The organism is Shewanella sp. HL-SH5, from assembly GCF_051163755.1.
In the GTDB taxonomy this organism is placed as follows: Bacteria; Pseudomonadota; Gammaproteobacteria; order Enterobacterales; family Shewanellaceae; genus Shewanella; species Shewanella glacialimarina.
The window spans coordinates 338,187-1,260,932 of record NZ_CP195038.1 but is presented as its reverse complement, the minus strand read 5'-3'; the positions used below and the strand labels follow the sequence as shown (position 1 = coordinate 1,260,932).

At 41.1% G+C, this 922,746-nt stretch carries 763 protein-coding genes, 24 tRNA genes, 2 other RNA genes, 21 pseudogenes, 2 riboswitches and 1 other annotated feature (2 of these 813 running past the window's edge); of the genes and pseudogenes, 328 read left to right on the top strand and 482 right to left on the bottom strand.

The window, feature by feature from the left end:
* Positions 1-614: the 3' end of an MtrB/PioB family decaheme-associated outer membrane protein gene (locus ACRWQM_RS05470; protein WP_434931507.1), read on the top strand. The gene continues 1,474 nt to the left of window position 1, outside the view; 614 of the gene's 2,088 nt are visible here — the last part of the coding sequence; the start codon falls outside the window, past its left edge; the stop codon is at positions 612-614.
* 201 nt (positions 615-815) lie between these two features.
* Here ACRWQM_RS05470 and ACRWQM_RS05465 read toward each other — a convergent pair whose 3' ends face one another.
* Genes ACRWQM_RS05465 through ACRWQM_RS05455 form a run of 3 tightly spaced genes read right to left on the bottom strand, consistent with a single transcriptional unit; the run spans position 816 to position 4,970 of the window.
* Complete coding sequence (locus ACRWQM_RS05465) at positions 816-1,433, bottom strand: tRNA-uridine aminocarboxypropyltransferase (RefSeq protein ID WP_434931506.1); 618 nt, start codon at positions 1,431-1,433, stop codon at positions 816-818.
* Entirely contained in the window at positions 1,414-1,734 is a 321-nt protein-coding gene (locus ACRWQM_RS05460) for a hypothetical protein (protein WP_434931505.1), read from the bottom strand. The genes ACRWQM_RS05465 and ACRWQM_RS05460 overlap by 20 nt, the downstream gene beginning before the upstream one ends.
* 17 nt (positions 1,735-1,751) lie before the next feature.
* On the bottom strand, positions 1,752-4,970 hold the full coding sequence (locus tag ACRWQM_RS05455; protein ID WP_434931504.1) for an SNF2-related protein: 3,219 nt from the start codon (positions 4,968-4,970) through the stop codon (positions 1,752-1,754).
* 177 nt (positions 4,971-5,147) lie between these two features.
* Between ACRWQM_RS05455 and ACRWQM_RS05450 the strand changes: the two genes are divergently transcribed.
* Positions 5,148-5,891: a tRNA (adenine(22)-N(1))-methyltransferase gene (locus ACRWQM_RS05450; RefSeq protein ID WP_434931503.1), complete on the top strand. Its 744-nt coding sequence runs from the start codon at positions 5,148-5,150 to the stop codon at positions 5,889-5,891.
* Positions 5,892-5,915: 24 nt separating this feature from the next.
* On the opposite strand, the gene ACRWQM_RS05445 is transcribed toward ACRWQM_RS05450, so the two are convergent.
* From ACRWQM_RS05445 to ACRWQM_RS05415, 7 genes are all read right to left on the bottom strand, one after another.
* On the bottom strand, positions 5,916-7,100 hold the full coding sequence (locus ACRWQM_RS05445; RefSeq protein WP_434931502.1) for a trans-sulfuration enzyme family protein: 1,185 nt from the start codon (positions 7,098-7,100) through the stop codon (positions 5,916-5,918).
* 293 nt (positions 7,101-7,393) lie between these two features.
* Positions 7,394-7,909: a hypothetical protein gene (locus tag ACRWQM_RS05440; protein ID WP_434931501.1), complete on the bottom strand. Its 516-nt coding sequence runs from the start codon at positions 7,907-7,909 to the stop codon at positions 7,394-7,396.
* Positions 7,910-8,057: 148 nt separating this feature from the next.
* Positions 8,058-9,128, bottom strand: coding sequence for a 2-alkyl-3-oxoalkanoate reductase (gene oleD, locus ACRWQM_RS05435; RefSeq protein WP_434931500.1), 1,071 nt, complete (start codon positions 9,126-9,128; stop codon positions 8,058-8,060).
* Positions 9,128-10,870, bottom strand: a complete 1,743-nt coding sequence (oleC, locus tag ACRWQM_RS05430) for an olefin beta-lactone synthetase (RefSeq protein WP_434931499.1) — start codon at positions 10,868-10,870, stop codon at positions 9,128-9,130. The genes oleD and oleC overlap by 1 nt, the downstream gene beginning before the upstream one ends.
* Before the next feature lie 114 nt (positions 10,871-10,984).
* Positions 10,985-11,878, bottom strand: coding sequence for an alpha/beta fold hydrolase (locus tag ACRWQM_RS05425; protein ID WP_434931498.1), 894 nt, complete (start codon positions 11,876-11,878; stop codon positions 10,985-10,987).
* 65 nt (positions 11,879-11,943) lie between these two features.
* Positions 11,944-12,993: a 3-oxoacyl-ACP synthase III gene (locus ACRWQM_RS05420; protein WP_226414388.1), complete on the bottom strand. Its 1,050-nt coding sequence runs from the start codon at positions 12,991-12,993 to the stop codon at positions 11,944-11,946.
* Positions 12,994-13,297: 304 nt separating this feature from the next.
* On the bottom strand, positions 13,298-14,638 hold the full coding sequence (locus ACRWQM_RS05415; RefSeq protein WP_434931497.1) for a methyltransferase: 1,341 nt from the start codon (positions 14,636-14,638) through the stop codon (positions 13,298-13,300).
* Positions 14,639-14,746: 108 nt separating this feature from the next.
* Here ACRWQM_RS05415 and ACRWQM_RS05410 point away from each other — a divergent pair, with 108 nt between their 5' ends.
* A complete protein-coding gene (locus tag ACRWQM_RS05410) occupies positions 14,747-14,971 on the top strand; it encodes a DUF1289 domain-containing protein (protein WP_434926687.1) in 225 nt (74 codons plus the stop codon).
* 125 nt (positions 14,972-15,096) lie between these two features.
* Here the strand turns inward: ACRWQM_RS05410 and ACRWQM_RS05405 are convergent, their stop codons facing one another.
* Both ACRWQM_RS05405 and ACRWQM_RS05400 read right to left on the bottom strand, forming a co-directional pair.
* Complete coding sequence (locus tag ACRWQM_RS05405; RefSeq protein WP_226414380.1) at positions 15,097-15,450, bottom strand: YajD family HNH nuclease; 354 nt, start codon at positions 15,448-15,450, stop codon at positions 15,097-15,099.
* A 109-nt stretch (positions 15,451-15,559) separates the two neighbouring features.
* Positions 15,560-17,527: a BCCT family transporter gene (locus ACRWQM_RS05400; protein WP_434926689.1), complete on the bottom strand. Its 1,968-nt coding sequence runs from the start codon at positions 17,525-17,527 to the stop codon at positions 15,560-15,562.
* A 516-nt stretch (positions 17,528-18,043) separates the two neighbouring features.
* Between ACRWQM_RS05400 and panP the strand changes: the two genes are divergently transcribed.
* Entirely contained in the window at positions 18,044-19,684 is a 1,641-nt protein-coding gene (gene panP / locus ACRWQM_RS05395) for a pyridoxal-dependent aspartate 1-decarboxylase PanP (RefSeq protein ID WP_434931496.1), read from the top strand.
* 1,028 nt (positions 19,685-20,712) lie between these two features.
* Here the strand turns inward: panP and ACRWQM_RS05390 are convergent.
* From ACRWQM_RS05390 to ACRWQM_RS05355, 8 genes are all read right to left on the bottom strand, one after another.
* Positions 20,713-20,798 (bottom strand) — tRNA-Leu (locus ACRWQM_RS05390).
* 50 nt (positions 20,799-20,848) lie between these two features.
* A tRNA-Cys gene (locus tag ACRWQM_RS05385) sits at positions 20,849-20,922 on the bottom strand.
* Between the two features lie 18 nt (positions 20,923-20,940).
* Positions 20,941-21,016, bottom strand: a tRNA-Gly gene (locus tag ACRWQM_RS05380).
* Between the two features lie 157 nt (positions 21,017-21,173).
* Positions 21,174-21,722: a CDP-diacylglycerol--glycerol-3-phosphate 3-phosphatidyltransferase gene (gene pgsA / locus ACRWQM_RS05375; RefSeq protein ID WP_226414372.1), complete on the bottom strand. Its 549-nt coding sequence runs from the start codon at positions 21,720-21,722 to the stop codon at positions 21,174-21,176.
* 44 nt (positions 21,723-21,766) lie between these two features.
* On the bottom strand, positions 21,767-23,599 hold the full coding sequence (gene uvrC / locus ACRWQM_RS05370; protein ID WP_434931495.1) for an excinuclease ABC subunit UvrC: 1,833 nt from the start codon (positions 23,597-23,599) through the stop codon (positions 21,767-21,769).
* Between the two features lie 74 nt (positions 23,600-23,673).
* Entirely contained in the window at positions 23,674-24,318 is a 645-nt protein-coding gene (gene uvrY / locus ACRWQM_RS05365) for a UvrY/SirA/GacA family response regulator transcription factor (RefSeq protein ID WP_226414368.1), read from the bottom strand.
* A gap of 203 nt (positions 24,319-24,521) precedes the next feature.
* Positions 24,522-24,944, bottom strand: coding sequence for a secondary thiamine-phosphate synthase enzyme YjbQ (locus tag ACRWQM_RS05360; RefSeq protein ID WP_434931494.1), 423 nt, complete (start codon positions 24,942-24,944; stop codon positions 24,522-24,524).
* 41 nt (positions 24,945-24,985) lie between these two features.
* Positions 24,986-25,534, bottom strand: coding sequence for a DUF1569 domain-containing protein (locus ACRWQM_RS05355; RefSeq protein ID WP_434931493.1), 549 nt, complete (start codon positions 25,532-25,534; stop codon positions 24,986-24,988).
* 121 nt (positions 25,535-25,655) lie between these two features.
* Between ACRWQM_RS05355 and ACRWQM_RS05350 the strand changes: the two genes are divergently transcribed.
* Positions 25,656-26,411, top strand: a complete 756-nt coding sequence (locus ACRWQM_RS05350; protein WP_434931492.1) for a substrate-binding periplasmic protein — start codon at positions 25,656-25,658, stop codon at positions 26,409-26,411.
* A gap of 147 nt (positions 26,412-26,558) precedes the next feature.
* Here the strand turns inward: ACRWQM_RS05350 and ACRWQM_RS05345 are convergent, their stop codons facing one another.
* Complete coding sequence (locus ACRWQM_RS05345; protein WP_434926695.1) at positions 26,559-26,963, bottom strand: hypothetical protein; 405 nt, start codon at positions 26,961-26,963, stop codon at positions 26,559-26,561.
* A gap of 60 nt (positions 26,964-27,023) precedes the next feature.
* Positions 27,024-27,647, bottom strand: a complete 624-nt coding sequence (locus ACRWQM_RS05340; RefSeq protein WP_434931491.1) for a 2OG-Fe(II) oxygenase — start codon at positions 27,645-27,647, stop codon at positions 27,024-27,026.
* Positions 27,648-28,086: 439 nt separating this feature from the next.
* On the opposite strand from ACRWQM_RS05340, the gene ACRWQM_RS05335 reads away from it, so the two are divergent.
* From ACRWQM_RS05335 to ACRWQM_RS05325, 3 genes are read left to right on the top strand one after another with little or no spacing between them, the layout of a single operon-like run.
* Complete coding sequence (locus ACRWQM_RS05335) at positions 28,087-29,481, top strand: diguanylate cyclase domain-containing protein (RefSeq protein ID WP_434931490.1); 1,395 nt, start codon at positions 28,087-28,089, stop codon at positions 29,479-29,481.
* Entirely contained in the window at positions 29,478-30,806 is a 1,329-nt protein-coding gene (locus tag ACRWQM_RS05330) for a glycosyltransferase family 2 protein (protein ID WP_434931489.1), read from the top strand. The genes ACRWQM_RS05335 and ACRWQM_RS05330 overlap by 4 nt, the downstream gene beginning before the upstream one ends.
* Positions 30,806-31,864: an HlyD family secretion protein gene (locus ACRWQM_RS05325; RefSeq protein ID WP_434931488.1), complete on the top strand. Its 1,059-nt coding sequence runs from the start codon at positions 30,806-30,808 to the stop codon at positions 31,862-31,864. Before ACRWQM_RS05330 ends, ACRWQM_RS05325 begins: the two co-directional genes overlap by 1 nt.
* Before the next feature lie 97 nt (positions 31,865-31,961).
* Here ACRWQM_RS05325 and ACRWQM_RS05320 read toward each other — a convergent pair whose 3' ends face one another.
* A complete protein-coding gene (locus ACRWQM_RS05320; RefSeq protein ID WP_434926700.1) occupies positions 31,962-33,731 on the bottom strand; it encodes a SulP family inorganic anion transporter in 1,770 nt (589 codons plus the stop codon).
* A gap of 637 nt (positions 33,732-34,368) precedes the next feature.
* Positions 34,369-35,412, bottom strand: a complete 1,044-nt coding sequence (locus ACRWQM_RS05315; protein WP_434930380.1) for an IS110-like element ISShfr7 family transposase — start codon at positions 35,410-35,412, stop codon at positions 34,369-34,371.
* A 278-nt stretch (positions 35,413-35,690) separates the two neighbouring features.
* Between ACRWQM_RS05315 and ACRWQM_RS05310 the strand changes: the two genes are divergently transcribed.
* The 3 genes from ACRWQM_RS05310 (at position 35,691) to ilvN (ending at position 39,433) form a co-directional block, all read left to right on the top strand.
* Complete coding sequence (locus tag ACRWQM_RS05310; protein ID WP_434929088.1) at positions 35,691-36,866, top strand: multidrug effflux MFS transporter; 1,176 nt, start codon at positions 35,691-35,693, stop codon at positions 36,864-36,866.
* Between the two features lie 354 nt (positions 36,867-37,220).
* Positions 37,221-38,939: an acetolactate synthase 3 large subunit gene (locus tag ACRWQM_RS05305; protein WP_434931487.1), complete on the top strand. Its 1,719-nt coding sequence runs from the start codon at positions 37,221-37,223 to the stop codon at positions 38,937-38,939.
* Positions 38,939-39,433, top strand: coding sequence for an acetolactate synthase small subunit (gene ilvN, locus ACRWQM_RS05300; RefSeq protein ID WP_226414341.1), 495 nt, complete (start codon positions 38,939-38,941; stop codon positions 39,431-39,433). The genes ACRWQM_RS05305 and ilvN overlap by 1 nt, the downstream gene beginning before the upstream one ends.
* A 237-nt stretch (positions 39,434-39,670) precedes the next feature.
* Here ilvN and ACRWQM_RS05295 read toward each other — a convergent pair whose 3' ends face one another.
* Positions 39,671-41,296, bottom strand: a complete 1,626-nt coding sequence (locus tag ACRWQM_RS05295) for a methyl-accepting chemotaxis protein (protein ID WP_434931486.1) — start codon at positions 41,294-41,296, stop codon at positions 39,671-39,673.
* Between the two features lie 706 nt (positions 41,297-42,002).
* Here ACRWQM_RS05295 and ACRWQM_RS05290 point away from each other — a divergent pair.
* Positions 42,003-43,052 carry a hypothetical protein gene (locus tag ACRWQM_RS05290; RefSeq protein ID WP_434931485.1) on the top strand — a complete coding sequence of 350 codons (1,050 nt, stop codon included), beginning with the start codon at positions 42,003-42,005 and terminating at the stop codon, positions 43,050-43,052.
* 5 nt (positions 43,053-43,057) lie between these two features.
* Positions 43,058-44,131 (top strand): hypothetical protein, encoded by a 1,074-nt coding sequence (locus tag ACRWQM_RS05285; RefSeq protein WP_434926704.1) that lies wholly within the window; start codon positions 43,058-43,060, stop codon positions 44,129-44,131.
* Positions 44,132-44,365: 234 nt separating this feature from the next.
* Here ACRWQM_RS05285 and nhaC read toward each other — a convergent pair whose 3' ends face one another.
* A complete protein-coding gene (gene nhaC / locus ACRWQM_RS05280; RefSeq protein ID WP_434931484.1) occupies positions 44,366-45,778 on the bottom strand; it encodes a Na+/H+ antiporter NhaC in 1,413 nt (470 codons plus the stop codon).
* Between the two features lie 371 nt (positions 45,779-46,149).
* Between nhaC and ACRWQM_RS05275 the strand changes: the two genes are divergently transcribed.
* On the top strand, positions 46,150-47,283 hold the full coding sequence (locus ACRWQM_RS05275; protein WP_434931483.1) for an ADP-ribosylglycohydrolase family protein: 1,134 nt from the start codon (positions 46,150-46,152) through the stop codon (positions 47,281-47,283).
* Here ACRWQM_RS05275 and ovoA read toward each other — a convergent pair.
* Together ovoA and ACRWQM_RS05265 are read right to left on the bottom strand one after the other, a co-directional pair.
* Positions 47,252-49,387, bottom strand: a pseudogene (gene ovoA / locus ACRWQM_RS05270) (5-histidylcysteine sulfoxide synthase). The gene ACRWQM_RS05275 and the pseudogene ovoA sit on opposite strands and share 32 nt — an antisense overlap.
* Before the next feature lie 142 nt (positions 49,388-49,529).
* The gene (locus ACRWQM_RS05265; RefSeq protein WP_434931482.1) at positions 49,530-50,663 is read right to left on the bottom strand and encodes a MalY/PatB family protein; all 1,134 of its coding nucleotides are present in this window, start codon (positions 50,661-50,663) and stop codon (positions 49,530-49,532) included.
* A 904-nt stretch (positions 50,664-51,567) separates the two neighbouring features.
* Between ACRWQM_RS05265 and ACRWQM_RS05260 the strand changes: the two genes are divergently transcribed.
* Complete coding sequence (locus ACRWQM_RS05260) at positions 51,568-52,392, top strand: diguanylate cyclase domain-containing protein (protein ID WP_434931481.1); 825 nt, start codon at positions 51,568-51,570, stop codon at positions 52,390-52,392.
* Positions 52,393-53,569: 1,177 nt separating this feature from the next.
* On the opposite strand, the gene ACRWQM_RS05255 is transcribed toward ACRWQM_RS05260, so the two are convergent.
* The 3 genes from ACRWQM_RS05255 to ACRWQM_RS05245 form a co-directional block, all read right to left on the bottom strand.
* On the bottom strand, positions 53,570-53,968 hold the full coding sequence (locus tag ACRWQM_RS05255) for a hypothetical protein (RefSeq protein WP_434931480.1): 399 nt from the start codon (positions 53,966-53,968) through the stop codon (positions 53,570-53,572).
* An 829-nt stretch (positions 53,969-54,797) separates the two neighbouring features.
* Positions 54,798-56,183: a site-specific integrase gene (locus ACRWQM_RS05250; RefSeq protein WP_434931479.1), complete on the bottom strand. Its 1,386-nt coding sequence runs from the start codon at positions 56,181-56,183 to the stop codon at positions 54,798-54,800.
* A gap of 98 nt (positions 56,184-56,281) precedes the next feature.
* Positions 56,282-56,371 (bottom strand) — tRNA-Ser (locus tag ACRWQM_RS05245).
* 243 nt (positions 56,372-56,614) lie between these two features.
* On the opposite strand from ACRWQM_RS05245, the gene ACRWQM_RS05240 reads away from it, so the two are divergent.
* Positions 56,615-58,372 (top strand): S16 family serine protease, encoded by a 1,758-nt coding sequence (locus tag ACRWQM_RS05240; RefSeq protein WP_434931478.1) that lies wholly within the window; start codon positions 56,615-56,617, stop codon positions 58,370-58,372.
* 76 nt (positions 58,373-58,448) lie between these two features.
* Positions 58,449-58,964, top strand: coding sequence for a bifunctional 3-hydroxydecanoyl-ACP dehydratase/trans-2-decenoyl-ACP isomerase (gene fabA / locus ACRWQM_RS05235; protein WP_434931477.1), 516 nt, complete (start codon positions 58,449-58,451; stop codon positions 58,962-58,964).
* A 110-nt stretch (positions 58,965-59,074) separates the two neighbouring features.
* Here the strand turns inward: fabA and rmf are convergent, their stop codons facing one another.
* The 5 genes from rmf to rlmKL form a co-directional block, all read right to left on the bottom strand.
* Positions 59,075-59,251, bottom strand: coding sequence for a ribosome modulation factor (rmf, locus tag ACRWQM_RS05230; RefSeq protein WP_226414298.1), 177 nt, complete (start codon positions 59,249-59,251; stop codon positions 59,075-59,077).
* Positions 59,252-59,530: 279 nt separating this feature from the next.
* Positions 59,531-61,435 carry a DUF3466 family protein gene (locus ACRWQM_RS05225; protein ID WP_434931476.1) on the bottom strand — a complete coding sequence of 635 codons (1,905 nt, stop codon included), beginning with the start codon at positions 61,433-61,435 and terminating at the stop codon, positions 59,531-59,533.
* 26 nt (positions 61,436-61,461) lie between these two features.
* Entirely contained in the window at positions 61,462-63,378 is a 1,917-nt protein-coding gene (locus tag ACRWQM_RS05220) for an ABC transporter ATP-binding protein (RefSeq protein WP_434931475.1), read from the bottom strand.
* 1 nt (position 63,379) lies between these two features.
* Entirely contained in the window at positions 63,380-63,610 is a 231-nt protein-coding gene (locus ACRWQM_RS05215; protein WP_434926724.1) for a glutaredoxin family protein, read from the bottom strand.
* Positions 63,600-65,735 carry a bifunctional 23S rRNA (guanine(2069)-N(7))-methyltransferase RlmK/23S rRNA (guanine(2445)-N(2))-methyltransferase RlmL gene (gene rlmKL, locus ACRWQM_RS05210; RefSeq protein ID WP_434929091.1) on the bottom strand — a complete coding sequence of 712 codons (2,136 nt, stop codon included), beginning with the start codon at positions 65,733-65,735 and terminating at the stop codon, positions 63,600-63,602. The genes ACRWQM_RS05215 and rlmKL overlap by 11 nt, the downstream gene beginning before the upstream one ends.
* A gap of 309 nt (positions 65,736-66,044) precedes the next feature.
* On the opposite strand from rlmKL, the gene ACRWQM_RS05205 reads away from it, so the two are divergent.
* The 4 genes from ACRWQM_RS05205 to ACRWQM_RS05190 all read left to right on the top strand — a co-directional run bounded on the left by ACRWQM_RS05205 (position 66,045) and on the right by ACRWQM_RS05190 (position 66,497).
* Positions 66,045-66,121 (top strand) — tRNA-Met (locus ACRWQM_RS05205).
* Between the two features lie 57 nt (positions 66,122-66,178).
* Positions 66,179-66,255: transfer RNA gene (locus tag ACRWQM_RS05200), tRNA-Met, on the top strand.
* A 36-nt stretch (positions 66,256-66,291) separates the two neighbouring features.
* Positions 66,292-66,368: transfer RNA gene (locus ACRWQM_RS05195), tRNA-Met, on the top strand.
* Between the two features lie 52 nt (positions 66,369-66,420).
* Positions 66,421-66,497 (top strand) — tRNA-Met (locus ACRWQM_RS05190).
* Positions 66,498-67,359: 862 nt separating this feature from the next.
* Here the strand turns inward: ACRWQM_RS05190 and ACRWQM_RS05185 are convergent.
* The 6 genes from ACRWQM_RS05185 to prmB form a co-directional block, all read right to left on the bottom strand.
* On the bottom strand, positions 67,360-67,941 hold the full coding sequence (locus ACRWQM_RS05185) for an RNA methyltransferase (RefSeq protein WP_434926725.1): 582 nt from the start codon (positions 67,939-67,941) through the stop codon (positions 67,360-67,362).
* 3 nt (positions 67,942-67,944) lie between these two features.
* The gene (locus ACRWQM_RS05180; protein WP_226414285.1) at positions 67,945-68,223 is read right to left on the bottom strand and encodes a YfcL family protein; all 279 of its coding nucleotides are present in this window, start codon (positions 68,221-68,223) and stop codon (positions 67,945-67,947) included.
* 4 nt (positions 68,224-68,227) lie between these two features.
* Positions 68,228-69,412: an ATP-NAD kinase family protein gene (locus tag ACRWQM_RS05175; RefSeq protein ID WP_434931474.1), complete on the bottom strand. Its 1,185-nt coding sequence runs from the start codon at positions 69,410-69,412 to the stop codon at positions 68,228-68,230.
* A 64-nt stretch (positions 69,413-69,476) separates the two neighbouring features.
* Positions 69,477-70,646, bottom strand: coding sequence for an MFS transporter (locus ACRWQM_RS05170; protein ID WP_434931473.1), 1,170 nt, complete (start codon positions 70,644-70,646; stop codon positions 69,477-69,479).
* A complete protein-coding gene (gene aroC / locus ACRWQM_RS05165; RefSeq protein WP_434931472.1) occupies positions 70,647-71,741 on the bottom strand; it encodes a chorismate synthase in 1,095 nt (364 codons plus the stop codon).
* A 63-nt stretch (positions 71,742-71,804) separates the two neighbouring features.
* Positions 71,805-72,749 carry a 50S ribosomal protein L3 N(5)-glutamine methyltransferase gene (prmB, locus tag ACRWQM_RS05160; RefSeq protein ID WP_226414274.1) on the bottom strand — a complete coding sequence of 315 codons (945 nt, stop codon included), beginning with the start codon at positions 72,747-72,749 and terminating at the stop codon, positions 71,805-71,807.
* A 79-nt stretch (positions 72,750-72,828) separates the two neighbouring features.
* On the opposite strand from prmB, the gene smrB reads away from it, so the two are divergent.
* Entirely contained in the window at positions 72,829-73,356 is a 528-nt protein-coding gene (smrB, locus tag ACRWQM_RS05155; RefSeq protein ID WP_226414271.1) for an endonuclease SmrB, read from the top strand.
* Positions 73,357-73,439: 83 nt separating this feature from the next.
* On the opposite strand, the gene sixA is transcribed toward smrB, so the two are convergent.
* A complete protein-coding gene (gene sixA, locus ACRWQM_RS05150) occupies positions 73,440-73,907 on the bottom strand; it encodes a phosphohistidine phosphatase SixA (RefSeq protein ID WP_434926729.1) in 468 nt (155 codons plus the stop codon).
* A 189-nt stretch (positions 73,908-74,096) separates the two neighbouring features.
* On the opposite strand from sixA, the gene ACRWQM_RS05145 reads away from it, so the two are divergent.
* The 3 genes from ACRWQM_RS05145 (at position 74,097) to ACRWQM_RS05135 (ending at position 82,101) form a co-directional block, all read left to right on the top strand.
* On the top strand, positions 74,097-76,883 hold the full coding sequence (locus ACRWQM_RS05145) for an insulinase family protein (RefSeq protein WP_434926730.1): 2,787 nt from the start codon (positions 74,097-74,099) through the stop codon (positions 76,881-76,883).
* Between the two features lie 285 nt (positions 76,884-77,168).
* A complete protein-coding gene (locus tag ACRWQM_RS05140; RefSeq protein WP_434931471.1) occupies positions 77,169-81,470 on the top strand; it encodes an EAL domain-containing protein in 4,302 nt (1,433 codons plus the stop codon).
* Positions 81,471-81,579: 109 nt separating this feature from the next.
* Entirely contained in the window at positions 81,580-82,101 is a 522-nt protein-coding gene (locus ACRWQM_RS05135; protein WP_434931470.1) for a hypothetical protein, read from the top strand.
* A 318-nt stretch (positions 82,102-82,419) separates the two neighbouring features.
* Here ACRWQM_RS05135 and ACRWQM_RS05130 read toward each other — a convergent pair whose 3' ends face one another.
* The 3 genes from ACRWQM_RS05130 to fadI all read right to left on the bottom strand — a co-directional run bounded on the left by ACRWQM_RS05130 (position 82,420) and on the right by fadI (position 86,372).
* On the bottom strand, positions 82,420-82,599 hold the full coding sequence (locus tag ACRWQM_RS05130) for a hypothetical protein (protein ID WP_404830044.1): 180 nt from the start codon (positions 82,597-82,599) through the stop codon (positions 82,420-82,422).
* Positions 82,600-82,929: 330 nt separating this feature from the next.
* Entirely contained in the window at positions 82,930-85,056 is a 2,127-nt protein-coding gene (fadJ, locus tag ACRWQM_RS05125) for a fatty acid oxidation complex subunit alpha FadJ (protein WP_434931469.1), read from the bottom strand.
* A gap of 5 nt (positions 85,057-85,061) precedes the next feature.
* Positions 85,062-86,372: an acetyl-CoA C-acyltransferase FadI gene (fadI, locus tag ACRWQM_RS05120; RefSeq protein WP_434931468.1), complete on the bottom strand. Its 1,311-nt coding sequence runs from the start codon at positions 86,370-86,372 to the stop codon at positions 85,062-85,064.
* A 346-nt stretch (positions 86,373-86,718) separates the two neighbouring features.
* Here fadI and ACRWQM_RS05115 point away from each other — a divergent pair, with 346 nt between their 5' ends.
* From ACRWQM_RS05115 to ACRWQM_RS05050, 14 genes are all read left to right on the top strand, one after another.
* Positions 86,719-87,675 carry an AAA family ATPase gene (locus ACRWQM_RS05115; RefSeq protein ID WP_226414250.1) on the top strand — a complete coding sequence of 319 codons (957 nt, stop codon included), beginning with the start codon at positions 86,719-86,721 and terminating at the stop codon, positions 87,673-87,675.
* 3 nt (positions 87,676-87,678) lie between these two features.
* Entirely contained in the window at positions 87,679-88,614 is a 936-nt protein-coding gene (locus tag ACRWQM_RS05110) for a DUF58 domain-containing protein (protein WP_434931467.1), read from the top strand.
* Positions 88,615-89,190, top strand: a complete 576-nt coding sequence (locus ACRWQM_RS05105) for a DUF4381 domain-containing protein (protein ID WP_434931466.1) — start codon at positions 88,615-88,617, stop codon at positions 89,188-89,190.
* Positions 89,184-90,188: a vWA domain-containing protein gene (locus tag ACRWQM_RS05100; RefSeq protein WP_434931465.1), complete on the top strand. Its 1,005-nt coding sequence runs from the start codon at positions 89,184-89,186 to the stop codon at positions 90,186-90,188. The genes ACRWQM_RS05105 and ACRWQM_RS05100 overlap by 7 nt, the downstream gene beginning before the upstream one ends.
* Positions 90,185-92,305 carry a VWA domain-containing protein gene (locus tag ACRWQM_RS05095; protein WP_434931464.1) on the top strand — a complete coding sequence of 707 codons (2,121 nt, stop codon included), beginning with the start codon at positions 90,185-90,187 and terminating at the stop codon, positions 92,303-92,305. The genes ACRWQM_RS05100 and ACRWQM_RS05095 overlap by 4 nt, the downstream gene beginning before the upstream one ends.
* Entirely contained in the window at positions 92,299-93,924 is a 1,626-nt protein-coding gene (locus ACRWQM_RS05090; protein ID WP_434931463.1) for a BatD family protein, read from the top strand. The genes ACRWQM_RS05095 and ACRWQM_RS05090 overlap by 7 nt, the downstream gene beginning before the upstream one ends.
* Before the next feature lie 208 nt (positions 93,925-94,132).
* Positions 94,133-94,696: a sigma-70 family RNA polymerase sigma factor gene (locus ACRWQM_RS05085; RefSeq protein WP_226414235.1), complete on the top strand. Its 564-nt coding sequence runs from the start codon at positions 94,133-94,135 to the stop codon at positions 94,694-94,696.
* Complete coding sequence (locus tag ACRWQM_RS05080) at positions 94,689-95,396, top strand: DUF3379 domain-containing protein (protein ID WP_434926740.1); 708 nt, start codon at positions 94,689-94,691, stop codon at positions 95,394-95,396. Before ACRWQM_RS05085 ends, ACRWQM_RS05080 begins: the two co-directional genes overlap by 8 nt.
* A 145-nt stretch (positions 95,397-95,541) precedes the next feature.
* A complete protein-coding gene (gene putP, locus ACRWQM_RS05075) occupies positions 95,542-97,005 on the top strand; it encodes a sodium/proline symporter PutP (protein ID WP_434926741.1) in 1,464 nt (487 codons plus the stop codon).
* Positions 97,006-97,405: 400 nt separating this feature from the next.
* Positions 97,406-98,656, top strand: coding sequence for an OmpP1/FadL family transporter (locus ACRWQM_RS05070; protein WP_434931462.1), 1,251 nt, complete (start codon positions 97,406-97,408; stop codon positions 98,654-98,656).
* Positions 98,657-98,851: 195 nt separating this feature from the next.
* Positions 98,852-99,922 (top strand): efflux RND transporter periplasmic adaptor subunit, encoded by a 1,071-nt coding sequence (locus tag ACRWQM_RS05065; protein ID WP_434931461.1) that lies wholly within the window; start codon positions 98,852-98,854, stop codon positions 99,920-99,922.
* Between the two features lie 14 nt (positions 99,923-99,936).
* Positions 99,937-103,170, top strand: a complete 3,234-nt coding sequence (locus ACRWQM_RS05060; protein WP_434931460.1) for an efflux RND transporter permease subunit — start codon at positions 99,937-99,939, stop codon at positions 103,168-103,170.
* A 45-nt stretch (positions 103,171-103,215) separates the two neighbouring features.
* Complete coding sequence (locus ACRWQM_RS05055) at positions 103,216-103,428, top strand: YgaP family membrane protein (protein WP_434931983.1); 213 nt, start codon at positions 103,216-103,218, stop codon at positions 103,426-103,428.
* Between the two features lie 67 nt (positions 103,429-103,495).
* Positions 103,496-103,879 carry a rhodanese-like domain-containing protein gene (locus tag ACRWQM_RS05050; protein WP_434931459.1) on the top strand — a complete coding sequence of 128 codons (384 nt, stop codon included), beginning with the start codon at positions 103,496-103,498 and terminating at the stop codon, positions 103,877-103,879.
* 155 nt (positions 103,880-104,034) lie between these two features.
* On the opposite strand, the gene ACRWQM_RS05045 is transcribed toward ACRWQM_RS05050, so the two are convergent.
* Positions 104,035-104,529 carry a GNAT family N-acetyltransferase gene (locus tag ACRWQM_RS05045; RefSeq protein WP_434931458.1) on the bottom strand — a complete coding sequence of 165 codons (495 nt, stop codon included), beginning with the start codon at positions 104,527-104,529 and terminating at the stop codon, positions 104,035-104,037.
* A 366-nt stretch (positions 104,530-104,895) separates the two neighbouring features.
* Here ACRWQM_RS05045 and ACRWQM_RS05040 point away from each other — a divergent pair, with 366 nt between their 5' ends.
* A complete protein-coding gene (locus ACRWQM_RS05040) occupies positions 104,896-107,343 on the top strand; it encodes a S8 family serine peptidase (RefSeq protein ID WP_434931457.1) in 2,448 nt (815 codons plus the stop codon).
* Positions 107,344-107,446: 103 nt separating this feature from the next.
* On the opposite strand, the gene ACRWQM_RS05035 is transcribed toward ACRWQM_RS05040, so the two are convergent.
* From ACRWQM_RS05035 to ACRWQM_RS05015, 5 genes are all read right to left on the bottom strand, one after another.
* Complete coding sequence (locus ACRWQM_RS05035; RefSeq protein WP_434931456.1) at positions 107,447-108,028, bottom strand: CBS domain-containing protein; 582 nt, start codon at positions 108,026-108,028, stop codon at positions 107,447-107,449.
* Positions 108,029-108,282: 254 nt separating this feature from the next.
* Complete coding sequence (locus tag ACRWQM_RS05030) at positions 108,283-108,819, bottom strand: YaeQ family protein (protein ID WP_434931455.1); 537 nt, start codon at positions 108,817-108,819, stop codon at positions 108,283-108,285.
* A 75-nt stretch (positions 108,820-108,894) separates the two neighbouring features.
* The gene (locus tag ACRWQM_RS05025) at positions 108,895-109,806 is read right to left on the bottom strand and encodes a precorrin-2 dehydrogenase/sirohydrochlorin ferrochelatase family protein (protein ID WP_434931454.1); all 912 of its coding nucleotides are present in this window, start codon (positions 109,804-109,806) and stop codon (positions 108,895-108,897) included.
* The gene (locus ACRWQM_RS05020) at positions 109,807-110,166 is read right to left on the bottom strand and encodes a rhodanese-like domain-containing protein (protein WP_434926751.1); all 360 of its coding nucleotides are present in this window, start codon (positions 110,164-110,166) and stop codon (positions 109,807-109,809) included.
* 73 nt (positions 110,167-110,239) lie between these two features.
* Positions 110,240-110,557 (bottom strand): DUF2007 domain-containing protein, encoded by a 318-nt coding sequence (locus ACRWQM_RS05015; RefSeq protein WP_434931453.1) that lies wholly within the window; start codon positions 110,555-110,557, stop codon positions 110,240-110,242.
* A gap of 330 nt (positions 110,558-110,887) precedes the next feature.
* On the opposite strand from ACRWQM_RS05015, the gene ACRWQM_RS05010 reads away from it, so the two are divergent.
* Positions 110,888-111,172 carry a DUF3224 domain-containing protein gene (locus ACRWQM_RS05010; RefSeq protein WP_434931982.1) on the top strand — a complete coding sequence of 95 codons (285 nt, stop codon included), beginning with the start codon at positions 110,888-110,890 and terminating at the stop codon, positions 111,170-111,172.
* 175 nt (positions 111,173-111,347) lie between these two features.
* Complete coding sequence (locus ACRWQM_RS05005; protein ID WP_434931452.1) at positions 111,348-111,803, top strand: hypothetical protein; 456 nt, start codon at positions 111,348-111,350, stop codon at positions 111,801-111,803.
* Between the two features lie 87 nt (positions 111,804-111,890).
* Here ACRWQM_RS05005 and secF read toward each other — a convergent pair whose 3' ends face one another.
* The 6 genes from secF to ACRWQM_RS04975 all read right to left on the bottom strand — a co-directional run bounded on the left by secF (position 111,891) and on the right by ACRWQM_RS04975 (position 117,844).
* Complete coding sequence (secF, locus tag ACRWQM_RS05000; RefSeq protein WP_434926755.1) at positions 111,891-112,838, bottom strand: protein translocase subunit SecF; 948 nt, start codon at positions 112,836-112,838, stop codon at positions 111,891-111,893.
* Between the two features lie 14 nt (positions 112,839-112,852).
* Positions 112,853-114,703: a protein translocase subunit SecD gene (secD, locus tag ACRWQM_RS04995; protein WP_434931451.1), complete on the bottom strand. Its 1,851-nt coding sequence runs from the start codon at positions 114,701-114,703 to the stop codon at positions 112,853-112,855.
* Between the two features lie 17 nt (positions 114,704-114,720).
* On the bottom strand, positions 114,721-115,053 hold the full coding sequence (gene yajC / locus ACRWQM_RS04990) for a preprotein translocase subunit YajC (RefSeq protein ID WP_226414194.1): 333 nt from the start codon (positions 115,051-115,053) through the stop codon (positions 114,721-114,723).
* A gap of 62 nt (positions 115,054-115,115) precedes the next feature.
* Entirely contained in the window at positions 115,116-116,240 is a 1,125-nt protein-coding gene (gene tgt, locus ACRWQM_RS04985) for a tRNA guanosine(34) transglycosylase Tgt (protein WP_226414192.1), read from the bottom strand.
* A 155-nt stretch (positions 116,241-116,395) separates the two neighbouring features.
* Positions 116,396-117,436, bottom strand: a complete 1,041-nt coding sequence (queA, locus tag ACRWQM_RS04980; protein WP_434931450.1) for a tRNA preQ1(34) S-adenosylmethionine ribosyltransferase-isomerase QueA — start codon at positions 117,434-117,436, stop codon at positions 116,396-116,398.
* 192 nt (positions 117,437-117,628) lie between these two features.
* Positions 117,629-117,844 carry a hypothetical protein gene (locus tag ACRWQM_RS04975; protein ID WP_434931449.1) on the bottom strand — a complete coding sequence of 72 codons (216 nt, stop codon included), beginning with the start codon at positions 117,842-117,844 and terminating at the stop codon, positions 117,629-117,631.
* A 220-nt stretch (positions 117,845-118,064) separates the two neighbouring features.
* Here ACRWQM_RS04975 and ACRWQM_RS04970 point away from each other — a divergent pair, with 220 nt between their 5' ends.
* The 3 genes from ACRWQM_RS04970 (at position 118,065) to ACRWQM_RS04960 (ending at position 120,092) form a co-directional block, all read left to right on the top strand.
* Complete coding sequence (locus tag ACRWQM_RS04970) at positions 118,065-118,661, top strand: ACP phosphodiesterase (RefSeq protein WP_434926760.1); 597 nt, start codon at positions 118,065-118,067, stop codon at positions 118,659-118,661.
* A 107-nt stretch (positions 118,662-118,768) separates the two neighbouring features.
* Positions 118,769-119,335, top strand: coding sequence for a protein disulfide oxidoreductase (locus tag ACRWQM_RS04965; RefSeq protein WP_434931448.1), 567 nt, complete (start codon positions 118,769-118,771; stop codon positions 119,333-119,335).
* 103 nt (positions 119,336-119,438) lie between these two features.
* Positions 119,439-120,092, top strand: a complete 654-nt coding sequence (locus ACRWQM_RS04960) for a pseudouridine synthase (RefSeq protein WP_434931447.1) — start codon at positions 119,439-119,441, stop codon at positions 120,090-120,092.
* A gap of 172 nt (positions 120,093-120,264) precedes the next feature.
* Here ACRWQM_RS04960 and sstT read toward each other — a convergent pair whose 3' ends face one another.
* The 6 genes from sstT to ACRWQM_RS04930 form a co-directional block, all read right to left on the bottom strand.
* The gene (gene sstT, locus ACRWQM_RS04955) at positions 120,265-121,491 is read right to left on the bottom strand and encodes a serine/threonine transporter SstT (protein WP_434931446.1); all 1,227 of its coding nucleotides are present in this window, start codon (positions 121,489-121,491) and stop codon (positions 120,265-120,267) included.
* Between the two features lie 144 nt (positions 121,492-121,635).
* Complete coding sequence (locus tag ACRWQM_RS04950) at positions 121,636-122,562, bottom strand: chemotaxis protein (protein WP_434931445.1); 927 nt, start codon at positions 122,560-122,562, stop codon at positions 121,636-121,638.
* A gap of 285 nt (positions 122,563-122,847) precedes the next feature.
* Positions 122,848-123,327 (bottom strand): dual specificity protein phosphatase family protein, encoded by a 480-nt coding sequence (locus tag ACRWQM_RS04945; protein ID WP_434931444.1) that lies wholly within the window; start codon positions 123,325-123,327, stop codon positions 122,848-122,850.
* A 7-nt stretch (positions 123,328-123,334) separates the two neighbouring features.
* On the bottom strand, positions 123,335-124,612 hold the full coding sequence (locus ACRWQM_RS04940) for a DEAD/DEAH box helicase (RefSeq protein ID WP_434931443.1): 1,278 nt from the start codon (positions 124,610-124,612) through the stop codon (positions 123,335-123,337).
* 492 nt (positions 124,613-125,104) lie between these two features.
* On the bottom strand, positions 125,105-125,662 hold the full coding sequence (locus tag ACRWQM_RS04935; protein ID WP_434931442.1) for a methylated-DNA--[protein]-cysteine S-methyltransferase: 558 nt from the start codon (positions 125,660-125,662) through the stop codon (positions 125,105-125,107).
* Positions 125,663-125,735: 73 nt separating this feature from the next.
* The gene (locus ACRWQM_RS04930; RefSeq protein WP_434931441.1) at positions 125,736-127,304 is read right to left on the bottom strand and encodes a DNA-3-methyladenine glycosylase 2 family protein; all 1,569 of its coding nucleotides are present in this window, start codon (positions 127,302-127,304) and stop codon (positions 125,736-125,738) included.
* Positions 127,305-127,518: 214 nt separating this feature from the next.
* On the opposite strand from ACRWQM_RS04930, the gene ACRWQM_RS04925 reads away from it, so the two are divergent.
* Both ACRWQM_RS04925 and ACRWQM_RS04920 read left to right on the top strand, forming a co-directional pair.
* A complete protein-coding gene (locus tag ACRWQM_RS04925; RefSeq protein ID WP_434926769.1) occupies positions 127,519-129,348 on the top strand; it encodes an ABC transporter ATP-binding protein in 1,830 nt (609 codons plus the stop codon).
* Positions 129,349-129,531: 183 nt separating this feature from the next.
* Positions 129,532-129,822, top strand: a complete 291-nt coding sequence (locus ACRWQM_RS04920) for a GIY-YIG nuclease family protein (RefSeq protein ID WP_434931440.1) — start codon at positions 129,532-129,534, stop codon at positions 129,820-129,822.
* Positions 129,823-130,298: 476 nt separating this feature from the next.
* On the opposite strand, the pseudogene ACRWQM_RS04915 reads toward ACRWQM_RS04920, so the two are convergent.
* The 33 genes and pseudogenes from ACRWQM_RS04915 to ACRWQM_RS04755 all read right to left on the bottom strand — a co-directional run.
* Positions 130,299-131,174, bottom strand: a pseudogene (locus tag ACRWQM_RS04915) (MBL fold metallo-hydrolase RNA specificity domain-containing protein); the annotation flags it as partial.
* 30 nt (positions 131,175-131,204) lie between these two features.
* Positions 131,205-132,382, bottom strand: a protein-coding gene (locus ACRWQM_RS04910; protein WP_434929781.1) for an IS3 family transposase whose coding sequence is annotated in 2 segments (ribosomal slippage) — positions 131,205-132,124 and positions 132,124-132,382 — 1,179 coding nt in all. Because the reading frame shifts where the segments join, the coding sequence is not laid out codon by codon here.
* 76 nt (positions 132,383-132,458) lie between these two features.
* Positions 132,459-132,971, bottom strand: a pseudogene (locus ACRWQM_RS04905) (MBL fold metallo-hydrolase); the annotation flags it as partial.
* A gap of 379 nt (positions 132,972-133,350) precedes the next feature.
* The gene (locus tag ACRWQM_RS04900; protein ID WP_434931439.1) at positions 133,351-135,285 is read right to left on the bottom strand and encodes a polysaccharide biosynthesis protein; all 1,935 of its coding nucleotides are present in this window, start codon (positions 135,283-135,285) and stop codon (positions 133,351-133,353) included.
* Positions 135,286-135,508: 223 nt separating this feature from the next.
* Positions 135,509-136,057, bottom strand: a complete 549-nt coding sequence (locus ACRWQM_RS04895) for a sugar transferase (protein WP_434931438.1) — start codon at positions 136,055-136,057, stop codon at positions 135,509-135,511.
* Entirely contained in the window at positions 136,054-137,001 is a 948-nt protein-coding gene (locus ACRWQM_RS04890) for an NAD-dependent epimerase/dehydratase family protein (protein ID WP_434931437.1), read from the bottom strand. Before ACRWQM_RS04890 ends, ACRWQM_RS04895 begins: the two co-directional genes overlap by 4 nt.
* A 13-nt stretch (positions 137,002-137,014) precedes the next feature.
* Entirely contained in the window at positions 137,015-138,016 is a 1,002-nt protein-coding gene (locus tag ACRWQM_RS04885; protein WP_434931436.1) for a hypothetical protein, read from the bottom strand.
* A 27-nt stretch (positions 138,017-138,043) separates the two neighbouring features.
* Positions 138,044-139,180, bottom strand: coding sequence for an NAD-dependent epimerase/dehydratase family protein (locus ACRWQM_RS04880; RefSeq protein WP_434931435.1), 1,137 nt, complete (start codon positions 139,178-139,180; stop codon positions 138,044-138,046).
* An 8-nt stretch (positions 139,181-139,188) separates the two neighbouring features.
* Complete coding sequence (locus ACRWQM_RS04875) at positions 139,189-139,749, bottom strand: acyltransferase (RefSeq protein ID WP_434931434.1); 561 nt, start codon at positions 139,747-139,749, stop codon at positions 139,189-139,191.
* Complete coding sequence (locus ACRWQM_RS04870) at positions 139,746-140,438, bottom strand: glycosyltransferase family 2 protein (RefSeq protein ID WP_434931433.1); 693 nt, start codon at positions 140,436-140,438, stop codon at positions 139,746-139,748. Before ACRWQM_RS04870 ends, ACRWQM_RS04875 begins: the two co-directional genes overlap by 4 nt.
* Positions 140,439-140,489: 51 nt before the next feature.
* On the bottom strand, positions 140,490-141,326 hold the full coding sequence (locus tag ACRWQM_RS04865; RefSeq protein ID WP_434931432.1) for a glycosyltransferase: 837 nt from the start codon (positions 141,324-141,326) through the stop codon (positions 140,490-140,492).
* A gap of 58 nt (positions 141,327-141,384) precedes the next feature.
* The gene (locus ACRWQM_RS04860; protein ID WP_434931431.1) at positions 141,385-142,482 is read right to left on the bottom strand and encodes an EpsG family protein; all 1,098 of its coding nucleotides are present in this window, start codon (positions 142,480-142,482) and stop codon (positions 141,385-141,387) included.
* 40 nt (positions 142,483-142,522) lie between these two features.
* Positions 142,523-143,560, bottom strand: a complete 1,038-nt coding sequence (locus tag ACRWQM_RS04855) for a hypothetical protein (RefSeq protein WP_434931430.1) — start codon at positions 143,558-143,560, stop codon at positions 142,523-142,525.
* Positions 143,561-143,605: 45 nt separating this feature from the next.
* A complete protein-coding gene (locus tag ACRWQM_RS04850; protein ID WP_434931429.1) occupies positions 143,606-144,856 on the bottom strand; it encodes an O-antigen translocase in 1,251 nt (416 codons plus the stop codon).
* Complete coding sequence (locus tag ACRWQM_RS04845) at positions 144,853-145,956, bottom strand: DegT/DnrJ/EryC1/StrS family aminotransferase (RefSeq protein WP_434931428.1); 1,104 nt, start codon at positions 145,954-145,956, stop codon at positions 144,853-144,855. The genes ACRWQM_RS04850 and ACRWQM_RS04845 overlap by 4 nt, the downstream gene beginning before the upstream one ends.
* The gene (locus ACRWQM_RS04840) at positions 145,956-146,870 is read right to left on the bottom strand and encodes a WxcM-like domain-containing protein (protein WP_434931427.1); all 915 of its coding nucleotides are present in this window, start codon (positions 146,868-146,870) and stop codon (positions 145,956-145,958) included. Before ACRWQM_RS04840 ends, ACRWQM_RS04845 begins: the two co-directional genes overlap by 1 nt.
* Before the next feature lie 14 nt (positions 146,871-146,884).
* The gene (gene rfbC, locus ACRWQM_RS04835) at positions 146,885-147,424 is read right to left on the bottom strand and encodes a dTDP-4-dehydrorhamnose 3,5-epimerase (RefSeq protein WP_434931426.1); all 540 of its coding nucleotides are present in this window, start codon (positions 147,422-147,424) and stop codon (positions 146,885-146,887) included.
* Positions 147,425-148,300 (bottom strand): dTDP-4-dehydrorhamnose reductase, encoded by an 876-nt coding sequence (rfbD, locus tag ACRWQM_RS04830; RefSeq protein ID WP_434931425.1) that lies wholly within the window; start codon positions 148,298-148,300, stop codon positions 147,425-147,427.
* Between the two features lie 2 nt (positions 148,301-148,302).
* Entirely contained in the window at positions 148,303-149,172 is an 870-nt protein-coding gene (gene rfbA / locus ACRWQM_RS04825; protein ID WP_434931424.1) for a glucose-1-phosphate thymidylyltransferase RfbA, read from the bottom strand.
* Between the two features lie 50 nt (positions 149,173-149,222).
* A complete protein-coding gene (gene rfbB, locus ACRWQM_RS04820; protein WP_434931423.1) occupies positions 149,223-150,299 on the bottom strand; it encodes a dTDP-glucose 4,6-dehydratase in 1,077 nt (358 codons plus the stop codon).
* A 264-nt stretch (positions 150,300-150,563) separates the two neighbouring features.
* A complete protein-coding gene (locus ACRWQM_RS04815; protein ID WP_434931422.1) occupies positions 150,564-151,535 on the bottom strand; it encodes a Wzz/FepE/Etk N-terminal domain-containing protein in 972 nt (323 codons plus the stop codon).
* A gap of 118 nt (positions 151,536-151,653) precedes the next feature.
* Complete coding sequence (locus ACRWQM_RS04810; RefSeq protein WP_434931421.1) at positions 151,654-154,395, bottom strand: SLBB domain-containing protein; 2,742 nt, start codon at positions 154,393-154,395, stop codon at positions 151,654-151,656.
* A gap of 733 nt (positions 154,396-155,128) precedes the next feature.
* The gene (gene rfaH / locus ACRWQM_RS04805; RefSeq protein ID WP_434931981.1) at positions 155,129-155,638 is read right to left on the bottom strand and encodes a transcription/translation regulatory transformer protein RfaH; all 510 of its coding nucleotides are present in this window, start codon (positions 155,636-155,638) and stop codon (positions 155,129-155,131) included.
* A 235-nt stretch (positions 155,639-155,873) separates the two neighbouring features.
* Positions 155,874-156,428 carry a DUF4136 domain-containing protein gene (locus ACRWQM_RS04800; protein ID WP_434931420.1) on the bottom strand — a complete coding sequence of 185 codons (555 nt, stop codon included), beginning with the start codon at positions 156,426-156,428 and terminating at the stop codon, positions 155,874-155,876.
* Positions 156,429-156,561: 133 nt separating this feature from the next.
* Complete coding sequence (gene ruvX, locus ACRWQM_RS04795; protein WP_434926814.1) at positions 156,562-156,987, bottom strand: Holliday junction resolvase RuvX; 426 nt, start codon at positions 156,985-156,987, stop codon at positions 156,562-156,564.
* Positions 156,988-157,046: 59 nt separating this feature from the next.
* A pseudogene (locus ACRWQM_RS04790) lies at positions 157,047-157,653 on the bottom strand (YqgE/AlgH family protein).
* A 139-nt stretch (positions 157,654-157,792) separates the two neighbouring features.
* Positions 157,793-158,122 (bottom strand): stress response translation initiation inhibitor YciH, encoded by a 330-nt coding sequence (gene yciH, locus ACRWQM_RS04785; RefSeq protein WP_226414092.1) that lies wholly within the window; start codon positions 158,120-158,122, stop codon positions 157,793-157,795.
* A 571-nt stretch (positions 158,123-158,693) separates the two neighbouring features.
* Positions 158,694-159,707, bottom strand: coding sequence for a ferrochelatase (gene hemH, locus ACRWQM_RS04780; protein ID WP_434931419.1), 1,014 nt, complete (start codon positions 159,705-159,707; stop codon positions 158,694-158,696).
* A gap of 121 nt (positions 159,708-159,828) precedes the next feature.
* Positions 159,829-160,341, bottom strand: coding sequence for a glutathione peroxidase (locus ACRWQM_RS04775; protein ID WP_434931980.1), 513 nt, complete (start codon positions 160,339-160,341; stop codon positions 159,829-159,831).
* 386 nt (positions 160,342-160,727) lie between these two features.
* A complete protein-coding gene (locus tag ACRWQM_RS04770; protein ID WP_434931418.1) occupies positions 160,728-161,429 on the bottom strand; it encodes a hypothetical protein in 702 nt (233 codons plus the stop codon).
* A gap of 12 nt (positions 161,430-161,441) precedes the next feature.
* Positions 161,442-161,852 (bottom strand): hypothetical protein, encoded by a 411-nt coding sequence (locus ACRWQM_RS04765; RefSeq protein ID WP_434931417.1) that lies wholly within the window; start codon positions 161,850-161,852, stop codon positions 161,442-161,444.
* A gap of 179 nt (positions 161,853-162,031) precedes the next feature.
* Positions 162,032-163,143: pseudogene (locus ACRWQM_RS04760) on the bottom strand (PilT/PilU family type 4a pilus ATPase).
* An 11-nt stretch (positions 163,144-163,154) separates the two neighbouring features.
* Positions 163,155-164,192: a type IV pilus twitching motility protein PilT gene (locus ACRWQM_RS04755; protein ID WP_434926820.1), complete on the bottom strand. Its 1,038-nt coding sequence runs from the start codon at positions 164,190-164,192 to the stop codon at positions 163,155-163,157.
* 24 nt (positions 164,193-164,216) lie between these two features.
* Here ACRWQM_RS04755 and ACRWQM_RS04750 point away from each other — a divergent pair, with 24 nt between their 5' ends.
* From ACRWQM_RS04750 to ACRWQM_RS04720, 7 genes are all read left to right on the top strand, one after another.
* Positions 164,217-164,909, top strand: coding sequence for a YggS family pyridoxal phosphate-dependent enzyme (locus ACRWQM_RS04750; protein WP_434931416.1), 693 nt, complete (start codon positions 164,217-164,219; stop codon positions 164,907-164,909).
* A gap of 220 nt (positions 164,910-165,129) precedes the next feature.
* On the top strand, positions 165,130-165,948 hold the full coding sequence (gene proC, locus ACRWQM_RS04745) for a pyrroline-5-carboxylate reductase (protein WP_434931415.1): 819 nt from the start codon (positions 165,130-165,132) through the stop codon (positions 165,946-165,948).
* Positions 165,949-166,080: 132 nt separating this feature from the next.
* A complete protein-coding gene (locus ACRWQM_RS04740; RefSeq protein WP_434931414.1) occupies positions 166,081-166,629 on the top strand; it encodes a YggT family protein in 549 nt (182 codons plus the stop codon).
* A gap of 198 nt (positions 166,630-166,827) precedes the next feature.
* Positions 166,828-167,268 (top strand): DUF4426 domain-containing protein, encoded by a 441-nt coding sequence (locus ACRWQM_RS04735; RefSeq protein WP_434926824.1) that lies wholly within the window; start codon positions 166,828-166,830, stop codon positions 167,266-167,268.
* A 139-nt stretch (positions 167,269-167,407) separates the two neighbouring features.
* Entirely contained in the window at positions 167,408-168,025 is a 618-nt protein-coding gene (gene rdgB, locus ACRWQM_RS04730; RefSeq protein WP_434926825.1) for an RdgB/HAM1 family non-canonical purine NTP pyrophosphatase, read from the top strand.
* A gap of 80 nt (positions 168,026-168,105) precedes the next feature.
* A complete protein-coding gene (gene hemW / locus ACRWQM_RS04725) occupies positions 168,106-169,242 on the top strand; it encodes a radical SAM family heme chaperone HemW (protein WP_434931413.1) in 1,137 nt (378 codons plus the stop codon).
* A gap of 212 nt (positions 169,243-169,454) precedes the next feature.
* Positions 169,455-171,308, top strand: a complete 1,854-nt coding sequence (locus ACRWQM_RS04720) for a DUF885 domain-containing protein (protein ID WP_434931412.1) — start codon at positions 169,455-169,457, stop codon at positions 171,306-171,308.
* Between the two features lie 444 nt (positions 171,309-171,752).
* Here the strand turns inward: ACRWQM_RS04720 and ACRWQM_RS04715 are convergent, their stop codons facing one another.
* From ACRWQM_RS04715 to trmB, 5 genes are all read right to left on the bottom strand, one after another.
* Positions 171,753-172,694, bottom strand: coding sequence for a LysR family transcriptional regulator (locus ACRWQM_RS04715; RefSeq protein WP_226414080.1), 942 nt, complete (start codon positions 172,692-172,694; stop codon positions 171,753-171,755).
* A gap of 468 nt (positions 172,695-173,162) precedes the next feature.
* On the bottom strand, positions 173,163-174,014 hold the full coding sequence (locus ACRWQM_RS04710; RefSeq protein ID WP_434931411.1) for a YggN family protein: 852 nt from the start codon (positions 174,012-174,014) through the stop codon (positions 173,163-173,165).
* A 235-nt stretch (positions 174,015-174,249) separates the two neighbouring features.
* Positions 174,250-175,164, bottom strand: coding sequence for a glutaminase B (gene glsB, locus ACRWQM_RS04705; RefSeq protein WP_434926828.1), 915 nt, complete (start codon positions 175,162-175,164; stop codon positions 174,250-174,252).
* On the bottom strand, positions 175,165-175,491 hold the full coding sequence (locus ACRWQM_RS04700) for a 50S ribosome-binding protein YggL (protein WP_226414077.1): 327 nt from the start codon (positions 175,489-175,491) through the stop codon (positions 175,165-175,167).
* A 26-nt stretch (positions 175,492-175,517) separates the two neighbouring features.
* Positions 175,518-176,234, bottom strand: a complete 717-nt coding sequence (gene trmB / locus ACRWQM_RS04695) for a tRNA (guanosine(46)-N7)-methyltransferase TrmB (RefSeq protein ID WP_434931410.1) — start codon at positions 176,232-176,234, stop codon at positions 175,518-175,520.
* A gap of 159 nt (positions 176,235-176,393) precedes the next feature.
* Here trmB and mutY point away from each other — a divergent pair, with 159 nt between their 5' ends.
* Entirely contained in the window at positions 176,394-177,512 is a 1,119-nt protein-coding gene (gene mutY / locus ACRWQM_RS04690; RefSeq protein WP_434931409.1) for an A/G-specific adenine glycosylase, read from the top strand.
* 2 nt (positions 177,513-177,514) lie between these two features.
* Positions 177,515-177,790, top strand: coding sequence for an oxidative damage protection protein (locus ACRWQM_RS04685; RefSeq protein WP_226414073.1), 276 nt, complete (start codon positions 177,515-177,517; stop codon positions 177,788-177,790).
* Positions 177,791-178,087: 297 nt separating this feature from the next.
* Here ACRWQM_RS04685 and ACRWQM_RS04680 read toward each other — a convergent pair whose 3' ends face one another.
* Complete coding sequence (locus ACRWQM_RS04680) at positions 178,088-178,675, bottom strand: YceI family protein (protein WP_434926831.1); 588 nt, start codon at positions 178,673-178,675, stop codon at positions 178,088-178,090.
* A 33-nt stretch (positions 178,676-178,708) separates the two neighbouring features.
* Positions 178,709-179,260: a cytochrome b gene (locus ACRWQM_RS04675; protein WP_434931408.1), complete on the bottom strand. Its 552-nt coding sequence runs from the start codon at positions 179,258-179,260 to the stop codon at positions 178,709-178,711.
* 384 nt (positions 179,261-179,644) lie between these two features.
* On the opposite strand from ACRWQM_RS04675, the gene ACRWQM_RS04670 reads away from it, so the two are divergent.
* Together ACRWQM_RS04670 and ACRWQM_RS04665 are read left to right on the top strand one after the other, a co-directional pair.
* Positions 179,645-179,720: transfer RNA gene (locus ACRWQM_RS04670), tRNA-Phe, on the top strand.
* 7 nt (positions 179,721-179,727) lie between these two features.
* A tRNA-Thr gene (locus tag ACRWQM_RS04665) sits at positions 179,728-179,803 on the top strand.
* A gap of 294 nt (positions 179,804-180,097) precedes the next feature.
* On the opposite strand, the gene nagP is transcribed toward ACRWQM_RS04665, so the two are convergent.
* The 6 genes from nagP to ACRWQM_RS04635 all read right to left on the bottom strand — a co-directional run bounded on the left by nagP (position 180,098) and on the right by ACRWQM_RS04635 (position 188,964).
* A complete protein-coding gene (gene nagP, locus ACRWQM_RS04660; RefSeq protein ID WP_434931407.1) occupies positions 180,098-181,402 on the bottom strand; it encodes an N-acetylglucosamine MFS transporter NagP in 1,305 nt (434 codons plus the stop codon).
* A gap of 158 nt (positions 181,403-181,560) precedes the next feature.
* Complete coding sequence (gene nagX / locus ACRWQM_RS04655) at positions 181,561-182,721, bottom strand: transmembrane glucosamine N-acetyltransferase NagX (protein ID WP_434931406.1); 1,161 nt, start codon at positions 182,719-182,721, stop codon at positions 181,561-181,563.
* Positions 182,722-182,775: 54 nt separating this feature from the next.
* The gene (gene nagA / locus ACRWQM_RS04650) at positions 182,776-183,966 is read right to left on the bottom strand and encodes an N-acetylglucosamine-6-phosphate deacetylase (RefSeq protein WP_434931405.1); all 1,191 of its coding nucleotides are present in this window, start codon (positions 183,964-183,966) and stop codon (positions 182,776-182,778) included.
* Positions 183,967-184,001: 35 nt separating this feature from the next.
* Positions 184,002-185,003 (bottom strand): glucosamine-6-phosphate deaminase NagB-II, encoded by a 1,002-nt coding sequence (gene nagB-II / locus ACRWQM_RS04645; protein WP_226414053.1) that lies wholly within the window; start codon positions 185,001-185,003, stop codon positions 184,002-184,004.
* A gap of 100 nt (positions 185,004-185,103) precedes the next feature.
* Positions 185,104-186,009, bottom strand: coding sequence for an N-acetylglucosamine kinase (nagK, locus tag ACRWQM_RS04640; protein ID WP_434931404.1), 906 nt, complete (start codon positions 186,007-186,009; stop codon positions 185,104-185,106).
* Positions 186,010-186,276: 267 nt separating this feature from the next.
* A complete protein-coding gene (locus ACRWQM_RS04635) occupies positions 186,277-188,964 on the bottom strand; it encodes a family 20 glycosylhydrolase (protein WP_434931403.1) in 2,688 nt (895 codons plus the stop codon).
* A gap of 594 nt (positions 188,965-189,558) precedes the next feature.
* On the opposite strand from ACRWQM_RS04635, the gene ACRWQM_RS04630 reads away from it, so the two are divergent.
* Positions 189,559-190,461: a sulfite exporter TauE/SafE family protein gene (locus ACRWQM_RS04630; protein ID WP_434926839.1), complete on the top strand. Its 903-nt coding sequence runs from the start codon at positions 189,559-189,561 to the stop codon at positions 190,459-190,461.
* 114 nt (positions 190,462-190,575) lie between these two features.
* On the opposite strand, the gene ACRWQM_RS04625 is transcribed toward ACRWQM_RS04630, so the two are convergent.
* From ACRWQM_RS04625 to ACRWQM_RS04615, 3 genes and pseudogenes are all read right to left on the bottom strand, one after another.
* A complete protein-coding gene (locus ACRWQM_RS04625) occupies positions 190,576-191,277 on the bottom strand; it encodes a SapC family protein (protein WP_434931402.1) in 702 nt (233 codons plus the stop codon).
* Positions 191,278-191,464: 187 nt separating this feature from the next.
* On the bottom strand, positions 191,465-192,988 hold the full coding sequence (locus ACRWQM_RS04620) for a tryptophan halogenase family protein (protein WP_434931401.1): 1,524 nt from the start codon (positions 192,986-192,988) through the stop codon (positions 191,465-191,467).
* Between the two features lie 75 nt (positions 192,989-193,063).
* Positions 193,064-195,675, bottom strand: a pseudogene (locus ACRWQM_RS04615) (TonB-dependent receptor).
* Between the two features lie 396 nt (positions 195,676-196,071).
* Between ACRWQM_RS04615 and ACRWQM_RS04610 the strand changes: the two are divergent.
* Positions 196,072-197,085, top strand: a complete 1,014-nt coding sequence (locus ACRWQM_RS04610) for a LacI family DNA-binding transcriptional regulator (protein ID WP_434931400.1) — start codon at positions 196,072-196,074, stop codon at positions 197,083-197,085.
* A gap of 75 nt (positions 197,086-197,160) precedes the next feature.
* Here ACRWQM_RS04610 and ACRWQM_RS04605 read toward each other — a convergent pair whose 3' ends face one another.
* Positions 197,161-198,447: an NAD(P)/FAD-dependent oxidoreductase gene (locus ACRWQM_RS04605; RefSeq protein WP_434931399.1), complete on the bottom strand. Its 1,287-nt coding sequence runs from the start codon at positions 198,445-198,447 to the stop codon at positions 197,161-197,163.
* A gap of 94 nt (positions 198,448-198,541) precedes the next feature.
* Positions 198,542-198,880 (bottom strand): nitrogen regulatory protein P-II, encoded by a 339-nt coding sequence (glnB, locus tag ACRWQM_RS04600; RefSeq protein ID WP_226414035.1) that lies wholly within the window; start codon positions 198,878-198,880, stop codon positions 198,542-198,544.
* A gap of 239 nt (positions 198,881-199,119) precedes the next feature.
* Here glnB and ACRWQM_RS04595 point away from each other — a divergent pair, with 239 nt between their 5' ends.
* Together ACRWQM_RS04595 and ACRWQM_RS04590 are read left to right on the top strand one after the other, a co-directional pair.
* Entirely contained in the window at positions 199,120-199,641 is a 522-nt protein-coding gene (locus ACRWQM_RS04595) for a GspH/FimT family pseudopilin (protein WP_434931398.1), read from the top strand.
* A gap of 90 nt (positions 199,642-199,731) precedes the next feature.
* Positions 199,732-200,256, top strand: coding sequence for a GspH/FimT family pseudopilin (locus tag ACRWQM_RS04590; RefSeq protein WP_434926845.1), 525 nt, complete (start codon positions 199,732-199,734; stop codon positions 200,254-200,256).
* 59 nt (positions 200,257-200,315) lie between these two features.
* Here the strand turns inward: ACRWQM_RS04590 and ACRWQM_RS04585 are convergent, their stop codons facing one another.
* The 12 genes from ACRWQM_RS04585 to murJ all read right to left on the bottom strand — a co-directional run bounded on the left by ACRWQM_RS04585 (position 200,316) and on the right by murJ (position 214,217).
* A complete protein-coding gene (locus tag ACRWQM_RS04585; protein WP_434931397.1) occupies positions 200,316-200,609 on the bottom strand; it encodes a TapY2 family type IVa secretion system protein in 294 nt (97 codons plus the stop codon).
* Entirely contained in the window at positions 200,606-201,001 is a 396-nt protein-coding gene (locus ACRWQM_RS04580) for a type IV pilin protein (RefSeq protein ID WP_226414027.1), read from the bottom strand. The genes ACRWQM_RS04585 and ACRWQM_RS04580 overlap by 4 nt, the downstream gene beginning before the upstream one ends.
* Positions 201,002-201,006: 5 nt before the next feature.
* Positions 201,007-204,540, bottom strand: coding sequence for a pilus assembly protein (locus ACRWQM_RS04575; protein WP_434931979.1), 3,534 nt, complete (start codon positions 204,538-204,540; stop codon positions 201,007-201,009).
* A 6-nt stretch (positions 204,541-204,546) separates the two neighbouring features.
* Positions 204,547-204,972, bottom strand: coding sequence for a pilus assembly PilX family protein (locus ACRWQM_RS04570; RefSeq protein WP_434929100.1), 426 nt, complete (start codon positions 204,970-204,972; stop codon positions 204,547-204,549).
* 50 nt (positions 204,973-205,022) lie between these two features.
* On the bottom strand, positions 205,023-205,994 hold the full coding sequence (locus ACRWQM_RS04565; protein ID WP_434926848.1) for a PilW family protein: 972 nt from the start codon (positions 205,992-205,994) through the stop codon (positions 205,023-205,025).
* A gap of 8 nt (positions 205,995-206,002) precedes the next feature.
* Positions 206,003-206,551 (bottom strand): type IV pilus modification protein PilV, encoded by a 549-nt coding sequence (pilV, locus tag ACRWQM_RS04560; protein WP_226414023.1) that lies wholly within the window; start codon positions 206,549-206,551, stop codon positions 206,003-206,005.
* Between the two features lie 257 nt (positions 206,552-206,808).
* Positions 206,809-207,768, bottom strand: a complete 960-nt coding sequence (ispH, locus tag ACRWQM_RS04555; RefSeq protein WP_434926850.1) for a 4-hydroxy-3-methylbut-2-enyl diphosphate reductase — start codon at positions 207,766-207,768, stop codon at positions 206,809-206,811.
* 9 nt (positions 207,769-207,777) lie between these two features.
* Complete coding sequence (fkpB, locus tag ACRWQM_RS04550; protein ID WP_434931396.1) at positions 207,778-208,221, bottom strand: FKBP-type peptidyl-prolyl cis-trans isomerase; 444 nt, start codon at positions 208,219-208,221, stop codon at positions 207,778-207,780.
* A complete protein-coding gene (gene lspA, locus ACRWQM_RS04545) occupies positions 208,218-208,736 on the bottom strand; it encodes a signal peptidase II (protein ID WP_434931395.1) in 519 nt (172 codons plus the stop codon). Before lspA ends, fkpB begins: the two co-directional genes overlap by 4 nt.
* Before the next feature lie 12 nt (positions 208,737-208,748).
* The gene (gene ileS, locus ACRWQM_RS04540; RefSeq protein ID WP_434931394.1) at positions 208,749-211,571 is read right to left on the bottom strand and encodes an isoleucine--tRNA ligase; all 2,823 of its coding nucleotides are present in this window, start codon (positions 211,569-211,571) and stop codon (positions 208,749-208,751) included.
* Positions 211,572-211,601: 30 nt separating this feature from the next.
* Positions 211,602-212,537, bottom strand: a complete 936-nt coding sequence (ribF, locus tag ACRWQM_RS04535; RefSeq protein ID WP_434931393.1) for a bifunctional riboflavin kinase/FAD synthetase — start codon at positions 212,535-212,537, stop codon at positions 211,602-211,604.
* A gap of 111 nt (positions 212,538-212,648) precedes the next feature.
* The gene (gene murJ / locus ACRWQM_RS04530; RefSeq protein ID WP_434931392.1) at positions 212,649-214,217 is read right to left on the bottom strand and encodes a murein biosynthesis integral membrane protein MurJ; all 1,569 of its coding nucleotides are present in this window, start codon (positions 214,215-214,217) and stop codon (positions 212,649-212,651) included.
* A gap of 257 nt (positions 214,218-214,474) precedes the next feature.
* Between murJ and rpsT the strand changes: the two genes are divergently transcribed.
* Positions 214,475-214,741 (top strand): 30S ribosomal protein S20, encoded by a 267-nt coding sequence (gene rpsT / locus ACRWQM_RS04525; RefSeq protein WP_226414009.1) that lies wholly within the window; start codon positions 214,475-214,477, stop codon positions 214,739-214,741.
* Positions 214,742-214,907: 166 nt separating this feature from the next.
* On the opposite strand, the gene ACRWQM_RS04520 is transcribed toward rpsT, so the two are convergent.
* Positions 214,908-215,204: an ArsR/SmtB family transcription factor gene (locus tag ACRWQM_RS04520; RefSeq protein ID WP_226415862.1), complete on the bottom strand. Its 297-nt coding sequence runs from the start codon at positions 215,202-215,204 to the stop codon at positions 214,908-214,910.
* A 134-nt stretch (positions 215,205-215,338) separates the two neighbouring features.
* Here ACRWQM_RS04520 and ACRWQM_RS04515 point away from each other — a divergent pair, with 134 nt between their 5' ends.
* Entirely contained in the window at positions 215,339-216,778 is a 1,440-nt protein-coding gene (locus ACRWQM_RS04515; protein WP_434931391.1) for a M20/M25/M40 family metallo-hydrolase, read from the top strand.
* Between the two features lie 155 nt (positions 216,779-216,933).
* Here ACRWQM_RS04515 and yaaA read toward each other — a convergent pair whose 3' ends face one another.
* Both yaaA and ACRWQM_RS04505 read right to left on the bottom strand, forming a co-directional pair.
* Positions 216,934-217,710 (bottom strand): peroxide stress protein YaaA, encoded by a 777-nt coding sequence (gene yaaA, locus ACRWQM_RS04510; RefSeq protein ID WP_434931390.1) that lies wholly within the window; start codon positions 217,708-217,710, stop codon positions 216,934-216,936.
* Between the two features lie 124 nt (positions 217,711-217,834).
* Positions 217,835-219,271, bottom strand: coding sequence for an alanine/glycine:cation symporter family protein (locus tag ACRWQM_RS04505; RefSeq protein ID WP_434931978.1), 1,437 nt, complete (start codon positions 219,269-219,271; stop codon positions 217,835-217,837).
* A 511-nt stretch (positions 219,272-219,782) separates the two neighbouring features.
* On the opposite strand from ACRWQM_RS04505, the gene ACRWQM_RS04500 reads away from it, so the two are divergent.
* The 5 genes from ACRWQM_RS04500 (at position 219,783) to ACRWQM_RS04480 (ending at position 226,925) form a co-directional block, all read left to right on the top strand.
* A complete protein-coding gene (locus ACRWQM_RS04500) occupies positions 219,783-222,149 on the top strand; it encodes a phosphoketolase family protein (RefSeq protein ID WP_434931389.1) in 2,367 nt (788 codons plus the stop codon).
* A 377-nt stretch (positions 222,150-222,526) separates the two neighbouring features.
* Positions 222,527-223,645, top strand: coding sequence for an OmpA family protein (locus tag ACRWQM_RS04495; protein WP_434926859.1), 1,119 nt, complete (start codon positions 222,527-222,529; stop codon positions 223,643-223,645).
* A 291-nt stretch (positions 223,646-223,936) separates the two neighbouring features.
* Positions 223,937-224,890 (top strand): transaldolase, encoded by a 954-nt coding sequence (gene tal, locus ACRWQM_RS04490; RefSeq protein ID WP_434931388.1) that lies wholly within the window; start codon positions 223,937-223,939, stop codon positions 224,888-224,890.
* Between the two features lie 17 nt (positions 224,891-224,907).
* Positions 224,908-226,542 carry a glucose-6-phosphate isomerase gene (gene pgi, locus ACRWQM_RS04485; RefSeq protein ID WP_434931387.1) on the top strand — a complete coding sequence of 545 codons (1,635 nt, stop codon included), beginning with the start codon at positions 224,908-224,910 and terminating at the stop codon, positions 226,540-226,542.
* Positions 226,543-226,739: 197 nt separating this feature from the next.
* The gene (locus tag ACRWQM_RS04480) at positions 226,740-226,925 is read left to right on the top strand and encodes a DUF3545 family protein (protein WP_226413992.1); all 186 of its coding nucleotides are present in this window, start codon (positions 226,740-226,742) and stop codon (positions 226,923-226,925) included.
* A gap of 95 nt (positions 226,926-227,020) precedes the next feature.
* On the opposite strand, the gene ACRWQM_RS04475 is transcribed toward ACRWQM_RS04480, so the two are convergent.
* The 4 genes from ACRWQM_RS04475 to thrA all read right to left on the bottom strand — a co-directional run bounded on the left by ACRWQM_RS04475 (position 227,021) and on the right by thrA (position 232,497).
* Positions 227,021-227,572 carry a hemerythrin domain-containing protein gene (locus tag ACRWQM_RS04475; RefSeq protein WP_434926862.1) on the bottom strand — a complete coding sequence of 184 codons (552 nt, stop codon included), beginning with the start codon at positions 227,570-227,572 and terminating at the stop codon, positions 227,021-227,023.
* Between the two features lie 185 nt (positions 227,573-227,757).
* A complete protein-coding gene (gene thrC / locus ACRWQM_RS04470) occupies positions 227,758-229,041 on the bottom strand; it encodes a threonine synthase (protein ID WP_434926863.1) in 1,284 nt (427 codons plus the stop codon).
* A gap of 37 nt (positions 229,042-229,078) precedes the next feature.
* Positions 229,079-230,029, bottom strand: a complete 951-nt coding sequence (thrB, locus tag ACRWQM_RS04465; RefSeq protein ID WP_434931386.1) for a homoserine kinase — start codon at positions 230,027-230,029, stop codon at positions 229,079-229,081.
* Positions 230,029-232,497, bottom strand: a complete 2,469-nt coding sequence (thrA, locus tag ACRWQM_RS04460) for a bifunctional aspartate kinase/homoserine dehydrogenase I (RefSeq protein WP_434931385.1) — start codon at positions 232,495-232,497, stop codon at positions 230,029-230,031. Before thrA ends, thrB begins: the two co-directional genes overlap by 1 nt.
* A 710-nt stretch (positions 232,498-233,207) precedes the next feature.
* Between thrA and slyD the strand changes: the two genes are divergently transcribed.
* Together slyD and ACRWQM_RS04450 are read left to right on the top strand one after the other, a co-directional pair.
* Positions 233,208-233,780: a peptidylprolyl isomerase gene (gene slyD, locus ACRWQM_RS04455; protein WP_434931384.1), complete on the top strand. Its 573-nt coding sequence runs from the start codon at positions 233,208-233,210 to the stop codon at positions 233,778-233,780.
* Between the two features lie 283 nt (positions 233,781-234,063).
* A complete protein-coding gene (locus ACRWQM_RS04450; protein WP_226413982.1) occupies positions 234,064-234,447 on the top strand; it encodes a hypothetical protein in 384 nt (127 codons plus the stop codon).
* 94 nt (positions 234,448-234,541) lie between these two features.
* Here the strand turns inward: ACRWQM_RS04450 and trpR are convergent, their stop codons facing one another.
* Complete coding sequence (gene trpR / locus ACRWQM_RS04445; protein ID WP_226413980.1) at positions 234,542-234,817, bottom strand: trp operon repressor; 276 nt, start codon at positions 234,815-234,817, stop codon at positions 234,542-234,544.
* A gap of 195 nt (positions 234,818-235,012) precedes the next feature.
* Between trpR and ACRWQM_RS04440 the strand changes: the two genes are divergently transcribed.
* A complete protein-coding gene (locus ACRWQM_RS04440; protein ID WP_226413978.1) occupies positions 235,013-235,462 on the top strand; it encodes a c-type cytochrome in 450 nt (149 codons plus the stop codon).
* A gap of 94 nt (positions 235,463-235,556) precedes the next feature.
* On the opposite strand, the gene ACRWQM_RS04435 is transcribed toward ACRWQM_RS04440, so the two are convergent.
* Entirely contained in the window at positions 235,557-236,222 is a 666-nt protein-coding gene (locus ACRWQM_RS04435) for a cytochrome b/b6 domain-containing protein (RefSeq protein WP_434931383.1), read from the bottom strand.
* 387 nt (positions 236,223-236,609) lie between these two features.
* Here ACRWQM_RS04435 and hpf point away from each other — a divergent pair, with 387 nt between their 5' ends.
* Positions 236,610-236,960: a ribosome hibernation-promoting factor, HPF/YfiA family gene (gene hpf, locus ACRWQM_RS04430; RefSeq protein WP_434931382.1), complete on the top strand. Its 351-nt coding sequence runs from the start codon at positions 236,610-236,612 to the stop codon at positions 236,958-236,960.
* A gap of 112 nt (positions 236,961-237,072) precedes the next feature.
* Positions 237,073-237,197 (top strand) — a sequence feature (Phe leader region).
* Positions 237,198-237,245: 48 nt separating this feature from the next.
* A complete protein-coding gene (locus tag ACRWQM_RS04425; protein ID WP_434931381.1) occupies positions 237,246-239,186 on the top strand; it encodes a chorismate mutase in 1,941 nt (646 codons plus the stop codon).
* Between the two features lie 66 nt (positions 239,187-239,252).
* Here the strand turns inward: ACRWQM_RS04425 and ACRWQM_RS04420 are convergent, their stop codons facing one another.
* From ACRWQM_RS04420 to ffh, 8 genes are all read right to left on the bottom strand, one after another.
* Positions 239,253-239,609 carry a hypothetical protein gene (locus tag ACRWQM_RS04420; RefSeq protein ID WP_226413970.1) on the bottom strand — a complete coding sequence of 119 codons (357 nt, stop codon included), beginning with the start codon at positions 239,607-239,609 and terminating at the stop codon, positions 239,253-239,255.
* 131 nt (positions 239,610-239,740) lie between these two features.
* The gene (gene tyrA / locus ACRWQM_RS04415) at positions 239,741-240,880 is read right to left on the bottom strand and encodes a bifunctional chorismate mutase/prephenate dehydrogenase (RefSeq protein ID WP_434931977.1); all 1,140 of its coding nucleotides are present in this window, start codon (positions 240,878-240,880) and stop codon (positions 239,741-239,743) included.
* A gap of 11 nt (positions 240,881-240,891) precedes the next feature.
* A complete protein-coding gene (locus ACRWQM_RS04410) occupies positions 240,892-241,983 on the bottom strand; it encodes a 3-deoxy-7-phosphoheptulonate synthase (RefSeq protein ID WP_434926871.1) in 1,092 nt (363 codons plus the stop codon).
* A gap of 381 nt (positions 241,984-242,364) precedes the next feature.
* Positions 242,365-242,718, bottom strand: coding sequence for a 50S ribosomal protein L19 (rplS, locus tag ACRWQM_RS04405; RefSeq protein ID WP_188955527.1), 354 nt, complete (start codon positions 242,716-242,718; stop codon positions 242,365-242,367).
* A 34-nt stretch (positions 242,719-242,752) separates the two neighbouring features.
* On the bottom strand, positions 242,753-243,499 hold the full coding sequence (gene trmD, locus ACRWQM_RS04400; protein WP_434926872.1) for a tRNA (guanosine(37)-N1)-methyltransferase TrmD: 747 nt from the start codon (positions 243,497-243,499) through the stop codon (positions 242,753-242,755).
* A 15-nt stretch (positions 243,500-243,514) separates the two neighbouring features.
* Positions 243,515-244,045, bottom strand: coding sequence for a ribosome maturation factor RimM (gene rimM / locus ACRWQM_RS04395; protein ID WP_226413964.1), 531 nt, complete (start codon positions 244,043-244,045; stop codon positions 243,515-243,517).
* A gap of 20 nt (positions 244,046-244,065) precedes the next feature.
* On the bottom strand, positions 244,066-244,317 hold the full coding sequence (gene rpsP, locus ACRWQM_RS04390; protein WP_160053063.1) for a 30S ribosomal protein S16: 252 nt from the start codon (positions 244,315-244,317) through the stop codon (positions 244,066-244,068).
* 191 nt (positions 244,318-244,508) lie between these two features.
* Entirely contained in the window at positions 244,509-245,882 is a 1,374-nt protein-coding gene (gene ffh, locus ACRWQM_RS04385) for a signal recognition particle protein (RefSeq protein WP_434931380.1), read from the bottom strand.
* Between the two features lie 358 nt (positions 245,883-246,240).
* Between ffh and ACRWQM_RS04380 the strand changes: the two genes are divergently transcribed.
* From ACRWQM_RS04380 to ACRWQM_RS04360, 5 genes are all read left to right on the top strand, one after another.
* Positions 246,241-247,029 carry a cytochrome C assembly family protein gene (locus tag ACRWQM_RS04380; protein WP_434931379.1) on the top strand — a complete coding sequence of 263 codons (789 nt, stop codon included), beginning with the start codon at positions 246,241-246,243 and terminating at the stop codon, positions 247,027-247,029.
* 217 nt (positions 247,030-247,246) lie between these two features.
* Positions 247,247-248,554: an HlyC/CorC family transporter gene (locus ACRWQM_RS04375; protein WP_434931378.1), complete on the top strand. Its 1,308-nt coding sequence runs from the start codon at positions 247,247-247,249 to the stop codon at positions 248,552-248,554.
* A 191-nt stretch (positions 248,555-248,745) separates the two neighbouring features.
* The gene (locus tag ACRWQM_RS04370; protein ID WP_434931377.1) at positions 248,746-249,360 is read left to right on the top strand and encodes a ligand-binding sensor domain-containing protein; all 615 of its coding nucleotides are present in this window, start codon (positions 248,746-248,748) and stop codon (positions 249,358-249,360) included.
* A gap of 98 nt (positions 249,361-249,458) precedes the next feature.
* A complete protein-coding gene (locus ACRWQM_RS04365) occupies positions 249,459-252,443 on the top strand; it encodes a sensor histidine kinase (protein ID WP_434931376.1) in 2,985 nt (994 codons plus the stop codon).
* An 86-nt stretch (positions 252,444-252,529) separates the two neighbouring features.
* Complete coding sequence (locus tag ACRWQM_RS04360; RefSeq protein ID WP_434931375.1) at positions 252,530-252,895, top strand: PilZ domain-containing protein; 366 nt, start codon at positions 252,530-252,532, stop codon at positions 252,893-252,895.
* Between the two features lie 33 nt (positions 252,896-252,928).
* On the opposite strand, the gene radA is transcribed toward ACRWQM_RS04360, so the two are convergent.
* Positions 252,929-254,293, bottom strand: a complete 1,365-nt coding sequence (radA, locus tag ACRWQM_RS04355; protein ID WP_434931374.1) for a DNA repair protein RadA — start codon at positions 254,291-254,293, stop codon at positions 252,929-252,931.
* Between the two features lie 214 nt (positions 254,294-254,507).
* Here radA and ACRWQM_RS04350 point away from each other — a divergent pair, with 214 nt between their 5' ends.
* Positions 254,508-256,913 (top strand): PilZ domain-containing protein, encoded by a 2,406-nt coding sequence (locus ACRWQM_RS04350; RefSeq protein ID WP_434931373.1) that lies wholly within the window; start codon positions 254,508-254,510, stop codon positions 256,911-256,913.
* 30 nt (positions 256,914-256,943) lie between these two features.
* Here ACRWQM_RS04350 and ACRWQM_RS04345 read toward each other — a convergent pair.
* A pseudogene (locus tag ACRWQM_RS04345) lies at positions 256,944-257,898 on the bottom strand (alpha/beta fold hydrolase).
* Positions 257,899-257,983: 85 nt separating this feature from the next.
* A complete protein-coding gene (serB, locus tag ACRWQM_RS04340; protein WP_434931372.1) occupies positions 257,984-259,033 on the bottom strand; it encodes a phosphoserine phosphatase SerB in 1,050 nt (349 codons plus the stop codon).
* A 140-nt stretch (positions 259,034-259,173) separates the two neighbouring features.
* Here serB and ACRWQM_RS04335 point away from each other — a divergent pair, with 140 nt between their 5' ends.
* Positions 259,174-259,824, top strand: a complete 651-nt coding sequence (locus tag ACRWQM_RS04335) for a YtjB family periplasmic protein (protein WP_434931371.1) — start codon at positions 259,174-259,176, stop codon at positions 259,822-259,824.
* 70 nt (positions 259,825-259,894) lie between these two features.
* Here ACRWQM_RS04335 and deoD read toward each other — a convergent pair whose 3' ends face one another.
* The 10 genes from deoD to pnp all read right to left on the bottom strand — a co-directional run bounded on the left by deoD (position 259,895) and on the right by pnp (position 272,882).
* Positions 259,895-260,605, bottom strand: a complete 711-nt coding sequence (deoD, locus tag ACRWQM_RS04330; protein WP_188840584.1) for a purine-nucleoside phosphorylase — start codon at positions 260,603-260,605, stop codon at positions 259,895-259,897.
* 102 nt (positions 260,606-260,707) lie between these two features.
* A complete protein-coding gene (locus ACRWQM_RS04325) occupies positions 260,708-261,925 on the bottom strand; it encodes a phosphopentomutase (protein WP_434926879.1) in 1,218 nt (405 codons plus the stop codon).
* Between the two features lie 11 nt (positions 261,926-261,936).
* Complete coding sequence (gene deoA, locus ACRWQM_RS04320; protein WP_434931370.1) at positions 261,937-263,268, bottom strand: thymidine phosphorylase; 1,332 nt, start codon at positions 263,266-263,268, stop codon at positions 261,937-261,939.
* A gap of 118 nt (positions 263,269-263,386) precedes the next feature.
* Positions 263,387-264,160: a deoxyribose-phosphate aldolase gene (gene deoC / locus ACRWQM_RS04315; protein WP_434926881.1), complete on the bottom strand. Its 774-nt coding sequence runs from the start codon at positions 264,158-264,160 to the stop codon at positions 263,387-263,389.
* A gap of 395 nt (positions 264,161-264,555) precedes the next feature.
* The gene (locus tag ACRWQM_RS04310; protein ID WP_434926882.1) at positions 264,556-265,392 is read right to left on the bottom strand and encodes an outer membrane protein OmpK; all 837 of its coding nucleotides are present in this window, start codon (positions 265,390-265,392) and stop codon (positions 264,556-264,558) included.
* 357 nt (positions 265,393-265,749) lie between these two features.
* The gene (locus ACRWQM_RS04305) at positions 265,750-267,024 is read right to left on the bottom strand and encodes a NupC/NupG family nucleoside CNT transporter (RefSeq protein ID WP_226413934.1); all 1,275 of its coding nucleotides are present in this window, start codon (positions 267,022-267,024) and stop codon (positions 265,750-265,752) included.
* Between the two features lie 182 nt (positions 267,025-267,206).
* Entirely contained in the window at positions 267,207-267,968 is a 762-nt protein-coding gene (locus tag ACRWQM_RS04300; protein WP_434931976.1) for a TatD family hydrolase, read from the bottom strand.
* A gap of 94 nt (positions 267,969-268,062) precedes the next feature.
* A complete protein-coding gene (prfC, locus tag ACRWQM_RS04295; protein ID WP_434931369.1) occupies positions 268,063-269,646 on the bottom strand; it encodes a peptide chain release factor 3 in 1,584 nt (527 codons plus the stop codon).
* A gap of 77 nt (positions 269,647-269,723) precedes the next feature.
* Positions 269,724-270,626, bottom strand: a complete 903-nt coding sequence (nlpI, locus tag ACRWQM_RS04290; RefSeq protein ID WP_434931368.1) for a lipoprotein NlpI — start codon at positions 270,624-270,626, stop codon at positions 269,724-269,726.
* Between the two features lie 159 nt (positions 270,627-270,785).
* Positions 270,786-272,882, bottom strand: a complete 2,097-nt coding sequence (gene pnp, locus ACRWQM_RS04285) for a polyribonucleotide nucleotidyltransferase (RefSeq protein WP_434926886.1) — start codon at positions 272,880-272,882, stop codon at positions 270,786-270,788.
* A 412-nt stretch (positions 272,883-273,294) separates the two neighbouring features.
* Here pnp and ACRWQM_RS04280 point away from each other — a divergent pair, with 412 nt between their 5' ends.
* The gene (locus ACRWQM_RS04280; protein ID WP_434926887.1) at positions 273,295-275,331 is read left to right on the top strand and encodes a putative bifunctional diguanylate cyclase/phosphodiesterase; all 2,037 of its coding nucleotides are present in this window, start codon (positions 273,295-273,297) and stop codon (positions 275,329-275,331) included.
* Positions 275,332-275,414: 83 nt separating this feature from the next.
* Here ACRWQM_RS04280 and rpsO read toward each other — a convergent pair whose 3' ends face one another.
* The 14 genes from rpsO to rlmE form a co-directional block, all read right to left on the bottom strand.
* Complete coding sequence (gene rpsO, locus ACRWQM_RS04275) at positions 275,415-275,684, bottom strand: 30S ribosomal protein S15 (protein WP_235088586.1); 270 nt, start codon at positions 275,682-275,684, stop codon at positions 275,415-275,417.
* Between the two features lie 138 nt (positions 275,685-275,822).
* The gene (truB, locus tag ACRWQM_RS04270; RefSeq protein WP_434931367.1) at positions 275,823-276,785 is read right to left on the bottom strand and encodes a tRNA pseudouridine(55) synthase TruB; all 963 of its coding nucleotides are present in this window, start codon (positions 276,783-276,785) and stop codon (positions 275,823-275,825) included.
* Positions 276,785-277,207 carry a 30S ribosome-binding factor RbfA gene (rbfA, locus tag ACRWQM_RS04265; RefSeq protein WP_226413920.1) on the bottom strand — a complete coding sequence of 141 codons (423 nt, stop codon included), beginning with the start codon at positions 277,205-277,207 and terminating at the stop codon, positions 276,785-276,787. The genes truB and rbfA overlap by 1 nt, the downstream gene beginning before the upstream one ends.
* Before the next feature lie 61 nt (positions 277,208-277,268).
* Positions 277,269-279,914 (bottom strand): translation initiation factor IF-2, encoded by a 2,646-nt coding sequence (gene infB / locus ACRWQM_RS04260; protein ID WP_434931366.1) that lies wholly within the window; start codon positions 279,912-279,914, stop codon positions 277,269-277,271.
* A gap of 25 nt (positions 279,915-279,939) precedes the next feature.
* Positions 279,940-281,439 (bottom strand): transcription termination factor NusA, encoded by a 1,500-nt coding sequence (gene nusA, locus ACRWQM_RS04255; RefSeq protein WP_434926890.1) that lies wholly within the window; start codon positions 281,437-281,439, stop codon positions 279,940-279,942.
* 31 nt (positions 281,440-281,470) lie between these two features.
* A complete protein-coding gene (rimP, locus tag ACRWQM_RS04250; RefSeq protein ID WP_226413914.1) occupies positions 281,471-281,926 on the bottom strand; it encodes a ribosome maturation factor RimP in 456 nt (151 codons plus the stop codon).
* A gap of 159 nt (positions 281,927-282,085) precedes the next feature.
* Positions 282,086-282,162, bottom strand: a tRNA-Met gene (locus ACRWQM_RS04245).
* Between the two features lie 83 nt (positions 282,163-282,245).
* Positions 282,246-282,332: transfer RNA gene (locus ACRWQM_RS04240), tRNA-Leu, on the bottom strand.
* Positions 282,333-282,344: 12 nt separating this feature from the next.
* Complete coding sequence (gene secG, locus ACRWQM_RS04235) at positions 282,345-282,680, bottom strand: preprotein translocase subunit SecG (protein ID WP_226413912.1); 336 nt, start codon at positions 282,678-282,680, stop codon at positions 282,345-282,347.
* Positions 282,681-282,684: 4 nt separating this feature from the next.
* Positions 282,685-283,467 (bottom strand): triose-phosphate isomerase, encoded by a 783-nt coding sequence (gene tpiA, locus ACRWQM_RS04230; protein WP_434926893.1) that lies wholly within the window; start codon positions 283,465-283,467, stop codon positions 282,685-282,687.
* Positions 283,468-283,614: 147 nt separating this feature from the next.
* Positions 283,615-284,952: a phosphoglucosamine mutase gene (gene glmM / locus ACRWQM_RS04225; protein ID WP_434931365.1), complete on the bottom strand. Its 1,338-nt coding sequence runs from the start codon at positions 284,950-284,952 to the stop codon at positions 283,615-283,617.
* A 61-nt stretch (positions 284,953-285,013) separates the two neighbouring features.
* The gene (folP, locus tag ACRWQM_RS04220; protein ID WP_434926895.1) at positions 285,014-285,847 is read right to left on the bottom strand and encodes a dihydropteroate synthase; all 834 of its coding nucleotides are present in this window, start codon (positions 285,845-285,847) and stop codon (positions 285,014-285,016) included.
* Between the two features lie 76 nt (positions 285,848-285,923).
* The gene (ftsH, locus tag ACRWQM_RS04215; protein ID WP_434931364.1) at positions 285,924-287,891 is read right to left on the bottom strand and encodes an ATP-dependent zinc metalloprotease FtsH; all 1,968 of its coding nucleotides are present in this window, start codon (positions 287,889-287,891) and stop codon (positions 285,924-285,926) included.
* A gap of 46 nt (positions 287,892-287,937) precedes the next feature.
* A complete protein-coding gene (gene rlmE, locus ACRWQM_RS04210; protein WP_434931363.1) occupies positions 287,938-288,567 on the bottom strand; it encodes a 23S rRNA (uridine(2552)-2'-O)-methyltransferase RlmE in 630 nt (209 codons plus the stop codon).
* A 90-nt stretch (positions 288,568-288,657) separates the two neighbouring features.
* Between rlmE and yhbY the strand changes: the two genes are divergently transcribed.
* Positions 288,658-288,957, top strand: a complete 300-nt coding sequence (yhbY, locus tag ACRWQM_RS04205; protein WP_434926897.1) for a ribosome assembly RNA-binding protein YhbY — start codon at positions 288,658-288,660, stop codon at positions 288,955-288,957.
* Between the two features lie 99 nt (positions 288,958-289,056).
* On the opposite strand, the gene greA is transcribed toward yhbY, so the two are convergent.
* The 13 genes from greA to ACRWQM_RS04140 form a co-directional block, all read right to left on the bottom strand.
* Complete coding sequence (gene greA / locus ACRWQM_RS04200) at positions 289,057-289,533, bottom strand: transcription elongation factor GreA (protein WP_434926898.1); 477 nt, start codon at positions 289,531-289,533, stop codon at positions 289,057-289,059.
* Between the two features lie 274 nt (positions 289,534-289,807).
* Entirely contained in the window at positions 289,808-290,029 is a 222-nt protein-coding gene (nqrM, locus tag ACRWQM_RS04195) for a (Na+)-NQR maturation NqrM (RefSeq protein WP_226413896.1), read from the bottom strand.
* 25 nt (positions 290,030-290,054) lie between these two features.
* On the bottom strand, positions 290,055-291,065 hold the full coding sequence (locus ACRWQM_RS04190) for an FAD:protein FMN transferase (protein WP_434931362.1): 1,011 nt from the start codon (positions 291,063-291,065) through the stop codon (positions 290,055-290,057).
* 99 nt (positions 291,066-291,164) lie between these two features.
* The gene (gene nqrF, locus ACRWQM_RS04185) at positions 291,165-292,412 is read right to left on the bottom strand and encodes an NADH:ubiquinone reductase (Na(+)-transporting) subunit F (protein ID WP_235088546.1); all 1,248 of its coding nucleotides are present in this window, start codon (positions 292,410-292,412) and stop codon (positions 291,165-291,167) included.
* A 47-nt stretch (positions 292,413-292,459) separates the two neighbouring features.
* A complete protein-coding gene (nqrE, locus tag ACRWQM_RS04180) occupies positions 292,460-293,068 on the bottom strand; it encodes an NADH:ubiquinone reductase (Na(+)-transporting) subunit E (protein ID WP_226413892.1) in 609 nt (202 codons plus the stop codon).
* Between the two features lie 5 nt (positions 293,069-293,073).
* Positions 293,074-293,706 (bottom strand): NADH:ubiquinone reductase (Na(+)-transporting) subunit D, encoded by a 633-nt coding sequence (locus ACRWQM_RS04175; protein ID WP_226413890.1) that lies wholly within the window; start codon positions 293,704-293,706, stop codon positions 293,074-293,076.
* Entirely contained in the window at positions 293,706-294,491 is a 786-nt protein-coding gene (locus tag ACRWQM_RS04170; RefSeq protein ID WP_434926899.1) for a Na(+)-translocating NADH-quinone reductase subunit C, read from the bottom strand. The genes ACRWQM_RS04175 and ACRWQM_RS04170 overlap by 1 nt, the downstream gene beginning before the upstream one ends.
* On the bottom strand, positions 294,484-295,683 hold the full coding sequence (locus ACRWQM_RS04165; RefSeq protein ID WP_434931361.1) for an NADH:ubiquinone reductase (Na(+)-transporting) subunit B: 1,200 nt from the start codon (positions 295,681-295,683) through the stop codon (positions 294,484-294,486). The genes ACRWQM_RS04170 and ACRWQM_RS04165 overlap by 8 nt, the downstream gene beginning before the upstream one ends.
* Positions 295,683-297,017 (bottom strand): Na(+)-translocating NADH-quinone reductase subunit A, encoded by a 1,335-nt coding sequence (locus tag ACRWQM_RS04160; RefSeq protein ID WP_434931975.1) that lies wholly within the window; start codon positions 297,015-297,017, stop codon positions 295,683-295,685. The genes ACRWQM_RS04165 and ACRWQM_RS04160 overlap by 1 nt, the downstream gene beginning before the upstream one ends.
* A 492-nt stretch (positions 297,018-297,509) precedes the next feature.
* Positions 297,510-299,582, bottom strand: a complete 2,073-nt coding sequence (locus tag ACRWQM_RS04155; RefSeq protein WP_434931360.1) for a hypothetical protein — start codon at positions 299,580-299,582, stop codon at positions 297,510-297,512.
* 164 nt (positions 299,583-299,746) lie between these two features.
* The gene (gene luxS / locus ACRWQM_RS04150) at positions 299,747-300,256 is read right to left on the bottom strand and encodes an S-ribosylhomocysteine lyase (protein WP_226413880.1); all 510 of its coding nucleotides are present in this window, start codon (positions 300,254-300,256) and stop codon (positions 299,747-299,749) included.
* 407 nt (positions 300,257-300,663) lie between these two features.
* Positions 300,664-300,963: a BolA family protein gene (locus ACRWQM_RS04145; protein ID WP_226413878.1), complete on the bottom strand. Its 300-nt coding sequence runs from the start codon at positions 300,961-300,963 to the stop codon at positions 300,664-300,666.
* 213 nt (positions 300,964-301,176) lie between these two features.
* Positions 301,177-301,788, bottom strand: coding sequence for an alpha-ketoglutarate-dependent dioxygenase AlkB family protein (locus tag ACRWQM_RS04140; protein ID WP_434931359.1), 612 nt, complete (start codon positions 301,786-301,788; stop codon positions 301,177-301,179).
* Between the two features lie 193 nt (positions 301,789-301,981).
* Here ACRWQM_RS04140 and ACRWQM_RS04135 point away from each other — a divergent pair, with 193 nt between their 5' ends.
* Positions 301,982-302,590, top strand: coding sequence for a PH domain-containing protein (locus ACRWQM_RS04135; protein WP_434931358.1), 609 nt, complete (start codon positions 301,982-301,984; stop codon positions 302,588-302,590).
* On the top strand, positions 302,583-304,160 hold the full coding sequence (locus ACRWQM_RS04130) for a PH domain-containing protein (RefSeq protein ID WP_434931357.1): 1,578 nt from the start codon (positions 302,583-302,585) through the stop codon (positions 304,158-304,160). Before ACRWQM_RS04135 ends, ACRWQM_RS04130 begins: the two co-directional genes overlap by 8 nt.
* Positions 304,161-304,414: 254 nt before the next feature.
* Here ACRWQM_RS04130 and ACRWQM_RS04125 read toward each other — a convergent pair whose 3' ends face one another.
* Positions 304,415-304,846, bottom strand: a complete 432-nt coding sequence (locus ACRWQM_RS04125; protein ID WP_434931356.1) for a universal stress protein — start codon at positions 304,844-304,846, stop codon at positions 304,415-304,417.
* Positions 304,847-305,028: 182 nt separating this feature from the next.
* Between ACRWQM_RS04125 and ACRWQM_RS04120 the strand changes: the two genes are divergently transcribed.
* The 7 genes from ACRWQM_RS04120 (at position 305,029) to ACRWQM_RS04090 (ending at position 310,546) form a co-directional block, all read left to right on the top strand.
* Entirely contained in the window at positions 305,029-306,453 is a 1,425-nt protein-coding gene (locus tag ACRWQM_RS04120) for a coniferyl aldehyde dehydrogenase (protein ID WP_434931355.1), read from the top strand.
* A gap of 14 nt (positions 306,454-306,467) precedes the next feature.
* Positions 306,468-307,058, top strand: a complete 591-nt coding sequence (locus ACRWQM_RS04115; RefSeq protein WP_434931354.1) for a TetR/AcrR family transcriptional regulator — start codon at positions 306,468-306,470, stop codon at positions 307,056-307,058.
* Positions 307,059-307,244: 186 nt separating this feature from the next.
* Entirely contained in the window at positions 307,245-307,622 is a 378-nt protein-coding gene (locus ACRWQM_RS04110; protein WP_434931353.1) for a MipA/OmpV family protein, read from the top strand.
* 11 nt (positions 307,623-307,633) lie between these two features.
* On the top strand, positions 307,634-308,125 hold the full coding sequence (locus tag ACRWQM_RS04105; RefSeq protein ID WP_434931351.1) for a MipA/OmpV family protein: 492 nt from the start codon (positions 307,634-307,636) through the stop codon (positions 308,123-308,125).
* A gap of 2 nt (positions 308,126-308,127) precedes the next feature.
* A complete protein-coding gene (locus ACRWQM_RS04100; protein ID WP_434926912.1) occupies positions 308,128-308,547 on the top strand; it encodes a DUF3019 domain-containing protein in 420 nt (139 codons plus the stop codon).
* Entirely contained in the window at positions 308,547-309,260 is a 714-nt protein-coding gene (locus ACRWQM_RS04095; protein WP_434931350.1) for a response regulator, read from the top strand. The genes ACRWQM_RS04100 and ACRWQM_RS04095 overlap by 1 nt, the downstream gene beginning before the upstream one ends.
* Positions 309,261-309,274: 14 nt before the next feature.
* Positions 309,275-310,546 (top strand): ATP-binding protein, encoded by a 1,272-nt coding sequence (locus ACRWQM_RS04090; protein WP_434931348.1) that lies wholly within the window; start codon positions 309,275-309,277, stop codon positions 310,544-310,546.
* Here the strand turns inward: ACRWQM_RS04090 and ACRWQM_RS04085 are convergent.
* The gene (locus tag ACRWQM_RS04085; protein ID WP_434931347.1) at positions 310,543-310,854 is read right to left on the bottom strand and encodes a DUF1289 domain-containing protein; all 312 of its coding nucleotides are present in this window, start codon (positions 310,852-310,854) and stop codon (positions 310,543-310,545) included. The genes ACRWQM_RS04090 and ACRWQM_RS04085 overlap by 4 nt on opposite strands.
* Positions 310,855-310,939: 85 nt before the next feature.
* Between ACRWQM_RS04085 and ACRWQM_RS04080 the strand changes: the two genes are divergently transcribed.
* Positions 310,940-311,515, top strand: coding sequence for a DUF4136 domain-containing protein (locus ACRWQM_RS04080; protein WP_434926916.1), 576 nt, complete (start codon positions 310,940-310,942; stop codon positions 311,513-311,515).
* A gap of 80 nt (positions 311,516-311,595) precedes the next feature.
* On the opposite strand, the gene ACRWQM_RS04075 is transcribed toward ACRWQM_RS04080, so the two are convergent.
* Both ACRWQM_RS04075 and ACRWQM_RS04070 read right to left on the bottom strand, forming a co-directional pair.
* Entirely contained in the window at positions 311,596-312,738 is a 1,143-nt protein-coding gene (locus tag ACRWQM_RS04075) for an HlyD family secretion protein (protein ID WP_434926917.1), read from the bottom strand.
* Positions 312,738-313,166 carry a DUF3302 domain-containing protein gene (locus tag ACRWQM_RS04070; protein WP_434926918.1) on the bottom strand — a complete coding sequence of 143 codons (429 nt, stop codon included), beginning with the start codon at positions 313,164-313,166 and terminating at the stop codon, positions 312,738-312,740. Before ACRWQM_RS04070 ends, ACRWQM_RS04075 begins: the two co-directional genes overlap by 1 nt.
* A gap of 220 nt (positions 313,167-313,386) precedes the next feature.
* Between ACRWQM_RS04070 and purT the strand changes: the two genes are divergently transcribed.
* Positions 313,387-314,562: a formate-dependent phosphoribosylglycinamide formyltransferase gene (gene purT / locus ACRWQM_RS04065; RefSeq protein WP_434929111.1), complete on the top strand. Its 1,176-nt coding sequence runs from the start codon at positions 313,387-313,389 to the stop codon at positions 314,560-314,562.
* Between the two features lie 171 nt (positions 314,563-314,733).
* Here purT and ACRWQM_RS04060 read toward each other — a convergent pair whose 3' ends face one another.
* From ACRWQM_RS04060 to ACRWQM_RS04040, 5 genes are read right to left on the bottom strand one after another with little or no spacing between them, the layout of a single operon-like run.
* Complete coding sequence (locus ACRWQM_RS04060) at positions 314,734-315,681, bottom strand: D-2-hydroxyacid dehydrogenase (protein WP_434931346.1); 948 nt, start codon at positions 315,679-315,681, stop codon at positions 314,734-314,736.
* A 25-nt stretch (positions 315,682-315,706) separates the two neighbouring features.
* Positions 315,707-316,324, bottom strand: coding sequence for an outer membrane beta-barrel protein (locus tag ACRWQM_RS04055; RefSeq protein ID WP_434931345.1), 618 nt, complete (start codon positions 316,322-316,324; stop codon positions 315,707-315,709).
* 57 nt (positions 316,325-316,381) lie between these two features.
* On the bottom strand, positions 316,382-317,155 hold the full coding sequence (djlA, locus tag ACRWQM_RS04050) for a co-chaperone DjlA (RefSeq protein ID WP_434931344.1): 774 nt from the start codon (positions 317,153-317,155) through the stop codon (positions 316,382-316,384).
* Between the two features lie 41 nt (positions 317,156-317,196).
* Positions 317,197-317,913 (bottom strand): N-acetylmuramate alpha-1-phosphate uridylyltransferase MurU, encoded by a 717-nt coding sequence (gene murU, locus ACRWQM_RS04045; RefSeq protein WP_434931343.1) that lies wholly within the window; start codon positions 317,911-317,913, stop codon positions 317,197-317,199.
* Positions 317,914-318,969, bottom strand: coding sequence for an aminoglycoside phosphotransferase family protein (locus ACRWQM_RS04040; protein WP_434931342.1), 1,056 nt, complete (start codon positions 318,967-318,969; stop codon positions 317,914-317,916).
* Between the two features lie 144 nt (positions 318,970-319,113).
* On the opposite strand from ACRWQM_RS04040, the gene lptD reads away from it, so the two are divergent.
* From lptD to ACRWQM_RS04005, 7 genes are all read left to right on the top strand, one after another.
* Positions 319,114-321,414, top strand: coding sequence for an LPS assembly protein LptD (gene lptD / locus ACRWQM_RS04035; RefSeq protein ID WP_434926924.1), 2,301 nt, complete (start codon positions 319,114-319,116; stop codon positions 321,412-321,414).
* A 151-nt stretch (positions 321,415-321,565) separates the two neighbouring features.
* Positions 321,566-322,870, top strand: coding sequence for a peptidylprolyl isomerase SurA (gene surA / locus ACRWQM_RS04030; RefSeq protein WP_434926925.1), 1,305 nt, complete (start codon positions 321,566-321,568; stop codon positions 322,868-322,870).
* 9 nt (positions 322,871-322,879) lie between these two features.
* The gene (gene pdxA / locus ACRWQM_RS04025) at positions 322,880-323,863 is read left to right on the top strand and encodes a 4-hydroxythreonine-4-phosphate dehydrogenase PdxA (RefSeq protein ID WP_434931341.1); all 984 of its coding nucleotides are present in this window, start codon (positions 322,880-322,882) and stop codon (positions 323,861-323,863) included.
* Between the two features lie 8 nt (positions 323,864-323,871).
* Positions 323,872-324,684 (top strand): 16S rRNA (adenine(1518)-N(6)/adenine(1519)-N(6))-dimethyltransferase RsmA, encoded by an 813-nt coding sequence (gene rsmA, locus ACRWQM_RS04020; protein ID WP_434926927.1) that lies wholly within the window; start codon positions 323,872-323,874, stop codon positions 324,682-324,684.
* A gap of 66 nt (positions 324,685-324,750) precedes the next feature.
* On the top strand, positions 324,751-325,131 hold the full coding sequence (apaG, locus tag ACRWQM_RS04015; protein ID WP_434926928.1) for a Co2+/Mg2+ efflux protein ApaG: 381 nt from the start codon (positions 324,751-324,753) through the stop codon (positions 325,129-325,131).
* Between the two features lie 4 nt (positions 325,132-325,135).
* The gene (locus ACRWQM_RS04010; protein ID WP_434931340.1) at positions 325,136-325,954 is read left to right on the top strand and encodes a symmetrical bis(5'-nucleosyl)-tetraphosphatase; all 819 of its coding nucleotides are present in this window, start codon (positions 325,136-325,138) and stop codon (positions 325,952-325,954) included.
* Positions 325,955-326,064: 110 nt separating this feature from the next.
* The gene (locus tag ACRWQM_RS04005; protein ID WP_434931339.1) at positions 326,065-328,086 is read left to right on the top strand and encodes a HAMP domain-containing methyl-accepting chemotaxis protein; all 2,022 of its coding nucleotides are present in this window, start codon (positions 326,065-326,067) and stop codon (positions 328,084-328,086) included.
* A gap of 187 nt (positions 328,087-328,273) precedes the next feature.
* Here ACRWQM_RS04005 and ACRWQM_RS04000 read toward each other — a convergent pair whose 3' ends face one another.
* The 7 genes from ACRWQM_RS04000 to rplU all read right to left on the bottom strand — a co-directional run bounded on the left by ACRWQM_RS04000 (position 328,274) and on the right by rplU (position 332,568).
* Complete coding sequence (locus ACRWQM_RS04000; RefSeq protein ID WP_434931338.1) at positions 328,274-328,675, bottom strand: DUF3718 domain-containing protein; 402 nt, start codon at positions 328,673-328,675, stop codon at positions 328,274-328,276.
* A gap of 64 nt (positions 328,676-328,739) precedes the next feature.
* Positions 328,740-329,243 (bottom strand): type 3 dihydrofolate reductase, encoded by a 504-nt coding sequence (folA, locus tag ACRWQM_RS03995; protein WP_434931337.1) that lies wholly within the window; start codon positions 329,241-329,243, stop codon positions 328,740-328,742.
* A 14-nt stretch (positions 329,244-329,257) separates the two neighbouring features.
* Complete coding sequence (locus ACRWQM_RS03990) at positions 329,258-329,728, bottom strand: threonine/serine exporter family protein (RefSeq protein WP_434931336.1); 471 nt, start codon at positions 329,726-329,728, stop codon at positions 329,258-329,260.
* Entirely contained in the window at positions 329,728-330,486 is a 759-nt protein-coding gene (locus ACRWQM_RS03985; RefSeq protein WP_226413822.1) for a threonine/serine exporter family protein, read from the bottom strand. Before ACRWQM_RS03985 ends, ACRWQM_RS03990 begins: the two co-directional genes overlap by 1 nt.
* Positions 330,487-330,502: 16 nt before the next feature.
* Entirely contained in the window at positions 330,503-331,678 is a 1,176-nt protein-coding gene (gene cgtA, locus ACRWQM_RS03980) for an Obg family GTPase CgtA (RefSeq protein WP_434926934.1), read from the bottom strand.
* Between the two features lie 307 nt (positions 331,679-331,985).
* Positions 331,986-332,240: a 50S ribosomal protein L27 gene (rpmA, locus tag ACRWQM_RS03975; RefSeq protein ID WP_006080527.1), complete on the bottom strand. Its 255-nt coding sequence runs from the start codon at positions 332,238-332,240 to the stop codon at positions 331,986-331,988.
* Positions 332,241-332,256: 16 nt separating this feature from the next.
* Complete coding sequence (gene rplU / locus ACRWQM_RS03970; protein WP_226413818.1) at positions 332,257-332,568, bottom strand: 50S ribosomal protein L21; 312 nt, start codon at positions 332,566-332,568, stop codon at positions 332,257-332,259.
* A gap of 554 nt (positions 332,569-333,122) precedes the next feature.
* On the opposite strand from rplU, the gene ispB reads away from it, so the two are divergent.
* The gene (gene ispB, locus ACRWQM_RS03965) at positions 333,123-334,094 is read left to right on the top strand and encodes an octaprenyl diphosphate synthase (RefSeq protein ID WP_434926935.1); all 972 of its coding nucleotides are present in this window, start codon (positions 333,123-333,125) and stop codon (positions 334,092-334,094) included.
* A gap of 65 nt (positions 334,095-334,159) precedes the next feature.
* On the opposite strand, the gene ung is transcribed toward ispB, so the two are convergent.
* Positions 334,160-334,825, bottom strand: coding sequence for a uracil-DNA glycosylase (ung, locus tag ACRWQM_RS03960; protein WP_434931335.1), 666 nt, complete (start codon positions 334,823-334,825; stop codon positions 334,160-334,162).
* 83 nt (positions 334,826-334,908) lie between these two features.
* Between ung and ACRWQM_RS03955 the strand changes: the two genes are divergently transcribed.
* Together ACRWQM_RS03955 and ACRWQM_RS03950 are read left to right on the top strand one after the other, a co-directional pair.
* Entirely contained in the window at positions 334,909-335,451 is a 543-nt protein-coding gene (locus ACRWQM_RS03955) for a prepilin-type N-terminal cleavage/methylation domain-containing protein (protein WP_434931334.1), read from the top strand.
* A 67-nt stretch (positions 335,452-335,518) separates the two neighbouring features.
* Positions 335,519-335,887, top strand: a complete 369-nt coding sequence (locus ACRWQM_RS03950) for a DUF3144 domain-containing protein (RefSeq protein ID WP_434926938.1) — start codon at positions 335,519-335,521, stop codon at positions 335,885-335,887.
* Positions 335,888-336,031: 144 nt separating this feature from the next.
* Here the strand turns inward: ACRWQM_RS03950 and ACRWQM_RS03945 are convergent, their stop codons facing one another.
* On the bottom strand, positions 336,032-336,649 hold the full coding sequence (locus tag ACRWQM_RS03945) for a LysE family translocator (protein WP_226413808.1): 618 nt from the start codon (positions 336,647-336,649) through the stop codon (positions 336,032-336,034).
* A gap of 112 nt (positions 336,650-336,761) precedes the next feature.
* Between ACRWQM_RS03945 and ACRWQM_RS03940 the strand changes: the two genes are divergently transcribed.
* A complete protein-coding gene (locus ACRWQM_RS03940; RefSeq protein WP_434931333.1) occupies positions 336,762-337,292 on the top strand; it encodes a thioredoxin family protein in 531 nt (176 codons plus the stop codon).
* 95 nt (positions 337,293-337,387) lie between these two features.
* Here ACRWQM_RS03940 and ACRWQM_RS03935 read toward each other — a convergent pair whose 3' ends face one another.
* Positions 337,388-339,952, bottom strand: coding sequence for a TonB-dependent receptor plug domain-containing protein (locus tag ACRWQM_RS03935; RefSeq protein ID WP_434931332.1), 2,565 nt, complete (start codon positions 339,950-339,952; stop codon positions 337,388-337,390).
* 578 nt (positions 339,953-340,530) lie between these two features.
* Between ACRWQM_RS03935 and ACRWQM_RS03930 the strand changes: the two genes are divergently transcribed.
* Positions 340,531-342,129: an AMP-binding protein gene (locus ACRWQM_RS03930; RefSeq protein ID WP_434931331.1), complete on the top strand. Its 1,599-nt coding sequence runs from the start codon at positions 340,531-340,533 to the stop codon at positions 342,127-342,129.
* Positions 342,130-342,202: 73 nt separating this feature from the next.
* Here ACRWQM_RS03930 and ACRWQM_RS03925 read toward each other — a convergent pair whose 3' ends face one another.
* The gene (locus tag ACRWQM_RS03925; protein ID WP_434931974.1) at positions 342,203-343,984 is read right to left on the bottom strand and encodes an ABC transporter transmembrane domain-containing protein; all 1,782 of its coding nucleotides are present in this window, start codon (positions 343,982-343,984) and stop codon (positions 342,203-342,205) included.
* 224 nt (positions 343,985-344,208) lie between these two features.
* Between ACRWQM_RS03925 and ACRWQM_RS03920 the strand changes: the two are divergent.
* Both ACRWQM_RS03920 and ACRWQM_RS03915 read left to right on the top strand, forming a co-directional pair.
* Positions 344,209-344,304: pseudogene (locus ACRWQM_RS03920) on the top strand (prepilin-type N-terminal cleavage/methylation domain-containing protein); the annotation flags it as partial.
* A 72-nt stretch (positions 344,305-344,376) separates the two neighbouring features.
* Positions 344,377-344,700 carry a hypothetical protein gene (locus ACRWQM_RS03915; protein WP_434932060.1) on the top strand — a complete coding sequence of 108 codons (324 nt, stop codon included), beginning with the start codon at positions 344,377-344,379 and terminating at the stop codon, positions 344,698-344,700.
* A gap of 92 nt (positions 344,701-344,792) precedes the next feature.
* Here the strand turns inward: ACRWQM_RS03915 and ACRWQM_RS03910 are convergent, their stop codons facing one another.
* Positions 344,793-345,203, bottom strand: a complete 411-nt coding sequence (locus tag ACRWQM_RS03910; protein ID WP_434931330.1) for a hypothetical protein — start codon at positions 345,201-345,203, stop codon at positions 344,793-344,795.
* 296 nt (positions 345,204-345,499) lie between these two features.
* Here ACRWQM_RS03910 and ACRWQM_RS03905 point away from each other — a divergent pair, with 296 nt between their 5' ends.
* A complete protein-coding gene (locus ACRWQM_RS03905) occupies positions 345,500-346,633 on the top strand; it encodes a methyltransferase (RefSeq protein ID WP_434931329.1) in 1,134 nt (377 codons plus the stop codon).
* Here the strand turns inward: ACRWQM_RS03905 and ACRWQM_RS03900 are convergent.
* Positions 346,623-347,525, bottom strand: a complete 903-nt coding sequence (locus tag ACRWQM_RS03900; protein ID WP_434931328.1) for a sterol desaturase family protein — start codon at positions 347,523-347,525, stop codon at positions 346,623-346,625. The genes ACRWQM_RS03905 and ACRWQM_RS03900 overlap by 11 nt on opposite strands.
* Before the next feature lie 38 nt (positions 347,526-347,563).
* Positions 347,564-348,589, bottom strand: a complete 1,026-nt coding sequence (locus tag ACRWQM_RS03895; protein WP_434931327.1) for a DUF2804 domain-containing protein — start codon at positions 348,587-348,589, stop codon at positions 347,564-347,566.
* A gap of 170 nt (positions 348,590-348,759) precedes the next feature.
* Between ACRWQM_RS03895 and ACRWQM_RS03890 the strand changes: the two genes are divergently transcribed.
* From ACRWQM_RS03890 to ACRWQM_RS03875, 4 genes are all read left to right on the top strand, one after another.
* Positions 348,760-349,326: a YajG family lipoprotein gene (locus ACRWQM_RS03890; protein ID WP_434931326.1), complete on the top strand. Its 567-nt coding sequence runs from the start codon at positions 348,760-348,762 to the stop codon at positions 349,324-349,326.
* A gap of 49 nt (positions 349,327-349,375) precedes the next feature.
* Complete coding sequence (locus tag ACRWQM_RS03885; protein WP_434931325.1) at positions 349,376-349,975, top strand: peptidylprolyl isomerase; 600 nt, start codon at positions 349,376-349,378, stop codon at positions 349,973-349,975.
* A 314-nt stretch (positions 349,976-350,289) separates the two neighbouring features.
* The gene (locus ACRWQM_RS03880) at positions 350,290-350,622 is read left to right on the top strand and encodes a hypothetical protein (protein WP_434931324.1); all 333 of its coding nucleotides are present in this window, start codon (positions 350,290-350,292) and stop codon (positions 350,620-350,622) included.
* Between the two features lie 131 nt (positions 350,623-350,753).
* The gene (locus ACRWQM_RS03875; RefSeq protein ID WP_434931323.1) at positions 350,754-352,175 is read left to right on the top strand and encodes an AmpG family muropeptide MFS transporter; all 1,422 of its coding nucleotides are present in this window, start codon (positions 350,754-350,756) and stop codon (positions 352,173-352,175) included.
* Positions 352,176-352,446: 271 nt separating this feature from the next.
* Here the strand turns inward: ACRWQM_RS03875 and ACRWQM_RS03870 are convergent, their stop codons facing one another.
* Positions 352,447-352,761 (bottom strand): hypothetical protein, encoded by a 315-nt coding sequence (locus tag ACRWQM_RS03870; RefSeq protein ID WP_434931321.1) that lies wholly within the window; start codon positions 352,759-352,761, stop codon positions 352,447-352,449.
* Positions 352,762-353,084: 323 nt separating this feature from the next.
* Positions 353,085-353,570: a YajQ family cyclic di-GMP-binding protein gene (locus ACRWQM_RS03865; RefSeq protein ID WP_226413779.1), complete on the bottom strand. Its 486-nt coding sequence runs from the start codon at positions 353,568-353,570 to the stop codon at positions 353,085-353,087.
* A 152-nt stretch (positions 353,571-353,722) separates the two neighbouring features.
* Between ACRWQM_RS03865 and ACRWQM_RS03860 the strand changes: the two genes are divergently transcribed.
* Both ACRWQM_RS03860 and ACRWQM_RS03855 read left to right on the top strand, forming a co-directional pair.
* On the top strand, positions 353,723-354,088 hold the full coding sequence (locus tag ACRWQM_RS03860) for a VanZ family protein (RefSeq protein WP_434931320.1): 366 nt from the start codon (positions 353,723-353,725) through the stop codon (positions 354,086-354,088).
* 16 nt (positions 354,089-354,104) lie between these two features.
* A complete protein-coding gene (locus tag ACRWQM_RS03855; RefSeq protein ID WP_434931319.1) occupies positions 354,105-355,052 on the top strand; it encodes a ketopantoate reductase family protein in 948 nt (315 codons plus the stop codon).
* 24 nt (positions 355,053-355,076) lie between these two features.
* Here ACRWQM_RS03855 and ACRWQM_RS03850 read toward each other — a convergent pair.
* The 8 genes and pseudogenes from ACRWQM_RS03850 to hemA all read right to left on the bottom strand — a co-directional run bounded on the left by ACRWQM_RS03850 (position 355,077) and on the right by hemA (position 362,798).
* A pseudogene (locus ACRWQM_RS03850) lies at positions 355,077-355,948 on the bottom strand (multidrug transporter).
* Positions 355,949-356,031: 83 nt separating this feature from the next.
* Positions 356,032-356,883 carry a 3-deoxy-8-phosphooctulonate synthase gene (gene kdsA / locus ACRWQM_RS03845; protein ID WP_226413771.1) on the bottom strand — a complete coding sequence of 284 codons (852 nt, stop codon included), beginning with the start codon at positions 356,881-356,883 and terminating at the stop codon, positions 356,032-356,034.
* A gap of 16 nt (positions 356,884-356,899) precedes the next feature.
* Positions 356,900-358,147, bottom strand: coding sequence for a DUF819 domain-containing protein (locus ACRWQM_RS03840; protein WP_434926953.1), 1,248 nt, complete (start codon positions 358,145-358,147; stop codon positions 356,900-356,902).
* Between the two features lie 155 nt (positions 358,148-358,302).
* Positions 358,303-359,091 carry a transglutaminase family protein gene (locus ACRWQM_RS03835; protein WP_434926954.1) on the bottom strand — a complete coding sequence of 263 codons (789 nt, stop codon included), beginning with the start codon at positions 359,089-359,091 and terminating at the stop codon, positions 358,303-358,305.
* A 10-nt stretch (positions 359,092-359,101) separates the two neighbouring features.
* The gene (locus ACRWQM_RS03830) at positions 359,102-359,497 is read right to left on the bottom strand and encodes a SirB2 family protein (protein ID WP_434926955.1); all 396 of its coding nucleotides are present in this window, start codon (positions 359,495-359,497) and stop codon (positions 359,102-359,104) included.
* Positions 359,498-359,583: 86 nt separating this feature from the next.
* Entirely contained in the window at positions 359,584-360,438 is an 855-nt protein-coding gene (gene prmC, locus ACRWQM_RS03825) for a peptide chain release factor N(5)-glutamine methyltransferase (RefSeq protein ID WP_434926956.1), read from the bottom strand.
* 9 nt (positions 360,439-360,447) lie between these two features.
* Positions 360,448-361,533, bottom strand: coding sequence for a peptide chain release factor 1 (prfA, locus tag ACRWQM_RS03820; protein WP_434926957.1), 1,086 nt, complete (start codon positions 361,531-361,533; stop codon positions 360,448-360,450).
* 14 nt (positions 361,534-361,547) lie between these two features.
* Positions 361,548-362,798 carry a glutamyl-tRNA reductase gene (gene hemA, locus ACRWQM_RS03815; protein WP_226413759.1) on the bottom strand — a complete coding sequence of 417 codons (1,251 nt, stop codon included), beginning with the start codon at positions 362,796-362,798 and terminating at the stop codon, positions 361,548-361,550.
* A 211-nt stretch (positions 362,799-363,009) separates the two neighbouring features.
* Between hemA and lolB the strand changes: the two genes are divergently transcribed.
* The 4 genes from lolB to ACRWQM_RS03795 all read left to right on the top strand — a co-directional run bounded on the left by lolB (position 363,010) and on the right by ACRWQM_RS03795 (position 367,868).
* Complete coding sequence (gene lolB / locus ACRWQM_RS03810) at positions 363,010-363,615, top strand: lipoprotein insertase outer membrane protein LolB (protein WP_434926958.1); 606 nt, start codon at positions 363,010-363,012, stop codon at positions 363,613-363,615.
* Between the two features lie 26 nt (positions 363,616-363,641).
* Positions 363,642-364,541, top strand: coding sequence for a 4-(cytidine 5'-diphospho)-2-C-methyl-D-erythritol kinase (ispE, locus tag ACRWQM_RS03805; protein WP_434926959.1), 900 nt, complete (start codon positions 363,642-363,644; stop codon positions 364,539-364,541).
* 47 nt (positions 364,542-364,588) lie between these two features.
* Positions 364,589-365,536, top strand: a complete 948-nt coding sequence (locus ACRWQM_RS03800) for a ribose-phosphate pyrophosphokinase (RefSeq protein ID WP_226415846.1) — start codon at positions 364,589-364,591, stop codon at positions 365,534-365,536.
* A 187-nt stretch (positions 365,537-365,723) separates the two neighbouring features.
* The gene (locus ACRWQM_RS03795; protein WP_434931318.1) at positions 365,724-367,868 is read left to right on the top strand and encodes a M3 family metallopeptidase; all 2,145 of its coding nucleotides are present in this window, start codon (positions 365,724-365,726) and stop codon (positions 367,866-367,868) included.
* 78 nt (positions 367,869-367,946) lie between these two features.
* Here the strand turns inward: ACRWQM_RS03795 and ACRWQM_RS03790 are convergent, their stop codons facing one another.
* From ACRWQM_RS03790 to ACRWQM_RS03740, 11 genes are all read right to left on the bottom strand, one after another.
* Positions 367,947-368,237 (bottom strand): YkgJ family cysteine cluster protein, encoded by a 291-nt coding sequence (locus tag ACRWQM_RS03790; RefSeq protein ID WP_226413751.1) that lies wholly within the window; start codon positions 368,235-368,237, stop codon positions 367,947-367,949.
* 226 nt (positions 368,238-368,463) lie between these two features.
* Positions 368,464-368,538, bottom strand: a tRNA-Gln gene (locus tag ACRWQM_RS03785).
* Positions 368,539-368,576: 38 nt separating this feature from the next.
* Positions 368,577-368,661: transfer RNA gene (locus ACRWQM_RS03780), tRNA-Leu, on the bottom strand.
* A 91-nt stretch (positions 368,662-368,752) separates the two neighbouring features.
* Positions 368,753-368,829: transfer RNA gene (locus ACRWQM_RS03775), tRNA-Met, on the bottom strand.
* A gap of 19 nt (positions 368,830-368,848) precedes the next feature.
* A tRNA-Gln gene (locus ACRWQM_RS03770) sits at positions 368,849-368,923 on the bottom strand.
* 52 nt (positions 368,924-368,975) lie between these two features.
* Positions 368,976-369,050: transfer RNA gene (locus tag ACRWQM_RS03765), tRNA-Gln, on the bottom strand.
* 47 nt (positions 369,051-369,097) lie between these two features.
* Positions 369,098-369,182 (bottom strand) — tRNA-Leu (locus ACRWQM_RS03760).
* Between the two features lie 44 nt (positions 369,183-369,226).
* A tRNA-Met gene (locus ACRWQM_RS03755) sits at positions 369,227-369,303 on the bottom strand.
* 328 nt (positions 369,304-369,631) lie between these two features.
* Complete coding sequence (gene ychF / locus ACRWQM_RS03750) at positions 369,632-370,723, bottom strand: redox-regulated ATPase YchF (RefSeq protein WP_434926961.1); 1,092 nt, start codon at positions 370,721-370,723, stop codon at positions 369,632-369,634.
* A 62-nt stretch (positions 370,724-370,785) separates the two neighbouring features.
* Positions 370,786-371,373 (bottom strand): aminoacyl-tRNA hydrolase, encoded by a 588-nt coding sequence (pth, locus tag ACRWQM_RS03745; RefSeq protein WP_434926962.1) that lies wholly within the window; start codon positions 371,371-371,373, stop codon positions 370,786-370,788.
* 132 nt (positions 371,374-371,505) lie between these two features.
* Complete coding sequence (locus ACRWQM_RS03740) at positions 371,506-372,780, bottom strand: FAD-dependent monooxygenase (RefSeq protein ID WP_434931317.1); 1,275 nt, start codon at positions 372,778-372,780, stop codon at positions 371,506-371,508.
* A 397-nt stretch (positions 372,781-373,177) separates the two neighbouring features.
* Between ACRWQM_RS03740 and miaB the strand changes: the two genes are divergently transcribed.
* The 7 genes from miaB (at position 373,178) to ACRWQM_RS03705 (ending at position 380,042) form a co-directional block, all read left to right on the top strand.
* Positions 373,178-374,602: a tRNA (N6-isopentenyl adenosine(37)-C2)-methylthiotransferase MiaB gene (gene miaB, locus ACRWQM_RS03735; protein WP_434926964.1), complete on the top strand. Its 1,425-nt coding sequence runs from the start codon at positions 373,178-373,180 to the stop codon at positions 374,600-374,602.
* A 147-nt stretch (positions 374,603-374,749) separates the two neighbouring features.
* Entirely contained in the window at positions 374,750-375,820 is a 1,071-nt protein-coding gene (locus tag ACRWQM_RS03730) for a PhoH family protein (RefSeq protein ID WP_434931316.1), read from the top strand.
* Positions 375,817-376,281: an rRNA maturation RNase YbeY gene (gene ybeY / locus ACRWQM_RS03725; protein WP_434926966.1), complete on the top strand. Its 465-nt coding sequence runs from the start codon at positions 375,817-375,819 to the stop codon at positions 376,279-376,281. The genes ACRWQM_RS03730 and ybeY overlap by 4 nt, the downstream gene beginning before the upstream one ends.
* A 61-nt stretch (positions 376,282-376,342) precedes the next feature.
* The gene (gene corC, locus ACRWQM_RS03720) at positions 376,343-377,218 is read left to right on the top strand and encodes a CNNM family magnesium/cobalt transport protein CorC (protein WP_434931315.1); all 876 of its coding nucleotides are present in this window, start codon (positions 376,343-376,345) and stop codon (positions 377,216-377,218) included.
* Positions 377,219-377,419: 201 nt separating this feature from the next.
* Entirely contained in the window at positions 377,420-379,024 is a 1,605-nt protein-coding gene (lnt, locus tag ACRWQM_RS03715) for an apolipoprotein N-acyltransferase (RefSeq protein ID WP_434931314.1), read from the top strand.
* The gene (locus ACRWQM_RS03710) at positions 379,011-379,529 is read left to right on the top strand and encodes a type II secretion system protein (protein WP_434931313.1); all 519 of its coding nucleotides are present in this window, start codon (positions 379,011-379,013) and stop codon (positions 379,527-379,529) included. Before lnt ends, ACRWQM_RS03710 begins: the two co-directional genes overlap by 14 nt.
* A 222-nt stretch (positions 379,530-379,751) precedes the next feature.
* Complete coding sequence (locus ACRWQM_RS03705) at positions 379,752-380,042, top strand: DUF6482 family protein (protein ID WP_434926970.1); 291 nt, start codon at positions 379,752-379,754, stop codon at positions 380,040-380,042.
* A gap of 40 nt (positions 380,043-380,082) precedes the next feature.
* On the opposite strand, the pseudogene ACRWQM_RS03700 reads toward ACRWQM_RS03705, so the two are convergent.
* Positions 380,083-380,584: pseudogene (locus tag ACRWQM_RS03700) on the bottom strand (zinc ribbon-containing protein).
* 138 nt (positions 380,585-380,722) lie between these two features.
* On the opposite strand from ACRWQM_RS03700, the gene leuS reads away from it, so the two are divergent.
* From leuS to lipA, 14 genes and pseudogenes are all read left to right on the top strand, one after another.
* Positions 380,723-383,314, top strand: a complete 2,592-nt coding sequence (leuS, locus tag ACRWQM_RS03695; RefSeq protein ID WP_434931973.1) for a leucine--tRNA ligase — start codon at positions 380,723-380,725, stop codon at positions 383,312-383,314.
* A 156-nt stretch (positions 383,315-383,470) separates the two neighbouring features.
* A complete protein-coding gene (gene lptE, locus ACRWQM_RS03690; protein ID WP_434929116.1) occupies positions 383,471-383,965 on the top strand; it encodes an LPS assembly lipoprotein LptE in 495 nt (164 codons plus the stop codon).
* Entirely contained in the window at positions 383,966-384,997 is a 1,032-nt protein-coding gene (gene holA / locus ACRWQM_RS03685; protein ID WP_434926972.1) for a DNA polymerase III subunit delta, read from the top strand.
* A 14-nt stretch (positions 384,998-385,011) separates the two neighbouring features.
* Positions 385,012-385,665 carry a nicotinate-nucleotide adenylyltransferase gene (gene nadD / locus ACRWQM_RS03680; protein WP_434931312.1) on the top strand — a complete coding sequence of 218 codons (654 nt, stop codon included), beginning with the start codon at positions 385,012-385,014 and terminating at the stop codon, positions 385,663-385,665.
* Positions 385,666-385,819: 154 nt separating this feature from the next.
* Complete coding sequence (gene rsfS / locus ACRWQM_RS03675; protein ID WP_226413721.1) at positions 385,820-386,149, top strand: ribosome silencing factor; 330 nt, start codon at positions 385,820-385,822, stop codon at positions 386,147-386,149.
* Positions 386,149-386,619, top strand: a complete 471-nt coding sequence (gene rlmH / locus ACRWQM_RS03670; RefSeq protein ID WP_226413719.1) for a 23S rRNA (pseudouridine(1915)-N(3))-methyltransferase RlmH — start codon at positions 386,149-386,151, stop codon at positions 386,617-386,619. Before rsfS ends, rlmH begins: the two co-directional genes overlap by 1 nt.
* 98 nt (positions 386,620-386,717) lie before the next feature.
* Positions 386,718-388,624, top strand: a pseudogene (gene mrdA / locus ACRWQM_RS03665) (penicillin-binding protein 2).
* The gene (gene rodA, locus ACRWQM_RS03660) at positions 388,617-389,738 is read left to right on the top strand and encodes a rod shape-determining protein RodA (protein ID WP_434926974.1); all 1,122 of its coding nucleotides are present in this window, start codon (positions 388,617-388,619) and stop codon (positions 389,736-389,738) included. Before mrdA ends, rodA begins: the two are co-directional and overlap by 8 nt.
* A 9-nt stretch (positions 389,739-389,747) precedes the next feature.
* On the top strand, positions 389,748-390,743 hold the full coding sequence (gene mltB, locus ACRWQM_RS03655) for a lytic murein transglycosylase B (RefSeq protein ID WP_434931311.1): 996 nt from the start codon (positions 389,748-389,750) through the stop codon (positions 390,741-390,743).
* Positions 390,733-391,557 (top strand): septal ring lytic transglycosylase RlpA family protein, encoded by an 825-nt coding sequence (locus ACRWQM_RS03650; protein WP_434931310.1) that lies wholly within the window; start codon positions 390,733-390,735, stop codon positions 391,555-391,557. Before mltB ends, ACRWQM_RS03650 begins: the two co-directional genes overlap by 11 nt.
* Before the next feature lie 123 nt (positions 391,558-391,680).
* Positions 391,681-392,895: a serine hydrolase gene (locus ACRWQM_RS03645; protein ID WP_434926976.1), complete on the top strand. Its 1,215-nt coding sequence runs from the start codon at positions 391,681-391,683 to the stop codon at positions 392,893-392,895.
* A gap of 134 nt (positions 392,896-393,029) precedes the next feature.
* Entirely contained in the window at positions 393,030-393,296 is a 267-nt protein-coding gene (gene ybeD / locus ACRWQM_RS03640; RefSeq protein ID WP_226413709.1) for a DUF493 family protein YbeD, read from the top strand.
* Between the two features lie 109 nt (positions 393,297-393,405).
* Entirely contained in the window at positions 393,406-394,056 is a 651-nt protein-coding gene (gene lipB / locus ACRWQM_RS03635; protein WP_434926977.1) for a lipoyl(octanoyl) transferase LipB, read from the top strand.
* Positions 394,056-395,021, top strand: coding sequence for a lipoyl synthase (gene lipA / locus ACRWQM_RS03630; protein WP_434926978.1), 966 nt, complete (start codon positions 394,056-394,058; stop codon positions 395,019-395,021). Before lipB ends, lipA begins: the two co-directional genes overlap by 1 nt.
* A gap of 174 nt (positions 395,022-395,195) precedes the next feature.
* On the opposite strand, the gene ACRWQM_RS03625 is transcribed toward lipA, so the two are convergent.
* The 5 genes from ACRWQM_RS03625 to ACRWQM_RS03605 all read right to left on the bottom strand — a co-directional run bounded on the left by ACRWQM_RS03625 (position 395,196) and on the right by ACRWQM_RS03605 (position 401,479).
* Positions 395,196-395,669: a hypothetical protein gene (locus ACRWQM_RS03625; RefSeq protein ID WP_434926979.1), complete on the bottom strand. Its 474-nt coding sequence runs from the start codon at positions 395,667-395,669 to the stop codon at positions 395,196-395,198.
* 204 nt (positions 395,670-395,873) lie between these two features.
* Positions 395,874-396,179, bottom strand: coding sequence for a DUF3240 family protein (locus tag ACRWQM_RS03620; RefSeq protein ID WP_434926980.1), 306 nt, complete (start codon positions 396,177-396,179; stop codon positions 395,874-395,876).
* Positions 396,176-399,229 carry an efflux RND transporter permease subunit gene (locus ACRWQM_RS03615; RefSeq protein ID WP_434931309.1) on the bottom strand — a complete coding sequence of 1,018 codons (3,054 nt, stop codon included), beginning with the start codon at positions 399,227-399,229 and terminating at the stop codon, positions 396,176-396,178. Before ACRWQM_RS03615 ends, ACRWQM_RS03620 begins: the two co-directional genes overlap by 4 nt.
* A 1-nt stretch (position 399,230) precedes the next feature.
* A complete protein-coding gene (locus tag ACRWQM_RS03610) occupies positions 399,231-400,262 on the bottom strand; it encodes a membrane fusion-like protein (protein ID WP_434931308.1) in 1,032 nt (343 codons plus the stop codon).
* Entirely contained in the window at positions 400,259-401,479 is a 1,221-nt protein-coding gene (locus ACRWQM_RS03605) for a metal transporter (protein WP_434931307.1), read from the bottom strand. The genes ACRWQM_RS03610 and ACRWQM_RS03605 overlap by 4 nt, the downstream gene beginning before the upstream one ends.
* A 184-nt stretch (positions 401,480-401,663) precedes the next feature.
* On the opposite strand from ACRWQM_RS03605, the gene ACRWQM_RS03600 reads away from it, so the two are divergent.
* Complete coding sequence (locus ACRWQM_RS03600; protein ID WP_434926984.1) at positions 401,664-402,161, top strand: helix-turn-helix transcriptional regulator; 498 nt, start codon at positions 401,664-401,666, stop codon at positions 402,159-402,161.
* Positions 402,162-402,296: 135 nt separating this feature from the next.
* Here the strand turns inward: ACRWQM_RS03600 and rimI are convergent, their stop codons facing one another.
* Complete coding sequence (rimI, locus tag ACRWQM_RS03595) at positions 402,297-402,743, bottom strand: ribosomal protein S18-alanine N-acetyltransferase (RefSeq protein WP_434931306.1); 447 nt, start codon at positions 402,741-402,743, stop codon at positions 402,297-402,299.
* Between the two features lie 238 nt (positions 402,744-402,981).
* Between rimI and ACRWQM_RS03590 the strand changes: the two genes are divergently transcribed.
* The 4 genes from ACRWQM_RS03590 (at position 402,982) to torD (ending at position 407,615) form a co-directional block, all read left to right on the top strand.
* Positions 402,982-403,152 carry a periplasmic nitrate reductase, NapE protein gene (locus ACRWQM_RS03590; protein ID WP_226413701.1) on the top strand — a complete coding sequence of 57 codons (171 nt, stop codon included), beginning with the start codon at positions 402,982-402,984 and terminating at the stop codon, positions 403,150-403,152.
* Between the two features lie 39 nt (positions 403,153-403,191).
* Complete coding sequence (torC, locus tag ACRWQM_RS03585; protein ID WP_434931305.1) at positions 403,192-404,370, top strand: pentaheme c-type cytochrome TorC; 1,179 nt, start codon at positions 403,192-403,194, stop codon at positions 404,368-404,370.
* 12 nt (positions 404,371-404,382) lie between these two features.
* Positions 404,383-406,875 carry a trimethylamine-N-oxide reductase TorA gene (torA, locus tag ACRWQM_RS03580; protein ID WP_434931304.1) on the top strand — a complete coding sequence of 831 codons (2,493 nt, stop codon included), beginning with the start codon at positions 404,383-404,385 and terminating at the stop codon, positions 406,873-406,875.
* 101 nt (positions 406,876-406,976) lie between these two features.
* A complete protein-coding gene (torD, locus tag ACRWQM_RS03575) occupies positions 406,977-407,615 on the top strand; it encodes a molecular chaperone TorD (RefSeq protein WP_434931303.1) in 639 nt (212 codons plus the stop codon).
* 72 nt (positions 407,616-407,687) lie between these two features.
* Here the strand turns inward: torD and torS are convergent, their stop codons facing one another.
* Positions 407,688-410,837 carry a TMAO reductase system sensor histidine kinase/response regulator TorS gene (gene torS / locus ACRWQM_RS03570; protein WP_434931302.1) on the bottom strand — a complete coding sequence of 1,050 codons (3,150 nt, stop codon included), beginning with the start codon at positions 410,835-410,837 and terminating at the stop codon, positions 407,688-407,690.
* An 86-nt stretch (positions 410,838-410,923) separates the two neighbouring features.
* Here torS and torT point away from each other — a divergent pair, with 86 nt between their 5' ends.
* Entirely contained in the window at positions 410,924-412,000 is a 1,077-nt protein-coding gene (gene torT / locus ACRWQM_RS03565) for a TMAO reductase system periplasmic protein TorT (RefSeq protein WP_434931301.1), read from the top strand.
* On the opposite strand, the gene torR is transcribed toward torT, so the two are convergent.
* From torR to ACRWQM_RS03550, 3 genes are all read right to left on the bottom strand, one after another.
* Entirely contained in the window at positions 411,984-412,709 is a 726-nt protein-coding gene (torR, locus tag ACRWQM_RS03560; protein WP_434931300.1) for a two-component system response regulator TorR, read from the bottom strand. The two genes, torT and torR, sit on opposite strands and share 17 nt — an antisense overlap.
* A gap of 186 nt (positions 412,710-412,895) precedes the next feature.
* A complete protein-coding gene (locus ACRWQM_RS03555) occupies positions 412,896-413,645 on the bottom strand; it encodes a TorF family putative porin (RefSeq protein ID WP_434931299.1) in 750 nt (249 codons plus the stop codon).
* Between the two features lie 155 nt (positions 413,646-413,800).
* Positions 413,801-414,145, bottom strand: coding sequence for a DNA polymerase III subunit psi (locus ACRWQM_RS03550; RefSeq protein WP_434926993.1), 345 nt, complete (start codon positions 414,143-414,145; stop codon positions 413,801-413,803).
* Between the two features lie 378 nt (positions 414,146-414,523).
* Between ACRWQM_RS03550 and ACRWQM_RS03545 the strand changes: the two genes are divergently transcribed.
* From ACRWQM_RS03545 to ACRWQM_RS03535, 3 genes are all read left to right on the top strand, one after another.
* A complete protein-coding gene (locus tag ACRWQM_RS03545) occupies positions 414,524-414,946 on the top strand; it encodes a hypothetical protein (RefSeq protein WP_434931298.1) in 423 nt (140 codons plus the stop codon).
* Between the two features lie 29 nt (positions 414,947-414,975).
* A complete protein-coding gene (locus ACRWQM_RS03540) occupies positions 414,976-416,010 on the top strand; it encodes a hypothetical protein (RefSeq protein ID WP_434931297.1) in 1,035 nt (344 codons plus the stop codon).
* A gap of 123 nt (positions 416,011-416,133) precedes the next feature.
* Positions 416,134-416,544, top strand: a complete 411-nt coding sequence (locus ACRWQM_RS03535; protein WP_434931296.1) for a hypothetical protein — start codon at positions 416,134-416,136, stop codon at positions 416,542-416,544.
* A gap of 98 nt (positions 416,545-416,642) precedes the next feature.
* Here ACRWQM_RS03535 and ACRWQM_RS03530 read toward each other — a convergent pair whose 3' ends face one another.
* Complete coding sequence (locus tag ACRWQM_RS03530; RefSeq protein ID WP_434931972.1) at positions 416,643-417,461, bottom strand: cobalamin-binding protein; 819 nt, start codon at positions 417,459-417,461, stop codon at positions 416,643-416,645.
* A gap of 191 nt (positions 417,462-417,652) precedes the next feature.
* Positions 417,653-418,669, bottom strand: a complete 1,017-nt coding sequence (locus tag ACRWQM_RS03525) for a DUF2235 domain-containing protein (RefSeq protein ID WP_434931295.1) — start codon at positions 418,667-418,669, stop codon at positions 417,653-417,655.
* A gap of 156 nt (positions 418,670-418,825) precedes the next feature.
* On the opposite strand from ACRWQM_RS03525, the gene ACRWQM_RS03520 reads away from it, so the two are divergent.
* The 7 genes from ACRWQM_RS03520 to ACRWQM_RS03490 all read left to right on the top strand — a co-directional run bounded on the left by ACRWQM_RS03520 (position 418,826) and on the right by ACRWQM_RS03490 (position 426,150).
* Positions 418,826-419,368: a hydrolase gene (locus ACRWQM_RS03520; RefSeq protein ID WP_434931294.1), complete on the top strand. Its 543-nt coding sequence runs from the start codon at positions 418,826-418,828 to the stop codon at positions 419,366-419,368.
* A 65-nt stretch (positions 419,369-419,433) separates the two neighbouring features.
* A complete protein-coding gene (locus ACRWQM_RS03515; protein WP_434931292.1) occupies positions 419,434-420,780 on the top strand; it encodes an ABC1 kinase family protein in 1,347 nt (448 codons plus the stop codon).
* Positions 420,781-420,852: 72 nt separating this feature from the next.
* Positions 420,853-421,644 (top strand): subclass B1 metallo-beta-lactamase, encoded by a 792-nt coding sequence (gene bla / locus ACRWQM_RS03510; RefSeq protein ID WP_434931291.1) that lies wholly within the window; start codon positions 420,853-420,855, stop codon positions 421,642-421,644.
* A 67-nt stretch (positions 421,645-421,711) separates the two neighbouring features.
* Complete coding sequence (locus ACRWQM_RS03505; protein WP_434931290.1) at positions 421,712-422,098, top strand: VOC family protein; 387 nt, start codon at positions 421,712-421,714, stop codon at positions 422,096-422,098.
* A 212-nt stretch (positions 422,099-422,310) separates the two neighbouring features.
* Positions 422,311-424,017: a pseudouridine synthase gene (locus ACRWQM_RS03500; RefSeq protein ID WP_434931289.1), complete on the top strand. Its 1,707-nt coding sequence runs from the start codon at positions 422,311-422,313 to the stop codon at positions 424,015-424,017.
* Between the two features lie 341 nt (positions 424,018-424,358).
* Complete coding sequence (locus tag ACRWQM_RS03495) at positions 424,359-424,784, top strand: GYF domain-containing protein (RefSeq protein WP_434927002.1); 426 nt, start codon at positions 424,359-424,361, stop codon at positions 424,782-424,784.
* 67 nt (positions 424,785-424,851) lie between these two features.
* Positions 424,852-426,150: a GYF domain-containing protein gene (locus tag ACRWQM_RS03490; RefSeq protein ID WP_434927003.1), complete on the top strand. Its 1,299-nt coding sequence runs from the start codon at positions 424,852-424,854 to the stop codon at positions 426,148-426,150.
* Positions 426,151-426,239: 89 nt separating this feature from the next.
* Here ACRWQM_RS03490 and cobO read toward each other — a convergent pair whose 3' ends face one another.
* The 8 genes from cobO to ACRWQM_RS03450 all read right to left on the bottom strand — a co-directional run bounded on the left by cobO (position 426,240) and on the right by ACRWQM_RS03450 (position 433,960).
* Positions 426,240-426,932, bottom strand: coding sequence for a cob(I)yrinic acid a,c-diamide adenosyltransferase (gene cobO, locus ACRWQM_RS03485; RefSeq protein WP_434931288.1), 693 nt, complete (start codon positions 426,930-426,932; stop codon positions 426,240-426,242).
* Positions 426,929-428,494: a cobyric acid synthase gene (locus ACRWQM_RS03480; protein ID WP_434931287.1), complete on the bottom strand. Its 1,566-nt coding sequence runs from the start codon at positions 428,492-428,494 to the stop codon at positions 426,929-426,931. Before ACRWQM_RS03480 ends, cobO begins: the two co-directional genes overlap by 4 nt.
* Positions 428,494-429,066 carry a bifunctional adenosylcobinamide kinase/adenosylcobinamide-phosphate guanylyltransferase gene (gene cobU, locus ACRWQM_RS03475; RefSeq protein ID WP_434927005.1) on the bottom strand — a complete coding sequence of 191 codons (573 nt, stop codon included), beginning with the start codon at positions 429,064-429,066 and terminating at the stop codon, positions 428,494-428,496. The genes ACRWQM_RS03480 and cobU overlap by 1 nt, the downstream gene beginning before the upstream one ends.
* The gene (locus ACRWQM_RS03470) at positions 429,066-429,848 is read right to left on the bottom strand and encodes an adenosylcobinamide-GDP ribazoletransferase (protein ID WP_434931286.1); all 783 of its coding nucleotides are present in this window, start codon (positions 429,846-429,848) and stop codon (positions 429,066-429,068) included. The genes cobU and ACRWQM_RS03470 overlap by 1 nt, the downstream gene beginning before the upstream one ends.
* A gap of 7 nt (positions 429,849-429,855) precedes the next feature.
* The gene (gene cobT / locus ACRWQM_RS03465) at positions 429,856-430,902 is read right to left on the bottom strand and encodes a nicotinate-nucleotide--dimethylbenzimidazole phosphoribosyltransferase (protein WP_434931285.1); all 1,047 of its coding nucleotides are present in this window, start codon (positions 430,900-430,902) and stop codon (positions 429,856-429,858) included.
* Positions 430,903-430,977: 75 nt separating this feature from the next.
* Complete coding sequence (locus ACRWQM_RS03460) at positions 430,978-432,060, bottom strand: FecCD family ABC transporter permease (protein WP_434931284.1); 1,083 nt, start codon at positions 432,058-432,060, stop codon at positions 430,978-430,980.
* Positions 432,057-432,920 (bottom strand): ABC transporter ATP-binding protein, encoded by an 864-nt coding sequence (locus tag ACRWQM_RS03455; RefSeq protein WP_434931971.1) that lies wholly within the window; start codon positions 432,918-432,920, stop codon positions 432,057-432,059. The genes ACRWQM_RS03460 and ACRWQM_RS03455 overlap by 4 nt, the downstream gene beginning before the upstream one ends.
* Positions 432,921-433,085: 165 nt before the next feature.
* Positions 433,086-433,234: riboswitch (cobalamin riboswitch) on the bottom strand.
* Positions 433,205-433,960 carry a histidine phosphatase family protein gene (locus ACRWQM_RS03450; protein ID WP_434931283.1) on the bottom strand — a complete coding sequence of 252 codons (756 nt, stop codon included), beginning with the start codon at positions 433,958-433,960 and terminating at the stop codon, positions 433,205-433,207. It overlaps the preceding riboswitch by 30 nt.
* 192 nt (positions 433,961-434,152) lie before the next feature.
* On the opposite strand from ACRWQM_RS03450, the gene metH reads away from it, so the two are divergent.
* Positions 434,153-437,869: a methionine synthase gene (gene metH, locus ACRWQM_RS03445; RefSeq protein ID WP_434931282.1), complete on the top strand. Its 3,717-nt coding sequence runs from the start codon at positions 434,153-434,155 to the stop codon at positions 437,867-437,869.
* Between the two features lie 186 nt (positions 437,870-438,055).
* On the opposite strand, the gene ACRWQM_RS03440 is transcribed toward metH, so the two are convergent.
* The 3 genes from ACRWQM_RS03440 to pbpG all read right to left on the bottom strand — a co-directional run bounded on the left by ACRWQM_RS03440 (position 438,056) and on the right by pbpG (position 441,293).
* Entirely contained in the window at positions 438,056-439,258 is a 1,203-nt protein-coding gene (locus tag ACRWQM_RS03440) for a diguanylate cyclase domain-containing protein (RefSeq protein ID WP_434931281.1), read from the bottom strand.
* Between the two features lie 104 nt (positions 439,259-439,362).
* On the bottom strand, positions 439,363-439,998 hold the full coding sequence (locus tag ACRWQM_RS03435; RefSeq protein WP_434931970.1) for a cupin domain-containing protein: 636 nt from the start codon (positions 439,996-439,998) through the stop codon (positions 439,363-439,365).
* Between the two features lie 395 nt (positions 439,999-440,393).
* Positions 440,394-441,293, bottom strand: a complete 900-nt coding sequence (gene pbpG, locus ACRWQM_RS03430) for a D-alanyl-D-alanine endopeptidase (RefSeq protein ID WP_434931969.1) — start codon at positions 441,291-441,293, stop codon at positions 440,394-440,396.
* Between the two features lie 398 nt (positions 441,294-441,691).
* Here pbpG and ACRWQM_RS03425 point away from each other — a divergent pair, with 398 nt between their 5' ends.
* Genes ACRWQM_RS03425 through rpiA form a run of 3 tightly spaced genes read left to right on the top strand, consistent with a single transcriptional unit; the run spans position 441,692 to position 444,479 of the window.
* Positions 441,692-442,933: a hypothetical protein gene (locus tag ACRWQM_RS03425; RefSeq protein ID WP_434931280.1), complete on the top strand. Its 1,242-nt coding sequence runs from the start codon at positions 441,692-441,694 to the stop codon at positions 442,931-442,933.
* 21 nt (positions 442,934-442,954) lie between these two features.
* Positions 442,955-443,779, top strand: coding sequence for a mechanosensitive ion channel family protein (locus ACRWQM_RS03420; protein WP_434931279.1), 825 nt, complete (start codon positions 442,955-442,957; stop codon positions 443,777-443,779).
* Between the two features lie 37 nt (positions 443,780-443,816).
* Positions 443,817-444,479: a ribose-5-phosphate isomerase RpiA gene (rpiA, locus tag ACRWQM_RS03415; protein WP_434927015.1), complete on the top strand. Its 663-nt coding sequence runs from the start codon at positions 443,817-443,819 to the stop codon at positions 444,477-444,479.
* Positions 444,480-444,708: 229 nt separating this feature from the next.
* Here the strand turns inward: rpiA and ACRWQM_RS03410 are convergent, their stop codons facing one another.
* From ACRWQM_RS03410 to rsuA, 3 genes are all read right to left on the bottom strand, one after another.
* Complete coding sequence (locus tag ACRWQM_RS03410; RefSeq protein WP_434931278.1) at positions 444,709-446,571, bottom strand: methyl-accepting chemotaxis protein; 1,863 nt, start codon at positions 446,569-446,571, stop codon at positions 444,709-444,711.
* Between the two features lie 288 nt (positions 446,572-446,859).
* A complete protein-coding gene (locus ACRWQM_RS03405; protein ID WP_226413640.1) occupies positions 446,860-447,093 on the bottom strand; it encodes a cytochrome c3 family protein in 234 nt (77 codons plus the stop codon).
* Positions 447,094-447,353: 260 nt separating this feature from the next.
* Entirely contained in the window at positions 447,354-448,046 is a 693-nt protein-coding gene (gene rsuA, locus ACRWQM_RS03400) for a 16S rRNA pseudouridine(516) synthase RsuA (protein WP_434929124.1), read from the bottom strand.
* A 283-nt stretch (positions 448,047-448,329) separates the two neighbouring features.
* Between rsuA and ACRWQM_RS03395 the strand changes: the two genes are divergently transcribed.
* From ACRWQM_RS03395 to ACRWQM_RS03380, 4 genes are all read left to right on the top strand, one after another.
* A complete protein-coding gene (locus ACRWQM_RS03395) occupies positions 448,330-450,426 on the top strand; it encodes a M13 family metallopeptidase (RefSeq protein ID WP_434931277.1) in 2,097 nt (698 codons plus the stop codon).
* Positions 450,427-450,564: 138 nt separating this feature from the next.
* Complete coding sequence (locus ACRWQM_RS03390; protein ID WP_434931276.1) at positions 450,565-451,347, top strand: RelA/SpoT domain-containing protein; 783 nt, start codon at positions 450,565-450,567, stop codon at positions 451,345-451,347.
* A gap of 129 nt (positions 451,348-451,476) precedes the next feature.
* The gene (locus ACRWQM_RS03385; RefSeq protein WP_226413636.1) at positions 451,477-451,878 is read left to right on the top strand and encodes an SMI1/KNR4 family protein; all 402 of its coding nucleotides are present in this window, start codon (positions 451,477-451,479) and stop codon (positions 451,876-451,878) included.
* A gap of 43 nt (positions 451,879-451,921) precedes the next feature.
* Positions 451,922-452,422, top strand: coding sequence for a DUF4447 family protein (locus ACRWQM_RS03380; RefSeq protein ID WP_434931275.1), 501 nt, complete (start codon positions 451,922-451,924; stop codon positions 452,420-452,422).
* Between the two features lie 156 nt (positions 452,423-452,578).
* Here ACRWQM_RS03380 and ACRWQM_RS03375 read toward each other — a convergent pair whose 3' ends face one another.
* A complete protein-coding gene (locus tag ACRWQM_RS03375) occupies positions 452,579-455,173 on the bottom strand; it encodes a TonB-dependent receptor (RefSeq protein ID WP_434931274.1) in 2,595 nt (864 codons plus the stop codon).
* A 341-nt stretch (positions 455,174-455,514) separates the two neighbouring features.
* On the opposite strand from ACRWQM_RS03375, the gene ACRWQM_RS03370 reads away from it, so the two are divergent.
* From ACRWQM_RS03370 to ACRWQM_RS03360, 3 genes are all read left to right on the top strand, one after another.
* Entirely contained in the window at positions 455,515-456,777 is a 1,263-nt protein-coding gene (locus ACRWQM_RS03370; RefSeq protein ID WP_434927020.1) for an Nramp family divalent metal transporter, read from the top strand.
* 194 nt (positions 456,778-456,971) lie between these two features.
* Positions 456,972-457,436 (top strand): DUF1456 family protein, encoded by a 465-nt coding sequence (locus ACRWQM_RS03365; protein ID WP_226413628.1) that lies wholly within the window; start codon positions 456,972-456,974, stop codon positions 457,434-457,436.
* A 197-nt stretch (positions 457,437-457,633) separates the two neighbouring features.
* The gene (locus tag ACRWQM_RS03360; RefSeq protein ID WP_434931273.1) at positions 457,634-459,322 is read left to right on the top strand and encodes an NAD-dependent malic enzyme; all 1,689 of its coding nucleotides are present in this window, start codon (positions 457,634-457,636) and stop codon (positions 459,320-459,322) included.
* A gap of 83 nt (positions 459,323-459,405) precedes the next feature.
* On the opposite strand, the gene ACRWQM_RS03355 is transcribed toward ACRWQM_RS03360, so the two are convergent.
* On the bottom strand, positions 459,406-459,834 hold the full coding sequence (locus tag ACRWQM_RS03355) for a DUF3069 domain-containing protein (RefSeq protein ID WP_226413624.1): 429 nt from the start codon (positions 459,832-459,834) through the stop codon (positions 459,406-459,408).
* 72 nt (positions 459,835-459,906) lie between these two features.
* Positions 459,907-460,449: a phosphatase PAP2 family protein gene (locus ACRWQM_RS03350; RefSeq protein ID WP_434931272.1), complete on the bottom strand. Its 543-nt coding sequence runs from the start codon at positions 460,447-460,449 to the stop codon at positions 459,907-459,909.
* Between the two features lie 253 nt (positions 460,450-460,702).
* On the opposite strand from ACRWQM_RS03350, the gene ACRWQM_RS03345 reads away from it, so the two are divergent.
* On the top strand, positions 460,703-462,547 hold the full coding sequence (locus ACRWQM_RS03345) for a diguanylate cyclase (protein ID WP_434931271.1): 1,845 nt from the start codon (positions 460,703-460,705) through the stop codon (positions 462,545-462,547).
* Between the two features lie 146 nt (positions 462,548-462,693).
* Here ACRWQM_RS03345 and ACRWQM_RS03340 read toward each other — a convergent pair whose 3' ends face one another.
* Positions 462,694-463,473 (bottom strand): substrate-binding periplasmic protein, encoded by a 780-nt coding sequence (locus tag ACRWQM_RS03340; protein WP_434931270.1) that lies wholly within the window; start codon positions 463,471-463,473, stop codon positions 462,694-462,696.
* 165 nt (positions 463,474-463,638) lie between these two features.
* Between ACRWQM_RS03340 and queG the strand changes: the two genes are divergently transcribed.
* Together queG and ACRWQM_RS03330 are read left to right on the top strand one after the other, a co-directional pair.
* Positions 463,639-464,823, top strand: coding sequence for a tRNA epoxyqueuosine(34) reductase QueG (queG, locus tag ACRWQM_RS03335; protein WP_434931968.1), 1,185 nt, complete (start codon positions 463,639-463,641; stop codon positions 464,821-464,823).
* 336 nt (positions 464,824-465,159) lie between these two features.
* Entirely contained in the window at positions 465,160-466,074 is a 915-nt protein-coding gene (locus ACRWQM_RS03330) for a LysR family transcriptional regulator (protein WP_434927024.1), read from the top strand.
* A 34-nt stretch (positions 466,075-466,108) separates the two neighbouring features.
* On the opposite strand, the gene ACRWQM_RS03325 is transcribed toward ACRWQM_RS03330, so the two are convergent.
* From ACRWQM_RS03325 to ACRWQM_RS03300, 6 genes are all read right to left on the bottom strand, one after another.
* Positions 466,109-466,849, bottom strand: a complete 741-nt coding sequence (locus ACRWQM_RS03325) for an HDOD domain-containing protein (protein ID WP_434927025.1) — start codon at positions 466,847-466,849, stop codon at positions 466,109-466,111.
* A 162-nt stretch (positions 466,850-467,011) separates the two neighbouring features.
* Positions 467,012-469,006: a TonB-dependent receptor family protein gene (locus ACRWQM_RS03320; protein WP_434931269.1), complete on the bottom strand. Its 1,995-nt coding sequence runs from the start codon at positions 469,004-469,006 to the stop codon at positions 467,012-467,014.
* A gap of 121 nt (positions 469,007-469,127) precedes the next feature.
* A riboswitch (cobalamin riboswitch) is annotated at positions 469,128-469,322 on the bottom strand.
* 133 nt (positions 469,323-469,455) lie between these two features.
* Positions 469,456-470,121 carry a hypothetical protein gene (locus ACRWQM_RS03315; RefSeq protein ID WP_434927027.1) on the bottom strand — a complete coding sequence of 222 codons (666 nt, stop codon included), beginning with the start codon at positions 470,119-470,121 and terminating at the stop codon, positions 469,456-469,458.
* A 161-nt stretch (positions 470,122-470,282) separates the two neighbouring features.
* Positions 470,283-470,582, bottom strand: coding sequence for a DUF3622 domain-containing protein (locus ACRWQM_RS03310; protein ID WP_226413615.1), 300 nt, complete (start codon positions 470,580-470,582; stop codon positions 470,283-470,285).
* A 97-nt stretch (positions 470,583-470,679) separates the two neighbouring features.
* Entirely contained in the window at positions 470,680-472,593 is a 1,914-nt protein-coding gene (locus tag ACRWQM_RS03305) for a peptidase U32 family protein (protein ID WP_434927028.1), read from the bottom strand.
* Positions 472,594-472,713: 120 nt separating this feature from the next.
* On the bottom strand, positions 472,714-473,280 hold the full coding sequence (locus ACRWQM_RS03300) for a phosphoribosyltransferase (RefSeq protein WP_434927029.1): 567 nt from the start codon (positions 473,278-473,280) through the stop codon (positions 472,714-472,716).
* 180 nt (positions 473,281-473,460) lie between these two features.
* Here ACRWQM_RS03300 and ACRWQM_RS03295 point away from each other — a divergent pair, with 180 nt between their 5' ends.
* Together ACRWQM_RS03295 and ACRWQM_RS03290 are read left to right on the top strand one after the other, a co-directional pair.
* On the top strand, positions 473,461-474,120 hold the full coding sequence (locus ACRWQM_RS03295; protein ID WP_434931268.1) for a DNA-J related domain-containing protein: 660 nt from the start codon (positions 473,461-473,463) through the stop codon (positions 474,118-474,120).
* Between the two features lie 146 nt (positions 474,121-474,266).
* Complete coding sequence (locus tag ACRWQM_RS03290; RefSeq protein WP_434931267.1) at positions 474,267-474,947, top strand: thiol:disulfide interchange protein DsbA/DsbL; 681 nt, start codon at positions 474,267-474,269, stop codon at positions 474,945-474,947.
* Positions 474,948-475,078: 131 nt separating this feature from the next.
* Here ACRWQM_RS03290 and ACRWQM_RS03285 read toward each other — a convergent pair whose 3' ends face one another.
* From ACRWQM_RS03285 to ACRWQM_RS03260, 6 genes are all read right to left on the bottom strand, one after another.
* The gene (locus ACRWQM_RS03285) at positions 475,079-475,690 is read right to left on the bottom strand and encodes a hypothetical protein (protein WP_434927032.1); all 612 of its coding nucleotides are present in this window, start codon (positions 475,688-475,690) and stop codon (positions 475,079-475,081) included.
* Between the two features lie 164 nt (positions 475,691-475,854).
* On the bottom strand, positions 475,855-476,370 hold the full coding sequence (locus tag ACRWQM_RS03280; RefSeq protein ID WP_434931266.1) for a cytochrome b/b6 domain-containing protein: 516 nt from the start codon (positions 476,368-476,370) through the stop codon (positions 475,855-475,857).
* Positions 476,371-476,374: 4 nt separating this feature from the next.
* Positions 476,375-476,896 (bottom strand): menaquinone-dependent protoporphyrinogen IX dehydrogenase, encoded by a 522-nt coding sequence (gene hemG, locus ACRWQM_RS03275; protein ID WP_434927034.1) that lies wholly within the window; start codon positions 476,894-476,896, stop codon positions 476,375-476,377.
* A 145-nt stretch (positions 476,897-477,041) separates the two neighbouring features.
* Positions 477,042-478,679: a di-heme oxidoredictase family protein gene (locus ACRWQM_RS03270; protein ID WP_434931265.1), complete on the bottom strand. Its 1,638-nt coding sequence runs from the start codon at positions 478,677-478,679 to the stop codon at positions 477,042-477,044.
* 72 nt (positions 478,680-478,751) lie between these two features.
* Entirely contained in the window at positions 478,752-479,906 is a 1,155-nt protein-coding gene (locus ACRWQM_RS03265; RefSeq protein WP_434927036.1) for an imelysin family protein, read from the bottom strand.
* 67 nt (positions 479,907-479,973) lie between these two features.
* Complete coding sequence (locus ACRWQM_RS03260) at positions 479,974-481,389, bottom strand: hypothetical protein (protein ID WP_434931264.1); 1,416 nt, start codon at positions 481,387-481,389, stop codon at positions 479,974-479,976.
* 298 nt (positions 481,390-481,687) lie between these two features.
* On the opposite strand from ACRWQM_RS03260, the gene ACRWQM_RS03255 reads away from it, so the two are divergent.
* Positions 481,688-482,821, top strand: coding sequence for an MFS transporter (locus tag ACRWQM_RS03255; RefSeq protein WP_434931967.1), 1,134 nt, complete (start codon positions 481,688-481,690; stop codon positions 482,819-482,821).
* A gap of 11 nt (positions 482,822-482,832) precedes the next feature.
* Positions 482,833-483,678 (top strand): TIGR03899 family protein, encoded by an 846-nt coding sequence (locus ACRWQM_RS03250; protein ID WP_434927038.1) that lies wholly within the window; start codon positions 482,833-482,835, stop codon positions 483,676-483,678.
* A 7-nt stretch (positions 483,679-483,685) separates the two neighbouring features.
* On the opposite strand, the gene ACRWQM_RS03245 is transcribed toward ACRWQM_RS03250, so the two are convergent.
* The 3 genes from ACRWQM_RS03245 to ACRWQM_RS03235 all read right to left on the bottom strand — a co-directional run bounded on the left by ACRWQM_RS03245 (position 483,686) and on the right by ACRWQM_RS03235 (position 486,244).
* Positions 483,686-484,300 (bottom strand): hypothetical protein, encoded by a 615-nt coding sequence (locus ACRWQM_RS03245; protein WP_226413604.1) that lies wholly within the window; start codon positions 484,298-484,300, stop codon positions 483,686-483,688.
* Between the two features lie 200 nt (positions 484,301-484,500).
* Positions 484,501-485,178: a type 1 glutamine amidotransferase domain-containing protein gene (locus ACRWQM_RS03240; protein ID WP_434931263.1), complete on the bottom strand. Its 678-nt coding sequence runs from the start codon at positions 485,176-485,178 to the stop codon at positions 484,501-484,503.
* 31 nt (positions 485,179-485,209) lie between these two features.
* On the bottom strand, positions 485,210-486,244 hold the full coding sequence (locus ACRWQM_RS03235; RefSeq protein WP_434931262.1) for an NADP-dependent oxidoreductase: 1,035 nt from the start codon (positions 486,242-486,244) through the stop codon (positions 485,210-485,212).
* A gap of 152 nt (positions 486,245-486,396) precedes the next feature.
* Here ACRWQM_RS03235 and ACRWQM_RS03230 point away from each other — a divergent pair, with 152 nt between their 5' ends.
* Positions 486,397-486,846, top strand: coding sequence for a MarR family winged helix-turn-helix transcriptional regulator (locus ACRWQM_RS03230; protein WP_226413598.1), 450 nt, complete (start codon positions 486,397-486,399; stop codon positions 486,844-486,846).
* A 207-nt stretch (positions 486,847-487,053) separates the two neighbouring features.
* Here ACRWQM_RS03230 and ACRWQM_RS03225 read toward each other — a convergent pair whose 3' ends face one another.
* Positions 487,054-488,370 (bottom strand): amidohydrolase family protein, encoded by a 1,317-nt coding sequence (locus ACRWQM_RS03225; protein ID WP_434931261.1) that lies wholly within the window; start codon positions 488,368-488,370, stop codon positions 487,054-487,056.
* Positions 488,371-488,600: 230 nt separating this feature from the next.
* Here ACRWQM_RS03225 and ACRWQM_RS03220 point away from each other — a divergent pair, with 230 nt between their 5' ends.
* From ACRWQM_RS03220 to ACRWQM_RS03205, 4 genes are all read left to right on the top strand, one after another.
* Positions 488,601-489,653, top strand: coding sequence for a 2-dehydropantoate 2-reductase (locus tag ACRWQM_RS03220; protein WP_434931260.1), 1,053 nt, complete (start codon positions 488,601-488,603; stop codon positions 489,651-489,653).
* A 4-nt stretch (positions 489,654-489,657) separates the two neighbouring features.
* The gene (locus ACRWQM_RS03215) at positions 489,658-492,969 is read left to right on the top strand and encodes an nSTAND1 domain-containing NTPase (protein ID WP_434931259.1); all 3,312 of its coding nucleotides are present in this window, start codon (positions 489,658-489,660) and stop codon (positions 492,967-492,969) included.
* Positions 492,953-493,342: a DP-EP family protein gene (locus tag ACRWQM_RS03210; RefSeq protein WP_434931258.1), complete on the top strand. Its 390-nt coding sequence runs from the start codon at positions 492,953-492,955 to the stop codon at positions 493,340-493,342. The genes ACRWQM_RS03215 and ACRWQM_RS03210 overlap by 17 nt, the downstream gene beginning before the upstream one ends.
* Positions 493,343-493,501: 159 nt before the next feature.
* Positions 493,502-494,596 (top strand): diguanylate cyclase, encoded by a 1,095-nt coding sequence (locus ACRWQM_RS03205; RefSeq protein WP_434931257.1) that lies wholly within the window; start codon positions 493,502-493,504, stop codon positions 494,594-494,596.
* 128 nt (positions 494,597-494,724) lie between these two features.
* Here ACRWQM_RS03205 and ACRWQM_RS03200 read toward each other — a convergent pair whose 3' ends face one another.
* Positions 494,725-495,906, bottom strand: coding sequence for an alkane 1-monooxygenase (locus ACRWQM_RS03200; protein ID WP_434931256.1), 1,182 nt, complete (start codon positions 495,904-495,906; stop codon positions 494,725-494,727).
* A gap of 154 nt (positions 495,907-496,060) precedes the next feature.
* Between ACRWQM_RS03200 and ACRWQM_RS03195 the strand changes: the two genes are divergently transcribed.
* Together ACRWQM_RS03195 and ACRWQM_RS03190 are read left to right on the top strand one after the other, a co-directional pair.
* On the top strand, positions 496,061-497,125 hold the full coding sequence (locus ACRWQM_RS03195; protein ID WP_434931255.1) for an AraC family transcriptional regulator ligand-binding domain-containing protein: 1,065 nt from the start codon (positions 496,061-496,063) through the stop codon (positions 497,123-497,125).
* 126 nt (positions 497,126-497,251) lie between these two features.
* Positions 497,252-498,001 carry an oxidative stress defense protein gene (locus ACRWQM_RS03190; RefSeq protein WP_226413582.1) on the top strand — a complete coding sequence of 250 codons (750 nt, stop codon included), beginning with the start codon at positions 497,252-497,254 and terminating at the stop codon, positions 497,999-498,001.
* A gap of 171 nt (positions 498,002-498,172) precedes the next feature.
* Here ACRWQM_RS03190 and lgt read toward each other — a convergent pair whose 3' ends face one another.
* Positions 498,173-498,967 (bottom strand): prolipoprotein diacylglyceryl transferase, encoded by a 795-nt coding sequence (lgt, locus tag ACRWQM_RS03185; protein WP_434931254.1) that lies wholly within the window; start codon positions 498,965-498,967, stop codon positions 498,173-498,175.
* A gap of 179 nt (positions 498,968-499,146) precedes the next feature.
* On the opposite strand from lgt, the gene ACRWQM_RS03180 reads away from it, so the two are divergent.
* Complete coding sequence (locus ACRWQM_RS03180; protein ID WP_434931253.1) at positions 499,147-500,001, top strand: pseudouridine synthase family protein; 855 nt, start codon at positions 499,147-499,149, stop codon at positions 499,999-500,001.
* 52 nt (positions 500,002-500,053) lie between these two features.
* On the opposite strand, the gene ybaK is transcribed toward ACRWQM_RS03180, so the two are convergent.
* The 6 genes from ybaK to ACRWQM_RS03150 all read right to left on the bottom strand — a co-directional run bounded on the left by ybaK (position 500,054) and on the right by ACRWQM_RS03150 (position 505,684).
* A complete protein-coding gene (gene ybaK, locus ACRWQM_RS03175; protein ID WP_434931252.1) occupies positions 500,054-500,524 on the bottom strand; it encodes a Cys-tRNA(Pro) deacylase in 471 nt (156 codons plus the stop codon).
* Positions 500,525-500,785: 261 nt separating this feature from the next.
* Positions 500,786-502,189, bottom strand: a complete 1,404-nt coding sequence (gene dbpA / locus ACRWQM_RS03170; protein WP_434927054.1) for an ATP-dependent RNA helicase DbpA — start codon at positions 502,187-502,189, stop codon at positions 500,786-500,788.
* Positions 502,190-502,349: 160 nt separating this feature from the next.
* On the bottom strand, positions 502,350-503,219 hold the full coding sequence (locus tag ACRWQM_RS03165; protein ID WP_226413572.1) for a pirin family protein: 870 nt from the start codon (positions 503,217-503,219) through the stop codon (positions 502,350-502,352).
* A gap of 348 nt (positions 503,220-503,567) precedes the next feature.
* Positions 503,568-504,317 carry a hypothetical protein gene (locus tag ACRWQM_RS03160; RefSeq protein WP_434931251.1) on the bottom strand — a complete coding sequence of 250 codons (750 nt, stop codon included), beginning with the start codon at positions 504,315-504,317 and terminating at the stop codon, positions 503,568-503,570.
* 49 nt (positions 504,318-504,366) lie between these two features.
* Complete coding sequence (locus ACRWQM_RS03155) at positions 504,367-504,657, bottom strand: hypothetical protein (RefSeq protein WP_434931250.1); 291 nt, start codon at positions 504,655-504,657, stop codon at positions 504,367-504,369.
* Positions 504,658-505,447: 790 nt separating this feature from the next.
* Positions 505,448-505,684, bottom strand: coding sequence for a DUF3303 domain-containing protein (locus tag ACRWQM_RS03150; protein ID WP_434931249.1), 237 nt, complete (start codon positions 505,682-505,684; stop codon positions 505,448-505,450).
* 423 nt (positions 505,685-506,107) lie between these two features.
* Between ACRWQM_RS03150 and ACRWQM_RS03145 the strand changes: the two genes are divergently transcribed.
* Genes ACRWQM_RS03145 through ACRWQM_RS03135 form a run of 3 tightly spaced genes read left to right on the top strand, consistent with a single transcriptional unit; the run spans position 506,108 to position 510,583 of the window.
* Positions 506,108-508,714 (top strand): EAL domain-containing protein, encoded by a 2,607-nt coding sequence (locus ACRWQM_RS03145; protein WP_434931248.1) that lies wholly within the window; start codon positions 506,108-506,110, stop codon positions 508,712-508,714.
* 28 nt (positions 508,715-508,742) lie between these two features.
* Positions 508,743-509,282 (top strand): methanogen output domain 1-containing protein, encoded by a 540-nt coding sequence (locus tag ACRWQM_RS03140; protein ID WP_434931247.1) that lies wholly within the window; start codon positions 508,743-508,745, stop codon positions 509,280-509,282.
* A 5-nt stretch (positions 509,283-509,287) separates the two neighbouring features.
* Positions 509,288-510,583 carry a sensor histidine kinase gene (locus ACRWQM_RS03135; RefSeq protein WP_434931246.1) on the top strand — a complete coding sequence of 432 codons (1,296 nt, stop codon included), beginning with the start codon at positions 509,288-509,290 and terminating at the stop codon, positions 510,581-510,583.
* Positions 510,584-510,895: 312 nt separating this feature from the next.
* Here the strand turns inward: ACRWQM_RS03135 and ACRWQM_RS03130 are convergent, their stop codons facing one another.
* The 5 genes and pseudogenes from ACRWQM_RS03130 to ACRWQM_RS03110 form a co-directional block, all read right to left on the bottom strand.
* The gene (locus tag ACRWQM_RS03130) at positions 510,896-511,738 is read right to left on the bottom strand and encodes a hypothetical protein (RefSeq protein WP_434931245.1); all 843 of its coding nucleotides are present in this window, start codon (positions 511,736-511,738) and stop codon (positions 510,896-510,898) included.
* Positions 511,739-512,473: 735 nt separating this feature from the next.
* Positions 512,474-514,879, bottom strand: a complete 2,406-nt coding sequence (locus tag ACRWQM_RS03125) for an EAL domain-containing protein (protein ID WP_434931244.1) — start codon at positions 514,877-514,879, stop codon at positions 512,474-512,476.
* A 3-nt stretch (positions 514,880-514,882) separates the two neighbouring features.
* On the bottom strand, positions 514,883-515,926 hold the full coding sequence (locus tag ACRWQM_RS03120) for a polyamine ABC transporter substrate-binding protein (protein WP_434931242.1): 1,044 nt from the start codon (positions 515,924-515,926) through the stop codon (positions 514,883-514,885).
* Positions 515,927-516,379: 453 nt separating this feature from the next.
* Positions 516,380-516,796, bottom strand: coding sequence for a hypothetical protein (locus ACRWQM_RS03115; protein ID WP_434931241.1), 417 nt, complete (start codon positions 516,794-516,796; stop codon positions 516,380-516,382).
* A gap of 246 nt (positions 516,797-517,042) precedes the next feature.
* Positions 517,043-518,049 (bottom strand): annotated as a pseudogene (locus ACRWQM_RS03110) (transposase).
* A gap of 325 nt (positions 518,050-518,374) precedes the next feature.
* Between ACRWQM_RS03110 and ACRWQM_RS03105 the strand changes: the two are divergent.
* Positions 518,375-518,719 (top strand): annotated as a pseudogene (locus ACRWQM_RS03105) (IS110 family transposase); the annotation flags it as partial.
* Between the two features lie 75 nt (positions 518,720-518,794).
* Positions 518,795-519,972, top strand: a protein-coding gene (locus ACRWQM_RS03100) for an IS3 family transposase (protein ID WP_434929781.1) whose coding sequence is annotated in 2 segments (ribosomal slippage) — positions 518,795-519,053 and positions 519,053-519,972 — 1,179 coding nt in all. Because the reading frame shifts where the segments join, the coding sequence is not laid out codon by codon here.
* 208 nt (positions 519,973-520,180) lie between these two features.
* Here ACRWQM_RS03100 and ACRWQM_RS03095 read toward each other — a convergent pair.
* The 10 genes from ACRWQM_RS03095 to ACRWQM_RS03050 all read right to left on the bottom strand — a co-directional run bounded on the left by ACRWQM_RS03095 (position 520,181) and on the right by ACRWQM_RS03050 (position 531,159).
* Positions 520,181-520,951: an ABC transporter permease gene (locus ACRWQM_RS03095; RefSeq protein WP_226413527.1), complete on the bottom strand. Its 771-nt coding sequence runs from the start codon at positions 520,949-520,951 to the stop codon at positions 520,181-520,183.
* Positions 520,951-521,886 (bottom strand): ABC transporter ATP-binding protein, encoded by a 936-nt coding sequence (locus ACRWQM_RS03090; RefSeq protein ID WP_434931240.1) that lies wholly within the window; start codon positions 521,884-521,886, stop codon positions 520,951-520,953. Before ACRWQM_RS03090 ends, ACRWQM_RS03095 begins: the two co-directional genes overlap by 1 nt.
* Before the next feature lie 67 nt (positions 521,887-521,953).
* The gene (gene hpt, locus ACRWQM_RS03085) at positions 521,954-522,481 is read right to left on the bottom strand and encodes a hypoxanthine phosphoribosyltransferase (protein ID WP_434927069.1); all 528 of its coding nucleotides are present in this window, start codon (positions 522,479-522,481) and stop codon (positions 521,954-521,956) included.
* Between the two features lie 7 nt (positions 522,482-522,488).
* Positions 522,489-523,148 carry a flavin prenyltransferase UbiX gene (locus ACRWQM_RS03080; RefSeq protein ID WP_226413521.1) on the bottom strand — a complete coding sequence of 220 codons (660 nt, stop codon included), beginning with the start codon at positions 523,146-523,148 and terminating at the stop codon, positions 522,489-522,491.
* Between the two features lie 46 nt (positions 523,149-523,194).
* Entirely contained in the window at positions 523,195-524,583 is a 1,389-nt protein-coding gene (gene mpl, locus ACRWQM_RS03075) for a UDP-N-acetylmuramate:L-alanyl-gamma-D-glutamyl-meso-diaminopimelate ligase (protein ID WP_434931239.1), read from the bottom strand.
* A gap of 116 nt (positions 524,584-524,699) precedes the next feature.
* Positions 524,700-525,359: a GTP cyclohydrolase I FolE gene (folE, locus tag ACRWQM_RS03070; protein ID WP_434931966.1), complete on the bottom strand. Its 660-nt coding sequence runs from the start codon at positions 525,357-525,359 to the stop codon at positions 524,700-524,702.
* A 40-nt stretch (positions 525,360-525,399) separates the two neighbouring features.
* On the bottom strand, positions 525,400-525,777 hold the full coding sequence (gene folX / locus ACRWQM_RS03065) for a dihydroneopterin triphosphate 2'-epimerase (RefSeq protein WP_226413517.1): 378 nt from the start codon (positions 525,775-525,777) through the stop codon (positions 525,400-525,402).
* A 121-nt stretch (positions 525,778-525,898) separates the two neighbouring features.
* Positions 525,899-528,970 (bottom strand): efflux RND transporter permease subunit, encoded by a 3,072-nt coding sequence (locus ACRWQM_RS03060; RefSeq protein ID WP_434931238.1) that lies wholly within the window; start codon positions 528,968-528,970, stop codon positions 525,899-525,901.
* A gap of 7 nt (positions 528,971-528,977) precedes the next feature.
* Positions 528,978-530,060 carry an efflux RND transporter periplasmic adaptor subunit gene (locus ACRWQM_RS03055; RefSeq protein ID WP_434931237.1) on the bottom strand — a complete coding sequence of 361 codons (1,083 nt, stop codon included), beginning with the start codon at positions 530,058-530,060 and terminating at the stop codon, positions 528,978-528,980.
* 1 nt (position 530,061) lies between these two features.
* The gene (locus ACRWQM_RS03050) at positions 530,062-531,159 is read right to left on the bottom strand and encodes an efflux RND transporter periplasmic adaptor subunit (RefSeq protein WP_434931236.1); all 1,098 of its coding nucleotides are present in this window, start codon (positions 531,157-531,159) and stop codon (positions 530,062-530,064) included.
* 233 nt (positions 531,160-531,392) lie between these two features.
* Here ACRWQM_RS03050 and ACRWQM_RS03045 point away from each other — a divergent pair, with 233 nt between their 5' ends.
* Positions 531,393-531,812: a thiol-disulfide oxidoreductase DCC family protein gene (locus ACRWQM_RS03045; protein WP_434931235.1), complete on the top strand. Its 420-nt coding sequence runs from the start codon at positions 531,393-531,395 to the stop codon at positions 531,810-531,812.
* 65 nt (positions 531,813-531,877) lie between these two features.
* Complete coding sequence (locus ACRWQM_RS03040) at positions 531,878-532,750, top strand: SDR family NAD(P)-dependent oxidoreductase (protein ID WP_434931234.1); 873 nt, start codon at positions 531,878-531,880, stop codon at positions 532,748-532,750.
* Positions 532,751-532,845: 95 nt separating this feature from the next.
* Here the strand turns inward: ACRWQM_RS03040 and mdh are convergent, their stop codons facing one another.
* A complete protein-coding gene (gene mdh, locus ACRWQM_RS03035; protein WP_434931233.1) occupies positions 532,846-533,781 on the bottom strand; it encodes a malate dehydrogenase in 936 nt (311 codons plus the stop codon).
* A gap of 506 nt (positions 533,782-534,287) precedes the next feature.
* Between mdh and ACRWQM_RS03030 the strand changes: the two genes are divergently transcribed.
* Both ACRWQM_RS03030 and ACRWQM_RS03025 read left to right on the top strand, forming a co-directional pair.
* Positions 534,288-534,737 carry a GNAT family N-acetyltransferase gene (locus tag ACRWQM_RS03030; RefSeq protein ID WP_226413503.1) on the top strand — a complete coding sequence of 150 codons (450 nt, stop codon included), beginning with the start codon at positions 534,288-534,290 and terminating at the stop codon, positions 534,735-534,737.
* 147 nt (positions 534,738-534,884) lie between these two features.
* On the top strand, positions 534,885-535,784 hold the full coding sequence (locus ACRWQM_RS03025; RefSeq protein ID WP_434931232.1) for a hypothetical protein: 900 nt from the start codon (positions 534,885-534,887) through the stop codon (positions 535,782-535,784).
* 64 nt (positions 535,785-535,848) lie between these two features.
* Here the strand turns inward: ACRWQM_RS03025 and ACRWQM_RS03020 are convergent, their stop codons facing one another.
* Together ACRWQM_RS03020 and ACRWQM_RS03015 are read right to left on the bottom strand one after the other, a co-directional pair.
* Positions 535,849-536,628 (bottom strand): ribonuclease H1 domain-containing protein, encoded by a 780-nt coding sequence (locus ACRWQM_RS03020; protein ID WP_434931231.1) that lies wholly within the window; start codon positions 536,626-536,628, stop codon positions 535,849-535,851.
* A gap of 170 nt (positions 536,629-536,798) precedes the next feature.
* Entirely contained in the window at positions 536,799-537,623 is an 825-nt protein-coding gene (locus tag ACRWQM_RS03015; protein ID WP_434931229.1) for a hypothetical protein, read from the bottom strand.
* Positions 537,624-537,920: 297 nt separating this feature from the next.
* Between ACRWQM_RS03015 and yjjX the strand changes: the two genes are divergently transcribed.
* The 7 genes from yjjX to fliB all read left to right on the top strand — a co-directional run bounded on the left by yjjX (position 537,921) and on the right by fliB (position 544,501).
* Positions 537,921-538,478 carry an inosine/xanthosine triphosphatase gene (gene yjjX / locus ACRWQM_RS03010; RefSeq protein ID WP_434931228.1) on the top strand — a complete coding sequence of 186 codons (558 nt, stop codon included), beginning with the start codon at positions 537,921-537,923 and terminating at the stop codon, positions 538,476-538,478.
* A gap of 6 nt (positions 538,479-538,484) precedes the next feature.
* Positions 538,485-538,973, top strand: coding sequence for a GNAT family N-acetyltransferase (locus tag ACRWQM_RS03005; RefSeq protein WP_434931227.1), 489 nt, complete (start codon positions 538,485-538,487; stop codon positions 538,971-538,973).
* A 249-nt stretch (positions 538,974-539,222) separates the two neighbouring features.
* Entirely contained in the window at positions 539,223-540,263 is a 1,041-nt protein-coding gene (locus tag ACRWQM_RS03000; RefSeq protein ID WP_434927081.1) for an NADP(H)-dependent aldo-keto reductase, read from the top strand.
* Positions 540,264-540,389: 126 nt separating this feature from the next.
* On the top strand, positions 540,390-541,622 hold the full coding sequence (locus ACRWQM_RS02995) for a SufS family cysteine desulfurase (RefSeq protein WP_434931226.1): 1,233 nt from the start codon (positions 540,390-540,392) through the stop codon (positions 541,620-541,622).
* A gap of 8 nt (positions 541,623-541,630) precedes the next feature.
* Positions 541,631-542,086, top strand: a complete 456-nt coding sequence (locus ACRWQM_RS02990) for a SufE family protein (protein WP_226413489.1) — start codon at positions 541,631-541,633, stop codon at positions 542,084-542,086.
* 15 nt (positions 542,087-542,101) lie between these two features.
* Positions 542,102-543,262 (top strand): membrane dipeptidase, encoded by a 1,161-nt coding sequence (locus ACRWQM_RS02985; RefSeq protein ID WP_434931225.1) that lies wholly within the window; start codon positions 542,102-542,104, stop codon positions 543,260-543,262.
* Between the two features lie 60 nt (positions 543,263-543,322).
* A complete protein-coding gene (fliB, locus tag ACRWQM_RS02980) occupies positions 543,323-544,501 on the top strand; it encodes a flagellin lysine-N-methylase (RefSeq protein WP_434931224.1) in 1,179 nt (392 codons plus the stop codon).
* 61 nt (positions 544,502-544,562) lie between these two features.
* Here the strand turns inward: fliB and cysC are convergent, their stop codons facing one another.
* The 5 genes from cysC to cobA form a co-directional block, all read right to left on the bottom strand.
* Positions 544,563-545,186, bottom strand: a complete 624-nt coding sequence (gene cysC, locus ACRWQM_RS02975; protein ID WP_226413483.1) for an adenylyl-sulfate kinase — start codon at positions 545,184-545,186, stop codon at positions 544,563-544,565.
* A 73-nt stretch (positions 545,187-545,259) separates the two neighbouring features.
* Positions 545,260-546,984, bottom strand: coding sequence for an SLC13 family permease (locus tag ACRWQM_RS02970; RefSeq protein WP_434927086.1), 1,725 nt, complete (start codon positions 546,982-546,984; stop codon positions 545,260-545,262).
* 3 nt (positions 546,985-546,987) lie between these two features.
* Entirely contained in the window at positions 546,988-548,430 is a 1,443-nt protein-coding gene (gene cysN / locus ACRWQM_RS02965; protein ID WP_226413479.1) for a sulfate adenylyltransferase subunit CysN, read from the bottom strand.
* 62 nt (positions 548,431-548,492) lie between these two features.
* Positions 548,493-549,401, bottom strand: coding sequence for a sulfate adenylyltransferase subunit CysD (gene cysD, locus ACRWQM_RS02960; RefSeq protein WP_434927087.1), 909 nt, complete (start codon positions 549,399-549,401; stop codon positions 548,493-548,495).
* 58 nt (positions 549,402-549,459) lie between these two features.
* Complete coding sequence (cobA, locus tag ACRWQM_RS02955; protein ID WP_226413474.1) at positions 549,460-550,281, bottom strand: uroporphyrinogen-III C-methyltransferase; 822 nt, start codon at positions 550,279-550,281, stop codon at positions 549,460-549,462.
* A gap of 235 nt (positions 550,282-550,516) precedes the next feature.
* Here cobA and ACRWQM_RS02950 point away from each other — a divergent pair, with 235 nt between their 5' ends.
* Positions 550,517-551,386 (top strand): phospholipase A, encoded by an 870-nt coding sequence (locus ACRWQM_RS02950; protein ID WP_434931965.1) that lies wholly within the window; start codon positions 550,517-550,519, stop codon positions 551,384-551,386.
* Positions 551,387-551,918: 532 nt separating this feature from the next.
* Here the strand turns inward: ACRWQM_RS02950 and ACRWQM_RS02945 are convergent.
* Entirely contained in the window at positions 551,919-552,167 is a 249-nt protein-coding gene (locus ACRWQM_RS02945) for a DUF3297 family protein (protein ID WP_226413472.1), read from the bottom strand.
* A gap of 337 nt (positions 552,168-552,504) precedes the next feature.
* Positions 552,505-554,013 (bottom strand): cytochrome-c peroxidase, encoded by a 1,509-nt coding sequence (locus ACRWQM_RS02940; RefSeq protein ID WP_434931223.1) that lies wholly within the window; start codon positions 554,011-554,013, stop codon positions 552,505-552,507.
* A gap of 398 nt (positions 554,014-554,411) precedes the next feature.
* Between ACRWQM_RS02940 and ACRWQM_RS02935 the strand changes: the two genes are divergently transcribed.
* The 6 genes from ACRWQM_RS02935 to ACRWQM_RS02910 all read left to right on the top strand — a co-directional run bounded on the left by ACRWQM_RS02935 (position 554,412) and on the right by ACRWQM_RS02910 (position 561,614).
* Entirely contained in the window at positions 554,412-556,238 is a 1,827-nt protein-coding gene (locus ACRWQM_RS02935) for a S8 family serine peptidase (RefSeq protein ID WP_434931222.1), read from the top strand.
* Between the two features lie 310 nt (positions 556,239-556,548).
* Positions 556,549-557,622 carry a DUF2157 domain-containing protein gene (locus ACRWQM_RS02930; protein WP_434931221.1) on the top strand — a complete coding sequence of 358 codons (1,074 nt, stop codon included), beginning with the start codon at positions 556,549-556,551 and terminating at the stop codon, positions 557,620-557,622.
* Positions 557,615-558,757 (top strand): DUF4401 domain-containing protein, encoded by a 1,143-nt coding sequence (locus tag ACRWQM_RS02925; RefSeq protein ID WP_434931220.1) that lies wholly within the window; start codon positions 557,615-557,617, stop codon positions 558,755-558,757. The genes ACRWQM_RS02930 and ACRWQM_RS02925 overlap by 8 nt, the downstream gene beginning before the upstream one ends.
* Complete coding sequence (locus tag ACRWQM_RS02920; protein WP_434931219.1) at positions 558,744-559,232, top strand: GDYXXLXY domain-containing protein; 489 nt, start codon at positions 558,744-558,746, stop codon at positions 559,230-559,232. Before ACRWQM_RS02925 ends, ACRWQM_RS02920 begins: the two co-directional genes overlap by 14 nt.
* Positions 559,233-559,466: 234 nt before the next feature.
* Positions 559,467-560,291 carry a hypothetical protein gene (locus ACRWQM_RS02915; protein WP_434931218.1) on the top strand — a complete coding sequence of 275 codons (825 nt, stop codon included), beginning with the start codon at positions 559,467-559,469 and terminating at the stop codon, positions 560,289-560,291.
* Positions 560,292-560,420: 129 nt separating this feature from the next.
* Positions 560,421-561,614 carry a serine hydrolase domain-containing protein gene (locus ACRWQM_RS02910; RefSeq protein ID WP_434931217.1) on the top strand — a complete coding sequence of 398 codons (1,194 nt, stop codon included), beginning with the start codon at positions 560,421-560,423 and terminating at the stop codon, positions 561,612-561,614.
* Positions 561,615-561,821: 207 nt separating this feature from the next.
* On the opposite strand, the gene ACRWQM_RS02905 is transcribed toward ACRWQM_RS02910, so the two are convergent.
* The gene (locus ACRWQM_RS02905; protein ID WP_434931216.1) at positions 561,822-563,423 is read right to left on the bottom strand and encodes a mannan-binding protein; all 1,602 of its coding nucleotides are present in this window, start codon (positions 563,421-563,423) and stop codon (positions 561,822-561,824) included.
* A 411-nt stretch (positions 563,424-563,834) separates the two neighbouring features.
* Here ACRWQM_RS02905 and ACRWQM_RS02900 point away from each other — a divergent pair, with 411 nt between their 5' ends.
* Entirely contained in the window at positions 563,835-564,293 is a 459-nt protein-coding gene (locus ACRWQM_RS02900) for a nuclear transport factor 2 family protein (RefSeq protein WP_434931215.1), read from the top strand.
* An 88-nt stretch (positions 564,294-564,381) separates the two neighbouring features.
* Here the strand turns inward: ACRWQM_RS02900 and trxC are convergent, their stop codons facing one another.
* Positions 564,382-564,804 (bottom strand): thioredoxin TrxC, encoded by a 423-nt coding sequence (gene trxC / locus ACRWQM_RS02895; protein WP_434931214.1) that lies wholly within the window; start codon positions 564,802-564,804, stop codon positions 564,382-564,384.
* 202 nt (positions 564,805-565,006) lie between these two features.
* Positions 565,007-567,190 carry a winged helix-turn-helix domain-containing protein gene (locus ACRWQM_RS02890; protein WP_434931213.1) on the bottom strand — a complete coding sequence of 728 codons (2,184 nt, stop codon included), beginning with the start codon at positions 567,188-567,190 and terminating at the stop codon, positions 565,007-565,009.
* A gap of 404 nt (positions 567,191-567,594) precedes the next feature.
* On the opposite strand from ACRWQM_RS02890, the gene ACRWQM_RS02885 reads away from it, so the two are divergent.
* Both ACRWQM_RS02885 and ACRWQM_RS02880 read left to right on the top strand, forming a co-directional pair.
* Positions 567,595-570,519, top strand: coding sequence for a TonB-dependent receptor domain-containing protein (locus tag ACRWQM_RS02885; RefSeq protein WP_434931212.1), 2,925 nt, complete (start codon positions 567,595-567,597; stop codon positions 570,517-570,519).
* Positions 570,520-571,134: 615 nt separating this feature from the next.
* Positions 571,135-572,346 carry a porin gene (locus ACRWQM_RS02880; RefSeq protein WP_434931211.1) on the top strand — a complete coding sequence of 404 codons (1,212 nt, stop codon included), beginning with the start codon at positions 571,135-571,137 and terminating at the stop codon, positions 572,344-572,346.
* Between the two features lie 111 nt (positions 572,347-572,457).
* Here ACRWQM_RS02880 and ACRWQM_RS02875 read toward each other — a convergent pair whose 3' ends face one another.
* Positions 572,458-572,883, bottom strand: coding sequence for a CBS domain-containing protein (locus ACRWQM_RS02875; RefSeq protein WP_434927102.1), 426 nt, complete (start codon positions 572,881-572,883; stop codon positions 572,458-572,460).
* Positions 572,884-573,270: 387 nt separating this feature from the next.
* On the opposite strand from ACRWQM_RS02875, the gene ACRWQM_RS02870 reads away from it, so the two are divergent.
* The 3 genes and pseudogenes from ACRWQM_RS02870 (at position 573,271) to ACRWQM_RS02860 (ending at position 577,413) form a co-directional block, all read left to right on the top strand.
* Entirely contained in the window at positions 573,271-574,569 is a 1,299-nt protein-coding gene (locus ACRWQM_RS02870; protein ID WP_434931210.1) for a diguanylate cyclase, read from the top strand.
* A 51-nt stretch (positions 574,570-574,620) separates the two neighbouring features.
* Positions 574,621-575,166 (top strand): annotated as a pseudogene (locus ACRWQM_RS02865) (catalase-peroxidase); the annotation flags it as partial.
* A 339-nt stretch (positions 575,167-575,505) separates the two neighbouring features.
* A complete protein-coding gene (locus ACRWQM_RS02860) occupies positions 575,506-577,413 on the top strand; it encodes a methyl-accepting chemotaxis protein (RefSeq protein ID WP_434931209.1) in 1,908 nt (635 codons plus the stop codon).
* Positions 577,414-577,591: 178 nt separating this feature from the next.
* Here ACRWQM_RS02860 and ACRWQM_RS02855 read toward each other — a convergent pair whose 3' ends face one another.
* Together ACRWQM_RS02855 and ACRWQM_RS02850 are read right to left on the bottom strand one after the other, a co-directional pair.
* On the bottom strand, positions 577,592-579,793 hold the full coding sequence (locus ACRWQM_RS02855; RefSeq protein WP_434931208.1) for a malate synthase G: 2,202 nt from the start codon (positions 579,791-579,793) through the stop codon (positions 577,592-577,594).
* Between the two features lie 269 nt (positions 579,794-580,062).
* Positions 580,063-581,013 (bottom strand): LysR family transcriptional regulator, encoded by a 951-nt coding sequence (locus tag ACRWQM_RS02850; protein WP_434927106.1) that lies wholly within the window; start codon positions 581,011-581,013, stop codon positions 580,063-580,065.
* A gap of 109 nt (positions 581,014-581,122) precedes the next feature.
* Between ACRWQM_RS02850 and ACRWQM_RS02845 the strand changes: the two genes are divergently transcribed.
* A complete protein-coding gene (locus ACRWQM_RS02845; protein WP_434931207.1) occupies positions 581,123-582,703 on the top strand; it encodes an isocitrate lyase in 1,581 nt (526 codons plus the stop codon).
* Positions 582,704-583,006: 303 nt separating this feature from the next.
* Here the strand turns inward: ACRWQM_RS02845 and ACRWQM_RS02840 are convergent, their stop codons facing one another.
* Positions 583,007-583,942: an AraC family transcriptional regulator gene (locus ACRWQM_RS02840; RefSeq protein WP_434931206.1), complete on the bottom strand. Its 936-nt coding sequence runs from the start codon at positions 583,940-583,942 to the stop codon at positions 583,007-583,009.
* Positions 583,943-584,247: 305 nt separating this feature from the next.
* Between ACRWQM_RS02840 and ACRWQM_RS02835 the strand changes: the two genes are divergently transcribed.
* The 3 genes from ACRWQM_RS02835 to ACRWQM_RS02825 all read left to right on the top strand — a co-directional run bounded on the left by ACRWQM_RS02835 (position 584,248) and on the right by ACRWQM_RS02825 (position 587,295).
* Positions 584,248-584,454 carry a hypothetical protein gene (locus ACRWQM_RS02835; protein WP_434931205.1) on the top strand — a complete coding sequence of 69 codons (207 nt, stop codon included), beginning with the start codon at positions 584,248-584,250 and terminating at the stop codon, positions 584,452-584,454.
* Positions 584,426-585,343: a nuclease-related domain-containing protein gene (locus ACRWQM_RS02830; protein WP_434931204.1), complete on the top strand. Its 918-nt coding sequence runs from the start codon at positions 584,426-584,428 to the stop codon at positions 585,341-585,343. The genes ACRWQM_RS02835 and ACRWQM_RS02830 overlap by 29 nt, the downstream gene beginning before the upstream one ends.
* A 161-nt stretch (positions 585,344-585,504) precedes the next feature.
* Positions 585,505-587,295, top strand: a complete 1,791-nt coding sequence (locus ACRWQM_RS02825; RefSeq protein ID WP_434931203.1) for an anti-phage dCTP deaminase — start codon at positions 585,505-585,507, stop codon at positions 587,293-587,295.
* A 137-nt stretch (positions 587,296-587,432) separates the two neighbouring features.
* Here ACRWQM_RS02825 and ACRWQM_RS02820 read toward each other — a convergent pair.
* Positions 587,433-587,642: pseudogene (locus ACRWQM_RS02820) on the bottom strand (IS4 family transposase); the annotation flags it as partial.
* A 201-nt stretch (positions 587,643-587,843) separates the two neighbouring features.
* On the opposite strand from ACRWQM_RS02820, the gene ACRWQM_RS02815 reads away from it, so the two are divergent.
* The 4 genes from ACRWQM_RS02815 to ACRWQM_RS02800 all read left to right on the top strand — a co-directional run bounded on the left by ACRWQM_RS02815 (position 587,844) and on the right by ACRWQM_RS02800 (position 590,932).
* On the top strand, positions 587,844-588,647 hold the full coding sequence (locus tag ACRWQM_RS02815; protein ID WP_434931202.1) for a DUF5694 domain-containing protein: 804 nt from the start codon (positions 587,844-587,846) through the stop codon (positions 588,645-588,647).
* 161 nt (positions 588,648-588,808) lie between these two features.
* Positions 588,809-589,096 carry a transposase gene (locus ACRWQM_RS02810; protein WP_434931201.1) on the top strand — a complete coding sequence of 96 codons (288 nt, stop codon included), beginning with the start codon at positions 588,809-588,811 and terminating at the stop codon, positions 589,094-589,096.
* A 120-nt stretch (positions 589,097-589,216) separates the two neighbouring features.
* Positions 589,217-590,308 (top strand): M35 family metallo-endopeptidase, encoded by a 1,092-nt coding sequence (locus ACRWQM_RS02805; RefSeq protein WP_434931200.1) that lies wholly within the window; start codon positions 589,217-589,219, stop codon positions 590,306-590,308.
* A gap of 93 nt (positions 590,309-590,401) precedes the next feature.
* Entirely contained in the window at positions 590,402-590,932 is a 531-nt protein-coding gene (locus ACRWQM_RS02800; protein WP_434931199.1) for a hypothetical protein, read from the top strand.
* Positions 590,933-591,127: 195 nt separating this feature from the next.
* Here the strand turns inward: ACRWQM_RS02800 and ACRWQM_RS02795 are convergent, their stop codons facing one another.
* The 12 genes from ACRWQM_RS02795 to ACRWQM_RS02740 form a co-directional block, all read right to left on the bottom strand.
* On the bottom strand, positions 591,128-591,703 hold the full coding sequence (locus ACRWQM_RS02795; RefSeq protein ID WP_434931198.1) for a dTMP kinase: 576 nt from the start codon (positions 591,701-591,703) through the stop codon (positions 591,128-591,130).
* Positions 591,703-592,950, bottom strand: a complete 1,248-nt coding sequence (locus tag ACRWQM_RS02790; RefSeq protein WP_434931197.1) for a B12-binding domain-containing radical SAM protein — start codon at positions 592,948-592,950, stop codon at positions 591,703-591,705. The genes ACRWQM_RS02795 and ACRWQM_RS02790 overlap by 1 nt, the downstream gene beginning before the upstream one ends.
* Positions 592,951-593,027: 77 nt before the next feature.
* Entirely contained in the window at positions 593,028-593,162 is a 135-nt protein-coding gene (locus ACRWQM_RS02785) for a hypothetical protein (RefSeq protein ID WP_434927115.1), read from the bottom strand.
* 558 nt (positions 593,163-593,720) lie between these two features.
* Entirely contained in the window at positions 593,721-594,395 is a 675-nt protein-coding gene (locus ACRWQM_RS02780) for a hypothetical protein (protein ID WP_434931196.1), read from the bottom strand.
* A gap of 195 nt (positions 594,396-594,590) precedes the next feature.
* On the bottom strand, positions 594,591-594,869 hold the full coding sequence (locus tag ACRWQM_RS02775) for a hypothetical protein (RefSeq protein ID WP_434931195.1): 279 nt from the start codon (positions 594,867-594,869) through the stop codon (positions 594,591-594,593).
* Positions 594,869-595,792: a hypothetical protein gene (locus ACRWQM_RS02770; protein WP_434931194.1), complete on the bottom strand. Its 924-nt coding sequence runs from the start codon at positions 595,790-595,792 to the stop codon at positions 594,869-594,871. The genes ACRWQM_RS02775 and ACRWQM_RS02770 overlap by 1 nt, the downstream gene beginning before the upstream one ends.
* A gap of 587 nt (positions 595,793-596,379) precedes the next feature.
* Entirely contained in the window at positions 596,380-599,268 is a 2,889-nt protein-coding gene (gcvP, locus tag ACRWQM_RS02765) for an aminomethyl-transferring glycine dehydrogenase (RefSeq protein WP_434931193.1), read from the bottom strand.
* A 200-nt stretch (positions 599,269-599,468) separates the two neighbouring features.
* Entirely contained in the window at positions 599,469-599,858 is a 390-nt protein-coding gene (gene gcvH, locus ACRWQM_RS02760; RefSeq protein WP_434931192.1) for a glycine cleavage system protein GcvH, read from the bottom strand.
* A gap of 65 nt (positions 599,859-599,923) precedes the next feature.
* Positions 599,924-601,018, bottom strand: coding sequence for a glycine cleavage system aminomethyltransferase GcvT (gene gcvT / locus ACRWQM_RS02755; RefSeq protein WP_434931191.1), 1,095 nt, complete (start codon positions 601,016-601,018; stop codon positions 599,924-599,926).
* Positions 601,019-601,249: 231 nt separating this feature from the next.
* Positions 601,250-602,473 carry an FAD-dependent oxidoreductase gene (locus ACRWQM_RS02750; protein WP_434927121.1) on the bottom strand — a complete coding sequence of 408 codons (1,224 nt, stop codon included), beginning with the start codon at positions 602,471-602,473 and terminating at the stop codon, positions 601,250-601,252.
* A 68-nt stretch (positions 602,474-602,541) separates the two neighbouring features.
* A complete protein-coding gene (gene ubiH, locus ACRWQM_RS02745) occupies positions 602,542-603,825 on the bottom strand; it encodes a 2-octaprenyl-6-methoxyphenyl hydroxylase (protein WP_434931190.1) in 1,284 nt (427 codons plus the stop codon).
* 95 nt (positions 603,826-603,920) lie between these two features.
* A complete protein-coding gene (locus tag ACRWQM_RS02740) occupies positions 603,921-604,496 on the bottom strand; it encodes a UPF0149 family protein (RefSeq protein ID WP_434931189.1) in 576 nt (191 codons plus the stop codon).
* Positions 604,497-604,712: 216 nt separating this feature from the next.
* On the opposite strand from ACRWQM_RS02740, the gene ACRWQM_RS02735 reads away from it, so the two are divergent.
* From ACRWQM_RS02735 to ACRWQM_RS02725, 3 genes are all read left to right on the top strand, one after another.
* Entirely contained in the window at positions 604,713-605,021 is a 309-nt protein-coding gene (locus ACRWQM_RS02735) for a cell division protein ZapA (protein WP_226413388.1), read from the top strand.
* Between the two features lie 42 nt (positions 605,022-605,063).
* Positions 605,064-605,246: non-coding RNA, 6S RNA (gene ssrS, locus ACRWQM_RS02730), on the top strand.
* Between the two features lie 8 nt (positions 605,247-605,254).
* Positions 605,255-606,061, top strand: coding sequence for a 5-formyltetrahydrofolate cyclo-ligase (locus ACRWQM_RS02725; RefSeq protein WP_434931188.1), 807 nt, complete (start codon positions 605,255-605,257; stop codon positions 606,059-606,061).
* Positions 606,062-606,242: 181 nt separating this feature from the next.
* On the opposite strand, the gene ACRWQM_RS02720 is transcribed toward ACRWQM_RS02725, so the two are convergent.
* The 6 genes from ACRWQM_RS02720 to gloA2 all read right to left on the bottom strand — a co-directional run bounded on the left by ACRWQM_RS02720 (position 606,243) and on the right by gloA2 (position 611,261).
* On the bottom strand, positions 606,243-607,565 hold the full coding sequence (locus tag ACRWQM_RS02720) for an O-acetylhomoserine aminocarboxypropyltransferase/cysteine synthase family protein (RefSeq protein WP_434931187.1): 1,323 nt from the start codon (positions 607,563-607,565) through the stop codon (positions 606,243-606,245).
* Between the two features lie 110 nt (positions 607,566-607,675).
* On the bottom strand, positions 607,676-608,401 hold the full coding sequence (gene folM, locus ACRWQM_RS02715) for a dihydromonapterin reductase (RefSeq protein WP_434931186.1): 726 nt from the start codon (positions 608,399-608,401) through the stop codon (positions 607,676-607,678).
* Between the two features lie 204 nt (positions 608,402-608,605).
* Positions 608,606-608,908: an AzlD domain-containing protein gene (locus ACRWQM_RS02710; protein WP_434931185.1), complete on the bottom strand. Its 303-nt coding sequence runs from the start codon at positions 608,906-608,908 to the stop codon at positions 608,606-608,608.
* Positions 608,908-609,639 (bottom strand): AzlC family ABC transporter permease, encoded by a 732-nt coding sequence (locus ACRWQM_RS02705; RefSeq protein ID WP_434931964.1) that lies wholly within the window; start codon positions 609,637-609,639, stop codon positions 608,908-608,910. Before ACRWQM_RS02705 ends, ACRWQM_RS02710 begins: the two co-directional genes overlap by 1 nt.
* A 224-nt stretch (positions 609,640-609,863) precedes the next feature.
* Positions 609,864-610,793: an ion transporter gene (locus tag ACRWQM_RS02700; protein WP_434931184.1), complete on the bottom strand. Its 930-nt coding sequence runs from the start codon at positions 610,791-610,793 to the stop codon at positions 609,864-609,866.
* 78 nt (positions 610,794-610,871) lie between these two features.
* Entirely contained in the window at positions 610,872-611,261 is a 390-nt protein-coding gene (gloA2, locus tag ACRWQM_RS02695; protein WP_434931963.1) for an SMU1112c/YaeR family gloxylase I-like metalloprotein, read from the bottom strand.
* Positions 611,262-611,442: 181 nt separating this feature from the next.
* Between gloA2 and ACRWQM_RS02690 the strand changes: the two genes are divergently transcribed.
* On the top strand, positions 611,443-612,363 hold the full coding sequence (locus ACRWQM_RS02690; RefSeq protein WP_434931183.1) for a manganese-dependent inorganic pyrophosphatase: 921 nt from the start codon (positions 611,443-611,445) through the stop codon (positions 612,361-612,363).
* Positions 612,364-612,546: 183 nt separating this feature from the next.
* On the opposite strand, the gene ACRWQM_RS02685 is transcribed toward ACRWQM_RS02690, so the two are convergent.
* On the bottom strand, positions 612,547-615,615 hold the full coding sequence (locus tag ACRWQM_RS02685; protein ID WP_434931182.1) for a transglycosylase domain-containing protein: 3,069 nt from the start codon (positions 615,613-615,615) through the stop codon (positions 612,547-612,549).
* A gap of 396 nt (positions 615,616-616,011) precedes the next feature.
* On the opposite strand from ACRWQM_RS02685, the gene ACRWQM_RS02680 reads away from it, so the two are divergent.
* Both ACRWQM_RS02680 and ACRWQM_RS02675 read left to right on the top strand, forming a co-directional pair.
* Positions 616,012-616,893, top strand: coding sequence for a DUF72 domain-containing protein (locus ACRWQM_RS02680; RefSeq protein WP_434931181.1), 882 nt, complete (start codon positions 616,012-616,014; stop codon positions 616,891-616,893).
* A 381-nt stretch (positions 616,894-617,274) separates the two neighbouring features.
* On the top strand, positions 617,275-618,297 hold the full coding sequence (locus ACRWQM_RS02675; protein ID WP_434931180.1) for an ABC transporter substrate-binding protein: 1,023 nt from the start codon (positions 617,275-617,277) through the stop codon (positions 618,295-618,297).
* A gap of 255 nt (positions 618,298-618,552) precedes the next feature.
* Here ACRWQM_RS02675 and ACRWQM_RS02670 read toward each other — a convergent pair whose 3' ends face one another.
* Together ACRWQM_RS02670 and ACRWQM_RS02665 are read right to left on the bottom strand one after the other, a co-directional pair.
* On the bottom strand, positions 618,553-619,392 hold the full coding sequence (locus ACRWQM_RS02670) for a DUF4339 domain-containing protein (RefSeq protein ID WP_434931179.1): 840 nt from the start codon (positions 619,390-619,392) through the stop codon (positions 618,553-618,555).
* Positions 619,393-619,415: 23 nt separating this feature from the next.
* Entirely contained in the window at positions 619,416-619,847 is a 432-nt protein-coding gene (locus ACRWQM_RS02665; RefSeq protein WP_434931178.1) for a DUF4339 domain-containing protein, read from the bottom strand.
* 373 nt (positions 619,848-620,220) lie between these two features.
* Between ACRWQM_RS02665 and ACRWQM_RS02660 the strand changes: the two genes are divergently transcribed.
* The gene (locus ACRWQM_RS02660; RefSeq protein ID WP_434931177.1) at positions 620,221-620,457 is read left to right on the top strand and encodes a hypothetical protein; all 237 of its coding nucleotides are present in this window, start codon (positions 620,221-620,223) and stop codon (positions 620,455-620,457) included.
* A gap of 269 nt (positions 620,458-620,726) precedes the next feature.
* Here ACRWQM_RS02660 and pyrC read toward each other — a convergent pair whose 3' ends face one another.
* The 4 genes from pyrC to ACRWQM_RS02640 all read right to left on the bottom strand — a co-directional run bounded on the left by pyrC (position 620,727) and on the right by ACRWQM_RS02640 (position 624,296).
* Positions 620,727-621,758: a dihydroorotase gene (gene pyrC, locus ACRWQM_RS02655; RefSeq protein ID WP_434931176.1), complete on the bottom strand. Its 1,032-nt coding sequence runs from the start codon at positions 621,756-621,758 to the stop codon at positions 620,727-620,729.
* Positions 621,759-622,047: 289 nt separating this feature from the next.
* Positions 622,048-622,821, bottom strand: coding sequence for a TIGR04219 family outer membrane beta-barrel protein (locus tag ACRWQM_RS02650; RefSeq protein WP_434931175.1), 774 nt, complete (start codon positions 622,819-622,821; stop codon positions 622,048-622,050).
* A gap of 2 nt (positions 622,822-622,823) precedes the next feature.
* A complete protein-coding gene (locus ACRWQM_RS02645) occupies positions 622,824-623,795 on the bottom strand; it encodes a DUF2333 family protein (RefSeq protein ID WP_434929137.1) in 972 nt (323 codons plus the stop codon).
* Positions 623,796-623,807: 12 nt separating this feature from the next.
* Positions 623,808-624,296, bottom strand: a complete 489-nt coding sequence (locus tag ACRWQM_RS02640) for a copper chaperone PCu(A)C (protein ID WP_434931174.1) — start codon at positions 624,294-624,296, stop codon at positions 623,808-623,810.
* Positions 624,297-624,331: 35 nt separating this feature from the next.
* Here ACRWQM_RS02640 and ACRWQM_RS02635 point away from each other — a divergent pair, with 35 nt between their 5' ends.
* Positions 624,332-625,066: an enoyl-CoA hydratase-related protein gene (locus tag ACRWQM_RS02635; RefSeq protein WP_434927147.1), complete on the top strand. Its 735-nt coding sequence runs from the start codon at positions 624,332-624,334 to the stop codon at positions 625,064-625,066.
* 157 nt (positions 625,067-625,223) lie between these two features.
* Here ACRWQM_RS02635 and ACRWQM_RS02630 read toward each other — a convergent pair whose 3' ends face one another.
* From ACRWQM_RS02630 to dusA, 3 genes are all read right to left on the bottom strand, one after another.
* Positions 625,224-625,424: a PspC domain-containing protein gene (locus ACRWQM_RS02630; RefSeq protein WP_226413332.1), complete on the bottom strand. Its 201-nt coding sequence runs from the start codon at positions 625,422-625,424 to the stop codon at positions 625,224-625,226.
* A gap of 184 nt (positions 625,425-625,608) precedes the next feature.
* Positions 625,609-625,920 carry a hypothetical protein gene (locus tag ACRWQM_RS02625; RefSeq protein WP_434927149.1) on the bottom strand — a complete coding sequence of 104 codons (312 nt, stop codon included), beginning with the start codon at positions 625,918-625,920 and terminating at the stop codon, positions 625,609-625,611.
* Positions 625,921-626,276: 356 nt separating this feature from the next.
* Positions 626,277-627,275 carry a tRNA dihydrouridine(20/20a) synthase DusA gene (gene dusA / locus ACRWQM_RS02620; protein WP_434931173.1) on the bottom strand — a complete coding sequence of 333 codons (999 nt, stop codon included), beginning with the start codon at positions 627,273-627,275 and terminating at the stop codon, positions 626,277-626,279.
* 257 nt (positions 627,276-627,532) lie between these two features.
* Here dusA and ACRWQM_RS02615 point away from each other — a divergent pair, with 257 nt between their 5' ends.
* Positions 627,533-628,000, top strand: a complete 468-nt coding sequence (locus ACRWQM_RS02615) for a chemotaxis protein CheX (RefSeq protein WP_226413222.1) — start codon at positions 627,533-627,535, stop codon at positions 627,998-628,000.
* Positions 628,001-628,120: 120 nt separating this feature from the next.
* Here the strand turns inward: ACRWQM_RS02615 and alr are convergent, their stop codons facing one another.
* Together alr and dnaB are read right to left on the bottom strand one after the other, a co-directional pair.
* Positions 628,121-629,212, bottom strand: coding sequence for an alanine racemase (alr, locus tag ACRWQM_RS02610; RefSeq protein ID WP_434927200.1), 1,092 nt, complete (start codon positions 629,210-629,212; stop codon positions 628,121-628,123).
* 84 nt (positions 629,213-629,296) lie between these two features.
* Positions 629,297-630,706 carry a replicative DNA helicase gene (gene dnaB / locus ACRWQM_RS02605; RefSeq protein ID WP_434931172.1) on the bottom strand — a complete coding sequence of 470 codons (1,410 nt, stop codon included), beginning with the start codon at positions 630,704-630,706 and terminating at the stop codon, positions 629,297-629,299.
* 126 nt (positions 630,707-630,832) lie between these two features.
* Between dnaB and ACRWQM_RS02600 the strand changes: the two are divergent.
* Positions 630,833-633,028: pseudogene (locus ACRWQM_RS02600) on the top strand (S46 family peptidase); the annotation flags it as partial.
* 1,039 nt (positions 633,029-634,067) lie between these two features.
* On the opposite strand, the gene ACRWQM_RS02595 reads toward ACRWQM_RS02600, so the two are convergent.
* The 5 genes from ACRWQM_RS02595 to ACRWQM_RS02575 form a co-directional block, all read right to left on the bottom strand.
* On the bottom strand, positions 634,068-635,687 hold the full coding sequence (locus ACRWQM_RS02595) for a methyl-accepting chemotaxis protein (RefSeq protein ID WP_434931171.1): 1,620 nt from the start codon (positions 635,685-635,687) through the stop codon (positions 634,068-634,070).
* Between the two features lie 293 nt (positions 635,688-635,980).
* On the bottom strand, positions 635,981-637,066 hold the full coding sequence (locus tag ACRWQM_RS02590) for a GGDEF domain-containing protein (protein ID WP_434931170.1): 1,086 nt from the start codon (positions 637,064-637,066) through the stop codon (positions 635,981-635,983).
* Between the two features lie 174 nt (positions 637,067-637,240).
* The gene (ahpF, locus tag ACRWQM_RS02585) at positions 637,241-638,806 is read right to left on the bottom strand and encodes an alkyl hydroperoxide reductase subunit F (protein WP_434927204.1); all 1,566 of its coding nucleotides are present in this window, start codon (positions 638,804-638,806) and stop codon (positions 637,241-637,243) included.
* Positions 638,807-638,956: 150 nt separating this feature from the next.
* Positions 638,957-639,526: an alkyl hydroperoxide reductase subunit C gene (ahpC, locus tag ACRWQM_RS02580; protein ID WP_434927205.1), complete on the bottom strand. Its 570-nt coding sequence runs from the start codon at positions 639,524-639,526 to the stop codon at positions 638,957-638,959.
* 224 nt (positions 639,527-639,750) lie between these two features.
* Complete coding sequence (locus tag ACRWQM_RS02575) at positions 639,751-640,494, bottom strand: spermidine synthase (protein ID WP_434931169.1); 744 nt, start codon at positions 640,492-640,494, stop codon at positions 639,751-639,753.
* A gap of 128 nt (positions 640,495-640,622) precedes the next feature.
* On the opposite strand from ACRWQM_RS02575, the gene ACRWQM_RS02570 reads away from it, so the two are divergent.
* The gene (locus ACRWQM_RS02570; protein WP_434927207.1) at positions 640,623-641,162 is read left to right on the top strand and encodes a mechanosensitive ion channel domain-containing protein; all 540 of its coding nucleotides are present in this window, start codon (positions 640,623-640,625) and stop codon (positions 641,160-641,162) included.
* Between the two features lie 120 nt (positions 641,163-641,282).
* Here ACRWQM_RS02570 and ACRWQM_RS02565 read toward each other — a convergent pair whose 3' ends face one another.
* The 3 genes from ACRWQM_RS02565 to ACRWQM_RS02555 all read right to left on the bottom strand — a co-directional run bounded on the left by ACRWQM_RS02565 (position 641,283) and on the right by ACRWQM_RS02555 (position 645,130).
* Positions 641,283-642,020 carry a dienelactone hydrolase family protein gene (locus ACRWQM_RS02565; RefSeq protein ID WP_434931167.1) on the bottom strand — a complete coding sequence of 246 codons (738 nt, stop codon included), beginning with the start codon at positions 642,018-642,020 and terminating at the stop codon, positions 641,283-641,285.
* 59 nt (positions 642,021-642,079) lie between these two features.
* Complete coding sequence (locus ACRWQM_RS02560) at positions 642,080-643,069, bottom strand: 2-hydroxyacid dehydrogenase (RefSeq protein WP_434931166.1); 990 nt, start codon at positions 643,067-643,069, stop codon at positions 642,080-642,082.
* Between the two features lie 279 nt (positions 643,070-643,348).
* On the bottom strand, positions 643,349-645,130 hold the full coding sequence (locus ACRWQM_RS02555) for a flavocytochrome c (protein ID WP_434931165.1): 1,782 nt from the start codon (positions 645,128-645,130) through the stop codon (positions 643,349-643,351).
* A 243-nt stretch (positions 645,131-645,373) separates the two neighbouring features.
* On the opposite strand from ACRWQM_RS02555, the gene ACRWQM_RS02550 reads away from it, so the two are divergent.
* The 5 genes from ACRWQM_RS02550 to ACRWQM_RS02530 all read left to right on the top strand — a co-directional run bounded on the left by ACRWQM_RS02550 (position 645,374) and on the right by ACRWQM_RS02530 (position 651,495).
* Entirely contained in the window at positions 645,374-645,790 is a 417-nt protein-coding gene (locus ACRWQM_RS02550) for a hypothetical protein (protein ID WP_434931962.1), read from the top strand.
* 21 nt (positions 645,791-645,811) lie between these two features.
* On the top strand, positions 645,812-646,102 hold the full coding sequence (locus ACRWQM_RS02545; protein ID WP_434931164.1) for a hypothetical protein: 291 nt from the start codon (positions 645,812-645,814) through the stop codon (positions 646,100-646,102).
* A gap of 87 nt (positions 646,103-646,189) precedes the next feature.
* Positions 646,190-646,867, top strand: coding sequence for a bifunctional tRNA pseudouridine(32) synthase/23S rRNA pseudouridine(746) synthase RluA (gene rluA, locus ACRWQM_RS02540; RefSeq protein WP_434931163.1), 678 nt, complete (start codon positions 646,190-646,192; stop codon positions 646,865-646,867).
* A gap of 69 nt (positions 646,868-646,936) precedes the next feature.
* Positions 646,937-647,398: a transcriptional regulator AsnC gene (gene asnC / locus ACRWQM_RS02535; protein WP_434931961.1), complete on the top strand. Its 462-nt coding sequence runs from the start codon at positions 646,937-646,939 to the stop codon at positions 647,396-647,398.
* 236 nt (positions 647,399-647,634) lie between these two features.
* Entirely contained in the window at positions 647,635-651,495 is a 3,861-nt protein-coding gene (locus ACRWQM_RS02530; RefSeq protein ID WP_434931162.1) for a S8 family serine peptidase, read from the top strand.
* Positions 651,496-652,019: 524 nt separating this feature from the next.
* Here the strand turns inward: ACRWQM_RS02530 and ACRWQM_RS02525 are convergent.
* A tRNA-Leu gene (locus ACRWQM_RS02525) sits at positions 652,020-652,104 on the bottom strand.
* 404 nt (positions 652,105-652,508) lie between these two features.
* Here ACRWQM_RS02525 and ACRWQM_RS02520 point away from each other — a divergent pair.
* Complete coding sequence (locus ACRWQM_RS02520) at positions 652,509-652,646, top strand: DUF3149 domain-containing protein (protein WP_226413189.1); 138 nt, start codon at positions 652,509-652,511, stop codon at positions 652,644-652,646.
* 159 nt (positions 652,647-652,805) lie between these two features.
* Here ACRWQM_RS02520 and ACRWQM_RS02515 read toward each other — a convergent pair whose 3' ends face one another.
* The gene (locus tag ACRWQM_RS02515) at positions 652,806-653,417 is read right to left on the bottom strand and encodes a superinfection exclusion B family protein (protein WP_434931960.1); all 612 of its coding nucleotides are present in this window, start codon (positions 653,415-653,417) and stop codon (positions 652,806-652,808) included.
* Between the two features lie 210 nt (positions 653,418-653,627).
* Between ACRWQM_RS02515 and ACRWQM_RS02510 the strand changes: the two genes are divergently transcribed.
* A complete protein-coding gene (locus tag ACRWQM_RS02510; RefSeq protein ID WP_434931161.1) occupies positions 653,628-655,250 on the top strand; it encodes an ATP-binding protein in 1,623 nt (540 codons plus the stop codon).
* A gap of 83 nt (positions 655,251-655,333) precedes the next feature.
* Here ACRWQM_RS02510 and tcdA read toward each other — a convergent pair whose 3' ends face one another.
* Entirely contained in the window at positions 655,334-656,149 is an 816-nt protein-coding gene (gene tcdA / locus ACRWQM_RS02505; RefSeq protein WP_434931959.1) for a tRNA cyclic N6-threonylcarbamoyladenosine(37) synthase TcdA, read from the bottom strand.
* 657 nt (positions 656,150-656,806) lie between these two features.
* Here tcdA and ACRWQM_RS02500 point away from each other — a divergent pair.
* Positions 656,807-657,838 carry a porin gene (locus ACRWQM_RS02500; protein ID WP_434931160.1) on the top strand — a complete coding sequence of 344 codons (1,032 nt, stop codon included), beginning with the start codon at positions 656,807-656,809 and terminating at the stop codon, positions 657,836-657,838.
* A 65-nt stretch (positions 657,839-657,903) separates the two neighbouring features.
* Here the strand turns inward: ACRWQM_RS02500 and ACRWQM_RS02495 are convergent, their stop codons facing one another.
* Both ACRWQM_RS02495 and ACRWQM_RS02490 read right to left on the bottom strand, forming a co-directional pair.
* Positions 657,904-658,569 (bottom strand): thiopurine S-methyltransferase, encoded by a 666-nt coding sequence (locus tag ACRWQM_RS02495; protein ID WP_434931159.1) that lies wholly within the window; start codon positions 658,567-658,569, stop codon positions 657,904-657,906.
* Positions 658,570-658,645: 76 nt separating this feature from the next.
* Positions 658,646-659,002, bottom strand: a complete 357-nt coding sequence (locus ACRWQM_RS02490) for a hypothetical protein (RefSeq protein WP_226413181.1) — start codon at positions 659,000-659,002, stop codon at positions 658,646-658,648.
* 173 nt (positions 659,003-659,175) lie between these two features.
* Here ACRWQM_RS02490 and ACRWQM_RS02485 point away from each other — a divergent pair, with 173 nt between their 5' ends.
* A complete protein-coding gene (locus ACRWQM_RS02485; protein WP_434927219.1) occupies positions 659,176-660,984 on the top strand; it encodes a protein kinase domain-containing protein in 1,809 nt (602 codons plus the stop codon).
* Positions 660,985-661,042: 58 nt separating this feature from the next.
* On the opposite strand, the gene ACRWQM_RS02480 is transcribed toward ACRWQM_RS02485, so the two are convergent.
* Together ACRWQM_RS02480 and ACRWQM_RS02475 are read right to left on the bottom strand one after the other, a co-directional pair.
* On the bottom strand, positions 661,043-663,442 hold the full coding sequence (locus ACRWQM_RS02480; RefSeq protein ID WP_434931158.1) for a zinc-dependent metalloprotease: 2,400 nt from the start codon (positions 663,440-663,442) through the stop codon (positions 661,043-661,045).
* A 66-nt stretch (positions 663,443-663,508) separates the two neighbouring features.
* Positions 663,509-667,219, bottom strand: a complete 3,711-nt coding sequence (locus ACRWQM_RS02475; protein WP_434927221.1) for a response regulator — start codon at positions 667,217-667,219, stop codon at positions 663,509-663,511.
* Positions 667,220-668,104: 885 nt separating this feature from the next.
* On the opposite strand from ACRWQM_RS02475, the gene ACRWQM_RS02470 reads away from it, so the two are divergent.
* Positions 668,105-669,856, top strand: coding sequence for a lysophospholipid acyltransferase family protein (locus ACRWQM_RS02470; protein WP_434931157.1), 1,752 nt, complete (start codon positions 668,105-668,107; stop codon positions 669,854-669,856).
* A gap of 106 nt (positions 669,857-669,962) precedes the next feature.
* Here the strand turns inward: ACRWQM_RS02470 and ACRWQM_RS02465 are convergent, their stop codons facing one another.
* On the bottom strand, positions 669,963-670,469 hold the full coding sequence (locus ACRWQM_RS02465) for a hypothetical protein (protein WP_434931156.1): 507 nt from the start codon (positions 670,467-670,469) through the stop codon (positions 669,963-669,965).
* A 239-nt stretch (positions 670,470-670,708) separates the two neighbouring features.
* Here ACRWQM_RS02465 and rapA point away from each other — a divergent pair, with 239 nt between their 5' ends.
* Together rapA and ACRWQM_RS02455 are read left to right on the top strand one after the other, a co-directional pair.
* Positions 670,709-673,612, top strand: a complete 2,904-nt coding sequence (rapA, locus tag ACRWQM_RS02460; RefSeq protein ID WP_434931155.1) for an RNA polymerase-associated protein RapA — start codon at positions 670,709-670,711, stop codon at positions 673,610-673,612.
* A 211-nt stretch (positions 673,613-673,823) separates the two neighbouring features.
* On the top strand, positions 673,824-674,642 hold the full coding sequence (locus ACRWQM_RS02455; protein WP_434931154.1) for a DUF3530 family protein: 819 nt from the start codon (positions 673,824-673,826) through the stop codon (positions 674,640-674,642).
* 34 nt (positions 674,643-674,676) lie between these two features.
* Here the strand turns inward: ACRWQM_RS02455 and ACRWQM_RS02450 are convergent, their stop codons facing one another.
* Positions 674,677-675,483 carry a crotonase/enoyl-CoA hydratase family protein gene (locus ACRWQM_RS02450; RefSeq protein WP_434931152.1) on the bottom strand — a complete coding sequence of 269 codons (807 nt, stop codon included), beginning with the start codon at positions 675,481-675,483 and terminating at the stop codon, positions 674,677-674,679.
* Positions 675,484-675,852: 369 nt separating this feature from the next.
* Here ACRWQM_RS02450 and ACRWQM_RS02445 point away from each other — a divergent pair, with 369 nt between their 5' ends.
* Both ACRWQM_RS02445 and ACRWQM_RS02440 read left to right on the top strand, forming a co-directional pair.
* Positions 675,853-676,848 carry a response regulator gene (locus ACRWQM_RS02445; RefSeq protein ID WP_434927227.1) on the top strand — a complete coding sequence of 332 codons (996 nt, stop codon included), beginning with the start codon at positions 675,853-675,855 and terminating at the stop codon, positions 676,846-676,848.
* A gap of 18 nt (positions 676,849-676,866) precedes the next feature.
* On the top strand, positions 676,867-677,832 hold the full coding sequence (locus ACRWQM_RS02440) for a diguanylate cyclase (protein ID WP_434931151.1): 966 nt from the start codon (positions 676,867-676,869) through the stop codon (positions 677,830-677,832).
* 161 nt (positions 677,833-677,993) lie between these two features.
* Here ACRWQM_RS02440 and rraB read toward each other — a convergent pair whose 3' ends face one another.
* The 6 genes from rraB to ACRWQM_RS02410 form a co-directional block, all read right to left on the bottom strand.
* Positions 677,994-678,440, bottom strand: a complete 447-nt coding sequence (rraB, locus tag ACRWQM_RS02435) for a ribonuclease E inhibitor RraB (RefSeq protein ID WP_434931150.1) — start codon at positions 678,438-678,440, stop codon at positions 677,994-677,996.
* A gap of 59 nt (positions 678,441-678,499) precedes the next feature.
* The gene (locus tag ACRWQM_RS02430) at positions 678,500-679,234 is read right to left on the bottom strand and encodes a 1-acylglycerol-3-phosphate O-acyltransferase (RefSeq protein ID WP_434931149.1); all 735 of its coding nucleotides are present in this window, start codon (positions 679,232-679,234) and stop codon (positions 678,500-678,502) included.
* A 175-nt stretch (positions 679,235-679,409) separates the two neighbouring features.
* Positions 679,410-680,192 (bottom strand): metal ABC transporter permease, encoded by a 783-nt coding sequence (locus tag ACRWQM_RS02425; protein WP_434931148.1) that lies wholly within the window; start codon positions 680,190-680,192, stop codon positions 679,410-679,412.
* Positions 680,193-680,195: 3 nt separating this feature from the next.
* Entirely contained in the window at positions 680,196-681,101 is a 906-nt protein-coding gene (locus ACRWQM_RS02420) for a metal ABC transporter solute-binding protein, Zn/Mn family (protein WP_434931147.1), read from the bottom strand.
* On the bottom strand, positions 681,085-682,305 hold the full coding sequence (locus tag ACRWQM_RS02415; RefSeq protein WP_434931146.1) for a hypothetical protein: 1,221 nt from the start codon (positions 682,303-682,305) through the stop codon (positions 681,085-681,087). Before ACRWQM_RS02415 ends, ACRWQM_RS02420 begins: the two co-directional genes overlap by 17 nt.
* Positions 682,306-682,426: 121 nt before the next feature.
* Positions 682,427-682,720 (bottom strand): ABC-type zinc uptake system zinc chaperone, encoded by a 294-nt coding sequence (locus ACRWQM_RS02410; RefSeq protein ID WP_434931145.1) that lies wholly within the window; start codon positions 682,718-682,720, stop codon positions 682,427-682,429.
* A gap of 210 nt (positions 682,721-682,930) precedes the next feature.
* Here ACRWQM_RS02410 and ACRWQM_RS02405 point away from each other — a divergent pair, with 210 nt between their 5' ends.
* Entirely contained in the window at positions 682,931-683,056 is a 126-nt protein-coding gene (locus ACRWQM_RS02405; protein ID WP_434931144.1) for a hypothetical protein, read from the top strand.
* Here the strand turns inward: ACRWQM_RS02405 and ACRWQM_RS02400 are convergent.
* Positions 683,053-683,379, bottom strand: a complete 327-nt coding sequence (locus ACRWQM_RS02400) for a hypothetical protein (RefSeq protein ID WP_434931143.1) — start codon at positions 683,377-683,379, stop codon at positions 683,053-683,055. The two genes, ACRWQM_RS02405 and ACRWQM_RS02400, sit on opposite strands and share 4 nt — an antisense overlap.
* 206 nt (positions 683,380-683,585) lie before the next feature.
* On the opposite strand from ACRWQM_RS02400, the gene ACRWQM_RS02395 reads away from it, so the two are divergent.
* Complete coding sequence (locus ACRWQM_RS02395) at positions 683,586-685,256, top strand: mechanosensitive ion channel family protein (RefSeq protein WP_434931142.1); 1,671 nt, start codon at positions 683,586-683,588, stop codon at positions 685,254-685,256.
* Positions 685,257-685,343: 87 nt separating this feature from the next.
* Entirely contained in the window at positions 685,344-686,234 is an 891-nt protein-coding gene (locus ACRWQM_RS02390; protein WP_434931141.1) for an aldo/keto reductase, read from the top strand.
* Between the two features lie 65 nt (positions 686,235-686,299).
* Here ACRWQM_RS02390 and ACRWQM_RS02385 read toward each other — a convergent pair whose 3' ends face one another.
* Complete coding sequence (locus ACRWQM_RS02385) at positions 686,300-687,136, bottom strand: MaoC family dehydratase (protein ID WP_434929142.1); 837 nt, start codon at positions 687,134-687,136, stop codon at positions 686,300-686,302.
* A 232-nt stretch (positions 687,137-687,368) separates the two neighbouring features.
* Here ACRWQM_RS02385 and ACRWQM_RS02380 point away from each other — a divergent pair, with 232 nt between their 5' ends.
* Positions 687,369-688,145 (top strand): methyltransferase domain-containing protein, encoded by a 777-nt coding sequence (locus tag ACRWQM_RS02380; protein WP_434927237.1) that lies wholly within the window; start codon positions 687,369-687,371, stop codon positions 688,143-688,145.
* 88 nt (positions 688,146-688,233) lie between these two features.
* On the opposite strand, the gene ACRWQM_RS02375 is transcribed toward ACRWQM_RS02380, so the two are convergent.
* Entirely contained in the window at positions 688,234-689,097 is an 864-nt protein-coding gene (locus tag ACRWQM_RS02375; protein WP_434931140.1) for a TraB/GumN family protein, read from the bottom strand.
* A gap of 134 nt (positions 689,098-689,231) precedes the next feature.
* Here ACRWQM_RS02375 and ACRWQM_RS02370 point away from each other — a divergent pair, with 134 nt between their 5' ends.
* Together ACRWQM_RS02370 and ACRWQM_RS02365 are read left to right on the top strand one after the other, a co-directional pair.
* A complete protein-coding gene (locus ACRWQM_RS02370; protein ID WP_434927239.1) occupies positions 689,232-689,543 on the top strand; it encodes a prephenate dehydrogenase in 312 nt (103 codons plus the stop codon).
* Between the two features lie 190 nt (positions 689,544-689,733).
* Positions 689,734-691,482 (top strand): GGDEF domain-containing protein, encoded by a 1,749-nt coding sequence (locus tag ACRWQM_RS02365; RefSeq protein WP_434931139.1) that lies wholly within the window; start codon positions 689,734-689,736, stop codon positions 691,480-691,482.
* Here ACRWQM_RS02365 and ACRWQM_RS02360 read toward each other — a convergent pair.
* Positions 691,479-692,021, bottom strand: a complete 543-nt coding sequence (locus ACRWQM_RS02360; RefSeq protein WP_434931137.1) for a DUF3016 domain-containing protein — start codon at positions 692,019-692,021, stop codon at positions 691,479-691,481. The genes ACRWQM_RS02365 and ACRWQM_RS02360 overlap by 4 nt on opposite strands.
* Before the next feature lie 307 nt (positions 692,022-692,328).
* Here ACRWQM_RS02360 and ACRWQM_RS02355 point away from each other — a divergent pair, with 307 nt between their 5' ends.
* Positions 692,329-692,631, top strand: coding sequence for a hypothetical protein (locus ACRWQM_RS02355; protein ID WP_434927242.1), 303 nt, complete (start codon positions 692,329-692,331; stop codon positions 692,629-692,631).
* 124 nt (positions 692,632-692,755) lie between these two features.
* Here the strand turns inward: ACRWQM_RS02355 and ACRWQM_RS02350 are convergent, their stop codons facing one another.
* The gene (locus ACRWQM_RS02350; RefSeq protein WP_434931136.1) at positions 692,756-693,265 is read right to left on the bottom strand and encodes a DUF4240 domain-containing protein; all 510 of its coding nucleotides are present in this window, start codon (positions 693,263-693,265) and stop codon (positions 692,756-692,758) included.
* Between the two features lie 66 nt (positions 693,266-693,331).
* Between ACRWQM_RS02350 and ACRWQM_RS02345 the strand changes: the two genes are divergently transcribed.
* The 5 genes from ACRWQM_RS02345 (at position 693,332) to ACRWQM_RS02325 (ending at position 696,562) form a co-directional block, all read left to right on the top strand.
* Positions 693,332-693,727 (top strand): hypothetical protein, encoded by a 396-nt coding sequence (locus tag ACRWQM_RS02345; protein ID WP_434931135.1) that lies wholly within the window; start codon positions 693,332-693,334, stop codon positions 693,725-693,727.
* A 102-nt stretch (positions 693,728-693,829) separates the two neighbouring features.
* The gene (locus ACRWQM_RS02340) at positions 693,830-694,627 is read left to right on the top strand and encodes a response regulator (RefSeq protein ID WP_226413123.1); all 798 of its coding nucleotides are present in this window, start codon (positions 693,830-693,832) and stop codon (positions 694,625-694,627) included.
* Positions 694,628-694,750: 123 nt separating this feature from the next.
* Complete coding sequence (locus ACRWQM_RS02335; protein ID WP_188840938.1) at positions 694,751-695,023, top strand: HU family DNA-binding protein; 273 nt, start codon at positions 694,751-694,753, stop codon at positions 695,021-695,023.
* 331 nt (positions 695,024-695,354) lie between these two features.
* The gene (locus ACRWQM_RS02330; RefSeq protein WP_434931134.1) at positions 695,355-696,041 is read left to right on the top strand and encodes a TorF family putative porin; all 687 of its coding nucleotides are present in this window, start codon (positions 695,355-695,357) and stop codon (positions 696,039-696,041) included.
* A gap of 344 nt (positions 696,042-696,385) precedes the next feature.
* Complete coding sequence (locus ACRWQM_RS02325; protein ID WP_226413119.1) at positions 696,386-696,562, top strand: PA3496 family putative envelope integrity protein; 177 nt, start codon at positions 696,386-696,388, stop codon at positions 696,560-696,562.
* Between the two features lie 103 nt (positions 696,563-696,665).
* Here the strand turns inward: ACRWQM_RS02325 and ACRWQM_RS02320 are convergent, their stop codons facing one another.
* Positions 696,666-697,628: a PDC sensor domain-containing protein gene (locus ACRWQM_RS02320; RefSeq protein WP_434931133.1), complete on the bottom strand. Its 963-nt coding sequence runs from the start codon at positions 697,626-697,628 to the stop codon at positions 696,666-696,668.
* A gap of 225 nt (positions 697,629-697,853) precedes the next feature.
* Here ACRWQM_RS02320 and ACRWQM_RS02315 point away from each other — a divergent pair, with 225 nt between their 5' ends.
* Complete coding sequence (locus tag ACRWQM_RS02315) at positions 697,854-699,209, top strand: flavohemoglobin expression-modulating QEGLA motif protein (protein WP_434931958.1); 1,356 nt, start codon at positions 697,854-697,856, stop codon at positions 699,207-699,209.
* A gap of 78 nt (positions 699,210-699,287) precedes the next feature.
* Here the strand turns inward: ACRWQM_RS02315 and ACRWQM_RS02310 are convergent, their stop codons facing one another.
* From ACRWQM_RS02310 to metB, 8 genes are all read right to left on the bottom strand, one after another.
* A complete protein-coding gene (locus tag ACRWQM_RS02310) occupies positions 699,288-699,671 on the bottom strand; it encodes a hypothetical protein (protein ID WP_434931132.1) in 384 nt (127 codons plus the stop codon).
* A 56-nt stretch (positions 699,672-699,727) separates the two neighbouring features.
* A complete protein-coding gene (locus ACRWQM_RS02305) occupies positions 699,728-701,092 on the bottom strand; it encodes an alanine/glycine:cation symporter family protein (protein WP_434927248.1) in 1,365 nt (454 codons plus the stop codon).
* A gap of 161 nt (positions 701,093-701,253) precedes the next feature.
* The gene (locus tag ACRWQM_RS02300) at positions 701,254-701,514 is read right to left on the bottom strand and encodes a cysteine-rich CWC family protein (RefSeq protein ID WP_434931131.1); all 261 of its coding nucleotides are present in this window, start codon (positions 701,512-701,514) and stop codon (positions 701,254-701,256) included.
* Positions 701,515-701,617: 103 nt separating this feature from the next.
* Entirely contained in the window at positions 701,618-702,676 is a 1,059-nt protein-coding gene (locus ACRWQM_RS02295; protein WP_434931130.1) for a c-type cytochrome, read from the bottom strand.
* 9 nt (positions 702,677-702,685) lie between these two features.
* Positions 702,686-703,321 (bottom strand): c-type cytochrome, encoded by a 636-nt coding sequence (locus ACRWQM_RS02290; RefSeq protein ID WP_434931129.1) that lies wholly within the window; start codon positions 703,319-703,321, stop codon positions 702,686-702,688.
* A gap of 267 nt (positions 703,322-703,588) precedes the next feature.
* Complete coding sequence (metF, locus tag ACRWQM_RS02285; RefSeq protein ID WP_434931128.1) at positions 703,589-704,473, bottom strand: methylenetetrahydrofolate reductase; 885 nt, start codon at positions 704,471-704,473, stop codon at positions 703,589-703,591.
* Between the two features lie 265 nt (positions 704,474-704,738).
* Entirely contained in the window at positions 704,739-707,132 is a 2,394-nt protein-coding gene (locus ACRWQM_RS02280; protein WP_434931127.1) for a bifunctional aspartate kinase/homoserine dehydrogenase II, read from the bottom strand.
* 21 nt (positions 707,133-707,153) lie between these two features.
* Entirely contained in the window at positions 707,154-708,326 is a 1,173-nt protein-coding gene (metB, locus tag ACRWQM_RS02275) for a cystathionine gamma-synthase (RefSeq protein ID WP_434931126.1), read from the bottom strand.
* Between the two features lie 207 nt (positions 708,327-708,533).
* Here metB and metJ point away from each other — a divergent pair, with 207 nt between their 5' ends.
* Both metJ and ACRWQM_RS02265 read left to right on the top strand, forming a co-directional pair.
* On the top strand, positions 708,534-708,848 hold the full coding sequence (gene metJ / locus ACRWQM_RS02270) for a met regulon transcriptional regulator MetJ (RefSeq protein ID WP_188840950.1): 315 nt from the start codon (positions 708,534-708,536) through the stop codon (positions 708,846-708,848).
* Positions 708,849-709,021: 173 nt separating this feature from the next.
* The gene (locus ACRWQM_RS02265) at positions 709,022-709,753 is read left to right on the top strand and encodes a sulfite exporter TauE/SafE family protein (protein WP_434931125.1); all 732 of its coding nucleotides are present in this window, start codon (positions 709,022-709,024) and stop codon (positions 709,751-709,753) included.
* 24 nt (positions 709,754-709,777) lie between these two features.
* Here ACRWQM_RS02265 and ACRWQM_RS02260 read toward each other — a convergent pair whose 3' ends face one another.
* The 3 genes from ACRWQM_RS02260 to ACRWQM_RS02250 all read right to left on the bottom strand — a co-directional run bounded on the left by ACRWQM_RS02260 (position 709,778) and on the right by ACRWQM_RS02250 (position 712,565).
* The gene (locus ACRWQM_RS02260; protein ID WP_434931124.1) at positions 709,778-710,719 is read right to left on the bottom strand and encodes a pseudouridine synthase; all 942 of its coding nucleotides are present in this window, start codon (positions 710,717-710,719) and stop codon (positions 709,778-709,780) included.
* Positions 710,720-710,762: 43 nt separating this feature from the next.
* On the bottom strand, positions 710,763-711,341 hold the full coding sequence (locus ACRWQM_RS02255; RefSeq protein ID WP_434931123.1) for an LON peptidase substrate-binding domain-containing protein: 579 nt from the start codon (positions 711,339-711,341) through the stop codon (positions 710,763-710,765).
* A gap of 168 nt (positions 711,342-711,509) precedes the next feature.
* Positions 711,510-712,565, bottom strand: a complete 1,056-nt coding sequence (locus tag ACRWQM_RS02250) for an alpha/beta hydrolase (RefSeq protein ID WP_434931122.1) — start codon at positions 712,563-712,565, stop codon at positions 711,510-711,512.
* 91 nt (positions 712,566-712,656) lie between these two features.
* On the opposite strand from ACRWQM_RS02250, the gene ACRWQM_RS02245 reads away from it, so the two are divergent.
* Positions 712,657-713,118: a YhcH/YjgK/YiaL family protein gene (locus ACRWQM_RS02245; protein WP_434931121.1), complete on the top strand. Its 462-nt coding sequence runs from the start codon at positions 712,657-712,659 to the stop codon at positions 713,116-713,118.
* Between the two features lie 111 nt (positions 713,119-713,229).
* Here the strand turns inward: ACRWQM_RS02245 and ACRWQM_RS02240 are convergent, their stop codons facing one another.
* Positions 713,230-713,763, bottom strand: coding sequence for an NUDIX hydrolase (locus ACRWQM_RS02240; RefSeq protein ID WP_434929144.1), 534 nt, complete (start codon positions 713,761-713,763; stop codon positions 713,230-713,232).
* Positions 713,764-714,019: 256 nt separating this feature from the next.
* On the opposite strand from ACRWQM_RS02240, the gene ACRWQM_RS02235 reads away from it, so the two are divergent.
* Entirely contained in the window at positions 714,020-716,314 is a 2,295-nt protein-coding gene (locus tag ACRWQM_RS02235; RefSeq protein WP_434931120.1) for an aminotransferase class V-fold PLP-dependent enzyme, read from the top strand.
* A gap of 183 nt (positions 716,315-716,497) precedes the next feature.
* Here the strand turns inward: ACRWQM_RS02235 and ACRWQM_RS02230 are convergent, their stop codons facing one another.
* The 9 genes from ACRWQM_RS02230 to ACRWQM_RS02190 form a co-directional block, all read right to left on the bottom strand.
* Entirely contained in the window at positions 716,498-718,567 is a 2,070-nt protein-coding gene (locus ACRWQM_RS02230; RefSeq protein ID WP_434931119.1) for a PhoX family protein, read from the bottom strand.
* Between the two features lie 318 nt (positions 718,568-718,885).
* Entirely contained in the window at positions 718,886-719,776 is an 891-nt protein-coding gene (gene atcC, locus ACRWQM_RS02225) for a cold adaptation protein AtcC (protein WP_434927262.1), read from the bottom strand.
* 11 nt (positions 719,777-719,787) lie between these two features.
* Positions 719,788-720,549 carry a cold adaptation protein AtcB gene (atcB, locus tag ACRWQM_RS02220; protein WP_226413079.1) on the bottom strand — a complete coding sequence of 254 codons (762 nt, stop codon included), beginning with the start codon at positions 720,547-720,549 and terminating at the stop codon, positions 719,788-719,790.
* Positions 720,549-721,079 (bottom strand): cold adaptation protein AtcA, encoded by a 531-nt coding sequence (gene atcA / locus ACRWQM_RS02215; RefSeq protein WP_226413077.1) that lies wholly within the window; start codon positions 721,077-721,079, stop codon positions 720,549-720,551. The genes atcB and atcA overlap by 1 nt, the downstream gene beginning before the upstream one ends.
* Before the next feature lie 7 nt (positions 721,080-721,086).
* Positions 721,087-721,371, bottom strand: coding sequence for a cold adaptation protein ActJcold adaptation protein ActJ (atcJ, locus tag ACRWQM_RS02210; RefSeq protein WP_434927265.1), 285 nt, complete (start codon positions 721,369-721,371; stop codon positions 721,087-721,089).
* Between the two features lie 465 nt (positions 721,372-721,836).
* A complete protein-coding gene (locus tag ACRWQM_RS02205) occupies positions 721,837-723,030 on the bottom strand; it encodes an HD-GYP domain-containing protein (RefSeq protein ID WP_434927266.1) in 1,194 nt (397 codons plus the stop codon).
* A 315-nt stretch (positions 723,031-723,345) separates the two neighbouring features.
* A complete protein-coding gene (locus ACRWQM_RS02200; RefSeq protein WP_434931118.1) occupies positions 723,346-724,593 on the bottom strand; it encodes a DEAD/DEAH box helicase in 1,248 nt (415 codons plus the stop codon).
* A 127-nt stretch (positions 724,594-724,720) separates the two neighbouring features.
* Positions 724,721-725,209 carry a GNAT family N-acetyltransferase gene (locus ACRWQM_RS02195; protein ID WP_434931117.1) on the bottom strand — a complete coding sequence of 163 codons (489 nt, stop codon included), beginning with the start codon at positions 725,207-725,209 and terminating at the stop codon, positions 724,721-724,723.
* Positions 725,202-725,594: a hypothetical protein gene (locus ACRWQM_RS02190; RefSeq protein WP_434931116.1), complete on the bottom strand. Its 393-nt coding sequence runs from the start codon at positions 725,592-725,594 to the stop codon at positions 725,202-725,204. The genes ACRWQM_RS02195 and ACRWQM_RS02190 overlap by 8 nt, the downstream gene beginning before the upstream one ends.
* 192 nt (positions 725,595-725,786) lie before the next feature.
* Here ACRWQM_RS02190 and ACRWQM_RS02185 point away from each other — a divergent pair, with 192 nt between their 5' ends.
* Entirely contained in the window at positions 725,787-726,413 is a 627-nt protein-coding gene (locus ACRWQM_RS02185) for a DsbA family protein (RefSeq protein ID WP_434931115.1), read from the top strand.
* Between the two features lie 24 nt (positions 726,414-726,437).
* Positions 726,438-726,992 (top strand): protein tyrosine phosphatase family protein, encoded by a 555-nt coding sequence (locus ACRWQM_RS02180; protein ID WP_434931114.1) that lies wholly within the window; start codon positions 726,438-726,440, stop codon positions 726,990-726,992.
* 242 nt (positions 726,993-727,234) lie between these two features.
* On the opposite strand, the gene ACRWQM_RS02175 is transcribed toward ACRWQM_RS02180, so the two are convergent.
* On the bottom strand, positions 727,235-728,467 hold the full coding sequence (locus tag ACRWQM_RS02175) for a glycerophosphodiester phosphodiesterase family protein (RefSeq protein WP_434931957.1): 1,233 nt from the start codon (positions 728,465-728,467) through the stop codon (positions 727,235-727,237).
* A gap of 427 nt (positions 728,468-728,894) precedes the next feature.
* On the opposite strand from ACRWQM_RS02175, the gene mtgA reads away from it, so the two are divergent.
* The 4 genes and pseudogenes from mtgA to ACRWQM_RS02155 form a co-directional block, all read left to right on the top strand.
* A complete protein-coding gene (gene mtgA, locus ACRWQM_RS02170) occupies positions 728,895-729,569 on the top strand; it encodes a monofunctional biosynthetic peptidoglycan transglycosylase (RefSeq protein WP_434931113.1) in 675 nt (224 codons plus the stop codon).
* Positions 729,570-729,689: 120 nt separating this feature from the next.
* The gene (locus ACRWQM_RS02165) at positions 729,690-731,624 is read left to right on the top strand and encodes a B12-binding domain-containing radical SAM protein (protein WP_434931112.1); all 1,935 of its coding nucleotides are present in this window, start codon (positions 729,690-729,692) and stop codon (positions 731,622-731,624) included.
* A 123-nt stretch (positions 731,625-731,747) separates the two neighbouring features.
* The gene (locus ACRWQM_RS02160; RefSeq protein WP_434931111.1) at positions 731,748-732,269 is read left to right on the top strand and encodes a hypothetical protein; all 522 of its coding nucleotides are present in this window, start codon (positions 731,748-731,750) and stop codon (positions 732,267-732,269) included.
* 23 nt (positions 732,270-732,292) lie between these two features.
* Positions 732,293-732,451: pseudogene (locus ACRWQM_RS02155) on the top strand (IS982 family transposase); the annotation flags it as partial.
* Between the two features lie 32 nt (positions 732,452-732,483).
* Here the strand turns inward: ACRWQM_RS02155 and ACRWQM_RS02150 are convergent.
* The 12 genes from ACRWQM_RS02150 to ACRWQM_RS02095 form a co-directional block, all read right to left on the bottom strand.
* The gene (locus ACRWQM_RS02150) at positions 732,484-732,927 is read right to left on the bottom strand and encodes an energy transducer TonB (protein ID WP_434931110.1); all 444 of its coding nucleotides are present in this window, start codon (positions 732,925-732,927) and stop codon (positions 732,484-732,486) included.
* Between the two features lie 720 nt (positions 732,928-733,647).
* Positions 733,648-734,403 (bottom strand): substrate-binding periplasmic protein, encoded by a 756-nt coding sequence (locus tag ACRWQM_RS02145; RefSeq protein ID WP_434931109.1) that lies wholly within the window; start codon positions 734,401-734,403, stop codon positions 733,648-733,650.
* A gap of 309 nt (positions 734,404-734,712) precedes the next feature.
* On the bottom strand, positions 734,713-735,684 hold the full coding sequence (locus tag ACRWQM_RS02140) for a hypothetical protein (protein ID WP_434931108.1): 972 nt from the start codon (positions 735,682-735,684) through the stop codon (positions 734,713-734,715).
* A 255-nt stretch (positions 735,685-735,939) separates the two neighbouring features.
* Positions 735,940-738,648, bottom strand: a complete 2,709-nt coding sequence (locus ACRWQM_RS02135) for a TonB-dependent receptor domain-containing protein (protein ID WP_434931107.1) — start codon at positions 738,646-738,648, stop codon at positions 735,940-735,942.
* Positions 738,649-738,741: 93 nt separating this feature from the next.
* Complete coding sequence (locus tag ACRWQM_RS02130) at positions 738,742-741,582, bottom strand: hypothetical protein (RefSeq protein ID WP_434931106.1); 2,841 nt, start codon at positions 741,580-741,582, stop codon at positions 738,742-738,744.
* 534 nt (positions 741,583-742,116) lie between these two features.
* Positions 742,117-743,328, bottom strand: coding sequence for a TonB family protein (locus ACRWQM_RS02125; RefSeq protein WP_434931105.1), 1,212 nt, complete (start codon positions 743,326-743,328; stop codon positions 742,117-742,119).
* Positions 743,328-743,702, bottom strand: a complete 375-nt coding sequence (locus tag ACRWQM_RS02120; protein WP_226413031.1) for a BlaI/MecI/CopY family transcriptional regulator — start codon at positions 743,700-743,702, stop codon at positions 743,328-743,330. The genes ACRWQM_RS02125 and ACRWQM_RS02120 overlap by 1 nt, the downstream gene beginning before the upstream one ends.
* Positions 743,703-743,881: 179 nt before the next feature.
* On the bottom strand, positions 743,882-747,061 hold the full coding sequence (locus tag ACRWQM_RS02115; protein ID WP_434931104.1) for an efflux RND transporter permease subunit: 3,180 nt from the start codon (positions 747,059-747,061) through the stop codon (positions 743,882-743,884).
* Positions 747,062-747,070: 9 nt separating this feature from the next.
* On the bottom strand, positions 747,071-748,315 hold the full coding sequence (locus ACRWQM_RS02110) for an efflux RND transporter periplasmic adaptor subunit (RefSeq protein WP_434931103.1): 1,245 nt from the start codon (positions 748,313-748,315) through the stop codon (positions 747,071-747,073).
* 127 nt (positions 748,316-748,442) lie between these two features.
* A complete protein-coding gene (locus ACRWQM_RS02105; RefSeq protein ID WP_434931102.1) occupies positions 748,443-748,886 on the bottom strand; it encodes a hypothetical protein in 444 nt (147 codons plus the stop codon).
* Between the two features lie 21 nt (positions 748,887-748,907).
* The gene (locus ACRWQM_RS02100; RefSeq protein ID WP_226413023.1) at positions 748,908-749,084 is read right to left on the bottom strand and encodes a DUF3012 domain-containing protein; all 177 of its coding nucleotides are present in this window, start codon (positions 749,082-749,084) and stop codon (positions 748,908-748,910) included.
* A gap of 85 nt (positions 749,085-749,169) precedes the next feature.
* A complete protein-coding gene (locus ACRWQM_RS02095) occupies positions 749,170-749,541 on the bottom strand; it encodes an STAS/SEC14 domain-containing protein (RefSeq protein ID WP_434927286.1) in 372 nt (123 codons plus the stop codon).
* A gap of 138 nt (positions 749,542-749,679) precedes the next feature.
* Between ACRWQM_RS02095 and arfB the strand changes: the two genes are divergently transcribed.
* The 4 genes from arfB (at position 749,680) to ACRWQM_RS02075 (ending at position 752,257) form a co-directional block, all read left to right on the top strand.
* The gene (gene arfB / locus ACRWQM_RS02090; protein WP_434931101.1) at positions 749,680-750,099 is read left to right on the top strand and encodes an alternative ribosome rescue aminoacyl-tRNA hydrolase ArfB; all 420 of its coding nucleotides are present in this window, start codon (positions 749,680-749,682) and stop codon (positions 750,097-750,099) included.
* A gap of 111 nt (positions 750,100-750,210) precedes the next feature.
* Positions 750,211-750,666, top strand: a complete 456-nt coding sequence (gene aroQ / locus ACRWQM_RS02085) for a type II 3-dehydroquinate dehydratase (RefSeq protein ID WP_226413017.1) — start codon at positions 750,211-750,213, stop codon at positions 750,664-750,666.
* Between the two features lie 46 nt (positions 750,667-750,712).
* Positions 750,713-751,111, top strand: coding sequence for a DUF3859 domain-containing protein (locus tag ACRWQM_RS02080; protein WP_434931100.1), 399 nt, complete (start codon positions 750,713-750,715; stop codon positions 751,109-751,111).
* A 138-nt stretch (positions 751,112-751,249) separates the two neighbouring features.
* Positions 751,250-752,257 carry a class I SAM-dependent rRNA methyltransferase gene (locus ACRWQM_RS02075; RefSeq protein WP_434931956.1) on the top strand — a complete coding sequence of 336 codons (1,008 nt, stop codon included), beginning with the start codon at positions 751,250-751,252 and terminating at the stop codon, positions 752,255-752,257.
* Between the two features lie 105 nt (positions 752,258-752,362).
* Here the strand turns inward: ACRWQM_RS02075 and ACRWQM_RS02070 are convergent, their stop codons facing one another.
* Positions 752,363-754,123: an alkaline phosphatase D family protein gene (locus ACRWQM_RS02070; RefSeq protein WP_434931099.1), complete on the bottom strand. Its 1,761-nt coding sequence runs from the start codon at positions 754,121-754,123 to the stop codon at positions 752,363-752,365.
* Between the two features lie 387 nt (positions 754,124-754,510).
* Here ACRWQM_RS02070 and ACRWQM_RS02065 point away from each other — a divergent pair, with 387 nt between their 5' ends.
* Positions 754,511-754,933, top strand: a complete 423-nt coding sequence (locus ACRWQM_RS02065) for an organic hydroperoxide resistance protein (protein WP_434927288.1) — start codon at positions 754,511-754,513, stop codon at positions 754,931-754,933.
* Between the two features lie 120 nt (positions 754,934-755,053).
* Here ACRWQM_RS02065 and ACRWQM_RS02060 read toward each other — a convergent pair whose 3' ends face one another.
* Entirely contained in the window at positions 755,054-755,578 is a 525-nt protein-coding gene (locus tag ACRWQM_RS02060; RefSeq protein WP_434931098.1) for a DUF3087 family protein, read from the bottom strand.
* A 245-nt stretch (positions 755,579-755,823) separates the two neighbouring features.
* On the opposite strand from ACRWQM_RS02060, the gene ACRWQM_RS02055 reads away from it, so the two are divergent.
* The 3 genes and pseudogenes from ACRWQM_RS02055 (at position 755,824) to ACRWQM_RS02045 (ending at position 757,495) form a co-directional block, all read left to right on the top strand.
* A complete protein-coding gene (locus ACRWQM_RS02055) occupies positions 755,824-756,033 on the top strand; it encodes a YeeE/YedE family protein (protein ID WP_434931955.1) in 210 nt (69 codons plus the stop codon).
* A gap of 313 nt (positions 756,034-756,346) precedes the next feature.
* Positions 756,347-756,835 (top strand): annotated as a pseudogene (locus ACRWQM_RS02050) (hemerythrin domain-containing protein); the annotation flags it as partial.
* 150 nt (positions 756,836-756,985) lie between these two features.
* A complete protein-coding gene (locus ACRWQM_RS02045) occupies positions 756,986-757,495 on the top strand; it encodes an AlbA family DNA-binding domain-containing protein (RefSeq protein ID WP_434927290.1) in 510 nt (169 codons plus the stop codon).
* On the opposite strand, the gene ACRWQM_RS02040 is transcribed toward ACRWQM_RS02045, so the two are convergent.
* The 6 genes from ACRWQM_RS02040 to lptM form a co-directional block, all read right to left on the bottom strand.
* Positions 757,482-758,231 carry an HAD-IA family hydrolase gene (locus ACRWQM_RS02040; protein ID WP_434931097.1) on the bottom strand — a complete coding sequence of 250 codons (750 nt, stop codon included), beginning with the start codon at positions 758,229-758,231 and terminating at the stop codon, positions 757,482-757,484. The genes ACRWQM_RS02045 and ACRWQM_RS02040 overlap by 14 nt on opposite strands.
* On the bottom strand, positions 758,231-759,133 hold the full coding sequence (gene xerC, locus ACRWQM_RS02035; protein WP_434931096.1) for a tyrosine recombinase XerC: 903 nt from the start codon (positions 759,131-759,133) through the stop codon (positions 758,231-758,233). The genes ACRWQM_RS02040 and xerC overlap by 1 nt, the downstream gene beginning before the upstream one ends.
* 138 nt (positions 759,134-759,271) lie before the next feature.
* Complete coding sequence (locus tag ACRWQM_RS02030) at positions 759,272-759,901, bottom strand: DUF484 family protein (RefSeq protein ID WP_434931954.1); 630 nt, start codon at positions 759,899-759,901, stop codon at positions 759,272-759,274.
* Positions 759,902-760,025: 124 nt separating this feature from the next.
* Positions 760,026-760,853 (bottom strand): diaminopimelate epimerase, encoded by an 828-nt coding sequence (dapF, locus tag ACRWQM_RS02025; RefSeq protein ID WP_434931095.1) that lies wholly within the window; start codon positions 760,851-760,853, stop codon positions 760,026-760,028.
* Positions 760,854-760,878: 25 nt separating this feature from the next.
* Positions 760,879-762,123 carry a diaminopimelate decarboxylase gene (lysA, locus tag ACRWQM_RS02020; protein WP_434931094.1) on the bottom strand — a complete coding sequence of 415 codons (1,245 nt, stop codon included), beginning with the start codon at positions 762,121-762,123 and terminating at the stop codon, positions 760,879-760,881.
* A gap of 15 nt (positions 762,124-762,138) precedes the next feature.
* Positions 762,139-762,315: an LPS translocon maturation chaperone LptM gene (gene lptM / locus ACRWQM_RS02015; protein ID WP_404829999.1), complete on the bottom strand. Its 177-nt coding sequence runs from the start codon at positions 762,313-762,315 to the stop codon at positions 762,139-762,141.
* Positions 762,316-762,394: 79 nt separating this feature from the next.
* Between lptM and cyaY the strand changes: the two genes are divergently transcribed.
* Positions 762,395-762,724: an iron donor protein CyaY gene (gene cyaY, locus ACRWQM_RS02010; RefSeq protein WP_434931093.1), complete on the top strand. Its 330-nt coding sequence runs from the start codon at positions 762,395-762,397 to the stop codon at positions 762,722-762,724.
* A gap of 27 nt (positions 762,725-762,751) precedes the next feature.
* Here cyaY and ACRWQM_RS02005 read toward each other — a convergent pair whose 3' ends face one another.
* Positions 762,752-765,184, bottom strand: coding sequence for a class I adenylate cyclase (locus ACRWQM_RS02005; RefSeq protein WP_434931092.1), 2,433 nt, complete (start codon positions 765,182-765,184; stop codon positions 762,752-762,754).
* Positions 765,185-765,644: 460 nt separating this feature from the next.
* Here ACRWQM_RS02005 and hemC point away from each other — a divergent pair, with 460 nt between their 5' ends.
* From hemC to ACRWQM_RS01950, 11 genes are all read left to right on the top strand, one after another.
* Positions 765,645-766,574 carry a hydroxymethylbilane synthase gene (gene hemC, locus ACRWQM_RS02000; protein WP_434927295.1) on the top strand — a complete coding sequence of 310 codons (930 nt, stop codon included), beginning with the start codon at positions 765,645-765,647 and terminating at the stop codon, positions 766,572-766,574.
* Positions 766,575-766,584: 10 nt separating this feature from the next.
* The gene (locus ACRWQM_RS01995) at positions 766,585-767,307 is read left to right on the top strand and encodes a uroporphyrinogen-III synthase (protein WP_434931091.1); all 723 of its coding nucleotides are present in this window, start codon (positions 766,585-766,587) and stop codon (positions 767,305-767,307) included.
* A gap of 77 nt (positions 767,308-767,384) precedes the next feature.
* The gene (locus ACRWQM_RS01990) at positions 767,385-768,593 is read left to right on the top strand and encodes a uroporphyrinogen-III C-methyltransferase (RefSeq protein ID WP_434931090.1); all 1,209 of its coding nucleotides are present in this window, start codon (positions 767,385-767,387) and stop codon (positions 768,591-768,593) included.
* Complete coding sequence (locus ACRWQM_RS01985; RefSeq protein ID WP_434931089.1) at positions 768,590-769,762, top strand: heme biosynthesis HemY N-terminal domain-containing protein; 1,173 nt, start codon at positions 768,590-768,592, stop codon at positions 769,760-769,762. The genes ACRWQM_RS01990 and ACRWQM_RS01985 overlap by 4 nt, the downstream gene beginning before the upstream one ends.
* 457 nt (positions 769,763-770,219) lie before the next feature.
* Positions 770,220-790,418 (top strand): Ig-like domain-containing protein, encoded by a 20,199-nt coding sequence (locus ACRWQM_RS01980; RefSeq protein ID WP_434931088.1) that lies wholly within the window; start codon positions 770,220-770,222, stop codon positions 790,416-790,418.
* Positions 790,419-790,523: 105 nt separating this feature from the next.
* Entirely contained in the window at positions 790,524-792,701 is a 2,178-nt protein-coding gene (locus ACRWQM_RS01975) for a type I secretion system permease/ATPase (RefSeq protein WP_434931087.1), read from the top strand.
* Positions 792,698-794,080, top strand: a complete 1,383-nt coding sequence (locus ACRWQM_RS01970) for an HlyD family type I secretion periplasmic adaptor subunit (RefSeq protein WP_434931086.1) — start codon at positions 792,698-792,700, stop codon at positions 794,078-794,080. The genes ACRWQM_RS01975 and ACRWQM_RS01970 overlap by 4 nt, the downstream gene beginning before the upstream one ends.
* A 74-nt stretch (positions 794,081-794,154) precedes the next feature.
* The gene (locus ACRWQM_RS01965) at positions 794,155-795,516 is read left to right on the top strand and encodes a TolC family outer membrane protein (protein WP_434931953.1); all 1,362 of its coding nucleotides are present in this window, start codon (positions 794,155-794,157) and stop codon (positions 795,514-795,516) included.
* Complete coding sequence (locus tag ACRWQM_RS01960; RefSeq protein WP_434927305.1) at positions 795,516-796,121, top strand: OmpA family protein; 606 nt, start codon at positions 795,516-795,518, stop codon at positions 796,119-796,121. Before ACRWQM_RS01965 ends, ACRWQM_RS01960 begins: the two co-directional genes overlap by 1 nt.
* A 67-nt stretch (positions 796,122-796,188) precedes the next feature.
* Positions 796,189-796,869: a transglutaminase-like cysteine peptidase gene (locus ACRWQM_RS01955; protein WP_434929151.1), complete on the top strand. Its 681-nt coding sequence runs from the start codon at positions 796,189-796,191 to the stop codon at positions 796,867-796,869.
* A 7-nt stretch (positions 796,870-796,876) separates the two neighbouring features.
* Positions 796,877-798,802, top strand: a complete 1,926-nt coding sequence (locus ACRWQM_RS01950; protein ID WP_434927306.1) for a bifunctional diguanylate cyclase/phosphodiesterase — start codon at positions 796,877-796,879, stop codon at positions 798,800-798,802.
* Between the two features lie 103 nt (positions 798,803-798,905).
* Here ACRWQM_RS01950 and ACRWQM_RS01945 read toward each other — a convergent pair whose 3' ends face one another.
* Both ACRWQM_RS01945 and ACRWQM_RS01940 read right to left on the bottom strand, forming a co-directional pair.
* Positions 798,906-799,337 (bottom strand): hypothetical protein, encoded by a 432-nt coding sequence (locus ACRWQM_RS01945; protein ID WP_226412971.1) that lies wholly within the window; start codon positions 799,335-799,337, stop codon positions 798,906-798,908.
* A 370-nt stretch (positions 799,338-799,707) separates the two neighbouring features.
* A complete protein-coding gene (locus tag ACRWQM_RS01940) occupies positions 799,708-800,709 on the bottom strand; it encodes an NAD(P)H-quinone oxidoreductase (protein ID WP_434931085.1) in 1,002 nt (333 codons plus the stop codon).
* A 210-nt stretch (positions 800,710-800,919) separates the two neighbouring features.
* Between ACRWQM_RS01940 and ACRWQM_RS01935 the strand changes: the two genes are divergently transcribed.
* A complete protein-coding gene (locus tag ACRWQM_RS01935) occupies positions 800,920-801,663 on the top strand; it encodes a substrate-binding periplasmic protein (protein WP_434931084.1) in 744 nt (247 codons plus the stop codon).
* A 76-nt stretch (positions 801,664-801,739) separates the two neighbouring features.
* Here ACRWQM_RS01935 and ACRWQM_RS01930 read toward each other — a convergent pair whose 3' ends face one another.
* The 7 genes from ACRWQM_RS01930 to ACRWQM_RS01900 form a co-directional block, all read right to left on the bottom strand.
* The gene (locus ACRWQM_RS01930; RefSeq protein ID WP_434931083.1) at positions 801,740-802,846 is read right to left on the bottom strand and encodes a glycosyltransferase family 9 protein; all 1,107 of its coding nucleotides are present in this window, start codon (positions 802,844-802,846) and stop codon (positions 801,740-801,742) included.
* A gap of 8 nt (positions 802,847-802,854) precedes the next feature.
* On the bottom strand, positions 802,855-803,631 hold the full coding sequence (locus tag ACRWQM_RS01925; RefSeq protein ID WP_434931082.1) for a glycosyltransferase family 25 protein: 777 nt from the start codon (positions 803,629-803,631) through the stop codon (positions 802,855-802,857).
* A 67-nt stretch (positions 803,632-803,698) separates the two neighbouring features.
* Positions 803,699-804,544 (bottom strand): glycosyltransferase, encoded by an 846-nt coding sequence (locus ACRWQM_RS01920; RefSeq protein ID WP_434931081.1) that lies wholly within the window; start codon positions 804,542-804,544, stop codon positions 803,699-803,701.
* A 37-nt stretch (positions 804,545-804,581) separates the two neighbouring features.
* A complete protein-coding gene (rfaD, locus tag ACRWQM_RS01915; protein WP_434931080.1) occupies positions 804,582-805,535 on the bottom strand; it encodes an ADP-glyceromanno-heptose 6-epimerase in 954 nt (317 codons plus the stop codon).
* Between the two features lie 57 nt (positions 805,536-805,592).
* Entirely contained in the window at positions 805,593-806,600 is a 1,008-nt protein-coding gene (locus tag ACRWQM_RS01910) for a glycosyltransferase family 9 protein (protein WP_434931079.1), read from the bottom strand.
* A gap of 129 nt (positions 806,601-806,729) precedes the next feature.
* Positions 806,730-807,434 (bottom strand): single-stranded DNA-binding protein, encoded by a 705-nt coding sequence (ssb, locus tag ACRWQM_RS01905; RefSeq protein WP_434931078.1) that lies wholly within the window; start codon positions 807,432-807,434, stop codon positions 806,730-806,732.
* Positions 807,435-807,488: 54 nt separating this feature from the next.
* Positions 807,489-808,856: an MFS transporter gene (locus ACRWQM_RS01900; protein WP_434931077.1), complete on the bottom strand. Its 1,368-nt coding sequence runs from the start codon at positions 808,854-808,856 to the stop codon at positions 807,489-807,491.
* A 287-nt stretch (positions 808,857-809,143) separates the two neighbouring features.
* On the opposite strand from ACRWQM_RS01900, the gene uvrA reads away from it, so the two are divergent.
* From uvrA to ACRWQM_RS01875, 5 genes are all read left to right on the top strand, one after another.
* Positions 809,144-812,029, top strand: coding sequence for an excinuclease ABC subunit UvrA (gene uvrA / locus ACRWQM_RS01895; RefSeq protein WP_434931076.1), 2,886 nt, complete (start codon positions 809,144-809,146; stop codon positions 812,027-812,029).
* 36 nt (positions 812,030-812,065) lie between these two features.
* Positions 812,066-813,106, top strand: a complete 1,041-nt coding sequence (locus ACRWQM_RS01890) for a M20/M25/M40 family metallo-hydrolase (RefSeq protein ID WP_434931075.1) — start codon at positions 812,066-812,068, stop codon at positions 813,104-813,106.
* A gap of 195 nt (positions 813,107-813,301) precedes the next feature.
* The gene (locus tag ACRWQM_RS01885) at positions 813,302-815,173 is read left to right on the top strand and encodes a DEAD/DEAH box helicase (protein WP_434927320.1); all 1,872 of its coding nucleotides are present in this window, start codon (positions 813,302-813,304) and stop codon (positions 815,171-815,173) included.
* 188 nt (positions 815,174-815,361) lie between these two features.
* Positions 815,362-816,432: a hypothetical protein gene (locus tag ACRWQM_RS01880; protein WP_434931074.1), complete on the top strand. Its 1,071-nt coding sequence runs from the start codon at positions 815,362-815,364 to the stop codon at positions 816,430-816,432.
* Positions 816,433-816,441: 9 nt separating this feature from the next.
* On the top strand, positions 816,442-817,011 hold the full coding sequence (locus tag ACRWQM_RS01875; protein ID WP_434931073.1) for a LemA family protein: 570 nt from the start codon (positions 816,442-816,444) through the stop codon (positions 817,009-817,011).
* A gap of 100 nt (positions 817,012-817,111) precedes the next feature.
* Here ACRWQM_RS01875 and ACRWQM_RS01870 read toward each other — a convergent pair whose 3' ends face one another.
* A complete protein-coding gene (locus ACRWQM_RS01870; RefSeq protein ID WP_434931072.1) occupies positions 817,112-818,074 on the bottom strand; it encodes a DMT family transporter in 963 nt (320 codons plus the stop codon).
* Between the two features lie 237 nt (positions 818,075-818,311).
* Here ACRWQM_RS01870 and ACRWQM_RS01865 point away from each other — a divergent pair, with 237 nt between their 5' ends.
* The 8 genes from ACRWQM_RS01865 (at position 818,312) to rimO (ending at position 834,439) form a co-directional block, all read left to right on the top strand.
* Entirely contained in the window at positions 818,312-819,415 is a 1,104-nt protein-coding gene (locus ACRWQM_RS01865; RefSeq protein WP_434931071.1) for a phosphoribosylaminoimidazolesuccinocarboxamide synthase, read from the top strand.
* A 508-nt stretch (positions 819,416-819,923) separates the two neighbouring features.
* Positions 819,924-820,976, top strand: coding sequence for a porin (locus ACRWQM_RS01860; RefSeq protein WP_434931070.1), 1,053 nt, complete (start codon positions 819,924-819,926; stop codon positions 820,974-820,976).
* Between the two features lie 33 nt (positions 820,977-821,009).
* Complete coding sequence (locus ACRWQM_RS01855) at positions 821,010-824,258, top strand: ExeM/NucH family extracellular endonuclease (protein ID WP_434931069.1); 3,249 nt, start codon at positions 821,010-821,012, stop codon at positions 824,256-824,258.
* Positions 824,259-824,332: 74 nt separating this feature from the next.
* Positions 824,333-826,981 (top strand): endonuclease, encoded by a 2,649-nt coding sequence (locus ACRWQM_RS01850; RefSeq protein WP_434931068.1) that lies wholly within the window; start codon positions 824,333-824,335, stop codon positions 826,979-826,981.
* A 154-nt stretch (positions 826,982-827,135) separates the two neighbouring features.
* On the top strand, positions 827,136-828,878 hold the full coding sequence (gene ushA / locus ACRWQM_RS01845; protein ID WP_434931067.1) for a bifunctional UDP-sugar hydrolase/5'-nucleotidase UshA: 1,743 nt from the start codon (positions 827,136-827,138) through the stop codon (positions 828,876-828,878).
* 562 nt (positions 828,879-829,440) lie between these two features.
* Positions 829,441-831,597 (top strand): TonB-dependent siderophore receptor, encoded by a 2,157-nt coding sequence (locus ACRWQM_RS01840; RefSeq protein WP_434931066.1) that lies wholly within the window; start codon positions 829,441-829,443, stop codon positions 831,595-831,597.
* A 111-nt stretch (positions 831,598-831,708) separates the two neighbouring features.
* Entirely contained in the window at positions 831,709-832,824 is a 1,116-nt protein-coding gene (locus ACRWQM_RS01835; RefSeq protein ID WP_434931065.1) for a PepSY-associated TM helix domain-containing protein, read from the top strand.
* A gap of 187 nt (positions 832,825-833,011) precedes the next feature.
* Positions 833,012-834,439 carry a 30S ribosomal protein S12 methylthiotransferase RimO gene (rimO, locus tag ACRWQM_RS01830; protein ID WP_434927333.1) on the top strand — a complete coding sequence of 476 codons (1,428 nt, stop codon included), beginning with the start codon at positions 833,012-833,014 and terminating at the stop codon, positions 834,437-834,439.
* A 208-nt stretch (positions 834,440-834,647) separates the two neighbouring features.
* On the opposite strand, the gene ACRWQM_RS01825 is transcribed toward rimO, so the two are convergent.
* From ACRWQM_RS01825 to ACRWQM_RS01810, 4 genes are all read right to left on the bottom strand, one after another.
* Positions 834,648-834,724, bottom strand: a tRNA-Pro gene (locus ACRWQM_RS01825).
* 73 nt (positions 834,725-834,797) lie between these two features.
* Positions 834,798-834,874, bottom strand: a tRNA-Pro gene (locus ACRWQM_RS01820).
* Positions 834,875-834,900: 26 nt separating this feature from the next.
* A tRNA-His gene (locus ACRWQM_RS01815) sits at positions 834,901-834,976 on the bottom strand.
* A 49-nt stretch (positions 834,977-835,025) separates the two neighbouring features.
* Positions 835,026-835,102, bottom strand: a tRNA-Arg gene (locus ACRWQM_RS01810).
* Between the two features lie 219 nt (positions 835,103-835,321).
* Between ACRWQM_RS01810 and ACRWQM_RS01805 the strand changes: the two genes are divergently transcribed.
* Positions 835,322-837,916 (top strand): diguanylate cyclase domain-containing protein, encoded by a 2,595-nt coding sequence (locus tag ACRWQM_RS01805; RefSeq protein ID WP_434931064.1) that lies wholly within the window; start codon positions 835,322-835,324, stop codon positions 837,914-837,916.
* A 99-nt stretch (positions 837,917-838,015) separates the two neighbouring features.
* On the opposite strand, the gene rep is transcribed toward ACRWQM_RS01805, so the two are convergent.
* Positions 838,016-840,028 (bottom strand): DNA helicase Rep, encoded by a 2,013-nt coding sequence (gene rep, locus ACRWQM_RS01800; protein WP_434931063.1) that lies wholly within the window; start codon positions 840,026-840,028, stop codon positions 838,016-838,018.
* Positions 840,029-840,170: 142 nt separating this feature from the next.
* Between rep and ubiK the strand changes: the two genes are divergently transcribed.
* On the top strand, positions 840,171-840,419 hold the full coding sequence (ubiK, locus tag ACRWQM_RS01795) for a ubiquinone biosynthesis accessory factor UbiK (RefSeq protein ID WP_226412923.1): 249 nt from the start codon (positions 840,171-840,173) through the stop codon (positions 840,417-840,419).
* Positions 840,420-840,509: 90 nt separating this feature from the next.
* Here the strand turns inward: ubiK and ACRWQM_RS01790 are convergent, their stop codons facing one another.
* The 8 genes from ACRWQM_RS01790 to ACRWQM_RS01755 all read right to left on the bottom strand — a co-directional run bounded on the left by ACRWQM_RS01790 (position 840,510) and on the right by ACRWQM_RS01755 (position 852,553).
* A complete protein-coding gene (locus tag ACRWQM_RS01790) occupies positions 840,510-842,168 on the bottom strand; it encodes an amidohydrolase (protein ID WP_434931062.1) in 1,659 nt (552 codons plus the stop codon).
* Between the two features lie 184 nt (positions 842,169-842,352).
* Entirely contained in the window at positions 842,353-843,972 is a 1,620-nt protein-coding gene (locus ACRWQM_RS01785; protein WP_434931061.1) for a methyl-accepting chemotaxis protein, read from the bottom strand.
* Positions 843,973-844,302: 330 nt separating this feature from the next.
* Positions 844,303-846,081 carry a hypothetical protein gene (locus tag ACRWQM_RS01780; RefSeq protein ID WP_434931060.1) on the bottom strand — a complete coding sequence of 593 codons (1,779 nt, stop codon included), beginning with the start codon at positions 846,079-846,081 and terminating at the stop codon, positions 844,303-844,305.
* 173 nt (positions 846,082-846,254) lie between these two features.
* Positions 846,255-847,832 carry an FG-GAP repeat domain-containing protein gene (locus ACRWQM_RS01775; RefSeq protein WP_434931059.1) on the bottom strand — a complete coding sequence of 526 codons (1,578 nt, stop codon included), beginning with the start codon at positions 847,830-847,832 and terminating at the stop codon, positions 846,255-846,257.
* Positions 847,833-847,945: 113 nt separating this feature from the next.
* Positions 847,946-848,737: an EcsC family protein gene (locus ACRWQM_RS01770; RefSeq protein ID WP_434931058.1), complete on the bottom strand. Its 792-nt coding sequence runs from the start codon at positions 848,735-848,737 to the stop codon at positions 847,946-847,948.
* Between the two features lie 296 nt (positions 848,738-849,033).
* On the bottom strand, positions 849,034-849,531 hold the full coding sequence (locus ACRWQM_RS01765) for a peptidylprolyl isomerase (protein ID WP_434931057.1): 498 nt from the start codon (positions 849,529-849,531) through the stop codon (positions 849,034-849,036).
* Between the two features lie 99 nt (positions 849,532-849,630).
* Positions 849,631-850,986, bottom strand: a complete 1,356-nt coding sequence (locus ACRWQM_RS01760) for a M20 metallopeptidase family protein (RefSeq protein ID WP_434931056.1) — start codon at positions 850,984-850,986, stop codon at positions 849,631-849,633.
* A 124-nt stretch (positions 850,987-851,110) separates the two neighbouring features.
* Positions 851,111-852,553, bottom strand: coding sequence for an MBL fold metallo-hydrolase RNA specificity domain-containing protein (locus tag ACRWQM_RS01755; RefSeq protein WP_434931055.1), 1,443 nt, complete (start codon positions 852,551-852,553; stop codon positions 851,111-851,113).
* Positions 852,554-852,681: 128 nt separating this feature from the next.
* Between ACRWQM_RS01755 and ACRWQM_RS01750 the strand changes: the two genes are divergently transcribed.
* From ACRWQM_RS01750 to ACRWQM_RS01740, 3 genes are all read left to right on the top strand, one after another.
* Positions 852,682-853,317, top strand: a complete 636-nt coding sequence (locus tag ACRWQM_RS01750; RefSeq protein ID WP_434931054.1) for a flavin reductase family protein — start codon at positions 852,682-852,684, stop codon at positions 853,315-853,317.
* A gap of 1 nt (position 853,318) precedes the next feature.
* Positions 853,319-854,308, top strand: coding sequence for a phosphotransferase (locus tag ACRWQM_RS01745; RefSeq protein ID WP_434931053.1), 990 nt, complete (start codon positions 853,319-853,321; stop codon positions 854,306-854,308).
* 231 nt (positions 854,309-854,539) lie between these two features.
* A complete protein-coding gene (locus tag ACRWQM_RS01740) occupies positions 854,540-855,715 on the top strand; it encodes a GGDEF domain-containing protein (RefSeq protein WP_434931052.1) in 1,176 nt (391 codons plus the stop codon).
* A 19-nt stretch (positions 855,716-855,734) separates the two neighbouring features.
* Here the strand turns inward: ACRWQM_RS01740 and ACRWQM_RS01735 are convergent, their stop codons facing one another.
* Positions 855,735-856,643, bottom strand: coding sequence for an AraC family transcriptional regulator (locus ACRWQM_RS01735; RefSeq protein WP_434931051.1), 909 nt, complete (start codon positions 856,641-856,643; stop codon positions 855,735-855,737).
* A gap of 228 nt (positions 856,644-856,871) precedes the next feature.
* Between ACRWQM_RS01735 and exaC the strand changes: the two genes are divergently transcribed.
* The 3 genes from exaC to ACRWQM_RS01720 all read left to right on the top strand — a co-directional run bounded on the left by exaC (position 856,872) and on the right by ACRWQM_RS01720 (position 859,614).
* Positions 856,872-858,392 (top strand): acetaldehyde dehydrogenase ExaC, encoded by a 1,521-nt coding sequence (gene exaC / locus ACRWQM_RS01730; RefSeq protein WP_434931050.1) that lies wholly within the window; start codon positions 856,872-856,874, stop codon positions 858,390-858,392.
* A 249-nt stretch (positions 858,393-858,641) separates the two neighbouring features.
* Positions 858,642-859,205, top strand: coding sequence for a DJ-1/PfpI family protein (locus ACRWQM_RS01725; RefSeq protein WP_434931048.1), 564 nt, complete (start codon positions 858,642-858,644; stop codon positions 859,203-859,205).
* 91 nt (positions 859,206-859,296) lie between these two features.
* Complete coding sequence (locus ACRWQM_RS01720; RefSeq protein ID WP_434931047.1) at positions 859,297-859,614, top strand: ribbon-helix-helix domain-containing protein; 318 nt, start codon at positions 859,297-859,299, stop codon at positions 859,612-859,614.
* A 30-nt stretch (positions 859,615-859,644) separates the two neighbouring features.
* Here the strand turns inward: ACRWQM_RS01720 and ACRWQM_RS01715 are convergent, their stop codons facing one another.
* From ACRWQM_RS01715 to ACRWQM_RS01705, 3 genes are all read right to left on the bottom strand, one after another.
* Positions 859,645-860,322: an SDR family NAD(P)-dependent oxidoreductase gene (locus tag ACRWQM_RS01715; RefSeq protein WP_434931046.1), complete on the bottom strand. Its 678-nt coding sequence runs from the start codon at positions 860,320-860,322 to the stop codon at positions 859,645-859,647.
* Between the two features lie 298 nt (positions 860,323-860,620).
* The gene (locus ACRWQM_RS01710) at positions 860,621-861,712 is read right to left on the bottom strand and encodes a branched-chain amino acid aminotransferase (protein ID WP_434931045.1); all 1,092 of its coding nucleotides are present in this window, start codon (positions 861,710-861,712) and stop codon (positions 860,621-860,623) included.
* A gap of 159 nt (positions 861,713-861,871) precedes the next feature.
* Positions 861,872-862,222: a RidA family protein gene (locus ACRWQM_RS01705; protein WP_434931044.1), complete on the bottom strand. Its 351-nt coding sequence runs from the start codon at positions 862,220-862,222 to the stop codon at positions 861,872-861,874.
* A 253-nt stretch (positions 862,223-862,475) separates the two neighbouring features.
* Here ACRWQM_RS01705 and ACRWQM_RS01700 point away from each other — a divergent pair, with 253 nt between their 5' ends.
* Positions 862,476-862,676 carry a cell division protein ZapB gene (locus tag ACRWQM_RS01700; RefSeq protein ID WP_434927351.1) on the top strand — a complete coding sequence of 67 codons (201 nt, stop codon included), beginning with the start codon at positions 862,476-862,478 and terminating at the stop codon, positions 862,674-862,676.
* A 14-nt stretch (positions 862,677-862,690) separates the two neighbouring features.
* On the opposite strand, the gene ACRWQM_RS01695 is transcribed toward ACRWQM_RS01700, so the two are convergent.
* The 7 genes from ACRWQM_RS01695 to ACRWQM_RS01665 all read right to left on the bottom strand — a co-directional run bounded on the left by ACRWQM_RS01695 (position 862,691) and on the right by ACRWQM_RS01665 (position 868,523).
* Positions 862,691-862,897: a DUF1107 domain-containing protein gene (locus ACRWQM_RS01695; protein WP_434927352.1), complete on the bottom strand. Its 207-nt coding sequence runs from the start codon at positions 862,895-862,897 to the stop codon at positions 862,691-862,693.
* Between the two features lie 601 nt (positions 862,898-863,498).
* Positions 863,499-864,116: a thiol:disulfide interchange protein DsbA/DsbL gene (locus tag ACRWQM_RS01690; RefSeq protein ID WP_226412889.1), complete on the bottom strand. Its 618-nt coding sequence runs from the start codon at positions 864,114-864,116 to the stop codon at positions 863,499-863,501.
* A 176-nt stretch (positions 864,117-864,292) separates the two neighbouring features.
* Complete coding sequence (locus ACRWQM_RS01685) at positions 864,293-865,282, bottom strand: serine/threonine protein kinase (RefSeq protein ID WP_434931043.1); 990 nt, start codon at positions 865,280-865,282, stop codon at positions 864,293-864,295.
* A 43-nt stretch (positions 865,283-865,325) separates the two neighbouring features.
* Complete coding sequence (locus ACRWQM_RS01680; protein ID WP_434927355.1) at positions 865,326-865,625, bottom strand: DUF3630 family protein; 300 nt, start codon at positions 865,623-865,625, stop codon at positions 865,326-865,328.
* Between the two features lie 12 nt (positions 865,626-865,637).
* Positions 865,638-867,119: a protein adenylyltransferase SelO gene (locus ACRWQM_RS01675; RefSeq protein ID WP_434931041.1), complete on the bottom strand. Its 1,482-nt coding sequence runs from the start codon at positions 867,117-867,119 to the stop codon at positions 865,638-865,640.
* Between the two features lie 61 nt (positions 867,120-867,180).
* Entirely contained in the window at positions 867,181-867,516 is a 336-nt protein-coding gene (locus ACRWQM_RS01670; RefSeq protein WP_434927357.1) for a hypothetical protein, read from the bottom strand.
* A gap of 221 nt (positions 867,517-867,737) precedes the next feature.
* Positions 867,738-868,523, bottom strand: a complete 786-nt coding sequence (locus ACRWQM_RS01665; RefSeq protein WP_434931040.1) for a hypothetical protein — start codon at positions 868,521-868,523, stop codon at positions 867,738-867,740.
* Positions 868,524-868,845: 322 nt separating this feature from the next.
* On the opposite strand from ACRWQM_RS01665, the gene ACRWQM_RS01660 reads away from it, so the two are divergent.
* The 5 genes from ACRWQM_RS01660 to ACRWQM_RS01640 all read left to right on the top strand — a co-directional run bounded on the left by ACRWQM_RS01660 (position 868,846) and on the right by ACRWQM_RS01640 (position 876,500).
* The gene (locus ACRWQM_RS01660; protein ID WP_434927359.1) at positions 868,846-869,232 is read left to right on the top strand and encodes a nitrous oxide-stimulated promoter family protein; all 387 of its coding nucleotides are present in this window, start codon (positions 868,846-868,848) and stop codon (positions 869,230-869,232) included.
* A gap of 68 nt (positions 869,233-869,300) precedes the next feature.
* Positions 869,301-870,224: a hypothetical protein gene (locus tag ACRWQM_RS01655; protein WP_434931039.1), complete on the top strand. Its 924-nt coding sequence runs from the start codon at positions 869,301-869,303 to the stop codon at positions 870,222-870,224.
* Positions 870,225-870,233: 9 nt separating this feature from the next.
* Positions 870,234-872,297 carry a S9 family peptidase gene (locus ACRWQM_RS01650; RefSeq protein ID WP_434931038.1) on the top strand — a complete coding sequence of 688 codons (2,064 nt, stop codon included), beginning with the start codon at positions 870,234-870,236 and terminating at the stop codon, positions 872,295-872,297.
* Between the two features lie 139 nt (positions 872,298-872,436).
* The gene (locus tag ACRWQM_RS01645) at positions 872,437-873,015 is read left to right on the top strand and encodes a YSC84-related protein (RefSeq protein ID WP_434931037.1); all 579 of its coding nucleotides are present in this window, start codon (positions 872,437-872,439) and stop codon (positions 873,013-873,015) included.
* 641 nt (positions 873,016-873,656) lie between these two features.
* On the top strand, positions 873,657-876,500 hold the full coding sequence (locus ACRWQM_RS01640) for an aryl-sulfate sulfotransferase (protein ID WP_434931036.1): 2,844 nt from the start codon (positions 873,657-873,659) through the stop codon (positions 876,498-876,500).
* A gap of 536 nt (positions 876,501-877,036) precedes the next feature.
* Here the strand turns inward: ACRWQM_RS01640 and ACRWQM_RS01635 are convergent.
* Positions 877,037-877,480, bottom strand: a pseudogene (locus tag ACRWQM_RS01635) (hypothetical protein); the annotation flags it as partial.
* Here ACRWQM_RS01635 and ACRWQM_RS01630 point away from each other — a divergent pair.
* Positions 877,464-877,883, top strand: a pseudogene (locus tag ACRWQM_RS01630) (YSC84-related protein); the annotation flags it as partial. The pseudogenes ACRWQM_RS01635 and ACRWQM_RS01630 sit on opposite strands and share 17 nt — an antisense overlap.
* Positions 877,884-878,851: 968 nt before the next feature.
* Here ACRWQM_RS01630 and ACRWQM_RS01625 read toward each other — a convergent pair.
* The 5 genes from ACRWQM_RS01625 to ACRWQM_RS01605 form a co-directional block, all read right to left on the bottom strand.
* Entirely contained in the window at positions 878,852-879,217 is a 366-nt protein-coding gene (locus tag ACRWQM_RS01625) for a hypothetical protein (protein WP_434931035.1), read from the bottom strand.
* A 74-nt stretch (positions 879,218-879,291) separates the two neighbouring features.
* Positions 879,292-879,810: a hypothetical protein gene (locus tag ACRWQM_RS01620; RefSeq protein WP_434931034.1), complete on the bottom strand. Its 519-nt coding sequence runs from the start codon at positions 879,808-879,810 to the stop codon at positions 879,292-879,294.
* Positions 879,811-880,377: 567 nt separating this feature from the next.
* Positions 880,378-880,971 (bottom strand): hypothetical protein, encoded by a 594-nt coding sequence (locus ACRWQM_RS01615; protein ID WP_434931033.1) that lies wholly within the window; start codon positions 880,969-880,971, stop codon positions 880,378-880,380.
* Positions 880,972-881,155: 184 nt separating this feature from the next.
* Positions 881,156-883,483 (bottom strand): YgiQ family radical SAM protein, encoded by a 2,328-nt coding sequence (locus ACRWQM_RS01610; protein WP_434931032.1) that lies wholly within the window; start codon positions 883,481-883,483, stop codon positions 881,156-881,158.
* Between the two features lie 209 nt (positions 883,484-883,692).
* On the bottom strand, positions 883,693-884,088 hold the full coding sequence (locus tag ACRWQM_RS01605; RefSeq protein WP_434927395.1) for an MAPEG family protein: 396 nt from the start codon (positions 884,086-884,088) through the stop codon (positions 883,693-883,695).
* A 187-nt stretch (positions 884,089-884,275) separates the two neighbouring features.
* Between ACRWQM_RS01605 and ACRWQM_RS01600 the strand changes: the two genes are divergently transcribed.
* The 3 genes from ACRWQM_RS01600 (at position 884,276) to ACRWQM_RS01590 (ending at position 889,760) form a co-directional block, all read left to right on the top strand.
* A complete protein-coding gene (locus ACRWQM_RS01600; protein ID WP_434931031.1) occupies positions 884,276-885,496 on the top strand; it encodes a threonine/serine ThrE exporter family protein in 1,221 nt (406 codons plus the stop codon).
* Between the two features lie 312 nt (positions 885,497-885,808).
* Positions 885,809-887,482, top strand: coding sequence for a hypothetical protein (locus tag ACRWQM_RS01595; RefSeq protein ID WP_434931030.1), 1,674 nt, complete (start codon positions 885,809-885,811; stop codon positions 887,480-887,482).
* Positions 887,483-887,615: 133 nt separating this feature from the next.
* Positions 887,616-889,760 carry a TonB-dependent receptor gene (locus ACRWQM_RS01590; RefSeq protein WP_434931029.1) on the top strand — a complete coding sequence of 715 codons (2,145 nt, stop codon included), beginning with the start codon at positions 887,616-887,618 and terminating at the stop codon, positions 889,758-889,760.
* A gap of 54 nt (positions 889,761-889,814) precedes the next feature.
* Here ACRWQM_RS01590 and ACRWQM_RS01585 read toward each other — a convergent pair whose 3' ends face one another.
* The 9 genes from ACRWQM_RS01585 to ACRWQM_RS01545 form a co-directional block, all read right to left on the bottom strand.
* Complete coding sequence (locus tag ACRWQM_RS01585) at positions 889,815-891,281, bottom strand: carbon starvation CstA family protein (protein WP_226412855.1); 1,467 nt, start codon at positions 891,279-891,281, stop codon at positions 889,815-889,817.
* A 420-nt stretch (positions 891,282-891,701) separates the two neighbouring features.
* Positions 891,702-892,637, bottom strand: coding sequence for a diguanylate cyclase domain-containing protein (locus ACRWQM_RS01580; protein ID WP_434931028.1), 936 nt, complete (start codon positions 892,635-892,637; stop codon positions 891,702-891,704).
* Positions 892,637-897,553 carry a PAS domain S-box protein gene (locus tag ACRWQM_RS01575; protein WP_434931027.1) on the bottom strand — a complete coding sequence of 1,639 codons (4,917 nt, stop codon included), beginning with the start codon at positions 897,551-897,553 and terminating at the stop codon, positions 892,637-892,639. The genes ACRWQM_RS01580 and ACRWQM_RS01575 overlap by 1 nt, the downstream gene beginning before the upstream one ends.
* Positions 897,554-898,235: 682 nt before the next feature.
* A complete protein-coding gene (locus ACRWQM_RS01570) occupies positions 898,236-899,183 on the bottom strand; it encodes a hypothetical protein (RefSeq protein ID WP_434931026.1) in 948 nt (315 codons plus the stop codon).
* A gap of 67 nt (positions 899,184-899,250) precedes the next feature.
* Positions 899,251-899,787, bottom strand: coding sequence for a helix-turn-helix domain-containing protein (locus tag ACRWQM_RS01565; protein WP_434931025.1), 537 nt, complete (start codon positions 899,785-899,787; stop codon positions 899,251-899,253).
* Positions 899,759-899,932, bottom strand: coding sequence for a hypothetical protein (locus ACRWQM_RS01560; RefSeq protein WP_434931024.1), 174 nt, complete (start codon positions 899,930-899,932; stop codon positions 899,759-899,761). The genes ACRWQM_RS01565 and ACRWQM_RS01560 overlap by 29 nt, the downstream gene beginning before the upstream one ends.
* Position 899,933: 1 nt before the next feature.
* Positions 899,934-900,269, bottom strand: coding sequence for a hypothetical protein (locus ACRWQM_RS01555; RefSeq protein ID WP_434931023.1), 336 nt, complete (start codon positions 900,267-900,269; stop codon positions 899,934-899,936).
* Positions 900,263-900,583: a hypothetical protein gene (locus tag ACRWQM_RS01550; protein ID WP_434931022.1), complete on the bottom strand. Its 321-nt coding sequence runs from the start codon at positions 900,581-900,583 to the stop codon at positions 900,263-900,265. The genes ACRWQM_RS01555 and ACRWQM_RS01550 overlap by 7 nt, the downstream gene beginning before the upstream one ends.
* 170 nt (positions 900,584-900,753) lie before the next feature.
* The gene (locus ACRWQM_RS01545) at positions 900,754-901,377 is read right to left on the bottom strand and encodes a recombinase family protein (protein WP_434931021.1); all 624 of its coding nucleotides are present in this window, start codon (positions 901,375-901,377) and stop codon (positions 900,754-900,756) included.
* 319 nt (positions 901,378-901,696) lie between these two features.
* Between ACRWQM_RS01545 and ACRWQM_RS01540 the strand changes: the two genes are divergently transcribed.
* From ACRWQM_RS01540 to ACRWQM_RS01530, 3 genes are all read left to right on the top strand, one after another.
* Positions 901,697-902,092, top strand: coding sequence for a hypothetical protein (locus ACRWQM_RS01540; RefSeq protein WP_434931020.1), 396 nt, complete (start codon positions 901,697-901,699; stop codon positions 902,090-902,092).
* 195 nt (positions 902,093-902,287) lie between these two features.
* Positions 902,288-902,908, top strand: a complete 621-nt coding sequence (locus ACRWQM_RS01535; RefSeq protein ID WP_434931019.1) for a hypothetical protein — start codon at positions 902,288-902,290, stop codon at positions 902,906-902,908.
* An 88-nt stretch (positions 902,909-902,996) separates the two neighbouring features.
* A complete protein-coding gene (locus ACRWQM_RS01530; protein ID WP_434931018.1) occupies positions 902,997-903,887 on the top strand; it encodes a hypothetical protein in 891 nt (296 codons plus the stop codon).
* 175 nt (positions 903,888-904,062) lie between these two features.
* Here ACRWQM_RS01530 and ACRWQM_RS01525 read toward each other — a convergent pair whose 3' ends face one another.
* From ACRWQM_RS01525 to rsmI, 3 genes are all read right to left on the bottom strand, one after another.
* The gene (locus ACRWQM_RS01525; protein ID WP_434931952.1) at positions 904,063-905,490 is read right to left on the bottom strand and encodes a DUF6538 domain-containing protein; all 1,428 of its coding nucleotides are present in this window, start codon (positions 905,488-905,490) and stop codon (positions 904,063-904,065) included.
* A 50-nt stretch (positions 905,491-905,540) separates the two neighbouring features.
* Positions 905,541-905,892, bottom strand: an RNA gene (rnpB, locus tag ACRWQM_RS01520) — RNase P RNA component class A.
* 66 nt (positions 905,893-905,958) lie between these two features.
* Positions 905,959-906,801: a 16S rRNA (cytidine(1402)-2'-O)-methyltransferase gene (gene rsmI / locus ACRWQM_RS01515; protein WP_434931017.1), complete on the bottom strand. Its 843-nt coding sequence runs from the start codon at positions 906,799-906,801 to the stop codon at positions 905,959-905,961.
* An 89-nt stretch (positions 906,802-906,890) separates the two neighbouring features.
* Between rsmI and ACRWQM_RS01510 the strand changes: the two genes are divergently transcribed.
* The 4 genes from ACRWQM_RS01510 to ACRWQM_RS01495 all read left to right on the top strand — a co-directional run bounded on the left by ACRWQM_RS01510 (position 906,891) and on the right by ACRWQM_RS01495 (position 910,325).
* Positions 906,891-908,717, top strand: a complete 1,827-nt coding sequence (locus tag ACRWQM_RS01510) for a penicillin-binding protein activator (RefSeq protein WP_434931016.1) — start codon at positions 906,891-906,893, stop codon at positions 908,715-908,717.
* Positions 908,714-909,040 carry a YraN family protein gene (locus ACRWQM_RS01505; protein ID WP_434927404.1) on the top strand — a complete coding sequence of 109 codons (327 nt, stop codon included), beginning with the start codon at positions 908,714-908,716 and terminating at the stop codon, positions 909,038-909,040. The genes ACRWQM_RS01510 and ACRWQM_RS01505 overlap by 4 nt, the downstream gene beginning before the upstream one ends.
* Before the next feature lie 113 nt (positions 909,041-909,153).
* Positions 909,154-909,747, top strand: coding sequence for a phosphoheptose isomerase (locus ACRWQM_RS01500; protein WP_226412843.1), 594 nt, complete (start codon positions 909,154-909,156; stop codon positions 909,745-909,747).
* Positions 909,744-910,325 (top strand): BON domain-containing protein, encoded by a 582-nt coding sequence (locus ACRWQM_RS01495; RefSeq protein ID WP_226412841.1) that lies wholly within the window; start codon positions 909,744-909,746, stop codon positions 910,323-910,325. The genes ACRWQM_RS01500 and ACRWQM_RS01495 overlap by 4 nt, the downstream gene beginning before the upstream one ends.
* Positions 910,326-910,396: 71 nt before the next feature.
* On the opposite strand, the gene trpS is transcribed toward ACRWQM_RS01495, so the two are convergent.
* The 3 genes and pseudogenes from trpS to rpe all read right to left on the bottom strand — a co-directional run bounded on the left by trpS (position 910,397) and on the right by rpe (position 912,819).
* Positions 910,397-911,395: a tryptophan--tRNA ligase gene (gene trpS / locus ACRWQM_RS01490; RefSeq protein WP_434927405.1), complete on the bottom strand. Its 999-nt coding sequence runs from the start codon at positions 911,393-911,395 to the stop codon at positions 910,397-910,399.
* A gap of 33 nt (positions 911,396-911,428) precedes the next feature.
* A pseudogene (locus ACRWQM_RS01485) lies at positions 911,429-912,108 on the bottom strand (phosphoglycolate phosphatase).
* Between the two features lie 42 nt (positions 912,109-912,150).
* The gene (gene rpe / locus ACRWQM_RS01480) at positions 912,151-912,819 is read right to left on the bottom strand and encodes a ribulose-phosphate 3-epimerase (protein ID WP_226412835.1); all 669 of its coding nucleotides are present in this window, start codon (positions 912,817-912,819) and stop codon (positions 912,151-912,153) included.
* Between the two features lie 386 nt (positions 912,820-913,205).
* Here rpe and ACRWQM_RS01475 point away from each other — a divergent pair, with 386 nt between their 5' ends.
* Entirely contained in the window at positions 913,206-913,571 is a 366-nt protein-coding gene (locus tag ACRWQM_RS01475; RefSeq protein WP_434931015.1) for a hypothetical protein, read from the top strand.
* A gap of 2 nt (positions 913,572-913,573) precedes the next feature.
* Positions 913,574-913,753: a DUF2970 domain-containing protein gene (locus ACRWQM_RS01470; RefSeq protein ID WP_434927408.1), complete on the top strand. Its 180-nt coding sequence runs from the start codon at positions 913,574-913,576 to the stop codon at positions 913,751-913,753.
* 10 nt (positions 913,754-913,763) lie between these two features.
* Here the strand turns inward: ACRWQM_RS01470 and ACRWQM_RS01465 are convergent, their stop codons facing one another.
* The 9 genes from ACRWQM_RS01465 to ACRWQM_RS01425 all read right to left on the bottom strand — a co-directional run.
* Positions 913,764-914,606 (bottom strand): Dam family site-specific DNA-(adenine-N6)-methyltransferase, encoded by an 843-nt coding sequence (locus tag ACRWQM_RS01465; RefSeq protein WP_434927409.1) that lies wholly within the window; start codon positions 914,604-914,606, stop codon positions 913,764-913,766.
* A 61-nt stretch (positions 914,607-914,667) separates the two neighbouring features.
* Entirely contained in the window at positions 914,668-916,071 is a 1,404-nt protein-coding gene (locus tag ACRWQM_RS01460; RefSeq protein ID WP_434931014.1) for an AAA family ATPase, read from the bottom strand.
* Positions 916,072-916,090: 19 nt separating this feature from the next.
* Positions 916,091-917,167: a 3-dehydroquinate synthase gene (gene aroB, locus ACRWQM_RS01455; protein ID WP_434927411.1), complete on the bottom strand. Its 1,077-nt coding sequence runs from the start codon at positions 917,165-917,167 to the stop codon at positions 916,091-916,093.
* A gap of 8 nt (positions 917,168-917,175) precedes the next feature.
* Positions 917,176-917,691, bottom strand: a complete 516-nt coding sequence (gene aroK, locus ACRWQM_RS01450) for a shikimate kinase AroK (protein ID WP_188842299.1) — start codon at positions 917,689-917,691, stop codon at positions 917,176-917,178.
* Positions 917,692-917,915: 224 nt separating this feature from the next.
* Positions 917,916-919,964, bottom strand: a complete 2,049-nt coding sequence (locus ACRWQM_RS01445; RefSeq protein WP_434927412.1) for a type IV pilus secretin PilQ — start codon at positions 919,962-919,964, stop codon at positions 917,916-917,918.
* A 22-nt stretch (positions 919,965-919,986) separates the two neighbouring features.
* Positions 919,987-920,505, bottom strand: a complete 519-nt coding sequence (locus ACRWQM_RS01440) for a pilus assembly protein PilP (protein ID WP_434927413.1) — start codon at positions 920,503-920,505, stop codon at positions 919,987-919,989.
* Positions 920,506-921,123, bottom strand: a complete 618-nt coding sequence (locus ACRWQM_RS01435) for a type 4a pilus biogenesis protein PilO (protein WP_226412818.1) — start codon at positions 921,121-921,123, stop codon at positions 920,506-920,508.
* On the bottom strand, positions 921,120-921,704 hold the full coding sequence (locus ACRWQM_RS01430; protein ID WP_226412816.1) for a PilN domain-containing protein: 585 nt from the start codon (positions 921,702-921,704) through the stop codon (positions 921,120-921,122). The genes ACRWQM_RS01435 and ACRWQM_RS01430 overlap by 4 nt, the downstream gene beginning before the upstream one ends.
* Positions 921,692-922,746 carry the 3' portion of a pilus assembly protein PilM gene (locus tag ACRWQM_RS01425; RefSeq protein ID WP_434931013.1) on the bottom strand. It continues 25 nt past the right edge of the window, so the window shows 1,055 of its 1,080 coding nt (coding positions 26-1,080); the start codon falls outside the window, past its right edge — the gene reads right to left on this strand; the stop codon is at positions 921,692-921,694. Before ACRWQM_RS01425 ends, ACRWQM_RS01430 begins: the two co-directional genes overlap by 13 nt.

Here is a 922,746-nt window from a genome sequence, read left to right as displayed (position 1 = left end):
GTCAGGTTGAAGCGCGTGTAAGTCATACGCCAATTGATGAGCTAATTATCGATTTTGGTGCGCGTTATGCACTTGATGATTACACCAATACCGAAATCGGTTTAACTGAATCTAAAGACACCAGTTACGACGCAAACTTAAGCTATATGTTCAGTGCTGATGTGATGCTAAATGCATTTTATAATCATCAAGTTATCGAGTCAGCTCAATCGGGTAGCAGTAACTTCGCTACCGCTACTTGGCAGGCTAATATTGAAGATGTGATTGATGTAATGGGTGCAGGGCTAAGTTACAACAACTTAATGGATAGCCGTTTGCGCCTAGGCCTAGACTACACCTACTCAGATTCGGATAGCACCACACAGGTTAGGCAAGGTATAACCGGCGACTATGGTGATTACTTTGCCAAAGTGCATAATGTTAACCTTTATGCGCAGTATCAAGCTACTGACAAAATGGGTTTACGTTTAGACTATAAAATTGAAAAGTACCTAGATAATGATGCCGCCAACGACATCGCCCCAGATGCTATTTGGAATATCGTTGGCTTTGGTAGTAATAGCCATGACTATACAGCACATATGATCATGCTAAGTATGAGCTATAAGCTATAACGACTGTGGGAATAGAAACTAACTAAGTTAGAACCTAAAATTAGAACAATAAATAAGCGAAAAAACGCTAATCTACCATCAAGATTAGCGTTTTTTTGTAAAGCTCTTGCATTACACCATCAATTAACATTATATTAACAAATGAATTATCTTGTGATTGAAATTTGGGCAAATGGAACTTGCCTAGATTTATTTATGCCTTTAAACCGAGCCAAGTTTTGGATTGAAATTAATCAGTTTTTCTCGCAACACATCCGCTTCTGTTGATAATCCACAATGAGATAACAGCAAACAAGCACACTCTGCGGTACACAAGCCTCCTTCAATTTGATTTCTTCTTAAACTAAAAATCGATGGGAGTTCATTCACTAGGGTAATCTTAGTCAATTGATGCAAATAATCACTTCGATTATATATTTTACGTGCTTCTTGCCATGTTGAATCAATAATAATCACATGGCTAAATTCGGCTAACCTGTGTGCATTGTCATTATCGATATCAATAAAACGTTGCAGCGGAGCTTGAATATCATTTAATGTCGAGTGTTCTTGTTTGGGAAATAATAAGCCTACCTGCTTAGTCGCTAACTTATCGAGTAAATAAGGATTGGGGTTAACTCTATCCCACACAATAACCTTAACTTGACCCAACATCACCTCGAGAACCAACTTACCCGTATTGGTTTTACGGTCTAACTCTCGTTGATGGCTGAGTAATATAATGTTCATTTGACCCTTTACGTATTTCTGGTGCGTAGGAAGTAAAGCGCTGTTACTGTTATCGCAAGTACAATGGTTGTTAATGTTGAAGTTGTTCATCAATAAAGCTACACCATTCATCGCTATTACGTTGGGGGACTGACTTGTCCCCTCTTATCCTTAGCTTAAATTCAATCACACTTTGCCATTCTTCACTGCCAATATCAGGCCCATGGCCTTGACCATCACCCGAGGTTAACTGTGCTTCAACCTGTTGATACCAGACATCTGAGCATTGTATTTGAGTGGTATGAGTATTTTCATCCGCTGTGTGAAATGATAGCGCTTTAGAAGTGTTTGAATCAGTACACCCCAATAATAAAAATGTCATTAAAAAGCATGCTTTCTTAAAATAGCGCATAAATCACCCCTATATTACTAACGTAATAATGCCAATAAATCATCAGCACTGCCTTTCCAAGGGCCTTTTTGGCCATCGGAAAGAATAGAGTCTGCTAGCCCTTGCTTATGCTGCTGCATGGCTTGGATTTTCTCTTCCACTGTGCCCTCAGCAATTAACTTATACACAAAAACGGGGTTTTGCTGACCAATGCGATACGCCCTATCGGTTGCCTGGCGCTCTGCTGCTGGGTTCCACCAAGGATCATAATGGATCACAGTATCAGCCGCCGTTAAGTTAAGCCCTGTACCACCCGCTTTTAAGCTAATTAAAAAGACTGAGTTATCACCTTCTTGGAAGGCATCAATCTGATTTTGGCGCTGTTTGGTTTGGCCGGTTAACTTACTGTAACTAATACCCAATACGTTAAGTTCTTGCTCTATTAGCGTTAACATTGAGGTAAACTGACTAAAAATAAGTACTTTACGCCCTTCTTCTAACATTTCTGGCAAGTTTTGCACTAACCAGTTCAGCTTGGCGTTGTCTGTGACTTTTTGAGCTTGTTCTAATTTCACTAACCTAGGATCACAACAGGCCTGACGCAGCTTTAATAACGCATCTAAAAACTCAATGTGGCTACTCGACACGCCTTTTTTAGCAAATAATTCACGCAGCTTCTTTTCCATCACAAGACGAATTGACTCGTACAAATTACGTTGATCTTTTTCAAGTTCCAATGACTGGATAATTTCAGTTTTTTCTGGCAGCTCAGCAACCACCTGCTTTTTAGTCCGTCTTAACATAAACGGGGAAATACGCTTACTCAATAAGGTCGACTTATCGGCATCACCTTGCTTCTCAATCGGCCCTCTAAACTCTTTATTAAAGTAAGTATGTTGACCAAGCAACCCAGGTAAGCAAAAGTCCATTAATGATTTTAGTTCGCCTAAGTGGTTTTCCAGTGGCGTACCTGACAAACACAATCTAAAACGTCCTTTCAAGGTTTTAATCACTTGAGTCACTTTAGCTTGGGCATTTTTAATCTGTTGAGCCTCATCTAATATAATGTGCTCAAAAACATGTTCATGGTAAATATCTTCATCACGCATAATTAATGGGTAAGTGGTCACTATCACATCGTACTGTTCTAGCTTGTTTAACCATTGATGGCGTTGACTGCCATGGATCACTATAACTTTCAAACTAGGAGTAAACTTTTCAGCTTCTTTTTGCCAGTTACCCACCAGGCTGGTAGGACAAATAATCAAGCTGGGTTTACGATCATTAACGGCAGTGTGCTGTTTCACATACAATAAAAATGCTAGCGCCTGAACCGTTTTACCCAGTCCCATGTCATCGGCCAAAATACCCCCTAGTTGGTATTCCTTCAAGAAACACAGCCAGTCTACGCCCTGCTTTTGGTAATCACGTAAAGTGGCATTTAAGCCTTGGGGTAATTCAATCGGCGTAATGCCGTTAAAAGAAGCTAACTTGCTGGCAAGTAAACGTATCCGCTCGCCATTGAGTAAGCGTACTTCACTGGCGGTAAGATCATTTAACAAATGAGCACGATTGCGTGGAATTTGAATTGCATCGGTAGAGTTGCGATTAAATAACTCTTGGATCACTGAGATCAATGGCTTAATTGATTTGGCTTTAATTTTAATAAAGCGACCATTATCACTGGGTAATATCAGCTCTTGTTCGTCATCGGGTTCACCATGTTGCTGTAACCATTTTGCTACCAGCGCTAATAATGAAATACGCTGGCCATCAATATCGGCATTTAGCGACAACGAAAACCAACCTGACTCATCTTCATCGACAAGATCGACCGCCAGCTCGGCATCAATAATATGTAAGTCAAAGTCATTATCAAACCGAACATCAAATCCTTTTTCGATAAGGTCCTCAGCTCCATCAGTTGATAATTCAGCCCAGGCCAAAATGGCTTCGGGCAATAAACCTTGGCTTAAAAAATAGCGTTTGTTCTGACTTAAATCTAAAAGCTCATTTAACACAGGAAATAAATTCAGTTGATGCAATTCACTCAAATGCTGCTTTTCAAACTCAACCTGGCGATGGACTTGATATTGCACATTACTTTTTTTGAACAAACTGATGTGTTCAAACTGCTCACTGGCATCGAAACGAATATCGCCATAACAAAATTCAACCCTTATTGCAGGCTGCTTTAACAGGCTATCAGTGCGATTAATCAAACAAAATGTCAGCCGAGTTTTCAGGGCTTGGCTAATTTCTTTAAATTCAATTTCACTCGGAATGGGCACTATCTTAGACGGGAAATGTTTTAATAAAGCATGGCTTATTACATCCAACTTACCTTTGGGTACCGGTGGCATTTTTTGCAATAAAGTGAGTCGACTAACCGACAAGTCTGTATCAATTTGCCCTAGCTTTAAATAGTCGAGTTCGATAAACAATGGCGGCTCAGTCGCAATAAACTCCCAGTTATTTAATCCTGGCATGGTCATCTGCATTTGAGTATGGTTTTTTTCCATATCGGCCCATATAAACTCAGGGGTAATGCCGTCACAGGAAACTAGCGGGAATCGGTTATCTTCCCAAAAAGCCACATCAGCTTGCATCATTTTCATTAAGGCTAAATAGCCAATTTCGCCTTCAAGGTAAACCTTGTTACCTTGCAAATTATTGGCAAATAATAACCCTATAATTTGCTTGTCTTCAGGGCCTACCCACCAAGGCAAATGTAAACGTAAGTCACTAATAGTGAGTTTACTGCCGCGGTTATACATGCCCTTTTTATTCAGCTTGCTACTTTTTAACTCAACATACACGCCTTGGGGATCACTTGATAAACAGTAAATAATACGTTCTAGAACCTCTTCCTCATCAGAATTAGCATGAAGTTTATCTAATCCATCTAGTTGGGTTAACCACTGGGAAACCCTTTGTTCTTCAACCGGTTTATTATCTATTAGTGCTAACAAGGCTGCGGCAACATGTTTACAGTCTCGTCTCACGGGGCAGGTGCAATAAGAGCGCATAATTACTTTGTGATTCACATTGACTAGGCTAATGTCTTGTCGATACGGCTCATCCGCAGCACCTTGGGTATAGGCTTCTATATTGTGGTTGTCGTGGCTAGCAGTCACTTCCAGCACACGCCCCTGGATCAAGTAGTTTTGCGCCTTTTGAATTTGAATAGCGGTAAACAATTTAGCCAATAATTCATGAGATAACTTGATAGGAAGATTAAACAGTTTAGCCGACATTCATTACACCCAGGTGCGCCGCTGAAAATGGTCAAGATAGCGGCAAAAAAGTTAACTTGCCATTTTATGGAAGAATCACGCTAATATCTATATAAATCGAGATTATCTGCGCTAGCGAACAAGTATTTTTGTCGTTACAATCCTGTTTTTAAAACCATATTAGCTGAAATAGATCATATGAAACTCAGTCATCGCTTATCCAATATCGTCAAAATGATCACCCCACAATATGTGCATGTCTGGGATTGTTGCTGCGACCACGGGTTATTAGGTGCTGAGATACTCAATCAAAAACTGGCAACGACAACCCACTTTGTGGATATCGTCCCCGAGCTTATGCAGCAAGTTGAACACAAGCTGCAATTATTTTACCCACTCACTACATACGCAACTGACAAAGCTGACACAGCACAGCATTGGCAAGTGCATTGTTTAGATGTAGCGCAAATGCCATTAAATAATTATCAAGGTCGACAACTGGTGATTATTGCGGGTGTGGGTGGGGATTTAATGCTACAAATGGTTCAACAATTGATATACACGCATCCGTCATTAAGCTTAGATTTTTTACTTTGCCCAGTACATCATGTCGCAAAACTCAGAGCCATGCTCAATGCCAACCATTGCCAATTGATTGATGAGCAACTTATCAGCGAAAACCGCCGTTATTATGAGTTACTTTACGTCACTCGGCCGGCAACTAACCTGGTAAAACAAACATTAGCGCCATTGATAAGCTTGTTTGGCAATAAGATTTGGCAAAGTGATTGCGCTGAGCAATCGATTGTTATCGAGCGTTACCTAAAGAATGTGCTTATTCATTATAGAAAAACAGCCAACAGTAAATCGGCAATGGATATCAGCTTATATGAAGGCTATCAGCACATCGCCGACAGCCTTCAGCTAGCGTCTGAAGTCTAAAGACTAATCGTTAACATCTCGCTATTAACTCAGTGCTTGCTCTATGTCATCAATCAGATCTTGCACATTTTCAAGACCCACTGAAATTCTTAACAGATTGTCTGTGATCCCAGCTGCCATTCTTGCTTCGGGAGAATAAGGAGAATGAGTCATCGACGCTGGGTGCTGAATAAGTGATTCGGCATCGCCCAAGCTAACGGCAATGGTAAACAGGCCTAAACGATTAACAAATTTCATCGCATCTTGCTTGTCACCCTTGAGTTCAAAGGCAATAACGCCGCCAGCACGCTTCATTTGAGTGCCAATGAACTTATGCCCAGCATGTTTGGCTAAACCAGGATAAAACACCTTGCCAAAGGCGGGATGTTTATCTAAATATTCAGCCAGAACTTCTGCATTGTCACAATGACGCGTTAAACGCACATCTAAGGTTTTTAAACCGCGTAAAATTAACCATGCATCATGCGGTGATATCACTCCACCAAAGTCTTTCAGTATTTCATATTTAAGTTTATGTAAATGCTCACTACTGCCACACACTATGCCGGCTATGACATCACCATGACCATTAAGGTATTTAGTCGCGCTGTGGATCACCATATCGATCCCCATTGCCAGCGGTTGCTGCAATAAAGGCGTCATAAAGGTGTTATCAACAATCGATACTAGGTTATGTTTTTTAGCGATTTGAGCCATTGCCGCTAAATCAAACACATCTAAATGCGGATTTACCGGTGTTTCACAAAAAAGTACTTTAGTTTGCGGGGTAATCGCCGCTTCTATCGCCGCTAAATCAGCAAAATCAACTAGGGTGGCTTTTATGCCTAAACGGTTCAGCTGGATTGTCATTAATGCAAAGGTACAGCCGTAAACCGCCTTAGAAGCCACTAAATGATCACCGGCTTGCAAGTGGGTAAGTAAAGCACTTGATACCGCCGCCATACCTGAGGCACACGCAGCGGCGTCTTCAGCGCCTTCTAGCAGTGCCATCTTACGTTCAAGCTCTGAAGTGGTGGGATTACCTAAACGAGTATAAATATAGCCAGCTTCGTCTCCCGCAAAGCGTGCTCCACCTTGTTCTACGTTATCAAATACAAATGTGGCACTTTGGTAAAGCGGGGTAACTAACGCGCCAAAGGCTTCACGCTGATGACCACCATGAATCGCTAATGTCGCCAAATTCCATTTGGCTTGCTTGTTATCTTGCATCTTGTTCTCCTAGCTCACTTTAGTTGTAGTAGTTTTAAGGTAGTGAGCCAATTTAAGATACAGTGGAATAAGATATAACCAATATGGATAAGCAAAATAGTTTCGGGCAAGATGTAAATACAATGTTACATAACCTAGATTATAGCGATATGAGTAGAGCATGTTACTGATTAAAGCCTAAGTTAACTCAAGCCTTCACCACATATCTGATGCTTTGAACTAAAAGCAACAAATTAATAGCTTTAGACTAAACAATTTAGGGTAAAGCCTGAGCCACAAGATATAAAATAAGTTTAGATCCGTCGCCAAATCTCGGTCTCTTTTAACACACCATTTTCAACGCGCTTTGTATGCAGTCGGTTTTGCTTAAATTGATATTCAAACTTAAAGCTTTCACCCTCAGACACTCCAAAAGAATTAAGTACCGGTTTTTCGATATAAAATTGATCAGTTAGTTGATAGGTTCCGGTTCCCGCAGCCCAAAATTGTTTAGAACCCTGGACAGACTTCATCGTGGTAAAACTGAAATGACTTTTAGATATTATTTTGATCGAAGTAAAATGCAGACTTTTATAATCGACCCATTGCTGCTTGTCATCAAGATATTGACCTGACACTAGCTGCCATGTACCGATTAATGGATTAGATTCAACGTGATCCTGTTCAGCATAAAACACTTCAAGCTGAGTATTTAACGGAATAGCTTGCCCCGTTTGAGCCATAGTCAGGCTGACAAGGATAAGTAATAAACTGTAGCGACTAGCAGATAATAGAACATTTGAAGATGAGAGAACAGATTTGATATGCATAACACTACTTCCTTATAGCATTGATCATAAATAGGGTGTGAAGATTAACTAGCTCGCAGCATACTTTAAAATGATGAACAGTAAATTACACTAAAGTCTGCAAATCAATCTGTGTGTTAAAAGTAAATTGAGCTGATAAGTAAATCAATTACCGCGTACTGACTAGTGAGTCAGCTAATCGAAGCATCCCCTCGTCAATCGATACCAGAGGTTGATAACCTAAGTCTTTTTTAGCGGCGCTAATATCAAAATAATGACTGGTTGATAACTGCTTAGCGACAAACTTGGTCATGATTGGTTCTTCGGCTTTATTTAATGCCAAATAAACAGATTCAAGCAAGGCGCCTACAGCATAAGCTAATCCCGCTGGTACTCGCTTACTCACCGGAGGTAAATCAACACAGGCTAATATTTTATTGAGCATTTGCGCCATGGTAATAGGTTGATCATTACTGAGAAAATACGCTTTACCCGCAGATTTTGCCGCTGAGGTTAAATCAACCGCCGCTAGAAGATGCGCATAGGCCGCATTGTCGACATAAATAGTATCAACTAACTTATCCTGCTTGCCGACCAGCTTTAAACGCCCTGCTTTGGCTCGCTCAATCACCCGTGGGACAAGATGGGGATCATTCGGCCCCCAGATAAGATGCGGTCTTAATGCGGTCGTTTTTAAGCTTGGACTATTGGCCGCTAGCATCATTTTTTCAGCAATCGCCTTAGACTCACCGTAATAATTTAAATAGCTTTTGGCATAGGGTGCCTGTTCATTGATACCATTCTCATCCTCACCGGCAAAGGTCACACTTGGGGTGCTGGTATAAATTAAGTATTGAATATTTAATCGTTGGCAGGCGTTAATAATGTTATCTGCGCCATCAACATTAGGTGAAAAATAACTCTGTTTACTGCCCCAAACTCCAGCCTTAGACGCCACATGGAATACCAGATCACAGCCTTGCATCGCCTCAGTCACTTGCTCAGGGTTAGCAATATCGCCTTGAATTAAGTGCACGCCCATCTGAGTTAATTTAGGGTAATCACTTCTTGCAAAACCCACCACGGCAATACCTGCGGCAATGAGTCGTTTACAGATAGCAAAACCTAAAAAACCACCCGCACCGGTGACAAAAACCTTCGCCACCTTTTGCTTGAGTTGATTTAGTGTAATCTGCTCTTCAATTGGATAATCTGTCAGCATAGTGTGTTGTTCAAACATTATTCTTTCCATTCTTTTTGAGCCCAAACTGCTAATTTTTCACGAAATATTTTAGCATTATGACGCACATCAACCGGGAATTCTGGATGAATTAAAAAGCGGCTTATCCCCTGGGTATGTGGATGAGCATTAGCAAGTTCGAGTAGGGCTTGATACAGCACTTTGGAGGTTGAGCACACCACCCCTTTATTCAGTTCTATACATAAGAGTGGCACAATACTGCCATCAATAGTCACTGGCACTAACGCTGAACGTTTCACTTGCTCATGGGTATTAAATACGCGCTCGCAAGGGATAGAAAAATACCGTTTTTCAAATTGGCCCTTCACGCTTGCATCGACTCTGTGGGCTTTTCGGCCGCACATCCACAGTTGGTTATTCTCATCAAGGTAGCCAACATCACCCATTCGGTGATGCATCTGCGTGCCGTCTTGTATTTTTGCCCCTGCGGTGGCGCTATCACGTTGATAGTAGGCCTGGCTAACCATGGCGCCTTTCACCACAATTTCGCCTATTTGATTAGCGGGTAATATTAAATCATCTGTCCAGTGCGCGATGGGTTGCTCAATAATATCGATAATCGCTATTTCAACACCTTCAATAGCCTGTCCAACACAAATGCCTGCACCTTGATCGGTTTTATCAGTTGTAGTGAATAATGCGCTGCTAGCAATTTTACTGATGGGCAACGACTCGGTCGCGCCATAGGAATTAAGCACTTCAACGTCAGGCTCAAGCATATTGCTGAAACGTTTGATAGATGAAATGGTTGCTGGCGCGCCGGCTGAAATAACCCGCTTTATCGAGGTGAGCTTATGTTGAGTTTGCTCGCCAGCCTGGCCTAATCGCTCAAGAAGTGCGGGGTTAACAAACATATTGCTACATTGATATTGCGTGATTGCCGCAAATAAGTGTTTCGGCTCAGCCGTAATGGGCTTACTGGCATCCATGTCTGGCACAATTGAAGCCATGCCTAAGGCGGGGCCAAATAATGAAAACAGCGGAAAAGTGGCTAAGTCGCGTTCGCCAACGCTAATGCCATAGTCATTTCTTAAGGCACTTATTTGGGCCTCAAACATTTTATGGCTGTAAACCACGCCTTTGGGCGTGCCGGTACTGCCACTGGTAAACAGAATTGCGGCCATGTCATCTTCGGCTAATTTAACCATAGGATAACGATTGTACTGGGTACCATTAACCTGTTTTAACGACTCAATACTGAGGCAACCCGCTAGCCAGCGCTCAACGCGATTACCGCCAACATTAATGCAATACTTGACTGATTTTTTACCCCAACCGAGTACACGTCTTGCTATATGGGCTTTAGGTATACCAATAAAGGCATCAGGTTTAGCTTCAATAAAGCATTGCTTTAGATTGTTAATCCCCATACCTGGGTCGACTAAAATGGGAATAATACCGGCTTTAAAAAGTGCAAAAGTAAGATTGAAAAAAGCAATACTTGGCGTCACCATTAATACCGCTTTCATGCCCTGTTGAATGCCAGCGGCGTTCAGCTTATAGGCCATCTCATCGGATTGTTTATTCAGTTCGGCAAAGGTTAACTCTTGATATTGATACTGGCCGTTGCTTTTAGCCTGTTGCACTGCAACCGCTAATAAATCAGGACTGTGCATAGCGGCATTCACTAAATGCTGACACAAATTAGCATATTCAGTTACTGAGTTAGGCTGCGTGTGCTGATCCGCTGTTGGATCTGGCAAAGATGTTGAGTTAGTCATAAATAGCTGAGTTACTTAATCAAAGTGGAATAAAAATAATGCCAATTAAATCAATTTGCCGTTATTACCGATAAAAATTCTTAGGTCTTTAATAAAAAAGGCTCCGAAGAGCCTTTAGTTTTGTTTGATAAAACCTTGAATTAGCTCAATAACATCATCACTGGCGTCTTCCAAAATATAATGTCCACAGTCTGTAAACTCATGAACTTCAGCGTGGGGCATACGTACTCGCCACTCGGCTAAAAAATGTTTATCAAACACAAAATCTTGTAAACCAAAACAAATCAAGGTGGGCACATCCGTAAACTTAACTAGACTATCACCAATGTCAGTGACTAAATCAAAGTTACGATCACCTGGCTTTAATGGGATATCCTGCACAAAACGAATGGTCGAAATACGGTTTTTCCACGAATTAAATGGCGCGACATAGGCTTCACGCACGGCTTTATCCATAGGTTTGCGCTTAACACCGACATACGATGCCGCAGATGAAAAAGCATTTAAACCGCGCACTAACAAGGTGCCTAATAAGGTTTCACGGCAAATCCACAATGCCCACGGAAACGGCTTAGACTGAGGTAAATGGAACGCTGCGGTATTTAAATAAACTAAACGCTTAATACGTTCAGGATGACGTGCAGCAAAGCCTGTGCCTATCATCCCGCCCCAGTCATGACACACTAAGGTAATGTTCTCTGTAATACCTAAACTGTCTAGTAGGGCTTCTAAATCATCAATACGATTGTTTAGGGTATAATCATAATCAGGATCATTTGGTTTGTCGGATATTCCACAACCTATATGATCAGGCACAATGCACTGATGATTAGCACTAAGCGCACTGACTAAGTTGCGAAAGTAATAACACCAGCTTGGGTTACCATGAACCATAACAACAGGTTCGCCGTTGCCTTCATTAATATAATGTAACTGATGGCCATTTCTATCTAAAAAATGGCTTTCAAATGGCAGTAATGACTGTAATTGTTCTGTGTGCGACGTCATGATGTGTCCTATTGAATGCTTATTGTTTTCTGTTCAATGAGTTGTGTTCAATTAATAAGGGATTTTTACCACTTAATCCCTAACATCATGCAGTTCAAACCACTGCCAATACCTAAAAAGCTGACTTGATCGCCTTGACGTAAAAAACCTTCATCATGGGCCATAGCCGCAGTAACGGGCAAAGACACCGTGCCCATGTTGCCTAAGGTTTGATAGGTTGGATATTCTTTTTCTTGCGGAATGTTTAACGCATTCAACACTTGCCTACGATTAGATGCCCCTACCTGATGGCAAATGACCTTATCAACCTGTTCCACAACCCAATCACGCTGTTCTAGAAAATGATCCCAGGTATGCTTGGCTAAGTCGACGCCTTCTTTTAACAAGGTTACCGCATCGGTACGCATAAATTCGCGGTACAACATATGCCCCGCTTCCTGTAAGCCCCACTCGCATAAATTGTGATGCTCGGGCGCTGAAAGATGACTTGCGCCTAATAATTGGTGCTGACGAGTATTTTTAAGCGATAAACTGCCATCAGTCAAAATAACTGCCACCGCGCCAGAACCACCTGTTAAAGTCGCTAATGACTGGGCAAAATTTTGCATAGTCGGTTCAGCCAACATATGGTCTATGGTTGCTTCAACGATATCGCGAGCAGATTCACAAGACACCACCATACCGGCTTTAATTTGTCCAAGTTCAATTCGGTTAGCAATATCTAAAATACCGGATAAAACGCCTAAGCAAGCATTACTGATATCATAAATAGCAGTATCTTTAGATACACCTAACTTAGCGGCAATACGACAAGCCGTTGCCGGTTCGTGTTGGTCACGGCACACTCCGGTATAAACCACAGCCCCTAAGTCGCTCACATTGATGCCGGTTTCATTCACTGCTTTATTTGCCGCAGCAATTGCACCGTCAGATAGACGATAACCTTTAGGCCACCAGCGGCGCTCAGTGATGCCCGTTAAAGCAGCAAGTTGCCCCATAGGTATACGAAACTTTTGATATAAAGGCGCAAGACGAGATTCGAGATCTAGACTTGTGACAATTTGAGGCGCTAGCTCATAAGCCAGACTATTGATAAACACGCGAGAGTATTTCATTAAACCATTTGTTCACTTTTACTCAATACCACTCAGATTTGGCTTAAATATCCAAAGCACAGGGTCATTTATACCAAGATGTCGTTACACAAACATCACTGTTGGGTGGCTTGATTTGTTGTAATTCACTAATAACCCGACATTTGAACAAGAATGGCTTAAAACTGCAATAAAAAACCGTTAAAACTCACATGGTTTTGCTATTTAATTATTCGCTTGCTGTAAATTAAGTTTGCGCTAGATAACTGAATCAATCAGACTTTTATAAAATAAAACAGTCTAAACAAAAGCTTAATAACATAAATTAAACCAAATGTGTTTTATAGGCATGGATTAAAGCATTTCTTGGGGTTATTTCAGTTGGACAAAATTCCGTCAGTGTTACCTGGTAACCTTGCTCGTTTAAAAAGCACACTCTATCTATTAACAACCATTGCTCGATAGCTTGCCTGAATAAATGTCGAACCAGATCGATCCGCTGGGTTAACCTCTGACGGTTAAGCCCTTGCTGAAGATAATCATCAAAAATAGTATCACTGGGTATAGATATACTTTTCTGGGCTGCTGCCCAAAAACAAAAATCACTAAACGAACCGGCTAACTGGCTTTGCTTGATGGTGGGTATGGGCAAATATTGATCCGATTGGCGTACTGTTCTTTGCAAACTATCAAACCCTAAACGCCATGCTATTTCTTGTTGTCTTAGGACATTGTGTTTTTGATTGGCAATCACGCTTTGCTGCAATGGCAATTGTAAATCATGTCGGGACAAGGTTAATTTAGCTTGTTTTGCGATACTTGATAATGGCTGATAATAGCTATTTTGGATCAAATGATAACAACATGGCGAAATTGAAATAATCTGGGTACCTGCTTCACTGGCCAAGTGAAGTAAACGAACATGTAAATCGCCACAGGCATGCAAAGCCACTGCATGTTGTGTTTGTTTAATCGGCGAAGTATTTGCGCCAACATCGGCAAACGCATCTGCACAAATAAATTTCTGGTCTAACTGCCATTTATCAGCAAAAGACTGCCCTTGCTCACAGAGATCCTGTTGCCACTCTAAGCTGGTCACAGAACCTTGTTGTGTTTTTGCAATCAATCGGCCTAAATGACCCTTACCTGCGCACCACTCAAGTATTGGAAGGTGGTCATGGTTATTAGCAAAAGCCTGCTCAGTAAAAGCAATAATTTGTTGCCATTTACGGCCTTTAATATGACCACTAAAATGTTTAAGAGCAGACTCATCAATGGGCTGATTTATTTCCGCTGCCAACTCATAAGCTTGGCGATTAAGTAACGGCAGCAAACTGAGAGTCTGGTGCTGTTTTGCAGCTTGCAAATCCTGTTCTAATGCCGGCAGTAAACTGCTTAACAGTAACGAGGGGTTACTGTCTATTAGATCAATCTCAGTATCAGGAATGCGCCATAGTTTGGCAGCTAATGTTGGAAATGCTTGTTGCCAAGGCAGGTACTTGCAATCAAATGCCACCACCTGCCATAAAGGCTGGGTCAACGCTAATAACGTGGATAATTGGCTTAGCCGAGTAGCGTAATCTGGCTTGATAACATCTTTTAGGGGGAGATCGGCAGATTGCGGTAACTCGCTATCTTGCTGAGATATTTGAACCTGTTCGGCCATAATGACAGTTAACACATTAGCAAATCGATGACTGCAATTGTAACAGCTCAATTTTAAACATGATAATATCAAGGCATATCATTACCGAAAAATAGGCAGGTAAACTTAATGCATTCACCTTGCGTCGCTCGATGTGGCTTAAATGAAGATGATTTCTGTATGGGGTGTTATCGACATGTCGATGAAATTGTTATCTGGTCACAGGCCAACGATCAACAACAGCAACACATTTTGGATCAACTAGAATCTCGTAAATTACAGTTCGCTGACAGTAAAAATAGCCAGACTCTATCAAGAGCTAAATGGTTAGATGCTGAAAAAAGATTACTTTAGGCAAACATCACAACATTATTAATGTATTAGCTGGCACTCTCAAGCAAACGTAAACAATAGCACTCAGCTTGACCCATTAACGGCATTCAAGCTGATATGGCTATTGGCACTATGAATAAACAAGCTTACTTTTTCATCATCGACTTTAAATTGGCAAACGGATTATGGGTCGCGACATCTTGCTTGTTTTCTGTAGTACTGCCATAACGAATTAACTCTTCAAAACGCGAATGCTCATTATCATGACAATATAAACACAACAATTCCCAATTAGTGCCATCCGATGGATTGTTATCGTGGTTATGATCACGATGATGTACGGTTAACTCACTCAAGTTTTTATGGGTAAACTCTCGAGTACAGCGTCCGCAAACCCAAGGGTAGAGCTTTAACGCCTGTTCACGATAACCGGTCTCACGCTTGGCTTTATAGTCTCTTGCTTCAGCCAATACCTTGTCTAATTTGCTCTCACCAACCATGTCGAATCTAACCTCAGCATAAATAAATTGCCCCAAGGATAATAAGGCTTATCGCTTGGGGCAATGATTTTGTTTTGTTAATGCACAAATGTGCAGTAATTAGCGTTGATTAATCGACAAGTTCCGCATGCGACAAGTGCACGTAATGCAAATAACGCTCATATTGAGTGACAATATCAGCTGTAATTTGCTCTTGAGTATATCCCATCACATCATATTGCTGACCACCGTGCTCAAGGAAAACCTCCACACGATAATAGGCTTGATCAGAGCTAATATTCTCTTCTGTTGTGCCCGTAACTGTGTAAGCTCGTATACGAAGGCCATATACAAACGACAATAAGTCATCTGGCCCAATAACCAACCTAACCCGCTCATCCTTAAAAATAATATCCGCTAATTGGCCCTTGCTTATTAGGGTATCTCTCATTTCAGTTAACGCCGGTTGAGCTATAGTATCAAGATAATTTTGTGCATCCTCTCTACTGGGCATAGACACTAAAATATCTAATCTGTCTTGCCAGGTCATATTGGCCTTAACATATTGCACGCTGGTATTGTGTGACTGCACGCTGTTGATTTTAAGCCAATCATCTTTTAATGCTTTATACAGACCCACACACATCAATAGCATCACGATTAAAAATGGCATTGCACTGGCAATAGCGGCCGTTTGCAGCGCTTGTAAACCACCCGCCACCAACAACACAGATGCTACAACACCCTGTAATGCCGCCCAAAATATACGTTGCCAAACTGGAGCATTATTGTCACCGCCCGAGGTTAAATTATCAATAACCAGTGAGCCAGAATCAGATGATGTCACAAAGAATGTCACCACTAAACAGACAGCAATTGTTGATAAAATCGTCGAGAATGGCATGTGTTCAAAAAACTTGAACAGTGCAACTGATACATCACTGGATACCGCTTCAGATAAATAACTCGCACCATGATTGGCAATGGCATCGATTGCCGTATTACCAAACACTGTCATCCATAAAAAAGTAATCGCTGATGGCACAAATAACACGCCGATTAAGAATTCACGAATAGTACGCCCGCGACTGACGCGCGCAATGAAGGTACCCACAAAAGGAGACCATGAGATCCACCAGCCCCAATACAATAATGTCCAACCACCTATCCAGTCATCTTTTTGCTCATAGGCATATAAGTTAAATGTTTTACCAACAATCTCACTTAAATATCCACCGGTGTTTTGCACAAAAGATTGCATCAACAACACAGTTGGCCCCAGCACTAATACCGATACCATTAATAATAATGCTAAACCTAAGTTCAACTCACTTAAGCGTTTTACGCCTTTATCGAGTCCTGAAAACACCGATAAAGTGGCAATGCCTGTGATGATCACAATCAACACCACCTGCACAGTGGTATTGTTAGGCAGGCCGTCAATAAGATAGCTCAAACCTGAGTTTATCTGCAGCACACCAAAACCTAATGAAGTAGCCACACCAAACATAGTGCCAAGTACCGCAAAGGTATCAACGGCATGACCAATTGGACCATAAATCCGCTCGCCAATTAACGGGTATAAGGCGGAGCGAGGTAATAAAGGTAATTTGTGTCGATACGAGAAGTAGGCTAATGACAGCGCCACTACAGCATAAATAGCCCAGGCATGAATGCCCCAGTGGAAAAAAGTAATCTTTAATGCATCTTTCGCCGCTTTAATCGATTCAGGTGATGCATCGGGTGGCGCCAGGTAGTGCATCACAGGCTCTGCTACACCAAAGAACATCAGCCCTATGCCCATACCTGCCGAAAACAGCATGGCGATCCAACTTTTATAACTATAATCAGGCACAGAATGCTCTGGCCCCAACTTAATATCTCCAAAGCGGCTCATCATCACAAAAATGATAAACACTAAGAAGATGGCAACGCCTAATATGTACATCCAACCCGTTTTTACTTCTAACCAGTGCTGTACTGATTTAAAAAACAAGTTAGCTTCAGTTGGTGCGATGGCACAGAGTAAAACCATCATGGTAATAAGAATAACTGAAGAGAGAAATACAGGCGGGTTGATACTTGTCTTAATAGACATAATGTCTCCCGTAAAAAGTAACGCTTTGTACCAAAAAGTTAATTAAATAATAGGTGTTATTCTTTAATTAAAACGGCACAAAAATTAGTGGCTAATACTAGCATAACTGACTGCTATTTAGTGCAGACATGTGGATAAACATGACTCTAGTGCGGTAATCGAACATTTTTATTGTGTATGTGTAAAATAAAAACACTTAATCAGTTAACAAGCCGTAACTGTCGACCAACGCAAAATAATTGCCAATTTAGCCGAGCATGCGTTGTGCTGCAAACCATGCAGAAATTCAATGTGCCTACCATGGATATTGCGCGTTAGTTACTGCGGTTAGTTTAGGTGATAAAGCTGTAGTAAAAATATGACGATTGCCCCACAGGCAATGAAGATAAAAACTTGAAGCAAACTAAGCCATAAAGTAAAGTTAGCCCCCTTATTTCGTCAATGGGTATTGTTGTACTTCTATCAACATTAACCAATACTCATTGAGGCGCTTTTTTATTATTACGGCAAGCCTAAATGACCTCGAATATAACCCGTCAAGCTGATGCATCAGAACAAAGTTTATTGCGCATTTTTACTGTGCCAGAAGATGCTAAGTCGACCTTAAGTATTATCGAACAAAAGCTTTCCCAAGACTTAGCAGGCTTTTTGGGAAACAGCATTGCCGCGTTAGAAAAACCATTGGCAGAAATAGAAACCGACTTTCAAGCGTTTGAAATACCAGCTGCGCCTCGCTTTGTATCTGATTACACAGATGAAATTATGCAAAACTTAGTGGCGCACTCGGTGCACACTTCTGCGCCTAGTTTTATTGGTCACATGACCTCTGCCTTACCCTATTTTGTATTGCCCTTGTCTAAAATGATGGTTGGGCTCAATCAAAACTTAGTTAAAATTGAAACATCTAAAGCCTTTACCCCACTTGAGCGTCAGGTTTTAGGCATGATGCATCATTTAATTTATGATCAAAATGAAGCTTTTTACCAACAATGGATGCACAGCGCCAATCATTCTTTAGGCGCATTTTGCTCTGGTGGTACAGTGGCCAACATTACTGCACTGTGGATAGCCCGCAATCAAGTGTTAAAAGCTGAGGGAAGTTTCAAAGGTGTAGGCCGAGAAGGCATGCTTAAAGCACTACGCCATTATGGTTATGATGATTTAGCGATTTTAGTGTCTGAACGAGGCCACTATTCATTAGGTAAAGCCGCTGATTTACTCAGCATTGGTCGGGATAATATTGTGAGTATCCCTACGGATGCCAATAATAAAGTCGATGTATCCGCCATGCGCCAAGCCGCGTTAAAGCTTAAGCAAAAGAATATAAAAGTAATGGCCATAGTCGGCGTTGCTGGCACCACAGAGACAGGGAACGTAGATCCATTAACCGAGTTAGCCGAACTCGCCACGGAGCTTGGCTGCCATTTTCACGTTGACGCAGCCTGGGGCGGCGCCAGTTTACTGTCCAATAAGTATCGTTATTTACTTAAGGGAATTGAACTGGCTGACTCAGTGACTATTGATGCCCATAAACAAATGTATGTGCCAATGGGTGCCGGTATGGTGTTATTTAAAGACCCTGAACTGGCACATACTATTGCCCATCATGCGGAATATATTCTCCGTGTGGGGTCAAAGGATTTAGGCAGCCAAACCCTTGAGGGCTCTCGCCCTGGCATGGCTATGCTAGTGCACGCTTGCCTACAAATTATTGGTCGTGAAGGCTATGAAATATTAATCAATAACAGCTTAGAAAAAGCCCGTTATTTTGCACAGCTAATTGAGCAGCATTCAGAGTTTGAGCTAGTCACCGAACCAGAGCTTTGTTTGTTAACCTATCGGTATGTGCCACTGTCGGTACAGTTAAAGCTGACTGAAGCAATTGCGATTAATGACTTTGAAATGGTTGCCAGAACTAATGAGCTTTTGGATGGCTTAACTCAATTTATTCAAAAGCACCAGCGTGAACAAGGTAAGTCATTTGTATCTCGCACCCGTATTCGCCCTGCAAGGTATCAAAGACAGCACACAACCGTATTCAGAGTGGTTTTAGCGAATCCGTTAACCAGCCATGAAATCTTAGCTGACGTGCTCAACGAGCAAACCCAAATAGCCCAATTAGATAACGAATTTTATCCGCAATTACTAGCGCTATAGTCTTCAAGACTCAAGTTTTAAGCCTCAACTGTGATTGTTGAGGCTTTTTTTTGATAAAAAACTAATGCCGATAAACTTATTAACCCAATAAATTTCAGACATAAAAAAGCCCCGACGTAATGTCGAGGCTGGTTTATCCATCACTCAATCCAAATATAAAATATCAAGGTGAGTCTAATAATGGTACCCGAGGCCAGACTGTTCTGACAACGGAAAGTGGCACGCTTGCTTTAGCGTGCCTGCTAATTCAAACATTAAAAACCTACAGGCATAAAAAAGCCCCGACGCAATGTCGAGGCTGGTTTATCCATCACTCAATCCAATATAAAATATCAAGGTGAGTCTAATAATGGTACCCGAGGCCAGACTGTTCTGACAACGGAAAGTGGCACGCTTGCTTTAGCGTGCCTGCTAATTCAAACATTAAAAACCTACAGGCATAAAAAAGCCCCGACGTAATGTCGAGACTGGTTTATCCATCACTCAATCCAAATATAAAATATCAAGGTGAGTCTAATAATGGTACCCGAGGCCAGACTGTTCTGACAACGGAAAGTGGCACGCTTGCTTTAGCGTGCCTGCTAATTCAAACATTAAAAACCTACAGGCATAAAAAAGCCCCGACGCAATGTCGAGGCTGGTTTATCCATCACTCAATCCAATATAAAATATCAAGGTGAGTCTAATAATGGTACCCGAGGCCAGACTGTTCTGACAACGGAAAGTGGCACGCTTGCTTTAGCGTGCCTGCTAATTCAAACATTAAAAACCTACAGGCATAAAAAAGCCCCGACGCAATGTCGAGGCTGGTTTATCCATCACTCAATCCAAATATAAAATATCAAGGTGAGTCTAATAATGGTACCCGAGGCCAGACTGCACTGACAACGACAGTGGTACGCTTGCTTTAGCGTGCCTGCTAATTCAAACATTACTGACTTTCAGACATAAAAAAGCCCCGACGTAATGTCGAGGCTGGTTTATCCATCACTCAATCCAGATATAAAATATCAAGGTGAGTCTAATAATGGTACCCGAGGCCAGACTTGAACTGGCACGCTTATTCAGCGAGGGATTTTAAATCCCTTGTGTCTACCGATTCCACCACTCGGGCAAAGTGTTGTTTTAACCGCTTTAACATCAAAGCCATTAAACGCAATTTAGTGGAGGCGCGACCCGGAGTCGAACCGAGGTCGACGGATTTGCAATCCGCAGCATAGCCATTCTGCCATCGCGCCACAACGTAAAAAAGGATTTGGAGCGACATATCAGGTTCGAACTGATGACCTATACCTTGGCAAGGTATCGCTCTACCAACTGAGCTAATGTCGCGTAAATCTGATTAACTCGCTTTAAGCACTAAGCTGTCTAGCTGTTAGTCTCTTGTCTACGGGGGTGCATTTTACCGATTTCATCCCCGGTGTCAATTGCTGTTTTTATTAAAACTTATCGTTTGCGCACTAAATAATCTTATTGAAGTATTTATGTGCTATTCCGCGGTTAAATCATTCCAAGCCGCTGAAATGTAACTTATCATCGACCAGAAAGTCAGCAATGCTGCCACATAGAACAACACATAGGCCATATCCGTTAGAAATGGCGTAGGTTGCCAAATCAAACCGACTATAGCGGCCATTTGGGCTGCTGTTTTATATTTGCCAATCCAGGACACGGCAACAACACCACGTTTGCCTATTTCAGCCATCCACTCTCGTAATGCTGAAATAACAATCTCACGTCCAATCATAAACAATGCGGCTAGAGTTAAATAAATATTATCATTTTGCTGAACCAACAAGACTAATGCAGTCGATACCATCACCTTGTCTGCAACTGGGTCTAAAAAAGCACCAAAACGGGTTAGTTGACCTAATTTACGGGCAGCATAACCATCTAATGCATCCGTCACCGCAGCAAGCCAGAAAATAAATGCTGCAGCAAAAGGTGCCCAAGTATAGGGTAAATAAAAGAAAAATATAAATACAGGCAGTAGCACTAAACGAAACAGTGTTAATGCAATAGGTAAGTTAAACGGCATAAATAGACCAATTATTCGTAAGCTGCGCCAATCTTGCCTTAATTTTAGCCCCCTCGCAATGTGTCATGAATCGTTTGTGCCATTTCTAGGCTAATTCCGGGAACTTTTGTTAATTCTGCCACACTGGCACCCTTTACTTCCTGTAATCCGCCCAAATGTTGCAATAAAGCTTTACGTCTTTTAGGTCCAACACCCGCTATCGATTCTAAAGTTGAAGTATTACGCGTTTTCTGACGTTTATTACGGTGTCCTGTAATAGCAAAACGATGAGACTCATCTCGAATATGCAAAACAAGGTGAAATGCGGGTGAATCACTGGCAATTTGAATAATCTCTTCAGAACCACCTAATACAAAGGTTTCTAACCCCGCTTTACGCCCTTCTCCTTTCGTTACCCCCACAATCAAAGGTGGTTTAGCTAAATGGGCACATTTTTCATCAACGATGTTTTGCGCAATACGAAGTTGGCCTAACCCACCATCAATAAATAAAATATCAGGCACCTTGCCGGTTTCATCAATTCGGTCAAAGCGGCGGCTAATTGCTTGCTCCATTGCTGCATAGTCATCTCCGCCCGTTATACCATTGATGTTATAGCGTCGATAATCCGCTTTATGCGGCCCTTCACGATTAAACACCACACACGAAGCCACTGTACTCTCACCCATGGTATGGCTGATATCGAAGCATTCCATACGGTTTATTGGCGTAGACAGCTCTAAGGCCTCTTCTAGTAAGCTAAAACGTTGTTCAATTGTATTCTTGTGTGACAATCTGGTAGCCACGGCATTACTGGCATTTGTTATCGCTAAACGTAAAAAGTTAGCTCGCTCACCACGAACGTGTGTTTTTATCGAAAACTTTTTCTGTAACGCCTGTTCTATTGAGGCGGCGACCACTTCCATCCCGTCAAATTCGTGGCTGAGGATCACTTCTTTGGGCACTGTGCGCTGCACGTCTTCATTTAAATAAAACTGCCCCAAAAATGATGATAATACCTCATCTAACTCTGTGGCCACTGGCACACTTGGGTAATAACTGCGGCTACCAAAAATCTTACCTTCTCGAATAAACAGTAAGTGAAAACAGACAATTCCAGACGCATAATGCACGCCAACAACGTCCATATCACCTTTATTATTAGAGACTTCTTGTTGCTCACTTACTTTACGTAATGCGCTAATTTGATCTCGATATTGAGCAGCTTGCTCATAGGCCATGTTAATAGCAGCATGTTCCATTTTATCCACTAAAGTGCTGATCACCTGCTGATCTTTGCCGCGTAAAAATAACGTGGCTAATTTAACCTGCTCTTGATAATCATCATCAGACACAATACCAACGCACGGAGCGCTACAACGGGACAATTGATACTGTAAACACGGGCGAGAACGAGATTTGTAGTACAGGTCATCACATTGACGAATAGGGAATAACTTCTGCATTAAATTAAGGCTTTCGCGAACAGCACCGCCGTTAGGATATGGCCCAAAATAATGACCTTTCTCGCGCTTTGCTCCGCGATGATAAGCCAAACGCGGATGTTTATGGCCACTCAGTAAAATATAAGGATAAGACTTATCATCACGTAACAATACATTATATTTAGGCATGTACTGCTTGATATAGTCATTTTCTAAAATAAGTGCATCGGTTTCGCTGTGGGTAACCGTGACATCGATGTGATCAATGTTAGCGACTAATGCCTGGGTTTTTACATTGGGTAAATTAGACCGAAAATAAGAGGTTAAACGCTTTTTAAGGTCTTTGGCTTTGCCAACATAAATCACTTTGTCGAGTTTATCGTACATACGATAAACGCCTGGTGATGATGTTACAGTGCTAAGGAATGGTTTAGATTGGAACCCTTCAGACATAATTGATTACAACACATTTAATGGTGACACAAATAAAAATCACGACAACCTAATTGGGCTCTCGCGAACTTTGATTAGAATGAACCCGTGTCGAGCATTTTGTATCGAATGGCTAAGCGGGTCAATTCAACATCACCATTAATGCCTAACTTAGCGAATAATCGGTAACGATAACTATTAACCGTTTTAGGACTTAGATTGAGCTTTTCAGAAATTTCATTTACTTTCTCACCGTTGGTTATCATCAGCATGATTTGTAACTCACGCTCTGAAAGGCTAGTAAAAGGATTTTCATCGCTGCTATCGAACTGGCTTAACGCCATTTGCTGGGCAATTTCAGGGGATAAATAACGCTGGCCACGAGACACTTGGCTAATTGCGCGGATAACCTCTGGGGAAGTTGAACCTTTGGTTAAGTAACCCGACGCCCCCGCTTGCATAACTTTTTTAGGGAAAGGGTCTTCAGTTTGTACCGTTAGTACTATTATTTTAGCATCAGGCTGATAACGTAGTATTTTACGTGTCGCTTCTAAACCGCCCATTCCAGGCATGTTCATGTCCATTAAAATAACATCAGCTTCATTCTGACGAGACCATTGTACGGCGGTTTCACCATCATGTGCTTCACCAACTACTTTAATGCCACGCTCATCTTCTAAAAGGCGACGGATCCCAGTACGAACTAACTCATGATCATCAACTAAATATACAGATATCAACTTCAACCACCTATTTATTATTTGCCATTCATCCTGAATGTTGGCATTTTTGTTTTGCGAAACATCGACATAATAAAACATATGATGCTTTGAAGTTTCTAGCAGACAAATTTATCACTAATCCTTGAACTCACACAAGCAAGACAAGCACGATAAGCCAACTTTCAACTAAATAAAAATGGTCTGTGCCTCAAGCTGATTACTTACTGGCCACTTAAGGTCACAATAATATTGCGCGCCGAACCTTGGTCTCTGTGTTCACACAGGTAAATCCCCTGCCACGTCCCCAAATTAAGGCGCCCCTTACTAATGGGGATGGTCAGTTCAGCACCTATGAGTGTCGACTTAATATGCGCGGGCATATCATCAGCACCTTCATAGGTATGTCGATAATAAGGGGCATTTTCAGGCACCATAACATTGAAATGTCGTTCAAAATCGCCCCTTACCGTTGGGTCGGCATTTTCATTTAATGTCAGTGACGCTGAGGTGTGTTGAATGAAAAAATGCGCCAAGCCTATTTCAAAGGTTTTAAGCTCAGGTAATTGTTGCAATAACTCATCTTCAACGAGGTGAAAGCCTCGTCTTTTAGCCGCTAGTTGGATGCTTTTTTGAAACCACATCATTTTCTCGCTTAGGGTCTATTTTAATAACATGATTATCAGAACTATCGGAGTTCAACTTCAAATAAATGATCCATAAAATGCATGCTATGGGCTAACTCATATTGCTTTTTAGTTAGCGCACCATAGGCAAAGTGCGGCGCTAGGACTCCATCATAGGCTCGAAAATCAATTAATGATTGTTTAAAACGCGCATAAGCATTTGTGAGGTTATGACTCGTATTCAACAGTAACTGCTTATCCAAACTTGCTGCACCCGGAATAGGTTCACTTAAACTATGTGACATTTTTCTTTTTGACTCAAACACAGCAAATGCCAATGACCCAAGAGTTACTTTAAATAAATCAGATTTGTGTTGCGGATAACCCAACATTGAATATTCCACACTCTGTGCACAGTGCTGCAAAATTTGAGCGACATCCCACTCTCCATTAGCGACTGGATGACTTATCATAACCTTATCAAGCAATGAAATCATGGAGTCTATATCAAGTGGTACCACTTCAGGTTCTACACTCACCCAAGCTGTGCCACCTATGGCCAGCATGGTCGTCGTGGCTAAACTGAACCGCATAAACTGTCTTCTATTCATCATCACGCCCATTTCATATTATTTATCTAACCAATGCACCTTATTGTCACTTTGATTACAGTATTTATCTTGCAACCTTTGTGGTACATTTTTGTACATATATAATACTCATAAAAATACTATGCATCGCCAATTATTCATATTACTTATTTTTGCCGTCTTATCGGTACAATCTGCCCACAGCAAACCTATTGTTAAGGTTGCTGGTTATCAATTTGCGCCCTACTTAAATCAATCAAGTGATGGACTTTATACTGGATTATCAGTTGATGTGGTAAAGGCATTGAATGGCATTCAATCAGAAGTACAATTTGAATTTGTTGCGACGAGTATTGGTAACCGCTATAAAGCGTATAAGATGGACCGTTATGACATGATATTATTTGAAAGCCCTATTTGGGGTTGGCAAGATATTGAACATGAATTTGTGCCATTACATATTAATGATGGAGAACTCTTTATTGCGTTGAAAGACAAGGCTATCGAACAACAATATTTTGATAACTTTAACGGTAAAGTACTCAGCCTGGTAAAAGGATATCATTATGCATTTGCTCAGTGGCAAGTTGACCCAAAGGCACTTAATAATGATTACAATATTCAATTCGTCAGATCAAACGAGGCCTCAATTGTGAGCATACTCAGAGGCCGAGCAAATATCGCCCCTGTAACCTGGTCTTATTTGCAATTCTATTTAGCCCAGTATCCTGAGGTCAAATCTCAGCTATTAATTTCTAAGAAATGGGACCAAAAATATGACCATGGTGTTTTATTAAATCCCAAAGCACCTATTAGCAAGCAACAACTTACAAAATGGATATCACTGCTGCAAGAACAAAATATATTACCCCGATTAGCGGCAAACTATGGATTATAAAAACATAACAAACAATAACTTAAAGAATAGCTTTATAGGCTGTGCATATTAATTCTTTCAGGTGATAAATTATAAGCTAACAAAAAACCGTATTCATTGAATACGGTTTTTCTGTATTAGCAAGGTAGCGTTATTAATGTTGGGATGCTACATGGTCACCATCGACCAATAGTCCAGTCGTTTTTGAGGCTCATAGACAACGGTTTTGCACAACTCTTTGTATTGCCCCATTAACCCGCCTAAATTAGACGAGCCACCTAATTTAGCAATTTGTTGTTGTTTCTCGGCTATAATATCTTTTGCTACTTGTTCTGCACTGCGATATTTTGCAGCTAATGTAGCAGCATCAGTCGCCGATATTTTTAAACGCTCACCCACTGCCTGCATTTGCGGTGCGTTCATTGCACCAATCGCTTCCGAAGCGATTTGGTAATAAGCTGCACACTGAACCACTTCATCGGCAAAGGCTTTCTCGGCCTGATCTTGTGCGCAGACAGCTTGGCTTAAACATACTAACGAGGCCGTTAATAACCATTTCGCTTTAATACTCATATCCCGTCCTATTTAGTGTGCTAAATTTAAAAAAACACGTCATTAAAATCAAAGATACCATTAAAAACCATGCGTTGCATGACTTACCCTAAACCACCCCGCAATACTGTTACGGGTTTTTAATGTTGGTAACACTTCATGGGGAAAGCGCTCACTTAAAAATATGGCTAACGTTCCCATCTGAGGCTTTACCGTTTCTAGCAGTATATCGAACTCATCATAAATAAGCAGCTCGCCGCCATCGTCCAATTGCCAATGTGGATTTAAGAAAAATACCGTTGTAAGAATTCGATTTTGGCTGCCTTTTAAAGCATCGACATGCTTTTTATAATGTGCCCCAGGCTCATACACTGCATAGTGGCTCTCATAATCAAACAACCCCATAAATAAGCGTCGATTAAGGCCCTCTCTAAGTTGCTCCATAATAGACAGGTACGCTTTGTCTGTGTGGTCTTGTTTATCAAGCCAACTGATTTTATCTGAGCGGATCTCAGCATTAACTTGCTGTTCAATACCACGACCAATAGCCGCATATTTAAAATCAATGTCATGCTTAGCCTGCATTTTTTCAAGTAGGGCTAAACTAACATAATCAGGAATGATATCTGATAAAAGACTATAGCCTTTATCGACTAACGCATCTGCGATCACATCCAGCACTGCTTCACTTATCGGCGAAACCATACATGCTACATCCAAAGAGACGACGCTTTTTACTTTACTTTAGGACTTAAAAAACAAGATTAAGTCAGAATTTCGAGGGGGCGTGGTTTGCTAAATTTAAAGGGAATAATTAAATACGCCCGAATTTTTCAATAGAGTGTGAATACCCATTTAGGCTGCGAATACTAGTTTAACAATGGCATTATGACAACAAAATAAATATCTTCCTGCCAATATCGATTAGCAAATTAAACTTCAATTAAGTCAAACCGTTTAGCCAAACCTTTAAACCACTATACCACTGGTATAGATAGCTTTTTATAATCAATATACTTAAATATTATAAAGTTAAAAATTCATACGTTAGATGTATATTCAAACAATTTCAGTACTATTTATATTCTATAACTCTCTGCATTACTGTACTATGCCGTCCCAAATATTTAACGTTGAGATTGTTATGTTGAGCGATGTGCACGCTAGTGCGGATAAAAGGTACTGTGAATCCATTCTTTGCTGGGTGGGCCATTTATCAAATGAAGATTGGCCGTTAGACTTTCAACATTTCACCTCGTTTGAACACTTAAAATCGAGCGGCCTAAAACCTGCTCTGATTGTATTGTCGCTTCCAGAGGATCAACAAGACAAGCAACTCGACGCAATTAGAAAAGATGATGAGTTATCGCTTTGCCTTTTGCTCGTTATTAAGGAAAGCAAGCTGTCTGGGTATTTATCCAATGGCATGTTAACTCAAAATGTAACCACTCAGCTTGACACCTTTTTAGAAAAATCTTCCCTAGTCAAACTGGATTATCAAGATAATTTAGCGTTTAAACTACTTTGTTATATGTGGCTACATAGCGACAGTATTCTTGAACCAATGCGCCAACCTCAAAGCTCGCGACTCTATGTTTATCCACTATTGCAAGCTTGGGGAATAGCGCCTGAAGATTGTTTTTCATGGCTAAATGGTATTAGACAAAATAACTGGATTGAAACCGACCATTTAGTCAATCGGATCAGACTATGCCCAGACTGTCATTGCGGCCATTTAAACTACATTGATATATGCCCAAGTTGTAAAAATATTGATATTGGTAATCGAAGTAGTTTGCATTGCTTCAATTGTGGCCATGTGGGTGCTAAAGACGATTTCAAAAAATTAACCAGCTTACAGTGCCCTAATTGTTTACAACATTTACGCCATATTGGGGTGGATTATGACCGCCCAATAGAAAATCAGCACTGTAATAATTGTGAACATATTTTTGTAGAAGCACAGGTTGAAGCTGAATGCTTACAGTGCGGACAAGCCCATGCGATTGATGCTCTGCATGTAAGAAATGTTTATGGATTCAAGCTAACTAGCCAAGGTCGAATATTGGCAATTCAAGGTAAAAAGCACACTTTGTTTTCACTCTCTGCAGGAGAGCAAATGAGTCTGCAGCAGTTATTATGGTTAATTGATTGGCAAAACAAATTAGCTAAAAGGCATAAACATACCCATACCTTACTGTGTATACAGCTGATTAATTTTAATCAATTTTTACAATCTGAAGGTGAAGCGAAGGCTCTAATGCAATTGGATGCTTTTCAAGACAGATTAAGAAGTATTGTTCGGGTAACCGATGCGTGTACAAACTATACCGATAATGGCCTGTTAATATTGCTCCCGATGACAAATACAAAACAATTGCAATCAATTTACTCAAAACTACTGAATGTAAAAGAGTATCAAGATAAATCAAATATTGAATTTACCGTAAAAGCCATCAGCTTACCGGCGGATATAGGTGATAATGTTGAAGATTGGCTCACAGACCAAATTTTAACTACCAAGTCTATAACGATATGAGCGAACTACATACAATACTTTATATCTTTACAGATATTTGGTATCAACTCGCTAATCATTTGTTGTTTTTTATATGGCTTTTACCGCTAATATTTATTTATGAATTACCTCTGATGATGATAGTTATCAGTGGTATTTTACGCTTTCATTATGTGACCTTCATTCAAACACCGAAAGCTTCCATTTATCAACCCAAAGTATCTTGTATTATTACCTGTTACGCTGAAGGCAAGGCGGTAATGAGTACAATCTCATCACTCATTGAGCAAACCTACCCTGGAAATATTGAAATTATTGCGGTGGTAGATGGCGCGGTACAAAATGCACTAACTTATGAGTCGGCGATTCAATCTGCACAGGCGTGCAATCTACCCAATAGAAAAGTGATTGTTTTACCTAAATGGCAAAGAGGTGGACGAGTATCAACTTTAAATGCAGGATTACACTTTGCTAGCGGTGAAATAGTGATCAATGCAGATGCTGATACTTCATTTGATAATGATATGGTCAGCCAGGTGGTGCCGTATTTTGAAGATCCAAATGTACCCGCCTTAGGCGGCGCACTAAGAGTACGAAATGTTTCCCAATCGATAGTGACTCGTATGCAAGCAATCGAATATTTAATCTCTATGCAGGGTGGGAAAACCGGGTTAAGCCAATGGAACCTTATCAATAATATTTCAGGTGCGTTTGGCGCATTTCGTCGTACTTTTTTGATTCAAATAGGTGGATGGGACACTCATACTGCTGAGGATTTAGATCTAACGATTAGGATTAAGCAGTATTTTAAAAGGCACCCCCAATGGCGAATTCCGTTTGCAACCCTAGCCATAGGACATACTGACGCCCCTGTTACTTTGAAAGAGCTTGTTTGGCAGAGGTTACGCTGGGATGGCGATTTACTTTTTCTTTATTTCAGAAAGCATTGGCCTGCGTTTACGCCAAAACTATTAGGGTTTAGTACCTTCATATTCACATTAATTTATGGCTTTTTACAAAATGTATTAATGCCATTTGTTATTTTTATTTACAGTGTCGGAATAGTGGCATTATATCCTTGGCAATTTGTTGTTTCTATTTCCTTGGTTATTTACACCATTTACTTCTCTATTCTGTTATTTTTTTACCTCTTTGTGCTGTGTGCTATTTCAGAGCGACTAAAACAGGATTTATCTTTAATTAAATGGTTACCACTTTACCCTTTTTACGCACTGTTTATGAGAATGGTGTGCTTGTTTGCCCTCTTAAATGAAATGATTCGTCGGTCGCATGAAGAAAGCTCTATGGCACCTTGGTGGGTGTTAAAACGCGGGAGAAAATTTTAGTGAAAGTAAGTTATAACGCATCACCTAAGTCCAGTAAGCCTCAAACTGATAATGGATTAAAAGTACCCTATGCTGGCGCTAAACGTAGCGGTTTTAAAAATCGTTGGTATTTATTACTATTACTGGTAATTATTCCTTTAATATTAATCTCTTGGATCTTAATTCGGCCTGAAATATTTATTCTAGCCAACGGAATCATAACCACTGAACCTTTAGAAGTAAGATCACCTTATAATGGAGTACTAGTTAATTTAGAGGTCAGTGGTGGAGATAAAGTCAAAAAAGGCAACGTGATTCTTACCATATCAAACCCGCAGCTTGACGCTAAAATAACAAAGCTAAAAGACCATCTCGACAAATTTGAGCGCGAAAGTGTTGGCTTGGACAATGCTATTTTGTTGCAGCTTAGGCAGAGAATATCTATCGCCGAGGAAGGCGTGACAGCCCAAGAACGATTAGTAAAACAATATCAAGACTTACAGCAAAAAAATAAAGGCCTTATTGCATCGGCAGAAATGGCAATGGTCCATCAAACCTATATATCTTCTAAAATGGAACTCGCTAAGTCGAAAGCGGATTTAGCCCAAGAAAAACAACGCCAAAAAATACTGTCGTCTGCCGGCAGTGTAACATTATCTAAAAATGAAATTGAATTAGAACTTGTGAGCTTAATAGCCATCAAGAATCAGCTAACAACCACAGCACCATTTGACAGTCAAATAGTCGATATAATGGTTCAGTCGGGGGAATATATTGTTGAGAACCAACCCATGTTACTAATCTCTGGTCGCAAAAAACCTGTTATTACTGCCTATCTAGCCCCTAAATACTTTAGCCACGCACAAATAGGACAACAGGCAACAATTAAGCTGCCTGATGGTAGTAAGCTCAGAGCAAAAATTTCTGAGCCAACTGAATTAGTGAGTCGATTACCACAGCAGTTATCAGGGCCTTTTGAAGGTGATAAGGCGGTGTTAAAAATAATTCTAACGCCCGATGATTCACTTCCAGTATCCATTGAAGGTTTACCTGTAGAAGTTATCTTCGACTATCAGTAGTTAATGATGTTTCAAGGTCAAACTTGATAACGTACATAGCCTGTACCTAAACTTAAACCTGCGCCTAAACGTCCTCAGTTTAACCTGAGGACGAAGTCTATATTTGGCTGTGGGTCAGCACAACCTTATGTTGCTCAAACTTATCTTGCTCAGTATCGGGCCCATGTTCCTGCAATGCCTCATCTGCCGCTTGTTTACTTTGATTGACTTTTAACGCTAGGTACAAGTCTGAACGGATATAAATACCTTCATTGCCAGACTTCATCCCGGTCTGTTCAAACCATGAGAGTAATTGACGCTTTCTACCAGCAAGCTCAAGCCGCACGCCGCGCTTTTTAAACAGCGCATCTAAATCGGCAAGCATTGCCATTACACTTAAATCTAAATGAGTAAAACACGGTACAGCATCAATAATAACGCATTTTATATCGCCTTTTTGTCTTGCGTATTGCTCTAACAATCGACGTTTAAAATAACCTGAATTAAAGTAAGTTAACGGTGAATTAAAACGATAGATGAAGATACCAGCCACAGGTTTAGCTTTGTCACTGCTATCTAAACTTCTGATCACCCCTTTTATATCAACCCCTAAAACCTGATCTGTTGGGCGCATAACCGTTCGAATAAATTGGAACAAACCCAATAACACGGCCAATGTAATCCCAGGGATAACACCGATAAACAATACCGCAAATAAGGTTATTGACGCTAAGTAAAAGGCTTGTTTGTCGCGTAGTCTTAATTGCCACACAGCTTTTAAATCTAAAAGATGCACTGACGCTATCACCAACACCACACCGAGCGCAGCACTTGGAATAAACTCCAGCGGCGCAGTCAGAAAAATAGCAATAATGGCAATAATCGCCGCAGCAATAATTGACACTAATTGTGTTTTACCACCATTAGCATCATTCACCGCGGTACGGGAGTCAGCGCCACTTACTGCAAATCCCTGTGATAATGCTGAGGCTATATTCGCCAGCCCCAGTGCTCTAAACTCTTTATCTGCATCAATGTCATAACCATTTTTGGCCGCAAAACTGCGGGCAGTCAGCATCATACTGACAAAGCTGACTACCGCTAAGTTAAGTGCAGGCATAACAAGTTCGCGAATAATACCAACGTTAAATTCTGGCGCTTGAAACAAAGGTAATCCTCCTGCTACTTCCCCTATGGTTTTGACATCAAATTGCTCAAGGTTAAACACCCAAACTAATATCGCCCCAAACGCGATGGCAAACATTGATGAGGGCCAGCTTGGTCTTAACCGTTTCATACCAAAATAAATCGCCACTGTGAGTATGGCCATTAATAAGGTCGGAACGTGGGTTTTTGACAAATAAGTAGGTGCGCCACCTAAACGTTCAAGTAAGTATCTTTCATCGAAAGTGAAACCGAATATTTTTGAAAACTGACCAACAATAATGGTAATTGCCACACCATTTAATAGCCCCATTAAAATTGGCTTGGACAGAAAATCAGCCAATACCCCTAATTTAAATCGGCTAGCAATTAAACACCAAAACCCGGTCATTGCGGTCATGGTCATAACCAGTTGCCAATGCTTAACACTGTCGCCGGCCGCCAGTGGCGTAACCACTGCTGCAATAACAGCACAAGTCGCTGCGTCAGGCCCAACAATAAGTTGCCTTGAGGTGCCAAACAAAGCATATATCATCATAGGTAAGACGCAGGAATATAAACCAACAGCTGCGTTAACGCCGGTAAGTTGGGCATAAGCTATTGCAACCGGAAGCGCTACAGCAGCAACTGATAATGCCGCTTTAACATCATCCGCAAACCACTTTCGCTCATAGTTAATAAGTGTATTTAAACCTGGCATAAACTCGTACAAACGTGACAACACAGCAGTTTCCTTGTCATTAAAGCTAATGCAGCAATGATAGGTTTTTATTAAAAAAATTACAGCAACTTGTGTGATTTTTTTCTAGCACAGAAATGTGACATAAAAATGAACCTCTGCTGCATAACCCGATAATTGCCCTTAGTGGATATTAACACATATGAGCCTTCCGCCAGTCAATAGGCGAGCCTAACTTATTTGACTGCTTTTGCAGTCAAATTAAAATCAATCAACAAATTCATCTACTTCGTCTGTCAGTTAGCTGTCAAATCATCGTTTACAGCAAACACATATAGAGGCTCTCTTAGTGCGATCTTATCGCTGCCTGACGCTTTTCAATCCTTTGAAATATCAGGGGCACTAGACATTTATCGGTTAACCCTAAGATGGCACTATTCAAGTCAGAGGTGCTTTGTGCACAGTTAGTTTCAGGCTCATTTAAGGTGTAAACGACTTTGGTGATTGTACTCATTAATGCGCGCCAATAAGGTGTCTAATCAAGGCAATGTAGCTTAAATAGCATTTGGCATAGTGATGATGGTGAGAAGTCATTGCTTCATTAGCCACATCATTCACGTTCATGCTCGCTTCTCTTTTCAAGAGTATCTAGTTAGATGTTCAGCTCACCTTATTGCGCGACTTATCCTTTTAAGAATCGTTGTTCATCAAACACCGTTTTGTTCTTCAACATGAAATAGACGCAACGGCCAAGCTTATGTGCCAGTGCAGATAACGCTTTAGCCTTACTCATTCTTTTTTGTAATCTATTAAGATAGTTACGGGCTTTATCATTGCCTCGCAGGTAAAGCACAGCAGCTTCAGAGAATGCCCACTTTAAATGAGCATTACCGATTTTATTACCATTAGTACCATAGGTTTTACCCGCAGACTCAGCTTTGCATTTGACTAATCGAGAGTATGAAGCAAACTTTTGCACTGACTCAAATCGACTGATATCACCAATTTCATAGAGGATAGTCAGCGATAAAATCTTACCGATGCCAGGTACTGTTTTAAGTAGTTCTAGATACACGGGATTATGATTTTTGGCTTGTTTTTCAATGAACCATTCAACTTGAGCGAGTTCTTTGGCATAGCAATCAAGTAGCGCCATGTCTAAATCAATATTACGTTGCACAATAGGATCTTGATATTGCTCCCGCATTTTTTGTCTTGCAGAGATGTTTTTAAGGTTTAGGTCAGTGGCAGGTAAGTTGTATTGGCTGTTGGTGTTAACCACATGACCTTTAAGCATAGCGCCGTGACGAACAATCTTCATACGTCGACGTAACAGGTCACGCGCAGCGCGCATTTCACTTGGGTAATCGTAGGCTATTGGAAAATTGCCACCACGCAGCAGTGTGGCAATTTTAAATGAATCGACTTTATCGTTCTTAGTTTTACCGCCGTGAATCGCTTTCATATAAAGGGCATGACCTAGAATAAAGTCGATACCCAGTTCAGCACACCAATCAGACACCCAATACCAACAATGCATGCACTCAACCCCGACAATGACATTGCCGATATAGGGTTCAAGTATGAGTAGTAAGTCATCTTTGTCAGCGCCAATCTTTTTATGGACGACAACTTCCCCTTTAGAATCAATGATGCAGACATAAAGTAAGCGTGCATGTAAATCGATACCACAGTAGTATGGATGTGAGTTATTATAAAATCTCATTGAGCTTTCTCCTGTTGGTTTGGTCACCTTAAGCATACCGCTGATGCGGCTTGCTAGGGAGGGGGCTCAATGAGTATCAAGGTGCTTTAAGAGGATGAGAAAAATTGATACTTTTGATTACAAAATCTCAAATCCAAAGTACCAATTACATGTTAAACTACTCTACTGAAATATAATTTCTCATTTATTTGCTCCAAATGGCTTCTCTATAATTTCCTGAGGTTTTTGTGTCTCAATCTTCAAACAAAGCTGCTCTAAACACTTTTCCACATTTGGCAATGTTACTCCCTATGTTAGCGGCAATCGTTGCGATAACGCCCTTAGCAATTGATATGTACTTACCTGCTATGTCAACTTTAGCGAAAGGTTTTGGCACCGATGTGACCATGGTGCAGCAATCGCTAAGTATTTACCTGGCAGGCTATGCGTTAGGCATGCTGACTTTTGGCCCGATTGCTGACAGAGTTGGCCGTAAGCCATTAGTAATTACTGGGTTAATCGGTTTTAGTGTCATCAGCTTACTGCTTGGATTCAGTCAAACCATAGAGCAGTTTCTTGTACTGCGCTTTTTACAAGCCTTTATCGGCGCAGCAGCCACCGTTGTGGTGCCAGGTTATATTAAAGAAATCTACGGTGACAATACTGCCAAAGGCATGTCTTACGTCAGTTTAATCATGATGTTAGCGCCGTTAATAGCCCCAACAATAGGCAGTTTTATATTAGAGCTGGGTGACTGGCACTTAATCTTTTTTGTATTAAGTTTTTACGCGGCATTATTACTTATCATTGTGTTAACAAAGTTAAAAATGCCCAGTGATACTGATTTAGAACAACGTAGCCAAAAATCTTTTTTTCGATCTTATTACACGGTGTTTTCTCGCCAAGGTGTAAAATTACATATCACCAGTGGTGTACTGACCTCTTTTGCATTTTTCTGTTATTTAACTGCATCTCCATTTGTGTACATGGAAGTGTTTGAATTAGACAAGTCGCTATTTGCCATTCTATTCAGCTCTAATGTGGGTGCATTAATGTTAGCCAACATTGTTAACTCACGTATTGTCAGTCGTTATGGCTCAAAGCGTATGTTACATGTCGGTACTTTTTTTGCGACTATTGCCGCCATTGGTTTAGTGCTGGTGAATGTGTTTGATTTAAGTTATCACTTTACAGTGATAATGCTGATCCCACTAATGGGTGCATTAGGGATTATGTCAGTGAATGCTGATGCGATTGTGCTAATGAAATTTAAGCAAGAAACCGGCACGGCTACTGCGGTTATTGGTACATTACGATTTGGTTTTGGGGCAACAGCAGGTCCATTACTCGCCTATTTCTATACTGGTACAGCAGTGCCATTCGCCAGCTTAATGTTAGTGGCCATTTTAATGGTTGCCGCGTGTCAAATATTACAAAATTATCAAAGCAAATATCACACTCTTACTGATAACTGATAACTGATAACTATCGTTGGTAAGTTAACGCGTAAATTCCACAAAGCCATCAACCAAGCGTTTGATGGCTTTTTTGTTTGTCTAATCCAACATACTCTGGTGACAACAATCCTTTCACTTAGATTAAATATGAAATATTTTCAAATTAATTAAAAAAATAAACAAAACACTTGCAGTAAATATAAATTTACATATGATAAAGCTCATACGTTCTGCAGAGCGGATAATGGGTTTAAGGTACGTCTTAACCTTTAACAGACTTAAATAACCGTTTAAGTTTATTTTTTAGAACGATTACCGTCGTTGTATGCAAGATACTGTTTACCATAACGGTAACTTAAGAGGATTGATTTCATGGAAAAGCTTTCTGGCGCCAGTATGATTGTGCGCTCACTAATAGATGAAGGTGTTAGCCATATTTTTGGTTACCCGGGTGGTTCTGTTTTAGATATCTATGATGCCCTCCACAAAATAGCTGGTGTAGAACATATATTAGTTCGTCACGAGCAAGCCGCGGTTCACATGGCAGATGGTTATGCTCGCGCCACGGGTAAAGTTGGCGTGGTACTGGTAACCTCAGGTCCTGGTGCAACCAATGCCATCACCGGTATTGCAACAGCCTACATGGACTCTATCCCCTTAGTGGTGTTATCTGGTCAGGTACCAAGCTCACTCATTGGTAATGACGCCTTCCAAGAATGTGACATGATTGGTATTTCTAGGCCTATCGTTAAACACAGCTTTTTAGTTAAAAACCCGGCTGATATTCCTGAAATCGTTAAAAAAGCCTTTTTTATCGCCTCTACAGGTCGTCCCGGCCCTGTGGTTATAGACTTACCAAAAGACTGCCTAAGTCCTGATAATCTTTATGATTATATCTATCCAGACAGCGTAAAAATGCGTTCATACAATCCAACAACAACTGGTCACAAAGGTCAAATTCGCCGTGGACTCCAAGCCTTATTAGCGGCCAAAAAACCGGTTCTTTATGTGGGTGGTGGCGCGATTATTTCAGAGTGTGACAAACAGATATTATCACTTGCTGAACAACTTAATATTCCGGTAATTTGCACATTAATGGGCTTAGGCGCTTTCCCTGGGACTCATCAACAAAGCTTAGGCATGTTAGGCATGCATGGCACATTTGAAGCCAACAATGCTATGCATAATTGTGATTTGATATTTGGTATTGGGGTACGTTTTGATGATCGTACGACCAATAATGTTGATAAATATTGCCCTAACGCCACTATTTTACACATAGATATAGACCCTGCATCTATTTCAAAAACCGTACGAGTAGACATTCCGATTGTAGGTTCAGCGGATAATATTCTTGATACCATGCTTGAACTGTTAGCCAGCACCAAAGGTAAGAATGATACCGAGGCATTAGATGCTTGGTGGCAACAAATTACTCAATGGCGCGCTCAACAGTGTTTAGAGTTTGATAGAACCACTGACCGTATTAAGCCGCAACAAGTTATCGAAACCTTATATAAACTAACCAATGGTGACGCTTATGTCGCCTCGGATGTCGGTCAACATCAGATGTTTGCTGCCCTTTATTACCCGTTTGATAAACCACGCCGTTGGATTAACTCCGGTGGTTTAGGCACCATGGGCTTTGGTTTACCTGCCGCCATGGGCGTCAAAATGGCCTTCCCAGACGAAACCGTCGTGTGCGTTACTGGCGATGGTTCTATTCAAATGAATATTCAAGAGCTATCAACGGCACTGCAATATGATACCCCTGTTAAAATTATCAACTTGAATAACCGCTTTTTGGGCATGGTAAAACAATGGCAAGATATGATTTACTCTGGTCGCCATTCGCACTCCTACATGGATTCTGTGCCTAATTTTGCCAAAATTGCCGAAGCTTATGGCCATGTAGGAATAACAATTAGCGATCCAAAAGAGCTAGAGTCAAAATTGGCCGAAGCATTAGCCATAAAAGATCGATTAGTATTTGTAGATATTAGTGTTGATGAGACAGAACACGTTTATCCAATGCTAATTCGTGGTGGAGCAATGAACGAAATGTGGTTAAGCAAAACGGAGAAAAGCTAATGCGTCGTATTATTTCTGTATTACTTGAGAACCAACCCGGTGCACTTTCTCGCGTTGTAGGCTTGTTTTCACAACGTGGTTACAACATTGAAAGCTTAACCGTCGCACCAACGGAAGATAACACACTGTCACGTTTAAACATTACCGTGATAGCGGATGCAAAAGTGTTAGAGCAAATTGAAAAACAACTGCATAAGCTTATTGATATTCTAAAAGTGGCTAACATTACTGAAGCGGCACATATTGAACGCGAGCTAGCTCTGGTCAAGGTAAAAGCTATTGGTGATGTGCGTGAAGAAGTTAAACGTACAGCGGATATTTTTCGTGGCCAAATAGTTGATGTAACAGCAAGCCTTTACACCATCCAAATGGCTGGAACCAGTGATAAAGTTGATGCCTTTATTGGTGCCTTAACAGAAGTTACTAAGGTGATTGAAGTGTCTCGTTCAGGCGTGGTGGGGCTGTCTCGTGGTGAGAAATCAATGCGGGCATAAGCTAAATTGAATTAAACCAGTACCATAGTTTGTAAACATAAAAGAGCCACAGGTTAATCTGTGGCTCTTTTGTTTGCTGATCTATTTGTTTATTACAGGCGCATAACGTCAATCATTCAGTTAGCAGCGTAGACCATTAATAAATTAAATCTATCCGTGAGAATATTGTTTAAAATCCATCCAAAGTTATAGCATAAAGTTAATCACTTAAGTGTGGTAAAGTTTACGTAATAACAATTAATGCAATATAAATGTTCCAACCTGAGCGCGCATGGTGCTCGCAAGCTCTGATAAATTATTAACTGAATGACTTAATTGCTCTGCTGCCATAGTCGAGTGCTGGGCAATATCACTGATAGCGATAATACTGCGATTGATACTTTCAGCTACACTCGATTGTTCTTCTGCTGCCGTAGCAATATGGGTGTTTAACTCGGTAATGTTATCAACCGAAGAGACAATTTCTTTTAGCGCATCACCGGCTGAATTGGTGTTTTTGTTAGCTTCATTCACCTGTTCTACGCCTGACTCCATAGAAATAACTGCTTTTTTTACCCCTTGTTGCAAGTTATCAATCATGGTTTCAATCTGCAGTGTCGACTCTTGAGTACGCTTAGCTAAGGTACGAACCTCATCGGCAACAACCGCAAAGCCACGACCTTGTTCGCCAGCTCTCGCAGCCTCAATAGCAGCATTTAACGCAAGTAAATTAGTTTGTTCAGCAATACTCTTAATTACATCAAGCACTTGCCCTATATTCTGGCTTTCACTGGCAAGGTGTGTAATAACCTCTGATGTTTGTTGAATTTTAGTCGACAAAAGTGACATACTTTTAATAGATTGTTGAACGATTAGATCACCATTTTGGGCATGACTATCGGCATTTTGAGCAGAATCTGCTGCAGCTGTCGTACTTTGAGCAACCTCAGCAACCGTTGCTGTCATTTGGTTCATCGCAGCTGCTGTTTGCACAGTTTCAGATTGCTGTTTTAGCATCCGGTTGTTAGTTTCTTGGGTAAAATCATTCAAGCTATCAGCAGAATTATTAATCGTATTCGCCGCATCAGATATTGACTCAAGAATCCCCCTCAAATGTGCAATAACCCCTGTTAAATTAGTAGAGATTTGGCCCAACTCATCATCATTAAACTGCTTAAAAACCTGAGTTAAGTCAGAGTCTTTTTTAATCACTTTTAACTTAGAAAGGATATCGGTAATAGGTGACATAACACTTGTTCTGACCCATCGGCTCAATATGATACTGGCAATTATCGCGATTGCGGTTAGAAATAGAAATAAGTTCACAGAAGCATTGTAAACCTCATTCACCGCTTGCGTTTCATTTTCGGCCACTTGTATTTGCAGCGATACTAACTCTGCTATTTTACCGCTAATAGGATCTATTACTTGATATAAAGGAATAATATCTGAACTTAACTGCCCTGCTATATTGCCTGATAATGTATTGAGTTTACTGATTAACATATCTATTTGCTTGTCAGCAGGCACAAACATCACTTTAGCTTCTTTAACTAAACGCGCCTCTTCTGTTGTCAGTTCAGTCGCAATATATTTAGTCCAAAGAGACTCAATATTTTTTCTGGCATTTCTCAATGCATCTGCTGCATTTTGAGCACTAAAATCTCCGGCGTTTGCTTTATTGATAGCATCAATAACATACACAGCATAATCGTCTCCGATGACTTTCAAGTCCTCAAGAGGCACTACTCTATCATGGTATATTCGTACCACCCCTTGTTCAATCTTTCCCATCATATTAATGGCAATGCCACAGATACAAATAAGTAGAGCAAGCGGAATCAAAGAGCTTAATAGCATCTTATGTTTAATTTGTAGATTCATAAAATGTCACCATTGTAATCGATTGAATTAATCCATCCTAATGGCTCAGTCATTCCATAAAGAGAACCTAGTTACGTTTAAATATTTTTAAAAGCGAAAGATAATGACTCAACAACAAATTGTTACCAAATTGTAATCGTCACTAAAATAAAGTATTGCACAAAGTAGGCTTTATGCTAGACACAGCGGCAAAAAATTTTATTTTGTATCGGGAATGGTACATAAAGTTATTACGTTAAAAACCATCCCTCTGATATCAAATCGATTTCATTATATAAAAACCTGCACAAACTTACTTTTGATGTTAACGAGGCGGGATATTTAGGTAATAATTAGTTAAATGTTATATTTTTAAAATAATTGGAGTAAAAACTTAAAACACTAGTGTTAATAAAACGTTAAAATAATATTGATTTAAACTGACAATAACCATGCCTTAAAATCACTTATGGTAAACACCTTCAAAATAACTTTATCAAACTGACTATAAAACATTCAAACACGAGCCCCTTTCTTGTCATAAAATGACTAATTTTTAACTGTTGCAATCTTTTTTTCTCCTCTATGTTGATTGCTGAAAGTAAAAAAAAATTAAATTAACCCCCTAATTATAATAAAAATGCTAGCGCTTCTATTACCTTCATTGAACACAATAATGTTAGTCGTAATGGTGGCCGCCGTAGCAGACAATAGACAAGGATATCAGATGAATAAATCACTATTTTTACTCATGGCGGGCTTACTCAATGGTGCAGCTCAAGCCGCTGTAGGTGGCCATCCAGTCGTATTAGTACATGGCTTTCAACCCGACAACTTACAAAGTAAGCCAACAGGCACTCAGGTTAGCGATAATGGCGATCAATATTGGGCTCAGTATTGGCGGGATCGCGCCGATGAACGTATCGATTGGCCATCACATGAGCGTATAGCCAATAAAATCACTAGCAATTACGTATGGCCTAAATTACAGCAAATGTCCCGTGATGGAACCTGTGCCAGTGGCTGTGTGTTTGTCACTCACTCGACAGGTGATTTAGTCACCCGTTATATTATTGATAATCAAGCACTATGGTTACAAAATGCCGGTCTACAGCCATTAAACATTGTGGCCACTTTCGATTTTGCAGGTGCGGGTGGTGGTGTTGAATTAGCCGATCTTGCCGTCAATGTTGCCAATGGCTCAGGCCTTATCGATGCAACCTTAAGGTTTGCAGTGTCCTTATGGCTAGGCACCACTCCAACACCATCAACAATTGGTGTACTTAATGATTTACGTGTTAATAGTGCCCGCCAGCTTGCGCCCTTTCCAGAAAGTAGAGTACCCCGCTTACGTTTTGCGGGTGCTGGGTCTGACTTTCTTGGGGCTACGGGTGCATTTTTACCCGGTGAAGATGATGGTGTAGTTGCCAGCCACTCAAGCTGTGGTGCAGCATCGGTAGGCAGTTATAACAGCTGCTCACGCAGTGTCGCATTTGATGGTAAACTTCAATCTGTCAGTGGCCCGAGCCAGTTTATGCCGTATCATTACCCTATGTTAATGAGCGAAGGCTACAGTCATGGTGACACTATTTTAAACAGTGCCAAAGATGAAGTCACCACAGCTAACAGCAGTGCTAATTACCTAAATGGTGACAATTTACAATTTAATACCTATGAAGAAAAGCGCGGTTGGTGGGTGTTTAGTTCACGTTATCGACTAGTCCGCAACTCGGCGAATACCAGTATGTCATCCCTTGTGTATCAGGCGGCTAATTAATCATTGTGAAGAAGTATAATAAAAAACTTGTCAGTGCTATTACCCTGCTAGTCGGTCTAGCAGGGTATTGGTATTTCACCTCTGAGCCAGCGACATTGCCAGCTCAGGCGTTGATTACACCCCAAAAGGAGCCTTCTATTACTCAGCCGCCAGCTCAAACTTCGCAGGTAAAACCCAAGATAAAATATCAAGTAGAAACAATCCCTGAGTCTATTAGTGAGAGTTTCTCTTTGTTGGCAGATGCCTATGCTAATGAGCTAACGTTACCTTCTTATTCAATGCCATTAACTGCTGAAGATAGCCACTTACTCAACCCCAACAATTACCTGCCACAGCCCGTTATGTTACAAGGCGGCGGCAGCGCTAGCATAGTGCTACCTCAATATCGTTTCAGCTACCCTGAGCCTGTAATAGTAAAACTTGTCGTAAACGGCATGGCAGTAACGGCTGTTAAGGTCTCACTTAAAAACGAACAAAGTACTGATATTAACTATGGTAATGACATACTTGCTAAAAAAGATATGCTCGGCGATGAAGGGGAATGGGCTGCACAGCTCGACGCGAAAGAAGAGTGGGATGGCCCAATAGAAGTGAGTGTAACGTTTAGCGCGAAAGGCAAAAAGCAAACAATATCAACAGGCATTGAATACAGTTATCCAGCAGCCACTATCACCGGAGTAGGCAACATTCGGGCAGAAGGCAGTGATATGGTTATCCCCATCAAATTAGACGTTGAACAAGCGGGCTATTATCGTTTACGGGCTAATTTACACAATGAAAACGGCCAACCAATAGCCTTACTCACCAGCTCAGAAAAACTCTCAGAAGGTGGTGCTGAAATGATGCTTAAAGCTTATAAAGGCGTGCTTGCAACACACTCAGGTCCCTTCAAAATAGCGACTTTTGTGTTAGAGCTTCGCCCTGGTGTGCCCGGGGAGTTAACACGTTATGGTCATAGCGAGCAGCCTAGTTTTGATCTTGGCGATTTTGCTGTCGAACAACTGTCAGATGAGCCATGGCAACCCGATGAACAAGAACAGCAACGCTTAGAGTTTTTGCAGAAGATGGCCGGGGAATAAGGGGGTGCTTGATGTCACTATGAATTCCTCGACCTTGGAGCTAGTACTAAAGCTGAATTTATCGATTAGGTCAGAAAATCAGACACTCATATATTCCCCCTATTCAAAAGGAATAATATTCCACATCGTCTACGAATATTAAACACCTCCGAGGTCGATTCAACTCAAGCATTGGCTTGAATTTTACCGTATTAACACTAAAAAACCGGAGGGTTTATATGATATCAATATCCTTTATGCCACATCAGGTTTCGTTTTCAGTTTGAGAAGACCAATGCCAAAGGCTGCCATTGCCACTGCTACAATGGCATTAAGGTAGTTGAAAAAAGCATAGGGCGCGTAGTCAAGTACATCTACCCCTAGTGTGGCAGTATAAAAGGCACCGGCCGTAGTCCACGGAATAAGACCTGTGGTCATAGTGGCACCTTCTTCAACTGAGCGCGAAAGAATGGCTGGCTCTAAATTTTGTTGCTCATATTTAGGCTTAAACAGTTGGCAACTTAGAATAATCGAAATATAGGCCTCGCCCATAGCAATGTTACCTAAAAAGCCCGACATAATCGTTGTCGCAATAAGGGTAGCGGTGCGCTGCACTCTTTTTATGATGCCTGCTAATAGTGCGCTAAGAAATCCCGCGCCGTGCAAAATTCCGCCTAGCGCGATAGCCATTAACGCCAGCAGTAAGGTCCAGCTCATGCTGCTAATGCCGCCGCGACCAAGCAAAGCATCTAAACTGGAGATACCCGTTGATTCCGGTGTATTTTCCCACTGCGCATTAAGCACAGAGATAGCACTTTCTTGCTGATAAAAAATCGCAATTAGCACGGCAAGTATAATGCTGCATGACATAGTCACTTCAGCGGGCACTTTTCTAATGCTCAGTACCGCGAGTAAAATCAGGGGTAATAAGGTAATCAGCGGCGTAAGGCTGTAATTGTTGGCGAGTGCTGTTTGAATTGAGGTGACCTCTGCCAAGTCTATATTTTGCTCACCATAGTTAAATCCGATCACTAAAAATATTAAAAAAGTGAGGATAAAAGTCGGCGTTGTAGTGAACAGCATGGCGTAAATGTGTCGATAAAGATCGGTGCCAGCACTCATAGCAGCAAGGTTTGTGGTATCTGAAATCGGCGACATTTTATCACCGAAGGTGGCACCGCAAACAATCATACCTGCGACTAAAGGCAGTGGAATATTCATGGCAGAGCCGATACCAATAAAAACCACACCTAAGGTGCCAACGGTACCCCAAGATGTTCCAGTTGCTAGCGACATCAAGGCGCACAGTAATAAACCAACAGCCAAAAACAAACTCGGACTCAACCAGCTAAGGCCATAATAAATAAGTGTGGCGATGGTGCCACTGTGCATAAAACTAGCAATCACCATGCCGATCAATATAAATATATAGATGGCAGGCATGGCTCTGGTGAGGGCGTTAGTCATCAACTCACGTATCTGTATATAGCCGTAACCAAGACTAAAAGCGTTGAGTCCTACCCACAACAGGCACAGAAACATTAGTGTATGCAGGCTGATCCCTAGACCAAAAAGTCCACCCGCTATGGTGATGATAATCACGCTAAAACAGATAAGAGACTGCAAAAAACTAGGGCTACGGGGTAAGTTAGGCGTAATTACAGACATTGGCACACATTATGGTAACAATTGGGATGAAGCTGAGTATATCAGTACAAGTAATTGGGTAAACTATAAACAAGCAGGATATCAAAAATAAACCTTTCATCTTTTGTAAGTGGTCGTTTAGCGCCAAAGAAAAAGCTGGCTAAAAAACTGTTGCGCTTGTCTGAGTGAAGATTATGGTTGCGAAGTAAATTTAGCCTATTGCCTTAAAAAAACATCTAGTCTGGTATAAATGACGTATCAAGGATGACCACATACGTTTTTAATCAATATTAACATGGTAAAAATTACCCATTCGTTATCGATTCGTAAGCTATTGTTGCGGTATATAATGTATTTGCGCGTGTTTTATTCCATGTAAAAGAGGCATTACCATGGATCACAACCCTTCTCAGCTACTTCGCGTTACCTGGGCACTTAAAACAAGCTTTATTGCTGATGCCTTGGCCATGCCGGTGCATTGGTATTATCAACCAATAGAAATAGAGCGTGCTTTTACGGGTGGTATTCAGCGCTTTGAAGCCGCACCTGAGTTTCATCCTTCATCTATTATGTCGTTGCACTCTAAACACAAAGGAGGGCGACAATCCAATGATAGTTCGTCTAAGGGACATGCATCTAAAGATCAGCCGCCGCAAGTGGTAGGCGATATTATTTTAAAAGATAAGGCGCAGTTTTGGGACAGACCGAATGTGCATTACCATCAAGGCATGCAGGCGGGTGAAAATACCCTTAACGCCCATTGCGCTCGTGTGCTGATGCGCACCTTGGCGCGTTCGCCACAACGCTACGACCGACAAGCATTTGTTAATGCCTACATTGACTTTATGACAATGACTCCCGCCGCTCATCCAGATACTTATGCAGAGTCCTACCACAGAGGATTTTTTGCTAACTTGGCGCAGGGACGCAAGCCTGAAAATTGTGGGATGATAACTCACGACACCGCATCCATAGGTGCATTGGTAACCGTAGCGCCCTTGGTTTTTTCAGAACGACTTAAAGGCATAAGCGAAGACGAAATAAAGATTACCTGCCGAGCGCATCTGGCATTGACCCATCCTGATGAATCTTTAATGCAGGTATGTGATAGCTACGTGCAACTCTTGTGTGGTCTGTTGGATGGCCCGGATGAGGGCGGCGCTAAAGCACTTTTACTTGAAGCAAGTATAGGCCTAACCAGTACTAATTTAGCCAGTCTGTTAAAACGTAACGTGCCCGACAATCAAGTCGTCGGCCAAGTGTTTTCAAGGGCATGTTATATTTCAGATTCTTGGCCTGTCGTTTTGTATCTGGCCTGTAAATACCAAAATGATCCTTGGCAAGCACTGCAAGTCAATACTAACTTAGGCGGTGACAACGTACATCGCGGCATAGTGCTGGGAACCTTGCTTGGACTGCAAAGCGATATTGTGGCCACCAGTTGGTTTGAACAACTGGTAGACCACAAAGAGATAGCTCAAGAAATTGACGCGCTTATACGCGAGGCAAGCGCTCCCAAACCGTAAGTTCAGACAAGGTATGCTGAAACTTGTGCTGAGTTTCACGGATCACAAACGGGACTTTTCGCGGCTCACCCACTAGCTTAAAGTGGCTTGATAATTGATCTTTCAAGCCATCTAATGTGCTGTAGTTTTCGCCATCTTTTTTGACCCCCCTATCCACTCTTCTTTAGGTGTATGCTCTTCCAGCCAAGTGTAAGGCGATGCAATAATGAGCAAGCCGCCGTCATTGATACGCGCCGCGATATCGGCCAAAAAACGGCTCGGCTGATAGAGCCTATCAATTAAATTTGCCGCCAGTACTAAATCATAAGAAGTGAATTGGGGTTTGAGATTACAGGCGTCGCCTTGATGAAATGCTACGCGGTTTGAATAAGCTTGCAACCCTAGTTCTTGCAGGGTACGAGTATGATAGCTAACTAATTCGCCTTCTTCGGCACGGGCGTAACGCACTGCACCTTGCTGCGCCATTTGAGCCGCTAGACGGGTAAAGTTTGCTGAGAAATCAATACCGTCTACTTCATCAAATTGACGGGCCAACTCAAAACTTGCTCGACCACACGCACAGCCTAAGTCAAGGGCTTTAACTGTGGGTTTACCCTTCATTGCCTCAAGTGCAATATCAGCTAAGGCTTTAGGGAAATTATCTACGCCATACCAAGTGTCACCAAAGTGAAACTCTGCGTATTCTGACAATAATTGATTACTTTCGTAATAAGCCTTAGGAGAAGTCGCTTCAATACTAGAGGCAATATAACGAAACCCAGCGTGCTGAAAGAAGTGACGTCTAAACGCATAACGTGCACTAAGGCGTGCTTCGTTACCACTTGAAATCCATGAGCCGCCTTTGATTAGATTGTGTTTACCATCAAAAGTTGGCGTGGTGAAATCATCATACAGTGGGTGTACTTTAAAGTTATCGAACGGGTAAATAGGCGTTTCAGTCCATTGCCACACATTGCCCACCACATCAAACCAATGACCATGTTGATAGCGCGTTACCGGGCAACATGATGCAAAATGGTCAAGATGCAAGTTAGCATTGGCCTTACTATTACCCAGCTCTTCGACGCCCGCTTCTGCACACAAGCGATACCATTCATCTTCCGTTGGCATGCGGATCAGTTGCCCAGTTTCTACTGTTTTCCATTCACAAAACGCTTTCGCTTCATGGTAGTTAACTTCAGCAGGCCAGTCCCAAGCCATATCAATTTCTTCGGTCATCAGACGTAAACGCCAGCCATTGTGCCAATGCCAAAATGCTGGGTGTTTCGCCTCAGTAAATTGTCGCCAAGCCAGGCCTTCATCACTCCAGAAACTACTTTGCTCATAACCACCGGCCTCAACAAACTCAAGAAACTCCTGATTGCTGACTAAATATTGGCTGGCTTTAAATTCAGCGACCTCTGCCTGATGTTGGCCATATTCGTTGTCCCAGCCATAGACATCACTATCAAAGGATTTGCCAAGATTAACAGAGCCGGCAGCGACGCTTATCAATTTATTTTTTGGCGCCTGGCCAGTCTCTTTGCAAGCAGGCCATTGAGGTAATGACTGGATTTTAGCCAGTTCATGCTGGCGAATGAGTACCGACGACGTCTCAAGGTGAATACGCTCGTGCTCAATCCCCATGACGATAGGCCACCAGGTATTTTTCCCAATCAATGGGTAGCACAAGGTCCAAGGTATCAATTAATGTTAATACTGTGGCACGTACTTTAGCGCGGTAGTCTTTTACCGCAGCAACACTGGGCCAGTCATAACTGTCCTCGGACAAATCATCCCAGCTCATTTCATCAACACCCACAGCAAAAATTGACTCCATATGAGGATTTATCCTATTGGGGATCAGATTTGCTAATAGTAGCTTGTTGATGAAAAAAGTGGCCGTATGCCCAAGATAGAAAATAAGCGGGTGGCGCAAGGGGATAGGTTTTTGATAAAAACCAGCATCGTCGCGCAAACAATCAAACAGTTGCGAATAGGTATCAAAGGTATTAGTGAAGTAAAGCGCGATTTCTTTGCGCTTGTCATCCACACTGCCACTGCTGAGTTTAGGGGTTCTGCGCAATGCACCAGGTTCAACGAACGTTGCGGATCGTTTAGCCATTTCTTGAGCGTTTTGTATAGGTAAAGTCATCCTGAAACACGTTCCTTAAATTTTTATTCTATAGTCATACGATTAACTACTGGATAAAGGCTCAACTTTTTTACTTTATATTGATATTATCCGCAAAAAATTTTGCTTGTGGTTAAACGACTCCGCCCTGCAGTTTTTTAATTGCTTCGACTAAATAATCTCGTGAGCAACCGAAGTTCAAGCGAAAATAGTCTTTATCACCAAAGTCTCTGCCCGCTGATGGACCGACACCTTTGGCTTCACACCAGGCTTGCGTATCGGTAACTTGCAAACCGCTTGCATCAACCCAGAGTAAAAAAGTCGCCGCGGGTGAGATAGCTTTTAAACCGTCAATTTTGTTGATCTCAGTGACTAAATAATCGCGATTTTCTATCAAATAAGCCAGCTGTTGTTGATGCCAGTCATCGCAATGCCTGAAGGCTGCATTAGTAGCGGTAAGCCCTGTGACGGTTACCGATGGTAACCTGCCGCGGGCTGCATGGTTGAAGGCTGCTCTTAATGTTTCGTTGGGGATAATAGCAAAAGACGTACCTAATCCCGCGATATTAAAGGTTTTACTCGCGGCCATCAATGTCACTGAATGCTCAGCTAACTCTGGGTGCGCACTGGCAGGCAAATGTGGCACGTCATCTAAAATTAAATCGCAGTGTATTTCATCCGAGCACAGCATGACGCCATGCTTTGTGCATATTGCTGCAATGGTGTCTAGTTCGGCTTGATTTAAGACTGTACCAAGCGGATTCATTGGATTACACATAATAAATAAGCTGGCTTTAGGATCCGCGGCAGCCGCTTCTAAGGCATTAAAGTCAAGTGTCCAGCGACCTTCCACTTCTATCGAGCCTATACAGGTTCGGTTGAGATGATTCAGTGCTGGTGCTGCCAATATAGGAGGATAATTGGGTGTTTGTACGATAATCGTATCCCCTGCTTGGCAATATGCTTGTATAGCCACATTAAAAGCCGGCACCACACCCGGAGTCCAGACTAGCCAACTAGGATCAATCTTCCAGTTATACTGACGTTGGCACCACGCCACAACGGCCTCACAGGCATCGGTATCGTGAGCCGGTGAGGTATATCCGAACAGGCCATCATCAATTCGCTGATGTAAGGCAGACAAAATAGGCTCAGCACAGCGAAACTCAGTATCAGCGATCCACATAGGCAGTATATCGGTACCTTTATATTTTTCCCATTTATGGGCTTTTGACGATGTACGGTCAGGTTTATCACTGAAGTTCATTGCGGGTCCTTTGAACGTTAATTTAGCAGTCTGCAGAAAACAGCCGATTTAGCTATGACTATTAACCTTTGGTTTAGGTTAAAACACAAGTCAAAATAACCCAAGAACTTGTTAATATTACATGCTTTTTTTGTCTGAGGGAGTACATAAAATAGTATTATAGTTAGCCGTACCTCTATTTAAATGACAGAGTCAAAACAAGTCAGACATTAATACCCCAAAAAATTGCTGATTAGCATCAAATAGAACCCTTATGTGCAGCTGTCTGACCCATTAGCCAAAAGTGATTTCTGATATGAAAATTAGCTTAAACCATCACTCGCAGTGATTACACTCTTACATAAATCACTGCCAAGTTAATAAAGTCAAAAATGAAACAACCTTGGAATGTAGCGAATGGATAGCTTGCTTGTCACAAAGAGGAAATCATAGCTTCAACGTCCTATATTGGCCCAAACAAAAAGGCCTCATCATTGCTGATGAGGCCTTTTGCTTGTCCAGCTCACCTAACGTTGTAGCCAAATAAAGTTATCCCCTGGTTGATGTCATGCAGTTTGTTTTTATGACCAAAGCATTTATAGGTTACTTTAATATCATTGCCATTGGCTTCTGTTATCACTAAAGGTCGGCCTGCGCTGTCATAAGCAAAACAATTAGTGCCATTTTGGCCGTCAACCGTTCAAATAACCAGCCTTGTACGCCATAGGTGCGCGACACAGAATCATGGGTGGTACAATTTAAGCAGCACGATTGAAGCAAATACGAGCCGATATAAAACACTTTATTCTTCCAGATAAGAAAACACCGAACGTATCCTCACTTGCAGCCTTTCGATGCACCTTCTATAGTTTTGGAACGTTTCAGTAACTTATTGAGGTTGACCAACCTCAATAAGGGAGAATAAATGAATAGCCTAGCCCAAGCCCCTATTCTTATAGGTCTAATACTCTTACTGCTATCTCTAAGACCTACATTGTCGATTAGCCGTTTACCCACAGAACAGCAGCTAGGGTGGCGTATTTTACTCGGGCTAGTTTTTGCTTTTATCGTCGGTTACCTCGGTTATCTCTACATGTTAAGCGATCACCGAGCGACCAAATTGGAAATAGTGGTGGCATTAGTCTTTTGTGGCGGAGGGGGCTTTGTTTTTATTATTACTCGCATGAGTGAAAAAACCATTCATTTACTTGTCGATCAAGCTAATAGACATTTACACCAGGCACATCACGATCCCTTGACTCGCTTACCCAATCGGATCGTATTTTATAAAAAACTTTCACAAATAATCCAAGACAATCATATATTTTGCTGCTTAATACTCGACTTAAATGATTTTAAAAAGATCAATGATACTCATGGGCACGAGTGCGGTGACAAAGTATTAATATCTGTCGCTGAACGCATTCGTAGCTGCTTACCAGAAAATGCTGTCGTAGCAAGGCTTGGGGGAGATGAATTGGGAGTGTTATTACTTGGCAGCTTTACTAGTCATGGTCAGGTCTTTGTTGAGCAGCTGCACCAGCTCATTGGCCAACCAATAAATTATGAACAGCACATTATTCATGTTGGGGTAAGCATAGGTATTGCTGAATACCCACGCCATGGTTCCAATCGTAAACATTTACTCAACCATGCTGATATTGCCATGTATCAAGCTAAGCGTAACAGAAAAGTATATTGCCTCTATGAAACGCATTTTTCAACGACATCTCAAAATGTCTCAGATTGAGGCATTAGTGATAAAAATCAATTAAATCTTGCGACTATTCAGTGGCTCGTCATCATTCTCGCAGTTTAAGTTAGCAAGTTTACAAATGCTTTGGGTCATGCCCTTAACATCCCTTCAGATACCGTAAATTCAATGATTAACAGCTTAGGTGTCTAAGTCAGTCCTTATCGAGAGCATCAAATGCCAGAAACAAAATACCCATTATTCCTATTTTTTATATTTGTCTTGAATCTTACGGCGGGATAGCTTGCTTGTCACAAAGAGGAACCCGAGGTTCAAAGTTTTATCTTTCGCCAAAACAAAAAAGCCTCATCATTTCTGATGAGGCTTTGTCGTTGAATGTGGCGGAGGGATAGCTTGCTTGTCACAAATAGGAACCCAGAGGTTTAAATTCCTATTTTTAGCCCAAATAAAAAGGCCTTATCTTTCGATAAGGCCTCTTCATTAGAATGTGGCGGAGGGATAGGGATTTGAACCCAAGAAACCAGACGCAAAATAAAATTAAAATTCATTATAATCAATTGCTAATCGAAAAATCACATCTCAGAAAGTGAACATTCGTAGTCGATATATGACATTTAAGTCTTTATCGGTTAGGTTGTCAATGATTAACGCCCCAAGCAGGGGATTTTATGAGTGTTTTACAGCGAGTAAAATTCCCGCTGACTTGGTTTGTTATACATCCGTCTTATAACCCCTTTTGCCAACGAGTTGGGTAAACCCCTTTGAATACAATATTCATGAATTCATCTTTACTAATAAGCTCTTTCTTGAGTTTGAAGCCATAATAAATAGCTCCTGATACTAAACAAAATATATACAGAGAGACTGCCAAAACCAATATACACAAAGCGAATGCGGCCGAGATTAAACCACCACTATAGCTACGAATAGGCACATCAGCCTCAATACCTAAGTTGGAAGCTATTACAAAGAACAAGTTGTACGCAACGATAATTCCCAAGAAGCAACCAACAGAACCTACTTTCACAGTCTGCGAATAAAAATAAGGCTTTAAGTTCCTCTGACTATTTATCGCTCGAATTAAAATGTGACGTACCTCAAGTATGTATAACGCCTCAATATGGGGCGCACAAATGCATGGCTAAACTTAGCGACGAAGGAGCGCAAGCCATGCGTTTTGCGTCCATGCCATAATTGACTTGTTATATACCTTTTACTTCTCTGCCTTTATTTTAGGTAGTTGCACTTGCAATATAACAAATGCAGGAATCAATGGTAAAAAAGCTAACCAAGATAATGGAGTAACAACCCAAAACCAGATAAACCAAGCTTCTGCGATAATTAGTAGGAATAATTTACTAACACGCTTAAAAAGCATTAAGTCCCCCATAGCCGATAAAGGTAAACCAAAACCTAGTAAACCAAATAAGGCTATAGATGGATGAAGAGTCTCAATTTTAATGCTTTTTATCACTGAAAAATAAAATTCGTAGCCATAGCTAAATAGCAAAGGGCTCAGTAAACAAAACACCCAAACAGTACTCCAGCTAGCATTACGCTGATGCTTAGAATGGATTTTATTTTTTTCTTGAAGCTTGCTCAATGCATCCATTTAACTCAGGCTATCCCTAGGTATATAACAGCTTATTGAAGGGCTTGCGCAGTAAAGTCAGTCCCTTAACTTATTGATTAATAATATCCTACATTTGCTATCTTATTGAAGTAAAGCAATTAATTGTATCAAGCAGACAAAAACAAACCGAGCTTGCGTGTAAAGTAGAGTTTGTGGTCACCGCCAGAAAAATTAAAAGCATTAATATCAGACAATTACGATTTTTCTATTTTAAATACGATACAACTAAAGAACGATTTTCAATCAATTTTTATCATAAATTGATGAAACACCATTATAACTGTACATAAAAACAGTGCAGACCATATAAAAGTGGTGATGCTTCTTTTGTCTTTAACGCTTTTGATTTTTAACATGCGCAGCATGTGGCTGTTGGGTTCAAAGGGGTATCCCCTTGCCCGTAGCACCTATCCGACCTTTTGGAACAAAAGTGGGATAGGTGCGTACCGGGTTTCGCTGTAGTCCCACTTTTTAAGTGGGCTGCTTTGGCTTCGCACTCACTGAGTGCGAAGCGGTTTAAATTGCATTCTTTAAGTGAACAGTTACGTGAAATGAGCGTGAAATTAACGCGAAAAAGGTGAATATTCGATTTCTCAGCAAGATTTATTATCGATTTACGCCCGTAGGATTTGATAAGTGCTACTGAGAAATGATGCCGCGGGTAGGTTTCATCATTTCTCAGGCTGGTTATTGGTTCTGTGAGAGCAAATTTTGGCATATAAAGTCACTCAGGATTTACTGACTGTTGTCATGATTAACCCTCTACGGTTAATCTTTCAGCAAAAATCCTCTCATATAATCCCACTTCTTATACTGGTAGAAATAGATTCAATGTGTAACTGACTTTATCCACCACAGGTTTGAGTGTTTTCACATCATATTGCTTGCCGTATCGTCCATAGGTGATGTTGTGATAAACGTGTCCAACGATTTGTGCCACCATCGACTCTTCGATTTGCAGTTGTTTAAGCTCATCAATAAAGGTGTGACGAAATGAATAGGCTGTAGGTCGCTTACCTGCGATAAAGTTAAGTTGGTCGAGTAATTTGCCAAACTCTCGGCAGAATCTGTGCGCCCAAACACCATCGCTACTGGGTTGATAATCAAATAACTGACTGTTTTTTGATGCTCGGTCAGTTATGGTTTGAACGAAATCGGTAAAACCGAGCTCAATTAGCTTTTGATGTAGCGGAACGGTTCGCTTTGACTGCGCAGTCTTAAGTTGTTGGCTCATGCCTTCATTAGTCACGTGAATGACGCTGATACCATCGATTACGGTTATATCATTGCTGTGTAGCTGACAAGCCTCTGAAGGTCGTAAACCGTGATACAGCATCAATAGTGTTATCCATTTAAAGTCAGGGTGTTTATCAATAAAGTCTTGTGATTGCAGTACGTGTTTTAGTTGCGCTGGTTGCCAGCGCTGACGCGCTAAATCATGCCCAGCTTGGTTGCTCGGTTTTGATAGCTTCACTTCATCAAACGGGTTGGCGCTGGTGTAGCGCATCAATTTGCACCATTTAAAGAACTGCGACACCGCTGCTAGGTAGTCTTTGTTACTTTTGTGGCTTCTGCCCTCTTCAAGTAAACAATCCTTGTATTCCATCGCCTCAGCGCTAGTGATGTCAAATACATCATCTAGGTGGGTTAGCTCAATAAAGTGGCCTATACGTTGATTTAGCTGCTTTACCGTTAACACTGAGACAGACTGCTTTTGTTTAGACGCTATAAACTTAATTAGTGCATCCGTTAATGTGACGTTAGCGACTGAATTTGTTTGATTTTTACTACTCGATTTATTTGAGAATGCCAAGTTTGTTGGTGAAGGGTAATTGTCATATGCCGTACTATTATGTGCTAATTGTGTTGGCCGAGTGGGAATAAACTGAATGATTTCCCGCACGGGCTTAGCCTTATCATCAAGCGTATCTGTTACCCCCACAAAGCCTGCACGGGTATCATTAATCAATTGATTAACCTGTGCTTTAAACGCATCTGGCATTGATTGTTGCGTTAAGTTGCTGATTAATGGGCGCAAGATACCCGCAACGACAAGATTACGGCCTATCGCGATTGAGCGCTGTTTAGTGAGCAAGGATACTTTAATGTCGGCAGCAAAGCCTTTATCACGAAGATAAGCAGGCAATACCATGCGGGTGTAATAGGTGCAATTTGTGGCTCTGAATAGGTACATATGTCTCAGTCATCCGTTTTGGGTCTGAGAATATGATTTTTCAAATGCTAAAAAGCAAAAAAGCCATTGATTATCAATGGCTTTTTCACTTTAGAATGTGGCGGAGGGATAGGGATTTGAACCCTAGAACGGGATAAACCGTTGCCGGTTTTCAAGACCGGTGCATTCGACCACTCTGCCATCCCTCCGAACGAGCTGAATAATATAAGTATCTCTGGTGCTTGTAAACTATAAACTTTAAAAAAAAATCTAAATGTTTACCATTTGACCACTATGATGTGTTTTTATGCAAAAATGGATAAAACCGCCCTACTTGGGCTTACATCCCTTTATAACAGTTAACTTGCTAGACGATTCATTTAAAGACTTTACAGCGCTTTATGCTACTATTTGAGTCATTATTTTCCAGTATATCGTCCACTTATTAATTTATGAATCTAACATTGCTTCCTAGTGCCAAACTGGCACCACAATTTCATGTACCTAAAGAGGTACCAAGTACTTTTTATCCAAGTCACTTATTGCTGGGTCAGGATAGAGTTGTTGATAGCTTTAAATTAATGAATAAAGTGAGCGGGCAAAATCTGTTTCTAGCTGATTTCCCAGGTGTGGACCGTGTCGATTTTATTGAAGCATTATGTACACAGGCTGATACTCCTGCGGATCAATACCTGGTTGCAACAAAATCAACAGAAGATCTCCAGCCGGTTAAATTTAAATGGCAGCCGCAGCGTCCCCCTGAAAATGTTGGCACAATCGCTAAACAACAATCATTGTTTTGTTATTTACAAGGTCCTATAAGACGTAATGACCTTATTGGGAAAATGCAAAAGACCGATAAAAATAGCCAATATAAAGCAGGGGCATTAGCATCTAATCATTTTGTGTTTATTTGTTTGCAGTCAATTTGGAAACGCGAAGGTCTATGGGAGTTGTTGTTACAAATTCTCTCTGATGGAGAGTATCGTATTAATCAAGATTTAGCCCCTATTCCATTAAACTGCAAGATTATACTAGTGGGCTCGGGTATCTCTTTTAGTCACTTACAAAGTGAGGACAGATTATTTAGTCAGCATTTTCCAATATTAGCTGAAATCAGTTATGAGTTAGATTTAACCAAACATTCAGAAACGCAATATGTGCAGTGGTTAGCGACATTAGCCAATAAACAAGGCGTAGTGCTTGAAACATCAAGCATATTACCGTTACTTTGGTACAGTTCTAGACTCATTGAGCATCAACAAAGATTAAGTCTGAACATGATAGGCATGCGATCTTTAATGCTTCAAGCTAAGGCTTTTATTCCTAGCCTGCCAAGTAACAAACAGGGTAATGGTATTAACAGTAATGCTGTGGCTAAAGCTTTACAGCAACTCAAGTTTCGTCACAATAGTTCAGAAATTTATTCAGCCCAAAGTTTTGATGATAACTTTATTAACCTCCCTACCGAAGGGGCTATGGTTGGGCAAATCAATGCATTAACGGTTATCGATACGAGCGACTACTCATATGGAGAACCTGCCCGTATTACGGCATCAGTTCACTATGGTGATGGAGAAATTGCGGATATTGAAAGAAAATCTGAGCTTGGAGGCAATATTCATACAAAAGGCATGATGATCCTTTCGTCCTGTTTGTATCGCATATTTGGCCGTGATGCGCCGCTTCATTTAAATGCCAATATTGTATTTGAACAATCTTATCAAGAAATTGATGGTGACAGTGCTTCATTAGCTGAGTACTGCTGCTTAATGTCTGCCATTGCAGAACACCCGATTTTACAATCTTTAGCTGTCACAGGTGCATTAGACCAATTTGGTAATGTACAAGCTATCGGCGGCGTGAATGAGAAAATTGAAGGTTTCTTTAATTTATGTTCTCGCCGAGGTTTAACAGGTGAGCAAGGTGTGATTATTCCTAAAGCGAATATTTTGCAGTTAAACCTTGAACCAGAGGTAATAGCTGCAATTGCTGAGGAAAAGTTTCATATTTACGCCATTGAGCACATGGATCAAGCTGTTGAATTATTGATGACTATCCCTGCTGGTGTAGCAAATGAGGATAATGATTTTCCACCAGAAACCTTATACGGCATGGTACAACAACGACTCGATCGTCTTGCAGGGCACGGAGACGAGGTCGAACTTAACTTTTTTGCAAAAATATTAGCAAAATTAGGCATTATTTAGTGATCGGAGTTGTTTAGCTTACACGTGTTCGCTATCTTGTCTGCATCAAAAAGTCATTCTAGTGGTATTGAGAAAAATGGAAAGAGCAAACAGTTTTACCAAGGAACAACTAATCGCATGTGGTCACGGCAATTTACTCGGTCCTAATCGTCCACGTTTACCTGTAGACAACATGTTAATGATGGATCGCATTGTCACTATTAATGATAATGGCGGTGAATTTGGTAAAGGCGAGATCGTTGCAGAACTCGATATCAATCCAGACTTATGGTTTTTTGATTGCCATTTTATCACTGACCCTGTTATGCCGGGTTGCTTAGGCTTAGATGCTATGTGGCAATTGGTTGGATTTTACTTAGGCTGGGAAGGCGCTGATGGTAAAGGCCGTGCATTAGGCGTCGGTGAAGTTAAATTTACAGGACAAGTTTTACCCGATTCAAAAAAAGTGACCTACAGACTTAATATTAAACGCACTATTCATCGCAAACTGGTTATGGGTATTGCAGATGCCACATTAGAAGTGGATGGTCGTCAAATCTATTCAGCGAAAGATTTAAAAGTGGGTGTATTTAGCGACACTTCTACTTTCTAACTCAATTAGAATTGAATATTAATGATCTCAACAAGTCTAATTACCTGACTATGTTAATGCCCTCAAAGTGAGGGCATTTTTTGGTCTATATAATCCACAAATGATTCAGATCATTTATTAAACAGCCCATTCAACCTGCCATCAATGCCCTCACGCCAACCGCCAAGCCATTGCGACCGAGGGTCTAAACCAGCATAGGGACACAATTCCTTAGAGCGTCCTCCTATCCCTGCTTGAAACCCTTTTGAAAAAGCCCTATCTAAACGATCTCTTTTTTGTCTTTTCATGTAAGCGTCCTCGTTTGTGATTAAACTGACTCGCTATACTTAAAACCCGTTGTATTAAACAAGCCAGACAAATAGAAATAGCTCGTTTTTCAAACAAGATCAACACAAAAAATCATCAATTAGAGTGAAGGTTAATTAACATATTGAGAATAAAAATAAAAAAAAATCGAGAATATTTTCTCGATTTTTTATGTTTCATAGTCTACTCAATAACAGTATCAGCACATAGCGTAAATCAGCGTTTAACTGAGTTCAACAAGCTGCTAGAGTGATTAACGCTTACTTAGCTAATTTGACTTTGCGTCGTCTTAACCATAATAGTGGCAGCGCAAATAACCATGACAAACTTGCTGCACCTTGACGCACATAAGGTTTCTCTTCTGGTACATCAGTGTAACTACACGCTTCACCGCTAGTCGGTTTTAACACCACCATACGAGGAAGATAAGATGTAACCGGATTACCATTCCCGTCTAGCGCAAAATAAGGTAGGCCGTTTTCTTCATTGATGATTAAGTTACCCAGAAGATCAAATTGATACTGTGGTTTTCGAATAAATGCGGTACCCACAATAGTACCATCTTCATTGATACTATTAGCTTCAACGACATAAAATTCTGAATCGTACGTTAACTCTTCTCCTGTGCCATCTTGAATAGTGATTTTCTTACGAGCCCACGAATCACCAGAAGCTTCATAACCTTTTGATTCACAAACCAAAAGGTTGTTAATGTTTAAAAACTCTTTATCTGCGTGATTATATAAAAAACCCGCTTTTGGCCTAGGTTTTTCTTTATCGTAAGTCACTTCAATTTGACCCACTACTTGACCTTTATTATTAATGTCTTTCGCTTTGCTACTAAGATCTGAAAGTCCGATATTAAAATCATCAGGAGTGACGGGTAACTCTGTTGTATTATTGGTGTCAAAAATGAAAAACTTACTACGTACATAGCCGCCAATGTACTTTTGGTAACTACCAACCATTAAACCATCATCATTTATATCATATGACATTGAGGCTAAAATATCGTTATCTTTAAAATCAACCCAATTATATTGATACACACCATTTGCATCTTTTTTCCAAAAAGCGGCATCCTGACGTAAATTATTAGTATCCCCATTGCGATAAACATGGGAGCGTCCAACAACATCTGCTTGACTATTAATACCTAGCCCTTGGGCAGTAAATACCAAAGTTGAATCGCCTGGAGTTAACCCCAAAGGTAATTCAGTAACTGAAGGCTTACCTTCATCATCAATAGTATTTAAATCCCACACAAGAGCACGGGTTTGATATTGAATGTTACGGCGATTATTGACAGGGTATTGATCTGCTTGAACACAGACATCGATCGGTGCAGGGTTATCCACATCAGGATTATAATTATCAATACAAAGGTTGACTCGGTCTTTACTGAATGAAGCCAGCTCAGTGCTGCCGTAACCCGTTGCAATATTACTTTCATTTACAGCTGACGCCGATGACCAACCGCCTAACTCAACCGTCGCGGCAGGTTTATCACCGCTAGCTTCACGCGTAAAGGTGGTATATGGCGGAATTAAAGGCAGTTCAATTGCAGGACTTTCATTCGATTGAACCGCTACACCACGCAGTTCAAAATCACGAATATACCAATACTCTTGGTCTTCTATGGTACCTTCATAAGGTATTTTTTGTTCTGGCGCACTATAAGCACCGACTTTAATACCGCTGCTATTCATACCATAAAAATAGCTATCCACTGAATTGACGACTTGCTCGCCTTCCGCATCTAACGTGTCGGGAGCAGTCGTACCTGCGATACTAAAAAAAGCAGGTTTCCATGCTTCAGCAGCATTTGCAGCAGCAGTAAAGGTAAAGTTATTTGCTTCAATTGGTGTATAAATTGAATAAGTAATTTTTTCGGCTGGTGCTATACCATCTTCAACATCTATAATGCCGCCTTCAATATCTTCAGTGCTGAGCTTCTTTTTCCCCTTAGAAATACCGACTAATTCATCGTTATTATCAACACCTAACGCATAACCTGAACGAGTGCCTGTGAGCGTACCGCGTAAATCGTAAGTCACTTCATCTAGGTTATCAATCTCATATACAGGTGCTGCTTGCGCACTGCCAATAACACTTAATACACTGATAGCAACCAATGATAAGGCTCTGTCTAACTTTAACTTCATGTAAACTATTCCTGTTTTATTATTCTTTATTTTAATGATTCAAGCTCTTCCCAACGCTCAAAACATTTTTCTAAATTCTGTTCGGTTGTCGCTAATAGCTGTAATGCATTATTAACCGTATCTTGAGGCTGATTATAAAAGTCAGCATTGTTCGTCGTTGCTTGTAAAGATGCAATTTTTTGCTCTAACTGTTCCATCTTAGCTGGCAACTCATCCAGTTCACGTTGCATCTTATAAGACAGCTTTTTTGCAGGCTTTTCAGCAGCCTTAACTGGAGCCACTTCTTTAACCGCTGGAGCTTGGACAACGATTTCTGCCGCAGGTTCCTCAGAATAAAATTTTGCACCTTGGGATACCGCATCTTGGTAACCGCCAACATACTCACTCCAATGGCCATTTCCAGTAAACCACCAGCTACTTGTCACTGTATTATCGATAAATGCTCTATCGTGGCTGACGATTAATAAGGTACCTTCGAAATCAGTTAGTAGTGACTCTAACAACTCTAAGGTCTCAATATCAAGATCGTTTGTTGGTTCATCGAGGATAATTAAGTTTGCTGGACGTAGGAGTAAGCGAGCAAGCAATAACCGGTTTTTCTCTCCGCCAGATAAGGCTTTAACCGGCGTTCTTGCACGCATAGGCGAGAACAAGAAATCCTGTAAGTAGCTTAAAATATGACGATCTTGTCCATTTACTGTTACTGTACTTTTACCTTCACCGACGTTTTCTTCAACGGTTTTTTCAGGATCAAGCGCTTCACGGTACTGATCAAAGTAAGCCACTTCTAACTTGGTGCCGACTTTAATTTCACCAGATTGCGGTTGCAGTTGATCAATTAACAATTTAATTAGAGTTGATTTGCCGCACCCATTAGGGCCGATTAAGGCAATACGGTCACCACGCATGACAGTTGAGCTGAAGTTTTTAACTAAATTTTTCTCAGGAATGTTGTAATCAACATTAAGAATATCAAACACCAACTTACCTGAACGTTGACCATCTGACACGGCCATTTTGGCATTGCCTTGACGATTTAAGCGCTCTCCCCGCTCTCGGCGTAATGCTTCAAGAGATCTCACTCGTCCTTCATTACGGGTACGACGTGCTTTAACACCTTGTCTTATCCAGACTTCTTCTTCTGCCAGTTTTTTATCAAATTGAGCATTCTTTTCAGCTTCAACTCTTAACCATTCAATCTTGCCATCAAGATAAGTTTGATAGTTACCAGGCCAAGATGTCACCACACCTCGATCTAAATCGACAATACGAGTCGCCATACGTTGAATAAAACCACGGTCATGGCTGACAAACACAATAGCGCCTTTAAAACTCATTAAGAACTGCTCAAGCCATTCGATAGTATCGATATCTAAATGGTTGGTTGGTTCATCAAGTAACAATAAATCTGGCTCGCTTACTAACGCACGCGCTAACGCGACTTTACGTTGCCAACCACCTGACAATTCAGATAATGGCTTATCCGCATCTAGGCGAAGTAGTTCACAGGTTTGCATGATGCGAGAATCTAACTGCCAACCGTTATTATGATCAAGAATGTCCTGAAGAGGCTGCATTTCCTTTAGCATACGATCCATTTCGTCAGGCGATGCATCGGCGATGTCGTGAGACAATTGATGGTACTTCTCTAATGCTTCACCAACTTCCTGTAAACCTGCGGCAATATAAGCATAAACAGTGCCTGTTTCTGCTTTAGGAGGGTCTTGCTGTAAGCGACTGACATTAACATTATTAGTGATGTTAAATTCGCCATCGTCGAGTAATACATCACCCGACAAAATTTTCATTAAACTCGATTTTCCAGCACCATTACGGCCAACAATACACACCCGTTCTCCGGGTTCAATGGTAAAATCGGCATTTTGCAATAATGGCGTGTAACCATAGGCTAATGAGCCATTACTAATTCGAACAAGACTCACACTACTCTCCTAAAAATCGCGCTAATTCAGACGCATTGAAAGGCCAACATATTTCACGCTGGCCATCAGCAAACACGGGGATGGAAGTGCCATAACGCTCGGCTAACTCTGCAACTTCACAAATATCGACCTGCTTAAAATTGATTTTAGATTGCTCAACCAAAGCTAATGCTAACTCGCACAAGTGACAGCCTTCGGTATGATACAACACATATTCACTCTCATTTGGCATGGGTAATTAGCCAAACATTGTGAATATGAGGATTACGTTTAAAATCAAGCGGCAAACACTGGTCATCAATATTGACAACATTCATGCCCATCTTGGTTAATAAATCGATATCCATTTTAAATTTACGTTTATTGTTAGAGAAGATAATTTCACCTTCTGGAGACAACAATTTGATTGCATCACCTAACATATTGACGTAGTCACGCTGAACGTCCCAGCTGTCTTCCATACGTTTTGAGTTAGAAAACGTTGGCGGATCTATGAATATAAGCTCATATTTATTATGGCTATTTTCTTTAATCCACTGTAAACAATCGGCTTGTACAAATTGGTAATGTCTACCCGCTAGGCGGTTTAAGCTGAAGTTTTCTTTCGCCCAGCTGATATAAGTGTTCGACATATCAACGGTAGTAACCGATTTAGCACCGCCTAATGCTGCATGAACTGACGCGGTACCCGTGTAGGCAAAAAGGTTTAATACATTACGATCTCGTGACTTTTCACCTACCAGTTTGCGAGTAACTCTATGGTCTAAGAACAGACCTGTATCTAAATAACCGGTTAAGTTTAATTTGAAACGTGCGCCATATTCTTGGGTGATAACTTCTAACTTTTTCTCATCCAACTTTTCATATTGATTAGTGCCTTTTTGGCGCTCTCGCGTTTTCAAGGTAATTTTGTCAGCACTAATGCCTAGTGCACCTGGTAAAGACAGTAAAACATCACTAACACGACGTTTAGTAATCGCTTCTGGAATAGTCGCAGGGGCTGAATATTCTTGAATCACAACGTAATCAACGTATTTGTCGATAGCAACGTTATATTCTGGCAAATCGGCATCGTAGATACGGTAGCTATTGATATTTTCTTTCTTTGCCCACTTTTCTAACTGCTTCATATTCTTTTTAATACGATTAGAAAACGCGGGGGCAATATCAACAATATCGACACCTTCAGGTAACTCAGGCGCGATGCGACGGGTGTCTGTTGCATGCAGGGTATAAAGGTTAAACACACACTCAAGTGCACCGTTAAACATTTTCATTTGTTTATCGGCTTTAAGCTTTAGTGATGAGATAAGCTCTACATCACTGCACAGCATGGCCACTTTCCAACCACCAAATTCTTTTTTGAACTTGTCGCCGAGTTGATAGTAAAGCTGTAGTAGCTCAGTCACACTGCCAAGACGTTCACCATAGGGTGGGTTAGAAATTAAGAAACCTTCCGCTTCAGGTGGGGTTAATTGCAGCACGTCGGTAACATTAAACTCAATAAGATCATCGACACCTGCGTTTTCAGCATTGCGCTGTGCCAGTGACACGATACGAGAATCGATATCAGAGCCATAAAACTTAATGTTACAACGGCTTTTACCTAAGGTTGCACGTGCGTGAGCTTCTTCTAGAACAGATGCCCACATGGTTTTGTTATGGCTGCGCCAACACTCAAAACCAAAACGTTCACGCTTAAGACCTGGGGCAATATCGCAAGCCATTAACGCCGCTTCAATTAGTATGGTGCCACTACCACAAAATGGGTCTAATAAGGTAACAGGTTGTTGTTGCCAACCTGAACGGACCAACATATTGGCAGCTAAATTCTCTTTTAATGGCGCTTCACCGGTAGTCGAGCGGTAACCACGCTGATGCAAAGACGAACCTGAAAAGTTCATCGCTATAGTGACTTGTCCATTTCGGAAATGTGCATCAATTTTAAAATCAGGGTTAACCCTTTCAACATCGGGGCGATTGTCACCATCATCACGGAAACGGTCAACGACAGCATCTTTGATTTTTAACGCACCAAACTGGGTGTTGTTAATAAAACCGCCGGTACCGTGAAAATCGATACTAAAGGTATTCTTATTAGAAAAATGCGACGGCCAGTCAATACAGTAAGCAGCGTTATATAACTGCTCCGGTGATTCACAAGGACCTTTATAGATAACCAACACAATTCGGCTTGCTAACCTTGTCCATAAAGTGATCCGATAGGCGAGTTCAAGGGGGGCAGAAAAATAAACACCTGCAACACTTTCTTTTACCTCTTGCGCACCGAATTCTTTCAGTTCACAAGCAAGGCTATATTCAAACCCTTTCGGGGAGGCAGCAAAAAAATTAAACATGGGTTGGCTAGTCATCTTTACTCAATAAATTCTGAGGCGCATTATACCTGCTCAAACGGATATCCCCAACGACTTATCTAATTTGGTAGTGCTTCTATTGCCTAACGTTAATGAGACAACCTCATCTTTCAGCCCTTAAGCCTAAAAATCGCTATTTAAACAACCAAACCGAGCACTTTACCTGCAAACAGGTGCATATTTTAAAAATACGCTTGCAAAGCCAAAGGTCAGTCGTTATAGTTCGCTCCGCTTTGAAGGGCACAGCAAACTTTCTTAAGGATGCGAGTCAACAAAGCAGCGTTTATCGGACGCGGGATGGAGCAGTATGGTAGCTCGTCGGGCTCATAACCCGAAGGTCGTCGGTTCAAATCCGGCTCCCGCAACCAATAATTATTTAATAGAACTTTAAATAATTACGATAAACGAAGCGATTCAAATACAGTCGCGGGATGGAGCAGTATGGTAGCTCGTCGGGCTCATAACCCGAAGGTCGTCGGTTCAAATCCGGCTCCCGCAACCAATTTGATGAGCAAGTAATAAAAGCGATAAATACAGTCGCGGGATGGAGCAGTATGGTAGCTCGTCGGGCTCATAACCCGAAGGTCGTCGGTTCAAATCCGGCTCCCGCAACCAATTTATAACTAATGAAGAAATAGATTTACCCAGCAAAAGCAACAAATACAGTCGCGGGATGGAGCAGTATGGTAGCTCGTCGGGCTCATAACCCGAAGGTCGTCGGTTCAAATCCGGCTCCCGCAACCAATTTAATAGTGTTGTTTAGTTTGTAGATATGTCGGGCTCAGCTCTTATTACCTACAAAGGTCGTCGGTTCAAATCCGGCTCCCGCAACCAATTTAATAGTGTTGTTTAGTTTGTAGATATGTCGGGCTCAGCTCTTATTACCTACAAAGGTCGTCGGTTCAAATCCGGCTCCCGCAACCAATTTAATAGTGTTGTTTAGTTTGTAGATATGTCGGGCTCAGCTCTTATTACCTACAAAAGTCGTCTGTTCAAATCCGGCTCCCGCAACCAATTTATTAATCTTAGTTATCATCACAACCCTTTCCAGTTTTAAAAATCTCACTATCACAATAGTAAAAAAACCTTAGAGCAACTCGTCCGGCTCAACTTTTTATACAAGCCTACGAAGGTCGTCGCTTCTGTTGTTAACAGTAATCCGGCTACCGCAACCAATTTATTAATCTCAGTTATAATCACAACCCTTTCTAGTTTTAAAAATCTCACTATCACAAAGTAAAAAATCTTAAAGCAACTCGTCCGGCTCGACTCTTTATACAAGCCAACGAATGTCGTCGCTTAAGTTATTAACAGTAATCCAGCTCCCGCAATCTATTTATTATCACCACCCTCTTTATTTTTAACACTCCCACTGATAAAACAAAAACCTAAAAGCAACTCATCGGGGATAATCACTTTATGCCCGCCAAAAGAAAACCGCTGATTAAGCTTCGCTAGGAAAATGAGTTAGTGATGATTGTTGCGGATTTTTAGGAAGATAAAAAATAGATATTTATGGATCAAGTAAAAAAACTAAAACGTGGAATTAAAACAACATAGAAACAAAGTGCCTTGATGATTAACAGCAAAACACCCTACTTATTGGTTACTTCTTTAACCAGTGCTTCACGCGGGTACGGTTATTAGTATCGCGATTTTTGATAATCAGCTTATCATCCGTTTGATGCTCAGTTGATTTGGCTAATCGGTCATAGAGCAACACATTTACTGAAGCAGCAAGATTCATACACCCTTTGGTCGGCACATAAACTACGTCATCAGCGGCATCGATAAGCTGCTGGGGAATGGTGCCATCTTCAGGGCCAAAAATGTAGAAGGCATTCTCTGGATGGATAAATTGCGGTAATGGAATCGCACCCACAACAAGATCAACGCAAATGACCTTACTGCCTTTGGGCACTTGGGCTAATAATGATTCAACGCCTTTCAGTGGAATGGTTTTGGCAGCTTGCTTTTTATCAACTTCATATTGAGTATCCGCTTTAACCGCAAAATCATAACGTCTACCAGTATAAAATACTTGATTGACACCATAGCAACCCGATGCGCGCATAATCCCGCCCACATTCACTGGGGTTTTGGGATTAACCAGCCCAATTGCAACGTGAGCAGATACTTGCTCAAATGCTGTTTCGAGCTGTTTATCATCTAATATAGTAAGTGACATTAACTATGCTACTGCAGATACAATACGACTGCGTAATTGCTGCCAAGCTTGGGCAACTAATACATAATCAGCATCATTAAGTTCTTCATTTGCCAGCGCAAGACACTGAATCACTTGATTGTCGAGTGCATCAATACCTTGATCAGCTTGCACTTCAAGTTTTGCTAAAACCACTGCAATATGGCCTTGTAAGTAACCACTGGCAAATAATGCATCATCATCACCATTGCTAACGGTTTCTTGTATCCAAGATTCCATCGCGACATCATACTTTTCTAACATGGGTTTATTCCACCAAATCTGGGTTAGCCACTTGATACATGACGTAATCATGGTAACCAGTTATTACTTTATAATAGCCTGTAAGGGCTACATCTAATTCTGGGTCGCCACTATCCACAATTAATGGCCGTCCTTCAAGTGCTTTTAGCTTAGTTTTTGTGGCAACGATCAAAATATTGTCTTTACCCAGCTGTTTTATCAATGCGGGTGACAATTGTTGGTTACCTCTTCCAAGCACATGACCTTGGCCACCAATTAAGGTGATCACAAGCTTGGCTGATTTGCCGTTTGTTATCTGCAGCAACTCTTGGGCTGTTACATCTGTGGCAATTAATTGTTTATCTTGAATAACATCAACACCAAGTAAGGTGTTATCTAAATAAAGATCATCCATAATTGCCGCGACAGTACTGCCAGAGCCCATGATAAAAATCTCATCATCCATAGATTCAATCACATCGGCTGCGATATCGGCCAATACTAATTCATCTGTCTCTTTACCGCCCATTTTTACCGCTTGTACATAACGCGGCTCTGCTGGCACTAACATTTCACCAAAGCGTTTGGCTTTAACTGTACCTTGCCTAAATGCCGTTTCATCAATATCCATGACATCAGCGGTCATTAAACTGACTAACTCACCATCCAGCAGCATTTTAAGCACTAAGCCCGAAGCCTTAGGCGTTATGCCATAAACGCCTGAATGAATTTTAACCCCAGCAGGTACGCCTAATACAGGAATAGCATCATCAACAATAGAGTACACATCTCTTGCAGTACCATCACCACCAGCAAAGAGTAATAAATCCAGTGACTGATCTAATAATGCCTTTACAGCGTCACGGGTATCTTGCTGTGTGGTAATTAATACTCTTTGAGTACTTTTATTAACTTCACTTAGATCCGCACCAGATTGATTTTGATTATCACCGCAGTGATGCACAACCTGAGTATTAAAGCCCATTTTAACCGCCAAATCCTCGCCCATATTGCCCGACGAGGTAACGATTTCAATTCTGTCTTTATAAGCGGACACAACATCTAGAGCCTGTTGCATACGCAGATGCGCTTTGGGCTCAGCACCTTTGGCCAATGCTTCTTCGGCAACACCGTCAGACCCTTTTAAACCGACACTGCCACCTAAACCTGCTAGTGGGTTAATGAGTAAACCTAAACGAAACGGCTTCACATTGGCTCCTTCTCTATAAATTGCAGTTGAATGAAACAATTAATCTATATTTGAATCCACAACATCAGCTGTGCTGGCTTTTACCATTCATATCGGGAATAAACATAACGGCCACGGCAGAGGCTATCGCACAAGTTGCTGCGAATAACCAAACTTGCGCAGCGCCACTACCATCGCCCCAAATATAGCCGCTAACCCAAGTTCCTAACGCACCACCCACACCAAAACTTAAGCTAGCATATAAGGCCTGGCCAGTACTGCGATGATGGATACCAAAATGACGGTGAATAAATTGAATAGACACGGCATGGGTCAAACCAAAAGTAAATGCATGCAATGTTTGGCTAAAAATCAGCATAATGACCACATCGGGATAATACCCTAAAATTAACCAACGCACAGAGGTCAGCACAATACTAACAATAAGCAACAGGCGTAAACCATATTTGCCAATCAATTTTGAAGCGTATAAAAAGATGCCTATCTCGGCCAATACCCCAAAGGCCACCATGATCCCAGCAAAGGTTTCTGAATAACCAACTTGCTTAAGATAGAGCACAAAAAAACCGTAGAAAGGTCCAACACTCATTTGTAATAACAAGGCTGACAATAGAAACAGAATGATTGATTTATCTAGTCGTAATTTAGGTCGTTCTGACCCGCTTAACACAGCGGCTTTAGTTGAAGGTAGCGGCATTGAACATATTAATAGGCCAATAAATAATACCATGCCAATATACGGCAACACCTCAGCCCCTAAACGTTCGATACTCACGCCAGTAAGCACAACTAAAACAATGTAACCAACGCTGCCCCAACTTCGAATTGCGCCATATTGATTGGCATTGTCACCTAAGGTCTCAAGAGTGATGACTTCAAGTTGCGCTAAAATGGCATTCCAAAAAAAGGTATAGATGGTCAAGCTAATCGCTAAATACCAAAAACCACCTTCAAAGAAAAAGCTGATAAAAGTCAGTGCTGCACAAAAAGCCCCTAGCTTGATCAACCCTGCCCGCATCCCTGTTCTATCAGCAACCATAGCCCAAAGGTTAGGCGCAACAATCCGCGTAGCCATGAGTATGGCAAGTAATGAACCAATCTCTTGGGCATCAAACCCACGGGCGTCAAAAAACACCCCAAGATAAGGGACTAGAACACCAAGAATAGCAAAGAAGAAAAAATAACAAGCCCTGAGCCAGCGAAGCTGAAACTCAGGGCTAGAATTGGTTGGCATTTAACGCATTCCGATTACGGGTGTTAGGCTGTGAACATCTTGATTTTGAGCACGATGACGTAATAGATGATCCATCAATACAATCGCTAACATAGCTTCAGCAATAGGTACTGCGCGGATCCCGACACAAGGATCATGACGACCTTTAGTGACAACATCGGCAACCTCACCTTGCGCAGTCATACTTTTACCTGGCACACTAATACTCGATGTTGGCTTTAAGGCAATATTGGCCACAATCGGTTGCCCTGAAGATATGCCACCTAATACGCCGCCGGCATGATTTGACTCAAAACCAAGCGGTGACATCAAATCACGCCCTTCAGATCCTTTTTGTGTCACCACACCAAATCCATCACCAATCTCAACACCCTTTACCGCATTAATACCCATTAGTGCGTGGGCAATATCTGCATCTAGGCGATCAAATACTGGTTCACCAAGACCCACTGGCACACCTGTAGCTAATACGGTAATTTTTGCACCGACAGAGTCGCCTGACTTTTTCAGCTCACGCATATATTCATCTAGTGCATCAAGCTTTGACGCATCAGGAAAGAAAAAGGCATTTTGCTCAACCTGTGCTAAATCAACTGAATCAGCAGCAATCGGACCCAGCTGTGATAAATAACCATGAATGTCAATACCATGCACCGCTTTCAAATACTTTTTAGCCACAGCACCAGCCGCAACACGCATCGCGGTTTCACGGGCTGACGAACGTCCACCGCCACGATAATCACGCAGACCATACTTTTGCTGGTAAGTGTAATCAGCATGTCCAGGGCGGAATAAGTCCTTTATGTTGGAGTAGTCTTGGCTACGTTGGTCGGTATTTTCAATCAATAAACCAATCGAAGTCCCTGTGGTTTTACCCTCAAATACCCCAGATAAAATACGCACTTCATCAGCTTCACGACGAGCTGTTGTATAGCGTGATGTGCCGGGACGACGACGGTCAAGATCATGTTGCATATCTTCAACGGTTAATTCTAGCCCCGGCGGGCAACCATCAATAATACACCCAAGTGCCACACCGTGACTTTCACCAAAGGTGGTGACGACAAAGTTTTGCCCAATACTATTTCCTGACATGCGCCATTTATCCCTTTACCAATAAAAAACTGAATAGCGTAATGCTACACTATTACAGCATGATTATTCACTATCTTTATAGATGGCAAAAAGTGATTGATTTTCAACTAGCTGATCACGGGTTAATACAAACACCCCGTCACCACCAAATTCAAACTCGACCCACATGAAGGGTACATCAGGGAACTGTTCCATTAAATGCACCATAGAATTCCCTACTTCAACCACCAATAAACCGTTCTCGGTTAAGTAATCGGCTGCGTTAGCTAAAATACGCTTGGTTAAATCTAACCCATCACGGCCCGATGCTAAACCAATGGCTGGCTCGTGATGATATTCACTTGGCATATCATCAATATCTTCAGCATCTACATAAGGAGGATTAGATACGATCAAATCGTAATGTGGCCCTTTTTCAATTGCTGCAAACATATCTGACTGAATTGGGAATACACGATCTAACACGCCTAACGTCTCGATATTAATTTGCGCCACTTCTAGGGCATCTTCACTAATATCAAGCGCATCAACTTCAGCATCTTCAAAAGCATAAGCACAGGCTATGGCAATACAGCCGCTGCCAGTACACAAGTCCATAATACGATGTACTGGTTTGTTGTATAACCAAGGGCTGAAATTATTATTAATCATTTCAGCAATAGGTGAACGTGGCACTAACACACGCTCATCAACAAAAAACTCTAATCCTGCGAAATGGGCTTTATTAGTCAAATAAGGAACCGGTAATCGTTCACGAACACGGCGAATAATCAGCTCAACTATTTTATGTTTTTCGCTACTGGTTAGGTTGCTTTGAATAACTTGCTGGCCAATTTCTTCCGGTAGGTGTAATGCATGAAAAACTAATGCAATGGCTTCATCCCAAGCATTATCTGTACCATGGCCATAAAAAATTCCGGCGTCATTAAAACGGCTAACAGCCCAACGGAGCATATCGCCAATAGTACGTAACTCGGTTACCGCTTCATCTACAAAAATTTTATCCAAAACACACTCCTAAAAAATAGTTCTGCTGCATTGTAACTGATGTCTATTAAGATGGGCTAGAATTCAATACAATATCGCCATGAATGACAAAAATATCACTGATTTCGAGTCGTTTAGTGATTTAGTTGCCGGGATAAAACCCCTTAAGCAACAAGCCCATCACTTTAAACAACCCGTAAAAAACAAACAGCAAGTGGAAATAAAAGAGCTACAGCTTCATTCAAGTAGCTACTTTTCTGACACCTATCAACCGTTATTGCCCGTCACAGGGCCAATGCGCTGGACGAACGACGGCGTTGATAAAATAGAGTTAAAACGTTTACGCCGTGGCGATTACGTACCAGACCTATTGCTTGATTTGCATGGATTAAGACAATCAGAAGCCAAACTAGAGCTTGCCGCTCTTATTCAAGCATGCGTAAAGCAAAACAGCATTTGCTGCAGTGTAATGCATGGATATGGTATGGGGATTTTAAAGCAGCAGCTGCCCATGTGGTTAGCACAACACCCCAAAGTAAAGGCTTTTCATCAAGCACCTAAAGAATGGGGCGGTGATGCAGCACTACTGATTTTGATTGATATTGGCGATCAGCCACATCGAAGATAGATTGAGAGATTGAGAGATAATCGGCTATTAATCTTACAAGATGAATAGCCCTATCATTTACTGAAACTTTGTAGAAATAAACGTTACACCCCACTAGGGTAATTCATGCCCACAAAGCTTGCTTGTTCTGAATGCTTGTCAATTTGTGCAAAAGCAGAGGTGGCAAAAATAGGCGGTTCTAATCCCGCAACTAGTTCACTCACCAAAAAACCTACTATCGGCATGTGAGTAATCACTAACACAGTGTCTGCTTTGTATTGCTGAGCATAAGCTAAAATAGCATCAGCGGCCATTTTAGGGTCACCTGAAGGGGTAATATTGTCTAACACAACGCATTTTCTTGCTTTAGGTAAGTGTTTACTGACGACTTGCCACGTTTGTTGGGCGCGCAAATAAGGGCTGACTAAAACTAAATCAAGCTGAGAAATACGACTATTGAGTAAGTTAGCCATTTGGCCAGTTTGGTAACGTCCGTGATGCGTTAACATCCTTTCACGATCTGATGGCGCATCAAAACTGGCTTCACCATGGCGCATCAAAAATAGCTGCATACTTAACTCATTATCAATCTTATTTTACTAATACGTCAATTGTAGCGTCATTAAAGCACTTGCGAAACCGTCACCAAATAAAAATTAACTCAACTTTAGTCGATAGTGGTCATAAAGTTTGACGAGTTATTTGCTAAAAGCCGATAACAATATCAATATGTAACTAGAACCGTTACTTGGAGCCTTCACTTGTCCGATTTTCCAGCAATACATGCAAGTCAAAATGATCATCGTTTATACCGTTATATCCGCTTATCGAATCAACTTCGGGTATTACTAGTTGAAGACGTGCAAACCAACCAAGCTGCTGCTTCTATGGCTGTTCAAGTTGGTCACTTTGATGATCCTGTCGATCGCCCAGGTATGGCACACTTTTTAGAACATATGCTATTTTTAGGAACAGAAAAGTTCCCTGACTCAGGTGAGTACCATGCTTTTATTAATCAGCATGGCGGTAATAACAATGCTTGGACTGGCACCGAACAAACAAACTTTTTTTACACTATTAATGCAGATGTTTTTGAAGAGTCATTAGATCGCTTCAGTCAGTTTTTTATTGCACCTAAATTTGATATCGAATTGGTCGATAGAGAGCGTCATGCTATTGAGTCTGAGTATAGTTTAAAGCTAAAAGACGATATTCGCCGTGTATATCAGGTGCAAAAAGAGACCACTAACCAAGCCCACCCTTTTTCTAAATTCTCAGTGGGTAATCTCGCCACATTAGCTGGGCCGCAGTCTGAATTACGCGAAGAGTTATTGTCATTTTATCAACAGCAATATTGCGCAAACATTATGACTCTGTGTTTGGTTTCGCCTGCTTCACTGGACCAATCAGAATTATGGGCTAAAACCTATTTTGAAGGCATCGTCAATCGAGGAGTAAGTAAACACTACCCTTCTGAATCACTGATTACAGATGCTGAACGCCTCAAACAGATTTCAATTATCCCTTTAAAACAACAAAAACGAATCAGTGTAAATTTTGCACTACCCGGAATTGACCAATTCTATAAACGCAAACCATTAACCTTTATAAGTCACCTGTTAGGCAATGAAAGTCCAGGAAGTTTGTTGTCTTACTTAAAAGAGCAAGGCTTAGCTAATAACTTATCAGCTGGCGGTGGCATCAATGGGTTTAACTTTAAGGATTACTCAGTCAGTATTCAATTAACTGATCAAGGTTTTAATGCTATCGATGAAGTCGTTAAGTGTATTTTTGAATATATCCAACTCATCAAAATACATGGACTTGAAGATTGGCGTTACCAAGAACGCGCTAATTTATTAAACACCGCTTTTCGGTTTCAAGAACAAATTAAAGCATTAGATCTCGCCAGCCACCTCAGCATTAACATGCATCACTATGATATTGAGGATGTGGTCTATGGTGATTATAGAATGGATAACTTGGATGTGGCTGAAGCACTGTCGCTACTTGAATTAATGCATCCGCTCAATATGCGCTTGCAGGTTGTTGCCCAAGATCTTGATACCGACAAGCAAGCGGCCTGGTATCACACACCTTACAAGGTATCGAATATTGAGTTATCACGATTAGCATATTGGCAACAAACTGAGATTAGACAAGCTTTAAAACTGCCCCAAGCTAATCCATTTATTGTGCCCGATCCGCAGTCAAGAAATGAGGCAAGTCAACATCCAGTACCTGTGGTAGTGGCTGAAGGCGAAGGCTATAGAATTTGGCATAGAAAAGATGACGAGTTTAATGTGCCCAAAGGGCACCTTTACTTATCACTTGATTCACAAAAAGCCAGTATGTCACCCCGTCATGCAACCTTAACCCGTTTATATGTTGAGCTGTTGCTAGACTACTTAACTGAATCAACCTATCAGGCTGAAGTTGCTGGATTAAATTATAATATTTATCCGCATCAAGGTGGCATTACCCTCCACCTTACTGGGTTTACGGGCAATCAGGAAACCTTGCTTGCGTTGATTATTCATAAAGGGCGTGAGCGACAATTTACCCAAGAACGCTTTAACATGATCCGTAAGCAGATTTTAAGAAGCTGGAACAATGTTGCTCAAGCAAAACCTATCTCGCAATTATTTACCAGCTTAACAGTCACATTACAAAAGCGTAGTTTTGAACCGGTAAGAATGGCAGAAGAGCTCGAAACAATTACCTTAGATGAACTTCACAATCATGTAAGTGAATTTTATGAAAAAATCTATCTGGAAGGTCTAGTCTACGGTGATTGGTTGGTGTCAGAAGCTCAAGCATTGGGTAAGAAATTACAACACTTATTATCCCTGGTGACAAAACCTAGCCATGAATCATCACGAGAGTTAGTTAACTTACAAGGTGTTGGTACCTTGCTACGTGAGAAAGCAATCCAGCATCAAGACAGTGCTATTATTGTTTATTATCAATCTAGTGAAGCAACTACAGATAAGATGGCACTGTTCAGTTTATTAAACCATACAATGTCATCAACCTTTTTTCATGAACTGCGTACAAAACAGCAATTAGGTTACATGGTAGGCACAGGTTACCTACCACTCAACAGACATCCTGGGCTGATTTTTTATATCCAATCCCCTTCTACTGGTCCCCGAGTTTTGCTTGAAGCCATTGATGAGTTTATAGCCGACTTTAGCTATGCGGTAATGCAAATAACCAATCAACAATGGGAAAGTACTAAACAGGGTTTAATTAGCCAAATTATGGAACACGATTCTAATCTCAAAACCCGTGGACAGCGCTATTGGGTTAGTCTAGGTAATAGGGATTATCAATTTGATCAACGTGAAAATGTTGCCGCAAAGGTCGAAACACTCACCAGAGCAGACTTAATCAAATTCATGATGCAACAGATGCGGAGCAAGCATTGTGACCGCTTAGTCTTATTCAGTTGTGGTGAGCAACATTCTCAACAGCAACTCGGATCTAAAAATATGATTCTAGATCTAAGAACATTTAAGCAAGCTGCTGAAAAATTTAACTTTTAGAGATTATGTCTGTTAACATTAAATTACTTTGTAAATGTTTAACATCAACTTAAACCATACAAAAAACTAACTTTATTACTATGTGGAGTATAAATCACTAATTACTTAGTACTAGTTAAACAAAACAACTAACTCGTATAAAATTACATCAGCTCAAGAAGGGTAAAAAAACAACACTTAGTCTCATTTGTGTTAACAGACTTTTGACAAACCCCATGGATTCTGAAAAAGTAGGCAAATCAACGCTTCTACTTGGCATCTACGAGAACAAGAAAAATAAAAATTATGCCTAAAATCTTACCTTTACTCTTATTATTTCTTTTTGCTTTTTTTCAAGCATCATTCGCTATGTCGATGTCTTTTTCGGACTTTAACGAAGAACAGCTAGATATTATTCTCAATTATGATTCATACACAGTCGCAGATGGTCTTTCTCAAAATACAGTAACCAGCATAGTTGAAGACAGTGAAGGCTACATTTGGATTGGTACTGTTAATGGCTTAAACCGTTTTGATGGCACAGAATTCACCCATTTTTATGCTGAAGATAATGGAAGCGGCCTACCCAGCTCTTTTATCCGCAATCTAATGATTGATGACCAAGATAGGCTTCTTATTGGCACCGACAAAGGACTAGCAATATTTGATAAATATACGGAAACCTTCTCTCTTGCGAAACCCAACCACCCTATTTCAAACTCGGTAATATGGGCAATACATAATGAGAATGGAATTAATTACATCGGATTAAAAAATGAAGTATATGTTTTCAATGATAATTTCGACTTAGAAATAAGACATATAAAAAATAAAAAAATAAAAGAAATAAAAAAAATAAGAACTTCAGGCGATGACATATACTTAAGGAACTTCAATGGGGAAATATATTTATTAAACGAAAACACAAACCTTAAATCCAATAACTCAACTGACTTTGAAGTTATTAACAACAAGTTATTAATATCAAAAAATTCCGGTCTATTTTTTGACAATAAAGAATTACTAAGCAACCAAACATCTTCGATAGCATACAACAAAAATCAAAAATCAATTTTAATACTTGGCTTAAAAAAAGTCTTCTCAATAAATTTCGATAAATCTAAACCCGAAATAACAACAATCGGAAGGATTAACATAGAGTTAACAAAGAATAGTTCTACTATAAGTTATTTAAGTAAAAATAGTTTGTTTTTATCGGACTACACGAATGGCATAAAGCATATTTCAACCAATGGTAACCTTGCAAAAAAAATAGACTCAGACATTGAAAAAGTTTGGTCTATAAGTGAAGGGGATGACATTGTTGTCATTACCAATAATGACAAAGAAATCATTACTTTGAAAGGCGACTTATCCAAAAAAATACTTCTTAAAAATATACCCAAAACGTACGAAGGTTATAAAACAGTTCTAGTAATGGGTGAGAATATATTTATAGGCTCTTCAGCAGGTTTAATTCAATCTAATTATAAAAAAAATATGACTGAAGAAATAACATCTAAATATATCGTAAAATTAAAGAAGATCAGTCAAGATAAATTTTTAGCAGCTACATTTGATGGCGAAATCCTTCTATATAACATTGAAGACAAATCAACAATTTTAATTAACACAAAAACCAATCACCCAATTTTTGATTTAGAATACATTGATGGTGACATATACATAGCATCACAGAAAGGCTTACTAATTTATAGCAATGAAGAGATATCAACACTATATGACAAGGAGCTTGTTGCCAGCCTAGTAAATTATAATGATAAAATTTTTTTTGGTTCTAGAACAGCCATTCTCGTTTATGAAAAAACAACTGGAAGCATTAAAGAAATACTTAAAAACAATAAAATAACATACTCTTTAAATATTATAGATGATGTTATAATTGCACCTTCAAACATGGAGGTAAACCTTTTAGACTTAAAAAATGAAACTCAAATAAAACTAACTCCTGAAAATGGAATTCTTTCTGATTATAGTACTCAATCCACAATAGAAACAAAAACAGGTATCATAATAGGTGGACCATACGGACTGACGTATATATCACCTAAAGAAGTACTAAACTCATTTAAAAGCACCCTCCCTCATTCATTGTCAATAAAAAATATTTCAATTTTTAATGAGGATGTATTAATCGGCTCTAACATCCTAGATAAATCAATAAAGTATAAAAAATCAATTACGTTAAAACATTCTGAGTACCCTTTCACTTTTGAATTTAGTATTATTGGTTCAAATATAAATAACTTTGAATTTTATTATAAACTTGAAGGTATCGATATTGATTGGCTTCCAAATAGAAATTTCAACTCGGCAACCTACACAAACGTCCCCCATGGTTCATACATATTTAGTGTTTATGCTATAGAAAAATCAACAGGTTTAAAGTCTGTTATCAAAAATATAGAAGTTTTCGTTTCTCCACCATGGTGGCTTTCGATCAAAGCTAAAATAATTTATAGCTTTATCACTCTAATATTATTGTTACTGTTAACAAAAGCTATCTTACGTCGTAGAGAAATCCAAAAACAAATCGTACTTAGTGAAGAGCGTCTTAAACTTTCACTTTGGGGCAGCGGCGATGAAATGTGGGACTGGGATATAGAAAGCGGAAAAATATTTCGCTCCAATATTTGGGGCACACTAGACTTCCCTCAAGATGGACATCGCTCAGGAACAATAGGTGAAGAAAGTAATATTCATCCTATAGATCAACCTAGAGTGCAAAAAGCCCTTAATGATCATTTTAGCAGTATCACAGATCACTTCGAAATCGCTTATCGAGTAAAGGGTCGCAATGACCAGTGGATGTGGATTTTAGACAGGGCCAAAATCGTTGAACGCGATCAGAAAGATCATCCAGTTCGTATGACAGGAACAATTAAAGACATTAATAATATTAAGCAAGTTGAAGAACAGCTTAAACTTTTTGCCCGTGCAATTGAAAATATTTCAGAGGGAATGTTCATTCTCAACCAGGATTATGTGTTTGTTGAAGTTAACGAAGCATGCTGTGATGTCGCACAGTGTAGCCGCGATAATTTTTTACAGCAGCAACTTGAGTTTACTCGTTATCCTAATTCATATTCGGAACAAATTAGAAGCACATTACGCCAGCAAGGACGTTGGAATGGTGAAATAGAAGCCAATAAAGGAGATGGAAGCTTCTTTTTGATGGAATTGACCATAGACGCTATGTATGACGAACAAGGCGAGACAAGTCATTATGTGGGTGTTTTTTCAGATATCACCCGCCGTAAGCAACAAGAAGAAGAATTACGTAAATTAACCAATAACGACTTACTCACTGGTTTGCCAAATCGCTCAAGTTTACAAGTAACTTTAAACAACCTAGTGAAGAAAGATATTCACCATACTTTGATGGTATTAGACTTAGATAATTTTAAACGCATAAACGACTCTCTAGGGCATCAAGTCGGTGATGAGTTGCTTATATCCGTTGCAGAACGCATTAGAACTTCAATCCCAAGTCATGCCAGTTTATATCGACTGGGTGGTGATGAATTCGCATTACTTATTGACCAGAACCCCGATATTGGCTCTAGTGCCATGATTGCCTCTAACATTATTCAGTCACTGAAACCCGCATTCGAAATAAATGGGGATTCTCTAGTGCTAAGCATTAGTGTTGGCATAGTACTTTATCCAGAGGACGAGCAAAACGAGCAAGCATTGTTGCGCAAAGCTGATATTGCTATGTACCATGCGAAATCTGCCGGTGGTAGCCGCTATCAATTCTATTCTGAGTCCCTAAACCAGAATGCATTACGACAACTAGAAGTTGAAAATTTAATTCGTGAAGCATTAAAGGAAGATTTTTTTGAAGTCTACTACCAGCCTAAAGTCGATTTAAAAAATGATTGCTTAGCAGGTATGGAAGCACTCGTCAGATTAAACCACCCTAAACATGGCATTATTCCGCCTAATGATTTTATCCCACTTGCTGAAGAAAACGGCTTAATAGTTGAGATTGGTGATGTTGTGTTGCGAAAAGCGTGTTTTGCTGCGCAGAAGTGGTTGGAGCAAGGCTTATTTAGTGGCCGGGTTGCCGTCAATTTATCGTCACGTCAATTTGCTCTCCCAGATTTACAGCAAAGAATAGAGTCAATTTTACGGCTTACCAAGCTACCGGCCCACCATTTAGAGTTAGAGATCACCGAAGGAACGGTAATTAAAAACCCTGAAAATGCCATAAAAGTGATGCAACAACTCGCTAAAATGGGCGTTAGTCTTGCTTTAGATGACTTTGGTACGGGTTATTCATCATTATCCTATCTTAAGCGCTTTCCAATCAATTGCTTAAAAATTGACAAATCATTTGTCGATGATATAGACAAATCTGATCGCGACTTAAAAATGGTCGATTCTATTATTACTATTGCCCACAATATGGGGTTAACTGTGGTAGGAGAAGGTGTAGAGCAGGCCGCTCAGCTTAATATTTTAAAAGCTCTTAATTGTGAGGAAATACAAGGGTATATATTTAGCAAACCTGTTCCTGAAAAAGACTTTGAAGCTCTGTTAACTGCAGATATGAATAAAGTAACACAGCGTAAAAAACCATGAAAAGAACAAATATACTACTTTTAGTCAACATTGGCACAGGAACTGCTATTGAATTGTTAGTTGTCAAAAATAACAATTTCATAATAACCTTACCCTAAGAGAGACTAAAATGATTAATGGAATAATTGCACTATCAGTAGTAACACTATTATCCGCAACTACAGCTGCGCCATCTGAAACTCTAAATACGCAATCAGTGGGCTTACCAGTTATTAAGGTTTTAGAAACTCAAACGGCAGGCTTGCCAGTTATTAAGGTTTTAGACACTCAAACGGCAGGCTTACCAGTGATTAAGGTTTTAGAAACTCAAACGGCAGGCTTACCAGTGATTAAGGTTTTAGAAGCTCAAACGGCAGGCTTACCAGTGATTAAGGTTTTAGACACGCAAACGGCAGGCTTACCAGTGATTAAGGTTTTAGAAACTCAAACGGCAGGCTTACCAGTGATTAAGGTTTTAGAAACTCAAACGGCAGGCTTACCAGTGATTAAGGTTTTAGAAACTCAAACGGCAGGCTTACCAGTGATTAAGGTTTTAGAAACTCAAACGGCAGGCTTACCAGTGATTAAGGTTTTAGAAACTCAAACGGCAGGCTTACCAGTTATTAAGGTTTTAGACACTCAAACTGCATAAGGAATATAACTATGTTTAATTCATTGAAAATTGCATTGGGTTTAGCTAAACCAGCTCGTAAGAAAGTTAAATTGCCTGCAGGCTTAGAGCGTTTAGAAGTGACTCAAGCTAAAGCCTGGTGGAAATAACTAAGCGGGTATTAATAAAAAAGGAGCTGCGAGCTCCTTTTTTGTTGTTTAGACATTTGCTGTTATTAAACAAACAGATAATGATTTACAGGCTCGTTTATCAATCTAAATAATCATCTGTTGCGAAATCATCTAGCCAATTCTTCTACCTAATTCATCAGGCCAACATATTTTATGAACGCACTAAGCCTCAAAAACTCGCTCTATGGGCGCCTAAACCTTCAACTTTACGATAAGCTAAATGCTTATGAGTAGTGAATAATGGGTATGCCACAGGCCCTAAAACCACGCCAACCAATGCCCAACGTTTAACAGCTAAACCTGCATAATAAGCAGAGAAGCCAAGAAAAATGCTACTCAATACAAACAATAAAGCGAGTAATAACCAATCTAATTGAAAAATCACTGAAACCTCTTTATATCTTCAGTTAACTGCATTCCATCATAATAATGGCTAAAAACACTGCACAGCAGCATTCCATTTTCAGCCTAGGCTATCTGTATTATTAAAACTGCCTTTAGTTTCGTCCAAATTGATACATCTTAATAATACTAAAAGATTACAAACTAACCGCATTATAGCCTAAAGCACCACTCACTTCGATTAAAATTCAGGCAAAAGTATTCCGGCAAGGTAATAAAAAGCGGCAAATAATTGCCGCTTTTTTAATCTCCACTAAATCTAGTGACTCAGCATTCATCAGTTCGTATGAAAATGAGTTCCTTCAGTTGCCATATTTTTTAGCATTTCACAGGGAGCAAAACGATCACCATAAAGTTTCTGATAACGATTTAAGGTATCAACCAGGTTTTTAGGCCCTAATGAATCAATATAACGGAAAGGGCCGCCTAAAAATGGTGGGAAACCAATACCAAAAATAGCACCAATATCACCATCTCTTGCGTTAGCAATGATGCCCTCTTCTAGGCAACGAACCGCTTCGTTAAGCATTTGAATAGTACAGCGCTCGGCAACTTCTTTTGCTTCTTTATCAGATGAAGCTTTAATACCTAATACGCCATAAACCGATTCATCAACCAACTTGGCTTTTTTCGCTTTAGGGCCATATTGATAAAAACCTTTGCCGTTTTTACGCCCTTTACGATCATCGGCAAGTAACTTATCAAATGCCGCTGGTGCTGAAAAACGCGCCCCCAACTCTTTTTCTAAAATAGGCGATATTTTAGCCCCAACATCAATGCCCACTTCATCTAATAAAGTCATTGGGCCGACCGGAAAACCAAACTTAATTAATGAACGGTCAAGATGTTCAATTCGCTGACCTTCAAGTAATAATTGCGCGGCCTCATTCATGTAAAGCGCAAGAATACGATTGACGTAAAATCCCGCCCCATCTTGAACCACAATAGGTGTTTTACCTTGCTTACGGGCAAAGGCTACAGTAGTGGCGATAGTTTCAGGTGAGGTGGTCTTGTGGGCAATCACTTCCACTAACGGCATTTTTTCAACCGGTGAAAAATAATGCAAGCCAATCACATTTTCAGGACGCGCGGCAGCGGCAGCGATTTGACCAATAGGTAATGATGAAGTGTTAGAAGCAAAAATAGTATTTTCACCACATTCACGCTCAACATCCTTAACCATTTGATGCTTTAATGCTAAGTCTTCAAATACAGCTTCAACTACGATATCAGCATCTTTAATACCTTTATAATCAGTGGTAGTTGTCATAAGAGACATCACATTGTCACGGGCAGCAGGCGTCATATGACGGCGCTTAACACCTTTATCCAGCAGCTTATAGGCATAAGCTAAAGCATTGCTTAACCCTTGCTCTGAAATATCTTTGACCCGTACCGGTATTTTAGCTTTAGTTGTGGTGACAGAAGCAATACCGCCGCCCATTAAACCGCCACCTAACACCATGGCTTTTTTAACGATGCGAGGCTCAGCACCTTCAGCACCGGTTTCTTTTTTCATTTCGGTGGTCGCAAAGAAAATACTGCGCAGTGCAGCTGACTCTTTGGACATTACTAAATTAGCAAAATGAGTCGCTTCAATTTCTAAGCCTTTTGCCATACCTTTATTTAAGCCTTGGCGAACACAGTCAATAATTTTTCCAGGAGCAGGATAATTGCCGGCTGTTTTCTTTTCGACTTGTTTACGCGCTTGATCAAACATGATGTCACGGGTAAATGAGGTTGACTCTAAAAATTGATTTAACTTTGACTGCTTAATCGGTTTGGCAGCGCTTTTACCTTTTTTAGCAAGCTCAATTGCGGTAGCAAGCAAAATTGAGTTAGGTACCACATCATTCACTAAACCCATTTTTAATGCTTGTTTGGGACGAACTTGCTTACCCGTTAGCATTAAATCTAAGGCTGTTGCTACGCCCACTAAACGAGGTAAACGTTGTGTTCCACCGCCACCAGGTAACAAGCCTAGTTGTACTTCAGGTACACCAAGTACGGTTTTGCTATCATCGCTACATACACGTAAATGACACGCCAAAGCCAGCTCTAAACCACCGCCTAAACACGCGCCGTTTATCGCAGCAACTACCGGAATAGTCAAACCTTCTAGCTCATTAAATACCACATGCCCTTGCTGTGATAAGTCTTTTGCGTCTTGTTCACTTTTACAAGCGGCCAACATACTGATATCAGCACCGGCAACAAATGAATCTTTTTTGCCAGAGACAACAACTAGCCCTTTAATGCTAGCATCGGTTTTTATTTCGATGAGTATTTCTGAAATCTCAGCACCAAATTCAGCTTTTAAGGTGTTCATGGTTTCACCAGGAACATCCATAGTCAAAATAGCGATACCGTCGTCACGACGTTGTAAATTAAATGTCTTTTCCATTGTAATTACTCCACTTCCACGATCATTGCAGCACCTAAACCACCCGCGGCACACGCCGTTGCCAAACCAGTTCCACCACCACGGCGCTTAAGTTCTTGACACACTTGGGTGATTAAACGAGTTCCGGTTGCCGCAAAAGGATGACCATAAGCTAATGAGCCACCTAACACGTTAAATTTACTCATGTCGATTTCACCAATTGCGCGATTACGACCTAACTTTTCTTGAGCAAACTTCTTCGAACCAAACATCTGCATATTGGCAAGAGTTTGGGCAGCAAATGCTTCATGCATTTCAACCAAGGTTAAATCTTCTAATTCCATACCAGCGCGTTTCAGCGCTAACGGTGTAGCATATGACGGGCCCATTAACATATCTTGCCAAACGTCAATCGCAGTAAAGGCGTAACTTTTAATGTAACCAATAGGCTGATACCCAAGCGCTTTAGCTCGGCCTTCACTCATTAAGATGATTGCTGATGCACCATCGGTTAATGGCGTACTGTTAGCCGCGGTGACTGTACCGTGTTTACGGTCAAAAGCTGGACGAAGCTTGGCGTAAGACTCTAGTACTGAATCTTCACGGATATTGTTATCACGGTCGATAAACTGCTTATAAGGTGGAATATGCGCCGCCATCACTTCTTGCTGCAACACGCCTGAGTTCCACGTTTGAGTTGCAAGCGTGTGTGAACGGTGGGCTAATGCATCTTGATCAGCACGGCTAATACCGTAAGTCTTAGCCATCTGTTCCGCGGTTTGCCCCATAGATAAACCGGTTGAATACTCTGCTACGGCAGGCGGTACAGGCATTAAATCTTTCAAACCTAAACGGCGCATAATGGCAAATTTTTGCTGGAAGGTACGCGCCTTGTTTAAGTCAACTAATGCATGAGCTAACTTTTTAGACACGCCAATGGGCAATACAGATGAAGAATCAGCACCACCAGCAATACCGATTTCAACATTACCGGTCATGATGGATTCAGCAACGTTAACCGCTGATTGGAAGGATGTCGCACACGCGCGAGTAACACTGTAAGCATCGGTAGAAACATCCATACCTGTGCCTAGCACGATTTCACGGGCAATGTTTGGCGCCGCTGGCATTTGAACAACTTGGCCATAGACTAATTGTTCAATAGTTTTGGGATCTAATTCTGAGCGAGACAACAACTCATTAACTACCATTTTGCCCATATCTAATGCTGATACGCCATGGAATGCGGTAGCCTGCTTTGCAAAAGGCGTTCTTAAGCCGGCGACGATTGCAATACGCTCTCCGCGGGCATTTGTTACCTGTTGTCTATCACTCATTTTTCACCCTCTTTTTATAGTTAACCTGGCGACACAAGCTCAAGTTGTTAATATCCGTTTCGCCCGACCATAGTGGTCAGACCATCAAAGTGTGATTTGATTCTAACTTTTTATTTACTGGTTTTAAACACCTGTTTAGATATATCTTGCAATAGCACTATATCTGCCGTGACTGACTTTAGCTATTAACCGACAACTAACCGATAAAATCCCCTTAGTGTAGCTTATTGCGCTTATTGGTTTCATTAAGGGTTAAAATCTGTTAATCCTACTAGCTAAATCCATATAGAATTCATAACATAAGCCGCATTGTGTTTATGTTATTAGCAAATGATTGAGTAACCGTATGCCTTTAAGCCGATTTCATTCTTTAAGAACTTATCTCGACACTGTTATTTTAGGTCAACCTGTGTTGACTGAAAATCTTTTAATTGCCTTAGTAGCTAATGGTCACTTACTGGTTGAAGGCCCTCCAGGCCTAGCTAAAACCCGCGCAGTTAAAGCTCTGTGTGATGGGGTTGAAGGTGAGTTTCATCGTATTCAATTTACACCCGATTTATTGCCAGCAGATTTAACCGGTACTGACATTTATCGCCAGCAAACTGGCACATTTGAATTTGAAGCAGGTCCTATTTTTCATAACTTGATTCTAGCTGATGAAATAAATCGTGCCCCGGCTAAGGTACAATCAGCCTTATTAGAAGCCATGGCAGAAGGTCAAGTCACGGTAGGTAAAACCAGTTACCCTTTACCTAAACTGTTTTTAGTGATGGCAACCCAAAACCCGTTAGAAAATGAAGGGACTTATCCATTACCCGAAGCTCAGTTAGATCGTTTCTTAATGCACATTAATCTGGATTACCCAAATGCAGAAACTGAGTGCCTTATTTTACGTCAGTCACGTAAAGAAGCGATTAGCCATCAATTGCCCACTACTGAGCCTGTTGCGCAGGCAGATGTATTTGCCGCGCGGGATCAAGCACTTGAAATTTATCTTGCAGACCCTCTTGAGCAATACATTGTTGAAATCGTTATGGCAACCCGTCAGCCTGAACGATACAGCCCTGAATTGGCTAAATGGTTAGAGTATGGCGTTAGTCCACGTGCCACTATTTCATTAGAACGTTGTGCCCGTGCAAGAGCTTGGCTTTATGGTCGTGATTATGTATCACCAGAAGATATTCAAGCCGTCGCGCCTAATGTGCTACGTCATCGTCTACTACTAAGCTATCAAGCGCAAGCTGAAGGCATAACCGCAGATCGCGTTATTGACACCATTTTGTCTCAAGTAGCAGTACCTTAAGCAATGAGCACAGCAGAATTATCACTGCCGTTATTTAGTGATGGCATAAACTTGAACGAGCAGGAATTAATTGCCTGCCAAAGCTTGTCGCATGTTGTAGCTGACCGTAAAACACGCACAAAAGCGGCTATGGCTGGTCATAGGGCAAGTTTAGTCAAGGGTCGCGGTATGGAGTTTGCTGAGGTACGTCATTATCAAAATGGTGATGATGTGCGCTCTATTGACTGGCGAGTTACCGCGCGTACCGGCGTGGCTCACACTAAATTGTTTATTGAAGAACGCGAACGCCCTATCCTATTATTAGTCGATTTAAGCCACAGTTTATATTTTGGCTCACAATTACTATTACAAGCAGTTCAGGCTGCCCACGTGGCCACAACCATAGCCTGGAGTGCGGTAAAGCATGGTGATAAACTCGGTGCATTAATTGCCAGTGAAACAACCCATTTAGAGCTCAAGCCCCGTAGCCGTAGACAAGGCATGTTACAACTGTCTTCAGGTTTAATTGATGTGCATCAAAAACAGCTCAATCAATTTGATAATTTGCCGCAAGACCCCGAACATATGTTCAAAGCTTGCCAGCGATTACAGCGGATAGCAAAACCGGGCTCTTTAGTATGGATCATTACCGATGGCCACCATTTCAGTCCGCAATGCCTTGCGCCGCTAACACAACTAAAACGTCACTGTGATATAGGTGCATTTGTAATAACAGATCCGCTTCGCCAGGGGACACTGAATTTGCCTAAGCAGTTTGCTTTTCCGGTACGTGATGGCAAGCAGCAATTAACATTAACCCGCGACAGTTATCAAAAATGGTTAGTAGAGCAGCAAGTTGCCCAACAAGGCTTTGTACAATTAATGAAGCAGCTTAATGTGCAGCCTAAATTCATCGATGCAGGTAAACCACTGAGTGACCAATTGGAATTATTACGCTAAATGTTACCTATTTTAACTAACTCAATCATAGCGTCGGCAGCCGCACCTGCCGCGGTGGCTAACCAAGGTGTTTCGCCTTTAGCTCAAATGCATGACATTTTATTGCCTAACATGGTTTCAGCTATGCCAATCGCACCAGGCTATTGGCTATTACTTGTGCTATCTATCCTAATACTGAGCTGGATTATGGGTAAAGTTCTCAAGCAGCGTCGTTATCATGCGCCCCGAAAAACCGCGCTGAAAATATTACAATCAATGGACAGTAATGCAGATAACTTTGCCTCAGAGGTCAATAGCTTACTAAAACGTACCGCAATGACCTATTTACCAAGACAATCACTGGCACATTTAAATGGTCAACCATGGTTTAATTGGCTAGATCAACGTTTACCAAAAACCAAACAACAGCTTATAGGTACGTTATTAGTCAAACGCCACCAGGCTAAAGGGCTCACACTTGAAGATAATCAGCAATTATTAATGCTGGCGAGTCTGTGGCTAGCCAATAAACATCCGTTTGAGCCTGTCAGCATTCAAGATACTGATAAACAGCATAAACAGGAGGCTGCATGTTAAGTGTCACTTGGCCTTTGGTGTTTATTTTATTGCCATTACCGTTATTTTTTAGACAAACAAAAATCGTCGACCAAGGTGGACACCTGCAACTTCCCGGTGTCGGTCACGCCATCAAAAACCAAAGCCAACAAACGGTAAAACGCTCACGCAAATTATATTGGCTAATGTGGGTATGTTTATTGTGTGCAGTAGCAAGGCCCCAATGGCTGGGCGACCCGATTGAGTTACCGTCAAAAGGTCGTGATTTAATGATGGCTGTTGATTTATCAGGCAGTATGCAAATTGAAGATATGGTGATTGATGGCAAAATCGTCGACCGTTTCACCTTAATTCAGCATGTGTTAGCCGACTTTATTGAACGTCGCAAAGGCGATCGCCTCGGATTAATATTATTTGCTGATCACGCTTATTTACAAGCGCCACTGACCCAAGATAGACGCTCGGTGGCAAAGTTTTTAACCGATGCACAAATTGGTTTAGTCGGCAAACAAACGGCTATTGGCGAAGCCATCGCATTAGCGGTAAAACGATTTGAAATGGTTGATGAAAGTAATCGGGTGCTGGTGTTGTTAACTGACGGTTCAAACAATGCTGGTAATATTGAACCCGAAATGGCAGCAGAAATAGCTGCAAAAAGAAACATTACTATTTATACCGTAGGTGTTGGCGCCGAGTTACTTGAGCGCCGTACTATTTTTGGTAAAGAGCGCATTAACCCATCAATGGATTTAGACGAAACTCAGTTACAAAAGCTAGCCGATATGACCAATGGGCAGTATTTTCGCGCTAGAAACAGTGAAGATCTGGCAAAAATTTATCAGACCATAGATACATTAGAGCCGGTTAGCCGCGATCAATTAAGTTATCGCCCGAAGAAAGAATTATTCTATTGGCCTTTATTAATGTCTTTATTGCTCAGTATCTTAATTAGTGCCCAGCAACACTTTCAAGCTGGTCTGGTACTACCTTCATTTAAGCGTGGGGGCAAAATAGAATGATCCACTTTATCCGCCCAGAGTGGCTATTAGGTTTAGTGCCGCTGATTTTATTAAGCTTGCTATTTTGGCGCCGTCATCAGCAACAATCTGCTTGGAAAGCGTATATTGCGCCGCATCTAACCCGCATGCTGATCAGCGACAGTGCCGAGCAAAGCAATAAACCTAAGGGGTTACTGGCATTTTGTTGGATTGTTGCAGTATTAGCATTAGCAGGTCCTGCTATCAGTAAACAAAACTTACCTGTTTTTGCGACGGATCAAGGCCGAGTGTTGATTATGGACATGTCTTACTCCATGTACGCGACCGATCTGACTCCAAATAGATTATCCCACGCTCGCTTTCGCGCGACGGATTTACTGTCTGAAATAAAAGAAGGCGAAACGGGCTTAATTGCCTACGCGGGTGATGCTTTTACCATTAGTCCTTTGACCCGTGACAATGGCACTTTGTTGAACCTCTTGCCCACATTATCACCGGATATTATGCCTGTAAGAGGCTCAAATTTATCCTCAGCCATCACATTAGCACAGCAGCTTTTAGCCCAGGGCGGCCATATTACTGGTGATATTATTCTAATGACAGATGGGGTTTCAGATCAGCAATTTAACCAGGTATATGATGAATTAAAAAATAGCCGCTACCGTTTATCCATATTAGCCTTTGGCAGTAAAACCGGTGCCCCTATAAAGCTATCTGATGGCCAATTAATGCGCGATAGCAGCAATGAAGTGGTGGTCGCTAAAACCGATATTAAGTTGCTGCAAAAACTGGCTAAACAAGGTTCAGGAGTGTTAATTGCAGCGCAGTCAGATGGCAGCGATATCAAACAACTCATTCAATGGCTTGCTGAAGATGGCCAAGCAAAAGCCACTGAACTTGAAGGTGAATCATGGCAAGATTTAGGTCCTTATTTAGCACTATTATTATTACTACCTGTGTTATTAAGCTTTAAACACGGTGTGCTAGCTAACCTTATGTTACCTACAGCCTGGCTACCTTTAGCTGGACTAATGGGTTTGTTAGCCTTCAGTACTGGCTATAGCAAGCCTGTACAGGCCAATATTTGGGATGACTTATGGCTGACAGCGGATCAACAAGCTCAGCAGGCTTTTGATAAAGAAGAGTATGCCAAAGCGGCGGCAAATTTCAGTCAACCTAATTGGCAGGCTAGCGCCCATTATAAGGCAGGAAATTACCAACAAGCGCTTGAAGGTTTTGAATTAGACAATAGCGCCGAAGGTTTATATAACCAAGCCAATAGTTTGATGCAGTTAGGAGATTTACCTGAAGCCATTAAGCGCTACCAACAAGCTTTAGGATTACGAGCTGATTTTATTGAGGCAGAAGAAAATCTAGCCCTAGCACAAGAATTACTTGAACAAGAGTCACAGCAAAATAAACAAGATAGCGATCAAAATGGTGAGCAGAAAAATGACTCGCAGGATAAAGATCAACAACAAAATGATCAAAATAACCAGCAGAACAGTCAGCAAAATCAGGACAAGCAAAACAGCAGTCAACCAAATGATCAGCAACAAGACTCTCAAGATTCAAGCTCAGACTCTGATCAGCCTAACCAGGACCAACAAGGCAAGCAGCCTGAGAATGCTGAGCAGGATAAACAATCTAAAAGCAATGAAACACCAGACAAACAACAGTCTGAAGATAGCCAAGACGAAAATCAGCAACAATCATCTGGCAGTCAACCCAATGATAAGCCTAATGATCAAGCAGAAGAAAATGCCGATAATGCTCAGTCTAAATCAGGCTCTTCAGAAAACTCAACCGCGGAAGATGAACCTGCACCAAGTAATGAAGCCAGTATGCAAGCCGATACTGAGCAAAGTACGGATGCTAATAGTACGGATGCTAAAAATGCTCAGCAATCAAATCAGCCAACGACTTCAGCAACACCTTTAGAAGAAACATTAGATGAGGATGGCAAGCCTATAAATCAGGTTATTAGCCCAACAACGATAGGCCAACAACCTTTGCCAGAAGATATGGAAAGAGCATTAAGAGCAATAAATGAGGATCCACAAGTATTGATCCGCAATAAAATGCAATTGGAATATCAAAAACGTCGTCAACAGGTCAAGGAAAAAGAACAGTGGTAATTCGAATTTTATTAAGCCTAATCCTTATTATTTTGGCCCCTTCGGTTATGGCGCTCACCCAAGTAGAGGCCAGTATCGACAAAAATCCGGTGAGTGAAGGTGAATACTTTGTGTTGAACATCAGCGCCGATGACGATCTCAATGCCGGCGCATTAGACACATCTTCATTACTGAATAACTTTATTGTTGGTCGCACAAGTGTGGGCAGAAGTACTCAAATGATAAACTTCAGCACCACCAAAGAAACTCGATGGCAAGTGCTGTTATCACCTAAATATACCGGTAAGGTGACTATTCCAGCGTTCACTATCAGCGGAGTAAGTTCATCGCCAATTACCCTGCAGGTTAATCCAGCAGGAAGTCAGCCTCAAGAAGCTGAAAATTTGTATATTGAAGTCAGCACTAATGTTGATGAAGCCTACGTTGGTCAGTTAATTAACTACAAGGTAAAACTCTATTTAGCCGTAGAATTGCAACGCGGTGTACTGGGTGCCCCTGTCGTCCAAGGTGCACAAATAAAACAAATTGGTGAAGATACCGACAGCACTGAAATCGTCAATGGTCGCCGCTTTAGAGTGATTGAGCGTAACTACGGTATTGTTGCAGGCTTACCTGGTGAAATTATTATTAACGGTGCAACTTTTTCTGGTGATGTATTAATTGAAACACAAAACCGTGGCGGCATGTTTGGTTTTAATGAAAGCATTCCGATGCAAACTGAAGCCGAGCGGAAAGTGATTCAAATAAACAGCTACCCACCGAGTTATCAAGGTGAGTGGTTAGTGAGTGATTTAGTGTCCTTACGCGAAGTATGGCCCGATGATAAAACTACCTTTGAAGCAGGCAGCCCCATTACTCGAACCATCAGCTTAATTGCGATTAATGTTGATGAACATAGCCTCCCCGAGCTGACAATGCCTGCGACAGAAGGAATGAAGATTTATCCTGAGAAGCCGTTACGCCAAACGGGTATTCGTGATGGACAAGTGATTTCGCAATACAGCTTAACTGCCGCTATGGTGCCCACTAAACCGGGCACTTATACCCTGCCAGAAATAAAAGTACCCTGGTGGAATATCCAATTAAAGCAGCAGGAATATGCCATTTTACCGGCTAAAACCATTACGGTTGTCGCCGGGCAAATGGCCGATAATGCACTACTGATTACGCCTCAAGCTCAATCTAACAATAGCGAGGATTACTGGCCATGGTTGACCGGATTATTTGCAGCACTATGGTTAATCACTTTAGTGTTATGGCGAAAAGCCGCAGGCCAAAGTCATCAAAATCAGGCTGGTGACACAACAATCACCGCACGTCCGACAACGAATATGGCTAACTTAGCAGCCATAGTGGATGCCTGCGATCGTAATAATGTCAGCGATGTGATATGCACGCTGCAACAGTATTTTTCAGCGATATTGAAGCGTAAAGTCACTTTGGCGGAAATTAGTCAGCTTTCTGAATTACTTTCACAGGCAATTAGCGTTTTGCAATCAGGCCGCTACAGCCAACATACAACCCCTGTGAATAAAAAACAGCTTATTGATGCAATCCAATCATATCAACCTAATAGCAATAAACAGACGGATTCAATCATAGCTAAACTGAATCCTTAAGAACTATCAAATGGGTTGTGCTCCCTTTTATGAAATAGCATAAAAGGGAGGTGTTATTTGGCACTTTGTAGCGACTTATAATAATTGCCACTAGTGATCTGTCACTGATAATAATGAAGACCAGTAATAAAATAACCTCAACAATAGTCGTTGCACTCTTGCGCTGACCCAGTAAGCTAAGTGTAATTATTATGAGAAAAATATAAAAATGTTTGAAATTCTGCGAAAGAAAAAGTCCGACCCTACGGTCTTATCTGACATGGTAAATAAACAAAGACGTTACGATAGCCTTGTCAGGGCACTTCATACCGACATTTTCCGTTATGCCTATTGGTTATGCGGTAATAAACATGTGGCTGAAGATATCACTCAAGAAACCTTTTTACGGGCATGGCGTGCGTTAGATTCTTTAAAAGATGATAAAGCCGCAAAAGCCTGGCTTATCACTATTTTACGTAGGGAAAATGCCCGACGTTTTGAGCGTAAGCAGTTTGATTACAGTGATGTAGAACAAGAGCTACTTGAAGATGTTATCTCTAGTAGCACTGAAGATGAAACCGAGCAATATTGGCTACGCAGGCAAATCGGCAAACTTGATTTAGAATATCGTGAACCTTTGTTATTACAGCTCATTGGTGGATTTAGCGGAGATGAAATCGCCGAGATGCTTGAATTAAATCGCAACACGGTAATGACACGATTATTTCGTGCCAGAAACCAATTAAAAGATGCATTAGACAGCCCAGAAGTAAGAGGTCAATCAAATGGATGATCTACAATTTCGTCGCCAAGCTTATGGCGATCCCAATACTCAGTCAGATGACTTTTTGCAGCATATCGCAAATAACTCAGCTGATGCGAAATTGGTTAAAGATTTACAAGCACTTGATGACAGGCTAACACAGGCGCTTAATATTCCGGTACCTGATGACCTAGCGGACAAGTTATTATTGCGTCAACAGCTAAGCCAACATCATCAAACGCAAAAGCGTACTCGCTATTTAATGGCGATGGCGGCGTCTATTGCGTTTGTTGTTGGGGTTAGCTTCAGTATGCTACGTTTTACCCCAATTGATTTATCTGAAAATGCTTTAGCCCATGTTTACCATGAAACCAAAGCGCTACAGATGGAACAAAACATCGGTTTTAATGACGTAAACTTCAAGTTAGCCAGTCTATCAGGCCTACAACAGTCTAAATTTATTCAGCAGCCAGGAAGAGTCTTCTATACTGCCTACTGCGATTTTCAAGGGGTTAAATCTTTGCATTTGGTTATGCAAGATGAAAATGGTCACAAAGTAACCTTGTTTATTGTGCCAGCAGAGAACAGATTAACCTTAGATGACGCCTTTGCCGATGCAAAATACAAAGGACAAGGATTCAAATTTGCCGGAACCTATATGCTACTTGTCGGTGAACAGCAATCTGATCTAAATTACATTAAACGCGAAATTGAGCAAACGTTTATCTAAGGTAATTACGACAAACTAAACATAGCACTTAGCCGTACTTTACAGTGCGGCTGAGTATTTTTTCCCTATACTCCCCCCGCGAAAGTGTGAACTACATCAATCTTCTGCTAGCATTGCTCCATAAAAATAACCATATGGAACAATCATGGAAATTCAAGCACCTATTTTAATCACTTTCATAGGCTATCTAGCCGTTATGATGGGGATTGGTTTTTGGGCATATAAGAAAACGGAATCTGTCGATGATTACATTCTCGGCGGTCGCAAGATGGGCCCAGCAGTTACCGCATTAAGTGTCGGCGCTTCTGACATGTCTGGTTGGCTGTTACTTGGCCTGCCAGGCGCGGTTTATTTAGGTGGACTAGGTGAAGCCTGGATTGGCTTTGGTTTAGTGTTTGGCGCATGGCTTAACTGGCTATTTGTCGCAAAACGCTTACGAATTTATACTGAACTTGCAGATAACTCCCTCACCCTACCCGACTTTTTCGAACATAGATTTAACGATAATCATGGTGTCCTTAAGTTAGTATCAGCGGTGACCATTTTAATATTCTTCACCTTCTATGCATCATCTGGCATGGTGGGCGGCGCCATTCTATTTGAAAAAGTCTTTGGCCTTGATTACACCCTAGCCTTGGTCATTGGCTCGGTCATTATTGTGTCATACACCTTTGTTGGCGGTTTTTTTGCTGTCAGCTGGACAGACTTTTTCCAGGGCTGTTTAATGCTAATTGCGTTAATTATTGTGCCTGTCGCCATATTTAATCACGCCGACACCCAGGCAAACATGGACAGTTTAGATCCTGCCATGCTGACATTTGTGGGCGATAAAACCACAGTTATTGGCCTAGTATCATTGCTGGCCTGGGGACTTGGCTATTTTGGTCAACCACATATCCTATCTCGCTTTATGGCGATTGGCAGTGCGAAAGATTTACGTTTATCAAGACGTATTGCCATGAGTTGGATGATTGTTGCATTAATTGGTGCACTGGCCACCGGCATTGCAGGTACATTATATTTCGCCCAATCACCTTTAGAAAATCCTGAAACCGTGTTTATTCACTTAGCCCGTGCAGCGTTTAATCCGTGGGTGGGTGGTTTACTTATTGCGGCTATTTTATCGGCAATAATGAGCACGATTGATTCGCAACTATTGGTTTGTTCAAGTGTGATAACGGAAGATTTTTACCGCAAATGGCTTCGCCCTCAAGCCAGCAGTAAAGAATTAATGTTAGTGGGTCGAATCGGCGTTATTAGTATCGCACTTATTGCAGGTATTATTGCCCTTGACCCACAAAGCAGCGTATTAGGCCTAGTCAGTTACGCATGGGCAGGTTTTGGTGCTGCATTTGGTCCTGTGGTGATTCTATCGCTTTTCTGGAAAGGGTTTAGCCGTAACGGTGCAATTGCAACAATATTAGTCGGTGCGGTAACCGTTGTAGCTTGGGAGCAATTAAAAGGTGGGATTTTCGATTTATATGAAATTATTCCTGGCTTCTTTTTCGCTACTATCTTTGGGGTTGTATTTAGTAAATTATTCCCACCATCGACTGAAGTGCAAGGCCAGTTCAATGCATTTGAACAAAACCTACAAAGCCAGAAATAGTTATCGATTAAAATAACAGCTTAGGTACTGAAATAGATCAAACAGAACAAATAAACAACCTTTGTGTAAAAAAGCGTACAAGTGTACGCTTTCTTACATTTTAACTTCATCTAACACCCGTGTTTGAAAGTAACATAGCATTAACAACATAACCAGCCAAAATACAAGCCAACCTACTGTTAAACAACAAATTAAAATAAAAAACCACCGACTACAATCTTCATACACAAAAAACCAGCCTTTTGAATTAACTCAATATTAACAATAACTAACATGTGGTCGGACTTGTTAGCCTCTCCCCTGTTACCTAAGATGCCTGCACATTCAAAGCTGCACAATGAAATTGGCTTATCCAGTCATAATTTCAATCATAATAACAGCTCAAAATAGGTAATAAGCAATGACTAAATTCAACAAGACATTACTAGCAGCTGCGGTAGCACTTGCAAGCACTCAGGCAACTGCTGCTGGCTTTCAGCTTAATAGCCAATCTGCTGCAGGTATTGGCCGTGCGATGGCGGGTGATGCCATAATAGCTGACAACGCATCGGTTTTAGCACGTAACCCTGCCGCAATGGCTTTGTTTGATCAAAAAGCACTCTCTGTTGGTGTGTCATATGCCGATGTCAACGTAGAGGTTAGTGATGCACAAATGGACTTCATGGGGCGAACATTTGAATTAGGCCATATTGATAACGCCGCTGAAGCAAAAGTTATCCCTAATGCCTATTTTATCAACCCAGTTAATGACACCTTTGCTTATGGATTTGCTGCATTCAGTAACTATGGTACGGGTACCGATTTAACCCCATTAGCTAATAACCATGGCTCACTGGGCCCAAATACCATTCCAGCGCCAGCGGATTTACTCGGTAATACTGAAGTAACAACAGTAAACTTAAATGCCAGTGCGTCATATCGCATTAATGAATCGCTTAGTCTAGGCCTAGGTTTAGACGTGATCCAAGCTTCTGGTACGTTAACCAGAAACAGTAATATCCTTGGCTCATTAGTTGATGTTGAAGCCGATGGTTGGGCTTTAGGCGGCATTGTTGGTCTAGCATATGAAATTAATCCAAATAACAGATTTGGTTTAAGCTATCGTTTCAGTCCAGAAATGAATGCCACTGGCGATGTACGTTACCTAGCTGAAAATTTTGATGAAATTAATATCCCTATTGCTGATATAGCCCAATTTGCTGGTTTTCATCAGTTAACTGAAAAGTTTGCTGTGCACTATACGGCTCAGTGGACTCAGTGGAGCAGCTTTGACCAGATCTCACTAAACGAAGGTGACAAAGGTACAGCGTCACATAGCTTAAAAGAATACCATTGGAAAGACTCTTGGTTTCTTAGCTTAGGGGCAACATATGACATTAATAACAACTGGACAGTAAGAACCGGTATTGCCAGTGATGATGGCGTAGTAGGTGAAGTCTCTTCATTATCTATTCCTGACTCAGATCGCATGTGGTATTCAGCAGGTTTCACATATAATCTGTCGCCAAAATCTTCACTCGATTTCGGTATCACTAAGGTTGTTGGCGAAAAGGTGCATGTTATTGAACAAAGCGGGCTGGGCTCGACTGTTAATGCCTTTACTGAATCAGGTGCCACCTACTATTCGGCTCAATACAACTATAAGTTCTAATACATGTAAGTTCTAATACTAGGTATTGAATATTTAAACCGCTCTTTTTAGGGCGGTTTTTTTATATCTGGCTTTCGATGTAACGAGTGTGTAACTTAAGTGAAGTCTAATGCATTAACTTTTACTAATAAACACCTTGCAAGCATCACCAAAGTCCATTAGAATTTTCTTATGGACTTTTATAAGGCTACTATTATGCATACATCAATACTTCGATTATCTACATCATTCAGTCAGAGCATATTGCTCATCGCAGGCCTCATGGCCCCCTGCATAGTCGTTGCACAAAGTCCTGATTTTGGCACCATTGAGATCCAATTAAATCAGCAAACAAGTTACTTACAACTTGACGCTAAAGTTGAACCGGTGAAAGCTGCAACTGTGGCGGCACAAACGTCCGGCCGAGTATTAGCGATTCATTATGATGTCAATGATTTAGTCCCTGAGGGCGCTGCATTACTGGAAATAACTAGCAAAGAGCAAGGCGCTGAACTCGCAGCGGCTGAAGCCGATCTGGCTAAAGCACAAGCCATGAATGTGGAAGCACAGGCTCAATTTCAACGTTACAGAACATTATTCCCTCAAGGAGCGGTATCCCAAGGTGCAATGGATGAAGCCACTGCCAATGCTAAAAGCTCTAAACAGGCTGTCAGCGCAACCCAAGCACGTTTAGTTCGCGCCAAAGAAAGCGTTAATTACACCATTGTCAGTGCCCCATTCTCCGGGCGGTTAACCGCTAAAATGATAGAAGAAGGTGAAACCATCAGCTATGGCCAAGCGCTACTTTCTGGCTATGCTACCGATAAGCTTAGAGCCGTTTTTTATGTTCCACAACAGTATCGCCAGCAACTTAATTTACTGACTCAAGTCCGTTTTTCAGATGATAATTATCAATATATGGGTGAACAGCTCAATCCATTTCAATTTAGTACTCAACAAGACCACAGCCTTAAGGTAAGGGCTATTATCAATAACCCCGACAACACTTTGCAGGCAGGGCAATGGTTAAAGGTCGCCTTACCTGTTGCGACTAAAGATGTGATTAGTATCCCTCAATCTGCATTTTACCAAGTCGGAGAAATGACCACTGTTTACCGCAAGCAACAAAAGCACTATTTACAAACTCAAATTCGCTTAGGCAACGCCTATGAAGATGATCAAGGTGTGGCTATGGTAGAGGTGCTTGCCGGTGTTATGCCTGGGGACAATATAGTATTAAACGCGGCCAATTATGTGCTCCACCTTGGTCAAGCTACAGCCAACTAAACAGGAATAAACAGATGAAACCATCGAATACACCTGCTCTTGGCCTTTCGGGTAGCATTGCTAAAACCTTCCAAGCCAGTGCAATAACGCCTTTATTAGCAATATTAGGTTTATTGTTAGGGCTTTTTGCTGTCATCGTGACCCCAAAGGAAGAAGACCCGCAAATTGATGTCACCTTTGCAGACGTTTTTATTCCCTACCCCGGCGCTAGCCCAAGTGAAGTTGAACACCAAGTCACTTTACCCGCTGAACAAATTATTTCCGAAATTAAAGGCGTTGATACGCTTTACTCTTTTTCTCAACCCGATGGCGCATTAATTATTACCATTTTTGAAGTGGGTATTCCCCGTGACGAAGCTGTGGTCAATATATACAACCAGCTATACTCAAACCGGGACAAATTTAATCATGCTGCGGGTATAGGCGAGCCACTGATTAAACCGCGTGGCATTGATGATGTCCCTATTGTCAGCCTGACCTTATATGCTAAGTCTGCCGACATGACCGCAGAGCAACTCACACAAGTCGCTAACGGATTAGAGACAGAACTTAAACGTATCCCCGGAACCAAAGAGATTTATACCCAGGGCCGTCATGACATGGTGCTTAACGTCCGTCTTGATAGTGCCAAAATGAATAGCTTTGGGGTCACTATTGACCAAATATCTCAGCGTTTACAAGATAATAATCAGATATCTATGCTGCAGTCTTTGGTGCAACAAAACCAAGAAATTAAAGTCCGTGCAGGGCAATTTATCAATACAATTGATGATGTCAAAAACTTACTTGTGAAAGTCAATACCGCTCCCAATAATCAAGGTATCTCCTCTGCGGTATATCTATCCGACGTTGCTGAGATCACCTTAAAAAGTGATACGCCAAAACACAATGTTCGTCACGTTGATAGCACAGGTGATTACCCTGCTGTCACTATCGCCATTGGTAAACAAGCTGGCCAAAATGCGGTTGATATTGCTGATGCCGTGCTCAGCCGCATTGCAAAAGTAGATAACCTGCTGATCCCCGATAATGTTGGGGTTGCCATATCACGTGATTATGGCCAAACCGCTGGAGATAAATCTAACACGCTTATTTTTAAGCTAATGTTTGCTACCTCTGCAGTAGTATTATTGGTACTTTTTGCCATGGGGGCGCGTGAATCTGCCGTAGTTGGCATTGCGATTATTGTCACTTTAGCCCTAACCTTATTTGCCTCGTGGGCATGGGGGTTTACCCTAAACCGGATCTCACTGTTTGCGCTTATTTTCTCTATCGGAATTCTGGTCGATGATGCCATTGTAGTGGTAGAAAATATTCATCGGCACATGGCGTTAAGCAATAAACCGTTACTTGAAATTATTCCCGAAGCGGTCGATGAGGTTGGCGGACCAACCATATTAGCCACATTCACCGTTATTGCGGCATTACTTCCAATGGCATTCGTGTCTGGTCTAATGGGGCCCTACATGAGCCCAATTCCCATAAACGCCAGTATGGGCATGCTATTATCACTGGCTATCGCCTTTATTCTAACGCCTTGGTTAGCTTACAAGTTACTGGCCCACCACCCAAAAGCTGAACACGCTAGTTTGGCGGAAGTAGATCAGGCAAATGACAAACTGGCTAAATTGTTCAGCCGTCTAATGTCACCATTTTTAGTTGGTGAACATGCCGCCAAAGCTCGAAAAGGCCTAGCCGTTGGTATTGTCGCACTGATTGCTATCGCACTTGCATTACCCGTCATGCAGGCTGTTGTGCTTAAAATGCTGCCATTTGATAATAAATCCGAGTTTCAGGTCATTGTCGACTTACCTGAAGGCACGCCTGTGGAACAAACCCAGCGCGTATTACAAGAGATGAGCCTGTACCTCAGCACAGTAGAAGAAATTAACCACCAGCAGTGGTACGCAGGAACCCACGCACCAATGAACTTTAATGGGCTTGTGCGTCACTACTTTTTACGCAGCAGCCAGGAGCTAGGCGACATTCAGGTTAACTTGGTTGATAAGTCACACCGTAGCCGCGACAGTCACAGTATTGCATTAGCTGTGCGGGAACCACTAAAGGAGATTGCCAATCGTTATAACGCCAACATAAAAGTGGTCGAAGTGCCTCCAGGACCGCCTGTATGGTCGCCAATTTTGGCAGAAGTTTATGCGCCAACAACAGCACTTCGCGAGCAAACGGCTAACGCCTTAGAGCAACGCTTTAAAAATACTGAACATGTGGTTGATGTGGATATTTATTTACCAGCCCAACAACAGCAATGGCAAGTTAACATCGATCGCGCGAAAGCAAGCCTGCTTGGGCTATCGTACGCGCAAATCGTTAATACCATTGCCACCAGCATTGGTGGCAAAGATGTCAGCTATTTACATTCCCAAACCAATAAATATCCCACACCTATCAGGTTGCAATTAGATGACGCTGAAAAAGTGGATTTGCAGCAAGTGCTTAATCTAAAACTAATCAATCCAGCTGGCGAGTCAATTAATTTATCCTCTGTCGCCAGCATTAATAAAGGCAGTATTAATGCCCCAATAGTGCACAAAAATATGGTGCCGATGATCATGGTTGTGGCGGATATGGCGGGACCAACAGATAGTCCACTTTATGGCATGTTCGATATTTCAGCTCAAATTGATGATGCCAATATTGATAAGCCCTACCCCATAGCACAGCATTTTGTTAATCAACCAGATGGATTATCGCAAGTGGCGATATTGTGGGACGGGGAGTGGAAGATCACTTATGAGACTTTCCGCGATATGGGCATTGCTTATGCGGTTGGCATGATAGCTATTTACTTGTTAGTGGTTGGCCAATTTAAATCTTATTTAGTGCCATTGGTTATTATGGCACCTATACCATTGACCATTATTGGTGTTATGCCAGGGCATGCTTTATTAGGAGCACAGTTTACCGCAACATCAATGATAGGAATGATCGCCTTAGCGGGTATTATAGTGCGTAACTCGATACTACTGGTCGACTTTATCAACCAGCAACTCACTCAGGGAATTGCACTCGATAAAGCGGTTATTAACGCTGGGGCAGTTCGAGCTAAACCAATTATGTTAACCGCTTTAGCAGCAATGATTGGCGCCTTATTTATCTTAGATGACCCAATATTTAACGGTCTTGCTATTAGCCTTATATTTGGCATCTTTATCTCAACTATTTTAACCTTGGTGGTGATCCCTGTGTTGTACTTTGCAGTGATGCGCAACCGATTAACCGTAAAATAAAGGAGCAATACCATGACCAATAAAACCACTAACAAAGTGAACAGAATGTCTGTCGAACGCTCTATCATGGCCTTTGCTGGCTTTATGGTACTGCTGTCATTAGTACTGACCGCTATAGTTAGCCATCATTTTATCTGGCTGACCGTATTTGTAGGTGCTAACCTATTTCAAAGCGCATTTACCGGTTTTTGCCCAGCGGCAATGGTAATGAAAAAGCTAGGCTTGAAAACTGAAGCAATGATTGCCACCGAAAAATAAGAGATTGCCACCAAAAATACTATTTTCTGGCAATCAGTTACACTAAATATAAGGAATATGAAGTTTAATGAGAGCCATTAAAAAGCCAAACAGCAAATTAACATTGTTGACAATATTAGCAACTAGCTTAGTTGCATTTGCACCTATGAGTTTTGCTAAAGATGTCACACCAACACAAGCGTGGCAGATGATTGATCAGCAAGCGTTAGTGATTGATGTTCGTACTGCTGAAGAATTTAATGAAGGACATATTGAAGGAGCTGTTAATATTCCTTTTGAACAAATTGTTGCAGGCGTGGCAAAACTAGGGCTTAAAAATGATGACAGCATTGTTTTATATTGCCGAAGTGGGCGCCGAAGTGGCATTGCAGATGATGCATTAACCCAAGCAGGATTTAGCAATACTGCTAACGCGGGCGGTGTTGATGCATTGATACAGTCAAAACCCTGAATCTATTTGGTATTGCGTAAGTAATATTAACGGTTAGCGACAGAATCCGAGTTCAGGTTACACATCTTACAAGATGCCTTTATGTGAATAATAAAGGCATTTTTTATTCAATAGTCCCCTGTTACTTAACCTCAAAAACACTATCCACAGGTCAACTAAACCAGTTGTTTTTTCATCACAACACAGTCTAAATCAAAGCCTCTAGGGGAGTGATAAACACTGATTTCATTACCTACAAAACCACATTTTCGATAAAATGCAGCAGCATTTAACGTCGACTCTAATGCAATAAAAGTCAATCCTGATTTTTTTGCTATGCGCTCAAGATGAGCCAACATTAACTTGCCGATACCTAAATTCATGTATTCAGGATGGACGAACAGCGCATCAATAAATCCGCTACTAACATCAAGCATCCCAGAGGCAATAATTAACTGTTGTTCAGATAGATTTGACTGCCCGTCAACCACATAGACATAACCATCATATGATAGCTTATCAGCATATGCCTCAGGCATCTGACCTTCAGTCCATTTAGTCATTGCATCAATACCATAACAATCAACACATTGGGATAATATAGCAAGATTTCGGACTATAAAAGCTTGTGATGCATCAGCTTTATGGGCTCGCCTTAATATTCCATTCATATATAAGTTATTCCTTTTATTTATATACAACTAAAGACGCCATACCGACTTTCCATTAAGCATAATTGAACACTATACCGCCGCTAACTTTATGTTTCGGTTATTAGTAATTGCTTGTGTAACAGGAATATTAACCTTGTATAGCTACATTCAAAAAAGAATAAAAAGTCAACTTTAGCGGGTAAATACTCACAAACATAAGCTACTTAACGATTATACAAAACAGCGCACGGTAACATTTTGTTTACATATGTACTCATCCTGTTACATTTTAGTTGTTGAACGAAGTTTACCCTTAAGTAATAAGCCGAAAGTTCAACTATAAAAATAATATAAATAATAAAAACATCACATGGAAGATAAAAAATGCAAAAGAAACGACCTTTAGTTTTACTCAGCCTCTCAGGTATAGCGCTTGCTGTATCTACTAGCTTATATGCCGCACCTCAATCCCTAAACTTAACATCACAAAATGGGATTTCAGCAACTAGCTTAGATAATACCTCACCATTACCTAAACGTTATATTGTTAAGTTTAGAAATGGCAGTGACATACAATCAAATCTACAACAATTTAATGCTCAATCAACAAACCAATCGGATGATGCTGCTAGCTATCAGCCACGTTCACACGAAATATTCTCTCATTTTAGAGCACTAAACGGTGTTCAAGCCAAAGAGATGAAGCGCATATCCCGTGGTAATAGCTATACCGTTAAATTAGATCCAAAGTCAGTACAATCTCTTCGCCTTCGCGCTGATGTTGAATATGTCGAAGAAGATATGCCACGCCGTTTGCTTGCTGAAACCACTCCTTGGGGGCAAACCTTTGTAGGTGCTACTGCACTTAGCGATAGCCAAACGGGTAACCGTACCATCTGTATTATCGATTCAGGGTATGACCGTAGCCACAATGATTTAAGTGGCAACAATGTTACAGGTACAAACAATTCAGGTACAGGTAACTGGTATCAACCGGGTAATAACAACGCCCATGGTACGCATGTCGCTGGTACCATTGCGGCTATAGCCAACAATGAAGGTGTTGTTGGGGTTATGCCTAACCAAAATGCTAATATTCATGTCATTAAAGTCTTTAATGAGGCAGGCTGGGGATATTCTTCATCACTTGTGGCTGCTGTTGATACCTGTGTTAGCAATGGTGCCAATGTGGTGACTATGAGCTTGGGTGGAAGCGGCTCAACCACTACTGAGCGTAATGCATTAAATGCACATTACAACAATGGCGTATTACTGATTGCAGCTGCGGGTAACGCTGGCGACAGCACATACAGCTACCCAGCTTCATATGACGGTGTTATGTCTGTTGCTGCTGTTGATAGCAATCGAGATCGCGCTGCTTTCTCTCAATATACTAACCAAGTAGAAATATCTGGTCCTGGTGAAGCAATTTTATCTACTGTAACCGTAGGTGAAGGGCGTTTGGCTGACATTACTATCGGCGGACAATCATACTTCAATAATGGCGTCGTTCCACACAATCGTTTAACACCTTCAGGCACTAGCTATGCCCCTAGCCCTGTTAATGGCCAAGTAACCGCCACCTTAGCTGAATGTACCGTAAGTGGAACTAGCTTTAACTGTGGCAATATGAGCAACAAAATTTGTTTAGTTGAGCGTGTTGGCAATCAAGGTACAAGCTATCCTGAAATAAATGCAGCCAAAGCCTGTAAAACGGCCGGTGCAGTTGGCGCAATTGTTTACAGTAATAGTGCATTGCCCGGCTTACAAAACCCATTCCTAGTTGACGCTAACAGCGACATCACAATTCCTACGGTATCAGTAGACAGAGCAACTGGTTTAGCACTTCGCGCTAAGCTTGGCGCCAGCACAACTGTTGCCAACCAGGGCAACAAGGACTACGCGTTTTACAATGGTACATCTATGGCAACACCGCATGTTTCGGGTGTAGCAACATTAGTGTGGAGCTATCATCCACAATGTACAGCAACACAAGTTCGTGCAGCATTAAATGCAACTGCTGATGATTTAAGTGTTGCCGGCCGTGATAATCAAACTGGTTACGGCATGATTAACGCTACAGCGGCTAAAGCCTATTTAGATGCATCATGTGATGGCCCAACTGATCCAGGCACAGGTGGTGGAGATTTAGTGCTTGTTAATGGCGTGACAAAATCAAACCTCACCGGTGCAAAAGATGATGAGCTTTATTTCTCGCTAGATGTCCCTGCAGGAGCTAAAAACCTCAGCTTCACCATGAGCGGTGGTACAGGTGATGCAGATTTATATGTCCAATACGGTGCTTCTCCATCTACCACTAGCTATGACTGTCGTCCTTGGAAAGGTGGTAATAGCGAGTCTTGCCCAATAACCACAGTTCAATCGGGTACCTATTATGTGATGGTTAAAGGCTACAGCGCATTTAGTGGCGTAAACCTAGTCGCTAATTATACTGCAGGCACTACAGGTGGCGGAACGACAGGTGGTCCAGCAAGTTATACCAATACCACTAACGCTAACATTCCTGATAACAATACTACCGGTATTACAAGCTCAATTAATGTAACACGCACTGGTGATTCAGGGACAGTTTCTGTTAACGTGGGGATCATCCACACATATATTGGTGATTTAAAAGTTGAACTGATTAGCCCTACAGGCCAAAAAGTTGCTTTACATAGCAACAGCGGTGGTGGAACCGACAACATCAACACAACCTACAGTGCAAACTTTACCGGTGTTGAGTCAAGCGGAACTTGGAAGCTCAAGGCTGTAGATAACGCAAGTCGTGATACTGGCTATATCGATACATGGACACTGACTTTTAAGTAATCAGTTAGAGATAAAACAATCATTTTATCGAAATGATTTACACAATAAAGCCCCGTTTAGCGATTTGACAATTAGCTTAACGGGGCTTTTTTATGCTTCAAATTTACACTACAAGCGGTTGAGGAATAGGTGAAATAGCCTCAAAAATGCTCGCAAAACTGGTTGGTGTACTCACATCTATCGCCAAGTGTAATTTTTTAGCAATATCATTTGCCGATAAAACACCGCGGATAGTATGATCTTTGCGGTCTATGACTAAACAATGTTGTTGACCAGCAACTTTCAGGGTTTCAATGACATCGCCAATTTTAGCGTTAACTATGTCAGCATAAGCAATCGCTTTTAACTTCGATTTAGGGATCATAAAGTCAGTAATGAGTAAATTTTCGCGTAAATCTCCTTTGACCAGCTTTTTAACGATTTCTTGGCTATTTAATGAGTCATAACTCACTAAACCAATAAAATGTTCTTTTTTATCAATAACTAATTTTAATCTAACATGTGCTTTTTTCATCAAGCTTTCAACTTCTACAGCAGAAGCGTGTGCATCGATAACCAAAGGTTTTACGTTTTTAAAATCGGTAAAGACATCTAAAGCGGGTGAATGAAGACTATATTCTTGATGGTTTGCAGGCCAAGCAAGTTCATCGACTGCTTCGACTTCATGTAGGGTTAATTTTTTCACAACGACATCCTTAGCAATATAAATCTAAACCATTGATTTAAATGCAATATAAAGAGTTACAACTGTTATTAACTGAATTTTATTATCTGCCCAAGATAAACATTTCACAATATACCAAAGGATTAAATTTAGTTCATATTATGATAATTAAGGTTCAGTTCAGTTTTATTGCGTATGGATTGTGCTAGGCGGGTAAGCTTTGAGATGATGAGAAGAAAGATCACTGACCCTAGATAAGCCAGTGATAATTAATATTATTGAAGTATTTCAGGCTCAACAAGTACGCTTATGTCGGCATTAGATAACCATACTTGGCTTTCATTAATATTCACTTGAACCGCCATATTACGACCCACAAATGCAGCTAATTGCTCTACCGCTGCTTCTGGGAAATTAACTATTTTTAGGTTTTTATAACGGCTTAAAGTACTTTGGTTTTGTTGCCACCAAATCGGTACACTACGACCACCATAAGTATACAAAATGACATTTTTTGCTCGCCCGCATGCTTTGCGTAACCACTTTTCATCGGCCTGACCAAACTCAACCCATAAATCAACCACACCTGATAAATCGACATCCCATAATTCAGCCTCATCATCAACACAAAGTCCTTTACTAAATTGTAAAGATTCACTGGCATTGAGAGCAAAAGCTAATAAACGCACCATCATACGGGTATCGGTTTCTGACGGATGCTGTGCAATCGTTAATGGATGCTCACCATAGTAATGCCTATCCATATCAGCTATTTGTAAGTTGACTTTGTAGACGGTAGATTTAGGTGCCATGTTGACCTCAAAAATAAAAAACCGAGCTAATTTACTCGGTTATAAAAGATGAACGCAATCATAAATGAAATGCGCTTAAATAGCCCCTGGTCTTAAATGTTTTGCCATAGGAAAGTGTGCTTTAAGTTGATTAACTTTTTCAGCTGAAGCCACAAGCAACATTCTATCACCAAGTTCAAACTGCTTTGAGATCGTACTTAATGCGGGTAGCGACTCCCTTGATGCATCGCGCCTTAATAGCTCATTTGTATGCTCATCTAAATCATTTTCAATAAATACTACATCCAGTTTTTGCAATAGTGGCATCACAGCGATGGGCAATAAACCCGCTGGAGTGGTTTCATCCAATAATAAAATTTCACCACGGCTTTCATAACTACTAAATGCTTGCTGGTAGTGAGTATCGGTCGCAGTATCAAAACGATCTTGATTAAGATTAAAAAATCGCTCCCAAAATAAACGTCTATCTTTGCCATTGGTAAGCTTTTGCTGCACGTCCTCCCGCTTACTGGCAACATAATCAAATAAGGGCGCTAATGAGTTAGGTAACAAGGTTTCTAAACGTGAGCGAATTGTACGGGCAAATACTGGCGCAGCACCTGCAGTGCTTATCGCTACAACAAGTCGGCCTCTATCCACGATTGAAGGCGTGATGAAGCGGCAGAATTTAGGATTATCAACCACATTAACCCAAATACCTTTTTCACTCGCAATAACCGCTAATTCAGTATTGAGTTTTTCATTTGCGGTTGCAAAATAAATGAGGTCATAACAGGACATGTCTTCAATAGAAACCTCTCGGCGTGATAGTTTTATCCTACCTTTGTTAGCATAAGCTTCAACATCAGCAGCCACTTGAGGTGCAACAACATGAATAGTGGCATCAGTACGGGCGAGCAAATCAAGTTTTCGACTCGCTACCTCACCGGCTCCAACGATTAACACAAAGAGTTCTTTTGTATCTACAAATAACGGGAAATATTGCACTTAATCTTGCACCACTGGAAATTGATGTTGAACCCAGGTTTTAAAACCACCAACTAATGATCCTATCTGGGTATACCCCATTTGCTGAATATTATAAGCCGCTAATGACGAGCGATGTCCACCACCGCAATAAAGCAATAACGGAGTTGATTTATCAGGAAAACGCGTTTCAATGTCACGCTCAATTATCCCCTTACCTAAGTGTTTCGCGTTAGGTAAGTGACCTTGTAGCCATTCATGATCTTCCCTAACATCGATTAATACCCATTTATCATCAGCTTGAAATTGTTCAATACTAATATGAGTCACTTTGTCTTTAATTGAATCGACTAGCTGTGCAAATGCAGAAGTGGGTTGCATAATTCCCCCTGTATTAAATCCTGAGTATAGAAGAATTTATCTGGATAATTGTTTACTAAAATTATCGATAAACTTAGTTATGTGTCTCACTTTTGGGAGAACTACATTGCCAGCAAAGCTCAAAACTACCTTCATTGGTTTCATGGCATTGTACACATTGCCATTGCGGCTGCTCAACATCTAAGTTAGCCAAAATGCTTTGCGCTTCGCTTAAATGATCTGTATCTATCCATAATTCAACACTCTGAAGATCAACAGGTAGCTCCCCAACCCCTCCCATTAACGCCTCACCACGTAAATCAACTTCAATCCCACTGGTTTCCAACAAACCTTTCCAAGTATGGGCTTGAAGTAAATTACCCCCTGTTAACAAGACTTTGCGTTGTTCCATTATTATTATCCTAGGGTATTATTTTAAGTGAAATACAGCTTAAGCCTCTATCACTTTAGCAAAATTTTTATTCATCCTACTGCTAAACTTATTTACTGTCGAGTTGAGAACCGTGCCATGGTTGAAAATTAGACAAAAGCAGCTATTACCGTTATAAATCATCTGTATCACAGTTAAGTCTTCTCAAAGCTACCAGGGTGAACAATGAGTAAAAATGACATTTACAGGGGCCACTTTCAGATCACCGCTTGGGATGAAAGCACCTACATCACCTTTGCTGAAGGTGGTAAGCAAACCCATGCAAAGATAACCCAGTAATATGATGGCGAGATAACAGGCGATGCTAACGTAAATTACCTAATGACATATCTGAACGATGATCATGCCTTTTTTGTTGGCTATGAGGTGATTAATATTTTTATTAGCCAATTAAAAGGTACCATTACGTTACAACACACAGGCGAATATCAAAATCATATTGCCTCAAGTAACTTTACCATTGTAGTTGATGCTGGAACGGGTGATTTTAAAAACGTGACGGGTCAAGGTTTTTTTAAAACGACAGACAATGGTCAAGCAAATTATGAGTTATCATTATCAATACCTGCGAAATAGCAGTTAACAAACTGAAGCTAACATACTGAAGATAATGTCTAATACAGCTGAGTAAATTTCGCCATTGAATGCAAAAGCTAGCAAACAGCATTTGCACATAAAGTCTCGCCCAAATAGGTTTTAATTAGCTATTGTTAATCAGTCCCCCTATCACGCCACACATTGAGGTTATTGAATGTCGAACTTGCCAACTGATGAAAACAAAAACATAGCATCATCACCTGTTGCGCTCGATATTCGTCAAGATGAACTCATTGTAAAGTTACTTGGGCGCCTCCCCTCGTCATTAGCCCAAACTTACACTGATGAGCAACTACAGGGCATTAAAAGTGCACTCGGCCCCAATACATGGGGCGGCCACTTTATTGATAACAGAGGCACATTTAAGTTCCCGTTTATAAAATGGCGATTTTATTATGTGTTTCTGTTAGGTAAAAACAAACGTGCTTATACTCGCACAGAAAAGAAAATGTCAGTGGCCATGCTGATGTTAAGTATCATAGCGGTAATATTGGCGGGTATTTTGTTGGGGTTATTGTCACTGTATATCTTAAAGTCAGCATTAGGTATCGACCTATTCCCTGACCTTTCACTTGGGATATGGGATCAAGTAAAAGATTGGTTTGAGTAACTCAGCTAATGTTAAGTGACATTATTAGCTTTATAAAAAAAGCCACTTTAGCAAACTAAAGTGGCTTTTTATTCAAAAGTTGGCTGATTAAGGCATCATTGGAGGCTGATCAGCACCTTCTTTTTCGATTTCAACTGGCATCATATGCTCACGGTTAATACCCAATTTAATGGCTAAATAACTTGCAACATAAATCGATGAGTATGTACCCACAAAAATACCACACAATAACGCTGTGGCGAATCCGTGGATCATAGTGCCACCTTTTAAGAATAGTGCGATAACCACAATTAATGTCGTACCTGTTGTAATCACGGTACGGCTCATTGTTTGCGTAATTGATTGGTTAACGATCTCTTCAGGCGTGCCTTTACGCATTTTGAGGAAGTTCTCGCGAATACGGTCATATACAACAATCGTATCGTTAAGCGAGTAACCGACAACGGTTAATAGCCCCGCCAAAACAGTTAAGTCAAACTCAAGCTGTAATATAGAAAATACACCTAGGGTAACAATAACGTCATGGGCAAGCGCGGCTACAGAGCCGGCAGCCAGGCGCCATTCAAAACGGAACGACACATAAATCAAAATACAGATTAATGCGACAATAACCGCTAAACCACCTTGCTCGGCTAACTGTTTACCTACTTGAGGTCCAACAAATTCAACGCGCTTTTGAATTGCGTTATCATCCATTGAGTTAACCACTTTCATAATGCCAGTGGCTTGAACGTCGCTTTTAATGTTTTCACGCACAGGCAAACGGAACAACACATCAGTACTTGAACCAAAGTTCTGTACTAATGCACCTTCTGTTTCAACAGACGTTAGCTTGCTACGTAATACATTTAAATCAACTGGGCTAGAAAACTCAACTTCAACAACCGTACCACCGGTAAAATCTAGGCCCCAGTTAATGCCTTTTGTTCCTAAAGACACAAATGAGGCAATCACTAGAAGCATCGACATAACACTTATCGGCGCCGCATGGCGAAGAAAGTTGACGGTATTATTCACTGAAAATAACTGAAACATGTTCAACTCCTTCCTTAAATTGACAGCGTTTTAAGACGTTTACCGCCCCAAAGCGCATTAACGATTGAACGCGTACCGACAATTGCGGTAAACATTGAAGTCGCAATACCTATCATTAAGGTCACCGCAAAGCCTTTTACTGCACCAGTACCTACAGCAAACAAAATTAACGCTGTCATAAAGGTAGTAATGTTGGCATCAGCAATGGTTGAAAATGCATTAGCATAACCTTCATGAATCGCCTGCTGAACACTGCGTCCAGCCAGTAACTCTTCACGAATACGCTCATAAATAAGTACGTTACCATCAACCGCCATACCAACCGTCAATACCATACCGGCAATACCAGGAAGTGTTAATACAGCACCAGGTATCATCGACATCACGCCTACAACCATCACTAGGTTGGCAAGCAATGCTAAGTTAGCAATAAAGCCAAATGCGCGGTAATAAACCAGCATAAATACCAATACGATGGCCAAACCAAAAATCATAGCTTGCATACCGTTTTGAATATTTTCAGCACCTAAGCTAGGACCAATAGTACGTTCTTCAACAATTGTCACTGGTGCAATCAATGCACCCGCACGTAACAGTAATGCCAGGCTTTGTGCTTCTTTATGCTCAAGGCCAGTAATGACAAAATTACGTCCCAAACGTGCTTGAATAGTGGCGACAGAAATGACTTCTTCAATCTTAGTCATTTTCACTGTGCCATCAGGATTACGTAAACCACTATCCTTATATTCAATAAACAAGGTTGCCATTGGTTTGCCAATGTTATCCTTGGTCACGTTTGAGAAAATATTGCCACCTTTAGCGTCTAAGTTAATTGCCACTTGAGGACGGCTATATTCATCAAAAGTAGGTTGTGCACCCGTGATATGATCGCCGGTTAACATGACTTCTTTACGCAGTACAGCAATACCACCGTCACGACGAGGATAAACCTCTGAAGCAGCAGACACTCGACCACTTGCAGCAGCTGCAGCATCGGCTTTGTCATCAACCATACGGAATTCAATTGAAGCGGTTGCGCCTAAAATATCTTTAGCACGAGCTGTATCTTGAACACCTGGTAATTCAACGATAATACGCTCAGCACCTTGACGTTGAACGACTGGCTCAGCTACCCCTAACTCGTTAACACGGTTACGAATAGTGGTAATGTTCTGTTGTAACGCTTCTTCTTTAACTTGCTTGATATAAGCATCGCTCATATCGGCAACTAAAAAGAAATTACCATCACGACTGCCATCAGAATAAACCATGTCGTTACTTTTGGTTTTAAGAAAACGTTCGGCAACACCCACAGTTTCTGCATCACGAAATTTAATTTCGATGCCTTTAGGGGTTTTACGGATCCCCGCGTAACGAATTTTCTCTTCGCGCAGTTGGCTACGGAAATCAGCTATTTTAGCTTCTTCCATTTTGCGTAGCGCCTCGCCCATATCCACTTCCATTAAGAAGTGAACACCACCACGAAGGTCAAGACCTAACTTCATTGGCGAACCACCAAGGGCTTCAAGCCATTCTGGTGTTGCCGGCGCTAGGTTTAATGCCACGGTATAATTATTGCCTAATGCCTCTGCTATCGCTTCTTTAGCAAGTAATTGCTGCTCAGGATCACTAACACGCACTAACAATTGGCCATTTTCGAGCTCAGAGCGTTTAATCGCTATGCCTTTACTCTCAAGTACGGCTGTGATGTTTGATTGCGTGGTGACAGTGACTTCAGCACTACGAGTCGCGACAACTTGAACAGCATGGTCTTCACCAAAAAGGTTCGGCATTGCATAAAAACACCCGACGGCGATAACAATCATCACCATCAAGTTTTTCCACATAGGGTATTTATTTAACACTCTGACGCCCTCTTGGCTTATAGCGAGGCAATAGAACCTTTAGGTAATACTGCTGCAATATAGTCCTTTTTAATGGTGATTTGATTGTTATCATTAATCGCTAATAACACATAATCGTTTTCATCACTGATTTTAGTCACTTTGCCTAAAATACCGCCGCTAGTGAGGACTTCATCACCTTTTGAAATCGATGACATTAGGTTTTTATGCTCTTTAACACGCTTTGACTGTGGACGGAAAATCATGAAGTAAAAGATTAAGCCGAACATGACTAGCATGAACACTAATTCCATGGTGCCGCCACTTTGAGGTCCGCCTGCTGCGCTTGCATATGCATTTGAAATAAACATAGTTCTCTCTCTTCTTATAAATAAACAATTAAATGAACAAAAAAGTCTAAATAAACAGTAAATTAGCCTTTAAACTCAGGCACTTCACGCCCCAAACCGGTATAGAAGTCTTTTACAAAGGCGTCTAATGTACCTGTCTGAATCGCGCCGCGCAAACCTTCCATTAAAATTTGATAATAACGTAGATTATGAATAGTGTTTAAACGCGCACCTAGGATCTCATTACAACGATCTAGGTGGTATAAATAGGCGCGTGAATAGTTTTTACAGGTATAACAATCACACTTAGCATCAAGTGTTGCAGTGTCATCGCGATGACGTGCATTACGAATTTTAATCACACCTTCACTGGTAAATAAATGACCGTTGCGGGCATTTCGCGTAGGCATAACACAGTCAAACATGTCAACACCGCGACGCACACCTTCAACTAAATCTTCTGGCTTACCTACGCCCATTAAATAGCGAGGCTTGTCAGCGGGTAACTGTGGGCAAACATGTTCAAGAATCCGATGCATGTCAGCTTTAGGTTCACCTACCGCTAATCCACCAACCGCATAACCGTCAAAACCGATATTCGTTAAACCTTCAATCGATTCATCACGTAAATCCTCAAATACACCACCTTGGATAATGCCAAATAATGAATTTGGATTTTCTAAGCGGTCAAACTCATCGCGTGAGCGCTTTGCCCAACGTAATGACATTTGCATCGATTTACGTGCCTCATCATGTGTTGCTGGATAAGGTGTACATTCATCAAAAATCATTACCACATCACTGCCTAACGAATCTTGAATTTGCATCGACTTTTCAGGGTCTAAGAAAATCTTTTCACCATTAATAGGTGAACGGAAATGTACGCCTTCTTCAGTGATCTTACGTATATCACCTAAGCTAAATACTTGAAACCCACCCGAATCGGTTAAAATTGGGCGCTGCCAATTCATAAAGTCATGTAAGTCACCGTGCTTACGCATGATTTCTTCACCAGGACGTAACCATAAGTGGAAGGTATTTCCTAACAGAATATCTGCACCCGTCTCGCGGACTTCTTCTGGGGTCATACCTTTTACAGTACCGTATGTGCCTACAGGCATAAATGCTGGCGTCTCTACCGTTCCGCGTTCAAAAACTAGGCGGCCACGACGCGCACGTCCATCAGTGGTATCTAACTCAAATTTCATAAATCACCTTGTCAGATAAACAGTCTGACTTGTTGTTGTTTCAATAGTAATGAGGGCAAATGTTCATACTTCAAGTAATGAACAGTCAAACCAGTAAAAATTCAATAAAAAAGCCCACATATGAGTGGGCGCTTATTTTAAATCAATTTTGCCGCTTACGGGGCTTTTTTCGTCACAAACATCGCATCGCCATAGCTAAAAAAGCGATATTTCTGCTCAATCGCATGATGATAGGCCTTCATTACCTCTTCATAACCGGCAAAAGCACTCATCAACATGATTAATGTCGACTCAGGCAGGTGAAAGTTAGTCACCATGGCATCAACTACTTTGAATTGAAAACCAGGATAGATAAAAATATCCGTATCACCGCAAAACGCCGTTAATGGATCATCACCACAGGCTTTTGCTGCGCTTTCTAATGAACGTACGGAAGTTGTACCGACTGCGACAACACGTTTTCCTGCGGCTTTAGTTTGCGCAATTAACTCGATAACCTCTTGTGGTACATCAGCCCACTCAGAATGCATTTTGTGCTCAAGCACGTTATCCACTCTCACTGGCTGAAAAGTACCAGCACCCACATGAAGGGTAACAAAGGCAATATTAACGCCCTTGTCTTTTAATGCTGCAAGCATTGCATCATCAAAGTGTAACCCCGCCGTTGGTGCAGCAACCGCACCAGGCTTTTGGTTATACACTGTTTGATAGCGCTCTTTATCAGCATCTTCGTCGGGACGGTCGATATAAGGAGGCAGCGGCATATGGCCGATTTGCTCAAGGACGTCTAAAACAGTCTTATCAGATAACAGCTCAAGTTCGAATAGAGCATCATGACGAGCAATCATTTTCATTTGATAGCCAGCATCTAAGTCAATTAAGCTGTCAACTTTAGGTGATTTTGAACTACGAACATGCGCCAGAATACGTTTATCATCTAGCATACGCTCAACAAGAATTTCTAGCTTTCCGCCAGTTGTTTTTTGACCGAATAAACGTGCAGGTATTACGCGGGTATTGTTAAATACCATCAAATCACCAGGATTTATCATTTGCAGTAAATCGGTGAATTTTTTATCCGCTAAGGCGCCATTATGGCCATCAAGCGTCAGTAATCGCGATGCATTGCGCTGCGCCGTTGGATAACGGGCAATCAATTCATCAGGCAGCTCAAACGAAAAGTCAGTGACGCGCATAATTGGATCTCAACTAGTCAAAAATCGGCCGCCAGTCTATGGCGACCATAGATAAAGATCAAGTTAAGACGATCAATTTATGACAATATTATTATTGTAACCTTAGTATTAACGGTGACTATTATAAGTTATTCACTGATGTCATTACTTAACGGGTCTCCTGGCATATCTGCCAGCTGAAGGCCGGGTTAATTACTTAATTGAAGATTCTGTAGAAGAAGCGATTTCACAGGCCTGATCTTCAGCCGAAGCTAATTCTGATTCATCTGTGTTGTCGGAACTGTCTGTATTTGGATGTTTAAAATCATCCATGCTGAAACGATAGGAATGATAGCGCAAATCAACCTGCACTTTATGGCGTACCAACATAGGTTCGCGCCCCAATATTTTATTAAGCCAGCTTTTCATCTTCCATGATCCTAAAACAAACAAAACGAATAATATAAATCGTATTTCTAAATAATCTTTATAGCATGGTTACTTCAGCATTATTTATTCAGCCGAGACAGAGTCTGTGGTACATTAACTCACTGTATTATTAATGCAGAAATAGCATAACTAACAAATAGCTTGATTATTTTTCATACGTTATCATACTGTAAAATCTACAAAAAAGAAGTATAAAATTATGAACTTTTTAGCACATCTACATCTCGCAGATATTAGCGACACGCACCTTTCGGCTAATCTTGCGGGTGATTTTGCTAAAGGCAGCATAATCGACCACCCTAAACACTTGCAGCAAGGGATCTGGTTGCACAGACAAATTGATATTGTGACCGATAGTCATGAAATTATTAAGGACTTACTCAGTCAATTTCCTAGTAGCTCTCGCAGAGTTGCGCCCATTTTAATCGATTTAGCTTTTGATCATTATCTAGCTTATTACTGGGAAGAATACCATCAACAATCATTACTAGATTTCACTCAAAAAGCTTACCAATGCATGCAGACAACTCAAGAATTGCCCCCGAAACTGCAAACGATTATTCCAAGTATTATTCAACAAGACTGGTTAAGCAGTTATCAATCGAGACAAGGTTTGGATCAGGCCATCACAGGCGTCAGCAAACGTCTGTCTAAACCAGAGCTATTCAATAGTGCCATCAAAGATGTAGATAAACTTTATATCGAAATTGAAATTGCATTTCGCACCTTTTACCCTCAACTAATGGCATACAGCCGTATTTACAGCCGTAAAACACCTGCAGAATATTTAGTTTAATCATTAAATATTTAGCTATTGGATCTGCAAACAATAATAGGCTGCTGACCGAAATAGCTTTATAAGATGCTGTAAGTGGAAGTTATTGAAGTTTGGGATAATAGCTAATGGACAATAAAATTTTGCTTCGCCAACGTATTCGCACCGGCTCATTCTGGGTAAAACAATTGCGCGATATAAGTATCATCCTAGTGATACTTTTCGTTATAACCAGTTATTTACAGCGCGACATGATCAACGGCCAAGCACCTAATTTGTCTGCGGTAACGGTTAGCCAACAGTCTTTTGACTTAACGACCTTAGCATCAACATCAACCAAACCGACACTCGTTTACTTTTGGGGGACCTGGTGCTCGGCCTGTAAAATAACCTCGCCAATGGTCAACTCTGTTGCTTCTTCCAATGATTACCAAGTCATATCGATTGCCGTTGCCTCTGGTTCTGATGATGATATCACCCAATATATGCAACTTAATCAGCTCAGTTTTGAAGTTATTAACGAGGCACAATTACCACAGGTGATAAACCAGCCAAGTTTATCGCAACAATGGGGCGCAAATGCTTTTCCTTCTATCTATATTATTGATGAAAATCAGCATATCCGCTTCGTTACCTCTGGTGTAACCACCACTTGGGGCTTAAAATTACGTTTATGGCTGACGACTTTTTTATAAGCCCAAACAGGCGGTATCATTGGCATTACTTATTGTAGAAACCTGAACTTGCTGTAGAGCCCCCAAAACTCACGCTGTACAAAAGTGACCAAAGAGAAAATCAATGCACATATTTACTTATCAGCCACCCAGTATTCCCTGGCTAGATATTCGATACGTAGACAGAGACATTATTGTTATCAATAAGCCGTCAGGAATATTATCGAATCCAGGACGAGCGCCTGAGACCCATGACTGTGCCATTAATCGGCTAACAGAGCGATACTCAGATGCCATTTTGGTTCACCGCCTTGACTGTGACACTTCAGGCATTTTAATTTTTGCCCGTAATAAAAAAGCGGAATCACACCTAAAAACGCAGTTTCAAAATCGCCAGGCTAAAAAAGTCTATATTGCTGAAGTAAGCGGACATATCGACAACCAAACAGGCCAAATTGATTTAGCCCTGGGCCCAATAATTGATAACCCGCCTTTTCAACACGTTACCGACCAAGGCAAAGCCGCTATAACCGACTATAAAATCATTGAACTACGTCCCTATTCCACTTTAGTTGAGCTTAGTCCGCATACTGGTAGAACCCACCAGCTTAGGGTGCATATGTTGGCATTAGGTCACCCTATTCTTGGCGACACATTCTATGCTGATAAAGCGAGTATTGATGCTAGCCCAAGATTAAAATTGCATGCACAGTCGCTAACGATTACTCATCCTTACAAGCAAACCCTATTAGAGTTTGTTAGTTCAGCACATTTCTAGCATCCCTTAATATGTGATTTAACCCGTTATTCAAACAAAAATGCCGTCCTTAAAAAAGGGCGGCATTTTTGTTTCAAATACACTAACGCTATTGGATTAACGTGATGATATTGCCATTATTGCATTTGGATAGCAGTCACTTATTGAATTTAAAAACGCAATAGCATGGTGATTAAACCAGATTCGCTTTATTTTCTGCGGCCTCACAAGCTGCAGCAGTAAAGACGACATCGGTTGAACTATTCAAGGCTGTTTCAGCAGAGTCTTGGATAACGCCAATAATAAAGCCAACCGCAACAACTTGCATTGCCACATCATTTGAAATACCAAATAGGCTACATGCCAAGGGTATGAGTAATAACGAGCCACCAGCGACACCTGATGCACCACAAGCAGACACTGCAGCAACAACACTTAATAAAATCGCTGTCATAAAGTCTATTTGAATACCTAACGTATTCACTGCCGCTAAAGTCAGTACTGTAATGGTAATCGCAGCACCACCCATGTTAACTGTCGCACCTAGCGGAATAGACACAGAATAAGTATCTTTATGCAGTTTTAGCTCTTCACACAACGCCATGTTAACCGGAATATTAGCGGCACTTGAACGGGTGAAAAATGCGGTCACACCACTTGAACGTAGGCATTTCAATACCAGAGGATACGGGTTACGTTTAATCTTAATGTATACAATCAACGGGTTTACCACTAATGCAATAAATAACATAGCGCCAACTAATACTAGCAATAACTGTCCATATCCGGCTAATGCGGCAAAGCCAGTCGTAGCAAAAGTTGCCGCAACTAAACCGAAAATACCAATAGGTGCTAGGCGAATAACAAAACGTACAATAGTCGATACGCCATCACTTAAGTCAGCTAACATGCGTTTACTTGAATCACTTGCATGGTGCATTGCGACACCTAAGCCGATACCCCAAGCTAATATGCCAATATAATTGCCCGTCATTAATGCATTAACTGGATTATCAACCACTTTAAACATCAAGGTATTTAATACTTCACCAATACCCTGTGGTGGATTAGAACCTTCAATACCTGTGGCTAATAGTAGTGTGGTTGGAAACATAAAACTGAACATAACCGCTGTAATCGCTGCGGCTAAAGTACCAATCAAATACAGCACAATAATAGGACGCATATTAGTTTGGCTATCTTTCTTTTGATTAGCGATAGATGACGCCACTAAAACAAACACTAAAATAGGCGCAATGGCCTTTAATGCTCCGACAAATAGATCGCCTAAAAAAGCAACCTGACCAGCGGCTTCGCTTGACACAGACGCGAGGATAACTCCACAAATAATCCCGCCAATAATTTGTAGTACTAAGCTACCATTAGCGATACGTGCAAACAGTGATGTGTTTTGATTCATTACTTTACCTTAACATTATTTATTATTATTGATTTACTTACTAAGGTCTGTATATCAGGATGAGACGGGCAAAGTCTAGCAAAGACATTAAATTGATGCGGAAATTACCCTAAACTTCCATGTTAGCCACATTAATTAAACATGTTAACTGGGAGATTTAACGAAGTTGACTGCGTCGCTAATGTGTTTTGCACCGCGTAACATGGCTTCGATCAATTCTTTGGCATCAAACTTAGTTAACGCTTCATTGGCACCAACTTGCTTCGCTTGACTTAAACTAATTTCGCTTGAAAGTGAGGTATGTAAAATAATATAAGCTTTGGCAATGTCGGGGTTATTTTTGACCTCGAACGATAATTCATATCCATCAAGACCAGGCATTTCGATATCGCTCACCAACAGTTGTACTGGATTGCGCTCTTTTGCCGCCTCAACCATCATAGTCAATGCTTCTTGGCCATTAGATGTAACCTGGTAGCCAATGTTAATCGAATCTAACGCATCAGATAGTTGCTTACGGGCTACTTTTGAGTCATCAACAATCAAAATACGTAATGGTTTAAGTTTTTCTCGCTGCACATCGGTTAAAATGGCACGATTAACAGATGGGTCATGCGGGAAGATTTTTGATAGCAATAGCTCAACATCTAGCAATTGCACTAACTGGCCTTCAAAACGTGTCACACCGGTTAAAAAGGCATTCTTGCCTAAGTTAGTCGCCGGCGGCTCAATATCACGCCAATTACATTCAATAATTTTGTCTATTGCGCGTACCACAAAACCAATCACCATCCGCTGACAATCAGTAATAATGATAAAACAATTTTTTAATTCACTTTCATCTATCGGTCTAAATCCAATACCTGCTGCCATATCAATAATCGGAATGGTGCCACCGCGCACAGCTGCGGCCCCCATGATACTAGGATGAGAATTAGGGATCTTTGTCAAGGCAGTAAAAGGCACCAGTTCACGAATTTTTAATGTACCCAATGCAAACAGTTGACTCTGATTTAAATGAAACAGGAGCAACCCTTGGGATTGACTGGCTTTGCTAACCTTTGATGCCATTGAGTGTCCTCACTAAAAATATAAAATGACTACTTTGATAATATAGCAGTAAATGGCTGTCATTATTGTGCTATCGATTCAATTTTCTATTTAAAGTAATATAGATAAAGTGAATGGCGGATTATTTCAATACCATTTGGATATAATTGTTAAATTTGATGAGTAATGGCTAAGAACCTAACATCCAATAAAAAAGGAATACCCGACAGATAATCACTGAATCATTAATAAATCGATTCAGTATTGCACTGCTAAGTATTCCCTTATTCTAACAAATACCAATAATTAGTTAGATGACTCTTGTAATTTGTACAGCACATCGTAAACGAACTGATCCCAGCCTTCAGCGTCAAACGCTAAACCACTGGCGTTACGCACCTGGCTAACGGCATGCAAAGGGGCTGCGCCATTTTCCATTAAATAATACGCCATCATAAGTTCGGTACGGTTAATACCTGAGCGACAATGCAGTAATACGGCTTTATTTTCCGACTCAGCCTGACGAATAAAAGCTAACACCTTAGGCATAATTTCTGCACAAATCTCAACATCACCTTCAATAGGCGGGATGTTATCAGGTAAGCTAAATACCTGATGCGCTATCCCTAAATCGGCCATAGCTTGTGTGTCACACATAGCACCATCATTGAGTGACGCTATCGCACCGAATCCGGCGGCTTTAAGTTCTGCTAAATCCCATGCATCTTTATTGGGACCACTGCGTCCTGCAAGTTGCCCATCTATTAACCAAAAAACTTGTTTCATATACCTACTACTTAATTTCGTTTTTAGACCAAACATTTACATTTTCAGGAGGAAGTTTTTTACGCTTCTTTTTTCCCGTTCCTGCAGGCTTAGCCATTGGTTTAACGATTTGCGCGCTTAATGGCATTTCTTCATCTGCCTCAAAGCCTACTATTTGCTCACGTTCAAGGCGAATTTGATTCTTTTTCTCTATTACTGAGAAATGATGATAGTCATCATGACAAAGCAAACTTATGGCTAAACCCACTTCACCAGCTCGGCCGCTTCGACCAATACGGTGCATATAATCAGCAGGACTTCGGGGTAAATCAAAATTAATTACCACGGGTAGTTTTTCAATATCAATACCGCGAGCCGCAATGTCGGTGGCAATTAATACATCAATTTCAGACAATTTGAAAGCTTCTAATACACGATTTCTTGCACCTTGTGCTTTATCGCCGTGAAACACTTCTGCATTAATGCCTCTTTTAGCCAGTTTTTGGGCTAAATGATTACAGGTGTTTTTTGCATTAACAAATATAAGTGCCTGACGCCATTGATTTTCATTAATCAAATACGCTAATAATGCCGTTTTAGATTCACGATTAACAGTAAAAACCCGTTGCACTAAAGTACTCGCTTCAGCACTTTGTAAATGTATCTCAAGTGGCTTAGTTAATAATGATGAAGCTAGGGCTTGGACCTCTTCAGGAAAAGTCGCAGAAAACAGCAAGGTTTGCTTTTTCTTTGGCATTAACTCAAGTACTTGAGTTAACTCTTCGGTAAAACCAAGACTTAACATGCGATCAGCTTCATCAAGCACCAAATGAGAAACGGTATTTAACTTAAGTGCATTTGAAGAGAGTAAATCTAATAATCGCCCCGGCGTAGCAACCACTACATCGGCGCCGCCACGTAGAGCTAACATTTGGGTATTGACTGACACACCACCATAAATGGCAACGGTTTTAATCAAGCCATTTAAATGACTCGCATAAGACTGAAAGCTATCGGCCACCTGTTTAGCGAGTTCACGCGTTGGCACCAATACTAAGCAACTGACATTATTATTTTTTGAGGTATTTTTCTTGGTGCTAAGGCTTAAATGTTGAATGATAGGTAATGCAAACGCAGCTGTTTTACCTGAACCGGTATTGGCTCCCGCAAGAATATCCTGACCTTGCAATAACGCCGGAATTGTCGCCGCTTGCACAGGAGTTGGGGAGGTATAATTTAGCTCAGCAAGTCGAGCTAGCAAAGGCGCCGACAAGCCAAAATCAGTAAAAGTAACAGTTTGGGTCATGTATCAATTCAATTAATTTGGATAAACCACAATTTTACATTAGTTTGTGGGTGAAGTCTGAAATAATTCAATCAGCAGAGTGCCGTTCTGTGAGCTAACAATCCAATTCTACAGTCTGAACCAGCCACGACATTATCGAAAATGCTTTAAAATGGAAATAACAAGCGAGATCCCCGATAACAGATCTCGGGGATGACGTAATGCATCGACATTATCGGAAAGACTTTAAAATGGAAATAATAAGCGAGATCCCCGATAACAGATTTCGGGGATGACTGAACAAAATAGTCTCAAAGATGACGAAGGTAAAGTCATCCCAAAATGTAGAACCTATCGTCATCCTGGCAATAAGCACACTAGATCGTCATCCCGGAAATAAGCACACTAGATCCTCATCCCACAACCTCTAACCTAGCGTCATCCCGGCGATGCTTCTGGGCCGGGATCTGGCTTTTCTATTTATTCAATCCGAGCAACATCTTACTTGGCATTTTAATATTTAGCTTCTAACCCTAACAAGAATTGCTTCATATCTAAGCCATAGGCATAACCGGTTAACTTACCACTTTTACCAATAACTCTGTGGCATGGCACTATTATCGCAATCGGGTTGGCCCCATTTGCAGCACCAACTGCCCTTACCGCTTTAGGGCGATTTATACCGTTAGCAATGTCGCTGTAACTGCATATCTCGCCAAATTGCATGGCTGATAACGCTTGCCAAACTTGATGCTGAAACACAGTACCTTTGGGCGCGAGAGATAACTCAAACACCTTACGCTTACCGGCAAAATATTCAGTTAACTGCTTATGGACCTTGTTTATGTGTTGCTGAGCAAGATGCTTTTGTTGTCGACTTAGGTCATCTGATTGCTCGCGATTACATTCAAGTTCAATAACCTCACCAAATGTTTCAACAGCAGCCGATTGACGGCTAATATCAACAACCGTCAAATGAGTCAGTCCTTCGCTTGACGCTTTTACTGACAACACCCCCACAGGGCTGGTTAAATTGACTGTTAATACTGGCGGCTGATATTGATTAACCATTTTGTGTATCCTTGTATAAATTAAATCCAGGCGGGCTTTAATTAAATCATACCGAGATTAAGTAATACCAACATCACTCGGCTGACCATAACTGAAACGTTAAGTAACTGCCCCATGGCGCGGCTTGCTCGGCAACCTGATCTGCCAGTTGTTGATATTGTTTTGCGGTTTCCATGCTAGTAGCACTTTTGTCACATAATGCTTTTAAGCGATTTTTGATCACTAAATCACCAATCAAAAATACATTAGACTGACTCTCACCGCGCATTTGCGCATAGGCGACAGTCCAGGGGCCAATACCTTTAACATCAAGCCAATCAAGTGGTGAAGACTGCGGGCTATTATGCACAAAATTACCTAAGCCATTTAATGCCAACTTTCTTGCCCCTGGCATTTTCAGTTCATCTAAACTAGCACTGCCAATGGCTTCAGGCGTTGGAAACAACCTAAACGTTTGCTGACCAAGCGTTATACTCTCACCATAATGTTCCACCAGAGTATTGAGCAACTTAGAGGCTTGTACCACACTAACTTGTTGACCAAGCACGGCGCGGCAGGCCGCTTCAAACACCGAAAATGTAGCCGGTATTCTTAAACCCGGCTTTAATGCAACTGCACTGATATCGATAGCCTTAATACTTTTGAGCTGGCCTTCAATGGTTAACATGTCAGCATCTAAATCGAGCATTTTTCTGACGGCATTAACCACAGCAGCTAAATAACGTGATTCTGTTGGTTCGACAAAGCTTACCGCAAGTTCAAACAGTGACTTAGTCTCTATGTGTTTGAGCTGCAATATGCCTTTAACGCCATTAAGATTAAAACTTCGACCATAAATATCGTCAGCCAACCATTCCATATTGGCAACTTGCCTTAAATGATAAAAGTCATGCATTGCCTGCCAGTTTAAGGGGGGACGATAGCTAAGTTTTAAGGTGATGCTCGCGCGGGTGTTTATAACATCGCGTTGATAGGTGTTTTGATGGTTGCTTTGCATATCCGTCGACACTGTTTGAACTGTTTTGTCGCTTCTATCAATAGAGGCTTTACTAAGATTCTTTCTTAGTGATGTTGGCGTTAATTGTAGCGCTTGCTTAAATGTGTCATTAAAACTGCGGATACTATTAAACCCAGATGCAAGTGCTACATCGGTTATCGGCAACGCCGTTTGATGTAATAATGTTTTAGCAAACATCACTTGCTGATATAGAGCATATTTCTTTGGTGATGTGCCCAGAAATTGAGTAAATAATTTCACTAAATATCGGCTGCTAATGCCGAGTTTGTCAGACAATTGTTCAACACTTAGAGCCGACTCACCTGCCATTGCGCCATTGTCGATTAGCTTTATCGCCCGCTGTAATGTGGTTTGAGTGCCTATCCACGCATAGGAGTGAGGCGCACTGTCTGGACGACAACGTAAACAAGGCCTTAAGCCATGATTAGCCGCTTTAATTGGGCTGTCAAAGTAGCGAACGTTTTTCTCATGCGGCGGTGACGCGGGACAAATAGAGCGACAATAAATCCCTGTACTAAAAACACCCGTATAAAATTGGCCATCAAACCGCGCGTCACGGCTAAGCCTAGCTTGACGACACACCTCGGCCAAAATCGTACAGTCATGTTCAGGAAGAATAGCCACAATGGCACCAGTAGAATGAATAATAAGCTTACTTTACGTCAGCAGACCATTTTGCACTAGCGGAAATCGGTACTGAAGCCTCCCCTAATTGAACAACCACCACAAACACAGCCATTTACATTTCTCTCAATATTAGCGGTAAATAATACTGAGGTTATAAAGTACTTGAGGTATCCTAACAGCAAAGATTATTGAAGAATAACCAGAGCCTTGCATGTTTAAATTTTTTGAATCACTCGTACAACCTTTGCCACCCGAAGAACCGACTCAGCCACCCAAAAGCTTATATGCTTTTTGCCGTCATTATACCAAAGGGTTCGGCGCGCCATTAATTGCGATGTCGGTGCTAACGGCTCTTTTGGCGATGCTAGAAGTGTCCCTTTTTGGCTTTATGGGGCAACTGGTTGACTGGTTGGTGACGAAAAACCCTCAGACATTATGGCAAGATGAAGGTGACACATTAATCACCATGTCGGTTATCGTGTTAGTCGTTATTCCCTTTCTAGTTTGGCTACATGCATCAATTGTTTATCAAACCTTGTTAGGTAATTACCCTATGGCTATCCGGTGGATGGCACACCGTTATTTACTAAAACAAAGTATCTCGTTCTATCAAGATGATTTTGCAGGCCGAGTGGCCACCAAAGTCATGCAAACAGCCCTTGCTGTACGTGAAACTGTGATGAAACTACTCGATGTATTGGTATACATTTTAGTCTACTTCACCTCAATGTTAGTCATGATTGCCAGCGCAGACTTACGCCTAATGCTGCCGATGCTAATTTGGTTAGCGGCTTATGTGGCTATCCAATGGAAATTAGTACCAAAACTTAAAGCTATAGCAACAGAACAAGCCGATGCACGTTCAACCATGACAGGGCGAATTGTTGACAGCTATACCAATATAGCCACCGTAAAACTGTTTTCTCATACCCAACAAGAAACCGATTACGCCAAAGACAGCATGATGATTTTTTTAAAAACCGTTTACGGCCAAATGCGTCTGGTCACCGTGATTAACGTATCAGTACAAATCATCAACTACATCTTAGCCTTCACTATTACTGCGGTATCTATTTGGTTATGGGCGGACGATGCCATCACAGTCGGCGCTATCGCTATTGCGGTTAGCTTAGCACTGCGACTCAATGGCATGTCACAATGGATAATGTGGGAAATCAGTTCATTATTTGAAAATATCGGCACAGTGACAGATGGAATGAATACTTTATCTAAGTCTATTTTGATTGAAGATAAAGTCGATGCCAAACCACTCAATGTTAGCCGAGGGCAAATTGACTTCAACCAGGTAAGCTTTCATTACGGTGAAAAAACGGGCGTGATTGAAGGGCTAGACTTGCACATTAAAGCCGGTGAAAAAGTCGGCTTAGTGGGGCGTTCAGGCGCGGGTAAATCTACCCTAGTGAATTTATTAATGCGTTTTCATGACATCGAAAAAGGTGAGATTTTAATTGATCAACAGGGATTAAAAGATGTCACCCAGGACTCATTACGCGCTCATATCGGCATGGTGACACAGGACACATCACTATTACACCGCTCCATTCGTGAAAACATTCTTTATGGTGACCCTAATGCCAGCGAAGCACAATTAGTTGCTGCTATTCAACAGGCACAAGCTACTGAGTTTATTGCCGCATTAACAGACCCACATGGCAATGTCGGCCTGGATGCTCAAGTTGGTGAACGTGGTGTCAAACTGTCAGGCGGACAACGCCAACGTATCGCCATTGCCCGGGTATTACTTAAAAATGCCCCTATTTTGCTGTTAGATGAAGCCACATCAGCACTCGACTCTGAAGTTGAAGCGGCGATTCAAGAATCATTATATGAATTAATGGAAGGTAAAACCGTTATCGCCATCGCCCATCGACTATCAACCATAGCCGCGATGGACAGGTTAATCGTATTAGACAAAGGCAAAATAGTTGAGCAAGGTAGCCACCAAGAACTTATCGCCAGTGGCGGTATTTATAGCCAGCTATGGGCACATCAAACTGGAGGGTTTTTAGGGCTAGATTAACCCAGTTTAAATGGCGTCATCCGCACGAACAAAAATAGCGGATGACGTTCTCTGGACTTATTTGAGCGCTCAATAACATTATTACCAGTACCTGCGCCTTGTTACCGCTATATGCCAAAAGCAATTTTATCAACTACCATAATAACCAGAAAACACGCTAACTATGGATAGGTTTTCACTGCTATGGATCAGCAATCATACGTTTATATACTCACCAACAAACCTAACGGCACTCTTTATATAGGGGTAACGTCTTCACTCATAAAACGTATATATGAACACAAAAATAACGTATGTGATGGGTTTAGTAAAAAATATAACACCAAGAAATTAGTTTATTTTGAAATTCATGATGATATTTATCAAGCCATCACTCGTGAGAAACAACTTAAAAAATGGCATCGAGATTGGAAAATCAAACTGATAGAGAAAAATAACCCTTACTGGTTTGATCTTTATGATGATCTACTTTAAATCCTACAATATGCCTTCAAATCAAATGCTCTACGTACAATATCGGCCACTACCGGCCAACTACCAAGATCGAGATCCCCGATAAAATATCTCGGGGATGAGGAAGAAAAACATCAAACCGGCAATCATATTGGTAATGCCGCGTCGGCAGTCATACAGGCAATGCATCACCCACCGTCATCCCGGTAATGCTTCTGGGCCGGGATCTAATCTTCATACAAAATATCTAAAATCGAGATCCCCGATAAAAGATCTCGGGGATGACGAAGAAAAAAATCAAACCGGTACTCATAGAGGTAATGTATCCACCTAGCGCCATCTCGGTAAGCTTCCACGTAGCGTCATCCCGGTAAGTTTCCACCTACCATTACCCCGGTAATACATCCCCTACCGTCATCCCGGTAATGCTTCTGGGCCGGGATCTGATTTATAAAATCTAAATGCCTTAAATAACAACTCGCGAAATGACGTAGACCCTAAGCTTTACCAATCACCACATTACAGTCGGGTAGTAGTTGGCGATACTTGTCTGCAAGGGCTTGTTTGGCCTCATCATCACCATGCACTATGCGAATATGTTTGGGTTTATGATGCATGCGTTTGACGAAGTTAATTAAATTAGCTTGATCAGCATGGGCTGAGTAACCGCTTATAGTATACACACCGGCTTTAATATCGATACGTTCGTCATCCAACATCACATAACCCCCTTCGGGGCCAAAGTTTTGAATGTCTCTACCAGGAGTACCTTGAGCTTGATAGCCAACAAACAACACATCAGCGGTAGGCTCAGATAAAAAGCGTTTTAGGTAATTCATAATCCGACCACCACTGCACATGCCAGAGGCTGCAATAACGATTGCAGGCTTATTACGAGAGTTAAGGTAATTGATCACCTCTAGATGGTCTTGATGACTATCGATAGTATAAAGTTGCTCAAAATCTAACGGATGACGGCCTTTATTAACCACCCGTTTAGCTTCACTATCCCATAAAGCTTAGAATTGCAGGTACTTCTGGGTGAACTTAGCTGCCATAGGAGAGTCGACAATAATATCAATATTTTGCCAAATAGGATTATGCTGGTTTTTAGCTATAATGTTTTCAAACTCATATAATAACTCTTGAGTTCTGCCAATGCTGAATGCAGGAATAAGTACCACACCATTATCGGCAACACACTTTTCAATAATCTGCTTAAGTAACTTACTGCGGTCTTTTCGCCCCAGATGATTCTTATCACCATAGGTAGATTCAATGACTAACGTATCGGCACGATAAGGACTGCGGGGACTGGCCAGTAAAGGAGCATAAGTGGCACCTAAATCCCCCGAAAACACCACTCGATGCTTTGCTTTACCTATTAGGTCAAACTGTAGTGGTCAAGTAAAATTGGCCACGGTTTTAGAGTCATTCCAATATAAACGTTCTGACTCATTTGGCGTTAACCCACCATTATATTGATGGGGCCTAGTTTCACTGTAATATCCAGTGATGTAATTTGTGATCGCTTTGTCTGCTTCTGTAAAATTCCCATAACCATTTACAGGTACCCATTCAGATTTCAAACTTCTAAAGAAACGCTCCATTGGTGCGTTATCCCAACAATTCCCGCGACGACTCATACTTTGCTCAATCTGAAGACGCCATAATAACTGCCTAAATTTCAAGCTAGTATAATGCGAACCCTGATCACTGTGATAAATCACATTCTCAGGTTTACCCCTTAACTCAAACGCCATATTCAAGGCTTTGCACGTCAGTTCACTATCTGGCGATAATGACAAAGCCCATCCCACAGGTTTGCGGGAAAATAAATCTAGAACAACCGCTAAATATGCCCAACGATTACCGACCCAAACATACGTCACGTCGCCACACCACACTTGATCTGGTTGGGTAACAGCAAACTGTCGATTAAGCGTATTAGGGATAGCTACATGCTCTTGTGTTGCTTTCCTATAAGCATGCTTAGGCTGCTGACAACTGACTAACCCAAGCTTTATCATGAGATTACGGGCTCGATAACGACTAAGTTTAATCCCTTTGTTAGTCACTAATTGCGCTATCGTTCGAGCACCGGCAGAGCCATTACTAATACGATGCGCGGTCTTCACTTCACTGCATAAAATTGTAAAATCAGCATCAATATGCTCTTTTCTTTTTAGCCAATATTTATAGCTACTTCGATGCACTTTGAATGCATTACAAATTGTGAGAATAGAGTGGCTCTGCTTGAGTTGGCTGATTAGCGCAAATTGTTCATCGAGTCTGACATCAAGAGAGCGGTAGCCTTTTTTAGGATAAGATTATGCTCCTCAATACGTGCTATGTGTTTCTTCAACTCACGAATTTCAATTTGTTCAGGGGTAATGGGAGAGGCTTTTGGCGTGCCACCCTGGCGTTCTAGTTTTAACTGTCTCACCCATTTATCCATGGTTGATTTACCCACGTTCATCGCCTTTGCAGCTTCGATGATGCTATGGTTTTTATCTAGGACTAATTGGGCTGCTTCAAGTTTGAATTCAGGACTAAATGTTTTTCGGGTTGTCGATCTCATGTGTTCACCTAAAGTAATTTACGAGGTAATAATATCACCTCTATTTAGGTGGCCAAAATAACTATGCCACTACAAACTCAACATAGGCTGAACCTAAGATATGTCCTGCGGGTTTAAACTTAAGTTTGACCTCAGTCACTTCATCCTGCTTAGTAGTGAAGTCAACAAGCGGCAATGATACCCATTGATGATAATCTATCGGCCGTATTAATGACCGAAGCTTTAATAAGAAAGCATCAATTAACTTTTTATCACGCGTCACGCCAATTTTTAATGCATCCTCAATCACTAACGGCAACAATGCCGCAGTCGCTTTAGTGGCATAAATCGGCTTATCAAAACCTGCTGCAATTAAATAAGGGATGCGACCGACATGGTCAATATGACAATGAGTAACAATTAACGCTTGAATAGCACTAATATCAAACTCAATTTGAAGCTGCTCAGCAGAAGACTTACCCGCCGTTTCTGCGCCTTGAAACAAGCCACAATCGATAAGGTAACTCGATAAAGCCTCACCTTGATTGATATCCAATTGGTGACAAGAACCTGTCACCCCATTTACCGCCCCATGATGAAGTATCCGCATAAAAATCCCTTTTATATTTTAGATAGACTTAACTTAGCACAAAAAACAGCCTAAACGGAAAGCGAGATCCCCGATAACAGATCTCGGGGATGACTAAATGGGGCCTGCCACTTGGATAACAAATAGGAGCAGCCAAAGGGATATGGAGGATGACAAATAGAAACTGCCACAGTGAACTCTGTTTGACTGATGACTGAGGTTGAAGGAGGTGACATAGCTTGGCTGAGCTTGATCAAGTTAACAACCTTAAAAACACCGGGGTCATCCCGGCAACGCTTCTTGGCCGGGATCTGCTCCCCAAAAACGTAAAAAGCCTTGAGTTTTCACTCAAGGCTTTAAACATATTAAATCACAATCTGTATTGAATAAACTTTGCTATCTAAGATGCAAAATTAACCACTTTGTTTTGAGAAAATGAATTTTTTGCTTTCTGTTGGTACAACAAATCACAAATTCCATCGGTAGGTGCAAAACCTGTTGGCGTGGTTAACAAAATGTCTCTGATAGCTTCATGATTAAATTCATGACAAGCAATGTCTAAGCGCTCCAGAATTTTAGAATACTCTGCCCAACTAAGGAAATTTTCATTAGCTGTCATGATACGTTCGTGCTCAGTACCAGTAACATCATCACCAATAAGCAGTTCTTCGTATAGTTTTTCACCTGGTCGCAAACCACTAAACTCGATTGCTATATCACCGTCTGGGTTTGTATCGCTTCTGACCTCAAAACCACTCAAACGGATCATTTTACTGGCTAAATCAACAATTTTGACAGATTTCCCCATATCAAGAACAAACACATCACCACCTTTGCCCATAGCGCCCGCTTGAATAACTAATTGAGATGCCTCAGGAATAGTCATAAAAAAACGAGTAATTTCAGGGTGAGTAACAGTAACAGGACCACCATTAGCAATCTGAGTTCTAAATAGTGGCACAACAGACCCTGATGAACCAAGCACGTTACCAAAGCGAACCATACAAAAACGAGTGCTATGTTTCTCTTTAGCAAAAGCTTGCAGTACTAACTCAGCCATACGCTTGGTTGTACCCATTACATTTGTTGGGCGCACCGCTTTGTCAGTAGACACCAAAACAAATGTTTCAACCTTAGCTTCAATCGCAGCTCTGGCAGTGTACAGGGTACCAAATACGTTATTTCTTACCCCTTCAACAACATTATGCTCAACAAGCGGAACATGTTTGTAAGCAGCGGCATGGTAAACCGTTTGTACACCAAAAGACTCCATTATGGCTTTAACTCGATTTTCACGCTGCACTGAGCCCATCATAGGGAAAATTTTAACATCTAAACCTAAATCTAATGCGGTAGCATTCAGCTCTCGTTCTATTGCATAAAGGCCGAATTCTGACAATTCAAATAAGACTAACTTCTTAGGAGCTTGCTTCAAGATTTGTCTGCATAACTCTGAGCCTATAGAACCACCTGCCCCTGTTACCATGACCACTTTGCCTTTAATATTACCAGCAAGTAAATCCTGACGGGGAGAGACTGAATCTCGCCCTAAAAGATCATCAATCTCGACCTCTTTTATATCCGTATATAATTTTGTACCGCTGACTAAATCTGACATTGCCGGAATAGTTAATACCTGAACTGCTAAAGGCTCAAGAGAACTTAAAATCTGCTGGCGTCTAGAGCGGGTAGCACTAGGTATAGCAAGCAATACTTTTGTAGCAGACTTTTGCTTAATTAACTTGCGAATTATCGAAGGAGGATGAACATGCACTCCCTGAAGTACAGTACCATGAAGAGTCTTATCGTCATCAACAAATGCGAAAGGATAATATTCGTGACTTTGCACTAAGGCGGTAAGTAACTGACGGCCGCTAACTCCTGCACCATAAATAATAACAGGCTCACCAACACGTTTGATGCCGGTACCGACTAGAGAACGTAATAAAGAGCGCGAACCGCCAATTAGCACTAAGCAGAAAGCCATGTAAATTAGTGGTACTGTACGAGGTATATTGGTATCGGTATAAAAAGACACTGTGACAAGTGCGATTGTTGATATTACAACCCCAACAAATATTGCCATTAGAGCTTGTAATCCCATATACCTCAACACAGCACGATATAAACCCAACCGAGTAAATGCAAACAAGCTAATAGGTAAAATTGTGGCAACAACCATCCAATAGGATGGATCCCAGAATAGTGACACATTATCTAAGCGAACAAACAAGGCACACCAGAAGCTAAACAAAATAAACAGAGTATCGACCAACAGGCTTACTACTCGTTTGTAAGCCCGAGGCAGAGAAAAAATGCTTTGCAAAAAATCCATTTTGCGCTCCTGAATAAAATTATTTTTAATCAAAACTACTACAACCTAAAATAGGTACATCCATTGTACTTTGTATAGTTAGAACAAACAGCCATTAAAAGACTAAAACCCGATCTAAACTACGTTAAGTTTTATAAATTTACAGATACGGTAAATTATCTAATGTTATCTAACAAAAACGGCAACTTGAACAAAAGGTTAATAAACCTTCTTCAGATAGGCACTACTTCACTGCATCACCAGAACCACTACCTGTAATGGTCATCAGAATATATTTAAAATAATTCGAAATAGTTAATCCATCAATCATTTGTCTATCTGTTTCGGCCAGAAGTTGTGGGGTCGACATATCGATATTTTGAACTTGAGCGAGACCTGTTACGCCTGGCAAGACATTATACACTCCTAATGCATCACGCTCGACAATCAACTCTTCTTGATTAAATAAATTAGGACGAGGACCCACTAAGCTCATTTCACCTTTAAGTACGTTAATCAATTGCGGTAGCTCATCAATTTTAGTTTTTCGTAAAAAGTTGCCTAACTTGGTAATCGATGCATTATTAGCTAGATGACTTGCTACAGACTTAGTCTCAACTGACATAGTGCGAAACTTAATCAGTTTAAACGGTTTTTTATATTTCCCAACACGTGTTTGGATGAAAATAGGCGAGCCAGTATCAAATAAACCAACAATAGTAACAATTAATAGAATAGGCCAAAGTAATAACAGACCAAAGAATGCAGCTAAAAAATCTATAAAACGAATCATTTGTTATTCCCTGAAAGTGAATCCATTGCTTGCTCCATCGTATAAGGTGGTGTCCAGCTCAAGACATCCTGAAGATTTGAACTGTCAACCTCTAAATTGCCAACTAACTGTTCTATCATCGCAGATCTACCCACGCACTTGGCCACTATACGCATTACACTGACAGGAACAGGTATTTGAATAGCAGATTTTCCCAGTCCTTTAGCAATAGCGTTAGTAAATTCCTTTGTTGATATGGAATGCCCATCAGATGCTAAAAAGGTATGCCCCGCCGCATTTGGATGTTTTGAACAAGTCATTAGCAAGTCAGCTAAATTTTGAACCGCGATAAAATCACGTTTATTATTAACAAACCCGAAGGGTAAAAAAGGCAATTTTTGAACTAACTTAGACAATAAACCAAAATTTCCTGGAGCATTTGGACCATAAACTAAAGTAGGCCTGATAATGACCACTTCTAATCCTGTTTCTTGTGCAATCTTCTTTAAGCCAACTTCGGCATCCCATTTAGACTTAGCATATGGACTGTTAGGTGAAGCCTTAGATTCAGAGGAAAAAGGACTATCTGAACAGTTAATACCGTTAACTAAGATTGAACTGACGTAAATAAAACGCTTAACTTTGAGATTGGCAGCTTTTCTGGCCAAATTTAAGGTTAAATCTACATTAACAGATTGTAACTCTAAGCTAGTATAACAAGTTGCATGAGCTAAGTTTGCTAGGTGGATGATTACTTGAGTTTCATTGAGTAATGACGAAGTCTGAGATTCAATAATGTCTGATATAGATACCTGACGTTCATTACTCAATTTAGGATCAAATACTCGGCGAGCAATAGCACACCGATAATCAAGTAATCGGTTCACATATGAACCGATAAACCCACTAGATCCCGTTAATAAAACTGATTCAGGACAAAACTCGGTAGAGCTACTATTGAACATAGAAGAACCTCCTTTAATTTTCATTAAACAGAGATCTAAGCCAACTCTGGATTGAATATTGATTCACCACACTATCATTTGGTTGTAGGTAGTTAGCATCAATAAACTCTTCAGGAATGCTGGGGGAGTATCTGTCAATTATTGCAATATTATGACTATTGAAAAAATCATAATTTTTTATATCTGCATTTGTGGTGATTAATTTCTTATTTAAACCAAGCATTTCTACAGAGCGCATGGTTAATCCAGTTTGATCGGGGTGTTGAATATCGATTACAGCGCTAGAATTGAGAAAAACATCCTTTATCTCTAACTTTGACATTGAAGTAAAAGAGACTTCGTTAAAAGAGATGAAATCAAATTCACGAGTAAACACTTTTTTTAATATAAAAAGTAACTTACTAGGACAATAGAAGAAGCTAAAAGTGTCATAACCTCTATCTTCAAATTGCTTCATAATCAATTTAGCAAGTTTGACTCTATCACTATGAACAGTGCCTATAAAAGACACTGCATATTGAGTAGAACTTAATGCATCTCTTTCAATGTATTTAAAATCATTATTATAAAAAAGCGCCAAGAAATTTATATCGACACAACTGATCCGATCAGTCGGATCGAAAGAAAATACTCTATCAAAACAAGATACAATTTTTTTTGCGTTGGGCTTATTTCTAAAAGAATCCCACATATATAAAATTGAAATCATACTTTTATTAGTAGACTGTATCTTGTCAATAAAACTTTTTTCTAAAGTCTCTGGAGATATCACTAACAAATAGTCGTATTTTGTTTCATCAGCTTTATTGCAAATTTTTGTAAAATGCTTTTCAATACCACTCTTAATAAAGGCTTTAAAGTTTAATCTATTAAGGATTTTAGCTACAGAGGATGTAAATGGGCGTTCATCAAAGTAATCAACATCTGCACCCAATGCAATAAACTGCTCAACTATATCGAGTTCATATCCAAAAAAAGATGGAGCAATAAAAAGTACTTTCTTATTTTTTAGCATAATTAATTAACACTTAATCAAGATTAGTTACTTATACAAACCTTTTGCTTTCATCTCAGCAATTGAACTTTCATATAAATCAGTTTGAACTTCTTGCTCATTAACCCAATCAGTAAATTTTTTCATCCCAGTGACAAAATCGACTTTAGGTTCAAAACCAATTTTAGATTTAATCAACGTTAAATCAGCAAAATTATGGCGAATGTCTCCAACCCGATAATTGCCACTAATTAGTATTTCGGAACTCGATTGATATACATTTTTCAACGTTTCCGCAACCGTCAGAACATCGGTACAAACGCCCGATCCGACATTGAAAATTTGATAATTAGCTTCCTCACTGAAAATAGAAAGCACTATAGATTCAACAACATCGTCAATATAAATAAAATCACGACTTTCGAGTCCATCCTCAAAGATATTTATATCATTGCCATTTTTAATACGAGTTGAGAATATGGATAGAATGCCTGTATAGGGGTTTGATAAAGACTGCCCTGCACCGTAAACGTTTTGAAAACGCAAAGACACTGTAGGAATCCCAGCACTTTGCCCAGTGATCATAAACATTTGTTCTTGAACTTGTTTAGTAACACCATAGATAGAAGAAGGATGAATTTTACTTTCTTCGTCAGTAGCAAGTAATTCAACGTTGACAGAACAAACTGGACATTTAACATTGAAATCACCTGAACCCATATCCCCTTCAATACGCGCATTCGGGTAGACAATGCCATGCTCAGAGCATTCATATTTACCTTCACCATAAATTGAACGTGATGATGCAATTACCATTTTGGTGATATTGTGTTTTTTATTTGCGATCAAATCTAAAAATATGGTGGAGGCCTTAATATTAACATCAGAGTATCGCTGTATTTGATACATTGACTGACCAGTGCCAGTTTCTGCCGCAAGGTGTACCACTGTATCAATATCTGTTAACGCATTTATCCAATCTTCACGTGACTCTACGGTTCCATGGATAAATCTAACCTTACCTTTTATTGACCGATACAGTGGTGATAACTCTGGGTCATCACCATGTATTTGAGGTGATAAATTATCGAGCACTGTTACATTGCAACCATTTTCTATTAACTTAAGAGCTAAATTAGAACCAATAAAACCCGCACCACCAGTAATTAATACATTTTTTTTCATTTTAAATCCTAAAAAAAGTTTCCAAAAACATCAGTTTTCTTCCAAATTCCATCGTTGACATCATAACGTTTAATAATTTTTGCAGGGCTACCTGCAACAACACAATGCTCAGGGAAAACGCCTTTTACAACAGAGTTTGCTCCAACAATGCATTGTTTACCGAGAATGGTACCAGGTAAGATGACGCATCCATACCCGATGAAACAATTTTCACCAATAACTGTTTCTTTAGAATGTAGTGCTTGTTCCATAATATGAACATTAATAGTTTTATATTCATGATCGACATCTGAAATAAATACGTTTGCTGATATTGTGGTTTTATCACCAATATCAACATTTAGTTTACTAATCAAATGCAAATTTTGTCCTACGGATACATTATCACCAATTTTAATTTTACCGCCTAAAGATTCAATCCGTGAATGCGGATATATTCTAACCTTTTTGCCGAAGAAAATATTCTTTACCCCAGAAATGTAAATAGGTTTACCTATGTATGACATTAAACCAAAAGAACCAAAAAATATCTTGTAGCGAATAGCTCTTAACATCCAAATAAATTTCATTTAAATAAAACCTTAGCAATATTTAGAAGCGAGTAAACTCTTATTTTAAATTTTGTAACTAGATTATTAGAAGAAAGTTCACCTCCATCTGATACATTACTTGAATGTCTTCGATAATAAACAAGGGGAAATTTTAGATATGAAACTGAAAAATAACTCTCACCAACTAAAGCTAACCATAGATCATGAGGTAACAGTTTATGCTTCTTGGGAAAAGGTAATGCTTTAGATAAAACATTCCGTTTAAATGCATAACAACAACCTAAATATCTACAGCGAATTAAACTGTTAAGAAATCCGAATGATGTTGAACGTGAATCAAAATAAGATTCATCTAAAACATTCAAATCTGGATCAACGACTCTAGCATCACTGATAACAAAGTCAGAGTGGTCTAATGCTTTTAAGAATAACTTTACTTTAGTAGGAAACCAAATGTCATCTTGATCTGACAAAAAAATTACTGCACCAGAAGCAAGGCTTAAAGCATTTTCGAAATTACCTGAATAACCTCTGACACCTGAGTTAATATATATTTTAATCCGACTATCATTAATCTCTCTAATAACGTCTAATGTATTATCAGTTGAACCATCATCTGAAATAACTAACTCATCATAAGCACTAAGCTGCTCTAGGATTGATTCAATTTGTTCTTTAATAAAAGGACTACCATTGTAGGTAGCCATACATACACTAATCAAGACAAACCTCTTTATTGCATGATACTTGGATAATCATCATAAACGACCGCCAGAATTTATTAATCCGTGGAATGTGCCTTTAAGATAAAATTTAAGTCTTGCGAGTTTATTTGATTCGAAAAAAATAATTTTAATGAATACTTTAATGACATTTATTAAAAGATATGCACAATATAATGGATCTATTAATAAATACTTGTAAATATAAAGGTACACATTTCTAATTTGATAATATAACCTAAATGGATTGTGATTATAAACAATAACATCCATTCCCAACAGATTAATAACTACAGAGGATCCAATTGTGTGAGTCATTTTAGCTAGTGGAACTTCAAATAGAGCATATCCTGCTCTCCTAAGCCGAGTGCAAAATTCAAAATCAACTAAATCAATAAAAAAATCTTCATTAAAAAAACCAATATCACTAATAACAGATACAGGATAAATGCAACCAGAAGTAATAAGGTTTCGTTTTTGTGTATTAGTAGAATTCGTTTCTGATGTTAAACATTCTTCATTTTGGATTACACCACAAGCAACAACTTTTTCATTAGAGTTGTCTAATAAAAATGACATAAGAGTACTAACATAAGTAGTAGAGAGTCCACTATCATCGTCTAATGTCAGAACAAAATCAGCCTTCAACTCCAACGCTTTTTCAAACCCTACATTTAATGAAGCTGCAATACCTAGATTAGAACTGTTTTTTATAACGATAACACCTAGTTTTGACAGTTCTGACATGTACAGGTCGACTCTACCAATACCAGAATCATCAATTAGAATAATTGAATTTATATTTTTTTCATCTAATAACTTCAATCTTTCAATCAACATAAAGTCAGGATCAAAAGTTGTTATAACTGCCACTAATTTACTTTTTATATTATTAAGCAAAACAATAACTCTTCAATTTATAATGATAAGGTTAATACAGAAATATTGACCAGGATTCGTAATCCCATACTCGTATGTTATAACTATTATTTACATCAATAAATGACCACAGTATGAATACAAGTGCGAAAGATAATAGAATGTAAAACAAACTAACAATATTACCTTTTAATTTACATTCAGCTATTCTTACTAAAGTTGCGATACAAAAAACATCAGTTATAACAGTTGCACGTTGAAATAATGCCGGAAACTCAAAGAAAAGGATGGAGAAAAATATAAATATCATCGAACTATTAATTAAGAATCTTGATGATTTATCAATATAATCACGACTTTTAAAGCCAAGATAAAATAGAATAATAACTGCATATATAAAAACTTTCGCTCTAGATATTAGTCCAATCTCTGTATCTTTTTCTAAAACATAAAATGCAATCGTCGTGCTAATGTTAGTATCAAAGCTACTGATAAAACTTAAATCTAATAGCGACAATAGACTAGATACAAATGTAACGGATAAAATAGATACTAAATAAAGTCGAAATGAAAAGAAACGATTTATGAATAATGATAAAACAATAAACATCAAGGAAAAGTAATGAAAAACAGATGAACACAATAAAAAAAACATACCATATATATATTTCTTGGAAAATATAAAACAGTATCCCACCAAAATAAATGCTACTGCAACCGACCAACGAATAACAATAAATTCGACTAATATAAAATACAAACATAAATACATTGATATACTGTAGAATGCATTTTTATTAAATTCAGCGTAAAAGTAAGATTTTAAAGCTATCGATATAAATGATAATACCAATGTAAAGGCAACAAAAGGAATTGAAAAATATTTTAGCAAAGAAACCAAATAGACGAAGCCAATTTCACCATAGTAGTATTTTAAATCAGAAAATTTAAAAACTGATATATCTGGAATACTATTATATAATTCAATGTAGTTATCATAATCTGATACTGCATAATAGTTACTTCCGGTTATAAATGTTACAAATAAAACCAATATTGTTGATAGTAATAAATTTACGCCTCTTGCTCTAACGAATAAAAAAACAAGAGACACTAATACAAATATTATTGGAGCGTAGTAGACAATCATTTATCAATCACATTTAGCAATGTTAGTTTATTTTTCATGACTATTTACCCGAAGATATTATAGTCTTAAATTTTGAACCGATATTTTTCCACGAATAATTCTGCATGATTTGAGAATTCCTTTCAATCTCAGAATCAATTTGTTTAGGACTCATAATTTCCAGACAGTATGTCAATTTATCTGTGACATCCAATGCTGAGAAACTATCTATCCGCAAATGGGAGTCTTTTAGTGGGGCATAATTCGATATTACTAGACAACCGGATGCCATGGCTTCGGCGCAAGGGTAGTGAAATGCACCATCTTCAATCAGCCCAACGGCTATTAAAATGTCACATTCGTTATAAAAATTTGCCAAATCAGCGTCAGAATTGACTTCATGGAAATTATAGGCAAATAATTTATCCTTATTGTCATCTGATAAATACAATGCAACATGAACTTCAATTTTTTCTTTTAGATGCTCTTCTAATGAAAAAAGTATGTCTACAATTTCATTTGATGCTTTATATTTCTCTTTTCTTCCAATAAACCCTACTTTCCATTTTGAAATATCTCGTTTAACTTTTTTGTTTTTATATAAATTTAAATCCACTCCTGCTGGAATTTCAGCGATATAGTTATTTAACCATTTTGGTAACAACTGTGTTGAATTTACAATTTTTTTCAACGGTAAAAGATAACTAAAAAATGCTAAAACCTTAAAAATAATGTTTTTATTTATTTTGGATTCATTGGCTTGTATATAGTAATACTTTGACGTTTTACGTGATAAAAAAATAGCTAAATATGCAGTTATAAAATAATTGGCGATAACTACGTCTGGTTTAAGCTTTCTACACAGAATAACAATTTCTAAAAGGTTTCTTAAATAATCGAATGGTTTAAAACCATCAGAATGAAATGTAGACTCAATAATATTAGCGCTTGTAGGATAGTAAGGTTTTGTACCATTTCGTGGTTTAACAAAAGATACATCGTTCTCTTTATTATCACCAATTAATTCAGTCGCTAATTTTGAAAGTACACGTTCACCACCGGCTCGACCAAACCCTATAACAGGGATAACTATTTTCACAAAACCATCCTAACGCTAAAAATATAAATACATGATTAAAAAGAACTAAACGGAAAACTTTCTGACGTTTAAGAATACAAATATAAAATATATGGAGTAATTTATTAAATAAGCAATATTTGCACCGGAAACACCATATAACTTGACTAAAAAGTATGCTAGCAATACAAACTTAAGAGAAAAAATTATTTCTGTTGAAATAAACCATTTCGTAGCCCCCCTTGACAACATTGGATATGCATATAACCAAGCTAAAATTTTAACCACATCACCAGTTAATTGTATTGCAAACAAATCTCGTGCTGCTTCAAACTCTTCAGTAAATAATAGCCATATAGCGACATCTCTTAATAAATATACGCCAAGGGCCATAATACAAACAATAGGGAAAATTATTTTGACTGTATGATGTATCTCTTTAACTATTGAATCCACACCAACTAAGGATGATAACTTGGGTAAATAGTAGGTACCTAAAGCTAGGGTGATGACACTGAGATAAACTTCTGATATTTTCCAAACAGCTTGCCAGTGGCCAGTTGACTCCCATCCCACTTCTGCAACTAAGATATTCCTAACCAGAATTAATGATACAGGAAAGGTCAACGCAGTCGTTATCGCCATTAGCGTATAGTTACCTATGGATTTGCGCGCTGTAACACTTGTGGTCCCCCACCAATACCGTAATTTAAACCAAGGTTGGCGTAAATTGGCACATAACATCACTAAACCAATCAATGCTGATTGCAATGCCGCTGCGAGCAGTGCACCTTTTATATTTGCGTAAAATATCATTCCTAACATCAATGCAGCCGATATAACTGCCGAGAGCATGCCTAAACCAACATAGCGACGATAGTTTTGCTGACCATTGATGACTGAATTACAAAGTGTCCCAATAGCGGATAAGGGTAGAACACAAACCGTAACAGTAATAATCCAAGAAAGTGTTACATCTTGAAATAATAAAATAGCTAAATAATCAGATAGCAATAACGCTACTGGAATAGTAATCCCAGCTAGTATCAAAATCCATTGCAATGAAGCTTTCCACCAAGGAGAACATGCTTCATAACCTTCAGCTTGTTTCTCTGCGGTAAAGCGAACTACCCCATTGGCAGCAGGAGCATTGATTAATCCATTGAGAACCGCCACAACCCCTTGTACCTGCCCTAACATAGCTAAACCTGTAGGGCCGGTGTAAACGGCCACTACTTTAGCTATTACAAAGCCCATTACCATTTTTAGAAGAGTTAGTAACCCTGTCATGGCAGTGACTTTTAGAAGACGTCTCATGCATTAAAGCCATTTACAGCTTCAATAACAGCATCGACTGACTCATCGCACATTGTTGGATCTAACGGTAGTGATACGACTTGATTATGAATTAGTTCAGTTATTGGTAAACATTGCAATGCCATATCAGCATAGGCTTTTTGTTGATGTGGAGGAATTGGGTAATGAATTAATGTTTGGACACCTGAATTAATTAAGTGCTGCTGTAATTGGTCTCGTTTATTACAACGGACCACAAAGAGATGCCAAACATGTGAAAGCGACTCTTTAAACTCAGGTAAAATAATTAGTTCATTTTTTATTCCTGACAAATAACGTTGAGCAATTTGCTGACGGCGTAACGTTTCTGAAGGTAAAAAATTCAATTTCACTCTCAACATAGCAGCTTGAATTTCATCTAAACGGCTATTCAAACCTTGATACAAATTCTCATATTTTTTATGTGAACCATAATTACGCAATGCCTTTAACGTTTGTGCTAATTCGTCATCATTGGTTGTTATAGCACCAGCATCACCAAGTGCACCCAAATTTTTTCCAGGATAAAAACTAAATCCAGCTGCATGCCCCCAATTACCACATTTTTGACCGTTTATTTCAGCGCCATGAGATTGTGCACAATCTTCGAGAACCAATAAATCATGCTCTCCTGCAATAGACATCAGCTCTGCCATAGGTGAAATTAATCCGTATAAATGCACGGGTAAAATAGCTTTAGTATTAGGTGTGATAGCTGCACGAACTAAGTCAGGATCAAGATTGAATGTAGCAGGATTAGGTTCAACTAATACAGGAACTAAATTATTTTCTGTTATCGCTAAAATCGAAGCGATATAGGTATTAGCTTGTACGATCACTTCATCGCCTGATTTCAACTTGCCTAACTCTTTCCATGCACGCAATGTTAAGATTAAAGCATCTAGCCCGTTTGCTACTCCGATGGCATGTTTGACACCACAGAAACCAGCAAACTCACTCTCAAACTGAGTTAATTCATTTCCCATAATATACCAGCCCGAATCGATAACTCGAGCACAAGCTTGTTTCAGCTCATCAGCGTATTGACCATTAATTGATTTTAAATCTAGAAAAGGGATCATTATTTTTGGCTCATTTGTGTAAACGTTGAATAGTCGCGAATGTAATCATCTGCATCATAGTAATGAGAAGCAAAAACAAGGAGTACGGCATCTTTTGAATACTTATATTGAACACCCCATGTCATCGCTGGTAAATATATTCCTTTATCAATACTATCTAATATATATTCTTCTCTATTTTTGCCATCATCAACTAAAACACTGCAGCTGCCGCTAACACAGATTAAAAACTGCTGACATTCTTTATGAGCATGTTCGCCCCTGACTTCTTTATTAGGCACACCGAACACTGTGAAATATCGTTTAGGAGTAAATGGAATTTCCTTCTCAAATTCTCCAACGGATAAATTACCTCTTAAGTCATTCACCAAATGAAATTTATGTAGTGATACACCGTTAACTTTTGATTCTTGATATTTCAATCCAAAGTTATTACTCGGAATAATTGTCTCTGCACTTGTTGCTACATAACCAGTAATTTTAGCCGGATTTCCCATTACAATGGCGTTATCTGGAATATTTCTAGTTACCACAGAACCTGCACCAACCATAGAATTTTCACCTATGGTGATACCAGGTAAAATGGTTGCATTAGCTCCAATTGATGAACCTTTCTTAACGACTGTTTTCAAGTATGCATCAGGATAGACTTTAGATCTTGGACGCTTATCATTGGTAAAGGTTACATTGGGTCCAATGAACACATTATCTTCAACATGTATCCCATCCCAAATCTGTACACCAGACTTTATGGTTACATTATCACCAATAATTACATCATTTTCGATTAATGAATTTGCACAAACGTTACAATTACTGCCTATAACTGCACCTGGTAACACAACACAAAACTGCCAAACATTAGTATTATTACCAATATTTTTAGACTGGACATCCGCTAATTTATGGATCATTTTTCCACCTGACTCTATAATTGATTTAAACGTATAGCTAAGTTTTCATCTTTATTTGAAAGCACAGGTTTATCGACTAAAGGCCAATTAATATTTAACTCTTTGTCATCCCAGCTAATACTGACTTCTGCTTTTGGATTATAATAATCTGTACATTTATATACGAATTCTGCTTCATCACTTGTCACATAGAAACCATGAGCAAATCCCTCTGGCACCCATAATTGACGTTTATTTTCTGCGGACAGATATACACCTACCCATTGACCAAATGTTGGAGACTCTTTGCGTATATCTACCGCAACGTCAAATACTTCACCAGAGACGACACGAACTAATTTACCTTGGGTATTTTCAGTTTGGTAATGCAAACCTCTTAAAATACCTTGCTTGGACTTAGAGTGATTATCCTGTACGAACTTTGTCGGTTTACCAGTTACGAGTTCCTCAAATTTTTGTTGATTCCAGGTCTCCATAAAGAAGCCACGCTCATCTCCAAAAACGGCAGATTCAATTATTTTTACGTCAAGGATTGTCGTATCGATTACTTTCATTTATGAATACTCTTCAATTCGCACTAACGCTACTTGCCAATCACTTTGCTTAATACCAAATGCATTTTGAATTTTGTCACAATTTAAACGTGAGTTTGCAGGGCGTTTAGCTGGAGTTGGATAGTCTAGTGTTGTGATTGGTTTAACTTTAATAGGCTGGAGAATAACATCTTTATCCATTGCTATTTCAAATATTTTTTCAGCAAAAGTATGCCAACTTACATGGGGGAAACCAGAAAAATGATACACGCCATAAGCATTACTCTCGCGCGAAATCTGCTTTGAAATTGCGAGTATCGCGTTGGCTATATCACCCGCATAAGTAGGGCCACCAAATTGATCAGCAACCACACTTAAAGACTCTCTCGTTTTAGCGAGGCGTAGCATGGTTTTAACGAAGTTATTACCGTGTTCACCGAAGACCCATGCTGTTCTTAAAATAATATGTTTGGGACAAGCGTGAGCTACTGCGTGTTCTCCTGCTAACTTACTACGACCGTATTCACCTTGAGGTGCAGTCACATCAGACTCAGTATAGCTTTCAGCGCTATCGCCATCGAAGACATAATCTGTTGAAATATGAATGATAGTAGCATTGATTCTATTTGCCGCATGCGCAAGATTTTTGGGACCATCATTATTGATAGCGTTGGCTAATTCACATTCTTGTTCAGCTTTATCTACAGCGGTATAAGCTGCTGCATTAATGATTATATCAGGTTGAAACTCTGTAACTATTTTATTGACCTGAACTGGGTCGGTGATATCAAGCTCTTCACGCTCTAATGCTAAAAATGTAAGCTCAGTCTGTGCTTCGAGTAGATCAACTAAACAACTACCTACTTGGCCATTTTTACCCGCTATTAATATTTTCATACTTAAACTCCGTTAGCTAAACGATCCAAGTATTGACCATAGCTGTTCTTCATCATTGGCTTGGCCAATTCAGCGAGCTGTTCAGAGCTTAACCAACCATTACGCCACGCGATTTCTTCTAGGCAAGCTACTTTTAGGCCTTGCACATGTTCTATGGTTTGTACAAAAGAAGACGCTTCATGCAAACTTTCATGGGTACCAGTATCTAGCCACGCAAAACCGCGACCGAGTATCTCTACATTTAAGTTACCTTGGTTCAAATACATTTCATTTAATGTGGTAATTTCTAACTCGCCGCGGTGTGACGGCTTTACTAGTTTTGCCATTTCAACAACACTGTTGTCGTAGAAATATAAACCAGTAACAGCATAATTTGATTTTGGCTTGGTTGGCTTTTCTTCTATTGAAATTGCTTTCATATCTTTATCAAACTCAACCACACCAAACCTTTCTGGATCTTTGACTTGATAGCCAAATACTGTGGCACCGTTTTCACGATTAACCGCATTCTTCAATGTTTTACTAAAAGACTGGCCATAAAAAATATTATCACCTAAGACCAAACACACACTGTCTTTACCGATAAATTCTTCACCGATCAAAAATGCTTGTGCTAGGCCATCTGGTGAAGGTTGTATTGCGTACGTTAAATTGATCCCAAAATCAGAACCATCGCCTAATAAACGTTTAAAACCTTCATTGTCTTCTGGCGTAGTAATAATCAATATATCGCGAATGCCTGCAAGCATTAATGTTGACATTGGATAGTAGATCATTGGTTTGTCATATACTGGCAATAACTGTTTAGATACACCTCTTGTCAGTGGGTATAAACGAGTTCCTGAACCGCCTGCTAAAATAATTCCTTTCATAAATCCTCAATCGTTTTACGTTATACATGCCAAATATTAAACATTTACTATCATGAATTAATGCCTAAACGCTCACGTTGATAGCTACCATCTTGTACATGTTGACACCATGTCTCGTTAGTCAAATACCATTCGATGGTTTTGCGCAAACCCGTTTCAAATGTTTCTTCTGGTTGCCAGTTAAGTTCATTGCTCATTTTGCTCGAGTCAATCGCATAACGACGATCATGACCTGGTCGGTCGGTGACATAAGTTATTTGCTCAGCGTATAAAGTGTCTTTAGGCACTAGAGTGTCCAAAATACTGCAAATGGTTTTGACCACTTCAATATTTTGTTTCTCGTTGTGACCACCGATATTATATGTTTCCCCGATTTTTCCTTCTGTAACCACTTTGTATAAGGCACGGGCATGGTCTTCAACATAGAGCCAATCACGAATTTGATCACCTTTACCATAAATAGGTAAGCTCTTACCTTCTAGTGCATTAAGAATAACCAATGGAATAAGCTTTTCTGGGAAGTGGTAAGGGCCGTAATTATTTGAGCAGTTAGTCACAATGGTGGGTAAACCGTATGTTCGTAACCACGATCTGACCAGATGATCACTTGATGCTTTAGACGCTGAATAAGGGCTACTTGGCGCATATGGGGTTGTTTCTGTAAATAGAGTTAACTCTTCTTTGCTTTGAACCTCATCAGGGTGAGGTAAATCACCATAGACTTCATCTGTAGAGATGTGATGAAAGCGAAATGCTTTCTTGGCATCTACAGTCAGAGTATTCCAATACTCTCTCGTGGCTTCTAACAAGGTATAAGTTCCTACAATGTTAGTTTGAATAAAATCAGATGGTCCGGTAATTGAACGATCAACGTGGGATTCAGCCGCGAGGTGCATCACTGCATTTGGTTGGTGTAGCTTAAAGACGCGGTCTAATTCAGCACGTTCACAAATATCAACTTGTTCGAAAACATATCGTTCATTTAATTCGATACTCACCAATGATTCAAGATTACCGGCATAGGTCAATTTATCAACGTTGATGACGCTATCTTGGGTATTATTGATAATATGACGAACTACTGCTGAGCCGATAAAGCCGGCACCACCTGTGACTAAAATTTTCATTTTTATGTTTCCGAATATTTTTAACAGCCTGAATATTGATTTAACTCAGGCAAGATGGATTGAAAATCTACAACATTTAATCTCAGCATTTTAAACCACGCTGAGACACTTATAATCTATTTTGAGACAGGTCAATATTAGCTATCCTTTGTAGAAACTAGGCTTTACTGTTTTTCAGCTTCGCTGTTATCTTTAAGCAGTGTTAATAGGCTCTTATAAACAGTTAGATTCCGGCTCAAAAGCTTTGCCGAATTGACGACGAAGTTAACCTTCTTTTCTAACAAAATATCTAATTAATACCAACATTATAGCCAGCATCCCACCGAGCATTGTGCCTAACACAACGATCAATGCACGCTTGGGTTTTGCTTTTTCTTCAGGCACTAATGCTGGGTCGATGGTTTTAAATACATATTCATCTCGAACCTCGGCAAACATAATCGTTTTAGCCTGTTCTTCGACCAATTTATATAAAATGGTGCGGATATCAGCTACATTAGTTTTTTCAATTTGGGATTCTAAAAAAGCAATGCTCCGTTTGGCTTCTGTTACATCCCGGTTTTTCATGACTTTATTAATGTCAGCAACTAACCAGTTTACCCATTGCTGAGCAATATCAGGGGACAAATGCTCAATTGATACAGTAACCATACCTGTATCTTTTGAAGTATTAACCGTCATGATTTTATTGAATTTTTTATACGCTTCCTGCATAGAAGGTTCTGGCTGAAAAGGCGCTTGTACTTGGCGAACCCACTTTTTTTCTGAATAATTATATAATTCGTCATCGTAACTAACCGTGTTATCGGCCATATTCCATTTTTTAGCCGCGATTAAGTCAGGTAAAAGATTGTGTTTTTGAATAAAATTACTGGCGAATTGGCGTGATTGCATCACCTCAATGGCCATTTGGGTTTTATCAACACCTCCCTTACCACTTAGGTTGATGCCGGCCATTGAGGCTAAACCTCCGAATTGCCCCGCTAGTGCAGCTAAACCACCACCACCTTGTTCTGTATCAGCTGGGGCTAATAAAGCCTCTGATTTATAGATGTTGGGTTGGTTTATAGCAAGTATTGCAGCGCCAACAGCAAAAACAAAAGTAATGGCAATAATTATCCACTTGCCTTGCCAAATGACTGAGAATAATTCTCGAAGGTCTATTTCATCAGAATTATTCTGCTGTGAATTTGCTGAAAAATTTGCGTCGGTATAGTTATGTATTTCTGTCGACATTAATGAATTATCTCTTTAAATGATTAAAAATTAACAGTGATAACTGTTGTAACAGAGTTACTGAAAGTAATGATTAGCACACTCAGCTAATCATTACTCTGTTGATTATGATGTAAAATTACAGCCCAGAAATAGCGGATACAGCTACAGCAGTGTTATAGAGAATACCGGTAATTTGCGTCCAAAGAGTTAAGTTATCTTTATATTCGGTGTCTAACGGCATTATTACCGTGTCACCTGGTGATATCTCTGTTTCACTTGCAAACCAAGCACTGTTGCTTGGTAAAGTAACCGAACCATCGGCTTTGATAATATAAATGCGGTCTTCATCTGCGCGTTCGCGTGGGCCACCTGACAATGAAAGATATTGTTCAAGGGTGTAACCCGATTTAAACCTGTGTGTTGATGGATGCTGAACTTCACCCATTACTGCAATGGTTTGTTTTATAGCTGGGATATAAAGCACGTCGGCATCTTCTAACTGTAAGTCGGCTTCATCTATACCTAAGCTAATAGCATTTAAATCGACCACTAAACGCCCTACTGCTTTTATATTTTCTAAATCAGTAAGCATCAATTGAGCGTCAGCATAATTAACTTGAATGCCGTCTTTAGAAATGCCCCGACTGGCTATGTCACGGCGTAATTGATTGGCCAGTTTTTTGATTTCTAACTCTTCTTGTTGCCTTACTGATTCACGCACAAATACAGACGCATTTCGCGCTGCATATTCAGTAAAACCACCGGCACGTTCAAGCAGTTTGGCTAATGTTTCGCCTCGGCCGATATTATAAACACCTGGGAACTTAACTTCGCCACGAAGCTCAACGCTTTTACTTTCTTGCCAGTCTGGGATAGTTTGAATAGTCAATGCATCACGACTTTGCAAGGCAAAATTAGCGGTCTGGTCCCCCATAAGAGCTGATGCGACATCAACACTTAGATGCATAATACCTGAACCATTATCATTAATTTGTGTTCTGGTTAATTCAGCATTCTCAAGGTATGCACCTTCGGTTAAGCCACCCGCGGCTTTAATTAAGTCACTCACGGTTAGGTTGTCACTTAGGGGATACAAACCTGGGTGTCGAACCTTACCTGCTGCGGCAACAACTTTAACATTAGAGTGACCATTACCTTGTTGGTAAAGTTTACTAATAATCGGGTAAAGTAACTCAGCTCTGCTCATTGCATAGCTGACTTTAATGAGTTCAATATCGTCAAATAAGTTAGCTAACATTTGTGATACTTCATTCTTTACCGCATTCTGCTCTTGCGACGAATCAGTGTCTCTAATGATGACGCCACCAATGTTTGTTTTAGCTGTTTTTTTATTACCCGAAAAATCCAATGACGCAAAGCCTGATTGGAAAAGATCATTGCCCAGTAGTGAATCACCTTTTAACGCGGCAACTGCTTCAACTCTTTGCTTAACTAGCTTATTTAATTCAAAACGGTTTTGTGTAGAATCATCATAATTGAATACGAGAATTTTATCGCGAGGTGATAAAACCAGATTGTCAGTTAAGGTTTCGCCAGTAATTGCGGAACCGAGGGAGAATTGCAATACATTGATATCACCGTACTTGTTTACTTCACGAATCACTAGGGCGTAGTTTAAATCGGCACTAGGCGCTAAATCACCCCATACACTCGGTAATACATCGGCAATGGTTATCCCTTCTCGCCATTGATATTTACCAGGACGAACCACTGCACCGGCTAGTGTAATGGTGTTTTCAAATTGACTAGATGAATTTTTAACTCGAATAAAATCGCCATTTTTAGCTAATAAGGTTTGGTCTTTAGCTGAGGTTAAATCAAGGTTAATAATACTTTTTAAGCCGTTACTATTAAAACGTTCTAAACTGGTGGCTTTAGGGTACGCAGCTGCTTTTACGCCTGCTGCCATAGTAACGATATCTGAAATGGTTTCATTAGGCGCTATTTCATAAATTGCAGGTCTTCTCACTTCACCGGTTACACTGACTAATCCACCAACCGCAGGAATAAAAACAACATCACCTGAACGTAGGTTTATATCACCAGATGCATCACCTCGTAATAGTAGATCATACAAATCGAATTTACCGACTAATCGACCATTTCGTTTGACTTGAATATTTCTTAAACTGCCTATTTCGTTAATACCACCAGCAACAAATAATGCTTGGGTAATGGTTGATAAACTAGAAACAGTATAAGAGCCAGGTTTATAAGCATCGCCAGCAACAAAAATACGAATAGAACGAAGCTCGCCCATGCTGATATTAGATTCAATACCAATCATTTGTTGCTTAATTCGCTCGCTAATTGAATCTCTAGCGGCTGAAAAGCTCATGCCATTAAGTTGTATAGGGCCAAGTGAAGGAAACTGAAGATTACCATCACGACCAACGGTTAAACTATATTCTTGATTTTCTTTACCATACAATTGAACATTAATGACATCTCCTGGGCCTATCATATATTCACTTGGCACAGGAACATCTGACACTGGTGCAAATGTTGTCGGTTCTCCCGCAAACATTTCATAACCAAATCTTGTTAGCTCATTACGCTGGCTGTCTCGTTTAAAGTCATATTCAGAGTCTGATTTTTTTGCAGCTGAAGAGTCTGGGTTACTGGTTCTCTCATTTACCACCTGAGGGTTTTCAATTTTTGGTGCAGCGCTACTGCCTCCTCCAAAAGAAGATGGATCAATACCGTATTGTTTCGCAATTCTTGCCTGCTCTGATTTAGGCAGCTGTTTAAATTGCTCAATCATTTGTGGTGATGGAGTAACCGCTTGTACTGGCATGGTTAATATAATAAAGGCAGATAAGCCTGCAATGAACAATGTTTTGGTTTTATGAAACACCAGGTATCTCCAATATTATTAATAAAATTAGGGTTAATTTGATAACAGCCTATAGCGAACTAGGCGACCGACGATAAGGCTTATGTACTTGGCAAATTGCCAAATTTTCAAAATATATATACTGCTGTTTGTAGCGATTAACACAGTATGCTTTGCTAACCTTGCTAACGTTCTTTGTAGCGACCGAGAAGCTATGCTTTGCTACCGTTCTTTGTAGCGACCGAGAAGCCATGCTTTGCTACCGTTCCGCGTGGCGACCGAGAAGCCATGCTTTGCTACCGTTCCGCGTGGCGACCGAGACGGTCTTCGGCGTTAGCTAAAAGACAGAAACTTTTCTGTCTGTTGTCTTTCAGACACGCTACCGCCCTTAGATTGCGGCTTCTATTGTGCCCTTCGCATTGCGAAACATCTAATTTTTTGATTAAATATTTATTAGTTCAAACTGAACCAATGTAAAATTTGGTGCGTATTATAACTTAAGTGTGTTGTTAAATATGTAGAAAAATCAATCAGTCGGAATTAAAAAAACATTTTATAAAACTTATAAAGTCATACAAGTAACTTTAACATCAAAAAAAACCAATAAATATTTGATATAAAACATTAAAAACCATCAAATCCTTAATGTTTATCTGCGGTTAAAATTTATAAACATAAGCTGCTATAGTCAATGTCTTACAAGGTTGTCAGTATATCTCTATTGTGTCGACTAACTTATAATCAACTCGATTAATTAACAATCATTACCTGCTGCACTTTTTTTGATTGCTTGTTCATCAATTAAAATACGCTTTTGTTGACCCATTATATTGAACAATACGTAACAGCGCTTCTCTGCATTTCGCTCTTCAAAAATGGCTTCTAGGTCAATAAAAGGTCCTTCAGTAAAGGTAACTTTATCGCCTTTTATTAAGCCTTTTTCCAGCTCAGGCACAAAAGCATTAACGCGCCGTTTAATGCCACTAATTAATCTATCATCTATAGGTGTCATCACTTCTTTGCAGCCGATAATACGACTGACACCGCGAGTTGAGTGAATTTTACTCACGCTGAATTCAGTAGGGTCAAAATGGATAAACAGGTAATTAGGAAATAACGGTACGTCGACCATTTTGGTGATTGATTTTGATTTTTTTGATTCTTTAATCATTGGTAAATAGCTTTCAATTTGTTGAAGCGCTAAATTCTGTTGTGCACGTAATTCCTCACGCGGTTTACAATACAAAAGATACCAAGATTTCATCATGACTCACTTACAAATGAAGGGTGAATTTCCTTATCACGGTTAGGAATTTTATCAAATGGGTGAGAGTGGGTAAAGATAAACAGCACAGAATGATAGATGACACTGACTTATGTTTATGGTCGTTCATGTTTAGTGTTAGTTATTTTATTCTGATATTTACGAAATGCTGACTTTTAAACAATAAAGCGCTGCCCAAAAGGGAAGCGCTTTAAGAATCTATATCAGTTTTATACTACTTTTCTGCTTTTGGCGGGTAAGCTGACATTACATGTCCAATGGCATTGTTGATAATCTCTACACGCTCTTGTGGCGTATTTTGATCGCGTATGGTGTCTTCAACACTACCACGCCATACAAGTTTCCCCGTTTTATTATCAATTAAATCAATTATTAACGTTCCGACTTCATATTCACGCACCGTGGTTTGAGTGTGCATTGAACCACTCCATCCCCAACCTGGTCCATAATATGGGTTATAGCCAAAGTTGTTGTTAAACGTATCGACATTAATCTTTTTGTCTACTTTGGTCAGGTAGTTAACTAATAAATCCGCATCAGCTGCGACTTTAGTTAACCCTTTAGCTGCCATTTGACTATCGACGGCATCTCTCACTCGCTGATCAAGTAATCCATCTAAGTGATAACCTTTGTCTTCTTCTTTGGCTGCAACCCAAGTGAATGTTTTATATTGGTCAAATGACACTGCTGGGTCAAAATCAGTATTGGTTTTTAATGTGCTACATGCACTTAAGGCTAATACTGCTATCGCTAAAACTAACTTTTTCATACAAACTCCAAAAACATTTAAATAATCACCAGCTTATAGACAGTTAAATGATTGTCAAGTTCATCATTTAATCAATAAATTAAATACTATTGAGGGTAACGAAAGGTCTGATTTAAAAATACGATGAAGCCGATTAGTCTCCGAATTGATTTTCAAAGTAACTTTCGACAATCAGTACCGCAGAAACTGCATCAATTTGCCCTTTTGATAGTGCTTTAAATCCACCAAGTTCAAACAATCTGGCTTTGGCATCTGCCGTTGTTAAGCGCTCATCTTGAGTCGCTACTTTTATACCAAAGCGCCCATTAATGCGGTTAGCAAACTTACGTGCCCGCTGGGTCATTTCTTGCTCTGTACCATCCATATTTAACGGTAATCCTACCACCACTAGATCTGGTTGCCATTCGGTTATCAACTTACCAATATCGTCCCAATTGGGAATGCCATCAACCGCTTTAATCGACATTAATGGACTGGCACTGGCGGTTATAGCTTGGCCGATTGCGATACCAATACTTTTGGTGCCATAGTCAAAACCTAATATGGTTTGAGGTTGCATGATGTTCCTTCAGGTAGATAATGTAGACTTGGCATAGTGTCTAGTGTCGTATTTTTGTCTCAAGCATGGCCTACCTGAGATGAAATTTGCCACATATCAAAGCCCAATTGTTTAGAGGCGATATCCCACAGATGCTCAGGGTCTTTGGTATACAACAATTCTGGAGTTGCTTTAATGGTTAACCAGGTATTGTTTGCTAATTCTTGCTCTAATTGATCTTTTCCCCAACCAGCATAACCTAATGCGACGACGTAATCTGCGGGCGATTTTTTGAGTACCAATGGCTGATAATACATCGCGTGATGTCGTCAGCATGCAATAATCAGTTACCTGATGGCTATTAATCCAATCAGGCTGTGGACTATGAAGCACAAAGCCACGATCTGGTGACACTGGGCCGCCGGATAATACTTGAGAATTAATATAGAAAGCCGACTCAGGTGAAGGATTAAGTCCCATTTGCTCTAGTAAGTCTTCAAGCTCAAGACCAATTGGGCGATTCACGACCAACCCCATTGCGCCTTTTTCATCATGTTCACAAATGTAGATAACACTTCGCTCAAAAAATGTCTCTTCAAGCGATGGCATAGCAATTAATAGATAACCTTGTAAACAGTCACCTTGAAGACGGCTTTTTTTGGCAATACTGACTTCTGAACCATCCATAATAACTTCCTTTGCTTGAATACCTAGCCCTAATACTTACTTATTGAAACAGAGTGTACAAGTATATAAACCAATACTTTATTTAATAATCGTTTGATATTAATTATCTTTGGATATTAGGGGCTTAATGTTTAAGGGGTTATCCACCGGCTAGCTTCACCGTGTAACCCATTTTTTCTAATAGGGTTTTCAATTGTTCACGGTTATCTGTTTGAACCTCGATATCAAAGTCTTTTACAGTACCGCCACAACCACACTGTTTTTTTAGTTTCTGCGCTAAGGCTTTAAGTTCAGTTTGATCTAAACCTAGGCCCTTTAGCACACTCACCCCTTTGCCTTTACGGCCTTTAGTATCTTTATGGATCCGAACTATGCCGTCACCATCGGGTACTGCTTCTACTTCTTTTTCAGGTTCAATACGGCCTTTATCGGTACTGAATACTAATCTTATATTAGGATCTATTTTCATAATTTATGTGTGCTTTTTTACAATAGATTTAGTCTATCAAATTGAGATAGATGAGGCGAGAAAGTAAATTTTTATGCTGTGTTAATGGTGTTTAGTTGAAACAAAAGCAGATCCCCGACAGAAGCACTCGGGGATGACACATGGGAAGCATTCATGATGATGCTTCTAACGTCATCCCGGCAATGCTTGTGGGCCGGGATCTGTTTCTAACAATAAGGTTTTACAATGTTAGCCATCATTTGAAGACGCACGGGAAACATTCATGATGATGCATTGGAAACATTGAAAATGACGCATTGAAAGCATTGAAGATGATGGATTGGAAGTATGCAGGCTTACGAAATGATGATTGGAAACAATGGTTTTAGTCTATGAAATTGAGATAGACGAGGCGAGAAAGTACATTTTTAATGCTGTATTAATGGCATTAACTGTATTAAAAGCAGATCCCCGACAAAAGCACTCGGGGATGACGCATGGGAAGCATGTAGGCTGACGAAAGACTTTATACGTCATGCTGACAATGCTTATATACGTCATCCCGGCAATGCTTGTGGGCCGGGATCTGTTTCTAACAATAAGGTTTTACAATGTTAGCCATCATTTGAATATGGTCGTCATTATCATTTAAACATTCAATATATCTGAAGTCTGTGCCACCAGCGCCTTCAAATACGTGACGATTTTCCCCTTGAATTTCTTCTAAGGTTTCTAAACAGTCAGCGCTAAATGCAGGGCAAATAACAGCAATATTATTAATGCCTTTAGCAGGTAAAGCTTCAATGGTGACGTCAGTATATGGCTGTAACCACTTTGCTTTACCGAAACGAGATTGGAAAGTAACGACGTAATCGTCTTCCGTTAAGCCTAATTTCTCAACCACTAAACGGCTGGTTTTCATACAAAAACAATAGTAAGGGTCGCCTAGATGTAAATTACGTTCCGGCATACCGTGATAGGACAGCACTAATTTTTGCGGTTTGCCATGCTTAGCAAAATCTTGCTCAATTGAATTAGCCAGTGCTGAGATTAAATCAGGATGATCATGATAGGTATTAATAAAGTGTAATGCGGGTAAGTAGCGCCATTTGCATAACTCTTTGGCGATTGCATCAAATGCCGAAGCCGTTGTTGGCGCGGCATATTGAGGATAAAGCGGTAATACCACTAAATTATCAATTCCTTGCTTGTGCATTTTTTGCAAAGTTGAAGCGACGGAGGGTGAACCGTATCGCATGGCTAGGTGTACGCTAGCATCAATTCCGCTGGAAGCTAATAACTTATCGAGCTTAGCCTGCTGTTGTTGACTTATAGCCAGCAGCGGAGAGCCATTCTCAGTCCAAATTTGCTTATATAAAGCGGCAGATTTTGCTGGACGAACGCGTAATATAATACCGTGAAGGATCATCATCCATACTAGTTTAGGGATTTCGACTACACGAGGATCGGCCAAGAACTCTGCCAAATAACGTCTAACGGCTGAGGTGGTAGGCGCGTCAGGCGTACCTAGGTTAAGCAACAATACGCCTGTTTTACCGCGAGCACTGTGCCCTGTCTCTTTATCTAACCCTGAAAATCGCGCCAAAGCTCGCTCCTAGTATAATGAACTGATGAATATATTTATTTATGACAAGAGGATATTTGGAAAATATCCTCTTGTCTCAATTTTTTATTAAAAATGCGACTGAAATTAAATAATTAAATAATTAAATACTTAGTTGCTTGTCGATAGCTTTTTTAAGCTCTTCACTATCTGGTTTTACGCGCGAGTTAAACTGGGTCACAGTTTCACCGTCAGCCGAAACTAAATATTTGTAAAAGTTCCACTTTGGCGCCGTGCTTTTCTGGTTTAAGTGCTGAAAGACTGAGTTGGCATCGTTACCACGCACTGGCGAGGTGGCAACCATAGTGAATGTCACACCATAATTGATAAAACAGACATCGGCAGTTTTGGCTTCATCTTTTTCTTCTTGGAAAAAATCATCAGATGGAAAACCAATAACAACTAACCCTTTGTCTTTATATTGTTTGTGTAAGGCTTCAAGCCCTTCAAATTGTGAGGTAAAGCCACAGTTTGAAGCCGTGTTGACTATTAACACTGTTTTACCTTGGGTGAGCTCACACAAGTTGACGTTATCGTCTGAATGCAGTTTACGCGCTTCTACATTTAGGTAATCAGGGCAACTTGCTGCACTGGCATTAGCACTGAAAAATGTCATACCGATAGTAAGAGCCACTAGTGATGTGGCAACCAATGAAAGCTTCGCTATAGAAGGAAGCGTTTTTGAAGACATTTGCGATAAACCTGACATAAGACATCCTTATTGAATTAATGAATACGTTAAGCTGCTAATATTTAACTAAATCTACTGATATCTAGCTTTACTAAAAACTGACTTTTAAAACCTGAATTTTAGAAAATGGCTAGTTAGCTAGTAAGCACTAACTGAGTAAGTGCTTGTGACGATTAAATCAATATTATCAGCACAATTTTACAGCCCAGAATATGTCTCATGTATACGGTTATACTGCTGACTTAGATCACTAGTTTGAAATCATTGATATAGCGAAATTAACTCTTGTACATCGGTAAGTCTGAGCCTAATTAAAAATAAAACCCGACATTAATGTTTAGTCGAGAATGCCACGAGGTATCACCATTATCAATGCCAACACCGTCGCCGCCAACAAAGTACATATTTTTACCCGCTATCCAGTCAAGATACGAATAAAATTTACCGGCGCTAATGGCACAACCGGTGACATTTTGAGCCGAATCAGCAAGCCCGCTACCCGATGCAAGTACCGTACTATAATCGTTATAACAGTTAATATTTGAAATAGTCCCCCAATCGACATCGATAGATTTTGATAGGTTAGCGGTTACTACATCAGCTTGTGCCGCTATTTCAAATGGGTATGAAAATGCCGATAATGCGATACGATTACCATACTTAACATCATAATTGTAATGTAAATACTGCAATTGAAGTTGCCAGGTTTGCCAATCTACTTGCCAATGCACTGCTCCGGCAAATGTGCTGATGTCATCTGTATTAGGTGTATTGCCATCAATGCCCTCTACCCCGTTAACGCTAGTAACATAATCGAGTTGACCATATTGAATAGAACTACCAATCTTTTGGCTAAAACTATTTTGGCTTATCTCATATTCAACTCGGGCATTTAATTGGCCAGATTCTTGATAAGGTGATTGTTCTGTGGTTGCTACATCGAATGAATAGCGATCAAAGCGACTACCTTTGCCGTACTCATCATTGGCGAAATAAGCTAAATCAACACGCAAATTATCACGCTGTTATTGATAATGTAACCCGGCATCGTAATCATCTTCAAAACCTATGTAGTATGTCGCACCAAACCAAAAAGAATGCGCGGCGTAAGGCAATAGTCCAAATGGCACTTGCGTAACTCCCACCTGTACTGATTGCGCCTCATCAAATTGATAACCCATATACGCATGGTGGATGACATCCATATCTTGGTACCAACGATATTGAGCTGACGCAAACAAGCCATCATCTGAATTGTAATTCACATCGGCGCGAAATAACTCAAACTCTAATTTTGCGTTATTGTCATAATCTTTCCAGCCGTAATTAACGCGAACTGCGCCACCAATATCTAACTCATCAGTGACCTCAACGGCTTGAGGCTGAAAGGATAAAATAGCGAGCAATAATGGTGATAATTTCTTGAGAGAAGACATGAAATGATCCTTACGGTGGTGTTAACGTGATGAAAGTAAATCCCCATTTGAACAGTTGTAAAGTGACAGCTTAATTATTGATGGCAAAGGTACAGAAAAAGGGCAACTATTATAACAAAAAAGCCGCAACGATTGTTGCGGCTTAATCATAAATAGCACAAAGCGTTAATTAACTTGGCTTAATCCATGTCTAATGTCACACCTTCTAAAAAGCCTGAATTAGAAGAGTCATTGGTTTTAAGCTTAATCATTAAGCGCAAATCATTAGGAGAATCTGCGTGATGTAATGCATCGGCGTAACTAATTTCACCTTCAGAGTACAAACCAAGTAAGGCCTGATCAAATGTTTGCATACCCTGCTCATTCGATTTAGCCATGGTTTCTTTAAGTAAGTGCAGTTCATTTTTTGCAATCAAACTACCGATACGCGGTGTATTGATAAGGATTTCAATTGCCGCACGGCGACCAGAACCATCAGATTTAGCAATAAGCTGTTGAGCAACAATGCCGCGTAAGTTAAGCGATAAATCGAATAATAACTGAGCATGCTTACTTTCTGGCACTAAATGCATAATTCGATCAAGTGCTTGGTTGGCGTTGTTGGCATGCAAGGTTGCCATACATAAGTGACCCGTTTCAGCGAACGATAATGCAAACTCCATGGTTTCTTGGGTACGAATTTCACCAATCAAAATAACATCGGGTGCCTGGCGTAAAGAGCTTTTAAGTGCCGCATCAAAAGACACGGTATCAATACCCACCTCTCTTTGAGTCACGATACTTTTACGGTGGTTATGCACAAATTCGACCGGGTCTTCAATGGTTAAAATATGTCCCCGAGCATGGGCGTTACGATAACCCACTAACGCGGCTAGCGATGTTGACTTACCCGTACCCGTGCCACCGACCATAATTATTAAGCCGCGCTTGCTCATCACTAAATCTTTAAGAATTGGCGGTAACTTTAAGTCGTCGACTTCAGGAATCGTGGTTTCAATGCGGCGCATAACACAGCCTGCTGAGTCACGCTGCCAAAATGCACTCACACGAAAACGCCCTAAGCCCGATACAGCATAGGCAAAGTTACATTCGCGAGACTCTTTAAACTCTTTTTTCTGCACATCAGTCATTAAAGATTCAACAAACTCTAATGACTGGGCAGGAGTGAGTTTTTGTTCTGACAGTGGATGTAACTCACCATCAATTTTGGCACTTGGTGGAAACATCGCTGTGATAAATAAATCAGAAGCTTTTTTTCAACCATAGTGGCTAAAAAAGGGCGAACATCCATTGTACTATTCCTTAAAAGTTGGCTTGTTTATTACCGCTTTTATGCATGGCATCTTCACGCGTAATCAAACCACGATTAACTAACGTTTGTAAGCATTGATCTAACGTTTGCATACCATGGGCCATACCGGTTTGAATGGCTGAATACATTTGTGCCACTTTATCTTCACGAATTAAGTTACGAATAGCCGGTGTACCCATCATAATTTCATGTGCGGCTACACGTCCCCCACCGACCTTTTTAATGAGTGTTTGTGAAATAACTGCCTGAAGTGATTCTGACAACATGGTCCGTACCATGCCTTTCTCACCTGCGGGGAATACGTCAACAATACGGTCAATGGTTTTTGCCGCTGAGGTAGTATGCAAAGTACCAAATACTAAGTGACCCGTTTCTGCCGCTGTCATGGCTAAGCGAATGGTTTCTAAGTCACGCATCTCACCCACAAGAATAACATCGGGATCTTCACGCAGTGCACTTCTAAGCGCCGCATTAAAACTGTGGGTGTGCTTATGCACTTCACGTTGGTTGACTAAACATTGCTTATTTTGGTGAACGAATTCGATTGGGTCTTCAATCGTCAAAATGTGTTCATGACGATTTTCATTAATGTAATCGACCATTGCCGCTAATGTGGTTGATTTACCAGAGCCTGTTGGTCCTGTCACTAATACTAACCCACGAGGAAAGCTGGAGATTTTTTTAAAAATATCCGGTGCACCTAGCTGCTCGAGTGACAAAATATCAGAAGGAATTGTACGAAATACAGCACCAGCACCACGGGATTGGTTAAATGCGTTAACACGAAAACGTGCTAAGTTAGGCACTTCAAACGAGAAATCTATTTCAAGATGTTCTTCGTAATCTTTACGCTGTTTATCATTCATAATGTCGTACACTAAACTGTGTACACCTTGATGATCTAACGGCGGCAAGTTAATTTTTCTGACTTCACCGTCAACACGGATCATAGGTGAAACACCTGCAGAAAGATGTAGATCTGATGCTTTATGTTTTACACTAAAGGCCAGTAATTCAGTGATTTCCATTATAGAGACGTCCATTTTAACAATATGAATACAACAATAGCAGACAGATTATCAATCGCCCAGAGTAGAATGAATCAAGCGGCGCAAAAATGTTCACGCTCGCCCAGCGAGATAAAGCTGCTTGCGGTGAGTAAAACTAAACCTATTAGCGACATTATAGAAGCTTATCAGGCTGGACAGCGACTTTTTGGCGAAAATTATGTCCAGGAAGGTGAGCAAAAAATTATCGCAATGCAACAGGCATATCCAGATATTGAATGGCACTTTATTGGACCATTACAATCGAACAAAACTAAAATTGTTGCAGAACACTTTGATTGGATGCATACCTTAAGCCGTGAGAAAACGGCCAAACGGCTGAACGATCAACGCCCTGCGCAAAAAGCACCGCTTCAGGTGTGCATTCAAGTCAATATTAGCCAAGAAGACACCAAATCAGGTATTGATGCGCAAGCTGTTATTGAATTAGCCAAGCAAATCAGTCAAATGCCAAATTTATCGCTAAGGGGAGTCATGGCCATTCCGACCGCGACAGATGATGTCAACGTCCAGCAAGCTGAGTTCAGTCAACTTAAGCAAATATATCAGCACTTACAGCAACAATTTGAAGGTATTGATACCCTTTCAATGGGAATGAGTGGCGATTTAGATATGGCCATTGCTAATGGTTCTACCATGGTAAGAATAGGCAGTGCGATATTTGGAGACAGAGCGTAAGCTAGCGCTCGCAACACGCTGTATTAACGCCTTCTAAATGTTAGTGCATGCAACATTAACAAGCTCAATAACGATAGAAATATGGGTAGTTTCACCTTCAAGTTGTTCTAAAAGTGATAGCTTATGGATACCGCTGCACAGTGGCTAACATTGAAAATGGCTTTTTTGCCCTCATATAAACAAACATGATACGTAATCGAATTAAAAGTTGGACAATATAATGACACAAGCAAAAGTATGTTTTATTGGTGCAGGAAATATGACCCGTAGCATTATTAGCGGACTGGTAAAAAATGGTTATCCAAGTGAGTTAGTTCACGCGACTAATCCCAGTCAACCTAAGCTTGATGCACTTAATAGTGACTTTGGTATTCTGGTATCTAACGATAATATTCAGGCTGCAAAAGATGCTGATGTGATTGTACTCAGCGTCAAGCCCCAATTGATGCAACAAGTTTGTGAGTCTATGCAAACTCTCGATTTATCCAATAAGTTAGTCATCACTATTGCTGCAGGCATTCCAGCATCGAGATACCCAGAATACTTTAACCAACCCATTAAACTTATTCGCACTATGCCAAATACGCCAACACAATTAGGTTATGGCATGACAGGCATTTTTGCTGATGAAAGTATTACTGAAGCACATAAAGCCATATGCCAAACCTTGATGGAAAGCGGTGGCAAAGTCATTTGGGTCGAAAAAGAAAGCGAACTTAATCAAGTTATCGCGCTTGCTGGCAGCTCACCAGCTTATTTTTTCTTGTTTATTGAGTCAATGATAGAAACAGGCAAAAGAATGGGTATGGATGAAGCCAAAGCACGGGCATTAGCAGAGCAAGCGGCACTGGGTGCGGCGCAAATGGTGATTCAGAATCAAGATTTATCTTTAGCAACATTGCGTAATAATGTCACCTCAAAGGGTGGCACAACAGCCCAAGCCGTTGAAACCTTTGAAAAAGGTGGTTTACGAGAATTAGTCGATAGCGCAATGAGTAATTGTGTTGCTAAAGCAGAAGAAATGGCAAAAACATTTTAAGTATATAAATTGACTTAAATTACGTGTTTTCGCGGTTTTGAGTGCTAAAATCACTCAAGTTATTTTGACATCATTGGTTAATAAATCAGGCCAATGACTATACCCTGAACACTAAAATGGTAAGGCAACATCATGAATGCGATTAGTTTTTTAGTTAGCACCTTGTTTGATTTATATTTAATGGTTGTTATTTTACGTTTTTGGCTACAGCTAGTTAAAGCCGATTTTTACAACCCATTTAGCCAATTTGTAGTAAAAGCGACCCAACCGATTGTCGCGCCAATGCGCAGAGTTATCCCCTCTATAGGTAGCATTGACACAGCATCGTTACTATTAGCTTTAATCGTAGTAATACTCAAAATGTTAGTGCTGACATTCATTGCAGGCGCTGGAATTGATATTGCTACCTTATTACTTTTTTCAGTAGTTTCGGTGCTGAAAAACGCTGGGGTACTGCTATTTTGGATGCTGCTTATTCGTGCGGTATTAAGCTGGTTTAATCAGGGCTACAACCCTATTGTCATGATAATGTCTCAACTTACCGACCCAATTTTAGCGCCAATTCGTAAAGTGATCCCGGCAATCGGCGGTTTAGATTTATCAGTATTAGTATTATTTATTGCGATGAATTTTATCAATATTTTATTTTCCCAATACATTCCATTTTGGGCGATGATTTAGCTTAAAACGTATCATATTGAAAGGCAGTCTTTTTAGACTGCCTTTTTCATACTGAAAACTGGCACTAGATTGATGTAAAAATGGCGTTACGCTTATTGCGACACCTAATGCCAGAATTAACCGCGACACATGATATAGCGCTATACTTACAGTTCTGACATACAGCAGTTTTGCGCTGCTTTTAAAAAGGATATTAAAATGTTTAACAAAATACTCCCGTTTGCACTCATCATGAGCCTAATGCTATTAATTGCGCCAGCACAAGCAGAGCAGAAACAACAAGTCGGTAATTTTGACATTCATTATATGGCACTTAACAGCACCTTTATTACCCCCACTATAGCTAAAACCTATGGTATTGAGCGCAGCCGCTATAACGGCATTATCAATATTGCGGTATTAGATACAAGCCAAGAGGGTAATCCAGCGGTTGCGGTTGAAATATCGGGCATTGCTAATAATTTACTTGATGCAAAAATGGAGCTTAATTTTAAAGAAATTCGTGAAGGCGATGCTATTTATTATATTGCCCAGGTCCCCTATCGTGACGACCAGGAAATTAACTTTTCGATTGCCATTAAACACGCTAAAAAATTAAATACCTCGCTAAAATTTAAGCAAAAGTTTTATGTTGATTGATTAGAATACAGACTAATAAGCCCGTATTGGGTTAGCTAAACTTGCACTGGTTAACTTAGCGAGCTGATTTACCGCCTTCTTTTACTGCTAGCTTGGGGTATAATGCCGATCTTTTCAGATGACAAAATAAGGCAGTTTCATGCAAGCACCCATTTCACAACAAATTGTGTTAGCCAGCGGCAATAAAGGCAAACTTAACGAGTTTGATCAAATGTTGGCCCAATTCAATATTCAAGTGCTTGCCCAAAGCCAATTTAATGTCTCAGAAGTCGCCGAAACTGGTACTACATTTGTTGAAAATGCCATTATTAAGGCTCGTCATGCTGCTGAAATTACGGGTAAACCCGCTATAGCAGATGATTCAGGTATCGAAGTTGACGCATTAGACGGCCAACCAGGTATCTATTCGGCACGTTATTCAGGCCAAGGCGCGACAGAAGTCAGCAACTATCAAAAGTTACTTACAGAAATGAAGTCACATCAAAATCGTGCAGCTCGCTTTCAATGCGTATTAGTGTATATGCGTCATGCCAAAGACCCGACGCCAATTATTTGCCAAGCTGCGTGGGAAGGCACTATTAATTTAGTCCCCCAAGGTGAGCAAGGCCACGGCTACGACCCTATTTTTATTCCACACGGATTTGATAAAACCGCCGCTGAACTAACCAGTGATGAAAAGAATGCCCATAGTCATCGTGGTAAGGCATTAGCCATGTTAGTCGCAGCCATGAAGGCCAAAGGAATTATTCAGGGCTAATAGTAAGTTGAATATTCATTTTTAAAAGCTACCGTTAAGCGAAAAGTGTCATTATACCCATTTAAATAGGCTAACCATCGATGTTGTCATTACCACCACTTAGTTTGTACATCCATATTCCGTGGTGTGTGCAAAAATGCCCTTATTGCGACTTTAACTCCCATGGACAAAATGGCGAGTTACCACAGCAACAATATGTCGACGCGTTATTGGCAGATCTTAAAAATGACCTGAGTTATGTTCAACAAAGACCTATTCACACTATCTTTATTGGTGGCGGCACGCCTTCATTATTTGACGCTAGCCAAATACAACGTTTACTCGAAGGGGTTGAAGCCATGATCCCATTCGAAACAAACATTGAAATTACCATGGAAGCCAACCCAGGCACGCTTGAACATGACGATTTTGCCGCATACCGCGCCGCAGGCGTGACGCGTTTATCTATTGGAGTGCAAAGCTTCTCTAAAGAAAAGCTTAATCTATTGGGGCGTATACACGATCAAGATGAAGCAAAAACAGCAGCAGAGAAAGCCAAGCAAGCCAATTACTTAAGTTTCAACTTGGACTTAATGCACGGTCTGCCCAATCAAAGCTTTGATGAAGCCATGCATGATATTGATACCGCTGGCGCTTTAATGCCACCGCACTTATCTTGGTATCAACTTACCATTGAGCCCAATACTTTGTTTCACTCTAAACCACCACAATTACCCGATGATGAAAAATTGTGGCATATCTATGAGCAAGGACAAAAAATATTAGCTGCACTAGGTTATGAGCAATACGAAATATCAGCCTACGCCAAACCAGGCTTTCAATGCAGACATAATCTTAACTATTGGAAATTTGGTGACTACTTAGGTATTGGTTGTGGCGCCCACGGAAAAATTACTCTGCCAGATACGGACAGCATTATTCGCACAGTCAAAGTTAAACACCCTAAGGGCTACTTGGCGGCGAGTGATTACACCTCAGAAACCACAGAGGTCATAACCGAAGATAGAGCTTTAGAGTATTTAATGAATCGCTTACGTTTGATGACGCCCATTCCTAAAGCAGAATTTGAAGCGCGAACAGGTCAAAGCGCGACAGTTGTAAAAGAAGGTATGGCTAAATCAATTCATCGAGGCTTGTTAACTGAAACCGACACCCATTGGCAGCTGACTTCAAAAGGTCATATGTTTGTCAACGATCTTCTATCACAGTTTATTTAACTGTAATAAAAGGGTTAATCAAAGCAAGGCAACAAATAAGCTTTACATAACATATCAGTCTGGTGCTAACTAGTCGCACCAGACTGTAACTAATTTGAGTGTCTTTCAGGTTATTTTCACAATATCGAAACACTTACTAACACTTCAATTTACACTTTTACCTCCAGCTTTATTAGGATAGCGTTTTTAAAAATAAGATTGGAATGCCCGCAATGCTGATAAAAACTAAAACAACGTTACTTGCGTTGACTCTTTCTAGCCTTTTAAGCGGTAATATTTACGCTCACTCACATTCAATGCCTGCTGATAGTGCTCAAGAAAGTGTTACAAAAGTCAGTTCACCACAGACTGAATCTCAAAGAGCTAATGCATTGTTTGATGAGTTATTCATGCAAAGCATTATGGCTAATCCTATCAATCAAACCTATTTAGGCATAAAGCAAGATTATGATAAATGGGGTGATATTTCAGATGCCGGTGCAGATAAAAATCTTGCACTCGCTAAAGCACAATTAGCTCAATTACTGACATTAGATGTCAGCAAGCTTGATCAACAAACAACCTTAAGTTTTGAGCTATTTAAAGCAAGCTTAGAGCAAGCTATTGCTGATGATAAATGGCGTTACCATACCTACCCGGTTAACCAGATGTATGGTATGCATTCAATGATTGCCTCATTTTTAATTAACCAACATCAAATTACTGATCTAAGCGATGCTAAGGCTTATATCAGCCGTTTAGAAGGCGTAAAGCCTCTGCTGGCTCAACTTGAAGTTGAATTAACCATACGTGCTGATAAAAACATTATTGCCCCTAAATTCGTGTTTCCTTACGTAATATCAGACAGCCAGAATATTATTACCGGTGCACCTTTTGATTCAACGGGAGAAGACAGCGCGTTATGGGCAGATTTTAATCGTAAAGTCGCAAAATTATCTATTACTGAATCAGAAAAAGAATCATTACTTGCTGATGCAAAGTCAGCTTTAATAGACAGTGTAAAACCAGGTTATGAAAGCCTGCTAAGTTACCTGGTTAAATTAGAGAAAAAGGCAGATAACCGAGATGGTGCCTGGAAGTTCCCTGATGGTGAGACCTACTTTAATAATGCCTTAGCTCGTACAACGACTACCGATATGACTTCGGATCAAATCCATGATTTAGGGTTAAGTGAAGTCGCGCGCATTCAAGATGAAATGCGTATTATTATGAAAAAAGTCGGCTTTGAAGGTAATCTGCAAGCATTTTTCGCCTTTATGCGGGATGACAAGCAATTCTACTACCCAGACACTCAAGCGGGTCGTGATGCCTACATTACTGATGCTAAAGCGATGATTGATAATATGGAGTCTCGAATAGATGAAGTATTCAAAATCAAACCTAAAGCAAGTTTGAGTGTACGCCCGGTTGAAGCATTCCGTGAAAAGTCGGCCGGAAAAGCCTTTTATGATCAACCAGCACCAGATGGTTCACGACCTGGTATTTACTACGCTAATCTTTATGACATGAGCGCTATGCCTAAATACCAAATGGAGGCACTGGCTTACCATGAAGGTATTCCTGGTCATCATATGCAAATTGCCATCGCACAAGAGTTAGAAGGTATTCCACAATTCCGTAAGTATGGTCGTTACACTGCTTATAGCGAAGGTTGGGGTTTATATACTGAATACTTCCCAAAAGAAATGGGCTTATATGCTGATCCTTATTCAGACTTTGGCCGCTTAGCCATGGAATTATGGCGTGCCTGTCGCTTAGTGGTAGATACAGGTATCCACACTAAAAAGTGGACCCGTGAACAAGGTATTGCTTATTACGTTGAAAACACGCCCAATGCAGAGTCTGATGCCATAAAAATGGTTGAACGTCATGTAGTTATGCCTTCACAGGCCACAGCTTATAAAGTGGGGATGATTAAAATCCTTGAGCTACGTGAACACGCCAAGAAACAATTAGGCGACAAGTTCGACATTCGCGACTTCCACACACTCGTTTTACAATATGGACCGTTACCATTAGATGTACTGGAAACTAAAGTGAACCGCTGGGTTAAATCGATTAAGTAACGACGTTACGATAAGATGAGTTTTTGAAAATAAAGCAGCGACCATGGGTTGTTGCTTTTTTTTACACAAAAAATAACCCCAGACAAAGTCTGGGGTAAACCAATAAAACTAGGATGATGGTTTCAAAGCTAACATTGTTTTAATTATAAACTGCTGCTAGCCGTGACTCAAAATCTGCGAAGTGGCTGATTTGTACACGCTAATGAAAAGGGGTCATTTCTCAAAATCGTATTTATTCAAATCATTTCGAATCAACTGACATCTATTGTATTCAAATAAGAACAGACTGCAACACCCCCATGGTAAGCAACGGTTAAACCATTGATTTACTAATTTAGCTTTTACTGCATAATAATCAGCTTAAGCTTTTGATAAAAAACACAAATAAAAAAGCCATGCTGGGCTTCATGGCTTTATTCTATTTTAAGAACAATGTTTCCAAAATTACTTACGTAATTTATACAAATGTTCGAATTTAACGTCCCAATATGGCGATGTACCAATATGGCCTTTAATGAAGTCAATAAAGGCACTAACTTTAGGAGCTAAGTGCTTACGTCTTGGGTACACGGCTTGCAAAGGTAAATTGTTGGTCAATTGCCAATCTGTCAGTAAAGGAACTAATGTGCCTTTCTCGATTTCATCTTCCATCAGATAACTGGCAAGATAGGCTATACCTAACCCGCTAACGGCTGCTGATTTTAAAGCCGGTGCATTATCAACGCGGAAATTACCTGATACACCAATCTCACAATAATCGTCACCTCGCTTGAACTGCCACATGCTGTGTTCATGCCATTCACCTTGGTAAACTAAGCAATTGTGTTCAACAAGCTGTTCAGGGCGCGATATGTTACCGTGCTTAGCCACATACTCAGGCGATGCTGCTAATAAGAACTGGCACTTCATTAATGGACGAGCCACCATGCCTAAAGGAAGTTGCTCAGACATCGTTAGCAACAAATCTAAGCCTTCACTAACAACATCAACCTTATGGTCCAACAAACTTACCTGCAACTCTAGATCAGGATGTTTAGCCATAAACGCTGGTAGTGCAGGGATAAGATGCATGGTACCAAATGATTGTGAAATTCCCACTTTAAGTACGCCACGTGTTGCATCATTCAAATTATGCACACTGGAAACCGCTTGTTCAGCATCGCGCAGCAGCTCTTCACCTTGTAAATAAAGTAAATTACCCGCTTCAGTTAAACTTAAACTACGAGTTGTTCGCTGAATAAGCTGCACGCCTAATTTATGTTCTAAATCAGCTACCTGCGTACTTACTTTAGATTTGGATATTCCAAGGCGTCTTGCAGCAGCACTAAAACTACCTGCACGAGCAACATGGGTAAAAATGGCAATTGGTTCTAACAGTTCTAACATGAAAGTCGCCTTAAGCTGTTACGACATTGAAAACGATTTTCGGCAATTTCTTTACTCACTTTATCTTCCATGAATGTCATATCAATGGAAGCCGTTGGCTTAAATAGCATTATTAAACATTAAATAAATCCAATAGGTTGTAAAGTTACGCCAATTATCCGAAAAACTAGCAAAAATTTAAATAGAGTGCATTTTTCTTATAATTTTTATGAGTATAACAAAAAACTATATCATTGCTCTATATTTATAATTGAGAATTTTTTTATCAGAACAAACTTGCTAGTTTACTTGAAGAGGTGCTGCAGGAAGGTACATAACGGATATAAAAAGCCCCCTGCCAAATAAGCACTAGCAGGGGGAAAGTCAGGTGACATACATAAGACATTGAAACCAATGATTTACAAAGTCTTCCTCAAGTTAACGCGCTTGAGTCGCGTAAAATTTATCGGGTAAGGGAAGTAGAAAAGATTATTCAGATAAAGGCTGCGCCTCTAAACTGGCTAGTTTGTAAGGTGCCAATTGTGGAATATCTTTTCTAAGTTGATTTTCTAGTACCATCAACTTTTCAAAATCGCCGCAGACTTTGTCAGCTCGGCCTTCTAAAGCCTCAGATTGTGATTCCATTTGTAATTCAATATCTTTACCTACATTTTCCATTTTAGTCGCAAAAGCATTCATTTTCTGTTCGAATGATCCACCTTCTGAAGACATGATCTGGCTTCCCATGCTCATCATCAAACTTCCAATTGAGTTTGAAACAATGTTTTCCATTTCTTGCTCAAACTCATCATTAAAGGTTTCTTCTAAAGACGATTCTGTTGAACCAATGAAAAACATATCACCCTGCTGATAAGCCATAGTATCTACACGTTGCTCAATACCATCCATCAATTTATCGATTTGGCTACCGGCTGCGTCACCAAGCAACGGAGTCAGCGCCATTGTAACTGCCTGGGTTGCCAAGGTAACAACTTCACCAACTAGATCTATCACCTCAGGCACCTGACGAGAGACTTCATCAGAGTATTGAGTTAATGTTTTTTGCTGAGCAGCCGTTAATTTTACCGGTTTTCCTTCCACGAATAACTGACCAACTTCAACACGGTATTTTTCTAATCCCTTTTCACTGACCTTAACGGATTTAGGCTCAACAGTTACGTCGTAGTGCAAGGTGACATTACAGCTTTGATCGTTCAAAGACATTTTAGCCATTGCAGGGGTGAACGCGCCGGCAGTAAAAATCAGTCCAGAAAATACAAGGCCCGTTAGTAATTTCTGACTATTAAGCGTGCTTTTAGTGACTTGATTATGTTGAGTCATTTAATAAATCCTTTTGCTATACGGGAATCACAATTGACTAAGAAGAAGCAGTCAATCAACAATTATTGATAAGTTACTAATGACATAGCATGTTGTGTGCCAAAAGTAATAAGCCGCTTTATTTCAGTTACTTAAAATAAAATTAAAGATAACACTAACCGAATAACTTAATTGCATTAGCCAAAAAAACTAAAACTTAGTTAAATTAATCATTTTTATCTAGATTAAAATATGTTTAAAAGATCGAGCGACCTAATTTTTGACAAAGATGTTCTAACATTGCGGTTCCGGCCAATGAATTGCCATTACCGTCTAATTCTGGAGACCAAACACAAACAGACATATCACCAGGGATCACGGCAATAATACCGCCACCGACTCCACTTTTACCCGGCATACCTACTCGATAGGCAAATTCTCCCGCACCATCATATAAACCCGAGGTTGCTAACAGGGCATTGAGTTGCCTTGTTTGTATAGGCGTTATCCATTGTTCACCTGACAAGGTTTTACCGCGATTAGCCAGGTAAAGCATCGACTTAGATAAGTCAGCACAATTCATTTTTAAGGCACAGTAATGAAAGTAGTTTTTAAGTACATTTTCAACTACGCCGTTAAAATTACCAAACGATTTCATTAAGTAAGCAATCGCTGCATTACGCGCACTAAAAGCAAATTCAGAATCAGCCACTACTTTGTCGTAACTTATAGTTGGATTCATACTCAGCTTACGCACCACTTCTAACATTTGATGTTTTGGTGCACTGCTTCTGGTTTGTAACAAATCAGCAATGACTAACGCGCCAGCATTAATAAATGGATTACGCGGTTTACCCCGCTCTAATTCAACTTGAACTAGTGAGTTAAAAGAATGCCCTGACGGTTCTTTGCCTACTCGGCTCCATATTTCATCTTCACGATAAAGATTGAGCGCGAGGGTGAGACTAAATACTTTTGAAATAGATTGGATAGAGAAGGGTTCAAGATAGTCTCCAGCTCCAATTGTTTGACCATCAACTGTGGTTACTGCAATTGCAAGTTTAGTACTATCAATATTGGCTAATGCCGGTATGTAATTGGCTACTTTGCCTTTACCTAAAAGCGGCCGAACACTGTCGACCGCCTCTTGTAATAATGCTTGGTTTAGCAATTAACCCCACCAAATATCATATAAAGTTGTAGCTTCTACATCTTTTACTGGTTTGCTTTTCCAAAAATCAGTAATCACTGCAATGTCTTCATCGGTACATTTACCAATGTGTTGAGTCGCAATAATACCTTGCCATTCTTTATGTCCGCCGCCATGGAAGCCTAATTGGCGAGGCTCGATCACTTCATGAATAAATTGATCGATTAAGCTATCAATATCTTGCTCTGACACAGACTCTTCAAACGTCCATTGGATGTCAAAACCAAACTCTTGGAACTCATCAACTCGTAATTTCTTACGTAAACGACGGCTACGATTTGTTGCCATGATACTGTCTCCTAATTTAGACGTTATTAACTAATACGTTCGAACATAATATCCCAAACACCATGGCCTAAGCGATGACCCCGTGCTTCAAATTTTGTTAATGGACGATAATCTGGTCTTTCAACCACTGTGCCAGTGGCAGATTGGTTTTTAAAACCTTCAGCAACTTGCATTACTTCAAGCATATACTCGCTGTAATTTTCCCAGTCGGTCGCCATATGAAATACGCCACCAATTTTAAGTTTACGGCGAATTAGCTGCGCAAATTCAGGCTGCACTATACGACGTTTATTATGACGTTTTTTGTGCCAAGGATCCGGGAAGAATAACTGCACACGTGATAATGAACCATCTGCAATACTGTGCTCTAGCACTTCCATAGCATCGTGATGATAAACGCGTAAGTTAGTCACTTGCGCTTCACCTGCATCGCCTAAACATGCGCCAACACCTGGTTTATGTACTTCAATGCCTATGTAGTTAAGCTCAGGTGCAGCTTTAGCCATTTGCACTAAAGAGCCACCCATACCGAAACCGATTTCTAATACGGTATCAGCTTCACGGCCAAATACTTGGCTGAGATTTAATGCTTCAGGACTGTAATCAAGCCCCATTGCTGGCCAATGTGATTCAATAGCTTGTGACTGACCTTTAGTTAAACGGCCTTCACGTAATACAAAGCTTCTGATTTTACGAAGGTACTTACCTTCTTCATTAAATTCAGCTGTAGTAACGTCGCTCATTTTTGCCTCTTTATTACAATGGTGCAATTTCCACCGAAACGGCCCGGATCATAATAGTTAATCTTAAATTTTTTATTTCAGCGGCACAGTATACCTAATCTACTAACAATTGTTTATATAAACCTTGTTTGATTATAGGCGTATCGCTACACTGCCCGCATGAAAATAGCAGCCACTTTCGCTGAGCGTATTATCGCTTGGTATGATGTTCACGGTCGTAAAAAATTACCGTGGCAGATCAATAAAACCCCATATAGAGTATGGGTTTCAGAGATAATGTTACAACAAACCCAAGTTGCAACAGTGATCCCCTATTACGAAAAATTTATGGCAAGGTTTCCTACCGTTGTCGATTTAGCAAATGCGCCACAGGATGAAGTGCTTCATCTTTGGACTGGCCTTGGCTATTACGCCAGAGCCCGTAACCTGCATAAAGCCGCTATCCATGTTCGCGATGTGTTTAAGGGTGAATTTCCCATTGAATTTGAACAAGTGCTAGCATTATCGGGCATTGGCCGTTCAACCGCTGGAGCCATTTTGTCATTGTCACTTGGCCAGCACCACCCTATTTTAGACGGTAATGTTAAACGCGTATTGGCTCGACATGGTGCTGTTGAAGGATGGCCCGGACAAAAGGCCGTTGAACAAGCCCTGTGGCATTTAACGGAACAGTTAACTCCAAGTGATGATGTGCAAAAGTACAATCAAGCTATGATGGATTTAGGCGCTAGCATTTGTAGCAGAAGCAAACCTCAATGCGCATCTTGTCCAGTAGCCATTGATTGTATTGCTCAACTTAGTGGCAAACAAAGCCTATATCCGGGTAAAAAGCCTAAAAAGACAATTCCGACTAAACAAGCCTGGATGTTAGTCATGCTTCATCAAGGCCAAGTACAATTAGTACAACGTCCACCTACTGGCATTTGGGGCGGATTGTGGTGTTTTCCACAATTTGATGACCAAGCATCAATAGAGCAGTATTTAGCGTTACAGTCGCTGCAAAAATCTGCCATTGACTTAGTCGGTTTTCGGCATACATTTAGTCATTTTCATTTAGATATTCAGCCTATTATGGTTGAAGTGTCTACTCAAAATGACGTTAGAGTCCCACAGGAATTTACTGGGGTGATGGAACAAAGTCCACCACTCTGGTATAACATCAAGCATCCAGCCAAAGTCGGATTAGCCGCCGCAACAGAAAAGATTCTTGGCAATCTTGGTGCGGTGTTAAATCAACAGTCTGATTCTGTCGCTTCCCCCGTTCACGTTAAGGAGTAAACATGGCTCGCACGGTAAATTGCGTTCATTTAAACAAGTCAGCTGATGGCTTAGATTTTCAACTTTATCCAGGCGATCTGGGTAAACGTATCTTTGATAATATTGGCAAAGAAGCGTGGGGTTTGTGGCAGAAAAAACAAACCATGTTGATCAATGAGAAAAAACTTAGCATGATGAATGTTGAGGACCGTAAGTTTCTTGAAGAGCAAATGGTTAACTTCTTATTTGAAGGCAAAGACGTTGAAATCGAAGGCTATGTGCCACCAGCCGAAGATTAATTCAATTCCTTCTGCTTTTGATTAAAGGATAAGTTATTTACTTATCCTTTTTTATTGATGCTATTCCGGCTAGAAACCTCCTTCATCTATGTAACCTTAAACGTGCCTGTATCAACAAAGAGCTCACTACCCATTCCCTAGCGTTAAATATAATGACTGATATTTATCATCACTTGATATCTGCAGTAGTTTAATTGCTCAAATAAAAACGGCCTGTAATCTAGATTACAGGCCGTTTCTGATACTAAAGCAGCCAAACTATTACAGATTAGCCGTTATATCTTAATTATGACTTTATTACTTCTTGATCCCTTCAACAACTAATTCAAGCTCGACATTGGCAGATGCAGGGCCAAGATCCATTTTTATACCGTAATCTTTCATTTTAAAGCTGGTTGTTCCGGTAAAACCTGCACGGTATCCGCCCCATGGGTCGTCACCTTCGCCAATCATCACCGCATCAATCGCTATAGGCTTAGTCACGCCGTTAAAGGTAAAATCGCCATTAACAACAAACTTACCCTCGCCTTTATCTTCTACCGACGTTGATTTAAAACTAGCCTGCGGGAATTTATCGGTATTTAAAAAATCAGCGCTACGTAAATGCTTATCACGCTCAGCATGATTTGAGTCAACGCTAGTGGTATTGATGTTTACTTTAATATTACCTTTGCTGACATCTTTACTGTCGAAGCTAAAATCACCAGAAAAATCATTAAAGCGCCCCATCACAAAGCTATAACCTAAGTGGCTTACTTTAAATTGAATAAAAGCATGGGCACCTTGGGTATCAATAACGTAATCAGCTGCGTTGGCAGTACTTGTGGCAAACATAGGCGTTAGCATTGCCGTGCTCATTAATGCTGCTATTAGATGTTTTTTCATGTTAATCCTTCCTTTGTATAAATGATTTGGTGATTATTTATGCTTAACCCATAACATACGGGTTAATGTTGAATCTTTATCAATAAAGTGATGTTTTAACGCACCGACTGCATGGACTATCACCAGAGTAATTAAGCTATATGCAGCATATTGATGGAACAGTCCGGCTAAGTCAGCCTGGTCGGTAAATAGCTCACCGACACCGGGTAACTCAAACCAGTTAAATACCCATATTCCACGTCCATCAGCGGTCGAAATTAATATTCCTGATACCATAATGGCTATCATCAGGACATAAAGTAATTTATGTGCCAAATGAGCGCTGCTTTTCTCCCAGGTTTTATGGGTTGAAATGGGATTAGGTTTTACGGTTGTTGCTCGCCAAAAAACTCTAATAAGGGTTAAAAATAATAATATAATCCCGACACTTTTATGAATATCTGGTGCGGTTTTATACCAACTACTGTAATAGGTTAACTCTACCATCCAAAAACCTAGGCCAAATAATCCTATGACAGCAATGGCGGATAGCCAATGAACTAAGATATTAAGCAACCCATATCGAGTTGGAGTATTGTTTAACATAAACAGATCCTTGTTTTTTACTCAGTAACTGCGACTAAAACTAATCTAAACAGTCTACTTACTATTTATTGAAATAAAACCTCTAAAAATTGTTAAAATCATTCTAATAAATAGAACTATTGTAAAAAATGGATATTTACTCGCTAAATACCAGCTAATAACTCTATCTAAATAATCATTTCAGCTCATGTTTGCTTTAAAAATCTGCAATAGTATTTAAAAAAACACCATCTTGCGCACAAACTAACCGAACGAGTAAAAACTTTTAAAAACCACTTGCACGATAAAAACCATCACTATATTATGTGCGCACTCCAGACGAGACATGCCTTACTTAGTAAGATTGTTAAGTGTGAAGTAGATAACTAGACACTTAGTTTAGTTGCCCGAATAGCTCAGTCGGTAGAGCAGAGGATTGAAAATCCTCGTGTCCCTGGTTCGATTCCGGGTTCGGGCACCACAATTTAGCCGGCATAGCTCAGTTGGTAGAGCAACTGACTTGTAATCAGTAGGTCCCGAGTTCGACTCTTGGTGCCGGCACCATAAAAAACAAAAAAGCCACTCAATGAGTGGCTTTTTTGCATCTGAATATTAGCGATTTAATTAATCCTTTTATCTCAAGCATAGTCTCAGCCCGCCTATCACTGTATCCCCCTTCATCTAAAGCATTAAGAATAGAAAGTATCAATAATATAGCAAAACACATCGAACCATCAGCTGATACTCAAACTGCAGCCCTGAATCTTATTAATCGGTTCGTTACTCATTATTTGATGAAATAAAAAAAGAACGCTCATGCGCTCTTCTTTATTGTTAGCAGGACTTGATAATAAAAAGCTATCTCCAACTTTTCATTTTATAGCCTTTAACTGCATAGAATAGGATGAATAAGTAACATGGGAACATCACCATATAACCGCCCTGCATACCTAATGAGGTTGCAGAACTGGTTAATCCCCAAAATAGTGGTCCAAAAGCGCCACCGGCAATACCCATAATTAATAAGGCAGAACCCGTACTCGTTAACTTACCCATACCTGACAATGCTAATGGCCATACCGCAGGCCAAACAATAGCATTAGCCAAACCTAAAAAGGCAATCATCAGTAAAGTATCGGGAAGCTGAGCACCACCAAATGGGACTAATAATACATTGGCAATAGCATAGGACTGACTGTCACCAAATACGATGCCAGCGGTTAACACTAATCCCAAAATAGCACTGACCATTAATGCGTTAGGCTGTGAAATAAACCGTGGGATACAAATGATACCTAAAGTGTAACCGAACACCATACACAGCATAGTATATGAAGTCATTACACCATAGTTTTCAACACCCAGAGTTAATGCAAAGGTACCAATAGTGTCACCAGCAATCACTTCAACGGCAACATAGACGAATAAAGCGACCACACCTAAAGCTAAGTTAGGATGGGCCAAAGCTTGTTTGATTTGACCTTTTTCAGAACCTTGTTCTTGCTCATCTTTTTCAAGCTCAGGCAGTGGTGATTTTTTAACGGCTATAGCCAAAATACCAATAAATATTGCCATACCTAAGTAAGGATAAATCAAGCTATTAGCCATTTCATCAATTTGAATTTGACTTAGTTCAGTACCAACACGATCCTTAAAACTGTCTAAGATTAACGCTGTGAATACCATAGGCGCAATCACGCCCGCGCCTTTATTCAAAATACCCATCACACTGACGCGAGCAGCCGCTGATTCTTCGGGGCCTAGGCGAACTACATAAGGATTTACCGCGGTTTGCAGTAACGTTTGCCCCGTTCCCATAACTAGCTGCGCAAGTAAAAATAATACAAAAATTTGCGTTTGTGCGGCAGGAATAAACAATAATCCGGCTAGCATCATGATCCCCATACCTAATGCCATGCCATTTTTGTAACCCACTTTACGGATCACCCAGGCAGAAGGTAATGCGGTGAAGGTTACCGCAATGTAAAATGAGAATAATATCAGCGAGGCTTGAAAGGGAGTGAGTTGCAAAATTTGCTTAAGGTATGGCATCAAAGAGCCATTCAACCATGTGGCAAAGCCAAGAATAAAAAACAGCACCGCGACAATTGCCATAGGGACAAAACTGCTTTTAGATTGTTGTTCTGTTGTTGTCATTTCCATAAACCTGCTCATTATTTTTATTTATAGGGCCTTTGTAGTTTGAATAATCTAGATATGGATTGAGTCACATATAGACTATCTTGTTCGATAATAGAACACTTTAACCACCAAGACAACGCTGTCATTTATAACTAGTAGCAGCTCGACCTGCCTTTAATTTAAATTCGAATAAATATATTACGACGATACATCCACCATAAAATTAACCACTGCACTGTGATAAAACCCACCACACCAACAAGCGGCTGGCTTGCTGAAGGAAATGCTTGAATAACGCCGCCAAACACACTGCGAGTAATGTAATGCCAATCAATTAAACTTGAACCAAGGTAAATAATAATTGCATTGGTCCCTATCACGACAAATACAAACGACCACCTCTGCCATTTCAGCACATCGATAATGGCGTAAAATAACGCTAAAAAGAGTAAACTCCAGCCAGAGGTAACCAATACAAAGCTAGGGGTCCATAAGTCTTTATTGACCGGAATTAGCGGGTTTAGCAACCAGCCTAAAGCTAACAATACCAACCCAGAGAGCGCCATAATCCCAACTTTTGCCCAATCGCCTTTATCATGCGGTCTAACAATAAATTGCCCAACAAACACACCGACTAAGGCATTGACGACAGCGGGCAAGGTTGATAACACACCTTCAGGATCGAGTGCCCTATGCTGATAAGCAATACCTGGGCGAAGCAAGCCATCGATATAAGCATTGATGCTGCCATCCATAGTGAAAACACCTGCTTGACCACCGGGAAAAGGCATAAAACATAATAATAATGAGTAGAAAATGAGTATACCTACAGCGGTAAAAATTTGAGTTCGTAATGAGGTATGCCAAACTAAAAATGCCGCTAAAAACCAGGCGAATCCAATACGCGCCAATACACTAGAAAACCGAATTTGTTCAGGTTCTGAAGGGATACCCGCTCCCCAACCATGGTTGTAAAGTACCCCAAGAGAAATCAACAACGCTAAACGCTTGACCGCATGTCGATATAAAGGCATTCGTAAATGATAAGGAAGCTTATCTAATCGCTTGGGCGATAAGCCTAGTGCCACACCTGATAAGAAAATAAATAGCGGGAAGATTAAATCATATAGGGTGAAGCCATGCCATTGACTATGTTGCATTTGACCCGCAGCTAGCTGCCAACCCGCCCAACCGGTTAATGCAAACATGGCGGCAAATAAGCCTTCGCCACCAATAATCCAAAACATATCAAAGCCACGTAAAGCATCAAGGGACTTTAGTCTTGGTTTATCTGGCTTAGTTTGTTCACTATTTATTCTAGTAGCGGGCTTAACAGACATACAGGCCTCTATTATTATTATTATCGAGAAGCTGAAACTGAACGAATAAATCGATTACTGGGCAAAAACAATTTTGCCACCAATGTAAGTTCGACTGACCTGATTTTTTTGATTAAGTAATACCAAATCAGCTCGATACCCAGGTTTAATAAAGCCTAAGCTATTTGATGAACCTAAGTTACTTGTTGAGCCTGGGCCGCATTCGAAACCAAGGAACTGGGCCGGATATAATGATGCCATGCGCAATGCTTCACCATGGGATAAGCCCAGCATGCTGACACTGTTATTGACGGCACCAACCATATCTAACACACAACCCGCCAGCTCGCCTGTAGTGGCATTAAGTCGATCGCCTTGACGTACTACTTTTATGCCAAATAATTCAAAACTTGCATCTTCGCTCATGCCAACTGGTGGCATAGCATCAGTGACTAACATCATTTTGCCGCGTGGTTTAGCATTAATTGCGATTCTGGCTGCAGCACTGTGTACATGATGCCCATCTACAATAAGACCACACCAGGCATCCTGGCTTTCAAGTGCTGCGCCAACCATACCCGGTTCACGTGAACCTAAAGCTGACATGGCATTGAATAAATGAGTAAAGCCAGTAGCGCCAGCATTTAGTGCTGCAACAACCGTGTCATAATCTGCATTTGAATGACCAAGACATACTCTGACGCCTGCTTTAACTAGACTTTTAATCACTTGAGTTGAAACGTTTTCAGGCGCTAAGGTAACCACTTTAATACCCAGATCTTGGCGGCTAAATATAGCCAGTTCTGCATCACTGATATTGCGGATATACTGCTGGGGATGAACGCCTTTTTTAGGGATGCTCAAATGCGGCCCTTCAAAGTGAACACCTAATACACCCGCTTTATTTTGCTTAATAGCAAGCGCAACGGCATCAGCCGCTTTTGCCATCACTTCAACATCATCAGTGATTAAAGTCGGTAGAAAACCTGTGGTCCCAAACCTGGCATGGGCGCGGCCAATTGTTTCAATGCATTCAACATTGGGCTGGGCATTAAATAATGCCCCGCCACCGCCATTAACTTGAACATCAACAAACCCTGGCGTTAGCGTACCCGCTAGCTTAGAGATGGTATTAGGATCAATATCAATGTCTATAGCTTCAGCAGATTGAACTGCGATAATACAGCCTGCTTCGATAGTGACCGCCATATTTTGATGAAAATCTTCTCCATCGAATAATCGCTCAACAATCAGGATTTGTTTCATAATGCTCTCGTTTTATTTTAGTTTTATTAAAGATATTACAGTGTTTGTGTCACTTTCTTTAAGCCAGCAGGTTGGTCTGGATTAATACCGCGAGCAATAGCAACCGCGGCTACATCAATGTAAAAACGCTGTAATAACGCTAAAGGTGCAACACGTGGGTGAATATCCGCTGCCGTTTGATTCAAATGCACTAAATCAGCACCACGTTGCTTAACGTTATCAATTTGCTCTACATGGCTTGCGTAAGATTCATCATTAATACACACATCTACAATTGCCAGTTTCTTTTCAACTAAGGTTACTGGGCCATGTAAAAATTCAGCACTACTGAAAGCTTCGGCATGTATTGAACACACTTCTTTCATTTTTAATGCTATTTCTTTTGACACTGCATAACCTAAACCACGGCCGAGTACGACAAGGTTTTTAACGCCATCTAATGACTCTGCGGTTAATTGTGGTTCAGCATCAACAGCGGTCTGTAACGCCTGTGGTAAAGAGTCTACCGCTTGTGCTAAGGACTCACTTTGAGTCCATTTAGCGGCAACTTGTAAAATGGCAGAAAGGGTCGCTAAATAACTTTTAGTGGCCGCAACGGCTTTCTCTTCACCTGCGCGCAATGGCACAACCACATCAACGATATCTTTAATTGGCGCAGTTTCATCATTCACTAACGCGACACAGTATGCGCCAGCATTTTTAGCCATTCTTGCTTGGGCAAGAATATCAGGGCTACGGCCAGATTGTGAAATAACAATCACTAAACCGCCTTCAAGTTGTAACGTTTTACCATAAACGCTTGCCACAGATGGCGCTGCTGCAAATGTTGGAATGCCAGCTTCAATTTCAAATAAATATTTAGCAAACACACCTGCATGATCAGATGAGCCTCGGCCAACTATCATGACAAACTTTGGTTTAAATTCTCGTAACTTTTCACCCAGTAATGTCGTAATGCTTTCATTCGCTTTTAATTGCTCAGCTATTTTTTGAGGGGCTGTGCGAGCTTCTTGTTCCATGATGGTATTAGTTGTCATAATAAACCTTTATACAAAATTGTTATGTCATAACCAGTAACTTATTTAAAAAACTTGATTTAATTACGTGTCTTCAAACAGTTAAATCAAGCTATTGTTATTAAGCTACCGACTGGGTTTTAAATTGTTTTTGAGCAAATAAACACGCGCCAAATTCAGGCGGAGAAAGCGCAGGGGAAACCTTGTCCGCTACATCGTCATCTAACCAAGGCAGTAAAGGTTCAGCTAATCCGCCAATCATTGAGAATCTGCTAGGATTAATCGTGAAAAGTCTTCGGGCAAGCTCACTGATATAACTGGCTCCCTCTTTAACGATAGCCGTAGCAACGTCATCACCGTCATGGGCACTTTCTATCACTAACCGGGCTAATTGGGCGTAGACACTTGATGACTTACCCGCAAGATTTTCAACCAGACCGATAGCCTCTGAAACATTGAAGTGAGTCAGTAACTTTTGTGTAAGCTGAGTGTTGGTTGCAAATCCATCAAGGGCGAGTAATACATGTTCGGCTGCTTTTAAGCCCAGCCATGCGCCACTGCCTTTATCACCAAGGGCAAAACCATGTCCACCTAAGCTGATGCTCTGATGGCCGACATGGGCATATCCGCATGAGCCTGTACCGGTAATAATCACGGCGCCATCGGCACCATTGTGTGCGCCAATACAAGCAGTATGCAGATCGGTTGTTAAATACATGCATTTAAATGGATGTTGCCAATTTGAAATTTGATCGTAGAAATGACCCACATTGACGCCAGCAAGACCTAGACCCGCAACTAGTTGGCTACAGGCTTCAGCGGATAAACCTGCATTGGCTAAAGCAAGCTGGGTTGATTCTGTTATTGATTGAAAAGTTTGCTCTAAGCCATGTAATGGATTAGCCCGGCCTGAGACACCAGTGCCTAATAGCTTATAATCTTCAGTATAAATGGTTGCGCGACATTTACTGCCACCGCCATCGATGCCAATGTAAAGCTGCGAATTGCTAAGCTGATTTTCACCCATGACTTCCCTCTCGGTATTCAGTTTATGGCTACTATTTTTTTGATTGTATTCGAGCCAATGAATAAGTTAAGGCTATGTTACACTTAAAATGACAGCGTTGTCATTTGTTTTTTGCGTAAAAATATCACACCAAATAGAATTTAAAACTTAACCATTTAAAAACAATATGATAGATGGATAATAGAGAGGTATAAACTTGGCTTTCTAAAATAAAAAAGTCGCCAACAATGTCATTGCTAGCGACTTTTTAAGTAAACAAGACAACAACTAATTCACAACTAGAGTGCGCCCTTTTCGCTTACCGTCAGGTGTAATCGCACGAACTTCAACCGGGCCTTTAACCGCTACAGGGCTAAGATAAGACTGCCACGCTTTACCTTGCTCTTTATATTCAATTTGTAGACCAGGGAAAGCAATATTTGCCGTTAATACGCCTTTGTCATCAATAATTGCACCTACTGTAGGCACTCGATATTCAATACCTGCTTTATCAAGTTTAGCTAATTCTTTGTGGCCCAAATGATTAGCCATTTTTTGCCATTCAGTCGCCTGCTGCTGTCTCATTTGTTCACTAAAGTGCTGAGTAGATTGGTTATATAACGCGCCATCATGTTGATACGGAACTTCCCATCCAGGTTTGTACCACGCTCTTTCTGCCAGCATTAACAATCTTGGGTAAATCATGTATTCAACAGTTTGATCGCTACGTAATGTTTCGCTCCATATTTGCCCCTGAATACCATCAAAGGCTTTTCCGGCAACAATAGGGCCACTGGTTTGCTTTCCATTTTCATCTACTTGAGGACGATCATCAGCCTCAAATGGGTTACCTTCAATATCTAACCACTGTTCAGCATTTGCAGGTAAATTACCTGGCATGAAACTGAATATGTGTTTGCTATTCAAGCCTCTAGATGCCCAGTAATAACCATGCTCTTTTGGATCCGCTTCATAAGGGAAATCAAAATAAAGCACTTCTGGATTTGAAAGAATCGTTGTCCAACCATTGTTAACTTGCTGATGAGCACGCTGATAGCCCTTATGAGATATCACATCCCAGACATTACTTTGCGAGTTAGACGGCATATTCGCTGGATTAGTATGGCTCATACCATCGCTCCAACCTGCTGGCTGAATACCTTTTTCAGCTAACATATTCGCTACGCGCTCAATAAAGTAAGGACCCACTAGCTTGATATCTGTCACGCCGTATTGGTTATTGGCAATAAAATCATGACAAATAGGTGATTCTAACCAGGCGCCCGCGGTCTCATCTGCGCCAATATGGTAAGTTGTTAAAGGCTGTCCCGCTTGGGTGTGCAGGGCCGCTATTTCGGTAATCACTTTATCGACAAAATGATAAGTCGATTCCATACACACGTTCAGCGTGTTGTCGTCATAATACTGTACCGACGAATACTGGGTGGTATCATTAGGGTCTGTGAGTACGAACTCTTTTGCCGCTTGCTCATCGCCCTTGGCCATAAGGTTACGGTATCGAGCATCCATTGATTTAATCGCGGCGCGTGAATGGCCAGGCATATCCATTGACGGAATCACCTGAATTTGGCGCGCATTCGCATACTGAAGAATGTCAATATAATCAGCTTTTGTATAGTAACCATTCACTTTGGTGTCAACAAAAGGTCCACTGCCTAATTGAGGTAAAATACAGCTTGATTCGGTTACATCATGGCATCGTTTGCTGCCAATATCCGTCAATTCAGGTAAGCCATCAATCTCTAAACGCCAACCTTCGTCATCACCCATATGCAAATGAAGTTTGTTAAGTTTATAGGCGGCCATTTGATCAAGCAGATCTAACAGGAATTGTTTACTATGGAAATTACGCGACACATCCACATGCATACCACGATATTGATAACGTGGGCTATCATCAATTTTCATCGCATTTATGGTTAGATCGTTTAAATTAACCAGCGAGGTTATTGACGCAATACCATAGCTAAATCCACTCGATTCGCTGGCCTTAATCACAATGCCCGAATCAGCAACCGTTAGCTGATATGAGCCCGCGTTTAGGTTATCAACTGGCGATAACGTTGCAAATGAGACTTTTACGCCATTTTCTGATTGTGGTACGCCAATGCGTTCTAGGCGGGCTAAAGCCGCTTGAATGTCATCAACATTCAACTTTGCATCAGTGGCACTTTGAGTGTCTAAGGTGATCCCTTGAGATAAAGATACCGCTTTGACATTATCTAGCAGGACTTGTGTTTGAGGTGTGGGTAATAAAGAATTCGCGATTAATGCCGGTGCAACAGATACGGCTTTATTCTGTTCAAATAACACAGCGGGTTTTGCCCAAACCAATTTATCTTTATCGCTACGCTGATATTGTCTTTTAGCATCAACAAATGCTTCGACGTATGGCCTAACTTCCATGCCCGTGTCAGCATCAATTTCAACACGCGTACTACTAATGATCTGTGGTGCTAGCTCAATACCTTTAGCGTCTTTAGCAACGATATAGTAATTAGGCATAGCGTCAGTTTCTGATAATTGCCATAACTCGCCACGAAAACGTACTGTTTTTACGTGTCCTGCTTTAAAACCAGTAAATTGGTCGGTTGGCGTTAAACGGTGAAGATCGCCTTTAACACGCTCAATAGTAAACTCGTCGTTAAGTACCGTTTGAACTGGACGCATTTGGCTAAAATAGATTTCCCAATCGCCGTTTAGCATATCTTTTGAGCTAGTGAAATCAATCTCAGCAATAAAACAACGCTCATCAGCTTTAGCATCTGCAGGGCATGCTTCTTCTGGTAAATTGGAGACTAAACGATATTTAACCATCAGTTCATCTGCAAATTCAGCAAGATGACCTTGCTGCCAGGTGGCTGTTGCTGAAGTAGATACAGTCGATTGTGATGGAGAGCATGCAGTCAAACTTAATGACATCATTATGGCACTGAGCGCCCAAGTCGTTTTCATAGCGTCCTCGTTATAAATTTTGTTTTTATTAGGGCTTATTTAGTGTGGCCGATTGATATCATAACCAATAAATACTGAGGTTAGGCTACTGCCTATAAAATAGTATCCTGCTGGTTTGATTCAGCACACCACATTGTAAAATGAGTGCTTGATAAATGTTCAATGTTAAATTTAAGGAAAAAAAAGCTGGGACATAAATCAGTTAAGACATGTTCCCAGCCTATACTCGTTTCTGGGGAGAGACTAAAAGTATATTAAAATGGAAAATGATATCTCGCCCGACCGAGAAACCATTATCACTCATGAATTGGAGACCTCTTCCTATTCATGTTGACCTTAAATAACAACGTTACCTACAAGCAATGACAACGCTGTCATTGCTTAAGTTACCTAATAAATGGCGAGAGATCTACATCTTTTTGACACAATTTTATTAACTCAATATTAAAAAAACACTAACCAATTAAGAATCAGCTAGTTACATTAACCGTGCTACACCTCTAATACCACAACAGATTGTTAACATAGTACGATGACATGTTATCTACACACTGATAGGATTAATCCACTTTCCTTTACGCTGCACTTTTTTATATGCCTATGAATCGTCTAATTGCCAAAATTCCACTTACGAGTTTAATTATTACAATTACCTTATTTAGCTCGTGGGTGTTATGGGCTTGGCACACACCCAATATTTCACAGCTATTGAATAGTCATAGTGTTTTTACACTGCTAGGAATATGTGGAGCTATATTTGCTAATGCGACAGGAGCGGGAGGTGGTGTAATATTTATTCCTGCATTTTCTGCATTAGGATTTAGCCCCGAAGAAGCGATATCAACCTCATTTCTGATCCAATGCTTTGGCATGACAGCAGGTGCATTAACCTGGTGCCATCATTATATAAAACAACATCATCATAACAAAACCTGGCATGGCTTCAGTACCATGATCATCTGTTGTTCGATATCCTCTATTGCAGGTTTATGGTGTAGTAAACTAATGCACATTAACGCTCCTGCATCTTTACATATCAGCTTTAGCCTATTTTCAATCATTTTAGGCAGCATTATCATTATAAACAGCCTAAAAAAAACCAACAATGGCATCGCGACTCAGTTTGAGGCCAAACCTTTATTCGACTGTGTCTTATTATGTTGCATAGGCTTTATCGGTGGCATTATTACTGCTTGGTTATCTGTTGGCGTTGGAGAGATAGCGGTGATTTACTTAATGCTGCGGGGATATTGCACCAAACTGTCAATAGCGGTAGGGGTTGTAGTCAGTGCACTCACTGTTTGGTCGGCAACACCTATCACCTTAGGGCAAGACTCATTAGCCAATTTTGAGGTGTTACTTTTTGCAGGGCCTGGGGCATTAATCGGTGGATTGCTAGCCAAACGGGTCGCACTGTTTTTTTCTGTTGTGAAACTTAAGTTATTTTTTGCGGTATGGATAATTTTAACTGGAACGATAATGTTGTTTATTGCTTAGCTGTAAACAGACTCCTCCGTATTCACTGAGTTCTTCCCGAGGATTTAGCGGATTTTAGCGGATATTAATTAAAATGGCGCCTTATTAGCGCCATTTTATTAGCAATATTAAAACTTAACGCCCTAATACTTCCATACGCGCTAAACGGTTAACTTGGTTTAACGATCCTAAATGACCAAAAATTGGACCTAATAATCCACGCTTTTTAAGCTCTAAAAAGTCTTCGTCCGAAAGTTGATTTAGCTTCTGCTCATCAATCAAATACAGACCGTTAATGTTACGTTTCTCACCTGCAACATCAACTGTAAGTGTTTGGCTAACAAGCAGTTCTTTTTCAGCTAAGAATCCTAAAATACCACGGGTAGCCTGATCTTCTTCAAAGTGCGTAATTAGCGCTTTTTTGCGAGACTCTAAAAATGGAGTTTCTTGCTCACCTTCAAATAATGCTTGTCCTTCGGTTTTACTTAAATCTTTTGCTGCTTCACGGATACCTATCCAGACTTTATCTTTAACGTCAGGGTTTAATATTAAACCTAATGGATAGTCACGAACCACTGCGGGGATATATAAGCCTAACCACTTACCATCTTTTACACTTAAGTTTTCACCAGGCTTTAAACCTAACATAGCAACAGATTGAAACTCACCAGTATCACTGTTCTTAACAAATACGATTGGATACTCAGTTGCCGCTCTGGCAATCTCGTGTAATGTAACAGGTACAATATGCTGGTCTGCAACGTGAGAAAAATCACTAGGAATGATTTTTAGATCACCGTGCTTAGTATGATCGATCAGGGTAATTTGGTTAGACATCTTGGCTCCTTGAGGCGCTTCTCATTAAATATGGCTGTGGTAATAACAACTTTTGAGGCTTGTTATAATGTGTTTAAAATAAATTAGTACTTGAAACTACCAAGATACTCAGATTTTTCAAGCGGGAACTGAGCTTATCGAGATAACAATGTGTTAACCGCTTAAATATCCATCAAAAAATATATTTTTAGATTTTTTGTAAACCATACTGGTGAATTTTTTGCAGTAACTCTCTATGTGCAGGTAAATGTCCACTCAGTTGTTTACCTCTTAATGCTATCTGCGCCGCATGTTGTTGAGCTACTTGCGCTGATTTAGGTGTTAATTGAGGCGCTTTGGTTTTGTACTTCATCCCGTACAATACATAGAGGTAATTCTCGACATTAAAGACTTCAAACTTTGAAAATAAATCTTCACTCAATGGACTATATTGTTGCCATAAAGCGAGCTTTTGTTGCAGCCCTTCAGGGATAGTTTTAGCGTCTTTATTATCCATCCAAAAGTCTGAATCCGTTCTATCGGATAAACAATAATGCATTTTAGCAAACTCAACTACCCTCTCCCAAGCATATGTCATGGTGTGATTAAAGCGCACTGATAAGCTTTCGCACTGACTGCTATCGGTAGGGAAACGGCTAGCTAAATACCCAGCAGCAAAATCGGTTAGCATAATCGAAGTTGCTTCAATTGGTTCTAAAAAGCCTTGAGCTAACCCTAGTCCGACACAGTTTTTAGCCCAAAATTGTTTTCGATAACCCACTTGCATTGGAATAGTGCGATAAGAATATTGATCTAAGTGGCCGTTAAGATAACGATTTAACTTTTGCTTTGCTTGCTCATCATCAAGATGCGAATTGGAATACACTAAACCAATGCCCCGGCGATTTGTTAAAGCAATATCCCAAATCCAACCGGCTTGATGCGCTGTCGCTTTGGTATAGGGTGGAATAATGGCTTCAGACTCAGTAGGCACTTGCACAACAACCGCTTTGTTAATGAACAACTGTTGTGACTTATCGACAAATGGCACTTTTAACGCTTTAGCTAACAACACAGACTCAAAACCGCTGCAATCTATATAAAAATCGAATTTTTGTTCACCACACGTATCTAATATTAAGCCATCAATACTGCCATCTTGACTTAAACGAGTGTCCTGTACATTAGCTACAAGATGCTTAACAGCAAATTTTTGCTTTGCGTTGTCAGCGAGTAACAGCGCAAACTTAGCCGCATTAAGATGATATGCATATCCTTGTACCGCCTGATACTCAGGGGTAGTGATCAATTTAGGTGCTAAATTAGCTTCACAAACAGCATGCTGACTTGACACAAAATCAGCATAAGCCTTAGTTGAGCCTTGAAGCCAAAAATCAGATAAGTCATCACCCATTGGGCTTGGTGGATCAAAAAGATGATGGTAGAAATTATTATTTCCATGACTTTTTTTGTCTAGCCAATTTTGAAATTTGATCGACTGCTTAAATGTTACATCACAGCGCTTAATAAATTCAGTTTCACTAATGCCAAAGCTTTGTAATGTTTTACGTATGGTAGGAACGGTTCCCTCACCTACGCCAATGGTTGGAATATCTGGCGACTCAATTAAGGTAATTGATACATTCATATGAAGTAACGCCTTACCAAGATGATTTGCCGCTAACCAGCCAGCTGTGCCACCACCAATAATCGCAATTGATTGAATATTCATAAGACCTCTGGAAATATAACAAAAAGCCCAGCAGAAGCTGGGCTTTAAAGTTTTATAATCAACTATATCATTTGATTAAAAACGGAACGCTACACCCACTTTATAACGTGCTTCACCTTCAAAGCTCCAAACTGGATAGTCAGCTTTGAACTCAGGGATCACTTCAGCATCTAATGGCGCAACACCCGTTTGGATACTGTCTTCTTCAGTTAAGTTAACTGCTTCAAAAGTCACATCCATCCACTCTGTCACACTGTAAGTTGTACTTAAATCAAGTGTGCCATAGTCTTGATGTTGACGGTTACCATAGAAACCTGGTAGTTCGCGCATCATGTACTCGCTGCGCCAGTTATAAGCTAGACGGGCAGAGAATGCATCCATTTCATAATAACCAACTAAGTTAACAGTGTGCTTAGAAGAGTCAGAGAACACACCCACTTGATCAGGATAGTTTTCAGCAGGAGAACCTGCATCTGCATAAGTATAGTTAACAGAATAACCTAAACCGTTGTCATAAGAGTCTTGTAGTTGTAATTCAAGACCTTCAATACGGCCACCTGTAGCATTGTATTTCTCGCTTACCGTCCAGCAGTCATAAACGCCAACACCACATGAGCTTTCGCCTTGGGCAATTAAATCATTGTCATTAATACCAATTTGTTGATTCAACTTCTGACGAGTAGAAATAAACGAATTAACATCTTTGATAAAGTAAGTTGCAGCAGCTAAGCCAGAATCACTGAAATACCACTCTAAGCTTAAATCAGCTTGAGAAGCTTTAAACGGGTCTAATGATACTGCACCACGGTTAAGCTTTTCATTACCAGGAGTACCATCATTTAAGCCAGGTAAAGTCGAGGTAGCAAATAATTCAGCATAGTTAGGACGAGAAATAACTTGTGATGCTGAGGTACGTAGGATTAAGTCTGGTGCTAAGTCAAATGCCACGTTAATGCTTGGTAGCACGTCGCTGTAGCTTGATGAATCGGTCGACAATGCATCAGCAAACTGACCCGTGCTGCTCAAATCATAATAATCTGACTCAACATCGGTAGAAATATAGCGTAAACCAAAGTTACCACGGATACCTTCTGACTCGAAGTTAGCCATTGCATACAAAGAAAGGTTCTTCTCGTTCAGAGTACCATAACCAGATTTATCACGTGTAAAGCCATCAATTGCCGCTTTAGCATCATTAATCATGTTATCAAAGTTTGGTCTAGGCAAAGTAAAGCCTGCACCTGAACTCATAGTACCATCGTAGTAGTATGATGCATCACGCATTGCAATATCACCAACAATTGCAGCATCAGTTTCTTGGGTTACATCATGATCAGCATAGCGTAAACCGGTTTTAATCGATGAAATCGCACCTAAATCAGTTGGTACAGTGATATCAAACTGTGCATAGGTCTCTTCATCTGTGTTAGGTTGTTTCTTTAACGCCCAACCCGCACTAGATAACTGGCCATTATAATCACTTGCAGCAAAATCTTTCTTAGCAATATCGATATTAATAATATCGCCAGTTGCATCATAGTGACCTGCGAAATCGCCTGGTTGACCAATAGAGCCACCATAGTTAGACGTTAAGCTAGTACCACCATCAGCCGAAGTATTACCTACGCGACCTTCAAGTTTGAAGTTATCGTTGTTGTAAGTGAAATCGAAATCAATAGTATCTGAATTCATTTCAGCTTCACGAGCCCAAGCTTGGTTCCAAGCAAAACCACCAACACCTGAATGAGTGATGTCTGTACATACACCAGCAGCATTTGTTTGGTTACAGGTGCTTTCACCCTGTTGAGTTGGGAATAAGAAAATTGAGGTGTTAGCATTGTTTGCTTGTAAGCTTAAACCTGTGTAAGTTAAACCAAACTCTAATGCATCGCTTGCTCTATATTGAGCTGCAACGTTCAATGCTGTACGTTCACGGTCTTGTTGGAATGTTGAAGGAACAATTTCCCCCAACCTAAAAGTGTTTCAATACCGTTACGTTGATACTGTGTATTAGCACCGGCACCAGAGATTAAGAAACCAAAGTTTTCATCTTCATTTTTCCAGCTATATAAGCCAGATAATTCAGGGTCAGTCTCTTCTGAAATAGTACCGTAATCGCCTTTAGCACTGATAAATGCAGTATTTGCATCTAAGTCTAACGGCTTACGTGTTTTAACGATAACTGTACCGCCGATACCACCTTCTGGTAAATCAGCTTGTGAAGACTTATACACTTCAATACCACTCACCATTTGTGGTGGTAATAAAGAATAGTTAAAGCTACGGTCAATCGCTTGTTGATCAAACCAGCCTGTTGAAGCAACTGAGTGACCATTTAGTAGTGTGCTAGTCAATTGACTTGATGCACCACGGATTGAAACCTGTTGGCCTTGACCAAACTGGCGGTTTACCGCAACGCCAGGGATCCGGCCTAATGATTCACCAACGTCACCATCAGGGAATTTACCGATATCTTCTGCAGTCACAGCGTCAACCACAGAGTTTGAAAATCGCTTCTCATTAACAGAAGCTTTCATCGATGCACGCATACCACGTACTTCAATTTTCTCAATGTTGTCATCAGCAACAGCTTCGTCTGCAGCATAAGCGCCAACAGATACAACACTGCCAAGTAGGATTGCGATGTTAGTCGCTAGTACATTTTTTTTAAAGGTAGATGGTCGCATCTTTTTTTCCCCTTCCATAACTTTATTATCGTTTTAGAGTTCATAACCATTCCGACGGAATGACAACGCTGTCATGTCTAGGGCAAACATTACACAAAAATTAACAGTCACGCCACAACAAAATAACTATTCAAGCTATTTTTTTACTGTGTTTTTGTCTGATAAATAGATCGAGAGTTAAATAATCTTATATAAAACATGAGAGTAAAGAATGTAAATATAATGTAAAATCACATTCTGTTACCTTTTAAAATAGAACAGATCCTACCTGTTATAAATTGGTGATTGCCTATTTATTTAAAAACTCGCACTATTGGCAGATAAATAACCCTTTTAACTGATCAATTACGGGGGATCAGTTAATTGGATTTCGCCTGAAGAAGAGTTAATTTTCACATGAAAGTAACCATTAATGACGTGGCTAAATATGCAGGCGTCTCAATAAAAACAGTATCAAGGGTCACTAACAAGGAACCTTCGGTAAAGCAAACGACTATAGATAAAGTCAACCAAGCTATTAATGCGTTAAATTATCAACCTAATGTTGCGGCTAGAAATTTAGCCAGCACAAGTTCATATGTGATTTGCTTCATTTATGACAACCCAAATGCTTATTATGTTATTGATATGCAAAACGGCATTTTATCTGCTTGCAAAGATAGGGGCTTCGAACTGCTCATCCATCCTTGTAATGCAAAATCGCCAACAATTTGTGAAGAACTCACCACTATGGTCAAACATTCTCGACTAGCTGGGTTAGTGTTAACTCCGCCTATGTCAGAAGACCCTAATATCTTGGCTGCACTAGATAAAATTAATGCCAATTACGTCAGAATTATCGCAGGTGAGCAGATAAATGATGATAAAGGCTTAACCGTTTTAGTTAACGACAAACACGGCGCCGTTGAAATAACGCAACATTTGATAAACCTTGGGCATCAGCATATTGGTTTTTTAAGTGGTGATCATCAACATGCATCAACCAAAGAGCGATTACATGGCTTCAAACAAGCCATAGAAAGTAATGATTTAACCGTCAACGAAGACTGGGTATTAGACGGAAGATACTCTTTTGAATCGGGTGTTGAAGGGGCAAATAAATTAATTGCGATGAAAAATAGACCCTCTGCAATTGTTGCCTGTAATGATGAAATAGCGGCTGGTGCACTTTTTGCTGCACGACTAGCGGGGTTGGATATACCAAAAGATTTATCCATTGTAGGCTTCGAAGATAGCCCTTTCTCGCGTCAAACCTGGCCAAAACTGACGACTGTTCATCAACCCAATATTGAGATAGCACAAATTGCGACTCAATTATTAATTGATAAACGAAAAGATCAAGGCAAAGAAAGCTTTAAGGTGTTCACCCCTACACCAGTAATACGAGATTCGGCATCATCTCCCTTATAAGCGCCTGTTAAGTCTTTTTATGCGATAAAAAATGCCTTATTAATAAGGCATTTTTTTATATTCACTAGTTAAAGACTAATGTAATTTAAGCTTAGGTCTTTTCCAACGCAATAATCTTTGCGCTAAGCGGTATACAAATGCCGAGAACCAGCCATATAAACTAATAAGGTGGCGCTGATAAAGTGATATATACATAAGACGCGCTAAATGTCCTTCGACAAAAAACGTCCCCGTGCGTAAGTTACCCATTAAATTACCCACAGCAGAAAAACGACTCAGTGATACTAAAGAACCATAATCTTTATAAACAAACACTTTTGGTGGCTGTTGTTTCATTTGTGCACTGATATTTTTAAAAAGTGTTTCAGCCATTTGTGCAGCGGCTTGAGCTCTTGGTGGCACAAGCTTACCAGTATCCAGTATTAGCTGAGCGCAATCACCTAAGGCATAGATATTGTCTACGCCCTTCACTTTCATATAATGATCAACTTCAATTTGGTTTCGAGCGGTAATCGGTAATGCGCTGAAGTTTTCTAACACTTTAGGCCCTTTTACACCCGCTGCCCAAACTTTTATATTGGCATTTATTGTTTCACCTGCTGCAGTGATAAAGCCTGCCTTAGTGACTTCTTTTACTTGAACCGCTAAGTGCAGCTTAATGCCAAGTTTGGCTAACACAGCTTGAGCACGAAAACTGACTTGTTCCGGCAACTGTGGCAACACTTTATCGGCGGCCTCAATTAGATGGATCTCTAAATGCTGCTTTGAAATATTGGTATAACCATATTGGGTAACCGACTCTATAACATGATGCAGTTCAGCGGCTAATTCAACACCTGTAGCACCCGCTCCGACAATACCTATGCTTAGGTGAGTTTGTGTCTCGTTAAGTTGTAATAGCGCATCTAAGAGCTTGTCATGAAAACGATTAGCACTTTCTAAACTGTCTAAGAAAATACAATTTTTCTCTGCACCTAAAGTATTAAAACTGTTAGAGACACCTCCTAGTGCGAGTACTAAATAATCATATTCAATTTTGCGCTGTGGAATAATGACTTCATTGTCATCATTGAGTACCGGCGCTAAATAAATACATTTTTGATCGGGAGCGCAATTTTCAATACTGCCTCTAATATATTGATAACCATTCTTTAAACCATGATCACGATACTGAAGACCTTCGATTGATTGGTCTATCACCCCTACTGCGACTTCATGCAGTTTTGGCTTCCAAATATGAATAGTATTTTTATCAATTAAACAGACTTCAAGTTGCTTACTACGACCAAATTTACGACCTAATCGAGAGGCTAATGCTAAGCCAGCAGCTCCACCACCCACGATTACAATTTTTTGAGTCATTACATAACCCTATTAAATAAAAACCATAAAATGCATAACTATATAGTGACTAACAGAAAGCTCAGATAATAAAAAAGGCCATAATGGCCTTAGCTTATACAGCTTCTTCGTTTTCTTCACCGGTACGAATTCGGATAACTCGCTCTACATCGGTGACAAATATTTTACCATCACCAATTTTTCCTGTCCTGGCCGTATCAACGATCACATCGATAGCTTGCTCAAGTAATTCATCTTGTATTACCAATTCAATTTTTACTTTGGGTAAAAAATCTACCATATACTCGGCGCCACGATACAATTCAGTATGCCCTTTTTGACGGCCAAAACCTTTGACTTCAGACACTGTCATACCGGTAATGCCAATTTCAGCGAGTGATTCGCGCACATCATCTAATTTAAATGGCTTAATAATGGCTTCTACTTTTTTCATTTAATCACTCCTAAAAGGGCTGTATAGGTTAACTTAATTACCTAAGATGATGTAACTTTTAAAGTTTATATCAATTTTCTATCACTACTGAATATCTTACTCGAAAGTTAGGTAAGTTTCTGCTGCATTTTAAACTTATTTTTAAATTGATTTATTCTAAGCAAAAAATCAATTACTGACTATAATTTAACCAAGTGTCGCAGGGAGCGGCATATTGATAAATCAAGGATGAGTCTATTATGATGTTATATCAGCGCAATTTGGGTTTTAATCTTATTGAATTAATGACCACAATAATGATCACCAGCTTACTGTCTGTTATCGCCTTTCCCTCGTTTAAATCATTACAACAACAAATCAGAGTCGACAGTAATATCAGGACAATTCAGCAATCGATGCAATTTGCTCGAAACATGGCGATCAGTTATGGCGTAAGAATAACGGTATGCCCGCTCGAGCAAGGAAAATGTGGTAATGATTGGCACACAGGCTTCTCAATATTTGCTGACTCAGGTAAACCGAATGAGTTGGATGGCCAAGATAAAATCATTCAAGAAGTCAGCCAGTTTCATCAAGAAGATATAATACAATATAATCGCAAGGCAATACGGTATCAGCCCGACGGCTTGGCATCAGGTACAAATGGCACACTTACATATTGCCCAGAAACGTTTGACAGCCCTTACTCTAAAGCAATTATTATCAATCAAGCAGGCAGAGTGAGATTTTCCACTAAGAAAAATATTGCCTGCAAACCCTAACACTCAAATAATATTGACCTGAATAAAATAAATCGCTGAATTTCATTGGTCTCTTGGTTATACTGAATACATATGACCAAGGATAATAAAATGAAACATAAATCTAATGGCTTCACACTGGTTGAGTTAATGGTGACTGTGGTCGTCGCAGGTATCTTGATGACTGTAGCTGTGCCCTCATTAGTATCATTATATGAAGGACAGCGTGCTAGAGGCGTTATCAGTAATATTGAATCAACCATATTATTTGCCCGCAGCCAAGCCGTAAGTTACGGTAGCAGGGTATCAATATGCCCATTTAATGGAACAAGTTGCGGCGCTGACTGGACTGAAGGATTTAGTGTTTTTATCGATAATGGGGCATTGGGGTCACTGGAAAACAATAATGGTATACAGGATACTGTATTACGTACCGTCGATGCCGTAGACAGCAATGACTTTATTAAATCAACTTTATCACGCTATACATTCAATGCTGATGGGTTAATGAACCAGGCTCAAACAGGCAGTATCATTTATTGTCCGGGTGATAAGAGTAATCCTGATTCTAAAGGAATAACAATTGGCGTGTCCGGGCGAGTTTCAGCAATCACAGCTAGTGTAAACTGCAATTAAAAAAAGGTAGCCGATGGCTACCTTTTTTACACAATAAAATAAATTTCTCAGTTGATGAGTTATTGAGTAATTTCTTCATCCATTTTATTGGCTATTTTGGACTTAAATTTTTGTTCAAGTTTTACACATTCGTCAATATGCCTCACAACACCGCGTTTACCTGTCATAGTGCTAACATCCTGAGTCAATAGCGCAGCCTGTTCTTTTATCAAATCACTTTCAAGCCAACTAAAATTAGCTATATCTACACCGTTTTGAGTTTCAATAAAACATTTATAGGTGAGCGGTAATTCATCACTATGAGCCGTGATACTGAATCCTAAACCAACGATAAGTAAAGGTAATAACTTCATTTCCAACACTCCTTAGGCAATTTGTTCCCTGCTGCATTTAAGGTAATTGAAGCGCAAGCCGAATCGCGAGTCGCTTGAGTTCCCTTTGCTGTTGCGGTTAATGTAAAATCACTATTATTTACCACTACAGCATCGATGGAATAAAATTTATTCTCGACTATCCAGGGATCCGCACCTAAACCTAGCTTATTCATATCATCGGTATACTTTTTATTATCTAAATAGTACTGCTCTTGTCTATTTGCAGCATTCATTAACCCAGCGACACCATCAGCTCGCGCGCCCTTAGCGACAAATTGAGTGTAACTTGGGTAAGCAATAGATGCCAAAATGCCAATCACAACAACGGTAATCATAAGCTCTATCAGGGTAAAACCATTTTTTAGTTTCATTTAGTTTACTCGTCAATATGATAATAAATTTTGTTTACACCAGGCCCTGCACCAATACATTTTTCATCACCTGCTTTACAGCCATCAGGATCGGGATTTAGAGGATCTTTTACTTTCTCCATTTTATCTCCCGCGTTACCAATACCGATAAGGTACATGTAACTGTCATCTGCGCCATTGGGTGGAATAACCAGTTGCGGTGTATCAGGAACACGAGCGCCCATCTCCATAAACTCTTGCGTATATGAGCGAGTACCTTTATGTAAATCAAAGCCATATAAGCGACCTTTACCTGATACTAAACATTGATTCGCAGATGTCGCATCCCCGGGTACATATGAAGTAAAGAACACACGCCCTTGAATAATCGTCGAGGCAGACAAACTCTTTTCACCAATAGCGCCGAAGTTATAATACCAGCCACGCATCTTACCAAAGGCAACATTTTCATCTTCTGTTACGGGAGGGGCTGATGACACATTGTAAAGGTTCGATAGCTCTAAAGCCGCCGGAACCACATTACCTGCTGTCCCAGTGAAAGACTTACTGACGACATTTCTGTCCTGTAGGACAAAAAACTTATCCGAACGTGACTTATCTAGCGGGTGTGGCCGATGGCCAGTACCTATTGTGACTGCATCATAGGGGACATTTTGATAGGTTCGCGTGGTCGTAGTGCCAGTAGGTGTTGTTACACTGACTTCTGAGATGTTAGTAAATACTGTTTGGGCGACTGCAGGTTCTGCAAAAAAACGACGATCATTACCTTGAGACGTTCCACCTAAACTGGCAAACTTAAATGCAGTCCAAGGTACTGTGGTACTATCCGGCGAAGCGCTAGGAAGATCCATTCGCCACACATTAGCACCGGTGTCGGTTGCATATATTCGGTCTGTCAATCGGTCATTGTTACTGTCCAATACTGCAACGCTGTTCGGAATACTATCAACAATACCATCAAGCTTGGTTTTATTACTACCACCCGCTATGCCAAAATGATGTACAAGCGCGCCAGTTTCGGCATTGAGTACATACACTCCACGACCATTGGTATCATCTTGGCCAACGCCAGCACCATCCTTTGTTGAAGGATTATAGCCTCCACCAATAATCAGCACTGGTAAAGCATTAGCTGGAGAAGTATTGCCTGCAGGCAAGCCAGGAATAAAAGTAACAACAGGCTCAGCCCAAGACTGGCCCATATCACTCATACCGGCTGAGTCAGGGCTGACCTTCCACATGAATGATGGTTTATCTGGGTCGGTGATATTAAGAGCATAATATGACTTACCACCACGGCGCATACCGGTAAATAGCCAAGCCTTTTCAATTGCACCGGAAGCATTGCGTTTAACATAGGCCACTGAAGGACTATCCATCCCGTATACAGAATGCACGCCTGTGGGAATATTGGCGCGAAGCTCTCTTAGATTAGGTAATAGCTCTTGTGGCATAAATGCCCAGGACTCTTCTACCGTATTACCCTTATCTTTAAACATATGAATAAAACCCTGGTTTGTGCCTAATATCACGCGAACATCAGGAGAACCAGCGGTACCATAGTTTATTGCTAAAGGTTTTGAATGAAGCGGGTCACCCATAATATCAACACGGGTATCTGAGGTAGATTTGTCTTTATCCTCATCATCAACGTCAATGCCCTGGGTCCATTTAAACAATTTATCTAACTCAGATTTATCTACTCCCATAAAGCGCGCGAGTTCATCTTCATTGCCAATGCCAGCGCCATTTATTGCATTAGCTTTAGTGAATGCTTTTAATGAGCCTCCGGAACCAAAGTTGCTGTACAAGGTTCTCGTTGCAGTATTTTGCAGCATAAGTGAAGCACCACCGATAGCAACATTATTACCATCGCCACCACCACTTGTCGCATCGCAGACGGCTTTTGAAGTCCAATATGAACACGCTGAGGATTTTAGATTACCATCATCACCAATGGCATTATTTCCTGATTGGTCTACAACATCACCACTACCAGTGACTTTGAACTTTTTCAAGTTGCCTAGCCAGCGTGGTCCCTTGTTAGGTAAAAACATTGCATAATAAACGGAATCGAGGGTTTGGGTTCTATCAAAATTATTGCTAGCAATAGAAGGTGAGGTAAAACTCGAGTTAACCTCTAAGATATTTGAGAAAATTTGCTGTAATGCTTCCTGCAATTTTTGTGCATCTTTAGCTGAATAATATGCGCCACCACCGCGTAATGCGGTTTCTTTTAAAATAGGTGCAGCGCTATCAGCACCAGAACTAAAACCAATAGTATATGTGCTGACAGTTTGCATACCATCAACAGCTGTATTTACATCATTTTTGTTTAACCAGCCAGCTAAAGCAGGAAGGTAGTTATCGGAAAACTTATCCGCAACTTTTACACCAGATAACCCTAGTACGAATGTGTCCGCATTATTATCGCGAGTCGGCTCTCCATCAGTAACATATATAACATAAGCGTTATCTTGGCACTGCTTTCCGACAAAAGGAGATTTGTATTTACCATTTGACTCTATGCTGATATCTCTATAGGGAATTCGACTTGGATCATCGTCACCATACATGACGCTTAATCCGCCGAAATAACGATACGCTTCATAAAGATTTTCACACAATGGCGTGTAACCATCAGCATTTAGACTTCCAATTGTAGTTAACAACTTTCCTTTAGTCAGCTCGTTAGTTGGGGAAATACCGTAAACAATACGCCCACCACTTCTACTGCCATCGGCATCATTACGGTTAAACACTGATAAACCAAAATCTACACCGGGTGTCGTAACGATGGTATCTTCAATTACGCGTTGAGCGACTTCCATTCTCGAATAGTTACTTTTGGATTTTGTGTTGTGGTACCAATTAACATACTTTTCAGTATAAAGTGTTATTGGTTGACCAATACCAAAATTAGTTAGTTTCGCTTTAGCAATAGCCGCATCAATCTCTGCGGTGGTAGAGGAGTTATTAGCTGCAGTATAACTTAAGGGGGCTGAACTGGTGCCTAAACCATCAACTGGAAAACCCCAAAAATTAGTATTGTTATTATAATAATTTCGTTCTGCGATATCCTCATAACAGTCAACTTGGGTTATGCCTGAGCCATCTGTTAATGGTATTTCTGACCAGGTCCCGTTTTCTCCTACGTACTTATGTTCACGTATATACCCAGTAAACATACCATAGTCTTCAAGGTACTGCTCCCCAACATCACAACCGTTGACACCATGCAAAAAGAATTGCTTACTCGAAGCGGTCGGGATATTACTGCTGTTACGCGTAAAGAAGAGTTTAGTGTCTTTTTTTAGATTGCCATTTTCAACGTTTTCTTGTTTGCGGACATACGGTTTATCGGTATAAAAATTAGTCCCCATACTACCCGATGTGTCAAATATAATGAGCACCTGAGGTCTTGAACCTGACCTTGCTGTAGATTCAAAAACATAAAGTTCAGTGTCATCTGCGAAACTATTAGCAGATAAGCAAAGTACCGCAAATAACGATGTAAACGATATAAGCTTTATCATAATTAGCTCCTAAGGTAACATTTCTTGTTCAAAACCTAAAATAACAGTAACTTGCCCTAAATTACTGCGACCAAAACTTGCTCTACTTGATACTTCAAAGCGTCGGCATATTAGTGATTTTCCCGAATTAGCCTTCATACTGCGTTGGCAGTCAACATCTCCTACTGACATAGGAGTAATCGTATTCGTCACGCCTAATACGGCATCATTCATTACAGTCACGACACTCATAGCACCCATTACAGCGCCTTCATTATCAGCTATGACCTTTACCTGCGCACCTTGAGCAGACATCATGGCCTCTATTCGCTCAGATCCCGCACCAGCCATACGCAATGACTGGGTAGAATTTACTGCAAGCGCGACACCTATAACTGTCATTATGACTAAAATGATCAAAGAGAAGAATAAAACGACTCCCTGCTGCTTTTTTATTGAATTTTGCATTGCTGTTACCTAAATGTATTTGCAAACTTGTTTAATGATTAATTCCTAATTAAAACAGGATTTTCTAATACAATAGTCGTGGAGACAACTTTTCGACGAAAGTTATCATTAAGTGGGCCAACGGTTTTATCACCCAAAGTATATGTCACGTTGTTAGTATAACTTCTGTCTTCTTGGGTACTACGCACTAACAGGTAAACCCGAAGAGACACTAAACGTTGGAAAAATGCATTATCCCACATAAGTGATGTTACATTTTGTACAGGCATATAACTGTCTGCAGTATCATCACCATTATTGTCAAAACCATACAAAATACGCATATTTTCGATGCCTTCAACTAATTGCTCATCGTTATTCATCCCATTACCAATTGAAAGTGTACGACGTTTTAATATTGGAATATCGCCGTCATTCTCAATATAGTAAACATGATGTTGATATTCCCAAATACGGCTGTTCATTAGGGTAGGTGGAACAGCATTACCATTAAAAATTTCAATCTGAGTAGATGTAGATGCTGCATAATAACGAGTAGGATTAATATTGGCAGGCAAAACGGACGGACCAACAAGACGCTTCATCTGTAGAACATCAGTCTTCGCATTTGGGGTAATGCAGGCCAACACTTCACCACTTACCCCGGCTTCATAACCCCACAACCGCCTAAAGTGAGAAAGCTGGTTATTAGGGAAGCTTGCATTATTTACACCGGCGCCAACACAATCATTAGGCACTGCTGAAGCTGATACAATAGTATTGGTGCCAACAATAAAGTCGGTGCCGGTAATATCACCTGTAAAACCTAGTTGACTAATATCTCTTTCCATAATAGCTAATGCGATACGGCCATTTTCTTGTAATTGGTTAAACTGGCTCGTGGTGGTCACATTACTTGATGACATGCTAAACATGCTAAAAAGACCTGCGGTTAAAAACAAGCTGATCAGCATGGCGACCATTAATTCAACAAGCGACAGTCCCGCTTGTAATGTTATTTTTTTTAGCATTTTTTACCCTACAAAATCGCGGTATTAATAACTAGCGCACGACGCCTATCATTTGACGAGCCACAACTTTTTGCAAAAGCACTGCCCTCGCTTAATCCATCTGTTGAAGCGCGAATGCCACGCCAGGTCATAACAACTATGACATCCCTACCAGTAATATCTATACAAGCGGTTGTAGAATCTAATCCGCCGACACTCGTACCAGAATACTTTTCATTTTCACCTTTAAACGACTGTTCCCACTGGTATATATCCCATAGGCGGGTCTCAACATTAGTGCAAATACTGTTCACACCAATAGCAACATCACAGGCTTTAGTTGGCGCAGACGTGCCGCCATTATAAGTTCCTTCATAATTGCTAAGTTCAGATGGATTCATTCGCATTCTGTTAACAATATCATTGGCATAATAAGATGCTTGAGTTTGTTGAAAAGACTCAAAACTGCCTTGTTTGGCCACTATGTGCAAATTAAAAATGCCAATAAGGCCTATCACCAGTATTACCAGTGAGACCATAACTTCAATTAAGGAAAATCCATTCCCTTTAGATGACATGCGTCAACCCTCCGACAACCGTCATATTTTTGACCTCGAATTTTACATTTTAAGCTTAAAAAACGATAGCTTATATCAAATTTCTGTTCAACAATTCTAACTTACAAGTTGTTAACAATCTAGCTTAATATGTTTACCTTCATATAAAGCGATTATTGGTAACAAGTATACTCCGATTAAATTTTAAGCACAAAAAAACCCGTAACTTAACGCTACGGGTTTATTTAATACAGTTTGAACTAGAAAAAGCGCTAACGCTACCTTAGCTCTGCAGGCACAGCAAAAACAATGTCTTCTTTTCGCCCTTCAACTTCAGTAATCACACTTGGAGCATGCTCAGCAATAGCCTTAACAACTTGCTGAACCAGTACCTCAGGTGCTGAAGCTCCGGCTGTAACAGCAACTTTTGATACATCTTTAAACCAGCTAGGGTCGACATCTGCTGCGGTATCAACTAAGTAAGCTTGGGTACCGGTTTTTTCTGCCAACTCTCGCAACCTGTTTGAATTAGAGCTATTTTTAGAACCTACAACAATCAATAAATCAACTTGTGCAGAAAGACTTCTCACCGCATCTTGACGATTTTGAGTGGCATAGCAAATATCATCTTTACGTGGCCCTTCAATTGAAGGAAAGCGTTTCTGTAAGGCGGCAATAATATCCAGTGTATCGTCGACAGATAATGTTGTTTGGGTAACAAAACATAAGTTATCCGCATTTTTGACCGACAATGCGGCGACATCTTCTGGTGACTCAATTAAATAAACGCCACCCTTATCATTGTCGTACTGCCCCATGGTCCCTTCTACTTCAGGATGGCCTTCATGGCCAATTAAAATACATTCAATACCTTTGCGACTTGCTCGAGTCACTTGTAAATGTACTTTAGTCACTAAGGGACAAGTTGCATCAAACACTTTTAAACCACGCTGCTTGGCTTCTTTTCTAACCGCTTGAGAAACGCCATGTGCACTGAAGATAACAATTGAATTATCGGGTACTTGTTCTAGCTCTTCAACAAATATCGCCCCACGGTCTTTTAAGTTTTGAACTACATATCGGTTATGCACTACCTCATGACGCACATAAATAGGCGGTTCAAATAACTCTAAAGCACGTTCAACAATACTGATAGCACGATCAACACCCGCGCAAAAACCACGTGGGTTTGCTAATAAAATATTGAGTTTAGCTGAAGTAGGATCAACTTTTAACATAGGTAATGTTTACTCCGTGATAACCTGTACAACATCTAGCTCAAAAGTGATTTTATGCCCAGCCAATGGATGATTTAGATCCACAGTAATAGAGTCACCTATTGTCTCACGTACAATGCCTGGAATTTCGCTGCCGCCTGGGCCAGAAAAACTGACAATAACCCCAGCTTCTAACTTCATGTTAGCTGGAAAGCGACTGCGGTCCATATGATGAATAGCATCAGGGTTTGACTCACCAAAAGCATCTTTAGCATCCAGGGTGAAAATATGTTTATCCCCCTCAGATAAATGTTTAATTTGTGCTTCTAACGCTGGGCTCAGGCTTTGATCGCCTAAATTAAACCGCGCAGGCTTACCTGATGCTTTGGTGCTATCTGCGGTTGAACCATCTTCTAAAATAAGGTTCATATGGCATAAAATAGCATGGTTATCGGGTTTATTTAAATCGGTCACTTTGATTGCTCCTGCTCAGTTTGAGCAACATCAGGCTTAAAGGCTTCCCACAGAATTAATATCGCGCCAACAAAAATGGCAGAGTCAGCAATATTAAATGCTGGGTAATGGCTAGTTTTCCAATAGAAATCTACAAAGTCCACTACGAAGCCATGCATTAAACGATCAACTAAATTACCTAATGCTCCACCAATAACGAGTGTGTAAGCAAGGTTTGTACGTAACAATTGATGTGACTGCTTTCTTAACCAGATGGTTAGCAAGGTGCTGAAACCTATCGCAATAACCGCAAAAAACCAACGTTGCCAACCTCCGGCATCACTTAAAAAACTAAATGCAGCGCCGTAATTTCGTACATAAGTAAAATTAAAAAATGGCAATAACTGAATTGATTCATATAAATCAAAGTTTTCCAGTACCCATTGTTTAGATAGCTGATCTGCAATAAACACAAATACAGCTACCCAATACCAACGCAAGCCACTGTCCTTCCATGTTGCTGGAACAGTACTCATAACATTCTATCCTTATGCAAATTCGCGTTGTTCGCCTTCACCTTCAATATTGGTCACACAGCGTTGACACAATGTTGGGTGGGCTTCAATGGTGCTAACTTCTTCACGGTGGTGCCAGCAACGCTCGCATTTCTGCGCTTCACTTTTAGTCACCACTAATTTTAGATTTTCAAGTTCAGTTACTACAGCATCTGATGGTGCATCAGCTAAAGGCGCAACTACCGCTTTTGAGGTTAATAATACAAAACGTAATTCGTCATCTAACTTAGCTAGCTCTGCGGCAAGTTCTGCATCGGCAAATAAAGTCACTTCAGCTTCTAATGAACCACCAACACGTTTATCACGGCGGGCTTGTTCAATCACTTTATTCACTTCATTACGAACAGCAAGCAGCTTCTGCCAGTAATCATCACTTAAATCGCTTTCAAGAGTGACAGACTGTAGCCCTTGATACCATTCTTCAGTAAACACATACTTATCGCGTTTGCCTGGTAGTAATTGCCAGACTTCATCTGCGGTAAAGCTTAAAATTGGGGTGATCCAACGCACCATAGCTTCAGAAATATGGAATAATGCCGATTGACAGCTACGACGAGCATTACCATCTTGCTTAGCGGTATATTGACGATCCTTAATGATATCTAAGTAGAATGCACCTAATTCAATTGAACAGAACTGCATTAACTTTTGAGTCACTAAGTGGAAATTATATTGATCATACGCGGCAATAATTTCACTTTGTAGCGCATCAGCACGACGCATTACCCAGCGATCTAATGCCACCATATCTTCTGGCGCTACCATATCGGTTTCTGGGTTAAAGCCGCTTAAGTTAGCCAACAAGAAACGAGCGGTATTTCGAATACGGCGATACGCATCGGCGCTACGATTTAAAATCTCATCAGAAACAGTCATTTCACCGCTATAATCGGTTGCCGCGACCCATAAACGTAAAATGTCGGCACCCAACTTATTGGTGACTTGCAATGGCGCAATCACGTTACCAACTGATTTAGACATTTTACGGCCTTTACCATCAACGGTAAAACCGTGTGTAAGTACTTGCTTATAAGGCGCCTTGCCGTTCATCGCGGTAGAAATCATCAGTGATGACATAAACCAGCCGCGGTGTTGATCGCTACCTTCAAGGTATAAATCAATATCATGGCCTTGAAACTCTGGACGCGCCGCAACAACAGATGAGAATGAAGAGCCTGAGTCATACCAAACATCTAAGGTGTCAGTGACTTTACGATACTGAGAGGCTTCTTCACCTAATAGTTCTGATTCATCTAAGTCCCACCAAGCTTGAATGCCTTGTTGCTCAATTCTATGGGCAATACGTTCCATCAATGACACGCTATCTGGATGAATCTCATCGGTTTCACGGTGTACAAATAATGTGATTGGTACACCCCAGGTACGTTGGCGTGAAATACACCAATCTGGGCGGTTTTCAACCATTTTTTCAATACGACTTTGACCCCAATCTGGTAGCCAATGCGTTTTCTTGATTTCAGCTAAAGCTTGTGCACGTAAACCTTTGTTGTCCATTGAGATGAACCACTGCGGTGTTGCACGGAATATAATCGGTGTTTTGTGGCGCCAGCAATGCGGATAGCTGTGACGATAAGCAACGTGATTAAGCAGTGCGCCCTTTTCCGTTAATAGTGCGACTACATTGTCATTAGCTTTAAACACGTGTTGACCGGCAAAGAACTCAGTATCAGGTTTGAATACACCGTTATCGCCAACAGGGTTGGCCACTTCTAAACCGTATAACTGGCCAACAACAAAGTCGTCTTGACCGTGCCCTGGTGCAGTGTGAACAATCCCAGTACCCGCTTCAGTAGTAACATGGTCGCCAAGAATCGCAGGTACATCAAAGCTTAAAAATGGGTGTTTAAAACGAGTCAGTTCAAGCTCTGCGCCTTTGACTTCACCAATAATTTTATGTGAATCAAATCCATAACGTTCAACACATGACTCAACCAACACTTGGCCTAAAATCACAGCAGCTGTCACACCGTCTTTAGTAAACTCCACTAAGCTATAGGTAAACTCAGGGCTTAAAGATAACGCGCGGTTAGCCGGTAATGTCCACGGTGTTGTGGTCCAAATAGCCATTGATACTGGATGAGGATAATTTTCTACCGCAAATTTTGCTGCAACAGCAGCACTATCTGTCGCTTCAAAAGCAACATCAATCGCTGGTGATGTTTTATCTTCATATTCAACTTCAGCTTCAGCAAGTGCTGAGCCACAGTCAGTACACCAATGCACTGGCTTTACACCTTTGTGTAAATGGCCGCTGTCAATAACTTTGGCTAATGAACGCACAATGTTAGCTTCAGTAGTGAAATCCATGGTGAGGTAAGGGTTTTGCCAGTCACCTAGCACACCTAAACGAATGAAGTCATCGCGCTGACCATCTACCTGAATAGCAGCATATTTACGACACTCTTCACGAAATTCAGCCGCTGAAATTTTCTGCCCTGGCTTGCCCACTTTTTGCTCGACTTTTAACTCGATCGGCAAACCGTGACAATCCCAACCAGGGATATAAGGCGCATCAAAACCAGACATGGTTTTTGATTTAATAATAATGTCTTTTAGGATTTTGTTTACAGAGTGACCAATATGAATACTGCCATTCGCATAAGGAGGGCCATCGTGCAAAATAAACGGTTTACGGCCAGCTCTATGTTCACGAATGTGTTGATATAACCCATCCTGCGTCCAGCGATTTAACATTTCTGGCTCGCGATTAGCTAAATTACCGCGCATCGGAAACTCAGTTTCCGGCAAATTCAAAGTCAGTTTATAGTCGCTCATTGATCCCATACCGTTAATTAAGCTGAATAATCAGCTTGCATCAAAGCAGAATAAAGCCTTAGCTTCATTCGCATCATTCAAAATTTGTTTTTTTAGTGCATCCAATGACTCAAAAGGTTGTTCGTCACGGATTTTAGCCACTAATTCAACTTCTACTCGCTTGCCATATAAGTCACCATCAAAATCAAATAAGTGCACTTCTAACTGACAAACTTGGCCTTGCACTGTCGGGCGAAAACCCACATTTGCAACACCTTCATATACATCACTACCATGCCAAAAAAATCGTACTGCAAATACACCGCGTATTGGCACGACTTTTCTTTTTAACGCAATATTTGCCGTTGGAAAACCGATAGTTCTACCAATTTTTTGCCCATGAGCCACTTTACCACTCAACATAAATGGATGACCCAATAACCGTCTTGCTTGTTCTAAATGACCTAACATGAGCTGTTCACGTACTAAAGTTGAACTCACTCTGTGAGTTCCAACGACAAAGCTTTGAGTGCTGACTACGCTGAAACCAAACTGCTTACCTGCGGCTACCAGCATCTCAAAATTGCCTTCACGCCCTTTCCCAAAGCAAAAGTCGTCACCGACAACCAGGTATTTAACACCTAGTTTGTTAACCAATAATTCTTCAATAAACGCCTGAGCGGGTTGACTGGCAAAAGATCGTGTGAAATTAACACATAATAGGCGGTCAATTTCTAATTCGTCCAATAAACGGACTTTATCTCTTAAAAGGCTTAACCTTGCTGGAGCATGCTCTCCACGAAACAACTCTTGGGGTTGTGGCTCAAATGTCATTATGGTCGCAGGCAGTTGAAAATGGTGCGCTTTACTTACCAAATTACGGATCACCTCAGCATGGCCACGGTGAACACCATCAAAGTTGCCTATGCTTAGCACGCAACCATGATGAGAAGGTAATAAATTGTGTATACCGCGGATTAATTCCATTACGCCAATGCTTGCCTAAAATTGTTTATTAATAGTAAATCGGCAGATTATATACCCAAACCGCTATCCACTTAAACCCAATAACTCTATTAAGCGACTATAAATCTGCGTTTAAAGAACCACTGGGGCTGTTTTTATTTTCCATGGTCTGACACCGAGCAAAAGTAAGGTAACCAGATAAGTTAATGCGCCGCTACAAATAAGCGCGACTAACGCCATCATTCTTTCACTAATGCTCCAACTAAGCCATTGCGATTGAGCTGGTAAAAAATACCATAACATTGCAGACATGACCGCTGTCGCGATAACAATTTTAAGCGCAAATATCAATGTTGCGCGGCTAAGATTGTAAACCCTAGCCTTATGTAAACCGCTATATAACAAACCAGCATTAAGCAATGCCGATAAGGATGTCGCTATTGCTAAACCTACATAGCCGAATGGAATAGCAAATATAAGGTTAAACACCATGTTGGTTACCATGGCAATAATACCGAATTTAACCGGTGTTTTTGTATCATGCCTAGAATAATAACCTGGCGCTAATACTTTAATCATCATAAAACTCAGCAAGCCTGCACCATAAGCAACTAAACTGTATGAAGCCATTTCAACATCGGTGATACTAAATGCCCCGCGCATGAATAACACCATTAACATAGGTTGCGCGAGCAAAATCAAGCCAAACATAGCAGGCATACCTAATAGTAAAATAGCTTTAACGCCCCAATCCATTGTTTGACGAAACCCTTCCCCTTCAGCATTAATATGCTTTCTCGAGAGTGCTGGTAAAATTACCGTTGCGATAGCAATACCAAATAATCCGAGTGGAAATTCAAGTAACCTATCTGCGTAATACAGCCAACTAATCGATCCCGTCATTAAAAAGCTGGCAATAAACGTATCAAACAGCAAATTGATTTGAGAAACCGATACCCCAAACAGTGCGGGAAGCATTAAGGTGCGAATCTTAACGACACCAGGATGATGCCATCCCCAAGAAGGTTTAACTAAAGCGCGCTCTTGAATTAAAAAAGGGATTTGAAATACAAACTGCACCAGACCACCAACAAAAACCCCCCATGCCAATCCAATTTCTGGATTTTCCATAGTGGGAGAGATGTATAAAGCAAACCCGATGATTGCAATGTTAAGAAAAACTGGGGTAAATGCCGATACAGCAAACCGGCCTCTGGTATTTAAGATTGATCCTGCTAGCGCAGTAAAAGTGATAAACCACAGATAAGGGAAGGTGATTTTAAGCATTAAAGACGCAAGCTCGAATTTCTCGGCATTGGGGCCATCGTTCAACCAGTCTAAAAACCAACCGCCGCCGAATAATGCTGCAAGTATAGGAGAGCCAATAACACCAACTAAGGTTACTATCGTCACCAGCAAACCAAGCGTACCGGTAACTTTTCCGAGTAACTCCCGGGTTTCTTCAGGGGAATGCTTTTCTTGATATTCAGTTAACACAGGCACAAAAGCTTGTGCAAAAGCACCTTCAGCAAATAGGCGGCGTAAAAAGTTAGGTATTTTGTTAGCAAAGAAAAAAACATCCGCGCTACTTCCTGCACCCATTAAATTAGCAATAACAACATCACGCACTAACCCCATCACACGAGAAATCAATGTCATAGCACTGACAACGACACCTGATTTAATTAACTTTTTACTCAATTGACCCCCAAAAGCTCATCTTGCCCATAAAATTTAATGGTATTTGTTGCAAATATTCTAAGCAAACTCTGTCACATAGGCTAAAGAGCTGTTAGAATTACGCCACATATTACACGAGTGGGTTGAAGATAAGCACGCCGATTGTATATTTTATCATTTATGATGAAATTTCAATTTTAGTCGTTGACAAAGCGACTTAAAGCAGGCATATTCCTCGGCCTTTAAAAGTATCAAATCCAGTTTTTAGGAGTTGCACCTTGGCTAATAGCAAGTCTGCAAAGAAGCGCGCGCTTCAGTCTGAAAAGCGTCGTCAGCATAATGCAAGCCGTCGCTCAATGTTACGTACATACGTTAAGAAAGTCATCGCTGCTATCAAAAGCGGTGACCACAAAGCGGCTACAGAAGCGTTCGCAGTTGCACAACCAATAGTTGACCGTATGGCGACAAAAGGCCTTATTCACAAGAATAGAGCTGGCCGTCAAAAGTCACGTTTGAATGCTAGAATCAAAGCACTAGTTGCTTAATTCAGTAATCAATCTCAAAAAACCGGCCTAGGCCGGTTTTTTTATGTTTAAAATTCAGCATATGTATTCGATGTAAGCATGTAAGCCGACCAATAGTATTGATTATGTGACAGATAATAAAAAGCCTTAATCGCTTAATAGCGATTAAGGCTTAAAAGAAGACAGATTAGTGGCAGTACATATTATTCAGCACTTGAATAAGCGCTTTTACTTCATCGCTTTTTAATGAGTAATAAACGGTTTGTGCCTCTTTACGTGTGCCAACTAGATTATCTTTTCTTAACCATGCAAGGTGTTGCGATAAAGCAGACTGGCTTAGCCCTAGCTTTTTATTCATATCACCTACACACATTTCACCATCATTAAGCAGGTGGCATAAAATAAACAGTCTGCGTTCATTCGCTAGCGCTTTTAATAAGACAACGGCATGGTCGGCTTGTTGCTGCATTTTTTCTATATCCATCACCTAAAATACTCTCCTCATCTAACATTTGCCTAATATAGCGTCACCTTAAAAATAGAGTCGGGACATGAAGCACACTTTTTGGTAGATTGTTTAAAAAAGTGAGACATAGTTAGAATATTTGAAGGAAACTCATGAGAAATTATAAGCACGTCAGCTTAACAGCTTTATTTACAGTGGCATTATTTGGCTGCCAGCAAACAACACCATCACAATCTAAATCGCCTGAAAAAGTGATTAATGACTCTGAAGATGCGCAAATCAGTCAACTGTTAGCGCAACAAGCCCTTAATTCAAACAGAGCCTACGATATTGTTGAGTCACTCACCGTAGAGGTAGGACCACGATTAGCTGGTACAGATAAAGATATTATGGCTGTCGAATGGGCAATGGAAAAACTGTGGCTGATGGGCTTTGATAAAGTCTATAAAGAATCAGTCCAAGTTCCAGCATGGTCTAGAGGGATAATGACTTCGGCCAGTATTGTGTCACCATTTGAGCAGCCTTTGGTGATTACAGCCCTTGGTGGCAGTATTGGTACGCCAGAGACAGGCATTCAAGCACCTATAGTACGTTTTGAGTCATTAGAGGAACTCACTTTAGCCTCACCTGGGCGTATTGAGGGCAAGATTGTTTTTATCGACCATAAGACTGAACGGCATAAAGATGGCAACGGATATGGTATTACTGTTGGCGGACGCTCTAAAGGGGCTGTAGAAGCCGCCAAAAAAGGCGCTGTTGCGGTTGTGATACGCTCAATTGGGACTGATCATGACCGTATGGCTCATACGGGTATGATGCGTTACCAAGAAGATGTGCCTAAAATTCCCGCGGCGGCAATGTCAGCACCTGATGCCGACTTAATCAACGCCATGTTAATACGCGACCCCAATATTGTTATGTCGTTGAATATGACATCTGAAAACTTAGGTATTGCCACATCTTATAATGTAATAGCAGAGGTGACAGGCAGTAGCAAACCAGATGAAATTGTCTTAATAGGCGCGCATCTAGATTCGTGGGACGAGGGTACGGGCGCTATTGATGACGGAGCCGGTGTCGCAATTGTCACTGCAGCCGCAAAGTTAATTCAAGATTTACCACAAAAGCCTGCTCGTACTATCCGCGTTGTACTCTACGCTGCTGAAGAAGTCGGTTTAGTCGGTGGAAAAGCCTACGCAGAGATGCATGCCAATGAATTAGAAAAGCATTACATAGCAGCAGAATCTGATTTTGGTGCTGGTCCTGTTTATCAAATTGATTTTAATGTTGCACCGACAAGCTTTAGCCAAATTCAGCATCAGGTGTCGACGATGACATTAAATGGGATTGCTTTAGGAACAAATGACGCGTCTGGTGGGCCGGATGTTTCTATGATGCCAAGTTTAGGTGTGCCTGTTGCATCGTTAAAACAAGATGGTACAGATTATTTTGATTATCATCACACCCCTAATGATACTTTGGATAAAATAGACCCAAAGGCACTAGCCCAAAATGTAGCAGCATATGTACAATTTGCTTATATGATGGCGCAATCTGAAATTGAGCTAAGGCCACTCGCTAAATCGGAGTAATCACCGTCAAGTGAGCCTACTCAACTTACTATTCTGCTAGGTTATATTTATAGAATGTTTTATCCATAAAAATGCCCTTAACGAAAAGGGCATTTTTTTATGACTAAACTGAACCGACTTTTGACTCTATATTCATCTGAAAATATTAATAAACACTAGTGTTGCTCATCACGTAAAAAAACCGGACTATCTAACTTGGACTGTTCAGGGCTGTAATAGTAACCCTCTAAGTCAAATTCAGTTAACTGCTCTAATGTCTTAGGTTGATTATTGACAATATACCTTGCCATCAAACCGCGCGCTTTTTTGGCATAAAAGCTAATTATCTTATATTGACCATTCTTACAATCTTTAAAAATTGGGGTAATAAGTTGCCCCTCAAGCTGTTTGACTTTAACTGATTTAAAGTACTCATTAGAGGCTAGATTGACGATGATGTCATCACCCTGCTCTGCTAATGCTTTATTCACTTCATTGGTAATAATCTCCCCCCAAAATGCATATAAATTATTTCCAGCCGAGTTAGCTAATTTGGTGCCCATTTCTAAGCGATAAGGTTGGATTAAATCGAGGGGTTTTAGCAAGCCATATAAACCTGACAAAATACGCATATGTTGCTGTGCTGAGTGAATTTGCGACTCTGATAAGCTATCTGCATCAAATCCGGTATAGACATCCCCTCTGAAAGCGAACATCGCTTGCTTGGCATTGATTGGAGTGAAATCAGGTTGCCACTGCTCAAAACGGGCAGCATTCAAACCCGCTATTTTATCGCTAACTTTCATTAAACTAGCAATATCAACAGGCGTAAGTTGCCGACATATCTTTATCAGTGTTTCGCTATGGGATAATAATGTCGGTTGAGTAAACGTTGCCGTTATCGGCGGATGTTCAAAATCTAATGTTTTGGCAGGTGATACTAAAACCAGCATGGTTAACTCCTTTATCTGAATACACCACATAATACGTGACTGATATAAAAAAACCATGCTGATTCAGCATGGCTTTTTCGATTACCCTAACGCATTTAATCAATGCACAAAAAACAATAGCGGCTTATTTTTTGTTACTAGCAGATAAGTCAGGCCAGATTTGTTCTTCCAATTGATCGGCTAGCTCAGGAAATTTACTGGTATCAAATACCGGATCTTTTCCTTCTTTAACTTGCTGACGATAGTCATTAATGACCCTAATCGCCAATCCTGAAAGTAACATTATCGCGACAATGTTAACCAATGCCATCAGTCCCATGGACACATCAGCTAAATCCCATACCAAACCAATTTTAGCCATAGCACCAAACATCACCATACCTAATACGACAAGTCTAAATAAAGGTAACGCTTTTTTACTGTTGCCAGACAAAAACATGATGTTAGTTTCGGCGTAAGAGTAATTTGCAATAATTGAGGTAAAACAGAATAACAAGATAGCAAAAGCAATAAAGGCACCGCCCCACGAACCTACATGGAAAGTTAATGCATTGATTGTCATGCCAATGCCTTCACCAGATCCAGCAGCATCACCCGAAAGCAATATTATTGCCGCCGTTGCGGTACAAATAACGATAGTATCAAAAAATACCCCCATCATTTGTATATAACCTTGAGATGCTGGATGATTTGGGTTGGGTGAAGCACTTGCTGCAATGTTAGCAGCACTACCCATACCCGCTTCATTTGAAAATAACCCACGAGCTATACCAGCCTGCATAGCTTGCGAGACACTATATGCAATAGCGCCACCAGCAGCTTCTTGCCATCCAAATGCACTATTGATAACGAGCATAAATACTCTTGGTAGTTCCTCAATATTTATCAGTACGACAATAAACGCCATAATGATATAAACTAATGCCATAAAAGGGACAACAAATTCCGATACTTTAGCAACCTTTCTTAATCCCCCCATAATAACCACGCCACTGAATAACGTAATCAAAATACCAACATAGAGTGCATCAACATCAAATACAGCGGTCATCGCACCGGCTATTGTATTAGCTTGAACTGCATTGAAGACCAAACCAAAACAGATAATTAAGAGAACAGAAAATAACACTCCCATCCAACGCTGTCCTAAGCCTTGCTCCATATAGTAAGAAGGACCGCCGCGATATTGCCCATCAACATCTTTTACTTTATAAACTTGAGCAAGAGTGGATTCGATCATCGCTGTGGCCATGCCTAAAACAGCAATAGCCCACATCCAAAAAACGGCACCAGGACCTGCTACACCTATAGCAAAAGCAACACCAGCCATATTACCTGCACCGACTCTAGCAGCCATACTGGTACAAAAAACTTGAAACGAAGATAATCCATTTTTACCCGGTCTACGGCTAATGGCGAGTAATTTAAGGCCGTGACCAAACTGAGTAAACTGAATAAACCCAAGGCGTATCGTAAAATATAAGCCAGCTCCAACCAGCCCATAAACTAATAACTCGCCCCAAAGTAGGCCGTTTAAATAATTAATTATTTTTTCTAACATTGCCATAATGCTTATCTATTCCTTTGGAATAACTCAATATATCGTGTAACAATCTTATTTATAGCTGGGTATAGATGCTGTAATCACGACATATAAAGTTATTTTAATTGCTTGATTATTATTGGTTTATATTTTTATTAATTAAAAACCAGTCTTGTGGCTTGGCTTATTATACCTTTTCAACCAATGATCTCTAATTTAGTTTGAAACTGCATTCAGACTAATTAAGATATTCGATGATGTTCTTTGCAAACAAATTAGCACAGGCAGTCAATTAGAACTTAATAAATTCACCGTAAAAATCACTTTATCGCCCTCAGATCAACAACAGCATAACAATCCTCCACTTTATAAAACCAACATAACAACAAATACAACATAACTCTCAGTGAAATATCACCACCTAATTAACAAAAGTTAGATCCACAACACATTATTGACTCTCAAAATGAAATACAGTGTTCTCAAATTAAGACTAACATTCAATTTTTCTCGTTTTAATGAGGTCAATATGACAAATGCTAATGAAATTATCGCACTCAAAAAGTTTGTTCGAGCTACTAACTTCCTTGCAACTTCGCAAATTTATTTGAAGCAAAACGTACTTTATAAACGTAAGCTTGAACACACTGATATTAAACCTAGATTACTAGGCCATTGGGGAACTTGCCCAGGTATTAACTTTGTCTACGCTAACGTAAACCGTCTTATTGTTAAACATAATCGTGAGTTCATCTACCTTGTTGGCCCTGGTCATGGTTTTCCTGCAGTACAGGCCAACCTATTCATGGAAGGTTCATTAAGCCATTTCTATCCAGAGACAATTCCTTATACAGAAACCGGTATCGAAGATATCTGTAAAAAATTCTCTGCAGCCTATGGCTATCCTTCGCATGCTAACCCAGAAGCACCAGGACAAATCTTAGAAGGTGGCGAACTTGGCTACTCATTGTCTGTTGCATGGGGTTCTGTGCTAGATAATCCAAATCTGATTGCTGCCTGTTTAATCGGTGACGGTGAAGCTGAAACAGGCCCACTAGCAGCATCTTGGTATGCTAACCGTTTGGTATCACCTAAAAATAACGGCGCAGTTCTTCCAATCGTGCATATCAATGGTTATAAAATCTCTGGCCCAACCCGTATGGGCCGCATGAGTCATGAAGAGCTTGATTTAGAATTCCGTGGTCTTGGTTATCATCCAATTATTGTTGATGATGAACTTGATATTGATATCTTCGAACAAATGACAGCCGCTATGGACTTGTCATATGACATGATAAACGACATTCAACGCCGTGCACGCTCTGGCGAAGATGTTGTTAAACCACGCTGGCCAGTGATTTTATTGAGAACAGCAAAAGGCTGGACTGGTACTACTGAATATGATGGAAAAAAACTTGCAGGCAACTGTGAATCTCATCAAGTCATCGTTAATAACTGTGCAACTGACAAAGGCCATTTAGATGCGCTTGATCAATGGCTAGCCAGCTACAAATTTGATGAACTAGTACAAACAACAGACACCGGCGCGCTAGTATTTGATAAAGACATTATGTCTTTGATGCCACCAACAGATCTTTGCTGTGGCCGTCAACGTCTAAGCTACGGCGGCGAAGTGGTACGTGCGTTAGCTAACCCTGATCTTACTAAACTTGGTTACGGCGCTGAGACTCCACGGGGTCAACGTGGTTACTCAATGTTGAAAATGGGTGAATGGATGCGTGATGCATTCAAATTAAACCGCGATCAACGTAACCTGCGTATTTTCAGCCCAGATGAAACTTATTCAAACCAACTTCAAGCTGTGTTTGAAGAAACAGATCGCGCCTGGCAATGGCCGATTGAGAGCTGGGATGAGGATATGTCTCGCGACGGTCGTGTGATTGAACTATTATCTGAAAACTTACTTTTCGGTATGTTACACGGTTACACAGTAACGGGCCGTCACGGTATGTTCCCAACTTATGAGGCTTTCTCTCAAGTTGTGTCATCTATGGCTGATCAATACTGTAAATACGTCCATGCAAGTCAAGACATCCATTTCCGCAAGCCAATTCCAGCGTGTAACGTGGTACTGTCTTCGTTACTAGAGCGTCAAGATCACAACGGTTATTCTCATCAGAATCCGTCTTTCCTAGGTGCTATGCTTGAGAAGCACCCAAACATTATTTCTGCTTATTTACCAGCAGATGCTAACAGTACTTTGGTGTATACCGAAAAAGCTTATGCTGATCGTGACAAACTAAACATCATTGTTGCTGGTAAGAAATCACTACCACAATGGTTGTCATTAGACGAAGCTCGTAAGCAAGCTAAAGACGGCATGATGGTGTGGGATTTCGCCTCTGATACTAATCCTGATGTTGTTTTAGCCGGTTGTGGCGATTATGCAACTCAAGAATGTATGGCTTCACTAGTACTAATTCGTGAAATTCTACCACGGGTACGCATTCGCTTTGTGAGTGTGTCAGAACTTCACAGCAGTGGCTTAGGTAGTCTTGAGTTCCAAAGCAAGCCTTGGATGATGGATGAAGTCTTTACAGAAGATAAAGGCGTGGTATTTAACTACCACGGTTACCCAAACACCATTAAGAAGCTAGTATTTGATTATAAAGGTAACCGTCGTTTCCGTATTAAGGGTTATGAAGAAGAAGGTTCAACGACTACACCGTTTGATATGGGCGTACGTAACGGCACCTCTCGCTACCACTTAGTTATCGACATGGCGTATAAATTGTTCCAACAAGGCGTAATTGACGAAACCCAACACGTTCGTATTACCACTGATATGTTGCAACGATTGGTTGACCATAAAAACTATATCAAGGCAAATGGGGTAGATCCTGTTGAAATCGAAAACTGGGTATGGACTCGCTAACATTAAATTATTGTAAATTGATTTAACAATAGCTTTATTTACCTAGGTATAGAATAACAAAAATGCGTCCACAGGACGCATTTTTTATTATTCTATTATGAATATAAATCGACAGCCAATGCAACAAAAAAGAAACATTAAGCCACAACCCGCAACAAAAATGTGAGTATAAAACTCTTTAAACGTCCCAGCCATGCCATAATTTAAGCATTAAAGTTAAATTAATCATATTTACTATAGCAAATCACATAATTAACGATGATAATTAAAGCGCTGACTAAAACATAACGGATTCACCTCTCAAGTGTCAGTTGCACATGTTTACAATAATCGTAAAGCATGCGTGTTGGTGAAGTATAATAACAATGGACTTATAAATGATGAAGAACACATTAAAAGTAGTACTACTCACCTCTATGTTACCTTTCGCTGCATCAGCTGCAGAACAACTATCGCCTTGGTATGTTGGTGGTGGATTAGGTGTCAACAATTACGAACAAAACTGTGACCAACCTGGTACTAAAATGTGCGGTGAAGACTCCCCGTACGCTTGGGATGTTGTAGGTGGTTACTTATTCAATGAATATATCGGTCTTGAAATGGGTTACCGTGACTTAGGTCGCGCTGATTGGACGGCTACTGATAACACTATGTATGACGTAGGTGCCACAGGTCTTAGCTTAGGTTTAGTCGGTTTTTACCCACTAGCCGACAAGTGGAGCCTATCATCTGAATTAGGTACTTATAGTTATCTATTAGAAAATAAACAGTCTTTTAATGGCGTAAACTTAAGTGAGTCAGGTATAGCCTTATTTGCTGGCGTTGGTGTTGGTTATAACTTTAACGAAAACTTAAAGTTAGCAGCAAAATATCGTCGTTACGAAAACCTTGATGCGGATGTATTAAACAACCTACAAATGGAAAGTAACTATTGGGGTCTAGAATTAAGCTATCGCTTTGGTTCTGGCCACGCTGCTCCAGTAGCCGCAGCAGTTGTTACTCCAGTAGTTGTTGCTGCCGATGCTGACTCTGACTCTGATGGCGTTGTTGATCGTTTAGACAAATGTCCTAATACACCAAGTAACCACAAAGTGGATGCGACTGGCTGTACAGTATACGAGTTAGCAACAACTAAGCATGACTTAGGTGGCATATTATTCGCTAATGATTCTGCAGTTATTAATCAAGCTTCATTCTCTGATCTAGAGAAATTAGCTAACTATATGAAGAAAAACCCAGAGCATACCGTTATTGTTGAAGGCCATGCGTCAAACGTAGGTAAACCAGCATATAACATGGCGCTATCTGACCGTCGTGCGAGTTCAGTTGCCAATGCACTAAAATCAAAATATGGCATTAGTGCAAACCGTATTAAATCTATCGGTTATGGTGTAACTAAGCCTGTAGTTGAAGGTAACACTGCTGAAGCTCATAGACAGAACCGTCGTATTGAAGCTATCGTTACTGGTACTGAAAAACGTGCTGTATTAAAATAATTTAATACTAATCGATTTAACGAAAAGCCGCTGATATCAGCGGCTTTTTTATTTACTGAACAATAGTAAACTTCTCTAAACATCTACTATTAGTCATATTTATGTTTTTATCACCCAATTTAATAAACATAAATTTGCACTAAATTCGAAATTTAACAACAATAAAAAACAAAAATTAAGCAAAACAGTGCAACATTTGGTAATTTTTTTACCAAAACGTTGGAATAAAGAGTAAAATCGCGTTTAATAAAGGAAGTAAAATAACCATTTTTTATCGAGAGGAAACGTTACATGGCCAACGCACTCGCTCAACTCAAAGCATTCACTACTATTGTCGCAGATACCGGTGACATTGAAGCAATCAAACGCTATCAACCAGAAGATGCAACCACAAATCCATCGTTGATTTTGAAAGCTGCACAAATTCCTGAATATGCCTCTTTAATCGAAAATGCTGTTATCTGGGCAAAAAACCAAAGCAACGTTCAAGCACAACAAATTGAAGATGCCGGTGATAAGCTTGCGGTAAACATTGGCGTTGAGATTCTAAAACTTGTCCCAGGCCGTATTTCTACTGAAGTAGATGCGCGTCTTTCTTTCGACAAGCAAGGCTCTATTGATAAGGCACATAAGCTTATCAAGCTTTATAAAGAAGCTGGAATAGATAAATCACGCATTCTAATCAAATTAGCATCTACCTGGGAAGGCATATGCGCAGCTAAAGAGTTAGAGCAAGAAGGCATTAACTGTAACTTAACCCTATTATTTAGCTTTGCTCAAGCAAGAGCTTGTGCAGAGGCTGGTGTTTATCTTATTTCTCCCTTTGTAGGCCGTATTCTTGACTGGTACAAGAAAGATACTGGTAAAGATTACACTGCGGAAACGGATCCTGGGGTTATTTCGGTTACTGAAATCTATGATTACTACAAACAACACGGCTATAGCACGGTTGTAATGGGGGCGAGCTTCCGTAATATTGGTGAGATCATCGAATTAGCAGGTTGCGATCGCTTAACCATTGGACCGGCTCTATTAGAAGAGTTAGCCAATACTGATATCCTTGTTACTGAAAAACTTAAAGCAGTTCCGGCATCATCAACCGCACCTACTGCGCTAACTGAAGCAGAGTTCCGTTGGGCATTTAATGAAGATCCAATGGCGGTTGATAAACTTGCTGAAGGTATTCGTAATTTTGCGATTGACCAAGGTAAACTTGAGGTCATGCTAAAAGAGAAGTTAAGCTAAACAAGGAATGTGAATTAATGACTCAATTAACACAATCAGCTACATGGCAACAGTTAATTAGTAATGCAGCTGCGCTGCCTCACATGCGTGAGCTATTTAGTCAAGACAAGCAACGTTTTGACTCAATGCATCTCAAAAGCTGTGGTTTACTGCTAGATTACTCAAAAAACCGTGCTGATAAAGAAACCTTGGCGTTGTTATTTAAACTTGCTAATGAAGCTCAGCTACAAGATAAAATCACCGCAATGTTTTCCGGTGACATTATCAACAATACTGAGCAACGTGCAGTACTTCATACCGCACTTCGAAGTATGGCTGACCAAGATATTAAAGCTGACGGAAAAAACATTGTTCCTGAAGTACAGCAAACTCTTACCAAAATGGCTAAGTTTGTTGAGCAAGTACAAAGTGGTCAATGGAAAGGCTACACAGGAAAAGCGATTACAGATATCGTTAGTATTGGTATTGGCGGATCTTTTCTAGGCCCTAAAATAGTAACTCAGGCGTTAAGACCTTATTGGCAAGGACTAAATTGTCATTTTGTTGCCAATGTGGATGCTACATCGATTTGTGAGAAATTGAAGGGTTTGAACGCTGAGACCACGTTATTTGTCATGTCATCAAAGTCGTTTAGCACGCAAGAAACGCTTACTAATACGCTAAGCGCAAAAGAGTGGTTTTTAGCACAAGGGGCATCACAGAGCGACGTTGCCCAGCACTTTGTGGCTGTTACCTCAAATGTTGCTAAAGCGACTGAGTTTGGTATGGATGCCGACAATATTTTTCCTATGTGGGATTGGGTCGGTGGCCGCTATTCTTTATGGTCAGCAATTGGTTTACCGATAGCACTGGTTGTGGGTATGGATAATTTTAAACAATTATTATCCGGTGCCTTTGACATGGACCAACATTTTCAGCAAGCACCGCTAGAACAAAACATGCCAGTCATTATGGGAATGCTATCTGTGTTATATAGTAATTTTCATAGTGCACAGTCCCATGTCATTTTAACTTATGATCACTATTTACGTGGTTTACCTGCTTATTTCCAGCAACTTGATATGGAAAGCAACGGCAAGTCGGTCACTTTAGAAGGGCAAACTGTTGATTACAGCACAGGTCCTGTTATTTGGGGCGGCGAAGGCACCAATGGGCAACATGCATACCATCAGCTATTGCATCAAGGTACTGCACTTATTCCTGCTGACTTTATCATGCCATTACAAAGTCATAATCCGCTTGGTGAGCATCACAATCAACTGGCATCAAATTGCTTTGGCCAAACTCAGGCGTTAATGCAAGGTCGTACATACGAAGAAGCGTTAGCCGAAATGAGCACAAGCAAGCTTGATGATGCTCAAAAACAGCTGATAGCTAAACACAAAGTAATGTCTGGTAACAAACCTAGCAACACTTTATTAATGGATAAACTGACTCCACAAACCTTAGGCGCTTTAATTGCTTTATATGAGCACAGAACATTTGTTCAAGGTGTCATTTGGCAGATTAACTCCTTTGACCAATGGGGAGTTGAATTAGGTAAATTACTCGGCAACGATGTACTCGACCGGATTGGAGCTGACCAGAATGCAAATGAATTAGATTGTTCCAGTAATTCCTTAATCAATTTGTATCGTCAAGGGCAGATTTAACCACTAAAAAAGCCAGCGTAAGCTGGCTTTTTATTAGTCTACTACCACTCTATTCAGCACATCATGCCAATTATGGTTCAATAGCTTCATCAAAACTTCACTTTCGCTTAACACAATTGAAACATAAAAGTTGCACCCTACAATAGAAATATGATACTTATTCGCATAGAGACATCATAATAACAAGGGAGGTTACCATGGATCGTTTAGACTATGGTGGTGCGTTAGACGAAGTTGTTGAAAGACCAAGCCGTTCCAAAGGATCTAACAAAAAGCGTAAATGGCGAGAGATTGAGGCAATTAAGGATAAGCAACGCTTACTAAAAGAATTACAAGATATTGATGATTCTTTTGAATTTGATGCCAATACTTTAGTGTTATAGATATGAGTAGCCGTGAATATTTATTCACTAAATAGCAATATAATAAAAGAGCACCTAGGGTGCTCTTTTTGATCAAACTGATAACATTTATAATGTTAGATATTAATTTTTTTATCTGCTTTCACAATATACTGTCGAAGCTCTTCAAAAATTACATTATCGTTTTGGCTAAATAGTGGATCCACAACCAGTTTTTTATGGCATAAATGCTCAATTTTTTGCCAATCACTAGCATCTAATGCTTTAGCAAAGTGAGGAAAAACCTCCGTTTCTTCAAACTGCATGTGCTCAACGTGTAACTTGATGTAGTTGGCCAAATCATTGATCAACTTTTCTCTTGAAATCACAATATCTGAGAGGATCATATTTAAACTGTACATCAAAGAACCGGAAACTTGCGCCAACCGCTCATGCTCATCACGAAGCTGATCGCTATTAGGTATAGACATTTTTTGGGCATAATAATGATAAGTGATGTCTTCTACTGGATGATGACTATGTTCTGCATATCCCTGCATGTACTCAACAATATCTCTAACAAGATTAAAGTTAACAGCTTCACCTTCGGCTAAACGGGCATTTTTGTTGGTGAGTATATTCAATAAAATGGCTATGTGCTGGTGATCACGTATTAATCGCTTAAGCATCGTCTTCTCCGTCATGTCTATCTCACTTACTCAAATTGTAGTCAATATCCTATCAACTTCCAATCTACTACAACTATATAAATTAGTTATGACAGAGATCATATTCCAGATAATTAACAAGCTAGGGGTTTCAGAAACACTAAAGCACCTAAAAAGGTGCTTTAGTGTTTCTGCTAACAGTGTATTTATCTAAGGGTACTAAATAAATGTGACTTTAACTGAGTAAAATCAGCGTCTAACTCAACAGATAAAATAGTTTTATTGACGACAGCTTCAAGTTCAGGTGGTAAAGGTAAGTCAACTTGTAACTCTCTATCAACCACATCCTTAAATTTTGCAGGATGCGCTGTACCTAAAAATATCCCATACTCATCTTTAGCCAATAATTGACGTAAACCTTGAGCTGCAATAGCAGCATGCGGCTCTGATTGATAACCCAATCGATATAGATTTTTAAGCGCTTCAGAGGTTTGCAATTCATTTAATGCTAAGCCAGTAATATCAGAAAGTGGCCAGCCCATTTGCTCACAAATAGCTTCAACGCGGGGCCAATTACTCGGCTCTGACACATCCATCGCATTTGACATAGTTGCAACAGTATCATGTGGTGCCCAGTCACCATTTTGTAAGTAACGTGGCACAGTATCATTGCTATTGGTTGCTGCAATAAATCGCTTTATTGGCAAGCCCATCGCTTTAGCAAATAAACCTGCAGTTAAATTACCAAAGTTGCCGCTAGGAACTGATACCACAAAGTTTTCATGACCAGCTTTTTTAGCTTGGGCGATGGCTTCAAAGTAATAACAAATTTGCGCCAATAAACGGCTTATATTGATTGAATTTGCAGAGTTTAGCGCTAAACCTTCTCTGACCTCTTCATCATCAAAGGCCTGCTTCACTAAATGCTGGCAAGCATCAAAATCAGAATTAACCGCCACTGTGTGGATATTCTTGCCTAAAGTAGTGAACATTTTCTCTTGCAGCTCACTGATTTTCCCCTTCGGATACATCACAACAACTTGTACTTTATCTAAACCATAAAATGCATCCGCCACAGCAGCGCCTGTGTCACCAGAGGTTGCTGTCAGAATAGTTAACCCTTTATCGCCTGATAATAAATTGATACATTGCGCCATAAAACGTGCACCAAAATCTTTAAACGCCAGTGTAGGACCATGAAAAAGCTCTAAACAGCTGCGATGAAAATCAACTTCTTTTAGGGGAGCCTCAAAAGTAAATGCTTTATCAACAAACGCGTCAACATTATCTTGTCCTAATTCATCCGCTAACCAAGCGCCTAAAACAAGTTTACTACGCTGCGCAAATGGCATATCAAGTAAACTGTCAATATCATCTAACACAGGGATCGTTTTAGGGAAAAACAACCCTCTATCTTTACCTAGCCCTAATTGAACAGCCTGACTAAAATTAACTTCCTGCGAAGGATGTTTTAAATTATATAATTCCATTACCACTACCTATTAAATTGAAAATTTTGTTTCGATACTAAACGCGTCGAGTACCTTGTTCATCTAATTGACATACATGGGCAAAACCACCTTGCTCTGTCACATAATGTTGCTCTAGCCAGGTTTTAGCCTGCTGAGCTTTTTCTAATGAGTCGGTGACGCTAAATAATGTTGGTCCGCTGCCTGAAATCCCCGTAGTCAGCATTCCTTGTTGCGCTAGAGCTTCTCTGGCATCAAGGTAGCCAGGAATAGCTGCCGCGCGATAAGGCTCAGCCATTACATCCTTGAGCACTTCAATTGCCATAGCAGCATCTTGTTGATAACTAGCATGTACAAAAGCACTTAAATAACGACCAAAATCAATCGCCACCGCTTTATCATATTGATCGGGTAACAATGCGCGCATTTTAGCGGTCGATAATGAAATACCAGGATAAGCCACCACCCAATACCATTGCTTAAAACTCGGTATCGCCGCACAAACCTTATCGGCAGTATTAAGCATTAGTTGCATGCCACCTAAGTAACAGGGGGCAACGTTGTCATAATGCACACTACCTGAGATTTGTCCTTCAAACTCGCCCATTAACAATAGCAAAGCTTGTTGATCAAATGGTTGTTCAAAGTATTCATTTAGTGCATAAAGAGCAGCAACTACAGAGCTAGCACTCGAACCTAACCCACTACCAACGGGTAAATTCTTCTCTAAAATGAGTTTAACGCCATCTTGACGTTGTAGTTTATCAAGAAAAAAAACGGCACACTGATAAACGATATTGTCTTTCAAATCCGTTGGTAATTTATGCGCCCAAGCTCCTACCTGAGTAAATTCAACGCCGCTTTCAATACCGCTAATAGTGACTTTATCGCCCAGAAGGCTACCATCAATAGGCGCTAACGCAGCACCTAATAAATCGAAACCTACACCTACATTCCCCATAGATGCTGGTGCATAAACACTCAGTTGAGCTTGATTAATGCTATTCATTACAAACCCACCTCACGTGTCCAGTTAAGGGTTCTAAGTACGTCGGCGAACACACCTGCTGCAGTCACATCAGTACCCGCGCCATAGCCACGTAAAACAAATGGAATGGGTTGGTAGTAGCGACTGTAAAAAGCCAGCGCATTCTCACCACCTTTGACACTATATAAAGGATCGGTCGCATCAACTTCAATAATGCGAACATAACACTTACCTTGATCAATTTGACCAACATAACGCAGCACCTTTCCCTGCGTTTTAGCTTTAGACACTCTTGTAGAGACTTGTGCATCAAGACGGGTTAAGTTGGCCATAAATGTCTCAACATCACCACTATCATCAAAATCAGTAGGTAATACAGATTCAATGTTAATATCGCTAAGCTCTAACGGCAAGCCAACTTCACGGGCTAAAATAAGCACCTTACGAGCAACATCCATTCCACTTAAATCATCGCGAGGATCAGGTTCTGTGAAACATTTATCACGGGCAATTGATGTGGCTTGCGATAAACTCATTCCTTCATCCAGCATCCCGAAAATATACGATAACGAACCTGATAAAATACCATTAAATTTATGCAGTTTATCACCCGCGCATAACAACTTTTTCAGGTTATCAATAACGGGTAAACCTGCACCAACCGTGGTTTCATATAAAAATTGACGACGTTGCTCTAAACTCACTTTGCGTAATGCTTGATAAAATGCATAATCACGGGTATTGGCTTTTTTGTTTGGCGTGACCACGTGAAATCCAGCATTCATTACATCTAAATAACGGTCTGAAACAGCTTCACTTGAGGTACAATCGACTAAGACTGGGTTGAGTAATTGTTGCGCTTGCCCCCATAGTAATAAATTATTTAAATCATAGGGTTGAGCATTATCAGTCATTAAGCATTGCCAGTTAGATAATTCAATTCCATTACTGTCCAGTAGCATTTGACGTGAGTTAGCAATACCGCATACTCGAATGCTGATGTGCTGCTCTTTTAGCATGTCATTTTGTTGTTTTATTTGTTCAAGCAATCCTGCGCCCACATTACCAGCACCGACTAAGAACACATCAACGTATTGCTGCACATCAAAGAAAGCCTGATGGCAAGCACTGATAGCATGTTTGGTTTTACTTTGCTGGATAACGGTTGAAATAGAGCGCTCTGACGACCCCTGAGCGATTGCTATAATATTAACGCTCGCCTTAGCTAACGCGCTGAAGAACTTAGCCGCCACTCCTTTATGCGTTTTCATGCCATCACCAATTAAGGACACGATAGCTAAACCTTGGCGCAACTCAATAGGCTCAAGTAATTCGGATTTTATTTCTAATTCAAATTCTTGTTCTAGAGCCCATTTCGCTTTCGCTGCGTCACGAGTACCAACACAAAAACTGATACTGTATTCAGATGAGCTTTGGGTGATCAATGATACCGAAATACCACTGCGCGAAATGGCTGCTAACGTACGACTGGCCATCCCAACCATCCCCTTCATACCTGGCCCAGATACGTTAAACATAGTCTGATCATCAAGATTAGAAATGGCTTTAACTTGTAAACCAGTTTGATCTTCATCGTTCGATACCAATGTACCTGGGGCTGATGGATTAAAGCTGTTTTTGATATAGCAAGGAATATGATACTGCGCAATTGGGGCGATAGTTTTAGGGTGCAATACTTTCGCACCAAAATACGATAGCTCCATCGCCTCTTGATAACTCAACTGAGACAATAACTTAGCATCTGTCACCGCACGAGGATCTGTGTTATAAACACCATCCACATCGGTCCAAATTTCACAGCTAGATGCATCTAAACAAGCGGCTAACACGGCAGCAGAATAATCAGAACCATTACGGCCTAAGGTCACAGTTTTTCCATGAGCATCTGCGGCGGTAAAACCTGGCATAACCCATACTCTGTATTCACTTAACGGTAATACTGCAAACCGAGGTTTACTGACATTAATATCAACTACAGACTCTAAAGGCTGTCCATGGGCAAGAAACAATTCAACTGGGTCCAACTGAGCGGCAGTAATGTTTTTAGCCAACATCACTTGCTCCATTAACGCTGCGGATAAACGCTCCCCAGAAACAACAATAGCAGCCCTTACTGAATCCGGGCACTCACCTAACAAGGATATTCCCTCTAACTTAGACTTCCATTGCTGCATTTGCATATTAAGTTTCTGTTTAAGCAATTCCTGTTGAGCTACAGACAACAAGGTTTCACCCGCTTGGGTATATAAATTATTAAAAACATGATCGATATGATCAACAACCGCTTGGTAAGATTTTCCCTCCACCGCTATATCAACCATTTCCAACAATGCATTCGTAATTGTTGCAGGGGCAGAAAGGACCGTTGCTACTGGTTCAGCCTCAGAGGACTCAGCAATAATATCAGCCGCCATTAAAAAACGAGGCCAATTTGCTAACGACGTACCACCAAACTTCATCACTTTCATACCGTTTTCTCCTGCCAATATCATGACATCAATGCAAAATTTTATAATAAAAAAGCCCGCTTCTTTTGTGGGAAGCGGGCTTGTTACTGAATTCTATTTAGGATGAATCAGCCCGCCCCCACTATATTAATAGTGGTGGTTGTAATGATTGTAATGGTTGCTATTACAACGGACTTGTAGGCTGACATATCGCTCACTTATTCGGGTTTCATCAGTGTTACCAAACGCATACGCTTTCCATTGCTGGTAACTCTTATTCACTAATGCTTACAGAATTGCTTTTTTAGCACTATATTGTCAACCCCAGTTGCCAATAAATTTGCATATTAATTAGCATTTAAGTTGATTTATTTAAGATTTCATATTTCATAAACTGAAACATCAATTGCATTCGCAATAAAACAATTAAAATACTGCATTTACGCTAACGTCAACGTTATTAGTATCACAATTAAATTGTTATATTTTTCAATAATTAAAGATAAATCGCACCCATTATGCTCTCCCCTATAGTAGTACAGCAAGAATGAGCAAGCTGATAATGTTCCTGATGCTTAATAAATGAGTAAATTTCTATAGCATTCGATTAATCGGATAAAAACAATAACGAGTTAACTAAATCAATAGGAATTGAGCAAAATACGACACAAATCATCGCAGCCCCAAAAAAATAAAGGTATTATGCGCCCATATCAGCAATTGGAGTCATTATGAAAATTTCAAAACATGCCGCGGTTACCATTCATTACCGTCTAAGCGATGCACAAGGTCAATTATTGGAAAGCTCTTTTGATGCAGAGCCAATGATTTATATTCAGGGTACCGAAAATCTTATACCTGGCCTAGAAGCTGAATTAGAAGGTAAAGTTGTTGGTGATAAATTTGAAGCAAACATACCAGCCGAACAAGCTTATGGTGTATATCACGAAGGTTTGAAGCAAGAAGTGCCTTTAGCTGCATTTGGTGATATTGAAGATATCGTACCTGGTATGCGCTTTATTGCAGAAACAGAAATGGGTCAGCGCCCTGTTCAAGTAACAGAAGTAAAAGACGATAGTGTCATTGTTGACGGTAACCATCCCCTAGCAGGCCAAGCATTAACATTTAATGTTGAAGTTATTGCTGTGAGAGAAACAACTGCGGAAGAAATCGCCCACGGACACATTCATGCCCATGGTGGCAGTTGTGGCGGTGGACATGAACATAATCATGAGCACGATCATGAACCTTGTGACACCCAAAAACCGGGTTGTGATGGCAATGGCGGATGTGGTTGTAATTAATAATAAATGTAGACTATTTTACTAAGCTATTAGGTTATTTCACCTAATTAAAACCAGTAGAAAGTTTGAATAAATGCAAGTCGCTGATTAAAATATAGTCAGCGACTTTTTTTATACGCTATACTTTATCCTGTGTGGTATCAATTGATACGCCATTTAATAGTGTCACGCTTGCCCTTTCCACCTTGTTTATGATTGAGGACAATTTAATAAACATGCGTTAGCAGCGTGGTATATCTCAGTATAAAAATAATAATAATTAATGATTAGCGACGGAGTGCTCATGTTAATTAAGCCACTTTATGAGTTATTACCTTACACATATATTGCTATTGGCGGGGTAAGTATTTTGATTCTACAACAAGAATATGCAATTGCAGCCGCTGTTGTAGTGTTTTTGTTTGGCGCCAGAATTTATAACTTACGCTCACAAAACCGTCGAACCGACACTAAACGCAGACGTAAAGAAGGTTTATGGCCAGACTGGTTGTATGGGTATATGCCATTCCTTTATATTTTATCGGCAGCTTTGCTTTATCGTTTTATCCCTAAAGATTCTAGCGCTCTGTTTGCTATTTGCTTGGTAACCTTTGGGACTTACCTACTTTTAAGGCGCTCTAGTTATAGACGCCATAAAATTCCAGTGTTTAGAACCCATGGCCGTTAATCAATCTTAACTAGAGATAATAAAGGCTTAACAAAAAATAAAAAACCGCTTAATCACATCAAGCGGTTTTTATTGTAATGGGTGTCCTATCAATCTACAAAATCAACTTTTGAACTTGCTCACGCTGCTCATTAGACATGTTTTTAAGGTAATTAGAACAGCGTGTAATCGTTGCAATGCTGACTTGATACTCAGCTGCGATTTGCCTTTGACTTAACTTACCTTCCAGTAAGGTTTGAAACACCTTTAATCGGCCAGCAACTGCGCTGCGCTCTTCCTCTGTCAGCAATAACCGAAATAACACCGCTAATTCATCATGATTCGAATGAGTCAAAATTTTATCGACCACTAAACTCCAATTCGCTCTCATAGGTACTCTCTTTAATAAAGTCCCCCTGATAATAACAAGGAAACAGCCGAAAGCAAAAGCTGCACAAACTATATAGCGATATCCAAAAGTGAAGTTATGTAAACTCGCCTCACATTCAGAAACAATCTAAAGGTGATTTCATACAATAAATGTGTAAAATAAAGCCGATACTCCCTGATAATAATAGAGAATACAATGAAAAAAATTTTACTCGCAATGACGGCAACTGCACTACTTATCCCAAGCGTTTATGCTAATAACTTTAAAGATACTGATCATGCCATTAAATATCGCCAATCAGCATTCGGTTTAATTGCCTATAACTTTGGCGATATGGGTGCGATGTTAAAAGGTAAAAAAGAATTTGATGCCACGGTATTTGCAGCTCGTGCAACCAATGTTGCTGCACTATCAAAAATCCCTCATGAAGGCTTTATCGCAGGTTCAGACAAAGGTAATACCGACGCGTTAGCTAAAATTTGGACTGACAAAGCCGATTTTGATAGCAAAATGACTGAATTCCAAGAAAATGCCACTAAATTAGCTGTCATTGCGCAAGGTACGGATTTAGGGCAGATCAAAAAAGCATTTGGTGATACAGGTCAAAGCTGTAAAGGCTGTCACGACGTTTATAAAAAAGATTAATATCGCAAACATTCTGCTCTAGTATGATAAAAAGCCCATATCGCTAATATCGAATGGGCTTTAATTTTTAGCAGGCATACCGATTAGCAATCGACTACATATACTTGACGACATCTGCTAACAAGCTAAACCACACCCCTGTAAATAAAACAGCAAACACAATTAACGCAAGCCAGATGGGTACCATTTTAGGTTGTTGTAATTCACCGTGAACACGCTTATAGCCTGTTATCATTGCCGTAATTAGGTTTTCACCTTTAATGAGATAAACCATTACAGCCAAAACATGCATTGCAGCAAAACCGAGAATAAGATTGAAGTTTTGTTTATGCACCCATGTCAATGTGCTCGCTGTGGCAGATGATACATAACTATAAAAGGGCCCTTCAGTAAAAATATCATCAGTAGCGAATAATCCTGTTACGAGTTGTATTATTAATAGGCTCAGTAGTAATACCACCATATAGCCGCCTAGCGGATTATGCCCTAAAGATTGGGTTTTCTGTTTATCTTTGGCGTATTGAACAACCGTTTTAGGGGAGCGAATAAAATGGGTAAATTTGGCAGTATCACTACCAATAATTCCCCAAACAAGTCTAAAAGCTAACAGCGTCATTAGTGAATATGCAAATATTTGATGGAGGCTCATCTCGCCAGCATCAGCACTCCACCATAATGCACCGAGTAATATCACCATAATCCAATGAAACGCTCTGACTGGAAAATCCCACACTTTGATTTGCTTGAATTGAGGTTGCATTTAATTGCTCGACTTTAATCAGTGTTGTAATACTTCGCTATAAGCGAAAACATCACTCATTATAAAATTATTTATTCACTTTAGGGGAATTGAAAACGTAAAGAAGTATAAGCAATGCATAGGTGACTTAAGTTAAAAAACTATTCCCCTTAAAAATACAGGTTAACACACTCTTAAACCGCCTAACATGCTGTTGTTATCCATTCAAATATGCGCCTAGTTAATTAGCTTTTCAAGTTAAATTACCGCTATTTTTAACGACAATGTCTATACGCTCAAATTAATACCACCTAACAAAACTCCCGTTCAATTATGCGATATAGATCACATTTTAATAGCCTTAAGTTGGTAATCTGAAGTTAAGCAATACAACAGAAGGTTCAAAATATGCTGAAAATCACTAGCAAGCAACTTGAAGTCACTGCCCCTATTCTTGAACGTATTGAAGGACAATTTGAAAAGCTCACAAGACACGATGTTCATCTTATTAACCCGCATGTCATTATTACTCAGGAAAAGCAGCTCTTTAAAATTGAAGCATCTATAGGCTTGCCAAGTGGAGAACTATTTGCCCAGGCGAAAAACGACAACCTTTACGCAGCAATTACTGCAATGGGTAAAAAGCTGGAAAAACAGCTAAATCGCCTGACCCATAAACCCCAAGCTCAACGTCATACTATACTTGAACGTGCAGAAGATGATTTTGAGTATATCTACAAGGAGGATACCGCCGCTTGATACTCATACCAAAAACACATAGCGCATCCTCGGGTGCGCTTTTTTATGCAGGTTTAAGCCAAAGTGAACAATTTTACATTGACACTCACCTAGCGAAGTTTTAGTTTTAACCTATGAACAAAATATTGTGTCGCGTTTTTATTTTCTTTTTTATGCAACCCACATAGGGAGGCGGTTTTTCTGTATTAAAAAGAAAATGAAAATACCAAAGCCTCCCAAATGGGGGGCTTTTTAGTTTTCACTATCGAAATAAGCAATCGAATTGAACAATATTAAGAGGTTAGTATGAATAAGCCACAAGGGTTAGATCTAACGCGAGAACAGATTACATCGTTAGATAATGAGCTACTGACCTTGCTCTCTAAACGTCGTGAACTCAGTCTTGAAGTCGCCCGCAGTAAAGAAATTGATATTAGACCTATTCGCGATACCCAAAGGGAAAAAGCATTATTAGAACGACTTGTTCAACTTGGACGAGACAAAGGGCTTGATGCACATTTTGTGATATCTCTTTACCAAAGCATCATTGAGGACTCTGTGCTTAACCAGCAAGCTTTTTTACACGGCAGAGCCAATCCTGACACACAGAAACAACACTATACAGTGGCCTTTTTAGGAGCCAGAGGTTCATATTCATATCTTGCCGCCACTCGTTACTGTGATAGAAGGCAGGTGACAATGATCGACTTTGGCTGTCAAAGTTTTGATGACATTGTCAACGCAGTTGAATCAGGCCATGCTGATTACGGATTCTTACCGATTGAAAATACCTCTTCAGGATCAATTAATGAGGTGTACGACGTTTTGCAACATACCAGCCTATCGATTGTGGGCGAAACCACAATAGAAGTCGGACATTGCTTATTAGCAAAACGAGGTACTGATACTGCCAATATTAAAACCGTCTATGCGCACCCACAACCCATTAGTCAATGCAGCCGCTACCTGAGCTTACATCCAGAATTTAAACTTGAGTATTGTGCTAGCAGTGCTGAGGCAATGTCTAAAGTGATTGAAGCTGATAATCAAAGTGTTGCCGCTATTGGTAGCGCTGAAGGGGGTGCTCTATATCAGCTAAGCGCTATTGAAGATGGGTTAGCGAACCAAAAAATAAATCAAAGCCGTTTTATTGTTGTTGCGCGTAAATCAGTTGATGTACCAGCACAATTACCGGCTAAAACAACGTTAATCATGGCTACAGGACAAAAACCTGGCGCGCTGGTTGAAGCACTACTGGTGTTAAAAGCTCATAGTTTGAATATGTCTAAACTTGAGTCGCGTCCCATTCCTGGTACACCTTGGGAAGAAATGTTCTATATCGACATTGATGGCAATCTTGCCAACCATAATGTGCAGCAAGCCATTAAGGAATTAGAGCGATTAACCCGTTTTATTAAAGTATTAGGTTGCTACCCTTGTGAGTCTGTCAAGCCAACACAATTGTCGCAAGCACAATTACTGATTGAACCGAACAGCTCAAGGGCTGTCGAGTCACCAAATCAGCATACTGCATCACCCACAACTAAATATAGTCGCGAATATAAGTCACAGGACAGTGAAGTCCAATGCAAACAATTGCAAGTAGGTAATAATCAATTTGGCGCATTTCAATTAGTTGATGCACCTAAAACTGATACAGAGCTAGCGAGTCTTGCAAAACAAACTAAAGAAGCGGGCTTTCAAGCTATTATTCTTAACCCATCTTTGGGCGTAACTAGCGAAAGCCAACTAAAGAAACATCTTCAGGTCATTGAGCAAGCGGGATTAGTAAGCGTATTATTTATCGAACAAGAAAACGATATCAGCAGTGCCCACTTAGCCGATATGGTTATGTTAAGTGGTCAAAATATGTTTAATCAAGGCTTGCTCGGTCAATTAGGCAGCTTAAATAGGCCTGTCATTATTGAACGTAATAACATGGCCAGTACTGAAGATTGGCTTGCTGCTGCACAAATAGTATTAGCGCAAGGAAATCAACAGGTCATCCTGTGTGATTCTGGGGTCAGAAGCTTTGCAAAGCCAGATCAAATCAGTCTCGACTTATCATCATTAGTCAGCATAAAACAAATGTGCCATCTACCTATCATTTGCAATGTAGCTAATGAGAAGAGCAATAACCGATATCCACAGGCCAAAGCCGCCAAGCAACTTAACGCTGATGGTATTGTATTAGCAGCGCCTTGTACCGATGCCGATAGCAACCTGCTTCGTGAGCTTTATTTGTAGTCTTTATCCACAAAAATGCCGGTATTAACCGGCATTTTTTATTCCTTCTGAATAATACTATAAAACCTAAACCATTAAGCCTTCATTCAAACTCACCCAGCCTTTAAATATACGGTAACTAAACCACGTTATCCCCATAAGATAGAGCGACACACTTAGCCAAACAGGACTTAATAAATAGCCCGCTATAAAAAAGGGACATAGTCCAATAATACTGAGTCGTTGCCAACGCAAATGCGATGCAAGTAATGAATTAGGCTTAATGTTTTTCTGAATAAGATTAAGCCAAAAGCTCATTAACACAGGAATAAAAAAAAGCGGAAAAGCACTCATCATTGCATAGAGAAAATGGCCTACGGTATTATCTTGCGATGTTGATGTTGATGTTGATGTTGATGTTGACAGCGTATCGAATGAAGTCATGGGCACATCTCCAAAATAGAATAGGTAAAGGGCAATTTAATTGCTCTGTCATCGATAATATACGCTGACTACTAGAATATAAATGTAAGCCCTATACTGTATTTACGCAAACAACAAAAAATGAAAAATGATTAACCTGTCTTCATATCATTCACTGACTGCAGCATTGCACGGCTTTCATGTTGAAACTGTGGAGCAAAGTCACCAAACCACTTAGCGACGCGTTTAAATTCTTCTACAAACGCATTACGGTCACCTGACTTTAATAATGCTAACGCGTCTCGATAGTTATCCAAATAATCACTTATCACGTCTTGGCTGCCTTGCTGTGCAAATATAATATCGGCATAAAGCTCGGGATCTTGAGCAAACAATCGACCTACCATCGCCAGCTCTAATCGATAAATTGGCGAACTAAATTGCAGTAATGTATCTATATCAGCCTGCTCCTCACATAGATTCACACCATACACAAAACTAGAAAAGTGACGCATAGCTTGTACAAGTTGCATCGCTTTGTCGTGTTTAACCGGTTCAGCTTCAACAACTCTTGCGCCCCAAATAGCAATTTGTTCAAGTAACCATTGATAAGATTCAGGCTGACGCCCATGGCACACCACCACAACTTGTTTAGCTAAACTGCCGACATCTGGGCCAAACATAGGGTGTAAACCTACCACAGGCCCTTTGTGCGCCTCTAGCATCGCCAAAACAGGCTGTTCTTTAATCGAAGTTAAATCAGCTAAAATGCATGTGTCGGGTAAATGAGTCAGGTGTTCTCGAATAACATCACAGGTGACTTTAATTGGCACAGTAACCAGCACCATTCCGGCACCATCAAATAGTGCTTCGGCGCGGTGCCAATCATTCTTGTCCAAGCTTTTCACTTGATAACCAGATAGTGTGAGCATTTGAGTAAATAACTGACCTAACTGGCCATCACCACCAACGACAACCACATGGCCTAAGTCTGTTTTTACCTGTTTAAAGCCAACATCTTTTTCATTCAAATAAGACTCACGCATTAAGCGACGTAAAATATCTTCGATCAATTGTGGCGATACATTCATCTTTTGCGCTTCGTCACGACGTTTAGCTAACATGGAAGCTTCACGTTGTGGGGCATAAATGGGCACACCAGCGGCGTGCTTGACTGCACCAACTTGTGCCACTAAATCAAGTCGCTTACGCAACAGGTGTAGAAGTTGTTGATCAACGCCATCGATTAAATCGCGTAGTTTTTCTAAATCAGCTGTGGTTTTTTCGTTCATCATACTTTTCATTAACCATTAACAACTTGCAGCACATTAAAGCGAGTTGGCAGTACGGCAGATAATTGGTTAGCGCCTTGTCGTAAAATTGTTTCAGTTGTTGCCCAATCAATACAGGCATCGGTGACAGATACACCATAGTCAAGTTCATTTAATGGCTTATTGGTACTTTGATTACCTGCATTTAAATGGCTTTCAAGCATAACACCAATGATAGATTTATTGCCCGAGACAATTTGATTAAATACATCTTCGCACACTTGTTTTTGACGATTGTGATCTTTAGATGAATTACCATGGCTGCAGTCAACCACTAAACGTGCATTCAACTTAGCATTATGAATTTGTATTTCACACTCAGCCACACTTTTAGCATCATAATTAGGTGCGATACCGCCACGAAGAATGATATGACCGTCAGGATTACCGGCAGTTTGCAATAAGCTGACCTGGCCTTCTTGGTTAATACCCATAAAACGGTGGCTGCTGGCTGCAGATTTCAGGGCATTAATAGCAACATCTAGCTTGCCTTCTGTACCATTTTTAAAACCTACAGGCATAGATAACCCCGATGCCATTTCTCGGTGGGTTTGAGATTCAGTGGTGCGGGCGCCAATAGCAGACCAGGTGACTAATTCAGAAATATACTGAGGACTAATAGGATCCAGCGCTTCAGTTGCCACGGGCAATTCTAATTCAGCTAACCAAATCATCAATTCACGAGCCATACGGAGTCCTTTTTCTACATCAAAAGACTCATCCATATTCGGATCGTTAATAAGCCCTTTCCAGCCTACTGTGGTACGAGGTTTTTCAAAGTACACGCGCATTAAAATATAAAAGTCATCACTGAGTTCATCGTGTAATTTTTTCAACTTAAGCGCATATTCTTTAGCTGCATCAATATCATGTATTGAACAAGGCCCTGTCACAACCAATACCCGACTATCACGTTTATGCACAATGTCTGCTACCGTTTTACGCGCATCCAAAATATAACGATATGCATGTGCTGATAAGGGTAACTCTTGTTTCAGTTGTGACGGCGTTGACAGTATTTGCTCAGAACTAATATGAATATTGTTGATGGTATCTTGCTGCATGATATCGGCTCACTGTAATAAGGTAAAAAGCAATCTAGTCACACTTTTTAGTGATAACTAAAACCACTGTATTTTTGTAATGATACACCATTACAACATAGAGCTAACTATGCCTGTGCATTTTTATGAGATCAAGGCTTATTTAACTCAAATGTGTAATTACTGCCATATCAGTATTCATGAGGATCATATGGCTATCTATTGTTAAATGACTAATGTGAAACTCAGATAATGAGTCAGGCTCTATAAGTAAAGCTAAGGGCTAAATAAAAGTCTGCTTACATGACTCAAAAATGATGGGGACGAATGCTAAAAACAAAAAACCGCCTTTCGGCGGTTAGTTGTGCGAACACTGCATCTTTTAAACTAAATTGATAACTATTACTTAGTTGCCAATTTTTCACGGATACGTGCAGATTTACCTGAACGCTCACGTAAGTAGTAAAGTTTAGCACGACGAACACGGCCGCGACGCTTAACTTCGATGCTAGCAATTAATGGGCTGTGCGTTTGGAAAGCACGCTCAACACCTTCACCATTAGAGATTTTACGTACTGTGAATGCAGAGTGCAAACCACGGTTACGCTTAGCGATAACGATACCTTCAAAAGCCTGAAGACGCTCTTTATCACCTTCTTTTACGCGTACTTGAACTACTACTGTATCACCAGCACCAAAATCAGGTACGTCTGTTTTCATTTGCTCATCGTTGAGCATTTTAATGATGTTGTTCATAACTTACTCCATTCTAGAATAACTGAAACAATGACTATACGGACGTGTCCGTTTCATTTACAAACTGCGCTAATAAGGCTGTTTGTTCGTCAGTCAGAGCTAGATTTTCAAATATTTCTGGTCGTCGTAGAAAAGTTCTTCCGATACTTTGCTGCAACCGCCAGAGTCTGATTTTTTCGTGGTCACCGCTTAACAACACTGCCGGTACGTCCATGCCATCTAAGTTTTCAGGGCGAGTATAATGAGGACAATCCAGTAATCCGTCAGAGAAAGAATCTTGCTCTGCTGAAGCTTGCTTACCCAGTACACCAGGTACTAGGCGAGCCACTGAATCGATTAAAGTCATTGCAGGTATTTCGCCGCCCGAAAGCACGTAATCCCCGATTGACCATTCTTCATCTACTTCAGTTTGAATAATGCGCTCATCGATACCTTCGTAGCGACCACACACTAAAATCAAACTGTCTGATTTAGCTAACTCAGTAACGCCTTGCTGATCCAGCTTGCGTCCCTGAGGAGATAGATAAATCACTTTCGCTCTGTCACCCGCTGCAGCTTTTGCAGCATGAATGGCATCTCGTAAAGGTTGCACCATCATTAACATTCCAGGTCCACCACCGTATGGGCGATCATCAACCGTGTTATGTCTGTCATGGGTGAAATCGCGAGGATTCCACGTGTGCACCTTAAGCAGGCCGTTTTTTACGGCTCGACCCGTCACCCCAAAGTCTGTAACAGCACGAAACATCTCTGGAAACAGGGTTATTACCCCTAACCACATATGTTGTACCTCGACTTAGAAGTCAGGATCCCAATCCACTATTATCTGTTTACCTTGCAAATCCACTTTTAAAATGAATTGTTCAGGGACAAAGGGGATCATACGTTCCACTTTGCCAAAAGCATCTTTGGCATTAGCTTTAACAAGTAACACGTCGTTAGATCCTGTTTCCACGATCTGGTCAACAATGCCCATGTTGTAGCCGTTATTATTAGTCACTTCACATCCGATAAGATCACGGTGATAAAATTCATCATCACTGAGTTCTTTCATTTGCTCAGGCATAATCGCAATTTCACAATTTGTGAGCATTTGCGCCTGTTCCCGTGATACAACCCCTTCAAGTTCAGCGATAACCGCCTTACCTTGTGAGCGCCACTGGCTGACTTTAACTTCACGCCATTTCCCCTGGTCATATATAAGCCAAGGAGAATAATCAAAAATGCCTTCAACAGAATTGGTATAGGCAGTGATTTTTAGCCAACCTTTAATGCCATGACAAGCGCCTATTTTACCCAGCACAATCGGCTGTTGGTTACTACTCATCTATCTATACCTAAACGCAATTAAGCAGCTGCTTTACGTGCGTCTTTAATTAACTTAGCAACACGCTCAGATGTTGCCGCGCCAGTAGCAACCCAATGCTCAACACGATCTAAATCTAAACGTAAAGTTTCTTCTTGACCACGAGCTAGTGGGTTGAAAAAGCCTACACGTTCGATGAAACGACCGTCACGAGCATTGCGGCTATCAGCAACAACGATATTGTAAAATGGACGCTTTTTTGCGCCGCCACGAGCTAAACGAATGGTAACCATGCGTTTTATTCCTCTAATGATTTGCTAGAAGCAAAAATAAAAACTGGAACCCGTGTTCGCGAAGGTCCCAGTAAGAAAGCCGGAAGATTTTACCCTACTTTGAAACTAATGCAACCCAAAGCGCCGTTTTTTACAGCAAAAAGGGTTATAGCGCCAAGCAAAGTATCACTTCCGAAGATTAAATTGATTAACTAACGACCGGGCATCTTCATACCAGGCGGTAACATACCGCTCATACCACGCATCATTTTTTTCATGCCGCCTTTAGCTGACATTTTTTTCATCATTTTTTGCATTTGAGTAAATTGCTTTAACAGGCGATTTACGTCTTGAATTTGTGTCCCTGAACCTAGCGCGATACGACGTTTGCGTGAACCTTTGATTACATCAGGGTTTTTGCGTTCTTTGGCTGTCATGGAGTTAATAATCGCTTCCATTTGGCCAGTCATTTTACCGTCTTGAACTTGCGCTAATGCTTCTGGAGGTAACTTACCGACACCGGGCAGCTTTTCTATCATGTTCATCATGCCGCCCATGTTTTTCATTTGCTGCAGCTGTTCACGAAAATCTTCTAAATCAAAACTACCACCAGCTTTCACTTTAGAAGCCAGTTTCATTGCCTTGTCTTTATCGACGCCGCGTTCAACTTCTTCAATCAGTGAAAGAACATCACCCATACCTAAAATACGCGATGCGATACGGTCGGGATGGAAAGGTTCAAGCGCGTCAGTTTTTTCACCAACACCTAAAAACTTAATCGGTTTGCCAGTTATGCTGCGAATTGATAACGCCGCACCACCGCGAGCATCACCATCCACCTTGGTTAAAATCACCCCTGTTAATGGCATTGCTTCATTAAAGGCTTTAGCTGTATTTGCTGCATCTTGACCTGTCATGGCATCAACAACAAATAAGGTCTCTACAGGCTTAATAACCGCATGAAGCTGTTTAATTTCGTCCATCATGGCTTCGTCAACATGCAAACGACCTGCTGTATCGACAATAACAACATCAATGAACTTTAGTTTGGCATAAGCTATTGCCGCTTTTGCTATATCTAACGGCTTTTGACTGACATCAGATGGGAAAAACTCAACCTCAACTTCAGCAGCTAAGGTTTCAAGCTGTTTTATTGCCGCTGGGCGATAAACATCAGCACTGACAACTAAGACGGATTTTTTATGACGAGTGCGTAAAAACTTACCTAACTTGGCTACAGAGGTAGTTTTACCCGCTCCTTGAAGACCCGCCATCATAATGACAGCCGGAGGCTGAGCAGCTAGGTCAAGCTCTTCATTAGCTTCCCCCATAGCGCGTTCAAGTTCACTTTGCACAATCTTAATAAAAGCTTGGCCTGGACTTAAACTTTTAGAGACTTCTTGTCCGACAGCGCGATCTTTTACACTGCTAACAAAGTCTCTTACTACTGGCAATGCAACATCAGCCTCGAGCAAAGCCATGCGGACTTCACGTAAGGTGTCTTTAATGTTGTCTTCCGTTAATCGACCGCGACCACTTATATTTTTTAGTGTTCGTGATAGTCTGTCAGATAGATTCTCAAACATTTAACCGCTCTTAATACGCTTATCGATAATGCGCACTATTATACTCAAAAATTTTTAAGATGCGCGCTTGTGTGACAAATTATTCATTTTTAACTCAAACGATTAGCCTTACGCCTTATTTATAACAGGATCAAACTCATGTTTAATCATGGTGTTCAAGTGTCTTATTACCCATAACAGATGTAATAAGGTAAATTATTTGCAGCTAACGGTCAGAAACTGTTAAATTTTGCGTAATAGGTCACTGCCCTTATTAGGTGACTTCATGTTAATCTTACCCAATAGTGTTCATGTGCGTTTTGAGACTAGATATTATATCTAGTCAGCATGTCCATATAACTTGATAGGTTTAAATCAGATGGTTATTTTTTCTGCTTCGGCTATGTTTTTTTATTGTATTGCATTGATTCTTGCCACTAGCCGGCTATTTCATGCTGATGGTCCCAATCGCAAACTTCTTATGATGATATCTGCTCTGGGTGTGGTAATGCATGGTTTTGCTTTATCTCATTCAATTTTTACACTTGATGGGCAAAACTTCAGCTTAACCAATGTCATATCAATGGTGAACTGGATCATCGCATTTACCTTTACCGTTACCTTACCGCGGCTAAAAGTGATTGTCGTGTTGCCGGTAATTTATGCCTGTTCAATCATCTCGGTAGCTTTGCTATGGCTACTACCTCCTCAATATATCACTCATTTTGAACTGCACCCGGAAATTCTTGCACATGTTGTATTATCGCTTATGGCATACAGTGCATTAATGATTGCAGCACTTTATGCACTGCAATTGTGGATTATTCAAAATAAGCTTAAAAATAAGAAAATGATCATGAGCACTGCTATGCCACCGCTTATGACCGTAGAGCGTCAGCTATATCACCTTATTGTGATTGGCTTTATTTTATTAAGCTTGTCACTAGTGACTGGGTTTGTGTTTTTAGAAGATATGTTTGTTGATGGTAAAGGCCACAAAGCTATCCTGTCGATGGCTGCCTGGGCTGTATATGGCACTATGTTGTGGCAACACTACACAATAGGCTGTCGTATCCGCACTGCTGTGGTTTACAGTTTATCTGGTGCAGGACTACTTTCATTAGGCTATTTTGGTGCCCGTATTGTTAAAGAATTGATTATTAATTAATTCCCACTTCGGTTATGACTATGAAAGTAGTCATAACCGTTAAAAAGCGGGTACTTTCAACGAAATGAAGTTGTTCACTCTGCATGATGTCTTTTACTTTACTAATATTATAAGCCTCTATAACTTGACTCTTTTCGTCAGTGGTTAATAATGCTGGTTAAATATATCTATTCTGGTCGTCAATAACGGCCTACATACCATAACGGAGCCCCCTTCCTTGGACGCTATATCTACCAGCGCACTGTTAATTTTCCTTGTAGTATTGATTTTGATTTCTGCATACTTTTCTGGTTCAGAAACCGCCATGATGACGCTTAACCGTTATCGTTTACGGCATTTGGCTGGCAGTGGTAACAAACCAGCACAGCGAGCGCTAAAGCTACTTGATAGGCCAGACCGATTAATTGGGCTTATTCTTATCGGCAATAACTTAGTAAATATCCTCGCATCTTCAATTGCAACCATTATCGGTATGCGCGTACTTAGCCAATATAATATTGATGAAGCTGCCAGCATTGCTATCACTACCGGCGTACTGACTGTCGTTATTTTGATTTTTGCAGAAGTCACCCCCAAGACCTATGCTGCATTACACCCAGAAAGAATCGCCTTTCCATCAAGCATTATTCTGAAATGGCTATTGATTATTATGCTGCCGTTAGTAAAAGGGCTTAACATTATTACTAGCGGTTTCCTGCGTTTATTAGGTATTAAAACAGTCAAAACCAATGATGCATTAAGCCAAGAAGAGTTACGTACCGTTGTTCACGAAGCTGGTGCGCTCATCCCCCAGCGTCACCAAGAAATGTTATTGTCGATATTAGATTTAGAAAAAGTCACCGTAGAAGACATTATGATTGCGCGTTCCGATATTTACGCTATCAATATGAATGATGATTTTAAGCTCATTAATAAGCTTGTTATCCAAAGCCCACATACTCGTGTATTAGTATATCGAGACACAATTGATGATTCGGTTGGGTTTATCCATTTACGTGATGCTCTTCGTCTACAATCAAAAGAGCAATTTAGTAAGTCATCATTATTACGTGCGGTAAAAGAGCTGTACTTTATTCCTGAAGGCACACCGCTAAACGTGCAGTTAGCAAATTTTCAACAAAATAAAGAACGCATAGGGCTGGTTGTTGATGAGTATGGCGACATTCAAGGACTTGTGACACTTGAAGATATTTTAGAAGAGATAGTCGGCGACTTCACCACATCAATGATGACGACACCAAGCGAAGATATTAACATCCAACAGGATGGAAGCTTTTTAATCGATGCAACTATTAACATTCGTGATTTAAATAAAGAGATGAAATGGGATTTCCCCATCGATGGCCCCAAAACGCTCAACGGATTAATTGTTGAATATCTTGAGGATATCCCTGCAGCTAACACAAGTTTACGTTTAGCTGATTATCATATAGAAGTCATCGAAGTATCGGATAACATGATTAAATCCGTGCGGATTATGCCAAACTCACCCATCGTAGACCCTGATGAGAGTATTATTGGTTAACAGTAATTGGTTAGCTTCAATTAGTTAGCAGCAATGAATTAACTTCAAATTAGTTAACAAATAAAAAGGAACCTTCGGGTTCCTTTTTTTGTCAACGCCAGTACTTAACTCGCATTTTATTAATTTAGTTCTACACTTAAATTTAACACTTAAGATAATTATTAAAGTAAAAAAGTGTAAGGATCAACTGCGTGAGAAAAAAACGCCTACTAAGCTACTATACTTTTTTGTGTATATTCTTTTTTGCTCCTCATCTTACTCAGGCTGTGGTGCTATTTGACACGATTGGAGCCGAGCATGGCTTATCCATGAACACTGTTAATGATGTCATTACGGATCAAGATGGTTATTTATGGATAGCAACACAGGCTGGTTTGAATCGTTACAATGGTAAAGAAATTAAGATTTACTTAAAAGAAGATCAATATGGCCCATCAGGCAATCATATTAGTCATTTGTATTACAGTAAAAAAGGTGAGCTTTGGCTGTCCACCGTCAATGATGGTTTAAATAGATTCAAACCAAAAACCAAACGTTTTGAGCATTACAACGCGCCTAAATTTGGATTACCCTCTAGCGGAATTAACGACCTAAGTGAAGATAGTGAAGGTAATATTTGGATTGCTACTAATAACGGAATTTATATTTTTTCTGCTACACAAAATGTGGTTATTGAACACTTAAATATCGGCGACAAAGGTTTATTAGATGACAATATTCACGGCCTATTTTTAGATAAATCATCGCGTTTATGGGTTTATCATAATCAAGGCCTACAACTTTACTTACCTGAACAAAAAAATTAACCACGATATCTCAACAATCTAAGCAAACAAAATATATTACTCGTATTGCAAATGGAGACGATAATAACATTTGGCTAGCAACCAGTAATAGTGAATTATTGCATCTAGATTTATCCCAAGGGTTAACATCGCCTACCACCACTTTGCACCAGTTATTTTTTCCCGATACCATTCAGCAAAACAATATCAATGACTTAGCTTTAGATATCGATGGTAAACTTTGGATTGGCTTTCAACAAGCTGGTGTAGCTTGGTATCAGCCAGACACACATCAATTTGAACATTTTTCTCATTCAGCAAGCAATACTCGTAGTGTCAGTAGTGATTTAATTACCAGGCTGTGGATAGACGACGAACACCAACTATGGATTGGCACAAGAGGGGCTGGTTTAAGTAAAACAGATCTAAATAGCCAAGCTTTCAATACTATCAATCAATATGCATTCTTTGAAAACAATATCTCTGATAACGATATTAGAACTATTTATCGAGATAAACAAAACGTCCTTTGGATTGGAACTGCCCAAGGGTTATTCATTGCAGCAGAAGATACTCAAAGAAACATTACTGGCTTCTCACTTTTTACCCACCCACAATTTGATAGTAAAAGCTTTATTAGTTTTATAACACAAGATGATAAACAACAGCTTTGGATTGGTACGCGCGGCAATGGTTTATATATCATGGATATTAAAACCAAGGAAATTAAGCAATATGTAGCTCAGCCAGATAACCCTCTGGCAATAGCAAGTAACCATCTTTATAGCATTTTATTCGATGACACTAAGCAAGCTTGGGTTACGACAAAAGATGCAGGGCTAAGTTTATTTATACCCACTATATATGGTTTTAAATCCTGGTCTCATGATCCCAATTTACCGGACAGCCTTGCGAGTAATGAGATAAGTAAGATTTTACCTGCTCAGCAAGGCGGGTACTGGATATTGACTTATGGTGCAGGGTTAATTCATATGTCTGTAGAGGGAAAATTTACGCAATATGCGCCAAACACTGTTGAGCAATTTCCTAGCAAACATTTATTTAATGCGTATTGGATAAAAGATAGGTTGTGGATCTCTTCCAGTGATGGGGTTTTCTCTTTTATACCTGAAACAAAGGCGGTGCAACTATTTAATAAGCAAAATGGTTTAATCGACAATATCGCTTACCTTATGGTTAAAGATAAGTCGGATCAACTCTGGGTCGGTACATCTGAAGGGCTTAGCGTTCTTAATAGCAAAGATCATACAATACGTAATTATACTGATGTGGACGGGCTTCAGAATAATGAGTTTAATTTCGGTGCAGGCTTTGTTGATGATAATAATCGTGTTTATTTAGGTGGCATAAATGGGTTTAACATCATTACTCCCTCTGATTTACCCGTCACACCAGAACCTAAAATGCCCATTATCGACGAGTTTTACTTATTAAATAAATTGCAGCGTCTACAAGATGACACACGGTTTAATCAATCGCTGGATGTCAGTTATGCCGATAATATTCAGTTGAGTTATCTAGACACATTATTTTCATTTCGTTTTCACAGTAATAATTTACATCAAGCCCAACAGATTAAATATGAATATAGGATGCTAGGACTACATCAGCAATGGTTTGATGATTTAAACAGTCATGTTGCCCATTTTTCTGGCTTATCACCGGGTAAGTACCAATTTCAAGTCAGAGCTAAAAATCACAATAATCAGTTTAGCCAGATAAGAACCTTGGAGATTCATATTATGCCCCCACCCTGGCAAACATGGTGGGCATATTTACTTTATTGCTTGTTTTTTATTGCCATCATCGGATTTTTTAGCTGGTTACAAACTCGCAAATATCGCATTAAAGTCTTTATGATGGAGCAAGTTGCTAAAAGCGAGCAGCGATTACAGCTCGCATTATGGGGCAGTGGTGATGAGTTTTGGGACTGGGACATTCGCAATAAAACCGCTACTCGCACTAATACTTTTTTACAATATCCTGAACACGAAATCAGTTTAATGGACACCCTACAACAGTGCGTTCACCCTGATGACTTACCCCATGTAATTAATATTATGACCTCTTGCTTAAACTTAGAGGAAAATAAATTTGAACTGGCTTATAGAGCAAAAACACCTGATGACAAATGGCTTTGGGTACTTAATAGAGGTCAAGTGATAGAGAGAAATAATCAAGGCAAACCAAACAGAATAACGGGTACAATAAAGAATATTCAGTCGTTAAAAGAAACTGAAGAAGCACTAAAGCTGCTCAACATTGAGCTTGAAGATAGAGTAAAGTCTCGCACTGAAGAGCTTAAACTCACTCAAAATGAGCTCATTGATAAGGAAAAAATGGCCACGTTAGGTGGACTCGTCGCAAGTATTACTCACGAAATGAATACTCCAATCGGTATTAGTGTGACAGCGACATCGCACCTTTCAGACAGGGTCGAGGAGTTCAATAAAAAATATCAATCTGGCGATGTTTCACACGAAGATTTTGAACTATATCAATCTGAAGTTGCTGATTGTGCAAGACTGATGCTATCTAATTTAAATAGAGCAACTAAATTAATACAAAGTTTCAAAAAAGTTGCGGTGGATCAATCGCATGAAGAAGTAAGAGACTTTAATCTGAAACAATATTTAGATGAAATATTTGTGTCACTGCACCCATTATTATCCCGTACTAAACACCAATATGATTACCAGTGCCCTGAAGATATTTCATTACACAGTCAGCCGGGCGTACTGTATCAAATTATCAGCAACTTATTAAATAATTCGATAATTCATGCTTACCCTGATAATAAAATCGGCCAACTGACTTTAACCGTAACGCGAGAACCTAACGGGCTTAAAATTATTTATAAAGATGATGGATGCGGTATGTCAGATGAAATTAAGCAGAAGATTTTTACCCCCTTTTTCACCACTAAACGTGGACAGGGTGGAAGCGGCCTGGGAATGAACATTCTATATAACTTAGTTAATCAGGTTTTAAAAGGCAAAGTCACCTTGAGCACGGCTCCAGAACAAGGCGCTATATTTACAATTGAATTACCCGAAGAAATAATGACGAAACAAATAAATTGAATCTGGGTGTTTTATGTGTGCTTATATCGTATGCTAATCTATAGCAATCAATACAACACTAATCCTATAAATTAAAGGACAGACTAATGGACGAGAGACGCAAATTTTCGAGAATTCTATTTGATGCTAATGCTTATCTTGCTCAGGCTGAGTCTACCTGGCGTACAACGATTCTAGATTTAAGCCTTAATGGTGCTTTGGTCGAAATCCCTGACACATTCAGCGGTACAAAAAATAGTGATATAACATTAGAGTTTGTATTACCTGATTCAGATATTCAGTTAGTCATGAACACAAAAATTGTACATAAAACTAGCAAGCATTTAGGCTTACGCTGTTTACATATCGATGTTGAAAGTATTAGTCACTTGCGCCGTATTATTGAACTTAATTTAGGTGATGCTGAGCTGCTTAATCGAGAGTTGGAAATGCTAATCCAACCCGAAGAATAAATAACCGTTCAATTTAACGCTGAAAACGCACAACTAGAGTGCGTTTAAAGCTTCAGTTAATTTGTTCACCCCAATAATCTCCATTCCCGCTGGTGTTTTTTTGGGCATATTAGCTTTAGGTACTATAGCACGTTTAAAACCATGTTTAGCTGCTTCAATTAAACGTTCTTGGCCATTAGGCACAGGTCTAATTTCCCCTGATAAGCCAACTTCACCAAAAACAACTAAATCAGTTGGTAAAACCTGACCGCGAAAACTCGATACCATCGCCAATAATAACGTTAAATCGGCACTGGTTTCAGTTACTTTCACACCACCTACAACGTTCACAAACACATCTTGATCAGACATCTGCAACCCACCATGGCGGTGCATCACCGCCAGTAGCATGGCTAAACGATTGGCATCCATCCCCACCGCGACTCGACGAGGGTTAGACATGGCTGAACTGTCGACCAGAACCTGCAACTCCACCAGCAATGGACGCGTACCTTCCCATACCACCATAACTAATGATCCCGATGATGCTTCATCGCCACGGGATAAAAATATTGCGGAGGGATTGGCCACTTCTTTTAAGCCACGTTCCGTCATCGCAAAAACACCCAACTCATTAATTGCGCCGAATCGATTTTTATGTGAACGTAAAGTACGGTAACGACTATCACTATCACCTTCAAACATCACCGAGCAGTCAATACAATGTTCTAATACCTTCGGGCCAGCTAAACTGCCATCTTTGGTGACATGGCCAACCATAATGACCGCTATACCATGCTGTTTTGCAAATCGGGTCAAATATGAAGCTGACTCTCGAACCTGAGACACACTTCCTGGCGAAGATTGAATATCGCTCATATGCATCACTTGAATAGAATCAATCACAATCACTTTAGGCTTTATTTGTATCGCAACATCACAAATAGCTTCAACACTGGTTTCAGACAGCATACGCAGATTTTGAGTCGGTAACCCTAGACGATGGGCGCGCATAGCCACTTGTTGTAAAGACTCTTCTCCCGTGACGTACAAGGCGGGCATAATTTGCGCTAATTGACACAAGGTTTGCAGTAAAAGCGTACTTTTACCAGCGCCAGGATGGCCACCAATAAGTATCGCGCTACCAGGAACAATACCGCCACCAAGAACCCGATCTAACTCACCAAACGTACTGGCAATACGAGGTAACTCATTTAAATCTATTTGATCGAGCGTCTGTACTTCTTTACTGGTGGAACCGGCATAACCACTAAACTGATGGGTACGCGTAGCACTGCTTGCGCCCAAACGAACCTCTGTGATCGTGTTCCATTCCTGACAGGCATTACACTGCCCTTGCCAACGCGGAAAATCTTGACCACATTCATTGCACACATATGCTGTTTTATTCTTTGCCATAATGCTCAGTTAGTAAATTAAAAAGTTGAGGAAGAACTCTTTTCAGTCCAAGATATATCAAATCATAGACACTAATTGTTCTGTAAACTTTATCATTTATCTCAAATAGGGTTAAGATTAACTTCAGACCCATACTATTGATAAAGCAATGTCTTTTCATGCCGATAAGATTAACAGCCAGACTCACAATAAGCATTAAAAACGATAATAGAAGATGAGCCTAGACAACCACAGCGCACTTATAGAACAATTAAAGCCCTTATTAATGGAACCTGATTTTCAGGAACTGTTCGAAAGCCTTACGGCTGATGAATCAAATTCTACCCGCTTTTTACTTAAAATGGAGCTAAACCGCATATCAGCCCTGTGTACTCGCGTAATAGACTTACGTGATAAAACCGAACTGGCCTGTGAAGAAGTTTTCATTGGTAACCAACGACACTTTTTAGATGCGCCCTCAAAAGAAGCCCTTGAAGAAGCGTTACCTATTTATCGAAACAAATACACCTTAGGTGTGTATGAAAAAGTCATTAAAGCTCACCAAAAACGTAAACAGCTTAAACAAGAAGGCAGCACTAATGAACCGAGCCTAAATGCCTCACCGTTTATGGTACCAGGTATTGTTTTAGGCAGTTATTTTAATCGTAGTGAAGAGCGAATGAACTACAGCATTAAAATTGCTGTGTCACAATCTGGATCCGCTGAAGTATTAGGGGCTACCCTAGACTTATCCGTTGGCGGCGCCAGAATAAAACTCCCATTAAAACATAACTTTCAACCTGAGAGACCACTTAGGGTAAAGTTGCTTGAACTTAATGAAGAGTTTTACTTTGAAGACTTACAGCAGGGTGTTGATTACGCTATTGTTGATATCCAAAATAAAGATGACAACGCCATATTTCGCCTAAAACGAATTGGTAGCAGTGAAGAACTAGATAAGGTTATTGCTCAATTAATTAATAGTTATAAATTTCGCTACAAAGTCGATGTCAACGATGTCATTGTTAATGCTACAGGTTTAGGGTTCGAGCGTCATTACTTACCCTTACAACCTCATTTACCTGTCTACATTTCGATTAAAGAAGGTAAGCCTCATATCACCCATGCCCTGCTTGGCCGCGGTAATCAGCCATTACTGCATTTTTTTCAAAATGAGGATGATATTAACCAGCTGCCAGGGATGTTAACTAATAACCGCATAGTGCATTTATTAAAGTCACCGGATATTACTGAACATCAACTGATGTTTTGTTTTACACATATAGCCAACGAAAAAGTGCACTTTTATTCAGCGACATTATTTGAACTGCAACAAAGCGAACACTTGGGATTATTCTTAGGTTTTGGTTCAAAAAAGTCTAGTTGGCGGGTCTATAAATTAGTTAGCCAAAAAGTGGATCATAAACTGAATTATAAAACCTCTACACTTCCGGGCGATGATGCACAATATTCAGCATTAACAGAACAACAGTTAGCCAGTTTTAGTCATATTATTCAAGTTTGTGATATCACAAACTCGAGTGTAAATAGCCAATATCAAGCTTGGTTCAATAACCAAGATGTAAACCAACTAAAAACCTTTGCGCAACGTAAAATAAATGTGAATAGTATTAAAAGAATATCAATGCCATTTACAGAGCGGCGCCATGAATCAAGATTCGCTTTTAAAACATTAGTTAACATCAAACAAGGTAATAAAATTGCTTCTGGAATAACCCATGATATTTCTAGCCGAGGCTTGCAAGTAACCTTAGCGGAAGCATTCGATTTTAACTCACCAGCATCTGTTAGTCTTAGCTTGCCTAGCTTACAGGCCAAAGCAATTCAGATTGACTTGAGCGCATTACCATACCAACTTATTAGAACGCGCTCAAAAGGCAGCATACTTCATTTAAGTGCATTAATTGGTCACTCACCACATATCGGCGTTGAATTTTTAAATAAACTGATCAATCACAACAAAGCAAAGTTAACTCAACTGTCCGATAAAGATGGTGAACAAAAAGAGCTGGCTGATGGAATGAAAAATTTGATGATGCGTGAGCTAGTTAGCGTGCCATATTTTATTGAAAAACAGAGTAAATCATTCTCCCTTTCAGCCATCGGCATTGGCACCAAAGTAGATGAGATAAGCCATTTATTCTCTCAAGATACAGATCAAATAATGCAATACAACCTGACACCGCTCATGGCAGATGGGGTACTAAAAAGTCAAATTATAGATCCAATTAAAACAATGAAAGCCGCTGATGATATGCGCTTTTTTGAAGTATTCATTCAAATAACTAGACACGCTCGTGGCACAATCAATCTAAATTGCAAAGTTGCGACAGAAATCAGTGTCGTAGATCAACAATCTTTTATAGAACAAAGCCAACGTTTAGGTAGATTTATGGCGTTAAGGGTATATTTGGGGGCAGCAGATAAACCAGATATGACCTATATTCGTCGTGAATTAGAATATATTACTATCCATGCAAATCATAAAGCCAAGCAGCTTGAAGAACAGCTCTGGAAAGTTATTGGTATTGGCGAATTTCTAGACATCACGACAGAAGTAAAATTACGTTTCCCTAAACTGAGTACAGTGCAAAACAACAAGAACTTAGCCGCATCTTAATGGATCATAATAAAATAAGCTTTAGCATCGTCAGTCACTCAGCTCAAGATACCACTTTTTAATCTGCATAAAGTGGTCATCGTTGGCTTGTTTGTGAGTCAACATATCCGCATGGCCATAATCATTTAGGTAGCCATTTTTTTTAGCAAGCAAGGTATATTTTGCTTGCTGCAAACCGCACTCTGCCATCATATCTTGCACATCCGACGGGTTACCCAATACAGTGTCATTTTCTCCGGCAATAAACCACGTACTAGGCCAGTTTGCACTTTTTGCAGCAAGTGCGTAATTAAACTGGTCATCATGGTCTATCCACTCCCCCTAACCCAATCAATACTCTGGAGTAGTGATTGATGGCTTTCATTATCCATACCAAATCGATAACGGTTAGCATCGAAAAAGCCTTGCCTAGATACACAAAAAGGGGCGAACCGGTTCCAGAAAAGATCTACCATTAGCCATTTTCGTAATGACTTAATTTTGATGGTACGTTTACTACCAAAAGTTAACAGTGAGGCGACACTCGTCTGTAAATCCGCAAACCGAGCTAAACTACTTGCCATTAACACTCCCCCCAGGAATGTGCGCTCCAATGTACTTTTGATGTCATAGGATGACGTTTTAAAATAAATGATTGCACCAAAGGTAACTGCTCTCTAATAACCTCCCCTTGGCCTAATTCATATTGCTTATCAATCAAGGGAGTACTTTTCCCCCTTCCTGCGGTATCTAGCACATAAACATCAAACCCTTGCTGCGCCATAAAACAGCCTAAACCACGCCCTGAGTCACTATAAAAGACTCGACCGTTAGACATAGCACCATGCAGCATTAAAATAGGTGTGAGACGCTTATGCGAAGTTTGAGCTGGAATATAACGTAGATGTAATTGCCCCTGTCGATAGGGAATAAACAAAGACTGTTGAGTGGGTGATATCAAAATGGCAGCTATTGGTATTGAGTGAGTAAGCCCATACTTAACCATAACTGCCATCAATATCAACTAAAATAGAGCAAACATCCTAAATAATACAACTGCGCTGTTTTGAGTAACAACAGCAGCGTAATGCTTATGAGGCTTGTAAACAAAAAACCAAAGCACGTAAATCTAATTTATTTACCGCTAAATTGGCCGCATTGATTAACTTAGGCTTACCATGGAACGCAATTCCTAAGTCAGCGGCTTGGATCATCGGGATATCATTAGCACCGTCACCGATAGCCACTACTTGTCCTGTTTCAATTTGCCACTTTTGAGCACACTTACCAATAACAGTCGCCTTATATTGCGCATCGACTACATCACCCGATACATGACCAGTCAGTTTGCCATCCTCAATAACCAGTTCATTAGCAAAGGCTGCATCTAACTTTAACAGATACATTAAATGATTCACAAATGGCATAAATCCACCAGAGGCGACAACCACTTTCCATTGGTTAGCTTGTAACTCTGCTAAAGATGCGGTTAAGCCGGGCATCAATGGTAAATTTTTGCATAGTGTATCAATGATAGTTGCATCTGCATTAGCGAGTTTGCTTACTCGTAATCGTAAGCTTTGTTCAAAATCTAATTCACCTCGCATCGCACTAGCGGTGACTTCGGCCACTTCATCACCCACTCCAGCTAACACAGCTAGTTCATCAATACACTCTATCTGAATCGCCGTTGAATCCATATCCATCACTAGCAATCCTCGCTGGTTCAGCAAAGGTAATGGCGCAGTAATCAATAATAATTCAGCCGCTAAACTATGCTGAGTCACACTAATATCAAAAGCCGACTTCATTTCAGTAAAAGACTTACTGGCTGAAATTTCTATACCGATAAGATCATTTTCGCGTTCAAGTACGCTAAAATACGCAGGAAACGGCAGTTCAGCAAGCCATGCATCAATGTGTGATTGAGCCGATAATTCAAATATCACTCTAACACGTTCATGACTTAAAGAAGCGATATCACTATGATACTGCGCCTCTTCATAGCGTTGGCATAATAGGTCATTGTGCCAATACTCAGTGGTAGTTGATGTTAATAACCAAGATAGAATACTGACACCTCTGTTACTTGGGGTACTCTTATTAAGTGCATTGGCGGATGCTAGACTTCTGCGGTGCATGGATCAGACCTCTTTGATTACAACTATCTACTGATGAGTTTTTAGATTAATATAATTTCCACACCACCAAGCCATCAAAAATATGGCAATCAGGCGCCTACTAAGCGTTTCATTAAATAGAAAAATGACTGAGGATTAAAGTGATTTTTGTTAACGGTCTCAAGAAAAGACAAAAAATTAGCAGGATCATTCAGGTTATTGTTGCCATAGGCTTAGTATTAGGCCTAATCAATCTTTGGCAAAGCAGCTTGAAAAACGGTCAAAAACTGTTGAGTTCACAGACTCAACTTATGGCGAGAACCCTTGCGCAACAGGCGGCAAACGGTGCAGCTCCGGCTATGTTTTTACAAAATGATGAACAACTACGATGGCTGACATCGACTTTAGCATCAGACCCTAAAGTAATGTCGGTTAATATTTATAACTCTCAAGGAGTCAGACTCGCTTTTGCCCAATCAGTGACTACCGATGATTTAGCACCTGATTCAGAAGCATTACGTCAACTATTAGCCAATTATCCACCATTAATTGAAAATGTGATGCAACAAGACAATAACCTTGGCTATGTGGAAGTAAGATTAGACCTGAGCAAATTTTTTGATGAAATTAAATATTTGCATCAAGAGAATATGGAACTATTGAAGTGGATGCTACTTGTGGCCAGTTTTATTGGTTTCTTGTTATCACGCGCATTATCGTTTAAGCGCGCTGACTTTGATCGTCGAAAAACACGTATTAAACAATTTAGAAAACATCTCGCCTCTAAAGATGAGCCGGAAGATAAAAGTTAATAAAATTATGTAAATATAAAATAAAAAATGGGCGCTTAATGCGCCCATTTTTATTGGTATGCAATTAAAACTAAAGTGTTAATGCAGCATCCAAAGTCATCACTATCATGTCATTGAAAGTCGTTTGACGTTCATCAGAAGTGGTTTTCTCACCAGTACGGATGTGGTCTGATACAGTGACAACACATAGTGCCTTAGCACCTAATTCATGGGCAACACCATATAAACCAGCGGCTTCCATTTCGACACCTAATACACCCATTCTTTCCATAACATCGAACATTTCAGGATCGGGTGTATAGAACAAGTCAGCAGAGAAAACGTTGCCCACTTGAATTTTAGTGCCGTGTGCTTTGGCAGAATCAACTACAGCGCTTAGTAAGCTGTAGTCCGCAATTGCTGCAAAATCTTGGTTTTTGAAACGTAAACGGTTAGCTTGTGAATCAGTACATGCACCCATACCAATAATCACATCACGTACTTTTACATCCGTGCTAATAGCACCACATGTCCCAACACGGATTAAGTTTTTAACACCGTATTCTTTAATCAGCTCATGTGCATAGATAGAACAAGATGGAATACCCATTCCTGAACCCATTACAGAAATACGCTTACCTTTATAAGTACCCGTAAAACCAAGCATGTTACGTACATCGGTTACTTGCTCAACATTTTCTAAAAATGTCTCTGCAATGTATTTTGCACGTAATGGATCGCCTGGGAAAAGCACTGTCTCAGCAAATGCACCTTCAACAGCATTAATATGTGGTGTAGCCATGTTATAACCCCTATGTTTCTATTTTATTTTGTATTGCTTAATCTTGTTGATAGTTTAGCAAAGCTATTAAGTTTTATATAGAACCGTCGTTCGAAAATGTGACTAATCTATAAAAGATTGGCCATAATCCATAGGTTCTAGCTTAAAATAGCTTGCAATCGACTGACCAATATCAGCAAAAGACTGACGACGACCTAATGAACCAGCGGCTAAACCTGCACCATAAGCTAATACAGGTACACGTTCACGAGTATGCTCAGTACCAACCCAAGTAGGATCGCAACCATGATCTGCGGTAAATACCACTAAATCATCTGGCTGTAAAATCGCAAATAATTCAGGTAAACGGGTATCGAAATATTCTAATGCTTTAGCATAACCTGCTGTATCACGACGGTGGCCATAATGAGAGTCAAAATCGACAAAGTTGGTAAACACTATGGTGTTATCGCCAGCACGTTTAATTTGCGTTAGCGTTTCATCAAATAACTCTTCAAGACCTGTCGCTTTAAACTGCTGAGTAATACCACTATGGGCATAAATATCAGCAATTTTACCAATACTGACCACTTCACCACCGGCGTCTTTAAGCTTATCTAATACGGTTGGCGCTGGTGGTAATACGGCATAATCATGGCGGTTACCGGTACGAGCAAAATCAGCTGCACCAGTCCCAACAAATGGGCGTGCAATAACACGTCCAATATTATACGGCTCTAACTCTTCACGGGTAATTTTACACAGCTTGTAGAGGTTTTCTAAACCGAAGCTTTCTTCATGACACGCAATTTGAAAAACAGAGTCTGCTGACGTGTAGAAAATAGGCATGCCCGTTTTCATGTGCTCTTCGCCTAACTCTTCAAGAATGGTAGTGCCCGAAGCATGGCAATTACCTAAGAACCCTTCTAGACCAGCACGTTTTAGAATTTTGTCGGTTAACTCTTTTGGGAATGAATTAGTTAAATCGCTAAAGTATCCCCACTCATACAATACAGGTACACCCGCCATTTCCCAGTGACCACTGGGCGTGTCCTTACCTGAACTTAACTCATCGGCATGGCCATAGGCACCAATCACTTCAACATCAGCGTTAAAGCCATCAGCAAACTTACCCGTGCTTTCAAAGCCTGCATGGCCTAGGCCTAATTTAGCCAAGTTAGGTAAAACTAGTGGTCCTTTGCGGCCTATATCTGCTTTACCTTCTGCACAGGCTTGAGCAATATGACCAAAAGTATCAGACCCAACATCACCAAACTTATCAGCATCGGTTGCAGCACCAAGACCAAATGAATCTAACATTAAGATAAAAGTACGTTTCATTGTGTTTTCCTTTATAAATCTGAAGCGCGAATATAGCGATAAATTTCAGGCGTCTTTTCTGGCGCACTATCGCCAATCACGATGGCCTGTTGAATTGCTGCCGCAGCTTCTGAAAATGCCTCTTCAGATTGCGCATGGATCATCGCTAACGGAACATCTTTGTTAACGGCTTGACCTAATGCACAAACTTGAGTTAATCCGACACTGTAATCAAGCGCATCGCCAGGCTTACGACGACCGCCGCCTAAAGTAACAACCGCTAAGCCAAGCTCTCTAGTATCCATTTTGTAAGCAAAACCACTAGTATTGGCATACACAGGACGAATAATTTTGGCATGGGGTAAATACTTATCATACGCCTCAACAAAGTCAGTTGGCCCACCTAAACCAGCAATCATTTTAGCAAAGGCTTCAGCTGCTTTACCATTATCTAATACAGTATTTAGTTTAATACGCGCTTCAACTTCATTTTGTGCAATACCGCCCAAAATCAGCATTTCAGCACATAAGCCCATAGTCACCGCATACAAACGTGGGTTGCGGTATTGACCAGTTAAGAACTGTATTGCTTCACGTACTTCAACAGCATTACCTGCACACGAAGCTAAGACTTGATTCATATCAGTTAATAATGCAGTGGTCTTAGTGCCCGCACCATTTGCAACAGCGGTAATACTGCGAGCTAGCTCTTCAGATGCTTCGTAAGTTGGCATAAATGCGCCACTACCCACTTTGACATCCATAGCCAGTGCATCGAGTCCTGCGGCCAATTTTTTAGATAAAATTGATGCAGTGATCAGCGAAATAGACTCAACAGTAGCTGTGTTATCACGGATGGAATAAAAACGTTTATCGGCGGGTACTAAATCACCCGTTTGGCCAATAATCGCTACGCCAGCATCTTTAACAACTTTGCGGAACAATTCGCTAGATGGCTCAGTTTGGTAACCAGGAATCGCATCAAACTTGTCTAATGTCCCCCCGGTATGGCCTAAACCACGCCCGGAAATCATGGGCACATAACCGCCGCAAGCTGCCGCCATAGGGCCAAGCATTAAACTAATAACATCGCCAACGCCGCCAGTACTGTGCTTGTCAATAATAGGACCGTTTAGTCCTAATGAGTCCCAATTTAACACTGTGCCTGAATCACGCATTGCAATCGTTAATGCAATACGCTCGTCCATGTTCATATCTTTAAAGTAAACTGCCATGCCAAAGGCGGCAATCTGGCCTTCTGATACCGTATTAGTTGTTATACCGTTAACAAAGAATTGAATTTCTGCGGTGGAAAGAACTTCACCATTACGTTTTTTGCGGATAATTTCTTGTGCGAGGAACATAATATAGCCTCCATCTAGGCAATCCACAGGCTGCTAGATTTGGATCGCCAAAAATATCTATAGCTATAGGTTTATTAACACTAAAGGCAATAAACCTTAGCTATAACATTGATTTAAATTAGTAACCTTGAGTCGGTGCTGGTGCGTCAGCAAGCTCTAAAGTATGTAATAAGCTCGTCAACAGGCTTGATGCACCAAAACGGAAAGTACTTGGGCTGATCCAGTCTTCACCTAAAATACGGGCCGCAACAGCTAAAAACTCTGCTGTTTTAGCTGCATCTTTTACGCCACCGGCGGGCTTAAACCCAATTTTACGGTTCTTTTCGCTGATCACGGTTAGCATAATTTCAGCCGCTTCTAGCGTGGCATTAACCGGCACTTTACCGGTAGAGGTTTTAATAAAGTCAGCACCTGCATCAATTGATAGCTCTGATGCTTTGCGAATTAATGCGGGATCTTTAAGCTCACCCGATTCAATAATGACTTTAAGAATAGCATCATCACCACAGGCTTCTTTACAGGCTTTAACTAGCTCAAAACCGACGGTTTCATCCCCTGCCATTAATGCGCGATATGGAAATACCACATCGACTTCATCAGCACCGTAAGCAACTGCTGCGCGAGTTTCTAATACTGCAATTGCAATATCATCGTTACCATGTGGGAAGTTAGTCACTGTCGCGATTTTAATGTCTTCACAATCAAGATCATTCAAGGTTTTACGTGCAATAGGAATAAAGCGAGGATAAATACAAATTGCAGCGGTATTACCTGCAGCAGTTTTGGCCTTATGACATAAGTCGATAACTTTTTGATCAGTATCATCATCATTTAACGTGGTTAAATCCATTAATGAGATACCAAGTTGCGCAGCTTTTTTTAAATCAGTCATGTTTGTTCTCCATAAAGAAAAATCAGTAGATAATTTTTGTCAGGGCAACAAAGTAAAGTGGCATATGATCATAGCTAACTAGAATATAGCTAAACAGATTACAGCTTATATGATTACAGCTATGGCCGAGTCTTCACGTGTTGCCAGTAAACTAATATGATTTACTAACCTAAGTATTCAATCTGATAACGAGTACCACGACTTGAATCCTTGAAGACCGGAAAAGGCAAAATAAATTAATGACTTATTTTATCATTTTCCGCGAAAAATCCATTTTAGCGCGTTGTGCTTAATGCTTAATTAACGGCATTTTTAATAATGCATTTAATTAAGTATTAACTTTTAAAAACTATAGAGGAGCCACAAATTTTGTGGCTCCAATGTCTTACAAAGTATTAGAACTTGTAAGTAGCTGTTAGGTAGTGACCCCAACCAGTTGTATCTAAGCCAACAATACCTGCGCCGTCTTCAAGAAGGTATACATCTTTGTAACCTTTAAGACCATAGCCTAAAGCATAGTTGTCTGAATGCCAGTGAATACCGAAATATGCAGCACCACCGCTAGAGCTCATAGGAACAAACTCATTACCATACTCGTCATCAGCACCAAATTGATAATCAACATAACCTTGGAAAGCTATGAAGCTTTTGTTATCAAAGAATTTGAAAGGCTTAAACCAGTTAGCAGAGAACTGGTAACCATTCCAATCTTTACCGTTCATGTCATAGTGTGCGTATAAGTTCATGCCAGTTTTACCTAACCATGGAACCATAACATCAGCACCGATACCCCAGAAAGATGCGTTTACATCTTCACCGACAACTCCACCACCCCAGTTAAATAGAGTAGAGAAGTAGACCTCTTGAACTGGACCAAAAGAAAGGTCTTTACCAGTAATAGCATCTAGTGAGAAACGTGGATTGAACTTCATGAACATTTTGCTAGCGCCTGAACCAGTCGCTTTATCACCTGAGTCACCAGTCGCTAAGTTGAAAACATCAACATAACCGTATAGGTCAACAACGCCAGCACGGCCGCCGAATTCCATTTCTAGATAATCGTGACCACTTTCGCCAGTGCTTGGTAGCTCATCAAAAGAGTACATAGCATTGAACTGCATCCAGCTGTAATCGCCAGAACGAATATCTTCACCACGGTCAGCAGCTAGTGCAGGTGCAGCCATTGCTGCCATAGTTGTTGCTGCTAAAGCTAAAGTTTTAAAGTTTTTCATCATCAACCCCATTTATCATAATTTGCCGCCTTCTAGGACAGCTTTTGTTTTAAGCTTTCGTATTTTACCGCTATTGTTGTAAATCACAATATTTAACCGGTAAAAAACGAATACTAAATTTTTTTGTGAACAATGTCGCGACTTACTCACAACATCACACTAACAGTTACTTTTGTGTCGCATTCGAAAATGAATGATTTTGCGGTGTTAATATGAAAATATACACCTTTCACTCATTACCACTTCGCTATCTGGAAACCGGTGGATTAACGCCAATCATTATGATTATGTAATCTTAAATACAGGGCTTTACTCACTAAAGTAGGTAAAGCCCTTGTAGTAAAAGAATATCTTTTACTACAGTGCTAGGAATAAACCAGCAAGTGTTGCACTCATTAAGTTAGCTAATGATGCAGCGATAACTGCACGTACGCCTAACTTAGCTAAGTCATGGCGACGAGTAGGAGCCATAGCACCTAAACCACCTAGCAAAATCGCAATTGACGATAGGTTAGCAAAACCACACAGTGCGAAAGAAATAATCGCTTTAGTACGGTCTGTCATTGCTTGACCTGTAGCTTCAACCAAGATGCCACCATCAGCAATATCTTTAAGATAAGGAGCAAAATTCAAGTAAGCCACAAATTCGTTAACAACGATTTTTTGACCAATGAACGAACCAGCAACCATAGCCTCAGACCAAGGCACACCGATAAGGAATGCTAACGGCATAAAGATGTAACCAAGGATCAGTTCTAGTGATAAACCTTCGAAACCGAACCAGCCACCGATACCACCAAGCATGCCGTTAACCATTGCAATTAGACCAACGAAGGCTAAAAGCATTGCACCAACGTTAAGTGCTAAGTGCATACCTGAAGCGGCACCTGATGCAGCTGCATCAATAACGTTTGCTGGCTTATCAGTATCTTCTGGTAAGTCAGTCATGTCATTATTGGTTGCTTCCGTTTCTGGGTGCATTAGTTTAGCCATCATTAAGCCACCAGGAGCCGCCATAAATGATGCTGCTACTAAGTACTCAATTTTCACGCCCATACCAGCATAACCAGCAAGTACCGCACCAGCGATAGAGGCTAAGCCGCCTACCATGATTGCGAATAACTCAGAGTTAGTCATTGTTGGAATGAAAGGACGTACAACTAAAGGCGCTTCAGTTTGACCAACAAAGATGTTTGCTGTAGCAGACATAGACTCTGTGCGGCTTGTACCAAGTGCTTTTTGTAATCCACCACCGATGAACTTAATTACTATCTGCATAATGCCTAGATAGTAAAGAACAGCGATTAAAGAAGAGAAAAAGATAATAACAGGTAATACGCGAACGGCGAATACGAAGCCTACGCCATTACCAAACATAGCGTCAGTACCTAAACCGCCAAATAGAAAGTTGATACCTGCTTGAGAATAACCAATTACATCAGCAACGGCAGTTGAAACACCACCTAATACTTGTTGACCAATTGGCACATATAATACGAAACCTGCAAAAAACGCTTGAATTGCTAAAGCGCCAAGCACGGTACGTACGTTAATAGCTTTTTTATTTGTAGATAGTAAGAAACCTATCACAAGTAGGGTGACCACCCCTACTAGACTCATAACTATATCCATTAAACATCACCCTTTTTAATTGTTAACACTTCTTATTAATGTTGTTAACTCACCTTATTTCCAAGACAGATTATAACCGAGCAATTGAGGAAAAGCGTCGTTTTGATCAAACTTTTAAAGTTTAGTTTCAGATATTTACGCAAGACAATTGTGGCAAACAGGCCTCGTTTCAAAAAAAGTAGCTAAAGCTCAAATAGTTGCAAAGAATTTCTATTAAGCTGTTCTAATATAGGAACAGTTGAAATTTGACGCAAAAAAGCTATTTTTTCAATAATCAACGGTAAAATGAGCGGTGTATTGCGTTTATCAAGCTGATTTTCGGGTGACATACTCGGTGAATCAGTCTCAATGACAAATAATTCTAAAGATAATTCTGCTACTACTTTATGCAGTTTTTTTGCCCTAGGGTTTAATATCAAGCCACCAATGCCTAATTTAAAACCTAATTTTTGGTACTGTTTTGCGACCTCAACGCTGCCATAAAAACCGTGTATAACGCCACCTTTTGTCAACGCAGCTTTTGTTAACAACTCAATTAACAAAGCATGGCATTTTACCGCATGCAGAATTACGGGAAGTTGGTACTTTTTTGCTAGCTGTAATTGCTGTTCACACAACGCTTGTTGTTGCTCAAATTCTGGACGTAATTTATCTAAGCCACACTCACCAATAGCAACAAATAATGGGTTAGTTTGATTTAGATAAATTTGATGCTCTAGCTCTTCAAGTGCAGTATCAATATTCTCAGGAAGATACCAGGGATGGATCCCTAGTGAGAAATAACATTGATATTGCTGAGCAACAGCCAGTTGCTTAAACCACAGTTCAGGACTCACGCCCGGTATAAGTATTTTAGTTATATTTTTGTTTCGCATGTGGTTGAATAATTCATCACGGTCATGATCAAATACTTCAAAATCAAGATGTGCGTGGGTATCAAATATAGGTAAGGACATAGAATCGACTCTAAAAACAGGCAATAAAAAAGGCAGTCACTACTGCCTTTTTAACATCAACTATAGCCTAGCCTAAAATAGATTAGTTTTCGCGTGTCTTCGCAAACTCTACTTCAGGATAGCGTTCCATTGATAAATTAAGGTTAACCCTTGTCGGCGCAATATAAGTTAAATTATCACCACCATCTAACGCAAGGTTTGGACTACATTTACGGCGGAACTCTTCAAGCTTTCGCTCATCTTTACAGTAAACCCAACGTGCTGTAGAAACACTAATACCTTCATAAATAGCTTCAACGTTATATTCACTCTTCAAACGTCCCACAACCACTTCAAACTGTAGCACACCAACCGCACCAACAATTAAGTCATTCGAGTCTATTGGTCTAAAGACTTGCACTGCACCTTCTTCAGAAAGCTGCACCAAACCTTTTAAAAGCTGCTTTTGTTTTAATGGGTCTTTTAAACGAATACGACGGAACATTTCCGGTGCAAAGTTAGGAATACCGGTAAATTTAAATTTTTCACCTTGGGTAAAAGTATCACCTATTTGAATCGTGCCATGATTATGCAAACCAATAATATCACCTGGGTAGGCTTCTTCAACTTGCTCGCGATCACCAGCAACAAAGGTTAATGCATCTGAAATCCGCACATCTTTGCCAATACGAACATGGTGCATTTTCATGCCCTTTTCATATTTACCTGACACCACGCGCATAAAAGCAACTCTGTCCCGATGCTTTGGATCCATATTAGCCTGAATTTTAAAGATAAAACCGCTAAAATTTTCATCTTTCGCGGTAATTTCACGCACTTCAGTATTGCGTGACTGAGGCTTTGGTGCCCACTCAAGCAAACCATCAAGCATATGATCGACGCCAAAATTACCTAGCGCAGTACCAAAGTATACTGGCGATAACTTGCCTTTTAAAAATGCATCTAAATCAAACTCATGTGATGCTCCGACAACTAACTCAAGCTCATCACGTAATTGATCTGCTAACTCACTGCCAATAGCTTCATCAAGCTCTGGATTATCAATCCCTTTTACAATACGCACTTCTTGGATCATGTGACCAAGGCCTGATTTATATAAAATAGCCTCTTCACGATGAATATGGTAAACACCTTTAAATGACTTACCACAACCAATTGGCCAAGTAATAGGCGCACAGGCAATTTTTAACTCTTCTTCCACTTCATCCATCACTTCCATAGGATCGCGAATATCACGGTCGCATTTATTCATGAAAGTGATAATGGGAGTATCGCGCAAGCGAGTCACTTCCATTAGCTTACGAGTACGATCCTCTACACCTTTAGCGGCATCGATAACCATAAGACAAGAGTCAACAGCGGTTAAGGTACGATAAGTATCTTCAGAGAAGTCTTCATGCCCTGGTGTATCAAGTAAATTGACTAAGCATTCTCTATAGGGGAACTGCATTACAGAGGTAGTGATAGAAATACCACGTTCTTGCTCCATCTCCATCCAGTCCGACTTAGCATGCTGCTTAGAGCCTCGGCCTTTAACCGTGCCTGCGACTTGAATTGCTTGACCGAATAACAATACTTTTTCAGTAATTGTTGTCTTACCCGCATCCGGGTGGGAAATGATGGCGAAGGTTCGACGTTTGTCGACCTCAACATTTATGCCTGACATGGTAACCTTTGCACTTGATACTAAAAAAGGCGCAAATTATAGCGCCTATCAGTAAGCTTGGCTAGGCAAAGCGCCTTTTAGGACTGAGGAGGCTGTTCGAGGATGTGTTTTATTTTAGCTAACTCGATACGCGCGTATCTATGTTCAACAAAATCATAAATATTAGTTGCTAGGGTGAGACGGTAATAATTTGCCGCTTCTTGGTACAGTCCTAACTCTTCTGCCCGTTTACCTAAATAAAAGTACGCTTCGCATAAACGCTCTGCATATTCTTTAGGTTGATTTAAACCCACTTTAGCGGCAGCAAATAATTGTTTCTTGGTTAATTTGCCTAAGTAGTAGTCGACTAATACACTTGACCAAGCTTTATCTTCAAGTTGCCCGCGCTGAGTACCTAACGTAACTAGTGCAGCCTTCGCATCAATTTGTGATGACATGAGGTATAGCCATAAAGAGCGATAACCATCATTTGGATCACGTTGATAGAAAGTCATCATATCTTTTACTGCAAGCTCGTAGCGTTCACCATAGAATAATGCGATGCCGCGATTAAGGTATGCATAGTCGTATTCTGGGGCGAGTTCTAATACGCCATCAAAAGCCTCATATGCACTTTCAAATTCACCTTCTTGGGTATAGTAAATACCTAAGAAGTTATAGGCATCAGCTAAATTTGGTTGTAGCTTAAGTGCCTGGTGGAAATCAATACGTCCGAGTAGGCGTAATCCAACACTGTCGTAAATAACACCGCGATCATAATGAAAACGTGCACGCTGATCGTTGGTCAGTTCCATACTAGCCAAAATTTCATTCAACTTGGCCAAAGTCACTTCTAATTTATAATCTGGCATAACTGGGGCGACAATAATTTGCCCTATCGCAACATCCCCATTTGAACCCGAAGTAGCAGCACAACCAGTAAGCAACAAGCTAACACCTGCCACCATGGCGACAAACGAGGTGCGTAATTTAAATTCCATCTACTTTACCTTTAATCAGGTTCATTAATAATCAGCATGATAACAACCTAGCGGGGTTAGTGCTATTTGCTATTTGATTTAATTGTCAAAAAACTAAAAAAAAGGAGACCAATTGGCCTCCCTTTCATCACACTCAATTTTTACACTTAAAATAGTCGCTTATTCAGCAGCTTCTTTAGTTTGTGCTTCTTTAATTGATAAACGTACGCGACCTTGACGATCCACTTCCATCACCTTAACAGCAACTTCTTGGTTCATTTCTAAGTGATCTGATACATTTGCTACGCGCTCATCACTGATTTGCGAAATATGCACTAAGCCATCTTTACCAGGAAGGATGTTAATAAATGCACCGAAATCAACGATACGAATCACTTTACCATTATAAATACGACCAACTTCAACTTCAGCGGTAATTTCTTCTATACGACGAATAGCTTCTTTAGTTGCCTCGCCATTATTAGAAGCAATCTTGACTGTACCGTTGTCATCTAACTCGATAGTTGTACCCGTTTCTTCAGTCAGTGCACGAATAGTTGCACCACCTTTACCGATAACATCACGGATTTTTTCAGGATTGATCTTGATAGTCGTGATACGTGGAGCATGATCAGAGATATCATCACGATGAGAACCAATTGCTTGATCCATTACGTTAAGAATATGAACACGTGCACCGTATGCTTGTTGCAGTGCAATATCCATGATCTCTTTAGTGATACCTTCAATCTTGATATCCATCTGCAATGCAGTAATACCATCACGGGTACCAGCCACTTTAAAGTCCATGTCACCTAAGTGATCTTCATCACCTAAAATGTCAGAAAGTACAACAAAATCGTCGCCTTCTTTAACTAGACCCATCGCAATACCGGCAACAGATGCTTTGATTGGTACACCAGCATCCATTAATGCTAATGAAGTACCACATACTGAAGCCATAGAGCTTGAACCATTAGATTCAGTAATTTCAGATACTACGCGAACGCTGTACGGAAATTCTTCAGCTGAAGGCATAACAGCCTTCATACCGCGCCATGCTAATTTACCATGACCGATTTCGCGACGCTTAGGTGAACCAACCATACCAGTTTCACCAACACAGTACGGAGGGAAGTTATAGTGCAGCATAAAACGATTAGTACGTTCGCCCATGATGCTATCAATTTTCTGTGCGTCACGCTCTGTACCTAAAGTACATGTCACTAACGCCTGAGTTTCACCACGGGTAAACAGTGAGCTACCATGAGTACGTGGAAGAACACCTGCTAATACACTTAATGCGCGGATCATGTCAGGTTCACGACCATCGATACGTGGCTTGCCACTGATAATACGGCCGCGAACAACTTTCTTTTCAAGGCTGGCAAGTAGATTATCTACTTCCCGTAAATCAACATCGCTATTTTGAGCTGTTAATGCAGCTTTAGCCGCTGATTTAACTACGCCAACTTGTGCATAGCGATCTTGCTTAACTTCAATTTGATAAGCTTCTGTCAAACCCGCTTCAGCAAGTTCTTTGATTTTTGCAACTAAATCTTGATCTTGAACTGGTGCAGTCCAATCCCATGTTGGCTTGCCTGCTTCAGCTTTAAATTCGCTAATCGCATTGACAACTACTTGTTGTTGATCGTGACCATAAGTCACGGCACCTAGCATAATTTCCTCAGCAAGCGATTTCGCTTCTGACTCAACCATTAACACAGCGCTTTGCGTACCCGCTACAACCAAATTAAGGTCGCTAGTCGCTAGCTGATCAACACTTGGATTAAGCACATATTCACCGTTGATATAACCAACGCGAGCAGCACCTAAAGGACCACTAAATGGAATACCAGAAATAGCTAATGCTGCGGAAGTACCAATCATTGATACAATGTCTGGCTCAATCTGTGGGTCAACAGAAACCACAGTAATGATAACTTGAACTTCGTTTTTAAAACCGTTAGGGAATAAAGGACGAATTGGACGGTCGATAAGACGGGCAATCAGAGTTTCATCTTCTGACGGACGACCTTCACGCTTGAAGAAACCACCAGGGATTTTACCCGCAGCATAGGTTTTTTCTTGATAGTTAACAGTTAGTGGGAAAAAATCGCGGCTTAAATCAGCAACTTTTTTACCGACGACAGTAACTAACACTGTGGTATCGCCCATGCTTGCTAAAACAGCAGCATCAGCTTGACGTGCAATAACACCCGTTTCTAAGGTGACTGTATGTTGACCATACTCAAAACTCTTTACAATTGGATTCACGTGACCCATTCCTTAATTAATGACCTTTAAATTACCTGCGCAAGTATACTTCAAATAGAATCAATAGTTAAATAGACACTTCTTATCTAGGTATAAAAATTTACTCTTCATTCTAAAATACTTCCCTATTTACTGATAAATAAAGTACTTCAAACTTGGTAAATCATTTCATTATTTTTGCTAGCGTAAACTTAAATCACCGGTGTTAGACGCTAATCGCATAAATATGAGTGACAAGTAGCACTAATTTTACTACAGTTACTTTAGGGTAATGGATAGATTCTATTTAATGAATCAATTTGTTATCAATCACATAAAACGAATTTTTTGTCACAGAACTATTAAAATAATAGACAAAAACTAATAATAAAGACGAATAACATTACTGGTCTTATAAGACACGGAATTAATGATGACCTCAAGATTTAAATCACTGACTTGGAAACAAACTAATCTTGTCGTATTTACGGCGTTGTTTTTTGCAATCGCTGTATTTGTAGTTGAAATAGCCCTAGTTGTTGTTACGACTAAACAACAACTATCCAGCTCGCAGCAAGAACTGCTTAACTCTGTAGAGCAAACAACCACGAATGCCATCTGGGCATTAGATGATAAATTAGCTCAGCAAACCTTAGAGGGTATTATTAAAGTTGATAATGTGGGCTCTGCGGTGCTTGAGCTTGATGATGGGTCACTTTTTGTCAGTGTGGTGAATGAAGGTGAAGACTTTTCAGAAAATTACATTTTATTGAGTAACCGTTTATTTGGCGACCTAAAGGAAATATCACGCCCCTTATACCGCCCCTTCTATTTTGAAGGCAGTAAAAAGCAACAGCTAATTGGTAGTTTAACGATATTTTATGACACTCAAAAGTTAACGACGCATCTGTTTGACCAACTTCAGCTCAGCTTTATTGCAACATTGGCCCGTGCATTATTACTCACCTTGGTACTTACCGTTGTTTTCCATCGATTCTTAACTCAACCTATCGCGAGAATAAGTGAAGCCATAGATAAAATAGACCCTGATTCACCCGGTGAAAACTTATTACCAATTTCTAAAGCCCATAAGGATGATGAGTTAGGGTTAGTGGCCAGTAAATTTAATCAAATTTTACTGCAATTTAGCCAAACTCAAAATAAGCTTCGTAAAATGGCCACCCGAGATCCACTCACAGGATTACCCAATCGAACTTTATTACTAGAAACACTCAATGTAACTATTCAACGATCGCGTGTGCACAAACGCAACTTTGCACTGCTGTTTATCGATTTAGACCGCTTTAAAAATGTTAATGATTCGCTAGGCCATGCATTAGGTGATCAATTTCTAGCACGTATCGCCCGTATTCTGGAACGCGTTGTTGGTGATAAGGGTAGCGTTGCTCGTCTAGGTGGGGATGAATTTGTCGTATTAGCCGATGATATCCAAAGCCCAGATCAGGCGGCAGACTTTGTTGATAAACTGCTGATACAGCTTAACGCTCCGCTGCAGTTAAATGAACACACCATCCACCCAGCGGCCTCTATCGGCATTTCCATTTACCCTGATGATGGTGAGAGTGCAGAGGATTTAATACGCCATGCTGATATCGCCATGTACAGTGCTAAAGCGGCAGGTTCGAATCAATGGGCGTTTTTTAAAGAACAAATGACCGAGCGGGCAGCGGTAAGACTTCGTACCGAAGCCTCTTTGCACGATGCACTTAAAAACAATGAGTTCCTACTTCATTTTCAACCTAAATTCGACATTAACACAAATAAAGTTATTGGTTGTGAAGCATTAATTCGTTGGCAAAAAGATGGCAGACTCATCAGCCCAATGTCTTTCATCCCTGTAGCTGAAGAGACTGGTATTATTATTCCAATAGGTAGATGGGTCATTGAACAAAGCTGTAAAATACTGAGAGATTGGCAGAAAAAATACAATTATGCCGTTCCTATTGCCGTTAACGTCGCATCCCAGCAATTTGCCGACTCAAGTTTGGTGCCTGATATCAAACAACTTGCTTTACGCTATCAAATCCGTCCAGACTTACTTGAAATAGAAATCACCGAAACATCTTTGATGAATGATATAGAACAGGCAATAGCAAAACTGGAACAACTCAAATCCGCTGGTTTTGGTATTGCAGTTGACGATTTTGGTACTGGATACTCTTCGTTATCTTATTTACGCCATTTGCCTATAACCACGATGAAGATAGATCGCGCTTTTGTAAGCGATCTTCCGGTTGATAGTGCAATAGCATCAACTATTTTGATGCTAGGGCGCCAACTAAATTTATCAATTGTTGCTGAAGGAATTGAAAATGAGGAGCAACTTGACTGGCTTAGAGAAAATAACTGTCCTATTGGGCAAGGTTTTTTCTTCAGCAAGCCATTACCATTAGAAGAGTTCGAACAAAAGTATATTGCCTCTGAAAGCGCTAAAATATTACAACTTTAGAAATCATCAAATTTAAGACAATAAAAAAGGAGGCTAAGCCTCCTTTTTACGGTTTTGACTTACTAAAGTAAGCCAAAGTCGTATTAACGACGTAAACCTAACTTCTGGATCATAGCAGTATAACGAGCTACGTCAGTGCGCTTTAAATAAGCAGAAAGCTTACGGCGAGCACTTACCATACGTAACAAGCCACGACGTGAGTGGTGGTCGTGAATATGCGTTTTAAAGTGACCTTGAAGGTGGTTAATTTGAGCAGTTAATAAAGCAACCTGTACTTCAGTAGAACCAGAATCGTTTTCGCAACGACCGAAGTCTGCTAGAATTTTTGCTTTAGTTTCAGCACTTAGTGACATGTGTATCTCCAAAATATAATAAATAATCTTTAGCCGATCACTAACTCAGCTAAAGGAAGCGCGACATTCTACCGAGAATTAATGACTAGAGCAATATAAATAATTAGTTTGCCCAATTTAAGCAATAATAAACTTGCATCAACTTAAAGTATTATCTGATTCAGCTTCGCGAATAACAATGAGACGCTTAGGTGCGAGTAAACCATCATCATTCATAGACCCCACACCAACAAATTTATGCTCTTCACCAATGGTGATGCGCACTAATTCGTCGGGTTTTAATCCCGATGCCTGTATTGCTTGGCCTTGCATAACATAATACAACATATCTTCCGGTAAATTTATTTCTGCGAAATTAGCTACCGCAGTATCCATAGGCAGTAATAGTGAATCTAACGCTTCAAAAGGAGAAATCTCTTGCTCAGTCGCAGAATCAATCATCGCCGCTAACTGTTCTAAGGTTACCATCTTATCGTAAGGATAATTGGCAACTTGTGTACGACGCAACATAATAACATGCGCACCACAGCCTAATATTTCACCAAGATCATCAATAATAGTGCGAATGTAAGTTCCTTTGGAACAGTGAATATCAAGTGTTAGCTGGTCACCTTCTAGTCCCAAAAAGTTCAATTCAAAAACCGTAATCGGTCTTGCTTCGCGTGGGACTTCAATACCCTCTCGAGCATATTTATAAAGTGGCTTACCTTGATGCTTTAATGCAGAATACATTGAAGGCACTTGCATAGTATCACCACGAAAATGGGCTAATGCTTGTTGCAGTTGATCTTCAGTAAAATTAATGTCCCGCTCTTGAACCACTTCGCCATCTGAGTCGCTGGTATCTGTTCGCTGCCCTAGCTTAGCAATCACTGTATAGCGTTTATCAGCATCTAGAAGATGTTGAGAAAACTTGGTAGCTTCACCTAAACACACAGGTAGCATACCCGTTGCTAGAGGATCTAGCGCACCGGTATGTCCAGCTTTGTTGGCATTAAAAAAACGTTTTACTCGCTGAAGTGCATGATTAGAGCTAATGCCCGTGCCTTTATCGAGTAAAACGATGCCATCAATAAAACGACCTTTTTGACGACGCGCCATTAATCTTTCTCCTGGGTATCGTCTTGGTCAATCTCATCAACACGACCACTGTCTTGCTGCTTTTGCTTGTCTTTAGTGATGACCTGGCTAACTAGGTTAGACATGCGCATACCTTCGACTAATGAACTATCGTACATAAAACGCAGCTCAGGCATAACCCTAAGTTTCATGCGCCCTGCAATTAATGTACGGATATAAGGTGCAGCAGCGGTTAACGCCGCAATTTTTTCTTCAACTAACTTAATGTCTTCTTCGAAGAAAGTCACAAATACCCGCGCGTAACTTAAATCACGTGAAACTTCAACGTCATTAACTGTAACAAAACCGATACGAGGATCTTTCATATCACGTTGCAGCACCATAGCCAGCTCTTGTTGAAGCTGCTGAGCGATACGACGAGTACGACTAAATTCTTTTGCCATGACTATTAACCCACTTAAGCCATTAAATCAAAAAGGGCGGCTAATGCCGCCCTTTCACATGTTATAGCGTTCTAGCTACTTCGACGATTTCGAATACTTCGATTTGGTCGCCTACGCGAACATCGTTGTAATTCTTAACCCCGATACCACATTCCATGCCATTACGAACTTCAGTGGCATCATCTTTAAAGCGACGTAGAGACTCTAGCTCACCTTCGTAGATCACCACGTTGTCACGTAGTACACGAATTGGTGCACTGCGCTTAACAATACCTTCAGTAACCATACAGCCAGCAATTGCGCCTAACTTAGGAGACTTAAATACATCACGAACTTCAGCAAGACCAATGATCACTTGCTTGAACTCAGGCGCTAACATACCAGTCATTGCCGCTCTTACTTCATCAATTAAGTTGTAGATGATGCTGTAATAACGTAAATCAACACTTTCAGCTTCAATTGTCTTACGCGCCTGTGCATCAGCACGAACGTTGAAGCCAACCATAATAGCATTAGACGCTGCAGCTAACGTTGCGTCAGTTTCAGTAAGGGCACCAACGCCACGAGCAATAATGTTAACTTTAACTTCAGCTGTTGATAGACCTGTTAATGAATCACAAATCGCTTCCAGAGAACCCTGTACGTCCGCTTTAAGAACGATATTCAATTCCTGAACTTCACCTTCTTCCATGTTAGCAAACATGTTTTCAAGTTTAGACTTCTGCTGACGAGCAAGCTTAACATCGCGGAACTTGCCTTGACGATAAAGTGCAACTTCACGTGCTTTGCGTTCATCACGTACAACGGTAGCTTCATCACCCGCTGATGGCACACCAGAAAGACCTAAAATCTCAACTGGAATTGAAGGGCCGGCTTCAGTGATTGAATTACCATTCTCATCTTTCATTGCACGGATTTTTCCGTACTCTAAACCACATAGAACGATATCGCCTTGACGTAAAGTACCTTCTTGAACCAATACAGTTGCGACAGGTCCACGGCCTTTATCAAGCTTAGACTCAATGACTACACCTGCTGCCATTGTGTCACGAACGGCTTTAAGTTCTAATACTTCAGACTGAAGTAAAATACCTTCTAATAGATCATCAACGCCTTCACCAGTCTTAGCTGAAAGATTGACGAACATATTATCTCCACCCCAATCATCTGACATTACGCCATGTTGAGATAGCTCGCTTTTAACGCGTTCAGGATCCGCATCTGGCTTATCCATTTTGTTAATCGCAACGATTAATGGCACGTTACCGGCTTTAGCATGTTGGATAGCTTCGATTGTTTGTGGCATTACACCATCATCAGCAGCAACAACTAGAATAACGATATCAGTCGCTTTAGCACCACGGGCACGCATAGAGGTAAACGCAGCGTGACCAGGAGTATCTAAGAAAGTAATCATACCGTTCTCAGTTTCTACATGGTAAGCACCAATATGCTGGGTAATACCACCGGCTTCACCAGCTGCTACTTTAGCGCGACGGATATAATCAAGCAATGACGTTTTACCATGGTCAACGTGACCCATGATGGTCACAACTGGTGCACGTGTTTCTAACTTAACGTTATCATCACGGTCTTGCATTACTTGATGTTCTAGTTCGTTTTCACGAAGTAGAACCACTTTATGGCCCATTTCTTCTGCCACTAACTGCGCAGTTTCTTGGTCAAGTACTTGGTTAATGGTAACCATAGTACCCATTTTCATCATTTGCTTAATGATTTCAGTTGCTTTGACTGCCATCAAATGAGCTAATTCAGAAACTGTAACCGTTTCGCCAATACGCACATCACGAGTCACTGCGGCAACAGGCTTGTTAAAGCCATGAGCCATGGACTGTGGTGCTGTATTGCGACGCATATGTCTTTCACGACCGTCACGTGCATCTTTACCACCGCGTTTCTTACTGGTGTTTTTGTTGCGAGCACGACGACCACGTTTTTCATCATCCATATCAGAACTATCTTCAGCAGCTCGCGCTACTTTAGATGTCGTTACATGGTGATCACCATTTTTTTCAGCTTCTAGGCGTAGACGCTCTTCGTCAGCCCAGCGCTTAGAGTTTTCTTCAGCCAATTTACGCGCCTTTTCAGCAGCTTTGTCGGCTTCTTCAATTTGCTTTTGCGTCAGAACTTTCTCCTGAGTCGCTTTAATACGTTCAGCTTCTTCCTTTGCTGCTTGAGCTGCTGGGTCTAAAGGCTTATCAGCTTTAGGCTCAACTTTTGGTGCCTTGGCAGCTTTAGCTTTAGCTTCAGCGTCTTTAGCCATTTTAGCTTTTGCATCTGCATCTGCTTTAGCCTTTGCTTCAACTTTAGCTTTTTCATCTGCAGCCGCTTTAAGCTTAGCTTCTTCAGCTTTAGCTTGTTCTTCAGCAGCTAGTTTAGCTACATCGGCGTCATCACGTTTAACAAAAGTACGTTTTTTACGCACTTCAACTTTAACGTCTTTTGACTGACCACCAGAACCAGACACACTTAACGTAGATACGGTTTTACGTTGCAATGTCATTTTTGTTGGTGCAGATTCGCCACCATGTTGCTTCTTCAAAAAATCTAATAACTGCTGTTTCTCATTTTCAGAAACGGTGTCAGCTTTTGTCTTTGTAATGCCGGCTTCGTTAAATTGTTCAACTAAACGATCAACCGTTTTGCCCACTTCTTGAGCTAATTTTTCTAAACTTGTATCTGCCATCAAATAAATCCCCCTGTTGATCGACTTATGCTTCTTCGCCAAACCAACAGATATTGCGGGCTGCCATGATGAGCTCACCTGCTTTTTCTTCTGTCAATTCTTCTATTTCGATTAAATCATCGATACCTTGCTCAGCAAGGTCTTCTAATGTAACAACACCTTTACTTGCTAATACGAAGGCAAGATGTCTTTCTAAACCGTCAAGCGCTAATAAGTCTTCACTTGGATGTGCACCATCTAATGCTTCTTCTGAAGCTAATGCACGCGTAGAAATCGCTGCTTTGGCGCGTTCACGCAAAGAAGCCACGATATCTTCGTCAAATCCGTTAATATTAAGTAATTCTGCTTCTGGTACGTAAGCGATCTCTTCTAATGAAGTGAAACCTTCTTCCGCTAGAACTGTTGCAAAATCTTCGTCTACTTCTAAAGTAGCCATAAATAATTCAACCACTTTCGCGCTTTCCGCTTGGTGTTTCTTATTCATGTCTTCTACTGTCATTACGTTTAATTCCCAACCAGTAAGTTGAGTCGCTAAACGTACGTTTTGGCCGTTACGACCAATTGCTTGTGCCAGACTGTCAGCTTCAACGGCGATATCCATTGAATGGTTATCCTCGTCAACAATAATTGAAGCAACATCAGCTGGTGCCATCGCATTGATGACATATTGTGCTGGATTATCATCCCACAACACGATATCAACACGCTCACCACATAATTCATTCGATACAGCTTGAACACGTGCACCGCGCATACCAACACAAGCACCTATTGGATCTATGCGTTTATCGTTTGACTTTACGGCTATCTTAGCGCGGGCACCTGGCTCACGGGCAGCACCCATAACTTCAATCAACTCGTCATAAATTTCAGGCACTTCAACACGGAAAAGCTCAATGAGCATTTCAGGCTTACTGCGAGTTAAAAATAACTGCGCGCCACGTGCTTCTGGACGAACTGCATAAAGTAATGCACGAACGCGATCACCTGGGCGGAATGATTCACGGCTAATTAAGTCTTCTTTAAATATCACGCCATCAGCGTTATTACCTAAATCAACAACCACGTTTTCACGGGTGCTTTTCTTAACAACACCAGTAACAATCTCGCCTTCACGCTCAATAAACTGTTCAACAACTTGAGCACGCTCAGCTTCACGTACTTTTTGTACGATAACCTGTTTTGCGGTTTGAGTTGTTATACGGTCAAATACTACTGAATCGATCTCATCTTCGACATAATCGCCAGGTTGAAGATCAGGGTTCTCATAGCGTGCAGCTTCAAGGGTAATTTCGCTATATGGGTTTTCTAACGGCTCACCTTGATCATCGATAACCATCCAACGACGGAAAGTGTCGTAGTGTCCGGTTTTACGATCGATAGCAACACGAACTTCAATATCACCTTCGTATTTTTTCTTGGTTGCTGTTGCAAGGGCAGTTTCTAACGCTTCAAAAATTTTCTCACGCGGAACCGCTTTCTCATTTGAAACCGCTTCTGCTACTAGCAGGATCTCTTTATTCATTTGGTCTAGCCTCGTTCTTCACCTGAAACTATTAAAATTTTGCGATGATGTTGCCTTTGCGGATATTATCCAAAGCAACAACCAAGTCTTTTCCATCTACTGTTATTGTGAGCATTTGCCCGTCAACTTTAGCAATGGCGCCTTTTAAATTTCGACTACCCGCTACCGGCATAGTCAATTGTACTTTTGCATCTTCGCCTACATAGGCTGCATATTGTTGAGCAGTAAATAAAGGTCTATCTACACCCGGAGAAGATACTTCAAGGGTAAATTCTGTAGAAATAGGGTCTTCAACATCAAGTACCGCACCCACTTGTCGGCTCACTTCGGCACAGTTTTCAATATGGATGCCATTTTCATGATCAATAAATATGCGTACTATCGAGTGTTTACCAGCTTGGACATACTCAATGCCCCAAAGCTTAAAACCAAGTGCTTCAACTGGTACCGTTAACATGTCTACCAGTCTTGATTCTAATGTTGCCAAAAATGACCCCCAAAAAACAAAAAAAGGGCAAAAGCCCCTGTATAATCCGCCTTAAAATCACGGAAAATCAAAAGTCCATATAACAAAAAACCCCGTAAATACGAGGCTATTTTGCTATAGAACCTGTATCTGTTATCGAAATATCCAATAACAGGGAGCTGGTTGCGGGAGCCGGATTTGAACCGACGACCTTCGGGTTATGAGCCCGACGAGCTACCAAACTGCTCCATCCCGCGTCAACTGCATGCAAGTATATTGACTTACGTCTAATCTTGCAATAACTATTCAGTAATACAAGGCTAACTGAACAATTTTTAACTGGTGCCGAGAGCGGGACTTGAACCCGCACGTCCGTTAAGACACAGCCACCTCAAGGCTGCGCGTCTACCAATTCCACCACCTCGGCTAATTTGGTACTTTAATCAGGGATTTTATCTTCTGATTGTTGTTCTACTACTGGCGCTTCATCAATGATTTGCTCAGTGGCTGGACCTATATCGCTCCAATTATCTTCAGCTTTACTGTGATTGGCACTAAGATTGCCAATTACTAAGCTTAAAGCGAAAAATGCGATAGCTAAAACTGCTGTGCTGCGAGTCAGAAAGTTACCTGAACCGCTAGAACCAAATAACGTACCAGACGCTCCGGCTCCAAATGATGCGCCCATATCGGCGCCTTTACCTTGCTGAATAAGAATCAAACCTACTAGGCCAATTGCTACCACCATGTAAACAACTATAAGTACTTCGTACATATTATTATGCGCTCATTGCTATGGAACATAAACTTAGGAATTCGGACGAATTTAAGCTAGCTCCGCCAATCAATCCACCATCAACATCAGGTTGGGCAAAAATATCTGCCGCATTACTTGGCGTGACACTTCCACCGTATAAAATTCTGATATTTTCTCCAATAAATGGAGATACTTCAGAGAGGCGACTGCGAATAAACGCATGAACTTCTTGTGCCTGCTCTGGAGTTGCGCTCTTACCTGTCCCTACAGCCCATAAAGGTTCGTAGGCGATAATCGCATTGTCAAAAGCCATAGTGCCATTTTTCTCAATGACGATATCCAACTCTTCAGCAATAACTTCAAAAGTACGTCTTGCTTCTCGTGCTGGACCTGACTCTCCTACACATAATATAGGCGTCAAACCATGTTTTTGAGCTGCGGCAAACTTTTCTGCCACTATATTACTCGTTTCACCGTACATACGGCGACGTTCGGAGTGACCGATAATTACGTATCGACATCCTGAATCTTTTAGCATCTGCCCGGATATTTCGCCGGTATACGCGCCGAAGTCATGTTGACTAAGATTTTGCGCGCCCATTCTAACAAGTGCCCCATCTAGGGTTTGCTTGTTTGACTCAAGCAGTTGCCTAACACTTTCAAGATAAATTGAAGGCGGGCATAAAACCACTTCAGCTGAATCATTTTGGAGCTTTGCTGCAAACTTTTTAAATAACTCTTGGGCTAATGCCGAATTGCCATTCATTTTCCAGTTGCCAGCTACCATAGGACGTCTGAGTGCCATCACTGTCTCCTTTGAAAGCGGCGTGAATAATAGCGAACCACTTATCAAGTTACAATAGGTAATAGATGAATATTTACAATAAGCTGTCGAAGTGGTTACTTTTTACCCCAGCAACAGCTTAATTGAAAATTTATGATTTATTTCTGACTAACAGGACATTTTTACCGCTTCGGCAATTCTATTTGCAAAGGCTAGCACTTGATCATGCTCTTCGCCTTCTACCATCACGCGAATAAGCGGTTCTGTACCAGACTTTCTTAATAATACTCTGCCTCGAGCACCAAGTTGTTGCTCAACATAGGCTTGTGCCGATTTAACTGCATCAGAATCAAGTGGGTTATTACTGCCTTCAAATCTTACATTAACTAGCACTTGCGGTAGCATCTTCATCGCTTCGGTAAGCGACTCAAGGGAAGCATTCTGCCTACGCATCGCTGCCAATACTAAAATACCTGCAATAATACCGTCGCCTGTAGTGCCATGATCTAAGTTAAGAATATGACCTGAATTTTCACCGCCGATACGCCACTCATGCTTTTTCAGCAGTTCCATCACATAACGGTCGCCAACATTAGAGCGAACAAAAGGAATATTCAACTCTTGTAAGGCTAAATCAAGCCCTAGGTTGGACATTAAAGTGCCAACAACCCCACCTTTTAATACACCACGCTTTTGTGCATCGACAGCTAATATGTATAAAATTTGATCGCCATCAATCACTTCACCATGTCGATTAACCATCATAATACGATCGCCATCACCATCTAACGCGATACCTAAATCTGCGTTCTCAGCGAGTACGGTTTCGCAAATTTTAGCCATTGCGGTTGCGCCAACTTTATCATTGATATTTAACCCATCAGGTTTATCACCAATAGCAACCACTTCAGCACCTAACTCTCTAAATACACTCGGTGCGATGTGATAAGTAGCACCATGGGCACAATCCACTACAATTTTTAGCCCTGTAAGCGTATGCTCTGCAGGGAAATTCCCTTTACAATACTCAATGTAACGCCCTGCTGCATCATCGATACGGCGTGCCTTACCAAGCAAATGTGATTCAACACATACCAGTGGCTTTTCAAGTTCGGCTTCAATTTCAAGTTCAATAGCATCATCTAGCTTACTGCCATCGGTTGAAAAGAACTTAATACCATTGTCATAATAAGGATTATGCGATGCACTGATCACAACCCCGGCTTCTGCTCTAAATGTTCTGGTTAAATATGCCACCGCAGGTGTCGGCATAGGCCCAAGCAGTAACACATTCAAACCTGCTGCAGATAAGCCCGCTTCGAGTGCTGATTCAAATAAGTAACCTGAAATACGAGTGTCTTTACCGATAATCACTTTTTTAGTACCACTGCGTGAAAGCACTCGTCCAGCTGCCCAGCCTAGTTTTAATGCTAACTCAGGTGTCATCTTGCCTGAACCGACCTTTCCACGAATGCCATCAGTTCCAAAAAATTGTCTTTGTTTCACATATCCCCACTTAAGTGAATTCACTCAGTTTGTTGTAATTAATTTATTATCAGCGGCTAACTTAAATATTCGCCATGGTAGCCGACATGACTTTCAGTACATCGACGGTTTCGGGAACGTCATGTACACGTATAATTTGAGCTCCTTGCTGCGCAGCAATTAACGCGCCGGCAAGACTGCCGGCCAAGCGCTCAGACGTTGGCCTTGCTAATAAATCACCAATCATGCTTTTTCGAGACAAACCAATTAATATTGGTAAGTGAAATTGATGTAGCAGCGGCAATGTCGCTAATAAGCGGTAATTATGCGCTAAAGTTTTACCAAAGCCAAAGCCTGGATCTAATATTATCTTGCTTCTTGTGATCCCTGCAGCCTCACAAGCTAGAATGCGTTGCTCAAAAAAAGCACTTACCTCAGAGATAACATCTCCATATTCTGGTGAGTCTTGCATTGTTTTAGGTTCACCTTGCATGTGCATCAAACAAACTGGCACTTTTAAAGTTGCTGCCATCTCAATTGCACCAGGGAGCTGTAAAGCTCTAACATCATTAATTAAATTGGCACCCGCTGCTACAGCTTGCTGCATAACCTCTGGTTTACTGGTATCAATGGAGATCCAAACATCATGTTTATCAGCAATATATTTGATTAGAGGTAATACTCTTGCAAGTTCTTGTTCAACAGTGACCTCAGAGGCACCTGGACGGGTCGATTCACCACCGACATCAATAATGCTAGCACCTTGCTCGATAATATAATCAACATGTTTGCAGGCATGTTCAAATAAATTGAATTCTCCACCATCGGAAAAGGAATCAGGTGTTACGTTAACAATCCCCATTACAACAGGTTGAGCTAAATCTAACTGTTTATTACCATGTGATAATTTAAACATTACTGGTTACCTATAATTACCCATCAGCTAAAACAAAAAAGCCCCTTGCGGGGCTTTTTTAACTTACACCACGTAATTACTTAACGGGCGACTCATCAGGCTTTAAATCATCTTTCTTAGCATTATCTTCCGATTCAGTTGTCACACTTTCAACTTTATCATCATCTTTTGCTTCAGGTTTACCATCACCTTTATCATCAGAAGAGTCATCAACTTGCCAATCAGCTGGTTGACGAACTTCACGACGGTTCATCAAATCATCAATTTGCAATGAATCAATGGTTTCATACTTCATCAATGCATCTTTCATGGAGTGTAAAATATCCATGTTTTCAGTCAGCATTGTTTGCGCTCGTTGATAATTTTTATCAATAAATGCTTTAATTTCAGAATCAATAAGCGAAGCGGTATCAGCAGACATAGCTTTTGATTTGCCCATGCTACGACCTAAAAACACTTCATTATCTTCTTCAGCGTAAAGTAAAGGACCTAATTTGTCTGAAAATCCCCACTGAGTCACCATATTACGCGCTATAGAAGTAGCGTATTTGATATCTTGTGATGCACCAGTTGACACTTTATCACTACCATAGATCAACTCTTCAGCTAATCGACCACCATAAGCCACAGAAATTTGTGACTCTAGTTTTAGACGACTTTGACTAACGGCATCAGCTAATGGCAGGAAGAAGGTCACACCTAATGCACGTCCACGTGGGATAATAGTCACTTTGTGCACAGGATCATGCTCAGGTACTAAGCAACCTACGATGGCGTGCCCAGCTTCATGATAAGCTGTCATTTCTTTTTCAGATTCTGACATCACCATAGAACGGCGTTCTGCGCCCATCATAATTTTATCTTTGGCCCGTTCAAACTCTTCCATGCTAACCATGCGGCGATTACCACGCGCAGCAAATAATGCAGCTTCATTAACTAAGTTAGCGAGATCAGCACCAGAAAATCCAGGTGTACCACGGGCAATAACACTTGCTTTAACATCTTCAGACAAGGGCACTTTGCGCATGTGTACTTTTAAAATTTGTTCACGGCCACGAACATCAGGCAATCCAACCACGACTTGTCTGTCAAAACGACCTGGACGAAGTAACGCAGAGTCTAAAACGTCAGGGCGGTTAGTTGCAGCAATAACGATGACGCCTTCATTACCTTCAAAACCATCCATCTCAACCAGCATTTGGTTTAAGGTTTGTTCGCGTTCATCATGACCACCACCTACACCGGCGCCGCGTTGGCGACCTACTGCATCGATTTCATCGATAAAAATGATACAAGGTGAAGATTTTTTTGCTTGTTCGAACATATCACGCACACGAGATGCACCAACACCAACAAACATCTCAACAAAATCAGATCCTGATATAGTAAAGAATGGCACCTTAGACTCACCGGCAATAGCCTTGGCTAATAGGGTCTTACCTGTACCAGGTTGACCAACCATTAACACGCCAGTTGGAATACGGCCGCCTAGCTTTTGGAACTTGGTTGGATCACGTAAATAATCAACCAGCTCTTTAACTTCTTCTTTTGCTTCATCACAACCTGCAACATCAGCAAAAGTGGTCTTAATTTGGTCTTCACTCATCAGTTTGGCTTTACTCTTACCAAACGACATTGCACCTTTACCGCCACCACCTTGCATTTGACGCATGAAGAAAATCCAAACACCGATAAGCAGTAGCATTGGGAACCATGAAATGAATATTTGGGTTAAGAAGCCTGATTCTTCAGCTTCTTGACCTTTCATCGAGATACCTCTGCGATCAAGATCATTTATTAAATCTTGGTCATACATAGGCATAATCGTGGTGAACTTATCTCCTGAAGATCTTGTTCCCTCAATAGTACGCTGATCGCTTTTAATCTCAACAGTCTTAATCTGTCCATCTCGGACATTATCAAGAAAAGCGGAATAGTCCATCTTCTGCGAATTCGAAGAAGTGGGGGAATAACCCTGAAATACTGACATCAACACAACAGCGATGACGACCCAGAGTATTAAATTTTTTGCCATGTCACTCAAATTATTAGACCTCTATTACAGTCTTGCGATAATGGATATTAGACTACTACAACTTGTAACCAGTCGCCACTAAATAGACTTCTCTAGAGCGGGCCCTAGATGAGTCTGGTTTACGGGTTTTTACTACTTTGAAAACTTGTTTAACCGACTTCATATAATCGTCAAAACCCTCCCCCTGAAAGACTTTGACGGCAAAGCAGCCGTTTGGAGCCAATACTTGCCTACACATGTCTAATGCCAATTCAACTAAATACATTGCTCTAGGTTGATCAACAACATCTGCACCGCTCATATTTGGTGCCATATCTGATAATACCACATCCACTTTAGCTTCACCTACACGGTCAAGCAAAGCTTCGAGTACTTTTTCTTCTCTAAAATCCCCTTGCAAGAAATCGACTCCGACAATGGGATCCATAGGTAAAATATCACAGGCGATGACTTTACCCCTTTCTCCAGCTAACTTAACCGCAACTTGAGACCAACCTCCAGGAGCTGCACCTAAGTCTACTACAGTCATACCTGACTTAATCAAGTGATCTTTTTCCTGAATTTCTTCTAGTTTAAAAGCAGCGCGCGAGCGCATTCCACGTTTTTGAGCCAATTTAACATAATGATCATCAAAGTGTTCTAGCATCCAGCGATTAGAGCTGGCTGTACGTTTTTTAGCTGACATTGAAATTCCGCAACGATTGAGAGTTACATAAAGACTATATAAGGGTAGAATAGCCGCTTTTCAACAGTAACTCAGTAAAAGTTGGTATAAATGAATTTAACAACCAAACAAAAGCAGCATCTAAAAGGCTTGGCGCACAATTTAAAGCCCGTTGTGATGCTTGGTGCCAATGGTTTGACTGAAGGTGTTCTGGCTGAAATTGATAGCGCACTTAGTTATCATGAATTGATCAAAGTAAAAGTTGCCTCTTCTGATAGAGAACTTAAAAATGCCATCGTTGACGCCATTGTTCGTGAAACACAGTCTACGAAAGTGCAAACTATCGGTCATATTTTAGTTATCTTCCGTCAATCTGCAGAAATGAAAATTGCCATTCCAAAAGTAAAATAATTACTGTCAATGAATCAACGAGTTCATTAACTTAAGTTATAACAATTTGACATAAAAAAACCACTGCCTTGGCAGTGGTTTTTTTATTATCTGTAAAAATTAGATATATTTAACTGATAAAATTTCGTAATCAGTTATTCCACCAGGAGTGGCAATACCGACTTCATCACCTTCGTTTTTACCAATAAGTCCACGAGCAATTGGGGAGTTAACAGATATCAAATTCAATTTGATATCTGCTTCATCATCACCAACTATTCGATAAGTCATTTCAGCATCGGTATTGATATTGAGAATGCTGACAGTAGTACCAAAGATAACTCTGCCAGTATTCTCTATTTTAGTGACATCAATAATCTGTACATTAGACAGTTTGCCTTCAATATCACGAATACGGGCTTCACATATACCCTGATCTTCACGTGCTGCATGATATTCTGCATTTTCTTTTAAATCACCAAGCTCACGCGCCGAAGCAATTGCTTCTGTAATTTTAGGGCGTCGATCAAACTTTAAGATGTCTAATTCTTTGCGTAATTGATCAGCACCAACAACGGTCATTGGAACTTTATTCATGTTAAGTGATCTCCATAAAACAAAAGCATCCCGTGCCGATAAAATATCGACACAATAATAATCGTTTGGAATGACTTACTTTAAAACCTACAAGTAATACGACAGGGATGTTACATAGATAATGGGCAACAGCTTACCTAAGCTTTTACTGACTTGCTAGTCAGATAGCTAAAAATGCTGCTAAAGACGATAAATTTCAGCGTCATCATATAAAAACAGCCCACTTTTTTGTGCGCTGTTATATGTACAACTTTATTAACTCTAATCAAATAAGTTAGATGATTCTGTTTTGCGCTAACTTCTCGAGGCGTTCTTCTTCTGCCATTCGACGTTTACGTTTGTCACAGGGGTCATCGCAGTCACAGGCTTTTTCGATGCCTAACACTCCTAAGCCACCACAACTTCCTTCCACTGCTTTTTTCTTAATGATATAGCCAATAGACATCAATAAGAAAAAAACTAATAACACCACAAACGCAGCAATAAATGTGCTCATTTCGGACTCCAGTTTAATGGATGGATCAATCAAGATAAGGCTTAAAGGCCTCACTATAAAAGACCTGATAACCTTGTTCCTGCTTTTCAATCAGCATTATTGCTAAATTTTGCTCTTTGGCAAGTGCTAATGATGCCTCTGTGCCTAATACCATCATTGCTGTAGCATAACCATCTGCTGTCATTGAACTTTTGTGCAGCACAGTGGCTGAGGCTAATTTATGCTTAATTGGATAACCAGTACGGGGATCGATTAAATGCGTAAAACGTTCACCGTTTTCTTCATAATAAATACGATAGTCACCTGATGTTGCTAGGGCCATTGTATCAAGTTCTATCACTTGCTGCACTTCTTGCCCGTCTTCTGCAGGCTTTTCAATTGCGACACGCCAAGGAGTGCCGTCAAATTTAGTCCCTTTGGTACTAATTTCGCCACCAATTTCAACTAAATAACCTTCTATTTGATACTTGTCTAATAAAGATGCCACTTTATCAACACCAAAGCCTTTAGCTATTGAGGATAGATCAACATATAAATCGGCATTATGTTTAACTAGCTTGGTGCCTTCAATAGTTAACTCATTGATCCCTGTCTTTGCTTTAGCATCGCTTATGGCTTGAGCTGTCGGAATAGATGTAGGACGTTTGTCTGGGCCAAATCCCCATAAGTTAACCAGCGGCCCAAGAGTAATATCTAAAGCACCGTCAGTTATCTCGTTCAAACGGATCCCCTCTTTTACAACCCAAAGAGTATCGGGTGAGACATCGACACCTTGTCTAATTTGTACCTGATTAAAACGAGATAACTCTGAGTTCGGACGATAGGTAGACATTTGATTATTAACGGTCTCAAGGGCCATATCTATTTCTGTTTGTAACAATTGTGCTTGAGGCAAATGCTCGTTAGTGACCAAAGTAATATGATATGTGGTACCCATTGTTCTCCCTTCCAACTTAATGGTTGTCTCAGGCTGTGTACAGGCTGTAATTGTGCAAGCAATCAGGATGAGCAGGAATGATTTAATTGATTTCGCCATAATGAACTATCCCATAAAACAAAAAATTGCAGTAGCTAATGCATACTGCAATCTATAAAAAATTAAGGTGCTAAATTTAGCACCTTAACTTAATTGATATTAACCGCCGAAGTCATCTAATAAGATGTTTTCATCTTCAACACCTAAATCTTTTAACATGCCTATAACTGCTGCGTTCATCATTGGAGGTCCACACATGTAGAACTCACAATCTTCTGGCGCATCATGATCACGCAGATAGTTTTCATACAATACGTTATGAATAAAACCTGTGTAACCAGTCCAGTTATCTTCTGCCTGAGGATCAGACAAAGCAACATGCCATTTGAAGTTATCATTTTCAGCAGCAAGACCGTCGAAATCTTCTACATAGAACATTTCACGTTTAGAACGCGCACCGTACCAGAAACTGATCTTACGTTTCGAGTTTAAACGTTTAAGTTGGTCGAAGATATGAGAACGCATTGGCGCCATACCTGCGCCACCACCAATAAATACCATTTCCGCATCAGTGTCTTTAGCGAAGAACTCACCAAAAGGACCAGAAATAGTGACTTTATCACCCGCTTTCAAGCTCCAAATGTAAGAAGACATTTTGCCACAAGGTAAGGTCAGATTACGTGGAGGTGGCGTAGCAATACGCACGTTCAACATAATAATACCAAACTCTTCTGGATAGTTAGCCATTGAGTATGCACGAATTGTTTCTTCGTCTACTTTTGACTCTAACTTGAAGAAGCCAAAATGTTCCCAGTCGCCACGATATTGTTCAGGCACTTCAAACTCAGCATATTTAACATGATGAGCAGGTGCTTCAATTTGAATATAACCGCCGGCACGGAATGGAACTGTTTCACCATCAGGAATTTGAAGCTTCAGTTCTTTAATGAAAGTGGCTTTATTATCGTTAGAGATAACTGCACATTCCCATTTTTTAATACCAAAGATTTCTTCGTCTAATTCAATGTCCATGTCACTTTTTACGTTGACCTGACATGACAAACGACAACCTTGGCGAGCTTCGCCTTTACTGATGTGATCAAGTTCTGTTGGCAAAATATCACCGCCACCAGATTTAATCATCACGCGACATTGACCACATGAGCCACCGCCACCACATGCACTTGATACGAAAATACCATTATTGGCTAAGGCACCCAGTAGCTTACCACCGGCACCTGTTTTAATTGCCTTGTCTGCATCACCATTGATACTAATGGTGATATCACCGCTAGCAACCAGCTTCGACTTAGCGAATAAAATCACTAATACCAAAACTAGTACGATAACAGTAAACATACTCACACCTAGATAAACATCTATTGGAGTAGATTCAAGAATACCCATTCACTTATTCCTTAAAGGTTCAAATTAATACTTCGTCTCAGTATTTCTTACAAAGAAACACCAGAGAACGACATGAAACCCAAAGCCATAAGACCTGCGGTAACAAAGGTAATACCTAAGCCACGTAAGCCATTTGGCACATCAGAATACTTCATTTTCTCACGGATACCCGCTAACAATACAATTGCTAACGCCCAACCGATACCAGAGCCGATACCAAACACTACGCTTTCGCCTAGGTTATAATCACGCTCTACCATAAATGATACTGCACCGAAAATTGCACAGTTAACAGTAATCAATGGTAAGAAAATACCCAATGCATTGTATAAAGGTGGAAAGTATTTATCTAATGCCATTTCCAAAATTTGTACAAGCGCTGCAATCACACCGATGAAGGTAATGAACTTCAAGAAGCTTAAATCAGCTTCCGGTATACCAGCCCAAGCTAAAGCACCAGGAGCAAGTAAACCTTGATAAATAATTTGGTTAGCAGGTACAGAAATAGCCAGTACCACGATAACTGCAACACCTAGGCCCATCGCAGTAGTCACTTTCTTAGACACAGCTAAAAAAGTACACATACCTAAAAAGAACGCCAGCGCCATATTTTCAATGAAAACGGAGCGAATTAATAAACTAATATAATGTTCCATTGCGTTTACCCTTTTGCTTCTACTTGCTCTGGCTTATAAGTACGGATCAACCAGATAAAACCGCCGATCAAGAAGAACGCACTTGGTGGAAGCAGTAATAAACCGTTAGGTTGATACCAACCACCGTCAGAGATTTTACTGAGGATTTCTACGCCGAATAATGAACCATTACCAAATAATTCACGGAAAAAACCAACAGACAATAAAATAACACCGTAGCCTAATCCGTTACCGATACCATCCATAAAACTCATCATCGGAGGCGTTTTCATTGCATAAGCTTCAGCACGACCCATTACAATACAGTTAGTAATAATCAAACCTACGAATACTGATAACTGTTTAGAAATAGCATAAGCATAAGCTTGTAGTACCTGGTCAACCACAATTACCAATGAGGCAATAATGGTCATCTGTACAATAATACGCACACTGCTTGGAATGTGATTACGAATAAGCGAAATAAACAGGTTAGAAAACGCTGTTACCGCTGTTAATGCAATCGTCATTACCAGTGCAGTTTCAAGCTTTGTGGTAACAGCAAGGGCACTACATACACCCAATATTTGCAAGGCAATTGGGTTATTATTGATAATCGGTCCAGTCAGAACCTGTTTAAGTTCTTTAACGTCAGCCATTAGCTTAACCCTCCGTTGCGTGCTTTAGCGATAAAGCTTGCAAAGCCTTCTTTACCTAACCAAAACTGCAATGAATGTTGTACACCGTTACTGGTTAATGTTGCACCAGAAAGTGCATCAACACCGTAAACAGTGCTCGCCACTGCAGGGTTTTTAGTTACACTGATAGCAAAGTTACCTTGCTCATCAAATAACTGTTTGCCGTTCCACAAGGCTTTCCATTTTGGATTTTCAACTTCACCGCCTAAACCCGGAGTTTCAGCTTGGTCGTAATAAACTAAGCCTTGAATCGTGTTTAAGTCAGCTTCTAATGCTAAGAACGCATACATGGTTGACCATAAGCCGTAACCGTGAACAGGTAAAATAACACTGGTTAATTTACCATCATCATCACGAACCAAATACACTACCGCTTTATCGGCAACGCGCTTGATCGAGGCAATGTCATTTTCAGGAATTGATGAAGTACTTAGATCACGTGATGCTTTACGTTGATCATAAGCATTAGCGTCACCTTCGACAAACTCACCGGTTTTCAGGTCGACTAAACGCGCTTCAACATATTGATTATATTTGCTAAGAATATCTGCTTTAGTGACCTTACCTTCTTTAGTATTAATAAGGCTTGCCGCTTCAAGTATATACTTTTGCTTATCAAGTAACTTGTTCTCTTGCTGAATAGGTTTTAATACCACAGCAGCGGTAGAAACAAGCACTGAGCAGATAAGACATAAGCCGACAACAACAAATAGCGTTCTACCGAACGAATCTTTATTACTAGCCACGTGCGATCCTCCGTTTGATATTTGCTTGCACGACGAAGTGGTCAAATAATGGGGCAAATAAGTTGGCAAACAAAATAGCCAACATCATACCTTCTGGGAATGCAGGGTTAATCACACGGATAAACACTACCATCGCACCGATTAACAGACCGTAGGCCCACTTTGCAGAATTGGTAAATGAAGCTGATACAGGATCAGTCGCCATAAACATCATACCGAAAGCAAATCCACCTAACACTAAGTGCCAATACCAAGGCATTGCGAACATAGGGTTAGTATCGCTACCAATTACGTTTAATAATGTTGCAATAGCAGCCATACCTATGAAAACACCACCAACGATTCTCCATGAAGCGATGCGAGCATAAATAATGACTAAACCACCCAGCAAAATAGCAAAGGTAGAAACTTCACCCACAGAGCCCGGAATGAAGCCCATGAAAGCATCAATCCAATTTGCATTGTTGGCATAGTCAAATGTACCTTGTGCAGCTTGACTTAGTGCAGTTGCGCCTGAATAACCATCGGCAACAACCCAAGTCGTGTCACCAGACATACTTAAGGGGTAAGCAAAGAACAAGAATGCACGACCCGCTAACGCAGGGTTAAGGAAGTTACGGCCTGTACCACCAAAGATTTCTTTAGCAACCACTACACCGAATGTAATCCCCAACGCCACCATCCATAAAGGGATCGTTGCTGGTAAGGTTAATGCAAATAATACTGAGGTAACGAAGAAGCCTTCATTGACTTCATGACCGCGGACTGAAGCGAATAATACTTCCCAAAAACCACCTACAGCGAAAGTCACCGCATAGATAGGTAAGAAGAAGCACGCACCATACCACATCAATGATGTGATACCAGAGTCAGCGGTTAACTGAGCACCAAATAACTCAAACAAGCCAACTTGCCAAACATCTGGAGTACCAAAGCCAGCAACTAATGCCACTTGCGCTTGAAGACCCACGTTATACATACCAAAAAACATTGCTGGAAATGTACACGCCCAAACCGTAATCATCATACGTTTTAGATCGATGTTATCACGAACATGGGTTCTACCCTTGTTCACTTTACCTGGAGTATAAAATACCGTAGCTGCTGCTTCATAAAGTGCATACCACTTCTCGTATTTGCCGCCTTTTTCAAATTGCGGCTCAATACGTTCGATAAAATCTTTCAAGCTCATTAGCCTTCCCTCTCGATCGTATCTAAGCAGTCACGTAGATATGACGCATAGTCATATTTACCTGGACATACGAAAGTACATAACGCCAAATCTTCTTCATCTAGCTCAAGAGCACCCAATCTCACGGCGCCATCATAATCACCTGACACTAAGTCACGTAATAACATGGTAGGAAGAATATCAAGTGGCATTACCCGCTCATAGTTTCCAATTGGCACCATAGCGCGGTCTGAACCACCAGTGCTAGTTGTCATAGGAAATAAGCGAGAAGGGCTTAAGTGACCTAAAAATGCACGAGTTATTGAGAATTTATCTGCGCCAGGCATAGCCCAGCCGAATAACTCTTTCTCGTAACCTTCTTCAAGTAAGCTAACTTGTGCGTGGTAACGGCCTAAGTATGCATGAGGCCCGATTGCTGAGCGACCGTTTAATACTGAGCCTGAAACGATACGCACTTTGCCTTCATCAACTTCATTTGTCGTTAACTCAGTAATGCTTGCGCCTACTTGAGTACGAACTAAACGAGGTTGTTTTGCTTTAGGGCCGGCAATGGCAATAACACGCTCAGTATTTAAAGTGCCCTGAGTGAATAATTGGCCAATGGCGATTACATCTTGATAGCCCACATGCCACACACTACGCGTAGCTGAAGCTGGAAGAATGTTATGTATGTGTGTACCAACAAGCCCCGCTGGGTGCTTCCCGCCAAACTCTGCCACTTGGGCATTTGCTGAAGGAATATCTGCACCAGGTGCTTTACATAAATACACTTTACCTTCAGTTAAACGTGCAAGCACCTTTAAACCATTGGCAAAATCATCTTTATATTCGGCAATGACTACCACAGGATCTGCAGCAAGAGGTTGTGTATCGATAGCAGTCACAAAAATGCCTTGTGTAGCAGCATCAACTGCAGGCACTTTGCTAAATGGGCGCACACGCAATGCCGTCCACAAACCTGATTCAATCAGATTATCACGAACAACTTGCGAGTCTAACGTGTCTAATGAGCCAGCATCATATTTATTGAACGCAACACAATCGTTACCTTCAACTTCAATGACAACAGACTGAAGTACACGTTTAGCACCTCGGTTAATTTCGGAAATAGTACCACTGGCTAAAGCCGTATATTTAACGCCTAAATTCTTCTTATCTTCAAAAAGAACCTGGCCTTTTTGTACTTTATCGCCCACTTTAATCTTCATCGTTGGACGTAAGCCAATATACTCTTCACCCAAAGTAGCTACGTATCTAATGGCTGGGCCATTATGGATAACTTGCTCTGGTCTACCTGTTATAGGTAGTTCCAATCCTTTCTTAATTGTAATCATATCCACAAGCACTACGTTTGAAGGAAAGACAATGCGCCACGTTCTGCTACAAAAACAATGTGTTAAAAAACACCTCATTCTGGAGCTAGCGCAGGTTTAACACGGAAATGCGATCATAATCACGCTGGTCGCGCGCATTTTACCCCATATATAAGACTATCGCCACGAAAATAATAGGTGTTTTCAAACCAATGCACCAATTTAGTCTTCTAATATAGTACAAAGCGACTGGCGATTATTTATTAGGTCCAAAGTGCATATTTTGTTCCATGCAAACTAAAATATAGCATTAATTTTAAAAGTAATATTTTTGATTAATATTTTTAAAATAGGAAGGATTAGAAATAAAGCCCATGCTATTTCAGCATGAGCTTTACACTATCTTTAAAGATGAAATGATTATTTATCAACCAGAACACTGCCCAGCGGATAATTAGCCAACTAACCTATAATAAGCAGGCTAGTTGACAGGTGTAAAATTTACAATCTGAATTAGAATTTACCTTGATAACCAATGTAGGTTGTCATTTCACTTTGAGATAACATTCCCATCTGATAATTTTTAGCGATTAACTCTTCATCTAACACATTCTCTATGCGGACATAGACATTGTGCGCTTGAGTCATTTGATAATGCGCTGCTAAATCAATTTTAAGTTGCGAGTCAATACCATAATTCCCTAAGGTAAACACGCTGCCAGTTTCTGATTGATACAAGCCATTAGCAAAAATACTAAACTTGCCCATAACCAGCCCAATACTGGCGCTAACTTGTTGCTCTGGCACCCAAGGCAGTTGTTGGCCATCAGCATAACAACCAACAACGGCATCACAGCTAGACTGACCAAATTCAGCTTGGGTATAGCTATAATCTAACGCCATTGGAATAAAGAAACTATTAAAGTCCATTTTGTAGTCAATCGTTAAATCTACACCTGCAACAGAGACATCTTGTAAATTAACCTGTAATGCCTCTTGCAAAGGAACACAATTAACACCCAATTTACAGGTCATATGCTGATTGTCAAAGTCATGCATATAAGTCGATAAACCGACATTGAAATTTTCTTGTTGATATTGTAATGCCAGTTGGTATTGTAATGCCTCTTGTGCTAGTTGCTCGGCATTACCAGCACCAGCAGCGGTCCAGGCTTGTTTAGCACTTAATGCTAATAGCCAGGCATCCTTTTTATAAGCAAGTTCAACAGAAGGTAACCAGCCATCATTAGAAAAGTCAGCCGCGGTTAATAAATCTGCATTATCACCTAACTCACGCGTCACGCTCACACTTTCATAACCTAAGCCGAAATTTACTGACCAGGCATCATAGTTCAGCTTGGTATTAACCGACGTAGTAAATGCATCTGCATCATCCGTATAATCACCAATACCATATTGCACATCCAGTGCATTGAGGCCTAAATTTTCACTTAATAAGTAATCTATTTTAGCCACTTTCATTTCAGCCTTATCACTATGATAACGCGCTTGATAGGTTACTTCATGAGCGCCATAAAGGCTGACACCCTTCGTCTGCACACCAAAACCATCAAAATCGTTATTGGCAACCACTGCACTTGTGGGTAAGCCTTGGGAAGTAGGATTGGTTTCAAAATCCGATAATACCTGTAACAACTGACGGTTAATTATTTCGTCATTGATTGTTAACGTATTATGGCCACGTTGAGCAAAGCTTTGATAATAAAAGTCTGTCGACATAATCGACTGACCTGATAAATTAACTTGATGCGCTAGGGCATATCGTTGACGCTTACCTTGATCAAAATCCAACGCTGTCGCTGCATAGCGATTATCAGCCGATGTAGTAAAATCTGCGAGGGTTAATCCAATATCACTATTATCAAGTGTAGTATCAGTAAAATGATAACTGAACTCTGTTTTTTGTGGATTTCTAGCACCGACTAGGCTATCAGCATTAATTTTAAACAGGATGTCTGTTGTTTGATGTTTATTATCTATACTGCTGTTAAGCCCTACATCCGTTTCATCTTTTTGGTAATCAACGCCCAATAACATGCCATATTGCTTAGTTTTGCCACTAACAATTAAGCCCCCTGCAGGCGATCCATCTTGATCGGCTTCAATATTAATAATCGCATCTGTTTCACGCTCACTGATTTTGGCCGTCAGATAATTAAGTTGCCCAAAAGCGCCCTGCCCACCTGAGTTTACATTGGTGTGCTTGTTAGTTGAGATTGCCGATTGGAGAAATAAGTTCGGTTGAGAAATAAGGTTTTGGCCAGAATAAGGAGCCGCAGAATAAAAAATATTATCTTGTAATATTGCAACGCCATTGGTTGCACCACGAATTGAAATCGCATTCTGCGCATGTTCAACATTGGGAAGGACCGTTACACCAGCTTTGGCTAATACATTGGCCGATTGGCGATAATGAAATATGGACACTTCATCTTGTTGTAAATCAATACGGGAGTTTTTATCTTCAATAGACTCCGTTACTGTGCTTGCTACACTTGGAAAACTGCCAAGCATTAATAATACTGCTGAGGCCACCATTGAAACGCTAAAAGAGCGATCAGACATATCAATCTCCGTATTCTATCTTGTCTTATAAAATGCACTGTTAATGCTATATACAATAACGGTTTAATCCACATAAAAACAGCATCAACCACAAGCTGTTAAAAATTAGTTAATTTTAGACACAAAAAAACGGCCTAAGCCGCTTTTTTGTGTAATAACTGACGTTAAAGCGTGCCTAAAATCTCACCACTTAATGCTAAATCATCATTCTTATTTACGCTAACACCAGCAGCAATAATATTTTTGGCGATATCTTGTGCTTGTTCAAGTGAATGCATCTCATAAGTACCGCACTGATATTCGTTTAATTCTGGAATATCTTTTTGCTCAGTCACTTTTAATACGTCTTCCATTGCGCCTAGCCACGCATCTGCAACTTGTTGCTCGTTTGGCTCACCAATAAGGCTCATATAAAACCCGGTACGACAACCCATCGGTGAAATATCGATTATTTCAACATTGTCACCATTAAGATGATCACGCATAAATCCTGCAAACAAATGCTCTAAAGTATGAATACCACGTTCACTTAAAATGTCTTTGTTAGGAGCACAAAAACGTAAATCAAATACGGTGATTGCATCCCCTTTTGGAGTGCTCATATGTTTGGCAACTCGAACAGCGGGAGCATTCATACGAGTGTGATCTACAGTAAAACTATCTAATAACGGCATTGTGTTCTCCAAAGATAAGGGCGCGCTAACTTGAAACAACTCAAAATGGTCAACACGTTTAACGATAACAGAATCATCATACCATCAACAATGCACAACTCTCTACCAGCATGAATTAAACTCAACTAAGACTTATAGTGATTAATTGTGATAGTTTTTCAGCCGTTTGCTGTTTCGGCATCCGATTAAAACATAACCTCAATGGTTTCTCGATACAGAAATAGGCACTTGATTATCAGTGTCCCTTTTATCTTATTGACAAATGGCGCAATCAGCTCAAGCAAGTCGTATAAATATAGCGTTAATGTAAAGGTAATCAAGCTTAGATCGCAAAAGAATAGTTATGCTAACTTGAAGTTTAATTCAATAAAAAACCCCACTAATCAGTGAGGTTTTAAATGGCTCTATTACCCTTTGCAGTTTGGGGTTCGAGGAACTTCAGCAAGATTTTGCCAGTCTGCTTCAGTATAGGTATTAATTGATAATGCATGTACGCCATTCGCTAATTCATCAGCTAGAATCGCATTCACGCTGCGATGCCGCGCTAATGGACGCTGCCCATCAAATAGATCACTGACGATGACCACTTTAAAATGGGTTTCTGAATTAGGTGGAACATGATGGCGATTACTTTCATTAATCACTTCAAGATGTGATGGTGTAAACGACTGATTCAGTTTATCAGTAATAGTCTGTGCAACTGACATAGCGACCTACTCTTGGGCTCTTAAAAATCGAAGAGTACTGGGTTAAAACGTAAACGTCAAACACTGTGGCGATAAAATGTTAACTCAACAAGAAACAAAGATAAAATTATGAATTCGCGAGAATAGCGGCTGATGTTTTTGACACCAAACAGGCCGCGTCTTGATAACCCTTTAAACCTTATGTGCTGTTTTATAAAACACATTGTGGGTAATTCATAGCTGGTAAAAATAAGGTGTTATCTGCCTAAAAGTAAAATTAATCCGTGGAGTATTGACCGTTAAACGCTTAGGCAAACAGTGTTGCCAAGTTTGTTGCATCCCAGGTTGCATAATCAATAAATCGCCCGATTGCAAAGGGTATGACATTTTTTGTTGAGATGCCTTATGACGCACAACAAAGTCGCGACACGTTCCAAGTGTAATGGATGCAATAGCACTATTAGCAACAATTTCAGGCTCATCATCACTGTGCCAGCCCATACATTCTGTGCCGTTAGCATACCGATTAACCAACACGGCATTAAAGTCTAAGTGGCACTTTTGTAATAATGTTTGCCGTAATTTTGACAATACTGGAGGCCAAGGTAAGGGATTAATCAAAGTTTTAGAGTATCGACAATCACACCCTTCATCACCAAACCAAACCTGTGTGCGCGGAATAAAGTGCTTCTTTCCATACACCTCAATTTCTATTTTAGTTAAAGGGTAATCGCTCGCCTCTTGTAATAGAAGCCTTTGCTGACGCTCGGACAGAAAATCTGGCTGGTGCACCACTGGAGGTAACTTAATGTTGGGATCGTGATCAGTAAATAAATCTAACGTCATGTGTGCCACCCTGCTCCATCATTTATAAAACCTAATTATCACCTAAAATAGAACATCATTATCATCTAAAAATGCTAATAATCATCGGAAGAAGCTGATTATAAATAAACAAACTACAACCAATCACCCCACTATCATGTGACATAAAATGTCGATATAGTATCTTTCAAGTTTTAATGACTGATGAGACATAATGACTAATCCAGATATACACAGCCAGATGCCACCTACATTAACAGGCTATGATCACGGTGACTTATTGCCCCCCACTCAGCTGACGCCTTTACAGGATTTAGTCCTAAATAAGGTCGACGACAATTATCCTAAGCTGCAACTCTACACCAGCGGTGTATTATTTGGCGCAATAGCCACAGTAACTTGTCTTTTTATAATACTGGCCTCACCCTTGGATTTGATCAGTAAAATTATTATTTTGCCTATTATTGTAGCCATTGGGGCTTTTGCTACTCGATTGACTTATTTAAAAGCATTAACGGTTTGCTATGGCGTATTTAAAGATGAATTTATTATGCGACAAGGCTTATTTTGGGTATCAACAACCGCACTACCCTACACACGGTTACAACACGTTAATCTATCTCAGGGGCCACTTGAACGAAAATACCAACTTATTACCCTAAAATGTTTCAGTGCGGGATCAGGTGAAGCCGAAATAAACTTGCCCGGATTGCCGGCGGAAGTAGCTGAACACCTTCGCCAGCATTTATTGCATCAAGCGGCGCAGAACCAACAAATAGAACAACAAGTGTTAAATACTGATTTGGATCCTCAACATGACTGATGATCAACCATCAAGCGCACATGAACAAGCCAACATCAAGCCAACCCCGAGTTTAACTGATTGGAAAGCATTATCACCTTGGTCGATATTAAGCTTTGTGTTCGGTTCGCTGAAAAACATTCTAAGTAACGGTTATGCTTTAATCCCAATTTTTTATGCTGGTTGGAGCAACGATGTATCGATTGTGTGGGTTATTGATGGATTCATAGTCTTACTTATTTTATTGACCTCATTTGCCTTCATTCAATGGCGAAAATTTCGCTACAGAATAAGTACAGAGCAACTCGATGTAAAACGAGGGCTGTTTTTCACTAAAAAAGATGAAATCCCTCTTAATCGAATTCAAAATATTCGTTTTGAACAACCTTTTTATTTCAAGCCACTCAAACTTGCCGTTTTAGTCATAGAAACCGCTGGTTCAAGTAAAGATGAAGCCAAGCTAACTGCCCTTGACGCTCAACATGCGCAGATTTTAAAGCAGCACTTATTGCAGCTAAATAATGTCAGTGAAACAGTAACAAGCAAGGATGATGAAACTAGCAAAATAGCGATGAAAGCGACGACCTCGGACCAACCGATTATAAAACGAAGCTTGAAGGAGCTGATCATATTTGGTTTTTATCAAAATAACTTTATTTGGTTCGCCATTATTGCAGGTCCTGTAGCTGGACAAATTGAGTGGGAGAAAGTCGCTCAATCTCCCTTAATTAAAGCATCAATAGAATGGGTAAACCAAGCCACACATGATAGTTTCATGCTGCAATTAATCATGATTAGCAGTTTATTTATCATGGGTTACCTACTTTTTTCGGCTATTTCAGTTCTAGCCTCAGTACTCAAATATTATCCATATTCACTCGATAAACATCAACAGACATTGCAACGTAGTGGCGGGGTTATTGCTCATCAACAAGATGCATTAGCGATTAAGCGCATTCAGGTTATCCATTTTCAACAACCGCTATTAGCGCGCTTTGTTAACCGCTGGACGCTGTTTTTGAAGCAAGTAAAAGGTAATGAAGTGGAGGAAAGAACCAAGCAACATATGCTTATCCCTTCTATTAAAAATACTGAAATAGAATCGATATTCAGTATGTTACCTTCATTAAGCCCTTCAGTTATTACATTACCGACCGACTACACTGGGATAAATATTGCTTGGTTATATAAAAGAATATGGCTGCCATTTATTCCCTTTAGTATTTTACTTGGCCTATTTTTCACCTTGGATATAGACATCAAACTGGTTGAGTTCGCGTTTGTTGCAGCCATATTAGCGAGCCTACTGCTTTATATTCGCTATAAGCGATGGGGATATGTGCTAGAACAAGATGCAGTTTGGCAACACAGCGGGTTACTAGGACGAGACTGGAAACGAATTCCATTTGAAAAAATACAACACGTGAAAGTCACGCAGACAGCAAGGCAGAAAACGCAACAACTTGCCTATTTAGAATTAGGTTTAGCAAGTGGCGCTATTATACTGCCTTATATACCAATTGAAGTGGCAAACACATTAATAGCCCGATCACTCAATACCGTTTCAACTCAATATAAGCAATGGATTTAGCAATTACCAAGCATCACTTAACACTCAACAAGATAACGAGTGCCACTCACTCTTGTGGCACAGTTATTTTTTTATCCGGGTCATCTTTTTATCTAAGTCATCTTTTTATCTAAGTCATTTTTTTATCGATAAGCACTAATTTTGCCAATAAATAGCAGGTCTTGGTGCGAATGACGGTTAAGTATTAATAATAAAGAATAAATTAGATAGGTAAGTAACTGAGACCATCTAAATCAATCAATTCTACAATTGGACTATTTGACCACCAGCACCGGACAACTTGCTTGATTGGCGACTGATTCAGCAACATTTTCATGTAAAAAATGAGCAAAACCTGTGCGTCCATGACTGGCTATCACAACCATACCTATATCGCCTGAATTAGCTTCAGCGACTATTTCGGTGACAGCATCACCTCTACGAACAATGGTTTCAACGGGAGTAGTAATAGTTAACTTAGCGAGCAAAGAGTGCATTTTCTGTGCCGCAGCCTCCTCCATACTTTTAGCTAACTCTTCTGGAGTTACCGCTAAGATCATATAATTTTCATCACCAAAAGGTTGATCAACCACATGCAAAATTCTTATGCTGACGTTATACAGATTGGCCATTTCAATTGCATATTGCAGTGCATGGGACGCCGTCTCAGAAAAATCTGTCGGCCATAAAATCGTTTTACTTCGCATAATAACCTCCTTAAAAAATGTAGCCTTATTTAAAGTGTAGTCTTTTATCGCAACGTCTAAGTGATCTTGGTCAAATACTCAACAGTTATTGCATATCGAGTAAAACCCCCTTAGAATTAGACCGACTAATCAGTCGGTTTATATTTAACCGTATTTTCGATTCTTTTTGCAGGAGTTACCTTATGAATATGGCCGTTGAACACTCACCGTTATCACCACTACAGCAATTGCTTCATTCCCAACGCAGCCAATATTTATCAATGCCTGCTCCAAGCTATGAGTCGCGAGTGACTAAACTGAAACAACTAAAGCAATCACTATTGCAAAATCAGCAAGAAATAGTCACCGCACTCAATAATGACTATGGCCACCGCTCAGAAAACGATACCGTCATTTCCGATATTATGCCTTGTATTAATAACATTAATTACACCCTAAAAAATCTTAAAGCCTGGATGAAACCTAGTAAGCGCCATGCAGGTTTATTACTTTCGCCTTCTAAAGTCACTGTGCAATATCAACCTTTAGGTGTTGTAGGCATTATTGTGCCGTGGAACTTTCCAGTGATGTTATCAATTGGTCCGCTGATCACCGCTATCGCTGCGGGTAATCGAGCCATGTTAAAAATGTCTGAGTTCACCCCACACATTAATCAAGTATTGCGGGACTTATTAGCACAGGTTTTTGATCAAAATGAAGTCGCATTAGTGGAAGGTGAAGCTGATGTCGCAGCTCAATTCTCAGCGCTGCCTTTCGACCACATTCTGTTTACTGGCTCAACGGTTGTTGGCCGTCATGTTATGCGAGCTGCAGCAGAAAATCTCACCCCAGTGACATTAGAGCTTGGCGGTAAATCACCGGCTATTATTGCCCCTGACATGCCTATTGAAACCGCTGTAGAGCGATTAATTTTTGGTAAATGCTTAAATGCAGGCCAAATTTGTGTTGCACCTGATTATGTACTTTGCCCTGAAGATAAAATTGCCGAATTTATACAAGCCTACCAAGCAAGATTTAACAAAATGTACCCTGACTTTGATAGCAACCCAGATTACGGCAATATTATTAATGATCGCCAATTTGAACGCTTAACGAAAGTGATTGATGATGCCAAGGCAAAGGGAGCGACTGTCATATCAGCTTCTACTGGCAGAGTCACATCTGGCAAGCGAAAACTAGCAACCCAATTAATGACCAATGTGAATGCCGATATGCTAGTGATGCAAGATGAAATTTTTGGTCCTATTTTACCAATTATTAGCTATCAATCGGTAGATGAAGCGATAGGTTATGTCAATCAACGCGATCGCCCGCTTGCATTATATATATTGAGTTTTGACGGTAAGACTCAAAATAATATTTTACATCATACCCACTCAGGTGGCGTTTGCATTAACGATACCGTATTTCATGTGGCTGCTGATGACGCACCCTTTGGTGGCATTGGACCTTCAGGTATGGGCCATTACCACGGTAAAGAGGGCTTCCTTACCTTTAGTCATGCAAAAACAGTATTAAATAGCGGTAAAATTAACTCGGGCATTTTAGTTCACCCGCCTTACGGTACTGTGATTCAAAAGATGTTAATGAAGTTCTTTTTACGTTAGGAATAATCCTTGTGATGACTAAAAGCGCAACTAACAAACAAACTGATAAGAAACAAGCCATCTTAGCGTCTGCGTTAGCGCTTTTCGTCAATCAAGGTTTTCATGCCACCTCAACAGCTTCTATAGCCAAAGCTGCGGGCGTGGCAACCGGCACCTTATTTCATCACTTCCCTTCTAAAAACAGTATTATCAATCAACTCTTTCTAGATATTAAACAAGAATTTGCTGATGCAATAACCCTTAATACGCGATACATAAATGATGTAGAGCAAGATGCAAATAGTCTGTGGCAAAATGCCATTGATTGGGCGATTACTCACCCACTAAAACAAAGGTTTTTTTTGCAATTTTCACTGTCAGCGGAAATAGATCCTATTACGCGGCAACAAGCAATGAATAGCATATTAGGGTTTGTTGTCGAGTTAATTGAACAAGGTCAACAACAAAATCTAATTGGCCACTACCCGCTCCCTTTGCTACTTGAAAACTGTCATGGACAATACTTAGCCGCAATCCGCTTCTTTACTGATCATCCTGAACTTGGGTGTGATGACTTACACAGGCAAGCTAGTTTCCAATTGTTCTGGAAAGCAATCAAAAGCTAAACCCAGCCCTTTTTAAATGCCTCTCACTCGTAACACTTTGTATCAGTCATGGGTTAGTTATTAATGCAATAGAGAGATAGTGATAACATACTGTTTATTACGAGCTTCATATTTAACGACTTAGTTTCAATAACGTTAAATATCAACATCTTAATATTAAACATATATAAGGTTATGCCGTCACCTATGCTTAAATATATCCATACAGTTATTTTTATGCTGATTCTCGGCGCGCACTTTACTGCAGCAGCAGAAACAGCTCCCCCTTGTTTAGTCTCAGGAGACTGTATCACTGAAGGTGAGTGGGACATATCTATCGCCATTGGTTTTGGCCAGAAAACCAACCCATTGCAAGATTATGATGACATTCCACTGTATGTCTTACCATCGATAGCCTATTACGGCGAGCAGTGGTTTTTTGATAACGGCAACTTTGGATATAGTTTGCAAGAAGCCGAAAAGTATTCGCTCAACCTCGTCACCAGCTATAGTGATGACAGAGCTTTCTTTTATGATTGGGATCCGAGTAACCTTTTTTTAGCCGAAGCTCTGCAGACAATTTAAACATTATGCCGATGGGATTATCGTCATTATCCAGAACCAGTGAACCTAAAGTGTTTAATAGTTTAGAAAGGCGAAAATTCACCTTTTATGGTGGTCTTGAAGCCTTCTACTATGCTCGTTTTGGCTTCTTTAAAGTAGCTTATGCCCATGACATGTTCAATGTTCATAATGGTGACACTGCACATATTAGTTGGAATTACGGCTTAGCGGTTAAGCAATGGGTATTTGACCTAGCCCTAAGAACTGACTGGAAAAGTGCTAAAGTTATTCAATATTATTATGGGGTTAGACAAAACGAGAATAACTATTGGAGCCAGCAATACCAAGCTCATTCAGGCTGGAATAAAGGGATGGAGCTCACCACCCGCTACATTCTTAATGGGCAATGGAATATTTTAATGGCATATCGTTACACAGCCTTGTCTGATGAAATAACTGATAGTCCATTAGTCAATCAAGATAACAGTCAAAGTTATTTTGTTGGCGTAGCTTATAGGTTTTAATTTTGAAATATCATCCTATCAGCATTTTATATCAGCTTATTGGTATATCAGTTTTGTTTATGAGTGTTTTTTCAACAACGGCAGAGCCTCTTAAACATCAAGTGCAGCTAAATGCTATGCCAAATTTTTGCCTCACTGATGATCAGTTTGATTACTGTGAGATAGACCTTTTACTCACATGGAATTTGGTTAATGAAGAACTTGTATGCATTATTTCAGACTACCCAAGCATACCGAGATGGTGTTCGGACAACCCAAACGAAAAATCGGTCAATTTAACTATAAAAACCGATAAAGACATCCAATTTATACTTGTCAGCAAACACGACAACATCACGCTTGCGGGCGTAAAATTAAAGGTCAATAAAGCATCATCTCGACAAATCAGAAGACGCTATCGAAATCCTTGGAGCTTATTTTAATGACCCAACCACAATCTACCCACAGAGTTTTATTAGTTGAAGATGATATTCGACTAGCCAACCTGATTGTTGATTACTTAAAAACCCATGACATGCATGTTGAAGTAGAACGTCGCGGCGACACAGTATTGACACGTTTAATCAGCTACAAGCCTGACATTATTTTGCTTGATATTATGCTACCAGGACTTGATGGATTCAGCCTTTGCGAAAAGTTAGCCGATTATTTTTCCGGCCCTATTTTATTAATGAGTGCCTTGGGCACCAATGAAGATCAAATTAAAGGCTTAGAATTAGGCGCTGATGATTACGTCGTGAAACCGGTTGAACCAGCATTATTAGTGGCTAGAATTAATAATTTACTTCGTCGCCAAGCTTTGCCTAATAAGCCAGAGTCTCATTGTCTTAATTTTGGCAAGCTCAATATCGATCCGCATACGCAAACGATTAGACTAGGCGATACACAAGTTGACCTTACCAACCATGAATTTGAGCTGTTATGGCTGTTAGCCTCACAGGCAGGTCAGGTATTAAGTCGTCAATATATTTATCAATATCTACTCAACATCGATTTTGATGGCAAAGATCGCAAAATTGATGTTCGCACATCTCGTCTACGCAAAAAACTGGGGGATAGTATTGAAACGCCGTTTCGTATTAAAACAGTATGGGGACAAGGTTATTTATTCGCGCCAGAAGCATGGAATGGCTAGGTGATAACACCAAAATGAAACGTTTATTTATCAGCCTATATTTACTACTCAGCTTAAGCTTTTTAGGCATAGGCTGGACATTAGATAGCCTTTGGCAAAACCATGTTGACGAAAATGATGATGTCGATACGCCGCTTGTTGTTTTAGCATTGCTCTTATCTCAGCAGCCAGAGATCGATAGGCAATCTCTTCTGGATGCGATAAGTGATCAACACTCATTTTCATTACAACTGCTTCAACGTAATCAAGTTGCCTTAAATGGTGATATACAACTTGCAGATAATCAGATATTAACCACTGAATCAAATGAGCAACAATTGCAATTTATTGCCGTCGGTGAACAAGTGCTTGTGGCTGGACCGTTTGACATTGAACCCCGCAGTCAATTACGCGGAATATTTACTATCGTTTTTTATGCCTCACTGGCACTGGTAGCTTTAATATGGGTATGGCCCCTTTCGCGAGATTTAAAAATACTGCGTATGGCTACTAAAAAATTTGGTGAAGCCAACTGGGATACTCGCATTGAGCTCAGTACTAGTTCTCAAGTATCACCTCTTGCTCTCACCTTCAATGATATGGCACAGCACATCTGCAGTTTAATAGATAACCAAAAACATCTTACTAATGCTGTCTCACATGAAATTAGAACACCTTTAGCAAGGCTTAAGTTCGCGCTTGCTCTACTGCCGCAATATTGTCTACCTCAAAGCGATATTAACCAACGTATTGATTTTTTGGAGGGCATGCAAACTGATATAAAAGAGATGGAGGACTTGTTGCAGGAGTTATTGACTTACGCCAGCCTAGAAACGATGCAAATTGAGCCCATTTTAGAAAACTGCGAACTGGTCAGCATCTGTAAACAATTGATCCTCAGGCTTGAAGATTTAAGTGATCATGATATTGAATTAAGTCTTACTAACAGCACGCAAATCTATATTAAAGGCGAAGGGTCCTTGGTCGAACGGGCAATACAAAATCTTGTTACCAACGCACAGCGCTATGCTAAATCAAGTATTCAAATCAATTTACGAACGGATCAACATAAAGTCTACTTATCAGTTAACAATGACGGCCCTAGTATTCCGGCAGAAGATCATCCTTATATTTTTGATGCTTTTTATCGTAGCCAATCCCAACATAGTGGCAATAAAGGCCACGGTTTGGGCCTCGCCATTGTTAAACGGATTATGATGCGCCATAAGGGAAATATAGCCATATCAAGTAACCAGGCAAAAACTGAATTCACTCTAAGCTGGCCTATAATAATGGCAAAAAGCTAATCTAGCTCAAACTGACTTAAATCACTCAATAAATCCGTATCATCAGCTTGGTTAAAATCAAACTGATTATTACTGCTCGCTTGTTGCTGTTGTTGCAGTAGTTTTTGCGCTTTGAATACAGCATATTGACGTCTTTTTCGCCGCGCAGCACATAAGCGCACGATATCTTGCTTTTGAAGTTCAGAGAAATGCAGCCAATTAAAGCGCTCGTCACGACTGCGAAAACAGCCTGAACAATACCCTTTAGTATCTGACTGACAGATACCAACACAGGGGCTAGGAATAGCGAAAAAACTTAATTGTTCCATAGTGAGAGCGAAGTTAACCAATTAACGATATAGTTAAGGTTATACCAATTGCAGTAAAAATGTACATTTTTTGGAGACGCCTCTTATGTTAACGCCAATCATGCATTATAAAACCTTGTTGCACTTTTTCTCTAAAGCCATATTGTTGATAGTAGGTTTGGCAGCTTTAGGTTGCCAAAGTACGCCAAAAAATGACTATGATATTAATTATGATTTTAGTCAGTTACAAAGCTTTAACCTTGTAGATGTTGCCAATACCGACGATCCACTCACTGTACAAAGAGTTAACCGGGACATTGTGCAAGCATTGGTCAGCCAAGGTTTTATCCAAACTGATAATAATGCTGATTTCTTGGTTAGTTTTGCCTTTCAAACTGAGACCAAGCCTAAAAGTTCAGGTCTTTCAATTGGTTTGGGGACAGGTAGCTGGGGAAGTAGCGGTGGAGCAAGTATTGGTACCAGTATTGGGGTTCCGATCGGCAGTGATAGTGCGAAAATGCAAACTATTCAGATTGATGTCATTGACCCAAAAGAAAACCGATTGATTTGGCGCGGTACTGATAAATATGATTTTGAACAAGGTGGCGAGCTTAAAGCCCAGAAAACGGCTGAAACTGTTTATCATATTCTTCAACAGTTTCCGCCCAAACCGGCAAAATAATCACTTCACCTTTAATTAAAAAAACGTCCGCTAATGCGGACGTTTTTAGTTAAACCAAGTTGATTGAGATCAGCTAAAAGTTAATGATCGCCAAATAGATAATTCAACCAGCCCTGCATTCTCAGTAGTACTTTACGCATAACAGCAACATGACTGAAGTGTTCAGTGTAAATAGCTGCCTGTCCAGCAACGCCTGCAGGCAAGCTATCAAGGGTGGTATTCTTATCAAGATCAATTAATACTACTACGCGACCACGTTGAAACAGTCTACTTGATGATTGTAAGCTACCACTAAACTGGACTTCACCTTCGGCCATCGCGGGTAAAATTTTAGCCACTTTGCCTTTAAACACCACACCAGGCACAGCATCGATAATAACTTCAGCTTCATCGCCTTCCTTTAAACGCATTAACGAGTTTTGCCAAAAAGCACCGGCAAAATATCGTTCTTCATCTGGAATAAAAGTTAATGCAGGACGAAGTGGAATGGGAACGGCCATTACCCCTTTGCGCAATGCTAATTGGGTTACCACACCATCAGCAGGTGCGCGCACAATGGTTTGCTCTAATTCAAATTGCGCTTTAGCTAACTCAGCTTGTAATCCCGCAACCTTAGTATTAACCCCGTCAATATTTGACTCAAATGCTAGGCGGCTGCGAAGTTCATCCGCTTTTGCAGCATCGCGCTGCGCTAATGATGCTAAGTAAAGTTGACGACGATTATCTAATTCAAGTTCAGTAAAAGGTGAGTTTTGACCGCCTTTTTTACGTCCTTCTTCATAACGTCTATATGCTGATTCCGTCCGGGTTGAATCTGCCTGAGCTTGTTCTAATTTAGCATGTGCAGACTCAAAGGCAGCTTGTAGTTGAGGCACCTGTTGTTCAGCTTCTTTAAGTGCTGCTTGCTTTTGCTTTACCATTGCAGCATAAGGTGTGGGATCTATTTTGAATAAAACATCGCCCTCTTTGACAGGCATATTGGGCTGAACATTCACCTCAGTCACAATCCCCTTCACCGCAGGGGTAATAGGAATAGAAACGAAGTACTCTCTAGTAAACTTGGTATAGGGATGGTTATAGTTCATTAATAACAACAATGAACCTATTAACACTATGCCGCCAAGTAAGGCTGTCGGCACAGTCCACTTATTTAATGGAATTTTGAAGACTTTAAAAATTGCGATACAAATGGCGCCATAGGTCAGAATAAGCAGTAAATCCATTATTTTATCTCCTTATCAACTGACTCGGTTTGAAGCTCTTCAGTTACTTTTACCGCAGCTAAATCACCTTTAGAGGCAATGGCTTTAGCCACTTTACTACTCTCAACCTGGTCTAACCTAAGCGTTAATTGAGTCACTTGCTGAATAAGTTCTTTTACCTCACCTTCAAGAATTAACTCTCTTTGGCGGCTATCTGAAAATCCCCAGCCTCTATCCTCACGATATAACGTGGCCCAAATCCACAGAAAAGGCCAAATAGCATGCAAAGTAAACAAGCTAACCCAACCTGCAATATGTAAGGCATCCTGTTGCGGATGATTACGTTTTTTAGCAATCTCATAGGGAATATCATGGATAGCAATAATGCCGTAAAAAATAAAAATAACGACAAAAAATAATATCCCTAATGCAAAGTAATCTAAAAACATTTAGCCTCCAGGCCATGTAAAATCTAATAACAATAAATCTTACATACCCACTTACAATTTACAATGTTTGTTTAATGTTAAGATAAAGCTAAATAAGTAAATCTAACGTATTAGCTTAATATTTACAGTAAAACAATAGCAAAGCGACCTCCAAAGTAGGTAAACTGTTCTAATAACAAAACACTGAACAAGGGTGAATATGAGTACTTCGTCATTAGAGATATTAGGCACGCCAGGTTGTACTGATGCCGTAAAGGCCATGTTGCTTGGTTGCGGTGAGTTGGGTAAAGAAGTCGCTATTGAATTGCAGCGATTTGGTATTGAAGTGATAGGTGTCGATAGATACCCTAACGCTCCAGCGATGCAAATAGCCCATCGTAGCCATGTGATTAACATGCTAGATGGGGCTGCTTTATCTGCTGTCATTGAATTAGAAAAACCAGATATTGTTATCCCTGAAATTGAAGCGATTGCAACAGATATGTTATTGGCTTTAGAAGCCAAGGGATTAAACGTAGTGCCTTGCGCGCAAGCGGCAAAGTTAACAATGGACAGAGAGGGCATTCGTCGATTAGCAGCCGAAACATTAGGCTTACCGACTTCAGCATATTTCTTTTGCGACACGTTAATTGAACTGAACCAGGCAATAGCACAAATTGGCTTCCCGTGTGTGATCAAACCTGTGATGAGCTCATCAGGTAAAGGCCAGAGTGTCATTAAGTCTACTGACGATATTCAGGCGGCTTGGGATTATGCTCAGCAAGGTGGGCGTGCGGGTCAAGGACGAGTGATCATCGAAGGCTTTATACCCTTTGATTACGAAATTACCTTACTCACCATTAGCGCAATTGATGGCATTCATTTTTGCGCACCTATTGGACATAGACAAGAAGACGGCGATTATCGTGAATCATGGCAGCCTCAAGCTATGCCGGACAATGTGTTAGAACAAGCGCAAATTGTCGCAATGAAAACGGTTAAAGCGCTGGGCGGATATGGACTCTTTGGGGTTGAATTATTCATTAAAGGCGACGAAGTTTACTTCTCTGAGGTTTCCCCTCGCCCACATGATACTGGCCTGGTCACATTAATCAGCCAAGACTTATCGGAATTCGCATTACATGTGAGGGCTATTTTAGGCTTACCTATCGGTAAAATTGAGCAGTTTGGCCCCGCTGCTTCTGCGGTCATTCTAGGGGAAGGGAAATCGGACAACATTCGATATCAAGGTATGGGAAAGGCTTTAGCCTTACCCGATACTCAACTTAGGTTATTTGGCAAACCCGATATTGATGGACGTCGTCGTCTAGGTGTCGCCTTGGCCAAAGATACCAGTATTGAAAATGCCATCGAAAAGGCAAAAAAGGCCGCTGCAGAAATTAAAGTGATATTTTAGTGATTAGCTAAATTAAGCGATGCAACTGACATCTACCTTCGCCATATTAAATATTAATATGGCGTTTTTTAATGCCGCTCATGCAATCTCATACCTCTTACTCATCTTATAACCCCTCTTATCAAGTCAGAGTAACTCTGGCCTTTTAATTAAAGGGACATAAATATGCGACTAAACCACATTAGTTGATTTGCCTAGTATGAATTGTCGGCAATTATTCACCGCTATATCCATCAAGTTTTGCCTAGCTTCTTTCGTTGCCCAAGCAATGTGAGGAGTTATTGTAATATTTTTAGCACTGATTAATGGATTATCAATTTTGGGAGGCTCGCTCGACAATACATCCACCGCCGCAAAGCCTTTATCTTGGTTAAGCCAGTCTGCTAAATCTTGTTCATTGACTAAATCACCTCTGGCAGTATTTATTATTAATGCCTTGCTAGGTAATTTCGCTAAAGACAATGTATTGATCATTTGGTGTGTTGCATTAGTCAGGGGGCAATGAAGTGATAAAAATTGAACTTTAGGTAATAGATCGTTTAACTCGCACCACTCTATACCTTGGGCAAGTCCTACTTTAATTTTAGGAGTATGAATCAAAACCTGCATCCCAAAAGCTAACGCAATTTGTGCCACATGCTGAGCAATGTCACCAAAACCAATTAACCCGAGCACTTTGCCTTTTAGCGACATTAATGGAGATAAAGTGAAACAGAAATCACGCTGTCCAGCCCACAGGCCTTGCTTTACCGCGTTATCATGCAAGGCGACTTGTTGTGTATGATGCAAAATATGGGCAAACACCATTTGCGCTACCGCGTCAGGGCCATACGCTGGTACATTGGTGACTATTATGCCCCTTTGCTTGGCGTAGATAAGGTCAACCACATTGGTACCAGTGGCTAGTACACCAATATATTTAATATCAGGAAGCTGTTTTAAAATATCCGCTGTTATTGGGGTTTTGTTAGTTAAAATGATTTCTGCACCCTGACAACGAATAACCACATCATCAATTAAGCTATGCTCATACACTTTGCAGGGTGCTAGTTGCGCCAATTCATGCCAACTTAAATCACCTGGGGTTAATGTAAATCCATCTAGCACAACTATTTTCATTATCTATTAGCCTTTAGTCCTTACATTAAAAAGCAATCTCAAGACCAAGGTTAACTTGGCTTTGCCACATTAAATCACCCTGTATTTGCCATACACAGCCAGCTTGATTACAAAATAATCCACCATCTGAATTCAAAAAAGTGGCATATCCACGCACATCAGCAAACAGACTAACATTTTGAGTAACCTCATAGGCAACACCGCCACCAATGCCCATAGAGAAATGAGTTTCACTTGAATACTCTTTGCTTGGACGCAGTTGGGTTAAACCGGCACTGGCTGTAATATAAGGTTTCAAATTCTCATTTGGAAAATATAATGTTCCGCCAAGATGGAAATAATTAACCTCTAGTTCGGTTAACTTATCTGATGACAGCGAGCCTTGACGTAAATCTGTATCTTGTCGGCTATATAGAAAGTACATATTGCCAGGATCATTGGTCGTTACACCTAACATAATACCTATGTTGCCACTTTCAGTGATGTTTAACTCTGATAGATTAGTCTGGGCATCATTAACTGAGACTTCTAGCCCATTACTACCAAAACTATAACCACCAAAAGGGGCTACAAATATCTCAGCATAACTATTTGGGTTAATCAATGCACAAACAGCCATAAGTGCTAATCTTACTAGCTTCATATTTTGCCCAACTCCTGTTTACATTTTATCCATTAATATAACCGTTTAATTAATCAATTAACGCATACCTCTAGAAGTTTTTATCGTTTCATAAGCGGCTTGAATATCTTGAGCTTTAGCTTTAGCTATCATCATCATCTCTTCCGGCAGCCCTTTGGCAACCAACTTATCAGGATGATGCTCATTCATTAGTTTCCGATAAGCCCGTTTAATTTGCTGATCCGTTTCAGACTCGGCAATACCCAGTACCAGATAAGCATCGTTAAGTGGCATTTTACTGCCTTGGCCTGATTGATGATGTTGAAATTCTGCTTGCCAGCGAGTAAGTAAATCTTTTAGCACTGCAGATAATCCTAACTGCTCCGCTATTACAGCAAGCACTTGCTGTTCTTTAGCTTGTAGTTCGCCATCTGACAGAGCCGTTTGAATTTGAATTTCTAAAAACATTTGTAGCAGTTCATGCCGGCTTTGTGTGACTCGTTTAAAATCGGCTAAGGTTTGAAATAAATCAAAATTGGCTTGGCGACCCGAACGAAATGCAGCCTGAGCATCAGCACGCGGCTGGCCCGTAAGCTGCATTTTATCCATTAATAATGTTGCTACGCGAATATCAGCTTCGGTTACATGGCCAGATGCTTTGGCAACATGCCCCATAACAGCAAAGGTCGCATTAAAAAAAGTCGCTTGTCGCTCACCCGCTTGCTGGATGAGGCCAGATAAACGTTTACGCTTGTCGTAAAGGTGTCCTAAAAAAAGGCCCATTATGCCGCCAGCAATTCTGCCAAACATAAACCCAATGATAAACCCAAAAACCTTGCCCCAAATTCGCATTGACTGTTCCGTTATATTTTATAAAAATTTGTTATCCAAACTTAAGATAATGACATTACTCGTGCATTTAACGCATCTAATCTAGCAATAGTGCCAACATCACACCAATATTGTGTCAAACAGTGACCATAAATTTGTGCTTGTGCAATAGATTGCCTAAGTAACGGACCGAGTGGTTGTGATCCGTTTGCTAGCTCAGTAAACATTTTAGGATGATACACGCCCATTCCGCTATAAGTGAATCGCGTAGAACCATCAAGAACCACTAGCGCATGCTCCAGATCGCTCTTACCCACAGAACTTAACGAAGAAATAAGGCAAAAATCCCCTTGAGAGTGATGTGATGGATTATCAACCAACCAAATATAAGCATCTGCCTTTCGTTGATTAACCACAGATAATGCGGCTTCTATATCTGGTAATGCATCTATAAAAATATCGCCATTCAGTAATAAAAAAGGTTCTGAACCTAACAAAGGTAAAGCATTTTTTATCCCGCCTGCGGTTTCTAACGCCTCGGCTTCAGCGCTATAATGAATCGATAACCCCCAACGTTCACCATTACCTAATGATTCAACAAGCATGTGTCCAAGCCATGCATGATTAATTATGACGTCAGTTATCCCCAACTCAGCAAGCTTCTCTAAGTGATATTCTATTAAAGGTTTACCATTAACTTTAACCAAAGGTTTAGGCATTAAATCTGTTAGTGGTCTTAATCTTTCACCACGCCCTGCCGCTAATATCATCGCCTTCATTTAGAGACCTCCTCCTAAAGTGGCATTCTTTGCGAGCACCTTTGGTAACACCACCTCTTCAACCCATTGGCTTAAGGACTTCAGCGAAGGATAACGCCCCGCAATATCGACAATATATTGTAAGGTTAAAGGAATATCTGCCATATAACCTGCTTTTCCATCTCTTAATTTTAATCGCGCAAAAATACCCGCAGCTTTAATATGACGCTGTAGCCCCATCAAATCGAACCATTGTTGATAAACAGAAAAATCGGCATTGTGATCAATTAATTCATGTTTCATTAGCAATTGATAATGATAACGCATCAATGAATTCACTATATTCTCTGGCCATCTGACATAACAATCACGAAGCAGTGATACGGCATCATAGGTTATCGGCCCTATTACAGCATCTTGAAAATCAATCACAGCAAGGCGCTCTAGACCGGGTATGTCATGATTCATAAGCAAATTACGGCTGTGAAAATCACGATGCATACCCATTTTAGGCTGAGCCTCTACATTAACTATCAACTGCTGAAAACAGTCATTCAACATGGTAGATTCTACTTGTGACAAATCATACTGAAGATGAGCACCAATCAACCATTCAGTGAAAATAGTTAATTCTTTTTCAACAAAGGCACTATCGTAAAAAGGAAATGATTGGCTTTTACCTTCTGCATTATGGTATTGAGTAACACCTGTAATAGGCACGAGTAAGTCCAGCGCCTGTTGATAGTAACCAGCAACATTATCGTTTTTCAAAATGGATAGTAACTGCTCATCACCGACATTTGTTTGCAAAACAAAACCTTGTTCTAGACAGTAATGTACAACTTCAGGTACTAATACACCGGCTTGATGATATGCCTTTGCTATCGCAATAAATGGCACAATAGGCACTAAAGTCACAGGCGAATCGGAGACAATATAATGGTTATTTTTGACCGTCAGTTTAAAGTAACGTCTAAAGCTAGCATCACCACAAATTAGCGAAACGTTTACTTCTTGACCAAAATACTGATTTAACCAAGAGGATAATAAGGAAAATCTTAAATCTGTTTGACTCATCTCAATGGCTCTTCAACAAAAATTGCTTTATTATAGCCAGCATAACATTTGGAAACAGCTAAAGAATGGATTGTTTTTGTTAGCTGCTAACTTCTTTATTAATCCAAACTTTCCAGAACAAGAATTCATAATTATTTGACTATAATGCAGATCCGATATCTTCTGGCCTTATGCCTATTACCTCAATACGTGTTTGCTCAGGCACCCAATGTAGAAGAGGAACTCCCTCAACTTTGTATAGTCGAGCCCCCTGTCTCTCGCTCGTTTAGCGATCGTGAAAAGCTATCTGGCATAAAAGATACCGACATTGTGATTATTTCAGACGATTCGTCGGCCTCTTTTGAAAACAAAGCCCACTTTCGCGGAGATGTTAGTTTTAGTCAGGGCACAAGGCATATCGCAGCTGACGAAGCTATTTTAGATCAGCGCAAACAACAACTAAATGCTAATGGCAATCTCATTTTTAAAGATGAGCAATTCACCATTACTGCTGATTCACTGCAAGCACAAATGAGCAGCAGCAGCGCCAATTTAGAAGGTGCTGAATACTGGCTTAATGGTCAACAAATTCATGGGGACGCTAAACGGTTACAGATAACCTCTGACAATAACTTAATTTTATCTGGCACTAACTTTACCACTTGCCCACCAGGTGATGAATCTTGGTTACTTGAAGCTGACATGATTAAAATTGACAGTGAAGAAGAATGGGGTGAAATATGGAATGCCAAACTGCGTATTGCTGACGTGCCTGTTTTATATATCCCTTACATGACGATTCCGGTATCAGATAAACGAAAATCAGGATTTTTATTTCCAGCATTCAGTACAAGTACTACTAATGGCCTGCAATTTAGCGTGCCATATTATTGGAATATTGCACCAGAGTATGACTTATCCTTTACGCCAGATATCATGTCTTCACGCGGTATATTTACTAAAACAGAGTTCCGTTATCTTGCTGGCGAACAACAAAATGGACAGATGAATGTTGAATATTTAGGCAGTGATCGCAAACTATTTAACAACCCTGATCGCTATTTATATCATTGGAGTCATCAAGGCGCTCTTAATGACAATTGGCGTGTCAGAGCAAACTATACCGATGTATCTGATAACAACTATTTCAATGACTTAAATTCCGATGTTAACCGCTCAACAGATAATCAATTGTCGCGTATTGGTGAAGCCAGCTATTTTGAGCAAAATTGGGACTTCAACATGCGAGTACAAGACATCAAAGTACTGGGCGAGGACGAGTTACCCTACCAAGTTATGCCACAATTAAATTTCAATTATCGTCAAACCGATTTTTTCAATAGTATTGACTTTAAATTCAACTCAGAACTGACTAACTTTCGTCATCAACAAGATGAATACTCAACGGCGACACGCTTACATATGGTGCCCAGTTTAACCTTACCCATTCAGGGGCCTGCGGGAAGTTTAACCAGTGAAGTTAAGCTTATGCAGACCCAATATTGGCAGCAACTTATCGATCTCGATACTGACTATGACGAATCAGTAAGCCGTACAATTCCTCAAGTTCGAGTGTTGGGCCAAATAAATTTTGAGCGTCCAACAACGATGTTTGATAGTCTATCAAAACAAACATTAGAGCCACAGTTTCAATACCTGTATGTGGGTTATGAAGACCAAACAAACATTGGCATTTACGACACGGCTCAACTTCAGGAAGATTATTTTGGTTTATTCCGGGATAGACGTTATTCAGGCTTAGACCGCATTGCTGATGCAAATCAACTGACTTTAGGTTTCACTACTCGATTGTTTGATGAGCTAAATTTCGAAAAGTTTAAATTTAGTTTGGGGCAAACGCTCTATTTTGACGAATCGAAAGTATTAAGTGAGAACCAGCGTTTACAGGAAACTGAGTCAACGTCAATTTTGGCCGCAGAGCTCGATGCACAGTTATATAAAGATTGGTTTATTAGCGGTTCTGTTCAACATGATACCGAAAATGGCAAAAATAAAAAAAATGAAGTCACTTTAGATTTTCGCCCTAGTAACGACAAATTACTGCAATTTAGCTACCGTTACGTACCAGATCTTCTCAATACCAACACCAATGACCGAGTCAGTATTTCTCAAGCTGGCCTCAGAACATCTTGGCCGATTAGCGATGACCTATACTTTGTTGGTAATTGGTATTATGACTTAAATGAATCTCGCAGTGTTGAAACCTACTCTGGAGTCCAATATGAGTCATGTTGCTGGGCTATACGATTAAGTTACCATTACCGCATCAAAACAAACTATGATGACGATTTATCACAAAGTATCGACGGGCGTGAAGAATTTGATAAAGGTATTTACCTCAATTTTGTCATTAAAGGCTTAGGCGGATCAGGCCCACTTGGAGTTGAAGATATGCTAAATGAAGGTTTATTTAACTACCGTAAGCCACTTTACTTAAGGAATTAAGCCGCTTTTATGATAGCTTATGATAAATTGCTGAACCAAGATTAAAAACCGTAGTCCTATGTTAAGTTAATTAAGATTAACTGACAAAAATGATAACAATAGATTTGGGTCCCCCCAAAATACCAGAATAAAAGTGCCAAGGATTTATTGGATGAAACACAGTAAGAAACTTTTTTTTGCGTTATTTGCACTGACAATAAGCCAACCAGCTTTATCAGCTCCGCAAACGTTAGACAGCGTAGCCGTTCAATTAAATGACGGTATTATTTTAGAAAGCGAAATTAGCAACATGATTACGACTGTTTCTGCAAACGCAAAAGCATCTAATCAAACGCTGCCTTCTGATGAAGCTTTACGCACTCAAATTATTGATCGCTTAATTTCAACGCGTTTACAACTGCAAACAGCTGAACGGATTGGTTTATCTATTGGCGATCTTCAATTGGATCAAACTATTGAAAATATCGCTAAAGAACAAAAAATTACCGTAAACCAGATGCAGCAGCAACTTGAATCAGAAGGTATGAGCTTCAGCCAATACCGTGAACAACTTCGCGAAGAGATCACTTTAGGTGAAATTCAACGTATTCAAGTACAGCGTCGTATCCAAGTATCCCCTCAAGAAATAAACAGTCTAGTTAAACTGATTGAAGAACAGGGTTTGAAAGATGTTGAATTTCAAGTGGGTCATATCTTAATTGAGATCCCAAACGACCCAACCAGTGAGCAACTGGAACTATCAAGTCGCAGAGCAGATATTGTATTAAAGCGCCTTAATGAAGGTGATGATTTCCGCAGTACAGCGATAGCCTCTTCATCTGGCCCCAAAGCACTTGAAGGCGGTATATGGGAGTTCATGAACATCAATGAGATGCCAACTTTGTTTGCAGAAGTTGTTGTTGACGCTAAAAAAGGCGATATTTTAGGGCCGATAAAATCAGGTTCAGGTTTTCATATCATTAAGGTCATGGATACTCGTGGTTTACAAACTCAAGAAATCGATGAAGTTAAGTCACGTCATATTTTATTGAAACCGTCACCTATTTTATCTGAAGACCGTGCTCAAGCTATGTTAGCAAACTTCTTAAAAGACATACGCAGTGGCGATGCAGATTTTGATAAGTTAGCTCGCCAATATTCTGAAGATCCTGGTTCAGGTGCAAAAGGTGGTGAATTAGGCTGGGCTGAACCAAGTTTATATGTTCCTGAATTCTCACAAACGCTCCAAAACTTAAAGCCGGGTGAAATTAGTGAACCTTTTCGCACCACTCACGGCTGGCACATTGTCCAGCTAGAGGATCGTCGAAAAACAGATGCAACAGATAAATTTAATAGTAATCGAGCACACCAATTAATTTTCCGTCGTAAATTTAACGAAGAATTACAAAACTGGTTAGATGAAATGCGCAGTGACGCATACATCGAAGTATTCGAGCCTGAAAATATACGAGGCTAATAACTCACAATGATCAAACGTATCGCGATAACGCCGGGTGAGCCGGCGAGTATCGGCCCTGACATCGTCATTAAACTAGCTCAGCAGGATTGGCCTGCTGAGCTAGTTGTTTGTGCTGATCCACAATTATTATTAGATAGAGCCAAATTACTTAATTTACCGTTACAGCTAAAAACGTATGACTCAACATTACCGGCTAAAGCGCAGCAAGCGGGCACATTAACTATTCTGCCATTTAAGTTGGCAGAACCTGTTGAATGTGGCGTGTTGAATGAAGCTAACAGTGGCTACGTTGTTGACACGCTTAAATGTGCCGGTGAAAAGAACATGTCAAAAGAGTTTGACGCTGTTGTCACAGGGCCAGTCCATAAAGGTATCATTAATCAAGCGGGTATTTCATTCAGTGGTCACACAGAATACTTCGCCCTACAGGCAAATTGCCCAGATGTAGTCATGATGTTAGCAACACCCGGATTGCAGGTTGCATTAATGACAACCCATATTCCACTCGCTTATGTGGCAAAAGCCATTACGCGTGACAGGTTGCACCACATTATCGGTATTTTACATCGTGAGCTTGTCAGTAAATTTGGCTTAGGTTCACCTAAAATATTTGTGTGTGGCTTAAACCCGCACGCTGGTGAAGATGGTCATTTAGGTCGTGAAGAAATTGATATCATCATACCAGCCTTAAATGAGCTACGTCAGCAAGGTATGGACATCGTCGGTCCACTTCCAGCAGACACACTATTCCAGCCTAAATATCTAGAACAAGCCGATGTTGTATTGGCTATGTACCATGATCAAGGTTTACCCGTGCTCAAGTCTATAGGTTTTGGTAAATCAGTTAATATCACCTTAGGTCTACCGTATATTAGAACGTCTGTAGATCACGGCACAGCGTTAGATCTTGCCGGCACAGGGCAAGCAGATAGTGGCAGTTTATTTTGCGCATTAAATAAAGCCATTGAAATGATTGATAAGAGTAAGTAATTAATCTAATGAGTAATAAAGTACATTTAGGCCATACAGCCAGAAAAAGATTCGGACAAAATTTCTTAACTGATGAAGGTGTGATAAGTAGCATTGTTGGTGCTATTTCCCCTGATAATGACCACGTTATGGTTGAAATAGGACCAGGCTTAGGTGCACTAACAGAGCCAGTTGCAGACACCATAGATAACCTCACAGTCGTTGAACTCGATCGCGATTTAGTTGAGCGATTAAAAACACATCCTATATTAAAAGATAAACTGACTATTCACCAGGGTGATGCATTACAGTTTGATTTTAACCTGCTTAGACAAGAAGGCAAAAAAATGAAAGTGTTTGGTAATCTACCTTACAACATTTCAACGCCTTTAATGTTTCATTTATTTGAGTTTGCAGAATATATTGAAACCATGCACTTTATGCTCCAAAAAGAAGTGGTATTGCGTTTATCGGCCAGCCCAGGTTGCAAAGCTTATGGACGTCTCACCGTTATGGCGCAATATTTTTGTCAAGTCGTACCTGTATTAGAAGTGCCTCCGCACTGCTTTACTCCTGCGCCAAAAGTAGACTCTGCCGTGGTACGTTTATTGCCTTATGAGCAAAAACCTTGGCCATGCAAAGACGTAACTGTAATGCGTCATTTATGCACAACAGCATTTCATATGCGCCGTAAAACCTTGCGCAACAACTTGAAAGGCATGCTCAATGATGAAGACTTTGCCCTACTCAATATAGATTCAACCCTGCGACCTGAGCAAATCAGTGTGCAACAATATGTTGCGATGGCTAATTTATATATAGATAAAAAAACAACAAATTAATTACTTCATCTTAAGGGGCATGTTCAATGAATATGCCCTTTTGCTTAAGGACGAAATATATCACCTATGAGTCAAGCTGAATCTCCGATAAAAATTAAAGTCGACACTGAATATCTTGAGCATCAATCAGATATAGCAGATGAGAAATATTTATTCTCCTACACTATCACTATAATCAATGTGGGCGATCAAGCTGTAACGTTAAAAGATCGTCACTGGATCATCACTAATGCTAATGGTGATAAAAGTGAAGTAAAAGGCCCTGGCGTCGTAGGAGAAACCCCTACTATTGCACCTAATACCGCTTACCAGTATTCGAGTGGAACAGTATTAGAAACCCCTATCGGTTTTATGGAAGGCTCATATGGTATGGTCTACAATGATGGCAGACTATTTTCAGCTGTCATTCCCACCTTCAGGTTAGCCGTGCCAGGGTTGCTGCAATAAAATTATGGCCAATTATTTTGTCGGCGATATTCAAGGATGCTTTCAAGAGCTGCAAAGACTATTACAAAAAGTCAGTTTTAATCCTTCCAAAGACATACTCTGGGCTGTTGGTGATTTAGTTGCCCGCGGTCCGGGCTCGCTAGAAACCTTAAGACTATTTGAATCACTTCAAGACAGCGGCAAGGTAGTGCTAGGTAATCATGATCTTCATTTAATGGCTATTCATGGCAAAATAAAGCGCGCAACCCCAAATGACCGCTTAGAAGCATTGCTAGAAGCGCCAGACTGTCCTAAGCTAATAAATTGGCTAAGACAACAACCATTAGTACGCTACTTACCTGAACATAATCTTATAATGACTCATGCTGGTGTGCCTCCACAGTGGGATTTAGCAACACTTATATCTGAAAGTTTAATGGTTAGTGAACAGCTTAAACAAGCTGATTATTTGACGAGTATTATTGGCCAAATGTATCAGAATACGCCGAATGTTTGGAGTAACAACCTTAATGGAATTGAGCGCACGATATATTGTATCAATGCCCTAACACGGATGCGGTTTTTACATTCCGATGCCAGTTTAGACTTTGAATGTAAACTGCCTCCAAACCAAGTGAAAGATAAAATATTAAGGCCATGGTTTGATTTTGAGTCTAAGCTAAAAGCGCCTTACCAGATCGTTTTCGGTCACTGGGCGGCATTAATGGGGCAAACATCTGCAACACATTTACATGCTTTAGATACAGGATGCTGTTGGGGTGAACATTTAACACTGTGGCACCTTGAAACAAATGAAAAAATTACCCAAAAAAAGCTCATTTAGCGTTAAACTAAAAGACGAATAAGCCGATAATCTACTATCGGATTTCAAAAAGTACCTGAATACAAAAGTCCTTGCTGTTGGGATAAAATAATAATAGGTTGGAGTAACATATGAAGATTAAAGTGGCCACTAGGGTTATAGGCGGATTTTCTGTCTTAACTTTATTACTAATCATACTTGGCGTTGTCACATTATTAGGCAATAGCAGCATCAAAAAAGGTACCCAAACCTTAAAACAAGTTAGTCTACCCGCTTTGGCACATACTAATTTGTTAAGCGAAAATATTAGTGGCCAACAGATTCAATTTATTTTAGGTTACTACAGTGACCATTCTTCAAAAATCCCTTCTATAGAACAATACCTTGCTAGTGAAAATAAAAAATTCGTATCTGAATTCAGTAAATTAACAAACTTAATTTCTGAGCAAGAGCAACTTTCGCAACCACTAAACCAACTAAAAACAGCTTATTTAGCCTATGAAAATGTAGCCGATAAAATGCTCAGCGAAAGATTGCAATCCTTATCTAAACAAGAGGACGCATTAAAAATGCGCAGCGAGATAGAAAATGCTGCTGATGACGCATCTTCTATTCTACTGGATGTAACAGATTTAGAGACCAGTGAAGACTCTGTAGAAAGAAGCTTGGCTTCTTCTGCCAATATTGTTGATAACACATTTATCAATTTAATCACTACGGTATATGACCTCGTTGCTGTCACTGACAGCAGTAAGTACGAACTGATTATAAAAGAATTGGAATTCATGGTCAGTGAAGCAAAAGGCAAGTTGAGCCATATAAGTTTACAAGGTCAAGATATAATTGACAGTGATACATTGGCAGACCTTAATACAGAAACAGATAAAGTGTTTAAACTATTATCCGGCAATAACTCTATAATTGGTCTAAAAAAGCAGCAATTACAACATGAAGCGGCTGCAGCGGCCGCCTTAAGTGATATCCAAGTTAAAACCAAAACCGTCAATGTAAAAATGACCGAATTTGCCACGGCGATTGATGGATTTACTAACGAAATAAGTAACGAAGCAATTGATGTGATTGACTCCGCAGAAGTTAAAACCATGGCAGTAGTGCTTTTTGCTATATTTGTTGCGATTTTTGTCAGCTATATGGTTGTCCAGCCATTAAAACAATCTTTAGCACAGGTAAACCAAGCCCTTAATGTATTAGCTTCAGGTGATTTAACCCATAAGTTAGATGACTCTGGCCACGATGAATTTGCTGAACTGTCGAAAAACTGTAACCGTTTAGTCGACAGCCTTCGCAGCTTAATTATGGGGATTTTAGATCGTTCAAATCAACTTGCCGCGGCCGCAGAAGAAACTTCAGCTATTACAGCACAGACCACTATTAGCATTCAAGAGCAGAAAAGTCAGGTCGATCAGGTCGCAACGGCAACCACTGAGTTAAGTTCAAGCTCTCAACAGGTTTCAATGAGCGCAGATCAGGCATTAGAACAAATAAAACAAGCCGACGAAGAAACCAAACACATGCGCTCCCTTGCTGATGAAAGCAAGCTTACTATCTTAGCCCTGGCAGATGAAGTGGCTAAAGCTGGCACAGTGATTAATAAACTTCACACCGATAGTGCATCTATTGGCTCAATCTTAGATGTTATCCGAGGCATTGCCGAGCAAACTAATCTACTGGCATTAAATGCCGCAATTGAAGCAGCCAGAGCGGGTGAGCAAGGTCGAGGTTTTGCGGTGGTTGCTGATGAGGTCCGCAGTCTTGCCTCACGCACCCAAGATTCAACCCGAGAAATTCAGTTAATGATCGAAGTGTTACAGCAAGGTGCTCAGCAAGCCGTTGCTGTTATGGAGCTAGGCAAATCGCAAGCTAGCAGCTGTGTTGATAAGAATGAACAGGCCAATATAGCGCTTGAAACAATTATCAAGTCAGTTCATAAAGCTTATGACTCTGGTACTCACATTGCTCACGCAGCCCAAGAGCAGAATCTGGTCAGTCAGCAGGTATCTGAGAAGCTTGAACATATTGCGCTTATATCAGAAGAAACCTCTTCTGGTGCAGAACAAACTGCACAATCAAGCCATCAAGTCGCAATGTTGGCAGAAGAACTACAATCGTCTGTTAAAGAGTTTAAAGTCTAATCTAGATTTAAATTATCCTCCTAATGAGAAAAGGCCGTAAAGGCCTTTTTTGTTACGGCTAACTTATGGAATAAATTATCGATTAGAGGTCGTCGCTTTACTTAAACGCTTATTTCCAAATAAAAAATACCGACATATTAGTCGGTATTTTTTATTTGGCATTGTAGGTACAGAATAATCTTAACGATTAATCCTCACCAGCACCGCCACCTAGACGTTCAGTAATCGCTGCTGTGATAGGGCTACCACTATGACCGTTGGCACTGGCCCAATCCACAATAGAAGTACCATCTGATTCAGCAGCAGAAAGGTCTGATGCAGGAAGACGTTTAGCAATAAACTCACCAACATCATTCGCGTTAGAATTGTAGGCAGTACGCAATAAACTGCTGCCATCACAGCTCACAGCTGAATAAATATTACGTAATTTTACACGGGCTTCTTTAAGCTTTTTACGTAAACGATTTTTATCGTCTGACTTTACATAATCACATATGTTAGCAACTAACTGATCAGTGTTCGCTACAGCAGGGACCGACACAGAAGATGCTGCTATCAGTACGGCTATCGCTACAGGCATTAAACGCATCTGACACTCCTTTATAATTTATTATTGTATCTTAATACGCTCATCTTTGTGATTGTATTTAGTTTCAGGGTAACTCTTGAACAAGTTTACAGTTTTTAACAAAAGTGTTAAAGCTATATTGCAATCCATACTCATTTGTTGCTGTAATGGTGTGTTTCAAAAGCCAACTTCCATCATCCCATTCAGGAAAGTAAGTATCACCTTTTACATCTAGGTCAATTTGAGTTAAATATAATACATCTGCCTTACAGAGTAGTTCAGCATACAGCTGACCGCCACCCATTATGATTAATTCTTCACACTCACCCGCAGCAGCAACAGCTTGATCAAAATTACCGACACAAGTGACCCCATCCGGTGCATAATTCGACTGTCGAGTAATGACAATATTGTGTCTTCCAGGTAATGGACGCCCTATTGATTCATAAGTCTTACGCCCCATTACCACAGGCTTTGATAACGTCATAGCTTTAAAATGCTTTAAGTCTTCAGGTAAATGCCATGGCATTTGATTGTCTTTACCAATAACACGATTGTTAGCCATAGCGGCAATCATTGCGATACGCATGATGAATCCTCTAATTAAATGATAGGGCGATTGCGATAATATAATAAACTAGGTAGTGCTAGCCCTACAGCTAAGGCTCCCAAAATAAAGACCGTTTTAAGCCCATTGACAATGACTTGCGCACTTAACTCTGGACTGACTTGGTTTTGAGCCGTTAATTGAATAAGCGCTATAACAGTATTAAAGGCGTAGGTTCCGGGTATCATCGGAATAATAGCTGCAACGGCATACATTGACGGTGGCGCTAAATGACGTTTAGCAAATTGAATTGTGATAACCCCCACGAGAGCGGCTCCAGCAAATGTAGCCCACTCAATCGGCATATTAACGTGCATTAACACGGTTCGAGTACTGTGACCTAATGCACCTGCTAACGCACAGAATCCAAGATAACGTTGCGGTACATTGAATAAAATGGCAAAACCAAAAGCTGGTATAGCGGAAAAAAAAGCATTATGTAATAAGTCTAATAACAGAGGCGGCATTAAAATATCCCGCCTAATTGCATTGCTATAGTGATACCAATTACTGAAGCTAAGGTGAGTAGACTTGCATTTCCCCAGCGGGATATTCCTACATTAATATGACCTTTTACCATATCAGAAATCGCGTTAATTAGCGGAAAACCTGGCACTAGCATTAATACGCTTGCGGCTAATGCAATTTGAGGAGTTTCACTAATGGGATAAATATAACCTAATTGAGCAACAACATTAGTAATAAAGGCTGTAATAGAAAAGTTAACGAGTAAATTAAAATGTCTTTTAGCAAGAAAAAGTCTCACACTCATCCCTATGGAGGATGCAATAAAAGTCACTAAACACGCCATCACATCGCCACCTAATAAATGACAAAAGCTAGCACAGGAAAGTCCAATGACTGGAATAACTACTTTAGCAGGATATGTTTTAGGCTGAATACGAGCGAGACGGCGGCGGACCTCATTAGGGCCATAAATGCCTTTTTCAGCTAGCAAACATAGCCGTTGTAATTCACATACCACCATCATATTGATCCCATGAGCTCGGATCCGTCTGGTCGTAGTAATACAACGCCCATGTACAAGGCTAGTTAGCACAAGTGCATTGGAAGATATAGAGAGTTCAACACTTGCAAGGCCCAATGCTTTACCTAATCGCTGACTTAGTTCTTCAACCAAGTCAGACTCTGCACCATAGGCAAGCAGCAATTGAGCGCAGCGGACAACTAAACGGGTTATATCATTTTGGTTGTCTGCGTACACGGTAATCCTTTAAAACTTAGCGTTGATAAATAACTTCAACGTCATAATCATCATCATCAAAGTCATCATCATCTAAGTCATCAGTATCATCAAAATTCTCGTTGATGCTGTCATCTTTACCCTGATGATAATTATCCCACTTAAATTCAACTTCTTGCTCGTCATCTTGATCATCTTGACCAACAGGCAATGTTTGAATGAAATCAAGTAACTTAATACTTAACTCTTCAGTACCTTGGCGGTTATAGGCGGACATAGTAAAGACTTCGCCTTCCCAAGCTAGTTCTTTAATAATATGAGCGACTTTTTCTTTTACTTCATCTTCAAGCAATAGATCGATTTTATTAAATACCATCCAACGAGGCTTAGCGGCAAGCTTTGGTGAATACTTTTCTAACTCACCTACAATAGCTCTGGCTGAATCAATCGGATCACTACCGTCAATAGGGTTAATATCAATAATGTGTAGTAATGCGCGACAACGTTCAAGATGCTTTAAAAAACGAATACCTAAGCCAGCACCTTCCGCAGCACCTTCAATTAGCCCAGGAATATCAGCAATAACAAAACTTTGCCCATGACGTGGGTTAACAACGCCTAGGTTTGGAATTAAAGTTGTGAATGGGTAATCAGCCACTTTTGGTGTAGCACGTGATACCGAGCGTATAAACGTAGACTTACCAGCATTAGGTAAGCCTAACAATCCCACATCGGCCAGTAAAAGCAGCTCTAGCTTTATTTCACGCACTTCACCGGGAGTACCCAGAGTCTTCTGACGTGGCGCACGGTTAGTACTACTTTTAAAACGTGTATTACCTAAACCATGAAAACCGCCTTTAGCAACCAGTAACTTTTGGCCATGGCTAGTTAAGTCGCCTAAAGCTTCTTCGGTTTCTTGATCGATTGCACGTGTACCTACAGGTACTTGTAACACTAAATCTGCACCGGCATGACCAGTACAATCACGACCACGACCATTGGTGCCACGTTCAGCCATATGAAAACGAGTGAAACGATAATCAATAAGGGTGTTCAGGTTTTCATTTGCCTGTAAAAAGACACTACCACCATCGCCACCGTCACCGCCATCGGGACCGCCATCCGGTACATATTTTTCACGGCGAAAACTAACGCAGCCGCTACCACCGTCACCGGCTTCTACACGGATATTGGATTCATCAACAAACTTCATACGGACTCCTAACACTTCAATCATCTAATAGCACAAGGTGAAGACACCTTTGAGCTATAGAACCTTGGCGCTAATTATAACCCTAAATACAATAAATATCAGGGGGCAGAAAAGCGTGGTGTATGGATAATACATCTTCCGCTTGCTGCAAAAAATAGATCTTTCTAATCACTCAGTTCACTATTGTTTTAAAACCAAGAGGATAACGTGAGCTTAGAAATAATTTTGTATTGGTAAACAAGATCAATAACAAAAACACAAAAGCCCTACCAGAGGCAGGGCTTTAGATTTTAGCTTAGTTAAAAAATTAAGCTTCGATACTAATAAACTTACGGTTATTAGCACCTTTAACTTCAAATTTAACTTTGCCGTCAGTTAGAGCAAATAAAGTATGGTCGCGACCGATACCTACATTTACACCAGCGTGGAATTTAGTACCACGTTGACGAACAATAATGTTACCTGCTAAAACTGATTCACCGCCAAAGCGCTTAACACCAAGACGTTTACTTTCTGAATCGCGGCCGTTACGAGTAGAACCGCCAGCTTTTTTATGTGCCATGAGTTAGACTCCTAAATTATGCGCTAATCGCAGTGATTTTAACTTCAGTGAACCACTGACGGTGGCCGGTTTTCTTTTCGTGATGCTTACGGCGATTAAACTTTTGAATAGTAATCTTTTCACCGCGTCCGTGGCTAACCACTTGAGCAACAACTTTACCACCAGCAACTAATGGAGCACCAACGTGAACGTTCTCACCATCAGCAACCAATAGAACTTGATCAAACTCAATCGTTTCACCGGTAGCAACTTCAATTTTTTCTAGACGAACTGTATGACCTTCAGCAACACGATGTTGCTTTCCGCCACTTTGAAAAACAGCGTACATAGCTATTTCACTCCAAATGACTAACACACTAACTCGATCTTACGAGAATAGGTGCTAAAAAACTTTTAATGACAATGGGCGCGGATTCTACGCGAAGAATTTCATACTGGCAAGCGTTAATTCAGGTTCAAATTAAAAAGCCGTTACTACTGCACAATATTCACTGTTACAAACTGTAATATTGTATAAACATTAAGTACAATTGCCTTAACTACCACGCAAAAATACTCATTCTATTAGTTTAAAAGTAGCGCTAAAATCTTCCTGTGTTATCTTCACCGGATTTTGAAATGATTTTACCTAAATTTATCTTGAAAAGCACTGACTCATTTGCTCTTACAGCATATTAGATCAGGGATTTTCCTTTGTATTAATGAAGTAACTAAAAAATTTGCACCGACATAGATTTTAGAAATTGAGAATAAGTCATAACAAGTTTAAAAATTAGTAACAACAACTTTGAAAATCAGCGCGTTTCTCCTGTAAGATATGACCCCAGATGCGCACCAAATAGAAAGACAGTTAACGTCTTCCACAATAAATTAGAGAGTATTATGGATTTAACCGCCATTCGTCTGTTGGCAGACTCAGATATGCAATCTGTCGACCAACTTATTTATAAGCAACTTGAATCTGATGTAGCCCTAATTAACCAACTAGGCTTCTACATTATAAATGGTGGCGGAAAACGTCTGCGTCCTTTACTGTCAATTCTTGCAGCAAGATCTGTAGATTACCAAGGTAAGTTACATGTTAAATTAGCCGCTATTATTGAATTTATTCATACTGCATCACTACTGCATGATGATGTCGTCGATGAATCAACATTACGTCGCGGCCGCGAAACAGCTAATGCACTATTTGGAAACAGTGCGAGTGTATTGGTTGGAGACTTTCTCTATACCCGCTCTTTTCAGATGATGACTGAACTCGACAGTATGCATGTACTAAAGGTTCTGGCTGATACAACCAATGTGTTGGCTGAAGGGGAAGTGCTGCAACTAATGAATTGTAATGACCCCGAAACCACTGAAGCTAACTATATGCGTGTCATTTACTGTAAAACAGCAAAGCTGTTTGAGGCAGCGACATTACTGGCAGGTGTATTAGCAGGCTCCCCAACTGAATGGCAACAAGCACTTGGTGATTACGGTAAGTATTTAGGTACAGCATTTCAATTAACCGATGATTTACTCGACTACACGGCAGAAACGGGTGAGCTAGGTAAAAATATTGGCGATGACTTAGCGGAAGGTAAACCTACATTACCCTTAATCTATGCAATGGTGCATGGTGATGATACCGCCAAAGCGTTAATAAAAATGGCCATAGAAAAAGGTGACGGCACCCAGGCAATTGATGAGATAGTGGCCGCCTTAAACAAATCAGGTGCGCTTGAATACACGCAAAAAAGGGCTGAAGAAGAAGCACAAAAAGCCATTGATGCGTTGATCGTATTACCAGATACAGATTATAAACAAGCGCTTATTGCCCTTGCCCACTTATCAGTAAACCGTAAGCACTAGGTTATGTTTAACTAACGTACACTAAGTTGTTTTAAAAAGCAGTAACACCCCTTGTTACTGCTTTTTTACACCTGCCAATCAATCGGTTTGAGGCCATTTTTAATAAGCTGTTGATTTATTTTGGAGAAATGACCGCATCCAAAAAAACCACGATATGCCGATAATGGAGACGGATGAGGACCACTTAAAATAGTATGATGTTCATGGGTAATTAGACGTCCCTTCTTAATAGCATGGCTGCCCCACAGTACGAATATCAGTGGCTGAGGTAAGCTGTTAAGATAATCTAACACATGATCGGTAAACACTTCCCACCCAGCCTTAGCATGTGAATGCGCCAAAGATTTTTCTACCGTTAAAACCGTATTTAACATTAACAAGCCTTGCTCAGCCCAATGGGTTAAATCACCGTGTGATGGTATTGAAAAACCCGCTATATCTTGTGCTAACTCTTTGTAAATATTGGCTAGTGACGGTGGTACCTTCACGCCAGATTTAACTGAAAAGGCTAACCCATGGGCTTGCCCTTCGCCATGATAGGGGTCTTGACCTATCACCACCACTTTCACCTTTTCAACTGGCGTTAATTCAAAAGCACGATAAATATCAGCCTTTGGAGGAAAGATGACTTTGTTCATCGATTGCTGCTCAGACAGAAATTGATTTAACCGAATAAAGTAATCCTGTTGTTGTTCATTCTCGATAAATATAGGCCAACTTTTCACTTTCATTATCCTTAACTTTTTAGGAGTAAATTGCTAATTTATATCAGCTACTTTAAAGTACTGATATTGTAAATCGTTTATTAAGTATTATGAAATTTAAAGCAACTCAACAGCAGCAAGGTTTTACCTTAATAGAATTAGTCATTGTTATTATTATTTTAGCTATTCTTGCTGTCACAGCTTTGCCTAAGTTTATCAACCTACAACAAGATGCCCATGTATCAAATGTCAAAGGTACAGGTGGCGCATTTTCATCAGGCATTAGCCTTGCACATCTCAAATGGGCTTCTATGGGAAACTCTGGTCCTGCGGACAATTTACAAATATATGAAAATGCTGGTGTTGCTGGACAGCTTGATATAAATCTATGGGGATACCCAGCTCAAAATTACCCACCATTTGAAAGTTCACCTCGACTCAATAACACTAACGACTGTATTTCTGTTTGGAACACTATTTTGCAGGACGCACCTAGTGTTTCAACCAATGTAAACTCAACAGCATTTGAATACAGAGTCACCTATATCAACCCTGACCAATGTCGTTTCTTCTACAATAAATTAAATACACTTTCGATTTATTATGATTCCCGTAATGGGCAGGTCATCACAGATTCGGATCCTAATAGCTAAATTTAAACTGAATTTCGCTGTTAAACTCGATACACTCATTATTTTACTAACACCTTAAGTGAGCATTATGACTGAACAATCTGCATCTCAAAACGTCGCTTCTGAAACACCAAGTTCTGAAACACAAAGCGCTACGACTATATATCAACTAGCGGATCAATTTATCGCTTTAGCCAATCAAATCGGTCAAACAGAAAATGATATTGGTAAAGTGGGTACAGCATTGCGTTATGCAGCATCTCGCTATAATGCATTTGAAGCAGCAATAAAGTCTTCTGATCTAGCAGCAGAAAAAGACAATGCGTTAGCTTGGTTTGCCAATGAGTATAAACTCATGCTAAATGAAAACTTAGACGATCACATTAAGCACCCACCAATCTCCAAAGCTGAAAACGAACCCGCAAAAGATGACAGTGTGCAAGTTTTCAAAAACTAGATCATTGGATTAAAAATAATGCCATCTCTAAACTAGATGGCATTACTTATAATTTCAAAGTGTAAGCATTCTTTCATATGTGCATACAGGTTAAAAATGTAACGCGCACAGTTATCTTGACACTGAGGCCTATACTGAAAATCTTTATATCAATGTAAAAATAACCCGCCCAGCAAGCGCAATTAGCACCACTCCAGACACCCTATCAATCCATACTGCTTTTTCACGTAGCTTAGGCAATATTGCGGAATGCGATAATATAATCGCAATCAAGGTGTACCAAAGGCCATCAATCACTAAAGGGGTTAGTACAATCAATGTTTGCCCTGATATTGTCTCTGCAGCTAATACGAACTGACTAAATAACGCCAAAAAGAACAATAAAATTTTGGGGTTAAATAATGAAATGGCCAAGCCGTCACGTGCAGCAACCAATAAACTAGTTTTGTTTCCAGCGGCGAGTTTTTGCTGCATACCACCTTTAGAGCGCAAAGCCTGAATACCAATCCAAGCCAAATACAAGGCTCCGACAATCGCAATCGCATTAAATAATAATGGCGATGCCCTAAGCACAACAGCAAGCCCTAATAAGGTCACTAAAGCATAAATCCCTATACCAATCGAATGCGCCCAAGCACACACAATACCGTGTAAGCGACTGCCACCTAATGTATGCCTAACCACCATAGCCAAGCTCGGCCCTGGTGACATTGCCCCTAGGCAACAAATGGCCAGCAACCCTAACCAAGTCGTAAAACTCATACTTTCCCTTACTTATTCTTATATAAACTATTGCATTGTTACTGCGAACATTAACACCAAATTAAGTAAATCTTGATATGCTATTTATAAGTTCACTTTATTAAGCATCACTATGTCTATTATTGCTTCATTGTTACTTATATCGTTAATGTTAGCGATTGCGGGTTTATTGTTCGCAAAGTTTAAAGGCAAAGCTATCCCTATGGCGGTTATTTTCGTTTTAGGCGGCCTAGCGCTTTGTCTTGCCAGCATTATCGCCTTTGTTAATAAAGGCGAAAACTATCAAGCATATAAAAACCTTCATTGGCAACCACTTGCGCCAGAAAAAATAGCTCCTTATGTTGAGCAAGGCTTTACTGTTTTTGTCGATATAACAGCTGATTGGTGTGTTCCTTGCCAAGCAAATAAAGCCAATGTGCTTCATCGCGAACAAGTAGTTAATACCCTAATGACCGATAACATTATTTTAATGCAGGGGAATTGGTCTGAGGCTGATACAGTCATTGAACAGTATATGGGTATTCAAGGCGCTGCAGGTACACCTTACAACAAAGTTTATGGTCCAGCCTACCCAGAAGGAATAGAGCTGCCTAAAGTACTTGAAATCAGGCATGTTTATCAGGCTTTAGACATCATGAAGTGATGTTAAAACATAATAGGTACAAAAAAGACTGCCTAGGCAGTCTTTTTATTGGTTATTATTTAAGGGCTGAAATTGATTAAGCCCTTAAGTTGTTTCTAGAAACGGTAATTAACTTTACCGTAGTAGTAACCACCATTGTAGTCAAATGGACCACTTTCGTAATAAACACCACCTAGTTCACCTAAAGTACCATCTTTAAGCTTCTGCGCTTCTTGGTCAAATATGTTATTTGCACCTACCGAGAAGGTCAGGCTATCCATAACGGTGTAGCTCACCTCTAAGTCAAATGTTACTGCTGAACTGGCTATTTCAGAACCCCAATCAGACGTATCATCAGCATGCGTTGCATAGTACTCACCGAAGTAGTTAGCACGTAAATTCATGCTTAACTCATCCCAGTTTTGACCCCAAGTTAATGTGGCACGATGTGCAGGAATACCATCTTCTAAACGGCGAACCTTACCAGCATCAGTGGTTTCTTCATTAAATTTATCAACATTAGTGTCAGTCCAACCATAGGCTAAGCTGAACTTAGTGTCACCAGCTAACAACTCAGTATCATATGAACCAACAATATCAACACCCTGAGTTGTTGTATCAAAGTCATTGGTATAATAAGTTACTGCAGAAATTAACTCTGGAAACTCAACACCTAGATCTCGTAGGTCATCATAATCTGCCGCTTCAACATCAATTTGGCTTGATTGAGCAATACGCCCTGTTACTTCAATCGTGTAATAATCAACTGTTAAGAAGAAATCACCACTTTGATAAACAGCACCTAAAGCATAACTAACAGACTCTTCAGGAGTTAGCACTTTACCACCGTAGTAAGCGGCTAATGGATCCGTTGGAGGCGCAATGAATGATTGAATCAAATCGCCGTTAACAATTGAAGTTTGTGTGTTAACAACGTTTTCTTGACCCACTGTCGGTGCACGGAACCCCGTACTGTGTGAGGCACGGAAGGCTAAATCATCGGTAGCCGAATATTGTGCAGTTAGCTTGTAATTTAGCGTATCACCAAAGGTTGAAAAGTCTTCATAACGCAGTGCTGCGCCAACTAACCATTTCTCACCTAAATAGGCTTCTGCATCAGCGTAAACACCGATATTGCTGCGATCATTTTTACCCGCGGATTCAGGACCAAAGCCTTTAAATCCGTGCGAGCCTATGTTAAAGCCCTGTGAAGCATAAGGACCTGCTTCCCAAGATGCTTGTTCACCTGCAGTAATTTCAAATGACTCTTCACGCCACTCAACACCAGTTGCGAAATTTAGCCCTTCAAAAACATCAAATAAGCGTGAGAAATCTAGGTTAACCGTAGTCTCAACTTGCTCATAAGCACCTGTTTCAAAGTCAGTTGGCGTCGCTAAACCTAATGATGGGTTTAATGAGTTACGTAAACTAAAAGTTGACTTGTTAGACCCTGTCCCCGCACTTGCATCATAGTCCCAATCAGCAACTTCACCTTTAACACCAGCGAAGAATGACATATCTTCAATAGTACCGGCAAACTGTGGTGTGTATCCGCCTGGTCGCACTTGGTTCATAGAAAAACAGTTTGGGTCAGCAACCATCGACTGGTAATCTGCAGTGTTTAATACGTTCGGGACATTTGCAGCAACGTTACCTACCCAAGAACATGATGCAATGCCGGTTTCAGCTAAACCGACATCACCTACTAATAAAGTTTCACCGCCATCGTTTGAATAAACAGAACCACGGTTGTGTGGGTTACGGTAATAGAAGCCACCTACTGCATCACGTGAAGACACGTTACCAAAGGCATAAAGACTGTGTTTGTCATTTATATCAAATCCAGAATTAATGAAGATAGTGTAATCATCTTTAATTTCTGGGTTACCCCAAGTTTGTGCTGGGTTTGGAATATCTGTATTACCAGCAGCTGAAATAGCTGCTGCATCAAAACGTTGCACACTACGACTTGTTGCATCAGCAGTTTTATACTGAGCGGTTAAATTAACAAAACCATCGTCTGTTAACGGTAAGCCAACGTTAGCATCAATAGTCGTTGATGTGCCATCACCTTCATAATACTGGCCTTGGGTTGCTGAAATAGAGCCACCTTCAGCGCTATCTTTTAACACAAAGTTCATTACACCAGCGATCGCATCAGATCCGTACTGCGCAGCAGCGCCGTCACGTAACACTTCAACTTGCTTTAATGCCGCACTTGGAATAACTGAAATATCAGGGCCTTGGGCGCCGTCGTTAACTCCGCCGCCTTGGAAAGCAATAACCGATGCGCGGTGACGACGTTTACCATTAACTAAAACCAAAGTACTGTCTGAAGGTAAACCACGTAAATTAACTGGACGAACAAGTGTTGCCGCGTCGCTAATAGGCTGGGCACGTGAGTTGAAAGAAGGCACTGATGTCACCAACATGTCAATCATGTCTGTTGAACCATTCTTCTTTAAATCATCACTGCTAATAATATCAATAGGGACTGGGGATTCACCCACTGAGCGAGGGGCTGAACGTGAGCCAATTACGGCCATCTTCTCAACTTTTTGTTCAACAACTTCTTCATCTGCTGCATACACTTGAGCGCTTAATAAAGAACCGGATAATGCGATAGAAACAGCTAAACTCAATGAGTTTTTGCCAAATTTTCTTTTATTGTTAATAGTCATTTTATATTCTCAGTCATTATTATTTTATTGTTTGATAACCACTTCCTAATACTCCCTGTATAAAGAAATCGTCTCTCCCAAAATGAATTACCATCATCTCAGCTACATTTTTATAACAACACCAGCACAATTGCCAACATTTATTAGCAATTAATGTGCTAAAAAGCAGTCTTTTTCGAGCAAAAACCCGAAAACAAGGTGTAAGATACTGCTTTAAAAGGGTTTTGTCTGAATTAAAAATAAATCAATTTTTTTATAAAAAAACCAATTAAATACACTGGAAATTAAAATTTACAATTAAGCCAGTGCTAATATTTAACCATTTATACTCACTGAATAAACTGTGTATTTGTATGTCAATGCAGCAAGATTTACCAAATCTAGTGAACTAATCTAATAAACGCACAATAGAGCAAATATTCTTAAATACATCAGCATAGATAAATAAGTTGCCACTTTATGACTAAAGTAAGTTTTCATTGACCTACTATCTAAAAGCGCTCTAATCTAAACACTCGTTTGATTATTAACCTACCGATATAATCGGCATAAATATAAAACTAATAAAGGTGAATACCATGGCATATGATGCTGACTCAACTCTCGACCTAAGCTGCTACAAATCTATTGTTGATTTGATTGAACAAAGCTGCGCCAAGTTTGGTAATAAAACAGCATATGCTTGCCTAGGCAAAAACATCACCTTTACCGAGGTTGAACAGCTTTCGCGTGACTTTGCAGCATACTTGCAAAACTGCACAAATTTGAAGCCAGGTGATCGTATCGCCGTTCAGTTACCTAATATCACTCAGTTTGTCATTGCCGCTTACGGTATTATTCGGAGTGGTTTTGTTATAGTGAACACTAACCCACTGTATACGGAACGAGAGTTAATTCATCAATATAATGACTCTGGCGCTAAAGCTTTAGTGGTATTATCAGACTTACTGCCCACCTTAGAAAACGTGGTCAAATCTACTACCATTGAATACGTCATCTCCACCCACGCGCTGGATATGATCGCGCCACAAGATCAACCCCAAACAGCCATCAACAATATTGAATTTAATACATTATTATCTCAAGGTCGCGAGCACATATTTACCCCAGTAAAGCCTAACCAAACAGACTTAATTGCCTTACAATACACAGGCGGCACAACTGGATTATCAAAAGGCGCCATGCTAACCCATCGCAATTTGTTGGCTAACTCAGGGCAAGTTAAGTCAAGAATTGCCAGCACCATGACCGAAGGCGAAGATATCTTTGTTGCGCCGTTGCCGATTTATCATATCTACGCTTTTATGGTTAACTTAGTGCTGTATTTTGAATCAGGTGGGTGCTCAGTATTAATCCCTAATCCTCGGGATATAGCTGGATTAATCAACACCATGAAAGCTTATCCTTTTACAGGATTTGCTGGCCTTAACACCTTATTTATTGGCTTATGCCACCAGCCAGAGTTTAAAGCGCTCGATTTTAGTCATATGACCATTACCATTTCCGGCGGAACAGCGCTAACGAGCGCTGCTGCCAATTTATGGCAACAGACTACCGGTTGCATGATATCTGAGGGTTACGGCTTGTCAGAGACCTCTCCAGTTGTCAGTTTAAATGCGCCAGGACATCAACGCTTAGGTACTATCGGAAAGCCTGTTTTAGACACCAAAATTAAAATCTTAGACATGAACGATAACGAAGTGGAAATTGGCACAGCCGGTGAACTCGCTGTAAGTGGCCCCCAGGTTATGTCTGGATATTGGAATAAACCACAAGAAACAGCTAACGTAATGACTCAAGATGGCTATTTCAAAACAGGTGATATAGCGATAGCAACAGAGGATGGTTACCACACTATCGTTGATCGTAAAAAAGACATGATCATTGTATCCGGCTTTAATGTTTACCCAAATGAAGTGGAAGATGTCCTTTCTGGACATGAACTTATTATGGAATGTGCCGTGGTAGGTGTCGCAAACGATCATTCCGGAGAAGCAGTAAAAGCGGTAATTGTATTAAAAGATCCCGATCAAGATAGCGAAGCAGCCAAAGAATCGATTAAGCAATATTGTCGTACTCAGCTTACCGCCTATAAAGTACCTCGTATTATTGAGTTCACCGCCCAATTACCTAAAAGTACTGTTGGTAAAATTTTACGCAGAGAATTACGTAAGTAACCAACACTAATCCCCAATAAAAAAACATGCCCAGACATCTTTTTTATTGGGGAACGATTTAACTCAAATCTGATCACTCTGGCTGCTCAGTCAGTAATTGCAAACTGGCAAATTCTCGATATAACTCACTCGATTGCATTAATTGATTATGCGTTCCTGATGCGACAAGCTGGCCTTTATCGAGTACTAAAATACGATCAGCGTTAATAACCGTTGCCAACCTATGGGCAATTATCAGTGTGGTGCGATCCGCCATTAATGTCTCTAAAGCTTGTTTTACTTTCACCTCACTGACCGCATCCAAAGCACTGGTTGCTTCATCTAATAACAACACGGGTCTATCGGCTAATATTGCTCTAGCAATTGCAATACGTTGTTTTTGCCCTCCGGATAAACGTACGCCGCGCTCACCTAAATAGGTATTATAACCTTCAGGGAAATCAACGATAAACTCGTCGGCCTTAGCAGCAATACATGCTTGCTTAACCTCTTCCTCTGTCGCATCAATTCGCCCGTAGCGCACATTTTCAAACACACTACTGGCAAAAATCACCGACTCTTGTGGCACTAGGGCAAACTGCTGGCGTAATTGATGTAAAGACAAGTTAGCTATATCAATACCATCTAGCGATATCGAACCTGACTTGGGCTGATAAAAGCGCAGCAGTAATTCAAATAAAGTACTCTTACCTGCTCCACTGGGTCCAACTAAAGCGACCCGTTCACCGGCTTGAATGTCGACGCTTAAATGATTAATCACATCAATATTAGTCTCTGCAGGGTAAGTAAACACTAACTCCGACAATGATAATGCACCATGAGTCTTACCTTTTAATTGCTCTGGTATCGCTAGTTGAACGATATCAACTGGCGCTAGGCTTAATTCAATTAAACGTTCTGTCGCTCCTGAAGCACGCTGAATTTCACTGAACACTTCACTGATGGTTGCAACCGCTCCAGCTACCATAACGGCATAGAACATAAAGGCCGATAATTCACCGGCAGATATACTGCCAGACATCACGTCCTGCGCACCAACCCAGGTCACAAAAGCAATCGCTGAAATACTTAAAAACATCACAGTGGCAATCAATAACGCGCGATACTTAATCCGCCCTTTAGCCACACTCATCACCGACTCGACACGTTCGGTAAAAGCCGCTTTATCCTGTGACTCATGGGTATAAGCTTGCACCGTATGTATTTCATGCAAGGTTTCGTCAATATAAGCGCCTAAATCCCCAACTCTATCTTGGCTCTCACGCGATAATCGTCTGACTTTATTGCCAAAAAAGGCCACCGGCCCTAGCACTAACGGTACAGCGAGTAATACTAATCCAGTTAATTTAACCGAGGTAAAACCCATCATCACAATGCCGCCAATAACTGTCACCGCTGACCTTAGTGCCATCGACAAACTTGACCCTACAACGCTTTGTATCAAGGTGCTGTCAGCAGTAAAACGAGAAATAACCTCTCCGGTGCGTTGCGAGGCAAAAAAAGCCGGTGACAAGGTCAACAAATGCGAATAAACCCTTAAACGAATATCTGCACTGACCCGCTCACCCAACCAGGTCATTAAGTAGAATCGACAGAAAACAGCACTAGCACTGATAATAGTAATACCGACAATAAATAACATAATCTGATTTAATCGGTCGGCGTTGTCGGCAATAAAGCCCTCATCCACCATTAACTTCACTCCCTGACCTAAAGATAACCAAGCAAGTGAACCGATGAATAGGAAGACTATCGCAGCAAACACTTTCACTTTATAAGGTTTTAGAAAATCGAGGATCCAAGGTAGTACGCTATAAGTAGTATTTGATGTCGATAATGCACTAGTGGATATCAAAGGAGTGCCACTCTCTGAAGGAGTAACAGGAGCATTATCTGCCGTGGATTTTGTCACTGTAATAACCTACATAACAAATTAAGATGATACGATACTACCAATAAATCGTAGTATTGTGGATGTATTATCCATATCCACTGTATAGCCATCGAATGATAATGACTGTTACACTGTTAGCTAACATACATTCTGACCATTCATAAATCTAATTCGACCCAGAAAATATGAACTATAGCCCCAACAATGCATTCAAACTATCACGTGGATTCACCCTAATAGAATTGGTCGTGGTCATCTTAATTTTGGCTATATTAGCCATTATTGCCTCAAGTAAATTTATTAATTTTCGACGTGATGCCATAATCTCAACTATGGCAGGTATGGAAAGTGCGATGCAGACAGCTGCAACGTTAACTTACTCAAAAGCCGCGATTGCTGGCGTTGAAAAACTGGCGACAAATACAATTAATATTGATGGAGTTGCTGTTAAGCTGGCTTATGGTTATCCAGATGGCACAGCATCTGGTATCGACTTACTGATGGATGTCCCCAGTGGAGATTGGAAAAAACGCCCTAGTATTTATTCTGGTGCTTGGATTTACTGGCACGGTAAAATTGCAGAAGATGCGGGCGTCGCGGCTTGCTACTTGCGGTACAGGCAAGCAGTTTCTGTCAGTGGCCGGCCAATTATTGACGTAGAGACGACAGGTTGTTAATGAGTACTTGGTAGACTTATTGACACTGCTTGCTAGCAGCTCAGTAAAATGAGTCTATTATTATAAACGTTAACGCTCGCTCACTTAACATATCATGCTTCTGGATAGCGTTTTTCAATCGTTTTAAGCGAGCGAAGAAAAATACCTAAACCACCGACACTCAGCACCAGAATAACAATTAAATCAAATGCGCTCATATGGCTGAAGCGGAAATTAATAGAACTAATCACCCCAAAAATTAACCCTACTAATGAGCCAAAGGTCAATATCCAGCCAAAGATATTTTTAGCATTGTAAAACATTAACCCCACACCAAACATAAAGGGGATCATAATCATCCCGCTGGTGAAGTTCATACCGCTTACATTATATAAACTTTGGCTAAGGCCAAATGAGCTGGTGACTTTAATCGCCTTGAGCAGCATATAAAAGCCACCACTCATCATAATTAAGCCAATAAAAAATGACCCTATTCCCCCAGATGTTCCACCAGCACCTTTCATATCAATCCTTTATATGCATTACGTTTTAGCAGATGTTACTCAGTCAAAGGCTTAAATACAATCATATCGACACCAGCCATTTGTACTAAGGCCTAGCACTTGATAGCAATTAATAGATAACTAAGGTAGCAAACTCACTTTCCACAGTGCTGCACACCATGACATGAGCACCAGCAACACGCACAATCAGCCATAGTAAGAGTCAGTTTGATATAATATACAAACCAGTGATTTCAATCACACGCCTTAACTGCGATAATTAACAGCTTTAATGCATTCACTTTTGGGTAACATCAATGACAACCAGCCAATTTTCCTGCCAAGGTATCGAACTCACCTTATTTCGTTATCCTAAAAAGCAAGAATCTAATCTGCAGGCCTGGGATGCTAGCGATGAACACCTGATAAAGCACCTTATTGAAAACCAGCAAAAGCCGGTTAATACTGCCATCATCAATGACAGTTTTGGAGCGTTACAGTGTGCATTAACCGCTATAAATGATCACTGGCCATTAGTGATTGAAACAGACGCAAAAACAAGTCTTTTGGGCGCACAGCAAAACCTGTCGGACAATCACCTTAATGCAAAGTATATTGAGTACTTTAATAGCCGAGAGTTACTGCCACGTAACATCCAACTAGTGTTGATGAAGTTGCCCAAAAACCTCAGCTATTTTGCCCATCAATTACAGCGGTTATCGCACGTGTTACCACAGGGCGTTGAAGTGTTGATTAGCGCTAAAGCAAAGTCGATTAACAAATCGATTATTGATGTGATTAGCAAAAATTTAGGCCCTGCATCAGCCAGTTTAACCTGGAAGAAAACCCGCGTAATTTCTTGTATAGCAGATGGTTTAACTAGAGCCTTGCCGCAAGACGTGAGTTGGGAGGTGGCTGAATTAGGCTTAAGCATTAATAATATGACTAATGTTTTTGCCGCCAACAAACTCGATATCGGCGCGCGCTTCATGTTAGATAACATGCCACAAGGTCAGTATCATACCATTGTCGATTTAGGCTGTGGCAATGGCATTTTAGGGCTACGAGCTGCGCAGCTTTATCCTAATGCTAATATCCATTTTGTTGATGATTCTGAAATGGCGGTTGAATCTAGCCGCGTTAACTTTAGTGCCAATAAACTTAACGCTAAAGCAACGTTTCATTGGGATGACTGTTTGACCAATCTGGGTGATGTTGAGCCTGATTTAGTCCTATGTAATCCCCCATTTCACCAAGGTGAAGCGATTACCGACCATATTGCTTGGCAAATGTTTTTAGACGCCTATCGCAAACTGGCAACCGGCGGCGTATTACACGTAGTAGGTAATCGACATTTAGAGTATCACGTCAAAATAAAACGCATTTTCAAAAACTGCACAACCATTGCATCAAATGATAAATTCGTTATTTTACATGCAATTAAACAGTAGTCTTTTCATCTACAAGGTTGTTGTTATCTGAACCACTATTTTCTATGGTGTTACTCGCTTGCGGCGGTGACAATAGCAGTGCAATTTTCTGCCGCCAAGTTAAATGGGGCTGACTCACATCTGCTAGCAAATCACGCCACTCTGCAAAGGTTACCGTTAACGGATTAAAACTGTTTACTGGTTTAGTGATACCGTATTCAACCGTATCCACTTCGGGTTCAAACGTGCCAAAAAGCTTATCCCAAATAATCAATACTCCGGCGTAATTTTTATCAATATACTGCGGGTTACGGCCATGGTGTACGCGATGATGTGAAGGGGTATTAAATATATACTCCATAAACCCTAAAGATTTCACTGCTTGAGTGTGCACAAAAAACTGCAAACCTAAGTTTAACAACACCACAAATACTATCCAGTTAGGATCAAAACCGATCACAACCAAAGGCAACCAAAATAGCCACATACCCGCCAATGGATACATTAAACTTTGTCTAAAAGCGGTACTAAAGTTCATATTCTCCGAGCTATGGTGCACCACATGCGCCGCCCACATCCAACGAATACGATGACTGGCACGATGAAACCAGTAATAGCAAAAGTCTTGGGCAATAATCAGCGCAATAAAACTCACCACCGTCATTTGAATATCGAACATGCGCCAATCAAATAGCCATAAATACAGTTTTGCGATGAGTAACCCGGCCAATAAATCAGTAGCCTGATGCATTGCCGCTAAGGCAAAGTTACACGCCACTTCAACACCATGATATTGAGCGTTGACAGGTAAACGGTTTCGAACCAGCCATTCGAGTAAAATGCATACAAAAAATAGCGGTGCAAGTGCTAATAGCAGCACTTCAGGATGAGATATTAACCATTCAAAATTCATCTAATTGTCCGTGTTATAACTTAATGTGTGAACGATCACTACCATTTTGCAAAGTGGTCTTCCGCTAACCCTAGTTGATTGTGTAAGTGATACTTTGTGCCATCATTATCAATCAATATCCCGCTGTAATAACCTATATATTGACGAAAATTATTCTTTATAAAACCAAGGTTAAGCTTTTCTTTACGGCAATTGAGTGCCCTAAAAGTCAAATCGACTTGACCATCATTAGTCGATATCTGCCAAAAATCATCACTAATCTGACGGTTAAAAATAAAGTTCGCAGCACCTAAAAAGTGACGTTGACCATTTATCCACATAACATTTTCAGTATTACCGGTTTCATTAACACCCGCAGCCAAATTTAATCCTATGGCCCCTTGGGAGGTTAACGCATTAATTGAAGCCCAGCGCCATGCTGTTTTAGCCCGCATATAACCTGCTGAAAAATCATAACTGGCCAAAGCATTAAGTAAAGGTTGCGGCTCATTGAAAACAGTTAGCTCGCCAGACACCGCCAAGGCATTATGTTTTTGGGTATATGTCCAACCATTATAACCGGTCGGTGTAGACAAGCTGAGCGGCAAACTTAATGCAGGTGGCGACAAAACTAGCTTGGCTTGAATATTAGTTAATAGAATATTGACCTGCCACTGACCATCTTTAATATCAAATTCAAAATGATGCTGCTTACTGCCCACTTTTGCAGAGCCCTTACTAGCAGATGCACTTAATCGACACCCAATCCCAAAAGGCCTTAGCCATTCAGATTGCACCAAGCGGTTAGCTTGAATGTCGTATAAATAACAAAAACTGGAAGCAGCGTAGCGAATATCAGCAATTGCCAAACCTAATATATAACGCTGAGTCACAATGCTGACAAATTGAAATTGTTTAAAATCAAAATACTTTGCAACAAACGAGGCGGGCTTATCCATTTCATTAAAATACTTAAAGGCTTTCACATTTAAGTTTTTAACACTTCCATCAAATAAACCAAAAACAGGTTGCCCGTCATGGCCAATTAAACTTTCAGGGGCAAATTGCGGCTGAACAAGCTGCATACTGGGTCCATATTATTTAACATTATTATGACTGCTAAATTGACCTGATAAAATCAGATTGTCAACCAAGATAAATCATTTACCCAACACGATGCCAGCCATGTTAAAACGCTCGTTTTCTGTTATCCTTTCGCTATAATCTATCAACACAATGATTTTTAAGTATCACCATGAAAAAAATGATCCCTGCTTTATTAAGTATCTTGTTATTAACTGCTTGTGCTAGCCACGAGCCAACTCATATTGCATTAAACCCAGCTCTTGGAGCTGTCGGTTTACACACAACTAATGATACAGCTATCAGCATCGAGATGCTTGATACCCGCTCAAAAAGCTTTATTGTTCAACTTGACCAGGCCCCTGAGGCACCCAAATTAGTGGGCTCAAGTGAACCGATTCGAGCGCAGCTTGATACCATTTTTAGAGCAGGAATGCGTAAAGCTGGTTATGTGGTCGATCCTGCTGCCAGTAAGCAGGTCGAATTTCAACTAGAATATTTGCTCACTAATGTCATCAATAACACCTTAAATTACGAAGCGAAAACACGTTTAGTGATCAATGTTAAAGCGTCGAATTCACGTCAAGAATTTACCAAAAGCTTCAGTGGTAACGGTTATTTTAAAGACTCATTCAGTCCTGATTTCGCCACGTTAGAGCTGGAAATGAACAAACTGATTGATAAGTTAACCACTGAAATTCTAAACGATGATGAATTACATCAATTTTTAAATAACTAAATATACCCAAAAGTTGATAGATAGATTTTTTAAAAAAGAAGGAATATTCATGTTTTCGAAATTTCGTTCAGTTACCACTGCCGTGTCTATATTGTTATTAACGACCTTTAGCGCCCAAGCTACTGTCGATATTCAACCCGATACGCTTTATCCCAAAGTCACCTTAGAAACCTCTATGGGTAACATAGTCATTGAGCTCGACCGCACTCGCGCCCCACGTACAGTCGATAATTTTTTAACCTATGTTGTAAAAGGTGAATATAACGGCACTTTATTTCATCGTGTCATTGCTGAATTTGTTGTGCAAGGCGGCGGAGTTACCACTGCATTAGAAGAACTGCCAACAATGGCGTCTGTGGTGAACGAGTCAGGCAATGGTCTATCAAATGGCTTAGGCACTATCGCTATGGCACGTGATAACGATCCGCACTCTGCTAATAGTCAGTTTTACTTTAATGTTGCCGATAACAAAAAACTCGACCCATCTAAACGTCGCTGGGGATATGCCGTGTTTGGTGAAGTTATTGAAGGGATGGATGTGTTAGAAGCCATTTCGTTAGTGCCAACAGAGCAAAATACCACTCTAAATTGGCCAGATGTGCCAGTAAATAAAGTCATTCTTAAAAAAGCGACATTACAAGCTCGTTAGTTTACTCCTTCAACTGCTGATCATCGGCTTCTTACCAGGCTTGTCGACAACATATAAAGGGTATTTGTGATAACGCGTTTTATTTATAAAGCGCGTTATCGACCAAATTAAGCCACACTTCAGTTTTATTTGTTGAAATAAACAGACCAAACCAACAGCATTTACTGCAACATATTAAAATAAATCATTAATAATCTATTTTGTAACAAACATTAATTCTGCTGTACCTAGCTACCGTTTTAGAGCTTTGCGTCTATACTCTAAAATATACTCCAAATGCTGTTTCTTTATGCATTCATTTTCAAGGACGTTTTATGACAGCTAACGATTTTATTGAAACCAAAGCTCCCCAACTGGCATATTATGGAAAAGCTTTTTTAAGCAACCAACTCGAATACAAAGAAATTCAACTCTATATGTGGGATGTACTCGAGGAGTGGCAACATTTAACAGAAATAACACCTGCCGTGGAATGCCCACAAACGGACACTGAAAAAGTGTTTTGGCATCTATTACACTGCTTTGACAAATGGCCTGATTGGGCGTTGCGGGGTGATATGTTCCTGCGCAGTCAGGTTAATGAATGCTGTGACTATATTAATATTGGTGGCACGTTTCCTCAAAGTTGCATCGGTGTTCGACCTTAATCATGTAAATGAATATTTATGGTTAATTCCAGCAGTCGAGCCATTGATTTAAGCTAATTTCATAATCAATGGCTTGAACCATTTCAGTCCAGGCCTTAAGCTAGCCCCATCGCCTCATTAATCCAGCATCCATGTCAGATATATTAAACCGTTGTCGTGACCTTTTTTCCGTTTACTATCACAAACGGGTACTGATCCTATTATTTCTCGGGTTCTCCGCCGGTTTGCCTTTAATGTTGGTATATTCAACTTTGAGCTTTTGGTTAAGGGAAGCTGGTGTTGACAGGGCTGCTATAGGCTATTTTAGCTGGATAGGACTAACCTTCGCTTTCAAGTGGGCTTGGTCGCCTTTAGTTGATCGGATGACTTTACCACTATTTACCGCTTTTTTTGGCCGCCGAAGAGGCTGGATGATCTTCGCTCAATTGTGTTTAATTGGCGCTATTATTGGCCTATCGACAAGCGATCCTATTGAAGATCTTGAACGCTTAGCTATTTGCGCCCTGCTACTCGCTTTCGCCTCTGCTACCCAAGATATTGTTATTGATGCATTTAGAATTGAATCTGCCCCAGAGAAAATGCAAGCCGCATTAGCCGCAGCTTACCAAATGGGTTATCGCAGCGCTATGATTGTTGCTACCGCGGGGGCCTTAACTATTGCCGCTTGGATCTCTCCAGATAGCCAGACCTACAACCTTGAATCTTGGCAAACAGCTTACTTTGTTATGGCGCTTTTTATGAGTGTTGGCTTAATCACCACATTATTTGCTAAAGAGCCTGAAGTTGACACAAAAGCCGCTGATGCAATCGAACTGAAATTACAGCAAGATTTTGCCAAGCGTTATCCGCCTTTGCTTGCCAAAGGTTTTGCATGGGTTTACAACGCCTGCATCTTGCCTTTTATCGACTTTTTTAAACGATATGGTAAAAAAGCTATCCTAATTTTATTGCTGATTTCCTGTTACCGAATTTCCGACATTGTGATGGGCGTGATGGCCAACGTATTTTATGTTGACATGGGATTTAGCAAAGAAGAAATAGCTTTTTTAAGCAAGGTTTACGGCTTAATTATGACATTAGTCGGCGCAGGTGCTGGCGGTATTCTGGTGATGAAATATGGCACCATGCGTATTCTATTTTTAGGTGCACTCTTAGTTGCGGTGACTAACTTGCTGTTTGCATGGCAGGCCTATATTGGTTACAACGTGCCCTTTTTAACCTTCGCGATTTCTATCGACAACTTCAGCGCAGGTATTGCTACCGCGGCCTTTATTGCCTATCTCTCCAACTTAACCAGTAGCGGCTATAGCGCAACCCAATATGCATTATTGTCTTCTATTATGATCTTATTCCCAAAATTTATTGCAGGGTTTTCAGGCGAGTATGTCAATGCTTTTGGCTACGTTAACTTTTTTATTGCCGCTAGTCTGATTGGTTTCCCGGTGTTGTTACTCGTGGTACTGGTAAATCGGTCGCAAAATGCAAATATAGCCTCCATACCGACAGATGCTTCTAGTAATGAGTCGTCAGGTGTTGATAAGCCGCCACTTTAGTCGTTCACTGCCTAAATGATGTTTAAATATAGATTATGAAGAAGCTAAAAACGGAATCCATTTTAGGTAATGCTAATCATGATGAAATTCGCAAATACAGACAACTATTCTAATAACTTAGAGTTTTGAGTATATTGCGGACTTTGTTAAGTTCGCTCCACTCGATTTGATTGTCTACAAAGGTTAAAAAAGCCGATAGAGTTTCCTTTATCGGCTGTCGAGCCTACAAACATTTCTGTCATAACGATCGCGTTTAGCAATTAGTTCAATATCATTCAATCAAAAATATGTTGATTCTATTGAATTTATCTAGTTCAAGTGTACTCAAATAATTCAATTGCTCAGTACAAGGAACACAATTAAAAAGTTTACTCACTGAAACATTAATTATGTAGTTTTTATTTAGGACTAACTCTTCTTCACCTAACACTTGATCAAGCATACCCATCAACTTAGTTATTTTTAAGGCATCATCTGCATCTATGTCGATATCGACTTTGCTTTTGTTCAAATTGATTAGGAATTCTCCCAGCTCATCTGAATTTTCACCGGTCTCAAAATATAAAGGAGATAACTCGTTTGACACAACGAAGGCCTGAGGAAACCTGTTAGGAAAGTCTAATGTTTTCCATTTATCCGTTTTTATATCTAAATCAACTGCAAACGATGACGGAAGAAGGCATAAATATAGAAATAATGACCATAGTGATAAATGTATTATTTTCATCCATGAATACTCTGTTATTTAATCTTTAGCTTAATAAAGACAACTATTTAATAAAGAATTCATTTTAGTTCAATAACAAATAAATAGCACCTTCCTGTTTATTAAATTTTCACTTACCTAATGCTCATATGTGACAATAAAAAAACCGACATAAATGTCGGTTTTTTTATTAACACCCAGAATTAATCTCTGAAGTTATTGAACTGGAATGGTTGGCCAAGTTCCGACTCTCTGGCTAGGCGCATAACAGCTTGCAGGTCATCACGCTTTTTACCGGTAATACGCACAGAATCACCTTGAATAGCAGCTTGGACTTTAAGCTTGCTATCTTTAATGGCTTTGACCAATTTCTTAGCCACTAATGAATCAATACCCTGCTTAAAATTAACTTTTAAACTGAAGGTTTTACCGCTGTGAACCGATTTATCGTCAACTTCCATTGATGAAGGATCAACATTTCGCTTACTCAGCTGCATCCGTAATATATCGACTAACTGCTTACAGATAAAATCATCTTCTGATTTTAAAGTCACGACATTGTCTTTCAAATCAATATCGATCTCTTTTCCACGTAAGTCAAAACGGCCTGATACTTCGCGGCGAGAATTTTCTACCGCGTTACGTAGTTCTTCTTCGTCAACTTCTGACACGATATCCATTGATGGCATGGGGATCCTTTAATAAAGCTTGAGGTATTTAGGCTATTTTAACGCAAAATGTTCAGTTTTGGCGATATAACAGTGGAATATAGATGACTTTAATCGGTAGTTTTCTTATCATGGGGCAAATTTAGATAAGCCTCAAGGCAGATGTAACACTTGTGATCAATTATCGAAATGCTTTTAAATTGGCATTATTAATAGCTGTTGTAGTAACAAGCTACTTAGTATTTTCTAAGCCGAACTATTCACAGTCTTTTCAGCATATGGACAAAGTCGGTCATTTAGGCAGCTTTTTTGGTCTCGCTTTTCTTGCCCACTATGCCTTTAAACCCAAATGGTATTACTTGTTCGGTATATTGGCCAGCTATGCGGTATTGATTGAACTGGTTCAATCAAGGCTTCCTTACCGCAGTGCTTCTATAGGCGATGTTATTGCTGACTTTGTCGGCATTGCTTTATTCTATTTGCTTCATTTCAGCTTTTTACAGTATAAAAAACTGAAAGATAAAGGCGCTAAACCTTAATTAACGAGTGCTTTTGATGACGACACAAAAAATTGGTGTGATAGGTGCTGGCGCTATCGGCCAATTAATGTTCAATTTAATCGCGACACAAGCTAACTCGCAAACGGATACTGCCGTTTATTTAATTGGTCGAGAGCCAAGCTCTCATTCGAGCACACTTCAATTTACCGATCACTCCCAATCACGCCTAAATCGCACTGTTACTGTACTTGGACAAAATAGCTCAGAATTAGCGGAACTAGATCTTGTTATCATTTGCGTTAAAGCCTATCAGGTCAATAATCTTCTTTGCGACTTATTACCTAAGCTTGCCTGTCATTGTCATCTTATTTTGCTTCATAATGGAATGGGTCCACACTTAAATGCCGCTAAGCATCTTTGTGGTTACCCTAAAATGGGCCTAAGTTTAGCCACAACATCGCAAGGTGCTTTAAGAAACGCACAATGGCAGGTTACCCATACAGGCAATGGCCAAACAACTATCGGTCATTACCAAGGGCAAAAATTAGCTACATCGCTAAAAGACTGCTTATCGCAGGCAATACCTGAGCTGATATGGCACACCGATATCATTACCGCATTATGGCAAAAGTTAATCATAAATTGCGCGATTAACCCACTTACGACGATATTTTCATGCAAAAATGGTCAGTTGGCAGAGGATCGCTTTACCAAGCACATTCGCAAGATTGTGGAAGAGTGTATCGAGGTAGCTAAAGCTGATGGTATATCGTTATCGCTACCCGCCAGCCTAGAGATGGTCTACAAGGTCATTACGCTAACGGCCAATAACATCTCATCTATGTATCAAGATATTCTTCAACAGCGAAAAACTGAAATAGATTATATCAGTGGTTATGTGGTTGAGCGCGCTGCACAACATCAGATTGCCGTGCCCGCTAACGTTAATAATCAGCAAAGCATTAAAGCCTTAGAAAATGCTAATCAGTCAAATGCCACTTAGCTAAACAAGCGCCACATAATCAAGCTAACTCCACATCACTAACACCGCAGCAACAGCGATTAATAATAACCCTAACATATCATTTATTTTGACCTTTTGTTTAAGCCAAAAACTGGCGATGATCATCATAAAAAACACTTCTATTTGGCCTAATGTTTTAACATAAGGCACGGCCTGTAAAGACATAGCCGTAAACCAACCGATTGAGCCTATACAGCTGGTAACACTAATAAGTAGCGTTAGCTTAGGTCGCTTAAATAAATCAACTAAGGTTGCTTTATCATAGCTAAGTAAATAACTCACTAATATAGCCGTTTGTAGGCTGATAACGGCCAATAATACCCAGGCTGCACCGTGGGGGAATGGCGCATCAAGTTGTAAGCTCGCTTCTCTTACCCAAAGTGAAGTTAATGCAAAAGCACTACCGCAGGCTAGCCCAAGTAAAACTGTTTTTATCGACAGTTGTTTAAAGCCTTGTTTGGCACTTAATAGCATAATGGCAACCCCGCCAACCATGACACCTAACCAGCCCAATAAACTTAACTGAGTACCGAAAAAAATACCCCTAGTATTGCGGCAACTAACGCTTCGCTCTTTGCTAATCCTGCTCCAACGGCAAAATTTTGCATTTTAAATAACTTTACCATTAACCCTGTGGCCAAGATTTGCATTAAGGATGCACCGACGATAAATTGGATAAAATCAACATTAAAATCGGGAATATGAGTCGGTTGCCATTGATACAAACTCAATAAATACACTAACGCGATAGGCCATGCCCAAATAAATCGCGCTAACGTGACACCGGCAATGTTAACATCTTGACTTAACTGACTTTGAAAAGCATTGCGCCACGCTTGCATAAATGCAGCAAGAACAGTAAAGGCAATCCACATGCTTACTTTCCCCATAAAAGTTGTATGAAAGTCGATTAAACAGCCATAAAAAAGCCCTGATAAACAGGGCAGTTTTAAATGAACTACTTACTGGTATCTATATATTCAAACGATTTAACGAGATCATCAACCGCTTTAATTTGTTTCAAATAATTTTCTAATTGATGTAATGGTAAAGCACAAGGGCCATCACACATGGCATTATCTGGATCAGGATGCGCTTCAATAAATAAACCCGCAATGCCCAACGCCATACCACTTCTAGCAAGTTCAGTTGCCTGTGCACGGCGTCCACCGGCTGAATCACTACGTCCACCTGGGCGTTGCAAAGCATGGGTGGCATCAAAAATAACTGGGTAGCCAGATTGCTTCATTTCATCCATACCCAGCATATCGACAACGAGGTTGTTATAGCCAAAACAACTGCCGCGCTCACATAATAAAATGTTGTCATTGCCCGCTTCATTAAACTTTTTCACAATATGGCGCATTTCATGCGGCGCAAGAAACTGCGGCTTTTTGACATTAATGATAGCGCCGGTTTCAGCCATTGCGACAACTAAGTCAGTTTGACGAGCCAAAAACGCAGGTAATTGGATCACGTCAACCACTTCAGCCACAGGCTTACATTGGTAGATTTCATGAACATCAGTAATAATTGGTACATTAAAGGTTTTTTTGATTTCTTCAAAAATCTTCAAACCCTCTTCCATACCCGGACCGCGATATGAATGCACTGATGAACGGTTAGCTTTATCAAAAGAGGCTTTAAACACATAAGGAATACCCAGCTTTTGGGTTACTTCGACATAATGTTCAGCTATCGACATCGCTAAATCACGCGATTCAAGTACATTCATGCCACCAAATAACACAAATGGTTTATCGTTGGCTACTTCAGTGCCATTAGCTAATTCAATGATTTTTTGATTCATTTGACCTTCTTAACGCTTACGCGCCAATAATTAGTAAAAACTGACCACATAGCCACGCCATGTAAGTACCTAATGCATAACCTAATACTGCCAGTAAAACACCTACAGGAGCCAGTGAAGGATGAAATGCTGCTGCAACCACAGGAGCAGAAGCGGCACCGCCAACGTTGGCTTGACTGCCAACTGCCATATAAAACAACGGCGCTTTAATTAATTTAGCCACTAACAGCATAAAGCCTGCATGAACTAACATCCAAACAATCCCGACTAAAAAGTAAATCGGGGTGTCCATAATTTTGGTAACATCCATGTGCAAGCCAATAGTTGCCACCAATATGTATAAAAAGGCGGTAGCTACTTTCGATGCGCCCGCGGCTTCTAAATGCCTGACTGGGCTAAATGACATCGCTAAGCCAATTGTGGTAACAATAACAACTAACCAGAAAAACTTAGAGGTTAAACTGTAATCTGCTGTCCAGGGGTAATTGGTTTCAAAAAAGGGTCCTAGAAAATCTGCGGCCAAATGGGCAAAACCGGTAACACCAAAACCGACTGCAACTATCATCATTAAATCACGCTGGTTCGGAATACGGGCGTTTTCTGCTTGATACTTTTCAACTTTAGCTTTTAATACTTCAATTGCACGGGTGTCTGCACCGGTTCTAGCATCGATTTCTTTGGCTTTAGAGGCCATAAATAATAACACTGCCATCCAAATATTGGCGACGATAACATCGACAGTGACCATTACAGAGAAAATTTCCCCGCCTACACTATAAATCTCTTTCATGGCGGCCTGGTTTGCACCGCCGCCAATCCAGCTACCAGCAAGGGTTGTCATACCACGCCAAACCGCATCAGGGCCGTTATTACCGATAAGTGTTGGGTCGATAAATGAAACCAGTAATAACGCAATCGGTCCGCCTATAACAATACCCACAGTGCCGGTTAAAAACATGATAACCGCTTTAGGGCCCAAGCCTAAAATAGCTTTTAAATCGACACTTAAAATAAGTAACACTAGACACGCCGGTAATAAATAACGTGATGCTACATAATATAATTGAGAGGTATGACCGTCGACCACCCCAAACGTATTCAGCAATGAGGGTAAAAAGTAACATAATAAAAGTGCAGGAATAAACTTATAGAATTTTTGCCAAAATGGATGTGGCGATGAACTGGTATAAAATACAAACCCGAGAATAGCGGCCAGTAAACCCAGTGCGGTGGCGTCATTTGTGACCAGTGCCGACGTCGTCATGCAGTTTTCTCCCTTGCAAATGCAGTATAGAAAGCGAAATTCGCTTATGGTTATTTTCTTGTTTTTATTTATTGTTGATTGTACGGACTTGGTAAATTTTCTTAGGCGCTTATTTTTCTTTATATCAATATTTAGGCTCAGATGAGCCTAATATATTAATGATAAATTTGTGAGTGCTGACTTAGCTCTTTTAACTGCATTTTAACCAACTCAATCACGGGATCATGTGGGCTATTATCAATAAAGTGCTGTAAGTCAGACATCGCCACTTTAATGCAACCTAATTGCTGTGCAATAAAAGCACGTTCACGATTTAAGTTCACATCATCAGGATGCCATTGCAACAGTAAATTACAACATTCCATTGCCTGCTCAAACTTCTGGCTCACAATACAACCCGCTTTTAGCTCATGCAACATTCGACTGATTAAACGTTTTAAAGATGCTGGCTTAATATGGCTTGGTTTTAACTTAGCGGCATTACCTAACTCGCCTCGCACTAATGAATGTAATTGATGTCGGCTTAACTCTTTACCTGTTAATGGATCAAAGTAACTGATTTTATCATTCAATAAACTACGTAAAACCGTTTGCCCCGGCAGTAACACAGCCTCAAGCGGTAAATCCAATTGCTTAGCTAGCAACACGAGTAATGTCGCAAGAGTTGTACTATTACCCTGGCGCTTTAATACACAATAACAAAGGTCAGCCGCCTCTACGCTGAAGTAATCTTCACGTGCTTGAAAGCCTAAATCATTATAAAACCAGTTAAGTAGCCTTTGCAGCCGTGCTTCTTGATCAACCACATAATGGCTCAGTACTGAGCCTGCTATTTCATACCAAGCCCATAGAGCTGGCTGTGCACGAGAAAAACCTAAATGTTCTGATAATTCAAATGCAGTTTCAGGAATAGAAACTGCATTATCAAGTTGAAGTTTTGCCATTAAAAATCAATTAACCCATTAATACGACTTGTTTGAAATGAGCCAGTTTGGCCGCTAACACTAACCAACCGATTGCGCCGAGGAAGGCGAAAAACTTAAACAGTTTATTACGGCTTGATTTAAGCGCCATGATCCCTAATGCAATATATGCCACTACAGAGATAATTTTTTCCGTCATCCACGGATCCACGAATGGATATTGGTTGATCATGAAGCAAAGGGTGATCCCTGACGCTAATAAAAAAGTGTCAACTACGTGGGGTGCCACTTTAAGGAATTTTCTGTCCATAAGCGGTGATTGGCGTAGATGCAATACAAAACGCAACACAAAAAACGAGACGCTTAAAGCAATAAACATTAAATGAGTATGTTTTACCGCTGGATATAAACTGTAAAATGTTTCCATTATTGTTGTTCTCAGTTGGGCATAAATAAAATAGCGGCTAGTCTACTCGATAAACTAGCCGCTTTCCAATAGCATCAGTGTAATGACTACTCTGTCCAGGTCCCTATAGTACAGCGATCGTTACTGCCAAAATCTCTTACAGTGGCGACATCTTTGTAACCTAAGTCGATCATTTTCTCTCTTACTCTAATAGCTTGTTGATAGCCATGTTCAAGTAATAAAAAGCCACCAGGCAGCAGGTGCTCACGAGCCTTGTCTGCTATATGGTAAATATCAGCGTAACCTTCATCGGCAGCAGTCAATGCACTTTGTGGCTCAAATCGAACATCGCCAATACTTAAATGTTCGTCTTGCTCAGCGATGTACGGAGGGTTGGAGACAATTAAATCAAAATCACGATCTTTTACCGCGCTAAACCAGTCTGACTGTAATATTTCAACTTGTTCAAGTTGTAAGTTTGCTCGATTAGCTTTCGCTAAGGCGACAGCTTCTGGCACTTTATCAATTGCTGTTATCCGCCATTTAGGTCTTTCATGGGCAATAGATAAGGCTATCGCGCCAGTCCCAGTGCCTAAGTCCAGCACCCTAGCATTAAATCGAATGTCTAAATTTAATGCGGTTTCAACTAATATTTCAGTATCTGGGCGTGGGATCAGTGTTGATTCATTGACAATAAAAGGTAATGACCAAAATTCTCGCTCACCAATAATATGCGCAACTGGCATGCCTTGCTGACGCTTTTTAACCATCTGCTGAAAGTTTTTAAACTGCTCAACGGTCAGTGTGCGCTCAGGCCAGGTATATAAAAAACTACGTGTTTTATTGAGACAATGAATAAGCAGAGCCTCTGCATCTACATGGGCAGAGTCAGAGGTTGATGCCAATTGTGAAAAAGCCCATTGCTGGGCTTCAACTATTGTTGAATACGATGACTGGGGCAAGGTTGCTCCTTAATCGCCTGATAAGGCCGCAAGTAAATCCGCTTGGTGTTCTAGCATAATAGGATCAAGTAATGCATTGAGATCACCTTCCATTATTTCACCTAAACGATAAAGAGTCAGGTTGATACGATGATCACTGACTCGCCCTTGTGGGTAATTATAGGTACGAATACGTTCTGAACGATCACCACTTGCCACAAGACTACGGCGAGTTGTTTCTTCTTCGCTACGACGTTTTTCATCTTCAACAGCTTGAATACGGGCAGCCAGTACACTCATCGCTTGGGCACGGTTTTTATGCTGTGAGCGTTGATCCTGACATTCCACAATAATTCCGCTGGGGATATGGGTAATTCGAATAGCTGAATCGGTTTTGTTAACGTGCTGACCACCTGCACCAGATGCGCGGAAAGTATCCACTTTTAAGTCGGCAGGGTTGATTGAAATCGCTTCTGCTTCGGGCACTTCATGCATAACTACTACGGTACAAGCTGAGGTGTGAACACGACCTTGAGATTCTGTTTCAGGAACACGCTGTACACGGTGTCCGCCCGATTCATATTTCAATTTGCCGTAAACACTTTCGCCACTGACTTTAACAATAATTTCTTTAAAGCCACCATGTTCGCCTTCATTGACGTTCATGATTTCCATCTGCCAGCGGTTTGCTTCTGCAAAACGGCTGTACATACGGTACAAATCACCCGCAAAAATAGCCGCTTCATCACCGCCTGCACCCGCACGAATTTCCATAAATGCATTGGTATCATCATTCGGATCTTTAGGCAGTAATAGAATTTGAAGTTCATCTTCTAAACGGGCTAATTCATTTTTAGCCGCTTTCATTTCTTCTTGGGCCATTTCACGCATTTCTGCGTCGTCTTCTTCAAGCATTTCTTTCGCTGACGCTAGATTGTCCTGCGCTTGTTGAAACTCTTTAAACCCTTTGACGACATCTTCAAGTTGAGAATATTCTTTTGACAATGCGCGAAAACGCTCTTGATTGGAAATTACACCAGGATCTGATAATAATGCCAATACTTCTTCATTTCGCTCAAGCAAGCCTTCAAGCTTGCGGATAACGGATTGTTTCATTTAGCTCGCTAACCTTAATTTTTATCGAGTCCGAGCGCTATTCTTAATTGTCCTAACGTATTCAAATCGCCCTGACGGCTTGCGACCGTTAACGCTTGTGTGGGGGCATGAATGAGGCGATTGGTTAGTCTATTTGCTAATTCCAATAACACTTGCTCGCCATCGCCACCTTGAGCCAATTTGTTCAAGGCACGTTCGACCAGTTCATCTTTAATTGCCACACTTTGGCTGCGATACTCACGAATACTGTCAACAGACTCTAAAGAACGTACCCATTCCATAAAAATATGAGATTGTTCTTCAGTTATTAATTCAGCTTGTTCGGCTGCTTCCATACGGGAAGCCATGTTCTGTTCAATGATACTATGTAAATCGTCCACAGTATAAAGGAAAGCGTCGTCTAACTCACCGACTTCCGCTTCAATATCTCTGGGCACTGCAATATCGACGAGCAACATAGGTTGATGACGACGTTGCTTGAGTGCTTTTTCGACCATACCTTTACCCAAAATAGGTAAAGGGCTAGCCGTGGATGATATCACGATATCAGCCTTAGCAAGGTAATCAGGTATTTGCTGCAAGGTAATTGCAGTCGCGTTGAACTCTTCACACATGGCTTGTGCACGTTCAATAGTGCGATTGGCGACAATAATTGATTCTACATTATTATCTTTTAAATGTTTGGCAACCAGTTCAATCGTTTCACCGGCACCAATAAGCAAGACTTTAGTACGGCTCAAGCTTGAGAAAATGTGTTTAGCCATGCTCACCGCAGCAAAAGCGACTGATACTGCTGCGGCGCCGATTTCAGTTTCGGTGCGCACTTTTTTAGCAACTGAAAAGGTATTTTGAAATAAACGGTCGATGGTTATCGCTGTTGTACCAGCCTCTTTAGCTTTTACAAAGGCTTGTTTTACCTGGCCAAGAATTTGTGGTTCACCCAATACCAATGAATCAAGCCCTGAGGAAACCCGCATTAAATGCTTCACTGCGACTTGATCGCGATATACATAAATGCATGGCATTAAGTCTTCATGCTTTAAACCATGATAATCCTGCAGCCATTCTATAATGTCCGCTTCACTGCCATTATTACAATAAAGTTCTGTTCGATTACAGGTAGACACAATCACAGCTTCGCCTGTGGTGGTGCGACTTGCCAAACTTTTCATCGCATCATGTATTTTATCTGGTGAAAAAGCGACTTTTTCACGTAGATCTACTGTGGCGGTTTTATGGTTTATCCCGATTGCTACTAGGCTCATCTGACTCGTTCTAAGTTTTTCTCGGTATCGTTAATTAGGCTATTCTACTGAATCAGGCTAATTAAAAACACTGTAGGGTTAACAAAACCGAATATATGTCTAATTTTTCTTTCAAATAACCGATTAACAAACCTTAATCACAAAAGCATTTTTACAACAATGCCAATGCCCAGTATTATAGAGGAATCACTTCTTAGTACACGAGTTACTTTTGCAACGTTTTTTTAAAGCTCACTTTTTGGTTATTACCGCATCGATACTATTTTTGAGTGCTTGTACCTCATTGCCAACACAAGAGTATCAGCCAATTGAAGTCACCCATGTCAAAGACGCCGATAATTGGGAGCTACAGGGCAAAATTGCTTTTAAGTCATCAACAGATAAGTTTAGTACTAATTTATATTGGTTTCATCACCTTAATGGAAATGAGTTACGCCTAACCACTCCGCTGGGCACCAATGTGCTCACCCTGAAAAATGATCAGGGTCTTGCAACATTAGAGGTCGACGGAAAAACCTACCACGACAATAACCCCCAAGCATTGTTAGAAGGCGTAAGTGGGATAACGATTCCATTTGCTGATATACCTTTATGGCTTACAGGACAAATTGGCAGCAAAGATAACGTTATCAGCTATAATTCTTCTGGTCAGGTGCTCCAATTTAACAGTCCTGATGATGAAGCCGACTGGCAAGTCAGTTTTGTTAGCTGGCAGCAACAAAGCGGTGTTTTGGTGCCTAAGCAGCTAAAAATTGTCCGTAAGGACGTACAAATAAAAATTCAGACCAATTTATGGCAGGCATTGACGCCAAAATAAACGCCACTTAATAATAGGATAATAAATTGAAGCCTAATCACTCAACCTCTAAAAGCTGGCCAGCTCCTGCCAAGTTAAATTTATTTTTACATGTTACTGGCCAACGTGAAGACGGTTACCATGAGCTGCAAACCCTATTTCAATTTATAGATCATTGCGATTACCTCGACTTCCAAGTTACAGAAACGCCTGAGCTCCATCTTCATTCGAATATCTCGGATTCTGTCCCCGACAGCGATAACTTAATTCTTAAGGCTGCAAAGTCTTTAAAAAAATACACAAATTATCATGGCGGCGCGCATATTTGGTTAGATAAATTACTGCCCATGGGCGGCGGTTTAGGTGGAGGTTCATCTGATGCAGCCACAACGTTAGTGGCGTTAAATGCCCTGTGGAAAACGAACCTTTCAGTGAGTAAATTAGCTGAGATTGGATTAGCGCTAGGGGCTGATGTTCCTGTATTTATTAATGGCTTAGCGGCATTCGCTGAGGGTGTGGGTGAACAACTTCAGCCGGTATATCCTACTGAATATTGGTATCTCGTTATCGCTCCTGATGTCCACGTTTGTACCCGCAGTGTATTTCAACACCCTGACTTGCCCCGTAGTACACCCAAGCTACAACTGGACACATTAATGTCCAATGAATGGAGCAATGATTGTCAAAATCTGGTAACCAAACAACACCCCGAAGTTGCCAATGCCTTAAGCTGGCTGGTAGAATATGCGCCGTCGAGAATGACCGGAACAGGCGCATGTGTGTTTGGGGAATTCGAGCGTTCGCAACAAGCTCTTGATGTCTTAGCGCAACTTCCTGCTAATATGAAAGGTTTTGTTGCAAAAGGGCTTAATACTTCGCCGCTACTAGTGCGCTTAGATGAGTTCGAACAATATTCTTCTGAGTCAATTTTGAGTGCTAACACGTAAAATTGATTTAGCCACTAATTTTAATGCAAACACCTGAGGTTCATAAAGTGCCCGACATTAAGCTCTTTGCTGGTAACGCTACCCCAAATCTAGCCATCAAGATTGCAGACCGTTTATTTTGTAAACTTGGCGACGCAGTTGTAGGCCGTTTCAGCGACGGTGAAATCAGTGTTCAAATTAACGAAAACGTACGTGGTGCGGATGTGTTTATCATCCAATCTACCTGTGCGCCAACCAACGATAACCTGATGGAGTTAATCGTGATGGTTGATGCACTTCGTCGTGCTTCTGCAGGCCGTATCACCGCTGTAATCCCTTACTTTGGTTATGCGCGTCAAGACCGTCGTGTTCGCAGTGCTCGTGTCCCTATTACCGCTAAGGTAGTTGCAGACTTTTTATCAAGTGTTGGTGTAGACCGCGTATTAACCTGCGACTTACACGCTGAACAAATACAAGGTTTCTTCGACGTGCCTGTAGATAACGTATTTGGTAGCCCAGTGTTACTTGAAGATATGTTAGCGAAAAAATTAGATAATCCAGTGGTTGTTTCTCCTGATATTGGTGGTGTAGTTCGCGCCCGTGCAGTTGCTAAATTACTGGATGATTCAGATTTAGCCATTATTGATAAACGCCGCCCACAAGCCAACGTTGCACAAGTTATGCATATCATAGGTGATGTTCAAGGCCGTGATTGTATTATCGTTGATGACATGATCGACACAGGTGGCACCCTATGTAAAGCAGCTGAAGCATTGAAAGAACACGGCGCTAACCGCGTGTTTGCTTATGCTACGCATCCTGTATTTTCAGGCAATGCAGCAGAAAATATTGCTAACTCAGTGATTGATGAAGTGATTGTAACTGACACAGTACCTTTAAGTGCTGAAATGCTTAAGGTTGCTAAAGTCACTCAGTTAACAATGTCAGCAGTGCTCGCTGAAGCAATTCGTCGTGTAAGCAACGAAGAGTCTATCTCAGCGATGTTCCGTCACTAAGCACGTCATTCAGTAAACATATACTGATACCATTTTATTAATGCCGTTTGTATTATTACAGACGGCATTTTTTTATGCGGTAAAATGCAATTCTAGCTAATCCTGTCAGATTAAGATGCTTTTAAGATAGGCTTGTTACCTTGTCAGCACAAAAATAATAGGTATCATTTATTGAAGGTTTACTTATATGCGCAAGGCATTACTGGCAGTATCAATAGCAGCATCTTTGATGGCAACAGCTTGTTCAATCACTCATGATTCATCAACAACTCAAGCAACTTCCGCTAAAAATGTACAAATGCAAAACCCATTGTTAACCCCAAGTGCTCTACAATATCAAGCACCCGACTTTAGCATTATCAAAGATGCACATTTTCAGCCTGCCTTAGAGCAAGGCATTAAAGAACATTATCAGCAGGTTCTTAATATCGCGAACAATAGTGAAGCACCAAGCTTTAGCAATACTATTGTCGCATTAGAAACCAGTGGCGAATTACTGACTCGCACTTCGCAAATTTTCTACAATCTAACCGGCTCCAATAGCAATCCAACCTTACTTGAAATTAAAGCCGAAATGGCGCCTGTTATGGCTGCGCACTCAGATAACATTCACCTGAATAGTGCTCTTTTTTCACGCATTGATAGCCTTTACCTGCAACGTAATGCACTCAACTTAACCGCCGAAGAGGTGCGCTTAATTGAGGTGTATCATCAGCGTTTTGTGCTTGCTGGCGCCAAGTTAACCGACCAACAAAAAGCAAAAATCCGTTTATTAAACGAAGAGCAATCAAACTTAATGAATGAGTTTAGCCAACGCTTACTGACACTAACCAAACAAAGTGCGGTAATAGTTGATTCTGTTGATGAGTTAGCTGGGTTATCGGACAGCAGTATTCGAGCAGCCCAAATGGACGCAGAGGCACAAGGTCATACGGGCAAATACTTAGTCAACATCACTAACACTACGCGCCAGCCTGTTCTAGCCAAACTTGAAAACCGTGAACTACGTGAGCGTATCTGGTTAGCATCAGCTAATCGTGGGCTAAGCGGCGAAAATGAAACCGCATCGTTAGTTTCACGTTTAGCACAACTTCGTGCCGAGCGAGCAGCGTTATTAGGTTTTAAAAGTTGGGCAGATTATCAATTATCGTCTCAAATGGCAGAAACACCTGAAGCGGTATACAGCATGTTTGGCTCTATGGTACCTGCCGTTATCGCTAATACTGAAAAAGAAGCTGCCGATATTCAAGCTATGATCAACAAAACCGGTGGTGACTTTATCCTGGCACCATGGGATTGGGAGTTTTACGCAGAAAAGGTGCGCCAGGAAAAATTTGATTTAGATTCAGCATCAATTAAACCGTATTTTGAATTTGAACGTGTGTTACAAGATGGGGTGTTTTTCACCCTTGAAAAACTTTATGGTGTGACCTTGAAGCCACGTCCAGACTTGCCTGTATATCATGAAGATGTCAAAGCTTATGAAATGTTTGATGTCGATGGTAGTTCAATCGCTATCTTTTATGCAGACTATTTTACCCGAGAAGGTAAAAGTGGTGGAGCATGGATGAGCTCATTCGTCGGCCAATCGACTTTGCTTGATACCAAGCCTGTGGTCGTTAATGTGATGAACATTAGAAAAGCACCAGACGGTGAGCCAACGTTTGTTAGCTACGATGAAGTAACGACAATGTTCCATGAAATGGGTCATGGCACCCATGGAATGTTCTCAAAGGTGAAATACCCAAGCTTAGCAGGCACTTCAGTATCTCGAGATTTTGTTGAGTTCCCATCAACATTTGAAGAAGACTGGGCTGCACATCCTGAAGTATTAGCAAACTATGCAAAGCATTATCAAACCGGCGAAGTGATCCCAGAAGCCCTACTGCAAAAATTACTTAACGCACGTAGCTTTAACCAGGGATTCGACACATTGGAATACATGGCCGCAGCACTAGTAGATTTAGAATGGCATTCATTACCTGCTGATGCGCCACTGCAAGATGTCGCCACCTTTGAAGCCGCCGCACTCAAAAAGCATGGTGTTGATATTGCTGCGGTACCACCACGTTATAAATCAAGCTTCTTTGCGCATTCATTCCCTGGAGGCTATTCTGCTAGTTACTATGCTTATATGTGGAGTGAAATCTTAGCCGCTGACGCCTTTGCTTATGTACAAACTCAAGGTGGTCTAAACCGTGAAATAGGCATGAAGTATCGTAAAACTATTCGCGAGGTAGGTAATAGCGTCCCACCAATGGAAGCCTACCAATCCTTCAGAGGACAAGCACCGACTACAGATGCACTGCTTAAACGCCGTGGCTTAAATTAATCCCCATTAAAAACGACAATGCCGCTAACATTATATTAGCGGCATTTTTTTATCTCGATACTGGCTGATAAGTGAAGACTAACTTACCTCGGCCCTTTGAGTGACACACTCATATGAACCCATCTCAAATTCACGGCAAATCCAGGGACGATTTTCATAAATCGTGCACATCATAGTTTCTCTATCTAATGCTGAGCACCAGCCATCGTTTAAGCGCAACATGGTTTCGCCACCCCACTTATCGAAAGCGATATGTTTTTTTGGCACACCAGTGTCTGAAATGATCATCACTTCTAATCGGCAACAACAAGCTTGGCAGTTTGAGCAACTGACCTCTTGAATGGTGATATCTTTTATTTCAATATTCATCAATATCCTGAATGTCCCGAAAAGTAATACTGCATGATAGCAATAACAATTTAGCTTATCTAGACAGTGTTATATTAATGCTATTTTAATTGCTAGGAAGGTAATGAACACTAATGTAAGGGGTCTCATATCAATGCCAGTTTAGCTGATATGCACTTCAAACATGGTCTACTATTATGATGTTGCAAAAACGCAAAAACCTGTCATAAAGACAGGTTTTTATATATGGCTGGGGTACCAGGATTCGAACCTGGGGATGCCGAGATCAAAACCCGGTGCCTTACCACTTGGCGATACCCCAATATTTTTATAACGAATGAATTACTTTAGACAATTTGATGGTACGGGAAGAGAGACTTGAACTCTCACACCTTGCGGCACCAGAACCTAAATCTGGCGTGTCTACCAATTTCACCATTCCCGCATCAAACTTTTTACGAGTATACCCTAATTCATATTAGAATAAACTTTTGAAATTAACTTACTGCTCTAGCTAACCATTCCATATAAAAATATGGTAGCAATGGCGGGACTTGAACCTGCGACCCCAGCATTATGAATGCTGTGCTCTAACCAGCTGAGCTACATTGCCACATTTTTATTACTAAAAATGGCTGGGGTACCAGGATTCGAACCTGGGGATGCCGAGATCAAAACCCGGTGCCTTACCACTTGGCGATACCCCAATAATCTGTTTAAGACTATGGTCAAACTAAAAACATTACGCTTACAATAAAATGGCTGGGGTACCAGGATTCGAACCTGGGGATGCCGAGATCAAAACCCGGTGCCTTACCACTTGGCGATACCCCAACTGAAACACTTTTGAAAAACCCGCACAAGCCAGCTTCTCTAATAAATGGTACGGGAAGAGAGACTTGAACTCTCACACCTTGCGGCACCAGAACCTAAATCTGGCGTGTCTACCAATTTCACCATTCCCGCACAACTGTTCTTGTTTTACATCTTGAACTCACTTGAAGTGAAGATGGTAGCAATAGCGGGACTTGAACCTGCGACCCCAGCATTATGAATGCTGTGCTCTAACCAGCTGAGCTATATTGCCACTACATTTTTCATCGCCCTCTTACTGAGGAACGGGGCGTATTATGCTTATTCAAGGTATCGAGGTCAACTGCTTTTTTTCGCTTATTTCATCATTCTTGTTTATTCGGCTATTACTTCACCAAACTGAATGATCTTCCAACGAATTAGCGACCTAAAATGCTGTCATTTACATCACACGCCCAGATTTCAACCCAAACTAATACGGGCTTACTATTTTAGGTAAACGGATATTTTTACCTAGATTGATAATAATTATCCTTTTATGACAATTAATCCTACCAACTCCATGTTAAAAAATGCAACCGTTAACCCTAAAACAGTCAATATTACACGTTAAATAAGAAATGCATTACATCGCCGTCTTTAACCACGTATGTTTTACCTTCTACGCGTAATTTACCCGCATCTTTAGCGCCCGCTTCACCTTTGTAAGTGATAAAGTCATCATATGCCATAACTTGCGCGCGAATAAAGCCACGTTCAAAATCGGTGTGAATGACACCAGCAGCTTGTGGTGCAGTAGCCCCAACTGGCACTGTCCAGGCACGAACTTCTTTTACACCCGCAGTAAAGTAGGTTTGTAGATTCAATAATTCGTAACCAGCACGAATTACGCGATCCAAACCTGACTCTTCTAAACCAAGGTCAGCCATAAACTCTGCGCGGTCATCAGCTTCCATTTCGGCTAATTCAGATTCAATAGCGGCACATACTGGTACAACAATAGCATTCTCTGTTGCTGCAATAGCACGGACGACATCTAAATGCGGGTTATTTTCAAAACCATCGTCAGCAACGTTAGCGATATACATTGTTGGTTTAATGGTTAGGAAGTTAAGGTAAGCAACGGCTGCTAACTCTTCTTTAGTTAATGCCAACGAACGCAACATTTGGCCTTCGTTTAACACTGGACGCATTTTTTCAAGTACTGCTACTTCAAATTTTGCATCACCGTCGCCGCCTTTAGCACGTTTGGCTTGACGAAAAATAGCACGTTCACATGCGTCTAAGTCTGCTAAAGCTAACTCAGTATTAATCACTTCAATATCACCAGCTGGGTCAATTTTGTTCGCTACGTGGACAATGTTCGGGTCTTCAAAACAACGTACTACGTGACCAATTGCATCGGTTTCACGAATGTTAGCTAAAAACTTGTTACCTAAACCTTCACCTTTCGATGCACCAGCAACCAGGCCAGCGATATCGACGAACTCCATAGAAGTAGGCAAAATACGTTGAGGTTTGACAATAGCAGCTAACGCGTCAAGACGTGCGTCTGGTACCGGTACCACGCCCGTGTTTGGCTCAATAGTACAAAACGGAAAATTTGCCGCTTCTATACCCGCTTGTGTTAACGCATTAAACAGCGTTGACTTACCAACGTTTGGCAAACCAACTATGCCGCATTTAAAACCCATATGCATACCTTTATATGTAGAATTATCTTAATGATAATGACGTTCGAAATAGTATCGCCAAGCTATTCAGCTTTAAACGAATGTAGTCTGTTCATGGCTTTCACCATATCTTCTTTGTATAAAATATCTGTCGCGCGTACGGCTTCATCAATAGCCGCAACAATCAATTCTTGTTCGGTTGCAGGGGCTTTGCCCAATACATAGCCGCTGACTTTATTTTTATCACCAGGATGGCCGATACCTATCCGTAAACGATGAAAACCTTTATCGTTAGCCAGACTTGAAATAATGTCCTTTAAACCATTATGACCACCGTGTCCGCCGCCTAATTTAAATTTAGCAACACCGGGTGGCATGTCTAGCTCATCGTGGGCAACTAAAATCTCTTCTGGCAAAATACGAAAAAAATTCGCTAAAGCAGCAACAGATTTACCACTTAGATTCATAAAAGTCGTTGGAATTAATAAACGCACATCACGGTGGTTAATGGTCACTCTAGCTGATAATCCAAAATATTTACTCTCTGGGACCAGTGGCACATTAAAAATGCGTGCAAGCTCTTCGACATACCAAGCACCAGCGTTGTGGCGGGTTTGCGCATACTCAGCACCAGGGTTAGCTAACCCTACAATCAGTTTAATGTGGCTCATGACAACCTAAATAATGTTTGAATTACCCACAGCACATATTGCACTGCAGCTTTAAAACGCGGCATTTTAACACTCAATTTGGCTACCAACAAACACCGATTAACGAAAGCTATTTTAGCTTAAGATTTTTAGTTATAGGCCAAGTGCATATTTGAGCACTTTTTGCTTAATAGGCCCGTCGATGTTAGCCAGTTTCAACATGCCATTTCGCAGGATTTTCAGGGGTAAAATATCATTACTAAATCCTGCATAAAAGGCATCCATTACGGTCATCATCAACTGGTTATCGACATATCGGGCTTGTTGATAACGTTTTAACACGCAGTCATGCCACCACACGTCACCATTACCAATCGCACTGGCTACCTGTGTGATTAATATGTCGACGTCTTTAAATCCGATATTGACACCCTGCCCCGCTAAGGGATTAATGGTATGAGCAGCATCGCCCAGTATCACTAAATTAGGCTCATAGTATCGTTGGGCATGACGACGTGTTAACGGAAAACTACCTTTAGCCTTTACAGTAAAGTGAGGATCTAGACGCGACGGAAAATTTTCTTTGATCTGTTCAGCTAGCTGGGCATCATTAAGCTGCATTAATTGTTTTATGCGTGCTGGCGAGTCATACCAGACTAATGACGCATTATTGCCCGGCAAAGGCAGTAGGCTTCGGGGACCTAGGGGCGTAAACTGTTGCCATGTAACAAACTGCTGCGGGGTTCGAGTTTCAATATTAATCAGCATAGCCGATTGCGAGTAATCCCAACCGGTAAGGCCTATACCTGCCCATTGCCTTACTTGCGAGTTAGCCCCATCAGCACCGACTAAAAGATGAGTCGACAATATACTGCCATTATCAAGTTCAATCGTTATCGCATCTTGCGCAACATCTAACGACTCCCCCTTACCCAATGGCTTTATGCGTTCAAATTTAACCACTTTAGCGGGGCAAAAAAGCTCAACATTGGTTAAAGTTTCAATCTGTTGCCACAAACCCAGTTGAATCAACCTATTTTCAAAGAAGTAACCTAACAATGGCTCAGCCACTTGTTCAGCATTAAACTGGGTGACACAGCCTTCCATTTCCCATGTTTCAAGCCCAGTATAAGGTACATGGCGTAAAGTCAGTAAATTCTCCATAACCCCCAGGCGCGACAGCAACTGCGCTGATGCAACACTTATAGCCGATACTCGCACATCTAAAGGCTGGCTGACATCAAAGGCTTGTGGAGCCCGAGCCTCAATCACAGCAACCGATAATCCAAGCTGCCCAAGCCCAACAGCAACAGCAGCTCCCACCATGCCGCCGCCATTAATAACAACATCAAAATGGCGAGTGTGTGATTGATTGCCTGAATGCTCAGCTGTACTAAAAGGCTCTGATGTGGATTGATTCTGCGACATGCGACTTCCTTGGGTAAATAAACATCACTTAGTAGGTATAACAGTCTACACAAACTCAATGATTAACAAGTATTAGGTTAAGTTATCAAAATCGGTTCAATTATGCCCTATATCAATAAAGCACGGAAATACTGACGAGCGTTAATCGAAAACTTGAACAAAAAAATAGTCCTGGAAGCAAGTCACCAGTCAAACGATGTAGCAGTTTTTGGCGTGCTTAACCTGTAAACAACCTCTAAAAGGCGAGCATATTAAGATGCGATTAAGTCATTACCTAAAACAAGGGTATTGTCTCTGCCTGGGTAATATTAACGAAACTTGCACAAAGGCTAGCCACAAGGCCCGACAACAGGTAAAATATCGCGCTATTTTTACTATAGGTTACCGGCGAGCAGTGATGAGTAAAAAACTTCATATTAAAACCTGGGGCTGTCAAATGAATGAGTATGACTCATCTAAGATGGCTGATTTATTAGACGAATATCAAGGCTATACCTTGACCGAAGATCCAAGTGAAGCAGATATATTACTGCTTAATACTTGTTCTATTCGCGAAAAAGCGCAGGAGAAGGTTTTCCATCAATTAGGCAGATGGAAAACCTTGAAAGATAAAAACCCGAATTTAATTATCGGCGTGGGCGGCTGCGTGGCTTCACAAGAAGGTAAAGCCATTAAAGATCGCGCTCAATGCGTGGATATTATTTTTGGCCCACAAACCTTACATCGCCTTCCCGACATGATTGATCAAATTCAACGTGGCGAGAAAGCGGTTATCGATATCAGTTTTCCTGAAATTGAAAAATTTGACCGTTTACCCGAGCCTCGCGCTGATGGACCAACGGCTTTCGTGTCAATTATGGAAGGTTGTAGCAAGTATTGTTCATTCTGCGTGGTGCCATACACCCGCGGCGAAGAAGTCAGTCGCCCTGTCGATGATGTCATTCTAGAAATTGCGCAATTAGCTGAACAAGGCGTACGTGAAGTTAACCTTTTAGGCCAAAACGTTAACGCGTTTCGTGGTGCAACCCATGACGACCAAATTTGTACCTTTGCTGAGTTACTGCGCTTAGTCGCCAGTATTGATGGTATTGATCGTATTCGTTTTACGACAAGCCATCCTATTGAGTTCACCCAAGATATTATTGATGTTTATCAAGATACGCCTGAATTAGTTAGCTTTCTTCATTTACCGGTGCAATCAGGATCTGATCGCATCTTAACTCAAATGAAGCGCGGCCACATGGCAATCGAATATAAGTCTATTATTCGTCGCTTACGTAAAGCCCGCCCTGATATTCATATCAGCTCAGACTTTATTATTGGCTTCCCAGGTGAAACTGAACAAGACTTTGAAGACACGATGAAGTTAATTGAAGATGTGAGTTTCGATCACAGCTTTAGTTTTATTTATAGTGCTCGTCCAGGTACACCTGCTGCAGATTTGCCAGACAACGTATCAGATGAAGAGAAAAAACAGCGTCTAGCTATTTTACAAGACCGTATCACCCAGCAAGCCATGCGCTATAGCCGTCAAATGTTAGGCACAGTGCAACGGGTATTAGTCGAAGGCCCGTCGGTTAAAAACCCAATGGAATTACGTGGTCGTACTGAAAACAATCGTGTGGTTAACTTTGAAGCGCCACATTCAAGCATTGGTGGTTTTGTCGATGTCGAGATTGTTGATGTTTACACTAACTCTTTACGCGGTAAATTTGTTCGCGGTGAAGCTGAAATGGACTTACGCAGAAACCTACGCCCTGCTGAAATTTTAGCTAAGCATAAACTAGATGATGAAATAGGTGTGACCCAATTTAAACCTTAAGGCAGGTTTAAGCGTATCAAGATAAAATAAAAGGTGGCTGGTCCACCTTTTATTTTTTGTTTCTATTTATGCAGGACGCTAGAATTAATTCCAGTACCTACGTACACTGTTTTTAAATGATCAGCACAGCAATTAACGGAGCCTTATTTGTCGACTAAAGTGACTACCATGAATTTGTATCTGGAACCCTCAGATACACGCCGTTTAACTTCATTATGCGGCCCATTTGACGATAATATTAAACAGTTAGAGCGCCGTTTGGGTGTTGAGATTATTCATAAAAATAATCACTTCACTATTGTTGGTCTACCGCGTAATGCCTTTAACGCTAATAATATTCTCAAGCAACTCTATATTGAAACTCAAACCGTAAAAGGTAGTACCCCTGACTTAGAGCCAGACAGGGTGCACTTGGCTATCCAAGAAGCGGTCGCACTAGAGGCCGATGATGGCCTGAATGATTCTGGTATTAGTATCAAAACTAAACGCGGTGTCATCAAGCCTCGTACCCCAAATCAAAGCGTGTATATGCATAACATTACTCGCCATGATATTAGCTTTGGTGTTGGACCAGCCGGTACAGGTAAAACATATTTAGCAGTAGCTGCAGCTGTGGATGCCTATGAGCGCCAAGAAGTGCGCCGTATTTTACTCACCCGCCCCGCGGTTGAAGCTGGTGAGAAACTGGGTTTTTTACCCGGTGACTTAAGTCAAAAAGTCGACCCTTATCTGCGCCCACTTTACGATGCATTATTTGAAATGATGGGCTTTGAGAAAGTAGAAAAACTGATTGAGCGTAGCGTAATTGAAGTTGCCCCCTTAGCCTACATGCGTGGTCGCACATTAAATGATGCCTTTATTATTTTGGATGAAAGCCAAAATACTACGGTAGAGCAAATGAAAATGTTCTTAACCCGTATTGGTTTTAATTCTCGTGCGGTGATAACCGGCGATATTACTCAATCAGACTTACCCCGCGGTCAAAAATCAGGCCTACGTCATGCAATAGAAGTATTAAGTGAAGTGCCTGAAATCAGCTTTAACTTTTTTATGGCTCAAGATGTTGTTCGTCATCCGATTGTTGCCAGCATAGTTGAAGCCTATGAAGCATTCGAGCAAAAAGAGCAGCTTGAGAAAGCGGCTAAAGAAAAAGCTTACCAAGAGCGGGAACAAAAACGGCAACTTGCAGCCCAAGAAAGTGTGAGCATGACGAAATGAGCAAGATCAATTTAGATTTAGATCTGCAAATTGCGGTTGAAGCAAACAATTTGCCTACTCAAGCGCAGTTTGAATCATGGGTGCGCATCGCTGTGGGTCAAACAATGCCTGCAGTAGAGCTAACCATCCGTCTTGTGGAAGTGAGCGAAAGTCAGCATTTAAATCATACATACCGTGGCAAAGACAAACCAACTAACGTATTGTCTTTTCCATTTGAAGCGCCTGCTGAAATTGATCTGCCACTATTGGGTGATTTAATCATCTGTGTTGATGTGGTAGAAAAAGAAGCACAACAGCAAGATAAATCCCTAGAAGCCCACTGGGCTCATATGGTGATACATGGCTGCTTGCATTTACTAGGTTATGACCATATTATCGATGAAGAAGCTGAGGAAATGGAATCTTTAGAGACCCAACTCCTTGAACATTTAGGTTTTACAGACCCCTATAAGGAAGCATAAATAAATAGATTTTCAGGCACAAGATAACATCGATGCCCAATTATCTATTTAGTTAAATATTATGAGTGACGATATCCCCCCGAGTACAAACGCCTATAAGAAAAGTTGGTTCGATAAATTTAACCAATTATTCCAGGGCGAACCTCAAAATCGCGAAGACTTAGTAGACGTGATAGATGGCGCAGAGCTGCGCGACTTAATCACTGAAGACACCCGCGAAATGATTAAAGGTGTGTTAGAGGTCTCTGACCTACGCGTGCGAGACATTATGATCCCACGCTCACAAATTGTTACTCTGCAAATTGATTCTACGGTAGATGAGCTTCTTGAAACCGTTATTGCATCTGCTCACTCTCGTTTCCCTGTTGTAAATGAAGATAAAGACCATATTGAAGGTATCTTGTTAGCCAAAGATTTGCTTAAATATGGTTTCAAAAATTCAGATGTACCTTTCACATTGTCTCAAGTTATCCGCCCTGCCGTAGTTGTACCTGAAAGTAAGCGGGTTGATGTGTTACTCAAAGAGTTCCGCTCACAGCGCTACCATATGGCAATCGTTGTCGATGAATATGGCGGCGTATCAGGCCTTGTGACCATTGAAGATATTCTTGAAGAAATTGTTGGCGAAATTGAAGATGAATTTGATCACAGTTCAGTGGAAGACACTGAGGTGAAAAAAATCAGTAATACGGTATTCATTGTTAAAGCATTAACTGAAATTGATGATTTCAACGAAGCCTGTGGTACCCACTTCAGCGATGAAGAGTTTGACACCGTTGGCGGATTAGTTTCGCACGCTTTTGGTCACTTACCAGAGCGAAACGAAACCATTATGATTGATAATATTGAATTTAAAGTGACTAATGCTGACACTCGCCGTTTGATCCAATTAAGGGTAAAACTGCCTGACTCTGACAGTATTAACGACGATAACTAATTTTATTAATTAAAAATCTAACATCAATAAAGCAGCTTTAATGTTAATTAAGCTGCTTTTTTATTTTATCCATTTTAAAATCCGCTGTCGTAGCAAGTTAATGGCTTTATAGCCTAATGGCTCATGGCATAATACGCATCTACATGATGCCACTTAACCCCAAACTGCATTGTTAAAATAAAGCGATCAATAAGGCGAGTTGTGTTTAAAAAATTATTACCTCAAAGCCAATTAAGTTTAATCACCTTAATCAGTGCGTTTGCTGCTGGTGCAAGTACCTCTTTATCTTTTGCACCCTATAATGTTTGGCCACTTATGCCGTTGGCACTGGCTTTTGCATTATGGCAAAGTCAGCAGTTAATCGGCAAACATGCCTTTCGCTATTGGCTTAGCTTCGGTTTTGGTACCTTTGCCGTCGGGATCAGTTGGGTGCACGTCAGCATGGCCACGTTTGGTGGGCTGCCCTTAATAGTTTCATTAGCATTAATGGCTATTTTGTCGCTCTATCTTGGGCTTTACCCAGCATTAGCGGGTTACTTACTCAATAAAATTATTACCCCACAGTCGGCATCTACCCATTATGGTGTGCTGACATTTAAATATTTAGGCTTGTTTCCAGCGTTATGGATAGTCACAGAGTGGCTTCGCGGCTGGGTATTAACCGGTTTTCCATGGCTATGGGTTGGTTATAGTCAAACCAATGGGCCATTAAGTGAATTAGCCAGTGTTATTGGGGCGCTTGGACTCAGTTTTGTGCTGGCGATAATCGCTGGCGCTGTCATGCTAGCAACACAAAAACGGGTATTGCCAGTTCTTACTGTCTTATCTGTTGTCATTATTGCCGCAATCATCACGCCACATATCAACCCAATTACCCCAAGTGGAAAATCAGTCAAGGTAGCATTAGTACAGGGTAATATCGCCCAAAGCATGAAGTGGGAGCCGGATGCATTATGGCCAACCATGCTCAAATTTATGGATTTAACTCGCAATCATTTTGACGAAAAATCGAGTGTTGATATTGTGATTTGGCCTGAGGCCGCAATCCCTGCACCAGAAGCCATGGTTGAAGACTTGTTAGTTAATGCTAACCAAGTAGCTAACTTAAACAACACTGCCATTATTACCGGTATAATTAGTCGAGAAGAACAGAGTTTTTATAACTCTTTAATCGTCTTAGGCAATCATCACGGCAAGCAACAACCTAGTGCTGACTATCAAATTAACGGTGATAATGAATTCAGAAAACATCATTTATTGCCTATAGGGGAGTTTGTCCCTTTTGCAGAATTATTAAGACCATTAGCGCCTTTTTTCAATCTGCCAATGAGCTCTTTTCAACGGGGTGATTTTATTCAGCCAAACTTATCTGCTGCAGGATATAAAGTGGCTCCAGCGATTTGCTATGAAATTGTTTTTCCAGAACAGGTCAGAGCCAATACTCAAACCGATACTGACTTTATACTTACTGTATCAAATGATGCTTGGTTTGGTACCTCAAATGGTCCATTGCAGCATATGGAAATTGCGCAAATGCGTGCAATTGAAATGGGTAAACCTTTACTCAGGGCAACCAATAATGGCGTCACCGCAGTAGTTGACCCTTATGGTAAAATTGTCGACATCCTGCCTCAATTTGAAACAGCTGTATTGGTTAATGACGTTGCGCTTTATCAAGGTGAAACTTGGTTCAAACGTATTGGACAAACACCATTACTGACTCTTTGCTGCTTATTTTTATTATTCGCACTGGGGTTAAGATATCGAGGATTAACACATCAAGACAGCAAAGATGTCACTGAATAGAATCGCGACAGGAGCGCCCCCATCACTTAAACAGGGCTTTACTTTAATTGAGTTGGTAGTGGTGATTTTAATTTTAGCTATTTTAGCCGTTGTCGCATTACCAAAATTTATTAATTTAGGATCAGATGCCCGAGCCAGTACCCTATCGGGCTTATCCTCAGCGGTGAAAACCGCCAACACTCTTGTGTATGCCAAATCGAAACTTCCTAGCCTACAAGTTCAGCCTGTCAGCGGTCGAGCTGATTTAATCGATATCGATTTAGAGGGTGACGGTATTTTTGAAACCCGCTTAAAATGGGGCTATTTGGATAATACTGACATTGAGAAATGGATTAGCCTTGATAGTCGCTTGAGCATTCAATATCAGGGCATAGCCAACACCTATATAGGTTATGACATAGATAAAAATGGTCAAGTCATTAATGATAACTGTTACTTCCGCTATACCCAGGCCGCCAATGCTGATACTCCCCCTTTATATTCTGTACAATTAAGCGGCTGCTAAAAAGCTATAACGTTACACAATACGGCTATTGAATATTCCTGTTGAAGATTGCGGTTAAACATTGCTATTAAAAATTTACAAAAATATTGCAGCTTAACATTACAAAAACTCACTCTATAGATTTTCCCATCCATATTATGGGGTTTTTTCATTCACAATAATGAACCTAAAAACTCGCCCCTGCGTATAGTTAACAATTATGAAACATTATGGGGTGTAAAAATGCAACTTTCAGAAATAAAAAATGCTATCGAACTACAACCATTACAGCCAACCATCATCAGCTATGCTGACTCGAACCATTATCTGTTAGGTGTTAAAGATAGCAGTGGTAACTTTCGCAGTGCACGCAGTAAAGATGGAAAAAGGCTAAGCCTTAATTCAATTAAAGAAGCAGAAGAACTGCTTAAACTGCAAGGGATCCGTTACGTCATTATAGAAATCCAAACCGCATATGATGAAATGATCGGTAATAGTAGCTCCAGTAATTGTCAATATAGGGTTAATTTTTAAAACGACAGTCGATACTCGACTGTCATTAGAAAATCAACACTTAAGGCGACAAGGGTTCTCGAGAGAACGTATCGTGGTCACAGTTAGGACAATCTGGTATCACGCCAGGAAAGTCGATTGTCATTTGATGGTTGCAGTTGTCACAGGTCAATACGCCTTGATTAATAATCTCTCCAGATTTATAGCAACCATGATGCTTAAAATCTTGCTGTAATTCGTGCCATTGCACCTGGCTTCTGTCAGTTATGCTACTTAACCATTGCCATAAGGTATTTTTCAAATGCAATTGCTGTTGGGCTATAACTAATATCGTCGGCATTTTCCCCTTTTAAAAAGCTGGCAATATCACGCTTTAAAAATTCTTCTACCAAAGCCAGCTCTTGTTCATCGGCTGTAGATTTGAGCTGTAAATAGTTTTTTCCTTTAGTAATAGATTTAAACAAACTTTTAGCAGTCAATGAGTTATCCTGCTCAAACTGCTGTTTCACTTGGTCAATTAATGCCTGATATAAGGCCAATAATGCTGTACTTCTTCCACTCATATTAAATACTCCTTAAGACGAACCTTTTTAAAGCATCACTTCTAGTTTATTCTATGTAGTTATTCATCAGGCGAATGCGCGTTAGATCATACAATACGCGCAAATCCAACAGTGGGCGGCATGGCCGAAAATAGATTGATGCAAGAACAATATAATCCTTTAGAAATTGAAGCCTTAGTGCAAAAGCACTGGCAAGACCAAAAAACCTTCGAAGTGACTGAAGATGAGACTAAAGAGAAGTTTTACTGCCTCTCTATGTTCCCTTATCCGTCAGGTCGCCTTCACATGGGACACGTCCGTAACTACACCATAGGTGATGTTGTCGCTCGTTACCAACGTTTGCAAGGAAAAAATGTTCTGCAGCCTATTGGTTGGGATTCTTTCGGCCTGCCTGCGGAAAATGCAGCGATTAATAATAAAACCTCGCCAGCTCCATGGACCTATGAAAATATTGAGTACATGAAGAACCAGCTCAAATTATTAGGTTTTGGTTATGACTGGAGTCGTGAAATTGCCACATGTACCCCTGAGTACTATCGCTGGGAACAGTGGTTTTTCACTAAGCTGTATGAAAAAGGTTTAGTGTACAAAAAAACCTCATCAGTAAACTGGTGTCCAAATGACGAAACCGTACTGGCAAACGAGCAAGTACAAGACGGTTGTTGTTGGCGCTGTGACACTGAAGTCGTGCAAAAAGAAATTCCACAGTGGTTTATTAAAATCACTGACTACGCAGAAGAATTATTAAACGATATCGATACGCTTGATGGTTGGCCTGAGCAAGTTAAAGCTATGCAACGTAACTGGATTGGCCGCAGTGAAGGGATTGAAATGACCTTCCAGGTGGAAAATAGCCAGCAAAGTTTCGATATTTATACCACTCGCCCAGATACTGTAATGGGTGTGACTTATGTGGCTATTGCTGCAGGTCATCCTTTAGCTGTTCAAGCCGCTGTGAATAACCCAGCTTTAGCAGAGTTCATTGAAGAATGTAAAAATGCTGACACCACTGAAGCCGCTATGGCTTCAATGGAGAAAAAAGGTGTGGCAACAGGCTTAAACGCTGTGCATCCAATCAGTGGCAAACTTGTGCCTATTTGGGTCGCTAACTTTGTGTTAATGAACTACGGCACTGGTGCAGTCATGTCAGTTCCAGCACATGATCAGCGTGATTATGAATTTGCTAAAAAGTTTGGTTTAGCTATTGAAGCGGTTATTAAACCTGTTGATGGCGACGTTGATATCAGTAAAGAAGCCTTCACTGAAAAAGGTGTCGTGTTTAATTCTGGCGCGTCTTTCCCAGCACTTGACGGCTTAGATTTTAAAGCGGCTTTTGAAGCTATTAACGCCAAGCTAAGCGCTGAAGGCAAAGGTAAACTCCAAGTTAACTTCCGCTTACGTGACTGGGGGGTTTCTCGCCAACGTTACTGGGGCGCGCCCATTCCAATGGTGACCTTAGAAGATGGCACAGTTATGCCAACACCAGAAGATCAACTGCCTGTTATTCTGCCAGAAGATGTGGTGATGGACGGTATTCAAAGTCCAATTAAAGCCGATAAAGCCTGGGCTGAAACCACCATTAATGGTCAAACTGCCTGGCGTGAAACCGATACCTTCGACACCTTTATGGAGTCATCTTGGTATTATGCTCGCTACTGTAGCCCGCATGCAGACCAAATGCTTGACCCTGCCAAAGCCAACTACTGGCTGCCGGTAGATCAATATATTGGTGGTATTGAGCATGCGTGTATGCACCTATTGTATTTCCGCTTTTTCCATAAGCTGTTGCGCGATATGGGCTTGGTTAACTCGAACGAGCCAGCTAAGCAATTGCTGACTCAAGGTATGGTATTAGCTGACGCTTACTACTACAACAACGAGAAAGGCGCCCGAGTATGGGTATCGCCGCTTGATGTTGCTGAACTTGAAAAAGACGACAAAGGTCGCGTCATCAAAGCTATCGACAAAGACGGTAATGAGTTGGTTTACACCGGCATGAGCAAAATGTCGAAGTCAAAAAACAATGGTATCGATCCGCAAATCATGGTTGAAAAGTACGGTGCTGATACCGTCCGTTTATTCATGATGTTCGCTTCACCTCCAGAATTGACCCTCGAATGGCAAGAATCTGGCGTAGAAGGTGCACACCGCTTTATCAAGCGTTTTTGGAAACTGGCCAGCGATCATATCGCAGCTGGCACAACAGAAGCGTTAGATGTTAAAGCACTGAGCGGCAGCCAAAAGGCACTGCGCCGTGAACTGCATAAAACCATTGCTAAAGTCAGTGATGATATTGGTCGTCGTCAAATGTTCAATACCGCTGTTGCAGCCGTTATGGAATTGATGAATCATCTATTAAAAGCGCCACAAGAGTCCGCTCAAGATCGCGCATTAATGGCTGAAGCTTTATCCGCAGTCACACGTTTATTGTACCCAATCGTGCCGCACATCAGTTTTAATCTATGGAAAGAGCTTGGCAATAGCAGCGATATCGAAGATAGCCGCTGGCCAGAAGTTGATGAGTCAGCCCTTGTTGAAGACAGCAAACTGATTATTGTGCAAATTAACGGTAAGTTACGTGCAAAAATCACTGTCGCAGCAGATGCAACTCAAGAACAAGTTCAAGCACTCGCGATGGAAGATGAGCATGTACAAAAACACTCTGAAGGACTGACTGTCCGTAAAGTGATTTATGTACCGGGTAAATTGCTTAATATTGTTGCTAACTAGTATGTTGTTGCCAGTCTAAACTTGGCAAATAACAGGTAGGGTAAAGTCTACCGAACACTAATGAGTAACTTGCCCATCTTATGCTAACCAGCATAAGATGGGCATTCATTATTACCGCCATGGTTGCCATGGATATAAAGGATGTCGATAACACTTATGTTGGCAAAACGTATTGGCTTAGCGTTACTCTTTTTTGTGCTAATTGCCACCGCAGGTTGTGGCTTTAAATTACAGCGCAGTTACTCGATTCCGGTTGAATTACAACAATTACACCTCAGTAGTAGTGACCAATATAGCGAACTAACCCGCTTAGTGGGCGACAGGCTACGTATTAATCGTGTCACACTGGTAGCAGCTGCAGAAGATACGCCTACGCTAAGACTTGTCAGTGATTCATTAGAGCGTGCAACCCTCTCCCTTTACCCTACGGGCAATGTCGCTGAGTATGAGTTAATTTACTTGGTCAACTATACTGTGATGTTACCTGAGCAAGAACCAACAGAATTCCAAGCTGAAATACGACGAGACTACCAGGACGATCCCCGAACAGCATTAGCTAAAAGCCGCGAAATGGAAATATTAACCCGTGAGATGCGTGCCCAAGCCGCCGACAGCATTATTCAAACACTTGCATCTATCGGTAGTGAATAAATGCGGGTTTATCCAGACCAGCTAAAAACTCATCTGCAGAAACTTCCCCAAGTGTGTTTATTATTTGGTGATGATTTATGGTTGATTGAAGACAGTAAAAGACAAATTATTGCCGCCGCCAAAAAACAAGGCTTTGATGAGCGAGTACAGCTTAGTCAAGAAACAGGTTTTAACTGGGGAGAGTTAATTCAAGAATGGCAATCGATGAGCTTGTTTGCCAGTAGACGGATTATCGAACTTAATTTACCTAATGGTAAGCCTGGTACTGACGGTGCTAATGCGTTCCAAATATTATTACAACAACTAAATCCAGATATTCTGTTAATCATTCAAGGTCCCAAAGCAGGCGTTGAACAAACTAACAGCAAGTGGTTTAAGTCACTAGATAGCCAAGGATTATATATTCCTTGTGCCACCCCTGAAGGTAAACAGTTTGAGCGCTGGTTAGACAATCGCATTCAGCAGCATAAATTAACCATACATCATGACGCCAAAGCAATGATGTTTAATTTGTTTGAAGGTAATTTACTCGCCGCCGAACAAGCGATGCAAATTTTGCAACTGGTCAGCCCAAATGACAACATTACCCCAGAGCAACTGACTGACTATTTTGAAGACCAATCACGCTTCAGTGTGTTCCAGCTTACCGACGCTATTTTGAGTAATCATCAAAAGCAAGCTCAGCATATGTTGGCACAGCTGCAAGGTGAAGGTACAGCCATGCCTATTTTAATGTGGGCAATTTTTAAAGAAATAACCCTATTACTTAATTTGAAACTAGCCCAATCACAGGGTGAGCAACTCAGTCAATTGTGGGGTAAATATCGAATTTGGGATAAACGAAAACCCCTTTATCAAGCTGCATTAACGCGTTTAGAGCTTCACCATATTGAACATATGTTGGGTTTGGCATCAACATTAGAGCTCAACCTTAAACAGCATGGTATTGAAGATTGGGTGGGTATGAGCCATTTGTGTATTCTTTTTGATCCGCGGGCACACAATCGTTTAGCCCATATAGAATTAAGCTAGACCTAGGATTAAACATGCGAATAGGTATTTTAGGCGGCACCTTCGACCCTATCCATTTAGGCCATATTCGCCCTGCACTAGAAGTGAAACAGCAATTACACTTGGACAAAGTGTGGCTGATGCCAAATCATATTCCGCCCCATAAGCAATCCACTAATGTTAGCAGCAAACACCGACTTGCCATGGTAGAAGATGTTTGCCAGCAATTCAGTGATCTTGAGGTCTGTGACATTGAAATTAACCGTGATAGCCCTTCATATACTGTCGTGAGCCTACAGAATTTACAGCACACTTATCCGCAGCATCAGTTTTATTTTATTATGGGAATGGATTCATTTTTACACTTACCTAGCTGGCATCTATGGCAAACATTATTTAATCATTGCCATATCGTGCTATGCCAACGTCCCGGCTGGCAACTTGACACCTGTAATTCAATGCAGCAAGTACTTGATAGCAAATCAATTAACCATGTCGATTATGTACAACAATTAACATCTCATCAAACACCACCCACACATGGTGCAGTCATTCCAGTCGCTATCGCTTTACAGAATATTTCTTCAACCGATGTACGTCACAAGCTACACAACAATCAGCCAGTCAATGAACTTATTATGCCTTCTACGCTTAGCTACATTCAGCAACATAAGTTATACCTTTGTTAAATAACCAATCACCAAAACAAATCTAAATAGGATTAAAGCTGTTTGTCGCGCCCTGATTGCAATATGGATCAGCATAAACACCTTTGCTTAATTGCTTCCGTGGGATGAAATTGAGTATAATGCTCCGTTAATTTTGACTAGTGAGGTAATTCGCGTGCAAAGCACCGAACTGAAAGATTTCGTCGTCGATAAAATCGAAGACTTAAAAGCAAAAAACATCGTTGTATTAGATGTTAAAAAACAATCAACTATCACTGATACTATGGTGATTTGTACTGGTACATCTAAAACACACGTTCGCTCTATTGGTGAACATCTTGTTGTTGAAGCCAAAAAAGCTGGCATGCAACCTCTTGGTGTAGAAGGCCGTGACAGCAGCGAATGGGTATTAGTAGACCTAGGTGAAGTGATTGTTCATGTGATGCAAGAGCAAACTCGTGAATATTACGAGCTTGAAAAATTGTGGTCGAACAATAACGCCTAATGAAGTTACAACTGATTGCCGTAGGCACAAAAATGCCCGACTGGGTTACCCGAGGTTTTGAAGAATATCAGCGTCGTTTCCCCCGGGATATGCCGCTAGAATTAGTCGAAATCACTGCGGGTAAACGGGGCAAGAATGCTGATATCGCTCGAATTTTGCAAAAAGAAGGCGAAGCAATGCTAGCCGCTGTTGCAAAAGGCAATCATATTGTGAGCTTAGATTTGCCCGGTAAAAATTGGACAACACCTGATTTAGCTGAACAAATGACAAAGTGGCAATTAGATGGACGAGATGTAAGTTTATTGATTGGTGGGCCAGAAGGACTTGCCCCAGCCTGCAAGGCCGCAGCAGATCAAAGCTGGTGTTTGTCAGCCCTAACATTACCACATCCACTCGTGCGTATCTTAATTGGTGAAAGCCTCTATCGCGCCTGGAGCATCAATAATAATCATCCTTATCATCGCGAGTAATAGGGTGTGAGTTCATTAAAAGACATTTATGGTTGTTGACACCGCAACACGATAAAAGCGACGCTAACCTTTTCGCTATTTACCCGCTGGAGACTTAAGTGCCGCCAAAGAAGCGCATCACAATGCATGACCACGCCGCCGAGGCTTCGTTATTCAAACGCCGTGCATTGTTCACTTTTTTTGCGTGTTCATTTTACTCAGTATAGTATTTTTTAATCTGTATCAATTACAGGTGGTTTCTTACAAAGATTATGAAACCCGCTCCAACGATAACCGTATTAGAGTTGTCCCCACCGCGCCCAGTCGCGGACTTATTTTTGACCGACACGGTCAGCTACTCGCAGAAAACCAACCTTATCACTCTCTTGAAATGATCCCTGAGCGAATTGACGATCTTGATGCCACTTTTGATCAACTCAATGCTGTGGTTGAGATATCTCAAGAAGAACGTGAACAAATTAAAGACACCCTTAAGTTTCATCGGCGCTTTAAACCGCTCACCATTAAGGGAAAGTTGACCGAAGAGCAAGTAGCCGCTTTTTCAGTTGATCAACACATGTTTCCCGGTATTTATGTTGAAGCAGGGTTAAAACGTAACTACCCCTACAATAGCCTCATGACACATGTTCTAGGTTATGTTGGTAGGATTAACACCAGTGATAAAGCACTGTTAGAAAAAAGTAATAGCTGGAAGAATTATGCGGCGACTAACGATATTGGCAAACAAGGTATCGAAAAGTTCTATGAGACTTTACTCCATGGACTGCCAGGACATTTAGAAGAGGAAGTGAATAACCGTGGCCGAGTTATTCGCACCTTGAGAGTCACTCCGCCGACACCTGGGCAGGATATATATCTCACGCTTGATTTAAAACTCCAACAAAAAGCAATGGAGTTGCTAGCGGGTAGACGGGGGTCAGTGGTTGCCATCGATCCTCAAGACGGTGGTATTTTAGCTATGGTGTCTAGCCCAAGTTATGACGCAAATTTATTTGTCCATGGTATTAGTAGTCAAGGGTATAGTGAGTTACTGAATGATAAATCTCGGCCATTAATAAACCGTGCCACCCAGGGACAATATTCCCCAGCATCCACTATTAAGCCATTAGTTGCACTCCTTGGTTTAGAAGAACGCGCAATAAGTGAGAAAACACGGGTTTGGGATCCTGGCTTTTGGCAAATTCCTGGCGTTGAACGCAAATGGCGCGATTGGAAAAAATGGGGCCATGGATGGGTTGATGTTTATCATGCCATTGTTGATTCATGCGATATCTTTTTCTACGACCTAGTTTATAAAGTCGGTATCGATAAAATGGCCAGTTTTATGTCGCAATTTGGTTTTGGTGAAAGAACCAATATCGATATATATGAAGAAGTCGCAGGCATTATGCCATCACGTGACTGGAAACGCTTACGTTACAACCAAGCCTGGTATATTGGCGACACGATTTCTGTTGGTATTGGTCAAGGATACTGGACCAGTACGCCATTACAACTCGCTAGTTCTACAGCAATTTTGGCCAATAAAGGTCGTCGTTTTACGCCACATTTATTGAAAACCTTTAAAGATGACAAGGTCAAAATTGATGCGCCAATAGATGAACAGCCACCGATTGAGCTTAAAAACCCTAGAAATTGGGACATTATTAACGAAGCTATGCGTCAAACTGCTGATAAATCAAGATTTACCGATGCGACGTACACAGCTGCAATGAAAACAGGCACGGCCCAGGTATTCTCGGTCGGTCAGGATGAAAAGTATAATGCTGATACTATTGCCGAGCATTTACGCGACAATGCACTCATTGTTGCCTACGCCCCCTATGAGAATCCACGCATCGCCTTAGCCGTTGTGCTTGAAAATGCGGGTTGGGGGGGAGCTAATGCCGGCCCCTTAGCGCGCGCCTTACTGGACGAATATATCCTGAGGGATGAATGGACTGTACCTAGCGACACACTAACAGATACCGCTACAGCGCCTGCAAATGAGCAACCAAATGAATAGCCATCATAGTCACGGTCATCATCACAAAAAAAATATTTGGCAAAAGCTGCATATTGACTTGCCGCTATTGTCAGGTCTGTTGATATTAATGGCTTTTGGATTATTCGTTATTTATTCAGCCAGTGGCGAAAGCATGGCGATGATGGAACGTCAGTTAGTGCGAATGGGGTTATCTTTATTCATCATGCTTGCCATGGCACAAATAAATCCCGAAGCATTAAAACGCTGGGCGCTACCTATTTATGTCGCGGGTATTATTTTATTATTAGGGGTAGATTTTTTTGGCACCATTAATAAAGGAGCGCAGCGCTGGTTAAATCTTGGCTTTATGGAATTTCAACCTTCAGAACTTATTAAACTTGCCTTCCCCATTACCATGGCATGGTATATCAGTAAATTTCCCTTACCGCCTAAAAAACGCCACCTTGCAGGTGGGGCAATCATCCTATTAATTCCAACGCTACTGATCGCCAAGCAACCAGACTTAGGCACCTCAATTTTAGTCGCTGCTTCAGGGGTGTTTGTATTGTTTTTATCGGGCATGAGCTGGTTAATAGTGGGTGCTATTATCATTGCCGGACTGATTTTTTTGCCGATTTTATGGTTCTTTTTAATGCACGACTATCAGCGTACTCGTGTGCTGACATTATTCGACCCGGAGAAAGATCCCTTAGGTGCGGGTTATCATATTATTCAATCTAAAATAGCCATTGGCTCAGGCGGATTTTGGGGCAAGGGTTGGCTAAATGGCTCTCAGTCACAGTTGGAGTTTTTACCCGAAAGACACACCGACTTTATCTTTGGCGTTATTGGTGAAGAATTTGGTTTAATGGGCAGTTTATTGCTATTGAGTATTTATCTGTTCATTATTGGCCGTGGTCTAGTCATAGCCTCACGGGCGCAAACCAGTTTTGCACGCTTATTAGCCGGCAGTATTACACTCACATTCTTTGTATATATCTTTGTTAACATAGGCATGGTTTCAGGCATTCTGCCTGTAGTAGGCGTGCCTTTACCGCTAGTCAGCTATGGCGGTACATCTATGATGACGCTGATGACAGGCTTTGGCATTTTAATGAGTATTCAAACTCATAGACGATTTATTGATCGATAGGAAGGTGTAATGAAATTATCTACCCGTTTATTTAGCGCGATCACCTTAGTCGTATCGACACATATTGGTATCGCCTCGGCGGCGACAGATGTCGACGCCTTAAAAAAGCAGTTTATGGCAGAGCAAATTAAACAAGGCTTTAGTCAACAAGAAATTGAAGCATTTTTAAATGAGTCGACTTATACCCAAGAAGTGATTGATGCCATAACCAAACCCTGGGAAGCAAAACCTTGGCACCAGTATTATCCTATTTTTCTCACCGAAAAACGCTTGGCCAAAGGGCTAGAGTTTTGGCATGAAAATGCCGATACCATAGCCAAAGCTGCCGATAAATTTAATGTTGACCCGCAAATCATTGTCGCCATCATAGGTATTGAAACATTTTACGGTGGTTACATGGGTAACTATCGCGTGCAAGATGCCCTGTACACTTTAGGCTTTTACTATGCCCCAAGGGCCACTTTTTTTAGAAGTGAATACGGTAACTTGATGTCACTCATTAAGGAAGAAAAACTCGACAATGCCAGCTTGAAAGGCTCGTATGCCGGCGCGATGGGGTTTGGTCAGTTTATTCCATCTAGTTATCGCCATTACTCAGTCGACTTCAGTGGCGATGGCCGCAGAGACTTACTCACGAGTAAAGCAGATGCGATTGGCAGTGTAGCCAATTATTTTCATCAACATGGTTGGCAAAGAGGAGCTCCTGTAGCCTTACCGCTAAATCATACCGATAATAAGGCGCCAAAAGCCAGAGTATGGACTAAAGAGAGATTGCATTATCGAGCCTCAGATATTTTGGCTCCGACATTAAGCTTGGCATCGGCGCAGGACATTGATGTTTCTCAGCAAGCGCTATTAGTAAAATTAGAACAACCCGAAGCAGACGAATACTGGTTGGGACTTAAAAACTTTTATGTTATCACCCGTTATAATCGCAGCCCGCTTTATGCAATGGCGGTTTACCAATTTAGCGAACAATTAAAAGCCCAATACAATGCAAAATAAACTCTATCTAAGTACCATTGTCATGATGACTATATTGCTTATGGCGGCATGTTCATCAAAACCAGATAACAAAAAAGGCAGTGTAGGGGCAAGTAGCCAATCGGGTCGTTACCAAATGGCGGATGACCGCTATCCTGATAATGCGCCAGATGTCAGCAAAGTTAAAAATGCGGTGCCCAAATACGAAGCATACACCCGCCAAGGCAATCGTAATTACACTGTTTTAGGCAAAAGCTATAAAGTACTGCCTACAGGTAAAGGCTTTTCCGAAACCGGTCACGCATCATGGTATGGGGCTAAATTTCATGGCCACTTAACCTCAAATGGTGAAACATATGACATGTATACCATGTCAGCAGCACATAAAAACTTACCGCTGCCAAGTTACGTTAAAGTCACTAACCTTGAAAATAATAAACAAATTATTGTGAGGGTAAATGATCGCGGACCTTTCCATAATGGCCGCGTCATTGACTTGTCCTATGCCGGTGCTTATCACCTAGATATGTTGGCAAAAGGCACAGCCAAAGTAAAAATCGAAGTCATTCATATTGAATCAAATGACCAGCGAGGCATATCTGAGGCGACCAGCAACGAAATTCATTACATTCAAGTCGCAGCATCCAAAGACAAACTACGTGTGAATGCCCTAGCCAAAGAACTCGAAAATAAATACGGCGTTTCATCTCGAATAGTATCAAGGGATGGTATACATCGAGTTCAATTAGGCCCAATTGGTAAAATTTACTTAACCAATAAACTATTAGACAACCTACATAGCCAAGGTTACCCACAAAGCTTTATTGTCCCTTAATTTATCTAGTAATTTACTCGATTAAGGAACCTTAATGCAATTTGGTTGACTAATAGTGGCACGACTAATGTTATAATCTTTTTTATTGTCTTTTCTTCGAATTAATAGAGACCAGCTAATTTCATGATAAATATTGCCAAAGCACCAATTGCGACTGCACTGCTACTTTCTTTTGTGTCGTTTACCTCTTCTGCTAACACACCGCAGCCAGATGCACGTCCAACGCCTAATCGCGCCCCAATGGTTACCCCTGATGCACCAAGTGTTGCGGCAAAAGCCTATGTGTTAATGGATTATTATTCAGGCCGCGTCATCGCAGAACAAAATGCTTATGACAGCTTAAACCCTGCCAGTTTAACTAAAATGCTGACCAGTTACGTTATTGGGCATGAAGTTAAAGTGGGGAATATTTCACTAGATGATGATGTGCTTATCACCCAAAATGCCTGGTCAAAAAACTTTCCTGATTCATCAAAAATGTTCATTGAAGTCGGCAAAACAGTCAAAGTTTCCGACTTAAATCGCGGTATTATTATTCAATCAGGAAACGATGCGTGTGTTGCTATGGCTGAACACATTGCAGGCACAGAAGGTGCATTCGTTGATTTAATGAACTCATGGGCAAAGCAGCTAGGTATGAATGACAGCTACTTTGAAAACTCACACGGTTTAGATTCAGATGCCCATAAAACAACCGCATACGATATGGCCATTTTAGGTGCGGCACTTATTCGTGATGTGCCTGAAGAATACCGTGTCTATTCAGAAAAATCTTTTACCTTTAATGGTATTAAACAATACAACCGCAATGGACTACTGTGGGATAACAGCTTAAAAGTAGACGGCATTAAAACAGGTCATACTTCAGGTGCAGGTTATAACTTAGTCTCATCTGCCACCAGTGACGATGGCATGCGTTTAATTACCGTAGTACTCGGTACTAGTAGTGAGTCAGCCCGTAAAGCTGAAAGTAAAAAGTTACTTAACTACGGTTTCCGCTTTTTTGAAACCATCACGCCTTACAAAGCGGGTGACACTTTTGTAAGCCAAAAAATTTGGTATGGCGATGTTGATAATGTTGACCTAGGGGTCATAACAGATACGCCTATTACCATCAGCCGTGGTAAAGCCAAAGACTTACAAGCCAACTTTGAGTTAACTAAGCCATTAAGTGCCCCACTTGCCAAAGGCGAAACGGTTGGCCGTGTGTTCTTCCAATTAGATGGAAAAGACATTGCTCAGTATCCTTTAGTGACATTAAATACTGTTGAAGAAGGTAGCTGGTTCAGCAAATTGATGGACTATTTCAAACAAATGTTTGCTAGCTGGTTTGAATAAGCAATAATAATTATCCTGAAAATCAATTAATTGAAGCCGCTTTTACAGCGGCTTTATTATTTCAAGTTATCTAAGCCTTGAATCAGGTATAATCGCCACCATATTTAGTGTAACAATCACCAATGAGTAATCCGATGCTAAACACAACTTTTGATGAAGTAATGACGTTTCCTAATGCATGTCCATTTAAAGTAATTGGCGATGCTGATGACACCCTAGCCGATCGCGTAGTCGCAGTAGCGCAACAACTTGCCCCAGGCGACTATGTGCCAACCGTTAAAACATCAAGCAAAGGCAGTTATTATTCGATTACGATCCGCATTACCGTCACCAGCAAAGAGCATATTGAAAAAGCGTATATTGATCTTGCCGCTATTGAGGGCGTAAAACGCGTACTCTAACTGTTAAAGAGTTCTGTAAACGTGTAAAACTTGAGTATAATAGTCAGGAATTATTTTAAACACGTTGAACATACGCGTGACCGGTCCAACCTTTGGGGAGACGTTGCCCTTGCCAGCATCAACATTGCACATTCGCCATCTTGGTATGCAAGACTATCAATCTGTATGGCATGCTATGCAGGAATACACTGACACCCGTGACAGTGATAGCCAAGATGAACTTTGGGTTGTCGAACATCAACCTGTTTTTACCCAAGGTCAAGCGGGTAAAAGTGAGCATATTTTAAATCCTGGCGATATCCCGGTGATCCAAGTAGACCGTGGTGGTCAAGTCACCTATCACGGCCCTGGGCAACTAGTGGTTTATCCACTTATCGACATAAAACGTAATAAAATGGGCGTCAGGCAGCTGGTTAACAACATAGAGCAAAGCATAGTTGATATGTTAGCGCTATATAATGTCGAAGCCTATGCTAAGGCCGATGCCCCCGGCGTATATGTACAAGAACGCAAACTAGCTTCTTTAGGCTTACGCATTCGAAAAGGCTGTTCATTCCACGGCTTAGCGTTAAACGTAGACATGGACCTAGGCCCATTCCAACGTATTAACCCCTGTGGTTATGCCGGTCTTGAAATGGTGCAATGCAAAGCACTCGGCGGTCCACAAACCGTACTTGAAGCTGGCGATAAACTCATTCAAACATTTAGCCAAGTTATGGGTTACCAACAACTTGTGCATCATCAAGGATTAGCAGAATAATGAATAGGCCTGAAAGATTACAACCGGGAGTTAAATTACGTGACGCCGATAAAGTTGCACGCATTCCGATCAAAATTGTACCCTCAGAGCGCGAAACCATGCTGCGCAAGCCAGATTGGTTACGGGTAAAGCTGCCTTCATCTAATACACGTATTTTAGAAATTAAAGCTGCCCTGCGTAAAAATGGCTTACATTCTGTTTGTGAAGAAGCATCATGCCCTAACCTAGCGGAATGTTTTAACCACGGTACCGCTACCTTTATGATCCTTGGCGCTATTTGTACTCGTCGCTGCCCATTTTGTGATGTTGCCCATGGTCGTCCATTAGCCGCTGATGCCGAAGAGCCTAAAAAGCTGGCGCAAACTATTGCGGATATGAAGCTTAAATATGTGGTTATCACCTCGGTTGACCGTGATGACTTACGTGATGGCGGCGCACAACATTTTGCTGATTGTATTCGTGAAATTCGCCTGTTAAACCCTGCTATTAAGATTGAAATTTTAGTGCCTGACTTCCGTGGTCGTATTGATGCAGCACTAGAAATCTTAGCCACTGAGCCACCTGATGTGTTCAATCACAATTTAGAAACCGCGCCTAAGCATTATCGTAAAGCGCGTCCTGGTGCTAACTATCAGTGGTCACTAGACTTATTGAGAAAGTTTAAAGAACGTCATCCTGATGTACCCACTAAGTCTGGCTTAATGATGGGCTTAGGTGAAACTAACGAAGAAATTGCAGAAGTACTGCATGATCTACGTGCTCACAAGGTTGAAATGCTGACATTAGGTCAATATTTACAACCAAGTAAGTTCCACTTACCGGTTGAACGTTATGTGCCACCAGCAGAGTTTGACGAGCTTAAAGCATTAGCAGACAAACTTGGTTTTACCCATGCAGCATGTGGCCCGCTTGTCCGCTCAAGCTACCATGCAGATTTGCAAGCTCAGGGTAAAGAAGTAAAGTAACTTTTTGGCTTTAGAGTTTGAACAGAAACGGCGCTTATAGCGCCGTTTTTTTATGGGGAATGATTTACTTGAATTGGTAGGTCTTCTGCCGTATCACCGAAGCCATAGGCAATATCATGTTTTGATAGTTCAATATTCGACTTGATTTCTGTCACTTTTTTAAGGTGACATCCCCTAATGATTCAGTTTTTTATGCAAAATATTGTATCTATGCTTCTTAGTCGAGGGACGAGGAAAAGTGTTATCTGCTGATACGCTTAATAGGCCATGACCATTTGAAATGGCATCGTTTACGTCCTGTACCGTCCAACTCAGCTGATATTCTGCATTGCTAAGCTCTGGAATTTTGATATAAAAAACGCTCCGGTGTATTGAATCCGGTTCACCAAATTGGCCAGCATCGAGTATCTGCTTTGCTAGGGTTTGTGAGTCTAAACTGAGTACAATATTGTTATCGCGTTTTAAGGTGATGGATATCAAAGTCACCTGATGTTCAAAAGTGGCTTTCAGTACATTTGGGGTGGTACAGGCCCATTCAAACTGCCCATTAATCTGCGGATTATCACTCTTATTAGCATATGCGCAGTATATTGGTGCGCTAACCAATAACAGCACAAATACCAAATTTAAAAAGCGATAAAAATTCATAGCTAAACACCTTATCATTTATTAATCCGTCAATTTCAGGTGTGTGTATTAAGAATAATTAACGTTAATATGATTGGCGCTTGTTACACACCAATCATATTGCCCAATACAACCAACACCATACTCACTATGGCTTTATAGATACTTTGGCGTTATGCACATACCTTAGATTAAGCACTCACATAAGTACCTAGCATTAGCTCGCTAGCATAACGTTCCTGTTTGCGTGATCGGGGTGATCCAGTAGCGACAAGGATTGTGTTTACACACAACAGATAGCGCATTCAGTAATGCGGCTTGAGCCTCAATAGGGTGCATAATTTCAAATTTACAAAACTCGCGATATCCTTCTACCTGCTCTTTGATATTAAAGTGGCTATGCTCGCGGCTAAAACCGCAAATATTGCCTAGGCTAAAACCTGACAAGAAATCGAGTGAAATCAAAGTGTCAACTATGTCGTCTTTAATATCATTTTGAGCGATTAGCACTAATACTTGCTCTGCGTTCATTGACGTTTCTCCAGCCAGTAATACAGGATTGGTAATAAATAAAGGGTGGTAATAGTCGATGTCAGCAAACCTCCGATAACCACTATAGCCAATGGCTTTTGAATTTCAGCGCCTGGGCCGGTGGCAAACACCAAGGGCATCAAACCAAACATGGCTGTTGTGGCTGTCATTAAGATAGGCCTTAATCGTCTTGCGGCGCCCTGTTCTACCCTAGTGATTAAGTCGCTAAATAGGTGCTTGGTTTGTTCGTAATAACTCACCATTACCACGCCGTTGAGCACTGCAACACCGAGCAAGGCGATAAACCCCACTGATGCAGGTACAGATAAATACTCACCCGATAAATACAAACTGACTATACCGCCCATCATGGCAAAGGGGACGTTGGCCAAAATTAAACTCGCTTTAGTGAGCGACCCAAATGTGGTGAATAGAATCAGGGTGATAAGCGCAATGGCGATTGGGATCACTAGTAGTAAGTTATTGGTTGCCCGTTGTTGGTTTTCAAATTCCCCGCCAAAACTGACGCTGTAACCGCTTGGAAACTTAATCTCTGTGGCTATTTTGGCGTTAAGCTCTTCCACAAACCCAACGATGTCTCGGCCTTGCACGTTGGTGGTTATCACAGAGAAACGGTCACCTTGTTCACGCTCAATTAAAATTGGCCCTTCTTTATAACTGAGCGTTGCCACATCAATTAAACGCTTTAACGAATGGTCTGGCATTACCAGCAATTGCTGCTGTAGCTCGCTGATGCTGCTTAGCCCGAGCTGATTACTGGCAATCAATACTGGAGTGCGTTTTTTACCTTGCAGCACTTCCGTCACCATCACACCTTCAAGCTGACTTTTAAGATAACGGGCAAACTCGATAGTGCTCATGCCAAAGCCGCGGGCCATTTCATTATTTAGAGTTAAGTTAATAAATGGGCTACCTTCTATCATCGACATTTTGATATCGATGCTGCCTTGGGTGGCACTGACAAGTTGTTCAATTTGCCCGGTAAGCTGGCCAAGGGTATAGATGTCGGTGCCAAATACTTTAATTGCAACGTCACCAATACTGCCGGTCAACATTTCAGACACGCGCATTTGGATTGGCTGAGTAAAGTTAAAGTTTACCCCGGGGTAATGTAATAACTCGGTGCGGATAGCTTCTATAAGCTCATCTTTAGTATCAAATCGCCATTCATCGCGAGGGGCTAACTCTAAAAAGACATCGGTTTCATTCAATCCCATAGGGTCTAATCCAATTTCATCTGCGCCAGTTCTTGCCACCATCTGCTTAATTTCAGGAAGCTGAGCTAATAGGGTTTGTTGAATTTGTTTATCTATCTCAATAGAAGCCTCAAGTGAAATAGAGGGCGATTTTTCCAACTGTAAAATAATATCGCCTTCATCTAAGGTCGGCATAAAGGTTTTACCCACCAAACTAAATAAGCCTAAACTTACAATCAGTAAGGAAAATGCCACAATCATAAAAGACTTTTTATAAATAAAAGTGCCTTTAAGACTGGTTAAATAAGCGGCTTTCAATTTTTCGATGGCTTTGGGTTCTTGCGCCGATTTTTCATTCACTAAGTAAGATGCAACAACCGGAATAACGGTTAACGACAACACAAGTGCCGATAACATGGCAAACACTATGGTGACCGCAACGGGGGTGAATAACTTACCCTCTAGCCCAGTTAAGGTTAGCAAAGGCGAGAATACAATCATTACAATCACAGTACCGGAAACAACAGGCACTGCGACATCTTTTGTCGCTCTAAAAATAAGGTGCAAGCGCGGTAAACGTTGTTTGGTGGCGATAAGGTTCACCATGTTTTCAACCACTACAACCGATGAGTCCACCAGCATACCTATGGCGATAACAAGCCCACCCAAGCTCATTAAATTAGCCGATAGATTGAACAAATCCATCATTAAAAAGGTCATTAAGGCGGCTAAGGGCAAAGACAATGACACCACTAAAGCCGCGCGCACATTACCTAAAAACAGGGCGAGTAATACAATCACTAACAACACTGCCTCAAACAGCGCCGTTGAAATGGTATCAATAGCGGTATTAATCAAATTAGCGCGATCATAAAAAGTGTTGATCACACTGCCTTGTGGCAATGTCATGCTTATTTGATCAAGCTTTTGCTTAATATTGCTCACCACCTGCGCGGTATTAGCATCCTTTAGAGCAATGATTAATGCTTCGGCGGTTTCTTCACCATCTTTGGTTACGGCGCCATAACGCGCTAAATGACCAACATCAATATCAGCCAAATCCGTCAGGCGATACACTTTGCCGTTATCGGCTTTGATGACTAATTGCTCCAATTCATCGATGTCATCAATACGCCCTTCTGCGCGCACAATAATGGTGTCGGTACCTATGGTTAGCTTGCCCGCGCCCTCGTTATGGTTATTTTCCATAATGGCCTGTTGCAGCGCAGCAAAGCTGACCCCAGCCGCAGCCATTGCTGCGGGGTTCGGACTAATATTAAAACTTTTAGCGTATCCACCTAAAATATTCACATCGGCAACCCCAGCAACAGTGCGCAGTAACGGTCGCACTTCCCACTCAAGTAATTGCCGACGCTCCATCAAAGACAGATTAGGGTTTTCTAACGAAAACATGAATATTTCACTCAGCGGTGTGCTCATGGGCGCAACACCGCCAGACACACCCTCAGGAAAACTGTCCCACACGGCAGCAAGACGCTCACTGACCTGTTGCCTTGCCCAGTAAATATCGGTTCCTTCGGTAAAATCTAAGGTAATGTCACTGATGGCATATTTAGTGGTCGAACGAAGAATCGCCTGATTAGGAATGCCCAACAGCTCGGTTTCAATCGGCACGGTGATCTGTGCTTCGATTTCTTCGGGCGTCATCCCCGGAGCTTTTAAAATAATTTTAACTTGAGTAGGTGAAATATCAGGAAAGGCATCTAATGGGATAGAAAACCAGGCACGCCCGCCCGCAAGCATTAACATCAGCGCAACGATCAACACAAATAAGCGTTGTGTAAGCGAAAAACGAATAACCGCAGCCAACATGTTATTCGCCTCCCAAACCAAGCAATATACCTTTAGCTGCCGCAACAGATTGCGATAACACCTGCATTTGGCTTAAATCATGATCACTGGCGACAATATATTGATCCGGCGTAGAGCCTAAAACATCGATGCTCATCGCGGTTAAGTTAGTGGCAGCTTGGGTAAAAATTTGCGTGTCTTGATGCCAGGTAAATACACTATTTTTAGGCAGCAAATACACAGCTTTTTGATATTCAGGGATCACCGTAATTTGCTGTCCAAGTAACAGACCACAATCAGAGGTAATAGGCATTGACCATGCGGTTAAAAAGATCCCCTGTGCAATCGATGACACCTCATCAATGGCGATATGACACTGATTAATATTAATTGCCGATAATGATGTTGACTGGCTCATTGGTACATCGATTTTCACCCGAACACTGTCAGCGGGGATCAATGAAAACAACTGTGTGCCCTCTACATATTGGCTGTCGATATGATTCAATTTCACCACACCAGTCATAGGAGACGTCACCACCAAGGATTCTGTCTCTGCATCAATGCCTTGCACTATCTCCATAAAGTGTTGCATATGCTCAAACGTTAAATGGGTACTGAAATAATCCAGGCTGATCTCACGCCATTGATCGGTACTGATACTGCCACTTTTTAATAAAGGCTGATTTCGTTCATAGCGTTTTTTTGCCAGTGAATATAAACTTTCAGCGGCATCAATTTGGGCTAAAAAATGAAACACCTCCGGCCCAGTTAATCTCACTATGGCCTGCCCCTTAGTGACGTTTTGGCCCTGTGTGACTAAGAATGTCACTTGCTGAATATTTTCCGGCGCAGTGACCCAATAATCATTGCCAGGCAATCGCTCAACTTGAGCGGGTAAGGAGCTCCCTTCATAACTTGCCAACTTTTGCGGCTGAATATAACTCAGGGTTAAATTGCCCAGGTCAGCCAGTGAAATAGATTCTGCTCGAGTGGCTGCCGATGATAAACACACTAAAACAGTTAAAAAATGAGCACCAAACTTGAGCATCATAATGAAATTCCTAAGGCTTGCAGTTGCTGAGAATGTAATTGTTGTAACGTGACTTGATTCAAGGCTAAGCGCGCTTCAGTATCGAGAGCATCTATGTAACGACGCAGCCAAATTTCATAGCCAATTTGGTTTTGATTTTTCACTTGGGCTAAATTTTCAGTAATGGAACGGCTCAAGGACACCCCCCTTGTTAACAAGGTTTGTTGAGCCCGCAAGTTTTGCTGCTGAATAGCAAGCCGTTGAATTTGGTTGGTAAGCTCAAGGTAGATGCGTTCACCGTTGACACTTTGTTCTTGAAAATCTTTTTGCCACATAGAAACATCGCTTTGAGACAAAGCCGAACTAAAGCTCAAGGGCACATTAATTCCTATGCCTAAATGTTTGTCATTAAACTGATCAACTGCGGTTTCTTTAGCGGTTAACGATAACGTCCACGGATCTTGCTCTCCGCTTTGCTGGCTTTGTAACATCAGTTGTTTTTGTTGCAATTGCAGAGAATGAAGCAGCCAGGAAGGATGTTGCATCAACGCAGTTTGAACATGTTCTGGCGCGCTAAACTCACCTATATCAATGGCTTTTTCGACTATGTCATCGGGTAATTGATTTAGGCCAGTTAGCGAGGTAAACAAAGTCAGTGCTTCGGTTTGTTGCTGCTTAAACCCTATCTGTTCAAGCTCAATATCCACCAGCTCTTTTTCGAGCAGCAATATATTCACCAAGGGTAATTCCCCTGCGTCGGCTAATTTTTTTTGCTGAGTATATAGTTTAGATAACAGTCTTGATTTACGATCAAGTTGATTTAACTTTACAGCGGCAAGTCGTTGGTCCCACATGCTTTGCCTTAACAGCCCAGATAAATACAACTTTTGTAAGCGGGTTTGTTGTGCCTGAAGCGCCTGACTCAGTTGCACAAGCTGTTTATCACTTTGGTGCAAACTGAAGGTTTTTATTGGCAGGTTTAGGGATAATTCTTGCTCATAAATGTTACTATTATCCAAATCACCAAGGTAACTTAAGCTCACACTGGGTAACCCTGTTAACCAAGATGAACTGTTCAGTTCAATTGCAGATCTCTGACTTAGCGGTGATTTAGCTAGTCTTGATTGACTGATTTCAACTAATTGAGGTAACGCATTATTGGCAGCAATACTGCCAAAGCAAGTGCTACCTAAAGCGATAAACAAACATATTTTGATACCAAACTTAACTGCCGACATAAGTGATTTCTGTTCCCCTAAATGAATACTCACTTTATCATTTAGGGCCTAAACCACATGGGTAAGATGTATCATAAAAACGCTTATGGGACATATGTACCATAAAATAAAGCCATGATTTTATTTGATTTATTAAAAACACTTATATCTAGCCCAATACAAGCCGTTTGATTCAGGATCTACCATGAAAAAAGATGTATTCATAATTGTACTGTTACTGTTGATCACGCTATTCAAACTGTTTGATATTTTTGCAGACATTCAACTCGACATTCCTGTGTGGCATATCGCCCAAGAAGCCGTGCTGGTGCTTTTAACCATAATTGGCAGTATTTATTTAGGCTTTGATTTAATCCGTAACTCTCGTCAGGTAAAAGCCCTGAGAAGTAAACTTGCTAAAGCGGATAAACAGATCAACAACATGTCCAGTCAAATGCGCGCTGCAAGACAGGAATACAGCCAAACCATTGCGGCACAATTTGAACTATGGGGCTTTACTAAAAGCGAACAGCAGGTCGCACTGTTATTGTTGAAAGGACTGAGCTTTAAAGAAATAGCAGAAGTACGACTAACAAAAGAGAAAACAGTACGTCAGCAAGCTTCAACCATTTATAGCAAAGCTCAGGTTGATGGTCGCCACACACTATGTGCCTGGTTTATGGAAGACTTTATTCAAGAGTAAACAATATTAACAGTTAAAACGAATTGATATTTTCAGCAAAATCAAAAATCTAACAGAGCTATTACAAATATAGCTCAATCGAAGAGATTAAATATCGGGAGTAATCGAGAATCTAACTATCGATAGCGAGGATAATTAACTCAACACCAAATCCATCAAAATCGCATCTTCATGGCCATCGTCCGTTGGGTAATACCCCTTACGACGACTGGTTTCAACAAAGCCTGCTTTTTCATATAGCCCAATCGCACTCAAGTTAGACTGGCGCACCTCTAACATAATCACCACTGCATCGAATGCCTTTGCCTGTGCAACTAATGAGGTTAATAAGCGCTTACCTAAGCCTAAACCTTGTGCTGAGGGGGCAATGCAGATATCCATCAAGGTCACTTCATCAATCACCTGCTGAACAATACTAAAGCCCCATAATTGCCCCTCTGCCATCACGCCTTCAACGCGATACAAATGCCCGAAACAACTGGCTAAGGTGGCTTGCGACATCGGCGAATGATGACATGCCTGTTCAATGGCTGACATTTCAGTAAGGTGATCTTCAGTTAACGCGACCAAGGAATAAGTCATAAATATTTCCACAAAATGGGCAATTACAAAGTGATACTACCTAAGGTAGCGAGCAGGTATACCTAAATCATATCAGTTAGTTAAAGTAATTGTTACCAGATTAACAATTGCCCCTTATGGATTTATTCATATTCTTTCATAAGTTGTCTATATCCATTCATCCATGGTCTGACTGTCGTTAACAACTCTTATCTAATATGGGCTTCATCGGTAGATGTCATCATTAAGAGAGCAAATCATGACCACAAAAGAATTATCTGAAACACCTAAAAAAGTGAAATTCAATGAACTTAAAGCACTGGGATTTATCATTTTTTTGTTTTTCCCCATTGCCACAGCCACCAGCATTAGCGCCTATGGCTTTGTTATTTGGATGATCCAAGCCTTTGGTGGCGTGGTCGCTCACTAGTCCTTCTCACTCTGGGTCAATCTTATTAAGGATATCGTTATGAAATGGTTTATCAACACCTGGCGCACACTCAACCAGCCAGCTAAATACCTCACTTTAGGCACTATTAGCCTTTCAGCCTTTTTAATGGGCATTATTTTTTGGGGTGGTTTTAATACTGCTTTAGAACTAACTAACACTGAAGAGTTTTGTATTAGTTGTCACAGTATGGAAAGCAAACCCTACCAAGAGTTACAGCAAACCGTGCATTGGTCTAATCATTCTGGTGTGCGTGCTACGTGTCCTGATTGTCACGTGCCGCATAACTGGAGCCGTAAAATTGGCCGAAAAATTGAAGCATCACATGATATGTGGGGCTGGTTAATGCAAACCGTGAATACCGAAGAAAAGTTTGAAGCGAAACGCCTTGAAATGGCAAGCCGTGAGTGGAAACGTTTTGATCGTGATGATTCATTGGCCTGTAAAAACTGTCATAACTACGACTCAATGAAGTGGGAAGACATGTCAAAACTGGCGCAGAAACAAATGAAACGTGCTGCGGAAACAGACCAAAGCTGTATCGATTGTCACAAAGGAATTGCCCACAAGCTACCTGATATGGGCACCTCACGTGCACCTGAATTAATTGCCCAAGTCGGTGCTGGCGAATCTAGCCTTGAAGCGAACAGCAGTTACTTTACCGCATTAACTAAACCACTTTACTTCAACGAAAAAACTGACGTTGAAGCCGGTACCCTAAACATTGCCACTAAAGTGACGGTATTAGAAACCAAAGGTAATCGCGTTAAAATTGGCATTGATGGCTGGCGTAAAAAAGTCGGTGCGGGCCGAGTGATTTACTACGATTTTGGCCTAAACATTTTATCGGCTCAATTGTCAAAAGATGCCGCCCTTGAAGACGGTGTAATGGAAGTGTTCGAGCAAAAAGAAGACCCTATGACAGGACTTATTTGGCAACGTGTTGAAGCCAAAATTTGGACCGACTCAGATTACCTAGTGAAAGACCTACAACCACTTTGGGACTATGCAAGAGACACATATACCAACAGTTGTAGTGTGTGTCATACCCAACCTACTGAAGCGCACTTCGATGCCAACAGCTGGCCTGGAATGTTTCAAGGCATGATAGCGTTCGTCAACATGGACCAAGATACCCAAGCACTTGTGCAAAAGTACCTACAGGAACATTCATCTACTTTCGACAAGTCAGCGCACTAATAGGACATCATTATGAACAGAAGAGACTTTCTTAAAGGCTTAGCAGCAACCTCATTTGTTAGCCTAAGCAGTGCATCAGTGCTAGCGCCATTTAAGGCTTTGGCAGCTGCGGGAACCATGGCTAATGATGAATGGTTAACAACCGGCTCACATTTTGGCGCATTCAAGATGAAGCGTAAAAATGGTGTCATTGCTCAGGTGATCCCTTTTGACTTAGACAAGTATCCAACCGACATGATTAACGGCGTAAAAGGGTTAGTGTATAACCCATCACGCGTTCGTTACCCTATGGTACGTTTAGACTTTTTATTAAAAGGTCATAAAAGTGATACTTCACAGCGCGGTGATTTTCGTTTTGTTCGCGTCACTTGGGACAAGGCACTGAACTTGTTCAAAGACTCATTAGACGAAGTGCAAACCAAGTATGGCCCATCAGGCTTGCATGCGGGTCAAACGGGTTGGCGCGCAACGGGGCAACTGCACTCAAGCACTAGCCATATGCAGCGCGCTGTAGGCATGCACGGTAATTTTGTTAAAAAAATTGGTGATTACTCTACCGGCGCAGGGCAAACCATTTTACCGTATATTTTAGGCTCAACAGAGGTATACGCCCAGGGCACGTCATGGCCGTTAATCCTTGAACAGTCAGACACCATTGTCTTATGGTCTAACGATCCCTATAAAAATCTGCAAGTGGGTTGGAACGCTGAAACCCACGAGTCATATGGCTACCTTGCGAAACTGAAAGAGAAGGTTAACCAAGGCAAAATCCGCGTGATCAGCATTGACCCTGTGGTCACTAAAACGCAGCAGTATTTGGGCTGCGAGCAACTGTATGTCAATCCACAAACTGACGTGGCATTGATGCTGGGTATTGCCCATGAAATGGTTAGCCAAAACCTGCATGATAAAAAGTTTATCGAAGGTTACAGCTTGGGGTTTGAACACTTCTTACCTTACTTATTAGGCGAGTCTGACGGCATTGCCAAAACACCAGAATGGGCAAGTAAGATTACTGGCGTGACTCCTGAAATCATTCGTGATTTAGCCAAGGTAATGACTAAAGGCCGTACCCAAATAATGATGGGCTGGTGTATTCAGCGTCAACAACACGGTGAACAACCGTATTGGATGGCCGCTGTGTTAGCCACTATGATTGGCCAAATTGGTTTACCTGGCGGCGGTATCAGCTACGGTCACCATTACTCAAGTATTGGCGTCCCCTCATCAGGAGCCGCAGCGCCTGGAGCATTCCCACGTAATTTAGATGAAGGCCAAAAGCCGCTGTTTGATAATAATGATTTCAAAGGCGCGAGTAGCACTATACCTGTTGCGCGCTGGATTGATGCCATATTAGAGCCAGGTAAAACCATTGATGCTAATGGCGAAAAAGTGACTTACCCAGATGTCAAAATGATGGTGTTTTCGGGTAATAACCCCTGGAACCATCATCAGGACAGAAACAAAATGAAGCGGGCATTCAAAAAGCTTGAGTGTGTAGTCACCATTGATATGAACTGGACGGCGACATGCCGTTTCTCTGATATCGTGTTACCAGCCTGTACCACGTTTGAGCGCAATGATATTGATGTCTACGGCAGTTACGCTAACCGTGGTGTATTAGCAATGCAAAAGATGGTTGAGCCATTATTTGAAAGCTTATCTGACTTTGAAATCTTTACTCGATTTGCCAAAATTATGGGTAAAGAGCAAGAGTATACCCGCGGTATGTCTGAGTTTGATTGGCTTAAAAAGCTCTATAACGAGTGCAAAGCCGATAACGCGGGCAAGTTTGACATGCCAGATTTCGATACCTTCTGGAAAGACGGTTATGTTCACTTTGGTGAAGGTCAACCTTGGACTCGTCACGCTGATTTCAGAAACGATCCAGAAATGGCGCCACTTGGCACACCATCGGGTTTGATTGAGATATTCAGCCGTAAGATTGCGCAGTTTAACTATGATGATTGCCCAGGCCACCCAACCTGGATGGAAAAGTCAGAACGCAGTCATGGTGGCCCCGGTTCAGATAAGTACCCTGTGTGGATGCAATCTTGTCACCCTGATAAACGTTTACATTCGCAAATGTGTGAGTCTGAGCAATATCGTGCAACCTACACTGTAAAAGGGCGTGAGCCCGTTTACCTAAACCCAACTGATGCCAAACAACGTGGCATTAAAGACGGTGACATAGTGCGGGTATTTAACGACCGTGGTCAATTGCTTGCTGGTGCTGTGGTGTCTGACAATTTCCCACGCGGTGTTATTCGTATCCACGAAGGTGCCTGGTACGGCCCTGTTGGCAAAGATGGCAGCAAACAAGGGGGTAATGAAATTGGTGCATTATGCAGCTATGGTGATCCAAATACCTTGACTCAAGATATCGGCACTTCCAAGCTAGCCCAAGCCTGCGCTGCCTATACTTGTTTAGTTAACTTTGAAAAGTATCAGGGCAAAGTGCCAGAGGTCAGCTCGTTTAGTGGCCCAATTGAAGCGAAAATCTAAATCAGCTCAACTTAAGGTTTTACATGCAAAGTTTATCCTTGGCGTGTAAACCTTAAACAGTATTAGTAATGAGCTGAATAGGCTTAAAGGAGACAACATAGATGAATGAAACTCAAGTGTACGCCACCCCAATGAACCAGGGCCGCGCTATGGTATACAGACTGCTCTCATCGCTTTTTGCTAAAGAGCTTGATCATCAACTATTGCATGAACTGACATCTAGTCAGGCTCAGGCCTTCTTTGCTCAACTGGCCCGCGATCCTTTATTGGCACAAGATATCGCTAGCTTAAATTCAGTGTTGAATACTCTACATACTGACAGGGCGTTATTAGAACTTGCTGCGGATTATTGCGGATTGTTTTTAGTCGGTACTAAACATAGCGCAAGCCCCTATGCCAGCTTGTATCTTGGCGATAATGACGCTGGGGATGAAGTATTATTATTTGGTGAGCAGCATCAGCAAATGAAGACTTTTTTACAACAAAGTCAATTGGCTGTGCAAAGTGAGTTTCCTGAACCTGCGGATCATATCGCGGTCATTTTAGCCTACGTAGCCCACCAAGCCTGTTGCAGTGACGATAAAACACAACAGGCCTTTATCGGCCAATATTTGAATGCTTGGTTACCTCAGTTTACCGATAAGGTAATGACGGTTGATAGCGGTAATTTTTATGCCGCCCTTGCCAGACTTACCCGGGACTGGGTTGCCAGTGATTGTGATGCTCTTCGAGCAAATTAGCTTTACCCTTCCTCCCCAAGGACTAAAACACCGAGCTTGCTCGGTGTTTTTTTATTCATGCAATCTGCTAGCTTAAGTCATACCCGTCAGTTTTAGCGACACGGCATCAATCGAGTCCTGCCATAATCGTTGCAGTGCTTGATACCCTTCATCATTTAACGTACATGATTCCAATTGCTGACACCGCTGACTTAACGCAACTAATCCCATGCTGGCGCTACTGCCTTTGAGTCCATGTAATAATTCGCCGCTGTTGGCTGGCAACTGAGCTAATGCTGCTAACTGAGCGCTGCTGCTTACTTTAAACAAGCTTAACATTTCAGTTAACGCATCAGCGCCTAAGTATTGTAAGTCCTCTGTAATCTGTTGCTCATTGAGCAAATGCGCCGCTGACTTGTTTGTTGGAGAAGAATTCGCCTCCATCTTAAGTGTGCTAGCAGCAATAGGCTTATCTTCAATTAGGCTATCTGCATCTATCGTATTAGGATTCAATTCATCTTGATCAAGCGTTGCTGCCTCGGTTTGAAATGCCGCCCCCACACTGTGAGTGTCGGTTTGAAATGCTTCACAAGCAACGCCAATCCATGCAGCTAAAGCCTGCATATTCAGTGGTTTTTCGAGTACCGAATCAAATCCTGCTGCTTTATAGATTTGCATATCATCATCTTGCACTTGAGCGGTAAACGCGGCGATATTAGTGCTTAAATGCGCCGATTTGGTAATCTGGGTTAACTCAGCTAACAACTCAATGCCTGAGCCATCACCTAACTGAATATCCAGCATAATCGCGTCAAACTGTGCGGCATTATCCTGCCGATAAACTGCTCTTGCCTGCGCGCAGCTTTCAACCAATATAGACTGATGACCAAGGTGAGCTAAAAAGCCCTGGGCAACCATAGCATTGACTTTGTTATCTTCAATCACTAGCAGATTTTTAGGCACCACTTTTGGCAATTCGATACGGCTTAATTCATCGGCTTGATTACAAATAACCAGCGGTAAACTAAAACTGAATGTTGAGCCCTTACCCACTTGGCTATCCACCCGAATACACTGGCTAGCATTGTCGAGATTGTTTTGGCTGTTATTGTCGAAATCGTTCATCAGCGCGACCAACTCTTTACAAATTGACAGCCCCAAACCAGTACCGCGGGTGCGTCCTTGATTAGGCTGAGCGCTATAAGCGATAAACAATTGCTCCATTGCGGTTTCACTAATGCCAACACCGCTGTCAATAACCGCGAAAGTCAGCTGCTTATCCACCACTGCAACCTGTAATTCAATCCCGCCCTTGGCAGTAAACTTAATCGCATTACCCAACAAATTAAACAACACCTGTCGCAGTTTAGGCCCATCGACATGTATCCATTGCGGCAAATTCTGACGGTTTAACGATAAAGATAACCCGGCTAGCCCCGCACCCGACATCATCACCGCCATCACTTCATCTAACAGATCATTTAACGCAACGGGTCGCGGCTCGTTAGTTAACTTGCCTTGTTCTAAACGCGAAAAATCTAAAATATCGTTCAACACGGTTTGCAGTAAAGTGCCGCTATATTGAGACAAAGCCAGCATTTGCTTTTGGGCAGGCGGTAAAGGTGAATGGCTCAATAAGGTTAACGTGCCTAAAAGCCCATTTAATGGCGTGCGAATTTCATGGCTCATGGTAGCTAAGAATAATGATTTAGCATTGCTGGCCTGCTCAGCCATCTCCCTTGCGGCCGAGTGCCCTTTTGCTTCAGCATCTAACTGACGATTGGTTTCGGCTAATTCAATGGTACGCGCCTGAACGGTATTTTCTAATGAGGCTTTATGCACAATCAGTTCAGATGCGGTAGTTTGTAACTCGGCTTGCAACGCTTGATTTTGGGTAGTTTTTTGCTTGAATGCTTCGATAGCTGAAGCCATAGCGGTTAGCTCATCATCGCCATGGGGATCAAGCACAACCTCGGTATTACCTAGGCTTAATTGTGATAACGCCGCGGTCGCTTCATTTAGGCGCAGGGCAATGCCTTTATAAATCACCCGATATACCACCAGCATCATGATAATGAACATTAACACGCCCGTTGCCCACAGGCCGGACTTTGCCCAAAACAGTTGCTGTAAAAAATCGCGGCGGGCATTGTCTGCTTGGATTTGCTGGGCTTTCATCGCCCCATCGACCGACTTATTCAACAGGCTTAATTTGTCTGTTAGCTGCATCAATAGGGCCGTTTGCTTAGCTAGTACTTGCGCATATTGCTGCTGTAAACGTAAACCAATATTCACTTCCCTTAGCAAAACTAATTCTTGCTCAAGCTCTGTCGCCCGAACTGGGTCGCGAATAAGCCCTTTTAATAATTCAAGCGGCATTAAATCAATTTGCTTACCCACAGCGCTATTTGAAACATCAAAGCCTGAGGTGTGATTGGGGTGTTCTCCCGCCACATTTTGGCCGCTAGTTTTAGGGCGAATACCCGATTGATAAAGCACCCGTGTCATGCTGTCTAATATTTTATTTAATCCAAGTTGTTGCTCGGGAGACTGCAATAATTGGCCCACTAATGCGACATGATGAATAAGCGCTAACGCCCTGTTTAAGCGCTCTCTGATATCTAAATCTTGTTCTATGATGGTGTCGAGCAAGTGAGCGCTTTGCGCTTCACCAGCCACTTGCGGATAAGCTAGGCTTAATTTGGCCAAAATAGCCGAGTCGACTACCGCTTGCTCGGCTTCAAGCAACACACCGCTTCGTCTAGCCGCTTCGGCAAGGTCGCTGCCTTTATCATCTAATAGTGCAGTTAATGCTAAACGTGCGCCAACCTGACGCCCTAAAACAGATAAGTCATCAATAATCTCACTCGCAAGTAAGGCTAAATTATTATCTTTACTGTTATGACTATCTTGCACTTTTAACGCATTAAGCCGTTCAATTGCAGCAAATAAATTGGTGCTTTCTAAAGATAATTTACGTCCTAAAAATGCTCTTTGGGCTTCTTCTTCCACTCGTTCAAGCCCTTGAGCATTGTCGAGTAATGCATTGGACGACTGCATAAGTTGTCTGGCGGCTTCCGAGGCTGGTAAGGCTTCTTCGTATAAATACTGATCGGCTAATTTTACCCAATATAAGGATAAACTGCCCAGACTGACTAATAATAGTAATAGCAGTCCCAATAGACTAAATGCCAGCATGAGCCGACCAACTAAGCTCTTACCTGATAGTGATAAAGCACTCACATTCATTCCTTAAACTGTTACAATCTACTCGACAAAAACCACAGTGTTTTACTTAACGGCTTAGACACCCTAATAGAGACAATAAGATGCGACAACTCATTTATATACTCATTTTTTGTTTAGGGGCAATTTCATCACTGGTTGAAGCAAAAACCGACAACCATTGGTCATTAGAGCAACGAACGCCGTTTAATGAAAAAATTCAAACCACTGAAAAAATCCATTATAACGCCTTAACGTCTGCCCAAAAAAACTGGCGCATTTGTGCATTAGTTCCCCACCTTAAAGATGCTTATTGGATAGGCATCGATTATGGTTTGGTGTCCCATGCCAGCCAATTAGGGGTTAACCTAGAGTTATTTGAGGCGGGCAGTTATTACCGCAAAGACCAACAACTAAAGCAACTGGAACACTGTTTAACAGAGCCATTTGATGCGATTTTGCTTGGTACTGTCAGCCCTGATTTACTTAAGCATTATAAAGGATCTATCAATAAACCGATTATTGCGCTGGTCAATCAACTCAATAGCCCTATCATCAATACCCGCGTTGGCGTCAATTGGTATCAAATGGGTTGGATTGCCGGCAATTATATTAGCCAATCGCAATCAAAGATCCCTGCAGATAAACCAGTAAAACTAGCGCTATTAACTGGCCCTGAAGGCGTTGGCGGTAGCAGTTGGGTTGAACTTGGTATTCTTGATGCCATAGCAAACAGCCCGATAGAAGTGTCATCTATTCGCCATACTGATAATAATCGCAACCTTTACCGTGACCAATTGCATCACTTACTCAATGATCATATTCCCGATTATATTTTAGGAAGTGCCGTGGCCATTGAGGCGGCGATAGGCTCTTTACAACATAAGCAGCTAGCTGGGCAGGTAAAGTTAGTCAGTAGTTATTTATCTCCCGCCACGTTGCGGGGACTGTATCGACATAAAGTGGCTTTTAGCACAGATGATCAGGTGGTGTTACAAGGTAAGTTAGCCATTGATGTAATAGTAAAAGAGCTTGAAGGTGCTGCGCCCTTTGGTGATATAGGCCCGCAAATACTTAAGCTATCACAAGGTAAAGTGTCCTTTAATGCACTTGAAAATAGCTTAGCCCCTGCTGACTTTTATCCCGTCTACCGTGTAGTTTCGCCTAGTCTTCAACCTTAGTGGCAAATAAGTAACCTTCACCGTGTACGGTAACAAATAAATCTGCCTGAAGCTTATTGCGTAGACGGCGGATAATCACGTCTATGGTTCTGTCATTGACATCTTCATTTCGATGACTTGTTTGCTGCATCAAACGTTCGCGAGATAAAACCTGCTGTGGGTGTAAAGCAAAAGCCGTCAGTAATTCAAATTCCGCTTTGGTGAGTTTAATCACTTCATCACCGCGGGATAACTTACGACTATTTAATTCTAAAACGTACCGGTCGAACACAATTAAATCGTCACACTTTTCAAATTGCTCGACCACTTCCTGCTGGGCTTTTTTAACTAACGAAATCCGCCAAAGCAAATTTTTAACCCTAACCAACAGCTCTCTAAGTTCAAAGGGTTTAGTCACATAATCATCGGCGCCCATTTCAAGGCCAACAATTTTGTCGATAGTTTCATCGCGCCCAGTAACCAAAATAATGCCGACATCAGAACGGCTGCGTAAATCACGGGCTAAACTTAAACCATCAACACCGGGCAAGTTGACATCTAACATGACTAAATCGATATGATTATTGGCAAACTGTTGCCACATCTGCTCGCCGTCGCCAGCTTCGAGTACCCGATAACCTTCACGCTCAAAATATCCTTTTAAGCGAGCACGTATTACCGCCTCATCATCAACCACCAGCACTGTGTGTGATACAAATGTATGCGCCATCGTTAAATCCAAAGTATTTAAGCTAATGACCGATATTATTCATAATTTTTCACATTTGCCTATAAAGATCTCCAAGGAATGAGTAGCGGGTAGCAAAAAAGTCTAAAAAAAGGACCTGAATATCACTAAGGGAGAGTGACGTTTCAGATCCCATACCAATAATTACTGCGAAGCTGCTATTGCAGGCTAGAAACTTTTGTTAATACCGACAACAAGGCGATCATCAAAAATTTCGGTTTGGGTACCATACACTTTATGATCAGCGTCAACTGTGCTGCCATGGTAACGCACATCGAAATTAATCCCTGCATAGACTTTACTGACACCAAGATTCCAGTGCCCCCAACCTTCTGCTCCCTCGCCATCTAAATCCTGATAACCCACGCTGCCAGACACTTTCCAGGCACTGTCGAATTGATAACTTGGGTGTACTGCGTAGTTCACCCCTTGCCAGCCTTCTACACCAAACCAGTCATCAACCGTTGGGGTCACTTCTAGTTGTACGTTTGCACGGCCAAACTGTTTGCCCACTTTAATCCATAATTCAGTGTAGTTTGAATAAGACGCACCCGGATAAAGGTAAGAAAAGACCATCACGTCATAGGTAATGCCACTATCACCAAACTCGCCAGCTTTACCAATGTATGGCGCGGTCACGATTTCTAAATTAGGATCAGCAAACTTAATATTTGAAGCAAAAACGCCAGTGTACCAACCATCATCGTTAGCCCAACCTAACGTGCCTTGCACCACGGGAACGTCGCCGTCCATGGTTTCAGATTCACCGCGAAAAACATAATCAGATGCAAAAGTCATGTTGCCGCTAATTTTACCGCCAAACACGTCGGCATCATCTGCAGCAAATGCAAATGGCACGGCTGAAAATAGCAAGCTGCCAAGTAAAACCGATTGAGTCAGTTGATGTATTTTGTTCATAATTATCACCCTATGTTTACCACTTATTATTGATAGGGTGACTATAGGGAAAACTTATGAATGGCTATTGTGCTTGATATGAATTGATAAGAAATGAATATGAAAAATTATGAATAATGGCATTTAATCTGATGTAAAAGATAAGCCCTATAAAATTAGCTTTGTTGTTTATCTACCACAGAACAAATTTGCTGCCATAGCTGACGCTTTTCAGTCCCACTTTGAAGCACATCTTCCAGTGGTGCACTGACTAACCATGCTACCCGTGGACGTCTTTTTACTTTACGCATATCCCAAACAACCTGCGGACCTTTGATCACTTCACAATCAAAATCACATTGCTCTGGGGTTATATCTAATTGGGCCAGCACATTTTCAATAAACTGTTGTTCAGATAAATCTGCATCGACATCGTGTAATACCAAGTAAGGTTTGCCCGGTTTGTCAGCACTACGCCAACGGGTGATGTTCATTGCATCAAGAAAAGCCGATTTGTCCATATTCACAGTCTATTAATCAATAATAAAATAAGAATATCAGGTTAGCCTAGATGAGGGAAAGCCAATGCTAAAAATGCAGTGCAAATAAAGCGGTTGTAAGCCAGTAGGGTAAGCCAACTCCTAGTGATATTTGAAACCTTGTTTAGATTTGTTAAGAATAGCGGTTCAGTGATATTTTTATCTTTTTTGCAACAAAATCCGCAGTCCACCTTTGACATGGTTGTTAAATACTTGTTAAATTAGAGCCGCTACTCAATTATTAGTCATAAAACAGTACTAAAGTACGGATGAGTAAGCGCTAGCAATGCCAATTAAACAGAACATGATTAAAAAGTAATTAGCATAAATTCAAGCAAAACCAAAAGGATGTGCCCGACAATGAACAAACTGTTAGTGTTAATGCTGCTTATTTTAAGTCTACCCGTTTCAGCCAAATCACTTCCCCCTATTCTTAATTTTTTACCTTCATGTGCGCCTATTATTGTTGATGGTATTTATATTGAAAAAAAACTTACTGACAGCGCGAATAACAAGCTAATAGCCAGTAGTTTTCAATTGATCAGAGAAAAAGCAAAAGAAAAACGCGTCGATGCCATTATTATCACTAATCTTATCCAAACCGATAAGCTAATTATCACCGCTGATTTAATCGATTTTTGTGATGATGATGAAAGTTTGTCATCAATGAGCACCGCCTATAACCAACTGAGCCGTAGACCCATTACTTTTGAGCGCTCTGTTACTCCGTCACAAAAAAACCGGCCACATCAATTACAATACCTAAGCCTGAACCTGAGCTAGCGATTGCTCGTGTCCAACCGGAACAAGTAGTGCAAGCACCAACGCGAACAGTCAATACCGCCAGAGCAGGGACATCATCAAAAAACTTTAAACCAGCACTGATGACACAATTAGAACTGGCAAAACTTGCTGCCAAAGCAAATGAAGCGGGCAAGCTGTCAACAAATATCACCTTATCAGGTGCTTATGGCATTAACATTAATAACTCGACTGAATACGTTCTCAATATTCTTGGCCCAGCAAGTGCCGTGTTTACCCTAAGTGCAGACACCACGGCTTGGTTATATGGCCGTGACTTATGGCTTATCATCGAAAATGACAAAGTACAAAAAATTACTTATAAAGAGCATTCACTACTGAATTACACCGGTAAGAATTTTATTTTATATGATGAAGACTTTGACAATAATTGGCTTATCGATGATAAAGCTGGGTTCCGTGATGATGTACCTAACGTACGCGCAAAATTAAATTACCTCAAACAGAAGTCAAAAGCTGAATACACTGTTTCAAACCAAAAAAATCTATTGAAGTTAGATTTCTCAGAGTTTTCCTCTTATAACGGTAAAGAACCAGATTTATTGTTAAGTGGCTTCACTTTTTACTCACGTGATTATGATAGAGATGAAAATCAGATCCAGTATTCTGATATCGACAACAACTTGTTAAATAACTTACTCGTACCAGTATCTAAACCTAAACCGTTAAAAATACAAGATTTAGTCACTCACTACGTTCCCAACGTTATCAATTACTCTGATGATGGTAGCTGGGAGGTATTGTCTAAACACATACAAGTAAAACACGTCGACAATACGATCAAGCAAATCAAACTATCGGAAAGTATCAATTACCCTGTTGAATCTGATGAAGACTTTATGCGTTTTTTAAAGCAAATGAACATACCTGAAACTAAACAAGCCATGATGGATAAGTATGCAAGCAGCGCGACATTCTGGTTAGAAAAAATGACAGTAACCAATAATGATTATGAGATTAGAGCCGAGTTCGCCACTGAAGATGACGATGCCATGCTGATTTCACTCGAAGTAGAATATTTATAAATTCACTAATCTCACTGTTCTAAATTAACAGCACATAAGTCAGCCTAAATTTAAAATTAGGCTGACTTTTTTATTTTTTCACACTAACATAATTTAATGATTTATTATTAAGGCAAATAAACAATGAAAATAGATTTTGCCCAACATGGGAGTTTTACATTAACGATAGAGAATAATGTCATTGTGGCAACACTTAATGGCAGTTGGAATAAAGAGGCTGCCATAGCCTATAAAAATCAATTCATGCATGTCGCTCAGCCATTAATAGGTAATCCTTGGGGGCATATTGTATATCTTGATGAATGGGAGTTATGCGAAGCAGAAATGTTCCAGGTGATCACTCCTTTAGTGACGTGGTGTATCAATAATGGCCTACAAAAAGCTGCACATATTTACAGTAAATCGGCTATCAAAAAACATTTTATAGACCAAATGGTCGTTGAGAGACACGGTGATTTTGAAAGGTGCATTTTCACTAGCAAAACAGAAGCTGCCGATTGGCTAGCTGAATCCGATTTTAGAGTGCAGCGCTAATTAGCGATTCATTGCTCAGGTAAATAGGGACACAGTGCTAACTTGCCCCTTTAATAATTAAGTTAAGTGCTACCTTAACCAAGAAGCTTCAAATTATCCTATCTCGCTTTATCAAGTGCTTCGCAAACCAGCTTAATCCCTTGAAGAACTCGCGGTGACGCCCTATGTAATACATCGGCATCTAACTGATAAATGTGTTTGTTTTTAACCGCTGGCAGTTCGGGCCATTGTGACCAATTAACCCCCATGGCATTTCCTTCGTCCTGACTTTGTAATATCACTTCGGCGTTAGTTAATAATACATTTTCAATACTAATTTGCGGATATTCGCTTGCGGCCTCATAAAATACATTAGCCCCATTGCATACACCAATAATATGCTCAATCCAGCTGCCTTTAGACACAGTCATTAGTGGTGTCGACCACAACTGATAAAACACTTTAACCTTGGATTTAAGTGTGTTTTGTTGACGAATCTCAGCTAACTGCTGACGGTAATCATTTGCCACCTTCTGTGCTTGTTGCGCTTGACCAGTAAGTTGCCCTAACTGTTCAATCTCTGTCGCCACATCATCTAATGATTTAGGGTCACTATTAAACACAGTAAAACCCAGTTGCTTAATTTGATTAATATCCTCCAGCTTATTACCACTTGCCCAAACGACAACCAAATCAGGGTTAAGCTCAATAATTCGCTCTATTTGAATGCCATAATAGCCACCAATACGGGGAATAAACTTTGCTGACTCAGGGTAGTCCGCATGATCTGTGGTCGCGACAATTCTGTCGCCTGCTCCTATGGCATAAAGCATTTCAACGCCGTGAGGAGATAAAGCAACAATACGTTTTGCGCCAGTAGCGTGAATATTTGCGTGGCTATTAGCTGGAGTGACATCCTGAACAGTTTGCGCAAAGATGGTAAATGACACTGTCACTAATGCGGCAGAAACAATAGGGAATAATAAAAAACGAGTGAGTATGAAATATAGCAAACGAGTGTCCTTTTCGAGTGTAGTGCTCATTTTTAATAAATTTAACTTAAGCGATACTGATTAGTAATTGTGATTAAAATGGTTAATAGCTAAGAATAATAGTCATATCAGGTTTATTACCAACCATGCAGCTTTGCATATTCAAGCAGGTTTTCAGGGCGATAACTGTCATCTTGTTGCCAGCGCGCTTTAACTGACGAGTGAACTTGTGCTGCGCCTACATCGTTAATCGTTCGCAGCGCTTTTGTCTTTAGTCGATAAAACTTGCGTCTGGAATTAACTAACTTAGCCAGCGGATTAAGCACGATACCATCGAGTAAATGATGTTCAATACCTAGCCCATTTAACTGAGCTTGCTGCATCATCCATTGTAACGGAATATCAGATAGCCGAGTACCATCATCATCTGCAGGATAACTGCCGCCAACATTGCTGTGCGCCCCTGCAAACCAAACCTGTTCAATATCAACACTGTCTTTTGATGACCAAATCGTTGGGGTAAAATCTTGTCGATGTTCATCAATTGCCAATGCATGTCGGGCTACTTTAACATTGGCACCAATTTTGGTATCAAAAAATTCATCTTTATCTTCAAATAGCCCCAAAAATGAAAAAGGGATCCCCATAGCACCGACTGTATCCCAAACACCCACAAAAGCGACGTCACGTGTTGCATGAGAATATTTCTCCCTAAATTCGACAGACTTAATACCGTCAGGAGCATATTTATTATCTTGGGTTTTATAGTGATCAAACGCTTTTTGAATATACTTAGCATCGGGCCGCTTGATAATGCCGCAATTATTGATTAATCCCGATAAACAGCGAACCGTGTAAGCACCGCGGCTAAAACCAAATAACCAGATTTCATCCCCTGGGGAGTAATTTTGCACAATATAGCGATAACCATCGACAATATTTTTATGTAGCCCTCGACCCGTTGCCCCGCTAATTAACACGTCATGGTAAGAGCCAAGGCCCCAATCATAAAATACCTGTTGTGATTTACCATCACTGGCTATCGGGTCAATGGCTCGGGCAAATTTAAGCACGTTGGTGGCATGATCTTGTTCAACATCCAGTTCTGGCCGATTCCAAGTACCATCTGCGCACACTACAATCCTTTTACTCATTAGCTAACATCCTTTTAACGTTTGACACAGCTTTAGACTAAGGCCCTATTGGAAGCTTGTCTAAAAAACAATCTACTACCATAATAAAATATTGTGCTTAGGTACCTATCTTATCGTTATCTTATTCTTATCACTTACACTTAATTGGACTCAATTATGATAAATCCAGCAGATTGCGTACTCATGGTCGTTGATGTACAAGGAAAACTTGCCCAAGTGATGCAACACTCCGCTCAACTGCACCATCATTTAACAACGTTAATTAAAGGGGCAGCCCTTTTCGATATGCCAATTATTTGGTTAGAACAATTGCCAGATAAACTCGGCACAACCTCGCCAGAATTAGCTGAATTGTTATCCCCCTTATGCCAACCAATTGCAAAACAACATTTCAGTGGCTGGCAGTCAAAACAAGTACAAACTTTACTTGCCCAAAAAGGCCGTAGGCAGGTTATTTTGTGCGGTATCGAAACCCATGTTTGTGTTTATCAAACTTGCAAAGATTTACTACTACATAACTTTGATGTTCATGTTGTCGCCGATGCCATGTCGTCGCGCTCAACGGATAACAAAGTACTGGGTATTCAAATGATGCTTAATCTTGGTGCGCAGCTGACAAATGTAGAGTCATTACTTTTTGAATTACAACATCAGGCAGAAGGCGATAGGTTTAAAGCCTTATTAAAATTGATTAAATGATCTTAACCGCTTTATTGGCGTATTATTTGATCATCTTTCATTACTGGTAGTCGATTTTAGCCTATATGAACAAGCCATCAGATACTCAAAAAGCCGCTAAAGTACCCAGTAGCCGAGTTGCACGTTTTTCGGCATTTGGCGGGTTAGCCACTCGCTTAGCTGGCAACATAATTAAAGAAGGGGTAAAACAATACAGCCAGGGTCAATCACCGCAGCTGAAACAGCTGGTTATGACCCCAACGAATATTGGCCATATTGCAGACAAACTGGCGCAATTACGTGGCGCAGCGATGAAAGTCGGCCAAATGCTTTCGATGGATGCAGGCGAGCTATTGCCACCAGAGTTAACTGAAGTACTGGCCAAGTTGCGTTCTAACGCTAACTACATGCCCCATAAACAACTTATCGGCGTATTGAAGTCTCACTGGGGAGACAATTGGTTAGATGCTTTAGGTCAATTTGAGTTACGCCCATTTGCAGCAGCATCAATCGGTCAAGTGCATCTTGCTTACTTAGCCACAGGGGAGAAGCTGGCGGTAAAAATTCAATATCCGGGTATTAAAGACAGTATTGATAGCGACATTGATAATGTCGCCTCACTATTAAAAATGTCAGGATTAGTGCCGAATAACGTCAAACTTGACGAGCTCCTTTCCCAAGCTAAACAGCAACTACACCATGAGGCTGATTATCTTCACGAAGCGGCATTACTGATTCAATATAAGCAATGGGTTAAACACCAAGCCCACTTTATTGTGCCAAAAGTTTACCCTGCACTGAGTAACAACAGTATTTTATGTATGGAGTTTGTTGAAGGCCAGTCAATCGAATCTATAGCGTCATTAGATCAACACACCCGTGATAGTGTAGCCACCAGGTTATTACAGTTGTTTCTTGATGAGTTATTTACTTTTAAGCTTGTTCAAACCGATCCTAATTTTGGTAACTTTCAGTACCAAGCAGATACAGGTTGCATTGTACTGCTTGACTTTGGTGCTACGCGAACCATATCAAACGCCTTATCGCAGGGTTATAAATTACTGATGCAAGGTGCAATGACCAGTGATATGGCATTAATCACTAAGGCTGCATCACAAATTGGTTTCTTCCAAGACAATATTTCTGCTGAGCAGCAAGCATTGATTGTCGATATTTTTCATCAGGCATGCGAACCCTTAAGGCACAATGGCGAATATGATTTTGCCCAAAGCCGATTAGCTAAAAGAGTCACCGATGCAGCTAGATCAATGAGCACACAACAAGATGAATGGCACACGCCACCAATGGATGCTATTTTTATTCATCGTAAATTGGCAGGCATTTATTTGTTGGCGGCGAAGATTAAAGCCAAGGTTAACGTGCAGGCATTATTTTCTGTTCATCAAACTAATGATATCGAAAAATCGGTGTAACATGCCGTTATCTACTTTTTAAGAGCATGCTGTTAATGCTCAACCAACATCAAATATTATCTTGGAAAAACTATGGATAACGGCTTTAAAATCGGCTTGTTCTGTGCGTGCTTACTCAGTCTACTCGTTACCGCATCAAGCCAGGCACATTCGATTAATACAGAAACGGTTATCCGAAATAGCTCAAACAGCACCAGCCAACTAGGTGAGTTTGCAATTGCAGAAATTGCCGATGGCGTTTATCTGCATCATTCATATTTAAATGTTACTGACTTTGGTGTAGTCGAAGCCAATGGGCTTGTCGTGGTGCAAGATAAACAAGCTTACATTATAGATACACCATGGACAGACAGCGATACGGCATTGTTACTTGAATGGATAATACAGCAAGGTTTCACCCCTGTTGCCAGCATTTCGACCCATTCACATCAAGATCGCGCCGGTGGTATAGGCTATTTAAATAACCATGGCGTTCAGACTATTGTCTCTGACCGTACCCAAGATATTTTAGCTGTGACCAATAAACCCCAAGCGCATACAGCCTTTGAAGGTCATCGTTACACTGTAAAGTCTGATCTTATTGAGGTGTATGACTTAGGTGCTGGGCATACAAAAGATAACCTCGTGGTGTGGTTGCCAAAACAGCAAATGCTATTCGGCGGTTGTTTGATAAAATCACTCGACTCAAAAACCATGGGCTATATTGGCGAAGCCGATATGCAGGTATGGCCGACAACGATTAATAAAGTAAACCAACAGTTCCCTAACATTAATCTCGTTATTCCGGGCCATGGTGCAAGTGGCGATACGACATTGCTCAGCCATACCATTGAACTAATCAAACAGTATAATCGTACACAATAACCTTACTGAATTGAGCAAAAACCCGTCTATTAATCGAACTCAATGAGTTCACACAAGGAGAGTCACCATGTTTAGTCACATCATGATCGGCGTTAATGATATTGAAAAGTCGAAAAAGTTTTACGACGCAATTTTAGCGACTTTAGGCCACGCACCAGGTGTCATAGATGATAAAGGCCGCTGCTTTTACTTCACCCCTACAGGCATTTTTGCATTAACTAAGCCGATTAACGGCGAGCCCGCTTGTCATGGTAACGGCACGACTATTGGTTTTGCGGCTGAAACCCCTGCCGCTGCTGATGCATGGGAAGCTATGGGTGTTAAAAGTGGTGGTACCGCTTGTGAAGGAGCGCCAGGTCTACGCCAAGGTCCTGGCTTTGAATTGTATCTAGCCTATTTACGCGATCCTGATGGTAATAAACTGTGTGCACTGCACAGAGTTGCTAAGAAATAATCTGCGCATGCAATGACAACTTAATGGGCGAAGTATTTATACTGCGCCCATTTTTTCATAAAATAAATTAGTAATACAACATCCTCTGAATTACGCTAAGACCTATTGAACCTTTATGCTTGAAAACACCACTTAAAGTAATAACGCTTATGGATGCATCACAATCCACTACAAGGTAAAATAGCCGCCCTTTGGTATAGTAAGAGTGTGTAATGGCTGTTAACGATCCCTGTTTTATTCTTTTCAATGGCAGTATTGCTGAACACAGCTTACCGGAGTCGTTTACTTTTCCGTTTTATTATCAACCTCACACCCTGTGCATACAAGCGGCAGAACAGTTACAACAAGACTTGTTAGACACAAACCCTTGGCGACATAACTTTGGCTTAGATCCTGAAAACGATCGTGGAATGGTCATAGGTAAAATGTTTGGGGTACTGATTGTAAAAAATCAGCAGGACAAACTGGGATTTTTAGCGGCATTTTCAGGCAAGTTAGCAGATCAAAATATTTTGCCTCCCTTTGTACCGCCAGTGTTTGACATGTTAACTAAAGACAGCTTTTTTAGTGTTGAAAACAAACAAATCAATGATATCAATCAACTCATTATTCAGCATGAAACAGATCCCCAATTAACCAGGTTAGTTGACCTTTTAGCAGATCAACAGCTGCATTCAGAAAATGAGCTCGCACAGCTACGATCTGTCATTATTGAAAGCCGTAAGCATAGAAAAGATCAGCGTGAGCAAGCTGATTTAGCCTTAGCGCAACATAATATGACCACTGAAGCATTCACATCATTGTCAATTGAGCTTAGTCGCCAGAGTGTGCAACAAAAATTTAAGCTTGCTGAGTTAAAACAACATTGGGCAATCAAGGTTGACCATACCCAGCAAAAGGTTGACACACGACAACAACAAATAAACCAATTAAAAAAACAGCGCAAACAGCTTTCTAATCAACTGCAAAAGAAGCTGTTTAATCAGTACCAATTTTTAAATGTGTTAGCAGAAAGCAAAGATTTAAACACAATATTTCACGATGCCCCGAATCATCTGTCTCCAGCTGGTGCTGGTGAATGTGCTGCACCTAAATTATTACAGTATGCGTTTCAGCACCAGTTAACCCCTATCGCTATGGCTGAGTTTTGGTGGGGCTCATCACCTAAATCAGAAATAAAGCAGCATAAAAACTTCTACCCAGCCTGCCACAGTAAATGCCGTCCTATATTGGCACATATGCTTAAAGGTATGACCGTCGACCCTGATCCATTACTTGTGAATACCGCAGTCAATAAGCACATTGAAATAGTCTATCAAGATAAAGACTTAGCGATTATCAATAAACCCGCTGAGATGCTCTCTGTGGCAGGAAAAAATGTCACCGACTCAGTACAAACCAGAATGAAACAATTATTTCCCCAAGCCACTGGTCCACTTATAGTACATCGTCTTGATATGTCGACTTCAGGACTAATGGTAATAGCACTAACCAAAGACGCTAACAAAGCATTACAACAACAGTTTATTAATCGCACAGTAATCAAACGCTATATTGCATTAGTTGACGGTAAACCTAAGGGGCAAAATGGCACAATAAACTTGCCGCTTAGAGTCGATTTAAATGATCGCCCCAAGCAATTAGTTTGTTATGAACACGGTAAGCAAGCCGAAACCTATTGGGAGGTATATAAGCACAAAGGTGCCCGCACCCTTTTACACTTATATCCAAAAACAGGACGTACTCATCAACTTAGAATGCACTGCGCCCACCACCAAGGCTTAGGATTGCCCATTGTAGGAGATGACTTATATGGTGTTCAGCAAAACAGGTTGCATCTGCACGCAGCATTTATCGGCTTTAACCACCCAACCACCGATGCGTGGATCGAATTTAATACTTTTGCTGACTTTGAATGATCGACATCAAAGACCCGCTAGGTAAAAACAATTAGACTATAATATCAGCACTAAAAAAAGCTTAACACTGCTGCAGTGTTAGGTTTGCGTCAAATAGACATTACACATTTAACAAGATCGATCCTTGATAAACAGTAGTCATGTTAAAAAATATAGGTTATTGTAACAAAATATATAGGTGCTAATTATGACTTCTGCTTGTTGTTGACACTTTTAGCTCCTAAAACATGACAAACCAAGTGACGTTGCCGCAAAAACGTGACTATAGTTGTAGACTACACCCCTGATTAATTATAAAAATAACTATAAGCTCAAGCACTGTTAAGGATAAAAGTGGAACTATGAAAGAATGGTATTTCTCACATAATGGTGAAGTTAGCGGGCCTCTAGGCTTGTCGGACTCAAACAAGTTTATCGAAAAAAACCCAGACACCTACGCCTGGCATCCATCTTATGCCCAATGGATACCAGTCAGTCATGTCGATGAGTTTGATATAGTAATCACACCACCACCTCCGCCTCAAGCTATCCCAAAAAAGTTGATTGAGCGTTTTATAGCGAAAGAACAAGAGCTTAATACCGCACTAAGTCGAATTGAAACAACGATAAAGTCTCTTAGCAATTCACTCGCTGATTTTGATCGTGATACTAATAAGACGAAAACGATAACCCAGAATTTAAATCAAGAAGTTAAAACAACAATCCGAAGTGTTAATGAACAGTATGAGGCTTTACAAAGAACTCTTGCTGGCGTCGCAACTAAGTAATGATTCCAAATCATATTTGCGATAACTCCTAATCACTGTTGATAACGACTAAATAAGAATTATGATTATGAAAAAATGGTTTTTTTCACATGATGGCGACGTAACAGGGCCATTAACCGAAGTTGAGGCTATTGCGTTTTTACAAGACCAGCCTAACTGTTATGGCTGGCATCCAGCATTTTCACAATGGCTGCCGGTTAGCCATATTAGTGAATTCTCTGGTTTAGTGTCGCAGCCAGAATCGCCAGCTCAAATTCCAAAAGAGCTTATTAACGAGTTTACCTCTAAGCGACATGAGTTGACTGAAAACCTCGTTGAAATAGACGAGTCTATTAAATATTCTAAAACTTATCTATATGAGTTAGAACAAGAAATAAATATATACAAGCGTCTAACAAGTAAGTTAAGCGATGAAGTTAAGAACAATATCAGCAGCATTGAAAGTCGATATGAAGATTATCAAGCCCATTTTGAAGAACTTGTTAACGCTGTCAGTATTGCTAAATCTGAAATAGCTGAAGTCACTACAGAATTTGATAAACGTCTACAAATAAGAGAAAAAGATCAAGCTTCAGTGCCTACGCCGTCTCAAGTTATGTCAGATGCTTCTGCCACATCAATTATTGCCTCGAGCGTATCATTTGAATCAGTAGCAGCGAAATCAACATCAATCGATCCAGTTGCCACTAAATCGGCATCTATTGATCCTGTCGCTACTAAAACGTTATCACTTGACCCTATAGCAACCAAGTCTGCATCATTAGACCCTGTGGCTAGCTCAGGATTATCATTAGATCCCGTTGCAACAAAAACAGTGCCTTTAGATCCTATTATTAGTAAAACAATCACCCTAGATAACGTTGCTGAAATTAGACCCAGAACAGCATCGTTAGACCCTCAGCCTATCCGACCATCGGCCAGCATGGACAATGTTGCTGTACGCTTGAAGCCGGGGGAATCTATTGATGATATTACGCCAAAAAAGTCGCAAGAGAAAATTGATAACATTCAATTTTCTGAAGAACTAAAAAACAATATAGAACAAAAGCTTGAAAAGGTTTTTGAAGCAAGCCCTGCTATACCTGATGAAAAATCTAGTTCAAAAGCTGAGCCCTCTGCAAAATTGCAAGGCGTGACCAGTATTTTAAAATCAGTGTTCAGGGGCGATAAAAAAGTTGAACCCAAGCAAGAAGTCAAAGTGGAATCACCAGTATCTCTAGCCCACAGCAATGATGATCTAGATGATGACCATGATGACCATGATGACGATTTTCTTGATAATGAAGAACGAAATGGAACTGACGGAGAACCTACTGCAGCAGATAAAGAAAGCCGTATGCGCCGCCGTAGTAGAAGACGTCGTTAACACTAAGTACCAATAAAAATGGCCAACTTAACATAAGTTGGCCATTTTTTTAGCTGAACCCAATGTATGCTTTAAGCGACATTTATTGATTAATAGTCAAATCCTAACTGAGCTTTGATCCCTGCATTAAACGCATGCTTAATCGGCTGGACTTCACTCACCGTATCAGCAAGCTCGATAATCTCCCGGTGACAAGAACGCCCAGTAATAATCACATGTTGCATTGCAGGTCTGTTTCTCAAGGCTGTGAGAACTCGCTCTAACTCAATATAATGATAGCTAACCATGTAGGTTAACTCGTCCAATAATAATAAATTCACCGACTCATCTTGCAGCAGTTTCTCTGCGTATTCCCAGGCTTCTACAGCCGCTTTAGTATCTTTTTCTTTATCTTGTGTTTCCCAGGTAAAGCCGGTTCCCATAACATGGAACTCAACCCCTGCACCTTCTAACAAATTACGTTCACCACATGCCCAAGTGCCTTTAATAAATTGCACTACCGCGGCTTTGTGACCGTGGCCAACCGCGCGTGCGACAGAGCCAAAGCCAGAAGTTGATTTACCTTTACCATTACCGGTAAGCACTAATAAAATGCCCTTTTCTTGCTGTGCTGCGGCAATTTTAGCATCTACACCTAGCTTTACTTTTTGTTGACGAGCTTTATGGCGATCCGCCTTTTGATTATCAAGCTTAGTACTTTCAAGACTTGTATTGTCAAGATTAGTACTGTCAACATCAGTACTGTCGATGTTTGCATTGTTGTCTGTTGTCTTCTCGGTCATGAGATCACTCCGGTTAATTTGTCTAAATCAAGATGTGTTTCTAATACGTCAGCAAGACGATTTAATTGCTGTTCGCGAATGTGATTAATATCGATTGCTTCAGCTTGCGCAAGACCGGCCCATTGTAAAAGCAGCTGACAAGCTGCTGGACTATCAAATAAGCCATGAATATAAGTGCCCATAATCAAGTTATCTTGACTAACTTGACCATCAAACTGAGTCGCTTCAGTACCGATCTTAATAGGATGTGTAATATCACTATGGGTAAAGTTCGATACACCACAATGAATTTCATAGCCTGTAAAGCTAACCTGTTGCTGCTCTAATTGTAAGTAACCACTTACTTGAGTAAGGGTTTTATGTGTGGTTAATTCAGTATTAATATCCAACAAAGCTAAACCTTTGATGCTGCCTGCAATATCTTCTACACCGTGGGGATCATCAATCAGCTGGCCTAGCATTTGATAACCACCGCAAATACCAATAACCTTTCCACCGTAACGTAAATGCTTAAAAATAGCCTTATCCCAGCCTTGCTGGCGCATAAAAAGTAAGTCGGCACGAACATTCTTACTGCCAGGTAAAATAATCAAATCAGCATCAGGAAACACCTTATGCTGATCAGCCACACTGATATAGCGAAACTCAACCTGAGGATGCAGGCGTAATGGATCAAAGTCGGTATGATTACTGATCCGCGGAAAAACTAGCACCAATACGATTAGCTTGTTCGTGGTAAGTGAGGGGCTTGGGTTTAAAGATTCAACTAAACCGTCTTCGGCATCAAGATGTAAGTCGTGCAAATAAGGTAATACACCAAAAACAGGTTTTTTAGTATAGCTTTCTAACCAGTCAATGCCGGGTTGAAGCAAACCTATATCACCGCGAAATCGATTAATCACAAAGCCTTTTACTCTAGCTTGTTCAGATTCTCTCAATAGTGCCAATGTACCCACAAGGTGAGCAAACACACCGCCTTTATCGATATCAGCAATGATTATCACCGGGCAATCCGCGACTTCGGCAAAGCCCATATTAGCGATATCACCCTGGCGTAAATTAATTTCAGCGGGACTGCCAGCGCCTTCAATAACGACCAGTGAGTACTGTTGCTGCAAGCGCCGATAAGATTGCATCACTGCCGTTAATGCTAGGGTTTTATAACCTTGGCTTTCAGGTCCAAAAAATGCTTTAGCTTCAAGTGTGGTTAGCGCTTTACCATGAATAATGACTTGAGCGCCGGTATCAGAACTAGGTTTAAGTAATACAGGGTTAAAATCAGTATGCGGCTTTAGATAACAGGCAATGGCTTGCAACGCTTGTGCTCGGCCAATTTCACCACCGTCTTCGGTTACCGCACTGTTTAACGCCATATTCTGTGGTTTAAACGGCGCGACAGCAATATGCTTACGGGCAAAAACACGGCACAAACCAGCAACTAGAGTACTTTTACCCGCATCGGATGTGGTGCCCTGCACCATCAAAGCCCCTGTTAATATATTTTTGAAGTCGCGAGTAGATGGTGTATGACTGGTCTTGAGATGAGCGCTATCTATAGCCATTAGGATTTAGGTGCTTTTAATGAAAGAGGTAATCCGGCAACGACTAAACTGACTTGATCAGCCAATAAAGCAACGGATTGGTTTAACCAGCCAGCTTGATCAACAAACTCACGGCTCAGTTCCCCCATAGGCACAATACCCGACCCAACTTCATTACTGACTAAAACAACATGTGACTGCATTTTAGCCAAAGTAGACAGTAACTGCTGCTTTTCCGTTTGCCAGCTAGATAGGATACCGTTTTGTAATTGCTCTGGTGCCAAAGATAATAGATGATTGGTTAAATATAAGGTTAAGCAGTCAACTAAAATAACCTGGTTAGCTTTATCAATTTGGTTTAAACAATCAGCCAATGCCAATGGTGTTTCAATGGTTTGCCACAACAGCTGACTGGTAATTCGATCCTGCTGATGACGCGATATTCTTGCGTTCATCTCGTCATCACCAGCTGTAGCAGTCGCAATGTAAATAACATCCATATGTTGCGGGAATGCCTTAACAATATTGGCCACATGTTGTTCTGCAAAGCCACTTTTACCGCTTCTGGCTCCACCGAGCACTAAATGGATCACTAACTTAAACCAACCGCCAAAATAACCAAGTAGCACACAATTTCGCTAACTTGTTGCGCGGCACCTAAGGTATCACCCGTGTATCCGCCTATTTGGCTTCTAAATAAACTGCCTAATAAAAAACGTACACCCCAAAGAATAATAAACAAAGCAAAAGCAGCAAAACCATTGAGCCACAACAATACAAAAATACCGCTGGCTAACAGAATGAATAAATCGTTCAACGACTGATGCTGCGCTAAAGGTTTAGATTTGCCACTGTCATCTCGGACATATTTTTCACTAAATATTAAGCTAGCGGCAACCACTCTGCTTAATGTATGTGCCACAATAAAACCACTAATTGCCGCCATTGGGCTATATAATGCTAGCTCCACTAATAACTGCCATTTCAATAATAACGCTAAACCAATGGCTAGCGCACCATAACTTCCCAAACGGGAATCTTTCATTATCAGTAGTTTTTCTTCAACACTCCAACCACCACCAAAACCATCAGCAGTGTCCGCTAAGCCATCTTCATGGAAGCCACCGGTGGCAATAACACCGACTACCATGGCCACTAATACCGCTATACTGGCCGGTAAAATAAGTTGAACTAGCCAAAATACCAAAGCGCTGATTAAGCCAATCACTAAGCCTACTACACCAAAAAATCGGCTAGATTTATTGAGCTTTTCAGCATCAATTACAACCCATGATGGGATAGGAAGACGAGTAAAAAAACTTAATGCCACAAAAAATAGATTTAATTGTCTTAAACCACGGTATAGATTAGCCATACTTTCCTTAAACTACATTATCAACACCAGCATCTTCGAAACTGGCCATGTCATTATAAAAATTGATTGCTGCTTGTACTATGGGTAGTGCCAACGCCGCCCCCGTTCCTTCCCCTAAACGTAATCCTAGGGACAAAATAGGCTTAGCATTTAAATGCGCTAGCATTAATTTATGCCCTTGTTCTTCTGATTGATGAGCAAACACTAAATAGTCTCGAGCCGCAGGGTGTAATCTTACAGCGACTAATGCCGCAGCGGTAGAGATAAACCCATCAATTAGCACTAATATTTTTCGCTCAGCCGCCGCCAAGATAGCCCCAGTCATTTGCACAATTTCAAATCCGCCCAAACACGCTAAAATATGCAGGGGAGAAGTTAAACTTGAACGATGTAATATTAATGCCTGGCTGATAAGTGATTTTTTCAATGCATAGGTCTTGTCATCAATACCTGTACCGCGCCCGACGCATTGCTCAACATCTATATCAAGTAACACCGCCATCATTGCCGCTGCGGATGAGGTATTACCTATACCCATTTCACCAAGGGCGATGACATTACAACCGGACAATACGTGTCGTTCAACCACTTCACTAGCAGCCTCAAAACCTTGTGTGACTTGCTCAATACTCATGGCTGGTGCTAGATGAATCGCCTCGGTACCATTACCTAATCGATGTTCAGTTATCCCATCTAACCCCAAAGGAGCGAGTACACCAGCATCTATAACTTCTAGATTAAAGCCCATTTGCCGACAAAAAACGTTAACTGCGGCGCCACCATGAACAAAATTAGCCACCATTTGGCTGGTGACTTCACTTGGGGCAATAGACACGCCGTACTTAGCAATACCGTGGTCGCCTGCAAACACCAATAAACCTGGCTGATTAATATGTAATTTTGTGGCTGTAGGATCACATGAAAACTGTATTTGAGCGATTTGCTTAACTAATACTTCCAGTAAGCCTAGGGATCCCTGAGGTTTAGTTTTTTGATCAATCTTATGTTGGATCATAGCATCAAACTGATGAGTAACCGGCACAACGGTAAACATAACCACTCCTCGTCAGGGTAATCACTGACACATCAAAAAACGTCATTAACACTCAAGCTATTATTAACTCAGCTATTAGCGCCTGTGCCGTAGAATAAATAAGAAAAATACACTGCCAATGGCTGCGGTAATAATACCTACTGGTAACTCTTGATTGCCTAAAATACAACGAGCGACAACATCAATCCAAACCATAAACAGCCCACCTACCATGGCCGTTACTACCATAGGCTGGCGTCCTGGAAATAGTAAACGCACACAATGGGGGATCATCAAACCAACAAATCCAATGCCACCACAACTTGCGACTAAAATGGCGGTGATCAACGAGCACAATAACAACATATTTAAACGCAGTTTGGCGACATTAACCCCTAGGGTATGCGCGGTTTCATCACCGGCTTGCAGCGCAACAATTTGACGTTTAAATACTAAAATAATGACTAAACTGCTGGCCACAATAACACTGGGTAATACCACGCCAGCCCAATTAGCTTTAGCAAAGCTGCCTAATGTCCAAAACAGCACTGAGGCAGTGGCTTGCGGGCTTGAAAAATACAGCACTAGACTCGTTAGCGAGCCAAATAAAAATGATGTAGCCACACCAGATAACAACATCCGCTCAATTTGGCTACTGCGTCCTAAACCAGACAAACTCAACACCAGCAGTACTGACAAACTTGCGCCCGCAAATGCGCCTATAGGCAGGAGTAAATTTTGCCAACTCCACCAAGCGAGTTGCCCAGAAGAAAGCGCTAATAAATCAGCCTGCGCAAATAAGCCGCTTGATAGCAGGCTAAAGACCACCACAGCGCCAAATGATGCACCAGAACTAATGCCAAACAAATACGGGTCGGCTAATGGATTGCGGGTAACTGTTTGCAATACGCTGCCCGCTAAGGCCAAGCCAGCTCCAGCAACAAAAGCCAGCATAATACGCGGAAAACGCAGTTCAAATACAATCCGTTCAGTAATGCTTGCGGGATGAAAGACCAAGTCATCTTGCCAAGGCAGTCGTTGAATTATCGCCGATAACACATCGGTAAAGTTGATACTGGCAGCACCAAAGCTGGCCGCAGCAATCGGGCTCATTGCTGCCAATATAGCCAATATAAGCAGAAAAAATTGGTAGCGACGGTGATCTTTAACAGGGCTCATGATTGAACCTCGCACTCACTTGAAGTTAATCCATTATCAGCAAGCACTTTCACCTGTTTCTGGGGCACATAACCATAAAAATAATTTATCAGCGGTTTAGCATGTTGCGGATGTTTTTTAACTTCGCAGCACACTTCAAATACGTCGCCAATTTGCGCTTCTGTTAGTACCTCAGTTGGGCAGCCCTGCGCCACTAGCAGGCCCTTATTGAGTAATAAAAGGTGGTCGCACATTGCACTTGCTAGATTTAAATCATGAATAGACGCAATGACCGTAATACCTAAACTTTTCACTAATTCTAAAATTTGAATTTGATAACGAATATCTAAATGATTAGTTGGCTCATCTAAAATCAGTAATTGCGGGCGCTGCACTATCGCTCGAGCAATCAAAGCACGTTGCTTCTCACCACCCGATAATTGGCCATATTGCAAAAATGCTTTATCAGTTAAGCCTACTTTGTTGATAGCATCATTAATAAGCTGATTATCTTCAGCCGTATAACCATCAAACATACCTTTATGCGGTGTTAACCCCATTGCAATTAACTGGCTGGTGTTCATATCAAAAAACTGCGGAGTATCTTGTTGGACTACGGCAACTTGAGTGGCAAAAGCTTTTCCATGAAATTGACTAATATCTTGACCAAATAAGGATATTGTTCCGCGACTAGGGGTAATGTAGCGATATAAACAGCGCAGTAAACTCGACTTACCCGCACCATTGGGGCCAATAATTCCAAGCATTTTATTGGCTGTAAGGCTAAAACTAATATCAGCTAAAATTTGAGTATCATCATGTCGCCAACTCAGCTGATTAACCACTAAAGCAGGTATCGATGCTGATGAATTAGCGGCCATTAGCGCTTCAACACTTTGGGAACTCACAAATCACGCCCTCGACAATGGCTTGATTTACGATTAAGTAAGCCAAGCATAAACAAGCCGAAGTTAACTAGATGGCTAATAGGGGAAGCACGAACAAGATCAAACATACACGCTCCGCTGAGTATCCCGCTCAGGCGTAAAAATGAATAGTGACAAGCTGGTATCTGACTTTTGCTGGCCACAGACATATAATATGCAGGACAAACAATCACAGTTGCGGGGACAGTTCGGGCTTACCCGATTCCCAATACTCAGCACTATATATAACACGGCTCTATTTTGGTGGTTAATGATGGCCAGTTCAATCTAAAACTGAGCTTTTCAAAACATAAGCTGCCTTGTGTGGCCATTTGTAAGTCATCTGCATCAATAAATACATCAACTGTCATCAACGCGGCATAGGGTAATTGTAATTGCGTAAACACACCAGCCTGCCCTTCAGCACCTAAAAGTTGTGCCATAATGCAACGCATTACCCCGCCATGGGTCACAACAAGTGCTTGATTGGGTAATTCACTTATCAGAGTTTCATTGGTCAATTTTGCAGTGGCAAAAGACTCATCCTGAACATCACCGTCAATCGAATTCAGCATCTGACTAATAATTTTCACTAATACCTGCTTCACTCGGGCACTAAAATCAACTAAGTGCTCACCTCCTGGTGGCGTGTTGTCATGCAGCCAAGGGTTTGCCCAGTATGCATCTAATTGCGCTTGATGTAGCTTATATAATGCCTTCCAGGTTTGACCATCCCATTGGCCAAAATCAATTTCTTGTAAACTGTCTAATAGGGTTATGGGCAACTGGTGTTGTTTTGCGATAAGGTCACTAAACACAGCGCAACGCCTCAACGGGGATGAATACACAATAGCAGGGCATAGCGCTAAGCTATTAAAAGCTTGTTGCATTTGTATTTGACCTTGCTCAGACAAGGCTACATCTGTTTTACCGCGCAGGATATCACCGCCAAGGCAGTGACCATGGCGCAGGAATACCAATTGAAGATGTTTCATGGTTTTCTGCCTTGCCCTGAAGATAACAACTCGCGTATTATGGACGTCTATACGTATAAATGTCCAAACAAAATTCTGTTTGTTGAGAGCCAGCTATTCATTATTTACCCATTAACTCTCAATAAAATAGCTAGTTAGATAAATATGTCACGATTAAGTTAACGTGCCACTGCATTAAAAAGGTAATCCGTTATGACCAAGTCAACTTCCTACAGTCAAGTGCTTGAACAACTGACAAACACGCTAAAAGAGCGAATTGTCATTCTCGATGGTGCTATGGGTACCATGATCCAAGACTACAAGTTGGAAGAAGAAGATTACCGTGGTGACAGATTTAAAGACTGGCATTGCGACGTCAAAGGCAACAATGACATGTTGGTCCTTAGCCAACGTCAAATCATTAAAGATATTCATACTAAGTATCTGCTAGCCGGTGCTGACATTATTGAAACCAACACCTTTAACGCTACCACCATTGCTATGGCTGACTACGATATGCAGTCGCTATCGGCTGAAATTAATTTAGAAGGTGCCCGGGTTGCACGCGAAGCAGCCGATGAAGTGGCCGCGCAAACGGGTTATGCCCGCTATGTAGCGGGTGTGCTTGGTCCAACCAATCGCACCTGCTCAATCAGCCCAGATGTAAACGACCCTAGCTTTCGTAACGTTAGCTTTGATGAGTTAGTTGATGCTTATGTTGAGTCAACCACAGCCTTAATTGAAGGCGGCGCCGACATCATTATGGTTGAAACCATCTTTGATACCTTGAACGCCAAAGCCGCCTTATTTGCCATTGAGAAAGTATTTGATCAACTTGGCGATCGCTTGCCAGTAATGATTTCAGGCACAATTACCGATGCATCTGGTCGCACATTGACCGGCCAAACCACTGAAGGTTTTTACAATTCACTGCGTCATATCAAGCCGTTATCTATCGGTCTTAACTGTGCATTAGGCCCAAAAGAACTGCGCCCTTATGTAGAAGAGTTATCCCGTATTGCTGAATGTTTTGTGTCTGCTCACCCAAACGCAGGTTTACCAAACGAGTTTGGCGGTTACGATGAAACTCCAGAGGAAATGGCCGAAATCATTAGTGATTGGGCCCGTGAAGGCATGCTGAATATTGTAGGCGGATGTTGTGGTAGTACCCCTGATCACATCAAAACAATACGAGAATCAGTGATCAATCATGAGCCGCGCCAAATTCCTGATATTCCGGTGGCTTGTCGCCTATCAGGATTAGAGCCATTAACCATTGATGGTAACTCACTCTTTGTTAACGTCGGCGAACGAGCCAACGTCACCGGCTCAGCTAAATTCTTACGCCTCATTAAAGAAGAAAAGTTTGAAGAAGCCTTAGATGTGGTGCGCGAACAAGTTGAAAATGGCGCACAAATCATCGACGTCAACATGGATGAGGGCATGCTAGACGGTGCCGAGTCGATGAAAAAGTTCTTAAACTTAATCGCTTCAGAGCCCGATATTTCCCGCGTACCGATTATGATCGACTCATCAAAATGGGAAGTGATTGAAGCCGGCCTTAAGTGTGTTCAAGGCAAGTCTATCGTTAACTCTATTTCGATGAAAGAAGGCGAAGAAGCCTTTATCAAACAGGCTACGTTAGTCAAACGCTACGGCGCGGCAGCCATAGTGATGGCCTTTGATGAAGACGGCCAAGCCGATACCCGTGAGCGTAAAACCCAAATTTGTACCCGTGCCTATCGTTTGTTAGTTGATGTGGTCGGCTTTCCCCCTGAAGACATTATTTTTGACCCGAACATTTTTGCTATTGCTACCGGTATAGATGAGCACGACAATTATGCGGTCGATTTTATCGAATCAATTAAAGACATTAAAGCCACCTTACCCTATGCGATGATTTCTGGCGGTGTGTCAAACGTGTCATTTTCATTCCGTGGCAACAACCCTGTACGTGAAGCGATTCATGCGGTGTTCTTATACCATGCGATTCAAGCGGGTATGGACATGGGCATTGTTAACGCTGGGCAACTAGCCATTTATGATGACATTGATGCCGATTTAAAAGAAAAGGTCGAAAACGTTGTTCAGAACCGGCCCTGCCCGGTTGCTGATTCAACCAACACTGAACAATTATTAGATGTGGCTGAAAAGTACCGTGGCGACGGCACTCAAGTGGCTAAAAAAGAAGATTTAGCATGGCGCAGTTGGCCAGTAGAGAAACGTTTATCGCATGCCTTAGTCAAAGGTATCACAGAATTTATTGATGAAGACACCGAAGCAGCAAGGCTTCAAGCAGCACGTCCACTTGATGTTATTGAAGGGCCGCTGATGGACGGCATGAATGTGGTCGGCGACTTATTTGGTGCTGGTAAAATGTTCTTGCCACAAGTGGTTAAATCCGCTCGAGTGATGAAAAAAGCAGTTGCTTTTTTAAACCCGTATATTGAACTAGAAAAAGTTGAAGGCCAATCAAACGGCCGTATCTTAATGGTGACGGTTAAAGGTGATGTGCATGATATTGGTAAAAATATTGTTGGCGTTGTCTTGGCTTGTAACGGTTATGAAGTGGTTGACTTGGGCGTGATGGTATCGGTTGATAAAATTCTTGAAGCGGTGAAAGAGCATAATATCGATATCATTGGCATGTCAGGCTTAATTACCCCAAGCCTTGATGAAATGGTACATAACGTCAAAACCTTCCACCGTGAAGGCCTGACCATTCCAGCCATTATTGGCGGAGCGACATGTTCTAAAATTCACACGGCGGTAAAAATTGCGCCACATTATCCGCACGGCGCCATTTATATTGCCGATGCCTCGCGCGCAGTGCCTATGGTTTCTAAGCTGATTAACAATGAAACACGCCAGGCGACTATTGATGCAGAATATGCCGAATATGACGTCATGCGTGAAAAACGTTTATCGCAAACTAAACGTAAAACCATTGTGCCAATTGAGGTTGCCCGCGAAAATCGCTGTAAACATGATTGGCAAAACTACACGCCATTCACGCCAAATGTGTTAGGCCGCCAGGTCTTTGATGATTATCCACTGGAAGATTTAGTCGAGCGTATCGATTGGACACCATTCTTTAGAAGCTGGGAACTTCACGGCCGCTATCCAGATATTTTAGAGGATAAAGTCGTCGGTGAAGAAGCGCGAAAATTATTTGTTGATGGTAAAGCCATGCTTGAAACCATCATCAGTGAAAAGTGGCTAACGGCTAAAGCGGTAATAGGTTTATTCCCTGCGAATACAGTCAACCATGACGATATTGAACTGTATACCGATGAAAGCCGAACCACAGTAGAAATGACTACTCATCACTTGCGTATGCAATTAGATCGAGTTGGCAACGACAACTTCTGTTTATCGGACTTTGTTGCGCCAAAAGATTCTGGTGTCGCAGATTACATGGGTGGCTTTGCCGTCACTGCGGGTCATGGCATTGATGAGCATGTGGCACGCTTTGAAGCCAATCACGATGACTACAATGCCATTATGCTTAAATGCCTTGCAGATCGCTTAGCTGAAGCGTTTGCTGAACGCATGCATGAGCGGGTACGCAAAGAGTTTTGGGGATATGCGGCTGATGAAGTACTAGATAACGAATCCATCATTCGTGAGAAATACAAAGGTATACGCCCAGCACCAGGTTATCCGGCGTGCCCTGATCATACTGAAAAAGGCCTATTGTGGGATTTACTTAAACCCGATGAAACCATTGGTTTAAACATTACCGAAAGTTATGCGATGTTCCCCACAGCTGCAGTATCCGGTTGGTACTTTGCCCATCCGAAATCCCGCTATTTTGGGGTCACTAACATTGGTAAAGACCAAGTAGAAGATTATGCCAAACGTAAAGGCATGAGCTTAGCCGAAGCCGAGCGTTGGTTATCACCTGTACTTGACTACGATACAGAGTAATTATTACTTTATATCCTTAAACAGCCCTCTTTACTCCCAAAAGTTACTCATAGCAGGCCGATACACAGGCCTGCTATTATTTCACTATTGATCAATCATCGAATAATTGAAACGGTAATGTTTATCAAACGAACTATCTAAGTTATAACAATACCTGGATAGACTAGCAGAGAGCATTAAACTAGGCTAATTCTGTTGCGCAATAAAACCAAATCTATCGACATTCAACTCTTGCAAACTAGCGGTCTGAGAAGTATTAACTTGCTGAATGGGTTGCTTCAAGACACGTTCTGCTTGTTGCATTAATATTTGCCAACTATGGTCATTGTCTGACTGCATCGCAAAACCAATGTTGATATTAACTCTCTGGTCATCGTGCAATGGTTTAATGACTAAATTAGCCACTTTCTCTTTTAATCTAACGGTTAACCGTTGCAATTGATCCGTTGAAGTCTCTTCAAACAACAAGACAAACTTATTATCATGATGTCTAAAAATTCCGCTATTAATATGAGCCGTAAACTCTAAAACACTGGCGACATGCTTAACAACACTATCACTACCACCGTAGCCATATTTTTCACTTATATGAGGTAGTGAATCAATCTCAACAATCATAATGGCCATGGGGGCATTTTGATAAAGACCTAACTCAAAAACTTGTTTGGCTCGATGGTGTAAAGCTTGGCGATTTAACAACCCTGTTAATGGATCAACCTGAGTCACATCTTGCAATTTGAGTTGTTGTTGACGATATACAATTAAACAACACGATAATGTTATCAAGATTAAAAAAGTGAACACAGCCAAAGTGCCCGACGATTGTAAAACGCGATTCCCCGCAGCACTTAAGGTTAATTGTTTATCAAAAGCTACAAATATAAACCGAACAAATTGTTGTCCAAAAAATATCAATTCAGCAAACAAAAAAGGGTAATAAATAGCGTGAAGCTTTCTAGATTTAGCCGCCAATATAATGGTCAAAACAGTACAGATATTAATAAGCATTAACAAAGGATATATATAAAGCAACCTAGATGTCAGTGACTCTAAAAAGCCTGGAACGTAATGCATTAAAAACACAATTACAGCGATCAATATCATTGATGGCCACTGAGGGGTAAGCTGAAGCTGCCGTCTGATACCGGCAAGTAAACCAAGATGAGCTAATATATAACATGCATTAGCTAAGCTAGGGCCAAGCCAATAGGGAATAGGTAAAAAGTAAGAAAGTAAGCCAATGCAACTGCTGACAAAAAATAATCCACCAGCTATGCTCCAATCTATTAAGCTGCGCTGGCGATGACCAACAACATAAAATGCCAGTAAACTGATAGCCATCATCGCACTGACTATTGCGGTTGATACGTGAAGAGTAAAAGCATCCATTGCTAAATTACATCCTAAATATGCATGTTAAGTTAATATATCGTTAAAAATAATACTTTAAAAGCAACAAACTAATATTTATCACAAATGACGCGTTATATCCGTTATAAATGCCCTGTTTTGACCCAAATAACCGTATCCTGTTCAACATAGGGATTGTGCTGACTTAAGTGTGGACTGCGTAGCCAGGTCCCAGCAGGATAATGGCCGTGCTCATCAATAAACTCGCCACTGATAACATATATTTCTTCACCACCAAAATGACGATGTGGTTGAAATTGACATCCTGCAGGCCAAAAAACTAACGCACTGGATTCAGTTAGATGCTGATGTAACGGCATTACTTGCAACTGACCTTGGCCCGGTAACCAAGGCGCGTGTTGAGTGTCGATACGAACTTGCTTTAAATCTGATGGTTGAAACTGATGCAACTTAACCAGTAATTCACAGCCCTGTAAACTAAAAGGGGCGTGACTAAAACCTTCGGGATTGCGAATGTATGTGCCCGCTGGATAATCGCCAGTTTCATCAGAAAACACGCCAGATAAAACCAGAATTTCCTCGCCTAATGGGTGTGGATGTGATGAAAAACTGGCACCCGCATCATATTTTACAATACTGGTTGCATGGCCTTGCTCAGCTTCTTCTCTAGCAAGACGCTTACGCCACACGCCCTTCGCGGGGCTTTTATCCCAGCCCAATTGATTAGTATCAATAACCACACGTTGGTTAAAGTCCATGTTAATTGAGTCACTTTTTATCGACTTTAAAGGATTAATCTCTGGGATATCAACATCGTTAGAATTACTACTTTGCATTACGGTTCCTCATTCACACTATGTGGTTATAATAGATTGATTAAACAAGAAAACAAGCAGGTACAATTGTGACACCTAGGTACTTTTAGGTGTATTTTAATGAAATATAAGTATTAATTTAATTTACCAGGCCGATAAATAATGAGAGCCTTAAAATGCTTTCACCCAATAATGCAATATTATAAGGTCACCACAAATTAAGGCTTACGACAAAACCTAGTTAATAAACTGTCGTAGCGGCAATGCTTAACAGGTCAACTAAATGTGCCCATTATAAAATGCTCAACCACCCACTTTTGGACTTTAGCTACTGATGTTTAGCTATTAGATTTGGCCAATTGCTTTTGTTGTTTATATGCCTTAGCCGATGCAGGAATTGGGGTTACTTTACCCGTTTCTAACCATTTTTTAAGACGGCTAGCATCTGCTATATGGGTATATTTGCCAAAGGTATCAAGCACCACAAACGCGACTTTTCGCTTATTCATTTCGGTCAGCATAATTAAGCAATGACCGGCTTTGCTGGTATAGCCAGTCTTAGTTAGCGCGATATTCCAACCGTCTTTAAATACCAACTTGTTGGTATTCTGGAAGTCAAGATTGTATCTTGGCTTATTGAAAATAATGTGTTTTTTCTCAGTTGAACTTAACTTGCCCAATAAAGGATATTTTTGACTTTCCTGTAGCAAAATAACCAAATCCTTTGCACTGGAGACGTTATCAGCCGATAAACCTGTTGGCTCTGCATAACGAGTTTGCTCCATACCCAATGCTTTCGCTTTGGCATTCATTGCATCAATAAAAGCAAAGTAGCCACCAGGATAATGATGGGCAAGCGCTGTCGCTGCACGATTCTCTGAAGACATTAAAGTCATCAGCATCATGGTTTCACGGCTAACTTCACTGCCGACTCGCACTCTGGAGTAGACATTACGCATAATTGGAGCTTGGTGAATATCTACAGTAATCATTTCATCTAACGGTAATTTAGCATCTAACACCACCATTGCAGTCATCAACTTAGTCACTGATGCTATCGGTACTTGATGATTAATATTACTCGAATATAAAACTTCATTAGTGTTAAGGTCCACCAGCATAGCACTACCCGCAGCTAGCTCTTGTTGTTGAGAAGACGCAACGCCTGTTGCTGCATAAGCCTGATGGGTTAAGCTAGCTAATAATAACAGTGTCGAAAAAGCAGATTTGAATGGCATCATCAAGGTTAATTTTTCAATAAAAAAATAAAAATTAAGTATACGCTAAACGATGATTAATCAGCGAGTCAATTCATACGAAAGTAGCGCTTTAACTTCACTTTTCATGAACAAATAGCCTACGGGGTCATGACATTGTGTTATCTGCTAAACCGTTATCGATTGGTCATTAAGATAGCTATACTCATTTATTAATCATACTTGCCAGCAGTAATAACCTATAATCACAGTAAATTGGTAATAATAACAATCACAACTAGCACTCTATGCCAGCGTTAATTTACTGTTATAGTACTTATTCTGACGTAATGAAAAACGTTATACCTGTTAATTCGATTTACTTTTTAGAGGTTGGATCAGATGCTGCTTACTAATGGCTTGATCAAATGGATAACATTATGGCAATGACTATCGATGCACTTCTTGGTAAGTGGCAACAATTTCTAACCTACATCAACCCTAATAGTGCAGCTACAGAGCAAGAGTCAGAGCCGACAAATACATTATCCTTAAAAGCCATTGCGCAAACCTATCGACACCATGGACTTAGAAGCCCGCTCAAACAACAGATCTCTTATTCAGTAAATACTGATATTTACCATGTCATCGGGCGAGAACAAGCTATAGATCAAATCAACAACGCCATTGAGTTATGGCGTGATAACCAAGGTGAATTGAGCGCGATCATTGCCCCTTTTGGAGCAGGTGTCAGTACTTTTATTCAGAATATTATTCGCGGGCAACCGGAGTCTGAGCCACTATTATGGCTTAGCTTCTGTAAAGCGCCGCTGTCTTCAAAAGAAGCTATCGCCACTTTATATGATTGTTTTGATATCCAAAATGAGCCCCAATCAATTACAGAAGCCATTAGATTAATCAATGCACAGCCTCAACATATTATTTTCCTGGATGACATTCATCGATTAATGCAGCGCCGAATGGGCAGTTATCAAGCTTTGGTAACATTAGCGACTATATTAATGGAAACCAGGCAAAGGCATTGCTGGATTATGGGGTGTGAAACCTATGTATGGCAAAGACTCTCTTCGCAATATCAAATTACTCATTTTATTAAAACCGTCGTTCAGCTTAAGTATTTTACTCAGACTGAATTAACCACATTTCTTACGCTTTACTTACCTGATATGGGTATAAATTTACCGCATGAAAGCAATAACACACAAGAGAATGAAGGCGATTCAGCTCTCACCATAGAGTTAAACGCCCTAGAGTCCCACACCAAAACCTTAATGAAAATCTGCCAAGGCCAGCCTAGGCTCGCTTTATTCATTTTAAAGCAATCTATTGATGAGCATAAGGTATCTAAACTTAGCGATCTCAACTCAAAAGATATTTTCACTATCGACACCCACGCACTAAAAAGTTTAGATGAAGAATCACTCTTTGCACTCGCAGAAATTTATGTTCATGGCGGATTAACCGTTGAACATTTAAGCATTATTTTCAACATGTCTATCGAAGAAAGCTCGTTAAAATTGGAGTTTCTCAGCAGGCAAGGTCTATTGATAACACAATACTGTGAAAGTGATTTTGCGCGACACTTTTATCAAATACCACCAGTACTGAGTAAAATAGTCGCCACGCACCTGCTTAATCACAACAAACTTTTTAGCTTCTAATCATTACCAAAGAGAATAGGTATGGAATCAACAACAGACGCATTACAGTCGCTAATTAGCATCATCTCATTAGAGAAAATAGCCTTAATTTTATTAATATGCTTTTTTGCCTGGGCGCTATTGAATGTAATAAAAATCAGTTTAGATAAACTCACCATAAAGCTGCCAAAATATCGATTATTCTGGGGACGACTTTACCCGTTTATCCGCTTATTTATTTGGGGCTGCGTAATAATTTATACTACTGCAGGAATTATCGCACCTCACCAAAATGTAGTGTTAGCTATGATAGGTTCAATCAGTATAGTTATCGGTTTAGCGACTCAAGAACCGGCAAAAAATATGATTGCTGGCTTCATTATTATGTTAAATCCCCCCTATCGAGTGGGTGATATGGTCTCGCTCGCAGGCCATTATGGCGAAGTAATAAAACTTGAATGGAGCGTAACCTGGCTGCGAACCTTTGATGACAACACCATCATGGTGCCTAATGCTGAGGTATTAAAAAATGCCGTATCAAATGCCAATAGCGGCGCCCTAGATGAAATGGTTGTAATCAGTTTTAATTTACCTTTGCACGCCGATCATAAACAAGCCATAGCCCTCGCCAAAGAAGCTACACAATGCTCACCTTACACCTTTTTAAATAAACCCATCAGGATCATATTAGGGACAGATTTATCCTATGGGCAGCATATGCAAACCATTACCATAAAAGCTTATGTAATGGATGTACGCTTAGAGAGAAAGTTCATCAGTGATATCAATGTAAGAGTGTTAGATGCTTTTAAAGATGCGCATTTTTATGACGACAAGCAAATAATTTCGCCGCAGGTTACGTTATAATCGAGATAATGTTAAAAACAACTAATGGAATTGCCTAATGACTCAAGATGAAATGAAAAAAGCGGCCGGCTGGGCTGCATTAAAATATGTCGAAAGAGATACCATTGTAGGTGTAGGTACAGGCTCAACGGTTAATCACTTTATTGATGCACTAGCAACAATGAAAGATGATATTAAAGGCGCGGTTTCAAGCTCGGAAGCATCAACAGCAAAAATGAAACAATTAGGCATTGAGGTATTTGATCTAAACAATGTTGCAGACATAGCCGTTTATGTCGATGGCGCCGATGAAATTAACGACCGTATGGATATGATTAAGGGCGGTGGTGCAGCTTTAACCCGTGAAAAAATTGTTGCCGCAGTAGCCAAAAAATTCATTTGTATTGTTGATAACACTAAACAAGTATCGATATTAGGCGACTTCCCGCTACCGGTAGAAGTTATCCCGATGGCGCGCTCATATGTGGCACGTGAATTAGTTAAATTAGGCGGTGATCCTGAATATCGTCAAGGTGTAGTGACCGATAATGGTAATGTGATTATAGATGTACACAACATGAAAATTTTAGATCCTAAAGTCATGGAAACTAAAATTAATGCCATAGTCGGCGTTGTGACTAATGGCTTGTTTGCTAACCGTGGCGCAGATGTATTGCTAGTCGGCACACCTGAAGGCGTTAACACTGTCACTTCAAAGTAACAGCTTTCGATATTGCTACGTTTGATATAGTTATTTTTTAGCTACTTCAAAGACTAAAGCAGCATTCTCGTCCAATAAAAAACCTAACTCGCTAAGTTAGGTTTTTATTTATCTAGCACCTGCGCATACAAGATGTAATAGCTGCAGCCCCTGAGAAAAAGTATAGAAATAGCTAATTCATTACTGAGCTACAGATACTAATAACCATGTCCAACACATCAAAGTATTTTTAGACTTTAAACATACTCACTGATTTATGCAGACCAGCTGCGCGAATACGCAAATCCTCTGATGCTGCAGCATTCTCTTCTGAAGCATGCGAAGACTCATCAGCTATGTCACGAATAACCACCACGTTTTTATTAACCTCAGCAGCCACCATGCTTTGCTCCTCAATTGCGGCAGCGATTTGAGTGCTCATGTCCATAATATTAGTCACATCTTCGTTAATTAAGCGTAGCAATGAACCCGCACTTGCAGCTTGGTCAGCACTTTCTGCACCTTGGCGCTGGCTAGTTTCCATTAACTGTACAATAGAGCGAGTCCGTGTTTGCAAGGTAGTAATAATACCGGCAATCTCCTCGGTAGACTCTTGGGTTCGCATCGCTAAACTTCTAACCTCATCTGCAACAACCGCAAAACCGCGACCTTGTTCCCCTGCTCTAGCAGCTTCAATTGCTGCATTAAGTGCCAGTAAGTTAGTTTGCTCTGCAATTCCTCGGATAACATCTAATACACTGCCAATAGTCTTACTGTCCTGCTCGAGCTCGCGAACCACTTTAGCTGAATCATTAAGCTGACTGGCAAGTAGTTGAATTTTTGCTATCGTTTCTTCTACACCAATTTGACCACTCTTTGCGTTATCGTGGGTTTGGCTGGCTTTTAATGCGGCTAATTCAGTGTTATTAGCAATTTCATCAATTGTGGCGCCCATTTCAGTAATGGCGGTTGCAACCATGTCAGTTTCATTCAGCTGCCTTAACACACCTTCTGATGCTAAAGAGGCATTATTAGATAGCTCCTGGCAGGAAGTATTCATTGCATCAACAGCTTCATTGACTTGCTCAATCAAACTTTGAAATGCTCCCACCATACTATTAAAATGAGTCGCAATTCGTGATAACTCATCATCCCCTGAGTCATCACAACGCAGGGTTAAATCTTTAGATTGCTCAATACTGGCAATTACGCGGGTAATATTTTCAACGGGGGTAATAATGCTGCGAATAATATAATAAGTGGATATCGACAAAGCCAGGGTAATCAATAAGAAAATACTGCCGCCTAAATATATGCCATTTTCTTCTGCTTGATTAATTTCAGCTAAAGTTTGTTCTTTTAACGCTTTACTATCGTCATCGGTTTTATAAATAGCATCGCGTAACACCTTCATTTTACCGTCAACTTCAGTCAAGCCAAATTCTTGCTCTTTACTCACTAAGGCCTGAAAGTCAGCCTGATATTGGTCAATACTCGCCTGTAACTCATCTTTGGTTCCAGAGGCTAAATACGAACTATTTACCGCTTGCTTAAACTGACTAATATAAGATTTAAACGAGTCTATATATTTAGGATCGCGGCGCAACATGAAATCTTTTTCATTACGGCGAAGTTGTAACATGATAACAAGTAATCCATTTTCTTCATTGCTGCTTAAGATAGATTCCACATTATGAACAGCTTCTCTTAGCTGACCATACAGACCTGTTTTAGGGGTTAAGCCTATTTCTTTTTGCAGCACCACAACATCGTTAAATGTCGATTTATAAGTCTGGACACTGTCTTTTAAGCCATTTAAAGCCGAAAGTGGGATATTGCGAGCATTTAGCACTTCTTCAACACGCTCAAACAATACATTTAGGTCTGCGAAATTCTGTTGATGTTTTTCAAGATATACGACATCCAATCTGTCTAAAAAATCTTTTTCTTCTTTTCTCAGTTGATAAATTTCTTTTTCAATTTCCATTACACTGGTTGTTGCCAATGCCAGCTGCTGTTGTACGTTGATGGAATATTGTTGTAATGCAAACATAGCAACAAGTGCCGAGATCGATACGGCTGCACTCAACAGAAGCTTAGATCGGATTAACATAGCGCATCCTTTTTTCATTTTAATAGTTAATATATAGTCGTTATTATGTAAGTAAGCTAATAAATAAACTAAAAATTAAGCCAAAAATTAAGCCAAAAATTAAGCCAAAAATTAAGCTAAATATTCTTTACAAAAAAATTACCATTCAATTATTATCGGCATATGACATTAAACCTAAATGCTTTTATCGACATTTACAGCCAAAAAATCATAAAAAAAGGCCTTCCGAAGAAGACCTTAATTCATCACTATTATGCTAAAAGCCCAATGCTTGCACAAATACTAAGCTTATTTTTCCATTTGGTGGCAATCAGTACATTCTTTCATTGTCAGTTCAGGGCTGTGCATTTCCATGTCTATTTCATGCGCATCACCAATAGCATGACAATCAGCACAAACAGCTAAGGTTGCTTCATTTTCAGTATGCATAGCAACGTCGATACTTTCATGACACTCAACACAGTCAACTGCAGCAGCTGAACCAGCAAAAAATAGTGCAGCAAATAAAATTGAATATTTCATATATACTCCTAAGTCATTTAGGCGCAGATCAGTATTATGCGTTCCAAAGCTCAACATTTACTGCACGCGTTTAATAAGTGTATTAACCACTATTTTAGTTTATATTTCAAAAAAGATTATCAAAAATGCTAACAACATCAAATTTTAAGCGTTATTTTTACAATCTGAATCAACTTTAGCAAAGCTATAGGTTTCTGCACGATTTTCAACCAAAAAAATTACCACCAAGCTATTTACCACTTGGATATCTAAATCGTAAATTAATGGATGGAGTCCACTTCTTCTTGTGTTAAGTAGCGCCAATCTCCGGGCACTAACTCTGGGTCTAGTTCAATTTGGCCAACACACTCACGGTGTAAATTAACCACTTTATTACCAACTGCGGCAAACATGCGTTTAACTTGATGATATTTGCCTTCGCTAATTGTCAAGCGCACCTGTTGTGGGGTAATAAGCTCTAAAATAGCAGGTTTAGTTAACCCATCCTCATTACGCAGTGCAATACCACTGGCAAAAACAGCCACTAAATCTTCAGTAATGGGATCAGCTAATTCGACTAAATAACGCTTACCACAATCTTTTTTAGGTGAGGTTATTTTATGAGACCACTGACCATCACTAGTGATCAATACTAAACCTGTGGTGTCAGCATCTAGCCTTCCAGCAATGTGCAAGGTATCGATTTTTTCGATATCCATTAGGCTCAACACCGAAGGATAAACTTCATCAATAGTCGAACAAATAGTGTCCACTGGCTTGTGCAACATGATATATCGTTCACCTACCACAGAAATCACTTGGCCATCTAAACAAACCACTGTTTTTTCTGTCACTTGAAATCCCGAATCTTTTATAATGACACCATCACAGGTAACATCACTTCGGTGAAGTGCTTTTTTCGCCATAGTACGGGTCAGTTCGGTACTCTCACAAATAAATTTGTCTAAACGCACAATCAATACTCACTGCTTTAATTTGTTCATATTATGCGGTCTTAAGTTAAAAATAGAAATAACAGCCGAGTAAATCGTACTTTTCGTTACACCTAGTCACAAAAAACCACACTAAAACCCCCAGAGAACGCTTGTATTATTAGCCGACAACCCCTTAACATAGCTGTCACAACAATAAGTCAGCAGTCAATTCAAAGAAATACTTTGGCACTCAAAACCTGACAAGATAAAAACAAAATTACCAGCCTCCATTGAAGGGCATATTTAACGCAAGGGAAACAACATGAAAAAATTGGTTATTGGAGGACTTTGTGCCTCGCTTATCGCTGGCCTGTCAGCTTGTAGTGATAATACTCAAGCAACAGCTGATTCGGCAGCAAAAACTGAAGTCACTAAAACAGCAACCGCAGCAGCTGTTGAAAAAGCACTGACTTCAGGTGTTAGCTTTGACAATATGGACAAAAATATTCGTCCACAGGATGACTTTTACTTATATGTTAATGGCGGCTGGATGAACACAGCTGAAATCCCAGGCGATCGCACTAACATTGGTGCTTTTTACGACTTACGTGAAAATGCCCGTGACGACGTTAAAGTCATTATTGAAGATTTAAGTGCTACGCCGAATTTAGCAGATGGCACCGATGAGCAAAAAGTAGCGGACTTATATCGCTCATTTATGGATGTTGCGACCTTAAACAAGTTAGGTATTGCACCAATTCAAGCTGATTTAGATAAAATTGCAGCACTAAAAGACAAGAATGAATTAACTGCATTTTTTGGTGAGAATCAAGCTAACGGCGGCGGAACGCCATTAGCTTTCTACGTTGAAATAGATGCCAAAAACTCTAGCCGTTATGCGACTCATATTTGGCAATATGGCTTAAGCCTGCCAGAAAAAGATTACTATTTTAACCAGGAAGAGCGCTTTGTTAATATTCGTAAAGCCTATGTTGAACATATCGAAAGAATGTACGACCTAGCAGGCTTACCAAATGCTAAAGCAAACGCAGAAGCTGTTCTTGCGCTAGAAACCAAAATTGCTGAAAAGCATTGGGATGTCGTTGAAACTCGCGATAGCACTAAAACTTACAACCTTTATCAAGTAGCAGACTTAGATGAACTAGCGCCGGACATTAACTGGCAAGGTTACTTGGCAGCATTAGGCGGGGATAAGCAAACTGATATTATTATCAACCAACCTAGCTATATCCAAGGGTTAAATGAAGTCATTAAGAACAATGACCTTGATGCATGGAAAAATTATCTCACGTGGATGACCCTAACCCACAATGCAAGCAACTTATCAGAAGCGGTAGACAACGAAAATTTTGCTTTTTTCTCTAAAACCTTAAATGGTCAGGCAGAGCAAGAACCACGTTGGAAGCGTGGTGTCACTACAGTAAGTGATACCCTAGGTGAAGTCGTCGGTAAAGTATATGTTAAACGCCACTTTGCTCCAGAAGCGAAAACACGGATGGAACAGCTTGTTGAAAACCTTCGTGGCGCTTATGGCTCGAGCATCGATTCGCTAGATTGGATGAGCGCTGACACTAAAGTCGCGGCAAAAGACAAGTTAGCTAAATTTAACCCTAAGATTGGTTATCCAAATAAGTGGGATGACTATACTAAACTGACGATTAAAGCGGATGATTTATTAGGTAATGCTAAACGCGCTGCAATTTTTGAACATAACAAAAATTTAGCTAAGCTAGGCCAACCAATAGATAAAGACGAGTGGCACATGACGCCGCAAACTGTTAATGCTTACTACAACCCAACCATGAACGAAATTGTGTTCCCTGCTGCAATTTTACAACCACCATTCTTCAACTTAGAAGCTGATGATGCGGTTAACTACGGTGGTATTGGCGCGGTTATCGGTCACGAAATGGGCCATGGGTTTGATGACCAAGGTGCTAAGTTTGATGGTGAAGGTAACATGCGTGACTGGTGGACTGAAGCTGATCTAAAAGCATTTGAAGCTAAAGGTAATGCCCTTATTACCCAATATAGCGGTTATAAAGTATTTGACGATTTGAACGTCAATGGTGAATTAACCTTAGGCGAGAACATTGGTGATTTATCAGGTGTGACCATTGCTTATAAAGCTTACAAAATGTCACTCAATGGTCAAGAAGCACCAGTGATTGATGGCCTAACAGGCGATCAACGTTTCTTTATGGGCTTTAGCCAAATCTGGCGTGTGAAAATGAAAGAAGAAGCCATGCGAAACCGCGTAGCAACTGATCCACATTCTCCAGGCCATTTCCGTGCACTAGGCGCGTTATCTAACATGCCTGAGTTTTATACCACTTATGACGTGAAAGAAGGTGACAAGATGTACCTTGCACCAGAAAGCCGCGTAAAAATCTGGTAAGCATAATCTAATATTAAAGGGCGCCATTAGGCGCCCTTTTTGTTAACCTTTCTTAATCTAAATATCTGTCTTTATTCAGGATTGATTCAGCTTCAGTAAGTTACAGTGTCCCCAAGCTAATCGCTTGGAGAATTTACATTGAATAAACTTTTTCGTACTCTTTTTATTTTTTTAGTGCTACTGAGCACCCGCCAAGTTACCGCCCAGTCACTTGCGCCTGTAAATCAACAAGATGACAAAGTCCCTTACGGATTAAATCTCGGTACTCACAATGCGCTTGATATTTTATATTCAATCCCTGACTTTCAAGCATACCAGCCTATGCAACAATCAGCAGACTTGATTGATTTAATGACACAAGCAGATCTGGCTCAAACTGAGTTAGGCCAGCTTTTGTCGGTTATCAGTCAACAGAATAAAACAACCATGTTGCTACCTGCGGCCAAAAGCTATCAGCGGGCGTTACAAAAAGTAACTCATAAGTTTGAAGGCGATGCCCGTTTAATTACCGATTTAGCCCGAGGAAGCATAGTGGCTAATAATGTTGATGACTTAATGGCAAGCTACAAAATGTTAGCTGAAAACAGCGAAGTGGTACAAATTAAAAACCGCTTTGCCAACCCAAAGGCATCAGGTTATCGCGATTTAAATGTTCTGCTGAAACTGCCACAAAGCCAAATGATTGTTGAAGTGCAGTTACACCTACAAACCATTGCCAATATAAAAAGTGGTCAGGATCATAAACACTACGAACAAATTCAGCAAATAGAAGCCATCGCCAGCATAGAACATCGTCCATTGAATGAATTTGAAATACAGCAAATAACCCGAATTCGTCAACAATCCCATAAGCAATACCATAAAGCTTGGCTGGTGTATAAACGTCAAGCTATCACTACCGATTATCCACAAGCAGCCTAACCAGCCATTAATTCCACCCACCCTTTTGCGCTCACATGAGCGCATTTTTTTTATCTGAATCAGCCATTATCTCTGCTATAATCCCGCCCAATATCGCATTGACCGCTATCGCGACTAAAGGAACATCCAATGCAAGACATTATTGACCATTTACAAGAACTCAGTGAAACCGTTCCAGTTCCTTTTGAATTACCTACTTTTGAGCAACTAGTCGAAGTTGAAGAACAAATATTAATTGGGCTTCCAGGGGATTTAAAAGAGTATTTACTGTATGCCAGTGACGTTATTTATGGCACTTATGAGCCAGTTACTGCCACAGATCCCTACTCGCACACGTATTTGCCAGAAGTAGCCAGTTACGCATGGTCTATTGGATTACCAAGAGAGCAAATCCCCATTTGCCAAATAGGTGACAGCTTTTACTGCATTGAAGAAAACGGTCAAGTGCAATTTTGGAAAAACGGTCGCTTTAGTGATGCACGATGGGAATCATTGTGGGACTGGATTGAAGATATTTGGCTTGGACTATAACATCCATTTTCACATTCACACATCAGCTTATTTAGGAAATATTATGTCAAAACCTTCTGGCTTAAACGCCATTGAAATGCAGTGTTTACGCCAATCATTTGGTTTAACAGTTGAGCAGGTCGCACTCATCACTAAAACGACTTCTGAAGCGGTTATCGCATGGGAAGCCGGTGAAGCTGAGGCGCCAATACCTGCTCAAAAGAAGCTATTAGAAATTGATGACATCATTGAAATGCAAGTGCTCAATACCACTGATGGCATTGAAGAGTTATTTAAAAAAGAGCCTAAACGCCGTTTAGCGTTTGTGGTATATCCAACCCAAGCACTTTATACCCAATATAACCCTGAATTTTTAAGCTCATTACCAGTAACAGAGTTGTATAACACTGCGGCATGGCGAATTAAAAAAGAATGTAAGCTGGTACTTGAAGTTGATGTGAGCCTTATAGCGCTGGATGCAGAAGCATACAAAACCTATCGCGCAGATAGCGGCATGAGTGAAAGCCGTGAAAGCAGAGCTAAATGGGCTGCAACTCAGCTATAGTGATTGGCTATAACATAACAAACAACAAGGAAGCTTAATGCTTCCTTTTTTAATGACTATAAAATAATAGCTTAAACAGTTTGAGGCTAATCCACTAAACAAAAAAGCCACATAACCCAAAGGAAATGTGGCTTTTATTATCTTATTACTTTGTGACTAGAAGTTCATTGTAACTTTAGTGTAGAAGTAGCGACCCATTGGATTATGAACCGAAATAACATAACCATATAAGTCTGAGTCACCATCACCAATAGCGAATGATGGTGATTCATCAAATACGTTATTAACACCTACTGATAACTTAACCGTATCATTGAAGCGGTATGAACCTGACATATCGACCAATAATTGTGACTCAACTGCACGAGAGGTATTATCTTCAAAATCAAGCACACCGTCAAAATCGATATCAGGTGTATCTTCAAACTCACCAATATAGCTGAAGTTAACGTTAGCAGCAAAGTCATCCATACGCCAATTAGTCGTCGCTAACCAACGGTGCTGAGGAAACTTATACTCTCCAGTATAATCGAGGTTGTCTTTTTCAAAGTTATGTAAATAACTGTATTCAAGACCAAACTTCAGATCACCATAACCATCAAGCTCTAAACCATAGTGTGATGACACATCCACACCCTGTACTTCTTGAGAGGTCAAATTAACAAAGCTAGAATGAATAATGCTGATAGGGCCTAATGTTTGGCCATTCTGAGGCGTTAAACGCTCACAAACCGTGCTATTTTGCTGACCACAATTCGCGGTATAAATATCACCCAGCGGTTGCTTATCTATTTTGTTATCTTGAGTGATGCTAAAAACATCAAATCCAACATCGAACTGCTGACTTGGTGCCCAAATCATCCCCAGGTTCCATGTTTCAGATTCTTCAGCCTCTAGCTCAGAGTTACCCGCAAATTCAGTGTTATAATCTAACGCAGTACAATCAACACCGTCTGCAGCACATCGATACGTATCAATAAAGAATGTACTTTCTCTTGATGGACCTAAACCAATTTGCGCTAACGATGGGGCACGGAAACCTGTGGACCAAGAACCGCGGGTAGTTAACTCGTCAGTAACACCCCATATGAATGCAACTTTAGGGTTGGTTGTTGAACCAAAGTCACTGTAGTTGTCATAACGACCTGCGACTTGTAATTCAAAGTCATCGGTAATCGGAATTGAAAATTCTACATAGGCAGCATATTGATCGCGAGCTGCTTGAGCTGATACCGCTTCAGTACCAAAAATTAAACCTCGCTGGAACTGCTCATCTGGCACGTCACTCACATCTTCTTCACGGTATTCAGCACCGGCCGCCATCATAATATCGCGATCAGCAATAGTGAATGCCTGCCCAGAAATGCTGGCATCATAAGACGTAATATTTGATACACCTTGTCTTACTAAACTGGTTGTGATGCGATCAATCACATCTTGAGAGTTAATCGTGCCACCAAATGGATTGTAATTACCGGCATCAATTTCAGTTTGTAAGTAATCTGTTCTTACCCAGCCCTGTGAACGGTCACCTGTTTGAGACGATTCGCTGCGACCTTTTTGAGCAGAGAACTCCCAGTCCCAATCATTTGTGATACCACGAAGTCCTGCAACCAGTCTCATAGAATCTGATTCTATATCCCAACGACGCGCACCGGCATCAACGGTACGATAACGACCGATATCAATGTCTTGTCCAAAAGGATTATTAGGGTGTGAACCCGGCACTGTTAAGCCGGCATCTTCATCTAATGGCGTTGGTGCTCCGCCCGCTTCCGAGGTGTTATGTTGCACTGCCAATTCAAGGAATGCTGTAAGATCATCACCTAAATTGTAATCGAACTGACCAATGGCGCCGACACGTTCAGCGCCAGGAATTGTTAAATTATATGGGCCATAGTCAAATACACAACTGCCACTTGCGGTAGCGCGATCTGCTGGACAGTCAGGGTCAATAGTTTTAACGCCATTAACATAAAAATATCCAGGAAAACCACGTGATGAACGGAAATCTTCACCGCCATAAGGCGATTGATTAGCAGTACCAAATTGGCCCATGTCTTCTGCAGATAATGTGCCGTTGGTAAAGTAATCTAGAATGATAGACGCGCTGCCTTTATCGGCCTTTACGCCCCACACTACGCTGGCTGTGGTTTCATCATAACCAGTACCATTGTCGTCGCCATAACCTAGGTTAACTTCAATCCCTTCAATATCTTTTCTTAATACAATGTTAACAACACCGGCGATAGCATCAGAGCCATAAATTGCTGAAGCACCGTCCTTTAAAATATCAATGCGTTCAATCGCTGATACCGGGATATTGTTAATATCAACAAACGAATTAGTAATTCCTTCAGCAAAAGCACTTGTACCGACACGACGACCATTAATTAATACTAATGTCGCATCTGGGCCTAAGCCACGTAAACTGATTGATGCACCGCCGTTTGCGGTAGAATCTTGACTGTTGCCACGGGTAGAGAATGCACCCGCACCATTGGCAGGCATACGCTCTAATAATTGCTGTAGGTTGTCAAAACCCATGTTAGCAATATCTTCTTTGTTAAGTGATTGTACTGGCGAAGGTCCTTCAATATCTGTCCGTTTGATACGAGAACCGGTAACTTCGATACGTTCAACTTTAGCTTCAGCTGATGCATCGGCGGCTTGAGCAACAAAGGCGATTGGGGCCAATGACAGTGATACAGCAATAGCGCACGCGCTGCGCAAAACGTTAGGTCTTTTCATGATCTTCCTTAAAATATTTTTTATTTTATATCCATGACTACTGCAAATTGCGGTAACAATATAATTACCTACGACTTGCTTGGATTATTATTTACATGTCCAAGTTAATTTAAAATTTAACAAAGTCAATACAATGCAGTAATGTAAATGTAACCAAACACTTAATCAAGAATAAAAAGCTAAAATAAATGAATTTAAATTCAAAAAATAAATATGACAGGCTGATACATAAATAAGATAAGTAACTAGAATTACCGACCTAGCCCTTGTCTAATCAAAGATAATGGTTATATTTTGCCGTTAATACGTTAACTGTTGAACAATATACTTAAATGGTTTTTATGCTAAATCAACAATTGGTTCCGATTTCCACACTCTCTAAAATCAAGATTTTGTTTAAAGCAACAGGTCCTGGTATTTTAATGGCTGCAGCAGCTATTGGCGCATCACATCTTGTAGCATCAACTCGTGCGGGGGCTGAATATGGTTGGCAGTTAGCCTGGTTAGTATTGGCGGTAAACCTGGTTAAATATCCCTTTTTTGCTGCTGGAGCGCGTTATACCGCAGCAACGGGAGAAAGCTTGCTAGAGGGTTATTTACGCCAGGGACGCGGTTATTTGTGGCTGTTTACTGGGCTCAATACTATTGCCGCCGTCGCAAGCACTGCGGGGGTATGTATGTTAACCGCAGCAATGCTGACTCAATTTATTCCACTCTCTATTGATGTATTAGCCTTAATAGTATTAATCACTTCATTGGTATTGTTAATTGTCGGCCATTATAAGTGGCTGGATAGCATCACAAAAATTATCATGTTTGTACTGACTATCAGCACATTAATTGCCGTGTCATTGGCTTTCTCCAATCAATGGGGTAAGCCGGTAATCACCTCTTCTGCTGATGCATGGCAATGGGCTAATGTAGGTTTTTTAGTGGCTATGATGGGCTGGATGCCTGCCCCTATTGAAGTCAGTGCATGGAACTCGCTGTGGTTATTAGAAAAGCAGAAGAGCCAAACGGTAACCCCCAAACAAGCCATTTTCGATTTCAATTTAGGCTACATCACCACCGCAATCCTCGCGCTGGTCTTTTTGGCATTAGGTGCATTAGTCATGCATGGCTCGGGGGAGCAGTTTTCAGACTCTGGGGCTCAGTTTGCCAATCAATTAATCACTTTATACAGTCAAGTCATGGGCGAGAACTCCCGCTACCTTATTGGCATTGTGGCGTTTTTATGTATTTTCAGTACCACTGTGACCGTGATTGATGGCTATAGCCGTACCCTCAATATGGGTTGGCAGCTACTCACTAAAGCGCAAGACTCGCCTAAAAGACTTAATATGATTATGTTGCTAATGAGCGCTTTAGGCTTAGGGTTAATTTTATTTTTTAAAGGTGCGCTGCTGCCTTTATTAGAGTTTGTGATGATTTTAGCTTTTATGACCACAGTGATATTTGCATGGCTTAATTTTCGTTTAATGACCAGTAAAACCTTAGCGTCGAAACACCGTTATGGTAAGGCAATGGTCGGCTTATCTTGGTTTGGGCTACTGTATTTAGTAGGCTTTGCGATAGTGTTTATTTATTGGTATGTCACCAAATGATCGCTTCACAGAAATGATTTTCGATAACACAAAAAGTTACCTTAGCTATTAAGCAGGTTAAAAATAAAATCCGCCAAACGGTAGCAGAGCAACTTATAGCACACGAATAATCTGACGAATTAAAGATTAATCGCTATAATATACTTCAGTCACGTGACCTAAACTATTTATGCGCAGCCGCGCCAGAGAACCTTATGATTAACAATGATATTCTTCGCCGTATTCGTTTTGTTTTTGATTACTCAAATGCAAAAATGATCAATATTTTCAGCCAAGCCAATGCCGAAATCACTTCAGATGAGATAATCGCGCTACTGAAAAAAGAGGAAGAAGAAGGTTATCAAGCTTGTAACGATAAATTAATGTGCCAGTTTTTAGATGGTTTGATCATCAAAAATCGTGGTTTAAAGCCTGACGCCGAAGTACCTACGCCCTTAAAGCAGCTAACCAACAACCTTATTTTTAAGAAACTACGGGTCGCATTAGAAATGCGCGAAGACGAAATCATTGCCGTACTAGCCTTAGCTGATTTTGCGATGTCTAAATCTGAATTAGGTGCATTGTTTCGCAACCCTGAACACAAAAACTATAAACCCTGTGGCGATCAAGTGTTGCGTAACTTCGTTAAAGGTTTGTCAATTAAACACCGCGGTAAATAAGATTAGGCTCAATAAAGCCTGTTATACCCTATCAATGCACAGCTAGCGGCTGTGCATTTTTGTTACTGGCGAGTAATTCAAACAACTGCTTCATAAAAAAAGTGTGAAATTCATCACTTAACAGACCACAATACATATTAGTCATGTTAATCTATCCTTTAACAAACCTATCAAACAACACACAAAAAAGGTTACCCATGGACGATACTAAACGCCCACTCTATCTTCCTTTTGCAGGTCCAGCCATTCTTGAATCTCCGCTGCTAAATAAAGGCACTGCCTTTACTGAAGATGAACGTATTTCATTTAACCTTGAAGGCTTGTTGCCTTGGGTAATTGAAACCATTGATGAACAGGTCGCACGCGCATATCAGCAGTTTACTAACTTCACTAACGACTTAGATAAACATATATACCTGCGTAATATTCAAGACACCAACGAAACGCTATTTTATTCATTGGTGCGCAACAACATCAGTGAAATGATGCCGATTATTTACACCCCAACGGTAGGATTAGCCTGCGAGCGCTTTTCAAAAAACTATCGCCGTAACCGAGGGTTATTTATCTCTTACGAGAACAAAGATCGCATCGACGACATTTTGAATAATTCGACTCGTCATAAAGTCAAAGTCATTGTTGTCACCGATGGTGAGCGTATTTTAGGTTTGGGCGACCAGGGCATTGGTGGTATGGGTATTCCTATTGGTAAGCTATCACTTTACACCAGCTGTGGTGGTATTAGCCCGGCTTACTGTCTGGCGGTTACGTTAGATGTAGGTACTGATAACCCGCAACTACTCGATGACCCCATGTACATGGGATGGCGCCATCAGCGTGTTGGCGGTGATGACTATAAAGAATTCGTAGAAGCCTTTATGCAAGCGGTTAACCGTCGCTGGCCAGATGCATTAATTCAGTTTGAAGACTTTGCCCAAAAAAATGCCATGCCTTTACTTGAGCGCTATAAAGACAAGTACTGTTGTTTTAATGATGATATTCAAGGCACGGCTGCGGTTACTGTCGGTTCATTGTTGGCAGCCAGTAAAGCCGCTAACACCACACTAAGCCAACAGCGCATTGTGTTTTTAGGTGCAGGCAGTGCTGGTTGTGGTATCGCTGAAGCTATTATTGCCCAAATGGTCTCCGAGGGTATCAGTGACGCGCAGGCTCGATCGCAAGTCTTTATGGTTGATCGCTGGGGCTTGTTACTCGACAACATGCCTAATCTATTACCTTTTCAAAGTAACTTGGCACAAAAAACAGCTTTGGTTGATCAATGGCACAACTACAGCGACAATGTCTCGTTGCTCAATGTAGTTAATAACGCTAAACCCACAGTGTTAATTGGCGTATCGGGTGCACCAGGACTATTTACTGAAGATGTGATTAAAGCCATGCACAGCCATTGCCCACGTCCAATAGTATTTCCATTATCTAACCCAACAAGTCGAGTCGAAGCGACCCCAAAAGATATTTTAAACTGGACATCAGGCCAGGCGCTTGTGGCAACAGGTAGCCCATTTGAACCAGTTGTGGTCAATGGTGAAACCTTTGAAATAGCCCAGTGTAATAACAGCTTTATTTTCCCAGGTATTGGTCTTGGGGTATTATCATGCGGCGCAACCCGTGTATCTGATGAAATGCTAATGGCCTCTAGCCGTGCACTGTCTGAATGTTCGCCATTGGGTACAATGGGTGAAGGTTCACTATTGCCTAAGCTTGAAGATATCCATAAAGTGAGTAAGTACATCGCTTTTGCAGTGGCTAAAGTCGCAATTGACCAAGGTTTAGCCCTACCTTGTACTGATGAGTTACTGCAACAAGCCATTGATAATAACTTTTGGCAACCAGAATATCGTCGTTATCGCCGTACTGCATTTTAATCTGTGCTTGAATAATGATGTAAAAAATCCCAGTAATGAATTACTGGGATTTTTATTTTAATCAAATAACTGATAAAAAATGCTTAATCTGCCATAACCTTTTTGAAGCTATTAAGCATCACTCTATCGGTTCGGGCTTTTTTCAGCTTGCGTAAACATTCTTTTAACGACTGCTCAGCTAAACGGCCAAAAATACCATCGTATTCGTTATTGTTCATCTCTTCTTCTGTGTCATTGCTGTCGGCAATCTCTTGCGCAACACGACTCAGCTGCATCCAAGCATTAGCAATATAAAAACCATGAAACTCAGCCTGCGAAATAAGCTTTTGAGCACTGGCAGGCAATTTGTCCCAGGCATTGTTAAACGCTTGTGCTTTATCAGCAAACAACTCTTCAAACAGGCCGTCATAGGCTTCAATTAAGCTGTCAGGTAGTTGATCCATTGGTAGCACTTTATTGGCTACATTATAAGATACCTTTTTCGCGGTATCTCTATAGGTTTGTTCAACCATGATTACACCTTATATTCATCAATATTAGAATTTAAATTAGAGTTATAATTTGAGTTAGCGTTTGAATTTAGATTAAAAACGTCCACTAATAAACACACCGTAAGTGCCATTATAAGCCAGTGGCACCACGCTAATATTTTCATAAGGATCAGTAAAATACCAACCCGCTACAATGCCAATGGCCGCCCCCGCAAGCACATCTTCAACATGATGCTTGTCGCTGGCAACACGAGTATAAGCAACGTATGACGCAACCACATAGGACGGTACGCCATATTCCCAACCATAACGTTGATTTATAAACGTTGCAGCAGCAAATGTGTCCGCTGAATGCCCAGAGGGAAATGAGTCATCACCACTGCCGTCAGGTCTTTGCTTATCAACGCCTAACTTGAGTGCTTCAACCACTAAGCGGCTTGAAATACCTGACTTAGCTAATTGCCAAGCGCCTTGATAATCATCTTCTATCATTAATGTCGAAGCTAATGCTACTGCAGGTAAAGCAAGATGTAATACATCACCAGAGGTTTCCAGATCACCTTCAGCTTGGCTAGGTAAAGACATAACCAATAGCAATATCGACAGCATTACAGGTCTAATGGTACTTATCTTCATCTTTACTCACTTATAAATGACAACAACGATAACCGCGACGTTATACGCTGCAAGCCCTCATAATGCAAATACTGTTACCGTTTAAAATAACAAGTCGCACTTCTGTTATATATTTGTTATTTATATCTATAATCGGCTATAATTCAAACATTGCAGGAACAATAAACATCAAGTTTTTATTGTTACATCAAACAAAAATAAGTGGCCTGTTATCTTGAAAAAATATCGCGAGAACATCCTTAGCATTTCAATTTTGCTAACAACACTACTTTTATTATCTCCAGCATGGGCTGAGTATTATGATAATGCTCGGGCAGATGAAATCTATCAAAAGTTTGAGCAAGTAGATTATAAAGATCAAAAAGAAGCCGATGCACTGCTAAAAGAATATAAACAAATTATCGCTGCTGACGATGATGTACGTCAAAAACTGTTTATCCGCCAAAATTGCTGGGGCCAACCATCAGAAACCAATGAGCAACTAGCCAAAGCTATTGAGTATGCTCAACAGCAATTACTGATCTATTCAGACCCATACCCTTCTGAAATTCACACAGACTTACTGCTATGCTTGGGTTATTACAAAAATTATGCAGGACAAACCGAAGGCGCATTTGCTGATATATCATCCGCCGTTAGCAGCGCATATGAGCTAGAAAACCCAAGACTAATCGCTGACGGACGCAGTATTCGCGGCTCAATGATGTCATACCAAGGTAACTACAACGCAGCCTTAGAAGATTTAATTACCGCACAACACCTTTATGAAAAGCTGAATCTAACCTATTGGGCGAATGAAACCTTAAATGAAATAGCCACCAGTTATCGCCGTTTTGGTGATTCAGAAACCGCACTTAAATATCAAATAAAATTAGAGAAAATGTACATAGAGTCTGGCCAGCTTATGGAGGCTGACACCATTAATGTGCAAATCGCATTTTCATTAGAAGCACTGGGGAAAATTAATGAGTCCACTGAACGCTTTTATCGATCGTTAAAGTACTGGCAATCAAAAAAAGATAAGGTCGCCATTGCAGGCACCAAAGTTAATATTGCTGGCAACCTTATTTTACAAGGTCAAATAGATAAAGCGCTCATTTTACTTAAAGAAGCAGAACCTGATGTTCCGTTAGAATATGAGGGCCCACATAGTTTTATGTGCTTGTATTTTGCTCAAGCTTACTTAGTAAAAAATGAGTTAGATAAAGCGATTGAATACAGCAAAAAAGCCTCCATTGACTTTACCCGTGGTGCAAATAAACGTGGTGAAACTCAAAATCTGCGCTTATTAAGTGATATTTATCTCGCCAAAGGTGACATAGCAAATGCGCACAAGGCATTAAGTGATTTTGTTGATATGCACTTAATCTTAGACAAACAAATCATGTCCGATAAAAACGCTGAAATGCAAACCAGGTTTAATACCGACAAAGTACAAAATGAAAATGAGTTATTACTTAAAGCGGCTAGCGACAAAGAATTGCAGCTGCAAATAATGCAGCGTAACGAGTCAATGCAAATTGTGATCATTATCTTAGTGGCCATCATCTTAATTATCGTTTCAGTATTTGCTTACAAGCAGGTTAAACGTAAGCAGACCTATCAAACCCTTGCGTTAACGGATGAGTTAACCGGACTATCTAACCGCCGAGATACCTATCATCAAGGTGAGCTTTTTATCAAGCAAGCAAAACAAAGTGGCAAACCTTTTTCTGTAATCTCGTTTGATGCAGACCATTTTAAGCAAGTGAACGATACCTTAGGTCATGAAGTTGGCGACAAAGTATTAGTCAAGCTAGCAGCCTTAACCATGGGCATGATGCGAGAAAACGATGTTGTTGGTCGTGTCGGCGGTGAAGAGTTTTTAGTCTTATTGCCTAACATCTCACACACTATCGCACTGGAAATTGCCCAACGTTTAATAGACTGTATTGCTAATTATGAGTGGAGCCAAATATCACCAGAATTACATCAAACGGTTAGTGCGGGAGTGACGAGTTTAACCAATGAAGCCGAACTGTCTCCATTGTTACTGAAAGCTGATCATGCACTGTATAGTGCCAAAGCTGATGGTAGAAATTGCGTTAGAAGCGCTTAAAACCTATTGATTTTATTATATTTAAGATAAGTAGACTGAGTTGAATAATGATTTAATCCAACGGGAAAGTTTACTACTTTTAGTTATGCCGCACAGAAAGTGCTTACAAAGTGCAAGCAGCTTAAAAAACTGTATTAAGGGTTTGGTTAATTATTCACGGTAAATAACTTTGGCTCATTAGGGTGCAAGTCAGTTTCAAACCACTTTTGATACAAAGCTGTATATTCTGGCGTTTGCATAAATTGACTTAATGCCTGATGCCATTGTTGGATAAGCGCTGGTGATGTGCCGTCAGAAAAGGCTAAATATATCGCTAAATCTTTAATTTTATATGCCATTCTTACATCAGACTTACGCTTGCCAATTTGATTAAGTGTATACGGCACACCAAAATCAGCCTGGCACAAAAAACGAACCCTAGACAGCACTAGTTGTTTGACGCTTTGATCAGGATAATTTGCCACAGCTAATTGACTTACATGCGAGTCTTTAAGTGTCTGCTGACAATCACCTTCACGGTATACCCCTATGTCCCCTTGATTAGTTAGGTCACTCAAATTATCTAACTTGATAGGGTCATCCTTAAGTACAAAAATCCCCATACTTCCTTCAGCAATTGGCCCAATAAATGAAAATCGACTTTCTCGTTGATGATTCTTGGCCATGGCAATTAATAAAACATTTTTTTGAGATTGACCTAGCAAATTAGCCCGTGCCCAAGGTAAAAAGACTATCGGATCTGTTCTAGATAATTGTAACTGCAGCACTTGAATTAACTCAATAACGTAACCCGTAGGTTGATCATTAACACGATAACTCATCGGTGCCCAATCTTCTGCGACGATCATCAAGGGCTCAGCGGCAATTGATTGTTCACACTTAATGCAAACTAAAGCCGCTAATAACACATAAAAAAGTTGCTTCAATGCTAACCCCCACTCTTTTATACAATATCTTACACATAATAATAAGACCGAATTTTCCCAATGAAAAAATCTATAGTCCATTACAGATAGCGTATAATCAACGGCAAGATTACTCACACCTAATGATTTACCATGGCCGAATCGACTGCGCTACTCAATACTGACATGCCCAATACTGTACTAAGTGTAAACCAACTTGCCGAGCTTGCCCGAGAAATTAAGCAATGGGGTAAAAATTTAGGTTTTGCACATATTGGTATCGCAGATGTTGACCTATCAGCACACGAAGCTGATTTGCAAGCATGGTTAGATAAAGGTTACCACGGTGATATGGGTTATATGGCTAACCACGGCATGATGCGTGCAAGGCCAGCAGAACTTCATCCTGGTTGTATTAGAGTGATTAGTGCACGCATGGATTACCTGCCACCTGATGCCGGGTTTGCCAGTAACTTAACTGACCCTAATTTAGCTTATATCTCACGTTATGCCGGTGGCCGTGACTACCATAAACTCATGCGACAACGGCTAAAACAGCTTGGCGAAAAAATAGCATCACACTGTCAAAGTCTTGCGTTTAATAACACCGACTTTCGCCCTTTTGTCGACTCTGCGCCCATTTTAGAAAGACCTCTAGCTGAAAAAGCAGGCTTAGGCTGGACAGGCAAACACTCGCTAATTTTACATCCAGACGCAGGCAGCTGGTTTTTTCTCGGCGAATTATTAATTAACTTGCCCCTGCCAACTGATGTCCCTATTAAAGACGGCTGTAATACCTGTGTGGCCTGTATCAAGTCTTGCCCAACAGATGCGATTGTCGCCCCTTATGTTGTTGACGCCAGGCGCTGTATATCCTATCTCACCATAGAATTACAAACTGCTATTCCGGAAGAGTTTAGACCCTTAATTGGCAATCGAATTTATGGTTGCGACGACTGCCAGCTAGTATGCCCGGTCAATGCCAAAGCCCCACTCACCCAGGAAACCGACTTTCATACCCGGGCAAAACTAATACAACCTGACTTACTGAGTTTGTTTGCCTGGTCAGAAAGTGCATTTTTGTCAAACACCGAAGGCAGTGCTATCCGCCGCATCGGCCACAAACGCTGGCTACGCAACATAGCCGTCGCCCTAGGTAACGCTCCCGCAAGCGATGATATTATTGCCGCACTGACTCAAAAAGCTCAAACAGATGAAGTAGATGCATTAGTCATTGAACATATTGAATGGGCCATTAATCAGCAGCAAGTAAAGCTAGCGGAACAAGCGCTCGCCATAATAGAACCGCTAAGCCGCAAAACCCAACGGGTTATTCGCAGTGTTCAAAAAGGGCTGCCAAGAGATGCCTAGTTTCAGCGAGTGTGTGAGTATAGTTTTACTAGCAGTAATGAAATAATCATGCACTACTCGGCTAATTCCAAACTCAGCTAACTCCAAACTTGCTCTTCCCAATCTTACCAGCTCCCCTATAAAGCCAACTTAAGTGCGCGTTACCCAACAAAGCGCATAAAAGCTAAACTCGTAATTTTCATACTACTTTTCTTGTGGGCGAACAGATTATTGTTGCCTTTGTGTAAATAAATTACACAGGCGTCTGGACGTCTAGAAGTTTATTATGCTAACCTGCTACCAAGTAATCGAATTGATTTCATCGGTAAGTTGAGTAAGTTTCATGTGGAGTGAGCAATGATAGAACTTAGACACCTTCGCACCTTAATGGCGTTAAAGGAAAGTGGCAGTTTAGCGGGTGCAGCTAAGAAACGTTTTGTAACCCAATCGGCTCTTTCTCACCAAATTAAAGAATTAGAAACCCGCATTAATTCATCTATTTTTGTTCGTAAAAGTAAACCGCTCACCTTCACCCACGAAGGTGCCCGTTTACTTAACCTTGCTGAAGAAATTTTGCCAAAGGTCATTGCGACAGAATCTGATTTAAAGCGTGGATTAGAAGGTGAAAATCAACAACTCAAATTAGGCATTGAATGCCACAGTTGCTTTAGATGGTTAATGCCTGTTATTGAAGCATTTAAGCAACACGCACCCGATGCACAGATTGATATTTCAAGCCGTCATCTTTTCGATTCCCTTAATGCGCTTGAAACTGGCGGATTAGACATAGTACTCACTTCTGATCCTGTACCTGGACATACTTTGGCGTATCAGCACTTGTTTGATTTTGAGGTTAAATTAGTGGTTGCCAATAATAATCCATTGGCTAAGCAAGCTTTTATTAGCCCTGTACATTTAGCCAAACAGACATTATTGACATACCCTGTGCCGCTGACCCGTTTAGATATTTATAAGCACTTTTTAGAGCCAGCCGGGATAGAAATTGGCGAACAAAAACAATGTGATTTAACCTCAATGTTATTACAAAGAGTAGCCTGTAATGATGGGGTTGCGGCGCTGCCTACATGGTCAATTAAAGAAAGCCAGGGCTTAAGCTTAACCTCATTACCATTAGGAGCTGAAGGCTTAAAACGACCATTGTTTGGAGCCTATAGACGTGATGCCACCAATGCTAACTTAATCCAGAAATGGTTAGAATTAGTGGCACAGGAAGGGTTGGCCCTGCAAAGATCGAGTCTAACTCAGGCCTAACACTTCAAAGGTTTAGCATTACTCAGGTCTGGCGCTATAGGGGATTTATCAACAAACCTCTTTTCGACAAGACTCTACGTAAAAGAAGCCCTGCTGAGTCAGGGTTTTTAGTTTGTTGTAAGTTATGCGCAATCATAAACTCAATACGCAAATCATCATCTAGACCTAAAGATTCAAAGGCTTCAATTGAAAGTGTTTGCTGATGGTTGTCAAGTAACGACTTAATAACCCGCAGTGATACGGGGGTTTCTTGCTCGCTGTTCAAGTAAGCAAAAGCGGTTAAGGCGATAACCTGGCCAAACACACTAAACAGTGCCAAGGTTTGCATTTCATCGGCGTCAATTTTTAGGCCGCTACCCTTTTCGGTTTCTTGACGTAAAAGCGAAATAGAATCAACCGCAATTAACTCGTTCAATTTCCAATAGCCATGGATCAACTTTTTATAAGGCTCGGCAAGACCATCTAAACGTTCTTTTAGATAGAACGAAAATGCATAACGATAAATGTTAACCTGACCAAGACGAATTAGCGCATCTTTAATGCTGCGATTCTTAGTTGATATAAGCCCTGCCGTTTGCGCGGTATTACTGCGCATAAGTAAGTGTCCTGCTAATGCGGGATCATCTGACACAATATCAATCACAACTCTGATATCAGCTTCGTTAATTAGCGCTTTTTTTAGCGGAATAAGAATGCCGCGACGGCCAATGACTTGATCTTCATTACCAATAATTGCCCTAACTTGAGTTAACACTCTTTGCTCAAGATCCGTCATACCCCATTGTCACCTTATTATTAAATCGAAATTTGTATTTAGGCTGTTAGCAAAACCATAGCATAAAAAAGCCAACAAGAAACTTGTTGGCTTGATAAAGTATAGTCACTTTGTGATTTAAACCAATAGCATTTAAGCCAGTTTGATTTAAATCAGCAAGATTTAAAAACGATATCCTGCGGTTAAACGTAAGTTACGCCCATCGCCTGGATAAAAGCCACTTCCCCATGCCGAATAGTAACCTGCGCTGACATACTCTTCATCAAGTAGATTGTCAGCCCGTAGGCTTGCAGACCATTGCTGGTAACTATAATTAATTGCAATATTGGTCAGTACATAACTCCCTAATTTAGGGTCAACGTTAGCATTGTCACCTTCAATAAAGCGCTCGCCTGTGTAAACACCTTCAGCAAATACTTGCCAATGATTAGCAAAATCATAACTCACATAACCGCGGCCATTGTGTTTGGCCACCCAGGATAAAGCCTTACCTGCATTCTCGCCTTCAGTAAACTCGGCATCAATATAGTCATATGCAACACCAAGCATTAATGCAGGACTAAGCTGAATATCATAATCAGTACTGACACCATATCGACGCGATGCATCGGCATTAATGTTAGCGCCATTAAAAGCACCACCGACTGGTTTTTCAGCACTGGGATCCCAAACAATTTCATCTTCTAAATCAAGTTGAAACAGATTAATTTGTAGATTATGAATATCGTATGCATAGTCCCAACCCGCTTCAAATGATCGCCCTAGCTGCGGCTTTAAGCCCACTGTACCTGGTGAGGTATAAGCCTGCTCGTCCACTTTAGCAAAACGGAAGTTATCATCAGCACGCACATACAAACGATGTTCAGTATTAGGGCGATAATTTAAGCCCAGTTCAAATGCATGTGCATCCTGGTCTAAATCAATGCCATTAGGATAAATATTCCCATCAACCAGGTCATCCTCAGCTTCTGCATAACGACCGCCAACCACATAGGATAATGAAGTTGTCAGTGGCACAGAGGCCTGAATATAAGCGCTGCTTTGGGTTTGTTGATTACTTCTACCAAAGCTAAATATCGACTCACCTAAATTGTAATCAATACCGGTAATGATATTTAGTTCGCCACTTTCGACTTGATACTTAGCAACCGCTTTGGGTGAAATAGACAATAAAGTACGTTCATTACGGCCTGAACTGCCCCATTGCTGGCTGGTATTATTACTGTCGGTATAGCTGGCATCGGCACCTAACGTCCAGGTATCAGTAACTTGATTGTGATACCCCGTGCGCAGTGCTGTCGTCATGCCATGAATATAATCGCCTTTATTCCAAGGGTTAGATTGGCGTGGATTTTCTTCAAGTTGCTCTTTGGTTAACGAACCTGGTGTTTGACGATCATTATCAAAGTAGTTTGCTTCAATATAAAAATCTTCTTCAAGGGTTTTATATTGTAAACGGCCTAATATTGAGCTGGTTTCATTGGCATTATCATCACGATAATTGTCCGACTCGTTATACTGACCCGCTAAGTAATATTGCCAAGCATCATTAATTGCCCCAGCAACATCACCCTTAGCCTCTAAAGTATCAAAACTGCCCGCAGACAGAGCTAAGCTACCACCATTGCTAGTAGGCGCTTTAGTGATAATGTTAATCACGCCACCCACAGCTTGATCGCCGTATAACACCCCTGAACTGCCAGATAATATTTCTACGCGCTCAATTTGATTAAGCGAAATGGCGCTGACGTTAGGTGAGGCAATATCGATATTATTAAGACGACGTCCATCGACCAAAATAAGGGTATTATTTGCCGCTTGTGAGGCGGTAAATCCACGCATAGAAAAAACCAGGCCAGTATTGTTATTGGAAACCTGAATACCACTATGACCACGCAATAAATCACCCAAATTGGTGGCGCCGCTCATTTGAATTTCAGCGGCATCAATGACATTAACGTTAGCTGCAATGTTAAGTGGTGTTTCTGCACGGCGGCCAATAATCACCATGCTCTCTTCTTGCTGCACGATATCATTAGTTTGAGGGTCAGCTTGAGCGATAGATTGAATTTCATTTGCAGATAGACACAAAGAAAGACTCGAAAGTCCCAGAATAGCGCTTAATGATAAGGCTAGTTTTGTTGGATTAGTACCCATTTACCTTTAACTCCTGAAAGGGAAAATGGGGCAATTACGTCGCAATAAAACGCTTTCAACATCGAATGAATAAATCGAATCAAAAATAGCTTATTACATTTTAAGATCTGCCCACCGAAATCTTAAAATCATCTTTAGGGCCGGTCTCCGGACTGAGGTATTTTGTATGAACAATTTATTCAACAAACAAATAATGCAATGGTTATACATTATCTTAACCTTTCACCGTTGCGGGGGCAGTATCAGCTTTTCACTGATTTCCCGATTATCCATAAGCTCATTTAAACGTTATGGCACCACAAAAGATTGACTAGTCATCATGACCATAAAATCGCGCCGATTATACGGATTAACAGCTAAATTAGATACAGGCAGGGAGAGCTACGGCAGAAATTGAACATTAAAAATATTCAGCATTCACAGTCGTAGCAATCAAAGATATGACAGACTTAAGGGTTAGCCATAAACTCGCGGTAGTTGTTGGCATCAAGCGGGGGTTGGTTTTCTCTGAACACAGCTACACGTATCGATTTATGGATAAGATAAAGATCTTGGGAGCCGCTAACCACAGTAAAGTATCCAATTTCACCTTTGGGAATAGTGGAAAAATCTTTTTCAACAAAAATGGAGGCATGATGAATATTGGGCATGACTGTGCACCCCAAAATACCATGCACCGCATCTAAACCTTCCACTTCTGATGTGCCTAAAACGGTATAAACTACCTTGCCTTCGCAATGTTCTTTATAGGTATCGGCCATTCCATCAAGAAATTTTTGCGGTTCAATGTCATTAGCTAAGCCTTTAAAGCCTTGCATACACACAAGGCCGCTCCAATCATTTAGCGATTCATTGGCTGGAATGAATTCAGCCATAAACATCTCACCTTGCATTTCACTGAATGCCAATTTCCAATTCAGCGGAGGCAAGAAACCAAACTTTGAGGCAAAGTCAGTTAATTGCTGCACATCCTTTGGCATTTCAACTTTACCAAGGCTTTGGTTGTCATCGCCAAACAGCGTGTTTATTGAAGAGAACGGTTTTGCAAAAAGCACAGCACAAGGGACTAGACAAGCTAGCCCCAGCCAAAGCTTTATTGCAGTAAACTGTTTCATTTCATACATCCTTTTGTAAACATTCACCAACATCCTTTGATGAGGCTATTTTAGATATCAGTCAAAATAACTATGCAATTATGGACTCACTATATATCACAACAGCCACTTTTTTGAAACTTATCTTTAACAACTCGTTGTATACACAAATACTATGGTGACTAACCTAACTCTTCATCATAATCTTGAGTATCTGCTTCAGTTTCGCTTGATTCTGCAGCAATGGCATCTGCCAAGGTTTTTGCTTTTAGGTGTTTAGCCGTTTTACGCTTATTACGATCAGCTTGTTTGCTTAAAAAACCCTTCAAAGCTTCTTCGCCCCAAGCTGTAGCTTCTGCTTCTGTTGCAAAACCATCATGACTTTTCGATACTATCGTTTTAGTCGAGGTCATACGACGAGTGATTTCTGTTTTCCAGCCATTGTCAGCTTGAAACACGCGAGACTCATACTTTTTGCTCATTTATCTATTTTTCCTAGTGAATTAACGCTTTAACAGGCATTTAGCCTAATTTATTACTGTACTAATAAGTGCTTATTAAGTGCTTATTAAGTGCAGTTTAACTTTTTACCATCTGATTTGAGCCAACAATCATCATTTCGCATTTTTGGCAATCAAACACTAATTTCAATTTATCTTTACCGACATCTAAAAACATTGGGTCAGCTTTTATACCTTCTACTTCTTTAGGGCATAAATTAAAGCTGTAACGTAAACAATGCTTGGTCACCATTAAAGGTGCGTCATGTAGCACTTTATTTTTTTCATAGGTGTCTTCCATTTGAATAACACCATGTTGCTCGTAAAAATTACGCGCTTGTTCGTTGGCAACGTTAGATAAAAAGCTTAACGATTTCTGCGGGAAACGCGCCTCTTTATCATGTGTCCAGCGCTCTGGTCGTTTATATGCAGCCACTCGCGCAAGCATTAGGGCATCAACCGCATCACGGCGAAGCTCGTTTACGGTAGAGGCCGGTAAAAACCAGGCTTGCTCGGTTAATAAGTTCAGCTTATTAACAGTAAAATCGGTACTGCCTAACTTACCTAACTGCTTTTTAAGGTTAGCAGCTGATTTAGCTTGATCGTTTGCCGCTTGCTTTTCACATTGCAAACGGGCCGTAGCGCTAATGCCGTGAATATCGGTCATCGTCAGCGCAACGCCATCTTCAGTATCATGCAATTGCATATCAACACTGATTTTACGGGTAGCGGATTCTTTATTTAACGTCGATTCAAATTTATGGTCGAAGTTTCTGAACATCATCACGCCAACTTTTAAATCTTTTGGCACCTCAGTTAAATATAAGGTATTGCCGTCAGCACGGTTAACTCGAGTTCCAGCAAGTTTATCATCCGACAAACGCTGAGTTTCATAATGCTCAACAAAAAAGCACAAACCATCACCGTTATTGAACACAATATCTTTGCCGCTTTCAGTCGTATCGAGTTTGATAAAATCTTTACCAACCTGAGTAATACGGCCCACTTTTTCACCAATAAATTTCGGCGAACTAAAGTGTTCAATCGCTTCGGTTCTTTGGGTAACAAAATAATCGGTTTTACCGCGGTTAAAGCTTTTATCTGGATCAGGGGTAAAATTAAACTCGCAACGCCCGTGAGAAATAGATTCAACATCACTGCGCTTGGCAATAATGGCATCTAATTGTTGACGATAATGGGCGGTGACGTTTTTAAGGTAAGTAATGTCTTTTAAACGACCTTCGATTTTAAAAGATGACACTCCAGCTTCAATTAACGCTTCAAGGTTGTCGGTTTGGTTATTGTCTTTTAAAGACAACAAATGCTGGTTCTCCGCTAATACCTCACCTTCTCGAGTGGTCAAGTTACACGGTAAACGACACATTTGTGAACATTCACCGCGGTTGGCACTGCGATTAGAATAAGCATGGCTTAAGTTACATAAACCACTGTAACTAACACATAAGGCACCATGAATAAAAAACTCCAGCTTCATTTTAGTGCTGTTAGCAATATCACGAATTTGCGGGATATTTAACTCACGCGCAAGTACCACTTGAGAGAACCCAACCTGCTCTAAAAAAACGGATTTTTCAGGGGTACGGTTATCCATTTGCGTGCTGGCATGTAACGCTATTGGCGGTAAGTTTAATTGCAACACGCCCATATCTTGAATAATTAACGCATCAACACCGGCTTCGTATAAATCCCAAATCATTTGCTCAGCTTTAGGTAACTCATCGTCCATTAAAATAGTATTTAAGGCGACAAACACTTGGGCATGATAGCGATGAGCAAACTCAGCTAAACGGGCAATATCTTCAACACTATTACCCGCATTATGACGGGCACCAAAAGCAGGACCACCAATATAAACCGCATCTGCACCATGGCGAATTGCCTCAATACCATAATCGGCATTTTTAGCAGGTGCTAACAGTTCAAGCTGACGCTTTTTGGCGGGTGTAGGTGTAAAAAGTTCAACAGAGGCCATATGGTTATATCAATTCTTGTAATTAAGCAAAATCGGTTAGATAAAAAAGTGCGCCAACAAAATTGTTGGCGCACTCATATATTTTCTTATTCTAGCAAATTTGTTGTAAAAATGCCCAGATTAGATAAATAAATCTTGGATGTTTTTCAAATCAGCTTTGCCGTTGGCAATTTCGTCTGGAGTCAGACCTTTTACTTCATGCGGAAACACTAACCACTCGTCAGACTCATGGATAAAGTAGTCTGGTTTCAACGGTACTTTAGTGTTGTTTGGCTTGTAATAAGGACAAGCAATACGAATATCCGTTGGAATATTTAATCGCATAAATTTCTGCAACTTACCGATTAAGGCATGGATGCTGCGACCAGAATCAAATACATCATCAACAATTAATAAGCCATCTGTAGCGTTGGCATTTTCAATAATGTAATGCAAACCATGCACTTTAATATTCTTATCTTGCTTGTCAGTGCCAATACCGTAATAAGATGAGGTTCGAACGGCTATGTGATCTGTTTCCACTTCCTTGAAATCAAAATATTCTTGCACCGCAATACCAATGGGTGCACCGCCTCGCCATATGCCCACAATAAATTGGGGTCTAAAGCCAGATTGGTAAACCTGTGCTGCTAAACGAAATGAATCTTCAAGTAATTGTTGTGCGCTTATAAAGTGTTTATCGGTCATTGGTGTTTACCCCCATTTTTATTGCGGAGAATTTTATACCAAAACCAGCCACTTTGCCTGCATTGTTAACGTTTATTAGACAATGAACACGCCGCAAAGCAGATAAAAATCTGCTTTTCCTTGCATCATCACTATGGCATAGTATTTTTTATCGCCATTTTCAGCATGAAGACGCTCATTATGTTATTTGAAAAACGTTCCGCAGAGCCTAGCTTAGAAGCACCATCGTCATCGATGACTTCTGAAAAAGGTGATAATCCACTTATTTGGCCACTGTTAAGTGTATTGCAGTCTTCGAATCACAGTTGGAAGGTGCATCATTTAGCCAGTGAATTGCAAAATAAAGGCCTAATGCATGATTTAGACCCATTACCAGAAAAGGACCTGTTTAAACGTAACTTTCTATTGATGAATGCCTTGTATGAGTTACAGGATATTTTGCTACCCAAGCAATGGTTACAAGTGAAGGCTATGGAAATTCAGTTGTTTAGAATTGTGCCAGGCAACGCAGACCTATTACACCGTCAAGACGCTGCACTGCGGGATTACTATTTAGACTGGAAAAATTACGATACCAGCATTAATGTCGTCCGTGAAATGTTGGAGTCGTTCTGGAACAGCTATCAAGAATATATTGGCGTAAACATCCAATTAATGAATAAAGGTCATGCTTTAAAAGTATTTGAATTAGATGATAGCGCATCAAACAAAGACATCAGAAGGCAATGGAAAAAGTTAGCCTTAAAATGGCACCCTGATCGTGACCAAGGCAATGCCGAACGTTTTAAAGAAGTCTGTGAAGCATGGCAAACATTACGCGACAAAAGCTTAGTTGCCTGAATCATTAGTAGGCTTATCGGAAGCACTAAAAGTGCAATATTTGTCACAAATCACCACTGGATCACATAAATCTTTCGGTCTAGTTTGTCAAAATATGTCATCATTAGCGGATAAAATTCCATTAATAACATAATTTTGAGGTATTCATGTTTAAACATTTTGCATTAGCCGCCAGCGTAATTAGCACACTCATTTTTTCTTTAATCATTGCCCCGATTAACAGTTTTGCCGCCCCCTTTGTAGAAGGTAAGCACTACACACAAATTTCAAATAGCATGGTGCCAAGCGAACCTAAAGTGACTGAGTTTTTCTCTTTTTATTGTCACAACTGTTTCAATATGGAAACCAAGTATTTACCAGAAATTAAAGCAGGCTTAGACAAGCAAGTTACATTTGACACTAAGCATGTCGATTTTATGAACAGTGATTTAGGCACTGAGGTTATGCGCTCGCTAGCGGTGATCCACACTCAGGACAATCAAGAAGCGTTAAAAGTAGCAATGTTCGGTGCCATTCAAGGCGATGAAAACGATGGCGGTCATGATCACAGTGCCCATGGTGACAAACATGAGTCACAGGTTAATAGCCGCGATGACATTAAAAAGGTCTTTGCTAAATTTGGTATTGATGCCGCTAAATATGATGAATTGGCCGACAGTACTGATACCGACAAAAAATTGAGCCTATGGCGCCAACAGCAGGTGATATATCGGGTACAAAGTGTACCTACCTTTATCGTCAATGATAAATACGCCATTAATATGAATGAAATGCGCACCCTTGATGACTTAATCAATGTGATGAACTACTTAGCACTACAAAAATAACTAAACTGCTCTGCTAATTTATTTTACAAACTAAAAAACCGATATAGCACTGCTAATATCGGTTTTTTTATTGTTAAACATTTATTGTTAAAAATAAGTCGATTGAAAACCGACGCAATTTTAAATCACAATTAGAAGTTATTCGACCTTTCTTCGATATGCATTTGTTCAACTAATGCCTTATCTTCACGTCTTTGTTCAACTAATCCTGAACCATTGCGTTGCTGATATTTACCTTCAGCCTGTTTCATACGGCTACTGCCGCTATTGATTAGGTTTTGGCCTTGTTCTATGGCACTTTCACCTTCAGCTAACTTAGTATTGCCGTCCTCAACCAATTCTTTACCATCTGCAAACTTGTCATCAGCGTCTTCCCAAAGATCGGCAATTTCTTCCAGCTTATTCAATAAAACAATCGCTCGTTTGCCCGTCGGTGCACCATTTAATGTGCTAGTAAAACTCAAAAAAGCTTGTTTCTGTTTCTGGCCTTCAATTCTTGCCTCGGCGATTAGCTTCTCACCTTCACGGATCTCAGCACTACCTTCTTGCACCAGTTTACGGCCATCTTGTAATTGCTCTTTACCGTTTCTAACATCCTTATCACCCTGCTCCCATTGTTGAGACAAATCAAGGTTTTGCGCACCTTCTGATTTAACTTTAGAGGCAAAATTATTCTGAGTTGCTGCACAACCACTCATACCCATAACGCCTAAAACCAGTAAGCAACATAGAGTCGATTTCATATATAATTCTCAATAAAATGAAGTAGAGATAAATTGCCGCAATTAAACAGTTGAGCGAAGGAAATAGCAAGTGGCTGAAATGTTAAATAGTGTTAATACGCTAAATAATTTAGATAATGATAATAACTAAGGGTAAAGAACTTGTTAGCCTCTAAACACATGGCTTAGTCAAAAAAGTCCTTAATATGCAGTAACGCTAATAGCAGGTGAATAATCATAAAACCGATAAAACATTGGCCAAGCACTTGATGATAGCTGCGCCATACTAAGGCATTGCTCGGGTCAACTAAATACCAAACCACACCGCTGACCGCCACCAGCAAAAGTAAAATAACACCTATTCCTTCAATAACACTGAACAATCCCTTACCTCCTGCAACCGGTATCTTGCCTGTTAATATACCAACAAGATCCGTGTTAACTTGATTAAAGTCCAACAGTAACCAGGGGAAGAACTGTCGCCATTGACCTTTAAGGCACACTTTTATGGCAAACAATAACGCTAAACATGCTGTAATTAGGCCGCCGTATACATGAAAGTGACTCCAAAAACCGGCATTTGCGCTTAATTGCCGCCCTATTAATACCCAAGGGCTAGTGCACACTAATATGACCGACATGACGAGTACTAATGCATGTAACTTGGCTGCAATTTTTTGCCATATCAGCTTTAGTACCATAGCGTTACGCCTCAATCATTTTAGCGATAAAGTCATCCACCCTTTGCCAGTCAGTGTATTCAACCTTGGTATTGGGATCGGTTGGACCTTTGGTCATCCACATAATAAATCGAATGATATTGCGATCCATTGGGCCATAGCCCTGGTAATCTAAATTCCCCGCAAAGGTCTGTAATAAAGCGGGTTTCCATACGGTTTGTTGTAAAAATGCCTGCATATAGGCATTGGTTTCTGGGGTGTTTTTATTCGGTTTGCGCGCCACCAAACTGACTGAAAAAAAGCCGCTGGGTTTAGTTTCTAACTCTACCTGATGCTGCTGAATAAATTCATATAAAGCGGGTCGATGTTTACCATGACGGATACTTGCACCAATATAAATTCTATCAAAGCCAGACAAATCACTCACATCATCTAAAGCCGCTAAGGTCACATGATGATCAGCTTGGGGTATTTGTTGTTGGATGTACTCGCATATTCTACGGGTTTGTCCGTGTACGCTGGAGTAAACAAGAAGGATCTGAGCCATATTGCCGCCTAAACAAGTAATTAACTCGCTTATATTACGTTATATAGCAGGTATTGACCTTGAAACAGATCACGGCTTTAACATCAAAATAGATCAAAAGAAGCAAGCACCAGCCTTGCTTCTTTTATAGGGTTTACATCGGTCGTTATAGTGACATTAAAAACGCTACCACCTGGTCTCGCTCATTCTGGGTTAACGCCATAAAAGCTTGTTGGCTTTTTTCAGCTTCGCCGCCATGCCATAAAATAGCTTCTTCCAATGTTGCCGCACGGCCATCATGTAAAAATCCGGCTTGCGGATTCACCGTTTGAGTTAAGCCTATGCCCCATAAAGGACGTGTGCGCCATTCATTACCGTTCGCCAAAAAGTCAGGGCGGCCATCAGCAAGCCCTTCACCCATGTCATGCAATAGCATGTCACTGAACGGATAAATTGTTTGACCCTTTAAGCTATCGCTCATCGGTTCACCGCCAATATCACCGGCGGTTTTCGTGGTAAATGATGGTGTGTGACAACCTGTACAATTAACTTGTTCAAACAAACGCGCCCCTTCACGTACATTGCTGTTACTGACGTTACGTCTTGCTGGAACCGCTAAGGTTTCAGCGTAAAAAGTCACTGAGTCACTGAACGCAGCATCGGCTTCTGGCTCACCATTTTCATCACTGCCGGTATCAACAAAACCTGTACGGGTTAAATAGGCATCATGCAAGCTAGTACCTGCAATACTTTCGTCCGGAAACAGTGGGTTAGTAATACCAATGTCACCCCGTAATGCGCCTAGTGATTGCACTCGTACGCTTGGGGTATTGGCTTTCCAGCCAAAACGCCCTAATGACACTGGATGCGCGACACCATCGCGGGCTTTTACGGCATCAAATACCCAGTTAGCTCGGCCTGACACACCATCGCCATTAGCATCATTGACATCAACATTGGCTAAAATATCCGCTTCAGGTATCGCTTCTAATAAACCTAAACCAAATACTGGCATACCGTTTCGCCAGCCCATTAGTACGTCGTCTTGCAATAGGTTAGAGGTAACATTAGCGCTTTGTTTGGTTTCACCCGGTGCATCGTAGGGGTTTTCAACATCGAATAAAGGTTTTTTAAGGATAAGGGTTCTGCCGTCAGCGTAGGTTATTTCGCTGCGCTGATAAGACAAATATACATCGGCTTGACCAACAAAAGCATTTTGCTGCCAATCTGGGCGAGCTTTAAGCACGCCGCGGTGAAATAGCTGACCACCAAAATCAGGCACGGCTATTGGCGCACAATAATTGTTTTGCGCAGTTCCTTCAGTGCACACTTCATCAGGTGCTTTACTGATGCGTAAAAATATTCCCGCGGCAGATCCTAGCTTAACCCGGGTTTCATTGGCGGCTAAAAATGGGGTTGAGTTACGCCCATCCCGCTGATGACAAGAGTTGCAATCGGCATTATTAAATACCGGACCTAGTCCATCTAATTCAGGATGTTCACTATTAGGCGCTGTGGTAAAAGAGGTTTCAAAATTAACGTCGCCCTCCAGATGCAATGCCAACTCACTGGCGGTTAAATTAGTTGCTGGGGTAGAAAAACCATGGCCTGAATTACTGGCATCAAAGGTAGTGGTATCACCACCTGAGGCACTAATATCGGTATAACTAGGGTAAGTGACTACTGGCGGCTCTGGTACTATTTCAGTGGTAATTTCATCACCACTGCCACCACAGCCGACTAAAATTGTTGTTGTCATCATCACTGACATTAACGCATAAAGCTTAGTTGTTATTTTCATCATTTTGTTCACACATTTTTACAGTTTATCAAAATACCTAGCCTCAATTGAGGCCAGGCATACTTCAACTAAACGTTAGCTGGTTTTCCAATCTGACAATAAAGGTAACATGTCTGATTCTAGCGAGGCTTGCAGCTTACTTAATGCATCAACAGCCACTTGCACACGCTTACGGCCCTCAACATCTAAAATAGCCTGACGAAACGGCATATCATTACTGCCCTTAATCGCTTGGATTTTTAAGATAGCATCATCAATTTCACTGCCAATGCGAGTCGCCAAAACAGTGTCTGCAGCAGCAACAAAATCAATTAAACCTTGCTTGTCTGCACTGCCGGTATACTCACCCTGGTAAACATTACGTACGCCAATGATGTTATTTGAAAAGTCAGTTAATGAATTCCAAGAATATTGCGATTCTACTTTTGAGGTGTCAGCAGTGGTAATTGAGTCACCAAATGGATCAGCAATTTTACCGTTACCCACTTCATCGACAATACCAATCATGCCATTGATCAATTCTTCAACAACCGCCAGTTGTGAAGAGTAAATGGTATTAGTACTGGTGCCAGGTTGCTTTAATAACTCAGCATATGGCAGTGCGTTGGTATCTTGTGGGTTATGGCTAACTTGCCATGCATCATCAAGTTGCTTAGTGTAATCACGAAACACTTCAGCTAAGGCCACTAGATACTCACGTTCACGGGTGGTTAACTCGGCAATGTCTTTAGTGTTGTCGTTAACGCCATCACCAAATAATAGGTATTCCATAGTATGGAAACCTTGCACATCATCGTTCCAACCTTTAATGGTTTCAGCATCAAACCCGACCGCGCTGTTTAACTGTGTTTGCAGGTCAGTAGTATTTAATGGCCAGCTGTCTAAATGCGGGTCAATACTTAATGAGTCAACAGGGCCAAAAATATGCGATTCACCTTGCTCCCAAGGCTGACGAGCCGCTTTCCAGGCCGCTTGTGCTGCGATTAAATCCGCTTGAGAGGTTGAGTTAATTAAACTTTGGGTAGCATTAAATAACGCTTCACCTTTACTGGCTAAATCAGCATAACCGTCAACAATAACCTCATTGGTTAAGTTGGTGATCATTTCAGTCGCAACAAATGAGAAACTATCATCTGGCACGATTGGCGCAGTATCATCTGAGCCAGAACCACCACAAGCAGATAACCCCATGATTAATGAAAATGCGATAGCTGAATATTTAAATTTCATAAAAACTCCATGTAAAACAAATTAACGTTAAAAAAACACACTATTAAACGTCTTTTAAGACAGTGACTTATAAAGAAAATTGGTACCCAACACCTAATGCGAAGAAATTAGTATCAGGAATACTGGCCACGGCAACTTGATGTATGCCGCCTTCAGCCTTAATCACAATTTCAGGAATAGGGAAATAATTGATACCTATGCTGCTCCAGGTATTTTCAAAACGCTTGGTGGCAGTCCCCGTTTCAACCGCCATCAGCGGATTTGAGTAATCGATGTTAGCGAACGCAGTTATTGGTATATTGATCCAGCTGTCCAGCTTGACACCCGCTTCAACAAAGAAAGATTGTGACTCAGAACCTAGCTGGGCAAAGTTACCTGGACGTAAACCTGGGGTGGTTTTGTTGGCCTGAGTAATCGCATCAGTGTTTTCCAGAGTGCCATAAAGATACTGGCCACGAAGAATCCATGGACCTTCGACAAATGCCCCAGCAACTGACACAATACTCATTGCACCATCTACATCTAACTTATTACTTTTATGGCGATTACCTGAAGTATTGCCATAGTAATAAGCCACACCTACAGCGCTACCGGTTTTAAAGTTGCCGTAATCTAAACGTCCGGCAAAAGCTAAATCATCGCCGTTAACATGCTCAAAACGTTTTTGATGCCCAGAAGCAGCCCAGTCATAGGTACGGAAGTATTCTGAATTTAATCCACTGACGACCTGAGCCTGGTAATGAAAATCACTAATTTCACCATAAACGCCGATACCGTTTTCATTCCACACAGCCGGTAACATGGCCGCTTCACTTTTGTGGCGCAAAACGGTGAGATATTGATTAGGCTTGTGCAGTGTGCTGGTTAGGCCGATTGGAAGGTGAATATTACCGAACTTAACCCCAAATTCTTTACTTGGGCGATAGCGGATCTCCGCTTTTTCAACAATGACTTCGCCGCCCGCTTCAACTTCAGATTCAAACTCGCCAAATTCATCAAAACCATCATACTCAAGCGATGTGCCTGTGCCACCATGTTCATATTCAATCTCGACTTCCATGCTCCACTCATCGGTGAACTGATAACCAAACTCAGTCACTATGCGCTCTAAGTCAAAACGATTACGGCGCTCAGGGCTGGTGTCTTGAACGTTATCGAAATATTCATCACTGGTGTAGTTCGCGGTGCCGTAAGATTTAAAGCTAAAGCGGCTATAACGATCTTGCGCTGTAGAGACCTCACTGGCAACGGTTTCAACCTTTGACGTTAAGGCATCGCGCTCAACCTGTTGCTGTGCAGACTGTGACTTTTGTTGCTCGGTTAATAGATTTAACTGCTGCTTTAATGCTGCAATTTCAGCTTCTTGCTTGGCAATAGCCTTGGCAAGTGCATCGGTTTCATTAGCAGCATTTGCATTCGCTACAACACCTAAGCCCATAACGCTCGCTAAAGTCATCGCCAATAGTGAGATTTTGCTATTCATATCAACTCTCCACGTACACTTAAATAATTAAGCTTATTTTAATAATTCGCCACACAATAACTCAATTGATAATCATTTGCATTAAAATTAAGATCTTTATTAGCAAAAGTATTTACAAATAAATTACACTTCCCATAAAAATGTTTTTTTGCCACTATGGTCACACGCCTTTAAAATCACCCTTTGGAACTTCATGGATTCATCATCACTGACCACGGCTAATGTATCTGCTAGCACAACTGCAAATACCTCAGCCACTGAGGGTTATCAAACCAATCCACAGCATTTGTTGCTATGGATGACCTTTGTTATGTCGATGGTATTTGCGGTGTGGCAAGCCTTACTAAACAACTTTGTGATTGAAAGGGCGGCGTTTACCGGTGCTGAAATTGGTATGCTGCAAAGCTTACGAGAGGTGCCCGGCTTTTTGGCCTTTACTGCGGTATTTGTTTTACTGCTTATTCGCGAACAAGCCTTTGCCCTTATATCGCTGGCATTGTTATGTATTGGTGTGGGTATAACCGGATTTTTTCCCGACGTACTCGGGCTATATCTGACCACAATTTTAATGTCGATAGGCTTTCATTATTTTGAAACCATCAACCAATCATTAACATTGCAATGGGTAGATAAAGCAGAAGCACCAGGGTTTATGGGTAAAGCACTCGCGTGGCGTTCAGCCGCGGCGTTAATCGGATATGGCAGTATTTGGCTAGTCATGACATGGCTAAAACTTGACTACATTTGGATGTATTCAATCATTGGCGCATTAGGACTAATAATGGTGCTGATGATGAGTCTGTACTTTCCTCGATTTGCTATTAGCGAAACGCAGCACAAACATTTATTAGTGCGCAAACGATACTGGTTATATTACTTGCTAACCTTTTTCTCCGGCGCACGTCGGCAAATATTTATGGTTTTTGCCGGCTTTATGATGGTCGAAAAGTTTGGCTATTCGGTATCAGAAATCACCGCCCTGTTCTTAATTAACTATGTGGTGAATTTATTTTTTGCCCCCGCTATCGGAAAACTGATTGGTCGCATTGGTGAGCGTTATGCGCTTATCTTTGAATATGTGGGCTTAATTATTATTTTTATCAGCTATGCCTATGTTGAAAATGCCCATGTAGCAGCGGGGTTATATGTGATTGATCATTTATTGTTTGCCATGGCAATCGCAATGAAAACCTACTTTCAAAAAATTGCTGATAAACAAGATATTGCCTCAACCATGTCGGTTAGCTTCACCATTAACCACATTGCCGCGGTGATCATTCCTGTACTATTGGGTATGCTGTGGTTAAGTTCGCCTAAATATGTCTTTTTCATCGGCACAGGATTCGCGGTATGCTCTTTATTACTGGCATTCAATGTCCCCAAATCACCCAAACCAGGATTTGAAACTTACTGGCCTAAACCACGCGAATAAATGAGTAAATAATGGCTGAACCAGACAACAATATCATTGAAGTAGATATACAAGCGGCAGATACCGCCAATATGTCTGCGCGCAAAAAAGCCTTATTACTCGGGCGCATGTTAGGGCTAGCCAGTGAAGAAGATTACCGTCCATCGAGCGCATCTATTGCCGAGCGGGCGCAGCATCGCCAGCGTAAACAGCTAAGTGCATATCAAGCCAATCTGGAAAATATTTTTGCATTAGCATTAAATTACACCCCTTCAGATGTAACGGGTGTCGATTTAGATGCTGATTGGAGTCATCAGTTTTTTCAAATGGCCGAGCAAATTCATAATCGCAAAATGCAGGATTTATGGGCGCGTATTCTTGCCAGTGAAATAGTGTCTCCAGGTAACTTTAGCCTTCGTTCGCTGTTAGTACTAAAACAATTCACCTTTCGTGAAGCGCTTATTCTTGAAAAAGCCTTAGGCATGTCGGCTAAAATTGGCACAGATAACCGTTATAAATTACTCAGTGGTTATCGGATAAATGGCGGGGTGAAGCAATATTTTCGTAAAAATAATCAGGTAAATATCCCCTTGTCTCAATATGGGTTGCCTTACTCAAATATTTTAACCTTAATAGATGCGGGGGTGATCCATAATAGTGAGTTTGAAACAGGCCTGCTTGACCCTAAAGTAAAATTACCCATGCAATTTGTGCATGATAATTTTACTCTTCAACCCAAAAGCCAACACCTGCTATTTACCTATTATCGATTAACCACCATTGGCGATGAAATTTGCCAGCTGATTGCAGCAAAACAAGATAAAGGTTTCAACCAAATGTTAAGAGGCGTATTGCAGCAGGATTTTAATATTAGCTAGATATGAGTTAAATATTATAAAGGTGAGAATACTTGGTTTTGTGGGCACTGAACAAAAACTGCCTTAATGCTTCTCTTGCTTCACCATGGGCATTAATTTTAGCCGCCATAATACCATTTTCAGCACGTACTGGCTCAAAATCTACATCCACTTGCAAACCATTGGTCAGCATAAGTTTGCCAGATGTAGGCATTTCTGCGTGTAAGTCACCGCGCATTTTAATCGTTAAGCCTGAGCTGGACAGCGACAACACCTCAACCTCTTGCTCAGTATTACCAACAACGGTGACATCTTTTAAATCGGTTACGCGCCAACTGCGTTCAACACCTTGCATATCGACCACTTCAGGTACGCCTAATACAGGAATAAACTGCCCTAGTTCATCGCGTTTTAACACTAGCGGAAACCACAAACGATAGTGGCTAATTTCAGCCAGCAGCGTTAATTTAGCCTCCCCGAGAATATGGGCTAATACCTGAGGAATTTCTGTCGAAACACTTAAAGAGTTATCAGCCAAAATGTCCGCATCAGTTCTAGACTGTAAAGGATTACCTAAAGTCATCTTTGATGTAAAAATATCACTAAAACAGGCTAACTCTTCATCACTCAACGATTTCGACACGCTTTCCATATCCTCTTGGTTCACATTTCATATTGAGCGCAATATATCATTATTTTGACATTCGAATAAACTTTAACCGTTATATTGAGAAAAATTAATGTTTTGTACAACTATTTACCTACTAAAATCTATTTTTTGTCCGTAAAAAACAAAAAAGCAAACCTAAGTTTGCTTTTGCATAAGCCAATAAATAATAGTAATTAGCTTAAAAGTGCCAACATCTTATGTGCCACTAGCTCAGATGACGCAGGGTTTTGACCTGTCACTAATTTGCCATCAACCTGCGCAAACGGATGCCAGTCATCTGCCTTGGCATAATCTGCGCCATTGGCAATTAACATGTCTTCGACTAAAAATGGCACTATGTCGGTTAATTGCACCGCATCCTCTTCGCCATTAGTAAATCCTGTGACTTTTCTGCCTTTAACAATAGAGGTACCATCAGCATTTTTAGCGTGCTTCAGTGCGCCTGGTGCATGACAAACTAACCCTAATACCTTGTCTTGTTTTACCGCATTTTCAATCAAAGCAATTGATGTGCTGTCTTCGACTAAATCCCATAATGGACCATGGCCACCAGGGTAAAATACCGCATCATAATCAGCAACATTTACCGACGACAACAATAAGGTTGTAGCCAGTTGCTGCTGAGCATCTGTATCTAATTTAAAGCGCTTAGTCGACTCAGTTTGAAAATCCACTTCATCACTTTTAGGGTCTAACGGTGGTTGTCCACCTAACGGCGACGCCAGTACCACGTCAACATTACTGTCTTTAAACACATAATATGGCGCGGCTAACTCTTCTAGCCAAAAACCGGTTTTATGCCCTGTATCGCCTAATTTGTCGTGCGATGTTAATACCATTAGTACTTTCATTTATGTATTCCTAATAAAGTAAAAAATCTCATTAAATAGACAGTGGCTCATTCAGTTTAATCACTAATTTGCCAAAATTTTCGCCTTTTAACAGGCCGATAAACGCTTTAGTCGTGTTCTCTATACCGTCGACTAAATGCTCACGATATTGGATCTTGCCATTGGCTAACCACTGGCTCATATCCTTAGCAAATTCAGGGTAACGATGGCCATAATCATCAAAAATGATAAAGCCTTGCATCTTAATGCGCTTCACTAACAAGGTGCCCATCAGCAGTGATAAACGATCCGGTCCTGCAGGTAATGAGGTGGCGTTATATTGCGAAATCATCCCACACACTGGTACTCGTGCACCTGTGTTAAGTAAAGGTAAAACAGCATCAAATACCTTGCCACCGACATTTTCAAAATACACATCAATGCCTTGGTCACAGTGCGCAGCTAACTGTTCAGCAAAATCAGCTGCTTTATGGTCGATACAGGCATCAAAACCAAGTACTTCAACAGCATGGCGACATTTTTCAGCACCACCCGCTATGCCAACCACTTTACAGCCTTTAAGCTTACCAATTTGGCCAACAGTTGCGCCAACAGGCCCCGTTGCCGCAGCAACCACTAAAGTGTTACCCGCTTTAGGTGCGCCAATTTCAAGCAGCCCCATATATGCGGTAAATCCTGGCATGCCCATAATGCCTAACGCATAAGATGGCATACTTGGGTTAGCGCCTAAGTTCATTAGGCCTTCACCGTTTGATACGCAGTAATCCTGCCAACCACCAAAGGCCAATACCCAATCGCCTACCTTGTAATCAGGGTGCTGACTTGCTTCAACCTGTGACACAGTCGCGCCAACCATCACTTCATCAATACCAACCGGATCAGCATAGGATTTAGCATCATTCATGCGTCCACGCATGTAAGGGTCAAGTGATAAATAAACCGCACGCAATAACACTTCACCAGATTGTGGCGTTGGCTTGCTGACGGTTTCTAAACGGAAGTTTTCGGCAGTCGGTTCGCCCTGTGGACGAGAGGCTAAAACGATACGACGATTGTGTGATGACATGATTAATCCTTTTTAATTGCAATCCAAAACGTTGACAAAGGTTGACTCAATGAAGGCTACAATAGCTAAAACAACAGTGGTAACATCGTCACACGTTTTACTTATTTACGTGACTGTGAGCCATTTTGATCACAGTCCAGACAGAGTGAGTTATGAAAGAAGATCACCAGTTACATCTTGATAATCAACTTTGTTTCGCTGTTTATTCAACATCACTTGCGATTACTCAGCTTTATAAACCTTTATTAAACTCGCTAGGGCTAACCTACACCCAATACCTGGTGATGTTGATTATTTGGCAAAATGAAGGCTTAAGCCTTAAAGATGTTGCCCAAAAACTGGCCCAAAAATCGGGCGCTATCACACCGGTAGTCAAACGGCTTGAAGCTTTAGATTATATCCAACGCGTTAGACACCCTGAGGACGACAGACAACTGTCATTAACTCTCACTGAAAAAGGTATCGCGCTAAAGTCAAAAGCCATGCAAATCACTCAGCACGTTAAGTTACAAAGTGGTATTGATGAGGCCGAAATGGCCGACCTTAAACAACGCTTAGATGCTTTTCGTAATAAGCTACCAAAGCAAATCAATCTGCCTTAGCCCTAACATAAAAGCAGCCCTAACATTAACAGCGAGCAAAATTATCATTGCGTGAAGCTATTAAAACACATTGTTATCGCGATAATCAATTGCGCGCAATTAAAAAATATTAATATTGGAATTAAATAAGTGTTAAACGATAAGCAACCAGCTGACTTTACCCCATAAAATCAGCTATTTGCAACAAAACAAGACAAACAGGTTTGCTTATAAATCTTGTTTATAAACAATGCCTGACTTCATTACGAAGGGGATATTTAATAAGGTTTCAATGTTATCAAGCGGACTTTGTGAGGTCGCAATAATATCGGCAAACTTGCCTTTTTCAAGCGTACCCAACGTAGCTGACATATCAATCAATTCAGCTGCATTAACCGTCGCACTTTTCAAAATATCCATGTTGGTCATGCCCGCAGCGTGCATTAATACCGCTTCTTTAGCATTGTCACCGTGATGCGACACACCACTGTCAGTGCCGTAAGCTATCTTAACCCCTGCTTTATAAGAGGCTTTAAAGTTGTCCATCATATCGCCGCCAACACGAATGGCTTTTTCTTTAATCGCAGGAGAAAACACATCTGTGCTTTTAGCCATTTGCACCACAGTGTCGCCAGCCAGCAAGGTTGGCACTAAAAACGCACCCGACTTTTTGAATAATTTAATACTGTCTTTATCGGCATAACTGCCATGTTCAATACTATCAACGCCTGCGCGTAATGCGGCGTTAATGCCCGCGGCAGAATGGGCATGGCTGGCCACTTTACGCCCTAAAGCGTGAGCTGCATCAATCACTTCTTTTAGCTCATCATCTTCCATTTGCTGACCCGTACCAGTATTGGTGTCAGACAACACCCCGCCTGTAGAGGTAATTTTAATCACATCTGCGCCAAATTTAATTGCCCGGCGTGTGGCACGGCGGCAATCAAAAGGGCCATCACAAATGGTTTTTTCTGTGTATAAATCCAATAAATCTGGGCTCATACCATCTACATCACCATGGCCACCGGTAACCGACACACCGCCAGAGGCAATAATTCTTGGGCCATCAACCCAGCCTTTATTAATGCCATCGCGCAGGGCATAAATTTGCTCAGCTTTAGCGCCTAAATCACGTACTGTGGTAAAGCCTGCCAATAAGGTTTTTTTAGCAAAATAGGCACTGTGCATCGCCACATCGGCATCAGACATACGCAGTTTTTGGCTGTCATTTTTAGGGCCTAATTCACCCTGTAAATGCACGTGCATATCCATTAAGCCCGGCATCACAAATGCCTGGCTTAAATCTATAATCGCTAACGTGTCATCAGCCGTTACAGCAACCTCTTTAACAAAACCGGCTTTTACCTCTGTAATAATGCCATCGCGCACAATAATAGATTGCTGCTCTAGTGGCTTTTCACCGGGTACAGCCAGTAATTGTCCTGCATGAATAATTTGAATTTCAGCGGCTTGAGATGCTAGCGCTAATAATGCGCCGCCGATTAAAGTGGTTAATCTTGATACTGCGAATACTGTTTTTTTCATTATAAATCGCTCGTTTGGTCATATGTGATAATAATAGCTACCTAAGCTGACAAAAAAGGCAAAAAGTTACAAGTTATTATGCTTTTTGTTACATTTTAGGTTGATGTTATTGCCATTGAATAAAAAGAGAATGGCATAATTTAACGCTAACAATCCTGTAGAATCGACAGCGCGAGCCACTTACTGCGGATGTAGTTTCATTGTAAATGCACTTTATTGGGTAAAATAAAATGATCAAGCCAACAAACACGGCAATGAATATCGCGGTTTATGGTGCAGGCTCTACTGGGTGTTACTTGACAGCGGAGCTATTAATCGCCAAGCAAAATGTGACGGTAATCTGTCGAGAACGGATTAAACAAGTCATCCTCGATAATGGCGGCATAACTATCAGCGACTATCACGGCTCAAACCATTGCGTCATGCCTAGCAATATCATCACCGACTTAACCCTATTAGACCCATTAACTGACCAGCCCCCACGTTTCGATTTAGTGTTTGTCACCTTAAAATGCCATCAGCTTGAAAGCAACTACCCAGATTTACTCAACATTACCCATGCCAACAGCAGCATTATCTTTATGCAAAATGGTCTTGGCAGTTTTGATAACGCCCATCAGCAGTTGCCCCAACGTCAAATTTATCAGGGCATCACCCCGTTTAACGTGTTGCAGTTAGCTAATGGCCGTTTTCACAAAGGCACTGAAGGCCAATTTATCTGGCCTTTATGCAAGCACACACAGCAGATTAGCCAGGACATGACCAAGCATGGCCTAAGCTGCCAATTGCATAACAATATGGCCGCTGTAATAAACGGCAAACTGTTGCTTAACCTCAATAATGCCCTTAATGTTATTTGCGATCTGCCGATACAGGCTCAATTGAAACAGCGGCCTTTAAGGCTATTACTGGCTCAAGCTATGCAAGAATGGCTTGATATATGTCATAAAACACAGCGCCCGTTAATGCAATTTACTAAAGTCGCCCCAAGGTGGCTGCCATTAATACTGCGTTTGCCCAACAGCTTGTTTAATATTGCAGCTAAGTCTATGTTAGCCATTGACCCACATGCGCGTTCGTCAATGTGGGAAGACATTCAAGCCAAACGTTTAACAGAAATTGACTATCTAAATGGCGCGGTAGTCAAACTGGGGGCGCAATGTCATATAGCGACACCAGTGAATGCGCTAATATATCAAGCCATAAAACAGCTGGAACAAGGCGAAAAGATCAACATTAACGATGTTATTTCGCTGTTAACTACACCTAAAAAGAAAACATAATAATATGAATAAACAACATTTCTTCTTCGGGGTCTGGCAGGTCAATCCAGAAAGTAACAGCTTGCAACAGGGCGCTGACATCAAGCAAATTGAGCCCAAAGCAATGGACGTGCTACAACTGCTGTGCCAACACCCAGGTGAAGTGCTCAGCCCAGATACCATAGTCGAGCAATGTTGGGGCCATACTGTGGTGGGTGATAATCCGCTACATAAAATTATTAACCAATTGCGCAAAGCCCTTGGTGACAGCGCATCTAGTCCCCAATTTATTGAAACCATTCGTAAACGCGGCTATCGCACCTTAGCTGAAGTTCACTATCCATTAGTGGAGCAAGCCGAACATATTCAAGCTAACACCTGGCAGGGTGGCTCACCCTTCCCCGGATTGCGCGCATTTGACGCCAAAGACGCCGAGGTTTTTTACGGCCGCAGCGAACAAATCAGCACCTTGCTAAAACGCATGAGCAAGCAGGTACAATTTGGTCGGGCATTTTGTTTATTACTCGGCCCTAGCGGCAGCGGTAAATCATCATTATTAAATGCCGGTGTGGTGCCGCAGTTTATGCGCCCACAGGGGTTTGATGGCATTGGCATTGTGTCTCACACCAGTTTAGATTTAGCCGATATTAGCCAGGACCGTTTATTTACCGACATCGCTCTTGCGCTGCTGGATTTAGACATAAACGAGATACCGGTATTTGATGGCATGACCGCTGAAAATCTCGCCGTCATGTTGCAACAAGATATGCCCAAGGTCATTGAACAAGCCAAACAGGCCTTAGCCAATATCGAGCAAACTAACACCGCAATTACACCCAAACTATCGATATTTATTGACCGTGTAGAAGTGCTACTTTCTTCACCTATTTTTACCGAGCCACACATTCAAACCGCATTAGATATTATTGAATCGCTCGCCACCAGCGGCTACTTTATGGTGTTCAGCGCCTGTAGAAATGACTTTTACCCGCAGGTGGTCAGTCGGCCCAGTTTAATGGCCGGTAAAGCCAGCGGATCACACTTTGACTTAACCGCACCAAACCGCACCGAGTTACTGCAAATGATCCGTCTGCCCGCTAAAGCTGCGGGACTTAAATGGGACACTGACCCGCAAACCCACACGCCATTAGATGAACTACTGTGCGCCGAAGCGGTTAACAACCCTGACGCACTGCCTATGCTGCAATACACCTTACAAGAGCTGTATTTACAGCGCGATGAACACGACACCTTATTAGTGTCTGTTTATCAAAAACTCGGTGGAATAGAAGGTGCTATTGGTCAAAAAGCCGAAGGTATTTTTGCCGCATTAGCCGCAAAGCACCAACACAGTTTAAGCAAAGTATTATCGTTATTAGTGACCTTATCCGCCGATGAAACCAACATCACCAGCCGCGCCGCGCGCTTAAGCCAACTGAGTAACAACAACGAAACCGCTCTAGTACAAACCCTGATTGATAACCGCTTATTTGTGTCACACCTGCAAAATGGCCAGGGCTGTTTCAGCGTTGCCCACGAGGCACTATTACGACGCTGGCCACGGGTATTACAATGGATTGAGGCACATCGTGACAGCTTACGGGTTAACGCACGTTTAACCGTACTTAGCCAGCGTTGGCAAGATGAGCAACAGCACAAAGCCTACTTACTGGCCGAAGGTAAACCGCTGCAAGAAGCACTAGCACTGGCCGACAACCCGCTGTTTAATTTAGATACTGAGCAACACGCCTTTATTCATGCCTCTAAGAAAAACGTTGGCGTAAAACGCCTGGCGAAAATGTCCACCATAGCCGTGCTGTGCATGCTGACCTTATTGGCTGTTTTTATGAGTGTAAAAAGCTCGGAAGCTGAGCAACGCGCGCAGGATAAACGCCTAGCCGCAGAAAACTTACTGGGCTTTATGGTGGGTGAGTTCGCCGACAAAATGCGCAGTATTGGTCGTATGGATTTACTCGATGGCATCAGTAATAAAGCATTAGAATATTTCAGTAACTTTAATAATGTCGATGATGCGCAAGACCTCAGTTTTGATGCTCGCTTCCAGCATGGTCAAACATTAGAGGCCATGGGCGAAGTCGCCTACTCGCGCGGTAATCTTACTGAGGCAAAAAGTGCCTTACTTGCCGCAAGAGAAAGAATGCGGCCATTAGTCGATTTACAAGCCAATCATTTACCCCTACTAAAAACCTTAGGCGCCAATGCCTTCTGGTTAGGTCAGCTTGAATATGATCAAAGCGACTGGCAAGCCACATTGCCGTGGTTTGAGTTATATCTGCAATACAGCCAAGCCATGTACCAATATGCCCCAACTGATTTTGATGCTGTGATGGAGTTATCCTATGCCCACAACTCGTTAGGCTCAGTAAATATGGCGCAGCAAAACTTTAAGGCCGCCAGACAAGCATTTGAGCGTTCACTTGAATTAAAGCAGTCTCTTTTGCTTCAAGATACCTCGAATAGTCAGCTTATTGCAGATTTGGTTGATACACACTCATGGCTAGCCAGCGCCGCACTCTCACAAGGCGACGTACCTGCCGCGACAAAAATACATCAACAAATACAACAATTACTGACTGCCACGACCAATGAAAAACAACCATATCTATTGGATAGATTATCCAATAGTTATTTGTTTTTGGCTCGATTGCTCATGTATCAAGGTAAAACAACGCTAGCTCATAACAAAATGAACCAGGCGTTAAAAGCTATTAATAATGCCATTAAACAAGACCCTGAGAATGATGTATGGATAGTCCAGAAATCATTTATTTATATTGATATGTTAAAAAACACTCACACCCCATTAGCAGATGACAGTCCCTATAGCATTCCAACTTTGGCAAGTATGCTCAATGATGATGAAGTGTTAACTAGCTCCACCAAAAAACAACAAATATGGGCAACATATCAATTAGCAGCAGCACAGTATTTAATCCAAACAGGTGCCATAGCAACAAGCTTACCTTACTCAAAAAATGCCACTGATGCATTCCAGCAACTTGTAAACCAGTTCGATAATAATATGTCATATAAAGCATCACTGGCTGCAAGTCAGATTCAGCAAGCTAGAACGTTAACTACTTTGGATGACCCTGATCAGGCCAAATTAATCTGTCAACAAACGCTGAGTCTTTTAGAAAACACTATTACTACGACACAAGACCCTGATTACATAACCCCCTATGCAAAAGCACTCGATTGTTTAGGGCAACAACCTTTACCCCAAAAGCTACAACAACAATTGCACGATGCTGCAATCACTGATTATCATTTTAATTACCCACAACAAGGAAGCTCCAATGCCAACATTAAATAACCAAAACACAATCATTAATGTGATCGTTACCTTAGAAAATAACCAACCTATTTTCAGCTACACAGATGAAAACAATCACCCAAGAAGCGGTGATGTTATTGTTACCGAAAACGCTCAAATCTTTTACCAGTTAGTCGACCAAACAGACAAAGGCCTCAAATTTGTTGGCGCTGCATTTTCAACCCCGTTTGATGGCGTGATAGACCAGGTACAAGTCGTAAATAATGGCAACACGCTGCAATTAAATGATAATGACCAGGTGATTGGCAACACAGAATTTAGACTTATATTGTCAAATTCTACCGCTGAATTCGGTTCGCACTTACTATTAAGTCCTGATCCTCAAGTAGTAAATCGTCCTGGGCAGAATTAATCGCCTGTATTTAGATCTTGCCAAAAACTTAATTCCACTTAAAAACAACAAGATAAAACCAGAAGGTTAGCGGAAGGTAGTTTTTTACTTTTTTCAATATAGTGTGTGTCATCGAAATACGTTTGTTTGACACACATTATATTTTAAAAGGGACTGACCATGATTACCTCTGACAAATACCAAGAATTCCATGACACATTAACCCGTGCCACTGAACTTGCTAAGGCGTTATCAGGTAAAAACTTCCCCACGCCAGATCACAAAAATGCGCCTGTCACCCAAGCCAAAACAGCGTTAACCAGTCCCCCAAAAACAGTATCAACACCGAAAATTTTTGAGCACACGTTAGATCAGGCCACCCAATTATCTAGCCTAGGTTTTTTGATGAATGCCATTTCAGAAGCCATTTTTGTGGTCAATGATGAAGGCGTCATTGAAATGATTAACCAGCATGCAGCCAAACTTTTCGGCTCGCCAAAAGAGTTATTGATTGGTCAAAAATGGACTAACTTTGTTAACTCGGCCTACCAAGAAGAATACCAAGAGTTGTTTGCCCATTGGCGTGAAACCTTCACCCCATTTAATCACGGCCCCAAAGAAATTGTACTGCAACGCTCTGACTCAAGTTTAGTCAATGCCGACATTTCATTGTCGTGCCTGCCCGTAGGTGAAAATGCCAAACCGTTAATTGTCGGGGTAATGCACAATCTCACTAGCCACAAAGAAAAGTTTGAAGAGTTAACCCGTTTAGCCAATACCGACAAACTCACCAGTTTAGCTAATCGTCATGCTTTTGATGAAGCATTACAAAATGCCTGGGACGATAGCAGACAACATCAACATCCGTTAAGTTTGATTTTGATTGATATCGACTTCTTTAAAATTTTTAACGACAACTATGGCCACATTAATGGCGATAAGTGCTTACAAAAAGTGGCTCAGGTGATTAACTTAGCCATGCCTAACCGCGACTGTTTAGCCGCCCGTTTTGGCGGCGAAGAGTTTACCGTTATTCTGCCTAACTTCAGCCAGGCGCAGGCGCAACGAGTGGCTGAAAAAATTCAGCGCCAAATTAATCAAATTAAATTTACTGATATGGGCTTAACCCAGGAAGTAAAAATAAGTGTTAGCCAGGGTATTGCCTGTGAACAACAAGGCCAGTTCCGTACCGCCACCGCGCTTATTTGCGCCGCTGACACCGCGCTTTATCGTGCAAAAGCAGAAGGCCGTAATCGTATTAGCCTAAGTTTGTAATATCAGCTTAAGCCTCTATTTGTAATATCAGCTTAAGCCTCTATTTGTAATAACAGCTTAAGCCTCTATTTGTAATAACAGCTTAAGCCTCTACATAGCATTACATATCAGCCTAGGTTAATACTGACCTAGGCTGGTATTGAACCCGTTTCAACTTGATGCATTTGTTGGTAAGCCGCTATGCCGCTGGCGTCATTGGCTTGTTGGGCTAATACTTTTTCATCATCATTGGCAAAATGAGTATCCCAATGGGCTAACCTAGGCAGCATAAGTCGATGCCATAACGGCGGAATAAGGGTTAATCCTAAGGTGGCTAAGTAACCACTGATCATCATAGGTGCGCCCTCATAGGGTGCTAAACGGTGATACGGTACTTGAGCTTGCGCATGATGATGCGAATGGCGAGTTAAATTAAACAATGACCAGGAGCTGATGCGTTTATTGGTGTTCCATGAATGCCGTGGCGCCACCTTAGTGCCATTGGCGCGCACCAAACCATAGTGCTCCATATAATTGACTATTTCTAACGTTGCTTTAGCCCACAGTGCGGTGGGAATAAAAAATGCCAATGCCTGCCAAGACCCCAAAGCAAACACCGCCAGAAGAATAACCAGACTCATGGCAATGCCTCTTAACACACGGTTATGCCGTGAAAATATCGGTAAACCTTTAACTGATAAACGACGTTTTTCAATATTCCAGGCACTGATATTGCCATACCAGCTAGACACAATAATGTGCTGATAAACATTGCGGCCTCTTGGTGCAGAAGCTGGGTCTTGCGCGGTACACACAAAACGATGATGACCGTATACGTGTTCAATGGCAAAGTTAGCGTCAAAACTAAAGGCTAATAACCATCGCCCAATAGTGTAAGACATTTTATGCCAGGTACGGTGCACCAGTTCATGCCCCGTCACTGTGCCTATCACCCCGATAACCAGCCCAGTAAAAGCCACTAATACCAGTTGTTGATACCAGCTGGTATTGGCTTTGGCCGCTAGTGCATCATAGCCAGTTAATTCGGTTATCCATTGGCCATAACCCCATACATCTGTAGTAGCAAAATGCCAACTAAACACAAATAGAATGGCCATTAACAAGGGCAATGCCAGCCAAAGCTGCCAGGTCATAATACTGTGATGAGCATAACTTGGGGTTGAATCATCATCACCTAACACAATGTCGCCACCAATATAGAATAACAACCAGATGGCATAACCCAGCACGATGTAAAATTGACCTAACGTCAGCGCAGTCAGGGTAAATAGGCCCATTAAATGGAACGACATAAATTTTAAATAGTGCACCGTTAGCTCCTAGCTAATGCCTTTTATTAATAATTAATCTATCAAGTGTGAGTAAAAATAATAGCGGGTAAAAAAGACATCTAGGGGTCATTTATAGACAACTTTGATTAAATCAGCTACTACTAGGGCATTGGTGTCTGACTAGGATATGACCTTGACTGCAACTCCCCCTATAAAGCATGACAAAGTCATTAAGCATATGTCTGCAGTTAGCGAGCCTTTAATACCGGTATTTTATCTGCATCAGTTGTATCAGCAATTGTGTGATTGGCAATTACCGGCGCAGCAATGGTTACAACAAAATAAACTGACACTAGCTGACTTACAACAAGCCAATAGCCAGTTAACCCTTAGCCAATATAGTGAGTTAATAGACAGCGCGATAACACTGTCACAGCGGCCAGATATTGGCCTGTATGTCGGTAAAAAAATATCTGTTATTGCCCATGGCATGCTAGGGTTAGCGATGCTCAATAGCGCCTCGTTAAATGATGCGCTATTACTGTTAAAGCAATTTATTCATACCCGTAATCCATTAATTGAAATTGATATCAGCGCGCATCATCAAAAACTACACATCAACTTTGACTTGTCTCAGCCTCTTCCTCAAGGCCATCAAGCCTTTATTGATGCCATTACGGTGACGTTTCTAACCCTGTTTTTACACCTTCTGACTGACAAGTCCGTGATCAAAGCGGTTCATTTAAAAGTAACCAAACCTGATTATTACGAGCAATATTCACTCTTTATGCCCTGTGAACTGCTATTTTCACAACCGCATAATAGTATTGTGTTATCGCAAACTACCGCAAACCAAAGGCTGGCTAGTAGCGACCCAGCGGCGGCATTTCAGGCCAAACAATTTTGCCAACAGCAACTTGATGCACAACAACCCATAGATTTAATCAGCCAGGTTCAACAACTTATTTTGAAGCATCAAGGCAAAATATCTCAACAGGATATCGCCCAGCTATTACATGTAAGCCCACGCACCTTGCACCGTCAGCTGCTAAAACATCACACAAGTTACCAGCAATTACTCACCAATGTTCAACAACATTTAGCACAGCATTATTTACGTGAATCAAACATGAGTATTAAGCAAATAGCCTTTGAATTAGGCTATGTTGACGTAGCAAACTTTAGACGAGCCTTTAAACGTTGGTACCAGATCACGCCACAGGATTTTAGAAAAAACTCGCCATTACGGCGCGTGTGATGCCAGTAGTAAAAAATAAATAATATTGTTAACCCTTTTTAGATTTACTCTCGTTTATAGCGTTATCAACATTAACGAATAAAACAAATTACACTTGAGGCACATCGCCCTTATTTGGAGCAATACATGAACCTGCTTACTTTTTCTAACTCATTTTCAGCCTTAACCTTTCCTACAGTACGCACATCAGCACTGGCATCAATCATGTCATCAGTACTGGCGTTCAGTGCTTTACCGGCTTTTGCGGCAGATTTACCATTTCCCCACTTAGAAACCATCGGCAGCAGCGAAATTAGCATTGAGGCTGATATGGCCACTATTGATATTGAAGTAGTGGTTGATGCACCCACAGCAAAAGAAGCTAAAACCGAGTCAGATAAGGCCATTAGCCAGTTTTTAAGCCGATTAGATAAAGCCGGTATTGCCAAAAATGATATCGACAGTGCCAATTTAAATATCCGCCCGCAATATCATTATCAAAATAATGAACCCGCTAAACTGGTGGCTTATCAGGCCAGCAGAAGCATGACCATTACCGTACGAGATTTAAGCCAGTTAAATGACTTACTCGACACCGCTTTAGATCAAGGTATCAATCGGGTTAACAACATTAAACTAAGCTCAAGTAAGCAGGCGGAATATATTGAACAGGCACGTCAAAGCGCCATTACGGATGCCAAGCAAAAAGCCGCATCGTTAGCCAAAGGATTTGATAAAAAGGTCGATGGCGTGTGGCAAATTCGCTATTTTGACCAACAGCCAGTGCAACCGGTAATGTACCGTATGGCGGCCGAGTCGAGTGACGCTAATCAGGGTTATCAGCAAGGGCAAGTCACTGTGAGCGATCGCGTTGAAGTGATATTTAAATTGAAATGATTTTAAATTAAAGCGATTTTAAAATAGTAATAGCGGCTCACAAGCACGCGAGACTAGATTGTTATCGACATAATTGTCATTAGCATAAAAAAGTGGTCAGGCGCATATCGCCTTGACCACTTTTTTGTTCGCTTATTTAATCGCGTTAAAAATATTGATAGCGTTAGCTAATCACTTCTTTGTCACGGGTTCACTTTTTGCCATCATAGCGCGGCCAAGTAATACAACACCGACAATTAAAAATGGCACACTTAACCACTGGCCTGCGGTCATCAAGGTTTCGCTGTAAGCGGTTTGGCTAACCTTAACCGATTCAATCGCAAAACGGGCGCTGAACACTAACACTAAAAACACCCCGAATAGGCCACCATGTTGCAGCTTTAATTTTGTTTTGCGGTATAAACCCACCAGCAAAATAAAAATCAGTAGATAAGCAAACGCTTCATACAATTGCGCCGGATGACGCGGTAGCAAATCGATACGTTCAAAGATAATACCCCAGGGTTTTGTGGTTGGCTCACCTAGAATTTCTGAATTGGCAAAATTTGCCATACGCACAAAAAAGCCGAAAATTGCCGTGGCAATCGCCAGTCTGTCTAACAAAAACAAAAATGGCAGACCCACTTTTCGTTTGTAATAATACAGGGCTAAAATGGCGCCTAAGCCGCCGCCATGACTGGCTAGGCCGCCTTCCCAAATAGCGAGTATTTTAAGTGGATGAGCAAAATAGTAGCTCGGATCATAAAACACACAATGGGCTAATCTTGCGCCGACAATAATGCCGATAACGCAGTAAACCAGAAAGTTATCTAATGACTCAAGGTCCAAGCCTTCTGCCTGATAGATTTTTTTCATTACCTGGAAACCCGCCGCTATCGCGGTAGCAAATAATGCGCCGTACCAATGTACAGTCAACCCCATAAACGACACCAAAACAGGGTCTGCATTCCAAACAAAATGGTCCAATTGTTGCTCCAAAAAAGGCTTACTTATGCCGCTAATGCTACGCTGTTTTATCTTACCAATAAAGAAACTTACGGTTAAAGTGGCCTGAAATATTATTCACCTATCGCCAAATTGATCACCTCTTCAGCAACAAATCACGTAAAATAGTGTTTATCAAACTGTAAAAGCCGATGCAAACTATGCCAGATACACCACAAATAGATAATCTGATTGAATGTCATCTCGACATCACTTCCTGTGAGGTCGATGCAAGCACGTTATTGTCGCAACATTCTGGCCTATCAAAGCAAGTCATTAAACAGGCCATGCAAAAAGGCGCCGTTTGGCACACCCATGGCAAACAGGTTATTCGACTTAGGCGCGCTAAAAAAGCCCTTAAAGTGGGTGATAAACTGCATTTATATTACAACAGCCACATACTCGCTGAAGTGCCTGCTACTGCGGAGTTGATGTTTGATCAAGGCGATTACAGCCTTTGGTATAAACCCTATGGTTTACGTTGCCAGGCTTCTAAGTGGAGCGATCACACTACCATTAATCGCTTTATTGAATTAAATACCGAGCCGCCACGTAGCGCGTATATTATCCACCGCCTTGACCGCGCAGCATCTGGGTTGATTATTATCGGCCACACCAAAAAAGCCACCGCAGCAGTTGCTAAACTGTTTGAGACTCGTCAGTTAGATAAATTTTACCAGGTGATAGTGCAAGGACGTTTTGCCGATAATACGGTAACTATTAATACCCAAGTAGATGGTAAACCCGCGCTATCGCACGCAATTTTATTGCAGTACAACCCTGAATTAGATCAATCTAAAGTGCAGGTTAAAATTGAGTCGGGTCGTAAACATCAAATTCGCATTCACATGGCCAGTATTGGTCACCCTGTGGTGGGCGACAGATTACATGGCAATGCTGCAGCCGATGCTCCAGATTTAAAATTATGCTGTTGTGAATTTGCTTTTGTTTGCCCAGTCACAGCGACACCTGTGCAGTTTTCACTGCCAGAAGCATTAAGACCTCAATTTGAATAACTACCGTGTTTGAATAACGGCGGCGTTTGAATCATCACGGTGAACAAACAGTTTAGTCATTGGTAATATCAGCAATGCTGGCGGACAGTAACGCTTGTAAATCCGTTGGCGACATCTGTAATTCAAGCCCTCTTTTACCGGCACTAAAATACAGTTGTGGTAATAATTCTGCGCTTTGATCAATCACAGTGGCCAAACGCTTTTTTTGCCCCAAAGGACTCACCCCACCTAATACATAACCTGTTGTGCGTTCCACCAAAGCACTGTCTGCCATGTGTACTTTTTTAACCTTCAGCGCTTTGGCCATTTTCTTAAAGTTCAGCTGTTGGCTGACCGGCAATATCGCTACCGCTAATTTATGGCTGTCGGTTTCGACCACTAAGGTTTTAAACACCAGTTCAGCTTTTACTTGTAGTTTTTCAGCCGCTTCTAAACCATAAGAGACCGCATTCGAGTCATGCTGATACTCATGCACAGTAAAAGGTAAGCGGTGTTTTTTAACTAAATCAATGGCGGGAGTCATAGCAATCATACCTTTTGAAATTGACTGTTCAGTATCCGTCTATTGACGTTATTGATCATTTTACTTGCGGTGAATTTACCTCAAACATGGCGCTAGCTCAAAGTAATAATCAGATAAGACTGCCGCTTACCGTGATGATGCTATTAAAAAACGAAAACAAAAAAAGGAGCATTATGCTCCTTTTGGGGTGAAACTAACGACTAGCTATAGGGTTAAGTCACGATAAGCGACTATCCAATAATGCTAGTTGATAAGTCTGTTTTACATAAACCAAGCGCGGTAGGTTTTACCTTTCAGCTTGCCCTTAGTAATTTTAGACATAGCTTCCTGTGCCACGGTGCGAGATACCGCAACGTAAGCACGAATATCAGTCACTTTAATTTTACCAATATCGTTGAAATCAATGCCGTTTTCGCCAGTCAATGCACCAACAATATCGCCTGGTCGAATTTTTTGTTTCTTGCCGCCCTCAATTTGTATGGTCTGCATAAGAGGTGCAAGCGGTGCTTTAGTTAACGCACTTAATGGTGGCAGTGTTGAAGGCACAATATCTTTATTCAGCGCTTCTTCAATCATCGCCATTTTATAGCCGTCATTTTCACCAAAGAAGCTATATGCTGCACCTTGGCTACCCGCACGACCTGTACGGCCAATGCGGTGAATATGCACTTCGCTGTCGTAAGCTAAATGGTAGTTAAATACCGCATCTAACGCATCAATGTCTAAACCACGGGCTGCCACGTCAGTTGCCACTAAAATACGGGCACTTTTGTTAGCAAATTGCAGTAACATTTGATCGCGATCGCGTTGTTCTAAATCGCCGTGTAATGCTAAAACACTGAAACCAAACTCAAGCAGTGCATCAGCCACGTCTTGGGTTTCACGCTTGGTATTACAGAATACCACAGCGCTTTCTGGTTGCTTATCAAGTAATAACAAACGCAGCGCTTCTAAGCGGCCTTGGTTGTCTTCAATACGGTAAAAGCGCTGATCAATAGTTAAGTTATCGTGGGTTGATTCCACTTTCACCATCACCGGCTTATACATGATGCGCTCAGCAATAGATTGAATTTGCTCTGGAAAAGTCGCACTAAACAGCAGGGTTTGACGCTCATGCGGGGTTTGATCGATAATCGCATCAATGTGCTCTTGAAAGCCCATTTCTAACATGCGATCGGCTTCGTCTAACACCAACATATTCACATCGCTTAAATCAAGACGGTTACGATCTAGGTGATCAATAATACGCCCTGGCGTACCGACAATAATGTGCGCGCCATGTTCAAGTGAACCAATTTGTGGCCCCATTGGTACGCCGCCACATAATGTCAGTACTTTCACGTTATGAATGCCGCGGGCTAAAGTACGAATTTCTTTAGCGACTTGGTCTGCTAGCTCACGCGTAGGACAAAGCACCATAGTTTGAATGCGAAAACGCTTCACATCCAATTTATTTAACAAGCCTAAACCAAAGGCGGCAGTTTTGCCTGAGCCGGTTTTACCTTGGCCAATCACATCATCACCCGCTAAAATCGGCGGTAAACTTTCTGCTTGGATTTGTGTCATAGACTCATAGCCCATGGTGCTAAGATTATCTAATAACTCGGGTTTTAAGTTTAATGATGAAAATGCCTGACTGGCAACTTGCGAAGGTGATTGACTCAAAGGAATATCCTGTGCTGAAAGCAAACTAAAAATAATAAGGCCAAAGCAAATGGCTTTGGCCGGAACGAGCTAATTATAGCAATAAACCCTAAAAATTACTGCATCATTGTTTAAGCTCTATTATTTTAGCCGTTTAATAAATCAGCAACCCGCTAGAAGATTAATGTGCCAAATGGCCAAAACGCCCTTGCTGGTAATCTTCAACCGCTTGATTAATTTCAGCTTGAGTATTCATTACAAACGGCCCCATATGCACAATCTGCTCATTAATTGGGTTACCCGCCAGAATTAAACACCCTAGCCCTGAGTCACCTGCGTTGAACTGTGCCAATATGTGCGGATTAAGTTTAAGCATAGTGCCTTCGCCAAACACCACATTTTCGCCGTCAACCAGCACATTAAGCTGGCCTTGATAAATATAAACATTGACTGCGCCATGCTGGTTTAACGCAATATTAGCAGAGCTGTTTGGCTCAATAATCAAATCAGCGATCGCCCCACTGCCTGCAAGCCCTTCAATATGGGTATTAGTGATACTGTCTGGTGTATCAGCAAACTGCCAAGTGCCGGCTAACGCAATCAGCTTGGCGCCCTTATTGTTGAGCAAGCTTGGGTTAGGATTAACCGTTGTATCGCGATAAATAGCCGGACGCATTTTGTCTTTAGCTGGCATATTGAGCCAAATTTGAAAACCGTGTAGCCCTTCATTGGCATCTGCTAACGGCATTTCAGAATGAATAACGCCACTGCCTGTGCTCATCCACTGTACATCACCAGCACGAATAGCTTTCACATTGCCCATATGATCACGGTGCTCAAAACCGCCTTTCATAATATAGGTAAAGGTTTCAATGCCACGATGAGGGTGCGGTGGAAAACCGCCAATAAAATCTTGCTTATCATCCGACTTCAATTCGTCCAACATTAAATAGGGGTCATAGCTTTGTTTACCAAAATCAGCAACACGTTTAATGTTCACCCCGTCACCATCCATTGCTGGGCGAGCTTGAGTTTTATAGATAATTTGCATAATCACCTCGAAATACCAGACTAGCAAAACAGTTTTGCCAGTGAATTACCTCTAGCTTATCGACTATTAAGTTGAATAAAAATAGCAAAAAATGCCTTAAAGCATTCGAGTTATTAGAATGGTTATCATAATAACAAAAGGCACTTTTTAAGATTAATGGGCCAAACTGTTAGAGTCGTTGTTGACAGTAATGTGAGTGGACATAAGTAAAATGAACTCTTAGATTTTATCCGATATCACTCGGCCCTAAATCAATAAAACCCGATTAACACGCAATGTTAATCGGGTTTTATTAACGTTAAGCACACTTGCTTTAGTCGTTTATGAAGAGGCCTTATCTAAGTATTTTTATTGCCTATCTTCAAGTGTATAGCCATTGGGCACATTAAATCGACTATCATTTATTTGTTTTTCAGACACTGAAGTGACTTCATATATATAACGTACCCTTGCATCTTTTTTCCACTCTGAAACAACACTGTCAACAACGTTATCTGCTTCATCTTTAATCAGATTACCAAAAAAATTTGTCGCTGCACTTTCAAGGCCTTGAGATAAATCGAGCCCAGCGTCAGATCGCTTTTTCTTCACAGTAGGGCAAGCTTCACTTTTTTGAAACCATTCCATTTTTATCGATAATGGGTAACCTTGAATAGTGGCTAGCTTTTCAGTAATGCTATTAAAATTTTGTTTATCATTTTTCTCTACGTCACCACTAAAAGCACTAATAGCTTTATAGCCATCTTTACCCAATAAACGGACTAAACCATTTTTGTCGCCTACCTGATTAAGATAGTTGTCAGTGGCTTTTTCATGAATTTTCCAAACGCCTTTCATGTCTGCCGTTGGGGTGGTGGTCCAAAATACAAATTGCAGTAAATTAAGGTCTATTTTACCGTTTTCATCTTTAAATTCGGTTGTCCAAGTCGCGGTATATTCCTGCGAGGCTAAGCCACCTATTTTACGTGTGTTATTAGTCGCAACGACTGTGAAGTCATTTTTATCTAACGTGACACTACAGCCTTTTTCTTCATAAGTTTCATATTCTTCTTCCTCATCTGAAGCGCTTTGGGTTTTAGCCATAAATTCTTCAAACACATTTTTACAACCACTGAGAGGACATTCTCGATAACTTTTTTTATCATGATCAACATGCCATAGTAGGTTTTTCAGAAATCCTGAAAATAAGAGTCTCATCGTAGTCAGCCCAACCCATATAAAAACTATCAAATTCCGCTTTTTGATCGATCGCACGCATATTTTCACGTGTATAAACGGTTTGCGTACCTTTATGATCCGGCAGATATAAACCATTAATAGTAAATTCTGCAGTAACCACTGCTGTCGGGTGCTTTGGTGTATTGTCAACTTGTGTCGCTGCACAAGCAGAAAGAGCACCCGCTACAGCGATTGCAGTAATTTTACGAGCAAGATTCATTTAAATTTCCTTATATTATTTAATTGGTTATTGCCACTACCCTGTGGTAAATAGACAAAATATTTTATGATGCCTTGGGATTAATTTGAAACTAAACCGCAATATGCTTCATAGTTAAACACCTTGATTAGGCCATTAAAATATGAGCAAATATCACAATATGAAGTGAGCTCTAGGTCTTTCTAGCCGATGACGAGTCCAAATTATTAGCAAGCTTTATGCTTATATAACGAGTCATTTACAGTTTGATGCTGACTCAGAGTGACTGAGTAGCTTGGGATGAATTGATATTGCCTAGCAGATAAGTTTTTCACTGAAATTCCTTTTTCATTGTTCTAGTCCATTATACATAGGTTCAATTATGTATCAGTTCCATTGAATATATTAATTATAACTGATTCAATATCCGTAATATACCCTATCGAAATCTTATTGAGTTAAGTAAGTCGTCTTAATTAAGTCATTGATTGTTAATTTATAGTTTGCTTGAGTAGGACGATGCGGGAGTCGAACGCTAAACTATAGTTTGGCACAGCTAATCTTTGTTTCTGTTGTAAAAAGCATCAATAGTCATGTTATTAACTCTAATATTGATGTTGTCATTTAGCCTTTAATTTTAGAAGTGTACGATTATTATGTTACTCCAGCTCCTTCCCTAAACCTTCAGCACTAAAAATCCTTTTTATACACTAACACACCAATTATAAACGGTTTAAATTGATTGTAATTGGTGAAGAAAGAGTCGCAGCCGGCGAAAAACATCCCAACCAACAGGCTAATTACCGGTAAACTAATCCAGTGGCACTAACTCAAAATCGACCAAATCATCCCACTTTTTAAACCACTCATAGAATAGCTCAATATCGTTAGACTCCATGAGTTGATAACAGACATTAAGCTCTTTATTTACCCAAGAATTTAGATAATGAAGCCCGTCAGGAAACATACGCCCTTTAGCGTTATATCTTGCATAATTTGCCTCAAAACATCCGAGCTTAAATTTTTCGATAACCATATATTTTTTCAATCCAATCTTCCCTAAAAACACTCAACTCCACACAAAAAGCCTTCACGCCCACTCCCAAAAAACAGTGAAAATCAGCTCTAGCATCTAATAAGCTAACCGTTATTTTTGGGGTGATGTCATCTCAATTGTCATTTTGAAAGAGCAAACAAAACCTAGCAACCTGTTTAATATTTAATCAACAATCGAGGCCACGATGATTTTTATTTTATTGCCATCATAATGTACAAAAATATTTTACTAAGCTATAAATATTAAAGATTATAAAACTAATCATGAATATTTATAGAGTAAAGGAAGTCTATGAACATACAAGGCAGTCCCAGTATTGAGCGTGGTGAAGAATTATTATTCGCTAACACTCCAAGAACAAAACGAACTGACAGCCATGACTCAAAAATACCCGCTAAAAAATCAACATGGAAAGTGGTAATTATTGATGATGATCAGGACATTCATGACGTTTCACAGCTAGTGCTTAATGATTTTACGTTTAAAGAACGTAAGATTCATTTTATACATGGTTATTCGGGTAAAGAAGCGCGTGAAATGATGGCATTGCATCCTGATGCTGCCGTTTTATTGCTAGATGTGGTGATGGAAAGTGATACTGCAGGGCTTGAGACCGTAAGGTATATTCGTGAAGAGCTGCAAAATAGAACGGTTAGGATTATTTTACGAACAGGTCAGCCCGGTCAAGCCCCTGAGCATAAAATTGTACGCTTATATGATATCAATGATTACCTAGAAAAAAGTAAACTTACCTCGCAATACCTAGAAACAGCGATGATCACTTCACTGAGATCCTATGATGATATTTGCACCATTAACCAACTATCGACAAACAACGACAATTTAGAATCATTGGTAAAAGCAAGAACTCAGGACTTAATTGAAGTAAACGATCAACTACAACAACAAATGGTGATCAAAAACCAAAGTCTTGCAGCTCTTCAGTGCAGCGAAGATCGACTCGCAGAGGCCCAAAGAATTGCTAAAATAGGCCATTTTGAATGGTCAATTACAAATGATAGCGTTTCTTGCTCGGAACAAATATATCGCATACTCCAACTTCCCCAAGGCAAGAGATTTATTTTGCAAGAAGATTTTATTGCTAAATTAGCAATTGAAGATCAAAACTATGTTTTGGATATTCTCAAGCAAACAATCCGAGAACAAAAACCCTATGATATAGAGCATCACTTAGTGCTTGATAATGGAACCGTACTTTTTATAAGGCACCAAGGTGATGTGTCAATTAGCCCTGATGGCCAGGTAATTAACATAGTTGGCACCTTACAAGATATCACAGAGCGGCGTAATGCTGAACTTGAAATGCGTAAACTGGCAACGGCTATTGAGCAAATAGCCGATGGCATTATGATAACAAACAAGGAAGGTATTATTGAATATGTAAATCCGGCTATGTGTCAGATGACTGGATACGCAAAAGAAGAACTCATAAACCGTACTCCTAGAATATTAAAATCAGATAAACAAAGTTATCGGTTTTATCATCGACTTTGGAAAACAATTCAAAGGGGCTCAATTTTTAATGAGATTATTATTAATAGGCATAAAAGCGGACGCCTTTACTATGAAGAGAAAACAATAACCCCACAGCTCAATAGCCTAGGTGAAATTACTAGCTATATATCTAGCGGTAAAGACATTACGGACCGTATTGAGGCACAAGAGAATCTCTATCACCTCGCCCATCATGACTCACTAACAGGTTTACCAAATCGTGTTTTGTTCCTCGATCGTCTCGAGCAAGCAATTAAAACAGCACATTGGAGAAACCGTATCCTGGCGGTATTATTTTTAGACTTAGATAGATTCAAAATCATTAATGACTCACTTGGCCATCATGTTGGTGATTTATTGCTCAATGAAATGGCGCAAAGGTTATCAGACTGTATGCGTGATGATGATACTGTTGCCCGTTTTGGTGGCGATGAGTTTGCCATTATGCTGAATGACATCGCAGCGGTAGACGATATTGCTGCGATAGCGCAAAAGATACTGAGCTCCCTTTCTGAAGTCTACTTATATGAAGGTTTTGAATTATTTATTACAGCCAGCATCGGTATCAGTCTTTACCCTGATCACGGAATTACTGCACAATTACTCCTTAAAAATGCAGATGCTGCTATGTATCTTGCTAAAGGAAGTAGTAGGAATTCATTTCGGTTTTATACCTCTGAAATTGAACAAGTTACATTAAACCGCCTAACGCTTGAATCTGGATTACGCCGCGCACTAGAGCGTGACGAATTTAAATTATATTATCAACCTCAGCTAAGTTTAACCTCCTGCAAAATTGAGGCATATGAAGCATTGCTTCGCTGGCAACATCCTGAACATGGCTTAATTTCTCCCGACAGTTTTATTCCTCTATTAGAAGAAACTGGCATGATTATACCGGTTGGGCATTGGGTGTTGCAGACCGCTTGTCAGCAGGAAAAAGCCAATCAATCTGCAGGGAAAGTGGCAAAAAAAGTCGCTGTTAATATTTCAATTCATCAATTCAAAGAGAAAAACTTTGTTGAAATGGTCCATGAAATACTTATCAAAACAGGATTAGAGGCGAAATATCTTGAGCTTGAAGTCACCGAAGGCATATTAATCGATAACATTGCTGAAACCGCCGAAAAATTACATGAGCTGCATAATTTGGGCGTCTCACTATCGATAGATGATTTTGGAACAGGATACTCTTCGATGAATTACCTAAGAAGAATGCCCTTTGACCTGTTGAAAATTGATAGATCATTCATCACAGATGTTACAACCAATAAAGATGATAGAGCCATCGCCTCTGCAATTATAACCTTAGCTCACTCAATTGGGCTAAATGTCATTGCCGAAGGTGTCGAAACTACTGAGCAATTGAGTTTTCTGGATGAATTAGGCTGCGATTCAATTCAAGGGTATCTCTGTAGCCCTCCTCTTCCAGCCGATCAAGCATTTGAAATTAAAGTAGACCAATACAAAAATTGGAAAAACTATTTAAGACATTGCAATAGGTAATCACTTTCAACGACGACGGAAAATAATCATGAATGAGATAAAGGTAAACAATATCCGATTAGATCATCTCAGTATCCCACTAGAACGTGATACTTTTTTTCGCTCGGTTATTCGAGGGATCTCAGGGCAATTAGAGGACCTTATCGGCCTTGATGAAGCATCGGGATTTATCAGTATCGTCGGGCAAGAGATTGGCACTGAAATCAATGATAGCTATAAAAAAGAATTACAGGTATCCAAACTAAGTAGAGACCAAATTTGTGGGGTATTACAAGACCTCAAAACTCGTATAAAAGGCAATTTTCATATTATTAGCGTCGATGAAAATAAGGTTATTTTTGGTAATAACACTTGTCCATTTGGTGATAAAGTTCATGGCCGCCCTTCATTATGCATGATGACATCTAACGTTTTTGGCACCATAGCGGCTGAAAATAACGGCTATGCCAAAGTCACTCTAGATAAAACAATTGCTCGAGGCGATAAATATTGCCATGTCACTGTGTATTTTCAACTAACTGACGAGGCAAAAGAGGCCGAAGGTAGAGAGTACTACGAGGGAAGTTAATCAATATGCTGCCAGAGAACTTCGTTAAAATCACCAATGCGCTTCAATCGCCTCATTTATTACTCACTAATAAAGGCATTATCGTGTCCTTTAACAGCCGCGCTAAATATATATTTCCGTTACTAAAAGTAACAAGCTCTATGATTCACATCAGTGAACTCTTAAATGAAAGCCCTGATAAAATAGAGCGGCTGTTAAAAATGTGGTCTCGCACTCAAACTCCTCTCCCCTCAAGCTTGGTATTTCATGAACAAAATGAGTCTAGTTCGACATACCGATGTAATGGGAGTGCGATTAGATCCAGTGCTAATAATCATCAGCCCTTGATCATGTTGCAATGTAACAATAAAGAACAATCCACGGCGATTTTTGCAACCCTTAATCTAAAAATTGAGCAACTAAAACATGAAATAAAAGAACGTCGTTATACTGAACAACAAATTCTTTTGCTTAATAAAAACCTAGAGCAATCTATAAATGAAAGAACAGCGGAACTACAACATAAAAACCAAGAACTAAATCGTTTTTTAGCCGAATTGAAAAGCGCTCAAGATCAAATTATTCGCTCTGAGCGTTTAGCATCCTTGGGAGGAATGGTTGCCGGCGTAGCACACGAAATCAATAATCCTGTCGGGGTTTGTTTAACGGCATCATCTCATTTGACTCAACAAGTTAGCTTCTACCAAACGCTTTATGATCAAGATAAGTTAACACGTAATGATTTAGAGAAATTTTTAGAGACGGCCTCTAAATCTTCTGCAATTATCGAGTCCAACCTTAACCGTGCAGCCAGTCAAATAGGACGCTTTAAACAATTAGCGGTAGATCAATCAAATGATGAAAAACGCTTTATAAATGTAAAAAAATATCTCACTGAACTTCTTTTAAGTCTGCAGCCCTATTTTGAAAATACATCACACACATGGAATATTATGTGTGATAAAGCACTGACAATCGAAACCTATCCTGGTGCCATTGGGCAAATTATCACTAACCTCATCAGTAACTCAATGACCCACGGATTAGTTGATATTGACAATGGAAAAATTGAAATCGAAATAATCCAAAATAAAGGTTTAATTCAATTTCACTATAAAGACAATGGAATTGGTATTCCACTGCATGACAGACCAAAGGTTTTCGATCCATTTTTCACCACCAAACGCAACCAGGGCGGAAGTGGCTTAGGAATGAATATTGTTTATAACCTTGTTACAGGAAAACTAGGCGGAAATATCAGTATTGAGAATAAACAGAGTAACGGTGCGTATTTCTTTTTTACCATTCCAGAGTCGCTGTAACAAAATATTGTTTGTTAATGGTTGATCAGCATAAGAATTTCTAAGCGAATAACATCATAAATCGCGCGGTATTATCCGCTGTAAGATTAGGCTATGAAATATACCAAAGACCAAAATACACTCTGAAAGTGTCGATAATTTACTGAGAACTTCAATTGCGGACTTCAAGAATGCCGGACTTCAATAATGCCACCCATAATTTTGAAGTCGCAGAAAAGCTTGAGATCAATCAAGTGGGAAATAGTTTTGTCTGATTAAGAAATGATTGTTTCAAAGGCATCTTAGACCATATTAGTAGTTGGAATACACTCACTAATCTTGCTCTTGAAAATCAGTTTTTAATTTCAAAAGCTTACGATTATTGTTATGCAGTTCAGCCCACCCTTTTCTAAACCCTTCAACACTAAAGAAAAGTTCATCAAAACTACCATCACTGATGGCAATAGTTAAGCCGCGCTCAATACGATCAGCTAAGGCTTTGTCGTTTTTATTTACAAAAAAATAAATCGGCGATGGATAGTTAAGGATCAATGACTCCTCTATAACCAAACCTTTGTTTGCATGGGCGGGTTGCTCCGCCCATATTTCATACAATCCTCGCGGAAAGTAATCAAAGCGTTTACTGGCTAGCATCGGAAACAAAGAATCGGATTGGGTCACGGTGACAAGTGGCATGTCATTGGCCTCCAATACGTTCGCATCAGGCCACTGCGCACCTTGCCCAGCAATAAAGCCTCGCAAATCCTGTAAGCTATTAACAAGATTAAATTTTACCTGGTCATCTTTTCTAATAAGAAAGATACGATAGCTATTAAGTCCTTTCAGAATTGATATTTTAACTGGACGTAACTGCTGTTGACGTTCAGCGCTGTTCGCTGTCCACATGACACTGAGTAAATGCGTATCTTTCGATAGTTCAGCAATAAGCCGATGAGTGGTATATTGCTCATTTAGATAGGATATCTTGTAAGGCCCATCTGTAATGCTTGTTTTGTCTAACGCCAATGCCAACAGCTTTGGAAAATATGACACATGACTTTCAGCGAACTCCTTGCCCATTGGTATTTTTACTTGCAAAACAGCAGCATCAGATACAACTGACGTATCTGCAACTAACCCTTCACCTGCATTGGCAGCATAGGTAAAACGGAGCAAGAACAGCACTATAATCATCAGGAAAAAAAAGGCTGCAAAACAGCTTAGGTAAACACTATTACAATTGCGAATAACCTTGTGACCCAAGCCCCTTAGTGAAAACTTACCTATCGTCATGTAAAACTCCCGGTCATTACATCTTTAAGTATATATTTTACAATACGTAAATTATTGTAGTAACGTCAATATAACACTATATACGATAGTGCTAAGCAAAAAAGCAAAAGCAAAAATGCCACCCATTATTTGATGCACACCTCGGTCTGGTCAAGGGCTGTTAATCCGAGTGGGTGATACGAGCCGCAAGATAGCACATTAAATACTCACCAAGGTTGTTGTTAACGATGAACAAATGGCTAAGGCCAACAAGTACTACACCTAATTCGCATGGGTGTTGCAATTGACAGGCACTGTAATATGTATTTCATTAGGGGCGCAGCTTGGCTGTTAAGCCCGCCCCTTTATAAATATCAGGGCAGTACAACCGCTTTTAGCGGTAAATGAGCCACATTAAAAGCAATGACAAGTATAAAGTAATAGAATTGAAAATTAAGGCCAAAAAGCTTTGAATGAGCTGAGTATTATCTTTGCTCACAGGGAGCGTCCAGATATTGCAGTGTTATTTACAAGTGATTTTTAAAAAAACCGTTAACGGGAAAGAACTGGCAAAATTCAGCCCTTTATTAGCATAGCTTTTATTATTAGCCTGGTTTTTACTCACAAACCAAATATTATTTAGCCACTTTTATTCGTTGGTAAATAACTTATATTTGTTTTATTCACTAAGGCTTTAGCTTGGTTCCAATCTAATGGTTTTGACAAATAAAAACCTTGAACCGTATTGCAGCCTAAATTTTTTACATGATTTAATTCTTGTTCGCTTTGCACTCCTTCTATAACAACATCTAACCCATGGATGTTGGCAAGGTCGTAAATAATATCAATCAGCGGTTTATTGCCCATCTGAACATCTCTCATTTGCAGTAGGAATGAGCGATCTATTTTTAATGAGTCCAATCTATAATGATTTAAATGGCTAAAGGCTGAATAATTTACTCCAAAGTTATCAATAGCAATTTTAATCCCCAATGCTTTTAACCTAGTGAGATTAACTAACACTTTATTATCTTTCGCAAGCAGCGGAGCCTCTGCAATTTCGAATATAATTTTATAAGGCGGAGTTTCATATTGCTCCATTAAAGACGAAACTTCTGCTACGAAACCATCATTAAACAGCTCTCGAGATGAAATATTGATAGCCAGTGTACCGTCAAAACCTTGCTTACTTCGCAGATTTGTCAGCTTACTCAAGGCTTCATTAATGACCCATAAATCAATTTTTGTAATCAGATCACTTTGTTCTACAATCGAAATAAACTTATCAGGACCAATGCCTTTCTTCTCTAACGCTGGCGCCCTTAGTAACACCTCAAAACCTTTTACTTCAAGTGTTTCGGTATCGTAGTAAGGCAAATAAACCAGATACAAGGAATTATCACGTAACGCTTTTGATACCTCGGAATCAATATATTTCTGCTCTTTTAATTGATTATCTAACGAGTCGTCATAAGTACAATAACTATTTTTTCCCGCTTTTTTTGCTGCATACATGGCACTATCAGCTTGCTGTAAAAATGCATCAGCTTTAAATTTGTTACCAAACTGGAATGCTATACCGATACTGGCATGAACATCATAAGTTTTGCCGTCAGCTTCAAACCCCAAATCAAACAAACCAACAATACGTTGAGCTATCGCTTCTAGCTCTTCAACATTTTGCAGTCCTTCAAGCAATACCACAAACTCGTCACCACCTAGACGTGCGATACATTGATCCTGTTGTTTATTATTAACACGGTTGATTTTTCTTAATGAGTTTGTCAACCTGTTAGCAAAGTTAACTAAAACACGATCACCGGCCTCGTGGCCAAAATTGTCATTAACGTATTTAAAATTATCTAAATCGATAAACAGTAAACCTAACGTGTTAGTCTCAGCCGTACACGAGTCGAGTTTATTATTTAATTCTCGGTTGAAGTATGCTCTATTCGCAAGGCCTGTTAACTCGTCATTGTTGGCTAACTGCTGAATACGTTCTATTAATGCAAGATAACTATTATTGAGTTCTGCAACTTCATCGTTAGTATTTAACGGTATAAGTGAATCACTATTTCCTTTCTGTACCGCATTAACACCTTCTGCCAATTCAGTTATTGGCCGAATGATTTGTCTATATATCAACAAATGTAAAATAAAATAACAAAATAAAGATAATGCTACGGCGCCTAATCCAATTTTGATTTTTAAATTCATTAATGATGAGTTAAAAAACGCTTTTTTTAGACTGACGTTCACAATTCCATCAAATACTTTTACCGTAAAACGATATGAATCTACACCTTCAATTTGCTCTACAACAATACTATTATTAAGCGCTTTCTCAGTTAAAGGATGTGTGAACATTTCAACCGAAAGGTATTCCTTGTACTGGCTAATCTCTTGATTAAAAATATTTTTAAGATAATTCGGTTTTAATCTAGTTTGAATAACGACTAAATCGTTGGTGTAATTATATAAAGGTTGTGATACTAAAAGGTAAGGTGAAAAAATACGAAATAGCTGGATCTCATCAGACTCAGTCTCTGTGGCGGTAATTTGGTAGTAGTGAGCAAATATCCGTTGACGATTTTTACTTACAATAGCGTTATTGATTTTGTTTATTAAAAAATGTGTTGAATCTGTCACTGAAGCATCGGCAAAAGGATCTTCAAAATTGATGTAGCTGATGGGCTTTTCACGTAAATTAAAAATAGCGATATCTTGAATAGACTTACTGTCACTCGATTTAATCAACCGGTCTAAAAACTGCGCACTCACTCTGATATCAATTTCATCAACTTTAGCATTCTCAAATAAATCAGCTGCTTCTTTAGTTTGCAGTTGAGAATTTATCATGTTTTCAACCGCAATAACCTTCGCTGCACCACGGCTTGCTATGCGCTCAAATTGATATGAGAAAGCACTCAGAGCAGCATCAACAATATTATTTTTAGCTGATTGATAAAAGAAAAAAGAAAACGTAAAAAATACTACCGCGATAGCGGGCAGTAAAATCAAATTAATCCGTTTTCTTAGCTTCATAAATTATTTATCTTTTAGCAAGTTATTCATCCGCTGACGCAATAACATTGATTCATTACTAATAGGCAGATAAAAACTACTGCGCGCTTGGATCTCTGGAGAAATAAACAAATCAGGATCTGATAAGTAGCTTTCACTTCCTAAAGTAACAGCAGCATCATTAGTCGTAGAGAATAAAACTTCTTCTACCACTCTAATCGCTACTTGTGGATCATTAATGTAATTCAAAAACGATAAGGTCGCTTCTGTCGCATTTTTTTCAAACGGGATAGCTAAGCAATCAACCCAAAACAGCGTGCCTTCATCAGGAACAACATATTTCCAATCATTTTGACCACTATTTTTAGTTATTGTTGCAATGTCGCCACCATAAACCATAGCCAAACTGGCTTGGCTTTTTTCTTGATTAATGGCTGTGTGAGTTAATAGGTATTGATAACCCAATAAATAGGGCTCTTGCTGCTTTAATGTGTCGAACGCAACTTTTAAGTCGTCTTTATTTTCAGAAAAAGGAGGTAAATTATTGGCAATTAAAGCAATGGCGGCGGTATCAAGATTATCTTTTATCATTAATACTCTATTTTGGTGCTCTGCGGGTGGTTTAAAAAGTTGGGTCCAGGAAGTAATAGGTGTTTTGCTGACACTTTCCCGATAGGCAATACCAATAGTTCCTTTCGCGTAAGGCACACCAACATCGCCACATGCCTGACGCCATTTAGGATTATGATTCACTATTGTTGGCAGAGATTTTTCAGAGAAACGATACATAGGTTGTTTTTTTGAATTAATACCCAGCATTAAACTATCAATCAACACAACATTAAAATTTTTCGCTTTCTCACTGAGTAGCAATGCATCTCTGTCTGGTTCGCTGTCATAATAAGTCAAGGTCACTTTATGACCCGTTTTTTGTTCAAATTCAGCGATAACATCATCAGAAAAATAATCTTCCCAAGTATAAATATTAATATTCTCAGCGCATACAGCACTAGAGAGAATCATGAATATTGATGTTATGAGTAGTTTTCTAATACTTGATAGACTCATTTTTATCTCTTAAGTTCGTTTGTCTAAGTGTTTAACTTTAGCAGTTTATTGTGCTTATAGAGGGTATAAAAGACTTACAGCATCATCTTACTTACTACCGATTAAATTAATACTGCTCATTTAACAATATAAGACCATGATCATACATTTATGACGAGAAGAACCTTAACTTTCATATCGTAGCCCAAATGTATCAAATTTGCTCTGTTAATCTCCGTACAGATGGTGATGATACATAGTATTCATAAAGATAAAGCTGAGTAAATAAAAAATGCTGCGAGCAAAAAGAGAAAGAGTAAAAAGTTAGAATAAAAATGCAGAATAAAATTGCAAAACAGAATAAAAATGCCACCCATGATTTTTTAAGTTAACAGAATAAAAATGCCATATATGGACATGTTATTTATCGTTGAATATTGAGTGTGCTCATACTTAATAGCATTGAAGCCTTCGCTAGTCGCGGCAGTAACCTTCGCCGACACGAACTGACAAGCAATTAGCTTTCTCGCTAAGCCACTTCATTCCTGTTTCAACACCGCTTGTTGCTCGCAGATGCTCTTTCACGCCATTGCGTTCAAATCTGATTTGATCTCCCACAGCAAGGCCTTTAAAGGTTTGCGGACCGTCAAGATTTTGGATTGTGACCTCGTATTTTCCGCGTCCACCAGCGAGCAGAAGAAATGTGCCCTCCGGTCCGGCCCACTTGCCAAGCCACTTATCCGCGGCATGAGCAGAACTCGCATTGGGAGAACTCACTGAGGCAACCGGTGCTGAGCTTGATTTGTGATCTTTGCATCCAGTGACGAACAATGTCAGCATGACAAATGCGATAAATGGCTGAAACTTTAGATTCATTGTTGATACACGCATAAAAAGCCTAGCGCCCGCTTAAGCCGTAAATAGAGGCAAAATGCCACCCATAATTTTAAGTCATAACATAGCTCCTTTTGTTTTAAGTGGTCAACACCTACTGTAATTTTCTAAACTAACAGATATAACAGAGTGATTTTGTAGACTCGATATCCACAAAATGAATCATTAGCTAAAACCAAGACAGCTGAAAAGCTTGATAATATTCAAGTTAATATTTAGATGGTGAGGAGGACTAGTTAGAGTTTATGCACACAACCATCGCTGACAGTTGGCTGCGCCTTGTCGTCGCTTTCGGTCTAAATGTTCACAATATTCTGTTAATGCAGGTAACGCCCCTACTGCACCTTTGAATAATCCGCCAAATTCTGTAGTAATTTTTAACCAGTTTTCAGCAGGTATATTTAATCGATTGAGAATATCCTGACTACTTGCGCTAATGGCACCGCGTTTATCCTGTCGAATTATCCTGCCGGTATCTTCAACCAGTACTATGTAGTCTTTTACGCTGAACATTAACCCATTAGGTATGTTTAAGCGCTCATTACCCACAAAAGGCAACAATTCTGTTGGTTGCTCACCTTTTATCGCTGAATTTATTCGACGCTGAATACTGGTGTAGTCTGAGGTTTCGGGTGTGGTGGCCATCTTTGCACGAATGGGGTTTAAATCGACATAGGCCATACAAGCTAATACTGCTGCTTCATCTAATAATGCTTGTGATTTAAACCTACCTTCCCAGAAGCGACCTGTACATTTATCTTCTTTGTTAGCCATTCTGGCAATAGGCTCACTTAAGGAGCGCATAAACCAGCTGATATCAATCAAACGTTGGCGATATTGGTTAATACTGTCATTAACCGTCTTTAATTCAAATTCATTCAGCTCTTCACCTTTTACGAACTTATGTGTCAGTAAAGTACCTTTAAAGCCTTTGTGCCACTGCATCAGCACCTCTTTATCTGACCAGTTTTTTGCTTTATCTGCATCCACTTTAACCACTACATGTAAATGATTACTCCCTGTTCATTACAAAGAATGCATAGGCACAAATATCAATGGCGAAAATTGTCGCTAATTCAAGAATACGGGCATCAACCCATTCGCGTCGATGTTCAAAGCTCTCGCCTGTTGAGTTATCAAAACCGCACAAAAAAGCCTTACGCACCACACGCGAACAACAGTGACTACTCTCTATTTGCAGGAGAAGGCGTATCTTCTAAGCTAACGATAGTTTGTCTTGGTCTGGCCATCTTCAAATACCATTTAGGAAGGGTACATAAAGCGTAGTTGAGTGGTTAATGTTTAGCCAACAATCTTGGGTGGCCATGTTATTTCTCTTTAATGACTTGTATGGATAATAAACCCACCTAATTACACATCATTCCCAGTTTCGGGTAATGTGAGACCCAGGCTTTAGCTGCAACTAAAGCTTTCATTTGTCGTAGTTCGATTGAGTGCTGGATCCTCTATTGAGAGACCGATAACAAGAAAGAACGCGACAAACGACTCCAAGCAAAATACTCGAATAGTCTACTGGGTCTCGAACCCGCATTTGCAAGCAAGAGTTAGCTTATTATGAAAACAAAAACTAATCAAAACATTAACGTCGGTGTCGATACTGGCAAGTTCCAACTCGACATTTATATTCGACCTCTCGATATCTATTTCACCGTGTCTAACGATGAAAAAGGCATTAAAGAAGCGGTGAGGCTCATTAAAAAACACCACCCAGAACGTATTGTCATTGAAGCGACGGGACGGCTTGAAATGCCGTTTATTATGGCTTGTGCGAATGCTAATTTACCCTTCGTAATCGCTGATCCTGTACACATAAAACGCTTTGCCGGTGCAATTGGCCAACGCGCTAAAACTGACAAGCTAGATGCACAGCTTATCGCCCATTATAGTGAAGCGATTAAACTGTAGTGGCATAGTTATTTTGGCCACCTAAATAGAGGTGATATTATTACCTCGTAAATTACTTTAGGTGAACACATGAGATCGACAACCCGAAAAACATTTAGTCCTGAATTCAAACTTGAAGCAGCCCAATTAGTCCTAGATAAAAACCATAGCATCATCGAAGCTGCAAAGGCGATGAACGTGGGTAAATCAACCATGGATAAATGGGTGAGACAGTTAAAACTAGAACGCCAGGGTGGCACGCCAAAAGCCTCTCCCATTACCCCTGAACAAATTGAAATTCGTGAGTTGAAGAAACACATAGCACGTATTGAGGAGCATAATCTAATCCTAAAAAAGGCTACCGCTCTCTTGATGTCAGACTCGATGAACAATTTGCGCTAATCAGCCAACTCAAGCAGAGCCACTCTATTCTCACAATTTGTAATGCATTCAAAGTGCATCGAAGTAGCTATAAATATTGGCTAAAAAGAAAAGAGCATATTGATGCTGATTTTACAATTTTATGCAGTGAAGTGAAGACCGCGCATCGTATTAGTAATGGCTCTGCCGGTGCTCGAACGATAGCGCAATTAGTGACTAACAAAGGGATTAAACTTAGTCGTTATCGAGCCCGTAATCTCATGATAAAGCTTGGGTTAGTCAGTTGTCAGCAGCCTAAGCATGCTTATAGGAAAGCAACACAAGAGCATGTAGCTATCCCTAATACGCTTAATCGACAGTTTGCTGTTACCCAACCAGATCAAGTGTGGTGTGGCGACGTGACGTATGTTTGGGTCGGTAATCGTTGGGCATATTTAGCGGTTGTTCTAGATTTATTTTCCCGCAAACCTGTGGGATGGGCTTTGTCATTATCGCCAGATAGTGAACTGACGTGCAAAGCCTTGAATATGGCGTTTGAGTTAAGGGGTAAACCTGAGAATGTGATTTATCACAGTGATCAGGGTTCGCATTATACTAGCTTGAAATTTAGGCAGTTATTATGGCGTCTTCAGATTGAGCAAAGTATGAGTCGTCGCGGGAATTGTTGGGATAACGCACCAATGGAGCGTTTCTTTAGAAGTTTGAAATCTGAATGGGTACCTGTAAATGGTTATGGGAATTTTACAGAAGCAGACAAAGCGATCACAAATTACATCACTGGATATTACAGTGAAACTAGGCCCCATCAATATAATGGTGGGTTAACGCCAAATGAGTCAGAACGTTTATATTGGAATGACTCTAAAACCGTGGCCAATTTTACTTGACCACTACAGTTCAAGAACTATTAGGCCATTCAGATCTTAAAACGACTGAACTGTATACTCATGTTATAGGTTCTCGTTTTAGCCATACCACCAGCCCCATAGATAGATAACGCCCACAAAAAAGGACTCTTGCGAGTCCTTTTAAACTGATATTGTGACAACCGGTTTGTGAGCGTTTAGCTATTGCAAGACCGGGCTATTACAAGACTTAGCTACGCAAACCAATACCACGCGATATAAGGTAGTAAGCCAAGGTCCATAAGGCGACACAAAAGCCGACCATGATAGCCACCGATAACGGCACGCTGATATCGGCAAAGCCTAAAAAGCCATAGCGGAATACGTTAATCATATACACCACAGGGTTTAACCCTGACACACCTTGCCAAAACTCTGGCAATAATGACAACGAGTAAAATACTCCGCCAAGGTAAGTTAATGGGGTTAATACAAACGTTGGAATGATGCTGATATCGTCAAAGCTTTTGGCAAATACCGCATTAATTAACCCGCCGAGTGAAAATAGCACTGAGGTTAAAAACACCGTTAATATTACTAGGCCAACGTGGTGTAAGCTGATGTTAACAAACAGCATAGCCACTACAGTCACAATAAGGCCGACACATAAGCCACGGGCAACGCCGCCGCCGACATAGCCGGCTATCATCACATAATGCGGCACGGGCGCCACCATGATTTCTTCTATATTGCCTTGAAACTTAGCACTATAAAATGATGAGGCCACATTAGAATATGAGTTAGTAATAACTGACATCATAATTAACCCCGGGGCGATAAATTCCATGTAGCTTACGCCACCCATTTCACCAATACGACTACCGACTAAGTTACCAAAAATGAGAAAGTATAAGGTCATAGTGATAGCTGGCGGCACTAAGGTTTGCACCCAGATACGGGTGAAGCGATTAATTTCTTTCTTTAAAATACTTCTAAAGGCGACTAAATACAGTGCGTTCATTATTTCGCCCCCTTGGCTTTTTCAACGAGCTCGACAAATAGCTCTTCTAAGCGGTTAGCTTTATTGCGCATTGATAGCACTTCTATGTTGGCAGTGGTTAGCTGGGTAAATAGGCTATTCATGCTTTGGCTTTTAGCCACATCAACTTCTAGTGTGTGTGGGTCTATCAAGCGACATGACATGTTTTCCAGCTTAGGTGCGGCGCTGAGATTTTGAGTCAAATCTAAGATAAAGGTTTCAACATTTAACTTACTAAGCAACGACTTCATGCTAGTGCATTCTACTAAACGCCCGGTGTCGATAATACCAATATTACGGCACAGCATTTCAGCTTCTTCAAGATAATGGGTGGTAAGAATAATGGTTACGCCCTGGGCATTAATCTGCTTTAAAAAATCCCACATTGAACGGCGCAGTTCAATATCTACTCCGGCTGTGGGCTCATCTAAAATAAGCAGTTTAGGTTCATGCATTAATGCGCGGGCAATCATTAGGCGACGTTTCATGCCACCGGACAGTTCACGGGCCTGCGCATTACGCTTGTGCCATAAATCCAGTTGTGACAGGTATTTTTCAGCACGAACCAACGCAATGTTGCGTGTCACGCCATAGTAACCAGCCTGGTTAACCACAATTTGCAGCACAGTTTCAAACTGATTAAAGTTAAATTCCTGAGGCACTAAGCCAATACACAATTTGGCGCGTTCAAGTTGTTGGTCAATATCAAAGCCAAACACTTTGACGCTGCCTGCGGTTTTTTGCACTAACGAGCTAATAATGCCAATAGTGGTCGACTTACCTGCTCCGTTAGGGCCTAGCAATGCAAAAAAGTCACCTTGTTTAACCGTTAAACTGAGTGACTTAACGGCTTCAACTCCCCCTTTATAGGTTTTTTGTAGGTTTTCTATCACCAGGGCATCGGTGTGTTCTGTCATGCTAAATTCCTTATTTTATCGAAAAAAACTCCCACAATTGTGGGAGTAATTTGTAATACTGCTGTCGTTATAAAGGCACGACTTTAGCTATGTAAGGCAGATTTCGATATTGCTCGGCATAATCAATGCCGTAGCCAACAATAAACTCGTCGGGAATTGTCATGCCAATAAAATCAACGGGCACATCCACTTCACGGCGTTCTGGCTTATCTAATAAGGTGCATAAGGCCAGACTTTTTGGATTACGCAGCAATAAAATTTCACGCACCTTATTTAAGGTGTTGCCCGAGTCAATTAAGTCTTCAACAATCAATACGTCACGACCAGCAATATCTGATTGAACATCTTTTAATATTTTTACATCGCGAGAACTGGTTGTTGAGTTGCCATAACTTGATACCGACATAAAGTCGATTTCAACATGACCTTTAATACGGCGACATAAATCTGCCATAAAAACCACTGAGCCTTTCAATAAGCCAACCATGAGTAAACGTTCGCTGTTGGCATAGTGGGCGTTAATACGCTCGGCAAGTTGATCTAAAGTTTTATTGATTTCTTCGGTTGAAATCATAGGTTCTATGGTGTGTTTCATACAGTTCTCAATTATCAATATCTTGGGGGGCGTCAACGCCATAACCCCAGCGATTTGTCAGTTCGTGTGCAATACCCAAATGATCTAGAATTCGGGAAACCATGAAGTCTACCAGATCTTCCACCGATTTGGGATTATGATAAAAACCCGGTGCGGCTGGCATTATGGTGGCACCATTGCGAGTCAGGCTTAGCATATGCTCTAAGTGTATGGCACTAAAGGGCGTTTCTCTTGGCACCAGTATTAACTGGCCGCGCTCTTTAATCACCACGTCGGCTGCACGTTCTAATAAATTATTACTCATGCCACTAGCAACTGCGGCTAATGTGCCTGTTGAACAAGGGCAAATCACCATTTGCTTAGGTGCAGCACTGCCGGATGCTGGCGGCGAAAACCATTCTTCTTTGCCAAGTACAATTAACTCACCGGCTAAAGGTGCTTGCTGCTGAGCAAAATAGCTAAGTAGTTGCTCGCGGGCTTTGTCGGGATTAGCACTTAATTGCAAGCCGTGTTCGGTGGCAAGTACCACTCTGGCGGCGCTCGATATCATTAAAAAAACCTGATAATCGGCAACCAATAAACATTGTAGTAATTTGATGCCATAAGGTGCACCCGAGGCCCCGGTCCACGCTAGGCTAATTGATTTATCTTTTTTGGCGTAAGCCATCTTTAATCCTTTATGAAGCGAGCAGCATGATTAATTAAATAACTGACTATTTCTTCAGTAGCGCATTAATGATTTGTTGGTGAATACCATTAAAACCACCGTTGCTCATTATCACTACCGTGTCACCTGGATTAGCCGCTTGACTGACTTGTGCCACAATTTGGCTAATATCATCACTGACGGTTACCGGAATAGCAGCTGAACGCATATTATCGGCAATGTCCCAACCGACATTACTGGCTTGATACAGCCATGCTTCATCGGCCAGCGCCATCGAATTGGCGAGAGTATCTTTATGCACGCCACTTTTCATGGTGTTAGAGCGAGGCTCAAGCACGACAATAATTTTGCCACTGGCGTTATCACCTGTGCCCACTTTGGCGCGAAGTCCTTTTAGGGTGGTTTCAATCGCTGTGGGGTGATGGGCAAAATCATCATAAACCGCAATATTATTGGGTGCTGCTAATAATTCCATTCGACGCTTTGGTGGGCTAAATTGCGCTAAAGCGTCAATAGCATGCTTGGGAGTAACGCCCACGTGTCGCGCTGCGGCAATGGCCATTATTGCATTTTCAATATTGTGCTGACCGATTAAGCCCCAATTTAAAACGCCTTGAGACTCACCTTTAAACATCACTTCAAACTCGTGGCCGTCGGCGGCAATACACTGACCTTGCCAACCATCGCTGTCAGTTGCACTAAAGGTTTCTTGCTCGCTCCAGCAGCCCATGTCCATAACCTGTTTAACCGCAATCACATCCTTAGGCCAAATCACTTTACCTTCACCCGGTACGGTGCGAATAACATGATTAAATTGGCGTTGAATAGCGGCTAAGTCAGCGAAAATATCAGCATGATCAAATTCTAAATTATTGATCACCAATGTACGGGGTTTGTAATGGACAAACTTAGAGCGTTTATCGAAAAAAGCACTGTCGTATTCGTCTGCTTCGACCACAAAAAAAGCCGAGTCGCCTAACCGCGCTGACACACCAAAGTTTTGCGGTACGCCACCAATTAAAAAGCCCGGTTGGTAGCCGCAATACTCTAATACCCACGCCAACATGCTGGCAGTAGACGTTTTCCCGTGAGTGCCAGACACAGCTAATACCCAACGATTAGGCAAAATATGTTCTGACAAAAATTGTGGCCCAGAGGTATATTTTATCCCGCGGTTTAATACCGCTTCAACGCACGGATTGCCTCGACTCATCGCATTACCAATCACCACAATGTCGGGCTGATTAATGCCTTCTTCGCCCAATTGGCTTGGGTCAAAACCTTGAATCAGCTCTATGCCCTGTTGCTCAAGTTGCGTGCTCATCGGTGGATAAACATTAGCATCGCTGCCAGTGACCTTATGGCCCATTGCACGTGCTAATAACGCTAAACCACCCATAAAGGTGCCACAAATGCCAAGAATATGTACGTGCATGCAAAAACTCTATTAAAGAACCATTTGCGCTTATTCTACCCAGTAGCAAAGGCATTGTCAGTTAACAATGCCTTAATTTAACTTCATGATGAACGATACAGACTGGCTAGACTTGATTAAGCGGCTAAAAACTCAGCGCGAGTAGAGGCGTTAGCCTTAAAGCTGCCACCTAAGGCGGTAGTTTGCGTGCTTGATGTGGTGTCCATTATGCCGCGAGACTTAACACAATAATGGGTTGCTTTAATGGTTACCGCTACATCTTCGGTTTCTAGTAATGTTTGCAGTGCCACTAATACCTGCTGTGTTAAGCGCTCTTGCACTTGAGGGCGCTGGGCAAAAAATCGCACAATACGATTTATTTTTGATAACCCAATAATTTTGCCTTTAGGGATATAAGCCACTGTAGCGATACCATCTATGGTAATAAAGTGATGCTCACAGGTGCTGACCACGCTGATATCGCTGACTTTAACCATCTCTTCCACGCCCATTTTATTTTCAATTTGGCTGATTTTTGGAAAATTGGCGTAGTCTAATCCAGAGAAAATCTCATTAACGTACATTTTGGCAATACGGTGCGGTGTTTCAGCTAGACTGTCATCGGTTAAGTCTAACCCTAGCGTTGCCACAACTTCGGTCATTAAACCTTTAATGCGCTCATATTTTTGCTGTGCGGTGAGCTCTGTAGGTAATAATGGCGTTTCTAATCCGTGCGCAACTAATGCTGACTGCACTTTTTTGGCGGCGTCTGAAATAATGCCGTTGTTTACTGACATAATGCTATTTGCTGACATAAAATTGGCCTCTTAAATAAGGTTAACGGCGGTGTTCTAAAGATAGCGACACAGAATCGGCAAAGCGTAATGCATGGGGCTTGTCGATGGTCACTTTAGCTAAAGTCACTGATGGATGTTCGCTACATATGTCCACGACATCGGCAACCAGCTTTTCAAGTAGTAAGAATCGTCCTTCCTCTACATGCTGGATCACTTTTTTAGTGATAATTTTGTAGTTGAGCGCATCTGCCACATTGTCGGTTTGAAATGACTTGTCTGCTGGGTAATGTATTTCAATATTGATCACCACATCTTGCTGCTTTTCTCTTTCATCCTGGTTAAAGCCGATAAAAGTGCGTAAACGAAGGTTGGTGACATTAATAACAGCTTGGCTATAAGCGCCTATTTTTGAAGACATCGTTATGGCTCACATTAAATACAGATGCAACTTTATACGGGACGTTTTGTTGAACGGTTCACATAGCGGCAATAAAAAAGCCCTACTTGATGTGCAGGGCTTTAGCGGTTAACAATCTTGACTAGAAGGTCTTGTAATCACGGTATTTCACATTAAAGAATATGATGTAAAACACAGGTACAATAATTAACGTTAAGATGGTGGCAACACCTAACCCAAACATGACTACCGCAGCTAATGATTCAAAAAACGCATCTGTGATTAACGGCAATACCCCAAGAATAGTGGTTACCGCAGCCATACACACAGGACGCACACGGCTAACCGTGGACTCAAATACCGCTTGAAATATCTCTTTGCCGTCATTAATTTCGGTGTTGATTTGATCAAGCAACACAATGCCGTTTTTCAGTAACATACCCGATAAACTCAACATACCCAGTAGCGCCATAAAGCTGAAGGGCTTGTCTAAAATCAATAACCCTGAAGTGATACCTATAATCGCTAACGGAACACAACACCAAATAACCAGTGGCTTACGCACTGAGTTAAATAAGAAAACCGTGATTAAAAACATCAACAAGAATCCAATAGGCAAGGTTGAAAACAGTGAAGCTTGCGCATCACTTGATGATTCAAACTCGCCGCCCCATTGCAATTCATAGCCTACTGGTAACTCAAGCGCTTCAATTTTAGGCCTAACTTGATTAAACAGTGCCGCTGGCAAAATATCGTATTCAAAATCAGCATCGGCAAACACGGTTAAAGTGCGTTTACGGTCACGACGTTGAATAATTGGGTCTTCAAATTTAACGTCAAAGCCATCTACAACCTGCTGAAGTGGCACAAAACCGTTAATCACCGGACTCCAGATACGGATACTTTCCATTGACTCAATATCGACACGTTCATCATTAGGTAAACGACCAATAATAGGTAATAAGGTGGTGCCTTCACGGTAAACCCCTATATCTACCCCAGTAAAGGCGAACTTAATCGATCTATCCACTTCACTTTTAACAATACCTAAACGGCGGGCCTGGGTTTCATTAAAGCGCGGTTCAATGTATTTAACCCGGTCGCGCCAGTCATGGCGTACGTTGACCGTACCAGGCGTGTCGTTAAAAATGGTCATAACCTGCGCCGCAAGTTGACGCAGTACATCTGGATCTGGGCCGCTTAATCTGGCTTCAATTTTGGCATCTGTCGAAGGGCCGATTTCTAAGCGTTTGAACTTAAGCTGGGTTTGTGGGAAAAATTGCTCTGCTTGACGTCTAAACTCAACCATTACCGGTTGTAAAGTATCAAAACTACTGGCACGAATCGCTATTTGACCGTATGAGGCAAAGTTTTTTTCCGGCGAATAGGTTAATAAGAAACGCGGAAAACCTTTGCCTATAGTTGAGGCAACATACTCAACATTTTCAATAACGGCGACTTTGGCTTCCATTTGTTTAATAACCGCTTCTGTTTCGCGAATATCTGCGCCTTCTGGCATCCACACATCCACTAAAAATATCGGCGTTGTTGAAGGCGGGAAGAAGGATTGCTTAACATAGGCAAAACCTGCAATAGAAATCACGAACATCACCAGTACCGCAAAGGTGCTGAACCAGCGAAATCGCATACAAATATTGAGTATTTTTTTATAAAACACAAAAAATGCGCCGCCATAGGGATCGGCTAACTCACCTTCAGGCACTTTTTCACCCTCTTTGCCAAAAAATATCTGTGCAAAAAATGGTGTAATCGTAATGGCGGTAATCCAGGATAAAAACAGTGAAAACAGCAATACCCAAAACAATGACCCAGCAAATTCACCGGTAGCATCAGGGGATAAGCCAATTGGCGCAAACGCGATAATCGCGATTACGGTAGCACCCAATAATGGCCACATGGTTTGCTTAACAATGGCTTGACCAGCTTCGAGTGTGGTTTGGCCTCGTTGGCGACCAATTAAAATACCTTCGACCACCACAATGGCGTTGTCCACCAGCATGCCTAAGGCAATGATCAATGCGCCAAGTGAAATACGCTGCAATTCAATTTCTGCCTGCAGCATTAACATAAAGGTGCCAAGGCAGGTTAAAAATAGAATAAGACCGATTAAAATACCGCTTTTAACCCCCATAAAGACCAGTAGCACACCAATAACAATGACGACTGCGGCAATCAGGTTCCACACAAAACTGCTAACCGAAACATCCACCTCGTTAGGCTGGTTATACATGGTTTCAATGTGCATACCTGCGGGTCTGGCGCTTTCAATTGAGGCTAATTTAGCATCGACTAGCTTACCCACTTCTACAACATTGACCCCAGATGAAAATGAAATACCTATGTTGATGGCGCTATTTTGGTTAAAGCTTAATAGGTTTGTGGGAATATTTTGAAAGCCACGGCTGACGGTCGCCACATCTTTAAGGTAAATCAGTTTATTACCTTGAGTACCGGGAATAATCAGCTCTTCTAGCTCTTCAACGGAACTAAAGCCGCCACTGGTTCTGATTTTAAGGTTATCACCCGAAACACGAATGTTACCGGCATCAGATACCATGTTTTGTGAGTTAAGTAGGTTTGAAATAAGCTGTGGATCAATATTAGAACTGGCCGCTTTGTTTAGCGACATTTCAACAAAAACTTGCTCTTGCTGTTTGCCCGCTAGCGACACCTTACCCACGCCGGGTATGAGTTCTAATTCACGCTTAACATAATCAACATAGTCCAATAAATCTCGATAACTGTAATCTGCACCGCTGACCATCAGCATGATGCCGTACACATCACCAAAGTCATCGTTAACCATTGGCGCATGCGCCCCAGGCGGTAAACTTGATGCCATATCATTGACTTTACGACGCAGCTCATCCCAAATTTGGGGCAATTCATCTGGGCCATAATTGTTTCTCATGGTGACGGTAATTTGTGACATACCAGAGGTACTGAGTGAGCGAATTTTATCAATATAAGGTAGTTCTTGAATGGCTTTTTCGACCAAATAAGTGACTTCTTCTTCGACTTCAGTTGACGTTGCACCTGGATATAAGGTGACTACCACGGCATCTTTAATGGTAAATGGCGGATCTTCTAGTTGGCCTAATCCAGTGAAGGCCATTAACCCACCAATAAGTAAAATAAGGATAAACATCCAACTTATCACGGTATTTTTTACGAAATATCCTGCAATATTCATCTAGTTATTACCCTTGAATTAATTGAACTTGTTGGCCTTCAATCATACGAGAAGCCCCTGTGGTAATAATAGTTTGACCATCTTTAAGTCCACTGACCACTTCAATGTTGTCACCCACAATAACCCCCAGTTTGACTGGCTGATACTGCACGGTTTTAGTGTTGGCCTGATAAACCCACACACCACTTTCCTGATGAGCGAGTTGGTCGCCATCTTTCATTACAACCGCTTTTATGGGTAATAAAAATTGGCGGCTGTAGGTGTAAGTCATGTTACTTAAATTGACTTTAACTTTGGCTGGCATTCCTTCCAACACTTTATATTGATCGTCTAAATCTACTGCAATAGTGGCAATATAGGTTGATGTAGTAGGATCTTTTTCAGTATTAATTTCAAGTAATCGACCTTGAAATACCACCCCTTCAAATGCTTCAAAACTGACTTCGAAGGCACTTTCATCTGTCGCCCGTCGAGAGACGGCTATCAACATATCGGGGATTTGCACATCGACTTCAATTTGTTCGGTTTTTTGTACACTTAATACCGATATACCCGGTTGAATGTTTTCAAATGACTGTAAAAAAACATCGCTGACCATGCCATCAAAAGGCGCGCGTAATTCAGTATATTGCAGGCTAAGTTCAGCCTGTTTTTCCTGTGCTTTTGCAACTAAATATTGCGCGTTCATTTGGTCATATTCTGATTGTGCCATCAGTTTTTTATTGACTAACTGCTTACCACGCTGGGCTTGTTTAAAGGTCACCTCCATACGAGCCTGGCGATCATTGAGCACAATTTCATAATCACGCTTTTCAAGCACGGCGAGTAAATCACCTTGCTTAATCGTCTGGCCTTTGGAAACCGGTAATCTTGCTATGCGCCCTTCAACTCGAAATGATAATTTAGTCAGGTCTTGCGCCCGTGACACGCCGTTAAACTCTCGCATCACCTGATTTTCAATACTGGGTAAAGTGTACACATCTACTAGGGTCGGTTTATGTGCCATCTCAAGCGGTTTGCTACAACCGGCCATAAAGACCAATGAGACCAAAGCGCTGATGACAATATTAGTGGTGTTGTTAATCTTCATATTACAGCCCTCTTTCCTTGACCCAGCGAACCGTACTTTCACCGTCGGTTAACTCACTAGCGCCCGCGACCACTAACCAGTCACCGTCCTCTAATCCTGATTCAAGTTGATTATCATTTAATGTCACCGCTACTTTTTCGACTTTTAGTTGTTCAGGTAACCAACGAAAAACATAGGTTTGACCATTTTCTTCAACTCTAGCGCCCGCGGCAATAACAGGATTACTGCTAGCACCTCGGTAAGGCAGCTTAACCCTGACTGATGCAGCCATTCCGGGTAATACATTTAATTCGGTTGGCATTTTCAAGGTGAGAATAATGGTATAACTGCCAGTACTAGTATCCGCTACGGTACTGAGCTCTTTCAGTCTGGCTTTATACCAGGCATCACGGCTGTCAAATTTAACATCGATATTTTCTACTGGGCCTTCATTGACTCGATTAGCTTGAATTGCGCCAATAAATTGCTCGGGCAATTGAAAACTAATGTCGATAAATGATTCAGTGCGAATGCCCATAATCGATTCTTGTGCTTGCACAAATTCAAACTGTTTGCGATCACGCTTTGAAATCATGCCATCATAGGGCGCTTTTAGTTGGGTATAAGCCAGATCAGTTTCGGCTTTATCAAGCGCTGCTCTGGCAATGGTGAAATCACTTTTAGATTGGTCAAAATCGTTACGGGACACCACACCTTGTTCCACTAAACTACTGGAACGTTCAAATAGCACTTTGGCCAGTTCGTATTGCGCTTTAGCCACTTCGTACTGTTGTTGGTATAAATCACTGTCTAGCTTGGCCAATAAGTCACCCGCTTTAACATGATCGCCCGGGCGCACATAAATATCGGCTATTTGTCCTGCGACTCTAAATGACAACGAGGCTTTATCTGCCGCGCGGACCTCACCGGGTAATAACCGCTCACGAAAGCCTTTGCCAATATCAAGCTGTATGACTTTAACGGGGCGGGCAAAAGAGTGAGAATTAGTATCAATTGTGATGTCATTGCTATCGCTAGCAATGCTAGGCGGAGCAACCATCAAGCTTAGCAGCATGATCGAGGTGGAGGAGAACGAACAGAACATCTGACGAACATTCATTGTGCTTGGTCCTTCAAAACATAATATTAATTAATGTTAACATTTAACTAAGTGGGACATTAAGTCAATTTAAAAACAATGAGGATCTAATTAGCTTATTTAATCGTATAATTCTTCATCTACGCGCTACTGTAACGTTAACATCGTTTTTAGACAGCCATTCTACAAGATAATGGCAATGATTAACCTTGATACCCAGGTTCGATTGATAGTAATGACATAAGGAAAATATGATGGAATTGACCATATTTTACGACAGCACCTGCCCACTGTGTGCCAATGAAATGCGTCAACTTAAACGGCATGATAAGCACGACGAGATTCATCTAGAGGACTTATACAGTGCTGATTTACATGAGCGTTTTCCACAAATTGATATCGAAAAAGCCAACACTATACTGCACGGCTTAACTAAAGACGGACAACTGCTGCTGGGGCTAGATGTTACCGCAAAGGCATGGGGAATTACCGGTAAGCACTTTTGGGTTCAGTGGCTTAGAAAACCTTTTATTAAACCGGTCGCGGACCAAGCGTATCTGTTTTTTGCTAAAAATCGCTACAAAATCTCGTACCTGCTTACCGGTAAGCAGCGGTGTAATAATGGTCAATGTGGCTTACCTAAGAACAATTTGAAGCCATCAGATTTGAAGTGAACAGCACTGATAATTAATCTCAAAGGCTTTTGAAAACCTTCAATTTAACACGGTGGATATGATCAGTGCACAATACCGCTAACCCTAACAACTCCTCTAATACTGTTGCTAACAATACTGCTGCTGATAGCACTGTTGCTAATAGCACTGCTGAATTTGTGATTATTATTGGTGCTAATTCAGCTATTGGCCATGCATTTTCTGTTCAATGCCTTAAACAAAGCCAAATCGATGGTCACCCGCAGCCAATTAATTTGATCACCATTAGCCGAGATGACTATCAACACAGTGCCGATATACACAGTCTAATCACACAAGATCAACAGCAGTCATCATGGCAACATTACCAATGCAGTAATTTACAGCAGGATATTGAGCATCTGATGAATCAACAGATCATTCCTCAAATTACCGCAAGCAACGGCAGTGTTAGCAGAATATTAATCTGTAATGGGGTACTGCATCAGGGGGCGATACAACCTGAAAAAAAGATAGAGGATATCAATGAAGCCAATTTACTCGCTTTAATGCAAATGAATACCATCACGCCTATGCTTTGGCTGCAAGGTTTGGTAAAGCTGTTATCAAAGCAGCGAAGTCGAGTCGTGATCAGTATTTTAAGCGCCAGAGTCGGCAGCATAAGTGATAACCGCCTTGGCGGTTGGTATAGCTATCGCACCAGTAAAGCGGCATTAAACATGTTGATAAAAACCACTGCGGTTGAGTTTGCGAGACGGCTCAAGCACGTCAAACTGATGGCTTTTCATCCTGGCACCACAGACACACCATTATCAAAACCTTTTCAGCACAATGTGGCCGAAGGTAAATTATTTACTCCTGAGTTTGTGGCGCAGCAGCTTTACAACATACAGTCAAATATTACCCTAGACGGCCAAGCCAGTTTTATTGATTGGGCTGGCAATGACATTCAATGGTAATGCAGGGTTGGTTATAGAGATAGAGATAGAGATAGAAATTACAGCCATAAAAAAACGCGAAGCATAGCTTCGCGTTTTTTTATTAGAGAGTTGAATTACTTAACGAATTCAACACCTAGTTTAATATCAGCTTTTAATGTATCTAACATTGAATCACGTGCGTTAGCTTCAAATGCACTTACGTCACCGTAAGGAAGCACTTTTTCTACGCCGTTTTTACCTAAAAGGATAGGTTGAGCGAAGAACTCAGCGTGTTCGCTGCCACCATCAACATAGGCACATTCAACTACGTTCGCTTCGCCTTGAAGACCACGTACTAATGATAAACCAAAGCGACATGCTGCTTGGCCCATTGATAATGTTGCGCTACCGCCACCGGCTTTAGCTTCAACAACTTCAGTGCCCGCGTTTTGAATGCGAGTAGTCATTGCTGCAACTTCTTCATCAGTGAAAGTCACACCTTCAATTTGAGAAAGTAGTGGAAGAATAGTCACACCGCTGTGGCCGCCGATAACGTTAACTTTAACATCAGCAACGTTTAAGCCTTTAAGCTCAGCGACGAAGGTTTCGCTACGGATAACGTCAAGTGTAGTGATACCGAATAAACGGTTTTTGTCGTAAACACCGGCATTTTTTAATACTTCAGCAGCAATCGCTACAGTCGTGTTAACTGGGTTAGTAATAATACCCACTAATGCTTTAGGACAAGTTACTGCCACTTTTTCCATTAGGTTACGCACGATACCTGCGTTGATGTTGAATAGATCTGAACGATCCATACCAGGCTTACGCGCAACACCAGCAGACATTAACACGACGTCAGCATCAACTAATGCATCCGTTGGATCTTGACCAGCAAAACCTTTTACTTCTACATCTGTTGGGATGTGACTTAAGTCAACCGCAACACCAGGAGTAACAGGAGCGATGTCATATAGAGACAACTTTGAGCCAGCAGGCAGTTGAGTTTTTAACAATAAAGCTAAGGCCTGGCCAATACCACCAGCAGCACCAAGTACGGCAACTTTCATAATCATCTCCATCTATTTAAACAATTTGTGACATAGGTCTACTATCTTTCGTGGCGTCACATTACTGGATTGGCGGGCTAATTTCAATTATCCATTAGTGGAGTGTCGTAAATAAGTGTTTACTCAATTCAAGGTAAATCAGCACTGCGTGTTTGAATGTGAGGGTTATATCATGGTGCAATAAGATGTGACTGAGCGGTGCAAGTTTAAATGCCACTTTTCAACTGTCAATTCGATGGCTTATTTGTTTTACATTAATGGCGAATAAGCCTTGATATGAATTAGATTATTCGAGTTTGATCGCTTTACCCATCACAGGTTGTTACAAATACCGATTAACCGCTGAGCTAACTTGCAAAATACAATATATGTTGTAAACGCATATTGTATTGGTAACACCACGGGTTATTAACGCCATGACTATAAGTGAATAGGTCATTTATAGTAGGATGCTAATGGACCCTAAATTAAATTGACCGCAATCAACCGCCAAATTGAGAGAAAAAATGAAAATAAGAAAAGGCCAATTAGCAGACCTTACCGCACTGGTTAATTTTAATCAGGCGATGGCAATGGAAACTGAAAACCTACAATTAGATAATGCAACCCTTACCCGTGGCGTAAACGGATTACTCGCCAATCCTGAACGAGGTTTCTATTTAGTGGCTGAAATTGATGACGTTATTGTCGGCTCATTAATGGTGACATTTGAATGGAGCGACTGGCGCGCTTGCCAGTATTACTGGATCCAAAGTGTGTATATTCGTCCAGAAAACCGTCGTCAGGGGATTTATGCAAAACTGTATCAAGCAATAAAAGATATGGCCGCTGAAAAAGGTGACGCTGCAAGTTTCCGCTTGTATGTCGAACAAGAAAATAAACCGGCGCAAAAAACCTATGAGGCCTTAGGAATGGAGCAAAGCCACTATTTAATGTACGAAGAAAAGGCCAAATAACTTAAGTCGCCATTGTACAAGCACAACAAAACAGCTTACAAAACCTCGGCTAGTAAGCTGTTTAATGAACGTTAAAACACATAAACACTGACCATGAAGGTCAAGTAAACAAGCATGTTTACTATTGTATTGTTAAGGATGATCTCTTTGTTAAACATGAAAAAATTATTGCCACTTCTAGGGGTAATGACGTTCTCAGTTTCAACTCTTGCTTCACAAGAAATATATCTTGAGTGCAATACTTGCACAACTCACTCTCAACTGGTTAATTTTACTAAACAAAACGCAAGATCAAATGCGACTATTGTCATGCATGTCATTAACTTAAATGATATTTTGTATGAGAAATATCTAGTCACTAAAACAAAATCTTTTGAATGTGAACAAAACCACAAGTCAGAAATACCAACAGATAAATCACCGGTTTGCCAGAATGTTTATCATTACAAAACGACCAGTCAAAGCATTGATAAAAAAGATTTAACTGACTTTACCAACTACGCCTTAGCGTATAATGAGACTAAAAAGTTGTTCACCCAAAGTGCTATCGAAATCCCTAGCAGCATGGTGACCTCAGCTTTTGAGTTAATTGACAATAGCTATCCCCAAGGACTTTCAGTTGATTACTTCAATAATAACCTACCAAGCTCCGCGCTTTACAAAGAAAAACTCACTTCATGGTCTACAGGCATTTCAAACAAAATAACCACCTCAATAGCGGTCAAGCCACCATCATTAGTCTTTACCTATGCTGATGGCACTTTAGCTTATGCGGCTCTGGATTTCGTCGATATCGATGGGCAATACCATTTTAAATTTACAACAATTAAAGAGGGTAATAATAGTTTGGACTTAACAAAAACCAATCCATTTGGCGACAATTATACTTTTATGAATATGTCGCTCGAATCTTGGGGAGTCTTATTGGAAAAGCTATCACTTCATGACTTGACGGTGAGCAATACAACCAAAATGATAGTACCTAGCGGTAATGTGAGCATTGTATCTATATGCGCAACAAGTGAAGCCTGCACTGATCAAATTTAATATTGAGTATCTTTACTGCGGGTTAATGAACCCACAGTAAAGATACTTAAAGCTGTACCTAAAATTACCCGGCTCGCATCGCCATTATCGACGTTAGGTTGATTGGCTCGGGATACTGAACAAAATCCTTTTGTTGCTGATCTACGGCATAGATAGACATTCTGTCGGCCAGTTCATTGCCTTCTATACCAACATGGGCAGCCACATGGACAATATCAATGTGATCTTTATATTGATCATAAAGTGCATGGGCTTGTTTGATCAGATCTAAATTGGCAATCTCGCCGCCTTTGCGGGTCCAGCCTTTGGCTTTCCAGCCGTAGGCCCAATTACTAATACAGTTAATGGAATATTGTGAGTCACTGTAAATACGCACGGTCAAGTTGTCAGCCAGCGCGCTAGCAGCCATTTTGATCGCTTCATGTAGCGCATTTAATTCAGCGGTATTGTTAGTGCCATTTGGGTTAAATAAGCCATACCACAAAGCAGCAAGTTCACCTTTGCGATATGCAGCAACACCTGAGCCCGCTTTACCTGGATTAGGGTCACAGCCGCCGTCGGTATAAAGCACAACGTCAAACTCACTTAATGCTGTGGGTTGATGTTCTGCCACACTGGTTTTATTTGATGATGTTGAAGGCTTAGCCCCTTTACTGACAGCGCTTTTTGTCGAAAAAATGGCCTTATTAGCTGACTGGGCAAAAGCCGTTTTCGCTTCTGATTCGCTAGGGAAAGATTTGTACTTAGCCCCAGGAAACTTGTCCACCTGACGCTTTGCTTCGTCCCAGGTGGTATAAATGCCAGGGGTATGACCTTGCCAAACGACGTAAAATTTCTTTGCCATGAGTGGCCTTGATATTTAAAAAAATGATATATCGATCATGCCATGTCAAGCTTATGTCGTCTATCGCTTATGGCTTAGCTTTGCTAACTGAGCTTTGATTAGCTGAGCTTGCACATGTGTCGTTTACTGTTCGCTACTGGCTTAACCAGATAGCGAACTTATCACTAAAACTATAAGTTTACTGGCCCATCAATATGTTGATACTTTACATCACCAGAACCTGCGGTGTGAATAGTTAACCCTTTGGCATATTCAACATCGATACCACCTGAACCATCATTAATGCTCACTAATCCGGCAACATGCTTAATCACCATGCCACCAGATCCATCATTAACATCAAGATTGCCTTTAATATCTGTCACATCTATGCCACCTGAACCGTCTTTAATTGTCAGGTTACCCGCGACATTATTAACATTGATTGAACCAGAGCCGTCTTTAATGGTTAAGTTACCCAATACATTTTTCGCATCAAGTGAACCTGAACCATCTTCAATAATAATGTCTTTGCCACCATCTACTGTAATACTACCTGAGCCATCTTTTAAGGCAATATCAGCGTTCATACCTTGAATGTCGATTGAACCAGAACCATCTGTAATATCCATCACCATATGCTGGGGTAACGTTAAGGTGACATCGATATAAGGCGAGTCGACATTAATCCAGTTTGAACTTTGCTCAACTTTAGCCACTAGCCTTGCTTGGTCGCCATCTTTAACTAACTCTAAGGTCACGTCGGCATCATCATCGGCAAAAATTTCTGCGGTTAACTTAATATTTTTAGCATTCTCATCGCCTTTAATCACTAACTTACCCGCACCAGTTTCTGCAACGAGCTTTTGAATGTCAGTGCTGTCCAGGATTAACACTTGCTGTTTTTGATCAAAGTCGCTGGCAATGCTGTAAGAGACATTAAACACGTCGGTATACATTACTAACAAAGCCGCTGCTGCGCCCACTAAGACGACTTTGGTTTTCATTGTGGCCATTTTATTCTTCCTTGTTTTTATTCATTGGCTTCTTGTTAATTGAAGCCATCATTATGATCACGTTATTAAGTGCTAAAACTCATCACTTATTAGCTTTTGTCATTATTATTCATAGATAAGCAATTCTTACACCAAAATTATAAAGCTTTGTTTTATATAATTAACTATATTTAAGTATCAACATCGATACGTTAAAAGCACTAAAAAATATGTCTTTTCACTAACTTCTGATCAAGTATAAACTTCTGCTATCATGGCGGTTATGTCAGTAAAAATACAATAAGAAAAAAGCATCATATGACTCAACAACAGATTACTATCCTAGTCGGTTCAAATAATCCGGTTAAAATTGCTGCCGCTAAAGATGCGATAAGCCAGTATTTCCCCCTGGCTGATATTAATTGCCAAGGCATGCATGCGCCCTCATTAGTGGCTGAGCAGCCAATGACAGACGCCGAAACCAAATTAGGTGCCATTAATCGAGCTAGATATTGTCAGCAACATGCGATTGAGGCAAATCAGCCTGCGGATTTTTATATTGCAATGGAAGGCGGTGTGGATAAATTTGACCATGGCGCAGCTACGTTTGCTTATATGGCGATAATTCATCAGGATAAACTCAGCATTGGTCGTAGCGCTTTATTACCCTTGCCGCAAAAAGTGTTTAACGCCTTAGAAGCGGGTGAAGAGTTAGGCCATGTAATGGACAGACTGTTTAATACCCACAATGTGAAACAAAAAGGCGGTGCTATTGGCTTATTGACCCAAGGGCTGGCCACACGAGGCAGTATTTATACCCAGGCGATTATTTTAGCCATGGCCCCTATTATTAACCCTGATTTTTTTGCCGAGTAACTTATTATGTCTATTACCGTTCCGATTATCCGCCCATTAACCGTAGATGATAATGCCGCTATTGCTGATGTTATTCGTCAAGTGTCTGCTGAATATGGGCTAACACCCGATAAAGGCTTCAGTGTTGCTGACAAAACCTTAGACACCCTAAGCCAGGTTTACAGTACTGCACGCAGCCAGTATTGGGTTATCGAGTTAGATGGCCAAATCATTGGTGGCGCTGGCATTGCCCCATTAGCGGGATACAGTGATATTTGTGAACTGCAAAAAATGTACTTTTTACCGCAGGTTCGCGGTAAAGGATTAGCTAAAAAAATATCTCATTTAGCGTTTGAATTTGCCAAAGAACAAGGCTTTAACCAGGTCTATTTAGAAACCACTGCGGTATTAGTTGAAGCCTTAGCGTTATACCAAAAGCTCGGATTTGAGACTTGTCAGCACCTTGGTGAAACCGGCCACGATGCCTGTGAAATTGCTATGCTGAGAAATCTTTAACTTCGTATACCACGGTTAATAAAGCAGTCGCTGGCTTAAAAATAGCCAGCAACTCGTGATTAGCCTTTATTGTTCATTGTTTTAATGTCTATTTTTAACCTTTTCATTTCCCTAAATAATCCCAAATAATGAAAACATTAAAGATTGCGCTGGTTTTTTGAGCAATACATTTACTGATGATTCAATAACCTTTGCAATCTGCCCAAAGCTTGATAGCTTAAAGTATAGGGTTTCCATCAGGAGGATGATATGGAATATCGACGTCTTGGGCATTCAAGCCTAGAAGTAAGTAATATCTGTTTAGGTACCATGACATGGGGTGAGCAGAATAATCAGTCTGAAGCATTCGAACAATTAGATTATGCCATCGGCCAAGGGATCAATTTTATTGATACTGCGGAAATGTATCCCGTACCGCCAACGGCAGAAACACAAGGTGAAACCGAACGAATTTTAGGTCGCTATTTAAAGGCCCAAGGTAATCGTGATGAATTAGTAATTGCCACAAAAGTCGCTGCTCCTGGGCTAAAAGGTGATTATATTCGGCCTAAAATGGCACTAGATTGGCGTAACATTCACCAGGCAGTTGATGACTCCTTGTCACGTTTACAAATCGATACCATAGATTTATACCAAGTCCACTGGCCAGACCGAAATACCAACTTCTTCGGTGAAATGATTTATACCCATGATGAGGATGAGCGTTACACCCCCATTTTAGAAACCCTTGAAGCCCTAGCCGAAGTGGTAAAACAAGGAAAAGTGCGTTATATCGGCATTTCCAATGAAACCCCTTGGGGCTTTATGCAGTATCTGCGCTTAGCCGAAAAGCACGACTTACCCCGTATTGTGAGCATTCAAAATCCGTATAACTTGCTAAACCGCAGCTTTGAAGTTGGCATGTCAGAAATAAGCTTACGTGAAAACGTGCCGTTATTGCCCTACTCTCCGTTAGCCTTTGGCGCGTTAACCGGTAAGTATGAAAATGACCAATGGCCAGCAGGCGCCAGGTTAACGATACACAAACGTTTTGCGCGCTATAACAGTACACCAATGGCTTTACAGGCAACCCAGGCTTATGTTGATCTAGCCCGAGAGTTTGGCTTAAGTCCGGCTCAAATGGCTTTGGCTTTTGTTAATTCTCGCCAGTTTGTCGCCTCCAACATCATAGGCGCGACTAACTTGCATCAACTCAAAGAGAATATCGACAGCCATAAAGTCATATTGTCTGATGAACTACATAGTCGATTAAATGAATTAACCGCGCTTTACCGTTTTCCTTGTCCTTAAACTATGACTAAGTGCTAAGCCATAATTTAGGTGTAGATTTAGGTTTAGGTTTAGAGTCAGGTTAACCTTGCAATAGGCATCAATATCATTGAAGATCTTGATGCCTTTTTTATGAGTGTTAAGTGAATGACCGACAGCCAATTTGATCATCAAGCCATACGCAGCCAGTTTCCGATCCTAGATATGCAGCTAGGCGATAATCCGCTTTGCTATTTAGATACCGCGGCAACCAGTCAAAAACCGCAATGTGTGCTTGATGCGATGAATGAGTACTATGTGCAAAATAATGCCAACGTGCACCGTGCAGCGCATCAATTAGCGGCAAGAGCCACCCAAAAATATGAAAACGTGCGCATGCAAGTGCAGCACTTTATTAATGCGGCCGCCAGTCAACAAATCATCTTTACCCATGGCACGACAGAATCAATCAACATGGTCGCCCACGGACTCACCGAACAGTTTAAACAAGGTGATGTGATTTTAGTTGATGGCGCTGCGCATCATGCCAACATAGTGCCTTGGCAAGCATTAGCGCAGCGTACTGGCGCAAAGGTTATCCCTATTCCATTAGATAGCAATGGCCGAATTGATCTTATCGCTTACGATAACTTATTAGCTCAACAGCCTAAATTAGTCGCTTTATCCCATGTCACTAATGCACTTGGCACACTAAATCCGGTCAACCAGATGGTTGCCAAGGCTAACAAAGTCGGCGCAATAACCTTAATTGATGGCGCACAAGCTGTGGCCCATTTAGACATAGATGTAAAATCAATAGGTTGTGATTACTATGTGTTTTCAGGCCATAAAATGTATGGTCCAACTGGGGTTGGCATTTTATATGGCAAGCTTAATGCGCTAGAAATGCTAACACCTATGCTAACCGGCGGCGAAATGATCAAAACGGTCAGTTTTGATGGAACAAGCTATGGCGAGTTACCGAATAGATTAGAAGCGGGGACTCCAGCAATAGCGGAAGTGATCGGCTTAGGCGCAGCAATCAGCTTTTTATCTAACTTACCTAAAATACAAATTCGTCAACACGAACTGCATTTAATTCAATATCTTCAGCAACAGTTAAGCCAATTGGGCGATATTAGCGTATATGGTGTAACAACTGACAATAACAATATTGGCGCAGTGGCGTTTAATTTGGCTGATGAGCACCATCAGGATGTCGGCATTTTATTAGATCAGCAAGGCGTGGCTATCCGTGGCGGCCATCATTGTGCTATGCCGTTAATGCAAAGCTTGCAGATTAAAGGTTGCTGTCGAGCCTCAATTGGGGTGTACAGCAATCAGCAAGATGTTGATCGCTTTATTAGCGCCCTGACTGAAGTAAAATCGATTCTATTGTAAGGTCAAATATGAGTCTTAACACCATAGCTAAACCAGCTTCAACTTTGTTTTTGCCTTTGTCTGACGACCTGTTAACCGGCGCTAAGTTGATAGAACAGGCCAGTAATTGGCAAGAAAAATACCGCCAAATTATGCTATTAGGTAAAAAACTGCCAAGCTTAGCGGATGAGTTTCGTCTTGAAAGTGCACAAGTTAAAGGCTGTGAAAGCCAGGCATGGCTATACCACCAACACATTAATGACCAACATTTTTACCTAGCCGACAGTGATGCGCGTATAGTCAAAGGACTTATTGGATTATTGCTGGTGGCTACACAAGGGCAAACTAGCAGCCAAATAGCGCAATTTGATGTCAGTGCTTACTTCGAAAATTTAGGGCTAAACGGACAGTTAAGCCCATCGCGTACCAATGGTTTGCATGCACTAGCACACGCCATTAAACACTACGCAAACGAGAAAAATTAAAAGGATACATCGTTAATGTCACATGACTTGCTCTCCCGCCGTAAATTACTTAAAGGCCTTGGCGCAGCAGCGTTATGTAGTCCATTTATAAGCCAACAAGCGTGGGCAGCACGCTCACAACCTTTGTACATTGATGGTTTATCATTTTTGCCCGACGATATTAACGATGTTAAAGCTTCTAAGTTGAGCGCCTTTATCGCCGACATATCAGACATTGAAGCCATCAAGCAGGCTGACGGCACCACCAATTACAAGCGCAGTTATAATGCCTGTATCAAAAGCATTAAAGCAGCGAAAGCTGTGGTCGATGCCAACCCTAACGTTTATCTACAGGGGCAAACAGGCCTTGATATTGCTAGAGCATATGACACTGAACGTACCGCTGTATTTTTCCAAATTCAAGGCGCTGATTGTGTCGAAGATGACAGCAGCGACACCAATTGGCAGCAACTAGAAGAATTTAAACAACAGGGTTTACGGGTTTTACAGCTCACCCATCATTACGGTAACCGCTTTGCTGGCGGTGCATTGGATAACAATGGTAAAACAGGGTTAAATTTACCCTTAACGCCAGCTGGCCACGAACTGATTGAGGCCATTAACCATCGCCATATGTTAATTGATGTCAGCCATTCCAGTGCACAAACCGCGCTTGATACCGCCAAAGCCAGTAAAAGCCCAATAGTGCTAAGCCATGGCGCGGTAAGACATATAGTTAATCATGCCCGTTGCTCACCCGATGAGGTTATTCGCGCCATTGCCGACACCGGCGGCGTATTTGGTATTTTTATGATGAGCTTTTGGTTAACCAATAAACCGACTCCAACCATTAGCGATTACATTAAACAAATTGATCATGTGGTCAGAATTGCCGGGGTAGACAGCGTAGCGATTGCTAATGACTATCCATTACGGGGCCAGGAAAATTTATTAAAGCTCAATAATGACAATGCTGAAGGGGTAAAAGAGTACTTAGATTGGTGGCACAGTCTACGGGCTAAAAATGTATTAGGTTTTGATGTAGAACCGAAACATGTGGTTATCCCCGAATTGAACAATATCGATCGTATGAGCCTGATTGATGACGCGCTGAAAAAAGCGCGCTTTAAATCATCCGATCGCGATCGCATCATGGGTGGTAACTGGCAAAGAGTATTGAAGCAGGTATTGATTTAATACACAATCTAAGCATAAATAAGTCATTATATCTTGAGATAACTTATCAAAAGGATTTACATGGAAAACCTGACAATTAAACCTAATTATGTGGATTTATTTAGTTGTATAGGGCCTAAATGTGCAGACAGTTGCTGCAATGACTGGAAGATAATATTTGATAAACAAAGCTATAAAAAAACCATAAAGCATAAATATTTAGCAGATCTGGCTAAATTTGCTTTACGCGAAACCAAAGAAAGCGACAGCTCATGGGCGGTTGTGAAATTAGATGATAATGGCGCTTGCCCTTTTCTAGACCCACAAAAACTATGTAACATTCATGCAAAAGCCGGTGAGAAAGCCTTAAGTTATACCTGTAAAACCTACCCTAAAAACGAGCAATTAATTGGCCCAGATACATATCAAAGCTTATTTTTATCTTGCCCAGAAGTAACTCGTATCGTGCTATTTGACGACAATGCTTTTCAATTTTCAGCCAATGAAAACGGCAGTAAAGCAGCGCTAATGCCTAGCCCGCCCTGGTTAGAAAAATCTTACGAATACAGTTTAGATTTATTGTTAAATTCAGGCCTAAGCTGGCAAGAATCATTTTTAGCCATTGGATTACTACTCAAAACCAGTAATGAAGTTCGCTTAGATAAGGCTAATATTGAACAATTAAGCGTGCGTTACAATCAGCTGCTGAATATGACTCAAATGGGCATGATTACTGAGCAATTTAACAGTATTCCTTACACTCCTTTGCCTCAAAAACACACTTTTGTGGCAATTCATGATGCGCTGTGTAAAACCCATTCTAGAAGTACACGGGCTCGATTTGAGTCGATTAACAATGCGATTGCAGCTTTGTGTAATGAACAAAATGATTATTCAATCGATAAGATTAATGAGATATGGAATACCGAAGTCACAACTAAGCTGACAGAACACGCGGAACTATTTACCAAATTTATTCTGTATTCCATGTTCCACGATCATTTCCCGATGCATGAAGATCATGACCCGGAACAAGTTTTACAACAGCTTATTATTGATTGTTTTATGATCCGTTGTTATTTAACCGCGGTATATCACGCAGAAAATGGCTTAACAGAAGAAAATATTATCAAGTGCTTTCAAGTTTATCATGTGGTGCGCCAGCATAAACCCAGGTTTATTGAGCGGATTAAAAACATCTTAAGTGAATACGGATTAACCTCTTTACCCGCAGCAATCAGCTTACTTAAAACACAGTAACCTGCACCACAGTCGATGTGAATAAACCACACCGACTGTGATTAAATCCAATCTGTTACGATTAAATGCCTAAACCTGCCATCATTTTTTCGCCATCTACCACTTGCAGTGCGCTTAAGTAATCAACTAATGCTTGTACTTGAGTCGCCAGATCACCTTTACTGGTGTCTATGGTGAGTTCTGCTGACTCAGGGTTTTCGTAAGGTGATGATATACCTGTAAAGTTGGCTATTTCACCTTTGCGAGCTTTGGCATATAAACCTTTAGGATCGCGCGACTCACACACACTTAAGGGTGTTGAAACATGCACCTCAATAAATTTGCCTTCAGGGAATAAACTCCTTACTCGTTCACGCTCGGCACGGGTAGGTGAAATAAATGCCGACAGCACCACCAAACCGGCATCGACCATTAACTTAGCTACTTCACCGACGCGGCGTAAATTTTCATCGCGATCATCGAGGCTAAAGCCTAAGTCTTTGCATAAACCATGGCGTACATTATCACCGTCAAGCAAGTAAGTATGAAAACCTGCGTTAAATAGTGCATGTTCTAATGCCCCCGCTAGGGTCGACTTCCCTGAACCCGATAAGCCAGTAAACCATAATAACACTGGGTTTTGATTCTTTTGACGCCCACGGGCAGCTTGATCTATTTCATGCTGATGCCAAACGATATCAGTCATAACAACTCCTTTTATGCCGTACGTTCAAACGGCATATAAAAACTAAAATTCAATACTACAAATGACTCATTCATTAGAACGGGAAAAAATATGGCACTGCAAAAATAACGGTCAGTGAATACACCACAGACAAAGGTAATCCTACTCGTACAAAATCAGATAACTTATAATTACCCGCGTTATAGACCATCAAATTGGTTTGATAACCATAGGGCGAAATAAAGCTAGCACTGGCTCCAAAAACGACCGCCATAATGAACGGACGAGGGTCGACACCGTAACTGGTTGCTACCGCATAGGCGACTGGGAATGCCAGCGCTGCTGCAGCATTATTGGTGATCAATTCAGTCACAATGAGAGTAATAAAAAATACCCCAACAAACGCCGCAAACACCCCATAACCATCAAAGACACTGATAACCCCATCCGCTAAATTTTTAGCTAAACCGGTATCAATCATTAGCGTAGCCAAACACAAGGCACTACCAACAATGATGACTAATTCAAGTGGAAAACGACGCTTTAATTCCGACAAACTCACCGCACCAATGGCGAAGTAGCTCAGCAATAAAACCACTAACCCTTTTGCTAAAGGTACCAGTTCAGTTACGCTGGCTAAAATGGTCAGTACAAAGCCTAAAATCACCCAGTTACTGCGTTTATCATCTAATCGAACATTCAAATCTAAACCACTAATGGCTGCAAAGTCGGTACTTAAATTTGGACTATTAGAGAATCTGTCTCCGGGAGTAATTAATAACACATCCCCTGGTTGAAGAACGATATCACCTAAGCCACCTTTAAGTGGAGCGTGACCTCGGCGAATTGCCATCACAGCCGAATCATAAATTTCACGAAAACGCGCATCTTTAAGTGTGGTACCGACCAATTTAGACGACGGCCCTAATACTGCCTCAACAAGGTTTTGACCTTTAGCATGCTGCTTACCAAACCATTCCAGCCCATCAAATTGATGCAATAGCTCAACGGACTCAACTGCACCACTAAAGCGCAGCATATCTCCCGCTTGAATCACCATATTAGGTGGCACGGGACAAATACGAATACCACTGCGTTCAAGTTCAACCAGGTAAAGCTTTTTTAGTGCACGTAGACGGTTATCGACCACGCTATGCCCTACCAGTTTAGAATGCTTAGCCACATGCGCTTCAAGTAGATAAGGCAATGCTTCATCAAGGTTTTCTTCACGACGATCAGGTAAGGTATTAGCCAATAACATCAATACCGCTAAACCGGTTATCACCACCAAAATACCGACTTGGCTAAACTCAAAAAAACCAAGCGGCTCAAGCCCTGCATTTTCAACAAACGAGTTAACAATTAGGTTAGTTGAGGTACCAATTAAGGTTAATGTACCGCCTAAAATGGCGGCATAGTTTAATGGCAGTAATAGTTTAGATGGCGCATGGGCTTGATTACGTCTAACAACGCCAATTAACGATGCCACTACGGCAGTGTTATTGGTAAATGAAGACAGTAATGCGGTAGAAACGCCCATTTTAGCTAAGGTACTAAACAAGCTACCTTTACCAATAACCTGGCTTAACTTACCGATCAGCCAGGTTTTTTCTAATGCTGTAGCGGCTAACACCAACAACACTAATACAATCAAGCCATTATTTGTAAAGCTCATTAGTGCTTGGTTAAGCTCCACCAAGCCTAATAAGTAGGCGCTTAATAGCGCCATAAAAAACATTGTGGCAGGTTTGGCGGCTCCTGCTATCAGGCCGCCTACCATTGCTAACAATATGATCGCTAACAACCACATTTCATTCATAGATTATTTTCCAAGCAAACTGATGTCGCGAGCATTCCAGTGTGGAAAATGTTTGCGTACCAAGGTATTAAACTCAAGTTCAAACGCGCTGAACTCAGTATTCACTTGTTTCTCACCTTGATAACCGTCAACCACCATCACTGCTGCAACTGTGGCATTTGATAAGCGATCAATTAAGATCATTCCGCCGGTATCACGCACTAAACTATAGGCATCTAATACGACGGTTTCGGTTAAATCTAACTTCACGCGTGCAATAGTGTTTAAGCTTAAAGACGTAGCAGCGCTGCGCTCTAGGGTATTAACGTCAACGACATATTCAATTTCACTGACTACCGCTTGGGTCTTCTTGCCTGCCACTTTTACATCGTAAAGTTGGCCAATCTGTAATGGCTTTTCATCCATCCACACAAGGTCGGCGACAATATGGTTCGCTAGGCTTGGCGCGCTGTCTGGTTTAGCGAGTAAATCTCCGCGAGAAATATCGATTTCATCTTCTAGGGTGATAGTGACAGCTTGTCCCGCAACCGCTTCAACCAAGTCACCATCAAAAGTCACAATACGTTCTATTTTGCTGCGCTTGTTAGATGGCAGTGCGACAATTTCATCACCCACTTTTAAAATGCCCGATGATAAGGTTCCTGAGAAACCACGGAAATCAAGGTTAGGACGCAGTACATATTGCACAGGGAAACGTGCTGGTAATTCACTCAATTCACGTTGGGTGTCAATGGTTTCCAGTAACTCTAGCAATGTGCCACCTTGATACCAATCACATTGGGTACTACGGTTAACAACGTTGTCGCCATTTAAGGCAGATAACGGCACATAGTGAATGTCTAAATCACCAAAATCACTGACAAACTTAGCGAAGTCAGCTTGAATATTATTGAAAACCGTTTGATCAAAACCGACTAAATCCATCTTATTGACCGCCACAACAAAGTGACGAATACCCAATAATGATGCGATAAAAGCGTGGCGTTTAGTTTGAGTTTGCACGCCATAACGCGCATCCACTAAAATAACCGCTAAGTCACAGGTAGAAGCACCTGTTGCCATGTTGCGGGTATATTGCTCATGCCCTGGCGTATCAGAAATAATGAACTTACGTTTTTCACTAGAGAAATAACGGTAAGCCACATCAATGGTAATACCTTGCTCACGCTCAGCCTGTAAACCGTCAACCAGTAATGCTAGGTCGATAGCCTCACCTGTGGTGCCCATTTTGGCGCTGTCATTTTTTAAAGTCGCTAATTGGTCTTCATAAATTTGCGCGCTGTCGTGCAACAAACGGCCAATAAGAGTACTTTTTCCATCATCAACACTGCCACAGGTTAAAAAGCGTAAAAGACCTTTGTTTTGCTGAAGGGCTAAATACTGTTTTACGCCGTGCTCTAAAATTTCAGCGGCCATGCGTGTTGTGTTATTTTCTGCTTGATTCATATTCTTTCTCACTCAATTTGAGTTTATCAATCTGATGTCTAAAACCATTTCCAATACTGGACTTAGAAGTAACCTTGACGCTTCTTATGTTCCATTGATGCGCTTTGGTCTGAGTCAATCAGTCTACCCTGGCGTTCACTTGAGCGAGTGAGTAGCATTTCTTCAATAATTTTTTCTAACGTATCGGCATCAGAAGGCATTGCAGCGGTTAATGGATAACACCCTAATGTTCTAAAACGGACTCGCTCTGTGGTAACTGCTTCACCCGCATCTAACGGCATGCGGTCATCATCTTTCATGATTAGCTGGCCGCCTTTGTTCACTACTGGACGATCTGCAGCGAAATACAAAGGGACGATTTCAATATTTTCCTGGTAGATATATTGCCAAATGTCTAGCTCTGTCCAGTTTGATAAAGGGAAAACACGAATACTTTCACCCTTGTTAACTGCGCCGTTATAGGTGCGCCATAACTCTGGGCGCTGACTTTTTGGGTCCCAGCGGTGATGCTTATCACGGAATGAATAGACACGCTCTTTTGCACGTGATTTTTCTTCATCGCGACGAGCGCCACCAAATGCCGCATCAAAGCCATATTTATTTAGGGCTTGTTTCAGGGCTTGGGTTTTCATTATGTCAGTGTGCTTAGCACTACCATGAGTGTAAGGACCAACGCCTTGCTCTACCCCTTCCTGATTGGTATGGGTGATCAGATCTAAGCCAAATGCCTTGGCCTGACTATCACGAAACTCAATCATTTCTTTAAATTTCCAACCCGTATCAATATGCATCAGTGGGAAAGGAATTTTGCCTGGGTAAAAGGCTTTACGCGCCAAATGCAGCATCACAGATGAGTCTTTACCAATCGAATACATCATGACAGGGTTGTCAAATTCAGCGGCCACTTCACGAATGATCTGAATGCTTTCAGCTTCCAGTTGTTGTAAATGGCTTAATGTGCGACTTGCCATAATTCTTCTCCATTAACTTTGAGTTACTGCTGCTGCAGCAAAATTTAAACTATTTTAATTACAGTTTTTTAACTGTAATGTTTGAATATTCATGTTGTTGCTGTTCAGTCGCAGGGACAAACCAATTTAAGCTATCTGCCAACTGAACCACTTCGCCAATTATCATTAACGCAGGCATTTCAAGCGCGGGGTCAGCTGCTAGCTGGCCTAATTCACCTAAGGTGCCAAAAAAACGCTGTTGAGCTGAGGTGGTCGCTTTGGAGACGATAGCCACAGGCGTATCGGCACTGCGCCCTGCGTTAATCAGCCCATCACTAATAATGCTGGCATTCAATATGCCCATGTAAACTACAAGCGTATTGTTTGGGTTTGCATAGCCTTGCCAGTCCATAGGACGGCTCGCTAATTGGCAATGGCCGGTAATAAAAGTCACACCTTGGGCGTGATCTCGATGCGTTAGCGGAATACCGGCATATGCCGACGTGCCACTGGCAGCCGTAATACCCGGAACCACTTCAAATTCAACGCCAGCTTTCACTAAGGTTTCTAGCTCTTCACCGCCACGTCCAAAAATAAATGGGTCGCCGCCTTTTAAGCGGACAACATTTTTACGGGTATAGGCTTTAGTAACGAGCAACTGGTTAATTTCATCCTGATTAGCACTATGCTTACCAGCACGTTTTCCCACCGCGATTTTCTCTGCGCCATGGGGAATTAAATCTTGGATATCTTGGCTAACAAGTGCGTCATACAAAACCACATCTGCGTGCTTTATAATACGATAAGCTTTGAGGGTTAATAGCTCTATGTCGCCTGGGCCTGCGCCCACCAGCCACACCTTGCCTTTAGCCTGCTGACCAGGCATTGATACTAACTCCATTACACTTACCTCATATTCTTTGATGGCATCAAATATAACGGTTTATATATTCCAGATACAATAGTAAATAGTTAGTTTTTATTCCATTTAGCTATAAGGGGGCAAGACTTTTTACTCGATATCAATCAAAAAATAAAATTTCACATGATTTCACTCAAGAATTGCGCTTACAATGCCATTACATGATAGGAACACTCTTAACGGACTAGTGACAATGAGACCTCCAAAACTTTTGATGGTACTGCCCTTAGTCGCAGGTTTTTTCTCTTTTTCTTTACTTGCAGAAGACTCACTGCTTGATGAGCGAGTAAAAGATGAGTTAGCCACATCTGAAAAACCTTTTGTACTGACTCCCCACAGGCCAAACTATATTTTACCTGTGACATACCAGTCACGGACTAACAACACACCTTTTAAGGAAAAATATCCTGACGAAGATATCCAAGTTGATGATCTTGAAGCCAAGTTCCAAATTAGTTTCAAATTTCCCCTTTGGTATAATATGTTTGGTGATAATGGCCATTTATTTTTTGCCTATACCAACCAATCTTATTGGCAGCTATACAACAAAGAGGTGTCATCACCCTTTCGTGAAACTAACCACGAACCGGAAATGTTCATGTTATTTAACAATGACTGGAAAGTGGCAGGCTTAACAAATTCTTTTTGGGGGTTTGGCGCGGTGCACCAATCAAATGGACAAGCTGATCCCTTGTCTAGAAGTTGGAATCGTCTTTATGGCACCATGGTATTTGACCGCGGCCCTTTTGCTTTAGGCATAAAAGCCTGGTGGCGTATTCCTGAGGATGAAAAAGCCTTCCCAACCGATACCAAGGGGGATGACAACCCAGATATCGATGACTATATGGGTCATGTTGAAGTCACCGGGGTTTACGGTTTAGATGAACACAGATTCACTATGTTGCTGCGAAATAATCTAGCAAGTGATAATAAAGGCGCTGTCGAATTAACCTGGAGTTATCCCATCATAGGTAACTTGCGTGTTTATACCCAGTACTTTAATGGCTATGGCGAAAGCTTAATTGATTATAACCACCATAACCAGCGCATCGGTATTGGTGTGGCATTAAATGATATTTTGTAAAAATGAGTAGTGTAAAATTAACAGCAAGCAATAAGCAGTTAATGCCACTCATTTAAGCACTTTGCTTACATAAATAGGCCTCAGAGTTGTTGCTGAGGCCTATTTATGTATCTGTATTATCGCAAGTTGCAGACAAGCACTCGATTCACTTTCATTATTACATTTTATTCCTCTGTAAAAATCATCTCCATTGAGTTTACCAAACAGTTAATAACACCTCTATTTAGGTAGCCAAAATAACTATGACACTACAAACTAACTTATTAGATGAAGAACGCGATCAAGTAGCAACCGATCTCAATTACATCCAAAAAAGTCGCAGCGTTTACGCTGGCATAAGAGCAAACTTCTAACGCTTGATAAAGCTGGTCTTGATAGAGCTAGGACTTGATTAAATCAGGAAACGGCTCACAAAAACAGCGTGAATTTCACCCCAAAAAAAAGCGAACCCATGGGTTCGCTTTTTTATACATTCAATAATTAGCTGCAATCATCACTAGCACATTCACTAGCGACAAAAATAATACTCAGATTACTTATAAAATGCTTCAACTTTACCTTTTATCGTCATCGTCAATGGTTGGCCACGGCGATCTAACGCTTTGCCAGCTGGGACTTTTACCCAACCTTCACTGATACAATACTCTTCAACATCAAAACGTTCTTTACCGTTTAAGGTAATGCCAATTTCATGTTCAAAAATAGCTGCCACATGGTGTGGACTACGTGGGTTAACGCTTAAGCGATCTGGTAAAGCAGGTTGTGAAGTTGTGTCGTTCATAGTCGTTGTCTGTTGTGAATAAAGCGTGCGTCATTGTAGGCAATACACGCCTGATGCTCAATAGCGGCAGCGATAAATGTGATTGCTAAAGCCATTTAGGTGAAGATAATAACCGTATCAAACAGGTAAATGTTTTGAAAATCGCTTGTTTACCCCGCCTTTTTAACCCGAGCGGCGGTTATTTATCTTAAAACTCCCACGACACATCGATATTCACTTTAACTAAGGTGGCGTTAACCAAGGTTAAACATTGCAGTTTTTATCCACTGAATAAGACCGATATCAATAAAAAAACAGGGGCCATATAGACCCCTGTTTTTTATTGTGCCAATGATTATTACTGGCTGAATTTAGCCTGTAACCTTAAACCATCGGGATCGGCTATTGCATCATTAGGTACCCATTTATCTAAACAGGCATCTGTTGTTGTATTAGCAATACATTTATCTGTCAGGGTATTTAAAAATGCCATCAATTGAGATACTTGCTCATCACTTAACATAATATCTTCAATAACATTATCTACTCCTGCAACTCTATCACTGATTAGCTTTTCAATAGCCTCTTGGGTGTTTTCAGCCATGTTATTGGTTTGTACACCTACCTGAGTCACGTTATCCGATACCGAATAGTTGGTTACCGCAGTTTCTGGATTCAAATGATGACGCACAACTGCTTCTAAAGATGCATACGCACCATTATGCCCATAAGGTAGCGTCACGCTCACATTCAATAATGAAGGGGTTCTGAAGGCAAATTTATCAGTTGCCTGCTTAGTCACTTTAAAGCGTCCAAAATCATTTGTGCCAGTCACACCATCGCCTTTGCCTCGGCCAATTTGTGGCATAGCAATATTGTAGTACAACTCATCAGTGAAAAAATCACCACTGTGGCAACTTGCACAATTTGCCCCACCTTCAGCTTGAGTGGCAAAAAACAATTTAGCGCCATTTTTAGCAGTAATATCGATAGCATCATCATCACCTGCTACAAAGTCACGCCATGGGTTGTCAACAAACACCTGCGAACGTTCATATTCACCGATCGCCTGAAACACATTCGATTTGTTAATTAGCGACTCAGCAGTTCCTGCAGCATCTTCAAAACCTAACTGAAAGGCAGCTAACCATTGATTTGTGGTTAAATCTGCATTATCACCTCTTAATCTAGCAACTAAGTAATCTCTTATACCTTCATTGGTTAAATCACTTTTATGATGGCCTTTCATCTCTTCATTTGAAGTCACCGGGAAACGCGCTTGAGCGGCGGTCAAGTTCAACGCTTGAGGATCTGGCGTTTCTCTGTTTGCTGAGTCTGGGGTCAGTGTTTGCGTACCACTGCCATTGGTACCAATTGTGCCTTCAATACTCTCAATTCGACCATCATGAAATATGGTTTTATCCCACAAACCTATGTTAAACGTGGTGGGTGCATTACGTGGCACTGTTGGGCCACCATCAAAATGTGTCCCATCTGAACGGTGTTCACGCTCAGCCCCAAGTAGTTCAGGATCTATCGCCTCAACACCTATTGATAAAGCTAATGCATCTCCGCCCCCCAAAGCAGGATGATGGCAACTCACACAGGCAACATCCATTTCGCCGCTCAACGCTTTACTAAAAAACAATTGCATACCTAATGTGACTAAAGGGGTACCGACTTGAGGTAAATCACGACCACTACTCGGGTCGCCCGTTAATGCTAATTTGCTGACTAAACTTCTTACATCTTGAGTCACTTTGCTGATCTGTGCAGCCGATGAGTCATCCTTATTATCATCATTACAACCGCCTAATAGAATTAAGCTCGCTATTGCTATAGCGTTAAGTTTGAAATGGGTTGGCATATATGTTTTCCGTTGGAGGAGTGGACAGAACTGAGTATAACCACGCCACCTTGTTAAGCAAATGTTAAACGGTGTAACAAAATAATTCTTAAAAAATTAATGACTTATTTATAAAAACAATCGCACAATCAATCAAAAAAAACACATAAAGCACTGAAAGGAAGCAACTTTTTAAAAATTAACCTTATAAAACAACACCTCATAAACTCATGTGGATATTTTAAAATTTGCATAAAAGTATTTAAAGCAATATTAAGTTAAACAATTGTTAAAAATAATACCTTATGCTACTTTCTACTGAGTTAGATAGAAAGACCTTAAATAATATGTACTATCAAAGCTTGCAAAGACAGGCTGATGTTGTGGTGGTAAAAACAATGACTAAAAAGAGAAAAACAATGAAATTATCTATACTTTCAAGTGCAATGTTAGCTCTAACTGTAGGCGTTTGTGCCTCATCACAGGCAGCAGATGATCGTTATGTCATTCAAGTAGATCAACAAAAAAAAGGCATTGTTAAAGCCTTAGCAAAGCAGTTAGGCGCGCAAATCCATGTTGATGGCGACGGCTTTATCGCTGCCACATTTAGTGGTAAAGACTTAGAACAAGTAAAAGGGCTATTAAACAATCCCCACGTTAAACTTGTTGAATTAGATCAACCACGTCATTTAATGTCTGTATTTGCTGATGACAGCGGCAACCCAATGACGCAACAAATCACTCCTTATGCGGTATATCAATCACAAGCGAACCAAGTCACCTTTAACCCTAATGCAGGCATTAAAGTGTGTATCATCGATTCAGGGTTAGACCGTAGCAATACTGATTTTGAGTGGAACAATATTTCCGGTGATAATGATTCAGGCACAGGTAGCTGGGATGTTAACGGTGGCCCACATGGTACTCACGTAGCGGGAACCATTGCAGCAGCAGATAATGGTTTTGGTGTTGTCGGTATGGCGCCAGGTGTCGATTTACACATCATTAAAGTATTCAATGAAGCAGGCTGGGGCTATTCATCAGACTTAGCAAAAGCGGCTAATTTATGTAGTGCAGCGGGTGCTAAAATTATCAGTATGAGCCTAGGTGGTGGCGGTTCTAACGCCACTGAATCAAATGCATTTAAAGCGTTTACTGACGCAGGTGGTTTAGTCGTTGCCGCAGCAGGTAATGATGGTAACAATGTGCGTTCTTACCCAGCAGGTTACCCATCAGTGATGATGATTGGTGCTAATGATGCCAATAATAACATTGCCGATTTTTCTCAATTCCCAACTTGTACCTCAGGTAGTGGTCGTCGTGCAACTACAGATGAAACCATTTGTGTTGAAGTCACTGCCGGTGGCGTAGACACCTTATCTACTTATCCAGCAGGCATGGCTACGGCATCAAGCTTGACTGTCGATGGCGTTTTTGTTGCTTCCTCTGCAATGGAAAATTCTGGCAATGTCACTGGCTCAACTTATTATATGGGTACGGCAGAAGCGGTAGATAGCGGCGCAAATGGTAATGTATGTATTATCGATCGTGGCGTTATTTCTTTCTACGATAAAGTAGCAAACTGTGAAGCATCTGGTGGTGTTGGCGCAGTGCTTATTAATAATGCACCGGGCATGCTTTACGGTACATTAGGTGATGCTAACGCAACTTCAATCCCTGCAGTTGGTGCAGCGTTTGAAGACCGAGCAACTTTACTTGCGGCATCAAGTGTTAATATTAATATTGGTACATCTGATTTTGGCTTTATGAGCGGAACGTCAATGGCGACACCTGCGGTTTCTGGTATTGCCGCATTAGTTTGGTCACAGCACAATGAATGTACCGGTACTGAAATTCGAAAAGCACTTAAAGCAACCGCTCAAGATGCTGGCACGTCAGGTAAAGATGATTACTTTGGATACGGTATTGTTAAAGCTGCTGCAGCGCATGCGTATTTAACGGCTAATGGTTGTGCAGGCGGCGTAACACCTCCACCTACTGGCGGCGATATTACTTTAAGCTTGAATGGCGTGAAGAGTAAAGGCGCTAAGTTTATCAACTTAAGCTTTGCTGGATTGTCAGGTAACAATGTCGATGTTTATCGTAACGGCACTAAAGTCACCACCACCGCCAATGATGGTGCTCACACCGATTCATTAAACACCAAATCAACCCTTAACTACACTTACAAAGTATGTGAAGCCGCTACTGCTACCTGTAGTGCTGACAAATCAATCACTTTCTAAGCATCATAATTAATGGCGCAAACGACATAAAGTAAGCATCATTTAACAATATAAAAAGCCAGGAAACTGGCTTTTTTTATGCCATAAATCTATCCATTGAATCAATAATTCACTACGCCCCATCAAATAGGCATACTTTTAGATGATTATGATTGCTATATTGGCCATTGTTTTTCATTATGAGCATAGATCACCAAGGAGTTTCGCCAAGCAACATTTAGGTGATATCTACCATGAATGGGCCACAATGGGTCACCCAAAAATCGTCAAGCAGTGTTAATTATCCGCGGCATAATTCCAAGGAAAAGGAATGATAATCAGAAAACGTTCAGAAATATGGCAATGGTTTACTGAGGGTAAAATAGCCCCCAACAATCTTAACGCCGCCATGCTAGTCGCCTACCCTTATCCCAATGAACACAATTGGCTGCAACTCATCTCTAATTTAGTGTTATTTGTTGGCATTTTATTGCTTGGGGCTGGGGTAATATTTTTTATGGCATTTAATTGGGATGCGTTAGCCAACCTGACTAAATTTGCGATGATTGAAAGCTTATTTGTCGTCTTTATTGGCGGGTTTTATCTCGCTAATGGTGTAGTAAATACCTCAAAACCACCTAAGTTTAGTGCGCTAAACGCAGGCTGGAACTTACCCAACGCCATGTTATTAGGTGCCAGTATCATGGTCGGCGCACTACTCGCATTAGTCGGGCAAACCTATCAAACAGGTGCTGATCCCTGGCAGTTGTTTGCCCTGTGGGCGGTGTTCATTTTACCCTTTGCTGTTATCGCAGGGTTTGATCTGTTGTGGCTACTGGTTGCGGTGTTGTTGAACGTCAGCTTGGGCATTTACTTTGATTCATTCTCACATGTGTTTGGGCTATTACTGGAAGATATTCAAATTATTGCCATTTTTGGCTTAGTTAATTTATCTATTCACCTACTATTTACCCTTGCTCGCAAGCTAACATGGCAAGCTCAGTTACGTTTTCAGTGCCCAGCAGTTGAGGCCACCAGCTTATTAGCAAGTATTGTCAGTTTAACTTGGCTGATGATTTGGGTTATTTTTGATTTCAAATCCACCGTCAACTTGGGTTACTACTGGTTACTGTATTTAACGGTAATGGCCGCTATTTTTGGCTGGTATCGTTACCGTTCGCCTGCGCTTTACCCACTCACCTTAGTATTAACCAGCCTCTGCGCGACCATTGTGTCACTACTATCAAGGGGCTTATTTGAAAGTCATGATCCCATCGGGATCTTCTTATTGATTGCCATGATCATTGTCGGTCTCACCAGCGGCTGCTTATATTGGCTAAAGCAAATACAAACAGAGTTCACCGCAAAAGCCCAACTTAGCCATAAGGATGCCAGCGATGAGTAAGCCAACAAATAGCCCTGCCCAAGGGTCGCAAGCACAATTATGGCAATCACTATTTAATCAGGGACTGGTTGGCAACGACATAGCACCTGACACTCCGTTATCAAGTCCCTGGTATATTATAGGTGCCCAAATTATTGGCGGTTGGATAGCAGCCTTGTTTATATTGGCATTTGTATTAGCGAGTATTGCCTCTGTCGGCGACAAGGAACTGTCGATACTGGTGATGGGTATACTCATTACACTTGGCTGTTTAACCTATTATCGCGTGGGTAAAAGTAATCAAGAGTTTGTGCTGCAAATTGTATTTGCCTTTAGCATATCTGGCCAGTTGATGATGCTTTGGGGGATTCACGACGCGCTAAAACATACTGATGATGGCATCATAGCGTTAATGTATGCTCTGGTTTTTGCCTTACATTGGTGGCTTATTCCGCACAAGGCCAACCAATTTATTGCTGCCATAGCAATGGTACCCAGCGTGCTAGCGATATTGGCAATATACCAACTCAGCCAACTTATTCTGCCACTGTTAATTGTCAGTTTAATGCTAGTGTGGTCGCAGCTTTATCGATGGCCACAGTGTTATCAACGTCTGCGGGTATTAGGTTACGCCCTGAGCCTTAATTTACTGTTTGCTAACTTTGCCTTGTCAGATATGGGCCGATGGATCGACCTTCCCGAAGTACTGATGGCATTTGACGCCCGCTTTAGTCAATACCTTGCTGTCGCTATGGTACTGTTATCTGCACTGTGGTTAATCCACCAAGTATTTAATCAGTTAAGCACCCAGCCTATTGAGCTAACAAACACTGCACAGCTTAGCCGAGTTAAATTTATCGCCATATTAAGCGCAATATTAATCAGTTTATTATCCATTCCCATGGCGGGGATCAGTACAGCGTTATTGATGCTGTTATTAGGTTACTTCTACAATGAATTCAAACTCCTTGCCCTTGCCATCGGCGCATTAGTTAGCTTTATCGGCCTATATTACTACTCGCTGCACATTAACTTATTCGACAAATCATTATGGTTAATGGCCAGTGGTGTGGTGTTATTGCTGATCCGCTTGGCGATGGCTTTATCGATTGGCAAAACAATCGCAAACAAGGAGCTACGCCATGACGTTCAGTAAAAGCGCGATTGGGGTGACACTCAGTGCTTTAGCCATATTGGCACTAGTAAACTTCAGCATTTATCAGCAAGAACAGCAGCTTGCAAACGGAGATATTGTGGTATTTCAACTGGCGCCCGTCGACCCTCGCTCGTTAATGCAGGGCGACTATATGGCACTCAACTACCAAATAACCAACCAAATTAACCTAGCAAATGACCTAGAAAACCATGATGGTTTGTTTATCGTTACCCTAGCACAACATCAACTTGCCCAATTTGAAGCCCTTTACCAAGGTCAAACCTTACAGCCAAATCAACAGTTAATTCAATATCGGGTGCGAAGCGGCAGAGTAAAACTGGCCAGTAATGCTTTTTTCTTTGAAGAGGGCCGAGCAGAAGAGTTTGCTAAAGCCAAATATGGCGAGTTTAGGGTTAACCCTGCGGGAAAACTACTGCTGAGTAACATGTTAGATAAAGACTTTAAGCGAATTTAACACCGTCGCCAGAAGTACAATAGCTGATGTTAAATCCACTAAATTTACAATGAATTTCTTCAGCCAAATATAACTTGACCCGAAATAGTCCCAGATCCCAATAGCGCTACACTTAGTTTATTAAAAATTGTTCGCTCCAACAGACAAACATGAGGTTGGATTAAGGCAAGGCCGCAGGTAAACTACAGACTATTTTATACCTTTGTTTTAACTGTATTTTAATTAAGGATGATGATGATATTTATAAGTCATTTTATTGGTACTGTCGTTGAAGGAATGATGGACAGCAAAACAGAAAAGCTATTGGAAACAATCCTACCTGTTTTAAAAGAAAGCAATTGGGTAAGTAAAGATGTCGATGAAGACATTGAACCAAACGAAGTGGCCGAGCACATTAGAGCACATGCTGCTGATCGTATTGTGATGTTTGACTGTGAATGCATTGAAAACGATGATGATTATGCAGGTCTGCTGGCGATGTTTGTTGAGAACGCCAAGCTAAGCGATAAAGTATCCGACATACGGTCTAGTTACATTGACAATCAAGCCACCATTTCATGCACGGTTGATGGCAAAGTCTTAACAGGCGCGTGGCCACAAAAATCTGACTGGGTTGAAGCTGAGTTTTTTACTTTTACCAATGCCCTCTTTAGCGAACACTTTAACCTGCATTTCTCTGTTCTACCCAGTGAAGATCAATGTGCTAAATGTATTCTATTAGATGCTGAAAACGGAAAGGTTCTCACTGAATTTTTTGAACGAGTATCAGGTAATTACGATCCCGATGAAGTGTCAGGTAACACCATATTACTGACTATTTTCACCGCTGTTTCCGGATTTATCATATTCACCATTGTGGGCTGGTTTCTTGTTGGCTTTTGGCCCAGCTTCGGGGTCAACTTATTATTCTGGTTAATTTTTACCGTTTACTGTTCATTAAAAACGGTCAATAACCAAGAAGAACAGCAAGCCCTTGAAGAAGAGATCCAACAAAATCCTGAACTGATTGGCCAAATGGTTGTTGATATGATGGATGAGCTTAAAAAGCACAAGAAATAAACCTGATAATAGCGCCCGCTATGCACACAATAGTGGTTAACGCTTCTCTCACAGCTAACCATTTGATTTATGTTTCGCATGACGGTAAGTTATTGTCAGTAAATAAATTTAATCCATTTGGGGTCATCAATGTCGTCTTTGTTAAAGTTCATCAAAGGTGCTGTTTTAAGCATTCTTGTTGTTATCATCATTATTGTTGGATTTAATTGGCAAAGCGTTAATCGCTTGTACAGCGTGATCACCCTATTTGATGATGCCTTAATCGTCGATAATTTTTCACACATGAACGATATCTTTTTTAACCAGAAAATTAACCAACATGGCGAGCCTTCTGCCTTTGGCGTTAACTTAACGCCTTTACCAGAGACATTTAACTATCGAAACCAAACAACCCACTCAAACGAGTTTCTCACGCGGCGGGCAACAACGGCATTGCTGGTGCTTAAAGACGACAACATTACCTACGAGCAATACTTTTTAGGCACCCAAAGTGATGACAAACGCATCTCCTGGTCAATGGCGAAATCATTCGTGTCGATACTATTCGGTATGCAGGTTGATGCAGGCAAAATTGATATTGAAAAAAGCGTTGATTTTTATCTACCGGAACTAGCAAGTTCTGGTTATGCCAATGTGAAAGTAAAACACGTTTTACAAATGTCATCCGGGGTTAAGTGGAATGAGGATTATCAGGACTTCTATTCTGACATTAATAAAATGGGACGTGTGCTGGCCATCGGCGGCTCGTTAGATAAAATGACCAGTGAACTGGTTAATCAATCCCAACCAGGTAAAGTGTTTCGTTATGTCAGCATGGATACTCATGTCATTGGCATGATTACAAGACGGGTATCCGGCAAATCATTAGTCGAGCTCTTACAAACCACTATGTGGGACAAAATAGGCATGCAAAGTGATGCCTACTGGCTAACAGACTCCCAAGGTTCTGCTTTCGCATTAGGCGGCTTGAATTTAACAACTCGCGACTACGCCCGCTTTGGCCGTTTACTGCTTAACAACGGCGCATATAATGGTCAACAAATCGTCTCACAGGCTTGGATAAAAGCCGCCACCACAGCACAAGCCGATTACCTGCAACCGCAAGCTGACAAACTTGGTTATGGCTATCAGATATGGTTACCACCAGGCGCTGAAGCGGGTGAGTTTTTTTGCGTCGGGGTCTACGGCCAATATATTTACGTTAATCAACAACACAATGTTGTCATAGTCAAAAATAGCGCAGATTTAGGCTTTCAAGACAGCTTAATCTCTAAACATGAAACGATTGAATTCTTTCGTGAGATTGTAGCGTCATTGAAATAAACATTGTCATTGACTTAACTATTTTTCATTTAAGTGGTTAGGGCTAAGTGTATATTTTTAAGCCAACACAAACATCTAACAATTCATTTGTCACTGTTTATACAGCAGTGTTAAACAAGCGATTAAATTTGAGCATAAATAATTTATAAAGTGGGGTAGCGTTTCCCTCCCCCACTATGTCCAATAAAACTCATATAACGCTAGCGGTTATTGATTACAACAGCCACAAACTGTTTGCGGTAATTGCGCACCAGTACTGGCACTTTGATTTGTCCATTGACCATTCCACTTAAGTTTCGAAGAAGAGTTAGTACAGGTACTAGGGCAGTCTGCCTTAGCCTGTACCTGACTATTAATAGTATTAGATGCTTGCACATCCAGACACTGATTCGAGCCCACTGCGATATCATCGAAAATATGACTTAAACTATTAGATGTAGTATTACTCGCAGTGCTTGCCGTACCGGTATAATTATGACAACCAAAACAGTTAGACACAAAACCTGCTGAAGGCGATGATGCAGAAGCCAGATTTTTTTGATCTGGATTAAGATTTATAGCTGCGGTATTTACATCTTGATATTCAGTTTCAGCCACCGTATTAGCGAGTCTTAGTGACCCTCTTTGATTACCAATCTGCGACACTGGCTGACCGTTTGTGGGGGTAATATAAGATCCCTCAGTAATGTCACTTACCCACAAAGCCCCCACATTAAAGTAGTTTGCCAATACTTTAAAATTACCCGTTAAATAAGGCTGTACGTTAGCATTAAGGGTTTTAATCGAACCGGTATTTTCATCAAAATTTGCATCCCCAAGTGACGAACCATAAGGATACATACGACAAATTTCTGTTGCTGCGCCAGTGATGTCCGTTTGTTTAGTTGGGTTATTAAAATCACAATTTGCCTTGTTATCTTTTAAGCTAGCCGTACAGGCTTGACTTGCAAAAGACCAATCAGTGGTCGACTCGGGCAAGGTACAGTCTGGCGAGTTTTGTTTATGCTCAAAGGTGGCCCAAATAAACTCAGGGTGATTAGGGGTCGCGACAGCGATATGAAAGCCCACCATACCCAGCTGAGTGGTTTTGCTGTCCTTTTGGTCTGCTTTAACCGGCGTAATGTTGGCATCCATAGTGATGAATTTACTTGGGTCATCATTAGCGCCAAGCACTTTCCAGGCGGTTTTAAGCTCAGTGGTTCCACCAGGAAAATTCTGCTTTTGCTGTATAGCCTTTACATCACACATGTTTTTACTAAAACGAACATCATAATAGACCACATTTTCATTTTGATCGTAAATAGTCGCGCCTCCACCAGCTTGGCCTATACGCTCAGGGATCGTAAAAGTGGTGCCGTTTTCTTGTGGTTTTGTTGAGCGAATAAACAATACATGTGAGTCATGCTTATCATCACAGGAGTTGGCTGGGGTACCATCAGTATTCACTTCAAGTTCATTAAATTGACTGGTATCTTGAAAGTTGAGCACATCTGGATTCGTTTGTGACTTCGCCATTAAGTAACTAAAGGTTTGCCAGGAAAACTGATAAAAGTCGCAAAAAGAACTGTCCCCAGGACCATTACTTTGTTTCACTTCCGCAGGCAAGCTTGGTGTGGTAAACCAGCTGGCATCTGCACTGCAATTAAATCCAGCAGGAGCAGTTAGTTTACTCTTGGCTATATCCGCCATAGCCACTGACCCTGTTTTTTCATATGCTGCTTGGTTAGCTTGGGCAATACTGGTGCCCGATACGCACAACACTAAGCTACTGACTAATGAGCTTATATTCCTTTTAGAGAATCTATTCATACTATATTCCTTTATGTAAATTATCACTGATTGCCCTTAGGTAGTAACCAGCCTCTTCATATGCATAGCCTGCATATTGCTCACAATGACTTGCAAGCGTTATGACTATAGTCAAGATTACTTAACGTGAACCTTCTAATATTATTCTGTATTAAAATCATTAACTAACATCCTGGTAGAGAAGCATTTATGCCATGAATAGACCTGGCTTTCAGCAAGCGACTTGACCGAACAGCGGCATATCTAACAAATAAGACGGTTTATCGATGTAAATCTATAGTGGCTTAAGATGATGGTAAATAACGATATTTATACTATGTCTACATCTGTACTATATTAATGAAAGCTCAACTTGTTTGATCAAGGAGTTATCATGCACCCTGTTGCTCACGACTCTAGGAATAGAAAAAAATGACCAAGATCGCCCTAGTTTTATTAGTATTTTTCTCAATGACAGCAGTTGCTGATGACCTAATACTTACGGACAAAATGAAAGCCTTAGATACAGAGGTATTTGAATCATTTAATCGTTGTCAAAGTCCGGATGAGCTGGAAAAACATGCTAGTTTTTTTGCATCTGATGTTGAGTTCTATCACGATAATGGCGGGGTAACCTGGGATCGAGATAGCATGATAGCCAACACCAAAAATAATGCATGTGGTCATTACAGCCGAAAACTGGTTGAGGGGACTTTCAACGTACATTCGATTAAGGACTTTGGCGCCATCACTGAAGGGGTGCATATTTTTTGTCAAAATAAGACGAATGAATGTGAAGGTAAAGCTAAGTTTGTGATGGTTTGGCACAAGGTTAACGATAAGTGGCAAATTACCCGAGTATTAAGTTACGGCCACAGCGAGAATGACTAACCTGAACTAGATTCGCCATAACAAAACGCGACATCTTATTGTCGCGTTTATGATTATCTCAATATTGGCCTATCAAAAACCTAAAAGGCTATTTTACTGACTCTAGCCATTGGTTGAATGATGATGCTGGCATGGCACCTGATTGCTGTGCAATTATTTTGCCTTGCTTGAAGACCATTAAGGTTGGGATAGATCGAATATTGAATTGAGCGGCTAATGCTTGCTGCTCTTCAGTGTTAAGTTTACCAAAGCGAAATATGGGCTCCCATGTTTTAGCTGCTTGAGTAAATACTGGAGCAAAGCTTTTACAAGGACCGCACCAGCTGGCCCAAAAGTCGACCACTAATGGCAATTCTGATTTGTTCGCATGGTAGCTAAAGTTAGCCGCAGTAAGCGCTATCGGCTCGCCCACGAATAGGCTTTGCTTACACTTACCGCAAGTAGGTTGTTGTTCAAGGCGATCCTGTGGCACGCGATTTAAAGTATCGCAATGGGGACAAGCTATGATCATGTTTAGTCCTTTCTAACTTCATTATTGGCATAATAAACAATACAGTCTAAGTACGAAAAATTATAAAAAATGGTTTAAAAAATTACCACTTGAGGTGTTATTCATCAAAAATATGCCCTCTATAATATCTCTTGAAAGCAGATAAAACTCATCAATAAACCATTCAGATATAAAATTCAGTTAAAATCGACGGTACTATTTTTCAGTGCATCAAGATTTTACTGACATCGGATTCATCGCGTATCTGCCGCTGTATTAAAATATTGAGTGACGATGAAATCGAGAAAATAGGTGCATCTGTAATGTTAAAATAATATACAGGCTGCTTAATCCCGGTTTTCAGATTCAATTTCTCTATATGCAATTTATCCTGACTGATAGGCATGTAGTAAAGAAACTCATTTTCTATTTGCCACATTCCTTGGCCGCTGTTGGCCTCAACGCCTAAATAGTCAATTTTGTGGGTAGCTAAGTTGTATACGCCGATGTCGCTGCTGTTATGCTGACTGAAATATAATTTTTCATCCACTATTTGAAAGTGGGCAATAGAGGCGGGCAAGACAACCTGATTCTGAGTATGGTTACTCAGATTATAGAAGGTTAATTCATTATTATTTTGGCCGTTTAAAATAGCTAATTCTGTATTATTTATCCACCCGATTTGTTGTAAGTTAAGCATATCGATTTCGGTTAAATTAGCATCATCAAATGAATAAATCACAATAGCGCGCTTGGTCGTCATCACAATATGTGAATCATCAGGTGACCATTGTATTGGCTTTATTAATAGTTCGTGTTCTGGCAATGGTATTTTGCTAATCGAACTATCATTACGACTTAACCAGACTTCATTGCTTCCAGTTCTATTACTAAAAAAAATAAACTGTTCAGAATGATGAGAAAAAACAGGCATAAATTCGTCTCGCGATGATATTGCCACCGGCTGCTCTTTACCATCACTTGCCACCTTGATCAAATTAGTGCGAGTTTGACCATGACTAACATAAATATTATCGCCATCTACAGCATTGAGTAATGTAATGTCCTTTATGTCGGTTACGACTTCTGTTCGAGCCATACCTGTTGAATCAGTGGTGAATAACTGCCCAGACTCTAACCACATAAAGTTACCATTATCTAACCAAAGTACGGCATTAATGTTTACACCAGGAAGTATGATACTGCGTTGAGCGATTAATGATGAATTAGAAAACACATTTAACTGCGTTTGGTTGTTGATTAAATTACGACTCAGCAGCGCTATTTCATCACCGCTAGGTGAAAATTGAATGCTAATAAATTTTAAGTGCACATCAGAAAATGCTCGACTGACACTAGGTGGTTGTTGAGATAAATTAACATCAACAGTCATGGTACTAATGCCTTGGTCTTCTGTCGCTGTCACAATTTGGATTGTGGAGCTATTGATCCAACGTTGATTAACCACATTGCCCAAACCGCATGGATACTGTTTTAACAGGGCTAAAGAATGAAAACTAAACACATTAAGTTGGCACCCTCTCAAGTTTAAACGTTCATTTTTACGCAAAAAAACACTCATATAATCTAGATTAGGCGACAATTTAGGAAAACGAATAGTGTCTGCACTTTTATGTAAAACAACTTGTTTTTCGTTATGCTTATTATTGGCAATGACAGTATATTCAGGCCCATCTCTATTAATATAAACAACCCAATCTCGCGATGTACTGGTGTCATATTCAGCACCTGGTAGGTAAGTATATGCCTCACTAGTTAATTGCTGAGTTTTACCCTTTAACCATGTTGAAATTGATGATGCAGATAATACCGTTATTGATCCTATAACGAGTAGCAGTGACATTAAGCTTGTGATAAAACGTTTTTTTGTGTTGGATGGGTTATCAGCTTGCTCACTGTCTATACTAACCGATGTTGAATTTGCTACAGATATTGAATTTGATATAGATGTGGGGTTTGATATAGCTGTAGGATTTGATATCGATACCAAAGGAGAAAGCACAGTGTTTTCTGATGTATTATCTGGTGCACTTTCGAACGCGATTAGATTGTTTGCTTCAACAACCTTCACACACAAGCGATAACCTGTACGAGGTAATGTTTGTATGTATTCAATGTTTGGGTCTAACTGCGCAATAACTGCACGTAACTGTGATACCGCTCTATTAATGGCATTATCACTGACAATTCTGCTCTGCCACACATGAGTTATCAATTCTTCTCTATTGACAATTTTATGATGACTACGGCAAAAATAGTACAGTAACTGAAATGATTGAGGCTTAAGTTGGACAAATTTATCCGCATGTAAAGCGAGTGTTTGTGTTGAAAAATCTAACGTTAAGCTATTTATTTTATAATTTTTATTTGCTAACAGCATATCCATTCCGTCGCCACCTAGTGCAATAACAATCCTTTGTTAAATCATATGAAATCAGTAATAAATCACTTTTCACTCATTATATTCGTTTACGTATTTGTTACTCTCGCATGTCAACAATGGATAAACAAAATAATTGACCTGTTCCATCTTTATTGTTGTGCCTGGATATTTTCAAGCGAGCCGCGTGCTCGCTTTTTTTTTAGATAATTAACAATGGCGGCGATAATAGCAAATCAATAACAAAAATCACCATATATCACAATCTAATCACCAAATATCACCAAAAAATCACCTTTTGATTGTTGTTTGTCACACTCCGTTAACAGATGCTCTGCGCAAGCCAATTGAAAGTGCATTGGACCCAACAAACAACAAAAATAAAAATGGTTATCAGGGAGTATTACCACATGAAAAAAACACAAATGGTGCTAGCAATTAAAATGGCACTACTTGGTGTAACTGTTTCTTCTTCGGGCATAGTGTATGCCGCAGAGGGTGCAGAAGGCGCAAACAATAAAGTAGAACGTATCGCTGTGACTGGTTCTCGTATCAAACGTACCGATTTAGAAACCGCACAACCATTGTTAAATATCAGTCGTGAAGATATTGACCGTTCTGGTTTAAGTAGTTTATCTAACCTACTAAAAGAAGTGTCGACTAACGGCGCTTCACTAGGTTTACAAACCAACAACGGCAATACAGGTGGCGCGGCAACGGTTAGCTTACGTAACTGTGGTTCAGCAAGAACACTCGTGTTAATTAATGGCCGTCGTTGGATCCCGCAATTAGGTGGTAACGTTGACGTATCAACAATTCCATTAGCTGCGGTTGAGCGTATTGAGATATTAAAAGACGGCGCAGCAGCAAACTACGGTACGGACGCAATCTGTGGTGTGGTTAACGTTATTACTCGTAATGACTTTGAAGGCGCTGAATTTGCCGGCACAATCGGCGGCTACGAGCAAGGCGGTGGCCAGCAAGAAACGGCTTCTATTACCTTAGGTAGTCAAGGTGAAAAAACCTCTATTTTAATGAACGTAGCTTACACTCAACAGCAAGAAATTTTGGGTGGCGAACGCGATATTTCTTCTGTGCCTATTTATAACCTTCCAGCTAATATTTCTGGTTCTGGTGGCCGTGCAAGTCCAACAACACCTTATGGACAATATACCGCCACTATTGATGGTGTTAAAGGTTCATATACCTTAGACCCAAACAAACAGGGTTGTGTTGCTAACCAAGACTGTACCAGCGTGGGTGACTTTAGACTGTATGACCGTTTAAGTGATGGTTATAACTTTGCACCAGTAAACTATGTGCAGCAGCCTTCTGAAACAACCAGCTTATACTTACAAGCAGCACATCTGTTAAGTGATGATATAACCGCTAAAGCAGATGTAATGTACTCAAAAAGAAGTTCTGAAGCGCAATTAGCTGCACAACCTATGGGCGGTTTAGCGATTTCTAAAGATTCGACTTACAACCCATTTGATCAAGACATTATTGGCGGTTCATTCCGTCCTATCGTTGCACCTCGCTCATTTTCTGCAGATGTCGATACATGGCGTGTAAGTGGTGGACTTGAGGGTGATTTTGAACTGGCAGATCGTTCTTTTTACTGGGATGCATTTGCCGCATTCTCTGAAACCAGCTCTGTATTCTTGAAAAATGGTTTCTTTGATACTAACAAGGTTAAAAAGGCATTAGGTGCGTCAAGCATTACAAATGGCGTAGCAACCTGTAATGGTGATGCTGCATGTGTGCCATTAAATATTTTTGGTGGTCCAGACGGTGTTACCCCTGAAATGCTTAAATACATTTCAGTATCGCCTCGCAACTTAGCGTCGCAATCATTGCATAACTATGGAGCCAGCCTTGGGGGTGATATAGTTGAGCTACCAGCGGGTATGCTAGCTATGGTTGCGGGTGTTGAATATCAACGCCATGCAGGTTATGACTCACCAGATCCTTTAACCGTTGCGGGTCAAGTATTAGGTGACAATGCGGCACAACCAACTGAAGGTGGTTTCTCGGTATCGGAAGCATTTGCTGAAACCGCTATTCCACTTCTAGCAGACCTACCGTTTATTAAGAAAATAGAGCTTAATGCTGCGGTACGTGTATCGGATTACTCAAACTTTGGTAACACAACCAACCCAAGCTTTAAACTAACTTACTCACCAAATGATGACCTGATGTTCCGCGCGAGTACTAGCGACGGTTTCCGTGCGCCATCGTTAACTAACTTATACAGTGGTCAAAATGATTCTCGCCCATCAGCTACCGATCCATGTGATATCGACTCTGTAGCTTATACTAACTCTGCGCAAACGCGTGCAAACTGTTTAGCCGCTGGCGTAAGCCCATCGTTTAAACAAAAAGATCCACAATTCCGCGCGAAAGTGGGTGGTAACCCAGAGTTACAACCAGAAACATCGACTTCAAAAATTCTTGGCTTTGTGTATAACCCTAGTCAAATTGAAAACCTAGGCTTAACGTTAGATTGGTATAACGTACAAATTGAGAACGCTATTGGTACTAACACGGCGCAATCTATTGCTGACCGTTGTTACATCCAAGGTATCAGCCAATATTGTGGTTTAATTAGCCGCGATATGGTTGGCACGTTAAATGGTAACCCAGGTGAAATATCAAACTTATTAGCATTATCTCAAAACTTTGTTGGTGGTCTTGAAACCGAAGGTTATGACTTAAATGTCACTTACCAGTTCACTACTTCTATTGGTGAATGGCAAGTTAACTGGGACTCAACTTATGTTGATTATGCCGGTGACATAGGTAAACCAAATCGTGGTGAAGTAAACGTTGATGGTAATATCTCAGACGGTAATTATGTTGGTAAGTTGACACCTGGCGCATCAGGCGGCGGCAGTGAGTTCAGAGTTAAATCTAACCTAACATTAGGTTGGAATAATGATGACTACTTCGCTTCGGTAACGGCTCAGTTCTTATCTAAGCAAACCGAAAACTGTTCTAACGTTATTACCGTTGCAACTGGTTTAAACCAACCTGAACTGCGTGATTTATGTAGTAATCCTGACAATATGGCAACAAGTTATGCCTTTAAACCAGGTACTACTGAAGTGGTTGCCACTGAAGTATCTGCACCAGAAAATGAACTATCTCCAACAGTTTATTTTGATACTCAAGCGGGTTGGAATACGCCATGGGAGAGCACTGTATCTGTAGGTATTCGTAACCTATTCGATAAAGAGCCACCACTAGCATACTCAGCCTTTGCTAATACTTACGATCCGTCGTACCGTATTCCTGGTCGCTACTTGTATGCTTCATTCAAACAACGCTTCTAAACTTAGCATCATGACTTTAAACAGGTATTGTTAAAGTCATTATGTGCAAAAAAAGACCCTTTTTAGGGTCTTTTTTATTGGCTAAATAATAAGGTATTTCTTAGGCCTGTTGATATTTAAAAGCTCAATTTGGGCACGGATGGGTAACTCTTTATATTATCACTTACTCCCGTTAGCCAAGAAGCCACAATGAAAGCCGCAATGTTGGCGCAAACATCACCGCAATAAGCGCAACTATTTGGCTGGTAAACTGAGCAACACGGTCAACTTATTTGGGTACGAATAATCCTAAGCTGGCATGAAGTTAATCACTCTATTGATTCAAAGAATAAATAAGGTCATTATTTAACCTTATTTATTTCTCTATCCCTACACTGCAAAAACAATGTTATTTCAATGTAACTATTGTTCCCACCGTGTTTCAATGGTGTTTTTATAGCATTTAATTCTGTTTATCATCGGTTAATGAGTTAGAAATTGTGATGTTTATCGCCTGTAATCATGTTTTTTGTCTTGGAGGGATTGCGCATCCTTTGCTAATCTCAAATTCAACTAACAAAGACATAAAATCACGAGGTGCAGCTTGCCGCCTCAAATTACAAGGTTAATCACCCAATGAAAACCACACTTTTAGCTACCGCGCTTTCAACACTGTTTATTGTCCCGACTGTTTCAGCTATAGAAATTTACAAAGATGATAAAAATGCTGTCGAAATTGGCGGCTTTGTTGATGCACGTATCATTAATACTCAGGGTGAAACTGAAGTGGTTAATGGCGCCTCACGTATTAACTTTGGCTTTGATCGTCAATTAACCCATGGCTGGAATGCTTTTACTAAATTAGAGTGGGGTGTCAACCCTGTTGGTAACAGCGATATTGTTTATAACAACCGCTTTGAATCTGTCCAAGATGAGTTTTTTTATAATCGTTTAGGTTATGTGGGGCTTGAGCATGACGACTACGGTACGCTAACCATAGGTAAGCAATGGGGTGCCTGGTACGATGTGGTTTATAACACTAACTACGGTTTCGTTTGGGACGGTAATGCCGCTGGCGTATATACCTATAACAAAGATGATGGCGCTGTAAACGGTGTTGGCCGTGGTGACAAAACTGTTCAGTACCGTAATGCCTTTGGTGATTTCAGCTTTGCCGTTCAAACGCAGCTTAAAAACAGCAGCTTCTATACTTGTGATACAAGCGAAGAAATTAGCCAGGCTGATTGTGAATCGCTATTTCAAAATGGTGAAAAAGCAGCCCAGCAAGTTGACTTTAACTACACCTATGGCGGCTCTGTAACCTATAGTGCAACTGACATGCTAACATTTACCGCTGGTATTAACCGTGGTGAGTTTGATGTTCAATTTGGCAATGGCGAACAGACAACCGCTATCGATCTTATTTACGGTGCAGGTGTCACCTGGGGCAACTTTGACAATGATGGCCTTTATGCTGCTGCTAACTATAACAAACAAGAAAACCATGACACCGATAACATAGGTCGTTTAATCAAAGACGCATACGGTGTCGAATCATTGTTATCATACAAGTTTGAAAACGGTTTACGCCCATTGATATCGTATAATATTTTAAATGCCGGCAGTAACTATGTTATTCAACCTAACTTTAACGCCGATCCAAACGACGTGTTTAAGCGCCAGTTCGTGGTCATGGGTTTACACTATGTATGGGATACCAACACAGTGCTATATGTTGAAGGTCGCAAAGATTTCAGTGACTTTACTAGCGCTGATCAAGAACAAGAAGCCAGAATGTCGCTATCAGAAGAAGATGGTATCGCCATAGGTATTCGTTATACCTTGTAATAGGTTAAACCTGAAGCTTAGTTTTAAACAAACAGTTCAGTATTAAACAAGAAGCCCGAAGTGAAAACTTCGGGCTTCTTTAATAAATCAAACAAATAAAAAATAGTTAACTTACTTTTGCGTCAACAATAGCCGCTGGCACAATTTAACAAAATCCGACGAGGTAACAATACCTAGCACCTTGTTTTGATTATCAACCACAGGTAAGCAGCCTAACTTGTTATCAATAAAATATTGCACTACCACTGTTAGCGGTTCATCTAGGCCTAACTTTTCTGGATGATTTTCCATTACATCTGCAATCGGGGTATAGCGCTCTTTTCTATCTAACGCCCCTTGGCCATATTTATTAAGCATGGTTAAGACACTGGCAATCATCCTTCTGTGTGTCAGCACCCCTATACATTGACCATTCGTTTCAGAAATCACTGGCAGATGGCGAACATTACGACTTTGCATCAGCTCATGGGCATCTTTAAGGCTAGCCTCATCCGAAATACAAACAGGATTTGGGGTCATGATATCGCATACTTTCATGGTATTACTCCTTTACCGATTTATGCTTAAAGATTAGTCAAAATAATACTCAATAGCGAGAGAAAGCGCTGTCATAGTATTTAAAAAATAACTAATTAAAGAAAAAAAGCTGCTAAAAATTAACCTCATCATAGCCATCTAAATAATCAGACAACAATAAACTGATCAAAAGCATCTTAGATGTTCAAAGAATAGAGTAACACGAAGGAATTAGTCGGTTGTGTTTAACAAATAGAACCAATACACTTTCAGACATATAAAGTGGCATGATTATGTTCATCATGGCAGGTCACATTTGCACACGCTATTTGTAAAGTAGTTGCAATTTCATCTAACACAAAAAGTTTATGCTTGCTTCATTGCATTGCAACTCTTGTAAGGTTAATCATGGCAACACCACCACAAAACAAGCAAATTAACATCAATAAATTAATTGAAACACCACAAACGGGTGTAATAAGACTTGATAGAAATTTTGCTATCATCGCCATTGATGATGTAATTGAAGCGTTATTGCTCTTATTCTTACCAGTAAAACCAATCAAACAACTACTTGGCGAAAGTCACCTATGTGGAAAACAATGGCTTGATATCATAGGCCCGCTTCAAACCTCGCCACAATGCTCACCCTGGTTACAAGCTGATCAAACCCAGTCAGATCAAACATCACAGTTAAACTTAATCAATAACCAAATTGATATGACATTATCTTTGCGTTATTCACCTGTATTTGATCATCACAGCAACCTACTTGAAATGCTGATATTTATTGTTGTTGCTAAATCAAAACAGCAAATTGAAAAAGATCTAAAAAATGAACAAGCCTTTTACCGTGCAGTTGTAGATGATATGCCAGCCTTGATATATCGCTACACCACAGAAGGTATAGTCACCCTAGCCAATGCGGCAGTATGCAGTTATTTTGGCGCAAAAGCGGATGATATTATAGGTATGAGTATCTATGATGTTATGGATGCTGAAAATATCGACAGGGCTAAAAATCACCTAGCCAGTATTACAGCTGAAAACCCAATTATGGCCCATGAGCACAGTGGTACTGACAGTGTTGGAAACAGAAAATGGTTTCAATGGACCGATAGATTAATTCTTTCAGATGACGGCCAGCCACTCGGTTATCAAGGGATTGGACTTGACCTAACAGAACGAAAAATGTACGAAGAAGAACTATTAGAGTTAGCATCAACGGATATGTTAACAGGCTTATTAAATCGACGTCAGTGCATTCTTTTGGGTAAGCAGGCATTACTCAGTTGCCGACAAGAAAATCATTCATTCTCATTGTTAATCATAGATCTCGATTTATTTAAAAACGTCAATGACAGTTTAGGCCATCTTGCTGGCGACCATGTTTTGCAAAAATTTGCTGCTTTATGTACCAATATACTTGATGAAAGTAACATTATCGGGCGTTATGGTGGCGAAGAATTTATCATAATATTACCGAAAACTAATCTTAAACAAGCACTTGTAATTGGCGAAAATCTACGCGAAAAAGTTGAAGCTATGGAGATTAGCTTAGATAAACATCAATTCAACATCACCATTAGTGTAGGAATAGCAGCCAGTAATGACAGCTTACCTAACTCACTCAACAGCTTGCTTGCAAGTGCTGATGAAGCACTTTACAAAGCTAAAGCGACGGGTAGAAATAAAGTAGCATACTAAGCGAGCAGTCATTAGCAATATACAATTGCTTATCTTTTACCTATTTTGACCGCTAAAGATGCAGGCGATACAGTCACAGTGCCGCTTAATCCAGGTATTGTGAGCAACACAAGCCATGACAGACGTAAACTCATTTAATGTACTTGAGCTAACATCAGATGGCTTTAAAAACTACTGTGACAGTGAGCAAAGCTACAAGTCACCGGTTGAAATGTTAGTGGATAAAGCAGACCAACTGGCGCTATCTGTGCCAGAAATAACCATATTGGCCGGCGGACTACGTGTATTAGATGCAAACTATCAAGGCCAAAAACATGGCGTACTGACCCGCACACTGGATTTGTTAAACAATAACTTTTCGTCAATTTACTCAACATATCAACAGCGTGGAAACAGTGGACTGCTGAGGGGATATATCAAGGTTTTGATCGTAACACAGGCGAGCTAATTTGGTCTGCAACTTCAGCAGTCTTAATCTTTGGGTCTAATTCAGAGCCTCGCTCAATTGCTGAAGTGTATTCATTTAACACATCTAAACAGAAGTTTGTTAAAGGTTTTGTTACCGCTTGGATTAAAGTGATAGCGCTAGATCGTTAAGCTTCACATTGTTGAAAAAGTGTTGGCAACCTATGTGTTGCAGTACTTTTTTCATTTAATCACTCGTCATAGAACTACTTAGCAAAGCACCCACCGAACTTAACACTTGCAAAACATACAAGTAACACATATAAAACATTGTAATAACACAAATGAATCAATAGCCTATATTTTAACCACCCAGATGTTTGCTACATAAAAATAACTGTTTATTTAAAAAAACAATACGATAATCACTAATAATCGCAACGATCAAGCCGATATAATAAACAATTAAAATTTGGGTCAACCTAAACCACAAACACGCTTTCAGTTTGCAGTGTGTAGGAGTCAATATTCATGAGTTTTCTGTCGACATTATCCATTCGAAATAAATTAATCACGGCCATGCTACTGGCGGTAATAGCATCAACCAGCATAGTGGCTTATGTCGGACAAACTAGTGCCAAAAATGTACTGTCCACAAGGTTAGAGCAATCAGACATGCCTAACTTATTGCAACGTATTCGTAACTCTATTGATGGTGAAATTAACCAAATGAGAGTAATGACTCAATCAATTGCTTCAAATAGCATGATCAAAATGTGGCTCGAGAAAGGCGCAAGTGTTGAAGGTGAGAAACACCTCATCCAATACTTGAAGCAAACAGCAAGTGATAATGGTTTTAGCAATGCCTCATTTACTGATTACGACCAGCAAAGGCATTGGAATACAAATGGTTTCTTAAGGGTGCTCAAGCCAGATCATGATAAGTGGTTTTTTAACTTTAAAGACAGTGGTAAAACAGAATCAACCAGTATCTATAAAGATAGCAAAGGGTCCACTGATATTTACATAAACTACCAACAACCCAATGGCTTCGGCATTGCTGGGGTATCTAAGTCATTTGATGAAATGGTGGATTACCTCAACAGCTTTCAAATAGAACAATCTGGCTTTGTTTATCTTGTCGATGGTAATGGTGTTATCAAGGTGCATCCGAATATCGATTACAAGACTAAACAAACCATTGCCGATTTATATCCTTCTATTAATAGCAATCAACTGGTCAATAAAAGTGACTATGCCTCAGCTATGGTTGGTCAAGAGCTGATTGCATCAAGCTACATTGCAAGTTTAGACTGGTACATAGTTGCCCAAGTGCCATTAGAAGAGCTTTATGCAGGACTAGATGAATCGCGTAGTAACATCATCATCACCTTTGTGATAATTGCCGCATTATTTACACTTATTAGTATTTATTTGGGTAACAGCTTAGTGCGTCCGATAAATCAACTGGCAGATACCTTTAAAGAACTGGGTGAAGGCGAAGGGGATTTAACGCAACGACTTAATGAAAATGGCAACGAAGAAATGCGCCGTTTAGCACAAGGCTTCAATGCTTTTATCAATAAGTTACACAATGTCATTCAAGAGCTTGCTACTACTACCTTTGATGTTAATAGCGCATCGCAGCAAGTCTATAAAGATGCGCTGCACTCGACAAAACTCACTGAGGTTCAACGTGATGGTGCCCACCAAGTGTCGGTAGCCATTAACGAAATGGGCAGCACCATTGCTGAAATCGCTAACAATGCTTCTGTTGCAGCACAATCAACCACCGAAGCGACTCAAAAAGCACAGCGCGCGCAAATTGTAGTAGAAGAGTCAAACTCAACTATTAATGACATGGCCACTAACATGGAAAGTGTGTCGACTAATATTGTGATCTTAGCCGAAAAAAGTGATGCGATTTCAAGCGTGTTAGATGTGATTAGAGCGATTTCAGAACAAACTAATTTACTGGCGTTAAACGCCGCTATTGAAGCAGCTCGCGCAGGTGAACAAGGTCGAGGTTTTGCCGTGGTTGCCGATGAAGTACGCAATCTTGCTAAACGTACCAGCGATTCTACCGATGAAATTCATAAGATGATCTCTGAATTACAAAATGGCGCTAAGGCAGCGGTATCATCGGTACATCAGGGCCGCGAGCAGGCCAAACTAGGCGTTCAAGCGTCGCAAAGAACTCATCAAGCTCTTGAAGAAATCGCCGCCAATGTGATACACATTTCAGAGTTAAATATTCAGATTGCCGCCGCCACTGAAGAGCAGTCAGCGGTGATCAACGAGATCAATCAGCATGTGATTAATATTAGTGACAGCAGTGATAGCAGCGCCCAAGCTTCAGCCAGTATTGAAGGCTCTAGCGAGGCACTAAAGTCAATGGCAAATGCTTTAGATGGTTTGGTAAAACGCTTTAAACTCTAATCAGTAAGGGAAATTGAATGGAGTGATAGGCTGATGATGCATAACGGATAAACGGTATCACTGATAACTATTGCCAATTTGAAGCTTAAAAAACATTCGACCACAAAAAAGCCCTAATCTTTATAAGATCAGGGCTTATTTATTGCGTTACCGCCAAAACAACGATTAACAGTAAAGATTAACCTGCTTTAGCTAGAATGCGATAAGCATGTAGTAAAGGCTCTGTGTAACCAGAAGGCTGAGATTTGCCTTTAAAAATCAGATCGCATGCCGCTTTAAAGGCGATGCCGTCAAAGTTAGGTGCCATATTAGTGTACAGCGGATCACCTGCATTTTGCGTATCCACCACAGCGGCCATTTTTTTCAACGCCGCCATCACTTGCTCTTCACTGCATATGCCATGCTCAAGCCAATTGGTTAAATATTGCGATGAAATGCGCAAGGTTGCTCTGTCTTCCATCAAGCCGACATTATTAATATCTGGCACTTTTGAACAACCTACTCCTTGATCAATCCAGCGTACAACATAGCCCAAAATACCCTGGGCATTATTTTCTAGTTCAAAAGCAATTTGCTCATTGGTAAGTGTTACCCCTTCAGCAAGTAAAGGAATAGTCAACAAACTGTCAATGCTAGCACGTGGGCGTTGCTTAATTTTTTGCTGAACCTCTGCCACATTAATTTGGTGATAATGAGTAGAATGCAGCACGGCACCATTTGGCGACGGCACCCATGCGGTGTTTGCACCCGCTTTAGGATGAGCCGATTTTTGCTCAAGCATTGCTGCCATTTCATCTGGCATTGGCCACATGCCTTTACCGATTTGAGCGCGACCTTGTAAGCCACATTCAAGCCCAATATCGACATTCCAATCTTCGTAAGCACTGATCCACTTTTGCTGTTTCATTACCGATTTAGGCACAAACGCGCCCGCTAGCATTGAGGTATGCAACTCATCACCGGTACGGTCAAGAAAGCCGGTATTAATAAACACCACGCGATCTTTCGCAGCCCTAATACACTCTTTCAAATTAAGTGTCGTTCTGCGCTCTTCATCCATAATGCCGACCTTAATAGTATTACGCGGAAGCTTGAGCGCATCTTCTATCTTAGTAAACAGGTCACAGGTAAATTGCACTTCTTCAGGGCCATGCATTTTAGGTTTTACAATATTCACCGAACCTTTGCGGCTATTACTACGACCATTATTGTTGCCTTTAAGGTCATGCATAGCAGCAAGCACAGTGATCATGCCATCAAGTATTCCTTCAGGCACTTGGTTACCATTTTTATCCAGCACAGCATCAATGGTCATCAAGTGACCCACATTACGCACAAATAGCAAACTTCTGCCGGGTAAAGTGACTGTCGTTACATCTGCATTCTGGTTGGCACTCTGGTTGGCATTAGCAGCGGTATAGACGCGATCGTCATTGAGCTCTCTAACGATCTCTTTGCCATTTTTAGTCAGCGAAGCAGATAAATTACCTTGCATCAAACCTAACCAATTGCGATAAATTTCAACCTTGTCTTCAGCATCAACCGCGGCGACAGAGTCCTCACAGTCCATAATGGTGGTAACAGCGGCTTCAACCAGCAAGTCTTTAACGCCAGCGCGATCGCTGCCACCAATTACACTGCTTGAGTCAATTTGAATTTCGATATGCAAACCATTATTAACTAACAAAATAGCACTTGGTGCATCAGCACTACCTTGGTAACCCACACACTTTTCTGGCTGGGCTAAGGTTGTGGTAGAGCCGTCAGTTAATTGCACCCGTAACACACCCGCGTCAAGGTAATAACGGGTCACATCGGCATGGCTGCCTTGTGCTAAGGGCGAAGCGGTATCTAAGTGCTGTTTGGCAAAAGCGATAACTTTGTTGCCGCGTACCGGGTTGTATTGTTTAGTAAGCTCCGCGCCACCTTCTTCAGATATCGCGTCAGTACCATATAGTGCATCATACAGGCTACCCCAACGTGCATTGGCAGCGTTAAGCGCAAAGCGCGCATTTTTAACTGGCACTACAAGTTGTGGTCCAGCTTGCGCTGCTATTTCATGGTCGACATTTTCAGTGCGAACTTGAAAAGCCTCACCCTCAGGCACCAGGTAACCTATTTCAGATAAAAAAGCTTTATATGCTGCAGGGTCAAAATCTTTGGTGGGGTTTTCAATATGCCATTGATCAATTTGCTGTTGTAGTTGTTGTCTTTTTTCTAACAGCTTCACATTAACGGGAGAAAACTCGTTAATAATATCCTCAAATTTAGCCCAAAAGGTTGCTGAGTCAATGCCAGTACCTGGGCAAATATCACTGTCGACCAGTTGCCACAATGCTTGTGCTATTTGTAATCCACCTACTTGAATACGTGCTGTCATTTTATATCCCTACCTTAATTCCTGTGCGTTGACCGTAAACCTAGCCTTAAATCATGGCGCTAAATCATTAGCCCAAACTTATTAGCCCAAATCATGCGACTGTTAACAGCTTACTGTTCATACGCAGTAATTCTTTACTCTATATCAAAGTTATCTTATTTATCCAATTTATACTCATTATCACCACTATTCACCAAAGATATGGCGAAATGGGGTTTTTTGGTTAATTTACAACATATACGTAACTAAAAATCACAATAACAGTAAGATTAAACATCGCCTCTATTTATCTCTTCTGCGGTTTTAGTGATAAGTTGACGCATCCACTGATGAGCTGGATTATGCTGAAGCAAAGGGCTCCAAGCCATAGTCAATGCAATGGGTTGGATAATAAAAGGCGGCGGAACAATGCTCACCCGATCATTATTGTTGTGATGACGTGCCATCTTACTTGGTATGGTTGCGATCAAATCCTGTTGCTCAGCCAACAAACAGGCGGCTTGATAATGGCGAGTAAAAACGGTGATCTGACGTTTAACCCCAATTCGCGTTAATGCTTCATCTACCCAGCCTAAACGCTGAACATCATCAGGGTTCATCCCTACCCCAACGCCCATCCCTGTTTTACTCACCCACACATGCTTAGCCTTTAAATAACTGTCTAAAGAAAACTTCTTTAAAACAGGATTATTCTTACTAATCAAACAGCTAAAATCATCACTCCATAATACTTTTTGATGAAATGATTGCGGAATACTGTCAAAACGGTTTATCACCATATCGACTCTTCCTTGTTCTACATCAGGGAAACTGACATCACTTGGGGTCATGATATCTAAAATGATGTTGGGCGCTTGAGTACGAAGCTTGGCAATTAGCGGCGGAATTAACGTCGCTTCAGCATAATCACTTGCCATAACACGGAAGACTTTATCACTTTCCAGTGGATCAAATTTGGCGCGTGGTTGGACGGCTTTTTCCAGCCCAATAATCAACTCACTGATGATGGGTTGTAATTCATTTGCGCGTTCGGTGGGTGTCATGCCCTGACTGGTGCGAATAAGTAACGGATCATCAAACAAGTTTCGTAAGCGTTTTAGGCCGTTACTCATTGCAGGCTGGCTGATCCCAAGCTGGTCTGCCGCTTTAGTCACATTTCTTTCACGCAGTAAAACATCTAAATAAACAAGGAGGTTCAAGTCGATACGAGATACATTCATATGGTGAATACCGAAAATAGTAAGTATAAATTAGGCTTATTTAACCAAATCTAACTATTATTATCAACGTAATCAATTGCCGCTAATCTATTTGTTAAGGAATAAACACATGACTCACTACAAAAATAATATCGATGAAGCTGCCACCTTGATTAATTCGGAAGGTAGTGCATGGAATGCCATCAACCCAGAGTCAGTCGCTCGTATGCGCCTACAAAATCGCTTTAAAACTGGGTTAGACATCGCAAAGTACACTGCCAAGATCATGCGTGAAGACATGGACAACTACGATAAGGACTCATCGCAGTACACCCAGTCATTAGGTTGCTGGCATGGTTTTATCGCCCAACAAAAAATGATCTCGATTAAAAAACATCTTTTAACTACCAAGCGTCGTTACCTATACCTTTCAGGTTGGATGGTAGCTGCACTGCGCAGTGAGTTTGGTCCATTACCTGACCAATCTATGCATGAAAAAACCTCTGTTGCTGCGTTGATTAAAGAGCTATACACCTTCCTACGTCAAGCTGATGCTCGTGAACTAGGTGGCCTTTTCCGCGAATTAGATAACGCCAAAGAGTCAGATAAAGCCGCGATTCAACACAAAATTGAAAACTTCGAAACCCACGTTGTACCTATTATTGCTGACATTGATGCAGGTTTTGGTAACGAAGAAGCCACTTACTTAATGGCAAAACAGATGATTGAAGCGGGTGCTTGTTGTATTCAATTAGAAAACCAAGTGTCAGATGTAAAACAGTGTGGCCACCAAGACGGTAAAGTCACCGTGCCACATGTTGAATTTTTAGCAAAAATTAATGCGGTTCGTTATGCATTTTTAGAGCTTGGTATCGATGACGGCGTGATTGTTGCGCGTACCGATTCATTAGGTGCAGGTTTAACGCAAAAAATTGCTGTAACCAAAGAAGCTGGCGACTTAGGCGATTTATACAATAGCTTCCTTGAAGTTGAAGCGGTTGATGCTGCAAAACTTGAAAATGGTGACGTGGTATTCAAGCAAGGTGGCAAACTGGTGAAACCAGCTCGTCTACCAAATGGCTTATTTAAGTTCCGTGCTGGTACGGGTGAAGAACGTTGTGTACTTGACTGTATTACTTCACTGCAAAATGGCGCTGATTTATTGTGGATTGAAACTGAAAAGCCTCATGTATCTCAAATCGGTGGCATGGTTAACGAAATCCGTAAAGTTATTCCTAATGCTAAGCTTGTGTATAACAACTCGCCATCGTTTAACTGGACGCTTAACTTCCGTCAGCAAGTATTTGATGCGATGCAAAAAGCAGGACAAGACGTATCAGCTTACGACCGCGCGCAATTAATGAGTGTTGATTACGATAGCACTGAGCTTGCTATCCAAGCTGATGAAAAAATTCGTACTTTCCAATCTGACTCGGCACGTGAAGCAGGTATTTTCCATCACCTTATTACACTACCGACTTACCATACAGCAGCACTGTCTACCGACAACTTGGCTAAAGAATACTTCGGTGACCAAGGCATGTTGGGTTATGTTGCCAATGTTCAACGTAAGGAAATCCGTCAAGGTATCGCCTGTGTTAAACATCAAAACATGGCTGGTTCAGATATGGGTGATGCACATAAAGAGTACTTCTCTGGTGACCAAGCACTTAAAGCGTCTGGTAAAGACAACACAATGAACCAGTTCTAACACCGCTTTTATAAACTGCTGTTGTAGACTGATTTTATAGACTGATTTTGTAATAGTGCATTACAACAATAGTGACTAGCTTAAGCGATGTTTTTGAAGTGGACATCGCCAACAGCGAAAGCTAAACCCAAAAGGCCTGCTTAAATAAGCAGGCCTTTTTATGTGTCACGCTCAGGTAAAATCGTAGCGGTAACACCTTTCCCCTTTGATCTTTGCAGCAGTATTTCAAATATACAAACAGCAATAATCATCTATGTCCATACTATTGTGTTTGACAACGTTAGCCTTAGCGCCACTTTGCCACTACTGCTTAAACAACATAGCCTTAACTTTAACTCTAATTTCCATCTCAACATAACCATCCACTCTGGCGTCATTCAGATAATGCTCTAACATCGGAAAATTATCAGGCTCAAAACCGCTATTTGGCAACCAATCAGAATACAAACTCAGCTGAGCTTGAATAGCCTCTTCAGGTGCGCCTTTAAAATACACCACTGCATACTTGCCTTCGGGGATTTCAGTTGTCGTAAACGGTGAATTAACGTCTACGCTATCACCTATCACTATCGCAGCATCGTAACGGCACTTATCTACTGGCGTCACCGTTGGGTTGTCATAGGCAAACGCAAAACGTTGTTGCTCATCGTGTTTAATGCCATTGTTAGCCGCCCACTCTATAAGCTTATCCCAAGTGGCAAAAATCGACTCAGGTTGATAACCTCGCGCCGAACTCAACATACACACCCGTTGGCTAACAAAGTCTTTTACTTCCACTTTCATATTTATATCCTTCACATTGGCGTTATTCATCACCTCATTGGTAATGCGACTAGGATACAAATCTGCAGGACAAAACACTTTTCCATACTTGCGGTATATTTTTCCAATCTTGCTATCTTTTACTTTGTCTGGGTTTCTAATTTCAGACGGACTAAAACCAAAATAAAGTTTTACCGCCTTAGAAAAATTGGCACTGGATGAAAAACCACAGTCTAACGCCACCTGAGTGATTGACAATTCCGTATTAAAAATCAACATATTGGCAGCTCTTTCAAGCTTACGCCGACCAATGTAATCATTTACAGTCTCGCCCATAATGGCAGAAAAAATACGATGAAAATGATAAGGGGAAAAATAGCTCACTTTCGCCACTTCAGTGAGCGAAATGCTGTCGGTCAAATTAGCCTCAATATACTGAAGCACCCGATCTATTCGTATTTGGTATTCTTTATTCATAGGCTTCACGAGTTCCCGAGCATTAAGTAAGCAGGCATTTAAAAGACAGGCACTAAAAAAACAGGCAGTAAAATAACAGGCACTAACGGGTTTTATTCTGCCACAACACACGCCAACTTTCCCCAGCAGATAAAGCTAACCGATTAACACAACACATTCAGCCATTCATTTGCTACCATCAATTAGGATACAAATTAATACAAGTCATTCTTATGCAATGACATTTTTGCACTTATTATCACATAAACAGTAAATATTGATTGATAGCAGTAAACAAAATCGGTTACTGTCTGAATACACAAGGAATGCAGTCAGTAAGACAAAATAGTGAAGCAATCAAAATCAGGGATGAAACCATAGCCACCGCGCTATTGTTTACACAAAGCCACAGCTCACCGCTTAACGCCCTCCCCTTTGATCTTTTTGATGCATTTCAGACTGAATATCTTAATCGTTTAGTTTACATCTCGTTCAAGGAAGATAATGACAGCTTTTTCTACCAGCGCAGTTAACAGCGTATTTTCAATCATCATATTGCTTTCAGGCATGTTTTTGATGGTGTTGATAATGCACTTACTGCTTAAATATCGTGACCACACGGTAAAGCTGCCAGTTGATCGTGAACAGCTGTTACGCATTCCTGCATTTAGCTTACAGAATCAAATACAAGACCTACAGTTCGACTTAGTTTCAAGCTTAACCATGGCTGTAATGGTTGTCAGTTTTCCATTTGCAGTTGAAAGCATCGAATCACACATTAGCCAAAACACCTTCCCGTATACTTTCACTTTTATTGCAATTATCGGATTAACTTATTGCGGTTATAAAACATGGAAGAACTTCTCAAAACTCACCAAGCTACGTTTAGGCCATACCGCAGAAATCGCCACAGCGAATGAGCTCATTGGCCTTCAAGCATTGGGTTATCAGATCTTTCACGACATACAAGCCGACGGCTTTAACATCGATCACTTAGCCATAGGTAAAAATGGCGTATTCGCCATCGAAACCAAAGGCCGCCACAAGCGACATAAAGACCATACTCAACCCAATCAGAATGGCAGTAAGGGTTACGAGCTTTTCTATAAAGATGGTCGCTTACACTTTCCATCATGGGTAGAAACCAAGCCACTCGAACAAGCCACTCGACAGGCTAAATGGGTCAGCCAATGGCTCACTAAAGCGACTGGAGAACAAATCTTTTCCAGCCCAGTACTCGTCTTCCCAGGCTGGTATGTAACCAGCCAAACACGGCCACCGTTTCCGATCATCAACCACAAACAGCTGGTCAAAACCTTACCCTCTGTCAGGACTCAATCACTCAGCCAACAGCAGGTCGATGCCATCGTGTATCAAGTGGCGCAGCGGTGTTTGAGTAAGATAATCCCGAAAAGTGATTAATTTAAATTACTTATAGAATGGTTAAATATATGAATCATAAAACTGAAGTAATATTTGAGTTGAATAGAATTTATCAAAAAAAATAATATTAGGTTTTATAAGTTAAGAGCCAACACGTGGATGTAAAATATTAAAATCACATAAAGATAAAGGTTACAAATATGAACAATACAAATTTGATTTCAAACCTATTAGGTGAACGAAGTAATTTTATATTAATTGGTTTAACAGGGCGAACTGGCTCAGGTTGCACAACAACATCAAAATTGTTAAGCAAAGAATTACAGCTACCTTATGAAAATGAAGTAAACTATAAAAATGAAAAATATTTCAACGGCATGGATACTAAGCGTTACGGTATTGTAAGGAATTATGCTGTAAAACATAATGAACCATTCAAAATAATAAAAGTTAGTGAACTAATCAGTGCTAGCATCCTAAACCTTGATGTAAATGAGTTTAAATCATTTATAAAGTCTGTAATAAAAAATGAATTGCATGTACATATAGATAGTGTTCTTGAAAAATCGAATTTTGAAAAAATTCAAACGGAATTTAAATCGCTTTCTAAAGAGATAGACTATTTTTTAAATGGTACGAGCACCTTAAACCATAACTTAAAAGAACTAGACATTAATCGGTGGATCGGAATTGTAAATGAATTTACGTTAAATCTAAAGGATGTTTTAAAAACTGATTTAGGTAATAGTTACGTTCAAATTTATCAAGGTGCAGGTGATTCAATTAGACGTACAACTAAAATAATATCAAACTATAGAAACGAGACATTTGATCCTCAAGGTTTGTTTGTACTACCAAGAATGATAAATAGGATAATAAAGTTTTATCGTTATAAAGATAAATCTGAAGGTAAGAAAACTTATGTAGCTATAGATACTATTCGTAATCCTTATGAAGCTAAATACTTTAAAGACCGTTACGCAGCTTTCTATTTGGTATCTATTAATGCACCTACACATGATAGAAAAAAGTTTCTACAAGACAAATATAAATTTACTGTTGACCAAATTGTTGAAATTGACCTCAGAGAGTCCGGCAAGCTTTTAAAAACAGAAGATAAATGTGGCGAGTGCAATCAAAATATTAATAGTAGTTCATCGCATGACAAATATGATGAATTGATAATATCAAATGTAAAAAGATGTATTGAAATATCGGATATACATATATTTAATCCGAGAAATGAATCACAAAACCATAATGTTTTAAAAGCCCAATTAGGCTGGTATTTAAGCTTAATTAAGCACCCTGGACTAGTAACACCAACATCATTAGAACGTGTTATGCAAATTGCATTTACTGCAAAAATGAATTCTGGTTGCATATCTAGGCAAGTAGGTGCTGTAGTAACTGATAGCAATTATTCAATTAAATCTGTTGGCTGGAATGATGTTGCTAAGGGACAAGTACCCTGTAATTTACGCTCTTTGGAGGACTTACAAAACTTCTCCAGCGATACGACATACAGTGAATATGAGCGTAACAATGAAAAATTCAGAGAGCAAGCTACATTAGAATTACATAAAATAATTCACTTAGGAAAAGGTGGGCGCAATTTATCCTATTGCTTTAAGTCTATTCAAAACACTGTGGATGGTGAAAAAAATCAAGTACATACAAGATCATTACATGCAGAAGAAAATGCGTTTTTACAACTTGCTAAATATGGTGGTGTGGGCATAGAAGGTGGAAAGTTATTTACCACAGCTAGTCCGTGTGAACTATGTGCAAAAAAAGCTTATCAATTAGGGATTAAAGAAATTGTATTTATAGACCCGTATCCTGGTTTGGCTATTCAACATATTATTTCAATTGGTACTAATCCACCTAAATTAATTCAATTCCGTGGTGCTGTAGGCAAGGCATATCACCAATTATATGAACCATTAATGCCATATAAAGATGAATTGAATTATTTAGCTAACGAATAAATTGGGACAATGCCTGGGGATTCGTCAGGGTCAGAGGGATCCCCACTTATCCTAACAAAAAGCCCAAGAGATACTGGCGCTCTTGGGCTGACTTGTGCATTATAAATGGGGTCAGAGTCTGAGGGATCCCCACGAATTTAATAGCATGCTTGTGGATCCTTGATTAACGATTGTAGCGTCTTAATTCCTGCTCGCCAGTGAGACTTCAGCAGCCTCAAAAACTTATCTTTGTAAGCTCTTAATCCTATAAATTGATTTGATAAAACATTACGGTGCTTGATTGAATTCGCTTGGTATTGTCTATGCTTATCAGCCGCTTTAACTGCCAACCCTAACAGGTATAACAGGATAAGTGGGGCAGAGTCTGAGGGATCCCCACTTATCTTAGCCTGACACACTAAAAAATGGTCAGTTCTACTAATACCTTTCGAACTATAAAGCAGAAACTCGCACCACCTCCTTGCAATGACATACAAAACAATCACTTACTATTTGGCATAGTTTTCGCTTATTGATGTTTAATTTCAAAAACTCATAAGGTTATTTCAATGAAAAAATTATCTGCTTTAATCTGTCTGGCAACCGCACTGTTTATTGGGGCTCAAACTGTTCATGCTGAAGAGCCGGCGCAAATTATGTTGCTAGGCACTTTCCACTTTACTAACCCCGGCTTAGACACGGTAAAAACATCAGTGCTGGATGTTACCTCTGCTGACAGTCAGCTGTACTTACGAGACTTTAGCCAAAAAATGGCAAAGGATTTTGCCCCGACGGATGTTTTGCTGGAGTGTGCTGTAGGCTCTCAGGGCAAACTAAATGAGCAGTATCAACAGTATTTAAAAGGCGAGTTTACACTGCCAGTGAATGAGAGTTATCAACTCGGATTCAGGGTGGCTAAAGCCGCAGGCGGTAGCGCCGTACGCTGCTTCGACGAGCAGGAAATACATTGGAATGCCGAGCAGCTGTTTGAACAAATGCCAACAAAGGCACCGGCCATTCAAGCGGCTTTTGATACCTTGATTGCAGAGGTTACTGCCCAAAGTAACGAAATGCATCAGACATTGAGCCTGGCTGGCGTGTTGCGTGCGATGAATTCAGAACAACAATATCGGCTGAATCAATCCATTTACTTACTCAGCAATGAAGTGGGTGCTGGGGATAACTTTGTTGGCGCAGATGCTTCGGCAAGTTGGTGGCACAGAAACTTTCGCATGTATGCCAACATTCAACTAGCGGCCAGCCCGGGTAAGCGAGTTTTGGTGATTGCTGGGCAAGGCCATATTGCTGTTATCAAAGATTTTCTGGCCAATGACACTCAGCGCAAAGCTGTGTCTGTTGACAATTTTTTATAATATTCACGTGTTCTGCTCAACCAAGTTGCTGTGTTTTTGACCTGGTTGGGCAATGCTGCGGTTCTTTGTTTGAGTGCGTACCCTAACAGAATATCGGGTGTCAGAATAAACTTAAAATGGCCAGCTATACTCTTTAACTCAAGTCACTTTGCAAATGGTTAATGACCCTGCCGAATATATGGTCGAGCTATCAAATCAATGCTCTAGGTAAAACCTTCCAGCTTTGTACTCCACATCAAATTTACCTGTCAATAAGCCAAAATCCTCAAGCAAGGCAAACATCTTATCGAGCTTTATTTCATCATCATTTAAACGCAAAAATGATTAGCGATATTCGTCAAGCAACCAATAAAGGCATGGTGTTCGGCAACGACACATTCCAAGATCAAATAGAAAAACTAACGGGAAAAGTATCCATCCAAAGAAAATGGGGCGCCCTTTTAAGGTAATAGAATAAAGTTTACTCATCTGACCCCACTTATTTTAGTTGCTGTAAACGATAAATTAGGCATAAAATCGAAACCGAAACAAAGTTGCAACATAAAAATAACATCATAAGGACGACTTTAATGAACAAAACAAGCAAGCTATCTGCTCTGACCTTAGCATTGGCACTATGTAGCACAAGTGCGCTAGCCGACGGTATACGTGCAAGCTTAGAAATGAGTAAACAAGATTATCAAGCAAGCGAAGATGTCATGGTACGTGTAACATTAACTAACGATGAAAAAGTACCCGTCAAAATTCTCAAATGGTATACCGCTGCTGATGGTGTTGAAGAATCGCTATTCAAAGTGGTAGTTGATGGCGAAGAACGTCACTATTTGGGCGCACACTATAAGCGTCCTGCTCCGAGTAAAAATGACTACATCAAGTTAAAGTCGGGTGAAAGCGTATCTTATGATGTGGAGTTATCATCCATTTATGACATGTCTGAAACTGGTAACTATGACATCAGCTATAACGTTAGCTCCATGCAACTGTTTGCCCCTAACCCTGGCCAAGAAAAGAAGTTAGCGCGTTTAGGCATTGATGGCATTAACTCAAATGAAGTTAATTTTTATGTTGAAGGTCGTGAATTCAAAGGCGGTATGAGCAAAGGTAAACCGGGAACGGGCGATGGTGGAGGTACAACACCGGGAGGCATTAGCTTTACGGGTCGCTGTAGCAACACGCAACAAACTGATATTTTATCAGGCTTAGCTGCGGCAAAATCCATGGCTGCCAACAGTAAATCTTACCTTCAAGGTACCAATGATAAAGCAGGTTCAGTGCGTTACAACACCTGGTTTGGTAACTACGATGCTAGCAGATGGAATACGGTCACTAGTAACTTTAGCAAAATCGATAGCAGCTTAAACAATGAAGCACTAACGTTCGATTGTAGCTGTAAGAAAAGTTACTTTGCTTATGTCTACCCGACACAACCTTATAAAATTTACATGTGTAATGCATTCTGGTCTGCACCAACAACGGGGACAGATTCAAAGGGCGGTACTATTGTTCATGAAGTCAGCCATTTCAACATAGTAGCAGGAACGGATGACGTGGTTTATGGCCACGCTGGTGCTAAGTCATTAGCCATTAGTGATCCGGCTCAAGCGATTCAAAATGCCGACAGTCATGAATATTTTGCTGAAAACACCCCATTCCAAAACTAATAGGCTTTATTACTAGCCTTTCCAAAAAGGGCGGAGTTTCTCCGCCCTTTTTGACTATAATGACCACACAGATTCAATATCGATGGCTTTTTCATGATCAGAGTATCTCAACCGCTTCAATTTCGTCCTTTGCTGACGTATATGCTATTAACCAGTATGTTGATTTTTAGCCACAACACTCAAGGACATAGTGACATGATCGAACCGGTTAAATGTGAACTTACTACCACGTCCCAAATTGGACAGTTACAATTTACAGTGCGCAATACTGGGACCAACAGCTGGCAATTTCTGAGTTGGAATACCCCCTTTGATGCTTGGTTTAGTAAATTTATGACACTAACCCGCGGTGAAGTAACACTCGAATACCAAGGAGCCCTAGCCAAGCGAGGCAAACCGCAAAGTGATGATTTTATCCAGCTAAAACCAATGCAGACTTTAACTGTCGACTTAGATTTAACGCAAGCCTATATGCTGACATCAGGCAAATACCAAATCACCATTTCCCCCATATTATTAGAAACTCTACCCACTAACTTACCGGCCTTAAGCACAATTGAGCAGCACCCCGATAAGATTCAATGCAACACACACATGCTTGAAATTGACTATTTCAAGCAATAAGTGGGGGAATCGGAACCAGAGTATCAATGGGTTAGAGTCTGTCTGTAATGGTGTAATAAATTGGTCATAATATGAAGAATTATCACGAGTAAATGCCATGGATACAAAATAATTTGTATCTAAATGCCTCTAAATTGTCACTCCCATTAATGCACATATTCAACGTGACATCGAGTTCATTTATACCCATATGGTCTATCTGTTAGTAAGAAGTATACAGATATGCTTAACAAGGTGTTCCACTGTATCATCTGCATTAACAGCCAAAAAACAGCCTGTTATATCATCCTTAGAATACTCTGAATATAGATAACGCAACTCGTCATCTGCTGCTTTTGAAAGTGTTAAATTATCTTCTGAATTTGAACTTTTTCGCTTAGCTAGGCGGCTTTCTCTTTGCGCTAATGGTAATTCAAGATAGATCGTCACATCTGGAACCAATAAACTCTCTTTAATATCCAAAAGCTTAAAGTTGTTACCTTCGCTTTTCCAATGGTGATACACCTGTGTAGATAACCAATACCTATCAACGATAACCGTTTTCCCTTTTGAAATGAGTTCACGGATATCATCAGCAACCGAGACTACCGTGGACATATAAAATAGCTGCCGAGCTTGAACGCTGTCTTTATATATCAACTCTAACTCATTACGTATGTTACTAAACTTATCGCCTGGCGTAGTAAGAAACACAGCACCCATTTCTACAGCCAATGCTTTAGCTATTGTTGATTTACCTACACCATCAAGTCCTTCTATTACAATAAACATTATGATGCCACCTTAGATATCATTAAGTCGTTGGCGTAAGAACGCATCAACATCCACTCTGCGCGGGTAAAGCTATCACACTCAACTACATGAGGAATGCCGCTATCATCGATGATCTCTTCAACAATACTATGACGGTTCTTATTTTCAGCGAGTTTTGTTCCTTCGAGTAACATCAAAGGAAAAGCCTTAATGTTACTGATATTTCTCTGCTGTAAATATGCAATACTTTGCTTAAAACTTTCGAGAGTTTGACCGGGCAACCCATAAATAAGACTTACCTCAAAAGACTGCTTCCATTGCTGAAGTAACTTAATATTTTGATCAACTCTATTCATATTGTTTGCCCTTTCAATAATCTGGGATTCTTCTTTATCTGCGGTTTGTAAGCCGAACTCCAAATGAACATTTAGTTGAGCGCAAAGTGCTAGAAAATCATTAGTTATCCGCTCAAAACGAACCTGTAATGACAATAAAGCCGTTAATTTTATTTTTATTGCATAGTTAAGAATTTCAATATGATTAGGTTCATTATTAAAAATAGGATCAAGAATGTTGATTTTTTTTACCCCTTTTATTTTAAATAAATCTAACTCAGCTTTTATTTTCTCAATTCCAAGTAAGTGAACGCCTTTATCTTTTAAGTCCCGATGAGCGCAGAAATTACATTTATAAACACAGCCTCGTCGAGTTTCCCAATGGATCATTTTCTGCCCAAATTTAAGCGATATTGTTCCATCTAAATAAGGTGATGCTAAAGTCTCAAAGTTTACGGTTTTCTCAATGATCTGACTTGTTATTGCGGCATCATTCAATATAGATTCCGGTAACGCTGCTTCACCATAGCCTGGAATATAAAAGTCACCACTTGGGTATAATTGGCGGCAGGTTTTCTTATTTATTTGATAACCACCAAGAATGATTTTTCCTTTAAACCCTTTTTCTCTACAAAGTTTAATGATGGGTTCAATAAGATCAGAACTCCATACATAGCAAGCTAACGCTAAACGATCTAGTTGCACTAAAGGAGTTACTTTATTAATCGAATCAACTATTTCAATTATGGATAATTGCTCTTTAGCGACATCTGTCATAGGTATGGCTAAATGCTCGATTGTAAACTTATTGTTATAATCAGCATGACTTCGACACGCTGATAGTAAACTACCTGCGGCAAAGCCTGTTCCACTTTTTCCACGCTGGGTAAAGTCAAAAGTAACTAATAATGCACGTTTAATTTTATTCATTTCTGTAAAATTCCATCTTTAACATTGAAGTGCTCACTGCTGAGATGAGCACTTCTCCTATTTACGAATATTTAGATTTACTTGTTATTCTGCTGCTTTTGCTTACCACGATTACCTTGTGCTTGATCGTATTGACGGTTAGTACCATCAGTACCTTTGTTAGCATTTTTTTGATTAGCAGCATTATCTTGAGGCTTAATTTTTTTAGACATTTCAATTTCCTTTTTCATTAACTTAATTGAGTTACGCAACCAGAATGATTAGCGCCTTCGTCTATTGATTAAGGTGGTAAAATACTGACGGGGATACAGCCCTAATGAAATCCATTCCTTCCCATTAAAACCAATAAGCATGCGGTAACTTCGTCCCATACGCATACGATATAGATTAGGTAGACAACGAATTTTTTTGCTCCAAGCGCTTGTGGATGCTCGCCAATGGTTAGTTGTGTGATGAGCTCTCGATGCCTTTTAAGTAATGACCTAGAAAGGTTACTTAATGAAGAGTTAGGATTAGTTTCATAAGCAGTGGGAACATTTGTAAGATTCTTTTTTAGCGACTTAAGCATCATTCGTTCCTCTCGCTGGTTTACTAGCTGAGTTGAACTTAGATGTTAATTGGTGCTTTAAGGCTTTATCAGTGGGACTTAAATGTTTTGCATTAAGCAAATAAAACAAAATTAGTTGATACATAATCTTCTCCTGTTAGTCAGCACACTCTGCGCTGACTTCAGGAACAAGTATCAAACTGTGAGTTTCACAAAAAAGACCTTAATTGTATTTATTTAGTAATTCGTAAAAATCCTTATACTCTTTGCATTTAGCTTGATAAAGTTGCACTAACCATTGCCCTTCAACACTAACAAAATGCTCTGGTGAATGGTCTAAAATCTGGCCTAGCTGCTCAAACTGATTTGTTATTACTGCTTTAATTGCACAATCATATGGAGAGGGATTATTGTCAGCCATAATCACTTTAGTAATTAAATCTACCGAGCTGTAATCACCATCACTAAATGGATAAGGTACTTCATCCTGTTCCCAGTCGATATTATCTCTGGTAAAAAATGCCTCTAACGCAGGCAAGTTTGACTCTAATGCTTGATAAAGCATTTTTTTAGCCCGCCACTCAGCAAAAAATTGCCCTAGTGCTTCTTTACTAGGTACATCATCATTGAGACACTTGGTCACAATTCCATAATCATTAAACAAAGTATCTAGTACGACTAGATTTCTAACGAATTTACAACTCCCAGTACGAATTGGACGTGGGGTATATTTATTAGCCTCAGAGTTAAAATCTGGCTCACTTAATAGCCTATTTTTAAGACTTTCATTTTTAACATAATAATTAAGGCGATCACGCAAACGCTCAGGAAGAAGTTTTCGTTCCACTCCAAGCGCACGTGATGCTACCGCTGCGATACTGTTACCTTTACTGGCCATATTGATACTCGTTACAACCAAAATGGTAACCAATACGATTTACCGCATCCTCAGCACTGAGGCCAACAATCCCTTTAGCAATATCTAGATACCTGACTCCATAAGCCTTATTGCATATTGTCGAGACTTTATAGATGGCCCCAACACACATTCCTGCTAGTGTGGCTTCGGATAATGAGGTACTCAAAAAGGGAACTAAAGCTTCTTTTTTTCCACAAACTCAGAGCAAGCATTAGGTAAATCTTCAAAGCTATCAAGGTAGATTATCTCGTAGCGACTATAGCGAACGTTGATTTTTTCAAAACCAATACATTGACCGGACAAAAAAGCTTCAGAGTAAGATGTCGACATTTTGCCAAACATGGCATTTTGTTGCTCTTTCTTTTCTTTACATGCTTCAGTTATATCGATATCTAATGCCGAAACTGAATGGCAAAAAAGTAAAAGTGATAGTAAAATTATTATTCGGTGCATTATGTTTTCACCTTTGCATCTGCACAATTTGCAGTATCATTCAGCACTACTTTTTTGTTATCAGAACTAACTTTAGGTTTACTAGTCTCACGAGAGTGCTCCCAAATAACAAATGAAAAAATTGCCAATCCTATAATTATAAAATCATCGAGCCAGTAAGGCTTAATATCAAATACAATTACAGAAGGAACAACTATAAAAAACGTTGCGTACAAAACAACATTTTGGGAGCAAATACTGAGAAAACTAACCAAGAATCTCAATGGAGTTCTAGCCGATATCTTATATTTTTTTATTTTTTTTATAGCGATAGAAAAAATATGAATAACAGAAACAAAAACTAAAAATATTACGATTAAATTTTGTTGAGTTAATATAAATAAACTTAACGCTACAACAGCTAATATTAAACAGCTAACAATTAGTAATATCGAGTGGGAAAGCGCATAGAACCAAGGGATCGTCTTTTTTTGTTGCGAGACATGCTTGGCACGAGAGAAGAAATAAAATTTTGCCGAAGCCCTCTCTTCTTCAGCTTTTTTTTGTTTATAAAGTTCTGTAAAAAAATTTACAACTAATAAATGAGCGGACTTATATTTTTCAAACCCCAAGTTCGATAAAGTAAAATCGCTGTCAAGCTTGAGCTGTTCATCTGTTTTCTTAAGATAATGTAGCTTTTCGATTATCTCGGAATTGATATCTTTAAGTTCGCTAACCAGCATGTCATCACTAGATTTTAAACCCAATTGTTGAAGTAGGTGGTGTAGATTACGCCTCCATAACTCCATCAATTCTAAATTCGATAATTCAGATTTAGGATGTAAGCTGCCATCTGAAATGACAGTAGCTGTATTATTTTCAATATCGAGTGCTTCAGAGATCCCTTGATGATCATGTTCTGAACTTTTAAATGTAGATTCCATCCTAACCCTTGAATTATTATCTAAAAAAACGGCATCACATTAACAAAGTTCAATATAAATTTAAATAACTTATTTATATTAGCAGGTTAGATTAAAGCATTTCGCATCTACCTTTATTTCATCCAATAAAAAAGCGAACCGCACTATTCGCTTTTTTATTGCTTTTATTCGGATCATTGAACGAAGCCCACTGCCACCATAATTGCGTGATTGGCGACGATAAGAGAATGATGTTTGAGGTTTTCGCCTCCGAGTTGACTGGTGTCAATGTAAAAGAATAAAGCTGGATTCCGGCTCAAAAGCATTACCGGAATGACGTAAATAAACATTACCGCCATGAGGTGTGTTTAGAACTTTTCTGGTGTGAGACAAACAAAAAATCGACCGTAAGGTCGATTTTTAATGCTTTAGATTCCGGCTCAGAAGCATTGCCGGAATGACGTTTGGCCTACTACGACCATAATTGCGTTACTGCCGATGAGAAGACAATGAAGTTTGAGGTTTTTACCGCAGAGTTGACTGGTGTCAATGAGCAGTAAAAACCTTAAACTGAAGCCGTATTATCGAGGCCAAGTAGCCATTATCATTTACTGATAATCTTCCATTGGTGCGCAAGAACACATCAAATTACGATCCCCGTAAACATCGTCAATACGGTTTACCGTTGGCCAGAACTTGTTAGCCTTAACTGATGCTGTTGGGAACACGGCCACTTCGCGACTGTACGGACGTGAGTCAAACTCGCTGTCCATAATGTCGGCCATTGTGTGTGGTGCATTGTGTAATGGGTTATTGTCTACTGGCCACTCACCTGCTTCTACTTTAGCGATTTCGCTACGAATAGAGATCATGGCTTCTACAAAGCGATCTAATTCAACTTTAGATTCAGATTCCGTTGGCTCAATCATTAAGGTTCCCGCTACCGGGAAGCTCATGGTTGGTGAATGGAAACCGTAGTCGTTTAGACGCTTAGCAATGTCCATTTCAGTCACGCCTGAGGTTTCTTTTAGTGGACGTAAATCAATAATACATTCGTGCGCGACGCGGTCATTACGGCCAGTAAATAATACTGGGTAATGAGGGGCAAGCTTCTTCATCACGTAGTTAGCATTCAATAGCGCTGTTTGGGTTGATTGCTTAATACCCTTAGTGCCTAAAAGCTTAATGTACATCCAGCTGATAGGTAGAATACTTGCGCTACCATAAGGTGCTGCAGAAACGGCGCCGTTGTGGTCGCTTACACGGCCTGGCTTAATCACTACGTGGCCTGCCACAAATGGCGCAAGGTGAGCTTTAACACCAATTGGGCCCATACCTGGACCACCGCCGCCGTGCGGGATAGCAAAGGTTTTGTGTAGGTTTAAATGCGATACGTCTGCACCGATAAAGCCTGGAGATGTTAAGCCAACCTGGGCGTTCATGTTAGCGCCATCTAAGTAAACCTGGCCACCAAACTCGTGCACTATGTCACACACTTCACGAATTGATTCTTCATATACACCGTGGGTAGATGGGTAAGTGATCATGATGCATGACAGGCTGTCTGCTAACTCTGATGCTTTAGCACGTAAATCTGCTAAATCAACGTTACCTTCTTTATCACAGGCGGTAACAACGACTTTCATACCGGCAAGTTGTGCCGATGCTGGGTTAGTACCGTGTGCTGATTGCGGGATTAAACAGATATCGCGGTGCGCGTCGCCGCGAGACTCGTGATATTTTTTAATCGCTAATAAACCTGCGTACTCACCTTGGGCACCTGAGTTAGGCTGAATACACACTTCGTCGTAGCCAGTGATTTTAACTAGATACTCAGATAATTCATTGATTAACTTAGTGTAACCCTGTGCCTGGTCTAGTGGGCAGAATGGGTGCATGTTAGCAAATTCTGGCCAGCTTACCGGTAGCATTTCTACTGCCGCGTTTAGCTTCATGGTGCATGAACCTAACGAGATCATTGAGTGGTTTAACGCTAAGTCTTTATTTTCTAGACGCTTAATATAACGCATCATTTCCGTTTCGCTTTGGTAGCGATTAAACGTTGGGTGAGTCAAAATAGCATCTTGACGCACTAACGCTACAGGAATTGATTGGCTACCGTTAGCCACGATTTGCGCATCTAATGCCGCAACATCTAAGCCGTGACCTGCGCCTAAAATCACATCAAATAATGCAGTAACATCTTTACGTACTGTGGTTTCATCTAAGCTGACACCAAACACGCCGTCGGCGTCGATACGCAAGTTAATACTTGCTGCAATCGCGCGGGCATTAATGGCGGCAACATCTGCGCCTTTAACACTGATAGTATCAAACCAAGTGTTGTTCACTAGGCTTAAGCCTTTAGCTTGTAAGCCTGCTGCAAGAATGTCAGCAAAACGGTTAATGCGTGACGCAATGGTTTTTAAGCCTTGTGGGCCGTGGAATACAGCATAAAACGATGCCATGTTGGCTAGCAAGATTTGCGCAGTACAAATGTTTGAGTTGGCTTTTTCGCGGCGAATATGTTGCTCGCGCGTTTGCATCGCCATACGCAGTGCTGGGTTGCCACGGGTGTCTTTAGACACACCAATGATTCGACCTGGCATTGAGCGTTTGTGCTCGTCACGGGCAACGAAGAAGGCTGCGTGTGGTCCGCCGTATCCCATTGGTACGCCAAAACGTTGTGCACTACCAAATACGACGTCTGCACCCATTGAACCTGGTGACTTTAATAGCACTAATGACATGATGTCAGTCGCGACGGTAACGATCACTTTGTTGTCACGTAATGTGGTAAATAGCTCAGAATAATCGCTAATTTGACCATGGCGGTTGGTGTATTGGAATAAGGCGCCAAATAGCTCGTAGTTAACGGCCTCTGATGCTGGTCCTACTACCACTTCAAAACCAAAACATTCAGCACGGGTTTTGACTACGTCTAATGTTTGTGGGAATACGTCATCGGCAACGAAGAATATGTTAGCTTTTTTCGCTTTAGACACACGCTTGGCTAATGCCATAGCCTCTGCCGCTGCGGTGGCTTCATCAAGTAATGAAGCTGAGGCTAAATCAAGACCGGTTAAGTCCATCGACACTTGTTGGAAGTTAAGAATAGCTTCTAAACGACCCTGGGCGATTTCTGGCTGGTAAGGGGTGTAAGCTGTGTACCAACCTGGATTTTCAAACACGTTACGCAAAATAACATTAGGCACTTGTACGCCGTAGTAACCCATACCGATATAGCTTTTGAATACTTTATTTTGATCGGCAATGTCACGGATGTAGCTAATACCTTCAGCTTCGCCACAAGAATCACCTATGGTGAGATCTTGGGGTAAACGAATTTTTCCCGGCACAGTTTGTGCGGTTAAGTCTTCTAAAGACTCCGCGCCCACAAAGTTCAACATTTCTTGTTGTTGAGCTGCACTAGGACCAATGTGACGAGTTAGAAATAATTCGTGCTGTTCTAATTGTGTAAGAGTTTGCTTGGTCATGGTTAACCTTGTTCCAAAAATGCCAGTTTTGAGCTGTAGGGCACAGTAACTGGGTATGTGTAAAATAGTGGTATGTGTAACAACAGTCTAATACGCCGTTATCATCAAAAAAGGCTCATTTTGCTGATATTATTTACCAGGCCTATTAAGTAACACAAAACAAAGAAGCTCCCGAGGGAGCTTCTCAGTGTCGACAAGATTTACTCTTCGTCGATAACTTCTTGATAGCCTTCAGCATCTAATAAGCCGTCAACTTCTGACGCGTCAGATGGCATTACGCGGAAGAACCAACCTTCGCCAAATGCGTCACCGTTAACTAATTCCGGTGAATCTTCTAATGATTCATTTATAGCAATCACTTCACCTGAAATAGGTGCATAGATATCTGATGCGGCTTTAACAGATTCTGCTACTGCACAATCTTCACCTGCAGTAACTGTGTCGCCCACTTCTGGTAATTCAACGAATACCATGTCACCTAAAAGCTCTTGAGCATGTTCAGTAATACCTACTGTGTAGCTACCATCGGTTTCAAGACGGATCCACTCGTGTGAAGAGGCGTATTTCAAATCTGCTGGAATATTGCTCATTGTTGTTATCCTTTATCTGATATTTTAGTGCTTAATCAATAATTTCGTGGTACTGAACCATAAACTTAGAATGCTTGCTTACCATTGCGTACAAAGCTTGGTGAGATTACTTTTACCGCGACACGTTTTTTACGCATTTCAACTTCTGCTGTAGCACCAATACCATTAGGTACACGTGCCATGGCAATAGAATAGCCTAAAGTTGGCGAGAAAGTCCCGCTGGTGATCGCACCTTGATGCTCTACACCGTTTTCGTCGGTAAAAAACACTGCCATATCATGGCGTAAAACACCTTTTTCTTCCATAACCAGTCCGACTAATTTTTCAGTACCAGCGGCTTTTAATGCCGTTAATGCGGCGCGGCCAATAAAGTCACGGTCAGTTGGTTCCCACGCGATAGTCCAGCCCATGTTAGCGGCTAATGGATTAATGCTTTCGTCCATGTCTAAACCGTATAGGTTCATGCCGGCTTCTAAACGCAAAGTGTCACGTGCGCCTAAACCACATGGACGCACTTCAACGTCTAACAAGGCTTGCCATAGGGCTTCAGCTTCGTCCTCAGGAACGATAATTTCGTAACCTGTTTCACCGGTATAACCCGTGGTAGCAATGAATAAGCTGCCAGATTGCACGCCAAAAAATGGCTTCATGCCTTCAACTGCGGCATTTTGCTCTGCATTGAATACTTTGGCGGCTTTCGCTTTAGCATTAGGACCTTGAACCGCGATCATTGCTAGCTCTGGGCGCTCGGTAATGGTCACATCAAATGCGGCGGCTTGCTTGTTAATCCAGGCTAAATCTTTGACACGTGTGGCTGAGTTAACCACCACGCGGTAATGGGTATCGGTTAGGTAGTAAGTGATTAAATCATCGATGATACCGGCGTTTTCGTCTAGCATACCGCCGTATAAGGCTTTGCCCGCGACTTGAAGTTTAGCAACATCGTTAGCTAATAGTTTTCGTAAAAATGCACAAGCGTCTGTGCCTGTTACATCTACAACTGTCATGTGTGACACGTCGAACATGCCCGCATCTTGACGAACAGCGTGATGCTCTTCTATTTGTGAACCATAGTTAATTGGCATTTCCCAGCCGTAAAAATCGACCATCTTGGCTTTTGATGCTAAATGCTTATTGAAGAGTACCGTTTTGCTAGCCATTATTATCCCTTATTGTGGGTAGTGCCATGTTAGAAACACGACCTAGGTATTTGCTAAAATTTGGACAAAATTATACTCGGCAGAGTGAAATTGTATACCAGAAAATTTTCTAATCCGACTTACTTCGCATTAGTTTGGCTAATGCGAAAGCTGTAATAAATTTACAGCTGATTTAGATTAAAAACATCAATCGCGCTGGATGGCCTGATATATAAGCGATTTTAAGGATTATCAGGAAGAAATCGATTCACGACACAGTTTAGGTAATGTCATCTTGTTACCCATGGCTTGTCTGATGAACACTGTTTTTAGCCCAGCAACATTATCCACCAGCGATAATCCGATGTCGCGGATAGCTTTTTTAAGCGGATTGCGTCCAGCAAAGAGTCTTTTAAAACCTTCCATAGTGGCTATCATCTCCATTGCATCCGCTTTGCGCCAGCGTTCTAATGCACGCAAATGGCGATAATCACCAATATCTTTGCCTTGTTCATGCAGTTCAGCCACAGTTTGAATAATACTGGCAGCATCTAAAAACCCTAGGTTAACCCCTTGTCCCGCCAATGGATGAATCGTGTGGGCGGCATCTCCGGCTAATACTAAACGATGGCGGGCAAAATGACGGGCATAGCGCATTCTTAACGGAAACGCATGGCGCTCGCTTACCACTTCACACACACCTAAACGGCTGTCTAATGCGGCGGTAAGGGCTTTGCCAAAGGCTTTATCATCAGCAGCAAGTAACTGCTCAGCGTGTTGCGGTGATGTAGACCACACAATTGAGCATAAATTGTCATCATATAACGGCAACATAGCTAATGGGCCGTCGGGTAAAAAAGCTTGTCTAGCGGTTGCATCGTGACTAAGTTCGGTGCGAACGGTGGCGACAATAGCATGGTGGCCATAGTCCCAGAATGTTAGCGGTATTTGGCATTGCTGACGCACCCAGGAATTGGCGCCGTCTGCACCAATCACCAGTGCGGCTGAGATATTGTCGCCGTTTTCAAGGGTTAACCAGGCTTCACGTTCGCCAAAGGCAATGCGTTGCAGTTTTTGTTGTTCAATATAGGTAATGTTGCTGAGTTCACTGACGCGTTTGGCTAGGGCAAAGCTTATGGCATCGTTTTCAATGATCGCGCCGAGATGATTTTCGCTGATTGAGTGGGCGTCGAATTCAATTTTGCCCATGCCGTCTTTGTCCCACACCTGCATTTTTTGATAAGGGCTGACTCGGCTATGGTCCAGAATTTGCCATGCGCCTAAGTTGGTTAACAGTTGCTGACTGGCTTTATTAATCGCACTGACTCGTAGTTTAGGTTCACCACTGGGAGCTTGTGTACTGCCAGCATCAATAACCACCACAGTTAAATTGGCTTCAGCTAAACCAATTGCGGTCGCTAGGCCGACCATACCGCCGCCCACTATGGCGACATCAAAAGTTTGGGTGGTGTACATAGCAGTGTCCTTTTAAAGCGTCAGTCAAAATTTAAGTCGTTTAATCTATAATAATCAGCACTAAGCCGCTAACGCCAGCCCATCGCAACTTGGGCAACGGGACGTTTTAACGGCGGCAGCCAAGACAGTAATCGTAATCCTATTGAACGTCCTGCCACGAGTGGCCAGTGTTGATTAGAAAACCCGCGTACTAAAAACTCAATGTTACGTAGCGTGCTGTCGCGATCACTTTGGCGCGATGCTAAATATTGATGCAAAATAGCGCTTGTACCAACATCAATTGCTGCATCCGTTTTAGTCTCGGCATCTAGATTTTTATCAGTGGTAGGTTGACGATTAAGCTCAGACTCAATCACTTTGATCAAACCCACCACGTCACGTAAGCCTAAGTTAAACCCTTGCCCTGCAATTGGGTGCAGTGTTTGCGCCGCATTACCAATAAACACGCAGCGATGAAATATCGGTCGCGCCATAGTGGTTAATGTTAATGGATAGGTCACTCGTTTACCCACTTGAGTAAAACGCCCTACTCTATTACCAAAAGCTTGCTGCAATTGCTGTAAAAAATCGGCTTCATCTGTGTGTGCTAATTGCTGTGCTTGTGCTGGCGATACGGCCCACACAAGCGATAATCTAGCACTATTTTTGGCTTGCATTCCCTTTACATTGCCCATAGGCAGCAGAGCTAGCGGGCCTGTTTCGGTAAAGCGTTCATAGGCACAGTTTTGATGCGGTTGGTCGGTTTGAATATTGGCGACAATGGCACTTTGGTTAAAGTCGATACTGTCAGCACCTTGATTAAGTTGCTGACGAACCACTGAGTTGGCACCGTCTGCGGCCACCAGCAATTTAGCACTTAGCCTGCTGCCATCGTCCAGAGTTAAATAATGGCCGTCGGTGTCTGTGGTTAACTGGCTGAGTTTAGCCGGACAAAACAAACTGATATTGGCTTGTTGCAGTTGTTCAAATAACACTTTACCCACTTGGGCTAGTTCAACCACCTGACCTAATGCCGGTAAACCTAATGGTTTGGCATTGAGTTCAGTCATACCAAAATGGCCACGATCAGAGATATGAATGTCGGCAATGGCGGTACCTAAATGGCTCAGTTTGGGCCAGATACCTAAACGTTCAAGTTCAAAAATAGAGCCGTGGGCAATGGCTATTGAGCGGGCATCAAACCCTGGGTGACTGTCGTCGGCTTGATGTGCTTCAATAAGGGCAATAGATAACGTCTGTGTTCGGCCTTGATTTAGCTTAGCTAAGCCTAAGGCTAATGAGGCACCCGCCATGGCGCCGCCAACAATCACGATATCAAAGGGTTGTAATACTGCTGTGGATGCTGAACTCATATATCAACTCATTGCTTACTGGTTAAAGCACACCGTTTATTGGTCAAAGCACACTAGCTAAACATACGATCAAAACCGAAACGGGCGATCAAATATTAATGCACTTTTTGAGTGTCATCTGCGTTATCCATTGATGGCTCAGGACCAAACTCGGCGTAACATAAAATCGCGGCCATACGCACAAACTCTTGTAACTCTACGTAAGCGGTTTCTGATTCTTCATCTTCGCCAACATCAAATTCAACCTGGGCAATTTCAGCTAAATCTTTTATCACTTCTTTGACGTCGGCCGATGCCTGATTCAATTTAGGCTGAATAATGGCAATGCCGGTTAAAAAGCTTTGGGTCCATAACGACAGGGCTTCAACACGATGTGATAACGACACTTCTTCTTCTGGCAGTAGTAAGGTAAAACCAAAATCAAAATCTACCAAACGGGCAACTGTGTCCTGGTAAAGCTCATTTATTAACTGCAGTAAACTGGTTTCTAGCGGCTGGCCGTCATTCATTAAATCAATTAACGGCGCTACCCATGCATGGTTGTCTTGGTCAACACCACCACAAATTAATCCGACTAATGCGCCATGTACTTCAACAGGATGCTGGCCAATTTCGGCGTCGTCGAGCGCTTTTTTAAGGTTGTCGATACATAATGAAGGTGGGGTTGCCATGGTGATTTCCTAATGGGCGATAACTTTCCCAATGCTAGCAGAGTTCGCTATTTGCGCCAAATACTTGCAGCCATGATGTGAGATAAAAGACAGATTTGCTCAGACATCCAGCAAATAGTTAAAAAGGCGTGCGCTTGCCTTGCGCTTTGATAGGCACACCTATATAGTTCGGCTTTAACAAAATAAGCTTTTATTAAAGGATCTTGCCGCGACATTATGAGTACCAGCGCAGTTGAAATAACCCTTCTAGGGCGCACCTACTCTATCGCATGTCCGAAAGGACGCGAGGATACCTTACGCTCGGTGGCTAGCGAGGTCGAAAAACAACTGACCAACCTTAAAACCCGTACCAATAATTTAAGTCGTGAAGAATTAGCCATTATGGCCGCGCTTAATATTGGTAACGAGCTGTATGAAGAAAAGCAAAAAAATAGACACTATATGGCGCAAATGGACGAGCGTATTTCTTTGTTACAATCAACATTGGAACATTCGTTGATTGAAAGAAGCCGCAAGGACGACTAAAATAAGTTTTAGATACTTGCTTTAGCAATTATCAACCTGTTTTGCTCCCTGGGATACGCGTGTGTGGGTAATGTCCCTGTGCCGATATTTACAAACCCAGGGTGAATGCTTTCATTGACATTGTGCATGCTCGGCTCGTATCGAGAAGCCTTAGGATATGAACATTTACCCGCCTTGAACCTACGGTTCAAGGGCTTACACCTACTACGGTATCTTGGGGAGCATCCTAATTTATGACTATTACTCGCTACATGAACACTGCTGAATTACCTGCAGAGTCAGAGCCCGCTAACACTACATACTTTTCATCAGTAAATAAAAACTTAGACAGTGCTAATCAAGCCCTGTCTGCTGTAGATGCCAATAATCAACACTTACATATTGATAATCTAGCCCATCAAGATTCTGGTTTTGAACTAAGCAACCAAGAGCGTTATGCCTTGTTCGATAGTCAGGGCATGAGCCGTGACTTTATTCGTCGCCACATTCGTCATGAGCGTAAAAGCTTTACCGTTGCGGAACAACACCAATTAGCCTTAATTGCTAGCCGTCATATGTTAGCTGAAATTCAGCAACGTAACGCGCAGCACGTAGCATTGTACTTTAGTCATGATGGTGAGTTAGCAACCGAAAAGCTGATTGAAGCGCTATGGCATATTGGGGTGAAAACCTATTTACCCTTAATACATCCATTCAGTCCAGGTCATTTATTATTTTGCCACTACCATCGCGACTCGGTATTGATTAAGAATAAGTTTGGTATTTCAGAGCCTAAACTTAATGTACAAGACATAATTCCTACGCCCAAGCTAGACATGATTGTCACCCCACTGGTGGCGTTTGATGCAAGTTGTAATCGTATGGGAATGGGTGGCGGCTATTACGACCGAACCTTAAAAAACAGCGTGAACAATAAACCTCTGGCGGTTGGATTTGCCCACGACTGCCAACAGGTGAGCCATTTACCGATTGAGTGCTGGGATATTCCACTGCCATTAGTGATAACCCCAACACGACGTTTAGCCAAAGCAGGCGTCTAGGGTCTGTTGAACTTTCAAGATTGTTTTTGCAGCGAAGATCAACGGACCTAGTCATTTAGCCCGCTTAGCTTTCATAGGCTGCTTGATAACAAAAATCCCCATTACATTGATATGTAATGGGGATTTTTGTTTAAGCTAACGTTTACTTTTAGCGCTTAATTACACTGCAGTTAACAGCCCATTAGCTTGAAGCTTTATCCAGCGCCTGACTGACATCGGCAATAATATCGTCGATATGTTCAATACCCACAGAGATTCTTACTAGGTCCTCTGATACACCCGCCTTAGCAAGCTCAGCGGCATCCAGTTGTCTGTGAGTAGTACTGGCTGGGTGACACGCAAGTGACTTGGCATCACCAATATTCACTAGACGTAACACCATTTGCAGTGCATCAATAAACTTACCGCCCGCGACTTTACCAGCCTGCGCATCTGCCGCTTTAATACCAAAGCTAACAATACCTGAGGCTTTACCGCCAGTAATTTTCTGGCAACGTTCAAATTGTGGGCTATTCGGTAGCGCGGCATAATTCACCCAGCTGACGTTAGGATGATTTTCTAAAAACTGAGCTAAAGTTAAGGCGTTACTACAATGGCGCTCCATGCGTAAGCTCAATGTTTCTAGACCTTGTAGTAACAAAAATGCGCTTTGTGGTGATAATGCAGCACCCGTATTACGTAGCGGCACTACGCGACAACGGCCAATAAATGCAGCAGGGCCAAAGGCCTGGGTATAAACCACGCCGTGATAAGACGGATCTGGCTCATTTAGTAATCCAAAACGTTCTTTATTCGCCACCCAATCAAATTTACCTGAATCAATAATCACTCCACCAATAGTAGTACCGTGACCGCCTATGTATTTGGTTAATGAATGGATAACAATGTCTGCACCGTGGTCGAATGCACGACATAACACTGGTGTTGCTACGGTATTATCAACAATTAACGGCACACCATGTTTATGGGCAATTTCAGCTAAACGCTGTAAGTCGACCACATTACCGGCTGGATTACCTATTGACTCACAAAATAGTGCTTTGGTTTTATCATCAATTAGCGCATCAAGACCCGCGTAATCATCATACGCTGCCATACGCACTTCAACGCCTTGGCGCGGCAACGTATGGGCAAATAAATTATAGGTGCCACCGTATAACTGGCTAGTACTGACAATGTTATCGCCGACCTGGGTTAACGCCTGAATCGCATACGTAATTGCTGCCATACCTGATGCAACGGCCAAGGCTGCAATGCCACCTTCAATGGCTGCCATGCGTTGTTCAAGCACATCCGTTGTCGGGTTCATTATGCGAGTATAGATATTGCCAGGTACTTTTAAATCAAATAAATCGGCACCGTGCTGGGTATCATCGAAGGTGTATGACGTGGTTTGGTATATCGGCACCGCAGCAGCCTTGGTGGTCGCTTCTGACTTATAGCCATGGTGTAACGCAAGCGATTCAAGCTTTAACTTTGCCGTAAACTGAGTATCTGCTGACATAGACCTTCCTTGTGGTGATGGTTAGTGTGAAATATTGATTAATATCCACACTAACAAATAGCCATCTAGAAGTCTAAATGTTTTTTTATCTTCATTTAAAACTGTGTTGATTACACCAAATGCCTGCCACCATCAACCGCATAACTGCGGCCGGTAACGTAATGGCTTGATTGTAGGTATTCCACTAGCGCAATAATTTCGCTATTACCGGCTTCTTTGGGTAAAACCGCTTTAGCTAGCGCTTTGATTTTGTATGCTTCATCGTCGTGTTCGTTAAATAAAATCATTGCCGGTGCAATAGAATTTACTTTAACGTGTGGCGCTAATTTTGCGGCAAAAGATAAGGTTAAGTTGTGAAGCGCGGCTTTACTAGCAGCATAGGCAATGTGTTTTTTACTGCCCTTTTCGGCGACATAGTCAGTAATATGAATAATATTGCTGGCACCAATAGTCTGATGATTTAACTGCGCTGTTGAGATCAGTAAGTCAGCTAGCGCTAAGTTGATTTCATAAGGGGCATTTACATGCACTTGCATCATACGATTAATGGTTGCACTGGCGCTTAAGCCGCTGTTATCGGGTAACCAATCGGAGGCATTATGAATGATGCAGTCTAAACGAGTAGATGCGTTAACTTGCTCAATCAAGTGCGCTATCGATGCAGCATCAGTTAAATCGCATTGAATAAGGGTTGCACCTAACTTACGTAACTGCTCTATGCTGTCATAGTGGCTGCGATAAGTGCCAATCACATTATCTCCACGGGCTAAAAAGTGCTTTGCTAGTGCATAACCTATCCGTTTACCCACGCCTGTAATTAATACCGTTTTATTCATAACATCCTCTTTATTAACTACCACAGCGTTTTGGATTATCAAAAGCCTAATAGATTTAACGTCTCATATCGTTAAGTATTTAACGTTTATTTAATGCGGGTTTACATGCTTAATTTATCAGATTGAATAAAGTTGCATTGATTATTGTAACTGACTCTAAATACAACTAGATGACAGTTATTACGTCCAAAGTTACTGTTCGGTTTAATAAATAATAAAAAATAGTCCCATACTCACAATAGTGGTTAATAGGGTATTTTTAGTCAGCCATGCCAGTAATGTCGCAACGACGGCGCAAATAAGATAAGGATTAGAAAATGAAATATCGAGCTGACTTTCAGGCGCAAACACGATAGGGGCAAAAATAGCCGTTAACACTGCAGGGGCGGAATAACTTAAAAACGTCAGTGTTTTTTGATTTAAGCGTATTGGCACTTTAGGCTCTAATAAAATATGCCGACTGGCAAATACAATAATCGCCATTAAAATAATTGTTAACCAAATCATTATTGCACATCCTTGTTTACAGCCTGCTTACTGGCATCGTCGGGCTGAGAATGATTAGGCTCTGAATGCTGACTTTCCGACTGCAATTCGCCGGTTAATTTAGCGTAACTGTAACCCGCTATCATGCCTGACAATGAGGCAATTAATAGCCCAGATTGTAACCCTAATACCGCACAGACTACCGCTAATACTAATGACACCAACACACAAATTAACACCGAAGGTTTAGTCACTGTAGGCACTACAATGGCAATAAAGGTGGCAGCAATGGCAAAATCTAGCCCAAGCTCACCAAGATTATCAATATTTTGTCCTGCAATAATGCCAATGAAGGTCGCGATATTCCACCCAAGATAAAAAGTAAAGCCGCCACCAAGGGCATACCAGGGGTCAAACTTATGTTGCTGGCCATGATTGGCTATCGCAAATAATTCATCGGTTAATAGAAAACCTAACGACAGTCGCCACTTCAATGGTAATGGACTAATTCGATTACGCATTGCCATTGCATATAACACGTGACGTGAAGTGATCAACAAGGTGGTGATAAGAATACCGCTTAAACCAACGCCGGCTTTTATCATCCCTAACGCCACTAGCTGGGCGCTACCGGCAAAAATAATTGCAGACATGGCTTGGCTTTGTAAGCCGGTTAACCCGACCTCAAGCGCAAATGATCCCGCTAATATGCCCCATGGAATAACCGCTATGGTTAATGGCATCACCGCCAAAGCGCCTAACCAATACGATTTAGCCCGGCTAGATGATGCGCTTTTAGAAGATAATACATTCGGCGTCGACACTCGAATTCCTTGTGCTTATAAATGAACTATTTAGATTAACCTGAACCCATAAAAAAAGCCCTTGAAAATTTTTAAGGGCTTTGTTTTTAATATCAACAGGTTCAATTCAGCTAGATGCTGGCAATGTATAGGGTTGGTACATTAACCAGAACTTACTTCACTTTTGTAGTAGCTGCGCTATTTGCTAAAACAGATGCTTGCTGCTGAATGACCAAGGCGGTGAGTTGATCAATTTTATCATGCAACTTTTGCATATCTTCCACGCTGGCGTATGCCGCGACTTGGGATGTAGTCGATGTTGGCTCCGTCGATACTTCAGTCACTTCAGTAGTTTTTTCATCAAGCTGTGCGTCCAGTGCTTGCTTCGCCTTTGCCTCACTCATCAGACGGCTTTCTTCACTCATTACATCTAATACCGTGCCCACCATCATATTTAAAAAAGTGAAGGTGGTTAAAAAGATAAAGCTTAAATAAAACATCCAACTTAAAGGATAAACTGCCATGGTTTCATACATAATTGATGTCCACGACTCGAACGTGGAAATACGAAACAGGGTCAACATGGCAATAGACACATCGGCCCATAAAAACTCATTGATGTGAGCAAAGAACATGCTGCCTACTGCGCCATAAATATAAAAAATGACAAACATCAATAACACTATGTAGCCCATGCGAGGAATGGCTTTAAATAAAGCATTAATCAGCATTCGCAGCTCAGGCACCATAGACACTAAACGCAGTACGCGAAATATTCTTAATAATCGAGCCAGTAAAACGGTTGAACCGCCGAGTGGAATTAAGCTGCCAATCACAATAATGGTGTCGAAAATATTCCATCCTTTAGAAAAAAAGCTTTTAACGCCATCACTGGCAAGGTAGCGAATAATTAATTCGAAAAGAAAAAACACCGTAATGCCGATGTCTAACACCCATAAGCTACTTTCTAACCATTGGAGTAAATGATAGGTGTGAGCGCCAATCGATAATGCCGACACCACGATGACAAAAATCACAAACCCCTGGAAGGTCTTACTGCGATCAATGATTTTTAGTTTATTTTGTATGGCGGTAATAGACATATAAATGAGCGCTCCTGCAAATATAAGTACAACGGATAAAATGTTGCAGGAGACTACAGAGTTTGGCTTAATTTTGCATTAAAAATGATCAGCATAAAGCTCTAACGGTAAACCGTCGGGGTCATTAAAAAAAGTAAATCGTTTTTGAGTGTATTCATCGACACGAATAGGCTCAACATCAATATTGTGGGAAACCAAATGTGCAACCACTTGATCAATATCATCGACCCGAAAGGCTAAATGGCGTAACCCTTGAGCCTCGGGATAACTGGGTCTAAGCGGTGCATTATTAAAAGAGAAGAGTTCAATTTGGCTACCATCGGGTAAGGCTAAATCCAGCTTGTAGGAGTCACGTTCGGCGCGGTAATTCTCAGCTATGATCCGTAAGCCTAATATATGATGATAAAAGGTCTTTGAGCGTGCATAGTCGCCACAAATAATGGCCACATGATGAATACCAAGTAACATAGTAAAATCCTCTTTCAACATATAATGGCCCTAATTTTATAGTACAGTTAGGTCAAGGGCTAGATTGGGACTCAGCCAGCTTAAGCTTTTTAACACCGCATGATAGCTTTTTTTCGGATAACGATTGGTCAAGCATTTAAATCTTGCTAAAATCAGCAGCAAATTTACAGGAGCCTTTATAATGTCAATGTATGTAGTGGGTCACAAGATCCCTGATTCAGATTCAATTTGTGGTGCGATAGCGTTAGCTTATTTAAAAAATCAAATTGGTGAGCCTGCTATTGCAGCACGTTTAGGTGAATTATCACCTGAAACGGCTTTTATTTTAGACAAATTTGGCTTTGACGCTCCTGAGTATAAAACCAGCTATGCTGGCGAAGATGTGTATATTGTTGACCATTCTGAAGTGACTCAAGCACCGGACGATATTGCCCAGGCGACGATTGTCGGTATTGTTGATCACCATAAACTCGGCGACTTAACCACTTCAACACCACTAGAGTGTTGGATCCGCCCAGTAGGTTGCAGCAACACTATTATTAAAATGATGTTTGATTTCTACCAGGTAGAAATTCCAGCTAATATTGCTGGCATTATGATGTGCGCTATTTTAAGCGACACGGTAATCTTTAAATCACCTACCTGTACTACAGCGGATATTCGCTGTGTTGAAGCATTAGCGGTGATTGCTGGTATTGAAGACTTTAAAGACCTAGGCATGGATATGTTTAAGGTTAAGTCTGCGGTTGAAGGTACTCCTGCACGCGACTTAGTGATGCGTGACTTTAAAGATTTCAACATGAACGGTAACCTAGTGGGCATTGGTCAGCTAGAAGTGATTGATTTAGCGGTTTTTGATGCCATTAAAGCCGATCTAGTGGCTGATATTGCCTTATTAAAGCAAGAAGGCAATCGTCATAGTGTGTTGCTATTGCTGACAGACATTATGAAAGAAGGCTCTGAAATGTTAGTAATTTCAGACAGTGCGGACTTAACTGAACGTGCTTATGGCAAACCGACAGTCGATGGCAAAGTGTGGTTAGACGGCGTATTAAGCCGTAAGAAACAAGTTGTGCCGTCATTACAAGATGCTTTTGCCTAATATAGCAGCATAGCGTTGAGCTTAGTCTCCGTTGATTCTAAGCTTAACACTAGGCCGTTAAGCTGGCTTTAATAGCCTGTTTACGCAATAAAAAAGTCAGCAATAATCGCTGACTTTTTTATTGCTCGGTTTTGGGGGAATTACCCCGCCTCCTGCTCACCTTGTTTCAACTATTTAACGCGACTAAATACCAGTAGATTCTGCTACACATAAAGGCTGCTGGCTAAATAATTGCGGCGTCAGTATTGGCAGCATACCTTTCAATACTTGTAACGGCAGTGCTGAGGTAAAACTAAAATCATCTGCTTTAGCCCCAGGCACAAATGCGGTTAAGGTGCCGAAATAATTATCACCCAGGTAAAATACAAAGGTAGCAGTTCGGTTCATAGCAGTTGAAGACACCTTACGTCCGTTACGAATTTCAGTCGCGATACGGTTATCCCCTGTGCCCGTTTTGCCTCCTAGGCGAACCAAAGTACCATCAACATTGATAATGCTGCCGTTTAATCGTCTTGCTGTACCCTTTTCTACCACATTGGCAAGCGCATTTTTCAACGCGGTTGCTACCTCAGGCTTGAATACTCGAACAGGTTGCTGGGTACTATTGGCTAATTTAACCTCATAGGGCGTATCTGAAGCAAATTGTAATTCTTCTATCCGTATTGTGGGTGCTCGCACACCGTCATTTTGAATAATACCCATTAGTTCAGCTAAGGCTGCTGGACGATCGCCAGAACTGCCAAGGGCTGAGCCAAGTGATGGCACAATAAAATCAAATGGATATCCCATTCTCTGCCAGCGTTGATGAATACTTAAAAAAGCCTCAACTTCCAACATCACTTTAATGCGACTATCGCGAGCATTTTGATGGCGGGTACGGAATAACCATCGATAGACTTCAATCAAAGTGGCTTGGCTGTCTTCTAACACTTGTGTCATACCGGCACTAGGGTAATCATTCAAATAACTCAGCACCCACAGCTCTAGTGGATGAACCCGCGCAATATAGCCTTGATCGGCAAGATTAAACTTATCTGAGCCATACTTGTTATATAGGCTGCTAATTTGTTTATCACTAAAGACTTTATCAGGCATTTTTTCAGCTAAAAATAGCTTTAAATCCTGATCACTTTTGTAAGGTTGTAGGAAGCGGTACGTCGCACTAAGTCGATGTTCGCTGGCTTGTACACCATTGAAAAATGTCGCTAATCTTTGTTCTGGTGATAATGACTGATACTTGCGATAGAAGCGTCGTACAAAGGTGCTGCCTTCTCGTTTCGCAAACGCTTTTAAGTATTCCTCACGGCGAGGGTCTTTATCATTGCGCAGTAATTGCGCCATGCTACCTTCACTATTATAGCTACTACTATAGTTAACAATATCCTGCATCAAACGTACAAACGGCAAGTTAACTGAGTCTTGCAAGGCTTCATATAAAGTTGGATTTCTGCTGTCTTCCTTCTTTTGGAAGTTACTGAAAACATGCAAACCACCGCCGGTAAAAAAGCGTTCATACGCCGATGCCGAATAGCGTCTTTCAAGCGCCGCATTTAACATACGCGTTAAATTACGGTCACGGGTTTCAATTAAATAATCGACCACCCAACGGGTGATTTTATCTTTGGGTTCAACATCGATTCGATATAAATCGGTGACGGTTTTATCTTCAAAACGATGCTGTAATTCTGCAATAATTTCCAGATATGTCGCTAATACTCTTAATTTAGCAGTAGAACCTAACTCGAGTTTACTGCCCTCGTTAATATCAAAAGGTTGATCGGTACTGTCTGTTTGTACCCGGACTCGATTAGCACCTTGATGCTTTTCAAATAGGGTAAAACTATAAAGTACATTAGGGAGCTGTTCAGGGGTCAGTAATCGCTCACCTAACAACCCCACCTTTTGAGCGTATTCTTGCTGACCAAGGCTACGTAAGTAGTCACCCACTTGCTGTTGTAAATCACCATGGAAGGTGCTGTTAACCGTTAAGTCTAAGCGGTCTAAGTCAAATAAACTGCTCGACAACATGCTCGCGGTTCTAATGCGAACCGCATTAACGCCCTTGTTGTTAGGATTATCTGGATGGCCTCTGCGTCGATCAAACTGCAGCTGTTGTTGCATGGCCGAGTTCATTAGCTTAGGGTCAATCAATGCATAGCTAACCAGCAAGCGCAAATGACTGTCTACCAGCACTTCTAAGTCATCATGACCTTTTAGTAAGTAATATGATGGACGACGCTGTGCAATCATTAAGGCGACAATTTGTCGAAACACTTGCCCACGCTCAGCAGCAGTAGCGGGATCATGTCCTGACAGCAGTAATCGGTTGGCTCGATTAAAATCGGTTTTAAACCAGGCCCACAAACCATCGCCAATACCGTGAACCTCACCAAAGCCTGGCGCAGATGACAGGGGCACAGTATTTAAGTAATCCTGAACAATACGCTGCCTAGCCGCAAGGGTATTTTCACCTTGCTGATAAACGCGGATCATCGCCGAACCAATTTGCAGTAACTTATCTTCAATACTAGAGGTTAAACCGAATTCAGAGTGGCGAAACTTTTCAATTTGGGTCGCTAAAGTACTGCCACCAGCATTTGACATATTCAAGCCAGCTTTTTCGGCAATTTGGGTAATACCAGCAACCACAAATCGAGGCCAATCAATCACAGGGTTGTGGTTAGGCTCTGGGTTCCAAAGCTCACGGTTTTCAATAAAAAGTAATGTATTAACCACTTCACTGGGGATCATGTCGGTGTCTTGATACGCACGACTAGGGTATAGAGCATCGAATACAGCTTGATTACGACAATCTTGAATAATTAAACCAGATTGTGCTTTTTCATGGTACGGCGGAAAAAAACCATATTCGGTATAATCCATTAACATAGGCGAAAAGCTAGCTTGCTGCTCGATAGTGAAGCCATTTTTAACTAGCTTATCAATATATTGGGGTAACTTAGTATAGCCATGACGGATATCAAACGGGCCATACTTTGGATAAATAACTTTGTCGGTAGCAAAAGGAACAACTTGATAAGTCAGCTGTGTGCCGTAATGATGAACTAATTTAGATTGGTAATGGGAGGTTTTAACTTCAAACGCAACAAAAACACCAACAGCCACTAATAAAATGATGAAAAGCAAGATAAACAACAGTTTACCTCTGCGACTAGAGTTGGCTTTTTGCTTTTGTTGAGAAGATTGAGGCCGATAATTATCAAACTTCATATCTAGGTTTGGATCTGACACAATCACTCCGGTGAAAACCAAAACACTGACAACATGTCAGCAATGTTCCGCGCGATAATATAACATGAAATCGCCGAGGCATTTTATCAGATAGCGGTAGTGTTGAGATAGATGGATAAATGATAAGAAGTGTCTTTTTATTGGTTTGTGGTGAAAAAAGGTCATAAATGCCCATTTTACTAAGGCGGGTTAATAAGTCACTCTGCTCAACTTACAATTAAGAGATTTATAAATTACCGTGAAAATTGATAAATTCAAATACTTGAGCTCAACTGTGAACGGTAAGCTCAATTTTGCACTTTAAATCTTGCGCTGATAAAACGTAAATTTAATGCAGCTAGCGGCACCAAGCCTGCTGGGTATAAATTTATTATCTTGAATTGAAGGTGGCTACAAATGAATACCGAACCTTTACTAAGATTGGGCTTAGCCATGTGGTCTCAAACACAGTGGAAGCAAAGCGTGTATGGCGATGCACCAGTATCGGCACGGTTAGAAAGATATGCACAAATATTTAATACCGTTGAAGGCAATACCACATTTTATGCATTACCGACACCCCCGACAGTAATGAACTGGCGAGATGCTGTACCAGAGGATTTTAGGTTTACTTTTAAACTGCCAAAAACAATCACCCATGACTTACAGTTACAACATGCTCAAGCAGAGTTAACCCACTTCTTTAATGTGATGGAGCCGTTAACTGATAAAACAGCTATGTGGAAAATTCAGCTTCCAGCAAGGTTTGGTCCTAGCTCGTTGCCAGCTCTTGAGAGATTTTTACAACAATTACCTAAGGATTTTACCTACGGCGTAGAAGTTCGTCACTGGGCATTTTTCAACAAAGGCGAGCATGAAAGAGCGTTAAACCGACTATTAATAGCGCATCAATGCAATCGTATTATTATGGATAGTCGGCCGCTATTTGCCGCAAAAGCAGATAATCCAGCGCTAATTGATGCACAACGTAAAAAGCCTCAAGTCCCTGTTCATCCTATTGCAACCGCTCATCAACCTGTGGTGCGCTTTATTGGCCAATGTGACTCACAAATCAACCAGGCCTTTTTTCAACGCTGGCGAATTAAGCTTGCACAATGGATAAGAGAAGGAAAGCAGCCTTATATATTTATTCATACTCCTGATAATCTTCAAGCACCTGAGCTCGCGGTCTCACTTTACAACACCTTAAAAGAAGCCGTTAAACCAAATGAGCTCGCTGAAATAAATTTACGCCAACACAGTGACAACAAATCTGACCAATTAGATTTGTTGTTCTAAATAAAACTCGATTGCAGTAAAAAGTAAGACGCATTTAAGCCAGAAATGAAACTATTATTATCTGCAAGCTAACCCGCAATAACCCTACTAATCTCCACCTCATACAAGTACCGTACACAAATGCCACAAGGCTAAAATAATTTCTCGTTATCACTACAATTACTTAGCAACGATTACGGCTATATATGGAATATAAAACCAATCCCAAACTGGCTAAAGTCCCTTTTATGAGCAATCCTTAAAGCACATGATGTACGTCTTTAGACGTACTCACACTTACTAACATTCGCTACTCTCAAAACACGAAGCTAGATAAGGACACACATTATGCAAGTAGGTAAATACTTAAAAGTACATATCCTGTTGATAGTAGGTCTGTTGATGTCGACAAATATCCTAGCTGTCACTCTTAACGTACTCGAATGGGAGGGCTACATAAGTCCGTTTAAAGAGGATTTTAAGGCCTATGCCAAAACAAAAGGAATGGAGGTAGAGTTAAATATTATGGATCCCTACATCACAGACCCTGAGCTTATTTTCAACAAGATGCGAGCCAGTGCTGCGGATGTTACTACCCCTACACACAATTACTACAAGATGAATCAAGACAGATTACTTCAAGTTCTTCAGCCGATAGATTTCAGTAGACTGACCAACTATTCTAAAGTACTTGGTTCATTAAGGACCAGCCAATACGATGAATTTAAAGGCGAAAAATATTCAGTACCTTTGTTAGGAGGCTCCTATGGCCTGGCTTACAATGCTGCGAAGCGAGATGAACCTAAATCCTGGGAAGTCCTATGGCAACCAGAAAACAAAGGTAAATACGCCATCACAGGTGATCAATTTGAAGCCAATATTTATACCACTCTATTGGTATTAGGTTATCCACCTGAATCATTTTATGACATAGATACTGCAAAATTAGATAGGCCTAAAGTACAAGCAAAATTAGACAGTCTAGTACAAAATGCAGACTCATTTTGGGGCGGGATGGCTGATGTAGAACGCATGAAAGATCTAGAGCTGGTTACAACCTATTGGTTTGGCGTTGCTGCAGCCAATCAAAGCGGACAGAATTGGAAATTGGCTACCCCAAAAGAAGGCCAAACTGTGTGGTTAGATACCTTAGCAATAGGTAAACACCTCAATGGCGAAAAACTAGATGCCGCCTATCTATTATTAGATTTTATGATCAGCGAGCCAGTGCAAAAGCGCATACTAGAAATGTACGGTTCTATCATAGTTAATGGTGAAACGGCCAAGTTACTTGACCCTCAGTTGGTTAAGGATGCCAGAGTAGGCGATGAAACATTTTTCTCAGAGCAGTATTTATGGCGTCCACTGAGCTCAAGAACACGTAATACCTATAAGCAAATGTGGAACAAAGCCAAGGCAAATTAACTAAAGAATCAAACTATAAAAAATAGCTCATCAATATAATTGATCGTTATATTTATTTTATTCTTTAATCATTAAAAAGCTAAGTTATTAACAAATTAGCTATGTTAATGACTAAGTTATGATATCAAACCGTGTGAGTAACTTAATACTACTGTCCTTTTTGTAACAGCTAATATGAGTTAAGCAAGATTAAGATTGCCGATAATTTATTTTACGGCAATCTTAACACTCATAATAACGGTAGTATTGTTCAAGTTAATAGATTGAGCGGGGCGCGTTTAGCATGTTCCAATAATGGGGAGCAGCTTGCTTTTCTTCGTTGACGACTTCATCTTTAGCTTCAGAGTTGTCCTCAGTGATAATGCTTTTTACAAGTGGGTCATTTGTTGTTTTAGTGCTGACTTCAGCTAAGGTATTCAATTTTTTTGAATCACCTTTGAACACTGATTTAAGCATATTAGTTACGCCAGATTTCTTAGGCGATTGAGCAACCGGATCTAAACTTGTTGTCGCATTCAGTGGTTGTGTAATCACATCAACAACATCACTTTGAGAATCTGCAACGATTTGGTCGGATATTGAAAGACTTGCCAACGTTTCAGCTTTTCTTTGTGCCACACGTTGATCAAATTCTAAAACAACTTCATTAATTTCACTTTTTGCAATAGCTAAAGCTGCCACTAATTCATCAAATATCCGATTAAAATTATTATAGTTTTGCGCATAAGGAGCAATATTCCCCTTCATATCGTCGCTTAAGTTATTGGTTAAGCGTTTGTAAATATTGATTTCTTGCTCAAGTTCGTACAAATAAGTTTTAGTAAACTTGATATTGTCGTCCATCGATACAATGTCTAACTCGAGTTTGTTCTTTTTAGTAATAAAATCATCAACTAGTGACTGAGGTACTTGTGCTGGAGGTGTAATAGCTGAGACATATTCGTCAAACTCAGCAATCATACCAACTGGCTTCCACTGAGTAAAATGTGGGTTCCATCCGTAACAGTTTGCATCATTTTTAACAAATGCTATTGCTTCAGTCGTTGTTAGAGGGCCTGTAACATCGCCTTTTTTTGAAAAAAACCACGTATTCATATTTATTATTCTTTTATTAGTTATTAAGTATGTGAACTAGAGACACCAGCCAGGGCTTTCTGCAAGGCTTCATACTGCTCATTAACCGCTCTAATAGTCGCCTTAACCTGCTCATTTAAGTTTTGGGTCTTATTCTTACAGCTAATCGTGTCGCGATCTAAATCACTCATTGAAACACCAATAACTTGCAAAGTAGTTTCAATCCGACTCAAAGCTGTATTAAGTTCTTTCTCTTTTACTAAAAAACTCTCAATAAGATCAAGTGGAATTTCAATCGGAGATGGTGGCGGTGTTATTGTCATTTCAAAATCGGCAATATCGCTCACTGGCATCCAATAAGCATAGGAAGGATGCCATGCATAAGTGTTTGGATTGGTTTTTACATACTTGATTGATTCAGCTAAGCCTAATGGTCCATTAAGTTCGCCATTATTTGAGAAGTACCATTCTTTCATCGTTCCACTCTTATCCTTAAATGGTTTTTGGATGATAATTGTTTAATAAAATCATATTATGGTGGTGATTTTATACGACGAACATATGAAAAATATATGCCGATAAAGGAAGGTATGTATATAACACCGATACAACCTTAGAATAATATATCATGTTGCTTAATTCGACTACTTTTGAGCGGATATTTAACCAATTCACTCATTTAAACCAAGAACGCTAACAAAAAAGCAACCAACTCGCAACATGATGTGGCAAGTTACACAACAATTCGCTGCTCAATGATTAGCAAAAACTGACCCCAATTCATAACAATAAACCGCAAAAAATTGGGTTTATTTTATACGCCCAACGCCATAGTCTTGATGGAAATTATTGACCAGCCCAAACATGTTGCCTTTAATTGAAGTAAAACAACAATTACCAGAAAACAAACAACTAAATGTGCTTCCAAGTTATTATTTATATACTGATGGAGTATTTATTGAAGTTGAATTAAACGAAAAATTCAATTATGCAAATACACCCTCTTACCTGCAATTAAGCTTTGGTGATAATTATGCGTTTGGTGATAACCTTTTCCAAACTTTACACAGCTTATTATTAAAATAAGAAATAAAAAAATAAAGCAAGCTAAGATTGCCAACACATTATTTACCGGTAATCTTAGCGACTTTACTTAACCTACCCAGTAGACTTAGCACAGCATGCAACAAAACCCTATTTAACACTTTCAATATAAACTATGGTTTATCACTAAAATGGCGCGATATATCATCGAGCCAGTTATCTACCAATTCCATTATTTATTACTGAATTTGCCATAAAAATAAAAAGCCTGCAAAGATGCAGGCTTAATTTAATGATTTTGCTCAACAGTATTACTTCACTTTCCAATTCACTTGTTGGCCGGCAAAAAACGGCACAATAGGGTTACCGTTAGGCAAAATAATCTCTTCTGGCACGGTCCAGGTTTCTTTTACCAAGGTTACTGTGCCAGTATTACGCGGTAAGCCATAAAAATCAGCACCGTGTAAGCTAGCAAAGCCTTCTAACTTATCTAATGCGCCTAAGTTATCAAATACTTGGGCATATAACTCTAATGCACTCCAGGCGCTGTAACAGCCAGCACAACCACAAGCCGATTCTTTACGGTGCTTTTCATGCGGCGCGGAGTCTGTCCCTAAGAAAAACTTACTTGAGCCCGTTGCCACAGCAGCTTGCAACGCTTGTTGATGAATATTGCGTTTTAAGACCGGTAAGCAAAAGTTATGCGGACGAACACCACCGACTAATAAATCGTTACGGTTTAATAATAAATGCTGTGGGGTAATGGTTGCTGCAACATTAGATGAAGCAGCAGCAACAAACTCAGCGGCTTCTTTGGTGGTGATATGTTCAAACACCACTTTAAGTTGTGGCAAGTTTTCGACAATACGAGCAAGGTAGCGATCGATAAAGACTTTCTCGCGATCAAAAATATCAATGTGTGATTCAGTCACTTCCCCATGAATAAGCAACAACATTCCTTGCTCAGCCATCACTTCAAAAATTGGAAACAATGTATCTAATGCTTTCACTGCGGCATCAGAGTTCGTTGTGGCACCTGCTGGATATAATTTTGCGGCCACAACACCAACGGCTTTTGCATCAATGATGTCTTGCGCTGTAGTGCTGTTGGTTAAAAATAAAGTCATTAGGGGCTCAAAGCTGCTCCCTTGAGGACGTGCTGCAAGGATACGCTCACGGTAATCAACGGCCATCTGGGCTGTAGTGACTGGTGGCATAAGGTTTGGCATGACAATCGCACGTTGAAATAGGCGTGCTGTGGCTGGCACGGTTTCTTGTAACATGTCGCCATCACGAAAATGTAAATGCCAGTCATCAGGGGTTGTGAGAGTAATTTGCGTCATAATGAGTCCTAGGTTGTGCCACCCCATTTACGTCAAGCCATAAAAGCGGGCTAATTAAATGAGCGTGAAAGATGCGAGCCAAATTTTGCCGCTATTGTGCCTGAAAACCGCTTTGCTTAATAGATGCGGAATTTGAACGCTGACTTTGCAATTACAAATAGTATGACGTTATTTTATGCTAAAAAAAGCCGGACATCGTTAAACGACATCCGGCTTACTCAATATATTATGCAAATAGCCTATTTAAAAGTGACCAATACTTATCGTGCAGTAATGTGGCCACTGCGGACTAAAATGCTAGCTCAACACCCGCAAATACACCGGAAAATTGCATATCCTGGCTACTACCAGAAAAACCATTTACATCAAAACTGAAATCACGGTACCCAACACGCACGAGCGTATCTAAGGCAATGCCATCAAACTGCCACCCCAAACCTGCACTGTAATCGTGTACGCCTGTTTCATTAAGACCTATCATGATGTCAGCAAAAGCAAAAAGCCCTAATCCAGGTACACCAACGTGTGCATTGCCATACCCCATAACGACACCACTGTCGATATCGCGCTGTGTGGCTATGCGTGTTAACTCTTCACCAGCGAAACCGTCAACACGAAGTGAACCGTTCATTTTCTTATAAGCCGCGCCTAAGTCTAATGACACAATATCGTTATCTAAAATCTCATAATACAAAACAAAATCAGTGTTACTCAGATCGTTATAAACCTGTGATGCACCTTCAAAGTTCACTCCGTTATAATAAAAACCACTGCTATCTTTTGAAGCGGAGCCTTCTAGACGATTTTCACGAATTTTGAGATTCGGCACGATTGGAATTGGATGCTCAATCGCTAACCACACACTGCCCTGGGTTTCTGAATCATAGTCGTAGGTTTGGGCAGGACCCGTCGCATTGCCAACATTACTGTCAGCATTAAACGTACCTGTTGCGTCAGTTTGCCATAAATCGCCACCGACTTTAAAGCCGACTACGGTTGCTGCTTGTGCAGAAAAAACACTTAACAAACCGAAAATGGCTGTTGCTACAAGAGTCTTATTCATTGTTATCCCTGAGAAAGTAAATTAGTTAAATCAATTACCGCTGCATTGGCACGCGATATATAGTTTGCCATCACTAATGAATGGTTAGCCACCAAACCAAAGCCATTACCATTTAACACCATCGGGCTCCAAACCGTTAGCTGAGTGGCTTCCAACTCGCGAATTATTTGACGTAAGCTGACTTCGGCATTTTTCTTTTCTAATACATCGGCAAAATCAACTTCAATAGCGCGCATAAAGTTTAATAATGCCCATGCCGAACCGCGGCTTTCATAAAACACATCATCAATTTTCCACCAGCTGGTTTTAATCTCTGCACTCATTGCTGAAGGAGTCGATTGACGAGCTGCGGTATCACCGGCTAAATCGGTATTCAATCTATCTTGACCAACACTCGCTGATAAGCGCTGAGAAATACTGCCTAAACGCTTTTGTACTTCTTTAAGCCATTCGTTTAAGTTATCTGCTCGGGCATAAAATTGCGCGTTAGTATTGCCTGAATCACTTATTCTGGCTTGGTATAGCTTAAGTAATTTAATCGCATCACGGTATTCACTTTCAGCACTGGGTACCAACCAACTCGTGTGCTCAATATTTAGTTTGGAATGTGCTGATGATAAATCCGTATCGGCGGTAGATTGAGATTGCGAGCGACTAAACTCTTTACGCATAACCAATGCTAAGTCACGTGACTGTTCCAGTGCACCAAACTCAAATGCCGGCATATTATCCATAAATATCGACGGCGGCATCATATCGTTGGCTAACCAGCCACCAGGTTTATCCAGTAAGGTTTCCATTGTGGCAATCAAGGAGTTTGTTGTCGCATATCCTGTAATCAACTTTCCTTGATCTGTTTGCATAGCAACGGGTTCAATAGGGTCTGGCTCTATACTCCACCAAACGCTAACAAAATAGCCTATTAAACCGACTAAAGCGCCGGCGGCAAAAACTTTATTCCTTGTAAATAGCATCAATATGACTCCTTAATGATGGTGATGATGTTCGCTATTATCTTGATGTTCAGAACCAGCTTGTTTTAATACAGGCAATTCAACCTGCAACTGCTGTTCAGTATCAAATATCAATGTTAATACTACCTTATCGTTTTCGGCTAATGGCTTATTTAAGCCTAATATCATAATGTGGTCGCCAGACGGTTTTAAACTGAGCGCCCCATGAGAAGCAATAGCTAAGCCCTCGACTTGACGCATTTTGACCATGCCATTTTCTTCAATAATAGTGTGCAATTGTGCTTCTTTGGCAACAGCGGTTTTTACTGCGACTAAATTAACCGCTTTATCACCATGGTTTTCTAATGTTAAATATGCGGCTGTATTTGGCACAGATGCTGGCATTGCGCGCACGTGCCCATCGACTAGAATAACATTTGCTACTGCAGTAAATGATAAAGACGTTAGCGCTAAAAAATTAAACAGATGTTTGAATATTGGTTTCAATGTCTTAAACTCCATGTAATCCCTGCTCGTGTTTACAAAGGAAACAACGAATGAGTCTTATAAAAATGCGTGATGAACAAGGTGTACGTATCATCAGCTTCAATCGCCCAGAAAAACGTAATGCATTTAATCTAGCAATGTATCAACAACTCACAGAATACCTTATCGAGGGCGATAGCAACAATGAGATTCGTGCCTTTCTGTTACATGGTGAAGGAAACTGCTTTACCGCTGGCAATGATATTGCCGATTTTTTGCAAAGTGGCGACCTCAATAGTGATCACCCAACCGTAAAATTTTTAATGTGCTTACTGGAATTAAAAAAACCGCTAGTAGCGGCAGTATCAGGCGCGGCGGTTGGCATTGGCACAACATTATTACTGCATTGTGATTTAGTGTATGCCGACAATAGCGCAAAATTTCAAATGCCTTTTGTAAGTCTAGCATTAGTGCCAGAAGCTGCATCAAGCCTATTATTACCGTTAATCGTCGGTCAGCAAAAAGCTGCTGAACTTATTTTAATTGGCGATGCATTTAATGCGGAAACGGCTGCTAAATTAAATATTATCAATCAAGTAATTGAAACTGATGTGATTGATTTTGCATTAACTAAGGCTAAAAAGTTGGCGAGTCAGCCGCCTGAGTCCTTGCAAGCATCACGACAATTGTTGCGATATAACCAGCAACAGGTGAAACAACAAATGCAGCTTGAATTAACTCACTTTGGACAACGATTAAAAAGTGATGAAGCTAAGCAAATGTTTCAAGCATTTCTAAATAGATAATCATAACAAGAGGGATAAAGCTGTAAAATATGGCTTATTTGAAACCGTCATTTTATAGATGCGCTCTCTAATTCAGTGGTTATGATGCCTCAATAACCGGTCGCTCTGTTGCTTGTTCGGCAGAGCTTTTTAAAAGAAGCACTGAACTAGAGAGTCTTTAATAGTGAGTTGATTTTTTATCCACCATTATAGCTAACACAATATAGGCTAATAGACACACTATTGGATTAGCAAACAATACCAATACACTCACGACTCTTGTCCACATAACCGACCAACCAAATTGTTTTGCCAGGTAATGACACACTCCACAAATAATCTTTGATTTATCAGCTAGTTTTGCAATTATTCTATCCATAATACTCCTTAACATCTTAATAATTCTAGCCAAATGGCTCTAACTAACAGCCACTTAAACTAAGCTTGATTTTGCAACTTGGTCAGCAAGTGAGCGATAACTGCACAACAAATAAAACTCACAAAGGGCAGTAACACTATGGCTAATAAGGGCATAACCAAGCCTAGTTGCTCAGCAAACATCATTACTTCTTATTCGCAGCAGTAGTGACTGAACGCTCCGTTACTTCACTCGCGATGGCTTTATCTTCTGGATAAAAACTGCTGTTAAATATTTGTTCAGCTATTTGAGTTTTTAATGACAACACAAACTCTTGCTTGGCTGATAAAATTAAATCCTGGCTAGCTTTTGAAATATTTTGCTCTAGCATTGTGAAGGTATCTTGAACCATTAGGTCATCTGCTTGCGCTGTAAAACTGCTAACCGATATAACTAATGCGACTGCTGTGGCGCCAACGATACGACTTAAACGACTAGTTGAATTTGAAATAAACATGATGTCTTCCTTTTCTGTTTAGTTTGCAGTGAAACCTGTTTTTCGCTGCTGACAGACTTAGTATTACAAACACCGTGCCAACTTTTAAAAAACACACTAACCAACTGAAAAATAATATATAAATAAATATAAAAGTTAATATTTCGCCTATTTCAAACTATGTTTGAGAATAAAAAACAAATAATTAGTAAAATTAACCACATGGTTAGTCAATTTTACTAATTCACGTTAAATCACAATAAAAGAACGCGCTTACATGAAAATATATGATTTAAAAATACTTAAAAACTCATGTTCAGCGCGGAATTCAGCGACAAAAAAAGCGCTCTTATGAGCGCTTAATTTAGGGGAATTAGTTAGGCTATCGGTTCAGGAGCATTTTCATCCATCAAGGCTATCGCCCCTCGCACCACCTCAATTCCAGCGCCCGCTATATGGGCATTTTCACTTAAGTAACGGCGCCAACTTCTTGAGCCAGGCAACCCTTGGAACAAACCAATCATGTGGCGAGTAATGTGATTTAATCGCCCACCTTGCTGAATATGACGCTCAATATAAGGCAGCATTAACTCAACCACTTCTTCACGACTTAATTGCGCCGCATTACTGTTAAAAAGCTGTTGTTCAACTTGGGCTAAGATATACGGGTTTTGATATGCTTCACGGCCAACCATCACGCCATCAACATGCTGAAGATGTATTTTAGCTTGGTCTAAGCTGGTAATCCCGCCATTAATACCGATATTAAGTGCTGGGAAATCACGCTTCAATTGATACACACGATCATAATCCAGTGGTGGGATCTCACGATTTTCTTTTGGGCTTAAACCTTGTAACCAAGCTTTACGAGCATGAATCGTAAAATCGGTACAGCCTTTCGCACTGACAGTTTCAACAAATCGCGTTAAAAACTCATAACTGTCTTGATCATCAATACCAATACGGGTTTTAACGGTAACAGGAATATCCGCTACTTGCTTCATAGCATCAACACATTCAGCGACTAATTCAGGTTCACCCATTAAACAGGCACCAAAACGACCATTTTGGACTCGATCAGACGGGCAGCCTACATTGATGTTAACCTCATCATAACCGCGCTCAGCTGCAAGCTTGGCACAATGAGCCAGGTCTTTTGGGTTTGAGCCACCCAATTGCAACGCCAGAGGATGCTCTTCTTCATTGTAAGCTAAATAGTCACCTTTACCATATATGATGGCACCCGTAGTAACCATCTCTGTATATAACAAAGTATTAGCAGACATTAAGCGAGCAAAATAACGATAGTGGCGATCTGTCCAATCCAGCATAGGAGCAATTGAAAAAGTGCGATCTATTTTTACATTAGCAGTCATAAAAACCAATATTTGTATCTGAAGCGGCCACCCTAGTTAATCTATAGTGATAACCACAGCATCATTAAAGAAGATATAACTAAGATAGAGACGGGCCTGCAATAAGCTGGCGATATGGGATAATTATATCATGTATATCTTAGGTTCAGATACCCAAATAATGAAGGGTGTTCTAGACTGTGAGTTAATGCTAGAGTAATTTATAGTCTAATTACCTTTCCCCTTAACTGCATTTACCTATAAGGATCAAATTTAATATGAACGTTGAATTTATTAACCCTTTTCTTGTCTCGTTAGTAAATGTGATATCGACAATGGCTACGATGGACCTTAAGCCAGGCAAACCACAATTGAAGAATCATGATCTTGCTAAAGGAGATGTCTCAGGTTTAATTGGTATGGTGGGGCCTAAAACTAAAGGGTCTCTGTCGATTACTTTCGAAGAGCCACTTATTCTAGAGATTATGAATAAGATGTTAGGTGAAAAGCCGAGCGGTATTAACGCAGATATTACTGATTTAGTGGGTGAAATTACCAATATGGTCACTGGCGGAGCTAAAAATTTACTCAGCAGTAAAGGTTATGATTTTGATATGGCGACCCCTGCGGTAGTATCAGGAAAGAATCACACTATTTCACATCAAGCCAAAGGCAAAAAAATTATGATGCCATTCTCTCATGAATACGGTATGGCTTTTATTGAAATATGCTTTGAAGAAGAATAAGACTCCTAGTGCAAGACTTGAACGCTAGATAGACTTAAGCGAGCATGCCATCACTTAATGGCTCGCTCGCTGATCTGTAATCTGTAATCTGTAATCGAAAGTTGAAGCGGTCGATTTCCCTTAAGGCAACAATTCGACCACGACTCTTGGAGTCAATTTGGTCACAAGTTCATACGCTATTGTGCCGATATGTTCCGCAACCTCTTCCACCGCAAGCTCTTTTCCCCATAACTGCACGCTATCACCGACACTGTCAGTGGCATCTATGCCTAAATCGACTGTCAGCATGTCCATTGAGACTCGGCCCACTATCGGCACTCTGCGTCCATTAACCAATACCGGCGTTCCTTCAGGTGCGTTACGGGGATAACCATCTCCGTATCCTATGGCAACAACACCGAGTAAAGTATCTTCTTTTGCTTGCCAAGTTGCCCCGTAACCGACACAGTCACCGGCTTTATGTTCTCGTACTGCAATTAAATTAGACACTAATTCCATTGCTGGAATGAGTTGATGATTAATGCCTTTATCACCCATTACTGGTGATACACCATAAAGCGCAATTCCGGGGCGTACCCAATCTGCTTGGCTTTGTGGCCAAAAAATAGTGGCGGCAGAGTTCGCTAAAGTTCGTTCACCATCAAGCCCAGCAATCAGGTCTTCAAATGCTTTCATTTGCTTTAATGTCAGTGGGTTGTCGGGTTCATCGGCACAGGCAAAGTGGGTCATTAAGTTAATCGGTTTAGCGACCGAATCGCAAGCGATTAAGCGCTGATAAATAGAAGAAAATTGCTCAAGACTGAATCCTAACCTGTGCATACCAGAATCAATTTTAAGCCACACTTTAACCGGTTTGGACAAACTCGTTTGTTCTAACATCAGCAGCTGTGATTCATGATGAACGGCGGTTTCAATATCATTTCCAACAATTAATGGCAGATCTGAGGCCCTAAAAAAGCCTTCAAGCAATAATAAGCGCCCTTGCACTCCGCCATTACGTAGTTCAAGTGCCTCTTCTAATCTTGCTAATCCAAATCCATCGGCTCCACCGTCATAATTGCTGACGCATTGGGCGACATTTAACAACCCATGGCCATAACCATTGGCTTTTACTACCGCCATAATTTGGCTATGGGGAGCTATCTCACGTAATCTGGCAAGATTATGTTTCAATGCGTGACGACTAATTTCAGCGCGGGGAAAAGGTTTCAAAAAATGGCCTTATAAAACAAATGATGGCCGCAAAGCTAAACCATCGTTAATTATGTTGTTAAATTAAACAGGTAATCGATGATATTAATCTTCTTCGAATTGCGGCCCTGAATAATTATCAAATCGTGAGAAATGCCCTTGGAAAGTTAACCTAACACGCCCAATTGGACCGTTACGTTGCTTACCAATAATAATTTCGGCTGTGCCCCTGTCTTCTGTATCGTCATTATAAACTTCATCACGATAGATAAACATAATAAGATCAGCATCCTGCTCAATTGCCCCTGATTCACGTAAGTCAGAGTTAATCGGGCGTTTATCAGCTCGTTGCTCCAAAGAACGGTTGAGCTGAGACAAGGCAACCACTGGAATTTCAAGCTCTTTAGCTAAGGCTTTTAATGAACGAGAGATTTCAGAAATCTCTAAGGTACGATTATCTTTTAGCGCTGGCACCTGCATTAGCTGCAAGTAATCAATCATGATCATCGATAAACCACCATACTCACGTGCAATACGTCTTGCACGACTGCGCACATCTGTTGGGGTTAAGCCTGAACTATCATCAATATACATTTTGCCTTGCTCAAGCATAATACCCATAGTTGATGACACTCGAGCCCAATCTTCATCATCTAACTGACCTGTACGAATTTTGGTTTGGTCAACGCGGCCTAAAGAGGCCAGCATACGCATCATAATTTGTTCTGAGGGCATCTCTAGACTAAAAATAAGCACTGGCTTATCTTCGTTCATGGCGGCTTGCTCACACAAATTCATCGCAAACGTGGTTTTACCCATAGATGGACGCGCTGCAACAATGACCAGGTCTCCAGACTGAAAACCTGCGGTCATTTTGTCAAGATCAGCAAAACCACTAGAAACACCGGTTACACCGTTATGGGGATTATTATAAAGCTGCTCAATTTTATCGACGGTTTTTTCCAGAATGGATTTTATTCCTTCTGGGCCTTCACTTGAATTAGCCCGAGACTCTGCAATCTTAAATACTTTGCTTTCAGCCAAGTCTAATAAATCACTTGAATTTCTTCCTTCAGGATTATAACCCGCATCAGCTATTTCATGGGCAACACTAATCATGTCTCTCACCACTGCGCGTTCACGTACAATTTGCGCATAGGATAAGATGTTGCCAGCACTAGGGGTGTTTTTAGCAATTTCACCTAAATAAGAAAATCCGCCGGCATCATCTAATTGATCTTCGATTTCGAGTTGTTCAGATACCGTGATTAGATCTATCGGTTGAGCTCGCTCCATTAAACGTTGCATTGCATTGAAAATCATTCGGTGCGATCGAGAATAAAAGTCTTCCGCTACAACCGCTTCAGCTACGCGATCCCATGCTTCGGCATCGAGCATAAGTCCACCCAGCACAGACTGTTCTGCCTCTATTGAATGAGGAGGTAACTTTAAGGCATTTACTTCGATATCTTTCTGCCTATTTCTTGCTCTAAATGCGGTTGATTGTTGCGACATTAACACTCCAAAATTCTAACGACTTGCAAAAAATATGGTATAACACCGTTGTCGAATTTAGCTGAGTGATATTAACCCAGCGGCGATTGTAAACATACGGAAAAATAAACTGCATAAGGAAAAAACATGCGTATTACATTGATAGCCGCTTTAGTGTTGTCATCGGCTTTAGCCTATGCAGATGAAGGCCAATGGCAACCCTACCAGATGCCTTCTATCGCCGATAAACTGATTGAACGCGGTATTGAAATTCCCGCAACACAACTTGCTGATCTAGGTCAATATCCAATGAATGCGGTTGTCAGTTTGGGCTATTGTACCGCCAGTTTCGTGTCTCCCCAAGGCCTAGTTGTCACAAATCATCATTGCGCCTATCGCGGCATTCAATATAACAGTAAAAAAGAACACAATTACCTTGCTGATGGCTTCTTAGCTAAAACAATGGCCGATGAGCCTTCTGCAGGTCCTAATGAACGTTTATACATTACTGAAAATGTAACAGATGTTACTCAGCTTGTTACTGCGGATTTAAGTGATGAGCCGTTAATTCGATATGAACAAATTCAAACTAACAGCAAAAGTTTAATTAAAATATGTGAAGCCGATAATAACTACCATTGTTCAGTAAATAGTTATCATAACGGTCTAGAATATTTCCTGATAAAACAGCTTATCATTCGCGATGTCCGCTTAGTCTATGCACCACCTGAAAGTATTGGTGGCTATGGCGGTGATATTGATAATTACGAATATCCTCGCCACTCGGGTGATTTCACCTTTTTGCGCGCTTATGTTGGCAAAAATGGTAAACCTGCAACTTATTCGGCAGACAATGTCCCTTTTCAACCTAAAAGCTATTTAAAAGTGAATACTGACGGTGTTAAGGCTGGCGATGGTGTATTTGCCGCCGGTTACCCGGGATCGACTAGTCGTTACAACCTCACTAGTGAACTTAAATTTGCCAGTGATTGGTTATATCCAACCCTTGCTGCCCGCTACCTGTTACAAATTGACACTATCACCCAAATGGGAAATATAGATAAAAACATCGCGATTAAATATGCCGGCACTATGGCTTCGATGTCAAATAGGATGAAGAAGCTTAATGGTCTATTAGATGGCTTTAAAGCGACCGATATTGTCGGCATAAAACAAAGTAGAGAAGACGGCTTTTTAGCATGGTTAAAAAAGGATGAATCTGCTAACCCACTATTAATTCAAGAGCTTGAAGTCTTACTTGCTGAACAACAGAAATATGATCAAATTAACTATTATTTTGAAAACGCGCAATCAAGTGCCTTACTGCTTGCTGCTAAAAGTTTGTACCGTTTAGCACAAGAAAAGCAAAAACCTGATGCTATGCGTGAATCAGGTTACCAAAAACGTGATATGAAAATGTTCCGTGCAGGCCTGAAGCGTATTGATAGCAGCTTTGATATTGAAGTGGATAAAACCTTATGGTTACAGGATTTAAACGCCTATATTGCACAACCCTTAAAAGTTAAAGTATTCGATGACGCACTAAACAATAGTTCTGACCACCAAGGATTTGTCGCCAAAATTCATGGCATATATGCGTCAACAGAGCTAACAGATCAAGCAACCCGATTAGCTTGGATAGATAAAACGGTTGAAGAATTTCAAACCAGCACAGACCCTTTCATCCGCTTAGCGGTTGAGTTACATGATACTAATATGGCACTGGAACAAGAAAGTAAGGTCATTGAGGGTAAATTATCTAAAGCTCGTCCCGAGTATATGGCTGCGATAATAGCTTACTATAAAGCCAATAACTGGCCTGTTTACCCTGATGCAAACCGTACTTTACGGATAACGTATGGCATGGTTGATGGTTATCAATCTAAAGATGCTTTATACAAGCAGCCATTCACCCGTTTGCAAGGTATTGCTGCTAAACATACAGGAGCAGAGCCATATAATGCCCCGATTAAGTTATTAGCCGCTATCGCGACTAACGATTATGGTAAACATACTGTTCAGTCGATATATAACGATCCACGCTCTTGGCTGTGTAGACTTATATCGTGCATTGAGCCTAAAGATGATTTTAACTCGGTTCCGGTTAACTTTTTATCGAGTGTCGATACCACGGGCGGCAACTCAGGCTCACCGATATTCAATGGTAGAGGTGAGCTAGTGGGTTTAAACTTTGACTCTACATACGAAGCTATTACCAAAGACTGGTTCTTTAACCCAACTATCACTCGCGCTGTTCATGTCGATATTCGCTATATATTGTGGATGATGGATCAAGTTGATCATGCGGATAATTTGATTAAAGAATTAACCCTAGTACGTAACCCCGAGTTTCAACCTTTCATTCAACTAGAAGAAACTCAACTAGAAGAAACTCAACTAGATGAAACTCAACTAGATGAAACTCAACTAGATGAAACTCAACTAGATGAAACTCAACTAGATGAAACTCAACTAGATGAAGCTCAACTAGAAGAAGCCAAACTAGATGAAGCCAAACTAGAAGAATCTCAACTCGGTAAATCGCAACTCGATAAAGCTCAACTCGAAGAAGCTCAACGAGAAGAAGCTCAACTAGAAGAAGCTCAACTAGAAGAAACTCAACTAGAAGAAGCTCAACTAGAAGAAACTCAACTAGAAGAAGCCAAACAAGCTAAAGTTAAGCAAGCTGAATTTGAACAAGCTAAAGTTAAGCAAGCTGAAGTTGAACAAGCTGAAGTTGAACAAGCTGAAGTTGAACAAGCTGAAGTTGAACTAACTGAAGTGAAACAAGCTAAAGTTGAACAAACTGAAGTGGAACAAGCTGAAGTGGAACAAGCTGAAGTTGAACAAGCTGACGTCAAACCAGCTGAAGTTGAACAAGCTGAAGTTGAACTAACTGAAGTTGAACAAGCTGAAGTTGAACTAACTGAAGTGAAACAAGCTAAAGTTGAACAAACTGAAGTGGAACAAGCTGAAGTTGAACAAACTGACGTCAAACCAGCTGAAGTGAAACCAGCTGAAGTGAAACCAGCTGAAGTGAAACCAGCTGAAGTGAAACCAGCTGAAGTTGAACTAACTGAAGTGAAACCAGCTGAAGTGAAACAAGCTGAAGTGAAACAAGCTGAAGTGGAACAAGCTGAAGTGGAACAAGCTGAAGTGAAACCAGCTGAAGTGAAACAAGCTGAAGTGAAACCAGCTGAAGTGAAACAAGCTGAAGTGAAACAAGCTGAAGTGAAACAAGCTGAACTGAAGCTAAATAAAGCTCAACAAGATAAAATTGAACAATAGAAATTACTAACGGCAATACACGAAAATGGCGCTCACTTGAGCGCCATTTTTTTACACTATATCAACTCAGCTATCATTTAATCAGGGCTAATATTTATAACTTAAATTGTGAGGTTGCATTTTTAAGTTGCACTGCAAAATCATCTAATCCTTGAGAAATATTATGTACTTCACCTAAGATATTTAAGGTGTTCTCAAATGATTCATTCATTTCAATGACATTTCCGCCCACTTGTTCAGCCACAACTGATTGTTGTTCAGTCGCTGATGCAATATGGGTATTCATGCTATTTATGCTGACAATTTTGGATTGAATAGATTTAAGTACATCACCAGTATCTTTGGCATAACGCTCATTGTCTGATGATTTGGTAATTGCCGCATCCATAGTGGAAACAGATGACACTGCAGCACCTTTTAATCTGTCTAATACTTGACGAATTTCTTTGGTTGCGTCGGCCGTTTTAGATGCTAACGCGCGCACTTCATCAGCCACAACCGCAAAGCCCCTACCTTGTTCACCCGCTCGTGCTGCTTCAATTGCGGCATTCAGTGCTAACAAGTTAGTTTGCTCCGCAATCGAGGTGATCACGTTTAAAATAGAACCGACACTTTCAGTATCCTTGGCTAATTCATTAATAGAGTTAGAGGCTAGCTCTATACCTTTATTTAACTCTTGTGAAATATTAATTGTACGTTGAACCACAGCCAACCCGGATGTCGCTTCACGCTCTGCTTCTTGCGCAGCTTCTGCAGCTTGTTGCGCGCTAAGTGAAATATTATTGACAGAATGACGCATCTCTTCCATCGAAACTTGTACATTACGCGCATCTTGGCTTTGCTGCTGAGTTGCTTTGGTCGCTAAGGACATTCTTTCTTTCAAAGATTTAGCGCTGTCCAATAATGGATTGGTTACACTCACAACGCCTTGAATTGAGTCAGCTAACAAGCGTAAGAAACGATTAAAGTTACTGGATACCTGACCAAGCTCATCGGTACCAATCACTTTTAATTGATGACGTAAGTTACCTTTACCATCTGCTAACTCGCCTAACGAGCTTGCCACGTCACTGGCAGAGCTGCTGATTGAACGAGCAATAGATATGGTTGCAATAGCCATGATAATTAATAGGGCAATACCAATACCTAAGGTGAGATATAAGCTTTGTTCGGAACGATTACTGGCTTCAGCAAGAGTTGATGAAAACTCATCGACTTTATCGATTTTATATTGATTAATCCCCCGAGTCAGCGTGTCAAATATTTCTGATTTTTTGTGACTAATTTGACCTACTTGACTCATGTCTATGGTGCCATCGAGCATGCCACGAGCCAGCTTAGAGGTCATTTCATTATATTGTTCAAGTGAGCGAGATAATGATGATAACGCTTGTGACTGATTACCATCTATTGTACTGAGTTTGTTGAGATTTGAATCTAAGGACTTGAACACCTTAGTGGCATTAGCCAATAAATCTTCGTCAGCAAAAGAAACCGATTGTGTATATAACTCATCTAATCTCTGCACAAAGATAACGTTTTGATTGGCAAGTTCAACACGCTCGCTGACCTTACTCTGCATAAAGTTCATGGTGTCTTGGTTTTTATTTATTGCCACTATGCTAATTGCTAAGTTGACAGTAAATATGACCACAGACAATACGAATATTAATCCCACTTTTTTAAAAATGGAAATGTTATTAAACCAATTCATACTTCGCCCCCAAGCGATTATCGACATATAGTGAATCTTATTAAAGATTTCACAGAGCTAAAATTTTTAACATATCTCGGTCCGTGAGAGGCTGTGGCACTTATTTTTGTTTTTACTTAACCTAAAAAAGATCGATATCTGTAATCATAGTCAACAGATGCCTTAATTGGTGTAAAAAATTATAACAAATCTATCTTTAGTCCTATTGATTATCATCATCTTTGTTTATCGGCTGTGCAAGCATAAACTAAACTAAATAATTGAAAGCTTTCATTATGTTAAAATGAGCTAATTTAATAGGCAAAATGATTTCGAGACGTGCGTTTTACTTGATAAAGTTTTTCATCAGCTAAATGGCATAATTCATCTGCAGACATACCGGGCAGTAGAACAGCAATACCCTGCGACACAGTGACCTTATCACTCACACTGGAGTCAGGGTGTAAAATAGCTAATTGCTCAAGTTGCTGTTTGACTTTTTCCGCCACGATAATCGCGCCAGCAAGATCTGTTTCAGCAAGCAATAATATAAATTCTTCCCCACCATATCTTGCACAAAGATCACGCGGACGATTAACGATATTTTTAAGCATATTGGCAAAGCTAATTAAACATTTATCACCTTGTTGATGCCCCAAACTATCATTAAGTTTTTTAAAATAATCGATGTCAATTAAGATTATTGCCAGTGGCTGCTTAGTTCGTTCACTGTTGGCAATTTCTTTGTTAATGACATCATCAAAATGACGTCGATTAGCGATTTGGGTCAGTCCATCCTTAATAGCCAACTCTTCTAGCTCTTTGATTAATCTTTGGTTATCAATATCTTTTTGTATCGCCCGTTTAAACCATGTTTCTGTAACATGATGTCCGGCAAAAACTATCACCACAAAGCACAATAAGCGAATACCTGAAAACCACAGTTCTGAGGTCACATACAACACATTAATACTGAGGTGATAAGCTGATAAAATAGCAATTATGCTAAAGAACATTGCTCGATTAGGAAAAAGTGATATGCCAAATGCCAGCACCAACATATCAGTAATCGTGATAGCCGCGCCAATAAAGCTGGCAGAATAAATTAACAGTGAAGTGGTAAAAATAAGCCAACTGAGAAACAAGAATATAAATGAAAAATATGAAGAGTTAATTTTTTTAGGCAGTAATTTACTCGCAATAGTATCAGTAAGAAACAAGCTTAGCATTAAGGGCAGCATAGATAACAGCATGTTCGTTAGCGGTATTTCACCATAAATATACCAAGGCCGATTTATTAACACTAACAGCAATAAACCAAGCGAAAGTAGCTTTAGGCCAATAAAGCTTTTCTTTAAATAAAGCTGTGTTTCATTGTGCAGTTGCTGCTCAAAGGTCATTTTGATGCATGCTCTTATTATTTGGTTAAGGTAATTGTAATTGCTCAAGTCCAAATAGACAAAGTGAGTCCTCAAAATAAAAAGCCAGCAAAAAAGCTGGCTTGAATAAGATACTAAATTGGAAAACTCAAAAACACTCTGGCCAAGTCTAATCCAATAATCAAGTCGAGTTAATTATGCAGCTTGCTCTGCAGCATTATCAGAGTGACGGATCAAATAATCGAATGCACCTAACGAGGCGGTTGCACCGCTGCCCATAGCAATAATAATTTGCTTATAGGGAATATTAGTCACATCACCTGCGGCAAACACACCAGGTATCGATGTTTGACCACGTGCATCAACGATAATTTCACCGCGTGGCGTTAAATCTACAATGCCTTTTAACCACTCCGTATTAGGCACCAAACCAATCTGTACAAAAATACCCGCTAAAGTCACCTCATGGCTGTCACCTGTTTGACGGTTTGTATAGGTTAGTCCAGTAACACGACTGCCATCACCATTCACCTTGGTCGTTTGTGCTTGGGTAATAATAGTAATATTACCCATAGATTTTGCTTTACGTTGCAACACTTCATCTGCACGTAAAATACTGTCAAACTCAAGCACAGTGACATGTTCAACAATGTTCGCTAAGTCAATGGCTGCTTCAATACCTGAGTTACCACCACCAATTACAGCTACACGTTTACCTTTAAATAATGGCCCGTCACAATGTGGACAATAAGCAACACCTTTACCACGGTATTCTTTCTCACCTGGTACATTCATTTCGCGCCATCTTGCGCCAGTTGCCAGTAACACTGTTTTGCTCTGTAATATAGCGCCATTAGCCAGTTCAACATCGAATAAACCGTTTGATGCCAACTTAACTACCTTCTGGTTTTCCATCACATCGACATCATAATCCTTAACGTGATTTTCAAGGTTTGCGACCAGTTTTGGTCCTTCTGTTTTAGAAACTGAAATAAAGTTTTCAATACCGACAGTTTCCGCAACTTGGCCGCCAAATTTTTCAGCCACTATTCCAGTAACCAAGCCTTTACGGGCAGAATATATTGCTGCAGAAGCACCTGCTGGACCGCCGCCGACAACTAACATATCAAATGCTGACTTTTGGTTTAATTGCTCCGCTTTGCGGCTACCCGCATTTTTATCTAGCTTATTTAATACTTCTACAACGCTGATAGCGCCTACAGAAAATGACTCACCATTTAAGTAAACTGATGGAACCGACATGATATTACGCTGCTCAACTTCTTGTTGAAATAACGCGCCATCAATCATCACATTGGTAATATTTGGGTTAATTGCCGCCATCATATTCAGTGCTTGAATAACCTCAGGACATGTCTGGCAGCTTAATGACACATAAGTCTCAAAATGGTATTCACCTGGCAAAGAACGAATTTGCTCAATAGTGTCAGCGTCTAGCTTAATTGGGTGACCGCCGCTGTGTAATAAAGCTAATACCAGAGAAGTGAATTCGTGACCCATAGGTAAGCCTGCAAAGGTAATGCTGGTAGTTAATTCAGGGTTAATCACTGTCATGCTTGGACTGCGTATTCCTGTAGCTTCAATACTGCTAACCAGTGCAGAGCTATCGACTATGTCTTGTACTAGGCTTTTAAGCTCAGCTGATTTTTTTGAGTCATCAGTTGATACCACTAACTCAACTGGATGTTTAAGATTCTGAAGATAAGTTTTCAGTTGATTTTTTACGTTGGTATCTAACATAACAACTCCTAAGAATGATATTTGTCTAAGGGAAACAAAGATTGGAAAAAATAAAAGAGTGCAAGGCTGGAGATTGCCAGTTAATGCAGGGGCATTAACTGGCTGGATATACTATCTAACGAGTCATCTATTTCGCGTTAGCAGTTAGCCTTAAATCTTACCGACTAGGTCGATTGATGGCGCCAACGTTTCTTCACCTGGCTGCCATTTAGCTGGACATACTTCACCATCGTGACTAGCAACATACTGAGCAGCTTGAATTTTACGCAGTAATTCAGATGCGCTACGGCCAATACCTAGGTCGTGTATTTCAGCTACTTTAACTTGGCCTTCTGGGTTAATAACGAAAGTACCACGCAGTGCTAAACCATCTTCTTCAATCATCACACCAAAGTTGCGAGTAATAGTGCCCGTTGGGTCACCAATCATTGGATAGGTGATTTTACCTATAGTGTCTGAACTTGAGTGCCATGCTTTGTGAGTAAAGTGAGTGTCAGTTGATACTGAGTAAACCTCTACGCCCATTGATTGAAGCTTTTCATAATGGTCAGCCATATCACCCAATTCTGTAGGACATACGAAAGTGAAGTCAGCTGGGTAGAAAAACACTACAGACCACTTACCTAATAAGTCTTGCTCTGTCACTTCAACGAATGCGCCGTTGTGAAATGCTGTGGCTTTGAATGGCTTGATAGTGCTGTTGATAATTGATTGTGTCATGATTAACTCCATTGTATTAATTAACTTAGTAAGGTTTTTTAATGTGGACTTAGTTTTAATTTAATCTTGCTTTAAAACTGCGCCCTGTTTCGATGGAGTTAGAATACGCTGACAGGTTAATTATGTATAACGGATAAAATCTATCATCCTAATCGGTTTTACAACTGAACCATAATCCGTTATCGATTTATTATATTGAATAGCAGAATGTTTAAAAATAGCGATTACTGCCAAGGCTCAAAACGGGTGAGCACCCTAGGTATATTAATATCTAACGCTTGGGATAAAGTTTGCTGGTTGGCTTTATTACTCATTGCAGCAAGCCCCTGGATTTGATTTGTAGCAAAAACAACCCAGTTGCCCCCGCCAGTTAAACACGCATGAATATGACTAAAGTGCATCTGTAAGTGGCTGAGTAATGTAGTGTTGTTACGGTGTTCTTTCCAGCAGTTAAGTACCAATATCCCGTCGGCTTTAAGCCCTAAGTAACAATGCTCGGTAAACTCAGCGGATAGTAGTGTTGGGTCAACTCCCTTTTCACTGTAAATATCGACAAACAACATATCGCATTTCTTAAAATCACCAGCCTTTAGAAAATGATTAGCGTTTTGATGAATAACAGTCAGCTTTTTACCTATGGGTAATTGAAAAAATCTTTTAGCGGCGTGAATAACCTGCTCCCTTAACTCTACGGCAGTGATTTTAATCGCCGCATCGTAATGACGTAAAGCATGCACTAACGCGCCACCACCTAATCCTAAAATCACCACACTTTTAGGCTGCTTTGCCATTAATGCGCATAACATAGCTTGCACATAGGTATGCTGAGGGACAAAAGGCTCTGTTTTATCCATTTTACTTTGTTCATCATTATCACCAAATGATAAGACCCTAAAGTGGCCATCATCAAGCACAAATATGTCACCAAACTCATCGGCACTTGTGTGTAACACTTTATAATCAGACATATCATTCCATCTTTAAATTTAAAATAAATTAAATTAACTTTAAATTAATCAACAAGCCAAATTGCTTGAAAAGCCGTATTATAACTGATAACAACTGCATATTGAGATTGTATTATTTAGGACGTGTTATGTTGAATCAAACTATGATGGTGTTGCTGTATTTAGGGATGTTTATCATTGCCCAAAATCAGCTAAAGAAGTGGATTAAAATTCAAGCCATTAAAAAACAGGTTAGTGAAGTGCGTAGCCGATTGGTGACGAGACTGATTTCATATTTTATGTTTTTTGTTACCTTGTCCGTTATTGCCATTTCATTGGGTTTAGGCTACCAAGAAGTGTCATTATTCGTCTCATCAGCATTCGCTGTACTAGGTGTGGCCCTGTTTGCTCAATGGTCTATTTTGAGTAATATTACCGCAGGCGTATTGATCTTTTTTGTGTTCCCGTACCGCATTGGCGATCGGATCAAAATTGTTGAAAAAGATGAAGATATGTCTGGGGTAATCGTAGAAATATCCTTATTTCATATTCTGCTTAAACGCGACTCAGGTGATGTAATGACTTACCCAAATAGCTTGATGCTCCAAAAAGGGGTGATTAAGCTAGCGAATGACGCGCCGACCAAACAAAAAGTCACCGCTAAACGGGTTATTCCCAAACGGTTATAATAAACTAACCTCAATTGTAAAACGTAAAAGGCGCCTGAAGCGCCTTTTTGTTGTCTATCATAGTGTCAATTTTACGCTTTCGAGTGATTTTTGATAATAACACCATTAAAACAGTGAAGTTTAATTCAAGGTTCGCTGAAAAAAAGCCACCGCCTGCAAATACATTTGAATAGCTAATGCGGGGTCGTAACGCTCGCCTTCATCGCGCATAAAGGCGTGTTGAGCATTCACTTCTAACCAACTAAAATTAGCGTTTACTTGCTCTAACTGATGATAAATAGCTTTACGCCCTTCACTTGAAACGTGTGGGTCTTGCTTGCCAAACACCATCACCAACTCACCTTTAATATCACTCGCACGGGTAAGCGAATCATTATCAGGCTTGCACGGTAACGTATTAGAATGAATATCGGTTGCATATAAACAAAATGCGCCCCTAATATCAGGATTCAATGCAGCACGAAACGCTAAGTGACCGCCAATACATACACCCATTGCGCCAACTTTATCACTGCAATAGGTTTGCGAACGTGCAAAATCAATTAATGCCTGGGTATCACTGTCATGGTGCTCAAGCGGTTTGGCAAACTTATCTTGGTTGCCTTTATCTTTGCCTGCATCATCATAAGCCAATACTGTCCCTATAGGATTAAGTTCATGAAAGACTTCAGGCACCAACACGACAAAACCATGCCCCGCCATGATGGCTGCGGTACGCGCTATTGGCGCAGTTAACTGAAAAATTTCAGAATAAAAAATCACACTAGCAAACTGCCCTGCTTGATCAGGGCGAAATACCGTGGTGCGCATTGTGCCTGTAGGCGTGGTAATATCATGTACTTGGGTTGAAATAATCATAATGCCTCTTGCAAAAAATTGGCGCCATAAGACGCCAATCTATCAATAATGAGTCTCTGTTAACAGAGCTCGTTGCCAGATTTGTCACCTGCTAGCAGCGCTTTAACATTATTCAAAGTGGTTAAGGCTATCGCGTTTAAGGCTTCTTCGGTTAAAAAGGCTTGATGCCCAGTGAAGATAACATTGTGGCATGCTGATAGGCGCCGAAAAACATCATCTTGAATTATTTCACTGGATTTATCTTCAAAAAATAATCCTTTCTCATTTTCATAAACATCTAGCCCTAATGATCCAAGCTGACCTTCTTTTAAGGCTTCCATTGCATCTATCGCATTGAGTAAACCGCCACGGCTAGTATTAATTACCATCACCCCTTTTTTCATTTTATGAAAACTGCTTTGACACAATAAATGATGATTATCCGCAGTTAAAGGGCAATGTAGACTGATGATGTCGCATACCGGATAAATCTCATCCAAACTGACATATTCAACCCCTAACTCAGTAACCGCGGGGTTAGGATAAGGATCATATGCCAAAACTTTACAACCAAAACCTTGGAGTATTTTAATCGTCGCTAGGCCAATTTTACCGGTACCAATAACACCAACAGTTTTACCAAACATGTTAAAACCGACTAACCCTGTTAGGGCAAAATTAGCATCACGTGTACGTTGATACGCTTTATGAATTTTACGATTAAGGGTTAGCATTAACGCAACACTGTGCTCAGCGACAGATTCAGGCGAGTAAGCAGGGACGTTAACAACCTGCATTCCCAAACGCTTTGCCGCAACCAAATCAACATTGTTAAAGCCTGCACAGCGCATCGCAATGACTTTTGTGCCCCCTTTGGCTAACTCAACTAATACTTCTTCACACAATGAGTCGTTAACAAAAGCACAAACAACTTGAAAGCCTTCTGCCAGTTTGGCATTTTGCATGCAAAGTCGATAATCAAAATATTCAATTTGTGCACCAAACTCTTTATTTGTGCGATTAAAGTGATGAATATCATATGTTTTAGCACTAAAAAAACCAATTCTCATAATATGTCCTACAGCTAAAGGCTTAACAATACTGCTGTATTTCTAGACTCACTCTTAGTTAAAAGCGCGTTAGGTCTACCAGCCAGTTTGTCAGCAAACTCAATTTTGTATCCAGTGTATGTGAATGACGCATTGATGTCGTTAATAAGTCGCTACAAAAATCGAAAATGTGAGTAGTTTCGCCCTATTTATGGCGGGCCATAACAACAAAAAAGCGAGCCTGATGAAGGGCTCGCTGAGAATGTAAATCGCCAATTGCAAAACAAATAACGGCTTATCTTAATGCTCTTTAGCGTATTTTGCTGCTTGCTCTCCGGCAATACGACCAAAAGTGACAATATCTGAAATCGCATTACCGCCGAGCCTGTTGGTACCATGCACCCCACCAGTAATTTCTCCAGCAGCAAACATCCCAGGAATATTTTTACCACTGACGCCTTTTACTTCGGTTTCAGTATCAATAACCACCCCACCCATGGTGTGGTGTACAGCTGGTGCCACTTCGATAGCATAATAAGGAGCAGATGCTAATTCTCGAGGTAAGTCTTGACGTTCAAATTGAGTATCTTTGCCCGCTTTAACTATTCCATTGTAATCAGCTAATGTTTTGGTTAACTCTGCGTCAGGCATGTTGAGTTTTTTAGCAAGCTCGTTTAAATCTTTGCCTTCATTAACTATATGTAAGTGAATATAACCTTCTATTTTACTCAAACTTTTACGCACTGAGTCATCAAATACTAAGTAAGCACTGGCGCCTTTTTGATTTAAAATAGCAGCCGATGCTTTGTCACGTGTGGTTAGCTCATTAACGAAACGTTTACCATCACGGTTAACTAAAATTGCACCATTACCACGGACTGCTTCAGTCACCATAACGCCACCCACAGGTGAGTAAGTTGGATGCGCTTGTACGTATTGAAGATCTTTGGTTGCAGCGCCTGCTAACTCAGCAACATCTAATCCATCGCCAGTAGCACCAGCATGGTTAGTAGATTTAAAGCCTTTTAAGCTAGGGTCATACTTAGCCACACGTTCATTATTTTTAGCAAAGCCACCTGTTGCAATAACAACCGAGTCTGCATTTATCACGTAATAACCTGTGTATGCACCTTTAACTAAGACACCGGTGACTTTGCCGGATGCATCTTCAATAATGCGCACAACACGACTATTAAGCCTGATATCAGTATCACGGCTTATTGCAGCATCCCAAAGTACTTGTGCCACATGTGCGCCAACGCCTGCACCACCAGTGGGACGATGACTACGATTAACACTCGCGCCTCCCATACGGCCAACATCGGTTAAATCTGCACCTAATGCTGTCAACCAATCAACGGAATCAGATGAATTATTCGCTAACACTTTTACCAATGCAGGATCATTAAGATTACCGCCCCCCTTCATGGTGTCATCGATCATAACTTGTTTTTTATCTTCAATTTTCAGTGTTGCTTGGGCTTTGGTTTCTGCCGCATTCATGCCCCCTGCGGCTAATTTTGTATTACCACCAGCCACTGGTTCTTTTTCTAATAAAATAACTTTAGCACCATGATTACGTGCAGAAACGGCCGCCGCTAAACCCGCACCACCTGAACCAATAATAACCACATCGGTCGTTTCTTTTGCACCTTTAGCAATCGCTTGATCTTGTGCTGTTTTGTCGGCATTAACTGGCACAAACTCACGCTGCCATTTCCCCGAAAATGGCATTTGATATTCAAAGCTATGGCAAGAATCACAGTAAGTGACTGACTTTTCATGCCCAGAGTGACAGCTGGTACAGCTAACATCGCCAATTAAATGTGATTGATGTGGTGAAACAATACCTTCTCGCTCTGTTTCGGCAACTTCCTTTAGAGTGCCGTGACAACTGGTACATTGGGCATTTTCATAGGTTAAGTTGTCGCCAGTTGGCCCTTTTTTATTAACGTGACAAGTATCACAACTACCCATTTCAGCATGAAAATCGGCTAAGTTTTCTGGTGCTGCATATGTAGCTGAACTTAACGCACCCGAAACCAGTAACGCTAATAGTGATTTTGTTGTGTGTGTTAGCATTATATCCCCCTGCCTTGCGGCATTAATCGTACAACTAACATACCACCCTCTAAAGAGGTACACTGGTAGCAAGGTCACACATCAATAACCTCCTTCAATTTATGGATATATTTGCGTGTCAGCGCATTGTTTAACATAGTCAGATTTTGATTTACCTCCCAAAAACTAAGCTGATTTCTGCTAATTAACTTTGGGGTTGTTAATATGATTAGACTCAACCGATGATAAGAAGCTTTAATGAGCATGCATGCAAAACAGCAACGGCTTTCCGAAACACGCTTTTGGTTTGAACGATTAACCAAAACGGGCCTTAGGGCGTTACATATTATTGGTGTTGTTGGGGCTGGTGGCGGCATATTACTGCACGTTGATAAAAGTCTATGGTTGCCTTACTGGATCATCACCCTGACAACAGGGATTTTGCTGATGACATGGGAAATTATCAGAGACTGGCACTGGCTGATTCAATTAAAAGGGGTGCTGACGCTTACCAAGGTTGGATTATTATTTTTGTTGATGCTACTAACTGATTGGCAGGTGGAAATTATTACTCTTTTAGTATTACTTTCGGTGCTGGTGTCACATGGTCCTGCTGGTCTGCGTCATTATTCAGTAGTGCATCGCAAGGTTATCCATGGTAAAAAAGAGATTAAAGGTTAGTCTCTCATCAAAGGACACAGGATGTTCCCCTATCCAGAACAATATCGCACTGCGACGCCCCCACTGACAACCACTTTTATGGTGTTTTGGGCTTTACTGAGTCACAGTATTTTTGCCGATGCGAGTCCATTTGCACTTTACCCACTAATAATGTTGTTTCCATTTGTTATTTTATTTCATGGTTATTTAATTTGGCTAGCAAAGGGGATGAGTCGATTAGATCAATGTTTTTATGCGCTCGTGCATATCCCATTAGCATTTGTGGTGTGGACATTTACCATTATGCTGGTCAATGGCGAAGCTTTTTCTTAAGTTAGCTTTTTTATGATCCACTTGCATCTTATAAGGTGGATCAGTATCTTTGCCATCCTTTCATACCTCCCGCTATAGAGACACACCATGGCAGACTTTATCTACCAACCAGCAACTGAACCTTGGTTGGATATAATCCATCAAGATAAAGATATTATTGTGATCAATAAACCGTCTGGCTTGCTGTCGGTTCCAGGCAGAGAAGCGCAATACCATGACAGTGTTTTTTCTCGCGTATTACGTGATTATCCTAATGCACAAATCGTTCACCGTTTAGATATGGCGACATCAGGGATTATCGTCTTAGCCTTACGAAAAAATGCTGAACGAGAATTAAAACGTCAGTTTAGAGATCGAGAAACCCACAAAGTGTACTTTGCCCGTGTTGCAGGCCACATGAAGGCGTCAATAACACGTGTTTCACTGCCGTTAATTTGTGATTGGCCTAACCGTCCCAAACAAAAGGTCGACCATTTGGTGGGAAAGCCCTCTGAAACCCTAATTGACATTATCAGCTATGCTAAGCGTTCAACCCTGGTAAAATTGACCCCTATTACTGGTCGTTCACACCAACTCCGTGTGCATATGATGGCATTAGGCCATCCTATTCTTGGTGATGGTTTCTACGCAGACCCATTAGCAAAAAGTTTGGCACCACGCTTACTGCTACATGCCACCGAGTTATCTATAAAGCATCCTTACTCAGCGCAGCTAATGCACTTTAGTTCGTTACCCAATTTTATAGAGCCAATCACTGAACAGTAATTTTGATAGTAATTACATAACAAAAGACGTAAATTAATGCCTATTCAAATAGAAAATAGGCATTTTACTGTGGATAGCTCATTTCAGCGCGACCAACTTGACAACCTAATTTTATCGGCATTAATGGAAGATGCACGTACGCCATTTGCCGAGCTGGCTAAACGGTTTTCAGTTAGCGCAGGCACCATTCATGTCCGCGTTGAAAAAATGAAACAAGCAGGCATCATCACAGGGGCACAAATTACCGTTAATCCTAAAGCATTGGGTTACGATGTTTGCTGCTTTATTGGTATTAATTTGAAAAGTGCCGGTGATTATCCCGCCGCCATAGCAAAATTAAATGCATTAGATGAAGTGGTTGAGGCATATTATACTACGGGTAATTACTCCATTTTTGTAAAGGTAATGTGCCAATCTATAGATGGATTACAACATGTATTGATTAATCGCATACAGTCAATAGACGAAATTCAGTCAACAGAAACCTTAATTAGCCTGCAAAACCCCATCGTAAGAGCGGTTAAGCCTTAGAACAATTAGCTATAAGCTAATATAAGCAACATACTATTCCGTATAATAAAAACAATAGTTTTTTCCTTTAACTCATTACATTTGTTGCCCAGTTGTGATAAAAATGTCTGCGGCGCATTACATGATGCAACATAAACATTATAAAAATATTACAATTACACCCCACGACCTATCTATGGATTGTTATTCAATTCTTAAGACACACATTGAGGGTGACTTGAAACAAGGAAGACGTTGTGAAGACTAAACTATCACTCGCTATTTCAGCGGCATTAATTTCAAGTGTTACTTATGCGAACACTGATTACACTGGTTTACAGTATTCTCCAGAATTACAATCCACTGACAATTATAAAAAATCTACTGTTAAAGCAAATGGTATAACAGCTCCTCAACGCTTTATTGTTGAGCTGTCTTCTCCAGCAGTAGCGCTCTATCAAGGTGGCATTAAAAACCTAGCAGCCACAGCAATCAAATCTAAAGATGGTAAGATTGACATTCAATCGGCTCCAGTTAAAGACTACGCTTCACACCTAACTGCAGAGCAAAATAAATTTGCCAGCGCGTTAACTAAAGTAGCGGGCAACGCCAAAGTAGAACGTAAGTTCAAAACACTATTTAACGGCGTATCTATTGCCGGCCAAGGTTTAACCATTGAAGCGTTAATGGCAATTCCCGGTGTTAAGGCGGTTTACCCTGAAACAATGTATGAAGCACAAATGGATGCTTCACATGAGATAATCAATAGCCAAGCAATGTGGAATGCAGTTAACGGCATGGAAAATGCTGGTAAAGGCGTTAAGGTTGCTATCATTGATGGTGGTATTCGCCCAGAAAACCCAATGTTTGCAGATGACGGCTTTGAAGCGCCAAAAGGTGCTCTTCCAACAGATGATTACTGTTCAACAGTTGATACCAGCTTTTGTAACAATAAATTGATTGTAGCTCGCTGGTCTGCTCCTACATTCCCAGTTTGTGCTGACGAATATATGAGCCCACTAGGTTATGGTGGTCATGGTACTCACGTTGCTGGTACTGCTGTAGGTAATAAAGTTGATGTAACTTATGAAGGCGTAGATGTCACCCTTTCAGGTGTTGCTCCAGCGGCTTACTTAATGGCCTATAAAGCGCTTTACAACAAAGCGGATTGTTCTGGCGGTAGTGGTTCTAACATTATGCTTATGGAAGCATTAGAGCACGCAGTAAACGATGGCGCTGATGTAATTAACAACTCTTGGGGTGGCGGTGCTGGTGGCGATCCTGCTAGCAGCCCATACAAAACAATGTTTGAAGCTGCTGAAGCAGCAGGCATTGTTGTTGTAAGTGCAGCTGGTAATGACGGTAATGGCGCTAAAACTATTGGTTGCCCTGCTTGTATCGAATCCGGTATCACAGTAGCCAACAGCACTACAGGTCGTTTCTTTGCTAACGCATTTAATGCTGGCGGTGAAGACTTACTCGCTATTCCAGGATCTGATACTGTTTTTGAACTAGATATTACCGCACCAATTATTGCGGCTAAAAATATTGCTGCCGAAAACTTCACCGGTTGTGCGCCTTTTGCTGCAGATTCTTTCAAAGACGGCATAGCACTTATTTCTCGTGGTGCCTGTAATTTCAGCTTAAAAGCGACTAACGCAATGAATGCTGGCGCTAAAGCCGTTGTGGTTTACAACAGTGCACCAGGCGCTCCAATTACCATGTCTATGCCAGGGGTTACTTTCCCATCTGTTATGATTTCAAAAGCAGATGGTGACTCAATTATTGATTCATTAGGTGACACAGCTACAGCTGGTACTATTTCTGCTGAAATTAAGCGTATAGTATCCCAAGGCCTTGCTGATATGATCAACCAATCGAGCTCTCGCGGGCCTAACGGTAATGAAAATATCTTAAAACCAGACTTAGCTGCTCCTGGTACAAGTATTTTATCTGCATTCTCTCCTGATGATGGCGGAAAACCTTTCAATGCCATTACAGGTACAAGTATGGCAAGTCCTCACGTTGCTGGTGCAGCGGCCTTAATGGCGCAATTACATCCAGACTGGTCTGCGATTGATATTAAAACAGCACTAACTTCTACAGCCCAAATGGCTGACATTTTAGATGATGACGCTGTTACACCGGCATCACCATTTGCTATGGGCGCTGGCCGTATGGATTTAGACGCTGCTGCTAAAGCAGTGTTAACCTTCGACAAGCCTTCTATTGCTGCTGATTCATGTGTAGGCGTATGTACCTTCACACGTACAGTTAACAACAAAAGTGCTGAAGCAACATCATGGGCTTTAGCAGCTAAAGCTGACTCTGCTGGCATAATGGTTTCTCCAACAACATTAGAACTTGCTGCAGGCGCTTCTGCAACCTTCACGGTTACTGTTGATTCTTCTTACAGCACTTACGGTGAGTGGATATTTGGTAACATCATGCTGACTAGCAATGATGGCAAACAAGGTGCACACCTACCTCTAGCTGTACTTGCTAGAGAAACAAGTGACTCTTCTTTAATCAACACCTTTACTACCGATGCTGATATTACCACTGCTGATGAATTTGAAATCAAGGCTGTTGTTAATAACACTATGTTTGACGGTAATACCACCATCACAGCTACAGCCCCTAAAGGCACAAAACTGACAAGCAAAGATGATGTTATGGTTAACATGGCAGATGCGACTCAGAATGGTATGAGCGTTGATGAAAAAACGGGTGTAATTACTTGGGTTGGTAACATGAAACTTCCTAAGATGGTTTCAGCTAAAGGAACGGGTTCTTATCCAAATATTACAGATTTAGGTTTGTCGTTTACCCCAGTATGTGCTGATGGTTGTGATGAAGCTAACTTTGTATTTAATGTTCCTGCCTATAAGTATAACGGCCAAGAATATACTCAAATTACCATGTCTGACAATGGTATTGTTATTCCAGGCAACAGCGCAACTGCTGGCACATATGCTAACAAGCAGCTACCTGATTCTGGCACTCCTAACAACATTGTTGCCCCATTCTGGTCTGATTTCGATTTAAGCGATGGATCTGTTGGTGATACTGGTGGCGGAGCAATGTCTATTGGTGTCGTAAATGGTAGTACTTCACGATGGGTTGTTGTTGAATGGAATGACGCACAGTTATATGGTGACACTTCAGGTGATCAATATAGCTTCAGCGTATGGTTTAAAACCGGTGCGGCTGAAGAAGTGACATTTAATTACTTCAAAGTTCCAACAATGCCTGCTGCACTAACAATCGGCGCAGAAAACATCGGTGGATCGATTGGTACAACTTACCACTTCAATGGTACTGGTGGAACTGTAGCTGCAAATGATTATGTAGAAATTTCAGCAGCTTCAGCAGGTAGTGTCGAGTTAGCTTATAAAGTAAAAACTACTGAGTTTAACTTTGGCCAAGCTGATGTACTAGAAATTGTTGAAGACAGTTCTGCATCAATGAATGTGCTTCTTAATGATACTAAAGCCGATCAAAAAGTGGCTCGAGTTCAAGTATCAGGTTCTGGTATGACAGCAAAAGCACAAAGTGTAATTGATGTAATGCCATCTGGCGCACTAACAAATGTAATGATTTCTAAGCAACCAGCAAATGGTACTGCTGTGATTTCAGAAACAGGTGAATTAACTTACACTCCAAAAGCAAACTTCTTCGGCAAAGATACTCTTTCTTATACCGCTGAGGATGCAGCAGGAAATGTAATTACACCAACTGCTGTTTCACTAACAGTTAGTAATGTTAATGATGCGCCTACTGTCGCTCCAACATCTACTGATAAGATTGTTGGCTTAACAACTTATGTTTCTTCAAATGCTAAAGATCTTGATGGTGATAAGCTAACTTATACTTGGGTACAAACTTCTGGGCCTACTGTAAGTTTCGATGCTACAGCGAAAGACATTAGCTTTATAACTACAGAAGTTGCCACATATGCTTTCACTGTTATGGCTAATGATGGCAAGCTAGACAGCAACCTAGGTGAAGTCTCGGTCAAATCAACACCAAAGCCAGATAATGACAATGGTGGTTCTCTAGGCTGGTTAACAACGTTATTACTACCTTTAGCGGCATTGCGTCGTCGTAAGCACTAATAAACAACGTTAACGTGTAAAACAAAAAACCAGTTGCTCCGGCAACTGGTTTTTTATTAGTGTAGCTGAGCTCGATTTCTTCATCTGAAACATCAGCATGAGATGTCGTATCAAACTGTTCGATTTCAGCAAACCTGCTAAATCAGAAACTTGATCCAACCATTTTAAACTGACGATTAAACCCCTCTGCTGCAGTTTGTTGTAACTGCCTCACAATGCGTTCTGCTTCAGAGAATTGATACCCTGCTATTTGATATGCTTTGGACTTCCCAGAGTGTCTAGTGAAAGCTGGGAAGTCCACTTAGCTAAGACTCTAGAGTTAGTCTTGACGGTAAAATGCAGATAATAGAACTCTCGATGAAATGACTTTGACGGCTATCAATTCTTTTCTAAAAATTAGATGTAATAATCTCATAGTACAGTAAGAGCAGAAATAAAATTAAAGGAAGGGACCTACTTGTATCAAGTATCACTAAATAAGCATAAAAAAAGCCCCGTTCAATTAAGAACAGGGCTTTAAATAATGGTACCCGAGGACGGACTTGAACCGTCACTTCTTTCGAAATCGGATTTTGAATCCGACGTGTCTACCGATTTCACCACTCGGGCAGTGCCTTTTAAGCTACATTTAGCTTTGCAAAGAAATCTTAAAAAAATATCTTTGCAAAACTCTAGTATTACTTCACTTAATGAGTATCAATTAAGTGAACAGAATTATACCCATGCTTATGACAATGGCAAGTCCTTTGGGTTGACTTTACTGACAAAAGTGAACAATTGCCTAAATTCTCAACGCTTCCTCAAAATAAGCTGTAAAAAACACCACTAATTTAAAAAGTTCGCTGTAGTGAGCAGAAGCTAATTTCTACCAGCTAGAGCACATAAACGCCATAAAGATCACATTTACACACTGGTATACCTAATAATAGAGTCAATCATTGATCAAGATCAGTTTTGCAATTTTATTTCAGCATTATGATAACTAGGACTTCACAAATAAAAGGATAGATATCATGGCATTTTGGTTAGATTTAATGTTTGGAAACCCAATTGGATTAATGTCTATGATTGTCATTTTTAGTACTTTGGGAATTGTATCTTACTTAATGTGGATGTTTATTGTGAAGTCTGCACCAGGCAATGATGAATAACATCATTGCTATAATATTATATCTGTTCGTTATTCTTAGTCATTTACGATAATTATAAATTCTGATCCATTTTAGGGGCTAATTTAGCCCCCCTTTCTTATTGCGCAAATTTCTATAAAACAGAGTTTCTGACACCTTTGTCTCTAAAAATGAAGGCTATTAAGCTGCATGTTTACGGGGTTGAACTAGGCCACTGATAAAGTGAGGTCTGGTCTTCAATAAATAAGTCAACTCTTCTTGTGTAGGTTCTCCTGCAGGTAAACGTAGCACGTCACGGTTTAAATAAATCCGCGCAGGCATGGAGATTTTATACTCTGCTGTAGGACCTTGAATCGCATAATGGCGCTGGTTACCTAGCTCTTCCAGAATATTGGTATGCAATAAACTTTTCACTGCCAACTCATTTTGGGGCAATGCTAATATAGTTGCACCTTGTAAAAAGAACTCTCTCAACAACGCCCTTTCGGCAGGATCAAGTAGTTTTACTTTAGCTTCTATAGTTTCAACTGTTCTTTTTTGACGTAAATGCTGTATGGACTCATCAGCAACAAAGCTCACCAATTGACTTAAAAAGTATGCCGCCCCCACGATTAAAGCTAAACCAATAAGATAGTTATACTGTGCGACAATTTCAGCAAGGGCTAACTGAGACAAAAGATCTTTCGGGGCAAATAATAACCCCAAGCATAACACTACCAACCATAACATCGCACTCATGAAAGTACGCTTTGCATTACTTAAGCTAATTGCTTTAATCATCGCTTTTTTCATCACAGCCTCAGTGTCAGAAATTTGAACATCTAATTTCTTGAAAGCAAGTTTAATGCCACCTTTAGCCGGTAAATTAATTAACATCAATATAATAAAGTTTGCTCTGAAATTGAAAAATCAATAGAAAAGTAGTGAATTAAATATAGCTATAATATAAATTTTGAACTAACTTGTTATATAAGCACTTAGATTAATTAAATAAATAAAAATATGCTGAAATTTTCCAACCAACTATTCACTAGTCCTATCGGTCGAAAGCTTATGCTTTCGATTGTGCTTTTTAGTTCACTTATTACCCTTCTTACGACTATTTATCAGTTATTTAACGATTACAACAGTGATGTAAACCGTATAGATAGAGCATTCTCTAGTATCGAAAAAGTAAATTTAGAAGTATTAGCTGCCAGTATTTGGGTAATAGATGAGCGCTTAATTAGTACTCAGTTAGACGGTTTAAGTCAATTACCTGACATTACCTATATCTCAATTAAGGATGATAGCGGTCAAGAGTGGCAGGCAGGTAAGTATCATCAGACATCGACGATTGAGAAACAATTTGATCTTATTTACACCAATTCAAATCAGATAAAGGTAGGCACTTTACTCGTCCAAGCCGACCTGAACATTATTTACGATAGGCTTTATGATAAAGCTATCCTCATATTGCTATCAAACGCGATAAAAACCTTTTTAGTTGCTGGTTTTATTCTATTCTTGGTTTGGTTGAACATCACAAAACACTTACTCAAGCTCAGTCAATATTGTGAGCAAATAAGTTTGGATAAACCTTTTAATCCCTTAGTTTTTGACCATAAAAGTAAACGTGACGAATTTGCTATGGTGGCAAAAGCGATTAATAGCATGCAACAGCAAGTAAGAGCCTCATTTGCCGATGAACAAGAATCGAAAACAGCATTACAAAGTGCACTGGAAGATCGAGAACGATTACTTAAACTTGAGCGAAGCTATAAAGATGAACTGGCTCGACAAGTTAAAGAACAAACCAAAGAACTAGAGCAGTCATTACTGATTTTAAAACGTGCTCAGCAAGTGCTTGTCGAGCAGGAAAAAATGGCAGCATTAGGGGGATTAGTTTCAGGATTAGCACATGAGATAAATACCCCTATTGGTATATGTTTAACTGCAGCAAGCTCTCAACTCTCTCATGTAGAAGATTTAATTAAGCTCATCCATAGCGAGCATGCCACCTTGGAGGAGATAAACCGTATTCTTGAAGAGTACCAGCAAAGTTGTGAACTAATAGTTAATAATATTACTCGAGCCAGCACATTAATCCAAAAATTCAAAACGGTAGCAGCAGAGCAACGTTATGAGAAAAATACTCAGTTTAATTTGAAAAAACAGCTAGAAGACATTATCGAATCAGCTCAAATCATGTTTTCACCACAACATGTGGATATAACTATAAATATAGATGAAAGGTTAGAAATCGTTAGTAACATTAACTTACTCAACCAAATTATTAGTAATATTATTTCTAACGCATATACACACGCATTTAAAGGCGTCGAACACAGTCAAATTATGATAAATGCGGAAATTGAGTATGACAAAGTGAATATTGAAATTCAAAACAATGGTTTGAGTATTCCTGCGGATGTAGCCGACCGCATGTTTGAGCCATTCTTTACTACTGCCAGAAATAGAGGAGGAATAGGTTTAGGGTTAGCCGCAGCATTTAATGCCGCGACCTTACTGCATGGCAACGTCAGATATGAACCTATTTCACCATTAGGCGGCCCAATGTTTATTGTTAGCTTCCCTTATGAAAATGTGCCAAAGTTCGCCGACAATACGTTAATTGTTGAGTAATTGAGTCAGTGAAAAATCACACGAACCAGTAACACCTTAGCTAATAAAGTATTGATATAAAAAAACCAACGACTTAAGCGCTATTATTTCGCACAAGCCTTAGCGGATATTTTAGTTAACACACGACTGGCAGCCATAAAACCGAACGTACCTGTAACCATAGTCACGGCACCAAAGCCTGAAGCACAATCCATTCTCATACTTCCTTCGGCTGTCGCTTTAGTCACGCATACACTGCCATCAGCTTGGGGGTAAACTAAGTGCTGAGTGGAAAACACCGCATCAATAGCAAAGCGTCGCTCAGTATTTTTACTAAACCCATATTCTTTACGTAAAATCCCTCGCACTTTAGCTAATAATGGATCTTGCACTGTTTTTGCTAAATCAGTCACTTGAATTTGACTAGGATCGGTCTGTCCACCCGCACCACCAATAGTTACAATTGGAATTTTATTGCGTTTACAGTGGGCAATTAATCCCGCTTTTTGTTTTACCGCATCAATACAATCGACAACATAATCAATTTGCTGACTATTAGAGGTATTATTTTCACGGGGGAAATATTCGCTCAGGTTGTCTAAGGTAATAAAGTCTTCAATTTCATTAACTTGGCATTCTGGATTAATGTCTCGAATACGTTTTGCCATGACTTCGACTTTTGACTGCCCCACCGTTTGAGCTAAGGCATGAATTTGACGATTAGTATTAGTCACACATATATCATCCAAATCAATTAAACTAATATGGCCGATACCGCTTCTGGCAAGGGCTTCTGCCACCCAAGTTCCCACGCCGCCAATACCAACCACTACCACGTGAGTTTGAGCAAAAGCATTTAATGCTGCTTGACCATATAAACGCCCTATACCTGCAAATCGATTCATATATGCTTCTGACAACATCACATGCCTTTATTCTGACTGACTTAACGAGTTGCCTATTTTAGCCTAGTCGCCGTCAAAGCTAAATGACCTAGGTTTATATAATCACTATTCGAACAAGCTTAAATATCGTCGCTTCATAGATGTTACAAAAGTCAAAAATTAAATATAAAAAACTTTAAATCACAATAGCCTAAAAAATTAAGATACGAGTCCATATTTACAGCTCAATGCTTTAGTTTTAGCTATGCCATTAATGTCGTTAATGAATCGCTAAATAACTGTTCAAACTCATTTTTTGCCTTTAAAAAAATACACCACTTAATTTAACAACTGCTAATCTACATTGTTACTCTTTGAATTTGCTATCAGTAATTGATCGTGACCAAGGCCACTTAAACGCCGAAAAGATGTGCTGATAATCCTTTTTAAAGAACAGTGACACAACGAAAACACTTAATACAATATAAAAACAGCAATAAAACACCTTTCCAGCTCAGTTTTACATATAAAAAATAACTTAAGGTCTAAAAGTTTGATCTCTACCACAAACTAAGCTTAGCAAAACTGTAAAATCTCAAATCAGATTGTTACATGCCACTTTTTGGCATTAATTACTATTAAAACCATTCTTAAAATGGAATCATAGAACGTTAAGTTCTGGGAGTATGAAAGATGAAAAAAACCTTACTATCTGCATCAGTTGCGTCTATTTTAGCTATTACATCATTTGGTGCACTTGCTGATGGCCCTGATTTTTACGGTCGTTTAGATTTATCGCTAACTAACTCAGATGCAGGCTCAACCTTACAAAGTGGCACTAATGGCGTAACTTTAGGTGAGAGCGGCACTTATTTAGAGAATAACTTTTCTAATGTTGGCGTAAAAGGTAACGAGAAAATTTCTGACGGCGTAGAAGTGCTATACCAAATGGAATTTCAAGTTGAAAATACTTCCAATTCAGGAGACACGTTCAAAGCCCGTAATACATTTTTAGGTATCAAAACTTCAGCGGGTTCTGTTTTAGTGGGTCGTAACGACACCGTATTTAAACAATCTGAAGGTGGTGTTGATTTATTTGGCAACTCCAACGCTGATATCGACCGTATCGTCAGCGGCCAAACTCGTAGCGCTGATGGTATATGGTACTACTCTCCAGTTATTGCGGACCTCATCACCCTTAATGCAACCTATTTAATGGAAGATAACCAAGCTTCTGATGACGCTCAGTATGCATTAAGTGTCACCTTAGGTGATAAAGGCTTGGCTAAGCAAAATTACTATGTCGCTGGTGCTTATAACAAAGCTATTGGTGGCGTTGATGCTTACCGTGCTGTAGGTCAAGTTAAGTTTGGCGATTTCAAAGTGGGCGGTTTATTCCAAAACTCTGAAAGCGTAACTGACAGCAACATTGACGGTAACACATATTTTGTCAACGCGGTTTACAACTTAAATGGTGTTAACTTAAAAGTAGAATATGGTCAAGATGAAGCTGGTTTTGGTAAGTACTACAAAGCCTTAGGTCAAGCAGGTGCTGATGATATCAATGTACAAAATATCACAGTGGGTGCTGATTATCGTGTAGCCAAATCGACGTTATTATTCGCACATTATGCTATGTATGAAGGTGACTACACTGAAACTAACGTTAAAACTGATCTAAAAGATGATAACGTATTCACTGTAGGCGTACGTTACGACTTCTAATCTAATTAGGCGTTAACATTAAGGCGACCTTATGGTCGCCTTTTTATTTAAGCTAGTTGTAAACTCTATATCACTTTTTTGCGGGTTAACTTATATGCTGCTTCGTTTAACCATGGGACCTGTTTATTCACAAATCTTGGGTTATCAGCAAGCACATCTTCACAAGCAAGTAAGGTCACCTCAAAATACGGCGATAAATATTGCTCAACCCAGTCAGGACTCACTGCAAATGGCGGACCTTTAAGCGTGTCTTGAGGATAGTCTAGTGTAATTAATAACCCGGATATATCTACGGGAATCAGCTTAGCAAGTGTTTGTGCATACTGTTGGCGCATATCTTCTGGCCAAGCAATTAACGCCGCTCGATCATAAAAGCCGCCAATATCTGTCGTGACACTTGGGTCTAAAGCAAAAATATCACCTTGAATTAACTGAATTTGATCGGCTGCATAAAATTGATGTTGGGTATGCTGCTGAACTTGAAATGGGAGTTGGTTGTCATTAAAAAATTGTTCAATAGCCGTTTGACTTAACTCACACCCCTGCACTTGATGACCCAATTCAGCTAAATAGCACATGTCTAAGGATTTACCACATAGCGGCACAAAAATTTTACTCATGGGCACTAAATTCAACTCAGACCAAAAACGAATCAATAACGGATTCACTTGTGGTTGGTGAAAACCTATCTGTTGCATCTGCCATTTTTCATGCCAAAATTGAGGTTCCATTTTAAATCTCTCCAACGAATTTAACTGCAGCCCACTGTATAAGCTTGTATCAACAGAAGCAACTGCAATCCAGCCACTATTCGTTAGATAAATCCCCCTTAAGAACCAATTGAACTTTACGCAACCACACACAATTCTCACATTGACAGTTACGGCGAGATAAATGGTGTGGGGACAAACTTGAATCGACAAAATCAACTGCGACCAGTAATTGTTGCTTTAAATCATCGACAGATTTTTGCTCCATCGCAACCATCTCATCATTATGATTAATCCAGACACACTCTTCCCCTTGATGGCAGGTAATACATTGCTCGTCCGCTGCATTGAAAAATACCGCATGGGGACAATGTGTCACTTCCATAGATTGCAGTATACGTAGTCGAGGAAAGTCAAACAGTTGAATTAAATCCGCTTTTTTTATATTTGGCATAACGTGTTCCCTATAAAAGCGATTGCTAAATCTCTGTTAATCTTACCGACTCAAGGACAAAAGTAAGTTGATACAGGTCAAGGTTTACTTAACCGATAAAATTAGTTAGGAAGCGCTTGAAGTCAGGCTGAGATAAGGCTTAAATAACCTAAGCAGTTTTAAGGGGATATCATTTGCAAACGCCACAACTACAACACTTTTATATTAATGAAGAGCAATCTATTTATTTGCTTAAGGCGAATGATGCCCGCAAACATAAAGCCTGGGTCAGATTATGTAAGCAGCAGCTAATCAAGCTTGGCTACTCAACAATAGAATTTATTGGTAAAGGTGCTTATGGCTTTGTATTTGCAGGAATAAACAGTGTGGGTGATTCACACGTGTTTAAATTTTCCCGTCTGACGTTACCGCAAAATATTCAAGACAGGCTCGAAGAAGAAGCCTATATGCTTAGTCTAGTTAAACATCCTAATGTGCCCGCCGCAATCAAGTTTGAACGCGTAGGCAAGCAAGGTATTTTAGTGATGGAACGCGCTAAAGGAGAAGATTTAGATAAAATTTGCCTACGCATGGGGGCATTGCCAGCATCAATGATAGTCAGCATAGCCCGCCAGCTTGCCAATATTTTGTATTATCTACGCAAAGGCAAACCCTTTGTCCACGGTGATATTAAACCATCGAATTTAGTGTATGACATTGAAAGTGATAACCTGTCGCTAATTGATTGGGGCTCGGCTGTATTTGCACAGCGCGATGAATTTAATCGTCCTGTGGATGATAATGTGATGTCGCTAATGTCTAGCGATCAGCACCAGACAAATGCCCGCATGGGTGATGTCTACTTTATCGGCGAAGACCAGCTCAGTGGCGCGCTTTCTTCAGCACGATTTGATGAACAAGGTGTGGCGGGCACCTTATATGCACTTGCTTCAGGGCAAAGCAGTCGCTTTGGCACTAAAGTTATCCCCGCCACAAGTATTGGTCTGCCGATTGAGCTAGCGAAAACCTTAGACGGCATGTTAAGCAACGATCCTGTGATGAGAGCCCGTGCTGGCGATTACTTTTTAAAAAGTATGCGTCACAACCATCGTATGCACTTACCCAATATTCCATATCTGCCAACTAAATCTGAAATTCCGGTTTGGCTTCAACCACGCCCAAGAGTAATTGAAACCGTCAGCTATAGCTCGCGTAAATCATTTTTAAAAGAACATAATAGCCATGAACACATTGCAGATATTGACGATGTGCAGGTCGATAAATACTATCGAAATTTTATGGTTGGCATGGCAGATACTGAAAAAGGATTTATTGCGGCTGTCGGGCGTTTGGCTCAATACTCAATCGTCGGTGGACTGGCAATACACTGGCAGCCAACGGGGGTTTACATTGATTCAAACTTAGCAACCTATGACCCTAGTCATAAAACTGCGTTAACACTTGCGGTGAATAACATGGTCACTATGGCGCGGGGCATTAAACGTATTGGGGTATTTAAAGCCTGCTTTTTTAATGCCAAAGACACACTGCATATCGAACGTAGTAATCCTGAAATGCCCTTTGAAATAACAGGTGAAATGCAATTACCTTTTGAAGTTGGTGATGTGCCCTTACTGGAGGATAAATCTCGTCTGCATTCCTATTTTGAAGATGGTAAAGATCCAGAAGAAAACCTCGAACTTCCCGCAGAAATAATGACAGAATTAGGCTGGCTCAACCAAATTCATCACACTGGCTGTATTATTTTTGAAGCACTTCCGACTCACTTAAAAATCCATAGCTATTTACGACTACTTAATCCACGCAAACAAGCTGCATTCAGGGCTTCGCTCGATAGAATTATTGCTAATGCAGATAAAATTCAAGGTCATGGGATCAGTGGTTTTATGAAGTTACCTTATAAGAATACCCGTCAGTTTTCACATTTAGATAAGAAACCTGACCTGTTTTACCCTAAAAACCCCAAGGAACTGACCACATAAAAAAGCCCTGAAGATATCTTCAGGGCTTTTACGTTAAGCAACTAAGCTAACAGGAAGGTTAGATAGGTGAGCCAGGCGGCATAATAAGTGGCTTAGCAATTAATTTGTATTCCGGTGTTTGCAGGCTTTTCTCAATACCTTGATATAGCCAATCGAAATGCGCTGCTTGATACTCACTTGCACGGGTACTACGGCGCTTTAATTGCTTCACGGTAAAGCCGAGTTTAGCGAATAACTGGGCTTTAACTTCACTGGCAGTATCTTGGTGATGATATGCAGCTAACATGCCTTCAACCACAACGGCATTGACCCGCATATTAATGCCTAACTGTGTTTCCCGTGACAACTCTTGATATACGGTTGCCCCTATAAGCTTATCTAATATATCTACCACAGAGAGCTGTTCAGTATCTTGCATATAAGCTTGGTTAACACGATTTAGTCGCTCTGGTGACAATAACTGCGCCACAATATGCCGACTCATGACTTCTGCCATCCCTAATGGATCGCTCACAACACCCATATTGCCATTAAAGCTTTCACGGGTTTTACGATAATTTCCAGCTTTGGGTACTAAAGCGTGCAGTACATTATCAGGTATCGCTAAACTTTGGGGCGATAAGCCTGCTACTAATGCATCCAGCGCAGCATGTTGCTTTGCTGGCGCCGCAAAAAACCAGCGCAGCCCTGAGCCTAATTGCTGGTAGTTATAATCAGTGCCGCCAATCCATTTAGCCGCCGCTTCTATCTGATAACGGGTTAATAAATACATAGGCACAAACACATCTGCCAACTCACCTTTAGGCTCATCTTTAAGTAACGCCTCGCCATTAAACTGGGTAATAGCATGGCGACGCACGGCTTCTAAGCGAGACAATTCTGCAATAGCATCATTGCCGTTATCCCACAGACTTGCATAAATATGACTTGCGCCGCTTCCACGAGAGTCCGCTTCGCCAATATACCGATAGCCTTTAGTTAACGCTTGATTAAGCAGTTGCTCTTGATTAGCCGCAGCACCATAGCCAAACGCGACGGTATATTTATCCCACTCGCCTATGCCCTCTGAATACGGGTTATCAATCGCGATGGCGTTATTTTCTAAACGCACATATGGGTGGGGATAATCCATCACCGACGCATTATCATTCGTTGATGCGGCAAAGTTATGATCAAAGCCTAATGTGTGGCCAATTTCATGGGCCGACAATTGACGAATTCGCGCTAAAGAAAGTGCCATAGCAGCATCTGCAGCAGCTTGTCTATCTGACCAGTCGGCGGTTAACCCTCTGGCAATAAGGTGATCTTGCTTAACCCTTAAACTACCTAAAGTGACATGACCCTTAATAATTTCACCGGTACGCGGATCGGTGACGGCTGCCCCATATGACCAACCACGCGTGGCGCGATGCACCCATTGGATCATGTTATAACGCACATCTTGAGGATCCGCGCCCTCTGGTAGCATCGCCACTTTAAAACCATTAATAAAACCAGCTTCATTAAAAGCTTCTTCCCACCAGCGCGCACCCTCTAATAATGCAGTTCTAATCGGTTCAGGCACACCTGGGTCAAGGTAATAAGTAATGGGTTTAATGACTTCACTGGGGGCATCGCCTGGCGTCACTTTCTCAAGGCGGTGACGTAATAAGTAGCGCTGCACCAACGGCTCATCTACCTTAACGGAGTAATCTGCATACTCGTCAGATAAATAACCACTCATAGGATGATATGCGCGGGCTTGGTAACCCGCTTCGGGCAGCTGAATAAATGAGTAACGCATCCGCACCGACATAAACTTACCATCGGGGGTAACCTCGGCAACTTGCTCGCCAGCTTGTTGAGCTTTAAAAGTCAGGTTAACGTCAACATCGGCATTTTGTGCAAAGGATTTTATATTATCGGGCATGATCACCGACAACTGGCTATCAAGGCTGTAAGCACCTTGTTCTGTGTCGGCTAATACATCCGATACGCCGTGTAAGTCGTTAATGACCAGATCATTAATCGACACTAACGCTTTTTTGCCTGGCAGTAATTTTCCACGCCACAAAATAGATTCAGCAAAGGCCTGTTTGACAGACTGCTGCTCGGCGACATTATCGCTACTGGCTCGAAAGTAAGTATTCAATTGTTTTAATACAATATAGGGACCATGCTGCTCAAATTGCACCATACGAGTGCGGCCAAGCTGGCCTCTATCCAAACCAATGTCGTTTGAACCAACCCCATGGGGCAAACTGGTTAACAGTAAAAAAGGCTGATTTAACTTGTTGGCTTGTAAATACAACTGACCGTCGGTGCTATCGTAATAAAAATTAACAAAACCTTGAGCTACTTGGCTTTGCTTAATGACTGTTTCGGCCGTCGCAGCCAATGCTGGACTAGATAAAGTTGTTAGCGATAATGTAGGGCTGATGGCAAGCATTATCGCCAATGAAAGATGGCGTCGATTCATGTCAAATTCCTTGTAAAAATCCTTTAAAAAAAACATGCAATCCGTTGCTACTCAATACACGCCAGATCACATCTTATTGTTATTATTCTTATATTCAATCCAGTGAGATAAGGTATCGAATAACTCATTCAATACGATTGGTTTGGTAATATGGGCATTCATGCCAGCCGCTAAGCTTTTTTCACGGTCACCCGACATCGCATGTGCCGTCATTGCAATAATCGGTAATTGTTCCGGACTGTAACGTTTACGCAGCTCTTTTGAAGCGGTTAAACCATCCATAACGGGCATTTGAATATCCATTAATACGGCGTCAAATGCTCGGGTATCAATTAAATCTAATGCTATTTGGCCATTGTCCGCCATCACCACTTCATAACCCGCACTTTTTAATAATTCTGATGCCACTTGCTGGTTAATAAAGTTATCCTCAACTAACAACACTAATCCTGATTGTTGTTCTTGAATATCTTCTTTGGGAACAGACTGTACATTGAGTTTTGGTTCTTTGGCAAACGCCCCAATAATTTCATCAAACAAGACTGATGCCTTAAAGGGCTTTTGTAAAATGGCATGTACATTTCTATCGGCAACATCCTTGGTTAGAGGTTCTGCACTGTAGGCTGTCATCAATATGATCACAGGACGTTTTGCTAAGCGCCCATCTGCCACCATTTCATCAACTTTAGTTAGTACTTCCAACCCGCCCATTTCAGGCATCATCCAATCCAATAAAATCAGATCCACAGGTTGTCTAGCCAAACAATCTAATGCTTGCTGTCCACTTGAAGCGGTGCGAACACCAAAGCTGAAGTCTTTCATTAATGCTGAGTAAATTTGCAATGCGCTGGGGTTATCATCGACTACTAATGTGGTTAAATTATTCAACTGTTCAGGTACTATTAACGGCTCGACGATGTTTTCTTCAGCAATTTCAAAACTAATGGTAAAGCTGAAAATACTGCCTTGATCCACTTCTGACGATACCTGCATAGTACCGCCCATCATAGAAACAAGGTGTTTGCTGATCGACAAACCTAATCCGGTGCCACCATATTTTCGGGTAGTTGAACCATCGGCCTGGGCAAATGCATCAAATAGTTTTGATTGCTGTTCTTTACTAATGCCTATTCCAGTGTCTCGAACCCAGAACTTCAAGGTAATGCGATGATCACGCTCGCCAACATCTTCACAGCCCAGCTCAATTTCACCATTTTGGGTAAATTTAACCGCATTTGATAATAAGTTAACTAATATCTGCCCCAGACGCAGTGGATCTCCATTTAGAATAAGTCCAGCGGTAACAGGTGCATAGAGTAATAATTCAACGCCTTTTTCTTGTGCTTTAATGGCATTCATATCCAGCACATGATCCAGTACCTTGTCTAACGGAAACGCGACTCGCTCTAGCTCTAACTTACCGGCTTCGATTTTAGAAAAATCGAGAATATCATTGATAATTCGTAACAAAGATTGAGCCGAGAAGCCCGCTTTACTGAGATAATCTTCTTGCTGTATGGTCAGGCTAGTACGTTGTGCTAGCTGTAACATACCAATAATTGCGTTCATTGGGGTGCGAATTTCATGGCTCATGTTAGCCAAAAATTCACTTTTATACATGTTAGCTAATTCAGCATCTTGCTTAGCTTCCAGCAAGGCCACTTCATTACTTTTTTGACGGGTGATATCTTTGTGAGTACCGAGCATACGTTTAGTTTGGCCAGACTCCAAAAACTCTACCGCACGACCACGTGATAACAACCAATGGTATTCACCCAGCTTACCTTTCATCCTAAATTCAATTTCATAGGCATCGGTAGGGTCAAGTAAGTATTGGCTACGATATTCCTGCACACGGTCACGGTCATCTGGATGAGTCAATCCGTCAATGGATGATAATAAAGCAGGGAACTCATTGGGTTCATAGCCCAACATAGAATAAAATGCTGGGTTACAAATAATTTGTTCTGAGTCGATATACCAATCCCACAAACCATCTTCAACCGCATCCATCGCCATGTGATAACGCTCTTCTGATAAGCGTAATTGCTCTGCTGATTCATACTCGCGGGTAATATCTCGCCAAATAGAAATCAGACCCAGCAATTCATTGCGACGATTGTAAAATGGCAGTTTAAAGGCATTCAATAGTACCGGTTTTCCGGCTATTTCAATTCGCTCTTTATATTGCAGTGGTTTTTTGTCGTCTAAGATTTTTTTATCTTCGGCTAAAATGCGCTTACCTTGTTCTGGACTAGTAAAATCACAGGTAGTTAAGCCAATAATATCACTTTCATTCACACCTAACATACGCTCGGCTGACTTGTTACAGCCAAGATACTTACCTTCTTTGTCTTTAAAGACAATGGCTTCTGGCAATGAATCAATAAGCGACCTTAATAAGGCAAATTCACGTTCACGGCGCTCAGTGGTATCACGTAAACGCTGAGTACGGCTGGCGACTAAGTTATCGAGACGTTTATTTTGCTCAGCAAGATGGCGCGTGTATTGTTTGTTTTCTTCAAAAATACGACTGACCAGTAAAAACCACGGCTCCCACCCAGGACTGATGACTTCTGGAGGCTGTATCGGTGACTGGGAACACGCCTCTAAATGGGTCAGTAACTTTGATGCAGGGCTAACGAACGCACGGCGGGTTTGCCAATGCACAATGGTCACTAGCACCGAAAGCGCTAACACAACCAGGATAAAAGTCAGTTGTAACTTTTCCCATGAATCTTGAAAAAGCGCGCCTTCCTCTTGAATATACAATAATCGCCACGGCGCATTATGCAATGCAACAGAATGAATATAATGATTATTACGTAATATGCCTTCATGGGCGTCAAACAATTCAGATTCAGATAACGAATGTAATTCTGCCGGAATACGTTGGCTGATATGGTACACACGATTCATTTCATTGGAGTCAAAATCGCTATGGGACAAAATATTATTTTGTTGATCTAATAAAATAACCGTACCAGGCATTTTAAAATAAGTACGTATTTGTTTCGCCAATGAAGCTAAGGTCATGTCGAGGTTAATCGTGCCGATAAACTCATCTTCAAGATAAACCGGTAACCCTAAGGTGGTTAGTAAGCCTTCCTGGACACCATCAACATATGCCGGACTCCAAAAAGCATTTCGTTGTGGATTTAATTCTGGTGTGGCTAATTGAAATTGCTGCTTATTAAGCTGCTCTTCCCTGAAGCGTTGATCAGAACTGCTCCAAGGAAAGTACGACATCATTTTTCGCTTAGATACATAATAAATAGACGAAGCTTTTGGTGCGGCTTCTTTAGCGACGGGAAATGATAGCGATAGCTCAAACAGCATTTCTAATTCTTGATAAAACTTTTCACTGCGACCATCAAGCGAGCCCATGCCTGTGATGCGTCCCATATTGGTAAAGGGTTCACCACTTTTAACATAGTTAGGTTCTAAACTAAAAAACTGTCCATCGGCATTGAATTTTTCATATTGAGGTAAGCGATCTTTGCGCACTTGCTCGCCTAGGCGGAGATGATCAACCGCCACATCTCGTAAGCTTTTTACCGCACGAATACTGGACTCTAATAATAAATCGATTTGCAACACATGCCGTGCAACTTGATCTTCACGCTGTTCAATTTGCACCTCTTTCTGGCGTTCATAAAAAATGGCCGCAGAAATAAGTGACATGACAATCACACCAATATAAGTGTAAAAAACCGCGCGATTATAATTACGTTGAATAGGTGATTTTAGCTGTAAATCAGGCTCTGTTGGTTTCATTCCGTACCTTTGGTGACAGCGCACCCTTTGCGGTAGCAAAAGTGTCGGCGCATCATAATATTAGGTTAATGCGCGCAATAAATAAGACAAAGGCCATATTATCAGGAACATAATCTCAATCACATGAATAAATCTAAATCGGTTTTTTATGACATCTGTTAGCGGCACTCATTACTGGCTCATCAGGGTATTACCCCACAGTGCCAAGCGAAGTCAAAAAACGAATAAAAAACTATAAGAAATTGATATATAACTACATAATAAAGCTAGCACTATGGGTCGTTTAGCCTTGTTAAGTTAACTCGCTGATAATATTTATATGGTTCAAGTCTGTGAACTGGGTGAATCTATAAAGTATGACATCCGATGATTGTTAATGACGAGCCCGATATTCACCTTTATGAATAGTTATTGAAATTATTAGCAACTTTCACAGGTCTTATTAGTGATTTGCTTAATAACATTAAAGTTAAACTTATCTGTTACACCAAGGACATTGCCAACCTTCATTTATTTTAAGCTGCAATTGTGCAGTTTTTTGATCAGTGTGCGCTCAGAATAAAGACAGACGTTTGCAGCGATGATAATCATGCTGATGAAGGTAAATACATGAGAAAGCTGCATATTGGTTTACACCTAAAAGTGAAGTTCTCAAAAAAGAGGGTTGTCAAAGAAATGTCTCTATTTCAAACGATGGCTCAATTTTTTTAACAATAACTCGATGTTATTCAAACATATCTTTATAGTAAATAACTTAAATCAACCCAGTGTTGTAATCCGTTAGCTTAAATACGGACCTAGTTGCGCAAGAGGTACCCGCCAACTACAGCAGCATAAAACACTGCTTGATGCTCAATTAATCTTGTTACAGGGTTTAACCAAAATATGCCGCAGTTGAGTCTTAACAATCTGTTACCGAAAAAGCCTCGTAGTTTTTTTTCAAAATTATTGATAACCCTAGTCGATTACCTTTTAGGCATTAGCCAATTAAATCGTGTTTATCAAGATTCGGGATTGAAAGGACTAGAGAAAAAAGCCTTTGCAACGCGCTTTGTTGATGTATTTGAGTTAACAGTAAAAAGCCAAACCAATTTACCTCAGCTTATCCCACAAAAGGGAGCCGCTATTGTGGTGGCGAATCACCCCTATGGCGGAATTGAAGGCGTTATTTTGGCTTTTTTATTATCTTCAGTGCGGGGTGATGTCAAAATACTCGCTAATCAAGCATTGAAAATCATTCCAGAATTAGCCGACTTCTTTATTTTTACCAACCCACTTGTTCCTGGTGCGAAAGGCAATGCTAAATCGCTAAGAGCCTGCAAAGACCACTTGGCCCAGGGCGGCTTATTAGTGCTGTTTCCAGCAGGACGGGTCAGTTATCCCGGTCGTGATGGTCAGGTGACAGATCACCAATGGCATCGAATAGTGGGCGCGCTAACCTCTTTCACCCAAGCACCTTTAATCCCCTGTTTTATTTCAGGAAAAAATAGCGACTTTTTCTATTTCATGGGCAAGATATACTTTCGTTTTAGAATGTTATTACTGATCAGAGAAATGCTAAACAGCAAAGGAAAAACCGTTGAGGTCACTTTTGGCCAAGCCACATTATTGCCATCTTTACCTGAGAAAACCCAAATGACGACTGATATTGCCCGTTTACTGACATACTTGCATGCCCCTGAGTACCAACACCAATGGCCGGTATGCAAGGCACCTGAAATGTTACCTCTTGCAGCCTCGCAATTACCGCACAATCTAGACAACGAAATAAGCCAACTTCCGCAAGATCAGTGCTTACTCCAGTATAAGTATTTTAAAGTGTACTACGCATCTCGCGCCCAATGTCCTGCTGTCATTGAAGACATTCGTCGCTTACGGGAGGAAAACTTCAGACAGTTTGATGAAGGCAGTGGCTTACCCCAGGACGGTGACGCATTCGATGACACTTATACTCATTTATTTGTTTACGACACTCAAAATCAGGCAATTACTGGTGCATATCGCATGGGGCAAACCGATAATTTACTCGCACAGGGCGGTGTATCTCAACTGTATTTAAACCGTATGTTTGACTTTAGCGCTGAATTTATCAATCAACAACAGCCCTGTCTTGAAATGGGTCGATCATTTGTAGTTGCCAGTCATCAGCGTAGCTTTCATGGTTTACTATTATTGTTTAAGGGCATTGGCGCGTTTGTGTGCAAGTTCCCACAATATCGCACCTTATACGGCACAGTGTCTTTAAGTAAGCAATACACGCCTATGAGTGTGCGGTTAATTGAACAATTTTTGGTGACCTCATCTTCAGACGTTAAGCCCAAGAAACAGTTCGATATTACTGTGCCAAATGATGTTAAGCAGTATTTAGCCAGCTACCCTGCCGATATCGAGATTTTAGAGTTATTGGTCAAGCAAATTGAACCTGACGGTAAAGGGTTGCCGGTATTGGTAAAGCTATATCACCAATTGGGTGCTAAGTTTTACTGTGTGAGTATCGACCCCAACTTTGCCGAAACACCGGGGCTATTGCTTAGTGTAGACTTGCCTCACGCACCTGAACGTTTACTAAAACTGTATCTAGGGCAAGGGGCAGAGGGTTATCTACAACATGATGTTCATACATCACAGGCACAATGACCTCGAACTTAGTGAAGTAAACACCTAAGCAAACAGCCATCGTCTAGCCAATTCTTAAACTAAGGATAAAAAAAGACTTCATACCCGCTTTTAGTGATAAACCAGCTTAATGTGCACATTGTTTTCGATTAAAACTCGCAGTTGAAGGAGCCAAGCCAAATTCAGCATGGGTTTTACCACCGATTAACTGAAATATCAGTTTTAAGGTTGAATAGTGATGAATGGCATGACTACAGGCAAACATAAGTTCTCTGGCTAAAGTACTCTCTACTTCAATGATATGAGTTTGATTGATACCAATATCAGAATGAACCCGCACCACTTGACTAATATCCGCTTCAGTAAGCGCTAGCATCCACTGCTTTATATTATTAAATTGATTCAATGCCTCGGGCAATGAGGTTTCAACCAGTGAGCCTCTTCGACGATTTTCATAATCTACTATGCCCGTTTCAAGACAATTCTGTAACGACATAAAATGATCTAAAATATGTCTAACATGATCACCTATGCTGCTGGGCAAACCATCAGCCAACTTACAATAGTCTCTTTGCTGCAATTGCGTTAAAAATGAAACACCTTGATCTAGCGTTGAAATATAGTGGCTTAACATTAAAAACCTAACCCTATCATTGGAATCTAAATGAATAGACCTTCATATGAGGTATTTAATTACAATGTTTTTACACTCTAGCACAATATACTCAAGCCACTTGAAAATGCTCGTTTCAGCGCTAACGTAGGATAATTTAAAAATATCTGTCTAATTAAGTGCTAAAATTTTAAATTTGGATGGGTTTGAGATAATATACGCCCCCTTTTTGTTTCCCGCTTTAAACATGAGAGTTGAAGATGCCGTTTGCTTTAGGTCAACGCTGGATCAGTGATACCGAGTCAGAACTAGGATTAGGCACAGTTGTGCAAGTTGAAGGCCGGATGGTCACATTATTATTTCCTGCTACTGGAGAGAACCGGATGTTCTCCCGTGCTGAAGCACCATTAACAAGGGTCATTTTTAATCCTGGCGATTGCATTGAAAGCGGCGATGGCTGGAAACTAACCGTTGAAGAAATTGAACAAAAAGATCAAATTATTATTTATCACGGGATCCACAGCGACACCCAAGAAAAGGTCAGTTTAAGAGAAACATTACTGAGCCATAATATTCGTTTTAATAAGCCACAAGACCGCTTGTTTGCCGGTCAAATTGATCGCTTAGAACGTTTTGGCGTGCGCTACCAATGTCAATTGTTACGTCACAAATTAGCCACTTCTGATTTACTCGGTTTACAAGGCCCTCGCGTAGGACTAATTGCACACCAGCAATGGATTGCCCATGAAGTGGGTCGCCGTTATGCGCCAAGAGTATTGCTTGCTGATGAAGTCGGCTTAGGTAAAACCATTGAAGCAGGGTTAATCATCCACCAACAATTACTAACCGGTCGTGCTGAACGCATTTTGGTGATAGTACCAGATACCTTGCGTCACCAATGGTTAGTGGAAATGTTGCGCCGCTTTAACCTCAGGTTTTCAGTATTTGATGAAGACCGCTGCGTTGAAGCCTATGCCGATAACGATAACCCTTTTTATACCGAGCAATTAGTGATTTGTTCGCTTGAGTTATTGCGTAAAAAGAAACGTCTTGATCAGGCATTAGATGCCGATTGGGATTTATTGGTGGTCGATGAAGCTCACCATTTAGAATGGTCAGAAGATGCACCAAGCCGTGCATATAAAATAGTTGAAGCACTCAGTGAAGTTGTACCTGGGGTTTTATTACTCACAGCAACACCGGATCAACTGGGTCACCAAAGTCACTTTGCTCGTTTACGTCTGCTCGATCCCGATCGTTTTTATGATTACGACGCTTTCCTAAGCGAAGAAAACAGCTATAAAGATGTTGCCGATGCAGCCCAAGCTTTGGCGTCTAATGATAATTTAAGCCAAGATGCAATCAACAGCTTAACTGAGTTATTGTCAGAAAAAGACATCGAGCCTAACATTCGATTAATTCAAGCAACTGATGTTGATGAAACACAACAACAAGAAGCCCGTGACGAGTTGTTACAAGAATTATTAGACCGTCATGGCACTGGCCGCGTACTGTACCGTAACAGCCGCGCCTCAGTAAAAGGCTTCCCACAGCGTCATTTTAATCCTTATCCGCAAACAATGCCGGAACAATATGTTACTGCTCAGCGCGTGAATGACATGATGGGCGGCGCTAAAACACCTGAAGCCAAGGCATTGCAGGCGTTAAGCCCTGAAAAGCTGTATCAAGCCTTTGAAAACGACAGCTCATGGTGGAAGTTTGACCCACGTGTTGACTGGTTAATTGATTTCCTCAAAAGTCACCGCAGTAAAAAAGTACTGATTATTGCCAGCTTAGCTGAAACTGCATTAAGCCTTGAAGAAGCCCTACGTACCCGTGAAGGCATTCAGGCAACAGTATTCCATGAAGGTATGTCAATTATTGAGCGCGATAAAGCCGGTGCTTACTTTGCCCAGGAAGACGGCGGTGCTCAGGCGCTTATTTGTTCTGAAATCGGATCTGAAGGACGCAACTTCCAATTTGCCAGTCATTTAGTGTTATTTGATTTACCGCTTAACCCAGATTTACTCGAGCAACGCATTGGCCGTTTAGATCGTATTGGGCAGAAGAATGACATTCAAATTCATTTGCCTTACTTAGCGGGAACAGCTCAGGAACGCCTGATGCGTTGGTATCACGATGGATTAAATTCATTTGAACTCACCTGCCCAAGTGGACATGTATTATTTAATCAGTTTGCTGAAGAGTTAACTCAAGTGTTGGCCAATGACGACGAAGAGGCACTTACACTGCTACTGAATCACACTAAGCAGCAATATCAGCAACTGAAAAAATCAATGGAACAAGGTCGAGATAAGCTATTAGAAATCAACTCACACGGTGGTGAGCGCGCTAATGCGTTGATTAAACGCCTAGCGGACAATGATAGCAGTACCGACCTTATTGGCAGTGTCATCCGCCTATGGGACATTATTGGCGTTGATCAAGAAGATTGCGGCGAAAACACTATTGTCTTGCGTCCAAGCGAGCACATGTTATATCCAACTTATCCAGGTTTACCTGAAGATGGTGTCACTGTGACGTTCGATCGTGAAACTGCATTGTCACGCGATGACATAGCCTTTATCTCGCAGGAACATCCTATCGTACAAACGGGTTTAGATTTAATTACCGGTTCAGAAACAGGCACAACCAGTGTTGCTGTATTAAAAAACAAAGCATTGCCTGCTGGAACCTTATTTCTAGAACTGATTTATATGGCCGATGCTTCGGCACCAAAATCGACTCAGTTATACCGTTATATGCCACCTACTCCTATCCGCATTTTACTGGATAAGAGTGGCAACAATATGTCGGACAAAGTCGATTATAAAAGCTTTGATAAACAACTTAGTGCAGTTAATCGTCATATTGCCAGCAAGCTTGTTAATGCTTCTCAGCCAATATTGCACCCTTTGTTTGCCCACGGTGAAGGCCATGCAAAAGCGGTGTTATCTGAATTAGTACTCAACGCTAAAGATAAAATGAGTCATCAGCTTGGTGGCGAGTTAAACCGTCTTGAGGCGCTTAAAGCGGTTAACCCTAATATCCGTGATGCTGAACTGGATTACATCCGTAACCAAATAGCAGAGTTGAATGAATATATTGATGACAGCCAGCTGCAACTTGATGCAATACGCATGGTATTAGTGAGCCACGTGTAAACACACCTAACACCTATTTAAATAAATCTATTTGAATAGGCATAGAAAAGAAGCACATGCCCCGTTAAAAGGCATGTGCTTCTTTTTTAAATCCATTAAGCTATTATTGGTATGACAAGTTTGTACCCTAGCTGGTTTATAACATAAATAAGAAGAGGTTAATTTGAGCTCATTACGTACTTGGTATTATTTATTGTTAAGCGTGTTGTTAATGTCCACAGCTGTTTTAGCGCAACCTTCATTTGCCCCAACTCCCGCCGCTGAAATAAAAAAAATCACCGTAGAAGCAAAAGAAATAGATGTATTAGTCAGACCCTGGAGTGGTAAACAGCAATTTGGCTTAGCTATCATCATAGGGCCGTCAGACAGCCAGGCAGAAAGCATGGGACTGGTGGGTTTTTTACGCCATGAACTCAATGCTAAGGGCTGGGCTACCATCAGTTTAACTCCACCGAGAGGGTTATATAGACCTAATTTCACCACAGAAAGTGAACAAATAAAAAAAGCCGGTGACGCGCAACTCAGCCTACCCGCACAACAAGCCGTACCTAAATATAACTCAGCACAACTCCTCGAATTACGTAATTTTCAGCAAGCTAACCTCACTGAAGCATTAAATCAATTAACCGCGATTGGCCAGCCATACCCAGGCGCAAAAATCATCATCGCTTTTGATGACAGTGCAGGCATGGTTACTCACTTACTTTTTGAAAAGAAAATACCAAGCCCTGAGCTGCTAATTTTAGTAAACCCCTACCGAGAGTATGAAGACTTAATAGAAGAGTCGAGTCAACGTAAACAAATAGCCGAACAATTGGTGATGATGTCTATTCCAGTGTTAGATTTAGTTTCACCTGACTCCCACCCCCTAGCACAAGCGAATGCACCTGCGCGCAAGCAATACAACCAAGTCAAACCCATTAAATACTATCGCCAGTATCAATTAGACTTAACTTTAGCTAACTCGAGTGGTTGGCAAGAAGCACTTGAACGAATTGAAGGATTTTCAAGAAGCGTTATCGGCCGATAACGCTTGTGGCAAATAATGGTGAGTGGAGCCGCTTCTACCACCATGGTTGACGAGGTTGATAAGATTTCTCAGGATTTTTAGTTTGACGAATTGCAGCGATAACACGGTTTTTTCCGATTAAAAGACGTATCTGACTTAACGACTCACGACTTAATAGCTGCCTAACCGATGCGCCCCAGCTACGATTAATACTGTGTTTAATTGCCGCTATGGCATCGGGTGATGTTTGCATAAATTGTGCAGCTAAAGCTTCAGCCCTTGCCATAGCATCCTCAGTCACCTCTGACACTAATCCATATTTTAAAGCATCATCTGCCGTGAGTATCTGTGCACTATAGGTTAACTGTAGCGCTTTATCTTTAGCCATAATGTGCCTTAAACTGGCAAGCCCTGCCATATCAGGCACCAATCCCCACTTAGCTTCCATAATAGAAAACTTTGCCGAAGGCTCTGCAATACGCATATCTGCACCTAATACAATTTGGGTCCCACCGCCAAAACAACAACCTTGAACAACTGCAATCACAGGTACGGGTAGTCTCTGCCAACCAATCGATACGCGTTGAGCTAAATTTGCATTACCTGGCAACCATTTAAACAATAGAGAAACAGCCTTCGATGGCTGCTTGGACAAACTTTTAACATCTAAACCTGAGCTGAAGTTACCTTGCGCGCCCGATAAGATAACAGCTTTAATGCTACGGTCTTTAGCAATACGCTTAATAGTATTATCAATAGCGACAAACATATCAAAATTTAATGCATTCATTTTGTCGGGACGATTAAGACAAACATAAGCAATCTGTTGTCTTATCTCGAAAGTCACTAAATCCTTTTCCATGAAACATTTCCTTACTGGTCAGTCCAGATTTTAGGTTAACATGTTTGTCGTGTATAACGAATAGATATAACATGTCGATTTATTGGCTAAGGTCAATAAGCCGACAGTCATTTACGTGCAACAAATAAGCCAGTTACCTTTTTGCAACATTTTTTCGGTAGCGTTGGTCAAAAAACTGCACTATATAATTATCTCGTCAAATGAACGTATGAAAACATTAATAATTTCGCATCTTGTTGACGAATATCCTAGAATAAAAGATAAAGTAGTAAAACGTCTTATATAATAAATAAACGCCCAGATTGTATTGCTGCCCACGTGATAATAAATACTTGCATCATCAAGGCAAAATAAGGACAACAAGTCAACATGACCATTCCTGTACTAATATGCGATGACTCTGCATTAGCAAGAAAACAGATGGCACGTACACTCCCAAAAGACTGGGATGTGGAAGTGACTTTTGCCAATAATGGCGCCGAAGGCATTGAAGCTATTCGCGCAGGAAAAGGCGAAATCGTTTTCCTTGATCTGAATATGCCGGTAATGGACGGCTATGAAGTATTGCAAATCGTTCAACAGCAGGACTTACCTGCATTAATCATTGTGGTTTCCGGTGACATTCAAATAAAAGCCCACGAGCGCGTTAAAGCCTTAGGTGCATTAGATTTTATCCAAAAACCCGTTAGCGCTGATGCTATCAGCAATATTTTACAAGAATACGGCATACTCACCCTTACTCAGGGTGCTGAAGCAGATATCCAGCCGATGGTTAAAGTCGACCTACGTGATGCTTGCCAAGAAATCGCTAACGTTGCTATGGGACGTGCAGCTGATTTACTGTCAAAATTGCTAGATGTTTTCGTGGTATTACCTATTCCTAACGTTAATGTGCTTGAAGTCAGTGAGCTGACAATGGCACTAAAGGCAACTGAAGACTCTTCATCGATATCAGCTCTTTGCCAGGGATTTATTGGGGCAGGTGTTGCTGGCGAAGCATTATTACTGTTTCATGATTCGAGTTTTGAAGATATGGCAAAACTGATGAAGATTAACGGTGAAGAAGAAACTCACACCGAAGTTGAAGTACTAATGGATACCGGCAATGTACTCATTGGTGCATTTTTAAGTGGTATATCTGAACAACTTGATATGAAGTTTAGCCAAAGCCACCCTATTGTATTAGGCCGCCACTGTACAGTTAACGACCTTATACATGCTAGTTCTGAAAAGTGGCAACGTACGCTTGCTATGGAAATTAATTATCGTATTGAAGATTACAATATCCAATGCGACTTGCTGCTACTGTTTACCGAAGATTCGATACCAACGCTGAATTTCAAGCTAGGTTATCTTCTCGATTAAAGGTTGGATATTGTTAATATGTCAAATGATCACGATGCGATGAACGAACTTCACTGGCTTATCGATATGGTACAAACCATTGATGTCGGCTTAATTGTGCTAGATCGTAATTACAATATACAATTGTGGAATGGGTTCATGGAAAACCATAGCGGCATTTCACCGAACTTTATTAAAGGCAAGAACCTGTTTACTGAGTTGCCGGAAGTGCCAGCTGACTGGTTAAAACAGAAAATGGAGTCGGTATTTTTGCTCAAAAACCGCACTTTCATCAGCTGGGAACAGCGGCCATACGTGTTTAAATTTAAAAACTATCGCCCCATCACGGGCCGTGCTGAATTCATGTACCAAAACATTACACTGCTGCCGCTCGCTTCACTGACAGGTAACATCACCCACATCAGTATCATTGTTTACGATGTAAGCGATGTCGCAGTAAATAGATTGCAGCTTAAAGCAATGAACCAGCAACTTGAAGAGTTGAGCCAAACAGATGGATTAACGCAATTACATAATCGTCGTCACTGGCAACACTGTATGGAACGTGAGTATGAACGTCATACCCGCTATCAAGATCACGCTACATTGGTGATGATCGATATTGACAACTTCAAAAGTGTAAATGACACATATGGGCACCCAGCGGGGGATAAAGTTATTCAGCATATTGCTCATTTACTAAAGCAGTCTTTACGTGAAACCGATTGTGCGGGCCGATATGGCGGAGAAGAATTTGCGATTGTATTAGCTAAAACAGGCTCAGCGGACGCATTGTATTTTACAGAAAGATTACGTAAAAAAATTGAAGCCTCTGAAATTATAAGTGATAACCGTATCATTAAGGTAACAGTAAGTCTGGGTATTAACGAAATTAAACCTGGTACGGAGAACAGCTCAATTTGGTTATCAGGTGCAGATAAAGCACTTTATACAGCCAAACAAAATGGTCGCAACCAAAGTGTAGTATTTACCGCTAATGAATAGGTTTCTGATAAACCAAGTTAATCAGCCCTTAAACATAAAAACCACTCATTAGAGTGGTTTTTATGTTTAAGACTAACGTCTGTCATTTCAATAGCGATTCATTTAAAAAGACCTTTCTAAACTGAATCCAACACTAATTTTGAAATAAAATTCAGCTGAACCTAGTGCTTTTTAACACTGTTATCATCATCTTCAAAGTCGTCTTCATAATCATCTTCGAAGTCGTCTTCGTCGTCATAATCATCGTCTTCGACATCACCGACAAAGTATGTACCCCAGCCGTCATAATCAACCTTTTGTTTAACAGCAATAGTAATCAGCTGTTCACAAGCTTGATCAAGTAAAGAAACCTCTAACTTATGATTTGAGATAGCATCAAAACAGAAGATAATTGATCCATCTTCTAATTCCATTTCCTCTGCATCATTAACTTCAAACCCCATTTTGAATGCTTCAACAGCTGCTTTTTCTAAACGGTCAAAATTATTTGATGAAAAATGATGTTCAATTGTGTATTCAGCATCAGGTTCAGAACCATCAGCAATAAGGTTCTCAACAATTTCGCGGTTTTCGGCTAACTGTTCTTTTAACTGACGTTCGATGGACATGAAGTACTCCAAATGACTTAAAAATAGATAAGGTAATAATCTGTGTATTATACGTTATCTTAAGCCGTAGGTTTAGCCATTAATTCGGCGGCTTCTAGATTTAACTCAGCCAAACGCTTAGCCATAATAGTATGTACTTGCACAGCAAAAAGCTTTGCGTCTGCTTTATCTACACCTTGGGTGGTAATTGGCGCCATCATTTCTACAATAACCACACCGTTGTTCCAACGATTTAGCTTAATATGTGCCTGACAAGAGGCTAATACTGGCACGACTGGCACTTGGGCTGCTATTGCAGTATGAAACGCCCCCACTTTAAGGGGAAGTAACCCTCTGCCTCGTGAACGGGTTCCTTCCGGAAAAATCCATACAGACAAATGCTTTTGTTGCATTTTTTTAACCGTTTTTGCCATAGTATCAAATGCACTAGAACGGTTTTTACGATCAATAAGAATATTACCCGTTAACCAGTAAATTTGCCCAAACAAGGGAACCCATGCCAAGCTTTTTTTGCCTAAACTCACCGTTGCTTTAGGCACTGCTGATGTTTGAGTAAACAGGTCGAAATTGTTTTGATGATTACCTAAATAGATATTCTGTTGATTAACCACGTCAGGTTGCACATGACGGGTGATCACCTTAATGCCGAGCACGGGTGATACTGAGGCAAAAATCCTAGCCAACACATGAACATTGTCACGGTGCATAGGACGAACGATACATAAAATAAGTACCAAAACAAAAGCAAGGCACAATAGTATGGCTAGTATTAACGTACGAGCGATTAGCAGCACAACAGACTCCTGCAGATTAATTGGCGACAGTATAACGATGCCAGCAAGTTGACTCAATCAATTTTGCATACATGTGTACGCTCAAAAAAGGCGAAACCGACGAAAACCGTCGATTTCGCCTAAAGATACAGACAATTTATGAACAACAAGTCTTTATAGATGAATAATAAATAATTTAATTCATCGCTGTAGGCGAGGTTTTATTGATTTGAGCAATGGCTAATCTAAATACCAAGGCGCTGATAGCTAGGGTGGCGACAATGGCCGCACCACTAGGTAGGTCATAACTGGCCGATAACCATAAACCACTCACATAACCAATAATACCGACCACATAAGCCAATACTAATCTAGCTTTACCTGAGTATTTATTCAGTGCGAGTGCCGGTAAAATTAACGAACTAAAGACTAAATAAACCCCCACAAGCTCAACAGACAAAGTAATTACAATCGCAAAGAGAAAGTAAAAACCAGCGCCTTCAAGTAAGTTAGGTCTAATCGCGATAGCGGCTAAAATAACTGCTGACACTGCAGCTGGTAAGATTAATTGTGACCAACTCACCCACAATATTTGACCTGACATCAACTGTTTTAACAGCTCAGCGCCGTGGGGATCATTGGCTAACAGCAACATAGCCCCAACTGCACTAAGCACATAAAAACACCCAATAAAAGCCTCAAGCTCACCTTCAAATTTACGTGCCATCCAGGCTATCACACCCGCACCAGCTAACGCGAACAGCGCCGGCATCCACACGTGTGAAAAAGGTATATTCTCAATATCGTGATCAATATGAGACACAATAGCACCAAGTGCGGCAACTTGAGCTATGGCTAAATCAATGAAGATTATGCCACGTTTTAACACTTGCCGACCTAATACCACATGAGTGGATAACACGAGTAAACCTGCCACTAAGGCAGGTAATAAAATGGAGGCAAGTTCGAAATCAAACATGAGTTATTTCACTCCGTTTAATAACGACAGCACACTATCGTACAAACTGATCAAGTCAGTACTTTGCTCATTACCGCCAACTGACATAGGTAAAGTAACAACCTTAAGATTAGCTCGTTCCGCTAACCATTCAGCACCACGCTCGTCCTGGTAAGATGCCACGATTATCGCCATTACATCTCCCTTTTCAGCACGGGCAAGTAAAGTTGCTAAGTGACTGCTTGTAGGCGCTAAACCAGGCTTAGGCTCTAAGTCTGCCACCTGCTCAATCCCAGTCCAGTTAAACAAATAACGAAAACTAGAATGGTAGGCGATGACTTTTTTACCCTTCAGTCTTTGTGCTTGTTGTTGCCACTGTGGAATTTTCGCTTGCCACTGGCTACTAAATTGACTCAAAGCCTGTGTATAAGCCGCTTTATTGTCCGGGTCTAACTGAATCAATTTAGCGGATAAACCTTGAGCGACTTCAAGCATTCTCACCGGATCAAAATGTAAATGTGGATTGCCTTTAGCATGCACATCCCCCATAGAACGATCGACACTTTCGAGTTTATCTAGGGTGTCGGTATGTTCGGCGGCATAGAATAACCCTGTATCCGTTGAACGAACTCTGTTGTTAGATGCTTTCATCTGCAACATAGGTAGCCAACCAATTTCAAGGTCAGCACCGGCACAAACCACTAAATCCGCTTGACGCATTTTGGCAATTAAGCTTGGGCGAGCCTGCACCAAGTGCGAGTCTTGCATAGCTGTAGTTGCAGAATACACCTTTGCATCGGGCGCAAGTGATTGTGTCAATGCGGCATATTCAGGCTCACAAGCAAATACATTTAACTCTGCATTGGCAGATGCCGAGCATATTAACGCAAGCCCAGCAGCCATTTTAATCATTCTAGAATTGATGTGCACCGTGAGCTCCTAATGTCATAACATATTGTAAAGTGATGATATTATCGTCTTCAAAACCCTCGAAATTAGTCCCTTGCTGATGAGTATATTGCAGGCGAACCGTTGAGAAGTGGCTGTTGTGCCAAGCTAAACTGATTTCAGTTTCTTTTAGCTTCTGTGGATCTAAATGATCGCCATGAGCTTCAAAAGTATCCACTTGACCATAACGTAAACCCGTAGACCAATTCGGGCTTAATTGATACACGCTACTGACATACCAACCTTCATGATAGTCGTTATTAGCAGCTTCGCTTAAGATGTCATGGTCGTGTTCCCCATCATCTGCGTGGTCGTGATCAGATTCTTCAACGCCAAAAATGTCTGTCACACGAAAGTATTCGCCACTCACAGTTAAGTGCTGATATTTATAATTACCATTAGGTGCCCATTTATAGACAAAATCAGCAATGTAGGTATTCTCTCCGGTATATTGCGCACTGTGATCATGACCACCGTGAGCATCGCCCTCATCAACATGGTCATGCTCTTCTTCTTCGCCAATCACTTTGCCGTTGTCATTACTCAGGTAAGCTAGACCAAGCTGCCAGGAGCTATCAACACCAATATCACCACCTAACTTGGTGAAAGCGGTATATACACCTAAATCGCTAAAGTCACGTTCACCATGCTCATCAGCTGCGTGCATTTTATCGCCCTGAAACACTTCAAGGCCTAAGTTCCAGTAAATATCAGTTGGAGCAACAATACTCACTCGTAAACCATCATCGAAATAATGACCACCTAAAAATGCACGGTAAGCAGCTGGGCGATCGGCAAAAGAGTCTGTGTGTAAATGTTGATTATTCAGATAGCCCACATCAGATAAGAAGCGCCCTGCGCGAACAGATAATCCTTCTGGCAAAGCCATAGTTTGAATAAAGGCTTCTTCTAATTCAAGCTCAGTATCACCATCATGGCTGGCTAATACTGCGGTCATTTTGCCATAAAACATATCGTCAATATTGGCACTGATAGCCAGTTCGGTCTCACCTAAACCAAATCCTTCAGCACGTTCAGACATTGCACGATCACCCGATTGATAATAACCGTCTAACACGGCACTAATATTGGGGTTAGTTAAACTTGAATCTTCCGCCATTACGGCAACAGAAGTAAACGCACAGCCGATAGCGACTAAAGATAAAGGTGTTTTTAAAACAGACATACATGCTCCCTACGTTTTAGTCCGCAATATCATTTAGCGAGACTAAAACCATAAACTTAACATCGTCAAAGCAATAGTTGCTGACGATTCAATTAAAAATTAATAACAATTTGTAATAGGTTTACACGGTATAAGGAGGGCCACGGCTGTGATAATGAAATATGCTAACTGATGAAAAAACGGGCAACACATCGACACTAACTTCATATTGCTTTTTTTGGATCGGGATAGAAAAAGAAAATGCATGCAGTACTTTATTCAGCTGATGCTGGTGAAAACACAAAGTACAGTGATGAGAATTTACGCCGTCTTCATGGTGTTCAGTACTGTGATTTGACGCAGCCAAAGCCAATACCATCAAAATGGCACAAAGCCAAATTGCGATATGTTGCTTTAACTGAAGGCTAAATCTCACAAAAATACCAAACTAAAGAGGATGTAATAAGCAGCAATTCTAAAAGACAGCAGTAAAAAAGCAAGCTATAGATTGTTACAAATCACTTTTAGCGTCAATTTGTGCGCGACTAGGCTATTCAACTAAAGACTTAATCAAATTAAGATAAACTTAAGCTGATGTTCGTAACATTGGCGCATACTCTGTTAAATCTCAAAAATAGGACTGACCATGGCTAACTTTATACGTGCAAACATCGGTATTATTCTTACCATGGTTATCATTGGCGTTGTTGTACTCGGTGGCATCTATTGGGTGGAAGCCTCTTTAGAAAGCCAAGAACAGATAATAAGCTAATCTAGCTTTATATTTGGCACTTGGTCTTCAGGTGCTTCAATGAGAATTAAATGATCCATAATGTGTGTTATCCCGACCAATATCACTGATAAAATGATTGTTGGGGTAACAATATGCATCACATTATCTAGATAATATCCTGCAACACCGGCTATTGTCGCAACATAAAAGCCAATAATTTTGGCTGATGTTAACCACTTATTCCGCCCTAACCAAGCACCACACTTAGGGCATTGAATATGCGACCCAAGACCTCTACCACGGCTTTGAGTGACACTTGCTACCGAAAACCCTTTATGACAAAAAGCACATTGTAATAACATCTTAAATCCTTGCGGGTAAACATACCTTTCAAACGTAACGCATATTAAGTATATGTCTACAACCCTGTTAAATCAGCGACGTATTATGGACTAATATTGGCTTAGTACCAAAAGCTTATTGGTTAAGCGAGATAAACACTTTATGATAAAATATCTTACCGCCTGCATGCCAAAATCAACATAGCTTACCCACAGGATCTTTTAATATGCTCAGCCTGAATATATCAAGAATGCTTATTACTGCCAGTTTCACTCTAGCTTGCCTTCTTGGCACCGTCAGCGCACACGCTGAGTCACCTATCAATCCCGAGCAGATAATCGAACCCGTCTATCAAACCAGTACTGATGTTCGCGATAAAATTGAATCATTATCATCAATCATTCAAGGTGATATTGACTTATTACCAGACTTAAAAGGTGAAATTAAATCAATTACAGAATATCGCATTAAAACCAGAGTGATAGAACTGAGAAACCTGATCGATAACTTGATTAACGCCAGTGAAATTGATGAGAAATTTGTGGTTCCACTAGTACAGTCTCAATTAGTATTTTTAAAGCAAGTACGTCACTACCTTAATACCGATATCATTCAACTTCGCAGTCAGGTAGATGGTGGCAGCGGTGATAATGCTATCTTATTGAGAATTTCAGAACGCGAATTTCAACGCGATCATTATCTTAAAGCTGAATTAGAAACGATTATCTGGGCACAAAAAGTCAAACTCGATGTAGAAACCTTAAAGAAAACCCTAACCAAACGCTTAATAACCCGTGCAGATAGACTAGACAGTCTAGTGTCTTATACACAAAATGAGCTACAGAAATCAGTCAGCGAAGCGACTGCTGCAGGCGACAACATTAGCTCAGAGCAAAAGCAGCGCGTGAGTTCACTCAAAGAAAGGCTAGCACAAAATAGCGCCAGCTTATCGACCGCCGCATCCCTGTTAGAACAATTAGGTCAAGACACTGCTAACATCAAACAAACCCTATTTAGTATATCGGGGGATATCACCCAGGATGTGCTGAATTTTAATGTTGCATCCAGCCTACTGGAAGAATGGGCAAATGTTGCTAAACATCAGGCTTTAGACAATGGCCCAAGCGTTACTTTTAAAATTATTATTTTTATATTAATACTATTTATCAGCAGTTTGATAGCCAAAATAGTGACCCGAGTTGCCACTAAAACGGTCACAGCTTCTAAGCTTAAATTTAGTAAATTATTACAAGACTTCTTTATTTCGTTATCGAGTAAAGCCGTGTTCGCTATTGGTTTATTGGTCGCCTTATCTCAACTCGGTTTTGAGTTAGGTCCTTTGCTAGCAGGTTTTGGTATCGCGGGTGTGATTATTGGTTTCGCCTTGCAAGACACCTTATCTAACTTTGCATCGGGAATGATGATTTTAGTTTATCGCCCTTTTGACGTAGGTGATTTAATTAATGCCGCCGGCGTAACCGGAAGAGTCAGCCATATGAGTCTAGTATCGACAACCATCAAAACCCTAGACAACCAACGTCTTATTATTCCTAATAACAAGATTTGGGGCGACACCATTAATAATATTACCGCAGAGCACCAGCGCCGTGTAGATATGACATTTGGCATCAGTTATAGCGATAATATAGAGCACGCTGAAACAATTTTAAAAGACATTGTTACCCAGCATCCAAAAGTGCAAGTAACGCCTGAGCCTATTGTGAAGTTGCACACCCTAGGCGAATCATCGGTTGACTTTATCGTCAGACCTTGGGTAAAACCTGATGATTATTGGGATGTTTATTGGGATATTACCCGCGCGGTTAAAATGCGCTTTGATGCTGAAGGCATTAGCATTCCGTTCCCACAACGCGATGTGCATATCTATCAGAAATAGCTAACTACAAACAAAATGCACCGACTACGCTGTAGGTGCATTGATTAGGTTGAATCACTTTAGCATCAATTTATATTAGGACACTTCATGACAACATCTCATTTTGCATTTTCAGATTTTATTGCCGGTTTTTGGCGTATTGATGCATGGAACATGACCCCGCAACAAAGGCTTACGCTTATTGAGCAATATCTTGAGCTTGGGGTAACCAGCATGGATCATGCTGACATTTATGGCGTATACCAATGTGAGACATTATTCGGCGAAGCCCTTGCCCTTGCTCCCCATTTACGCCAGAAAATGCAACTGATAAGTAAGTGCGGTATCAAGCCTGCATTTGATGGGTATGATAATCGTTACGTCAACCATTACGACACCAGTAAACAGCATATTATTCGAAGCGTTGAGCGTTCACTGATCGAGCTAAAAACCGACTATTTAGACGCATTACTGATTCATCGCCCCGATCCTTTAATGCAAGCAGATGAAGTTGCTGAAGCTTTCTTACAATTAAAACAACAAGGTAAAGTGAACCACTTTGGTGTGTCCAACTTTTTACCCCATCATTTCACTTTGCTGCAGTCACGGCTAGACGATCCACTCATCACCAATCAAGTGGAAATATCACCGCAATGCTTAACCCATTTACACGATGGTGTATTAGATCAATGCCAACAATTAAATATACGCCCTATGGCATGGTCATGTCTGGGAGGCGGTACATTATTCAGTGAGCAAACAGAGCAAGTGGTACGATTAAGAAGCTGCTTAACAGAGGTGGCAGACCAGGTAAGCACGGCAGACATAAGTCAGGTTATTTATGCCTGGGTCGCTATGTTACCCAGTAAACCGACACCGATTATTGGCAGTGGTAATATTGAACGAATTCGTAGTGCAGTAAACTCAAGCAGCATTCAGTTAACCAAGCAACAATGGTTCAGTATTTGGCAAGCATCAACGGGACACAGTGTTGCCTAAGCAAAAGTACGTCAGATAACCCTCGTATTGTTATTACGAGGGTTGAGGGTTACAAGGGGAGCAGCCTAATCTAGATAACGCATTTTACCATGTAAATGAGGGCGCTTACCCTTTACATCACGCATTTCAAAACACTTACCATCCTCAAGTGATTCATAGGCAAAAGTCACTTCTGATGGCATAAATACGGGTAATTTAAATTCCACATCAACTGTAAATGGACGCTCGCCAATAAATTGCATTAGCTGTGCCATACAACGTGCTTTTGACCACATACCATGGGCAAGTACCCGCTCAAATCCAAAACGCTTTGACAGTAATGGGTGTAAATGAATTAAATTGTAGTCACCTGATGCTTTGGCGTAATGACGACCTAAATCTTCTGTTAAGCGCCATTGCTGTATATTTTCCCAAGCCATATCAGATGCTCGAGGTGGCCGAGGACGACGTTTGGCGGACTCAATGCGGTACAAGTAGGTTGAATGCGCTTGCCAGACTAACTCTTCAGCAACGTAAACACTCGACTCAAGCACAAACTCCAAGCCGGCATCTGTTTCAGTGCTGCTAGTGAGCTGACACTTTACGGTTAATATCTCATTCGTTTTCACCGGCCGTAATACACTAATACTGTTTTTAAGGTGGATCATGCCAAGCAAAGGGAAGGTGATCGCCTTATGTGCAAATATCACCGCATGTAAACGAAAGGCCAGTACATATAAATAAGTGGGCGGTAACACTTTCTCGTCAAATTGAAAGCCACAAACGTTAGCATATTGACGTACTTTATCATTTGATAAAAAAACATTATCAGTTTGAATCGCAATTTTAGGTAACGGTTTTTTATCCCAACCAGGTTTACGGCTAAAGAATATTTTGCGATAAAGTGTAAAAAGCGATGGCATCGCTTTTAAATCAATTTTGTAATCGAAACTCAATGTGACAACCCTTTTTAAACGGCACGTCTTGCACCATAGTGGTGATATTATAACTCAGTATTTCCCTAAAATTGAAATACTTGAATTAACTCTTAATATTTATCATTAGTTCAATGAGTAGATACAGCTACTTTTAGCTTTACCCATCACCACAGTCATTGCAGAATAAGCACCTATTAAACTAATAAAAAGATGTACTGTGCAAGATACTAACTTCGATAAACTCAGCCAAAAATTTGCTAAAAATATCTATGGCACCACTAAGGGTGATATTAGAGCCGCTGTATTGTGGCGCGATCTTGAGCCTGCCATAGGTTTATTGGCCGCGTTAAATCATTCACCGTTACGGATATTAGATGCTGGCGGCGGTTTTGGTTTATTAAGCCAAAAGTTAGCTGTGCTAGGACACGAAGTGGTGCTTTGTGATATTTCTGCGCAGATGTTGGCCGAGGCGCAACAACAAATTGATGCGAGTGAAACACCGTTAAACATCACCCTGGTTCACAGCCCTATACAAGCTTTAACACCTGAGCTTAATGGCCAGTTTGATATCATTTTATGCCATGCTGTGGCCGAATGGTTAATCGATGCACAATCAACACTGCTGGGATTATTATCCTTATTAAAGCCACAAGGCCTATTCTCTTTAATGTTTTACAACAAAGAGGCAATGCGGTTTCACAGCTTAGTTTCTGGCAACTTTGACTATGTCATGCGTGACATGAAAGTTAAAAAGAAAGTCGGTTTAACCCCTACACATCCTTTATATATCGAAGACGTCCGCAAATGGTTTAACCAATGGCAACTACAAATAGTTTGTCAGTCTGGTGTTCGGGTCATCAATGATTATTTAAAGCATCAATTACCGCCTAATTTCGATATTAAACAGCTGATAGAGATGGAACTGCTTTATTCGCAGCGTGAACCCTATTTATCCCTTGGTCGTTATGTGCACTTTTTGGCTAAACAAGCTTAAATTCGATTCAAAAGATAACTAAGCAGAGCTAAGCACTGCTCGATATCATTTGAGCTTGTTATTTATCCTTAATCATATAGTGGCTGCTTTAATTACAGCTTTGCTGCCAACAGTTCTGCACTGTTGCACCTTGTTGACGCAGCAATTGAGGTATATTTTGCTGCCCGACTAAATGACCAGCACCGATAATAAAAAACAGCGGTTGCTGAGTTTTTTGGTGCATCAATACTAGCATTTTGTCACTCATAGTGTGATTTCGCTGCCATAGCAATTTACTCAACAACTCGTCTGACTCTCCAGCTTGCTGCTCCATAATATTGGCTAACTGTTTTTCATCGCCGTTACGCCATGCTGCGATTAACTCGAGCATTTCGGCATCAGTGGCATTTACCGCCTCGTCTAACATTTGAATTTGGCTTTGCCGACTAAAAGATGAAATCAACTCAAATTGAAAAGCCACACTTTCAAGTTCAAATAGAGGTTTGGATTGGCGTATTGTAGCAAAGGAGACGTCGACACCTTGATCTGCACTATATCCTAACGCGGTAAAGCGCATCATGCTGATTTGTGCAGCTTGCAGCCAAGGCGCAAATTGCTGAATCGCTACACAAAATTGCTCCATTGACTGGCAATACTTCACTGTAACTAGTTTGGTTTGCTCAATTAATGCTGCCTCTGCGTAGCCGTATTGTTGTAATAACCCCATGGTATCAGCCTTGTTAACATCAGCTTCTAACACCAAGGCAGCACTTTGCTCAAAAGCACGCTCAATTTGAGGCGCCATAGGATAAAAGTCAGCCTTACCCACATGAATAGAGCCCAGTAAATAAGCTTGCTGATTTTTCCAGGTCACTTTATAGAACGGGGGTTTATCATCTTGTGCGGCATATAACCGCGGTGAAATAAAAAAACTTACCAATATAATCAATAGCGTATATTTACTAATATTCATTAACCTTGACGTATTAAGACTCAATATAGCTAACATTTGTCTATTCATATTCACACTATGATGACTTTTCCTTGTTGCATCCATGTCAGAACCTTATAATTTGTAAAAATGCATCGTTAGATTTAGAGACTCTTATGCCGTATACCAAAGTCATTCAACAGTTAAAAGAAAACCTGCAAGTCGCTTACAGACAAGCCATTGACTGTGATATTCGCTTAGATGAACTTCGTAAGGCGGGTCACGGTAAGTTTGTTGCTATCTTCACAGAAGAACATGGCTTTAGCCAGAGCAGTAATCGCTTTTTACCCTATGTTCAAGAACTTGCCACAGAATTTGAAACCATACAAGAAAGTGTCCACACAGCACCAGAAACGCTTGAGGCATTTGTTAAAAAGTTGGCCATTCTACTGCAGACATTACAGGCATTTAAACAGCAAAGTAAATAACCTCAACTAGGGATAATAAGCGCTTAACCAAAGCTATGGTTAAATAATACTTCAATCCTGCAATTTAAACATTGCAGGATTTTTTAATGCTAAAATTCGATGAGTGCAGCTTTGTTAGAGAGGATATATGACATAAATCTGTCATTGATGAAGATTATGATAAGCCATCATCCGTTGTAAGATACCTCTCATGTCTTCTATCGATTTATGTAATACATTAAATGAAATCATTGATACACAAAATATTGATGCCGTGTTCCAGCCCATTTTTAATATCAGCACCAACAAGCTACATGGGTTTGAAGCATTAAGCAGAGGCCCACAACATAGCACTTTGCACTCTCCCGCTTCCCTGTTTAAAACGGCAGAACATTGCGACAAACTGAGTGAATTAGAAACGCTCTGTCGCGGTATATCGATTAACGCGTTTAAACAGCAGCAACTACCGGGCAAGTTATTCATTAATATATCGCCAAAAGCATTACTCGATCCGGCACACCCCAAAGGCGCCACCTTAAAGCTCATTAAGCAATTAGGCTTGTCACCCAATGATGTTGTCATAGAGCTATCGGAACAATATCCCGCAGATGATATCGACTTACTCAAATCCTGCTTAAATCATTATCGAAATCAAGGTTTCCTCACAGCCATTGACGACTTAGGCGCGGGGTATTCAGGCTTAAGACTATGGTCAGAACTCGCACCTGATTATGTTAAAATTGATCGTCATTTTATTCATCAAATAGATATTACCCCTGTAAAACAAGAGTTTGTTCGCTCAATTGTCGATTTATGCCAAAGCTTAACCTGCAAAGTGATTGCTGAAGGCATTGAAACAAAAGAAGAGCTCACTATGCTTTCTCAGTTAGGGATAAGTTATTGCCAAGGATATCTACTTGGCAGACCTGAAACCCAGCCGACACAGGAATATTATCAACCCCAGGTTATTGCGCCTAGCATGCCTCGCACCCGATACTGCGAAACAGCGGAAAGTATTTGTCATAGCGCAATTACCGCTTCAGCAACAACCCAACTAAAGCAACTTAGTCAGAAGTTTATAGACCAACCTGCACTACAAGCTATTGTTATAATCGAGGATGAAATTCCTCAGGGCATTATTAACCGCACAGCATTGTTAGAGCTATTTAGCACGCCATACGGACGTGCATTGCATGAAAATCATCCAGCAAGTGCAGTAATGGACACCCATGTATTACAAATTGACGCCAATAGGCCTTTATCTGAAGTCAGTCAATTATTAACATCAGAAAACGCTAATACAGTCGCTCAGCAATTTATTATTACCCGCAATCACAAACTCATCGGTATCGGTCATACCAAAGATTTACTGCAAAGAATCACTGAACACCGCATAAAAATGGCTCGACATGCAAACCCATTGACCAATTTACCTGGTAACGTGCCTATTCAAGAGGAACTTAAGCTGTTAAGAACTCAACGAAAACCATTCTATTTAGCCTATTTAGATTTGTGTCACTTTAAGCCATATAACGATATTTACGGGTTTTGTCGTGGGGATGAAGTTATTCAGGTGGTAGCGAAACTATTAATGCCGTATCAAAGCGACCGCTGCTTTGTAGGGCATATTGGTGGGGATGATTTTGTGATGATTTGCACTTGTGACAATAGCATAGATCACAGCAAACACATTATTGAGCAATTTAATCAGCATAAGAGTGAATTTTATCGCGACGAACACTTACAAAGCCAAAGCATATTTACAGAGGATAGAAATGGACAATTGCAACATCACCCATTGATTTCATTATGTATCGGGGTATTACCTCCAAGCATTACCACTAATGCGACAGAGCATCAATTGTCGACATTAAGTGCTCAAGCAAAAAAACAGGCAAAACTCGCCGTTAGCGGACTTTACCTGTTATCGGACCAAATAATGGAATTACATGTCGCTTAAAGCGCTTTGGGTGCCTCAAGTTGTGGGGCAACCGTACGTTTTAGCCAATCATTTAGCATAGTCGTTTCCGCCGAAAAAGGACGTTCATTGATTCGACTTATACGGCTCAGAAAACTCATGTCAGTCAATTTTTCATCGCCACTAATAATGACTTTATTGTCTTCCAAAATTTGATAAGTAAAGGTCATTTTTGGTGGGTATAGCTCTTTAACAACTCGCAAGTCGCCGGTTGTTGCACCAAAAGTAGGACGCATATCCCCCGCTAAATCGACATTAGAAACCTGCATTTCAAGCTTCTGATTAGGCTTAAGTGTTTTCTCTGCCTGCTTATTAATATTTTTAGTTATGGTCTCAAAAAATCTATTTTCAAAACGCGATTGCAACTCATTTGAGGCTTTAATGTCATTGTAGTTATCAGGCTCTAGCCACTCTACTTTAACAATGCCTGTCTCAGTGATAGGGCTAACCACTTCCACTTCCTCTGCAATTGCCACGCTACTGACGAATGCCCCTACTACCAATAAATAGTTAATGTTCATAATATGCCTCCAGGCAAAATTTAAATAGATTTAGATAGCTTGTTTACTTGATGAAACTACTTTAACAAAATGAACCTGTACATTTGCTTAACATAAAGCATATTCCAAGAATATAAATTAAAGCACTGTTTTTAAACAGCTAAAAACGTAAAAATCTAACTCAGCTGTTTTTTTATGCTTCGTTCAGCTTTGGTTCAACAAACTGAAGCTACTATCACTCCAACAAAAAGACAGCGTCTTTACACTAGCGATTGTTCAAGGAACTAACGTCGTGACTAATCAATATTAATGCTACGGAGTCATAACAATGAAACTGATCACTAATTCAACAAAACGTGTTTCTTTAGCCGCTTTATTCGCCACTCTTGTCGTGGGCCTAGCCGTTTCAGCTCAAAGCCAAGCCAATGAATCCAACCTTCACGGAGGCGTTATGGAGCAGCACAGCACTCAATTGAGTCAACAAATGCAAAATAATGAACAGCTATTAGAGTTAAAGTTAGAACAAAAACTTACTCAACAAGTAGCCAAAGCAGAAAGCCAGTATGTTGCTAAAATTTGTCAACAATATGATTTATCTTATGATAATGAGACATCTACTTGTATAAAGTAGCCGCGAATCCAACATAAAGCGACTCTCAATACGCATCTAAATTGCCCTGACTTGTCAGGGCTTTTTCACTTATGGGGTGTGGGGCGACTCATTTAGGCCATGTTTAAACCTCAAACAGTCTGAGTTAGAACGGGAATCGCGCAGTTAATTTAGGGTAAGTCTGTTTTAACACTTTAGGCTTAGTCGAAAACTTTTTCCCCACAGGCGTATTATTGCCTGAAGGTACAAACGGTAATTCATCTTCATTACGGTTTTCATATAACTGACCCGCAACTAAATCGTAATCTTCAATAAACGGATAAGCATAATTATCTTTTAATGGCCATTGCGCCAAATCACCTAAGCTATCCGGTTGGGCAATAATTTTGTCATACCACTCTTGCCCTAATGACAAAATAAAACAACGAAACTCAGTAAAAGCATAATCAGAATCACAGCCCGTCACAATATAAGCTGCGCCCCAAATAGCCCACTGATAACTTCGGCGCAATTGCTGACCAAACATTTTATCAAATGCTTTTAATGACTCATCATCTAAAGGATCTAGTGACTGCTGTAATTGCTGTACGATTTGTTCAGAAGACTGGTCTGCATGGTTGCGGGTAACCAGTTGCCAAAATTGTGTTTCAGTCATTGAACTTTCCCAATATCCATTAAATTGCGATATTCTATCCTAAATACATCAAACCAAGTGAACAAAATGACACAGGTTAAGCGCCCCTTGGGCATTATATTACTGATTGCTTTATACAGTTTATTTACTATTATCGCCCTTTGGCGTGCAACTCAACATGCGACTTTTGACATATTAACCCTTGGTGTTTTACCCGTATTAGTGGGTCTATTGATCCGCGCGAAATGGGCTAAAATAGTGCTCTTTTTTCACCTAGGGCTGCAAACATTAGTGTTAATTGCAATGGGAACTACTGCGTTAATCGCGTATCAAATCACTCCCGAGGACGTGAAAATTGAATTTAATGGCCAAATCATTCCTATTTGGATAGTGGCAAGCGCTGCTATAAGTCTAGTCACGCTGCAGTGGTGGGCAGCACTAAACCATAAAGCGCGTCAGTATTTAAATAATATTGGCATTTAAAGACCACTTGAAACTGATTGTCGAGGACGTATTTGATAGTAATCTACTTATATGTCTATGCTATAGTCTATCTAGTGGTACAAAATAATAAGAGTTTAATAAATGCACAGTTTATCCCCTAGCGAATTATCTATTTTATTGCTTGAGCCTTCTGAGACTCAACGAAAAATAATTATGTCTCGATTACAGCAAGAAGGCGTTGTTAGCATTCAAACCGCTACAACTCTTGAAGATGCCAAAGCGATTATAGCTCGTCATAAGCCTGACTTAATTACTAGCGCGTTACACTTTCCTGACGGGGAAGCAACGGATTTACTCGCGTATATCAAGCAAAAACCAGAATACCAAGACATTCAGTTTATGTTGGTATCGAGTGAATGCCGCCGCGAGCAACTTGAAATTTTTAGACAGTCAGGTGTGGTTGCCATTTTACCTAAGCCTTTCAATTCAGATCATTTGGCTCGCGCATTAAACTCAACCATAGATTTAATCAGTAATGACGAATTAGATTTGAGCCATTTTGATGTGCATAATCTGAGAGTGTTGGTCGTTGATGATAGTCGTTTAGCACGTAACGTGATTAAACGGACCATTGGTAATTTAGGGATTAAAATTATTACTGAAGCAGAAGATGGTCAGCAGGCTATTAATCTAATGCAGCATAATATGTATGATTTAGTGATTACCGATTACAACATGCCCAGTGTTGATGGATTAGCGCTAACGCAATATATTCGTAATGAAAGCCAACAGTCACACATTCCTATTTTAATGGTATCGTCTGAGGCTAATGACACCCATTTAAGTAACGTATCCAGCGCTGGGGTTAATGCCCTTTGTGATAAGCCTTTTGAACCTAATTTAGTCAAACGGATCTTATATCAACTGCTTGAAGAGTAGCATAGTGGGTATTTCACAGTCTTTTTACCCTTTTATCGGACAAAATACTTTTAAAGCGTCAACGCTTATGGCATGTTAACCACGTTTTTAAAAACATTTCTATGGAAAGCAGAGAATATCAATATGAACAAAAGTGAACTGATTGCAAAAATTGCTGAAAACGCAGATCTAACTAAAGCAGAAGCTGGCCGTGCATTAAAATCATTTGAAGCAGCGGTAACTGAAGCGATGAAAAATGGCGAAAAAATTTCTATCGTTGGTTTTGGATCATTTGAAACCTCACAACGTGCTGCACGTACTGGTCGCAACCCGCAAACTGGTAAAGAAATTCAAATTGCCGCTGCAACTGTACCTAAGTTCAAAGCTGGTAAAACGTTAAAAGATAGCGTTAACTAAAAATAAGTTAACTGTTATTTTTAAAAGCCTCCTTTCGGAGGTTTTTTTATGCCCTATTTCTGTCAAATCGGGCAATCCTCGAATCAACATCGCCAGATCAGCTTACTGCACAACCCAAGTGCAATGCCGCACCATTACAAAGCAACCAATAGGCTTTCAACGTGTTCGAATTTTAGTAATTAGTTGATATATATGATATTTAAAAATTGGCACAACCTTCGCTTAACTCAGAGTAGATAAACCAACATTTAACACTCTGTCTCGATATATGAAGTTTTAAAGTCCTGACATACACAGTGTTAAATGCATAATAAAACTTTGAGGGAAGATGATGAAAAAATCACTATTACAAGCAGTTGCGTTATCAAGCACACTATTACTCAGCAGCACAGCTTTTGCCGAAGTATCCGCTAATATTGGCGCAACGTCTAACTACTTATGGCGCGGAGTCACCCAGACAGATGATGCGGTTGCTTTGCAGGGTGGCCTTGATTACGCACACGAGTCTGGTTTTTATGCTGGCACTTGGGCATCAAATGTCGACTTTGGTGATGCAGCAACCTATGAAGCGGACTTTTATGCAGGCTATGCTGGAGAGTTTGCTGAAGATTTCACTTACGACGTAAGCTATTTATATTACGCCTACCCTGATGCTGACAGCAGCTATGATTTTGGTGAAGTTTCATTTGTATTAGGTTGGAAATGGCTCGAATTAGGTTATTCAAAAGTGGTCAATGCTGATTCTGGGGTTTCTGGTGCTGACAGCGAAACTGATTGGAGTTACTTACAAGCTAATGCCAGCTTCCCTTTAACAGAGAAAGTCAGCTTAGGCGCTCATTATGGCTATTCAAAGGGTGATGTCGTTAAAGACCTATTTAGCGAAACCTATTCTGATTACAACGTGTCACTGAGTGCTGACACAGATGTTGGCACAGTATCTTTCATGGTTTCTAACACAGATTTAGCAGATGACGATGCAAAAGTCGTTTTAGGTTATTCATACGGCTTTGATCTATAGCAGTACAACAATGTGAATTGTTTGCTAATCTAGTAGGTAAGCAATTTTCATTGGCATGTTAAGTTGCGTTAACGTTACCTTAGGGTGGCGTTTTTATTTTTAAACCTTACCCTAATAATGACGATTCCAATGTTCGTCAATCTTCAAATAAAAAGCCGTGTACTTTCCCTCTTTTATATCGCTCAATTAGCTTGCCGGAAAATAACTGCTAAGCTCAAATAGTGAAGGTAAAAAAAACTGTTCAGCTTGAACAATATATTTTGCTTTTCTAAGGATAATTTTTTGGTTAGAAAGAGCTCATTGGTTTAGTACTGTTGTTTACCATTGGTTATGAGGGTTTTATTATGGCTAATATCACTGAAAGAGTGCCTGACGATACAGAAATTGAAGCGATGACTTCACCAAGAAGTGCTAAAGGAGCCGAAAATTTGCAACATAAACGTCAAGTCAAAAGGCGTTTAGAAGATTTTCTTGAACAAGCACAACTTAGAAAAGCCATTGGTGATGACGACTTCTTTTAGTCATATAATCATCACACAAATAAAAAAACCATCGTTACAACCGCTGTCACTAAGCCGTTAATACGATGGTTTGTTTTTTAATAGCGGTAAATAAACTAAACTTTTAAGATAAGCGATTAAACTTTTGTTGCTGATTTTGAGTCAACAATTGCTCCGCCCTAGCCCCTAAATAAACATAAATACCTAGCCCAACTAACAAGCCAACTACAGCTAACATCATCATGATGGCCGGCTCAATATATTGTTTCTCTCCTAAAGAAGCTTTGAACATAGTTAGCAAAGCTTCTATCGAAATTGCGATTAAGATGGTGGAAATAAAACGCGTTATAGTCCGCCGTGTTGAACTATGACGAAATATATCTTTATGCATTAGCACTTCTTCTTCCAAAATCGTTTTACCCAAATCAAAAATCGCTAATGCGAGGGTTAGAAAAATAATAATACCAAAAGGCAGTAACGGATCATTTTGCGCCGGCTCAGACAGCAAGCGATAAATATCAGACACTACCGTCCACATTAATACACTCACTAAGACAAACAGCCCCAGCACAATAAAACTATATACGGCTTTAAATATTGGCGTCATTTTACGTCTTGCGCTGTCACCCATCATAAACTCAATCAACTGAGTAAGATTAATATCAACCACTACAATGACGCACTGACTATTAGCATTTAACAGCTGTCTTGAGGCGCTTACACACAGGCCTCCACCCGTATTAGATAAATATGGGCTAGTAATATAGCGAGTACTGTCTTGCTCGGCTAAACCAGTAAAATAGGGACGATGGCTTCTGTCGGTATCGCGCCCTTTATCAGATAATTTAACTTTGCCTTTAGACACCACAAGGTTGTCGCTCACTTGAGTGCCATTTTCATCAAGTAGATACAGCAATTGCACAAAAGGGTAACTTCTAGCTAGCTCATTAAACACCTTATCTGAGGTCGGGTTCTGAAATATAGATGCGTCACTTAATCCTAATAAAATGGAATCCAATAATTCATGAATAACCGATTCATGCTCATGATAACGTTCGATAACACTTAAAAAACTCATTGCAGCCATATATCACTCCCTCTTTACCATAAGAGGTTAAAGCAGTGATTGTGCCAACTAATTACTATAATAAATTCATAACCTTAGTAACAAACACATCTTATTTAGGTCATAAACCAGTGCAATTGCACCAATATAATCCATGGCAGATGAAAATTTTCGATTGGTGAATTAAAGCAATTAATGAGAACATTGATTAACTTTGCCCAGATTTATCAAACCATAGGTAATGCAATGTCTGATGCTTTAATTCGTTATCAACAAGATATTCGCCGCTTTTCGGATGAATTAATCCGTATACAAGCACCGATTAAAATCCTCGACACCATTAAATGGCCACGTGAAATCGAAGACAAATTTTTAGCCAAACAAACTAAAGTACTACCAGAAATAAGCACTGACTTTTACGATTCAATTCCCGTGTCTTTCAATACCGGTAAAACCCAGCAAGACTTGAAAAGTCTTCGCTCTGCGATTGAAAAGGGCTTAGGTAAGAAAGATAAACTAGGTAAAATACTCATTGCCAATGTTGACCAATATCGCATTGTGATCGACATGCTCAATAATCGTGGTAAACCCATGTTTGGCAAACTCAGCCAAGAACTTTATGGCAGTGCTAGTCATAAATTACACGGCGATCGCCATACATTACGCCAGCTAGGTGACAGGCTAAGTCATATTTTCTCATTACCCGCTGCAAGGCATATGAGTAAACAACATCCTAAAATCATCACCGCACCAGAGGCCGTAAAACAACTGAGTCAGCGACTGGTTAACTATTTTCATGATGATAAAATATACGTAAAACTCAGCGATGGTATTGTGTCAGATGCGGCGGTCGGCGGTGACACGGTTAAAATAAACACTCGCGCCATGTTCAGTGAATCAGATATGAATGTGTATGAAGTACATGAAGGTTGGGTGCATGTGGGCACCACACTCAATGGACGAGCCCAACCGCATGCTACATGGTTAAGTGTTGGTTCTCCGCGGGTTACCGCTTCACAGGAAGGTCTAGCGGTATTAATGGAGATGTTAACCCTTAGCTCTAACCCCGGAAGAGCTAGACGTATCAGTGATAGGGTGTCAGCCGTTGATATGGCGGAGCAAGGGGCGGACTTCATCGAAGTGTATCGATATTTCAGAAACCTACACTTAAGCTCAAAAGACAGTTACCGAGTCACCCAGCGTGTATTTCGTGGTGGCATGGTCCAAGGCGGCAGTTTCTTTACCAAAGATATTTCCTATGTCCGCGGCTATGTTGAAAACATCAACTTTATTCGCAGTGCTATTAGCACTGGTTTACCTGAACTTATCCCTATGCTGTTTTTAGGTAAACTGGCTATCGAAGATATTCCTGATCTCTATCAAGCTTATCAAGAAGGTGTGATTGCTGGGCCCAAGTATCTTCCACCTATGTTTGCAGACATTAGTGGTCTATATGCATGGTTTGGATTTGCTTCAGGTATTGGCAATATTGATTTAAAAGGAGTGCAACGCCACTTTGCGCGCTCTTTTGATAAGGTCACCATCAAAACCCCAGAAGCAGACTTATTTGATGATTCAGAATTTGATAATAACTCGGATTAACATCCATAAATAAGGGCAACCATAGTTGCCCTTATTTTATTTCATGTCCTATCAATCAATAAACGAATCACTCTAGAATCAATCAATAAGATATCCAGTCCCTCGACACTCAATCAATAAGCTACATTGTCCATAGCTTGAGCGTTTACACTCGTGCACTACCAAGGCATTTGCACCTCTTCGCTGGACTTGTGCTTTCAAAGACTTTATCAATGACTCATCACTGGGCGCCGTCTTATTTAAATCAGTCGGTCTATCCTGTTGACAATATGACGCGTCGACATTACCTAGGTCTTTGTATTGACGATTAAAGACGTATTGCTGGCTATAGACATCAACATCATTAGCCCTGATGTTTTGTTCACCAACATCAAATACATTAGTATTAAATTTAATTGATGAGCATCCTTGCAGTAACAATGACACCATAAGCATTAACATTAAAACCATAAAAGCTGGCATTGCAACATCCTTATTATATGTGGTCCTAATTAAAGCGCACTGGGTGTGCTTTAACCTTATAACGCTTTTTTAAGCGCTTTTTGTTTCGCAAAATACTCACGTGTTAAGCCAAACACTACCGGGCTTAATAACATCAATGCGATCAAGTTTGGCAGCGCCATCATCGCATTTAACGTATCAGCTAATAGCCAAATAAACTCTAATGAACTAATCGCACCAATCGGTACGACTAAGGTGAATATTAAGCGGAATGGCTTAACCGCTTTATCACCAAATAAGTACTGCACGCACTTCTCACTGTAAAAACTCCAGCCTAAAATGGTGGTAAATGCAAATATAGCCAGTGCAATTGCCACAATGTAATTTCCCAAAGGCAAGGCATGGGAGAATGCCAGCGAGGTCAATGCCGCCCCATTTTCACCCGATGTCCACGAGCCAGTAACAACAATAGCCAAGCCGGTGATAGAACAAACAATGATAGTGTCGATAAACGTACCTAACATTGCCACTAAGCCTTGCTTAACTGGGTTGTTAGTTTTTGCTGCTGCGTGGGCAATTGGCGCACTGCCTAAGCCTGCTTCATTTGAGAATATACCACGGGCCACACCAAAACGAATTGCCGCCCATACTGCAGCGCCAGCAAATCCACCTTGTGCCGCAACAGGGTTGAATGCACTGTGAACGATAAGCTCGAACGCTGCTGGTACTTGATCAATATACACCACTAATACAGCTAGTCCGGCAGTGATATAAAACACCGTCATTAATGGCACAAGTTTACCGGCAACTTCTGCAATGCGTTTAATACCGCCCATCAACACAGCACCAACTAATACCATTAGCACCACACCGGTAATCCAACTTGGTACACCAAAGTTACTGCTTAATGCGTCTGCTACCGAATTTGATTGCACAGTATTACCAATACCGAACCCTGCAAACATACCAAAAAACGCAAAGGCTGTGCCTAACCAGGCCCATTTTTTGCCTAAGCCATTTTTGATGTAATACATAGGGCCGCCAACATGATCGCCATTGCTGTCGGTTTCACGAAATTTAACTGCTAATACCGCTTCTGCAAATTTGGTTGCCATGCCTACTAATGCAGTACACCACATCCAAAACAAGGCGCCTGGACCACCTATGACAATTGCAGTGGCAACACCGGCAATATTGCCTGTACCTATGGTTGCTGAAAGCGAGGTCATCAAAGCATTAAAAGGGCTTACATCACCTTTTTCGCTTTCATCAGTGACCGTTCTCCCTGACCATAATAATTTAAAACCTGTGCCTAATTTTAAAATTGGCATAAATTTCAAACCAATAGATAAAAATAACCCTACGCCTAATATCATCACCAGCATGGGAACACCCCAAACGATGCTGTTAATATTACTTACTAAAAGTGTGACCGCTTCCATTTAATATCCCATGATTAACTAAATTATTATGTTTATTGTTATTTATGTTTTATCAATGCTGAAATTTATCGAACTCGAAGCATTATTTTCAGCAATTTTTTAGAGTACCTTGATTAGTGTATTTTTTGCAACAATCTAGCAACTAAAAATAGGTGTTTGATTCACGATGTCGAAGACTTAAAAATTTGTACTACGGGTAAGGCAGGTAAAGACATGCGTGCCATTTGGGCTAAACAGGATTGACAGACACATTGCTGCGCATTAATGCTGGCTTGAGGGTACGCTAGCTGATAGCGCTTGATCAGTTCGACCGCTGAATAATCTGACAATACACACCAACAAGTTAAAACATCTTGCCCACTGGCCATCATACATTGGTTCATTTGATCACAGATGGGGCAGTTTTTTGCAGACAAAGTCATACCTTTGCTAGTTATTATTAAATGCTGAATATTAATCGATAGCTGCTGAAAACTGACATCGCCCAGCTCAATCACTTCAAATTAGAACGATGTCAGTTATACACTATTTTTTTGGAAAATTAGCAGAAGAAGTACTGCCTAATACTGTTCCTGCAACACTTTGACCGTAAAAACCATCATGCTGATGATATTGGCTTCGTGTTTCAACCACATTGCCTTTAAATCTAGGGTCTTGAGGGCGATCTTGCGAATTAATATAAGCCGCGACGTCCCAAGCTTGTTGAGGAGTCAGTTGGACACTTTTACCCAAAGGCATGTTCTCATAGATAAAATCTGCCGCGGTATTGACTCTGTGCATGCCCGCGCCCCAATTAAAACTTTGTGCTCCCCATACTGGTGGCAGAGCAGCTACACCGGCAATGATTTGACCTTGACCATCTTGCCCGTGGCAAGATTGACAATGCGCTTGATATACCACTAAACCGCGTTCAGGAGAATAAGCTTGTTCAGCTTTAGGCACCGCGGGATAACCACGACCCGGTAATTGCGCTAATGCATTTTGATCCATTTTACTTGAGATGGCCTCAGGTAAAATAAAGTCATCGCGTTTTGCCCCTTTGACCAATTCACTGTCGCTTAACTCAGGGACAGGGCCAGCAACATTGTGCTGTAGCATTAATCCAGACATGCCCAACCAATATGAATAAGCTGATAACGCCACTAACTCTTTGCTGCCTGATTCAGGCGCTTTGCCATTCATCGAATAAGTAAAACAACCTTGTAACCGCTCTTCAAAACTATTTACTTTATCGTTTTTCTTACGGTAAGCCGGATACGCAAAATATGCTCCCCACAAAGGTGAGGCATTGGCTTTATTGCCCGCATTGAGGTGACAGTTAACACAATTAAGTTGATTGCCGACATACTTATCACGCAGTTGCTGAGTATTGACAAATAATTGGTAACCTAAGCGAACTTTATCGCCAAACTCGCCTGTTGGAATATCTGACAATGCCGCTGGCTGAAGGTAGGTTTGTTTAGCTTTAGGCACTGAAGGTAAAGCTTGCTGGCGATCAGGTAGCTCTGTAGCAATAACAGCAGCATTCATATTCAAGCTAAACAATACTGCTGCGCCTAAGATGATGTTTAATTGGAATTTCATGGCGTGTCCTTACTTAAGCGATGCAAAATAGTGGGCAAGTTTGTCAATTTCGATTGCGGTTAATTTACTGGCAACATTACCCATCATATTATCGGCATCGCCTTTGCGGGTGCCTTTTTGCCAAGCTTCAAGCTGGCTTTTAATATAACTGGCTTGCTGACCAGCTAAACGCGGAAATTGCTCAGCACCTATCGCAGAAGGACCATGACAAGTAAAGCAGGCGGGAATTTCGCGCGCCCAATCTCCTTGATAAGCGAGTTTTTCGGCGGGATCTGCAATCGCCACTTTATCACCACGGTATCGCAGCGTAATGTCATCGACGGCTTGAGAGGCAAAGTAGTCAGCGGCTACTTGAATATTATCTCCTTGTACCGTCATCGCCATAGGCTGCATTAGTGCATTTTGCCGTTGCCCAACTTGAAACAACTTGATCTGTTTAACCATGTAGGATGCTGATAAACCAGCTAATTTAGGTCCTGCAACATCAAGTCCCTGCCCTTGAGCACCATGACAACTCACACATACCTGCGCCGGAACGGGCACAGTCTGTAGTAACTCTTTGGGTGAAGACTCTGGAATGGATGCGCTCACATGTAGACTTACCATACTGCTCACGAATGTTGCAGCGATTATTATTTTATTCATCATCTCGCCCTTAAGAAGTCCGTATCTATATTCATCGGACAAACTATAGATGATTATTTAACCTATTAACACCGACTATTTTTCATCCATTTTTAATAAGTCATCTCAACTTGGGTTAAGAGATGAATAAGCGATATTAAAAAATATAATATTCAATTGCTTACGTAAAAATTGAACTTTGTGCTGAGGTTAAATACTAATAAGCCTCCGTTGCTATTACAACGAAGGCTTAATAAGTTTAACGATTCTGTCATTACTCAAGTGAAGTTACTTAGGGCGAACACCTAAGGTATGGCAAATAGCATAAGTCAATTCGGCACGATTTAAAGTATAAAAGTGGAAGTCTTTCACCCCTTCACGGGCTAATACTTTCACCATATCAATAGCCACGTTCGCACCCACCAATTGACGCGTGGCAGGGTCATCATCTAAACCTTCAAACTGACGGTGTAACCATGCAGGAATAGCCACATTAGTCATATCCGCAAAACGCTTAGTTTGCTTAAAGTTAGTTACCGGTAAAATACCTGGCACGATTTCAACATCAATACCCGCTGTAACACAGCGGTCGCGAAAACGAAGATACGACTCTACATCAAAGAAAAACTGAGTAATTGCGCGGTTTGCTCCGGCATCAATTTTCTTCTTTAGGTGAATTAAATCAGCTTGAGCATTGCGCGCATCCGGATGCACTTCTGGGTAAGCCGCTACCGAAATATCAAAATCAGCAACTGAGCGAAGTAAACGCACTAAATCATTAGCAAAACGAGTCGGCTTTGGGCTGCCATCGGGTAAGTCACCACGCAGTGCGACAATATCTTTAATGCCTGAATTCCAATAATGTTTGGCAAGTTCAATCAGCTCTTCATCGCTGGCATCCACTAAGGTTAAATGCGGTGCTGCAATTAAATTAGTTTCACTTTGAATACGCTCAATAACACTGTGAGTGCGGTCGCGCACGCCTGAATTAGCACCGTAGGTTACCGATACAAATTTAGGGTTTAATGGTTCTAAACGACGAATAGAATTCCACAGAATGGTTTCCATTTCTGGTGTTGAAGGTGGAAAAAATTCAAATGACACGTTGATATCACTTAACTCAGATAGGCTCTGATTTAACGACTGTGAGTGCTGGGCGTGATGAAAAGCCATTTTATATTTCCTTCAACTGCTTCGATGCGAACATCGATGGATTTAATACTCGGATGATGACTGTCTATTACTTTACTGCGACTTTATAATGGACGTTTAGACGTCCATATGTCTATATAGTAATTTAACTGACCATGAAGTCAAGAATAAATATTCATTGAATACGTATAACCACGATGAAGAATGTTCAATTTGAAGATGAAAAAAAAGCAAGACTCAAAAGAGTCTTGCTTAATTGAACTGGGTTGCTGTCAAAACAGCAGTATTATTCTTGCAATAAATCGCGACAAATATGCACTAGATCAGATTGAACAGCTGCCGCGGTGACTTCTCTACCCGCGCCTGGGCCACGTATAATCAGCGGATTACCTTGATAAAATGCACTGCGGATAACAAACACATTGTCGCCGGGCGTTAAATTGGCATAGGGATGATTACGGTCTACCCATTGAATGCCCACTTCAGCTTTCAATTTACCACCCACTTTATCTAATGCCGCCACATAACGTAGCACTTTATTTTGCTCTGCGGCGGCCACAAATTGCTGCAGCATTTCAGCATCAAGCTCATTAATGCGCTTTAAAAAGCCTGCTAATGTTAATTTAGCCAATGCTTCAGGCACTAATGAGTTTAGAGTAATGTCTTCTAACTCAATGGCTAAACCAATTTCACGCGCTAAAATAAGCAATTTTCGTTGCATATCTCGACCCGATAAATCATCACGGGGATCAGGTTCTGTAATCCCCAGCTCTTTCGCCTCAAGCACTAATTGAGAAAATGGTTTACTGCCATCATAGTTTTCAAATAACCAACATAAAGTACCTGAAAAAATACCGCCAACCGCTTCAATCGTGTCACCGCTATTACGTAAGTCATTTAACGCATGCTGAATAGGCAACCCAGCACCACAACTGGCGTTATAGCGCCAAAATAAACGTCGATTACACAGTTGCTGCTTTAGCTCTCGATAAAAAGGCAATGGTCCTGAACCCGCCAATTTATTAGCACTGACCACATGAATACCTTTAGCAAACAATTGTGGGTATTGTAAGGTCAAGGTGGCACTGGCACTGATATCAAGCGCGACTATCTCATCGCAAGACAGTTGCTCTAATTGGTCAAACAAACTGTCATAGGTCCATTCTGTACCTTGTTGCTCATATTGTTGCTGCCAGCTGTCTAAATTAACCCCAGCGTTATCAACAAAGGCCTTTTTAGAACTCACCAAACCGACTAATTCGACTGTGGCTTCTAAGTCTTTATTTAGCCCAAAGCGAGCACGTTTAAATAAATCTATCCACGCCTCACCAATATTGCCTATACCTAGCAGCAGTACGCCTATGCGCATTCTTGGGCCAGCACAGCGGCGATGTATTTTTTGAGTCAGTAAGCTAACCTGCCCCTGTGGCACTAATGTCACTAGGCTTAAGCCGTCTTGATAAACAGGTTTGGCATCACGACTTAGCAAACGGGCAAAGCTTTTACGATACAATTCTGCATCGGCACTGACCAAAGCCACTAGCCCCAAGTCGCATTGTGCCTGCAATTGCGTAATACCAAACTCAGCAGTTTGGGACATTAATAAAGACTGCACTTGTTTTTGCCTTTCTAATGTAAAAGCTAATTCATACTTATGTTGCGCCAATGACCAATAAGCCAATGGGGTTAAGCCCGCTTCGGTCAGTAATGTTAACAAAGGCTCTATCGCTGCGGCGGCTTTAAAACTAAATAACACCACTTCATTTAAACTGGTTACCACAGGCGCACTAGCTGACGAACTATGGGGGGCAATCAATGTAAAATCAGTGTGAGAGGCATAGCTTGAGCGTACGGCTAAACTCACTTCGGTATTGAACAAAGGCTGTAATGTACGTGAATGTAATACTGGAGAGCCCAGTCTAGCTAATCGATCGGCTTCAGCCAAAGACATGCTTTTTAGCAGTTTGGCATCATTAATTTTATTCGGGTCAGCATTAAATACCCCTTCAACATCGGTCCAAATTGTTACCCGATCAATATCAGCCAAACTGGCAATTAATGTCGCGCTAAAATCAGAACCATTTCGCCCAAGCAATAGTGTTTCACCCTGACTATTAGCACAAATAAACCCTGTAATGACTAAACGCTCATTAGGATGAGCCGCTAATAAAGCCTGCACTTTGGCTCGCGACTCTTCTACCCGAATATTAGGCACAGCACCTTCGTCAGCGACAAGTATTGAACAGGCGTCTACATGGGATGACGCTACACCAGATTCACGTAATAACGCCGCCATTAATCTTGCTGACCAACGTTCACCAAAACTCACCACATGGCTAATTTGATATTCATTGCGCTGTTCAAGTGATAATAAGCTAATCAATTGTGACTTGTCGGTCGACAAGCGCTCACGTAAATCACGTGCTTGCTCATTAGATAATAATTGTTCGATTAAGGTTTGCTGATAGCCGATTAATACTTGTAGCTCTTCTTGCCATAGCTGACCGGTTTCACGCAAATTGAGCAGCTTATATAAAAAGTTGGTACTTTTACCTGCCGCTGAAACAACAATTAAGTCATCGCTGTGACCATGGGTCAGTAAAATGTGGGCGACTCGGCGATAACAATCCGCATCGGCAAGACTTGAACCACCAAATTTATGTAAATGACCACGCGCCATGTATTACTCCTTAAACGACAACTACAGCGCTGCGACTGCAGCTAATGCGGCTTTAATATCTGCCACTAAATCTTCACCATCTTCAATACCAACAGATAGTCTCAATAATGTATCTTTAACGCCAGCCTCAAAACGGGCTTGGGCATCCATTGCTCTATGGGTCATAGTCGCAGGAACGGCTATTAAACTTTCCACTCCGCCTAAACTTTCAGCAACACTGAACAAGGTTAACGCATCTAAGAATGCTACAACCTCTGCTTCACCACCTTTTAGCTCGAAACTGAGCATAGCGCCAAAGCCTTTTTGCTGCTTTTTCGCAATCTCATGTCCTGGATGATCCGTTAATCCTGGATAATACACTTTTGCCACCACAGGACTTTGACATAGCACATCAACTATCTGTTTGGCATTGGCTTGATGTTCACGAATTCGCACTGCTAAAGTACGAATACCACGCAGAGTGAGGTAACTGTCAAACGCTGATCCCGTTAAGCCTAAGGTGTTTGACCACCAATGCAGTAACTCGCCGATATCTGGATCTTTAGCTACAACAGCGCCGCCAACCACATCACTGTGACCATTGATATATTTGGTCGTGGAATGGATAACGATATCAGCCCCTAAATTTAAAGGCTGCTGCAAAATAGGTGATAAAAAGGTGTTATCCACGGTAACCAATGCGCCAACTTCTTTTGCTGCATTGGCAATAGCGGCAATATCGACCACACGCAGTAATGGATTGGATGGGGTTTCTAACCACACCATTTTAGGCTTTTTGGCAATGGCTTCCGCTAATGCTGCCGCGTTGGTTTGATCAACGACGGCCAATTTAAACTGACCTTTTTTGGCCAGGTTAGTAAATAAACGGTAACTACCTCCATAGCAATCATGTGGCACAACCAATAAATCGTCTGGGCCTAATAAATGGGTCACTAGCGTAATGGCAGCCATACCAGTACAGGTTATCACTCCGGTAGCCCCTTGCTCTAATTTGGCTAAGGCTTCGCCTAAAATACAACGTGTTGGATTGCCTGAACGGCTGTAATCAAACTCACGCGGATTTTTATGGCCATCAAAAGAATAATTGGTCGATAAATAAATTGGCGGGACAACTGCACCATGTTGTGTGTCACTTTCAATCCCCTGTCGGACGGCGACAGTAGCATTGCTATGTTGTTTACAAGACTTGGTCATGATTGATTCCTAACATTACGAACACACAAAGAGATGTCTAGATGGCTAAATTTACCTAACTGAGCAGCTCAGGTCAACAAAAATAGACGTTTAGACGTCTAAACATAAAGAAATCTATTTGCAATGTGCACTAAAACACAGCAATAATTTGACTAGAAACTTTAAGGGTTTAAAATCTGCACCGTATTTAAAGTAAAGGGTGAGTTAATGACTGAGTGGAATGGCGACTATATTAGCCCATATGCCGAACACGGCAAGAAGAATGAACAAGTAAAAAAAATCACAGTTTCAATTCCGTTAAAAGTATTGAAAGTACTGACCGATGAGCGCACTCGTCGCCAGGTAAATAATTTACGTCACGCGACAAATAGTGAATTACTTTGCGAAGCTTTTTTACATGCTTACACGGGTCAACCATTGCCCGATGATCATGACTTATCAAAAGATGAGCCTGACAGCATTCCGCGTGAAGCGAAAGCATTGATGGACCAAATGGGTATTGAATGGGAAGACTTAGAGTAATTAATCACTTTTAAGTCATTTTACACCTGCTATTCATTCCATCAAGATGAATATCCTGCTTAGTCAGGGTAGTTATCTTGATGGAATTTTGTTTTTAGACACGATCAAACGATTGATATCAATCAATATACAAATGCTTGTGTTGAAAAACGTTAGTTACTAAGAGTCATTGCATGCCATTCATTGATCCCACCACGTTATTACTCGCCTCAGTTATTATCTTTTGCGGCGCATTAACCCAAAGCTTAATCGGTTTCGGTTTAGCCGTAGTCGCCAGTCCCTTACTGTATATTATCGACCCACAGTTAGTGCCCGTTCCAGTGATTGTGATGGGGTTTGCAATTTCACTAATGACCTTATTCAGAGAGCGTAGCCATTTAGAATTTAATGGTTTGCAATATGCGTTACTGGGCAGAATTCCGGGTGGTTTTTTGGGCGCAAGCTTACTATTGCTCGCCCCTCAACCAATATTAGGACTAGCCATTGCTGCCATTGTATTTACAGCGGTTTTATTAAGTATTTTTAAATTATCCGCACCTGTGAATCGGATAACCTTATTTATTGCGGGTATTGTTTCAGGTATTTTTGGCAACATTGCCGCCATTGGTGGACCGCCAATGGCTATTTTGCTGGCCGGAAAAGATGCCAGCCAATTTAGGGCGGCACTATCAGCCTTTTTTATCTTTAGCTCAATGATTGCACTGGCTATTTTAGCCATTGTAGGTTTAGTTGAAGTGAAGCACATTTGGCTTTCTTTAATGCTGCTTCCATCGGTATTCGCAGGCTATGTTATAGCAGGACGCATTGTCGGCAAAGTCGATAAAAACAAAACCCGCAAAGCCACCTTAATATTGTGTTCGTTAAGTGCGCTACTATTAACGGTAAAGTCATTAAATAGCCTTTAAAAACCTTTGTTAACATAGCTTAAATCACATAGTAAGTCCTTCACTGCACCAATCATTAACTTCATTAGTGATTGGGTCAACAAACTGCAAACGCTGCGCTAATAACTGTAATGGTTTGTCAAAATCATCATCGTCTTTAGCCTGCAGTCTGGGATAAAAACGGTCATGTAATAAAGGCATGCCTAAACTCTGCATGTGTACCCGTAACTGGTGGGTTTTACCGGTAACGGGTTCCAGTTCAAAAAGTCCTAGGTTATTGTTAATTTTGAGCAATGTAATCTCAGAATGACTATTACTAGGCCCGTCAACAATCTGCATGATAAAACTAGGTGTTCCTCGTTCGAGTCGATTTTTAACTGTCCAGTGATGTGGCAACATCGTCTGATTTAACGCGAAATCTTGTGGTAATTCGGCCACTGCTTGATAGGTTTTTTTAATCTTACCATCGAGAAAAAGTTGATGATAAGCATGTCGAGTGTCAGGATTTACCGTCATCAACATCACGCCAGCGGTGTCTTTATCAAGCCGATGAGCTGGGGCTATTGTGTCTATTCCAGTGCGAATACGTAAACGGTGTACTAAGCATTCATTCACATAATTACCACCAGGGGTAACCGGTAAAAAATGCGGTTTATAGACAATGATTTTATGATCATCTTGATAAAGAATTTGCTCGGTAAAAGGTACTTTTTTTTCAACTGCAACTTCACGATAATAATAAACCCGTTTGGTTGCGGCATATTCACTTTGGCAATCAATTGATTGGCCATCTTGCCAATGTACTTTGCCCTCTTTAATCCGTTGATCCCACGCTGAGGGTGATATTTGTGGAAACTTATCAATTAAAAAAGCCAACACTGTTGGATAAACTGTAGAGGATTCACTCGCGCGAGGTAAGACAACATAGGATGGCTGCGCCGCAATAGCGCCAGTAGGTAAAAGTGACTCGAGAGTAGATTTCGACATAAAAATTATCAGGGTACCGAATAGATACCCTTATATTATCAGGTTATACATCAACATGGGATTTTAGTAATTGCAGGACAAAATCCATGGTTTTGTGACAATTGGGCTGTTCCACCAAACGTAACTTATCACGACTATACATGGGCAAAACCTCTAACCAACGCTGACTCACCCAGGTCGCATCTTCTAAATGAATTTGTGAATACAAACCAAGTAAATCAGGGTTAACTTCATAAAACTGTTCAAGCGCTGCGCTGATAATTTCAAACTTACCCACTATCGGCTCATGGCGCCAATTCTGACAAGGTAGAGTACGTGCTATCCATACGCCATTGTGCTGTTTAGCTGCCGATAATACTTTTAAGCGTTGCTTACCTTCTAACACAATACTTAGCGACTTATCTTCTAGTTGGTGAAAGTCGATAATTTCACACTCGGTAATACTGCGATAACAGGGCAGTTCACTTTTAGCCTTTAGCGCTGCCATGGCTAAACCGTATTCACCTTTAAGCACTGATGCCACCAGCGCCAATTCAGCAGGAAAAGCAACCCTAAACTCGAGCCGGCCATTTGGCAACAACACCGCATCTTGTATCAGTAAAGCCATTTCACGTGTTTGCATTTTCGCCTCCAACACCATCAAGGTGAAGCACCAAAAAAAGCGAGCATCAATAAGATGCTGCTCCATATCAGTGTAGTCAACGATGAAAAAACCAACAGTAAATTAAGGTAAATTAATGCTAATGTACGACTGAAAATGCAACTTACTTTGTTCCACAATACCAGTAATTTACCAAGCCTCAAGATGATCCATTACGGTACCATTGGCCACAATAGTTGCTAACTCATCAGCTAACTTTTGGCTCTGTTTAATACTTGTTTGCCAATAATCAATCCGAGATTGGGTATCAAGATGCTTAAAATCTTCACGATCTGGAATTTTGCCATAGGGTAGCGAGGCAATAAATTCAGCCGATGGCGCCAGAATGAGCGCGTTGTGATAATTACTGCGGGCCTTACGCCATATCAGTGACTTATCAAACCAACCTGGGCTCATATGCGGGTAAAAATGTGGGTATAAGGTTAAGCCACTTTCTTTGGGTAGGGGTAAATCAAAATGATAATCGGTAATGCCACCATCGTAATACTTACCTTTTGGCAGACCATCAATGTCGCGCACTGGATCAAGTAATAATGGAATTGAACCTGTGGCGAGCAGTGCCTGGCGAATATTATTGTCAGTCAGTGCCATTTGCTTGGTTGGTAGGTCTTTTAAGCGCCCAAACGGAGATGCGGCATCTTTATGGCTCAGTAAAATACGTTCAAAATGCCATGCAATACTTTTACGGTTAACGCTATTACTGGCCGCAGCTAAGGCCAAACCAATGGCAATGCCAACCTTAGACTGGCTGCTATTCACATGACGGGCTCGACAGGCAATAATATGATCCCGAAATATCGGGTTAGCAATAATATCCGTCCCCGCTTTATCACCTAAAATACCATCAACCACACCCTGCACTTGTTGAGTGACTTGCTCTCTGGTGGGCACATCGTCATAACGCTGAGTGATATAAAAATGTTCTAATCGCTCATAGGCTGCTAAAGGGTTGTCTTGTCCTAAACATGCTAAACGCCATGCACCGGAAGAGGCTCCCAGCATATATAACGGATCTTGACGGTTCTTAAAAAACTCACCAAAAATATACTTGTCTAACCCTGCAATACCAATCCACTTAGGACCGCCTGAAGCGGCTAATAGCTGGGTAAACATACCTTGCTGTAAACCTTGCGCTTCTATCTGTTTAAAAGCGGTTTCACCTGCAATAAACCGTAATGCTGACAAATGTTGATCCTCTAATACTTGAAGAGTTAAAACAGTGATATTATTGCCATACTATGACACTTTCACTGCTGAATTATTCATTGGAACTCTTATGATTGTTGACACTTTAGCAAATCGCCACCTATATACAAAACTGCATCCACGTTTAGCCTTGGCATTAGCACACTTAGCTGAAACAGATTTTACCGCCAAAGCTGTTGGTAACTATGAACTAGACGGTAAAAACCTATTTGTTATCGTCAATGATTATGAAACAAAACCAAGAGAAATTGAGCCATTTGAAGTACATCAGCAATATATTGATGTTCAATATGTGGTCAGTGGTGCAGAAGAGTTCGGTTATTTACCGTTAGCGGATCAAACACCGTCTAAGCCGTATTATGACAAACATGATTATGCCGAGTTTGACTTCGAATCAAATAAACAAGATGCGGCATTTATTGCCTTAAAAACCGGTATGTTTGCTATTTTCTTTCCTGGTGATATACACATGCCAGGCACGTTTGCTACGCCGCAAAAAGTCCGTAAAGTGGTTATCAAGGTACGTATTTAACCGCCTATCTTGAACTTCAATCGTGTCACTAGAAAATGGAATAGCAGACATTGAGTGAATGTTATTGCACGTGTCATTGACCGCGACTTTAACCATAAAGTCGCCTTCGGCTTAGTTCAATAACTCTGCTTTAATCAACTGCAGTAAAAAGGTTTCTCTTTCTATCGATAAGCCTTTCTTGTCACTGCTAGCAATAGTTTCCAGATTATGGGAAATCGCGGTATCAATATCAATCCACACCGGGGTCATACCATTACTGATCTCGTGTGCTTCAAACTGGGTGTCACCCAATTCATCTTCAATTTGACATACATAGCAGTAAGACAGCATCTTGACCGATTCAAAACCGTCACGTCGCCATGGACGGTATTCTTGATACAAACCAAATGGAATGATGTCACCAGTGACATTAGCACCGGTTTCTTCCCGCAGCTCACGCACTAACCCTTGCACTATGTCCTCACCCGCATCGACCCCGCCGCCCGGCAGTGAATAGTCATGATAACGCTGGGTGTACAACATCAAAATATGGTTGCCACGAAGCACAATGGCACGGGCAGCCAAACGTGTCAGCATAGTGGACGAATTATTATCAATAAATGCTGCCGGCGTTTCAGGATGATAACGAGTGGTTAAATGACGCATCTTAGGGCCTGCTGACAAAAAAACGCATCATACGTTGCAAGGTGTTTTGGTTCAAGAAAGCGCTCGAAAAATACTTTAAACAAGGTAATCAAAGGTAAGCGTTCAACAAAGCTGATTAATAGAATCTTCAAAGATAAATCACCATAAGTTTAGGCTTGTAACTGATCACCAAACTGCTAATATAACAAAACGAAATTAGATATAACAAAAAGAAATATGCAGTTTCACCTAATAATACCAAGCAGAGTTGATCTAAATGAATAATAACCACGACCTGAGCCAAATATACCTAGATGCCAATGCGACAACCCCTGTGCTACCTCAAGCCGCCCAAGCTGCACTGTCGGCCATGGAGCTGCTGTTTGGTAACCCAAGTTCAAGCCACATCACCGGCCTTCGCGCCAAAGATTTAATGGAACAGACCCGCAACAAAGCGAAGCAAATACTAGGTTCTGAAAATGGCAAAATCATTTTCACCAGCGGCGCAACCGAAGGCATTCAAACCGCTATTCTGTCAGCATTAATCAGTGCCAGAGAAGCCTTAAAAGCCACTCAACAACGGGGCGAAGATTGCTATTTACTCTATGGCGCAACAGAACATAAAGCCGTGCCAGAGTCGCTTAAACATTGGAATGCCTTGCTTGGTATCAATGCAAAGGTCATCGCCATTCCGGTTGATGGTTATGGCAACTTAGATCATGACTTTATTAGTCAGTATGCGCCTAAATCATTAATGATTTGTACCATGGCGGTGAATAACGAAACCGGGGTATATCAAGACCTAAGCGCCTTAGAAAATACCATTCGCCAAGCCAGCAGCACTATTTTTTGGTTAGTGGATTGTGTACAAGCCCTTGGGAAAATATCGCTTAATCTGGCTCAAACCACTATCGACTATGCTCCCTTTAGTGGCCATAAATTGTATGCGCCAAAAGGCATAGGGTTTATTTATATCAGAGAAAATGCGCCACTTACGCCGGTCATTGCCGGTGGTGGACAAGAAAGCGGCCAGCGCTCAGGCACCGAAAACCTGCCAGGCATGGCGGCGATTAATGTTATTTTTGACCAACTGGTTGCAACAGACTCATGCTTTGCCAGTCATCAAACCTTACATGCATACCGCCAACAACTTGCCGACACCCTAAGGCAAGCTTTTCCGCAAATTGTGTTTAATCACAGCTTTGACAATAGCGTGCCAACGACACTGAACTTTGCAATTAAAGGCTTTAGCAGCAAAGAAATAATGGACTTATTTGACGCCGCTAATATTCGCGTTAGTTCAGGTTCTGCATGCTCATCTAAAGTCACCCGTAGCTTTGTGTTAGATGCTATGGACTTACCAGCCTGGCAAAGTGAGTCGGCTATTAGACTGTCTTTTGGCCCTGCCATGACACAAGCTGAAGTGAGTCAAGCTTGTCAGCGTATTATCAGTACCGCCCAAGCCTTAACCCAAAGTTGCATGGTGCTAGATAGAGCTAACATTGATGATAAAACCCCTTTAAATGGTTTAGTACAATTACGCTCAGGCGCTAGCTGCACCTGGGTTTATATCGAAACGGCGTCAAAGAAAGCGTTTATTATTGACCCTCTGCCAGAGTTAACAGAGCGTTTAGATACCTTACTGCAATGTCAGCAGTTAGATTTAATCGCCATTATTGATACCCACGGCCACGCTGACCACGTTTCAGGACGGGTATTGCTGGCGGAAAAACATCCGCAAAACATTCAGTGTGACGGACTAGGTTGGCCCCAAACTACCTTATCAGTGACAGAGAATGGCCGCCAATTGGAATACATTCAGTTGGCTGACAAATGGCTAGTCAAAGTGCCTACGCCTGGGCATACCGGTGACAGTATAAGCTTGCTACTGTGCCAGCCTTTAAGCGGCTCAGACACATTAGCCAGTAACACTTTATTTGCTTTTTGTGGGGACACTATTTTAATGGGCACCCTAGGGCGGACTAATTTCGACAGTAGCAGTGCAGTATCCATGTATGGCAGCATTCAATTACTCAGCTCTGTCTTAGCACCACAAAGCCTTATTTGTGCAAGCCATGATTATCAAAATGAATTTGCCACTCACTTAAGCGCTGAGTGCCTGCGCAATCCGTTATTACAACAGGTGAGTCAAAACACTATCACTGTGGATGAATTTGTGGCGCGTAAGTTAGCACTCGACAGCCAACTTAATGATCAAACCGGCAGTGAAATACTCTGCGGTGCTTTACCCACAGCGAGTTGCAGCAAACTTAAACCCATCACAGAGTATTCAGCAGCCAGTTTAGATATCGCCTTACATTCCTCTAAGGTTAAATTAATTGATATCCGCGAGCCCCACGAATATGCATTACACCATACGTCAAAGGCTTGTGAAAATGTGCCATTAACGCGTTTAGTGCAATTTATGCAACAACATCAGCATGATAAAGACAGAGAATGGGTGTTAGTTTGCCGTAGCGGCAGTCGATCTCTTGTGGCAGCTCAAGCTATGCAGCGCCTAGGGTTTTCACATATCGCCCACCTAAAAGGTGGTTATGCACTGGCTAATTAAGCCTGTCCTTTGTCGCGTAAACTGATTTAGAGACCGATGCGTTACGCTTGCTGAGGCTGTTGAAAAAACGTCATACTCAGCTAACAATAAAAAAGGCCCTAAGACTTTGCGTCTAGGGCCATTTTATTAACAAGCTGCACTGTTAAACAGGTGCTACTAGTAGGAGCTATTAAATCAGTCCGATTAAATGCCGATTTCGCCGCCATCGTTTTTACGGATCATCACAGTGGCAGCGCGAGGACGTAGCTGAGTACCCGCTGGAGTAACTTCAGTCGCGTTATTCGAGTATGGCCAGTTGCCTGGATGCTGGATGTTAACAAACGCGGTTTTATAATCTGGCGTAATTGCAAAACCGGTCACTTCACAATCATTAGGGCCAACAAAGAAACGCTTTAACTGCGCTTGTGTTTCAGCGCTAATCACTTGCTGCTTACCATCCGCATCAACCAAAGTAGAGGGCACAACCGCTAGCATTTGATCATTGGTATAAGAGGTCACTTCATCGGCACCGTTATCGGTTTGCACCCATAAAATACCACGGGCATCAAACGCTAAACCATCTGGGCTAGCAAATTGATTTAAGTCGTCTAAACCTGACAAGTTAGTCTCTGCATCACCGTCGGTTGGTGAACCAAATACAAAAATATCCCAGCTAAACTCGGTAGCTTTATCGCCTTCGTCCCAACGAATAACATGACCAAAACTGTTGTTTAAGCGAGGGTTAGCTGTGTTTGCTTCAGTACGCTTAGTGTTATTGGTTAATGTTAAATAAACACTGCCAGTAAATGGATCAACCGTTGCCCATTCAGGACGGTCCATCGGAGTTGCACCAACCAAGTCTGCTGCGCCGGCTGTGTTTAGAATAATCGCTGCTTGAGTATCAAAACTGCTGGCTAAGGTGCTGCCATCTTTTGTTACTGCATCTAAAGTTAATGGCAACCACTCACCCACACCGTCTTCACTAAACTTAGCCACATAAAGCGTACCCGCATTCATGTACTTATCACCCATAGCAATACGATTAGAGGTATTAGCATCGGCTGCATCCCACACGGCATCAGAGACAAATTTATATAAGTATTCAAAACGAGAGTCATGACCTGAATAGAAAGTAATTGGTTTGCCTTCTTCTAACTTACCAAAAGTACAGCCTTCATGGCGGAAACGGCCTAAGGCGGTACGTTTAACCGCGCGTGAATTAGGATTATACGGATCAATTTCAACAATATAACCGTGGCCATTAGCTTCATTACGGTAATCTTGACCCGCGCTATTACCTGACGGTGTAACGTCAAAACGCGCAAATTCATCAAGTCGTTCGTCATCATCACCGGCTAGGTGATCCCAGCCATAACGGGTACCTGATTTGGAAATACCAATACGTGTTTGGTCTGCTGGTAATGTGCCTTTATTGACAAAGTAACCTGGCCAATTTTCTTCACAGGTTAAGTAAGTGCCCCAAGGTGTGCTGCCATTACCACAGTTATTTAATGTACCACGGGCCTGACTGCCATCGGGTGAGTAACGTGTTTCTAAGTAACTGGTATAAGCCATAGGACCAGCAATGTCCATCACACTTGCGCCGGTAAAACGACGGTTATGGGCATCATTGCTAACCACTTCCCAGATGCCGTTATTGAGCTTAATGCGCACAACTGATACACCATGAGCATTAATCTCTTTGCGAATTTCATCAATTATGGTGCGCTTGCCATTGGCATCAAAGGTTGGTCCTGTTGGGTGCAGCGCATCTTCATCAATATATTCATGGTTAATACATAATAAACCATCATCATTTGAGTCATTAAGTGGGAAAAAATGCATACCATCATGATGCATACCCACTGAATTAGCCTGGTCTTCACCGGTATTGGTTCCATCTGCTTTCCAGGCCGCGGCTTTGGCGTTCAATGGAGTTCCCCATGGCGCAAGCACGTACGCTGAATAACCGGCAGGAATCGCCACTGCGTCGGTTTTTGAACCAGCAATAGAATCAAAACCTAATACCGCAGAGCTTTTTGTTGGCGGAGTTGGAGTCGGTGTAGGCGTAGGAGTCGGTGCTGGATCGGGTGTTACAGTATTGTCGTCTGAGCCACATGCGGTTAATCCCACACCGGCGAATGCGGTCATCGCACTGATCCCTAGGCCTCTTTTAACAAAGTTACGACGAGATAAATGTTTTTCCATCACCTGGGCAAATGGCGTGTTATCGCTTTGGTTAAAACGTCGTGGATCAAATGTCGCTTTGCTCATAATATGTCCTTTGAATATCTAGGTGTTTTCGAGATCGTTGTCATCTGCAACAAGTAAACTTTCTTTTTATAAGATTAGTTTCCGGACATAAGATAAGCGGGGTTTATGACAATTGAGCATAAATTAGATGACAGAAAAGTGGCAGTTTAAAGACAGCAGGCTAATGCTAAAAAAATAACTAAAAAAATAGCGACTCAAGGTCGCTATGTTTATTGTTGGGACTAAGTTGGAACTAAATAAGACCTTAAGCGCCATTACGCTAGTAGCGTCTAAAATCTAGCTGTTTCTATAAATCTAACTCACTATAAGCCTAACTCACTACAAATCTAAGTATAGCGGCCAACCCAGTAAGCCGTGTAGGCCTTCTTTTTGCTCGAATCGCTCAAGCTTCTCCAGGCTTGCGCCTTGCATTTGCAACTCGCGATAGCCTTTAGCAAAACTTAAGGTACGCAGTAAACCTTGAATGTAATGCTTGCTTAAATCTTGACGGATTATCTCAGCCAAATCTTGAGGCAATTTAGCAATGGCATTTTCAGTTTGCGCCATCAAATAATCGCCATTAAACCAAGCATCATCAAGTTCAATTTTACCTAAGCGTTTTTTAAGATCTTGTCTTACGCCGCGATCAGCAAATAAGGTGCGATAAATCACCGCTTCAGCCAATACAGCTTCAAGATTAAGACAATCTAAAGGGTCGTGATCTGAGGTAACATAAAACGCCTGCAATAGCGCTTTAATACCTTGCTGACGTTGATGCTCGGTTAACGCACTTTGATAACTTTGCCAGCCCAACCATTCTTCCATATCCGGCGGGCTAGACACATTTTCAAGTAAGCTTTCGCTCACATCACCATAAAGTGATTTGTTGGTGTTCAAACTGCTTGCGTGGGTGAGCAAGCTCCAGCCCTTTTGAAAGCACTTAAGTACCCCATCAGGACCTTGCAGCAAAGGTAAAGATGCTGCAGGCTCTTGGCCTGTTAAGGCAATAAGCCCTATGCTGACCACACCAATAACATCGTGTGCTGCATGTTCTAACAAGTGCACTTTATGCTTGTTGTAGAACTTATCAGCCAGCTTAAGGCTCATTAAAATCGCCTTAGCCTTTATTTGTTCGAGCTCATCTTGGCTTAGTTTGTTTTCGCTTTGACCGTAAGCTATCACTTTTGTCAGGTATGGCCCTTGATTTGGGTCCCGTAATGCCAGTTGCATAGTTGGAATCCTTAATCTAAAAAGCTAAACATATCGTCGACTTCCGCATATTCATCGGCCACTTGGTTTTTATCTTTCGCCTGTAAAACCAATTCATTAACGAACTTAGCGATGATTTGCTCCCAGCCAGAACTTTCGTTGCGCAGTAAGTTTTTAATCGACTTGGCAACCTCTGGTGTAAGCTCTTGAATAAGCGCCATTAAGCTGCGTGGGTCGTCCATGCTAAGGCTGTGCGACTCTTCATTGGCATGCCAATTGTCATAACCCACCGTTGTACCGTCGTCTTCATCGTCATAATGATCTCGTTCAGGTGAGCCTTCCTCTGCTTCACTGGGCGCAAGAATAAGCTCAATAAAAGGAATAGATAAATAAAACAGACCAGCAGGATCATCGGCAATACATTCCAAAATAGCGGCTTGTTTTTCTTCACTGCCTTGAATGCGGATTAAATACGTTAAAAACTCAAAGGTGTGAGCAAGTAGCTCATCGGCATTGGTCTTTATTTGCTCTTCCCAATATAAGGGCTGCTGACAAACGATGTCACGAATTTGCTCTGGGCTCATCAACTCAGACATGATTGACGGGCAAGAAATGTCATGATGGCTGTTGATTTGCGTCAGAGTAACGATATCCATCAACTCAATAACGTCCACAAGTTGGGCGTCTGTCATGGTATTAGCGATGATCTCAAAACGCTTGCTGGCTTGCTGTGGTTCAACGTCAGCAAGTTGCTTTATTTCTTGAGCGGTAATTTCAATCAAACTGGTTGTCATTATCTGTCCTCGTCATCGTATTGATCGTAATAGCCTTCTTCGTCGCTATCATTATCGTCATCATCATAGTCGCTATTAGATTGGCCATATTCTTCATCGTCATCTTCATGCGCTGGCTTGGCTTTTTTCTTCGAGCCATTGGCTTCTTGATTAAGCAAATACAATACCGCGCAGCTTTCAATTAGTAACGACTCGCCTTGGGCGCGTACCGCTTGCACTAAAGGGATATCGCCATTATTAAAAGCGATACTGACCTTAAACTCGTCCCACTCTGGTTGGATAGCATTATCTATCCAATGCGCCCATTTAAGTAAGGCGTCAGGGGCAAACTTAACCTGGCCAAATAAGGCAACGGGTAAGTATTCTGGTACTGAAGACAGCATGCTGATATCAGCCAGTAAAATTTCTTTTATCTGACGAGAAAAATTTTCTAATGCCTTTGGGGTATCGGGGTCGTTATATGACTCGATATTGTCATAGGCATTGTTTTTAAGCTCATGGATACGAGCAATATTTAATGATTTGGCCATGGGATACTCAAGGGTAAAATTGGTCCCACAGCTCGCGCATTGCGGCGGTAGGATCTGTCACTATCACGTTATTAAAGTCTTTGATGAATGCGTTTCTGAGTTTTTTATCACTTAGCACGTCATAAGCTTTCTTAACTCTTTGCAGTTGCACTTCTGCTTGCTGCCGTTCTTCATCTGAGGCTAAGAGTAGTTTATCTGGGTGATACTTGTTGGATAAACGTTTATAGGCTTTTTTTATTTCATCTTCTTTGGCACTGGCTTTAACACCCAGTACAGTGAAGTGGTTAATCATAAAGGTTACCTGTAGGCGAAAAGCTGTCGATAGATATCACATATTTAAAGCACGTATTCTAAGCACAATCCATTAATCGTTGAGGTTAATCTGCAACATTAGCGGGCGTAGAATATCGGATCAGTGATGATAACAGAAACAGCCCTAATTCAGCAATCAAGATACAAAGGCTAATTGGCCGATTAAGCCAGTATTATGATTGCAAATATTGAGACGTATTCATCATTTCAAACTTAAGACTACGATTGGTAAACGTCAGAATTACAACACTTTAAAGCTGTAATCAAGCCCTTTTTAACGTAACGCCTTTTCACTTCAGTGACGGTAACCTTTGTTATAATTCAAGTATAGGAACTGCATGGGATATTATCTAAAAACTGGGAGGTAAATGAAAGCGGTTAGCAATGTGACAAATCAAACGTTGAACTCACTTAGATTAAAGTTAAATTGGCACTATTTTACACGCTAACCCTCATGAGCTAAATACTCAATAATTTGTTCCATATTGAGATTAAAATCATCTGCACGGACACATTTAACGATTAAGTCGTCGGTGACTGTAGCCAAATCAATTTTTTGTCCTGTTTCAAAGTGATTGGGTTTTAAATGATAAAACGGTTTCACAAGAGGGCGAATAGGGTCTTTCGGGTTATGGCCTTCGACAATAGCTAGCCTATTTGACTCGAGAAGCACCACTGAGCCAACAGGGTAAACCCCCATACAACGAATAAATTCATCAACTAAGTCTTTATCTAATTCATTTTTTTCAGCTAATACTCGTAAAATACTAAAGGCTTTTACTTGGGCATAGCCTTGCTTATAGCAGCGGTGTGAAGTAAGCGCATCGAAAATATCGCAAATGCTGATCATTCTTCCGTAAAGGGTAATTTTTTCTGCGGCGACGCCAAATGGATAACCTAACCCATTGATTTTTTCATGGTGTAAGCTTGCAACCTCGAGACTAAGCTGACTGATTCCTGGGGTATTTTTCATGATTTCAATCGAGTAATTGGCGTGAGTTTTCATAATATGAAACTCTTCATCGGTTAATTTATCGGGTTTATTCAGAATACGATCGGGGATCATAATTTTACCGACATCATGTAAAAAAGCACCGATAGCGAGTTGGTTAACAATCTCTTTATCGATTTTTTTATACACGGCAAACATCGTCATCAATACCGATACTGACACTGAGTGCTCAAGCAAATATTCATCTTTATTGCGAATATTAAGTACACACGAAAGCGCATTGGGGTTATTGAAAATTAAATCTGTCGATTCGGAAGTAATTTTTTGAACCGGGTCCATGTCTAACGGCAAACCATGTTGTGCATTATGGAATAACTTTTTTTGGATATTTTTAGATTCATCAAAAACTTGGCGAGCTTTGGCTAATTCGTGATTAAAAAAGTTAGTTGTAACAGGCTTAGTCGCTGTTATCTTTGGAGGTATTGGTACGTTTTTAACAATTTCAATTGTCTCTGTTTTACTGGTATCAATTAACAGCTTAGTGACAGATTTGCGCTTTAATGCTTCGATAACACGCTCACTTTTAAGCACCCCAGGCTTAGCTAACGAAAACGTATCTTTAGGTTCAGTGATTTCGACCACATACATCCCAACACATACGTCTGCAATGTCATGTTCAATCAGCATAAATGGTTCCTTGGGGCTATTTACTAACATTAAATAAATTAACAGCTCGGCATGTTCTGCATCCTGTATATTACAAGATAGCTTATTTATTAATGTAATATAAGCGAAATGACGATCCGCTCAAGCTTTGCCACAAGAATAACTCCACCTACAATCGCGGCAGGAACCATCGACAGCAGGTTTAGTTTTTCCAGAAAAAAATAGCTATGTTCTTAATTCATGGTGTCTTAAGTATAATAGGTAGTTGCTGCGCATCACAGAAGCGCTTATACCTAGTTTACCTGATTAACATCTACAGCCTTTTGAAACACCATTCTAACGTTTTGATTGCGCCAATGCTTTTTGCCTAGCTTGCTGCTTTAACGAGCCTTTCTTGGTTTTACGGGTTACGGGGGCAACTTTGGTTAAATCGGGCTCAAAACCTGGGTACCATTGTTGTGGCAAACGCTTATCTAAATAAGCTTCTAGTTTTATTAAAAACGGTTCATCGTCGACACTTAATAAGGTAATGGCATAACCAGCTTGGCCTGCTCTGCCAGTGCGTCCAATGCGGTGCACATAGTCTTCAAGCTTAAACGGCAGCTCCATATTCACCACATAATCCAACTGCGCAATATCAATTCCACGTGCGGCAACATCGGTGGCAACTAGCGCGGTTAATTGGCCAGCTTTAAAGTCAGTAAGTACTTGCTCACGTATTGATTGCGATAAGTCAGCATGCAAAGCCGCCACTTTTACCCCGCGTTGGCTCATTTGTTTCACCAACACATCGGCATCTTGCTTGGTACGGCTAAAAATCAATACTTGTTGCCATTTTTCAACGGTTATAAGCTTACACAGTAAATCACATTTTTTATGTGCATCGACATTATAAACTCGCTCTGTCACCGTGACTGCGGTTTGATTGCGGGCGTGGGTTTCAATCACTTTAGCCTGGGTAAGTAACCGCTTACTAAATGAAAAAATACGGTCATCTAAGGTAGCGGAAAATAACAAGGTTTGCCGCTGTTTAGGTAAGCGTTTTAATACTTCGATGATTTCATCTCTAAAGCCCATGTCTAACATGCGGTCGGCTTCATCAATGACAAAGTAATCAACCGCAGATAAGCTGGTTGCCCGTCGACGTAATAAGTCCAATAATCGGCCTGGGGTGGCGACAATAATATCAACCCCAGCAGCTAACTCACTAATTTGAGCTTGGGTGCTAACACCACCGTAAAGTAATGCCGCCTTGAGATCAGTATCAGCCATCAACTGAGTTAAATTATGGTGTACTTGTTGGGCTAATTCGCGGGTAGGGGTTAATACTAATGCTTTCACCTTTCTAACTGGGGTTGAACTAGCTGTGTCAATTTGACTATCTTGCAGACTGAGTAATTGATGCAGGATCGGCAGGCAGAATGCTGCGGTTTTACCCGTACCAGTTTGAGCACCGGCCATGACATCTTTACCCGATAAAATAACCGGTATTGCTTCTGCTTGAATCGCCGTAGGTTGGGTAAAGTTCAGCGCACTTAAACGTGATAATAATTGCGGATGTAATGCTAGCGCGCCAAAAGACATGTGGTTCTCCCAAAATGAAGGCAAGATTTTAGCATTAGCGGGTTAAATCATAAATGTTCTTTCGTTATTCGCACGATAAAAATGCGCCAACCCTATTGTCACTAAGCACTTTTAAACACCACTTTCATTAATCGGCTTTTCTATACAAGCCTAATCCTTCAGGTAAGCCTATGGCTTGCTCAGCCGTCAACTCCACTGGCATAAAGCCATATCGTTTAATCACCTTTAGTGAGCCAATATTATGCGCGGCTATATAGGCAAATAATGGCGTTTTGGGCAGTAAAGGTAAAAACAACTCTAAAGCTTGAGTGGCTATGCCCCGCCCCCAATATTCACGGTTAATCCAGTAACCTATTAAACGTCCATTTTCAATCAAGCTATCTTTAGGGTCGCACCAACTTAGCATGCTGCCTATAAGCTTACCTTGCTGCCATATTCCTTGTGCTATCGCGTCCGGTACGCCTATAACTTTTTGTTGCCAATGTAAATAAAAGTCGGCTTTATCTCGTGCAGGAAAGTCTGCCATTTTGCTTGCTACAGGGTCACTTTCAAACGCAAATAAGGTGGCTAAATCAGCCTCCGTTATTGGCACTAAACTCAGTGGAACATTATTCATTTAACGCATTTTTAGCTAATGATTTAGACGAAGGTTTAGTCGATGATTTAAGTGATAATTTAGGCGTTAGTAAAGATAAAATCTTTTCAGTCCACTCTTTAGGTGAATTCAGAATAAAACGAAACTTTTGACTATCTAAAGTAATCACTTGAATAGAATCAGCATCCACAGGAATCACTCCTGTACCGCGGCTCCAGCAAGTGGTTACCGACTTAATATTATCCAACTCTATTGCATAAGGACCGTAAGCGAGGTCTTGATTAAAAGGTTGAAAATGTAAGTACTCTTCCTCAATCCATAGCGTACCCTCAGCACGAAATGCGCCTTTTTGAATGGTTGCGTCAATTGAATCAGTGACATCGTTGGACAAGCCCATTACGAACATACGTCTCTCCTTTTGTGATCAAGATCATTATTATAACGACTGTTAAGGGCTTCTCAAGCTTTACATTATTTATTTAGTGCTTTGAAAAATAGCTAATTTCCGACCTCCTTTCAGCACTATTTAAACAATACTTAAAAGATGCGTAAACTATGTCATTATGTGGATAAGTGTCAGATGATTAGCAAAATAACCATGAATAAAGCGATTCTGTATTATGTTTACGACCCTATGTGCAGCTGGTGCTGGGGCTACCAACCAACGTGGACAAAACTGCAAAATCAGTTAGCAATGTTTACCGATAAACTAGCCATTGAATTAACAGTCGGTGGCTTAGCACCCGACTGTAATACCCCTATGCCAGTGGAGATGCAGCAATTTTTGCAGCAAACATGGCATAACATACACCAGCAACTCGGCACTGAGTTTAATCACGATTTTTGGACTGTGTGCCAGCCAAGACGCTCAACCTACCCAAGTTGCCGCGCAGCTTTGGTGGCAAGAGCATCAGGCTTAGAAGCGCAAATGATTAATGCCATTCAACAAGCCTATTATTTACGGGCAAAAAACCCGTCTGATATTGCTGTGTTATCTGAGCTGGCGGTCAGCATAGGCATGGATAAAAACCATTTTGAGCAACAGATGCATAGTGAAGAAGTGGAGCAACAGTTAATGGCCGAAATAACTCAAGCAAGGCAACTGCCTATTCAAGGGTTTCCGTCATTAGTGTTACTGCATAATCAACAGTTTTACCCAATCAAGCTAGATTATCAGCACTGTGAAACCAGCCTAGACCAGATTAAGCGCCTTATTGAAGGTTAAATAAAAGCCAAAGCAGGATAACAAATGAAATTATTACACATCATCATCCATCTCGTGGCATCACTTCTTTTTATAAGCACACACACTATGGCCAACAACGACAACTTAGATACCCGTAAATTACAGCAGATTAAAGCGGTTAAATTTAACCAAAATCAAGTTATTACCGCAGGTTTACCTACGCCGGAGCAATTTGCATTATTGCAACAAGCTGGCGTTAAAACCGTCATAAACTTAATCCCCAATGACAACCCCAATGCGCTTAAAAATGAACAACAAATAGTGACTGGTTTGGGTATGGGTTACCACAATATCAGCGTTGATTGGCAACAACCCAAGCTTGAAGATGTGGAACAATTTTTTGCGTTAATGAAGGCCAATAACAATCAACCTGTGGTTGTGCACTGTGCTGCCAATTATCGTGCCTCGGCGTTTTATTATCTTTATTTAGCCACTCAGCAAGATCAACAGGTCGATATTAATGACACTTTGTCGCCATGGGGAGACTTACAAAAAAGTTTCGAAGAGTATCCGCAGTGGCAAGCTTTGATTGAAACCGTAAAACAGAAATATAAATAAGCCCGCCAGGTACTTTGATGCTAGATGCCAATTAAAAGGGGAAATTGATTAACGCTGCAACTTTGCTATAAAGCGAATAAATAGCCATAAAAAAGCGGGATGATTATCCCGCTTTTTACTATGTTAAATCAGCCAACCTACTCGCGCACTACCTACTACATACCAATCAATTAAATAATCAGGCACTAATAGTAAAATCAACAAATAGGCAAAGCGACTCAGTCTACAAAGCTCGCTATAGCTTACTTATCCATACAGTTAGCATAGTAAGTTACCGTAGCGGGCCAGTCTGAAAATACGCCTATTACCCCAACATCTTTTGCTAACACATCTAACAGCTCAAAGGTGTCACCTTCATTATCAATCGCATCGGCAATGCTTTGATAATACCAACCTCCAGCGCCTTGGCTAAGGGGCCCTGAACGCTCAAGTGACCAGGCAATTATTTTAAGACCTGCTGCAGTCGCTGCTTTGGCATATTCAGAAGGGACTATCGCCTTATTCTCATCTAAAGTGACTAACACCCATAATGGCGGTGCAATAATCTTCACACCATCTGCCGCCAAAGTCTCCATGCTCGGTGACCAGGTGGCGCTATTTTGGGGATCAAAACCACTGCTAAAATCATAACGATCATCTAAATACACAGCTTGATCAGCAAACTCTGGCGCATTGGCTATCCAGTATTTAACATCATCTAAATTAAATGACTGTGGGAACACCTGCGAAGCATCAACCCCAGCCGCCGCATACTCATCTAGCATTTTTTGGGCGTAATCTTGTTGAGTAAAGCCATCATAGGGCATGCTCACAATGGCCGATTTAAGCTCTGGCGTCATCTTTACCCCGGCAGCTTTAAACAAAGCAATACTTTCAGCGTGGGTCATTAAGGTGCCATTACCTGCGTACAGGTCTGTGCGCCAATTTGGTGTACCATCAATAAACTCTGCAACTGTGGTCGCTTTTGAATTAAAACCATCCATCTTGCCTTTTAAGGTTTTAAATTCAGCTAGGCTGATATCACTGGTACAACACGTGGCTGTTGCGCTAACCCCGTTAGCTGCATCGGCTGGCGAGAAAGGCACTGAACATTTATTGGCAAGCGCTGGAATGGCCAAAATATTTGTGGTGGTGGCTAAGTCACACTGTGAGTGGCGACATACGAGTTCTTTGTCTGCGGTAAAAGTAACGTCACATTCAACAATACCCGCACCAGAATCAATCGCTGCTTGATAGGCTTCTTTAGTGTGCTCAGGAAACTGCATTGATGCACCACGATGCCCAATCGAAAAGTCCGTGCGATAAAATGGCCCCGACTCGCATTGTACCAATTGAGTTTTTAGCTCGCTGGCTTGCATTTGATCGACTAAAAATAGCGGTCTAGGACCAACTTGAACGCTAACACTTTTATCAACGCCTACTGAGCTAGCATCATCATTATTATCGTTACTGTTGCAGCCTGAAACCCATAGCATACTGGCCAAAACAGAAATAACTCCCAGTATTACGCTTTTTTGCCTTGTCATCTTATTGCTCCATATTGTCGTGCTGTCATGCCTGTTGTTATGCATTTTTGCAATAATACACGCTGAATTAACTGATTATCAGCACTAGCTTACGCAGTGAATATGACGAAAATATCGAATTAATATGACAAGATTAATGGCGCCCAGATGAGCGTTAATTGTGAGCTATTCAGTATTGATATGTACAGAAATAGCAGCCGATAACAAATGCTAATTAAAGCAGAATCAATCACTACAGCTATAATAAAGCCAGCTAACCTTAGAAAAAATTTAAACAAGGCAGATTAGAATTTGGTCTTAATGCGCTTATCCTATACTCTTGCGCGTCGATAGCGACCAGCACAAGAATCTGGCTAAATATAACAAAGAGGCGTTAATGCAAAATCGTACACGGGGAGTTTTCGGCTGGACATGGTATGTCATGTGGCGATTAATGCTGGTACTCGCGTTATTGTTACTGGCATTAAGGTTTATCGCACCGCCCACTACGTCATTTATGTTGCAAAGCCCTTACCCTGTGAGCTATCAGTGGATAAGCATTGATAAGCTACCATCGCATATCCCGCTGGCAATGGTCGCCTCAGAAGACCAACTATTTACTAAACATTTTGGGGTCGATTTAAGCGCCATCACTAAAGCCCTTGACCAACATGATGATGGCAAAGGCCTTCGGGGTGCTAGTACACTCACCCAACAAACCGCCAAAAATCTTCTATTATGGCCAGGGCGAAGCTTTATTCGCAAAGGCTTAGAAGCCATGTTGGCCATTAGCCTTGAAGTCATTTGGGGTAAAAAACGTATTCTAGAAGTGTATATAAACGTGGCTGAATTTGGCCAAGGAATTTACGGCGTAGAAGCCGCAAGTCAGCACTATTTTAATAAATCGGCTCGTTATCTCAGCAAAAATGAAGCCGCACGGCTGGCCGTGCTACTGCCCAGCCCTCGCAAACGTAATCCTAATAATTTCAGCCCTTATCTAAGCCAAAGAGCGGTTTGGGTTGAGCGACAAATGAAACAGCTTGGTAGTGGCTATCTAGAGACCATTCTTTAATTTACGGCGCTTTTTTACAGGCCATTTGTTAGAATTGATCATTATTTTATCGCAGCAACATTTGCTGCCAATATTCTGTTTCGCAATAAGCATTCAGGTTTTACTATTTAAAGGCAGGCTATGACCGTTCTTCTAATGACTCCACCCATGACTCAACTTAATACGCCGTACCCAGCAACGGCGTATTTAACGGGTTTTTTACGCTCACGGGGCTATGAGGCGGTGCAGCGGGACCCTGCTATTGAGTTGTTTCTTGAAATGATGACCGCGCCAGCGCTAGAGATTATTCGCCAGCATGTCGAAGAAAACTTTGAACACTTTGAAGACGATGAGCTGCCCGATGTGATCTTCAATTTTCTAGCTGAATACGATCGTTACCTGCTGGCCGTTGAGCCCGCGATCCGCTTTTTACAGGGTAAAGACCCAAGCTTGGCGATGCGAATTAACTCGCGCCGTTTTTTACCCGAAGGCCCAGCCTTTGACACCATAGCGCAGATGGAAGAAATATCAGGCGATGTATTGCAAGCGGCCTTTGGTAATTTAGGTGTGCAAGATAAAGCCAAATATCTCGCCACCTTGTTTATTAATGATCTGTCGAACGTGATCACCCAAGGCGTCGACCCATATTTTGAAGTCAGCCGTTATGGCGAAAAGTTAGCATCAGCCAACCCAAGCTTTGACAATTTATACGACACCTTAATGGGCGAACCGAGTTTCAGTTCAGAAATTTTGGAGCAGTTGGTCGAGATGTATCTTGAATACACGCAGCCAAGCGTAGTCGCACTAACCGTGCCGTTTCCCGGTAATATGCTCGGCGCGTTACGTATTGCACAAACCTGTAAAGCTATTAACCCTGACATCCCTATCGTTATGGGCGGCGGGTTTGTTAATACCGAGCTGCGTGCACTTAAAGACCCTAGGGTATTCGAATTTGTCGATTATATCTGTCTTGACGACGGCGAACGCCCGCTTATCACCCTGCTGGAATACTTTGAAGGCGAGCGCACGATAGACGAGTTAGTGCGCACTTACTTTCTAGCCGAAGATGAAAATGGTGAGCCCTATGTGCATCTAAATCAAAACACCGAACTGCACGATATTCCACAGGTCGAAGTTGGCGCCCCTATTTACGATGGCCTACCACTAGGCGAATACCTATCGTTATGTGAAATGCTTAACCCAATGCACCGTATTTGGAGTGATGGCCGCTGGAACAAACTCACCATAGCCCATGGCTGTTACTGGCGTAAATGCAGTTTTTGCGATGTCAGCTTAGATTATATCGACCGCTACGACACTGCTGGCGCTGATATTCTAGTTGACCGCATCGAAGCACTTATCGAAGAAACCGGACAAACAGGTTTTCATTTTGTCGACGAAGCCTTACCGCCAAAAACCTTATTTGCCTTTGCAAAACGGTTGATTGAACGCAATGTGGTCATCAGTTGGTGGGGCAATATCCGCTTTGAGCGCACCTTTAGCCCAGACCGCTGCCAATTGCTGGCAGACTCAGGCTGTATCGCGGTCAGCGGCGGCCTTGAAGTGGCCTCAGACAGACTGCTTAAACTGATGAAAAAAGGCGTCAGTGTTGAGCGCGTCGCCCACGTGACTAAAGCTTTTAGTGACGCGGGTATTTTGGTGCATGCTTATTTAATGTATGGCTTCCCCACTCAAACCGAGCAAGAAACCGTTGATTCACTGGAAATGGTGCGCCAATTGATGCAACAAGGCTGTTTTCAGTCAGCCTACTGGCACCGCTTTGTCGCCACCATCCACAGCCCTATTGGCATGAATCCTGAGCAATTCGGCATTACCCTAGCTGAACGGCCAGAGATTTTATTCGCTGAAAACGATGTCGACTTCACTGACCCAACCGGCACGGATCATGACATGCTTGGCGAAGGGCTACGTAAAGCGCTTTACAATTATATGCACGGCATTGGCTTTGAACAGCCAATGAGCTTTTGGTTTAACCAGAACGTTGCCCGCACGACGATGAAAAAAGATTTGATTTCAAAAGCGGTGAACAATTTTATTTTGAGCAGTGAAGCGTAATTAGAGCCAAGTGAAAGGGCACTAAATATATGTGTATGGAAGTTAAATAAATTGTCCAATAGCCGTTTTGATATGAATAAATCTAGACCGTAGAAACAACAAGAGTACATGATAAGAAATAATATGAAAATTTTACACTTTTTGGGGTTTATGTTCATTCTAGGAGGCTGTCAAATGCCTTATCAGTCAGCTGTAGATGGCGGACCTGGTTATCGAAGTTTTGAACCCATAGCACATTGTCATGACATTAAATTCCAGGCTGGAGGTGGATGGTACGACACTGACATTCTTGCCAAATATTGGCATCGTCGCGCCAGTGAACTTTGCCCACAAGGCTACGAATACAATGAATTATCGATTTACGCCAAAACTGGAAGCTTTAAGATGCAGATTGGCGGTGCGTCAAACGATATCGCTTCTCCAAGTCATTATATAACGGGCATTGCAATGTGCTTAAGCGCATCGAGTCGTTTAGTTGGCACTGAATATCCTGTCGATAAAACAAGTATGCTTGGGACGAAAATTGGACAAATCTTATATCCTATGTGTACGTCTAAAAAATCCGATGATTCAATAAAAAAATGGCTCGGCGAACAAAGTATTATAGAAATACCTGCATTTCTAGAGAGTGACAAAAAAATCTAAAAATGGGCGGCATAGTAAACTTCCTTAAAAACACCTCACAAATCGAACATTCGAGACGCCAAAGTGTTCATGGTTTTATACTGAATATGATTGGTGCCTTAATCGCCTAACAACTCAAAGAGAATAAGCCACAACTCAATATCACAGATGTTAATTTCAATGCGATTTCTGTTATGGCTTAAACCGAACTCAGGTTAGTCTATTGTTATACGAATTAACTACACGCTAATTGTGCTTGTTGTTTACAAGCGCTCTGAGATTGCTCTGTAGATTCGCCTCCCATACAGAAATCCAACCTCACAGTTCTTTTTTCAGCAACGCCTTCTGTATCTGTTTTAGCTGGCACCCATTTCCATTGTTGAAGCATTTTACGTGAGTATTTACCAAGGTCCTTTTTAGGTACAGAGTTAACAATCTCAATATTTTCAGTGTTACCTGATTCCGAGATATTGAAAGATAAAACAGCACAACCTTTGATTCCTGAACGAGCAAGCTCTATTGGGTATTTGGGAGTGTTTTGATTTGCACGCTCCCATATAAAATCATTAGTTGGGGCTACATTTGTGACCTGTACATCGCCGTAAAGCATATTGTTTTTAGCGAGAGCACTTACCGAAGCTACCGCAAGAAAGATCGGGATTAATTTTAAAGTTTTCATATACACTCCATTGTTAGAATTATTCACATAGCGTCGCGAACACAGGGCGAGTTATAGCAAAGCCTAAACTGTATCATTGCTGTCAATGTGCTTGACTTTGTTATATTGGTAGGCAATTTCAAATTATGTTTACCCTGTCCAGACTATACTTTAATCTATTTCAAAAAAAAACAATTAAGGTCAAAGCTTTATCTGCACTCGCTCATGAGCTTGGCCGCTGGGTCTATTTTATGTTGTAAATTAGTTGAGCCAGTAATTGTTAGGTCAGGGTAAACTTTATAGAGGGGCGGATTGGCACATATATGGTGGCTTTTTCTTCCCTAAATGGCGCACTCGATGATTAAATTCGACGCTACCCAACTCTGTCCTTAAGCCGTCATAACTTAACCTATTTTGTATATTAAATTCAATTTTTTACTTTATTTTTATTGGCTGAGTTACTATCCAGCAATCGTGGAACGCCATGTTTTTTTTGATTTTTTTTGATGTTTTTTACTTTAATGAATATCTGCGGAGTACAACCGCTTCTATTAGGATGAGCAGCATAAACAGAACAACAAGGACGAACGGTTAAATAGATAGCTTAGGTAAAAAGCCTTCGGTGGGAGACGAATGTCCTAATTCACCGAAAGCATCTATGTGAGTGACTATATATCGGCTTAGTATCTTGCTTGCACAAGGCCAAATGGATTTAGAATGGTTGACTATAGTGACAAACAATTACTGCCAATCACTGATCCCATAAGAGGATAATATTTTTTCAAATTCACCCGATCCCCTCAGTTTTGCAGTCCCTTCATCAATCAACTTGATGTAGCCTGCAGAAGTCGCTTTTGCCGGACTGCAGGCAATGTACATTTCGGTCGCCTCGCCCAAAGAGCCCGCTGCTACTATGCCACTGACGCCCATTTTTTTAAGTTTTGCCTCCATAACACTGGGGGATTCGGCAACAACATTTACCCTTCCCGCCACGAGCTTTTTAATATTGTTTTCAAGGCCATTATTTGCGCCTATGGCATCGAACATACTTGGGTTATCAATAACATATTGATCAAATTCATCACCGTAAGCATAACCTTTAATTATCGCAATCTTATTTCCTTGAAATGATGCCAATCCGCTGTAATTCCAGCTGTCGCCTGCTTTAACAAAAAATACCGTACTGTCCATTCCCCAAGGTGCCTGAGGATAGACAAAATCTGGCGCATCATCTTTGTAGGCGCCAACCACACAGTCAAATTCACCCTTGCGCACTGAGTCGACAGCACGTTCCCAAGGCATTAATTTGTAATCAACCGTGTGACCGGCTGCAGTAAAAATATGAGTTGCTAATTCAATCATATAACCTGGTTGCTGAGCGTTGGGTTGGCCATTCATGGGAAACCAATTGTCAGCTCGGATGCTAATGGTATCGGCTAATATTGCGCTACTACTAAAAACAGAAACTAATATTAATGACTTTGTAAATGCCTGCATAGCGAGTCCTTTGATGAGTTTTTTTGAATTGCCTTGGATTAAAAGTAGACTGCATAGTGACACTTAGCAACATTTAGGTTTTATAGCAGAGTTGTGTCCGGTTCGTTTTTTGTTACGATAAGTTGAATATCTTGATGGGTCGGCATGAGTATGACTGAGCCATTTTTATAATGAAACAAGACAACTTTTTTAATTAATATTATCAATAACTTGAGTGGTTATCACTATAACCAAAAGACACAATCACTTTCACTTTCCGACCAAAGCATCAAGGCGTTAATGGCCATAGGCCCCAAATAAAAGTGCTAGTTAATGCTGGAGCTGATAGGGCCTCAAATCCACTTTATATAATGGCGCTGGCAGCCGCTCTGAGGTGATGTAAATGCTGTGACCATCTTGACTGAACCCCACGGCTTCGGCTTGGATTATTGATGGTAAGCTAATTTGTTTAGGCGCTGACGACAACAGCGTTAGCCAATCACCGGGCTGTGATTGGCTAAAATAAAAAGCATGGGTGTAGGTTAACACCACAGCAGATAATCCATCTGCGGATATGTCCATTGCGGTGGGTTTTCCGGCAAAACCTATCCAGGTATAGATACTGGCATAATCAAGTACGGCCGTGGGTAACGCAGCGATGTCACCCAACCTTTTGGCCTGCTTGTTAAATGTTTGAATCGATTGATTGCTTGATTGGCCTAGGCCTGAGATCGGACTGATTAAAGGTAATTCGTATAAAATGGGCTGTTTATCGCGTTTTGTCAGTAATAGTATTTTTTGCTTAGCCACATCAACCGCGACTGATTCACTGTCGCGAGCGCCGTCCTCATAGGTAAAGGTCATACTCCAAAGAGGTTTAACAGACAGTGTTTTTTGGCCATTAAGCTGGCTTAAATCAGGTTCTTTTATAAGATGTAATTGATATTGTGTTCGCTGCTGTGAGTTGTCACCAATATCGGCTATTAACAAATACGCTTGTCCCTGGTAAACAAACGAGGCGATATCTTCCCAATCGGTATTTATTACGCCATTAACATTCAGTGTGACCAACTGATTACCGCTAGTGTCTATTGCAAATAACCTTGCGGTGTCGCCACTGTCGTTATGTGTCCAAAGTATTTGTTCATTCAAACGTGATACTGCTAGGCCGCTGGCTTCATCAATTAATGGTGCGTTAATACTGCCCGTTTGAGTCACTCCCGTCTGCATAGCACACGCATTGGTCGATAGTGCCAATAGAACATACAACAGGTATTTAAGGCGGTTAAACATAGTCGTCATTCACTCAAGGCTTAGGGGTTAATCGGTATTGATCAATATTGACAGTAACAATTAGCAGCAACGCATGATCTAGTAAAAGTGATTTTGATGCAACTGCGGTAAACAAAAAGAAAAAGGCCACTTTCTCGTTCCAAAGAAAGTGGCCATACACATTTTTAGCAGCTGAAATGATGAGTAAAAGCGGCTAAAAATCAGTACTTGGTTTTACTGCGTTCAACTTATATTGCTAGCCAACTAAGGGGGTCACAATGAGTATTAATACTCGTAACTGAACTGCACTGTGTATTCTGTGCCAGGGTCTTTGGCATACACTTGAATATCTTGTTGATCATATTCGGTCACTTCACCCAACAGATTTTTCGCTTTTAACTTAACCGCCAAACTGGTGGTGGGGAAAAAGCTGTAAGTAAAGTCTAAGCTGTGGAATGGTTTTTCATACACATCATCTAGACCACCACGGCCGCCGTAAGCAATACGCTCACCAAACACGTTATAAACCAAAGTGGCGCTGTGATAACTGTTAGATGAATCGTAACTTAACTGCACGTTGGCAACCCAGGCAGAATGCCCTGTCATGCGACGTGTATTGTTAGTCGGGTCAATTTCGCCATTGGGTGCGATGGTAATTTCTGAATCACCTAAGGTCACGTTACCGGCAACAAAGAAGTCTTCCCACATGCTGCCTTCACTGATGAAGTCTAGCGTTTGTAAAAACTCGGCTTCAATACCATAAATATAACCCGACTCAGCGTTATAAAACTTAAGCTGGCGACCGGCTTCTGAAATACGTTGTATTGGCTCTATTGGCGCGTCTACGTCTTTATAAAACCCGCCTAAGCTGTAGTTGTCACCGGTTTCTGAATAGTATTCCCATCGTAAATCAAGGTTATACATGTCTGAGCTTTTAAGTTCTGGATTACCGAAAAAATCAAAACCTGTGACTGGATCTTGGAATCGAACCGGCGACACTTCACGTAAGTCTGGGCGCACTATGGTTTTACTTGCCCCTAAACGCCATTGGGTGGTGTCGGTTTGCTTCCAGGTGAGTGACATTGATGGGAACCAGCCGTCTTCGGCAATGGCGTAATCTTCTAAATCGTAGCGGCCGCCCTCGTCAGATATTTCTCCTTCTGGGGTTATCGGCAATGTGACACGACGAAAATCTTCATATCGCAAACCTGCATAAACGCGCCATACATCGTCAAAGTCGACATCAAAACTGATAAAGGCGGCATCATTTATCTCTGCTGCTACATAGTCTTCGGTGTCGGTTGAGGCATCTTTCAACTCAAGCCCTAAGATGTCATTATTGATATTGTCATTAGAGAAAATATCATCAAAATCTTGAGATAAAATATTACCATTTGGGTCAGTTGGGCTTAAGTCTACATCTAAACCTAAACGTGTCGCGAAGCTTTCACGGGTGCGTTCGTAATATTGATAGCCTACTTTCACTTTCATTAACGCATCATCAAGCTGTACCGGATAAGCAAAGTCCCAACCGTAGTTTTGGCTTTCGTCCTGTAGATTTGAGTAAACGTATTTAGGGGCATCTTGGGTATTTAGGTTACGCGAAACCGGCTGGTTAGCTTCATCTAAAATAACGTTATAAGTGTATGATAATTCGTTAGGGGCATTACGCTCTGATTTAGCGTCAGAGAACATCCAATTAAACTCGGCATCATTTAATGCTTCAATAAAGTGATGACCTTTAATTTGATTGCTGATTAATGATCTTTCTTCATAATCAATTTCATACACTTGCAGCGCATTAGGTTCACCTAGGGTGTCTATGGTTTCTTCAATACCGACCGACACGTCATCAGAGGTGTCGCGCAGGTAAGTGGTGAAGGTTTCAATTTTATGGTTGTAGCCAATTTCTAACCCAAGGTTAAGCATGGTAGACATTTGCACAATTGAATCTGTCCCCATAACATCTTTTTGGTTTTCAATTTGAGCTTGTTCGCTGTCGCCATCTAACTCCACTTCATACTTGGTGTAGTTTTCAGCTTGCTGTTTATATGAATAAGCCGCCAGCGCGCCAAACACGATATCATCGGAAAAGTCCCAGCGATCACCTATGGCAACGTCGCCTCTAAAGCCTGGGTCGGTACTTTCCGTTTTTACCGCCATGTCGCGGTACATGTCTAAGGCTAATTCACGATTCATTTTTTGCGCAGCGGGATAATTTATAGCCCCGTTTGAGCCACTGACTATGTCTATTGGGCTAATGCCGCCATATTGATTAATGGCGTTATTAATACTTGATGGCATAGCACGAGTGCCGTCATCTTTACCGGTCCAATCATCACCGCCACCGTTGTAGGTATAGGTGTCATTGCTGTCATTAGTATTGAAACGTCCACCAGCAGAGGCTTTGAAAAAGAAGTTAGCCGGAATTGCTTTAGTGCGAATATCGACATGGCCACCACCAAATGCGGCGGGTTTTTCTGCCGAGGCTGACTTTTGTACTGATAAAGATTCAATAATTGATGCCGGAAACATGTCTAATGGCACCACATTTCGGGTTGGATCAGGTGATGGTACTGTTGCACCGTTGAGTGAGGTGCTTGAATAGCGCTCACCTAAACCGCGAACATAAATGAATTTTCCATCTTTTAAGGTTAAACCGGTCACACGGCGCAGCGCTGCTGCGGCATCACCATCACCGGTTCTAGAAATTTGTTCTGAGCCCATAATATCGGCTACAGCAATTTGTTCGCGACGCTCTTCTGTCGCGGCCGAAGCTGAGGTACGTAGTCGCCCAGTAACAGAAATTACCTCAATCGGTTCTATGGGAAAAGATTCTCCAGTCTTATTTGTCGACGCTTCATTGCTTTGTGCTTGCTGTGGATTAGCTGTGTCATCTTGAGCTAAAACCGGTGCGGCAAATGAGGTAACAGAAAGTACCGATATAATTGCGAGGGTTAATTTGTTGGCGGTAAAACTCGGCTTGGTTTTCATACGTTAACAGTCCTGTATGCGGTTCAGAGATAGCCGCTGCTAACATTGCGCATTAGCGAGCGGCTATAAACTTAATTTACGATTAGATTAGGGTTACTGTGGAAAGTAAGCCCAACCTTGACGCCAGTCATTCTGGCCATCGAATGCACCAATAAAGTTGGTTGATTCGAAGAAGTTGTCATCGGTACTTAAGTCTTTACCTGTGCCAATAAGTGCTGCATCTGTTGCCGCTGGCATACCGTCAGTGAGGGTAACCGCTGTTGTAGCGTTACCTTCTTGACCCATAAACCAGGCTTCAACATTGACAGCATTGGCTGTAGCCGCATTATCAGAGCTATATTTGAATGGCTCATTACAGTCGATAATCGAGTGAGACATAGTCAAGGTATTGTTGTTAACGTTGTCGACTAAGCCAGCATAGCTGCCATCTAGTTCTAAACATTCACCAGACTCTGTAGTGCTTGTGCTACCTTTACGACCTTGCACTAACACGTTATAAAGCTCACCTGCTGTGGCTACGCGAAGTAAGATCCCCTCGCCTTTATCACCGCTAGCATTTTCAATGTCTGTACCTGGTAAGATAGTGAAGTTAGCCAGCTTTGGCTTAGATACTGGTGTATCTGTTGCGCCTTTGTGGCTGTCGCCTTCAATACCACGGTTTGCATTGCCATCTTCATGGGTAATGTACACAAACTGTGCTTTACCGGTCCAACCGTTGGTCCAATCTAAGCTGTCATCGAAATTGTGCGTGAGGTAAACATATTTCAAGTTAACCGCGCCACCCCAGAACTCAACACCGTCATCGCCATTAGCATGGACTTGAATGTGGTCTACTTGCGTACCGCTACCCACTGCGGCAAATGAAATACCGTTCATTTCCTGGGTGTCGTTCACTTTAAAGCCAGCATATTTAATCACTACATAGCTTATTTGACCGCTGTTATCAGTGTTGTCGTTACCACCATACGGGAAATCACCGACTTCAAATGATGCATCACAGGCATTTTTATCAGGACAAGTATTGGTTAAACCCTTACCTAAAATCACTAAGCCGCCCCATTGACCGCGTTCGCCCGTTGCACCAGCAATAACGTCCTGCTGTGAGGTCATTTCAATTGGGTGCGCAGCACTGCCCTGAGCCATGATTTTTGAACCACGGCTAACCGCTATGTAGCTGTTATCCGTTGCAAACAACTTAGTGCCCGCTTGAATCGCTAAGGTAGCAGAGTTAGTTTTATCACCACCAATCACTACCGCACCGCCGTCAATTTTGTACATCACGTTTTGACCGGCAAGCAGTGTAGTGTTGTTCAGTACGTTACCCTGTAAAGTACACACTAAAGTAACTGTGTCATCCTTGTATAAACCGGCTACCACTGTTTCAGCAGTTGTACCAACTGGACAAGATGTTAATGTAGGAAGTGTGGTCGGTGCAGGTGCTGTGTCACCGTGGATCGCAGTGGTCCAGCCTAAAGTCCAATCGGTAGTACCGTCGAACGCGCCAATATAAGGTGCATCAACTAAGCGGTCATCAAGGTTACTTAAATCGGCTTTGCCACCGGTTAATGCTACAGATGATGAATTTGGCATATAGTCGGTTAAGTCTGATGCGCCCACTAAGTTACCGCTTTGACCTTGATACCAAGCTTTAACATCTAATGCTAAAGTGCGGCCTTCAGCAGCATCTGCCTTAGCATTTTTAAATGGCTCAACACAATCGATTAAGCTGTTTTCAACGGTTAACTCGCCTGTATTCGCATTGTTGACTGTGTTGTCATCGTTGACTTCTAAACATTCGCCAGAATCAACATCGCCTTTCACTAATAAGTTATAAGCTGTTACGCCTGTACCAACGCGGAATAAGATACCTTCAGCATCGTCACCACCGGCGTGAGTACCGTTAGCCACCTGCATGGTAATGTTAGCGAGTGTTGGTTTAGACATTGGCGTTGCGCTAGCGCTTTTATTGCTGTCAGCTTCGATACCACGGTTTGAGCCGTTGTCAGCTTGACGAATATACACGTGCTGTGCGCTACCTTGCCAACCGTTTGTCCAATCTAACGAGTCATCAAAGTTTTCTGTTAGTACCACGTTTGAAATTGACACGTTACCGCCCCAAAATTCTACGCCGTCATCGTTATTTAAATGCACTTGAATATGGTCAACTTGAGTGCCGCTACCTACACCAGCAAAGCTGATACCGTTCATTTCTTGGGTATCGTTAATTTTAAAGCCGCCAAACTCAACGCGGACGTACTTAATCACACCAGAATTGTCCTGGGTGTTATCACCGCCGTAACTGTGGTTACCAACTTCAAATGACGCATCACAATTTGCTAAGTCAGGACAAGTATTAACCGGTGCATTACCCAGTAACACTAAGCCGCCCCATTGACCCGCTTCGCCTGGTTGGCCTAATGCAGTTTCTGCTGAGGTGAATACGATAGGCGCGGTAGCCGAACCTTCGGCCATTATTTTTGAACCACGACTAATGACTAAATATGAATCACTGCCGCCTAAAATTTTAGTACCAGGCAGAATAGCTAACTCAACTGATTTTTCATTATCGCCACCGGCAACGACTGCGCCATTTAGCAGCCATACAACGTCGTTACCAAGCACGATTTTATCGCCGTTTTGGCCGCCAGTAGAAATGGTTGATGCCGCTGTAGACGGAGCTAATGTGCCTTTTAATTCCCAAACCTCTTTGCCATCAACGGATGCAAAGGTGGTGCTTTTAGTGGCAAAGCCACTATAAGATTTTTGTTGAGCCGTTTCTGTTGGCGTTGTTGGTATTGTTGGTATTGTTGGAGTCGGTGTCACGGTATCGCTACCTGTGTTGATATTGATATCACCACCACAACCCGCAAGCCCTAAAGTTGCTGCTAAAGCAGTAGAAAGCGCCGTAAGTTTAAAAAGGTTTTTCAGTTCCATTGTCATCTCCGAAGACGGATTGCATTTCAAGTTAGTTAGGGTTTAGTGCGCGCCATAGGCATACGCATTTGCTGGTGCATAAAACTAACGAGTAAAAATGACAAAAAGACTGCTTAAAAATGACAATAACATTTCCGCAACATGACAGAATTATGTAAACCCTGTGGAGATGCGGCTTTGAGTATGTTTTAAGGGAATTATTTTTTTCACAAAAATGTCGTAAATGTATCGTATTTTGACGAAATTACGCTTATTGATGATAAATTTAAGCTTAATAGAAATAAAAGTAATCACTAAGGAGGTAATACTTTAAACAAGCATCAATAAAACTGACTTGGAAGGAAATACAGAAAATTCATCTCAATATTGATTAAGTGTAAGGTTTAGTTGATCAAGCCAAACCTAAACAAACGCTAGTGCAATGTTAATACGGGCACATTATTATTTACAGGCGCAAGCTGACACCTCAGCGTTGTACTTAACCTGTTAATTTAGCCAGACTAACTTAGCCTTAATAACGTAGCTTTAGTCATTTTAGCGGACCTGTATTCTTTCCACTGAAGCATCTGGCTGATGAATAACAAAGTCTAATTGAACCTGCGCACCTTTCATGCCATTAGCGGAGGTTTGATATTGCCACTGCTCAAGTGCTGTCACCGCTGAGTCATCAAATACCCCGGCAGGAGATGACTTAATCACCATCACATTTGATACCTTACCTGCTGGATTAATATCAAACGACAATTGCACATAACCATTCATTCCTTCTTTAGCAGCCTCAATAGGATAAACAGGTTCAATACGAATTGTAGGGTATATTCCATCAGCTTTAGCTTGCGTATGGCTTTGATTGTCGCCTGCTTGCGCTTGCTGATTTAAGGTTAGCGCACTAACACTAAGTAATAGCGTCACTCCCATTAATACCAAGGTATTTTTTCCATGTTGTTTTTTCATTTGTAAGATCCTTTCTTTAAGTATGGTTTTGTCCCCATAGTGAGTATGTAACATGCTTAACGGTGCATGCTGCGAATAAGCCAATAGCGCTTTGCTATAGGCAATTTTAGAATCTGTTTCCATATTGGCAGTCACTTGTGCGTCACATGACAGCTCTTGATCTTGCCTAAAACGGCGGTAAGCGCACCACATCAGCGGGTTAAACCAAAACATAATCGTTAAGCTATAAGCCAATATATTGGCCCATAAATCACCGCGCTGATAATGATAAAGCTCATGCTGAATAATGGCGTCTTGCTGATGACTATCAAGCAAGGTAAAACTGTTTGGCACTAATATTTGCGGCGCGATTAACCCAACTAACATGGGCGATTCAATATTGGGATGAATAAATACATTAAGCTTGCCTGACTCAATCACAAAAGGCTTGGCGCGTCGCGTGAGCTGTTGCAGATGAATAGAATCTGAGACTAAGTTAACCACCAGTACCACTGCGGCATACAGGTAAGGCAAATATAATAACTTAAACAAGCTGCTCGACATCGATGCGGTATCAGTGGCCAGTACATAATATTGTTGAATAACGCCCAGTGTTTGATTTGGGCTTAACCAATTAAAATACTGTGGTAACAGGGTTTGCACTACATCCGCCAGCGGCAATAATGGCACAACAAGCCAAAGACTATAGGTATAATGCGCGCCTATTTTTGACAATAAAAAACGATGTGAGATTAATAATAGTGAACACACTAAGCTAAGTAATAGGGTTTGTTCCATAAACCAACTGATCATCACTTTTGCTCCTTGTGCCAATCATCAAGCAAGCTTTGTAACTCAGCAACATCCTCAGCCGATAGCTTGTTTTTTTCAGCAAAACCGGCCACTAATGGGGTTAATTTTCCGGCAAATAGTCTATCTACAAAAGACACTGACTCTTTTAATGTGTATTCCTGCTCAGCAATTAACGGCGAGTAATGATATGTGCGCCCTTGTTTTTCAAAACTCAGCGCATTTTTTTTAACTAAACGATTCAGTAAGGTTTTTACTGTTTTTTCATGCATATCATGGCTTTGCTCTAATGCTTCAACCAGCTCATTAGAGGTTAATGGCGACCGCAGCCAAAGTTGCTGTAATACTAACAATTCACTGTTACTGATTTCTTTCATGCTTAGTCACTTACTAGGTTGTGGTTCACTTATTAAGATTACATATGTAATCCATTTGTTTAAATTACAACTGTAATCTTAAATAAGCAAGCAGTTATTTGATCTTTTTATTAGCAATGATTGCAATAAAAAAAGCCCAATCGAAAGATTGGGCTTGGTGTCATCCACTTAAGTGAGTGTTATTTACCCTTATACAGCCATTGATAAACCGTGGGCAATACCAACAAGGTCAATGCGGTTGAACTGAATAATCCGCCAATAATCACTACCGCTAATGGTTGTTGTATTTCACTGCCGACACCGGTTGATAACAAGATAGGAATTAAGCCTAAAGCAGAGGTTAACGCGGTCATTAATACTGGACGTAATCGCCCTACTGTACCTTCATAAACGCTGGTATACAGGCTTTCATTATCACTGACCTCTACGCTATTTTTGCGGCGTTGATTAATCGAGTCCACCAGCACCACGCCATTGAGTACGGCCACACCAAATAAGGTGATAAAGCCGATTGAACTGGGCACCGACAAATAAGTGCCAGTGGCAAATAAGGCAATCACACCGCCAATGAGTGCCAACGGGACGTTTGCCATTATTAAGCACACTTGTTTAATTGAGCCGAATGAGAAATACAGTAATAGCGCAATTAGCGTGATTGAAATAGGCACCACTAGCATCAGTTTTTTCTGCGCCCTCTGTTGGTTTTCATACTGCCCGCCGACCACGACTGTGTAGCCTGCAGGTAATTCAGCCTGTGGGATGATGGCGTAAATATCATTCACAACCGAGCCCATATCTCGACCCGATACGTTAGCTTGCACCACCACGCGGCGCTGCACGTCGTCGCGGCGAATATTGGGTGGCGCCATCTCGACTTCAACGTCGGCCACTTCGCCTAAACGCACGGTTGCGCCGCTCACCCCAGTGAGCAGTAAGTCACGCAATACATCAGGTGAATTGCGTTGTGATGACGTTAACCGAACATTAATATCGTATCTGGCATTGCCATCAATCACTTGTCCTGCGCTAACACCACCGACACCTTGGCTGACTAAACTCATCACTTGGTCGACACTGATACCGTAGCGCGCCAACAATTCACGCTTAGGGCGAACCACTAATTGTGCTTCGCCACTAACCTGTTCCAGCGACACATCTACCGCGCCATCAATTTGCTGCACCAGTTCAGATAAGACCTGACCTTTGGCTGATAATACCTGTAAATCAGGGCCGAATATTTTAATCGCTAACTGCGCTTTAACCCCTGATAATAACTCATCAACACGAGTGGCTATTGGCTGTGAAAACGTCAGCAATAAACCCGGAAACACACTGAGCTTTTGTTCCATTAATCGCTGTAACTCAAAGCGATTTGAGGCACTTTGCCACTGTTCAACGGGTGTTAAGCCAATGTAGATTTCAATATTGCTAACCGGCTCTGGGTCGCCGCCCAATTCTGGTGCACCTATGCGACTCAGGGCATATTCGACTTCAGGAAAACTCAGCAAAATGGCCTCTAACTTAGGCGCCACTTCTATCGAGGTGCCTAAACTCGCTGTGGGCGCTAAGGTGATGCGTAAATTAATCGTGCCCTCTTCAAGTTCGGGCACAAACTCTGTGCCTAAACGCGGCAATAACGCCATACTGCTAACAAACATCAATGATGCAATTAACATCACGGTTTTAGGGCGCGCTAAGGTCATGCTAAGCAGCTGTCGATAAAGCCGTTCAATTGGCATCAGTAGCCAACTTTGCCTGATCACCATACCGCGTTTAAATGCATAAACTGCCAGTGCTGGCACGGCAAACAAGGCAACAATTAACGCGGCAATCATGGCCAAAATAATGCTAGTAGCCATTGGCTGAAATAACTTACCTTCCACACCTTCTAAGGCAAACAAAGGCGCAAACACCACTATGATGATGGCTGTAGCAAAAAAGATAGGACTGCACACTTCTTTAGCCGCTTGCCAAACCTTAGAACTAATGCTGACATTAGCACTAGCGCCGTCCCTATCATTACCATCGAGGCTACCGACATCGGTTTGTGCGTCATGTTGGCTTAAATGCTTGAAGATGTTTTCAACCATCACCACTGAGCCATCGACCAACATGCCTATCGCAACCGCTAAACCGCCCAGTGACATTAAGTTTGCCGACATGCCAAAATATGCCATCACCATTAAGGCAAGACCAATTGAAATTGGGATGGACAGCAATACCAGTAAGGTCGCGGGAATATTGACCAAAAATAACGCTAAAATCACCACAATAAACAAAAAGGCCATGAGTAGCGCATCACGCACGGTATCGACCGCTTGTTTGACTAAATCTGCCTGGTCGTAAAACACCTCAAACGTCACCCCTTTGGGTAAGGCTTGTTCAATTAAACTAATACGCGCTTCAATGTCGTCAATGGTTTGCTTGGTGTTAGCGCCCATGCGTTTTAGCACCACTCCGGCAACAACTTCACCCAGTTGTTCCGCTCCACCGCTGTCATTTCGACGGGTCATAGTCACTGCGCCCACACGGATTTCACTGCCGTAATCAACATTGGCAATGTCCATCACTCTGATTGGCGTGCCATTAAACTCGGTGAGCGGAATATGTTTAATAGCCTCTATGCCTTCATCTCCCGGGGGTAAGAAACCGTAACCGCGTACCACTAATTGCGACTGCCCCTGGTCCATAAACCAGCCACCGGCATTACGGTTATTACTTTCAAGCGCCTCAATAACTTGCTCCATGGTGAGTGAGTAACTGCGCAGTTTATTCAAGTCAATTTGCACCTGGTACTGCAACACTTCGCCGCCAAAAGACAACACCTCAGTCACGCCGCCAACGGGCATTAATATCAGCTTAACTAAGTAGTCATTGATACTGCGAAGCTCAGCCGCTGCCACACCGGATTCTGGCGTAGCCCGCAGCATATATTGATAAATTTGCCCTAGCCCTGAGGTATTAGGGCCAATCTCAGGTGTGCCGACCCCCGCAGGAATGGATTCTTTAGCAGCTTGCAGCTGCTCAAACACTTGCTGACGCGCAAAGTAAATGTCAGTCCCTTCGGAAAATACCACGGTGACAATAGACAGGCCAGTGCGTGATAGCGATCGTACCTCGGTTACCGCAGGTAAAGCATACATGGCTGATTCAACCGGATAACTTATCAGCTTTTCAACTTCTTCTGCCGCTAGGCCTTCAGCGGCGGTGTTAATGGTGACCTGCACATTGGTCACGTCAGGAAACGCATCCAAATTTAATTTTGGCAATATCGCAATACTGCCAAGCATGGCAGCCAATAAGGCTAATACCACTAGCAGTCGCTGCTCAATGGCAGAACGAATTAATTTTGCTAACATAGCTGCCTCCTAGTGGTTGTGAATATCAAAGCCAGATTTAGCCAATTCAGATGCCAGAAAAAACGCACCTGACACCACCACTTGCGAGCCACTTTCTAGACCTGTAATTAAATTCAGCCCACGCTGGCTTTGCACCACTTCAATTTCAACCGCTTCAAAACCATCTTCATCTTCAATAAAAATTTGCCAGTCGCCATCACTGCTGCGCGTTAATGCACTGTCGGGCACAATAATGCCGTTTAAGGGAGATAATTTTTTGGCTTGTGCTGATTTGTCGCCTTTTGAACTACTTTGCTGAAAATACAACTCAGCAAATTCACCGGCATGTAACACGTGCTGCGGATTCGCCATACTGATCCACACTTGTTCAGTGCGGGTCATCGGATTGAGCTCATGGGAGCGGCCAATCACTACGCCCGTAACATTACGTTGCCCAACACGCACCAGTGCAGACTGGCCAATTTCAACCCGTTCTGACTGCACCGGTGTTAGCTGTGCTTCTACCCATAAAAACGACTCATCGGTTAATTGCATTAACGGTGTGCCTGCATCCAATACTTGACCTAGCATGGCTTCATCTTGTTGCACTCGGCCGCTAATTGGCGCTAATAACTGAAATTGGCCAATCGATTGAGGCGATGTGGTTAACGCTGATATTTGCTCATTACTCATCATGATGGCGTTTAATATCGCCCGCTTAAGCTCAGCATTGACCTCGGTGCGCATTTTTTCACTGGCACTAATTGTCCCTTTACTCATCCGGCTAACCCGCTGCCATTCTGTGGCGGCGTTAATATAATCGGCCTGTGCCTGTGCTATTTCGGTGCCACCTAAGGTTAATAAAGCCTGGCCTTTTTTCACTTGCTGACCCGGCACCACATGGCGCTTTAATACCTGCATCGCAAGCTGTGGTGCTATAGTGACCGTTTTGTCTTTATCAACCACCAGCTGCGCAGTCGCAACAGAGGTGAGATCAAATGGACTAAATGTCAGCGTTTCAACCTGAATGTTGGCCAACTCTCGTTGCTGCGGCGTTAAGGTTAATGCCTCATCATGATCATCCTCTTGCGAATAAGACGAAGGCGATTGTGGCTTTGATTGCTGCGGAGCATGATCATCACCCGCAATCACTTTGCTGCTAAAAAGCGTTAGCCCAAAGCTGATAATAACGAGCCATAATAACTGGCGTGTTATCAAATAAAACGATGCTAAAAAACGCGTATTTATCGGCGAATAAATAGTTGGAATTGTCATTAGTAAATCCTAGAACTCAAACATGACCAAGTTGAAATACTGCGATAAGCATTCAATTTAGCCATACAAAATAATCAAGCTTGCCAGTAACAACAGCAAACCTTTAATGAATGAATTTAAACAGGATTTACACTATCGGGGGGCGGTACGTGGCACCTAAAGCGGGAGGAAAATAGGATTGAACTGTTTGTAACGGTTGTTGATTAGCTTGCTCGGTCGTATCGATATTATCGGGCAGCACTATGGCCACTAAACCACCGTGACACTGACAATCTAGGCATAAATCAACCATTTTGTCTGTTGGTGCTGGGTGAATATGGTCATCGGATGGCGCATGCTCGCGGGCACCGTCTGCGGCGCAACTACATTGAATGCACTCCGCTAGCTGACTAAGGGCGGCAATATCTAAGGTAGGCGTGAACTGCACATGGGCATGATTGCTTTTTTCTTCTGCACTATTGCCAATATGTAATTGATGGCCACCCAAATTCGCACCGGCAAATTGCAGCACAATAATAGTAATCAATAGCTTAATTGAACGCATCATTGAAAACGAATTAAGGTGACTCATGCTGGTCATCTAAAACAGCGTTTATTTGAATACGCAGTGTTTAGCATAATCAGCGGCTTCATTGGCAGACCAATCACCAGTTTCTTTTTCTTTCATTTGCTTACACCAGGCGTCGCTGCCGACTTCTGGTGTACATGCTGTTAGGCCTAAGGTGAAAATACCCACTGCCGATAATGCTAATAATTTTCTGAATAACATAGTACTTCCTTGATGTGTTAAGGCTGAATTAGACTAACGGCCCAACTCTTATAATACAAATATCTATTGCGCTTGTTTATTGCGCTTAAGCTTTGTGCTGCGAACGCTTGGTGATCCAATTAATCGCATCTTGCTTTTGTGCTAATGGAAACCATGCCACTTCACCTTGCATAAACGGGCCCATTAATCTGACCGAGTTACCCACCCAATCAGGACCACCAACAAACACTAATGCATCAAACTCAGGCAACTGTACTTCACCGCTGCCGGTTAATGAGCCAAACTCCCACCCCTCTAACAGCACATCGGCTTCAATGTATAAGCACACTTGGCCCCAATCTTTACGATAGTTTCGAATAGCGGGTTGTAAACATGAGCGATAATCTTTAGCAGACAAACGACCGCTTACAAACAGGCTAATAACGCCTTTGGCGATATCAGAAATTTGGCATAACATAAATAGCTCCGGTGTCATGGATAAGTGCCGAATAAAATAGGCTTACCAGACATTCACTTCAATGACGCGAATCATAACAAATATTACCGTCGCCAATATATAACTATTTTTAATCTAAAAAGTGATACCCTTTACAGTATGATAAATATTACTAATAGCGTGACTATCGAAGACAAAGAGATTGAGTGGCAATTTGTGCGCTCAAGTGGAGCGGGTGGCCAACATATCAATAAAGTGTCTACCGCTGCGCAACTGATCTTCGACATCAATGAATCGTCTTTGCCCGACTTTTATAAACAAAAGTTATTGGCTAAAGCTGATCACCGCATAACCCAAAGCGGTAAAATCATTATTAAGTGTCAGCAATCCCGCAGTCAAGATTTCAACCGACAGCAGGCACTGGAGCAGTTTATTTTGCTGGTAAAAAATGCCGCCATTGTCGCCAAAAAGCGTATTGCAACCAAAGCGACTAAAGGCAGCCAAAAACGCCGCATAGAAACCAAAAAACAACGCGGAGCCACTAAAGCACTGCGCCAGGGTAAACCGCGATTTGATTGATTAACCTTTCCTTGAATAAATTTAAGTTTACTGAACCGCTAACTTGCGTTAAAAACAAGCTAACTGAAATAGTGAATAACCTCACCAAGTTAAGATTGCCAAAGGATTATTATGAGCCAAACCGCAAAAATTTTATTAGTTAACGGCCCTAATTTAAATTTACTGGGACGTCGTGAACCAGGTCATTATGGCACACAAAACTTAGCCACCATTGTATCTGAATTACAAGGTGCGGCGACCTCCTCAGGGGTAGCGTTAGAGCATATTCAGTCTAACGCTGAGCATGAAATCATTGATGCTATTCATGCAACTGATGCACAGTTCATCATTATTAATCCAGCGGCATTTACCCACACAAGTGTGGCGATCCGCGATGCAATTTTAGGCGTAGCTATTCCATTTATTGAAGTGCATTTATCCAATGTACATGCCCGTGAGCCCTTTAGACATCACTCATACTTCTCTGACAAAGCGATTGGGGTTATTTGTGGTTTAGGTGCACAGGGCTATCAATTTGCATTGCAAGCAGCGCTTAAGCACTTGCAAGATAACAACGCACCACACTAATTGTTAATAGAGTTCATATAACAGCTAAGGCAATAAGGCATCATCAGTGAGCAAACTTAAACCCGATGTGAGCATTGTTTACAGCGGCATCTTTAGCCGATGGGACAGCCAAAGTGAAAAGTTGCCACAATTCTTACAGGCAACAGTACATGTTCCTGCCACGCTAGATATCGAGTTTGGATTTATTGTCCGCATCCGTAAAGCTAAAAACCAACGGCTACGTTATTGTATTTATCATCCTAATATACCTGATGATGAGGGCAATACTCGTCCTCCTTTTGATGGTGAAGTCTTTATTAAAGAAAACGATTGGAAGTTTTATTTAGGCGACTGCATATGGTCACCCGTTGACAATAAGACAGGGGATTGGCGGATGACGCTAGAGCTGAACGATAAAATTGTTGCCGACAAAACATTTAAGGTTCACCCTGTGTTAGATAATTAATCGCGTAAATAAACCTTGTCGTTATTCGAAACCATCTAAAATTCTCTGATATAATAGTCGGCTTGCAACCACATTCAAGCGACTTCTGTTATGACCACTCAAACGCCTTCTTCCCCTTCTCTGACGACATCAGATGAAATAGATTTTAGCAAAGTGCTTGCTGAAGCAATGCTCAAGCGCCAAGCCTTTTTTGTGCAAGCTAAGCTGAATAATACTGATTGTTATCGGGTATTTCATGGCACAGTAGAGGGAGCCAATGGCTTAAACATAGACCGCTATGGTGATGCTTGGTTGGTGCAATCATTTCATGACACACTCAATGAAGATCAACTTAAGCAAATCACCCAGGTTTTAGCGCAACATGGTGATTATTTTGTAGTGTATAACGACCGCTCGCAAAAAAATTCTCGCGTCGCCAATAACTTAGTCAATGAAGCGCAAGACTATGCGATGTCGGAACAGGTGATGCATGAAAACGGCATAGCTTTTACCACTAAGTTACGCCATGAAGGCCAAGACCCATTACTGTTTTTAGACATGCGTATTGGTCGTGAATACATGCAAAAACACAGTCACAATAAAACAGTGTTAAATCTATTTTCATACACTTGTGGTATTGGAACTGCGGCCGCTGTGGGCGGCGCCAAGCGGGTAATGAATGTCGATTTTTCATCTTTTGCATTAGCAGCAGGTCAAAAAAATGCCGCACTGAATAAAGTTGAATCTGTATGTGAGTTTGTGCAAAGCGATGCGTTTCCTGCATTACGCCAACTAGCCGGTTTACCTGTGGGCGGACGTCGTAATCAAAAACTGCCCAAGTTCCCTAAACTCGCTAAAACCACTTTCGACTTAGTCTTTTTAGATCCGCCACGCTTTGCAAAAAGCGTCTTTGGGGTGGTCGACTTAATTAACGACTATCAAGGCTTATTTAAGCCCGCAATGCTGACCACTAAGATCGGCGGAACCATTGTTTGCTGTAACAATGTCGCCAAAGTGGAACGCCAATCTTGGTTGGACAGCCTAGTCCGCTGCGTTGAAAAACAAGGTCGAAAAATCATTAATATTGAATGGCTTGATTGCTACCAAGACTTCCCTTCCTTTGATGACAATCATCCACTAAAAATTGTGGCCCTGACCATAGACTAAGCAACAAAGTAAGCAACAAAGTAAGCAACCACATTATAACTATCAGATTATAGCCATGACTACATCAGCCAATGCCACTGCGGCATAGGCTGATGTGATTCATTGTTACCCAAAAATGATTTTTGGTTGTTGGATGTTAACTTTAGCGGAAGCAGAGCGCTCAACTAATGTAGTGAATGATTTATTTTTAATCGTATTCACATATAGCCACTCACTATTAGCTTCTTCGGCACTAAAGGTCAGCAATAAGTAACCGCGATCTTTCAAATTAGCATATTTTAAATCAGCGATAAGATTCACTATTGCAGCTTCAGTTGCCGGCATTTCAGCGTCAGATAGGCCTAAGTAGTATTCTAACCCAGGTGAAGACACTGAACTGGTCGCAAACTCAACCCCAACCACTTCACCTTGATTGTCTGTTAGCTCATTTGCCCAAGCATTGTGAGTGTCACCAGCGATAACCACTAAGTTATGCTGCATCGATTTAGCTGTCGCCAGAATCACTTCTCGCTCATAGGCGTATCCGTCCCAAGCGTCCAAATTGTAAGGAATAGAAGGCAATTGAAGTAAGGCTAGCACCTCAGGGGTTAACTGACTTTGATTAGCTTGTAAGTAAGATAACTCTTGCGCGGATAATGTAGGGTCGCCCGCCTGCGCACGCGCGGCTAATTGGGCTAACGTCGCCAGCTGAGCAAATTGAGGAATACTCATTTGTTGAGTCGCAATAGCCGCTGGCAGAAGCATTTTACCCATCAACACTTGCTGACCTAGCACCTGCCACTTCGCCGTCGATTCAAGTAAGCTTTGTTGCAACCATAATAATTGAGATTGACCTAACATGGTGCGGTTAACGTTAGTCACATCACCTAAAAAAGCGCCGCTATTAAATGCCTTTGTCACCGGGTCCATGTAATCCGCATAATCTAGCTGCTTGTCTCGCCCCAGCAATCGAGTATCTAACATATGCAAATCAACTAAATCACCATAGTTAAAGCTACGGTATATTTCTTGATGATTCCCTTCACTCCAAGGACGAATGGGTAGCCATTCAAAATATGCCTGCAGTGCCGCTTGCTTGCGTAAATCAAAGTCCCCTTCATTGTCATTGTGGTTTTCAGCGCCCTCTCTCCAGGTGTCATTAGCGACTTCATGATCGTCCCATACAGTGATAAAAGCGACTTTAGCGTGCAGTTTTTGCAAGCTCATATCACCACGGTATTGTGCATAACGCGTGCGATAATCATTGAGTAACAATAATTCGCCAGCGGGCAATACTTCACGCCCTAAAGCTGCCGCATCCTGACTGGCATACCCACCACGACCGTACTCATACAAGTAATCTCCTAGATGAATAACCGCATCTAAATCATCACGCTCGGCCGCCAATGCGTATACATTGAAGTAGCCCGCAGGGTAGTTTGCACATGACATCACAGCTAATTTGACCGAATCAACAGTGCCTTCTGGTAAGGTTTTAGTCATACCAACGTCTGAAGCATATTTACCCGATTTAAAGCGATAAAAGTATCCTTTGCCAGCCTCAAGGCCAACCGCATCAATTTTCACCGTATAGTCACGTTTGGCGTTGGTTTTCATTACTCCATTAGTGACTATTTGGCTAAAATTAGCATCTAAGGCCACTTCCCATGACACTGTGATATCAGCTTCAACATCTGGAGTGACCCTGGTCCATAAGATCACTGCATCTTTGGCTGGGTCGCCACTGGCAATGCCTTGTAAAAATTGACCAGAGTAGATCTCTTCGTCATCGCTGCTACAGCCCATTAATCCATATGACACAACAACCGCGCCAACGCCTTTGGCTGACATAGCTAAAAAGTCGCGACGACTTAACCCTGTTTTCATTCGATATTCCTTTTAAGTCAATGATGGTGTCTGCATGTTAATCATTGCAACAGGTCAGACAAGCATGGCTATTGTGCGAATACAGGATGACAATCGCATGACAAAATCGTTACATAAAGGCTTTATCATCCAACTTTAGTTAAGTTTTGAGTCATAAATGTCATCACTAAGGTTGAGATAAGAGGATTGATTGAGCTCAAATATGGAGTTTGTTTGGACTAAGAATTCCCCCTTAAGTATGGAGTTATATTAATAGAAGATTTGGGTTATTTAATTGACATAAATTAAATTGCGCACAATTTAGTTGCGCATTCCAAAAACATCATTTATAGTTAGCACAATTAAATTGCACACAACTTAAATTAACTTACTTTTTGAGGTATTCCTATGACAACTTTATATACAACTTCAGCAACAGCATTAGCTGGTCGTAATGGTCAAGTAACTACAGATGACAAAAAACTCGATGTCGGTTTGAGTTATCCAAAAGAAATGGGCGGCACTGGCGAGCACACTAATCCTGAGCAACTATTTGCCGCTGGCTATGCAGCCTGTTTCTCAAACGCTATTTTACACGTGGCGCGTGAAATGAAAGTCGCTATTAAAGCTGCACCAACAACCGCTACTGTAGGCATTGGCCCGAATGATACTAAAGGATTTGCGCTTACTGTCGCATTAGCGGTTGAGTTAGATTTAGCGCAAGATGATGCTGTGAAGCTGGTTCAGGCGGCGCATCAGGTGTGTCCATACTCAAATGCGGTTCGCGGTAATATTGATGTGAAGCTAACGGTTAATAGCATCGCAATTTAATTTTTATCGACTATTTCGCAACAAAAAAAGTAACAAAAAGCCAAGGCGTCAACCTTGGCTTTTTATATTCATGTACCTACTCGACAATGATATAAAAACATTTGCAGCTTAAGTTGCTAGTTAAAAATCACCTAACAGTTCTACCTTGAAATCATCTGCATTACAGCTCAAATTGCTGTCTTTAATTTGCTGTTCTAATAAGCTGATTTGTCGATTCACTTCTGTCATGGTTAAGGTATTGTTATCTAACTCATAAACAATCGCTAAACTTTGATAATAAAAACATAATATAGTTAACGCGTTAACATTATTGTCAGCAGCGGCTTGTTGAATCGCATTAAGCTTACGATAAATTTTATTCTGTAATTGTTTCAGCTGCCAAACATAATAGACATCAGCATACTGAGGTTTTTTACGGCCATGCTTTACCACTAAAGTGCATAGCATAAGACCCATAATTACGCCGCCAAAATTAAAATAAAAATTGCCCGTTGGCTGACCAGCCACGACGGTTGCCGAACTCAATATCGCGATTAACATTTGGCCAAAGACTAATGACGAAATCGCTAAAATGGCTATAACGCCAAATTGGACTTGATTAGTCATCTTACGATATTGCGGTTTATCTACATGTCTTAATTTCATCAATATGACTCTTAGCATTCAATAATAGCGGCATTATACCTGCTTAATATGAATCACTCATTAAGCATATCTAGGTAAATTTTTGCCATACGATAAACTTGCCATTTTACCATTAACTTAAATGAATATGACTGAATTCCCCCCTGTCAGCGCTTTAATCTGCGGCGCCTTACAATTCAATAGTCCTAATACAATATGGCGTTAGGCTTTTTTAGGGGGTATTCGCACCTTTTGCTGACTTTACTCTGCCTACAACATTAGATGCCTGTTGGGGATTAACCATTTGGGGTGGATTTCTGGTGGGATTTGGGGCTTATTTAGCCGGTGGCTGCACAAGTGGCCACGGTATTTGCTGTATAGGTAGAATGTCTGCGCACTCAATAATCGCGACTGTAGTATTTACGTTAGTCGCCGCAATAGTTGTATTTGTTAGCCGTCATATAGTTGGAGAATAAATGTGTTAATACAATCACTCCACCTCTCCTCTACATTTATTAGTAGCCTTTGTTGCTGGCAGTTTATTTGGTTTTGGTTTAATTATTGAGCAAATAGTTGCTACTAAACCGCCTTACTAAATCTGTATAATCGTTGAAATAGCCACATTGCGACATTCATTAGCAAATAAGTTGTGATTAGCCTAGCAGAACAGTGCGGATTAACTTGCACCATTTAAAGACGCATTTAGAATTCGGCTTTACTGTTTTCCTTTCTGGAATCGCAATGTTTACCCTTGAATCATGCTCGTCTGAACACCAAGCACAGCTGGCTGAATTAGATCAATTGTCATTGATTGAGTTGGTTAATCACATTGAGGCTACCCACCATAAATACGTGCGTAATACCGCGCCATTGTTGCAAGAGTATACTGAGATAATGGTCAATGCCCACGGCGATGACCATGATGAAATACTACCTTTAGCTCAATGGGTAAATTCATTAGTGGCTGAGTTAATGCCGCATTTAATGAAAGAAGAACGGATTTTATTCCCTGCTATTCGCTCATTAAGTGTAGGGGAAGAGATAAATGGCTGTTTTGGTCACATAGGTAATCCAATTAATGTGATGGAACATGAACATGGTAATACCGCTGATATTCTGATCAAACTGAGACAAATAACGAGTAACTATCAAGTGCCGGAAGGTGCCTGTAACACATGGCGCACCTGCTATAAAACCTTGGCAGAATTTGATGCTGACTTACAAATGCATATTCATCTTGAAAATAATCTACTATTTCCCAAAGCACTGGCACTATAGACTGCTCACTTCAGAACGGGATAATAAACTCTTATCTGAGCATTTTATCCTGTCAGTTCTGCTGTATTGATAACTGTTTTCACTTTTAGCTTTCTTTTTCAGTTATTTATTCATAAGCTAAGTTGAGAATATTAATTATTGACTAATCCTATGAGTACTCATAATTACCCCACTTTTGCATTAGATGATATTGCCAATCTTCATGAGTCTGCCCAAGTAGAATTTAAGCTTGCTGGTGGCCGCGACGGTAATGGAAAATTGCCAGAAGTTATGTGGGAAACCTATAGCGCGTTTGCCAATACCTTAGGGGGTGAAATTATTCTAGGGGTAAAGGAAGACCATGGAGAGTTTAGTATCGAGGGTATTGTTAACCCTATGCCTATGCTCAGTGAAATTTGGCAAATCCTTAATAACCCGCAAAAAATCAGCCACAATATTCTCTCACCTACTGATGTACAAATTATTGAAATTATGGGTAAGAAGTTGATTCGAATTCATGTTCCTGCGGTGGATCCCAAGCTTCGACCTATCTATATCGGCACAGAACCCTACGGTGGTAGTTATTTCCGAGTAGGTGATGCTGATATGCATGCCAGTCATGAGCAAGTTGATCAAATGAAACAACGCGCAGGTGTGGTGCTAAAACCTAAATCAAGTTAACCAATAACGACAACTGATCAATCGCGATATGGGGTAATAAACTCGCAGGGTTTTTATGCCTTTTTTGCTGGCAAGGGTTTAGCCAAACAGTCTGACATCCGACCATTTTAGCCCCGACAATATCTGAGTTAGGGTGATCGCCAACATGCAATAATTCTGACGGTTTTATCGCCAGCTGTTTACAGGCTAAATCAAACATATCACCTGCCGGTTTCATTTTAACGCCACATCCTGGATGCAAAACAAACTGCATGACAGTATCTAAACCAATACGGCTAGCATCCACATTACCGTTAGTAATACCCACTAAAGTAAAGTACTGTTTTAATGTATTAAGCGTAGCAAGCACATCTGGGACAATGGTGAAATCACTGCGATAGTGGTGAAAACAATCTAACCCAGCTTGCGCCCCATGGCTGGATTCAATTTCGCTGTAACCCAACTGAATTAACCCTTCACGCAGCATAGCATAGCGCGCCGCTGAGGTGTCATGCACTAACTCAGGTTGCCGCATTTGCAATGCAAGTTTACAACGCTGCCAATCAACTGCGGTCCAATGGGACGATTTAGGGTACTTACGGTGTAATAGACTAAATGACTCCGCAACAGCCTTAACGATAATGGGTTTGTTATCATATAGGGTGTCATCTAAATCAAAACTAATGGCTTTAAAAGGTTTGAGCCGTTGATATTGAATCATACCCGTTTGGCTTTGCTGCGCTAACGTGTGCACCATTATGAGTTGCCCTTATTTTTTTTCGCTCTAGGATGAGCACCATCGTAAACTTTAGCGAGATGCTGGAAGTCTAAGCTAGTATAAATTTGAGTTGTAGACAGGTTTGCGTGGCCCAGTAACTCTTGTACTGCCCGTAAGTCGGCACTAGATTCAAGCATATGAGTCGCAAAAGAATGGCGTAACTTATGCGGATGCACTTTAACCGATAACGCCTGCTCTTGGCCCCATTTATTCATTCTGGCTTGAATGCTACGGTGCGATAATCGCTTGCCTTGATTACTGATAAACAATGCATCATTGGGATGTAAAGAAAACACTTGTTCACGGCAGGTAAACCATACTTTTAACGCATTGATAGCCACTTTACCAATTGGCACAATCCGTTGTTTACTGCCCTTACCCATGACCTTAACTTCTGCGTTATCAAACTGAATGTCATCATAATTTAACGCGGCTAATTCGGCTAAACGAAGCCCGCTGGAATAAAATAACTCCATTATAGCTTTATCTCGAATAGCCAGCGGATCATCAGCGTCAATATCGAGTAAATGGCTGACGGCATCGACATCCATATTTTTAGGTAATGGCTTATTTTGTTTGGGAGCACTGAGGGTTTTAGCAGGATTTATTGCTATAACATTTTCACGCAGTAAAAAAGCATAAAATTGTTTTTGTGCCGACAAGCTTAATGCAATTGAACGCGGACTTAAACCCTGTCGATGTAATTTGGCTAACACACTTTGTAACTGATCGCGGTTAGCATTATGTAAATAAATATCTTCGCCCAATAAGGATTGAGCACGGTTGAGTTCAAAAAAATAATTGCGAATAGTGTAATCAGATAACTGACGCTCAAAGGTCAAGTATTGGCGATACTTAGCTTGCCAATCTGTCTGTGTCATCACGGCGACTCCTGCTTTATGCTGATACGCAGCAGTATCTTGAACGCTACAGCTTTGAAAATCATAGCCTTGAATATTATATTTGGAGAACACAACACCAAGATTTGACCATGTACCAATCAGTCACAAACCACTAGGTTAAAATGTTGCTAATAAATGGCTGAGTAAACGACGTAATTGGCTTAATAATAATGAGTCCATATTAGGGTGGAAATGAGTCGCATCAGCGCTGGCTATGGCAAATATGACCTGACCATTTTCATCCGATAACCTAGTTAACGCAACAGAGCCAACTTCACTGCCAAATAAGCGTTTTGATTCTGACTGAGTTAATCGGCCAAAATAGTAATTATTTTGAATACGGTGACGCCAAATGTTAGCCAGTTCACTGTCGATATCGTGAACGGTAATTAAACGCACATGGGTAAAGCCAAATTCAGCCTTTAACCCTTCAAACAAGGTTTGCCTAAGTTCACTAAGCTCCTTACAAGCCAGTAGTTGAAATGACAATTCATTATTAAACATAAATATACGTTCATTCTGCTTTGCCACATTCATTAACGCAGTAATTTCTTCTTCGAGCTGAGTCACTTTTTGGCGCAGTATTTCTTGTCTACGCTCAACCAGTGATACCGCGCCACGCTCATGATGATTCAACCGAAGCGCAATCAGTAACTCAGGGTGACGATTGAAAAACTCAGGGTTGTCGAGTAAATAATCACGCACTAGATTTTCATCTAGCACTTGGTTACGAAAGTTCGCCAACATTTCAGCGCCTAAATCTTGACCGATTGCATCGATACCCGATAGTGCGTCTGATAATGAATCTTGGTTTGATGCCACATCAGCGGCTGACGTTATCTCACTCATAAAAATTTAATCTACCTAAATATTACAGCTGTATTTGACCATCATATACATGTTCAGCAGGGCCTGTCATCCACAACGACTTACCTTCACCTTCCCAATTAATGGTTAATGAACCACCGGGTAAGTCTACGCGCACTTCATTGTCTAACTTATCTTGCAGTATCCCCACAGCAACAGCGGCACAGGCGCCAGTGCCACAAGCAAGTGTTTCTGCAGCGCCACGCTCATAAACCCTAAGCTTAATATGGCTTGGGCTTATGACTTGCATAAAGCCGACATTAACCCCTTTTGGGAATCGCTCATGGTTGGTTAACATGGCACCTATTTCCGCAACTGCGGCATTTTCTACATTTTCTACTTCAAGCACGCAATGTGGATTGCCCATTGATACAGCACCACATAAAAAAGTTTGCATAGGGGTTTGCAGTAAATAGGTTTTTTCACTCTTTTTAGCTTTAAACGGAATGTGGTTCGGGTCAGTGACAGGTACGCCCATATTGACTGTGACTAAACCATCTCGCTCAATACGCAGGGTTATTTTGCCCGAACTGGTACTCACCCGAATTTTATTCTTGTTGGTTAAGCCTTTATTACGCACAAAACGAGCGAAGCATCGCGCACCATTACCACATTGCTCAACTTCACTGCCATCGGCATTAAAAATACGATAATGAAAATCTAAATCGGGATCATAGGGCGGCTCGACCAATAATAATTGATCAAAACCGATCCCAAAATTTCGATTAGCTAATCGACGAATTTGCTCTGGCGAAAAAAATACATTTTGGGTAATACCATCAACGACCATAAAGTCGTTGCCTAGCCCATGCATTTTGGTGAATTGAATCAAAGGTGTTTCCTTTTCCATTTACTCATTAAGGTAGCAGGTGTTCACCTTGCCAAAGTTGCGCCACGGTTTCACGCTCACGCACCAGTATATCTTGTTCGCCATCAACCATCACTTCTGCCACCCGAGGACGAGAATTATAATTAGATGACATCACAAATCCATATGCGCCACTTGAACGCACTGCTAATAAGTCGCCAGCTTTAAGCGCTAATTGTCTGTCTTTACCTAAAAAGTCGCCGGTTTCACATACTGGGCCAACCACATCATAAGCTTGGGTTAGTGCGTCAGTTTGGTTAACAGGAATAATATTCTGCCACGCACTGTAAAGCGATGGACGAATTAAGTCATTCATTGCACCATCAACAATGGCAAAGCGTTTGTCGCTGTTTTCTTTGAGGAATAACACTTCAGTGACAAAAATACCTGCATTTGCAGCAATGGCTCGGCCAGGTTCGAAAATCAACTTTATCGGGCGTTGCCCTAGCCGTTCAAGTAACGCAGCGGCGTAAGCGTCTGGGTGAGGAGGTGTTTCATTATTATAAGGCACACCTAAACCACCGCCCACATCAAAATGCTCAATCACAATACCTTGCTCAGCTAAGCGGTCTATCAAAGACAGCATACGATCCATCGCATCTAAAAACGGTTTTAGTTCAGTTAACTGCGAGCCAATATGGCAATCGACCCCTTTAACATGTAAGTGAGGTAACTCGGCTGCGCGGGCAAAAACTTGCTCAGCTTCCTCCATCGCAATACCAAACTTATTTTCTTTTAAGCCGGTTGAAATATAAGGGTGGGTGCCTGCATCAACATCAGGATTAACCCGTAATGATACCGGCGCGATTTTACCTAAACGGCCAGCAACCTCATTTAATAGCTCAAGCTCGGCACTTGATTCAACATTAAAACAATAAATACCGATTTTTAATGCCTGCTCCATCTCAGTAATGGTTTTACCCACTCCCGAAAAGACTACTTTTTTAGGATCACCACCGGCTTGTAAAACGCGTGACAATTCACCACCTGATACAATATCAAAACCACTGCCTAGGCGAGCTAGGGCATTGAGCACACCTAAGTTAGAATTAGCTTTTACGGCATAGCAAACCAAATGAGGATGATTAGCGACAGCCTTATCAAAAGCATGCCAATGGCGCTCTAGCGTTGCGCGAGAATAAATATACAGTGGCGTACCATATTTTTTGGCTAATGCACTGACGTCGCAACCTTCGGCAAATAAATGACTGTCTTGATAAGTAAAAAAATCCACAATACGTTTCCTATATTATTGCTGTATATCAGCTGTTGAGTCTGATCCCGCTGGTAGTGTTTCTAAGTCAGCCGTAATTGGCGCTGCGGAAATTTTATTATCTTCCTGCGCGGGAGTTTTGTATAAAGGCCCTTTCTGACCACAGGCGCTTAGCACTAGGCTAGCAAGCAAAAGTAATAAAAGCAGTCTCATTTTTCTCAACATCTGTGCATCTGATCAATTATGGCCTTATAATCGCATTCATCTCGCAGAAAGCAAAGGATAGAAATGCATGGCTATGACAGATACAGAGTTTCACCAATTAGCTGATGAAATATTCAGCGCAATCGATAACGCTATTGAAACCGCTATTGACGAACAAGACGCGGATGTAGACATCAATTACAGCGGAAATCTAGTGCAATTGACCTTTGAAGATGGTTCGCAAATTGTGATCAACAAGCAAGAACCTTTGCACGAGATCTGGTTAGCGACCATCACTGGTGGATACCACTTTTCTTACCAAAATGGTAAATGGTTAGATACCCGTAATAACATTGATTTTGTGCCATTTGTACTTGATTCAATTGCTAAGCAAGGTGGAATAGTGATTACCATTTAATCCTATTACCACTGTTAATGGGTTTAGCTAGAACGCTGAGCCCATTTCATCTTCCGTTACGCCAAAAGGTTCGACCTTCAATGAGCCCTCTTTTCTCACTAACCGAAAAAATTGCGGCATATTAAAAAATGCTTGCTGATCGCAGTGACTGTCTTTCACAAAACTTAAACTCTGCTGGTTCACTAATTGGCTTATAGTCATATTGTCGTGCACGCTATGGGTCAGTATATTAGTTTCATCGACAAGAATAACTTCCAACTTATCGCTTAATTGCCGTAAAAAAAACTGTTTTGCACCATGAGCTATATAACGTTGAATAATTGCTGGTACCGTTGAAAATGGCTCATTATTAAGTTCAGGACGTGGTAGGTGAGTGACTAAGCGTGGCCTGTTATAATGGAACATGTTTCTAGAGCTGGCTAATACGTTATAAACCATACCCAAAGAATTAAAATGTAAACCGTATTTTTGACTGCCCATATTGAGCTCAATGAGCAGTGTTTGGCTGTCGGTCACATTTTGAATGGTTTGATGACATAATTTTAGCAATTGAATAAGTTGGTCTTGAATTTGTTTGACCAACTTAGTTGAGCAGGATAATACCGATAACTGACTTTGTGCGTTAGCGCGTTTCAATCCTAGTACTAAAAAAGATAGCGCCTCTAGCACTGCTAATTCACCTTCAAATCTGTGGCTATGCCACTCACCCCAACTATTTAAGCTGATAATATCAATACTCGATACCATATTTTTCTTATCACGGCCTAGCGACAAAATATCACCATTCATATAATCGACCATGATCTCTTGTCCATGCCATTGCTCAGTTACATCATTATCCATATTGGCGATAACAATGATGTGCTGATAAAACCAAGGTTGGCATAAATGGCGTTTAGTCACTTCAATCGTATGATTAACATTTTGCATTAGCCCTTTGGCTAAGCGTGCTAATTTGGTGGCATAGGCTTTATTTCGCCCAATGCTATACCAATATGTTCTGTCGGTAACCAAACCATTCATCACCGCCCAAGCCACCACATCTACGTCTGTTTTTCCAACAAACAATGCCTGCTGCCCGATGAGGTTATCCGCGTTACTGACGCCCCTAAACAATTGATATTGGGCCTTCTTTTTTGAAAACCATACTGCGAGCTGTGGTTCACTGACATTTTGACTCCACAGTGGATTAAGCGGCGGCAAAGTATGGGGATCATCACTGAAAAAACCATGTAACTTACGCGCTAATAGGCCAAGCTCTTCAACTCGCATGCGATCGCTAAGTTCATGTTTAGAAGCAAATTGAAGCAGGTTTTTATAGCTAGCAAGCAGCAACTCGTTTAACTGCTGATTAAACCATTGTAACTGACCAGAATGCCAGTTTGTCGCATTGTCTAAAGTGACTAGTAGACTAGTTGGCCAACACCAATCCACCGTTAGATCTGTGAGTTTTTGATAGCGCCAATCATGCTGTGTTTGTTGTGGTTCAGATAATGCGATGCCGCATTTAAGGTAAAAACAGCGTCGTACAATTTCAAGCCTTTTAACTTCCCGGCGAGATAACAAATAATGCTCTATACGTTGATATAGAATAAGGTAGGCATCATTATCGTCAGAGAAATTATCATTTAAACAATATTGCCAAACTTCTTCTGTGGCCATATGATTTTGCGGATACTCGCTGGCATAAACTTCAAGTAATAATACTTTTAATAGCGCTTTATGCGGCTTATTGAGACCTTTATATAACTGCCACAAAGATGCGCCAAAATACTCGCTGGCAGGCAAGTTTTTCAAGTCACCTAAAAACAGCAATGCATCGCCAGTCGCTTCCGGCCACCAAGCAAGATGTTTACCAGCTAATCGAATATGGGTGCGATAAAACTCTTCCAGTAACAACCAATGCTGAACCGACCCACTGTGTTCTTCACCCAATGGTTGGCAGTTTTCATACAAACTGCATTCGCGGAATTGGTTAGGGTGAATAAGATAAAAATTTACTTCAAAATCAAATTGAACAAACCAAGCGGTTAACTGAGAAGCTTTTGCACGGAGTCGGTCTATATCTGCTTGGCTCAACGTCATGTGATGCACTAACCAGATGTCAACATCACTATTGAGGTTTTGACCAAAACTGGATGAGCTTCCCATGGCGTAAATGCCTTCAAATGCATAGGGTTGCTCAGACACTGTTGATATGTATGGTACGCCGGCAGCTTGACACGCTTGTTCAATTACAGATGAAAATGTGAAATCACAAACTCCCGATGGCGTTGCTGCATCGATAAACCCGGGCAATTGAATATCATTAATCTGTAAAAGATAAGGTATGAGCAAAAACAACTGATATTGTTGATCGGGCAAGGTTAATTTAACTCGTTGTAACCTCAACGAATTTAATTTTTCAGCACGATAAATTGCGCTAGTATTGTCAGTATTTAAATCGGGAAAATCGTGCAAAGACTCAATCCTTAAACCACTCACCTCAGCGACTTTAATCGTTCAAACCATAGCTTTTAACTCATATGGATGCACGAAAGTGATCTATATCAAAAAAAATCAATTCAATGTGACAAGGTTAACACTTAATTCAGTTTTAGCAATCTGACCAAAGGTCGTAGAACAAAACTAAAGACAGCCGAATTCAGATAATAACTTCGATGGCTACCAAATAAGCGCTAACCGTTAATTTTACTGCTTATAGCATTTAAATAAACTTAAGTAGGGCTAAACCTCTGCATCATGTCCGTTAAAATAGTTTCTTTATTATTTTACTTTATCGCCCCCTAACTTAAGTAGATTAAGGTCAAATGATAAAATCATCGCGCAACTTCAAACAATTTCAACACAGTTATGACAAACTCCTTAATCCAATGTTAGCATTAGCGCAATTACTGTTAGTTGATGGATAAATATGGCCATGTCTGAAAACACTATTCGTATTGCAACCCGTAAAAGTCCACTGGCAATGTGGCAAGCTGAGTTTGTAAAAGCTGAATTAGAACGCATTCATCCAGGCTTGATTGTTGAGCTACTGCCAATGAGCACTAAAGGCGATGTTATTTTAGACACACCATTAGCTAAAGTGGGTGGTAAGGGGCTTTTTGTCAAAGAACTTGAAGTTGCCATAATGGAAGGCCGCGCCGATATTGCTGTGCATTCAATGAAAGACGTACCCGTAGACTTTCCTGAGGGACTAGGCTTACAAGTAATTTGTGAGCGTGAAGATCCCCGCGATGCATTCGTGTCTAATAGTTATAAAACTATCAGTGAATTACCGCAAGGTGCTGTTGTAGGAACATCAAGCCTACGTCGTCAATGTCAAATTCGTGCTGCTCGCCCTGATTTGGTCATCAAAGATTTACGCGGTAATGTTGGTACCCGTTTGGCCAAACTAGACAGTGGTGATTATGATGCCATTATCCTTGCTGCTGCTGGCTTAATTCGTCTTGAGTTAAAACAGCGTATCGCCAGCTTTATTTCCGCAGAGGAATCATTACCCGCAAACGGCCAAGGTGCAGTGGGAATTGAGTGCCGCACTAATGATGAGCGAGTAAAAAACTTATTAGCACCACTTGAGCATTTAGAAACCCGTTATCGTGTATTAGCAGAGCGCGCCATGAATACTCGCCTGGAGGGCGGTTGTCAGGTGCCTATTGGTGCCTATGCCGAAATTATCGGCGACACCTTAACACTTCGCGGTTTAGTGGGTAATCCTGATGGTAGCCAGGTGATTACTGGCCAGGTCGCTGGTGAGAAAACACAGGCTATCGAACTTGGGCAGGCACTGGCGAATGACTTATTAAGTCGTGGTGCTAAAACCATTCTTGATGCGGTTTACGCCCAGTAACGGCTAAAATATGAAAGTCTTGCTGACACGTCCAGAAGGTCGTAATCAAGATATGATTGAGCAACTTGATAAGTATCAAGTTGCTCATATAGTCACTCCACTTCTAGGTGTAGAAGCGACTAACCTACCAGCCCCTGTTTTTTTTGATGACGTTGACAATCTCATTTTTATTAGCACTAATGCGGTGGCATTTGCCGCAGAAAAACGTCATAAATCATTCCCCTCTCAATGTCGCTACTTTGCTGTAGGTAAAGCCACGGCTGAAGCATTAAAGCAATACAACTTGACTGTTTTTTCTGCCCCAGAAAATAGCCAAGACAGTGAAGGGCTTTTATCATTACCACAGCTGCAACATATTAATAAACAATCCTTTATTATCTGCCGCGGCTCAGGTGGGCGCGAAACAATAGCTGAACAACTCGAACTGCGGGGGGCTAATGTCAGCTATTGGGATGTATACCAACGCTCGCGGCCAACACTCGATAATCAACAGGTTGTTCCACAATGGGTAGATTTCGGTATCGACACAATTGTGGTCACTAGTGGTGAGATATTAACCAATTTAATTGCGTTAATTCCAAAAGAATTATTTGCATGGTTAGATTCATGTCATATCATAGTGCCAAGTAATCGTGTGAAATTACAGGCAAATGCATTAGGTTTACATAAAGTAACCAATGCAAATGGAGCAAATACTCAGGCAATACTTGTCGCATTGGGCTTAACAGCGTAATTTCACTATTTAACACTGTTCAATGATAGTGAGCCTTTCACTATCAATTTGTCGTATTTTGCTTTCAAGGACTGTTCATGGAAAATAACAAACTCGAATCCACTGAAGTTGATACTCATGATGTAGTGTCTAAACCTCAGGCAAAGGGCGACTCACCTCAAGCTGCTAAAGCAGCCTCTCCTACGCCAAAACGTCAACCAGGCCCTTCAAGTCGGCTTCGTAAGTTACGCAGTTCATGGTGGGTTCGATTAAGTATTGTTATTAGCTGGATTGCAGCTGGCACGGCTATTGCTGGTTGTTATTGGCTTTATTTACAACTCAATTCACAACAAGAAAGTCAGCAAAATCAACAGCAAGAGTTAGCCGCTGAATTAACTACGCTTGAAACAAACAATCAAAAGCTAAAACAAGAATTACAGCAGTCACTATCCGAGCCAAGCCAACGTATTGCCCAATTAGAACAGCAACAAACCAATGATGCAAAAGCTTATCAGCAGTTGGCTGTGCTGCAAGAGGCGCAAAAACAACTACAAGAACGAGTCGCAGTAGTCGCTCAACGCAGTCCGAACCATTGGATGGCGTCTGAAGCCGACTATCTAGTGCGTATGGCAAGTAGAAAACTGTGGCTTGAAAAAGACCCTCAAACTGCAGCAAGCTTGTTGCAGTCGGCCGATAACCGCATTGAAGCAATGAAAGATCCCGCCTTACATCAACTGCGTAAAGCCATCGCACAGGATATTGCCGCAACGCGTTCGATTAAAACGACCGATGTCGCAGGCTCTGTGTATGCCATTGATGCGGTAATAGACCAAGTAGCTAACCTTCCCTTAAATCAAGCTGATACAGATTTAGCCGTGGATGAATTAGCTGAACCTCTATCTGATTCTATTGATGACTGGCAAACGAATTTATCTAAGTCATTTAAGCAATTTATTGAAGGTTTTATCACTATTCGCGAACGCACCACTGATTTAGAACCGCTACTGCCGTTAGAACAACAATGGTATTTAGTGGAAAATGTGCGCCTAAAATTATTACAAGCTCAGTTTTCACTACATAACTATGATCAACAGGGTTATCACAGTGCAATTAATTATGCTCATCGTTGGGTAAACCAGTATTTTGATACTAGTGATCGTCGCACCCAAAATACACTTGCTCAGCTTAAAGTATTATCACAGCTGTCTATTGAGTCAGTTAATGCTTATCAGTTTAAATCTACCCCACTGTTACAACAGTTAATGACATACGGGAAAATGATGCCTGAAGAGGAGCCAGCACTATGATAAAAATGTTGGCTTATGTGATTATCATTCTGTTAGGTTTGTGTGTCACACCGTATCTTTTAGAAACCAAAGGCTATATTTACATAGCAATATGGGACTATCAAATTGAAACCAGTTTAGCTTTTGGCTTATTTGCATTAATAGCCTTTTATATTGGCTTAGCATTGACTAAAAGGGTCTTAGTATTGCTATTGACTTTAGTGTTAAGTAGTCGCTATTTACCTGAGCGTTGGCGTATTAAAAAAGCCAAAAAACAAACTTTAATTGGTGCATTAGCCCTAGCAGAAGAGGATTGGCCTACCGCTGAGAAAGCCATGGTAAAAGGTGCTGAAAATGGCGAGCTGCCGGCGCTTAATTATTTTGCTGCAGCAAGAGCCGCACAACATCAACATAAAACCATTGAACGTGATAAGTACCTTGCTAAAGCACAATTGGATCCTTTAGCCAAAAAGGCTGTACTGACTACTCACACGCGCTATTTATTGAAACAAGGCGAATTAACTCAAGCCCGCATCCTGTTGAATGAACTTGATCCAACGAGCAAAAGTAAAGACTCAGTTATCAAGCTGGCAGCTGATTTATATCTAGCTCAACAAGACTGGGTAGCGCTTAAATTAATTATACCGACTTTAGCTAAGCGACATATTTATTCCGATGAGGAAATCATCGAAATAACGACCCAAGCTAATATCCATTTAATCAATCAAGCTGCTGAAGCAACGGCGGGTGAACTCGACAAATGTTGGGGCTGGCTAAGTAAATCTGAACGTAATCAAGTTCAAACCCTAATTGCCTATCTTTATGGATTATGTAAGCTACAACGTAAAGATGAAGCATTAAAACTGCTTTATAAACAGTTGAAATCTAACCCTGTTGAGAGTTTATTCGATGCGGTAGCTGAAATAGCTACCGCGCATGATAATGATATTCGAAAGCTGCTCAGCAAATTTGAGCAAACACATGAAAATGTTGTCAATTACCAAGAATGTTTGGCCAAGTTAGCCTTACAAACTCGTGATTTTAAGCAAGCCAAAATACATTGGTACAATGCCTGTCAAATTGCACCAAGTCGCACTAGATGGTTAGCTTTAGCGCAAGTACAAGAGCAACTGGGTGATAATACGATGGCGATGCAAAGCTATCGTCATGCAGCTAACGCTAGTAGCTAGCTATATACATTATTTTATTCCCCATAAAGCCTGCATAAAATTGCAGGCTTTTTTGCATTTTCAGACCCAGTAATAATCGAATTAACTAAACTTTTACTACCTATAACCGATAGAGGGTAAATTTATGTTCATTTAATAACATATTTACATAGCTGAATCGCTCATGTAGCTAACACGACTTAAAAAGCATCAATCTTTATTCTTCAATTGGCATCGTTTTAAAATGAGTATGTTGAATAATATATGCGCAGATAAATCGGCTTTTTTAAAAAAAGTCATATGGTTAAGACTAGTCAAAAACATGTCAAAAAATTGACATTGTTAGTGTCTTTGAAGTAAAATTGTTAAATCTGGGTTAGTGTATGGCGTTGTAAAGCATAGAAATCTTACATCGTTATGCTAAGTCTATAATGTATTGAATATTTCCGAGTCAGGAATAGCTGTTGGGAGCTAATTAATGGGTACGATAACAACAACAAAAGCAGGCGTATTAACTGAGGCACAAAGCCAAATCAGTATATCTGCTGGTAATCAATTAACAATTTTACAGCCAGGGCAAATAATACCCGAGGCTAGTTTGTTAATTTTTGATGACAGCACACGTTTTGTTATCACCTTTGATGATGGAACCATTTTTTCTCAAGATGATATCTCTGTTACTCAACCAGAGTTAAATGACGATTTCACTAACCTGGAAGCGCTTGATGAAATAGAAGCATTACAAGCCCTTATTGCGTCAGGTGAGGATCCAACTGTTGACCTTCCTGAAACCGCTGCAGGTACACCTACAAACGGTAACGAAGGTAGTAGTTTTATCACATTAGATCGTTCTGGTAATGAAACCATTGCGAATGCTGGCTTTAACACTGCGACCCAACCCGCTGTTAGCCCTCTAACTGTCGAAGAAAATACCATTACATCCGAAGATGTACCTTCTGTATTGGCAAACGACACCCAAATCGTTGCTGAAGATGAAATTGTCTCTGGTAATTTACTCGAAAATGACACAGACCCTGACTCTGAATTATCCATCGTTTCTTTTGAAGTTAACGGCGAAACCTATCCTGCCGGCACTGAAGTTGTTCTTGAAGGAGGCGTATTAGTTATTAATGAAGATGGTTCTTATACCTTCACGCCAAATGACAATTGGAATGGCCAAGTTCCAGTCATCACTTACACCACCAATACTGGCGCAACGGCTACGTTAATCATTGAAATTACACCGGTTGACGACCCTACTGTTACCGAAAATGATTCAGTTGTGGCTGCTGAAGATACCCCTGTGTCAGGTAATGTATTAGATAATGACAGCGATCCAGATTCTGATCTTACTGTGGTCAGTTTTGACATTAATGGCGAAACCTACCCAGCCGGCACTGAAGTTGTTCTTGAAGGAGGCGTATTAGTTATTAATGAAGATGGTTCTTATACCTTCACGCCAAATGACAATTGGAATGGCCAAGTTCCCATTATCACTTACACCACTAATACGGGTGCAACGGCGACGTTAATCATTGAAATTACACCGGTTGACGACCCTACTGTTACCGAAAATGATTCAGTTGTGGCTGCTGAAGATACCCCTGTGTCAGGTAATGTATTAGATAATGACAGCGATCCAGATTCTGATCTTACTGTGGTCAGTTTTGACATTAATGGCGAAACCTACCCAGCCGGCACTGAAGTTGTTCTTGAAGGAGGCGTATTAGTTATTAATGAAGATGGTTCTTATACCTTCACGCCAAATGACAATTGGAATGGCCAAGTTCCCATTATCACTTACACCACTAATACGGGTGCAACGGCGACGTTAATCATTGAAATTACACCGGTTGACGACCCTACTGTTACCGAAAATGATTCAGTTGTGGCTGCTGAAGATACCCCTGTGTCAGGTAATGTATTAGATAATGACAGTGATCCAGATTCTGATCTTACTGTGGTCAGTTTTGACATTAATGGTGAAACCTATCCTGCTGGTACTGAAGTGACTCTCGACGGCGGCATATTAATCATCGATGAAGATGGGTCTTATACTTTTACGCCTAATGAAAATTGGAATGGTCAAGTTCCCATTATCACTTACACCACTAATACGGGTGCAACAGCAACGTTAACTATTGAAATTACACCTGAAAACGATGCACCTGTGGCAGTTGATGATGTAATTACTATTCAAGAAGATACGGTCTTCAACTCAAGCATCGACTTAGATGCCAACGACACTGATATCGATGGCGATAGCTTATCTGTGGTTGCCGGCACCTTTACCACCACTCAGGGCGGTACGATCGTTATTGCCGCTGATGGCAGTTACACCTACACCCCACCGTTGAATTTCAATGGCGTCGACACAGTGGATTACACGGTTACCGACGGCACATTAACTGACATCGGTACCCTGACCATCAATGTGGGCGCAGTAAACGATGCACCTGTGGCAGTTGATGATGTAATTAATGTCCAGGAAGACACCACATTTACTTCAACAATAGATTTAGATGCCAACGACACTGATATCGATGGCGATAGCTTATCTGTGGTTGCAGGCACCTTTACCACCACTCAGGGCGGTACGATCGTTATTGCCGCTGATGGCAGTTACACCTACACCCCACCGTTGAATTTCAATGGCGTCGACACAGTGGATTACACGGTTACCGACGGCACATTAACTGACATCGGTACCCTGACCATCAATGTGGGTGCGGGCAACGATGCACCTGTGGCAGTTGATGATGTAATTAATGTCCAGGAAGACACCACATTTACTTCAACAATAGACTTAGATGCCAACGACACTGATATCGATGGCGATAGCTTATCTGTGGTTGCCGGCACCTTTACCACCACTCAGGGCGGTACCATAGTCATTGCCGCTGATGGCAGTTACACCTACACCCCGCCGTTGAATTTCAATGGCGTCGACACAGTGGATTACACGGTTACCGACGGCACATTAACTGACATCGGTACCCTGACCATCAATGTGGGTGCAGTAAACGATGCACCTGTGGCTGTTGATGATGTAATTAATGTCCAGGAAGACACCACATTTACTTCAACAATAGATTTAGATGCCAACGACACTGATATCGATGGCGATAGCTTATCTGTGGTTGCAGGCACCTTTACCACCACTCAGGGCGGTACCATAGTCATTGCCGCTGATGGCAGTTACACCTACACCCCGCCGTTGAATTTCAATGGCGTCGACACAGTGGATTACACGGTTACCGACGGCACATTAACTGACATCGGTACCCTGACCATCAATGTGGGTGCGGGCAACGATGCACCTGTGGCAGTTGATGATGTAATTACTATTCAAGAAGATACGGTCTTCAACTCAAGCATCGACTTAGATGCCAACGACACTGATATCGATGGCGATAGCTTATCTGTGGTTGCCGGCACCTTTACCACCACTCAGGGCGGTACGATCGTTATTGCCGCTGATGGCAGTTACACCTACACCCCACCGTTGAATTTCAATGGCGTCGACACAGTGGATTACACGGTTACCGACGGCACATTAACTGACATCGGTACCCTGACCATCAATGTGGGCGCAGTAAACGATGCACCTGTGGCAGTTGATGATGTAATTAATGTCCAGGAAGACACCACATTTACTTCAACAATAGATTTAGATGCCAACGACACTGATATCGATGGCGATAGCTTATCTGTGGTTGCCGGCACCTTTACCACCACTCAGGGCGGTACGATCGTTATTGCCGCTGATGGCAGTTACACCTACACCCCACCGTTGAATTTCAATGGCGTCGACACAGTGGATTACACGGTTACCGACGGCACATTAACTGACATCGGTACCCTGACCATCAATGTGGGTGCGGGCAACGATGCACCTGTGGCTGTTGATGATGTAATTAATGTCCAGGAAGACACCACATTTACTTCAACAATAGATTTAGATGCCAACGACACTGATATCGATGGCGATAGCTTATCTGTGGTTGCCGGCACCTTTACCACCACTCAGGGCGGTACGATCGTTATTGCCGCTGATGGCAGTTACACCTACACCCCGCCGTTGAATTTCAATGGCGTCGACACAGTGGATTACACGGTTACCGACGGCACATTAACTGACATCGGTACCCTGACCATCAATGTGGGTGCGGGCAACGATGCACCTGTGGCTGTTGATGATGTAATTAATGTCCAGGAAGACACCACATTTACTTCAACAATAGATTTAGATGCCAACGACACTGATATCGATGGCGATAGCTTATCTGTGGTTGCCGGCACCTTTACCACCACTCAGGGCGGTACGATCGTTATTGCCGCTGATGGCAGTTACACCTACACCCCGCCGTTGAATTTCAATGGCGTCGACACAGTGGATTACACGGTTACCGACGGCACATTAACTGACATCGGTACCCTGACCATCAATGTCGGTGCAGCAAACGATGCACCTGTGGCAGTTGATGATGTAATTACTATTCAAGAAGATACGGTCTTCAACTCAAGCATCGACTTAGATGCCAACGACACTGATATCGATGGCGATAGCTTATCTGTGGTTGCCGGCACCTTTACCACCACTCAGGGCGGTACGATCGTTATTGCCGCTGATGGCAGTTACACCTACACCCCGCCGTTGAATTTCAATGGCGTCGACACAGTGGATTACACGGTTACCGACGGCACATTAACTGACATCGGTACCCTGACCATCAATGTGGGTGCAGTAAACGATGCACCTGTGGCTGTTGATGATGTAATTAATGTCCAGGAAGACACCACATTTACTTCAACAATAGATTTAGATGCCAACGACACTGATATCGATGGCGATAGCTTATCTGTGGTTGCCGGCACCTTTACCACCACTCAGGGCGGTACCATAGTCATTGCCGCTGATGGCAGTTACACCTACACCCCGCCGTTGAATTTCAATGGCGTCGACACAGTGGATTACACGGTTACCGACGGCACATTAACTGACATCGGTACCCTGACCATCAATGTGGGCGCAGTAAACGATGCACCTGTGGCAGTTGATGATGTAATTAATGTCCAGGAAGACACCACATTTACTTCAACAATAGATTTAGATGCCAACGACACTGATATCGATGGCGATAGCTTATCTGTGGTTGCAGGCACCTTTACCACCACTCAGGGCGGTACGATCGTTATTGCCGCTGATGGCAGTTACACCTACACCCCACCGTTGAATTTCAATGGCGTCGACACAGTGGATTACACGGTTACCGACGGCACATTAACTGACATCGGTACCCTGACCATCAATGTGGGTGCGGGCAACGATGCACCTGTGGCTGTTGATGATGTAATTAATGTCCAGGAAGACACCACATTTACTTCAACAATAGATTTAGATGCCAACGACACTGATATCGATGGCGATAGCTTATCTGTGGTTGCCGGCACCTTTACCACCACTCAGGGCGGTACCATAGTCATTGCCGCTGATGGCAGTTACACCTACACCCCACCGTTGAATTTCAATGGCGTCGACACAGTGGATTACACGGTTACCGACGGCACATTAACTGACATCGGTACCCTGACCATCAATGTGGGCGCAGTAAACGATGCGCCTGTGGCAGTTGATGATGTAATTAATGTCCAGGAAGACACCACATTTACTTCAACAATAGATTTAGATGCCAACGACACTGATATCGATGGCGATAGCTTATCTGTGGTTGCAGGCACCTTTACCACCACTCAGGGCGGTACGATCGTTATTGCCGCTGATGGCAGTTACACCTACACCCCGCCGTTGAATTTCAATGGCGTCGACACAGTGGATTACACGGTTACCGACGGCACATTAACTGACATCGGTACCCTGACCATCAATGTGGGTGCGGGCAACGATGCACCTGTAGCAGTTGATGATGTAATTAATGTCCAGGAAGACACCACATTTACTTCAACAATAGATTTAGATGCCAACGACACTGATATCGATGGCGATAGCTTATCTGTGGTTGCAGGCACCTTTACCACCACTCAGGGCGGTACGATCGTTATTGCCGCTGATGGCAGTTACACCTACACCCCACCGTTGAATTTCAATGGCGTCGACACAGTGGATTACACGGTTACCGACGGCACATTAACTGACATCGGTACCCTGACCATCAATGTGGGTGCGGGCAACGATGCACCTGTGGCTGTTGATGATGTAATTAATGTCCAGGAAGACACCACATTTACTTCAACAATAGATTTAGATGCCAACGACACTGATATCGATGGCGATAGCTTATCTGTGGTTGCCGGCACCTTTACCACCACTCAGGGCGGTACGATCGTTATTGCCGCTGATGGCAGTTACACCTACACCCCGCCGTTGAATTTCAATGGCGTCGACACAGTGGATTACACGGTTACCGACGGCACATTAACTGACATCGGTACCCTGACCATCAATGTGGGTGCGGGCAACGATGCACCTGTGGCTGTTGATGATGTAATTAATGTCCAGGAAGACACCACATTTACTTCAACAATAGATTTAGATGCCAACGACACTGATATCGATGGCGATAGCTTATCTGTGGTTGCCGGCACCTTTACCACTACTCAAGGCGGCACCATAGTCATTGCTGCTGATGGCAGTTACACCTACACCCCACCGTTGAATTTCAATGGCGTCGACACAGTGGATTACACGGTTACCGACGGCACATTAACTGACATCGGTACCCTGACCATCAATGTGGGTGCGGGCAACGATGCACCTGTGGCTGTCGATGATGTAATTAACACTGCAGAAGATACGGTCTTCAACTCAAGCATCGACTTAGATGCCAACGACACTGATATCGATGGCGATAGCTTATCTGTGGTTGCCGGCACCTTTACCACCACTCAGGGCGGTACGATCGTTATTGCCGCTGATGGCAGTTACACCTACACCCCGCCGTTGAATTTCAATGGCGTCGACACAGTGGATTACACGGTTACCGACGGCACATTAACTGACATCGGTACCCTGACCATCAATGTGGGTGCAGTAAACGATGCACCTGTGGCTGTTGATGATGTAATTAATGTCCAGGAAGACACCACATTTACTTCAACAATAGATTTAGATGCCAACGACACTGATATCGATGGCGATAGCTTATCTGTGGTTGCAGGCACCTTTACCACCACTCAGGGCGGTACCATAGTCATTGCCGCTGATGGCAGTTACACCTACACCCCGCCGTTGAATTTCAATGGCGTCGACACAGTGGATTACACGGTTACCGACGGCACATTAACTGACATCGGTACCCTGACCATCAATGTGGGCGCAGTAAACGATGCACCTGTGGCAGTTGATGATGTAATTAATGTCCAGGAAGACACCACATTTACTTCAACAATAGATTTAGATGCCAACGACACTGATATCGATGGCGATAGCTTATCTGTGGTTGCAGGCACCTTTACCACCACTCAGGGCGGTACGATCGTTATTGCCGCTGATGGCAGTTACACCTACACCCCACCGTTGAATTTCAATGGCGTCGACACAGTGGATTACACGGTTACCGACGGCACATTAACTGACATCGGTACCCTGACCATCAATGTGGGTGCGGGCAACGATGCACCTGTGGCTGTTGATGATGTAATTAATGTCCAGGAAGACACCACATTTACTTCAACAATAGATTTAGATGCCAACGACACTGATATCGATGGCGATAGCTTATCTGTGGTTGCCGGCACCTTTACCACCACTCAGGGCGGTACCATAGTCATTGCCGCTGATGGCAGTTACACCTACACCCCACCGTTGAATTTCAATGGCGTCGACACAGTGGATTACACGGTTACCGACGGCACATTAACTGACATCGGTACCCTGACCATCAATGTGGGCGCAGTAAACGATGCACCTGTGGCAGTTGATGATGTAATTACTATTCAAGAAGATACGGTCTTCAACTCAAGCATCGACTTAGATGCCAACGACACTGATATCGATGGCGATAGCTTATCTGTGGTTGCCGGCACCTTTACCACCACTCAGGGCGGTACGATCGTTATTGCCGCTGATGGCAGTTACACCTACACCCCGCCGTTGAATTTCAATGGCGTCGACACAGTGGATTACACGGTTACCGACGGCACATTAACTGACATCGGTACCCTGACCATCAATGTGGGCGCAGTAAACGATGCACCTGTGGCAGTTGATGATGTAATTAATGTCCAGGAAGACACCACATTTACTTCAACAATAGATTTAGATGCCAACGACACTGATATCGATGGCGATAGCTTATCTGTGGTTGCAGGCACCTTTACCACCACTCAGGGCGGTACCATAGTCATTGCCGCTGATGGCAGTTACACCTACACCCCGCCGTTGAATTTCAATGGCGTCGACACAGTGGATTACACGGTTACCGACGGCACATTAACTGACATCGGTACCCTGACCATCAATGTGGGCGCAGTAAACGATGCACCTGTGGCAGTTGATGATGTAATTAATGTCCAGGAAGACACCACATTTACTTCAACAATAGATTTAGATGCCAACGACACTGATATCGATGGCGATAGCTTATCTGTGGTTGCAGGCACCTTTACCACCACTCAGGGCGGTACGATCGTTATTGCCGCTGATGGCAGTTACACCTACACCCCGCCGTTGAATTTCAATGGCGTCGACACAGTGGATTACACGGTTACCGACGGCACATTAACTGACATCGGTACCCTGACCATCAATGTGGGTGCGGGCAACGATGCACCTGTAGCAGTTGATGATGTAATTAATGTCCAGGAAGACACCACATTTACCTCAACAGTAGATTTAGATGCCAACGACACTGATTTAGACGGCGATAGCTTGTCAGTGGTCGCCGGCACCTTTACCACTACTCAAGGCGGCACCATAGTCATTGCTGCTGATGGCAGTTACACCTACACCCCACCGTTGAATTTCAATGGCGTCGACACAGTGGATTACACGGTTACCGACGGCACATTAACTGACATCGGTACCCTGACCATCAATGTGGGTGCGGGCAACGATGCACCTGTGGCTGTCGATGATGTAATTAACACTGCAGAAGATACGGTCTTCAACTCAAGCATCGACTTAGATGCCAACGACACTGATATCGATGGCGATAGCTTATCTGTGGTTGCCGGCACCTTTACCACCACTCAGGGCGGTACCATAGTCATTGCCGCTGATGGCAGTTACACCTACACCCCGCCGTTGAATTTCAATGGCGTCGACACAGTGGATTACACGGTTACCGACGGCACATTAACTGACATCGGTACCCTGACCATCAATGTCGGTGCAGCAAACGATGCACCTGTGGCTGTCGATGATGTAATTAACACTGCAGAAGATACGGTCTTCAACTCAAGCATCGACTTAGATGCCAACGACACTGATATCGATGGCGATAGCTTATCTGTGGTTGCCGGCACCTTTACCACCACTCAGGGCGGTACCATAGTCATTGCCGCTGATGGCAGTTACACCTACACCCCACCGTTGAATTTCAATGGCGTCGACACAGTGGATTACACGGTTACCGACGGCACATTAACTGACATCGGTACCCTGACCATCAATGTGGGCGCAGTAAACGATGCGCCTGTGGCAGTTGATGATGTAATTAATGTCCAGGAAGACACCACATTTACTTCAACAATAGATTTAGATGCCAACGACACTGATATCGATGGCGATAGCTTATCTGTGGTTGCAGGCACCTTTACCACCACTCAGGGCGGTACGATCGTTATTGCCGCTGATGGCAGTTACACCTACACCCCGCCGTTGAATTTCAATGGCGTCGACACAGTGGATTACACGGTTACCGACGGCACATTAACTGACATCGGTACCCTGACCATCAATGTGGGTGCGGGCAACGATGCACCTGTAGCAGTTGATGATGTAATTAATGTCCAGGAAGACACCACATTTACTTCAACAATAGACTTAGATGCCAACGACACTGATATCGATGGCGATAGCTTATCTGTGGTTGCCGGCACCTTTACCACCACTCAGGGCGGTACCATAGTCATTGCCGCTGATGGCAGTTACACCTACACCCCACCGCTGAATTTCAATGGCGTCGACACAGTGGATTACACGGTTACCGACGGCACATTAACTGACATCGGTACCCTGACCATCAATGTGGGTGCGGGCAACGATGCACCTGTGGCTGTTGATGATGTAATTAATGTCCAGGAAGACACCACATTTACTTCAACAATAGATTTAGATGCCAACGACACTGATATCGATGGCGATAGCTTATCTGTGGTTGCCGGCACCTTTACCACCACTCAGGGCGGTACCATAGTCATTGCCGCTGATGGCAGTTACACCTACACCCCACCGTTGAATTTCAATGGCGTCGACACAGTGGATTACACGGTTACCGACGGCACATTAACTGACATCGGTACCCTGACCATCAATGTGGGCGCAGTAAACGATGCGCCTGTGGCAGTTGATGATGTAATTAATGTCCAGGAAGACACCACATTTACTTCAACAATAGATTTAGATGCCAACGACACTGATATCGATGGCGATAGCTTATCTGTGGTTGCAGGCACCTTTACCACCACTCAGGGCGGTACGATCGTTATTGCCGCTGATGGCAGTTACACCTACACCCCGCCGTTGAATTTCAATGGCGTCGACACAGTGGATTACACGGTTACCGACGGCACATTAACTGACATCGGTACCCTGACCATCAATGTGGGTGCGGGCAACGATGCACCTGTAGCAGTTGATGATGTAATTAATGTCCAGGAAGACACCACATTTACTTCAACAATAGATTTAGATGCCAACGACACTGATATCGATGGCGATAGCTTATCTGTGGTTGCAGGCACCTTTACCACCACTCAGGGCGGTACGATCGTTATTGCCGCTGATGGCAGTTACACCTACACCCCACCGTTGAATTTCAATGGCGTCGACACAGTGGATTACACGGTTACCGACGGCACATTAACTGACATCGGTACCCTGACCATCAATGTGGGTGCGGGCAACGATGCACCTGTGGCTGTTGATGATGTAATTAATGTCCAGGAAGACACCACATTTACTTCAACAATAGATTTAGATGCCAACGACACTGATATCGATGGCGATAGCTTATCTGTGGTTGCCGGCACCTTTACCACCACTCAGGGCGGTACGATCGTTATTGCCGCTGATGGCAGTTACACCTACACCCCGCCGTTGAATTTCAATGGCGTCGACACAGTGGATTACACGGTTACCGACGGCACATTAACTGACATCGGTACCCTGACCATCAATGTGGGTGCGGGCAACGATGCACCTGTGGCTGTTGATGATGTAATTAATGTCCAGGAAGACACCACATTTACTTCAACAATAGATTTAGATGCCAACGACACTGATATCGATGGCGATAGCTTATCTGTGGTTGCCGGCACCTTTACCACCACTCAGGGCGGTACGATCGTTATTGCCGCTGATGGCAGTTACACCTACACCCCGCCGTTGAATTTCAATGGCGTCGACACAGTGGATTACACGGTTACCGACGGCACATTAACTGACATCGGTACCCTGACCATCAATGTCGGTGCAGCAAACGATGCACCTGTGGCAGTTGATGATGTAATTACTATTCAAGAAGATACGGTCTTCAACTCAAGCATCGACTTAGATGCCAACGACACTGATATCGATGGCGATAGCTTATCTGTGGTTGCCGGCACCTTTACCACCACTCAGGGCGGTACGATCGTTATTGCCGCTGATGGCAGTTACACCTACACCCCGCCGTTGAATTTCAATGGCGTCGACACAGTGGATTACACGGTTACCGACGGCACATTAACTGACATCGGTACCCTGACCATCAATGTGGGTGCAGTAAACGATGCACCTGTGGCTGTTGATGATGTAATTAATGTCCAGGAAGACACCACATTTACTTCAACAATAGATTTAGATGCCAACGACACTGATATCGATGGCGATAGCTTATCTGTGGTTGCAGGCACCTTTACCACCACTCAGGGCGGTACCATAGTCATTGCCGCTGATGGCAGTTACACCTACACCCCGCCGTTGAATTTCAATGGCGTCGACACAGTGGATTACACGGTTACCGACGGCACATTAACTGACATCGGTACCCTGACCATCAATGTGGGCGCAGTAAACGATGCACCTGTGGCAGTTGATGATGTAATTAATGTCCAGGAAGACACCACATTTACTTCAACAATAGATTTAGATGCCAACGACACTGATATCGATGGCGATAGCTTATCTGTGGTTGCAGGCACCTTTACCACCACTCAGGGCGGTACGATCGTTATTGCCGCTGATGGCAGTTACACCTACACCCCACCGTTGAATTTCAATGGCGTCGACACAGTGGATTACACGGTTACCGACGGCACATTAACTGACATCGGTACCCTGACCATCAATGTGGGTGCGGGCAACGATGCACCTGTGGCTGTTGATGATGTAATTAATGTCCAGGAAGACACCACATTTACTTCAACAATAGATTTAGATGCCAACGACACTGATATCGATGGCGATAGCTTATCTGTGGTTGCCGGCACCTTTACCACCACTCAGGGCGGTACCATAGTCATTGCCGCTGATGGCAGTTACACCTACACCCCACCGTTGAATTTCAATGGCGTCGACACAGTGGATTACACGGTTACCGACGGCACATTAACTGACATCGGTACCCTGACCATCAATGTGGGCGCAGTAAACGATGCACCTGTGGCAGTTGATGATGTAATTACTATTCAAGAAGATACGGTCTTCAACTCAAGCATCGACTTAGATGCCAACGACACTGATATCGATGGCGATAGCTTATCTGTGGTTGCCGGCACCTTTACCACCACTCAGGGCGGTACGATCGTTATTGCCGCTGATGGCAGTTACACCTACACCCCGCCGTTGAATTTCAATGGCGTCGACACAGTGGATTACACGGTTACCGACGGCACATTAACTGACATCGGTACCCTGACCATCAATGTGGGCGCAGTAAACGATGCACCTGTGGCAGTTGATGATGTAATTAATGTCCAGGAAGACACCACATTTACTTCAACAATAGATTTAGATGCCAACGACACTGATATCGATGGCGATAGCTTATCTGTGGTTGCCGGCACCTTTACCACCACTCAGGGCGGTACGATCGTTATTGCCGCTGATGGCAGTTACACCTACACCCCGCCGTTGAATTTCAATGGCGTCGACACAGTGGATTACACGGTTACCGACGGCACATTAACTGACATCGGTACCCTGACCATCAATGTGGGCGCAGTAAACGATGCACCTGTGGCAGTTGATGATGTAATTAATGTCCAGGAAGACACCACATTTACTTCAACAATAGATTTAGATGCCAACGACACTGATATCGATGGCGATAGCTTATCTGTGGTTGCAGGCACCTTTACCACCACTCAGGGCGGTACGATCGTTATTGCCGCTGATGGCAGTTACACCTACACCCCGCCGTTGAATTTCAATGGCGTCGACACAGTGGATTACACGGTTACCGACGGCACATTAACTGACATCGGTACCCTGACCATCAATGTGGGCGCAGTAAACGATGCACCTGTGGCAGTTGATGATGTAATTAATGTCCAGGAAGACACCACATTTACTTCAACAATAGATTTAGATGCCAACGACACTGATATCGATGGCGATAGCTTATCTGTGGTTGCAGGCACCTTTACCACCACTCAGGGCGGTACGATCGTTATTGCCGCTGATGGCAGTTACACCTACACCCCGCCGTTGAATTTCAATGGCGTCGACACAGTGGATTACACGGTTACCGACGGCACATTAACTGACATCGGTACCCTGACCATCAATGTGGGTGCGGGCAACGATGCACCTGTAGCAGTTGATGATGTAATTAATGTCCAGGAAGACACCACATTTACCTCAACAGTAGATTTAGATGCCAACGACACTGATTTAGACGGCGATAGCTTGTCAGTGGTCGCCGGCACCTTTACCACTACTCAAGGCGGCACCATAGTCATTGCTGCTGATGGCAGTTACACCTACACCCCACCGTTGAATTTCAATGGCGTCGACACAGTGGATTACACGGTTACCGACGGCACATTAACTGACATCGGTACCCTGACCATCAATGTGGGTGCGGGCAACGATGCACCTGTGGCTGTCGATGATGTAATTAACACTGCAGAAGATACGGTCTTCAACTCAAGCATCGACTTAGATGCCAACGACACTGATATCGATGGCGATAGCTTATCTGTGGTTGCCGGCACCTTTACCACCACTCAGGGCGGTACCATAGTCATTGCCGCTGATGGCAGTTACACCTACACCCCGCCGTTGAATTTCAATGGCGTCGACACAGTGGATTACACGGTTACCGACGGCACATTAACTGACATCGGTACCCTGACCATCAATGTCGGTGCAGCAAACGATGCACCTGTGGCTGTCGATGATGTAATTAACACTGCAGAAGATACGGTCTTCAACTCAAGCATCGACTTAGATGCCAACGACACTGATATCGATGGCGATAGCTTATCTGTGGTTGCCGGCACCTTTACCACCACTCAGGGCGGTACCATAGTCATTGCCGCTGATGGCAGTTACACCTACACCCCACCGTTGAATTTCAATGGCGTCGACACAGTGGATTACACGGTTACCGACGGCACATTAACTGACATCGGTACCCTGACCATCAATGTGGGCGCAGTAAACGATGCGCCTGTGGCAGTTGATGATGTAATTAATGTCCAGGAAGACACCACATTTACTTCAACAATAGATTTAGATGCCAACGACACTGATATCGATGGCGATAGCTTATCTGTGGTTGCAGGCACCTTTACCACCACTCAGGGCGGTACGATCGTTATTGCCGCTGATGGCAGTTACACCTACACCCCGCCGTTGAATTTCAATGGCGTCGACACAGTGGATTACACGGTTACCGACGGCACATTAACTGACATCGGTACCCTGACCATCAATGTGGGTGCGGGCAACGATGCACCTGTAGCAGTTGATGATGTAATTAATGTCCAGGAAGACACCACATTTACTTCAACAATAGACTTAGATGCCAACGACACTGATATCGATGGCGATAGCTTATCTGTGGTTGCCGGCACCTTTACCACCACTCAGGGCGGTACCATAGTCATTGCCGCTGATGGCAGTTACACCTACACCCCACCGCTGAATTTCAATGGCGTCGACACAGTGGATTACACGGTTACCGACGGCACATTAACTGACATCGGTACCCTGACCATCAATGTGGGTGCGGGCAACGATGCACCTGTGGCAGTTGATGATGTAATTAATGTCCAGGAAGACACCACATTTACTTCAACAATAGATTTAGATGCCAACGACACTGATATCGATGGCGATAGCTTATCTGTGGTTGCAGGCACCTTTACCACCACTCAGGGCGGTACGATCGTTATTGCCGCTGATGGCAGTTACACCTACACCCCACCGTTGAATTTCAATGGCGTCGACACAGTGGATTACACGGTTACCGACGGCACATTAACTGACATCGGTACCCTGACCATCAATGTCGGTGCAGTAAACGATGCACCTGTGGCTGTTGATGATGTAATTAATGTCCAGGAAGACACCACATTTACTTCAACAATAGATTTAGATGCCAACGACACTGATATCGATGGCGATAGCTTATCTGTGGTTGCAGGCACCTTTACCACCACTCAGGGCGGTACCATAGTCATTGCCGCTGATGGCAGTTACACCTACACCCCACCGTTGAATTTCAATGGCGTCGACACAGTGGATTACACGGTTACCGACGGCACATTAACTGACATCGGTACCCTGACCATCAATGTGGGCGCAGTAAACGATGCACCTGTGGCAGTTGATGATGTAATTACTATTCAAGAAGATACGGTCTTCAACTCAAGCATCGACTTAGATGCCAACGACACTGATATCGATGGCGATAGCTTATCTGTGGTTGCCGGCACCTTTACCACCACTCAGGGCGGTACGATCGTTATTGCCGCTGATGGCAGTTACACCTACACCCCACCGTTGAATTTCAATGGCGTCGACACAGTGGATTACACGGTTACCGACGGCACATTAACTGACATCGGTACCCTGACCATCAATGTGGGCGCAGTAAACGATGCACCTGTGGCAGTTGATGATGTAATTAATGTCCAGGAAGACACCACATTTACTTCAACAATAGATTTAGATGCCAACGACACTGATATCGATGGCGATAGCTTATCTGTGGTTGCAGGCACCTTTACCACCACTCAGGGCGGTACGATCGTTATTGCCGCTGATGGCAGTTACACCTACACCCCGCCGTTGAATTTCAATGGCGTCGACACAGTGGATTACACGGTTACCGACGGCACATTAACTGACATCGGTACCCTGACCATCAATGTGGGCGCAGTAAACGATGCACCTGTGGCAGTTGATGATGTAATTAATGTCCAGGAAGACACCACATTTACTTCAACAATAGATTTAGATGCCAACGACACTGATATCGATGGCGATAGCTTATCTGTGGTTGCAGGCACCTTTACCACCACTCAGGGCGGTACGATCGTTATTGCCGCTGATGGCAGTTACACCTACACCCCGCCGTTGAATTTCAATGGCGTCGACACAGTGGATTACACGGTTACCGACGGCACATTAACTGACATCGGTACCCTGACCATCAATGTGGGTGCGGGCAACGATGCACCTGTAGCAGTTGATGATGTAATTAATGTCCAGGAAGACACCACATTTACCTCAACAGTAGATTTAGATGCCAACGACACTGATTTAGACGGCGATAGCTTGTCAGTGGTCGCCGGCACCTTTACCACTACTCAAGGCGGCACCATAGTCATTGCTGCTGATGGCAGTTACACCTACACCCCACCGTTGAATTTCAATGGCGTCGACACAGTGGATTACACGGTTACCGACGGCACATTAACTGACATCGGTACCCTGACCATCAATGTGGGTGCGGGCAACGATGCACCTGTGGCTGTCGATGATGTAATTAACACTGCAGAAGATACGGTCTTCAACTCAAGCATCGACTTAGATGCCAACGACACTGATATCGATGGCGATAGCTTATCTGTGGTTGCCGGCACCTTTACCACCACTCAGGGCGGTACCATAGTCATTGCCGCTGATGGCAGTTACACCTACACCCCGCCGTTGAATTTCAATGGCGTCGACACAGTGGATTACACGGTTACCGACGGCACATTAACTGACATCGGTACCCTGACCATCAATGTCGGTGCAGCAAACGATGCACCTGTGGCTGTCGATGATGTAATTAACACTGCAGAAGATACGGTCTTCAACTCAAGCATCGACTTAGATGCCAACGACACTGATATCGATGGCGATAGCTTATCTGTGGTTGCCGGCACCTTTACCACCACTCAGGGCGGCACCATAGTCATTGCCGCTGATGGCAGTTACACCTACACCCCACCGCTGAATTTCAATGGCGTCGACACAGTGGATTACACGGTTACCGACGGCACATTAACTGACATCGGTACCCTGACCATCAATGTGGGCGCAGACAACACAGATACAAGTAACGATGCGATCACCGTTAGCGAAGACACTGTCGCCAGTGGTAATGTGCTGAGCAACGATGAATCGAGCAACACCAGCGTGGTCAGCTTCACGCTGGACACTGATGCAGATAGCAGCCAGGAAAGCTTCAGCGCCGGTGACAGCGTCACCTTAGCGGGCGGCGTCTTAGTGCTTAACGCCAACGGCTCATACAGCTTCACTCCAAATGCTGATTGGAACGGCAGCGTGCCAGTGGTGACTTACACCACCAACACCGGTGAAACTGCCACCTTGACCATCACGGTCACTGAAGACAACACAGATACAAGTAACGATGCGATCACCGTTAGCGAAGACACTGTCGCCAGTGGTAATGTGCTGAGCAACGATGAATCGAGCAACACTAGCGTGGTCAGCTTCACGGTGGACACTGATGCAAATGGCAGCCAGGAAAGCTTCAGCGCCGGTGACAGCGTCACCTTAGTGGGCGGCGTCTTAGTGCTTAACGCCAATGGCTCATACAGCTTCACCCCAAATGCTGATTGGAACGGCAGCGTGCCAGTGGTGACTTACACCACCAACACCCGTGAAACAGCCACCTTGACCATCACAGTGACCCCAGTGAACGATGACGTCACTATAAGCACTCCTGATATTCTTTCTGTATATGAAGCAGGGTTAACAAACGGATCAAACAGTACAGCTGTAACTCAAAGTTCTGGCAGCATGACCATCGGGGCAAAAGATGGTTTAGACAGACTGGAAATTCAAGTTGGTGGCACCCTTAATACTCTGACCTTAGCGGCTTTAATTGCGGCATCAGCGACTTCACCTCTCATAATTGCTGGAGAGTTTGGGCAGCTTACTATTACCGGATATAACGATGGCGTATTGGAATACACTTACACGTTAACTAATGCTCAAACTCATAGTGGAACAAATTCAGACTCACTAACTGATGCGTTCCAAATCACTGCATTTGATATTGATGGTGATCAAGCTACAGCTACGCTTAATGCAACGGTATATGATGATGCATCTATTGCAACCAATGACACTGCCTCATTAACCGTTATTCAAGACTCATTCGCCATTATTGGTGGTGTGCAAGCTGAATGGAAAACGGTTACAGGTGGTACTGGCGTTAACCGATTCGATGGCGATGTCGGCAGAGGTGGTGAAGATAATGATTTAGCATTAGATCAAGTTCGTTGGGGTACCACAAATGGTGCTCAATCTGGCTATGGGTTTATGGATAATGATGCAGCACTTAACGGCGAAGTAACATTAAACCAAGATATTGTATTAGGTACATTTACTCACTATAACTACCCTATTAGTAGTGGTTCATCTATCACAGCCGCCACTATGGATGTAGTGTTCAATGTGATTGACTCATTTGGTAATGTTACTGGCGTCACCTTGAAGCTAAACTTTAGCCACAACGAGACGCCTAACAATGGACCAGATCCTCGCGATATTGTCACAATTGGTCAAACCAACGTCACCTTCAACTATGAAGGCGACTTATATACCATTCAAGTCATTGGCTTTAGAGATAATAACGGCAATATTGTTACCTCTATTTACACCGATGAAAATGCTTCAACCAGCTACGAATTAGTTATTCGCATGGTAGCAGGTACTGGCTATGACTTACCTTCAGTAGAAGGAAACGTTATGGATAATGATATTAGTGGTGCTGATATCAGTTTAGTCATCGGCGTTGCAGCTGGCGATCAAACCAGTACTGGCGTGACCGGTAATGTCAGCGCAATCATCACTGGCCAGTACGGTACCTTAATCATTAATAATGATGGAAGTTATACCTATGAGCTAACGAGTACCACAGACAACATACCAACTGGAGCCGTAGACTTATTTACCTACACGATTAGAGATGCTGATGGTGATACTTCAAGTGCAACATTGACCATAGATGTGAACCTTGTGAATGCTCAAAACGTACCGGTTGAAGATGCCGCTAAGGTTACGACTACTGGTGCCAGTCTGAATGATGATTTTGTGGTACTTAATGGTGAAAATGGCTTAAATCAGAAACAAGTTAACGTCAATTTTGGTGGCGGACTAACGGGTCAGATTACAGATGCCAATAATAACGCCATATCCGCTTCAGGTGCTAATTTAACCAGCTATAGTAAAGATAGTTCACAAGTTATTAGCAGCGGTTCAGGTAATGACCATATTGAAACAGGTCGTGGCGGCGATATTATTTACGCAGGTGAAACAGGTGCGTTTGGTTATAAATCTGATGATGAGTTAGAACTCGATCTAAACACTATTGCTAATCATCATATTATGACAGGTACTTTATCGGGTGCTGATACCATGATAGACCTTGATGGCTTATTGCTTGCCAATGATGTGGCATCACAAAAAGCTGATGTAGTTAATGGTGGTAGCGGTAACGATCGTATCTATGGACAATCTGGTTCAGATATTCTTTTTGGTCATACTGGCAATGACTATATCGATGGCGGTACTCATAACGATGGCCTACGTGGTGGTGCGGGTAATGACACTCTCATTGGTGGCTTAGGCGATGACGTATTACGCGGCGATAGCGGCATTGATACTTTCGTATGGCAAAAAGGTGAGTTTGGTAATGATATCATCTCTGACTTTAACCGCCTGGAAGATAAGATTGATCTAAGAGATTTACTCATCAATGAGGAATATAACAATCTTGAAAATCTACTTAACTTTAGCTATAACGCCAAAGGCTCTAGTATTATAGAAATCGATGCTGATGGCGATGGTACTTTCGAGCAAACGATTACCCTTGATGGCGTTGACTTAGCGGGTATTTATGGCAGTTCTGCTGAAGGGGTTATCATTAACGGGCTACTCAAGGATGGTGCGCTAATTGTTGATACAAATCCAACACCAGCACCAAATGGACAAGGAATTGACCCGTTTATTGATAAGCCTGATGGGCAAATGATCCCTTAATTTTAGGCAAAAAATCCCCCCATAGTAATATGGGGGCGATAAAAGATGTTCATAGCATCAATAAGAATAATAAGTACATAAAAAAATATTAAGGATATCACCACAGTGCCAGCAACTGCTTCCAAGATTCAGGAACAGTGGACCATTTCGGCCTCACAAAGAGTGACAGTCGATCCACTTCTTGATTGCCTTGTCTTATTAACCGAGCATTTCGGCAGCCCATGTTCAAGTGAATCACTTGCGGCAGGACTTCCGTTAACCGGTGCAGTGCTAACCCCTGACTTACTGCCACAGGCGGCTGGACGCGCAGGCCTATCAGCAAAGCTGTCACGAAAAGATCTTAATCAAATAACACCAATTTTATTACCTTGCATATTATTACTCAAAGATAAGAAAGCTTGTATTTTACGTGAAATCAATATTGAACAAGACAAGGCTGTCATCCAACTTCCTGAAACGGGTGGGGAAGAAACGCTTACCTTAGAGGAGTTAGAAACCCTCTATGTTGGTTACCTGTTTTTAGTAAAACAACATTACCGTGGTGATGCTGCAGTTGATGTTCACATTCATGACAGTAGCGTGCATTGGTTAAAACAAAGCATTGTTGACTCAGCTCCAATTTATAGAGATGCGTTAATTGCGTCGGTACTGGTCAATTTATTTGCCTTAGTGTCACCATTATTTATCATGAATGTTTATGATAAAGTTGTTCCAAATCTTGCTTTTGAGTCACTTTGGGTACTTGCTATTGGTGCGGGTATTGCTTATGTTTTTGACTTCATCATGCGACAACTAAGAAGTTACTTGATTGATATAGCTGGAAAAAAAGTTGACATCATTGTCTCCTCTAAACTTTTTGCTAAAGTCATTGGCATCCCATTATCTCTGCGTTCTCCTAGTGTTGGTGGCATGGCTCGCCAGCTAGGTGAGTTTGAAAGTATTCGAGAGTTTTTAGCCTCTGCAACTATTACCTCACTAGTTGATTTACCTTTTGCAATCCTGTTTGTCATTATTATTTATATCGTTGCTGGTGATTTGGCAGTAATCCCTGTTATCGCAAGCTTGTTGATAATTGCTGTCACCTTATATGTACAACCTAAACTTAAAGCCGCAATTGAAGAAAGTAACCGCTTTGCCAGTTTAAAGCATGGCCATTTAGTCGAGAGTTTAACGGCAATCGAATCGATTAAAGCCAATGGCGCTGAAGGTATTGTTCAAAAGAGCTGGCAACAAATGATTGGCCATACTGCCAACTGGGAATTAAAAACTAAAAAACTGGCTAATTATTTAGCCAACTTTGCCAATTTCTCTGTGCAATTTAGCGTAATTTGCGTGGTTATTTTTGGGGTATATCGCTTAGCTGACAACGAACTTTCTATGGGAGGCATAATTGCCGCGGTTATGCTATCCAGCCGAGCTGTCACCCCCATGGCACAATTAGCCTCCTTGATTACTCGGGGCAATTACACCATGAGCTCATTACGTCAACTTAACCAAATAATGGATCAAGAAGACGAATTTGAAAACAAAGGTCAGCTTGTGAGTAAAGAACGTATCAATGGCAGAATAACCGCTGATAATGTGAGTTTTACTTTTCCTGAAGCAGAAAAGCCAATTCTGTACCCTATGTCTATCAACATTGAACCCGGTGAGAAAGTGGCGATTATTGGCCGAAACGGATCGGGTAAAAGTACCTTAGCTAAATTGTTGTTGGGTCTGTATAAGCCAACCAATGGTAGCCTTCGATATGATGGTATCGATGCTGGTCAAATACATCCCAGTGATTTACGCCGTAACTTTGGTTACTTACCCCAAGATGTTACCCTTTTTCATGGCAGCATTAGAGACAATATTCTATTTGGCACTCGCCAAGTGAGCGAACATCAACTGATTAGAGCGGTACAATTATCAGGTGTAAGTCTGTTTACTCACCTAGAGTCTGAAGGCCTTGATCAACAAGTGGGTGAAGGTGGGTTATCATTAAGCAGAGGACAACGTCAAAGTGTGGCTCTAGCAAGAGCAACGCTTAATGACCCTCCAATCTTGTTAATGGATGAACCAACAGCCAGCTTAGATGCTCGTGCAGAGAAACAATTTGTCAATTCAATGGCACAGGTCAGTAAAAATCGAACTTTACTGCTAATTACCCATAAAATGCATTTACTTAACTTAGTCGATCGTATTGTCATCTTAGATCGTGGCCACATTATTGCTGATGGTCCAAAAAAAGAAGTACTAGAGAAACTTAATAATGGCCTGCTTGCTGGAGGTCAAAATACATGAGTAAACACTTAACCACTGCAGACTTAGAAATGGTCGATGATGTTTACGGCGCCATGATGACCGATGCCCCATCGGGTCATAGATTGATTATTTGGTCAATGGCAGCCATGATGCTGTGCTTTTTTATATGGGCGTATTTTTCTGAACTAGATCAAGTGACGACCGGTATGGGTAAAGTTATCCCATCTTCTCAAGTGCAACTTATCCAAAGTTTGGATGGTGGTATTTTACAAGAGGTCTTTGTCCAGGAAGGTATGCTGGTCGAGAAAGATCAGCCATTAGCACGTATCGATGATACTCGCTTCCGCTCTGACTTTGCTCAACAGGAGCAAGAAGTATACGGACTACAAACGAATGTTATCCGTATGCGAGCAGAGTTAGACAGTATTGTTATTTCAGATATGTCTGCTGACTGGCGCCAACAGGTTAAAATAACCAAACAGTCTTTAATCTTTCCAGCAGAACTCATTGAACAAGAACCAGCATTGGTTAAGCGTCAACAGGAAGAGTATTCAGGTCGTTTAGATAACCTCAGTAACCAACTTGAGATATTAGTCCGCCAAATACAACAACGTCAGCAAGAAACGGAAGAACTATCGTCTAAAATATCGACTTTAACCACAAGCTATCAACTCATTTCTAGAGAACTAGAGCTCACTAAACCATTAGCACGAAAAGGTATTGTTCCTGAAGTTGAGCTGTTAAAATTAGAACGTGTCGTTAACGATATCCAGGGTGAACTTCAATCTGTACGATTATTACGCCCCAAAGTGAAATCTTCGATGGACGAAGCCATTTTAAAACGCCGCGAAGCCGTATTCATTTATGCGGCAGATTTACGTGCTCAGCTCAATGAGATGCAAACCAAGCTATCAAGAATGAACCAAGCACAAATTGGCGCGTTTGATAAAGTCAGTAAAGCGGTTATAACTTCGCCAGTTGCAGGTACGATAAAATCAATTCATATTAATACATTGGGCGGGGTTGTTCAGCCAGGGCAAGAAATAATTGAAATTGTGCCATCGGAAGATCGCTTATTAATTGAGACTAAAATCACCCCAAAAGACATCGCATTTTTGCATCCAGGCTTACCTGCGATTATTAAAGTCACCGCCTATGATTTCACCCGTTATGGTGGTTTAAAAGGCACAGTGGAGCACATTAGCGCTGACACGTCGCAAGATGAAGAAGGCAACAGTTTTTATACTATAAAAGTAAGAACTGAAGAATCGAATTTAATGAAAGACGATGGCACACAGATGCCAATTATTCCCGGTATGCTCACCTCGGTGGACGTTATTACGGGGAAAAGATCCATACTTGAGTACATATTAAATCCAATTTTAAGAGCAAAAGATACTGCGCTGAGAGAGCGCTAAAGAACCGGGAGGGTTTTTTACAAATGATCAATACAACAAATCGACAACTAAGGTTTAGTGCACTTGCATTGGCTATGTCGGTATTAATGTCACCTGTAGCGTCTAGCCAAACACTAGAACAAGCAGTTGCACATACACTAGACACTAATCCAGAACTGCGTATTGTGTTCAACCGTTTTAAAGCGCGAGAAGAACAAGTTAACCAAGCTAAATCAGGATATATGCCAACGGTAGATATCACGGCAGGTTATGGTTGGGAGCAAACTGATAGCCCATCATCACGTCGAAAAGTACAGCCCCTAAATGATAATTTGGATGAAGGGGTAATGGAACTTGAGCGTGGAGAAGCTGGTTTCAGTATCAAGCAGATGCTATTTGATGGTTTCTACACCAGTAGTGAAGTTGATCGTTACTCATTTGAAGCCAGTGCAGAGCAATGGGCATTATTTGCTGCCGCTGAAGACATGGCTTTAGATGTAGCTAAAGTGTATTTATACTTTATTCGTGCTGAACAAGTTCTCACTCTTGCACAAAGAAACTTAGAAAGCCATGAAGCAATATATGATCAAATAAAACAGCGAACAGATTCAGGTTTAGGGTCGATTGCTGATTTATCGCAAATCACCGGTCGTTTAGCTCGCGCAAACGCCAATGTGGTTTCGGCTAAAAATAATCTCCATGACGCTAAAGCACAATATATGCGTATTGTGGAAATCGCCCCGGAAGATTTAATTTTACCAGTGCCCGATGCCGACATGCTACCTAAAAGCTTAAGTGAAAGCATAAAGCTGGCTTCTTCTAGCCACCCTATTTTGAAATCTTCAGAAAATGACATCAACGCAGCTAAACAAGAGCGCAGCTCGGTTAAGTCGAATTATTACCCTAAATTCAATCTTGAATTGAGTGGTAACTGGAACAATGATGTTGATGGCGAAGATGGCTACAGCCAAATTGCCAATCAAAATGTCAATGGATACAGCAATGACTTAGTCGGTATGGTAAGAATGCGTTACAACCTATTTGCTGGCGGTAAAGATATCGCCCGCGATAGAGAATCTGCCTACAAAATCAGTGAAGCGAAAGAAATTCAGCAGCGCGCAAACCGCCAAGTCGTTGAAGGTGCTTCGCTTGCATGGAACGCCTTTGAAATGTTATCGCCACAAAAAATGTATATTCGTGAACATGTTGTTGCCTCAAAACAAACTCAAGTTGCTTACGAGCAGCAGTTTAACCTAGGTCAGCGTACCTTACTCGATTTACTCGACACCGAAAACGAGCTATTTGAAGCGCGTAAAGATTATTTACAAACTGAATATGATGAAATTATTGCTCAATACCGCGTATTAAACTCGACCGGTAGGTTGTTAGAATCATTACGGGTAACCCGCCCAGATGTTTGGTCTGGCGAACGTAATTACGAAGGAGGAGCAAACTAATGCGCTACTTTCTTATACTATTAATGGTTAGCTTAACCAGCGCTTGTTCCATGAATGATACTATTTCTATGGATCAACCCACTCAACAGCAATTTGATCTAAACGATAAAGACCGTGACGGCGTTATTGCTGCAAGAGAACGCTGTATCGACACAATAGCAGGATCAGAAGTTGATAATTATGGTTGCGGCACAGTTAAGAATATTAACGAACGCCAACAACTTGAAATTTTATTTGAAAACAACTCTGACTATATTGATCCAAAGTATTACTCACAAATAGAAAAAGTGGCTAGCCTGATGACACTTTACCCTTCAACGATTGTGACCATTGAAGGACATAGTAGTAACCGTGGCAGCTATGAGCTGAACTTGGCTTTATCACAAAATAGAGCTAAAGCTGTTACTACAATACTCCAAGATACATTCGGTATTGAAGCGTCACGTTTGAACTCTGTAGGCTATAGTTTTGATCGCCTTATCGACACTAGTGGCACTCCAGAAGCTGAAAAAGTGAACCGTCGCGTTATCGCTGAAGTACAAAGTGAAGAGACTATTCCAAATTTAAAATGGCATATTTACACTGTTGATCAACAAACAGAATAGCGATAAGTAAAGTTGTCATAAACATAAGGGCTCGCAGCGTTTGACTCTATCGAGATGCAATAAGTCCATAACAAAAAGAGGCTGTCACGTTTTAATTGTGGCAGCCATTTTGTCTATTTCAACACTTTTTGCGGCGCCTACGCAAACACTAAATGCTGACAAAATTATTTCGACTCTTAGCCAGAATTATGGCCAGCGCGCAGGCTTAAGGGCCAAAGCCTGGTTTAAAGTGGTTGACGAAGCACAAGCTTTACCGGAAAAACAACAACTAGAGAAAGTGAATCAATTTTTCAATTTATTCAGATTTGTTGATGACAAAGTACTTTGGGGTGACTCTAACTATTGGGCCACACCAATGGAGTTTATCGGTGTAAATGGCGGCGATTGTGAAGACTTCTCTATTGCCAAATACTTTACCTTACTCCAATTAGGTGTATCAGAGGATAAACTGCGCATCACTATGGTAAAAGCGACTTCTGTGAATCAATACCACATGGTGCTCGCCTACTATGAAACACCGAGTTCGGTCCCGTTAGTTTTAGATAATTTAGACAAGAAAATTAAACTGGCAACACAGCGACGCGATTTACTCCCTGTGTATAGCTTTAACGGTAAGCAGTTATGGTTAAATAAAGAAAAAGGTCGAGGGGTGTTAGCAGGCTCATCATCACGACTAGAAAAATGGAATGATTTAACACATCGCTTAGGTGTTGACCGTTTACGTCAACCCAAACTTAAAATGGAGTAGTGACCACATGACCCTGTTTCGACAGATTTATGCGTTACTTTTCGTACTATTCTTGCTAACGATAGCAAGCTTAGCTTACGTGCAATTTAACGAGACTCAGAGCTTTCTCGCAAAGCAAATGGAGTCAGACCTTAATAATGCCAGTCACTCATTAGGACTGATGCTTGTGCCAGCTCTAGAGGCTGGAGACGATGCTGCGACAGAAACCTTAGTCAATGTGTTGTTTGAAGGTGGATATTACCAACAAATTAAGCTTACCTGGTTAGTTGATGGTAAACAGCAAGTCTGGAATAATGCCATTCGAGTACAAAATGTCCCCCAATGGTTTATTGACCTTGAAATTTTTAAGCCTATTGCTAAAGAAAGTATCATCACATCTGGTTGGTTACAGCTGGCTAAAATTGAAATAACCGCTCACCCAGGGTTTGGTTACCAGGAGATGTGGCGGATTATAACCAATATCATCATAGTATTTTCAATTTTATTCTTAATCGCCATCATCTTTGCTCGAGTTGGTTTAAGCATCATCTTAAAACCATTGAATTCGCTATCAGAGCACGCTAAAAAAATTGCTAATCGTCAATTTGGCCCAGATATGCCAACCCCTAAAACAACAGAGTTAAAGGAATTGGTTCAAGCATTTAACAGCATGTCGAGCCAACTTAAACAGGTGTTTAATTCGCTAGATGAAGAAGTATCAGCTTTACGTAAGAAAAACTTAGTTGATCAAGTTTCCAATCTTCCTAACCGTCAATATATGGTAAGCCGGATTAATGGTTGGCTCAGTGAACCTAGTTCTGGTGCATTATTTTTAGTTAAAATGGACTGGCTTGAAGATGTGCATAGCCAGTATGGCTATCAAGTAAGAGATGAAACCATCAAGTTACTTGGCAATAAATTACATCACCATTTAGATGAAATTAGCCCTTCTGTTATTGCACGAATAGCTGCATATGAATTCGCATTCTTAATTGAAGAAAGTGAACACGAACAACTCAGTAAATACTTACAGGGCATGATCCGCACAATCAATAAAGAAATATCGAAAGCAGGTTGTAAACCCAATGAGCAATTCAATATTGGTATCGCTGAACGTTTAGGTCAAATGAGTGTATCGGACATACTTGCTCAAGCTGACAATGCGTTACAAAAATCGATTAAAGATAATAAAATCTTTCATTGGTATGAAAATACTCAGCAGCAATTATTCAGCCGTGATGAGTGGCGACAAAAGCTCACCCACGCAATCAATAACAATCAATTTCAATTTCGTTGGCAACCCATATTATTAAATGAAAACAATGAAGTGTGTCAACGTGAACTCTACTGTCAACTCACATTAGATAATGAAGTGTTACATGCAGGTCAGTTTATGCCTTTTGTGGAAATTTTATCATTGGGTACCGTGTTAGATCGCTGCTTAATTGAAACCGTTAATAGCCATCATTTATTTGACCGTAATTTTGAACCTGTGGCCATCAACCTAACTTATCAAAGTATTGGCGATCATGAGTTTCATCTTTGGATTAAGAAATTCCTTAGAAATCATAAAACGCCTGAACGCATTTGTTTTGAGATCCCTGAAGCAAGTGTCTATAGCGATTTAAGCTCATGTGAACACTTGTGCAATATTATTCGTGATTGTGGTGCCCACTTCGGCATTGACCATTTCGGTCGTCAATTCGGCTCCATGGCCTATTTACAAAACCTAAGACCCAGCTATGTAAAACTGGATCAATCTTTTGCTTTTATCGAAGAGAATCAACACAACAGTGAGCTATGTCGCGCGTTGGTTAACGTGGCAAAAGGACTAGATATTCAAGTTATAGTGACGGGAATTCAAGAGAATAAGCAGCTAAGCCGCTTTAACGACTTACGTCTAGATGCACACCAAGGCTACATAGCCCCGCCTGTTGATATCAAACTCACCTAATCATCATTAGGGTATCTATCACCCACAAAAAAACCAGTAGTATGCATGCTACTGGTTTTTTATTGGCTTATTCAACTTTAATTAACTATTTGACTCAAACAACTTAATCGTCGACACCATCATCCATGTCAAAATCATCATCTGAATCATCAGCGTCATCAAAGACATCAATATCGTCACCATCTGCAATCTCATCTGGCTCAGGTGCTGGCTTAGCTTTCTTTGGAGGCGCGGTATCGGGCACCTTAGACAAATCAATGCGAGTTTGCTGTTTAGCCATAAACTCAGCACGGGCGACTTGCCAAGCATCGCCAAACTCAGCCAACGCAGCTTTAGTTTGTGCCTCATCAAGATCATGCAAATTTACTTTAACGATATCTTCTACATACTCAATGATGACATTGCGTACTGTATTAAATAAATAGATACGCCCTTTGGATGCTTCAGGTAATTGGCCGTCGTGAATAACAATTGTATTCCCTCTAGCCGTTCTTAACTCACCAACCCATAATTGTTTTTTTACTGTGTTATACATATATGCTAACGCCCTTAAATCAACACATATACCAAAAAGATATGCTCGATGAACTACTAATAACCTCGGCTCAATATTATTAAGCTTCAATAATGTGGGTATTTAAACAGAATAATACAGAGAATCAATGCCTAATTTAGTTAATTTTCAAATTTTGGTAAAAATATTCAAAAATAATTTACCAATAGCGTAATGACCTTAAAAAAAGCACAAAATTTATGTATGTCTCATGATACGTCGTTAAAAACTTTCACTTTACACAAGCATAAACCGACACTTTCTTGCTTTAAAATCATCCAATTTATATTTGATAACTGCAGATTAGCTTAAATTTTTCATGCTTCAAGTTTTTATCAGATCTTTCTGAGTTTTAGTCACACAAGTTTAAAATTATTTTGCCTTTATGCATACCTGACTCCATATATTGATGAGCTTGAACCACCTCATTAAACGCAAACACTTTATCAATGGGTGGCGTAAATTGTCCGCTTTCAAGTAACGGCCAAACATGCTGCTTAAGCTCTGCGGCAATCTGGGCTTTTGCTACTACACTTTGTGGTCGTAACGTCGAACCAGTCCATATAATACGTTTAGCCATTAACCTGAAAATATCAACCGTTGCTTTAGGCCCTCTTTGCATCGCAATTGATACCATTCGTCCATCCATTGCGAGCACTTTTAAATTTTCATTAATAAAATCGCCACCCGCAATATCGACGACCACATCAACACCTTGATGATGAGTTAGCGACAGAATAGACTCTGCAAAGGATTGGTTATTATAGTTAATCGCATGCGTGGCACCTTGGCTAAGGCAGAACTGGCATTTATCATCGGTGCCTGATGTGGTAAAAACGTTTGCACCAAGCTGGCTGGCAAGCTTAATCGCCGTGCTACCAATGCCGCCTGACCCTCCATGCACTAACACTGTTTCACCCGCTTTTAATCCTGCCCGCATGAACACATTGCCCCAAACCGTAAAAAAGGTCTCAGGCAGCGCCGCAGCTTGAATAAAACTCCAAGCTGCAGGAATGGGTAAACAGTGTGCAGCAAAGGTATTAACTTGTTCTGCATAGCCACCACCGGGCACTAGGGCACAGACTCTATCCCCAATATTCCACTGGGTAACATCATCCGCTATCGCAATGATAACGCCTGCCACTTCTAAACCAAGAATAGGACTTGCGCCCTCAGGAGCGGGATAGGCTCCCATACGTTGTTTAATATCTGGGCCGTTGACGCCTGCAGCGTGTACTTTTATGCAAACCTGACTTGATTGTAAAGGTGCAAGACTACCGCTACCTAGCCGCATGACATTAGCATCTCCAGGTTGATCAAACACCACCTGCTGTATCATTTTATTCTGAAGCATACTTTTAGTCCTATAATTTAAATAAAAACCACTAACCAAGAGATCGCAACAATATGGTAAAAAAATACCAACACAAACGAAAACTTATTTATCTTTGGTTACCTAAAGAAAAAATTGTTTAATTTATAATCGAAAAATATTGATCAAATAATATGGATAGCTAAAATAGCGCCCCCAGAAGCACTCAAGGCACCTATGTTACGAGCCACTATGTCAAAAAAGTCCGTATTAAGCACTATTGTTACTTTGATAATATGTTGTTTTCCAGTTTCCGCAAAGACTATCCATATAGCCTCTGATGTGTGGTGTCCTTATATTTGTGACGACCAACCAGGTTATCTAGTTGAAATAGTACAACGAGCCTTTGAAATCCAGGGGGTACAGGTAACTTTTGTACCCATGCCGTTTAACCGTGCATTAAAAGAAACTCAAGTTGGCAATATTGACGCAGTTTTAGCCATATCAAAAAGTGTGGCTGCTGAACAAGGTTTACTTACTGGGGAAACTGTTGTCGGTGAGGTAAGTAATGATTTTTTTACTGTTAACAATAATCCCTGGAGATATGAAAAACTGAGTGATCTTTCATTACAATCTATTGCAGTTATTAAGGGATACGATTACGGCGAAGCATTAGAGTCTTACTTGTCAAATAATCAGCAAATATATTGGGCTGTTGGTGATAAACCACTGTCGATGAATATTATAAGAATGATCAGAGGGCGGCACCAAATTATTATTGGTAATAGATATGTTATTCAATACACCGCTAGACAACTAAAATTGTCTGAACAAATAAAATATGCTGGTTCCATGCCAGATAAAATCAGTTTATACGTTGGCTTTAATCTTAATAAACTGATCAAAGCACAACAATTTGATCTAGGTGTAAAGACACTAAAATCTACGGGGGAATACCAAAAAATTCTCGATAAGTATCAGATCCCATCAGATTAAAGTAGACCGAATTTACTTATAAAATGCTCACTATCTCTTTGAACATTTTATAAGCCCTTTCTATATCAAAAAATAACTATTTAATACACTTACTCAATTGGATCTTACAGGCATCAATCACAGTGTCAGTGGTAACTGAACTGGCTTTGCCTGTGCCCTCTAAAATAAGGCTGTCACCCAAAGGCTGCCACAATTTAAAGTCACTTGCCATAATGGTCACTTGAGGTACCTTCATACTGACTGCCAAATGTGCTGTTGCAGTATCGACACTCAAACAGAAGTCACATTTTGCCATTAAGGCTGGTAGCTGAAAAAAGTTTTCTAGCGCAGTAAAAACCTGAATTTTTAAGGCTAATAACTCTTTATCAGCCTCTACATCCTGCTGTACTGACATCAATTTATTCGGTGGAGTATTGATGATAAATACCACTTGCGGATAAAGCTGAGCTAACGTCAACATCACCGTCTTTAACTGGGCCCAGGGATAATCTTTCTTATCCGCAGTCGATAAATGATTCATAAAACAAATTAGCTTGGTATTATCTTTACCAGTTAAATCATCTATAAGTTGCTGGGCTTGCTGGGTGTATTTCTCTTCCGGCTGGATCATCAGTTGGGTATAGCCAGACACCAGATCTGATGTGGTTAACCCTAAAAGCTGCTTAAAACACTCAGCATATAACTCAGTAATATGCTGGGTAGAATCAGCAATATCATCGTAACTAATCACCCCATCTAGTTTATTAAAATAAAGCCAATTACTGAAAAAATTCGCCCCACTTGTGGTCGCAACACTGAGCGCTTGTTTAGAAATAGTGCGTGCTAACTTTGCATATTGAGTTGAACGGTTTTTGCCCACAAACACAATAACATCATAATTTTGTTGCTGGGCCTTAGTAATGTATTGCTCACGCTCAGCGATATTGGACACAATAGGATATATATCACCAAAATCACCAATGGCATTAATCCACTCGGTTAAAATTTGATTGCGTCCACCTGCCCACTCATGCGGACTACGTCGACAATCGTCAAACCAAATATCAATGGTCAAATGGGGATATTTCGCTTTTAACGCGGATAACCAGACACCTTGGTAGACAAAGTCCCCAATGGCCAAGTGAGTCATATAAAGTACTTTTTTAGCATTAAGTAGCTGCTGATGGCTGATTAATCCGCTCACGTTATCCCTTACTTCAAACTGTCTTTAAACTGGTTAAAATGCTTGTCTAATGATGGTGTCACTAGCATACGTTTAAAGGCTCTAGACCAATTCAAACGCAGTTTTGTGAGCTTGCGTTGCGGCATTTTCTCTAAACTCCCCACAGGATTGATATCTGAAAGCCCTGCCAGGTCGACTGATACACAATAAGGAATTAGCCCAAATGGATAAATACCCAATGACCACCACGATTTAATATGTCCATCCACTGGCTCAACAATATAAGGCATATTTTTTAATAGCGACTTAGCACCTTGCTTACTTATCACTTGCGCGACCGCACTTATCGGAAACTTATGGTAACTGACAAATTGGTGACCTTGATAATCAAATGAATCTCTAATGTTACTCCCACCACCACGACGTAGCGGATACAACTTAATAAAGTCCCAATTTGCATGGGGTAAGTTTGCCATTAAATTAACTACGTCAGCGAAGTTGTCTTCTAAACCAATGTCATCTTCAAGCACAAAGGCGAAATCAAGATCATCGTCAATGATTTTCTGCCAAGCGCGTTTATGACTTAGGGAGCAACCAATTTCGCCCTTACCCAAATCTCTATGGTAGCTTTTTTGCGCTAATAAGCGTGGTGAAACGGCTTCAATTTGTTCAGCAGTTAGTGTCGCACCATCCACCCCTTCAATACGTTCAAAAGGAATGTCTTGCTGTTGTAACTGTGCAGAAATAGCCTCTAACCGCTTTGGTGAGCGATTAAGGTTAATGACAAAGACTTTATATTTAAGCAAAATTGATCACTCCAGATAAATTGCGCTACCGATATTGCCTATCGCGCGACTCGCCACAACCAAAACACTAAATAGTGACAAACTTCTTAGCAAGATAGTTCAACATAAATTTAGGTAGCTTATAACGTTTATGGGCTTTATTGATAAAAAGATCCCAGCCGCTTTGCTTAATTTCCACCAATGTTTCACTGGCAATCAAATGCTGATTCAATTCGCAAAAATCATTCACAAACCGTACTTCACGCTTCAAAGAAGAATTAGTGTATCCACGACCTGCATAATGAATAAAGCTGGCATCGCGATAGCCATCATGCCCTAGCACATCCATACGATTAAATTCTGCATCAATACTTTGATACTTTAACCCATCTCGCTGGATCAGATAATTGATGTAGGTTTGCTCATAATATTTAATGTGATTACAAACCTGTTGTAAGTCTTCTAAAGTGGCGATGTCGAATAATTTGCTTTGATTCGAGATCAGCATACAGCCTAGATTAAAATACACTGGGCGACCATTGACTTGCGGCCAATCAGCGACAGGCCCTTTTATGGCAAATATTTTATCGAGTACAGGTTGGCGCTCTAACAAAGCGCCTTCATTGAACATATAAATGGTTTCCAGGTCATCGTATTGTTCAAAAATATCCTTTGCGTGTGGAGTGATAATAATATCAGCATCGACATACAAAACTCGATCGTATTCTTTTAGTAGCTCTTTAATATATAGCTTTTCGGTCCAAGCTGGACTAGCGGTATGCTGAGGGTCTTGTATGTTGATTGGATAATGAAATTGGTCAGACACAATTAAGTCTGCACCCACTTTTTCAGCATAAAGCTTAAATCCGAGTAACGCTGCGTTATACATTGGATTGGTATCACCAATCGCCAGCGTAAAAATAGCCTTTTTCATTTAATTTTCCAGATAACATCAAACAATTAAAAACAATTTACTGTCCAATAAAGTGCTGCGCTTTCAACCAATCTAAGTACTCAGGCACAGCCTGCTCTACTGTCTTAAATTGGTGCTGGCAACCTACCGCACGAAGCTGAGTTAAATCAGCTTGAGTGTAACTCTGGTATGCACCTTTTAGCTTATCTGGAAACGGAATATACTCAATATGGCCTTTACCATGATAGTCAATTACCGCATTTGCAACGTCATTAAAACTTTGTGCTTTACCAGTACCGCAATTGAAAATCCCCGATACTTTGGCGTTTTGCCATAACCACAAATTGACTTGAACCACATCTTCAACAAACACAAAATCACGTAATTGCAGACCGTCGCCGTAACCATCAACCCCAGCGAATAAACGGCACACGCTATTGGCTTTTATTTGGTTATTAAAGTGGAATGCTACGCTTGCCATGCCGCCTTTGTGTTGTTCACGCGGGCCATAAACATTGAAATAACGTAATCCAGCCACTTGCGTAGTTAGCTTTTGCTGACGGACATATTGATCGAATAAAAATTTCGAATATGCATACACATTAAGTGGCTTCTCCACTTCACGTTGTTCAACAAAAGTCTCGCTGCCACCGTATACCGATGCTGATGACGCATAGATAAACTGAACATTGTTAGCCTGACAAAAATGCAATAAAATTTTCGAGTATTCGAAGTTATTTTCCATCATAAACTTGCCGTTCCACTCAGTGGTGGATGAACAAGCACCTTGGTGAAAAATAACCTCAACCTCATAATCTAACTGGCCTGATTTTACTTGAGCGAGAAAGGCATCTTTATCTAAATAGTCAGCAATTTCGCAATCTGCCAAATTGAACATTTGAGTGCCATCAGTTAAATCATCTACCGCAATAATATCGGTTCTGCCTAATTGATTTAATGTCTTAACTAAGTTACTGCCAATAAAGCCTGCGGCTCCAGTAATTACGATCATATTTTTGTTTCCACTGAGTTGGATTAATTTTGTTTAAACAAACTATTCAAATTTGGCTTATTTAGCATAATGTCGATTTAAAAATTCACTGATATTTTCAGCCGCTTGATCAACATCAACCAAAGCCATATTTCGGCCTGTACGGCGACCAACAGGTGGCGTAAATGCCAGCCTTTTAGCTGGCTCTGTTAATGTTTGCCATTTCACTTTAGGTTGAGATCGCCGCCCAGCATAAAAGCCCACCGTTGGAATATTATGCAGTCCAGCAATGTGCAGCGGTCCTGTGGAGCCCGCAATAAACATGTCTGCAGCAACAATTGAACGGGCAAAATCAGCCAAACTTTTCAGCGGCGTCGCTAATTCAACTTTAATTTTGGTCTTCTTCAACATAGATTGAATGTTAAGCGCCAGTGCTTTCTCATCACCGTTGTAAGTTAGAACAAATCGACAATCTAAACTTGTAAGCTTATCAATTTTTTTGATAAGTTGGCCAAAATGTTCAACCGGCAAGCTGCCAGATGAACCACCCGTACCGGGGTGAATAAATATTAACTTTTCATCATTTTGTTGCTGATAATATTTGCGCCACTGCTCACGTTCAGAATTAACATCCCATAATTGCGTCGGTAACGCCGGGATCGATATTTGGTGATTATTTAGAAATTGTTCCGCCAACATGTAACTACCACGCCAACAGGGCTCACCTTTTTTATACTGAGTGTTAGCGCGGTGGGGGTACAGATATTGAAACCAGCCATGATTAGGCGCAATTTTATATGGAATAGCCGCTTTGGTAACTAAACGATAAATGCGTAAGTCAGAATGCGACACGATAACAGCATCATAATTATTCGCCTTAATTTGCTCGACTAACTGGGTATCATCGCCGGTATCAACCACCACATCGTCAATATAAGGACAAGTCAGCGCAAAGCTTTTCATCACAGGCGCCACAAAGACCTCAATACGCGTATTGGGTAGCGCTTTTTTCAAAATATAAAAAGCAGGCCATGTGAGAATAAAATCTCCAATCTTGTCATGACGAATGAACAGAATTTTTTCCATCATTATCTTCTTTCTCAGATTGTCTAAGTCATCTAAACAGAGTTTACAGACCAAACATATAAAAGAGAAAGACCTGCAAGCAGGCCTTAAAGTTCAGTTAACTTGCGTTAAGCATTAACAGCATAAACCCTAGAACGGAATATCATCATCCCAACCTTCATCCAAATCAGGAGTGAAGTTTTGAGCAGGCTGAGGCGCTGGGCGCTGTGCTGGTGCTGCATTTTGTTGAGCTTGTGGTTGATAATTACCCTGTGGAGCTTGTGGCTTTGGTGCATAAGCAGGTTGTTGTGGTGCTGGCTTATTTTGCTGAGCATAACCGCCTTGAGCAGGCGCTTGTTGGTAGCCACCCGCTGAGTTTTGATGACTATCCTGGTTTGAACCTTGGTTAGCACCCGCTTGATTGTACTGAGGCTGGGCTGCTGGGCGTGGCGCTTGTGGAGCGCGTTGCTGTGGAGTTTGATCATATTGGTTATTATCTTGACCTGCACCGCTATTGCGGCTGTCAAGCATTTGCATTTCCATCGCATTGATTTCAGTTTTATAACGGTCTTGACCGGTAGTTTGATCTTGCCACTTACTGGTTTGCAATTTGCCTTCAAGGTAAACCTTTGAGCCTTTTTTAAGGTATTCGCCGGCCACTTCAGCTAAACGACGGTACATAACAATGTTATGCCATTCAGTACGCTCTTGTAGCTGACCTTGTTGGTCTTTCCACGACTCACTTGTCGCGACAGTAAAATTGGCAACGGCATTACCATTTGGCATGTAACGTACCTCAGGATCTTTACCTAAGTTACCCACTAAAATGACTTTATTCACACCACGACTGGCCATCGAAATCTCCTGCGATTATCTTTTCTATATACTTATTCGGTTGATCAAAATGATCTAATTGACAGAGCCTAACACAGCTCTGGCTTCGCTTAAATTGAAATCGTCATTCACCTTTAAATAGGCGACTTTGTCCTCAAGTACCACTATTGCTTCGGCTACACCGGTCAAATTTGATAACTGTGCGGCCATTGTTTGTGCATGGGGCCTATCTTTTATATTGGCTTCAAGGGTATAACTTTTTAGCAGTACGGGTTTAGCCATACCAAAAGTCAAAAATAGCCACAGTGTCATTAGCCCAAGCGCAACAAAAAACACCCCAGAGGCACCAACCAACTGATAGGCTCCGCCACCTAACATACCACCACAAAACGCCCCAAGAAACTGACTGGTAGAATACACTCCCATTGCAGACCCTTTATCACCCACTGGGCAAAACTTGGCGATCAAGCTAGGCAATGAAGCTTCAAGATAATTAAAACCGGTAAAAAATAATACTACCGCCCCACTTAGCACCCATAAATTATTAGCAAAAATCCCCATAGCACCTAAGGATGCCATCATCAATAACAGCGAAATTTGAAACATGGTTTTGGTGTTATTCTTTTTCACCCCGATAATGATCAATGGCACCATCAAAAAGAATGCGCCAATAAACGCGGGGAAATATAACATCCAATGTTTTTCTTTAACTAAACCGGCATCGACCAAATCTAATGGTAATGCAACAAACACCGCAGTTAATACTAAATGCAAAATAAAAATACCTGCATCTAGGCGAAACAACTGCGGGTCTAGCAGCATTTTTTTGAGTTTGGCGGGTGCTGCTAAAGTATCGCCTTTAGGGGCTTGACTGATAGGGTTTGGCACCAAAAATTGCACTATCACAATACCAACAACGGCTAACACTGCCGTCAGTAGAAATATACCAGTTAAGCCAAGATGCTGTGCCACTAAAGGGCCAAGCAAAAGAGAGAGTGCAAAGGAAAAACCAATACACATACCAATAACGGCCATCACTTTGGTACGTTGCTCATCACGGGTTAAGTCAGCCGCTAGTGCTAAAACAGCAGCAGCTATTGCGCCCATCCCCTGAACAGCGCGGCCAAATACTACGCCATAAATATGATCAGATGATGCGGCAATTAAACTGCCAATGGCAAATACCACTAACCCAGCCATAATTATCGGTTTGCGGCCATACTTATCAGACAGTATACCCATCGGAATTTGTAACATAGCCTGAGTGAGTCCATAGGCACCTATGGCAATACCCACCCAAAGTGGAGAGAATCCTTCAAGGTGTTGCCCATATAACGCAAATACCGGCATGATCATAAATAGCCCCATCATCCGTAAACCAAATACACTGGCTAACGAAAACGCGACCTTTTTTTCAATGCCCGACAGCCCATTACTGGCCATTCAAATACCTTTTTAGCAATTCTACGAATCGCGCATATTACCATAGCCTGAATCACATGCTCAAAAGGAAATCACAGTTTGAGAGTTAAAGCTGAATTTAAAATATCACTAATCTATTTTTGGGTTCTATTCGTACTAGCCAAGACGACATACCACTATGATAAATAATCTGTGTTTGTTGAACTTTTAAGGTAAATCACCTAGAAAGATTAACAGCCCCTTACAGCTTGTGCTTAATGTGCGATACTAAAACCCATTTTGCCCCATAGCGAACATAGAGCGAGTAAATGGACAATATTGAAATCCGCGGTGCCCGAACCCATAACCTTAAAAACATCAATTTAACCATCCCTAGAGATAAGCTAATTGTTATCACAGGATTATCTGGTTCAGGAAAATCGTCATTAGCCTTCGATACTTTGTATGCAGAAGGCCAGCGCCGCTATGTCGAGTCTTTATCCTCCTATGCGCGCCAATTTTTAAGTTTAATGGAAAAACCTGATGTTGATCATATCGAAGGATTAAGCCCAGCAATTTCGATTGAGCAAAAATCGACCTCGCACAACCCACGTTCAACGGTTGGCACAGTGACCGAAATTTACGATTACTTGCGACTATTATTTGCCCGTGTGGGTGAACCACGTTGCCCCACACATGCGCAACCTTTAGCAGCACAAACCGTCAGCCAAATGGTCGATAAGGTACTCGCATTACCAGAAGACAGCCGTCAAATGCTTTTAGCTCCTGTGATTAATGATCGCAAAGGTGAGCACGTAAAATTATTAGAAAGCTTAGCTGCCCAAGGTTATATCCGCGCCCGAATTGACGGTGAAGTTTGCGATTTAACCGACCCACCAACGCTTGATTTACACGTAAAGCATACTATTGAAGTGGTGGTTGACCGTTTCAAAGTGCGCCCAGACTTAAAACAACGTTTAGCTGAATCATTTGAAACCACATTAGAGCTGTCCGGTGGTATTGCTAAAATTGTCTCAATGGAAGATGACAAGACTGAAGAACTGATTTTTTCAGCCAACTTTGCCTGTACCCATTGTGGCTATTCGATGACCGAACTTGAGCCGCGTATTTTTTCATTCAATAACCCGGCGGGTGCTTGTCAAACCTGTGATGGTTTAGGGGTACAACAGTTTTTTGACCCAGAAAGAGTGATCACCAATAGTGAATTATCTTTAGCAGGCGGCGCAATTCGCGGTTGGGATCGTCGTAACTTTTATTACTTTCAAATGCTCAGTTCATTAGCTGAACACTACAAATTTGATGTTGAAGCCCCTTTTGAACAGCTCAATGACAAAATCAAAAAGCTGGTGCTATACGGTTCAGGTAAACAAAGCATTGCCTTTAAATACATAAACGATCGTGGCGATGTAGTGGTGCGTAATCACCCCTTTGAGGGCATTCTCAATAATATGGATCGCCGCTACCGCGAAACTGAAAGTAACTCGGTACGTGAAGAATTATCTAAATTCATCAATATGCAGCCTTGTAATAGCTGTGGTGGTTCACGCTTACGTGAAGAAGCCCGCAATGTGTTTATTGGCGATCTCAACTTGCCACAATTGACCACCTGGTCAATTGGCGAAGCAAAAAGCTATTTTGCTGAATTAACCTTTGATGGCCAGCGGGCACAAATTGCCGATAAAATTTTAAAAGAAATTGGTGAGCGTTTAGGCTTCTTGGTTAATGTCGGTCTTAATTATTTAAGCTTATCCCGTTCGGCTGACACCTTATCAGGCGGTGAAGCGCAGCGTATTCGTCTTGCCAGTCAAATTGGTGCGGGCTTAGTCGGAGTAATGTATGTGCTCGATGAACCCTCAATCGGCTTGCATCAACGTGACAATGAACGTCTATTGCATACCTTAATGCACCTGCGTGATCTAGGTAATACCGTCATTGTGGTAGAGCACGATGAAGACGCGATACGTATGGCTGACCATGTGATTGATATTGGCCCTGGCGCAGGGGTTCATGGCGGGGAGATTATTGCAGAGGGCACCTTAAACGATATTCTTAATTGTGCTGAATCTGTTACAGGTCAGTATCTGTCAGGCAAAAAACAAATTCACATTAGTGACCAGCGCACTCTAATCGACCCAAGTAAAGTCATCGAACTCTTTGGCGCAACAGGCAATAACCTGCAAAATGTCGACTTAACTATTCCAGTCGGCCTATTAACCTGCGTAACCGGTGTATCGGGTTCGGGTAAATCGACCCTGATTAATGATACTTTCTTCAAGATTGCCCATCGCATGCTCAATGGCGCAACGGTAGATGAGCCAGCGCCTTATAAAGAAATTAAAGGCATGGAGCATTGCGATAAAGTCGTCGATATTGATCAAAGCCCAATTGGTCGAACGCCCCGGTCAAACCCTGCAACCTACACCGGTATTTTTACCCCAATACGGGAGATATTTGCCGCGACTCAAGAGTCCCGCACCCGGGGTTATCTGGTAGGTCGTTTCTCGTTTAACGTCAAAGGCGGTCGCTGTGAAGCGTGCCAGGGTGATGGTTTAATTAAAGTAGAAATGCACTTTTTACCCGATGTATATGTGCCTTGTGATGCCTGTAAAGCCAAGCGTTATAACCGTGAAACCTTAGAAGTAAAATACAAAGGCAAAAACATTCACGAAGTCCTGCAAATGACGATTGAAGAAGCCCGCGTGTTTTTTGATGCAATTCCTGCAATTGCCCGCAAATTACAAACACTGATGGATGTCGGTTTGTCGTATATTTGCTTAGGGCAAAGTGCGACAACTCTATCTGGCGGTGAAGCGCAGCGTGTCAAACTGGCTAAAGAACTGTCAAAACGCGACACAGGCAAAACCTTATACATTTTGGACGAGCCAACAACTGGGCTTCATTTTGCTGATATTCAACTACTATTAGATGTATTACACCGCCTTAAATCCCACGGCAATACTATTGTGGTGATTGAACATAACTTAGATGTGATTCAAACAGCGGATTGGATTATCGATTTAGGCCCAGAAGGCGGCTCCGGAGGCGGGACGATTTTAGTCGCAGGCAGCCCTGAAGATGTGGCCGAGCACCCAACATCCCACACGGCACGGTTTTTAAAGCCGATGCTGGCATTACATAAGCAGCGTGCAGCACATAATAAAGTTAGCAAAACTAAAAAAAGCACTAAAAAATAATCACAGTCGATTCATTCCCTTTACGGAGAGCACCAGATGACAAGCACGCTTCAATCTGCCTTTCCGCTAAAGGGAAATACCCGCCTTTTACCAATAAATATCAGCATCCTCACACGCCCTAAGTTAATCCCTCACTTAATGTGTATCGCATTGTTAATCATGCTAACAGGCTGCGCCAATACCGCTTCAATAGATTGTAATTTGCCGCCGCAACATCAATGGGCCAACCAGTCCCAAATTATTGAAGATATCCGCACGCTTACCGCCATAGAATTTAGCGGCCGTAAAACCGGTACCCAAGAGGCAGTTTTGTCACAAAACTACCTGGCTCAACGTTTTACTGACATTGGTTTAATTCCTTGGCAGCAATCCTTTAAAGTCACTTTTAACTATCAATACCAATTTAGCCAACTGCAAGGGGTTAATATGATAGGCGTCATTCCTAGCCGCGTGCCATCAAACCGCTGGCGAGTGATTACCGCCCACTATGATCATTTAGGCCAACAGGGTAAGCGTATTTTTCATGGTGCTGACGACAACGCTTCTGGTGTAGCAGGCTTGCTGGCTATGGCAAAACAATGGCAATTAACCGGCTTAAAAGATATTAATCTCATGTTGGTTGCCACGGACGCTGAAGAGCAAGGACTATATGGTAGCTATGGATTAGTAGAGCAGATTATAGCAACCCCTGATATGGAGGTTGAACTTGCAATGAACTTAGACATGATTGGCCACCCCTCAAGACCGCGGGCAATCTATATAGAAGGCGAGCAAAACTTCAGCCACTTTAGCCAGACACAAGCTTGGCTAAGTCAACAGCATCAAATGTGTATCCGACTAAGTTATTCAAAATTTAACACCGCGGGTATAAAGCGCATGAACTGGCTAAAAGCTTCCGACCACTACCCTTTTCATAAAGCGGGTATTCCCTGGATATATTTTGGCGTACCACCGCACAGCAAATACCATACGGTTGATGACACCATAGACACGCTAAATATCGACTTCCTAACCAGCGTAACGGAAATGGCCTTTAGCTTTATTACACAAACTAACATGCAGTTAAAAGAAAAATAACCCAAAAATTAAGTTTAAATAAGGCAATAATCAGGCCACATTGAATTATTTATTATATTTTATATAGTCAAACCGCAAAATGGTTGCTATAATATCGCCCTTTCGGCGCGGGAAATCGACACGGGGTTGATTTTCTGTCTGTGAAACTCAGCACGAGCATCCGAATTTCGTGCACATCCACAAGGCTACAACCCAATGTCATCCAATGAAAGAACTTTCCGCGAACTCGGCCTGTCTGAGAACTTGTTGCGTGCTCTAGACGAATTAGGCTATGAGAACCCAACACCCATTCAAGCAGCTAGTATCGACCCGCTTATGGCAGGACAAGATATTATCGGTCAAGCGCAAACTGGTACTGGTAAAACAGGTGCTTTTGCATTACCACTGCTTAACAAAGTAGATATCAATCTAAACGCCCCTCAAATATTAGTATTAGCACCGACTCGTGAGCTAGCCGTTCAGGTAGCAGAAGCATTTGGTAGTTATGCTAAACATATGAAAGGCTTCCACGTACTGCCTATTTACGGCGGCCAAAGCATGCATCAACAATTAAGCGCCCTTAAGCGTGGACCACAAGTGATTGTAGGTACACCTGGTCGTGTAATGGATCACATGCGTCGTGGCACATTAAAGTTAGATTCATTAAAAGCATTAGTGCTTGATGAAGCTGATGAAATGTTAAAAATGGGCTTTATCGATGATATCGAATGGGTATTAGAGCATAAGCCAGCTAACAGCCAACTTGCATTATTCTCAGCCACTATGCCTGAGCAAATTAAGCGTGTTGCAAGCAAGCACTTAACCAACCCAGTTAATATCAGCATCGCGTCTAGTCAAGCAACGGTTGAGTCAATTGAGCAAAGCTATGTTCAAGTATCACAACACAATAAACTAGAAGCATTAGTACGCGTATTAGAAGTTGAAAACACTGAAGGTGTGATCATTTTCGTCCGTACCCGTAATAGCTGTGTTGAGTTAGCTGAAAAATTAGAAGCACGTGGTTATGCTTCATCACCATTACATGGTGATATGAACCAACAAGCACGTGAACGTGCTGTCGAACAGTTAAAAAGTGGCAAGTTAGATATTCTAATTGCGACTGACGTTGCGGCCCGTGGTCTTGACGTTGAACGTATTGGACACGTAGTTAACTACGATATCCCATATGATACAGAAGCTTATGTTCACCGTATTGGCCGTACTGGCCGTGCGGGTCGTACAGGTATGGCAATTTTGTTTGTGACAAGCCGTGAAATGCGTATGCTTCGCACAATTGAACGTGCAACAAACAGCCGTATTGCACCAATGAAAATTCCTACACCAGAATCGGTTGCAGAGCGCCGTTTATCTCGTTTAGGTGAGCAAATTCAAGAAACCTTAAACGGTGACTTAGATTTCATGAAAAATGCCGTTGCAGAATTATGTACTCAGCTAGAAATCGATACCGATTTATTAGCCGCGGCGTTATTACAGCAAGTGCAGCAAGAGCGTCCACTTCAATTACCGCCGATCCAAGAGCGTCAACGTGATTCACGTGATGAACGTAGTGACCGTAATGACCGTGGTTCTCGTGATGGTGGCGATCGCCCTCGTCGTGAACGCAGTGAGCGCAGCAACCGTCCATCAACACCAACTACATTTGGTCAACCTGAAGGATTAAAAGATAATCCAGACGTGAAAATGAACCGCTATGTAATTGATGTGGGTCGTGAAAATGGTGTAGGTGTGGGTAACATTGTTGGCGCAATTGCTAACGAAGCTAACATCGACAGCCGCTATATTGGTCAAATCCAGTTATATGATCAAGTGACTACCGTTGATTTACCAGATGGCATGCCAAAAGACGTGTTAACTCACTTAAGAAAAGTGCGTGTTTGTGGTCGTCCACTTAACATTCGCGAAGCCGGTGATGAAGTTTTCGTTGATTCTGGCCGTGGTGCAGCTGCACCTCGTCGTCCACGTGGTGACCGCCCATCAGGCGACCGTCGTCCACGTACTGACCGCCCAGCTGGTGACCGTCCTGCTAGTGCAGAACGTCGTCCACGTAAACCACGTGACAATGGTTAATTACCAGTAAATCATTCAGTTATCTGAATAAAAAATGGAGCCTAACGGCTCCATTTTTGTTTTTACTCTCGGTTATGCCAATCTCATAAAATATAAAGGTAACTGCCCGCATAATGTTAACGCTTTACAGATTAATTCTGCCTTGTAATATACCTACACTATCTTAAAAAGAACAACCTACTCCACCTATGTCAGCATTCAGCCCTGAAGTTAAGTCTCTATCAGATAAAAAAAGAATGAATAATAAAGCCCTGACTCAGTTTATTAAAAAATTGCAGGCGAAGGTGTCTGACTCAGAATCTATTGCGGTTGTCACAGAATGTTTAGACAACGCCATCGCGTATCCACACCAACTTAAATACCGCAACACGCACTTATATCTCGGCATACTAGCCGCCATTATCGCCAGCATAGGATATTGGTTCCACCTTGAGACTCAAGGTCAGTTGTATCGTTATACTCACAGTGACTTTGTTATCTTTGCTCTGTGCTTACTGTCACTCATAGCAAGTATTTTTACTGTATTTAAGCGTCAAAAAAGCCTAAAGGATCTCTCTAATTTACTCAGAGATGAAGCCCTAAAGCATCTTTACAATATGACAGATTGTGGAGCGACATTTTTAAATAAAGCTGAACATAAATTTGTCGATTTTAAACGAGGTAATTATTCTCAAAATGTTGAGTGGGGAAAAGAAATCGATTTTAACTCTGAACTAGGATTAATTCGTGCCTCTGTGGTTTACCATCACTATGTCGATAGAAGAACAGAAACCTATCAAGAGTCTGACGGTAAAGGCGGAAGCAGAACGCGCACTCGCACCGTTTATGATCACTACTATCGCCAAGGAGTGATTTTCCCCGCAATCAATAACACGAGTCATTTAGTGATGAGCAAAAGCAAGTTGCCTAAGCATTGGCAACAACACTTTATGCCTGCCTCGCGGGAATTTGAGAAAAAGTTTTACCTGCAAACAAACTCTGAATTTAATGCAGCGAAGTTTTTAGAACCGGCTGTGGTAGTTGCGTGCGAACAATTAGCCCATAAGCTCGATGATCTCACCATTGAATTCGCCTATGATGGCAGTGTGTTGATCAATCAAAAAAATACTCATTTACTTAATCCGCCCATGGATTATGACATTAGTTCACCGACAAAATTTAAACAAGAACTGCTCAATGAGACCTCATTGTTCACCGTAAACCGTATTTTTGGCTTTGTGAATCAAATCATCAAACACAGTGCTAACCCATTATATTAAGGATAAATTATGCAATCGTCTTTCATTATCATCGCTATTCTGGTTGTCGTCGCCATTGCTGTTTTCAGTATTTATAACGGTATTATTAAAGAGCACAACGCGGTACAGCGGGGGTGGGCTGACGTGTTAACGCAAGAAAGACAACGGGGTCGCATCATGCCAGAATTGGATCGCGTGCTGCAGCAACACCAAGATTATGAAAAAGAGTTATTACCTAAAATCACTGCTCTGCGCCAAGGGATTAATGCGCTACAAGACAATAATATTGATACCCGATTACAAAGCAAGGTCGATCAGGCATCACAAGCATTAATCAAAGGCATTCATGTGGCTGTTGAAGCTTATCCAGAATTGAGAGCGTCGGAGTCATTCGCTAAATTTATGTATGAAGTGACCGAACAAGAAGACAATGTAGGCGCGGCGGTAAGAATTTTCAATCAAAACGTGGCTAACTTTAACGCCTATATTCAGTCATTTCCGAATAACCTTGTTAATCGCTTTTTTAATAAAAAACAGGCTATTGAAATTTTTACCGACAGCAAAGCCCAAGCTGAGTTTGAGTACAAACCTAAGTTTTAAATTGTATCGAACGACATTAGCGCGAACATGAGAAACCTGCATCATACCCTGTCACTATTATCTGAACTCAGGCTGATGCAGGCATAATAGAATAGCAAACTTAGCTCACAAGCCGTTTAGCTGCTTTACGCTTCAAATATAGCGGCCATATTTGCACCGCAAACACTGAACAAATAATCAACACTATGCCCATTAGCGATAGTGCGTCCAGGTTATCTGCGCTAAATACCCCATTCCACCAGCCAAAACTCACCACTAACGCCGTTGAACTGAAACTTAGCACCGGGGTTAAGGCTAGCATGGCGCTAACCTGAGCCGTGGGCCAATACTTCATCGCCTGACCAAAACAGCCGTAGGCAATTAAGGTATTGGCGCCGCAAAAAATAACTACCATCCAGTTAGATGAATCCATTAATGCAAAATGACTAAAGTCACTAAACGGCGCCATAGCAAAAATGCCCAGCCCATAGATAAACAGCAACACATTACTGGGTGATAATTTACCGCCTAATGATTTTTGCAATAAGGCATAGCTGGTCCAAGACAATACCGAAAATTGCACAATCATCACCCCGATGACTATTTGATGATTGTCAGTATTGCCGAAATTTAAGTTCGGATGAAAAAACATCAACATACCAATAGCTAACGTCGCAAAACAACTCAGCTGCATCGCATTTAAGCGTTCTTTAAATAATAACACTCCACCAAAAGCGAGAAAGAAGGGAGCGGTTTGAAAATTCAGTTGCGCTGTGCCAGGGGCAAGATAGTCGAGCGAGTAAACAAACGAGACATAATTGAACATCAACAAAATACCGGCAAGGCTTAATTTGAGCCAGTCGCTGCTGATTAAAACACTAAATTGTTTCAGCTTACCAAAGCGCCATTGCAGTAAAAATGTCACCACAAACGCCATGACAAATCGAAACCAGGTCAAGGTTACGGGGTCAATAAACTGCCCTGACAATTTCAACGCTATGGGTAAAATGCCCCAAAAAAAGACCGCAATGGAAACAAAAATCAGACCTAACTTGGCGGCGTTATCGACTTGGGTATTGGTCACGTTATTGACTCTTTATTTTACAAAATTGAATACTGCCTGATATGCGAATACCTGTCAGCTAATATTACGGTCTGCTGGCGATATTGCTTATTACGGTCAAAATTATGTCCATGATTGTTCTGTTATCAAAAAAGCCTATTTAACCCTAGCCTTTTTACGTGGCAAAACTGAGGAATACGGGTAAAATAGCCGCCATCAAAAATAGCCCTTACACCTTCAACTAGAGGAATACTCGTTATGAGTCTTGCCGATTCCGTTTTAGCCGTTAATAACGATTTACCTATCCGCACAGACAAACCCGTGCATAGCGGTAAAGTTCGCAGTGTTTACTGGCTAACAGAAGCTGATAGTCGTCGTTTAATTAAAGACAAAGGCTATAACGTACCTGAAAATACCCCGCTTGCTATCATGGTGATCAGTGACCGAATTTCCGCTTTTGATTGTATTTTTCATGGTGAAGGCAATTTACAAGGCATTCCAGGTAAAGGCGCGGCACTGAACGCCATTTCAAATAACTGGTTTAAGTTATTTGCTGAAAATGGCTTAGCAGACAGCCATATTCTGGATATCCCGCATCCATTTGTATGGATTGTGCAAAAAGCCCGTCCGATTAAAGTTGAAGCTATTTGTCGTCAGTACATTACCGGTTCTATGTGGCGTGCTTACGCTAAAGGCGAGCGTGAATTCTGTGGTATCACCTTACCCGAGGGATTAAGCAAAAATCAAAAATTACCTGAGCTATTAATCACGCCGTCGACCAAAGGCATTTTAACCGGTATTCCAGGCGTGCCTGCGCAAGATGATGTCAACATTAGCCGCAGTGATATTGAAGCCAATTATCAAGCGTTTGGTTTTGAACAAGCTTCTGATATCGACTTATATGAAAAACTTCTCAAGCAAGGCTTCAATGTTATTTCAGATGCGCTAGCCAAATTAGATCAAGTCTTTGTTGATACCAAGTTTGAATTTGGTTATGTCACTGATAAAGATGGTCACTCGAAACTGATTTATATGGATGAAGTCGGTACACCTGACTCTTCACGCATTTGGGACGGTCCTGCTTATCGTGACGGCAAGATCGTCGAAAACTCAAAAGAAGGTTTCCGCCAGTTTTTATTAAACCATTTTGACGATGCCGACATTTTATTAAATAAAGACAGAATGCCTGAACGCGAAGCTTTAGCTCGCGATAATGATTTACCGTTAGCGTCGATGATGTTGGTGTCAGAAACCTATACTGGTGTAGCTGAAAAAGTGACCGGTAAAAAAATCACTTTATCATCTAACCCGAAAGCTGACATTATTGAAATTCTAAAAAACCAGTACGATCTTGTCGACTAGCTTTTAGATATTAGCTTTAAAATCGATAAAAAGGATGACACTACGTCATCTTTTTTGTTAGCTTGCCTATCTTAATAATTACAACTTAAATAAGCCCCATTAATTCTCACATCATTTCATACGAGACACATCCGACCACGTTCTTCCTTAAGCGACTGATTTTTAGAAACCTAAATACACTAAGCTTGCCCCTTGTTCTCTGTGGAAGCCAATAAACCTCTTTTTATCTTTTTTGACAAATATTTATGTATGCGAAATGTGACTAAACATCCTTTTTTTTGTTGTCAAACTCTGTAACAATCGCACCTCAGGTTAATACAAATTAGCAATAATATTATAAAAATGGGGTTAATAAATGAAATATGTAATAAAGGTATTGGCGATTTCGCCATCGAATGCTCCACCTCTCTGAGCCGTTAGCAGTTTACGAATTAATAAATAAATATTTTTAATTTTGAGTTTAGCCTTCAAATATAGGCTGACAAATTACTAATCGGAAGTAACAGCAATGTTAAAAAAATCAATAATTGCAATCGCTATTGTCACTATGTTTAGTGCAGGTTCAGTAAGCGCTGTAATGCTAGAAGGTGACAGTCAAGGCGACAATGTTCGCTTATATGGCGAAGTGGGTGTCGGTGGGCATTTTGATACTCACGCAGATTACAACCACAATGAGTTCTACGATACCAAGGGCTATGTAGATGATAGCTTCGCCACCATGGGCGTAACCGGGCAACGTCAACAATTTACCTATCGTCTTGAGCTCGATTACCAACGCCGTAACTGGCTAGGCGGAGACGGTGAGTTCGAATTGGCCATCGACAAAATGTACGTAGGCTATGCCTTCACCGAACAACAGTGGATCGAGCTCGGCTTGACCGATACAGCATTCGACGATTACGACCACTTCGGTGATTTTACCTTCAACAAGTCCGTTGAAACCGGTGAAGCGGGTGACCAAGAGAACACAGTTAAGTATCAAGCTGAATTTGAAAATCTAATTTTCGGAACTTCTTACTCATACGATGGTGAACACAAGAGTGGTGCGCTACAAGGTGACATCATTAACGGATACATGGGGTGGATGTCTGATCTGCTATCTGTTGTGGTTGGCCTAGAAACGCGCGGCGGCTCTAACGGGATCAGTAAATATGGTGAGCAGCAACAGATAGGTTTCGGTGCACGCCTGAAACTGATGCCAGATTTATCTATTGGTTTAAATGGTTTTGTAGAAGATGAAGACTTATCAACACGTAAGAGCGGTGACGTATACCTAGATTATCAGACCTTCCGTAATCAGGGAGTAACGGTAAGTGCTAAGTACGACCTGAACCAGCACTGGGAAATCATCAGCTCGGTAAACCACGAAGAGTACGAGGGCTGGGATCTTATTAGTCCTAACTACGACTACTCTGAACTGCCACCTGAGTACGGAAAAGAGCGTCAGTGGGCCAGTTTAGGTTTTAACTATCGTCCTGCCCGCGACATCGTACTGTCCCTAGAAGGCCGAGTTGGCGAAGCCCCTGAAGCAGCCTACGCTTATGCGCGTATGTACTTCTAGTCCGAATTGAATTCAACTTTTATAGAGTTTACTATGAAAAAAAGTTTCCTATCGCTGGCCATAGCCAGCACCATCAGCATGGGCGCCTTCGCTGGCGTTCAAGACCTGCTGATCACCGAAATGACCCAAAGTGCCGATGCTAATGTTGGCGCGGTTGAGATCACTAATACAGGCTCTGATGCCTTCACTTTTACTGATGATATTACAGCTTTCCAACGCTCTGACGGTAAGTATGACAACGAGTTACTCAACGCTGATGCTAAGCCGCTGTTGAGTGGTCAGACGCTTGCCTCCGGCGCGTCTATGGTTATTGTTAATAGTCGATCGACTGAAGAGTTTCGTAATGCTATTGCGACTCAAGGTGGCACAGTTGTTGTCTCTACATATGACAGCAGCAATAGGTATAACAACCTGTTCATGACCAGCAATGACGGCTTTTTCCTGAAAAATGGTGATACAGTTATTGATCGTGTTGGAGCAGTGAATGACGGTAGCAAGTGGGCACCGAATACCACTTTACGTCGTAAACAAGCCGCTGATGGCAACAATCCCGCTCAATCAGGCACCTTCGATGCGACTAAGTGGCAGAACATCTTACCAATGAGATTTGATGATTTAGGTAAATCAGAGCTGCCCGCTGCTGATGCTGCCGACATCATGGATATTTTCACTTGTCCAACGGATAAGAGTGAAATCATGTCTCCTAGCGAAGTTCAGGGGACAGGCTTTACCTCGCCTTTAATTGCTGAAGGTAAGACTGAATCAGATGAAAAAGTTGCCGTAGAGGGGATCATCTCAGTTAAGGTTTCTATCCCTAACGAAGGCTTCTATCTTCGCAATCTTGTTTCTGACAACGACTCAGAGACTTCCGATGGTATCTTTGTTAGCTCTAGCGCTGCTGGTGATCTAAAAGTAGGTCAGACTGTTTGTGTTGGTAGTAAAGTAGCTGAATACCAAGGCCAGACGCAACTGTCAGCTGATACTGCATTTAGCTGGAACGTGACTGATACTAACATTCTAACGCTGCCTACAGATATTGAGGTTATTAGCGCTGATAACGGCTCTTTCGATAAGACCCTAGAACGCTATGAAGGTATGTTGGTTAACTTGCCTACAGATCTGGATCCTCAGACTGATGGCGACCAAGATATGCGTATTGCTCGCAGCTTCAGCTACAACTACCTGTCAACTCCTAACGGTCGTAACAACATGGTGGCGGCTTATAAGCGTCCTAATTTACAGCCTAACCACTTGCATGTTGCTGGAAGCCCAGAGTCTAAAGCGGCTTATGAGCAGAACAATGACTATCGTTTAGTGATTGAAAGTTCGCCTAAATCCAACGGCACCGAGTTGCCTTATTACGCAGGCTTTAACAGTGACCCACACACTAACTATATTCGTATCGACGATAGTCTCGTTAATGCGCAGGGTGTGATCAGTCAATATGAAACCGAGCTGATCCCTGGCACTGATAAGTATGACCAGGACTACAGCCTGACCATAACCAATCAGTTGACGAGTGATAACTTTATTCACAACCTACCGCGTACTAAGAAACCTGACCTGAGTGACACAGTGGCAGAAGATGAGTTTGCCATCCGTGTTGCCAGTCAGAACCTGTTTAACTTCTTTAACTCTCCTTTCGGTGGCGACAATAACAACTTTGGTCAGAGCCGAGGCGCTGATACCTACGATGAATACATTCACCAGAGAACTAAGCTGGTAGAAATTATTCGTGCTCAGGATGCTGATGTGATGGCCCTGATGGAGATTGAAAACAACGGTTTTGGCAATGACAGTGCCATTGCAGAGATTGTGAACCAGGTCAATATCCAGTATGTGGATGAGCGCGCCCAGGATTACAATGGCCCTACCTCTACTGAAAACCGTTATGTGTTTGTTGGTTTTGACAACAACGGCAATCAAATGCTGGATAATCTAGACGCCATTGGTTCTGACGCAATTGCTACAGGTATCATCTATCGCCCAAGCAAGATGAGCATTGAGCGCACTCGCGTTATCCCAATGCCTCAGCAAAGAGCGCCTACTATCGTCAACGACTTAGGTGAGGTGATCAAAGATCAAAATCAAGAGATCTTAGAAGACGGTCAAAACTACCACCGCGATGCCTTGGTGGTAACCTTTATCGTTAACCAAACAGGCAAGCGCTTGACGCTAGCTGTAAATCACCTTAAGTCAAAAGGCTCTACTTGTTGGGAAGAATGGCAAGGTCTTGAGTTTGGCAATGCCACAACTTGGAACAACCGTGAAGCACCCGATCTAGATTACCAAGGGTCTTGTGCCGAGTTCCGCGTAGCCGGTGCCGTGCACTTAGGTGAAGAGATGCTAGATGTGCGTGGGGATAAGATCATCCTTGGTGATTTGAACGCCTATGGTAAAGAAGATCCTGTACTGGTTCTTACCGAGAACCCACGTAATAAGACGATCGTCACTGCTAGCCACACTTTCCTTGGGCCTAAGCCTCAGTTTAACGAAGATGGCTCTCCAGTCACTATCACTAAGACGTACGGCTACATCGATATTGTCGGTGAAAAGTTTGAAGAGAAGGGTAAGACGCCTTGGAGTTACTCTTTCAGTGACGAAATAGGATCGCTTGATCACATTTTGATCTCGCCTTCTCTGAAAGATCGCGTGATTGATGCCACTGACTGGCATGTTAACGCTGCAGAGACCGGCCTGTATGACTACCAAAACAGCTTTAAAGGTAGTATCGACGGTACTGGCGCGCATAAGTTTTACAAAGCGGACATGTATCGCGCGTCGGATCACGACCCTGCACTCATTAGCCTTAGCTATAAGCCTGGTGATGCGGATGCTGACGTGCCTCTGAACCTGACAAAACTGAATAAGCTGATCAAGGTCCCTTACCAGATCCCGACCGATATTTCTGCTCAAGTGGGCGATATCGCAACTATCAGTATGAGTCCTTATGATGATGAACAGCGTTTAGATTTGACCCAACTGCTGCTGCCTAATGTGGTCCTTTCTAATGGCACGACAGCTTTGGTGAATTTCGAGGTCTTCGGTGCGCCATCAGCTATCTACAACGTGACTGTAAAGTTAATGCGTAATGGCCAACTTGTAGAAGGGTCTCAGCAAACATTCCTAGCGAAGGTATCTAGTCGCGACTCTTTGATTGCCGACATTGTCGAAGAAGAAACCGATAACACTGGTGGTAATGGTAAAGCTGGTAGCGCCGGCTTTATCAGCTTGTTATCCCTGTTCGGATTGGCAGCGATTCGCCGTCGTCTGCGCAAATAAGCGATCAACTAGATAATGAAGCGCCTGCTTTCGGGCAGTGCGCTTCCCATCAAAGATTCAAAAGAGATAACATTATGAGAATTAAAATTAATGCAGTTGCCACCGCGACTGCCATAGTTCTGGGCGCTTTTTCTTCTGCGGCGAGTGCTGACTTACTGATTACTGAGTACATTGAAGGCAGCAGCAACAACAAAGCCATTGAAATATCCAATCTAGGTAGCAGTGCTATCGATCTGGATGCTAACGTTTATAAGCTGACACTATTTGGCAATGGTGCTGACGCATCAGCACCAGGTAACACTGAGACGCTGACTGGCACTCTGCAGCCAGGAAAGAGCCTAGTTTTCCACAATTCTGGTGCTGCTGATGCGTTTAAAGTGGGCAACGCTTCAACCGTAACATTTTTCAACGGTGATGATGCACTAGTACTAACCAAAGACGACGCGGTTATCGATCGCTTCGGTAAGCGTGGCGAAGACCCTGGCTCTGCTTGGACTGATCCAAACGACGCAAATTTCTCCACCGCGAATAAGACACTGCGTCGTAAGGCCAGCGTTACCGCCGGTGATACAGTGGCCGAGGCTGATTTCCCTGGTGCTGTCAATCAGTGGGTAGTGTTTGATACAGACACTTCTGATGGCCTTGGCTGCTCAGGTGAAAGCGCTTGTAGCTCTGAAGCAACTCCAGGCTTACTGTTGCTAACCGAATACATCGAAGGCAGCAGCAACAACAAAGCGATTGAGATTTCAAACGTTGGTGGCACCGCCATCGATCTAGATGCTAATGTTTACAAGCTAACTCTGTTTGGTAATGGTAGTACGGATCCAGGTAATACAGAGACTTTAACAGGCACTTTAGCGCCAGGAAAAAGTCTGGTATTCCATAACTCAGGGGCCGCAGATGCGTTTAAAATCGGCAATGCTTCTACCGTCACTTTCTTCAACGGTGATGATGCCCTAGTATTAACCAAAGATGACGTGGTTATCGATCGCTTCGGTAAACGCGGCGAAGACCCTGGTTCTGCTTGGACCGATCCAAACGATGCTAATTTCTCTAGTGCGAATAAGACCTTACGTCGTAAAGCCAGTGTAACAGCTGGTGATACTGTGGCCGAAGCAGATTTCCCAGGTGCCAACAATCAGTGGGCAGTATTCGATGTTGATACCGCTGATGGCCTAGGTTGTGCTGGTGAAAATGCCTGCGATGGTTCAGTAACACCTCCAGTACCAGAGCCGGAAACAGGTCCTTGTACGGGTTGCGAGACGCTGACTCCGGTTGCCGATCCTACGACGTTCAATGCTGAGATCTATTACTCAGATGTACTGAGTGGCGAGTTTAATACTGCAGAAGAGCTGAAGAATGCCCTGTCTGTTATCATTGCGAAAAATCACAAGCAACTGACCTATAAGCAGGTTTGGAGCACGCTAACCTACGCAGATCAAGATCCTGCTAACGATAAAAATGTTATTGAGATCTACACAGGTAGCTCTATATCAAAGTACGACAATCTGGGTAGTGGTAGCGGTGTGGGTAAATGGAACCGTGAGCACGTTTGGGCTAAGAGTCATGGCTTCCCAAGCGAGTCTCAGTGGGGGTATACCGATGCCCATCACCTACGTCCATCAGATCCTGGTATTAACTCTGCACGAAGCAACAATGACTTTGGTGCGTGTAAGGATACAGGCGAAGAGGTACTATTCAACGGTGTAGGTACGGGTAACTATCTAGACAAAACGACGGACTGTTGGGAGCCTCGTGATGAGGTGAAAGGCGATGTCGCTCGTATGCTCATGTACATGGATACTCGTTATCAAGGCACGGATACTGCTACGACTCAAATGCCAGATCTTGTCGTGGTAGATCGTCTGACGACTACAGCAGAGGATAGCGAGCCGCTGATCGGTACGCTTTGTACTCTGTATGCATGGAACCAGTTAGATGCTATTGATACCTACGAGCAGAATCGTAACAACCAGGTATACAAATATCAGGGCAACCGTAACCCTTTCATTGACCGTCCTGAGTTAGTAAAAGAAGTGTATGGTGCAGTCTGTGGTGACGATCCAAACCCTGTTTTGGAAGTCGAAGGCGATATCGTTACTCCTGATAGTGTCACTGAAGGCGCTGCTTACACCATAGATGCCTCTGCAATCAAAGCTGGCGAAGGTGTTGTCCTTACTTACAAGTGGGAGCAGATTGTTGGTGATGAGAAGACTGTTGTTGGCAGTGAGGCTATCTTGTCTCTGACTGCACCAATGGTTAAAGCCGATGAGACATTGAACTTCACCTTGACCATCAGCGACGGTACTTTAGAAACAATCAAAGATGTTAGCTTGAGCGTGATGAACGTGCCTTTGACTCTAAATGTAGAGTTTGCTGGAACAACTAAAGTGACCGAAGGTGATAAAACGACTATCACAGCGACAGTTACGGATGCGCCAGAAGGGACTCAATACAGCTGGAAGCAAGTATCTGGAGACACGGCAGTGTTTACTGCTGCAGGTCTGACACTGGATGTCACATCTCCTAGCGTCAATATCGATCAAGTTCTTGTGTTCGAGCTTACGGCAACTGTTGACGAAGAAAGCTTCAGTAAGTCTGTTAGTATTGAGGTAATAAACACCGAAGATACTGGTTGGACTAAGCCAGAGGGTGCGGGTAGCTTAGGTGGTTTTATGACTCTGCTGCTGCCGCTAATGTGGTTGCGTCGCCGCCAAGGCTAATCATCAGTTAAGCCTATAAAGCAGCACCGGTATCGTTCTGGCTGCTGCTTTTTTTTAACTGTACTGCCGTTGTCTTATATCTCATCTTGGCGCATTTCTCTCACGATGATAAAGCTAGTGGCAATGTGTATCTGTTTAATATTGAAGGATTATTATGAATACTTCACTCCTTCCTTCTGGCCGACTTCTTACCTGCTCAGCTATCGCACTTGCGTTGACATTGAGTGGCTGTGGTAAGAAAAAGCTAGAAGAGGCTCCTAAAGCGCCTAAGGTGACGGCATCTGTCGCCTGTATCGCTGCAGGCGATGACTGCAAGCGCTTCACCCTCCTGCATACCAATGACCACCATGGCCGTTTTTGGCATAGTGAAAACGGTGGGTATGGTATGGCAGCACGCAAAACCATTCTTGATCAGATCCGCAAAGAGGTGATTGAACAAGGAGGCCAGGTTTTACTGCTCTCCGGTGGCGACATCAATACTGGCGTTCCTGAGTCTGATCTTCAAGACGCCGAGCCAGATTTTATCGGCATGAACCACCTCGGTTATGACGCCATGGCCGTCGGTAACCATGAGTTTGATAATCCATCAACAGTGATGGATAAGCAAAGGAGCTGGTCAAAATTCCCTTGGTTATCAGCCAACATCTATCGCCAAGTCGATGGTGAATGGCAACGCTACTTTGAGCCCTACAAGCTATTCGAAGTTCAGGGCTTAAAGTTAGCCGTTGTTGGTTTAACTACCGAGCAGACCGCAGAGATAGGCAACCCAGAGTACGTTGAAAATCTAAAATTCACTTCAGCTCAAGCTGAAGCGAAAGCGGTTTTGGCAGAGCTTAAAGAACAGTATCAACCAGATCTAGTCTTTGGTCTGACTCACATGGGTCACTATGAAAATGGTAGACATGGCAGTAATGCTCCGGGTGATGTAGCTCTGGCTCGCAGTCTTGAACCGGGGCAGATTCAAGCCATCATTGGCGGTCACTCACAGTTGCCTGTCTGTATGGAAGGGGACACGGGTGAGTACGTAAAGAAATATGCTCGAGATGAGCCTTGTAAGCCTGATCGTCAAAATGGCACTTGGATCATGCAAGCCTACGAATGGGGTAAATTTATTGGCCGTGCTGACTTTGAATACTACGGTGGCGAGCTTCATCTGGCAAACTACGAGCTAGTTCCAGTGAACACTGAAACCAAGTATGGTTTTATGCAGCATTCTTCTATGCTAACCCCCAAAGATCCGGAAACCCTCGAATTACTGCGTCCATATCAGCGCAATGGTCAGGTAAAACTGCGAGAGGAGATTGGTGTAGCAAAGGCCGATTTCATTGGAGATCGAAAGGTTGTTCGTTACCAAGCGACACCTCTAGGGATTATGATAGCCCATGCTCAGACTCTGCTATCTGTGCCAGCAGATTTTGGCATCATGAACTCCGGCGGTATTCGTACCACCATAAAGAAAGGGCCTATTCGTTATCGTGATGTGCTTGAGGTGCTGCCTTTTTCTAACAGTGTCACTGTGACTGAGATGAATGGTGTCGAACTGAAAAAGTATTTGTCTAAGGTTGCGCTTATGACTCAAGGCTCTGGAGGCTTTGCCCACTTCAGCGGCATCAAGATGACCGTTGACTGTAAAGCTAAGGATGTTGATATCAGTGCTATTGGTGACAAGCCCTTCAAGCTAGAGAATAACTATCGATTTACCCTCCCTAGCTATAATGCTGCGGGCGGTAACAAATATCCAAAGTTGAAGGAAAAGGCGAGAGACACAGGCTTTGTTGATGCCGATATGCTTTATCAATTCATCAAAAAGCATGGAACACTTGATCCTATTAATTATGACACGGCGAAAGATGTTCGCTATATCAACTCTAGAAATTCTGATGGCTGCAGTAGCTAAACTTATTACCTAATAAGGTTAATCGGCTGCTCTATTAACACCCTAAACAGCGCCCTGCCTTTCGGTTTGGCGCTGTTTATTTTAAGGGATGTATCCGGAAAACCCATATCAAGGAAATACGTTTTTGAGACTCTTAGGCTTGAATGATAGCGGCGAAAAAATGCGTTAAATAATCAAAATCAGTTAACAATATTATATTTACTCATCATAAATTCAATTACCTACGCTTACCCTCCATTATTAAGAGCAGAAGAAATCTAATACAACCTAGATAAAACCCACCAAAAACAATGTCGTACAGAAAAGCTTTCAGCATGAAAATATTTTTTAAACTGCTCCATAAGTCCAAAAAAACTCTCCTTATTTTTACAGGATTCAATCCTGAATCTGCAATTTCCGGTTTTCTAATAACGAACGCTCTTCGGTTTTCTTTACAATTCACCACCAATGTAAATAGTAATCATTTCTATTTAGATTAGTGTGTTATTTATATAAACTATGCCTGCAAATTACCGCTGCGCATTAACCGCGTTTTCTTCGCTCGCTATAAAGATGATCAAAAATGAAACGATTAACACTGTCATATGCCATACTTCTCGCACTGACTCCTATCAGTCAACTGCATGCTGAAACCCCAAATGAGACCCAAAATGAAGCGGTAGATCAACTTGACCCTAGTGTTGAAACGATTGAGGTTAAGGGAAGATATATTCAAGGCTACAATGCACATTCTGCCAGTGGAGCATCACGCCTTGATTTAGCCATCAGCGACATACCGCAATCAGTATCGGTGATAACAGATGCACAACTGCGCGATTTTCAATTAAATGACATTAACTCTGCGCTCGATACTGCAACAGGCATTAACGTAGAACGCATTGAAACCGACCGCACCTATTACACGGCTCGTGGCTTTGATGTCACTAATTTTCAAATCGACGGTGTTGGCTTGCCGCTTACCTCAGGTAATAACCATGCTGATGAAGACACCGCGATATACGATCGCGTTGAAGTCATACGTGGCGCAAACGGCTTAATGACAGGTGTGGGTAATCCATCTGCAACGGTTAACTTTATTCGTAAACGCCCAACAGATGATAACCAACTTAATATGCTAGCCAGTTATGGCAGCTGGGACAACCTACGTTTAGAAGTGGATGGCACTGCTCAATTAAATGATACTGTTGCCGCCAGAGTAGTTGCAGTCAAACAAACTAAAGACTCCTACTTAGACCGCTATAAAACTGATAAAACGGTACTTTATGCCTTTATTGACGCCAAATTTACCGATGATACCAGCCTGTCTATCAGCCACAGCTATATTGATAATGATGCTAAAGGTAACAACTGGGGCGCATTACCGCTGTATTACACTGATGGCAGTCCAACAAACTATGACCGTTCAACCAACACTTCAGCCAATTGGTCTAACTGGCAAGTTGAAAAGCAAAATACTGTAGTTGAATTAAGCCATTACTTTTCTGATAACTGGCGTTTACGCGCAACTTATTCGCACAAAGTTACCGATGAAGATACCGAGCTATTTTATGTCTTTGGAACACCAAACAAAACAACCGAACTTGGGTTAACTGGTTATGGTAGTGAATATGATTTAGACGAAAATCATAACCTAGCAGATATCTATATCAATGGTGATGTCACGCTATTTGGTAGAGAGCATCAAATTGTTACAGGCATCAATTATGCCCAAATGGACTACACAGACACCTCACTATACGACTACAGCACGGGAAATGGCTTCCCTGCAATGCCAGATTTAAATACCTGGGACGGTAACACCCCAAAGCCCACCTTTAAAGACGATCTGCGTGGCAGCGATGTCAGCGCAACCCAAAAAGCAGCTTACTTTACCGGTCGGTTTAATCTGTTTGAAGATTTTTATGTCATTGCTGGAGGCCGCTATAACGACTGGCAGGCCGCGGGTGAATCATACGGTAATGTTCAAGATGTAGAAGATGCGCAATTTATTCCTTACCTTGGCATGACCTATCGCTTCATTCCTGAATTATTGGCCTACGCCAGCTATACCGAAACATTCACCGCACAGCGTGAATTAGATATTAATGACAACACATTAGCCCCAGTAACCGGCGAAAGCCAAGAGGTGGGTCTTAAAAGTGAGCTATTCAATGGCAATCTGATTACCACCTTAGCCTATTTTGATATTCAACAAACCAATCTTGCTATGGTAGACCCTCGTACAAGTCAGCTACCTCCGACAGAACGTCGCTATATCGGCTCAGATGGCATTAGCAGTAATGGTTTTGAACTGGATATTGCAGGCGAAATTTACCCTGGATTAAACGCAAGTATTGGTTATACCGACTTTGATATTAAAGGTAATGACCAAGTTGCAGCTTACACTCCAAGTAAGTTATTTAAATTTGCCGCCACCTATGACTTAGCCTTAATTGAAGGGCTCACATTTGGGTTTAATATGCGTTGGCAAGATGATATACAGCGCTCACAAGGCGTGGTTGGTGCTGACTTCATTAATGCAGGACAAGAAATTACGACTCATCAAAAAGCCTATGCCATTGTTGATTTAATGGCTAAATATCACTTTACCGACAGCCTTGACCTCACTGTTAATGCCAACAATGTTACCGATGAAAAATACCTTACCAGTCTTTATTGGGCACAGGGATTTTACGGTGCACCTGCTAATTACAGCGCCACAATGAGCTGGCGTTTGTAATCACTAATCAAACCATACACAAACAATAGCGTAGAAAATTCTGCGCTATTACTTTGCCATGATAAGTGTCAAACCGAATCTAAAGCACAGACAACCTACACAGAGGTAAGCATGAGAAAAACCCTCTTTAAATGGCACTCCTATGGTGCACTAATTGCCATGTTGCCTATCTTAATTATGTCGATAACCGGCAGCATACTGATTTTCAAGGTGGAAATAGATAGTCTACTGAGACCCGCGCACATGCTTGTCGATGCACTGCCCACAACGCCAAGAGTTAATTTAGACACCTTAATGCAAACCACGTTAGGGGCTAATCCTGATTATGAGTTAGGTGGATGGGAGTTATTTGATGATAAGTCACGCTCAGATGCTGCCTACCTGATTAAACGCGGCACAGAAGATTGGAATAAAGTCTATATTAATCAATACACAGGGCAGCTTTTGTCACAAGCTCAACCTGTGGACCACTACATCACCGACTGGCTACTCGAACTACATTACTCATTTTTACTCCATGTAAAAGGGGCTTCAATAGCCTTTATTGCGGCACTCATCATGTTATTTTTAGGGATCAGCGGTATGATTATTTACCGTCGATTTTGGACAAAATTATTCACCCTACGTTTAGGTGCCGTAAAGCGTATTTTGTACAGCGACATTCATAAAATGATCGGTATCATTAGCTCGCCAGTAATGATTATATTGGCTTTTACCGGAGCTTACTGGAATATCAGCGGCATTATTCATGAAGTCACGGAACACGGCGACGGCGAGCATGTTTATATCACTAAACCTTTGCACGGCTTAGATATTTCCTTCGAGCAATTACGTCAACAGTCATCCAAAGAAATAGACAGTTTCCAAGCAGGTTACCTTGCCATGCCGCACGAACCTGAGCGGAATATCGATTTTTACGGACAAGTCGACACCACAAACCCACTGAATAGCGAATACAGCAGCGTGGTCAGTTTTGATAAAATGAGCGGAAAATTACTGTCAAAGCAAGATATTCGCCAAGCAGGTTTTTTAATGGTTTTTATCGACAGTTTTCGTAAATTACACTTTGGTTATTTTGGTGGCTTAATCACACGTATCATTTGGTGTTTTTTAGGCTTGATGCCAGTATTTTTAGCCTTCACCGGATTTTATTTATATTGGCAACGACGTCAATCTAAAGTGCAGTCAAAACAAAAACGCCAACAAGTCTTAAACGAGGCTATTTAGTTAACAATAAGATGGTTTTAGCACACTCACTCACATAGAGGTTCAATCGAACCTCTATTGCCACACAATAAAAACTTCCCCGCGTTGCTTTCATTAGCTGTAATAGCAAAAAGACTGCTGTATAATTCCGCCACTCCAATTTTGGCTGTTATCTACTCGTTTTTTTATACCTATTTATAGAGGCACTATGACTGTTAATCACTATGACCCTAAACAAACCACTACCCTAGCGACACCCAAGAAGGTCATAGAGGAACAAGCAAAATCAGCATTAAGCCTAAATAGCCCAATACAAGCTAGCGCGGCTAAAATTGGTTTTGTTAGTCTTGGCTGTCCAAAAAACCTTGTCGATTCAGAACGTATTCTTACCCAGCTACGTACAGAAGGCTATGACGTAGTCTCTACTTATGCCGATGCTGACATGGTTATCGTTAATACCTGTGGCTTTATTGACAGTGCGGTACAAGAATCTTTAGACACTATCGGCGAAGCATTAGCAGCTAATGGTAAAGTACTGGTAACAGGTTGCTTGGGGGTTAAGAAAGATGAAATTATTGAGCTACACCCTAACGTACTAGGCGTAACCGGCCCACATGCGTATGACGAAGTACTTAAACAGGTTCATCAGCATGTTGAAAAACCAAAACACAATCCATTAATCGATTTAGTGCCAGATCATGGTATTAAGCTGACCCCTAAACATTACGCCTATTTAAAAATATCAGAGGGTTGTAACCACCGTTGTACTTTCTGCATTATTCCTTCTATGCGCGGTGATTTAGACTCTCGTCCCATTGGTGATGTGTTAGGTGAAGCGCAGCGTTTAGTCAAAGCTGGCGTTAAAGAATTATTGATTATTTCACAAGACACCTCAGCCTATGGTGTCGATGTAAAACATAAAACGGCATTTTGGGACGGCATGCCAATCAAAACTCACATGCAGCAGCTTTGTGAAGAGTTAGCAAAACAAGGTGTTTGGGTGCGTTTACATTATGTTTACCCTTATCCGCATGTGGATGACATTATTCCATTAATGGCGCAGGGCAGCATTTTACCGTATTTGGACATTCCGTTTCAGCATGCCAATAAACGCATCCTTAAATTGATGAAACGCCCAGGTAGCTCAGACAAAGTGTTAGAACGAATTGCTAAATGGCGCGAAATTTGCCCAGAATTGGTGATCCGTTCAACCTTTATTGTTGGTTTCCCAGGTGAAACCGAAGAAGAGTTTGAAGAGTTATTAGACTTTTTAGAAGAAGCACAATTAGATCGCGTAGGTTGTTTTAAATACTCGCCAGTAAAAGGCGCTAAAGCCAACGACTTACCGGACCATGTGCCTGACGATGTTATGGAAGACAGGTTACAACGCTTTATGGCTTTACAGGCGCAAATAAGCGCAGACAAGCTGCAAGCCCGTATTGGTCAAGAGTATTTAATCTTAATTGATGAAGTGAACACCGAAGGCGCTATTGGCCGCTCATACATGGACGCACCAGAAATTGACGGTAAAGTGTATTTAACCGACGAGTTTGACGTACAACCTGGCGATCAAATTTGGGTGCAAATTATTCATGCCGACGAGCACGATGTGTGGGGCGTACGCGTAGAAGACTAATCGGTCATTAATCAAGATCACTATGCCAGCTTAATCGCTGGCATTTTTATACCCAGCACAGTCAGCTAAGCTGCAATTAGTTAAGCAACTATCCGTTAAGCAACTGCCGGTTAAATCACAATCAGTTAAAGTAGGTTATTAATCTTATTAAAAATATTTTATTTCAGATAGCAAAAAGCCACTCATAAGAGTGGCTTTTTGCTTTATGTGGTCGGTGATAGAGGATTCGAACCTCTGACCCTCTCGTCCCAAACGAGATGCGCTACCGGGCTGCGCTAATCACCGAGATTTTTACTTGAAAACAAGTCTGATATTTATTTAACGTTGAGGCTAAATTCGCTATAAGAAAGCGGGAATGTGGTCGGTGATAGAGGATTCGAACCTCTGACCCTCTCGTCCCAAACGAGATGCGCTACCGGGCTGCGCTAATCACCGAAATATACATAAAACAATAAATTGAATGGGGTGACTGATGGGGTTCGAACCCACGACAACCGGAATCACAATCCGGGACTCTACCAACTGAGCTACAATCACCACTGACTTTCAATCTTACTAACCAAATCCGACAAAACATACTACCGAATGGTGCGCCCAGAAGGATTCGAACCTTCGGCCTTACCCTCCGGAGGGGTACGCTCTATCCAGCTGAGCTATGGGCGCTCGCCTTGGTTAGCGACGCATATACTAAGGATAAATTGCCTCCACGTCTAGCCCTGATTTACTTTTTTTAACTGACTGATTAACTTTTGACTCATCAGCTGCAATTATCACCATTGTACGTGACATAATATTACTTGGATCACGTATCAAACTATGCTAATTATAGGTGTTGAAATAACGGATTTCTTTTTGGTATTTAATGGGATAAAGCAACTGCTAATGATAGATAAGGAAGTTAATTATCCAAAGCTAACCAATAACGTTGAATCACTTCAACGCCGTGTTATGCGTTTAAAGCGTTTGGCCGCTAAATATAAACGGGCGGAAATCATTCAAAATGCTTTATTAGGTATCTCTAACATTGCTACTAAAGCGGCATCTTTAGATGATTTCTATATTGGAGTTCATCAACATTTACAACGCTTAATTCCTGCTGACAACTTTTTTATCGCGTCCCAGAACCCCAAAACTGGCATGATGAGTTTACCTTTTTTTGCCGATGAGAAAGATCCCCACCCAACTGAGCTATACCCTGATGAAGAAATCTCTGCCATTTTAAAGCGCGGTATAACGGGCTATGTGCTTCGAAAAGGTAAACCTTTACTCTGTGACGACGCTGGCTTTAATCAACTCATTGAGCAGGGAGAAATTGAAGGCTTAGGGTCACCATGCCATCAATGGCTTGGGGTACCCATTAAAAACCAAGATATTGTCAGCGGTGTACTGGTGGTTCAAAGTTACAATGAGCACATTAATTACGGTGAACTTGAACTCGAATTAATGGGCTTTATTAGCCACCATATTTCTGGTGTGATGGAGCGTCTGCAACATAACGAGCAACTTGAATTAGCGATCGAAGAGCGTACTCGAGAATTAAGCCAAGCGTATAACAGCCTTAAATCAGAAGTAAAAGAGCGAGTAAAAGCAGAAAACTTACAAAAGTCATTATTCGAAATAGCTGACTTATCTGCTTCCAATGTTGCCGAGCATGATTTTTATAATCGTATTCATCAAATTATTAGCCAACTTTTACCCGCACAAAATTGTTTTATCTCTTTCATTGATAAAAATAATACTTTGTCATTTCCATTTTATGTATCGGAAATGGACAGTGAACATCCAGCCAGCCGCCCAATGCAAGATGGTTTAACCGAATATATTTTGCAACACAAGCAGCCAAGGCTACTCAGTGGTGATGATATTAAAACCTTGATTAAGCATGGTGACATTTATGCCCAATCACCGGCACTGAATAGAACTGAAATGATGCATCAATGGATAGGCATACCATTAGTGATTAAGGGCGAAGTTGTCGGTGCGCTAACCATTTACAGTTTAGATACAAAACAAAATTATCAAATCAAAGATCTTGAACTGCTGACTTTCGTTTCACAACATATTGCTAATGCGATTGAACGCAAAGATGCGGTTTATTCATTAAAGCGCAGCCATGAATTGCTCGAAGAAAAAGTGACTACGCGAACCCAAGCCCTGGCACAAATGAATATCAATCTACAGGAAGAAGTTAATCAGCGCCGTAAAATTGAAGCGCAGCTTGTTCACGATGCCCAGCATGATAATTTAACCGGTCTGCCTAACCGCAATTATCTTATGGAGCGATTATCACAAGCATTGAAACATGTTAGGCGCCATGGCTTAGACCAGTTTGCGTTACTGTTCATCGATTTAGACCGCTTTAAAGTAATAAATGATACTTTTGGTCATCTTGAAGGCGATCGGTTTTTAATTGAAACCGCAAAGCGATTAAACAATTGTATTCGTGAAAATGATACCTTAGCCAGAATGGGTGGAGATGAGTTCGTGGTATTACTTGATACTATTCATGGTACTCAAGATGCTGTAGAGGTGAGTGAACGGATTTTGCATCAAATCAGTCAGCCATATTTGTTAGCCAATCAAGACTTTGTTTCGGGAGCCAGTATTGGGATTGCGTTCAGTAGTACCAGCCAATTAGAAACCGGCGAGTCCATATTACGTGATGCTGACAAAGCCATGTATAAAGCTAAATCAAATGGTAAAGGCTGCTATATCATTTTCGACAGTAAACTAAGCTACCAGTCCGAACTACAATATGATTTAGACCAGCAGTTAAAGCAGGCTATCAATCAACAACAAATTAAAATAGATTACCATCCAATATACGACATCGATCAAACAACCGTGCTGGCGATTGAGCCCAAAACACACTGGCACCATGATAAACATGGAAAATGGGACCATGCTAAATTACTGCAGCTGGCCAATAGCTCACAACTCGAACTCGTACTGGATGATTATATTTTCAAACGATTAAACCAAGACTATCCTCAACTGAAGCAACAATTTGGTCAAGACATACAACTATATATGTCTATTTCAAGCCAACATGTAAAGCATAAATACGCGCTGCGAAATTTGAAAAAAACCGTCAAAAGTAGCGAAATAGATTTATCTAAATTAACCCTATTCTTCAATGAAAAGTCCCTAGTTAAAGACACTGAGAATCATCTCAACGCATTTGATATTATTAAGCAACTTGGGGGGAATATTGGCGTTGATCACTTTGGGACGGGTTATAGCTCACTCAGTAGCTTGAGCTTTTTACCGATATCAACTTTGATGTTAGATAACGAAATCAGCAAACATTTACTCAACGAAAACCAATTGAAATTAGTTAAGGCTTACCGCTTATCGGCTGATGCATTAGATTTAAAGATTGTGGCAACAGGTGTTGATACCTTACAACAACGCCAACAATTTTTAGAATTGGGCTACCGAATAGGTCAAGGACGAGCGTTAAAGCACGCACACTGATTAATTTTAGCCTTGCTTACTCATTTGACAATCGCCTTCGCCCTTTAACTCAGGCGGCACACACGTTAAATATCACCTTTTAAACCTCACCTAGACGTATTACTTTTTAAACATATCCCTTAGATTGGCAATGTTACTTTTACCCGACTCGACTCTTTGCTGTTCTGTTTGTTGTGGTTTGCGATTTTCCCAAATTAAATCATCCTGTGGTAACTCCATCAAGAAACGACTTGGCTCACAGCGCATTGTTTCACCAAACTGACGACGTTCGCGGCAAATAACAAACCACAGCTCACGTTGCGCTCGCGTAATGCCTACATAAGCTAAGCGCCGCTCTTCATCAACGTTATCTTCATCAATACTCGATTGGTGCGGCAAAATACGCTCTTCTACGCCCACCATAAACACAAATGGGAACTCCAATCCTTTTGAAGCATGTAATGTCATTAACTGTACTTGATCGCCGCCTTCATCTTCACTATTACGCTCCATCATGTCGCGTAAAGTGAGTCGTGTTACCACCTCGGGTAAAGTCATCGGCTCATCCAACTCATCACCCTCGAGCATTTCGGTGACCCAGCGATACAGTTCTGAAATATTCTTCATCCGCATTTCAGCCGCTTTGGCGCTTGTACTGGTCTCGTACAAGTAATCTTCATAGTTAATACTGCGGATCAACTTTTTAATCGCATCGACAGATTCGCCCCGCTTGGCTATCTCTCCTGTATCAACAATAAACTGGCCAAACTGATATAAAGATTTTATCGCGGCAGGTGCCAGTTCATGGTTTAAGCCCGCATCAAAAATAGCTTCAAACATTGAAATATGTTTTTGATTGGCAAAGTTGCCTAAGCGTTCTAAGGTTGCAGGACCAATACCACGCTTAGGTAAATTCACTACCCGCAGAAATGCATTATCATCATCGGGATTAACCACTAAACGCAGGTAAGCCATAATGTCTTTAATTTCAGCGCGGGAAAAAAACGACGTACCACCACTGAGCTTGTAAGGAATACGGTTGGTCATCAACGCCCGCTCAAGTAAGCGCGATTGATGGTTGCCACGGTATAAAATGGCGTATTGACCAAATTGGGTACGGCCAACAAACTTATGCCGAATAATTTCCGCAATCACTCGCTCAGCTTCTTGTTCTTCGTTCGCTGCAATCAATACCCGCAATGGTTCGCCATAGGCTAATTCACTGAATAGAGCCTTTTCATACACATGGGGGTTATTAGCAATCAAGATATTAGCCGCACGTAAAATACGCTGGCTGGAGCGATAGTTTTGCTCCAGTTTAATCAATTTAAGCCTGGGAAAATCAGTGCCTAATAGGACTAAATTTTGCGGTTTAGCCCCGCGCCATGAGTAAATAGATTGATCGTCATCGCCCACAACGGTAAATCTTGAACGCTCTCCCACCAACAACTTCACTAATTCATATTGGCTGGTATTGGTGTCTTGATACTCATCCACCAGCAAGTATTGAATGCGAGTTTGCCAACGGGTGCGCACTTCTTCATTCATGCGCAGTAATAATGTAGGAATAAGAATTAAATCATCAAAGTCTAATGCATTATACGCTTTCATGTGCTGCGCATAGCGCTGATACAACATGGCAAATAACTGCCCTTGCTCATCTTTAGCTAGCTTGCGCGCTTGCTGTGGAATGACCAACCCACCCTTCCAATTAGAAATGGCTGACGCCAAAGATTTAATTAAATCTTTATCTTCATCTAACTCGTCTTGGGTTAGCTCTTTTAATAGTGCAAATGTGTCTTGATCATCAAACAGTGAAAAGCCCGCTTTTAAGCCTAACACTTTGTGTTCACGCTTAATGATTTCTAGCCCCAGGGTGTGAAAAGTAGAAATCCATAACCCACGCGCTTCTTTACGGCCCATAGACTGAGCCACACGTTCTTTCATCTCTCGAGCGGCTTTATTGGTAAAGGTTACCGCAGCGATATTGCGCGCTTTATAGCCACACTTTTCGACTAGGTAAGCTATTTTATTAATGATAACTCGCGTTTTACCACTGCCAGCGCCAGCTAAGACCAGACAAGGGCCTGAGACATAATGTACTGCTTCATTCTGTCCTGGATTGAGTTTCATTAAATAACTTTCCCACTATTAAACACGAAGGCGGATCATAGCAGATGGTAACTTGGTAGAGTTAACAATTTTGACGTCATATTTTGCTGCCAGCACCTGCCTAAGCTACAATGGCTGCAATATTGGCGTAGGAAGGCAAATCATGATTAATCCAAAGAAAATAGAAGAAGTGGCCAAACAGCTCAGCGAAAACTTACCCAGCGGTGTTAAGCAATTTGCAGCAGAGTTTGAAGAGCGCAGTAAACAGGTGTTACAGAACCAACTGATGAAATTAGATGTGGTGTCGCGCGAAGAATTTGAAGTACAACAACATGTGCTATTAAAAACCCGTGAAAAGTTAGAAGCTTTGCAAGCCCAAGTCACTGAGCTAGAAAAACGCTTAGCTGAGTGATATCTCAACTCAATGCATTATAAACACCAATAAAAGCCTCTTTTTGAGGCTTTTTTATTGGTAATTATTATGGCTATTTGAACTTGTGCATCACATATCAAATTGACTATTTTGATACACTAAACGACCATTAACCCAGGTACTTATCACTTTACTGCGCCAAATATCTTCAGGCTCAACCTCAAAGTAGTCATCACTGACTAAAATGAAATCAGCTTTTTTACCCACTTCAATTGAGCCTATTATAGTTTCTTGATGACCAGCGTAAGCAGCAGATAATGTGAAACTATCAAGCGCTTCTATACGGGTAAGCTTTTCTGCCGAGAGCCAACCGTCTAAAGGTTGATTATCTCGGTCTTGACGGGTTACCGAGGCATGCAAACCAAAGTAAGGGTTAGGTGATTCCACCGGAAAATCAGAGCCGTTAGCAATACGGGCATTGGCATTCAATAACTTGCGCCATGCATAAGCTCCGGCTAAGCGTGCTTTGCCTAAACGATTTTCAGCCATATTCTTATCACTAGTGGCATGGGTTGCTTGAATAGACGCTATTACTCCTAATTCGGCAAAACGATTAATATCACTCACCTCTAGTATTTGTGCGTGCTCGACTCTGTGCCTTAAGGTGGGCGATTTAGTTTTTGCTATCGCGGTTTGATAGTTATCTAGCACTACCTTATTGGCGTTATCGCCAATGGCATGGGTGTTAACCTGAAACCCTGCTGTCATCGACTCCAGAATTAACTCAGCTAACTTGTCATTGGAATACAGCATTAAGCCTTTATGGCCATGTTGATCACTATAATCTGCCAATAAAGAGGCACCGCGACTGCCCAAAGCTCCGTCTGCCGATATTTTAACGCTATCCATTTTGAACATATCGTCAGCGGTTTTGAACGGCCCTTTGGCAAGATAAGTAGCATACTGAGGATCTTCAACCGACAACATGGCGTTAATACGAATAGGCATAGCATTAGCTTTGGCCAATGCTTGATAGGCATTAATATTATCAATACTCACACCGGCATCGTGCACACTGGTTAAGCCGTAAGAGGCTAGCGACTCCATTGCCGTGACTAAAGTCGACTCAAGCTGCGCCGCTGTCATGCCAGGAATAACCTCATATACCAAGTTCATCGCGTTATCGATTAACACGCCCGTAGGTTGGCCTTGGCTATCTAGAATAATTTCACCACCTTCTGGTGCTTTAGTGGCTGCGGTAATACCGGCGAGCTGGAGAGTTTTACTATTAACCCACAATGCATGACCGTCTACTCGACCAAATGCGACTGGAGTATCGGCAAAGACTTTATCTAAGCTAGTTTTTGTGGGAAATGTTTTACTGTCCCATAGCTCTTGGTTCCAGCCTCTGCCGAGTAACCAACCCTGTGAAGGTGTCTGTTTTACAAAAGATTGTGCACGGCTAATGGCATCAAGTTCACTTTGGGTGGCCACTAAGTCAACCCGCTGAAGACTTTGACCATAACCCAGCACATGACCATGGGCATCAATTAAACCCGGTAATAATGTTTTACCTTTGCCATCAATCATGGTCACGCCTTTTTCAAGCGCTAAATCAGGTTTATCTATATAAACTTGCTCGATTTTATCGTCAGTAAACTTAACTGCTGAAAATGTTTGTAATTGGCCATTATTAACGCTGTAGCCTTGTATATTGTGAATTAGTGCGGTTTCCGCCCAACTTGGCGTACAACATAATGCAATCAAACCTATTGCCAGTCTTTTCATGTTTCGTCCCTATCAGAATATTAAAATCAGCTCCCTATTAAATGTTAATAATTCGTTATAAGCAAGTCGATTAACTCAACTAAAGAGTCACCATAAATTGAGTACTTTACTGCGAGTCACTTTTACAATAGACACAAATAAAAAGGCCGCTAATCAGCGGCCTTTTTCTCACATAGATAATTGTTTATATTTCGAATTTCTCAATCTCAGCCTCTAAACTGTAGGTGAGCTGTTTGACATCTTCACTGACACTGTGAGCCTGTTCAGAAACCGTATTAGTTTTAGAAGCCATGTCTGCAATAACTACAATGCGCTGGGCAGAGTCTTCGCCGGCAGCTAACTGCTCGGTAGCAGCTTGTGATATTTGCTGGCTCATATGGGCAATATCAGATAATGACTGGGCAATATTTTTAAGCTCGTCGGTTACCCGTGCTGACTTGGTGACAGTTTCTTCACTGGTCGCAATACTTTCTACCACAGAAGCCTTGGCGTCTTGGGTCGCCTTTTGCAGCTTATCAATCATTTGCTTAATCTGTTCAGTACTGGTTTGGGTGCGCTGCGCTAACTGCCTAACCTCATCGGCTACAACAGCGAACCCACGCCCTTGCTCACCAGCTCTTGCCGCTTCAATCGCGGCATTCAATGCTAATAAATTGGTTTGCTCAGCAATGCCTTGAATCACTAATAATACGCTGGCGATGTTATTCACTTCATCGTCTAACACTTGAATGTTTTTACCCGCGCTTTCAATCTGGTTTTCTAATAGCGAAATCGTTTTAGCTGATTCTTGGGTAAGTCTATGGGCATTAATACCTTGCTGCTCTGCGGCATTAACCGACTGTGCGGCCTGTTTAGCATGTTCAACAACATTGGCAGACGATGCGGTTAATTCAGTAATCGCTGAAGCCACCATTTGCGTTTCATCATGCATTGCCCGCGTCAGTTGATCTAGCTCATTAGAGCGTTTAGCTGAGCCATCTGCCTGCTGATGAAGCGTGTCAGTAACGCTTTTAATTCCTTTCACTACGCCCTGCAAGCCAACTTGCATATAATTCATTGCGCCCACCACACTATCACGTTGTGCGGCAGAGAAGGCTTGATGCTGGCGTAAATTACCCCGTGACACGCTTAACACAAATTGATGTACTTGCTCAATTTCTGCCCCTAGCGAGTGACGTAATTTAAAACCAAATCGAGCCAAGCTAAGCGATAAAATAATTGCCACAACAATCGCAAAACTTAATAAGCCACTGGCGACAGACCAATATCTTGCGTCCGCTTCAGCATAGCTGATGCCAGTCCCCACATACCAATGCCATAACTCTGATTGTTGCACAACAGAGGTTAATGCAACGACTTCACCTTCTCTCTCTGATGTCCATTCATAGGTCAAAATCTTGCTAGTTTGGTTACCTACGAGTTGTTGTACCATTTGACCAATGCTTTTGCCATCTGCATCAACAAAGTCATTAAAGCTAGTTCCATGCAATTGCGGATCATGCGGTGTGGCAACAAAGTCCATATTATTATCAACCACATAAACATATTCAGAGTCGTGATATTTGTTCTCACGCAGCACTTGGATGGCTAATGCCTTAGCTTGCGTTTCGCTGAGTTCACCCGATAGTTGAAATTGCTCAAATTGAGCCACAATATTTGCAGTACTTTTCATTAATTGATTAATACGGGCAATATTATCACTGTGACTAGAGTCTGATAATGCACGTAAACCGCCCAGAGCAATCCCTAGATTAGACACAAATAGCAAGGTAGCAAACAAGATTATTTTTGTTTTCAATGTCATAGGGAAACCTCATGTTTATCGTAATACTGGAGTAGTATTTTGTAAATTTATTGCACTACTACACCATAAAAATGACAGCGGTGTCATTATTTATTTAACTAAAGTGCAACATATTAAAATGACAGCGAAATAGTTAACAAACCAGTAAAACTGCTTAATATTGTGAACCTGTGAACAGACTCAGTTTTGATTTGGTGAGACGGGAAACAAGATCAATAAATTTCAGATTTTGGACTGTAGATCAAAAATAGGCTGACGTATCATCAACCTATTAGGACCTAATAATCTTTCGAGATGAATATAGTTATGTGAAAATATACAAACTTAGCACTAATTCAAACTAGTACGACTCGACTTTGCAACTTTACTGTTTTTAACTTTTATGGCCTCAATTAATTGATTGTACTTAAGTTGCATGTCAGCAATTTCAATATCAATCACATATTGCCATGTCATGCCTAAGTCTTTGGTAAACACAATGTCGCCTTTATCACAAAGGAAATATAATTCTTCCTTTGATGAGATTTGCGCTAACAAGGTTTCACAATCAGATTTAGCGAAGCCATGGTATTGCCACGCTTTTTTATTATTCGCTGTTGAAATATGCGTTGATATTATTTTCAACTCACTCGACACACGCTTGCCGTTTGCAGGCTTTAATCCTTCTCGTCCTAAAGTTAACACTGTGCCATCGGCTAACATTAACGGGACACTTTTCTCGGCATCACCATCGGCAAAAGATTTTATATAGCGATTAATCGATATCCAAGACTCACCAGAATTTTGACTAATAACTTGATCGCCAATACCATCCCACTGACTGATTTCTACACCAACTAGATCACCCTTTGGTAAGGAGGCAACGGCTAGCATGCTGTCGGTTTTAATATCTGTCCAAGTATCCGTTTGTAAGTCATGTTGGAATAGTTTTTTATCATTTAAAACAGATAGCTGGCCAGACTTAGTGATAATAGGAAATACATCACCAATGACGGTTAAAAAATTATTAGTGTTGCGTTGAAAGCTTTTTAATTTCTGCCAGTCGCTGTCCAATGAAGAGAATTTATACGCACTATATTCGTTGACTGATTGCGTCATCGCATAATAGCTATTTTTACCCGCCCCAAACCAAATTATGGCTTCCGTTGTAGGCACTCTTGATACTGGTGTCCATGCGTGTTGCCAGTCTTTGGTAGTAAAAATTTCGCCTCGCTCGCCAGCAACCATGATTTGTTGTTCTGTTTCCAATATCGCAGCAAGTTGGCTATTGGTCGCTAAATTAATTTGATGCCATTTGTCTTGCTTGTCTTGCCATTTTAATTGGCCAAATTTAGACGCGATAACACTTTTACCATGAATCGACAGTGGTATAGCTGTTTTACCATATGCATTTTGACGAGATAAGGTACTCAATTCGCTCCTGAAACCGTCTAACGCATCTTTTTCCCACGTCAATATATTATCTAAATTTAGGCTGTTAGCTAAATTCGGGTAGTGAGTGAATAAAAAACTGTCAATTGAACGCAAGGTATTTAAACGAGTAACGTAGGCTTTTTGACTAGATTGTTGACTCCAAAATGACCTTTCCTGCACATTTAATAACGGCTGAAAAACAATGCTACCTAGATTGGTCAACTGGCCTTTTTTAACGGTAAAAATGCCAGCCATAGCATCTACAGGCATAGTTAACCAAGAGGTATAATCGCCGCCATTATAGAAACTATATAAACTGGAGATCATATAGCGACCATCAGGCATTGAGCCGATAAATATTTGACTATCGATTAGCCCTTCTTGAGTCGGAGTTAACGAGTAGAAGTCTGGCTTCCAATCAACTCTAGGCTGATCAATTGAGTAGTTCTTTTTTTCTTTTGCTTTATCGATAGCTTGCTGCTTTCTAACCTCCATGTTATCTAATCTGACCACAATAACTTCGGTCCAACCTTTATGATTAACCGCTAAGGCATCGCTATTGTTAATCACTTGAACGCCTACCACCCCGTGATTAACATCAAGAGTTTGATTTTTGTCTATATGCGTGTTTTGTATAGTGCTGTTACAAGCAGAGAGGAGAAGTAACGAGATAACTAAAATTGAACGAACTAACATTTTCATTCCTTTGAAAGTTGAATTAATACTATTGTCTTATGCTCAGAGAGGATAAACAAGTAAGTAGCATTCAAAAAATGTTAATAACTTGTATCAACAAAACCAGGCTGATTTAATCTATTACAGATAAATTAATCAGCCTAAGCTAACATTTAATAAACTCATGCTAAGTATTACTCGGCAATAAAGACTAATATTTTGCGCTGTAAGGCCTTATCATCCTGGCGGCCATAATGAACCAATAGATCATCTTTACCATCGTGATTAATGTCGGTCACAGACACGAGCGAGCCTTTTTGAGGTAAGGTAAATTCCAACTCATCACTGCGGCTAGAAAATGGTGACTCACCACTTTGGCCTTGAAATATTTTTAATCGTTTTTCGGTATCCGATAATAGTAACTCTTGAAAACCATCACCATTTAAGTCGCCTAGAGTAATAACAGGCTCACCGGTTTGGCCTGAGGTTAAACTAAAACTTAATTCAACTTCTTTAGCCACATTAGCCTGTTTGGGAAATTGAAACTCACTGTTCATTTTGAACACATAGACATCTTGGTCAATGCTACCAGATAACAATGCGCCAACAATTTGTGACACGCCAATATCAAAACCCGACACCAATACTTCATCTATGTTGTCTTTGTCTAAATCCACAAAACTGAGTCCAGATAATGTGCCTTCAGCCCGAATAACACTGGTAGGTTTACGGCCAAAACTGAGGGTATTGTCCTTGTTACGGCCAAGATACACCTCGTAATCGTTACTTTTATCAAATACACCGCTGCTTTTGGTATAGCGCACGACTAAATCTGTTATTCCGTCACCGTTAATATCGTCGAGTTTTTCAACTTTACGGTGCATCAAATTACTTTGATCTAATTGTCCGCCATAAATGTCACGCTTATTCCACCAGTTCACTCCGCTGATAGGCTGACTCACAGGAATAAATGTCGCCGATAACAAAAACTGACCGTTATCTTGCTGAAAATAGACTTCTAATAATCCCTCGCCCACTTTAATAATATCGTCTCGGTTATCAAAATTAGCGTCGGAAAAATACAAGGTTGGTTGACTATATTGTGCGCCATTATCGGTTAATTCAATATTGGGTAATAAAGGTAAAGATTGTGTGATAAAGGTCTGTATTTCAGTGGCGGGATCATTATTAGCTAGCAGTATATGCATGGCTTTAAAGTCACTTAAAACAATATCGGCAATGCCATCATTATTGATGTCTTTAACAAATTCTCCACGGGAGATGAAATCAGCTTGGGGAGTTAAGGTTATTGAACTAATACTGGCAGCTTTACTGATTTGGCTTTGCGTAGCCTGCTCAGATATTGACGCTAACGCAGGATGGCCAACTTGGTATTGCCACAAAGTGTCGGCACTTAAAAAGTACAGTTTTTGTAATTGTAATTGCTGACTGTCATCTTCAGGCTGATAAACATCGTAGCGAAACAGTGCTTGGCTTAATGGTTGTTTGTCTAATAAGCTTAATTTTTCTTGCTTAAAACCATAAATATATAGCCAACGTTGGGCATTATCATCGACACCAATGACAATAAGTTCATTACCTTCATTGTCCATAATATTGGCTGATATAGCGGGCTGGACCAGTTCTATGTCGGCTTCAATGGTGTATTCTAAAAAGCTTAATTTATCTTTCGCGACGGTTACATTAGCATGTAAACCGACTAAAGCTAACGCACTGTACACTATCCCTTTTATGGCTGAGTTCAATCTCATTATTATGGCTATCCTTGGTTGAAACAAAGCGTACCGCTTTGATCTTGATTATTAGGTTATTGACTAAAGTAATACTGCTTACTGCTACTTGTATTGTTATAGCACCTGCCTGGCTAGAGCTTTAGTTCAATGTCGTCATACCATTTACGCACAAGTGCTACGCCATATTTGCGCTCTAAACGCCTAACAACAAAGTGTCCTCGAGCCATGTCTTGAAAATGACTAATAAACAGAGTGTTAATGACCACCCCACCGGCAGCGCCAATAGCAGGCACAGCCTGAGCAGCCATCTTTTGAGTCACTTGTATGCCAAAACGTTCCGCAATCATGGCAACTAATTTAACTAACATAGGAGCCGCTTCCTTTGAAATCCCTTTACTGGCAACATACTCGGCGGCTTCCGCAATAGAGTTCGCTAATACGGTGCGCACAGCAAAGTAGCCTTGCTCAGATTGATCATCGTCAACTGTGTTTCCACCTAAAGCAAATACAGACAAGCAGGCAAGTTGTGTTTCAGGTTCAGTGATGATTTCACCTTCACTTCTAGCAATATCGGCAATTGAACGTAACATAATGGTGGTTGAAATGGGCAGTTCAATAGCTATCGCGCTCAAGCCAAAAAAACCACCTGCGCCACCACTTATTACTACGCCCAGTTTATGTAACTTATTAGATGAGTGCGCCCCTGGCTGATTTTTTAAGGTATACAAGGCAGCTTGACTTGCCTTCATCAAGGCAGCTTGAGTGACTTTAGTCACTGTAGAACTAATACTTTTTGGCAGCAAGGCAAAGCCTTTTTCAATAGGCGCGCCGATGTAATCGGTTAACTTAGCCGCCAGCCCAGGGTTTTCAAGCAACTGTTTAGCTTGCTGTAAAGATTTAAATTCTGTATCTGTAAGCGGCATAGTATTCTCGATAAACCTTCTTTCTCGATAAACCGGCTATTAGCACATACTTATCTACACCTAAATTAGTATGATGTATTAGTTTTATCATCAATAAATAACGGAATGAAGCTGTGAGTAAAAGTTAGTGGTAATAGTGACAAGGTTTTTGGTAACAGCCTGTAACAATCTGTCGTAACATTCTGCCTATATTAGGTAATTATGGTCTATCTCAATAACGCCAACCCACTACCGAATCGAGTCCCCTCAATCGGTAATGAATTTTATTTAGCCGCTGTGATGCTCACTCGTTATGCTTAGTTGGTTATCGTCACCGACTCAATAATAATTGGCTCTTTTGGTACATCTTCATGGCCAGAAATCGTTGCCGTTTTAACCTTTTCAATCTGTTTCACCACCTCAATACCTGCACTGACCTTGCCAAACACAGCATAACCCCAACCATTGTTAGTGGTGGCGGTATGATCGAGAAAGCTGTTGTTAGCAGTGTTGATAAAAAACTGCCCTGTAGCTGAATGCGGCGCATCTGTGCGTGCCATAGCAATAGTGCCCAATACATTGCTTAAACCGCGATTAGCTTCATTGGCTATCGGCGCATGGGTCGGTTTTTCAGCCATGTCGGCGGTAAATCCACCCCCTTGGATCATAAATCCTTTAATCACACGGTGAAAAATAGTCTGCTCATAAAATCCTTCCTGGCAGTATCTGATGAAGTTTTTTGCGCTAACAGGGGCTTTTTCCATATCGAGTTCGATGTGAATATCGCCGACATTGGTGGTCAAAATAATGGTCATGGGAGCTCGATAATGAATGAGTGATTTCGTGGCATTATAACCACTTATTATAAAAAATAGCTGAAATAAAAATGCCTGCATATGCAGACATTGTTAGATTTACTGATTAAACAAATCTATCGCAGCTCGGGTCATTGATCTCACCCCTGTGCTGATAGTTAACCGATAATCTGGGGCAAATTGGCTTGAATGCAGTGACGGTAAAGTGTCTCCTTTAGCCACGCTATCGGCATATATTTGAGGCTCAACTGCGCCTAACCAGAATAAAGTGATAGGTACTTTTTCGGCAGTCCTGCCGTATAAACCAAAATCTTCACCTGCCATAACTTGTGGCGCAACGAGCACGTTATCGGTACCAATTTCAGCTTCAATACTGGCTTTCACTTTTGCCGCTAACATTGGGTCGTTATAGGTAGAGGGGATGGTTTCATCATCATGCACATTCACTTCAGGCATCAGTTCTTCTGGTAAACCCGCGCTAATGGCTATGCCTTTAGTTATCCTTTTTATCGCCGCGATTTGTTGCTCACGGACATCAGGATTATATGAGCGTAACGTTAGCTGCAACATCACTTCATTAGAAATAATATTATGCTTTGATCCGCCGTGAATAGACCCCACTGTAACCACATTGGGCTCAAGTGGAGATATCTCACGGCTCGGAATGGTTTGCAGTGCCATCACAGTGCGCGCGGCTAAGACAATAGGGTCTATTGTGGTGTGTGGGTATGCGCCATGGCCACCTTTACCTTTGATTTTGATATCGACAGAATCGACATTTGCCAGGGCATAACCACTAATGGCACCGACTTTACCTGCGGGAATTGTCGCACTAACATGCAGACCTAATACGGCATCTGGGGTTGAAAACTGGCTAAACAAGCCTTGCTTTAACATGGCTTTAGCACCACCGCCCACTTCCTCAGCAGGTTGGGCGACCATCATAAGCGTGCCTTTCCAATCGGCTTTATGTTGCATTAACTGCTGCGCTGTACCAATTAAGCTAGTCATGTGAATATCATGGCCACAGCCATGCATTACACCCACTTTATTATTGCTGGCATCAAGTGTGGTTACCTTAGAGGCGTAAGATTTTCCCGTTTGTTCAATAATGGGTAAACCATCGGTATCAGCGCGGATCATCACTGTCGGTCCTTTACCATTTTTGAATATACCTACCACGCCGTAACCGCCAAAATTTTCGGTCACGGTAAATCCAAGACTGGTTAATTCCTGCGCCATTCGAGCGCTGGAATTTTTTTCATGGTACGACAACTCAGGGTTCTGGTGTAAGTGAATATAAAGCGATTCTAATTGTGGTAAGGCTTTGTTAACGCTGCTAGATAATGGCACATTTGCGTTAGCAAACGCAGGATTCAGAATAATAGGTAACGCAAGCAATGACCCCTGCAAACAAGCCATTGCAGAGGACGGTAATAATTTATATATCAGCATTTGATTTCAACATGTCAGTAAAGGTTATTTAACAAGCTAACACATTAAAATCCATTTACAGAGTCATAAAATCTCCGCTTTTTAAGTTTAAAGGCCTAAGACTATCTGGACATAACTGACCTCATTAACTAGGTACCCACACTAATTCAGGTAAGGCATTCAAGTCTAAACAGTTGCCCTTTTCAACAATTACCCCTTTTTGGGGAGCTAATTGCGGGTCCTGACTTAACATCTCGAGCAATGTTTTTTGTGAATCAGGCTCTCCGTGAACTAAGACCACGGGAGGATTGCCAACAAAATGACGATACCAACTTAAGAGTTCGGCCTGATCAGCATGGGCAGAAAGCCCACCAATAGTATGAATTTTGGCATCCACTTTTATACTTTGACCGTGAATGGTTAGCTCTTTAGCCCCATCGACGAGCAGACGCCCTGGAGTACCTAAAGCTTGATAGCCACAGATAATAATATCGGTACCCTTGCGCGCAAGGTTATGGGCTAGATGGTTACGAATGCGACCGCCATTACACATGCCACTACCGGCAATAATAATTAGCCCTTCATGTATATCATTAAGCTCGATTGACTCTTCTGTGCTGCTAGTAAATTCGGCGGTAGATAATAAGGGATGTTGCCCAGGCGATAAACGAGTAAAACGCTTAAAGTCTTCATCCATCAATGGATAGTTATTCACATAAACCTGGGTTGCTTTAATTGCCATCGGACTATCAAGACAAATTCGCCAGCGCGATAAATCCCATTCTTTGGCATAAATATGGAATAAGTACAGTAATTCTTGCGCCCGTCCCACCGAAAAAGCTGGCAGTAAAATATTGCCACGGCTTTTATGAATGGTAGTGGCAAAGATGCCTTTAAGCTCAGTCAGGGTATCTTGCCAGCTTCGATGCTGACGGTTGCCGTAGGTGCTTTCCATCATCACTAAGTCTGCATGTTCTATTATGGTGGGGTCTGACAGAATTGGCATGCCTTCACGGCCAAGATCCCCGCTGAACACCAGCTTTTTTTGCTCAGGTTGCTGCCCCAGCCAAAGCTCGACTACCGCAGAACCTAAAATATGACCCGCATCGGATAGCGTCGCTTCGATATCGTCTGTTACCGCAAAACGTTGGCCGTATTCTAGGGCAACAAACTGGGTTAAGACCTGATCAACATCATCCTGGGTGAACAAAGGCTCAAGCGGTGTTAAGTCATTTTTGGCACGTTTTTTATTTTGCCGCTCGGTGTCTCGCTCTTGCAGCATAGCGGCATCTTTTAACATAATAGCGCACAGCTCTGCCGAGGCTTTATGGGTATAAATTGGGCCAGTAAATCCTTGCTTTGCTAATAGCGGTAAGCGACCTGAATGATCAATATGGGCATGACTTAATACCACGGCACTAATAAGTTCAGGCCGAAAATCAAACGGGTCACGGTTACGCAGCTCATCCGCCTTGCCACCTTGAATTAATCCACAATCAAGTAATATAGATTGCTGGTTAACTGTGATTAGATGACAAGATCCAGTAACCTCTTGTGTCGCGCCTAAAAATCGCAATGTCATTTGCATGCTAATCTCCAATTTGTATGCTAGATATCACTCTGATGATTTAATATTAGGCTGTTCGGAACAAAAAGGCGGGAGCTGGATCATAAATGTTCAAAAAACAAACATTCATCACAATAAGGAACTGACTAATGGCTCAAGACGACCGCTATTTTTATCAACCGAGTGAAGGCCATGGGTTAGCCCACGATCCGCTTAATGCCATTATCAGTCCACGCCCAATAGGCTGGATTTCATCACGCAATGGCAAAGGCCAACGCAATCTTGCGCCCTATAGCTTTTTTAACTGTTTCAATTACACCCCGCCCATTATCGGTTTTGCCAGCACAGCTTGGAAAGACAGCGTGGCCAATATTGTAGAAACCGGCGAATTTGTGTGGAACTTAACCACCCGTGAATTAGCTGAAAAAATGAATCAAACATCTGCGGCTTTACCCCACGGTGAAGATGAGTTTGCCTTTGCGGGCTTAACCCCTGCACCGAGTAAGTTGATTGGGGTAGACAGAGTGGCGGAAAGTCCGGTGAACTTTGAATGCAAGTTAACCCAATGCATTCAATTAAAAGATGCCAATGGCCAAGATATTGATACCTGGCTAGTGCTTGGTGAAGTCATTGCGGTGCATATCGCCAATCACCTGATTGATGACAATGGTATCTATCAAACAACACTCGCTGAACCCATTATGAGAGCAGGCGGCCCAACCGCTTATTACACAGTTACCGAAGATAATCGGTTTGATTTATCTCGCCCGGTTATGCCAAAGTAATATGCAATCACAACAGTTAGCAAAAATCGTTAAAACCCTTGGCGCGCAAAGCGTCTCCCATGTTGACCCTATACAATCACTTTGGGGCGGTTATGGTGAGCTTGTTAGAGTCTATTTGACGGGTTATCACTGTGCATCGGTCATTGTTAAACATATTCAATTCCCACAGCCCAAAACTCATCCCAGAGGCTGGGCGACTGATTTATCACACCAGCGGAAACTCCAATCGTATCAAGTAGAAAGTTATTGGTATCAGCATTACGCCAATCTCTGTACGGCTGATTCTTGTGTGCCAAAATGTCTATGGATTGAAACAACTGACCACGAGACACTGCTCATTTTAGAAGATTTAGCCGTACTCGGTTTCAATCGTGTTAACCCCCAACCAACACAAGCGGTTATTCAGGCCTGTTTAACCTGGCTGGCTCATTTTCATGGCAGATTTATGCAGCATACTGACGAGGGATTATGGCCGATTGGCACATACTGGCACTTAGCGACAAGGCCTGATGAACTAGAAGTATTACAAGATGATAAACTCAAAAATGCGGCTGCTTCGTTAGATAGCATCCTTAATAATTGCCCGTTTAAAACCTTAGTACACGGTGATGCAAAGCTGGCTAACTTTTGTTTTACCCCTGATTCAGCTAAAGCCGCTGCGGTCGATTTTCAATACATTGGCAAAGGCTGCGGCATGAAAGATGTGGCCTATTTTCTCAGTAGTGTGATGGCATTTAATCAGCCCACAGCGAGCATAGAACAAGCCGTACAGCAGTATATAGATTTTTATTTCAAGCAATTAGCCATCAGCGCTGCGCACTACCACCCCGCTATCAATTCAGCACAACTCGAAAGTACATGGCGTCCGCTATACGCCATTGCCTGGGCTGATTTTCATCGTTTTATCAAAGGCTGGAGCCCAGAGCATCCTAAAATAAATGCCTACTCTGAAACCTTAACCCAGCGAGCGCTATCACAACTGCAGTGTTAAAAAGTATTGACGCATAACCTACACTATCTTAATAAAACTTAGTGCTTTTTATCCCGCTATTGACGATTACGATTGTCCTATCAATAGTTTAATCAATGAGAGATTGACTTCGCAAAAAGGGACAATTTAATGGCGTAATTTAGTCTGAGAACTCTATTTAATTACCACTAAAGTTAGACAAAACCTCATTTTGGTATAGATTTAAAGAACAGCAGAGGTTGGAATTTCTTTATGGACAGTCCTTTTAGTTACACCCTTATTACGTTATTTTTTGCCAGTGTCATGCTCTCAATTATCTTTCTAATGTCCTGGTATTCGATGGGAAGACGGACATACACACTGTTTTTCTCAGTTTCTTTTATGGTTTCTGCGGCTTTATGGGCAGTAAATTTAGGGAAAACCTTATTCTCTTCCAATGAACTTTATTGGATTATAGTTTCTTCTTTATCACTTATTGCTGTCATTATGGGGACATGGGGGCACTGCTTAAGAGCTGGAGTTAAAATATCTCGCCTCCTCTTTTTCAGCCTTGCTATCTTAGGTGTATCACTAACTACTTATTTCACCATTTTTAATCCTCATATTGGTTTACGTATGTCTTTATACCTATATATTGATGTGTTTTTTTTACTGACCACAGCATTTGTTATTCTTAAGCATCGTCAACATTCGCGCCCCGCGGAAATAGGGGCTTCAATAGTGCACGCCCTTTTCGCATTAACATTATTTATTGCTGCCAGTATCGCCTTATCACAAGGTGCTGTAATAAATATGGATTTAGTGCACTTATACGCTATGGTGAATTTCACTTCTTTGCCAGCGGCTTATGTTGGTATGTCCGTTTTCGTTCTGTACATGTTAGCTTCTGACTTAGCTGAAGAAATGAAAACATTGGCAATAACAGATCAATTAACAGGTTGCTTTAATCGACGTGGCTTTTATGATAAAGCTAACCATCTACTAACCTCCTTTAAACAGTCTAATCAACATGTTTGCTTGATCTATTCTGATATCGACAACTTTAAAATGATTAATGATCAATATGGCCATACTGCTGGTGATCAAGTATTAAGCCAGGTTGCTAGACGATTAAAACAACACGTTAAATCTGACGATTTAATCGGCAGAATTGGTGGAGAAGAGTTTGTTATTTTAATTGGCAGAGCCAATTATAAAGAAGCGTTTGATGTTGCTGAAAGGCTAAGAAAAATATTAGCATCAACGCCAATCTACTATAGCAATATTGCAATATCTGTCACCGCCAGTTTTGGGGTTGTTGATGTCAAAACCGCTGATTCCAAAATTGAAAATGCTATCAATTTAGCAGATGAAGCACTTTATCACGCAAAAAAAACAGGTCGAAACAAAGTTATTCACAGCCAAGAACTAACTACCGTAATATCTTAAACAGCCTTTTATCACAAGCCTAACTACTTAAATGCCGCAGTTTATAATCCGTCGGGCTCATCCCGTAAACCTGCTTAAACAAGCGGCTGAAATGACTTGCACTGTGATACCCCAGCGAAAAACACACCTGAGTAATTTGCTGGCCCTGGGCAATTAATTTTGCCGCCTGCTTGATGCGTATCTGTTGCTGAAACGCCATTGGCGTGCAGCCAAAATGGATTTTAAATTGATAAAAAAATTTGCTCCGGCTCATACAAGCCTGGCGACATAAAGCATCGATATTAAGTGCTTCATTTAAGTGACTTTTAATATACTGTAACGCCGAGTTAAGCCCATTAAATTCAGGATCTTTTTCACTGTGGCACAACAAAAAATCCCGAGTTTGAAAACGTAACAAACGGATCACCAATTCTGAAATGGCTAAATCAATTAAACAATTTCTGTCGACTTCATTTTCAGTAAAAATATGCACCATGCGCTCAAGCAAAGCTTGGGTTTGCTCGTTATGATGGGTGTGTACTAAGGATTGCTGATATTGCCAATCACCATAACTTTTACTAATAGGTGCACGCATTTGCAGTTGATTGGCAATTGTTTGCACACGGTCAGTCGAAATTTCTATTGCTAAACAGGTTGTCGGTTGATGAATTTTAGCCTCAGGAAAGTCTATTTCTACCGCCTGATTTGGCGCCATAATAAAAGACTCATGGGGATAAAAAGCCGCCTCATAATCATCAACCGAATGCATCACTTTTTTGCCAGTTACCATGCCGCAAAACAATAATTGATCTGACTTCAACGCTACGCGGGACGCTTGCTCAAACGTATCATAAATACTGAGCTCTACCTCGGGCCCAGCAAAGCTAATTTTATTCTCAACCAGCACTTGAGGCGCTGCGCGCTTTTGCTGTAAAAATCCATTTATCATGTCTGCCACCTATTGCAGGGTTACATCTATTCGATATAACAATCCCGCTTATCAACCCCATACATAATTCCGTACAACAATCCTTACTATTGGCGCAACGCATAAAACACAGGTCAGATAATTATTTGTACTGTGAGTCAACAGCTATGGATTTTCAGAATAGTAAACTTTCCTATAACTGTTCTAGGTTAATTAGTAATCCAACAAATACAATTAGAGGAAAGTATTATGATCTACGCAGCACCCGGTGAAACAGGCTCAGTGATGACCTTCAAATCGATTTATCAAAACTATATTGGTGGCCAATGGGTCGAACCGGTCAATGGCAAATACTTTGATAACATCAGCCCAGTTAATGGCCAAGTTTTCTGCCAAATTCCGCGCTCTGATCAACACGATATCGATTTGGCTTTAGATGCTGCTCACAGAGCAAAAGCGTCGTGGGGAGCGACTTCAGCCGCTGAGCGTTCGAATATATTACTCAAAATAGCTGACCGCATGGAAGCTAACTTAACCTTATTATCTGTTGCTGAAACCTGGGACAACGGCAAAGCTGTGCGTGAAACATTAAATGCAGATATTCCCCTCGCGGTTGACCATTTTCGCTACTTTGCAGGTTGTTTAAGAGCACAAGAAGGCAGTGCGGCTGAAATTGACGCCAATACTGTGTCTTATCATATTCATGAACCTTTAGGGGTTGTGGGCCAAATTATTCCGTGGAATTTCCCGATATTAATGGCCGCCTGGAAATTAGCTCCAGCATTAGCAGCAGGAAATTGCGTGGTGTTAAAACCCGCAGAGCAAACCCCAGCCTCTATTTTAGTGTTAATGGAACTGGTGGGTGACTTATTACCTGCCGGTGTACTGAATATTGTCAATGGTTATGGCGCTGAGGCAGGCCAAGCGCTGGCCACCAGCAAACGTATTGCTAAGATAGCCTTTACCGGCTCAACGCCTATTGGCTCACATATTATGAAGTGCGCCGCAGAAAATATTATCCCCTCAACCGTTGAGCTAGGCGGTAAATCCCCCAATGTCTTCTTTAAAGATGTATTTGATTTTGAAGATGCGTACCTAAGCAAATGCATTGAAGGCGCGGTACTGGCATTTTTCAATCAAGGTGAAGTGTGTACTTGCCCGTCAAGATTGTTGATCCAAGAAGATATTTACCCGCAATTTATTGCCAAAATCATTGAACGTTCCAAAGCGATTAAACGCGGTAATCCACTCGATACTGAAACCATGGTTGGTGCTCAGGCCTCCCAAGAGCAGTTCGATAAGATCATGAGCTACATTGCCATTGGCAAAGATGAGGGTGCAGAAGTCTTGCTGGGCGGTGACATAGAAGCGATTGATGGCGATTATCAAAAAGGATTTTATATTCAGCCAACTTTGCTAAAAGGCACTAATAACATGCGAGTGTTCCAAGAAGAAATTTTTGGCCCTGTGATTTCGGTAACCACGTTTAAAGATGAAGCTGAAGCATTGGCACTGGCGAATAACTCTGAATACGGTTTAGGCGCAGGCGTGTGGACCCGTGATATGAATTTAGCTTATCGCATGGGACGTAAGATTGAAGCAGGCCGAGTATGGACCAATTGTTATCACATGTACCCTGCCCACGCGGCATTTGGGGGTTATAAAAAATCGGGTGTCGGTCGAGAAACCCATAAAGTGGCGTTAAATCACTATCAACAAACTAAGAATTTATTGGTCAGTTACGATATTAATCCGTTAGGGTTTTTCTAACGCGTGTCGATGTCACTGTAACTAATATTGATTAAATATGCTGCTGGTTAAAAATAATGTTGAGAGAAAAGTAGTACTGACATAGCTCAGTGCTACTTTTCTTTTATTCTTTTCGGCAAACAGACTGCTGAATTAAACAATACCCACTCTGCAAACCTTCTCTCTCACCTTGTAGTATTGGGTTACTACCACCCTGATTTTTAACCGAGTAAAGTTGCAAAGGAATATCAATTTAACAGGAGGTTTATTATGGCTAAAGTACTTATTATTGCAGGCGATTTTGTTGAAGATTACGAGCTAATGGTGCCGTTTCAAGCATTACAAATGGTGGGGCATCAAGTCACTGTTGTGTGCCCAAATAAATCTGCAGGTGACACCATTAAAACCGCTATCCATGATTTTGAAGGCGATCAAACCTACACCGAAAAACCTGGGCATTTATTCGCATTAAATGGCGATTTCAATGACATTTTCGAACCTCAATTCGATGCCTTGCTTATCCCAGGTGGCCGCGCGCCGGAATACCTTCGTCTTGATAAAAAAGTCATTGCGTTAGTACAAGCTTTTGCAGCAAGTCATAAACCGATTGCGGCTGTGTGTCATGGTGTCCAGCTATTAACGGCCGCCAATGTAGTTCAAGGTAAAAAGATATCAGCTTACCCAGCTTGCGCCCCTGAAGTGACACAGGCCGGTGGTGAATACTGTGAGATAGCCGTTACCGAAGCCATTACTGATGGTAACTTTGTCACCGCGCCAGCTTGGCCGGCACATCCAGATTGGTTAGCACAATTTAATCTATTGTTAACTCGCTAATAATCAGCGCTTAAAGTGTAAAGTTTGGATTGCATCAGCAAATATAATCCGTCACGATGGGCACTAATAAGCCAACGTGACGGATCATCATATGTGTGAAATATACTCTGGAGCAGACCCTGAACTCTTTGAATCACAAACCCGCTCTATTCGCATTGACGGTGTGGTGACCAGTATTCGACTTGAAGCGGTATTTTGGCAGATTGTGCAGCAAATCGCTGAAGAAGCCAAATTGTCTATCGCTGAATTTCTCACCCGCATTTATCGTGAAGTCATTATTAAACGCGGCGAAATCAATAATTTTAGCTCTCTTTTACGCGTTGCCTGTACCACTTATTTGAATAAAGGCACTAGAATCACGTTAACGCCTTCGCGTACTGAAAACGATTTTTGGTCGCCGAAAAACTAACGATTACTCTAAACAAATTATTATCTCCGGCTAACCTCGGTTAATGGTAATATCGGCAACATAACCATGCTGAGTACTCACTAACGCGTGCTTTAGCATACTGGCGGCTTCATCCGCACTCATAAAGCTAGAGGTATCTAGGGTTTTACCACTTGTCGGCCAAAAGCCGGTATCCATTCCCCCAGGATATACCGCAATAATTTTCATTGGGTAACCCTTTAGCTCTAATCTAACTGACTCAATAAAACCGCGTACGGCCCATTTAGCTGCACAATAAGTCGATTCGCCAGCCTTAGCAGCTAATGCTGCTGTAGACATCACTATCACCACATTGACGGCTTGATGACGGTAGCGTTTAACTAATTCACGCACCAGTAAAATGGCCGATGTAACATTGTTTTGAATAAGGCTAAATATCGAATCCGCATCTTGGGTATCAATGTTGCCAAAGTAGCCGCTGCCAGCACAATGAATAACCGTGTTTAATCTAAATTGAGTTTGTTGAGCCTGATCAAGCTGATCAAAAAGGGCTGAAACACTGGTATCAGAGGTTAAATCGGCACTGATAACGGAGATGTTTGTCCCTTGTGCTAAGGCATTCAAGCGCGTTTTATTACGCCCAGAAATAATCACCTGTTCGTTATCATCAAGGTAACATTTAGCTAATGCCGCCCCTAACCCACTGCTTGCACCGGTAATCAAAATCATAATTGCCTCTTAAATCACACTAAAATAAGCTTAATTCATTCTATGGTAAGTCCCAAAAAACAAGCCTAACAGACTCTGACTAAACCGAAAACTCAGAGAATAAATAGAGTGCCACTATGCCTTATAAAAAGCATCACTATCGTGATGCTAATTCACAAATGCGATTGTTAGCTCGTCGATTTTGCAACTTTGGCCAAAGCGGTATTGACGCAGTGAAACGTGAATAAATAAAAAATCCAACATCATCACTGATATCGGATTTTATTATTTAACTCAGGTAGCGCGTAATCATCAAGCCCTAAGGCGCAACCTTTTCAACACGCTTCACCCAGCCTTGTGGGCCTTGTATATTACCTTTTTGAATATCGGTAAAGACTTGATAAATCTTTTTAATATTCGGGCCCACTTTGCCATCACCAACCGTCACAATTCGGTGATCTTCAAAAATATATGAGGTTACAGGCGACACTACAGCAGCCGTGCCAAAACCACCGGCTTCAACAATTTCACCCGACTCTATATCGGCAATGAATTTATCTAACATCACGGTTTCCTGACGTACTTCACAACCCAGTAACTCACCCAATTCCAGAATCGATTGCGAGGTAATCGATTTTAAAATGGTGTCAGTAAACTGAGGAATAATCACGGTGCCATCTTTTAAAATATGGAAGTGGTTCATTGCACCCACTTCTTCGATTTGCTTATTACTCGCATCCAGATACAGCACTTGTGCTGCACCATATTCTGCCGCCGCTTTACCAGCACGTAATGATGCAGCGTAGTTACCAGAGGCTTTCGATGCCCCAGTACCACCTGATACCGCACGGTGGAACTTAGTGGTAATAAGTAAGCGAATGCCTTCATTTACACCTGAGGCGTAATAAGCACCAGATGGACTTAAAATAACGCAGAAGGTGTATTGCTGACTCGGGCTAACTGATAAACGGTCTTCTGTAGCAAAAATAAACGGACGAATGTATAAGCATGCGCCGTCTTGCATCGGAAACCACTTTCTATCAACATCAATTAAGCTATTAATGGCATTTAACTGAGTTTGCTCATCAATATTAGGAATACACACTATGTCCGCTGAACGATTCATTCGCTCGGCATTTTTGTTTAAACGGAAAGTGTAAATTTCACCATCTTGATGCATAAAGGCTTTAGCGCCCTCAAAAATAGACTGCCCATAATGCAAGGTCATCGCACCTGGCGCCATTTCAAAAGGACCATAAGGTACAATGCGAGGATCACACCACTGGCCATCACGATAATCCATCATAAACATATGGTCGGTACGTAGCTTACCAAAGCCAACATTACCTTCGGGAGTAAACTGCTCAGTGCGGCGCTCTGACGCGGGTTTTAAATTATATTTTATATCCATTGCATACCACCTTAAAAACTGAGCTTGAAGACTATTGAGAGCGGTAAATAAAGTCAAGTTTACCGTCTCTATTGTTGCGCAGATTACGTCAATTCAACGTAACAAGCATCAGTACTTTGTTTCAAATAAGCTTTTTACAGCTAAAACAGATCCCATATTTTACGCCATCACAGCGGCAATCACTGACACTTCAACCAGGTATTCGGGTTCTGCTATTGCCGCCTGAACGCAGGCTCTAGCCGGTGCATGGCCCTTGGGTAGCCAATTGTCCCAAACATGATTCATGGCGTCATAATCTTGCATATCTTTAAGGTAGATTGTGGCTGACAGAATATGATCACGTTGACTGCCGGCTTGAACAAGCAAGGCGTCAACCTCAGCTAACATAGTGTGAGTTTGAGTGGTGATATCAGCAAATTTATCGGTTGCAACTTGGCCACATAAATAAACGGTTTTATTGTGTATAACAATACTGCTCATACGTTGATTGACATCGATTCGGTTGATCATCGTGCTGTTGTCGCCATCATGATTTAATTGAATATAAAAAGTATCATGAACATTGGCTTTTTTGCTAGCAACAATGGGCCTATCTAAGTTGAATTTATCGAGTGATATGAACAGGTTTGACCTAAGATAGGCTTAAACGTAAAAATAGTATTAAATTTAGTTTATTTTTTGCCCACTTAGCGATTAAGACTATTCCACAGGGGGCTGTCACTGCTAGAATGAGGTTTACATCCAGAAACCATTAGGACTCCCCATGAGCCTTGAATTATTGTCCCAACTGGAAACCAAAATCCAGGCAACTCTTGAAAACATTGAGCTACTAAAAATGGAGCTTGAAGAAGAGAAGCAAAAGAATGTAACACTATCAGAAAAAAACCAACAGTTAGAACAAGACCTAAACTCATGGAGTGATAAGGTCAACGGTCTTGTTGGTTTATTAAATAGCGAAATTTAATTAAATATTAAAATTTACGCGGGTTGATCATGTTGTGATTCAATTAGCGCATTTAATTCTAAAATAGCCTGCCTCACCTGTGGTAGGCTTTTTTTCGGCAATAAAAACCTTCCGCAGCTAAATTCTAAACGACCTAAATCTTTGACCCAAATCACGCCACTGAAAAAAATTCTTGCGTGTTTAACAATAAGTTTAGGGGCATAAACAGGGAACATTCTCATATCGCCTCCTTGTCGGCACTATTTAGTAGCGAGTAGTTGTATCACGCACAAGGATAAACTATTCACTGTGGCTGACTCTTTATTAAAGTGAATTGTTTATTGAGGTTAATGCCTTACCAGAATAAACACTTCAAGCCGAAGCCAGTATAAATAGTGCACCCTTAAATGATGCTTAAACTAGACTAAGGCAGACTTAACGCCATCAATAACTCTCAAGCCAGATATCTTTAATTCAATAAACATATTACGAAACAAACAAACCCATGGATTACTTTAAGCCCTTATAGGGTGCTTTCAATACCTATAGATTGTTTATCGTATTTCTTTTGACCACTCGCTTTGTACAAAGTTGCATCACCACAGCGGTTTTTTGATCAAAAAGTGATTAATTTGAAAAAAACCAAACGACAAAAAAATGTCACTTGCCAATATTTTGACGTACTGGTATTATCTTCCCGTTACTCAGGGTATACAGAGCTATTTAGCTCTGCACCGTACAGCTTTTAAAGCGTACGGTTTTTTTTTGCCTGTTATTTATGTTTTACATGACCCAACAAAAAAGGAGCCTAAGCTCCCTTTTTTATTTTAGGATAATGAATAACTATTTTTTATTCATTTGCGCTAAGTAATAAGCGATATCTAACAGCTCATCGTAAGATTTGATTGAACCAGTCTCAACGCGGTATTTACCGTTAACCACTAATGACGGTACACCAGAGATTTTGGCATTTGTCGCATCACGTTTCATTTTAGACATTTGCGCATTAACCATAAATGAATTGGCTGCTGCATCAAAATCTTTACCTTCAACACCATTGGCAATAAACAATAAACGAATATCATTTAAGCTGGCGAAGCTTTGCTTCTTATCATGGATAGCGGCAAACAAAGCAGGCTCAACTTTGTCTTCTACTTTTAATTGGTGAGCTACAGCAAAAGCACGCGACATTTCTACGCCCATTTCACTGCCAATAAATTCGACATGGGACTGATTAAACGCAACCCCTTCAGGTAACGTCTTTTTAATGTTTGGAATAACGGTTTTAGAGAAGTTATAACAATGACCACAGAAAAATGAGAAAAACTCGGTAATTTCTGGCTTAGCAGAACCAGGACCTTCATTAATCACAGTGTAATGCACACCTTCTTGGTAATCTGCTGCTGTTGCAGCCAATGGTGTAAACAGTAATGCTGCAGCCATTAATAATGCTTTTTTCATTTTAGTTCCTTTTGCGTAGCGCATATATTGGTAATGTATTGGGTTAACCATAAATCAATGCTGACATCTTACCTTTAGCATTGAATAAACTCATCATCATAGATCGATTGTATTTGTAACAATTTACACCAACCAGTAAAAATGAAGTTTATTTAACTTTCATTTTTATAGGAAGTTTAAAATAAGCTCAATGGCGCTTCATCTAATGCGGCCAATTGCTCTTTAAATGCCAGTGTTTGTTGCTCCCAGTATTTGAGATCACCAAACCATGGAAAGTTCATTGGAAATGCCGGATCTTTCCAACGTTTAGCCAGCCAAGCGTTGTAATTGATCATTCTCAGTGCCCGTAAAGGCTCAATTAAACTTAACTGGCGTGTATCAAAATCAGTAAACTCTTGGTATCCCTCAAGTAAAATATCCAGCTGCAATGTTTGTTGTTGGCGATCACCGGTTAACATCATCCAAATATCTTGCACCGCGGGGCCTTGTTTTGCATCATCTAAATCAACAAATCCTGGGCCACTGGGTGTCCATAGAATATTACTTGGGTGTAAATCGCCGTGTAAACGCATATGGCTAAACGACTGACGTTGCCAAATAGTCATCGTCTTGTCTAGCACTTGCTCTACTACAGTAAAAAATGCGTTGGCCATCGAAGGGGCTACCATACCGCTTTCACGTAAATAATTTAACGGCTCAACCCCTAAAATTTGCGGATTTAGCACTTCACGGTGCACAAATGGCTGCCTAGTAGCATATTGATGAATGCGGCCAATAAAGCGCCCTACAGCCTCTAACTGTTCAAGATTATCGACCTCAAATGCACGCCCACCAATGGAGTCAAATAACGCCATGCGAAAGCCTTTATAATGGTGTAGCGACTGGCCATTTATGATCAGTGGCGCAGCAACAGGCACTTCGTTTTCAGCCAGTTCGAGTGAGTAGTCATGTTCTTCTTGAATTTGTTCATCGGTCCAACGATTAGGGCGATAAAACTTCACCACATAACGTTTGGCGTCATCACAACGGAACTGATATACCCGATTTTCATAACTGTTTAATGCTAGTAAGCCTGTTTCAGGATAAATGCCGATACTTTCAATGGCATCAAGAATTAAATCAGGTGTTAACGCTTGGTAATGAAATTCTGTAGCTTGTTCACTCATATTATTCGCTTATTGTTGTTTTCTGATCGCATTAGGTTAGTCATTAAGACTGAATATAGGGCTGTAGTAAGCGATGTAAATACACTAGCACGTCGAACTCATCTTGGCGTTCGGTGCTTAGCCAGCAAATGTCACCATAAAACTCATAATGCAGCCATAACTGACTGCCTTCAAAATCCAATAGCCATTGATGACGATCAGCGCCCCACTGACGCTCACGGATCTGGCAATCTAATGCCGCTGCTAATGGTTCGGCAAAATCGGCAAATTGCTCAAAATTAATGTTAGCACTAATTAATAAACTTAAATTTTCGTGGTCTAACGTGGCTGACTCTATGTTCATTTCACTTCTCAATTAACTACTGCACGACATAATTAAGCCCTGTCCCCAGTCGGGTGGACGTTTAGCAAAGTCTGCCATTTCTGGTTGCTCCGCAAAGGGCTGACGTAATAACTGATGTAATTGCGCTAGCTTAGTGTTATCGCCATTTTCTTCAATGGCAATAATGGCTTCTTGGGCTAGGTAGTTACGCAAAATATACTTTGGATTAGCGGCGTTTCTCGCCTGCTGCCAATTGACGACATCATCCACTTTACCAACACGTTGCTGGTAAGCTGCAAACCATTGATCAAACTTAGCTAAATCAACCATATCATCACGTAAACTGGCATGTTGACTGTTTAAGTCTAACTCACCAAAGCGACGTAAACTGTTAGTGTAATCTAATTGATTGGCTTCAAGTAAAGAGGTGAACTTATCCACTAACTGCAAGTCTTGTTGTTGCTGCTCAGTTTTAGCGGCATCACTTGACTGCCCCTGAGTGAACTCAAATATAGGTAAGCCTAATTTATTACCCATCAGTAATAAATAATGATCGATTAAATGGCGCTGATATTGATTCAATGCCTGGACTAAATCATCAGACGCTATCAGCGGTGTCAGTGCCTGAGCAAGCCGTTGTAAATTCCAGAAACACACACCTGGTTGTTGACCAAATGCATAACGACCTTCATGGTCAGAATGATTACAGACAAAATCTTCTTTGAAAGTGTCTAAAAATGAAAAGGGGCCAAAATCGAAACTGTCGCCTAAAATTGACATATTGTCGGTGTTGAGAACACCATGGGCAAAACCAACACTTTGCCAATGGGCAACCATTTTAGCGGTCGCGGCAACCACCTCACTAAACCACTGCACATAGCCGGCGTTGTCTGTCGATAAATGCGGGAAATGCTGCTTAATAGTAAAGTCCACCAGCTGTGTTAGCTTGGTGTTATCGCCTTTACCGGTATAACTGAAATACTCAAAATGACCAAAGCGAATATGAGTTTTAGCCAGCCTAACTGTAATTGCAGCGGTTTCTTGACCTTCGCGCCACACTGGTAAATCAGAGCCAATAACAGCTAAAGCACGAGATGTCGGCACATTCAATGCCGCTAAAGATTCAGACACAAGAAACTCTCGCACCGCTGATCGCATTACCGCACGGCCATCACCCATGCGTGAATAAGGTGTTGGCCCGCCGCCTTTTAATGCCACGTCCCAGGCATGATCAGGGCCAATAGCTTCACCTAAAATAATCGAGCGCCCGTCACCTAGTTGCGACGTGTAACCACCAAATTGATGGCCACTATACACTTGAGCATAATAAGTGGCGCCTTCTGCGGCATGATTAGCCGAAAGCTGCATCAATAATTCATCATTGGGTTTATCTAAACCAATTAATGCGGCGGCGTCATCGCTCCACCCTAACCAATGCGGGTTAGAAATGGCTTGCGGATATACCTGACTATAAAAACCTTCTAATTGTTCAAAAAAATCCTGCTTAAAGCGCATGATGAAACCCTTATTACAATCTCTGTTAACAACAATTGCTGCACCTGACAATGGTGCCTAACTACAGCTGCTTCAAAAAGTCTTTGTCACTAACAGATTGCTGACAATCTACTTGATTATCATCTAACGTTTGGCATTGTTGACCACAAATAAAATCAACATTTTCTGTCATCGATATGCCTTGAATACGCAGCAGACCTGAACCTTTCGCTTGGCATTGCTCAAGCGTGTCGTAATAACCATTAATAACATCATGCTTTAAGGTAAGATCGGTTTTATCGGTGGCATCCGCAAAATAAAATAACGTCCATTCAGGGGTTCGAATACAACCACCCAGTAAAAACATACTGAGCATAAGCGTTAACGCGGTAAGTTTATTCAGTAGATTGATGGTCATATAAATCCCTAGGGTCACTTTATGGAGTAAATTAATCAGTGAAGTGATTGAATCCATAATGATAATGAAAATGCATAAAAAAAGCGGACTGATGTCCGCTTTTTACTTCAGTGAGCAACATGATACTCGAAATTACCAGAGTCTGTTTGCCTTTTGCGAGCTGGCCGCAAAAGCTCAAGCCAACTTTGTGCACCGCTGTAACCGCAACCGTTTTATTGCAGCTAAGTTTTTAATTTGGCTTTCTCAATGCGCACTAGTCGCCCTTCAAAACCCGTTATGGTGCCATCTGATAATTGATGCGTAAGTGCATGCTGGCAAATTGATATGGCTTGGTCAAACTGACCTACATCATTAAGCAATGTTGCTAGATGCAAATGGCCTGCGGCTTTTTCATCAACAAATGGTGACTTGTCCTGCTGATATAGTTCATCAAATAACCCCAAATAGTCCTGTTGCAACTTAGCACCATACTGACAGTAATCGGCTTGTTTGCGCATTTTATAACTATGCCCTATGACATTGGTTATTGCGTCAAATTGCCCCTGTTTACCCTCGGTATTATTAGCTAGGTCAACTAACTGTTTAAATGTATCACTTGCCCAGGCTCCGGTTTTAGGCAACAAAAGCCCTTTATCTGGCTCTGGCTCTGGCTCTGGCTCTGGCTCTGGCTCTGGCTCTGGCTCTGGCTCTGGCTCTGGCTCTGGCTCTGGCTCTGGCTCTGGCTCTGGCTCTGGCTCTGGCTCTGGCTCTGGCTCTGGCTCTGGCTCTGGCTCTGGCTCTGGCTCTGGCTCTGGCTCTGGCAGCGAATCAACCACCTCCACCACTGTAAGGTCAACAGCTTTCGATTCGACTATGTCGGCCTCATCAAGCGCACTAATTTCAGCTTCAGTACGGTTCAACGGCTTTGATGATTCATTCTCAGATGTTTCTTGTTGCGCTGTCGCCTTGGCACGATTAAATAAATACACCCCAATCGCCACAAGAATAATGACTATGATCACTTTCATTCAATATCATCCTGTTTAAACGCGCTTTACCGCGTATGGTTTGTTGTACTCACTACAATATGGCTAATGCCTATCGAAAAACAACGCTGTTTTTTTGAGCACACAGTGTTATTAATAATCTAATCACTATCAACAAATCAAGTATTTAAGCGATTTAACTGTAACAAAGCGTTGAGTTTGTGCTGAACAACGCACTTTTTGTGATTAGCCAGGCAATTTTGCCATTTATTTGCCACATGTCACGGCTTGCACTTGTAGACTTGTGTCACCTTATTGAGCGCCCTACACTGTCAATGGTTGAGCAAAACACTAAGGTATAGCGATGGCCGTTTCTGAGTTACTCTCAGGCAAGTTACTGTATGAATTTCGCACCATGACCGCGATGGTCGAGATATACTGTAAAGCACATCACCCTTTAAAACCAAGCGAAGGGGTCTGCCAGTCTTGTGGCGACTTTTTAGCGTATGCAGAAATCCGCCTTGACCGCTGCCCATATGGTCAAGCCAAACCCACCTGCAATAAATGCCCGGTGCATTGTTACAAGCCTCATATGAAACAAAAAGCACGTGAAATAATGATATTTGCCGGCCCTAGAATGTTAATCCCACACCCAATAATGGCAATAAAACATTTACTGGCTGAACGTAAGCCTGGGCCAGGTAAACCACCTGAAGGTGTTAGTAATCGCCACCAACGAAAATTGGGCTAACCAACGAGGTTTATTACCCCCTATGGGATATTTTGGGGTAACATTCACTTTCAACTCTGAGAGTGATAATGACAGACTATCAAACTTTTTTTATCCAGGCCTATTGGTGGCTATCTTTACTAGGCGGTGTTCATTGCTTAGGGGTAGCGTTGTTTATTCGTTATAGTTATCAAGGTCAAACAACGGATAACCAATCACTTGCGGGTATCTTAGGGTTAATTGGGTTCTATTTTCTTACCGGATTATTCACTCAAGAGTCCAGTCCAATACCCATCCACCTATTGCTGACACTGTGTTACCCGATTTATTTTCTATTAATGCCTTTGCTGTATATTTACAGTAAACAAAGTTTACATGGCGATAATTACCAGGCTAATTTTTTCAAACATTTTATGGCTGCAATGTTAGCGGCGATACTAACCTGCTCGGCGATATTTTTTGGCTTAGGCATTAATCTACAAGCCAGTAATACGGCAATACATTCGCTAGCAGAATTAAGCCATATCAATGCTTTTGTGCTTATTCTGCCGGGTTTGATGATAATTCAAACTGGTTTTTATTTTACAATGATTTATCGCCTGTTGCGGCAAACAAACCAACAAAACAACAACAGCAACAACAGCAACAGCAACAACAGCGACCCATTACTCAATGACATACGCCTTCGTTGGATTACTATTTTGGCTCTTGGCATGCTAATAAATTGGTTAGTGCGGTTAACTATTGTCTATTTACCTTTTTACTCAGGCAGTATGGTTTCTATTTTACCTCAAGCCATAACCCGCTTAAGTTTATTAGTGACTATGTATATTCTGGCTTTTTATGGCTTGCATCAAGTCACTCGCACCGCCTACTTCAGCCGCCGCGCGATACAATCAGATTCAAACAATACAGTGAATAACCAACAAGTTTTAGATGCTGATGAACTCAGTTATCTGCAAGATGTCATCGCTGACGATGGTGCCGATAAACACAAAGACTCGACAACTTAAAGGAATACCATGCGTATTTATTCTTACATCAGCATGATGGCAATAATGCTTTCAAGCCCTTTGGCTATTGATGCACAGGCTGCACCCGCAACCACTCCTCGCACTCACGCGATTACCATTGATGATTTTTTCGACATTGGTCAAATGCAAGATGTGGCGATTAGCCCTAATGCCAAACAAGCCGTTTGGTTGGAAAGCCGTTGGGACGAAGCGCTAGATAAAGCCCAATCTGATCTATGGCTGATTAACACCCAAGATAAAAAAAGCCAACGCCTAACCTTTACCCACGACAATGAATCAAGCCCAGTATGGAGCCATGATGGCGAGTTTATTTACTTTATCTCTGCCGATAAAAAAGACAATGCCAAAGCGCCGTTTAACGGCAAAAACCAAGTTTTTCGCATCACATTAGCTAACCTAGCTATTCAGCCTATGACCAAAGAAGAATTGGGGGTCAACGCATTCCAATTAAGTGCTGACAGTAAATCTCTTTATTTTTTAGCCAATAAAAAATCCACAGATACTGATCAATGGGCAGAGATGCGCGCCAATTATTCTGCGCCTAAGTATGCCCATGGTAAACGCGACACTAATCCATTGAAGGTGCTTGATCTCACTAACTTCAAACAGAAAACAGTGCTAGATGATGACAAAGTGGTTTGGCAATTCAATGTTAATGATAGCGGCAGTAAAATCGCCCGTATTACCACCAGCGACAATGAACTGGTTTATTATGAAGGTTGGTCTAACATTGAAATTTTTGATGTTAAAACCGCCAGTAATAAAGTCATAGATGATAAACAATGGCGCCAACAAGCACCTTCGCCTTATGGTTGGTTATTGGGTTTAGATTGGCATCAAGATAACCAGCAACTGGCTTTTAGAATCGATTTTGATGGTTATCCTGGCAAATTATTTGTGGTCAATACCCAAGCAAATACGCCAACCATTGAGCTTAAGCCAATAGGCAAAACTACCTTTCAAGGTGGCGATATTCAATGGCGCCCCAAAAGTAATGAGTTATGTTATCTCGGCGCACAATCGGCACGCACGCAATTATTCTGCAGCCAAATAAACCAAGGAAAAGTAGGCGATACTCGTAGCGTGTTAGCCGGTGATACTGTGGTAGGCAGCTACAGTTTTGGCGTATCAGGTAAACAAGTGGTATTTAGCCATAATAGCCTGACCCATTTCCATGACTTATTTATCGCCGACGCCGACTATAAGCGCAGCCAATTTAAACGCTTAACCAATATCAATCCGCAAGTCGATAGCTGGCAGTTACCGCAAATATCAGTAGTCACCTGGCAAGCACCCGATGGGGCAACTGTTGAAGGTATTTTAGAACTGCCCTACGGCTATAAAAAATCCCAGGGGAAATTACCTTTAGTGGTACAAATTCATGGCGGCCCTACCGCTGCCACATCTTATTCATTGCAGCATCGCTCATATGGGCGTGCAACATTTCCAGCTAGTGGTTGGGCTCTGCTATCGCCTAATTATCGCGGCTCTACTGGCTATGGCGATAAGTTTTTAACCGATCTTGTCGGTAAAGAGCATCAAATCGAGGTGGCTGATATTATGGCCGGTGTCGATAAGTTAATTACTGATGGCATTGTTGATGGCGAGAAAATGGCGGTAATGGGTTGGAGTAATGGCGGCTACCTGACTAATGCGTTAATCAGTACCACTAATCGCTTCAAAGCGGCTAGTTCAGGTGCTGGTGTGTTCGACCAGCGTTTACAGTGGATGCAAGAAGACACTCCAGGTCATGTGATTAACTTTATGCAAGGACTGCCTTGGGCGCAGCCAGACGCTTATGATAAAGCCTCATCTTTAACTTATGCAGATAAAATTAACACCCCTACGCTTATTCATATCGGCGAACACGACCAACGTGTTCCGGTTGGCCATGCCCAAGGGCTTTATCGCAGTTTAAAACACTACTTAAATATCCCTGTAGAGATGATTGTTTATCCTGACGAGGGGCATGGACTTAACCTTTATCAGCACCGCAAAGCCAAAATGGAGTGGGACAAAAAGTGGTTTGAATATTATGTGCTGGATAAATAATAAGTCGATAAAGCGGGTAAATAGTTAAAAATAAGAGTAGCTTGGCTTAATTAATATTCATTTTTCACGGTATTGAGTATGCTCAGTATGTTAGCTTACTCATATTATTACGACACAAATGCACCCTATTGAGGTATTTATGACACGTTTACTCACCCTGTTCAGTGCAACTATGGTTAGCTTATCTTTGTTATTAAGCCCAGCAAGTTTTGCTGATGAATCAAGTTATACCGATGCGATTACTAATTTCAAAAAAGCGACTGAAACCCAAGCATTTTTTAATACCGCATATGGTTACGCGCTTTTCCCCACGGTAGGAAAAGGTGGCATTGGTATCGGCGCTGCATATGGTAAAGGCCGCGTTTATAAAGGAGGCATGCACACTGGCGACTCAAGCTTAACGCAAATATCGATTGGTTTTCAATTAGGTGGTCAAGCATATAGCGAAATCATCTTCTTCAAAAATGCCCAAGCCTATAATGACTTCACCAGCGGCAGTTTTGAGTTTAGCGCCCAGGCCTCTGCGGTAGCAATTAACGTCGGTGCCAGCGCTCAAGTCGGTACTACAGGTAACTCAGCAGGCGCAGGACAAGCTGGCAGTAATCATGCGGCAAATGCTGTTTACATCAATAATATGGCTATCTTCACCGCAGCAAAAGGTGGCTTAATGTACGAAGCCGCATTAGCGGGGCAGTCGTTCACTTTTGATGCTAAGTAACTCAAGTTAAACTGCGATGATTTAGTTTCATCCAGTAAGTTTTACCCAATAAAAATGGCTACCTGAGGTAGCCATTTTTTGTTTGTTTATTTACCCATTTTATGTACAGCTATAATCCAATGAATGAGTTAAAAATAACACCGTAACCTGCGGGAAATAACTAGAAGCAGAATGGCACGACAATCATCTGCGATAAATGTTTACCCTGACTCGACAATACCTTAATTCACGTTTGGTTGATTCACTTAGCCCAATACTTCATTGGTACTTATTGCCTGCCGCAGGCCTTAGTGCAGATAATCCAGCGAGACGCCGCAAGCACCTCCATGTGGGCTTAACAAAAACGTCCCTGTTTTTGATACTCGCTGGCTCATCTGCACCTGAATTTTTGTTTCTTCGATTTAGTTTCATTGATGGCTATGGGAAAGCTATACCAAACAAGATAAAAGATAATTGATTAACTTATCTTTTACACTGACCCCACTAAATTCCGACATCACTCGGGTCATTATCGCAATCGCTGAGTTCATCATTATTCAGACATCTTAAAGGAGTAAAGGTAAGTAAAGATAAATAAAGCTGAGTAAAGGTAAATGCAGAACTAGGTGGACTATGTACTAATGATAAAAAAGGAGTGTCAAATGAACGTTAATCATCGAATATTAGTACCCATTTTAGTTACTAGTTTGAGTTTACTATCTGGTTGCGGAGGAGGCGCTGAGACTACCAATGATCCTAGCCCTGATACGGGGAGCGCAAATCGTGCGCCTATCGCAGACGCTGGGGACAACCTAAATATCACTACGGGTAGCCTTGTCTCCCTCAATGGAAACCGTAGTTCAGATCCTGATAACGACTCACTGACTTACCAATGGATGCTAACGAGTATACCAAGCGGTAGCGGCGCAACATTGAGTAGTTCCAGTAGCGTGAGTCCAAGTTTCACTAGCGATCTTGATGGTAGCTATAATATTTCACTGGTTGTGAATGATGGCAAGGTTAATAGTCCTGCCGATGTGGTGACAATCACTGCTACGAAGGCTAATAGTGATGGAGCTACTGTTGATTTTGACTTTAGTCTCAGTGCTCACGACAGCAATGTGCTAATGGTTAACGCAAATGTGACTACAAGTGAAGTCACTGAGGTGTCCATTCAATTTGAGTCGGTAGATACACCAAGCCGAGCAACCTCAAAATCTGCAGCTGCACTAACCCATGATTTAACCTTGGTTGGTTTAAGGCCTGAAACCAACTACCAATTTACCGCGGTGATCACCAGTGAATCCGGCGAAGTAATAACCAGCGAACCGAAAGCTTACACCACGCCCAGCCTCCCCTTTAGCTTGCCTGATATTCAATTAAAAACTAGCAGTGATAATAGCTATCCAGGCGTTACCTTTTTTTCGGTTGCTGATACAGATGCCCGTTTTATTGGCGTAGATGAAGCAGGTCAAGTTGTTTGGTATTTACACAACACTGATGTTCCTATGTTAGCGAGTTCTCCTGCCATCAAATACCTTGGCGATGGCAAAATAATGTTAATGCTGAGGCGCGAAGTGTGGGTAATAGACATAGAAGGTAATATTTTATCCTCTTACCCACTCCCTACCTACCATCACGAAGCAAGCATTTTAGATAATGGCAATATTGTGGTGTTGGTTAACGAATTTGAAGATATTAATGGAAACTCACTAAAAGGTGATCGTATCGAGGAATATAACCCTGCAGGAACCTTAGTATGGCAATGGTCGAGCTTCGACCATCTCGATACCGAACGTTTCCCCGGAGCATTATCGACACGTGTCGTTGATGGTGCAATGGAGTGGACACATGCCAATGCAATACAGCAGCAAGACGATGGTTCGCTGTTACTCTCCGTTCGATCTCAAAGCTGGGTCGTCAATATTAATCACCAGAATGGCGATATTAACTGGATCCTTGGTAGCGCTGAAGGCACCCAAAAACAGTCGTTACAGGACAAATTTATCAGTCTAGAACAAGGCAGTTGGATGTCAGCGCAACACGCGCCGATGCAAACCGCCAACGGAGACTATCTGATGTTTGATAATCGTAACGAAGCTGAGTTAGCGGGTTCGCAGAATAATAGCCGTGCCGTTAAGTACCGGGTTAATGCTGATACCAAGACAGCAACCCAAGTTTGGGAGCATGTTATTGATAAATATACTCAATCTTTAGGGGATGTTGATGAACTGCCCAATGGTAATATTCTGATCACGGCTGGAGGACCAGGTAGTAATGACAATGCTTATTTGGTTGAAGTGACCGCCGCTAATCCATCGCAAGTTGTTTGGGAATTACATGTTAACAATAACAAGATCTACCGCGCTGAACGCGTTGGCTGGGAAGAGTTGTTATCTTTAAACAAGAATGCTAACAGTGAATTGATATTAGCAGGCGAAATTTCAGGGCTTCACACCGATGGCTTGAGTCTTTTTAATGGTAATGAAACCTTAACAATTTCTGCTGGTGCAACAAGATTTACATTCACAGAAACCGTGAGCGAAAGCGCTGCGTATAATATCCAATTAATTACCCTACCCGAAAATCACACCTGTAACATTAATAATGGGTCCGGAACCATGAGCTCCAATATCGCCGATGTTACCGTCACTTGTAACGACAGCAAGGTGAATGCCGACTTAACCCATCTTCCCATTGGTGACCCGCTTATTCTGCAGCGGATAAATGGCGATGATACGCCTGAAGTCGGTAAACTCTGGCTTTGTCGGCTTCCTGCAGATGGTGCTGGAGCAGCGCCTTCCGACGACTGGACCAATGCAGATGGTACCTGGAATTATATTCTTAAACCGCAAGTTGAGGGTGAAAGTTATTTTGCCAGTGAGTTCAGCGTGACGCTTGATGGCCAAGGAAAACGCCTCATCACCGGAAACAACCTGCCAACAACAGCGACTGGCACCTTCCCCATTGAGCGTGGCACTGTCGCCTATGGATATGATAAAAACCCAAATTTGATTCGATCACACAATATCCAAATAAGCTTTGATGCTATTCCAAGCGTCAATGCCCAGCCTAACTGCGTTGGGTTTGGGGCCAATGGCATTTCACTTACTGGCTCTGCTATTTATCAAGGCGCTTCAACCGTTGGAACCGATGCCTCTGCCTATGAAATGCTAGACAGCAGTGGTGGGCATACTGACGGCACTGAAACATACCACTACCACTATCTTGCTGAAAATGTATTAGCAAAGCTAGATCCAGATAATGGTGGGCATTCTAAACTGATGGGATATATCCAAGATGGCTTTGGTATTTTTGGTCCAAGAGGCGAAGATGGAGAGGTGTTAACATCAGCAGATCTGGATGAATGCCATGGCCATACCCATGAAATAGAATGGGATGGTGAAACTCGTAATATGTTCCACTACCACTGGACATATGATTTTCCCTATAACGTAGGGTGTTTTAGGGGTACGCCTCAAGACCTAAACATAAATAATAACTAGCCGCTACCTTTGGGGTGCTCTGAAATGAGTACCCCATTTTTGAATAAATCTAAATAATACAATCAACAAAAAACTGATAGGAAGCGCTAGTGCGAAAATACCTACTGCAATAACTGCAATAACTGACTGGGTCAGAGTGATCTCTATAAATCAGTTGATTAGCACATTACTGCTGAATGGCTTCTTCTTCCCTAAATGGCGTGCTCGATGATTGTTTCAAGCTAAGCCTACCCTGTCCTTAAGTGGCTATACTTTAATTTGATTTGTGAGTTTAATTCAAGATTTTTGTCACACTTACAACTTAAATTTTTCATTAAAAATAACTACTTGTATCAGTATATCACTATCAGACTTCATTTGAATTGAGGTCATCGAGACAATTCCGTGAGCTTGGCATGGATGCCACGTTAGCTTACGTTGGGCCAGGGACGGCCCGTCGGAAGCGTTAGGGATTGTCGACAATGGCCGAAGCGGACGACAAACGTGGGTAAAAGCTGGATCGATACCCATCGAAAAGATGCGCTTTCAGCAAAAACTTACTTATGCCCCCAAGGCGTTGGCGGTAATGCGACGGGTTTAGTTAAGTCAAAGTCGACTCTAAAGTTGCGCTCTTCGCGAGTTAGGCGGTAAGTAAAGTTGTTGGGCTCTATGTACATGTGCCATACATTGGTGACTGACTGATCTAGGCCGTTTTGTTTAAAGTTGGCAATGGACTCAGCATCAACCGGAAAAGATTGTTGGGTAACCGTGCCAGAATCTGCGGTATCGCCACCGTACATAGTGACTTTATCTTCTGTGCCATCCTTGTGGCGGTGATCATGCTTTAAGCGTAAACCGGTTTCAGTTTTAGTGATCACCCAAGTACGAGAATGGTCATCGCCAACATGAAATGGCACTTTTAATTCTGTGTCGCTACATTCGCGTACATGCATCACCAGTTTTTTACCGCTAAAACCATCATCAGCACTGCTACCTGCGATAGGAAAAGGTGGCATTGGTATCGGTGCAGCCTATGGTAAAGGCCGCGTTTATAAAGGTGGCATGCACACTGGCGACTCAAGCTTAACGCAAATATCGATTGGTTTTCAGCTAGGTGGTCAAGCCTATAGCGAAATCATCTTCTTCAAAAATGCTAAAGCCTATAATGACTTCACCAGTGGCAGTTTTGAGTTTAGCGCCCAGGCCTCTGCGGTAGCAATTAACGTCGGTGCCAGCGCTCAAGTCGGTACGACAGGTAACTCAGCAGGCGCAGGACAAGCTGGCAGTAACCATGCAGCAAATGCTGTTTACATCAATAATATGGCTATCTTCACCGCAACAAAAGGTGGCTTAATGTACGAAGCCGCATTAGCGGGGCAGTCGTTCACTTTTGATGCTAAGTAACTCAAATTAAACTGCGATGATTTAGTTTCATCCAGTAAGTTTTACCCAATAAAAATGGCTACCTGAGGTAGCCATTTTTTGTTTGTTTCTTTACCCATTTTATGTATAGCTATAATCCAATGAATGAGTTAAAAATAACACCGTAACCTGCGGGAAATAACTAGAAGCAGAATGGCACTACAATCATCTGCGATAAATGTTTACCCTGACTCGACAATACCTTAATTCACGTTTGGTTGATTCACTTAGCCCAATACTTCATTGGTACTTATTGCCTGCCGCAGGCCTTAGTGCAGATAATCCAGCGAGACGCCGCAAGCACCTCCATGTGGGCTTAACAAAAACGTCCCTGTTTTTGATACTCGCTGGCTCATCTGCACCTGAATTTTTGTTTCTTCGATTTAGTTTCATTGATGGCTATGGGAAAGCTATACCAAACAAGATAAAAGATAATGGGTTAACTTATCTTTTACACTGCCCCCACTAAATTTCATAAATTTCATAAATTTCATAAATTTCATAAATTTCATAAATTTCATAAATTTCATAAATTTCATAAATTTCATAAATTTCATAAATTTCATAAATTTCATAAATTTCAGATAATCCAGCGAGACGCCGGCTCTTGATTTTAAAATCAGCCTCCATGTGGGCTTAACAAAAACGAATAACATCCTTGTTAAAAAGCTAGTTCGGCATCCATGCCTCTCGCTCAAAAACGTTTCACCTAGTTAAACTTCGCCCTGTTTTTTATACTCGCTGGCTCATCTGCACCTAAATTTTTGTTTCTTCGATTTAGCTTCATTGATGGCTGTGGGAAAGCTATATCAAGCAAGATAAAATCTAGTCGGTTAACTTAATTTTTACAGTGACCCGACTAAATTATAAACAGCTGGGTAGTCAGGTCGCAAACCTATGATCCCTATTGAAGGTCATACTCTTTGGCATCAGTAGTTTCAGCTTATGAGTTACAAAGGATCGTGGTAGTAGCTTTTCGACGCTTCAATCCAGGCTACCGGCTCAACATCTTGTCGATAAACTTGCCAGTCATCGCCACCAAAGGTGCGCCGTACTTCGCTAAGCCAGGCCAGCACTATGCCTTCAAAACTGATGGCATCAAATATCCAATCATCCGAGTTACTAGCGATTGGGTACTTGATGTAACCTGAGAACGCGGTATTTTCAAGTTGAAAACAGATTGATTCCGCTGCACTATTAATAACAAGGCATTGATATTTTTTGTTATTATTATATTTTAGCGTTAACTCTTGTAAGGCTACTCGTTGAGTTTCACTGAGAGTTAACTCAGCGCTGAACCTTAATGCGACAGACATTTTGCCTCCTTATTTCATCAGAGCCGCTGCATTATTAATTAGGCAGCAGTAATCATTTATGTGTTCACAACCTACTAGTTCCAGGTCACTTTAGTGCCGGGAGGCAAAGGTGGCATTGCCTGGCAAACATCGTTAAAGATGGCAAATAACTCGGTTAATACTTGAGTTAGCTGGGTCTCGTTATAGCACCAGACTGAATTATTAGGTGAATGCTGATAATTCTCTGTGGTTTCCCCCCGAAGATAACGCACCATATGGGCTAGCTCTGGCATATCCTGGCCACGCCAATTACCACCCCAAAAAGAGGCAATTGTAAAGTTTACCCATTGTCTCATTTCAATAGTGACTCGCATGTGCGGATGAGCGAATTTTTTATGGTTGAGGCGAAAGTAGCCACCTTCAGATTTAACATAGCGTATAGGCAGACCAAAGCTGTCCACTATGGCTATCTTTCCCGGCAAAGACACCATAGGCGCGTTGTCATCGGGATCTTGAGGGTATTTATCGACTAGCGCTTGGTAACGTTCTGGCAGACACGCCGCCTCACAGGCCGCCAACAAGGTGGTAGTGACTCGATTAATTTCATATTCCATGACTTAGCTCCACGAATTTATTGCAACTCATTTTATTGCATCTACTTTTATTACACTTATTTGTGGCGACTAACTTAGGCCCAGCTTAGTAACAGCAATGCTCACTTAAACTGGGCCGGATGACTTAAGGTTTTGTCCAATCAGCTGCTGGCTCAGGTTTAAAGCTAATGTTAAGTTGATTGGCGCATCATAATTGAATGGCTTCTTCTTCCCTAAATGGTAGCTCGGTGATTGTTCCAGCTAACCCTACCCTGTCCTTAAGTGGTTATACTTTAATCTAACGGGTGGGTTTAATTCAAGGTTTTTGTTACACTTACAACTTAAATTTATTATTAAAAATAGATACTTGTATAGATATAAACCTATTAGGCTAAATCGAAGAGAGAAAATGGCGAAGTGTAGATGCGGCTGAGGGTATCGAAAACAGGGATGTTCTCGTTAAGCGGCCATGGATGGCGTACAGCGTCCCGAAGAAGTATCTGCACATAGTCTTCTGCGGCTAGCAATTGATTACCTTGCCGCAGAAGCATTTATACGTTAAGCCTTGCGCATGCTTTCAGCAAAAACTTACTTATGCCCCCACGGCGTTGGCGGTAATGCGACGGGTTTAGTTAAGTCAAAGTCGACTCTAAAGTTACGTTCTTCGCGAGTTAGGCGGTAAGTAAAGGTGTTTGGCTCTATGTACATGTGCCATACATTGGTCACTGACTGCTCTAAACCATTTTGCTTAAAGTTGGCAATGGACTCAGCATCAACCGGAAAAGATTGTTGGGTAACCGTACCAGAATCTGCGGTATCGCCACCGTACATAGTAACTTTATCTTCTGTGCCATCCTTGTGGCGGTGATCATGCTTTAAGCGTAAACCGGTTTCGGTTTTAGTGATCACCCAAGTACGGGAATGGTCATCGCCAACATGAAATGGCACTTTTAATTCGGTGTCGCTACATTCACGCACATGCATCACCAATTTTTTACCGCTAAAACCATCATCAGCACTGCTACCTGCGGTCACCACACCTTCAAACGCTTTGCCACAGTGGGCAGATAACGCATCAAAATATTGATTTTGAATGTCATCTGCCGCAAGGCTTGCAACGGAAAAAAGTGCTGTCGCAAGTAATGATAAAGATAAGGCTGATTTGATAGGAGTTGTTGTCATTATTATGCCTATTTATAAGGGTAAGATTGGCAACCATAGCAGTTTTTTTTGAATTGAACCTGAATAAATGCACCAAAAGGAAGTCGTTTGAATAATTGAGCCGAGCCCCCAATTTAGCTAATAAAAAAGCCGTACAGTTTAACTGTACGGCTTTGATGAATCAAACAAACCTAACTAGTGCATCTTAGCGTGTATGCTTTGACGGTGTTGCCCAACCATTACTTTTGCCACCCGCTTTACTGGCATTAGATTTACTTGCATTAGCTTTGCCTGAACCTGCTTTGCTAGTGCCAGCTTTAGCGGGTCCGCTCGCCGCTTTGGGCTTTTTATCTGCTTTAGCTGAGCCCTTGCGATCATCAAATTGATTTGATGAAAAACGGGTCATGGCTTTTTGGCCATCTTGCTTACCATCGGCTTTGGCAGACGACTTAGCAGGCTTTTGGCCCCACTTAAGTTTTGTTTGCTCATTGCGGGTTTCTGGCGGCACTAAACAGCTTGGGCTATTACCAATAAGCGATTCTTTACCCATGGCGATCAAGGCTTCACGGATCATCGGCCAGCCTGCTGGGTCATGATAACGTAATAAGAATTTATGTAATTTACGCTGACGACCTTTTTTAGGTACTGTCACTATCTCACTGGTGTGCTTCACATTTTTAAGTGAGTTTAACTCAGTGTGATAAATCGTGGTCGCATTGGCCATAGGTGAAGGATAAAAATTTTGCACCTGGTCTAACTTAAATTTTTGACCTTTAAGCCATAATGCTAAGTTGACCATGTCTTCATCGGTAGTACCTGGATGCGCAGAAATAAAGTAAGGGATTAAAAACTGTTCTTTACCTGCCTCTTTAGAGAACTTATCAAACAATTCTTTAAACTTATCATAGGTGCCCATACCCGGCTTCATCATTTTGCTTAATGGGCCATCTTCGGTATGTTCTGGGGCAATTTTTAAATAGCCACCCACATGGTGCTTAGCTAACTCTCTAATATACTCTGGGTTTTCAATCGCTAAATCGTAACGAACGCCCGATGCAATCAATACCTTTTTAATACCCGGCACTTCACGCGCCGCTTTATACAAGTCGATGGTGTGTTTATGATCTGTGCCTAAATGGCCACATATTGATGGGTAAACACAGGATAAACGGCGACAGGTTTTTTCGGCTTTCTCGCTAGTACAACCTAAGCGATACATGTTAGCTGTTGGGCCGCCTAAGTCAGAAATAACCCCGGTAAAGCCCGGCACTTTTTCTTGAATATCTTTAATTTCTTTAATGATCGACTCTTGCGAGCGACTTTGAATAATTCGCCCTTCATGCTCGGTAATCGAACAGAATGAACAACCACCAAAACAACCACGCATGATATTAATTGAGGTTTTAATCATGTCATAAGCAGGAATTTTTTCCTTGCCGTACACAGGGTGCGGAATGCGCTGGTATGGTAAATCAAATACCGCGTCCATTTCGTCAGTGTTTAACGGCCAAGCCGGTGGGTTAACCCACACACCACGATTAGCATCGTGTGGCTGGAATAACGCACGGGCACACCCTGGATTTTGCTCCTGGTGTAAAATACGTGATGCGTGGGCGTATAAATACTTATCACTTGCTACTTTGTCATAGGCAGGCAGCAGTACGTAAGTTTTATCCCAAGGTTTTGGTTTAGGCGGTTGTACGCTGATCGCTTTAGGCGCATCGTTGTCAAAAATTTTGTTATCCGTTGGCCCAGATAGTTTGGCACAGCCAACGTCATCAGCTCCATAGGGATTGGGTATAGGTTCAATTTTATGCAGTTGATCAATTTTGCGTGAATCCATGCCGCGCCAGCCAGGCATAGCTTCTTTGCGCATGACAGCTGTGCCACGCACATCATCAATATCGCCAATAGCTTCACCACTGGCGATACGGCGAGCAACTTCCATCAAAGGACGCTCGGCATTGCCGTAAATTAAAATGTCGGCTTTTGCATCAAAAATCACGCTGCGACGGACTTTGTCTGACCAATAATCATAATGAGCAATACGGCGTAAACTCGCTTCGATACCGCCTATTACTACAGGTATTTCTTTAAATGCTTCTTTACAACGCTGGGCATAAACCGTCACGGCGCGATCAGGGCGTTTACCACCAATATCTCCGGCGGTGTAAGCATCATCGTGACGTAATTTACGGTCAGCGGTGTACCGGTTGATCATCGAATCCATGTTGCCAGCGGTGACACCAAAAAATAAGTTTGGTCGACCCAGCTGCATAAAGTCTTCTTTGCTTGACCAGTCGGGTTGAGAAATGATCCCCACCCGATAACCTTGAGCCTCTAACATGCGGCCAATAACGGCCATGCCGAAGCTAGGATGGTCGACGTAGGCGTCACCAGTCACAATGATAATGTCACAGCTATCCCAACCCAACTTATTCATTTCTTTGCGGGACATAGGTAAAAATGGCGCCGCACCAAAGCTTTCGGCCCAGAATTTGGGATAACTAAATAATGTAGACTCAACTTGCATGTGTATGACCTAAAAATTGAAAAATACGCCAAAGAAGCGGACGCGGAGTATAGCAGTTGGCAAGGGGGAAGTGTGACTAAAAAAACAGCAAAGATGAAATAATTTTATGTTTTCACCAGAGCTTAAAACCCTATAAAATAAGTGGAAATAGAAAAATTTCCACTTATTTCTGTATGTTATTACTGATAACTTGAAAAGTGGCTGGGTTATTAAAAACCGATAAAGAAACCAATATTAGCTATCACTAAACCTAAGGTGATTATCCAAGTGGTTAATACTCCCCAGAAGCGGCCAAAATGATAACCGCCTTTTCCTTGGGTTAATCCTATGGCGTGTAGTAAACGCGCCACAATCCAAGCGGTACCAAAACAGTGAAGTAAATAAACAGGCATGCCATTTGCTTCTGCCACCCCAAGTAAAATTAATACCAGTGGCGCATTTTCTAATAAATTGCCATGCACTCGCATTGCTAACGATAAGTCTTTATTACCGCCATCACCAATACCAATAGCATGTAAACGTCGTAATTTAACAATGCGATAAGCAAGTGCGAGCACCAATAATCCGGTCAAACTCGCATATAAACCTGTTACCAATAAAGCCATTTTTTGCTCCTGTCTATTTTTGTAACACTATCATAACCATAAATGAGTAAACTATCACCTTGATAAAAACCAGCTAAAATTTTAACGGCTGGTATTGAAGGCAAATAGTTTATCGATTAATAACAACGGATCGGTTACTATTCGCTGCATTATTAACCCAAGATTAATTAAGAGTGACTGACGGCCAGTGGATAATCAAGACTTTATCGAAAAACGTAGATTTATCATTAAATTAGGTAAAGCATTACACAAGTTTGGTACGCCAGCTTATCGCCTTGAATCCCATTTGCAGACGGTATCCCACACCCTTGGTATTGAAGGTTATTTTCTTATATCTCCCACGTCTATGACGTTTGTTTTACAACATGATACTGAACAAGAATACAACCATGTTGCCCGCGTAAAACCCGGTGATTTAGATTTAGGCTCACTGGCGCGTACCTTTGAATTAGTTGAAGAATTAAGTTCTGGCCAACGCACATTGCAAGAAGCGCTTGACCGCTTAGAAGAAATTGCCAACAAACCCAACCCTTACGGCCACAAACTCACTTTATTAGCCTTTGGTTCAAGTGCGGGTGCTTTTGCCATGTTAATGGGTACGGGTTGGCATGATGTGTTCTGGTCTGCCCTGCTGGGGCTAATTGTATACAGTTTAGTGTTTTGGGCTGAGCGCTCTAAACGTGTTGCCGAAATGCTAGAGCCTTTGGCTGCCGTTGTTGTGGCTATCCTGGCCTGTGGTATTGCGCAATTTGATGCCAGCATTAATTTACCTGTGACTATTTTATCTGGGATCATCATCTTTGTCCCCGGTTTAGCACTGACTTTAGGGTTAGCTGAGTTAGCGGCGCGCGATTTAATATCAGGCACGGCACGCATAATGGATGCCGTTATGCAGTTGTTTAAACTGTATTTTGGCGCCGTACTTGGGATGACAATCGGTAAAGCCATTTTTGGCGAAGCGATTTACATTGACCCTGAACCACTGCCTCGTTGGGCCATTTGGTCCGCGGTACCCATGCTCTCTATGTCACTGGTGATTATATTTAAAGCCCGCCTAAAAGATTCACCATGGGGTGTTTTTGCCGGTATTGTGGCCTTTTTCTCAGCCATGTTAGGCGGCCTTTATTTAGGCGAATCCATCGGTATTTTTGTTGGCGCTCTGGCAGTAGGTATTTACTCCAATTTGTATGCACGTTGGATGAAAGCGCCTGCCTCTATCGCGCTGTTGCAAGGCATCGTTATTTTGGTGCCCGGCAGTAAAACGTATATCGGCCTTAATGCGCTGATTTCTGGTGAAACAATGTTGAATCAGGCGCACCTGGGGTCGCAAATATTCTTAATCTTTATGTCGCTTATCGCAGGGCTTATTTTTGCTAACGTGATAGTGCCGCCTAGACGATCTTTATAGGCTGTCGTCATACTCAGATAAATACTGCAGGCTGCTATTTTTCGGCCTGCTTAATTTTTTTCGCTACATAATAGTATTTTACCTACTGACTCATTAACCATTCTAGCGACCCATTTATAGCTAATCCTGTCTGTTTAGTTTTTTTAATAACCAATATCAAAAACAATACCAATCAATTACGGTAAACACTTGACTCTATACCAATTCAGGTGTGTTATTAAACATGCTGACAACAAAAACAAAACACCAGCAAAATGTTAACGATCATTTTAGTAACAATTAGTCTAAAGATAATAATTAAAGGACATCTCGATGCCAAAAACCTGTTTAGTGTTACTGAGTATCGCGTGTGCAACCTTGCCATTTTCAGCTTTTACAGCTGATATTAATACAAATAATACATCCTTAACCCCGCCACCTGAAACGGCCTCCCAAGCTGAAAAAGAAACCCCAAATTCCACCGTTAAAGTCAGTAAAATAGTGGTTCAAAGTAATCCAATCTTTGATGAATCTGACCCCGAATCATTCTTTATCCACCGCTGGGCTAACTATCTGCATATCAATACGACTGACTCAACCATCATAGATAATTTAAGTTTTGAAGTGGGTGATGATATTAGCCAAAAAGATATTGAAGAAGCACAACGTCTTTTGCGATCTGAATCTTATATTCGTGACGCTAAAATTACCGTTACCCAAAAGGCGCCAGACGCCGATAATACCACCGACCAAACCATGCTGGTTGAAACATGGGATAACTGGTCCTTATTACCGACAGTGAGTTTAAGCAAAAATGGCGGCGGCACTAAGTACTCTTTTGGTATTAAAGAGGATAACTTACTCGGTTTAGGTATTAATACCCGGGTGAAATATCAAGCTAGCGATGACAGAACCGGCTATAAATTTGCCTTTAGCGCACCGGTAAAAGCAATCAAACATGCCATTGTTGCCGCAGATTTTTATGATAATAGTGATGGTCAAGCCACAGCATTGGCTTTTTACAAACCCTTTTATGCTTTAGATACTAAGCACATGTATGGCACATCTTGGGTACAAGATGAGCGAACAGACATCATTAGACAAAATGGTGTCGACGTGAACGAATTTAAACATAATGTCGAGTTTGCTAACCTAACCTATGGTTGGTTGTTAACCCGTGATCAGGATCAACTTAGCCGGGTGACTTTTGGTTTAACTCAAGATAGCAATAAATTTGAAAATCTTGAAACGTATCCGCTAAGCGAATTACCCGTTGATCGTGACTTTATCTACCCCTGGGTAGGCTATGAATACCTACAGGATGATTTTACTGTTCTTAATAATATTCACCTTATCGGCAATAACGAAGACTTTAATTTAGGTTGGCACCATTCGGCTAAGCTTGGCTTTGAAACCAATGATGTTGCCGATAACGCTAATTTGGGATATCACTTAAATATTCTCAGCAGCAGAGGATGGCAGTCAGATAACCATTTATTTTTAATCAAACTGCAGGGCGAGGCTGATTTAGCCACCAGCCAGGATGATTTTTATAATGTTTCGTTAGCGTCTGAATACTTTTATAACATTACAGATAAATGGACCGCTTACACCAAAGCAGTCGTTGCAACATCAAAAAATAACTACCTTGACCGAACATTCGCCTTAGGGGATGAGACCGGTATTAGAGGCTACCCTAATGATTATCAACACGGTGATAATCAGTGGGTGTTGACAGCTGAATTAAGAAATTACCCTAATATCAATTTATATCAACTCGCCGATTTGGGCTGGGCTTTATTTACCGATGTTGGTCAGGCATTTGGTGGCACAGATGCATTTAATGAAGTAAATGATCCTATAGGCAGTATTGGTATTGGCGCTCGAATTTATTCATCTAAATCAAGTTACGGTAATATTGCCCACATTGATATTGCCAAGCCGTTCACTAATGGACAAGACTTGAATAGCTGGGAGTTTCGATTCCAAATTAAAGACCACTTTTAATTCGATAACACGTTTGATGCTAAGCCTAGCATCGAGCATAAATGTCTCGCGAATGTAAATATTGTGAAAATAATCTGAAAACGTAAATGATAACTAATATCATTTACCAAAATTATTCACAATAGGGACACATATGTTATTTACCCCTAGTAAATTAGCGACTGCGACGCGCTGGGCATTATGCTTAATGTCTTTATCATCAGCTAGCGCTATCGCCGATGAGACTCAGACTAGCAACAAATCAATGGAACGGATGATCATAACTGGCAGTCGCGCTGTTGAGCGCATAGACGAAGTCCCATCATCGGTTACGTTAATAAACCAACAAACCCTAGCACAAGATATGCAAGTGACCAGTGAGCTACAAAACCTACTCGCCTTTCGTGTGCCAGGCCTTGCACCTAGCACCGGAACCTCAAGTAATTCAGGCCAAACACTGCGTGGTCGCGCCGCATTGGTTATGATTGACGGTGTCCCGCAATCTACCCCTCTGCGTAATGGTCAACTGGGGATAAGCTCTATCGACCCAGGTGCAATAGAACGTATTGAAGTGATTAAAGGGGCTACCTCAATTTATGGTAATGGCGCCTCTGGTGGCATTATCAACTACATCACCAAACGTGCGGGCACTGATATAGCAAATATTAATCTGAGCGCTTCAACCAAATTTAGCGCGGTAAAACTAGAGGGCAGCGCAGGTGTGAGGCTTGATACCTCGATAGACGGCACGCTAGATGATTTTAGTTATGTATTGAGTGCAATAAGTGAAAAAACAGGTTTAGAGCGAGATGCCGAAGGCGATGTCATTGGCCTAATTTATGGTTTGTCTGAAACCCAATCAAATAACCTTTTCACTAAACTCGCTTATCAACTAGACGATGATAAGTCTGTACAACTCACTTACAACTATTATAAAGCCCAGCAAGATGCTGATTTAATTGATGTAATTGGCAGTGTTAATAGTGGCGTTAAAACCTATGCTATTCATAACACTCAAGGCATAGCAAAACCTGGGGTGCCACAAGGCCCTAGAGGCAATCACAATTTAATGTTGAAATACGTCGACCAGGATATTTTTTATAACACCCAACTCACATTAGATGGATACCTTCAAACAATAGAGAACATGTTTTTCTATTCAGCTAGCTTAGCTAACCCTAGCGAAGGTTACGATGGTGGACAATCACTGATTAAATCTGAAAAAACAGGCTTGCGCGTTAATTTGGCCACCGCTGCCGACTGGGAACACGTTGCCGCAACCTTCATTTATGGTATCGATGCGCTACAAGATGTGAGCTCACAACCGCTAGAAGATGGCCGTATTTGGGTGCCAGAAATGGACATGTATAATTTAGCGGCCTACTTACAAACCAAATTTATTATTGCCGATGACTGGATTATAAAAGCAGGCGTAAGACAAGACAGTGTCGACTTGGCCGTTGATAATTATCAAACGCTCAAGTTATGCAGCACTCCTAGTACTTGTTCTGTCCCATTTGACGTAAAAGGTGGCGACCTAACCTATGACTCTACCACCTACAATTTGGGGTTAAGGTATAACTTAACTCCTCAATTCAGCCCATTTGTTAGTTTCTCTCAAGGTGCAGATATTTCAGATTTAGGCAGATTACTACGAGCCGCTACCGTCAATGATATCAACCTAGTACAAACACAAGCCTCGGTTGTTGATAATTATGAAATCGGACTGTCTGGTCAATTAAACGATTTAAGCTATGAAATTGCGGCTTACAAGAGTGAATCAGAACTTGGCACCAGTAACAAATTTGACCCGGTTACAGGGGTTTATATGCCAGTGCGTGCACCACAAAAAATATGGGGATATGAGGCACAACTTGACTACCAAATACTCGACAACCTAAGTTCCGGAATGTCCTACAGTTGGGTAGAAGGTAAAGATACCGATGCTGACATTTACCTAGATGGCGGCATTATTGCCGCACCTAAATTTACCGCTTACCTTAACTGGCAGCCGATTCAGCAGGCCAGTATCGGCTTAAATTATATGTATGTAGGCGGTCGTAAACGCTTTGAACAGGTCAATGGTGCGTACGTTGGAGCACAGGGGCCTATCGAACATTACAATGTTGTGAACCTCAGCAGCAGCTATCAAATTGACAGCTGGCAATTATCGCTTGGTATTGAAAATCTATTAAATGAAGATTATTTCTCAGCCCGCTCACAGGCATATACTTACAATGGCTATAATACTAAATCTCTGGGCACTACTGTTAACCTAGGAGTTAAAGCCAATTTTTAACCCAAAAAAAAGACCTTGCAAGCGCAAGGTCTTTTTAATTACAAAAACTGTTTTTTATACCACTGCAGTTTTACGCTTTTGATGTGCGAGTACAAGTGCAATCAATGACACCACACCAACCGCAATACCGACTGGCTTACTTAATTCCATCGGTAGGCCAAAACCAATACCTGCGGTCATAATATAAGATACCGTAATACTGGTACCAATAATCGCCGGTAAACTGACAATCCAATGGAACGTGCCACGGTCAAACAAATACTTAGTCGCTAGCCACAATACACTGGTTGATAACAACATGTTTGAGAAGGCGAAATAACGCCAAATCAATGTGAAGTCAATCTTCGTCATGAAATAAGCAATCACTAAAATCGGCACAGCCAACAATAAACGGTTACGCATACTTTGCGGAATATTAAACGCATCGGTAATGGTTAAGCGCAATGAACGGAACGCGGTATCACCAGAGGTGATAGGGAAAATGGCCACGGCAATAATTGCCATAATGCCACCCGCTACACCTAAATAAGTGGTTGCAACCTGATTAACCACTAACCCAGGGCCGCCCTGAGCCAAAATCTCTTTAAGTTCAACATAACCACCTGGGAATGCTGCAATACCTGCAGTAGCCCATACACACGCCACAATACCCTCTGACATCATGGCGCCAAAATACACTGGGCGGACATATTTTTCATTGGTTAAACAGCGCGCCATAATAGGTGCTTGAGTCGAGTGAAAACCACTAATAGCACCACAGGTAATGGTGACAAATAATAATGGCCACGTGGGTAACCCGTCAGGATTAGGCTCTAATAAATCATTGTTATAATGGCTATGGTCAAAATACGCTAGAAAATCTCCGGCCATAGGTAAATGCGGTGCATTGATTAATAGTGCCACAGCTAAAGACAGGGTCATCACAATCATTAACAGCCCAAATACGGGATATAACTTAGTGATGATTTTATCAATAGGTAATAAGGTCGCTAGAAAGTAATAAACTAAAATAACCAATACCCAGAAGGTATTTCCGCTTAAGAATGTGCCTTCAAAATAGCTTAAATTACTTAATAGTCCTGCTGGGCTCATGATAAATACCACGCCCACAAAAAACAGTAACATAGCAGTAAAGACCAGCATTAAACCTTTAAAGAATATATTAAAATAGTGACCTGCAATTTCAGGTAAACTTTTACCATCCTCTTTAATACTCAATACACCCGAAAAATAGTCATGTACCGCGCCACCTAAGATATTACCGATGACAATCCATACTAAGGCTACGGGACCATATAAAGCGCCAAGAATAGGACCGAATATTGGTCCTACGCCTGCAACGTTTAAAAATTGAATTAAGTAAGCTTTTACAGGGTGAACTTCAACATAGTCCACACCATCATTAAATCGAGCTTGCGGCGTTTTTGCGGTGGGGTCGATTCCAGCTTGTCGTTCTACAAATGGGCTGTAGAATTTATAAGCTAGGACCAGCAACGCAATACATATGAAAAATATAAGCATAATATTTGTCCAGTAGGGAGAGGCATTATTGTAGCTTAGAAGTGTCAACGACTTACCGTGCGAGGTCAAGGCTCTAGCTGCTAGACTAAGGTCTAACAACCCCCCTATTAGCTTCACATTTTTAGCTTTTACAACATTAATGAAGCGAGCTGTACCTAGATAACGTCACACAGCATAATAAACATTACACCTTTTCACCGACTGACTTAATGTATTTAATCGCACTGTTATTTCTTTAGCAAACGGCTTATAAGTCTGACTTTAGAGCTTGCTTGCTGATTTAATAAATGGATCGATATCAAAGACGCCCAACTTAAATGAGCGAGGTGGAATAAAAGCCGTTGATAGGATCAAGCTGTCGAAGAAGACACAAGGTAAACTTATCGAGAAAGGTTCGTCTAGTCGCGATGATAATGTCAGTTACAACCTTATCCCTTTAACCTGATTACGCCCTGACTCTTTCGCCTGATATAACTGCATATCAGCCTCTTTAAGTACCTGTTCCCATGTCTCGTCTAGCGTCGGCAAAATGGTGGCAACGCCCGCACTAATAGTCACAGTAGATGAAATACTAGAGTCAGTATGCTCAATAGCTAATGCCTGCACTGCCTGTACCATCTTCTGAGCAATAGAGACTGCACCTTCACTGTCAGTGTCAGGTAGAATACAAACAAACTCTTCACCACCGTATCGGGCGACCAGATCATAGGGACGAAGTGCTATGCCATAAATAGCTTGTGCGACCGAGCGAAGGCAGTCATCACCCTGTTGATGGCCATAGGTATCGTTGTAGCGTTTGAAAAAGTCGACATCCAGCATAACTAATGACAAAGGCTTACTATGACGGATACAATGGCGCCACGATTCAGGTAAGCTCCGCTCAAATTGACGGCGATTAGCTAATCCAGTTAAGCTATCGAGCAGGGCAATCGCTCGTAAAATATCTGACTGGCGCTTGAGTAAAAATTGGTTTTTAACTCTTGTGGTGGTAATAATGCTGTTTATTGGTTTATGAATAAAATCAACAGCACCTAATTGAAACCCTTTAACTTCCAACTCTTCATCAAAGTGCGCTGTCACAAAAACCACTGCAGTATGAGCGGTTATAGGATTGTTTTTTACCTCTTCACAAACCTGTAGTCCTGTCATTCCGGGCATTTCAATATCTAACAATATCACGTCAGGCTTCACTTTTTCGCACACTTCAATGGCCTGTTTACCACTAGTGGCCATATAGACATCAAACTCTTGATGAAATAGCTGATGCAATATTTTGATATTTAACGGCTGATCATCAACAATCAAGATCTTACCTTTATTATCGTCAGCCAAACTCAGTACTTCAGAATCTAACATTAACCTACCTCCGTCTCGATAACCGCGAGTAATGCCAAAGCATTTTCAAAATCAAGCGCTTGAACTTGGGAATATAACTCGGTCCAACACCTATGATAAGACAATGAAGCGGCCATGTCGTCCACTAGGTAAATAGCATCCAGGTTATTTTGTTGTAAATATTGCTTCAACAACATGATTTTATTGTTAATAAGTTCAACATCTTCAGGTAAACCTTGCACTTGTGGGTCAACTGCTGGTGCTTCATTTGATGGCGTCTCAGATATATACTCAGACAGCTGCTTAACGCTGAGTTGAGATAATAAAGTTAACTTCTCCGTCCAGCGTTCAACTTGTCGCACTTGAGGGTTACCGTGTTTAAACTGCTGTTCTAAATAAGCCGCAAAATCAGCTAAGGTTTTTGCGCCAAAATTACTGGCAACGCCCTTAATTCCATGGCTAACTGCGGCGCTAATTAATGGATCGGCTTGCCCAATCGCAGCTGTAAACAGTAATAACTGTTTATCTATTTCAGCCTCAAATCCTTTGGCCATTTTTTTGAAAAAAACTTCATTGTCTCCAAATCGGCTCAGTATTTGTTCAAGACTATCTAATAAATGCTCGCCCTCAGCAGGAACTTTAGGCTCAAGCACTAAAGATGTCTCTTCCTTGCCTACAGTATTATCGATTGCAACTGAGGTAAATTCACGCCCTACGAGGGCCAAAATACTCGGCACTAACTTCTGCATATCGATAGGTTTACCTATGTGATCATTCATGCCGGCATTGATACAATCGACTCTGTCTGACTGTGAGGCATTAGCCGTCATAGCAAGAATAGGCAACAGTTCAAAACGGGCATCTTGTCGAATGCGTCGAGTTGCCTCCAGGCCATCTATATCAGGCATCTGCATATCCATAATAACGATATCGAATGCCTGTTTTGCTTGGGTAACCAAAGACACGCCTTTAATACCACCTTCGGCCAATACCACCTTAGCGCCTTCTAGGGTAAGTAGTTCATCGGCCACTTGCCTATTTAATTGATTATCTTCTACCACTAAAATGGTTAATCCAGACAAGCGCTTTTGCTTGTTCATTTTTAACGGTACCGGTAAAGCCATCAGCTCACCGCGGATCACTTGGCTAATGGACTGAGCCAAAAGCTTAGACGTTACAGGCTTAGTTAAAAAGTGCACAAATGGCGCACTTGATTCTTTATAATCTTGACGGAAAGCCTCTTCAAGGTAAGCCGTCAACATTATTACCGCAGGCGCAATACCTTGCTGCCCCTGCTGGCCTTGCACCGACGCCCGCAATAACCTCGCGGCATTTATGCCATTAAGTTCAGGCATATTCCAATCCATTAAAACAACATCAAACGGCAGTCGAGCATTATTGGCCTGTTTACATTTAGTTATCGCTTCAGCACCACTATAAGCGCACTCGACAACACAACCAAAATTAACCAAGATACTTTGTAAAATCTCCGTAGTGGTATGATTGTCATCTACCACTAAAATTCGACATCCCTGAATATCGATTGAAGCTTCTGCGGTCATAGGTATTAGCGGTAAAGTGACGTCAAACCAGAAGCGACTTCCCTTGCCAACTTGGCTGGTGACTAACAACTCACCGTCCATCAATTCTACCAAACGTTTACTGATGGCTAACCCCAGACCTGTGCCTCCAAAACGCCTAGTTGTAGAAGATTCAGCTTGTTCAAATCCGGTAAAAATGCGACTAAGTTGCTCTTCACTGATGCCTATCCCTGTGTCGGTAATCGAGAATCGCAGCTTGTTATTATCCGCTGTTGATTCAAGGCACTCAATGCCAATCACCACTTGCCCTTGTTGGGTAAATTTCAGCGCATTACCAGCTAAATTGATTAGCACTTGCTGTAATCTTAGCTTATCGAGAAGCAGCCAAGATGGGATAGCGGGGTCAAGATTAAACATCACTTCAACATCACGATTGCCAAAATAACCTGATAACACCACGGCAAGGTCGCGCATTAACATTTCTATTTCGCAGGGCTGCGGGTCAAGTTGTAACTTACCGGCTTCAATTTTAGAAAAGTCCAAAATGTCATTTAATAAACCCAACAGAGATTTAGCCGCAGTTTGCGTCTTAGCAATATAATCCTCTTGCTGAGTGGACATGGCGGTATGCTCCATTAGCTGCAACATGCCCAGCACCGCATTCATTGGAGTACGAATTTCGTGACTCATATTGGCTAAAAATACCGACTTTGCAGCATTGGCTGCATCAGCTTGTTCTTTAGCTGTGCGAAGCGTTTCTTCTATTTCACGTTGTTCGGTAATATCAATATTAATACCAATCACTCTAACAACATGTTCATGCTTGTCTTTTTCAATCTCGGCAGCCGCTTGAATATAACGAATTTCACCATCAACCTTGATGATTCTAAATACAGGATCATATATTCCTTCGCCAGATATAGCATCCATGAGCTTTTGCTCTACCATCTTCAAATCATCAGGGTGAACTCGATTAAGCCAATGTTGGTATGTTATCCCCTGCTCTCGCATATTCAATGGATAACCGTAAATCGAAAGCATACGGTCATTCCAATGCAAACTATTGTCTAGTACGTTAAAAGTCCAAATGCCTAGCTTAGCCACCTCGGAAGCCTTACTCAGATGGTTACTTGCAGAGATCAAGGCCTCTTGTTGCTGCAGCGACTGGGTAACATCAACCCCGATACCCAAATAACCGAGTAACTGACCATCACTGTCACGCATCGCGGTAACAGACAAAGAAATTTGGCAATGGGAGCCATCTTTTTTTACATAAGTCCAATTACGCGTCTCTGGCCCTTCTGTTCTTGCTTTGTAAACAAAAGTATCAAAGCCTTCAATGGCAAAACCATAGTGTTGTGATAATTCAATTGAGCGTGCTTCAACTTCCTCAGGGATGTGTAAAAAAGCAGGGCTAGATAACCCAACAATCGATTTAGCGTCATAGCCTAATAAATTTTCTGCGCCGCAATTAAATATACTAATAATACCCTGTGCATCTGTGGCAATAATTGACATTTCTGAAGCGGCATCTAATACACTGGTTAATAGTGATCCAAGTTTGTTTTTCTCTAACTGAACAAATTTACGCTCAGTAATATCGGTGCTGAGTGCTATAAAGCGTTCGATATTGCCATTGTCATCGGCTACTGAGCCAATAATGGTATCAAACCAATGTCTGCTACCTTGTTGGTCTAAATTACAAATTTCACCGTGCCAGGATTGCCCCGCATTAATCTGTGCCCACATGCCTTGCCAAAATACGGCATCATGTTCACCAGAGCGTAATATTGAATGGTTTTTCCCTATGAGCTGCTCGCGAGAATAGCCACTCATTCTACAAAAGTAGTCGTTGACCTCTAAAATAACACCATTAATATCAGTGACTACAGAAAGTAGTTGATCATTGATTGATTGAAGCAGGGCTCTATTTTCAGATGCAGCTTGTTGCAGCTCTTTCGTTCTGTTGGCAACCTTAAATTCCAAGCTTTCATTTAATTTTAAAATCCGCAGCTCTGCATCTTGCTGCGCCGTAACATCGCGAATGGTTTGACTAACGCCTATAATGTCACCATTTTCATCCACTATCGTCATAGCGGTCATAGACGTCGCTAAAGTTTTACCATCTTGGCATTGATGAGATGAAACTTGATTTAAAATAACCTCTCCAGCTAACACTTTCGCAAACCAACATTTTTCAAGTTCAGCTTTTTCAGGCGGTACAATCAGCTCGGTACTAAGTGACCCATACACCTCGGACTCGTTGTAGCCAAACAGTAATTCAGCGCCTCGATTCCAACTGGTAATATAGCCATCAAGGTCATAACTAATAATGCCATCGAGCGAATGCGCTAGCATATTAGCTAACCTTGCCTGTTCAGTTAACACTTGTTGTTTACGTTGTAAGCCAATAGACCAAAGCACAACCAATCCCGCCAATAAAATACTGACAAGCACGCTATACATAAATACAACACTGGAATGATTAAGCTTTAAGTTATTGATAAATTTAGGGTAGGCGAGGATCTTAAACTGCCATGTACGGCCAAAAACATTCTTGTTCACCGTATATTGATAGTGGGTAACAGCAGCCGCTTCTGTTGCCTCAGTTTCATAAAAAGTAATGGGGTTATCTTGTAAAGTCACATCCGTCAGGGTTAGCTGAGCTGTTTGCTGGTGTAAATCTAATCCGCTCAATACCTCATCGGTCACCAAAGGCGCATAGCTCCAACCATATGCCTCCATTTTGCGAGTTTCTGGTGTTAAAGGGGTGGCTGCAGTTCGGTACATGGGCATCAAAATTAAAAAAGATTGCAACGATTTGCCCGTTGCCTGCACTAAGGTAATTGGCCCAGACAAACGCACTTCACCAGATAACATTGCGGCATCGGCTGCCTCTCGGCGTTGCAGCTCTGAGCCAATATCAAGACCAACAGCAGCAATATTACGTTCAACCGGTTCAATATATTGAATCACATAACGGTCATTATCGTGGGGAGCAAGCTGACGAATAGCAAAATTAGGCCAACTATCTTGTTGAGCTTGGGTAATAAAAGACGCTTGCTGCTCAGGGGAAACAATACGAATAAAACCAAAACCACGCGCGCCGGGAAACTCCTTATCAACCTCTCGCGTTGCACTGTAGCGAAAAAATGCTTCACGAGATACTTCATTTTCGCCAGCGGTGACAATCATTCCACGAACACCGCGCAGGCCATATTGATAAAGAGTGATACGGCTCAATACTTGATAACTAATTTGTTCTGAAGCAGTTTGAAGTGACTTATTGATTTCAGCGGAGTTACGCTCATTAACTACCCAGGCCAAAGCGGCACTGATGATTAAGCCCAAAAATAGCACTGCGAAGCCCCGCTTAACGGCAGTTTTGTACTCCAAAGACAAATCCATAATCACCTAAGATATTAAAATTATAGAGTTATGATATTGGACTACTCAGAAAGATTTCGCCAGTGGAATCACTAATGGTTAAAAAAATCTTTTCTAAAGCGTTAATTTCACTCACAAACCGTTTATGAGCACTTTGATCAATTAGTTAGATTTTGCCACTAGACAACAAGGCTGATGATATCTTTGATAAAATTAGCTTATGCCGTAAATAATACCAACCTTCGTAACATGCGAGTTAGAACGGCTACTGCGTATATAGGCATAAGCGTAAAAACAAAAGGCCTCACATCGCTGTGAGGCCTTCTATTTCGAAAGGTTTGAGTTGGCCGATAAGCCGACTCCTCACAGCAAAATTGGTTAGTAAGTAGTGTGTTTTATAAAGCTTTAATTCTTAATGTGTTTCAGTTTGTAGCACAGTTTGTAACACAAACTAAGTTAACTTAAGCTGATTTATTTTCCAAGTATTACTTGGTTTATATTTGGTGTGAATTTTCAAAAAATACATCTAAAACTTTCAAACGTTCCGATACCGGTAGGTCGTTTTCTTCTAGGACTATTGCTTTCTAGAGGCTCGTTAGGGCATCAAATATAAACTGGTTTTGTTTTTTAAGTGATTGAGGCGTTCCGTATGAAGCCGGACGCCTCGTTTATGAAGTGGTTTTATTTTTTATTATTTGCTAGTGGACTTGTACTTCTGCTTGAACTCTCTTGTTGCTTGTATTCGTTCTCTTATTTTCATTCCGCGTAGGTTTCCAAAATTAATAAAACCATACCTTTTAGCAGCTTGCTTAGTGCTTAACTCTTTTGACAAGTAATCACAGCAAGCAATGTTTACAGGTACACGTCTTTTTACCTCATTACTGTCTGGTTCGCGCCATGAGCTTAACCAATGTGGATGCTCTAACCCTTCTTCCGTGGGTAATGTCCCAAATTGCTCTTCTTCTAGCTCTATCAGTTCCGTGTATGGTTGTTTAAAGAGATAATTAGGACTGACTAATACGGCACTATAACTTTTGGGGTTATCTTTCTTTAAAAGCTCTTTAAGACACTCCAAACTTGATTCAGGCGTTTCCCTTACTATGGTAATAATATGCGCGTGAGTGAGTGATTTAGTGCCTTTCAAGCCACTCTCAAGCACGATAATTGTTGGTTCATTCCAGTTGCGTCCACTTAAGAGCTTTCCATATGCAGTGGCGTGATTTGATGCGCTGTTAACTTTGAGTTTGGCATTGATTGAAAAGCTAACTGTGCCGAATACTATCGTTGCTTGATTTTCTTTGATTTGAGTTATGTCTTGCAAGACTAAAAAGGCTGTTTCTAAATCTCTCGAGAAGGTTCTTTTTTCTGATTTATCATGGTGCGGTATTAGTAATTCTTTATGCTTTTTCACTCCCTTCTTAGTATGAGTAAATAAGGGCTTTATTACTCTATTAAATACATATACTGGTTGTCCGTTCATTCCTGCTGCATTTGAGTACTCTATAGCCTTAGACAGCACTGGGCTTGACGCTGTTTCAGACTCTAAAGTTTCACTCTTTAAAATCGTATAATTTGCGCCTTTTTTTATTTCTGTTTTTTGTGCCATTTCTGATGGCATTTCTAGACCAATTTTAGCCAATTTGGTATACTCTTTTTGCACTGTTACATGTTTAGTAGCGCCTCTCGCATGAGGTGCTTTTTTTGCCTTAAGATCCTACTTTAGCGGCTCTCACTTCTAAGACTTCAATCTCTAGCATTTCCCTTACTATCAGCTCCGGTATGTCCTCATTCACATCTGGTTTATCACCAAATTTAAAGCTAGCTCTCAATGTGTCATTAGACAGCTTTAAGCTTGAAGCTATTCCGGTTAATGCTCTTGCTACTTGAACGGCTTGTTTTGTATCTGTGGGCTTATCTGGTAGCTCGTCTAGAAGACAATGAAGCTTATCTCTGAGCTTTGATGCTAACGCTAAATCATCCATAAGGAGTGATGAGGCTTGTCCTCTTATCGCATCACTTGATAGTGATATTTTAAGAGCGTTTTGGTATTTGGTTATTAGTTCTTGTTTCATCGAACCAGCTTTAACGCCAACTCTCTTCTGTATAGTCCTGACTGTGTGGTAACTCAGATCAAAGTGCTTCGATACTGCAGCGAGCGTATAACCCGCTGCAATCATCGCAATAATCTCAGCCTGAACGTTTGGCAAGACTCTGTTACCCAATAGCATCACCGCTTGGATCATCCATCACTCTAGCTCTTTGCTTTAGCGTTTCGAGTCCCTCAACGAGTAGGTATTGGACTACATGGCAGTACTTTAGACCTGATTCACGGGCGATGCCCTCAATTGTTGGCTCAAGGCTTTTAGGCACTCTGATTTGCATGGTCATATTATCTAATCCCTAGCATTGGTAATGTTACTAACTTAGCCATACTGGCTTCTCTTTCTATGTGAGCGGCATAGGTTGCTTGTGATGTTCCATGCCCTCGAGCCGCAATGTTGCAGCCAACCAGTATTAAGTTTTCTAGCGTCTTCAAGTCATCTACGCCTGTGGCTGCTGCAATTTTCTTGATAACTTTATTGACCCCCTCATCACCTGTGTTCATATTGTCTAATATGTTCTTTAGTGCCTGTAGATTAGCCTTTGCAGACTGAGAGTCACCAGCTTCAACTGCTTGCATAGCGGTATCCACTAGCTTTGAGCAAAAATACATACGTTCTAACATGATTTGGTTTCCTGAACTGGATTGGCATTAGCTTGGTTTGAGGTATCTGCAATTTCAAAGGCTGCAGCCATACGATGTATACCTCCTAGATGAGCATAGCTATGGATTTGTTGTTTTCTTTTTTTAGCTAATGCTTCCTGCATTTCTTTGTTGGCAGTGTATAGCGCAGATAATGGCCTAGCTTTAGCCGTCTTAGTTTCACCTTTTAGTATCTTGAACAGCGATACATCACAGTATTGTTCTGCGACATGCCTTGGCATGCCCTGATTGGCTAGTTCATCAATCATTTCTGTTCTATCTAAAACGTTGAACATTATATACTTCCCCCACCTACGTATAAGTTTCTTCACTACTTTCAGTAGCTTAATTCATGTATTTTAACTGTAAAAAAAAGTCTTGGCGACATATTATGTCGACAAAACTTTGCTTGGAGGTTTATAACGCTGTAAATAATAGGAAAAATGGGGTAATTTATTTTTTAGTGTTATTGGCTCTTTTTAACCCTTTGCACAGTCGATACTGAACAACCAAGTTCTTCGGCTGTCTTACGGATACTCATCGTTTGTAAATGAGTTAAAATTGCTTCGTGTAGCTTAATGTCCTTGTTTTGACCGCCCCACGTTTTGCCCTCAGCTTTGGCCTTCGCAATACCTTGGGCTTGTCGCGTTCTTCTTGTCTCATAATCATCCCTTGCCATACCGGCAGCTAAGTCGATCATGAAGTTTGTAAGAGCTTTTTGAATAAACCCCGAGTGTTCATCATTGTTTGATAGTGCGGTATGAGTTTGTGGTTGATCAGCGATTACGATAATGATCCCTTTACTGGCAATCTTGGCTTTGAGCGTTTGCCATATTTCCCAAGGTAAACGGCTAAGCCTGTCCATTTTCTCAATAAGTAGAATGTCACCGTCACTAGCCTCATCTATCAACCTATCAAGCTCTGGCCGGTCTGGGGTGTTACCTGATACGTTTTCTTGATAGAAGGTCGTAATCTTTACGCCCTTTGCTGTAGCGAATGAAATTAACTCCGGCTTAGCTCGAGAGCTATCTTGCTCTTTAGTCGATGCTCTTAAATATGCGCGAATGGTTAGGTAAGGTGTATTCAGCATGTGGTATCTCATTCAATGATTAATAGGTGTATTCATTTGGCTCTCTAGGCCGCATTCCTACATTCTACCAAGTGTATTCATTGAAGTATACATGTAGAGGTACGATAAGACTTAAATGTCTCGGATGATTTATACACATTCTAGTTGTTGCGGTTAAGGGGGGGTATTCTTTAAATACATGAGTTAATCAAGACTAATGGGTGATTGCTTTGATTAAAACAGACTGATAAATTGCAATAAACTTATATGATTAAAGACAAAGTTCTCTTTAGTTTTTTACGATTTCCTACGAGATCGAGTTGATAATGGAACACGTAAAATGGAATTTGTATTATCTCTAATAGCTTGTGTCATTATGGCGTTAATTACATTTATAATTTCTTCTAGTAGAGAAAGGCAACTTGATGATCCTAATGATACTAGTGTCGTTTATCTTGACAAGTTACAAGAACTTTCAAACCTGCAAGATAACGGAAAGTATCTATTAAGAATTATAAGACAGAGCGGTAATTTACAGAAAGATGATCAGATTTTAGATTGTCCAAATAAAGCTATTAAAGCCGCTATATCTACCCTGAAACGAGCAAAAATCGACTTTGTATTAATTTCGAAAAATACAGAGGTAGAATTTTTTTTCCGTAGAACTTTTCACCATCATGGTGGCAGTGCTGAAGGTCAGAAAGTTGGGAGTGTAGAAATCTATAAGATTGAGTGACTTGCTAGTAAACAGATTTCGTCGGTGAACAGTTAAAGTTTTATGTCATAAACCTTAATTTTTATTTGGAGGAAACTGTACTTTATACAATCATATCAAAAAGATAAAGCATTCAAGAGGAATGTTAATGCTCAATTTATCGGGCGATGTGTTCAATAAGCTGTTATGCCTTTGCAATAATTAACTGGTAGCGACATGATAGAAATAATAGTTGAGCCAATACATTTAGAGAGTGTACTTAATGCGCTGGCTGCGGTGCTCACTGCCGTTATAGCCTTTGCTATTATGGGATTAAATAACTTTTACTCAAGTAAACGATTGAGAACGGAGCTAAAGCACTTAGCTGAAGAAGCAGAAAGAGAGCGAACGTCAAGAAAACGAGAAGAAGATTTAAAGAACAAACTTTCTTCATTGGAAACTGTTTTTATCACGATGCAAAAAATGCGGTCTTATAGTTACAATTATCGCTTTCATATATATGGAGTCATCTTTGAAAAGATAAATATTGAAGTTGGTTTATCCTTAATGCAAGAGTTGTTGAAACAATTAAAATTAGCTGAAGAAAGTATGCAGGTTATTGCTAATGTCTATCTTGAGGACACTCCAGCTCGTACTGGCGAAATCATGGAAAATATTTTGGTTCTATACGAATTGAATTACAAAGCTGACAGGTTACTACATGATGAGAATACTGAAGAAGCTCGATTAGTGTTTAAAAATGAGATGAAAAACCAAATAATTGAATTTTTAGATTACCTAGATGAACTCGAGATTGAACTTTGTGAGTACATTGCAAATGTTCGGAAATATGCATGATAAAGCATCTTACAGGCTTAAGGGTTTTTAATTTTATTTTATATAAAACAATGGTTTATTTTATTTTGGTGAGGTGTTGAGTCAAGCTATGAGTAGAATTGTACCGGATAGAAGTTGGTGGCAAGCAGAAGCAAAAAAACGTAATGCTTTATCTACTTGTCCTTATGCAAATGCCCATAAGTGCCCTCGTTACTTCGAGAGCCTAGTTTTGTTATCTCAAATTAATATGATTGCGGGTATTACTGAAAACAAAAAAGATGAATTAAGTTCTTTCTGGCAAAGAACTAGCTTTTCATCACTTTGCGATGAAGAAGTTCCGGTCGTATCAACAAATAAAAGTGGTAGGCTTTTATCTGTTAGTAATTTCTGCCCAGAGGTTTCATTTAAATACTTAAAATATTACGCAGATTATATGCAGAAATATGTAGATGAAGTAGACAAAGACACAGGTACATTGATCGCTAACCGTGATAATTTACCAAATGACTGGAGATATGCATGGATGTCAGTAAATCCTAAGTTCTATTTAGACTGTGAATTATTGGATAGCGTTGAAGCTTTTAATAAAAATTTAGGTAATAACTTTATCAATAAGCTACACCCCAATATTATTCAGCAAATTGATAGAATGAATAACTGTTTAGACCAAAATGATGCAGCGGGTTCCGTGCACGCAGCTTCAAATGTACTCGAAACAATGGCTAAAGATATTACTAATAATCCTAATGTTGCTAATCAACCATTAGGTGGTTTTTTTGACCAATTTAAAAATGTATCAAAATTACCTGAAAACCTTGTTAATGCAGTGATGGATATTTATAAACTACGTAATACATTGCCTACAGCAGGTCATGGTAGTTTAATTACTCCAAATATAACGATGGTTGAAGCTATAAGTATTTGCGCAATGACTAAAGTAATATTAGAAATTGAATACCGAAATAAAAGCATCGAATCAATAACTATGATTAAGCTTTAGCACTTGAGACTAACATCATTCTTCTGACGATAAAAAACAACAGTTTGGTGTAACAACTAACTAATTCAAAACTCGTACAACCCGCGTATACAGGCGTCTTAGAATTAGGGGGAGGGTTCAAATCCCTACCACCTATCAAGTCTCTTTAATTAAACATGTAATGGAAATATTACTGTTAATAATTATCTATATCGTCCATAAATGATGGAAATGCCACGTCATATAAAAGTCCATCTAATATCAATTTTAACTTTTCAAGCGGAATTAAAAATAGATGTGAATACTTATCATGTATAGCATCACCTTTTTTAGATGATTTGTGGCCAGCAATTGCTTTTGTTAAAAATTCATTCGCACCATTAGCCCTAATTAGTGAAATGACGGTATGCCTAAAAGAGTAAAGCGATAGCTTACAACCCATTTCATCTCTCTCATCCAAACCTATCAACTTTCTGATTTCAGGATACCGAGAGGTTAAATAGCGTTCAGAAACATCAAACAAACGATCCGTTTTTTTCTTGAATGAATGAACGAATATCACAAAGCCTAAATCTATCAACGGTTGTGCAATAGGAATTTTTCGAGTAGAAGCTTCAGTCTTACTAAACTGTATTTGCATATAGTAAATACCGGTTTTAGTGCATCTACTTATATCTCCTCTCTTCAGTTTTTGAATCTCATTATTTCTCATACCAGAATAAGCCATAATCAATAGCGGCCACTTAAGGTTTAAATTAGAAGTATTTTTAGCATAATCAATAATTTTCTTGGATGTTGGAATGTCAAATGCTCCCCTATCCTCACCTCTTTTCGCTTTAATTGTTCTTAATTTCATTGGGCTGCTTTCAATGTATTCTTCAGTTACTAGCCAATTAAAGAAACCTTGGAAAGTTTTTAATGCATGCTTACTATTCGTAATCTGATCTTCATCTGGCACTTCATCTTGCAGAGCTAGTTCTATTCGTTCATCCATGGACATTTCAGAATAAGGTTTTATATTACCTCGAGGCATTCGCTTACTAACTCTTAGTAACTCATTTATCTGCTTTTTATTAAAAACAATGCCTGCATCACCGTACATATACAGTAAAATTTGCATGTATCGATTATGAGACTCTTGCTCTTTCTGACTTAGTTTAGAACAAACAATTGCCCATTTTTCAGTCATAGCTCTGATAGTTAGTGATTGAGCTGAATTATCTGCTTCAGTGATTGATATGGACTTATTTGGTAGCTGATTTGACTGAACTCTCATAAGCTGAGGATTTTTAAGCATAAAATCAACAGCCATCTCTAGCTCTTCATTTGGATCCTCACGCTCGAATTTAACATCTCCAAAAATAGTCGGAACTGTCATTAAATTCATTTTAAAGGTCATTTCTAATTCTTTAGCCATTACTACACCTTTTAATTCACAAATTTTAGATACAACTATATTGGTGAGTTTTTTGGCAGCTTCTGGCGATTTTGTTTGTAAACTCAGCCTAACTACAGCAGGTAAACCAGTCATTTGTTGGATTGCTTTCGGTACTCTATACCGCAAGTAATATATGCCATTCCGTTGAAAGGTATGGGGGATTTTCTGTGTCTCAGTTTGTAGCACATCTTGTAGCACAAAGGCCTCGCATAGCTGCGAGGCCTCTGTTTACAAGAAGGTTGAGTTGGCCGATAAGCCGGGTCCTGTCGTGGACAGTTATTCATCTAGGCCTGCAATCGCTCACAGGCTCAAGCAACCTACCCGGTTCCAACGCGAGCAGCGCCATGCGGAACCCTATTTGGTCTTGCTTCGGGTAGAGTTTACCTTGCTACGGACTATTGCTAACCGCACGGTGCGCTCTTACCGCACCCTTTCACCCTTACCATTTTAGCAAGCTAAAATGGCGGTCTCCTCTCTGTTGCACTTGTCGTCGGTTCACACCGCCCAGGCGTTACCTGGTACCCTGCTCTTTGAAGCCCGGACTTTCCTCCCCGTACCTAAGTACGCGGCAACTGTCTGGCCAACTCGGCGCGGATTATAGCGTAAGCCTGCCAACAAACCAATCCATAGTTTACTTTATCGATATGACTTAAATTATAAACCGAGTTCAAGCCCGATTTTATACAATGCGTTCTTTTTAAAACCATGTATTTGCGCAGCTATTGCGGCAGCTTTTTTAAGTGGTAATTCAGCAGCTAACAGCGTTAATGTATCAATAGCGACTTTGGGAATAGCCTCGTCATCGGTCTGGGAAAAGCCATGACACATAATAACTATTTCACCTTTTTGCTGGTTCTCATCTGCGATAACCATCGCCAGTACTTCTTCAGCAGTGCCTGATAAGAAGGTTTCAAAGGTTTTAGTGACTTCTCTGGCCATAACAATTTGGCGATCGGCGCCCAGCGCGGTAACTATTGAAGTCAGGCTGTGAACAATGCGATGCGGTGATTCATAAAAAATTAACGTACGCGGGTCTTCTTTAAGCGCTGTTAATTTATCAATACGGCCTTTTTCTTTCGCCGGTAAAAAACCTTCAAAACTGAATCTGTCTGAGGGAAGTCCAGAAGCACTTAGTGCAGTAATTGCCGCGCAAGGCCCCGGCAGTGGAATGACTTTATGACCTGCATCTCTAACATGTTTAACCAGATGATAGCCTGGATCAGATATTAGCGGTGTGCCAGCATCTGAAATAAGCGCAACCGATTGACCTGATTGTAATTGCTCAACAATCCACTGGGCACGATCACGCTCGTTGTGGTCATGTAAGGCTGTTTTACGGGTTTCAATACCGTAATGACTTAACAATCTGCCACTGTGCCGAGTATCTTCACATGCTATCAAGCTAACTTGATTTAACACTTCAATTGCACGGCTACTCATGTCCGCGAAATTGCCAATGGGGGTGGGCACAATATAAAGTGCTGCGGCTTGATCCATAACTACCTCAATAATCTCTTTGCACAAGTCTTTCGCCCAGCGTAAGAGCAGGTTAAACTAAAGCCAATATCTTACCAGAGTGAAGCCCTGTGTTAAAAAGACTGATTTCAATTAAATTTCTATTGGCACTGACACTACCAGCATTATTGATTGGTTGTTCAGCCACTAAAACCGAAAGTATTGATCAAGTAGTCAATACGTCATTAGTGTCTGTAGAGCAACCAGCAAGTGTTTATTTATCCGAAGCCAGCAAAAGCAGCTTACCTGAAAAACGTGATCGCAACCTGTTATTAGCAGCCCATGCGTATATTAATGATGGTAATTACAGTTCTGCTCGTAGCATTTTGTCATCGATGCTAAAAAATATGGTGAAAGTGTCTACCATTCAGGCTGAGCACATTTACTTAAATGCGCGTATTGATGAAAAGACTCAAAATGCGCAGGCTGCATTAAACACATTACAATATCCACCCCATTGGAAACTGCCCCGTTGGCAAATGGCGACATATCATCAGTATAAAGCCCGCCTTTATAAGGCTATCCAACAACCTATCGATCAAATTAGACAATTAAGTTTGTTAAGTAACTATTTGCCTAAATCTGAATCGACTCAGGTTAATGACGTTATTTGGAAAGTGTTACAGCCCTTACATGAAGAAACCATTAAAAGCTTCATGCGTGAACCGGCAAACCCAATATTTTCAGGCTGGCTACAACTCGCTTATATTGCTAAACACTATGCAGTTGAACCCACTCAGCTGGTTCGTTATTTAGGCGAATGGCAACGCAATAACCCGTATCATCCAGGTGCGGTAAAATTACCGTCTGATTTAGAAAAAGCGCTCAATGCTAAACCTTATCGCCCGCAAAACATTGCGGTGCTATTACCGCTTTCAGGCCCAAGAGCGGCTGTTGCTGAACCCATAAAAATGGGCATTATGGCCAGCTATATGGCCGAATTTGATAGCAATGTCACTCTGCATTTTATTGATAGCCAAATAGGCATCAAAGCAGCTTATCAGCAAGCAACTGATACCGGTGCAGACTTTATTATCGGGCCATTATTGCCTAATGAAGTGGAAGAGTTGCAACGCTTAAACCAAAGTAAAGAGCAACTTATTCCGCAACTGTATTTAAATCAACTAGAGCAGTTTGAGCCACAGTCTAATCAATTTTATTTCTCGTTATCACCCGCGCAAGAAGCCAGTGATGCCGCGCGTAAATTGTACGCCGATGGGGTTAAGATACCTTTACTGCTAACCAGTAATGACGCCATTGGTAAACGTATGGCTGAAAGCTTTAATCAAACCTGGTTATCGTTAACAGAAAATAACGCTGAAATTCATTATTTTGATAGCGGCGACCAAATGAAACTCACGGTGCAGGAAGCCTTAGGGGTTGAAGACAGTCAGGCAAGAATTACTCGTATGAAAGAGATACTGGGCAGCAAACTTGAAGCTGATTTTCGCTCTCGCCAAGATATAGATGCTATCTATATGGTTGCGGCTTACCAAGATTTATCGTTATTAAAAGCCTTTTTAGACGTTAACTTCAGTGTATTTGCAGAACCTGTTGCACTTTATACTTCGAGTCGCGGCCGCTTAGAAAACGAATCAACCCAGTCGGCACAAGAGTTAAATAAAGTGATGATCAGCGACATACCTTGGTTAATGCAGCCAAGTAACGAAACTCGTATGGTTGAATCTTTATGGTCTACCTGGAATAACAGCCAAAAACGTCTATATGTTATGGGGTATGACGCGCTCGAGTTAGTGAACCGGTTAGCCCAAATGCGTGCATTTCCAGGATACCAATTTAATGGCCGAAGCGGTGCATTGTCGCTAAAACCTAATGGGTTAATTGATCGTCAATTAACCTGGGGAAAATACGAAAAAGGTAAACTCACGCCACTATGACATCAGGCGAACTCGCTGAACAACAGGCTAGAGAATATTTACAGCAACAAGGATTAACCTTTGTTACCGCAAATGTGCGCTACAAGTTCGGCGAAATTGACCTCATTATGAAGCAGCAACAGACTTTAGTGTTTGTTGAGGTGAAATATCGCCAATCGCAAGCCTTTGGCGGCGCGATAAATGCACTGAGCGCTAAGCAAATTAATCGCATTCGCCTCAGTGCCAACGCTTATTTGCAACAACAAGGTATAAATCCACCTTGCCGATTTGATGTTATTGCCATAAATAACACACAAATAAGTTGGATTAAGGGATGTTTTTAAGCATCAATAGTTACCACAGCATTGATTTATGGCATTATATCGACACAGACTTGGCGACAATACACTCCGGTAGTTAGCCGCCAGTAAAAATTCTATATCGTAAGGATTGTTGCATGTTAGAACGTATTAAAGACAGTTTCACAGAATCGATTCAAACTAAAATTGATGCGGCGGAAGCCTTACCTGAATCAATTGAAAAAGCTGCTGAAATGATGGTGCAATGTTTACTCGGCGGTAATAAAATTCTTTCATGTGGTAATGGCGGCAGTGCCGGTGATGCACAGCATTTTTCGGCTGAGCTACTTAACCGTTATGAAATTGAGCGCCCACCTTTACCGGCTATTGCATTAAGCTGCGACACATCAACTATTACAGCCATTGCGAATGACTACAGTTACGATGAAATTTTCTCTAAGCAGATTTTAGCCTTAGGCCAGCCTGGTGATATTTTATTGGCTATTTCTACCAGTGGTAACTCTGGCAATATTATAAAAGCTATGGAAGCTGCTTTAAGCCGTGATATGACTATTGTCGCAATGACAGGTAAAGATGGCGGCGCTATGGCAGGCTTGATGAGTGCTGGCGATGTTGAAATTCGTGTGCCATCAAATGTTACTGCGCGTATTCAAGAGGTACATTTATTAGTCATTCACTGCTTATGTGACAATATTGACCGTACGTTGTTCCCTCAGGATGAACAAGCATGATAAAGCTTGTTGCCATCATCTCGGTTATAGCCTTGCTGCAAGGATGTGCTGGGGCAGTTATGGTTGGCGCTGTTGGTGGCGCCAAGATGGCTAATGATGAGCGCAGTATGTCTACTCAAATCAGTGATACCAATGCTGGCTTTGATATTACTGGCGCCCTTTCAAAATACGAAGACTTAAATAATCAAACCAATATAACTGGCGTGGTGATGAACGGTAACGTATTAATGTATGGGCAAGCGCCTAACTCTATGTTGCGCGATAAAGCAATTAAAGCAGTACAAGAGTTAAATATTGGCGGTAAAATTCATAATCAAATACGTATTGGTAATCCCACTTCTTTTACCACCCGTAGCAATGACACTTGGGTAACCACTAAAGTAAAAGGCCGTATGTTGAATGAGAAATCATTAGATGTGACGCGCATTAAAGTGATTACTGAAAATGGCGAGGTATTTTTACTCGGTTTGATTGAACGTAGCCAAGCTGATCTGGCCGTTGACGTAGCCCGCAATACCGCCGGAGTTCGTAAAGTCGTTAAAGTGTTCGAATATGTCGAGCCCAAAGAAGAAGATTAGTCGAACTTTAAAACCTAATTGTATAAATCAAAAAAGCACCTAAAAAGGTGCTTTTTTATGCATAAGAAACCCTATACAATCATGCCGATTTTCTTATACACCAAGTCTATAGTCGCTTGGGCGCGTGCTTTGGCTTTTTCAGCCCCTTGCTTCATCACCTGCTCAAGGTAAGCTTCATCGGCACGATACTGCTTAAAACGTTCCTGTAACGGCTCAAGCATAGCGACAACTGCTTCACCTGCTTCAACTTTTAAATGGCCGTACATTTTGCCTTCGAACTCAGCTTCTAAAGTCGCAATAGACTTACCCGTTACACCTGACATCAGGCTCAATAGGTTCGATACACCGGGTTTATTTTCAACATCAAAACGCACCACTGGTGGCTCGTCGCTGTCTGTCATGGCTTTTTTAACTTTCTTCAGAATTGCCTTTGGCTCTTCTAGCAGACCAATCACATTATTGCGGTTATCATCAGACTTAGACATTTTTTTCAGCGGCTCTTGTAATGACATTACCTTAGCGCCGTGTTCTGGAATATATGCCTGAGGCACGGTAAAAGTATCGCCATAGGCATTATTGAAGCGAGTGGCAATATCACGCGTCAGTTCAAGATGCTGCATTTGATCTTGCCCTACAGGCACTGATTGCGCTTGATACAATAAAATATCTGCCGCCATCAATACAGGGTAACCAAATAAACCGACATTAATATTGTTAGCATGCTTTTGTGACTTGTCTTTAAACTGGGTCATGCGATTTAGCTCACCCATTTGGGTGTAACAGTTCAACGCCCAACTTAACTGAGTATGCTGCGGCACATGTGACTGGACAAACACGGTACTTTTATCAGGGTCAACACCACAGGCTAGATACAGCGCTAATGTATCTAAGCACGCATCACGTAATTTCTCAGGGTCTTGACGAACAGTAATTGCATGCAAGTCAACGACACAATAAATACAATCATGTGTGTCTTGCATTGCCACCCACTGGCGTAGCGCGCCCATATAATTACCTATGGTGAGCTCGCCTGATGGCTGTGCTCCGCTGAAAACTATGGGTTTAGTCATGGGTTTTGTTGCTCCAATTACTGTGTTATAAAATTATTTAGAAAGTAAAAACTGACCGATTTGGCCAAAGTCATCACACACTTCATTCGGTTCACTTAAACGAATATGTTCACCATAGTTATAACCATAAGTTAACCCTATGACTGTAACATTGGCCGATTTAGCTGCTAAGATATCATTCTTAGAGTCGCCTATCATCAACAACTGTTGTGGTTCAATTTGCCATTGCTGCAAAAGGTGATTAAGGGGTAATGGATCAGGCTTCATTTTTGCCAATGAATCCCCCCTAACACATGATCAAAGAAATCACGTAAACCAAACGCTTCTAATAGCGGAATAGTGAAACGATAGGGTTTGTTCGTCACCACAGCTAAACGATAGCCAGCCTGTTTTAAAGCCATTAGCGTCGACAATACGTTGGGATATAATCGGCTATATTTCTCCAGAAACACACCATAGTGATGCATAAACTTAGGCATAGTGTCTATTAATAGCGATTCATCAACCTCTTTAGCCAGTGCAAAGCTGAGCGCTCGGTGCATAAGCATTTTAGCGCCATTGCCTACCCAGCCCCTTACTTGATCTTCACTTGCTTGTGGCAAAGCCAATTCAAGTAATGTTGCATTGGTTGCGGCCGCCAAATCAGGCACACTGTCAATTAAGGTGCCATCCAAATCAAAGGCTATGGCACGTATTTGATCAAAATTTGTCATGGTTAGGCTACTATTTACTGCTAATAAAGTTGACGTTATAGACTATACTTTTGCTAACTCGCTGCGCATTTCATCTATGACCGTTTTATAATCAGGTTGACTAAAAATAGCCGACCCCGCTACAAACATATCTGCACCTGCTGCCGCGATTTCAGCAATGTTATCAACCTTAACACCGCCATCTACTTGTAAACGAATATCAAAACCACTGGCATCAATACGTTGGCGTACTTGGCGTAATTTATCTAATGTTGACGGAATAAATGACTGCCCACCAAAACCTGGGTTAACCGACATCAATAAAATAACATCCAGCTTATCCATTACATGGTCTAAGTAATGCAATGGTGTGCCAGGATTAAACACTAAACCTGCTTTACATCCTGATTCTTTAATCAACTGTAAGGTACGATCAACATGCTCAGACGCTTCTGGATGAAAGGTAATAATTGATGCACCTGCTTTAGCAAAGTCAGGTACTATTCTATCTACAGGTTTAACCATTAAATGAACATCAATATCCGCAGTGATCCCATATTGACGTAATGCCGTACAAACCATAGGGCCTATAGTAAGATTAGGGACATAATGATTGTCCATTACATCAAAATGCACCACATCTGCACCCGCATCGAGTACAGCTTTAACATCGTCACCCAAACGGGCAAAGTCAGCAGATAAAATTGATGGAGCAATTAAATAAGGTTGCATCTTGGTCTCGCAGCAAAATAAATGAAGTAATAGTTTACCCTTTGAGGCGAAAAGCCTCTAGTTAAACGACAAAAAAAAGCCCTAGGTATGCAACAAGTTTGATTTTTAAAATAAATATGCTGTAAATGTTCATAAACTATACGGATTTGGTATAATGAATAAGATTTTGGCAGTATTTCAGGTACAGCTAGATGGTACCAATGCACTAGTATGACTAACTAGCTATCAATTCCATAGAAGCTAAATGCAAATCAAGCAAACTAACACATTGTTAATTAAGTATTAAATTTTTTAGAAAACAAATTATATTAAGTTCAAGTTTGTTGAAAGTGAAAACGAACAATGCCAGCAATATACTGGCGTTAATTAATGGAAAGGATCCCCTTATGGAATTACGTCCACATCGTTTATTTTCGTACCTTAGCACTAAGTCAGTAAAATCGATCGCTGCTATGGTGACGACTTCAACCTTGGTCGTGCTAATTAGTTTTGCATTTTCATCGTCAGCCAAACAAAATATTGATCAGGCATGCGCCTGTGATACGGATGTAAATTATAATGCGAGTTTACCCTCTAGCCACCCGGTCAACCGCTGTGCCACCAAAGAACATGATGTAAGTTGGAAAAATTGGATCTCTGGCAATAGTCGTTCAAGTCAATTTCATTTTATCGACTTAATTGAATTATTATATGGTCATAAAGATAAACCACTTGCAGATATACCTGCATCAAATAAGCCAGAGCAGATTTAACAATGTCTTTTTGGCGAGTATTTAGCAGCACGATTGCCGCATTTTTTGGGGTACAAACCGATAGTAATCGTCAGCGAGATTTTAAAACAACTTCACCTGTGCCTTTTATTCTAATGGGCATTGCTCTAGCTGTAGTGATGGTTTTAACGTTAATTTTTATTGTGCAACAAGTCCTTAGCTAATCTCTCAAGCCTAGTTTTCTTCATCGTCACAATAGTGATGGTCATATAGCGCCATAATTTCATCTACTTTAATTCGCGAAGCACCTTTCTGGCTAATATTTCTTTGCACAGATATTGTGGCAAGCTTTGCACCACGATAAAGCTCTCTGGTCAGCGCAATGTCATGATTACTGATCAGCACTGGAATATTGCGTTTATGGGCTGTATGACGTGAATGTCTGGCAAGTAATGCCTGATCATCTAAACTAAAGCCTGGACCTGCGTAGGTAGTAAAACTTGCGGTGGTCGATAATGGAGCATAAGGTGGATCACAATAAATAACATCGCCTTCTTTTGCTAAAGCGAATGCACCTTCATAACCAATACATTTAAATGTGGCATTTTTGGCTTTAGCTGAAAAATGGCGAATTTCGGCTTCAGGGAAATAGGGTTTCTTGTATGAGCCGAAAGGTACGTTAAAGCCACCTTTGCGGTTATATCGACACAAGCCATTGAACCCAAAACGATTTAAGTATAAAAAATATACCGAGCGGGTAAAAGGATCACGGCTCAAATTAAAATCGGTACGTATCTGATAATAAGCTTCTTTGTTATTCATTTCAGCAACAAATAATGCTTTGGTCGCCTTGATATAAGCATCTGGCTTTTGCTTTACTATTTCATAAAGATTAATCAAATCTTGATTAATATCGCATAACAAGTAGTCGTCATAGTGGGTATTTAAAAACACTGAGCCAGCACCAACGAAAGGTTCAACTAGTCGCTGACCTTTTGGTAGATGTTTCGACAATTCATCGACGAGTTTAAATTTTCCACCCGCCCATTTTAGAAAGGCTCTATGCTTTTTTGTCATAAAGTAAGTTACTTGCTGCCAAAATTAAAGCTGGAGATTGTACTCTGTTTACACTTATTTATCATCGACTTTCCAGTTCAATTCTATATTCGCTTAAATCGGTCCACTTTCTCACCCAAGGAGCACTTATGCCATGCTCAGCTTGTAACCGCTTAGCCTGTTGTTGAGCCTCCTGTGGAGAAAAATACTGACCAAACAACAACACATAACGCTGCTTATGTTTAGCGATATAAACAGACTCTTTATTACCGATTTTAGTTATTATCGATTCTAATGATTTCTTATCTATTACGCTGGCCAACTGAAGCGTATAGCCCTTATTAAGTAGATCATTGTTATCATTTATCTTTGTGAGCACTGGCTTGCGAACATCTTTCACAATACTTGGCATATCCGAACTAGCGGCTTTCGGTTCAGCTGCAGAGCTTTCAGCATCAGCGATAGACTCGTTGTTATTAAGCGCTGTCGAGCCTATTACAAGCTCAGTCCCCCTACTGTGACTCACCTTTTCTATCCCGGGTAGTTTAATGCTCTGTATCGCAAAAGGGGAATGAGTTTGATTATTTTTTGTCGCTGGCTTAATAGATGATATCAATGTCTTACCATAGAATACGATAAAGGATTCAGCGCTGTCTCGTTGTTGCTGCTGAAGTGCGGTCAATTGCTTCTGTGGCAGGGTTAATTCTACTCGATTAAACCTTGGCTCATTTTTAACAAAGTAGCCCATTATTACCAATACAGCCACAAGCATTAACAACGAGGCTAATTTGATTTTCATCCCCCAAGCAGGGCTATTTTGTTTCGGCTCGGTTATCGCTAATTTTAATAATTCAACGACTTCAAAGGGTGTTCCAGCTTGATTCTCCAGCTGACGATGAATAATATCTCTCGCGATAAAAGAGGTACTACCGGATCTCATTAGTAAGCTTTGATATAAACCATCCCGCTCTGCTATCGGCAATGGCTCAATGGTAATAGGCAATAATAACTGACGCATGTCATTGGATAGCTCAGCCATTAATTTTGAAAGATAAGAGGAATCCATTGCCATAGTCACTGAAACATTTGAGCCGCCACATTGAATTTTTGATAGCAGAATGCATTCTGCCCATAAGGTTTTTGGCAATAAATGGGCATCATCAATAATGATATGTAAGGGTTTAGTCAACGTTGATTGAATACGCATAATGGTATCCATCAGGGGGATTTCATCGTCGAAAATAGGCGAAGAAATTAATTGAACCAGAATTTTACGTCGGATCTCTGCTGAAGCAGCATGCTGAGGGCAAAGGACAAGCGCCGAATTATAATCATCAAGTTCACTGGCTAGTGCTGCACTTAAGGTAGATTTACCCGATCCTTTTTGGCCACATAATAACAGTAACTGTCCACTATAGCTGGCGGTATGCTGAAGTCGCTCAACGAGCTCTTCTTGGGTTGGCAGTAATAATAATGCTGAAGTCAAAAAATCCACCACACGTCAATTATGCGCGGTTGATCACCCGCTCAAGTAAGTCTTCACTAACATCACTGAAAACGTCTGCCTGACCTAAAGCAGTTGGCAAAATTAATCGAATCTTACCAGCTAATACTTTCTTGTCACGGCGCATATGCTTAATAAAACTATCAAAATCCATCGACTTAGGCGCATTAACGGGTAGGTCAAATGCAACAAATAAATTTCTAATACGACAAACTATTGACTCATCTATCAAATCAAGTTCTTGCGCAGTCAATGCAGCAAGAATTGTGCCTGCTGCGACAGCGTCACCATGCAGCCAAGTACCATAGCCCATTTCAGCTTCTATAGCATGACCGAAGGTATGACCAAGATTAAGTAACGCCCTGACTCCGCGTTCCGTTTCGTCTTGTGTGACGACATCAGCTTTAATCTGGCAGCATTTGGCTATGGTATATTCCAACGCCTGTGTATCTAACGCTTTTAACGCGGCGACATTTTGCTCTAACCAAGAAAAAAACTCTCCATCCCAAATAATGCCATATTTGATGACTTCTGCCATACCAGCAGAAAATTCATTAGCAGGAAGGGTTTTTAAGCAATTGGTATCAATGATAACGCTTTTAGGTTGATAAAATGCGCCTATCATATTCTTGCCAAGGGGGTGATTTACAGCCGTTTTGCCGCCAACAGAAGAATCAACTTGAGACAATAATGTCGTCGGCACTTGAACAAAATCGATTCCACGCTGATAACATGCAGCCGCAAAACCGGTCATATCGCCGATAACCCCACCACCCAAAGCAACGAGAACTGAATCACGAGCAAAATTACCCTCTAGCAAAGCTGAAAAAATAAGATCCAGATGCTCGAGATTTTTGAATTGCTCGCCATCAGGCAGAATAATTTTTTCAACTGACGCACAAGACACCATTGCCTGTTCCAATGTAGATAAGTACAAAGGGGCAATAGTGTCATTGCTAACGATGAGTATATTCTTGTTTGCAAGGTAACGGCTAAAAAGCGCGCTATCATGCATCAAATTCTGGCCTATATAAATAGGATAACTTCTATCACCTAAATCGACCTGAATTTGTTGCATTGCTTTACCTAAAAACCGAGTTGCTCAATTATTTGATTTGCGACAATTTTCGCACTTTGTTCGTCTGTCTTTACGATGACATCGGCAATCTCTTCGTACAAAGGATTACGCGATTCTGCTAAGTTCTCAAGAACTTCGCGTGGGTCATCAACTTGCAGTAATGGACGACGTTTATCACGTTGCGTACGAGCAACTTGTTTATCGATAGTCGTCTCTAAATACACCACAATTCCGCGAGCAGAAAGATAATTGCGAATATCTTTACTCTGAACTGAGCCACCACCAGTTGCTAACACAATACCTTGCCTCTCTGAAAGATCGGCAATAACTTGCGCTTCACGACGACGGAAACCTTCTTCACCTTCAACATCGAACACCCAAGCGATATCAGCGCCTGTACGTTGTTCAATCTCGTGGTCAGAATCGTGGAATTCTAAATGCAGCATTTGAGCCAAATGACGGCCAATTGTGCTTTTACCTGCGCCCATAGGGCCTACTAGAAAAATATTACGTTTTTCAGCCATTTCGTATACGTCTGAATCTTATATAAAAGAATGCCTGATCGACTAAAGATACAGCCGACCGCTTAAAATATTACCTTGCTCTACTGAGACTTGACGGAGGATTATCTCAGCTTAAGGCTACTGCTGGCAAGTGATGGTGGCAATTATATTCAATAAAAGTCCATAATGTAGCCAAAAGCAAAGGCCAGCTAAGAGTTAGCTGGCCTTTATCATTTTATTGTATGTTATAACTTTTCAGAAATAATCTTAGGGGTCACGAAAATCAATAGCTCTTGGCGTTCGTTTTTATCAGATGTGTTTCTGAATAAGAAGCCAACTAAAGGTATATCGCCTAGAACTGGCACCTTGCTCACTCGGCTAATTAAGTTCTGTTGGTAAATACCACCCAATACAATCGTCTCACCGTTATCCACAAGTACTTGGGTACCAATGCGCTGCGTATCGATAGACACAGCCTCACCTGTAGGGGTTTGCACCGTTTTACCCTGTGAATCTTGGGTGATTTCTAGATCTAAAATCACACGGTTATCGGGGGTAATTTGTGGGGTAACACGTAACGACAACACAGCTTTCTTAAAGGTAACCGATGTTGCACCACTTGACGCTGACTCCACATAAGGAATCTCAACACCTTGCTCAATATAAGCAGCCTTTTGATTTGAGGTTGTAATACGTGGGCTTGCAATAATTTCGCCTTTGTTTTCTTGCTCTAATGCACTTAACTCTAGGTCAAGCACGGTACCATCAGCTAACTTTGCCACATGGAAAGCAATACTTGTTGGGTTCGAAATCGCCGCAGGCAAGTTAACGTTTAAGCGATCATCTAAGCTTGGAACAAGCCCACCAGCTATGCTTCCCGCACCTTCAAGTGAACCTGAAGAGCCTTTAGTACCCTGCTGATCTGTGATGCCCCAGCGAATACCTAAGTCTTCAGAAACATCATCTTTAACAGTAACCATACGTGCTTCGATTAGCACTTGTTTTATAGGGATATCGAGCACTTCTATTAAACGATGAATACTTTCTAAAATCTCTGCAGTATCTTTCACCAATAAAGTGTTAGTACGTTCATCAACTGCTACACTGCCACGGGTCGATAATAAGCTGGAGTCTGTACCTTTTAATAGCTCAGCAATATCGACCGCTTTAGCATAATTAATCTGTAAGTACTCAGAGTATAATGGTGCTAACTCTTTTACTTCCTGCTTATTCTTAAGGTCGTTACTTTCACGGATAGCCAATTCTTCACTCGGCGCAACCATCAAAATATTACCTTCAATACGTTTATCAAGTCCTTTGGTTTGCAAAATTAAGTCTAATGCCTGATCCCAAGGTACATCATCTAAACGTAGGGTAATATTTCCTTCGACGGTATCACTCGTGACTAGGTTGAAATTATTATAATCAGCAATAATTTGCAGAACAGTTCTGACTGAAATATTTTGGAAATTTAATGATAAAGAGCGGCCATTATATTTCTTAGCCTCTTTAGCAACAGATACTCTTTCTATTTTATCGATACTAACAGTAAATACATTACCATCTTGCTTGTAATTGTATTCATAGTTGCCACCTACATCGACTAACACTCGTGAGGTTAAGTCTTCTTTAAATGTTTCAAAACTACTGACTGGAGTTGCAAAGTCCTGAACATCCATGACATACAATAAGTCATCACCGATATTAGTGTTATATAATTTAATTTCGAGCTTGGCACCAACCTGCTCGACATTGGCAGCCACAGAGCGATTGCTGAGATTAAATAATAATTCTCCGCCACCTTTTGCATTTCTTCTAAAATCAATACTTTGTATCGAATTCACAAATGGATTATCAGCACTAGAAGGCCCTGATACCGCATCGTTAATCGTTAATCGATAAGTATTACCCTCAATTTTACCCTGATAAGGCTTAACACTTTTGAGCGCAACAATAACTGAAAGATCACTGGCTTGTTGCTGAGCTGTTAGATATTTCACACCCACACTATCGATCGGTAATTTATCTTTCGCTAAGCTAGAGATGGTGTCATCAAAGTTTAAAATAATTTCGGCCGGATTGGCTGAAAGGTCCACTGTAGGGGAAGTGATTTCAGACTCGAATACCAGCTCTAATTCTAATTGATGATCGACAATTGAATGATATTTCACATCCAATAGGCGATTAGCCGCAAAAGCACTCGGCAAGGCAAAAATTAATAGCACTGACCCTAGAAGGGTTTTTATTATTGATGAATTCGTCATTGATTTTCTCATCGCGGCAGAAGATTTCATTATTCTCTCATCCTTCGCATGGTTATTTGCCAGATAATTCTAAGTTGCTAGGACGTTCAGCCCAACAACCTGAACCATCAGGAATTAATTCTATAATTTCGATATATTGGGGCGTTACATTTGAAATGCGACCATGATAAAGCCCTAAATACTCGCCCACACCCATACGATAAACATTAGCATCGGCTGATTCGATTAATGCCCAAATACTATCGTCTTCACTTAACGTACCACGCATTCTTAAATTATCTAGCGCGTAGGTTTCCAATCTGCCTTTACGTCTTGCCAAGTCGGGTTGTAAACAGTCTTTTGAGGTATCAATAACCTCTTCGGTTAACTCTCTTGAAGGCGGCACAAAAGGGCTGCGCATTAATTCAGCTTGATATGAAAAATGCTCAAACTTTGGTGTTTCTGTTAGTGGTGGAATACGGGCAACATGCTGTGCTTTAGTGGTCGTAACAAACAACTCTAAATCACTGCGGTCACCAATACAGCCTGTCAATAACAAGCTAACACCAATAAAAACGGGTAAGAGTTTCATTTAATTCTTCCCCTTAGCAATTTCTTTAGGTAACTCTGCACCTTCTTTAAAGCGATAGGTTTTAGCTAAAATAGCCATAGACAAACCACCGCCCTCTTTGTAGGTAATAGTAAAATCATGCAAACTAACAATACGTGGGAGCTTTGCAACACCACTAACCATATTGCCTATTTCATGATAATCACCCTCAACATTTAACCTAATAGGAAATTCGATATAGAAATCACGTTCAATTTCATTATCCCAGTCTAAACTGTTTATTCTTAAACCCGCATCGGTTGCTGCAAAAGTTATATCATCAAGTAATCCTGGCATTTCATTTTCAGAAGGCAGCATTTTTAATAACTCGGCAAATTGCATTTCCATGATAACAAGTTGTTCGCGGTATAACTTTAGATTAGCAGCTAATCGATATTTAGTCTCAAAATCAGCTTTTAATTCGATTTCTTTATTTTGTTCTGACTCCATTACTGAAATGGTATCGGCAATAAACAGATAATAACTGGCACCAATAACGCATATAGATAAGAACGCTGCAAAAACGAGCTTGACTAACTTAGGCCAGCCACCAATATTTTCAAAATCAATATCATTAAATTGGTCTAAATCTAAATTCATTTTTTCGCTCCTTGTTGCATATCAAGGGCTTGATTACCGAACTGATTAGTAATAGACACTTTTAGCTTGAACCGCTGCAATTGGCGTAATTCTTCATTTTGAGAAATAATAGACTGCATGCTTGGATCAGATAAATACTCAGAAGTTGTCACTTTCCTCATCATATTTGCAACGTTATTATTTGACTCGCTGCGACCTTCAATCCAAAGGGTGCTGCCTTTTTTCTCAATACTCGATAAATAAATGCCTGGTGGAACGATCCTAACCAACTCATCTAATACATGAGTGGGTAAGTTACGAGATTGCTGAAGTGCTAAAATAATTTCAGTTCGACGTTCAATATCTTTTTTACGTTTGGTTATTTCGCTAATTTCTGCAATCTGAGTATCTAATAAGGAAATTTCAGACATTAAATAACTATTACGCTGACGTTGATCATCGGTCACTAATTCAATGTAACTAATAAACAAATAGACTAATAAAGATGTCACTAGAAAGACTAGTGCAAGGATACCAATAAAGTCACGCTTTTGTTTTTCCCGTGCTTCTTCTCGCCACGGGAGTAAATTTATGTTCGCCATTGAGCGTAACTCCTCAGCGCCAAGCCACTTGCTACCATGAACTTATTAATTGATGGCTGTAATTGGGATTTAATTGCTTCATCGGCATACAAACAGCCTTGAAAGGGATCCGCGACAATGGCATAAACGCCAAGTTCATTAGTTAATACGGTTGCCATACCTTCTAATCTACCGGTTCCGCCACATAACACCACGTAATCCACTTTGTCACGGCCACTGGCTGTGCAGTAAATCTGTAAAGTACGCTTTATTTGTTGCAGCAGTTGAGTTTGAAATGGGGATAACACTTCAAACATATAGTTTCTAGGTAAGTTACCACTCACTTTAGCTAATTCAGCTTCGGCATGGGACATACCATAAAATGATAAAATAGACTGAGTGAATAGCTCCCCACCAAATGCTTGCTCACGAATAAAAGTCGTTTCACCGCGTTCGACAACGGCAAATGTAGTGATATTAGCACCGACATCTACCATCGCAATGGTTTTGTCTTTAGCGCCTTCTGGAAGTTGTGCGTAAATCAACTCAGCTGAGCGACCTAACGCATACCCTTCAACATCAACCACTTTCACATCTAATTCGACAGCATCTAAAGCATCAACACGTGAGTCAATATTTTCTGTACGACAAGCACTGAGTAAAACATCCACCTTTGTCGGGTCGGTGCTGTTTTGACTCAGAGTTTCGAAATCGATACTGACTTCATCGAGTGAATAGGGGATCAAGTTATCTGCTTCGATTTCAATTTGTGCTTCCATCTCTTCTTCACTCAATGAAGCATCCATGTAAATCACTTTGGTCATAACCGCGGACCCAGAAACAGCGACAGAAGCGAACTTCACCCCTTTGGGCAAAGAACGTTTCACTTGTCTTAACGATTCTAATACGGCTTCAGAATCGCGAATATCATGATCGGCAACGGCACCTTTTTTAATTGGCACAGTTGCATAATTTTGAATTTTATATCCATCAGCAGTCTTACTAAGCAATATGGCTTTTACTTCATGGGAGCCAATATCGACCCCCACCATTTGCGGAGCTT

Bases quoted from the DNA above. Each gene is read 5' to 3' on its own strand.
- ACRWQM_RS02945 (WP_226413472.1), bottom strand. From the start codon at position 552,167: ATGAACGACACAACTTCACAACCTGCTTTACCAGATCGCTTAAGCGTT.
- ACRWQM_RS04710 (WP_434931411.1), bottom strand. From the start codon at position 174,014: ATGACTCAACATAATCAAGTCACTAAAAGCACGCTTAATAGTCAGAAA.
- ACRWQM_RS02510 (WP_434931161.1), top strand. From the start codon at position 653,628: ATGCTGAAATTTTCCAACCAACTATTCACTAGTCCTATCGGTCGAAAG.
- mpl (WP_434931239.1), bottom strand. From the start codon at position 524,583: ATGCACGTACATATTCTTGGCATTTGTGGCACCTTTATGGGTGGTTTA.
- radA (WP_434931374.1), bottom strand. From the start codon at position 254,293: ATGGCAAAGAATAAAACAGCATATGTGTGCAATGAATGTGGTCAAGAT.
- folM (WP_434931186.1), bottom strand. From the start codon at position 608,401: ATGAATAAAACGGTATTAATTACAGGCGTGGGTAAACGGATAGGTTAT.
- hemW (WP_434931413.1), top strand. From the start codon at position 168,106: ATGTTGTCATTACCACCACTTAGTTTGTACATCCATATTCCGTGGTGT.
- ACRWQM_RS02935 (WP_434931222.1), top strand. From the start codon at position 554,412: ATGAAATTATCTATACTTTCAAGTGCAATGTTAGCTCTAACTGTAGGC.
- ACRWQM_RS04720 (WP_434931412.1), top strand. From the start codon at position 169,455: ATGCTGATAAAAACTAAAACAACGTTACTTGCGTTGACTCTTTCTAGC.
- ACRWQM_RS05055 (WP_434931983.1), top strand. From the start codon at position 103,216: ATGTCTGTCGAACGCTCTATCATGGCCTTTGCTGGCTTTATGGTACTG.
- ACRWQM_RS04105 (WP_434931351.1), top strand. From the start codon at position 307,634: ATGGGATTATCGTCATTATCCAGAACCAGTGAACCTAAAGTGTTTAAT.
- ACRWQM_RS04070 (WP_434926918.1), bottom strand. From the start codon at position 313,166: ATGTTTTTAGATTACTTTGCATTAGGGATATTATTTTTTGTCGTTATT.
- ACRWQM_RS02680 (WP_434931181.1), top strand. From the start codon at position 616,012: ATGAATACCGAACCTTTACTAAGATTGGGCTTAGCCATGTGGTCTCAA.
- nagP (WP_434931407.1), bottom strand. From the start codon at position 181,402: ATGGAAATGACAACAACAGAACAACAATCTAAAAGCAGTTTTGTCCCT.
- ACRWQM_RS05135 (WP_434931470.1), top strand. From the start codon at position 81,580: ATGATTAATGGAATAATTGCACTATCAGTAGTAACACTATTATCCGCA.
- ACRWQM_RS03215 (WP_434931259.1), top strand. From the start codon at position 489,658: ATGAATAAACAACATTTCTTCTTCGGGGTCTGGCAGGTCAATCCAGAA.
- ACRWQM_RS05185 (WP_434926725.1), bottom strand. From the start codon at position 67,941: ATGTCACTTACTATATTAGATGATAAACAGCTCGAAACAGCATTTGAG.
- ispH (WP_434926850.1), bottom strand. From the start codon at position 207,768: ATGTTAAAAGTTGATCCTACTTCAGCTAAACTCAATATTTTATTAGCA.
- ACRWQM_RS04060 (WP_434931346.1), bottom strand. From the start codon at position 315,681: ATGAAAATAGTTGTGCTAGATGGATTTACATTAACCCCAGGTGATTTA.
- ACRWQM_RS05460 (WP_434931505.1), bottom strand. From the start codon at position 1,734: ATGCGCTATTTTAAGAAAGCATGCTTTTTAATGACATTTTTATTATTG.
- ACRWQM_RS04000 (WP_434931338.1), bottom strand. From the start codon at position 328,675: ATGCGTTTAATGCCTGTAGCGATAGCCGTACTGATAGCAGCATCTTCT.
- gcvT (WP_434931191.1), bottom strand. From the start codon at position 601,018: ATGGCTAGCAAAACGGTACTCTTCAATAAGCATTTAGCATCAAAAGCC.
- aroK (WP_188842299.1), bottom strand. From the start codon at position 917,691: ATGGCTGAAAAACGTAATATTTTTCTAGTAGGCCCTATGGGCGCAGGT.
- ACRWQM_RS03190 (WP_226413582.1), top strand. From the start codon at position 497,252: ATGAACCTGCTTACTTTTTCTAACTCATTTTCAGCCTTAACCTTTCCT.
- ACRWQM_RS03000 (WP_434927081.1), top strand. From the start codon at position 539,223: ATGGAATATCGACGTCTTGGGCATTCAAGCCTAGAAGTAAGTAATATC.
- ACRWQM_RS02880 (WP_434931211.1), top strand. From the start codon at position 571,135: ATGAAAACCACACTTTTAGCTACCGCGCTTTCAACACTGTTTATTGTC.
- ACRWQM_RS02565 (WP_434931167.1), bottom strand. From the start codon at position 642,020: ATGATTATTTCAACCCAAGTACATGATATTACCACGCCTACAGGCACA.
- ACRWQM_RS05265 (WP_434931482.1), bottom strand. From the start codon at position 50,663: ATGAACTTCAGTGATAAACCTGACCGTACATCGTCAAAAGCCCATAAA.
- ACRWQM_RS03230 (WP_226413598.1), top strand. From the start codon at position 486,397: ATGAAAGAAGATCACCAGTTACATCTTGATAATCAACTTTGTTTCGCT.
- ACRWQM_RS02615 (WP_226413222.1), top strand. From the start codon at position 627,533: ATGAACGTTGAATTTATTAACCCTTTTCTTGTCTCGTTAGTAAATGTG.
- ACRWQM_RS05180 (WP_226414285.1), bottom strand. From the start codon at position 68,223: ATGTTAGAAAAGTATGATGTCGCGATGGAATCTTGGATACAAGAAACC.
- ACRWQM_RS05415 (WP_434931497.1), bottom strand. From the start codon at position 14,638: ATGGCCGAACAGGTTCAAATATCTCAGCAAGATAGCGAGTTACCGCAA.
- thrB (WP_434931386.1), bottom strand. From the start codon at position 230,029: ATGAATAGCATTAATCAAGCTCAACTGAGTGTTTATGCACCAGCATCT.
- ACRWQM_RS03615 (WP_434931309.1), bottom strand. From the start codon at position 399,229: ATGTTGGCTGCGGTTATTCGTTTTTCGCTTACACAACGCTTATTTGTG.
- ACRWQM_RS02450 (WP_434931152.1), bottom strand. From the start codon at position 675,483: ATGGAAAAGGATTTAGTGACTTTCGAGATAAGACAACAGATTGCTTAT.
- ACRWQM_RS04090 (WP_434931348.1), top strand. From the start codon at position 309,275: ATGAAACGTTTATTTATCAGCCTATATTTACTACTCAGCTTAAGCTTT.
- ACRWQM_RS03740 (WP_434931317.1), bottom strand. From the start codon at position 372,780: ATGTCGCAGAATCAATCCACATCAGAGCCTTTTAGTACAGCTGAGCAT.
- ACRWQM_RS03620 (WP_434926980.1), bottom strand. From the start codon at position 396,179: ATGAACGCAGAGCAAGTATTAGTGCTAATCGCTCAAAATGATATTAAA.
- ACRWQM_RS02735 (WP_226413388.1), top strand. From the start codon at position 604,713: ATGAGTACCAGCGCAGTTGAAATAACCCTTCTAGGGCGCACCTACTCT.
- ACRWQM_RS03310 (WP_226413615.1), bottom strand. From the start codon at position 470,582: ATGAGCAAAAAGTATGAGTCTCGCGTGTTTCAAGCTGACAATGGCTGG.
- ACRWQM_RS03940 (WP_434931333.1), top strand. From the start codon at position 336,762: ATGTCTATTATTGCTTCATTGTTACTTATATCGTTAATGTTAGCGATT.
- ACRWQM_RS04935 (WP_434931442.1), bottom strand. From the start codon at position 125,662: ATGGTTAATCAATATCAGCCGCCAGTATTAACAGTCAATTTAACCAGC.
- lptM (WP_404829999.1), bottom strand. From the start codon at position 762,315: ATGAGACTGCTTTTATTACTTTTGCTTGCTAGCCTAGTGCTAAGCGCC.
- nadD (WP_434931312.1), top strand. From the start codon at position 385,012: ATGCGAATAGGTATTTTAGGCGGCACCTTCGACCCTATCCATTTAGGC.
- ACRWQM_RS02645 (WP_434929137.1), bottom strand. From the start codon at position 623,795: ATGCTATTTACAAGGAATAAAGTTTTTGCCGCCGGCGCTTTAGTCGGT.
- ACRWQM_RS01560 (WP_434931024.1), bottom strand. From the start codon at position 899,932: ATGACCATGCAAATCAGAGTGCCTAAAAGCCTTGAGCCAACAATTGAG.
- ACRWQM_RS05100 (WP_434931465.1), top strand. From the start codon at position 89,184: ATGTTAAGTGTCACTTGGCCTTTGGTGTTTATTTTATTGCCATTACCG.
- ACRWQM_RS04515 (WP_434931391.1), top strand. From the start codon at position 215,339: ATGAGAAATTATAAGCACGTCAGCTTAACAGCTTTATTTACAGTGGCA.
- corC (WP_434931315.1), top strand. From the start codon at position 376,343: ATGAGTGACGATATCCCCCCGAGTACAAACGCCTATAAGAAAAGTTGG.
- ACRWQM_RS04310 (WP_434926882.1), bottom strand. From the start codon at position 265,392: ATGAAAAACTTTAAAACTTTAGCTTTAGCAGCAACAACTATGGCAGCA.
- ACRWQM_RS01655 (WP_434931039.1), top strand. From the start codon at position 869,301: ATGACAGACTATCAAACTTTTTTTATCCAGGCCTATTGGTGGCTATCT.
- ACRWQM_RS03420 (WP_434931279.1), top strand. From the start codon at position 442,955: ATGGAATCAACAACAGACGCATTACAGTCGCTAATTAGCATCATCTCA.
- ACRWQM_RS03520 (WP_434931294.1), top strand. From the start codon at position 418,826: ATGATAAATCCAGCAGATTGCGTACTCATGGTCGTTGATGTACAAGGA.
- ACRWQM_RS02545 (WP_434931164.1), top strand. From the start codon at position 645,812: ATGTTCCCCTATCCAGAACAATATCGCACTGCGACGCCCCCACTGACA.
- ACRWQM_RS03300 (WP_434927029.1), bottom strand. From the start codon at position 473,280: ATGACCGATAAACACTTTATAAGCGCACAACAATTACTTGAAGATTCA.
- prfC (WP_434931369.1), bottom strand. From the start codon at position 269,646: ATGTCAGGCATAAATGTTGAGGTCGACAAACGTCGAACCTTCGCCATC.
- ACRWQM_RS05250 (WP_434931479.1), bottom strand. From the start codon at position 56,183: ATGTACCTATTCAGAGCCACAAATTGCACCTATTACACCCGCATGGTA.
- ACRWQM_RS04755 (WP_434926820.1), bottom strand. From the start codon at position 164,192: ATGGAAATCACTGAATTACTGGCCTTTAGTGTAAAACATAAAGCATCA.
- ACRWQM_RS03125 (WP_434931244.1), bottom strand. From the start codon at position 514,879: ATGAAGCTAAGAAAACGGATTAATTTGATTTTACTGCCCGCTATCGCG.
- ACRWQM_RS04350 (WP_434931373.1), top strand. From the start codon at position 254,508: ATGAGCCTAGACAACCACAGCGCACTTATAGAACAATTAAAGCCCTTA.
- ACRWQM_RS01620 (WP_434931034.1), bottom strand. From the start codon at position 879,810: ATGGAATATGAAATTAATCGAGTCACTACCACCTTGTTGGCGGCCTGT.
- ACRWQM_RS02230 (WP_434931119.1), bottom strand. From the start codon at position 718,567: ATGAGCAAAGCGACATTTGATCCACGACGTTTTAACCAAAGCGATAAC.
- ACRWQM_RS02335 (WP_188840938.1), top strand. From the start codon at position 694,751: ATGAACAAAAGTGAACTGATTGCAAAAATTGCTGAAAACGCAGATCTA.
- ACRWQM_RS02860 (WP_434931209.1), top strand. From the start codon at position 575,506: ATGAGTTTTCTGTCGACATTATCCATTCGAAATAAATTAATCACGGCC.
- ACRWQM_RS05290 (WP_434931485.1), top strand. From the start codon at position 42,003: ATGAATAAATCACTATTTTTACTCATGGCGGGCTTACTCAATGGTGCA.
- ACRWQM_RS01720 (WP_434931047.1), top strand. From the start codon at position 859,297: ATGTGTGAAATATACTCTGGAGCAGACCCTGAACTCTTTGAATCACAA.
- ACRWQM_RS01855 (WP_434931069.1), top strand. From the start codon at position 821,010: ATGAAAAAAAGTTTCCTATCGCTGGCCATAGCCAGCACCATCAGCATG.
- rmf (WP_226414298.1), bottom strand. From the start codon at position 59,251: ATGAAAAGACAAAAAAGAGATCGTTTAGATAGGGCTTTTTCAAAAGGG.
- ACRWQM_RS03890 (WP_434931326.1), top strand. From the start codon at position 348,760: ATGAAAAAAATGATCCCTGCTTTATTAAGTATCTTGTTATTAACTGCT.
- fadI (WP_434931468.1), bottom strand. From the start codon at position 86,372: ATGAGTGATAGACAACAGGTAACAAATGCCCGCGGAGAGCGTATTGCA.
- gcvH (WP_434931192.1), bottom strand. From the start codon at position 599,858: ATGAGCAATATTCCAGCAGATTTGAAATACGCCTCTTCACACGAGTGG.
- ACRWQM_RS02825 (WP_434931203.1), top strand. From the start codon at position 585,505: ATGAACAATACAAATTTGATTTCAAACCTATTAGGTGAACGAAGTAAT.
- rapA (WP_434931155.1), top strand. From the start codon at position 670,709: ATGCCGTTTGCTTTAGGTCAACGCTGGATCAGTGATACCGAGTCAGAA.
- ACRWQM_RS01775 (WP_434931059.1), bottom strand. From the start codon at position 847,832: ATGAGATTGAACTCAGCCATAAAAGGGATAGTGTACAGTGCGTTAGCT.
- hemC (WP_434927295.1), top strand. From the start codon at position 765,645: ATGTCTGAAAACACTATTCGTATTGCAACCCGTAAAAGTCCACTGGCA.
- ACRWQM_RS02800 (WP_434931199.1), top strand. From the start codon at position 590,402: ATGATCAGAGTATCTCAACCGCTTCAATTTCGTCCTTTGCTGACGTAT.
- rplS (WP_188955527.1), bottom strand. From the start codon at position 242,718: ATGAACAACATCATTAAAATGCTCAACGATGAGCAAATGAAAACAGAC.
- ACRWQM_RS05335 (WP_434931490.1), top strand. From the start codon at position 28,087: ATGTTGAGCGATGTGCACGCTAGTGCGGATAAAAGGTACTGTGAATCC.
- ACRWQM_RS01840 (WP_434931066.1), top strand. From the start codon at position 829,441: ATGAAACGATTAACACTGTCATATGCCATACTTCTCGCACTGACTCCT.
- ACRWQM_RS04565 (WP_434926848.1), bottom strand. From the start codon at position 205,994: ATGCTAAAAAAAATAACATTACAAGCGGGACTGTCGCTTGTTGAATTA.
- ACRWQM_RS02930 (WP_434931221.1), top strand. From the start codon at position 556,549: ATGATAATCAGAAAACGTTCAGAAATATGGCAATGGTTTACTGAGGGT.
- ACRWQM_RS05400 (WP_434926689.1), bottom strand. From the start codon at position 17,527: ATGTCTATTAAGACAAGTATCAACCCGCCTGTATTTCTCTCTTCAGTT.
- ACRWQM_RS02105 (WP_434931102.1), bottom strand. From the start codon at position 748,886: ATGAGTCACCTTAATTCGTTTTCAATGATGCGTTCAATTAAGCTATTG.
- ACRWQM_RS02690 (WP_434931183.1), top strand. From the start codon at position 611,443: ATGTCAATGTATGTAGTGGGTCACAAGATCCCTGATTCAGATTCAATT.
- ACRWQM_RS05455 (WP_434931504.1), bottom strand. From the start codon at position 4,970: ATGTCGGCTAAACTGTTTAATCTTCCTATCAAGTTATCTCATGAATTA.
- putP (WP_434926741.1), top strand. From the start codon at position 95,542: ATGGAAATTCAAGCACCTATTTTAATCACTTTCATAGGCTATCTAGCC.
- ACRWQM_RS01710 (WP_434931045.1), bottom strand. From the start codon at position 861,712: ATGGATATAAAATATAATTTAAAACCCGCGTCAGAGCGCCGCACTGAG.
- ACRWQM_RS03295 (WP_434931268.1), top strand. From the start codon at position 473,461: ATGTTATTTGAAAAACGTTCCGCAGAGCCTAGCTTAGAAGCACCATCG.
- ACRWQM_RS02125 (WP_434931105.1), bottom strand. From the start codon at position 743,328: ATGATCAGTTGGTTTATGGAACAAACCCTATTACTTAGCTTAGTGTGT.
- ACRWQM_RS02640 (WP_434931174.1), bottom strand. From the start codon at position 624,296: ATGGAGTTTAAGACATTGAAACCAATATTCAAACATCTGTTTAATTTT.
- trpR (WP_226413980.1), bottom strand. From the start codon at position 234,817: ATGAGAGCGAATTGGAGTTTAGTGGTCGATAAAATTTTGACTCATTCG.
- yjjX (WP_434931228.1), top strand. From the start codon at position 537,921: ATGACTCAACAACAGATTACTATCCTAGTCGGTTCAAATAATCCGGTT.
- ACRWQM_RS01785 (WP_434931061.1), bottom strand. From the start codon at position 843,972: ATGACATTGAAAACAAAAATAATCTTGTTTGCTACCTTGCTATTTGTG.
- ACRWQM_RS02265 (WP_434931125.1), top strand. From the start codon at position 709,022: ATGCCATTCATTGATCCCACCACGTTATTACTCGCCTCAGTTATTATC.
- metJ (WP_188840950.1), top strand. From the start codon at position 708,534: ATGACTGAGTGGAATGGCGACTATATTAGCCCATATGCCGAACACGGC.
- ACRWQM_RS02070 (WP_434931099.1), bottom strand. From the start codon at position 754,123: ATGAAAACAGGGTTAAGTCGTCGCGACTTTTTAGCTATGTCAGCCAAA.
- ACRWQM_RS01985 (WP_434931089.1), top strand. From the start codon at position 768,590: ATGATAAAAATGTTGGCTTATGTGATTATCATTCTGTTAGGTTTGTGT.
- pyrC (WP_434931176.1), bottom strand. From the start codon at position 621,758: ATGACGCAAATTACTCTCACAACCCCTGATGACTGGCATTTACATTTT.
- ACRWQM_RS04110 (WP_434931353.1), top strand. From the start codon at position 307,245: ATGCTTAAATATATCCATACAGTTATTTTTATGCTGATTCTCGGCGCG.
- ACRWQM_RS04495 (WP_434926859.1), top strand. From the start codon at position 222,527: ATGATGAAGAACACATTAAAAGTAGTACTACTCACCTCTATGTTACCT.
- ACRWQM_RS03225 (WP_434931261.1), bottom strand. From the start codon at position 488,370: ATGAAAAAAACAGTATTCGCAGTATCAAGATTAACCACTTTAATCGGC.
- ACRWQM_RS02875 (WP_434927102.1), bottom strand. From the start codon at position 572,883: ATGAAAGTATGCGATATCATGACCCCAAATCCTGTTTGTATTTCGGAT.
- ACRWQM_RS02635 (WP_434927147.1), top strand. From the start codon at position 624,332: ATGAGTCTTATAAAAATGCGTGATGAACAAGGTGTACGTATCATCAGC.
- ACRWQM_RS04585 (WP_434931397.1), bottom strand. From the start codon at position 200,609: ATGAAGTTATTACCTTTACTTATCGTTGGTTTAGGATTCAGTATCACG.
- ACRWQM_RS03550 (WP_434926993.1), bottom strand. From the start codon at position 414,145: ATGGACAAATCGGCTTTTCTTGATGCAATGAACATCACCCGTTGGCGT.
- rbfA (WP_226413920.1), bottom strand. From the start codon at position 277,207: ATGGCAAAAGAATTTAGTCGTACTCGTCGTATCGCTCAGCAGCTTCAA.
- ACRWQM_RS01960 (WP_434927305.1), top strand. From the start codon at position 795,516: ATGCGCTACTTTCTTATACTATTAATGGTTAGCTTAACCAGCGCTTGT.
- cobA (WP_226413474.1), bottom strand. From the start codon at position 550,281: ATGGAGTTAGTATCAATGCCTGGTCAGCAGGCTAAAGGCAAGGTGTGG.
- ACRWQM_RS04165 (WP_434931361.1), bottom strand. From the start codon at position 295,683: ATGAGCTTGAAAGATTTTATCGAACGTATTGAGCCGCAATTTGAAAAA.
- ACRWQM_RS04610 (WP_434931400.1), top strand. From the start codon at position 196,072: ATGAAAGTAACCATTAATGACGTGGCTAAATATGCAGGCGTCTCAATA.
- secG (WP_226413912.1), bottom strand. From the start codon at position 282,680: ATGTACGAAGTACTTATAGTTGTTTACATGGTGGTAGCAATTGGCCTA.
- ACRWQM_RS02065 (WP_434927288.1), top strand. From the start codon at position 754,511: ATGACAACTTTATATACAACTTCAGCAACAGCATTAGCTGGTCGTAAT.
- djlA (WP_434931344.1), bottom strand. From the start codon at position 317,155: ATGCGAATTTGGGGCAAGGTTTTTGGGTTTATCATTGGGTTTATGTTT.
- ACRWQM_RS03875 (WP_434931323.1), top strand. From the start codon at position 350,754: ATGTCAGATATATTAAACCGTTGTCGTGACCTTTTTTCCGTTTACTAT.
- ACRWQM_RS01750 (WP_434931054.1), top strand. From the start codon at position 852,682: ATGGCTCAAGACGACCGCTATTTTTATCAACCGAGTGAAGGCCATGGG.
- ACRWQM_RS05305 (WP_434931487.1), top strand. From the start codon at position 37,221: ATGGAAAAGCTTTCTGGCGCCAGTATGATTGTGCGCTCACTAATAGAT.
- ACRWQM_RS02350 (WP_434931136.1), bottom strand. From the start codon at position 693,265: ATGACTGAAACACAATTTTGGCAACTGGTTACCCGCAACCATGCAGAC.
- ACRWQM_RS05045 (WP_434931458.1), bottom strand. From the start codon at position 104,529: ATGAATGGAATATTAAGGCGAGCCCATAAAGCTGATGCATCACAAGCT.
- ACRWQM_RS01835 (WP_434931065.1), top strand. From the start codon at position 831,709: ATGAGAAAAACCCTCTTTAAATGGCACTCCTATGGTGCACTAATTGCC.
- ACRWQM_RS03885 (WP_434931325.1), top strand. From the start codon at position 349,376: ATGTTTTCGAAATTTCGTTCAGTTACCACTGCCGTGTCTATATTGTTA.
- folX (WP_226413517.1), bottom strand. From the start codon at position 525,777: ATGTCTTCAAAAATAGGCGCTTATAGCCAAGCTGTTATTAATGTCACC.
- ACRWQM_RS03030 (WP_226413503.1), top strand. From the start codon at position 534,288: ATGAAAATAAGAAAAGGCCAATTAGCAGACCTTACCGCACTGGTTAAT.
- ACRWQM_RS03930 (WP_434931331.1), top strand. From the start codon at position 340,531: ATGGCATATGATGCTGACTCAACTCTCGACCTAAGCTGCTACAAATCT.
- torT (WP_434931301.1), top strand. From the start codon at position 410,924: ATGCGACAACTCATTTATATACTCATTTTTTGTTTAGGGGCAATTTCA.
- aroQ (WP_226413017.1), top strand. From the start codon at position 750,211: ATGAGCCAAACCGCAAAAATTTTATTAGTTAACGGCCCTAATTTAAAT.
- ychF (WP_434926961.1), bottom strand. From the start codon at position 370,723: ATGGGTTTTAAATGCGGCATAGTTGGTTTGCCAAACGTTGGTAAGTCA.
- ACRWQM_RS04920 (WP_434931440.1), top strand. From the start codon at position 129,532: ATGGATCAGCAATCATACGTTTATATACTCACCAACAAACCTAACGGC.
- ACRWQM_RS04900 (WP_434931439.1), bottom strand. From the start codon at position 135,285: ATGGATTTTTTGCAAAGCATTTTTTCTCTGCCTCGGGCTTACAAACGA.
- ACRWQM_RS02195 (WP_434931117.1), bottom strand. From the start codon at position 725,209: ATGAATAATGTTCCACTGAGTTTAGTGCCAATAACGGAGGCTGATTTA.
- ACRWQM_RS02235 (WP_434931120.1), top strand. From the start codon at position 714,020: ATGAATAATAACCACGACCTGAGCCAAATATACCTAGATGCCAATGCG.
- ACRWQM_RS04130 (WP_434931357.1), top strand. From the start codon at position 302,583: ATGACTGATGATCAACCATCAAGCGCACATGAACAAGCCAACATCAAG.
- ACRWQM_RS02815 (WP_434931202.1), top strand. From the start codon at position 587,844: ATGAAAAAATTATCTGCTTTAATCTGTCTGGCAACCGCACTGTTTATT.
- ACRWQM_RS03795 (WP_434931318.1), top strand. From the start codon at position 365,724: ATGCGCAAGGCATTACTGGCAGTATCAATAGCAGCATCTTTGATGGCA.
- ACRWQM_RS01860 (WP_434931070.1), top strand. From the start codon at position 819,924: ATGTTAAAAAAATCAATAATTGCAATCGCTATTGTCACTATGTTTAGT.
- ACRWQM_RS05040 (WP_434931457.1), top strand. From the start codon at position 104,896: ATGCAAAAGAAACGACCTTTAGTTTTACTCAGCCTCTCAGGTATAGCG.
- ACRWQM_RS01430 (WP_226412816.1), bottom strand. From the start codon at position 921,704: ATGGCGAACATAAATTTACTCCCGTGGCGAGAAGAAGCACGGGAAAAA.
- ACRWQM_RS03315 (WP_434927027.1), bottom strand. From the start codon at position 470,121: ATGAAACAGTTTACTGCAATAAAGCTTTGGCTGGGGCTAGCTTGTCTA.
- ACRWQM_RS03915 (WP_434932060.1), top strand. From the start codon at position 344,377: ATGCAGACAGCTGCAACGTTAACTTACTCAAAAGCCGCGATTGCTGGC.
- cysD (WP_434927087.1), bottom strand. From the start codon at position 549,401: ATGGCAAGTCGCACATTAAGCCATTTACAACAACTGGAAGCTGAAAGC.
- ACRWQM_RS04965 (WP_434931448.1), top strand. From the start codon at position 118,769: ATGGACAATAAAATTTTGCTTCGCCAACGTATTCGCACCGGCTCATTC.
- atcB (WP_226413079.1), bottom strand. From the start codon at position 720,549: ATGACAACCAGTTTGATTGAAATTACCGCTCAAGAAATAAAGCAACTT.
- ACRWQM_RS04685 (WP_226414073.1), top strand. From the start codon at position 177,515: ATGGCTCGCACGGTAAATTGCGTTCATTTAAACAAGTCAGCTGATGGC.
- trpS (WP_434927405.1), bottom strand. From the start codon at position 911,395: ATGACTAAACCCATAGTTTTCAGCGGAGCACAGCCATCAGGCGAGCTC.
- ACRWQM_RS02045 (WP_434927290.1), top strand. From the start codon at position 756,986: ATGAGTACTCATAATTACCCCACTTTTGCATTAGATGATATTGCCAAT.
- cobO (WP_434931288.1), bottom strand. From the start codon at position 426,932: ATGACCGAGAAGACAACAGACAACAATGCAAACATCGACAGTACTGAT.
- ACRWQM_RS02985 (WP_434931225.1), top strand. From the start codon at position 542,102: ATGTCACATGACTTGCTCTCCCGCCGTAAATTACTTAAAGGCCTTGGC.
- ACRWQM_RS01675 (WP_434931041.1), bottom strand. From the start codon at position 867,119: ATGCGCTTTAAGCAGGATTTTTTTGAACAATTAGAAGGTTTTTATAGT.
- ACRWQM_RS04010 (WP_434931340.1), top strand. From the start codon at position 325,136: ATGGCCAATTATTTTGTCGGCGATATTCAAGGATGCTTTCAAGAGCTG.
- ACRWQM_RS02555 (WP_434931165.1), bottom strand. From the start codon at position 645,130: ATGCTAACACACACAACAAAATCACTATTAGCGTTACTGGTTTCGGGT.
- atcC (WP_434927262.1), bottom strand. From the start codon at position 719,776: ATGCAACTGGCATTACGGGACCCAAATCAAGGGCCATACCTGACAAAA.
- ACRWQM_RS02140 (WP_434931108.1), bottom strand. From the start codon at position 735,684: ATGACGACTATGTTTAACCGCCTTAAATACCTGTTGTATGTTCTATTG.
- ACRWQM_RS02150 (WP_434931110.1), bottom strand. From the start codon at position 732,927: ATGAAAACTTTAAAATTAATCCCGATCTTTCTTGCGGTAGCTTCGGTA.
- ACRWQM_RS03405 (WP_226413640.1), bottom strand. From the start codon at position 447,093: ATGAAATATTCAATTTTATTTGCTGCACTATTTTTTGCTGGTTCAGCT.
- ACRWQM_RS03855 (WP_434931319.1), top strand. From the start codon at position 354,105: ATGACGACACAAAAAATTGGTGTGATAGGTGCTGGCGCTATCGGCCAA.
- ACRWQM_RS03020 (WP_434931231.1), bottom strand. From the start codon at position 536,628: ATGGCAAAGAAATTTTACGTCGTTTGGCAAGGTCATACCCCTGGCATT.
- ACRWQM_RS02110 (WP_434931103.1), bottom strand. From the start codon at position 748,315: ATGACAATTCCAACTATTTATTCGCCGATAAATACGCGTTTTTTAGCA.
- ACRWQM_RS01780 (WP_434931060.1), bottom strand. From the start codon at position 846,081: ATGTTAGTTCGTTCAATTTTAGTTATCTCGTTACTTCTCCTCTCTGCT.
- ACRWQM_RS02315 (WP_434931958.1), top strand. From the start codon at position 697,854: ATGTCTGATGCTTTAATTCGTTATCAACAAGATATTCGCCGCTTTTCG.
- ACRWQM_RS03355 (WP_226413624.1), bottom strand. From the start codon at position 459,834: ATGGTTGAACAAACCTATAGAGATACCGCGAAAAAGGTATCTTATAAT.
- ACRWQM_RS02720 (WP_434931187.1), bottom strand. From the start codon at position 607,565: ATGTCAGCAGATACTCAGTTTACGGCAAAGTTAAAGCTTGAATCGCTT.
- ACRWQM_RS03250 (WP_434927038.1), top strand. From the start codon at position 482,833: ATGGCTGAACCAGACAACAATATCATTGAAGTAGATATACAAGCGGCA.
- ACRWQM_RS05065 (WP_434931461.1), top strand. From the start codon at position 98,852: ATGCATACATCAATACTTCGATTATCTACATCATTCAGTCAGAGCATA.
- tal (WP_434931388.1), top strand. From the start codon at position 223,937: ATGGCCAACGCACTCGCTCAACTCAAAGCATTCACTACTATTGTCGCA.
- sixA (WP_434926729.1), bottom strand. From the start codon at position 73,907: ATGCAGCTATTTTTGATGCGCCATGGTGAAGCCAGTTTTGATGCGCCA.
- infB (WP_434931366.1), bottom strand. From the start codon at position 279,914: ATGGCAGATACAAGTTTAGAAAAATTAGCTCAAGAAGTGGGCAAAACG.
- ACRWQM_RS02360 (WP_434931137.1), bottom strand. From the start codon at position 692,021: ATGAACATTAACTATTTATTGGTAGTAGGGGCATTCGTCAGTAGCGTG.
- ACRWQM_RS01500 (WP_226412843.1), top strand. From the start codon at position 909,154: ATGTTAGAACGTATTAAAGACAGTTTCACAGAATCGATTCAAACTAAA.
- ACRWQM_RS01945 (WP_226412971.1), bottom strand. From the start codon at position 799,337: ATGTATAACACAGTAAAAAAACAATTATGGGTTGGTGAGTTAAGAACG.
- ilvN (WP_226414341.1), top strand. From the start codon at position 38,939: ATGCGTCGTATTATTTCTGTATTACTTGAGAACCAACCCGGTGCACTT.
- ybeD (WP_226413709.1), top strand. From the start codon at position 393,030: ATGCTAAACACAACTTTTGATGAAGTAATGACGTTTCCTAATGCATGT.
- ACRWQM_RS02630 (WP_226413332.1), bottom strand. From the start codon at position 625,424: ATGGATAGAATAATTGCAAAACTAGCTGATAAATCAAAGATTATTTGT.
- ACRWQM_RS02550 (WP_434931962.1), top strand. From the start codon at position 645,374: ATGCATGCAAAACAGCAACGGCTTTCCGAAACACGCTTTTGGTTTGAA.
- ACRWQM_RS02780 (WP_434931196.1), bottom strand. From the start codon at position 594,395: ATGGCCAGTAAAGGTAACAGTATCGCAGCGGTAGCATCACGTGCGCTT.
- ACRWQM_RS01805 (WP_434931064.1), top strand. From the start codon at position 835,322: ATGATAGATAAGGAAGTTAATTATCCAAAGCTAACCAATAACGTTGAA.
- ACRWQM_RS04360 (WP_434931375.1), top strand. From the start codon at position 252,530: ATGGACGAGAGACGCAAATTTTCGAGAATTCTATTTGATGCTAATGCT.
- gcvP (WP_434931193.1), bottom strand. From the start codon at position 599,268: ATGACCAAGCAAACTCTTACACAATTAGAACAGCACGAATTATTTCTA.
- hemG (WP_434927034.1), bottom strand. From the start codon at position 476,896: ATGGCTCAGATCCTTCTTGTTTACTCCAGCGTACACGGACAAACCCGT.
- ushA (WP_434931067.1), top strand. From the start codon at position 827,136: ATGAATACTTCACTCCTTCCTTCTGGCCGACTTCTTACCTGCTCAGCT.
- rlmKL (WP_434929091.1), bottom strand. From the start codon at position 65,735: ATGTTTAATTTTTTTGCTGCCTCCCCGAAAGGGTTTGAATATAGCCTT.
- ACRWQM_RS01465 (WP_434927409.1), bottom strand. From the start codon at position 914,606: ATGACAAAAAAGCATAGAGCCTTTCTAAAATGGGCGGGTGGAAAATTT.
- ACRWQM_RS03155 (WP_434931250.1), bottom strand. From the start codon at position 504,657: ATGAATCTTGCTCGTAAAATTACTGCAATCGCTGTAGCGGGTGCTCTT.
- ACRWQM_RS04155 (WP_434931360.1), bottom strand. From the start codon at position 299,582: ATGTCTGATCGCTCTTTTAGCGTTTCAATGGTGGCCTCAGCAGTATTA.
- ACRWQM_RS01920 (WP_434931081.1), bottom strand. From the start codon at position 804,544: ATGAAAAAGGCTATTTTTACGCTGGCGATTGGTGATACCAATCCAATG.
- ACRWQM_RS02320 (WP_434931133.1), bottom strand. From the start codon at position 697,628: ATGGCTGCAATGAGTTTTTTAAGTGTTATCGAACGTTATCATGAGCAT.
- mltB (WP_434931311.1), top strand. From the start codon at position 389,748: ATGAAATTATCTACCCGTTTATTTAGCGCGATCACCTTAGTCGTATCG.
- fliB (WP_434931224.1), top strand. From the start codon at position 543,323: ATGGAAAACCTGACAATTAAACCTAATTATGTGGATTTATTTAGTTGT.
- ACRWQM_RS01650 (WP_434931038.1), top strand. From the start codon at position 870,234: ATGCGTATTTATTCTTACATCAGCATGATGGCAATAATGCTTTCAAGC.
- deoD (WP_188840584.1), bottom strand. From the start codon at position 260,605: ATGGCTACACCACATATTAATGCTGTTGAAGGTGCATTTGCTGAGACA.
- ACRWQM_RS02345 (WP_434931135.1), top strand. From the start codon at position 693,332: ATGACACAGGTTAAGCGCCCCTTGGGCATTATATTACTGATTGCTTTA.
- ACRWQM_RS03470 (WP_434931286.1), bottom strand. From the start codon at position 429,848: ATGGCTAATCTATACCGTGGTTTAAGACAATTAAATCTATTTTTTGTG.
- ACRWQM_RS04845 (WP_434931428.1), bottom strand. From the start codon at position 145,956: ATGATCCCTTTTCTAGATTTAAAATCAATTAATGGTCAATACGCTGAT.
- fabA (WP_434931477.1), top strand. From the start codon at position 58,449: ATGGAAAGAGCAAACAGTTTTACCAAGGAACAACTAATCGCATGTGGT.
- ACRWQM_RS05350 (WP_434931492.1), top strand. From the start codon at position 25,656: ATGCATCGCCAATTATTCATATTACTTATTTTTGCCGTCTTATCGGTA.
- ACRWQM_RS02465 (WP_434931156.1), bottom strand. From the start codon at position 670,469: ATGTTAAGCCACTATATTTCAACGCTAGATCAAGGTGTTTCATTTTTA.
- ACRWQM_RS03180 (WP_434931253.1), top strand. From the start codon at position 499,147: ATGCCAGATACACCACAAATAGATAATCTGATTGAATGTCATCTCGAC.
- ACRWQM_RS05240 (WP_434931478.1), top strand. From the start codon at position 56,615: ATGAATCTAACATTGCTTCCTAGTGCCAAACTGGCACCACAATTTCAT.
- ACRWQM_RS01715 (WP_434931046.1), bottom strand. From the start codon at position 860,322: ATGATTTTGATTACCGGTGCAAGCAGTGGGTTAGGGGCGGCATTAGCT.
- ACRWQM_RS02370 (WP_434927239.1), top strand. From the start codon at position 689,232: ATGCCGTATACCAAAGTCATTCAACAGTTAAAAGAAAACCTGCAAGTC.
- ACRWQM_RS03365 (WP_226413628.1), top strand. From the start codon at position 456,972: ATGATTAACAATGATATTCTTCGCCGTATTCGTTTTGTTTTTGATTAC.
- ACRWQM_RS04420 (WP_226413970.1), bottom strand. From the start codon at position 239,609: ATGACTTCATTCGATACGCTGTCAACATCAACATCAACATCAACATCA.
- ACRWQM_RS02365 (WP_434931139.1), top strand. From the start codon at position 689,734: ATGTCTTCTATCGATTTATGTAATACATTAAATGAAATCATTGATACA.
- ACRWQM_RS01505 (WP_434927404.1), top strand. From the start codon at position 908,714: ATGACATCAGGCGAACTCGCTGAACAACAGGCTAGAGAATATTTACAG.
- ACRWQM_RS03455 (WP_434931971.1), bottom strand. From the start codon at position 432,920: ATGGCCGCTAATTCATCAGCATCGATACCTGCTTTAGTGGTTAATCAG.
- ACRWQM_RS02700 (WP_434931184.1), bottom strand. From the start codon at position 610,793: ATGTCTATTACCGCCATACAAAATAAACTAAAAATCATTGATCGCAGT.
- rep (WP_434931063.1), bottom strand. From the start codon at position 840,028: ATGAAACTCAATCCAGGACAGAATGAAGCAGTACATTATGTCTCAGGC.
- ACRWQM_RS01965 (WP_434931953.1), top strand. From the start codon at position 794,155: ATGTCGGTATTAATGTCACCTGTAGCGTCTAGCCAAACACTAGAACAA.
- ACRWQM_RS04870 (WP_434931433.1), bottom strand. From the start codon at position 140,438: ATGGCTACCTACAATGGTAGTCCTTTTATTAAAGAACAAATTGAATCA.
- ACRWQM_RS02255 (WP_434931123.1), bottom strand. From the start codon at position 711,341: ATGCAAACACGTGAAATGGCTTTACTGATACAAGATGCGGTGTTGTTG.
- ACRWQM_RS04940 (WP_434931443.1), bottom strand. From the start codon at position 124,612: ATGACCCAAACTGTTACTTTTACTGATTTTGGCTTGTCGGCGCCTTTG.
- pilV (WP_226414023.1), bottom strand. From the start codon at position 206,551: ATGTCATCTAAAGGGAATGGATTTTCCTTAATTGAAGTTATGGTCTCA.
- thrA (WP_434931385.1), bottom strand. From the start codon at position 232,497: ATGAAAGTGATGAAGTTTGGTGGTACGTCGTTAGCAAATTGGCCTCGT.
- cysC (WP_226413483.1), bottom strand. From the start codon at position 545,186: ATGACTGATATCGTTTGGCATCAGCATGAAATAGATCAAGCTGCCCGT.
- tpiA (WP_434926893.1), bottom strand. From the start codon at position 283,467: ATGGCACTCAGACGTCCTATGGTAGCTGGCAACTGGAAAATGAATGGC.
- torA (WP_434931304.1), top strand. From the start codon at position 404,383: ATGAACAGAAGAGACTTTCTTAAAGGCTTAGCAGCAACCTCATTTGTT.
- ACRWQM_RS02570 (WP_434927207.1), top strand. From the start codon at position 640,623: ATGTTGAATCAAACTATGATGGTGTTGCTGTATTTAGGGATGTTTATC.
- aroB (WP_434927411.1), bottom strand. From the start codon at position 917,167: ATGCAACAAATTCAGGTCGATTTAGGTGATAGAAGTTATCCTATTTAT.
- ACRWQM_RS04700 (WP_226414077.1), bottom strand. From the start codon at position 175,491: ATGGCAACAAATCGTAGCCGTCGTTTACGTAAGAAATTACGAGTTGAT.
- ACRWQM_RS02670 (WP_434931179.1), bottom strand. From the start codon at position 619,392: ATGAATACGTGGTTTTTTTCAAAAAAAGGCGATGTTACAGGCCCTCTA.
- ACRWQM_RS03090 (WP_434931240.1), bottom strand. From the start codon at position 521,886: ATGACAGAACACACCGATGCCCTGGTGATAGAAAACCTACAAAAAACC.
- ybaK (WP_434931252.1), bottom strand. From the start codon at position 500,524: ATGACTCCCGCCATTGATTTAGTTAAAAAACACCGCTTACCTTTTACT.
- ACRWQM_RS02260 (WP_434931124.1), bottom strand. From the start codon at position 710,719: ATGTCGAAATCTACTCTCGAGTCACTTTTACCTACTGGCGCTATTGCG.
- ACRWQM_RS02100 (WP_226413023.1), bottom strand. From the start codon at position 749,084: ATGTTATTCAGAAAATTATTAGCATTATCGGCAGTGGGTATTTTCACC.
- ACRWQM_RS03235 (WP_434931262.1), bottom strand. From the start codon at position 486,244: ATGTCATCACACAATCGTCGTATCGTTTTAGCCTCTCGTCCACAGGGC.
- ahpC (WP_434927205.1), bottom strand. From the start codon at position 639,526: ATGACACAATCAATTATCAACAGCACTATCAAGCCATTCAAAGCCACA.
- ACRWQM_RS02495 (WP_434931159.1), bottom strand. From the start codon at position 658,569: ATGGAACCTCAATTTTGGCATGAAAAATGGCAGATGCAACAGATAGGT.
- ACRWQM_RS02245 (WP_434931121.1), top strand. From the start codon at position 712,657: ATGATTGTTGACACTTTAGCAAATCGCCACCTATATACAAAACTGCAT.
- ACRWQM_RS02145 (WP_434931109.1), bottom strand. From the start codon at position 734,403: ATGCAGGCATTTACAAAGTCATTAATATTAGTTTCTGTTTTTAGTAGT.
- atcA (WP_226413077.1), bottom strand. From the start codon at position 721,079: ATGGCCAAATCATTAAATATTGCTCGTATCCATGAGCTTAAAAACAAT.
- nhaC (WP_434931484.1), bottom strand. From the start codon at position 45,778: ATGTCTGTAATTACGCCTAACTTACCCCGTAGCCCTAGTTTTTTGCAG.
- ACRWQM_RS01770 (WP_434931058.1), bottom strand. From the start codon at position 848,737: ATGCCGCTTACAGATACAGAATTTAAATCTTTACAGCAAGCTAAACAG.
- ACRWQM_RS02590 (WP_434931170.1), bottom strand. From the start codon at position 637,066: ATGACCTTTGAGCAGCAACTGCACAATGAAACACAGCTTTATTTAAAG.
- ACRWQM_RS03395 (WP_434931277.1), top strand. From the start codon at position 448,330: ATGAAAAAATTGGTTATTGGAGGACTTTGTGCCTCGCTTATCGCTGGC.
- ACRWQM_RS01445 (WP_434927412.1), bottom strand. From the start codon at position 919,964: ATGAAATCTTCTGCCGCGATGAGAAAATCAATGACGAATTCATCAATA.
- ACRWQM_RS03305 (WP_434927028.1), bottom strand. From the start codon at position 472,593: ATGGCCTCTGTTGAACTTTTTACACCTACACCCGCCAAAAAGCGTCAG.
- ACRWQM_RS04125 (WP_434931356.1), bottom strand. From the start codon at position 304,846: ATGCGAAGTAAAACGATTTTATGGCCGACAGATTTTTCTGAGACGGCG.
- nqrM (WP_226413896.1), bottom strand. From the start codon at position 290,029: ATGAGCACATTTATTGCTGCGTTTGTGGTGTTATTAGTTTTTTTCTTA.
- ACRWQM_RS05440 (WP_434931501.1), bottom strand. From the start codon at position 7,909: ATGCATATCAAATCTGTTCTCTCATCTTCAAATGTTCTATTATCTGCT.
- ACRWQM_RS03625 (WP_434926979.1), bottom strand. From the start codon at position 395,669: ATGAATTTTTATCGCTTTTTAAATTTGGTATTTGTGCTGTTATTGGTT.
- cyaY (WP_434931093.1), top strand. From the start codon at position 762,395: ATGGCTATGACAGATACAGAGTTTCACCAATTAGCTGATGAAATATTC.
- rsmI (WP_434931017.1), bottom strand. From the start codon at position 906,801: ATGGATCAAGCCGCAGCACTTTATATTGTGCCCACCCCCATTGGCAAT.
- ACRWQM_RS01550 (WP_434931022.1), bottom strand. From the start codon at position 900,583: ATGTTCAACGTTTTAGATAGAACAGAAATGATTGATGAACTAGCCAAT.
- ACRWQM_RS02650 (WP_434931175.1), bottom strand. From the start codon at position 622,821: ATGAATAAGACTCTTGTAGCAACAGCCATTTTCGGTTTGTTAAGTGTT.
- hpt (WP_434927069.1), bottom strand. From the start codon at position 522,481: ATGAAACACACCATAGAACCTATGATTTCAACCGAAGAAATCAATAAA.
- ACRWQM_RS01585 (WP_226412855.1), bottom strand. From the start codon at position 891,281: ATGCTTATATTTTTCATATGTATTGCGTTGCTGGTCCTAGCTTATAAA.
- ACRWQM_RS03360 (WP_434931273.1), top strand. From the start codon at position 457,634: ATGGACGATACTAAACGCCCACTCTATCTTCCTTTTGCAGGTCCAGCC.
- nagX (WP_434931406.1), bottom strand. From the start codon at position 182,721: ATGTCTGTTAAGCCCGCTACTAGAATAAATAGTGAACAAACTAAGCCA.
- ACRWQM_RS02520 (WP_226413189.1), top strand. From the start codon at position 652,509: ATGGCATTTTGGTTAGATTTAATGTTTGGAAACCCAATTGGATTAATG.
- deoC (WP_434926881.1), bottom strand. From the start codon at position 264,160: ATGACTGATTTAAAAAAAGCTGCGCAACTTGGTATCTCATTAATGGAT.
- ACRWQM_RS03555 (WP_434931299.1), bottom strand. From the start codon at position 413,645: ATGAACAAAATACATCAACTGACTCAATCGGTTTTACTTGGCAGCTTG.
- ACRWQM_RS02900 (WP_434931215.1), top strand. From the start codon at position 563,835: ATGACCAAGATCGCCCTAGTTTTATTAGTATTTTTCTCAATGACAGCA.
- ACRWQM_RS04815 (WP_434931422.1), bottom strand. From the start codon at position 151,535: ATGTCGACAGAAATACATAACTATACCGACGCAAATTTTTCAGCAAAT.
- panP (WP_434931496.1), top strand. From the start codon at position 18,044: ATGACCTCGAATATAACCCGTCAAGCTGATGCATCAGAACAAAGTTTA.
- ribF (WP_434931393.1), bottom strand. From the start codon at position 212,537: ATGGAATTAATCCGCGGTATACACAATTTATTACCTTCTCATCATGGT.
- metB (WP_434931126.1), bottom strand. From the start codon at position 708,326: ATGACCAAGTCTTGTAAACAACATAGCAATGCTACTGTCGCCGTCCGA.
- ACRWQM_RS02180 (WP_434931114.1), top strand. From the start codon at position 726,438: ATGAAATTATTACACATCATCATCCATCTCGTGGCATCACTTCTTTTT.
- ACRWQM_RS02475 (WP_434927221.1), bottom strand. From the start codon at position 667,219: ATGAAACCAACAGAGCCTGATTTACAGCTAAAATCACCTATTCAACGT.
- rsmA (WP_434926927.1), top strand. From the start codon at position 323,872: ATGAGTAATAAAGTACATTTAGGCCATACAGCCAGAAAAAGATTCGGA.
- ACRWQM_RS02840 (WP_434931206.1), bottom strand. From the start codon at position 583,942: ATGAATAAAGAATACCAAATACGAATAGATCGGGTGCTTCAGTATATT.
- ACRWQM_RS03290 (WP_434931267.1), top strand. From the start codon at position 474,267: ATGTTTAAACATTTTGCATTAGCCGCCAGCGTAATTAGCACACTCATT.
- ACRWQM_RS05295 (WP_434931486.1), bottom strand. From the start codon at position 41,296: ATGAATCTACAAATTAAACATAAGATGCTATTAAGCTCTTTGATTCCG.
- ACRWQM_RS03205 (WP_434931257.1), top strand. From the start codon at position 493,502: ATGATTACCTCTGACAAATACCAAGAATTCCATGACACATTAACCCGT.
- yciH (WP_226414092.1), bottom strand. From the start codon at position 158,122: ATGAAAATAGATCCTAATATAAGATTAGTATTCAGTACCGATAAAGGC.
- ACRWQM_RS01980 (WP_434931088.1), top strand. From the start codon at position 770,220: ATGGGTACGATAACAACAACAAAAGCAGGCGTATTAACTGAGGCACAA.
- ACRWQM_RS05425 (WP_434931498.1), bottom strand. From the start codon at position 11,878: ATGACGTCGCACACAGAACAATTACAGTCATTACTGCCATTTGAAAGC.
- ACRWQM_RS02910 (WP_434931217.1), top strand. From the start codon at position 560,421: ATGTCGTCTTTGTTAAAGTTCATCAAAGGTGCTGTTTTAAGCATTCTT.
- ACRWQM_RS02355 (WP_434927242.1), top strand. From the start codon at position 692,329: ATGAAACTGATCACTAATTCAACAAAACGTGTTTCTTTAGCCGCTTTA.
- ACRWQM_RS05225 (WP_434931476.1), bottom strand. From the start codon at position 61,435: ATGAAGTTAAAGTTAGACAGAGCCTTATCATTGGTTGCTATCAGTGTA.
- ACRWQM_RS01900 (WP_434931077.1), bottom strand. From the start codon at position 808,856: ATGGCCAGTAATGGGCTGTCGGGCATTGAAAAAAAGGTCGCGTTTTCG.
- ACRWQM_RS04480 (WP_226413992.1), top strand. From the start codon at position 226,740: ATGGATCGTTTAGACTATGGTGGTGCGTTAGACGAAGTTGTTGAAAGA.
- ACRWQM_RS02625 (WP_434927149.1), bottom strand. From the start codon at position 625,920: ATGTTTATTTCAAATTCAACTAGTCGTTTAAGTCGTATCGTTGGCGCC.
- proC (WP_434931415.1), top strand. From the start codon at position 165,130: ATGACACAAGCAAAAGTATGTTTTATTGGTGCAGGAAATATGACCCGT.
- ACRWQM_RS02280 (WP_434931127.1), bottom strand. From the start codon at position 707,132: ATGGCGCGTGGTCATTTACATAAATTTGGTGGTTCAAGTCTTGCCGAT.
- lipA (WP_434926978.1), top strand. From the start codon at position 394,056: ATGAATAGGCCTGAAAGATTACAACCGGGAGTTAAATTACGTGACGCC.
- ACRWQM_RS04115 (WP_434931354.1), top strand. From the start codon at position 306,468: ATGACTAAAAGCGCAACTAACAAACAAACTGATAAGAAACAAGCCATC.
- yajC (WP_226414194.1), bottom strand. From the start codon at position 115,053: ATGTTTATTTCAAATGCATATGCAAGCGCAGCAGGCGGACCTCAAAGT.
- ACRWQM_RS04890 (WP_434931437.1), bottom strand. From the start codon at position 137,001: ATGTTCAATAGTAGCTCTACCGAGTTTTGTCCTGAATCAGTTTTATTA.
- folA (WP_434931337.1), bottom strand. From the start codon at position 329,243: ATGCGTATCGCAATGATTGCCGCTATGGCTAACAATCGTGTTATTGGT.
- ACRWQM_RS03045 (WP_434931235.1), top strand. From the start codon at position 531,393: ATGGAATTGACCATATTTTACGACAGCACCTGCCCACTGTGTGCCAAT.
- nagA (WP_434931405.1), bottom strand. From the start codon at position 183,966: ATGAAACAAATCCTGATTGTTGAGCGATTATTCGATGGAGAAGATTTT.
- metH (WP_434931282.1), top strand. From the start codon at position 434,153: ATGACCAAGTCAACTTCCTACAGTCAAGTGCTTGAACAACTGACAAAC.
- ACRWQM_RS03440 (WP_434931281.1), bottom strand. From the start codon at position 439,258: ATGGATGCTTTTACTCTTCACGTATCAACCGCAATAGTCAGTGCGATG.
- rfbB (WP_434931423.1), bottom strand. From the start codon at position 150,299: ATGAAAATTTTAGTCACAGGTGGTGCCGGCTTTATCGGCTCAGCAGTA.
- ACRWQM_RS02575 (WP_434931169.1), bottom strand. From the start codon at position 640,494: ATGTCTGATTATAAAGTGTTACACACAAGTGCCGATGAGTTTGGTGAC.
- ACRWQM_RS05140 (WP_434931471.1), top strand. From the start codon at position 77,169: ATGCCTAAAATCTTACCTTTACTCTTATTATTTCTTTTTGCTTTTTTT.
- ACRWQM_RS04800 (WP_434931420.1), bottom strand. From the start codon at position 156,428: ATGAAAAAGTTAGTTTTAGCGATAGCAGTATTAGCCTTAAGTGCATGT.
- ACRWQM_RS02500 (WP_434931160.1), top strand. From the start codon at position 656,807: ATGAAAAAAACCTTACTATCTGCATCAGTTGCGTCTATTTTAGCTATT.
- ACRWQM_RS03835 (WP_434926954.1), bottom strand. From the start codon at position 359,091: ATGGCAAAACTTCAACTTGATAATGCAGTTTCTATTCCTGAAACTGCA.
- ACRWQM_RS01670 (WP_434927357.1), bottom strand. From the start codon at position 867,516: ATGACCATCAATCTACTGAATAAACTTACCGCGTTAACGCTTATGCTC.
- ACRWQM_RS04850 (WP_434931429.1), bottom strand. From the start codon at position 144,856: ATGAGACGTCTTCTAAAAGTCACTGCCATGACAGGGTTACTAACTCTT.
- ACRWQM_RS05420 (WP_226414388.1), bottom strand. From the start codon at position 12,993: ATGAAATACTCTCGCGTGTTTATCAATAGTCTGGCTTATGAGCTAGCG.
- ACRWQM_RS04280 (WP_434926887.1), top strand. From the start codon at position 273,295: ATGACCTCAAGATTTAAATCACTGACTTGGAAACAAACTAATCTTGTC.
- ACRWQM_RS04075 (WP_434926917.1), bottom strand. From the start codon at position 312,738: ATGGATTTACTGCTTATTCTGACCTATGGCGCCATTTGTATCGCAATT.
- ACRWQM_RS03645 (WP_434926976.1), top strand. From the start codon at position 391,681: ATGATAAATATTGCCAAAGCACCAATTGCGACTGCACTGCTACTTTCT.
- rimI (WP_434931306.1), bottom strand. From the start codon at position 402,743: ATGACTTATTCCTTGGTCGCGTTAACTGAAGATCACCTTACTGAAATG.
- ACRWQM_RS03375 (WP_434931274.1), bottom strand. From the start codon at position 455,173: ATGAAAAGACCTAACGTTTTGCGCAGCGCGTGCGCTATTGCTGTATCA.
- ACRWQM_RS03370 (WP_434927020.1), top strand. From the start codon at position 455,515: ATGCTAAATCAACAATTGGTTCCGATTTCCACACTCTCTAAAATCAAG.
- ACRWQM_RS01910 (WP_434931079.1), bottom strand. From the start codon at position 806,600: ATGGAAAAAATTCTGTTCATTCGTCATGACAAGATTGGAGATTTTATT.
- lptD (WP_434926924.1), top strand. From the start codon at position 319,114: ATGCAGATCCGATATCTTCTGGCCTTATGCCTATTACCTCAATACGTG.
- ACRWQM_RS03905 (WP_434931329.1), top strand. From the start codon at position 345,500: ATGACAACCAGCCAATTTTCCTGCCAAGGTATCGAACTCACCTTATTT.
- ACRWQM_RS02770 (WP_434931194.1), bottom strand. From the start codon at position 595,792: ATGGAATCTACATTTAAAAGTTCAGAACATGATCATCAAGGGATCTCT.
- ACRWQM_RS04970 (WP_434926760.1), top strand. From the start codon at position 118,065: ATGAACTTTTTAGCACATCTACATCTCGCAGATATTAGCGACACGCAC.
- yhbY (WP_434926897.1), top strand. From the start codon at position 288,658: ATGAATTTAACAACCAAACAAAAGCAGCATCTAAAAGGCTTGGCGCAC.
- ACRWQM_RS04775 (WP_434931980.1), bottom strand. From the start codon at position 160,341: ATGACATTTTTCAGTGCTAATGCCAGTGCAGCAAGTTGCCCTGATTAC.
- prfA (WP_434926957.1), bottom strand. From the start codon at position 361,533: ATGAAACAATCCGTTATCCGCAAGCTTGAAGGCTTGCTTGAGCGAAAT.
- ACRWQM_RS04840 (WP_434931427.1), bottom strand. From the start codon at position 146,870: ATGATCCATAAATTAGCGGATGTCCAGTCTAAAAATATTGGTAATAAT.
- ACRWQM_RS04425 (WP_434931381.1), top strand. From the start codon at position 237,246: ATGAATAAGCCACAAGGGTTAGATCTAACGCGAGAACAGATTACATCG.
- ACRWQM_RS03505 (WP_434931290.1), top strand. From the start codon at position 421,712: ATGTTTAGTCACATCATGATCGGCGTTAATGATATTGAAAAGTCGAAA.
- ACRWQM_RS02665 (WP_434931178.1), bottom strand. From the start codon at position 619,847: ATGAAAGAATGGTACTTCTCAAATAATGGCGAACTTAATGGACCATTA.
- ACRWQM_RS04750 (WP_434931416.1), top strand. From the start codon at position 164,217: ATGAATACAACAATAGCAGACAGATTATCAATCGCCCAGAGTAGAATG.
- ACRWQM_RS02160 (WP_434931111.1), top strand. From the start codon at position 731,748: ATGAAAATTTTACACTTTTTGGGGTTTATGTTCATTCTAGGAGGCTGT.
- ACRWQM_RS03240 (WP_434931263.1), bottom strand. From the start codon at position 485,178: ATGAAAGTACTAATGGTATTAACATCGCACGACAAATTAGGCGATACA.
- ACRWQM_RS01680 (WP_434927355.1), bottom strand. From the start codon at position 865,625: ATGAACATAGAGTCAGCCACGTTAGACCACGAAAATTTAAGTTTATTA.
- ACRWQM_RS02455 (WP_434931154.1), top strand. From the start codon at position 673,824: ATGTCCACAGCTGTTTTAGCGCAACCTTCATTTGCCCCAACTCCCGCC.
- ACRWQM_RS02305 (WP_434927248.1), bottom strand. From the start codon at position 701,092: ATGGAAGCGGTCACACTTTTAGTAAGTAATATTAACAGCATCGTTTGG.
- mdh (WP_434931233.1), bottom strand. From the start codon at position 533,781: ATGAAAGTTGCCGTACTTGGTGCTGCTGGTGGTATTGGCCAGGCCTTA.
- ACRWQM_RS03425 (WP_434931280.1), top strand. From the start codon at position 441,692: ATGGCAATGACTATCGATGCACTTCTTGGTAAGTGGCAACAATTTCTA.
- leuS (WP_434931973.1), top strand. From the start codon at position 380,723: ATGCAAGAACAATATAATCCTTTAGAAATTGAAGCCTTAGTGCAAAAG.
- truB (WP_434931367.1), bottom strand. From the start codon at position 276,785: ATGGCGCGTCGTCAAAAAGGTCGTTTTATTGATGGCATCGTTTTACTC.
- miaB (WP_434926964.1), top strand. From the start codon at position 373,178: ATGAGTAAAAAACTTCATATTAAAACCTGGGGCTGTCAAATGAATGAG.
- ACRWQM_RS04675 (WP_434931408.1), bottom strand. From the start codon at position 179,260: ATGTTAAACAATACTCCAACTCGATATGGGTTGCTTAATATCTTAGTT.
- ACRWQM_RS02995 (WP_434931226.1), top strand. From the start codon at position 540,390: ATGACCGACAGCCAATTTGATCATCAAGCCATACGCAGCCAGTTTCCG.
- ACRWQM_RS05360 (WP_434931494.1), bottom strand. From the start codon at position 24,944: ATGATGTGGTTTCAAAAAAGCATCCAACTAGCGGCTAAAAGACGAGGC.
- ACRWQM_RS02725 (WP_434931188.1), top strand. From the start codon at position 605,255: ATGACTATTACTCGCTACATGAACACTGCTGAATTACCTGCAGAGTCA.
- ACRWQM_RS03950 (WP_434926938.1), top strand. From the start codon at position 335,519: ATGACTGAACAATCTGCATCTCAAAACGTCGCTTCTGAAACACCAAGT.
- ACRWQM_RS02850 (WP_434927106.1), bottom strand. From the start codon at position 581,013: ATGAATGTATCTCGTATCGACTTGAACCTCCTTGTTTATTTAGATGTT.
- ACRWQM_RS04580 (WP_226414027.1), bottom strand. From the start codon at position 201,001: ATGAAACTAAAAAATGGTTTTACCCTGATAGAGCTTATGATTACCGTT.
- uvrA (WP_434931076.1), top strand. From the start codon at position 809,144: ATGGACAATATTGAAATCCGCGGTGCCCGAACCCATAACCTTAAAAAC.
- ACRWQM_RS04175 (WP_226413890.1), bottom strand. From the start codon at position 293,706: ATGGCTGACGTTAAAGAACTTAAACAGGTTCTGACTGGACCGATTATC.
- ACRWQM_RS01545 (WP_434931021.1), bottom strand. From the start codon at position 901,377: ATGCTGAATACACCTTACCTAACCATTCGCGCATATTTAAGAGCATCG.
- queA (WP_434931450.1), bottom strand. From the start codon at position 117,436: ATGCGCGTCACTGACTTTTCGTTTGAGCTGCCTGATGAATTGATTGCC.
- ACRWQM_RS04605 (WP_434931399.1), bottom strand. From the start codon at position 198,447: ATGACTCAAAAAATTGTAATCGTGGGTGGTGGAGCTGCTGGCTTAGCA.
- ACRWQM_RS01970 (WP_434931086.1), top strand. From the start codon at position 792,698: ATGAGTAAACACTTAACCACTGCAGACTTAGAAATGGTCGATGATGTT.
- ACRWQM_RS04715 (WP_226414080.1), bottom strand. From the start codon at position 172,694: ATGTTAGAACTGTTAGAACCAATTGCCATTTTTACCCATGTTGCTCGT.
- ruvX (WP_434926814.1), bottom strand. From the start codon at position 156,987: ATGCAACCTCAAACCATATTAGGTTTTGACTATGGCACCAAAAGTATT.
- rfbD (WP_434931425.1), bottom strand. From the start codon at position 148,300: ATGAAAATATTAATAGCGGGTAAAAATGGCCAAGTAGGTAGTTGTTTA.
- ACRWQM_RS03710 (WP_434931313.1), top strand. From the start codon at position 379,011: ATGTCACTGAATAGAATCGCGACAGGAGCGCCCCCATCACTTAAACAG.
- ACRWQM_RS01935 (WP_434931084.1), top strand. From the start codon at position 800,920: ATGTCAAAAAAGTCCGTATTAAGCACTATTGTTACTTTGATAATATGT.
- ACRWQM_RS02775 (WP_434931195.1), bottom strand. From the start codon at position 594,869: ATGCACCGAATAATAATTTTACTATCACTTTTACTTTTTTGCCATTCA.
- ACRWQM_RS02675 (WP_434931180.1), top strand. From the start codon at position 617,275: ATGTCGACAAATATCCTAGCTGTCACTCTTAACGTACTCGAATGGGAG.
- rlmH (WP_226413719.1), top strand. From the start codon at position 386,149: ATGAAGTTACAACTGATTGCCGTAGGCACAAAAATGCCCGACTGGGTT.
- ACRWQM_RS01875 (WP_434931073.1), top strand. From the start codon at position 816,442: ATGCAATCGTCTTTCATTATCATCGCTATTCTGGTTGTCGTCGCCATT.
- rfbA (WP_434931424.1), bottom strand. From the start codon at position 149,172: ATGAAAGGAATTATTTTAGCAGGCGGTTCAGGAACTCGTTTATACCCA.
- hemA (WP_226413759.1), bottom strand. From the start codon at position 362,798: ATGAGCCTAGTAGCAATCGGGATAAACCATAAAACCGCCACAGTAGAT.
- ACRWQM_RS03380 (WP_434931275.1), top strand. From the start codon at position 451,922: ATGTCAAAACCTTCTGGCTTAAACGCCATTGAAATGCAGTGTTTACGC.
- ACRWQM_RS05095 (WP_434931464.1), top strand. From the start codon at position 90,185: ATGATCCACTTTATCCGCCCAGAGTGGCTATTAGGTTTAGTGCCGCTG.
- holA (WP_434926972.1), top strand. From the start codon at position 383,966: ATGCGGGTTTATCCAGACCAGCTAAAAACTCATCTGCAGAAACTTCCC.
- ACRWQM_RS02885 (WP_434931212.1), top strand. From the start codon at position 567,595: ATGAAAAAAACACAAATGGTGCTAGCAATTAAAATGGCACTACTTGGT.
- ACRWQM_RS05050 (WP_434931459.1), top strand. From the start codon at position 103,496: ATGAGAGCCATTAAAAAGCCAAACAGCAAATTAACATTGTTGACAATA.
- ACRWQM_RS01940 (WP_434931085.1), bottom strand. From the start codon at position 800,709: ATGCTTCAGAATAAAATGATACAGCAGGTGGTGTTTGATCAACCTGGA.
- ACRWQM_RS05060 (WP_434931460.1), top strand. From the start codon at position 99,937: ATGAAACCATCGAATACACCTGCTCTTGGCCTTTCGGGTAGCATTGCT.
- rplU (WP_226413818.1), bottom strand. From the start codon at position 332,568: ATGTACGCTGTTTTTCAAAGTGGCGGAAAGCAACATCGTGTTGCTGAA.
- ACRWQM_RS04190 (WP_434931362.1), bottom strand. From the start codon at position 291,065: ATGGCGAAATCAATTAAATCATTCCTGCTCATCCTGATTGCTTGCACA.
- ACRWQM_RS02175 (WP_434931957.1), bottom strand. From the start codon at position 728,467: ATGCTATGGGTTTCAGGCTGCAACAGTAACGATAATAATGATGATGCT.
- ACRWQM_RS02790 (WP_434931197.1), bottom strand. From the start codon at position 592,950: ATGAATAAAATTAAACGTGCATTATTAGTTACTTTTGACTTTACCCAG.
- ACRWQM_RS04475 (WP_434926862.1), bottom strand. From the start codon at position 227,572: ATGCTTAAGCGATTAATACGTGATCACCAGCACATAGCCATTTTATTG.
- lptE (WP_434929116.1), top strand. From the start codon at position 383,471: ATGTTGGCAAAACGTATTGGCTTAGCGTTACTCTTTTTTGTGCTAATT.
- ACRWQM_RS03330 (WP_434927024.1), top strand. From the start codon at position 465,160: ATGATAGAACTTAGACACCTTCGCACCTTAATGGCGTTAAAGGAAAGT.
- folP (WP_434926895.1), bottom strand. From the start codon at position 285,847: ATGTTTAAATTATCACATGGTAATAAACAGTTAGATTTAGCTCAACCT.
- ACRWQM_RS02920 (WP_434931219.1), top strand. From the start codon at position 558,744: ATGACGTTCAGTAAAAGCGCGATTGGGGTGACACTCAGTGCTTTAGCC.
- sstT (WP_434931446.1), bottom strand. From the start codon at position 121,491: ATGAATCAAAACACATCACTGTTTGCACGTATCGCTAATGGTAGCTTA.
- ACRWQM_RS01990 (WP_434931090.1), top strand. From the start codon at position 767,385: ATGGAAAATAACAAACTCGAATCCACTGAAGTTGATACTCATGATGTA.
- ACRWQM_RS05115 (WP_226414250.1), top strand. From the start codon at position 86,719: ATGCCTTTAAGCCGATTTCATTCTTTAAGAACTTATCTCGACACTGTT.
- ACRWQM_RS02165 (WP_434931112.1), top strand. From the start codon at position 729,690: ATGACCGTTCTTCTAATGACTCCACCCATGACTCAACTTAATACGCCG.
- pdxA (WP_434931341.1), top strand. From the start codon at position 322,880: ATGATCAAACGTATCGCGATAACGCCGGGTGAGCCGGCGAGTATCGGC.
- ACRWQM_RS04450 (WP_226413982.1), top strand. From the start codon at position 234,064: ATGTTAATTAAGCCACTTTATGAGTTATTACCTTACACATATATTGCT.
- ACRWQM_RS04885 (WP_434931436.1), bottom strand. From the start codon at position 138,016: ATGCTAAAAAATAAGAAAGTACTTTTTATTGCTCCATCTTTTTTTGGA.
- ACRWQM_RS03055 (WP_434931237.1), bottom strand. From the start codon at position 530,060: ATGAAGATTAACAACACCACTAATATTGTCATCAGCGCTTTGGTCTCA.
- ACRWQM_RS02845 (WP_434931207.1), top strand. From the start codon at position 581,123: ATGACTCACTACAAAAATAATATCGATGAAGCTGCCACCTTGATTAAT.
- rpsP (WP_160053063.1), bottom strand. From the start codon at position 244,317: ATGGTTACCATTCGTTTAGCTCGTGGCGGCGCAAAAAAGCGTCCATTT.
- ACRWQM_RS02330 (WP_434931134.1), top strand. From the start codon at position 695,355: ATGAAAAAATCACTATTACAAGCAGTTGCGTTATCAAGCACACTATTA.
- ACRWQM_RS05355 (WP_434931493.1), bottom strand. From the start codon at position 25,534: ATGAATAGAAGACAGTTTATGCGGTTCAGTTTAGCCACGACGACCATG.
- rpiA (WP_434927015.1), top strand. From the start codon at position 443,817: ATGACTCAAGATGAAATGAAAAAAGCGGCCGGCTGGGCTGCATTAAAA.
- ACRWQM_RS04945 (WP_434931444.1), bottom strand. From the start codon at position 123,327: ATGAAACAAGTTTTTTGGTTAATAGATGGGCAACTTGCAGGACGCAGT.
- ACRWQM_RS01850 (WP_434931068.1), top strand. From the start codon at position 824,333: ATGAGAATTAAAATTAATGCAGTTGCCACCGCGACTGCCATAGTTCTG.
- ACRWQM_RS01435 (WP_226412818.1), bottom strand. From the start codon at position 921,123: ATGAATTTAGATTTAGACCAATTTAATGATATTGATTTTGAAAATATT.
- ACRWQM_RS03880 (WP_434931324.1), top strand. From the start codon at position 350,290: ATGACAGCTAACGATTTTATTGAAACCAAAGCTCCCCAACTGGCATAT.
- ACRWQM_RS02240 (WP_434929144.1), bottom strand. From the start codon at position 713,763: ATGCGTCATTTAACCACTCGTTATCATCCTGAAACGCCGGCAGCATTT.
- ACRWQM_RS02385 (WP_434929142.1), bottom strand. From the start codon at position 687,136: ATGCCATCGCTTTTTACACTTTATCGCAAAATATTCTTTAGCCGTAAA.
- ACRWQM_RS02805 (WP_434931200.1), top strand. From the start codon at position 589,217: ATGAACAAAACAAGCAAGCTATCTGCTCTGACCTTAGCATTGGCACTA.
- arfB (WP_434931101.1), top strand. From the start codon at position 749,680: ATGATAAATATTACTAATAGCGTGACTATCGAAGACAAAGAGATTGAG.
- atcJ (WP_434927265.1), bottom strand. From the start codon at position 721,371: ATGATTAACCACTTCACTGTACTGGGTGTTAAAGCCAGTGCCAAAGAA.
- ACRWQM_RS02785 (WP_434927115.1), bottom strand. From the start codon at position 593,162: ATGTCTAAAAAAATTAAGCCTCAAGATAATGCTGCTAATCAAAAAAAT.
- ACRWQM_RS05310 (WP_434929088.1), top strand. From the start codon at position 35,691: ATGTTACTCCCTATGTTAGCGGCAATCGTTGCGATAACGCCCTTAGCA.
- greA (WP_434926898.1), bottom strand. From the start codon at position 289,533: ATGAATAAAGTTCCAATGACCGTTGTTGGTGCTGATCAATTACGCAAA.
- ACRWQM_RS05020 (WP_434926751.1), bottom strand. From the start codon at position 110,166: ATGCAACCCACTTCTGCATTTGCACAGCTAGTCGATTCAATTAAAGAC.
- ACRWQM_RS04055 (WP_434931345.1), bottom strand. From the start codon at position 316,324: ATGAAGCTAGTAAGATTAGCACTTATGGCTGTTTGTGCATTGATTAAC.
- rdgB (WP_434926825.1), top strand. From the start codon at position 167,408: ATGCAAGCACCCATTTCACAACAAATTGTGTTAGCCAGCGGCAATAAA.
- ACRWQM_RS01610 (WP_434931032.1), bottom strand. From the start codon at position 883,483: ATGCAAGTTGAGTCTACATTATTTAGTTATCCCAAATTCTGGGCCGAA.
- ACRWQM_RS02905 (WP_434931216.1), bottom strand. From the start codon at position 563,423: ATGAATAGATTCTCTAAAAGGAATATAAGCTCATTAGTCAGTAGCTTA.
- pbpG (WP_434931969.1), bottom strand. From the start codon at position 441,293: ATGCCATTCAAATCTGCTTTTTCGACACTGTTATTATTAGCTAGCTTA.
- rpe (WP_226412835.1), bottom strand. From the start codon at position 912,819: ATGCAACCTTATTTAATTGCTCCATCAATTTTATCTGCTGACTTTGCC.
- ACRWQM_RS01640 (WP_434931036.1), top strand. From the start codon at position 873,657: ATGAACGTTAATCATCGAATATTAGTACCCATTTTAGTTACTAGTTTG.
- ACRWQM_RS05255 (WP_434931480.1), bottom strand. From the start codon at position 53,968: ATGGATGCATTGAGCAAGCTTCAAGAAAAAAATAAAATCCATTCTAAG.
- ACRWQM_RS04520 (WP_226415862.1), bottom strand. From the start codon at position 215,204: ATGGATATAGAAAAAATGCAGCAACAAGCCGACCATGCCGTTGTCTTA.
- ACRWQM_RS02445 (WP_434927227.1), top strand. From the start codon at position 675,853: ATGACCATTCCTGTACTAATATGCGATGACTCTGCATTAGCAAGAAAA.
- ACRWQM_RS05330 (WP_434931489.1), top strand. From the start codon at position 29,478: ATGAGCGAACTACATACAATACTTTATATCTTTACAGATATTTGGTAT.
- ACRWQM_RS03270 (WP_434931265.1), bottom strand. From the start codon at position 478,679: ATGATGAAAATAACAACTAAGCTTTATGCGTTAATGTCAGTGATGATG.
- aroC (WP_434931472.1), bottom strand. From the start codon at position 71,741: ATGTCAGGAAATAGTATTGGGCAAAACTTTGTCGTCACCACCTTTGGT.
- rodA (WP_434926974.1), top strand. From the start codon at position 388,617: ATGAATAGCCATCATAGTCACGGTCATCATCACAAAAAAAATATTTGG.
- ACRWQM_RS04040 (WP_434931342.1), bottom strand. From the start codon at position 318,969: ATGAGTCAAACAGATTTAAGATTTTCCTTATTATCCTCTTGGTTAAAT.
- murU (WP_434931343.1), bottom strand. From the start codon at position 317,913: ATGAAGGCGATGATATTAGCGGCAGGGCGTGGTGAAAGATTAAGACCA.
- ACRWQM_RS03280 (WP_434931266.1), bottom strand. From the start codon at position 476,370: ATGGTACTAAAGCTGATATGGCAAAAAATTGCAGCCAAGTTACATGCA.
- tgt (WP_226414192.1), bottom strand. From the start codon at position 116,240: ATGAAATTTGAGTTAGATACCACTGATGGACGTGCGCGTCGTGGCCGC.
- ACRWQM_RS01605 (WP_434927395.1), bottom strand. From the start codon at position 884,088: ATGGCTTTATTGGTAACAGGTTTATATGCGAGTTTGACCGGATTATTG.
- pgi (WP_434931387.1), top strand. From the start codon at position 224,908: ATGACTCAATTAACACAATCAGCTACATGGCAACAGTTAATTAGTAAT.
- ACRWQM_RS02830 (WP_434931204.1), top strand. From the start codon at position 584,426: ATGACAGCTTTTTCTACCAGCGCAGTTAACAGCGTATTTTCAATCATC.
- ACRWQM_RS02310 (WP_434931132.1), bottom strand. From the start codon at position 699,671: ATGCCAGCTTTTATGGTTTTAATGTTAATGCTTATGGTGTCATTGTTA.
- ACRWQM_RS01705 (WP_434931044.1), bottom strand. From the start codon at position 862,222: ATGATCAACCGAATCGATGTCAATCAACGTATGAGCAGTATTGTTATA.
- ACRWQM_RS01595 (WP_434931030.1), top strand. From the start codon at position 885,809: ATGCCAAAAACCTGTTTAGTGTTACTGAGTATCGCGTGTGCAACCTTG.
- rluA (WP_434931163.1), top strand. From the start codon at position 646,190: ATGGCAGACTTTATCTACCAACCAGCAACTGAACCTTGGTTGGATATA.
- uvrC (WP_434931495.1), bottom strand. From the start codon at position 23,599: ATGTCTGAAGGGTTCCAATCTAAACCATTCCTTAGCACTGTAACATCA.
- ACRWQM_RS02390 (WP_434931141.1), top strand. From the start codon at position 685,344: ATGACAACATCTCATTTTGCATTTTCAGATTTTATTGCCGGTTTTTGG.
- ACRWQM_RS03435 (WP_434931970.1), bottom strand. From the start codon at position 439,998: ATGGACTTTAACCAACGTGTGGTTATTGATACTAATCAATTGGGCTGG.
- ACRWQM_RS02060 (WP_434931098.1), bottom strand. From the start codon at position 755,578: ATGAAATTAAGACATGTAGATAAACCGCAATATCGTAAGATGACTAAT.
- ACRWQM_RS01745 (WP_434931053.1), top strand. From the start codon at position 853,319: ATGCAATCACAACAGTTAGCAAAAATCGTTAAAACCCTTGGCGCGCAA.
- ACRWQM_RS03285 (WP_434927032.1), bottom strand. From the start codon at position 475,690: ATGAAATCGACTCTATGTTGCTTACTGGTTTTAGGCGTTATGGGTATG.
- ACRWQM_RS03450 (WP_434931283.1), bottom strand. From the start codon at position 433,960: ATGAAACATCTTCAATTGGTATTCCTGCGCCATGGTCACTGCCTTGGC.
- apaG (WP_434926928.1), top strand. From the start codon at position 324,751: ATGAGTCAAGCTGAATCTCCGATAAAAATTAAAGTCGACACTGAATAT.
- ACRWQM_RS03900 (WP_434931328.1), bottom strand. From the start codon at position 347,525: ATGAATTTTGAATGGTTAATATCTCATCCTGAAGTGCTGCTATTAGCA.
- ACRWQM_RS04080 (WP_434926916.1), top strand. From the start codon at position 310,940: ATGTTAACGCCAATCATGCATTATAAAACCTTGTTGCACTTTTTCTCT.
- ACRWQM_RS03990 (WP_434931336.1), bottom strand. From the start codon at position 329,728: ATGCCGCCTCTGTTATTAGACTTATTACATAATGCTTTTTTTTCCGCT.
- ACRWQM_RS01880 (WP_434931074.1), top strand. From the start codon at position 815,362: ATGTCAGCATTCAGCCCTGAAGTTAAGTCTCTATCAGATAAAAAAAGA.
- ACRWQM_RS03525 (WP_434931295.1), bottom strand. From the start codon at position 418,669: ATGAGTAAAAGGATTGTAGTGTGCGCAGATGGTACTTGGAATCGGCCA.
- ung (WP_434931335.1), bottom strand. From the start codon at position 334,825: ATGAAAGTGAAAAGTTGGCCTATATTTATCGAGAATGAACAACAACAG.
- ACRWQM_RS03410 (WP_434931278.1), bottom strand. From the start codon at position 446,571: ATGTTAATCCGATCTAAGCTTCTGTTGAGTGCAGCCGTATCGATCTCG.
- ACRWQM_RS05450 (WP_434931503.1), top strand. From the start codon at position 5,148: ATGAAACTCAGTCATCGCTTATCCAATATCGTCAAAATGATCACCCCA.
- ACRWQM_RS02415 (WP_434931146.1), bottom strand. From the start codon at position 682,305: ATGTCTGTTTTAAAAACACCTTTATCTTTAGTCGCTATCGGCTGTGCG.
- ACRWQM_RS04625 (WP_434931402.1), bottom strand. From the start codon at position 191,277: ATGTCTAACCAAATTACCCTGATCGATCATACTAAGCACGGTGATCTA.
- cobT (WP_434931285.1), bottom strand. From the start codon at position 430,902: ATGTTTACCGTTGTGCCGGTTACTCATCAGTTTGATGCTATGATCCAA.
- ACRWQM_RS05170 (WP_434931473.1), bottom strand. From the start codon at position 70,646: ATGCCAACCAATTCTAGCCCTGAGTTTCAGCTTCGCTGGCTCAGGGCT.
- ACRWQM_RS05030 (WP_434931455.1), bottom strand. From the start codon at position 108,819: ATGGCACCTAAATCTACCGTCTACAAAGTCAACTTACAAATAGCTGAT.
- ACRWQM_RS01695 (WP_434927352.1), bottom strand. From the start codon at position 862,897: ATGAGAATGTTCCCTGTTTATGCCCCTAAACTTATTGTTAAACACGCA.
- ACRWQM_RS04740 (WP_434931414.1), top strand. From the start codon at position 166,081: ATGAATGCGATTAGTTTTTTAGTTAGCACCTTGTTTGATTTATATTTA.
- dnaB (WP_434931172.1), bottom strand. From the start codon at position 630,706: ATGTCGCAACAATCAACCGCATTTAGAGCAAGAAATAGGCAGAAAGAT.
- rimM (WP_226413964.1), bottom strand. From the start codon at position 244,045: ATGAGTAGTAACCAACAGCCGATTGTGCTGGGTAAAATAGGCGCTTGT.
- ACRWQM_RS04895 (WP_434931438.1), bottom strand. From the start codon at position 136,057: ATGATTCGTTTTATAGATTTTTTAGCTGCATTCTTTGGTCTGTTATTA.
- ACRWQM_RS05405 (WP_226414380.1), bottom strand. From the start codon at position 15,450: ATGGTTGGTGAGAGCAAATTAGACAAGGTATTGGCTGAAGCAAGAGAC.
- ACRWQM_RS03840 (WP_434926953.1), bottom strand. From the start codon at position 358,147: ATGACGACGTCGGCACTGGTCACAAATGACGCCACCGCACTGGGTTTA.
- ACRWQM_RS03490 (WP_434927003.1), top strand. From the start codon at position 424,852: ATGAAAAAATGGTTTTTTTCACATGATGGCGACGTAACAGGGCCATTA.
- ACRWQM_RS03705 (WP_434926970.1), top strand. From the start codon at position 379,752: ATGCAACTTTCAGAAATAAAAAATGCTATCGAACTACAACCATTACAG.
- ACRWQM_RS03535 (WP_434931296.1), top strand. From the start codon at position 416,134: ATGAAAATAGATTTTGCCCAACATGGGAGTTTTACATTAACGATAGAG.
- ACRWQM_RS02810 (WP_434931201.1), top strand. From the start codon at position 588,809: ATGACCCTGCCGAATATATGGTCGAGCTATCAAATCAATGCTCTAGGT.
- ACRWQM_RS05410 (WP_434926687.1), top strand. From the start codon at position 14,747: ATGCATTCACCTTGCGTCGCTCGATGTGGCTTAAATGAAGATGATTTC.
- pth (WP_434926962.1), bottom strand. From the start codon at position 371,373: ATGAGCCACATTAAACTGATTGTAGGGTTAGCTAACCCTGGTGCTGAG.
- torD (WP_434931303.1), top strand. From the start codon at position 406,977: ATGAATGAAACTCAAGTGTACGCCACCCCAATGAACCAGGGCCGCGCT.
- ACRWQM_RS04145 (WP_226413878.1), bottom strand. From the start codon at position 300,963: ATGTCAGTTGCACAGACTATTACTGATAAACTGAATCAGTCGTTTACA.
- ACRWQM_RS02290 (WP_434931129.1), bottom strand. From the start codon at position 703,321: ATGAATAAAATAATAATCGCTGCAACATTCGTGAGCAGTATGGTAAGT.
- ACRWQM_RS02400 (WP_434931143.1), bottom strand. From the start codon at position 683,379: ATGTTATTACAATGTGCTTTTTGTCATAAAGGGTTTTCGGTAGCAAGT.
- ACRWQM_RS03050 (WP_434931236.1), bottom strand. From the start codon at position 531,159: ATGAATGTTCGTCAGATGTTCTGTTCGTTCTCCTCCACCTCGATCATG.
- ACRWQM_RS02395 (WP_434931142.1), top strand. From the start codon at position 683,586: ATGCTCAGCCTGAATATATCAAGAATGCTTATTACTGCCAGTTTCACT.
- ACRWQM_RS05080 (WP_434926740.1), top strand. From the start codon at position 94,689: ATGGATGATCTACAATTTCGTCGCCAAGCTTATGGCGATCCCAATACT.
- ACRWQM_RS02515 (WP_434931960.1), bottom strand. From the start codon at position 653,417: ATGAAAAAAGCGATGATTAAAGCAATTAGCTTAAGTAATGCAAAGCGT.
- ACRWQM_RS05070 (WP_434931462.1), top strand. From the start codon at position 97,406: ATGACTAAATTCAACAAGACATTACTAGCAGCTGCGGTAGCACTTGCA.
- ACRWQM_RS03545 (WP_434931298.1), top strand. From the start codon at position 414,524: ATGAACAAACTGTTAGTGTTAATGCTGCTTATTTTAAGTCTACCCGTT.
- ACRWQM_RS02855 (WP_434931208.1), bottom strand. From the start codon at position 579,793: ATGACAGCACGTATTCAAGTAGGTGGATTACAAATAGCACAAGCATTG.
- ACRWQM_RS01530 (WP_434931018.1), top strand. From the start codon at position 902,997: ATGAGTAGAATTGTACCGGATAGAAGTTGGTGGCAAGCAGAAGCAAAA.
- pgsA (WP_226414372.1), bottom strand. From the start codon at position 21,722: ATGCCGTTTAACTTACCTATTGCATTAACACTGTTTCGTTTAGTGCTA.
- ACRWQM_RS04325 (WP_434926879.1), bottom strand. From the start codon at position 261,925: ATGAAACGTACTTTTATCTTAATGTTAGATTCATTTGGTCTTGGTGCT.
- ACRWQM_RS01765 (WP_434931057.1), bottom strand. From the start codon at position 849,531: ATGACCATTATTTTGACCACCAATGTCGGCGATATTCACATCGAACTC.
- ACRWQM_RS03480 (WP_434931287.1), bottom strand. From the start codon at position 428,494: ATGGCTATAGATAGCGCTCATCTCAAGACCAGTCATACACCATCTACT.
- oleD (WP_434931500.1), bottom strand. From the start codon at position 9,128: ATGTTTGAACAACACACTATGCTGACAGATTATCCAATTGAAGAGCAG.
- nqrE (WP_226413892.1), bottom strand. From the start codon at position 293,068: ATGGAACATTATATTAGTTTATTAATTCGCTCCGTTTTCATTGAAAAT.
- torC (WP_434931305.1), top strand. From the start codon at position 403,192: ATGAAATGGTTTATCAACACCTGGCGCACACTCAACCAGCCAGCTAAA.
- ACRWQM_RS01760 (WP_434931056.1), bottom strand. From the start codon at position 850,986: ATGCTGATATATAAATTATTACCGTCCTCTGCAATGGCTTGTTTGCAG.
- ACRWQM_RS01685 (WP_434931043.1), bottom strand. From the start codon at position 865,282: ATGAGTGAACAAGCTACAGAATTTCATTACCAAGCGTTAACACCTGAT.
- ACRWQM_RS02295 (WP_434931130.1), bottom strand. From the start codon at position 702,676: ATGAAATTCCAATTAAACATCATCTTAGGCGCAGCAGTATTGTTTAGC.
- thrC (WP_434926863.1), bottom strand. From the start codon at position 229,041: ATGGAATTATATAATTTAAAACATCCTTCGCAGGAAGTTAATTTTAGT.
- ACRWQM_RS03095 (WP_226413527.1), bottom strand. From the start codon at position 520,951: ATGAACGCACTGTATTTAGTCGCCTTTAGAAGTATTTTAAAGAAAGAA.
- ACRWQM_RS02740 (WP_434931189.1), bottom strand. From the start codon at position 604,496: ATGGCAACCCCACCTTCATTATGTATCGACAACCTTAAAAAAGCGCTC.
- ACRWQM_RS05465 (WP_434931506.1), bottom strand. From the start codon at position 1,433: ATGAACAACTTCAACATTAACAACCATTGTACTTGCGATAACAGTAAC.
- nagK (WP_434931404.1), bottom strand. From the start codon at position 186,009: ATGGGTGAAAATCAGCTTAGCAATTCGCAGCTTTACATTGGCATCGAT.
- ACRWQM_RS01950 (WP_434927306.1), top strand. From the start codon at position 796,877: ATGACCCTGTTTCGACAGATTTATGCGTTACTTTTCGTACTATTCTTG.
- ACRWQM_RS02135 (WP_434931107.1), bottom strand. From the start codon at position 738,648: ATGAAAACCAAGCCGAGTTTTACCGCCAACAAATTAACCCTCGCAATT.
- ACRWQM_RS03895 (WP_434931327.1), bottom strand. From the start codon at position 348,589: ATGCAGCTTGTTCAGCCGCAATTTGCCCCTGAAAGTTTAATTGGCCAT.
- ACRWQM_RS02490 (WP_226413181.1), bottom strand. From the start codon at position 659,002: ATGCCAAATATAAAAAAAGCGGATTTAATTCAACTGTTTGACTTTCCT.
- ybeY (WP_434926966.1), top strand. From the start codon at position 375,817: ATGAGCAAGATCAATTTAGATTTAGATCTGCAAATTGCGGTTGAAGCA.
- ACRWQM_RS01995 (WP_434931091.1), top strand. From the start codon at position 766,585: ATGAAAGTCTTGCTGACACGTCCAGAAGGTCGTAATCAAGATATGATT.
- ACRWQM_RS03115 (WP_434931241.1), bottom strand. From the start codon at position 516,796: ATGCGTGTATCAACAATGAATCTAAAGTTTCAGCCATTTATCGCATTT.
- ACRWQM_RS01740 (WP_434931052.1), top strand. From the start codon at position 854,540: ATGGACAGTCCTTTTAGTTACACCCTTATTACGTTATTTTTTGCCAGT.
- rpmA (WP_006080527.1), bottom strand. From the start codon at position 332,240: ATGGCACATAAAAAAGCTGGCGGTTCTACTCGTAACGGCCGCGATTCA.
- ACRWQM_RS04925 (WP_434926769.1), top strand. From the start codon at position 127,519: ATGTTTAAATTTTTTGAATCACTCGTACAACCTTTGCCACCCGAAGAA.
- glnB (WP_226414035.1), bottom strand. From the start codon at position 198,880: ATGAAAAAAGTAGAAGCCATTATTAAGCCATTTAAATTAGATGATGTG.
- ACRWQM_RS04305 (WP_226413934.1), bottom strand. From the start codon at position 267,024: ATGGATATAGTTATGAGTCTAGTAGGGGTGGTCACCCTACTTGTGATA.
- ACRWQM_RS05015 (WP_434931453.1), bottom strand. From the start codon at position 110,557: ATGGAACAACGCAAAGTCTTGTTAACAGGGGGTAATTTACTTCAAGCC.
- ACRWQM_RS01885 (WP_434927320.1), top strand. From the start codon at position 813,302: ATGTCATCCAATGAAAGAACTTTCCGCGAACTCGGCCTGTCTGAGAAC.
- ACRWQM_RS03830 (WP_434926955.1), bottom strand. From the start codon at position 359,497: ATGGAAACATTTTACAGTTTATATCCAGCGGTAAAACATACTCATTTA.
- deoA (WP_434931370.1), bottom strand. From the start codon at position 263,268: ATGTTCCTCGCACAAGAAATTATCCGCAAAAAACGTAATGGTGAAGTT.
- cysN (WP_226413479.1), bottom strand. From the start codon at position 548,430: ATGAATCAAGCAGAAAATAACACAACACGCATGGCCGCTGAAATTTTA.
- metF (WP_434931128.1), bottom strand. From the start codon at position 704,473: ATGGCTTTTCATCACGCCCAGCACTCACAGTCGTTAAATCAGAGCCTA.
- mutY (WP_434931409.1), top strand. From the start codon at position 176,394: ATGAAAATAGCAGCCACTTTCGCTGAGCGTATTATCGCTTGGTATGAT.
- ACRWQM_RS02870 (WP_434931210.1), top strand. From the start codon at position 573,271: ATGGCAACACCACCACAAAACAAGCAAATTAACATCAATAAATTAATT.
- ACRWQM_RS01555 (WP_434931023.1), bottom strand. From the start codon at position 900,269: ATGTTAGAACGTATGTATTTTTGCTCAAAGCTAGTGGATACCGCTATG.
- ACRWQM_RS02940 (WP_434931223.1), bottom strand. From the start codon at position 554,013: ATGCCAACCCATTTCAAACTTAACGCTATAGCAATAGCGAGCTTAATT.
- ACRWQM_RS02185 (WP_434931115.1), top strand. From the start codon at position 725,787: ATGAATAAAGCGATTCTGTATTATGTTTACGACCCTATGTGCAGCTGG.
- ACRWQM_RS05215 (WP_434926724.1), bottom strand. From the start codon at position 63,610: ATGCCAAATGAGAGTGAATATGTGTTGTATCATACCGAAGGCTGTCAC.
- ACRWQM_RS02710 (WP_434931185.1), bottom strand. From the start codon at position 608,908: ATGATTTGGTTAACAATTATTTTAATGGCGATTATTGTATTTGCCAGT.
- ACRWQM_RS02425 (WP_434931148.1), bottom strand. From the start codon at position 680,192: ATGTTTGATTTCGAACTTGCCTCCATTTTATTACCTGCCTTAGTGGCA.
- ACRWQM_RS03135 (WP_434931246.1), top strand. From the start codon at position 509,288: ATGCTGCCAGAGAACTTCGTTAAAATCACCAATGCGCTTCAATCGCCT.
- ACRWQM_RS03015 (WP_434931229.1), bottom strand. From the start codon at position 537,623: ATGGCCACAATGAAAACCAAAGTCGTCTTAGTGGGCGCAGCAGCGGCT.
- ACRWQM_RS04505 (WP_434931978.1), bottom strand. From the start codon at position 219,271: ATGTTAGAAAAAATAATTAATTATTTAAACGGCCTACTTTGGGGCGAG.
- ACRWQM_RS04880 (WP_434931435.1), bottom strand. From the start codon at position 139,180: ATGAAAAAAAATGTATTAATTACTGGTGGTGCGGGTTTTATTGGTTCT.
- ACRWQM_RS01890 (WP_434931075.1), top strand. From the start codon at position 812,066: ATGACAAGCACGCTTCAATCTGCCTTTCCGCTAAAGGGAAATACCCGC.
- ACRWQM_RS05340 (WP_434931491.1), bottom strand. From the start codon at position 27,647: ATGGTTTCGCCGATAAGTGAAGCAGTGCTGGATGTGATCGCAGATGCG.
- ACRWQM_RS03140 (WP_434931247.1), top strand. From the start codon at position 508,743: ATGAATGAGATAAAGGTAAACAATATCCGATTAGATCATCTCAGTATC.
- torR (WP_434931300.1), bottom strand. From the start codon at position 412,709: ATGGCGCATACATTTGTATCACACACAGTGCTGGTGGTTGATGATGAG.
- ACRWQM_RS04140 (WP_434931359.1), bottom strand. From the start codon at position 301,788: ATGACGTTAGATTTATTTACTGATCACGATCCCAACATTAAGTTACCT.
- ACRWQM_RS05110 (WP_434931467.1), top strand. From the start codon at position 87,679: ATGAGCACAGCAGAATTATCACTGCCGTTATTTAGTGATGGCATAAAC.
- rfaH (WP_434931981.1), bottom strand. From the start codon at position 155,638: ATGAAATCTTGGTATCTTTTGTATTGTAAACCGCGTGAGGAATTACGT.
- rlmE (WP_434931363.1), bottom strand. From the start codon at position 288,567: ATGTCAGCTAAAAAACGTACAGCCAGCTCTAATCGCTGGATGCTAGAA.
- secF (WP_434926755.1), bottom strand. From the start codon at position 112,838: ATGTTTCAGTTATTTTCAGTGAATAATACCGTCAACTTTCTTCGCCAT.
- ACRWQM_RS03495 (WP_434927002.1), top strand. From the start codon at position 424,359: ATGAAAGAATGGTATTTCTCACATAATGGTGAAGTTAGCGGGCCTCTA.
- dusA (WP_434931173.1), bottom strand. From the start codon at position 627,275: ATGACTGCTAATGTAAAAATAGATCGCACTTTTTCAATTGCTCCTATG.
- ACRWQM_RS03955 (WP_434931334.1), top strand. From the start codon at position 334,909: ATGAAATTTAAAGCAACTCAACAGCAGCAAGGTTTTACCTTAATAGAA.
- ACRWQM_RS04950 (WP_434931445.1), bottom strand. From the start codon at position 122,562: ATGGCATCAAAGGTTAGCAAAGCCAGTCAATCCCAAGGGTTGCTCCTG.
- ACRWQM_RS02890 (WP_434931213.1), bottom strand. From the start codon at position 567,190: ATGGATATGCTGTTAGCAAATAAAAATTATAAAATAAATAGCTTAACG.
- xerC (WP_434931096.1), bottom strand. From the start codon at position 759,133: ATGACACAGACAGATTGGCAAGCTAAGTATCGCCAATACTTGACCTTT.
- ACRWQM_RS03320 (WP_434931269.1), bottom strand. From the start codon at position 469,006: ATGGGTACTAATCCAACAAAACTAGCCTTATCATTAAGCGCTATTCTG.
- ACRWQM_RS02040 (WP_434931097.1), bottom strand. From the start codon at position 758,231: ATGGTGCACACGTTAGCGCAGCAAAGCCAAACGGGTATGATTCAATAT.
- ACRWQM_RS03605 (WP_434931307.1), bottom strand. From the start codon at position 401,479: ATGTCGGCAGTTAAGTTTGGTATCAAAATATGTTTGTTTATCGCTTTA.
- ACRWQM_RS04595 (WP_434931398.1), top strand. From the start codon at position 199,120: ATGATGTTATATCAGCGCAATTTGGGTTTTAATCTTATTGAATTAATG.
- smrB (WP_226414271.1), top strand. From the start codon at position 72,829: ATGAATGACAAAAATATCACTGATTTCGAGTCGTTTAGTGATTTAGTT.
- mtgA (WP_434931113.1), top strand. From the start codon at position 728,895: ATGCAAAATCGTACACGGGGAGTTTTCGGCTGGACATGGTATGTCATG.
- rfaD (WP_434931080.1), bottom strand. From the start codon at position 805,535: ATGATCGTAATTACTGGAGCCGCAGGCTTTATTGGCAGTAACTTAGTT.
- nlpI (WP_434931368.1), bottom strand. From the start codon at position 270,626: ATGGAATTTAAATTACGCACCTCGTTTGTCGCCATGGTGGCAGGTGTT.
- ACRWQM_RS03790 (WP_226413751.1), bottom strand. From the start codon at position 368,237: ATGAATATTGAAATAAAAGATATCACCATTCAAGAGGTCAGTTGCTCA.
- ACRWQM_RS01645 (WP_434931037.1), top strand. From the start codon at position 872,437: ATGACACGTTTACTCACCCTGTTCAGTGCAACTATGGTTAGCTTATCT.
- ispB (WP_434926935.1), top strand. From the start codon at position 333,123: ATGGATTTAACCGCCATTCGTCTGTTGGCAGACTCAGATATGCAATCT.
- ACRWQM_RS04735 (WP_434926824.1), top strand. From the start codon at position 166,828: ATGTTTAACAAAATACTCCCGTTTGCACTCATCATGAGCCTAATGCTA.
- ACRWQM_RS01625 (WP_434931035.1), bottom strand. From the start codon at position 879,217: ATGTCTGTCGCATTAAGGTTCAGCGCTGAGTTAACTCTCAGTGAAACT.
- ACRWQM_RS02970 (WP_434927086.1), bottom strand. From the start codon at position 546,984: ATGAATGAAATGTGGTTGTTAGCGATCATATTGTTAGCAATGGTAGGC.
- yaaA (WP_434931390.1), bottom strand. From the start codon at position 217,710: ATGCTGGTTTTAGTATCACCTGCCAAAACATTAGATTTTGAACATCCG.
- ACRWQM_RS01700 (WP_434927351.1), top strand. From the start codon at position 862,476: ATGAGCCTTGAATTATTGTCCCAACTGGAAACCAAAATCCAGGCAACT.
- ACRWQM_RS01475 (WP_434931015.1), top strand. From the start codon at position 913,206: ATGGAATTACGTCCACATCGTTTATTTTCGTACCTTAGCACTAAGTCA.
- gloA2 (WP_434931963.1), bottom strand. From the start codon at position 611,261: ATGTTACTTGGTATTCATCATGTGGCCATTATTTGTGGCGACTATGCA.
- ACRWQM_RS04005 (WP_434931339.1), top strand. From the start codon at position 326,065: ATGAAGATTAAAGTGGCCACTAGGGTTATAGGCGGATTTTCTGTCTTA.
- ssb (WP_434931078.1), bottom strand. From the start codon at position 807,434: ATGGCCAGTCGTGGTGTGAATAAAGTCATTTTAGTGGGTAACTTAGGT.
- ACRWQM_RS05275 (WP_434931483.1), top strand. From the start codon at position 46,150: ATGGATCACAACCCTTCTCAGCTACTTCGCGTTACCTGGGCACTTAAA.
- ACRWQM_RS03610 (WP_434931308.1), bottom strand. From the start codon at position 400,262: ATGATGCTCAAGTTTGGTGCTCATTTTTTAACTGTTTTAGTGTGTTTA.
- ACRWQM_RS02130 (WP_434931106.1), bottom strand. From the start codon at position 741,582: ATGGAACTGAAAAACCTTTTTAAACTTACGGCGCTTTCTACTGCTTTA.
- ACRWQM_RS01725 (WP_434931048.1), top strand. From the start codon at position 858,642: ATGGCTAAAGTACTTATTATTGCAGGCGATTTTGTTGAAGATTACGAG.
- ubiH (WP_434931190.1), bottom strand. From the start codon at position 603,825: ATGAGTTCAGCATCCACAGCAGTATTACAACCCTTTGATATCGTGATT.
- ACRWQM_RS02835 (WP_434931205.1), top strand. From the start codon at position 584,248: ATGCAGTCAGTAAGACAAAATAGTGAAGCAATCAAAATCAGGGATGAA.
- serB (WP_434931372.1), bottom strand. From the start codon at position 259,033: ATGCACCGCAGAAGTCTAGCATCCGCCAATGCACTTAATAAGAGTACC.
- ACRWQM_RS03165 (WP_226413572.1), bottom strand. From the start codon at position 503,219: ATGCAAATTATCTATAAAACTCAAGCTCGCCCAGCAATGGATGGTGAC.
- ACRWQM_RS04380 (WP_434931379.1), top strand. From the start codon at position 246,241: ATGGTTATTTTTTCTGCTTCGGCTATGTTTTTTTATTGTATTGCATTG.
- ACRWQM_RS01865 (WP_434931071.1), top strand. From the start codon at position 818,312: ATGAGTCTTGCCGATTCCGTTTTAGCCGTTAATAACGATTTACCTATC.
- ACRWQM_RS04635 (WP_434931403.1), bottom strand. From the start codon at position 188,964: ATGAAAACGACTTGGGCGCTCAGTGCCATAATGATGTCATTAAGTTTG.
- ACRWQM_RS04620 (WP_434931401.1), bottom strand. From the start codon at position 192,988: ATGAATATTCAATCAATTGCGATTATTGGTGGTGGCACAGCTGGCTGG.
- ACRWQM_RS01580 (WP_434931028.1), bottom strand. From the start codon at position 892,637: ATGTTAGATTCTGAAGTACTGAGTTTGGCTGACGATAATAAAGGTAAG.
- ACRWQM_RS03265 (WP_434927036.1), bottom strand. From the start codon at position 479,906: ATGAAATTTAAATATTCAGCTATCGCATTTTCATTAATCATGGGGTTA.
- ACRWQM_RS03600 (WP_434926984.1), top strand. From the start codon at position 401,664: ATGAAAAAAGATGTATTCATAATTGTACTGTTACTGTTGATCACGCTA.
- ACRWQM_RS01495 (WP_226412841.1), top strand. From the start codon at position 909,744: ATGATAAAGCTTGTTGCCATCATCTCGGTTATAGCCTTGCTGCAAGGA.
- ACRWQM_RS03220 (WP_434931260.1), top strand. From the start codon at position 488,601: ATGATCAAGCCAACAAACACGGCAATGAATATCGCGGTTTATGGTGCA.
- ACRWQM_RS03945 (WP_226413808.1), bottom strand. From the start codon at position 336,649: ATGAGTTTTACGACTTGGTTAGGGTTGCTGGCCATTTGTTGCCTAGGG.
- ahpF (WP_434927204.1), bottom strand. From the start codon at position 638,806: ATGTTAGATACCAACGTAAAAAATCAACTGAAAACTTATCTTCAGAAT.
- ACRWQM_RS03650 (WP_434931310.1), top strand. From the start codon at position 390,733: ATGCAAAATAAACTCTATCTAAGTACCATTGTCATGATGACTATATTG.
- ACRWQM_RS03500 (WP_434931289.1), top strand. From the start codon at position 422,311: ATGGCTGTTAACGATCCCTGTTTTATTCTTTTCAATGGCAGTATTGCT.
- rfbC (WP_434931426.1), bottom strand. From the start codon at position 147,424: ATGAAAGTAATCGATACGACAATCCTTGACGTAAAAATAATTGAATCT.
- ACRWQM_RS03210 (WP_434931258.1), top strand. From the start codon at position 492,953: ATGCCAACATTAAATAACCAAAACACAATCATTAATGTGATCGTTACC.
- ACRWQM_RS03080 (WP_226413521.1), bottom strand. From the start codon at position 523,148: ATGGCTTACGCCAAAAAAGATAAATCAATTAGCCTAGCGTGGACCGGG.
- ACRWQM_RS04085 (WP_434931347.1), bottom strand. From the start codon at position 310,854: ATGGAACAATTAAGTTTTTTCGCTATTCCTAGCCCCTGTGTTGGTATC.
- ACRWQM_RS01735 (WP_434931051.1), bottom strand. From the start codon at position 856,643: ATGATAAATGGATTTTTACAGCAAAAGCGCGCAGCGCCTCAAGTGCTG.
- ACRWQM_RS03910 (WP_434931330.1), bottom strand. From the start codon at position 345,203: ATGAAAGGTGCTGGTGGAACATCTGGGGGAATAGGGTCATTTTTTATT.
- hpf (WP_434931382.1), top strand. From the start codon at position 236,610: ATGCTGAAAATCACTAGCAAGCAACTTGAAGTCACTGCCCCTATTCTT.
- ACRWQM_RS02205 (WP_434927266.1), bottom strand. From the start codon at position 723,030: ATGCTGATTGAACATGACATTGCAGACGTATGTGTTGGGATGTATGTG.
- tyrA (WP_434931977.1), bottom strand. From the start codon at position 240,880: ATGAACGAAAAAACCACAGCTGATTTAGAAAAACTACGCGATTTAATC.
- ACRWQM_RS01615 (WP_434931033.1), bottom strand. From the start codon at position 880,971: ATGACAACAACTCCTATCAAATCAGCCTTATCTTTATCATTACTTGCG.
- ACRWQM_RS02375 (WP_434931140.1), bottom strand. From the start codon at position 689,097: ATGAATATTAGTAAATATACGCTATTGATTATATTGGTAAGTTTTTTT.
- ACRWQM_RS04680 (WP_434926831.1), bottom strand. From the start codon at position 178,675: ATGAAAAAACATCTAATAGCAGCATTAATGAGCACGGCAATGCTAACG.
- ACRWQM_RS03120 (WP_434931242.1), bottom strand. From the start codon at position 515,926: ATGAGTCTATCAAGTATTAGAAAACTACTCATAACATCAATATTCATG.
- ACRWQM_RS04630 (WP_434926839.1), top strand. From the start codon at position 189,559: ATGCCTATGAATCGTCTAATTGCCAAAATTCCACTTACGAGTTTAATT.
- ACRWQM_RS02795 (WP_434931198.1), bottom strand. From the start codon at position 591,703: ATGTTTATTGTAATAGAAGGACTTGATGGTGTAGGTAAATCAACAATA.
- nusA (WP_434926890.1), bottom strand. From the start codon at position 281,439: ATGAATAAAGAGATCCTGCTAGTAGCAGAAGCGGTTTCAAATGAGAAA.
- ACRWQM_RS03350 (WP_434931272.1), bottom strand. From the start codon at position 460,449: ATGAAGATAAGTACCATTAGACCTGTAATGCTGTCGATATTGCTATTG.
- trxC (WP_434931214.1), bottom strand. From the start codon at position 564,804: ATGATCATAGCTTGTCCCCATTGCGATACTTTAAATCGCGTGCCACAG.
- ACRWQM_RS02990 (WP_226413489.1), top strand. From the start codon at position 541,631: ATGAGTCTTAACACCATAGCTAAACCAGCTTCAACTTTGTTTTTGCCT.
- ileS (WP_434931394.1), bottom strand. From the start codon at position 211,571: ATGAGCGACTATAAACTGACTTTGAATTTGCCGGAAACTGAGTTTCCG.
- ACRWQM_RS03325 (WP_434927025.1), bottom strand. From the start codon at position 466,849: ATGACGGATCTTGAGCAAAGAGTGTTAACTCAAGTTAGGGCAATTATT.
- ACRWQM_RS02950 (WP_434931965.1), top strand. From the start codon at position 550,517: ATGGTACTGCCCTTAGTCGCAGGTTTTTTCTCTTTTTCTTTACTTGCA.
- ACRWQM_RS04860 (WP_434931431.1), bottom strand. From the start codon at position 142,482: ATGATTGTCTACTACGCTCCAATAATATTTGTATTAGTGTCTCTTGTT.
- ACRWQM_RS02340 (WP_226413123.1), top strand. From the start codon at position 693,830: ATGCACAGTTTATCCCCTAGCGAATTATCTATTTTATTGCTTGAGCCT.
- ACRWQM_RS04960 (WP_434931447.1), top strand. From the start codon at position 119,439: ATGCACATATTTACTTATCAGCCACCCAGTATTCCCTGGCTAGATATT.
- ACRWQM_RS03590 (WP_226413701.1), top strand. From the start codon at position 402,982: ATGACCACAAAAGAATTATCTGAAACACCTAAAAAAGTGAAATTCAAT.
- ACRWQM_RS03865 (WP_226413779.1), bottom strand. From the start codon at position 353,570: ATGCCATCAATGGATATCGTGTCAGAAGTTGACGAAGAAGAACTACGT.
- ACRWQM_RS02115 (WP_434931104.1), bottom strand. From the start codon at position 747,061: ATGTTAGCAAAATTAATTCGTTCTGCCATTGAGCAGCGACTGCTAGTG.
- ACRWQM_RS03005 (WP_434931227.1), top strand. From the start codon at position 538,485: ATGTCTATTACCGTTCCGATTATCCGCCCATTAACCGTAGATGATAAT.
- luxS (WP_226413880.1), bottom strand. From the start codon at position 300,256: ATGCCGTTATTAGATAGTTTTACTGTAGATCACACTCGTATGAATGCT.
- ACRWQM_RS02120 (WP_226413031.1), bottom strand. From the start codon at position 743,702: ATGAAAGAAATCAGTAACAGTGAATTGTTAGTATTACAGCAACTTTGG.
- ACRWQM_RS03460 (WP_434931284.1), bottom strand. From the start codon at position 432,060: ATGAGCCCTGTTAAAGATCACCGTCGCTACCAATTTTTTCTGCTTATA.
- ACRWQM_RS02325 (WP_226413119.1), top strand. From the start codon at position 696,386: ATGGCTAATATCACTGAAAGAGTGCCTGACGATACAGAAATTGAAGCG.
- cgtA (WP_434926934.1), bottom strand. From the start codon at position 331,678: ATGAAGTTTGTTGATGAATCCAATATCCGTGTAGAAGCCGGTGACGGT.
- trmB (WP_434931410.1), bottom strand. From the start codon at position 176,234: ATGAGCGACGTTACTACAGCTGAATTTAATGAAGAAGGTAAGTACCTT.
- folE (WP_434931966.1), bottom strand. From the start codon at position 525,359: ATGTCAGTAAACAACGGCATTATTTCAGACGCCGCCAAAAAAGTGCAG.
- ACRWQM_RS01660 (WP_434927359.1), top strand. From the start codon at position 868,846: ATGGCCGTTTCTGAGTTACTCTCAGGCAAGTTACTGTATGAATTTCGC.
- ACRWQM_RS01470 (WP_434927408.1), top strand. From the start codon at position 913,574: ATGTCTTTTTGGCGAGTATTTAGCAGCACGATTGCCGCATTTTTTGGG.
- ACRWQM_RS02750 (WP_434927121.1), bottom strand. From the start codon at position 602,473: ATGTACACCACCCAAACTTTTGATGTCGCCATAGTGGGCGGCGGTATG.
- ACRWQM_RS05345 (WP_434926695.1), bottom strand. From the start codon at position 26,963: ATGAGTATTAAAGCGAAATGGTTATTAACGGCCTCGTTAGTATGTTTA.
- ACRWQM_RS02440 (WP_434931151.1), top strand. From the start codon at position 676,867: ATGTCAAATGATCACGATGCGATGAACGAACTTCACTGGCTTATCGAT.
- ACRWQM_RS04435 (WP_434931383.1), bottom strand. From the start codon at position 236,222: ATGCAACCTCAATTCAAGCAAATCAAAGTGTGGGATTTTCCAGTCAGA.
- trmD (WP_434926872.1), bottom strand. From the start codon at position 243,499: ATGTGGTTAGGGGTAATAACCCTGTTTCCAGAGATGTTTCGTGCTGTT.
- ACRWQM_RS05445 (WP_434931502.1), bottom strand. From the start codon at position 7,100: ATGCAAGATAACAAGCAAGCCAAATGGAATTTGGCGACATTAGCGATT.
- ACRWQM_RS03060 (WP_434931238.1), bottom strand. From the start codon at position 528,970: ATGAATATTGCAGGATATTTCGTAAAAAATACCGTGATAAGTTGGATG.
- bla (WP_434931291.1), top strand. From the start codon at position 420,853: ATGGATAACGGCTTTAAAATCGGCTTGTTCTGTGCGTGCTTACTCAGT.
- ACRWQM_RS02470 (WP_434931157.1), top strand. From the start codon at position 668,105: ATGCCGCAGTTGAGTCTTAACAATCTGTTACCGAAAAAGCCTCGTAGT.
- ACRWQM_RS02915 (WP_434931218.1), top strand. From the start codon at position 559,467: ATGATATTTATAAGTCATTTTATTGGTACTGTCGTTGAAGGAATGATG.
- ACRWQM_RS02405 (WP_434931144.1), top strand. From the start codon at position 682,931: ATGGCTAACTTTATACGTGCAAACATCGGTATTATTCTTACCATGGTT.
- ACRWQM_RS04975 (WP_434931449.1), bottom strand. From the start codon at position 117,844: ATGAAAAGCTGGCTTAATAAAATATTGGGGCGCGAACCTATGTTGGTA.
- ACRWQM_RS04875 (WP_434931434.1), bottom strand. From the start codon at position 139,749: ATGAAATTTATTTGGATGTTAAGAGCTATTCGCTACAAGATATTTTTT.
- ACRWQM_RS04440 (WP_226413978.1), top strand. From the start codon at position 235,013: ATGAAAAAAATTTTACTCGCAATGACGGCAACTGCACTACTTATCCCA.
- ACRWQM_RS04765 (WP_434931417.1), bottom strand. From the start codon at position 161,852: ATGTCTTCTCTCAAGAAATTATCACCATTATTGCTCGCTATTTTATCC.
- ACRWQM_RS03515 (WP_434931292.1), top strand. From the start codon at position 419,434: ATGAACAAGCCATCAGATACTCAAAAAGCCGCTAAAGTACCCAGTAGC.
- ACRWQM_RS03385 (WP_226413636.1), top strand. From the start codon at position 451,477: ATGCAAGACATTATTGACCATTTACAAGAACTCAGTGAAACCGTTCCA.
- ACRWQM_RS03255 (WP_434931967.1), top strand. From the start codon at position 481,688: ATGACCTTTGTTATGTCGATGGTATTTGCGGTGTGGCAAGCCTTACTA.
- ACRWQM_RS05315 (WP_434930380.1), bottom strand. From the start codon at position 35,412: ATGAGATTTTATAATAACTCACATCCATACTACTGTGGTATCGATTTA.
- kdsA (WP_226413771.1), bottom strand. From the start codon at position 356,883: ATGAATCAAAAAATCATTGAATTAGCTAATGGCACTGAAGTAGCCAAC.
- ACRWQM_RS01665 (WP_434931040.1), bottom strand. From the start codon at position 868,523: ATGAAAGTGATCATAGTCATTATTCTTGTGGCGATTGGGGTGTATTTA.
- ACRWQM_RS01565 (WP_434931025.1), bottom strand. From the start codon at position 899,787: ATGATCCAAGCGGTGATGCTATTGGGTAACAGAGTCTTGCCAAACGTT.
- lspA (WP_434931395.1), bottom strand. From the start codon at position 208,736: ATGAGTACTGTTCCAGCAACATGGAAGGACAGTGGCTTGCGTTGGTAT.
- ACRWQM_RS02925 (WP_434931220.1), top strand. From the start codon at position 557,615: ATGAGTAAGCCAACAAATAGCCCTGCCCAAGGGTCGCAAGCACAATTA.
- ACRWQM_RS04590 (WP_434926845.1), top strand. From the start codon at position 199,732: ATGAAACATAAATCTAATGGCTTCACACTGGTTGAGTTAATGGTGACT.
- ACRWQM_RS05105 (WP_434931466.1), top strand. From the start codon at position 88,615: ATGTTACCTATTTTAACTAACTCAATCATAGCGTCGGCAGCCGCACCT.
- ACRWQM_RS02595 (WP_434931171.1), bottom strand. From the start codon at position 635,687: ATGAATTGGTTTAATAACATTTCCATTTTTAAAAAAGTGGGATTAATA.
- rpsO (WP_235088586.1), bottom strand. From the start codon at position 275,684: ATGTCACTAAGTGCTGAAACTAAAGCAAAAATTCTAGCAGACTTCGGT.
- ffh (WP_434931380.1), bottom strand. From the start codon at position 245,882: ATGTTTGAGAATCTATCTGACAGACTATCACGAACACTAAAAAATATA.
- nqrF (WP_235088546.1), bottom strand. From the start codon at position 292,412: ATGGGTATTCTTGAATCTACTCCAATAGATGTTTATCTAGGTGTGAGT.
- ACRWQM_RS03260 (WP_434931264.1), bottom strand. From the start codon at position 481,389: ATGAATAGCAAAATCTCACTATTGGCGATGACTTTAGCGAGCGTTATG.
- nagB-II (WP_226414053.1), bottom strand. From the start codon at position 185,003: ATGACAACTAATACCATCATGGAACAAGAAGCTCGCACAGCCCCTCAA.
- fadJ (WP_434931469.1), bottom strand. From the start codon at position 85,056: ATGGAAAAGACATTTAATTTACAACGTCGTGACGACGGTATCGCTATT.
- ACRWQM_RS04120 (WP_434931355.1), top strand. From the start codon at position 305,029: ATGAATATGGCCGTTGAACACTCACCGTTATCACCACTACAGCAATTG.
- ACRWQM_RS02560 (WP_434931166.1), bottom strand. From the start codon at position 643,069: ATGAGAATTGGTTTTTTTAGTGCTAAAACATATGATATTCATCACTTT.
- ACRWQM_RS01540 (WP_434931020.1), top strand. From the start codon at position 901,697: ATGGAATTTGTATTATCTCTAATAGCTTGTGTCATTATGGCGTTAATT.
- ACRWQM_RS03935 (WP_434931332.1), bottom strand. From the start codon at position 339,952: ATGACTATTAACAATAAAAGAAAATTTGGCAAAAACTCATTGAGTTTA.
- ACRWQM_RS01535 (WP_434931019.1), top strand. From the start codon at position 902,288: ATGATAGAAATAATAGTTGAGCCAATACATTTAGAGAGTGTACTTAAT.
- ACRWQM_RS02030 (WP_434931954.1), bottom strand. From the start codon at position 759,901: ATGTTGGCGAACTTTCGTAACCAAGTGCTAGATGAAAATCTAGTGCGT.
- slyD (WP_434931384.1), top strand. From the start codon at position 233,208: ATGAAAATTTCAAAACATGCCGCGGTTACCATTCATTACCGTCTAAGC.
- ACRWQM_RS04160 (WP_434931975.1), bottom strand. From the start codon at position 297,017: ATGATTACAATTAAGAAAGGATTGGAACTACCTATAACAGGTAGACCA.
- ACRWQM_RS01590 (WP_434931029.1), top strand. From the start codon at position 887,616: ATGTTATTTACCCCTAGTAAATTAGCGACTGCGACGCGCTGGGCATTA.
- ubiK (WP_226412923.1), top strand. From the start codon at position 840,171: ATGATTAATCCAAAGAAAATAGAAGAAGTGGCCAAACAGCTCAGCGAA.
- surA (WP_434926925.1), top strand. From the start codon at position 321,566: ATGAAACACAGTAAGAAACTTTTTTTTGCGTTATTTGCACTGACAATA.
- ACRWQM_RS05260 (WP_434931481.1), top strand. From the start codon at position 51,568: ATGAATAGCCTAGCCCAAGCCCCTATTCTTATAGGTCTAATACTCTTA.
- ACRWQM_RS05085 (WP_226414235.1), top strand. From the start codon at position 94,133: ATGTTTGAAATTCTGCGAAAGAAAAAGTCCGACCCTACGGTCTTATCT.
- rimO (WP_434927333.1), top strand. From the start codon at position 833,012: ATGACTGTTAATCACTATGACCCTAAACAAACCACTACCCTAGCGACA.
- ACRWQM_RS04095 (WP_434931350.1), top strand. From the start codon at position 308,547: ATGACCCAACCACAATCTACCCACAGAGTTTTATTAGTTGAAGATGAT.
- queG (WP_434931968.1), top strand. From the start codon at position 463,639: ATGCCCAATACTGTACTAAGTGTAAACCAACTTGCCGAGCTTGCCCGA.
- ACRWQM_RS02480 (WP_434931158.1), bottom strand. From the start codon at position 663,442: ATGAATCGACGCCATCTTTCATTGGCGATAATGCTTGCCATCAGCCCT.
- ACRWQM_RS01755 (WP_434931055.1), bottom strand. From the start codon at position 852,553: ATGCAAATGACATTGCGATTTTTAGGCGCGACACAAGAGGTTACTGGA.
- ACRWQM_RS02190 (WP_434931116.1), bottom strand. From the start codon at position 725,594: ATGTTCGTAATGGGCTTGTCCAACGATGTCACTGATTCAATTGACGCA.
- exaC (WP_434931050.1), top strand. From the start codon at position 856,872: ATGATCTACGCAGCACCCGGTGAAACAGGCTCAGTGATGACCTTCAAA.
- ACRWQM_RS05005 (WP_434931452.1), top strand. From the start codon at position 111,348: ATGTCGAACTTGCCAACTGATGAAAACAAAAACATAGCATCATCACCT.
- ACRWQM_RS04135 (WP_434931358.1), top strand. From the start codon at position 301,982: ATGACTAATCCAGATATACACAGCCAGATGCCACCTACATTAACAGGC.
- ACRWQM_RS01690 (WP_226412889.1), bottom strand. From the start codon at position 864,116: ATGAAAAAAGCATTATTAATGGCTGCAGCATTACTGTTTACACCATTG.
- ACRWQM_RS02300 (WP_434931131.1), bottom strand. From the start codon at position 701,514: ATGACTTTGTCTGCAAAAAACTGCCCCATCTGTGATCAAATGAACCAA.
- ACRWQM_RS04410 (WP_434926871.1), bottom strand. From the start codon at position 241,983: ATGCAGCAAGATACCATCAACAATATTCATATTAGTTCTGAGCAAATA.
- ACRWQM_RS02200 (WP_434931118.1), bottom strand. From the start codon at position 724,593: ATGTCTTTTGGCGCGCTAGCATTACATCCGCAATTATTATCACGTTTA.
- ACRWQM_RS01790 (WP_434931062.1), bottom strand. From the start codon at position 842,168: ATGAAAAGACTGGCAATAGGTTTGATTGCATTATGTTGTACGCCAAGT.
- oleC (WP_434931499.1), bottom strand. From the start codon at position 10,870: ATGACTAACTCAACATCTTTGCCAGATCCAACAGCGGATCAGCACACG.
- rraB (WP_434931150.1), bottom strand. From the start codon at position 678,440: ATGTCCATCGAACGTCAGTTAAAAGAACAGTTAGCCGAAAACCGCGAA.
- ACRWQM_RS04500 (WP_434931389.1), top strand. From the start codon at position 219,783: ATGACAAATGCTAATGAAATTATCGCACTCAAAAAGTTTGTTCGAGCT.
- ACRWQM_RS01440 (WP_434927413.1), bottom strand. From the start codon at position 920,505: ATGAAACTCTTACCCGTTTTTATTGGTGTTAGCTTGTTATTGACAGGC.
- ACRWQM_RS02095 (WP_434927286.1), bottom strand. From the start codon at position 749,541: ATGTTATGCCAAATTTCTGATATCGCCAAAGGCGTTATTAGCCTGTTT.